This window comes from Allobosea sp. NPDC055353 (assembly GCF_053644975.1).
Genome location: NZ_JBSHMC010000002.1, coordinates 607,560 through 1,426,647, shown reverse-complemented (window position 1 = coordinate 1,426,647; position 819,088 = coordinate 607,560). Strand labels below are relative to the sequence as shown.

Genomic DNA, 819,088 nt, shown 5'->3' with positions numbered 1-819,088 from the left:
CCGGGGGGGTCGGGGGGGGGGGGGGGGGGTTCCCGTGGGGGGGGGGGCTGGGGCGGGGGTTCGCGGGGCCGCGCGCGGGGGTGAGGGGGGGGGGCGGGGGGGGGGCGGCCTGGGGCCCCCCACGCCTCACTTCTTCAGGAAGGCCATGAAGGCGGCCATGGCCTCCGGCGACTTCAGGCGCTCGCCGAAATGGCGGGCCTCGGTCGCGATGGTCTCGGCCACGGTCTCGGCCGAGCCGCGCTTCAGCAGCATCTTGGTCAGGGCGAGCGATTCAGGCGGCAGCGCGGCCAGTGCCTTCGCCTTGGCGAGGCCCGCTTCCAGCGCCGTGCCGTCCTCGGTGACGGCATTGACGAGGCCGGCTGCGGCAGCCGTCTCGGCATTGAAGGCCTCGCCCAGCATCAGCAGCTCGGCCGCTTTCTTCGAGCCGGCGACCAGCGGCAGCAGATAGCTCGATCCGCCCTCGGGGCAGAGGCCCAGCGTGACGAAGGGCAGGCGGAAGGTCGCCGAGCGGGCGGCGAAGGCGAGGTCGCAATGCAGCAGCATCGTCGTGCCGATGCCGACGGCGAAGCCCTCGACAGCCGCGACAATCGGCTTCCGGGCGGTCGAGATCGCCTCGAGGAAATCGATCGCGACACGCGGGCCTTCGCCGGCCGCGGCGGCCATGGCGAAATCCTTGATGTCGTTGCCGCTGGTGAAGGTGTCGCCGGCACCCGTCAGCAGGATGGCGCGAACGGAGGCATCGGCCTCGGCGGCGGCGATCGCCGCGATCAGCCCGGCATAGCTCGCACGGTCGAGTGCGTTCTTGCGGTCCGGCCGGTTCATCGTGACCTGCAGCACGCCGGCCGCGACGGTTTCGCTCAGCACTTCGCTCATCGGTCCGCTCCTGATTGTGCAGCCGGGATCGCATGGGCTTTCGCCGGGGGTCAAGCGAGGCCGGATGCGCCTTTCGTTGCCTCGCCACGCTTGACATCGCGCGGGGGCGATCCTCCCTTGCCCGGCGAGACGCCTTCGCTGCCCTAGCTTGCGAGTCGAGGCGCGGGATGGGAATTGGGGAGACGTCGATGACCAAGGTTCAGCTTGAGGTTCGCGGCCGGGTCGCGATCGCCACCATCGACAATCCGCCGGTCAATGCGCTGGGCGCAGCCGTGCGCGAAGAGTTGGCGAGTGCCGTCAAGGCGGCCAATGCCGATGCCGCCGTCGCCGCGATCGTGGTCGCCTCCGCCGGGAAGGCCTTCATTGCCGGCGCCGATATCAGCGAGTTCGGCAAGCCGCCGGTCCAGCCCAGCCTGCCGGATGTGCTCGACGCGATCGAGGGCTCGGCGAAGCCGGTCGTGGCGGCGATCCAGGGCGTGGCGCTCGGCGGCGGGCTTGAAGTCGCGCTTGCCTGCCATGGCCGCGTCGCGCTGCCGGCTGCGAAGCTCGGCCTGCCCGAGATCAAGCTCGGGATCATTCCCGGTGCCGGCGGCACGCAGCGCCTGCCGCGCCTGATCGGTGCGGCGAAGGCCTTCCCGATGATGCTCTCGGGCGAACCGATCTCGGCCGGGAAGGGGCTGGAATACGGTTTGCTCGACGAGGTCGTCTCCAGCGATGTCGTCGCCGCGGCGATCCGGCTGGCCGAGGCGCTGGCGGCGGAGGGACGCCGCCCGGTCACGAGCGCAGCAACCGGCGAATTGACGGAAGCGGATCGCGAGACCTTCGAGGCGCTGGCGAGGGAGGCGCTGAAGAAGGCCGAGGGGATGCCGAACGTCGCGGCGCTGGTCGAGGCCGTGCGCGCCAGCTTCACGCTGGCTTTCGCGGAGGGAGCAGCGGTTGAGCGCAAGCTCTTCCTGTCGCTGGTCGCCGACGAGCGATCGAAAGCGCTGCGCCATGTCTTCTTCGCCGAGCGTGAGGTGGCGAAGGTGCCGGGCATCGGGCCGGAGGTGAAGCCGCGCGAAATCACCACCGCCGCCGTGATCGGCGCCGGCACGATGGGCGGCGGCATCGCGATGTGCTTCGCCAATGCCGGCATCCCGGTGACCCTGATCGAGACGGCGAAGGCTGCGCTCGACAATGGCGTCAATCGCATCGGCGCGATCTACGACATCTCGGTTTCCAGGGGTTCCCTGACGCCGGAGGCCAAGGCCGGCCGCATGGCGCTGATCAAGCCGGCAGTCGGGCTCGCGGCTGCGGCCGGAGCCGATATCGTCGTGGAGGCGGCCTTCGAGGAGATGGGGGTCAAGCAGCAGATCTTCGGCGATCTCGACAAGGTGGCGAAGCCTGGCGCGATCCTCGCCAGCAACACCTCCTATCTCGACGTGCCCACGATCGCGGCCGCGACGAAGCGCCCGCAGGATGTGATCGGCATGCATTTCTTCAGCCCGGCCAATGTGATGAAGCTCTTGGAGATCGTCCGGCCAAAGGGTTCGGCGGATGATGCCATCGCGACCGCCGTCGCGCTCGGCCGCAAGCTCGGCAAGGTGCCGGTCGTGGTCGGCAACGGCTTCGGCTTCGTCGGCAACCGCATGCTGGAGCGGCGCACCCGCGCTGCCGAGCGGCTGCTGGTCGCGGGCGCGCTGCCGCATGAGGTCGATGCGGCCTTGGTCGGCTTCGGCTTCAAGATGGGGCCTTTCGCCATGGCCGACCTCGCCGGCAACGATATCGGCTGGCGCTCGCGCAAGGCGCGCGGCCTGAAGGCCGCCGTGGCCGATGCGATCTGCGAGGCCGGCTGGTTCGGCCAGAAGGCCGGGCGCGGCTACTATCTCTATCCGCAAGGCGCGCGTGCCGGGCAGCGTTGTCCCGAGGTCGAGGCGCTGATCGCCCGAATCTCGGCAGAGCAGGGCATGACGCGGCGCAGTTTCACGCAGGAGGAGATCCTGGCGCGCCTGCTCGATCCGATGGTGAACGAGGGCGCGCGCATCCTGGAAGAGGGCATCGCGGCGCGGCCGGGCGACATCGATATCGTCTGGATCAACGGCTATAACTGGCCGGCCTGGCGGGGCGGCCCGATGTTCTGGGCCGACAGCGTCGGGCTCGACGTGATCGTCAAGCGGCTGGAGGCGCAGGCGGCGGAGACCGGCGACAAGGCGCTGGAACCGGCGCCGCTGCTCAGGCGTCTCGCGTCTGAGGGCAAGGGGTTTGCCAGTTTGAAAGCGTGACGCGGCGCGCTGTCATTGCGGTGAACGAAAAGCACTCTATCCTCGCCTGATCCGATACGTTTTCGAGGAGAGCCGCTTGGCTTCGGGGCTGTTTGCGCTGCTGGACGACGTCGCCGGCATCGCCAAGATCGCGGCGTCTTCCGTCGACGATGTCGTGGCGCAGGCCGGCAAGGCCGGTGCAAAGGCGGCAGGCGTCGTCATCGACGATGCCGCGGTGACGCCGCGCTATGCCGTCGGCTTCGCTGCGGCGCGCGAACTGCCGATCATCTGGCGGATCGCGCTGGGCTCGCTGCGCAACAAGCTCCTCATCCTGCTGCCCGGCGCGCTCGTGCTGGCGCTGATCGCACCCTGGGCGATCACGCCTCTGCTGATGGCAGGTGGCGTCTTCCTCTGCTTCGAGGGCGCCGAGAAGCTGCTGGAACTGGTCATGCCGCATGGCGCCCATGGTGAGGGCAAGGCCGGTGAGGCGATCGGCGATCCCGCAGCGCTGGAGCAGCAGAAGATCGCCGGTGCGGTGAAGACCGATTTCATCCTCTCGGCCGAGATCATGGCGATCACCCTGGCCGGCGTCTCGGACCAATCCTTCTGGATGAAGGCGGCGGTGCTCGCCATCGTCGGCATCGGCATCACGGCCGTCGTCTACGGCGTGGTCGCGTTGATCGTGAAGGCGGACGATGCCGGCATGGCGCTCACCGCCAACCAGCGGCCGGCGACGAGCCTGCTCGGGATGCGCAGGCTGAAGCCGGGCGAAGCGGGAGGGATCGACCGCGCGCTGTCCTGGCTGACGCAGCCCTTCGGCCGCGGGCTCGTCGTCGCCATGCCGCATTTCCTGAGCCTGCTCGGCGCAGTCGGCACGGCCGCGATGCTCTGGGTCGGCGGCGGCATCATCATCCATGGATTGGAAGAATATGGCCTCGCCGGACTAGGGCATGGCGTCCACGATCTCGCGGTCGCGGCTGGGCGCGCCTTGCCGGCAGTACTCGCCGGTGCCGGCGAATGGCTGGCCGGAGCGGCTCTGGCGGCCGTGTTCGGGGTGATCGTCGGTGGCCTCACCATCGTCGCCATGCACTGGCTGGTTGGACCACTCGTCAGGCTGTTCCGGAAGGATGCGGCGGCGCAGCCCGGCGCGTGACGCCGCTCAATCCAGCCAGGTGGTGAAACCCTCGACCGGCTCGCGTTCGGGCACGAGGCGGTTGGCCGGCGCACCGGGATCGGCCTTGCCGATGGCGATGCCGCAGACCACGACCTCGTTCTCGGGGATGGCGAGTTCGCGCCGGACGATCGGGTGGAACTGCGCGAAGATCGCCTGCGGACAGGAATCGAGGCCATGGCCCTGCGCGGCGACCAGCAGGGTCTGGATGAACATGCCGAGATCGAGCCAGGAGCCGATCTCGAGATCGCGGTCGATCGTCAGCATCAGTGCGACTGGCGCATCGAAGAAGCGCAGGTTCGCCGCGGTCTGCCGCTTCATGCCCTCGGTATCGCCCTTCACGACGCCGAGCAGGCCGTAGAGGTCCCAGCCGACCTTGCGGCGGCGGGCGAGATAGGGTTCGCGGAACTGTGCGGGATAGTAGCGGTATTCCTCGACGCCGGGGCGCCCGCCGGCATCGAGCGCGGCGAGCAGTGCCGCTTCGAGACGCGCCCGGGATTGCGGGCCGATCACCCGGAGCTTCCAGGGCTGCATGTTGGTGCCGGAGGGTGCCTGCGCCGCCAGATCGATCAGGCGGCGCACGAGAGCGGGCTCGACCGGGTCAGGCAGGAAGGCGCGAACCGCGCGGCGGGCGCGGATCGCACGTTCGACGGCGTCTGTCCCGGTCATCCTTCGCTAGCCCTTTCGCGCTGCCAGGAAGGCGGCGTGCTCCCTCACCAGATCGCCGGCCAGCGCCTTGGCGATCAGGGCGCGGGTGTTGGGCAGGCCGTAGATCGCCGCGAAGGAGCCGAAGCGCGGGCCCTGATCCTCGCCGAACATCACCTGGTAGATCGCTTTCCACCAGTCGCCGGAGACGCCCGGCCGTTCCGGCGTCGCGTTCTTGGCAGTGAGATTCTGGTAGCGCGGGATGGCGCGGGCGACGTCCAGCGCGGTGTCCTGCACCATCTCGGGCGTCGGATCGGCCGGCAGCGCGGCCAAGGCGGCGTCGAGCTTGGCGAAGGCGTCGCGCTCGACCTCGTCGGCCGGGCGATAGCTTTTCGCCGGCTTCACGAAGTCGCGGAAATAGGCGATCGCGTAGCCGACCAGCGCATCGAGGCGCGGATGGGTCTCCGGCGAGATGCCCGGCGCATAGCGCTGGAGGAAGCCCCAGAGCACGGCCTTGTCCTCGGAATTCGCGACGGCGACGAGGTTCATCAGCAGGCCGAAGGTCACCTGCGTCCGGACCGTGTTGTCCCCTTCGCCGGAAGCGATGACCTCGGGCGCCGGGGGCTCGCCGGCATGGATGTGCCAGACCGGGTTGCCGAGCCGGTTCTTCCAGTCCTGCCGCTCATAGCCGCCGAGGAACTGGAGGTATTCGTCGACCGCGCGCGGGATCACGTCGAAGTGGAGCTTCTTGGCCTCGCGCGGGCGCTGGAACATGTAGAGCGCCAGGCTCTCCGGCGGGCCATAGGTCAGCCAGTCCTCGATGGTCAGGCCGTTGCCCTTCGACTTCGAGATCTTCTGGCCCTGCTCGTCGAGGAAGAGCTCGTAGTTGAAGCCTTCCGGTGGAGTGCCGTCGAGCGCGCGGGCGATCTGCGAGGAGACCTTGACCGAGTCGATCAGGTCCTTGCCGGCCATCTCGTAATCGACGCCGAGCGCGACCCAGCGCATCGCCCAGTCGGGCTTCCATTGCAGCTTCACATGACCGCCGGTGACCGGGGAGACGAAGTGCTCCTTCGTCTGCGGATCGGTCCAGGCGATGGTCCCGGCCTCGACATCGACCTCGTCGATCGGCACCTGCATGACGATGCGCGTCTTCGGGTGGATCGGCAGGAAGGGCGAATAGGTCGCGGCCCGCTCTTCTCGCAAGGTCGGCAGCATGATCTTCATCACCGCATCGTAACGGGCGAGCATCTTGAGCAGCGTCGCGTCGAACTCGCCGGCGCGATACGAGTCGGTCGAGGACTTGAACTCGTAATCGAAGCCGAAGCTGTCGAGGAAGGCGCAGAGCCGCGCATTGTTGTGGCGGCCGAAGCTATCGTGCGTGCCGAACGGGTCCGGCACCTCGGTCAAGGGCTTGCCGAGATTGGCGGCGAGCAGCTCCTTGTTAGGCACGTTGTCCGGCACCTTGCGCAGGCCGTCCATGTCGTCCGAGAAGGCGACGAGCCGGGTCGGGATCGTGTTGCCGGTCAGCACCTGGAAGGCGTGGCGGACCATCGAGGTGCGCGCGACCTCGCCGAAGGTGCCGATATGCGGCAGGCCCGAAGGGCCATAGCCGGTTTCGAAGATCACCGATTTCTTGCCGGATTTCTCGATGCGGGCCACGAGCTTGCGCGCCTCCTCGAACGGCCAGGCGGCCGAACGCTGGGCGGCGTCAACGAGGGCTGCGTCGAAGGCGGGCATTTGGGCGGGTATCCTCTCCGCGTCTGGTGGCCTGTGAGTTCGCAATCTGCAAACTATTGTTTGCGGGCTTTCGCAGATTGCGAAGGGCACAGTCAATGCGCGCGTTTGGGCGGGCTCGTCATGCTCGGGCTCGCCCCGAGCATCTCGACCCGGAAGGGGCTCATGCATGGAGGCCCATCCTGAGAGAGATTCTCGGGTCTGCGCTTCGCTTCGCCCGAGAATGACGCTGGCAAAGCCGCTTGCTGGGAATGAGGGGCTTCTCTTTTCCGTGGTTGCCGTGCCGGCCGTGGGGGATAGTCTGGGCTCCTTCGTATCTGACCACGCCTTTGAAAGGATGCCGCCTTGGACCGCGACCTGCTCGACAAGCTGACCGCATGGCGACGACATCTCCACGCCCATCCCGAACTCGGGCGCCACGAGAAGATGACCAGTGCCTTCGTGCAGGAGAAGCTGACCGAGCTCGGCGTGCCCTTCACCGCCAATGTCGGCGGCTATGGCGTGGTGGCGACGCTGACGAAGGGCTCGTCCGAACGCACCGTCGGCCTGCGCGCCGACATGGACGCATTGCCGATCCAGGAGGTCAACGACGTCCCCTACAAGTCGAAGACCCCCAACGTGATGCATGCCTGCGGGCATGACGGCCACACCACCTCTCTCCTGGGCGCCGCGGCGTTGCTCAAGGCGGACGACGGCTGGAGCGGCACGGTGCAGTTCGTCTTCCAGCCGGCCGAGGAGGGGACGGGCGGCGCGCTCGCGATGCTGGATGACGGCGTGCTGGAGCGCTTCCCGATGGAGCGCGTCTTCGCGCTGCATAACTGGCCGGGGCTGGAAGCCGGTACCGTCGCGGTGCATCGCGGGCCGGTGATGTCCGAGCCCGGGCGCTTCAAGATCACGCTGACCGGCAAGGCGGGACACGCCGCCCTGCCCGAGCAGAGCCATGACCCGATCGTGGCGATGGGCCATCTCATCGTCGCGCTGCAGACGATCGTCTCGCGCAATGTCGATCCGATGGAATCGGCGGTGGTCTCGATCGGCCAGGTGCATGGCGGGCTCGCCTCCAACCAGATCCCGACCAATGTCTTCATCGAGGGCACCTTCCGCACCTTTGTGCCGGCCGTGCGAGACCGCTTGCTGGCACGGCTCAACGGCATCGCGCAGAATATCGCCGCGACCTTCGAGATGACGGCCGAGGTCGAGTTCACCTACGGCGTCGCGACGATCAACACGCCGCCGGAAGAGGACATGGCCGCCGCTGCCGGAGAGGCCGCAGGGCTGATCGTCCGGCGCGACATGAAGGCCAGTACGACCGGCGAGGATTTCGCCTATTTCCTGGAGAAGCGCCCGGGTTGCTATATCTGGATGGGCAATGGCCCGGCGGTGAATGGCGGCGCGTTGCACAATGATCGCTATGATTTCAACGATGCGATCCTGCCGGCGACCTCGGGCTGGCTTGCGGCGGTTGCCAAGCAGGCATTGGCCAGCAACGCGCCCTGACGGTCAGTAAGGACTGACCGGGAAGAAGCGCAGATAGAGGCGGGCATAGGTCCCGTCGTCCCAGAGCCCCTGCAGCGCGTAGTCGATGGCGCGCTTCAGGGCGGGGTCGTCCTTGCGCAGCAGGAAGGCGACGCCCTCGCCGAAATAGCGGCTTTCCAGATAGGGCCCGCCGGAGAAGGCGAACTCGCCGCCGCTGCCGGCGAGCGCCAGCGACAAGGCCACGCCGTCGCCGAAGACATATTCCGCCTCGCCGCTGCGCAGCGCTGCCACCGCGGCGTTGAGGTCGGTGCTTTCGCGGCGCTGCACGAAGGGCATCAGCCGCTCGAGAAAGGCTTGATGGGCCGTGCCGGAGACGACCGCGACGCGCCGCCCCTGCAGGGCCGCGCCGTCGAGTGCTGCCCGGGCGTTGCCGCGCGTGGTGACGAAGCGGGCGGGCGCGCGGAAATAGAGATGGCTCGCCGCGAAGCGCCCGCGCAGGGCCGGCGTCAGGTTCATCGCGGCGGCGAGTACGTCGCCCCGCCCCTCGGCGAGCGAGTCCGTGAGGGTATCGAAGCGGCGCGGCTGGATCGTGCAGGTCCAGCCCAGTTTCTCGCAGACGGTACGGGCGAGCTCGACCGAGAAGCCGGTCAGAGCGCCATCCGGCCCGGCGAAATGGAAGGGTGGATAATCGTCGTCAGTGAGGAAGCGCACGACGCGCGGCGGGCCGGGCTCGGGCCGGTCGAGCCGGATGCGCGGGTCCCAGAGATTGGGAATGGCGATGCGCGGCGGCTCCTGCGCCAGGGCGGTGGCGGCGGTGAAGAGCGAGACGACGAGGGTGAGCGCGCGAGGCATCGGGCGCATCTGGCGCTGGATGCCGGCGCGGATCAAGGGGGCGGGAGGCCGTCATGCTCGGGCTTGACCCGAGCATCTCGTCCCGGATGAGGCTCCCGGAACCTTCTTGTCACGAGATTCTCGGGTCGAAGCTGGGCTTCGCCCGAGAATGACGCTGAGGGCTTAGCCCAAGCTCGCTGCCGTCGCCTTCGCGCCTTTGTCGAGGAGCGAGGCGAGGTGCGCGGTGACCGGCTTAGTGAAGCGCTCGTTGCCCGGCAGGTCGGTTCCGAAGATCGCCTCGATGCCGGTGAGCGCCTCGACCAGCGCTTTCGGATCGCGCCCGGCAGCTTCCGTGTGGCGCTTGAGCTCCGCAACAAGCGGATCGCGCACGTCGATGGCGCCGCCCTTTTCGTCGGTGCCGGTGACGTAGCGCATCCAGGCGGCGACGCCGAGCGCGAGATGGTCGATTCCGGCCTCGGCCTTCAGCCGCTCGCGGATGGTACAGAGCAGGCGCTGCGGCAGCTTCTGCGAACCGTCCATGGCGATCTGCCAGGTGCGGTGGCGGATCGCCGGGTTTTGGAAGCGGGCGAGGAGAGCATTGGCGTAATCGGCCAGGACAACGCCCTGCGGCGCCGGCACGGTCGGGATGATCTCGGCCCAGAGCCCCCCAAGGAAGCGGGCGAGGACGGGATCGCCGCTCGCCTCGGCCACCGTCTCGTGGCCGGCGAGATAACCGAGATAGGCGAGCGAAGAATGCGCCCCGTTGAGCATGCGCAGCTTCATGAACTCGAAGGGCGCGACCTCCGAGACCATCTGCGCGCCCACCTCATGCCAGTCCGGGCGGCCGGCGGCGAAGACGTCCTGGATCGCCCATTGCCGGAAGGGCTCGCCGATGACGGGGGCGGCGTCCTCGGCGCCGATCAGCCTGGCGACTTCGGCGAGGTCGGCCTCGGTCGTCGCCGGCACGATGCGGTCGACCATCGTCGCGGGGAAGGCGCCGTTGGCCTCGATCCAGGCGGCGAGCTTGTCGTCGGTCAGCGCTGCGAAGTCGCGGACGAGGCCGCGCAGGACATGGCCGTTGGAGGGAAGATTGTCGCAGCAGAGCGCGGTAAACGGGCCAAGCCCCGCATCGCGGCGCGCCTTCAGGCCGGCGACGAGGATGCCGACGGCCGAGCGCGGGGCCTGCGGGTTGGCGAGATCGTGGACGATATCGGGATGATCGGCCTTGAGCCTGCCGGTCGCGGGATCGTGGCAATAGCCCTTCTCGGTGACGGTGAGCGAGACGATGCGGGTCTCGGGCGCGGCCAGCCGGGCGATGAGAGCGGAGGGGCTTTCGGGCGCGACGAGCACGTCAAGCACCGAGCCGATGACGCGCAGTTCCGGCCCGGTCGGGGCGAGCTTGAGCAGCGTATAGAGCCCGTCCTGCGGTTTCAGCCGGTCGCGCTGGTCCGGACGCTGGAGGCTGGCGCCGGTGATGCCCCAGGCGCCGAAGCGCTTCTCCAACGCGTCCTCGGTATATTCGGCGAGATGGCCGCGGGCGAAGGCGCCGAGGCCGAGATGGACGATGCCGGGCTTGAGCGCGGTGCGGTCATAGGCCGGGCGGCGAACCGAGGCCGGCAGGCCGGCGAGCGTGGCGGCGGAGAGGCGGGTCACAGCTTGTAGGCCTCCTTGGCGAGGCGATAGGCGAGGTCATAGGCGACCTCGGCAGCCTCATCCTCTTCCAGCCGGTGCTCGGCGACGACCTTGGCGAGATAGGCGCAGTCGACGCGGCGCGCGACGTCGTGCCGGGCGGGGATCGAGAGATAGGCGCGGGTGTCGTCGTTGAAGCCGACGGTGTTGTAGAAGCCGGCCGTCTCGGTGGTCAGCTCGCGGAAGCGCAGCATGGCTTCCGGCGCATCGAGGAACCACCAGCCCGGCCCAAGCCGAAGCGCCGGATAATGCCCGGCGAGGGGAGCGAGCTCGCGCGAATAGGCTGTCTCATCCAGGGTGAAGGCGATGACGGTGAGGTTCGGTTCGTTGCCGACGGCGTCGAGCAACGGCTTCAGTGCTTCGACATAGTTGGTCTGCGTCGGGATATCGCAGCCCATGTCGCGGCCGAAATGCTCGAACAGCGCGGCGTTGTGGTTGCGATGGGAGCCGGGGTGGATCTGGAGCACGAGCCCGTCATCGAGGCTCATCTTCGCCATCTCGGTCAGCATCTGGCCGCGGAAGAGATCGGCGTCCTTGGCCGAAACCTTGCCCTTGAGGATCTTGGCGTAGAGCTTCTCGGCATCCGCATCCGAGAGATTGGCGGTGCGGGCGGTGGCATGGCCGTGATCCGAGGAAGTGGCGCCACGCTCCTTGAAATAGGCGCGCCGCTTCCGGTGAGCGGCGAGATAGCCGGTCCAGGAACCGATATCCTCACCGGTCAGTTCGCCCAGTTTTTCGAGATTGTCCGAAAAGCCCTCGAATTCGGGATCGACGACGCTGTCGGGCCGGTAGGCGGTGACGACCTTGCCGCCCCAGCCGGACTCGCGGACCATGTCGTGCCAGCGCAGATCGTCGAGCGCGCCCTCGGTCGTGCTGATCGCCTCGATGTTGAAGCGCTCGAACAGGGCGCGGGGGCGCAGCTCCGGCTCTTCCAGCTTCGCAGCGATCCTGTCGTAGATCTTGTCGGCGTTTTCAGGCGTCAGGCGCTCGTTGATGCCGAAGACGGTCGAAGTCGCGTGCTCGAACCAGAGCCGCGTCGGCGTGCCCCGGAACAGGTGCCAGTGCTCGGCGAAGAGCTTCCAGATCTTGCGCGGATCGGTCTCGACCTCGCCCCCATCCTTCCGGGCGATGCCGAGTTGCTCCAGCCGGACGCCCTGCGAGTAGAGCATGCGGAAGATATAATGGTCCGGCTTGACGAAGAGGGTCGCCGGATCGGGAAAGGCATTGTCCTCGGCATACCAGCGCGGGTCGGTATGGCCGTGCGGCGAGATGATCGGCAGGTCGCGGACCGTGGCGAAGAGCCGGCGCGCGATGCCGCGCGTCACCGGATCGGCGGGGAAGAGGCGATCGTCGTGCAGCAGCATGGGCATCTCCATCGGTCGCCCCGATCTCTAGAGCCGGCCGCGGCGGGGGTCAATCACCTGGTATACTAGTGCGCCAGACGACCGCCGCTCCCTGCCGGGGATTGCTTCGGAACCAGACTTGCGCTTGTCGCATCTCCCGCGCCATCCTCGCGCCGCAACGGCATCGGAGCGATGGATATGACGACGCGGCGTGAACTCCTGGCAGGGGCGGGACTGGCAGCGCTGGCGGCACAGCTTCCCGTCGTCGCACTGGCGCAGGCAAAAGACAGCGTGACCATCGCCCAGACGCTGGAGCCGCCCACGCTGGATCCGACTTCCGGCGCCGCGCAGGCGATCCGCGAGGTGACGCTGCAGAACATCTTCGAAGGCCTGGTCAAGATCGACCGGACCGGCAAGCTGCAGCCCTGCCTCGCCGAGAGCTGGCAGATCGCCGACGACAACGTCACCTATCGCTTCAAGCTGCGGCAGGGCGCGAAGTTCCACGACGACACGCCCTTCACCGCCGAGCAGGTGAAGTTCTCGTTCGAGCGCGCGGTTGCACCCGATTCGACCAATGCCCAGCGCCAGCTCTTCACGCCGATCGCCGAGATCACCACGCCGGACCCGGCGACCGTGGTGATCAAGCTGAAGCAGCCGACCGCGAATTTCCTCTTCGGCCTTGCCTGGGGCGATGCGGTGATCGTGGCGCCGGCTACGGCCGCCAACAACAAGACCAATCCGGTCGGCACCGGCCCGTTCAAGTTCGTGCGCTGGAACCGTGGCGACCGGCTCGAACTCGCGCGCAACGACGGCTACTGGGGCGAGAAGCCGGCGCTGGCCAAGGCGATTTTCCGCTTCATGTCCGATCCGCAGGCTCAGGTCGCGGCGCTCAGGGCCGGCGATGTGGATGCCCATACCAATCTTTCGGCGCCGGAGGCGGTGCCGCAGCTCAAGGCCGATGCCAAGCTCAAGGTCACGATCGGCGGCACCGAGGGCGAGACGGTGCTCGGCACCAACAATGCCAAGCCGCCCTTCGACAATCTCAAGGTCCGGCAGGCCATCGCGCATGCTCTCGACCGCAAGACCATCGCGCTCGGCGTCTACGGCTTCGACGTGAACCTGATCGGCAGCCATTTCTCGCCGCTGCATCCGGCCTATGTCGATCTCACCAACACCTACCCTTACGACCCCGCCAAGGCCAAGGCGCTGCTCAAGGAGGCGGGCTTCCCGAACGGCTTCAACTGCACGCTGAAGCTGCCGCCGCCCTCCTATGCCCGCCGCTCCGGCGAAATCGTCGCGGCGCTGCTCGCGCAGGTCGGTATCAACGCGGCGATCGAACCGCTCGAATTCCCGCAATGGCTCGAGCGCGTCTTCCGCAACAAGGATTACGATCTCAGCATCATCGCGCATACCGAGCCGCTCGACATCGATATCTATGCCCGCGACGGCTACTACTTCCAGTACAAGGATCCGGAGTTCAAGGCGTTGATCGCCAAGATTGCGGTGACCCTGCCGGAAGCGGAGCGCAATGCGCTCTACAAGCAGGCGCAGGAGAAGCTGGCGCGCGATGCGGTCAACGGTTTCCTGTTCATCCTGCCGAAGATCACGGTGGCGAACGCCGCGCTGGAGGGCCTATGGACCGACTGGCCGCTGCCGGTGACGCCGTTGGCGGAACTGCGCTGGCGGTGAGGCTATCGTCACGGTCCAAATCGGGTCATCCCGGGCGACCGCAGGGAGACCCGGGATCCATGCCTGAGCCTTTGTCGGAAGCGTTCCGGCATGGATCCCGGATCGGCGCGGCTTCGCCGCTTGTCCGGGATGACCCCGTGGGTGGGGGCAGGGCGTGATCGGCTATATCCTGCGCCGGCTCGTCGCGCTGGCGCTGACCCTGCTCGCGGCAGCGCTGGTGATCTTTGTCGTGCTCGAGATCCTGCCGGGCGATCCGGCAGCGGTGACGCTCGGCCTCAATGCCGCGCCCGAGGCGCTCGCCGCGCTCCGGGCCGAGATGGGGCTCGACAAGCCGGCGGCGCTGCGCTTCTTCATCTGGCTCGGCGGGTTGGTCACCGGCGATCTCGGGCAGAGCTATACCTACCGCGTGCCGGTGCTGCAGCTCATCACCGAGCGCATGGCGGTGACGCTGCCGCTCGCGCTGATGGCGATCGTGCTGGCCACCGCGATCGGCATCCCGCTCGGCATGCTCGCGGCCTCGCGTCATGGCAGGCTGGCCGATGCCGGGGTGATGGTTTTCGCGCAGGCCGGGTTGGCGATCCCGAATTTCTGGTTCGGCCTGTTGCTCGTGCTCGTCTTCGCGGTCGGGCTCGGCTGGCTGCCTGCCGGCGGTTTCCCGGGCTGGCAGGCGGGGCTCGGTGTTTCGCTGAAAGCTCTCCTGATGCCGGCATTGGCGCTCGCACTGCCGCAGGCGGCGATCATCGCGCGGGTGACGCGCTCCTCGATGCTCGACACGCTGCAGGAGGATTTCGTTCGCACCGCCCGCGCCAAGGGCCTGAGCGAAGGCACGACGATGCGCCGGCATGCGCTGCGCAACGCGCTGATCCCGGTCGTCACCATCCTCGGCCTTCAGTTCTCCGTGCTGATCGCCGGGGCGATCATCATCGAGAACGTCTTCGCCCTGCCGGGGTTGGGGCGGCTCGTTTTCCAGGCCATCGCCCAGCACGATCTGATCGTGGTCAAGGACCTCGTCATGCTCTTCGCCGGGCTGGCGATCCTGATCAATTTCGCGGTCGAACTGCTCTACGGGCTGATCGATCCGCGCCTGAGGCAGTCATGAGCGCGGTTCAGGACAAGGCGCCGGGGGGCAAGCGGCACTGGTGGCTCGCGCCGTCCTTCGTGATCGGGGCGGTGTTGGCGGCGCTCGTCATCGCGGCGGCGCTGGTCTCCTATGTCTGGACGCCCTACCAGCCGACGCAAATGATGATCCTCAACCGGTTGAAAGGGCCGTCGGCCGCGAACTGGTTCGGCACCGACCAGTTTGGCCGTGACGTGTTCTCGATGATCATGGTCGGCGCGCGCAATTCGCTGGCGGTGGGCCTCGGTGCGGTCGGGATCGGCATGGTCGTCGGGACGACGCTGGGGCTTGCGGCCGCCGTCCGGCGCGACGGCATCCTCGACCATGCGATCATGCGCACGGCCGATTTCACCCACGCCTTCCCGGCGGTGCTGACCGCGATCATGATGACCGCGATCGCGGGGCCGGGCATGCTCAATGCCGTCGTTGCCATCGCCGTGCTGAACCTGCCTTATTTCGCCCGGCTGGCGCGCGGCGCGGCCCTGCAGGTCTGGGCGCAGGATTTCATCCAGGCGGCGCGAGCGGCAGGCCTGAACAACCGGCAGATCACGCTCCGCCATGTCCTGTCCAACATCGCCGGCATCCTGGTGGTGCAGGCGACGATTCAGTTCGCGCTTGCGGTGCTGGCGGAGGCGGGGCTGTCCTATCTCGGGCTCGGCACGCAGCCGCCGAACCCCTCCTGGGGGCGGATGCTCAATGAGGCGCAGACCTTCATGGCGGCGCAGCCCTGGCTCGCGATCTTTCCGGGCGCCGCGATCGCCTTGACCGTGCTGGGCTTCAACCTGCTCGGCGACGGCCTGCGCGATGCCGTCGATCCGCGCCTGCGGCGGGCCCGGTAAGGCCGTCAGAACAGAGCGGTCGGCGCGAACTGGGCCAGCGCCATCAGCGCGATGCCGGCGAGGCCGAGCAGGCCGCCGGTCGCGGCGAGAAGTCCGACGCCGGTTATGATCGCGGCGGATGAAATCACGATGGCGATCTGGATCATGCCCGAAGCGATGTCGAACTTGTCGTCGCGGGCGGCGGCGATGTCGCGTTGCGCCTCAGCCGTCTTGGCACGGGCGGCGAGCTCCTTGCGGCCTTCATTGGTCTCTGGCTCGGAATCGTAGCGCGCGACGGTCTGTTTCCAACTCTCGATGCGCTTGGTCAGGCGCTGCCGGACGGCTTCGTCGGTGATGCCGGCAAGTTCGACCTCCATGGCCTCGGCGGCGGTGCGCACGGTCGTGCCGCGGATCGTCTTGGCCTGGAAGAAGGCCCAGAGATTGGAGGCCTCGATATTCTTGGCGACGGCCTCCTGCTCGGCATTCTTGCCGCCGATCTCCGAGAAAGCGAGCGTGAGCGCGAGCAGCGCGATCAGCAGCGCGACGCGCTTGTTGCCGCTCTGGGGCGTTTCGACGGAGTCGGACACGAATCACCTCGCAGGGCCATGGTGGCGGCGCTGTTTAAGGCTTTCCGTTTGGGCAGCAAGAGGGCGATGCGGGTCTAGCGCCCGGCGCGCGGATGAGCGGCGTCATAGGCCGCCATCAGGCGGGCGGAATCGATGCGGGTATAGATCTGCGTCGTCGACAGCGAGGCATGGCCGAGCAGTTCCTGGATCGCGCGCAAATCGCCGCCGCGGCCGAGCAGATGCGTCGCGAAGGAGTGGCGCAGGGAATGCGGCGTGGCCGAGGAAGGCAGGCCGAGCGCGCCGCGCAGGCCTTCGACCGCGAGCTGGATGATGCGGGGCGAGAGCGGGCCGCCCTTGGCGCCGACGAAGAGCGGCCCTTCCGGCGGCAATCGCCAGGGGCAAAGCTTGAGATATTCGGCGATGGCCGCGATCACGACGGGCAGCACCGGCACCATTCGGGTCTTGCTGCCTTTGCCGATCACGGTCAGCGTATCGCCGGCCTGAAGCGGCGCCTGGGTGCGGGCGAGCGAGAGCGCCTCCGATATGCGCAGGCCGCTGCCATAGAGCAGGCCGAGCACGGCGGCGTCGCGGGCGAGGATCCATGGCGCGCGTTCCTCGCCGGCGCGGGTATCGGCCTGGGTGACGGCGCGGGCGGCGGTGGGTTCGAGCGGGCGCGGCAGCGACTTGCCGAGGCGCGGGCCGCGCGTCGCGGCGAAGGCGGCAGCGGTGAGCCTGCCCTGGCGCTCGCCGAAGCGGGCGAAGGAGCGGAGCGCCGCGAGCTGGCGCATCAGCGTGCGGTTGCCGACGCCGTCGCGGCGGCGCTGGCCGAGGAAGGCGCGCAGGTCGACGGGCTTGAGCGCAGCGATATCGGAAAGTGAGGGCGCGCCGCCGAGATGCTCGGTCAGGAAAGCGTGGAACTGGCCGAGATCGCGCGCATAGGCCTCCAGCGTCTTCGGCGAGAGGCGCCGCTCGGCCGCGAGGTGCGAAAGCCAGTCGCGCCGGAAGCTATCGAAATCGGTCATCGTGGAAGCATGACGCTCCTGCCTTAACAGCAGCCGAATCGATGCTAGACACTGGCGCGATGGATGAGACGGCGGACATGATCGAAGGCGGCACGGTGGACGTGCTGATCCCGCTCGGGCTCGATCAGGCCTATAGCTATGCCGTGCCGGCCGGGCTCGTGCTGAAGCCCGGCGATGTCGTGCAGGTGCCGCTCGGTCCGCGCGAGATCGTCGGCGTGGTCTGGGATGTCGGCTCCGGGCGCGGCGGCAATCTCAAGAAGGTCACCGGCAAATACGACATGCCGCCGCTCGATCCGGCGCTGCGCAAGCTCGTCGACTGGGTCGCCTGGTACACGCTCGCACCGAAAGGTTCGGTGCTGGCGCTGGCACTGCGTCGGCAACCGGACGACACGCCCGAGCGGCCGAAGCTTGGGGTGAGGCTCGCAGGTCCTCCGCCGGGCCGGATGACGCCGGCGCGGGCGCGGGCCATTGCGGCGGCGGAAGGTGGTCTGCTGATCGGGAAATCGGCTTTGGCCGAGGCTGCGTCCGTCAGCGCGGCGGTAATCGATTCCCTCGTCGATGCCGGCACCTTCATCGTCGAGCCCTTGCCGCGCGAGGCGATCGCGGCCTTGCCCGATCCCGACCATGCCGTGCCGGACCTCTCCGAAGGGCAGGCGGAGGTTGCGCAGGCGCTGGTCGCGTCGGTGCAGGCGAAGGCGTTCGGCGTCTCGCTGCTCGAAGGCGTCACCGGTTCGGGCAAGACCGAGGTCTATTTCGAGGCGGTGGCGGAGGCGGTTCGGCTCGGCCGGCAGAGCCTGATCCTGATGCCCGAGATCGCCTTGACCGCGCAATTCATCGACCGGTTCGAAGCCCGCTTCGGCGTCAGGCCGGGCCTCTGGCACTCGGCCGTGACGGGCCGCAAGCGCGAGCGGCTGCAGGCGGCGATTGCATCGGGCGAGGCCAAGGTCGTGGCCGGCGCGCGCTCGGCTTTGTTCCTGCCCTATAGCGATCTCGGCCTGATCGTCGTCGATGAGGAGCATGAGAGCGCCTACAAGCAGGAGGACGGCGTCTCCTATCACGCCCGCGACATGGCGGTGGTGCGCGGCCGGATCGAGAATGCGCCGGTGGTGCTGGCTTCCGCGACGCCTTCGCTGGAGACTCGCGTCAATGCCGAGCGCGGGCGCTATGCCCATCTCAAGCTGCCGGAACGCTTCGGCGGCCGCGAATTGCCCGTGCTCGGGCTCGTCGATCTGCGCCGCGACAAGCCGGAGCGCGGGCGCTGGCTTTCGGGGGCGCTGGTCAAGGCGATCGAGACCAATATCGAGGCCAAGGAGCAATCGCTGCTCTTCCTCAACCGGCGCGGCTATGCGCCGCTGACGCTGTGCCGCGATTGCGGCCATCGCTTCCAGTGCCCGAACTGCTCGGCCTGGCTGGTCGACCATCGCTTCCGGCGGGCGCTGGTCTGCCACCATTGCGGCCATGTCGAGCGCCGGCCGCATGAATGCCCGGCCTGCCACAAGCCTGAGAGCCTCGTCGCCTGCGGGCCGGGGGTCGAGCGGCTGGCCGAGGAGGTCGCGACGCTTTTTCCACAGGCGCGTTCGATCGTGCTGTCCAGCGATTTTCCGGGCGGGACGGAGCGCCTGAAGACCGAGCTGATGGCGGTGGCCGAGGGCGAATTCGACATCGTCATCGGCACCCAGCTCGTCGCCAAGGGCCATAATTTTCCGGGAATGACGCTGGTCGGGGTCGTCGACGCCGATCTCGGCCTCACATCCGGCGATCCGCGCGCAGCCGAGCGGACGTTCCAGGCGCTCAGGCAGGTCACGGGCCGCGCAGGGCGGGGCGAAAAGCCCGGCCGCGCCCTGCTTCAGACGCATGACCCGGAGCATCCCGTGCTCAAGGCGCTGATCTCGGGCGACCCGGAGCGCTTTTATGCCGCAGAGGAGGTGTCGCGGGAGGCTGCGGGGCTGCCGCCCTTCGGGCGACTGGCGGCGCTGATCGTCTCCGCCAACAGCCAGGCCGAGGCCGAAAGCCATGCGCGGGCGCTGGCGCGCTGTGCGGATGCCGGCGACGGAATCATGGTGCTCGGGCCGGCGGAAGCGCCGCTTGCGGTGCTGCGCGGGCGCCATCGCATGCGCCTGATCGTCAAGACGGCGCGCGAGATCAACCTGCAGGACTATCTGCGCGGCTGGCTGAAACGGGCGCCCCGGTCCAAGGGCTCGATCCGCGTCGCGGTCGACGTCGATCCGCAAAGCTTCCTTTGAAGAGGTGAAAGGCGCGGCAAAATCGCCGCTTGCGGGGGCCAATCAGCGATTGCGCGGCCCGGAACCGCATGCTAGTGCACCGCCACATTTCGGTCGCGAAGTCGTCTTGCCGACTTTGCGCCTATGATACTCGCAGTGTCGGGAGCATACACTCCACCTTCGTCAGGAAGGTCGCCGGTGTGGTCCCTTGAAACGAGAGACGGGAAGCGTGGCTGAAGGCGGATCGCAGGGGACATTGGTGTCGGGCGTAGCTCAGCGCTATGCCACCGCTCTGTTCGAGTTGGCTCAGGAGGCAGGCGCGATCGACGCTGTCGCGGCCGCTCTGGATAGCTTCAACGGCCTGCTCGCCGAGAGCGCCGACTTGACCCGCCTGATCGAGAGCCCGGCCTTCACCGCCGAGGAGCAGGTCGCGGCGATCAAGGCCGTGCTCGAAAAGGCCGGCATCACCGGCATCGCCGCCAATTTCATCGGCCTCGTCGCCAGCAAGCGCCGTCTCTTCGCGCTGCCGGGCATGATCGCCGGCTACAAGCGTCTGGTCGCCGAGGCCAAGGGCATCGTCTCCGCCGAGGTGACGGTCGCCGAGCAGCCCACGGCCAAGCGCGTCGACGAGATCCGCGCGGCGCTGAAGGGCGTCGCCGGCAAGGATGTCGACGTCTCGATCAAGATCGACCCGGCCCTGATCGGCGGGCTCATCGTCAAGATGGGCTCCCGCATGGTCGACGCCTCGCTGAAAACCAAGCTCAATTCAATTCGTCTTGCCATGAAAGAGGTCGGCTGATGGACATCCGCCCCGCTGAAATCTCCGCCATCCTGAAGGCCCAGATTTCGAACTTCGGCTCCGAAGCGTCGGTCACCGAGGTCGGCCAGGTTCTCTCCGTCGGCGACGGCATCGCCCGCGTCTACGGCCTCGACAAGGTCCAGGCCGGTGAGATGGTCGAGTTCGAGTCCGGCGTGCGCGGCATGGCGCTCAACCTCGAGAGCGACAATGTCGGCGTCGTGATCTTCGGTTCCGACCGCGAGATCAAGGAAGGCCAGACCGTCAAGCGCACCGGCGCCATCGTCGACGTTCCCGTCGGCAAGGAGCTGCTCGGCCGCGTCGTCGACGCGCTCGGCAATCCGATCGACGGCAAGGGCCCGATCAAGGCCAAGACCCGCGCCCGCGTCGACGTCAAGGCGCCCGGCATCATCCCGCGCAAGTCGGTGCATGAGCCGATGGCGACCGGCCTCAAGGCGGTTGACGCCCTGATCCCGATCGGCCGCGGCCAGCGCGAGCTGATCATCGGCGACCGCCAGACCGGCAAGACCGCCCTGGCGCTCGACACGATCCTCAACCAGAAGCCCCTCAACGTCGAAGGCGCCCCGGAGAGCCAGAAGCTCTACTGCGTCTACGTCGCCGTCGGCCAGAAGCGCTCGACCGTCGCCCAGCTCGTGAAGGTGCTCGAGGAGCGTGGCGCGATGGAATATTCCATCGTCGTTGCGGCCACCGCCTCGGACGCCGCCCCGATGCAGTTCCTGGCCCCCTTCGCCGGCTGCGCCATGGGCGAGTTCTTCCGCGACAACGGCATGCACGCCGTCATCATCTATGACGACCTTTCCAAGCAGGCCGTCGCCTACCGCCAGATGTCGCTGCTGCTGCGCCGCCCGCCGGGCCGCGAGGCCTATCCGGGCGACGTGTTCTATCTTCACTCCCGCCTGCTCGAGCGCGCGGCGAAGATGGGCGAGGCCGCCGGCCTCGGCTCGCTGACGGCGCTGCCGGTCATCGAGACCCAGGCGAACGACGTCTCGGCCTATATCCCGACCAACGTGATCTCGATCACCGACGGCCAGATCTTCCTGGAGACGGACCTGTTCTACCAGGGCATCCGCCCGGCGGTGAACGTCGGCCTCTCGGTGTCGCGTGTCGGCTCCTCGGCGCAGACCAAGGCCACCAAGAAGGTCGCCGGCAAGATCAAGGGCGAGCTTGCCCAGTATCGCGAGATGGCCGCCTTCGCCCAGTTCGGCTCGGACCTCGACGCGGTCACGCAGCGCCTGCTCAACCGCGGCGCCCGCCTGACCGAGCTTCTGAAGCAGCCGCAGTTCTCGCCGCTGAAGATGGAAGAGCAGGTCGTCGTGATCTATGCCGGCGTGAACGGCTATCTCGATGCGCTCCCGGTCAGCAAGGTCCGCGCCTTCGAGGACGGCCTGCTCTCGCTGGTGCGCGGCAAGCATGCCGACATGCTGAACGAGATCGGCACGTCGAAGGACCTGTCGGACGCCAACGCCGCCAAGCTCAAGGACATCGTCGAGGGCTTCGCGAAGTCCTTCGCCTGAGGGCGGGCTTCCCGTCTTGGTCGGCCTTGCGCCGACCATTCACGCCTTGCGGCCGATCGAGCAAGGCGGGCGGGAGTGAGGACATGGGTGCCCGGGACAAGCCCGGGCATGACGGAATGAGACGTAGATGGTCAGTTTCGACCATGACGGGGTGAGAGCGCCACATGCCTTCTTTGAAGGACCTTAGAAACCGCATCGCTTCGGTGAAGTCGACGCAGAAGATCACCAAGGCCATGCAGATGGTCGCGGCCGCCAAGCTGCGCCGCGCGCAGTCGGCAGCCGAGGCCGCGCGCCCCTATGCCGAGCGCATGGAGACGGTGCTGTCGAATCTCGCGTCCGGCGTCTCGGGTTCGAGCGCCCCGCGCCTGATCGCGGGCACGGGCTCCGACAAGGTGCATCTGCTGCTGGTTCTGACCGCCGAGCGCGGTCTGTGCGGCGCCTTCAACTCGTCGATCGCGCGTCTCGCTCGCGACAAGGCGCTGGCGCTGAAGGCCGAGGGCAAGACGGTCAAGATCATCTGCGTCGGCAAGAAGGGCTACGATATCCTGCGCCGGCAGTTCGCGGCCGAGATCATCGAGTTCATCGATCTGCGCGAGTTCAAGCAGGTCGGCTTCGTCAATGCGGAGACGATCGCCCAGAATGTGCTGGCGCGTTTCGGCAATGGCGAGTTCGACGTCGCGACGCTGTTCTTCTCGCGCTTCCGCTCGGTGATCGCCCAGATCCCGACGGCGCAGCGCATCATCCCGGCCGAGATCCCGGAAGGGACGAAGCAGACCGACGCGGTGTATGATTACGAGCCGGACGAGGGCGAGATCCTGGAAGCGCTGCTGCCGCGCAACCTGACCGTCCAGATTCTGCGCGGGCTGCTCGAGAACGCCGCCTCCGAACAGGGCGCGCGCATGTCGGCGATGGATTCCGCCACGCGCAACGCCGGCGAGATGATCAAGAAGCAGACGCAGATCTACAACCGCTCGCGCCAGGCGATGATCACCAAGGAACTGATCGAGATCATCTCCGGCGCGGAAGCGCTATAACCGCCTAATCTTTCGCCGGTGGAGCGATCCGCCGGCTGCCGCTACATCCGAATGCGCTAGTCCCGAGGTTCCACCATGGCCAAAGCCGCTACCAAGACCACCAAGACGAAGACCGCCGAGAAGCCCGCCAACACCGGCACCGGCCGCGTTACCCAGGTCATCGGCGCGGTCGTCGACGTGCAGTTCGACGGCGTCCTGCCGGAGATTCTGAACGCGCTCGAGACCGACAACCTCGGCAACCGCCTCGTCCTCGAGGTCGCCCAGCATCTCGGCGAGAACACCGTCCGCACCATCGCGATGGATGCCACCGAAGGTCTGGTCCGCGGCCAGTCCGTCACCGACACCGGCGCGCCGATCGCGGTTCCGGTCGGCGACGAGACGCTCGGCCGCATCATGAACGTCATCGGCGAGCCGGTCGACGAGGCCGGCCCGATCCTGACCACCGCCCGGCGCGGCATTCACCAGCCGGCTCCGTCCTATGCCGATCAGGCGACGGAAGCCCAGATCCTGGTCACCGGCATCAAGGTCGTCGACCTGCTGGCGCCCTATGCCAAGGGCGGCAAGGTCGGCCTGTTCGGCGGCGCCGGCGTCGGCAAGACCGTGCTGATCATGGAGCTGATCAACAACGTCGCGAAGGCGCATGGCGGCTACTCGGTGTTCGCCGGCGTCGGCGAGCGTACCCGTGAGGGCAACGACCTCTATCACGAGATGATCGAGTCCAACGTCAACAAGAACCCGAAGGAGAACAACGGTTCGACCGCTGGCTCCAAGTGCGCGCTGGTCTACGGCCAGATGAACGAGCCCCCGGGCGCCCGCATGCGCGTCGCTCTCGCCGGCCTGACCATCGCCGAGGACTTCCGCGACAAGGGCCAGGACGTTCTGTTCTTCGTCGACAACATCTTCCGCTTCACGCAGGCCGGCTCGGAAGTGTCCGCGCTGCTCGGCCGCATTCCCTCGGCGGTGGGCTACCAGCCGACGCTGGCGACCGACATGGGCAACCTGCAGGAGCGCATCACCACCACCAACAAGGGCTCGATCACCTCGGTGCAGGCGATCTACGTCCCGGCCGACGACCTGACCGACCCGGCGCCCGCGACCTCCTTCGCCCACCTGGACGCCCGTACGGTGCTGTCGCGTTCGATCGCGGAAAAGGGCATCTACCCGGCGGTCGATCCGCTCGACTCGACCTCGCGCATGCTCTCGGCCGACATCGTCGGCGAGGAGCATTACGCCGTCGCGACGGCTGTCCAGCAGACGCTGCAGCGCTACAAGTCGCTGCAGGACATCATCGCGATCCTCGGCATGGACGAGCTCTCCGAAGACGATAAGATGACGGTGGCGCGCGCCCGCAAGATCGAGCGCTTCATGTCGCAGCCCTTCTTCGTCGCCGAGGTCTTCACCGGCTCGCCCGGCAAGCTCGTCCCGCTCGAGGACACGATCAAGGGCTTCAAGGGCCTGATCGAGGGCAAGTACGACCACCTGCCGGAAGCGGCCTTCTACATGGTCGGCTCGATCGAGGAAGCCGTCGAAAAGGCGCAGCGCCTGGCCGCCGAGGCCGCGTAAGCCTCTCGCGACCGGCTTCCGGGCGGCTGCTGCTGCCCGGAACCATGCCGGGCATAGGTTGTTGACAGATCTGGCAAGCCCCGCGCCCGGTATCCGCGGCCGGGGCGAGGTCGGAGGAAAAGACAGGCGATGGCCACCTTCAAGTTCGAACTCGTCTCGCCGGAGCGCATCCTGTTCTCGGGCGAGGTCGTCAGCGTCATCGTCCCGTCGACCGAGGGCGAGATGACCGTGCTTGCCGGGCACGCGCCGCTGGTGGCGACGCTCAAGGCCGGCATCGTCTTCGTCCAGACGACGGACCAGAACGGCAAGGAATTCTTCGTCAATGGCGGCCTCGCCGAGGTCAACCAGGAAACGATGACCATCCTGGCCGAGCAGGGCAAGTTCCTCGAGGATGTCGATACAGCCGTTCTCGACGCCGAGATCCTGACCGCGGAAACGCGGCTGGCCGGTTCGCACAACGACGATGAGAAGAAGCGCCTGCGGGAGGCGCTGGTGCAGTTGCGCGAATTCAAGCACGTCTTCGAGCAGCGCAAGGCGGCGTGATCCGCCCTTCAGCTTTGGAATTCGGAAGGGCCGCGCAAGCGGCCCTTTTTCGTTTCTAAATGTGCATTCTTGTCATTCCGGGGGGAGCGAAGCGGGGACCCGGAAGCCACGACTGGGTGTCTCGTCCTTTGGTGGTTTCCGGATCTGCGCCGCTTCGCGGCTTGTCCGGAATGACAAGACGGGTCAGGTCGCAGCGAAACCCGCAAACGCCTGCGCCACCTTCTCGTAGACCGGCCGCTTGAACGGGACGACCAGCCCCGGCATCTCGGCGAGCGGGTGCCAGCGCCATTCGCTGAATTCCGGCGGCTCGTCGCCATTGGGCTTGCCGATGTCGAACGTGCTTTCGCTGCCGGTGAAGCGGAAGGCGACCCAGCGCTGGCGCTGGCCGCGGAAGGCCGAAAGCTTGTGCCAGGGGCCGTCATAGGGCGGGAAGTCGTAGCTCCACCACACCTCGGTGACGGCGAGCAACTCGGCCTGCGTGACACCGGTCTCCTCTTCCAGCTCGCGACGGGCTGCGGCGACGATGTCCTCGTCGGGGTCGATGCCGCCTTGCGGCATCTGCCACTCGAAGCCGGGCAGGACGATCTCGGGGCCGGCGCTGTGCGAGCGGCCGGCGAAGACGAGGCCCTGCGCATTGAACAGGGCGATGCCGACATTGGGACGGTAGGGGAGGCTCATGGCGCGAGCATAGGGCGAGGCCAGGCGAAGCGAAACCGGTCGCGGATCAACCGCCCGGCTTGGGAACGACGCAAGCGAGCAGGCCCGGGAAGCGCTGCTCGATATCGTCGCGACGCAGCGCGTTCATCCGGGTCACGCCCTCGTTGCGGGTGCGGATCAGGCCGGCCTCACGCAGCACGCGGAAATGATGCGAGACACTGGATTTCGGCCGGTCGCCCTCCAGCGCCTGGCAACTCTGCTCGCCCTCGACGGCGAGCCGGCGCACGACCTCCAGCCGGAACGGGTCACTCAGCGCGTGGAAGACGTCTTCGAGCGCGATTTCTTCGGAGGCGGGCAGGCGGGCGTGTCGCATGGCTTAAGCCTATCACAGGGTTTTGAACTTGCCAAAGTTCGAAAAATATCGAACTATCGAAACATAGAAACCCATCTGCGTGGAGCCGCGTCATGCCTGGCCTGTTCGATCCCTTCAGTCTGAAGGACGTCACCCTCCGCAACCGCATCATCGCCTCGCCGATGTGCCAGTATATGGCGCAGGACGGTGTCGCCAACGAATGGCACCGGGCGCATCTCGCCGGGCTCGCACGTGGCGGCACCGGCCTCGTGGTGATCGAGGCGACCGGCGTCTCGCCGGAGGGCCGGATCACGCCCGGCTGCCTCGGGCTGTGGAATGACGGGCAGGCGGAGGCGTTGGCGCCGATCGTCGCGGAGATGCGCAAGGCCGGTGCGGTCACGGGCATCCAGATCGGTCATGCCGGGCGCAAGGCCAGCGCCAATCTGCCCTGGGAGGGCGACGACCATATCCCGGCCAATGACGTGCGCGGCTGGGAGACGATCGCGCCCTCGGCGGTCGCGCAGGGCGGCGGGCTGCCACGTGTGCCCCGCGCGATGACCACGGCCGATATCGAGCGCGTGCGCAACGATTTCGTCGCCGCGGCCGAGCGCGCCCGCGATATCGGCGTCCAGTGGCTGAAGCTGCATTTTGCCCATGGCTATCTCGCGCAGAGCTTCCTCTCGACCCATGCCAACAAGCGTGAGGACGCCTATGGCGGCAGCTTCGAGAACCGCAGCCGTTTCCTGGTCGAGACGCTGGCCGCCGTGCGCAAGGTCTGGCCGGAGAACCGGCCGCTCTCCGTCCGGCTCGGCGTGATCGAATATGACGGGCGCGACGAGGAGACACTCGCCGAGGCGATCGAGTTGGTGAAACGCCTGAAGCGCGAAGGGCTCGATTTCATCGATGTCAGCGTCGGCTTCTCGACCAATGAAGCGAAGATTCCGTGGGGACCGGCCTTCCTGGCGCCGGTCGCCGAGCGGGTGCGGCGCGAGACCGGCCTGCCGGCCTCGACGAGCTGGTACATCAGCAAGCCCGAGCAGGCCGACGCGCTGGTGCGCGAGGGCAAGGTCGATCTGGTGACGCTCGGCCGGCCGCTGCTGGCCGATCCGCACTGGCCTTATGCAGCGGCACAGGCGCTCGGCGTCGAGAACCCGGCCTGGGCGACCCTGCCGCCGCCCTACGCGCATTGGCTGGCGCGCTATCGCGCCGCCTGAGGCGTTTCATGCGAAGCGAGATGCGATGAGGGAGGGGCCTAGCGGCTCCTCTTTTCATTTGCGGTGTGGCGTTGCTCGCTCGACGCGCGGGAGATGCTGCCTTCTGCGATGATAAATGAGGCCCGTGGGCCGCCGATAATGCGTTTTTGCCAGGGAACTTCTTCGGTGTTGACGCCATTTCAACATCTTATGATGTCAACAAGACTGGACGCACGGATATGCCGTGCCCAACCAGCATGGCGCCCGGAGGCCAGACATGCCGATTGCTTCGCCCTCTCGCTCCCCTGTCCTGTGCCGGCGCGGTTTCGGGCAGCTGGCGGTCGGGGCCGTGGCGGCCTGCTTCGCCGGAGGCCGACTGGCCCATGCGCAGGGTAACACCGCTATCCGCTTCGCGCTGGACCGCAGGTTCGATGCGCTGACGGCGCCGTTCCTGGCGGCGCAGGACAAGGGCTATTTCGGCACCGAGGGGCTCGATGTCGTGATCGAGCCGGGCAATGGCGCGCGCGTCATGCTGCAGCGCCTGGCCGCCGGCGCGCAGGATGCAGGCTTTGGCGATATCAACGCGCTGATCCGCTTCCGCGACGAGAATCCAAGTGCCGATCTCAAGGCGGTGATGATCGTCCATGATCGGCCAGGCTACGCCGTGATCGGCCGCAAGAGCCGGGGAATCACGACGGCCCCGACGAGCCTCGAAACCCGCAAGCTCGGCACGGCCAGCATCGATGCCAGCTTCGCGCAATGGCCGATCTTCAAGAGCCTCAACAAGATCGATGACAGCAAGATCCGGGTCGAGACCATCGGCCTGCCGGTGCGCGAGCCGATGCTGGCCTCCGGCGAGATCGATGCCCTCTTCGCCTTTGGCCCGTCCACCGCTGTGTCGCTGAGGGCGCGGGGCGTGCCGGGCGACGATATCGTGCTGATGGAAATGGCCGAGCACGGCCTGCTGCTCTATGGCAGCGCGGTGATCGTCTCCGGCAAGTTCGCCGCGGCCAAGCCGGATGCGGTGCGCGGGCTCGTGCGCGCCGTCATGCGCGGCGTCCGCGATACCGTGGTCAATCCCGGCGCTGGCGCGCAATTCGTCCTGCGCCGTAACGAGAGCGCCCAGGCCGAGGTGGAGCGCGACAAGCTCGCCGCCGTGATCGAGCGCAATATCCTGACCCCGTATGTCCGCGCCCATGGTCTGGGTGGGGTCGACCGCGAGCGCTGGGCGCAAGCTCTGGACCAGCTCGTCCTGGCGGGGAACTTCCGCGACAAGGCGCGGGCAGGCGATGCGTTTACCGACGCCTATCTGCCTCCCGCCGGCGAACGCATGTTCTGAGCGCATCGTTACGCTGGGAGAGGGAGCCCCCGAGGCGGGTGACAGCGGCCGGGCGCTTGCCTATCGTGCCGCGCCTCCCACCGGACACCCATCTTGATCCTGCCAGACCTGACTGATTACGCCGCGCTGCGCGAGCGCTTCCGCTGGAATATCCCGGATCGCTACAACATCGCCGTCGATGTCTGCGACCGCTGGGCAGCGGTGGAGCCCGAGCGTCCCGCGATCATCGAGGTCTCCACGGACTGGCAGGTGACGCCGGTCAGCTTCGGCTGGCTGCGGGAGCATTCGAACCGGCTGGCGAACGCCTTGCGGGCGCGCGGCGTCGGCCGCGGTGACCGCATCGCGATCCTGCTGCCGCAGGGTCGAGCAGTGCTGACGGCGCATCTCGCGGCCTACAAGCTCGGTGCGATCGCCGTGCCGCTGGCGGCCTTGTTCGGCGTCGATGCGCTCGCCTATCGCCTGACCGACTCGGCTGCGAAGGCCGTGGTGACCAATGCCGGCGGGCTGGCGAAGCTCAGCCAGATCATGCAGCCGCTGCCGGAGCTCGGCTTACGCATCTCCACCGACGGCGCCGATGGCGCTGTGGAAGGATGGGACGCAATGCTGGCAGAAGGCAGCCCGGATTTCACAGCGGTCGAGACGACGCCGGACGATCCGGCGCTGATGATCTACACCTCGGGGACGACCGGCAATCCGAAGGGCGCGTTGCACGGGCACCGCGTGTTGCCCGGCCATCTGCCGGGCGTGCAGATGCCGCATGAGTTCATGCCGCAACCGGGCGATCTCGCCTGGACGCCGGCCGATTGGGCCTGGGCCGGTGGGTTGCTCAACATGCTGCTGCCGGCGCTGCATTTCGGCGTGGCGGTGGTGGCGCGGCCGGTGACGCGCTTCGAGCCGGATGAGGCCTATCGGCTGATCCAGGACCTCGGTATCCGCAACGCCTTCGTGCCGCCGACCGCGCTCCGGATGATGCGCGGCGCCGGCAGCCCGCAGGGGCGCTGGCGCCTGAACCTGCGCACGGTCGCGGCGGCCGGCGAGGCGCTTGGCGCCGAGACGCTGGAATGGGGGCGCGAGGCGCTCGGCCTCACCATCAACGAGGCCTATGGCCAGACCGAGTGCAATCTCGTGCTGGCGTCGAGCGCCGCGATCGGCGTCAGCCGCCCCGGTGCGATCGGCAAGGCGGTGCCTGGTCATGAGGTCGCGATCATCCGGCCCGACGGCACGGTCTGCGCGCCCGGCGAGGAGGGCCAGATCGCCGTGCGCCGGCCTGATCCGGTGATGTTCCTGGAATACTGGCGCAATCCGGAGGCGACGGCGGCGAAGTTCACCGGCGACTGGATGACGACCGGCGACGAGGGCGTCGCGGATGAGGAGGGTTACGTCCGCTTCATCGGCCGCGATGACGACGTCATTACCTCCTCAGGCTATCGCATCGGGCCGGGCGAGATCGAGGATTGCCTGCTGCGGCATCCGGCAGTGGCGCTGGCCGCAGCCGTCGGCAAGCCGGATCCGCTGCGCACTGAGATCGTCAAGGCCTTCGTCGTGCTGAAGCCCGACTATCACGGCTCAAAAGCCCTGGTCTCGGAGCTGCAGAGCTTCGTGCGCGCGCGCCTTTCGGCGCATGAATATCCACGCGAGATCGCCTTCCGCGACGAGCTGCCGCTGACGACGACAGGCAAGATCATCCGTCGATTGTTGCGGGCCGAGGCCTGAACAGCGCGCGTGCGAGGCGTTCGCGCATGCGTATCGCCAGGTCTGATGGCCGGCGCGCAGGCTGCTGCGGGCGCCGGGTCAGGGTGATCGTGCCGAACGCCTCGTCGCGGGCGCCGAAGAGCGGCAGGCCGCCAGGCAGGAGGATCTGCCGGGCAGGCTGCGCCTTGCGCATCATCGCAAGCAGCATCGGCAAGGGCTCCAGATCGGCGAAGGCCTCGTCGCCGACGCCGTGATAGAGCCAGCAGGAGGCGCCCTTTCCAAGGGTGAGCGCGGCGGCGATCGGCCGGTCGTCCAGCACCAGCACGGCGATGCGGCAGAGCTTCTGCCGGCCGAGATCGCGGCTCATCCTGCGCAGGAAGCCGACTTCGCGGGTGTCCTGCAGCGTCGCCTTCCCGGCCCGACCCCGTGAGCCGGAGGCCTCGATCGCCAGCAGGATCTCGACGGCGTCGCGCCGGTCCGCCTGGTTCGTGGCTTCGGCAAGGATCAGGCGACCTTTCTCGCGCAGCGCTTCGTCGGAGGTGGCGATGCGGGCGGTGGGTGGCAGCTCGAGCCTGCGGCCGATGAGCGGCTGCCAACCAACCGTCACGCCATGGCCGCCGGCGACGCGCGCGAGCGTGGTGGCGAAGGCGCCCGCAGGATCGATGCCCGAGAGGGAGAACGCTCCGGTGCCATGGCTGCGGCCGCGCCAGTCGCGCAGGAAAGCGGCCAGAGCAGGCGCGGCGAAGCTGCGGTCGAGCAGCGGCGTGCCATTCAACAGGCGCGGATCGGCGAAGCCTTCCAGCGTATCGGACGCGAAGACATGGCGCTGCGTCCGGCAGGGAACGAGCCCAACGAGGCGGCGCTGCGCCGAGCCCGGGCCGCCCTGCCAGAGCAGCATCAGCTCGGCCTCGCGGAAGGAGATGAGGTGCTGCGCGGCGGCAAGCGCGAAGCCCGGCTCGAGGCAGGGATTGGCTTCAAGGGCGCGGCTTGCGAGATCGGCCCATTCGTGGCGGATGCTCTCGCAGGCGGCGAGCGCGCGCAGCTCGCTGTAGACCGCCGCATCCGGGTGAGGAAGCGGCGGCTGTGGCCGGGCTGTGGTCGCGGTGCCGTCGGTCGCTGCCAGAGCCGTGATCGTGCTCATCTGCCCGTACCCTTGCTGGATCGTTCCGGCGCGTTGCTGTGCCGGAATGGCAAGGCGCGCGGGCGCGCCTCATCCATCAGGGGTTTGGGTTCAAGAAACGGGCCGGCCGATCAGGCGGGCTGCGGCTGGGCGGATGCCTGACCAAGGAAGGCGGACCAGAGCTTGCGCACCGTGTCCTCCTCGACGTCGTTGACGATCAGGACGAGACGGGAGCGGTGGTCCGCATCCGGCCAGGCATCGAGCTGGATCGGCGGATGCAGGATCTGCTGGACGGCATGGACGAGCAGGGGGCGGCCGGGCTCGCCGGCGATGTCGACCAGCCCCTTCAAGCGCAGCAGGCGCGGGCCGTGAATCGAGCGCAGCAGGGTCCAGAACAGCTCGAAGGTGGTGCGTGCGACCGGTTGCTCGGCGGTCAGGGCGAAGGCGCGGATCGAGGCGTCGTGGCGGTTGACGTCGTGCGGGTTCTGGCCATGGCCATGGTCGTGCCCGTGATGATGGTGATCGTGGTCATGATGATGGTGGTGGCCGGGCAGTGCGTCTTCGGCCAGCCAATGGCGCAGGGCATGGGGCTGCTTTGCGAGATCGTAGAGGCCGGCGCCGATCAGGTCGTTGGCGGGTGCGCTCGGTGACAGGATGGCGATGCCCGGATTGAGCCCGTCGAGACGTTTCCGCAAGGCGGCCAGGCCCTCCGATGCGGCGAGCTCGGTCTTGGTCAGGACGAGCCGGTCGGCGGCGACGACCTGGCGGCGCGCTTCCTCATGGGCGTCGAGCGTCGCCATGCCGTTGACCGCATCGACCAGCGTGACGACGCCGTCGAGCCGGAACCGCATGGCGAGATAGGGGTGGTTGATCAGGACGTTGAGGATCGGAGCGGGATCGGCGAGGCCGGTCGTCTCGATGACGAGGCGGGAGAAGGGGGCGATGCGACCATTGTCGCGCCGGCGCAGCAAATCTTCCAGCGTGACGATGAGATCGTCGCGGATGGTGCAGCAGAGGCAGCCGGATTCGAGGAGGATCATGTTCTCCTCGATGCCTTCGATCATCAGATGGTCGAGGCCGATCTCGCCGAATTCGTTGACCAGCACCAGCGTTCCGGCGAGTGCCGGGTCTTTCAGCAGGCGGTTCAGCAGCGTGGTCTTGCCGGCGCCGAGGAAGCCGGTCAGCAAGGTCAGCGGGATCGGGAGGGGCCGGGCCGGGTCGCCAGTCATGGAAAGTACGCCTTCAGGCAGGCACGACGCTCCGCCTCGTTTGTTCTAATATTACATTAGTGGCGATGGCGGCGATGACAAGGGCGCAGCCGGCATATTGCAGCGGGCCCAGTCGCTCGGCGAGGACGAACGCGGCGATGATGACGGCGAAGACCGGCTCGGCGCAGAAGGCAAGCCCGGCCGGGCCCGGCGCGATGCGGGCGAGGGCCAGGATCTGGAGCAGGAAGCCGACGACATAGCCGCCATAGGTGATGGCGACGGCGATGGGCGCGAGCAGGAAGGTCTGCGGCGGCAGGAAGCCGCCGGTCGTCAGCAGCACCAGCGCCGCGACCGGCAGGATGACGACATGCGACCAGAACAGTTTGGGCAGGGTTGGCGTTTCCGCGCAGCGGGCAGCGGCGAAGAACTGTGCGGCCGCACTGAGGCTCGCCAGCATCGCGAGCGCCAGGCCGCGCGGATCGAGCCCATGCAGGTCGGGCCCGACGACGAGGGCGATGCCGAGAAAGGCTGCGAGGGCGACCGCCAGCCTGTCGGTGTGGAAGGGAGCAGGGGTCAGCACCGGCTCGGCCAGGACGATCAGGACCGGGAAGGTGTAGAACACCACCGCCGCGACCGAGACGGGCACGAAGGCGACCGAGGAGAGATAGGCGATGCCGACCAGCGCCGTCGCCAGGCCAAAGAGCAGCACGGGCTGGCGCTCGCTCTGCCGCAGGGCAAGCGATCCACGCCAGAAGAAGGCGGCGCCGCCGACGAGGACGAGCATCAGGAAGACACGGTAGAAGACGAGGAGCGGGCCGCTCAGGCCCGCCTGGCCGGCGATCTGGGCACTGACGATATTCGTGCCGAAGGCAGCGGCCGAAGCCAGCGCCAGGACGAATCCCTGGCGTTCGCTGGTTTGGTCCCGGTCAGGGCTGCCTGGGTTCAATCAGGCCTCAGGCGTCGTTGCCGGGCTTGGCCTTGGCTCCGGCTGCGGGCTTGGCCGCCGGCGGCTTCGCGGCAGCCTGGGAAGGCTTGGGCTTTGCCGGCAAGGTGCGGGCCGGCGGGGTCTTGAGCGGCTGGGCCTTTGCCGGCTGGGTCTTGGCGGCCTGTGCCTTGCCCGGTCGGGCATTGCGCGAGGCGGGCTTGATGCCGGCGGCCGCGCCGGGGCGCAGGCTCGCGGCATTGGCGGCGCCGGGACGGATGGCGCCCTGGAGGCGCAGCGGGCCGCCTTCGAAGGCATCGGTCGAGGGCTGGACCGGTGCGCTTGCGGGCGCTAAGGCGGTGGTGCCCTGCGGAATCGCGCCATTGCTCGAGGCGGTGCGACGGGTCGGCGGAATGGCGAGGCCGGCGGCGACCGGGGCATCCGGTTCGATCGTCGGGGTACCGCGGGCGACGCGCGAACTCGGCTGCGCCGTGGCATTGGCGGCGAGCGGGGCGGCAGCGGAGCCCGGCGAGCGGCCGAAGGAGACCTGGATCGGGGAGACCTGGGCGCGCGGGCCCAGGGTGATGCGTCCGCGCGGGGAACGGCTCGCGACCGGTGCGGCCGATTGGGTGGTGAAGGCCGTCGCAAAGCGCCCGCCATCGGCGTCGTTGCCGCTACTGGTGGAGGCTGCGGCCGAGATCGGGCCGGAGAGATCGGCATCGTCGGCGAGTGCGGCCCCGCCGCCGCGATGGCGCACGTCGTCGCAGATATTGGGTGCGCGGGTGCCGCTCGGCGGTATCGAGGCAACGCTGTAGCCGGTGCCGCCCCAGGAAGCGAAGCCGGCGTCAAGGAGCTGGGCTGCCTGCACCGTCCGCTCGGCGCCCGAAAGCGAACCCAGGACGATGGCGATCAAGGTGCGCCCGCCGCGGCTCGCCGTGGCGACCACGTTGAAGCCGGAGGCGCAGGTGAAGCCGGTCTTCATGCCACTGATGCCGGAATAGCGCCCGACCAGCCCGTTGGTGTTGTGCATCACCTGCTTGCCGAGCTGCACGGCCGAGGTGCCCCAGTAATCGGAGTAATCAGAGAAATCATGCATCAGTGCCATGGCGAGCACGGCGAGGTCGCGGGCGCTGGTCTGCTGGTCCGGATGGTCCCAGCCATTGGGGTTGACGAAGCGCGTGTCGCGCATGCCGAGGCGCTGGGCTTCCGCATTCATCATGCCGACGAAGGTCGGAACGTCGCCGCCGACGCCCTCGGCCACGACATAGGCGATGTCGTTGGCCGATTTCACCATCATGATGCGCAGCGCGTTGTCGAGCGTGATCTCCGAGCCCGGCTTTGCATAGACCTTCACGCGCGGCTGGCTGGCGGCGAGCTTCGAGACCGGAATAGCGGTCTCCAGGCCGAGACGCCCCTCCCGCACCGCCTTCAGCGCGAGATAGATCGTCATCATCTTGGTCGTCGAGGCCGGACGCCAGGCCCGGTTCGCATTCTCGCTCGACAGCACGGCGCCGCTGGAGGCGTCGATGACGAGGCTGGTACCGGCATGGGCCGGCCCTGTCAGGACGGCGCCGAGGGCGAGGATGGCTGCGAGGCGGGAAGCGATCATCGGGCGGGTCTGAACCTGTCTTGCTCGAGCGGTCTTGCGGATAGCTTGGCCGGTGACGACGGCGCAGGGTTCAACGCGATGCTTGCGGCAATTTCGAGACGGCCGCCACAATCGCCCGCCCATGAATGCATACCTACCCCTTGCGGAGCGATTTGCCTAGCTGCGGCGGGCGGTCCACAAGCGATGCCTCCTTCGCTTTTCTAGGGCTTGTCGCGTGGCTTTCGGCCTTCTCTGGATACCGGCGACCATCATCGCCTCGCTCTTGCAGACCGCGCGCAACCTGGCGCAGCGCTCGCTCACCGAAACCATCGGCGTCGTTGGGGCGACGCAGGTCCGCTTCCTGTTCGGCTTGCCCTTCGCGATGCTGTTCCTGGCGCTCGCCTGCCTCGGCCTGCAGCGATTGCCTCCGGAGATCGGCATGGCCTCGTTCGGCTATACGCTCTGGGGTGCGCTGACGCAGATCGCCGCCACCGCGCTGATGCTGGCAGCGATGCGCGAGCGCTCCTTCGCGGTGACGACGGCCTATACCAAGACCGAGCCGGTGCAGGTCGCGCTGTTCGGCGCGGCGCTGCTCGGCGATGCGCTGACGCCGATGAAATTCCTGGCGATCGCGATCGCGACGGCCGGCGTGATCGTGGTATCTTGGAAGCCCGGCGAGAAACTGACGCGCGCAGGCCTGCGGCCTGCGGTGCTCGGCATCGTCTCCGGCGCCTTTTTCGCGCTCTCGGCGATCGGCTTCCGCGGCGGCATCCAGGCGCTGCCCGAGGGCGAGTTCCTGATTCGGGCCTCGACCATCCTCGTGCTCGGCCTCGGGCTCCAGACGTTCCTGCTTGTGGCCTACATGCTGGTCGCCGACCGGCAGGCGTTGATCCTCAGCCTGAAAAGCTGGCGCCGCTCGCTTTCGGCCGGCTTTCTGGGCGCGGCCGCCTCGCAGTTCTGGTTCATCGGCTTCTCGCTGACGACAGCGGCCAATGTCCGGACGCTGGCGCTGATCGAGGTGCCGCTGGCGCAGATCGCCTCGCGCAAACTGTTCGCGGAGGGGACGAGCCGGCGCGAAATCCTGGGCATGGCGATGATCGTCGGCGGGGTCGGGCTGCTGCTGTCTCTGGCGTTGCGATGAACGGACGGGGCGGCTAGTGCTGAAGGCAGAAGCCCTCGCCAGCCGATCCGTGCACGGCCACCATGCGCGGATACCGGCTTGCCCGGCGGCAGCGGGCTGCCAAAATAACGTGTAGCTGCACATAAGGAGAATTCGCCATGAGCGCTGCGATCGTCGGCTGGGCCCATACACCGTTCGGCAAGCAGGATGCCGAGACCGTCGAAAGCCTGATCGTCCGGGTGGCGACCGAGGCGCTCGTCGATGCCGGCATCACCGCCGACGAGGTCGACGAGATCGTGCTCGGCCATTACAACGCCGGCTTCTCGGCCCAGGATTTCACGGCATCGCTGGTGCTGCAGGCCGACCCGGCGCTGCGCTTCAAGCCGACGACGCGCGTCGAGAACGCCTGCGCCACCGGCTCGGCCGCCGTGCATCAGGGCGTGCGCGCGATCCGGGCGGGCGATGCCAAGGTCGTGCTCGTGGTCGGCGTCGAGCAGATGACCAAGACGCCCGGTCCGGAGATCGGCAAGAACCTGCTGAAAGCGTCCTATCTGCCTGAAGATAGCGAGGTGCAGGGCGGCTTCGCCGGTGTCTTCGGCAAGATCGCGGCGGCCTATTTCCAGCGCCATGGCGACCAGTCCGACGCGCTCGCGATGATCGCGGCGAAGAATCACAAGAACGGCGTGGCGAACCCCTATGCGCAGATGCGCAAGGATCTTGGCTACGCCTTCTGCCGCGAGGAGAGCGAGAAGAACCCCTATGTCGCCGGGCCGCTGAAGCGCACCGACTGCTCGCTGGTCTCGGACGGCGCCGCTGCGCTGGTGCTGGCCGACGAGGAAACGGCGCTCCGGATGCGCCGCGCCGTCGGATTCCGCGGCATGGCCCATGTCCAGGATTTCCTGCCGATGTCGAAGCGCGACATCCTGAAATTCGAGGGTGGCGCGCTCGCCTGGAAGCAGGCGCTGGCCAAGGCCGGCGTCACGCTCGACGATCTCTCCTTCGTCGAGACGCATGACTGCTTCACCATCGCCGAATTGATCGAATACGAGGCGATGGGCCTGACCAAGGAAGGCGACGGCGCCCGCGCCATCAAGGAAGGCTGGACCCAGAAGGACGGCAAGCTGCCGGTCAACGTCTCCGGCGGCCTCAAGGCCAAGGGCCACCCGATCGGCGCGACCGGCGTCTCGATGCATGTGCTCTCGGCCATGCAGCTCACCGGGGAGGCACCGGAAGGCATGCAGCTCAGCGAGCCGCGCCTCGGCGGCATCTTCAACATGGGCGGGGCTGCGGTCGCCAACTACGTCTCCGTGCTCGAACGGATCAAGTGAGGCCGGCTTCCAGGCCAGGACGAGCCCGGAAAGCAGGCTTGCGGCACAGTCCGCCGGATGAAGGCGGACTGTCGTGACGAGCTTCCTGGTCCTGCTGCTGGCCTATATCCTGAGCCAGTTCTTCCGCTCGTTCCTGGCGGTGATCTCCGGGGACCTGACGCGCGACCTCGGCCTCGACCAGGGGCAGCTCGGCAGCCTGCAGGCCGCCTGGCTGATCGCGTTCGCGCTCTCGCAATTCCCGGTCGGGTACGCGCTCGATCGGATCGGCCCGCGGCGGACGCTGGCCGGCTTCCTCCTGGTCGCCGTCGCCGGGACGGTGATCTTCGGCCTGTCGCAGGGCTATGTCTCCGCGCTGACGGCGCTGGCGCTGATCGGCATCGGTTGCGCGCCGATCCTGATGGCCGGTTTCTATCTGGCCGCGCGGCTCTATTCGCCCCGGCATTTCGCCACGATGTCGTCGCTCCTGATCGGTTTCGGCGCCGTCGGCGACCCGCTCAGCGGCGCGCCGCTCGCCTATTTCCTGGCGGCCTATGGCTGGCGCGCGACCGTGTTCGGCCTTGCCGGAATCGTGGCGCTGACGGCCCTGCTCGTGGTGCTGCTGCTGAAGGACCCGCCGCCGCTGCCTGGCGCCGCGCAAAAGCCTGCCTCGTTGCTGGGCGGGATCTGGCAGATGATAACGAAGCGGTCATTGTGGCTGATCTTCCCCTTCACCTTCGTGAGCTATGGCGTGACGATCTCGATCCGCGGCCTGTGGATCGCCCCCTACCTCCAGAGGGTGCACGGCTTCGATCTCGCTGCCACGAGCTATGCGGCCATGGCCATGGGAGGCTTCATCGCGCTGGGGGCGCTGCTGGTGCTGCCGCTCTATCGCCGGATCGGCGCCAAGGCCACGGTCGTGGCCTGTGCGGTGATCGCGGCTTCGGCCTGCTTCGCGCTGGCATTCCGGGGCGCGCAATCGCCTCGTCTCGCGGTCGGCCTGTTGCTCGTCATCGGACTGTTCGGCGTCACCTATGCCGTGGTGATGGCGCATGCGCGCGCCTTCATGTCGCCTCAGGAAATCGGCCGCGGCGTCACCTTCATGAATTTCGTCTTCATGGGCGGGGCCGGCGTCATGCAATGGCTGTCGGGGCGCCTAGTGAACACGCTTGACGGGCATGGCTACGATGCGCCGGCGACTTTCGCCTGGCTGTTCGTCTTCATGGGCGTCGTGCTCGCTGCGACGCTTGCCGTCTACGTCGCCTCGCCGGGGGAATCGAAAGCCGTCGCCCCCGCCGCAAGATAGCTTCCGGATGTTCGGGTCGATCGCCGCTCGAAGCGGTTCTCGACGATCAGCCCTCTCCCGGAGCCTTGGCCGCGATCGCCAGGGCGTGCACGCGGTCGGCCAGTTCCTGCGCCAGTGCCGCGTTGACGAGGCGGTGGCGCTCGAGCCGGCTCTTGCCGGCGAAGGCCTCCGACACGATATCGACCCTGAAATGAGTCTCGCCGCCCTCGCGCCAGCCGCCATGGCCTTGATGCTGGTGCGATTCGTCGATCACCCTGAGCGCCTGTGGCGTAAAGGCCGCGGTCAGCTTTTGCGTGATTCTTTCGCTGATTGAGGTCATGATCGCGCCACCGTTGCCATGATTGTTCTGTCGGTTCGGCGATGCGGTGCATCGCACTTGCCGGCCCTAGCCCTTGCGTCTCATAACCCGTCGACGATGAACATCAACTCTCGCCTTTTCGACAGCATCAGGATCGGAGCTTCCGAGGCGGAAGCGCCCGTGGAAAGCGATGCGCCGCGTTGCAGCCATCCGGGCTGCGCCCGCACCGGCGAGTTCCGGGCGCCGAAGGGCCGCGGCCGCGAAGGCCAGTTCTTCCTGTTCTGCATGGAGCATGTGAAGGCCTATAACGCGACCTACAACTATTTCGCCGGCATGGATGACGATGCGCTTGCCGCTTACGCCAAGCAGGAGGAGATCGGCCACCGGCCGACCTGGAAGCTCGGCGTCAATTCCAAGGCGGCGCGGATGTCGCAGCGCGGGCGCAAGGCCAATGGCGAAGCCAGCGCCGATATGCACGACGCCTTCAACCTGTTCGGCGCCCGCAACAAGCAGCAGGCGGCCCAGCCGGAATCGCGCGTCGGTATCGTGGCGCGCAAGGCGCTGGATACGCTCGGCCTCGACGACACGGCGGATTCCGCCGCGATCAAGGCGCGCTACAAGGAATTGGTGAAGCGCTTCCATCCGGACGCCAATGGTGGCGACCGCTCGCGCGAGGGCACGCTTCAGGAGATCCTGAAGGCCTATCAGCAGCTGAAGAGCGTGGGGATGGTGTAGGCGGAAGGGCGCTGTCATCCCGCACGCGCTGCGGCACGTCAGTGCTGCCGCGCAGATGCGGGACCGTATGACGAGAAGGTGCTTTTTCCTACACGCGGTCCCGTGTCTGCGCAGCGGCGTTGCACGCCGCAGCGCGCACGGGATGACAGCCTTCAGTTGGTTTTCGCCGCCAACCCCGCGACATCGGCGATGATGCCGTCCAGCGCAAAATCCTTCGGCGTATAGACCCGCGCCACGCCCATGTTGCGCAGCGCGTTCTCGTCGTCGGGCGGGATGATGCCGCCGACCACCACGGGCACGTCCATGCCGGCGACACGCAGGCGGGCGGTCACGTCGCGCACCAGCGGCAGATGCGAGCCGGACAGGATCGAGAGCCCGATGATGTCGGCCTGCTGCTCCCTGGCGTCGCTGACGATCTCCTCCGGCGTCTGGCGGATGCCGCCATAGCTGACGCTCATCCCGGCATCGCGGGCACGCACGGCGATCTGCTCGGCGCCGTTGGAATGGCCGTCGAGGCCGGGCTTGCCGACGAGGAAGCGCGGCGCACGGCCGAGCCGTTCGGTCGCCTTCTCCACGGCGGCCCTGGCAGTGGCGAGCCTGGTCGCGTCGCCCAGCTTCTTCGTATCGACCCCGGTCGGGGCACGGTACTCGCCGAAGATTTCGCGTAGCGTCTGCGCCCATTCGCCGGTGGTGACGCCGGCCTTGGCGCAGGCGATCGAGGCCGGCATGACATTGCGGTTCTCGCGGGCACTGGCCGCAAGCTCTGCGAGTGCTGCTTCGGCCGCCGTGGCATCGCGGGCGGAGCGCCAGGCCTTCAGCCGCGCGATCGCCTCGGTCTCGACCGAATCCGGCACGGTGACGACGTTGCCCTCGCCGGCCGAGAGCGGGGAGGGCTCGCTATTGGTGAACTTGTTGACGCCGACGACGACCTGCTCGCCGCGCTCGATCGCCTCGATGCGGCGCGCGCCGTTCTCGACCAGCGCCTGCTTCATGTAGCCGCTCTCGACGGCGGCGAGCGCGCCGCCCATGTCGTCGATCTTGGCGAGTTCCTCCAGCGCTGCGGCCTTGAGCTCCGCCACCTTGGCATCGACCACGGTCGAGCCGTCGAAGATGTCGCCGAATTCGAGCAGGTCGGTCTCATAGGCCAGCACTTGCTGCATGCGCAGCGACCATTGCTGGTCGAACGGGCGGGGCAGGCCGAGCGCCTCGTTCCAGGCCGGGAGCTGCACGGCGCGCGCGCGGGCCTTTTTGGACAGGGTCACCGCCAGCATCTCGATCAGGATGCGGTAGACGTTGTTCTCGGGCTGCGGCTCGGTCAGCCCCAGCGAATTGACCTGCACGCCGTAGCGGAAGCGCCGCATCGCCTCATCGGCGATGCCGTAGCGGCCGAGCGTGATCTCGTCCCAGAGCTCGACGAACGCCCGCATCTTGCAGAGCTCGGTGACGAAGCGCATCCCGGCATTCACGAAGAAGGAGATGCGCCCGACCGTGCCGGGGAATTCTTCGCCTGAGACTTCCGGCCGGGCGCGGATCGAATCGAGCAGGGCGATCGCGGTCGCCAGCGCGAAGGAGAGTTCCTGCACCGGTGAGGCGCCGGCCTCCTGCAGGTGGTAGGAGCAAACGTTTGTCGGGTTCCATTTCGGCAATTCGCTGGCCGTGAACACGACGATGTCGGTGGTGAGCTGCATCGAGGGGCGTGGCGGGAAGACATAGGTGCCGCGCGACAGGTACTCTTTCACGAGGTCGTTCTGGGTCGTGCCCTGCAGCAGCTTGCGGTCGGCGCCCTGCTCGTCGGCGACGGCGATATAGAGCGAGAGCAGCCAGGCCGCCGTCGCGTTGATCGTCATCGAGGTGTTCATCTGCGCCAGCGGGATCTGGTCGAACAGCGCCCGCATATCGCCGAGATGGGAGATCGGCACGCCGACCTTGCCGACCTCGCCGCGCGACAGGACATGGTCGGGATCGTAGCCGGTCTGCGTCGGCAGGTCGAAAGCGACGGAGAGGCCGGTCTGGCCCTTGGCGAGATTGCCGCGATAGAGCTTGTTGGACTCCGCCGCGTCGGAATGGCCCGCATAGGTGCGGAAGATCCACGGCTTGTCGCGCTGGGCCGTCTCCCGGCCGCCCTTGTCAGTCGCGGTCATGGCGTCTCCCCGTATTGCAGAGCAATCTGAATGTTGCACTGCGGCGAAGATAACGCCAGAGCTGCGGTTGTGTCCCCTGCGACGTTAGGCTGACGACGCCTCGGGTCGCTCGCGCGGTCCCTCAGGATGTGAGGGTTGTGAGAGCGGCCAGCAGGCTTGCGGGGTTACCGCGAGGACAGGCTGCCCCTGATATCGGAGGCCCGCAGCAGCGCGACGCGGCGGTCGTCCTTCGGCGGGGCGACAAAGGCACGCAAGGGCGCCTTGGGCAGGTCGAGATCGAGCGGGCGGCCGGGCGGCAGGGGCGCGTTCTTGACCAGCGTCACGATCGGGTTCTCGAGCGCGGGCAGCTTCGGCGCGGGCGTCTCGGGCGCGAAGGCGAGCGGGGCCGAGGCGAAAGAGGCCGCGGTGGTTGCGGACGAAGACGCCGTCGTGAGCGGCGCGGAGGTGGTGGAAGCCGAGGCGAGCTGGACCGCCGGCTCCTCGATGCGGCGGCGCTCGGGGCGCTCGCCCTTGACATAGAAGGCGTTGCCGCCGGCCACGGTCACGTAATGCATGTTCTTGTAGCCGAAGCGCAGGCCGGCCATGTGGAAGTGCTTGGCCGCGCCGACAGCCTCGTTGCGGCGGCCGTTGAGGATGTCCTCGGCGATGGCCTCGACCTTCGGCAGGACGCTGTCCGTCATCGGGCGGGTGAGGACGCCGGCGGCGAACTGGCGGGGCGCGCCGACCACGCCGCAGATCGTCTCGGGGTATTTGGCCGCTTCGACCCGGTTCATCACGACCGTTCCGACGCCGAGCAGGCCGGACTCGCTCGACCGGTTCGATTCGAAATACATCGCGCGGACGAGGCATTCCTTCTCGCGCGGATTGGCCTTGGCCAGCGCGACCGCATGCCTGCGGGCCTTGGCGGGCTCCTTCACCGCGGGAGCCGCCGCTGCGGAGGTCGCGGCCGTCTCGACCGGGGACATGCTGCAGGCGCCGAGAGCCGGAGCCGCCAGCGCAATCAGAAGCGGGATCGCCTTGCTGCCATGCCGGGATTTCTCACCGGAACGAAGACCATGCGCAGCGATCGCGGTCCGCTTCATGCGGCAACCTCCTGAATTCCGGACCCGTGATCGCCGAGGGCGGCAAACCGGTATTGCCGGCAAGGAACCGCGAATTCCTTAACAGAAAGTTAATCCGGGACGGAAGAGGGGAAGCGGGGCAGAGCGCCCCGAGACGCCTTCCGGCGGGAGGCGCCCGACCGATAGCGCCTTGTTACAGAACGAAAAAATTTACGCGGCAGCGCCGAAAAATTTCATTCGGGCAGCCTCGCCCTGCATGCCGAAACCGCAATATCGGCACTGATGAAAGTCGCCGCGAGCGCAGCTTTGTGATCGGAAAAGACCAAGGAACGTTTCAGTTCCCCGATCCGGGCAGGCGCGGCAACGGCAGGAACTCGACGCCTTCCTCATGCAGCATCCGGGCATCGTCCGGCGTCGCCTCGCCATAGATGGCGCGCTCTTCCGCTTCCCCGTGATGGATTTTCAGCGCCTCGTCGGCAAAGCGCTTGCCGACATGCTCGGCGTTCTCGCTGACCTGCCGGTGCAGTGCCGTCACCATCTCGCGGAAGGCCCGCTCCTTCTCGCTCATCAGCGCGACCGGTGTCGGGGCGGGTGCAGGAGCAGGAACTGCCGCTTCAGCCAAGGGCTCGGGCGGCTTCGGGCCGAGATCGGTGCGCGCGACGCGGGGCGCCATGATGGCGCGCCCGACCTTCCCGCTGTCGCAGACCGGGCAGGTCACGAAGCCGCGCTTCGCCTGATCCTCGTAGCCGGCCGAGGAGGCGAACCAGCTCTCGAATTCATGGGCATTGTCGCAGATGAGGGCGTAACGGATCATGTCGTCATAGATGGTGATGCGAAGCCGCCAAGGCAATCGGGGCAGCGGGCGAGGACCCTTCCGGCATCAGGCCGCAAGGAGCTTGTCGAGTTCGCCGCGGGCGTCGAGCGCGTGGATATCGTCGGAACCGCCGACATGCTGCTCGCCGATGAAGATCTGCGGCACCGAGGTGCGTCCGCCGGCGCGCGCCGTCATGGCCTGGCGCAATTCCGGCTTGCCGTCGACGTCGATCTCGGTGAAAGCCACGTCCTTGCGCGCCAGCAGGGCCTTGGCCGCCTTGCAATAGGGGCACCAGGGCGTGGTGTAGATCGTGACCGGCGACATGGGGGCATCTCTCTCGTTTCGATGGGGGTCATGTAGTGCCTTCCCGGCCATCCGTCACGACCCGTGCGAAGGTCAGCACGTCGACGGCGCTCGCGCCGGCCCGCAGCAGGGCGCGCGAGGCGGCATTCACCGTCGCGCCGGTGGTCAGCACGTCGTCGACCAGCAGGGCGCGCCGGCCTTCGACAAGTCCGCGCATCGCTGCCGGTATGTGGAAAGCACCTTGCAGATTATCGGCGCGCTGGGCGCGCGTCAGCCCGACCTGCTGCCGGGTGCGCCTGACCCGGATCAATGCCGTCGTGGCGAGCGGCAGCCTGGCCTCGCGGGCAACCACCTGTGCCAGGGCCGCGGACTGGTTGAACCGCCGGCGCCAGAGCCGGGTCCGGTGGAGCGGCACCGGCAGGATCAGATCGGCATCGCCGATGAGCTCGCGGCCGGCTTGCGCCATCATCCGGCCGAGCGTCAGCGAGAGCTCGACGCGGTCGCCGTATTTCAGGCGATGGACCAGTTCGCGCGCCGTGCCATCGAAGCGGCAGACGGCGCGCGCGCGGGCGAAGACGGGCGGATCGGCGATCGCAGCCGGCGAGAGCAGGCCGGGGCCGAGATCGACGGGAAACGGCGTGCCCAGCCGCTCGCAATAGGGCCGCTCGATGAAGCCGACGCCGCGCCAGCACGCCGGGCACAGCGCCTGTGCTTCTCCGGTGGCGGCCCGGCAGGCGATGCAGGTCGGCGGGTAGACGATGCCGAGCAGGCCGTGCAGGCCCGCCCGAAGGGCAAGCCGTGTGCGCTTCAAGGAATCGCGCAGGGTCCTGTCCACCGATCGCGTGTGCCCGGTCACACGAGCCTCGTCGGCGGCCACGTCGCGAACCGGGGTCTCGATCTGCCACTCCGCCATGGGCGCGCCGCCGTCCGACCGTCGAAGCCGGCCGGCTCATGCCGACCGGGATCGCCGCAGCATCAGGCTTCCTGCGCGGGAGGGCAACTGCGGACGACGACGGGGTTATCGGAAAACGCCGTTCTTCGGATGGTCGCGGCCGGCGGGCCTCGCCGGATTGGCCCCTGCTTGTCGACGACCTGCATGGCTTTCCGCAGGGCACCGAGCGGGCCTGGCATCTTTATGCGCGAACGATGCAAAAAGCTGTTGCGGTGGCGCGGCTGTCCGACTACACAGGCGCCCTCGGCCAGCGCTGCTCCCTTCGTCTAGCGGTCTAGGACGTCGCCCTCTCACGGCGAAAACAGGGGTTCGAGTCCCCTAGGGAGCGCCAACGATTTCAAGGGCTTAGTGCCGAAGCCCCCTAATCAATCCAGAATGAAGCCAGAGAGCCTAAGCGGCCGATCTAATTAGGCTACTGGCTTGGTGGCCGAGCATGCGAGCGAGATTGATCGCGTCGCACTAGGTGCTCCGCAACATCCCAATGGCTCCTGTGCGTCGAGCTGCTTGTCCGCGTCGGTTAGATCAGCCGTTCAATGACAGCCTCGAACTTGAACTCATTGAGCATCGGGAGAGCCTTTCGCGATATCGATAATCCCCATTCCGGTTTGCTTTTAAGTTCGCCACCGTATGGACGATCACAAAACATAACGTCGGGTGTTGCCCATCGCAGCGACGGGACAAGAAATAGCTCGGGCTCTCGCCCTTCGAAAAAGAGTGCCAAGCCAAGCAGATTGTCATCGCGAAGGTCGAATTTTGCCTTCTGCATAAAAACGTAGGCGCTGGGCTTCTGAGCATCAATGCGCGCCGATTTTATCTGGATTTCCCGGAAAGGCCCCTTGCCGTGACGAACGACGAAGTCGATCCCTCTATCGTCGACCTCCGTCGAATAAACTTGGAACCCCGCCATCGTGAATTCCATCTTGAAAAAGTACTCCGCGTAGGCACCGACCTGCTGCTTATTCAGCTTGCTCCACGCATGCCGACGGGAATTGGTGAGGTCTCGCAAATCATTCATCGTAGCCGCCTTGTTCGCCTCGTGCCCGGCTGGCGCTGTTGCGCCTCCGCCTGATTGGGGTCGAGTAGCCAGTGCGTCAACACGCCGGTGCGACGGTGGAGGCTCGCCGGGGCCTCGAAAAGATGGGCAGAGGCAGCACCGCGGGCAAACGCGCCGATTGACTCCTTCGTTCGGTTTGTTCTCTTAATGTTCTCATTGTCGAGGACGCAAACCATGTCAGCTCAGCCAGCCGATCAGCATGTTGCAGACACCACGCTAGAGGCCGAAGTCGCTGGGCTGGTCGCGGATTTGATGGAAGAACACGGCTCGGAAGCAGCAGCCCTGCGAGCCTTGGCGCACGATTTCATTGTCCTGTTGGCCGATGCTGATCGCTCTGTGTCGCGAGGCTTTCTGCGCGGTCTCTTCTCACAAGGGGCTCGGCCCGTCCGCGATCAGGAATCGTGAGCGAGCCACCGGGACCGCATACTACGTTGGAGTTCTTTCCTTGGATCGTCGTACGCTTCAGGTGCCAGAGGTGCCGGCGTTATGGCGACGCGCGCCTTGCCAAGCTGGCCGAGAAGTTCGGCGCGGCCGAGACGATTGGAACGCTGATCAGCCGCTTTCAGGCGACCTGCCCAAGCCGGCCGAGATCGAAGGGCGGTCGTCTGGTGGCTGACCGGCAGTTCGCGTGCGGGGGGTATTGCCTGGACTTGAAGACGAACCCGCCGCCCGACCTGCCGCCGTCAATGCGTGGGCTCACCTTGATTGCAGGAGGCAAGGCGGACATGTTTCCTGCCGATCCGGCACCGGCCGAGCGCGGGCGTCGTGTCGGCGGCGAGGAGTAGCGCTTATGTGCGGTCGGTTTTCGCAAGCCTATAGCTGGGACGAGATCGTGGCTTTCAGCCAGCCGCTGACGGTGCCTGCCAATCGGCCGAATCTCCGAGCGCGCTACAACATCAGCCCGACGACCGAGATCGACATGATCGTGTTGAACGAGGCTGGCGAGCGTGAGCTGCGCAAGGCGCGCTGGGGCCTAATCCCCGGCTGGTGGAAAAAGACGGCGCGCGAGACCGGCTCTACGTTCAATGCCCGGATCGAGGGCGCGGACACCAGCGCCTTCTTCCGCTCAGCGTGGGGCAAGCGCCGCTGCATCATCCCAGCCAGTGCGTTCTATGAGTGGACCGGCCCGAAGGGCGAGCGCATCCCGCATAGAATCAGCGCGGCAGATGGCGGCCTGATGGGCTTCGCCGGCCTATGGGATCGCTGGACGGACACGCAGGCGGGCGAGGAAATCATCTCCTGCACAATGATCACCCGTGCGGCGAACAAGTGGATGGAGGCGATCCACGGCCGTATGCCAGCGATGCTGCGGCCAAAGGATTTTCAAGCCTGGTTGGACGGCAGCGGCGGCAAGGAATTGCTGATGGAGCCGCCGCCAGAGCTGCGCGAGTGGATCGTGTCGACCCGCGTCAATAGCAGCCGCACGCCCGACGATGACCCGACGCTCGCCGATCCCGTTGAGCCGGCGGCGGCGCCTGAGCCTCCGCCGCCCGAACCGCCGAAGCAGGGCGACCTGTTTTGATGGGCCATTGGCAGCAGATCGGACACGACAATGCCGAGGAGCGGGCAAGGCGGGCGGCGTTGCCCTCGTGGCGAAAGGCGATGCGTCGGCATGCAGAGGCGGCGCTTGTGGCGGCGGCTTGGGTCGTGGCCGGCGCGCTTGTCTGGATGATGCCGCTCGGCCGCTGATGGGGAACGCGGGGCTTGCGGTAGAGAGTGTTGCTACCGCTTCCCAAGCTGACGCTGGGGCTATCTCGCGTCGCTTTACGAAACCTGCATTACGAGGCTCAAAACGTCTTACTCAGGTTCCGGCGGGGTTAAGATGAAAATGGCAGTCTTTCCCGGGGGAGGAACGGCCATGTCATTTCGTCGGGATCTGGCCAACATGAGCAAAGCTCAATGGGCGATCGTCTGCGTCAGTGCATTCGTTGTGTCGATGGGCGCAAGCATGGGCTTGCTAACGCCTTCGCCTCATCAGCTTGATCGGGTAAGGCTGGCGCTGACTGAGCCGTTTCAGTCGCGTGCCTCAGGTCCGGCCGTGAGCGAGATTGAGGTCATCAGACCTTCATCGTCGATATCTTCGATGGCGACGCATTTTCCACTATGTGGCGGTCGCCCCTCCGATTGCGTCGTCGACGGTGACACGTTCTGGTATCGGGGGTCGAAGATCAGGATTGCCGACATTGATGCGCCAGAGATCGGTGGCGCAAAGTGTGCCAGCGAGCGCGCATTGGGAGAGCGAGCAAAGCTGCGCTTGGCCGAGCTTCTTTCGAGCGCTTCTTTCGAACTCGCCAGCTATGAGAGCCGCGACCGAGATCAGTATGGGCGTTTACTCCGTGTGGCATATCGCGGCTCGGAATCGATCGGCGGCATCCTAGTTTCCGAGGGGCTTGCTCGACCATGGACGGGACGCCGGCGTCCATGGTGCTGACCAGATGCTTGCGACGGCGGGACAATCTCGACGGAACGCCTTTATTCATCGCAACCGGTGTCGGGACAGAAGGCCCGGCTAAATTTTTGGCACACCCGCAGAACAAGATTTCTGGCGAGGCATCCAGCCGTAGCCGAGCGTGTCAGCGGCCTGCGCATAACAGCTTCCTTCGATTTGCTTGGAGGCTGCCGGGAGCGGTGAAAGCGATCCCGCTCCCGGCGCCATCAACTGGCCGCATGCCCGCCAGAGGCTCGGCCAGCGAGCGTGTCAGGCGGCGCGGCGCCCCTTCAGGCTGGTGGCGATGGCTTCCAGCTCGGCGGTCGAGAGCTTGTTCAGCTCACGGAGAGCTGCGCCGCGCCGGGCGATGGTATCAGGCAAGCCGCCATTGGTCGGCTGAGCCGTCATCGCGGTGAGGGTCGGGCAATAGGGGCCATGGTGATTGCCAATGAAGTGGTCGCGGATGGCCTTGCGCTTCGCCTCGTCCAGATCGGTTTCGCTGGCCGCAAATGCATTGGCCTCGAAGAGCGTGATGCCGGTGGCATCCGACAGCGAAGCGACCAAGCCCTCCATTCGCGGGCGATTAAACATCGACCGCAGCTCGTGGATGGCATGCCATGCGGTGAGCGTGGCGATTTGCTCGTCGGTCAGGCTGAGGCCGAGTTCCGCGAAGTCGATCAGATCGTCGCGATTGACGCCTGCGGCAGTGGCAAGTTTGACCCGCTCGGCGCGGGTCAGGCTGATGATGTCGTCTTTCAGACGGGACATTTGGCGGGGTCCTTATGCGTACTTGATCGGATATTTTTTGAAGAAGTCTCCGAAGCGGCCGGCGTAGCGAGCTGTCGCTGCGGCCTGCTCCGCGAACATCTCGCGATAGTCCTCCGGCCACAGATGCTCGTTGCGGTCTGCGAAGGTGATCAGGCATTCGGCATTGGCCGGATGCTTCGTCAGGCTGACCTCGGTGAGCCGAGCCCGCGTGATGATTGTGGCGCGGCCGATTTCCATCCCGACAACGTCGACGGCGCCGACGCTGAAACCGGCCTGCTCGCCATCCTTCAGGCTGTCGAGCAGAGCCGAGACACCCGCCATCTTGCGGTCGACGCTGGCGATGATGCGGAGCGAGTTGTCTTGCTGATACAGGGCAAGGATGCGCCCGGCCGGCTGCTTGAATTCATGGCTGAGCAGGAGCGGGATGTTTTCAGCGCCACGCTCACGGATCGAGGCATCGAAGGCGCCGGCAACGATGATCGAGCCAACCAGGTCAAGCGAGGAAGTGGAAGCGATGCCGTGGACGATCACTTGCCCGACTCCTCTTTGAGCAGGGCATTGACGATGAACAGCACCGTCTCCCGGCTGGCGCCGAATTCGGTACGTATCGTCAGAAAGAAAGCCTCGCGGGCGACATCGTTGGCGAGAGCGGCAAAGCGCGCCGTGCGATCCTCGACCAGAGCGCTCAGCTCTTCCGGCAGCTCGACATTGCCGAGCCATGCCTGTGCGAGATTGAGCACTTCGCGGCCGATGCTGAAGCTCGGCACATCGGCGGTGTTCATGAGGCCGGGAAGCAAGCACATGAACGCTTCAGCGCTCTTGCCCTGAAGCTTCCGCTGAATGTATGAAGCTACGCGGGACGCTTTGTTGCGAGAGTTAAGATAATCGCCAGAGGAGATACGCTTTTCGAACTGAGAGCGTGAGAGTTTCATGGCCTGATCCAAGGTATCAGTGATCCCTTGGAGCCGTAATTGCCTCAGCAACGGACCCGATGGGACGCAGATGCTCGCCGCAAGGGCGGGCTTTCCTATTAAGGATCAGAGATGCTTTGCCTTGGCACGCAAGAATTTTAGGTATATTTGCGAATTATTGCGAAGGTAGAGGGGCCATGATTGGGTGCCGAGAGACTACGGTCTGGCCCGAAGCTGAACGAGCCGACCCGCGATGCGCTTAAATCGTTGATTTCGCTAGAGGTTGCCTAGTGCTGGTTTCGCCGTGGGACGGCGCGTTCTGCGATCGTGTGCTTTTGTTTGGAAGGGAAGAGCCCTAATCAGTTTCCATGCGGCGTAGATTCCGACCGCTAGGGCAGGTGGCGATGGGCGAAGAAGACGATGGCGGGCTGTTCCCTGAGCGTGGCTACGTCCTGACGCCGGAAGAGCGTGACAAGCTGAACAGGACCATTGCTCTTCATGGCCAGATCATCCCGCCAGCGGGCAAGCCGAGCTTTCAGTCGGTATATTCCTATTCCGGCTTTACCGACGAGCAACGGGTTTGGGCAGAGGCCAAAGAGCGCGAAATCTGGGACTTATACCAAGAGGCAAAGCCCCGGTTGCAGCGGATTGGCGAAATACTGAATGAGGCGAAAGTCTACCTTCAGCATGGCCAATTCTCCCACTGGCGTCAGGCTGCTTTCCCCTATCTGCCGGTGCGATCGTCCACGCGATACATGAAGCTGGCCAAAATGGCCAATGTGGCCGATTTCACCGAAGCTGATGTGGAGGCTCGGAAAAAGAAGGCCGACGAAGAATTTAAGAAGGTGGCGAAGGCCCGCAAAAAGAAGACCCGTAAGCGCGCCGAAGCCGCCGCCAAGTTCCTCGACTACCTCAACCGCTACATGCCGGCGAAGCAATATAGGAACGCGCTCGCTGCTCTCGAAAAAACTAACCTGCGCGAAATCCAGCTTGAACATCACGCGAGAGAGGACCGTAAGCTGGACTACGCCGCTAATCAGAAACTTCTCGGGGAGTGCTACCCTAACGGCCTGTTCGGCGAGAACGAGAGCGTGGGGGAGCGCCCGCTCGCGACGGACGAGTTTTGGGAAGGGCCGACCGATCCGGAAACAAAGCGGCCAATCCTCTGGAAGTAGCTTCTGACCTGAAACTGGAACGAACGAGCTAAGCCGTTGAAACCTGGGGAGTGGTTTCGCCCTGCAAAGGCGAGGATGTTGCAGGCTGATTTCGTAGGCTCTGCTTCCCGGATTGACCAAAACCATCGCTGAATTTACCTGAGATAATTCGGGCAGGCCGTGGGGGGCGACCATTGAATATCAACATGTCTTTGAAGTGCGATGAATGCACAAATCAGACGAACTGCCGCGTTGGTATGAGTAATCGTGATTTTCAGTCCTTAAAGTTTTCTTGTAGAAGATGTGGAAGCATCATTGGGATTAACATAAACGCTCGTGGCGCCGATAATTTAGACATTCGAGCTATTGAAGCAATTCTGTCCAGTAAGAAATCCAAGGATTATCGGAAGGATCAGGGCGTTAAGTGGACGATTACAAACGCATCTGAAGTTGTCCTAGATGGTATGTTCGATCCAAAGATCGACTTTGTGGATTTGCATTTGGATTTTCCAGTTGTTTTTGGGAAATACGTCCCCGGTAATACGCCATTCATGCAGGCGGTTGGGCGTTCGGGGGCTGATTCGGCCGTCTTTCATCGAAGAAGATTGGCCATCATCAATGAGCAATACAAGAAATACCCACATGTCGTTGAATTAATATCGAAATATACGAGGGGATTCTACGGGCCATTCTGTGAGTATGCGAAATCTAGATTCAAAATTCAGGTCAAATCTAAAAAAATTGAAGACATAAACGCTGCGCTCTATACGGTCGTCAGTAATTATACTCTGCCGTTCACATTGCCGGACGATAGCCGCGTGATCGTTCAGGAATATTTCGAAAACGTGTCTGGCCTCATGAAGGATAAGAACGCTGCGATGGCCGCTTTCTTGCAGGAGCTTTTCGATACGAATTTCCTAACGAACCTCCAACGTGATTGCTTGAAAGTCTACAAGCCAATCTTCGACGCTGAATTGCCGCTGCGGCCGGCTCTCTTTTTGGATGTCGACAAAACGTATGCGTCTGGAAAGACGGCGATGCGCGTCAGCTCTCATGATTTCATTGAATACCGTGAGGTCTATAAAGATATGGCCGAGGTATTGAGCCGCCAGTTGGTGCTGGTGGCAGGAATAGGCAATCTCATCGAACGCGGAGACCACAACGCGTTCGCGTTGCGAACCAGCAAGAGCGGAAAGCAGCTATCACCTGCGTCATTGAACGCATATGCCGACGTTGCGCTGGGCAATAAGATACAAGACCTAGACAGTGGATGGCATACAATCGACCCGCTCGCTCATGATAACGAGCTGAGGAATGCTATCGCGCACAACAAAATTGAATACGACGATGTGACGCAGATCATTACCTATTATCCGAAACTGGAAGGTATGGAGCGGGAGAAGAAACGAGAGATTCAGTTGCTCGATTATATGCACCGCTTGCTCGCGCTATTCCGCGAGGTGCATCGTCTTCATCACCTCGTGAAATGCCTCAACTACGCGCTTTTGATCGAACCAGGTGCGAGCATGGTGAAGCGCCCATAGGCATCGGGGCGAATGGCGCTGTGCCGCCGCCATACGGCGAAACCTTGCCCGCATTTATTGGCCTGATGGCGCGTCGTCCAGAATGGGGCCGGTGAACAGCTTACCAATGGCTCGGCAGGGGCGGGGCGACCGGCAGTCGCTGCGGCTTCGGCTCCGGCGCTTGGGCATCAGCGGCAGGGCTGTAGGGATCGTCCTGGCTGCCCCATAGCCAGCCCCTCACGAGGGAGCCGCGACGGCGGGCCTCGGCCTCTGCAAGCTCAGTTGAGGCGGTATGCTGAAGCTCGGCAAGCCGCAGCTCAGCCTTAGCCAGATGGTTCTTGATCCAGAAGCGTTGCATGGGCGCCAACTCCCGGTCGAGGGCTCGGCGATCATACGCGATCTGCTCTTTGATCAGCTTGATCGCAACGTCGGCCCTGATCCTCGGCTTGCGCCCGAAACCGAAGAACTCGAATGCTGCGGTGAGCGGGCTTACCATGATGTATTCCTCTTCCATTCCTCATAGCGACGGGTTCCGGGGGGCGGCCCAAGCTCGGTGCGTTTGACGACTCCGGCGACGATCGCGCCATCCTCATCGAATTCAGGCTCCGGCGCGGCATTAGGGTGCGGCCTGAACGGCGGATGCGGGCCTGTGGCTGCCATAGGGGCCATGGGTTTGCTCGGAGCGTCCATGAGCGGGCTGGCCTCGAATATCGGCTTGGTGGGCGCCTCCGGAGGACCGATCAGGAGCGGGATGCGCGGGGCCTGCGGGACGACTGCCTCATCAGGCGTGAGATGCAAGCCCTGCGGGATGATCACTAGATTGATATGGGCCAGCACATCATCAGCATTGCGATGCGGGTCGAGGCTGATCGGCGACCCAAGGTGCGAATAGCGGCTCATCGTGACGCGATGGCGATGCAGGCCGCGCGCAACTTTGATGCGTTGCTCTAGGTCGGCGAACTCACGCGGTCGCAGCTTTAGGCTGTGCATTGCCGCCTCCTTCGATCATGCGGCCCTCGCCATACTTGGCCTGAAGGTCGAGGTTTTCGGCATGCGTCCGGTCGATGAGAATGCGGCGGATGCGCTCGACCTGCTCAACCGGGATTTCGCCGCTCAGCATCAGTTCGCCGATACGGCCGAAGGCTTCCGCCAGCGGCAGCTTCAGCAGCTCTTCGACCTCGCCGGCCGAAAGACCCGGATTGGCGGCTCGCATATCCTCAAGCTGTTTCATCGCCCGCAGCCGATCCTCCTGTTTGTAGATCGGCGAGTGCGCCATGAGCGTGAGGAGCTGCACGCTGCTGGCCTGCGTCGTCCGGAGCGTCTTGCGGCGCAGCGCCCGGCCAAGCTGCTCAGACTGCCGGCCAGCCCGCTTGACGGCCTCGGCCTCTTCCGGGGTGAGCGGGGCGCCTTGCTGAAGCTTGGCGCGGGCTGGACCGAGCTGCATGCGATCCTCGGCACTGAGCTGCGTCATGCCGCTCAGGGAGAGTGCATCATCGCTGGCTTGCCGAAGAACCTGCTCAAAGATGTCTAGCTCGGCGAGCTTGGTCATGATCGCAGCTCGACGCATACGATTATCAAGGTCCAGCTCGTCGCTCAGGATATTGCTAGGTGCGCTCATCTCATCAACCTAACTGCGCCAATCTAGCGCCTTGCTGGCCAATAGCAGTAAAATGCGATCTAAGCTATTGACTTTATTAGTATTGGCTTTTCGTTGTTTCGCCGTATTAGGGCGAATGCTTGGAAGCCGGCGAGGAGCGCAGCCCCTCGGAAGTGGTTTCGGTCCTTGGCAAAGGGGCCATTGGGAGGCTCGCGGAGCGCCAAGAATGGCCGAATTTCATACCGATGAAAAAGCTCAATGATTTTAATATGGTAGCGGTCTGATCCCGGTTGATCCTAGTTGATCCCAGTAGCTCGAAATCGAAAAAGCTCAATGATTTCAATGCTTGATCCCAGTGATCCCAGTGATCCCAGTAAGCTATCAGCTAAAACGTTCTCCTATCATTTCCTGGGAACGAGATGGCTGATCCCAGTGATCAGGCGGCCTCACTGGGATCAGAGGCGATTTTCGGTATGAAGTTTCTCCATACTCCTGTCATGATTTCTCCGAATTTACTGGGATCAACTGGGATCAGCTGTTCAATCCGATATTCTGGTATTCTCTCACTTGCTTACCGCTCGCATCTCTTGGTTTCCATTTTTTGACGGTGGGAAATGCAGCTTTCAAGCTCCTTCCGAAACGCGCACTATCCTGCGTATTCATGCCGTGTTGCTTGGTCCAGGCAGTGTAGGTGACATAAAGCTGCAAGGTCGAAATGCTTAGCCCTCTCTCGACCTTGCAGCAGTCGCGCACGAAGCCGATCACATCGTCAGCGGCATCCTCGACGTCTTCAATCGCTTCCTTGCTGCTCTCTGGCATTAAGAACCGGCCGCGCTCCTTCAAGCGCAGGTAGCCTTCCATCGCCCACCAGAAGATGCCGGACAGCTCCCGCCCCAACCTGGCCCCTAGACCATGGTCCTCGCGCCCGGTGAAGCTGACGCCGAACTTCAGCAGGACCATGCGCTGAGCGATGACGCCAGAGGCGTCCTTCAGCCTCGGCACCTCGTTCGACGCTAGGATGATCCGGGCGGTGAGCTGCATGGCGATCGTGTCGCGGTTCTTGCGGTCGATGTCGACCGTATCCTCGCCGGAGATGTTCTTCATGCGCTCGGCGGCGGTGGCGCTCTCGTAATTGCTATGCATGTTCGCATCGGCGATGGCGCAGATTTTCTTGCCGACGAGCGGTGCAAGGCCGAAGCGACTGCCAAGCGCAACCAAGTCGCTGGCCCCGTAATTGGTTTCGCCGATGAGCTGCTTCAGGACACGAAGGATCGTGCTCTTGCCGGAGCGCGGGGCGCCGGTCAGGACCATGATTTTATGCAGCGACGTATCGCTTGAGGTGAGATAGCCAAGCGTCTCCTGAAGCGTGGTTTGCGCTTCGACGTCATCTGGAAAGATTTCTTGCACGAACTTCAGCCATGCCGGGCAACGGCTCTCATGCTTCGGCAGTAAATCGAAATTGCTTACGCCGAGTCCGAAGAATTCCGGGCTGTAGCTGTAGAGTGTCTGGTCGGAAATCCGGAAAATGCCGTTGCGCAGGGCGATCCAGTCATGAGCATCGTCGCGACCGATCCAGCCTCCAAGCTGTTGATCGTCTGCGAGGCTGCAAGCCGCCCTGAGCTGGGTGACCACATTCGATATATGCGTGTTGTTCGGCAAGTAAGGCTCGAATTCGTAGATGCCGGTAGTCTTGTTCAATACGCGAACCTCGGCAGCATTCAAAAAGCCGAGAACCTTCGTCTCGAAGAGGTCATTCGAAAGTGGCTCGTAATGGTTCAAGCGATAGACGTAGAATGTGCCGCGCCAATAACGGTAAATCGTGCCATGGTCAGCGCAGCGCGATAGGAATTCATCAGCTGTATGCTTGAAGTCCGAACGCTTCAGGACGATCCGTGCGGCTTCGGCGGCGGCATAATCAGCGGCGGCTTGCTGAGCAGCAATGTAGGCATCATTAAGCGCTGCTTCCTGCTGCAATCGATCTGAATCATGACCAAACATTACTCGCTCCAATTTCAAAATCTATTGCATTGAAGCGAAGGCCATGCTAAGCGAGAGATGCTTACTTTCTCTGCTTGGCCGTTTGTGGCCTTCGCTAATAAGGCCCCGCTCAGCTCACAACTGCGCGGGGTTTTCTTTGGCCCATTCCGGAATGACGGCATCCAAGACTTCGCGTGCGATGAACTCAGCGAACTCCTCGTCCCATTCCTTATCAAGCCACTCGACGGTCACTATGCCCGCCTCGACCGTGACGGTGGGCGCGCGGTAGTCGTCGATCAGTGGTCCGATAACTTCACGTCGCATGCGGTTGAATTTGATCGTGGCATTCCAAGCGCGCTGTTGAAGCAGACGTTCATTGACGCGATCCCAATCGATCCGGGCATTCAGCCAGTTGACCATCCAAGGCTCGCCGCCGCTAACGCTTCGGACGCCGGTATGATCGCTGCTGATGGCGAGCGCTTCCTTGAGCTGCATTGCAGCCTGGACGCTAACATTTCGCGCATACAACGCGATCAGCGTGCGCTTGAGGCCGGCAAGCTGGATCGAAACTTCATGCATGCGCAGAGTGTCATTGATCGACGGGCACGGCGGCATGGCAAGGTTGAGCCCCGGCCGATAGGAGCAGGTGCTAGGCATTAGCCTCTTCCTTGTCGTCTTCGCCGAGCAACTGAGCGACCGTGAGCTTCCGGTCCTCGTAGCGCTCGCTTAGCCACTCGCGCAGAATGGCCGCGATGAGTTGCGACCGGGTCGTCGCATATTGGCGGCGGGCCTTCTCAAGAAGACCAGCGGTCGATGTCGGGACATTTCCAGAAAGAACGACCTTAGTTTCTTTTGCGATAGTCTGCATTAGTTGTCTCCTTTGATTTAAGCTGAAATATTTTGCTTGCCGATCTTATTTTCAAATTTTATAAGCTTAATGGATGGCAGCGCAAGCATAAATTTCGTCGCGCTGCAAGATAAAATCGTCAAAAATCGATTGAGGAGCATCACACTAGTTATGAAAACTTATGATCACACTGATATGAAGAATTCCGATTCCGATGAAATCCATGCGGCGAACCTCGCATGCGCCTTGCGCTGGCATAACCTCGGCCTGCCAGTCTTTTGGTGCCGTGAGGATAAGCACCCCGTGAGCAAATGGGGGGCCGAGAACAGCCGAGCCCCATCAATGGCCCCTTCATGGCTCACCGATACACACGCGACTTGGCGCCAGTATCGCAATCCAAAGAGCGCCAGCGAGCGGTTGCCGGCGATCGTCGTCGCAGATCGGATCATCGTCGATTTGGATCGACACCCCGGCAAGGCTGACGGCGTGGCTAGTTTCCTTGCTCTGACGGCTGATGAGCCCGGCCGCGAGTCCTGGGTCGTGAGCAAGACGGCCGGGAGCGGTCTTCACCTGCATTTTGCGCCGCATCCTGAAATCGTCGGCAATTCCAAGAAGGGCTTGCCAGCAGGCATCGACATCCGGGCGGCCGGCAAAGGCTATGCCATCGCATGCGGCACGATGCGGGCTGACGGCCGTCGCTACCAGCCGCTGGCAGGCGATCCATTCGTGGCCGGGGCAACTCTGCCGCCATTGCCAGAAAGCCTGCTCGCGCTGATCCGGGCAGCTCGTGAGAGCATAGGGGCCAATGGGGCGATAGGCGATGGCTCGGATCAGAGCCGTCGCTACCTGCCTTATGTCGAGGGGCAGGAGCCGACCGGCCACGAAAGGAGTTATTGGGCGTCGACGCTGGCGCGTGCCTGCCATGAATTCCGCACCTACAAGCGCTGGACCAACCAAGCGTTCAATGACCGGGTCTTTGGGCTATTTCAGATCGCTTGGGGTTGGGGATGCGACATAAATGCTGTTCGGAGCCAAATCTTGGCTGCCGCGACCGCTTGGAACCCTAATGGGGCAGAAGAATACAAAATCAGAGCAACAGTAGATAGTGCGATAGAAGGCGCGCGAAATCATCCGCGTGGACTTCTGAAGATTGTTCTCGCCACGCCATCTCATCTCAAATGAAAGGCGCCGCCTTGAATCTTGCACAAATTGGAAAGCCGGTGTCTGCACCTATCGCTAGGCCCGGAGCTTCTGAGTCACGGCCTCGGCGATAGCATCGATGTCGGCGGCCCGCTGCCGGAACTCTAACGCCTTCCCTTCCTCGACTGCTGCCCGCCATGCCCGGCCAGCCTCATCGGCGTCAGCGGCGCTTGAGAGATGGCCTAGAGGCTCTTCAGTCTCGACTGGCTGCTCTCCCCGTTCCAGCGTCAGCAAGCCAGCCTCGTAGATGAAGACGCGCGAGCCGTCCTTGAAGGTCTTGAGCCTGCCAGCCTCGATATGATTGTAGACCGAGCGTCGGCTGATATTTAGCCGAGCTGCCGCGTCATTGATCGAAATCCGAGCCATCACCCCTCCGTAGGCACAAGCGGAATGATCGCACGAGCTGCGATGTCCTCGAGGCCATCCGCGATCCACTTGGCATAATGCCTTTCGATCATAGCCACAGAGGTATCGTGAAGCGAGGCCACGAGCCGGACGGGCAAGTTCATCCGCAGGCCCTTCACGATAGAGCTATGCCGAAGCGCGTACGGGATAGCGTCCGGCAGTTCAGCCTTGGCGACGGTGGCGGCCCATGGCCGTAGCATCTCGGAAGAGCTCAACCATGCGCCACGGCTATCGCGCTCCCACATCGCAACCTTGCCCGCGACTTGCTTGGACCGCCAACGCTCCAACAGCGGCTGATCGGCAGCGCGCTTGCCGACGATCGGCAGCAGCGTTGCAATGACATCGGGGCCAAGAGGGATCGGTGTCGAGCCGGCCTTGCCTCGGCCCTTGCGGGATTTGGGCATCAGCACTCGATTACGTTCGGGCTGAAAATCACTGATCCGGAGCCGGGCAAGCTGGCTGAAGCGGGCGCCAGTTGCGGCCATCAGCAACACGAGCCGGAAGTAGTCTCCTTCCCATCCCGCCGACGCATCGACCTTGCGCGCGGCGGTCAGCAGACCGGCAATCTGCTTGTCGTCGAGTATCTGGCCTTCGCGGGCCGTTTCCTCGGTATGATCATCTTCCAACGCGGGCGCCTTGAAGCCGGTCTTGATGAGAGCTGCAAGCGAGCCATTCGCATCAGCATCGTTCAGCGCTGCCCGGAGATCATTGACTGTTCGCTGCTGCGACGAAGCCTTGCCGGCCAGCCCGGAGCGCCAGCCGGTTAGATCGGCGACCGTCAGCTTGTGCAGCTCGATTTTGGCAAGCGTCGATCCGAGGACGTGAATCGTCAGGCGGCTTCGGGCGTCTGACTTGACCTCGCGCCCCTTGCGCCGGCTGTCGCGGGCATCGCGCTTGGTCATGTAAGCTTCAACGGCGCTTTCGACTGTCGGCACCGGCCCGGCCGCTGCGGCAGCGGCGTCCTTACGCACCTGCTCGACAATCTCGACGGCGCGGCGCACGGCCGCATCGTAGCCGAGCGTCCCAACCGCAATCTCATCGTCAGCAGTGCCAACCGTCGCCTGATGATAGTTGCCGCCGCCGATTGCCCATCGAACCACCCACACGCCAGCGCGCTTGCCCCTGCGGTAACCAAGATGAACTTCGGCGTCGATTGAGCGCCAATGCGGCTTGCTCTGCTGCGCCAGTTTCGAGCGGGCATTACGGGTGGTCAGCACTGCCTCTTTCAATGCTCCGGCCATCTCAACCTCTTCCAGTTTGATCCAGAATGCGTCCAGCGATACGCCGCTGCACGCCCATGCATAGCCATGCATGGGCTAGGTAGAAAAATAAACGATTTCCTGCACTTGCTTGCGCGTCGCTGCACGCCGGTCTTCACAGAGAGGGCCGAAATCTAGCCCTCTCACGGCGAAAACAGGGGTTCGAGTCCCCTAGGGAGCGCCATTCTATGCCCTTGAAAGCGCAGAGCTTTCTCTCTGGGCGTCGTGGGAAGACGGGATTTCCCACACTTTCTTCCCACACTGAGCGCATGTCGGGGCCTATCCGGCCACATGTCTCCCGCCCCCTGCGCACGGGCAATTGCCGTTTCGCGCATCGGCGCAGGCGCCTGGACTAAACGCGCCATTTTTCCCACTTTCGGACAGGGCAGCGCCGCGCCCCGCTTCCGCCCATATAGTCGCGGAGCGCGCTGCCTCGCGGGCATCCGCTGTGCCGGCCCCTGAGTGGTCTTTACGGCTGCGCGCCGTGTCCTGAGCGTGTCCTGATCGGCCCCTGCCGGGGGGAGGGTGCACCCCCGCTCCGTTGCCGTGGTACGGTGCCGCATGCGCGTCCCGTCACATGGCCACGGTCTGCTTCGCTCCGAAAGCCTGTTCGCGCACACGCCGCCTGAGCTGCGTTGCGTCAAGGTCATCTGCAGCACGGGCCAGCGCTGCAAGAACATCTGGGTACGCGGCGCCAATTGCTGCCGTATGCACGGCGGCGGGACCGTGGCCGTGCAGCGCTATCGCGAAGAGCTGGCGGCCATCTGCGCGAACAAGCGTGGGGGCAGGCCTCGCGCCGGGCGGTTGGAATGGTTGCTTCAGCGGATCGCGCGGGCAGACCGCAACCGGCCGAGGAAACATAACCCCGATTTTGAGCGGGCGAATGCGGCAGAGCCGAGCGGCTGATGCAAGAGGTTTCGGAGAATGGCGCCACAGCGCTGGCCCGTGCGGTGCATGCGGCGGCGGTGAGCTTACGTCCCTATCGTCCGGTCGATTGCCTCATGGCTTCGGCGCGGTTGGCGCTGGCGTGGGGCGAGACGCGCCATGATGCCGAGCGCGTGATGCTGGTGCAGGAAATGGCCAGTTCGCTTGGCGTCGACACAGAAGAGCGCATGCGCCTCTGGGAATTGCTCGTGCCGGTCTTAGGCTATCGTGCTGTTAAATTTCGTGAACCATAGATTGGGGTTAGGCAAGCATGCGCCATGGGCGGACATTGGAGCGCTGCCCAAAACCGGACCTTCCGCTCTGGCATGATGGATGGCGGCTCTCGATCGATTGTATTGAAGAAGTCGCGTTGCTACGAGACTGAAGTCCTGGTTCAGGCGGCTCGGTTGGAGGGCGGCGCGATGATGTGCGAAGGAGGATGGCGATCGCTCACCTTTCACTTCTCTCGGTATCATCGGACGGCGATGATCAATCTGCCTGCGCCAACATCGGACATCGGACATCGGGGCGCAGGAGCTATACGCAGCTTATCAGGTTTAGAGTATGATCAGCTTCTTGAGGAGGGAAACGACTTCTTTCACAGGCAATTGACTTACGCCGACGATCGCAAAAGGTGCAAGCGCCGCAAAGGTGACCGGAACAATCGCGGCTCGGCTGAGCAAAAACACAGAGAGCTTTCTTGAAGCAGCATAAGATTTGGTCGGATCCGCGATCTCCGGTATTTCGCCGCTCTCTTTGCTGTCGACCAGAACATTGCTGCCAAGATCCTGCTTCTCGCTATGCCGGAAATACCGCGTTGCCTGGGCGCCATAGGTTGCAAGCGAACGCCGCTTCAGATCGGCGAGGGGGGCCGAAAATGCTTGGAGGGAGAAGGCGAACAAGGCGAGCACAATGAGGAGCCAAACGATAAGCACACTCGTGAAGGCCTGCGCGGAAATTCCTTCTTCGAACACTGTGCGCGCGAGGGCAACGGCAACGGCGCTGCTGGCCCCAAAGACGAACATTGCGTAGGCGTTAGGATAGTCAGCGACAAAAGCCAGGCCCCCTTTGCCGTCGGGATGCGTGGCGACAATGCGAAGCTTGAGGGAAGCAATGCGGCGTAGCAACCAAGCCCAGACGAGGTGGCGCCAGAGCCCCCGGAAAAGCAGAAAGCTGAAGAGCGGCGTACTGACCAGCAGAGCCCACCAGCCCGCGGGCGTAAAAGACCTCCCGGTGCTTGAGACCGAGATCGCCCAACCCGACGTTTCAGCGCTATGGAAGCGGGCATAAGTCCCGATCGTGAGCAGGTAGGCCAAGCCGAAACAAATGAGCTCAGCGTATCCGGAGTCCCTGCGCCTCAACGCGGCACCAACCGCAGTGGCGGCCGATGCGTAACACGAAGGATCGAGGATCGGCGCGCGAGCGAATTGTGCGAGATTGGAGCGAAGACGCTCTTCGACTTGCCTTTCGCTCAGAACGAAGAGGCCGATGGCGACGAAGAACCGCGCCCAAGCGCCGAGATCGAGTAAAAAGGGTTCGCCATCTGGGGAGTTGAAGGCGCGATCCCCGAGCAGACTTAGTGCCAGGGGTATGCCCCAGGCAATGGCCATGAAAAGAAGCGCCCTTCGACCCACGTGAAGGGCGCGATTGTGCAAGAGTTTCATTCGATGCTGCAGGTCGAAGAACGGGCCGCCGTGGGAGGCGAGAAATTCTCCGATAGTCGCTGCGTCGTTTGAAAACGGCGTTGCGGCGGCTGTCTGCTTCGAGCGTTCTGATTCCATCAAGGGCTGTTCATCCGATCGGCACGTCTCGCTGTCGCGGCGCTCGATCACCTGTAGATCGGCAATCGCCAGCGTAGAGCGACCGTGTCGAGCATGGAGATCTCTCCGGAACTTCGTACATCCGGTGCACGCGACCACCTTGATCAAGGCAATCGACCGCGGCCGATCAGCGGGCGGGCGGTTGTGCGCCCGCCCGCCCGCGCTTCTACAACGAAATCAGTTCGCTGTGACGATGTTGAACCAGAGCTCGAAGTTGTCGAGATAGGAAACAAGCTGAGTGAGCTTGTCCTTGTTGCCCGCCACCTTGACGGCGCCCGAGCCCAACTCCTTGTCCAGTGTCGTCTCACCCAACATGATCTTGTCGAGAACGTCACGTGTCAGCGTGATCGTCGCATCGGCGTTGTTCGCCTGCTTGTCCTTGGTGTGGTTGAGGACGCCGTTCTCCAACTCGATGAGGTATTTTCCACCCGAGTTGCCGAAATCGAAGTTCAGGGCGACCTTGGCATCGCCCGCCTTCTCGCGGTTCAGCCGCACCGAGAGGAAGTCGAAGAACATCTCCAGCGTCATCGCCTTGACGGTATCCGGGCTGGCCGTATTGGGCGTCGGCAGCTTCTTCACACCATCGCGAAGCTCCTTCGCGCCCGAGAGGTAGAAGTTGCGCCAGGGACCCGACTCGGCCTGGTAGCCCATCTGCTCAAGCGTATCGGCCTGGAGATCGCGCGCCGCCTTGTTGTTCGGGTCGGCGAGGACAACATGGTTCACCACCTGGGCGACCCAGCGATACTCGCCCTTGTCGAACGACTTCTTGGCCTTGTCGAGAACGGCCGCGGCGCCGCCCATGAACTCGACATAGCTCTTGCTGGCCTCTGCCGGCGGCAGCTCATGAAGCGTTGCCGGGTTGCCGTTGAACCAGCCGAGATAGAGGACATAGGTCGCTTTGACGTTGTGATTGATCGAGCCGTAATAGCCCCGGTTGGCCCAGACGGCATCGAGGCTCTTCGGCAGCTTGAACTTCTCGGCAATCTCGACTTCCGTGAAGCCGTGATTGGCGAGGCGCAGGGTCTCGTCGTTGATGAAGCGATAGAGATCGCGCTGGCTCCGCAGCAACTTCGTCACGTCGGCATTGCCGAATGATGGCCAGTGGTGCTGGGCGAACATGACCTCCGCCTTGTCGCCCCACATCGTCAGCACCTGGTTCAGGTATTTCGACCAAGGCAGCGGCTCGCGGATCTTGGCGCCTCGGAGGGAATAGGTGTTGTGCAGCGTATGCGTGGCGTCCTCTGCAGCCGAGATGGCCTTCATCTCTTCGATGTACCACAGCATCTCCGACGGAGCCTCCGAGCCGGGCGCCATCAGGAACTCATAGTTCAGCCCATCGATGACCCGCTTCTCGCCGGTCTTGGTGATGATGTCGGTCGGCGGGATCAGCGTCACGGTTCCGGCGGATGTGGTCGTTCCCAAGCCGGCGCCGACCTGACCCTTCGGATCGGGCGGCAGGAGATTGCCGTACATGTAGCTGGCGCGGCGGCTCATCGCATTGCCGGCCATGACGTTCTCGGCCACGGCTGCTTCCAGAAAGCCCTCCGGCGCATAGATCTTGACTGTTCCAGCGGTCACGTCGGCCTCGTTGACGATACCGCGGACGCCGCCATAGTGATCGACGTGGCTGTGCGTATAGATCACCGCCTTGACCGGCTTGCGCGGGCGATGGGCGTAATAGAGGTCGAGCCCGATCTTGGCTGTCTCGGCAGAGACGAGCGGATCAACGATCGTCAGGCCTTCCTTGCCTTCGATGATCGTCATGTTGGACAGGTCAAGGTTGCGGACCTGATAGAGCCCGTCGGCGACCTTGAACAGGCCACTGATGTTGATGAGCTGCGACTGGCGCCAAAGGCTGGGGTTGACGGTATCGGGAGCCGCCGCATCCGGCTTGATGAAGCCGTACTTCTGAGGATCCCAGATCAAATTGCCTGCGGTGCCGTTGATCATTGCGGCAGGCAGCGGCGCGACAAGGCCGCGCCTGGCGTTATCGAAATCCGATTTGTCGGAGAAGGGAAGTTCGTTCAGGAGCCGCTGATTGTAGGCTTTGGTCGCTGCCGATGCATCCTTGCGGGCATCCTGCGACTGCGCTGCGGGGACGATACCCGCCAGAAGCATCATGCTGAGCGCGGTGGTGGTAATCAAGCGAGACTTCGACATCACCTTCTTCTCCCGGGGTGCGTTTGAATGGGATGTCTCGGATCTTCATCCGGCCTCGTAAGAATCGGCCATTTGGCCGACGAAGCATGGCCTCATCCGCATCTGACCTTAAGGCGCTCTCTAATTGAACGACATCAGGGATTGCCCGGAATCATGCGGCGGGTTTTCCTGAGTTCTTGCGATGATCGGATCGCGGACCTCCTTTCTCAACGAGCTGATGCTTTCGCCGCCAAACCCGCTATTGCGGCCCGTTTCTACCGGCGGAATGACGCTTGCGCGAAGTAGATTGGGACTGGCTGGTCGGCGATCGTCGCGCTAGGCGATCACCGGATCACGAGATCGGATACCGGGAGCTTCGCGAACAGCAGAGGCAGACACTGCATGGTGCTAGGGCACTTCGAAGGCCCCGAGACTGACAACGTCCCCGTTCGAGGGCACGTTGGGTGGCAGCCCGAGCGGGCTTCCAGCGCCAATCAGCCTGCTCCCCTTCGCCAGTCTCAGGAAGCCCGAGACTGGCAGCGAACCGTCCGCCTGACGGGGACCGCGCGCAATCGCATCGTCGATGGACTGAAAGTCGTTCAAGGACACGTTGAAATTCGGTGACGAGAGGGACCTCAGGGCCGCGCCGTTGCTTGCATTGTGCGACTGGGACAGAAGCGAGATGTCGAAATCGTGCCTGCCGCTTTCCGTGAAGGCTATATTGTTCCGAAGCACCGTGCTCGCATTATGCTGAATGATGAAAGCGTAACCAACGTCTCCGCGTTCATTGTTGAAGGAGACATTGTTGAAGACGGTCAGCGGCTGCAGCCCGCCATTATAACCGTTGTCATCAAAGCCGTTTGTCTTGTTGCTCCAGGCAAGGCACCGGGTCACAATGTGCCCGCCATAGATGCCGGTGGCACCCGGGCGCCGCCCTCCCAGCTTGAAGCCGCAGCCGTCGGCGGTCTCGTTGGTGTTGATCGAGCCGTCGGCGTTGTATCCGTTCTCGAAGGACCAGTTCTGATCGATAAGGCATGGCGAGGCGTTGAGGCTGTCCTTGGCCCTCGAAGGGTTGAAGAAGTCGAAGCCGTCGTCCGTGTTGCGCCAGGCGCGGTTGCCGGTGACGATGGTTCCGGTGCTGTCGTTGAGTGAAACCGAGATCCCATCGGCATTTCCGCCAGTCGCGCCCGGCCCTCCGCCGCGATTGCCAAAGGAGTCACAATTGCGCACAACGTTGTGATCGCCTTTGCCCAGGATTCCCAGGCCGGTGCCATATTCGTTGTTGAGCCAGCCATTGTCGCGGAAGACGCAGCGCTCGATCAACAAGTCGTGATGGGTGCCGTTGACAAAGCATCCGCCCATCGGGCCATGGCGAACGGTGAGCCCGCGCAGGGTGAGGTGGGAAGCATCCATGATAACAAGCGCAAACCCGCCGGCTGATGTGCGCGAAGGCCACGCCTGATACCGTCCTGTCGGGGGCCTCATTGCGGCTCCGTCGATCACGGGAGACTCGCCGGGATAGTTCTCGATGACGATCGGGCGTCCCGGCTCTCCGTCGTGACCAGCGAGAAGCCATCCTTCGGCGGCGCCGTCGAAGCCGTATTCCCCCCCTCGCAGCAGGATCGTATCGCCGCCGTCGGCGTGGGCGAAGGCGTGAGGAAGCGTGGCGAACGGACGCTGGACCGTGCCTCGCTCCGGATAGTCGCCGTCCTCGCCGGTGGGCGCGACGTAGAGCGTGCGGCCGGTTCCGTTCGCCTGGCCCGGGGCAGGCGCACTTGAAGCCCGACCGCTCACGGCCGATCCTTGGCCGAATGCCTCCAGTCGATGAAACCCTGAGGCCGCGAGGGCACCAGCGGCGAGGAGAAAAATGCGGCGAGACGCCATTGGGACATCCTCCAGGGTGGTCCAAAGCCGGGATTCACCGGCGTCGGCGCGTCAGGTCCCGCGTGAAACCAATCGCGCAGCTGAGAGTTAACCTAACTGCACATTAGAATTGTTTTATTGATGGAAATCAGATACTATTAACTGCGGCGACGTTCATCGGCCGAGGATTTCGCATGGGTCCAAGTTCGCCTAGAGATAAAAAAAATTCCGTAATAGGAAAAAGGCGATCAACTTTAAGGATTCGCTCGAAATTTTCGAGTTTGAATTCAAACTTATTGCAATCAAAAAAGCTATTTAATTCATTTTCCATGTTGTTTCAGATTGTCTCCAACTCCAATGGAGAGTTAACTAGCTCATGCCCGAATTCTGTTGAGGATATTATCGATCAATTCTATTTTCTTAATCTAGACAACAAAGAGCTTCGGCATCGTCTCGACAATTTCGTTCCGCTCGTTTTGTCTGTCATCAAGTTGACAGCGGAGAGTAGTACGACAGTGCCGGAACTATGCGATGCGTTGGAAGGGCGCCTTCGCGCTATCGCAAACGCCGATGTATCCACACGAAAAGGCGTGGATCATTGCTCGTTGGAGGAGCTCGTCCGCCTTGAGCTTTCTCCGTATTGCCGCTCCAATCAGTTCGACTTGACCGGACCGTCCGTCGGGCTCCGTAGTGGGCTTGCACAGTCGTTCTCGATCATTATTCACGAACTGACGACAAATGCCGTCAAGCACGGAGCATTGAGCTGCCCGACGGGCAAGGTGCTGGTCCATTGGAGCATTCAACCCATCGACAGCACCCGCGCGAGCCTCTGCCTGCAATGGGTTGAACGGGACGGGCCTCAAGCGACGGGAAGCTGCAAGCGCGGGTTCGGGACTTCAATTTTGTGTGATGACGGCAAAGCGATCACCGGCGGGACCTCGACGCTGGGGCTCTCGCCAGAAGGCTTGGAGTATGTCCTCACCACAGCTCTGGACTTGTAGGCTCAGCACTCCGACGCAATGAAGGGCTCCCGATCACGGCCCTCACTCCTTCCTTTCAAGCCACTGTTGAGCAAACAGCGCCGCGGAGGCCCTGTTCGTGGCTCCAAGCACACGGATGACCGCCGCCGCATGGATTTTCACGGTCGCCTCCGCGATGGCGAGTTCGCGTGCAATCTCCTTGTTGGACTTACCTTGCGCCAGCAGGGCGAGCACATCCCGTTGGCGGTTCGTCAGGCGGATGAGTTGCGAGCGGCTGGATTCGGTCACCTTTACCATCTCGCGCCATGAAGCCAGTCCCTTCGTGAGGGCCAGGCGCGGCGTGACATAGATTTTTCCGGCAAGGACGTCCTCTATGCCGGCAATGATTTCCTCGTCAGTCTGAAGTTTCGAAATATAGCCGTGAAATCCGCAAGCAAGGCATTCCAGAATGTCAGCCGCTGCTTCGGACGCGGACAGCGCGACCAGATGGATGTTCCGGCAGTTTGCGCTCAGGTCGCTGAGGCCCTCGATCGGAATACGGCTCGGCATATGCAGGTCGATGATAAGAAGATCGAGATCCGGATTTTCCTCGACTGTGGACAGGATCGTCGGAAGCGAGTCCGCTGTCAGGAGATCGGCATCGGGAAATGCGCGCTGAAGGGCCAAGTGAAGGCCTTTGCGATAAATCCCATGGTCATCGGCTAAGAGGATACGCCACATTGTCGTGCCTGGCTCCCTGGCGTCTGTCGCCCCGCCGGATCAGCACATATCCCTCGACCTGTTAAGACACTCATATACCACAAACTTTGGGAACTGTCGCAAGCGGACGGCCGTTGCCTTCAGGCTTCGGCATCTTCCCATTTGGGTGACTGAGCGACCCGAGCGAGCTGCGCCATGTCTCGGTAGCAGATGGTTTTCCGGGTCGGGAGATCGATCAAGCCGCGCGCCCGAAATGCCGCTAGTGTTCGGCACGCGGTTTCCATCGACATCCCGAGGTAATCAGCGACGTCATTGCGGGGGATTGTGAAACGGAGCGCGTGCGCGCGCCTGGGATCCTGCGGAAGGTGTTCGTAGATCTGCAGCAGGAACCACGCCATTCGGCTCGTGGCGCTCTTCTTGCCCGTGGCGGCAAGGAGGCAGATCGACGCCTGAAGCGCCTGGTCCGTGCCCGACGACTCGAAAGTGCCGGCCTCGTGATTGCGCGGCCTCAGCACACAGCGCGTGACGGCCTCCGCAGTATAGCGTTGCAGAGCCGCAGCCTGAATAATGTCGCCAGGCCAAAAGAATGCCAGGATTTGGCGCGAACCATCGCTCCAGAGACGCGAGGCCCGTACGGTGCCCTCGACAATCTCGATGGCTTGCGGTTGTCGTTCGTCCTGCCAGAAGAGGACGGCGTTGCGAGCAAGCACTCTGTGCCGGACATCCCTCGCACTTGGCGAGCGTTCCTCCAGCAGCGAATGAGAAGTTGTAGCGATCTGAAGCATGGTGCGATCCCTTGATCGCGACCACGGTATTCGTTCTCTCAACCCTGCCAATCGTGCAGAGGGACTAGACCCAACGGTGGAGGCGTAAGCCTTCGGTTTAAGGCAAACGTCGTAGCTCTCCACTGCCGCCATGGTGAAGGGATCGTTGCCGGACCGCTGCTCGGTCGCTACCGCGAATCATGCGAGCGAAACCTTAACGCAGTGTTAAACGAGGTGGACTCGCCTAAAAAGCGCGATCAAGGGGTCCCCCACAAGGGCCCGGAGGGACCCAAACCCATAACTGACGTGAAGCGTAGCCAACGCGACCGGGAGGAGGAGCAAATAGGCGCCGCGTTCTTGTCCCGCCGCCAGGAGGGTGGCGACAGCCAGAACGCCCAGGTAGCCCAGCAAGGAAACCAGACCGAGAAGCCCGTCCGGCCACGCAATTGTGATCAGAGCGGAGCAGCTCAATGTGAGGACCAAGGCCAGCGGAGCGAAGTGCCGCCAGCTAACGGCATCTGGTCTCTCCCGAGCGGCTCTGACCACCCCGATACCGTTGGCGTAATACTGCCTCCAGAGCGATCCCAGAGTCTGCCGCGGCAGGTACCAGGCCCGTATTGCCGGCGACAGGTAGAGGCCATACCCCAAACCCTGAATGCGCGCGTTGAAGTCGTTATCCTCCGCACGATGCAGGTCTTCTCGCAGCAGCCCCACCCGATCCACGATGTGCTTCCAATAGCAACCGTTCCAGATCGCATCGGCCCAGCCTTCCGCGCCATCCCGGCGGAATTTCGCGACACCTACTCCGAAAGGGCTCTTATGCGCGGCGACGATCGCACGGCCGATCAATGTCCTGCCGGCAGAGGGGCGTGCGATCGCGCCCACGCCTGCGGCGCCCGTTGCCAGCAGCGCTTTTACGCTGTTTGTCACGACATCGGGTTCATAGCTCGCATGCGCATCGAGCCGGTTCACGATGTCCCCCGTCGCCCGTTCCAGGGCCAGGTTTATGCCGGCAGCCGGTCCGCGTTTCAGATTCCTGATCACACGGATCCGGTGATCCACGTCGCTGAGCCGCAGCAGGGCCTCGTAGGTCCCGTCCTGCGAGCAACCATCCGCGAACCAGAATTCGACGATCCGTTCGTAATCCTGGGCGAGCAAATCTGCCACCAGCCGGTCAAGGCAATCGATCTCGTTGTAGACGGGCACGATAACGCTGACCGTCGGGCGACACGGCGGAGCCGTGGTTGGATGGTCCCCGATTGCGCAGCGATAGTTATGCTCGACGGCGAGCGATCTCGTCATGAACACCCCCGAGGACACGGGCTCGATTCACTTCAAGGATGTTGTCTTGCATCAGCGCGCGTCCGTTTCGTCGCAGGCGCTCGCGAAGCTCTGGCGCGCGCACCATCTTCTCGATCGCCCCGGCCAACGAAGGGACGTCCCGTGGAGGCACCAGCAGCGCGGTTTCTCCGTCCGTGAGAAACGAGGGAATTCCCCCGACCGTTGTCGCCACCGTTGGGAGGCCGATGGACAAGGCCTCGTTGATGACCTGGGGGAAGCCCTCGGTCGTGGAGGACAGGACCATGGCTCCCGCCTTCTCGTAGAGGTCGAAGAGCGGTCGGCCGTAGGGAACATAGCCGTGAAACGTCACCTGAGACGTAACGCCGAGTTTTGAAGCCAATGCGCGGAGCTCCTGGTCCATGGCACCGGTGCCGACGAGATCGACATGACAGTGCAGGCCGCGCTGGTTGAGCTGCGCCATGGCCTCGAACAGGAAGCGATGTCCCTTCTCCGGGGCCAGCCGGCAGACCTTGATCAGGCGCCTGGGATCGGATCCGGGAGACATCTGCGAGAACATCTCGAACTGCGCACGGTCGACGAGGCAGGGAAAGTGATTATGCGCGCGGTTGCAGAAGCGGCTGTAGACCTTCGTCATCTCCTCGCCGACGGCAAAGACCGTCCGGTCGCGGGCCAACCGCTTGAAATCCCATTCGAGAAGGTGGGCGGCGAGCATCGCGGCGTGACGCTCCAACCCGCGGTGGGCGCTCATTTGCTCGATCAGGTTCTGGCGCACCATCAGGACAACCGGGATGCCTTGAGCGATGCACGTCCGGGCGATGAACTGGCCAATCGGGTGAGGCCCGCAGATGACGAGCACATCCCAGCTCTTGGACTGCTCACGCACGGATTCGCGAATCCGACGGTACATGCGGGGGTCGGCCCGCCAGAGCTGGTACAGGCTGGGATAGAACGGCAGCGCGCAGAGGGAGAAGTTGGAGCCGTCCAGGACGTAAGGCGCACGCCCAGGGGTCGGCGCCTCGCGCCCGATGAAAGTGATCTGGTCGACGAAGCCAGCGAAGCTCGCCGGGAAGAGGATGAACGACTCCTCGGTCGAGAGGACGGGTCCCTCGCGCCAGAATACTTGGTCGACAAAGAAGGCGACGTGCATCGGTTTCAAGATCTCAGTTGGGTTGCTCACAGAACGACCAAAGCTCGCGCGCGATTTCGACGGGACTTCGCGCGCGCTCGACAGCTGCGCAGGCCGCTTGACCCACGCGTCGGCGCAGCTCCGGATCAGCGACGAGACGGGAAACGTGCCGCGCCAGTTCCGCCGCATCCTGTGTCGCCGTGAACCCGGTCGCGCCGTCTTCGATCAACTCGCCGACACCATTGACGCGGGTCGCCACGCAGGGTTTTCCGGCCGCCATCGCCTCCAGAACGACATTCGGCGTACCCTCGTAATCGGACGTGAGAAGAAAGATGTCGGCGGCGCAGATCAGTTCGCGGGCATCCGGCACCGCGCCGACGAGGCGTACGATGTTCTGAAGGCCCAGAGCTTCGATCTGGCGTTCGAGATCGCCACGGCAGCCGAGATTCTCGCCGGCGATGACAGCCTGCACCGGACCATCCGTTTTGACTTTGTCGATGATGTCGAGAAAGCGGTCGAAGCGCTTCTGGCTCACCAGCCGACCGACCCCCACGATGAGGACGGTGTCCGCTTGAAGATCAAGCTGGCCCCGCCATTGCGCGCGCAACGCAGCTACCTCGCTCGGGCTTGGGGTCTCGACCCCGTTCGGCACGTAAGCTGCTTTGGGACTCACGGCTCTGCGGCTCGAAAGCTGCTCGAACGTGTCGCGCGAATTGCAGACGGCCGTGGAGACGCCAGCGAGGCTGGCCCAGGCCCAGACCGATCGGAGCCGCGTGGGCAGGTCGGCGAACAACGCATTGCGGAAAGATCCGACGCGCTGAATGCCGGTCCCGACGAGGGCGAGACCGAAGGCGTTGGTGTACGAAGACCAGGAGAAAAAGCATGTCGTGCCCTGCGCCACGCAGGCAGCGCGCAATTGCGCCATTTTGGCTATTCGGTTCCCGACCAGCAGAACGACGGGAATGCCCAGCGCCCGGATGGGACCTTCCCATAAACCCAGTTCTCCGGAGACGTAGACGGTCGGCGTCCAGCGCGTGCGGTCGCAGTGGGCAAGGAACATGTAGAGCTGTCTTTCGCTGCCGCCTTGCGAAAGCTGCCCGATAAGGACTGCGACCGCCCTCGGGGCACCGGGGCGTACGGCGGCAGCGGCGCCGGGACGGCCTGCAGCGCTGATAAGGCTTGCCCGCATCATGAGAGGGCTTCTCTGGAATGTTCAGCGCGATTGGGGCTGGCTGTGACGGGAGATCCGAAGATCGCCGGCGAGAGCGCGGCGCAGACAGCTTCGAGGCTGTGCCGGCCCCTTACATAGGCCAACGCGCGGACGCCGATCCGATCATTCAGCGACCCACGCCGCGTCAGCAGCCGCACGTCGTTGCGCAGTTCGATATCGCCACCACTGAGAAGGCCGATATCTTGCTGCTCGATGACGCCGCCAGGATCCACCGAAAGCGAAACGACCGGCACTCCCAGACTCCACGCCTCCAGCATCGAATTCGGAAAGCCTTCTCCGCTCGAGGTGTTCACGAGGACCTTGCTGCGAGCGAGCAGCGACATCACGACATCAGCCGGCTGCGGTCCCCGATAGGTGACGTTGCTCAACGACAGCATCCGTTGTTCGAGTTCGGCGCGGGAGGCTGCGGGCAACGTCGGATCGAACCCGCCGACGACGCTGCAGGAGAGATCCGGCAGCGATGCCGCGAGGTCGAGGAAGCTCTCGAGACATTTCTCCGGACGGATCTGAGCGACCCAAATGGCGTCGATCGACGCGCTCTCGAAATCTCTCGGGGCAGAGGCGAAGGACCGCACCAAATTCGGTACGCAGATCGTCCGGCCCTGCAAGCGAGGGGCAAGTCGAGCTCGCTGCCCCTCGTGCTGCGCCAGGATCGCCGCAGTGCTATGAAGGCCCAAGGCGTAAAGCGGGGCGTGCAGCCAACGCTTGTAGGAATAGGCCTGCCAAGGCCGGCAGTGGTCGTCGTGGGCAAGCGCGTAAATGAAGCGCGCTCGCCCGTCGAAACGGCCAAGCAGCCCTTGCAAAGCCAGAAAATCGCTCGGTAGCCGCGCATAGACCACATCTGGCGAAGCGTCCCTCAGGGCGCGCCAGAACGCTGCGATGCTCGAAGGTTTCAGCCATCGCGGCGCGGCGTCGATACAGGTGATGGAGGCAACGTCGCTTGGTGGGCAACGTTGGCTTCCGTCACCGTAGATCAGGCTCACCTTATGGCCGAGCTCTGCCATCGCGGCCGCGAGATGGGCCACTTGAGCTTCGGCCCCGCCAGAGTTCCGTGAATCGCCACCGAGCACGTCGATCGAACGGCGGCCGGGCGAGAAGAAGCACCACCGCAGACTCTGCCCCTTGAGCGAAGGTTGCATCGAGCACGTCTCCCGACCGCATCCTGGGCCCGGGCCCGCTTCCCTTGGCGCCATGCAGGAAGTTGCCTTCAGGCCTCAGCATGCTTGTTCATGCGCTTCTGCTGTCCTCTGCTTCGGAGCGCTCGGCTCCGTGATTGCGAGGCGGCTATCTGCGCGGGTCAGTAGATAAGCGAATGACCTCCGAGCCGAGTTGACGCGCGTCATATTCAGTTTGCTGCCGATAGCGCTTACTCGGTTGACGCCAGATTGGCTTGACCCGTTCAGGTCCATGGCTGGCGTCGATGCGCTTCCATCCCGGCGGCGCGCAGGCGAGCAAGGCGAAGCAGAACCGATGTGCGGCATTTGCGGCTGGTTCGGACCGGCACAAGCGGCAGGCCCCGAGCTGACCGCCGCAATGACTGTGCCCCTGCAACATCGCGGTCCGGACGATCTTGGAATCGAGGGAGGAGACGGCTGGGGCCTCGGCTTCCGCCGCCTCAGCATCCTGGATCTCAGCCCGCTCGGGCATCAGCCGATGCGAAGCCCTGACGGGAGCTGCTGGCTGGCGTTCAACGGCGAGATCTACAACTATCTCGAGCTGCGCCGCGAGCTCGAGCGCGCCGGCGAGGCGTTCCAGAGCGGATCCGACACGGAAGTGCTGCTGCGACTGCTGATGCGCCGCGGGAAGGAAGCGTTGCCGCTTTTGAACGGCATGTTTGCGCTGGCCTTCGTCGACACGAAGCGGCGGAGCTTCATGCTTGCCCGTGACCGGCTGGGCGTAAAGCCCCTCTACTACAGGGATCAGGAAGGTCACCTGCGGTTCGCCTCGGAACTGAAGGGCTTGCTGGCTTGCCCTGACGCGCCCCGAGAGATCGACCGTTCCGCGGTGGCGCAGTACCTGGCGCTCGGCTACCTGCCGGGCGAAGCCTGCATTTTCGAGGGATACCGGAAGCTGCCGCCGGGCCATGTCCTCGCAGGCTCACTCGACCGGCCCCATGCGGCGGCGCTGGCACCCTATTGGGACCTGACCCTCAACGACGATCCCGCTCGGCGAAGCGCCAGCCCTGCCGAGCTGGACGAGCTCGAGAGTTTGCTCTTTGACGCGGTCCGCATTCGGCTCCGCAGCGACGTTCCCGTCGGTGTTTTCCTGTCGGGCGGAATCGATAGCGGTCTGGTCGCAGCCATGGCGGCGAAGACGGGACAAGCCCCGCTCGCACTGACGATCGGCTTCGCGGAAGAGAACTGGGACGAAAGCGCGCTCGCGCGCACGACCGCGGCCCATGCCGGGCTTGAGCATCGCGTGATCCCGCAACGCGCCGGAGGGCTCAGAGATATCGACCGGCTGGCCTGGCTCTTCGACGAACCTTTCGGTGACCCGTCCGCCTTGCCGAGCTTTACGCTCTGCGAGGCGGCAGCGAGCCATGCGACGGTATTTCTCTCCGGAGACGGCGGCGACGAGGCGTTCGGCGGCTATCGCCGCTATGTCGAGAGCGCCCGCCGGGAAGGTTTGATCCGGGCAGCCGGCCGTTTCGGCCCGGCGCTGGGTGCGGCGAGCCGCCTTTTGCCGCGGGCGTCGCTCGCCCGCTACCAGCTTTCGAAACTCAGATTGCCGGATTGGGGGGCGGCGGCGGTTTTCGACGAGCTGCCTGACGATCCGGTGATGGACCATTGCATTCACCCGGATCTGCAGCCGTTTCTGCGGAACGCCAGCAGCCCGGTATGGGAGAGATGGCGGATGAGCCGCGGCGCTCCTCTGACGGCGCGCCAGCAGAGGCTCGACTATAGCCTCTATCTCCCCGACGATGTGTTGGTGAAGGTCGATCGGGCGTCGATGGCTCATTCGATCGAGGTTCGGTCGCCGCTCCTCGATGTCCGCATCGTCGAGTGGGCTTCACGCCTGCCCCGTGCATGCCTGCTGGACCACGTCCACGGGAAGCTGCCTCTCAGGGATCTGGCCGCGCGGCTTCTCCCGGAGGTTACTGGGCGAAGCCCGAAGCGAGGCTTCGGGGTTCCCTTGGGCGATTGGTTTCGCGAGCCGGCCGGCCGCGCCATGGTCAGGGAAAGGCTTCTCGACCGCGACAGCAGAGAGCGGGGGTTCTGGAGCCTGAATGGGGTGGAGCGGATCCTTGATCTGCACAGTTCGGGGCGGGGCCGAGATTTTGGCCTGCTGCTGTGGCGCCTGCTGATGCTGGAAGCCTGGTGCCGCCACTATGCGGCAGGTCCAACTCAGCAGTGGCGAGCGCAGTCTCCTTTGCAGGCGCTATCGCATAGGCGCATCGGGGCGTTACCCGTGCTGTGACAAGCTCCCCGCCTTCATCGAACGTGTCGACATCATCGTGTTATCCAGCCTGGTTGCATGCAACCAGCGGCGATCGCAAAACCTGTGCGTGTGCTCCGATCCATGCACACTGAAAACGAGCTGACCGCCCCGATTGCGGTAAGGATCAAGAGAGCCGCACGAAGACAGGCTTTCCAACGGCCCGGATACAGATCTGCAAGATCTAGAGTGTTCAGGCAACCAGCTTCTATGGTCGCTTTACGAGTGAAACGACGTAGCTGTGCTTTCCGGATTTCAGAGGGGGAATTTCCTGCAGCGTCTCGAAACTGATGTTGCACGACTGGCCCAGCAAAATCCGGAGCGAGGCGGCGATCTCGTCCAAAGCGGATTGCGCCGGAGCCGTCTTCACGACCATCTTGACGACGACGTCGTCGTAGTCGCGCTGGACGATCTGCGTCTTGAGAAGCCAACCGGCCTCGTGAAAGACTGTGAGAAAATAAACGAAGAAGATTCCCGATACGGCCGTTCCATCCCTCAAGATAAACGCGTCCGTCTGGCGTCCCGACACCGTCTGCAATCGCTCGACGAACGGCAAGGGACCGTCGGAGGATTTGCCGACCACGGCGCGATCCCCGAGTCTGTACCTGATGAGCGGCATTGCGAAATTCGTGAGATTGGTGACGAGGACCTCGCCTTCCTCTCCTTCCTGGCAGGGCTGACCGTCAGGCTTCACGACCTCGACGAGGTTGCAGTAGTCAAACACCTCCAGGCCACCGTTCTCTGTCCGCTCACCGGCAATGTCGCCAACTTCGCGACACCCGTATCTGTTCAGCGTCGGACAGCCGAACGCGCGCGAAATCTCCTCCCTCATGAACGGGTGCAGCGTGCCCGCGCTGGTAATGACGTGTCTCACGCCGGAGACCCTGGTCTCGCGGGCATTCGCGAAGCGAGCAAGCTCGAAGGCGCTGTCCGCGTAGGCCTCGATGAGAACGGGACGGTATTGCCGAATCCAATCCAGATAGCGCGACATCGCCGTCTCGCTCATCTTGAACGAGTTCGCCCATTTCTGATTGCGAACGAAGCCGCTGAGCTTGTTGCGCCACCCCAGAGTACCGGACACCACGTCCCGATCGGACCCCCAAAGCTTGACCAGGGACTCGCCGGAATCCCTTCCGACCCAGCCGTGATACGTCTCGGTCATGGCGATACCCATCGCGTTGTAATCCTGGTCCTGGATCACGGCGACGGGCTCTCCCGAACTTCCCCCGGAACTGTTCTTGTACGAATGTCTCGAGTTCAGGTCGTCGCTCTTCAAACTCTCAGGGGAGTTCTGCAGGAATGTCCTGGTTAGAGGCGGCACCTTCCCGAAGCTGGAAAGATCAATGACGTCACCACGCACGATCTCTTGGTCGACCAGCAGCTTTCGGTAATGCGGCACATGTCGCGCAGCGTGCCTGAGCAGTTGCCTCAGACGCTGATCCCGCAGGTTTCGCCGCGCTTCATGGGGCAGGGCATAAAAGTCCGAGATCAGGGTGCGGCATCGCGGGATCGGGCGGTTCATGACGCGCTCGTCGTAGAACTTCAGCATGGGGCGGCGCCAATTAATCATGTGCCCTCCGAAGTATGAGCCGCGAGATCAACTTGCGATCATCGGGGCGGATGATGAGACCTATGAGTATGATCAAGTATAGTGCCGATATCGCACTAGCCATCGCCGCGAGACTGATCCAGTCGAGCGGTGGCCATTCGGCGGCAAGCGCCCTGCAAGCCAGCGCTATCCCGAGGACCGCCGCAGCTCCACCCGCGAGCCGGGGCAGGAACGCCCACCAGTCCAAGCCGAGCACGCGTGCGGCGTATACCGGAAGGATGAGCGTGTTCTTCAAGGTCCAGACGATCGCGGTCGCTGCCGCGACGCCGAGCACGCCCCATTTGGCCCAGAGGGCGAGCGCGACTGCCAGCACAATGTTCACGACGCCGAGCGCGAGCGTCACCAAACCCTGCTGCTTCACCTTGTTGTGCGCGGTGAGGAGGTAACCGATCGGCCGGCCCGCCAGATTCACCGCGAGGTGAGCCACAAGGACTGCCAGAAGCGTGTCGAGTTCGGCGAAGTCCGGCCCGAGCCACAAGGACAGGAGTGGGCGGCCGAGTCCGCAGAGAAGCCCGACCGGCAGAGCCAGCCCGAAGGCGAGAAACCCGACGGCGGATTCCAGCAGTCTGCGCACACCCGTGACATCGCCGATGGCGTAGCGGGCCATGATCATCGGGCTGAAAATCGGTGTGACCACCTCGGCCAGCGTGTGCATGAGCACCGCGAAAGCCAGCAATGCGCCGTACCGACCGGTCATGGTCGAGCCGAACAATGCGTTCACGATGATCAGGTCGACCTGCATGAGCAGCAGCATTCCGGCCGTGTTCACCGCCGACCAGGCGCCGATATTCAAGAGCGGCCGGAAGTGGTGGGAATCCACATCCGTGAGGCGCAGGCGCAACTGCGGCGTCAGCCGATGCCACGCGATCACGCAACCGCCCAGGCCGAGGAGGGCGGAGGCGAACATGCCGAGTCCGACGTGCATGAGGCTCGCGGGCCAGACATAGAAGCACAGGGCCACGATCCCGACCCTGCTCAGAGCGACCGCGGACCGAATGGCGTTGCGGATATCGAACCGGTGAGTGATCAGGCTCGAGGCGTCGAAAGGGCTGCCGATGAGGAATGTCAAGGCGGTGAAGAAGGAGCCCGCGAGCAGGAACCGCGCCGCGCTCTCGAGGTCCGGCGGCACCGCGAAGAGCTGAGGAAAGAGCCAAACAGCCGGGGCCATCGGAACCAGCAGGAAGCAACTGACCGCGATCGTCAGCATCACGGCACTGTTGAACGTTCTTTGCGCGGCGAACAGCTCTCCACGGTTCAGATCGATCGCCAGGTTGCGGTAGATCGCACCGTTCACGCCCTCGCAGACGATCATCGCGAACATGACCAAGGAGGACGACAGGGGGACCATCCCGTAGGCCGCCACCCCGAGATGCTTAAGCAGGAAGGGGATGTACCAGAACATGATGCCGGTGTTCAGCACGACGTAAATGAGGCTGCTGCCGACGTTGACGATGAACCGCCCACTGGCCTCGTTACGCGGCAGGGCGGCTGCATGCGAGTTCATCGTCCCCTCGCTAGCCGCGGTCATGACGATGCTTCGACGGCCAGGGGCTGCTCTCCCGTGCGCTTCGATCGTCGGCCTCCTGCACCAAAGACGGGATCAGGAGCAGGGCGAACATCACGATGAGGCTGGCGTTGTTTTCCAGCCCTCCCCCCTTGATCCATGTGGCCCCGTACGCGGCCGTCGCTCCAATCGCGGTCAAGTAGTATCCGTCCGGACAGGAAGGAGAGAGTAACCAGCAGGAGCGGGATTGCACGAAACTCCATATCGCTGATCCGATCACGCAGACGTAGATGAGCAACCCGACCACACCCGTGTCCACGCCGACTTCGAGAAACGGCTGGTGGCTGGGCAGATCCATTCGATGGTTGGTCGCGCTCGTCAGCGACGCGATATAGGGGTGCAGCCTGAAGGGACCGTTTCCGATGCCGGCGCCCAGCAGGTGGTCGCGCATGAACAGAAGACTCGCTTCCCACAGGACGGGACGTCCGCCGAGCTCGCCACCCTCTCCTTCGATAGCCCTTTGAATGAGTGTGTCGAAGAGGAACGGGGCGAAGAGGAACAGGCAAAGAATGACCGCGATGCCGCCGACGGCCCATTTTCGCGCGGGTCTGAAGAGCAGCAGCATCAGCAACAGGAGACCGACGGAAACGGCGCCTCCTCGCGACCCGCTGAGTGCGATCAACAACACCGCGCATAGGATGTAGGTTACCGCCAGGATGAGCATGGGCCTCCGGCGAGGCCCGACGCTCCGCATGACCGGCCAAATGACCCCGGGAAGCGCCGTAATCAGCATGACACCCAGGGTGTTTTCATTCATCCCGAAACTTTTCAGTCGGGTCCCAAACACGAAATCGGTGAACAGGAGCGTGTAGATCCCGCAAAGGATCATGAGCCAGCCCATCAGGCCCAACATCCGCATGAAGCGGTCGACGGCCGGCAGCGACCTCACCTGGTTGCAGATCAAGAGCAGCAGGATAAAGCTGAACGTCCAGGCGATCAGCTTACGGCGACCTTCGACGAGATCTGGCGCCCAGAGCAGCGTCACGAGCCCCCACGCGATGTAGAGCGCAAAGAGAAGGCAGGTGGGGTTCCATTTGACCGTCTCGTTCCCGCTCAGCACCCGGACGAGCCAGACCCCGAGAGCTGCCACGATCGCGCCGTTGCTGGCGGCCATATAGATCCCTTCCACCCGAAGGTCCCCAGGCGGCAGCAGGAGCACGAAGGCGGCGAGCAGGGTCGCGCCGAGCGGGTTTCGCAGCAGCAGCAGGCCGATCGTCGCCACGACGGCCAAGCCGATGAGCATGACGGGGATGGATGGGTTCCTCAAGATCAGGATCGCGAGAGCAACGAGCGATAGGAGACCGGCGCCGCCGACCCAAAACGCGACATGCACAAGCGATTGCCGCGCCGTTCGGGCCGTCACGGCACAATCTCCCGCGGCGATCCGCTGGTTGCGCGCAGTGAACGACGACGGGGCGTGTCCGCGACGAAGGGCAGGCTGTCGAGGGAAACCGCCAGGTCATGACGGCGAGCCACCAGGACGAGCGCGAGCTCGCCCGCTTCCCGGTCCATGGCTTCGACATTGTGTCGTCGTAACCAGTGCAGCAGGAGCTCCAGCACAGGCTTGGCGCTGATGGTGGGCATCAGCCACTTATGCCGGGCACCTGCTTGGATGACAGCTTTCATCGCCGGGCCCCTCTTGCTGCGACCGAAACCCTATGTCGGTCGGGCTTCGCAGTCTTGATGAGGATCAATTCGCAGAGAGGTTCTGCCCATAGTGTCCGGATGTCGGGACGCACAACTCGAAGCCGACCGCCTCGCCGAAGAGCACAAGACCGGAAAGCGCATCTCTGACGCAGTGGGGCCCCCACGACGGTAGGGGACGAATGGGGAAGAAGCAGATCTTGTTGCCGGAGATCGACCTTGATGTCGTCGATGTCCAGGCGGTCGCGATAGCGGACACCTATCAAGGCGAGACGTTGGTCAGCCTTGAGATGGCCAGTGGCCAGATCATGAACCTGATCTTCTCGCCAGCGACGCTCGCGCAGCTTGAGGCCATGCTTGCCACGGCGAACGAGGCTCATGCCAGGGACCGCCCGATCCAGTAAAGGCAGACGCCGATGTGCGTCCGGTCGGCCCAGCCAAGCATGCCTCCGAGAGGAGATCGCTGCAGCGACTGCGGCATGTCATCGCGAGAGTATTTTCGAGCGAACTGGGCAGCGGTTCGCGTGAAGAAAGCGCGTTAAAACAAAGGTCTGGAGCAGTTTCGCTATTCGGGGAATTGCGGAATTGCTCCAGACCTCCGGAGTGGGTTCACTGCACCGCTGCCGTCGAAGCATCCTCACGCCGGAATACGACTTCGACGGTGTCGCCCGGCATCAGCTCTGTGTCCTCGGACGCGGGAATGCGATCCCAGTTCGCTCGAGCTTTGCGGATGATCGTGACGCCCGGCCGCGCGACGTTGGCGCCCGTCTCGAGGACGACCATCTGCCCAAGCACACGAAGTTTCTCTGCCGCGCCGTCGAGCCGCGCTCTCAGTTCGGTCATGCGCAGCTGAGATTCTCTGCTTTCCCGCAGCACGTCGATGCGCCTCTGGGTGTCGACCTTGTCCAGGCGCCAAAGGAATTCATCCCGCTGTTGTTTGACCTGGGTTAGGTTGGCAATCGTCTGAAGGCGCCGAGTCGACGAAAGCAGGACGGCCCGGCGACTGTCCGTGACGCGCGGGCTCGGCAAGCTGCCAGTGCCGAAGAGTTTGTTCACGCGATCAAGCTCTTCCATGTCGGCCTGGAGGCCGCTCTGCTCCCCCTGCACTTGCGTGGTGAGCGTCGCGACCTGCTCGCCGGCCTGTCGCACCATGCTCTCGAGATAGGCCCGCTCGCTCTTGGCTTCCTTGAGGCGAACCTGCAGGTAACGGGTCTCGACGCGCAGAAAGTCGGCGAGGGAAGCGGCCGAGACGGACAGGTATCCGAGGGGCTGCTCCTTGATCGTTTCGGATCCATCAAGTTCCGCGGCGAGCCGCCAGGAGACAACATGTTCTTTGGCCAGCGCGCTTGTAGCCGTTCGGTATTCGCGCTCCGCCTCCGCGATGTCGACGCCTGACTGCCCGGGACGGCCCCGTACCGTGCTCGGGCCGCCTGAGAGAGCAATGGCATGGCGCGCCGTCATCTGTGGCCGGTAGGCGTATTGCCCCGGATTGAGCACGTCGCCGCTCACATAGATGGGCCGGTATTCGACGACGGCCGTGGTGACATCGCCAGGCTGAATCAACACGATCCGCTCGCGCCCGTCGGGCATTCGCTGGCGGAGTATTTTCGTTGCGAAGGCTGTCTCAACCCGCTCCTGCAGCACCAGCGGGGTCAATCCTGCCGCTGTCACTGCCCCAAGCATCGGGATGATGATGCTTCCGTCGGGCTGCACCGGTATACGCTGCCGCAGTTCCGGCATTGACGCCACGGCGATTTCGACCACGTCGCCGGGAGCGAGCTGGTATTCAGCTCGGCAAGCTCCATGCGTCCAGAGCAAGGTCATGCCGGCCATGAGCAGCGACGCTGCCCAGTTCCTGCGCGCAGATGGATGTCCCATCGAGAGCCTCGTATCGGTTCTGGAGCCGGTGCCGTGCGGCGGTCCAGGCCGCGCGGTGAGATCAAGTCATGAAATTGGTCTGCGAGCGTACCCTGCCCATCGCAAGCCGGGCCCGCCACCATTCGGTGGTGCGCCCGATACCCTCGCGGAGGCCGATCCGTGGCTTCCAGCCTGTAGCCGCCGCGAAACGGCTGCAGTCCGCCAGAAGCGCACGCACTTCCGAGTTGGCAGGTCGCATCCGGACTCTCTCCTGGATCACCGGTTTGGATGTGCCGGAGAGTTCGAGCACCAAGTCGATCAAGTTGGCCACTGTCACGGCCTGCTGGCTTCCAGCATTGTAAGCGCGACCGAACTCCAGATCCGGGGACAATCCCGCCATCATGAAGGCAGCTACGGTGTCTTCCACAAAGGTGAGGTCGCGCACCGGCGTCGTATCACCGACCCGTATGGCGTCGCAGTTCGGATCCAGTGTCTGTCGGATGAGCGTCGGAATGATCGCCCGCTCGCTCTGCCGCGGACCAAACGTATTGAAAGGACGAAGCGTCACGACAGGCAACCCGAATGACCGGGCAAAAGCTTCCGCCATCATGTCGGCGCCGATCTTGGAGGCCGAGTAGGGAGATTGGCCTTGCAACGGGTGCTCTTCCGAGATCGGCATCTTCAGCGCCGTTCCGTACACCTCGCTCGTCGAGGTGTGGACGATCCGATCCGTCCCGCTCTGACGGGCAGCTTCGAGGATGTTCAGGGTTCCGAGAACATTGGTTTCGACATAGGTCTGCGCGGCGGCATAGGAGTGCGGGATGGCGATCAGCGCTGCGAGGTGGAAGATGACGTCTTGACCCGGCACGGCGCGCGAGATGAAGGCAGCGTCGCGGACATCGCCACGGACGAGATCGAGCTGGCTTTTGGTCGCCTCCGGGATTTCGTCAAGCCAGCCATGGCTGTCAAAGGAGTTGTAGAGAGTTAACGCCGTGACCCTGGCGCCGCTCTTTACGAGCGCTTCGGTAAGATGCGATCCGATGAAGCCGTCGGCGCCGGTCACAAGCACCTTTGCACCATCATAGGACATGGCATGACCTCCGGAACTGGATATTGCTGGCTTGCACCCACTCAGGCGCGGCGTTCGACTTGCCTGAGATCTGCTCCCGCGGCTGAGGCCCAGCCGCAGATCGCCAGAAAGCTCCGGATCATGACCACGACATCCGACGCGAGGCTTCGACTGCGAAAGTAGTCAAGGTCGATGCGTGCCTTCAGCGGAAACACGACGGTGCGATAGAACTCGTCGACGTCGACACCTTTCGGGAAGGCCGCGGCCTCGTTCCGGAATATGATCTGGCACGGGCCGACCAGGCCGGGCTTGTATCTGAGCAACTCTTCCCAGCCGTTATGGAAGCAATCCGCAAAAGCGAGGCTCTCCGGCCGTGGTCCGACGATCGCCATGTCGCCTTTGATCACGTTCCAGAACTGCGGCAACTCGTCGAGCTTCGTCTTCATGAGCAGGCGCCCGACCTGGGTCATCCGGGGGTCCTGTTCGAGCGTCAACGGGCAGCCTGTCTGGCCCGCGTCGACATGGAATTTCCTGAACTTGTACATACGAAAACGCCTGCCACCCTGTCCAAGTCGAGTTTGACAGAAGAGCGTTGGCTGCCCGGATTCCAGCCATATGGCGATCGTTATGAGCAGCATGAGCGGCGCCAGCAAAAACATCGCCGTGCCGGCGAGCAGAATATCGGTGGCTCGTCTGAGCCACGTTTGCGCCGTTTCGGATACAGGCAGTCCCAAGAAGCCTTGTCCGTTCATGTGAAAGAACTCCTCAGCCACTTGCGAGGTTGGCGTGCTTGCTTTTGTCTCGCATTACGAACGCAGCGGGCGGAATGCGCTCGCCAAGCGCGTCCGCAAGTGCCGATACAACTCTTTCGACGTCGTCGAGCCCCATGCGCGGATGCAACGGCAACGTCAGCTCGTGATCGGTGAAGGCCTCGGTCCGGGGAAGATCTACGTCCGGATAGAGTCCGCGATAGAAGGAAAGACGATGGACCGCCGGATAGTGGATCGTGGTCTGGATGCCCTTCGCACGTAAGTGATCGATCACGTCCTGACGGTCGGAGGAAGCGGGCAGCACCACCGGCATGATGTGATGGACGGAAGGCTGCCGCGCCTCGAAGGGGAGGACGACGCCGGGACAATTCTCGCCAATGCGACGCCGATAAAACTCCGCCAGGATCTTCCGTTTCGCATTCCATTCTTTGAGATGGCCGAGCTGAACGAGACCGATGGCGGCCCTCAACTCGTCGAGCCGGTAGTTGAAGCCGAGCATCGTCACATCGTAGATCGGCGTCCGGCTGGAGCGCCGCTGGAAGGTGCCGGTCGTCAGACCATGGCCTCGCGCACGCCGGACGGTGTCGAGCAGGGATGCATCGCGGGCGAGGACAACCCCGCCCTCCGCCGTCGTCATGTTCTTGTTTCCGTAGAAGCTGAATGCCGCGGCGTCGCCGATTGTGCCAGCGCCCGGAAGCCCGGAGGCATGAGCGGCGTCCTCGATCAGCATCAGGCCGCGCTCACGCGCGAAAGCCTGCCATGGCGCGGGATCAACCATGTATCCCGCGAAGTGAACGAGGATGACGGCTTTCGTCCGGGAGGTGCATTTGGCGGCAGCGTCCTGGATGGACATCAGTGGCCGCGCCGCAGACTCGATGTCGACAAAAATCGGCGTGCCGCCGACGTAGAGCACGCAATTGGCCGTCGCCACGAAGGTGAGGGCCGGCACGAGCACCTCGTCGCCCGGGCCGATCCCGAGAGCATGCAGGATGAGATGCAGCCCGGCTGTGCAGGAACTCACTGACACAGCGTCGTCGGCTGCGTGCGCCTCGGCGAAAGCGCGCTCGAAGCTGCTCACCCGCTCGCCCATTGTGATCCAGCCGCTGTCGATGACCTCGGCGAGAGCGGCCTTTTCTTGCGATCCGAGGATGGGCTCCGAGACGAGAAGCATGGGCTCTGCTTTCATATCCTCTGCTTTCCTGACGAGTGTTTCGGGCGTCGTGCGGAGGCGGGGCGCTAGCTGGCCACTGCGAGCAGCGAAGGCGCCCGCTCTTCCCATTTGATGTCCTGCGCGTTGTGGAAGTCTTCGACGCGCCCGATGTCGAGCCAAAGCCCCTGATGCTTGAAGACGTGGATGGGAACGTCTTTCTCGAGCAAGCAAAGCGCCAGGTCATCGAGGCCGAAGGGGATGCCCGGGGGGATATACTTGATGACATCGGGATCCATGCAATAGACGCCCATGCTCACGCTGTTGGAGAGCGTGGGCTTCTCCGTGAAACTCGTGATGCGGTTGTCCTGATCTTCGATGATTCCAAAATCCATGCGGGTGGATCGGACTGTCGTGGCGATCGTCAGCGGGCCGCCATGCTTGCGGTGCGCCAATCCGAAGGCTGGAAGGTTGAGGTCGGTCAGCACGTCACCGTTCAACATCAGAAAGGTGCCGTCCAAATGCTCCCGCAGCAGCGTCAGCGACCCAACGGTGCCCAGCGGTTCGACCTCTTGCGAGTAGGTGATCTTCAGGCCCCACTGCTGACCGTCGCCACAGAAGCTGCGGATCAGGTGACCGAGGTAGCCCGTCGTGATGTAGACGTCCTCGATGTTGTTGCGGCGAAGCCAGCGAAGCAGGAGCTCGAGAACTGGCCGCGCCCCAATCGGCATCAGCGGCTTCGGAAGAACGGATGTGTAGGGCATCAAGCGCGTGCCCTTGCCGCCTGCTTGAATGACTGCCTTCATGCCAGCCTCCTTCAATGGAGCATGAAGGCTAGGCGCGCTGCCACAACTCGTCTTGATTTCGGTCAACTTGCAGCTGACTGCGCCGCAATAGCATTCGCTCGACAGCTAGCCCGCTTTGCGGCGCCAGCTCGATGAACGAAAGCAGAGTCGATCAGCATGAGCCAGAACCCAGGTGAGTTCATCCCGATCGCGAGGTTGTCCAGTCGCGCAGCCCTCCGGGCCGACACGGAGCCGTCTCCACAGCCGGAGCATATGGTCCACGAGATCATCAATCTCGTTCGTCGACGCAAGCTTTTCATCGCGAATGTTGTTTTGGCTGGCACGCTTCTGACCGGTGTCGCTGCCTTCGTTGTTCCCCCCGCTTATACGGCCACCGCGCAGTTCATGTTTGAGCCCACCCAGGCTCAGATGGCGGCCGGCCTGCTTGAGACCGTTGTGGACACGCACATCGCCACGCTCACGTCGGACGCCCGCCTGCGCGACGTGCTGAAGGCATTGCCTGACCTGCCGCAGTACAAGGCGGTGTCAGCGCGTGCCGTGTCCCAGATGGCGAACCCGACGCTGGGGGATCGGCTACGGGGCTCGCTTGTCGCAATCGGGAAAGGCCTCAAGAACGTCGTTCTTCCGAGTCCAAGTCCTCCGGAGGCCTTGCCGGCGGCCAACGGGCTGCCAAGCCTGGACGCCATGAAGAGCTCCCTTCTTGTGCGGCAGGAACGGCGCTCCAACGTGATCTCCATCAGCTACAGGGATGTCGACCCCGAAAGAGCAGCGATCATCGTCAATCAGGTCGTACAGACGCATGTCGATCGCTTGGCAGATAGGATGCAGGAGCAGGCGGACGCGCTTCGAACAGGGCTGGACAATCGCCTGATCCAATCGCAGGCCGAGCTCGAAGCCGCGGACGAGGCGCTCCGGGCGCATGTCTCGGCGCACGGAACGCCAAGCGCGGACGCAGCGGCGGGTGAGCTGACCGCTGAGACGTCCCGTCAGTTGGAGTTGGTGCGATCCGAGCTGCTGCGCCGGCAGGAGAGGCTGGAGCGGGTTCGAAAGCTGCAGCTTTCGGGAGCGCCGTCGGAAAAGATCGATGCGCTTCTGCGTGAGCCCCTGGTCGGCACTCAATTCGCGCGCCCCGTCGCGCCGATCACGGCGCCCGAAAGCCAAGCCGATGTGAACTCCGGAACGATAGCAGCCAAGCCCACAGTGTCTCACGCGGACTCCGGGCAGCGCCTGCAACGTCTGGAGCACGATGTCGACGTCTTCCGCTTGCAGGAGCACTCCCTCGCTGAGCGCATCGCTTCGCTGCAGGCCGCATCCGGAGCCGACCTCGCTCAGCGTCGCGAGCGGCAGACTCTCGAAAGGCGTGCTGCGACGGCCGCCGATGTCGTCCGGGATCTCCTGCGTCAGCAACAGCAGCTGAAGGATCCGACCTCGACGGGAGTCCAGATCCTGGCTCAGGCCTCGGTACCGCAGCGTCCGAGTTCGCTCAGCCCTTACCTCTACATCTCGGCCGCGATGATCGCGTTCGCGGTGCTCGGAGGAGGAGCAGCCTCCGCTTTGGAGCGCATGGATCGCAGCTTCCGAAGCGAGCGTGAGCTCGCAACCGCCTTGGGAATCGGGTGCATCGGCCTGGTCCCGGAGCCTGAAGAAGGACGGTACAGTGGCCGCTGGCGGCTGCCCGAATGTCCGCCTCCGCCCTATGATCAGGCGATCGAGGCTGTCGCCGCGGTGGCGCTCGAAGTCATTCAGCATCGAGGCGATGGAAAGATCCTGGCAGTCACGTCCAGCGGACCGGACGAGGGGAAAACGGCGTTGGCGGTCGGCATCGCGGCATACGCTGCCCGCTTTCAACGACGGGTACTGCTGATATGCGCCGACGCTCCGCACCAGGACGTGAAACTAGCCAGCCTCAGCAGCGAAATGAACCTGGATAGCGACGTCTCGGCCCAACGCGCTTCCTTGGAAATCCGTCGCGACTCCGCTCTCGGGTTCGACTGCCTCGCCCTCGATGAGATCGGAGATGCCAACACGGCTTCCCTTGTCGGCAGTCAGCTCGCAAACAGCCTCGACAAACTGCGTGACCGCTACGACTACATGATCATCGCCGCGCCGGGCGTTTTTGAATCCGCTGGTATCCGCATTCTCGCGGCAAGGGTGGACGGCGTTCTCTTTGCCGTCCGTTGGGGCAGCACCCGCCGCGATGTTGCTGCAAACGCACTCGAACTGCTGATGAAGCCCGCACTGCTGAGCGGGGGGCCACGACCCAAAATCTTCGCCGTACTCACGCGTGTGAACCTGAAGGCTCATGCCGGCTACCGTCGGGGCGACACAGGAGAGTTCCTCAGGAAGCGCCCGCAGCGCTCCGGCGGCTCAGACCTGCACGTCTCATAAATGAGGTCTTCGTGATGCGCTGGCCTCGGTGAACGCATGTTTCATGTCATGTCCCAGATCGGCGGGCTACTGGCACCCTCAAACGGAATCGCGATGATGGGGCTTCTGGGCCTGATCGTCATGGTGGCGACCCCTTGGCGGCGGGTGGGACTGGCGCTTGCGGGGGGCGGTATTTGCGGGATCCTGGCGGCTGGCCTTTTGCCCGTCGGCAACTGGGCGATCTTGCCACTGGAGCAACGTTTCCCTGCTTTCGTCGACGACGGTCGCCCCATTACCGGCATTATCGTGCTGTCGGGCGCGCTGGAAGTGACGAGGTCCGCGGCGCGACGCGGGTTCGCAGTCAACGGAGCTGCGGAGCGCATTTTCGCCTTTATGGATCTCGCGCGGCGTTATCCAGGGGCGCGGCTGGTCTACTCCGGTGGCAACTCCAGGATCGGATCGAGGTTGCCGCCGGAAGCATGGACGGCAACCGAGTACCTGAAGACAATCGGACTGCCCGGGGACCGTCTCACCATCGAGACCCGGTCCCATAACACCTGGGAGAATGCTCGCGAAACACGGAATCTCGTGCGGCCCAGTCCGGGCGAGCGTTGGCTGCTCGTGACGTCCGCCTGGCATATGCCGCGGGCGATGGGCAGCTTCGAGCAGGCAGGTTTCCGCGTGATCCCTTATCCCGTCGACTTTCAGACAAATGGAGCTCGGGATCTTATGCAGCCTTTCACCGTCGTTGGGCAGGGGCTTGAGCGTCTGGATCTCGCCGCGCGGGAATGGTTAGGTCTGATCGGATATCGCCTGAGTGGCCGGACCGGTGCCTTGTTCCCGGGCCCTGGTGCCGAACCGAAGTCCGGCGACGCGAAACTCCTGATAGCGAATTGATGAAACGGGTCTCGTCGACAGCCGGCAATCGCTCGGCACGAGACTATCCGGGCGAGAACCAGATCCCGCCTCCCACTTGGCGCAAAAATCGCGGCCGGGGGGAGAATTCCGCCGCGTGAACCGGACGTGGCAGGAAACCCAATTCGTCATTCTGTTTGACGAACGTTTCATCACCGAGCCTCACGCGACTTGATACCGGTCAAGTGCTCCACTGGTCGTTCTAGTTAACTCACCCTCGGGTCCGAGATCCGCAGAACCAGATGTCGGTCATTCGCCTGTACCGAGAAAGTGATGTTTCCGTCGCCCGGATCTTCGATAGAGCGCGGGCGTGAGCAGACGCCGACCGCCATCGCGGTACTCACCAGACTGGCAGCGGCTCAGCTTTCCGCTCAGGGCATCGATCCCGAGCCGCGGATGATCGAGGCAGGGCTATCTCCTTCGCTCTTGGACAATCCCGACGAGCGCGTCCCCGTGCGTCGGCAAGTCGCGTTCCTCAATATCGCGGCCGACGACCTGGGTGATGATCTCCTCGGCTTTCACCTTGCGCAGAGCTTTGATCTGCGGGCGCTCGGCTTCGTTCACTACATCATGGCGTCGGCCGAAACCCTCGCGGAGGCTCTGGCTTATCAGGAGCTGTATGGGGTGTTCGCGAACGAGGCCATGAAGATCCGCGAAGGCAGCGGGGAAGGGGCATCCCTTGAACTCAGCTATGTCGGAGTTGAGCGGCACCTCGATCGCCACCAAGCCGAATTCTGGCTGACAACCACGCTGCGACAATGCCGCTTGTTCACGGGCCGCGAACTCGTGCCGACCTCAGCGTCGATGATTCATTCACGCCCGGGCCGGGTCGCCGAGATGGAACGCTACTTCGGCATTCAGATCGATTTCGGCGCGGAGCTGGACGTTCTGGCCTTCGCTCGGGATGCCAAGGAACTGCCTCTGACCACCGGTGATCACTTTCTGAAGGAGCTCCTGGCCGGGCTGCATCAGAAGGCGTTTCCGTATTCTGCCGGGGAGGCGGGCTCCCTGCGCACCCGGGTCGAAAATGCGATCATGCCGCGACTACGACATGGGACGCCAAAGATCGAGGCTATCGCGCGAGACCTTGGTACCAGCGCTCGCACCTTGACGCGTCGACTGGCCGATTTGGGCATCAGCTTCAGCGAGGTCCTCGACGAGTTGCGCTACCAGCTCGCGGTGCAATATCTCCGGGACGGAACGTCGACGGTTTCGCAGGTGACCTGGCTGCTCGGATACCGCGAGCCGAGTGCTTCTGTGCGGGCCTTTAAGCGATGGACAGGCAAGACGCCGACGGCATTTCGTCGGGAGTTGAAGCGCGGCGCCGGCCGATGAATGGCGGTGCGGCGCATTGTCCCGAATCGCGCTTGGCTTGAAACTCAACGGATATGGCGGGGCAGGCCAAGACGGCTGCGCGTTCATATCCTATGTTTGATTCGGCTGCTGGAGATCGAGGCAGCCATAACCCCGCTCCCTGGAAAAGATCCAGGGCAATCCATGCCGATGGCTAAACAATAGATGAAATTGTAGTCGCGAACGTGCGGCTATTATTTTCGCCATGCGAGGGATGCTCGACGTAGCGGCTGATGCCCGAATCGTAAGCATTCAACAATCAGTGAACGTGATTTGTGAGTTTGCTGATGTTCGGTATCGGGCGCGTCAATCACCCGGTGCCTCCTCGTCCGCTTAAGCGGGAGTCAATCCCATAACGCGGCTCACTGGCCCTGCATCATCTGCAGGGGCGGCGAGCTTTTACTGATCAGGGGTCGGAGCCACGTCTAAACGACGTGGCGCCGGATGTTCCCCTGTTGAGAAAGGGCGCTATGACTATCTACTACGTTTCACCCACGGGCTCCGATAGCCAGGTCGGCACCCTCGACCGGCCTTTTGCTTCCCTGCAATATGCCCACGATCTGGCCCAGCCGGGCGACACCATCTATCTGCGGGGTGGCGTCTACAGCCTGAAAAATGGCGTCCAGCTGACGAATGACGGGGAAAGCGGCCGGCCGATCACAGTCACGAATTACCCGGGCGAGAAGCCGATCCTGGATGGGTCGCAGATGACGTCGAGCGCGTACTATGGGAGCTCTGGCGCCGGCGGCTGGGTGCTCGATGGGTCGAGCATTTCCTGGAACAACATTTCCGGACTGGAGGTTCGCGGCGGGCCGATGGGCGGCATCGTGATCCATGACGAGTCCCACAACAACATCATCGAGCGACTCGACGTGCACGACAACGGCCGGCTTTCCCAATGGGAAGGCAAGGGCGTCTCGCTCTTCGGGCCGGGCTCGAACAATCTCCTCCAGAATATCGATTCCCACGACAATCATGACCTGAGCGGCGACAACGCTGACGGTTTCCAGATCAGCACGACCGGCGCCGGCAATGTCTTGCGCGGCAACCGCGCCTGGAACAACTCCGACGACGGCTTCGATTTCTTCAATATCCAGGATGGCACGAAGGGCGCCGGTGTGCTCATCGAGGGCAACTGGGCCTTCAACAACGGCTACGACGCCTCAGGCAAGGCTGAGGGCGATGGCAACGGCTTCAAGCTCGGTGGCCAGCGGCCGGGGGGCGGCGCCGAATCCGGCGGCCACACCGTGATCAACAACGTCTCCTGGGGCAATCTGTCGAACGGCTTCGACCAGAACGATGCCAGCATCGACAGCGTTCTCCAAAATAATACGGCCTACAACAACGGGGCGTATAACTACGCCTACTGGTCTGGCCACAACAGCTTCGTCAACAATCTCTCGGCGGGCAGCGGCAAGCTCGCGGTCTCAGGTGCCGGAAGCGCGTCGAACAACTCCTGGAACTATACCGCCCCGACGAGCAACGACTTCGTCTCCCTCAACGATGCGGGTGCGCGTGGCGCGCGTGCTGCCGACGGCTCGCTTCCGACGACGGACTTCCTTCATCTCTCATCCGGCAGCACGCTGGTCGACAAGGGCAAGGATGTCGGGCTCTCCTATGCCGGGAAGGCTCCGGATCTCGGGAGCTTCGAGAGCGGTATGGCGACTGGTTCCAAGCCCCAGCCCGATAACCCGGGTATCGGAACCCAGCCGGACAATCCGGCGACCCAGCCCGACACCCCTGTAACCAAGCCTGACACCCCCGTAACCCAGCCGGACAATCCTGCAACCAAGCCGGACAATCCTGTCGAGACAGCCAAGGTTTTCGGAACCGACAAGGCCGACAAGATGGTCGGCACGAGTGGGAATGACTGGATCCACGGGAATGCCGGCTGCGACGTCATCGACGGCGGAGCAGGTAACGATACGCTTCTCGGCGGCAGCGGAAGAGACACGCTGATCGGCGGCCTGGGAGCCGATACGATGTCGGGAGGCGCCGGGCGCGACACGTTCATTTTCCGGTCGCCGTCGGAGAGCCTCCCGGGAGCCGGCAACCGGGACGTGATCGAGTGGTTCCAGCGCGGCACGGACAAGCTCGACCTCAGCCTGATCGACGCCAACACTGCTGTCAGGGGAGATCAAGTCTTCCACTTTGCCGGCAAGACGAGCGAGGTTGAGGCAAACTCGGTTTCCTACTTCCATAGCGACCACCACACCATCATCCAGGGCGATGTGGATGGGGACGGGCACGCCGATTTCCAGATCGAACTCAACCAGGCGATCAACCTCAGCCGTGATCACTTCATTCTCTAACGGGATTGATCATCACAATTATTCCGGCTCGCGCCCGCGCGAGCCGGTCAAAAACGGCCTCCCGTGGCTTCCAGGCTCGGGGTAGCGAAGACGACCAGGATGACGCGCCGCCTCGAGCCGGAGCGTCCAAACGCCTGAATGGCTGGTGCCGAGTGCCACCGCCAAGAATCTTTCTCGGTGGAGTCGCCGGTCTTGAGCGGCGCACCTTTTCCTTTGAACCGACGAGGTTCCATTGCTTCATCTTCTCCCGGCCCGCAATCTTCAGCATGCCGCTTCAACTCTTCTCGTTCAGGGCGGCGTCGCGCTGAAGGCTTACGGAGGTGCGCTTTTCGGGCGCCTTGCCAACCTTTCGCATTCCGCCCAGGGCGCGACGCGTGCGCCCGCAGGGCGAGAGATCATGGCTGCTTTCGGCATCGGTCAAGGCAAGACGCTCGTGCAGTCGCCGCTCACCGCAGCCATCTCCCAATGGCGCGGGGCACTTGTAGCGATCGCGGCCTTGAGTGGGGCCCTGAACCTGCTGACGCTCGGCAGTTCGCTTTACATGCTGGAGATTTACGACCGGGTCCTGCCGAGCCGCAGCATTCCGACGCTCGTCGGTCTCACCCTGCTGATCGTCATGCTGTACGTGTTCTACGCGCTTTTTGACATCCTGCGCGGCCGCCTGCTGTTGCGGATCGGCGGCGCTCTTGATGAAGGGCTGAATGGGAAGGTCTTCCAGGCGATCCTCTCGGGGCCGCTCCGGGCCAAGAGCGCCGGCGAGGGCCTGCAGCCGATGCGCGACCTCGACCAGGTTCGCGCCTTCCTGTCAGGCAGCGGTCCGGGGGCGCTGTTCGATCTCCCCTGGATTCCGCTTTACCTGGGCCTGTGTTTTCTATTCCACTTCTGGATTGGCGCTACGGCTCTGATCGGCACCATCGTTCTGGTCGCGCTGACCATACTGACCGAGCGGCTCACGAAAAAGCCGTCGGCGGCGGCGAGTGGGGCTGCCGCGCACCGAATTTCCATCGCAGAGGTCGGGCGGCGCAACGCCGAGGCCGTCCATGCGATGGGCATGGGCGGCGAGATGGGCGCGCTCTGGAAGGTGGTCAGCGACGAGCATCGGCGTCAACACCAGCGCGCCGCCGAAGTTGCAGGGGGCTTTTCCTCGACGTCCCGCGTGCTGCGCATGCTGCTGCAGTCGATCGTGCTCGGCGTCGGCGCCTACCTCGTCGTTCAGCAGGAAGCGACGGCTGGCGTCATCGTCGCGAGCTCGATCCTGACCTCGCGCGCGCTCGCTCCCGTCGATCTTGCCATCGGCAACTGGAAGGGATTTGTCAGGGCGCGCCAAGGGTGGGGCCGGCTGACGGAGATGTTCGAAGCCCAGCCGTCGGCGACAGTCGCGCTCTCGTTGCCTGCTCCGACGGAATTGATCACCGTCGAGGCTGCGTCCGTCTCTCCTCCGGGCGGGCAGCGCCTGACGGCGTCCAATGTCAGCTTCGTGCTTCGGGCGGGGCAGGGGCTCGGCGTCATCGGGCAGAGCGCGTCCGGGAAGTCCTCGCTTGCCCGCATGCTTGTTGGCGTTTGGCAGCCCCTGACCGGCACCGTCCGCATGGACGGCTCTTCTCTACGTCATTGGCGGCCTGAGGAGCTTGGGCACCATGTCGGCTATCTCCCTCAGGAGGTCGAGCTCTTTTCAGGGACCGTCGCCGCCAACATCGCCCGTTTCCGCAGCGACGCGACGGCCGAGCGCATCATCGAAGCCGCCAAGGCGTCGGGCGTCCATGAGCTTATCCAGCGCCTGCCGGAGGGCTATCAGACCCAGATCGGCGAGCGCGGAACGGCTCTTTCGGCAGGGCAGCGGCAACGCATCGCCCTTGCTCGAGCGCTCTACGGGAATCCCTTCCTGGTTGTGCTCGACGAGCCGAATTCGAACCTTGATGCCGAAGGCGAGCAGGCCTTGACCGACGCGATCTTCCAAGTTCGCCGAAGGGGCGGCGTCGTGGTGGTGATCGCCCACCGGCCGAGCGCCCTGACAGCTGTGGATCAGGTCCTCGTGATGGCGGACGGACGAGTCCAGGCCTTCGGTCCCAAGGACGAGGTGCTTTCCACCAGCTTGAAGGCGGTGCCGAAATCCGCCGGCATTTTCGATCGCGCAGCAAGCAGAATCTGATGGAGCTTAGAAACTTGGACGACGTCTCTCACCCCACCCGGCTTTCGATCCAACGCCATGTTCTTGCGGTCGGAATCAGCCTTGGAACCCTGCTGATCGGCGTGGGCGGTTGGGCTGCGACAACCGAGTTTTCGGGCGCGGTCGTTGCGCATGGTTCGCTCGTTGTCGAGTCGGAAGTGAAGAAGGTGCAGCACCCCACTGGCGGGGTCATCAGCGAGTTGCGCGTCCGGGACGGTGACCGCGTCAAAGCAGGCGACGTCATTGTCCGCCTCGACGAAACCGTGACGCAGGCCAACCTCGCCGTCGTGAGCAAGGCTCTCAACGAAGCCCTCGCGCAGCAAGCTCGACTCGAAGCCGAGCGCGACGGTGTTACGGAAGTTGTCTTTCCCCGCGAGCTATCGACAGCAGCAGAAAGCTCGCCGGATGTCGCAGCACTCCTAAGCGGAGAGCGCAGGCTCTTCGAGCTGCGAGGGACAGCGCGATCGGGCTTGAAGGCCCAGCACCTCGAACGCATCGGCCAGATGCGGGATCAGATCCGGGCCTTTTCGGAGCAAATCGTAGCGAAGGACCGCGAAGCCAACCTCATCGCGCAGGAGCTTGAGGGGGTGCGCGACCTTCACAGCAAGAAGCTCGTTTCGATCACCCGATTGAACGCCCTGGAGCGGGATGCTGCACGTATCACCGGCGAGAAAGGCACCCTGGTCTCATCAGTGGCTCAGGCCAAAGGCAAGATCACGGAGACCGAGCTACAGATCCTTCAGATCGATGAGGATCTTCGCACCGAAGTCGGCAAGACGCTCGCCGACCTTCGTGGCAAGATTTCCGAGCTGGTTGAACGGAAAGTCACAGCGGAGGACCAGCTCAAGCGCGTGGATATCCGGGCTCCCCAATCCGGCACTGTGCACCAGATGGCGGTTCACACAATTGGCGGCGTCGCCTCTCCGGGCGAAACCTTGATGCTGATCGTGCCAGCGTCCGATCGCCTGACGGTGCAGGCAAGGGTGCGACCTCAGGATATCGAGCAGGTATACTCCGGACAGCGCGCCGGGTTGCGCTTCTCAGCCCTCAACCAGCGGACCACGCCTGAGATCGAGGGCGAAGTGTCCCGCGTATCTCCCGATCTCACCGTCGATCAGCGGACCGGGCAAGACTTCTACACGCTTCGCGTCGCCATCTTGGACGGTGAACTCGAACGGCTCGGGGGCGCAAAGGTCGGGCCGGGCATGCCGGTCGAGGTTTTTGTGCGCACGCAGCAGAGAACGGTTCTCTCTTATTTCGCCAAGCCGCTTGCGGACCAGATCGCACGAGCATTCCGCGAGAGATAGGCGTCGTGCCCTCAGAGCCGAACGGTGTACGCCGCAACTTCCCTCCCGGGTGCCCGAACCCATGTCGGCCATCGAGCCGGCGTGGAAGGTAGGCGGGTTCGCGATCGAACCGGTCTTGCGTTCTTGCCAACCATCAAGAATTCTTTCTTGGGATCGGCTCGACTACGGAGGTGGTCGCAAGGGGCGCTGAAGTTGCCTCGGGACATGCTGGGAGACGCACATGCTAGGTGTGACAACCCTATCGAAGTTCGCGTGCGATAATTGTGGCAGCATCTCGGTCATTCTTCCTGCCGAGCTCATCGAATCGGCTGTTGTACGGTGCAGCGGCTGCGGTCGCGAGTACGGTCGCTGGGGAGAGTTCAAGCATGAGGTGGAGCAAATCATCTCCGCAGAACCACGTCGGATGAACTGGCCTGCTGCCGGTGCTGGGGACGCTCGGTTAGGCTAACCCGACCTTCTTTTCGAACTCGACCGGGCTGATGTCGCCGATGGTCGAGAAGCTCTCCATCGCGGCATTTGTCCCAGACATTGCCAGAGCGGCTCATCGAGCAGGTGATGATCATATGCGCATGGGACCGAGCTCAGCGTCATATCGCCCGCAGCAGTTGATCGATTTTTGTCGAGACCAGCTCTCGCGCAAAGCCGTTGGTGATAAAGACTCTGTCTTGGGAGATGCAGAGGTTCGTTGGGTCGGTATTTGGGCCGGTCGACACGAGGCCGTATGGCCGTCCATCCAGGCCGACGACGGCGATCATGTCGCCGACGCTTCCTGCCACCAGCAATCGATCCTCCGTCAAACACATGCCGTCGGGGGCGAAGCCTTCCGGAAAGCTGCAGAACAATTCCGGAGCAGCAACGCGGCCATTGTGCCAGCGAAAGCGGATCACTTCGCGTCGGCGCGTCAGATTGACGAGAAGATCGCCGTTGGGATGGAAAATCAGCCCATTGGGAAAACCCGGTAGCTGCGTCAGCAGTTCGACCGTGCCGTCCTCCCGGCGGACCAGCACGCGCCCGCCCCGATAGGCATCCGGATTCGTCTTCAGGACCTCCCAGTTCTGTGGATCGGTGAAGACGGCGTATCCCTCGGGCGACATCACGACGTCGTTGGGACGGTCGGGCTGGACGCCGCCTTGCGTGATGACCTGGACCGCGCCTGTCCGCAGGTCCAGCTCCTGCAATCCGCCCGGCATCGGCCGTTCGGCGTGGTGCAATGGCTGGCCTGGCCCCTGAGGGGCGATCCCCCCATTGTTGGCGATCCACAGCTTGCCGTTGCGGCCGAGGCACATGCCGTTCGGAGCCCCGTCCAGTTCGGCGAGCACGCTCACGCCGTCATCGGGATGCCAGCGGCGGATTCGGGCATGAAGCAGATCGACGAAGGCCACCCCTCCATCGGGCAAGACGACCGGTCCTTCGGGGAAACCCAGATCGCGGACGTGAACATCGTAGTCGATCTGGTTCATGGGATATCCATGGCAGGCATGACGAGCGAAGCGGAGCCGGACGGCAGCCGAGCAGCGGGGCGCGGCCGCTCGAGGTCACGGCCGGGAACGCCGATCGCATGATCGAATGCTGCCGGCATCAGTCCCGGCGCTCCCCCGTCAGGGCGTCAGCGAGAAGCGAAAAGGCTCCGGCGCACGACATGCTCGACAGCGCGACCATGGCGCTGTCAGTCTTCACGCGGGTTCGTGCGTGCCCGCTCAAGTCACCGAGCCCGGGTCAAGGCGCCGGCTGGTTCGAGATCGTGCAGCGCAAGGCGTCCTCGAGGCGCCGCAGGCCTTCCTCCGCCTCCGCGTCGGTCAGGACGAGGGGAGGGGCCAGCCGCACGACATTCGAATCCGAGCCTGACGGCGGCAGCACGATGAGGCCGTCTTCCGCGGCCTTCTTCACCACCCGCAGCGCGCGGGCGGGGTCCGGCGTCTTCGAGATGTTGTCGACCACCAGTTCGATTCCCATCGAAAGGCCCATGCCGCGCGCGTCGCCGACGCCGGGGATGTCTTTCACCCATGTCGCGAAGCGCGCATGGAAGGTTTGGGTCAGGTCCCGGGCGCGTGCGACGAGGTTGTCCTGCTCGATCACGTCGAGCGTCGCGAGACAGGCCGCGCAAGCCAGGGGATTGCCGCCATAGGTCGAGCTCAGGACGCCGGCAGGGAGCGCGTCGAAGAGCGCTTTCCGGCCGATGATGGCGCTCATCGGAATGCCGCTCGCGATGCCTTTCGCGACGCAGAGCAGATCGGGTTCGATCCCCAGACCCTGGAAGGCGAAGAACTGCCCGGTCCGTCCGAACGCGGCCTGGACTTCGTCCATGATCACCAGCGCCTGCAGCTTGTCCGCCAAAGCGCGCAAGCGCTTCCAGAAGACCGGCGGAGCCACATGGGCGCCACCGGCACCGAGGAAGGGTTCGACGACGATCGCCGCGATCTGACCGGTGGAGTTGATGCGGATCATCTCCTCCGCCATGTCCATGGTCTGGTTGGCCCAGTTCTCGGCGCTCGTGCCGGCCGGCCGGCGATAGCTGTTCGGGAACGGAACGACGATCGAACCTGGCACGAGCGGCCCGACGGAGCGCCGGTTGCCGGGCATGCCCGACAGGGAGGCGGTGCTGATCGACTTGCCGTGAAAGCCGTCGGCGAACGAAATGATCTCGTAGCGTTTTGTGGCCGCCTTGGCGATCTTCACGGCGCTGTCGATGGCTTCCGCCCCGGTCGTGGCCAGGGAGACCGCATCGAACCGGCCACCGGCAAAGCCGAGAAGCCGCTCGGCCACCTGGGCTCTCAAGGGATGCGGCGCGTCATAGCAATTGAGCAGCAGCCCGGCCTGCTCCTGAATCGCCTTGACGACATGCGGGTGGCAATGGCCGGTATTCGCGACAAGGACGCCCGATGAGAAGTCGATATAGTCGCGGCCGTCGACATCCGTCACGCGGGCGCCCGCGGCCTTGGCCCAGACGACGTTGTCGTGTCCGGGGGCAAGGTCCCAGATCGAGCGCCTTTCGGCGTTGATGATGTCCGCTGACCGTAACGTCTGCATCTTGTTCATGGCTTTAGGCTTTCAGGGGAAGGCGTGATGGCGGGAGGGATGCGGGCGATCGGGCTCAGCCTTCGATCTTGAGGCGGGGATCGAGCACGTCGCGGAGACCGTCGCCGAGCAGGTTCATGCCGAGGGCGGCGAGGCTGATCCCGAGCCCCGGGAAGAGCATGATCCACCAGGCTTCGACGGCGTAGTCGCGGCCCTCGGCGATGATGTTGCCCCAGGTCGGCGTCGGCGGCGGCGGCCCGATCCCGAGGAAGCTCAATGCCGCCTCCGCAAGGATCGCGTAGGCGAACACGAAGGTGAGCTGGACGAGCAAGGGCCCGATGCAGTTCGGCAGGATGTGGCGGGTCATGATCCGCCAGCCTCCCGCGCCCGCGATCACCGCGGCGGAGACATAATCGTGCTCGCGGATCACGAGCGCGGAGGCGCGCACGATCCGTGCCGTCCTGGGGATGTAGGACACCGCAAGCGCGATGATGACGCTATGCACCTGCGGGCCGAGAAAGACACTGACGCCGATCGCCAGCAGGATCGGCGGAAACGCGAGCAGCGCGTCCATGAAGCGCATGATCACGGAATCGAGCGAGCGATAGTAGCCGGCCAGGATGCCGAGCAATGTGCCGAAGGTGCCCGAGAGGATCGCGACCCACAGGCCGATCCACATCGAGAGCTGCGCCCCGTACAGGAAGCGCGCGAGGATGTCGCGACCGAACGCATCGGTTCCCATCAGAAAGCGGGCCGAGGGAGGCTGGAACCGGAACCGCATGCGCAGTTGCGTCGGGTCGGCCTCGACGAGGAGCGGGCCGAGGAGCACGGCGAGCAGCAGCGTGGCGACGATCGCGAGGCCAACGCGGAACGAGCGGTGGCGCAGGAGGCGCCGGGCCATCTTGCGGCTCCGCCCCAGGAAGGTCGGCGCCGCGGACATCGGGAGGGTCGCGTCAGTCATAGCGCACCCGCGGATCGACCAGCGTATAGAGAATATCGGTGACGATATTGATCAGGACGAAGATGAAGCCGAACAGCAGCAGCGACCCCTGAACGAGCGGGTAGTCGCGGGTCAGGACGGCCTGGACGACCAGCCGCCCGACGCCGGGCAGGGCGAAGACCTGCTCGACGATGACCGATCCGCCGATCAGCAGGCTGGCGATGTATCCGACGACGGTGAGGACGGCGATGAAGGTGTTGCGGAAGGCGTGGGTCCAGACCACGCCGGTTTCCGCCACGCCCTTGGCGCGCGCGGTGCGGATGAAGTCCTGATCCAGCACGTCGAGCATCGCCGAGCGCGTCATGCGCGCCAGAAAGCCGATCTGGAACAGCGCCAGCACGAGTGCCGGCTGGAGCAGGGCCAGGAACCAGGGGCCGACTCCGGCGGAAAGCGGGACGTAGCCGGCCGAAGGCAGCCAGCCCAGCGTGACGCTGAACAGGATGACTGAAAGGATCGCGATCCAGAAGGACGGTACGGAGACGCCGATGAGCGCGACCGCCATGGCGAGCGAGTCCAGCCAGGTGCCGCGGGCATAGGCCGCCGCGACGCCGAGGCAAATGCCGGCGGGTACCGTGATAGTCAGGGACACGACAGCGAGCGACGCGCTGACGGGGAGCCGCTCGGCGACGGCGGACACCACCGTCTGGTTGAGCTGCAGCGAGGAGCCCAGGTCTCCCCGGGCCAGTTGGAGCAGCCACGAGCCGAGCTGCTGGACGAGAGGGAGGTCGAGATGGAGCCGCGTCCTGATCTCCTGGATCGCGGCCTCGCTCGCCCCCTCGCCAGCCATCAGGACAGCCGGATCGCCCGGCAGGAGCTGCATCAGGAAGAAGGCGAGGACGGCAATGATGAGAAGGATCGGCACGGAATGTGCCATTCTGGTCAAGATGATACGTGCCACGCCATCGTCCTTGTTCTCTGGGGAGATCGTCGGGGAGGGAAGGCCTATTTGATTTTCACGTTCCAGAACCGATTGATGTAGTAATCGGAAAATCCGTCGACCTTGTTCTTGTTGTAGGCATTGATGTTGCCGGTATCGGCGATCTTGATCATGTAGGCTTGGCTCAGGACGATCTTCTCGATCTCGTTCCACGCCGCCTTCCGGTTGGCGAGTTCCGGCGACGAATAGAATTTGTCGAAGTTCTGATCGAGGGCGGTATCGCCCTTCACATGCGGGAAGTTGTAGATCATGAACTTCCACTGCTGCGGCCCGAGATTGGGGTTCGAGCAGAACGACGTCGCCGAGATATTCCAGTTGCCATTGCCGCTCTGCATGTTCGCGGCGTTGGTCCCCCAATCGACCAGCTGGATCTCAGAATCGATGCCGGCTTCCTTGAGCTGTTCGGAGAGGACGAGGCTGGAATCCCGGAAGGCGGGATAGGCTGCCGTCGTCATGAAGCGGATCTTCTCGCCGGGCTTGTAGCCGGCCTTCTTGGCGAGCTCAGCGGCCAGCTTCGGGTTCTTCTGGTCGTAATACTGGTTGTTGAGATCGCCGTTATAGTACTCGCCGCCGGGGATCGTCATCGCGTGGCTGCGCTTGGCCGGCCTGCCGAGCGCCGGGATCATCTCGTCCACAGCCATCGCGGCCCGGATGGCCTGGCGCATCTCCGGCTTGTCGGTGGGGGATTGCTGCGTGTTGATGATGAAGTATTGCTGGCACCCCAGGAGCTTGGTCGCCACGATCTCCGGGCGCCCGGCCAGCCGCTTTTCCATGTCCAGCGGCACATTGGCGATGATGTCGGATTCGCCCGTCTGCAGCGACGCGACCCGGGCGTTCGCCTCGGGCATGAAGCGGTAGCGGACGAATTTGGCGTCGGCGGTCTTCTTGCCGACCAGGCCATCCGCCGGCTTGCCGGTCTCGTCTGGTGCGTAGCCGTCGAAGCGCTCCAGCAGCAGATGGCTGTCCTTGCGCCATTCGGCCAGCTTGTAGGGGCCTGTTCCGATCGCCTCCACTTCGCGCGCCGGCTTGTCCTTCTGTTCCGCCGGCAGGATGACGAAGGGATAGACGGGGGATTTCAGGACATCGAGGAAGACGGCGTTCGCCTTGCTCAGGCGGATCACGAAGGTCCGCGGGTCTGGCGTCTCATAGGCCTCCACATCGGAAAGCGCGCTCGCATTGGGGCTGACCTTCGCATAGCGCTCGAACGACGCCTTCACATCGGCGGAGGTGAGCTCCTTGCCGTTATGGAACTTCACGCCCTGGCGAAGCGTGAAGATGAAGGTCTTCGAATCCGGCGACGTTTCGACCTTGGATGCGAGCATCGGCTTGGCGGCATAGCCCTCGTCCATGCCGACCAGCCCTTCGAAGATGTGGTGCACGACCTCGAGATCGGTCGTGCTGCTTCCGACATAGGGGTCGAGCGTGGCGGGGCCGGCGACGTTTCCGTAGACGATCGTGTCGTTCCGGGTTTGCGCCAGGCCTGCCGAGGAGGCCAGCAGCACTGCCGCCAATGCGGCGGTCGCGATGCCCAGTTTGTCGTTCCGGTGTGAAACATGTCGTGAAAGCAGAGACTTAACCACAGCGCGACCCCTCGGTTCGTTTTATGTCTATAGTCTATAGACAACGCTATGCCGCCTCTCATATGGTTGTCAACGAGGGTTGATGGCCGGAGCGTCCGGACGCCGGGAGGGGTGGCATGTTGTGTGACCGGGTATTGCGGCTTTATGCGTCGCAGGTCCGATCCAACGTGGCCGCTACCGGTTTGGGATGAGATTCATGGTGATGAACAAGGTGTCGCGGGACAATCTTGCCGCCCGCGTCTATGCGAATATCAAAGAAGCCTTGATGCAGGGGCGCTTTACGCCAGGGCAGCGGCTGAAGATCACGGAAATGGCCGCGCAACTCGGCGTCAGCGATACGCCGGTTCGCGAAGCGTTCATGCAGCTCATCCGCGAGCGGGCCCTGATCTCCAGCGGGCTCCAGAGCTTTTTCGTGCCGGAGGCTTCCTTCGACAGCTTCACGGAAGTCCGCGAGATCCGGCTGCTGCTGGAGCCGCTGGCCGCCACGAAGGCCGCGCTGCTCATCACCGCGCCGGGCATCGATATGCTCGAGACGGCCCATCGTGCGCTGATCGACGCCGAACAGCGCGAGGACTGGCGGGCCGCCGTCTATCACAACTACGAGTTTCACCTGGGTATCGCCAGGGCCGCGGGCGCGCCGAGCCTGTTGGGCATCCTGGAGAGCCTGTGGCTCCAGACGGGTCCGGCTCTCAATCTTCTCTACCCGCAGGCCCTGCCGAAATACGCGGAAACCCACCAGCACGACCGCCTCATCGAATGCCTCAGGCAGCGCGATGCGGCCGGCGCGGGGGAGGCGGCCAGGGCGGATATCGAAGAGGGCGGGGCGTCTCTCGTCCGGCTTTTGAAAGCGATCGACGACGGTTCGATCACGACCCCGATGCTCGTCGAGGCTGCAGCCTCACGCCGTGCCTAGATAAGTCCGAAGAGGTTGGAAATGGCCAAAGATTCGCCCGCGAGACCGGAATTCAAGCCGATCAACGTCCATAAGCGTCGCGTCACGGCGATGCACCCCGACAATGCCTGGCATCTGTCGCATTGGTATGAGACGCCGCGCGAGGACCCGGCCGTTCCGGAGGTCTACACTTATACGGACGCCCTTTCCTACGATCCGGGAGATGAGGTCGGTTTCCACACCAGCAGCACGGCGCAGACCTGGACGCTGCAGGTCTGGCGCGACGGCGCCAAGCCCGAGCTGGTCTACGAAGCCAAGGACCTGCCCGGACATTTCCATCCGACACCCGCGGCGGCCTATCGCGATGGCTGCGGATGGCCCGAGAGCCATCGCTGGAAATTGCCCGCGGACATGGCGTCCGGCTTCTATCGCATCGTCTCCATGTGCGAGCTCGAAAGCGGCGCGAATTTCCTCCAGCACCACTTCTTCGTCGTCCGCCCGGTGGACAAGAAGCCTCCTCGCGAGCGCTTCCTGCTGATCCTCTGCACATCGACCTGGCTGGCCTATAACGATTGGGGTGGCGCGAACTATTACGACGGTATCGACGGGCCTGAAGGCAAGCAGTGGTCGCCGACCCTGAGCTTCCTGCGGCCCTGGACCCGCGGCCTCGTCTGGCTCCCTCCGGGAGCACCCCGGCTCATCGACGCGACCAAGCGCCCGCCCATGGAGCCGCCGCGCTATCCGACGAAGGAATGGGCCTTCACCAACGGCTTCGCCCAGTATTTCGGGTCGTCCGGATGGGCCCAGTTCGAACGCCATTTCGTCGTCTGGGCTGAAAAGGAAGGCTACGAGTTCGATATCGTCACACAGAACGAGCTTCACTACCAGCCCGAGATCCTGAAGCGCTACAGCGCCGGGGTCATCGTCGGGCATGACGAATACTGGACGCGCGAGATGCGTGACGCGGTCGATGCTTATGTCGACGGCGGCGGCAACATGGCGCGGTTTGCCGGCAATTTCCTCTGGCAGGTTCGCATGGAGGACGATGGCCAAACCCAGGTCTGCTACAAGGAGCGGGCAGGCGCCGAGGACCCGGTCCGCGATACCGACCGCAAGCACCTGCTCACCTGTGCCTGGGAAGATGTCCGGCTGAACTATCCCGGGGCGACCACCTTCGGCGTCAATGGCAGCCGCGGCACCTATGTGTCATGGGGCGGCTTTGCTCCACGCGGCAGCAGGGGCCTGACCGTCTATCGCTCGAACCATTGGTGCTTCTCGGGCGTCGACATGCACTATGGCGACATTCTGGGCGAGGATGCCGGCATCGTGGCCTATGAGGTCGACGGGCTGGACTATGGCTTCAAGCACGGCCTGCCTTATCCGACCCGCGAGGACGGAGCGCCCGAGGGGATCGAAATCATCGCGATGTGCCCCGCCCTGATCGGCGAGGAGCAGTTCGATGGCGAGGGCTTCCGCTACTATCTCGGCGACCATGCGATCGATAGCCGTGCCAGGACCCTGTTCGGCACGGTTTCGGAGCAGACCAAGGAGCAGGCCAAGTACGGCTCCGGGATGATGGTCTCGATGAAGCGCGGCAAGGGCGAGGTCTTCACGGCCGGGCTATCGGAATGGGTGATGGGCCTCGCGAAGGGTGAGTTCTACACCCAGGCCGTGACCCGGAACGTTCTCGACCGCTTCACCAAGGGCTCTGCCTGATCGGTCCGCCGGCAAACCTGAACGCTGTTCCGCAAGCCTTCTTGTGAGGGAATTCCTGATGTCTACGCTCAATGTCAGGCCGCCGGAGCCCATCGCGGCAGGCGGCTTGCGCCAGCCGGCGATGCGGCTGCGAGACCCGCGCGCGCTCGCCGAGAAGGCGCGCCAGTTGCGTGAGGCTGTGATCCGTCTTGTCGCTCCCACCGGACAGGGCTATGTCCAGCAGGGCCTGGGGGCGGCGGATCTGTTCGCTACTCTCTATTTCGGCGAATTGCGGCTGGACCCGCGCGATTCCGACTGGGCGGATCGCGACAGGCTTTTGCTGTCGACCGCGCATAACACCGCGATCTTCTACGCCAGCCTGGAGGCCCGCGGCCTCGTGCCCGAGGTCGAGGGCTATTGCGCGGACGGCTCGCCGTTCGAGGTCAATGCATCGGAGCGTGTCGGCACCGCCGTCGAGGCGACGCTGGGCTCACTCGGCCAAGGTCTCTCGGTCGGCATCGGCATGGCCCTGAGCAACCGCAGGCGCGGCTCCGATGCGCGGGTCTATGTCGTCCTGGGCGATGGCGAATTGCAGGAAGGGCAGGTTTGGGAAGCGGCTCTGCTCGCCGGCAGCCTCGGCTTGTCCAATCTCTGCCTGCTCATCGACGACAATCAGATGCAGGTGGAAGGACATGCCGACGCGGTGATGAGGCTGGCCCCCATCGCCGACAAATGGAGAGCCTTCAACTGGGCGACCGAAGAGGTCGACGGCCATGACATCGAAGCGATGCTGACGGCGCTCGACCGGGCAAGGCAGACGAGCAACCGGCCGACATGTCTGGTCGTTCGGACGCTTCCCGGCAAGGGGGTTGCCGAGTTGGAGGGCATCTACGCCCACAACCTCAAGCTCCCTGCCGATGTTGCAGCCCGGGCACTGGACACTCTCGCCGGCCGGAGGGACGCCTGATGACGAATATCGATGCCGAAAGCCTTCTGGTGAAGGATTTCAATGCGCGCGGCGCGGCCGCCGCATCCGCTACCAAGCATTATGGCGAGGCGCTTCTCGAAGCCGCCAGGCAGGACCCGCGCATCGTCTGCCTGACGGCCGACCTGACCTTGCCGACCGAGACCGACCTGTTCCGCGATGCACTGCCCGACCGCTTCCTCCAGGTCGGCATCGCGGAAGCGAACATGATCGGCATCGCCGGCGGCATGGCGCGCAGCGGCGACATCCCCTTCGCGCACTCGTTCTGCGTCTTCGCGACCCGTCGCTGCTACGACCAGATCGCGATGCAGATCGCCTATCCGAACCTGAATGCGAAGATCGTCGGCGTCATTCCCGGCCTGTCGACGCTGCTCGGCGTTTCCCATCAGGCGATCGACGACATCGCCCTGATGCGGGCGCTGCCGAACATGACGGTCATCGAGCCATCCGGCCCCGGCCAGGTCCGGAAGGCGGTCGCGGCGATCGCGAACCATCCCGGGCCGGTCTATCTGCGCATGAAGCGTGCGGACGGCACTGAACAGGACCTGCCTTCGCTCGATGACCGCTTCGAGATCGGCAAGGCCCGTGTCCTCCGCGAGGGCAAGGATGGCCTTTTGCTGGGATGCGGCATGATGGTGCCGGTGATCCTGGAAGCCGCCGATATCTTGGCGGCATCAGGATTGGCGGTGACCGTCGTCGATGTCTCGACGATCAAGCCGCTCGATCCCGGCATTGTCGAGCTCGCTGCGCGCGCGCCCGTCGTCGTGACGGCTGAGAACCATTCCGTGATCGGCGGCCTCGGCAGCGCGGTGGCCGAACTGCTGATGGACGCGGGCGTCGCCAGGCCGTTTGCGCGGGTCGGCGTGCAGGATGTCTTTGCCGAAGGCGGCACGACGCCCTTCCTGTTCGATCGCTACGGTCTGTCCGCCAAGGCGGTCGTCGCCACATTTCGTCGGAAGCATGCAACGCGAGCCGGCTAGCTGCTCGCGCCGTGACGACGGCTCGATCGGTCGCTTCACGATTGCCGGCTTCGGAATGGCATCGCGAAAGCGATTGACACGATCAATATGATATATCCTATATTTATGCAGATGCCTCAGATCTGCTTGGGAGAGAGCTCATGTCGCGGCACGGATTCAGCAAACGCAGTTTTCTGATCGGAAGCGCGGCGTCGGTCGCGGCTGTTTCACTGCCTGAGTTCGCGCGCGCTGCCCCGCGCTCGCTGACCGCCGTCCTCGAGTCGGAGGTCGTGATCCTCGATCCGCATGCGACCACGGCCGCGATCACGCGAACCTTTGCCTACCATGTCTTCGATACGCTGTTCGCGATGGACACGGCCGGGACGATCCGGCCGCAGATGGTCGACAGGTTCGAAACCGCCCCGGACGGCTTGGCCTGGACCTTCACCTTGCGCGACGGCCTGAGCTGGCATGACGGGGCGCCGGTCAAGGCCTCGGACTGCGTCGCCTCGCTCAAGCGCTGGGCGAAGGGCGATGCGCTGGGCAAGATGCTGCTGGCGGCGGTGACCGCGATCGAGGCACGCGACGAACGCAGCTTCACGATCACCCTGCGCGAGCCGTTCCCGCTGATGCTCGATGTGCTCGGCAAGCCCAATGCGCCGATCCCGGCGATGATGCCTGAAAGGATCATTCCCGCCGGCGAGGAGCGCATCAAGGAGATCGTCGGTTCCGGGCCGTTCCGCTTCAAGGCGGATGCCTGGCGCGCGGGCGACCGGATGGTGCTTGAGCGTTTCGCCCAGTACAAGCCACGTGCCGAAAAGCCGGATTTCCTGGCCGGCGGCAAGGTCGTCAATGTCGACGAGGTGGCCCTCAAGACCATGCCGGACGATGCGACGGCGGCGTCCGCGCTGGTCGCCGGCGAAATCGATTACATGCAGTACCTGCCGTTCGACTGGCTCGAAAAGCTCGAAAAGACAGAAGGCCTGAAGGTCATGGGCCTGAAGGGCCTCGACATGTTCCAGGGCAATTTCAGGCTCAATCACGCGACGGGGCCTTTTGCCGACAAGGCTGTCCGCGAGATTCTCTGGAAGCTGGTCGATCAGACCGAGATGCTGGAAGCGATCGGGATTCCCGACCGCTACGTGATCAAGAACTGCCCCTCCTTCTTCATGTGCGATGCGCCTTTCAGCAGCGCGGACGGCGCTGCCGGTGCGAAGCTCTCAATCGCGGAAGCCAGTGCCGCCCTGAAGAAGACCTCCTACAAGGGAGAGCCCGTGGTCTTCCTGACAGTCGCCGGGTCGATCTCGCAGACGGCCGGTGCCGTTCTGGCCAGCAATATGCGCAAGGCCGGCTTCACCGTGGACGAACAGGTGATGGACTGGGGCACGGTGCTCGCCCGCCGGGCCAAGAAGGACGGCTGGAGCGTCTTCCCGGTCTATGCCAACGGCATCGACATGATGTCGCCGCTGACGCATTTCTACATCGGCAACAACTGCGTGAACTATGCGGGCTGGAGCTGCGACGCGGTCATCACCGAAAAGCTCGCCGCCTATGCCAAGGCGCCTGATCCGGCCACCCGCAAACGCATTGCGGCCGAAATCCAGGTCGAGGCCTACAAGGACACGCCCTCCGTGATGTGGGGCCAGTTCAGCCGGCCGGCTGGCTACCGCCTGCGCCTCAAAGACATCGTCCAGTCCAGCTTCCCGATCTTCTGGCAGCTCACGCTCGACGCGTGAGTTCGCCCAGATTCCGGCAAGAAACGAGGCCCAGACAGAGAATGACTATGGCGGCCAATACCAATCGCGAGGTCTTGCAGGCGGCACTGCCACCGCTTTCCGGCAGACTCTCCATCCCCGGATTGAGCGCGCCGGTCCGTATCCAGCGCGATGCCTGGGGCATCCCGCATATCAAGGCCTCTGGCGAGGCCGATGCCTATCGCGCGCTGGGCTTCGTCCATGCGCAGGACCGTCTTTTCCAGATGGAGCTGACGCGTCGCAAGGCGCTGGGACGCGCGGCCGAATGGCTGGGCGCCGAGGCCGCCGAAGCCGATATTCTCGTGCGCCGGCTCGGCATGGAAAAAGTCTGCCGGCGCGACTTCGAGGCCTTGGGCGCCGAGGCGAAGGACATGCTGCGGGCCTATGTCGCCGGCGTGAACGCGTTCCTGGCTTCCGGTGCTCCTTTGCCCATCGAATATGGCCTGCTCGGCGCGGAACCGGAGCCCTGGGAGCCCTGGCACAGCATCGCGGTGATGCGGCGGCTGGGGCTTCTGATGGGCTCGGTCTGGTTCAAGCTCTGGCGGATGCTGGCGCTGCCGGTGGTCGGAGCGGCGAATGCGCTGAAGCTCCGCTACGACGATGGCGGCCAGGACCTGCTCTGCATCCCGCCGGGCGTCGAGGCCGAGCGGCTCGAAGCGGATCTCGCGGCGTTGAGACCCGCGGTCGATGCTCTCCTGAAGGCGATGGGCGGCGATGCCTCCGATGCGGCTGGTGGCGGCAGTAACAACTGGGCGGTCGCTCCGGGCCGTACGGCGACCGGCAGACCGATCCTTGCGGGCGACCCGCATCGCGTCTTCGAAATTCCGGGCATGTATGCGCAGCATCATCTGGCCTGCGACCGCTTCGACATGATCGGTTTGACCGTGCCGGGCGTGCCGGGCTTCCCGCACTTCGCGCATAACGGCAAGGTCGCCTATTGCGTCACCCATGCCTTCATGGACATTCACGATCTCTATCTCGAGCAATTCGCGGGGGAGGGGCGCACGGCGCAGTTCGGCGACGATTTCGAGCCGGTCTCCTGGCGCCGGGACCGTATCGCGGTCCGGGGTGGCGCCGATCGCGAGTTCGATATCGTCGAGACGCGCCATGGCCCCGTCATCGCGGGCGATCCGCGTGATGGAGCAGCGCTCACGCTGCGCTCAGTCCAGTTCGCCGAGACCGATCTGTCCTTCGATTGCCTGACGCGGATGCCGGGCGCATCGACCGTGGCGCAGCTCTACGACGCGACGCGCGGCTGGGGCCTGATCGACCATAATCTCGTTGCCGGGGATGTCGCGGGCTCGATCGGCCATCTGGTTCGCGCCCGCGTTCCGTCGCGTTCGCGTGAGAACGGCTGGCTGCCGGTGCCGGGCTGGTCCGGGGAGCATGAATGGCGGGGCTGGATTCCGCACGAGGCGATGCCACGCGTCATCGATCCTCCGGGCGGAATCATCGTCACGGCGAATAACCGCGTCGTGGCCGACGATCATCCCGATTATCTCTGCACCGATTGCCATCCGCCCTATCGTGCCGAGCGGATCATGGAGCGTCTGGTCGCCAATCCCGCTTTCGCCGTCGACGATGCCGCCGCGATCCATGCCGATACGCTATCGCCCCATGTCGGGTTGCTGCGCGCGAGACTCGAAGCGCTTGGAGCCCGTGACAGCCTCCCCACCGAAGAGCTGAGGCAGACCCTCATCGCCTGGGATGGCCGCATGGATGCGGGCTCGCAGGCGGCTTCTGCCTATAATGCGTTCCGAAGGGCGCTGACGCGGCTGGTGACGGCCCGCAGCGGGCTGGAGCAGGCGATAGCGCATCCGTTCGCAGCGGTCGCGCCCGGTGTCTCGCCGCAGGGCCAGGTCTGGTGGGCCGTGCCGACCCTGCTGCGCGACGACGATGCCGGGATGCTGAAAGGCTGGAGCTGGAACGAGGCCTTGTCGGAGGCCCTATCCGTCGCTGCGCAGAACCTGACCGGACGCGGCTGGGGCGAGGAGCATCGGCCGCGTTTCACGCATCCTCTCTCCGCGCAGTTCCCGGCCTGGGCGACGCTGCTTGATCCGATGTCCCGCCCGATCGGTGGCGATGGCGACACCGTGCTGGCGAACGGGCTCGTCCCGTCAGCCGGGCCGCGGGCGACCTACGGCGCCCTGTCGCGTTACGTCTTCGATGTCGGCGATTGGGACAACAGCCGCTGGGTTGTCTTCCACGGCGCCTCCGGGCATCCGGCCAGCCCGCATTACGCCGACCAGAATGCGCCATGGAGCGACTGCGCGATGGTGCCGATGCTCTATAGCTGGGACAAGATCGCCGCGGAGGCCGTGACCTCGCAGGATCTCGTCCCCGCTTAAAAGCCGCAGCCTCCGTCAGCCTGCCGTTACGTTTTGTGGCAGGCGCGGGGTGCGTAAGCCCGCCGTTTCGCCGCCATCGACGGTCAGGACGGCGCCGTTCACATAGCTCGACGCGTCGGACAGGAGCCAGGCCGCGACATCGGCGACTTCTCCCGGGGTGCCGAGCCGGCCGGCCGGAATGCGCAGCTCAAGTTGCTCCAGCCGCAGCGGATCGGCCAGCACCTTGTCCATCATCCGCGTCGCGATCTGACCGGGGCAGATGGCGTTGAAGCGCACCTCCGCGCCATATTCCAGCGCCAGCGCCTGGGTCATGGCGATCACCGCCGCCTTCGAGGCGCAATAGAGCGCAAGGCCCTCCTCGCCGGCCCGGCCCGCCACGGACGCGACGTTGACGACGGCGCCCTTACCCGCCCGCAACCCCGCGAGCGCATGGCGCGTGAACAGGAAGGCGCTGCGCGCATTGGCGTTCATCACGGCATCCCAATCCGCGATTCCCGCTTGCGCGAAATCCATGCGCCGTCCGAGGCCTGCATTGTTGACGAGGCCGAGCAGGCGCCCGCCGCCGAGATCGAGCGCGGCTTCGACCGCATGGCGGCAATCCGCCTCGCGCGTCACGTCGCCCTCGACGAAATGCGCGCCGGGGGTGGCCGCCGCCAGCGCCTCGCCGGCCTCACGGTCGCGGCCGGTGAAGACGACGCCGCGCGGCGCCAGCCGTTCGACGCAGGCCCGGCCGATGCCGTGGGTGCCGCCGGTAACAATGATCATGCCGTATCCTCGATCATTCAGCTATTCGCCAGCCGGGCGCGGCCATAATCGGCATAGCGCGCGAGCACGATGTCCATCTCGGCCGGTGTCAGATGCATGATCTCGCCGGCCTGGCGCGCAAGGAGGTATTGCCGCGCCAGCATCTCCAGCTTGACCGTGCGCGCGAAGGCCTGCGCCAGGCTGGCGCCGATGCAGACCATGCCGTGATTGGCCATGAGGCAGGCGCTATATCCGGTCTTCAGGGTCGCGACGACGCCACCGGCCAGAGCGGTCGTGCCGAAGGGGGCATAGGGGGCACAGGGCACCTCATGCCCGCCGAAGGAGGCGACCATGTAATGGAAAGGGGGTATCGGCCGGCGCAGGCAGGACAGGGCCACGCAGGAATCGGGATGGGCATGGATCACCGCCTGCGCCAGTCCGTCCGCATAGAGGCCGCCATGGATCGCCCACTCGCTCGACGGGACGCCATGCGAGAGCGTGGTACCGTCGAACCGGGTCAGGACGAAATCCTCGGGGGCGACCGTCGCCCCATCGGCACCGGTCGGGCTGATCAGCATGTGCTCGCCCCAGCGGATGCTGATATTGCCGGCATTGCCGAGGCTGAGGCCCGCGCTCTCGATGCTGCGGTAGACCCGGCAGAGCTCCGCGCGGGCCTCGCTCTCCTGCATCGCGATGCCGCTCATCGCCGTTCACCTCGCTCCATGCTCGCCAGCATCGGCAGCAGCATGTCCTCCGGGCCGAGCTTGCCGGATTTCAGGCAGAAGGCGAGGGGCTTCGCCCCATCGGCCAGGGCCTGCGAGACACCCGGAGCGCGATAGGCGCCAACCTGCAAGGTCCGGATGCCGAGCCTGTCGAGCACGGCCCCCGAGGTTTCGCCGCCGCAGATCAGGAAGCGCGTCGTGCCGGCTTCCCGGAACGCTTCCGCCAGCCGGGACAGGATCTCCTCGGCCAGCGAAGCTGCGACCCGCTGGCCCAGGCGGGCCTGCGCTGCGGCAACCGCCTCGGGGCCGGCGGAGGTTGCGATCGCGATCGGGCCACCCTCCAGGCGTGGCAGCCCCCAGTCGAGCGCCTCGGCCACGATCCGGTCGGCATTCCCATCGGCGAGGTCGAGCATCAGGACGGGACGCTGCTCGCCGAAGATTTCGAGCTGACGTCTTGTCCTGTCGGCGCAACTGCCGGCCAGTACGACGGCCGGCCCTGGAACTGCGGGGAGGCCCGGTGCGCTCGGTTCGGGCGCGACGAGGCCGCGCTCGCGCCAGAGCGGCGGGTAATAGGCGGAGATCGAGGAATTGCCGGTCATCAGCGGCCAATCCACCGTCAGCGCCGCCAACGCGGCGAGGTCTTCCGGCACGGCCGCATCGGCGAGCGCAAAGCCCGTCCCACTGGCGACGAGCCCATCACAATGGTGCTTCATCGCCTCCAGCCCGGCGCGCACGATCTGTTGCGGGATGAGCCCGACCGGTGTCGCCGTCTGCTGCCTGAGCACGCGCACGAGGTCCGGATCGGTCATCGGCGTCAGGGGATCGTGACGTTTCGGCGATTCCGAGATCAGCCGGTCATCGGCGAAGAGATGCCCCTGGAAGACGCGCCGGCCGGCTTCGGGAAAGGAAGGGCAGAAGGCGGTCAGCTTGCTCCCGGTCAATTCGCGCAGGACGTCGGCGCAATTGCCGATATTGCCGGCCGGCGTGGAATCGAATGTGGCGCAGTACTTGAAGAAGATTTGCCGCGCGCCTTGCTCCTTGAGCCAGGTGCCGGCCCTGCGGATATCGGCGACCGCCACTGCCGGATCGGCGACGCGCGTGCGCCGGCCGATCACGATCGCGGGATGCTCCAGCTCGTCCGGCGGTTCCGTCGCAAAGGCGCAAGGGACGCCTGCTGCGACAATCATCGCGGCCAGTTCGAGGCCACCGGTCAGATCATCGGCGACCGCGCCGAAGACGAGATTCATGAGCGCCTTCTCCCCCGGCGCCCGCCCTGTTTTGCCCGCATCGCGAGCCGGACAGATCGGGCACTGTCGATCGTTCAAGTTGGATATGCCGGTCGTTTCGTTTCACCCGCCGGCTCTGGACGCGATTTGAATATATCATATAGTCAATCTCGTCCACGGGCCGAAGCGAGCCCGATCGGGAGAGTGTCATGAAGGAGCGGTGCCGATGAGCGCTGTCACCGATCGCCAGCCGGAACGGCGCATTCGCGATCCCCGCGAACTCTCCGAAATCGCCCTGCGGCTCAGGCGCAAGGTCATCGAGATGGTGGCGCCGACCGGGCAGGGCTATGTCCAGCAGGGGCTTGGCGCGGCCGATCTCTTCACCGTGCTCTATTTCGCTGAGCTTCGGCTCGACCCTGCCGATCCCGACTGGATCTCGCGCGACCGCCTGCTGCTTTCGACGGCGCATAACACGGCGATCTTCTACGCGACGCTGGCCGAGCGCGGGCTCGTCCCGGCCGAGGGCCTTCCCGATTACTGCAAGGATGGCTCGCCCTTCGAGGTCAATGCCTCCGAGCGCCTGGGCACCGTGATCGAGGCGACCTGCGGCTCGCTCGGTCAGGGGCTTTCGGTCGGGATCGGCATGGCGCTGGCGGCGCGTCGCCGAGGCGACGGCGCGCGCATCTATGTCGTTCTCGGCGATGGCGAGTTGCAGGAAGGGCAGGTCTGGGAGGCGGCGCTGCTCGCCGGCAGCCTCGGCCTCGACAACATCTGCCTGCTGATCGACGACAACCGCATGCAGGTCGAGGGGCATGTCGACCAGGTGGTCAAGCTTGAGCCGATTGCCGGCAAGTTCGCGAGCTTCGGCTGGGCGCAGCACACGATCGATGGCCACGACATTCCGGCGCTGCTGGCGGCGCTCGATGGCGCGCGGATGACAGCCGGCAAGCCGACCTGCCTCGTCGTCCGCACGCTTCCGGGCAAGGGCGTGCCGGCGCTGGAAGGCATCCTTGCGCATAACCTGAAATTGCCTGCCGATGTGGCCGCAGCCGCGCTGGCTGCGTTGTCCAGCGAGGATGCAGCATGACGAGCGCCATGACGGACGCACTGACGGTTCAGGACTTCAACCAGCGGGGCGCCGCAGCCGCTCCCAACCGCAAATTCTACGGCGAGACGCTGCTCGACCTTGCGCGGAGCGACCCGCGCATCGTCTGCCTGACCGCCGACCTGACATTGTCGACCGAGACTGACCTCTTCCGCGACGCGCTGCCGGAGCGCTTTCACCAGGTCGGAATCGCCGAGGCCAACATGGTCGGCCTCGCCGGCGGCATGGCGCGGAGCGGCGAGATTCCGTTCGTGCATTCCTTCTGCGTCTTCGCGACACGGCGTTGCTACGACCAGATCGCCATGCAGGTCGCCTATCCCAGGCTGAACGTGAAGATCGTCGGCGTGATCCCGGGGCTGACGACGATGCTCGGCGTCTCCCATCAGGCGACCGACGACATCGCGCTGATGCGGGCCTTGCCCAACATGACGGTGATCGAACCGAGCAGCGCGGCTGCCGTGCCCGCGGCCGTCCGCGCCGCCGCCGCCCATGACGGGCCGGTCTATCTGCGGCTGAAGCGGGCCGATGGGACCGAGGCCGGGCTGGTGGAGCGGGATGGCGGGATGCCGCTCGGCAAGCTGCGCCTGCTGCGCAAGCCGGGCGAGGGGCTGATCCTCGCCTGCGGCCTGATGGTCGAGCAGGCCTTGCTGGCCGCCGACCTGCTCGCGGCCGAGGGCATCGCGGTCGGCGTCGCGGATGTGCCGACGCTGAAGCCGCTCGATCCGGGGATCGCCGAACTCGCGGCCGGTCTCAAGGCGGTGGTCACGGCCGAGAACCACTCGATCATCGGCGGCCTCGGCAGTGCCGTGGCCGAGCTATTGATGGAGCAGGGCGTCAGGACCGGCTTCGCACGGGTCGGCGTGCGCGATGTCTTCGCCGAAGGCGGCACGACGCCCTATCTGTTCGAGCGCTACGGCTTGACCGCGGCGGCGATCGCTCGCTCCTACCGCGAGGCGCGGGAGCGGGCCGGGGGCTGAACCGCCCCTTCGCGGCTCATGTTCCGGGTGTCGCCGCCCGCCTTCAGAAGCTCGACCAGCTTGAGCCCGCCTTGGATCATGTCCGTCTGCACGGCCTCGCGCACGCCGGCGGCGTCGCGCTCATGCAGGCGGTCGAGGATGCGCAGATGCTCGTGCGGGCCGGGATAGGTCGGGCGCGCATGCGGGTAGTGGTAATTGAGCAGCGGCCCGTTGCGCATCCAGATGTCGTCGAGGATGGCGAGGAGCTCCGGCATCTCGGCCGCCTCGTAGAGGCGGTGGTGGAAGCGCCAATTGGCCCGCACCGCATCCGACCAGCGGCCTTCCTCTTCGGCCAGCGTCAGCTCGTCGTGCAGCGCCGTCATCTGCGCGATGCCCTTCTCGTCGATCTTCGGCGTCGCGCTCTCGGCCGCCAGTCCTTCGAGAAACAGCCGGATCTGCCGCAGTTCGAGATATTGCGGCAGCGACATATGCGCGACGATGATCGAGCGGCCGTCGATGAGTTCCAGCGCCCGCGCGCGGACAAGCTGCATCAGCGCCTCGCGGATCGGCGTCTCCGATACATGCATCGAGGCGGCGAGATCGCGGATCTTGAAGCGGTGGCCCGGCCAGAACCGGCCCTCCATCAGCGCGACGCGCAGATTGTTGTAGACGATGCGGGTCAGGCTATCGCGCGCCACCGGCTCGATCACGCCGCCCTGCAGAAAATTGTCTTCGGCGCCCGTCACGCTGTCCTGTCCTTTGCGAGGCTTAAAACTCGCCGCATCAGCCATAAAGCAAATCGCCGGGCCGTGAAACGCGCAACTCAGGCGTGTCCGGCACTGCGCGGCGTCGCCAGGAAAACCGGCTTGCCAAGTTCGATATATCAAATAACCTACATCAAATTGAAGGGGAACGATGTTGCGGGCAGTCGACGCGTTCAGCCACTCGGTCGGGATCGAGGTCCGTGACGCCGTCAAGCGGTTCGGGGCCGTCACCGCAGTCGACCACGTCTCGCTGGCCGTCGAGCCCGGCGAGTTCCTCGCGCTGCTCGGGCCATCCGGATCGGGCAAGACGACGATCCTCATGGCGATCGCGGGCTTCGAATATCCCGATGAAGGCCGCATCCTCGTCGGCGGCGAGGATGTGACCTGGACGCCGCCGAACCGGCGCAATCTCGGCATGGTCTTCCAGAAATACACGCTCTTTCCGCATATGAGCGTGCTCGAGAACATCGCCTTCCCGCTCAAGATGCGTGGCGTCGCCCGTGCCGAGCGCGAAGACAGGGCGCGCCAGGCCCTCGCAACCGTGAGGCTGGACGGCTTCGGTGAGCGCAAGCCTTCCCAGCTTTCCGGCGGCCAGCAGCAGCGCGTCGCGATCGCCCGGGCCATCGTCTACAAGCCGCGCGTGCTCCTGATGGACGAGCCGCTCTCCGCCCTCGACAAGAATTTGCGCGAGGAGATGCAGATCGAGACCAAGCATCTGCAGCGCGAGATCGGTGTCACCGTCGTCTTCGTAACGCATGACCAGACCGAGGCGCTGACGATGGCTGATCGCGTCGCCGTGCTGGACCACGGCCGGCTGCAGCAGATCGGCACGCCGCATGCGCTCTACGAGGCGCCGCAGAGCGCTTTCGTCGCAGGCTTCATCGGCGAGACCAATTTCATCGCCGGGACCGCGCGCACGGCGGCGGCCGCGGGAGCGGAGATGGTTGTTGAGCTGGGCGAGGGGCGCGCCGTCCCCGCCACAGCGGTCGGGGATGTCGTGCCCGGTGCCGCGATTCGCGTCGCGATCAGGCCGGAGCGGCTGGCCCTGACCGGGGCGGGCGAGGGGCTGCTGGGCGCGCGCGTGCAGGACGCGATCTATGTCGGCAACGCCACGACCTTGCTGCTGGCGACGCCGGAGCGACAGGTCCTGAAACTGCGCCTGCCGGCAGGTGCATCCGTACCGGCGCCGGGCGAGGCGGTGGGCTTGCGCTGGTCGGCCGCCGATGCCCGCGTCTTCGAGGGCACGCGATGACAGCGCGTCCGCACGGCTGGCTGCTCGGCGGGCGCCATTACAGCACGGCGGCGAGCCTGGCCCTGGCCGCCCCGTTCCTCCTGCTCGCGCTGGTGACCTTCATCCTGCCTTTGGCCTCGCTGCTGCACGAGAGCCTGTTCCTGCCGGCGCCGACCCTGACCCATTACCAGCGCGCGCTGACGGAGCCGGTCTATCTGCGCGTGATGCTGCGCACCTTGCGGATCGCCGCCGCCGTCACCGTCCTGACGCTGATCCTGGCCTGGCCGCTGGCCTGGGTCATGGCGCGCAGCAGCGGGCTCAAGCTCGCGATCCTCGTCGCCTCCGTGCTGCTGCCGCTGTGGACCTCGGTTCTGGTGCGTACCTATGCCTGGATGGTGCTGTTGCAGAAGAACGGCGTCGTCAACCAGCTCCTGATCGGTTCCGGCATCACCGACCAGCCCTTGACCCTGCTCTACACGGAAGGCGCGGTCGTGCTCGCGATGAGCCATGTCCTGCTGCCCTTCATGGTGCTGCCGATCTACTCGGCCCTGCGCGGTATCCCGGAGGATTACGGCCGCGCCGCGCAGATGCTGGGCGCTTCCGAATGGGCCACCTTCCGCGAGGTGGTCTTCCCGCTCTCGCTGCCGGGCGTAACCTCGGGCTGCCTGATGGTATTCCTGCTCGCGCTCGGCTTCTTCGTCACGCCGGCGCTGGTCGGCGGTCCCCGCCAGATGATGATCGCCACGCTCGTTTCCCAGCAGGTGCGGGAGATGCTGGACTGGTCCTTCGCCGGCGCACTGGTCGGCGTGCTGCTGGCCTTCGTCCTGCTCCTGGTGCTCGTCTTCAAGCGAGCGGTTCGGCTCGACCGCTTCGTGGGTTCGGCATGAGCGCGCCGGTCCGCAACGCGCCGTCCCGCAATGTCGGCCGCGCGACGCTCGGCGCCGCCGCCTATGCGGTCACGGTCTTCCTGCTGTTGCCGACGCTGGTGATCGCGCCGATGTCCGTCGGGCCCGAGCGCTACCTGCGGTTTCCCCCTGCGGGCTTCTCGCTGCGCTGGTATCGCGAATATTTCGGCGATGCCGACTGGATCAACGCGACGCTGTTCAGCCTGGAGGCGGGCGTCATCGCGACGTTTGCCGCGACCGTGATCGGGACCATGCTGGCGCTGGCGCTGGTGCGTGGCCGCCTGCCTGGCAAGGGCCTCGTCGAACTGCTCGTCATCGGCCCGGTGATCGTGCCGCATATCGCGCTCGCGGTGGCGATGTTCCTCGTCTTCGAGCAGTTGCGCCTGACCGGGACGCTGCTCGGCTTCGCGATGGCGCACACCATCCTCGCCTTGCCCTTCGTGGTCTTCACCGTCCTCGCGGCCCTCTATCGTTTCGACGTGGATCTCGAACGGGCCGCGCTGTCCTGCGGCGCGGGGCCGTTCCGCACCTTTCGGCATGTCACCTTGCCGCTGATCGCGCCAGGCGTGGTCTCGGCGGCGCTCTTCGCCTTCATCATCTCCTTCGACGAGGCGGTGGTGTCGTTCTTCATTTCCAATCTCGACCGCAAGACCCTGCCGCGGAAGATGTTCGAGGACATCGACTACAACGTCTCGCCGACGCTGGCCGCCGTGGCGACGATGCTGACGCTGCTCACCGTCGCGGCCCTGGTCGGCAGCCATCTCGTCAAGAGCCGGCTCGACCGCCGCACCCAGACCGACCCGTCCAGTTCCTGACCGCCGACCCGGATTCCGAAGGCCAAACAAGGGGAGCCTCGCGATGACCACCGACAGCAAGATCTCGACGACACGGCGCCAAGTGACTCGGCGTAAAGTCCTGGCGGGAGCACTTGGTGCGACGACCCTGGCGGTCGGCGGCCGTGCGCTCGCCCAGTCCCAGGAGGTGATCGTCGCCACCACCGGCGGGCTGATGGAACGCAGCCTGCAGGAGCATTTCTACAAGCGCTTCGAGGCGCAGACCGGCATCAAGGTTCGCTCCGTCCCGATCGAATTACCGGATCAATGGGCCCGCGCCCGCGCCGGCCAGCGCAGCGGCAACATCCCCTTCGATGTCGTGACCGCGACGCCTCCGGACCTGATCCAGCATGCCGACATCCTCGAGCCGATCGATTGCGCCGGCCTGCCCGGCATCGTCGCCCATGCGCTGCCGAATGCCTGTTTCCCGCGCGGCATCATCCGCACGGCCGGCGGCATGGCGCTGACCTGGAGCAAGAAGGCCTTTCCGAATGGTGGGCCGCAATCCTGGGCCGATTTCTTCGACGTCCAGAAGTTTCCGGGGCCGCGTTCCCTGCCGGATACCGGCGACCGCGAATGGTGGGTGCCGCTGGCGGCCCTGCTCGCCGACGGCGTCGCGCCCGACAAGGCGTTCCCGCTGGATGTCGACCGCGCCTACAAAAAGCTCGACGCCTTGAAGCCCCAGGTCGCGGCCTGGTGGAAGAGCGGCGACAACGCGATGCAGATCATGCGCGGCGGCGATGCCGTGATGATGATGGTCTATTCCAGCCGCTCGGTGCCGCTCGCCAAGAGCGGCGATTTCGACTTCACCTGGAACCAGGCGATCCGCGACGTCGGCAACTGGGCCGTGCTCAAGGGCAGTCCCAATGTCGCCAACGGCATCAAGTTCCTCGATTTCTTCGTGCAGGACGGCAAGGAGCATGTCGCCTTCAGCGAAAAGGTCTCCTTCGATTCCAACAACCGCGAGGCGCCCAATCTGGTGCCGCCCGAGGAGCGCCGCTTCCGTCCGTCCTGGCCGGAGAACTGGTCGCGGCTCGTCATTGCCGACTACGACTGGATCGCCGCCAACCGGAACGCCCTGCGCGAGCGCTGGGTGACCTGGCTGACCAAATAAAGCCGCACGCGCCATCGGCCGGCGGCGCCCTCGCGACGCCGGCCACCCTGCCGAGGTTTCAAAGCCGATGCTCGTAAATTATTCCGACGCCGCGCACTGGCCCATCGACCCGTCTCGCCTGGACCTGGTCGAGGAGATGCGGGCGCGACCTCGTGGGCCGCATAGCCACGATCTGCAGCGCCTGCTGCACCGGATGCGCTGGACGGGGGTCGGCAAACGCCATGTCCTGATCACCCTCGATCCGGGCCGCCGCTGGATGCTCGCGCGCTTGCCGGGGCGGCGTGGCGCCTCGATCGAGACCTTTCCCAATCGGGTGTTCACCAGCCTGGCGGAGGCCGAATGGGCCGTCTTCGCAATCCGCTGGGAAGCGCTGACCGGGCAGAAGCTGGACTGAAGGGCCGCTCCTCATGAGAGATACCACCGCCGTCCTCGGCTATGCCTGGCCGCTCGTCGTCTCGCCGGGCGAAAGCGTCTCCTTCCATCTGTCGAGCCCGAGCCTGAAGCAGGCACAGGCGCGGATCGTCCGGGTGCGCTGCGCCGATCCCGATCCGGATGGGCCCGGCCTCAAACTGAGCGAGCCCGGAACCGCGATCGACGGGCCGGTCGCCCTGCGTGACCAGCCGATTCATCCGGGCTCCGCGGCGATCATTGCCGACAGGCCCGCTCTCGCGCCGGCGAGCTTTTCTGTCGGTTGCTTCATCTGGCCGACGGCCCCGCTCGACGGCGCCCAGACCATCCTGTCGCGCTGGCGCGGCGATCTCGGCCAGGGCTGGCGGCTCGGCCTGGACGAGAGCGGCCATCTCGTCTTCGCGGTCGCCGGACCGTCCGGAGGCGCGGAACTGCGCTCCGCCAAGGCGGTGATCGAGCGGGAATGGCTCTTCGTGACCGCCAGCTACGATGCCGCGACGGGACGGATCGGTCTGACGCAGCGCAGTCTCGATCCGCAGGCAGGCCGCGACCGCAGCGGCACCCGCGAGGGCAGGGCGCCCGCCGCGCTGGCCTGGCCCGACGACACGGCGCTGGTCTTCGCGGCGCATGCGCTGGGGGGCGGGGCCGATCCGCTCACCGGCGCTCATTACGACGGCAAGATCGACCGGCCCCGCCTGTTCCGCGAGGCTCTGCCGGAAGACGCCATGCGCCGCGCCTGCGAGATGCTCGCGCCGTCGCCGGCCGATCCGGCACTGGTCGGCGCCTGGGATTTTTCGCGTGAGATGGCAGGCGACAGCGTGCGCGACGTCTCGACCAATCGCCTCGACGGCCGGCTGCGCCATATGCCGATGCGCGCCATGACCGGCGCAAACTGGGACGGCTCCGTGGTGCAATGGCGGGAGCGGCCGGAGCTCTACGGCGCGATCCATTTCCACCGCGACGACATGGCCGATTGCGGCTGGACCCCGGACCTGACGCTGAGCGTGCCGCAGGACTGGCGCAGCGGCTTCTATGCGCTGAAGCTGACGGCGCGCGAGGGCAGTGACGATCCGGTCGAGAGCTATGTCTCCTTCTTCGTCCGTACGCCGCCCGGACAGGCGAAGGCGCGGCTCGCTCTCGTCGCGTCGACGGCGACCTACCTAGCCTATGCCAACAGCGCGCTGCGGCTCGACCAGGTCCATGCGGAGGCGATGCTGGAAGGGGTGATCGCGCTGTCGCGCGACGATGCCTATATCCAGGAGCATCGCGAGCTGGGCTTATCGACCTACGACACGCATAGCGATGGCAGCGGCTGGTGCTATTCGACCGCGAAGCGGCCGATCCTGAACATGCGCCCGCTCGGCAACACCTTCAACTACGTCAACGACACGCATATCATCGACTGGCTCGAGGAACTCGGCTTCGACTACGACGTCATCACCGATTGCGATATCGACCGCCACGGCGCGCAACTGCTCGAGGCCTATGCCTGCGTGATCACGCCGTCGCATCCCGAATATTACAGCCTCAACATGATCGAGGCCTTCGATGCCTATCAGCGCGGCGGTGGGCGGCACATCTATCTCGGCGGCAACGGCTTCTACTGGCGCATCGCCTGGCATCCGAGTGAGCCGCACCAGATGGAGATCCGCCGCGGCATGAACGGCCTGCGCACCTGGGAGGGCGAGGCGGGCGAGAACGGCCTCTCCTTCACCGGCGAGCCCTCCGGGCTTTGGCGCACGCATGGGCGGCCGCCGCAGCGGCTGGTCGGCGTCGGCTTCGACGCGCAGGTCTTCACCCGCTCATACCCCTATGAATGGCTGGAGGATGCGCGCGATCCGCGCGTGAGCTGGCTGGTCGAGGGCATCGAGCTCTCCAGGCCACTCGGCGATTTCGGCCTGCGTGGAGGCGGGGCCGCCGGACTGGAGGTCGACCGTATCGAGCCCTCACTGGGCTCGTCGCTGCAGATCCTGCGGCTCGCGACGGCCGACCGGCTCGATTATGGCGGTGTCCCGACCCTGGAGGAGTTGCGGACGCTTCATCGCGGCGTGATGGGCGACCAGAACGCGCTGGTGCGCGCCGATCTCGCCTTCTTCCCGACGGCGGCTGGCGGGGCGGTGTTCGCGACAGGTTCGATTGCCTGGGCCTGCGCGCTGACCTGCAACGGCTATGACAACTCGGTCAGCCAGGTCACGGGCAATGTCCTGCGCCGCTTCCTCGATCCGGCGCCCTTCGCCGGCTTCGAGGATTGAGCAATCGAGTCGCCGAGAGGCTTGGAGCGGCGCTTCAGCCCAGCCCGACCAGGTCGGAGGCGGCCTGGAGCTGGGCGAGCAGCATCGCCCGGCCAGGGACGGTGCGGCAGCCGCGCGCCGCGGCGGCTGCGAGGAACGGCGTGACGGCCGGCGTCATCACGACCTCGGCCGCGACTGCGGCCGATCGCAGCCTGTCGACCGCGAGCGGCAGAGGATCGCTCTCGCGCATGCCGAGCGACGTTGTGTTGACAGCGATGTCGCAGGCGGCAGCGTCGCCGTCCCCCGCCATGACCCGGCAGCCGGGATAGGCTCTCGCGACGGCGGCGGCCAGCGCCTGTGCCTTGTCCGGGGAGCGGTTCGCGATGATGAGCGATGCGGCGCCGGCCTCGGCCAGCGCAAAGGCGATTGCACGCCCGGCGCCGCCAGCGCCGGCCTGCAGGATATGCGCCCCCTTCAGGGTGACACCCGCCTGGAGAAGGCCGCCGACGAAGCCGAGACCGTCGACATTGTCGCCATGCAACGTGCCGTTGGCGTTGCGCCGGACGAAATTGACGGCGCCGACCAGCCGACCGCGTTCGCCGACGGAGTCCAGCAGGTCGAACACGGCGATCTTGTGCGGGATCGTGACGCCGAACCCGGCGACGTTCCGCAGCGTCCTGAGCGTTCCGATCAGGGCCGGCAGATCCTGCGGCGCGACATGGAGCGGCGAGACCGCGGCGTCGATGCCGCGGCCGGCGAAATGCTCGTTGAGCAGGGAGGAGCCGATGATGTGAGCGACCGGGTCGCCCAGGATGAGGAGGATGCGGGTCTTGCCGGTGACGGGCTGCATGGCGCGACCGTCGCCCGCGCCCTACGCCGCTGCCCGGTTCCGCGCGGCCACGGCCGCGAGCCCGGCATCGGCGGCGGCCAGCGCCTCGTCGATCTCGGCCTCGCCGTGGGCGGCCGAAAGGAACATGTTGTGGCGAGGATGAAAATAGACGCCGCGCGTCAGCGCGGTCTGGCAAAACAGATTGCCCTTGGCGAAATCCGCGTCGTCCTCGAAGAGGAAGAGCGGCATCTGGACCGGACCGCTCTGGCGCAATCCGACACCATGGCGTGCCGCGAGCGCGTCGAGCCCGTCCCGCAGGCGCCGGCCCATGGCATCGAGCCGGTCGATCACCTCGCCGCGCCGCAGCACCGTCAAGGTCGCGATTCCCGCCGCCATCGGCACGGCTCCGCACCAGAACGATCCGGTGACGAAGACCTGGGAGGCGGCTTTGCGCAGCCATTCGCGGCCGGTGACGGCAGCCAGCGGGTAGCCATTGGCGATCGCCTTGCTCCAGGCGGCGAGATCGGGGCGCACCCCGAGCGGCTCCCAGCTTCCGGCGAGATGGAGCCGGAAGCCGGCCCTGACCTCGTCGAGGATCAGCGCGGCGCCCCTGGCGTCGCAGGCCGCGCGGGCCGCTTCGGCGAAGGCGCGTGTCGGCAGCTCCTGGTCGCGCGCCAGGTCATGGCGATAGGCCGAGACGATGATGCCGGCGAGATCATCCCCCGCTTCATCGGCCGCCATGGCCAGGCTCTGGGCATCATTGAACTCGTAGTAGAGGATATGGGCGCGGTCCTCTTCGGTGACGCCGATGACCGAGGGCGAGCACCAGGGCACCGCGCCATGATAGGCGCCGCGTGCGACGAGCAGCTTGCGCCGGCCGGTCGCGGCGCGCGCGATCGTCGCGCAGGTCGTCGTCGCGTCAGTGCCGTTCTTCTGGAACTGCGCCCAGTCGGCCTGTGCGACCGTGTCGACGAGCAGTTCCGCGAGCTCGACCATGGCCTCGGCCGGGCCGTTCATGCAGTCGCCGAGCCGCGCCTGACGCTCCGCGGCCGCCTCGACCTCGGGATGGTGATGACCGAGCAGGTTCGGCCCCCAGCTGCACATGAAATCGAGATAGGAGCGGCCATCGACGTCCCACAGGCGGCAGCCCTCCGCCCGCGCGAAGAATTGCGGGTAGCCCTCGGGCAGGCGATTGGCGTGAAGATGCCCCCACATGCCGCCCGGGACGACGCGCAGGGCTCGGTCGCGAAGGGCGGCATCAGCGGAGTTCTTGACATCGGTCATGGCTGTCCTCCATGATTTGATATATCATATAGTAAAATTGACTTGGCAAGAGCTTTCGTGTCGCTTGGGAGAGGCCGCGCGGAGCGGTCCGTGCGGGGCGGGCGGTGCCGGGTTCGAGGGTGCAAAAAAACAAGAGCGGGAGGGTTTTGAGATGCAGGTTAGCTGGCTGAGGACATCCCTGGCGCTGGGCGCCGCCGCCCTGTCGCTGGCGGCCCTGACGGAGCCGCTGCGGGCGGCCGATACGCGCCCGCTCGTGGTCGCGCGCAACATGGATATCGTGTCGCTCGATCCGGCCCGGTCCTTCTGCGACACCTGCCAGATCTATCTCTCGGCGGCCTACCAGACGCTGGTCACGCTCGGCCCCGACAACAAGACGCTGGTGCCCCATCTCGCAACAGCGTGGGAGGTCAGCCCCGACCAGACGCGCTTCTCCTTCAAGATCGCGCCCAATGCGGTGTTCGCCGACGGCACGCCAGTCACCTCGGCCGACGTCGCCTGGTCGCTGATGCGGTTGAAGCACATGAAGGCGGACGCCTCCTTCCTGATGGACGCGCTAAGCGCGGCGGAGACTCCCGACGACAAGACCGTCGTGCTGCGGACCGCCCAGGCCAATTCGGAATTCCTCCAGATGCTGGCCTCGCCCTATGCCGGCATCATCAACCGCAAGCTTGCCGAGGCGAATGGCGCCAGGAGCGGCGAAGCCGCCAGCAGCACTGATCAGGCCGATGCCTGGTTCTTCGCCAACTCCGCCGGCAGCGGCCCCTACAAGCTCGCGCTCTATCGCAACGGAGACCAGTTGCGCCTCGTCGCCAACGAGAGGTTCTGGGGCACGCCGGCGAAGATTCCGGAGGTCATCGTCAAGCAGGTGCCCGATGCGGTGGCGCAGCTCCAGGCCCTGCAGGCCGGGGCCGCCGATGTCGCGATGCAAATCGATTCCGATACGGCCGCTTCGAGCAAGGACCCCAATCTCGTGCTGGATTCGGTGCCGAGCTACAATTTCATCTATCTGGCGCTCGGCGTCGGCGCCAAGGCCAATACGGTGCCCCTGACCAAGCCGGTCCGGGAGGCGATCGCAGCCGCGATCGACTATCAAGGGCTGATCGAGTTCACCGTCGGCGGCAAGGGCAAGTTCCAGCCCGTCGCGATCCCGAACGGCTTCCCCGGCAACCATGATCTGCCGATGCCGAAGCAGGACCTCGCGCTGGCCAAGGCCAAGCTCGCCGAGGCCGGGCAGCCAAACGGCTTCTCGATGAAGGCAGTATTTCCGGGCGTGAATTCCTACGGCGTCGATCTCTCGCTGATGATGCAGAAGCTGCAGCAGGATCTCGGCCGCGTCGGCATCAAGCTGGAGCTGGAACCCGTGACCTTCGCCGTCTGGCGCGAGCGCGTCGCGAGCGAGGGCATCCCGATCACCGCCTCGTATTACGCGCCGGATTATTTCGGCACGGTGCAATACGTCCAGTTCTTCTCGATGATGGAGGGCAGCTCCTGGTCGAAGCGCGCGCATGCCACGAAGGTGGAAGGCGTCATCAATGCCAGGGAAGGGGAACTTCTGAAGAAGGCGCTCGCTGCCGGCCCGGCCGATAGCGACAAGATCTTCCGCGAGATCGCGCTCGAGATGATCGGCGACAAGGTCATCATTCCGGTGGTCAGCCCCGACCTGATCCTCGCCGCGCGAAAGGGCGTCACGGGGGTGCGCTACAGCGCCTGCTGCAATCTCGACCTCAGCCAGGTCGGGCGCCAGTAGCGTCCGCCCGCCGGGAGAACCCATGCTCAGGGTCGCATTGCAGCGATTGGCGATGATGCCGTTCCTCCTGCTCGGCATCATCACGGTCGCCTTTTTCCTGACGCAAGTAACCAAGGGCGACCCGCTCGCCGCGCTGATCGGCGAGCGGCAGATGAACAATCCCGTGGTGGTCGCCGCGGCCAAGGAGCGCTGGGGGCTCGATCGTCCCCTTGCCGAACGCTACCTCGTCTACGTCGGAAATCTCGCGCGCGGCGACATGGGCACATCCTTCCGCACGCGTCAGCCCGTCGCCACCGACCTGGCGCAGAGATTGCCCGCGACGCTGGAACTGGTCATCGCCGCGGTTCTGGTCGGTGGCGGCGTCGGCACGGCTCTCGGCTTGGTGGCCGCCAGGATGAAGGATCGGGCCGCCGACACGGCGATCCGGATCTTCGCACTCGTCGGCTCCTCGGTGCCGATGTTCTGGCTCGGACTGATCGCGCTTTTCATCTTCTTCGCCACGCTCGGCTGGGCTCCTGGGCCGGGGCGCCTCGACACCCGTTCGCTGCCACCGCCTTTCGTGACCGGCTTCTTCACGATCGATGCGGCGATTGCGGGGGACGGCGCCAAGCTGCGCGATGCGCTGGCCCATCTCGTGCTGCCCGCATTGATGCTGGGCTGGACGGTAGTCGGGATCGTCGCCCGCCTTGTGCGTGCGAGCCTCATCGAGGTGCTGACGCAGGACTATATCCTGGTGGCCCGGGCCAAGGGGGCAGGGGAAGTGCGGGTGATGGTGATCCATGCGCTGCGCAATGCCCTGATGCCGACATTGACGATCCTCGGCTTCACCTTCGCCTACCTGATCACGGGCGCGGTCCTGACGGAGACGATCTTCGCCTGGCCGGGGATCGGCTCCTACGCGGTCGAGGCGGCACGGACGCTCGACCATCCGGCGATCATCGGGGTCACCATCGTCGGCGGCGCGGCCTTTCTGATCACGAACCTCGTCACCGACATCGCCTATGCCTTCGCCGATCCGCGCTTGCGGGACCGCCGATGACGGCGGTGACTGATCCTTCGGCCAGCGGAAAGAGGACCGGTCGACGCCGGTTCCTTGGCCGGATCGTGCCCGGCGGCGCAGCGCGCTGGACACTGCTCTGGGCCCTGGCGGTCGTCGCCGCCTGGATCATCGTCGCGGCGACGATCGATCTCTGGGCGCCCTATGATCCGGTCGCATTGGCCGGGCGCCGGTTGCAGCCGCCGAGCATGGCCCATTGGCTCGGCACCGACGCTCTGGGGCGCGACGTTCTCATCCGTACCCTCTATGGTGTCCGCTTCTCGCTGCCGGTCGCGGCAGGCGTGCTCGTGGTGGCCGTCGCCATCGGCTGCGCGATCGGGGCTTTCGCCGGCTATGTCGGCGGGCTGGCGGACGCGATCCTGATGCGCCTTGCCGATATCACGCTGTCATTCCCGGCGATGCTGCTCGCCATGGCGGTAGCCGCGACGCTGGGGCCGGGCCTGCTCAATGCCGGCATCGCCATGGTCGTGGTCTGGTGGCCGATCTATGCGCGGCTGATGCGGGCCCAGGTCCTCGCCGTGCGTTCGCTGGAGCATGTCGAGGCGGCGGTGGCGATCGGCGCGTCGCGGCGGCGCATCCTGTTCGGCCATGTGTTGCCGCTGTGCTGGACGCCGATTCTGGTCAATGCCACGGCCGATCTCAGCCAGATCATCCTGCTGGTGGCGGGGCTCAGCTTCATCGGCCTCGGAGCGCGTCCGCCGACGCCGGAATGGGGCCAGATGGTCGCGGAGGGCGCGACCAGTTTCTACAATTGGTGGATTGCGGCCGGGCCGGGTCTCGCGATCCTGTCGCTGTCGCTCGCGTTCAGCTTCATCGGGGACACGGTACGCGATCTTCTCGACACCCGGTCAAGGACCTAGAGCGCTTCCGGTGAACGTCGATCTGTCGCCGTGCGACGAGTGCGTGCCAAGCTGGTTCGGCTGACTCCTGCTCCTTGAGCATCCCGATGGTCTGCTCTTCCGTGAACCGTGAGGGGCGCATCGTCCGTCTCCAGGATCGACGGACTCTGCTCAAATCTGACGGAAGATCAGGGGCTCAGGGCACGTCAAGATCGGCGGCCCATTCCACCCGGCACCACCGCCTGCGACGGAACGAGGGTTATCTCCTGCTCAAGAACGCCCTGATCACTGAGCGTTGCGCTTGGTGACATCACGGATCGCCGTCAGACCGGACAGGGCCTCGGGCGACTTGTTGACCTTGTACAGCGTCTCGAAGATGTGCGCGGCATCGTCGTAGCGGCCGAGATTGTAATAGGACCATCCGCGCATCAGCATCAGGTCGGTCGTCTCGGGCGCCAGGCGGCGGCGCTGCGACAGGGTGATGAGCGCGCCGTTGTAGTCCTTGGCGTCGTACTGGGCATAAAATTGTTCGGCGAGGAGCAGCGTGGATAGCTCCTTGCGGCGCGCCGGCGGCAGGTTGGCGGCGCCGGCCGCAATGGTGGCTTCGGCCGTCAGTCCCTGCTGCATCTTGGCATAAGCCAGACCTGCTGCGGCATCGGCGGCGACCTGCGCATTGCCGCCGCGCCGTGCCGCTTCGAAAGCCTGCGCTGCTGCGACCGGCCGCTTGAGATTGAGGAGGCACCAGCCGCGCTGCAAGGCGGCGGCGCCTGAGCCGCCGCCTCCGCAATTGCCACCGGTCGCGCGAGGAGCGTCCGAGCGTCTCGCGGGCTCCGCGACTGGAGCCGCGTCGCGCGCGATCGGCTCGTCGCGGCCGGCCCTGACGATCGGTGTTGGTCGGTGACCGGCCGATTCCGCCGCTGGCATCTGACGTGTTTCACGCTGCTGCTCGGCTCTCGGGGCCACGCCCGCGCGCCGGGGATTGAGGACGTCCGCGATCCTCTGCGAACGGCTGCCCCATTCGGCAACGAGGGTACGCAAGCCCGCCTGGTCGCGCAGGCGTTCGCGGACCAAGGCGAGCCCATAAGCCGCCGGCTCATTGCCGCGATCCCAGGAGAGCGCCGTCTCGAACCAGGTTCCCGCCGGGCTGATCTGTCCGGCATTGTAGGCATACCAGCCGAGCGCTCCGGCGCCGGCTGCGTATTTATCCTGTCCCACGGTTTTCACGATGCGCTCGATCACGGCGCGGTCCAGGCGCGGCGGCGGCTCCTGGGTGAGCAGTGCGGTGATGGCGTCGAGATAGGCCTTGCGATTGGCTGCGCCGGCTTCGAGCCACTGGGCGCCGAGCGTTTCGGCCTCCTGGTACTTCTTGGTCTCGCCCAATGCGAGCACCGCTCCCTCGGCCGCCTTGGCGCCGCCATTGCGCGCGAGCGCCGTCTGGAACCAGGTCGCGGCCTTGGCCGGCTCGTCATGGTGGAGCGTGTAGAAGCCGAGCAGGATGGCGTCGTCGGGCGTCGAGGCCGCATTGGCCAGGGCCTCGATGCGCTGGATTTCCGCAGGCGTCGCCTTCTGCGTCTGATCGTCGGCGGCCTTGCCGATATGGCGCCGTGCGATCTCGTCGCGGATGCTCGCGAACTCGTTCTGCTGTTCCTGTGACAGCAAGGCTTCGACGAGGTTCTCCGGCAGGGTGGCGAGCGCCTTCTGCATCGTGCCGACACGCTCTGCCGGATTGGTGCAATTGGTCAGGACATAGGCATAGGCGTCGCGCGCACGCTCGGACTTGCCGGTCTGGATGAAGGCCTCGGCGACCCGCCAGAGCGCATCGACGCTGGCGCAGGTCAGCATGGCCGGGGTCTCGGTACCCAGGCGGATGACCTGTTCCCATTGCCGCGCGTTCGAGGCATTGACGAGCCGCTGCCGCGCCTCGGCGGTGTCGAGCTGGGCTGCAAGGTCAGCCGGAGCGCGCCAGTTCGGATCGGCGCCGCCGCGCTGGGCGATCGCGGCACGGACTTCGCCGTATTTGCCTTCGGCGAAGAGCCGCCACATCCGCTCCAGCTCGGGGTCGCCGGCCTGGCCCTGCGAGGTGAGATCGGTCGGAGGCTTCCATTCCGGATAGAGTGCCCTGAGCCGGGCAAGCTCTGCCTCGTAGCGGCGGGTATCGCCCTGTGCCGCGAAATAGCGCAAGGCGGTTTCGTCGACCTTCGGCGGCGCTGCCTGGGTCGTTGCCGGGCGGTTCGGTGCACCGGTCTGCGCCAGCTCGACCGGCGCCGGAACGGCCTCAGTCGGAGCTTGCGGCGGCTGTTGCGGAGCCTGCGCCAGTGCAGGCTGGATCACCGTCTGCGCGGGTTCGCGCGAGGCCGTGTCATGGCCGTATCGTCCAAGGGCATAGAAGGCGATGCCCGAGACGGCGGCGGCGATGAGGATAGGCCTCACAGGCATTGCGGATACCTCTCGCTCAGCATCGAGAGGGTCAGGAGATGCAGTGTCGACGGGTAATAGGCCGTGGGCTGGAAGGCCTTGAGCTCGGCGGGGACCGGCGTTCCGTCGAGCGCGCAGGCCATGGCCGCGGAGAGGATGCGGTAGCCCGCGTCCGGCAAGGGCTCGACCGGCTTGCCGCTGGCGACGTCGACGACCGCCGTGCCACCGGCCCAGGCCTGGCGGAACGGCGCGAGCCGCGCCTTGTCGCCTACCCCGGCGCGCAGCAGGTAGAGCGGGATGCGGATGGCGTTGTAGCCGAACTGTGCCGGAAAACCTTCGGCAGGCTTCGGCTCGGCCTTGATCGAGAGCCATTCCGGCGCAGGCATCTTCCGCTTGGCGAGATCGTCGAGCAGCTTCAGGCCGCTGGCCTGGACCTGCATCCAGCGCTGGTCCCCGGTCAGCTTCGCCAAGGTCGGGAAGGCTTCGAAGACCCAGTAGGACGGATTGATCACCGGCCCGTCGGCGCGGTCCTTCTCCGAGAATCCGACAGCGCCCGGCATGAGCCAGGTCTGCCCGGCGTGCTGGCGCAGAGCGACCTTTGCGAGGGATGTCGCGATCTGGCGCGCGGCGGCACTGTGGGCCGGCATGTTCCAGCGCGTGCCTGCGCAAGCGAGGGCATCGGCGATCAATAGGTCGCCATCGCTGGCATTATTGATGTCGGTGACATGCGGGCTCGCCTTCGGGTCCCAGCGCCAGGCTGCGAGCCCGTCGTCACGGATGAGCAGTTCAGTCCGGGTGAAGGCGAAGATGCTGGCGAAGGTCGTGCGATCATCGGCCAGGCAGGCCAGCAGCAGGCCGTAGCCCTGGCTCTCGCTATGGCTGATGCCGCCGTTGAGATCGTCGACCACCCGCCCTTCCGCGGTGACGAATTTCTGCCGGTAGAGCGCCCAGGCATCAGCCGGCACGGCTGCGCGCACGCCTGGCGCCAGGCCGAGGAAGGTCGCGATCATCGCTGCCAACGCCCATCTCATGATCGCCGACCCAACCGCCCGAGCATCAGGGAGGTTCCAATGCCGAGCCCGATGCAGGCGATCAGCAGCGCCAGCGCGTAGATGCCGATATTGCTGGACATCCAGTTGGCGAAGACGAGCCGCATGTTCGCGAGGCTGAAGGGCCGCGTCATGACGAAGGAGGTGCTGTCGGCGGAGATGACATGCGCGTCCTGGGCGCCGCGGAAGGCGGTGATCCGGCCGGCCATGCCCGCCCAGTTGCCCGGCGTGACGATGCGGTTGACGGCGCTCTGCAAAGTTTCGTCGCGGCGGGCGATGAAAGCGGTCCAGACCTGCCGCGTCTCGGGATCGGCGGCCTGAGCCGCGATCAGCTCCGTCCCTTCCGCCGGCTCGTAGAGCGGGGCCGCGCGCGACGGCGCCCGCAATTGCGCGAAGGAGAGATCGAAAGTGTGCTGGAGCCATTGGTCGAAGCCGATGAAATAGCGCGCCAGCGGGCCGCCGAGCGAGCCGCGCCAGCGATCGCGGATCGCTTCGGTGGTCGGAGCGACGCCGCCGGAGGCCTCGGGCGTGGCCTCCCTGCCCTGCAGGCGGTTGATGACGGCGTCGAAGACGGCCGCGCCCTCGGCATCCGGCGTCACCACCACGGCATCGGCGCGTTGCGGCCAGGTGGCGCGGACATTGTCGGCGACGCCGACCCGGGGCAGCAGACCGGCCGGCATCTGGCCGGCGGCGCCGACGATCAGTGCCGGCCTGTCGCCCACGGCGGCTGTCCCGGCGAGGAGCTCGGTGGCAAGCGGGCGGCTGGCATTGCGGGCGATGCGCGCGAGCAGGGTTGCGGCCGCGCTGAGATTGGCGTTGTCCTGCCTGCCCATGACCAGCGCGACGCGGGAGGCGACCGAATAGGGGAAACCGGTGCCGGCGATGGCCCCGAGATTGGGGCTGACGCCGATCTTGGCGAAGTTCGGGATCGAAAGGACGGTGGTGTCGAACAGGGCGAAGCGGCTCTTGCCGGCCAGGGTCGCGCCGGGACCGCAGGCGAGATCGGATTTGGCCAGCGTCACCGCCTCGAACCAGATCTCGTTGATCCCCGGCCGGAAATGCCGCAGCGGGATCGTGATCGGGAACTGCTGGAACAACCCACCCGTCGCCGCATTGAGCGGCACGGTTGCCGCGACATTGCCATTGACGAACACCTCGATATGGCTATCGCCCGGCAGGACCTCCTGCGAATAGGCGCCGTCGAGATAGAGCGTCGCCTCGCCATAGGCATTGGCGTAGAAATCGCCGGGCATCGCGACGATGGCGCGCACGCGCATGCGCCGGCCGGTCGATTCCTGGGTGGGAATGCCGAGCTCGGAGAAGCGGATCGCTTGCTTGGCCGAGATGAAGGGCGCATCCGGCACGTGCCAGCTCGCGGTATCCATGGTCTTGCGGTTGATATTGGCCGGCCGGGCGACGGGTGCGGTCAGGAATTTGGCGATGAGGGCCTCAAGATCGGGCCAGCCTTCGCCGGTGACGAGCAGGAGATCGGCACTCTTCTGCGGATTCGGGACGAAGCCGACGAAGCTGCGGCCACCCGCATCGGCCGGTAATGTGCCGAGCAACGCGCGCATCTCCTGGCTCGTGCCGAGCGCGACGGTCAGCGCCCCCGGCCGTATGCGGGCGGGCAATTGCTCGGTCACTGTGACCGCGACCTGTCCGTAACGTCCGCGCAATGCCAGCGCCTGGGCGACGGCGAGGATGCTGTTCGCGGCGCTCGCGCGCGCGGCGCCGGGCGCGACGATGGCGATCGTCGTCAGCCCACCTTCATCGGCGCCGACGGCCGGCAGATCGTCGAGGCTACGCAGGGCGAGGGGCCGGGCGCTCGCATTCCTGAAAGCCAGGCGCGTGCCGGCGCCGTCGATGCGCGTCCAGAGCTCGTAGGTCGAGCCGACCGTGCAATCGATGCGATGGCGTTGCACGGCCTCGAAGCTGATCGTGTTCTGCCCGGTCCGGAGCAGGCCCTTGCGCAAGGCGATGGAGCTGCGCTTCAGGCGGTCGGAGGAGGCGATCGGCATCTCGCTGACGCGCTCGCCATTGATGCGCACCGTCAATCGCGAGGCTTCCGGCATCACTACGAGGGCGTTCTGGAAGGCCAAGTCGAGGCTCAGGTCGGCTGCCGCCTCGTCCTGCGTCAGGTAGAACGCCCAACTGCGGACATCGCTCTCGCCTTCCAACGTGACGCGCGCCGCCGGCAGCAGCGGCTTGAACAACAGGGGCGAGGCGGGCGTCGGGCTGGCCTCATGCACTGGACCTGGAGCCGGCGCCGCGGGAGGCGCAGGACTTGCTGGAGCCGGTGCGGGCGGCGCGATCATGAAGGGCGCCGGGCCGGGCTGGGCAGGCGGTGGCACCTGCGCCGGGAGCGGCGAGCCGGCAAGGAGCGCGCAGGATGCGATCGCGACGAGATGGGCCGGGAAGCGGAGGCGCTTCATTCTGCCGCTCCCGGCCGGGTGGTCGAGCGGGACAGGCGGTAGAGACCGAAGAGATAGGACAATCCTCGGCTCGTCTGGAAAATGGCGAGGCGCAGGAAGCGCAGCGTCCCGTAGATCACGCCGGGATTGTGGCGCCGCGCCTTCTGAAACCGGCTCCAGTTCTCGGCATCGGAAAAGGCGAGGTCGGCAATGATGCGGCTATGCACCGGCTCCGTCGGCTCGTAGCTGCAACCCAGCAGCAATCCCTTGTCGTCGGGCGCGAGCCGGCGGACGCGCACAGGCAGGGCGCCCCGGGGCATGTCGATCGTGGTCTCGACGGTAATCTCCCCGGTCGAACCGACCGGCACCCTGTCGAACTCCTTCGACATCACGCGGACGGCGATACCGTCGACGGAGACGTTTTCGGTGACGATCCGGGCCTTGCGTCCGTCGATGGTGATCTCACCCCGACGCTTCACGGCGAAGCGCCGCGCGCCGCGCCCCTCCGGCCGCTCCGAGACCACGCCGAGCGCGCAGCCGGCCATCAACAGGTTGAGGATGTTCCACAGCCCGACGACCAGCGTGATGTCGGCATTGTAGGGCTCGGTGAGCATGCGCCAGTAGGTGGCGACGACGCCGAGCGCGAGCACCGCGAAGATGATGAAGAACGGCCGGCCGAGCTCCGACACCCGCCGGGTCTCAAGAGACTCGTTCTTGGCGGTGACCTTGAAGGTCGGCTTGGTCGGATTGATGAGCACCGAGACCACGGCCGGCAGCAGGTAGACCGACTGGATGAACTCGTAGAGCTCCGAGATCCACGGCCAGCGATAGCGGCCATAGAGGTAGTTCTGCATCATCAGGTTCACCACCATGTAGCTCAGCACATAGGCGATGAACTCCGCGCCGGAGGCGGTGAAGATCTCGAGGCCGAAGAACAGGTAGAACAGGGGCGCGACCAGGAAGGTGAGGCGCGCGAAGGGGAAGAGCCAGAACAGCGCCGACGAGGAGTAGCAGAGCCGCTGCGGCAGCGAGAGGCCGCGCTTGAACATCGGGCGGTGGAACATGAGGATCTGCATCATGCCCTGCGCCCAGCGCGAGCGCTGGCCGATGAAGCTGGTGAAGGTCGCCGGCTGAAGCCCCGCGATCAGCGGCTTGTCGACATAGACGCTGTGCCAGCCGGTGGCGTGCAGCGTGATCGCCGTCTCCGCATCCTCGGTGATGCTGCGCCCGGAGAAACCGTTCGTGGTCTGAAGCGCCGTGCGCCTGAGCACGGCGGCCGAACCGCAGAAGAACGAGGCGTCCCATTTGTCGAGGCCGCGCTGGATGATGCCGTAGAACATCTCGTTCTCGGACGGCATCGAGCGGAAGGTCTGGAGATTGCGCTCCAGCGGGTCCGGATTGATGAAGAAATGCGGGGTCTGGACCAGGAAGAGCTTCGGGTCCTGCCCGAAATAGCCGATCGTCTCGGTCAGGAAGCTCCGTACGGGGGCATGGTCGGCGTCAAAGACGACGATCAGCTCGCCTTGCGAGTTGGCGATGCCGTTATTGAGATTGCCGGCCTTGGCGCTGAGATTGCGCTCGCGCGTCAGATAGGTGACGCCGAGCCCTTCGCAGAGCTTCGTCAGCGTCGCGCGGCGCTCGCGGGCGGCGCTGGCCGCGGCGAAGTCGTCGGCGTTGCATTTCTCGTCGGTGCCGCCGTCGTCGAGCAGGAAGATGTTCAGGCGTCCCGCCGGGTAGTCCATCGCCAGCGCCGCCGCGAGCGTCGTCGCGAGCATCTCGGGCTCTTCGTTGTAGGTCGGCACGAAGACGTCGACCGTCGGTGCGTTGGCGAGGTCGATCGGCGGCGTCTTGCGCTTCGGCAGCGGCATCGCCACGACGAAGAGGCTGAGGCCCAGCATGCCGATGTTGTAGAGCTCGGCGAGGTAGACGATCAGCCCCGGGATGAAATCCTCGAGCTGGTTGACCGGCGGCAAGGTGCTGGTCGTGCGCCAGTAGACATAGCGCAGCACGATCGCGGTGCCCAAGCCGAGCGCGATCAGGCGCCAGACGCCATAAGGCCGCAGGAATTTCAGGACCATCATCGCGCCGACCACGATCGTTCCGGCAATCAGATGCGCCTGCAGGCTGATCGGCAGGGTGATCAGCGCGATAACGACCATCGCGATGACGGCCCAGAAGATGACGTAGCTCGCTGTTCGCATCGGGCTTTCGGCAATCCGGGTGGGTTCAGGGCGCGGGCGGCGGCGGGACGGTGGGATATCCTTCGAGTGGTTTGGTCGAAATCGGTTCGGGAGCCTGAGGTTCCGCGCGAACCGCACTGCGCCGGCGCTCCGGCCGGGGGCGGACGGCTTGCGGGCGCGGCGGGGTCTCGCCGAAGGAGGGCTGTGGCGCCTGCGGATAGATCGGAGCGCCGGTCTGGCCGAGCCCAGACGCCGGCGCGGGCGCATCGCCGATCGGATTCCAGCCGGGCCGCTTCAGCTTGGCGTTGAACGCGTAGCCATAGGCCAGGCGCAGAAGCGAGGCCTCGGTCGCGGTGGGGTCGCAGACGCGCAGGCGCACCGAGATCATGCCCGATTTCGGGCGGAAGAGGCTGTCCTTGCCCGCCAGTCGCTGCCAGGCGTAGAGGCAGACCTCGCCGCCGGTGCCGCGGCCGACGGCATAGCCGAATGGACCGTAACTGTTCTGGACAAAAACGGCGGATGGGGCCATCGCGACACCGGGAAGACGCTCCTCCATCTCTTTGCCGATGGCGAAGTCGTCGATGCCGGGCTCCTTCAGCAGGTTGCCCTCGACTCCGGTGGCCTCGGGGACATCTGCTGCCGTGAAGAAGGCGACATGGATCGCATTTTCGCCTGGTGTCCGGCCACGGGTCGCCAGGGAGACGGTCTGCGAGACGGCGTTCTCATAGGTTCTCTGGGTGACGCCGGTCACAGGCAGGCTGCCGGGAGGAGGTAGCGCCAGGGCGCGGCTGACATCGACGGTGACCGCGCGCGAGGCCGAGACCAGTTCATCGCTCGACAACCGTTGCTCGCCGCAGCCCGCGAAGACGAGAGGCAGTCCGCATGCCGCTAGCATCCCTGCAAGGGGCCGGAACAAGCCAAGGAACCCGTCCGAAGACATCCGATCGATGAAGCTCAAGGCCCTCATAGGCACGCGTGCCGATGTCGGTACAGCATCGTCATGTCTTCACCATTGGTTAACGCCGGTTAACGAGCGGTTACTCTCGCCGGAGGGGCGCGCTGAGGCGCCCGCGCATGCTTGCGGCCCCCCAATACAAGTGATTCGCGAGGTTATTCCAACCTGCGGTTGGATAAATGTTCCCGTCATCGGGAAACGAGCGATCTTCACCACAATCAAAAGCGAGCAAGATCTTGCCATCACGGGCGGCTGGTGCGGCCCTGATCATGCCTGGCCTGTGGGAAGGAAGCCGCAACGGAGCGCCCGATGAAGGGGCCGTGCCGCGGTATGCGGATCGCTTCAGCGAGTGTGCTGACCCTGACGACATCTTAGGCGTGGCGCGGCCTGCAAACGGACTCGACCAGCGTCGGCCCCCGGGGGGCAGCGCCGGCGCAGCCTTCCCAGGGTCGGGAACGAGATCGCTTTCTTATGCGTCGCCCCGATCTGGCGGCGACAAAGGGAATGATGACTGACCGCCTGGGCTGCCCGAAACCAGATCCTTTTGAGGTCAGAGATGGGCCAGCTTCCATCCGGTGGCGCGTGATAAGGATGTGTCAGCTTCGAAAGTCGAGTGTTTCAAGCCCACGCTCCCGGCTTACAGCCGCTGCTGATTACATCGCCATTTCAAAAACATAGGCGTTCGCAATTCGGCCCTGAATGGTGTGCGCCCCAAGGGGGATGCTCGCGAAAGCCCGTGCGCTCATCGGCTCACCGCCCGGTGGCGGCGATTGCGCAGGCGTTGTCCACTTCTCCAGTGTCGCCGGAGATGCCGAGCGCCCCCAGAATTTGCTCGTCCTTATGAATCAGCACCCCGCCGGCAGCGGGAAGCAACTTGCCGGACAAGAGGGTAGCAGCCGCGGAAAAGAAGGCCGGATTAGCCTCGACCCTTTCGACGAGATCGCAAGTATCCAATCCGAGCGCAATGCAGCTCCAGGCCTTCGCCAGGGCGAATTCGTGCCTGGCAATCGTGGCCCCATCCTCGCGGGCCGAGGCGACGATATAGCCCCCGGCATCGACCACCACGGCGGCCAGCGGCCGTGCCCCCTGCACGCGGCCGGCGGCGAGAGCCGCAGCGATCAGGCCCTGCGCCCGTTCCAGAGTCATCGTTCTCTCCCGCTCAATAGGTACAGCGCCCGCCCGAGAGATCGAAGACCGAGGCGGTGGTGAAGCTGTTCTCGCGGCTGACCAGCCACGCGACCATGGCGGCTGCCTCGTCGACTTCGAGGAAGCGGGCGCGGGGAATGCGCGACAGCATGTACTGGATGAAGTCCGGCTTGAGCGTGTCGAGGATGCGCGTCTTCGCCGTGGCAGGCGAGATCGCGTTGACCGCGATGTCGTAGCCGGCGAGTTCCTTGCCCAGCGATTTCGTCAGGCCGATCACGCCCGCCTTCGCGGCGGAATAGGCGGCGAGATTCGGGTTGCCCTCCTTGCCCGCAACCGATGAGATATTGACGATCCGCCCGTAATTCCTCGCCTTCATGCCGGGCACCACGACCTTGTTCACGTAGAACGTGCCATTCAGGTTGATCTCGACGACGCGGCGCCACTCCTCCGGATCATAGGCGTCGAGAGGCGCATTGCCGCCGGCGATGCCGGCCGAGTTGACGAGAATCGAGACCGGGCCGATTGCGGCTTCGACTTCGCCATGGCTGCGCGCCAGGCCGTCGAGATCGGTGATGTCGACCGCCTTGGCCGACGAGGCGGGGCCGAGCAGCGTCAGCGCCTTCTTCAGTTCGTCCGCGTCGCGATCCCAGAGGCTGACGCGCGCGCCGGACGCGATGAGCTGCTTGGCAATGGCAAGACCCAGCCCCTGCGCGCCGCCGGTGACGACCGCGACCTGATCGTCGAGGGAAATCCTGTTCATGGGCTCAGCCTGCGAGGTTCTGATGGTAATGCAGCGAAGCGCCGCCATCGGTTTCGAAAAAGCGCGCCTTGTCCGGATCGGCCGGCGACAAGCCGATGGCCGCTCCGGCCGGAAGATCGACGGAGGGCGGCAGGAAGGCGGCGATCAAGCGCTCGCCCACCTCGACACGGACGAGGCTGCGCGAGCCCAGATATTCGACGGTGCGGACCGTGCCGCGGATGGCCGCCGTCTTGGACGGGTCGTGTTGCAGATCCTCCGGCCGAAGCCCCACTGAAATCTTCCGCCCGGCCTTCTCCGCGATCGCGGGAAGGGCGATGTCGAAGCCTGCCCCGCGCAGCCGCCCGGCCTCGGCTTCGCCGTCGAGAATGTTCATGCCGGGCTCGCCGAGGAAGCGGGCGACGAAGAGATTGGCCGGGTTGTTGTAGAGCTCGCGCGGGCTGCCGGCCTGTTCGATCCGGCCGTTCGACATGACCACGACCAGGTCCGACAGGGTCATCGCCTCGCTCTGGTCATGGGTGACGTAGAGCATCGTGGCGCCCAGCCGCTGATGGATGTCCTTCAGCTCCGAACGCATCTGGACCCGCAATTGCTGGTCGAGATTCGAGAGCGGCTCGTCCAGCAGATAGACGGTGGGCGTCCGCACCATGGCCCGGCCGAGTGCGACGCGCTGGCGCTGGCCACCCGAGATCTGGCGCGGAAAGCGGTCGAGCATCGCCTCGAGGCCAAGCATCTTCACGGCTGCACGGACCTTGCGGTCGACCTCCGCCTCCGGCGCGCGACGCCTGCGCGCCCGCAGCGGAAAGGCGATGTTCTCGTAGAGCGTCATATGCGGGTAGAGCGCGTAGGACTGGAACACCATGGCGATGTCGCGGTCGGCCGGCTTCATGGTGGTGACGTCGCGATCGCCGATCATGATCTGGCCTTCGGTCGGCGTCTCCAGCCCGGCGATCATGTTGAGCGTCGTGCTCTTGCCGCAGCCGGAGGGGCCGAGCAGCGTGACGAACTGTCCGGGCTCGATGGCGATGTTGATGCCCGACACCGCCCAGCCGGAGCCATAGCTCTTCCCGACATTGCGGAAGCGGACGGATTGGGCCGGGTTCGGCCGTGCCTCGGTCATATCATTCAGCCTTTGACGGACCCGTCGGCGAAGCCACCGATCAGGAATTTTCTGAACAGGAGGAAGACCACCACGGGCGGGATCGTCGCGATGATCACGCCCGCCATCAGCGAGCCCCAATCGCGACCGTGGAAGCCCTGGAAGAAGATCAGCGCGACCTGGAGCGTGCGCAGTTCGGGCGAGTCCACCATGGTCGAGCCGGTGACGTAGTCGTTCCAGCAATGCAGGAAGCCGAAGGTCGCCGCTGCCAGCAGCGCCGGCTTTGCGCCGGGCAGCACGACCTTCCAGACAGCCTCGGCCCGCGAATAGCCGTCCATCTCGGCAGCCTGCTCCAGCTCGCGCGGAACGGTGGCGAAATGCGAGCGCGTGACCCAGACCGCGAAGGGCAGGACGTGACCGGCATAGAGGATCGGCAGGATCGCCCAGGTGTTGTGCAGGCCGATGCTGGTCGCCAGCATCTGCGTCGGCAGCAGCACGGCGAAGCCGGGCACCGCCATCGTCCCGAGGAAGACGAGCAGCACCGCGGGCTTGGCCGCGACGGGATAGCGCATCAGCGCATAGCCCGCGGTCGCGCCGAGGATCAGCGCGAGGAGCACGGCGGCGACCGTATAGGCCGAGCTGTTCAGGAAGGCCCAGTGGACACCTTCGGCGACCAGCTTGACGTAATGCTCCAGGGTCGGGCTTTGCGGCAGGAGCTCGGGCGGAACCGCGAAGATGCGGTTGGTCGCCTTGAACGAGGTCGAGGCGGCCCAGAGGATCGGGCCGAGGGCGACGATGCCGGCCAGCAGGCAGGCGGTGAGAAGCAAGACGCGCGACAGGATTTTCATGCGGCAGCTCCCGGCTGCTTGCCCAGGATGCGGATATAGATCGCGATCAGTCCCATATTGATCAGGAACATCACGGCTGCGATGGCATTGCCGCGCCCCTGGTCGAGCTCGACGAAGCCGGAGTGGTAAAGCGCATAGGCCAATGTGCTGGTCTGGCGGATCGGGCCGCCCCCGGTCAGGCCGATGATGAGCTGCACCTCGTTGAAATAGCTGATCGTCAACATCGAGATCACGATCAGCAGCGAGGGCGCGAGCAGCGGCAGCGTGATCTTGCGGAAGCTCTCCCACGCGCCCAGCCCGTCGACCGCGGCCGCCTTGTAGAGATCGCGCGGGATCTGGCCGAGCCCGCCGATCAGGATGATCGTGGCGAAGGCGAAGTTGCGCCAGACCGCCACGATGACCAGCGTCGGCATGGCCAGCAGCGGGTCGGTCAGGAGGTCCTGCGGCGGCAGGCCGAAGGCATTGAAGGCCGCGCCGACCAGTCCGCCGGGCGATGGCACCAGGATCCATTTCCACAACAGCGCAACGACGATCGGGCTCATCGCCCAGGGCACCAGCAGGACCGTCAGCAGGACGCTGCCCCAGCGGCCGAGGCGCCGGATGCCCATGGCCGCCAGCAGCGCCAGCGGCACGGCGACGGCCAGTGCGGCGAAGGTGAAGAGCAGCGACCGGCCGATCGCCTGCCAGGCGAAGGGATCGCGGAACAGCTCGGCATAGTTGCCGAGGCCGACGAAGCCCTCGTTCCCGAAGAAGAAGACCTTGTGCAGGCTCAGGTAGAATCCGTAGAGCGCCGGCAGGATGTTGATGGCGATGACCAGCAGCAGGGCCGGCGCCACCAGCGACGAACCCACCAGCCGGGCCTGGCGCGCGACGGCGTCGAGGCTCCGCGGCTTCGCGAGAGGCATGGCATGCATGGTGCGCTACCAGCCCAGCGTGGATTTCGCCCGTTCGAGAATGGCGTCCACGCTTTCCTTGGTTCCGATCAGCTCCTGTAGGGCCGTGTTCATCACCGGGAAGACCTTGGTGATGTTGGGCATGCGCTGCGGGAAGGTCAGCACGCCCGGCGCCGAGAGCAGCGCGGTGAAGGCGTGGATGTCGGATGCTGCCGGCGTCGCGAAAAAGGGATTCTGCAGTACGGAGCGCCGATCGGGCACGAGGCCTGCGGTCTTCGCCCATTCCAGCGACGCCTCCGTGCTGAACAGGCTCTCGACGAAGGCGGTCGCCGCAGCCGGGTTGGCGGATTTGGCAGAGATGCCCACCGTCCAGTAGGGGCCGAGCAGCACCGCCGGTGGGCGCGTGCCGAAGGCCGGCCAGGCCGACACCGCCAGGTCCTTGCCATTATAGCCGGCGGCAATCTGCTTGTACTGCTGGAAGCGCGGCGCGAAGGCCTGCACCATCGCGAAGCGGCCGGAGGCGAACTGGTCCTGGATGTCGTCGCCCATCGCGTTCAGCAGCGTCGGCGAGAGTGCTCCATTCGCCACAAGCTGTCTGACAACATTGGCCGTCTCCTTGGCCTCGGGGCTGGTCACGTTGAACTGCCCCGTGGCCGCGTCGAAGATCGTCGGGCCGAAGCCGGTCAGGATGTTGATGAAGGCTGAGACGCTGTTGTCGTTCGTCGGCAGGCCGAAGCCCAACCGCTCGCCCTTGGTCAGCTTCCCGGCGGCGGCGATGAAGGCATCCCAGGTGAGGGGCGGGGCATCGAGGCCAAGCTCGGCCAGCGCATCCTTGCGGTAGAAGATCGCCTGGGCAGGGCTGGGCCAGAGCGGCAGGGAGATACGCTTCTTGTTGAAGACCGATTTCTCGACGAAGACCGGGTAGAGATCGGGAAGCGCCTTGGCCTTGAAATCGGCCGAGAGCAGGTCGTCGAGATTGGCCAGCGCACCGCGCTGCTGCACCAGATCGAGGAAGGTGTCGCGCATCCAGATCACGTCGGGTGCCCGGTTCTGGGCCGAGGCGGCGACGAATTTCACCTCGAGCTCCTGGAAGGGCTGCGCCTCGATCCGGACCTCGACGCCGGGATGCGCGGCCTTGAAGCGCTTGATGATCTCGCGCAGCACGACCTCGCGCGGCGATTGCCCGTCGGCGCCGAGAAAGGTCCAGACCCGGACCGTGCCAGAAAGGCCCTGCGCCTGGGCCAGCTTCGGCAAACCCGCGAGGGCCAGTCCGGTGGCTCCTGCGCGCAGTACGGATCGCCTGTCAAAGATCGTTGATTTCATGAGATTATTTCCTCCCCGATCGGTTTTTCGCTTACATCTGCAGGTCGCTGAGCACACGCGTCCGGCCGGCCAGCAGATGGCGGCGCATCTCGGCGCGGGCGCGATCGCCGTCACGCGCCGCGACTGCGGCGACGATGGCGCCATGTTCGACCGCGATCAGCTCGCGGCGCTCCGCCATGGTCAGCACGGAGCGCTGGGCCGAAAGATTGCCCCAGCTGAAGATGTGCGAGGTCAGCCGCCCCAGCGCGTCCGACAGCTTCGGGTTATGCGCGCAGACAGCCAGCGCGGCATGGAAGGCGACATCCTCCCGTTCGCCGCGCCCAGTCAGAAGGCTGGCGAGCAGCGCCTCCTGCGCCGCCTGCAGCCGCGCGAGGTCGTCCTCGGTTCGCCGATCTGCCGCCAGGGCCGCAACCTCGCTTTCCAGAGCAAGACGGACCTCGTGCCATTGAGCGAGTTCGCGCAGCGAGGAAATCGCCGAAAGCCTGACCATTTCGGGCGCGCCGCTGCGCATCGCAAAGGTGCCGGAGCCCTTGCGCGAGCGGACGATGCCCTCGGCGCGCAGCCGCGCCAGCGCCTCGCGGATGCTGGCGCGCGACAGCCCAAACATCTCGGCGAAATCCGCCTCGGGCGGCAGCCGCGCACCATCCGCGACATTGTCGATATAGCCGGCGATCTGCCGGTAGGCGATCGCGGAGCGGCTTTCGTCCGAGTCCATCCTGGCGATCCTGTCCCGTTGACGGCTCTAATTCAGTCTGCTTAAAAATATGTTGTCAGACAGCTTTGTCGGTTGCAAGCCGAAATTGTCAGGGATCGCCATGAACAGATTGATCGGCTCGCGGCCGGAAGCGCGGATCGCACGGATCGAGGTGCACGAGTTCGGCTACACGGTCGACGGTCTCGGGCTGGACGCCAGCGGCAACCGCAGCGTGATGAAGGGCGCGCAGTCCCGATTGAGCGCCTTTGCCCTGCGGATCGAGACCGAGGGCGGGCACCGCGGCGAGTATTGCAGCGTCCACAGCGGCAAGAACGGTGTCATGGTCGGGCAGGTGAAGGCTGCGGCCGGCCTGATCCTGGGCGAGGACGCCGAGGAGCGCGAGGCGATCTACAACAAGCTCAAGCGCGCCCACCGCCATTACATGGCGATCGGCCATTCGGCGCTGGACATCGCGCTGTGGGATCTGGCCGGCAAGGCGGTCGATCGTCCGGTCTGGCGGCTTCTCGGCGGCTACCGGCAGCGGCTTCCGACCTATGCCAGCACGCTGAATGGCGGTCGCGACGGGATTCTCGACAGCATCGAGGCCTATGCCGATTTCGCGGAAGAATGCCTCGCGCTCGGCTATCGCGGTTACAAGATCCATGGCTGGGGTGAGGGCGATCCCAAGGAGGAGGCCGCGAACCTGCTGCTCTGCGCCAAGCGCGTCGGTGACCGGATGGAGCTGATGTACGACGCCGCGAGCGAGCTGCGCACGCTGGCCGACGCGATCTATGTCGGCAGAGCCTGCGACGAAGGCGGCTATCTCTGGTACGAGGACCCCTTCATGGATGCCGGCTGGTCCCCGCACGCCGCCCGGCAGTTGAAGGAGAACGTCCGTACTCCGCTGATGCTGACCGAGCATGTCCGGGGCCTCGAGAGCAAGGCGGCCTGGCTGCGCGAGCGGGCGACGGATTACATGCGCGTCGATCCCGATTACGACATGGGCATCACCGGCACGATGAAGGTCGCACATCTCGCCGAAGCCTTCGGCCTCGATTGCGAGATCCACGCCGCCGGCCCGGCGCAGCGGCACTGCATGTCCGCGATGCGCAATTCGAGCTGGTATGAACTCTCGCTCGTCGCCCCCGGCGTCGCCAATCCCGTGCCGCCGGTCTTCGGTTCCGGCTACAGCGATGCGCTGGAGGATATCGGCGAGGACGGCTGCGTGCCGGTTCCCGACGGGGCCGGCCTCGGCGTCGATTACGATTGGGATTACATCCTTGCCAACCGCACCGCCTATCAGGAATTCACCCTGAAGAAGGATGGCGGAACCGCGAAATGACCGCTTCCTATGACGATATCATCGTCGGCGGCGGGCCGGCAGGCTGCGTGCTGGCCAACCGGCTCTCGGCCTCGGGACAGAACCGCGTCCTCCTGATCGAGGCCGGCCCCGATTTCGAGCCGGGGCAGGAGCCCGACGAAATTCGCGACGTCTATCCCTACCGCGCCGCCTTCAATCCCGCCTATCAGTGGCGCGATCTGCGCGCCCGCCTGATGCCGGTCCCGCATAACGACCCGGCGCGCTCGCCGGTGAAGCCCTATATCCAGCCGCGGGTGATTGGCGGTGGCTCCAGCATGAACGGTGAGATCGGTAATCGCGGGTTGCCGGCCGACTACGACGAATGGGCGGCGCTCGGTGCGGAGGGCTGGGACTGGGCGGGGGTGCTGCCCTATTTCCGCAAGCTCGAGACCGACATGGACTATGACGGGCCCTTGCACGGCTCGTCCGGTCCGATCGCGATCAGCCGCGTGATGCCGGAGGAATGGCCCGGCTTCACCCGGGCGACGATGCAGGCGCTGACGGCGGAGGGCTATCGCAATATCGGCGACCAGAACGCGGTCTTCGAGGATGGCTGGTTTCCGATGTCGCTGACGACCGACCGCCGTTCGCGCCGCTCGGCTGCGATGGGCTATCTCGACGCTACGACCCGGCGGCGGCCGAATCTCACGATCCGCTCGGGCGTCAAGGTCGATCGCGTCCTCATGGAAGGCCGGCGCGCCATTGGCGTCCAGATCGGCGAAGAACGTATCGCGGCGCGTCGGGTGATCCTGTCCGCCGGGGCATTGGAAAGTCCGGCGATGCTCTTGCGGGCGGGCGTCGGTGAAGCTGCTCGCCTGACCGAGGCAGGTGTCGCGGTCCTCCACCACCTGCCGGGGGTCGGCAAGAACCTCAACGAGCATCCCTCGATGGCGATGTCCTCCTGGATTCGGCGCGGGCACCGTCTGGGCAAGACGCCGCGGCGTCATGTCCAGGCGGCCTGGCGCTACTCCTCCGAGGTCGAAGGCTGCGGACATGGCGACATGTTCATGGTCGTCGTCTCGAAATCAGCCTGGCATCCGATCGGCCGGCGCATCGGCTCGCTCTTCAGCTGGATCAACAAACCCTATTCCACCGGCTGGGTTCGGCTGAATCCGGCAAAGCCGGCAGGGCGGCCGGAGATCGCCTTCCAGATGCTGTCCGATCCGCGCGATATGGCGCGAATGAAGCTCGCGGTGCGCCGGATGTGGTCTCTCTATGCCTCAAACGAATTGCGTCGAGCCTGCAGCGATCCCTTCGCCGCGACTCACGGCGCCATGGCGAAGCTGGTCGGCGGCGTGAGCCTGCGCAACTGGCTGGTGACGCTCGGCCCGGCTCTCTTGACCGAGGGGCCGGGTCCACTGCGCAAGTTGCTGATCGATCGCCTCTTCGCCAGCGGAGACGACATCCCGACGGCGCTCGATAACGACGACGCGATGGAGGAGATGATCCGGAAGCATACCATCGGAGGTTATCATCCCTCTGGCACCTGCCGGATGGGGCGCGCCGACGATGAGGCGGCCGTGGTTTCTCCACGGGATGGCGCTGTCCATGGCATCGGTGGCTTGCACGTGATCGACGCTTCCGTGATGCCCTGTGTACCGCGAGCCAACACCAATCTGCCGACGACGATGCTTGCGGAAAAGCTCGCGGACGGCCTGGTATGACGCAGCTCTGTGGGGCGGAATCATCGCGGCGGCGAATTCATTTTCTGCCTCGAATTTCGCCCGGCAGATGGCGCGTTGCGCCAGTTGCGGACATTCGGGCATCGCCTGGAAACGGGCGTTCTTGCCTATCCGTCAGACGTTGAGTCTATGGGTGGTCGCTACGATCTGCCTGGCGTGCCGTCATCACCGCCCGTGTGAAGCCAGGTTCGACGATAACCAGGCTACCGTCCGGCAGTCCGAGTATACGGTCCATTGCGATACCCTGGAATTGGAAGCGTCGATCCAGCATCGCGATCGCAGCGTCTTCCCCGGTTGTTTCCATCGCATCGATCGTTCGCGCGACGGCGTCGTGGGTGCTGGCGCCGAGATGCAGGATGATCTCTGCCGCAGCCTCGGGGTCGGGCACGTTGAAGGCGCCTTCGGCCTTGCCCTGGGCGATGATCTGGGTCAGGACCGGCCGCATCACCGCGATCGAAGCGGCATTGATCCGGTGATAGAGCAGCAAATTCTCCGGTCGGAAAACCACGTCGAAAGCGGCTCTGTACTTTGGCGCATCCGCCAGCTTCATGCTGCGTGAGCGCGCCATGAACCCGTTCAGCCGTTCCAGCGCGCTGAGCGCGGGATCGTCCAGGATGTCGCGGACGCGCGCGACGGCATCCTGCGCCAGCCGGGCGGTGATGGCTTCCAGCAGATCCTCCTTCGCCGAGAAGTGATGGTAGAAGCCCCCCTTCGAGATGCCGACCTTGGTGATCACGTCGTTGATCGTGGTCCGCTCGTAGCCGTGCTCGAAGAACAGCGTCTGCGCGCCGTCGAGAATCTCGTTCCTGCGATCATCCGGGGACTTCACGATACGGGGCATGCCACACGCCTTCTCTTGACGACCGACCGTCGGTCTGTAAAATGACCGGCGGTCGGTCTTTCGTGATTGTGCGCGAGAGCCGCCGCCGGCGCAACGCTTCCGCAGGCGATGATCGCAAGCGGGAACGCCGACGCGCCGCCTCCCGCGGGGGATGCCGTGAAACTTGCTCGTCTTCTTCTGGCTGTCGCGGCCGTCGTCGTCGCCGGCGGCACCTACTGGTCCCTGACCAAGCCGAATGCGGTCGTGACCGTCTCGCCCAAGCGCGGCGACGCAGCCGAGATCGTCTATGCCACCGGCACGGTGGAGCCGCGCATATGGGCCAAGGTGACGGCGCTGGTGCGCGAGCGCATCGTCGAGCGCTGCGATTGCGAGGGCCAACGGGTGGAGCAGGGGCAGGTTCTCGCCCGGCTCGACAGTGCCCAGGCCGAGGCGACCTTGGCCGAACTCAAGGCCCGACAAAAACTTGCCACCGCCGAGCATGACCGATTGGTGGTGCTGGTGGAGCGCAATGTGATGAGCCAGCAGGCGCTTGATCGTGCCCGCAGCGAGATGGGGCAAGCCTCGGCGCTGATCGCCGGGCAGGCTGCGCGCCTCGAGAATTACGTCCTGCGTGCGCCGATGCGCGGCACCGTCCTGCGCCGCGACGGAGAGGTCGGCGAGATCGCCGAACCCGGCAGCGTGCTGTTCTGGATCGGCGAGGCAAAGCCGCTGCGCGTCATCGCCGAGGTCAACGAGGAGGACATTCCGCAGGTCAAGCCAGGCCAGCGCGCCTTGATCCGCGCCGATGCCTTTCCGGGGCAGGCGCTGGAAGCCACCGTCGACAGCATCACGCCCAAGGGCGACCCCGTCGCCAAGACCTATCGGGTCTATCTGGCGTTGCCGGAGAATACGCCGCTGCTGATCGGCATGACGGTCGAGCTCAACATCATCGCGCGGGTTGCGAAGGAGGCGTTGCTGCTGCCGGTCGCCGCCGTGCAGGGCAACGCCGTCTTCATCGTCGAGGGCAATCGTGCCCACCGCCGCGAGCTTGCGATCGGCATCCGCGGCACTGGCGATGTCGAGATCCTCTCGGGATTGCCCGCGCAGGCCAGCATCATCACGCCCTTTCCGGACAAGCTTGCGGATGGCGCCCGTGTCGCGGCGCGAGGCGGCTGAGCCATGCGCCTGATCCTTGCCCTGGCATTGACGCATATCCGTGGCCGCGGCCGGCAGACCGTGGTCGCGATCATCGGCGTCGCGCTCGGCGTCGGCTTCTCGATCGCCATGGCTGCGCTGATGCAGGGTGGCGAGGATGATTTCGTCGCCCGCCTCGTCGACACCATGCCGCATGTCGACATCACGGACGACTACCGCAACGCCCGCCGCCAGCCGGCGCAGGACGCTTTCGCCGCCGTCCAGATCGCGGGCCTGCGGCCGAGGGACGACAGGCGCGGCATCCTCAACCCGACCGAGGCGATGGCGATGCTGCGCGCCTGGGTGCCGGGGCGGCTCGCGCTCAGCCTGAAGACGCAAGGGGTGGTGCGTTATTCCGGGCGTGATGTTGGCATCGCCATCATCGGCATCGAGCCGCAGGCGGAAATGAGAGTTTCCTCGCTGGTCAAGGATTTCCGCCAGGGCAGCTTCACCTCGCTGATCGCCGGCGGCAACAATATCGTCGTCGGCGACCGGCTGGCGCAACGCCTCGGCGCCGAGCTCGGCACCACGGTGACGGTCATCTCCTCGACCGGCCAGAGCCGCGCTTTCAAGATCGTCGGCCTGTTCCACACTGGCACCACCGCCCGCGACGAGGGCGAAGGCTACGTCCTGCTCAAAAACGCCCAGACCCTGAGCGAGCGCCCGAACGCGATCAACGAGATCAGATTGAAGCTCGACGATCCCAACGCCGCGCCGCAGGCGGCGCAGCGGGCGGAAGCGCAGCTAGGCTACAAGGCGGTCGCCTGGCAGGAGGCGAACGAGTCGCTGCTTGAAGCCTTCGTGATCCGCAATGTCATCATGTACACCGTGGTCGGCGCGATCCTGCTCGTTGCCGGCTTCGGCATCTTCAACATCATCTCGACCATCACCCATGAGAAGGCGCGCGACATCGCCATCCTGAAGTCGCTCGGCTTCACGGAGACCGATATGCGCCGCCTCTTTCTGCTGGAGGGGCTGGCGCTTGGCGCAGCCGGCTCTCTGGCGGGCTGGGCGGTCGGCTTCGGCCTCTGCGTTGCGCTCTCCCTGATCCGCTTCGAACTGTCGGGCGCCGCCGTGACGCAGGAAATCACCCGCCTGCCGCTGGCCTGGAGCATCTGGCACTATCTGGTTGCCGCCGGTTTCGCTTTGGTCTCGGCCGGCATCGCTGGATACCTGCCGGCGCGACAGGCGGCCCGGCTCAACCCGGTCGACATCATCCGGGGCGCGACATGAGCCCGCTGATCGAAACGAGGGGGCTCACCCGCGTGCTCCCGGCGGCCGTGCCGGTGACGCTGGTCGAGGATATCGGACTGGCGATCGGCGCGGGCGAGTTTGTCGCGATCACAGGCCCTTCCGGCTCAGGCAAGTCCTCGCTGCTTTATCTGCTTGGACTGCTCGACAGGCCGACCCGCGGCTCGCTCGTGATCGAGGGCCGCGATACCGAAGGGCTCAGCGAGCGGGCCCGCGCCGGCATCCGGTTGGCGACGCTCGGCTTCGTCTTCCAATTCCATTTCCTGCTGCCGGAGTTCACCGTGCGCGAGAATGTCGAGATCCCGATGCGCCGGCTCGGCAAGCTCGGCGCTGCCGCGATGCGCGAGCGCTCGACGGAACTCCTCGACGCGCTCGGCCTCGCCGACCATCTCGACAAGCGGCCTGACCAGCTCTCGGGCGGCCAGCGCCAACGTGTCGCCGTGGCCCGCGCACTCGCCAACGACCCACCGCTCATCCTGGCCGACGAGCCCACAGGCAGCCTCGACAGCAAGAATTCCGAGCAGGTCTTCGCGATTCTGAATGCTCTGGTGCGCGAGCGTGGCAAGACCGTCGTCGCCGTCACCCATGATGTCGAGATGGCGGCCAAGGCGAGCCGCCGCATTCATCTTGTCGACGGGCGGCTGTGCAAGAGCTGAGGTCTGACCTGGACGCTATCGCATGGTGGCTCTCTTCGCACGCACCTTCACGGCATGTGCCGAAAGCCATGATGCGCAGGTCTGGAAGCCCGAGGCGTCGAATTTCTCATGCAAAATTTGCATATAGTTCTTTCCTGATCCCTGCCTTTGCATTGGACGGCCGAACGCTGCTGGCGCTAGAAATACCCGAGAACAACAAGGTGGTCCTCTCGATGAATCTTGCCCGCTTTCCTCGCGTCTCGCTCGCCCATTTGCCCACTCCCCTGGAGCGTCTCGACAACCTGACGCGGGTGCTCAACGGCCCGGAGATCTGGATCAAGCGCGACGATTGCACGGGCCTTTCGACCGGCGGCAACAAAACCCGCAAACTCGAATACCTGATGGCTGCGGCCCAGGCCGAGGGTGCCGATACCGTCATTACCCAGGGTGCGACCCAGTCCAACCACGCGCGCCAGACGGCTGCTGCGGCGGCCAGGCTCGGCATGGCCTGTCATGTGTTGCTGGAGGACCGCACCGGCAAGACGGATTTCGACTATACGCAGAACGCCAATGTGCTGCTCGACGTTCTCCACGGCGCCGTCATCGAGCGCTGCGGGCCGAATCCGGACATGAACGGCGAGCTGGCGAAGCTCGGCGAAAAGCTCACCGCTTCCGGCCGCAAGGTCTATGCCATTCCCGGCGGGGGGTCCAATCCGACCGGTGCGCTCGGCTACGTCAATGCGGCGCTGGAACTGGTGATGCAGGCCAACACGGCCAGCCTCAAGATCGATCACCTCGTCCATGCGACAGGCAGTGCCGGCACGCAGGCCGGCCTGGTCACCGGGCTCGCCGGCGTCCACAGCGACATCAAGCTGCTCGGCATCGGCGTGCGGGCGCCGAAGGACAAGCAGGAGGACAATGTCTTCAAGCTGGCCCGCGCCACGGCCCAGCTTCTCGGGATGCCCGATGCCGTCAAGCGCGAGCATGTCGTGGCGAATTGCGACTATGTCGGCGAAGGCTACGGCCTCCCGGCGCCGAGCACGATCGAGGCGATCCGCATGCTGGCCGAACTCGACGCCATCCTGCTCGATCCGGTCTATTCCGGAAAGGGCATGGCCGGATTGATCGACCTTGTCCGGAACGGGCGGTTCCGCAAGGGCGAGACGGTCGTCTTCCTTCATACCGGGGGCCAGATCGGCCTCACCGCCTATCCGCGGGAATTCCTGACCAATGGCTGAGGCGCCCCGGCCGGGGCTACGGCCCGTCGTGGGCATTCTCGGCGGGATGGGGCCCGAAGCGACGGTGGACCTGATGCGGCGCGTCATCGCGGCGACCCCCGCCCAGGACGACGCCGACCATATCCGCATGCTCGTCGATAACAACCCGGCGGTGCCCTCGCGCATCGCCGCGCTGATCGTGGGAACGGGGCCGAGCCCGCTTCCGGAACTGGTTCGCATGGCCAAGGGCCTGGCAGCCGGCGGCGCGACGATGCTCGCGATGCCCTGCAACACCGCGCATTACTACGCTGGCGGCATTGTCGAAGCCGTGCCGCTGCCGTTCCTGAACATGATCGCACTGACGGTGGAGCGTATCGCTGGGATGGTCCCGGCTGGTACGCAGGTCGGCCTGCTAGCCTCGACCGCCGTCTTCAAGATCGGCCTCTACGAGCAGGCCTTCGCCGATCACGGCCTGCCGATCCTCGCGCCCGAGCGTCAGGACGAGGTCATGGCGTTGATACGCGCCGTCAAGACCGGCGACACCGGGGCTGCGCGGCGTGGAGCGCTCGCGGCTATCGCGGAGCAGCTCGTGCAAGGCGGCGCCGGGATCATCCTTGTCGCCTGCACGGAACTGTCGATCATGGCGGATGCCATCGCCGGAACAGTGCCCGTGCTCGATGCGATGGACGTGCTTGCCGAGGAAATCGTCGCCCGGGCGAAGGGGCGATAGCCGCGACGTTCGTCTATCGCTCCGCGCCCCGCCGGTCGATCAGCGCCTGCAGGTCGACGGAACGCAGGTGATCCAGGACGCGTGGCGTCAGCGCGTTTGAATCCTGAGGGCAGGCATAGATCGCCACGCCCATCGGGTGAAACAGCGTCGCTTCGTCGATCTGGACAATCTGCCGCCTTTCCAAGTCGTCGAGCACGAGGCTGCGCGGCAGCCAGGCGAAACCCAGCCCTGCCAGCAGCATCTCGCGCAGCGCGCTGCTGAGCGAATTCACGCAGATCGTCTCGCAGCGGTAGCGCTGGATCAGCCGCGGCATGACCTCCTGCCAGATGACCTCGCCGAAGAAGCTGCGCTGGGGATAGGTCAGGAGCGGCATGACCTGCCCTTCGCCTGGCACCAGCGCGGCCGGGCCGACCAGTATCATGTCGTCCTGTGCGCTCGCGACGCGCATCGCTGTCGTCGAGCCGATCGGCTCGATCGATGGGTTGAGCTCGTAGCAGATCATCAGGTCGACCTCGCCGCGGATCGCCATTTCAACGCATTCGGCCCGGTTGGCGCAATTCAGGTGATAGGCCGGCTGATAGCCCTGCTGCCGCAGGATCTCGACGAAACGCGGAAAGATCGAAAATGCCAGCGAATGCTGGATGGCGACCGTCAGGCGTGAACTCCGCGTCTGCTCGCCGCGCAACTGGCTGCGCAATTCGTAGAGCTGGTTGAGGGTGCGCTGGAAATCGCCGTAGTTTTCCGTCGCGACGGGCGTGAAGCGGTGCGGCCTGACGCTTCTGTCGATCAGGGTCACGCCAAGCCAATCCTCGAGCGACTGGATGCGTCGCGAGAATGCCGACTGGCTGATGTTACGGCGCTCGGCCGCGGCAGTGAAGCTGCCGAGCTCGCGCAGCGCCAGGAAATCCTCCAACCATCCCAGCTCCATCGCCAAGCTCCTGTATGCGTTTTGCGCATTGTATACGCCGTTCTTTGAATTTGCTCTGGCGCTGTTTTCCCGGACGGCATCAGCGTGATGAGGCCGCGAATGCAATGCGCAAGGCTTCGGCCCGCCGGTGTTTCCCGTGATCGGCGCCGCGGCAATGTCGATGATTTCACCCTCCGTCAGGTGCTCTTGTCCGCCGCCGCCAGCCGGCGATCTCCGCCACGCCGATCGGGTTGGCCGCATTTGCACTTGTGCTGCCCGGACATCCTATGCCCTCTTCATGGGCACGCCCGATCGTATCGTGAGCCCGGGATCAATCGTGCGGAGTCCGATCTCCACCGCTCCGCGACCCGTATCGACCACGTCAGCCTGGCAAGGAGAGACGATGACACCGAGAGCCGGCACCCCTCGCAACACGAAGCGCTTTCCCCTCTCCGCATTGGCTTGCGGTCTCCTGCCTCTGGCCCTCGCGGGTTGTGGCGGTGGCGCGAGCATGTCGTCGTCAGACGCGCCAGCGGCGCGGGCGCCTGCCCCGGCAGGGGTCTCGCGCGATGCCCTGGTCGGGCGCTGGGGCATCGCGTCCTTCCATACGGAGAAGGACCGCAAGCGGACCGAGGCGGAGGCGCGGGCGCAATGCAAGCAGCCCTACACGATCACGAAAGGCCCCGGCGACGGTGTGATGATGCATGTCGCCGACGATCCGAAGCCCTATGAGCTTCGCTTGAAGGCCGGCTCCGGCGGCAGGACCTATCTCGGCTTCGAGGCCCCGGCCGGCGACCCGCAGGATCGCGAACTGCTCTCGGTGAAGCCGAAGGAACTGGTGATGCGCTTCGTCGATCCCGATGCGCATGCGCGCTACGGCACCTTCATCTACAGCCGGTGCGGCTGAGCGGAGGCGATGAGATGAGCATCACCATCCACACCACCCTGCGCGGCCTGCTCGTGTCCGGCTTCGGACTGGCCTCGCTTCTCGCCCTGTCGGGCGCCACGTCGGCGCAGCCGCGTCCGCCGGCGGCGATCCAGGAGACGATGGAGATCGGCGACGAGCCGGGCCGTGTCTCGACCGAGGAAGCCACCATCACCGACGGGCCCTATGCCCGCCAGATGGTGCTGTTCCGCTCGAGCGAGGCGCCGGGCACTGTCGTGATCCATTCGGCGGAGCGTTTCCTCTATGTGGTGCAGGGCAATGGCCGCGCCCTGCGCTACGGCATCGGGGTCGGGCGCGAGGGCTTCACCTGGTCCGGCCAGGTCAAGGTCAGCCGCAAGGCCGAGTGGCCGGACTGGCGTCCGCCGCCGGAAATGCTGCAGCGCCAGCCCTATCTGCCGCGTTTCATGGCCGGCGGACCCGGCAATCCGATGGGTGCGCGCGCGCTCTATCTGGGCTCGACCGTCTTCCGCATCCACGGCACCAACCAGCCGGAGACGATCGGCCAGGCGATCTCGTCCGGCTGTTTCCGGCTGGCCAACGGCGACATCGCCGATCTCTACGACCGCGTCCCGGTCGGGACCAAGGTCGTCATCCGCCACAAGGCGACGCTGTGACCCACCCCGCCTCCTCCGAATTGAAGAAGGAACGGACAGACATGTCCAAGACGTCCTGGATTCGCCGCAGCGGCCTCAGCCTTGCTGCCTTTACTGCCTTCGCGGGCTTCGCCCTGCCGGCAGCCGCCGGCACGCTCGACACGGTGAAGCAGCGCGGTGCGCTGCAATGCGGCGTCAGCGAGGGGGTGACCGGCTTCTCGGAGAAGGACGCCCAGGGCAACTGGCGCGGCTTCGATGTCGATTTTTGCCGTGCCGTCGCGGCCGTCGTGCTCGGCGACGCGAACAAGGTCGGCTTCACGCCGCTGTCGGCGAGCCAACGCTTCGAGGCACTGAAGGGTGGCAAGGTCGATCTGCTGGCGCGCAACTCGAGCTGGACGCTCGGTCGCGAGGCCGAACTCGGCCTGGCCTTCGCCGGCATTACCTATCACGACGGCCAGGGCTTCCTGGCGAAGCGTGCGCTCAAGGTCGATACGGCGCTGTCGCTCGACAAGGCGAAGATCTGCGTCGAGGCCGGCACCACGACGCAGCTCAATCTCGCCGATTTCTTCAGGGCCAATTCCATGACCTACGAGGAAAAGGTCTATCCGAGCGCCGCGGAAGCCTTCGCCGCCTTCGAGGGCGGACAGTGCGACGTCCTGACCCGCGACCAGTCGGCGCTGCATGGCGAGCGGCTCAGGCTCGCCAAGCCGGCCGAGGCGATCGTGCTGCCGGACGTGATCTCGAAGGAACCGCTCGGACCGGTCGTGCGCAGCGACGACTTCCCCTGGTTCACGCTGGTGAAATGGGTGAATTTCGCGCTGGTCAATGCCGAGGAGCTCGGGATCTCCGGTGCAAATCTCGACGAGGCCCTGAAATCCACGAAGCCGGACGTTCGGCGCTTCACCGGAGCGGAGGGCGGTTTCGGCAAGGCGCTTGGCCTCGATGCGGACTGGGCGATCCGCGCCGTCAAGGCGGGCGGAAACTATGCCGAGATCTACGAACGCAACCTCGGGACCGGCTCGAAGCTCGGCATCCCGCGTGGCCTCAACCAGCTCTGGAGCATGGGCGGCGTCCTCTACGCGCCGCCGCTGCGATAGGGCGCAGGCCGCAGCCATCGGGAAATCTTCCTGTCTTGCAGGCTGCGGCGCCGTGCGCACGCAGGCTGCGGGCAGGCCTCCCCAAGTCCTGCGCGGCGCCGCACGATCGCCGCTGCGGGTTCGGCGCCGCTCTTCATCCCGGCATCCCTGACACCCTGCACAGCCGACGGGATGACGACGATGATGACGATAGTCCGCGCGGCTTCGTCTCGCCAAGCCTCTGCCTAAATTGACATCAATGCAATTCAATCAACCAGATTTGCTTAATAAATAAGCAAATCTTGGCCATTCAACGCGACTTGCGCTTCGCCTCCGGCTCTCGATGGCCCATCGCGCTCTGTCAAAAAGGGCTGCCGTGCCGCGGCGAACGGGCTCTGCAGCAGGTTGGCACATCGCTTGCGAAGCTTCGGCTCACGGGTCGTGCGGCCCGTCGGCGTCGAGGGGGCGCCGCCAGCAATCCTTCGGGGAGATGGCCGTGAACAGCAACCGTCGCGAATTCCTCGGCACCGCTCTGGCCGGTGCCGCTTTCCTCGGATCGTCCTGGCTGCCGGCGGCGGCGCAGCAGGACACCATCAAGGTCGGTATCCTTCACTCGCTGTCGGGCACGATGGCGATCTCCGAGACGACGCTGAAGGACGTCATGCTCATGCTCATCGAGGAGCAGAACAAGAAGGGCGGCCTGCTCGGCAAGAAGCTCGAAGCCGTCGTCGTCGATCCCGCCTCGAACTGGCCGCTCTTCGCCGAGAAGGCGCGCGAGCTGATCACCAAGGACAAGGTCGCGGCCACCTTCGGCTGCTGGACCTCGGTGTCGCGCAAATCGGTGCTGCCGGTCTTCAAGGAGCTCAACAACATCCTGTTCTACCCCGTCCAGTACGAGGGCGAGGAGAGCGAGCGCAACGTGTTCTATACGGGCGCCGCGCCGAACCAGCAGGCCATCCCAGCCGTCGACTATCTCGCCAAGGAGGAAAAGGTCGAGCGCTGGGTGCTGGCCGGCACGGACTATGTCTATCCGCGCACGACCAACAAGATCCTCGAGGCCTATCTCAAGTCCAAGGGCGTGAAGCCCGAGGACATCTTGATCAACTACACGCCCTTCGGCCATTCCGACTGGCAGACCATCGTCTCCGACATCAAGAAGTTCGGCTCGGCCGGCAAGAAGACCGCCGTGGTCTCGACCATCAACGGCGATGCCAACGTGCCGTTCTACAAGGAGCTCGGCAACCAGGGCATCAAGGCGACCGACATTCCGGTCGTGGCCTTCTCGGTGGGCGAGGAGGAACTCGCCGGCATCGACACCAAGCCGCTCGTCGGCCATCTCGCCGCCTGGAACTATTTCCAGTCGATCAAGACGCCGGAGAACGACGCCTTCATCAAGCAGTGGCAGGCCTTCACCAAGAACCCGAAGCGCGTCACCAACGACCCGATGGAAGCCCATGTGGTCGGCTTCGCCATGTGGGTGAAGGCGGTCGAGAAGGCCGGGACCACCGATCCGGACAAGGTCATCGACGCGCTGCCCGGCATCGAGGCGCCGAACCTGACCGGCGGCATCTCGAAGATGCTGCCGAACCACCACATCACCAAGCCGGTCTTCATCGGCGAGATCAAGGATGACGGCCAGTTCGACGTGGTTTGGAAGACCGCAGGGCTCGTCCCTGGCGATGCCTGGTCGAAGGAACTCGACGGTTCCAAGGACCTGATCGGCGACTGGGTCGAGAAGAAATGCGGCAACTTCAACGTCAAGACCGGCAAGTGCGGTGGCGGCGGCGCGTGAGATCATGAGGGGGGAGGGCGGCACGGGAAAGATCCCGGCCGCCCTCCATTCGCCACGCTGCGACATGGCTTTTCCGAGCAACTACCAGCCGCAATGCGAACCGGATCGATGCCGATTTTGCACCGCCTGAAGCATGGACTCGTCATCCTGGTCGCGCTGGTCGCGGCTTCGGTCGCGTCCTTCGCGCAGACCGCCGACGACGCCTTCACGCGGCTTGCCGCCGACAGCTATTCGGATACCGCCCGCGCGATCGAGATTCTCGTTTCCACGGCCCATCCGAATGCGGCGCTGATCGTCGAGGCGCTGAGTGATGGCCGCCTGCTCGCAGGTCCCGGTGGCGTTGCCGTCAAGACGGCTGCCGGCAGCTTCGTCGATGCGAAGACGGGCTCCGTGCTCGCAGCCGCCCCCGCCGATGTGAAGCCCGTCCGCCTCAATAATGCCGTGCGCCGTGCGATCCAGGCCGCGCTCGGCGGTCTCGGCCTGCTCAGTCCCGATCCCGCGAAGCGCGCGGCGGCGGCCGAAGCGGTCTTCAAGTCGCGCGATGCCGGCCTGCTGCCGATCGTCGAAGCCGCAATCGGCAAGGAAACCGATCCGCGCGCGCTTGCCGCCTTGCGTCAGGCCCAGGCCGCGATCCTCATCGCCAAGCCCGACACGCAATCTCTGGATCGGTTCGCGGCGATCGAGGTCTTGCGCGAGCGTGGCGATCGGGACGCCCTGGCGACGCTGCGCGCCCTGCCGGGCGATGCGACGCCGGCCCTCAAGGAAGCGCAGGTCAAGGCGATCACCGCCATCGAAGGCCGGCTGAAGCTCTGGGCTGCTGCGCAGAACCTCTGGTATGGGCTCTCGCTCGGCTCGGTCCTGCTGCTCGCCGCCATCGGCCTTGCCATCACCTTCGGTGTGATGGGCGTCATCAACATGGCCCATGGCGAGATGGTCATGCTCGGCGCCTACACGACCTTCGTGGTGCAAGAGCTGATCCGCACGAATGCGCCCTGGCTGTTCGACTGGTCGCTCGCCATTGCACTGCCGGCCGCCTTCGTCGTTGCGGGTGCGGTCGGGATCGCGATCGAGCGCGGCGTCATCCGCTTCCTCTACGGGCGCCCGCTGGAGACGCTGCTCGCGACCTGGGGCATCAGCCTGATCCTGCAGCAGGCGGTGCGCACCGCCTTCGGCCCGACCAATCGCGAGGTCGGTGCGCCCTCTTTCATGTCGGGTGCCTTCGAGCTTGGCGGCCTGGCGATCACCTATAACCGGCTCTGGATCATCGTCTTCGCGGCTTTGGTTTTCGCCGCGCTGCTCGCCATCCTCAAGCTCACGCCGATGGGTCTGCAGATGCGCGCGGTCACCCAGAACCGGCGCATGGCCTCGGCCATGGGCATCCGCACCGGCCGCATCGACGCGCTGACCTTCGGGTTGGGCTCGGGCGTCGCGGGGCTGGCCGGCGTCGCGCTCTCGCAGATCGACAATGTCAGCCCCAATCTCGGCCAGAGCTACATCATCGACTCGTTCATGGTCGTGGTCTTCGGCGGCGTCGGCAATCTGTGGGGCACGCTCGTCGGCGCCATGACGCTCGGCGTCGCCAACAAGCTGCTCGAACCCTATGCCGGCGCCGTGCTCGGCAAGATCGCGCTGCTCGTCTGCATCATCCTCTTCATCCAGAAGCGCCCGCGCGGCCTGTTCGCGCTCAAGGGCCGGGCGGTGGAAGCATGATCACCCGCTTCCTCCTCCAGAACATGGACAAGCGCGGCGGCATCTTCCTCGCGATTCTGCTGGGCCTGGCCGTGCTGGTCCCCCTGTCGAACCTGCTGCTGCCGGCGTCCTCGCCTTTCCATGTCTCGACCTCGACGATGTCGCTCTGGGGCAAATATCTCTGCTACGCGCTGCTCGCGGTCTCGCTCGACCTCGTCTGGGGCTATTGCGGCATCCTGAGCCTCGGCCACGGCGCCTTCTTCGCGCTCGGCGGCTATGCCATGGGGCTCTACCTGATGCGCCAGATCGGTTCGCGCGGCGTCTACGGCAATCCGATCCTGCCCGACTTCATGGTCTTCCTGAACTGGCAGGAATTGCCCTGGTACTGGTGGGGCTTCTCCTCCTTCCCCTTCGCCATGCTGATGGTGCTGGCGGTGCCCGGCCTGCTTGCCTTCGTCTTTGGCTGGTTCGCCTTCCGCTCGCGCGTCACCGGCGTCTATCTCTCGATCATTACCCAGGCGCTGACCTATGCGCTGCTGCTCGCCTTCTTCCGCAACGACATGGGCTTCGGCGGTAACAATGGCCTGACCGATTTCAAGGACATCCTCGGTTTCAACATCCAGGCGCAGACGACGCGCGCGGCGCTGTTCTCGATGACCTGCGTGATGCTGGCGGCCGGCTTCCTGATCGCGCGCGGCATCGTCGTCTCGAAGCTCGGCAAGGTCGTGATCGCGATCCGCGACGCCGAATCCCGCACGCGCTTCCTCGGCTACCGGGTCGACCGCTTCAAGCTCTTCGTCTTCACCGTCTCGGCCTGCATGGCCGGCGTCGCCGGAGCGCTTTACGTGCCGCAGGTCGGCATCATCAACCCCAGCGAATTCGCCCCGGCCAATTCGATCGAGACCGTGATCTGGGTCGCGGTCGGCGGGCGCGGCACGCTGGTCGGCGCGGCGCTCGGTGCCGTCGTGGTCAATTGGGCCAAGACGCTGTTCACCTCCGGCTTCATGGCGCCCTACTGGCTCTTCGCGCTCGGCGGGCTTTTCGTCGTCGTCACGCTCTTCCTGCCCAAGGGCATTCTGGGCACGGCCGAGGCGCTCTGGGCGCGCCGCCGCAAGCCCGATAGCACCCCGGCCGCCGAGCCGGCCCCGGCGGAGTGAAGCGATGAACGCTCCCGTGCCCGGCGCTCTCACCTCCTCGCTGCTTTATCTCGACGGCGTCAGCGTCTCTTTCGACGGCTTCAAGGCGATCCGCGGCCTGTCGCTGACCATCGAACCCGGCGAGATGCGCGCCATCATCGGCCCCAACGGGGCCGGCAAGACCACGATGATGGACATCATCACCGGCAAGACCAAGCCCGATACCGGCACGGTCATGTTCGGCGGCACGGTCGACCTGACCCGGCTCGACGAGGCTGCGATCGCCAATCTCGGGATCGGCCGCAAGTTCCAGAAGCCGACTGTCTTCGACAGCCACACGATCGAGGATAACATCCTGCTGGCGCTCAAATCGAAGCGCACGGTCGGCCGGACGCTGTTCTGGAAGACGGAGAGCCCGCAGCAGAAGCGCATCGACAGCATCCTCGGCACCATTCGCCTCGCCGACAGGCGCGACCGACTCGCAGGCTCGCTCTCGCATGGCCAGAAGCAGTGGCTGGAGATCGGCATGCTGCTGGCGCAGGACCCAAAACTCCTGCTCGTCGACGAGCCCGCCGCCGGCATGACCGACGGCGAGACGGCGCAGACGGCGGTGCTGCTCAAGGAGATCGCAAAAGACCATTCCGTCATCGTGGTCGAGCACGACATGGGCTTCATCCGCGAGCTCGGCGTAAAGGTCACGGTGCTGCATGAGGGCGCGGTGCTGGCGGAAGGCCCGCTCGATCATGTCAGCGCCAACGAGCGCGTCGTCGAAGTCTATCTGGGGCGGTGACCACATGCTGACCGTCGACGCCATCGATCTCCACTACGGCGCCGCCCAGGCGCTGCGCCGTGTCTCCGTTACGGCCGAGACCGGCAAGGTCACCTGTGTGATGGGGCGCAACGGCGTCGGCAAGACCTCGCTGATGCGCGCCATCGTCGGGCATCAGCCGGTCTCGGCGGGGCATATCCGCCTCGACGGCAAGGACATCTCGGTCCTGCGCAGCGAGGATCGGGCGCGGGTCGGCATCGCCTATGTGCCGCAGGGGCGGGAGATATTCCCGCTGCTGACGGTGAAGGAGAATCTGGAGACCGGCTTCGCGCCGCTGAAGCGCCGCGAGCGCTTCGTCCCGGATGAACTCTTCGACCTGTTCCCCGTGCTGAAGACCATGCTGGGCCGGCGCGGCGGAGACCTCTCGGGTGGCCAGCAGCAGCAACTCGCGATTGCGCGGGCGCTGGTCACCCGACCCAGGCTCCTGGTGCTGGACGAGCCGACCGAGGGCATCCAGCCCTCGATCATCAAGGATATCGGCCGCGCCATCGATTATCTGCGCAGCAAGGGCGGTATGGCGATCGTGCTCGTCGAGCAGTATTTCGACTTCGCCCGCGATCTCGCTGACACGATGTTCGTGATGGATCGCGGTGAGGTCGTGCTGTCGGGGCCGATGGGCGAACTCGACGGCGCGCAGGTCCAGCGCTTGATTCAGGTCTAGATGCAGCGTCTTCTGCAAGCCCTGCTCAATCGGAAGCGGTCCTGACGATGCTGGCGATTGACGATCTCCAGAGTCCTGTTCCGATCCGGATGCAGCGTGCACACGGGCAGGCCAACGTCAGCTTCCGCACGCGCGACGGCCGCACCTGCCTCGACCGGCTCTTCCAGGAGGGCTGTGCGAAACTGCGCTTCCCGCGCCCACTTGGAACCGACGATCCGCAGGCGATCATCATCAATACGGCGGGCGGGCTGACCGGGGGAGACCGCTTCGGCACCGAGGTTAGCCTTGCTGTCGGCGCCGCTGCGAGCGTCACTACCCAGGCCTGTGAGCGCGTCTATCGCTCGACGGGTGCGGATGCCGTCGTGACCAACCGCCTGAGGCTTGCGGCCGGCGCCCGGCTCGCCTGGCTGCCGCAGGAGACGATCCTGTTCGAAGGTGGGCGGCTGTCGCGGTCGCTCGACGTCGATCTCGCCGGCGATTCCGAACTTGTCGCGGTCGAGGCGATCCTGTTCGGCCGGCAGGCGATGGGCGAGACCTTGCATAGCGGCCATCTGCACGATCGCTGGCGCATTCGCCGCGACGGCCGGTTGCTCTTTGCGGACGACCTGCGCGTCGAGGGCGATATCAACGCCCGGCTCGCGCCGCAGCCCGCCATGGCCGGCTGCCGGGCCATGGCCACGGTGCTCTTCGCCGGCGCCACGCCCGAGCGCTTTCTGGAACAGGCCCGATCCATCATCGGACCGAACGGCGGCGCCAGCGCCTGGAACGGCAAGCTTCTCGCGCGGCTGGTCGAGGAGACCGGGCTCGCGCTCCGGCGGCGGCTGGAGCCGCTGCTCACCCTTCTCCTGGGCGGCCGTCCGCTGCCCAAGGTCTGGCAACTCTAGGGACTGACGCGATGAACCTCACACCGCGCGAGAAGGACAAGCTCCTGATCTCCATGGCGGCCATGGTCGCCCGGCGCCGGCTCGAACGCGGCGTCAGGCTCAACCATCCCGAGGCCATCGCCCTGATCTCGGATTTCGTGGTCGAAGGCGCGCGCGATGGCCGCAGCGTCGCCGAGCTGATGGAAGCCGGTGCGCATGTCGTCGGCCGCGAGCAGGTGATGGAAGGCGTCGCCGAAATGATCCACGATGTGCAGGTCGAGGCGACCTTCCCCGATGGGACCAAGCTCGTCACCGTCCACCAGCCGATCCGCTGAACTGTCCGACATAGAGGCTACCATGAAGAGATTGTCGATTGTCCTCATCCTGAGCCTGGGTGCCGCGAGCCCGGCCTTCGCCCATCTCAATCCGGCCGAGCACGGCTCGTTTGCCGCCGGCTTCTCGCATCCGCTTTTCGGGGCGGATCATATCCTGGCGATGGTCGGCGTCGGCCTCTGGGCCTTCCTCGTCGGCGGGCGCGCCATCTGGGCGATTCCCGCGGCCTTCATCGCCACGATGATGCTCGGCTTTGCGGCGGCGCTTGCCGGCATCGGCCTGCCTTTCGTCGAGCCGACGATAGCGGCGTCCGTCGTGGTGCTCGGCCTGCTCGCGCTGGTCGCCCTGCAGGTCCCGGTCGCGGTCGGGATGGTCGTGGTGGGCTTCTTTGCGCTGTTCCACGGCTATGCTCACGGTGGCGAGCTCGGCGAGGCGACGAGCCTGTCCTTCGTGACCGGTTTCGCGTTGGCGACCGCGCTGCTGCATGCCGTGGGCCTCGGCATTGGCCTCGCCGGCAACGCGCTCTCGCATCGCGGCCGGATCGCGGCGCGCATCGCCGGCGGCCTGACCGCGCTCGGCGGGCTCTGGCTGGTCGCGGGAGCCTGAGACATGATCCCCGGAGAGGTTTTCTCCGCTGCCGGGGACATCGTCCTCAACGCAGGCGCGGAGCAGATCACGCTGCTCGTCGCCAATACCGGCGACCGACCGATCCAGGTCGGCTCGCACTATCATTTCTTCGAGACCAACGAGGCGCTCGATTTCGATCGCGCGCGCGCCCGCGGCATGCGGCTCGACATCGCTGCAGGCACGGCCGTGCGCTTCGAGCCCGGTCAGCAGCGCGAAATCCGCCTCGTGCCGCTGGGCGGTGCACGCGCCGTCTACGGTTTCCAGCAGAAGGTGATGGGGACACTCTGATGCCGGCCAAGCTCTCCCACGCCGCCTACGCGCAGATGTATGGGCCCACGGTCGGGGACCGGGTCCGCCTTGCCGATACCGAGCTGATCATCGAGGTCGAGAAGGATTTCACCGTCTATGGCGAGGAGGTGAAGTTCGGCGGCGGCAAGGTCATCCGCGACGGCATGGGCCAGAGCCAGGCGAGCCGGGCCGAGGGCGCGGTCGACACCGTCATCACCAATGCGCTAATCGTCGACCACTGGGGCATCGTGAAGGCGGATGTCGGCCTGAAGGATGGGCGGATTGTCGCCATCGGCAAGGCCGGCAATCCGGATACGCAAGCCGGCGTCACCATCGTCATCGGCCCCGGCACCGAGGCGATCGCGGGGGAGGGGAAGATCCTCACCGCCGGCGGCGTCGACGCGCACATCCATTTCATCTGCCCGCAGCAGATCGACGAGGCGCTGATGTCCGGCGTCACCACCATGCTCGGCGGCGGCACCGGCCCGGCCCACGGCACGCTGGCGACGACCTGCACGCCCGGCCCCTGGCATCTCGGCCGGATGATCCAGTCCTTCGACGCGGTGCCGATCAATCTCGGCCTCTCCGGCAAGGGCAATGCCTCGAAGCCTGCGGCCCTGATCGAGATGATCGAGGGCGGCGCCTGCGCGCTCAAGCTCCATGAGGACTGGGGCACGACCCCGGCCGCGATCGACAACTGCCTCAGCGTCGCCGACGACCATGACGTTCAGGTCATGATCCATACGGATACGCTGAACGAGAGCGGCTTCGTCGAGGACACGGTCTCGGCTTTCAAGGGCCGCACCATCCACGCCTTCCATACGGAGGGCGCCGGCGGCGGCCATGCGCCTGATATCATCAAGGTCTGTGGCCTGCCGAACGTCATCCCGTCCTCGACAAACCCGACGCGGCCTTACACGAAGAATACCATCGCCGAACACCTCGACATGCTGATGGTGTGCCATCACCTGTCGCCCTCGATCCCCGAGGATATCGCCTTCGCCGAGAGCCGCATCCGCAAGGAGACCATCGCGGCCGAGGATATCCTGCACGATATCGGCGCCTTCTCGATCATCTCCTCGGACAGCCAGGCCATGGGCCGTGTCGGCGAGGTGCCGATCCGGACATGGCAGACCGCGCACAAGATGAAGATCCAGCGCGGGCGCCTGCCTGGAGAGACCGGCGACAACGACAATCTGCGGGTGCGCCGCTACATCGCGAAATACACGATCAATCCGGCGATCGCGCAGGGCCTCTCGAAACATGTGGGCTCGATCGAGGTCGGGAAACGGGCCGATCTCGTGCTCTGGAACCCGGCCTTCTTCGGCGTGAAGCCGGAGATGGTGCTGGTCGGCGGCATGATCGCGGCCGCGCCGATGGGCGATCCCAACGCCTCGATCCCGACGCCGCAGCCGATGCATTACCGGCCGATGTTCGGGACCATGGGTCGCGCGCCGGCCGTCTCCTCCGTGACCTTCGTCAGCCGGGCGGCGATCGCGAGCGGCCTCAAGGAGAGGCTCGGCGTCGCCAAAGGCATGGTCGCGGTCGAGAACACGCGCGGCGGCATCTCCAAGGCCTCGATGATCCTCAACGACGCGACGCCGCATATGGAGGTCCACCCCGAGACCTACGAAGTGCGTGCCGATGGCGAGCTCCTGACCTGCGAACCCGCGACCGTGCTGCCGATGGCGCAGCGCTATTTCCTGTTCTGAGGTTTAGCCATGCTCCGCGCCGTTTCCCATAGCCATGGCGGTGATGACCAACCCGCCGGCACCATCCGGCTCGACCATGCGGCGCGCCATCTCCGCCGCAAGCTCGTCACCACGGATCAGGGCGAGGAGGTCATGGTCGACCTGCCCGAGCCGGTGCTCTTCGCCGATGGCGATCGGCTGGTGCTGGAGGACGGCCGCACGGTGACGATCGTCGCGGCAGAGGAGGAACTCTACGAGGTGCTTCCCGGCCGCGCTTGCCCGTTGCGTCATCTCGCCTGGCATCTCGGCAACCGGCACCTGCCGGCGCAGATCGACGAAACCCGCATCCTGATCCAGCGCGACCATGTCATCCGCGCCATGCTGGAAGGGCTCGGCGCCTCCGTCCGCGCGGTCGTCGCGCGCTTCCAGCCGGTTCATGGCGCCTATCACGCCCATGGGCATGATCACGGGCACAGTCCCGCTCATCATCATGACCATGGCCATGGGCACGGCCATCACCACCATCATGACTGAGACTGCCGCACTCGCGCGCCTGATGACATGGCTCTCCCCGGCCTTTCCGGTTGGGTCCTTCGCTTATAGCCACGGGCTGGAGCGAACGATCCACGACGGATTGATCCGAGATCGGCAAAGCCTGCGCGAATGGCTGGAGGCGCTGCTGGAGCAAGGATCCGCCTGGAATGACGCCGTCCTGCTAGCCGAAGCCTGGCGCGAGACCAGCGCTGGTGAAGAGATCACCGACGTTGCGGACCTGGCCGAAGCGATGGCCGGCTCGCGCGAACGTCACATGGAAACGACGCTGCAAGGCACCGCCTTCGTCGATGCGATGAGCTCATGGAGCGGCGAGCCGCTGGCTGGTACGGACAGGCCGATCGCCTACCCCGTGGCTGTCGGCTCCGCCGCGGCCCGCCATGGCGTCGGGCTCGCCGATACGCTCACCGCCTATCTTCACGCCTTCGCCTCGAACCTCGTCCAGGCCTGTGTGCGGCTGGTGCCGCTCGGCCAGCGCGACGGGGTGGCGACGCTCGCCGCGTTGGAGCCGGTCATCCTGCGGACGGCGCAGCATGCCGCCACCTCCACGCTCGACGATCTCGGCTCCTGCACCATCCGCGCCGACATTCTCTCGATGAACCACGAAACGCAGTATTCAAGGGTCTTTCGCTCGTGAACTCCCCCAATGGCCCGCTCCGGGTCGGCATCGGCGGCCCGGTCGGCGTCGGCAAGACCACCCTCACCGAAAAGCTCTGCAAGGCGATGCGCGAGCGCTACTCCGTCGCCGTCGTCACCAACGACATCTTCACCAAGGAGGACGAATTGATCCTCAACCGGCTGCAGGCCCTGCCGGAAGAGCGCATCATCGGCGTCGAGACCGGCGGCTGCCCGCATACCGCGATCCGCGAGGACGCCTCGATCAATCTCGCCGCGATCGCCGAGATGCGCCGGCGCTTCCCCGACCTCGACGTCGTCTTCATCGAATCCGGCGGCGACAATCTCGCCGCGACCTTCTCGCCCGATCTCGCCGACCTCACGCTCTATGTCATCGACGTCGCCGGCGGCGAGAAGATCCCGCGCAAGGGCGGCCCGGGCATCACCCGCTCGGACCTGCTCATCATCAACAAGATCGACCTCGCGCCTTATGTCGGGGCCAATCTCGACGTGATGCGTTCCGACACCGAAAAGCAGCGCGCCGGCCGGCCCTTCGTCTTCAGCGACCTCAACCGGCTCACGGGGGTGGGGGAGATCGTTGCCTTCATCGAAAGGAATGGCGGCCTCGTCGCTGAACGAGGGGGCATTTGAGCGAGGGGCCGCCCATGGCGGCTGCAGCTCATGCGGTCGGTGCGATCGCATACGCCCGAAACACGGCCCCATAGAAGCAGCCGGACGCAACGAGAACGAAGCCGTGCCAGATCGCATTCTGGAACGGCAGGCTTTCCCAGACGTGGAAAATGACACCGATCGAGTAGAGCAGGCCGCCTGCCACGATCAACCATAAGGTGGTCGCGGGCAGGAGGCTGACGCTCTCCCAGATCAGGAGACCGCTCCACCCGATCAGGAGATAAAGCGCGATCGACAGGCGATCGAACCGACCCGGCAGGGCCACCTTGATGACGACGCCGGCCGCCGCCGCGAGCCACACGACGGCGAGGAGGGCCTGGGCGAAAATGCTCCCGCTCAGTTTCATCAGGAACGGGGTGTAGGTGCCGGCGATCAGAACGTAGATCGCCGAATGATCGAAGCGCCTGATGAACCACTTGCGCGGCGAAATCGGCCACATGTTGTAGGTCGCCGAGACGATCAGGACTGCGAGGAGGGCCGCGCCATAGATCGAAACGGGAATCAGATCGAACAGCGGAGCGCTGTTGGCGACCTGAACGATCAAGGCTGCGACGGCTCCCAGCCCGAGCGCAACGCCGAGGACATGGATCACGCCGTCGGCCCAAAGCTCGGCGCGCCTGAAGACGAAGCGTCCTACGACGGGAACGTTCACGGCAATTCCTCACGCGTTGGCAGTTTGGGTTGGTTTGGCATGTAGCGGGACCCTGTGTCATCTCAGTGTCGTCGCCTGTGCTGCATCGTCACAGGCCTGCCGGCTCATCAGATGATCCAGCCCCGCCATTTCGCTAGGGCCGGGCCGGCGCTTTTGCGCCTTGGAGAGCGCAGCTGCCTGTGATTACCTCGGCGGCAGTCGAGGGGAGAACGGATGCCGCGCCGTATTGCATTTGGTGGATTTCTCCACGAAACCAACACTTTCGCGCCCAGCATGGCCGGGATGGAGGCCTTCCTGCAAGGCGGGGGCTGGCCTCCGCTGGCGCGCGGCGAAGCGATCTTCGCAGCTGTGAAGGACGTCAATGTCAGCGCGGCCGGCTTCGTCGACAGCGCTCGCGGGCGGGATTGGGAACTCGTGCCGACGCTCTGGTGTGCAGCGAGCCCCTCCGCCCATGTCACGGCAGAGGCCTTCGAGGCCCTCGCCGGCGAACTGGTGGAGCGCATCACCGCGGCGCTGCCGCTGGACGGTGTCTATCTCGACCTGCACGGCGCCATGGTCGCGCAGAATCACGATGACGGCGAGGGCGAATTGCTGCGGCGGGTTCGTGCTGCGATCGGGCCCGACATTCCGCTTGTCGTCAGCCTCGACCTGCATGGCAATGTCACGCCGCTGATGATGGCGACGGCCGATGCGCTCGTCGCCTTCCGCACCTACCCGCATGTCGACATGGCGCTGACCGGCAGCCGCTCGGCCGCGGTGCTGGCGCCATTGATCGAGACGGCCGCCCGCCCGGCCAAGGCCTTCCGCCAGGTGCCCTATCTCATCCCCATCGCCTGGCAGGCGACGGCGATGGAACCCTGCCGCACCATCTATGCGGAGCTCGCCGCGCTCGAAGGCCCGGCCGTGCCGACGCTGTCCTTCCTGCCCGGCTTCCCGGCCGCCGATTTCCCCGATTGCGGGGCGACCGTGCTCGCCTATGGCGCGACACAGGCCGATGCCGACCGGGCGGCCGACGCCGTCCTGGCCCGCGTCATGGCCAGCGAAGCCGCATTCAAGGGCCGGGTGTTCTCGCCCGAAGACGGCGTGGCGGAGGCGATGCGTCTGGCCGAGGCCGCGACGAAGCCCGTCGTCATCTCCGACACACAGGACAATCCCGGCGCCGGCGGCGATTCCGACACGATGGGCATGGCCCATGCCCTGGTGCAGGGCCGCGCCAGGCGCGCCGCCATCGGGGTCATCGTCGACGCGACCGCGGCCGAAGCCGCCCATGCCGCAGGTGAAGGCAAGACCATCACGCTCTCGCTCGGCGCGAAATCCGGCATCCCCGGAGACAAGCCGCTCGATGGCCAATTCCTGGTCGAGAGGCTGTCGGACGGCCGCTTCGTCGCGCCCGGCCCGTTCTACGGGGGATCGCGCATGAATCTGGGCCTGAGCGCCTGCCTGCGTATCGGCGATGTCCGGATCGTCGTCGGTTCGCGCAAGGCGCAGATGGCCGATCAGGCGATGTACCGTCAGGTCGGGATCGAGCCGACCGAGCAGGCGATCCTCGTCAACAAGAGCTCGGTGCATTTCCGGGCCGATTTCGAGCCGATCGCGGAGACGATCCTCGTCTGCGCCGCGCCGGGGCCGATGCCGGTCGATCCGGCCGCCTTGCCGTGGCGCCGCTTGCGGCCCGGCCTGCGGACCTCACCCCTCGGCAAGCCCTTCGCCTGAATCAACCCGCTTTCTGGAGCCGTCATGCCCGCCCTGCCTGAGATCCTGTCCTTCACGGACGAGCTCGTCGCCATCCGCCGCGATCTCCATGCCCATCCCGAGATCGGCTTCGAGGAGGTCAGGACCTCAGACATCGTCGCGGAAAAGCTCACGAGCTGGGGGATCGAGGTCCATCGCGGCATCGGCAAGACCGGCCTGGTCGGCATCCTCCATGGCACCGGCGGGCCCGGCCGGCGCATCGGCCTGCGCGCCGACATGGACGCGCTGCCGATCCAGGAGATCACCAATCTGCCCTGGCGCTCGACCGTTGCCGGCAAGATGCATGCCTGCGGCCATGACGGCCACACCACCATGCTGCTGGGCGCGGCCCGCTATCTCTCCGAGAACCGCGGCTTCAAGGGTACGGCGGTCTTCGTCTTCCAGCCGGCCGAGGAAGGCCTCGGCGGCGCCCGCAGCATGATCGCCGAGAAGTTGTTCGAGCGCTTCCCCTGCGACGAGATCTACGGTTTGCATAATTCGCCCGATCTCGACCCCGGCCAGATCTCGATCTTCCCGGGACCTGCCATGGCCGGCGCCGATTTCTTCGACATCAGGATCACCGGCCGCGGCAGCCATGGCGCGATGCCACATATGGGGCGCGATCCGATCGTGGTGGCGATGAGCCTCGCCAACGCCCTCCAGACCATCGTCAGCCGCAATGCCGATCCGCGCGAGGCCGCCGTGCTCTCGATCACGCAGATCCATGCCGGCTCGGCCTATAACGTCATCCCCGAGGAGGCCGTCCTCGCCGGCACGATCCGCACCTTCTCGCCGGAGATCGGCGCGCTCGTGCGCGACCGCATGCGCGAGATCGCGGCCGGTACGGCGGCGAGCTTCGGCGTCACCATCGAGGTCGACATCCGCAACATCTTCAACGTGCTGGTCAATCACGAGGCCCAGACCGACGCCGTTCTCGCTGTCGCCGCCGAGATCGTCGGCAGCGAGGGCGTGCTGACAGACGGCAAGCCGCTGATGGGCAGCGAGGATTTCGCCGACATGCTGCGCGTCGTGCCCGGAGCCTATGCCTGGGTCGGCCATGCCGGCACCGTGCCGGTTCACAATCCGGCCTATGTCCTCGACGACGGCATCCTGCCGGTCGGCGCGAGCCTGCTGGCCCGGCTCGTCGAAACCCGCGCCGCCGCCTGAGGATCGACAGGATGGATATCGCTACGCTGCCGCTTGACACCGAGGCCCTGCTCGCGGGCCTGCGCCCCTGGATCGAGTGCGAGAGCCCGACCTTCGACACCGCCGCGGTCAACCGGATGATGGATCTCGCCGCGGCCGATACCGCGGCGGCCGGCGCCAGCATCACCCGCATTCCCGGCCCGAAGGGGCTCGGTGACTGCGTGCGCGCCGCGTTTCCGCATCCGCGCCAGGGCGATCCCGGCATTCTGGTGATGTCGCATCTCGATACGGTGCATCCGGTCGGGACGCTGGCGAAGCTGCCCTTCCGCCGCGACGGCGCGCGCTGCTACGGGCCGGGCATCCTCGACATGAAGGGCGGTGCCTATGCCGGGCTGCAGGCGATCGTCGCACTGGCGAAAGCCGGCGTCGCAACGCCGCTGCCGATCACGGTGCTCTACACCTCCGACGAGGAGATCGGCAGTCCGGGCACGCGCGAATTGATCATGGAGGAGGCACGCCGCCACCGCTACGTGCTGGTGCCAGAGCCCGGCCAGCCGGGCGACGGCGTCGTCACCGGGCGCTATGCCATCGCCCGCTTCAACCTTTCGACTGAGGGCCGGCCGAGCCATGCTGGCTCACGCCTGAAGGACGGCCGTTCCGCCATCAGCATGATGGCGAGGCAACTGCTCGCCATCGAGGCGATGACCGATGAGGATTGCACCTTCTCGGTCGGCGTGATCCAGGGCGGCCAGTGGGTGAACTGCGTGCCGACCTCCTGCCGGGCCGAAGCGCTCAGCATGGCCAAGCGCCAGCACGACCTCGACCGCGGCGTCGAGCGCATGCTCGCCTTGTCGCAGCGCGAGGCCGACGGCACCGGCTTCACGGTCGAGCGCGGCGTCACCCGCCCGGTCTGGGAGCCCGACGAAGGCACGATGGCGCTCTACCGCGAGGCGCGCGGTATCGCTGCGGAACTGGGCTGGGAGCTCGGCCATGCCTCGGCCGGCGGCGGCTCGGACGCCAATTTCACCGGTGCGGCCGGAATTCCCTCGCTCGACGGTCTCGGCGTGCTCGGTGCCGGCTATCACACGCTGGAAGAGCATATCGAGGTCGAGAGCCTGGCGCGGCGGACCCGGCTGATCGCCGGGCTGCTCGCGCGCCTGTCGGACTGAGGCAGCGGCCGCGGTTGCGGCCCCCGCCCGGACACAGCACCACGACGAACTTGGCTCCAAGGGGAACGATGCAAGCCGACCGCGTTATCCAGACCATCGAGGCCCATACCGGCGGCGAGCCGTTCCGGATCGTGACGAGCGGGCTGCCGCGGCTGCCCGGCAAGACGATCGTGCAGCGGCGCGACTGGGTTAAAAAAAACATCGACGGTGTCAGGCAGGCGTTGATCTTCGAACCGCGCGGCCATGCCGACATGTATGCAGGCTATCTGACCGAGCCGGTTTCGCCCGAAGCCGATTTCGGCGTCATCTTCGTACATAACGAAGGTTACAGCGACCATTGCGGCCATGGCGTCATCGCCTTGGCGACCGCGGCCGTCGAACTCGGCTGGGTCCAGCGCACCGAGCCGGAAACGCGGGTGGGGATCGACGCGCCCTGCGGCTTCATCGAGGCCTTCGTCGCCTGGGACGGCAGGCGCGCCGCCAGCGTGCGCTTCGTGAACGTGCCGTCCTATCTGGTCCATCGCGATGTCAGCGTGGAGACGCCGACCTATGGCCGGGTCATCGGAGACATCGCCTTCGGCGGCGCGTTCTATTTCTATACCGATGGCCGCCCCTTCGGCCTGACGATCCGCCGGGAGAAGGCCGAGGCCCTGATCCGCTTCGGCGCCGAGGTGAAGGCAGCCGCCAACGCCGCCTTCCCGGTGGTTCATCCGGAAATCCCCGAGCTGAACCATATTTACGGCACGATCATCGATGGCGATCCGCTCGATCCCAAGGCGACGCAGGCCAATTGCTGCATCTTCGCCGACCGGCAACTGGACCGCTCGCCGACCGGCTCCGGCACGGCCGGGCGGGCTGCGCTGCTCCATGCCAAGGGGCTTCTGAAGCGGGGCCAGATTCTGGTCAACGAATCCGTCGTCGGCTCGATCATGACGGGGCGGGTTCTGCGGGAGACCAGATTGGGAGAGATCGACGCCGTCATCCCGGAAGTCTCCGGCAGTGCGCATCTCTGCGGTCAGGCGAGCTGGATCATCGATCGCGACGATCCGCTGCGGCACGGCTTCCTGCTGCGGTAGGGTGTTTGCTAGAGCGTGCTTCATTTTCACGGAAGCAGGTCGTCATCCCGGACCAGCCGCGAAGCGGCGCCGATCCGGGATCCATCGTAAAGCGATGCGCCCTATGATGGATCCCGGGTCAAGCCCGGGATGACCGCGTGGTTCCGTATAAAATCAGCAGCCTCTAGAGCGGTCCGAGATCGCGGACGATCAGGTTGTAGAGTGCCTGCGCGGCGGGAGTCAGCGTTTCGCCGCGCCGCCGGATCAGCGAGACCGGCCGGTCGACAACCGGGTCCACCAGCGGAATCTGGGCGAGATCGGCGCGCAGGTTCTCGACGAGCGAGGCGACGAGGATGGCGATGCCCAGCCCTTCCGAAGCCAGCCCGATCGCGCTGGAGAAATACTCGACCACGAACCTGGTCTTCACCTCGATGCCGGAGCGTGACAACTGAGCCTCCATCAGCAGCCGGTTGCCGCTGCTGCCGCCGAGCGTGATCAGGTCGTGGCCGGCGAGGTCCGCCCAGGCGATGGTCTCGCGCCCGGCCAGCGGATGGTCGTTGCGGCAGTAGACGACGAAGGGATCGCGGACCAGAATCTCGTTGTGCAGGTCCTGCTGGTTCGGTGGCTGGACATGCAGGCCAAACTCGGCCTGGCGCCGGCGCACCGCCTCGATGACGAGCGTGCTGGTCCGGTCGAGGATTTCGACGCGGTTGTTCGGATGCCGCGTGGCATAGCTTCTGAGTATGCGCGGCAGGCGGCCATACATCAGCGAAGGGACCGAGGCGATCGTGATGTCGCCGGTCGAGAAGCGCGACATCGTCTTCAACCGCTCGAACGAGCGGTCGACGGCGTCGAGCATGCGCTGGGCCTCCGGCAGGAATTCGCGGCCGATGCTCGTCAGCGCGACGGTCCGTGTCGTCCGATCGATCAGCTTGAGGCCGACATGGGTTTCCAGCCGCTGGATGCGCCGCGTCAGGCCGGTCTGCGTGACATGCAGCTTCTCGGCCGCCTTGTTGAAGCTGCCGAGCTCCGCGATCTGGATGAAGGCCTCGATGCCGTCGATCGGATGTTTCATGACAAAAGATCATTGATATATGTCATTATTTCAGCATACGAGCTTGGCCGCTTTGGTCAATAGTGTTCCCCGAAAGGCGCCCAACCGCTGCGAAGCGGGATGCGAGGCAGCCGTGAGGAAACGCAGAGATGACCGATACCAGTGCCCGCACCCGCGGCAGGCGCGTGCTTGTCACGCATGATCGTCTGGCCGAGAACGCCATCCAGCTTCTCAACGCGCATGACGTCGACGTCTTCTTCTCGCCGGCCTATGCGCCGAGCGAGCAGGTCGCCGAGCGTGCAGCCGCATTGCAGGTCGATGCGCTGATCGTCCGCCAGGGTCGCGTCGACGAGGCGATCATCGCCGCATCGCCGCGCCTCAAGGTCATCGCGAAGCACGGCGTCGGCGTCGACAATATCGATCTCCAGGCGGCCGCTTCACGCGATATTCCGGTCATCCGCGCCATGGGCTCGAATTCGCGCGCCGTCGCCGAGCACACCATCGCACTGGCCCTGACCCTGCTGAAGGACATCCCGCGCCTCGACATCGCCGTGAAGGCCGGTACCTGGCCGAAGCCGAGCTTCATCGGGCGCGACATCACCGGCACCGTCATCGGCCTCGTCGGCTTCGGTTCGATCGGTCAGCATGTCGCCCGGATGGCGCAGGGCCTCGGCATGACCGTCCTGCTGCACGACCCCCATGCCCGCGCGGCGATCGCGCAGTTCGGCGCGGATTGCGAACGCGATCTCGACAGCCTGGTCGCGGAAGCCGACATCGTCAGCCTGCATTGCCCGCTGACCAACGCCACGCGCGATCTGCTGGACGCGCGCCGCTTCGGCCTGATGAAGCCGACCTCGCTGGTGATCAACACGGCCCGCGGCGCCCTGATCAACGAGGCGGCACTTGTCGCCGCGCTGCTGGAAGGCCGGATCGCCGGGGCGGCCCTCGACAGCTTCGCGGTCGAGCCGCCGGCGGCGGACAGCCCGCTTTGGGCTTTGCCCAACCTGATCGCCACTCCGCATATCGCCGGCGTGACCGCGGGATCGGCCAAGACCATGGCCGAGATCGCCGCCCGGCATGTCATCGCCGTGCTCGATGGAGAAGAGCCGGACGCGGCCAGCCTCGCGAGGTTGACCGAACTCGCTGCCTGAAGATCCGGACCACATACCGGACGACCATAACAAACGGGAGGAAGACCATGAAGATTATCTACAAGGCGCTCGCCGCGCTCGCTCTGTCGGCGCTCGCGACGACAGCATCGGCACAGCAATATCCGGAGAAGCCGATCCGCCTCGTCATTCCGTTCCCGCCGGGCGGCGGCACCGACGTCGTCGCGCGCGTCATCGCCCAGAAGCTCGGCGAGAGCACGGGCTGGACGCTGGTGGCCGAGAACAAGCCGGGCAGCGGTGGCAGCGTCGGCCTGAGCCTCGCCGGCAAGGCTGCGCCGGATGGCTACACCATCGTCCTCGCCCAGAACGCCAATCTCGTGATCAACCCGATCCTCGGCAAGGCCAATTACGACCCGATCAAGGATTTCGTGCCGATCGGCCTCGTCGCCTCCGCGCCGCAAGTCCTCGTCGTCGCCAAGGATTCGCCGATCAAGACGGTCGAGGACCTGCTCGCCGCCGCCAAGGCCAAGGATGGCAAGCTGACCTTTGCCTCGCCGGGCGTCGGGACCAGCTCGCACCTGGCCGGCGAACTCATCCAGCAGATCGCCGGGGTGAAGTTCCGCCACGTTCCCTACAAGGGCGCGGCCCAGGCTCTGCCGGACCTGCTCGGCGGGCGCGTCGAGATCTACATCTCGTCCGTGCCTTCGGCGATGGTGCAGATCAAGGAAGGCGTGCTGCGCCCGATCGCGGTCTTCGCGACCAAGCGCGATGCCGACCTGCCGGATGTCCCGACCTTCGAGGAGAAGGGCCTGAAGAACTCCGAGGCCGTGACATGGTGGGGCCTTGCGGCGCCGACGGGCGTCCCTGCGCCGATCGTCGCGCGCATCAATACCGAGCTCAACAAGGTGCTGCAGCAGTCCGACACCAAGGCCAAGCTGCGCTCGGCCGGTGCCGAGGCGCTCGGCGGCAGCAGCGACGAGTTCGGCGCGCTGATCAGGTCCGACGTGCCGAAATGGACGGCAGTGATCAAGGCGGCCGACGTGAAGGTCGCCAACTGAGCCGATGACGCGGATCGGGATACCGTAGTCTCTTGGCGGCGGTTTCCCGGCACGTCGCACCATCCATTCTGAAAGTCTGTGTCCCGGCGGCGCCATGCCGCGCCGCCCGGCATCACCGCGGACATCGGCCATGAAAACCAGCATCTTCAAGAACCAGGACGCTCTCGCCGGCCTGCTGTTCATGGGACTAGGGGCGCTCGGCTTCGCGATCGCGCTCGGCTACACGTTCGGCACCACGATCGATATGGGGCCGGGTTATTTCCCGCGCGTCCTCAGCCTCGTCCTGATCGGCTTCGGCATCGTCATCTTCCTCAAGGGATTGCGCAGCTGCATGCCCGTCGAGGGCGGATGGGGCTGGCTGCCGCTTGCCCTGTTGAGCATCTCGCTCCTGCTCTTCGGTTTCCTGCTCGAGCGGGCGGGACTGGTGCCGGCGCTCGCCGCGCTGTTCTTCGTCTCGGCCCGTGCCGGCCATGAGTTCAAGACGCGGGAAGTGCTCGTCCTGACGGTGGTGATGTCGGTCTTCGCCGCCGCCGTCTTCGTCTGGGGGCTGAAACTGCCCTACAGCCTGTTCGCCTGGAATTTCTGAGCCATGGAGATCATCGATCATTTCGTGCTCGGCTTCGGCGTCGCCCTGTCGCTGCAGAACCTGGCCTATTGCTTCCTCGGCGTGCTGCTCGGCACCCTGATCGGCGTGCTGCCGGGCGTCGGCCCGCTGGTGACGATCTCGATGCTGCTGCCGATCACCTTCGGGCTGCCGCCCGTCTCGGCCGTCATCATGCTCTCCGGCATCTATTACGGCGCGCAATATGGCGGCTCGACCACCGCTATCCTGGTCAATCTGCCCGGTGAGACCTCGTCGGCCGTCACCTGCCTCGACGGCTACCAGATGGCGCGCCGCGGCCGGGCCGGCGCCGCGCTCGCGATCGCCGCGCTCTCCTCCTTCGTCGCCGGCTGCATCGGCACGCTGCTGATCGTCGCGCTCGGCGTGCCGCTGGCGAGCTGGGCGCTGCGCTTCGGCGCGGAGGACTATTTCGCCCTGATGGTGCTCGGCCTCGTGGCGGCCTCGGTTCTCAGCCATGGCGACATGGTCAAGGCGCTCGCCATGGTCGTAGTGGGGCTGCTGATCGGCCTCGTCGGCACCGATGTGAACTCGGGCGTCGAGCGTTACACCTTCGGCCTGCCCGAGCTCGCCGACGGCATCGGCTTCACCGTGCTTGCCGTCGGCATCTTCGCGATCTCCGAGGTCGTCATCAACCTGGAGCAGAAGGAGGCGCGCGAGGTCTTCACCAGGAATGTCGGCGGCCTGATGCCGCGCTGGGAGGACCTGAAGGCCTCGTTCCTGCCGACCCTGCGCGGCACGGCCATCGGCTCCTTCTTCGGCATCCTGCCGGGCACCGGCCCGTCGATCTCGTCCTTCTCCGCCTATATGCTGGAGAAGAAATTGGCGAAGGACCCGTCCCGCTTCGGCCAGGGCGCGATCGAGGGCGTCGCCGCGCCGGAGGCCGCCAACAACGCGGCCGCGCAGACCGCCTTCATCCCGACGCTGACGCTGGGCATTCCCGGCAGCGCGACCATGGCGCTGATCCTCGGCGCGCTGATCATGAACGGTGTCCAGCCCGGTCCCACGGTGATGACGCGCAACCCCGAGCTGTTCTGGGGCGTCATCGCCAGCATGTTCATCGGCAATGCCCTGCTCGTCGCGCTGAACCTGCCGCTGGTCGGGCTCTGGGTGCGCCTGCTCAGCATCCCCTACCGCTGGCTGTTTCCGGCGATCGTGATGTTCTGCGCGCTCGGCAATTACAGCCTCAACAACAGTGCGATCGACGTCTATCTCTGCGCGGCGATCGGCGTGCTCGGCTACGTGCTGGCCAAGCTCAAATGCCCGCCTGCGCCGCTGGTGCTGGGCTATGTGCTCGGCCCGATGATGGAAGAGAATATCCGCCGGGCGCTGCTCCTGTCGGAGGGCGATCTCTCGATCTTCGTGAAGAGCCCGATCAGCCTGACCTTCCTCTCCCTCTCGCTGCTGCTGCTCGTCAGCATGGCCCTGCCCGCCATCCGCCGCGGCAAGGCCCGAGTCGATCAGGAGGAGGCCGGCGCGACCTGAGCGCGCCGGCAAATCCCGCCCCTTCGCAGAACCTCATTCTCCCAGCCGCTGCGCCGTCCGGTTCGCCGGACCGGCGAGCTGCAATCCCCAAGGACGTCCCATGATCGGATTTCGCATCCTCAAGCGCCGCCGCCAGGTCGAGGCCGAGCTCGTCCAGCGCTTCCGCACGGTCCCGGTCGCCAATGTCAGCGATTCGATGTCGCGGATGACCGCCGGCGGCGCCTCGCTGCGCCCGCTCCATCGCGGTGGCGTGATGGCGGGCCCCGCGCTCACCGTGAAGACGCGGCCGGGCGACAACCTGATGATCCACAAGGCGCTCGATCTCGCCGCTCCCGGCGATGTCGTCGTCGTCGATGGCGGCGGCGATCTCACCAATGCGCTGATCGGCGAATTGATGATCGCCCATGCCCGCAAGCGCGGCATCGCCGGCATCGTGCTCCATGGCGCGGTGCGCGACTCCGCCTGGATCCGCGAGAACGACCTGCCGATCTATGCCGCCGGCATCAGCCATCGCGGCCCCTACAAGGACGGCCCCGGCGAAATCAACGTTCCGATCGCGATCGAGGGCATGGTGATCGAGCCCGGCGACCTCGTCATCGGCGACGATGACGGCATCCTCTGCGTGCCCTTCGACCAGGCGGAGACGATCTATGCCGCCGCGCACAAGAAGCACGCGATGGAAGAAAAGAAGATGCAGGCGATCGAGCAGGGCAAGGACGATCGCAGCTGGATCGACGCCACGCTCGCGCGGCTGGGCTGCGCCATCGAGGCCTGATCGCTGCGAAGCCAGCGAACCCTATCGCTTCAGCGCCGTTCGCAGATCCTTGACCTGTCCCGGTGTCACCGGCGGTGCGGCGTTGCCCCAGCTGTTGCGGACATAGGTCAGCACGTTCGCGACATCGGCATCGCCGAGATTCCAGCCAAAGGACGGCATGGCAGGCGTCGTCGGGCGGGCCGCGGTGGCGACCGCCTGGCTGCCCTGCAGCACGACGCGGATCAGCGAGGTCGGATCGGTGCTGTTGATCACCGGGGCCTTCGCCAGCGTCGCGAAGAGCGAGGCCTGCCCCGCGCCGGTCGAATTGTGGCAGGCCGAGCAGCGGTCGAGATAGATCGCCTTGCCGGCGGTCATCGCTGGGTCGTTCGCCGCAATCGGCTGCGGGGCCGGCGCGCCATCGCCCTTGATGTCCTTGAGATAGGTCGCGACCGCCTGGAGATCGGCATCCGCCCATTTGCTGGTCGACTGGGCGATCGCTTCCGCCATCGGCCCCGAGGCGATGTCGAAGCGGTTCGCGCCGGTCTTGAGGTAGGCGACGATGTCGTCAGTCGACCAGCTGCCAAGTCCCTTGTGCGGATCGCCGGTCAGGTTCGGCGCATACCAGCTCTGGAGACTGCCGCCCCGCAGGAATTCGCCTGACTTGTCCGCGCCGGTCAGGCTCTTCGGCGTATGGCAGGTGCCGCAATGGCCGGCGCCGTTGACGAGATAGGCGCCGCGATTCCAGGCGGCGGACTTCGCGGCGTCCGGCTGGAATTCCTTCGGCGAGAAGTTGAGCCAGTTCCAGCCGATCATCGAGGCGCGGATGCTGAACGGGAAGGGGAGCTGGTTCGAGACAACGCGGTTGGTCACCGGCTCGACCTTCTGGAAATAGGCCCAGAGATCGGCGATGTCGGCGTCCTTCATCGTCGCATAGGCGGGATAGGGCATTGCCGGATAAAGCCGCTTGCCGCCCTTTCCGATGCCGGTCTTCAGCGCGCTGCGGAAATCGGCATAGCTCCAGCTGCCGATGCCGGTCTCCGGGTCGGGCGTGATGTTCGGGGGCACCAGCGCGCCGAAGGGCGTCTGCAGCGGCAGGCCGCCGGCGAAGGGCTTGCCGCCTGGTCTGGTGTGGCAGGCGGAGCAATCGGCCAGGACAGCCTGATAGCGGCCGGCCTCGATGCGGTCGAACAGATCGGAGGCGAAGCCCTTCGCGCCGAGGATGGTGGCGGCCGCGAGGCCGGCGAGGAGCGCTGCCTTCTTCATGCTTCCACCAGCTTGCCGGGGTTCCTGAGATAGTGATTGCGGATCGCGTCCGAGGCCCAGTAGGCGAGTGCGCCGACCGGGCCGGTCGGGTTCTTGCCGGCATTCTGCGGGAAGGCGGAGGCTCCGATGACGAAGACGTTCGGCACGTCCCAGGCCTGCAGGTGGCGGTTGACGGCGCTGGTCTTCGGGTCCGTGCCCATGATCGCGCCGCCGGTGTTGTGGGTGCTCTGATAGGGAACGGAGTTCCAGCCCTTGCGCTGCTTGCCGACCACCGCCTGCTTGCCGCCGAGCGCGTCGGCGATCTCCTTCATCCGGTCGCTGACCCAGTTCGACATGCGGATGTCGTTGTCCGGGAAATCGAAGGTGATGCGCAGCAGCGGCCGGCCGAAGCGGTCCTTATAGGTCGGGTCGAGGTCGATATAGTTGCCGCGTGTCGCGTAGGAGGAGCCCTGCGACGAGAAGGCCAGCGTGTTGTTGTAGTGTTGCTTCGTCGCCTGCTTCCAGGCTGCGCCCCAGCGCGGCGTGCCGGGCGGCACCGGCCGGTACTGGATCGGGCGGCCATTGGTCGGGATGCAGTTGATGCCGGCGCCGCCGACGAAGTCCAGCGGGCCATGGTCGAAGGCATCGCCATTATAATCGTCCAGCGACTGGCCGAGCGCGCCGGCCGCGATGAACGGATTCATATGCTTGCCTTCGAAGAAGACCTGCGTGCCGGCATTGGTCTGGTAGCAGTAGTTGCGCCCGACCACGCCTTCGCCGGTCGCGGGGTCATAAGGCTTGCCGATGCCGGAGAGCAGCATCAGGCGGACGTTGAACAGGCCGTAGGCGTTGAGCAGGACGAGATCGGCCGGCTGCTCGAAGGTTTCGCCGTTGACGTCGATATAGGTGACGCCGGTCGCGCTCCTGCCGTCGGCGGAAAGATTGATCTTCAGCACCTCGCATTCGGTGCGCGCCTCGAAATTCGACTTGCGCATCAGGACCGGCAGCACGGTCGTATGGGCGCTCGACTTCGAGTAGTTGGCGCAGCCGAAGCGTTCGCAGAAGCCGCAGGCCGTGCACTGGCCCATGGCGATGCCCAGCGGATTGACATAAGCGCCGGACAGATTGGCCGAAGGTGTCGGGAAAGGGTGCAGTCCCTTGGAGCGTGCCGCTTCCGCGAAGAGCGTCGGCGCATAGGTCATCTGCATCGGCGGCAGCGGGTAGTCGCGCTTGCGCGGCCCTTCGAAGGGGTTGCCGCCCTGCTGGATCGCGCCGTTGAGGTTCCCGGCCTTGCCGGAGATGCCGCAGAGATATTCGAAGCGGTCGAAGGCGCTCTCCATCTCGTCATACGTGACGCCCCAGTCCTGAATCTGGAGCTCGGAGAGCCGGTCCGCGCCGTAGCGCTCGGTCAGATGGGTCTTGAGAGCGAAATCGCTCGGGAAGAAGCGCCAGGTATGGCCGTTCCAGTGCGTGCCGGCGCCGCCGACGCCGGTGCCGGGCAGGAAGGAGCCGTAGTCACGCATCGGCAGCGCCGTCTGCGAGACGTTGTTGCGCATCGTCATCGCTTCCTGAGCCGGCTGCAGGAACAGATCCTTGCGCACGGCGTAGCGCAGTTCGTCGGGCGCATAGGCGACGTTGAAATCGGTCGCCGTGTCGCGCCAGGGGCCGCGCTCGATCGCGACGACGTCGAGGCCGGCATCGGTCAGTTCATGCGCCAGGATCGAGCCGGTCCAGCCGAGCCCGACGATGACGACATCCTTGCGGGGGAGTTTCCGGGCCATGTCTCAGTTCCCGCCTGCCTTGTCGCCGGTCTTCCATTCCGGCCGCCCTGCGATCGACAGGGGCGGCAGGGGGAAGGGCTGGTTATGCGCCGTGATGTAGTCGCGGTAATCGTAGCGGGCGCCGGGGAAGCCGATGAACTTCCAGCCGGCCATGTCCTTGTTGCCGCCATAGATCGGGTCGGCGAAGAAGCCTTCCATCGTGTTCTGCAGCACGAGGTTGAAGAAGCCGGCGGCCGGCTTGTAGTCGACCTTGCCGGCCTCGAAATCCTTCAAGGCCTGATCCTGCTCGGCGGCGGCGAGATCGAAGAAGTTCTTTCCGGAAAACTGCGCCTGTGCGTGCTTGTTCAGCGCCGCGAGGCCGTCCCGGTAGCGCGCGACCGGCGTCTCGGCGCCCTGATAGCCTTGTGTCGGCAAACCGGCGACGAAGGGACCTTGCATATAGAGCCGGTCCGATGAGCCGTAGCTGCCGGCGAGCTGGCGGTCGATGAAGCTGGCGCAACCGGCCTCCCGGCCGCCGATGCTGAGCTCGTCGGCCGGGATCAGGCGGTCGACGATCGCCTCGACAGTGCGGGCTTCATCCGGCGTCAGCACATACCAGCGCCCGCCGGGCAAAGGCTCCGGCGGCAGGGCTGCAAAGGGCTTCCACGGCAGGGTGCCGGAATGCTCGGCGGCGCGGGCGCCGGGAACCGATGCGATCAGGAAGAGCAGGCCGGTGGAGGAGAGGAAGCGGCGCCGGGTGAAAGAGGCGGTGGGCGGCATCGGGCAGCCTTTTCGATGGTCGCGTGCCGGGAGGTACAGGCTTCGCTACCCACAGGCTCTGCCTCGGATCGGGCGGGATCAATCGGAAAGCCCGCGCAGCCGCCATGCTCTACGAACATGGAACAATTCCAAAGTGAGGCTGCGATTGCCAGGTGCGGGGAGAGGAATGGCGCGCGATTGAATCAGCCGTCGGCCGAGAGGTCTCCGCATTGACTTCCCGGCCCGATCCGCGTCAAATTTCCGCGAGCCGACTACCCCCATTGGGCGGTTGGCACTCTCAGTTTCCGCGCCGCGCGCGGACGATCGGCTTCAACGTGAAACCGACAGTCGAGGCGTACACGGTTGCGATGCCGTGGTATGAGCGGGAGGATTTCTCCCAGCTCTGGGAACTCGCTCACGACCGCGATCAGATGCCCTCGGATTACGAGACCTGGCATCAAAATGCGGTGGCGGTGATGAATGCCTGGCTCGCGCGGGGACGGGCGCTGGAGATCGTGACGATCAAGCCGGCTGAGTTCCTCGCCTGGCTTCAAGAAACCGGATTGCCGAACACCGCGGAAACGCGCCGGAAGTATGTGGAACTTCGTGCCGGGGCTCATTGCCACGACGTCGCATAGGGGCCATCCCCGCCGCTCGTCATGGGTCTGACCAGCGCGGCTGCAATCCTCGGGCCGCGCCTGCCGCCGGCCTTCTCTATCAGGAGCTGCGCGCGGCGAGGTAGCGGTCGAGGCTCGCGCGGGTTCCGGACTGCCAGAGATATTGCAGCGCCAGCGTGAACGCCTCCCGGAAGCGCTGGTTCGTCCCGAGATCGCCGTAGACATCCTGCATCGCGAGCCAGGCTTCGGGCGTTTGCCGGGCCTGCCGCGCCTGCGCTGTCAGTCGCGGCCAGTTGGGATCGTTCGGCGCGATGGTCTCGCCGCTTTCGGTTTCGCCATTGCAGTAGCGGCACCATAGCGCGCTGACGAGCGCGAGGCCGTCGATCGGGCGGCCGCCCTGCAAGGCATCGCGCAATGTCGGCAGGATGAATTTCGGCTGGCGGTTGGAGCCGTCGAGGCAGAGCCGGCGGATGGTGTCGCCGATCTTCGGATTGGCGAAGCGCCGTTCGATCGTGCGCTTGTAATCCGCCAGGTCGGTGTCCGGGACCGGCGGCACAACCGGAATGATCTCGTCGTCGAGAAGCGTCGAGAGGAAGCGGGCGATCTGGGCATCCTGCATCGCCTCATGGACGAAATGGATGTCGAGCAGCCCGGCAGGATAGGCGATCGCCGCGTGTCCGCCATTGAGGATGCGGATCTTCATCAGTTCGAACGGCGCGACATCGGCGACGAACTGGACGCCGACCTCTTCCAGCCGCGGGCGGCCGGTCGGAAAATGGTCCTCCAGCACCCATTGCCGGAAATCCTCGCAGAAGACCGGGCGGTTGTCGTCGAGGCCGAAATCGTCGCGCAGTGCCTGGCGCTCGCGCTCCGAGGTCGCGGGCGTGATGCGGTCGACCATGCCGTTGGGAAAGGCGACGCTGTGGCGGATCCAGCTTGCGTCGTCGCGGTCGATGAGATCGACGAGCCCGGCGACGGCATCCGCCGTGACATGGCCGTTGCCTGGCAGGTTGTCGCAGGACATCACCGTGAAGGGCGGCAGGCCGGCGGCGCGCCGCTTCAGCAACCCGGCGGCGATCAGGCCGAAGGCGGTCTTCGGGGAGGCGAGGCCATCGGCGGCATCGGCGACGATATCGGGATGGCCGGGATCGAAGGCCTGCGTCGCCGGGTCGATATAGTAGCCGCCTTCGGTGACGGTCAACGAGACGATCCGGGTCCGGGGATCGACGAGCCGTTCGATGATCGCGGCGCTGTCGCCAGGCGCGATGAAATCGATCATTGCGCCGGTCACACGTGCCTGCGAGTGCGCTGCTTCCTGCGTCACCACCGTGGTCAGGAAGCTCTGCGCGGCGAGATCGCGGCCCATTTCCGCATCGCTTTCGCGCACGCCGGTGCCGATGATGGCCCAGTCATGGTCGTGTCCTCGCTCGAAGAGTTCGTCGAGATAGGCGGCCTGATGGGCGCGGTGGAAATTGCCGACGCCGATATGGACGATGCCGGGGCTCAGCTCGCTCCGCCCATAGCCCGGAATGCGGATCGAAGGCGGAAGCTGGTCAAGCGTTGCCAGCGATAGGCGCACTGCCATCGCTCAGCCCTTCCGTGCGGCGCGCAGCATCAAGGCGAGGTCGGGGCGGTCGCTGGTGATCTGCGAGATCGGCTGGCCCAACCAGAAATCGAGTTCGCGCACGGTATTGGGCACCCAGGCGCCGAGCTTGTCGCGCCCGACGATACCGACGGCGCGGTCGACGGTGAGCCGCAGCAGCGATTGCTCGACGGCGATGATGCAACCGAGGTCGACGAAGCGCTGCAGGGTGCGATCGACGCCGCCGAAGGCCTCGCAGGAGCGGCGGTCGACCGAGGCGAGCCGGCGCATATGCGGCGCCTTTGTCCGGATCTCCTCGATCACCTCCGGCACGAAGCAGGTCAGCACCACGCGCGAGGCCATCTTGCGGGCCTCGACCAGCGCGATGACCTTGTCGAGCAGCCCCGGATAGGGATTGCCGAAGGCGTCCATCTTCATCTCGATCTCGAGCTCGATCCCGGTCGGGCCGAAGACATCGAGCACCTCCGGCAGGGTCGGGATCGTCTCGCCCAGCGTGTCGTCGAGCGTCACCTTGGCGAGCGCTGCCCGTGAGAGATGCGCGACCGGCCCCTTGTGGTCGGTGGTGCGGTCGAGCAGCGGATCGTGGACCACCATGATCTCGCCGTCGCTGGAGAGATGCACGTCGAGCTCGACGGCATCGACGCCAAGGGCGCAGGTGTTGCGGAAGCCGCTCAGGCTGTTCTCCGCCCAGATGTTGCGCGCGCCGCGATGACCGATGATCCGCATGTCGATGAGCCCTGTTTGCCTGTTGGCGGGTTATTCGCCGGCTATTTGCCGCTATCCACCAGGCCCTTCACGAACCAGCGCTGGAGGACGAGGATGACGAGGGTCGGCGGCAGCATCGTCAGGAAGGCCGCGTTCATCAGGAGATGCCAGGTCGGCAGCGAGTCGCTCTGCGGCATCAGTTTCTTCAGGCCGATCACGGCATTGGCCATGGCCGGCTCGGTGGTGAGCAGGAGCGGCCAGAGATACTGGTTCCAGCCCATCAGGAAGAGGATGATCGCCAGCGCCACGATGTTCGAGCGCGAGAGCGGCAGCAGGATCAGGCGGAAGAACTGCCAGGGCGTGGCGCCGTCGATGCGCGCGGCCTCGCAGAGCTCGTCGGGGATGGTGAGGAAAAACTGGCGGAACAGGAAGGTCGCGGTCGCCGAGGCGATCAACGGCAGGATCAGGCCCGAATAGGTGTTGACCAGGTTCCAGTCGAGACCGACCAGCGCCTGGATGCCGAGCCAGGAGCCGAGGATGTTGAGCGGTAGAGCGACATTCGCCGCCGACTCATAGGTCGGCACGATGCGCACCTCGATCGGCAGCATCAGCGACATGAAGATCAGCCAGAAGGCCGTCATCCGGAAGGGGAAGCGGAAATAGGTGACGGCGAAGGCTGCGATCACCGAGACCGCGAGCTTCCCGATGGTGATGCCCGAGGCGATGATGAAGGAGTTGAGCAGGAGCCTGCCGAAATTGGCGCTGCTGAGAACGGTCTGCATATTCGCCAGGAACTGGTCGCCGGGCAGCCAGGACATCGGCACCTGCATGATCTCGGCCTGTGAGAGCGAGCCGGTGACGAAGACGAAATAGATCGGCAGGCAGACGAGTGCCGCGCCCACCAGCAGGATCAGGTGACAGACGGCGTCGATGACAGGGGTGCGTTCGTTCATCGCTTAGACGCTGTAGTTCACGCGGCGCTCCACGAAGCGGAACTGCGCGAAGGTCAGGAACAGCGCGAGCGCCATCAGCACCACGGATTGCGCGGCCGATGAGCCGAGGTCGAGCGTGACGAAGCCGTCCTGATAGACCTTGTAGACGAGGATCGAGGTGGCGCCGGCGGGGCCGCCTCGCGTGGTCGCATCGATGATGGCGAAGGTCTCGAACAGCCCGTAGACGAAGTTGATCACGATCAGGAAGAACAGCGTCGGCGTGATCATCGGCAGCGAGATGCGCAGGAAGCGCTGGACCGGCCCGGCGCCATCGAGATAGGCGGATTCGAGGATCGACTGCGGCACCGACATCAGTGCAGCGACGAGGAAGATGTAGTTGTAGCAGATGTGCTTCCACGAGGCCGCCATGACGACCAGTGCGAGCGCGTGCCAGGAGTTGCGGTTCGGGTCCCAGTCCAGCCCCAGCCCCTGCAGCATCTGCGCGACGGGGCCGACGCGGGGATTGAACAGGAAGGCGAGCATGATGCCGGCGATCGCCGGCGCGATGGCATAGGGCAGCAGCAGCACGGTGCGGTAGGCGCCGCGCCCGCGCAGGATGTGGTTCGAGGCGAAGGCGAGCAGCAGCGCGACCGACAGCGTCAGCACGTTCTGCGCGAGGGTGAAGATCAGCGTCACCTGCGCCGAGGACCAGTAGACGCCGCTGCGGAACAGCCGCTCGAAATTCTGGAAGCCGACCCATTGCGTGGTGGCGCCGAACGGATCGGTGAGCTGGAAAGCCTGGATCAGCGCCCTGATCGAGGGGATGAAGAAGAACAGCAGCAGGATGAAGAGCTGCGGCGCGAGCAGCCAGAAGGGCAGGCGCCATTCCTTGAAATGGGCGCGCTTCAGCCCGCTTTCGGCCTGACCATCGCCGGCCCCCTTCAGGAGCAGGCGCCGGAACGGCCAGCGGAGACGAGAGCCTCCGCCAGCCGTTCCGGGAAGGGTAGCCGTATTATTTCTTGCCGGCATTGAGCTGCTCGTAGCGGCGCAGCACCTCGTTGCCGCGGGAGACCGCATCGTCGAGCGCCTGCTGCACCGGCTTCTTGCCGAGGAAGGCGGCCGAGACCTCCTCCATGATCCCGACATTGATCTGGTTGCTGTTGCCGATGCGGAAGCCGAGCGAATTGTCGCTGGGCGTGCCGCGCATCAACTGCACCACGGCGATCTCGCGGGTCGGGTTCTTCTGGTAGTAGCCCTGCGCCTTGGCCGCTTCATAGGCGGCGGTGGTGACCGGGACATAGCCCGTCGCCTGATGCCACCAGACCTGCGTGTCGGTTTTGGCGAGGAAGTCGTAGAAGGCGGCGACCGCCTTGTACTTCTCCGGCGTATGGCCCTTCAGGGTCCAGAGCGCGGCGCCGCCGATGACGCTGTTCCGGGGGGTGACGCCCTGTTCATAAGGCAATTCGGCGGCGCTCCAGTCGAATTTCGCGGCGGCGACGACGGCGGCATGCGAGGCGGTCGAGGCGATGATCGTCGAGCATTCGCCGGAGGTGAAGAGCTGGATCGGGATGATGCCCTGGCCGGCGAGCTGCATCACGTTTGACGAGACCAGCCGCTTCATGCGCTCGACCTGGCCGACGAGCTTGCCCTTGTTGAAGACGAAGCTGGTGTCGAGACCGTCCATGCCGTTGCGCTTGGTCGCATACGGGATGTCGTTCACGGCGCTGTAGTTCTCGAGGAAGCTCCACTCGTAGTCGCCGGGCAGCACCATCGCGCATTTCGAGACGCCCTTGGCCTTGATCGCGTCGAGCTGCGGCTCGAGCTCCTGCCAGGTCGCGCCGGGCTTGTCGAAGCCGGCGGCTTTGAAGTGGTCTCGGTTGTAGAACAGGATCGGCGTCGAGGAGTTGAACGGCATCGCCTGCAGCTTGCCGCCGATCGTGTAGTAGCTGACCACCGGCGCGATGAATTTCGCGGCGTCGATCGGGTGGCCCTGCTGCGCCATCAGCTCAGCGGTCGGGACGATGGCGCCGGAATTGACCATCGTCAGGAAGGAACGCTCGTTCGACTGCACGATCTCGGGCTGGCGCTTGGCCCGATAGGCCGCGATCGTGCCGTTCAGGACTTCGTCGTAAGTGCCCTTGGCGATCGCCTTGACGACGTAATCCTTCTGCGAGTCGTTGAACTTCTTGACGAGATCGTCGACGCGCTCGCCGAGCGCGCCGCTCATCGCATGCCAGAATTCGATTTCGGTCGCCGCCTGCGCGGAATTGAGCCCCGCCAGCAGCAGAGCGCCCGCGCCCGCCAAGGCACCATAGAAAGGTCGCATGTCAAAGCCTCCCTCATTCGTTTTCTGCGAGCATATGCTCTTTGTTGAAGCATATGCTCGCACACTGGCTTGTTATGTCAACCGTTGGTGACGGACGGATGACAGCCTTGCGCAATCGCTCGCGCACGGGCGGATGAGTGAGGTGAGGGTTGGGTGTCAGTCCGCGAGCAGGGCGCGGGCGGTGTCCTCGTCGGTGACGAGGCCGTTGACGATCTTGCCGGCCAGCGCGGCACGCAATGGCGCGACCTTGGCCGGGCCCTGGCCGATGCAGATGCGCAGGCGGGCGCTGCCCGGCTCCGGCGGTACGCTGGTGACGCGCAGATTGGTGCCGCGCTCGAGGAAGCGGCCTTCGGCGTCGAAGACCCAGCCGGTGACCTCGCCGACGGCGCCGTGGCGGACCATGTCGAGCAATTCGCTGCGTGTCATGAAGCCGTCCCGGTACAGGACGGCGTCTTCGCCGATCTGGCTGATGCCCATCATCCAGAGGTCGGCCTCGCCGGCGATGGCGCGGATGCGCCGGATCGATTCGATCTCGATGAGCTGGGCGCGCTCCTCGGGACTCGACACATAAAGCGGCAGCGGCATCGGGAAATGCTGCGCCTTGGTGATTTCGGCGAGCTTGACCAGCGTGTCGAAGGGGCTGGCCGAACCATCCGGCGAGATGGTGCCGACCAACGAAACCAGCCGATGCAGCGGGCAGGACATCGGCGGGACGCGCTCGATGCTGGCCCGCATCGAGCGACCGGTGCCGAGCGCCATGACCAGCGATTTGCGCGAGCGCAGCCAGCGCTCGATCAGCACGCCGCCGAGCGCGGCGATGCCGGCGGCGCCGGTTTCCGCCGAGCCGTCGGAGGGGGCGACATCGCAATGCAGCAGCTCGAAACGGTCGCGCAGCCGGGCGGCGAGGTCCATGCAGGTGCTGATCGGGTGGTTCATCCGGAAGCTGATCAGCCCCTCGCTGCGGCAGAGCGAGACGAGGCGCTGCGCCGCCGGGCGCGAGATGTTCAGGATCTGCGCGATATCGTCCTGGGTGCGGCCGGCGATATAGTAGAGCCAGCCGGCCCGGGCGGCGTCTTCGAGGCGGGTGCTGTCGTTCTCGGCCATCGGACCCCGTCAGGTGGCGGCCGGCGCGAGCGCGAGCTCCCGCCAGGATTCGAAGAGGCGGTCGGCCCCGGCGGCGAGAAGCGCCTGCCGCTGGTCGAGTACGGCAAAATGGCTGCCGGCAGCGAGGCCATAGGCCGTCATGCCCGCGGCCTTCGCGGCCATGACGCCGCTGACGCTGTCCTCGACCACCAGGCAGCGCTCGGGCGCGACGCCGCGCTCGCTGGCCGCCAGCAGGAAGAGGTCCGGGGCGGGCTTGCCGCGCCGCACGCGCGTGGTGCTGAAGATCCGGCCTTCGAAGAGGTCCCAGAGTTCGGCCTTGCGCAGGCAGATCTCGATGCGCTCCTCGTCGCTCGATGACGCCACGCAGTAGTCGCCGCCGAAGGTCGCGACGGCGTCGCGAACGCCCTCGACCGGCCGGAGATCGCTCCTGAAGGCGGCGAAGAGCTGCGCCCGCCAATCCCGCGTGAAGTCAGCCGAGGCCGGGCGGCCGGTCATTCTCTCGTAATCCTCGACGACTGCGCTGGCCGGCCGGCCGAGATAGCGGCGCATGACCGTCTCCAGATCATAGCCGGGATCGAAAGGCGAGAGAATATCGACCAGCGTCCGGCAGCTGATGGTTTCGCTGTCGACGAGCACGCCATCGCAATCGAGGATGACGAGGTCGAAGGGGGAGGGCGGTTGGGGCATCGGGCAACAATCGATTTGAACGAATGCTCACATGAAGAGCATTCGCCCGATTGTCTGTCAAACCCGTTTCCGATCAGCGCAGCGTGCGACTGACCTCCGCAGCATGATGCCAGGCCGCGTAGCGCTCCGCATAGGCCGCTGCCCTGGCAGGGTGCGGCATGAAGATGTCGGCTTCGCCTGATGGTGGCGTGCAGACCGCCTCGGGCTCACCGCCGGTGCAGGCAAGACGAGCGAGGCGCGCGGCCCCGAAAGCGGCGCCGGCCTCGGCCTGGCGATAGCGTTCGAGTGGCAGGTTCAGCACGTCGGCGAGGACCGACAGCCACAGATCCGACCGTGCGCCGCCGCCGATCACCATGGCTTCCTTGATCGGCGAGGCCCCGGCCTCCGAGGCCTCCTTGCCATCCCTGAAGGCGAAGGCCACGCCCTCCAGCACCGCCTGGGTCATCATCCGGCGATCGGTTTCGTGGCCGAGGCCGGCGAAGACGCCACGCATCTGCGGGTCGTTATGGGGCGTGCGCTCGCCCGACAGATAGGGCGTGAAGAGCGCCGGCGAGGGCCGTTCTGCCTGAGGGTCGAGCTCGCTCAGCAATCCGGTCTCCGATTGTCCGGAGATCGAGGCCCACCAGCTCAGGCTGGCGGCGGCCGAGAGATGGACCGACATCTGGTGCCAGCGTTCCGGCAAGGCATGGCAGAAGGCATGGACGGCGCTGCCGGCACGCGGTTCGAACCCCGCCGTCGTGCGCCAGAGCACGCCGGATGTGCCAAGCGACAGGAAGCAGCTACCGGGTGCGACGGCGCCCAATCCGATCGCTCCGGCCGCATTGTCGCCTGCGCCGCCGGCGAAGAGAGGCGGGGCGTCGAAGCCGAGTTCGCGGCTGAGTTCGGGGCGCATGCGGCCGGCGGGCTGCGAGCCTTCGACGAGCGCGGGCATGTGGCTGCGATCGAGCCCGGTCGCGGCCAGCATCCGGTCGGACCAGTCGCGGCGGCCGGTATCGAGCCAGAGCGTGCCGGAGGCATCCGACATCTCCTCGATCGCCTCGCCGGTCAGCACGAGCCGCAGATAGGCCTTCGGCAGCAGGACCTTGCGGGTGTGCCGGAATATCTCGGGCTCGTGCTTGCGCACCCAGGCAAGCTTAGGCGCGGTGAAGCCGGGCATGGCGATATTGCCGGTGATCGCACGGGATTGCGGCTCGTTCGCTTCGATCTCGGCGCATTCAGCCGCGGCGCGGCCGTCGTTCCAGAGGATGCACGGGCGCAAGGGCTGATCGTGCTCGTCGAGCAGAACGGCGCCGTGCATCTGTCCGGAGAGCCCGATGCCGGAGCAGTGTCGGAAGGCCTCAGGGGCGGCCTCCCTCAGGCTGCGCAACACCTGCAGCGTGGCGGTGACCCAGTCGTCAGGGCTCTGCTCGGACCAGAGCGGGAAGGGGCGGCTGACAACAAGCTCTCGGTTCGCAGCGGCGAGCACGTGCTGCCGGTCATCGACCAGCACGGCCTTGACCGAGGATGTCCCGAGATCGATGCCGATGAAGGTCACATCAGGGGCCTTTGGCGCGGGTTCAGCGGTACCTGGGCTCAGCGATGGTCCTGGGGCAAGCCGCCCGGATAGATCATGCTCTTGACCATACCAGCTTCGTTGGCGGCATGACGGCGGAAGGCGGCTGGCCCCTCGGCGAGCGGGAAGCGGTGGCTGACCACGGCCTCGACATCGACCTTGCCCAGCGCCACCAGCTCGATCGCGCGCGGATAGACATGGCCCATCCGGCGCGAGAACTTGATGTTCAGCCCGCGCCTGCGAGCTTCGGCTGCCGGGATCACGTAGCTGTCGCCATCGGGAATGCCGACCAGCACGACGCGGCCGCCGATGCGGGCGGCGCGGATCGCGTCGCGGAAGCCTTCTGGGGCGTTGGTCGCCTCGATCACCAGCGGCAGGCCCTCGCCCTTCGTCCATTCCGCGATGTCGGCGACGCTGGCGCCGACCTTGCTCGCGCCAAGCTTCAGCGCCAGCTCGCGGCGGTGCGGCTGCGGATCGCAGGCGAGGATCTCGCCGACGCCGGCCGTCCGCAGCACCTGCAGGATCAGCAGCCCGATCGGGCCGCAGCCGATCAGCGCGACGCGTTCGAGCAGGCGCGGCCTGGCGAGGTCGACCGCATGGATCGCGACGCCGAGCGGCTCGAGCATGACGGCATCGCTCGGCGAGAAGGTCTCGGGCACTGCCACGATCTGCGATGTCGGCACCCAGATGCGCTCCGTCATCGCCCCGTCATGCGGGGGAGCGCCGATGAAGACGACATCCGGACAGAGATTGGGATACCCGCTTCGGCAATGCTCGCAATGGCCGCAGGCCTGGTTGGGATCGACGGCGACGAGGGCGCCGCGCGTCAGGCCGAGTTCCGGCAGATCCTCGGTCAGCCAGCCGCTGAACTCATGGCCGGGGACGAAGGGCGTCGCGATCACGGCCGAGCCGATGCCGCCATCCTTGTAGTAATGCAGGTCGCTGCCGCACAGGCCGACCGCGGCGACATCGAGCAGGGTCTCACCCGGAACCCCCTCGCGGAGATTGAACGGGGCGACGCGCGCATCGCCAGCGGCGTGGAGGAAGACGGCATGGGACATGGAGGTCGGCGCTCGTTTCGCTGAAGGCCTTCGACAAATGTATTTTCTGATTTACATTGGTTTGCGTCAAGCGCCAAACCGCATGGCCTCTGCGCGTTGTGGGAGAGCCCGAAAGCGATGTAAGCCAGCTTGAGCCTCGCCGAATGCCGCCGTGCCTGCCTCAGGCGCAAGCCCACCGCATCAGGATACCGCCCATGCCGGAGGAACCGCAGACGCAAGTTCGAGCCGCCTGGCTCTATTACATGGAAGGTTTGACCCAGGCGGAGATCGCGGAACGGCTGAAGATGACCCGCCTGCGCGTCAACCGGCTCCTGGTCGAGGCGCGCAGCAGCGGGCTCGTCAACATTACCATCAACTCCCGGCTGGAAAGCTGCGTCCGGCTCGAACGCGCGCTGATGGCGCAGTTCGGCCTGAAGGACGCGATCGTCGTGCCCAGCCCCGCCGATCCCGGCCAGATCTCCGCGCAGATCGGCAAGGCGGCCGGCGAGTTCGTCTCGCGCATCGTCGAGGAGAAACCGTCCGGCATCTTCGGCGTCGGCTGGGGCGGCACGCTCCGGGAGACCATCCGCCATATCCGCGCCGGGCAATATCGCGAGCTTGCGGTCACCTCGATGATGGGCGGGCTGACCTACGGGATCGAGATCAACACCTTCGAGATCGCGAGCCGTTTCGCCCGGCTCTGGCAGGCGCAGTGCCATTATCTGGCGGCGCCGATCTATGCCGGCACGCCGCAGTCGCGCGACACCATCCTGGCGCAGGACGTGTTCGAGGCCGCCTTCGCCCGGATCAGGGCGACCGATGTCGCGATCCTCAGCGCCGGCGACCTAAGCGAGCGTTCGCTACTGGTGCGCTACGGGTTGCCGGGCGATGTCCGCGTCGCCGAGCTGGCGGAGGCGGGCGCCGTCGGCGACATGCTCGGCCAGTTCATCGATCGCAGCGGTCAGGCTGTCGCGCATCCGATCAATCGCCGCGCCATCGCCCTGCCGCTCGACGCCTTGCGTCGGATACCGACCGTGATCCTGGCCTCGGGCGGGACCAACAAGGCCGAGGTCATCGCCGCCACGCTGCGGGGCAAGCTAGCATCCGTGCTGATCACGGACGAGGACGCGGCGGCGGCGGTGCTGGAGCACGCGGCGTCCGCCTGATGGCCGCGTCTCAGGCGCTGCGGATCGCTTGCAGCAACTCCTCGTGGATCAGGCCGTTGGTTACGACCTTCTCGAGGTCCTCGTCCAGCGAATCCCGGCCGTCGACCGTCGTCACCCGGCCGCCCGCCGCCCGCACCAGTGGCATCGCCGCGGCATGCGAGACGATATCGGCCTTGAGACCGATGAAGGCGTCGAGCCGCCCCGCTGCCACCAGCGACATCTCCAGCCCGCCGGAGACGATGACGCGCACGCCCCGGCACAGGCCGGCAAGGCGGCGGATGACATCGCTCGTCCGGTTCGCGTCCTCGGTGCTGTAATGCGAGGTCAGGCAGATCGAGACGACGGCGTCGCTCAGGCGCGCCGTGGCCGAAACGCGCGCCGGCCGGTCGTCGACTGTGGCGATGCCGCCCTCGACAAAGCGTGCGGAAAGCCCGGCGAGGGGCGCATGGGTCAGGCCGAGCACGGTGCGGCCCTGTTCCTGATAGGCCAGGGTCACGGAGAACCAGGGCAGGCCGGAGGCGTAGTTCACCGTGCCGTCGAGAGGATCGATGATCCAGCGCGGGGCCTGTTCCGAGCCGGAGAAGCCGGCCTCCTCCGAGAGGATCGCGGCCTCCGGCGTCAGGGCACGCAGGCCGTCGATGACGAGGCGCTCGGAGGCGAGATCGGCCGCCGTGACCACATCGTTCAGTTCCTTGCGGGTGACGCCGAGCTCGGCGCCCTGCATCTGCACGAGCACCTCGCCGGCCCGGCGCGCGAGGGCATTGGCCTGATCGAGCAGGGCGAGAAGGCGTGGTTCGGTCATCGGGCAGGCACCGTCTGCGGCTTTCCGGGATAAGCGGGATCGAGCACGAAATCCCGGCGCGGTCCATAGTCGCCGATCGGCTGGAGATGGCTGACGAGGCCGAGGCCGGGCTTCCAGACATGGAGCGCCAGCGCGGGGGGCTCCATCACGAACCTGTTCTCGGTGCCGGGCCTGAGATCGAGCGCGACCTGATGGGCGGTGCCCGGCACGACATAGCCGATGGTGCCGGCGAAGCGGAGCTGGATCGGCCGGTGATAGTGGCCGCAGAGCACGCGCTCGATCTCGGGATGGTCGGCGATCAGCTTCGCGAAGCCCGGCGAGACCTTGCAGGGCATGATGTCCATGCCGTCGACGCCGACGGGGAAGGGCGGATGGTGCATGAAGATCACCGTCGGCTTGCCTTGTCCCTGCGCGAGCTGCCCGGCGAGCCAGGCCTCGCGGGCGGCGCAGATCTCGCCGCCATCCTCGCCCGCGACGACGGTGTCGAGCCCGATCAGCCGGACGGGGAAATCGTCGATGACGTAATGCAGAAAGCCCGCCTGCGGCAGGTACGGGTGATCGGGACGCAGTTCCGCGGCGAAGGTGTCGCGGCGGTCGTGATTGCCGGGGATGACATAGACCGGCATCGGCAGGCGCTGCAGCGCCCTGCGGACGATGCCGTATTCCTCCGGCAAACCGCAGTCGGAGAGGTCTCCGGTGACCAGCACGCAATCCGGCTGCGGCTCCAGCTTCAGGATTTCGTCGACCGCTCGCTCGATCGCCGGGTTGGTCTCGACGATGCCATAGGCGGGGTTGCCATGGGGGCGGGCATGAAAGTCGCTGAGCTGGGCGATGATCATCGCGGGAAACGTCCGGTCGTGGGGAAAGGGAAGCCGCCCGGTCGGAACCGGGCGGCGAGGGGTCTGCGCCAAAGCGCGGTCGCTTACTTCATCAGGGCTTCGGTCTCGGAGACGATTCGCTCGATGCCGGCCTTGGGCTGGATCTCGCCGCGCATCACGCCGGCGACGACCTCACGCTGCTGGCGCCAGATGCGCACCGAATTGCCGCCCGGATAGCCTTCCCACGGCGCGGCGCGGGAAACCTGGCCGTTGATGGTGCGGAAGTTGGCGTTCGCCTTGTAGAACGGGCCGAGGAAGGCGTCCTCGCCGGCGCGCAGGTTGGTCGGCATGTAGCCGGCGGTCTCGACGACGATCTTCTGGGCTTCTGGGCCCGTGACGAATTTGATGAACTCCCAGGCCGCCTTCTGCTTGGCCGGGTCCTTCGCCGTGATCAGCGCCGCGTTGCCGCCGGTCGGCAGCTTGCCCTTGGCCTTGTCGTCAACCGGGAAGAGGGCGGTCTTCAACGTGAAACGGTCGCCGATCAGGTCGGTGACCTGGCGCAGGCGGGCGGGCGTATCGAAGAAGATGCCGATCTTGCCGGCGATGAATTGCTGACGCGACTGGTCCCAGTCGATCAGCGGCATGCCGCCGTCGGTGACGAAGCTGCGCAGCAGCGACAGCGTCTTCTCGCCGACCGCGCCGCCGAAGGCGACCTTCTTGCCGTCGGCCGACAGCATGGAATGGCCGGCCTGGAGGATCACGCCGCGCCAGAGCCAGTCATCCGGCCAGTCATGGATGTTGTAGGCCATGCCGGCGGTGTCGCCGCTGTGGATCTTCTTGGCGAGCGCGACGGTGTCGGCCCAGTTGTCCGGCATCTTGTCAGGGTCGCCGCCGGCCTTCTTCACCAGCTCGGCATTGAAATACATCAGCGGCGTCGAGGCGTTGAAGGCGAGGCCGACCTGCTTGCCGCCGACCTGGGCGAGCGAGAGCAGCGCATCGGAGTAATTGGCCTTGCGCCAGGCTTCCGGCTCGGCCTTGAGCAGCGGGCCGAGATCGACGACCTGCTTGCGCTTGTCGAGGCTCTCGACCAGCTCGGTCAGCAAGTGGAAGCCGGAATAGTAGACGTCCGGCAGCTGGTTGGTGACGGACGAACGCAGCATCGCCTGATGGCCTTCGTCATAGCTCGCGGCCGGCGCCCGGAAATTGATCTTGATGTCCGGGTGCTTCTTCATGAATTCCGCGGCGATCGGCTCGTGGAACTTGGCGAAGGCCGGGAAGGCATAGAGCACGTCGAGCGTGACCTGCGCCTTCGCGGCGGTCGAGGCAATGAGGGTCAATGCCGCCGCGGCCAGCGCATTTCCGCATTTCTTCGAAATGCGGAAATGCGCCTGGCTGTCGTTGGATCGCATTTTCTTCACGCGAACCGGTACCCACTTCGCTCGAAAATGCTCCAAGACTTTGCCGAGAGGTTTCATGCGTGATCTCCTTGGCATGGACAGCGGGGCTGTCGGGTTGCAGTTGCTTCAGGCCTGAACTCTTGGCGGGGCGGGCGGCCGCAGGGCCGCTACTTCACCCCGGTCATGGTGATGCCGTCGATGAACCGGCGACGGGCGACGAGGAAGGCGATGACGAGCGGCGCGGTCAGGATCGTCGCGGCGGCGGTCAGCGCGCCGTAATTCGATCCGGTCTCGGCATCGGCGAAGAACATCATCCCGAGCGGCGGCGGCGCGAGCTTGGCGTCGGAGATGACGATCAGCGGCCAGTAGAGGTCGTTCCAGTGCGCCACGGCCGAGAACACCGAGAAGGCGGCGATGGCCGGCCAGGCACTCGGCGTGACGATGCGCCAGACGATCTCGAATTCGCTCATGCCGTCGAGCCGGGCGGCGTTGATGATGTCGTCGGGAAAGCTGCGGAAGAACTGGCGGAACAGGAAGATGGCGAAGACCGAGAGGAAGAACGGCACCATCATCGAGAAATAGGTGTTGAGCAGCCCGAGCTGGGCGAGCGCGATGTAGAGCGGCATCGCCGGCACCTGCACGGGAATGCACAGGCCGAGCAGCACCAGCACGAAGAGCGCGTTGCGGCCGGGAAAATCGAGCTTCGCCAGCGCATAGGCGCAGGGGATCGCGACGAGAAGCTGCACGACCAGGATGCCGCCACAGAGGATGACGCCGTTCAGCGCGAAGCGCAGCAGCGGCGCCTTCTCCATGGCGAAGCCGTAATTCTGCAGGCCGTAGAACTGCTTCGGCCAGAGCGAAATCTCGGCGCTGAAGATCTCGGCCGGCGGCTTGATCGAGGTCACCAGCATCCAGACGAAGGGCGCCAGCATGAAGATCGCACCGGCGATCAGCACGCCATGGACCAGAGCCATGGTCACGAAGCGGCGCAGCACCGAATGGGCGGGTGTGACCGTGGTGGCCGGGAGCGCGAGATCGGTCATCAGTAGTGCACCTTCTTGTCGAGGGCGAAGGTCTGTACGGCCGAGAAGACGAGGATGAAGGCGAGGAAGATGAAGGTCAGCGCCGCGGCATAGCCGGTGTGGAAGTACTGAAAGCCCTCGAGATAGATGTTGTAGAGCAGCACCTCGGTGGAGCCGACCGGGCCGCCGCGCGTCATCACCGCCACGGTGTCGAAGATCTTGAAGGCGGTGATCATCGTCGTGACCAGGACGAACATCGTCGTCGGCCCGAGCAGCGGCCAGGTGATGGTCAGGAAGCGGTCGATCCCGCTGGCGCAGCCGTCAATGTCGGCGGCCTCGTAGAGATCGCGCGGGATCGCGGTCAGCCCGGCGAGGAACAGGATCATGTTGAAGCCGATGAGCTGCCAGATGCCGATCACCGCGAGCGTGGCCAAAGCGGTCGAGGGCTCGCTGAGGAAGGCGACCGGTGCGAATCCCAGCCATTTCAGCAGGCCGTTGACCGGGCCGAGCGAGGGATGGAGCAGGAACTGCCAGACCGTCGCCATGGCGATCAGGGTCGAGGTCACCGGCAGGAAATAGACCACCTCGTAGAAGGAGCGCGTGCGCTTGCGCCGATGCACCAGCACGGCGATCAGGAGCGCGCCGAAGACGCCGCCGGGCACGACGATGGCCACGTAGAGCAATGTGTTGACGAGGGAGCGCCGGATGATCGGGTCGGCCAGCGCCTTCTGGAAATTCGTCAGCCCGACCCAGTCCATGTCGACGCCGCCGAACTCGTAGTTGGTCAGGCTGAGCCAGAGCAGGACGGCAAGCGGCAGCAGGATCGTCAGCAGGAGCAGGACGAAGGCCGGCAGGGCGAAGCCGAGGCCGGTGATGCGCTCGATCCAGAGCCTGCGCCGCGCGGCGGGGGCAAAATCGGCTGGGGATGCGAGGGCGAGGGTCATGCGCCCGCCCTCAGCGGCACGACGGAGCTGGTCGCCGCGCCCGGGCCGCGCGGCTCGATGCGCTCGCCATCGGCGGCGAAGATATGGGCGGCGGCCTCGTCGAAGCCGAGCGTGACTTCGGCGGCCTCGTTCACGCCGGCGGCTGCGGCCGGCGTCGCGCGCATGGTCACGCCGGTGGCGTCGCGTCCGGCGAGGTCGAAATGCAGGATATATTCGGAGCCGAGATTCTCCTTGCGCCGCAGGCGGGCCGAGAACCAGGCGCGCCCACTGCCGCCGGGCTCGCCCTGGACGAGCGAGAGCGCCTCGGAGCGGATGCCGAGCGTCACTGCCTGTCCCGACGCGAGCGGGACGGCGAGCGCCAGCGGCCGACCGAAGAGTTCGAGGCGCCCACCCTGCGCGATCGTCGCTGGAAGCAGGTTGATCGCCGGGCTGCCGATGAACTGCGCGACCTTGAGCGAAGCGGGCTTCTCGTAGAGCTGCGAGGGCGTTCCGAGCTGCAGCACGGAGCCTGAATCCATCATCGCGACGCGGTCGGACATCGTCATCGCCTCGACCTGGTCGTGGGTGACATAGATGAAGGTCGCGCCGAGGCGCTTGTGCAATTCGGCCAGCTCCGTGCGCATATGGACGCGCAGCTTGGCGTCGAGATTCGAGAGCGGCTCGTCCATCAGGAAGACGTCGGGATTGCGCACCATGGCGCGCCCGAGCGCGACGCGCTGGCGCTGGCCGCCGGAGAGCTGGGCGGGCTTCCGCGCCAGCAGATGATCGAGCTGGAGCTGCGCCGCGACCGCCGCGACATCGGCCTCGATGCCGCGCATCACCGTGCGGCGCTGGGCGGAAAGCTGCCGCAGCAGCGGCAGGCGTTGCCAGAGCTTGAGCCGCGACATCGTCAGCGGCAGGGCGATGTTCGCGCCGACGCTCATATGCGGATAGAGCGCATAGGACTGGAACACCATGGCGACGCGCCGCTCATGCGGGCGCAGATGGTCGACGCGATTGCCGCCGATCGCGACGCTGCCGGCATCGTGATGCTCGAGCCCGGCGATGATCCGGATCAGCGTCGATTTCCCGCAGCCGGACGGGCCGACAAGGGTCAGGAACTCGCCGTCGGCGATGTCGAGATCGATGCCTCCGAGAACCTTCGTCGGTCCGAAGGACTTGGCGATCGAGGAGAGTGCGACCTTGGCCATGGCGTTCGCCTTTCTTTCGGCCCTCTGGGCTCGTCGTTGGGCGTGTCTTGGTTGGGCATGTCTGCCCGGCGCCCGCAGGCGGCCGGGGGAGGCGTCTCAGGCCGCGTGCGGCGGGTAGACCTCATGGATCACGTCGTCGATCCAGAGCGTCTTCAACGTAGGGATCTCGTGGATCTCGGCCGCGAAATCCCGTCCCTCGAAGGCATAGGAAACCGCGCCGAGCGTCGTCGTGCCGGCCATGCCGGGCTGCAATTCGGGGCCAACGACGAAGCCGGAGGACGGCCCCCAGATGTAGCGCGTGCCGGCAACCGTGAAGTCATGGGCGCGATGCAGATGTCCGCTGGCGACGAAGGCGACCGCGTGACGGCTGACGAGATCGAGCAGATGCGCGCGCGGCCGGGGCGGCACGCTCCAATAGCCCATGTCGCCCTCGTCGGGCGCCTCGACGAAAAGCGGTCGGTGCAGGAACCAGCCGAGGCGGCGGCCCTGCGCTTCGGCGATCTGCCGGTCGAGCCAGGCGAGCTGGCGGGCTTCCTCGGCCTCGTCGCTGCCGAAGAGCATCGAATTGAGGCCGATGAGCCGCCAGTCTTCAAGGTCGCGGACCCAGAAATCTTCGCCGATATGCTCCCGCCAGCGCGCGAGGCGGGTGTCGTTCACCGGCTGGTGCGGGTGATAGGCCTCGCCGACATCGTGATTGCCGGGGATGCTGAGCACCGGCACGCCGAGGGCATCGAGCAAAGTGCGGCAATGGCGCATGTCCTCGTCGACATCCGCGCCATCGACGGTGACGTCGCCAGTATGGATGACGAGGTCCGGGGCGCTGGCCGCAAGCCAAGCGGTCAACGGTTCCCAATTATCGGCGAAATGCCGCTTGCTCGGGCTCAGATGGGTGTCGGAAATCTGAACGACCCGCTGCATGTTCCCTCCAGAATTCGCCACTTCACCGGGCGACCGTCTGTCCCCGGCGCGAGCAGGGGGCAGCGGCTTTGCCTTGGATCATACAAATGAATGTTTGATGACACAATTGTATTTTTAGTGCTCGCCGCCTCCGTGGTGATGAAAAGCATTGCCGGCTAGAGATCGGTGCTTTGCGGCAGGATGACGAGATCGCGGATCGTGACGTTGCGCGGGCGGGTCAGCATGAAATGCACGGCCTCCGCCACCTCCTCCGCCTCGATCAGGCCGCCGCGGGCGCGCTCGGCGTCGAGTTTCTCCTGTGGCCAGTCGGCGATCAGGGCGGTCACCACCGGCCCGGGCAGGACGGCGCCAACCCGCAGGCCATGCGGGATGACCTGACGGCGCAACGTATGCACGAAGGCCTGCACGGCGTGTTTCGAGGCGGTGTAGACGGGCTCCCAGACCACGGGAACGACACCGGCCACGGAACTGGTGACGAGGATGTCCCCGGTCTTGCGCGCGATCATATGCGGCAGCACGGCATGGATGCTGCGGAAAACCGCGTTGACGTTGAGGTTCAGCATGCGGTCCCAGGCGTCAGGATCGCCCTCGCTGACCGGCCCGCCGACATAGGAGCCGGCATTGGCATGGAAGATGTCGAGCGGGCCCCCCTTGTCGAGGATCGCCGGCAGCATCCCGGCGACGGAAGCAGGATCGGTCAGGTCGATGACGAGCGGGATGGCATTGGAGCCGAGAGGCTTGCAGGCCTGCGCGAGCGCTTCGCCATCGCGATCGACCAGCGCGACGCGCGCCCCGGCCGCGAGCAGACGCTTCGCGCAGGCGAGGCCGATCCCCGAGGCGGCTCCGGTGATCGCAGCGGTCTTTCCGGTCAGGTCCTGAGTCACGTCGAGGTCTCCGATAGAGCTTGATGCTGCGCCGGCCGCATGAGTTCGCGGGCTGTGCGGGCGGCCGCCTGGAGTGTTTCGAAGGCGGCGAGGCGGCGGGTGTGCAGGTCGGCGATGTCGCCGCCGGCCGGGGTGAAGACGGCGGCGCCCGGCGCCATCCCGGTCATAGCCTCGCCGAGGTCGGGGAATGCTTTTGCGGCTGTGGCCGCCAGCATGGCGGAACCGAGCAGGACGGGGTCGACATCATCCGGCGCCAGCAGCGGCAGCCCGGAGCAATCCGCCAGTATTTGCCGGATCAGCGGATGGCGGCCGGCGCCGCCGCTGAGCACGATCGCTTCGACGGTCGCACCTTTGGCACGGCTGGCATTGATGATCTGGCGCAGGCCGTAGCCGATGCCGGTGAGGCCGGCGACATAGAGTGCGACGAGGTTGTCGAGGTCGCGCTCCATGCCGAGGCCGGCGATCACGGCGCGCGCCTGCGGGTCGGCATGGGGCGAGCGGTTACCGAGGAAATCGGGCACAACGATGAGATCGCCGGCGAGGCGTGTCGCTCCCGATGGCTCCGTAGCATGGCTTGCTGCCTGTGCCGCGAGCCAGTCCGGCAGCGAGAGACCCGCTGCTTCGGCAAAACGCTGCGCCTCGGACGTCGCCGGGTGAAATCCGGTCAATTGCTCGATGGCCGCGCCGGCACCGGATTGGCCGCCTTCGCTGAGCCAGAGGCCCGGCGCCATCGCCGAGAAATAGGGACCCCAGATGCCCGGAATGAAGATCGGCTCGGCGCTGCTCGCCATGGTGCAGGCGGAGGTGCCGAAGACATAGGCCATTCGGGTCAGCGCCGAGCCGTGTGGGGAGCGCACGCCGACCGAGCCGACGCCGCCGGCGTGGGCGTCGATCAGCGCCGCGGCGACGGCGGTGCCGGGGTTCAGGCCGAGTTCGGCGGCGGCCTGCTCGGTGAGACCGTTGCTGAGTGGAGTACCGCCCGGAACGATCTCGGTGCCGATGCGGGCGAAACCGTCATCGGCGAGGTCGTCGAGCCCGATTTGCCGGAAATAGCTCGCATCCCAGCGCCCTTCATGGGCGAGATAGGTCCATTTGCAGGTGACCGTGCAGGTCGAGCGCGCCAGCGAGCCGGCCGCGCGCCAGGTCAGGAAATCCGGCAGATCGAAGAACTGCCAGGCTGCGTCATAGGTCGCCGGCAGGTTTTCCCGAAGCCAGAGCAGCTTCGGCGTCTCCATCTCCGGCGAGATCGTGCCGCCGACATAGGCGAGGACCGGATGCCTGGTCGCGTTGATGCGCTCCGTCTGGTCGAGTGCGCGGTGGTCCATCCAGACGATGATGTCGCGGGTGGCGTCGCCATGGGGGCCGACGGGGAGGGGTTTACCACCCGGCCCGAGGACAACCAGCGAACAGGTCGCGTCGAAGCCGATGCCAGCGATGTCGTCCGGCCCGAGCCCAGTCTGGGCCATCGCCTCTCGCGCGCTGGCGCAGACCGCTTGCCAGATATTCGCGCTCGACTGCTCGGCGATATCCGGCCCGTCGCGATAGAGCGCGATGTCGCGCTTCGCCGTCGCGAGCATCCGCCCGGTCCGGTCGAAGATGCCGGCCCGGGCGCTGCCGGTGCCGACATCGATGCCGATGAAGTGGCCGGCCATGTCAGGCGGCGGCGCGGTTCGGCGGCCCGGCGCGGGTGCCGTCGGGATTGCGCAGGTAGACGCCGCGTTCGAGCTGCTGGCGGCGCAGTTCGCCCACATCGATATCGGCCGGGGGCCGGTTGCCGCGCACGGAGATCTTGGCGGCGCGGCCGGCGGCTTCGCCCATCGCCATGCAGGTCGCCATGACGCGGATCGCGCCCATCGCCTCATGGGTCGCGGAGATGCTGCGGCCGGCCACCAGCAGGTTGCCGATCTTCTGCGGCACCAGCGAGCGATAGGGGATGTCGTAGCAGTCGCCGCACCAGATCAGCGTGCAGCCATCGTCGGCCGGGCGGTGGATATCGATCGGGTAGCTCGCGACCGCGATGGCGTCGTCGAAATGCGTGCAGGCCAGCACGTCCTCCTGCGTCATCACATATTGGCCGCGGATTCGGCGGGTTTCGCGGATGCCGAGGAAGGGCGCGGTCTTGGTGAAATAGGCGTTCTCGAAGCCCGGCACATAGCCGATGAGATAGGCGACGATGTCGTCGATCTGGGCGCGGCCCTCGATCTCGCCCTTGGTCAGGCTGCGGGCGTCGGTCCCATCCGTGCCCTTGACGCGGGTCATGTTGATCCAGACCTCGCCCTTCTTCAGGCCGGTGATGATGATAGTGCGCTCGTTCGGGATCTGCAGGCCGCGCTCGGCCTTGGCCTTGGCCATGAGTTCGCGCATGCCGACGACGATGAACTGGTGGTTCTGGCCGAAATACTCGGCCGGGATGAAGTCGGTGAGATAGGTGCGCGCTGCCGGCGGGGCGTTGGCGATCGAGAGTCGGAGCGCGTCGGTGTCGACGCCGGCAAGGCAGAACATCAGCGTCGGCGGCTGCATGCCGCCATGCTCGTTGCCCTTCTCGGTCGGCACGCCTGCGCTGTAGGCGACGTCGGCATCGCCGCTGCAATCGATCACGACCTTGGCGAGGATGGCGGTACGGCCACTCTTGCTCTCGGTGATGACGCCGCGGATGGTGTCGTTCTCGACCAGTGCACCGGCGAAGAAGGTGTAGAACAGCACGTCGACGCCGGCTTCCGTCAGCATCTCCAGCGCGACCGTCTTCACCGCCTCGGGCTCGACCAGCGTGATGCCCATGTGGAGCGGGCAGGGCCGGTGCTCGCTGGCACCCTGGCGCTCGCGGCGCAGGCGCTCGATGAATTTCTGCGGCAGCCCGTCGATGATCTGGTTGCCCTTCTGGCCGAGGAAGCCGAGCACCGGCAGGCCGATGGTCATGTTGCCGCCGACGAAGCTGCGGCTCTCGATCAGCCCGACGCGCAGGCCGTCTTCGGCTGCCGCCAGCGCAGCGGTCAGGCCCGAGGGGCCGCCGCCGACGACGAGCACGTCATATTCGGCGGAGACGGGGATGGAGCGGGCCGGCTCCTCGATGAAGCGGGTCGCAACGGTCGACATGATGAAGATCCTTCAAGGTGCAGCGAATGGGGCAAAGGCCTGCGGGTCAGCGTGCCCCGCAGGCCGAGACGATGATCAGGCCGGCATCATCGGCTTGACGCGCTCGATGATGGCGGAGACGGCGTCCTTGACCGGCTTGCGGCCGAGCACGGCGAGCTGGACCTCCTCGAGGAAGGTCGCCTGCGCGCGGGCAGCTTCGGGGAAGGGCGGGAAGGCGCCGCGCGCCGTCGCCAGAACCTTGGCCTCGACGGCGGCGAGCGGGTTCTTCGCCTTGAGGCCGGCATCGGCATAGGAGGAGACGCGGACCGGGCCGTTGCCGTTGATCGCCATGCCGAGCGTCACGCGCTTGCTGGAGACTTCCTTGATGAAGCTCCAGGCCAGCGCCTTGTCCTTGGCGTTCTTCGGGATCGACATCGCCCAGGCCTCGACCACCGAGGCCATCGGCATCTTGCCCTCGATCGCCTTGGAACCGGGGAAGGGCACGGCCTTGATCTTGCCGGGGAACTTGCTCTGCTCGGCATTGTTGAGCTGCGCGCCCCGCGCGAAGGGCAGCACGGTGAAGGCGGCGCGGCCCTGCTGCAACCATGTCACCTGGTCGTCGTTCTTGGTCGTGGCGTAGCTGCGGGGCAGGCTGCCGGCCTCGAACATGCCGCGCAGGGCGCCAAGTCCCTGCTCCAGCGCCTCGCGGTTCGGCACCAGCTTGAGATCGGGGCTGATGAAGTCGCCGCCATAGGCGCGGGCGAACATCACCGGGAAGACCGCGAGGTCGCTTGCCAGCACCATGCCGGTGACCGGCGTGCCGGCCTTGGAGGTGAAGGTCGTTTTTTTCGCCTGCTCGATCAGCTCTTCCAGCGTCGTCGGCGGAGCGGGGATGCCGGCCTCTTCCAGCAGCGCCTCGTTATAGAACAACCCTTGCGTCGCGTGGCGGACGGGGATGCCGATGAGCTTGCCGTCGACCGTCATGCCCTGGACGAGGCCGGGCGCGATGTCGCCGAAATCCTCGATCGCGTCCTTGTCCTGATAGGGGCCGAGCGGCTCGAACAAGGCGGCGATCTGCGAAGTCGGCCGGTTGTCGATGAGATAGCCGACGCCGTATTCGGTCTCCTTCAGGCTGGCCTCGCGGAAGAGCCGGTCCTGCAACGGGTTGGAATCGAAGGTGGTGAAGGCGATCTCGGCATCGTTGGCCTTGCGCCAGCCGGCCATCAGGTCGCCGTCGCCGCTACCGAGAACGGTCTGGTGGACCTTGTGGCTGAGCACGTTCAGCGTCTTGCCGGCGGCGCGTGCTGGGCCAACGGTGAGTGCGGCGGCGACACCGGCGGAACCGGCGACGAAGGCACGGCGGGTGAGCTTGGTTTCAGGCTTGTTCGACATGTTCTTCCTCCCTCTTTTCCTTGTGGTTGGCTACCCCTTCGTCGAACCGGCGGTGAGGCCGGCCACGAGGTAGCGGTTCATGAAGACGACGAAGAGAAGGACGGGCACGAGCTGCACCGTCGCGGCGGCGAACAGGATCCCCCAATCGACGCCGTCGATGGAGCCGATCATCTCGGAGATCACGAGCGGGGCGGTCTTGGCCTTCGTCGCCGTGAAGATGAAGGCGAAGAGGAACTCGTTCCACGAGAAGACGATGACGAAGACCGCGACCGCGAGCACGCCCGGCATCGCCAATGGCGCGATGACCTTGCGCAGGATGGTCACGCGGCTGGCGCCATCCATCGCGGCTGCCTCGTCCAGCTCGCGCGGGATCTGGTCCATGAAGGTGCGCATCAGTACCGTGCCGAGCGAGACGAAGAAGGTGGCGTAGAGCAGGATCAGGACGAGATGGGTGTCGCTGAGCCCGAGCCAGTTCACGATCGGGAAGAGCGGCAGCGTCACCACGATTGGCGGGATCAGCCTGACGATGATCAGCCCGAGCAGGCTCGCACCGAGCCAGCGGCCGGAATTCCGCGAATAGACATAGCCGGCGCAGGCGCTGGCGACGATCGCGAGCAGCGTCGCGCCGACCGTGATCAGCAGGCTGTTGAGCAGCCCCTCGAAGAACACGCCCCAGGAACGCCAGAGCTCGGCGTAGTGCTTGAAGGTCGGGGTGAACAGCCATTTCGGCGGTACCGCGAAGATGTCCTGGCCGGGCTTCAGCGAGGACATTGCGATGAACAGGATCGGGAACAGCGACCAGAACAGGATCGCCGCGACGGCGAGCGCCTTGCCCAGCCCGATCAGAAGCCGCTCAGTGCGCATGGGCGACACCTCCACGCTTGAGCAGGACAACATAGGCGCCGGCGAGCAGCAGCGAGGCCAGAACCATGATCCAGGCTGTCGCCGCCGCCGGGCCGAAGGCGTTGAAGCTGAAGGCCTCCTGATAGAGGTAGATCGCTACCACTTCGGTCGAGCGGGCCGGCCCGCCCTTGGTCAGGAGCCAGGCCTCAGAGAACAGGCGGAAGGCGAAGATGTAGCGGAAGAGCAGGGCGATCAGCATGGCCGGAGCAAGCAGCGGCAGCGTCACCTGCCGGAAGGCCTGCCAGCGTGTTGCGCCATCGATCCGTGAAGCTTCGTAGAGCTCGGCGGGAATGGCGAGGCGCGCCGCATAGACGATCACGAAGGTGAAGGGCAGATGCAGCCAGATCGTCAGCAGGCCTATCAGGGTCATCGCGTGCGAGGGCTCGAAGGACCAGTCGAGCGTCGGCAGGTGGAGCGCCCGCAAGGCCAGCGTGATCGGCCCGGCATCGGGGTCGAACAGGAAGCGCCACATCACCACCGCCGTGACCTCGCTGACCGCATAGGGCGCGAGCACCGCGACGAGCAGGAAGCGGCGGAAGGGCAGGCCGCTGGCGAAGAGCAGGGCCATGCCGAGGCCGACGGCCAGTTCCAGATGCACGGCGACGACGACAAGGACGACGGTGTTCCAGAGCGCGCTGTGAAAGGCGGGATCGGTCAGGACGCGCCAGTAGTTCTGCAGGCCGACGAAGCTCGGCGCCTGGCCGAAGCTCGACGTGTTCAGGCTCAGCCAGACGACATAGAGCGACGGCAGCACGATCACGCTCAGGATGAGCAGATGCACCGGCGCAAGCAGCGGCAACAGTCGTGCCGTTCGTTGAAGCTGCACTTTTTCCTCCAGGACTTCTTTTGCCCGGGCTCTGTCGGCCCGGTGGCCCGGACGCTCGGCGTCCGTAGGTTGTTTTCGTCAGTGCACTGCCTTGGGCGAGGCGGCTGCTCCTTCCAGGTTCGGATGCAGATCGCGATCGTGGCTGTTGCCGCGCTCTGGCCCGGCGGCGAGGTCGCGCACGGAATCGCGGGCCTGCAGGCCGGCCTGCAGCACGGAATGCGTGGGCGGCGCCTGGTCTCCGGCCATGCGGGCGCGCAGGCGGTTCCAGGCGGCTTCGGCGATCCCGGCGATCGGCTGGCGGATTGCGGTCAAGCCTGTCTTGCGGGCGCTCATCCAGGGGTAGTCGTCGAAGCCGACGACCGAGACGGGATCGGGGATGTCGATCCGCATCCGGGCCAGCGCCGAGAGCGTGCTCAGCGTCGTGACGTTGGTCAGTGCGATGACGGCGCTCGGCTGCTTGTGTCGTTCGAGCCAGTGCAGGAAGGTTGCGGCGCCGCGATCGGCGTTCGAGCCGAGTTCGATCACCGTCGGCTCCCGGCCCAGCATGGTCCGGATGAGATCGCAGGCGCCGCGGACGCGCTCGCGGATCGGCGAGATGGCGAGGCTGGAGGCGGCGACCAGGATGTCGCGATGGCCCTTGGCAAGAAGATGACGCGCCGCGATCTCGCCGGCCTCGCGATTGTCGATCGCCACGGTGTCGACGACCGAGCCCTCGGGCGGCACGCGGTCGGCGAAGACGATCGGCAGACGGCCGATCTCGTTGCGCAGCGCCTCGGGAATCGCGTCCGAGCAAGGCACCGCGATCAACCCCGACGGACGCCAGGCCAGCAGGGTGCGCAATCGCGACTGCTCCAGCCCGAGATCGTCGCGGGAACTGGCGACGAGGATGTCGTAGCCGTCCTTCTGCGCGAGCACTTCGAGCTGCGAGACCAGCGAGGTGAAGAAGACGTCGTCGAGATCGGGGACGAGAACGCCGACCACGCGAGCCTGGCCCGAGCGCAGTTGCGAGGCTGCGCGGTCGACTTGATAGGCCAATTCATCGGCGGCCTTGAGCACGCGCGCCCGCAGATCGGCATTCACCGGCTTGTTGCCGCTGAAGACGTTCGAAACCGTGGCGATCGACACGCCCGCGCGGGCGGCGACATCCCGGATCGTGACGCGCGGATTGTCCATCGAGAAGCCTGTTAAACGTTTTACGGAAAAACGTTTAACAGGCCGGCTGCGCCGAGACAAGGCGATTCGCGAGCCCTGATGTTTGAAGTTCTTACGTGCGACCCGCTGCCCGGGAGCGATCGATGGAGCCGGCGTGGACGCCTTAGCCGGTTCGCGTCCAGCGCAGGAAGGCGGATAGCCGCAGCAGGCCGTTGACGATGAGAGCATAAACCACGCGCGTGTCTCCATCTCAGGAGCCCACGACACTGCGTGGTGCTTTTAGCGTTGTTGACGCGGCGCAAGCTGCTCCGACAAATCCCGCGACCGGATCGCTCCGATGGCTTCGAGCATCCCGGGGTTTTCGGGTCGGGTCAATCGCAGGGAATTCCAAGTTTTCACAGGCTCGGAGAAGGAATTCATTGCGTCATGCGGCCTCCGCGCAGCCTCCGTCTTCAGGGATAGCGAGGTCGATCGCCCCGATCTTGCCGAGCCGGCAGCGGGGTGTTTTCGGGGGGCGTTCGCAGCGTCGCGCGGTTTCGAGCGCGTTGCCGTTGCAGGCGCTACGGCCTCCCGGTGCCTCGACGAGACTGGTGCGGGCGCGCCTGCGGGGATAGGGAAGACCGATGAACGTCCCGTCCGCCACTCCGCCCCTGATCGCTGCCGCCGACACGGGCGACATGGCCGCCATCGAGCGCCTCCTCGCGGAAGGCGCCCAGGTGCACGCCAGGGACGCGACCGGCCGGACGGCGCTGATGGCGGCGACCCAGAAGAACGACCTGCCGCTGGCGCGGCGTCTGATCGCGGCCGGCAGCGACGTCAATGCCCGCGACATCACCATGCTCTCGCCCTATCTCTGCGCCGGGGCGAACGGCTTCAACGAGATCCTGAAGCTGACCATCGCCTCGGGCGCCGATCCGCATAGCGTCAACCGCTTCGGCGGCACGCCGCTGCTGCCGTCCAGCGAGAAGGGCTTTCTGCACACGGTCCGAGTCTGCCTGACCGCAGGCATCCCGGTGGACCGCGCCAATGATCTCGGCTGGTCGGCGCTGCTGGAAACCGTGATCCTCGGCGATGGCGGCCGGCTCTATGGCGACGTGGTCGAGGCGCTGGTCGGGGCGGGTGCCGACCCGCATCTCAGGGATCGCGACGGCAAGTCCGCGCTGGAGCATGCGCAGGCGCTCAGTCAGGAACGCGTGCTCGCGATCTTCCGGGGCGAGGGCGCCGCGGCCGGTCCGGGCGCGGCCATGATCCGGCAGGCGAAACAGGCCGAGAAGGCGGAGCAATACGAGGAGGCGCTGGCCACCATCGAAGCCGCGCTCTCGCAGCATCCTGCTGATGCCGACCTGACCTATTACAAAGGCTATTATCTCCATGAACTCGGGCGCCACGAAGAGGCGATCCGCACCTTCGAGACGGTGCTGGCCGCGTGCCCTGACGAGGTCGAATTCCATTTCTACATCGCCTATGCCTATCGGGCGATGAGGCAGCCGGAAGCCGCGCTGGCGGCCTTCGATGCGGGCGTGGCGAAAAAGCCCGAAGCCCCGTTCCTGCGCTATCACAAGTCGAATTATCTGCGGGAACTCGGTCGCCACGAGGCCGCCGTCGCCGTGATGGACGAACTGCTCGCGCGCGATCCCGGCCGCTACGATTTCGCCTTTCACAAGGGCAACAGCCTGCGCTCGCTCGGCCGGCACGAGGAGGCGATCACCGCGATCGAGATCGCGATCGCGTCCGACCCCAGCAATCCGCTCTATCGCCGGCACAAGGCGCAGTCGCTCAAGCTGCTCGGGCGCGAGGCCGAGGCCCAGGCCGAGCTCGCCCGAGCGCAGGACCTTCCGTGAAACGGCGCCGCAAGGCTTGAAGCCCCGCGCCGCCGCTCGTGACGCGGATCGGCTCGTCAGGCGATCGGTTGGGTCAGTTCGCCGTGGCGGGCGACGATCCTGCCGCGCTTGACGACGGTGCGGTCGGCGGGGCGCTCGACAATGGCTTCGCAGATCGTCTCGCCGGGCAGGATCACGAAATCGGCGGTGCAGCCGACGTCGAGGCCGTAGTTCTCGATGCCCATCACCTTGGCGCCCTGATAGGTGCAGACGTCGAGCGCCAGCTCCATCTCCTCGTCGCGGCGGAAATTGTTGCGCAGGCCGACCAGCGTCGCGCGCTCTAGCATGTCGCCCATGCCATAGGGGTTCCAGCTATCGCGCACGCCGTCGGAGCCACCGGCGATGACGATTCCGGCCTTGAGACAGGCCATGACCGAGGGAGCCGGTGAACTCGCGGGTGCGGTGGTGACCAGTGCGATGCGCTCCTTCGCGAGATCGTCGATCAGCCGGCGGACATGGTCGATATCGGGCATGCCCAGGCAGAAGGCGTGGCTGATCGCGATCTTGCCCTGCATGCCCAAGGCGCGCACCCGCTCGAGGATGAGGTCCATCGAGAAAGCGCCCATCTCGCCGCGCTCGTGCAGATGGATGTCGAGCGGGCGGCCGTATTTCTCGGCGAGGCCGAAGATCGCATCGAGATGACCCTTCGGATCGCGGTCGACCGCGCAGGGATCGAGGCCGCCGACGACTTCGGCACCCATCGCCATCGCCCGGTCGACCAGTTCGAGCGTACCGGGCCGGATCAGCAGGCCGGACTGCGCGAAGGCGACGATCTCGACGTCGATCACATCCTTGAGCCGCTCGCGCATGGCCATGACACCCTCGATGCCGGCGATGCCGGTCTCGGTGTCGATGTCGACATGGCTGCGGATATGGGTGGTGCCCAGCTTGACCATCTGGGCGACGAGCCGGCCGGACTGGCGGTCGGCGTCGATGCCGAATTCGCGGCGGTTGCGGCGCTCGGTCTCGATCTTGTCGATCAGGGCAGGGCCAGCGGTGTGCTTGTGCCAGCCCATGCCCCAGAAGCTCTTGTCGAGATGGGTATGCGCCTCGACCAGACCGGGAATCATCAGGCGGCCGCCGGCATCGAAACTCGCGTCGCCCCCGGTCGCGCCGGCGCCGATCGCGGCGATCCGCCCGTCACGGACCAGCACATCGGTCGCAGCACCGCCGGCGGGGCGCACATTCCGGATCAAGAGGGTATCAGGCACGAGGGGTCTCCTTCTTCCAGGCCGGCGCATGCCGGCTTCTCAACGTCAGTGGCGGCTCCAGCCTGCCGGATCATAGGGTCTGCATGCCGCAGCCGTCGGGATAAATTGCCGCGCCGGTGTCGCCCGGTTGGAGCGGTCCTGAAGCGAGGCGCGCAGGAATGCTCAGATGCGGCGACGCGGGATCGCCGTCGCATAGGTGTTCAGCGAGAGCAGGTGACGGTCGGCGCGCTGGAGCGCCGCGAGTGCCGCCGTGCGGTCCTTGTTGGCGAGCAGGCCGCAGAGCACCTCTGAGATCGCGAGCGCCGGCGCCAGCGTATGGAAGAAACTCTGGCTCTCGGTCGAGCAGAGAATCGCCAGATCAGCGATGCCGACCAGCGGCGAGACCTCGCTATCGGTGATCGCGATGACGCCGAGGCCCTTCTCGCGCGCGAGCTGCGCCAGCTCGAGGCTGTGCAGGGCGTAAGGGTTGATCGAGATGGCGAGCAGCACATCCTCCGCCCCGGCCCGGATCAGCCCGTCGCCGACCGTATCGGCCGGGCCGTCGAGATGGACCGTCTTCTCGCCGAGCAGCGTCATCACGTAATGGAAGTGCCAGGCGACCGAATGGCATGAGCGCAGGCCGAGCACGTAGATCCGGCGGGCCTGTGCGAGGCGATCGGCGGCCGTGGCGAGGCGCTCCAGCGAGGCAGGCTCCGTCAGGCGCGCGATCTGGGCGGCGAGGCCCTGCAGCATGCGGCGCGACAATTGCGCGGCCGCCATGTCCTGCTCGCTGTCGTCATTCTGCATCGCGCGCGCCGCGAAGCCGTCGACGCGGAAGCGGATCGCCTCGGCATGATGGGCGCGGATATCGTCATAACCGGCAAGCCCGAGGAACTTGGCGAGCCGCGTCATCGTCGAGGGCTGCACGCCGGCATTGCGGGCCAATTCGCGCATCGAGACCAGCGCCACCTCCTGCGGGTGCTCGATGATGTAGCGCGCCGCCTGCCGCAATTGCGGGGACATGCCGTCGAAGAGGCTGACGATGCGCTCGCGCAAGGGATCGGCCTGCAACATTTGAATCGCGCCCTTCTCTGTCCGATCGCGACCATTCCCGCGCGGCGGATGGATTTCAAACGGTTTCTCGGCTTTCCCTCAGGTTGAGGGCGTTGCAACAGAGCGTTTCGCTGAAACAGTTTAAGACTCAATCGTATCTTATTTGTATCATATAAAACAAATGTTGCATTCTTTCGTGGGGCATGTCATGAGGCTGCGCGCCGCGGCGCTCTGTCCGCGCCAGTCCGGGAATGCCGAGATGACCAGGATTCTCCATCGCTCGATCGGCGGCCGCCTGCCGCAAGCCGTTGCGGGGCAAGGCATCTTCATCACCGACGCGGACGGGCGCAGCTATATCGACGGTTCGGGCGGCGCTGCCGTTTCCTGCCTCGGGCACGGCCATCCCGAGGTCATGGCCGCGATGCGCGCGCAGATGGATCGCATCGCCTACGCCCACACTTCGTTCTTCACCACCGATGTCGCCGAGGAGCTGGCCGAGCGGCTGGTCGGCCTGGCGCCGGAGGGGCTCGACTACGTCTATCTCGTGTCCGGCGGTTCGGAGGCCGTCGAGGCCGCGATGAAGATGGCGCGGCAGTATTTCGTCGAGATCGGCCAGCCGCAGCGTCGCCATTTCATCGCGCGCCGGCAGAGCTATCATGGCAATACGCTCGGCGCGCTGGCAGCCGGCGGCAATGCCTGGCGGCGGGCGCAGTTCCAGCCGATCCTGCCCGAGACCCATCATGTCTCGCCCTGCTACGCCTATCGCGACCAAAGGGATGGCGAGACGCCGGAAGCCTATGCCGCCCGGCTCGCCGACGAGCTGGAAGCCAAGATTCTGGAGCTCGGCGCGGACGAGGTCATCGCCTTCATCGCCGAGCCGGTGGTCGGCGCGACGCTCGGCGCCGTTGGCCCGGTCGCGGATTACTTCACCCGCATTCGCAGCATCTGCGACAAATACGGCGTGCTGCTGATCCTCGACGAGGTGATGTGCGGCATGGGACGCACCGGCACGATGTTCGCCTGCGAGCAGGAGGGCATCTCGCCCGACCTCGTCACCATCGCCAAGGGGCTCGGTGGAGGCTACCAGCCGATCGGCGCTGTGCTGCTCTCCGACAGGATCTACCGCGCCTTCGCCGAAGGCTCCGGCCTGTTCCAGCACGGCCACACCTATATATGCCATCCGATGGCCGCGGCTGCGGCGCTCAAGGTCGTCGAATTGATCTCGCAGCCGGAGATGCTGGCGAATGTCCGCCTGATGGGCGAGCGCCTCCAGGCCGGGCTCGATGCGCGGCTCGGCCAGCACGCCCATGTCGGCGATATCCGCGGGCGCGGCCTGTTCCGCGGCATCGAGATCGCCGCCGACAAGGAGACCAAGGCGCCTTTCGACCCGGCGCTGAAGATGCACGCCCGGATCAAGAAGGAAGCGATGGCGCGCGGCCTGCTCTGCTACCCGATGGGCGGAACCATCGACGGCCGGATCGGCGACCATGTCCTGCTGGCGCCGCCCTACATCATCCGTCCGGAAGAGATCGACCAGATCGTCGAGCGGATCGGCGGCGCGATCGATGCGGCGGTCAGGAGCTGACGGTCGCCATGGCAGCACGCATCGCCTTCGCCGGCTTCAATCTCGAATCGGTCACGGCCGTTCCGCAGATCGTGGAGCTGGCGGAGTTCGAGCGCGTCTGCGTGCGGGGCGCGAAGCTGACGGAGCGGTTCCGCGGCACCAATACGGTGCCCGGCGGCTGCCTGAAGGTCTGCGAGGCGGAAGGCGCCGAATTCGTGCCGCTGTTCCACACGCTGCTTGGCGCGCTCGGGCCGACGGCGGACGCGGCGGTCGCGCATTACACCGGCGAGATCGTCGAAGGTCTCGGCAAGAGCGGCCGGCTCGACGGCGTCATCCTGTTCCTGCACGGCGCCTGCTGGGCGGCCGGTTACGCCGATGTCGAGCGGCACGTCATCGATGCGGTGCGCGCGGCCTTCCCGGCGCTGCCGATCGCGGTCGCGCTCGACTATCACGGCAATATCGACCGCGAGACGCTGCGCGGTGCCGATATCGCCGTCGCCTATCGCCACTCCCCGCATATCGACATGGGCGAGACCGGCGAGCGGGCGGCGCGTGCGTTGCTCAGGCTGTTGCGCGAGGGGCGCCGGCCCGGCCTCGCCGTGGCGCGGCCCGATGTCGTCATTCCCTCGATCATGTCCGCGACAGCGCTGGAGCCGCTGGCCTCGATCATCGCCGAGGCGCGCGCGGCCGAGCAGGCCGGCGATTGCGACGTCTCGGTCATGGCCGGTTTCTCCTATGCCGACAGCGCCAACACGGGCATGTCGGTGATCTGCCTGGACTGGGACGGGCAGGAAGCGGCCGAGGCCAGGGCACAGGCCTTTTCGGATCGTCTGCGCGCGGCGCGGAAAGCCATCGCCAACGCGATTCCGATCCTGAGCGTCGAGGAGGCGCTGGCCGATATCGCGCGCAAGCCCGCGCAGAGCCGGCCGATCGTGCTGCTCGAGCATGCCGACCGGATGAATGACTCGACCCATCTGCTGCGGGCGCTGCTTCGCCGCGATGTCGGGCGGGTCAACGTGCCGTTCTTGCTCGATCCCGAGACCGCCGCGCAGGCGCATGCAGCAGGCGAGGGCGCTGATATCACGGTCGCGCTTGCCGGCAAGACGGCGCCAGAGACCGGCGGGCCGGTCGAGGCCGCTGCTCGGGTGCTCTGGTCGGGACCGAAATCCTTCAACGTCTCCGGGCGCTATCAGCGCGGCAGCTTCGTCGATCTCGGCCTCACCGCACTGATCCAGATCGGCGCGATCCGTATCTCCGTGGTCTCGCATTTCGCCTTCGCCGTCGATGGCGATCCGTTCTTCATCTTCGGCGAGAAGCCGGAGGATTACGACGTCATCCTGCTGCGCTCGAAGACGCATTTTCGCGACTATTACGAGCCGATGGCGGACCGGATCCTCGTGGTCGACTCGCCCGATCTCGGTCCGGCCGATGTGCGGCTGATCCCGTACCGACAGCTCGACACGGCCAAGGCCTATCCGTGGAGCGAGGCTCGCGCCTGACGACGCCCACCAACCCAAGCAACCAAAAACAAGGGGATAACAATGAGTTTTCGGTTCAAGACTTTCGGCGCCGCGGCGCTGCTCGCGGGCTCCCTCTCTGCCATGCCGGCCCTGGCCGAGACGACGCTCAATGTCGTCATGCAGGCGCCGCTTCGCACGCTCGACCCGATCCTGAGCACCGCCCAGATCGTGCGCACCCATGGCTTCATGGTGTTCGACACGCTGCTCGGCATGGACGCCAAGTACAATCCGCAGCCGCAAATGGCCGATTACGCCGTCTCGACCGACAAGCTGACCTATACGCTGACGCTGCGCGACGGGCTGAAATGGCATGACGGCACGCCGGTCACGGCGGCCGATTGCGTCGCCTCGCTGAAGCGCTGGGGCGAGAATGACGGTGCCGCCCGCACGATGATGGCGCATGTCGCCTCGATCGAGGCGACCTCCGACAAGGTGCTGGTGATCAAGCTGGCGAAGCCCTTCGGGCAGGTGCTGGATCTGCTGGCCAAGCCTTCGCCGGTGCCGCCCTTCATGATGCCGAAGCGCCTCGCCGAGACGCCGGCAGGCAAGCAGGTCACCGAGATGGTCGGCTCCGGCCCGTTCCGCTTCGTCGCGGAGCAGTACCGGCCGGGCGACCAGGCCGTCTACGTCAAGAACAAGGACTACAAGCCGCGCTCCGAGCCGATGAGCTGGACCGCCGGCGGCAAGGTGATCAATGTCGACAAGGTCGTGTGGAAGGCGATGCCGGACATGCAGACCTCGATCAATGCGCTGCAATCCGGCGATGTCGACCTGATCGAGCAGGTGACGATCGACCTGCTGCCGCTGCTCAAGGCCAATGACGAGATCAAGACCGGCGCGATCAACGCGCTGGGCAGCCAGGTCACCGGCCGCTTCAACCATCGCCTGCCGCCCTTCGACAATCCGAAGGTCCGCCAGGCCGCGATGTACGCGCTGGATCAGGACCAATTGATGCAGACTGCGGTCGGCGACAGCCAGTATTACAAGCTCTGCGCCTCGGTCTATGGCTGCGACGTGCCGCTCGCCTCCGATGCTGGCTCCGAATACCTGAAGGGCAGCGCCAAGGAGCGCATGGCCAAGGCCAAGGAACTGCTCAAGGCCTCCGGCTATGACGGCACCCCGGTGCTGATGATGCAGCCGACCGACCTGACGATCCTCTCGACCCAGCCGATCGTCGCGGCCGAGCGCCTGCGCGAGGCCGGCTTCAAGGTCGATGTCGCCTCGATGGACTGGGCGACGCTGCAATCGCGCAAGAACGGCTGGCAGCCGGTGGCGCAGGGCGGCTGGAACTTCTTCTTCACCTATTGGGGTGTGTCCGGCATCTGGAACCCGACCGTGCATGCGCTGCTCGACGGCTCGGGCTCGGATACCGCCTGGGCGGGCTGGCCGAAAAGCGCCCGTGTCGAGGAATTGCGCACCGCCTATAACGCCGCAACGTCCCTCGACGAGCAGAAGAAGATCGCCCGGGAGATCCAGCAGATCGCCTTCGACGAGGGCTTCTACTTCAATGCCGGCGAATTCCAGTCCGTCGCGGCCTGGAATGCCAAGCTGAAGAACCTCCAGCCCGGCCCGATCACTCTGTTCTGGGGCGTAAGCAAGTAACGCTGGCGCGCCGGGCGGCGATCCGCCGCCCGGCCTGAACGGCCCGACTTCCGGCATTGCCCGCTTGGGCGGGTGCCCAGGCGTGGAGAACTCCATGGCTTCCTATTTCCTGCGCAGGCTCATGATGGCGATCCCCGTCATGTTCTTCGTGGCGCTGTTCGTCTTCCTGCTGCTGCGGTTGACGCCGGGCGATCCGGCGCAGGCCATCGCCGGTGACCAGGCGACGCCGGCGCAGCTTGCGGCCATCCGCGAGAATCTCGGACTGGACAAGCCGATCGCCGGCCAGTTCGTCGCCTGGATCGCCAATATGGCGCAGGGCGATTTCGGCTCCTCGCTGATCTCGCAGCGCCCGGTGCTGGAGATGATCGGCCAGCGCATCGGCCCGACATTGGCGCTCGCGGTCATGGCGATGATCTTCACCGTGGTGATCTCGCTGCCGCTCGGCGTGCTCGCCGCCTGGCGCCATGGCGGCATGGTCGACCGCTTCGTCATGGCGCTTTCGGTCGTCGGCTTTTCCGTGCCGATCTTCGTGATCGGCTACGTCCTGATCGCGGTCTTCGCGGTCAATCTGAAATGGTTCCCGGTGCAGGGCTACAAGGCGCTGGCCGATGGCTTCGGCCCGTTCTTCCACCGTATCCTGATGCCGGGTCTGGCGCTCTCCTTCTTCTATATCGCGCTGGTCTCGCGGATGACGCGCGCCTCGATGCTGGAGGTGCTGCGCGAGGACTATGTCCGCACCGCCCGCGCCAAGGGGCTGGGCGAGCGGATCGTGCTGTTCCGCCACGCGCTGCGCAATGCGGCGATCCCGATCCTCACCGTGGTCGGCACCGGCTTCGCCATGATGGTCTCCGGTGTCGTCGTCACCGAGACCGTGTTCAACATCCCCGGTCTCGGGCGGCTGGTGGTCGATGGCGTGCTCGCCCGCGACTACCCGCTGATCCAGGCGATCATCCTGCTGACGGCCGGCACCTATGTGCTGATCAACCTCTTGATCGATCTCTCCTATGCCCTGACCGACCCGAGGATTCGCTACCAATGAGCGCCCCGTCGAACCCCGCGCAGGGCGCGCTGCCGCGTCGCCGCCTGCTCGACAATCCGCCGCACTGGACCACGGCGCTCGCCGTCATCGTCCTCGTCGCCGTGATCGTGATGGCGGTGTTCGCGCCGCTGCTCGCGAATTTCGAGCCGACCAGGCTCAACGCCGCGATGCGGCTGAAGCCGGCCTCGGACATCTATTGGCTGGGCACGGACTCGTTCGGCCGCGACCTCTATTCGCGCGTGGTCTATGGCGCGCGGGTCTCGCTTCTGGTCGGTGCCGGCGTCGCCATCGGCGCGATCGTGATCGGCCTGCCGCTCGGCCTGATCGCCGGCTGGTATCGCGGCATCGACGGGGTGCTGATGCGGATGATGGACGGGCTGATGGCCATTCCCGGCATCCTGCTCGCCATCGCCATCGTCGCGCTGGTCCGGGGCGGGCTCGTCACCGTGATCATCGCGATCATGATCCCGGCGATCCCGCAGGTGGTGCGCCTCGTCCGGGCGCGGGTCATCGCGGCGCGCGAGGAGACCTATGTCGATGCCGCCGTGCTGCTCGGCACCCGTCCGGGCAAGCTGATCCGCAAGCATCTGCTGCCGACCACGATCGCGCCGCTGATCGTGCAGGGCACCTATATGTACGCCTCCGCCATCCTGACGGAGGCAGCGCTCTCCTTCCTCGGCGTCGGCATCGGCACGGAGGTTCCGAGCTGGGGCAACATCATGGCCGAGGGGCGGCTCTACTTCGCGATCAACCCCTGGCTGGTGTTCTGGCCGGCGATCGTGCTCTCGCTCTGCATCCTCTCGATCAACCTGCTCGGCGACGCGCTGCGCGACCGGCTCGATCCGAAGATGCAGGGGAGGGCTCCGTGATGGTGACCGCCGCGACCCAGCCCGTGCTCTCCGTCCGCGATCTCAAGGTCGCGACGCGCGGGCGCCAGCCCAGCGACATCCTGAAGGGCATCAGCTTCGACATCCATCCCGGCGAGACGCTCTGTCTCGTGGGCGAGTCCGGCTCCGGCAAGTCTGTGACCTCGCTGGTCGCGATGGACCTGCTGCCGCGCGACGAATTGCGGGCGACGGCCGGCACGGTTCGGCTCAACGGCGAGGATATCCTGACCGCGACGCCGGCCCGCACCAAGGCACTGCGCGGCGCCGAGATGGCGATGATCTTCCAGGAGCCGATGACCGCGCTGAACCCGGTGCTGACGATCGGCCTGCAGATGGACGAGGTCTACTGGGCGCACACGAAGATGCGTCCGAAGGAGCGCTGCGAGGCCGCAATCGCTGCCTTCGAGGCCGTGCATCTGCCCGATCCCCAGCGGATCTATGACAGCTATCCGCATCAGCTCTCGGGCGGACAGCGCCAGCGCGTGATGATCGCGATGGCTCTCGCCTTGAAGCCGAAACTGCTGATCGCCGACGAGCCGACGACGGCGCTCGACGTCACCACGCAGAAGCAGATTCTCAGCCTGATCCGCGAATTGCAGGAGGAGCAGAACACCGCCGTCCTATTCATCACCCATGACATGGGCGTGGTCGTCGACATCGCCGACCGGGTCTGCGTGATGCGCCGCGGCGAGATCGTCGAGACCGGCCCGGTCGAGCAGGTGCTGAGCCAGCCGCGCGAGGACTACACGCGCGATCTGCTGCAATCCGTGCCGTCGCTGACGCCGCGCGCGCCGCGCGCTTCGTCTGGCGGTGAAACGGTGCTGGAGATCAACAATCTCGAGAAGACCTTCAGCTTCGGCTCGCTGCTGGGGAAGCTGATGGCGCGCGAGAGCCGCAGCGTGCGGGCGGTGAAGGATGTCAGCTTCGAGTTGGCGCGGGGGCGCACGCTCGGCATCGTCGGCGAAAGTGGATCGGGCAAGTCGACGGTGGCGCGCTGCCTGATGCGGCTGGAACACCCGACGGGCGGCGAGATCCGCGTCAACGGGCAGGACATCGCCAACCTGCAAGGCCAGCAGGCGCTGGCCCCGGCGCGCCGGCGCGTGCAGATGGTGTTCCAGGACCCGAACCGCTCGCTCAATCCGCGCCTGCGCATCGGCGAGAGCCTGATCGAGGGACCGCTCAATCTCGGCGAGAACCGCAAGACCGCCCTGAAGCGTGCGGGCGAATTGATGGAGGTGGTCGGCCTGCCCAGCACCAGCCTCGAACGCTTCCCGCACCAGTTCTCCGGCGGCCAGCGCCAGCGCATTGCGATCGCGCGCGCCTTGATGATGGAGCCGGAGGTGATCGTCGCCGACGAGGCCGTCTCGGCGCTCGACGTCTCCGTGCAGGCGCAGGTGCTGGCGCTGCTGGCCGAGATCCAGGAGCGGCGCAATCTCGCGGTGCTGTTCATCACCCATGATCTGCGCGTCGCCGCCCAGATCTGCGACGAGGTGATGGTGATGCAGCGCGGCAGCGTCGTCGAGATGGGGCCGGCCGCCGAGGTTCTCGGTCAGCCGCGTCACGAGTATACCCGTGCGCTGATCAACGCGGCGCCGGGACGGGACTGGGATTTCGCGACCGGGCGCCGCATCGCCGGAGCCACAGCATGATTTCCGCCAGCCTCGTCCAGATGGACGTCCAGTCCCTGGCTCCGGCCGAGAATTTCCGGCGCATCCACGAGTTCGTCGCAGGCGAAGCGGCGAAGGGCGCGCAGCTCATCCTGTTCCCGGAGCTTGCGAACACCGGTTATGTCGAGCCCTTGGTGCCGGGCGGAGCGGTGGTCAGCGACGTGCCGCATTTCGGCGCGGCGCTCTACGAGGCCTGCGCCGCGCCGGATGGCGAGGAGATCAAGGCGCTGGTCGCGCTCGCTGCGAAGCATCGCGTGCATCTCGTGATCGGGCTCGGCCTGCGCGATGCCTTACGTGCCGGCGTGATGCGCAATGCCTCGCTGCTGATCGGGCCGGAAGGCGTGATCGGCGACTACACCAAGATCCACCAGTGGCAGAACGAGAAGCTGTTCTTCAGCGGGGGCGACAGCATCGACACCTATCCCGTCTTGGGGACACGGCTCGGCATGCAGGTCTGCTACGATATCCGCTTCCCCGAGATCACCCGCATCCTCGCGCTTCAGGGCGCGAGCATCGTGACCTCGGTCTGGGCATCCTTCGGGGCCGAGACCGCGTCCGTCACCGACGAGGCGCTCTTCATCCACCGCGCTTATACGCGTGCGACCGAGAACGGCGTGTTCTTCCTGAGCTGCAACCGCAGCGGCAGCCGCGGCGGGCAGCGCTTCTTCGGCCGCTCCTGCGCGGTCGCGCCGGATGGCCGTGTACTCGGCGCGCTCGATCATGATCGCGAGGACGTGCTGCGGATCGAGATCGACCTCGCCGAGGTCGCACGCTATCGCAGCTTCACCGGCATCTGGGCCGACCGCGCGCCCGGCCTCTACGCCAAATACCTGACGCCCTGAGCCCCGCGAGACATCCGATGACGACCTCCCCCTGCCCGCCGATCAGCGATGCCGACTGGCCCGAGGCCATCGCCGAGATGAAGGGTGGTTTCGCCACCGCGCTCAATGTCTACCGCACGATGGCGCATCACCCGGCGCTGCTGAAGGCGTGGGCGCCCTTGCGCCAGCATGTCGTCAAGGACAGCGCGCTCGGTCCGGTGCGCTCAGAGGTGGTGATCCTGCGCGCGGCGCACCGCATGGGCTCGCCCTATGAATGGGCGCATCATGTCAGCCGGGCGCGGGTGCTCGGCATGAGCGACGCCCGCATCGCTGCGCTGTGCGGAACTCCCGAGGGCGAGGACGGGCTGATCGTGCGGGCGGTCGATGCGCTCTTCGACGACAGGCGTCTGTCGCTCTCCCTCGAAGCCGAACTCGCCGCGGCGATCGGGCGCGAGGCGGTGTTCGACCTGATCGCGACCGTCGGCTTCTATTCGGTGCTCGGCTACATGCTGATGACCTACGAGACGCCGATCGATGGCGCGATTGCGACCGAGATGACCGAGAAGCCGCTGGGCACTGTCTAGCCGCACGCGGATGGCACGGAACCACGACGTCATTGCGAGCGCAGCGAAGCAATCCAGGGGGCTGGGCTGAACGGCTACGACCCAGTCCCCCTGGATTGCTTCGTCGCTTCGCTTCTCGCAATGACGGTGCAACCAAATCGTGATCCATAGTCATGGAGTTGGCGAAGCTTCCGGGCATCGTGTAACCCGGCCCGATCGGGCCGACGCCGAGCGCCCGGCCGCAAGACGGGAACAACATGTCCGACGACGATTACATCTATGACGAGGCGACCGGGGAATGGCGCCCGGCCTCGGAAGTGAAGCAGGCGGCCGCTGCTGCCGCCGCTCCGGTGGTGCGCGATGCCGCCGGCAATGTGCTGGCCGACGGCGATTCCGTCGTTTTGGTCAAGGACCTCAAGGTGAAGGGCGCCAACCAGACCCTGAAGCAGGGCACGGTGATCCGTACGATCCGTCTGACCGAAAATGTCGAGGAGATCGACTGCCGCCACGACACGATCAAGGGCCTCGTGCTGCGGACGGAGTTCGTCCGCAAGCGCTGAGTTTTCGGGCCGGCGCCTACCAGAGGCGCGGCCCCTCCATCGTCGAGACATGGGCGGCGATCACCTTCCAGCCCAGGTCGGGAAAGCGCACCCAGCTCTGGCTCTGCCGGCCGATCACATCGCGCCCGCGCACCTTGAATTCCAGGTTCACCGTGGCGATGTCGCGGCCCAGCGTCAGGATTTCCAGCCGGACCCGCTTCTCCTTGATCCCAGGCCCCGGCGGGCGGGCAACGCGATGGCCGTGGATCTCCTGGAAGCCATAGCCATTCTCGTGCAGGGCGTAGCGGATCGTGTAGGGGCTGTTCCAGAAGGTCGCGTCGAGGACATCAACGTTCTTGTCTATCAGGGCCTGCTCGTAACGTTCGAACAGGGCGCTGATCTCGGCCACGATCTCGGGAATATTCGGGGTCAGGTCGGTCATGATGATGCGGCCTCCATGGCCTGTGCGACGGCAATGAGGCTGGCATCCGTGCCGCGCCCGCCGATGATGGACAAGCCGACGGGCGCACCGTCGACCAAGGCGCCAGGCAGGTTGACCTGCGGGTGGCCGGTGAGACCGCCCTGTGCGCAGAGGCAGGTGATGCGGTCGCGCATCGGCCGGAGCGTGGGCATCGGCAGGCCGCGCAAGGGCGCCGGGAAGGGCGTCGTCGGCAGGCACAGGATCGTATCGGCTGGCAGGAGATAACGCAGCCGCGCGCGGGCTTCCTCGCGCATCAGGGCGGCCCAGTTCTGCTCGGCCACCGGAACCTGCGAGCCTGCGATCAGCCCTGCCGCGACGCTGAAGGCCATGCGCGGATTGTCCCGCTCGATCCAGGGGCGGAAGGTCTGCCAGGCCTCGACCGGCTGCAGGCTGCGCTGCGCGCGGGCCCAGACCGACAGGCCCTGCGGCGCCATGATCTCGTCGCGCGGCGTTGCGCCGAGCACGTGAGCGAGCCGCTCGACCATCGGCTTCAGTGCTTCCGCGACCTCCGAGTCAGCGAAGCCGAAGGCGTCGACGGCGACCAGCAATTTGGTCGGTAGCGGGCCGGGCGCCTCGCCGAGCAGCACCGTGCCGACGCGGGCGAAGGTTGCGGCGTCGCGGGTAAACCAGCCGGCGGTGTCCGAGCTCGGCGCCTGCGGCATCAGCCCGGTCAGGTCGAGCCGGCCATGGGTCGGCCGGATGCTGTAGAGCCCGCAAAAGCTGCCGGGCACCCGCATCGAACCGCCGGTATCTGTGCCCAATGCAGTGTCGCAGAGTCCGGCGGCGACGGCCGCGGCCGAGCCGGAGGAGGAGCCGCCCGGCACGCGATCCGGGGCTGCTGTGTTCAGCGGCGTGCCGTCGAAAGCGTTCTCGCCGAGGATGCCGAGCGAGACCTCGTCGGTGATGGTCTTGCCGACGAATTCGGCGCCGGCATCGAGCAGGGTCTGCACCGCCCAGGCATGGTGCTTCGGGGCGGGATTGACCTTGCCCCAGTCATGGTTGCCGCCGCCGGTTGGCGTGCCTGCGACGTCGAACAGGTCCTTGACGGCGAAGGTCAGCCCATCGAGCGAGCCGCCGGGCCGGCCGGGGATGCGAATGCGCGGGCCGGGCACGAAGGCGTTGACGCGATCCTGCATCACGGCCTCGGCGATCGTGTTTCGCCCAGGAAGATCGGTCGGATCGGCATCGGCACGGCTTTTTATCCTTCGTGGTGTTCGGCCTATCGTTCGGGTGGCAGCCTAAGCAGGTTTGCCGCTGCTGCAAACGGCGAGATGCCGGCTTGCCACGCTATCGATCATCGGGAACCTTTTGCGGTCTGCGCCATCCGATGCGGCGAGGGGGACAGATCATGCCATCCATTCCGACGGTCGCGCACGATGCCGGTGCCGCCTCGCCGGACGATCTCGACCTTGCCCGTCGCGCGGGCGCAGGCGATCCGCAGGCCTTCCGCACGATCATGACGACGCATAACCAGGCGCTCTACCGCATCGCGCGGGCGGTGATCCGCAACGACAGCGAGGCCGAGGACGTGGTGCAGGAGGCCTATGTCCGGGCCTTCAGCCATCTCGACAGCTTTCGCGGCGAGGCGACGCTTTCGACCTGGCTGTCGCGCATCACCCTCAACGAGGCGCTGGGCCGCCTGCGCCGGAAGAAGCGGGCGGACAAGGCATTGCGCGCCGCGGACCCGGGCGTTCCCGCGCAGATCATCCCCTTTCCCGGCAGCACCAGCGGCGACGATCCGGAGCGAATGATGGCGCAGCGGCAGATCCTGCAACTGGTCGAGCGCGCGACCGACCATCTCCCCGATGTCTATCGCGGCGTGTTCATGGCGCGGGTGGTCGAGGGGCGCAGCGTCGAGGAGACCGCGGCGCTCCTCGATATCCGGGCGGAGACGGTCAAGACCCGGCTGCACCGGGCGCGGCTGCTGGTGCGCAGGGAGCTGGAACAGCAGATCGGCCCGGTGCTGCTCGATGCCTTCCCCTTTGCCGGCCAGCGCTGCGAGCGTTTGACGGCCGCCGTGATGAAGCGGCTCGGCATTGCGGGCTGATTGGCCGGGAGCGCTTTTGGACTTCAGGGCGCCGGACGGGTGGTAGCGGGCCGGAGGGCGCCCGGTTCCTGCGCGATCAGAAAATCTGCCTGGGCCTCGGTCTCGACCGCGGCCGCGTCATGCTCGCGGCGGATCTGCGCGATCGCGTCGGCCGCGCCGGCCCCGTTCTCGACCAGCAGGAGCGCGGCGATAGTGCCGGTGCGGCCGAGGCCGGCGCGGCAATGGATTGCCCAGCTCTCACCTTCGCGCAGGCGGCGCGCCAGGTCGAGCTTGCGCCAGCCCGCCATGAAGATCGCATCCGGCACGCCGTAATCGGGGATCGGGAGATGAGCCCATTGCAGACCGGCTGCGCTTATGGCGTTGGCGAAGCCGTCCGGAAATTCCTTGGCTTCTACGAGGCTGAGCAGGCCGCGCGCGCCCAGGCCAGCGAGCCGCGACAGATCTTCTGTTAGCGCCATTCGCGATGCGGCATCGTCGAGCGTCTCCTTGCGCCGGCCGGGACAGGGGCCGAGCAGGAGCGCGCCGACGAAGCCGGGGAGGTTGAGACGGGAAATGGAAGGCGCCGGGCCGTGCAAGCAATCCTCCAGATGGCGGAAGGGCCGGGTACTTTACCTGTCGCATCGTCTTTGCACGAGCCGCTGGGCAACCTGCTGCTTGTCGGGTGCAAGGTGAAATGTCGGGACGAATCGGGGCGGCGTTCAGCGGAGCGGAAAAGAGACGGGTCTATTCCGCGACATCATAAACAATGCGCTTCGAATGCATTGGCCAGGGGCTGTTCGCGCGTGCCATCCTCGCCGGATCAGGGGAGCGTTCCGGCGCTCCGGTTCGGCGGAGACCGGCGTGCCAGACGATTACAGCACCCTCTACGAGGCGGTTGAGCCCTATCGGTCCTTGCGACTGCCGGTCGGCGACGGACATGAGCTTCATGTCGATGAGAGCGGCAATCCCGACGGCATCCCGGTCGTCTTCCTGCATGGCGGCCCTGGCGGCGGCACCAAGCCGGCCCAGCGCAAGACCTTCGACCCCTCCGCCTTCCGGATCGTGACCTTCGACCAGCGCGGGGCCGGGCGCTCCAGCCCTCTGGCCGAACTCACGGGCAATACCACGCAGGCGCTGATCGCCGATCTGGAGCGTATCCGCGAGCATCTCGGCATAGAGCGCTGGTTGGTGACCGGTGGTTCCTGGGGGAGCTGCCTCGGCCTCGCCTATGGACAGGCCCATCCCGAGCGCTGCCTCGGTTTCCGCCTGCACGGCATCTTCATGGCCGAGCGCGCCGAGATCGACTGGTGGTTCCACGGCTCGCGCACGATCTTCCCGGACCATTGGGAGACCTTCGCCAATTTCGTGCCGGAGGCGGAGCGCGGTGACCTGCTCGGCGCCTATTACCGCCGGCTCACCGGCCCCGATCGCGAGCAGCAGCTGGCGGCTGCCGTCGCCCTGCGCACCTTCTCGGGGAAGACCCAGACCTTCCTGCCCGATGCAGAGCATGTCGCGGCGCTGACCGCGCCGGATGCCGCGCTCGCGCTCGCCCGAATCTTCACGCATTACTGCGTCAACGGCGCCTTCCTTGAGCCCGGCCAGTTGCTGCGCGACGTCTCGCGCATCCGGCATCTGCCGGCCGAGATCGTGCAGGGGCGCTACGACATCGTGACGCCGATGTGCACGGCCTGGCGCCTGAAGACGGCCTGGCCAGAGGCCCGCTTCACCATCGTGACCGAGGCCAACCACGCGGCGACGCCGAACGCGCCGGCCCTGTCTCTGGCGCTGCGCGATGCGACCGACCGCCTGCGCGATTCGATGCTGGCCCTCGCGGCCTGAAGGAACTGCCATGTACGAAGCCGCCAGCCAGATCCGCCTGGGCATCGAGCCCTATCTCGAAATCCGCAGCGCCAAGAGCCCGGCGGTCGCGCCGGATGGCGAGCTTCTCGCCTATCTCAGCGACGAAAGCGGTACACACCAGATCTGGCTCCGGCCGCTTGCCGGGGGGGCGCCCTGGCGCCTGACCGATATGCCGGAGCCGGTCGGCGCGATCGCCTTCAACCCGAAGAGCCGCGACCTGCTGTTTACGATGGATTGCGGCGGCGACGAGCGGCATCAGCTCTGGCTCGTGCCGGGCGCCTCGGGCGTGCCGCAGCCGCTGACGGACGACTCGACCGTGGTGCATGTCTGGGGCTGCTGGGCGCCGGACGGGCAGCGCATCGCCTTCGCCTCGAACGCGCGCGACCGCGAGCATATGGACATCTATGTGATGGACATGGCGACGCGGGCGGCGCGGCGCGTCTTCGAGGGCAGCGGCTATCGCGAGGCTGTGGCCTTCTTCCCGGACGGGCGCTCGCTGCTGGTCGCGGACGCCACCCATGCGATGAACGACCAGGACCTCTACCGGCTCGATCTCGAAAGCGGGGCACGAGAGGCGCTGCTGCCGCATGAAGGCCGCGCCCGCTATGCCGCGAACCGCATGAAGAAGGATGGCAGTGGCTTCTTCACCATCACCGACCAGGGCCGCGAGTTTCTCAGCGTCGCCTTCTCAGCGACTGACGGCACGCTGAACTGGATCGTCGAGCGCGACGGACAGGATATCGAGGCGGTGGCGCTGGCGCCGGACCTGAACCGCCTTGCCTATGTCGCGAATGACCGCGGTTGGAACCGCATCTTCGTGCGCGAGATCGCCGGTGGAGCGGAGTTCGAGGTCGAGGGGTTTCCGGCCGGCTCGATCGGCTCCGTCGCCTGGCTGCCGGATGGTTCCGGGCTCGTCTTTCCGCTCGACGGCTCGACGGCGTCGCCGGATATCTGGCGCTTCGACATCGCCTCGAAGCAGGTCAAGCGTCTGACGGATGCCTCGAAGGCCGGGCTCGATCAGGCCACATTCGTCGAGCCGACGGTCGCGAGCACCAAGAGCTTCGACGGGCTCGAAGTGCCGTTCTTCGTCTACCGGCCGCGCGGCAAGGTGCCGGAAGGCGGCTACCCGGCGGTGGTCGTGGTGCATGGCGGGCCGGAGGCGCAGTGGACCCCGATCTTCCGGGCAGACCTGCAGTTCTTCCTGAGCCAGGGCATCATGGTGATCGCGCCGAACGTGCGCGGCTCGACCGGCTATGGCCGCAGCTATCACCATCTCGACGACAAGCACCTGCGCATGGACAGCGTCGCCGATCTTGGGGCGGTCAGGCTCTGGCTGCGCGAGCAATCCGATGTGAACGATGACCGCGTCGCCGTCTATGGCCGCTCCTATGGCGGCTTCATGGTGCTGGCGGCGCTGACCGAGCAGCCCGAACTCTGGAAGGTCGGGATCGAGTTCTACGGCATCGCCAATTTCCTGACGCTGCTGGAGACGACCGGGCCGTGGCGGCGCTATCTGCGCGCCGTCGAATATGGCGATCCGGTCGCGGACCGCGAGAACCTGATCCGCTTCTCGCCGATCCACAAACTCGACCAGATCCGCGTGCCGCTCTTCATCGCGCAGGGTTTCGACGACCCCCGCGTGCCGCCGGGCGAAAGCGAGATGGTCTATTCGGTGCTGCGCGGCCTGGGCCGTCCGGTCGAGTATGTGCGCATCCCGCATGAGGGCCACGGCTTCGCCCGGATCGAGAACCGCCGCACCGTCTTCGGCGGCGTGGCCCGTTTCCTGCGAGAGCATCTGTAGAAGGAATAACCAGCCATGCAGAATTCCGAGATCATCTGGGAGCTGGTCGATGCGAAGCGGCAGCCCTTCGAAGCGCTGAGCGACCGCGTCTGGGGCATGCCCGAGATCGCCTATACCGAGTACCGCTCGGTCGGCGAGCATATCGCCATGCTCAAGGAGCAGGGCTTCCGCATCACCGAAAACGTGGCGGGAATTCCGACCGCCGTGATGGGTGAGGCGGGCGAGGGCGGCCCGGTCATCGCCATCCTCGGCGAGTACGACGCGCTGCCGGGCCTGAGCCAGGAGGCCAATATCGCCGAGCCGAAGCCGGTCGAGGCCGGCGGCCACGGCCATGGCTGCGGCCACAACATGCTGGGCTCGGCCGCGCTGCTGGCGGCGACCGCGGTGAAGGACTGGCTCGCCAAGACCGGGCGGCCGGGGCGGGTGCGCTATTTCGGCTGCCCGGCGGAAGAGGGCGGCGCGGCCAAGGCCTTCATGGTGCGCGCTGGGGCCTTCGACGATGTCGATGTCGCGATCTCGTGGCACCCGGCTACGATGACCAAGGTCGATGACGCCATGTCGCTGGCCAATACCCGGATGGATTTCCAGTTCACCGGCCGCGCCTCGCATGCTGCCGCCGCGCCGCATCTCGGCCGCTCGGCGCTCGATGCGGTGGAGCTGATGAATGTCGGCGTCAACTACATGCGCGAGCACGCGCCGTCCGATGCACGCATCCACTATGCCTATCTCGATGCCGGCGGCATTGCGCCGAACGTCGTGCAGGCCTCGGCCAAGGTGCGCTACGCCATCCGGGCGCGCGACCTCGCCGGTATGCTGGAGCTCAACGAGCGCGTGAAGAAGATTGCCGAGGGCGCGGCGCTGATGACCGAGACCACGGTCTCGATCTCGATTATGAGCGCAGTCTCCAACATGCTCGGCAACACGCCGCTGGAAGATGCGATGTTCAAGAACATCGACCGCCTCGGCCCCGTGCCCTTCGATGCGGCCGACAAGGCCTATGCGGCCAGGATCCAGGCGACGCTCGGCCCGGCCGATATCCTCAACGATTACCGCAAGACCGGCATCGCGCCGCGCGAGAACACGCCGCTCTGCGATTTCGTGGTGCCGCAGGGCACGCGCGGCGTGCCGATGATCGGCTCGACCGATGTCGCCGATGTGAGCTGGAAGGTGCCGACCATCCAGGCTAGGGTCGCGACCCATGCCATCGGCACGCCCGGCCATTCCTGGCAGATCACGGCGCAGGGCAAGGCGCCGGCGGCGCATAAGGGCATGGTCCATGCCGCCAAGATCATGGCGGCGACCGCCGTCGACGTGATCAGTGACGAGACGTTGTTGGCGCGCGCCAGGAAGGATCATCAGGAGCGGGTGACGCGGACGCCCTATGTCTGCCCGATCCCGGCGGAGGTGAAGCCGCCGATCAAGCCGCGGCCTCAGGCCGCCTGAACCGGGAAACGCGTGGGCGGACCAACGCGTTTCCAATCGAACAACAACCAAGGAGCGGGATCGAGATCATGGCCGACCGAAACGACGAGACCGGAACGAGGCGCCGCCTTGCCGGGCGCGGGCTCCTCTCGGCTGCTGCGGCCGCTGCCCTCTGCGCCGGCGCGGGAGCGGCCGTCGCTGCGACCCCGAAGAACGCGCTGGTGATGGCCTGGAACGTCGATGCGATCAGCACCTTCGATCCCGCCCAGGTCGGCGAGGTCGTCACCAACGAGATCCTGCAGAACACCTGCGATACGCTGGCCGATTTCGATCCGGCCGACGAACGCAAGGTCGTGCCGGGCTTCGCCGAGCGCTGGGATGTCTCGCCGGACCGCAAGGAGATCACCTTCCACCTGCGCAAGGGTGCGAAGTTCCCCTCGGGCAATCCCGTCACGGCCGAGGACGTCGCCTGGTCGATGCACCGCGTCGTCAAGCTGAACTTCGGCAATGCGGCGACGCTGACCGAGTACGGCTTCACCAAGGACAATGTCGAGCAGACCATCGTCGCGGGCAACGACACGCTCACGCTCAAGCTGGACAAGCCCTATCCGACGACGCTCGTGCTGCAGGCGATCGCCGCCAACCGGGTCTCCATGATCATGGACAAGAAGACCCTGATGGCGAACCAGCAGGGCAGCGATCTCGGCAACAAGTACCTGGCCACGCGCACGGCCTGCGTCGGCCCCTACAAGCTGACGCGCTGGAATGCCGGCGAATCGATCGTGCTGGAGGCGAACGAGGGCTATTGGGGCAAGGCGCCGGCCCTCAAGCGCATCCTGATCCGCCATGTCGCGGAGCCCGGCACCCAGCGCCTGCTGCTCAGCCAGGGCGATGTCGACGTGGCGCGCGACCTGACGCCGGAAGATCTCAAGGACCTCGAAAGCTCCAAGGACGTCTCGATCATCAAGGTGCTCCGGCCGCAATTGTTCTACTGGGGCTTCAACGTCGCCGATGGCCCGTTCTCCAAGGAGAAGGTGCGCCTCGCGATGCGCTACCTGATCGACTACGAGGGCCTCGGCAAGACGGTGATGACCTATCTCGGCGTGCCGCGCGCCAGCTTCGCCCAGCTCGGCGCCGTCGGCGCCCTCGACGAGAAGGAGGGGCAGCCCTTCAAGCTCGATCTCGACAAGGCCAAGCAGCTCCTGACCGAGGCCGGCTATCCCGATGGCTTCGAGGCGAGCGTGCTGTTCGGCACGCTGCCCCATGCCAACCCGATCGCCCAGAGCGTCCAGCAGAACGCCGCCAAGGTCGGGGTCAAGCTCTCGCTCGAACGCATGGCCAATGCCCAGCTCTTCAGCAAGGTGCGCGGGCGCGAATACCAGTCGGCGATGCTGGCCTGGCAGACCGGCGTGCCGGATGCCCATGGCAACGCTTCGCGCCTCGTCTTCAACCCCGACAACCGGTTGGAAGCCAAGCAGACCCAGTACCCGAGCTGGCGCGCCGCCTACCAGGATCTCGAACTGAACAAGCAGATCGACGCCGCCCTGCTGGAGCCGGATACGGCCAAGCGCGACGCGCTCTATGCCTCGATCCAGAAGGATGTGATGGCCAAGGGGCCGATGGCCTTCATGTTCCAGATGAACAGTGTCGCCGGCGTGCGCAAGGACCTGAAGTCGTGGACCTGGAACGGCTTCCGGACCTATTACGAGCTGGCGACCAAGTAAGGCCGTCGCGATGTCCCGGACCGTCGCGTCCGGCCTGAGCACCGAGCCGGGGCGGAACATCCTTCCGTCCTGGCTCAGGGCATCCGGCCGAATCCTCGTCTCCTTCGCCGTGACCCTGCTCGGGCTGGCGGCGCTGACCTTCTTCATCGGCCGCCTGCTGCCGCTCGACCCCGTCGTCGCCGTGCTCGGCGACAACGTGACCCAGGAAGCCTATCAGGCGATGTACAGGCAGCTCGGTCTCGACCAGCCGCTTTATGTCCAGTTCGGCCGCTATCTCTGGGGCGTGCTGCATCTCGATTTCGGGATGGCGCTGACCACCGGCAAGCCGGTGATGGCTGATATCGCCCGCGTCTTCCCGGCGACGATCGAGCTCGCCAGCGTGGCGATCGTGATCGGGACGAGCCTTGGCATCCCGCTCGGCGTGCTCTCGGCGATGTATCGCGGCTCCTGGCTCGACCAGATCGTCCGGGTCGTCGGGCTGATCGGCTATTCGGCGCCGAATTTCTGGCTGGGCCTGATGGGGCTCGTGCTGTTTTACGCGACGCTGGGCTGGGTCGGTGGTCCCGGCCGCATCGATTTCACCTATGAGTTCGATCTCGAACCCGTCACCGGCTTCCTGCTGATCGACGGTCTGCTCGCCGGTAACTGGGAGATGTTCGGCAATGCCGTGTCGCATATCGTCCTGCCGGCCTCGATCCTGGCCTTCAGCTCGCTCGCCTATATCAGCCGGATGACCCGCAGCTTCATGATGGAGCAGCTCGGGCAGGAATATGTCGTGACGGCGCGGGTGAAAGGCCTGTCCTGGGCGCGCACGGTCTGGGGTCACGCCTTCCGCAACATCGCCGTGCAGGTGGTGACGGTGGTGGCACTGTCCTACGCCTTTCTGCTTGAAGGCGCGGTATTGACCGAGACGGTCTTCGCCTGGCCGGGCTTCGGCCGCTACCTGACCAACGCGCTTCTCGCCGGCGACATGAACGCGGTCGTCGGCTGCACGCTGCTCGTCGGCGTCATCTTCGTCACGCTCAACCTGTTGTGCGACCTGCTCTACCGGGTCTTCGACCCGCGGACCCGCTGAGAGATGGCGATGACACCACAACCCATCGACCAGGCCGGCGGGCGAGGCTTCAGGGCCTGGCTGGCGGCCCCCGTCCCGTCCTCGCCTTTCCAGGCGCGGATGCAGCAATTGTCGCTGAAGTGGTGGCGGCTCAGGGCCAACCCCGCTGCCATGTTCGGCCTCGCCATCATCGTCCTGATCGCGCTGGTGGCGCTGTTTGCCCCATTGGTCGCAACCCATGACATCTACGCGCAGGACCTGACGAACCGGCTGCAACGGCCCTCTGGCGCGCATTGGTTCGGCACCGACGAGCTCGGCCGCGACATCTTCAGCCGGCTGGTCTTCGGCGCGCGGATCACGCTCTACATCGCCATGCTGACGGCGGTGATCGCGGCGCCGCTCGGGCTGATCGTCGGCACCACCTCCGGCTATCTCGGCGGCTGGGTCGATACCGTGCTGATGCGCATCGTCGATATCTTCCTGGCCTTCCCGAGCCTGGTGCTGGCGCTCGCCTTCGTCGCTGCGCTGGGGCCCAGCATCGACCATGCGATCATCGCGATCGCGCTCGCCGCCTGGCCGCCGATCGCCCGTTTGGCGCGGGCCGAGACGCTCTCGATCCGCAAGTCCGACTATATCGCGGCTGTGCGCCTGCAGGGTGCATCGCCGCTCCGGATCATCCTCGGCCATGTCGTGCCGATGTGCATCCCCTCCGTCGTGGTGCGCATCACGCTGAGCATGGCGTCGATCATCCTGACGGCGGCCGGCCTCGGCTTCCTCGGTCTGGGCGCGCAGCCGCCGAGCCCGGAATGGGGCGCGATGCTGGCGTCGGGCCGCGAGTTCATCCTGACCAATGGCTGGATCGCCGGCATTCCCGGCCTTGCCATCCTCGTCACCAGCCTGGCCTTCAACCTGTTCGGCGATGGCCTGCGCGATATCCTGGACCCCCGCCATGGATAAGCCGCTGCTCGAGGTCGAGGACCTCTCCGTCACCTTCAAGGGCGCGCATCGCTCGGTGCAGGCGGTGCGTGGCATCTCCTTCAGTGTCGGCCGCGAGAAGGTCGGGATCGTCGGCGAATCCGGCTCGGGCAAGTCGCTGACCGGGCGCACGATCCTGAAGCTGACGCCGAAGGCGGCGACGATTGCCGCCAAGAAGCTGTCCTTCGACGGGATCGACCTCATCGCTGCCAGCGAGCGCCGGATGCGGACGATCCGCGGCAACCGCATCTCGATGATCCTGCAGGACCCGAAATTCTCGCTCAATCCGCTGATGCGGGTCGGCGAGCAGATCACCGAGGCCTACCGCCTGCACCACAGGGTCGGCGGCAGGGAGGCGGAAGCCAAGGCACTCGCCATGCTGGAAGCGGTGAAGATCCGCGATCCCGCGCGTGTCTTCAGGCTCTATCCGCACGAGGTCTCGGGCGGCATGGGCCAGCGCATCATGATCGCGATGATGCTGATCCCGGAGCCCGACCTGATCATCGCCGACGAGCCGACCTCGGCGCTCGACGTCACCATCCGGCGGCAGGTGCTGAGCATCCTCGACGAGCTGGTGACCCGGCGCGGCGCCGGGCTGATCTTCATCAGCCACGATCTCAACCTCGTGGCGGATTTCTGCGACCGTGTGCTGGTGATGTATGCCGGTCGCATCATGGAAGACATTCCGGCGCGTGAATTGCGCAATGCGCGCCATCCCTACACCCGCGCCTTGCTCGACAGCCTGCCGCGGCTCGACCGGCCAACGGACGTGCTGCAGGTGCCGAGCCGCGATCCGGCCTGGCTCGACGGGCCGACCCTGCAGAGCGGGAGCCGGCCATGAGCGCCGTTGATCTGGCGGCGAACCGCCCGGCTGCACTCACGGTCAGCCAGCTCTCCGTGGTTTTCGGCCGGGGCGCCTCGACGCTGAAGGCGGTGGACGACGTCTCCTTCACGCTCGGGCATGGCGAGGCTTTCGGCCTGATCGGCGAATCCGGTTGCGGCAAGTCGACGGTGCTGCGCGCGCTTGCCGGCCTCAACAGCGAGTATGCCGGCACGATCAGCTTCCGGGATCGCGAAGTGCCGCACAAGCGCGACAAGGCCTTCTTCCGGCGCGTGCAGATGGTCTTCCAGGACCCTTATTCCTCGCTGCACCCGCGCAAGATGGTGCAGAACGTGCTGGCCGAGCCGCTGAAGATCCACGGCTTCGACAGGGCCCAGGAACGCATCGACGCGATCCTCACCGCCGTCGGCCTCGGGCCGTCCTTCCGCTACCGCTTCCCGCACGAGCTCTCGGGCGGGCAGCGCCAGCGCGTCGCGATCGCGCGTGCGCTCATCATCGAGCCGGAACTGCTGCTGCTGGACGAGCCGACCTCGGCGCTCGACGTCTCCGTGCAGGCTGAGATCCTCAACCTGCTGAAGCAACTGCGCCGCGACCGCGACCTGACCTATCTGATGGTCAGCCACGATCTCGCGGTCGTGACGCATCTCTGCGAGCGCGTCGCGATGATGAGCGAGGGCCGCATCCTCGAAGAGATGAGCGCCGAGGATGTCCGGGCCGGCCGTGCGCATGAGCCCTATACGCGCGAATTCCTCGAAGCGAGCGTCGGTTATCGCCCGATCGCGTGAGCGGCCGGGCTACGGAGGATCAGATGATGGATGAGGCAGTGATGACGGGCGAAGCCTTGCGTGCGGAGCATTGGCCGGTGAATGGCTGGGAGAGCGTCGCGCCGGAGTCGGCGGGCTGGTCGCGCGAGGGGCTCGACCGGGCCTGGCGCTATGCTGACACCATCTCGACGGCGACGGTGATGATCGTGCAGGGCGGGCGCGTGGTTGCGAGCCGTGGCGATCTCGCCCATCGCTACCAGTGCCATTCCGTCCGCAAGAGCTTCCTCAGCGCGCTGATCGGCATCCATGAGGAGGAAGGCCGGATCGACCTGTCGCGAACGCTCGCCGATCTCGGCATCGACGACAAGGACGGGCTGAGCGATCGCGAGAAGGCCGCGACGATCTACGATCTGCTGACGGCACGTTCCGGCATCTTCCATCCCGCCGGCTACGAATCGCCCTGGATGAAGTCGATCAAGCCGCCGCGCCATTCGCAGCCGCCGGGCGCCTTCTGGTTGTACAACAACTGGGATTTCAACGCGCTGGGCACGATCTTCACGGCGCTGACCGGCGCCGGCATCCATGACGATTTCCTGGCGCGGATCGGCCGCCCGCTCGGCATGGAGGATTTCTGCCTCGACGGCGAGCGGCGCGACGGCTGGCTGGAGCCGGACGATTGCTCGGTTCACCCCGCCTATCCGTTCCGGATGTCGACGCGCGACCTCGCCCGCTTCGGCCTGATGTTCCTGCGGCAGGGCCGTTGGCACGACGAGCAGGTCGTGCCGGCCAATTGGGTTGCGACCAGCGTGTTGCCGCTCTCCGATGCCGGGCCGCGTGGCGGCTATGGCTATATGTGGTGGACCGAGCGCTCCGGCGCGGGCTTCCCCGGCGTCGTGCTGCCCGCGGGCAGCTACAGCGCGCAGGGCGTCGGCGGGCAGAACTGCCTCGTCATTCCCTCGCTCGACCTCGTGATCGTCCACCGCGTCAACACCGACCTCAAGGGCACTGAGGTGAATCGCTTCGCCTTCGGACGCCTGCTGCGCCTGATTCTCGAAGCGCGCCAGCCCGGCTGAGAGCGCGTCAGGCGATCGCCGAGACGGGATCGCGACGGGCGCGGGCAAGGCTTTCTGGCTGAGCCGGCCGGCTGCTCTCGCTGACGGCAGTCCAGAACTGCTCGACGGGGAGGCGGCTCTGCTGCCTCGCCCGATAGAGCCGGATCTCGGCCGAGACGTACCAGGAGGTATCGGCTGCCGGTACGAGCTGGCCGCTGCGCAACTCCTCCACGACCAGGCTTTCCGGCACCTAGGCGACGCCGCGCCCGGCTAGGACCATGGCCTTGAGGCCGACCGACATCGGGTTCTCGTAGACGGTGACGAGTGGCGTTGGCCGCTCGGCGAAGAGCAGGGCGAGCCGCCGGGCGAAGAAGGTCGAGCTGCCATAGCTCAGCAGACGCACCGGTGCGTCGCCACAGCGGAAGGCATGGAGCGGCTCGCCATTGCTGTCGGGGATCGAGACGGGGATCGCCCGCTCGGTGCCGAGGCGGTGATGGGTGAACTGTTCGGGGTCGAGTTCCGGCAGCACCGACTCGTGGGCATAGGTCAGCAGGAAATCGCATTCGCCCTGGTTGAGCAGCGCGACATTGCCGTCGAAGGATGAGCGCTGGTCGCAGAACCGCGTCTTCAAGGGGCCGAGCGTCTCTTCCAGACGGCGGATGAGGCCGGGGAAAAAGGTGAGCGACAGGGTGTTCAGCGTGGAGAAGATCAGCGTCTCGGCGGCGTCTTCATGCTGTTGGCGCAGCTCCTGCCGCGCGCTCTGCACCTGCCTCAGAATCTCCTGCGCGCGGGGCAGGAAGGTCCGGCCCGCCTCCGTCAGGCGGATCGGGTAGCTGCTGCGGTCGAACAGCGGCGAGCCAAGCCAGTCCTCGAGCTGCTTGACCCGGCGGCTCAGCGCCGATTGCGTGACGTTGCGCTCACGGGCGGCGCGCGAGAAGCTGAGCGTGGTCGATAGGCTCAGCACGTCTTCCAGCCATTTCAGCTCCATCGCCCGCCTCCGCGCATCCGCGCAGGATGCCATGGCAGCCCCGGCCACGCCAGAAGCGGGCCGGGATAGGGGCGCGCGGTCCCGGCCGTGCTAGCGCGCGGCCTCGACCTCGCGCAGGCAGATCTTCAGCCGGTCGAGGATCATCTCGACATCGTCGGCGCCGACCGTCAGCGGCGGGCGGATCTTCAGGATGTTGTCGGCCGGTCCCTCGCGCCCGACGAGGATGCGCATGTCGCGCAGGCGGTTCATGACATGAGCGGCCGCGTCGGTGGCGGGCTCCAGCGTCTCGCGATCCGTGACCAGCTCCAGCCCGAGGAAGAGGCCGATGCCGCGCACGTCGCCGACGCAAGGGTAGTCCGCCATCAGCGTGCGCATGCCGGCGAGTAGCTTGTCGCCCATGGTCTTGGCATTGGCCGAAAGCTCTTCCTCCTCGACGATGTCGAGCACTTCGTAGGCGATGCGGCAGGACAGGTTCGAGCCGCCGAAGGTCGAGAAATACTCGGGTCCCTCAGCGAAGCGCTCGGCGATGGCGCGGGTGGTGATGAGCGCGCCGATCGGGTGGCCGTTGCCGAGGGGCTTGCCCAGCACGACGATGTCGGGGCGTACGTCCTGCTGCTCGAAGCCGAAATAGTAGTCGCCGAGGCGGCCCAAGCCCGTTTGCACCTCGTCGGCGATGCAGATGCCGCCGGCGGCACGGATGCGCTCGTAGACCGCGGCGAGATAGCCGGGCGGCGGGATGATCTGGCCGCCGACGCTCGGGAAGGTCTCGGCGATGAAGCCCGCGACCTTGCCCCCGCGTTCTGCGATGGCCGCGAGCGCGCCGTCGACCTGCTCAGCGTAATGCAGCGCCCGGTCAGCATCGTCGCGGCGGAAGCGGCCGCGATAGTCGTCGGCGACGTCGATAAGCTGCACCCAGGGCTTGCGGCCGCCCATGTTCGGCTTGTTGAATTTATAGGCGGAGATGTCGATCGCGCCCGTGGTGTTGCCGTGATAGCCGTGATCGGGCGTGACGATGTCGTAGCCGCCGCTCGCCGCACGAGCCAGGCGCAGCGCCAGTTCGTTGGCTTCCGAGCCGGAATTGACGAAGAAGCAGACCTCCAGCTCCTTGGGGAGCTTCGCCGTCAGGCGCTCGGCCAGCGCCATCGGTGCCGGATGCAGATAGCGCGTATTCGAGTTCATCCGCGCAAGCTGGTCCATCGCGACCTTGCGGATGCGTGGATGGGCGTGGCCGACATGCGGCACGTTGTTATAGGCGTCGAGATAGGGCCGGCCCATCGCGTCGAAGAGATGATGGCGCCAGCCGCGCAGGAAGGTGATCGGCCGCTTGTAGCTGAGCTTGAGATTGGCGCCGAAGCGGGCCTTGCGCTCGGCCAGCAGCGCGACCTCGTCGATCGCCTGATAGGCGACGGCCTCGTCGGGCAGGTTGAGCAGGGCGGCGGGGTTCGGGCAGATCGCCTGCCAGAGCGCCCAGTCGTCGGGATCGGCGACGCCCGGCCAGTCATGGCCCATGCCGTCCAGCGTCAGCGCGAGCTGGAAATGCAGATGCGGCTCCCAGCCGCCATTCTCCTCGGCCGGCCCGAGCTTCGCGAAAGCCTCTCCGGCTGCGATCTCCTGACCGGGCTTCAGCTTGGCCGCGCCATCGGCGGCGAGATGGCCGTAGAGTGTGTGGAAGACGTCGCCTGCGGGCGTGCGGTGCTCAAGGATGACGACCCCGCCATAGTCGAGATGGCCCTTGCGGTTCTCCGCCAGCGCGACCTTGCCGGCGAGAGGCGCGCGGACCGGTTCGCCGGCCGGCGCGAAGACATCGATTGCCATATGAATGGTGCGGCGGTTCGAGGCGAGCCAGCGGCCCTTGCGGAAGGCCTTGTCGGTATAGACCAGACGCGGCTCGCCATATTGGCCGAGCCACCACTCGGAGGTGATGCCGAGCCCGGTGCCGAGGTTGCGGGCCTCGTCGGCGCGCAGTTCGAACGGGTTCTGCGGGATCGTCGCCTCGGCAATGCCGAGCGAGCCGACCGGCAGGCCATCGAGCGCGCGGCTGAGCACGGGCGCGAAGCTGCCGCGCTGCGCGGCGATCCAGCTCGCGATGCGGCCGGCGGCATCGGTGACGGGCAGGCCGCAGGCATTGCGCAGGCGGGCGCCCATCAACTCGCCGTCGATGGCGGGATTCTCGAGAAGGCGCCAGGCCGGGGCCTGCGAGATCGTGACGTAAGGGTCGTTCGGGCGGCCCTTGGCCTCGATCGTCGAGTTCACGACGCTGACGGCGAGCCGCATGCGGACGAGCGGCCAGATCAGGCCGATCTCCTCGGGGCTGAGCGCCGAGACGCCGTGATAACCAGCGACGAAAGCCGCGAGCGCGGCTTCCGGCGTCTCGTGGTCGAGGATGGCGTAAGCCGCGGCGATGGCGATCTCGCAGACGCGCGGGCCATGGGTCATGTCGCCGAAATCGATCAGGCCACTGATCCGGGCGGGTTCGCCGAGGCGCGGCTGGACGAGGATGTTGAAGTCGTTGAGGTCGTTATGGATGGTCTGGCGCGGCAGCCTGTCGAGCGCGGGCTTCAGCGCCTCGAAACCGGCGACGATCTCTGCCACGAGCTTGCGGCGCGAGCCTTCCAGCACGTCGAGATGCGGCTTGATCCAGCCGGCCTCGGTCAGGTCCCATTTCGCGGCGTCCGGCGCGGCCGTGACCTTAAAATCGTGGAGGGCGAGATCGAGACGCGCGGTCAGCGCGCCGAGTTCGGCGAGGACGGCAGGCGGTTGCGGTCCGGCTTCGCCCATCGGAATGCCCGTGAAGGCGCGCTGGACCCAGACCATGCGCCGGTCGCCCTGGGCGTCCGCCACCTCCTGCCAGAAGCGGTTGCCTTCGGCGGGGAGGAGGCGCGGCAGCGGCAGTGTCGGATCGGCGGCAAGCGCGTGACTGATCGCGGCGCATTGCTGGTCGACGAGGGCGGGCTCGCCCTGCGGGCGCATCGCCTTGACGATGACATCACCTTCGCCGGTCCGGCCGCGGAAGTTGAGGTCATATTCGCCGCCGAGCTGCCGCAGCCCGCCATCGATCCCGAACTGCTCGGCAACCCCACGCAACCAGACGTGTTCCATCATCTCTCCCCCTGGCCGGATCGAATCGACCGGCGCCGTCTTCCATAGCCAGAAAGACGGCGAGTTTGCTCCCGCAAAGTTTGCGGGACGACAGTCGCCGGGTTGCGTGGAGCGAGGACGCTTGTCATTCCGGGGCGCGCCGAAGGCGCGAATCCGGAACCCACGACCGGGTGAGACATCCCGTGTTCGGTTGCCGGCCGCTCACCCAGTCGTGGATTCCGGGTTCTCCGCTACGCGAAGCCCCGGAATGACAATCAGGCCTGGATCGGCTCGCCGGACAGCCAGCGCTGTTTCGCCCGCCCGATCGCCTCGCGCACTGTATCGGGCGCGGTGCCGCCATAGCTGCGGCGGCTGCGGACGGAATGCTCGGGCGCCAGCACTTCGAAGACCGCTTCACTGATGCGCGGATCGACCGAGCGCATGGCGTCGAGATCGAGCGCCTGCAAGGTGCAGCCCTTCGCTTCGGCCAAGGCGACGACGCGGGCGGTGATGTGATGGGCATCGCGGAAGGGGATGCCGGCCTCGCGCACCAGCCAGTCGGCAAGGTCGGTCGCAGTCGGGAAGCCGCGGTCGAGGAAGGCGCGCATGCCCTCGGGGCGCACGGTGAGGTCGCGGACCATGCCGGTCGTGGCGGCGACGCAGAGTTCGACCGTCTCCAGAGCGTCGAACATCGGCTCCTTGTCTTCCTGCATGTCCTTCATGAAGGTCATCGGCAGGCCCTTGACCATCACCAGCATGGCGGTGAGCGAGCCGACCACGCGGCCGGTCTTGCCGCGCACCAGCTCGGCCGCGTCCGGGTTGCGCTTCTGCGGCATGATCGAGGAGCCCGTGGTGAAGGCGTCCGACAGCGCGATGAAGCGGAAGCCGTCGCTGCACCAGAGCGTGATTTCCTCGTTGAGGCGCGAGAGATGCACGGCCAGCATCGAGCAGCAGAACAGCAATTCGCAGATATGGTCGCGCGCGCCGACCGAATCCATCGAGTTCTCGGTCGGCCGGGCGAAACCCAGTTCCGCCGCGGTGAACTGCCGGTCGATCGGGAAGGCGGTGCCGGCGAGCGCGGCGGCGCCGAGCGGCGAGACATTGGTGCGCCGGCGCGCGCCGGCCAGGCGCTCGCGGTCGCGGCCGAACATCTCGACATAGGCCATGAGATGGTGGCCGAAGGTCACAGGCTGAGCGACCTGCATATGGGTGAAGCCCGGCATGATCGTCCCGGCATGCTCGCTGGCGCGCTCGATCAGGGCTTGTTGCAAGTCGCGGATGGTGCCGTCGAGAGCGTCGATCGCGTCGCGCATCCAGAGGCGGACATCGGTGACGGCCTGGTCGTTGCGGCTGCGGGCGGTGTGCAGGCGCCCGGCCGGCTCGCCGATGATCTCCTTGAGCCGCGCTTCCACATTCATGTGGATGTCCTCGAGATCGATGCTGAACTGGAGTTCGCCGCGATCGATCTCGCCGCGGATCTGGTCGAGCCCGGCCTGGATGCGCTCATTGTCGGCGCTCGCGATGATGCCCTGGCGGGCCAGCATCGCGGCATGGGTCTTGGATGCCGCGATGTCCTGCCGGTAGAGCCGGTAGTCGAAGCCGATCGAGGGATTGATCCTGCGCATCACATCGGCCGGCGCGGTGGTGAAGCGGCCGCCCCACATCTTGTTGGCACCGGGGTTCTGGTCGGACATGATGGGCTCTCCGGGAGCGGCTGCGACATGGTCGCCAAGGGATAGCAATCGAGATTTGGACTGTAAATTCCAAAATCGACCTTGACGTCCAAATGATGCCCATCATACTCGCGATGAGATGCGGTGGATCGGCCGCCGCGGGATTGGGCAGCATGAAGATCGAAGAATTCACACTGGAGCGCATCCAGTCGCTCTACGAGAACACCGTCGAGTTCAATCTCTCCGACAGCGGCGTCCATCCCTATTCGCTGAACGAACTGCTCAGCGCCGATGAGCGCGCCAAGCTGATGGAGGTCGAGCTCGGCTATGGCTGGACCAATGGCGCGGTCGAACTGCGCGAGGACATCGCAAAACTCTATCGCAACCGGACTTCAGACGAGGTGATCGTCACCAACGGTTCGGCTGAAGCCAATTTCCTGATGGTGATGTCGCTGATCGAGCCGGGTGACGAGATCGTCGTCTTCGTGCCGAACTACCTGCAGATCTGGGGCTGGGCGCGGGCGATCGGCGCGACGGTCAAGGAAGTGAAGCTGCGCGAGGAGCTGGGCTGGACGCCCGATCTCGACGAGGTTCGCCAGGCGATCACGCCGCGCACCAAGCTGATGACGATCTGCAACCCGAACAACCCGACCGGCAGCCTGCTCTCGCGCGAGACGATGGACGCGCTGGTCGAGATCGCCCGGGCGCAGGGCTGCTATCTGCATGCCGACGAGGTCTACAAGGGCGCGGAGCTCGAAACCGACGAGCCGCCCAGCTTCGCCGATCTCTATGAAAAGGCGATCATCACCAGCGGGCTCTCCAAGGCGATGGCCTTGCCCGGTCTGCGCATCGGCTGGCTGGTCGGGCCGGCCAAGGACATCTACACCGCCTGGCAGAACAAGGATTACACCTCGATCACCACGAGCGCGCTGAGCGAGCACATCGCCCGCATCGTCATCCAACCGGCCAAGCGCGCCGAGATCCTGCAGCGGAGCAAGACCATCCTGCGGGAGAACCTCGCGCTGCTGGCGAACTGGGTGAAGGCGAATGACGAGTTCTTCTCCTTCGTGCCGCCCAAGGCCGGCGGCATGGCCTTCATCAAATACAGCCACTCGATGAACTCGACCGATCTGGTCCATCGTCTGCGCGAGGAGCGCGGCATCATGCTGCTGCCGGGCGATGTCTACGGGATGGACGGCTATATTCGCATCGGCATCGGCGCGCCCGGCGACCATCTTTCAGCCGGGCTTGAGCGCTTGAGCGACTATCTCAAGTCGCAGCCGCGCTAGAGGCTTGCGCATGACGCCGGAACTCGCCCCCTATCTGCCAGTCTGCGATGCGGTGGCGCTGCTGTTCCGGCCGCATGCCGAGGTCGTGCTGCACGATCTCGGCTCGCAGCGCGTCGTGCATATCGCCGGCAATTTCTCGCAGCGCGTGCTGGGCGAGCCCTCGCTGCTCGACGAGATCGGCTTCGACCCGAACGAGACGATCATCGGGCCCTATGAGAAGGTGAACTGGGACGGGCGGCGGCTGAAATCGATCAGCATCGTGCTCTCAGTCGGGGCCAAGGCGGTCGGCGTGCTCTGCATCAATGTCGATGTCTCGCAATTCCACGCGCTGATGCAGACGCTGTCCGCTCTGGCGACCGTGCCGGCCGGCGTCGAGAAGCCGCAGGCCTTGTTCAAGGAAGACTGGCACGAACGGATCAACGAGTTCGTGCAGCAATGGACACAGAGCCGCGGGCTCGCGGTGACCAGCCTCAGCCGGGCCGAGAAGCGCGAATTGGTGGCGGACCTTGCCGCGAACGGCGCCTTCGGCGGGCGCAATGCCGCCGCCTATATCTCGCGCATCCTCGGGCTCGCCCGCGCGACCGTCTACAACTACCTCAACCAGGCCAACGAGATCCCGGATGCTTGACCTGTCGCGTGCGGAGATCGAGGCCGCCGTCGATCTCGACCGGGCTTTCATCGCGCTGGAGGACGGTTTCAAGGCGGCTGCGGCCGGGCAGGTGCAGATGCCGCCGGTCGGGTATCTCGGTTTTCCCGCGCATAACGGCGATTGCCATATCAAGTTCGGCCATATCGCCGGGGATTCCATCTTCGTCGTGAAGATCGCGACGGGATTCTACGACAACCCGGCCAAGGGCCTGCCGACGACCAGCGGCATGATGATCGCGCTCTCGGCCGAAACCGGCGTCGTCGTCGCGATCCTGCGCGACGAGGGCTGGCTGACCGATCTCAGGACGGCGCTGGCCGGCGCCATCGCGACGCGGGCCGGGATGCGGGCCGACGCGTGCCGGATCGGGATCGTCGGTGCCGGCACGCAGGCACGTTTCCAGATCCGTGCGGCCGCGCATCTGCTGCGCGAGCGGGAGCCGGTGTTCGCATGCTGGGCACGATCGCCGGAGAAGCTGGCGGCGCTGCGAGGTGATCTCGAAGCGGAGGGCATTGCCATCGAACCCGTTTCAGAGCTGGAGGCTCTCTGCGCGCGGTCCGATGCGCTGATCACCGTGACGCCGGCGGCCCAGCCGATCATCCGCGACGACTGGATCAGGCCCGGCACGCATATCACCGCGCTCGGCGCCGATGCGCCTGGCAAGCAGGAGCTGGATACCGCTCTGGTCGCGCTCGCCGATACGCGGATCGCGGATTCGCTGGAACAGAGCCTCGACCATGGCGAATTCGCCGCTGCCGCGGCTGTGGGGCTGATCGATGCGGGCGATTGCGTCGAGCTCGGGGCCGTGCTGGCCGGTGACGTGCCGGCGCGGCGGTCGAACGACGACATCACCATCGCCGACCTCACGGGGATCGCGGTGCAGGACATCGCGATCGCGCGGGTGGTGCTGGACGGGATCGGGCGCGAGGGCGACGCGTAGCGCCGCCCTTTCGGGGCGCTTCAGCCCTTGTGCCGCGCCAGGAAGCGATCCATTCGCGTCAGTCCGTCGCGCAGCATCTCTGTCGGCACGCCGATGCCGATGCGGATGTGGTTCTCGATGCCGAACCAGCTTCCGGCGACGACGAAGACGCTCTCCTCCTCGCGCAGCTTCTGCGAGAAGACCTCGGACGGCATGTCGAGCGGATAGCGCAGGAAGGCCATGCCGCCGGCCTGCGGGCGCCGCCAGGACCAGTCGTTATGCTGTGCCATCCATTGCGCCACGAGATCGGCATTGCTGCGCAGCAGATCGCGGCCACGCGCGAGCAGGCGGCCACGCGTCTCCGGGCGCATCACCTCTTCGGCGAGGATCTGGCTGAGGATGCCGCTGCCGATCGTGGTGTAGTCCTGCCGCTCGGCCGCGCTGGCGACGATCTCTGCCGGCGCGACGATCCAGCCGAGGCGCAGGCCGGGGCAGGCGAAGGATTTCGACAGGCTCGAGGTTATGACGACCTTGGGATAGCTGCCCCAGAGCGTCTCGGTCTCGGCGCCATCGATCTCGCCGCCGCGATAGATCTCATCGACCATCAGCCAGGCGTCGTTGCGCCGGGCGGCCTCGACCAGGGCGGCGCGGCTGGCGGCCGAGAGGACGCTGCCGGTGGGATTGGCCGGGTTGGTCACGGCGATCGCTTTGGCGCCGGCGGCGACCTTGGAGAGATGGGCAGGGTCGATCTGCCAGTCGGTATCGCCGGAGAGTTCCAGCCGGCGGATGTCGAAGCCGAGCGCACGGCCCAGCCCATCGATCTGCATGAAGTTCGGCAGGGCGAAGACCAGGGAATCGCCGGGCTCGAACAGCGCCATCAGGGCGATCATCGTCGCTTCGGAGGAGCCGTTGGTGACGAGCACGTTCGCGGCGGTGGCGCCAGGATACCAGGAGGCGATGTTGCTGCGCAGGTCCGGCCGGCCATCGGTCCAGCCATAGCCGAGCGGCTGCTTCAGCAGGTCGCACGCGGCCTGTTCGCCCAGGATGTCCTCGATCGACCAGGGATGGACGCCGCTCTCGGTCAGGTTGATCTCGACGTCGTTCTCGAAGAGCGTCTGATTCCGCTCCATCTGGAAAATGTCGAACTTCAAGCGAGCCTCCCGCCTTGCGGCCTATCGACTGCCGCCAGAGCGGCTGGGCATTCACGGCATCTGTGAGGGCGGGCGAGAGGCAGGTCAAGGAAAATTTAGACAATTAGTCTAATTTGGACTTACTGTTTATCTGGCCGAAGGAGCCGGCTTCGTAGCGCACTCGTCACGAGGAAATCCTAAAGCGAAGACGGCAGCCGACCCGACTCCGGATTTTCTCTCCGCCTTGCCGGGAACCGCGGCCGCCCTATATCGTTGGCCAGCCATGTTTGAATCGCCGATGCCTAGCTCGAATTTCCGCTTTCCCGGTGTCCTGAATTCCCAGGAATTGCTCGTTGCAGAAGCCGTCCAGGCCAGGGCCTGGGCTGCGATCGGGCATGACGACAGGCTCGATACTGAGCTGGAGTCTGAGGCCCGCGACCGGCTCGGGCGCATCATCCTGCACCTGATGTCGAGCGCCTCCGACTCAGTTTCGGACCTCACTTCGGCGGCCGTCGCCGAGTTCAAGGCGACCCGGCCGACAATCCGTGTGGAGTTGTCCGGGCGGCGGGGCGGCTAAGCTTTCTCGTTTCCTAACGAAACACGCGGGTCATCCCGGGCGACCGAAGGGAGACCCGGGATCCATTCCGGAACGGTTCAGGCATGGATCCCGGATCTCCGCTTCGCTGCGTCCGGGATGACCCGCGCTTTGTGCTGAGATGGCTGCCAGAATGAGTGAGGTAGGCCTCACTCATTCTGTTATTTCTGATCCGGTGGCTCAATGCGCGGCCATGTCGAGCGGCGGCTCGACATCGTCCGTGATCGGGTTGGCGAAGGGGTTCTTGGCGCGGAACGCCGCGAACTCGTCCTTGGCCGCCTTGAGCAAGGCAGGGTCGTTCAGCACATCCGTGGCGACGCCGGCCATGGCCTTGGCCGCCAGCGCGAGGCCCTTGTGGGCGGCCGGGGCGAGGCCCTGCGCGACGAGCTGCCAGGAATGGCCGGGCGTACCGATCGCGTAGCAGGCGGTGCGGCACTGCACGGTCGGAACGACCCAGCTCACCGTGCCGACGTCGGTCGAGCCGACGGAGGTGTCGTTGCCGGCGCCGAGCGGGTAGATCTCGTCGCTCAGCGCCTCGCCCTCCTTCGGCTTCAGGTCGAAACGGCCATAGGCGGCGGCGATGTCCTGCGCGCTCAGCGTCTTCTGGAACTTGGCGGCGAAGGCATGGTCGGCGGCGTCGAAGCCGGGGCCGCCGAGCGCCAGCAGATTGGCCTGCATCGTCTCTTCCAGCGGGCGGTTGCCGACGAGGTTCGCGTCGCCCGAAAGCTGCTTGATCGCGACCGTGGTCTCGCTCATCAGGGCGGCGCCCTCGGCGATCTTCTTCACGCGGGCGACGAGCTCCCACATCTCGGAGAGCGTCGCGGCGCGGATCAGCTGGCGCGTCGTCGCCGTGGCCTGCACGACATTCGGCGCGATGCCGCCGGCATTGATGACGGCGTAGTGCACGCGCGCCGTCGAAGGCATGTGCTCGCGCATGTAGTTCACGCCGATATGCATCAATTCGACCGCATCGAGCGCCGAGCGGCCGAGATGGGGGGCGGCGGCGGCATGCGAGGCGCGGCCCGAGAAGGTGAACTCGATCTCGACGCAGGCCAGCGAGAAGGCGCGGTTGACGCCGTTGAACGAGGCCGGGTGCCAGCACAAGGCGATATCGACATCGTCGAAGGCGCCGGCGCGGACCATGAAGCCCTTGGCCGAGCCGCCTTCCTCGGCGGGGCAGCCATAGTAGCGCACGCGGCCCTTGAGCCCGTTGGCGGCGAGATAATCCTTCACCGCCGCGGCAGCGAGCAGCGAGGCCGAGCCCAGCATGTTATGGCCGCAGCCATGGCCGTTGCCGCCGGTCTCGACCGGGGTCTCGGTCGCATTGCCGGCTTCCTGGCTCAGGCCCGGCAGGGCATCGAACTCGCCCATGATCGCGATGACCGGGCCACCTTCGCCGGCTTCGCCGACGACCGCGGTCGGCAGGCCGGCGACGCCGGTCGTCACGCGAAAACCTTCGCTTTCCAGCATGGCGCCGTGCTCGGCGGCGGAGCGGACCTCCTGATAGTTCAGCTCCGGCATGTGCCAGATCCGGTCGGAGAGCCCGAAATAGGCCGGGGCCTTGTCGTCGATCCGACGCCAGACATCCTTGCTGTTGCTCATGGGAAGACTCCTCCTGCGCGGGTCGTATCGGCCCGATTCCGTGGCAGTTTCTGGCATGGTGCGCGGAGGGCTCACAAGCGAGCCGAGGGCAGGGTTCACCTGCGTTGGGGGTAGGGCGTGCGGATGCCGGGGGCCCGAGGAGCAGGCGCGGACGAACGAAGCCGGTTGTCCCGAAAAGATTGTGCGGGGTCGAATACTTTCAGATTGAAATCATTCAATTGTGAGCCTTCTTTCAAATTTGAAGCTCTGGTCCGCTTATTCGCCGGTTCGTTCGCTTTCGTGCTTTCTCTCGGGAGAGGTTTCTGCGATAGGGCGAGCGACATCTTCATATGACAGTGCTGACATGAAACATCATTCACTCGGGATTGCCTCGCTCGCTGCCGTTCTCGCGATCGGTTCCTTCGCCTCGCCTGCCCTGTGGGCGCAGGAAGAGCCGGCGGAGCGGCCAGCCGCAGCCGCACCGCAACGATCTGCGCCCCGTCCGGCCCCCAAGCCTGCTCCGAAACCGGTGGCCAAGCCGGCCCAGCCCGTCGCGCAAGCCCCGGCCGCTCCGGCCGTCAGCCAGCCGGCCGCCCCGGCCGCGACGCTGCCGAACGGCGCCACCGCGATCAACGAGACCTATGGCGACTGGACCGTCGACTGCCGGATCGCCAACGGGCAGCGGCTCTGCGTGCTCCTGCAATCGCAGGGCAACAGCCAGACCGGCCAGCGCGTCTTCGCCATCGAATTGCGCGCGCCGAAGGATGGGCGGGCCGAGGGCACGATCCTGTTCCCGTTCGGGATGAAACTGGAGAACGGCGCGGTGCTGCGGCTCGACGACAAGGACCTCGGCCAGGGCCTGCGCTTCTCGACCTGCTTGGCGCAGGGCTGCCTGCTGCCGATCTCGTTCCCGACGGTCGCGACCGATGCGATGAAGGCCGGCAAGGCGCTGACAGTCGCGGCGCTGAACCTGTCGAACAACGAGCCGGTCTCGTTCAATGTCTCGCTGGGCGGTTTCGGCGCTGCGCTGGACCGCATCGCGCAGATCGACAAATAGCCGGTAATCGGACCGGGCGCATGATTGGTGATTTCCGGCGCCTTGCTACGGCGCCGTAGCGGAAATCACCAAATGTGCCCGCGGCGACACAGAAATTTGGCTCGTTCTGCCAGTGCTTCCATGCATGATCGGTTGCACTGGGGAGTTCGAGCCGAAATCCATGACAACAGATCCGCGCCTGCCGTTTCTCGCCGAGCTGGAGAAGAAGATCCTCTGGCTGGCCTCGTGGACGATCCACAACGCCAACCATATCCGCCAGAACGAGGACGGGATGAAGGTGGGCGGGCACCAGGCCTCTTCGGCCTCGCTCGCCACGATCATGACGGCGCTCTACATGGCCGCGCTGAAGCCGCAGGACCGGGTCGCGGTGAAGCCGCACGCCTCGCCGATCTTCCACGCCATCAACTACCTGATGGGGTTGCAGACCCGCGAGAAGCTCGAGAACTTCCGCGGCTACAAGGGCGCGCAGAGCTATCCGTCCCGCACCAAGGATATCGACGACGTCGATTTCTCGACCGGCTCGGTCGGCCTTGGCGTGGCGCAGACGCTTTTCTCCTCGCTGACCCAGGATTACGTGAAGGCGCATGGCTGGGCGAAGGGCCGGCCGGAAGGCCGCATGGTCTCGCTGATCGGCGATGCCGAGCTCGACGAGGGCAATATCTTCGAGGCCCTGATGGAGGGCTGGAAGCACGGGCTGCGCAACACCTGGTGGGTGATCGATTACAACCGCCAGTCGCTCGACGCGGTGATCCGCGAGGGCCTCTATGACCGCTTCGAGACGATGTTCCGCAATTTCGGCTGGGACGTCGTGACGCTGAAATACGGCTCGCTGCAGCAGGCCGCCTTCAAGGAGAAGGGCGGCGAGCGGCTGAAGGCCTGGATCGATTCCTGCCCGAACCAGCTCTACTCCGCCCTGACCTTCCAGGGCGGCGCGGCCTGGCGCAAGCGCCTGATGGACGATCTCGGCGACCAGGGGCCGGTGACCACGCTGATCGAGAAGCGCTCCGATGCCGAGCTCTCGAAGCTGATGTGCAATCTCGGCGGCCATGACCTGCCGTCGATTCTCGAAGCCTTCGAGGCGATCGACCATGACCGGCCGGTCTGCTTCCTCGCCTACACCGTCAAGGGCTTCGGGCTACCGATCGCCGGGCACAAGGACAACCATGCCGGGTTGATGACCAAGGAGCAGCTCGACGGCTTCCGCAAGGCGAACGGGGTCCGCCCCGGCCATGAATGGGATCTGTTCGAGGGGCTCGATCTGCCCGAGAGCGAGATGCGGGCCTTCCTCGACAAGGTGCCGTTCTTCTCGCAGGGGCGGCGGCGCTTCTCGGCGGCCAAGCTGCCGGTGCCGGCGAAGCTGGATGCCGGTATCCAGCCGTCGATGTCCACCCAGATGGGCTTCGGCAAGGTTCTGGACGATCTCGCCAAGACGGGCGGGCCGCTGGCGGACCGGATCGTGACGACGGCGCCGGACGTCACGGTCTCGACCAATCTCGGACCCTGGGTGAACCGGCGCGGGCTCTTCGCCAAGGCGTCGATGGCCGACACCTTCAAGGACGAGCGCATTCCCTCGATGCAGAAATGGGAATTCTCGCCGAAGGGGCAGCATGTCGAGCTCGGCATCGCCGAGATGAACCTGTTCATCAATCTCTCGGCGCTGGGCCTGTCGCATTCGATCTTCGGCGAACGCCTGATCCCGATCGGCACGCTCTACGATCCCTTCATCTCGCGCGGGCTCGATGCGCTGAACTATGCCTGCTACCAGGATGCGCGCTTCATGGTGGTGGCGACGCCGTCCGGCGTGACGCTGGCGCCGGAGGGCGGGGCGCATCAGTCGATCGCGACACCATTGATCGGCATGAGCCAGGACGGGCTCTGCTCGTTCGAGCCGGCCTTCGTCGACGAGCTCGCGGTGATGATGCGCTGGTCCTTCGACTACATGCAGCGCGACGGCGAGGGCGACCCCGACGAGCGCACCTGGCTGCGCGACGAGACCGGCGGCTCGGTCTATCTCAGGCTCTCGACCCGGCAGGTCGAGCAGCCGAGCCGGGCGATGACGCCGGAACTGGAACGCGCCATCATCGACGGTGCCTATTGGCTGAGGAAGCCGGGGCCGAACGCCTCGGTCGTCATCGCCTATACCGGGGCGGTGGCGCCGGAGGCGATCGAGGCGGTGGGCTTGCTGGGCGAGGACCGGCGCGATGTCGGCCTGCTCGCGATCACCTCGGCGGACCGGCTCAATGCCGGCTGGCAGGCGGCGGAACGGGCGCGCCAGCGCGGCAACCATGCCGCGACCAGCCATGTCGAGCGTCTGCTCGGCGAACTCTCGCGCGATTGCGGCATCGTCTCGGTGCTGGACGGGCATCCGGCGACGCTGGCCTGGCTCGGCAGCGTCCATGGTCACCGGCAGAAGGCGCTCGGTGTCGAGCATTTCGGCCAGACCGGCACGGTCGCCGATCTCTACCGGCATTTCGGCATCGACGCGAACGCGATCGTCCATGCGGCGAACGCGGCCGCGCCGGGGCGGCCGGTGCGTTATCTCAGGGCGTTGCCGGAATAGGGTGCTTCAATGAAAGGTGTCATCCCGCACGCGCTGCGGCACGCAGTGCTGCTGCGCAGATACGGGATCGCCTGACGAAAAGGCGCCTTTTCCTGAGGACGGTCCCGTGTCTGCGCAGCAGCGTTTTACGCTGCGGCGCGCACGGGACGACAGGCGCCTTTCACGACGGCCGCCCTTAAAAGAAGGCGCCTCTCAGAAGCGCGGCGTCGCGAAGGTATTCGCGAAGGGGTTCGTGCCGGCGCCGATGCGGCCGGGCAAAGTGCCTTCGCCATAAAGCTCGCCCGTGCTGGCATAGACCGGCGAAGCCGACATGTGCTGGCTGGCATAGCGGTTCAGCGAGCCGACCGGCACGACATTGCCGGGATCGAGATAGCTGCGCTTCTGCACGGTGACGCGCAGCGGACCGCGGCGGTTCTGCGCTTCGGCGATGCTCGCCATCACGGTCGAGGCCGTAATCGTGACGGCGAGGAGGGCGGCAACGCGCTTAAACGACATCATGACGGCAATCTCCGGGAGTGGGCTGATCCACTCGATGTAAGCATCCCAAATCCGGCGCAAAGGCTAGCATCGCGTCGTTAACAACTTTGTTAGCGGGGGCGACGGGTCTTCTTGGAGCGGCGCGGCCGTGGCTCGGGTATCGGCTCGGCGGTTGCGGTCTTCATGCGCAAGGCCGGCAGCGTGCCATTCGCGTCGAGCCAGGAGACCTTGCGGCCGGTCGCCGACAGGTGCGGATTTGCGCAGCCTGGCTGGCGCTGGAGTTCGCTGCGGGCAAACGCGGCGCGCAATTCGGGTTCGGCGCCTGCATTGGCGAGGTCGAGCCTGTCGATCAGACAGGTCAATTGCTTGCGGTCGCTGGGTCTGGCGCCGGCGCACCACCAGCCGCTCATCGCGAAGGGAGCCTCGGATCCGACCGTGCGGAAGGCGAGGCAGGTGCGGCTCCCGGTGCCGCCGCTGAGAACGACATCCGCGGTTTCGAGCGCGCCGAAGCGGGTCTCGATCGCGGCCGGCGCGCTGCTGCGCTCGACGGCGAGGCTGCGGAGCGCTGCGGCGTGAACGAGCGCGATCGTGAAGGAGCCGGAGCTGGCGGCGATGCCATCTCCCGTCTTCAGGCGCAGCGAGAGATGCGATTCCGTTCCGGCGAAGCTGCCGAAGTTCAGCAGGTCCTCGCGCTGGCTGCCATCCCGGCTGCGGCGGGCTTCGATCGCGGGCGCCTCTCGTCCGAACTCAGGGGCTTCGAGATTGAAGATCGCGATCGGGCGGGAGATCGCGAGCCAGTCGGTTTCCGTCGCGGCGTGCAGCGGTTTGCGGCCGAGAGCTGCGTTCTGCGTCGTGGCGGCGGCTACCGGTGAGGTCAGGCTGGCGAGTTGGGGCGGGTCCTCGCCGTTTGCCGAGAGGCTGGTGACGAGCGCGGCCGTCAGGCTGATGCCGCCGAGCGCCGCTGCGATGCGCCAGGCGAGGGCGCCCGGCAGGCCGAAGCCACGGCGCGGCACAAGGCGACTGCCCAGGCGGCAGAGCGCACGAAAACCGGCTTCGATCCGATCGGCGGACGTAATCAGAAACGGGACGAGGTCGACCTTCGCAGCCCATGCCCAGGTCCTGCGGCACAGGGCGCCGGCACGGAACAATCCGGGCCGGAGCTGCCGCAGCACGGGCTGAAGCCGTGACATCCATTCGTCCGAACGCAAATGCAACCGGTTACTCCCGCAGGGCGCGATCACCACGCGATCCTCATTCCGGCGGGCAGGCTGGACGCTGAGAGTCGCCGCCGGGTTACCGGGAACGGGCGATCGGCCGGCAGCGTGAACAAGAGGTCAACGGGCAGGGTTAACGGGCAGAGCAGGGCTCCTCGCACGGGGGAGATTGACTTTTCGTCGCCGCGGGTGTTCTGACAGGGCGCGGTGCAAGGTTGCGCCGCCTTGCGAAGCTTTCAGCCCTTCGGGATTGGCTCTGTGACTGTCCGTCTGACGACGACGAAACTCACGACCAAAACGACGACCGGGAAAACCGGTCCGTCGCGCTGACGCTTCGCCTCGGTTCCGGGTCCATCTCCCCCCGGCGGGGAGAGATCGCCGAACCCGCCCGAGACCGGTGCGGGGCGGCCCCCAAAGGGAGACCCGAACCGTCTTATCCGCAAAGGATCACATCATGAGCTTCAAGGTCGCAGTGGTCGGCGCAACCGGCAATGTAGGCCGCGAGATGCTGGACATTCTCGCCGAGCGTGCCTTCCCCGTCGGCGAGGTCGTGGCGCTCGCCTCCTCCCGTTCGGTCGGCACCGAGGTCTCGTTCGGCGACAGGACGCTGAAGTGTCGGGCGCTCGAGCATTACGATTTCTCCGACACCGATATCTGCCTGATGTCGGCGGGCGGCGATGTATCGAAGGTCTGGTCGCCGAAGATCGGCGCGCAGGGCGCCGTCGTCATCGACAATTCCTCGGCCTTCCGCATGCATCCGGACGTGCCGCTGATCGTGCCGGAGGTGAATGCCGCCGCCGCTGCCGGCTTCACCAAGATGAACATCATCGCCAACCCGAACTGCTCGACCGCGCAGCTCGTCGTCGCGCTGAAGCCGCTGCACGACAAGTTCGGCGTCAAGCGCGTCGTGGTCTCGACCTATCAGTCGGTTTCCGGCGCCGGCAAGGAAGGCATGGACGAGTTGTTCAACCAGACCCGCGCCGTATTCTCGGCCGGCGAGGTCACCACCAAGAAGTTCCCGAAGCGCATCTCCTTCAACCTCATCCCGCATATCGACGTCTTCATGGAGGACGGCTTCACCAAGGAAGAGTGGAAGATGGTGGTCGAGACCAAGAAGATCCTCGACAAGAAGATCAAGCTAACCGCGACCTGCGTGCGCGTGCCGGTCTTCATCGGCCATTCCGAGAGCGTGAACATCGAATGCGAGAAGCCGATCACCGCCGACGAGGCGCGCGAGGTGCTGCGTACCGCTCCGGGCATCCTGGTGATCGACAAGCACGAGCCCGGTGGCTACATCACCCCGCATGAGGCGGCCGGTGAGGACGCGACCTATATCTCGCGCATCCGCGAGGACGCGACCGTCGAGAACGGCCTCGCCTTCTGGTGCGTCTCCGACAACCTGCGCAAGGGCGCTGCGCTGAACGCCGTGCAGATCGCCGAGGTGCTGGTCAACCGCAAGCTGATCCAGCCGCGCAAGCAGGCCGCCTGAAAACAGAAGCGCTGCCCGACCCTGTCCGAAACCCGGGCAGGGTCACTGGCACTGTCCACGCGCATGGGCGGGCGACCGTCTTTGCGTGTGGCTATGCCGCGCAAAACGGCTAAGGCTTGTGCATCCCCTGCGCGCGAACCGAGCCCTTGCCCAACGCTCCCCTTCCTGAACCGCCGGTCGTCCCTCCGCAGGAAGGCAGACCGCTGCGCATCGACAATTCCGCGCGTGGCATCGCGCTGCTGCTGCTCTCATCGATTTTCATGTGCAGCGGCGACATCGCCTCCAAATATCTCGCGACCACCTTGCCGGCGCTCCAGATCACCTGGATGCGCTATGGCACCTTTGCCGCGATCATGCTCGTCACCATCTGCTTCACCGGCGGCTTCCGCAGGATGCGCACGAGCCGGCCCGGGCTGCAGGTGCTGCGGGCCTTGGGCGTGACGATCTCCTCGATCCTGTTCGTGGCCGGGCTGCACGATCTGCCGATGGCGGACGCGACCGCGACCTCCTTCGTCTCGCCGCTCTTCGTGACGGCGCTTTCGATCCCAATCCTGGGGGAGGTCGTCGGCTGGCGGCGCTGGCTCGCCACGATCGTCGGACTCATTGGCGTTCTGGTCGTGGTGCGCCCTGGGGGTGACGGCTTTCATGGCGCGTCGTTCTTCGTTCTCGGGTCGTCGTTCTTCTGGGCGTTTTCGCTGATCGTCACCCGGATGATGAGCCGCACCGAGATCCCTGTGGTGACGCTGGCCTATTCCGCCACGATCGGCTTCATCCTGCTTTCGCTGGCGGTCCCGTTCAGCTGGCAGGTGCTCGATCTCAAGGCGGTCCTGATCGGCATCTTCGTGGGCGGCATCTCGACGATCGGGCATATCTTCCTGATCCAGGCCTTCCGCTATGCGGATGCCTCGCTGCTGGCGCCCTTCGCCTATTCGCAGCTGCTCTGGGCCTCGATCTTCGGCTTTCTGGTTTTCGCAGCGATCCCGGACCTCTGGACCTATGTCGGCGCCGGCATCATCGCGGCTTCGGGACTGTATACGGCCCATCGCGAACGCATCCGCGCCAGGCAGGTCGCCGGCTGACGGCGCCGGCGTTCAGCCCTGCGGCTTTGCGCCATAGCGCGCCATGAACATCGCGATCGCCTCGCCGACGACGCGGTGGATCTCGTCCTCGCTCGGGGGCGTGCGGACGGCATTGAACAGGCGCGGGCGCGTCAGTGTCGACTGGCAGAGATCGAGGAACTGCACGGCCGCGAGGTAGGTATCCTCAATGTCGAGCTTTCCCTCGGCTACCATGCGATCGAGATAGCCCGCGATCAGCCGCGAGCCCAGCATCGGTCCGTTCTCGTAGAAGCCGCGGCCGAGATCGGGCATGCGTTCGGCCACACCGATGACGACGCGATGGGCGCTGACAGCCAGATCGCCGTTGATCATCCGCACGATGCAGTGGCCGAAATTGGTGAGCGCGCGAACGGGATCGGAATTCTCGGCCAGGGCTTCGAAGGCGCCGCGCTTCTGCGCTTCGCGCTCGCGCTCGATCAGGGCGACGAAGAGATGCTCCTTGTCCTCGAAATAGACGTACAGCGTGCTCTTGGAGACGTTCGCGGCGGTGGCGATATCGCTCATGCTGGCGGCATCGAAGCCGCGGGCGATGAAGACCTGATGAGCTCCGTCGAGAATCTGCCGCCGCTTGTCGGGGTCGGCGCCGGCGACGCGGTGATTGCGCGCGACGGTCTTAACGATGGCTTCGGAGGTCTTGGTCATCATTCCCCGGCGGAGGGGGCGCTCCGCGCGTGCTGCGAAAATTAATCGAACCGATCGGTTCGATTTGACTTGATATGCATCATACGCCGCGCTATTTCAAGCGCAATCGAACCGCCTGGTTCGAATTGACATGCAGGACGCCCAATGTCTGCTGAGACCGCTGCCGAACACCGCCGCGACCGGCTGAAGCTGGTCGACGCCAAGGCCGAGACCGCCCAGCCGACCGAGCCCGCCACCGCCCGCGATGCGCAGGCGAAGAGCACGCCGGCCGAACCCGCCGACGGCAAGGCAAAATCCGGAAAGAACCCGTTGAAGCGCGGCGCATTGCTCGTCGTGGCCGCGGCCGTCGTGGGAGCCGGGCTCTGGTACGGCATCGACTGGTGGCGCAACGGTCGTTTCATCGTCTCGACCGATGACGCCTATGTCGGTGCGGAGATGGCGACCGTCTCGGCCAAGCTTTCCGCTAATATCGCCTCCGTCTCCGTGCAGCAGAACCAGGAGGTCAAGGCCGGGCAGCCACTCGTCGCGCTCGACGATGGCGACTGGCAGATCGCGCTCGACAGTGCCCGCGCCAAGACCGCGACGGCGCAGGCGACGCTGGCGCGCATCGACAGCCAGGTCGAAGCGGCGCGCGCCGCCCAGACGCAGGCGCAGGCGCAGCAGAACTCGGCCGAGGCCGCAGTGACGCGCACGGCCGCCGATTTCGAACGCGCCAGCAGCCTCGCTGCCAAGTCCTACGGCTCGCAGGCGACGCTCGATGCCGCGACGGCGGGTCGTGATCAAGCCGTCGCCGCGTTGGCGAGCGCCAAGGCCGGTGTCTTGCAGGCGCAGGCGAACATCAAGGTTCTGGAAGCGCAGCGCATCGAGGCCGCCCGCCAGATCGACGAGTTGAAGGTCGCCGAGCAGAAGGCCGAGCGCGATCTTTCCTTCATGAAGATCGCCGCGCCGATCGACGGCGTCGTGGCCAATACCAATGTCCAGATCGGCGATCTCGTCGGGGCCGGCAAGCGCCTGATGTCGATCGTCCCGCTCGACCAGGTCTATGTCGACGCCAATTTCAAGGAGACCCAGGTCGGGCCGCTGAAGACCGGCGACAAGGCGAGCATCACGGTCGATGCGCTGCCGGGACAGGTCTTCCACGGCACGGTCAGCGGCATCGCCGGTGGCACGGGCTCGGTCTTCACGCTGCTGCCGCCCGACAACGCGACCGGCAACTTCACCAAGATCGTGCAGCGCGTGCCGGTGCGCATCGCGCTCGACAAGGACTCGACCGCGAAGCATGCGCTGCGGCCAGGCATGTCGGTCGTGGTCTCGATCGATCCGCGGCCGGCCGCCCAGCGCTGATCAAGCGCCATCGATAAAGCGGGTCATCCCGCACGCGCTGCGGCACGACAGTGCCGCTGCGCAGATGCGGGACCGCAGGACGAGATGTGACAGGCTCCCGCCGCTGTGAGGGCGCCTCTTTCTGATGACGGTCCCGTGTCTGCGCAGCAGCGTTTCACGCTGCGGCGCGCACGGGAAGACAGCCCCGAGGAAAGGTAGGCCAACATGGCCACCGCGACCATGAATCCGGGCGCCGGCGCCAAGCCCGCCGAAGACGCCATTCCGCTCCGCCGGATCTTCGCCTTCATGGCGATGGTCTTCGGCATGTTCATGGCGATCCTCGACATCCAGATCGTCTCGGCCTCGCTGGCGGAAATCCAGGCCGGCCTGTCCGCCTCGTCCGATGAGGTCGCCTGGGTCCAGACCGCCTATCTGATCGCCGAGGTGATCATGATCCCGCTCTCCGGCTATCTCAGCCGGGCGCTGTCGACGCGGGTGTTCTTCTCGATCGCGGCGGCGGGCTTCACCATCGCCAGCGTGCTCTGCGCGCAGGCGACCTCGATCAACGAGATGATCCTGTGGCGGGCGGTGCAGGGCTTCATCGGCGGCGGCATGATTCCCGGCGTCTTCGCAGCCGCCTTCACCATCTTCCCGCCGTCGAAGCGGCCGATCATCTCGCCGCTGATCGGGCTCGTCGCGACGCTGGCGCCGACGATCGGCCCGACGGTCGGCGGCTATCTCAGCCATGCCTTTTCCTGGCATTGGCTCTTCCTGGTCAATGTCGTGCCCGGCATCGGCGTGACGATCGCAGCTTGGACGCTGATCGATTTCGACAAGCCCGATCACAGCCTGATCAAGCGATTCGACTGGCTCGGGCTCGCCGCGATGGCGGCTTTTCTCGGCAGCCTCGAATATGTGCTGGAGGAGGGGACGCGGCTCGACTGGTTCCAGAGCCACGAGATCGTGTTCTTCTCGGCCGTCATGGTCGCAGGCGCGGTGCTGTTCTTCTGGCGGGCGCTGACGCGGGACGACCCGCTGGTCGATCTCTACGCCTTCCGAAACCGCAACTTCGCCTTCGGCTCGCTGTTCTCCTTCACCATGGGCATCGGCCTCTACGGGCTGACCTATCTCTACCCGGTCTATCTCGGGCGCATCCGCGGCTATGATGCGCTGATGATCGGCGAGACGATGTTCGTCACCGGCCTCGCCATGTTCTTCACGGCGCCGATCGCCGGGCGGCTCTCCGCCAAACTGGACCCGCGCATCATGATGATGATCGGCTTCGGCGGCTTCGCGGTCGGCACCTGGTGGGCGTCCTTCATCACGTCGGACTGGGATTTCTACGAGCTCCTGGTGCCGCAGATTCTGCGCGGCTGCTCTTTGATGCTGTGCATGGTGCCGATCAACAACATCGCGCTGGGCTCGCTGCCTCCGCAGCAGCTCAAGAATGCATCCGGCCTCTACAATCTCACCCGAAACCTCGGCGGCGCGGTCGGGCTCGCGGTCATCAACACCATGCTGAATACCCGCACCGACCTGCACATCACCCGGCTGCACGAAATGGTCGTCGCCGGGCGTGGGGTGGCGGAGGAGGCGCTCGCCAACACCGCGCAGCGCTTCATCGACTACGGCGACGCCGCGCAGACCATGGCGCTGGCGCTGATCAACCAGCGCGTCCACAAGCAGGCGCTGGTCATGGCCTTCGGCGACGTCTTTCTCGGGCTGACCGCGATCTTCGGGAGCCTCGTCCTGATGTCGCTGTTCCTGAGCAAGCCGCCGAAGCCTGTTGCCGGTGCCGGAGGTGGCGGGCACTAGACCAGGCCTGCGTCTGCTGCGGCTTTCGCTGAGCCCGCCTTTGCCCTCATGCGCTCACTGCGCATCAGGCCCAGGGCGATCACGCCGATGTGCTGTGGGCGCTGCCCGATGTCGCAGGCGTGCAGATTGACATTCGGCCGGTACTTTGCCAAATATGATAGCAATATCAGTAGTTTAGACGATTTCTAAACTACGTGGCCGGCGACCGGCGTGGTGGAAGGCGTTACAATGAGCGTTCTGGCGAGCAAGGATCACGATCACAGGCCGGTGGCGGCCGATCATATCCCGTGGCCGCAGAAAAACCCGACGAGCTGCCCGATCAGCGCCGTGAAGGCGCGGCTGCGGACGGCGGGCCTGCGCCCGACGCGCCAGCGCATGGCGCTGGGCTGGCTGCTCTTCGCCAAGGGCGACCGCCATGTCAGCGCCGAGATGCTCTATGAGGAGGCGCTGCGGGCGCGTGAGCCGCTTTCGCTCGCGACCGTCTACAACACGCTGCGCCAGTTCTCGGAAGCCGGCCTGCTGCGCCAGGTCTCGGTCTCCGGCCCGAAGACCTTCTTCGACACCAACGTGTCCGAGCACCATCATTTCTACAACGAGGACGACGAGACCGTCACCGATATCCCGGGTTCGATGATCCAGGTCGCCGGCCTGCCGGACGCACCGGAAGGCATGGTGATTTCCTCGGTCGAGGTCATCGTCCGTCTGCGCAGTGCCGATGGCGAGGAAATCGAGACCAAGCGGGTGGTGGGCCACCACGCGTGATCGTCTGCTCCTGCAACGTTCTGTCCTGCGGCCAGATCAAGGGGACTGTCGCTGCTGACGGCAGCGGCCCCCGGACGGCCGGCGAGGTCTATGACTGCCTGGGCTGCAGCCCGGATTGCGGACGTTGCGCGCGCGAGGTTCGCGCTATCCTGGCCGAGGCCCGCGCGGTTTGCGCGACGCAATGCGGCAGCTGCGCCAGCCGCGAGGTCGAGTGCGCGGTGCATGTTTCGGTCGGCATCATGCTCGAAGGGATCGAGCTGAACGACGAGAGCATCGCGGCCTGAGCGCAGCCCCGATCTCCTGATCGATCAAAAGCGGCGAGACCACTTTTTACCTCTTCACTTCCGGACAGACCGCGACTACATTAGGATCATTCTAATGTGAATTGCGGAGTGCACCCCATGAAGGGCGACAAGAAGGTCATCGAGTATCTCAACAAGGGGCTGCGCTCGGAGCTCACCGCCATCAACCAGTACTGGCTGCATTACCGCATGCTGGACAACTGGGGCCTGAAGGAGATGGCCAAGACCTGGAAGAAGGAATCGATCGAGGAGATGGTCCATGCCGACCGCTTCGTCGACCGCATCCTCTTCCTCGAAGGCTTCCCGAATCTGCAGACGCTCGACCAGATGCGCATCGGCGAGACCGTCACGGAAGTGATCGAATGCGATCTCAAGGCGGAGCTCGAAGCGCGCACGCTCTACCAGGAAGCGGCGAAATACTGCCGCGAGGTCGGCGATTTCCCGTCCGAGGACCTGTTCAAGGCCCTGATGAAGGATGAGGAAGGCCATATCGACTTCCTCGAGACCCAGCTCGACCTGATCGCGCGCGTCGGCATCGAGCTCTATACCCAGAAGCATATCGGCGGCCTGGAAGGCGACGACCACGACCACTGAGTCGTCGGGGCGCTTCAACCTGAACCGTCATTGCGAGCGAAGCGAAGCAATCCAGGAGCGGCAGAGCTCTACGTCCCCTTGGATTGCTTCGTCGCTGCGCTCCTCGCAATGACGACCAGGCATATTTCCAAGAACAAAAAAGGCCCGCCATAGGCGGGCCTTTGATGTTTGAGCGAAGCTGCGCTTTCGTCAGATGAAGCTGACGTCGGCGGCTTCCGGACCCTTGCGGCCGGTGCGGATCGAGAAGCGCACGCGCTGCCCGTCCATCGGCGGCTGCAGGCCGCTGCGGCCGAGCGAGGACACGTGCAGGAACACGTCCGGGCCGCCCTTGTCCGGCGCGATGAAGCCGAAGCCGCGATCCGAGTTGAAGAACTTTACGGCGCCATCATAGGGGCCTTCGACCGGGCCGCTATCGCGGTCCTGGAAGCCGCCGCCACGCGGGCCGCGATCGCCGCCGCCGTAGCCGCCGCGATCGTTATAGCCGCCGCGGTCGCCGCCGTAGCCGCCACGATCACGGTCGCCATAGCCGCCACCGCCGAAATCATCGCGTGGAGGACGGGGCGAGAAGGCGCGCGGAGCCGGCGCGGTCTGCGTCGCCGTGGAGGCGTCGATCTCATGGATCGCGACGACCTGAAGGCCGCGGCGACCTTCGCCGAGATCGGCGACAATGGTGGCGCCGGGCAGCAGGTCTTGCTGGTCCAGCGGGCCGATGGCCGAGACATGCAGGAAGACATCGCCCGAACCATCGGAGGGCGATGCGAAACCGAACCCCTTCTCGGGGTCGAACCACTTGACCTTGGCTTCGATGTTTTCGTGCGTGACGAAGGGTTGGGCAGCGGGAGGCTTGCGACGATCGAACATGGATCTTCAAATATGAGTGACCGGGAGCACGCAACTTAGCTCATGCCGGGCGCGCCGTCATCGGGGTCACGGCGAAATTATTGCACGTCATGTTACGCGGTTACAGCGGTTTTCTACCCCCGTCCCCAGCGTCCCTATTCGGCTTTCGTTATGCTCCCCTTGCATGCATCGGCCCATTTCTGGCGAGTTTCTTCGGGCAAGCCGGCGAAAATGCCGCAGGTCGCGCTCTTGCCATCAGGGGCTGCCGGTACGATGTGACATGCGAGTTAGGGAAGACACGCCTCCTGGTCGGTAAGCGCGACACATGCGCTGCTCAGGAGATGACAATTGGTTCGTTCGCGACAATCCGGCAGGAAGGCCGGCGATGGCGTGATCCGGCGGCTATGGCCGACGGAGCGCGATCTTTTCAGAGAGCATCTGCTCAGGCTCGACCCCGTCACGCGCCAGCAACGCTTCGGCACGGCGGTGAATGACGCGTTCCTGGAGAATTATGCCAGGACGACCTTCGGCGTCGGCGGCCTGGTCTATGCCTATATCGTCGACGGCGTGGTGCGGGGCGCGGCAGAGTTGCGCGGTCTCGACGAGATCATCGCGCTGACCGGGGAGGCTGCCTTCAGCGTCGAGACGCCGTGGCGGCGTCGCGGCGTCGGCGGGCAGTTGTTCGGGCGGTTGATCACGGCGGCACGCAATCGCGGGGTCCGCACGCTCTACCTGACCTGCCTGCCGGAAAACCTGGCGATGCGCCGGCTCGCGGCGAAGTTCGAGGCCGACCTGGTCGGCGGCTATGCCGATGTCGAGGGCGTGATCGCGACCGGCGCACCAACGCCCTTCACGATCCTCGACGAGGCGCTCGACAATGCCAAGGGCTTCGCGGCGATGGCGCTGTCGATCCAGAAGAGCTTCTGGCCGAGTGCTTTCCTGGCGCGGGCCCTCGGGGCCTGAGGCGCGGGTTCAGCGGTTTCAAGGTCCATCTTTGTCATTCCGGGGCGCGCCGCAGGCGCGAACCCGGAAACCACGACCGGGTGAGACAGCCTATATGTGGCTGCGGGCGGCCAGCCCAGTCGTGGGTTCCGGGTTCTCCGCTGCGCGAAGCCCCGGAATGACAGCGGCGGTTTCAACCAGGAACGATCCGATCGGTGTCGATGCAGTCTACCGGTTCAGCGACAGCGAGGCGCCGGATTTGGTGACGGCGCCGTCGAGCGCGCCGGAGCCGGAGCTGCGCAGCCGGGCCGCGACCGTGCCGCCCTGCTGGTAGAGATAGACCTCGCCATCCCGGAAATCCCAGGCCGAGATCTTCTGAAGATCCTTGTTGGCGCAGCCGGACGAGGAGGCGCGGTAGAGATCGAGCGTCGGCGTGCTCGACAATTGCACACGGCAGGAGCCGCCCGTCGCCTCGCGCGCCGTCCAGCCGCCGACCATGCTGTTGCGGCTGGCGGATGGGCGCGGCGCCGCTGCCGGGCTCTGGCCGAGGCCGGCGACCTGGTTGTCGCTGCCGCGCAGGCCCGGATCCTGCGCCGGCTGGCCGGTCGGGGGCAGGGGCTGGCCTTGCGGCGCGCCGCCGGCATTGGGGTCGAAGAACGGGTCCTGGGGCGCAGGCAAGGCCCCGCCACCCTGAGGACCGCCTGCAACGGGGTAGCCGCCTGGCTGGGGCGTCGCGGGATAGCCGCCCGGCGGCGGCAGCGGCTCCGACGTGATCGGAGCAGAACTCACCGGCGGAGCCGAGGGCAGCACGGGCTGGCTGTAGGAGGGCGGGTTCATCACCGGCCCGGTGAAACGCTGCGAGCCAGCGCAGGCGGTCAGAGCCAGCAAGGGGAGCAGGGCGGCCGCACGGGTCAGGGTGGCGGTCGATGCGATCTTGATCGTCGTCATGCGGCGCGGGTTCCGATCTCGGTCAGCCGAACGTTGCGTCATTATCAGGAAACGCGATGAACGCGGCATGAGCATGGTCTAGCGCAGGCCTGTCGCATTGCGAACCCTTGATGTCGACCCGGGTTCCTGCGCGCCGGGCCGGACCTTCGTGAAAATGGCCCGCCCCGGGAGGGAGCAGGCCAGTTTCAGTGTGGTGCCGGAAGGGCTCGCGGTGAGCGCGAATCAGCCCGCCTTGCGCTTGTTCTGCCGGTTCTCGACGAGATCATCGACGACGGCGGGATCGGCCAGCGTCGAGGTGTCGCCGAGCGCGCCATACTCGTCCTCGGCGATCTTGCGCAGGATGCGGCGCATGATCTTGCCGGAGCGGGTCTTGGGCAGGCCGGGCGCGAACTGGATCAGGTCCGGCGAGGCGATCGGGCCGATCTCCTTGCGGACATAGGCGACGAGGTCCTTGCGCAGGGTGTCGGTCGGCGCCTCGCCGGCCATCAGCGTGACATAGGCGTAGATGCCCTGGCCCTTGATGTCGTGGGGATAGCCGACGACCGCGGCCTCCGAGACCGACGGATGCGCGACCAGCGCCGATTCGACCTCGGCCGTGCCCATGCGGTGGCCGGAGACGTTGATGACGTCGTCGACGCGGCCGGTGATCCAGTAATAGCCGTCGGCATCGCGCCGGCAGCCGTCGCCGGTGAAGTACTTGTTCGGGTAGGTGGCGAAATAGGTTTCCTCGAAGCGCTTGTGGTCGCCATAGACCGTGCGCATCTGGCCGGGCCAGCTCTCGGCGATGACGAGATTGCCCTCGCAGGCGCCTTCCAGGACCTTGCCCTCGGGGTCGACGATCTCCGGCTTGATGCCGAAGAACGGCCGCGTCGCCGAGCCCGGCTTGAGCTGGGTGGCGCCGGGCAGCGGCGAGATCAGGATGCCGCCGGTCTCGGTCTGCCACCAGGTATCGACGATCGGGCAGCGGCGCTCGCCGACGACGCGGTGATACCACTCCCAGGCTTCCGGATTGATCGGCTCGCCGACCGAGCCGAGCAGGCGCAGCGACTTGCGCTTGGTCTTCTTCACCGGCTCCTCGCCGGCGCCCATCAGCGAGCGGATCGCGGTCGGCGCCGTGTAGAAGGTGTTGACCTTGTGCTTGTCGATGACCTCCCAGAAGCGCGAGATCGTCGGATAGGTCGGGATGCCCTCGAACATCAGCGTGGTCGCGCCGTTGGCGAGCGGCCCGTAGAGGATGTAGCTGTGGCCGGTCACCCAGCCGACATCGGCCGTGCACCAGTAGATGTCGCCGTCATGGTAGTCGAAGACATACTGGTGGGTGATCGCGGTGTAGACGAGATAGCCGGCGGTGGTGTGGAGCACGCCCTTCGGCTTGCCGGTCGAGCCCGAGGTGTAGAGCAGGAAGAGCGGGTCCTCCGCCTTCATCTCGACCGCCGGGCAGTGACCGGAGACCTTGGCGGCCTCGTCATGGTACCAGACGTCGCGGCCGTCCTTCATGGTGATGTTGCCGCCGGTGCGCCTGACGACGATGACGGTGCCGATGCCGCCCTTCACCTTGTCGTCGGCGGTGTCGACATTCTTCTTGAGCGGCACGGCGCGGCCGCCGCGCAGGCCTTCATCGGCGGTGATGACGATCTTCGAGTCGGAATCCTCGATGCGGCTCGCCAGCGAATCCGGCGAGAAGCCGCCGAACACCACCGAATGCACCGCGCCGATGCGGGCGCAGGCGAGCATCGCATAGGCGGCCTCCGGGATCATCGGCAGGTAGATGGTGACGCGGTCGCCCTTCTTGACGCCATTGGCCTTGAGGACGTTCGCGAACTTGCAGACCTCGGTATAGAGCTGGCCGTAGCTGATCTTCTTCGACTCGCCGGGGTCGTCGCCCTCCCAGATGATCGCCGTCTGCTTGGCGCGGGTCGCGAGATGCCGGTCGATGCAGTTATGGGCGACGTTGGTGGTGCCGTCCTCATACCATTTGATCGAGACCTTGCCCGGCTTGTAGCTGGCGTTCCTGACCTTGGTATAGGGCTTGAACCAGTCGATGCGCTGGCCCTGCTCGCCCCAGAACTTGTCGGGGTCCTTGATCGAGGCCGCGTACATCTTCTTGTACTTGGCGTCGGTCGCCCAGGCCTTCTTCGACCAGGAGGTCGGGACGTCGTAGATGATCTCGGACATTCGGGCGTCTCCCCAGACTTGGGCGGTCTGTGTTGCGCTGGTCCGCCTCATGGTCAGGCGCGGCGGACGTCGCTTCTTCGATTTCGACGCATCATAGGATGCGAACGCGTCGCGGCAAGCCATTGTGCATCGCACTTTCGTGGCAGGGGCAGGCCGCGAGTGCATGAAAGCGGGTCGAAAAGCCTTCGAACCGTCTTATCCGATGGTCGAATCGACTTTTGGACCGGCTTTTTGCTGCCGATTATTATTCAGAGGCCGCCCATCTTGCAGACGATGTCCCATTCCCCGTCCGTCACCGGCTGGACCGAAAGGCGGAACGAGGTGACGAGCGCCATCTTGGCGAGCTTCGGCTCGGCCTTGACAGCGACGAGCGTCACCGGCTTCGGCAGCGGCTTCACCGCCTTGAAGTCGACCAGGACCCAGGGCTCTCCGGGAATCCAGTTATAGGCTTCCTTGATGACCTCGACGATGCCGACGACCTCGAGCCCCTCGTTGGAGTGGTAGAAGAAGACCTGGTCGCCCTTTTTCATCGCCATCAGGTTGAGCTTGGCGGTGTGGTTCTTCACCCCGTCCCAATGCGTGCCCTTGGCGCCGGCCTTGACCTGGTCGTCCCAGGACCAGACGGATGGTTCGGATTTGATCAGCCAGTGAGCCATCAGGCCTCGTCCTCCTTGATCGGCACCGGCGGCTGCGAGGCCACCTCGCCCTGTTCGTTCCAGAACCGCACCATCTCGCGGGTCAGCGCGGCGTAATCCTTGGGGTCGAGCTCGATCCTGACCTCGCCCTCGCCGAAGGGCAGGATCAGCACGAAGCGATGCGTGCCTTCGGTTTTGCGCCGGCGGTGCTGGATCACGGGGCCCGCGATCCGCCCGGCCAGCGGCACGGGCTCGCTCTCGGCGACGAGTTCGGAGCCCGTCGTCTTCTTGACCTCGGCGATGCCGCGCGCGACGCGCTTCGTCAGATCGGACCAGTCTCCCGCCATGCTTTCCTCCGTCACTCCGCCCGGATCGGCCGCGCCAGCAACGCAGCGACCGCGTCGCGGACGCCCACATCGCCGGCGATGATCGCGGCCACGGCCGCGGCGATCGGGGTATCGACCTGCTTCGCCCGCGCCATCTCGACCAGCACCGGGGCGGTGAAGGCGCCCTCGGCCAATTTACCGCCGGCCGCTTCCACCGGGCTCCTGCCCTGGCCCAGCGCCAATCCATAAGAAAAGTTGCGCGATTGCGGCGAGGCGCAGCTCAATACGACATCGCCGAGGCCGGACAGGCCCATCAGCGTTTCCGGGTCGCCGCCATAGGCCTCGCCGAAGCGGCGCAATTCGGCGAAACCGCGCGCGACCAGAGCGGCGCGGGCGCTCTCGCCATAGCCCAGGCCGATCGCGATGCCGGCTGCGATCGCGAGCACGTTCTTGGCCGCGCCGCCGATCTCGACGCCGCGCGTGTCGGTGGAATGATAGATGCGGAATGCGGGCGAGCTCAGCGCTTCGGCCAGCGCCTGCGCCAGATCGGAATCGCCGGCCGCGAGCGTCACGGCCGTCGGCAAACCACGGCCGATATCGGCGGCGAAGCTCGGCCCGGAGAGGATCGCGGCGGTGGCGCCCGGCCAGGCCTCACCGATGATCTCGGTCGCGAAACGGCCGCTCGCCTGCTCGATGCCCTTCGCGGCGGAGATCACCGGCACGCGCGGCGGCAGGGCTTCCGCCAGATGCTCGCAGGCCGACCGCAGGGCCTGGGTCGGCACCGCGACGATCAGGGCGTCGCAATCGGCGAGGGCTGCGAGCAGGTCGGTCGCGTGGATGCTCTCGGGCAGGTCGATGCCGGGGAGGCGTGGCGCCTGCCGTGTTCGCTCGATGGCCTCGATGGTCTCGCCATCGCGGGCCCAGAGCCGGACATCGTGGCCGGCACGGGCGGCGGCGAGCGCCAGTGCGGTGCCGTAGGCGCCGGCGCCGACCACGCCGATGCCGCGATAGCGAGCGCGAGAGCTCATGCGGCGGTCGACGGGGTGGCCGAGAGTTCGTCCAGCGGCCAGCGCGGACGGGCGACCGCGGCCATATCGTCGACAAGACCGAGCCTGAGACGTTCGAGCCCGGCCCAGGCGATCATCGCGCCGTTGTCGCCGCAGAGCGCCAGAGGCGGAGCGACCATCGGCAGGCCGGCTTCGGTGGCCAGGCGGTTGAGCCCGCTGCGGATCGCCTGGTTGGCGGCGACGCCGCCGGCGACGACGAGCGTCGAGGGGGTGAGGCCGGCCTCGCGGCAGGCGCGCAGGCCGGCGCGGGTGCGGTCCACCATCACGTCGACGACGGCCGCCTGGAAGGAGGCGCAGAGATCGGCGACATCGTTGTCGGAGAGCGGCGCGATCCGCTCGGCGACGAGGCGCACGGCGGTCTTGAGGCCGGAGAGCGAGAAATCCGGGCTCGGCCTGCCCTGCATCGGGCGCGGGAAATCGAAGCGCTCGGGATCGCCCTTGGCCGCCTCGCGCTCGACCGAGGGACCGCCGGGATAGGGCAGGGCGAGCATCTTGGCGATCTTGTCGAAGGCCTCGCCGACCGCGTCGTCGATCGTGCCGCCGAGCTTGAGATAGTCGCCGACGCCACGCACGGCGAGCAACTGGGTATGCCCGCCGGACACGAGAAGCAGTAGGTAGGGAAAGGCGAGATCGTCGGTCAGGCGGGCGGTCAGCGCATGCGCCTCGAGATGGTTGATCGCGATGAAGGGTTTTCCGGTGGCGAGCGCGATCGCCTTGCCGGCGGTGAGGCCGACCATGACGCCGCCGACGAGGCCGGGACCGGCCGCCGCCGCGACGGCGTCGATCTCGTCGGGTTTCAGATCCGCATTGGCGAAAGCGCGGGCGATGATGCGGTCGATCGCCTCGACATGGGCGCGCGCCGCGATTTCCGGCACGACGCCGCCATAGGCTGCATGTGCGGCGATCTGGCTCAGCACCTCGTTCGACAGGATCTTGGTTTCGCCGGAACGCTCGACGGAGACGATCGCGGCTGCCGTTTCGTCGCAGGTCGTCTCTATCCCCAGTACACGCATGATCGGTCGACTTGTCTCGCGGAATGAGGGATCAGGATCAAGCAACGGCGCCGGGCGGTTCCGTGCCGGCAATTCCTTCGTATAGTGCGCGAGGGGGCGCAAGGCCAAGAGGCCCGTCACAAGAGGCGGTTCCGCGGCCAGGGCGGCGAGACGAGGAAAAGGAGACGGCATGGGCAGGATCATTGTTCCGCCTCAATGCGGCATGATCGCAAATTGCTGCACGGTTCGCGGATCGTCCTGCGGGCGCCGCCGGTTTTGTCAGGAGCTGTGAATGCGCGTCTTCGTCTTTCGACCCCGCCCCGATGCCGAACGGACCGCGCGCGCCATCGCCGAGCACGGCTTCGAGCCGGTCGTCGCGCCGCTCTTCGAGGTCGTCCGCCTGCCGGATGCCGCGCCCGAGGGAGTGTTCGACGCGATCGTGCTGACCAGCGGCAATGGCGTGCCGGCGCTGGCGGATGGATCGATCGGCTGGCGGGACCTGCCGGTCTTCACCGTTGGAAGCCGCACGGCCGCGAAGGTGCGTGAGGCCGGGCTGGACGATACCCGTAGCGCCGATGGCGACCGCAACGACCTGATCGAGCTGATTCGGCGCACGCTGCCGGTGCCTGCGAAGCTCCTGATGATCGTCGGGCGCGACCGCAAGGAGGACGTGCCCGACCGTCTGCGCGAGGCCGGCTACGAGGTGACGCTCTGGACCGCCTATGCGGCCGAACCCGTCTCCGTCCTGCCCGAGGATATGCAAGCTGCGCTGCGGCATGGTGGCGGAGGCGCGGCGCTGCATTATTCGGCGCGCGGCGCGCGGACCTTCATCGCGCTGGCCCAGGCGGCCGGCGTCGCCGACGAGGCGCTCGAACTCACCCATGTCACGCTGTCGGCCGATGTCGCCTCGCCCCTGATCTCGGCCGGGGCCAGCACGGTTCTCGTCGCGGAGCATCCGGAGGAAGCCGGGATGCTCGCGGCGCTGGAGCAGGTCTCGGCGCGCGAGCACCTGATCGATGCTGCCCGGCCGGAGCCGCGCGGCAGCCTGCAGCGCACGCCGCCGACCGTCGATCTCAAGGTGGTCTCGTCGTCGGACGAAGCGACCGAGGCGGCGGAGTCCGCGAAACCGTCGCCGGAGGCGGTGGCGCCGACCGAAGCGCTGCCGCAGGAATTCGCGCCGCCGCCGGTCGAGCCGGCGCGTGCGCCTGCCGAACGCGAGGCGCCGGCCCGCACGCCCTGGCTCGCTGTGATCGCGGCCGGGCTCGTCGGTGGCGTGATCGGCGGAGCACTCGTCAGCTATGCGCTGACCAAGCCCGCTCCTTCCGTTAACGTCGAAGCGATCGCTGAATTGCGCAACCGGCTGGAGGCCACGCAAGCGAGCGCGGCGGCGGCCGACCGCAAGGCGGCCTCGGCGACGGAAGCGGCGGCGAAGGCCGGTTCTGAGCTTCAGTCCGTCACGGCGAAGCTCGCTTCGCTCGGCAATGCGCAGGCACCGGATACGAGCGCCTTCAGCGCTCAGGCTCAACGCGCTGAAGCCGCGGCGACGGCTGTTGGCCAGCGCCTTGACCAGATTGCCGGGCGGCTGGGCAATGTCGAGACGCAGGCGAAGGCGGCATCGGGCGCCAGTCCCGAAGCGATGGCGGCGGCGCGGATCGTGCTGGCCGAACGGGTACAGCGCGCGCTCGCCGGCGGGCGCCCCTTCGCCGGCGATATCGCGGCGTTGACGAAAAATGGCGTGGCGCAGGCGGATGTCGCTGCACTGGCGGCTGTTTCTTCAGGCGGTGCGCCGACACGCGAGGCCCTGCAGGCGGGCTTCCGCAAGCATGGCGCGATGTTCCAGCGCGAGGTGATGCCGGCGTCCGACAGCTGGACCGACAAGCTGCTCGCCCTGGCGAGCCGCGTCGTCACGGTCCGCCCGGTCGGCGACAGCGGCTCGACCGATCCCGCGACGCTGCCGCTCCGGATCGAGGGCGCCATCGCCGCCGGCGACATCGTCAAGGCTTCGGCGCTGTGGGGCCAGTTGCCGGAGCCGGCGCGCCGTGCCAGTGCGGAATTCGGTGCCGATCTGCAGAAGCGTGCCGCGGCGGATGCGGCGATCGCCAAAATCGCGCAGGATGCGGTTGCGGCGCTTGGCGCGGCCGGTTGACGGAGGGTTGAGGAGTCCATGGTTCGCGTTCTCGTCTACCTCGCCGTCTTCGCCTGTCTTGCCTTCGGCGCCGTCTGGCTCGCTGACCGGCCGGGCGAGGTTTCCGTGCTCTGGCAAGGCTACCGGATCGAGACCAGCGTCGCGCTGGCGGCGATCGGAGTCGTCGCGCTCGCCTTCCTCGTATTGCTGGCCTGGGCGGTGCTGCGCTTCGTCTTCGGGTTGCCCTCGGCTTTCAGCCTGTCCTCGCGATCGCGGCGCCGGGCGCGCGGTTTTGAGGCGGTATCGCGCGGCATGGTCGCGATCGGCGCGGGCGATCCGATCGCCGCCGGGCGCTATACCGGCGAGGCGCGCCGTTTCGTTCCGGGCGAACCGCTGACCCTGCTGCTGGAGGCGCAGACCGCCCAGTTGAGCGGCGACCGGGCGCAGGCCGAAGCTGCCTTCAAGGCGATGCTGGAGAAATCCGAGACGCGGGTGCTGGGCCTGCGCGGGCTCTTCGTCGAGGCCAAGCGGCGCGGCGACGTCACCGCCGCGCGCGCCTTCGCCGATGACGCGGTGCGCCGCTCGCCCTCGCTGGCCTGGGCCAACGACGCGCTGCTGGATTTTCACACGCAGGCCGGCGACTGGCAGGCGGCCCGCACCGCCGTCGAGCGCCGCGCGGCGCTGAGGCTCGCCGACAAGGCCGAGGCCCGGCGCCAGCGCGCGGTGCTGCTGGCGGCCGAGGCCTTGCAGGCGCGTGAGCACGAGCCCGAGAAGGCGCTCGCCGCTGCGCTCGAAGCGGTGAAGCTGTCACCGGCGCTGACGCCGGCCGCTGCCCTGGCCGGCCGGATGCTCGCCGAGCGCGGCGATGTCCGCAAGGCCTCGAAGCTGCTGGAGGCGGCCTGGAAGGATGCGCCGCATCCCGACATCGCTGCGGCCTATCTCGATGCGCGGCCAGGCGACAGCGCGCTCGACCGCCTCGCCCGGGCGACGACACTGACGAAGCTGCGTCCGTCCGATCCTGAAAGCGTGCTGGCACTGACCGGCGCCGCGATCCAGGCGCGCGAGTTTCAGAAGGCGCGCGAGACGCTGAAGCCCTTGCTGGCAGGAGGTGCCTCGGTGCGCGCCTGCCTGCTGATGGCCGAGCTTGAGGATGCCGAGCATGGCGCGGCCGGCCGGGTGCGCGAATGGCTGGCGCGGGCGACGCGGGCGCCGCGCGATGCCGCCTGGGTGGCGGACGGGCTGGTCTCCGACCACTGGATGCCGGTTTCGCCGATCACCGGCCGACTCGACGCCTTTGTCTGGACGGTCCCGCCGGCGACGCTCGGCAGCCAGGCGCAAGCCGTCGACGACGTGCTGGCCGATCTCGACGATTCGACCAAGCTGATCGAGGTGAAGGCCGAGAGCGTCACGACGATCGAACCTGCGGCCGTTGCACCGCCGCCTCCGCCTCCGCCCGTGCCGAAGGAAGAGCCCAAGCCGGAGCCGGTCGCCGCTGCTGTGCCACCGGTTCCGAAAGAGGAGCCGAAGCCGGTCGTGGAACCGAAGCCGGCCGAGCCTGTGGCAAGCGCTGCCAAGCCGGTTGAGGCCAAGCCCGTCGAGGCCAAACCGGCCGAGGTCAAGCCAGCGGCTGAGCGTGAGGCGGCATCGCCCAAGCCGGTCATCTTCCCGGTTTCGCATGCGCCGGACGATCCGGGGCCGGAGGAAGAACCGCCGCCGGAACCGAAGAAGAGCGGCTTCAGGCTGTTCGGTTGAACGCCATCGCCGCTTGACCCCTCCACGGGTCATCCCGGGCGACCGGAGGGAGACCCGGGATCCATTCCGGAACACTGATCTGAAAGGCTCCGGAATGGATCCCGGATCTTCGCTTCGCTCCGTCCGGGATGACGGCATTGGTTGGATCACAGGTTGCGGAAAAGGCGTGCGGCCGACGGCCATGCACCTTATAGCGGCGCGATGACATCCGTTTCCGATCCCAATGCCGCCGTCACGCTCACGGTCGGCCCCGAGCAGGCCGGCCAGCGGCTGGACAAGGCCCTCACCTTGCTCGCCGGCGAGATTTCGCGCGCCCGCCTGCAGCAGGTCATCAAGGAGGGCGGCGTCAGCCTCAACGGCGCCGTCTTCAGCGATGGCAGCCGCAAGGTGGTCGAGGGCGACACCATCGGCCTGGTCATGCCGGCGGCGAAGCCGGCCGATCCGATCGGGCAGGATATCCCGCTCGACGTCGTCTACGAGGACGAGCACCTGATCGTCATCGACAAGCCGGCCGGGCTCGTCGTCCATCCTGCCGGCGGGCATGAGGATGGCACGCTGGTCAATGCGCTGATCGCGCATTGCGGCGAGAGCCTCTCCGGCATCGGCGGGGTCAGGCGGCCGGGCATCGTGCACCGGCTCGACAAGGACACCAGCGGCCTGCTCGTCGTCGCCAAGAACGACAGGGCGCATCACAAGCTCGCCAAGCAGTTCGCCGACCATGGCCGCACCGGGCCGCTCCAGCGCGCCTATCTCGCCATTGCCTGGGGCGTGCCGCGCCTGCGCGAGGGCACGATCGACGCGCCGATCGAGCGCTCGACCCGCAACCGCGAGAAGATGACCGTGGTGAAGGAGGGGCGCGGGCGCGAGGCGATCACCCATATCGAACTGCTCGAACGCTATCCGCCCCTGCTGAAGGGGCTCAACGAGATGGAAGCCTTGGCGAGCCTGATCGAATGCCGGCTGGAGACGGGGCGCACCCACCAGATTCGCGTGCATATGAGCCATATCGGCCATCCCTTGCTGGGCGACCAGCTCTACGGTTCTGGTTTCGCCACCAAGGCGGTCCGCTTGCCGGCGGATGCGCAGGCGGCGCTGGCCACGCTCGGCCGGCAGGCTTTGCATGCGGCGATCCTCGGATTCGAGCATCCGGCGAGCGGCGAAGAGATGCTGTTCGAGTCCGAGCCTCCCGAGGATTTTGCGAATCTGCAAGCGGCACTCGCGAGGCTGTGAGCGAATCCGGCGGTTTTGCCACCTTTCCGCCAGAGTGAGTTCGCATATACTGGGGCTGTTCGGATGCGGATGGCCAAGGGGGCGCCGCAAGCGAGCGTTCCGACCGAACCGATGACAGGTTCCCGCGTTGGATTGCTTTGCCGAATCCGAAGCCTGCGCGAAGGTTGATCGCGCGGAGGGCCTGCCGCCAAGCGGGGGCCTCGATGAGGAGAACGAGCATGGCGAGTGCTTCGCTGCCCGTCCTGTCCGCCGAAGGCGGACTGTCACGTTATCTCGATGAAATCCGCAAGTTCCCGATGCTGGAACCGAGCCAGGAATACATGCTGGCCAAGCGCTGGCGCGAGCATGGCGACCGCGATGCGGCGCACCAGCTCGTCACGTCTCACCTGCGCCTCGTGGCCAAGATCGCCATGGGCTATCGCGGCTACGGCCTGCCGATCGGCGAAGTCGTCTCGGAAGGCAATGTCGGCCTGATGCAGGCGGTGAAGCGCTTCGAGCCCGAAAAGGGTTTTCGCCTCGCCACCTATGCGATGTGGTGGATCAAGGCCTCGATCCAGGAATATATCCTGCGCTCGTGGTCGCTGGTGAAGATGGGCACCACCGCCAATCAGAAGAAGCTGTTCTTCAATCTGCGCAAGGCCAAGAGCAAGATCTCGGCGCTGGGCGAGGGCGACCTGCGCCCCGACCAGGTCAAGCAGATCGCGACCAAGCTCGGCGTCAACGAGCAGGACGTGGTCGACATGAACCGCCGCCTCGGCGGTGACGCGTCGCTGAACACGCCGCTGCGCGAGGATGGCGAGGGCGAGTGGCAGGACTGGCTGGTCGACGATTCGGAAAGCCAGGAACGCCGCCTCGCCGATTCCGAGGAGGCGGATAACCGCCACTCGGCGCTGCGCGAGGCGCTTGAGGTGCTCAATCCGCGCGAGCGGCGCATCTTCGAGGCGCGCCGCCTGGCCGAGGACCCGATCACTCTGGAGCAGCTCTCCGAGGAGTTCGGCGTCTCGCGCGAGCGCGTCCGCCAGATCGAGGTTCGCGCCTTCGAGAAGGTGCAGGAGGCCGTCAAGAAGGCGATCACCCGCATCGAGGCGCCGCGCGCGGCGCTGCCGGCGGCCTGACCGGTTTCGCTAGCGAGAGTTTGAAGGGGCGCCGCGAGGCGCCCCTTTTTTTGTCAATACAGCGGCGGTAGCGGCTGGAGTGGCAGGCGGAAGGGGCCGATGAAGACCCGACCTTCGCGCAGCGAGACCGGAGGCAGGGTGGTGAGGCCCGGCGCCGTGGCAGTGTTGCCGCCGCGCCCGCCGAGGAAGCCGCCGAGGCCGCCCAGAAGGTTGCCGACGCGCAGGCCGCCGATCTGCTCGATACCGGCCGCTGCCAACTGGAGATCGCCGGCAACGCGGTGCAACGGATCGAGCATCAACTGCCCGCTGCCATCGACGCGGGCCTTGCCCTTGGTCGAGACCAGGCGGGTCAGTTCGAAGGTTCCGTTGGCGGCGCGCCAGCTTTCGAGCGCGTCGGGGTTGAAGCCCTTGCGGAAGCTCTCGGCCTGGGTGAGCGTCGCCTGCAGGTCGATCTCGCCGGTCTCGGTATTGCCGAGCAGCGCGTCGATCGGCGGCAGGATCGTGCCCTTGGCCGCGATGGCGATGTCCACCGCCTGCTCGGTGGCGGGCCGTGTCGGGTTGCGGCGCAGATGCGTTTCGAGCGTGGCAGCGCCCCAGCTCTCGGTCGCGAGGCCGGGTGTGGTCAGCACGCCGCGCGGTTCGCTTGCAACGAGCGCAAAGCGCTCCGGACTGCGCCAGGCGAAGCTGGCATCGAGATCCTTCCAGGTCAGGTCGAGCACGCGGCCTTCGGGCAAAGTGACTTTCGCTGGGCTCGATGCTTCGAGGATGGCGAGGCCGGGCGAATAGATCTGGCCGACTGCAACGGCTGGGCCAGTCTCGACGCGCACGGCGTCGCCCCAGCGCGTCGAGGTCAGAGTCAGTGCCTTGCAGCGCAACTCGATGCGGAAGGGAAAGCCGCCGATGCTGCGGTCGGTGCAGGTCCAGGTGCGGCCGCGCTCGGCCTCGCGCGCCAGCGCGACGTCGATCCCGGTCGCGATGCGATCGCGCGCATAAAACCAGAAGGCGGACCAGGCTGCGGCGAGGACGACGAGCAGCATGAAAGGGCCGTAGAGCCAGAAGCGGCTGCGGCGGCGCGTCGGAAGGGGATCGGTCATGCGGCAGGCATTCCTTGCGCGGAGGCGGGCGGATCGCTAGATCGCCCGAACTGCTTTCGCGGGCGGTCTATCTCGTTGTGGTGGCACCGGATTTGCTCGAAAGCGGGTACCGCTTTTCGGTCTGATGCTCAAGCAAGCAGGCCGGCGCGGCCAAATTATGGGGCGAGGATGACGACCGAATTCGGCGCGACGGATCTCTGGGTCTTCGGTTACGGCTCGCTGATCTGGCGGCCGGGCTTCACTTTCGAAGAAAGCGTGCAGGCGCGCCTGCACGGCTATCATCGCTCGCTCTGCGTGTTCTCGCATGTGCATCGCGGCACGCCGGAGCGGCCGGGGCTGGTGCTGGGGCTCGATCGCGGCGGGGTCTGCCGCGGCCTCGCCTTCCGCGTCGCGGCCGGGCAGGCGCAGGAGACCGTCGATTATCTGCGGGCGCGCGAGCAGGCGACGGCGGTCTATCTCGAGCGCCATGTCGCGCTGAAACTGGAGGATGGCCGTCAAGTGCGCGGGATCGTCTACGTCGCCGACCGCAAACATCTGCAATATGCCGGCAAGCTGCCGCCGGAGCAGTTGCTCAAGCTCGTTCGCGAGGGCAGGGGCCAGTCCGGCGAGAACCCCGACTACGTGCTGCAGACGCATGAGCATCTGCGCAAGATGGGCATCTTCGATCCCGTGCTGGCCGGATTGGCCCAGCAATTGGCGCCGGGCCTCGGCGCGCCGCATCCGCCGCTGGCGGGTTAAGGAACGCTTGTCAAAAAGTTCTTGCCGTCATTGCGAGGAGCAAAGCGACGAAGCAATCCAAGGAGACTGGGTTGAAGCGTTCGACCCAGTCTCCTTGGATTGCTTCGCTGCGCTCGCAATGACGGTTCAGGTGGCTTCACCCCTCCGGGCTCGCTTCCGGCATCAGGTCGAGCAGGGCGGCACGGCGGCTCATCCCGTCCTCGGCGAGCAGGTGGACATGGATCTCGCAGGCGCCGGCGGCCATGATCGAACGCTGCCAGCGGCCGAGCGCGGCTTCGATGCCGAAGGGGCCGGAGTCGCGGGCGGCGATGACACGCCGGTCGTTGGAAACGGCGAGCAGGACCGCATCGGTGAAGCCCAGCGCATGCGTATCGTCGACGGCGAAGACCGAGGCGACATAGCGGCGGCCGGAGCGGCCGCGCCAGGCGGTGAAGCGGCGCTCGCTCAGCGCAGCGGTGCTGCGCAGGGGCATTTCGCGGGCGGCCGGCGCCTCGTCGAAGAGATCGGGGGTATAGCGATAGGCGAGAGCGGCCATGTCCGTTCCTCCTGTGATAGGAACAAAATGGGAACGCGACGGGGATAAGTCAAGCGCTGCCGGAAGCGAAACCGCGCTTCGGCCTGCTCGATGCTGTCAGGGCATGTCAGGAGTTGGCGAGCGGGTCCATCCCGCGCGCCGCAAGCTCGGCGCGGCCTTGCGCCAGGAGACGGTCGCTCGCCGTCTCGACGCGCTCCTGCAGGGTGCGCTGGAAGGTCGCCTTGTCGAGCCCCGGCTCGATCGGCGGCAGGATCTCGATGCGGACGGTGCCGGGGCGGCGCAGGAACTTGCGGCGGGGCCAGTAGAGACCGGTGTTCAGGGCGACCGGCACGCAGGGCACGCCGAGCTCGGCATAGAGATGGGCGACGCCGAACTTGTAGTCCGGCGGGGCACCGGGCGCCCGGCGGGTGCCTTCCGGAAAGATCAGGAGCTGGCGACCGTTCTGGCCGAGTTCGAGCTTGGCGCGGCGCGTGACGTCGGACAGGGCGCGGGCCCGGGCGCCGCGGTTGACCGGGATCATCCGCATTTTCATCAGCGCCCAGCCGAAGACCGGAATCCAGGTCAATTCGCGCTTGAGGATGAAGACCGGATTGCGGAAGACCGTGACCAGCGCGAAGGTCTCCAGGAAGGACTGGTGCTTGGCGCCGACCATCAGGCCGCCCTGCGGGACGTTCTCGATGCCGGTGATCTCGCAGCGCGTGCCGGCGACGACGCGCATCAGCCACAGCGCCGAATGGGCCCAGCCGATCGCAACCGCCAGAATCGCGCGCTTCGGCAGGAGCAGGGCAGGCAGGACACCAAAGATCAGCCAGAGGATCAGATTGGCATAGAACAGGATGTTGAAGGCGATCGAGCGCAGGACGAGCATGCTGCGCAATGAGCCCGAGACGCGCTTCCGGTCAAGCTCCGGTTGTCGTTTCAGCCTCAACCTTCGTGGCGATGCTGCTCCAGGAGGCGCGAGCGCTTCTCGGCGGCGGGGCCGAGCGTGTCGGCGGGCTTCGGCGAAACCGGCTTGCGGCCGCCGATGATCACCGAGAGGCGCGAGGTCTCCGGATCGCTTTCGACGAGGCTGCGCAGGCGCGCGACGAGGTATTTCGCATATTCCGGCGCGAGCATCCTGATGACCGACCAGCGGTTCCACCAGCCGGAGGTATCGACATGCTCGGTCACGACCGGGTGGGCAACGAGCTGGACGCCCGGCATCGCATGGGCGAATTCGACGAGGGTGCGCGGCATGTGATAATTCGAGGTCACCACGAGCAGCGAGCGGAAGCCGTGGCGGCGCACCCAGCGCCGGGCCTCGATGGCGTTGCCGATGGTGTTGCGGGCGCGATAGTCGAGATCGACGCAGCAGGAGAGCAGGTCGCGCGAGGCCGGATTCAGCTTGGCGAGCTCCTCGCGGCCGGTCTTCTCGTTGACGCCGCTGATCAGCAGGCGCTCCCCGCGCTCGGCGCCGAGCAGGCCGATGGCATCGCCGATGCGCTGGGCGCCGCCGGTGACGACGACGATCGCATCGGTGCGCGGTGTGCTTGCCGGCTCGCGCGCATCGATCATCGCGGCGAAGCGGATATAGCCGATGCCCAAGAGCAGGGTGCCGACGCAGGCGATGGCAGCCGCCATCAACCCGAGAACGCGGCGGAGCGAGGTCGATCGCGCGGGCATGTCCCTCCGGGGCGCGGAATCGGAAGGTGCCATCGCGAGATGGTCGTTTGTGCTGCCGATCATGGCCATGACGTCGCCGTCCTAGCGCGCCAATCGGGCATAACAGCGGCAGGCCCGCGTCCGGTCTTGCCGCATGCGTTAAGACCTGGTTGCCGCCGTGAGGCGAGAGCGATGCTCATGCCAGCATCCTCAGGTGGCGGCGCACGGTGAAGCGCGAGACCAGCCCGGCGATCACCGCGACGACCAGGGCGACGAGAATGACCGCTCCGTAGCCGGTCCAGCCGATTTCGAAGGCGCCGAACAGGGCCTGCAGCTGCTCCGCTTCCGGCGTGGCGCTCCAGCGCGAGGCGATGAAGCCGAGCACGCCGATCGTGACGATGGCAGCGAGGCCACCGAAGAGCCCGCCCCGGAGGCCAAGCCGGATGAAGCGGCTCTGGAATTCCCGCGCGATGAAATCGTCATTGGCTCCGACGAAATGCAGGACCTCGACGCTGTCGCGGCTGCCGGCCATGGCGCCGCGCGTGGCGAAGGCGACGGCCAGCGCCGCCGCCGTCAGGACGAGGAGGACGATCGCGAAGCCCGTGGCGATGATGGTTCCGGCCATGGCGGAGAGGCGCCTGACCCAGAGCCGGTGGTCGTCCAGCGTCGCGGTCGGCACCTCGCGGCGCAGCTCCGCGCCGAAGCCAGCGAGGTCGGAGGCGGCGTCGGTCTTCAGTTTCAGCACGATGAGACGCGGGACCGGCAACTCGACCAGATCGAGCCCGGTGCCGAGCCAGGGTTCGAGCAGCTTGTCCGATTCGGCCTTCGGCACGGCGCGGACGCTTTCGACCTCCTTCAGCCCGCTCGCCAGCATGACGGCGCGCGCCACGTCGTCGTCGATCTTGCGGTGCGAGTCGGGGCGGACCTGGATGGTCATCTCGTTGGAGATGGCGCCGCGCCATTGGTCGGAGGCGCGCGCGGCGAGGACCGCGGCGCCCGCGCTCAGCGCGGCCAGGAAGGTGAGGATGGCGATCACGGCCATCAGCGCGCGGCCGGCGACATTGTCGATCGGGACGAGCGGCTGGTCCCGCCGGAGATTGGCAGGCAGGCCGCGCGGCCGCCGTCCGGGCTCCCGCTCGCTGGTTTCAGGCGTCGACATGGAGGTGTCCATCGGCCAGCACGAGGCGCGGCGCGTCGTAGATATCCATCAGATTGAGATCGTGGGTCGCGATGATGACGGCGGTGCCCAGCGACTGGAGTTCCATGAACAGCCGCAGCAGGCGCCGGCCGAGACCGGGATCGACATTGCCGGTCGGCTCGTCGGCGAGCAGGAGCTCGGGCCGGCTGATCAGGGCGCGCGCGATGGCGGCGCGCTGCTTCTCGCCGCCGGACAGGACCGGCGGCACGGCATGCATGCGCTCGCCGAGGCCGACCCAGCGCAGCAATTCGACGACCTCGGCGCGGTAGCTCGTCTCCTCCTTGCCGAGGACGCGCAGCGGCAGCGCGACGTTCTCGTAGACGGTCAGGTGATCGAGCAGGCGAAAATCCTGGAAGACCACGCCCATGCGGCGGCGGAAGGCGGTGAGCGTGTCCGGATCGAGCCGCGAGACATCCTGGCCGAACAGGTTGACCAGGCCGCGCGTCGGCTTCAACGCCATCAGGATGAGGCGCATCAGCGTCGTCTTGCCGGCGCCGGAGGGGCCGGTCAGATACTGGAACGAGCGCGGCTCGATGCTGAAGTTGATGTCCTTCAGCACCTCCGGGCCCATGCCGTAACGCAGGCCGACATTCTCGAACCGAACCAAACGGTCTTCCTCGCTGAACCTGTCTTTTGCGAATCCGCATTCGATCCTACACCGCAAGCCGTCGCGCGCGGAAAGATCGTGATGCGGCCAATGTGCCCGAGAGATTCTTCACGGGGCGTTAACCATGAATCCCGCCAACTGAATTGCGCGCAACGGCTGCCGTCATGCGGCGCCCTTGAAGGAGCAAGCTCGCACCCATGCTGATCGTCTGCCCATCCTGCGCGAGCCAGTATGAACTCGACGCGGCCAAACTGGGGCCGGAAGGGCGCAAGGTGCGATGCGCCGGCTGCAGGACCTCGTGGCATGTCGAGCCCAGTGCCTTCCCGGAGCCTCCCAGCGAGGCCGAGACCCAGGCTCTGCTCGCCGAGGAGCTGGAGCGTGCCGCCGCGATCGATGCCGAAATCACGGCTCTCGCCGCCGAGGCTGGCGGCGAGGACGGCTCGGAGCATGCCTCTTCCGTGGAGGAGCTGCCGGTCGTAGCGCCGATGCGTCGGGCCAGGCCCTCCGGCAAGCCGCGCAAGACATCGGGCTCTTTCCTGCGCCGCGGGGGAGCCGGGCTGCCGGCTGCCGCGGCGCTCGCGGGGCTCGCCCTGCTCGGCGTCGTGGTCTGGCAGCGCCAAGCTGCGGTCCGGGTCGCGCCGCAGCTCGCGGGCCTGTTCGAGACGATCGGGATGCCCGTCAATGTCCGGGGCCTCAGCCTCAGCGCCATCGAAAGCGGCCTCGTCGAGGACGGGCAGAACCGCTTTCTCGTGGTCGAGGGCGATGTCACCAATATCACCAGGAGCAAGACGGCGGTGCCGCTGATCGAGGTTGCGGTCAAGGATGCCGGCGGCGCGACGCTCTACACCTGGACGACCGAACCGCCGCGCGCGAATCTGGAGCCGGCCGAACTCATCCGCTTCCGGGCGCGGCTGGCCTCGCCGCCGGAGCAGGGGCAATCGGTCAGGGTGCGGTTCACCTCGGCCAATCTCGCCAGCAAGCCCTGAGGCTGCTAGGAGAGAGCCTGTCGACCGAGCCGGCCCAGGAGCCGGGAGGCGTCCACACATCATCGCCTCTTCAGGCCTTCGGCGCATCGGCGTCATGCGAGGCAGGTTGCGGCCGGATATCGAAACGGAGTCATCATGCCGGAACGGCGTATCAGGGTTCTCTACGACGAAGCGGCGATCGCGCGGCGCAACGAGGAAATGGCCCAGGCCATCGCAGCTAGCGCGCCGAAGGACCTGCTCGTCGTCGCCGTCCTGAAGGGCAGCTTCATGTTCGCTGCCGACCTGATCCGGGCGATGCATCGCGTCGGGCTCTCGCCCCAGGTCGAGTTCATCCATCTGTCGAGCTATCTTTCGGGAACCGTTTCCTCCGGCCAGGTCGAGATCCTGCGCGACGTCCAGAGCGAAGTGCGCGACCGTGACGTGCTGCTGGTCGACGACATCCTCGAATCCGGCCGGACGCTCGCCTTCGCCAAGGACCTGCTGGCGGCGCGCGGCGCGGCGAAAGTGTCGACCGCGGTGCTGCTGGAGAAGCCGCATAAGCGGGCGGTCAACATCCAGGCGGATTATGTCGGCTTCGAATGCCCGGACTATTTCGTGGTCGGCTACGGCATGGACGTCGCCCATTCCTATCGGCAGCTGCCCTTCGTCGGTGTGGTCGAGACCGAGGACCAGGCCGGGTTCCCGGGTATCTGAGGAGTCTTCATGTCGCGTATTCTGGTCGTCGATGACGAGGAGCCGCTGCGCATGCTTGTCGCGCGCGGCCTTGGCCTCGATGGACATAGTTGCCTGACGGCGTCGGATGGCGCCGAGGCGCTCGATATCCTTGTTGCCGAGCAGGGCCGTTTCGACCTGCTCCTGACCGATATCCGCATGCCCCTGATGGACGGCATCGCACTGGCGCTCGCGGCCAAACAGCAGTTTCCGGACCTGACGATCATGCTGATGACTGGCTATGCCGAGCAGCGCGAGCGGGCGAAAAGCCTGGAATCGATCGTCGCCGAGGTGATGGCCAAGCCGTTCACCATCGCCGAGTTGCGCGCGACCGTGCTGAAGGTGATCGAGCGCTCGATCGGGTGAGCGCAATCCCTAGCGGTTGAGCCACCAGATCGAGGCGTTGAGCAGCGTCGCGAAAGCGACCCAGGCCAGATAGGGCCAGAACAGGTTCGAAGCCAGCCTATCCAGCGGCCGGAAGGCTGCGATCGTCGCCAGGATCAGGACCAGCAGCGGCAGGATCACCGCGAGGCCCGCCACCGGACTGTTGGCTCCGAAGAAGGCGAAGGACCAGCCGATATTGAACAGAAGCTGCAGGTGATAGGCCAGCAGCGCGCGGCGGCGCCCGGGCGTGCCGACCGGCAGGCGCAGGATGCGGAAGACCGCCAGCGCCATCAGCGCGTAGAGCGCCGTCCAGACCGGCGCGAAGATCCAGTTCGGTGGATTGAAAGGCGGCTTGGCGAGCCCGGCATACCAGATCGGAATCTGCGGCACGGTCGCCGCGCTGCCAGCGATCGAGGCGGCCACGACCGGCAGGATTGCGATGGCGAGCGCCGCCCAGAGCGGCGGGCGATGATCGATCGAGGTCTGCGGCAAGGTCGTCATGTTTTGATGATGGGGAGCGTCCGGACGGCTCGCAAGGCGATATATGGCCTTTCGGCATGCGGCCCGCTCCGGATGATATTCCCGCTCCTCATGGAACTTTTCCCGGATCGCGCCGCGGTCGAAGAAGCCTACAGCCAGATCCCCTTCGCTTTCGCGAGGTAGCGCCCCCGCTCCGCCAGTCCGTTGCGGCCGCCATTGATCAGCTTGGTCACGCGCTCGCCATCGTCGGCATCGGCGGCTGCGTTGATGGCACGCTCGGTCCAGTAGGCGAAGGCGACGCGCAGCGAGGTTTCGGGCTCCTTCGCACGCTCCGGCTCGGCCTCCAGGTCGATGCCGAGGAGTTGACTGAGGCGGCGGTAATTCGCCCGGCCGGTGAGCTGGAAGATGCCACGGCCATGGTAGCGGATGCCGTCGCCGGCCTGTGTGTTGCCGAGGTCGCGCCGGCCTTCGTAGCGGATGAAATAGGCGGGGCCGCCATATTCCTCGAGTGTGCGGAAGCCGTCGGTCTCATGGGCCGCCTGCGCCAGAAAATGGCAGGTGCGCAATCGCGTCGTGACCGCGTGGTCAGCGGCCAGTTCATCGAAGCGCTCGGCGAGGCCGGCGATGATCGTTGCATTCGCGGAAGGCGCGAGGCGCAGCAGGCGCTCGCGGGTGACGGCCAGATCTGGCTCGGCGGTCTGGTCCAGACCGACCCAGGTTCCGATGGCACGCATCGACATGAAAATGCCCTCCCGATGAGGAGGGCATCATCGCCGCTGTCGCGAAGCCGGGGATAAGATTGTCCGGCGTGAGAAGGTCAGCCGTTGACGGCGGTGTATTCGGTCTCGATCGAGGAGGCGTGGATCTCGTGGTCGAAGCCATAGATATGGATCGAGATCGCCTCGCCAGGCCCGAAATTGCGCATGCGGTGGATATTCGGGCCCGAGGGCAGCATGCAGGCGACATAGCCCGGCTGGCGCTCCTGCTCCTCGGTCTGGACGGCGCGGTTGGTGTCGATGGCGCGATACCAGGTTTCGGTCACAGTTCCGGAGACGACGCCGAAGCAGCACGAACAATGGTGGTCGTGGATCGAGGTCATCGAGCCTTCGCCCCAGACGATCGCCCAGATGCTGACGGCGTCGTTGCCCGCGAGCAGGTTGCGGCTGTAGCAGCCGGCCTTGCGCTCCAGCGGCAGGCGCTGGATCAGGTCGGGCATGGCGACGAGCTCCTGCAACACCTCGCGGGCGGCGCTCAGGTAGTCGCGCGTCTGTGTGCCCGCATCGGTCCGCAGGTTGCGCAACACGGCCCCGCGCCGCTCTTCGCTGAGAAAACCCTGCATGCCATTCCCTTTCGCTCAGTTTGGGAATGATACGGGACAGGCGGGGGCAGCGGTTTGCGGAGATGGAGAATATTTATCCCCGATTGGAAAATGATGCCTTATATGGAATGATATGTGGAAACTTCTCTCGACTTCACTTCATCGAACGGAAGTTGATTCCGAATTCTCCGAGGTGTCATGGCCAAGCTCGATGCTTTCGACCTGCGTATCCTGGCGCGATTGCAGGAGGATGCGAGCCTGCCGCTGGCTGAACTCGCCGAAGCGGTGGGGCTGTCGTCCTCGCCTTGCTGGCGGCGGGTGCAGAAGTTGGAGGAGGGCGGCTACATCAAGCGCCGCGTCGCCCTGCTCGACCGCGACAAGCTCAAGGCCGGCGTCACCGTCTTCATCGCGGTCCGAACGGCCAGGCATTCGATGGAATGGCTGGAGCGCTTTCATGCGGCGGTGCAGGACTTGCCGGAGATCGTCGATTTCTACCGCATGAGTGGCGAGATCGATTACCTGCTCAAGGCCTGCGTCTCGGATATCGCGGCCTATGATGCGCTCTACAAGAAGCTGATCTCGCGCATCGACCTGAACGACGTGACCTCCATGTTCGCGATGGAGGAATTGAAGTCGACGACTGCGATCCCGCTGGGTTTCGCGGGAGAGGGGTGACGCGTCCCGTCATTGCGAGGAGCGAAGCGACGAAGCAATCCAGGGGACTGGGTTGGGCGGTCCGCCCGGTCTCCCTGGATTGCTTCGCTGCACTCGCAATGACGGCTGCGGCCTGGCCTCAGCCCTTCGTGACCTTCTGGTAGTCCTTCACGTCCGAGAAGGTGATGTCGGGCGCACGCTCGGCATCGTATTTCAGCGTGAACTGGGACGAGGCCATGAAGACCGGGTCGCCGTCGAGATCATCGGCCATGGCCGAGGGCTTGAGCCCGACGAATTTGGCGAGCGCCACCTTGTCCTCCGAGGAGACCCAGCGCGCGATCGAGAACTGGCAGGGCTCGAAATCGACGGGGAGCGAATATTCCGCGTCCATGCGCTCCTTGAGCACGTCGAGCTGGAGGGCGCCGACGACGCCGACGATGGCAGGCGCGCCATCATGCGGCAGGAAGAGCTGGACGACGCCTTCCTCGGCCATCTGCTGCAGGGCTTCGCGCAGCTTCTTGGCCTTCATCGCGTCCTTCAGCTTGACGCGGCGCAGGATTTCCGGGGCGAAGCTCGGCACGCCCTTGAAGACGATATCCTCGCCCTCGGTCAGCGTGTCGCCGATGCGCAGCGTGCCGTGGTTGGGCAGGCCGACGATGTCGCCGGCGAAAGCCTCCTCGGCGATCGAGCGGTCGCGGGCGAAGAAGAATTGCGGCGCGTTGAGCGGCATCGGCTTGCCGGTGCGGACGAGCTTCGCCTTCATGCCGCGCGTCAGCTTGCCCGAGCAGATGCGCATGAAGGCGATGCGGTCGCGATGGTTCGGGTCCATGTTCGCCTGGATCTTGAAGACGAAGCCGGTCATCTTAGGCTCGTCCGCCTCGATCGGGCGCTTGTCGGACGCTTGCGCCCGCGGGCTCGGGGCATAGCGGCCGAGCGCATCGATCAGGTCGCGCACGCCATAATCGCGCAAGGCCGCGCCGAAATAGAGCGGTGTGAGATGGCCCTCGCGGAAGGCCTGGAGGTCGAAGGGCTTCAAGCCTTCGGCGGCGAGGAAGACCTCCTCGCGCCAGGTCTCGGCGGCGCCATGCGGCAGCAACTCGTCGAAGAGCGGATCGTCCCAGCCGGAGACCTGCTGGTCCTCGGCGCGCTCGTCGCCCTTCTGGTTGCGGCGGAAGGTATTGGCCTTGAGGTCGTAGGTGCCGACGAACTCGCGGCCGCGGCCGACCGGCCAGGTCATCGGCGCGACGTCGAGCGCCAGCGTCGTCTCGATCTCGTTGATCAGGTCGAAGGGATCGCGCGTCTCGCGATCAACCTTGTTGATGAAGGTGACGATCGGGATGTCGCGGAGCCGGCAGACCTCGAACAGCTTCTTGGTGCGATCCTCGATGCCCTTGGCGGCGTCGATGACCATGACGGCGGCGTCGACGGCGGTCAGCGTCCGGTAGGTGTCTTCCGAGAAGTCCTCGTGGCCGGGCGTGTCGAGCAGGTTGAAGACATGGTCGCCGTATTCGAAGGTCATCACCGAGGTCACGACCGAGATGCCGCGCTGGCGCTCGATCTTCATCCAGTCGGATGAGGTCTGGCGGCGGCCCTGCTTGGCGCGCACTTCGCCGGCGAGCTGAATGGCGCCGCCGAAATAGAGCAGCTTCTCGGTCAGCGTCGTCTTGCCCGCGTCCGGGTGCGAGATGATGGCGAAGGTGCGCCGGCGCGCATGCGGCGCGGCGGAGGCCGCGGACGCTTCGAGGGTCGAAAGATCGGTCATGGCGCGCATGAAGACGGAAGGGGGGCGGAAGTCAATTGGTCGGCGCTGCTCCGCTTGTCATTCCGGGGCTTCGCGCGAGCGAAGAACCCGGAACCCACGACGGGGCAAGTGGCTGTGGTTTTCGCTTGATCGGCTCGACCGGGAACCATGAGGGCGCACCCGGTCGTGGGTTCCGGGTTCGACCCTGCGGGCCGCCCCGGAATGACAAGATGGTTCAGTTCTTCAGCCGGTAGCCCGTCTTGAAGATCCAGCCGACGGTCGCGATGCAAGCCACGAGGAAGAGCAGGGTCATGCCGAGGCTGACGCCCAGGCTGACATCGGCGAGCCCGTAGAAGCTCCAGCGGAAGCCGCTGATCAGGTAGACCACCGGGTTGAACAGCGTCACCGTCTGCCAGAAGGGCGGCAGCATCGAGATCGAGTAGAACGAGCCGCCGAGGAACGCGAGCGGCGTCACGATCAGGAGCGGAATGACCTGCAGCTTCTCGAAGCCATCGGCCCAGATGCCGATGATGAAGCCGAACAGGCTGAAGGTCGTTGCCGTCAGCACAAGGAAGAGCAGCATCATCGCCGGGTGCTCGATCCGCAGCGGCACGAAGAAGGCGGCCGTCAGCAGGATGATGAGCCCGAGCAGGATCGACTTGGTCGCGGCCGCGCCGACATAGGCGATCACCGCCTCCCACCAGGCGACGGGAGCGGAGAGCAGTTCGTAGATCGTGCCGGTGAATTTCGGGAAATAGATCGCGAAGGAGGCGTTGGCGATGCTCTGCGTCAGGAGCGAGAGCATGATCAGGCCGGGCACGATGAAGGCGCCATAGGGCACGCCCTCAACCGACTGCATGCGTGAGCCGATCGCGCCGCCGAAGACGATGAAATAGAGGGAAGTCGAGAGCACCGGCGAGACGATGCTCTGGAGCGGCGTGCGCCAGGTCCGGTTCATCTCGAAGCGGTAGATCGCGGCGATCGCGTGCAGGTTGAGACCGGTCATCAGCGGCGCTCCTTGACCAGGCTCACGAAGATGTCCTCGAGCGAGCTCTGGCTGGTGCTGAGGTCGCGGAAGCGGATGCCGGCCTCGGCCAGACCTTGCAGCAAGGTGGTGATGCCGGTGCGCTCTCCTTGCGTGTCGTAGATGTAGACGATCTCGTCGCCCGCGGCCGAGAGCTTGAGGTCGAAGCTCGCCAGCGCCTCCGGCACGGCCGCGATCGGCTGCTGGAGCTGGAGCGAAAGCTGCTTCTTGCCGAGCTTGCGCATCAGCTCGGCCTTCTCCTCGACCAGGATGATCTCGCCCTTGGAGATGACGCCGACGCGGTCGGCCATCTCCTCGGCTTCCTCGATGTAATGCGTGGTCAGGATGATGGTGACGCCCTCATCGCGCAGCCGCCGCACCATTCGCCACATGTCCTGCCGGAGCTCGACATCGACGCCGGCGGTCGGCTCGTCGAGGAACAGGATGCGCGGCTCGTGCGAGAGCGCCTTGGCGATCATGACGCGGCGCTTCATGCCGCCCGAGAGCATGCGGATCTGGCTGTCCTTCTTCTCCCAGAGCGAGAGGTCCTTGAGGATGCGCTCGATCAGGGCGGGATCGCGCGGCTTGCCGAAGAGGCCGCGGCTGAAATTCACCGTCGACCACACCGTCTCGAAAGCGTCCGTCGTTAGTTCCTGCGGCACCAGACCGATGGCCGAACGGGCGGCGCGGTAGTCGGTGAGGATGTCGTGGCCATCGGCCGTGACCGTGCCGGTGCTCGGGCGGACCAGGCCGCAGACGATGCTGATCAGCGTCGTCTTGCCGGCGCCGTTGGGGCCGAGCAAGGCGAAGATCTCGCCGCGCCTGATCGCGAGATCGACCGATTTCAGCGCGCTGAAGCCGGAATCGTAGGTTTTGGAGAGGCCGGAGACCGAGATGATCGGCGAGGACGTGTCTGACATGGGCGGCATATAGGGGAGCCGTTGCGTGGTTACGATGGCAGGGTCATGCGGGGAAAGCATGATCGCCTGTCAGTTCATGGCGGGAAGCGTACCCAAACGAAAAGGCCGGGCGCGCGGCCCGGCCTTCTCCACGCGACGCAACCGGACGCTACTTCATGAAGAACCACAACAGAATGATGATCGGGATCGGAACGCCCACAAGCCACAGGACGATGGAACGCATTGTCAGCCCCCAAATAGGATTGAAGATGCTGCGGCAACGCTCGCCGATGGGGAAAAGTTCCTGTGCCCGCGCATCAGGTTGCGCCAAAAGCCTCCGCGCTCGGATGCCATTGCGGGCGGTAGCCGTGCTCCAAGGCCGCGAGCGTCGCGGGCGGGGTGAGCACGGTCACGAGGCCGCGCGGGCGCTCGCGCGGGCCGACATAGCCACCGGGCGACCAGAGCAGGGCGGAGGTCCCGCGCAGCGCCAGGAACGACGCTCCGTCGTCGGAGCGCAGCATCGCGCCATCAGGCAGTTGTTCGGCCAATAACCGGTGCGTGCGTTTCGTTCGGCCGTCGCGGCGGTCGGCGTCGAGGATGCGGTCGATTGCGGGAAAGAGCGGCGTCTCGGGCAGACCCAGGCCCCGCACCAGCGCCTCGCGATAGGCGAGCGCGTCCTGGCGGCGGCATTCCATGCAGGGGCGGTGCCCGGCCGCGAGTGCCGTCACCTCGTCGCAGAAGAACAGTTCGGTGTAGCCACGACCCCAGACCTTGCGCTTGCGCCCCTTGAACGAGAGGACGCAGCAGAGCCACTGGCGTGTCGCCTGGATGCGGCTGGGCACCTCCTGCGCCGTCGGGTCGTGGAAGCGCCCGCCGCGGTTGCCGTAGAAGGTGCCGCGGGCCGGGTCGGCGAAGAGCGTGCCATCGGGCCTGACGCGATTGGGAAGGGGCATGATCGGCATCCGCTGAGAGGACCGCGTGCGAGCCTAGCCCACCGCCGGTCCATTGCTGGCAGGAAGGATCGCCTGCGATTTTCTTCGATCGCGTCAGGGTCTGCTTAACGCTACGATCAAGTCGATCCCTGCCCCTAAGGTATTTGAAGTGTTTTCGGCCGCATTCCGGTGGCGACAAAGCCATGCGGAGCCGGCAAGCGCCATCATGAACGCCTATCTTCCCCTGATCCTGTTCACGGTGCTGACCAATGCCGCCGCACAATTGATGCTGAAGCGCGGCATGACCGGGGTCGGCTCGCTGAACGTCGCCGGCGACGGGCTGATCGCGACGGTCTTCCGCATCGTCTTCAATCCGTTCGTCTTCGCGGGCCTGTGCACCTTCGTCATCAGCATGGCCTCGCATCTGGTCGTGCTGTCGAAGGTGCAGATCAGCTACGCCTACCCGTTCCTGAGCCTCGCCTATGTCGTGGTCGCGGCTTACGCCTATTTCGTTTTCCACGAGGATCTGAGCGCGATGCGTATCGCCGGCATCGGCTTCATCGTGCTGGGCACCATCTTCATTGCACAAAGCTGAGGGAAACATGGACCTGATCGTACGCCTGTTCCTGCGCCTCGGCGCGCTGTTCGAGCCGCCGGCCGTCCCGCAGCCGATCCCGGTACCGGTGCGCAATCGCCCGCGCCTGCCTGTCGACCGCCGAGGCTGAACCGATGAAGCACATCATCATCGGCGGCGACGGCTTCGTCGGCTCGCATCTGGCGGCGGACCTCTCCGCCATGGGCGAGGAGGTTCTGGTCGCGGACATCCACCAGAGCGGCCATGCGCATTACGCCACGGTGCCGTTTCTGAAGATCGACGTGACGCGGCCTGAGAGCGTGGACTCAATCCCGCTTTCGCCGGATGACCTCGTCTACAATCTCTCGGCCAAGATGCTCTCGCCGATCGTGACGCGGGCCGAACGGCACGACTTCTTCTGGCCGGTGAATTATCACGGCACGCAGAACATCCTGTCGTGGATGGAGAAGAACGGCGCCAACCGGCTCGTCCATTTCACCACCGACATGATCTACGGCCATTCGGTGAGCGTGCCGCAGGACGAGACGCATCCGGCCCATCCGCTCGGCGAATACGGTGAAAGCAAGCTCGCGACCGAACGCCTCGCCGACGAATACCGTGCCAAGGGCTTCCGCATCCCGATCTTCCGGCCGCGCCTGATCATCGGGCCGGGCCGGCTCGGCATTCTCGTCAAGCTGTTCAAGCTGATCGACATGAACCTGCCGGTGCCGATGATCGGTTCGGGCAAGAACCCCTACCAGTTCATCTCGGTCTTCGACTGCGCCAGCGCCTGCGTCGCGGCCTGGAAGGCGGGCTTCCCGAACGAGGCCTACAACCTCGGCTCCGACGATCCGCCGCCGGTGAAGAAGCTGCTCGGCGACCTGATCAAGCATGCCGGCTCGAAATCGATCCTGCTGCCGACGCCGGCCTCGCTGGTCAAGCTGACGCTCGACACGCTCGACGCGATCAACCTGCCGATCATGGACCCCGAGCAGTACAAGATCGCCGACGAGATCTGCATCCTCGACACCTCCAAGGCCAAGCGCGAGCTCGGCTGGGCGCCGCAACATCGCGACGAGGACATGCTGCTCGCCGCCTATACCGAATACCGCAAGGCCAAGGATGGCCCGAAACAGGCTGAGAGGAGCCTCGCCGCATGAGCATGCCCGCCTTCAAGCCTGAGGATGCCCCCATGACCGCCGCCCGGCCGCAGCTGATCAGCGTGGAAGCCGCCAAGCAGCTCGACGCCGCACAGGTGAAGGAGCTCTTCGCCAACCATATCAACCCCGGCCAGCTTCACTTCCTGAAGCTGCTCGGCTTCGACAAGATCCTCGTCGATCGCGCCGAGGGCATGCATTACATCACCAGGGACGGCCGCAAGATCCTCGATTTCTTCGGCGGCTTCTGCTCGGTCGCCTTCGGCCATAACCATCCGCGCATCGTCGCGGCCCGGCAGAAGTTCCAGGACGAGAACCGCCATGAGATCTGCATGGCCTTCATGTCGCAATATGCCTCCGCGCTGGCGAAGAACCTCGCCACCATCGCGCCGGGCGATCTCGACATGGTCTTCCTCGGCTCGACCGGCTCGGAGGCGATGGAGGCGGCGCTGAAGGTTGCCGAGCAGGCGCAGGGGCCGGAGAAGTCCAAGATCCTGCACGCCGCGAACTCGTTCCACGGCAAGACCAAGGGCGTGCTCTCGGTTACGGATTCGACGCTCTACCAGTCGCAGTTCAAGCTGGTCGAGAACCGGGTCAAGGTGCCGTTCGGCGACATCAATGCCGTCAGGCAGGCGCTGGAGAGCGACCCGTCGATCGGCATCGTCGTGATGGAGACGATCCAGGGCGGCGGCGGCATCGTCGAGGCGCCGGCGGGCTTCTGGCGCGAATTGCGGGCTACTTGCGACAAGCATGGCGTGCTCTGGGTCGCCGACGAGGTGCAGTGCGGTCTCGGCCGCACCGGCCAGTTCTTCGCCTTCGAGCGCGACGGCGTGGTGCCGGACGTGACGGCGCTCGCCAAGGCGCTCGGTGGCTCCAAGGCAGCGATGGGCGCGATGATCGCGCGGCGCGAGATCTACATGAAGGCCTATGGCAAGCCGAAGAGCGCGCTGATCCATGCGCAGGCGACCTTCGGGGGCATGGGCGAGGCCTGCGTCTCGTCGATCGAGGCCCTCAACGTCCTCTATGACGAGGACCTGATGGGCAATGCCCAGCGCCAGGGCGACTACCTGATCGAGAAGCTGAACGGCCTGCGCGCCAAGTATCCGAGCCTACTCAAGGAAATCCGCGGGCGCGGCCTGATGATCGGCATCGAGTTCCAGGACATCAGCGAGACCATGCCCTTCGGGCTGAAGCACATGGTCGCGCTGCTCGACGACAAGCTGAAGGGCTCGCTCTGCGGCTTCGTCGGCGCGCTCCTGCTGAAGGAGCACGACGTGCTCGTCGCCTTCACCGAGTACAACCGCAACGTCATCCGGCTGGAGCCGCCATTGATCGTCACGCGCGAGCAGTGCGACGAGTTTCTCGCGGCCTTCGAGGCTGTCCTGTCGGGCGGCGTCACCGGCATCGTCACCGGCTACCTGCGCAAGGTCGCGGTCGGCAAGGGCTGATCGGTTCGCTCACCAGCAACAAAAAAGAGGCCGGCGTAAGCCGGCCTTTTTGAGTCAGGGGTCTCGAAACAGGGGCCTTCCAGGACAGCTCAGTAGTAGCCGCAGACCCGGCGGTAGCCGACGACGTTGCCCCAGCGGTCGAAGCGCTCGACCAGGTCGCAGGAGCGGACGGGGGCGGCGTAGTAGCCGTAGCCATAGGACGGGCGGGTGGCGCCGGCGATGATGGCGCCCGCGGCGAGCGCGCCGACCACGCCGGCTCCAACACCCCAGCCCCGGTGGCCGTAGCCGTAACCCCAGCGCGGCCGCGCCTCGGCGCCGGAAGCCGCGAAGGTGGTGGCCAGGGTGAGGGCCGCGAGGGTCGCGGTCACGGTCTTGCGGAACGTCGTCATGCTCGTCTCCCAATCTCTGTGAGAGCGAAGGTTTCGCTCTTCATGCTCATTGGTCTCGGCGAGCAGCGGATCGGTTCAAAGGCGATGCAGGATTTTTTGGGGGGCGGTTCAGGCGCTCGGCGAGCTCGGCACAATCAGCCCGCCGCTTGCCCGTAAAAGCGCAGCAATTCCAGCCCCTCCGGACTGGTCCAGTCCGCTTCGCCGACGAGATAGCCGACGCTGCGCGCCTCGCGATCGAGCAGATAGGTCATCGGCATGCCATAGAGCGGGAAGGGCGTGGGCTTCGCCGATTTCGGGCCGGAGGCCACCACTCCTTCGGCATCGATGAAGCTCGCGAGATCGGCGAGGCCGAGCCGGTCGAGATAGCTCCTGACGGTTGCCACGGATTTGTCGAGCGAGATCGGCAAGACGACGAAGGGCTCGCGGGCGGCTTTGGCCTGGAGCCGTCGCAGGATCGGCAATTCGCGCCGGCAGGGCGGGCACCAGCTCGCCCAGAAATTGAGGAGGACCGCCTTGCCGCGATAGCTGGATAGGGGCCGGGTCTTGCCGGAGAGGTCGGTGAGAATGAGGGAGCCCGCCTCTTCCGGCGGATCGATCTGGACGAATTGCGAGCTCGGCCCGGCGAAGCGCGGCGGCTGCAGGGCTGCGGCCGATGTCGCGGCCAAGGGGGAGAGCAGGGTCATGGCGAGGGCCCGGCGCCGCGTCGGCGAGGGGGCGGTGTTCCGGCCCGGTGCCGGCTGATCTTTCACGGACGTAGTCATGCGCCGCAGCTAGCAGCCGGCCGCTTGTCGGGGAACCGTCGCAGTGCTGACCTCACCGGGCTGTGATGTCGCAGTCCGCTCTACTGCGCCGTGACCCGCCGCCAGAAATCGGAGGAGAAGCCGGGGTCGATATGCGCAGCGAAGTCGCGCCAGCGCGGGAAGGATGCCACGAAGGTCGCTGATGACATGCGGGCGTCCTTGTATGGGTTGACCCGCCCGCCGGCGGCGATCGCGAGGCCGTCGAGCCGAGACAGCAGCCGCTCGGTCCGCTCGCCGCGATTGGGGAAATCCAGCGTCAGCGTGGCACCCGGCATGGGGAAGGACATCAGGCCGGGCGAAGGCTTGTCGCCGAAGAGCTTCAGCACCGTCAGGAAGGAAGCTTCGCCGGCGGCGAGCGTCTGTCGCAGCATCTCGGCGACAGTGTCGGGGGCCTTGTCGAGCGGGACGGCGCATTGGAATTGCCGCAGGCCCTTCGGACCATAGGCGCGGTTCCAGTCGCGGACGCGGTCGAGCGGGTAGAAGAACGGGCGATAGGGCACCCGGCGGGTGAGGCCGTCGCTTGGCTGACTGTTGCGGTAGAGCCAGTTGAAGGCGCTGAGCGTCATGCGGTTGATCAGCGGGAAGGGTGGCTTCAGCGGAAACGACAGGGAGCGCGCCGGACGCGGCGCCGGAATGCCGGAAGCGGGGGCATGGTTGGCGCGGAAGAAGACGCCGCGACCGAGATCGCGTCCGCTGGCGAGCGAGTCGATCCAGGCGACGGTGTAGTCATGCGTGGCGTCGGACGCGTTGGCGATCTCGAAGAAGCCGGCGAGGTTGTCGAAGGGCAGCACTTCCTGCGCCATCTCGGCCGAGGCGATCGGCATGAGCTGCAGCGTCACCTGCGTCACCAGGCCGGTGAGGCCGAAGCCGGCGATGGTTGCGGTGAAGAGCTCGTGGTTGAGGTCGGGCGCGCAGATCAGGCGCTGCCCGTCCGAGCGGACCAGTTCGAAGGCGCGGACATGGCAGCCGAAGGTACCGGCGCTGTGGTGGTTCTTGCCGTGGACGTCGTTGGCGAGCGCCCCGCCGATGGTGACGAAGGCGGTGCCGGGCGTGACCGGCGGAAACCAGCCCGCCGGCACGGTGATCTCGAGCAGGCGGTCGAGCAAGAGGCCGGCGCCGCAGGTGATGAGGCCGGTCTCGCGGTCGAAGGCGAGAATCTCGTCGAGCCCGCGCGCGTCGATCAGCGTGCCGCCGTCGTTCAGGCAGGAATCGCCATAGGAGCGTCCATTGCCATAGGCGAGGAGCGGGCGGCGCGGGCGGTGAGGCGCATCGAGCCAGTCGCGGGCATCGACGACCGTGCTGCCGCGGGCCGCCAGCCCGCCCCAGGAGCGATAGTCCGAGAGCGGGGCGCTCACGGCAGGAAGGTCGCGGCGACCATGATCAGGGCCACGACGAGCCCCATGAGCTGGCTGCGCCAGTCGCGGATCATGAAGACCAGCGGATCGTCCGGCATTTGGCCGCGGCGGGCCAGGAACCAGATCCGCGCCATCTGGTAGAGGATGATCGGGCAGATCAGCCAGATCAGCTTGGGCTGGCTGTAAAGCTGCTTCACATTGGCGCTGTCGACATAGAGCGCCATGATCAGCGCACAGGTACAGCCCGAGGCCATGCCGAGCTGCGACAGCGCCTCGATGTCCTCGGCGTGATAGCCGCGCCCCGCCTTCTTCAGGCCGGACTGGTCCTGGGTCAGGCGCAGCTCGGCATAGCGCTTCACCAGCGCCAGGCTGAGAAACAGGAACATCGCGAAGGCCAGCAGCCAGGAGGATATCGGGATGGCGGCGGCGGCATTGCCGGCGAGGATGCGCAGCGTGTGCATGGCAGCAAGCCCGAGGACATCGACCAGGAGCTTGCGCTTGAGGAAGAGCAGATAGGCCAGTGCCAGGAAGAGATAGGCCAGCAGCGCGAGGAGGAAGTTCTTCGGCTGCGGGACGAGCATCACCATCGAGAAGGCGGCGATGAGCAGGACGGGTACGGCGGCATAGGCCTGCGCCGCCGTGATCTCGCCCGCCGCGAGGGGGCGCTTGCATTTGGTCGGGTGGCGCCGGTCGGCCTCGACATCCTTGATGTCGTTGAGGAGATAGACCGCGGAGGCAATCAGGCTGAAGGCGACGAAGGCGATCAGGCCGAGCCAGAGCGCGTGCGGATCGAAGGCGTCGTGGTTGAGCAGGATCGGGACGAAGACCAGGCCGTTCTTGAGCCAGTGATGCGGCCGCATCGCCCTGATCATCGCGGTCACAGACATGGTTCGGCCCGTCTCCCCCAAGACATGGGTCGGCCTCCGCATCGCGGAAGCCGACTGCCGGTTCAGCCGGCGCGGGCGTTATCGGCGGGAAACTCCTAAGCGCAGGTGCATGTGGCGTCGAAACGGGCTGCGATTTCAACACCATGCTTAACATCCGGCTTCCGCGGTCCGCGAAAGCCGGAGACGGCCGGCGCCGGGCTCGGGCGCCGGCCGAAGCCGTCAGACCTTGGCGGCGCTGGCGGCGGCGTCGATATTGGCGACGAGTTCGGCGTCGAGGCCAAGCGAGCCGGCGAGGCCTGCCAGAAAGTCCTTCTCGGCGGCATTGTCCGGATTGATGGCGATGCGCGCCGCCGTATAGATCTGGGCGGCGAGCTCGGGGCTCTCGGCGGCCTCGACCAGCGCGTCGATCGAAGCCGGCTTCGCCATCTCCTGCGCCAGCCATTCATGCGCTTCCTGATCGAGGCCGGCTTCCTTCAAGCCGCCGAGGATGGCGCCCTGCTCCTCGGCATCGATATGGCCGTCGGCGGCTGCGGCTGCGATCATCGCGCGGATGAAGACCAGAGCGGTGGCCTCGGTCGCGGCCTGCGGCTCGAAGCCGGTGCCGGCGGGGGCGGGCAGCACCTCCTGCTGGGCGGCGTTGAGCAGCGGCTTGCCGGCCTGGTAGTTCTGGTAGGCCTTGTAGGCAAGGCCGCCGATCAGGGCGAGGCCGCCGAGCTTGGCCGCCGAGCCCGCGACCGAGCGGCCTGTGCTGGTGCCGAAGACGAGGGCGCCGAGACCGCCGAGCACCGCGGTCGCCAGGGCCGGATTATTGCTGAACATGCCTTTGGCCTGCTCGATGAGCTGGTCCGGCGTCCGGCCGCCGGTGACCCGGCCGAGTGCATCGCCGGCACCCTGCTGCACGCCGGTCTGGCGCGCCGCGTCGCCGAGGCCCTGCGTCGCCTGGGTCAGGATCTGGCCTGCCAGTCCGCCGAGGCCGCCCGAGCGCTGGACCTGACCGGTCAGCCCGCCGAGCATGCCGCCGATTCCGCCCTGCTGCCCGGCCTGTGAGCCTGCCTGGCTGCCGGCGCTGATCAGGGCGTCGAGCAGGGATTTGGCATTGAACATCTAGGTTTCTCCTGTTGGCGGTCATGATGCCGCGCAGTCGAGATCGATCAGCCGCATGAAAGCGGCGTGACCAAGGCGCCAGTTTGCATAGCCGCGCGCCTATGTCATCGGCAGCGGCAGAACTCCCGGCTCCTTCAGCGTTTCCAGCGCGATCTCGGAGCGGACGCGGGCGACGCTCTCATGCGGCATCAGGATTTCGTTGACGAGCCGGGCGAGCGCCTTGAGGTCGCCGACCGCGACCTTGAGCAGGTAATCCGCCTCGCCCGTCAGGGCATGGGCTTCGAGGATCGCGGGCGTCAGGCGCACGAGATCGCGGAAGCGGCGGGCGTTGTCTCGCGAATGCGTGTCGAGCGCGACATGGATGAAGACGATGACGCCGAGGCCGACGGCAGAAGGCTCCAGCGCCGCCCGGTAGCCGCGGATGACGCCCTCCTGCTCCAGTCGCTGCCGTCGACGCGACACCTGGCTCGCCGATAGCCCGACCGTCTCCGCCAGGGCGGCGTTGGTCAGGGAGGCATCATTCTGGAGAGCGTCCAGCAGGCGCCAGTCGAGCGCGTCAAGCGTGGCCATGTGATGCGCCCCAGAGGCCTCTGATGCACGGATCATGCATCAACGCTGTCGAAGGAGGCAAGTTTGCACGAAACCTGCCTGCTATTTGCGCGATGATTGATCATCCCGACAAGAGCAAACAGGAGGAATGCCCATGGGTCCGTTTCCGCACGATGCCGCTCCACCCGCGATCTCGGCTGCTAACCCGATGGGAACCGACGGTTTCGAATTCGTCGAATACGCCCATCCCGAGCCGGCGAAGCTCGGCGCCCTGTTCGAGACGATGGGCTTCACCAAGGTTGCCCGCCACCGCTCGAAGCAGGTGACGCTTTATCGGCAGGGCGACGTGAATTTCGTCGTCAATGCCGAGCCCGATTCTTTCGCCCAGGCCTTCGCGGCCGAGCACGGCCCTTGCGCCTGCGCCATGGCCTTCCGCGTCGTCGATGCGAAGCATGCCTTCGAGCGGGCTGTGTCACTCGGCGCCGAGCCCTATGAGAGCGCGATCGGGCCGGGCGAACTCGCGATCCCGGCCGTGCGCGGCATCGGTGGGTCTCTGCTCTATTTCGTCGACCGCTATGGCGAGAAGGGCTCGATCTGGGATGTCGATTTCGAATGGATCGGCGAGCGCGATCCCCATCCGGAGCAGGCCGGGCTCTATTATCTCGACCATCTCACCCACAACGTCATCCGCGGGCGGATGGACCATTGGGCCGGCTGGTACGGAAACCTGTTCAATTTCCGCGAGATCCGCTTCTTCAATATCGAGGGCAAGCTGACCGGCCTGATCTCGCGCGCGCTGACCTCGCCCTGCGGCAAGATCCGCATCCCGATCAACGAGTCGCTCGACGACAAGAGCCAGATCGAGGAGTACCTGCGCCAGTACAAGGGCGAGGGCATCCAGCATGTCGCGATGGGCTCGCGCGACATCTATGCCAGCGTCGAGGCCCTGCGCGGCAACGGCCTGCCGTTCATGCCGGCGCCGCCCGCGACCTATTACGAGAAGGTCGATGCTCGCGTGCCGAACCATGGCGAGCCGGTCGAGCGGCTCAAGGCCAACGGCATCCTGATCGACGGCGAGGGCGCGGTCGCGCTCGGCGAGAAGGCCGGCCGGATGAGCAAGGTGCTGCTGCAGATCTTCTCGGCCACGGTGGTCGGACCGATCTTCTTCGAGTTCATCGAGCGCAAGGGCGATGACGGCTTCGGCGAGGGCAATTTCCGCGCCCTGTTCGAATCGATCGAGGAAGACCAGATCCGCAGGGGCGTGCTGAAGCCGGCGGACGCGGCGGAGTAAATCCGCGGCCCGAGGCGCAGGTGCCGCGACAAACCCCCTTTCCCCTTGCGGGAGAGGGTTGGGTGAGGGGTCGTGCGAGGTTTCCGGTTTTCACTCTTGCAGGGCGCTAACCGCTAACGGTGGCGTGACCCCTCATCCGCCCCTTCGGGGCACCTTCTCCCGCAAGGGGAGAAGGAAGGGACCTCAGCCGAATCGCGCGCCTCAAGGCGCGAGCTTGCGCATCAGAAGCGGTGCCCCGACCGTCGGGTCCTTGCGCCATTGACCGTTCTCGAAGACGAGGTCGGTGCCGTGGCCGCGACGCGCGACGAGCGTCAACCGGCCGCCGGCATAGCGCCAGCCGACGGGATCGAAAATCGTCAACCCGGTATCCGGGCAGGTCCCCTCGAAGGTTGCCGGCTGGTGGCCATCGGCGGCCGGGGGCGAGAGCAGGAGGCGGCAGGCCTCGCGATTCTGCTGGCGCATCAGGACATAGCGTCCCGGCAGGGTATCGGGCGCTGGCGCGGTTGCCGGATCGACGACGGTGATGCGCTGGGCGGCGGTTGCCCCCTGATTCTGCGGAGCCCGGGGCGCGATGCGGGGATGGTCCCGCGAGGACAGGCGATAGGCCTTGCCATCGCTGCCCTTGCCGTCGAGCCCGGTCTCGGGCGTGCCCTTCTGGAAGCCGATGACCTCCTTGCCGGCCGCATCCATGAACTGGGGCTGCCCGCCTGCGGCCAAGGTCCAGGAGGCGGCGGTGTCGAGCACCGGCAAGGCGCGCCGGCAGGTGGCGGGGAACCGCAGCTGCCGCCGGTTGCCGGTGGTCTCCGCGCCGAGCGTGACTGTGCAGCTTCGCGATGCGCCCGCGAGCTCGAGCTCCCAGGCGCCGAGCCAACGGCGGATCGCCTCTGGTGCCTTGTCGGCGCCGCGCGGCAGCGGCGCCGTCTGGGCGGCCGCCGGCAGGGCGCCGGCGGCGAGGACCAGCAGAGGCAGAAGCCGGCGGATCAGGCCTTTTTCCATGGGGTCTCCGACACGGGCGATAGCGGGCCCTTGCCATCGAACCATGAAACCAGGTTGTCGACCAGAAGCTGGCCCATCGCCTCGCGGGTATGGACTGAGGCCGAGCCGACATGGGGCAGCAGCACGGCATGCTCGATCGCGATCAGCTCTGCCGGCACGCGCGGCTCGTCCTCGAACACGTCGAGGCCGGCGGAGAGGATGGTCTTGTCCTTGAGCGCCTTGATCAGTGCCTGCTCGTCGACGACGGTGCCGCGGCCGACATTGACCAGGATGCCGTTCGGCCCGAGCGCCTTCAGCACCTCGGCATTGATGATGTGATGGGTCGAGGCGCCGCCGGGCGCGACCGAGATCAACGTGTCGACATCGGCGGCCATGTCCACCAGCGAGGGGTAGTAGCGATAGGCCACGTCCGCCTGGCGCGAGCGGCCGTGATAGACGACCGGCAGGCCGAAGGCCTCGACGCGCTGCGCCACCGCCTTGCCGATGCGGCCGAGGCCGACGATGCCGACCTTGCGGCCGCGCAGCGAGGTGGTGAGCGGATAATTGCCCTGCAGCCACTTGCCCTCGCGCAGGTAGCGGTCGACCTGCGGGAGCTGGCGGACGGTGGCGATCAGCAGGCCCAGCGCGAGATCGGCGACCTCGTCGGTCAGGACATCGGGCGTATTGGTGACGACGAGGCCGCGCTTGCCGGCCTCGGCGGCATCGACATGGTCATAGCCGACGCCGAAGCTCGAGATGACCTCGACCTTCGGCAGCGCGTCGAACAGGGCGCCGTCGACCCGGTTATGGCCGCCGCCAGCGGCAACGCCGCGCACGCGGTCCGCGACCTCGCGCAGCAGGGCGGCGCGGTCGGGCGCCTTCCACAGTTCATGAACGGTGAAGCGCGCCTTGAGCTGGTCGGCGGCATAGGCCATCAGCGGGCCGGTCTGGACGATTTCGGGCTTGGTGGAGGCTGTCATTGTCTGGCTGTCCGTGAGATGTGGCGAAGGGCGTTGATTCGGCGTGTCTGAATCGATTAAAATGAAACTACGCGGCCTGCCGGAACGGCATAGCCCCGCCGCCGCATGAGCGCTACCCGATCACGCCCCGCTGCGGAACGGTGCGCTCATTTAGTATGCTTTATTCTGGTGATTTTCCCAGTCTCCGTCGCGAAATGCGTGCCGAGCGAGGCCAGCGTGGTGTTGAGGCTGTCGATGACGAGGCCCGCCATGCGGGCCGAGGCGAGGTCGCCGTCGCGGTCGATGATGGCGAGCAGGACATGCTCATGGTCGGGCAATGATTCGATATAGGCCGCTTCGTCGCCGGTCTTGAGCAGCAACGACCATTGCAGGGTGGCGATGACCGCGCTCGACAGGCATTGCAACGCGGCGTTCTGGGCGGCGGAGAAGATCGCCTCGTGGAAGGCGAGATCGGCCCGGATCGTCGCCTCGGCATAGGGCGCGCCGTCGGCCATGCCGCGATAGGCGGCTTCGATCCGGGCGATGTCGGCGGAGGTCCGGCGCTGCGCGGCGAGACGGGCAGCGCTCGGCTCGACGAAGCGGCGCAACTCGAAGAGATCGCGGATGAATTTCTCGTTGGGGTCGGCCTCGAATTGCCAGGACAGGACGTCCGGATCGAGCAGGTTCCAGCGCTCGCGCGGTGCCGCGCGGGTGCCGCTCTTCGGGCGGGCCTCGACCAGCCCCTTGGCGGTGAGGATCTTGACGGCTTCGCGATAGGCGGTGCGCGAGACGGATATCTCGGAGCGCAGGTCGTCTTCGTTCGGCAGGACCTCGCCCGCCCGGACGCGACCGGTGATGATCGCGACGGCAAGCTTCTGGGCGACCTGGCCGAAAAGCCGGTCCGGATTGAGCGTCGTCGGCCGCGAGAAGTCGCGTACCCGCATCGCTGGTGCCCCTCCCTCGGGCGCCTTCGGCCAGCCAAAATTTGCGGCATCCCGAAGGTTGTGGCGGCGCTTGACAGGGCCGCTTCTATCGTATGACTTTATCGCAGATTGGAACGGACACAATCGCCGGGATCAGGCGGTATCCGGTTTCATCATTCGGTCACAAGAAACCGATTGTGGTCGCGGGCCGCTGCAAGGCGAGCGCGTGATCAGGGAACGGAAAACAGGGAAGGACGGCATGGCTTCAGTCCAGATTGCCGATGTGCGCAAGGCCTACGGGTCGACGCAGGTCATCCACGGCGTCGACATCGACATCGACGACGGCGAGTTCGTCATCCTGGTCGGTCCGTCCGGCTGCGGGAAGTCGACGCTGCTGCGGATGATCGCCGGGCTCGAGAACATCTCGGGCGGCGAGATCAAGATCGGCCCGCGCGTGGTGAACGACGTTCCGCCCAAGGAGCGCGACATCGCCATGGTGTTCCAGAACTATGCGCTCTATCCGCATATGACGGTCGCCGACAACATGGCCTTCTCGATGAAGCTCCGGAAGGCGCCGAAGGCCGAGATCGACGACCGCGTCGGCAAGGCTGCGGGCATCCTCGGCCTCGACAAGCTGCTCGACCGCTACCCGCGCCAGCTCTCGGGCGGCCAGCGTCAGCGCGTCGCGATGGGCCGGGCGATCGTGCGCGATCCGCAGGTCTTCCTGTTCGACGAGCCGCTCTCCAATCTCGACGCCAAGCTGCGCGTGCAGATGCGCACCGAGATCAAGGAGCTGCACCAGCGCCTGAAGACCACGACGGTCTATGTCACGCACGACCAGATCGAGGCCATGACCATGGCCGACAAGATCGTCGTGATGCATGACGGCATCGTCGAGCAGATGGGCGCACCGCTCGATCTCTACGACAACCCGGCCAATCTCTTCGTCGCCGCCTTCATCGGCTCGCCCTCGATGAACCTGCTCAAGGGCAAGATCGTCGGGAACGGCTTCGAGACCGAGGGCGGCACGATCTGGCCGATCGGCAAGCATCCGGTGGGCTCCGACGGCCTTGCCGCCGTGCTGGGCATCCGCCCCGAGCATTTCCGCCTCGATCCCAATGGCCTGAAGGCCGAGGTCGCGGTCGTCGAGCCGATGGGCTCGGAGACGCAGGTGGTCGTCCGCTGCGGCGGGCAGGATCTGACCTGCATCTTCCGCGAGCGCATCTCGGCGAAGCCCGGCGAGACGATCGGCATCACGCCCGATACCAGCGTGACGCACCTGTTCGACGCCGCGACCGGCAAGCGCATCTAAGGGCACGCGCTGATCGGATTGCGATGCGATCCGATCGAGCTATGCGTTCTTGATGCAGAGTATCCGAGGCGGCTTTCCGATCGAGTCGGTTCAACCTGATCGGACCCCGGCTCCAAGAAATTCGCCGCCCCGAATGCAGGGCGGCGGATAATCGCTGTCAATGCCCATAAATCATGCAGGACGGCGGTCCCATGCAGGCCGCTGCCGCCAACGGAGGAGACGGTTTCCATGAGCATTTCAAGAAGAGACGTTCTGATCGGCGGCGCCGGCCTCGCGGCGGGCGCGACCCTGCCGCTGTCTTCGGCCATCGCGCAGGCCGATGTCGAGAAGGGTGCGAGCTTGCGCGTGCTGCGCCCGACCAAGTTCGTCGATCTCGACCAGCAGATCTTCGACGAGAACACCGCCGCCTTCACCAAGGCGACCGGCGTGCAGGTCAAGGTCGACTATGCCGGTTGGGAAGACCTGCGGCCGCAGACGGCGGTGACCGCCAATACCGGCGCCGGCCCCGATATCGTCGTCGGCTGGGCCGATGATCCGCATATCTTCTCGGACAAGCTGATCGACCTCACCGCGCTGGCCGATGACCTCGGCAAGAAGAACGGTGGCTGGTACCCGATCGCCGAGAAATACGGCAAGAAGGACAAGACCAACCAGTGGGTCTCGATCCCGATGGGCGCTTCCGGCGCGCCGGCGGTCTATCGCGAATCCCATGTCAAGGAAGCGGGTTTCGACGCTTTCCCGAAGGATCTCGACGGCTTCCTCAAGCTCTGCCGCAAGCTCAAGGAGCAGAACCATCCCGCCGGCTTCGCGCTGGGCAACGCCGTCGGCGACGGCAACGCCTTCTGCAACTGGCTCGTCTGGACCCATGGCGGCCATATGGTCGACGAGAACAACAAGGTCACGATCAACTCCAAGGAGACGATCGAGGCGCTGAAATACGCCAAGGCGCTCTACGAGACCTTCATCCCCGGCACGCTGTCCTGGCTCGACATCAGCAATAACAAGGCGCTGTCGGCCGGTGAAGTCTCGGTCACGCAGAACGGCGTCTCGCTCTATTTCTCGATCAAGAATTCGAAGGACGAGAAGACCGCGGCGATCGGCAAGGACCTGAACCATGCGATGATGCCGGTCGGGCCGCTCGGGCGCCCCTCGGAGCCGGCGCTGATCATCAACGCCATGGCGTTCAAGCACACCAAGTTCCCGAAAGCCGCGCTGGCCTATCTGCGCTTCATGATGGAGCGCGAGAACTACGACAAGTGGCTGACCGGCAGCTCCGGCTACTGGGCGCAGCCGCTCAAGGGCTATGCCGACAGCAAGGTCTGGTCGAGCGATCCCAAGATCCTGATCTACCGCGACACCTGGGAACGCGCGCTCTGGAGCGGCTACAAGGGCTCGATCAACGAGGCCGCGGGCACCGTGAACGCCGAGTATGTGGTCGTGCAGATGGTCGCGTCCGTCTGCGCCGGCCAGGCGACGCCGGAAGAAGCGGCCAAGGAAGCCGAGCGCCGCGCCAAGCGCTACTACCGGACCTGATGCGCGTCCCGCGCTGATCCGGAGACACGCGGCCGCCGGCTTGCCCGGCGGCCGACGCGAGATCGCATCGGATATCCCTGAAAGGCGGCTTCAAGCCTTTCGTCCCGGTGCCCCAGCCGACCCGAACGCGAGGGCGCCATGGCCGTAGCTGCCGCCGAATCGCGAACCGTCCACAGCCTGCAGCACAGCTGGCTGGTGCGTCTGTTCGACAACAAGCCATTCCTGATCTTCCTCTGTCTGCTGCCGGCGGCCGCCTTCCTGCTGGTCTTCCTCAGCTATCCGCTGGGCTTAGGCATCTGGCTCGCCTTCACCGATACGCGTATCGGCAGGCCCGGCATCTTCATCGGCTTCGAGAATTTCGTGTCGCTCTGGCAGGACCGGGTGTTCATTACCTCGGTCTGGAACACGCTGCTCTATACCGGCGTGGCGACCTTCGGAAAGTTCGCGCTCGGCCTCTGGCTGGCGCTGCTGCTCAACAACCACCTGCCGTTCAAGTCGCTGCTCCGGGCGATCATCCTGATTCCCTGGATCGTGCCGACAGTGCTCTCGGCGATCGCCTTCTGGTGGATCTACGATCCGCAGTTCTCGATCATCTCCTATGTGCTCGTCGACGTGCTCGGCTGGCGCGACACCTATATCGACTTCCTCGGCCAGCCCTGGCCGGCGCGATTCTCACTGATCGCCGCCAATATCTGGCGCGGCATTCCCTTCGTCGCGATCAGCCTGCTGGCCGGCCTGCAGACGATCTCGCCGGCGCTCTACGAGGCGGCGATGCTGGACGGTGCCAATTCCTGGCAGCGCTTCCGCCATGTCACGCTGCCGATGCTGATGCCGATCCTGGCGATCGTGCTGACCTTCTCGGTGCTGTTCACCTTCACCGATTTCCAGCTCGTCTACGCGATCACCCGCGGCGGACCGGTCAATGCCACGCATCTGATGGCGACGCTTGCCTTCCAGCGCGGCATCCCGGGCGGGCAGCTCGGCGAGGGCGCGGCGATCGCGGTGGCGATGATCCCGTTCCTCGTGATGGCGACGCTTTTCAGCTATTACGGCCTGTCCCGCCGCAAGTGGCAGCAGGGGGAAGACAATGACTGACCAGACCCTCGCCACGCGCCCGCAGCTCACCGACAAGGAGCGCGAAGGCGTCATCGACTGGTCGTCCGGCCCGCGGCGCTTCATCACGCTCTACCTGCCGCTGTCGGTCTTCCTGCTCGTGCTGCTGTTCCCGTTCTACTGGATGGCGATCACGGCGATCAAACCGAACGGTGAATTGCTCGACTACAAGAACAACAACCCGTTCTGGGTGAAGTCGCCGACGCTGGAGAACATCAACAAGCTGCTCTTCCAGACCGATTATCCGCAATGGCTGTGGACCACGATGATGGTCGCGGCCGTGGCGACGGCGCTCTCGCTGTTCTCCAGCGTGCTCGCCGCCTATGCGATCCAACGCCTGCGGTTCAAGGGCTCGCAATATGTGGGTCTCGCGATCTATCTCGCCTATCTCGTGCCGCCCTCGATCCTGTTCATCCCGCTGGCGACGCTGATCTTCCAGTTCGGCCTGTTCGACTCGCCCTTAGCGCTGATCCTGACCTATCCGACCTTCCTGATCCCGTTCTGCACCTGGCTCCTGATCGGCTATTTCAAGTCGATCCCCTACGAGCTCGAGGAATGCGCGATGATCGACGGGGCGACGCGCCTGCAGACGCTGTGGCGGATCACCTTGCCGCTCGCCATGCCCGGATTGATCTCGGCCGGCATCTTCGCCTTCACCCTGTCCTGGAACGAGTTCATCTATGCGCTCGCCTTCATCCAGTCGGCGGAGAAGAAGACGGTTCCGGTCGCGGTGCTGACCCAGCTCGTCGAAGGCGACGTCTATCACTGGGGCTCGCTGATGGCCGGCGCGTTGCTAGGCTCGATCCCGGTCGCGATCCTCTATTCCTTCTTCGTCGACTACTACGTCGCGTCCATGACGGGTGCGGTGAAGGAGTAGCCGGCTTCGACGCCGGCTGTCTTGCGGGCATGGCGCAAGCTGTGCCCGCTTTCGTTCAAAGAGTGTCTGCCCCGATGTCCCATCAATCGATCTCCAGCATCGCCTTCGTCGGGCTCGGCGCCATGGGCGCGCCGATGGCCGAGAACCTCGTCAGGAAGCAGTTCCGTGTCACCGGCTTCGACATGCGGGAGGCGGCGCGTGACGCATTGGTCGCGGCCGGCGGGCATGCCGCGGCGAGCGCGAAGGAAGCGGCCGAGGGCGCCGGGGCGCTGCTGCTGATGGTGGTCAACGCGGCGCAGGCGCGCGCCGTGCTGTTCGAGGCCGGGGCGCTCGCCGCGCTGGCACCGGACGCGACCGTCATCCTGATGGCGACCTGCCCGCCGGGCGAGACCGAGGCGATCGCGGCCGAGGTCACGAAGACCGGGCGGCATTTCATCGATGCGCCGGTTTCGGGCGGGGTGAACGGTGCGCACAATGCGACGCTGACCATCATGGTCGGCGCCCCCCAAGACAGCTTCGCGCGGGCGAAGCCCGTGCTCGACGCGCTCGGCGACAAGGTCTTCCATGTCGGCGAGAAGGCCGGGCAGGGCGCGACGGTGAAGACCGTCAACCAGCTCCTCGCCGGGGTGCATATCGCGGTCGCGGCCGAGGCCCTGTCGCTGGCCGAGAAGGCCGGCATCGACGGGCGCCTGCTGTTCGAGATCATGGGCGGCTCTGCCGCCTCGTCCTGGATGCTCAGGGATCGCGGGCCGCGCATGCACGAGCCCGATCCGGTGGTGGCGAGCGCTGTCGATATCTTCGTCAAGGACCTGGGCATCGTACTCGATGCCGGGCGAGTGGCGAAGACGGCCCTGCCGCTGGCCGCTGCGGCACACCAGATGTTCCTGTCGGCGTCGGGCCTCGGGCACGGCGGGCGCGACGATTCGCAGGTGGTGCGGGCCTATCGCGCGCTCAACGCCAAGCCTGCGAACGATGCCTGACGCTGCCTCAGCGCGGCGGCGGGCAGGTCGTTCCGCGGATGTGGAGGGCCGGCGTCAGCAGCAGGCGCTGGGTCGGAGCGCTGGGATCGGCGATGCGGTTCAGCAGGAACTCGGCCGATTTGGCGCCCATCTCGTTCTGGAAATTGTAGACGGTGGTGAGCGCGGGAAACCATTGCGCGGCTTCCTTCACGTCGTCGCAGCCGACGATCGAGAAATCGGCACCGGCTTCCAGCCCGCGATGGCGCAGGCCGAGCATCGCGCCGAAGGCGGCGAGGTCGTTCATGCAGACGGCGGCGGTCGGCGGGTTCTCCGCATCGAGGACCTGCTGGATGCCCTTGAGGCCGTTCTCACGGGTGCCGTAGTCGAAATGGACCAGCGCCGGGTCGAAGGGCAGGCCGTGGCGTGCCAGCGCCTCGCGATAGCCGGCATAGCGGTTGCGTCCGGTCGAGATGTTCTCGTTCGCGCAGAGGAAGGCGATGCGACGGTGGCCGAGCTCGATCAGGTGCTCCACGGCCAGGTTCGTGCCATGGCGGTCGTCGGAGCCGACGAAATCGAGGTCGAGCTCCGGGATTTCGCGCGAGAGCTGCACGATCGGGACGCCGGCATCGATCAGGGGGCTGAGGCTTTCCGCCGTGCTGCCGCCGGCCGAGCACAGGACCATGCCGTCGGGCCGGTATTCGGCGAGCGTGCTCAGCACGCGCTGCTGCCGGTCCAGGTTCTCGGCATAGGTCCCGAGCAGGATCGAGCGGTCGTTGCGGGCCGCGGTTTCCTCGATCGCGGCAAGCAATTCGGCGAAATAGGGGTTGGTGATGTCGTGGAAGCCGACGCCGATGATGTTGGTGCGATCGGTGCGGAGCGAGGCGGCGCTGCGATTGTAGCTGTAGCCCATCTCGCGGGCGATCTCGCGCACGCGGTTGCGCGTCGCTTCCGCTACGAGCTGCGAGCCGCGCAAGGCCAGGGACACCGTCGCGGTCGAGACCGAGAGTCGCTCGGCGATGACCTGCAGGGTCACGCGGCCGCGGCCGGTGGGCGTCGGGCTCTTGGGCTGGCGAAGCCCGGGCGGGTCGCTGGCAGTCATGACTCGTCCACACTGAGCGCAGGCCTCGCGGCCAGCTTCCGGTCCGGCCATGTCGCCGACGTCCGGGTCCATCTCAACCATATCAGCGGGAGAATTTGAAGATGAGCGCAGGCAAAGAGTCCATCGGCTTCATCGGCGTCGGCTTCATGGGGCAGGGTATGGCCCGCAATCTTGTGGACAAGGGCTTCCCGCTGACCGTGATGGGGCATCGCAACCGCAAGCCGGTCGAGGAGCTGGTCGCGGCGGGTGCCGTCGAGGCGAAGACGGCGAAGGAGCTCGCGGCACGCTCCGAGATCATCTTCCTGTGCGTGACCGGCTCGGCCCAGGTCGAGGCGGTGGTGAAGGGCGAGACCGGCATCGTCGCCGGTGCGAAGCCGGGCACGGTGATCGTCGATTGCTCGACCTCGGACCCGACGGTGACGGTGAAGCTCGCGGCTGAGCTCGCGGCAAAGGGGCTGCATCTCGCCGATGCGCCGCTCGGCGGCACGCCGGCGCAGGCCGCGCTCGGCCAGCTCTCCGCGATGGTCGGCGCCTCGCCCGAGGTCTTCGCCCGGATCAAGCCGGCCTGCGAGGCCTGGGCGCAGAAGATCGTGCATCTCGGCCCGGTCGGCGACGGTCACAAGATGAAGCTGATCAACAACTTCCTGTCGCTGGGCTACGCCGCGATCTATGCCGAGGCCCTGACGCTCGGCCAGAAGATCGGGATCACGCCGCAGACCTTCGACAGCGTCATCCGCGGCAGCCGCATGGATTGCGGCTTCTACCAGACTTTCATGCAATACGTGCTGGAGCGCGACCGCGACGCTCATAAGTTCACGCTGAGCAACGCGCTGAAGGACGTGCGCTATCTGGAGAGCGTCGCCAACGAGGCCGGCGTCGCCAACCCGATCGGCAATGCCGTGAAGAACAGCTTTGCCACCGCCGTCGCCAGCGGCAAGGGCGAGGATTACGTGCCGATGCTGTCGGACTGGATCGCCGGACTGAACGGCAGCTCGCTCGCCGGCAAGGGCTGAAGCCGCCGGTTCAGGGCTGCGCCAGCAGCCGCGAGAGGCCGTCCGAGAGCCCGGTGCTGGCGACAGGAGCGGGCAGGGCGAGGTCGCCTTCCCGCGGCTTCGGCTGTGGCTGGTCGAGTTCGGCCAGCAGCATCCGGATACCGGCCTCGGCCGAGCAGATCACGGGGACGTCGACAAGCGGCTGGACGCGCGGCGCAAGGCCCGCAAGCCCTGCGCCGCCGAGGATGACGGCGCCGGCGCCATCACGCCGGGCGACCCGGCGGCAGGCTTCGGCGAGCATCGCGATCGAGCCCTCCGGGTCCCGCGCGATATCGGCGCCGGTGGGAGCCACAGTCTCGACGGCGGCGAGGCGGTTGCCCAGCCCGATCGAGCTGACGAATTCGTGCAGGATCGGCCCCCAGCGCTCGCCGCCGGTGACGATGGCGAAGCGCTCGGCCTGTTCCGCGGCATAGCGGCTGCTGGCCTCTGCCATGCCGATCACCGGGATGCGGGCCATTTCCTTGAGGGCGAGCAGGCCGGGATCGCCGAAGCAGGCGAGATAGACGCCGTCACAGTCCCCGCCATGCTCGGCGAAGGCTTCGAGCGCAGCATGGGCGGCGATGACGCCGGCGCTGCGGCTGGCGATGTAATGCGCGCCGAAGCGGCCGGTGACCGGCACGAGCTCGGCCTGCGCCGGCAGATAGGACTGGACCACGCGCGCGACCAGCGCCGTCATCTCCGGCATGGTGTTGGGATTGAGCAGGAGAATGCGCAAGCGAGGCCTCACGATCCGTGAACCAGCCGGGCCCCGCCGCCGATCTCGCGATCGGGTGATGGCGGTACAGCGGTTGCCAGGAGTGAACGATGTCTCATCGGTCTGAAATCAACAGCAGATTTGCCGTTCGGCTCGCAAGCGGATGAATGGAGAAACAGTGCTTCCATTCCGGCAGGGTCGGGCGTCGTTGGCACTGCCCGGCGTTCTCGCATTCCGCTGCGTCCACAGCAAGGGCACGATGATGTCGCGGGCCAGATCGCAGCGTCGCGTGTTGCCCGGTTATCCTGCGGTCAGCGGGGTCGGCTTGGCGCCTGCCGCGTGATCGCGCAGGGCGTCCTGCTGAAACGGATTGGCGGCTTCGTCGTGACCAGTCGCCCTTCCGTGGGATGCTCGACAGCCTCGAAGAAGCCCGTGGCCTTCAGATGCGGATCGTCCAGGAGGTCGTCGAGCGTGTTGATCGCCGAGCAGGGCACGTCGATCCGGTCGAGGATCGACAGCCATTCGACGCAGGAGCGGTCCAGCAGGCATTCCGCCAGGCGCTCGTAGAGCGTATCGATCATCGCCGCGCGTGCGGCGCCGTCATTGAGCGCCGGTTCCGCCGCCCAGTCCTCGCGCCCTGCCGCCTGGAACAGCGCACGCCAATGCGCTGCCGTATAAGGCATCACCGCGATAAAGCCGTCGGCGGTCCGGTAGGGCCGGCGATGCCGCGACAGAACCCTGGAATAGCCGCTCTCGCCAAGCGCGGGCTCGAAGCTGCGGCCGCCGAGATGCTCGACCGCGAGGAAGGAGACCATCGCCTCGAACATCGGGACCTCGATCGCCTGGCCTTCGCCTGAGACTGCGCGGTGATAGAGGGCGGCGTTGATCGCGCCGACGGCGAAGAGGGCGGTCGTCTTGTCGGCGACGATGGTAGGGGCGTAGGCCGGCGCATCGCCCGAGCGCTCAGCCAGCGCGGCCCACCCCGAGGCGGCCTGGATGACGTCGTCATAGGCCGGGCGATCGCGATAGGGCCCGTCCTGTCCGAAGCCGACGATGGCGCAGTAGATCAGGCGTGGATGGCGGGCGAGCAGCGTCTCCGGATCGAGACCGTTACGGCGGGCCGCGCTCATCCGCATGTTATGGATGAAAATGTCGGCATCCGCGATCAGCTCCCGCAGGCGGGCAAGATCGTCCGCCGACTTCATGTCCAGCGCGATGCTGCGCTTGTTGCGGTTGCAGTTGAGGAAGGCCGCACCCATCCCCGGCGAGCGGGCGGGGCCGGGCGCCCGCATGATGTCGCCACCCGGCGGCTCGACCTTCAGGACATCGGCTCCCATGTCGCCCAGCGTCTGCGTCGCATAGGGGCCGGCGATGACCGTGGTCAGGTCGACGATCTTGATCCCGTTCAGTGGGCCCGGCATGGCGGTTGCGAATCTCCGTTAGGGCCTGAGTGAACCCGCCATCGATCAGCGGCGCAACGCCGATCTGGCTGGATAACCCCACGATGCGCGACCGGCGACAGATGTCCGCCGGAGGCGCAATTAGCTGCCCTTGCGCTGTCGACAGTTTGGATGTTGCGTGCATATCATGTCGCGGTTTCGAGCCGGGTGCGCACCGGCAGGCCTATTCGGAGGCGGGAATGACGATGCTGCATTTCAAGAACTTCGCTTTGCTCGAACCCGGTTTCGGTGAATTGCGCCGGGGCTACGAACTCGTCGTCGAGGGCGACACGATCCGCGAACTCTCCGACAAGCCGCTGAAGCCCGCCAAGGCCGATGTGATCGATTGCGGTGGTCGCACGCTGATGCCCGGGCTGATCGACAGCCATGTCCATGTCTTCCTGTCGGAGGTCTATATCCGGACGATGGAGAGCATGCCGCTGACGCTGATGACGGCGCGTGCGGTGCGACTGATGAAGGGCATGCTCGATCGCGGTTTCACCAGCGTGCGCGATACCGGCGGCGCCGACTGGGGCATCAAGGAAGCGGTCGAGAAGGGCGATGTCGCAGGGCCGCGCCTGTTCATTGCCGGCGCCGCCATCGGCCCGACCGGTGGCCATAGCGACCCGCGCCGGCGCACCGATTTCGGCGCGCGCTGCCATTGCTGCAACGCGATGGCCTATACGATGAACGTCTCCGACGGCGTCTCCTCGGTGCGCAAATCGGTGCGCGAGCAGATGCGGCTCGGTGCCGACCATATCAAGATCATGATGTCCGGCGGCGTCGCTTCCCCCTACGACCCGCTGGATTCGATGCAGTTCAGCGTCGACGAGGTGAAGGCCGCCGTCGAGGAGGCGAAGGCCTTCGGCCGCTATGTCTGCGCCCATGCCTATACGCCGGAGGCGATCACCCGGGCCGCGCAATGCGGCGTGCGCGCGATCGAGCACGGCAACCTGATCGACGACGCCTCCGCCAAATTGATGGCCGAGAACAACATGTTCCTCACCGCCAATCTCGTCGCCTATTACGCGATGAAGGAGCGGGCGGCCGAGTTCGGCATGACCGGCGACATGCTGGCCAAGAACGATCTCGTCATCGATGGCGGCCTGCGCTCGCTGGAGATCTGCAAGCGCGCCGGCGTGCCGGTCGCCTTCGGTTCGGATCTGCTCGGGCAGTTGCAGGTCGAGCAGTCGCGCGAATTCCTGCTGCGCCGCGAGGTGCTCTCGCCGCTGGAGATCATCCGCTCGGCGACGACGGTCGGGGCCCAGATCCTGCGCATGGAAGGCAAGCTCGGCACGGTTCAGACCGGCGCCTTCGCCGACCTGATCCTGGTCGACGGCGATCCGCTGAAGGACCTGGCGCTCTTCCAGGAGCAGGGCAAGCACCTGGCGGCGATCATGAAGGGCGGCGCCTTCTACAAGAACACGCTGCACTGAAGCGCTGTCCACTCGCCGGTCAGCGCATGACGGAAATGCAGGCTTCACTGTTTGTAAGTGGCGTCGCAAACTGCCGCTCAAAAGAGGGAACGGTCTTGGCCTCCAGAGCGGACAACATGCGGCAGGGAACGGCCTGCCACAGGGGAGCCACCGGTTGAGCGCCGGTTCGCAGCGATTCGGGCGCTATGCGCTGAACGGTGCGGCGGCGCTGTCGCTCGGCTTCATCCTGCTCCCGTTGATCTTCGTGACCTGGCTTGCCTTCTTCCGGCAGGAGATTCCCTCCTTTCCGCCGGAGGGCTATTCGCTGAAATGGTTCGCGGGGGCGGCAAACAACAAGTCCTTCATCGACGGCTTCACGCTGAGCCTTCAGGTCGCCATCGCGGCGACGTTGATCGGCCTTCTCCTCGGCGTGCCGGCGAGCCTCGCCCTGGTGCGCCATCGCATCCCGCTGGGGCCGGGCATCAGCACGCTCCTGCTGCTGCCGCTGGTGATGCCGGGCATCGTGCTGGGCACCGCGACCTATGTCTTCCAGATCGAGATCGAGATCGCCACGGAATGGCCGGTATTGGGCTCGCTCGGCGGTCTTGTCGCGGCCCACACCCTCGTCGTCATCCCCTGGGTGGTGCGGCTGGTGACGGCGAGCCTCGCCGGCTTCGACCGCTCGATCGAGGAGGCTGCGCAGAACCTTGGCGCCGGCCCCGTCACGACCTTCTGGCGGGTGACGCTGCCCAGCATCCGGCCGGGTATCGTCGCGGCGTCGCTGTTCAGCTTCGTGACCTCGTTCGGCAATCTCGAGATGAGCCTCTTCCTGGTCGGGCCGGGGCGGACGACGCTGCCGATCGCGATCCTCCAGTATCTCGAATGGAAGATCGATCCGACGGTGGCGGCAGCCTCGCTCATCCAGATCGTCCTGATCGCCGTCGCGATGATCGTGACCGATCGCTATGTCAAACTGAGCCGGGTGGTGTGAACGGATGGCGAGATCCTAACGATGGCACAGCTCTCGCTCTCGCATCTGAAGAAGGCGTATGGCGGCCTCACGGTCGTCGACGATGTCGATCTCTCCGTCGCCGACGGCGAGTTCCTCGTGCTGCTCGGCCCCTCCGGCTGCGGCAAGACGACGACGCTGCGCATGATCGCCGGCTTCGTGCCGCCGAGCGCGGGCGCGATCACGATCGGCGACCAGGACGTCACCAACCTGCCGCCGTGGAAGCGCCATTGCGGCCTGGTCTTCCAGAGCTACGCGCTGTTTCCGCACATGACCGTCGCGCAGAACGTCGCTTTCGGCCTGGAGATGCACAAGGTGCCGCAGGCGGAGCGCGGCCCGCGCGTCGCCGAGGCACTCAGGCTCGTCCGGCTCGGCGGCTTCGACGAGCGCTATCCGCGCCAGCTCTCCGGCGGCCAGCAGCAGCGCGTCGCATTGGCACGCGCGCTGGCGATGGAGCCGCAGGTGCTGCTGCTCGACGAGCCCCTCTCCAATCTCGACGCCAAGCTGCGCCTCGAGGTCCGGATCGAGATCCGCGAACTGCAGCAGAAGCTCGGCCTCACCACGGTCATGGTGACCCATGACCAGGAGGAGGCGCTGACGATGGCGGACCGCCTCGTCGTCATGGAAAAGGGGCAGGTGCGCCAGATCGGCACCCAGCGCGAACTCTACGAGAGGCCGGCCGGCCGCTTCGTCGCGGGCTTCATCGGGCGCAGCGCCTTCATCGACGGCGAAGTCACGGCGCAAGGCCGCTTCCGCACGGGCGGCGGGCTCGATATCGCCTGCGCCGCCGCATCGGTGCCCGGTCCTGCGACGCTGGCGCTCAGGCCCGAGCGGATCGCGGTCGGTGGCGAAGCGGAGGGGCTGCCCAACCGCTTCTCGGCACGGATCGAGCATGCGTCCTATCTCGGCGCGCAGCTCGACGTCCAGGTCGCGCTCAACGAGCAGGACCGCATGCTGCTGCAGATCCCGAACAAGGTCGGGTTGGCCGAGCCGCATGTCGGCGAAAGCATCACGATAGGCTGGGCCGAAAACGCCGGGCTCGTCTATCCGCAAGGGGCCTGAAAGCCCATTCGGCGTCCAAAAACGAGGGGAATACCATGGCTTCATTCGACAGGCGGGACGTTCTGAAAGGTGCAGGCGCGGCGGCGCTGGCGACGGCCACCGGCATGCCGGCCTTCGCGCAATCCGGTGGCCGCGTCGTCGTCGGCACCTGGGGTGGTGACTATGCGAGGCTTCTGACCAAGAACGTCGAAGACCCGATCCTCAAGCCCAAGGGTATCGAGGTGGTGCAGGACCAGGCCGGCGATGCGCCGCGCCGGGCCAAGATGGTCGCCGAGAAACGCCTGCCGCGTGGCACGGTCGACATCCAGGGCCTTTCCGCCGCCAACATGTTCGAGATGAACGAGGCCGGCGTGCTCGAGCAGATCGACTATTCCAAGCTGCCCAATGCCAAGAACCTGCTGCCGACGATGAAATACCCCTACGGGATGGGGCACATCTATTCCGGCAATGTCGTGATCTACAATCCCAAGATCATCTCGCCGGCGCCGAAGGGGTTCAAGGACTGGCTCGATCCGAAATGGGGCTCGAAGATCGGCTTCATCGATATCCAGTACCAGTCGATCTTCATCGCGGCCTCGATGGCGGCGACCGGCGGCAAGGACATGAACGACATCGAGAAGGCCAAGGAGGTCCTGCTCGCGGTCAAGAAGGCCGGCGCGCGCGTCTACCCGACCAACGAGGCCTTCGCCCAGGCGATGAAGAACGAGGAAGTCGGCATCAGCGCGATCTGGAAGGCCCGTGTCGTACAGTGGCAGAACGCCGGCATCCCCTGCGAGGCGGTTTCGCCGATCGAGGGCATCCCGACCTATGTCTCCGGCTTCGTGATCCAGAAGAACGCGCCGAACAAGGAGAACGCCTACGCCTATATGGACGCGATGCTGGCCAAGGCGCCGCAGGAGGCCTTCGCGGTCGACATGGGCTATAACGGCACCGTCACCGGCCTCAATGTCGATCCGGCGCTGCACAAGCGTATCGGCTTCACGCCGGAGGAAGAGAAGACCCTGAAGGATCTCGACTACGCCTTCCTCGCCAAGAACGACGCGGCGATGAAGGAGTGGTGGGACAAGGTCTTCAAGAGCTGACATGGCTCGTCCGTCCGACCATCGCGGCCGTCTGACGCGGCTTTCTGCGCTTCCGGTGCTCCCGGACGGATGTCCGCTCCGCTCCGGTTCTCGAAAGCCGCGCCATTCGGCTCACGCTGGCGAACGGTCGAACCATGCCATTGGCGCCTTCACGGGGAGCGGTTCATGAGCACCGCCCCCGAAGCCGTCGCGGGCGCCCGCACCAGACTCGCCGGCCTGCTCGTCGTGCCGGCGACGCTCTTCGTCGCCTTCATGCTGATCGGGCCGCTGGCGATCCTGTTCCGCTACTCGCTCAACAAGTTCGTGCCCGGCCAGTTCATGGTCGACGCGCTGGTGATCGAGAACTACGTCAAGTTCTTCACCGACGCCTATTATCTCAACGTGCTCGTCCGCACCGTGCGCGTCGCGGTGATCTGCACGTTGATCTGCCTCGTCATGGGCTTCCCGCTCGCCTATGTGCTGGCGCGGACGCAGAGCCGCTTCAAGAATCTCATGGTCATCGCGGTGGTGCTGCCGCTCTTTGTCGGCAATGCCGTGCGCGCTGCTGGCTGGATGACCATCTTCGGCAGCAAGGGGGCGTTCAACGCCTCGCTGATGGGGCTGGGGCTGATCGATCAGCCGCTCGAGATCATGTATACCGAGAATGCCGTGCTGATCGGCATCATCGCGGTCAACCTGCCCTTCATGGTGCTGACGCTGCAAAGCGTGATCGAGGGCATTCCGCGCAATGTCGAGGAGGCTGCCTTCAGCCTCGGCGCCGGGCCTGCCGCGATGTTCCGTCGCGTGCTCTGGCCGCTCGCGCTGCCCGGCATTCTCGCCGGCACGATCCTCACCTTCATCCTGGCGATGAACGCCTATGCCACGCCGGTGCTGCTGGGCGGGCCGAAATTCCAGATGATGGGGCCGCTGGTCTATGGCCAGTTCGCGCAGCAGAACAACTGGCCCTTCGGCGGGGCGATCTCGTTCATCCTGATGACCGCGACGATCCTCCTCACCGCGATCGCCCATCTCGCCGTGCAGCGGCGCTACCGCTGAGATGTCGGAAACGAAACCGCCCCCGGCCGGGTGGCCGGAGGCGGGCTTCTCGCGTGCTTTACTCGGCAGCCTGCAAGACCGGCGGCTCGATATCGTGCCGGGCGAGCGGGCGGTTGCCCGCGAGCTTGCGCATCAGCACGTAGAAGACCGGCGTCAGGAAGATGCCGAAGGCGGTGACGCCGATCATGCCGGCGAAGACCGCGATGCCCATCGCCTGCCGCATCTCGGCGCCGGCCCCGGTCGAGATCACCAAGGGCACAACGCCCATGACGAAGGCGAGCGAGGTCATCAGGATCGGACGCAGGCGCAGGCGGCTGGCTTCGATCGCGGCCTCGACCGGCGTCCTGCCCTCGAATTCGAGTTCTCGCGCGAATTCGACGATCAGGATGGCGTTCTTGGCGGATAGTCCGACCAGCACCACGAGGCCGATCTGGGTGAAGACGTTGTTGTCTCCGCCCGAGAGCCAGACGCCGGTCAGCGCCGCGAGCAGGCCCATCGGGATGATCAACAGGATCGCGATCGGCAGGGTCATGCTCTCGTACTGGGCAGCCAGCACCAGCAGGACGAGCAGGATCGCGACCGGGAAGACGATCACCGCCGAGTTGCCCGCCAGGATCTCCTGATAGGTCAGCTCGGTCCATTCGAAGGCGAAGCCCTTGGGCAGGGTCTCCTTGGCGATCCGCTCCACCGCTTCCTGCGCCTGCCCCGAGGAGAAGCCCGGAGCAGCGCCGGCATTGATATCGGCCGAGAGGAAGCCGTTATAGCGCATGGCGCGTTCCGGCCCGGAATCGGTGCGCACGTTGAGCACCGCGCTGAGCGGGATCATCTCACCGGAGGTCGAGCGCACCTTGAGCTGGCCGATATCCTCGGGCTGGGCGCGGAACGGCGCATCGGCCTGGACGCGCACGGTATAGGTGCGGCCAAAGCGGTTGAAGTCGTTGACATAGGTCGAGCCGAGATAGGTCTGCAACGTGTCGAAGACTTCCGTCACGGGCACGCCGAGCTGGCGGGCCTTGGTGCGGTCGATATCGGCATAGAGCTGCGGAACGTTGACCTGGAAGCTCGAGAATAGGCCGGCGATCTCGGGCGCGGTCGCCGCCTTGGCCATGAAAGCCTTGGTCGCCTCGTCGAGCGCGGCATAGCCGAGGCCGGCGCGATCCTCGATCTGCAGCTTGAAGCCGCCGATCGTGCCGAGGCCCTGCACGGGCGGCGGCGGGAACATCGCGATGAAGGCCTCCTTGATGCCTGCGAATTCCTTGTTGAGCTGCATCGCGATGGCGTTGCCGCTCAAGGACGGGTCCTTGCGCTGGTCGAAGGGCTTCAGGGCGACGAAGACGATGCCGGAGTTGGAGGAGTTGGTGAAGCCGTTGATCGAGAGACCGGGGAAGGAGATCGCGTTCTCGACGCCCGGGTGCTTCAGCGCGATCTCGTCCATGCGGCGGATGACATCCTCCGTCCGGTCGAGCGTCGCGGCATCAGGCAACTGGGCGAAGCCGACGAGATACTGCTTGTCCTGTCCGGGCACGAAGCCCGAGGGCACCGCCTTGAACAGCACGCCGGTCGCGCCCAGCAGCACGACATAGACCGCGAGCATCACCGCACGATGCGAGATCACCCGGCGCACGCCGCCGCCATAGGCCTCGGACGAGCGGTGGAAGAAGCGGTTGAAGGCGCGGAAGAACCAGCCGAACAGCTTGTCCATGGCCCGCGTCAGCGCATCCTTGGGAGCGTGGTGGCCCTTGAGCAGCAGCGCGGCCAGCGCCGGCGACAGCGTCAGCGAGTTGATTGCCGAGATCACTGTCGAGATCGCGATGGTCAGCGCGAACTGGCGGTAGAACTGGCCGGTCAGGCCCGAGATGAAGGCGAGCGGCACGAAGACCGCGACCAGCACCAGCGCGATCGCGATGATCGGGCCGGAGACCTCGCGCATCGCCTTGTAGGTCGCTTCGCGCGGGGCGAGCCCGTTCTCGATATTGCGCTCGACATTCTCGACCACGACGATCGCGTCGTCGACGACGATGCCGATGGCGAGCACGAGGCCGAACAGGCTGAGCGCATTGATCGAGAAGCCGAGGAGATACATCACCGCGAAGGTGCCGACGACCGAGATCGGTACGGCGACGAGCGGGATGATCGAGGCGCGCCAGGTCTGCAGGAAGACGATGACGACGAGCACGACGAGCGCGACGGCCTCCAGCAGCGTCGAGATCACGGCCTTGATCGAGGCGCGAACGAACTGGGTGGTGTCGTAGACGATCGAGTAGTCGACGCCCTCGGGCATGTTCTGCTTGATCTCGCGCATCGTTTCCTGGACGCGGTCGGCGATCGCGATGGCGTTCGAGCCCGGCGCCTGGAAGACCGGCACGGCGACGGCCGACTTGCCGTTGAGCAGCGAGCGCAGCGCATAATCCGCCGCACCCAGTTCGATGCGAGAGATGTCCTTCAGCCGGACGACGGCGCCGTCGGCCGCGGTCTTGACGATGATCTCGCCGAACTGCTCCTCGTTCTGGAGGCGGCCTTGCGCGTTCACCGAGAGCTGCAGGTCGAGGCCCGGCGCATTCGGCGAGGCGCCGATGACGCCGGCTGCCGCCTGGACGTTCTGGGCGCGGATCTCGCGCACGACGTCACCGGGCGAGAGCCCGTGCTCGGCGACCTTCTGCGGGTCAAGCCAGATGCGCATCGAATAATCGCCGGAGCCGAAGAGCTGGACCTGTCCGACGCCGTCGATGCGAGCGAGCCGGTCCTTGACGTTGAGCACTGCGTAATTGCGCAGATAGGTCATGTCGTAGCGGCCGTTCGGCGAGGTGATGTGCACCACCATCGTCAGGTCGGGCGAGCTCTTGACCGTGGTGACACCGAGCCGGCGTACCTCCTCCGGCAGCCTCGGCTCGGCCTGGCTGACGCGGTTCTGCACGAGCTGCTGGGCCTTGTCGGGATCGGTGCCGAGCCGGAAGGTGACGTTCAGCGTCATGACGCCATCGGTCGTCGCCTGGCTCGACATGTAGAGCATGCCCTCGACGCCGTTGATCTGCTCCTCGATCGGCGTCGCGACGGTCTCGGCGATCACGCGCGGGCTGGCGCCCGGATATTGCGCCCGCACGACGACCGTCGGCGGGACGACTTCCGGGTACTCCGAGATCGGCAGGGCCCTGATCGAGAGCAGCCCTGCCAGGAAGATCAGGACAGAGAGGACCGCCGCGAAGATCGGCCGGTCGATGAAGAATTTCGAGAGGTTCATGGGACGCCCCCTTTCGAGCGGCTTATGTTTGCGGCTGCGGGCCCGCCTCGCGGCACCCGCAGCCGATCGTTGATGTCAGCGTTGCGCGAGTTCGGTCGCGGGCTTCTTCAGTTCGCTCTTCTGCGCCATCGGCACCGGCTCGGGCGCGACCGTCGCGCCGGGGCGCACGCGCTGGAGGCCGTTGACGACGATGCGCTCGCCCGGTTTCAGGCCGGCCGTGACGACGCGCAGGCCGTCATGGGCGGCGCCGAGCGAAACCTCGCGCCAGGACGCCTTGGCGTCGTCGCCGATGACGAAGACGAACTTCTTGTTCTGGTCGGTGCCGACCGCGCGCTCGTTGATGACGAGCTGCTGCTCGGCCTTGGCCTGCCCGAGCTGGACCCGGACGAACTGGCCGGGCATCAGCTTGCCGTCGGGATTGTCGAGCCGGGCGCGCACCCTGACCGTACCGCTGGCACCGTCGATGCCGTTATCGACGAAATGCAGCTTGCCGCTGAACTGCGCGGCCTGCGCCGTCGCGGTGGTGATCCTGACCGGGATCTGCTCCAGCGCGCGCGGGCCCTCCGGCAGCGAGGCCAATGCATCGAGCACGCTGCGCTCGTCGGCATTGAAGGCGGCGTAAATCGGATCAACCGAGAGCAGCGAAGTCAGGACCTGCCCGCCGGCCGCGATCAGGTTGCCGATGGTGACATCGAGCCGGCCGATGCGGCCGCTGATCGGGGCACGGATCTGGGTGTAGTCGAGGTTGAGCTGCGCCGTGCGGCGGGCGGCCTCGGCGGCCTGAAGGTTCGCCTGCGCCTCCCGCAGATTGTTGACGCGGGTATCGACATCGCGCTGGGAGAGGTTGCGGGTTGCCAGCAATTGCTGGCCGCGCTCGTTCTCGCTCTCGGCCAGTGCGACCCTTGCCTTCGCGCCCTGCACCTGCGCCTCGGCCCGCTGGAGATCGGCGAGATAGGGCGCCTGGTCGATGCTGACGAGCAGGTCGCCCTGCTTGACGAGATTGCCCTCGCGGAAATGCACGGCCTCGACGACACCAGCGACGCGCGAGCGCAGTTCGACGCGTTCGATCGCCTCCAGCCGGCCGGAGAATTCGGCCCAGGGCACGACCTCGCGGGCTTCGACGGTCGCGACGGAAACGGGGATGGCGGGTGCCGCTGCGGGCGCGGTATCGCCTTGGGCATGCGTGCCGGAGAGGGCAAAGACCGTGACAGCGGTCAGTGCGACGGAGGCGGTGAGGCCGGCCAAAAGGCCGCGACGGTTCGTTCCCGGAATCATGGGGTCGGTCCTTCCTTGGAAATGCTTGGGGTGTTCGAAAGATCGAGAGCGCTAGGAGGGCGCGGTCCGTTCATAGAAGGCGGCGATCTCGCCGCAGCTCTTGCAGAGACAGGAGCCTTCCTCCGCCGCATCCGCATAGGCCAGAGGCCAGCGCGTCGGCGCGGTGAATTCGACATGGCGGACGGCGATGCCGGCCTGGCCGAGACGATCAGCGTATTGAGCGGCTTCGTCGCGCATCGGGTCGTCCTGGCCGCTGATCAGCAGGGCCGGCGGCAGGCCGGCGAGGCGTGTCGCCTGGAGCGGGGCTGCGTAAGGGTGGGCAGCACGCTCGGGCGTGCCGAGATAGTCGGCCCAGCCATCGGCCCAGCGGCAGCCGACCGGGCCGGCCTGCACGCCGCGCAGCGAGGCGGTGCCGAGGCAGGCATCGAGCATCGGCGAGAACAGGATCTGGCCGGCCAGCGCCGGGCCGCCGCGATCGCGCGCCATCATGGCAAGCGCCGCGGCGAGGTTGCCGCCGGCTTCCTCGCCGGCAATGTAGAGTGGCGCCCCGCGCGCCGCCCAGCGATTGCGCCCCCTGGCAAGAGCCTCGAGCGCTGCATAGATGCGCTCCAGCGTCTCGGGGAAGCGCTGCACGGGTGCGAGCGGATAGGAGAGCGAGAACACGACCGCGCCGGCTTCCGTCAGGGCCGTGGCGACGGCCTGCCCCTCGGCCGGCGAGCCGCTGTTGAAATGGCCGCCATGCAGGTGCAGCACGAGCCCGGCATTATCCGGAACCTCGGCGGGAACGTAGAGGCGGCCTGTGAAGCTCTCTCCACGGGCGCTCAGGATTTCCTCCCGCCAGAAGACGGAGAGGACCGGTTGCAGTTTCTGCGCGGCGATCGCGGGCATAGCTTACCCTCGCTGTTGCGGTGCACCACGAGATAGTGAATCGGCATTTCAGAATAAATGCGCTATCTGCTCATTCATTGTTCACGTACAGAAATAATCTGAGGACGTATGGACCAGCTTGCCGCGATGCGGGCCTTCGTGCGGGTCGTCGAGACCGGCACCTTCACGCGGGCCGCCGATCTTCTGGACATGCCGAAGCCGACCGTGACGAAGCTGATCCAGCAGCTCGAAGCCCATCTGCGCGCCAAGCTCCTGAACCGGACGACGCGGCGGGTGACGGTGACCATGGACGGCGCCGCCTATTACGAGCGGGCGCTGCGCCTGCTCGACGAACTCTCCGAACTCGATGCCAGCCTCACGCTGGCGCAGGCGCGGCCGAGCGGACGCCTCAGGGTCGATTGCAGCTCCTCGCTGGCGGTCTCGGTGATCATCCCGGCGCTGCATGAGTTCCACGCGCGCTATCCCGATATCCAGCTCGACCTCGGCCTGAGCGACCGGCCGGCGGATCTGATCGGCGAGAACCTCGATTGCGCGGTGCGGGCGGGCGAGATCGCCGACCAGAGCCTGATCGCGCGGCGGATCGGCGAGATGCAGCTCATCACCTGCGCGACGCCGGATTATCTCGCGCGTTTCGGCACGCCGGTCCATCCGCGCGATATCGAGGACGGCCATCAGATCGTCGCCTATCGACCGGCGCTAGGCGGGCGGGTCATGTCCATGGTCTACCAGAATCGCACGGAGACGATCGAGGTCAGCGGCCGCTACACGATCGCGCTCAATGACGGCATGGGCTATCTCGCTGCGGGGCTCGCCAGCCACGGCATCATGCAGTTGCCGACCTTCATGGCCCGCGTGCCGATCGCCGACGGGCGGCTCGTGCCCTTGCTGATGGATTGGTGCACGGCGCCGAAGCCTCTGCACATCGTCTATCCGCCGAACCGGCACCTGAGCAACAAGGTGCGCGTCTTCGTCGACTGGCTGGCGGACCTGTTCGCCCGCGACGAATTCATCCTGTCGCGTGGCGCGGGATTCCCGGCCGGCTGCAAGCCGTCGCTTCTGCCAGCGATGCCGCCCGCCGCGAAAGCCGATCAGCTTTCTTCGAGCAGCAGCGCGTAGATGTCCTCGCCGCCCGCGGCGCTGCGGATGCGGTCACGGATGTCCTGCGGGCGCAGGCGCTTGGCGATGCAGGCCAGCGCGTCGATCCGGCCCTTGCCGCCGTTCACGGGCGTCAGAACCAGGCAGACGAGATCGACCGGTGCGCCGTCGATCGCCTCATAGGCGACGGGTTTCTCCAGCCGCGCCAGCAGGCCGAAGGGCTCGGTAAGGCCTTCGACCGGCGCATGCGGCATCGCCAGCCCGCCGCCGACACCGGTGGAGCCCAGCGCCTCGCGGTGGTTCAACGCGCCGAGAATAACCGCTTCGGGCAATGCGAGTTGCTCAGCCGCCTTCTTCGCAAGGGCGCGGAAGAGAGCGGGCTTATTCGCGGCGGCGAGCCTGACGATGGAACGCCGGCGGATGATGTCGGATGGGATCATGTGATTTCGTCGCATGCTGCCGCCCGGAAGGGCCGTGCAGGGCTCATTCGGCTTCGCGCAGGCGATAGCCGACGCCGGTCTCGGTGGTGATGTATTGCGGCTGGTCGGGGATGCGCTCGATCTTCTGGCGCAGTTGCCGGACATAGACGCGCAGATACTGCACATCGGCCGAGGCGCCCCAGACCTGCTTCATCAGGTGCTGGTGAGTGAGCACCTTGCCGGCATGCTGCACGAGGATGCGCAGGATGTCGTATTCCTTGGGCGAGAGCTTCACCTCCTGATCGCCCAGCCTGACGATGCGCTTGACCAGATCGACCGAGAGCTCGCCGGTCTGAAAAATCGGCTTCTCGCCCTGCTGCTGGAGTTTGTGGCGCAGCGCGACGCGCAGGCGGGCGGCCAGTTCCTTCATGCCGAAAGGCTTGGTGACATAGTCGTCGGCGCCGTTTTCGAGAGCCGCGACGATGCCGGCCTCATCAGTACGGCTCGACAGGATGACGATCGGCAGGGTTAGCGCCTCGGCGCGCCATTTCTGCAGAAGTTCCTGCCCGGAGAGGTCGGGCAGGCCGAGGTCCAGGATGACGAGATCGGGCAATTCCTCGGCGATGCGTTCGATCGCCTCGCGCGCCGTTGCAGCCTCGCGGATGGCATAGCCCTCGGTCGAGAGGCCGACGCGCAGCAGGCGGCGGATCGCCGGCTCGTCGTCCACGACCAGCACCTTGATGTCCGTTACCGTCATGTCTGCGGTTCCAATGGTTTGGGCTGTGTGTCGGCCGGCATGCGGATGGCGAAGACCGCGCCGCTGCGGTCCGTCCGGTTGGCCGCCGTGATCGTGCCGCCCATCGCCTCGACGAAGCCGCGGCAGATCGCAAGGCCGAGGCCGGTTCCGGCGCGGACCTGATCGCCTTTCCGGACGCGGTAGAAGCTGTCGAAGACGCGCTCGAGATCGGCGGGCGGCAGACCCGCCCCTTCGTCGGTCACCGTCACCAGAACCTCGCCACTGTCCGGCCGGGCACGGATGCCGATGGCGCTGCCGGCGGGCGCATATTTCGCGGCATTGTCGAGCAGGTTGAACAGCACCTGCTCGAACAGGACGGGATCGAGCCTGAGCATCGGCAGGTCGCCCGGCAGGGCGGTCTCGATAGGGTGCCCAGCCGTGATCTTCGCGGCGCGGCGCAGCGCGCTGCCGACGACGTCGGCGACATCGACAAGCGCTGCGTTCGGCTCCATCGCACCGGATTCGATCCGGGTCATGTCGAGCAGATTGGCGATGAAGCGGTTGAGGCGCTCGGATTCGTCGATCACGGTCGCGAGCAGGGCGGTGCGATCCTCTTCCGGCAAGGCGCTGCGGTAGTCGCGGAGCGTGCCGGCCGCGCCCATGATCGAGGCTAGTGGCGTCTTCAGGTCATGCGAGATCGAGGTCAGCAAGGCCGAGCGCAGGCGGTCGGCTTCGGCCGCGAGCTTCGCGCGGTCGACATCGGCGACGAGCTGGATGCGCTCGATCGCGACGGCGGCCTGATCGGCCAGTGCATCGAGCAGGCGCTGCTGCTCCGGCGTCAGCAATGGGCCGTCCTTGTCGTCGTCGAGGCCGATCACGCCGATGGCGGTGCGGCCGGTGCGCAGGGGCAGGTAGAGCCGCTTGGCGCCGGGCAAGGTGTCGGCGCCCCGCCCGGCCGGACGGTCATGTTCCCAGGCCCAGCGCGCGGCGGCGATATCGGCATCGACCAATGTGTCGTCGGGCGGATAGCCGGCGCGGACGGCGATCGTTCCGTCCTCGGGCATCAGGATGACGACGCGCAGGCGCAGCATCGAGGCGATCTGGAAGGCGCTGGCCCAAAGCACGTCGTCGAGCGTGCCGGTGCCGGCGAGCTTCTTCGAGAAGAGATAGAGGTCTTCGGTAGTGCGGGCGCGCTGGCGGGCGGCATTGGCCTGGCGCTGGACGCGGGCGGTGAGGTTCGAGGCGATCAGTGCGACGAGCAGGAAGAAGCCGAGCGCGACGACATTCTCGGGGTCGGCGATCGTGAGCGTGTAGAGCGGTGCGATGAAGAAGAAGTTCAGCGCGAGCGCGCTGAGCAGCGAGGCAAATAGCGCGGGCCAGAGACCCGCTGTCACGGCCGAAGCGAGGACGGCGGTGAGGAAGACCAGCGCGATATTGCGCAGGTCCATGATCAGGCTGAGCAGTTCGGCCGCTCCGAGCGCGACCGCGACATAGGCCGCCGCCGCGAGATAGGGCCTGGCCGAGAAGCCGGGCTTGCCGATGGCCGAGACGCCGGCATCCGTGTCCGGTGTCTGCTCGCGCAAGGCGACGACATGAATGCCGATATCGCCGGCGCGACCGATCAGTTCATGCGAGACGGAAGGCTTCAGCCATTCGCGCCAGCGCGGCTTGGCCGGCTTGCCGACGATGATCTGGGTGACGTTGCCAGCGGCGGCATGCCGGAGGATCTCGCCGGCCACATCCTGTCCCGGCAGGGTGACGGCCTCGGCGCCGAGCTGAGCCGCAAGCCGGAGCGCATTGGCGATCCGCGTCTTGGCTGCTTCGGGCAGGGCTGCGGCCTGCGGCGTCTCGACATGGAGCGCGCTCCAGGGCGCGCGCAAACGGTCGGCCTGCCGCTTGGCATGGCGGATCAGGGCCGGCGCCCCGGCGCTGTCGTCGATGCAGACCAGGATGCGCTCGCCGGCCGCCCAGGGGCCGGAGATCGCGTGCTCCTGCATATGGCTGAGGAGCTGGTCGTCGACCCGTTGCGCAGTGCGACGCAGCGCGAGTTCGCGCAGGGCTGTCAGGTTGCCCGGCGAGAAGTAGTTCGCAACGGCGCGCTTGGCCGTCTTGCCGAGATAGACCTTGCCCTCATCGAGGCGCTTGATCAGGTCGGCCGGGGTCAGATCGATGATCTCGATATCGTCGGCGCGGTCGACGATCGAATCCGGCACGGTCTCGCGCACACGGATGCGCGTGATCTGCGCGACGACATCGTTCAGGCTCTCGACATGCTGGATGTTCAGCGTGGTGTAGACGTCGATGCCGCGCGCGAGCAGCTCCTCGACATCGAGATGGCGCTTCGGATGGCGGCTGCCGGGGGCGTTGGTATGAGCGAGCTCGTCGACGAGGACGAGGGCGGGGCGGCGCGCCAGGATGGCGTCGAGGTCCATCTCGTCGAGGGCGCGGCCCTTGTAGTCGACGAGCCGGCGCGGGACGATCTCGAAGCCGTCGACCAAGCTTTTCGTCTCGCTGCGGCCATGGGTCTCGACGATGCCGATCACGACATCGACCCCCTCGGCCCGGCGGGCGCGGCCGGAGGTCAGCATCTCATAGGTCTTGCCGACGCCGGGTGCCGCGCCGAGGAAGATCTTCAGGCGTCCGCGGCCTTCGCGCTGGGCGCTGGCCAGCAGCGCCTCCGGTGAGGGCCTGCCTCTGGTCTCGCGATGGCTGTCGGCGATGGTCATGCGGGTCCGCACGGAAAGCGGCGGCGCCTGACGCGCCGCCGTGGCCTTTGTGTCAGCGCTGGGCGGCGCCGTCGAGAGCAAGGTTCAGCGCGAGCACGTTGACGACGGGCTCGCCGATGAAGCCGAGCTTGCGCCGCTCGATATGGGTATCGACCAGGGCCTTGAGCGTTGCCGGATCGGCACTGCGCGCTTTGGCGACGCGCGCGATCTGGAAATAGGCGGCCTCGGGCGAGATATGCGGGTCGAGCCCGCTGCCGGAGGTCGTCACCAGCTCCATCGGCACCGGCGCGTCGGGATTCTCCGCCTTGAGCTTCTCGGTCTCGGCCTTGATCCGATCGACCAGCTTCTGGTTGGTCGGCCCGAGATTGGAGCCACCGGAATTGGCGGCGTTATAGGGCGCATCTACGGTCTTCGTGCTGTCGTTCGGGTCGGTGCCGACCGTGGCCGAGGGACGGCCGTGGAAATAGCGCTCGCTGGTGAAGTTCTGGCCGATCAGGCTGGAGCCGATGATCTTGCCATCCTTCTCGATCAGGCTGCCATTGGCCTGGCGCGGAAAGACGGCCTGGGCGATGCCGGTCATCGCGAGCGGGTAGGCGAGGCCGGTGATGACGGTCAGCGCGACGATCATCACGAGGGCGGGGCGGATCTGCTTGAGCATGTCGAATTCCTCAGATGAGGCCGATGGCGGTGATGGCCATGTCGATGGCCTTGATGCCGATGAAGGGGACGACGAGGCCGCCGAGCCCGTAAACCAGCAGGTTGCGGCTGAGCAGGGCGCCGGCACCGACCGCGCGATACTTCACGCCCTTCAGCGCGAGCGGGATCAACGCGACGATGATCAGCGCGTTGAAGATGATCGCGGAGAGGATGGCGCTCTGTGGGGTCTGCAAACCCATGATGTTGAGCGCGCCGAGCTGCGGATAGAAGGCCAGGAACATCGCCGGGATGATCGCGAAATACTTGGCGACGTCGTTGGCGATCGAGAAGGTCGTCAGCGCGCCGCGCGTCATCAGGAGCTGCTTGCCGATCTCGACGATCTCGATGAGCTTGGTCGGGTCCGAGTCGAGATCGATCATGTTGCCGGCCTCGCGGGCTGCGACCGTGCCGGTGTTCATGGCGACGCCGACATCGGCCTGGGCCAGCGCGGGTGCGTCGTTGGTGCCGTCGCCGCACATGGCGACGAGCTTGCCCTTGGCCTGCTCCTCGCGGATCAGCGCGAGCTTGTTCTCCGGCGTGGCCTGGGCGAGGAAGTCGTCGACGCCGGCCTCGGCCGCGATGGCCGCCGCGGTCATCGGGTTGTCGCCGGTGATCATCACCGTGCGGATGCCCATGCGGCGCAGTTCCGTGAAGCGCTCGCGGATGCCGCCCTTCACGATGTCCTTGAGATGGATGACGCCGAGCAGGCGCCCGTCACGCGCGACCGCCAGCGGCGTGCCGCCGGCCTTGGAAATCTCGGCGGCGATGGCCTGGATCTCGCGCACCGTCTCGGGCGTGGATTTGGCGCTGGCACCCTCGACATATTTCAGCACGGCATCGACTGCGCCCTTGCGGATCTGCGAGCCCTCGAGATCGACGCCGCTCATCCGGCTCTGCGCGGTGAAGGGCACGAAGGTGGCGTGCAGCGAGCCCATGTCGCGGGCGCGGATGGCGTATTTCTCCTTGGCGAGCACGACGATCGAGCGGCCTTCCGGCGTCTCGTCGGCAAGCGAGGCGATCTGGGCGGCATCGGCCAGCTCCTGCTCCCCGACGCCGCGCACCGGGCGGAACTCGGTCGCCTGGCGGTTGCCGAGCGTGATCGTGCCGGTCTTGTCGAGCAGCAGCGTATCGACATCGCCGGCGGCCTCGACGGCGCGGCCGGACATGGCGAGCACGTTGAAGCGCACGAGACGGTCCATGCCGGCGATGCCGATGGCCGAGAGCAGCGCGCCGATCGTGGTCGGGATCAGCGTCACGAACAGCGCGACCAGCACGACGACCGGGATATAGCCGCCGGCATAGGTGGCGAAGCTCGGGATCGTCACGGTCGCGAGCACGAAGATCAGGGTCATGCCGGCGAGCAGGATGTTGAGCGCGATCTCGTTCGGGGTCTTCTGGCGCTCGGCGCCCTCGACCAGCGCGATCATGCGGTCGATGAAGGTCGAGCCGGCCGCGGCGGTGATGCGGACGCGGATCCAGTCGGAGAGCACCTGCGTGCCGCCGGTCACGGCCGAGCGGTCGCCGCCGGATTCGCGGATCACGGGGGCGGATTCGCCGGTGATCGCGGCCTCGTTGACCGAGGCGACGCCCTCGATGACTTCGCCATCCGAGGGAATGATGTCGCCGGCCTCGACCAGCACGACATCGCCGACCTTGAGCGAGGTGCCGGGCACGAGCCGGAACTGGCTGCGGTCATCGCCCGAGAGCAGCTTGGCTTCGGTCTCGGAGCGCGTCTTGCGCAGCGAGTCGGCCTGGGCCTTGCCGCGCCCTTCGGCCACCGCTTCCGCGAAATTGGCGAAGAGCACGGTGAACCAGAGCCAGAGCACGATCTGGAAGGAGAAGCCGAGATTGGCGCCTCCGGTGGCGAGGTCCTTGACGAAGAGGATGGTGGTCAGCGCCGAGACCACGGCGACGACGAACATCACCGGGTTGCGGGCGAGGCTGCGCGGGTCGAGCTTGCGGAAGGCGTCGGCGAAGGCCGGCAGCAGGATCCGGGCGTCGATCAGGCTCGCGGATTTGGACGGGCTCATAAGAGGCTCCAGCGGAGGGGTGTAAGGTCCGGCTCAGGCAGCGGCGACGAGGCCGGCGAGCGCCCGGACGAGCAGCAGGACGAGGAACAGCGCGACCGTCAGGCCGAGGATGATGGTGGCAGGGCGCGGGGGCGCCCTGTCCGTTTCACGCGAGGCGGTGTCACGATGGACGGCCTCGCGGCGCAATTGGCGCAGGCAGCTTGCCATGGTGGCCTCCTCAGAAGCTCTGGCCGGCGAGCATGGAGAGATGCTCGACGATCGGGCCGACGGCGAGGGCAGGGAAGAAGGTGAGGCCGCCGACGATCAGGATGACGCCGACGAGCAGGCCGACGAAGAGCGGGCCGTCCGTCGGGAAGGTACCGGCCGAGGCGGGCACGGATTTCTTCGCGGCGAGCGAACCGGCGATGGCGAGAGCCGGGATGATGACCAGGAAGCGGCCGACCAGCATCGTGATGCCGAGCGTGGTGTTGTACCAGAGCGTGTTCGCCGAGAGGCTGGCGAAGGCCGAGCCGTTATTCGCCGCCGCCGAGGTATAGGCGTAGAGAATCTCGGAGAAGCCGTGCGGGCCGCTGTTGCCGGCGGAGGCGACGGCGCCGGGCAGCACCACGGCTATCGCGGTGAAGACCAGCATGCCGGCCGGCAGGCAGAGGATGGCGAGCATCGCCATCTTGACCTCGCGCGCCTCGATCTTCTTGCCGAGATATTCCGGCGTGCGGCCGACCATCAGGCCGGCAACGAAGATCGCCAGCACGACGAAAAGCACGATGCCGTAGAAGCCGGCGCCGACGCCGCCGACGATGACCTCGCCAAGCTCCATGTTGATCAGCGGGATCATGCCGCCGAGCGCGGTGAAGCTGCCATGCATGGCGTTGACCGCACCGCAGGAGGCGGCGGTGGTGACGACCGCGAAGAGGGCCGAGAGCGGGATGCCGAAGCGCATCTCCTTGCCTTCCAGGTTGCCGCCCTGAAGGCCGAGCGCCTGGACCAGCGGAGTGCCTGAAGCTTCCGCCCAGTAGCAGACGGCGATGCCGGCGATGAACAGGACACCCATGGCCGAGAGGATCGCCCAGCCCTGGCGCTCGTTGCCGACCACCCGGCCGAAGACATTGGTCAGCGCGGCGCCGATCGCGAAGATCGAGACCATCTGGAGGAGGTTGGTGATGGCGTCGGGGTTTTCGAAGGGGTGGGCCGAGTTGGCGTTGAAGAAGCCGCCGCCATTGGTGCCGAGCATCTTGATCGCGAGCTGGGACGCGACCGGGCCGCGCGCGATGGTCTGCTGCGCGCCTTCGAGCGTCGTTGCCGTCACCGACGGGTCGAGCGTCTGCGGGACGCCCGAAGCGACATAGGCCAGCGTTAGCAGGATGCAGAGCGGCAGCAGGACGTAGAGCGTCGCGCGGGTCAGGTCGACCCAGAAGCTGCCGATCGATTGGGCCGAGGCGCGGGCGAAGCCGCGGATCAGCGCGACGGCGATGGCGATGCCGGTCGCGCCCGAAACGAAGTTCTGCACGGTGAGACCGAGCATCTGCGTCAGGTAGGACATGGTGCTTTCGCCGCCATAGCCCTGCCAGTTGGTGTTGGTGACGAAGCTGACCGCCGTGTTGAAGGCGAGGTCGGGCGCCACGGTGCCCATGCCGTCCGGGTTCAGCGGCAGCAGGCCCTGAAAGCGCTGCAGCCCGTAGAGCAGCAGCAGGCCGGCGAGGTTGAACAGCAGCAGCGCGACCGCATAGGCGCTCCAATGCTGCTCCTCGCGCTCATGCGTGCCGGCGAGCGCAAAGAGCCCGCGCTCGACCGGCGCGAGCACGGGGGAGAGGAAGGTACGCTCGCCGTTGAAGACGCGCGTCATGTAGCCGCCGAGCGGCTTCACCAAGGCGAGCACGATCGCGCAGAAGAGGAGGATCTGGATCCAGCCATAGAGTGTCATGGGAGGGCTTTCTCAGCTCGCGCCGGCGCTCAGAAGCGCTCGGGGCGCAGCAGCGCATAGGTGAGGTAGACGAGCAGGAGCGCGGTCACCGCGCCGCCGAGGAGATAATCGACGAACATGGGAGGCTCCTTCAGAGCGCGTTGCAGGCCGAGACATAGGCGAGCGCGGCTGCGAAGAAGCCGAGCGCGAGCGCAAGCATGGCGATATCCATTGCCGTGGTCCTTTCGACCGGGCGTTACCGATGGGTCGAGGCGCGCGGACCACCTTCGCGAGGAAGGCGAGGACGCAAGCGCATCGACCATGGCGGGGATTATCGTGCTGGCGGCATAGCCGTTCGAGACGGCTGGCGGCGTCGCAGAATAGGAATTTTATAGGAATTCGGTGCGCCCTGCGGACGCACAGGCTTCAGCCGTGAGGGGTGTCGGACCGGAAGATGCCGGGCTTTCGCGGCACGGCGGTGGGGCGCTCGATCGAGAGGGTCACCTCCGGCGCGCCATCCCCCTGATGCAGGTCGGCGAGGCTGTCATTCAGCACCCTGTCGGCAGCGGTCCGGCGGTAGTTGAAGCGCAGATAGTCGTGCCAGGTGGGCGTGCGGAAGGTCTCGGTCCAGACGGTGATGTCGTGGAGGTTGCGGGTCAGAATCCAGCGACGCGCGCCGTTGCGTCCCTGTGCCCGCCGACGCTGCAGCATCAGGGCGAGGAAGGCTTCGACCTGATCGGGCGCGATCCGATACTCGATCTTGACCGCGATCGGCCCGCTGCGCGGCTTCAGGTCAAGGCCTAGCGCCGGCGCTTCGAAGTTGTCGGGTGTCGAGACATCGGAGTCCTTGCGCTGATGGATCGGCAGGAGAAAGCCCAGAAGGGCGACGCCAAGGGAGGCCGCGGTCGACGCCTGCAGGGCGAAGCACAGGGAGTAGCTCTCGGTGACCATGCCCCAGAGCCAGCTGCCCACGGCTAGCCCGAGCGAGGTGAGGGCGTAGTAAAGCGAAATCGTCCGGCCGACGACCCAGCGGGGGCTTGCCCATTGCACGCTGATGCTCAGGCCTGACCAACCCAGGACCCATCCGGCGCCGCCGAGCATCAACGCGAGGGCCGCCAGAGCCGGGCTCTGCGTCAACGAAAGACAGAGCGTGCAGGTCGCGCAAGCCGTGCAGGCCAGCTTCAGCATCTGCTCGTCCGACAGCTTGCGCCGAAGCGTCGTCGAGGCGAGGCCGGCTAGTAGCGCGCCCGCGCCGAAGCCCGCCATCAGGGTGCCATAGGCGATCGCGCCCTGCTTGAGCTGGTCGCGCACCACCAATGGCAGCAGGGCGAGGATGGCGATGCCCGCGAAGCCGAACAAGAAGCCGCGCCCGAGCGCCGTCTTGATCTCCGAGGACAGGGAGGTGAAGCGGATGCCGTCGGAGATCGCCGTCAGCATCGCCTCGGGCGGCAGGCGCGGGACCGGCACCTTCCAGCGCGAGCGCCAGACGACGGCGAGCGGCGCGAGATGGCCGAGCGTATAGAGGCAGAAGGCCGTCAGCGGGCCGAAACTCGCCAGGATGATGCCGCCGAGCGCCGGGCCGACGCTGCGCACGGTGTTGAAGCCGACGGAGGTCAGCGTCACCGCCGCTGCGAGATCCTTGCGATCGACGATATCGCCGACCGAGGCCTGCCAGGCGGGGTCGTTGAAGGCGATGCCGCAGCCGGCGAGAAAGCAGAAGAACAGGATGACCCAGGGATTGATCATGCCGAGCGCGACGAGGATCGTCAGCGCGACGGCGGTCACGGTCATCAGGGTGCGGGCCGCCAGCATCACCTTGCGGCGATTGAAATTGTCGACGATGGCGCCGGCGAAGATCGACAGGATGAAGGCGGGCAGGTTCGTCGCTGCCTGAACCAGCGCGACCATGACGCTGGACGGCGTGATCGTCGCCATCAGCCAGCTCATGGCGATGGTCTGGATCAGCCATCCCAGGCCGGAGATCAGCCCGGCAAGCCAGATCGCCCGGAAGGTGACATTCCTCAGAGGCGCAAACGGCCCGGCACCCGCCGCGGATTTCCGCGCATCCATGACTCGGCTCATTCCGACGTCTGCTCCTGGCCGCCGGCCTTGGTTCCGAGCGTGATTCCGGAATCTTATGTCATGATTTTCGTCTGGAAGGCCTGATTTTCCGGCATGGACGACCTGCAAGGAGACGATTGTCCTCGTCGCGTGGGCCAACAATATCGGAGACGTCGCGAGAGTCGCGAATGGTGCGCTTATCCGGAGCGAGATCGAACCCGAAGGGCTCGCAAGGGCGACAGCCCGCCGGCCGGCCAGGCCGCCCTATCGGAGCGGTGAGCGAAGCGAACTCGCGTGAGACATGGATAATGGTGCCCCTGGCCGGGATCGAACCAGCACTCCTTGCGGAACTCGATTTTGAGTCGAGCGCGTCTACCAATTCCGCCACAGGGGCCCTTGCAGGCGGGCGGACTATAGCGATCGACCGATGCCGGTCAATCGGCGGAAGCGTCATTCCCGCAGGTTTTGCCGGATGATCTTCAGGGCGTTTCGTCGTCAGGGCGGCATTGCGGAGGCGATGGCGCGACAACTATCGCCGGGCTTATGGAAGCCGTTGCGTCACCGGCTGCCTCATGCTCTAGAGCGCGCCATGCTCAAGCGCCTCTACGAATGGACGATGTCGCTCGCCGCCCGGCCGCGGGCGGAGCTCTGGCTGGCGGCCGTCGCCTTCGTCGAAAGCTCGTTCTTCCTGATCCCGGCGGATGTCCTGTTCGTGCCGATGGCGCTCGCCCGGCCGCAGCGGGCCTATCGGCTGGCCTTCATCGCGACGCTGTTCTCGGTGCTCGGCGGCATCGCCGGCTATGCGATCGGCTATTATGCCTTCGAAGCGCTGGCGAAGCCGGTCCTGGCCTTCTACGGCAAGCTCGGAGCCTTCGAGACGCTCAAGGCCTGTGCCGGGCCGGATACGACGCTGATCCTGCTGACGACCTCGGGCCTTGCCCATCTGCCGCCGATCAAGGTGGTGACGATCCTGGCGGGTGCCGTCCATATCGGCCTGACCTTCTTCGTCCTCTCCTGCGTGTTGGCGCGCGGGGCGCGCTTCTTCGCGCTGGCCTTCCTGCTCAGGCGCTATGGCGACACGATCCGCCATTTCATCGAACGTCGCCTGAAAGTGATCGCCGTTGCTGGCGCTGCCGTGCTGATCCTGCTTTATTTCGGCCTCAAGCTCGTCGCAGGGTCCGGGCAGCTTCTCTCCTGCTGAGCCCGCCATGACCGCCTCCCTCACTGCTGCTTCCGCTTCGCGTCGCCTGCCCAGCGCGCGGCAGCTTATCGCACTCATCGGCAGCGTTAGCCTGGCGCTGATTGCGGGAGCCTGGTTTTTCGAGCTCGTTCTGCACCTGAGCCCCTGCAAGCTCTGCCTCGAACAGCGCATGCCGCATTATGCCGCGATCGGGCTCGCGCTCGCCGGACTGGTGCTGGCGCGTTCAGCCCGCCTGCAATGGCTCGTCCTGCTTGGCCTCGCCGGGCTGATGGCGTGGAGCACGGGGCTCAGCATCTATCATGCCGGCGTCGAGTGGGGCTGGTTCATGGGGCCGAACGATTGCGGCGGGGCTGCTCCGGCAGTGGCCGGCATGCAGGATTTCATGAAGCAGTTGCAGACGACGCGGATCGTCGCCTGCTCGGAAGCGGCGTGGCGTTTCCTCGGCCTGTCGCTCGCCGGCTGGAATGCGCTGGCCTCGGCCGGGCTCTTCCTGCTCGCCGTGCTCGGATTGCTGCGCGGAAAGACTGCGGCGTAAGCCTCACGGCTCCAGTTCGGAATCCCAGTAGAGATAGTCCAGCCAGCTCTCGTGCAGGTAATTCGGCGGGAAGAGCTTGCCGTTGCGGTGGAGGTCGTTGACCGTCGGCGCATAGGGCTTCTGGGCCGGGAACATCTCGACCGAGGCCGGCATCTTGTCGCCCTTGCGCAGGTTGCAGGGCGAGCAGGCGGCGACGACGTTCTCCCAGGTGGTGAGCCCGCCCTTCGAGCGCGGGACGACGTGGTCGAAGGTCAGTTCCTCGCGCGTATTGCAATACTGGCAGGCGAAGCGGTCGCGCAGGAAGACGTTGAAGCGGGTGAAGGCGGGTGTCCGCGAGGGCTTGATATAGCTCTTGAGCGAGACCACCGAAGGCAGCCGCATGTCGAAGCTCGGGCTGCGGACGATGGTGTCGTATTCTGAGACGATGTTGACGCGGTCCATGAAGACCGCCTTGATCGCGTCCTGCCAGCTCCACAGCGACAGGGGATAGTAGCTGAGCGGCCGGAAATCGGCGTTCAGCACCAAGGCCGGACAGCCATCCGGCGATGCCATCGGATGCATCACATGCGCCGTCAAACCCGTCGCACCTCCGCTTCATCGAACGGGACGAATCCCGCCTGAGGATCAATGTAAGCGCGAGACGACAGGAATGTGAAGGAACTTGTTGCGACGGCAACAGGCGTCTGCGCGCGAATGAGGATCTTCCCCATTCACGGCAGTCAAACGCTGGATTGTGATGGCTTCCGGTCGGATTTTGGCCGTTCTTGTGCCGCCGGCCTGATTCGTCAGCGGGTCGGGACGGGCTTCTCGCCGCGATAGTCGTAGAAGCCGCGCTTGGTCTTGCGGCCGAGCCAGCCGGCTTCGACGTATTTCACGAGGAGCGGGCAGGGGCGGTACTTCGAATCGGCCAGCCCGTCATGGAGCACCTGCATCACCGAGAGGCAGGTATCGAGGCCGATGAAATCGGCGAGCTGGAGCGGGCCCATCGGGTGGTTGGCGCCGAGCCGCATGGCAGTGTCGATGGCATCGACCGACCCGACGCCCTCATAGAGCGTATAGACGGCCTCGTTGATCATCGGCAGCAGGATGCGGTTGACGATGAAGGCTGGGAAGTCCTCGGAGACCGAGACGGTCTTGTGCAGGCTGCCGACGAGCTGCTTGGCGCGCTCGAAGGTGCCGTCATCGGTGGCGATGCCGCGGATCAGCTCGACGAGCTGCATCAGCGGTACCGGGTTCATGAAATGGATGCCGATGAAGTGCTCGGGGCGATCGGTCGCGGCAGCGAGGCGCGTGATCGAGATCGACGAGGTGTTCGAGGCGAGGATCGCGTCCGGGCGCAGATGCGGGCAGACCGCGGTGAAGATCTTCCGCTTGACCTCCTCGTTCTCGGTCGCAGCCTCGATCACGAGGTCGCAATCGCCGAGATCGGCCAGGCCGACTGCGGGCTGGATGCGGGCGATCGCGGCGCGGCGCTCCTCCTCCGCCAGCGCACCCTTCGAGACCTGTCGGGCCATGTTGCCGTCGATCGTGGCGAGCGCGGCATTGATCCGCTCCTCGGCGATGTCGTGCAGCTTGATGTCGAAGCCGGCGGCCGCCGCGACATGGGCGATGCCGTTGCCCATCTGGCCTGCCCCGATAATGCCGATCGTCTTGATCGCGTGGTCCGACATGGTTTGATCCCGGATGAACTTTTCAGGCTCCCGCAGGAGCGGAACGGGCCGCCCTGAGGCGGCCCGGAAGGGTGGTGCCGGCCTTACTTGCCGGCTTTGGCGAGCTCGGCGTCGAGCTCGGGCAGGATCGTGAAGAGGTCGCCGACGAGGCCGTAATCGGCGATCTGGAAGATCGGGGCTTCCTCGTCCTTGTTGATGGCGACGATGACCTTCGAGTCCTTCATGCCGGCGAGATGCTGGATCGCGCCGGAAATGCCGACGGCGATGTAGAGCTCCGGGGCGACGACCTTGCCGGTCTGGCCGACCTGCCAGTCGTTCGGGGCATAGCCGGCATCGACCGCAGCGCGTGAGGCGCCCATGGCCGCGCCGAGCTTGTCGGCAACGGGCTCGATCACCTTGCCGAAATTCTCGGCCGAGGCCAGCGCGCGGCCGCCCGAGATGATGATCTTGGCCGAGGCCAGTTCCGGACGATCGGACTTGGCGACTTCCTCGCCCTTGAACGAGGAATTGCCGGGGTTTTCGGCCGCCGAGACGGCCTCGACGGCGGCCGAGCCGCCTTCGCCCGCCGCCGCGAAGGAGGCGGTGCGGATGGTCAAGAGCTTCTTGGCGTCGGTCGACTGCACGGTCTGGATGGCGTTGCCGGCATAGACCGGGCGCTCGAACGTGTCGGGCGAGACGATGCCGCTGACATCGGAAACCTGCATCACGTCGAGCAGGGCTGCGACGCGCGGCAGCACGTTCTTGCCGGTGGTGGTCGAGGGCGCGACGATGGCGTCGTAATTGCCCGCGAGCTTGACGATCAGCGCGGCGAGCGGCTCGGCCAGCGCATGGCCATAGGCCGCGTCATCGGCGAGCAGGACCTTCTCGACGCCGGCGAGCTTCGCAGCCGCGTCGGCCGCAGCCTTCGAAGCTTGGCCCGCGACGAGGATGTGGACCGGCCCGCCGAGCTTGGCGGCGGCCGTCAGCGCCTTGGCGGTGGCGTCCTTGATCGAGGCGTTGTCGTGTTCGGCGATCAGCAGCGTGGTCATCAGATCACCCCGGCGGTCTTGAGCTTGGAAACGAGTTCGGCGGCGTTGGCCACCTTGATGCCGGCGGAGCGGCCGGCCGGCTCGACCGTCTTCAGAACTTTCAGGCGCGGCGCGACATCGACGCCGAGCGTCTCGGCGGAGGTCTCGTCGAGCGGCTTCTTCTTCGCCTTCATGATGTTCGGCAGCGAGGCATAGCGCGGCTCGTTGAGGCGGAGGTCCGTGGTGACGATTGCCGGGAGCTTGAGCGTCACGGTCTGCAGGCCGCCATCGACCTCGCGGGTGACGTCGACGCTATCCGCGCCAAGCTCGACCTTCGAAGCAAAGGTGCCCTGGCCCCAGCCGAGAAGGGCTGCGAGCATCTGGCCGGTCTGGTTGCAATCGTCGTCGATCGCCTGCTTGCCGAGGATGACGAGGCCGGGCCCCTCCTGCTCGACGACCTTCTGCAGCAGCTTGGCGACGGCGAGCGGCTCGACGATGCCGTCGACCTTCACGAGGATGCCGCGGTCGGCGCCCATGGCGAGGCCGGTGCGGATCGTCTCGGCAGCCTGTGCCGGGCCGATCGAGACCACGATCACCTCGGTCGCCTTGCCGGCTTCCTTGAGACGCAGGGCCTCCTCGACGGCGATCTCGTCGAACGGGTTCATCGACATCTTCACATTGGCGAGTTCGACGCCAGACCCGTCCGCCTTCACGCGGATCTTCACGTTGTAATCGACAACCCGCTTGACGGGCACCAAGATCTTCATCGCCAGATCACCGTTCAGAAAGGATGAGCCTTGCACCGCAGCGTACCTGACGGCAGGGCAGCGGCATCGCGGCCCTCGGCTGGAATGCGCTGGGACCGTAACGACGCCCGTTTGCGCTTGTCAACGCCCGTTCCGGCACGGCTCGGGGGCAAAACAGCGCGGCTTCAGCCATGGGCGGCCTTGCGCCCGAACAGGGCAATGCTGCGGTGCACGAAGAGCGGGGTCAGCGCGGCGCCCGTCGCCAGCCCGCCGAGATGCGCCCACCAGCCGACATTGCCGTCGGCACCGAAGATGGCGGCGGCGGCCTGCAGCAGGATCCAGCCGCCGAGCGCATAGAGCGCCGGGATGTGGATCGGAATCCAGTTGAAGGCGAGGCCCCAGATCCGGACCTGCGGATAGATCATCAGATAGGAGGCGATGACGCCGGAGATCGCACCCGACGCACCGATCAAGGGCTGCTCCGACCCTGGATACATGCCGGCATGGAAGAGCGAGCCGCCGAGCCCGCAGAGGAAGAAGAAGGCGAGGAAGCGGGCGTGGCCCATCGCATCCTCGACATTGTCGCCGAAGACCCAGAGGAACAGCATGTTGCCGACGAGATGGGCGACATTGGCGTGCAGCAGCACATTGGTGAAGAGGGTGGCCCAGGCCGGGACATGGGCGAGCCCTTCCGGCAATTGCGCCGTGCCGAACAGCACCGAGGGAATCATGCCGAAACCGGCCATGATCGCCAGCTCGGTTTCCTCACTCGGCCAGAGCTGCAAGGCGATCTGCAGAGCGAGGCAGGCGCCGATCAGCCCGTAGGTGACATAGGGCGTGCGCATGAAGCGCAGCGGTACACCGTCATGCAGGGGGACGAACATGGTGGCTCAGCGGTTCTGGCCGGGCACCCAGAGCACGTCGCCGGCTGCCTTGGCATTGAGGTAACGGGAGGCGACGAACAGGAAGTCCGAGAGGCGGTTGATGTATTTCAGCGCGGGCGCGGCGACGGTCTCGCCTTCGGTCGCGGCAAGCTCGGCCATCAGGCGCTCGGCGCGGCGGCTGACGGTGCGGGCGAGATGGAGATAGGTCGCGGCCGGCGTGCCGCCCGGCAGCACGAAGGAGCGCAGGGGCGCGAGATCGGCGTTCAGCTCGTCGATCTCGGCTTCGATCCGGTCGACCTGCGCCTGGACGATGCGCAAGGGCTCGAAGGCGAGGGGCTTGTCGGTCTCGGGCGTCGAGAGATCGGCGCCGAGATCGAAGAGGTCGTTGCTGATGCGGGCGAGCATGGCGTCGACCACAGCATCTTCCGGCGCCGCGTGCAGGCGGGCGAGGCCGACGCAGGCATTGGTCTCGTCGACGGTGCCGTAGGCGGCGACGCGCAGGTCGAATTTGGGTCGGCGCGGGCCGCTCGTCAGCCCGGTCGTGCCGTTGTCGCCGGTGCGCGTGTAGATGCGGTTGAGCTTGACCATGCCATGCTTATAGCGTGGCTGCGGCGGGACGGAAGCGCGTTTGCGGCGTAGCCGGGCTTCAGAAGGTGTAGCCCAGCCTTGCGCCGATATTGGCGGGGCCGCGGGTGGTCGTGCCCGGCTTGTCGGAGCAGCCGACGGTGCTGAAATGTTCGAGCGTGGTGACGAGGCTCCAGCGGTCCGAGAGCCGGAAGCCGAGGGCGGCAGCTTCGCGCGTGCCGGTATTGCAGCCGAGCGCGAGGCGATTTTCCGGGACGACCGGCCCGGTCTTGCCGTCGTTCAGCGCGGCGCCGAGGCTGGCCTCGACGAAGACGTCGCGTGTCACGTCGAAGGTCCAGGTCGCCCCGGCATAGGCATAGCGCGTGCCGTTGAGGTTGACGCTCGCGCCCATGTTGAAGCGGGGGATGAAGGCCGCTGCGAACCGGTCGCTCAGGGGAATGAGCCGCGGCGACAGGAGGTCCGCGCTCAGATTGGGCAAGCCGCTCTCCCGGCCGCCGGGATTGGCGAGGCCGGCACCGATGCGGGCTTCCCAGGCGGGGGCAGGCGGCTCGGTGGCGGGGGCGTAGCTGGAGACAGAGCCGGAGAGGGACCGGGTCTGCGCGGAAGCGGCAGAGGCGGCCAGGCAAACGGCAAGTGACAGCAACGCGACGCGGACCATGGGCCTTCGGCAATTGAACGTGTGAGCAGGCGTTAGTGAAGCACACATACTCGTGTTCGGAATGTGGCAAAGCCCGGAAATGCAGGCTCTCGTCCACAGCGGGTTAAGAAATTCAATTCAATTATTTCAAAGGCTTGCGCGCAGTGTCGCAGGCGTTCAGCCGTTGCGCCACCACAAGACGATGACGATCAGCACGATGGCGACGAACTGCAGGACGACCCGCAGCCGCATCAACCGCTGCGAGGTGTTGGCGCTGCCGCCGCGCAGCATGTTGATGAGCCCGAGCAGGAGCACGACGGCGACGGCGCCGACCGCGACGGATACGAGAGTGTTCGAAAACGTCATGGGGATTGGCTTAGGACCATGCGAGGAACTTGACCAGCGCCGAGATGCGGCTGACGTGGCCTGAGCCGTGGGTCAGCTCGTCGCAGCCGTCTGCGCGAGCGCGCGGCCACGGACGGGCAGGGAGAGATCGTCGGCAAGCGCGCGGCTGATCGCGGGCAGGCCGTCGAGCAGGTCGGGCACGAAGGCCTGCGACGGGGGCGGGCGGCGCGGCAGCGCATGGAGCGCGGCCGCCATCACGCGCGGATCGCGTTCGCCCTCGCCGGTCTGGGAGCGGTCGTAGAGGACGTCGACCAGTTTGAGCTCGTCGGCGCGGCCGGCGCGGATCGCCTGTTCCAGGCGCGGACGGACGCGCGGCACGATCAGCGCCGGCTTGTCGAAGGAGAGGATCTCGCAGAAGGTGTTGTAGCCGCCCATGGCGACGACGCAGTGGGCCCGGTTCATCAGCAGTTCGAGGCGCGGCTCGAAGCCGAGCCCTTCGAGCTTCGGATTGCGTGCGATGCGCTCGGCGAATTCCTTGCGCTTCTCGCGCGACATGAACGGGCCGAAGACGATGAGCGCGGGCAGAGCGATCGTCGGATCGGCCTCATAGGCCGAGATCACCCAGTCGATGACGCCGGCGCCGTCGCCGCCGCCGCCGGGCGTGACCAGGATGAAGGGCTGCTTGGTGATGCGCGGGTAGCGGTTCGGCGGCATCGGGCTCGGCACGGCGCGTTTGAGATAGCCCATGTAACGGAGCTTGTCGGCGAAACGGTGCTGGTCCGGCAGGCCGGTCAGGGGCTGGTAGACGTTCTCCAGGCCATAGACGAAAATGTCGTCATAGACCGTGTCGAGCGCCTCCAGCGCGCCGTTGCGGCTCCATTCCTCCAGCACGGCGGCGGGTTCGTCGAGCACGTCGCGCAGACCGAGCACGATGCGGGCGCCGCGCCGGCGCAGGATGTCGAGCGAGGGCTTCAGTTCGCCGCGCAGGCCGACCGGCTCCTTGTCGACGATGACGACATCGGGATCGAAGGACAGGACGGTCTGCTTGATGATGTCGGCCCGCAGACGGATCGTGTCGCCGAGGTCGAGATTGAGATGATGCGGCTCGTAGCTGCCGTCGCTCTGCTTCTCGACGCCGGGAATCCGGACATAGTCGACGCCGTCGCCGAACTGGAAGCTGGAGATGACGGACGAGCCGGAGACGATGATCACAGAGATATGCGGAAAGCTCGCGATCAGCGCATTGGCAATGGCCCGGCAGCGGCGGATATGGCCGAGCCCGAAAGTGTCGTGGCTGTAGATCAGCACGCGCGGCGCATGGGGGCTGCGCGGCGCGCGTTCGGCACCGGCGAGGTCGACGACGTTTGAAGGCATCGGTACGTCGCCCCCCGGAAAGGCCAGACGACCTCTTGGCGAGGACGAACGCAGTTGGAACTATGGAGCGATTATAACCGGTCGTTGGGGACGATCCAAGCCCATCGGAACTATACGTGGGTATGGGTTTGGCAGGCCAAGGCCCGTCCCGATACCACCCTGCTAGCCGATCCCGGGCCCCGCGATAAGCCGGGTGGGATCGATCATGCGGACTGCCGGATGGGCGGTGGCTGCGCTCAGGATATCGGTGAGGGCGGACCAGGCTGTTTCATCATGGTCGCGATGGTGCAGCAACACCCCCAGATCGATGTCGCCGACCTCGCCTTGCCGTCTCGCGGTGAGCATGGCGACGAACTCTTCGAGGATGCCGGTGGCCGGGCGTCCGACGCGGCCGCCATGCCAGTCCATGACGTCGACATGGGTGTTGAGCAGGTGGGGGCCACTATCCGGGCCGAGACGATAATCGCGGAAGCAGGAGAGGCCGGCGAAGCCGAGCGCGCCGAGGCGCGCGGCATGGCCCTGGGCGATGCGGTTCCAGGGTGGCACGAAGATCGGCAGGACGGCGTCCCCGAGCAGATCGTGCAGGCGCTGCCGGCCCAACGCGATGTCGGCATCGACATCGGCAGCCTCGCGCTCGGCGCCGAACTCCGATTTCTTGCTGCCGGAAGGTGAGTGGTTCCGATGAATGGTGCCATGCTGGCAGGGACGCAGCAGCGGCATGTCGCGCAGTGCCGGTGCCAATGCAGGCTCGGCCAGCAGGGGGATGACCGCGAGCAGGATCGGTGCCGCGAAGCGCTCGCCCAGATCCGAAAGGCGGTCGAGCGCCGGGCTTGGCGCCACAGTATCGTCGTCGCGCAGCCAGAGGCGGATCGTTCGGCCCGCGATGCTCCAGCGGTCGAGCTCCAGGGCGAGCGCCTGCCATGGCGAGGCATTCATGGCGTGGCTTTCCCAGGAGGCGATTTCAGCTTGGCGCGGCGGTTCCGGATGGCCAGCGCGAGCCCTTCCGCCAGCTTTTCCGCCGCGCGCACCGGCGTGCGTTCGGCGAGGATGAAGTGGCGGGCGGCCGCGCCCATTGTGTCGCGCAGCGCCGTGTCACGCAGCAGGCTGGTCAAGGCAGCGGCCAGGGCTTCCTCGTCAAATTCGGGAGCGAGCAGGGCGGTCTCGCCTGTGCGCACCGTCTCGCCGACGCCACCGCTGTCGAAGGCGACGACCGGCAATCCTGCCGCCTGGGCCTCGAGATAGACCAGCCCATAGGCCTCGTCGATGCCGGGCCAGACGAAGATATCGTGCCGGGCGAGTTCGGCCTGGGTGGCGTCGCGGCCGAGCTGGCCGTGCCAGGCGATGCGGCCAGCGGGGAGACCGGCAAAGGCGGCTTCGACCTCGGCACGGCGGGGACCGTCGCCGATGATGCTCAGCATCCAGTCTTCGCCCCGGCAGCGGTCGAGGATGCGGGCGAGGGTGAGGTAGCTCTGCAGCTTGGCGCCCTCTCGCATCATCGCAATGGTGACGAGGCGTGGCGGGCTCGACGAAGTGGCGGGTTGGAGCTGCTCGGGAAGGATCGCGACGAAGGGTGGCAGAGCGAGCAGAGCCGTGCCCTCGCTCCGCCAGGGTTCGAGCCCCTGCCGATCACGATCGGTGAAGAAGAAATGGACGTCGCCGGTGGCGAGCCCGTGGCGGACAGCCGCCGTATGCCCGGCCCATTCGCCGGTGGCGCGCCGGGCGGAATCGCTCGATTCGGCGGTGACATAGGGGATGCCGAGCGTTGTTGCGATCTCGGGACCGAGGAGGTCCGGCGAGCGGTAGTAGTTGTGGTAGGTGAACCAGAGATCGGGGCGCGGCCGGCCGGCCTGGTATCCGGCGAGCAGGGCATCGCGCAGGCGGGCCGCGTCGGTGACGACGCTGGTAAAGCGCGCCGGGTCCGGTTCGCGAAAATAGGTCTTCGGCGCTGCGACAGGTTCGACGACATGGCCGAGGCTTTCGAGCGCGGCGGCGAGTTGGCGGGCCATGCGGCGGTCGCCGGAGACGCCGCCGTCACCGACCGGATTGAGCGGGGTGTGAAAAGCGATGCGCAAGACGGTCTTCGGGGTCGATGATGCTGTCAGCGATAGGGGTCGGCTGCGTCGCGCAGGCCGTCGCCGAGGAAGTTGAAGGCGAGGATGATCACGATCACGGGCACGACCGGATAGAGCAGCCATGGATAAAGCGCCACAACGTTGATGTTCTGCGCTTCGTTGAGCATCACGCCCCAGCTGGTGATCGGCGGCCTGAGGCCGAGGCCCAGGAAGGAGAGGGCGGTCTCGCCCAGAATGGTCTTGGGGATGGTGATCGTGGCCGAGGCGATGAGATGGCTCATGAAGCCGGGCACGAGATGCAGCGCGATGATGCGGCGCGGCTTCGCGCCCATGAGCTGGGCTGCGACGATATAATCCTCTTCGCGCAGCGAAAGCAGCTTCGAGCGCACCGAGCGGGCAAGCCCGGTCCAGTCCATCAGGCCGAGGATCACCGTAATGCCGAAATAGACCAGCAGCGGGCTCCAGGTCGGCGGCAGGATCGAGGCCAGCGCCAGCCAGAGCGGGATATGCGGCAGCGACTGCACGATCTCGATGATGCGCTGGACGACGAGATCGATCCGGCCGCCATAATAGCCGGCGATGCCGCCGATGATGACGCCGAGCACGAAGGAGACGGAGACGCCGAGCAGGCCGATCGAGAGCGAGATGCGCCCGCCATAGAGGATGCGCGAGAGCATGTCGCGGCCGAGCCGGTCGGAGCCGAGCCAGAAGAAGGTGCCGTCCTTGGGCGGGCAGACGAGGCGGCGGTTGCCGGGGATCAGGCCCCAGAACATGTAGCTGTCGCCCTCGCAGAAGAAGCGCAGCTGCTGCGGGCGCGTGGTGTCGACCTCGTATTCGCGCTTCAGGTTCTCCATGTTGAGGCGCATCGCATAGGGATAGACGAAGGGGCCGATGAAGCTGCCTTCGTGGAAGAGGTGGATGCTCTGGCTGGGCGCCCGGATGAAGTCCGTGTTGCGCGTCGTGTAGTGATAAGGCGCGAGGAACTCGGCGAAGGCCGCCATGGCGTAGATCACGAAGATCACCACGGCGGAGATGACCGCGAGCTTGTGCTTGCGGAACTTCCACCACATCAACTGCCATTGCGAGGCGAGATAGACCCGCTCCTGCTCCGGCGTCATCGCCTCGGTGGCATAGGGCTCGAACGGGGCCGTCGAGACCTCGTGCGGCAGGGCCGCGCCGTCCGGCGGAAGATGGTTGAGCGTGGTCGCCTTCACTTGGTCGCGGCTCCCTGGAGGCGGATGCGCGGATCGAGGATGGCGAGCGCGATATCCGAGATCAGCACGCCGATCACGGTCAGGAAGGAGAGGAACATCAGGAAGGAGCCGGCGAGATACATGTCCTGGCTCTGCAGGGCGCGGATCAGCAGCGGCCCGGTGGTCTGCAGCGAGAGCACGATGGCGACGACCTCGGCGCCTGAGACGATCGAGGGCAGGATGTCGCCGATATCCGAGATGAAGAAGTTGAGCGACATGCGCAGGGGATATTTCCGCAGCGCCTTGCCGGGCGGCAGCCCCTTGGCGCGGGCCGTGACGTAATATTGCTTCTGCAACTCGTCGAGCAGGTTGGCGCGCAGCGCCCGGATCATGCCGGCGGTGCCGCCGGCGCCGATGATGATGACGGGAATCCAGAGGTGCTCGAGCACCGACTTGAGCTTGGCCCAGCTCATCGGCTGGTTGAGATAGGCGGGATCGACCAGGCCGCCGATCGAGGTGCCGAACCAGATATTGGCGAAATACATGAAGACCAGCGCCAGCAGGAAATGCGGCACGGCAAGCCCGACGAGGCCGAGGAAGGTGAGGCCGTAATCGCCCCAGCTATATTGGTGCGTCGCCGAGTAGATGCCGATCGGGAAAGCGACGATCCAGGTGAAGATGATGGTGGCGAAGGACACGATCATGGTCAGCAGCAGGCGGTCGCCGACGATCTCGCGCACCGGGCGCTGGTACTCGAAGGAATAGCCCATGTCGCCCTGGATGAGGCCGGCGACCCAGCGGACGTAACGTTCCAGCGGCGGCTTGTCGAAGCCATATTCCTTCTTGAGGAACTCGATGCGGCTCATGTCCGCCTTCTCGCCCTGAGCCTGCATCTCGGCGGCGAGCGTCTCGAAATAATCGCCTTCAGGCAGGTTGATGACGGTGAAGATCAGCGCGCTGGTGACGATCAGCGTCGGGATCATGAGCAGGATGCGCTTGAGGATGTAGCGGATCAGCACGCGTCAGGCCTTGGTCTCGGCTCGGTCGAACCAGAAGGTGTCGGGCATATAGCGGCCGATGAAGGCACCGGGCTCGAAGCTGTAGAGGCCTTTCTCGGGCACGTTGCGCAGGTCCCTGGAGACGACGATCGGCTGCAGCGTGCTGTTGATCACACCGATGGTGAAAAGCTGCTCGGCATTGATCGTCAGCATCTTGTGCCAGATAGCGCGGCGCTGGTCGCGGGTCGAGCTGACGCGCCATTCCTCGTAGAGCCGCACGAGCTCGTTGACCTCCGCCAGGGCCGGCCGTTCGCCTTCGCGGCCGCTGTTCTCGACGAACTGGCCCCAGCGCGGCCACTGGAACTGGGCGGAGGAGGTCGGTGCCAGCGCATCCGGCTCCATGTCCGAGGTGACCAGCGCATTGTCCATGCCGGCCCAGGCCGACATCACCGTCTGGCCGGCGAGGATGCGGCGGCGGAAGACGTCGCGCTGGGTCGAGCGGGGATAGATTTTCATGCCGACATCGAAGAAGTCCTGCTTGAGCAGGTCGAGGATGTCGGTTTCCTCGGTGTTCTCGCCGGCGGTCTCGATGGTGAATTCCAGCCGGCGCCCATCTGGCAGCAGGCGGATGCCGTCGTCGTCGCGTTTGGTCAGGCCGATCTCGTCGAGCAGGCGGTTGGCGAGCGCAGGGTCGTGCTGGGTCCAGAGCGCGGCGAGCTTGGCGTCGTAGAGCGGGCTTTCGGGCAGGGCGGTGTTGCCGCTCTCGCGCGCCAGTCCGAAGAAGATGACCTTGTTGACGTCCTTGCGGTTGATCGCGACCGAGATCGCCCGGCGATAGCGGACATCGCGGTTGAGGTCGCGCCAGACCGGGTCGATGGCGTTCAGGTTGGGGAGCAGGGCGAAATAGGCGCCCTCCGCCCGTTTCCACAGCCTGACGTCGAAATTCATCCGCTTCGAGGCTTCCTTCAGGAAGGTGTAGTTGTCGAAGCGGATATAGCGGGCCTGGAGGTCGGACTCGCCGGCCGCGGCCTTGGCCGGGATGAGCGAGCTCGTGCCGATCGTCAGCGTCACCTGGTCGGTATAGGGGAGCTGGCGGCCATTCCTGTCGATCCGGTGGAAATAGGGGTTGCGCTCGAAGACGAACTGCTCGGCCGGCAAGGGCGTGGTGTTGCGCCAGGGCTCCAGCGTCGGCAGCTTCGGGTTCTCAGGCCGGTACATGCGCGAAAGCCGCTCGTGCAGCGCGCCCCAGTCGCGGACATGGTGCTCCTTCACCCGCTGGGCCAATTCATGCTTCGGGGCGTGGCGCTCGTGGAACTGCTTGAGATAGCCGGAGGCCATGAAGATGTAGGTCGGCTGCGCGCCCGCCAGCGCCGGCAGGAAGATCGGGTTCGGGGTCTTCCAGCTGTAGCGGACTTCGGTCTCGCTCAGGATCTCGAAGCGCGGCGGTTCATTGGCCGAGAACAGGGCCTGGGGCGGGCCGCCCGGCGAAAGCCGCTTGTTGTTGGCGATATCCTCCCACCAGTAGCGGAAATCCTCGGTGGTGAAGGGCGAGCCGTCCGACCAGCGATGGCCCTGGCGCAGTTTGAGGGTGAAGATGCGGCCATCCTCCACCTCGCAGCTCTCGAGCAGGTCCGGCACGAGCTCGAGATTCTCGTCATAGACCATCAGGCGGGTGTAGCCGTAGAGCGTCATCATGCGGATGTCGCGCTGGTCGCCCATCAGCATGCGGATATTGCCGCCATGGCGGCCGGGCTCACGGCCGAGTGCCGCCAGATCGATGATGCGTGGATTGGCCGGCAGGCGCGCGGCGACCGGAGGCAGGGTGCCGGCGGTGACCTGGTCCGCGAAGAACGGGCTGCCGATCGCAGTGCCCGAGAACGGCGCGGCCTGCGCGAGGCGCGGCAAGGCGGCTCCCGCGAGAGCGGCGGAGCCGAGCAGCAATGCGGTGCGGCGGGTCGGGTGCGGGGCACGGCGCGTCATGGCACCAGCTCCCGCATATCGGAATTCGGCCGCGCGAGTACGAAATGGCCGTCGCCGAGCGGCAGATGCGTCAGGGCGCCCTCGTCGGGCCCTGCCTTGAAGGCCTTGTCCCAATGGCTGTCGTCGGAGGCGCCGCCGGGCGCGGCCAGCTTGAAGTCGAGCCTGCGGTCGAGATCGGCGAAGGGCACGGAGCGTAGCAGCGCCCTCGTGTAAGGATGGGCGGGGCGGTCGAAGAGCGCATGGCGCGGCGCCAGTTCGACGATCCGGCCATTGGCCATCACGGCAATGCGGTCCGCCATGTAGTTCACCACAGCGAGATTATGCGAGATGAACAGGAAGGTCAGCCCGCGCTCGGCCTGCAGGTCCTTGAGCAGGTTGAGGATCTGCGCCTGCACGGAGACGTCGAGCGCCGAGACCGGCTCGTCGCAGATGATCAGGTCGGGGTCGAGCGCGAGGGCGCGGGCAATGCCGATGCGCTGGCGCTGGCCGCCGGAGAAGGAATGCGGATAGCGGTTGAGGAACCGCATATCGAGCCCGACATCCTGCATCAGGGTCCGCACCCGTTCGTCCTGCCCGGCCGGATCGCCGCGGCCATGGATGACCAGCGGCTCGCGCAGGATGTTCATCACGGTCATGCGCGGCGACAGCGACGAGACCGGGTCCTGGAAGATCATCTGGACGCGCGGGCGGAACCTGCGGAGGTCCTCGCCTTCGAGGCCGAGTACGTCGATCCGCTCGCGCCCGTCGTCGAAGGCGATCTCTCCGGAATCGGGCGTGACCGCCCGCATCACGATCTTGCTGACCGTGGTCTTGCCGCAGCCGCTCTCACCGACGAGGCCGAGGCATTCGCCGCGCCGGATGTCGAAGCTGACATCGTTGACGGCCTTGACGCTGGTCTGGCTGCCCTTGCCGAAGAAACCGCGCGAACCCGTGACATAGGTCTTGTGGAGGCCGCGGACGCTGAGCACCGGGGCGGCGTCTGCCGCGGGCTTTGGTGGCGGCGCGGCCACGGCCGGGCGCGGGCGGGCTTCCCTGAGCGCGACCAGCCGCTCGCCGTCCTGCATGTCGAAATGCGGGGAGGCGTCGAGCAGTGCCTTGAGATAGGGGTGGCGCGGGCGGCGGAAGATGTCCTCGACCGTGCCGCGCTCCATGATCTCGCCGTGGAAGATCACGACGACCTCGTCGGCCATGTTGGCGACGACGCCGAGATCATGGGTGATGAGCAGGATCGCCATGCCCATCTCGGCCTGGAGATCGCGCATCAGGTCGAGGACCTGGGCCTGGATGGTGACGTCGAGAGCCGTGGTGGGCTCGTCGGCGATCAGCAGGGCCGGCTGGCAGATCAGCGCCATGGCGAGCATGGCGCGCTGGCGCAGCCCGCCCGAGAGCTCGAAGGAATAGAGGCCGAAGGCGCGCTTCGGGTTCTTGAAGCCGACGCGCTTCAGCATCGCTTCGATCAATTCGCGCGCCTCAGGCTTCGGCATCGGCCGGTGCAGGAGCAGCGCCTCCTCGATCTGGTTGCCGATCGTATGGACCGGCGAGAGCGAGGACATCGGCTCCTGGAAGATCATGCCGATCCGCCCGCCGCGCAGCGCCCGGATGCCCTTGCCTTCGGCGGGCAGCGTCGCGATGTCGACGACGGTCTCGGGGGCCTGCGGGTCGCGGAACAGGATCTCGCCGCCGGTGATGCCGCCGGCGCGGGGCAGGAGACCCATGATGGCCTGCGAGATCACCGATTTGCCGGAGCCGGATTCGCCGACCAGCGCGACGGTCTTGCCCGCAGGGACGCGCAGGCTGACGCCCTTCACGACGTCACGGGCGAGGCCGTGGATCGTGAAGCCGATACGCAGGTCGCTGATGCGCAGGATGTCCATGGTCTGAAGCGGCACGTCCCCGGGAGCTTAGAGGCTGTTATGGACTGTGGAAGCGATTTGGCGCTGGCGCTTTTTGGCGAATGCAAGGAGTTCGAGGACGCAAGCCTTCCGGCTTGCTACGAAGAACGACACGGCAGTCGCCAAAAAGCGCCGCGCCCTGCGGGTGAGGTCAAAACGACGGAGCTGCAGCGTCGCACCGCTTGCCGATACCGAAGTATCGGCGGCGCGATGCTCCTCCCATCTCCGTCGTTTTGACCTCATCAGATCGTTTCCACAGTCCATAACAGCCTCTAGCGCTCTCCGCCTTTCCTCACGTCACTAGACGTCGAAAGCGGTAACTTGCCAATCGCTTTCGACGCTTGCGGTTCCGGCGGGCATTGCCCGATGCGGATGACATCGCTGCAACGGGGGCCGCGCCGGAAGTCGTCGTAGCTGATGCTCCAGGGTAGCGGGGCCGGGGCGCGATAGGGGCCCATCTTGAAATACTGGTTGTCGTCGAGCCCCGGGCCGCTATGCCCGATATGGCCCTCGACGGTCACGATATGGACGCCGTCGGCAAGGATTTCGACATGGCCTTCGCCATCGGGGCCGGGTTGGGAACGGACGACGAAATCGATCCAGCCCTTCTGCGCGGAGGGCAGGTCAGCATGCGGCGTGACCCGGATTCCAGGCGCGCAGGCGTTGAAATAGCGCGGGTAATTCTCTGTGGTCGTGCCGCTCTCCATCGCGACGAGCGCGCGGGTCTGTTGTGCATCGGGGCGGCTCAGCACGAGCGCCTCGCCCGGGAGGCAGCCGTGAGGGCGCTCGCTGCCGCCGATCGGGTAGGAGGGAATCAGGTCGGTCTCGACGGTGATGCCGAGGCGGCCGCGATAGAGCCGCAGCGCCAGGAACGGCGAATAGTCGCCGACGGCCTCGGGCAGGATCTCGCGCTTCCACTGGGCGATCACATATCTGCGATCATCCTGGGCGAGCGGATCGTTGAGGCGCAGCGCAAAGCCGTACCAGACCGCGCTGTGGAAAGGGACGAGCACCTCCGGGCGCTCCCAGACCTCGGCCCGCTCGCTGCAGCCGATCGCGCGTGGAAGACAGGACGGTGTCGCGATCAGGGTCAGGGCGCCGGCGCCACTATAGGGCGCGGCATCGCCGAAAATCGCGCGGCCGGAGCGCTGCTCGGGATTGTCCTTGTAGAATAGCCCGCCTTCGGGGGCGAAACCGCCCTGTTCGAAGCCGTCGTGCAGGATGCGCTGGGCGGGGTCGGCTCGGGCCGGGACGACGAATAGGCCGACGAGAGCGACCGCGGCCGCGCAGCACAGCATTCCCGACGCAACTGTCCTTTTCACGCTACCCCCGACGATGGATGCCGCTTCCGCTCTGCAATGCCGGCATGGCCGCAGCGTGGCGCGCATTGCACTCGGCCGCAACCTCACCACATATGGTCGCTTCGGGCCCGCCGGACCCGTTCGAGCTTGCGCCGCGGGCGCTTCGGTACAGGGTTGCCCTTTGGAGTCCAATCTCTTCCGTTACATCTGGCAGAAGAGCCGGGCCGAGCAGATCGTCGTCCTGCTGATCATCCTTGTCTCGATTCCGTTCAACTGGGCCTCCTTCGACGTGCCCAAGCGCATCGTCAACGATGCGATCCAGGGCGGCGCCTTCAAGGACGGTAAGACCACCGCGACGCTGATGGACTTCACCCTGCACCTGCCGTCCTGGCTGGGCGGGGCGAGCTACAGGCTGTCGGAGGGCATCCAGGTCGGCCAGTATGGCCTGCTCGTTGGCCTCAGCACTTATTTCCTGCTGCTGGTCCTGATCAACGGCGCCTTCAAATACGTCATCAACGTGCGCAAGGGCATCCTCGGCGAGCGCATGCTCAGGCGCATGCGCTACGACCTGTTCAGCCAGCTGATGCGCTTCCGGCCGGAGGAGATCCGCGCGGTCAAGCCGGCCGAGATCGCCAGCATGATCAAGGACGAGGTCGAGCCCGTCGGCGGCTTCGTCGGCGATGCCTTCATCCAGCCGGTCTTCCTGCTCAGCCAGGCGCTGACGGCGCTGATCTTCATCATGGCGCAGAGTTTCTGGCTGGGCTCGATCGCGCTGCTGATCGTGCTGGTGCAGGCGATCATCATCCCGATCCTGCGGCGTGAGCAGCTCAGGCTCGGCCGCGAGCGCCAGATCGCCTCGCGCCAGCTCGCAGGCCGCATCGGCGAGATCGTCGATGCCGGGCCGATGATCCAGGGCCATGGCGCGACGGCCTATGTCCAGTCCGACATCGCCGGGCGTCTCGGGCGGCTCTTCGACATCCGCTATGCGCTCTACAAGCGGAAATTCGCGGTCAAGTTCCTCAACAACCTGCTGGCCCAGATCACGCCGTTCTTCTTCTACGCGATCGGTGGCTTCTTCGCGCTGCAGGGGCGGCTCGATATCGGCCAGCTCGTCGCGGTGATCGCCGCCTATCGCGACCTGCCGCCGCCGGTCAAGGAGCTGATCGACTGGGACCAGCAGCGCAACGACGTGACGATCAAGTACGATCAGGTGATCTCGCAGTTCAACAGCGACGAGACGCTCGTCCTCGACGAGGAGAACGGGGTCGTGGCTCTGCCGGAAAAGGGCGAGATCCGGCTCGAATCCGTGCAGATGCTCGACAATCGCGGCCAGCCGCTCCTGACCCCCCTCTCGTTCAGCCTGGCGCGGCCGGGCCTGGTGGCGGTTATCGGCCCGCATGGCGGTGGCAAGGACGTGCTCGGCCGGATCCTCGGCCGGCAGGCGACGAGCTATACCGGCCGTGTGCTGATCGACGGCGAGCCGCTCGCGGGCATGTCGGTCGAGCGGGCGAGCCACCTCATCGGCTATTCCGGCGACGAGCCCGAGATCATCGCCGGCTCGATGCGCGATAACATCCTGCTGCCGCTGCGGCGCCGGCGCCCGGACCTCAAGGCCGGCGGCGCGGTCTCCGCACCGGAGCATCGCCGCTTCGTCGAGGCGATCCGCTCGGGCAACTCGCCCTTCCCGTTCGAGGCTGACTGGACCGACTATGCCGGGGTCGGCGTCACCGACACCGCCGAACTCGCCGCGCGTATCCACGAACTGCTCGACGTCTTCGGCTGCACGCAGGAAGTCTACGAGCTCGGCCTCGGCGGCAAGGTGATGCGCCCGGTCAGCGAACAGGCGATCGAGCGCATCATCGCGGCCCGGCGCGTGGTCGCGGCCGAGCTGACACGGATCAGGCAGGGCGATCTGATCGAGCCTTTCGTCCTCGACCGCTACAACCGCAACGCCCCGATCGTCGAGAACCTGATCTTCGGCACGCGGACGAGCACGCGCTTCGACAGCACGACCCTGCTGTTCGAGCCCTATGCCCAGTCGATCCTGAAGGCGGAGGCGCTGGTCGAGCCGCTGGCCGAGATGGGCGCGCGCATCGTCGCGACCGTGGTCGAAATCTTCGCCGGCCTGCCGCAGGGCCATGCGCTGTTCGAGCGCTATTCCTTCGGCGCCAATTTCGAGTTCGAGCGCCTGAACGAGTTGGCTGCGCTGCTGGCCAAGCACGACATGCGCAACCCGCTCGACCAGGAGACCGAGCGCGATCTCGTCGCGCTGGCGCTCGGCTATATCGAGCCCAAGCACAGGCTGAACCTGATCGATGCGCGCCTCGAGCGACGCATCCTGCGGGCGCGGGAAAGCTTCCGCAAGCACCTGCCGGCCGATGCGGTCGAGGATGTCGATTTCTACGACCCCGACAAGGTGATGGTCGGCGCCAGCGTGCGCGACAACCTGATGTTCGGGCGGATCGGCTACGGCGTGCCCGATGCCGCCCGCAAGGTCGGCGAGATCGTGCTGCAGGCGCTTGCCCGCTCGGGGCTGGGCGAGGCGCTCTACCGGCTCGGCCTCGATACCGAGAGCGGCATCCGCGGGCGCTTCCTGCCGGCTCGGCTGCGGCAGGCCGTGCCGCTGGTCCAGGCGCTGGTCAAGGCGCCGCAGATCGCGGTGCTCGACATCTCGGCCCTGCTTGCGATTTCGGACGAGCCGCAGGAGATCGTCGCCCGGCTGCACAGCTATTGCGCGGGCATGACGCTGTTTCTTCTGGTCGGAGATGCTAACCTTGCGGGAGAGGTCACGCTGCGGGTGCTGTTCCACGGAGCGACGGCGACGGTCGAGGCGCCGGGGACGCCCGATGCGGCCAACGATCGGGCGTCGCGCTTCGAAAGCACCGGGCGCGAGAACACTGGGCACGAGAACACTGGGCGAATGGAGGCGCGGTCATGAGTCTGGAAACCGATATCGGCTGCCTGCGTTGCCTGCCGCTGTTCCAGGATATGCCGGCATCGCGGCTCAAGCTCGTTGCGTTGATGGGCGAGCGGCTGCAGTTCGAGCCCGGCGCCGTCCTGATCAGCCCGCAGGAGAAGCTCGAGGGCGTCTACGTCATCCTGGAGGGCGAGGTCGAAATCCTGCATCCAGGCGAGAGCGGCGAGGAGCGGAGCTTCGTCAAGGACACCGGCAGCATCACCGGTGACGTGTCCCTGTTGAGCGGCCAGCCCTTCATCGCCACCATCCGCGCGAAGTCGCGGGTGCTGGCGCTGCGGATTCCGAAGGATCTGTTCTTCGAACTGCTCCACACCGTGCCTGAGTTCAGCCTCGCTGTCTGCCGGGATCTGGCCGGCCGGGTCCACCGGCTCGCATCCGTGCTGCTGCGTGAGCACGAAACCGTCTGACGAGGTCCATCAGCGCATGAACCGGCCGCAAGCCGCAGGCACGAACCGCACGGGCCCGACCCGCGGCGGCATGGGTGCGAGCATGGACCAGGTCTCGTCCTGGAGCCGGGACATCCGGTTCGTCTCCGGGCTGATCCTGCTCACCTTCGCCACGACCCATTTCCTGAACCATGCCGTCGGCATCCTCGGCGTCGACGCCATGGAGAAGGTCCAGGACTGGCGCTATGGCTTCTGGCATTCCTGGGTCGGGACGGCCGCGCTCTATGGCGCGCTGATCGTCCATCCGGTCTTCGCGCTGCTCAGGGTGGTGCAGCGGCGCACCTTCAAGATGCCTCTGCGCGAAATGCTGCAGATAGCGCTCGGCCTCGCCATTCCGCTGCTGCTGGTCGACCACATCATCAGCACGCGGGTGATGGGCATCTATTTCGGCGTCGACGAGAGCTATCGCTCCGTCCTGCGCCGGCTCTGGCCGGGGCTCGCGCTGACGCAGTCGCTGCTGCTGCTGCTGGTCTGGACGCATGGCATCATCGGCATCCATTTCATGCTGCGCGCCCGCGACAGCTATCGCCATTGGCGCGACCCCTTCCTGCTGGCGGCGATCCTGATCCCGCTCCTGGCCATCATCGGCTTCTCCGTTGGGGCGCGGGAGGCCGAGCAGATGGCGATGCCGGCCGAGCTCGTCAGCGATGCGCAGGCGGCGATGTTCGCCCGCGACGTGATGTGGGGCAAAGGCGCCTTCTACGGCCTCGTCGCCTCATTCCTGCTGTTCGTCGGCATTCGCGAGATCAGGGTCCGGACGACGCGCCAGATCACGGTGCGCTTCGTCGGCCACGGCACGCGCAGGCTGGCACCGGGGCCGACCGTGCTGGAGATGTTCCGGCGCTTCGGCATTCCCCATGCCGCGCTCTGCGGCGGGCGGGCGCGCTGCGCCACCTGCCGCGTGCTGGTGATGGACGGCAACGACAAGCTGCCGAGGCCCGGCCCGAACGAGGCCAGGCTGCTGCGGCGGATATCGGCGCCGGACGGTGTCCGGCTGGCTTGCCAGATCAGGCCGCGCGACGACCTGCAGGTGCAGATCCTGCTGGCGTCGCGATTGAATGCCGGCGCGGCGCGCCCGTTCGAGATCGACGATGCCGCGGGCAAGCGCGGCCTGACCGTGGTGGTGGCCGATCTCAGGGCGTTCTCGGCGCTGTCGGCGCGGCAATTGCCGCGCGAGCTGATCGGCCTGCTCAACCGCTTCTTCGACGAGATGGGGCAGGCGATCACCGCGCATGAAGGGCGGATCGATGCCTTCTATGGCGACGGCTTCATGGCGGTGTTCGGCCTCGAAGGCCCGCCGGCCCGCGGGGCACAAGCCGCGATCGCGGCTGCCGGCGACATCGTGCGCGCGGTCGATGCGCTCAACCGCGAATATGGCGCGGCGCTGCCTTTGCCGCTCCGGATCGGCATCGGCATCCATACCGGCGACGCGATTACCGGTGCGGTCGAGAACGACAATCTTGGCCGGCGCGAGATCACGGTCGGCGAGACCGTGATGGTCGCCAGCCAGCTCGAATCGGCGACGCGGCGCGTGCTGGCCGATGTCGTCGTCTCCGAGGATACGATCCGGGCGAGCGGGCGCAGCTATGCCGGCACGACAACGCTGAAGATCGCGATCAAGGGGCGCGAGAAGCCGTTGACCGCCTATGGCTTCGCCAGCGCGCCGGAAATCGCCCGTCGCAAGCGCGAGGACGTGGCGGTGCCGGTGCCCGTGGTGGCCGGCGGCGAGGCGACCACGTCGGCAGAGGTGGTGCCGGAGCAAGGCGAGACAGGCGAAAAGGGCTGACCCTTGCGCGGGCGGCTGGTTTTTTGCGGGCGCGCATGTCTATGGTCCGCCGGTTTTTCCGGATGACGACCGACCCATGACGCCCGAACCGCCCCAAGAGGCTTTCCACGACCTGCTGCGCGGCATGGCGGCGCTTTCGGGCAACCGCGTCGTGGCCGATATCGCACGGCTCTACGGCAAGGGCGCGCCGCCGGACCTGTCGATCGCCTGCAACCACAAGCAGATCGCCTCGAAGAAATGGCTTGTCGAGGCCTTGGCCGAAACCCATCCGAAGCCCGAGGGGCCGGTCTGGGTGCTCGGCGCCTGGTATGGCGTGCTCGGAGCGTTGCTGCTCGACGATGAACGGCTCGCGATTCCCGGGATCGTCAGCCTCGACATCGATCCGACCTGCGCGCCGATCGCGGAGATCCTCAACCATCGCCATGTTCAGGCGGGGCGGTTCCGGGCGATGACGGCCGACATGATGGCAATGGATTTCGCGGCGCAGTCGCCGGTGCCGGGGCTCGTCATCAACACGAGCTGCGAACATCTCGACGACGTGCCGGGCTGGATCGCGACCCTGCCGCAAGGCCTGCCGCTGGTGCTGCAGTCCAACGATTATTTTCGCGAGCCGGACCATCGGAGCTGCGTGCCCTCGCTCGATGCCTTCCGCGAGCAGGCGGGGCTGTCTGAGGTCTGGTTTGCCGGAGCACGGCCGACCAAGAACTATACGCGCTTCATGCTGATCGGGCGGCGATGACAGCGGGCAAGGCGCCGCGCATCGCGGTGGCGATGAAGGGCTATCCGCGCCTGTCGGAAACCTTCATCGCGCAGGAACTGCTGGGCTTGCAGCAGCGCGGCTTGGCCTTCGAGATCTGGTCGCTGCGCCATCCGACCGATGCGGCGAAGCATCTGATGCACCATCAGATCACGGCGCCTGTGCGCTACCTGCCGGAATATCTGCACGACGAGCCGGGACGCGTGGCGCGCGGCCTGCTCGCTGCGTTGCTGAGGCCGGGCCTGCTGCGACTGCTGCCGGTCTTCCTGCGCGATCTCGTCCGGGACCGGACGCGCAATCGCTGGCGCCGCTTCGGGCAGGCCTGCGTGATGGCGCGCGAACTGCCTGATGATATCCGGCACCTGCATGTGCATTACCTGCACACGCCGGCTTCCGTGATCCGCTATGCCGCCTTGCTCGGTGGCCTGACATGGTCGTTCTCGGCCCATGCCAAGGACATCTGGACGACGGCAGACTGGGAAAAGCGCGAGAAGATCGCCTCCGCCTCCTGGGGCGTTACCTGCACCCGCGACGGGCATCGCGAGCTGGAACGTCTGTCCGACCGGCCCGACAAGGTCGCGTTGCTTTATCACGGGCTTGAACTCGCACGCTTTCCCGCGCCCGGCCCGCGAGCGACACGGGACGGTTCGGACCCGGCCGATCCCGTGCGCTTCGTCACCATCGGAAGGGCGGTGGCGAAGAAGGGTTTTGACGACCTGCTGGACGCGCTGGCCAAGCTGCCCAACACGCTGAACTGGCGCCTGACGCATATCGGCGGCGGGGAGAAGCTGAAGGCCTTGCAGGCGCAGGCGCAGGCGCTCGGGATCGATGACCGGATCGCCTGGGCCGGACCGAAGGCACAGGACGAGGTCATTGCTGCGCTGCGGGCCGCCGATCTCTTCGTGCTGCCCTCGAAGGAGGCGGGCGATGGCGACCGCGACGGTCTGCCCAATGTGGTGATGGAGGCCGCGAGCCAGGGCCTGCCGATCGTCGCGACCGATTTCGCGGGGATACCGGAATTCGTGCGCGACAGTGTTGAAGGCCTGTTGGTGCCGCCGGGCGATGTCGGCGCCTTGGCTGCTGCGCTCGATCAACTGGCCGGCGCGCCCGAAGAGCGCGCTGTGCTGGGCGAGGCAGCCTATGCGCGGCTGACGGGAGCCTTTTCTGCGCAGGCGGGGCTCGACCGGGTCGCAGCAATGCTGAAGCGCTCGGCGCGTGAGGGGGCATGAGCGCTTCCGTCCTGATCGCGGTGACGCATCTGCTCGGCAGCGGCCATCTGGTCCGGGCGGCGAATCTGGCACGGGCGCTGGCGCGGACCGGTTTCTCCGTGACGCTTGCCAGCGGGGGCATGCCGTTGCGCGCGATGGAGGGCGAGCCTTTCGCCTTCGTGCAATTGCCGCCGATCAGGACCGAAGGCACCGATTTCCGCACACTGCTGGGCGAGGCCGGCCAGCCGATCGAGCCGGAGCGCAAGGCCGCCCGCATCGCCATGCTCGAAGAGCTGGCTGCGCGGCTGCGACCCGATGTCGTGATCGTCGAGCATTTCCCCTTCGGCCGACGGCAATTGGCCGAGGAATTTCTTGCGCTGATCGCTACAGCGAAGGCGGCACGGCCCGAGACGCTCGTGCTGTCCTCGGTGCGCGACGTGCTGGTGACGCCGCGGCCTGACCGGATCGTCGAAGCCGAGGAACGGATCGCCGGGCTGTTCGACGCGGTTCTGGTCCATGGCGATGCCGGTTTCCTGCCGCTTGACCGGTCATGGCCGGTGGGGGAGAGGCTGGCGACGAAGCTGCGCTATACCGGCTATCTGGATACGGACAGGACATCGGAAACCCGCAGCCCTCATCCTGAGGCCCGTAGGGCCGTCTCGAAGGATGTTCCAGATATCTCCGGAGCCTCCGGGAGTATCCTTCGAGGCGCCATTCCAGACGGAAAGGCTCCTCAGGATGAGGGCTCGGGTGGGGTGGGCGAGGTCATCGTCTCGGGCGGCGGCTCGGCCGCTGCCCTGCCGCTTTTCGCCACTGCAGTCGCTGCGGCGCGTCTCGACCGTTCGGGACGCCGCTGGCGGCTTCTCGCCGGGCGCGGCATCGCGGATAGCGATTTTGCGCTGCTTGCTGCCGAAGCCCCTGAAAAAGTCGTGATTGAGCGGGCGCGGCCGGATTTCCCGGCTCTGCTCGCAGGCTGCGCCGTGTCGATCAGCCAGGCGGGCTACAATACCGTGCTCGATCTCGTCGCGGCCGGGCGGCCGGCGATCGTCGTGCCCTTCGATGCCGGCAACGAGACCGAGCAGACGATCAGGGCCGAGGCGATGGAGCGGGCGGGGCTGGCGCGCTGCTTCCCGCTCTCCGGTGATTTCGTCGCGGACGCGGTGGCTCTGGCGGATGCCGTCGATGAAGCCATGGGAGCCCAGCCTCCGGGCCTGCCGATCGACCGGGACGGCGCAGCCCGCTCGGCTGCGATCGTGAGAGAGCTTCTCACTGACGCCGCCGGCCGCGCCCGACACTGAGCCGGCATGCCCTTTGCGAGGGCCGGGGTGCAGCTTTGCGAATTGCCGCCTCCGGTCTTTCGCTCTAATGAGGGACGATCCGCCTCCCTTCTCGGTCGGCTCTGGGTTAACCGGCGAATTCCGGTCATGGCCCTTTGCCTGGAGACAAGATGATGACGACGACGACTGCGCCCGGCCTGCCCGACATCAAGCTGTCGGTGCGCGAGACCTTCGGGATCGATTCCGATCTCGAGGTGCCGGCCTTTTCCGCAGCCGATCCACACGTGCCGGACTTCGATCCGGATTACCGATTCGACCGCGACACCACGATCGCAATCCTCGCCGGCTTCGCGCATAACCGCCGCGTCATGATCTCGGGCTATCACGGCACCGGCAAGTCGACCCATATCGAGCAGGTCGCCGCCCGCCTCAACTGGCCCTGCGTCCGCGTCAACCTGGACAGCCATGTCTCGCGCCTCGACCTCGTCGGCAAGGACGCGATCGTGCTGAAGGAAGGCAAGCAGATCACCGAATTCCAGGACGGCATCCTGCCCTGGGCGCTGCAGAACAACATCGCGCTCGTCTTCGACGAATACGATGCCGGCCGCCCGGACGTGATGTTCGTGATCCAGCGCGTGCTGGAGCAGTCCGGCAAGCTGACGCTGCTCGACCAGAAGCGCGTCATCCGCCCGCACGGCGCCTTCCGCCTGTTCGCCACCGCCAACACGGTCGGCCTCGGCGACACGTCCGGCCTCTATCACGGCACCCAGCAGATCAACCAGGGCCAGATGGACCGCTGGTCGATCGTCACCACGCTGAACTACCTGCCGCATGACAACGAGGTCTCGATCGTGCTGGCGAAGTCGAAGCACTACCAGAGCACGCCGGACGGCAAGGACGTCATCAACAAGATGGTCCGCGTCGCCGATCTCACCCGCAACGCCTTCATGAACGGCGATCTCTCGACCGTGATGAGCCCGCGTACGGTCATCACCTGGGCCGAGAACGCGGCGATCTTCGGCGATATCGGCTTCGCCTTCCGCGTCACCTTCCTGAACAAGTGCGACGAGATGGAGCGCACGCTGGTGGCCGAGTTCTTCCAGCGCTCCTTCGGCAAGGAACTGCCGGAAAGCGCCGCGAACGTGGTGCTCAGCTAACGGAGGACACGAGCCATGGCGCAGTATCAGGGAAGCTGCCACTGCGGGCGAGTCGCCTACGAGGTCGAAGCCGATCTCGGGCAGACGATCACCTGCAACTGCTCCTACTGCCAACGCCGCGGCTCGATTCTCGCGTTCTCGCCCGCCAGCGCCTTCACCCTCACCAAGGGCGAGGATGCGCTGACCGAGTACCGCTTCCACACGCAGAAGATCCAGCATCTCTTCTGCGAGACCTGCGGCATCGAATCCTTCGCTAGGGCGAACGGACCCGATGGCACGCCGATGGTCGCGGTCAATGTGCGCTGCCTTGCCGGCGTCGAGCCGACCGAATTGTCGCCGACGCAGTACGACGGGCGGTCGCGCTAATCTTTGAAGCCAGAGGACGGCCCAGTCTTGTCCATCTCGAACCGCAAGCCAGGAACGCCGAAGGAGGCTCCGGCCGAGCCGCTGAAGCGGGCGATCTCCGGCGCGATGAAGGCGATCGCGCGCAAGCCGGAGATGGAAATCGTCTTCGCCGCCGACAAGCCGTCCCTCGTCGGCGAGCGGGCCCGCCTGCCCGAGCCGCCGCGCAAGCTCAGCCCCGGCGATGTCGCGATCCTGCGCGGCCATGCCGATTCGATGGCGCTTCGGCTTGCCTGCCATGATGCCGCGATCCACCGCCGCGCCGCGCCGGAAGGCGATGCGGCCCGTGCCGTGTTCGATGCCGTCGAGCAGGCGCGCGTCGAATCGATCGGCGCGCGGCGGATGTCAGGCATGGCCGGCAACATCTCCGCGATGCTGGAGGACCGCTACCACCGCGGCGGTCGCTACGAGGAGATCACCGACCGGGCCGACGCGCCGCTGGAGGATGCGCTCGCCCTGATGGTGCGCGAGCGCCTGACCGGCCTGAAGCCGCCGAAGGCGGCCGAGAAGGTCGTCGAGCTCTGGCGCGAGCAGATCGAGGCCAAGGCCGGCGGCGACCTCGACAGGCTGACGAAGACGATCGAGGACCAGCGCGGCTTCGCCCGCACGGTGCGCGACATGCTGGCGGCGCTCGACATGGCCGAGCAGACCGCGCAGGGCGACGAGCAGGACGAGGACGAGGACAACCAGGACCAGTCCTCCGAGGACCAGCAGCAGCAGGAAGGCGAATCCGAGCAGGAGAGCGGCGCCGACCGCTCCGAGGTCGAGGTCAGCGAGGACGCGACCGAGGAACTGCAGGAGGGGGCCTCCGAGGCGACCGACGCGCCGGCCGGCGACTGGGACGAGGAGGACGAGAGCTCCGAATCCGAGGAAGCCGGCGAGGCGCCGCGCCCGCGCGAAAGCCGGGGCAACGAACGCCCGCAGACCGACTACAAGGCCTATACCCAGAAGTTCGACGAGGTCGTCACGGCAGAGGAGCTTTGCGACGCCGAGGAATTGACGCGCCTGCGTGCCTATCTCGACAAGCAGCTCGCCCATCTCCAGGGCGTGGTCGCGCGCCTCGCCAACCGCCTGCAGCGGCGCCTGATGGCGCAGCAGAACCGCACCTGGCAGTTCGACCTGGAGGAGGGGGCGCTCGATCCGGCCCGCCTGCCGCGCATCATCCTCGATCCGTTCCAGCCGCTCTCGTTCCGGCAGGAATCGGACACGAATTTCCGTGACACGGTCGTCACCCTGCTGATCGACAATTCCGGCTCGATGCGCGGCCGGCCGATCACGGTCGCGGCGACCTGTGCCGACATCCTGGCCCGGACGCTGGAGCGCTGCGGCGTCAAGGTCGAACTGCTCGGCTTCACCACGCGCGCCTGGAAGGGCGGGCTGTCGCGTGAGGCCTGGCTGCAATCGGGCAAGCCGGCCAATCCCGGCCGCCTGAACGATCTCCGCCACATCATCTACAAGGCGGCGGATGCTCCGTGGCGGCGCGCGCGCAAGAATCTCGGGCTGATGATGCGCGAGGGGCTGCTCAAGGAGAATATCGACGGCGAGGCGCTGGACTGGGCGCATAAGCGCCTGCTCGGCCGCTCCGAGCAGCGCAAGATCCTGATGGTGATCTCGGACGGCGCGCCGGTCGACGATTCCACCCTCTCGGTCAATGCCGGCAATTATCTCGAGCGGCATCTGCGCCATGTCATCGCCGAGATCGAGACGCGCTCGCCGGTCGAGCTCATCGCCATCGGCATCGGCCACGATGTGACGCGCTATTACCGCCGCGCCGTCACCATCGTCGATGCCGAGGAGCTGGGCGGCGTCATGACCGAGAAGCTCGCCGAGCTGTTCGAAGAGGACGGCCCTGCCGGGTCCGGTTCCCAGCGCCGCGGGCACTGATGCGTCTCACGCGCCGCGCCGCGCTGGCAGGTCTCGGTGCGCTGGCGCTGCCTGGTGCCGCGCAGGCGATCGAGCAGACTCGCTTCCCTGTCGGGATTTCGGCACGGCCGATCATGGCCTTCGAACCGCGCCGGCCGGAGCAGCGCCGCTTCGGCGCGCTGCAATTCCGCAGCGGACTCGTACTGTCGTCCGGCCATCCGCGATTCGGTGGTTTTTCGGGGCTGGCGCGACTGAATGGTGGGCGCGATCTCGTCGCTGTGACGGATCGCGGCTATTGGCTGACGGCCAAGGTCACATCCAACGGCGGCAAGCTCACCGGGCTTGAGGATGTCGAGATGGCGGCGGTTCTTGGCAGCTCCGGCCGGCCGCTGACCCGCTCTGGACTCTACGATACCGAGAGCCTCTGCATCCATGACGGCGCGGCTTATGTCGGGATCGAGCGCAAGCACGAGATCGCCCGCTTCGACTGGGCGCGTGATGGCGTCGAGGCGCGGGCGCGACCGGTGCCGGTGCCGCGCGAGTTCAAGCGCCTGCCGCGCAATCGCGGGCTGGAGGCGCTCGGCGTCGTGCCCGCAGGGCCCTTGAAGGGCGCGCTCATCGCCATCGCCGAGCGTGCGGGCAAGGAGGACGAGCCGACGCTCGGCGCGATCCTCGGCAACCCGCAGCCCGGCCTGTTCAAGCTCGTCCGGCATGACGGCTACGACATCACCGATCTCGCCTTCCTGCCGTCAGGCGACATGCTGGTGCTGGAGCGCTGGTACCAGCCGCTGCGCGGCGTCGGCATGCGGATCAGGCGAATCGCTGGGCGCGATATCCGGCCGGGGGCGCTGATCGATGGTCAGCGCCTGATCGAGGCCGATCTCGGCTTCGAGATCGATAATATGGAAGGACTGTCGGTCCATCTGGAGGCGGGGCGGACGGTGCTGACCCTGATGTCGGACGACAATTTCTCGTTCCTCCAGCGCACGGTTCTGCTGGAGTTCGAGCTGGTCCAGTAGAGCGCGCTAGCCGTCATTGCGAGGAGCGAAGCGACGAAGCAATCCAGGGGACTGGTCGTTGAACCGTCTCAGCCGGTCCCCTGGATTGCTTCGCTGCGCTCGCAATGACGGTGGGGCGTGAGCTTAACTCAAACGAAAAAAGCGGCCTCGCGGCCGCTTCCTTCAAACCCGAGGGTTAAAACCCGCTCAGTTGGCGGCGAGCTTCTTCTCGAGGTCGCGCTTCAGCGTGGCAGCGCCCGTCGAGAGGTCGCCGGCCGAAGCCTTGATCAGGAAGGCATCGAGGCCGCCGCGATGCTCGACCGAACGCAGGGCGTTGGCCGAAATCCGCAGGCGCACCGAACGGCCGAGCGCGTCCGACTGCAGCGTGACGTTCACGAGGTTCGGACGGAAGACGGTCTTCGTCTTGCGGTTCGAGTGGCTCACGAGATGGCCGCTCTGGGTGGCTTTCCCGGTCAGTTCGCAACGGCGGGCCATGATATCGTTCCTTACGTTCCCGGGGGCGCTCAAACAAAAAAACCGACACGTGACGTGCCGGCGAGCACCGGAAGTCAAATTGAAGTCGCGGTTCCATAGCCAAGGGCGCGGCCTGCGTCAAGGAAAACTCGGTTTGCCGTTCACATGGCCTTCAGCGTTAACGGGGTGTAAAGATCGCGGCCCGATGCTTCAATCGGTCGTTGCTTCGCCACGAGGGTAAGCCGGCCACGATTCGGGCCGATTCAGAGTGCATTCCGCGCAGGATCGCGCCGTTCCGGAGACAGTGGATGAAGCCCGCCGCCGCATCGTCCCTTGCAGGCCTCGTCCTCGCCGCCTGTCTGGGCGCGAGCGCCGATGCAGCCTCGCTTGACGCGCGCTACGACGTCTCGCTCCTGGGAATCACTCTGGGCACGGCGAGCCTGAGCGGCGGCATCGACGGTTCCGGCTACAAGCTCGACATCACCGCCAAGCTCACGGGAATTGCCGGCGGTGTCACGGGCGGGCGCGGTTCTGGTGCGGCGACAGGTGCGCTCGTCGGCGGCAGGCTCGCGCCAAAAACCTTCGCTGTGAGCTCCGCCAATTCCAGCGAGAGCCGGACCGTCCGCATGGCGCTTGCCGAGGGCGCCGTCGCCGGCATCGATATCGAGCCGCCGATCGACGAGAAGCCTGATCGGGTGCCGCTCAACGAGAGCCACAAGCGCAATATCGTCGATCCGCTCAGCGCCTTCCTGATGCCGGTCACCGGCAAGGGCAAGGACGCTGCCTGCAATCGCACGCTGCCGATCTTCGACGGCGCGGCGCGCTACGACATCAAGCTCTCGAGCGCCGGCACCCGCAACGTCAAGCTCGAAGGCTATAGCGGCCCGGTCTCGATCTGCCAGGCGCGCTTCGTCCCGATCGCCGGCCACCGCGCGCTCAGGCCCAGCACCAAGTTCATGGCCGAGAACCGGGACATCTCGGCCTGGCTCGCGCCGATCGCCGGCACCGACGTGATGGTGCCGGTGCGCATCTCCGTGAAGACGATGATCGGCACGGCCGTGATCGAGGCCTCCAGATTCAAGGTCGATCCCGGCGTGACCGCCAGCGCCGGGCGGAATTGATGTCAGACCTCAGGGCGCGCGCTTGACGCCCTGATCATCGTCGAAGACCGGCCGGAAGAACGAGCGCTCATAGCTGATGATGAAGCGCTCCTTCTCGTTCATCGCGAAGGCGGCCTGGCATTCGGGGTCGTCGAAGGAGCGCTTGCGGTAGTCCTCATAGGCCGCCAGCGACGGGAAGCTGAACATCGCCAGCGCCACGTTCGAGACGCCTTCCGACGGCATGAAATAGCCGTGGTGCTTGCCGCCGAATTTCTCGACCAGCCGGATCCAGAGCTTGCCATAGGCCTCGAAGGCATCGAGCTTATGGGGATCGATGACATAGCGCAGGTAACAGGTCACCATGGTCAGGCGGCCTTTGCAGTGCTGAGGAAGCTCTTCATCCGCTCCAGCGCTTTCTCGATGTTCTCCAGCGAGTTGGCATAGGACAGGCGGATATAGCCCTCGCCATGGACACCGAAATCGGGGCCGCCGATGGTGGCGACGCCGGTTTCCTCCAGCAGGGCCGAGGCCAGCTTCTTCGCCTTCCAGCCGGTCTGCGAGACGTTCGGGAAGGCGTAGAACGCGCCCCTGGGCTCGATGCAGGAGACGCCGGGCAGGCCGTTCAGGCCCTTCACCACCGCTTTCCGGCGCCGGTCGAACTCGGCCAGCATCATGTGCACCGCGTCCTGCGGGCCGGTGAGCGCCGCCAGGCCAGCCCATTGCGCGGGGGCGTTGACGCAGGAATGCGAGTTCACCGCCAGCTTTCGGGCATTGTCGAGCAGCGGCTTCGGCCAGATCGAATAGCCGAGGCGCCAGCCGGTCATGGCATAGGTCTTCGACCAGCCGTTGAGCAGGATCAGCCGGTCGCGGATTTCCGGATAGCTGAGAAGGCAGACATGCTTCTCGCCGTCATAGACCATCTGGTCGTAGATCTCGTCGGACATCACGGCGACGTCCGGGAATTTGGCGAGACCGGCGACGAGCTTGTCGATCTCGGTTTTGGGCGTGACGCCGCCCGTCGGGTTCGCCGGCGAATTGATGATCAGCAGCCGGGTCTTCGGCGTGATCAGCGCCAGCGTCTCCTCGGCCGAGAAGGCGAAGCCGTTCTCCTCGCGGATCGGCACCGGGATCGGCGTCGCGCCCGTGTACTCGATCATCGAGCGATAGATCGGGAAGCCGGGGTCCGGATAGAGGATCTCGGCGCCGGGCTCGCCGAACATCAGGATCGCCATGAACATGGTGACCTTGCCGCCGGGCACGATCATCACGCTCTCGGGCGAGACATCGACGGCGAAGCGCTTGTGCAGGTCGGCGGCGACGGCCTCGCGCAGCGGCAGGATGCCGTTGGCGGGGGTATAGCCGTGATGGCCGTCGCGCAGCGCCTTCACGGCAGCTTCGACGATATGGTCGGGCGTCGAGAAATCCGGCTGGCCGATGCCGAGATTGATGATGTCCTTGCCCTGTCGCTGCAATTCGGTGGCGCGGGCCAGCACGGCGAAGGCGTTCTCCTCGCCGATGCGGGAGAAGGAGGGGACGACGTGAAGGGTCATGGCGCGTTTCCTCGGGCAGCGTTGGCGTGAAGGCCGGCTTCGGCATTTCTTGGCGCCAAACCGGCGCGGCTGGCAAGCGCCGCCCGCACATCGCGGAATTGTTGCATGCTGCATACAGCATGATTAAATAGTATGACTATCAGCCAGATTGGGCCTTGCCGAGCCGCAGGCTATCGGCATGATGGCTAGTCTCAAATCGTTTGAATGTGAGATCGGCAAGCGGCCGCCAGCGCCGCGCCGAACGAGAGGAAACGAGGATGGCCAAGGCACCCGGCAAGAAGTCCGTTCGGCGCATCAAGCCCGAGCAATTGCGCTCGAAGGCGTGGTTCGACAATCCCGACAATGCCGACATGACCGCGCTCTATATCGAGCGCACCATGAATTTCGGCCTGTCGCGCGAAGAGCTTCAGTCGGGCCGGCCGATCATCGGCATCGCCCAGACCGGCTCGGACATCGCGCCGTGCAACCGCCATCATATCGAGCTGGCCTCGCGCGTCCGCGACGGCATCCGCGAGATGGGCGGCGTGCCCTTCGAGTTCCCGATCCATCCGATCCAGGAAACCTGCAAGCGGCCGACCGCGGCGCTCGACCGCAACCTGCAATATCTCTCGCTGGTCGAGATCCTCTACGGCTATCCGCTCGACGGCGTCGTGCTGACGACGGGTTGCGACAAGACCACGCCGGCCCAGATCATGGCGGCTGCGACGGTCGATATTCCCGCGATCGCGTTGCCGGGCGGGCCGATGCTGAACGGCTCCTTCCGCGGCGAGCGCACCGGCTCCGGCACGATCGTCTGGAAGGCGCGCCAGATGATGGCGGCCGGCGAGATCGACTATAAGGGCTTCGTCGATCTGGTTGCTTCGTCGGCGCCATCCGCGGGTCACTGCAACACGATGGGCACGGCCTCGACGATGAACTCGCTGGCCGAGGCCATGGGCATGACGCTGCCCGGCGCCGCCGCGATCCCCGCGCCCTATCGCGACCGCTACGAGATGGCCTATCTCACCGGCAAGCGCATCGTCGAGATGGTCTGGGAGAACCTGATCCCCTCGAAGATCCTGACGCGCGAGGCGTTCGAGAACACCATCGTCATCAATTCGGCGATCGGCGGCTCGACCAATGCGCCGGTCCATGTCAACGCCATCGCCAAGCATATCGGCGTCAAGCTCGACAACGAGGACTGGACCAAGGTCGGCTACGACATCCCGCTGCTGGTCAACCTGCAGCCGGCCGGCGAATATCTCGGTGAGGACTACTATCGCGCCGGCGGCCTGCCCGCCGTGATCGCGGAGCTGATCGAGAAGGGCAAGCTCAAGCCCGCGATCACCGCCAACGGCAAGACGCTGGAAGAGAACTGCAAGGGCGCCTTCTCGATCGCCCGTGAGGTGATCAAGAGCTACGACCAGCCGATGAAGGCCCAGTCCGGCTTCCTCAACCTCTCCGGCAACCTGTTCGATTCCGCGATCATGAAGACCAGCGTGATCACGCCGGAATTCCGCAAGCGCTATCTGGAGAACCCGAAGGACCCGATGGCCTTCGAGGGCCGCGCCATCGTCTTCGACGGGCCGGAGGATTACCACCACCGTATCGACGATCCGGCGCTGGCCATCGACGAGCACTGCATCCTGTTCATCCGCGGCGTCGGGCCGATCGGGTATCCCGGCGCGGCCGAGGTCGTGAACATGCGGCCGCCGGATTACCTGATCAAGAAGGGCGTCTCGGCGCTCGCCTGCGTCGGCGACGGGCGCCAGTCCGGCACTTCGGGCTCGCCCTCGATCCTCAACGCCTCGCCGGAAGCGGCGACGGGCGGCGGGCTCGCGCTGCTCAAGATGGGCGACAAGGTCCGCATCGACCTGAAGAAGCGCACCGCCAACATCCTGATCTCGGATGAGGAGCTGGCCGCGCGCAAGGCGGCGTTCAAGGCGGCTGGTGGCTACAAGTATCCGAAGAGCCAGACGCCCTGGCAGGAAATCCAGCGCAAGATCGTCGACGAGCTCTCCGAGGGCATGGTCCTCAAGCCGGCGGTCAAGTACCAGAAGATCCACAAGAAGTTCGGCATTCCGCGCGACAACCACTGAGCGGGTTGCCGCGTGTGACTGGGCTTCGAAGGGTGTCATCCCGTGCGCGCTGCGGCATGTGAATGCCGCGGCGCAGACACGGGACCGTCACCCGGAAAAGGCGCCCTTGCTTCGTACGATCCCGCATCTGCGCAGCGGCACTTCGCGCCGCGGCGCGTGCGGGATGACACACGGCAGCGCCGCTTCTCGCCGACGCTCACCGCCTCCACCGCTCCCCCCACGCCATTCCGCCCGCGCATCGGCGTTCGCTGCGCGACGCGCGCCCAACGGGGCTGACAAACGATACGACCCTCGACACTATGGCAGGCGTTTCTCCCGCCTCCATTTGAAACGATTTAAACCATGGCACAGAGCCCTCAGGTCGAAGCCTTCCGCAAGCTCCACGAGGCCGGCTGCTTCGTGATGCCCAATCCCTGGGATCTTGGCTCGGCCCGCTGGCTGCGCGGACAGGGCTTCAAGGCGCTGGCGACGACGAGCGCGGGCTATGCCTTCACGCAAGGCCACGCCGACCAGGACGTGCCGCGTGACATGATGCTCGCGCACATCGCCGATATCGTGAAGGCGGTGCCTGATCTCCCGGTCAATGCCGATTTCGAGAACGGCTATGCCGATACGCCCGATGGCGTCGCGGCCAATGTGAAGCTTTGCGTCGCGACCGGCGTCGCAGGGCTCTCGATCGAGGATGCGACCGGGCGCCAGGACGAGCCGCTCTATCCGTTCGAGCTCGCGGTCGAGCGCATCAAGGCGGCGCGCAAGGCGATCGACGAGACCGGCTCGGGCGTCGTGCTGACGGCGCGCGCCGAGTGCTTCCTGACCGGCCATTCCGAGCCGCTGAAGGAATCGGCGCGGCGGATCGAGGCCTATGCGGCAGCCGGCGCCGATGTGCTCTATGCCCCCGGCCCGAAGACATCTGCCGATATCGCCACCATCGTCGCTGCCGCCGGCGGCAAGCCGGTGAACACGCTGGTCTATGGCGATTTCGGTTTGTCGGTTGCGGATGTCGCTGCGGCAGGCACGCGGCGCATCTCGATCGGCGGGGCGCTGGCGCGGGCGGCCTGGGCAGCCTTCATCGACGCCACGCGCCTGATCGCGGAAGAGGGCAGCTTCAAGGGCTTCGCCGGCAACGGCGCCTCGGCGCCGCTGAACCCGTTCTTCACCAAAGACCTCGCGGAGCGTTCATGAGCGGCACGCTGCTGATCGCGCCGGAATGGCTCGGGCTCAGCGGCCTCTGGCAGATCGATGCCAAGGGCAAGCGTCGAGCGGTCGACGCCGAGGATGTCGGGCTCTCCGAGGCGGTTGCGGACCGGCTCGAAGCCTGGATGGATGCCTTCGACGCGATCTATGACGAGGATGAACCGGCGGCTTCCGATTTCAGCGACGCGGTCGAGCGGCTGGCCTGGGAAGCGGAGGGCGCAGCGCTCGCCCATGCCATTGCGGGAGAACTCGGAGCGGGCTGGGAGATCCGGCTCGACCTTGCCGGCTGGAAGGGGAAGGAGGCATCATGACGGCTCTTGCCTGGAAGGCGCCCCCGTTCCTGCCGGCCAAGGTTCTGGAAGGCCAGTATTGCCGGCTCGAACCGCTCGATGTCGCCAGGCATATCGACGACATCTGGGCCGCCGATGTCGGGCGCGACAGCGTCTGGGACTGGCTCTCGGCCCCGCCGCCGAAGGACAAGGACGCCTACCGCGCGTTGCTCGACTCGATGGTGGCCAAGGCCGGCATCGTGCCGCTCGCCGTGATCGACAAGGCCGACGGCAAGGCCAAGGGCCATCTCTGGATCATGGAGATCCGGCCCGAGCATGGCGTGTTCGAGGTCGGCTCGGTCACCTATTCCCCTGCGCTGCAGCGGACGCGGGCGGCGACCGAGGCGATCTATCTCGTCGGCGATTACGGTTTCTCGCTCGGCTATCGCCGCTACGAGTGGAAGTGCAACGACCTGAACGAGCCGTCCAAGCGGGCCGCGCTGCGCTTCGGTTTCCAGTTCGAGGGGCTGTTCCGCCAGCACATGGTGGTGAAGGGCGCCAATCGCGACACCGCCTGGTTTTCGATCCTGGACGGCGAATGGCCGGTGCGGGCGCAGGCGTTCCGTCGCTGGCTGGCGCCGTCGAATTTCGACGCCCAAGGACAGCAGAAGCTCGCGCTCGGTGCCTTCAACCAGATCGGAGGCCATGCGGGAACTGTCGCGCTGCGCCGGGCCGGGCTCGCGGACATCCCGGCGATCCTTGCGCTCAAGAACGCTGCCTATACGCCGAACGAGAGCATCATCGGCGTGCCCTCGCTGCCGCGCATCGCCGACTATACGCAGGTCGTCGCGGAGCACGAGGTCTGGCTCGCGGAGGATGCCGGCAAGCTCGAAGCCGCGCTGGTGCTCGACATCGAGCCGGAGGATTTCACCATCTGGAGCGTGGCCGTCGCGCCTGAAGCCGCCGGCCGCAAGCTTGGCGCCGCGCTGATGGGCTTCGCCGACGAGCGGGCGCAGGCGCTCGGCTATGCTTCGGTCCATCTCTACACCCATGCCAAGCTGACCCAGCGCATCGGCTGGTACGAGCGGCTGGGCTTCGCCATCACGCATCATGAGGACATGGCCGACCGGCGGCTGACCCATATGCGCAAGACCTTTGCAAAAGCCGGTTGAAAGAGGACACGGGTATGGCAGGACGTTTGAAGGGCAAGGTCGCGGTCGTCACCGCCGCGGGGCAGGGGATCGGCCGGGCCATCGCCGAGGCTTTCGTCGCGGAAGGCGCCACCGTCTGGGCGACCGACAAGGATGTCGCCCTGCTGGAGGGGATCCCGAAGGCGAAGAAGCGCAAGCTCGACGTGCTTTCGTCCAAGGCGGTCAATGCCTTCGCCGAGAAGGTCGGGCCCCTCGACATCCTCGTCAACGCCGCCGGCTTCGTCCATCACGGCACGGTGCTCGACACCGACGACAAGGCCTGGGACTTCTCCTTCGACCTCAACGTCAAGTCGATGCACCGCACGATCCAGGCCTTCCTGCCCGCCATGCTGGCCAAGGGTTCGGGCTCGATCGTCAATATCGCATCCGGCGCCGGATCGGTGCGCGGCATCCCGAACCGCTATGCCTATGGCGCGACCAAGGCGGCGGTGATCGGCCTGACCAAGGCGGTCGCGGCCGACTACATCAAGAAGGGCGTGCGCGCCAACGCGATCTGCCCCGGCACGATCCAGTCGCCCTCGCTCGACCAGCGCATCAAGGATCTCGCCCAGGCCACCAAGACGACGGAGGCGGCCGCCCGGCAGGCCTTCATCGATCGCCAGCCGATGGGCCGGCTTGGCACGGCCGAGGAGATCGCTGCGCTCGCCGTCTACCTTGCGGCAGACGAGTCGAGCTACACCACCGGCCAGATTCATCTGGCGGATGGCGGCTTCGCCCTCTGAAGCCTGCTTCGGGATGGGGGCGGCCACCGCCTCCATCCTCCCGACAAGGTTGCCGCCAAGAGCGACCCGAGACGCGAACCAGATAGGGAGAGCCCATGCATGTCCTGATCACGGGTGCGGCCGGCATGGTCGGCCGCAGGCTGGCGGAGCGCCTCGCCCGCGAAGGCCAATGCGCCGGCAAGGCGATCGACAGGCTGACGCTGACCGATGTGGTGGCGCCCGCGCTGCCGGCGGAACTTGCGGATCGCGCGACGATCCGCGTCGAGGATGCCGGCGATGCCGCTGTCGCCAAGCAGCTGGCGGCGCTGCGGCCGGACCTGGTCTTTCATCTGGCCGCGATCATCTCGGGCGAGGCCGAGCGCGATTTCGACAAGGGCTACCGCGTCAATCTCGACGGCATGCACAACCTGCTGGAGGCGATCCGGCATGAGGGCGGGGCGGATTACGTGCCGAAGCTCGTCTTCACCAGTTCGAGCGGCATTTTCGGCGCTCCGTTCCCTGCGTCGATCTCCGACGAGTTCCATGTCACGCCGCTGACGAGCTACGGCACGCAGAAGGCGATCGGCGAATTGCTGCTGGCCGACTACTCCCGGCGGGGCTTCGTCGAGGGCGTCGGCATCCGCTTCCCCTCGATCGTGGTCAGGCCGGGCAAGCCCAATGCCTCGGCCGGCGGCTTCTTCTCCGGCATCATCCGCGAGCCGTTGCAGGGCGTTGAGGCGCTATTGCCGGTCAGTGACGAGGTGCTCTTCACCCATGCCAGCCCGCGCTCGGCCGTCGGTTTCCTGATCCATGCCGCCGGCCTCTCGCGCAATGAGCTCGGCCCGCGCGTCAACCTGAGCATGCCGGGCGTCTGCGTCACCGTCGGCGAGCAGATCGAGGCGCTGCGCCGCATCGCCGGCGACAAGGCGGTGAAATTGATCCGGCGGGCGCCCGATCCCGCCTCCGCGGCGATCGTCGCGGGCTGGCCGACCCGCTTCGACGCGAAGCGCGCGCTTGCTCTGGGCTTCACGGCCGAACGCGATTTCGACGAGATCATCCGCGTCCATATCGAAGACGATCTCGGCGGCCATCTTCCGAACTGACGAAACTCAAAGCGAACCTTCAGGACAGATCCGATGCATATTCTCGTTCTCGGCGGCGCCGGCATGGTCGGGCGCAAGTTCATCGAGCGGCTGGCGCGCGACGGCCAGCTCGGCGGCAAGCCGGTGACCCGCGTGACGGCGCAGGACGTCGTCGTCGCCTCGCCGCCGCCGGCCGCGCCCTTCGATTTCGAGGCGGTGGTCTCCGATCTCTCGATCCATGGCGAGGCCGAGAAGCTGATCGCGACGCGGCCGGAGGTGATCATCCATCTCGCGGCGGTGGTCTCGGGCGAGGCCGAGGCCGATTTCGACAAGGGCTACCGGATCAATCTCGACGGCACGCGCTATCTCTTCGAGGCGATCCGCCATGCGGAAGGCTACACGCCGCGTCTGGTCTTCACCTCCTCGGTTGCCGTGTTCGGCGCGCCCTTCCACGACAAGATCGAGGACGAGTTCTTCACCACGCCTCTGACCAGCTACGGCACACAGAAGGCGATCGGCGAGCTCCTGCTCTGCGACTACTCGCGGCGCGGCTTCTTCGACGGCGTCGGCATCCGCCTGCCGACGATCTGCGTGCGGCCGGGCAAGCCGAACAAGGCGGCCTCGGGCTTCTTCTCCAACATCATCCGCGAGCCGCTGAACGGCGAGGAGGCGGTGCTGCCGGTTTCGGACCAGGTCCGCCACTGGCATGCCTCGCCGCGCTCGGCGGTGGGCTTCCTGATCCATGCCGCGACGATGGATACGGCTGCGATCGGGCCGCGCCGCGCCCTGACGATGCCGGGCTATTCCTGCACGGTCGCTGAGCAGATCGAGACGCTGCGCAAGGTCGCCGGCGAGAACGTGGTCAAGCGCATCAAGCGCGTGACGGACCCGGTGATCGACGGGATCGTCGCCGGCTGGCCGCGCAATTTCGATCCGCAGCGCGCTCTGGCGCTCGGCTTCAGGTCGGAGGCGAATTTCGAGGAGATCATCCGCGTGCATATCGAGGACGAGCTGCACGGGACCTTCGTGAAGTAAGACGAAACTGCACTTCCGTCATGGTCGGGCTTGTCCCGACCATCCACGTCTTCCTCGGTCAAAGTCCGTATTCAAGACGTGGATGCTCGCCACAAGGGCGAGCATGACGGCTGCAGATCTTCAGACCGGGCAGGGCTCGGCCTGTTCCTGCTGGCGGCGCGGAGGCATGCCGAGCGCCGGCGCGCTGCGCGCGGGTTCCTGCTCCGGTTCCAGTTCAGGCGCATGAGCCCAGCCGCTGGCGCTCCAACTCTTGAGCGCCGTCCAGGTCGAGCGGTCGAGCCGGAACTGCTCGCAGGGGAACAGCCCGCCACGCGCCGGCAGCGACTTCAGAAACGAGCCCTCCGACCGGAAACCGGACTTTTCCAGCACCCGCCGCGAAGCCGGGTTGATGACGCGGGTATCGGCCTCGATCGCGGCCAGGTCGATCAGCGAGAACAGGCTGTCGATCAGGCCCTGCACGGCCTCCGTCGCATAGCCCTTGCCCCAGTGCGGGGTGCCGAGCCAGTAGCCGATGAAGGGCACGCCCGTCGCCTGCCTGTGCGCGCTGATCATGCCGATCAACTCGTTCGGCTTCGAACGCGGGGTGATGGCCAGCGCGAGATGCTCGCCCAGCGCGTTGCCCTTGCGGGCCCCGAAGATGAAGGGCTCGACCGCCTGGGGCGGGTAGGGATGGGGAATCGCTGCCGTCATCTCCGCCACCGCCTTCTCGCCGGCGAGGCGCAGGATGGCATTGCCATCGGCCATGCGGGGCCAACGCAGCCAGAGACGGCGGGTCTCGAGCCGGAAGACATCGTCGCGGGTCAGTTCGGGGAACATATCGTCTCTCCGTCGGCGCAAACGAAAAAGGGAGCTGGGACTTTGGTCCCATCTCCCCTTCGCTGACCTTCGGGAGACCCGTATTGGGTCTTTTAACCCTTGATCCGTTCGGTTCGATGGAACCGGCGGATCGAGAGAATTCCCTATCCGCCTTTTACTCTGCGGCCTCTTGGGCCGGAACTACGTTCACGAAAGCTCGGCCGAGTTTCGTCGTGAATCGGACTCGGCCATTCGCCGTCGCAAAGAGGGTATGGTCTTTGCCCATGCCGACATTGGCGCCGGCATGCCACTTGGTGCCGCGCTGACGGATAATGATGTTGCCCGGAATCACGGCCTGGTCGCCGAACTTCTTGACGCCGAGGCGCCTGCCTTCGGAGTCGCGACCGTTGCGGGATGAACCGCCTGCCTTTTTATGAGCCATAACGCCCTACCTCAAAACTTGTGCTGTCTCTGTAACCCGAATCGGCGGCGAAAGCCAGCCGGTTCGGGTCCGACGATCAATCTGCGCTGACGGATGCCGTCAGTAGTCCTCGCCCGAAGCCTGCTCGGCCTGGTCGGCCTTGGCGCGCGGCGGCTTGCCGGCGAGCAGCTCCTTGGCCTGCTCGACCCACTCCTCGCGGGTGGCGCGGCCACGCAGCTTGAGCTCCTCGTCCCACTTGGCGATATCGGCCTCGGTCCAGGCGGCGATGTCGTTCCACGAGGTGATGCCGGCGGCGCGCAGCTTCTTCTCGATGGTCGGGCCGACGCCCGAGATCAGCGAGAGGTTCGAGGCGTCGAGGGCCTCAGTGGCCGCAGCAGCCTTGGCGGCCTTCGGAGCGGCCTTGCCCTTGGTCGCGGTCGAGGCGGCCTTCAGCGCCACAGCGGAGGCATCGCCCTTCTTCATCTCCGGCTTCTTGCCGCCGGTGAGGATGTCGGTGATGCGGATGACGGTCAGCTCGGCGCGGAAGCCGCGCTTGCGCTTCGAATTCTGGCGGCGGCGCTTCTTGAAGGCGATGACCTTCTCGCCACGAGCCTGCTCGACGATTTCACCGACGACGGTGATGTCGGAGAGGGCCTTGGCGTCGAGCGTGGTCTTCTCACCCTCGGTGAGCATCAGCACGGAGCCGAAAGCGACGGTGTCGCCCGGGTTGCCTTCGATCTTGGCGGCGGTGATCTTGTCGTTGGCGGCGACGCGGAACTGCTTCCCGCCGGTCTTGATGACTGCGAACATTTTGTCCTCCATGTTCGGCCCCGTCCTGTCACGGCGCTTCCGGTGGGAGCGCCTGCGGGACGGCTTTTTGGCAGTCGATTGCGTGGTCTGGCTTGCTCTTGCGACATGCGACGCAGCGCACATGCCAAAAGAGATCGGGCGCGAGTTTCCCCGCGCCGGACGGTGCTCGATAGTCGCAAGGCCGGGAGAGGTCAAGCGAAAGCGGCGGGGAAGAGTGGATTTCTCCTGCGCAGGAGGCTTGCTCCCCGGACGCGGCTTGTGTAGTAACCGCCTCGCTTCGACCGAAGGCGACCGCGGACAGGTGGCAGAGTGGTTGAATGCACCGCACTCGAAATGCGGCATACCTGCAAGGGTATCGGGGGTTCAAATCCCTCCCTGTCCGCCACTCTCTCAATTGCTGCGCTAATCTGAAACGAGACGTGCCGCGCGGCGGCGTAAAGCGTCCGTTCGCCATTTCCTCGCAATCCGTGGCGTCAGGTGCGCAAGGCCGGCTTGCGGCTCGCTGGAAACGGCCACCGGTATGGAACGGGGTTGAACTGACCGGCCAGGTTGCGCCTTAATCGCGGCTCCCACAGCAAGGAGGCCCCCGATGCGATTGGCGCTTGCCATTATCACCCTGGCTCTCACCGGCTGCAACAGCACGCCTCAATCCCAACATCCGACGCGGGATTACACCGTGGGCACTGCAGAGTGCTCGAAATTCGGCTGGGGTACCGCCCAGATGGCGGAATGCCTCGATCGTACCGCCGAACGCCAGTCGGCGACGGTTTCGCAGGAGCGCACAGGCGAAACCGGCTAGATCGCCGGGCGGCCTTTCGGATGTGAAGTGTCGATCCGCTGCTGTAGCCGGCAACGAATCGGCAAACGTCTTCGGCCTCCCTTTGAACCGCTGTCGATCCCGCGTGCAGCCTGAACTGTTGGTTCGTCGTAAATTCGCAAGCAGGGTTGCGCGCTGCCCTCAGGCGCGGCAAAGATGGACTCATGATCAGGATATCGCTTGCCGTCAGCCTGGTTGCCGTTCTGGCCGCCGGCTGTGTTTCATCCCGGCCCCAGCCTGTCCAGCAGACTGCGGCTCCTTCCGCCAAGCGCATCGTTCGCGACGGCGCACAGCTCGCTCTGCCGGACGGCACGCGGGTCACGCCGGATCATACCGGCGGCTTCACTCTGCCGAACGGCGATTACGTGAAGCGCGAGCGAGGGGCGCTGGTGCTGCCGACGGGCGCGCGCTGCCAGCCCGACGCAAACGGGTATATCTGCCCCTGAGGTCGAGGCGCCGTATAACGGCGCCTGCCTCGCTGCTCATTCTCTTTCCAGCCGGTTCGTGACGGGCGGGCCGGCCGCTCAGGCCGCGTCTGATGTCTGCCGGCGCTTCTTCGCCGTGCCCGCGCCGGAATCGTCGGTGTCGTCGAGGACGTGGTTATGGCTGCGGAAGGCCCAGATCTCCTTGGCGGCTTCCCAGTGCTCGCGGTCGCGGCCCTCGGGCTGTCCGTCCTTGATCCAGAGCCCGTAGGCGATCTTCCGGATCTCGTGCTGGGTCTTGTCGTCCTGCTTCATGTCTCGCCTCCATGATCGCTCCCCGATGCGCATCGGGGAACCCTGGTTTCGGAGAGGATGACGGCCTTGCCGTGCAGGGGAACAACCGCGGATCGGCCGGGTTGTTCCCGCGCGCGATGAAAGACCAGCCCGGCGCGGGCGGGATGTTCAGATCTTTGCTGTCGCCAGCTCCGCTTCGCCGGGTATTTCGGCTTTTGCTTGAACGGGACGGCGCGCATAGCGCTGGGCCAGGACGGCGCAGGCGAAGAGCTGGGCCTGGTGGAACAGCATCAGCGGCAGCACGATCAGGCCGAGCGCCTGGCCGGGGAACAGGATGTTCGCCATCGGGATGCCGCTCGCCATGCTCTTCTTGGAGCCGCAGAAGACGATGGCGATCTCGTCCTCCTTGGAGAAGCCGAGGCGCCGGCTGGCGAAGGTCGTGATCGCCAGCACCGCGGCGAGCAGGACGACGTCGATGACGATGACGAGGCCGAGATCGGCGAGCGTGACCTGTGACCAGATGCCGGCGACCATGCCCTCGCTGAAGGCGGCGTAGACGACGAGCAGGATCGAGCCGCGATCAACCAGCGAGATCGGCGCCTTGTGACGCTGCAGAAAGGGGCCGATCCAGCGGCGGAGCAACTGCCCGACCAGGAAGGGCAGCAGCAATTGCAGGGCGATGCTCTCGACGGCACGCGTGCTGAAGCCGCCGCCCGTCGCATTGAGCAGCACGACGACGAGCAGCGGCGTCAGAACCATTCCGAAGAGGTTGGAGATCGAAGCGCTGCACAGCGCCGCCGCGACATTGCCGCGCGCGATCGAGGTAAAGGCGATCGAGGACTGCACGGTCGAGGGCAGGATGCAGACGAAGATCAGGCCGGCGATCAGTTCGGACGGCAGGAAGCCGCCGAAGATGCGGGTGAGCAGTAGGCCGAGCAGCGGGAACAGCACATAGGTGCTGGCGAAGACAAGCGATTGCAGGCGCCAGTGCAGCAGGCCTTCCCAGACGGCCTGCGGCGAGAGCCTCGCCCCATAAAGGAAGAACAGGAGCGCAACCGCCACCGAGACGGCGTCATTGGCGATCATCGCGCCTTCGCCATGGGCGGGGAATACGGCCGCGATCGCGACCGTCGCCATGAGCGCGATCAGATAGGGGTCGATCCCGAAGCGGGCGAGCGTGCGGCGGAGCATCTGCGGTCCTTCCGATAAGGTGCCGCCTTGTAATCCTTTCCCCGCTCATTTTGATCCCGACTGGCAATGATATCGGCTATCATGAATCGCAATGACAACGAACGCTGCCCAGAAGCCGCTCGACCCCGTCCTGCTGCAGAGCTTCCTCAAGGTCTGCGAGACCTTGAGCTTCACCGAAGCGGCTCGCCAGCTCGGCCTGCGCCAGTCCTCGGTCAGCCAGCATGTCGCGCGACTGGAAAAGCGCCTCGGGCGGCGGCTGCTCGCGCGCGACACGCATGAGGTTCGGCCGACGCCGGACGGAGATGCGATCCTGCCCTTCGCGCGGCAGGCGCTCGAGGCGGGACAGCGGATCGAGCGTCATCTCGCGGGCTCGACCTTGCGCGGGCGGCTCCGGCTCGGGGTCTCCGAGGATTTCGCCTATACGGCGCTGCCGGAGATCCTCGCCGCCTTCGCCATGCAGCATCACGCGGTCGATCTGGAGCTGACGGTCGGCCTGAGCGGCCTGCTCTACGAGCACTATGACGCGGGCGATCTCGACCTGATCTTCGCCAAGCGCCGCAAGGGCGATGCGCGCGGCGAGGTCGCCTGGCAGGAGCGGCTCGTCTGGGCCGGCCGGCCGGGCACGGGGTTGGCCGAGCAGCCGGTGGTGCCGCTCGTGCTCTATCCGCCGCCCAGCATCACGCGCGTCCATGCCATCGAGACGCTGGAGCGGGCGGGCCGCGCCTGGCGCGTCGCCTGTACCAGCGGCAGCCTGGCGGGCCTGCGCGCGGCGACGGTGGCGGGCCTCGGCATCACCGCGCATTCGGCCCGCCTGATCCCGCAGGGGCTTGCCGAGGTCGAGCCGCGTGACGCGCTGCCGCCGCTGGGCACGATCGAATTCGTCGTGATCGGCGGGCAGTCGCATCAGGCAGCGGCGCGAGCGCTTGCCGACAGCATCCTGGCGAGCGCGGGGCGCCTCCTGCCGGAAGCATCGCGGCGCGTCAGGCGCGGATAGGAGTCAGATGGCCATTTTGTGTGAGAGGGTCTTGACGGTCATGTAGTGGGCGAGGCCCTCAGCCCCGCCCTCGCGGCCGTAGCCGCTATCCTTGACACCACCGAAGGGCACCTCGGCGACGGAAGCCTCCAGCGTGTTGATCGAGACATTGCCGGCCTCGATGCCGTCAGTGAGCTGGTCGGCGCGGGCGGCCGAATGGGTGAAGCCGTAAGCGGCGAGGCCGAAGGGTAGGGAATTCGCCTTCTCGATCGCTTCCTCGACCGTGCGGACGGGGTTGATGATCGCCATCGGCCCGAAAGGCTCTTCACGTAGAGCACGGGCATCGTCCGGCAATTCGGTGAGGACGGTGGGCGGGAAGAAATAGCCGCGATTGCCAAGGCGCTCTCCGCCCGCCAGCACGCGCCCGCCGCGGGCGCGGGCATCGGCGGTGAGCGCTTCCAGCGCCTCGATGCGGCGGTGATTGGCGACCGGGCCCATTTCGGTCTTCGCATCGAGGCCGTTGCCGACGGTCACGGCCTGCGCCTGCGCGACGAAGGCCTTGGTGAAGCGCTCGTAGATCTCCTGCTGCACGAAGAAGCGCGTCGGCGAGGTGCAGACCTGGCCGGCATTGCGGATCTTGCGGGTGGCGGAGAGATGGGCTGCGGCAATCGGATCGACATCGTCGCAGACGATGACCGGAGCATGGCCGCCGAGCTCCATCAACACCGGCGTCATATGGCGTGCGGCGAGCTCCGAGAGATGCTTGCCGACCGCTGTCGAGCCGGTGAAGGCGACGAGGCGGGTCTGGGCCTGCGGGATGAGATAGCTCGAAATCTTGGCGGGCACGCCGAAGACGAGGTTGAACACGCCGGGCGGCACGCCGGCATCATGCAGGGCCCGCGCGATATGCAGGGCGCCGGCCGGGGTTTCCTCGGCCGCCTTGATGATGATCGAGCAGCCGGCGGCGAGCGCGCCCGCGATCTTGCGGCAGGGCTGGCTCATCGGGAAATTCCAGGGCGAGAAGGCCGCGACCGTGCCGACCGGCTGGTGGATCACGACATAGCGGATGCCGGGCTCGCTCGGGATGACGCGGCCATAGGCGCGCTGGCCTTCGGCTGCGTCCCATTCGAAGAACTCGCAGCCCCTGACGACCTCGAGCCGGGCCTGCGCCAGCGGCTTGCCGTGCTCCAGCGTGATCGCATGGGCGATTTCCTCGACGCGCTCGCGCATCAGCGCGGCGGCCTTGAGCATGATCTCGCCGCGGATGCGCGGGGCCATCCGGCTCCAGACCTTGAAGCCTTCGGCTGCGGCCGTCAGCGCGTCGTCGAGATCGGCATGGGAGGCGAGCGGCACTGCGCCGATGACGCTCTCGTCGGCCGGGTTGATGACCGGCTGCTCCTCCGCCGTCTTCCGCCAGGCGCCGCCGATATAGAGCTTGAGATCGGGATAGGTCGTCATGGAAGCCTCGGCTGGCGATGCGTTCAGCGGTCTCTTCGGGGCGTTTCCGCCTGTCTCACGAGGACCATAGGTGGCGGGTCATTCTGTGATCCAGTCGGCTAAATCAGATAAATTCAGATTGTTATCGTTATGAATGGGGCGATCGCCTCATTGTCATTCCGGACAAGCCGCAAAGCGGCGCAGATCCGGAAACCACCCAAGGGCGCGGCGCCCAGTCGTGGATTCCGGGTCTTCGCTTCGCTGCGCCCGGAATGACAAAGAAAGGTCAGCGCACCAGCGTGCGCACGCGGTTCTCGATCAGCCGGACCAGCCCCAGCGCCGTCATCTCCGAGGATTTCGGGTTGGTGGCGAGCGGGCGGTTCTCGATGGCGATGTCGAGCTTGCCGAAGGCGCCGCGCGCACTGAGCTGGTGGCCGTTGCCACCGGCGGCGGGGTCCGCGACGAGTTCGACGCGCGTGCGGTCGAGTCCAATGCCGGCAAGCGCCGAGATCACCGCGACATTGGCGTTCTGCGGGAAGCGGGAGGCGGCTTCGCGGGCGGTGCCCGAGAAGAAGGCCGTCGCCTCGGTGATCTGATCGAGCGCGATCAGGCTCTCGGCAGAGGTGCCGCGCCAGGCGGCCGGCGGCTTGACGATGCGGTGGACGACCTCGTCGAGCGGCAGCAGCGAGGCGGCCGCAATGCCGTCGATCCCGGCGAGCGCGCCGGGCGGGATCAGGAGCTGGCTGCCGCTGCTCTCGGCGGCAGCGATCAGGCGAGCGAGCAGGGCGTCGTCGCAGAAGGCGCTGGTCGAGGCGACGGCGAAAGCTGGCGCATGCGTAAGCGCGGCCTCGCCCCAGATGCCGACAGCTTCGCGGCCGGCAGCCTCGATGATGAGGTCGAGATCCAGCCCTGCCAGTTCGTCGGGTGCTGTGATGAGTTTCGCGCCCGCCGGGATATCGCCGGCTGCGGTGGGGTTGCGGACGGCTACGGTGACGATGGCGATTGCACCGTCGTCTCGCTCCGCCAGCAGTTCCGCGACACGACGATTGATGGCGCCCCAGCCGATCAGGGCGAGGCGCAGTGGCTTGCGAGAGTGCGTCATGAGCCTTCCGCCGTTTCCAGCGCGAGATCAAGCAGGGCGCCGCCGTTCAGGCCTTCCAGCATGCTGAAATGGTGGCCCGGACAGATCAGGGGGGCCGGCGCCTGCCATGTCGCGGCGAGCGCAGCCGATTGCGCCTTGAAGGCGTCGCTCTCGCCTTCGCCGACCGCGAAGGCGATCCGGGTTGCCTGAGGGCGCGGCTGGGCGATCGGGCTGAGCCTTGTGGCACGCGCGGCATCGTCGAGCCCGAGCAGGCGGCCGAGCGGCAGATGGCCGAGCGGATTGAGATGATACAGGCCGGAGAGCAGCAGGGCCGAGGCGATCGGGGGCGCATCCGGGGCGCAGAGCACCATGGCCGCGAGATGCCCGCCGGCGGAGTGGCCGGAGATATGCAGGCTGTCGGCATCGAGCCCGAGCGCGTCAGCTTCGCGGATGAGGAAGTTCAGCGCGGCGACGCTTTGGGCGAGGCTGTCTTCCAGCGGCGTATCCGGCGCCAGCCCGTAATTCGGCATGGCGACGGCATAACCCGCGTCGAGCAGCCCTTGCGCGAACTGGGCATGCTGGACCTTGTCCGAGGCCTGCCAGTAGCCGCCATGGATGAAGACGAAGATCGGCGCGCGTGTCACGCCTGCCGGGCGATAGAGGTCGAGCCTCTCGAAGCGGTCCGGGCCATAGGCGAGGTCGGCGGCGCCGTGACGGGCGCGAAAGGCCTCGCCGTCGCGGCTCCATTGCCGGAACAGCGCCTTCATGTCGGCCTGCAGGCGCGGGCTGTATTGCCGGCCGAGATCGCGCAGCGTGTAGCCGTCGACCAGCGTATCGGGCAGGGGCTGGGCCGCTGCATGGCGGGCGCGGATGGTCAGGCCGGCTTCGTTCCTTGGTGCGAGACGGATCGGCGGGCGGAAGCCGGCGAAGGTCTCGCGATAGGCCAACTCGACGGTGTGGCGAGAGAGGTGGAAGGCCTCGGGCCGGTTTGTCTCCCAGACCATCTCGCGCAGATGATGCGGGCCGCAGCCGGCGGCGACCAGCCCGGCGAGGATGTCGCCCAGCGCATCGCGCAGGGCCTCGACCGGGTCATTCTCGGCGCTCTGCGCGACGATTTCGGAAAGGTCTTCAGACGCCGACATAGCGATGCACCAGTTCCGCATTGTCGGCGAGGTCGGTGCTGGAGCCTGACCAGACCGTGCGGCCCTTCTCGATGATGTAGTGCCGGTCGGCGATGCGCTTCAGCACGTTGATGTTCTTGTCGATCAGCAGGATCGACTGCCCTTGAGCCTTCAGCGTCTCGATGCAGCCCCAGATCTCGGCCCGGATCACCGGCGCCAAGCCTTCGGTCGCTTCGTCGAGGATGAGGAGCTTGGGATTGGTCATCAGGGCGCGGCCGACAGCAAGCATCTGCTGCTCGCCGCCAGAGAGCGTGCGGGCGGATTGTCCGGCGCGCTCCTCCAAGCGGGGGAAGAGGACGTAGACCCGTTCCAGCGTCCAGGGTGAGGAGCGCTTCAGACGGTTCGAGGCGGTGGCGACGAGGTTCTCGCGCACGGAGAGCGTCGGGAAGACCTGCCTGCCTTCCGGCACGAGGCCGATGCCGCAGCGGGCGATCTTTTCGGGCGCGATGCCGCGGACGTCCTGGCTCTCGAAGCGGATATCGCCGCCCTTGGGGGCCAGCAGGCCCATGATCGAGCGCACGGTCGTGGTCTTGCCCATGCCGTTGCGGCCGAGCAGGGTCACGACCTCGCCCTCGGCGATGTCGAGCGCGACATCGAACAGGACTTGGCTCCGGCCATAGGCGGATTGCAGGTTGCGCACGCTCAGCATCAGGCGTCTCCCTCGCCGAGATAGGCGGTGCGGACCTCCAGGTTGTCGCGGATCTGCTCGGCCGTGCCGGTGGCGATGACGCGGCCATAGACCAGCACGGAGATGCGGTCGGCCAGGGCGAAGACGGCCTCCATGTCGTGCTCGACCAGCAGCATGGTGACGCGGCCCTTGAGCGCGGAGAGCATCGCGACCATCTGCTCGCTCTCGGCATGGCCGAGCCCCGCCATGGGCTCGTCGAGCAGCAGGAGACGCGGCTCGCAGGCGAGCGCGATCGCGAATTCGAGCTGCTTCTGCTCGCCATGGGAGAGGTCGGCGACCTTCACCTCGGCGCGGTGGCTCAGGCCCGCGGTGGCGAGATGCTGGCGGGCGCGGGTCCGCAGGCTCTCGTCGCGGCGCGCGTTGCCGAGGAAGCGGAAGCTGTGGCCGTCATGGGCCTGCACGGCGAGCGCGACATTGTCGAGCATCGTGAAGTCCGGCAGGAGCTGGGTGATCTGAAAGGTGCGGGCGAGGCCGCGTCGGACGCGCTGGGCGGTCGGCAGGGCGCCGATATCCTCGCCGGACAGGCTGATCGCGCCTTCGTCATGCGAGAGCTCGCCGAAAAGCTGGGTCAGAAGCGTGGTCTTGCCGGCGCCGTTGGGGCCGATCAGGGCATGGATTTCGCCGTCACGCACGTCGAGATCGACGCCGTCGGTGGCAATGAGCCCGCCGAAGCGCTTGCGCAGGCCGCGCACGGAGAGGAGCGTCGCGGTCATGGGGCGCTCCTGCCGAGGCCGAGGCGAGCGAGCAGGCCGTTGAGCCCCCCTTGCGTGAAGAGCACGACGAGGAGCAGGCTCGGGCCGAGCACGAGCTGCCAATGCTCGGTCCAGCTTGTCAGAACAGTCTCGAGGATGACGAGGGCGGCGGCGCCGAGCAGCGGGCCGAGCAAGGTGCCGACGCCGCCGAGGATGACCATGATCATCAGCTCGCCGGACTTGGTCCAGTGCAGCATGTCGGGGCTGACGAAGCGAAGGTAGTTGGCCATCAGCGCGCCCGCGAGGCCGGCGCCCATGCCGGAGATGACGAAGGCGGCAAGCTTGTAGCGATAAGGCGCGATGCCGATCGCGGCCATGCGCCGCTCGTTCTGGCGGATGCCGGCGAGCACCATGCCGAAGCGTGAGCCGACGATGCGCCAAAGCGCGAGGAAGACCAGCGCCGCGATGGCCAGACAGGTGAAATAGAAGGTCACGTCGTCGCGGGTGTTGAGGTCGAAGAGCGCGTTGCGGCGGCGGATCGTCATGCCGTCATCGCCGCCATAGGCCTTGAGCGAGACGAACAGGAAGAACAGCATCTGCGCGAAGGCGAGCGTGATCATGATGAACTGCACGCCGCTCGTACGCAGGGACAGCGCGCCGATGACGCAGGCGAACAGGCCGGCGACGAGGATCGCGGCCGGCAGCGTGATCAGGAGTTGGTCCGTGCCGGGGATGAAGCCGAGGAAGAGCGCGTCGTCGGCGAAGGTCCGGTAGAGGATGCCGACGGCATAGCCGCCGATGCCGAAGAAGGCGGCGTGGCCGAACGAGACCATCCCGCCGAATCCGAGCGCGAGGTTCAGGCTGGCGGCGGCGATGGCGTAGATCAGGACACGCGTCGCCAGCGGCACCAGCGCCGGCTGGCCGATCGCCTTGACGATGAAGGGCAGGGCGATCAGCGCGACGGCGAGCGCCAGCAGCGCGACGATGCGGCCCAGCGCGGGCGCGGCTGTGTCCGTGCGGGTGATGGCGTTATCAGACATGGGCGGGGAACAGTCCCTTGGGCCGCACCAGCAGCACGATCGCCATCAGCAGATAGATGCCCATCGAGGCGAGGCCGGCGCCGAGCGCATCGGCTTCCGAGCCGGTCATGACATGGCGCAGCAGGCCGGGTGCGAAGGCGCGCAGGGACGTATCGACGAGGCCTACGAGCAGCGCGCCGAAGAAAGCGCCGCGGATCGAGCCGACGCCGCCGATCACCACGACGACGAAGGTCATGATCAGGATCTGCTCGCCCATGCCGACCTGCACGGCGAGGATCGGCCCGGCCATCAGGCCGGCAAGGCCGGCGAGCAGGGCGCCGAGCCCGAAGACGGCGGTGTAGAGCAGGCGGATATCGACGCCGAGCGCGCGCACCATCTCGCGATGGGCGGCGCCGGCCCGCACCAGCATGCCGACGCGGGTGCGGTTGATCAGCAGATAGAGCCCGAGCGCGACGAGCAGGCCGACCGCGATGATCGCGAGGCGATAGACCGGGTAGGTCAGGCCGGGCAGGAGCTGCACCGAGCCGTTCAGTGCCGGCGGCACCGAGACGAAGAGCGGCTGGCGGCCGAAGAGCAGGGTCACGCTCTGGTTGAAGATCAGGATCAGCGCAAAGGTCGCCAGCACCTGGTCGAGATGATCCCGCGCATAGAGCCTTCGCAGCACGACGAGCTCCATCACCATGCCGATGAAGGCGGCTGCAGCGAGGCCGGCGAGTACGGCGATGACGAAGGAGCCGGTCTGCGCCGCGGCGAAGGCGGCGGCATAGGCGCCGACCATGTAGAGCGAGCCATGGGCGAGGTTGATCACGCCCATGATGCCGAAGATCAGCGTCAGCCCGGCCGCGAGCAGGAACAGCATCACGCCGAACTGCAGGCCGTTGAGCAATTGTTCGAGAACGAGCGTCATTGGTGAGGAAGCCGGAAAACCCCGACAAAGGCTCGGGGAACCCTCTCCTGTAAGGAGAGGGCAGGGTGAGGTGTAGGCCGTTGGACCAGTGACGCGACCGGGGCGGTTGGGTTCAGGCTCATGATTTCCCTCCCGAACACCTCACCCCTGCCCCTCTCCTTACAGGAGAGGGGGTTCCCTGCGCTCTGCTGGTCTTGGTTGGCGCGACGTGGAGCAGTTCCTTCAGAGCTTGCAGTCCTTGGCGTAGACGTCGCCGTGGTTGGTCAGCACTTTGGTGCCGGTGGTCTTGAGCACGGGCGTGCCGTCGGCGCCCTTCTCGACCTTGAGCGCGTACCAATCCTGCACCGGGTGCTGGTTCGGGCCGAACTTGAAGGCGCCGCGGACCGACTGGAAGTCGGCCTTGGCGAGCGCCGTACGCAGCGCGGGCACGTCCGTCTTGCCACCGGTCGCCTTCAGGGCAGACGCGATGGCGAGCGCGGCGTCGTAGCCCTGGCTGGCATAATAGGTCGGGGCGCGATTATAGGCCTTGGTCCAGGCCTCCATGAACTTCTTGTTGGAGGCGTTGTCGAAATCCGAGTTCCAGTGCGCGGTGACGCTGAGGCCCAGTGCGGATTCGCCGACCGCCTTCAGCGTGGTGGCGTCGAGCGAGGGCTCGGCCAGCACCATCGGGGTCTTACCGAGCAGGCCGGCCTGCTGGTACTGGCGCAGGAAGGCGATGCCGAGGCCGCCGGGATGGAACTGGAAGACGACGTCGGGATTCGCGGCGCGGATCTGCGCCATCTCGGGGGCGAAGTCGGTCTGGTCGAGGCGGGTATAGACCTCGCCGGCGATCTCGCCCTTGAACATCCGCTTGAAGCCGGTCAGCGCGTCCTTGCCGGCCTGGTAGTTCGGGGCGAGGATGAAGGCCTTCTTGTAGCCGAGATTGGTGGCGTACTGGCCGGCGCTCTCGTGCAGGCTGTCGTTCTGCCAGGAGACGACGAAGTAGTTTTCGTTGCACTCCTTGCCGGCGAAATTCGAGGGCGCGGCATTGGGGCTGACATAGAGCGCGCCGGAATCGACGATATCCGGCACGGTCGCGCCGGCGACGTTCGAGAAGACGATACCGGTCAGGATTTTGATGCCGTCGGTCTTCAGCATCTTCTCGGCGATCTGCTTGCCCTGGCCGGGCTTCAGCGCATCGTCCTCGACCACGAGCTCGACCGGCACGCCGCCGAGCTTGCCGCCTTCCAGGTCGATGGCGAGCTTAAACGCGTCGCGGATGTCCTGGCCGAGATAGCCTCCCGGCCCTGAGAGCGTGGTGATCATGCCGATCTTGACCGGCTGCTGGGCCAGCGCCGTGGAGGCCGCCAGCGTGGTCGCGATGCCGAAGAGCAATCCGCGCAGTTTCATCATGGACTCCAGTCGTTCCGTTGTGCCTCTGAGATGGTTCGACGCGGCGTTTCTGCGCCGCCGCGCTTAGGCCTGTTCCCGTGCAACATCACCGCACCCCGGCCGGGGCGCAAGGCGCTGCTGCCCGTTATCCAAGCACGGACTCCCCTTGTGCGGGGAGCCCGTCTTTCGGTGCGGCAGCCTTAGAGCGCGACCCAGCCGGCCGGCGGCTTGCGGCCGGGGTGGAGCGCGCCGCAATGCTTGCAGGTGCGCGCCTTCTCGTCCGCGAAGAAGGCTTCGTAGAGCGGCGGCAGGTCCTTCACGAGGTCCCCGACCGTGACCTCGATGCGGTGCACGAGGCCCTGGCATTCGAAGCAGTACCATTCGAAGCCGTCGACCTGGCCGGCATGGCGCGCCGGCTCGACCACGAGCCCGATCGAGCCCTCCTGCGGGCGCTGCGGGGAATGGCGCACATGCGGCGGCAGCAGGAAGACGTCGCCCTCGCGGATCGTCACGTCGTAGTGTTTTCCGTTATCGACCAGCTTCAGCATCATGTCGCCCTTGAGCTGGTAGAAGAACTCCTCCACCGGGTCGTCATGATAGTCGGCGCGCTGGTTCGGGCCGCCGACGACCATCACGGTCATCTGGCCGTCGTCGAACACCTTCTTGTTGCCGACCGGCGGCTTGAGCAGGTGCTCGTGCTCCGCGATCCATTTCTTGAAGTTGAAGGCCTTGAGCCGTCCTTCGGTCGCCATGGTTCCCACTCCCGTCCTTATTCGTGAAATCGATCAGCCGGCCTTTGCGAGCGGCGCCTTACCGAGGCCGCAAGCCTCGAAAGCGGCGCGCGTCGCGGCCTTTTCGGCCTCGGTCAGCTCCAGCATCGGCGCACGCACGCGTCCGCCGACCTGCCCGAGCAGGTCCTGCCAGTATTTCTGATGCGCATGCGGCTTCTCGGCCGGGCGCGTACCACGCAGCGCCTCGCGCACCGGGTTCAGGCTGTCGCGGATGGCGCGGGCCTTCTCAGCCTCGCCGCGGAAGGCGAGGTCGGTGTAGTCGCGCATGCGCAGATCGTTCGCCGTCTGGATCAGGTAGGGCGGCGAGGAGCAGAGATAGAGCTGCCAGCCGAGCTCGAGGATGTTGTCGAGCCATTCCTCCTCGGAGGCCGTGCTGACCAGGATGCGGTCGGAGGCCAAGCGCGTGAGTTCCGCGTACATCGGCCGGGGCACGCTGTACTTGATAGCGACGACGTTCTCGATATCGGCGAGCCGGTTGCAGAGCTGCGGGCTCATCAGATAGCCGGAATCCGGGTGGCTCCAGAGCGCGATGCCGATATCGACCTTCTCGGCGATGGTCCGGTAATACTCGTAGAGCGTTTCGTCCTGCGTCTTGAAGAAATGCAGGATCGGCGCGTGCACGACGATGTAGTCGGCGCCGACCCTCTCGGCGTGCTTCGCCAGATCGATGACGACGTCCATGTTCTGGTCCGAGCAGGACATGATGGTCTGGCCGCGGCCGGCTGAAGCCTCGACTGCGAGTTCGAAGCTGCGCTTGCGCTCCTCGATCGACATCGAGAAGAACTCGCCCTGCTTGCCGGCGATGAACAGGCCGTCGATCTTGAGGTCGTCGAGCCAGTGGCGGATGTTCTGGCGGAAGCCGTCCTCGTCGATCGCGAGGGTATCGGTGAAGGGCGTGAGCGCGGCCGCCCAGATGCCCTTCATATGGGCGCGGGCATAGGCCTTGGCGTCCTTCTTGGCGTATTTCATCAGGCCGGCTCCCGCATTCCGGAGCGGTACGGACAAGGCGGGCATCGTGAAGCGCGGCAGGTCCGCGCTCTCATCCGAAATGCCCTTGCCCGACAACCTCTCCCAGGCAGCCCGACATGCATGCCGGGCGATGAGGGATGATGGCATGAGAGCCGGGGTATACGGCAACTCGTAACATTCGTATGAATTCGGAACCTATCCTTATAAATCGGGGCTTCCATGGCGATCACGTTGCGCCAGATCCAGGCCTTCCTGGCCGTGACCGAGCAGGGCACCTTCACCAAGGCGGCCGAGCGCCTGAACATGGCGCAGCCGGCGCTCTCCCAGCTCGTGCGTGATCTGGAGCGGGAACTCGGCATCCGCGTGCTCGACCGCACGACGCGCCGGGTCGAGCTCACCGAGGGCGGACGCGAATTCCATGGGGCTGCGCTGAAGATCGTGCAGGACCTCGATACCGCCGTGCTGAATGCCAATGGCCTGGCCGAGCGTCGCCGTGGCCGCATCGTGGTGGCGGTGCCGCCCTTGCTCGCGGCGGTGATCATGCCGCCGACGATCGTGGCGCTGCAGCAGAAATATCCGGGCTTGCAGGTCGCGATCATCGATGCGCGCAACGATCTCGTCGTCGAAGCCGTGCGCTTCGGCAAGGCGGATTGCGGCGTGGGCACCTTTCCGGCGCTCGACGACACGATCGAGCGCACGACGCTGGCTCGCGACAGCCTGATGCTGTTCTGCGGGCGGGGCAGCCGCTTCGCCGCGCAGGATTCGGTGACGTGGCGCGATCTCGCCGACGATCCTCTGGTGACGCTGACTCGCGACAGCGGCATCCGCCTTTTGACCGAGGTCGGCTACGAGACCGCCGAGATCACGCTGAAGCCCGCTTATGAGGTGACGCAGATCACGACCGCGCTGGCATTGGTCGAGGCCGGGCTCGGCATCGCCGTGCTGCCGACTTATGCGCGGGCGGTGGCGCCGGAATCGGTGCTGGTGCGACCGTTGGCGGAGCCCTCGATCGCGCGGGACATCGTGATGATTCGGCTGGGCGGGCGCGCGGCCTCGCCGGCACTCTCGGCCTTCGAGGGGCTGCTGCGCCGCTTCGTGCGCCAGCTCGCGCCGAGCGAGGCCGGGTGAGGAGGCGCATGCCTGCTTCGTCTGTCGTCGTCAGCGCGAGAGAAAGCGCGCGACGGTATGACCGGCCGCCCGCCGTTGGCGGATCACCATCGATGGCCTAAGAACGGACGACGCCTCGCAGCCAAAGGAGAATGATGCCTTCCCCGCTACTGCTGATCCTCGTTCTGCCCTTCGTCGGCAGCCTGGCCGTGGTCCTATTCCCGGGGGTTTCCCGCGAGCCGGCGACCTGGATTACCGGGGTTACCATGCTGGCCTGCCTCGTCGTGACCGGGGCGCTTTATCCTGATGTCAGCGGCGGTGATGCCGTCCGGCTTCAGATCGATTGGATACCGTCCCTCGGACTCGATTTCACCCTGAGGATGGACGGTTTCGCCTGGATTTTCGCGATGCTCGTCAGCGGCATCGGGCTTCTGGTCGTCATCTATGCCAGGTACTACATGTCGGCCGAGGATCCGGTCCGCCGCTTCTATATGTTCTTCCTGGCCTTCACGGGATCGATGCTGGGGGTGATCCTCTCGGGAAACCTGATCCTTCTGGTCGTGTTCTGGGAACTGACCAGCATCTTCTCATTCCTGCTGATCGGGTACTGGCACCATACCCAGCCGGCGCGCGACGGCGCCCGCATGGCCATGACCATAACGGGCCTGGGAGGCCTCGCTCTGCTGGGCGGCATGCTGATCGTCGGCCATATCGTCGGCAGCTACGACCTCGACGACGTCCTCCGGTCAGGCGACCTGATCCGTTCGCATCAGCTCTACGTCCCGGCGCTTGTGCTGATCCTCCTCGGCGCGCTCACCAAAAGCGCGCAGTTTCCCTTTCATTTCTGGCTACCCAACGCCATGGCGGCGCCGACGCCCGTGTCGGCGTTCCTGCATTCGGCTACCATGGTGAAGGCTGGCGTGTTCCTGATGGCGCGGCTTTGGCCGGTGCTCTCCAACACGCCCGAATGGTTCATGATCCTGGGCATCGCTGGAATGGCGTCGTTCGTGCTCGGCGCCTATCTCGCCATGTTCCAGCATGACCTGAAGGGACTCCTGGCCTATTCGACGATCAGCCATCTGGGCCTGATCACGCTGCTGCTCAGCCTCGGGAGCCCGCTCGCGGCCGTGGCGGCGATCTTCCACATGCTCAACCATGCGACCTTCAAGGCATCGCTGTTCATGGCGGCCGGGATCATCGACCACGAGACGGGCACGCGCGACCTGCGGCGGCTCTCGGGTCTGTTCCGCTACATGCCGATCACGGGCACGCTCGCCATGGTGGCGAGCGCTGCGATGGCGGGCGTTCCGCTGCTGAACGGCTTCCTCTCGAAGGAGATGTTCTTCGCGGAAGCCGTGGAGACACACGCCGATTCATGGCTGGACACCGCCGCTCCCTACGCGGCCGTGCTCGGCAGCGCGCTCGCCGTCGCATATTCCCTGCGGCTGATCCATTCGATCTTCCTGGGAGTACCTCCCGAAAGCTTTCCCCGCGAGCCTCACGAGCCGCCGTTCTGGATGCGGTTCCCGGTGATGTTCCTGGTCATCGCCTGCCTCGTCGTCGGCATGATTCCGACCCTGACCATCGGCTCGTTCCTCCACGTCGCCGTCTCGTCCGTGCTTGGCGCCGCCACGCCTCAATACAGCCTGGCGGTCTGGCACGGCTTCAACCTTCCGATGGCGATGAGCGTGCTCGCGCTGGCGGCCGGCGCGCTTCTTTATCTGGGCGCCGGCAATTACCTCGAACGTTCCGAGCGTCCGCCGCTTCTCGGCCGGATCCAGGGGCAGCGCATCTTCGAGCGGGTGATGGTCGCGATTTCGTGGCGCGCAGCGCCGCTGGTCGAGGATATCTTCGGCACCAGGCGCCTTCAGCCGCAGATGCGCTTGCTGGTGGCGGCCGCAGTGGCCGCCGGCACCGTCCCGCTGCTCGCTTCGGGCCTCTCCTTCGGGGCTTTCGGCAACGGCACGACGGATCTCGCCTTCACGGGCCTCTGGTGCGTCGGCATGATCTGCGCCGTCGCCGCTGCCTATCAGGCCAAGTTCCACCGCCTCGCGGCACTCGCCCTGCTTGGCGGCACGGGGCTGGTGACCTGCGTGACCTTTGTCTGGCTCTCTGCGCCGGACCTTGCTGCGACCCAGCTCGTCGTCGAGATCGTGACGACCGTGCTCATCCTGCTCGGCCTGCGGTGGCTGCCCAAGCGCTTGCAGGACGTGCCGGAACCGAGCGGCTGGCTGCCGCGGCTGCGCCGCTTCCGGGATCTCACGATCGCCGTCGTCGCGGGCATGGGAATGACGGCGGTCTCCTATGCGGTGATGACGCGCATGCCGCCCGACACGATCTCGAAATTCTTCGTCGAGAAGGCCTATAGCGAAGGCGGCGGCCGCAACGTGGTCAACGTCATTCTCGTCGATTTCCGCGGTTTCGACACGCTGGGCGAGATCACCGTCCTTGGCATCGTCGCGCTGACGGTCTTCGCGCTGCTGCGGCGTTTCCGTCCCGCGCCGGACAATATCGAGCAGCCCGAGCAGCAGCGCATCCAGTGGTCCCATGACGAGGCCGAACCGGAGATCGAGGCAGGAGCGACCAAGACGGAGTATCTCTACCTGCCATCCGTGATCATGCAGTGGATGTTCCCGGTCGTCATCGTCCTGGCCGCCTATCTCTTCCTGCGCGGGCATGACGCTCCGGGAGGAGGCTTCGTCGCCGGCGTCGCCATGGCGGCAGGTTTCATCCTGCAATACATGGCGGCGGGCACGGTCTGGGTCGAGGACAGGCTGCGCATCCTTCCGGTCGTCTGGATCGGCGGCGGCCTGCTTCTGGCCGCGTTTACCGGGGCGGCCTCGATGCTGCTGGGAGACGCCTTCCTCACCTCGTATTTCCGGTATGTCGAGCTGCCGCTCGTCGGCAAGGCCCCGATGGCGAGCGCGACCCTGTTCGATCTCGGCGTCTTCAGCCTCGTGGTCGGGGCTACGGTGCTGATGCTGATCGCCATCGCCCACCAATCCGTCCGCCGCCTGCGCGCGGCCGCCCGTCTCGAAGAGGAGCGCCGGCGATGGAACTGACGCTTGCAATCGCCATCGGCGTTCTCACCGGATCGGGTGTCTGGCTGGTCCTGCGTCCGCGCACCTATCAGCTCGTCATCGGCCTGTCGCTGCTCTCCTATGCGGTGAACCTCTTCATCTTCAGCATGGGCCGGCTGCGCGTCGGCGCGGCGCCGGTGCTGGAAGCGGGCGGCGCGGGGAATCCGGCGGATTATGCCGACCCGATTCCGCAGGCGCTCGTGCTCACGGCGATCGTGATCGGCTTTGCCACGACGGCTCTCCTCCTGGTCGTGCTGCTCGTCGCCCGCGGGCTGACGCGCAACGATCATGTCGACGGGAGGGAGACGAGCTGATGGAGTGGACGAGGCATCTTCTCATCGTCCCGATCCTGCTTCCGCTGATCACGGGGGCCGCTCTGCTGTTGATCGACGAGCTGCGCCACACGCTGAAGGCGCTCATCAGCGTGGCATCGACCGTGCTGCTCCTTGTGACGGCGATCGCCCTGATGCGCCTGGCGGACGGGGTTCCCGGCGGCAGCGCTGCCCTGTCCTCGTCCTATGCTGTCGCCAACTGGCCGGCGCCCTTCGCCATCGTGCTGGTGCTCGACCGGCTGTCGGCCTTGATGCTCGTCCTCACGGCCGTGCTGGCGGTCGCCGCGCTGGTGTTCTCGACGGCGCGCTGGGACCGGGCGGGGCCGCATTTCCACACGCTCCTGCAGTTCCTGCTCATGGGGCTCGGCGGCGCCTTCCTGACCGGGGACCTGTTCAACCTCTTCGTCTTCTTCGAGGTCACGCTGGCAGCCTCCTATGGCCTGCTGCTGCACGGTTCCGGCGCCTTCCGGGTCCGTGCCGGGCTCCACTACATCGCGATCAACCTGGCCGCATCGCTGCTTTTCCTCATCGGCGTCAGCCTGATCTACGGGACCGCGGGAACGCTGAACATGGCCGATCTCGCCGTCCGCCTGCCGAACGTGCCGGCCGAGGACCAGGCGCTGCTGCGCGCCGGCGTCGCGATCCTCGGCACCGCCTTCCTGGTCAAGGCCGGGCTGTGGCCGCTCTGCTTCTGGCTTCCTTCCGCCTATATGGCGGCAGCCGCCCCCGTTGCCGCGCTCTTCGTCGTGCTGACCAAGGTCGGAGCCTATGTGCTGCTGCGCCTCACGCTCCTGCTCTTCGGCCCCGAGACCGGCGATATCGCGGGCTTCGGCGGCACGGTCCTGCTGTGGGGCGGCATGGGGACGATCGCCTTTGCGACATTCGGGCTGCTCGCGTCCCAGGCGATGGGCAGGCTCGCCGGCTACAGCGTGCTGATCTCCTCGGGGACCTTGCTCGCGGCCGTCGGCATCGGCGATGCCAGGGTCGTGTCCGGAGCCCTGTTCTACCTGGTCAGCTCGACCCTCAGCGTTGCTGCCCTCTTCATGCTGATCGAACTGGTGGAGCGGGCACGCGAGCCGGCGGCGGACCTGCTGGCCGTCACCATGGAGGCGTATGGCGACGAGAGCGACAAGGGCGAGGAACATGAGGACGAGGAGGTCGGCGTCGCCATGCCGGGCGCGCTCGCCATCCTGGGCATCTCGTTCGGATGCGCCGCGCTCCTGCTCGCGGGCCTGCCGCCACTGTCGGGGTTCATCGCCAAGTTCGCGATGCTGACGGGGATGCTGAACCCGGACGGGCTGGGCGCTCCGGCCGCGATTCCAGGGCGCATCTGGCTCTTGGTCGCGCTGGTCATCCTGTCCGGCCTGGCGGCGCTGGTTGCGATGATGCGCAGCGGCATCCGGATATTCTGGGCGCCGCTCGAGGTCATCATTCCGCGCGTGCTCGTGGTCGAGGTCGCGCCGATCGTCGCGCTGCTGGTGCTCTGCATGGTCCTTGCGGTCCAGGGCGGCGCGATGCTCAGCTATACCGACGCTGCGGCCCAGGCGCTGCATGCCCCGTCGAGCTATATTCAGAGCGTATTGGGGGCGGGCCATCCGCCGGGCGTGTCCCGATGAGCCGCGTGCTGCCCTATCCGCTGCTGACCGCGGCCTTGCTGCTGATGTGGCTCATGCTCACCTCCTTCTCGGTCGGGCAGCTCTTCGTCGGTGCCGCGGTCGCGATCGGAGCCTCCCACGCGATGGCGGCGCTGCAGCCGTCCAAGCCCCGGCTGAGGCGCTGGCAGCTCCTTCCCAAGCTTCTCGGCATCGTCATGCTGGACATCCTCCAGTCGAATATCGACGTCGCCAGGATCATCATCGGTGGGGACCGTCGCGACCGGGTCGCAGGTTTCGTCGCGATACCGCTCGACCTGCGCGACAAGACCGGCCTGGCCCTGCTGTCGTGCATCGTCACCAGCACGCCGGGGACGGCCTGGGTCGAGTACGCCCCGGATTCCGGCGTGCTTCTGATCCATGTGCTCGACCTCGTCGACGGGGCCGACTGGGCCTCCCTGATCAAGAATCGCTATGAGGCGCTGCTCATGGAGATATTCGAATGACCGCCGCAATCCTCCTATGGTCGGTCATGGCGGCGCAGGCCATGCTCGTCGCCGCCATGGCCTGCTACGCCTACAGGGTCATCCGGGGGCCGCGCGCGCAGGACCGGGTGCTTTGCCTCGACGCCATGTATGTCTGCGCCATGCTGCTGATCCTGACCATCGGCATCCGCACCGGCAGCGCAATCTATTTCGAGGCGGCCCTGATCATCAGCGTGCTCGGCTTCGTCTCGAGCATCGCGCTCGCCAAATTCCTGATGCGCGGCGAGGTGATCGAATGACCCCGGCCGAGAATCTGCCCGCCTGGGCGGCCCTGGCGACGGCCGTCCTGGTCCTCCTGGGCGCTGCGCTGACCCTCGTTGGAGCGATCGGAACCTTGCGCTTCGGGAGCTTCTTCGAGCGGGTTCATGCGCCGACGCTCGGCACGAGCTGGGGTACCGGGGCGATCCTGCTTGCGTCGGTCGTCTGCTTCTCGGCACTGGGGTCGCGGCCGATCGTGCACGAGATCATGATCGGCATCTTCGTCACCATCACGACGCCGGTCACGCTCATGCTGCTCGCCCGCGCGGCGCTTTACCGGGATCGGGTCGAGGATGATGCCAATGTGCCCCCGCGAACCATGCTGCGTCGCCGCAGCATGAACGTCGCTGCCCCGGAACCGGGAGAGGAGCAGCCGCGCCGATGAACGCGGGCAACAGGCGACAAGCTCTTATCCGACTGTTTGCCCGGGGAGCCCGCGAATCGAGCCCTGTGCGCTGTCATGGCCCTATTCGCGGCCCCAAACGAAACGGCCTCCCGGGAGGGAGGCCGTCAACCCCAGCAGACACTGAGGGAAAATGGTGGGCGCGACAGGGATCGAACCTGTGACCCCTACGATGTCAACGTAGTGCTCTCCCGCTGAGCTACGCGCCCGTTGCCGCCCTGAGGAGGCTTCCGGAAGCGTGTCCGGGCCGTGTCGGCCGCGATCACGCTGCGAGTGAGGGGGGCTATAGCGGCTCGCTTCGCGGGTGGCAAGGCGTTTGCCGCATAAATTCTACAGGGGCTGTCGGCATCCACATTCGTGCGATGCCGAACGGCCTTTCAGGCGGCCAGCAGCTTCTCGACCTCGTTGACGAGCTCGCGCAGGTGGAAGGGCTTGGAGAGCACCTTCGCATCCTTCGGCGTCTGCGAGTCGGGGTTGAGCGCCACGGCGGCGAAGCCGGTGATGAACATCACCTTGATGTCGGGATCGAGCTCGGTGGCGCGGCGCGCCAGCTCGATTCCATCCATCTCCGGCATGACGATATCCGTCAGCAGGAGCTCGAACGGCTCCTCGCGCAGGCGGTTATAAGCCGACAGGCCGTTATCGAAGGAGGCGACGTCGTAGCCTGCGTTCTGCAGGGCCTTGACCAGGAAGCGACGCATATCATTGTCGTCTTCCGCGAGCAGTATCTTCGTCATGGGCCTGATCTGTTCGTCCCTGAGGCCTGAGTTCGTCTAGCGTCTGGCGCCCGGCCAAGGCCGGGCCTGGAACGGTTGGGTACTCACCCGGCCGCACAGTTGGAACCATGTCCTCTCATAAGGCAGCATCATGGTAAACAACGCGTGAATCCGGCACCGATTTTCCAGGGTTTCGCGACATCGCTTCAACCGTTTAGATTTGTGTGCTTCAGTCATTCGCGATGAGCCTGTCCTCAGCCCCTTTCCCGCCCGCGCCGGACGATGTCGTCGCCGAGATCGAGCGGCCGTTCAGCCTGTACCAGCCGGCTCTCCAGGTCGTGCCGGTGGTGGTCGACGTGCCGCATGCCGGGCGCTGCTATCCGCGCGGCTTCGTCGAGGCGGCGCGTCTGCCCTTGCGCAGCCTCCGGCGTTCCGAGGACGCCTATGTCGACCGGCTCTTCGCCCAGAGTGTCGCGCTCGGCGCGCCGCTGCTGGTGGCCGAGTTCCCGCGCGCCTATCTCGACGTCAACCGCGAGCCTTACGAACTCGATCCGCGGATGTTCGAGGGGCGGGTGCCGCCCTTCGCCAATACCCGCTCGATGCGCGTGGCGGGAGGCCTCGGCACCGTCCCCCGCATCGTCGGCGACGGACAGGAGATCTATTTCGGGCGGATTCCGGTCCAGGAGGGGCTCGCCCGCATCGAAGAGCTCTACCGACCCTATCATGCGGGCCTGCGCAGCCTCGTCCAGCGCACCCTAGGGGTGTTCGGCACCTGCATCCTCGTCGATGCGCATTCGATGCCCTCGGCCGGGCTCGACCGCGACGGGCTGGCGAAATCCGACATCATCCTGGGTGACCGCTTCGGCACCAGCGCCTCCGGCTATATCATCGACATCGCCGAACAGGCCTTCAGGCGGCTGGGTTTCAGCGTCACGCGCAACCGGCCCTATGCCGGCGGCTTCATTACCGAGCATTACGGCGCGCCGGCTGCAGGCGTGCATGCACTGCAGATCGAGGTGAACCGCGCGCTCTACATGAACGAGGCGACGCTGGAGCCGCATGCCGGCTTCGGCGAAGTCGAGCAGGCGATGGCGGCGGTGATGGCCGATTGCTTCGCGCGCTGGAGCGGCTGGCTCGACGAATGGCGCGAGGCAGCCGAATAGCGGCTGCTGGCGAAGGGGGGCTCTTTCCAAGAAAAAAGGGCCGCACACTTGCGTGGCGGCCCAAGTCTAGGGAGGAAACGCCCAAGGAGGGCAATGAAGGTTTGAGGTCATCTCCCCTTCGCAGTGCACAATATGAGGGTGCGTTGCAAAACGCAAGTGAAATCAGCGAAATCAGAGGCGTCATGCGAGTGACGCATGATGCCGTGACGAAAAGCCGGGGATTTTCGGATATTTCCGCGTCCGAGGCTCGGTTCGCCGGGCTAATCTGCGGAGTTGATGCTGCAAAGCAGCAAATTGGAGTGCCTGTTCATGAGCGCAGTCGATTTCGGCGCCTTCGTCGCGGAGCTGGCGACGCAGTCCGGCCGGGCGATCCTGCCCTTCTTCCGCGCGCTGCATGCGACGGAGGACAAGTCGCGGGGCGGTGTGTTCGATCCCGTGACCGAGGGTGACCGCGCCGGCGAATCGGTGATGCGCCACATGATCAAGCGGCAGTTCCCGGCCCATGGCGTGCTCGGCGAGGAATTCGGCAGCGAGAACACCGATGCGGAATATGTCTGGGTGCTTGATCCGATCGACGGCACGCGTGCCTTCATCTCCGGCATCCCGGTCTGGGGCACGCTGATCGGGCTGACGCGCAACGGCGTGCCGGTCTACGGCATGATGCATCAGCCCTTTTCGGGCGAGCGCTATTCCGGCGACGGGCGCGAGGCGCGCTACGAGGGGCCGGGCGGGCCGAAGAAGCTCAGAACCCGCCAGATCACCGATCTCGCCACGGCGACGCTGATGACGACCTCGCCCGCCCTGTTCAAGGGCGCGGAGGCGAAGGCTTTCGCCCGCGTGGAGAAGGAGGTCCGGCTCTCGCGCTATGGCTGCGATTGCTACGCCTATTGCATGCTCGCCGCCGGCCATGTCGATCTCGTGATCGAGAGCGGCCTCAAGCCTTACGACATCGTCGCGCTGATCCCGATTATCGAGGGCGCCGGCGGCATCGTCACCTCATGGGACGGTGGCAGCGCTGCCGGGGGCGGGCGCATCCTCGCGGCCGGCAGCAAGGCGCTGCATGAGGCCGCCATGGCTCTGCTCGCCGGCTGAGCCCGGCAAGGCCTGGTCCTCGCCGGGGATGAAGGCGTCGAAGGCGGCCCAGAACTGGGCGCGGATCGCGTCGCTTTCCATCAGGATCTCGTGGCGCGACGTCGGCAGGACCAGCGCCGAGCCGGTCTTGAGCCGCGCCGCGAAGCGCTCGATCGCCGGGGTCGAGACGACCGGGTCGCGGCCGGCGGCGATGATCAGGGTCGGCACCTTGACCTCCAGCGGGGCGGAAGGCGCGGCGAGGCGGGCGATCAGGCGGAAGGCGGTCCTGATCCAGGCGACGGTGGGATCGCCGATGCTGAGCTCGCGCGCCGCGGCGGAGAGCGCGGCGTTGCGGGCATAGCGAACGGGATCGCCGGTCAGGCGATTGCCCTCGAAGGGCTTCGTCGCGATCGCGGTATCGCCGCCGCCCGGCACGAAGGCCCGGCCGAAGCCGAGCCAGTAGAGCAGGCTCGCGAGGATCTTCGCCCGGCCGGGATGCGCGATCATCGCGATGCCCAGCATTGGCGCGAGGGCGACCATGCGCGCGACCGGCAAGGTGTTCGAGCGCGCGGCATCGAGGCAGAGCGCAGCGCCCATCGAATGCGAGAGGACGAAATAGGGCGGGGGCAGCTTCGCCTGCATCTCGGCCATCGCCAGGGCGAGATCGGCCTCGTAATGCCTGAGACGCCCGACATGGCCCTTGCGCGTGCGCCGGACGAAACGCTGGGAGCCGCCCTGGCCGCGCCAGTCGAATGAGAGGACGTGGAAGCCGCGGCGACGCAGCTCCGCGACGGTCTCGCTGTAGCGCTCGATGAACTCGGCCCGGCCCTGCACGAGGACGATCGTGCCGCGCACCGGCTTCACCGTCGGGCGCCAGCTCGCAAAGCGCAGGGAGGCGCCGTCCCGCGTCGTCGCGAGCCAAGTCTTGCCATGCCCGGGAACGGGATAATCCGGATCGGCGAAAAAGGCGGCCTCGGCCATCAAGTGCTCCGCATCGCGGCTGCAGTATCGAACGCGGCCGCCGCATGCCCGACATCCTGCACGGGATATCCTGCGAAAACATGTCGGTGGGCTGAAAAAGAAACGCGAGAGCTGATCTCGCGACGGAAGAATGCCGCTCTTGAAATGCCGAAAGCCCTCCCCAGATCAGGTCTGCGCAGGCCAGAACCGGCTGCGCGAAAGCAACCAAGGTCCGCGCTCAGGTGAGGCGGACCGACCACATTGTCGCTTCTTCGGAGGACATATCATGCGTCATTTCGACCTTTCGCCGCTCTATCGCTCGACCGTCGGCTTCGACCGTCTGTTCAATCTTCTCGACCAGGCGACGAGCAACGAAGCCGCCCCGAGCTACCCGCCCTACAATATCGAGCGGACCGCCGAGAACGCCTACCGCATCACCATCGCGGTCGCGGGCTTCGGCGAGGGCGATCTCTCCATCGAATCCAAGGAAAACGCGCTGACCGTCAAGGGCGAGAAGCAGCCCGTCGAAGGTGCCGAGAAGCGCGAGGTCCTGCATCAGGGCATCGCCGCGCGTGCCTTCGAGCGTCGCTTCCAGCTTGCCGATTACGTGCAGGTGACCGGCGCCAGCCTTGAGAACGGGCTGCTCCATATCGACCTCGTGCGCGAGATCCCCGAGGCCAAGAAGCCGCGCCAGATCGCGATCGGCACCGGCGGTTCGGCCAAGGTGCTCGAGGCCAAGGTCGCCAAGGCCGCGTAATCCACGCCAAGCTTTCGAGGAAAGCGAAAGGCCCCCGGAAACGGGGGCCTTTTTTGTCGGCCGGTCAGTTCATCGGGGCGACCGGGGCGATCGGCGTCTCGGGCTTCGGTGTCGATGGACTCGGGTCGATATTCTGCACCGGCGGGATCGGCGAAGCCTCTGCTGCCGGCGCAGCGGTCGAGAGCGGCGGCTTGCGCTCGGTGCCCTCGGTGTTGCGCACATCGCTCGGGTTCACGAGCTTCGGCTTGTCGGCGCCGGTCTCCGGATCGGTCGCGCCAGCTGACGGCTCTGCCGGCTTGGCAGGCTGCGGAGGAGCAGCGGTTGCCGGAGCGCTGGCCTCGGCCGGGCCCGTTTCCGTTGGCTTGACCGGTTCGGGCGCAGGCGGCGCGGCAGGGGAGGGCGGCGATGTCGTCGCGGGCGCGCTCGCTTCGGCCGGGGGCGTTTCCACTGGCGCAGCCGGTTCGGGTGCGGGCGGTGCGGCCGGCGAGGGCAGCACGGTCGTTGCCGGGGCGCTGGCCTCGGCCGGGCCCTTCAGTTCGGCCGGTCGTTCCGGCGGCTGGGGCACGAGGCGCTGGCGCGGCGGAGCCTGCTCCTCGCGTGGGTCGGCGCGGGCGACGCTGGGAGAAGCCGGCTGGCCGCGCAGGGGAATGCGGCGGATCAAATCGCCGGCATAGGCGTCGAGGATCAGGCGCTGGCGCTGGCCACGGGCGGTGACGCCGTCGACGATATAGGTGTCGTCGCGCCGGATCGAGCGCTCGATCCGGACGAGCCCGTAACGGCGGGCGGCGATGCCGTTGACGGAATAGCGCGAGACGGCCGCCGGAGCACGAGGCACGACGACAGGCGGGCGTGGCGCATAGCCGTAATCATAACGATAGCCATAGGCCGGGTACGGGTCGTAGCCGTCGTCATAATAGTAGTACTGCGCGCTGGCGGCGCCCGCCATGCCGGCCATTGCGCCGGCCACGACCAGGCCCATCAGCGCGATGCGCCCCGGTGCGGTCGAACGATCTGCCATGCCGAATTCCCTTAACGAATGACTGCTCGGCGTCCAGTCTTGTTAGGGATTGCGGCGGGCGTGGGGCTGGAAACGGGGCGCAAATGGGCCCGTTCAACCCGCGATCGCGGCGATCAGGCGCTCGACATGCTCCGCTTCCGTCGCGAAGGACATGACGAAGCGCCCGACGACCTCGCCATCCCTGAGCGGCGCTTCCGGCGGCAGCGAGCGCGCCGACCAGTCGTAATAGCCGATTCCGGCCGCCTTCAGGCGCTCCTGCACGGCGGGTGGCAGCACGAGGAAGACCTCGTTCGCCTGACAGGGCCAGGCGAGGCGGGCCTCGCCCCCTTGCGCGACCGAATCCGCCAGGCGCTTTGCCCGGGCATTGGCGTGGCGGGCGAGGTCGAGCCAGTGGTCGTCGGCGAGCAGGCCTTCGAACTGGGCGCCGAGCACGCGGCCCTTGGAGAGCGTCTGGCCGGCGCGCTTGCGCCGCCATTTCATCTCCTCGGCCTGCGCCGGGTCGAAGAAGATCACGGCCTCGGCCGCGAGCGCGCCGTTCTTGGTGCCGCCGAAGGAGAGCACGTCGACGCCGGCCTTCCAGGTGATCTCGGCCGGGGTGCAGCCGAGCGTGACCAGCGCATTGGCGAAGCGGGCGCCGTCCATGTGCAGCTTGAGCTCGCGCGGCGTGATGGCATCCTTCAGCGCGCGCACCTCGGCCGGCGTGTAGATCGTGCCGCATTCGGTCGCTTGCGTGATCGTCAGCGCCTGCGCCTGGACCTGATGGAAATCGCCGGCGCGCAGATGCGAGAGCGCCTTCGTCACCGCTTCCGGCGTCAGCTTGGCGCCGGTGCCGGGCAGGTCGACCAGCTTGGCGCCGTTGGTGAAGAACTCGGGTGCGCCGCATTCGTCCTCGACGACATGCGCCTCCTCATGGGTGAGGATCGCGCCCCAGGGCTTGACGATGCTGGCGAGCGCCAGTGCGTTCGCTGCCGTTCCGGTAAGGACGAGGAAAACCGCGACCTCGCGCTCGAAGATCGCAGCGAAGCGCTCCTCGACGCGGCGCGTCCAGTCGTCCTTGCCATAGGGGGAGGCGGCGCCGGCATTGGCGGCGGCGAGCGCGGCCATGACGCGGGGGCTGGCGGCGGCGGTGTTGTCGCTGAAGAAATCCATGGCTTGAGGGTTAGGCGCAGCGCGTTTTCCTGCCAAGCGGCACCCGCGAGGAGGGGGTTTGCGCGCCGCGCCGGACGGATTCGTGCGGAAGCGCCAAAAACAAGAACCGGGCTGCCTGAGTCAGGCTTTCGTTCCGGAAATGTCTGGTACAGATTCGATTTTGCAATAAAATTTCGCTGCAGCGCGAAATCGGCGCTTGTGCGTAGATTGGAATTCTGGCAAGTTCATCGCAATAGGACAGTGTTACTGTCCCATTTTTCACCGCGCCGACCAAAGGCTGCTCTAGCTGGAGGTCGCGCCGTTGCAACGGAGGCGAGCATGACGAAGGGCCGGGCTACCAACGCCAAAGCCAATCGTACGCGCGCCGTCCGTAAAACGACGGCCTGAAGACAGGCGCGAACGGGCGAGGCACGCCCGAGGCGCCTGCGGAGGACGCGGGCGCGGTGGAAACAAAGCGCAAGCAAAGCCTCCAACGAGACGACGGCCGGACCGCCTTGGCCCCATCCTTGCTGCCGACTTCCAGTCGGCGCCGAGGGCCGCCGCGGTCGGGATCATGGACTGACGGGTCTCCCTGCCGGCGCAAGCTCGCGGGGTTCTGGGAAGCGGGGTTTGACGATGAGCGTGACCAGCAAGTCGAGCGGCGCAGGGGCTTTCGAGCGCTTTCCGGCCGTGCGCGATCCGGCGATGCCGGTGCGTCAGGGCCTGTACGATCCCAATAACGAGAAAGACTCCTGTGGCGTCGGCTTCATCGCCGACATGAAGAACCGCAAGAGCCACACGATCGTGCAGCAGGGCCTGCAGATCCTGCACAATATCGACCATCGCGGCGCCGTCGGTGCCGATCCGAAGCTCGGCGACGGCTGCGGCATCCTCGTTCAGATCCCCGACCAGTTCTTCCGCGAGGAGACCGCGCGGCTTGGCATCACCCTGCCGGAGCAGGGCTACTACGCCATCGGCCAGTTCTTCATGCCGCGCGACCCCGCCGCCCGGGCGATGTGCGAGGATCTCATCTCCCAGACCGTGGCGGAGGAGGGGCTCGTCTTCCTCGGCTGGCGCGACGTGCCGGTCGACAACAGCGATCTCGGCCAGGCCGTGCTGGCGACCGAGCCGGTGCATCGCCAGCTCTTCGTCGGGCGGCCCGATGACATCACCGACGAGGACGAGTTCGAGCGGCAGGTCTATGTCCTCCGCAAGTCGGTCTCGAACAAGGTCTACAAGCATCAGGAGCGCAAGACGGCGGAATATTACCCCGTCTCGATGTCCTGCCGCACCATCGTCTACAAGGGCATGGTGCTGGTGAACCAGCTCGGCTCCTACTTCAAGGACCTGCAGGACGAGCGCTTCATCAGCGCGCTGGCGCTGGTCCACCAACGCTTCGCCACCAACACCTTCCCGTCCTGGCGCCTCGCCCATCCCTACCGGATGGTCGCCCATAACGGCGAGATCAACACGCTGCGCGGCAACGTCAACTGGATGGCGGCGCGGCAGGCGAGCGTCGATTCCGACCTGTTCGGCTCGGATATCTCGAAGCTCTGGCCGATCTCCTATGAGGGCCAGTCCGACACGGCCTGCTTCGACAACGCGCTCGAATTCCTGGTGCAGGGCGGCTACTCGCTGGCCCATGCCATGATGATGCTGGTGCCCGAGGCGTGGAACGGCAACCCGCTGATGAACGAGGAGCGGCGCGCCTTCTACGAGTATCACGCCGCGCTGATGGAGCCCTGGGACGGGCCGGCCGCGATCGCCTTCACCGACGGGCGCCAGATCGGCGCGACGCTGGACCGCAACGGCCTGCGCCCCGCGCGCTATCTCGTCACCGATGACGGGCTCGTCGTGCTCGCCTCCGAGTTCGGCGTGCTGCCGATCCCGGAGGAGAAGATCGTCGAGAAGTGGCGCCTCCAGCCCGGCAAGATGCTGCTGATCGATCTCGAACAGGGCCGCATCATCGGCGATGACGAGATCAAGACCTCGCTCTGCATCGCCAACCCCTACAAGGACTGGCTGAAGCGCACGCAGATCGTGCTGGAGGACCTGCCGCCGGTCGAGGCGCGGGCCTCGCGCACCGACGTGCCGCTGCTCGATCGCCAGCAATCCTTCGGCTACACCACAGAGGATGTCCGCCTGCTGATGGCGCCGATGGCAGTGACCGGGCAGGAAGCCGTGGGCTCGATGGGCACGGACACGCCGATCTCGGCGCTCTCGCTCAAGTCGAAGCTGCTCTACACTTATTTCAAGCAGAACTTCGCCCAGGTCACCAACCCGCCGATCGACCCGATCCGCGAGGAGCTGGTGATGAGCCTGCTCTCCTTCATCGGGCCGCGTCCGAATATCCTCGATCTGGAGGGCACCTCGCGGCGCAAGCGCCTGGAGGTCCGCACCCCGATCCTGACCAATGACGATCTCGAAAAGATCCGCTGTATCGGCCATTACGAGGATCGCTTCGACACCAAGACGATCGACTTCACCTATCCGGCGCGCGAGGGCGCGGGCGGCATGGAAGGCGCGGTCGCGCGGCTCTGCGAGCGCGCCGAGGCCGCGGTCCATGGCGGCTACAACATCATCATCCTGTCGGACCGGCAGGTCGGGCCGGACCGCATCCCGATCCCGGCGCTGCTGGCGACGGCGGCGGTGCACCATCACCTGATTCGCAAGGGCTTGCGCACCTCGGTCGGCCTCGTCGTCGAATCCGGCGAGCCACGCGAGATCCATCACTTCTGCTGCCTCGCCGGCTACGGCGCGGAGGCGATCAACCCCTATCTCGCCTTCGACACCCTGCTCGACCAGCATGAGCAGGGCGCCTTCCCCGAGGAGGTCGACGCCGACGAGGTGGTGAAGCGCTACATCAAGTCGGTCGGCAAGGGCGTGCTCAAGGTGATGTCCAAGATGGGCATCTCGACCTACCAGTCCTATTGCGGCGCGCAGATCTTCGACGCCGTCGGCCTGAAGAGCGCCTTCGTCGACAAGTTCTTCTTCGGCACCGGCACCGCGATCGAGGGCGTCGGCCTCGACGAGATCGCCGAGGAGAGCCTGCGTCGGCATCGCGATGCCTTCGGCGACTCGCCGCTCTACCGCAACAGCCTCGATATCGGCGGCGAGTACATGTACCGCGTCCGCGGCGAGGACCATGTCTGGAAGCCGGACGTCGTCGCCTCGCTGCAGCATGCGGTGCGCCTCAACGCGCAGGATCGCTACGAGGAGTTCGCGCAGCAGGTCAACGACGACGCGCAGCGGCTCAGCACCATCCGCGGCCTGTTCAAGGTCAAGATGGCGACCGATAACGGCCGCGCGCCCGTGCCGCTGGAGAGCGTCGAGCCGGCGGCCGAGATCGTGAAGCGCTTCGCCACCGGCGCGATGTCCTTCGGCTCGATCTCGCGCGAGGCGCATGAGACGATCGCGCTCGCGATGAACCAGATCGGCGGCAAGTCGAATACCGGCGAGGGCGGCGAGGAAGCGATCCGCTTCAGGCCGATGGCGGACGGGCGCTCGAAGCGCTCTGCGATCAAGCAGATCGCATCGGGCCGCTTCGGCGTCACGGCGGAATATCTCGTCAATGCCGATGTGATGCAGATCAAGGTGGCGCAGGGTGCCAAGCCCGGGGAGGGCGGCCAGCTCCCCGGCCACAAGGTCGACGCCAAGATCGCCCGGACCCGGCATTCGACGCCGGGCGTCGGCCTGATCTCGCCGCCGCCGCACCATGACATCTATTCGATCGAGGATTTGGCGCAGCTCATCTTCGACCTGAAGAACGTCAATCCGGCAGCCGATGTCTCGGTGAAGCTCGTCTCCGAGATCGGCGTCGGCACGGTTGCGGCCGGCGTCGCCAAGTCGCGCGCCGACCACATCACCATCTCCGGCTTCGAGGGCGGCACCGGCGCGAGCCCCCTGACCTCGCTGAAGCATGCCGGCTCGCCCTGGGAGATCGGGTTGGCCGAGACGCAGCAGACGCTGGTGCTGAACCAGCTCCGCGGCCGCGTCGCGCTGCAAGTCGACGGTGGCCTGCGGACCGGCCGCGACGTCGTCATCGGCGCGCTGTTAGGGGCCGACGAGTTCGGCTTCTCGACCGCTCCCTTGATCGCGGCCGGTTGCATCATGATGCGCAAGTGCCATCTCAATACCTGCCCGGTCGGCGTCGCGACGCAGGACCCGGTGCTGCGCAAGCGCTTCAAGGGCCTGCCCGAGCATGTCGTGAACTACTTCTTCTTCGTCGCCGAGGATGTCCGCCGGATCATGGCGGAGATGGGCTTCACCAAGATCGAGGAGATCGTCGGGCGCTCGGACCTGCTCGACAAGCGCGATGCGATCGAACACTGGAAGGCGAATGGGCTCGACTTCACCAAGCTCTTCCACAAGGTCGACCTGCCGGGCGTCGCGATCCGCCATGTCGAGCTGCAGAAGCACCCGATCGACACCGTGCTCGACCGCCAGCTTCTGGCCGAGGCCACCGACGCGATCGAGACCGGCACCCCGGTCGTGATCGAGAAGCCGGTCGGCAATGTCGACCGCAGCACGGGCGCGATGCTCTCGGGCGCCGTCGCCAAGAAGTATGGCCATGCCGGCCTGCCGGAAGACACCATCACGGTGAAGCTCACCGGCACTTCCGGCCAGAGCTTCGCGGCCTTCCTCGCGGCCGGCGTCACGGTCGAGCTCACAGGCCAGGCCAATGACTATGTCGCCAAGGGCCTGTCCGGCGGCAAGGTCATCGTGAAGCCTGATCCGGCGACCAAGGCCGTGGCCGAGCGCTCGATCATCGTCGGCAACACCGTGCTCTACGGCGCGATCGCGGGCGAGGCCTATTTCAGGGGCGTCGCGGGCGAGCGCTTCGCTGTGCGCAATTCCGGCGCCATCGCGGTGGTGGAAGGCACGGGCGACCATGGCTGCGAATACATGACCGGCGGCGTCGTCGCGGTCATCGGCCAGACCGGGCGCAATTTCGCGGCCGGCATGTCGGGCGGCATCGCCTATGTCCTGGACGAGGACGGCACCTTCAAGTCGCGCTGCAACCTCTCGATGGTCGATCTCGAACCGGTCGAGGAGGAAGAGGACCTGATGGAGCGCCTGCACCATCACGGCGGCGATCTCGAGCACAAGGGCCGGATCGACATGACCAACATGTCGGGCCACGATGAAGAGCGCCTGATGCAGATGCTGACGAACCATGTCGACTACACCGGCTCGGAGCGCGCCCGCACCATCCTCGACAACTGGGCGGATTACCGCACCAAATTCGTCAAGGTGATGCCGGTCGAGTACCGCCGCGCGCTGCGCGAAATGGAACAGGCCCGCACCTTGCAGGCTGCGGAATAAGCGAACGCCACCCCGCCGGGGCCAGCTTGCGCCCCGGCATCTCGATCAGGTTAAGGCACGCGCACGGGGACGCCCCGCGCACACGGCGAGAGAAACGGCATGGGCAAGGTCACGGGCTTTCTCGAATTCGACCGGCAGGAGCAGAAGTATCAGCTCGCCGGCGATCGCATTCGCCACTTCCGCGAGTTCACGCTCCCCTTGGAGGAGCGCGATATCAAGAAGCAGGCGGCGCGCTGCATGGATTGCGGCATTCCGTTCTGCCACGGGCCGACCGGCTGCCCGGTCCATAACCAGATCCCGGACTGGAACGAGCTGGTCTATTCCGGCGGCTGGGAGGATGCTTTGCGCAACCTCCACTCCACCAACAACTTCCCGGAATTCACCGGCCGCATCTGCCCGGCGCCCTGCGAGGAAGCCTGCACGCTCAACCTCGAAAACATGCCGGTGACGATCAAGACGATCGAGCAGGCGATCGCCGACAAGGGCTGGGAAGAGGGCTGGATCGCGCCGGAAATCCCGGCGAAGCGCACCGGCAAGCGCATCGCCATCGTCGGTTCGGGTCCTGCCGGGATGGCTGCGGCGCAACAGCTCGCCCGCGTCGGGCACGATGTCCATCTCTATGAGCGCGAGACCAAGGCCGGCGGCCTGCTGCGCTACGGCATCCCCGACTTCAAGATGGAGAAGAAGCATATCGATCGCCGGGTGAAGCAGATGGAGGCGGAAGGGGTAACCTTCCACTACAACGCCAATATCGGCGTGAACCTGCCCTTCGCCACGCTGATGGCCGAGCATGACGCGGTGCTGATGACGGGCGGGGCGGAAGCGCCGCGCGATCCCGGCCTGCCGGACACCAATCTCGCCGGCGTCCACTACGCGATGCCGTATCTGACCCAGCAGAACAAGCGCGTCGGCGGCGAGGATGTCTCGAACGAGGCGCCAATCAGTGCGGCCGGCAAGCATGTCGTCGTGGTCGGCGGCGGCGATACCGCTTCGGACTGCGTCGGCACCGCCTTCCGGCAGGGCGCGCTCTCGGTGACGCAGCTCGACATCCGGCCGATGGCGCCGGAGCTTGAGGACAAGCTCACCGTCTGGCCGTACTGGCCGACGAAGTTCCGCACCTCGTCCTCGCAGGCGGAAGGCGCCGAGCGCGAGTTCCAGGCGGCGACGCTCGGGTTGGAGGGCCGCAACGGCCGGCTCACCGGCGTGAAATGCGCGCGCGTCGACGAGAAGCGCAAGCCGATCCCCGGCTCCGAATTCGTGCTGCAGGCCGATCTCTGCTTCCTCGCCATCGGCTTCGCCGGTTCGGTGATCGAAGGGATGATCGCGCAGTCGGGCGCCGCAGTCGACAAGCGCGCCAACGTCGTCGCCAATGACCGCGACTACAAGACCAGCGTCGGCAAGGTCTTCGTCGCCGGCGACATGCGCCGGGGCCAATCGCTCGTGGTCTGGGCGATCCGCGAGGGCCGCCAGGCGGCGCATGCGATCGACAAGGAATTGATGGGCGCGACGATCCTGCCGGTGTGACGGGAGGCGTCGGCCCCGGAAGACTGAGCGTTCAGTCCTTTGACGGTCCGGCCCTGTAGAGCCGGACCGGCGAGCCGGGCGCGCGCCTGATCGTGCCCTTGGCTTCGAGGTCGAGCTGCACGGCCTTCAGCCACCAGCCCGCCGTCTTGCCCTGCGGAAACAGTGCGTCGGGCAGGTGTGGCAGAAGAGCCTCCTTGGCATCGGGGACCTTCAGGCCCGGTGCCGCTTGCGGCAGGACCGCCAGCAGCGCCTCGCGCATCGCGAGATATTTGGCGCGGTCGACCCGCTCGGTCTTGCCGGGCGTGTTGACGTTCTCGATCTCGATCTTGTCGTCAGCCATGGGTTTCTCTCGCCGCTTCCATCCCGAGATTTAGCCGGTTCGGCCAGCTCGCCGATCTCCCTCTAACGCGGGCGGAGCCGCTTTTTGTCATGAGCACGTTCCGCGCCGCGCTCGCGCCCCTCATGTCGACGACGCTCTGTTCATTGCTCGCGTCGTCGCTATGATCACCACCATGGAATCGCACCAGAAGGGGAAGCAGGCGCCGCGCCGCCGCTTCCATTGCCGCACCCGCGGACCTGTCTGCGCCCCGCGCTTTACCTCGCGGGGCTGACCGGGAACGCATCGCCGTCTCATCGTCAGCCTTATCTGGCGCGCTCCTGCGTGCATGCCTGACCTCATGAGATTCCGATGTCCCTGATCACCCTGAAAGACCTGTCGCTCGCGCGCAGCGCGCCGCTCTTCGCCGGCCTCGACCTAGCCATCGCCAAGGGCGACCGCCTCGGCCTCGTCGCAGCCAATGGGCGCGGCAAATCCTCGCTCCTGCGCATCCTGGCCGGCGGCGAGGAGGCGAGCGGCGGGACGCTGACCCGCTCGCGCGGGCTCGTCACCGCCTTCGCACCGCAGGACCCGCCCGAGCGGCTGCTGCCGATGAGCCTCTACGATGCCGTGCTGGACGCGCTCGATGCCGAGGCGGCCGAGACCGAGAGCTGGCGCGTCGATGTGCTGCTCGACGATCTCATGGTGGAGGAGAGCCTGCGCAGCCGCGCCGTGGGCAGTCTTTCCGGCGGCTGGCAGCGCACGATGCTGCTGGCGCGGGCGGCGGTGATCGAGCCCGATCTGCTCCTGCTCGACGAGCCCACCAACCATCTCGATCTCGAACGGATCGGCGTTCTGGAGCGCTTTCTGGCCAACCTGCCGCGCGACTGCGCCGTGGTCGCGGCGAGCCATGACCGCGCCTTCCTCGACGATGTCAGCACGCGCACCCTGTTCCTGCGCCCGGCGGAGAGCGCCGATTTCGCCTTGCCCTATTCGCGCGCGCTGCAGGCGCTGGAGGAGCGCGACGCGGCGCGCGACCGGCAATTCGAGAACGAGATGCGCAAGGTGAAAGCACTCAGGCAGCAGGCCGCCAAGCTGAAGAATATCGGCATCAATTCCGGCTCGGACCTGCTGGTGGTCAAGACCAAGCAACTCTCCGAGCGCGCGGACAAGCTGGAGGACCAGGCGCGGCCGGGACACAAGGAGCGCTCGGCCGGCACGATCCGGCTCGCCAGCAGCGGCACCCATGCCAAGGCACTGGTCGCGATCAAGGAAACTGGGGTCGCCACGCCCGACGGGCGCCTGCTGTTTCGCACTGGGCCACTCTGGATCGAGAAGGGTGACCGGATCGCGCTGCTCGGCGCCAATGGCAGCGGCAAGACGCGCTTCGTCGCGCGGCTGCAGGCGGCGTTGGACGGCTCCGATCCGGAGATCCGTGGCGCAGCGACCCTGAAGGCCGGCTATTCCGACCAGGGCCTGTCGCAGCTCGACACCTGGCGCACGCCCTGGGATGCGGTGAAGCATTCCAGCGACCTCGGCGATCAGACGGCCCGCACCGTGCTCGCCGGCGCAGGGATCGCGAGCGAGGCGCAGACCGCGCCGACGGCTCGCCTGTCCGGCGGGCAGCGGGCGCGGCTGGCGATGCTGCTGCTGCGCCTCGCCGAGCCCAATTTCTACCTGCTCGACGAGCCGACCAACCATCTCGATATCGAGGGGCAGGACATGCTGGAGAGCGAGCTGATCAAGCAGGAAACGGCCTGCCTGCTGGTCAGCCATGACCGCGCCTTCGTGCGCGCCGTAGCGACGCGGATCTGGGTGATCACGGCTAAGAAACTGGTCGAGGTCGACGATCCCGATCCGGTCTTCGACCGGCTGATGGCGGGGTGAGGGCCGGTCAGCGCGGCCAGCGGTAATCATCGAGCCGGCCCGCGACCGGGTCCGGCGCGATGCCCTGGCCGAAGACACGTTCGAGCTGGAGGGCGGCGTCGCCGCGCCCGCGCGCCTCGGTGATCGAGGCGAGCAATGGCTGCTCGGATAGGGCCGCCTGACCGGTGAGGGGCTGGATCGGCCCGGCGAGCGGGCGGGCCTGCAAGGCGGCGGGCAGGCCGATCGTCGGCACGCCCGCGACCATCTGGTCGATCAGCCGCTCGACGCCGCCGGGCTGAAGCTCAAGGGCGCTGGGGGCGCCGGTCTCGGGCGAGACGGGCAGGGCGATGACGCTGCCCTGAGGGGTCGCCTCGATCATGCGGCGGATGACGAGGTCGACGAAATGCGCAGCCTTGCGCGCGCCGGCAGCGGTGAAGTGGATGCCATCGCCGAGGCGCAGGCGCACCATCTGTCCGGAGACGTCCGGGCCGGTCGCGGCATAGCGGTTCTCGGCATCGACGAAGCCGCCCCAGAGATCGACATATTGCCCGCCCGCCTTCTCGACGCGCTGGCGGTAGAGATCGTTGAGGGTGATCATGTCGGCCGAGAGCCGCCCGTTCTGCATCGGCGGCGCGCCGACCCAGATCAACGGCACGCGCCGGGTGGCGAAGGCGTTGGCGATGGCATCGATCCGGTCACGATAGAGTTCGAGCCAGCGCGGGCTCAGCGGTTCATGGACGGTTTCGCCCTCGCGGATCGGCTGGCGGTCGTTGAGGCCGAGCAGGACGACGCCGATGCTGATCTTCTGGTCGCTGGCGAGAAGCTCGGAGATCGTCTTCGGCCAGTCGTAGAAATCGCTGCGCACCAGGCCGGAATCGGGCTTGGCCCGGTGGATGACCTCGACATCCGGGCGGTTGTTGAGGGCATCGTCGAGCCCGTTCGCCAGGAGGTTGGCGAGGGAATCGCCCATCACGACGATATGGTGGGCAACGTCGACCTTGGGGATGACGGGATCGTCGCGGACGACGACGGGCGCTTCGCGGCGGCGTACGGCCGGCGCGACGCGCTGGCGCGGCTGAGGAGCCGTGCGTGGCTGCGCTGGTATTTGCCAGAACATCTGGAACAGGCTGCGCTGTTGCGGCTGCTGCTGGGCGAAGGAGACCGGCCCGCCCGTCAGCAGGAGCAGGCAGGTGGCAGCCAGAACCATGGCGAACGAGCGCAGGCGCATAGGCCGATCCGGTGGTTCCCCCGCGCGACTATAGGCCGGGAGCGGCCGAAAGTCAGCGCTTGCCGCGCAGCTTCGACAGCAGGGCCGGCGTCGGATAGCCGTCGGCGATCTCGCCGGCGCTGATCTGGTAGCGCCTGACAGCCTCGCGCGTGCCGGTGCCGATGCGGCCGTCGGCATCGTGATTGTAGAGGCCGAGCGCCTTCAGGCGGCGCTGGAGATCGCGGGTCGCGGCCATGTCGAGGCGCGGGGCCCTGGTCGGCCAGCTCGCCTGGATGGCGGAACGCCCGGCGATCCGGTCGCCGAGATGGCCGACGGCCATCGCATAGGCATCGGAGGAGTTGTATTTCTTGATGACGTCGAAATTGGCGGTGAGCAGCATCACCGGGCCGGTATGGCCGGCCGGATAGAATAGCCGGCCTTCGCCGGAGGAGGGCAGGCGATTGCCATCGGCGCGGCGGACGCCGGCGGAAGCGAAGGCAGAGAAGCTTGCCTTGTCGAGGCGGTGGTCGAAGCCTTGTGGCAGCGTCACCTCCATGCCCCAGGGCAGGCCGGGCACCCAGCCATAGCCCTTGAGGTAATTGGCGGTGGAGGCGATCGCGTCGCTCGACGAGGTCCAGATGTCGGCATGGCCGTCGCCGGTCCAGTCGACCGCGTATTTCATGTAGCTCGACGGCATGAACTGGGTGTGGCCCATGGCGCCGGCCCAGGAGCCCTTCAATTCGCTGCGCTCGACATGGCCCTTCTCGATCAGCTCCAGCGCGGTGAGCAATTCATCGCGGAAGAAGTCGCCGCGATAGCGGATCGAGGCAAGCGTCGCGAGCGAGCGGATAACGTCCTTGCCGCCCTTGAACGAGCCGTAATTGGTCTCCATGCCCCAGACGCCGAGCACGACCTCCTTTGGCACGCCGTAGCGCGCTTCGACCTGGGAGAGGACGCTCGCATTCTCGGCCGCGGCCTCGCGCCCGCGCCCGATACGCGAGCCGCCGACGGCGTTCTCCAGATAGTTCCAGATCGGAGCGCTGAATTCCGACTGCTTCCTGGTCAGCGCGACGATCGAGGCGTCGGGCGTCACGCCGCGGAAGGCGAGGTCGAAGGTCGCGCGCGAGATGCCGCGGCCTTGAGCCTGCGGCCAGAGCCGCTGCACGAAGACGTCGAAGGGGGCGCTGGCCGGGGTCGCCTGCGCATTGCTGCGGGCATGGGCGCCGGACGCGTTGATCGAGCCGGTGGTCTGGGCCAGCGCCGGTGCCAGGCTGATCAGGACTGAGGCTGCGATGACGGACAGGCGCATGGATACTCCCGGCGAATGCTGGATCGAAACATCTTCACAGCGCCCGAACAAGATTAACCAGGGGTTAATTCGTATCGCGATCGTTGCGGCATTCGTGATTTGACAAGCATCGGCGATTGTCAGATTCTCAACGGATGAATAGCGCGTCTCCCTTCCGCCGCGGTCTGCACCGCTCGGGCAACCTCATCGCGGGCTTCTAGCCCCGGGCCTGTCGCGCTTGGCGCCTCCGGTTCGGGGGTGCGCCTGCTCTGCCGCTTTTTCCTGCGAGTTCGACCTTCTGATGCCGTGCGGCTGTCGTCCGCCGGCGGGCGCTCGCCTTTTCGATGAAAGACCTGTCCTGATGTCCACCAAGCGTCCCGCCATCACCGTCACGGCCGCGGACCATGCCATGCTCAGCCGCATCGCGGCCGGCGCGGCCCATACCATGCCCGATCTTGCCGCCGAGCTGACTCACGAACTCGACCGGGCGCGTATCCTGCCGGAGGGGCGCGTCTCGCACGACCACGCCCGCATCGGCAGCCAGATCGTCTATCGCGACGAAACCACCAAGCGCGAGAGCACCATCACGCTGGTCTGGCCTGAGCATGCCGATATCGAGAAGAACCGCATCTCGGTGATGACGCCGATCGGTGTCGCGCTGATCGGCATGGCGGCCGAGCGCTCCATCGACTGGACGACGCGCTCCGGCGACGTGAAGCGCCTGACCGTGCTCGACGTGCGCGAGCCGGCGGAGGAGGGGGCCGCGCCCTGACTCATCCTGTCATTCCGGGGCGTGCGGCAGGCTCGGCCCCGGAATGGCCAGAGTTTGCCTGATCGAGGTTGCTTCGTAACCGCCCACAGGCGCTAGTCGATGTGAATGGACAGATCGAACAGGTCCGGATGGCTTACAAGCCCGTCCTCATCCGCCATCCTTTGCCGCCACAGGGCCGTGAACGAACCGGAAAGCGAGTCGATCCGGTTGTCCGCGGTTGCGGGATTGTGAATGTTCGACAAGAGCGCCATGTCGGTTTCGAACAGGCTGATCACCCAGCCATCGAAATCCTGAAGCGGCGAGGCGAGCCGGCCGGCTGCGGCCGAATAGGCGGCATCGTTCTCCATACGCTTGGCATCCAGGCCGCTGCGGCAGGCTGCCTCAAGCTGGTCGATGGCGATCTGAAGATGGTTGATCTCCCGCTTGCCCTCCATGACCTTGGAGAGGAGAAGCTTGAAGAGCCTGGCCCGAACCTGCCCGATCCTGGCGGGTGTCGGGTGGACGGCTTTTGAGCGCAGGAGCTTTTCGAAGCCGCCGAGATAGCCAAATCGGATCAGGTAGCGATTGATCTCTGCTGGTTTCATGGCGCGCCTCTGGGTTTGGGCGTCTACTCCGAAAAGCGGGGAGCGATCTCACGGGTTTGTCTGTCTGTTGTCGTCGGGAGCCTCGATGACGTTCACGCTGGCTGACATCATTCTTCGGGATGATGAGCGCGTCGCTTGCATGAGGCAAGCGACGCGCGGCTTCAGGCCGAGGCGTTCCTCGTCCTGAGCTTGTCCTCCCAGGCGAGTGCCTGCGAGACGATCTGTTCGAGATCGTCATGCTCGGGCTGCCAGCCGAGCTCGGCGCGGATGCGGTCGGCGCGGGCGATCAGCGAGGCCGGGTCGCCCGGACGGCGCTCGGCCAGCACCACCGGGAAATCGACGCCGGAAACCTTCTTCACGACCTCGACGACCTCCTTCACCGAATAGCCGCGGCCATAGCCGCAGTTCAGCGTGAGGCTTGTCCCGCCGCTACGCAGATGATCCAGCGCGGCGAGATGGGCGCGGGCGAGATCGGTGACGTGGATATAGTCGCGCACGCAGGTGCCGTCCGGCGTCGCATAATCGGTGCCGAAGACGGTGAGGCCGTCGCGCTGGCCGAGAGCGGCCTGGCTCGCGACCTTGATCAGATGGGTCGCATTCGGCGAGGACTGGCCGGAGCGGCCCTTCGGGTCGGCGCCTGCGACGTTGAAATAGCGCAGCGCCACGTAGGAGAAGCCATGCGCCTTGGCGGCGTCCTGCAGCATCCACTCGCTCATCAATTTCGAGCGGCCATAGGGATTGATCGGGTTGAGCGCGATCTCCTCCGGCACCGGCGAGACCGCCGGCTCGCCATAGACGGCGGCGGTGGAGGAGAAGATGACGTGCTTCACGCCCTTGCGCGCGGCGCTTTCGATCAACCCGCGGGTCTTCACCGTATTGTTGAAATAATAGCCCAGTGGGTCGGTGACGGATTCCGGAACCACGATCCTGGCGGCGAAATGCGCGATCTCGCTGATCTCATATTCGCCGATCAGCCCTTCGACCAGCTCCTGGTTGCCGATATCGCCCTGAACGAAGATCGCCTCGGGCGGCACCGCCCACCAGAATCCGGTCGAGAGATTGTCGAGGACCACGACCTTCTCGCCGCGATCGAGCAACTCCAGGACCATGTGGCTGCCGATGTAGCCGGCGCCGCCGGAAACCAATACCGCCATCTTGTCTCTCGCCTCATCTTCGTCAGGAACCGCCTTTATCGAAAAACCGTTGACGGCTTCTCAAGGCCTGTTGGCTAATACCGCCTGATGGCCGCCAACCATGACAGTTGTACGGCCGTTCCCATCATTGCCTGGCTTCGGCAAGGCTATCGCGCCCAATGGATTTTGCATGACGAAACGCATCCGCAAGGCCGTTCTTCCTGTCGCTGGTCTCGGCACCCGCTTCCTGCCCGCCACCAAGGCGATCCCGAAGGAGATGCTGACCATCGTCGACCGCCCGGTCGTGCAGCATGTCGTGGACGAGGCGCGCGCCGCCGGCATCGAGCATTTCATCTTCGTCACCGGCCGCAACAAGGCGGTGATCGAGGACCATTTCGACATGGCCTATGAGCTCGACGACACGCTGGCCAAGCGCAACAAGACGAAAGAGCTGGAAGCGCTGAGGCACGATCTGCCGGCCGCCGGCGCGACCAGCTTCACTCGCCAGCAGGCCCCGCTCGGTCTCGGCCATGCCGTCTGGTGCGCGCGCGAGATCGTCGGCGACGAGCCCTTCGCGCTGCTGCTGCCGGACATGCTGCATTACAGCCAGGGCAAGGGCTGCCTCGCCGAGATGATCGAGGCCTATGACCAGCATGGCGGCAACCATATCGCCGTCGCGCCCGTGCCGGACGACCAGACGCACCAGTACGGCATCGTCGCCGTCCAGGACGCCAAGGCCAAGGTCTCGAAGATCACCGGCATGGTCGAGAAGCCGCCGAAGGGCACGGCGCCGTCCAACCTGCATGTCTCCGGCCGCTACATCCTGCAGCCGACGATCTTCAACCTGCTCGCCAACCAGGAGAAGGGCGCCGGCGGCGAAATCCAGTTGACCGATTCGATGGTCGCGCTGTCGCGTCAGGAGCCGTTCTACGCGGTGCGCTTCGACGGCGAGATCTACGATGCCGGTTCGAAGATCGGCTTCCTCGCGGCGAATGTCGCCTATGCACTCGACCGCGGCGATCTCGGCCCGCAATTGCGCGAAGAGATCGCCAAGCTGCTCGACCGCTGAACCAGGCAAGACTCGTTCAACTCAGCCCTCGTCCTGAGGCGTCAATCCGACTAGGAATGGCATCTCCAAGGACGAGGGCTTGTGTCTTGCCGGCGGTGCAAAGTTGAGTGACCAGAGCCTTGTCTTCGACCGCGCGCTCGGCCGTTCGCGGCTGAGGCGCGCACTCGCCAGCGACTATCCGGATTTCCTGCTGCTGCGTGCTGCGGATGATCTGGGCGAGCGACTCGGAGCGGTGCTGCGCGAGTTCGCGGTCGCCGCCGATCTCGGTACGGCTTTGCCCGTCGTCGCGCCCGTGCTGGCCGGCCGGGCCGGGCGGCTTCTGCGCATGGCGGAGGCGGAAGGCACGCCGGCCGATGTGGTCGGCGATCTCGAACGCCTGCCTTTCGCCGCCAGCTCGCTCGACCTCGCCGTCTCGCTGCTCGCGCTGCATGGGGTCAACGACCTGCCCGGCGCGCTCATCCAGATCAAGCGAGCACTTAGGCCCGACGGGCTGTTTATGGGTTGCCTGCTTGGCGGGCGCACCCTGCAGGAACTCCGGCAGGCGCTGCTCGAAGCCGAGAGCGAGACGACGGGCGGGGTCAGCCCGCGCGTCGCACCCTTCGCCGATCTGCGCGACCTTGGCGGACTTTTGCAGCGTGCCGGCTTCGCACTGCCCGTCATCGACAGTGAGATCGTGACGGTGCGCTATCGCGACGCCTTCGGGCTGCTGCGCGACCTGCGCGCCATGGGCTGGGCCAATGCACTCGTTGCCCGGCGCAAGACACCGTCCCGACGCGAGACTTTGCTGCGCGCGGCTGCGCTCTACGCAGAAAAATTCGCCGATCCCGACGGGCGCCTGCCCGCGACCTTCGAATTCGTCTGGGTCTCCGGCTGGGCGCCGCATGAGAGCCAGCAGAAACCGCTTAAGCCGGGTTCGGCCAAGGCGCGGCTGGCGGATGCGCTCGGCGTGCCGGAAATCAAGACGGGCGAGAAGCCGGGAGGACGTTGAGAATGGCTGTTGCCGTGCCGTCATGGTCGGGCTTGTCCCGACCATCCACATCTTCGCTGGTCGAAGGTCGTGTTCAAGACGTGGATGCTCGCCACAAGGGCGAGCATGACGGTGGAGAGGCATTCAGGACATGAGCGAGCGACAGCCGCGCCTGAGCCGCGCCGATTTCCGTGTCTTCCGCGCCATTCCGACGCGCTGGCACGACAACGACGCCTACGGACACGTCAATAATGTCGTCTATTACGGCTGGTTCGATACGGCGGTGAATGCCTGGCTGATCGAGGGCGGCTTTCTGGACCTTGCCGGCAGCGAGATCGTCGGGCTCGTGGTCGAGACCGGCTGCACCTATTTCGAGAGCGTCGCCTTCCCCGAGACGGTGGAGGCCGGGATCGCGGTCGAGCGACTCGGCAACAGCTCGGTGACCTACCGCATCGGTATCTTCCGGCAGGGCGGCGAGCGGGTGGCGGCGCAAGGCCGCTTTACCCATGTCTATGTCGAGCGCGCGAGCCAGAAGCCCGTGCCGATTCCGGTCCCGCTCAGGGCCGCCCTGACGGCCATCCAGAGTTGAAAGCGCCGTCTGCGCCGGGGAATGTTGTCTCGCGGGCCGAGGCACGCTATGCCCCTGCCAACCCCTATCGCCGGACCCGCCAGGAACCCTGAGCCCGTGATTCCGAACGACATCAAGATCACCCCGCAGCTCGTCGCCGAGCACGGCCTGAAGCCGGACGAGTACCAGCGCTTCTTGCATCTGATCGGCCGCGAGCCGACGATCACGGAGCTCGGCATCGTCTCGGCGATGTGGAACGAGCACTGCTCCTACAAATCCTCGAAAATCCATCTGAAGACGCTGCCGACCAAGGCACCCTGGGTGATCCAGGGCCCGGGCGAGAATGCCGGCGTCATCGATATCGGCGAGGGCACCGCCATCGTCTTCAAGATGGAGAGCCACAACCACCCGTCCTTCATCGAGCCCTATCAGGGCGCGACGACCGGTGTCGGCGGCATCCTGCGCGACGTCTTCACGATGGGCGCCCGCCCGATCGCGGTGCTCGACGCTTTGCGCTTCGGTGATCCGGCGCATCCGAAGACCCGTCATCTGGTCTCCGGCGTCGTCGCCGGCATCGGTGGCTACGGCAATTCCTTCGGCGTGCCGAATGTCGGCGGCGCCACCGGCTTCCACACGCGCTATGACGGCAACATCCTCGTCAACGCCATGGCGGTCGGCATCGCCCAGGCCGACGAGATCTTCTACGCCAAGGCCTCAGGCGTCGGTAAGGCGATCGTCTATCTCGGCTCCAAGACCGGTCGCGACGGCATCCACGGCGCGACCATGGCCTCGGCCGAATTCGACGACAAGTCGGAGGAGAAGCGTCCGACCGTGCAGGTCGGCGACCCCTTCGCCGAGAAGCTGTTGCTCGAAGCCTGCCTCGAGATCATGGCCGCCGGCCATGTCGACGCGATCCAGGACATGGGCGCTGCCGGCCTGACCTGCTCGGCCGTCGAGATGGGCGCCAAGGGCGATCTCGGCGTCGAGCTCGACCTCGATAAGGTGCCCTGCCGCGAGGAGGGCATGAGCGCCTATGAGATGATGCTGTCAGAGAGCCAGGAGCGCATGCTCATGGTGATCAAGCCGGGCCATGAGGACGCCGCCGAGGCGATCTTCAGGAAGTGGGGCCTGGACTTCGCCGTCATCGGCCACACCACCGACACGCTGCGCTTCGTCGTGAAGCACCAGGGCGAGGTCATGGCCGACCTGCCGATCAAGGAGCTCGGCGACGAGGCTCCCGAATACGACCGGCCCTGGATCGAGACCGCCCTGCAGCAGCGCATCGCGGCCGAGACCGTGATGCCGCCTTGCGGCAATGCCGAGGCGCTGAAGAGGCTGATCGGCTCGCCGGACCTCTCCTCCAAGCGCTGGATCTGGGAGCAGTACGACACGCTGATTCTCGGCAACTCGGCGGTGACGCCGGGTGGCGATGCCGGCGTGATCCGCATCGAGGACGGGCCGCGGGGCCTTGCCATGACCGCCGATGTGACGCCGCGCTATTGCGAGGCCGACCCGTTCGAGGGTGGCAAGCAGGCGGTGGCGGAAGCCTGGCGCAACCTGACCGCGACCGGCGCGACCCCGCTCGCGATCACCGACAACCTGAATTTCGGCAATCCCGAGAAGCCCGAAGTGATGGGCCAGCTCGTCGGCTGTGTCCGCGGCATCGGCGAGGCCTGCAAGGGGCTCGACTTCCCGGTCGTCTCCGGCAACGTCTCGCTCTACAACGAGACCAACGGCATCTCGATCCTGCCGACCCCGACCATCGGCGCCGTCGGCGTCATGGCCGATGTCACGAAGCATGCGACCGTCGCCTTCAAGGCCGCGGGCGAGGCGATCATCCTGATCGGCGAGACCGCCGGCTGGCTCGGCCAGAGCGCCTATCTCGCGACGATCTGTGGCCGCGAGGAGGGCGCCCCGCCGCCGGTCGATCTCGCGATCGAGCGCCGCAACGGCGATTTCGTGCGCGGGCTGATCGCGTCGGGCAAGGTCTCGACCTGCCACGATCTCTCGGATGGCGGTCTTGCCGTGGCGCTCGCCGAGATGGCGATGGCCAAGGGCGTCGGCGCCACCATCGAGACGCTGCCGGCGGGCCCCGCCCACGCCGCGCTCTTCGGCGAGGATCAGGCGCGCTACGTCCTGACGGTGCCAGTGGCCGAGGCCGAGGCGATAATCGCTGCGGCGAAGGCGGCCGGCGTGCCGGCGCTCGCCATCGGTCGTACCGGCGGTGCTTCGCTCAGCCTGCCGGGCGAGCCGGCTGTGGCGATCGCCGATCTCCGCAAGATCCACGAAGACTGGCTGCCGTCCTACATGGCCGGCAAGGCGGCCTGAGGAGTTCAGCCATGGCGATGGATGCCCACGAGATCGAGCGCATGATCAAGGCGGCGCTGCCGGACGCGGCGATCGAGATCAAGGACCTGGCCGGCGACGGCGACCACTATGCCGCGACCGTCGTCTCGGCTGCGTTCAAGGGCAAGACCCGGGTGCAGCAGCACCAGATGGTCTATGCCGCGCTCCAGGGGAATATGGGCGGCGTGCTGCACGCCCTTGCGCTGACGACCAGCGTTCCCCAAGATTAGAACAGTAGCATCCGGCGGGCCTTGAACCCGCTTCAGGAGACGAGACGATGTCCGACGTCAATGCCCGCATCGAAGCGGAAGTGAAGAACAACGACGTGGTGCTCTTCATGAAGGGCACGCCGCAATTCCCGATGTGCGGCTTCTCCGGCCAGGTCGCGCAGATCCTCGGCTATATCGGCGTGCCCTATAAGGGCGTGAACGTGCTCGAGGACCAGGAAATCCGCGAGGGCATCAAGGCCTTCTCGAACTGGCCGACGATCCCGCAGCTCTACGTCAAGGGCGAGTTCGTCGGCGGCTGCGACATCACCCGCGAGATGTTCCAGGCCGGCGAATTGCAGCAGCTCTTCGAAGAGAAGGGCATCGCGGTGAAGCAGGCGAGCTAAAGGCTCGTCGCCACGACCCATCTGCCCGCGTCGCGAGCGGGCAACAGGTGGCTTTGGCGATCTCCGTGGCGAAACCGCCTAGGCGGGAAAGGCGGTGGCCTGCATAGCGGGCCGCCGCACCATGCTCGCCCACCAGGCCTTGACGGCGGGCTGCTCGGCAAGCAGCGCCTCGGCCTCAGACGCCAGCGTGAAATAGGCGAAGATCGGCGCGGCATGAAGATCGGCCAGCGTCAGCGCCTCGCCGGCCAGATAGGGCCCGCCATCCATCAGGTCGTTGATTGCGCGCAGGCATAGCTGCGCCTTGGGCAAGGCGGTCTGGATTCGCGCCTCGTCCGGCGTGCGTCCCTGCTTGGGGGCGGAGACGCGCTCCACATAGATGTCCCAGACCAGCGTGCGATAGGCGTAGGAATCGAGGATGCTCGTCAGCTGATTGACGCGGGCGCGCTCGCGCGGCGCGGAAGGCTGCAAGGCAGGCCCGGGGAACGCCTCATCGACATAGCGTTCGATGGCGCCGGCCTCGTAGAGCCGGAAGCCATCGTGCTCGAAGGCGGGGATGCGGCCGAATGGTTGCCTCTCCAGTAGGGAAGCCGGCGGCCCGCTCTCGGCGAAGACGTCGATCGGGTCGAGCCGGTAGGCTACGCCCTTCTCCTCCAGCGCCAGCCGGACAGCGCGGACATAGACGCTGTAGGGCGCACCATAGACGATAGGCATGAGCGTCATAGCATGCTCGCTAGCTGCTCGGTCGGCCTCTTCGGATGCATCCGTGTCAGATTCAAGCCGCCGCGCATTGCGGGTGAGGCTTGCGGATGCGCTCGGTCGAGGCGGGGTATTTCTCCAGCATCCGCTCCGGCCTGATCGGCCGGCGCACGAGGTCGCCGCCGCAGTTCGGGCAGGTGCCGGCGAAGCGCGTCTCGACGCAGTCGCTGCAGAAGGTGCATTCGAAGGTGCAGATCAGGGCGTCGCGCGATTGCGGCGGCAGGTCGCGGTCGCAGCATTCGCAGTTCGGGCGCAATTGCAGCATGGCGTCGTCTCCTTCCGATGGGCCGGAAGAATGACCGCAAACAATCCTGAAACCAGCGATTTCGCGTGATCCGACTGATCAACGCAGCGGATCGGTCGGCCGCCCGCTATTTCTCCAGCAGCCAGTCGTCGATCACCAGCGCGTCGAGCCCGCTCGTGTAGAACATCAGGATCGCGTCCTCCGCCGTGTGCAGGATCGGCTTGCCCATGATGTTGAACGAGGTGTTCAGGATGACCGGCACGCCCGTCAGCTCATGCAAGGCCGAGATCAGCGCGTGATAGCGCGGGTTGCGCTCCACTGTCACGCTCTGGAGGCGGCCGGTCGCATCCTCATGGACGACGGCCGGGACGCGGTCGCGCACCGCTTCCTTCCAGGTGAGCGTGCGCTCCATATAGGGCGCGTCCTGATAGTTCTCAAACCAGTCGGCGGCATGCTCGGCCAGGATCGAGGGCGCGAAGGGGCGGAAGGCCTCGCGGTATTTCACCTTGGCGTTGAGGATGTCCTTGGCGTCGGCGGGGCGCGGATCGGCGATGATCGAGCGGTTGCCGAGCGCACGCGGGCCGAACTCGGCGCGGCCCTGCACCCAGCCGATCAGCTTGCCCTCGGTGAGGAGCTTGGCTGTGACGGGGGCGATCTCGTCGGCGCTGAGCTTGCGCAGGCGCTTCTCCCAGAGCTGCATCCGCTCGAAGGGCTCGGTCGAGACGGTCGAGCCGAGATAGGGCGAAAGCGGCCCCTTCGGTGCGCGCCAGTCGGGGTTCGCTTCGGCGTGGGCAAGCCAGGCGGCGCCGATCGCGTTGCCGTCATCGGCGGGAGCCGAGGGCACGAACACGGTGTTGAAGCCGTGGCGGCCGGCGATCTTGCCGTTGAAGGATGAGTTCAGCGCGCAGCCGCCGGCCATGACGAGGTTTTCGCTCGGGACGAGCGCCGCGGCCTCAGCCAGCAGGGCTTCCATCATCTCGGCGAAGACGTCCTGTCCGCAGCGGGCGAGATCGGCCCAGCCCTGGTCGAGTGCGTCCGCCGGGCGCTTCGCCAGGATCTCGGCGGCGACCGCCTGCACCACATCGGCCTTGGCGAAGGAGAGCTTGTGGCCCTCGATCGAGTAGAGCCTGCGCAATAGCGCCATCAATTCCGGATCGGTCCTGCCATAGGGGGCGAGCCCCATGATCTTCCATTCCTCGCCCTTGGCCTGGTCGAAGCCGGCGAGATCGGTGACGAGCCCGAAATAGAAGCCAATCGATTCCCGGCCGCGATGGCGCTTCACTTCGCGGAGTTTGCCGTTCTCCAGCGCGAAGATGGCAGACGCCCCGGTCTCGCCCATGCCGTCGACGACGAGGCAGGCGGCGTTGTCGAAGGGCGAGGACCAGCAGGCATAGGCGGCATGGCTGAGATGGTGGCCGTAGCGCTTCAGGCCGGTGACGTTCGCCTTGCCATAGGCGCGGTCGAGCCCGAGCAGCACGCCCATGCCGGCGCGCTGCTGGCCGAGATGCAGCGAGGCGATCAGGGCGCGCTCGGTGCGCTCCGGCACCAGCGAGCGGTTGAGTTCCGGCGAGAGCTTGAGCAGTGCGTCGAGCGTGAAGGAACCGGCGCGGGCCATCTGGTCGAGGAAGCCGGTGAAGTCCTCGCCCCAGCTTGTGGCGATGCGGACCTCGGCGTCCTCAGGGATGTAGCGCTTCAGCAGGCCTTCCATGCGCGGCGCCGAATCGGGCTCGCAGTTCGGGGCGCGCTTGTATTGCAGGTAGCGCTCGGTCGCCTCGGCGAAGAGCACCTCGCCATCGGGGCCGATGATCGCGATGGCGGGATCGTGGAAGGTGGTGGCCAGGCCGATCGTATAGCTCATGGCCGAAAGCCAATAACCTCCCCGACCCCGGAAGCCAAATCGCTCAAGGCTTGCCGATGGCGGCCTTCATCAGCGCCTTCGCGTCAGTGCTCGCCCAGTCGGCCGGTCCCTGGATGATGCCGAGCTCGCAACCGGCCTTGTCGACGATGATGCTGACCGGCATGCCTTCGACCTTGTGGGCGGCGCGCAGGGCCTGGAAGGTCGCGGCCTGCGGATCGGCGTAGAAGGGCAGGGTGGTGATCTTGTTGTCGGCGAGCCAGGCCTTGGGCTTGTCGAGATTGCGGGTGTCGATATTGATCGCGACCACCGCGAAATCCGGCCCGCCCATCTCCTTCTGGAGCGCGTCGAGCGCCGGCATCTCCTTGAGGCAGGGTGCGCACCAGGTCGCCCAGAGATTGACCAGCAGCGTCTTGCCCTTGAGTGCGGCAAGCGTCATCGGCTGGCCGTCCGGGCCGGTGAAGGCAAGAGCGGGGGCCTGCTGCGGGCGCCCGCGCAGCTCGACAGCCGCGACCTCGCCCTTGACCAGCGGCTTCATGCGCTCCGCGGTCGCGCGCGCAGCGCTGCATGATCCGTTGCCGGCATCGCCCCGGACGGAGTAGAAGGCCGCTACGCCAGCGAGGCCGAGCGCCGCCACGACCCCGAGGGCCAGTCCGATCTTTTTTCCAGACGTCATTATGCGTCCTCAAAAGCAGGAAAGACCGTCGTGAGCAATCGCATGTGGGGTGGGCGTTTCGCCACAGGTCCCGACGCCATCATGGAGGAGATCAATGCCTCCATCGATTTCGACAAGAAGCTCTGGCGCCAGGACATCCGCGGCTCGCTGGCGCATGCGGCCATGCTGGCTGAGACCGGCATCCTGACCAAGGAGGATGTCGCGACGATCACCGCCGGCTTGAAAAAGGTCGAGGGCGAGATCGAGAGCGGCACCTTCACGTTCTCGCGGGCGCTCGAAGACGTCCATATGAACGTCGAGTCGAACCTCAAGGACAAGATCGGCCTCGCCGCCGGCCGCCTCCACACCGCCCGCTCGCGCAACGACCAGGTCGCGACCGACATGCGGCTCTGGGTGCGCGACACGCTCGACGAGATCGACGGCCAGATGGCCGACCTTCAGCTCGCGCTGGCCGAGAAGGCCGATACCTATGCCGGCGCGGTGATGCCGGGCTTCACCCATCTGCAATCGGCGCAGCCGGTCACCTTCGGCCACCACCTGCTCGCCTATGTCGAAATGCTCGGCCGCGACCGCAGCCGCATCCGCGATGCGCGCGCGCGCCTCAACGAATGCCCGCTCGGCGCGGCTGCGCTCGCCGGCACCTCCTTCCCGATCGATCGGCACATGACGGCGAAGGCGCTCGGCTTCGACCGGCCGACGGCGAACTCGCTCGATTCGGTCTCTGATCGCGATTTCGTGCTGGAGACGCTTTCGGCGGCCTCGATCTGCGCGATGCATCTCTCGCGCTTCGCCGAGGAGATCGTGCTCTGGTCGACGCCGCAATTCGGCTTCGTCCGGCTCTCGGACGCCTTCTCGACGGGCTCCTCGATCATGCCGCAGAAGCGCAATCCCGACGCGGCCGAGCTGGTGCGCGGCAAGGCGGGCCGTGTCTTCGGCGCGCTGCAGGGCCTGCTGACCATGATGAAGGGCCTGCCGCTGACCTATTCGAAGGACATGCAGGAGGACAAGGAAGGCACGTTCGACGCGTTGCAGACGCTGTCGCTCTGCCTCGCCGCCACCGCCGGCATGGTCCGCGACATGCAGCCCGACCTCAAGGTGATGAAGAAGGCCGCCGGCCTCGGCTATGCCACGGCGACCGATCTCGCCGACTGGCTGGTGCGCGTGCTGAAGATGCCGTTTCGCGACGCGCATCACGTCACCGGCCGGCTCGTCGGCATTGCCTCGGAGAAGAAGGTCGGGCTGGAGAAGCTCTCGCTCGCCGAGATGCAAGGCGTGGAGCCGCAGATCACCGAGGCAGTCTTCGCCGTGCTCGGCGTCGACCAGTCGGTGAAGAGCCGCGTCAGCTATGGCGGCACGGCCCCGGCCAATGTCCGCAAGCAGGCCAGGCGCTGGCTGAAGCAGCTCGCGAAAGGCTGAGATCTGGCGATATCTGCTTGCAGTAACTCACCGTTGTCATTCCGGGGCGCGCCGCAGGCGCGAACCCGGAACCCACGACTGGGCGGGGCGAGGCGCTTGCAACGGGCAATAGATGTCTCACCCCGTCGTGGGTTCCGGGTTCTTCGCTCCGCGAAGCCCCGGAATGACAGGGGACCGCCACAAGCGCTCGCGCTCCGCCGCATCCTCCGCTAAGGTCCCGCCACGTTTCGCCCCGAGGGTTCGTTTTCGTGCTTGATTCCCGCCTGAAACTCGGCCGCACCTTGCTGGTCGTCGGTCTGCTGGCCGTTGCGCTCGCCGCCTGCGGGCGCAAGGGGCCACTGGAGGCGCCGCCCAATGCGACCGGCGCCATCGACCTGCCGGACGACCAGATCGGCGCCAAGGAGAACGACCCCGCCTCGCTGGGCTCGGCCTCCGTGCTGGCCAAGCCGGCAAAGGCCAACCGGGCGATTACCGTGCCGAACCGGTCCTTCGTCCTTGACCCGCTGATGTGACGGCCAGCGCCGTCGCGACGTCCCTATTCTGCGTCAGGCTCGGGTCGCTGCTTCGCTCCGCCTGAGACTGACGCCTGCCTAGCCTGATTGCGAGCTCATTCCATGCATCATTTCGCCTATCGCGACGGCTCGCTCCATGCCGAGGGCGTCGATCTCCAGCGGATCGCTGCCGAGGTTGGCACGCCGGTCTATGTCTATTCGAGCGCGACGATCGAGCGGCATTACAAGCTGTTCGAGGCGGCGATGAAGACGACCGCGCCGGCCGGCAAGACCCATGTCTTCTATGCGATGAAGGCGAACGGCAATCTCGGCGTGCTGAAGACGCTGGGCGCGCTCGGCGCCGGCATCGACACGGTCTCGGAAGGCGAGGTGCGCAAGGCGCTGGCCGCCGGCATTCCCCCTGAGAAGATCGTCTTCTCCGGCGTCGGCAAGAGCGAGCAGGAATTGCGCTTCGCGGTCGAGGCCGGGCTCTACCAGGTCAATATCGAGAGCGAGAGCGAACTCGACCTGCTCTCCAAGGTGGCGGCCTCGCTTGGCAAGCGGCAGGAAGCGGTGTTCCGGGTCAATCCCGATATCGGCGCCGGCGGCCATGCCAAGATCACGACCGGCTCCTGCGAGAACAAGTTCGGCGTCTCCTTCGAGGAGGTCGGCCGGCTCTATTCCCGTGCGGCCAACATGCCGGGCGTGCGGATCATGGGCCTTGCCGTCCATATCGGCAGCCAGATTGGCGAGATCGATGCCTTCGAGGCGGCCTACACCAAGATGGTCGCGCTGCTCGGCGATCTCAGGGCTGAGGGCCACCGCGTCGACCGGCTCGACCTCGGCGGCGGACTCGGCATTCCCTATGATATCCCGAAGACCTTCGATTACGGGCCGGGCCTGATCGAAGCCTATGCCGAGATGGTCGCCAAGGTCACCAAGGGGCTTGATGTCGAGCTCGGCTTCGAACCCGGCCGCCTGATCGTCGGCAATGCCGGCGTGCTGCTGACGCGGGTGCTGCATCTCAATCCGCGCCCGACCAAGCAGTTCCTGGTCGTCGATGCGGCGATGAACGATCTCGTCCGGCCGGCGATGTACGAGGCCTATCACGAGATCTGGCCGGTGGCGGAGCCTGAGATCGGAGGGCCGGAACTCGCTTACGACGTGGTCGGACCGATCTGCGAATCGGGCGACACCTTCACCACCGGGCGCAAGCTGCCGAAGCTCCGGCAGAACGACCTCATCGCCTTCATGACGGCCGGCGCCTATGGCGCCTCGATGTCCTCGACCTATAACCAGCGCCTGCTGGTGGCCGAGGTCATGGTCAAGGGCGACCAATACGCCGTGACGCGACCGCGCCAGAGCTATGAGGAGCTCATCGGCACGGACAAGCTGCCGGGCTGGTTCGCCTGATCGGTCCAGCGTCGCGCCGCTTCGTTCACGAAAGGCGGAGCGCTGTGTGCCGGCGCCTCTTCGCACTGGCAATGCCACATTCCCGTGCTAGCCTGATTGGGTCAGGCGAGTTCAGACAGGAATGGGGGCTGCCCGGAGCGATGGCATGAACGAGGCAGAGCGCCGCAAGGCGCCCGACACGATCGACGGCATCCGGCAGCGGCTCTCCCGTCTCGCGCTGGCCTCGCGCGTCTCGCTCGGCTGGGAGCGGCTATGGCCGCGGCTGTGGCTGCCGCTCGGTATCGTCCTCGCCTTTCTCGCCGTGTCCTGGTTCGGACTGTGGACGCATCTGCCCTGGTATGGGCGGATCATCGGCGTGCTGGCCTTTGCCGGGGCGTTTGTCGCCAGCCTCTGGCATGTCGCCCGGCTCGTGCTGCCAACGCATCGCGATGCACTGGCGCGGCTCGATCGCTCGTTCGCCGATGGCCATCGCCCGGCTTCCTCGCTGGAGGACAGCCTGGCGATCGGCTCGGCCGATCCCGTCTCGCAGGCCCTGTGGAAGCTGCATGTCGAGCGCCAGAGCCGGCAGGTCGCGGCTTTGCGCGTCCAGCCGCCGCAGCCGCGCATGGCTGGTCACGACCGGCTGGCGCTGCGCGCCGTGCCGCTGCTCGCTGCCATCACCGGTCTCTTCGTGGCCGGGCCCGAACTCACGCAGCGCCTTTCCGCCGCTTTCGACTGGAAGGGGCCGTCGGCCATCGCTGCCTCGACCCGCGTAGACGCCTGGATCGATCCGCCCGCCTATACGCGGCTGCCGCCGATCCTGATCGATTTCGCCAAGCTCGCGAGCCCGCATCTGAGCGCCCCCGAGAAATCGGTCATCGTCGTGCGCATCGCCGGCAAGACCAACATGGACGTCGCCACGACCGGCCGGCTCGACCTGATCAAGCCGGAGGCCAAGGAGGGCGAAGGCAAGGATGCTCAGGCCAAGCCCGCTCAACCGGTCGGACCGCAGCAGGCGGTCCTTGAGAAGCGCTTCACACTCGCCGGCAACGGCACGCTGAAGCTCACCGGCAGCGGCGCGCCCGGCGCCACGCTCTCGATCACCTCGGTCCCCGACCAGCCGCCGACGATCGCCTTCACCGATCCGCCGAAGCCGGTGACCGGCGCGCAATCGGGTGGCTTGGGCATCACCTACAAGGCCAGGGATGATTACGGCATCGCCTCGATCGAGGTGAACGTCTCACGTCCCGACGTGGCCAAGGGCGGGCGCTCGCTGGTCGAGCCGCCGAAGCAGAACCTCGCCGTGCCGTCCTCCGCCTCGGGCGAGGAGGAGAACAAGAGCACGGTCGATTTCTCCGCCGATCCCTGGGCCGGCGCCAAGGTCAGGATGGTGCTGATCGCCAAGGACGAAGCCGGGCAGGAGGGCCGCAGCGAGCCGCTCGAGGTCGTGCTGCCGCAGCGCACCTTCACCAAGCCGCTGGCCAAGGCGCTGGTCGAGCAGCGCCGCAAGCTCGTCATGGATGTCGACGACCGCTCCAAGGTGCAGCTCGCGATGGATGCGCTGATGATCGAACCCGGCCTCTTCATGAAGGAGCCCGGAATCTATCTCGGCATGCGCATGCTGACCGAGCGCCTGCGCCGGTCCGGCAGCGACGATGAATTGCGCGAGGTTTCCGAGCTGATGTGGGCGATGGCGCTCCAGCTCGAGGACGGCGACATGTCCGATGCCGAACGGGCGCTCCGGCAGGCGCAGGAGAACCTGCAGCAGGCGCTGGAGCGCGGCGCCTCCGAAGAGGAGATCAAGAAGCTCACCGACGAGATGCGCCGGGCGATGGACAATTTCATGCGCCAGCTCGCCGAGCAGATGATGCGCCAGCAACAGCAGAACGGCGATCGCGACCAGGCCCGCCTGCCCGAGAATTTCCGCACGGTGACGCCGCGCGACCTGCAGAACATGCTCGACCGCATCGAGGAACTCTCGAAGCGCGGCGACATGGCCGAGGCGCAGCGCCTGATGGAAGAGCTCAACCGGATGCTCAACAATCTCCAGATGGCGCGCCCGGGCCAGCAGGACCCGCGCCAGCGCGAGATGAACCAGGCGCTGGGCGATCTCGACCGGATGACGCGTGACCAGCAGAACCTGCGCGACGAGACCTATCAGAACGAGCAGCGCCGCCAGCAGGGACAGGGCCAGACCCAGCGCGGCCAGCGCCCCGGCCAGCAGCAGGCGCGTCCGGGCCAGCGCCAGCAGGGCCAGCAGGGGCAGCGCGGTCAACAGGGGCAACGCGGCCAGCAGCCGGGGCAGCAGCCCGGCGAGCAGGGCGAGGACGGCGAAGGCGGCGAGGGCATGCAGGGCCAGAACGGTCAGGGGCAGGGCCTGTCGCAGCGCCAGCAGGCCTTGCGCGAGCGGTTGCAGGATCTGCAACGCCGGATGCGCGGGATGGGCGCGCCGCAGAATGGCGAGCTCGACGAGGCCGAGGACGCGATGCGCGAGGCGGAAGGCCAGCTCGGCCAGGGCCAGGGCGAAGGCGCTCTCGATGCGCAGGGCCGCGCGCTCGAGGCCCTGCGCAAGGGTGGCCAGAATCTCGCCCAGCAGATGCAGGGCCAGCCCGGCGAGGGCGAAGGCGAGGGGCAGGCCTATGGCGAGCCGGACGGACGGCAGCAGGGCCGGCCTTCGGCACAACAGCGCGGCAGCGAGGATCCGCTCGGCCGGCCGCAGCGCCAGCGCGACTGGGCCGATGGCCGGGTCAAGGTGCCCGGCGCCGACGAGAGCGCGACCCAGCGGGCGCGGCGCATCCTGGAGGAGCTGCGCAAGCGGCTCGGCGATCCCCTGCGGCCGACGGAAGAGCTGGATTACCTGGAGCGGCTGCTCAGGCGGAATTGAGCGAACCGCACGACCGTCATGCTCGCTCTTGTGGCGAGCATCCACGTCTTGAACACCGCATGTGACGAACGAAGACGTGGATGGTCGGGACAAGCCCGACCATGACGAGATGTGTCACCGCGTGAGGCGCTTAGCCCCTCCGCTCGCCACCAGCGCGCCCACGACGATGAGTGCGCAAGATGCCGCGAGCAGCCAGCTCGCGGGCGCATAGCCGAACAGCACGAGCACCAGCGTCGAGAGCACCGGCGCGGCATAGGAGGCGACACCGAGCAGGGCGACGTCGCCCTGCTTCATGCCGATGTCCCAGACCACGAAGGCGAGCCCGATCGAGCCGAGCCCAAGCCCGAGCACGCCGCCCCATTCCACCGCTGTCAGCGACCAGAGCGTGGTCTCGAAGGCAAAATGGCAGGCGAGCGCCGGGATCGCGCAACCCAGCATGGTCACGCAGAGGCTCTCGGACGGAACATTGGCGAAGCGGCGCGAGGCGACCGAATAGCTCGCCCAGACGAAGGCGCCGAGCGCCGCCAGCACATGGCCGAGCGCGAGCCCGCTGCCGCTGCCGAGGCCTCCCGAGACGAGGAGGCCGGTCGCCACCAGCCCGATCAGCGCGCCGACGAGATGGCGAGGCTTCAAGCCGCCGCCCGGCAGCAGGGCGGCGAAGAGCACGATCAGCAGCGGCCAGAGATAATGGATCAGGTTCGCCTCGGCCGGCGGCGCGGTCTTCACCGCGGCATAATAGAGCGCGGTGTCGCCGAACGGGCCGTAGAGCCCGAGCGCGAAGGAGGCCGGCGTCGGGCGGATGCGCGAGAGCTGCCCGCGTAGCGCCGTGATCGCGAGGATCAGCAGGCCGCCGATGACGAAGGTCATGGCGACGAGCTGGAACGGCGGGACGCGGCCCGACATCGCCGTGAACAGCGCGAGCGTCGACCAGAGCAGGATGGCGCAGAAGCCGATGAAGGTCGCGGTGCGGACGGTCATGAGTGGGCCGGGCGTGAAGACCGCGCGGCGATAGCAGGTTTCGTGGGGCTTGCCGATGGGCTCAAGCACGCCTGAGCGCGGTGTTGCGGCGCAACTCAGCCTTGCAGCCATAGGCGTCATGCTCCCGGCCCCGTTGACCGCAAGCAAAAGCGGGCTCATTGCCTGATTTATGACCACGATCCCGCTGCAATCCGTCACCCGCCGCCCACTGATGCCGGTTCTGGCGGCGCTCAGCGTCGCGCATCTGCTGAACGATCTCGTCCAGTCGATGATCCCGGCGCTCTATCCGCTGTTCAAGGAAAACTATCAGCTCGATTTCGTGCAGATCGGTCTGATCACGCTCGCCTTCCAGGTGACCTCGTCGCTGCTGCAGCCGATCCTCGGCTTCGTCACCGACCGCAAGCCCTGGCCCTATGCGATGGTCGCCGGCATGTGCTCGACGCTGGCGGGCCTCCTGATGCTCTCCTTCGCGCATAGCTACGCGATGGTGCTGCTCGCGGCGGGGCTGATCGGGCTGGGCTCGGCGGTGTTCCATCCGGAGGCGACGCGGATGGCGCGCCATGCGGCGGCCGGCCGCCAGGGGCTGGCGCAGGGCGTGTTCCAGGTCGGCGGCCATATCGGCTACTCGGTCGGCCCGCTGCTGGCGGCGGCGGTGGTGATGCCGCGCGGACAGGCGAGCCTGTCCTGGTTCTCCGGCGTGGTGCTGGTCGCGATGCTGGTGATGGGCTGGCTCGGCGCGCGCTATTCGGCGATGCGGCGCGAGCAGAAATCCTCCTCGGCCCATGTCGAGGAAAGCGCCAGCCACGGCCTGCCGCATGGGCGCGTGCTCCTGGCGATGGCCGTGCTGGTCATGCTGCTTATCTCGAAGAACGGCTACACGGCGGCTTTCACCTCCTATTACACCTTCTACCTGATCGAGCGCTTCGGCATCGAGATCCAGCTCTCGCAGATCATGCTGTTCCTCTACCTCGTCGTCGGCGCCATCGGCGTGATCGTCGGCGGCATGATCGGCGACCGGATCGGCCGCGACCGGGTGATCTGGCTGTCGATCCTGGGCTCGCTGCCCTTCGCGCTGATGCTGCCCCATGCCGATCTGTTCTGGACCGGCGTGCTCAGCATCATCGTCTCCTTCATCATGTCGAGCGCCTTCTCGGCGATCCTGATCTACGCGATCGACCTCGTGCCGCACCGGGTCGGCCTCGTCGGCGGGCTGTTCTACGGGCTGTCCTTCGGGCTCGGCGGCGTCGCTGCGGCCGGCATCGGCCTGCTCGCCGACAAGATCGGCATCATCGAGGTGTTCAAGATCTGCGCCTGGCTGCCGGCCTTCGGCCTGCTGACCTTCCTGCTGCCGAAGGGCGAGCGCCAGAGCTGAGCCGGTCGGTTTTTCGTCGCTTATGTCAGTGCCGCCGGCGAGAGCCGGCGGCACTGACGCATTGAGCCCACATTCAGGCGCTAGCGCTGGCCACTCCCCGGCCGGGTGCTGACCGGCCGCTGCAGAGGTTGGCCGATGCTGGTTCAGATCGGAACGCTGATCGCCGCGACGAGTCTGGTGCAGCTCGCGAACGGCTTCTTCAACACGTTCCTGTCCTTGCGGCTGACGCTCGAGGATTTCGGCCCGGCTGCGACCGGCATCGTGCTCAGCGCCTATTTCGTCGGCTTCACCATCGGCGCGGTATCGAGCGGCGGGGTGATCCAGCGCGTCGGCCATATTCGCGCCTATACGGCCTTCGCCGGGCTGGTCGTGGTTGCGACCGCGCTGATGCCGCTCTGGACCTCGGCGCTGGTCTGGGCCACCTGCCGGATGGTGATCGGCATCGGCTGCGTCGGGCTCTTCGTGACGACGGAGAGCTGGCTCAACGCCAAGGCGATGCCGGACCAACGCGGTCGCATCTTCTCGACCTATATGGTCGGGACCTTCGTGGCGCTGGCGATCGGCCAGCTTGCGGTGGCCGGGCTCACGATCCAGGCGGCGGGGGCGTTCCAGGTCGTCATCGCGCTCTTCGCGCTGGCTCTGGTCATGGTCAGCACGACGCGGGCGGAAGCGCCTGGCCTCAAGCCTGAGGCGAAGCTGCGCTACGGCGAGCTCTCCCGGCAGGCGCCGATCTCCGTCGTCGGCTGCGTGGTCAGCGGCATCGTGACCAGCGCCTTCTATGCGCTGGTGCCGGCCTGGATGCTCAGCAACGGCGCGCCGCAGCAGACGATCGCATTGTTCATGCTCGTCGCGGTGCTGGGCGGGCTCGCCTTCCAGGTGCCGGTCGGGCGCCTGTCTGATCGTAATGATCGCCGCCTCGTGCTGGCGGGGCTGGCGGTCGGCTATGCGGTGGCCGTGATCCTGCTGGTGGCGATGCCGCGCTCGCTCCTCGCGGTGCTGCCGGTGGCGGCGCTGCTTGGCGGCTTCATGTCGACGCTCTACCCGGTCTGCGTCGCCCATGCGCTCGACCGGATGCCGGCCGACCGCGTAGTCGCGGTCAGCGGGCGATTGATCCTGGTCAGCGGCTTCGGCTCGGCCCTCGGCCCGATGGTCGGTGCCGGCATCATGGCGCGCTTCGATATCGACGGGTTGCTCTATTTCATGGCGGCGATCGCACTGGCGCTTGCGGGCTTCGCCGGCCTGCGCATGCGGATGCGCGAGGCGCCGGACAAGGTCGAGCGGCCGTTCGAGGTCATCGATCCGCTCAATCCGGGGATCACGCAGACGCCCGAGGCGACGGAGCTCGATGGCACACCCCGTCCCGCCATGGCCTGACCAAAAAGCAGGACCGCCGCCCGTTGCCGGGCGGCGGTCCCAAAAGGCCCGCTCAGGCCATGTACTGGCCGCCATTGGCCGAGAGGGTCGAGCCGGTGATGAAGCCGGCATCGTCGCCGGCCAGGAACACCACCGCGCGCGCGATCTCCTCGGGCTCGCCGAGGCGGCCGACCGGGATATGCGGCAGGATCGACTTCTCGATCACGGCCGGGTCGATCGCCTTGACCATCTCGGTCGCGATATAGCCGGGGCAGATCGCGTTCACCGTGATGCCGGCCCGCGCGCCTTCCTGGGCCAGCGCCTTGACGAAGCCGATATCGCCGGCCTTGGCGGCGGAGTAGTTGACCTGGCCCATCTGGCCCTTCTGGCCGTTGATCGAGGAGATGCAGATGACGCGGCCGAACTTGCGGGCGCGCATCCCCTCCCAGACCGGGCGGGTCATGTTGAACAGCGAGTTCAGGTTGGTGTTGATCACCGCGTCCCACTGCTCCTTGGTCATCTTGTGGAACATGCCGTCGCGGGTGATGCCGGCATTGTTGACGAGCACGTCGACCGGCCCGAGATCGGCCTCGACCTTGGCGATGCCGGCGACGCAGGAATCATAGTCCGAGACGTCCCATTTATAGGTCTTGATGCCGGTCTCGGCGGTGAACTTGGCCGCAGCCTCGTCATTGCCGGCATAGCTCGCAGCAACGCTGTAGCCCGCCGCTTTCAGACCCTTCGAGATCGCCGCGCCGATGCCGCGCGAGCCGCCCGTAACCAATGCCACCTTCGCCATAGGCCAGTCTCCCTTTCAGATGATCCCTGCGGCGTTTCGCCGTTATTGTTCAGATAGTTTCAGGGTGGGCGCGTAGGCCGCGTCCACGTCCTTGATGATGGCCTGGCCACAGATGACCCGGCCCTGGACCGTGTCGAAGGTCAGGGTGGGCTGGCCGTAGAGCGACCAGCCGAGGCTCAGCGCTTCGGAAACCCGATGACAGAAGGAGGCGTCATCGGGGCCGGTGAGATAGCGGTAGAGCGTCGTACGCTTCGCCATGGGCTGTGAGGCGCTTGTCTCAGCGCTCCACGGCCATGGCGACGCCCATGCCGCCGCCGATGCAGAGCGTGGCGAGACCCTTCTTGGCGTCGCGCTTGGCCATCTCGTGCAGCAGCGTCACCAGCACGCGGGCGCCGGACGCGCCGATCGGATGGCCGATCGCGATCGCGCCGCCATTGACGTTGACGATGTCCGGGTTCCAGCCAAGGTCCTTGTTGACCGCCAGAGCCTGCGCCGCGAAGGCCTCGTTGGCCTCGACGAGATCGAGATCGCCGACCTTCCAGCCGGCCTTCTCGAGCGCCTTGCGGGTCGAGGGGATCGGGCCGGTGCCCATGATCTGCGGATCGACGCCGGCCGTCGCCCAGGAGGCGATGCGGGCGAGCGGGGTCAGGCCGCGCCGGGCCGCTTCCTTGGCGGTCATGATGACGAGCGCGGCGGCGCCGTCATTGAGGCCCGACGCGTTGCCGGCCGTCACCGTGCCGTCCTTCGAGAAGGCGGGGCGCAGCTTGGCCATGGCTTCGACCGTGGCGCCATGGCGCGGATACTCGTCGCTGTCGACGACGATATCGCCCTTGCGGGTCGAGATGGTCACCGGCGCGATCTCGTCCTTGAACTTGCCGGCCTTCTGGGCGGCCTCGGCCTTGTTCTGCGAGGCGACGGCGAAGCGATCCTGCTCCTCGCGGCTGATCTGGTACTTGGTCGCGACGTTCTCGGCGGTGGTGCCCATGTGATAGCCGTGGAAGGCGTCCCAGAGACCGTCCTTGATCATCGTGTCGGTGAACTTGACGTCGCCCATCTTGGTGCCGGCGCGCATATAGGCGGCGTGCGGCGCGAGCGACATCGATTCCATGCCGCCGGCGACGATGATGTCGGCATCGCCATTGGCGATCTGCTGCAGGCCGATGGCGACGGTGCGCAGGCCCGAGCCGCAGAGCTGGTTGAGGCCCCAGGCGGTCTTCTCCTGCGGGATGCCCGCAGCCATCGCGGCCTGGCGGGCGGGGTTCTGGCCCTGGCCGGCGGCGAGCACCTGGCCGAGCACGACCTCGTCGACCTCGGCCGCTTCGACCTTGGCGCGGCGCAGGGCTTCCTTGATCGCGACGGCGCCGAGATCATGGGCGGGAGTGTTGGCAAAAGCGCCGCTGAAGGCACCGACCGCGGTGCGGGCCGCACCGACGATCACGATATCCGAATCTGCCATGAGAGGTATCCTCGCTTTGTTGTTGCGGCTGCACCGCTCCCGCCGGCCCAACCGTTCCCCGCCACCTTCGAAGCCTGCCGCGACGCCGTCAAGACGGGCGAGAGGCGAAATCGACCGGGGCGTCGCCAATCGGGTGACGTAAGGGAGGGCGTATGCCTGCGGTTGCAGGGCCTTCGGTGGTTTTTTGCAGCGCCCGCTCAAAGAGCTTGCGGTGCAGCACCGACAGGCTATCGTCGCGTCATGGGAGACCGTTTCGCCGAGCACGCCGGAACCACTGGCGGCCGCGGATCAACGTCAAGCAGGACCGATGGCCAGCGACAAAGAACCGACCGTCATCAAGAAATACGCCAACCGGCGTCTCTATCATACGGGCACCAGCTCCTATGTGACCCTGGAGGATCTCGCCGGGCTCGTGCGCTCGGGCGAGGATTTCGTCGTCTATGACGCGAAGTCGGGAGAAGACATCACGCGCTCGGTGCTGGCGCAGATCATCTTCGACGAGGAAGCCAAGGACGGGCAGAACCTGCTGCCGATCGCGTTCCTGCGCCAGCTCATCCGCCTGTACGGCGACAGCATGCAGGCGCTGGTGCCGCGTTACCTGGAATTCTCGATGGAGAACTTCACGCAGGAGCAGAGCAAGTTCCGCGAGCAGATGACCAAGGCCTTCGGCGGCACGGCCTTCAGCGGCAACGCGCTCGACGCCCTCCAGGCACAGACGCGGGCGAACATGCAGATGTTCCAGGAAGCCTTCCGGCTGTTCAACCCGTTCACCGCCGCGGCGCAGGCCAAGCAGGAAGCGGCGGCCGGCGCGAAGCCGGCGGCGGAAGCCGGCAACGGCGACATCGGCGATCTCAAGCGCGAGCTCAACGAGATGCGCGAGCGCCTGGACAAGCTGTCCCGCTCGCGCTGAGGCGAGCCCGACGATTTTGAGCCGCGCTCTCGGGAACGGGGGCGCGGTTTTTTTGGGCGGATAGTCGATGTCTTGAATGTCTGAGCTGGGTCGGAAGCGGATCTCTGAGGGATCAGCCAGCCCGCTCCCGCCCGCTTCCTTTTCATGGGTAGTTCCGATCGCCAGTCTTAGGCGGAACGGAACTGCCGTTCAGTTTCCTAGCTTGACGGCAGGCGGCGACCATTTGCCCTCAAGGAACTCCTCACGTGGCGAATAGAGCCGCATGAGCAACGTGAACGGTGCCTTCGCGACCGGGAGCCAGTTGGCCTCCTTGTCCTTCCCGGGCGACTGCGCCTGGATGTAGATATCGAGCGAGCCGTCAGGGTTGGTCACGAGCTTGTCGCGATCGCCGATGGCAGAGCGCTTCCGCTCGTTGGGGATGAAATAACCGTCGATGTCATAAGCGGTCACCGACCAAAAAGCGTCGACCGGCGGCGCCTTGCCCTTATCGAAATGCAGCACGTAGTTGCTGTTGCCATTGAGCGGCTGGCCTTCGGCATCGCTCGACAACGACGGATAGACCGCATCCTGCGGTAGGTTCTCCCCGACGCAACACTGCGCGATCGCCGCGCGGTAGAGATAGTCCGTGCCGTAGGTGCCGCTGCGGGTGGTGTAGACCCAGCCCTTGCGCCCAATACCGGCCTCCTTCTTGCCCTCGGCGACCACCAGCGCCTTGCCATCGGCATAGCCGCGCTCCAGGGCCTGGCGTGTGGCCGCTGGCAGCTTCGCGAGATCGAAACTCTGGCCGACCTTGAAGCCGATCCGCTCCAGGCGGTGGATCATCGGATAGTCGACCGGGTTCGGCGGGTTGTCCTTGAGCAGTTCGGCGAAGCGGCTGTAGAACGTCGCAGCGTCCATCTTGTCGACTACGGACGGCGGATCGGCCCGCATGTCGATGCTCGGATCGACCTTGCCCTTCGGCGGCACGTACTTGCTCTTGCCCCAGGCCGAGAGCGGCCTCAGGCCCATCGCATCCTGAACCTTATGGACGTTCTCGTAGTCTGACGGACCATTGGTCTGCGTCCGGCCGATGATCCAGACATAGCGTGTCGGGCTCCGGATGATCTCCAGCCCCGCCGGGGCCTTGCCGCGCCAGCCGGGTCCGACGACGAGGAAGTTGCGGGCCGTGTTCTTGCCGGTGGTGCGGGTGCCGGGTACGGCGAACACGTCGGTCCACAGGCTCAGCATCGGCAGTTGGAAGTAGCGGTCGGTCGCCGGAACCGAGAGCACCATCGGCTCGGCCTTCAGGTCGAGCGTGGCGGCTGAATAGAGCGTGTCGACATTGGTGCGGATGACGATCTTGTCGTCGGCCTTCGGAAAGGCCCGGGCGTGATGGAATTGGTTCGGTGGACCGAAAGCGTCGCCAGGAGGCGCCACGGCGAAGTTGCCGAGCTTTTGCAAGGTAGCGTGCGTCAGCATCAGCGGGTAGGCGAAGACATAGGCGTCCTTCGCGATCCCGGAGGCTTCCTGTTCGGAGATGGTCGAGGGTTGCGCCGAGGCGCGCGTGTTGCCGGAGACGGGCTGCGTTTGGGCAAGCGCGAGGCCGGGGCTACCGGCGAGAATTGCGGCGATGCATGCCGTCTTGAGCCAAGTCATCTGCATGTCTGCCTCCAGATGATCGCCGCTTGGATTAGTCGGCGCGAACGCGAGCCTGTATCGCTCAAAACCGGCTTGACGCAGTTCATGATCGCGAGTTGTCGGAGCAGCACGTTGCGGACGACGTCGGCTGCCTTGAACCGAACAGTGAAGATTCCGACATCAAGGCCGGGAAGCTAGCGCAGCTTTCCAACAACCGTAAATCGGATTGACGCGTGCCGAGTGGTGCATGAATGGGCCCGCCCGGAAGCGGCCCTCTCGAAGGTCTGCTAAGGGTCGTTAGCTGTCCTCGGTCAAACGCTGGGAACGCACTCCAAAACCGCGCCTGCCTCAGCCGGCCGCGAGCCGCCGGGACGCAGCCTGCATCGGCTCGGCCACCTCCGCCCGCCCCACGAGATGGCCCTGCAGATAGGTGACGCCCCAGTCGCGCAGCATGCTCGCCTGCATCTCGTCATCGACCCATTCGGCCACCGTCTCGACGCCGAGATGGCCGGCGAGCTCGACCAGCGTGCGGACATAGAAGCGGTCGTCGGTCGAGCGGCGCAGGTTCTGGGTGAAGGCGCCGTCGATCTTGAGGATGTCGATCGGGAAGGCGCGCAGATGCCGCAGCGAGGTGTGGCCGGCGCCGAAATCGTCGATGGCGATGCGCGCGCCCTGCTCCTTGATCCGTCGCAGCAATTTGGCGATGCGGGCGGGGTTGTCGATCGTCGTGGTTTCCGTGACCTCGACGATCAGGCGCGAAGCCTTGTCCCGGGCGGCGCCGGTGCAGGCGATGAAGGCGTCGAACCATTCGGGGTCGTTGAGGGAACGCGGCGAGACGTTCACCGAGAGGGTGAGCTTCGGATCGGCGCCGAGCATCTCGATCGCGAGTTCCAGCACGCGCTGGTCGAACAGCCGCACGAGCCCGCGCCGCTCCAGCATCGGGATGAGCTCGGCCGAGGCGAAGTAGAGGCCGGTATCGCCCTGGCCGACGCGCAGCAGCGCTTCATGGAAGGCGATGTCGCGCGAGGCCGTCCTGACGATCGGCTGCAGCGCCAGGCGCACGCGGCGTTCGTTCAGGGCGGCGATGGCCTGCACGTCGAAGCCGGTCTGCTCGGTGCCGGGGCTGCGCCGCTGCTGCGGCCTGGCCATGACGGCGGTGTCGACGGCCCCGGCGCGGGCGCTGGCCAGCGCCCCTTCCGCTGCGGCCAGCAGCGCGCCGGCATGGGAGCCGAGCTCGGGCGCGCTGGCGGCGCCGACGCGCAGCCGCACCAGGGCGATGCCACGGCTGGTTTCGATCGCCGATTGCGCGACGACCTTGATGAAGCGGCGGGCGGCGAGCTCGATCTGCTCGGGCGGGCAGCCGACCAGCAGAATCGCGAAGCTGTTGCCGGCATAGCGGACGAGATGGTCGCGCCGGCGCGTCACCGAGCGCAGGCGCTCATGCACGGTGACGATGATCTCGTCGGTGGCCTCATGGCCGAAATCGTCGTTGAGGCGGGCGAGCTCGTCGATCGCGGCGACGAGGACGACGACCGGCCGCTCCGCCGGCAGATGTTCCTGCAGGGCCATGCCGACGCGCTCGACCAGGGCGGGCCGGTCGCAGAGCTCGCTGCCGAATTGCTCGAGCTCGTCGATCCGGGCGGCGCGCTCGAGCCGGAGCACGCCGCGCGCGCTCGCCGGATAGCCGTCGCTGCCGGCGAACCAGCGGCCGGTATCCTCGGCCCACATCTTGCGGCCGGCGAGATCGATCGCATAGCGGGTGCGATAGATGACGCCGTCGCCGCTGTCGTGCTCGCTGGAGCAGAAGATCGCGTCGTAGCGGCTGGGCCCGCTGCCGGGCTCGACGAGGCCGGCGAAGGCAAGGCCGCGCTGCATCGCCTGTTCGGAAAGCGCGCCGAGGACTTCGGCGGCATTCGGCCCCCAGCTCAGGGCGTCGCTCTGGATATCCCAGCCATAGACCACTTCGCCGATCGAGGAGAGGATGCTGCGGGGATCAACCGGGCCGCCGTTCTGGAAGCTGAAGATCGGCGGGGAGGGCATCGTTCGGCCTCGATTGGACGGCTGCGCGGCTCCGTTCCGGTGCTTCGGCGCGCTGTCCATGGGATGGGAAGTGCTTCGAAACGATGCGGTATTTTTGCTTAACGCAGCGTTAAGACTGGCCGCCTCCTTGCAACGACAGCTCCGTCACAACTCGTCTGTGCCGGAGTGATACATGATCGAGGCCGGAAGCCGGACCGAATGGAATGCCGCCGATGCCAACGCATCCGCGCTGGTGCTCCTGCAGGCGGCTGCGGCGCGGGCCGAGATCGGTGCCTTCGCCCGGCGCGGGCGGGCGAGCCCGCAATCGGCGGCGAGCTTCTACCGGGCCGCGGCACGGCTTGGCGCACCAATCGGAAGCGCCCGCCTGCAGGCTGCCCGAGGCTAAGGCAAAGAAAAACCGGCCTCGCGGCCGGCTTTCAATCTCTCATTGGCAAGCCGGCATCGCTGCCGGCGCCGGAAAACCGGACGCCTCAGGCGTCGGTCTTGACCTTCAGCACCTGACGGCCGCGATACATGCCGCTCTTCAGGTCGACATGGTGCGGACGGCGCAGCTCACCCGAGTTCTTGTCCTCGATATAGGTGGGCTGCTTCAGGGCGTCGGCCGAGCGGCGCATGCCACGCTTCGACGGCGACGTCTTTCTCTTCGGAACGGCCATTGTACTTCTCCATCATGCCACCGCCCGGACGCTGGCCCAAGGCCACGCATCCGCCACAGCGACGGATCAATCTCGTGAGGCGTTGGCCTTACACCGTCGGGGCCATGATGGCTAGTGCCGAATCCGGATTTATTCGCCGGCCCGGCCCGGATCAACCGGGGAGGGCGCAATCGCCCAGCGAACCGAGCTGGCGGAGCTGGCGCAGGCTGCGGCCGGCGGCCGATTGCAGCGCCCGATTCGGCTTGGCGGGATTGCGCAGGAGCGGATTGGGCAGCGCGCCGGCCAGCCGGGCGGCTTCGGCCGGCGTCAGGCGCGCGGCGGATTTACGGAAATAGCGCTGCGCCGCGGCCTCGGCCCCGAACAGGCCGTCGCCCCATTCGGCGATGTTGAGATAGACCTCGATGACACGCGGCTTCGACCAGGCGAGATCGATGGCGATCGCGAGCGGGATTTCCATGCCCTTGCGGATATAGGAGCGGCCCGGCCAGAGGAAGACGTTCTTGGCAGTCTGCATGGTCAGGGTCGAGGCGCCGCGGCTCGGTCCGTCCTCGTTCTCCAGCACCTTGTTGAGCTCGACCCAGTCGACGCCGCGATGGCTGCAGAAGCGCTGGTCCTCCGAGGCGATGACGGCGCGCACGAGATGCGGCGAGATCTGGTCGAGCGGCACCCAGTCGCGCTCGACCGGCTTCAGCACCAGCCAGCGGCCGAGCATCAGGGTCGAGGGCACCGGCACGAACCGGTAGAGCAGGATGATGGCCGCAAGACCAAGGAGCAGCCAGAGGGCGAGCCGGAAGCACAGGCCGAGAATCCTACCCAGCACCTTGCTTCACCCTCCCGCGCCCCGCGATCGCCCCGGTCATGACAGCCCGAGCCAAGGCGGCGCAGCTTGACGATGTGGCGAACGTCCGGCAAGGCCCCCCTTTCGGCAGCGAGCGCGAGATCCACGCATGAGTTCCGTCCCCCCTCTGGTGAGCCTTGGCGCTCTCGATACCCGGCTAGCGCAGAACGCGGCCGCGATCGAGACGCTGCTGGAGGCTCTCCTGTCCGATGCTCCGGCCGTGGGCGAGATCGCCCGTCCGCCCCGTCTCCTCGCCGCGATGCGGCACGGCGCGCTGGCCGGCGGCAAGCGGCTGCGGCCGTTTCTGACGGTCGAGACGGCACGGTTTCTGGGCGTTCCGGTGGAGCAGGCCAGGCGGGCGGGGGCCGCGGTCGAATTGCTGCATTGCTATTCGCTGGTGCATGACGACCTGCCGGCGATGGATGACGACGACCTCCGCCGGGGCCGGCCGACGGTGCACAAGGCCTTCGACGAGGCGACGGCGATCCTTGCCGGCGACGCGCTGCTGACGCTCGCCTTCGAGGTGCTGGCCGACGAGGCAACGCATGAATCCGGTGCGGTGAGGGCGGCGCTGGTGACAAGCCTCGCGCGGGCTTCCGGATGTGGGGGCATGGTCGGTGGCCAGATGTTCGACCTTGCTGCCGAAGGGCGATTCGATGAGGTGCGCGGCGCGCTTTCGGAGGCCGAGATTCGGCGCCTCCAGGCGATGAAGACCGGGGCGCTGCTGGCGGCGAGCGTCGAGATCGGAGCGCGGCTCGGCGGCGCGGACGCGGCGGTGCTGGCCGCGCTCGGGCGCTATGGCCGGGCGCTGGGCGCGACCTTCCAGATCGCCGATGACATCCTCGACGTCGAATCGGATGCCGAGCAGATGGGCAAGGCGACGGCCAAGGACGCGGACAAGGGCAAGGGAACGCTGGTCGGCGCGCTCGGCCTCACCGGGGCCAAGCGCGAGCGCGACCGGTTGAGCGGCGAGGCCGTGGAAGCGCTTGCGGGCTTCGGCCCGGATGCGGATGTGCTTCGGGCTGCGGCGCGGTTTGCGGCCGAGCGGAAGAGCTGAGCCTGAATCGGCAATTCCAAGGAAGCATGCCGTCATGCTCGCCCTTGTGGCGAGCATCCACGTCTTGAACACTGCATGGCATCGATGAAGACGTGGATGGTCGGGACAAGCCCGACCATCACGGCGGAGTGCTGCTTCTACCGCCAGCGGCCAAAGGCGTCGGCGAGCGTCTGGCTGCCGGAGACGCCCTTCTCGAAGGTGATGATGCCGCGCCGACCCGAGGCGAAGCGCACGGGCACATCGATCCAGCTGCGGCTCAGGATCAGGTCGGTATTGCGTTCGACCTCGACCGGCACATTCGACAAAGCCGCCACGAAGAGGTTGTCGCCCAGCGCCGAGTTGATCGCCGAGAGCGGCGCGCCGCGCTCGCCTTCCTCGCTCTTGAACTGGGGAACGCCGACTTCCTTGACGGTTTGCGTGGCCGGATCGCCGGTGCTGGTGAAGCGCAGGCCGATGATATGCGAGGCCGGGAAAGCCGAATCGGTGTTGCGGCGGATGGTGAAATCGAGGCTCAGCCCAATATCGGGAATCTCGACGGTCGCGCGCACGATGGTCTCGATCGGACGGCCCTGGCCGGCGCTCTCGCTGTCGAGGCGCCAGAACACGCGGCCGCTCGTGGTCTGCGGCTGCTGCGGGGTCTCGGGTACCTCGACGAAGAGGACGGCGCGCTGTGCGACCGCGACCTCGCCGCCGGGCTGCGGCACGGGGATGCCGGGCGCGTTGTTCGGCTGGCTGCCGGCCGGGCGGTTCTGCGGCGGGGCGCCGGGCTCGCCGACGCGCTCGGCGATCTTGCCGCCATTGTCGGGTTGGGGGGCTTGCGCCGGCTGCGATGCCGTTTCGCTGCTCGGACGCGGCGTATCCTGGGGTCGGAGCTTGTGGACATAGATGGCCGTGGCCGCGATGGCCGCGACCGCGACCGCCACGACGCCGCCGACGACGGCGGAGCGGATATGGCCGGGTTTCACCCGTCGCTCGCGCGGCGGCTGCACCCGCGGCCGGGCGGCCTGCGGCTCGGCCGGCTCGGGCAGGGGCTCGCCATCGTCCTCACCCGCTGCGGGCGGCAGCGGTGCGAATTCCGGCGCCTTCTTCGGCGTCGGCGGACGGATCGGCAGTGTCGGGTTCTCGACGGTGCGGATCACCGGGCCGTCCGATGCCGGCGGCGGCGCGGGAGCCTCGTCGTAATCCGCCTCGATCCGGGCGACGGCCTCGTCGAGCGACAGGCGCTCGCGCATGATCTCGGCTTCGCTCAAGGGCGGGTCGAGACCGCGCAACTGCGCGACGAGCGCCGTCCGCGCCCGGTCGTAGATGGCGCGCCGGGCCTCCGGGGAGGTTTCGGGCAGCCCGGCAACCGCACGTGCCAGGATCGGATAGAAGTCGGCCATTGGCCTCACTTGTCGCGGTTGATGCGCCGCGTCAACCCTCGAAGGGATTATGGACGAGGATCGTATCGTCGCGCTCGGGGCTGGTGGAGAGCACGGCGACCGTAGCGCCGATCAGCTCCTCGATGCGGCGAACGTACTTGATCGCCTGCGCCGGGAGGTCGGCCCAGGAGCGGGCATTGGCGGTGGAGCCTTCCCAGCCCTCGATGGTCTCGTAGATCGGTTCGACACGGGCCTGGTCGTTCTGGCCGGCCGGCAGATGCTCGAGAACCTGGCCGTCGAGCTTGTAGCCGACGCAGACCTTGATCTCCTTGAACCCGTCGAGGATGTCGAGCTTGGTCAGCGCGATGCCGTCGATGCCGGAGGTCTTGACCGTCTGGCGCACGAGGCAGGCGTCGAACCAGCCGCAGCGGCGCTTGCGCCCGGTGACGACGCCGAATTCCTTGCCCTTGGTGCCGATCAGCTCGCCGATCTCGTCGAAGAGCTCGGTCGGGAAGGGGCCTTCGCCGACGCGGGTGGTATAGGCCTTGGCGATGCCCAGCACATAGCCGACCGCGGAGGGGCCCATGCCCGAGCCGGTCGCGGCCTGGCCGGCGACGATGTTCGAGGAGGTGACGAAGGGATAGGTGCCGTGGTCGACATCGAGCAGCGCGCCCTGCGCACCTTCGAACAGGATGCGCTTGCCGGCGCGGCGCTCGGCATCGAGCAGCGCCCAGACCGAGGTGGCATAGGGCAGCACGTCCGGGGCGATCGCCTTGAGCTGGCCGAGCAGTTCCGTCGCATCGACCTCGCCGATGCCGAGACCCCGGCGCAGCGCGTTGTGATGGGCGAGCAGGCGCTCGATCTTGGCCTCGAGCAGGGCCTCGTCCTTGAGATCGATGACGCGGATGGCGCGGCGGCCGACCTTGTCCTCATAGGCCGGGCCGATGCCGCGCTTGGTCGTGCCGATCTTCATGCCGGCATTCGAGGTCTCGCGGAAATGGTCGAGCTCGCGGTGCAGCGGCAGGATCAGCGTCGCGTTGTCGGCGATGCGCAGGTTGTCGGGGGTGATCGCCACCCCTTGCGCGCGCAGCTTGCCGATCTCCTCGACGAGGTGCCAGGGATCGACGACGACGCCGTTGCCGATGACCGAGAGCTTGCCGGGACGGACGATGCCGGAGGGCAGCAGCGAGAGCTTGTAGACGACGCCATCGATGACCAGCGTATGGCCGGCATTATGGCCGCCCTGGAACCTGACGACGACATCGGCCTGGCTGGAAAGCCAGTCGACGATCTTGCCCTTGCCCTCGTCGCCCCACTGGGCGCCGACCACCACAACATTCGCCATGAGCGAGGTGTCCCTGCTGTTACCGCGTTGCCTTCTGCAAGCGGCCCGCGCAAATGCAAAACCCCGGCGCAAGGCCGGGGTTTCGGGGCAGGTCCTTGCAAGCCCTCATGGGCCAACACGGTCCGCAGGTCAAGTTTTTCGGCAGGCCGGGCCGTGATCCGAGGGGATAAACTGCCTGAGCATGGCGGGTCTGCAGCATCTGCGCAGTGATGCTGCCACAATCGGGCGTAAGGGCTATGGGCCAGCGGGCGGCGATGGAGGGGCCATGCCGCGCGCCAGCCACAGGAGAGGGGATTTCACCGACCATGACGAAGCTCGATGCCTGGCTCGGCCAGCACCATGCCGCCTTCACCGCGATCCGCCGCGACATCCACGCTCATCCCGAACTCGGCCTCGAAGAGGTCCGCACGGCCAAGCTCGTCGCCGACAAGCTGCGTGAATGGGGCGTCGAGGTTACCGAGAATGTCGGCAAGACCGGCGTCGTCGGCGTGATCCGCGGCAACAAGCCGGGCCGTGCGGTCGGCCTGCGCGCCGACATGGATTGCCTGGCGCTCGATGAGACGACGAACCTGCCCTATTCCTCGAAGAACCCGGGCCGGATGCATGCCTGCGGCCATGACGGGCACACCACGATGCTGCTCGCTGCCGGGCGCTACCTCGCCGAGAACCGGGATTTCGAGGGCACCGTCAACCTGATCTTCCAGCCGGCCGAGGAAGGCCGCGGCGGCGCCAACGCGATGCTCGCCGACAAGCTGTTCGAGCGCTTCCCTTGCGACGCGATCTACGGCCTGCACAACACGCCCGGTATGGCGCCCGGCACCTTCGGCACCACGGTCGGCCCGTTCCTTGCGGCGGCGGATAGCTGGAAGGTCACCTTCCACGGCGTCGGCGGCCATGGCGGCTCGCAGCCGCATCGCTCGACCGACATCACCTATGCTCAGGCGCATTTCGTGCTCGGCCTGCAGGGCATCATCGGCCGCAACGTCGCCCCGCTCGACACGGCGGTGATCAGCGTCGGCTATATCCATGGCGGCGACGTCAACGCCTCGAACGTCATCCCCTCCGAGCTCGTCATCGGCGGCACGGCACGGACCTATTCCATGGAAGTGCGTGACCTCGTCGAGCGTCGCATCGGCGAGCTTGCAGCGGCGACGGCGCAGGCCTGGGGTTGCAAGGCGGAGGCCTATTACCATCGCGGCACCAGCCCGCTGGTGAACGAGGCCGAGCAGGTGCGGGTCGGCGTCGCCGCGGCGTCGGCGGCCGTCGGTGCCGAGAAGGTCAACGGCCAGTTGCGCCCCGGCACGGGCGGCGAGGATTTCGCCGAGATGATGCTGGTGCGTCCGGGCGCCTTCATGCGCATCGGCAACGGCGTCAACCCGGACGGCTCCTTCGTCGGTCTGCATACGCCGCTCTACGATTTCAACGACGAGATCATCCCGGACGGTGTGCGCTACTGGGTCGGCGTCGTCGATCAGGAACTCGGGCAGGCCAAGGCCGCCTGATCACGATCATCGTGGCCGGCCCTCCGGGGCCGGCTGCAATCATGCAGGGCTGCCCGTCATTTCCGGCGATTGCATAGCCGGCGCAACAGCGCTAGGCGGCAGGCTCCGCAGCGGAGGCGCGCCATGAAGACCCTGTCCATCTCGACCCTGACGATCTGCGGCATCGAGGAACTGCCCGGCAACAGCGCCCGCGAGGTGACGCATGTGCTGTCCGTGATCGATCCCGACCGGGCCGAGATCGACGCTTTCGGGACCTATGGCGAGCACCATCGCGTCACCCTGCGCTTCCACGACATCATCGATCCGCTCCCCGGCCAGATCATGCCGACGCCGGAGCATGTCGGCGAGATCCTGAGCTTCGGCGAGGGCCTGCGCGGGACCGCGTCCGGCCGCGTCAAGGGCCATCTGCTGGTGCATTGCCATATGGGCATTTCGCGCTCGACCGCGGCGATGATGACGCTGATGGCGCAGGCCGATGCGGCCGAGGACGAGGATGCGCTGTTCGCCCGTCTGCGCGAGATCCGGCCGCAGGCCTGGCCGAACTCGGTGATGATCGGCTTCGCCGACGAGCAGCTCGGCCGCGGCGGCCGGCTGACCCAGGCGCTGCGGCGGCATTACGCCCACCAGCTCGAGATGCAGCCGAAATACCGGACCTGGATGAACGATCTCGGCCGCAAGCGCGAGATCGAGATGGGCTTGGGGCTCTGAGGCGTTGGATCTGTCAACGCTGATCCAGAACACGCGGGGAACCCTCTCCCGGAGGGAGAGGGCAGGGTGAGGGGTAGGCCGTTTGACACCGTAGCGGTGACCTGACCGCTGCTGCGGTAAGGACATACATAACTGTTCCAGGGGCCTACACCTCACCCCTACCCCTCTCCTTACAGGAGAGGGGTTCCCCCGCTTGAGATTGGGCGGGCTCGTATGCCTCGCCTCACTTCCCCGGCAGCGGCTGCTCCTCGTAGGACAGCTCGCGATCACCAGGCCATTTGATGCGGTAGGCCAGCTTGATCTCCTTCTCGGCGCCGGGGGCGAGATCGAAGGTCCAGGCGGCGACGCCGCGGCGGTCGCCGACCTGCTTCTCGGTCGGCGGCGTGGTCTGGGCGGCGATGGTCTCGACCGTGATCCCGCTGCTCTCGGAGAAGGGGATGCGCTCCAGCACGGTGACCTTGACCGGTTTCGCATGCAGGCTCTTCACCACCGTGCGGAATTCGCGCAGGTCGGTGCGGGTTTGGCCGAGCCAGCTCGGATCGTTCTCGCGCCGCTTCACCGGCGCGAAACTAACCTTGATGCGGTCATCGGCGCCGAAGCCGAGCTCGACCTTGTCGCCGGGCGCGACCAGATTGAACTGGCCCATGCCGACATAGGTGCCGTCGCGATGCAGCGCGACGCGGCCGGCCAGCAGCGGCGCCTCCTCGTCATGGACGAAGCCGGCTTCGAGATAGGCCTTCTGCTCGAGCTCCGGCACGGTGCGGGCGGCGAGCGTCGCCTCTGTCTTGCGCTGGGTCAGCGTCACCGTCCGGGAGCTGCCGTCCTGCGGGATCGTGGCGCGGCCGGGCACCTGGAAATTCGCCTGATAGGCGCCGGCCTCGATCGTCGCCACCTGGATCTCGGCGGGCTTCGGTGCGACAGCGCGCTGCGACTGCTTGGCCTGCGCATCCGCCAGGGCTTCGGCCTCGGCTTTCGCGCGGGCGGGGGCCATGGGTGCAGGGGCGATGGCGCCGGCTCGCGCGCGGCTTTCATAGACCACCGACGGCTCGAAGAAGGCGACTTGCATCGGCGTCAGCTCGGGTGCGCGGGTGCCCCCGGCCGAGCGCGTCGTCGAGAGGGTCAGCGCCACGTCATCCCACGCCTCGCCGCTGCGCTGGCGGATCTCGGCGCGGCGGGTCAGGGCGATTTCCGGCTTGTCGCCGGTCGTCGTCAGGCGGGCCTCATAGGTCGGCGTCCAGTTCGCGCCGGTGACGCGATAGGTCACCGTGAACTCGGCCGCGACCGGCTGCGGCGCCTCGACGGCGATGGCGATATCGCGCTTCGGCGCGCCGGGGCGGCCGGCTTGCGGACGGGCGCGTTCCAGTGCGGCGATCTCGGCCTCGACATCGGAGAGGCGGTTGCGGGTGCCGCGCAATTCGTCCTGGACCTTGACCAGCGCGGTGCCGATCGCCTCGAACACCGCCGGCCAGTCGCCGACCGGCAGGGCCTTGCCGTCGGGGCCGAGCTTGTCGGGGCCGACCTGCGCGAAGCGCTCGATCGTGGCGCGCTTCGCTTCGATCGCGCCGATCTGGCCGGAGAGTTTCTCCTTTTCGTCGCGCAGCGTCTTGAGCTTCTCCTCCATCACCGTGTCGAGCACGGGTCTGGCATCGCCCGGCGTGACGCGGACATCGACGGCGCCGACCGAGAAGGATCCATCGCCCTTGCCCTCCACGCGAATGGAGGCGGGGTCGATCGTCGCCGGCAGGCCGCGCAGCACGATCTGCGAGACGCCCTGCAGCAGGTCCGCCTTGCCGAGCCGCGTCACCACCGCCCCGTCCGGAAAGACCGTGACGCGGTCGATCCGGCTCGACAATTCGGTCTCGGCTGCGGTGGCGAGGCCGGGTGCGAGAAACAGGGCGGCGGCAATATGGCTTCGCATCGAAATCATCCCCTCCAGGTCGCAATCACGTCGCCGTGATTGGCGCTGCCGAATTCGGCGTGCCCAAGGCGGAATTGGGCCGGAATGCGGATAGGCGGGGGATGCGCCGGAAGCGTCCTGCATTTGCAGGAGCGATCCGGCAACTCAATGGCCCGGATGCAGCGCGTCGTTCAGGTAGATGCAGGCAAGCACGGTGAAGACATAAGCCTGCAGCACCGCGACCATGAACTCGAAGGCGGTGAGCGCGACCGTCATCAGCAGCGGCAGCGGCGCCAGCAGCGAAGTGCCGATGCCGGCGGCGAGCAAGGCCGCGACGAAGCTGCCGAAAACCTTGAGCGCGATATGGCCGCCGAGCAGGTTGGCGAAGAGGCGCAGGCTGAGCGAGATCGGCCGCGACAGGAAGGAGACGATCTCGATCAGCGTGACGAAGGGCAGGAGCCATTTCGGCACATCGGAGGGCACGAAGAGCCTGAGGAAGCCGAAGCCATGGCGCAGCACGCCGTAGCCGATGACCGTCGCCATCACCAGTATGGCGAGCGCGAAGGTCACGACGATATGGCTGGTGACGGTGAAGGCGCCGGGGATCATGCCGAACAGGTTGAGCACCAGCACGAACATGAAGAGCGAGAAGATCAGCGGCAGGAAACGCTGGCCCTCGCGGCCGGTCGCGTCGGTCAAGGTCTTCGCGACGAATTCGTAGAGCATCTCGGCGAGCGCCTGGGCGCGGCCAGGGATGACCGCGCGCGTACGCGTCGCGAAAAGCAATCCGCCGCCGATCGCGGCGGTGGCGAGCACCATCATCAGGGCCGCGTTGGTGAAGCCCAGATCGAGCCCGCCGAGACGCAGCGGAACGAGAGTCTTGACGATGAACTGGTCGCTGGGATTGGCCACGGCTAAGGGCCTCCGCTCACGGGGTTGCGCGACGCCGCGGAACCTTCCGCGTCGTGGGGCCGTCCCCTGTGAGTTCACGAAGGCCGCGGGTCGTCCCGAGGCGCGGCCTGCCTAGAAGGCGCCGGCCGCTTTGGCAAGAGCGGCCGTCAGCTCGCCGAGAGCTTCATCATGACGAGGCCGGAGACGATCAGCAGGGCGGCGGCGATGCGCATCGGCGTCAGCGCCTCGCCGAGCACGGTCACGCCGACGACGAAAGCGCCGACCGCGCCGATGCCGGTCCAGATCGTATAGGCCGTGCCGAGCGGCAGCGAGCGCATCGCCAGCGAGAGCAGGGCGAAGCTGCCGATCATCGTGACGATGGTGATCACGGTGGGCATCGGGCGCGTGAAGCCGTCCGACTGCTTCATGGTGAAAGCCCAGACGATCTCGAGTACGCCTGCAGAAAGAAGATAGAGCCACGCCATAGCGGGTCCCCCATGGTCGCCGGGTCGTCCCGGCACATATCCCAGGTTGGGGGAGGTCGTGGCCTCGCGATCGCTGATCTAGCGATCGCCCAGCGTTATGGCAAGGGCGTGAGGGTCAGGCGCGTCCGCGCGTGCTGGCATGCGGCTTGACCCGATGCTCCATGAAGTTGCGGAGCTCGGTGACGCGGCGCTCGGTGTCCAGCACCTCGCGGTCGAGGCCATGCGCCCAGGCGAGGTCCTGCCGGTCCGGCTCGGCATCGAGTGTGCGCAGATCGTCAAGCCAGGCCTTCGCCGAAGCGTCGTCCTTGCGGAAACCTTCCTCGATCAGCAGCGGCACCATGCGGCCGAGGATCGCGGCCATCTGCTTGAGCGAGAATTCGGGATGGTACTGCACGCCCCAGAAGGTGCCGCCATTGTGCTTGATCTCGGCGGCCTGGACCTGGCTGTAGGCGTTGGAGGCGAGGATGGTCGTGCCATGCGCGGGGAGCGCGATGGTGTCGAGATGGATCGCGGGAGCATCGAAGGCGGCCGGACGGCTGGCGAGCAGGGCGTGGTTGCGGCCGGCCTCGGTCGGCGTGATCCTGCGGGCGAAGCCGGTCTCGCGCCCCTTCGGATTGGCGGTGACGGTGCCGCCGGCCGCGACCGAGCCGATCTGGATGCCCCAGCAGGAGCCGAAGCAGGGCGTGCCGCTGGCATAGATCGCGCGCATCAGCTCGATCTGCCGGGTCACCGGCGGGGCGGTGTCGTAGATGTGCAGGGCCGAGCCGGTCAGGAAAATGCCGTCATAGGATTCGAGGCCTTCGCCGTCGGGCAGATTGGCGCCCTCGTCGGCCGGCAGGCAGATATCGGAGATGATGCCCGGCTCGAACGCCGCGATCTCGGCGGCATAGGCCTCGCCATAGGCCATGCCGTAAGCCTTGCGCAGCCCTTCGCGTGTCTCGTGCATGTTGCCGTCGACGAAGAGCAGGCGGAGCGGGCGGGCACTGGTTTCGATCATCGGGACGTTCCGCAGGAATGCGCAGGGCGACGGGCAGGTGTGCGCCCGATCTCATATGAGCGGGGTACACGCAAGGGTATTGCATGAGCCCTTTCTCGCAACAGGGCCGAAACGTGCACCCCACCCAGACCTGGCTGCAACGCGCCTGGGGCAATGCCTACCTGCTGATGGTGTTGACCACGTTGATGTGGGCCGGCAACGCCGTGGCGAGCCGGCTCGCCGTCGGCAACATCTCGCCGATGATGCTGACCTCGCTGCGCTGGGTGGCGGTCTGCGCGATCATGCCCTGGCTGCTGCGCGACCAGTTGCGGACGCATTGGCCGACCTTACGCGCGCATTGGCGGCTGATCGCGCTGCTCGGCGCGCTCGGCTTCACGGCCTTCAACACGCTGATGTATCTCGCGGCCTATTCGACCAGCGCGATCAATATCGGCATCCTGCAAGGCTCGATCCCGGTCTTCGTGCTGATGGGCGCCTTCCTGGTGTTCCGCACGCGGATCACCCTGATGCAGGGGATCGGCGTCGCAGTCACGCTGCTCGGCGTCGTGGTCACCGCGAGCCGCGGCGACATCCATATCCTCACGGCCTTCCGCTTCGTGCCCGGCGACCTGCTGATGATCATCGCCTGCGTGTTCTATGCCGGCTTCACCGTCGGCGTCCGCAAGCGGCCGGCTGTGCCCGGCCTCGTCTTCTTCACGGCGATGGCCTGTTTCGCCGGCCTGGCATCGCTGCCGCTGCTCGCGACCGAGATCGCGCTGGGGCGTTCCTATATCCCGACGCCGCAGGGCTGGCTGATCCTCGCCTTCACGGTGATCCTCCCGTCGATCGCTTCGCAGCTCTCCTTCATGCGGGCGATCGAACTGATCGGGCCCGGCCGGGCCGGCGTCTTCGTCAATCTCGTGCCGGTCTTCGCGCCGATCCTGGCCGTGCTGATCATCGGCGAGCCCTTCGGGCTTTACCACGCGCTGGCATTGGCGCTGGTGCTCGGCGGCATCTTCATCGCCGAGCGGCTGGGGCGGTAGGGCGGTCGCCAACACGGTCGTCATGGTCGGGCTTGTCCCGACCATCCGCCTCTTCGCTGGCCGAAGGATGTGTTCAAGACGTGGATGCTCGCCACGAGGGCGAGCATGACGTGGATCCTGCGGCGTCCGTCAGCGCAGCGCTGAAACCGCGAGCCGCGCGACATCCGCCAGAGCCGCCTCCCGCTCCTTCGCATCGGCGCGGGAACCCGCGAGATAGGTCACGATGACGAAGCGCCGGCCGTCCGGCAGCGTCGCGATGCCGATATCGTTGGTGGCGTGGTTGATTCCATCCGTCGTCAGCCCGGCGCCGGTGCGGTGGGCGAGCCGGGAGCCAGCTGGCAGTCCCGCCTTGATGCGATCGGCGCCGACCTTGGTCTCGGTGATGATCTGCATCAGCAATGCGTTATGCGCGGGATCGCGCAACCAGTTGCCCCTCGCGAAGGCTTCGAGGAATTGCGCGCTCGCTTCCGGCGTCGAGGCATCGCGCTTGTCCTTGAGCGCGTTCGAGAGGGCACCGATGCGCAGGCGCGGCCGCATCGCCTTGAGCTCGGCCCGGAAGGCCTTCTCGTCCACGACCTCATCCCAGCCGAAGCCCTTGAGTCCGTAGATCTCCGGCTGGAACTGGCGCTCGTAGCGATCGACCGACATGCCCTGGATGCCGCCGTCGCGCAGCATCTTCGTCACCACCTGCGGGCCGCCGATCTCGCGCATCAAGAGGTCGGCGGCGGTGTTGTCGCTCTCGCCGGCCGCGAGGCGGATCAGTTCGCGCAGCGGATAATCGTTGCGCTCGCCCTTGAAGGCCTTGGCCAGCGGGCTGTGGAACAGCGAGAAATCCTTGCGGGTCACGGTGATCGGCTGGTCGAGCTTGAACTTGCCGGCCTCGACCTGCTGCAGCACGGCGACCGCCAGCGGCAGCTTGAACACGCTTTGCATCGGGAAGGTCTCGGAGCCGCGATGCGACCAGAGCTTGCGGTCGCGCAGGTCCATCAAGGCGACGCCGAGGCGGCCCTCGGCCTGCTGTTCGAGGCCCTCGATCGCGGTGTCGAGCTTGGCGCGGTCCCAGTCGGCGAAGGCCGGGGCGGCCGTCAGGCAGGCGAGGGCAGCGGCGGCGAGGCGAAGGCGGGCAGACATGAAAATCCCCTGTGACGGGCACCACAGGGGACGAGAATTGCGGCGGCGCTGGGGCGCCGGACCGGCCGGGTCAGAACTTGAGGCGCCGGGCGCGCTTGACCATCGGGATCGCGTGGATCTTGTCGAGCAATTCGTCCGAGACCGGCTCGTCGACCGCGACATAGCAGATCGCGTCGCCGCCGGGCTTGTCGCGGCCGAGCGCGAAGGTCGCGACATTGACGCCGGCGCCGCCCAGAAGCGAGCCGAACTGGCCGATGAAGCCCGGCTTGTCGGCGTTGCGGACATAGAGCATGTGCGGCGCGAACTCGGCATCGATGGCGATGTCGCGGACCTCGACGATGCGCGGCTTGCCGTCATGGAAGACGGTGCCCGAGGCATGGCGCGGCATGTCCTCGGCGTCGACGACGATGCGGATGACGCTTTCGAGATTGCCGGCGACCTCGCGGGTCAGTTCCTCGACGACGATGCCCTTCTCCTTCGCCACCATGGCCGAATTGACCATGTTGATCTCGGGCAGGAAGGGGCGCAGCACGCCGGTGATCGCGGCAGCCGAGATCGCCTTGAGGTTCAGGCTCGCGACCGCGCCCTCGTACTCGATGCGGATGCCCTTGACCGGCGCCTCGGTGAGCTGGCCGAGGAAGGAGCCGAGCTTCTCGGCGAGATCGACGAAGGGTTTTACGCGCGGTGCTTCCTCCGCCGTGATCGAGGGGAAGTTAACCGCGTTGGTGATCGCGCCCTTGAGCAGGTAATCGCTCATCTGCTCGGCGACCTGCAGGGCAACATTCTCCTGCGCCTCGTTGGTGGAGGCGCCGAGATGCGGCGTGCAGACCACGTTCTCCAGCCCGAAGAGCGGGTTCGTCTCGGCAGGCTCAGCCGAGAACACGTCGAAGGCGGCGCCGGCGACATGGCCGGACTTGATCAGGTCCGCCAGCGCCTGCTCGTCGACGAGCCCGCCGCGGGCACAGTTGATGATGCGCACGCCCTTCCTGGTCTTGGCGAGGTTCTCGGCCGAGAGGATGTTCTTGGTCTTCTCGGTCATCGGGACGTGCAGCGTGATGAAATCGGCGCGCTTCAGCAGCTCGTCCAGCTCGACCTTCTCGACGCCTAGCGCCACCGCGCGTTCCGGCGAGAGATAGGGGTCATAGGCGATGACTCGCATCTTCAGGCCGATGGCGCGCTCGGCGACGATCGAGCCGATATTGCCGGCGCCGATCAGGCCCAGCGTCTTGGCCGTGATCTCGACGCCCATGAAGCGGTTCTTCTCCCACTTCCCGGCCTGGGTCGAGGTATCGGCGGAGGGGATCTGGCGGGCGAGCGCGAACATCATGGCGATGGCGTGCTCGGCGGTGGTGATCGAGTTGCCGAAGGGCGTGTTCATCACGATCACGCCGCGCGCGGTCGCGGCGGGGATCTCGACATTGTCGACGCCGATGCCGGCGCGGCCGATGACCTTGAGGTTCGTCGCCTGCTCCAGCAGCTTGGCGGTCGCCTTGGTGGCCGAGCGGATGGCGAGGCCGTCATACGCGCCGATGATCGCGGCCAGCTTGTCCTTGTCCTTGCCGAGGTTCGGATCGAAGGTCACGTCGATGCCGCGGTCCTTGAAAATCTGGACGGCGGCGGGGGAGAGGGCGTCGGAAATCAGGACTTTGGGTGCGGGCATGGGAGGCTCCGGCTGGCGCCGCGCTGCACGGGGAGCGGTCTGGCGCTGAGAGGGGGAGGGCGCCCCCGCCTGTCATTCCGGGGCGGCGAAGCCGAACCCGGAACCCACGACGGGGTGCAACGCTGTGGTTCTGGAAGAGGCGGTGGAAAGGGCTCGCCCGGTCGTGGGTTCCGGGTTCGCGGGCAAAGCCCGCGCCCCGGAATGACAGGGCTAAGCGCCTTACGCCGCCTTCTTGCCGAGCCCGGCCTTGGCCTCGGCGAAGGCATAGGCGATCCAGGGCAGCAGCGCCTTCACGTCGCGCGACTGGACGGTCGCGCCGCACCAGATGCGCAGGCCGGGAGGGGCGTCGCGGTAATGGCCGAGATCGTAGCCGGCGCCGGCCTTCTCGATGATCTGGACCACCTGCTTGGCGAAGGCCGCCTGCGCGTCCGCCGGCAGGGCCGTCACGGCCGGGTCGGTGAACTTCAGGCACACTGATGTGTTGGAGCGCGTCTTCGGCTTCACGGCGAGGAAGTCGATCCAGTCGTTCTCGCGCACGAACTTGGCGATGACGCGGGCATTGCCGTCGGCGCGCTTCACCAGGCCATCGAGACCGCCGACCTTCTGGGCCCATTCCAGCGCGTCGATATAGTCCTCGACCGCGAGCATGGAGGGGGTGTTGATGGTCTCGCCGGTGAAGATGCCCTCGATCAGCTTGCCGCCCGAGGTCATGCGGAAAATCTTCGGCAGCGGCCAGGCCGGCTTGTAGCTTTCGAGCCGGGCGACGGCGCGGGGCGAGAGCACGATCATGCCATGCGCGGCCTCGCCGCCGAGTACCTTCTGCCAGGAGAAGGTCACGACATCGAGCTTTTGCCAGTCGAGGCGCTGGGCGAAGGCGGCGGAGGTGGCGTCGCAGATGGTCAGCCCCTCGCGATCGTCAGCGATCCAGCTGGCGTCGACGACGCGCACGCCCGAGGTGGTGCCGTTCCAGGTGAAGACGACGTCGCGGTTCTTGGTGTCGACCTTCTTGAGGTTCGGCAATTCGCCATAGGGGGCGTCGAAGGTGCGGACGTCGGCAAGCTTGAGCTGCTTGACGACGTCGGTGACCCAGCCGGCGCCAAAGCTCTCCCAGCTGACCATGTCGACGCCGCGGGCGCCGAGCAGGGACCAGAGCGCCATCTCGACGGCGCCGGTATCGGAGGCCGGCACGATGCCGATGCGGTAATCGGCGGGAACCTGCAGCACCTCGCGCGTCAGGTCGATCGCGCGTTTGAGCTTGTCCTTGCCGATCTTGGCGCGATGCGATCGGCCGAGCGGGGCGTCGGAGAGGTTCTTGAGGGCCCAGCCGGGGCGCTTGGCGCAGGGGCCGGACGAGAAATTAGGCACGCGCGGACGCGTGTTCGGAACGGTATTCGCCATCGATGTCTCCATCCTTACAGATGGGCGCGCCCCGTTGGGGGGGCGTGTCCCGTCGATGGGGGTAGGATGGGAGGGCGGTGGGAGTCAAGGGATGGGGGTACGCGCTTCCCCGCCCCCCCGCCAGCCTGGGTTAGAATTTCCCCGAAGAGGACAGCTATCGATACGGCGAAGCAAAGCCACATATGAGCGATCGACGCAGCGGCAGGAATCGAACCTGCGACCTCCTTGCCCACGCCAGCAGCGTGTCGAAAGCAAGGGCTCTATCCGCTGAGCTACACTGCGACGATGAGGTAGGCGTAGCTCACGAAAGGCGGCAATAGTTGACATGAACTCGCTGCAAGCGCGGACTTATGGTCAATCAATTTCTAAGACTGCCCTGCGGAGTTCTCCTAGAAGGATGGCCTTTTGCTTCAACGTTTGATGAGCGGTCTCTATGCGCTCCCAATGCTCGTGAGATATTTGATGAGCCCAGATGAGGTTCGGGCCGTATTTTCTGCGAGCAGCATCGATCCGAGCCTCGGCATCGCGGACCATGCTGTTGGCCAGCATTCCAGCCGTTAACGAAAGGTTCGGAATCGCAGTAAGCTGGCCGTACAGTTCGATATCCTCACGAGCACGGGCAATGTCGGAGGTAACGGCGCGGAAATTGTCGGGCACCGATGTGTCTTCATTCTCAATGCGAGTTTGCTCCTGTTCGGCTAGGAGCCGCTGCTTATCTTCGCTTCTTGCAAAGCGGTTGATGGCTCCGGCAAGACTTTCATCCGCGCATCCGCTGGCGATCTCATAGATGATGCTGCAAACGGTAGAGAAATCTGATCCTGGTGTCGTAACTAGCGGAGGGCCGTTATACCATATACACAGCGAAAACGCCGCTTCTACTACATGAGTGCTGACACCGGAGCCTGAGAGGGGCATGTATTCATCTTCTTGTTCCGCCCGCAAGGTGCAAATTTCTATGGCGGCTGAGCAGAGTTCCATTTCATGGACCAAATCTGAGGTCCCATAGCTTCTGTAGGTCCCTGAATGTCGCTCGCCCAGATGAGCGGATCGCAGATGCTCGTACTCAATGCTCGCGATAGAATCGACCTTTGATAAAGCAGCTGCGGCGTTAGTAAGCGCTCGCTGAGCGGCCGAGAATTCTTGCATGGCGAGCCGACGAGCTTTGTCTCGACGCTGACTTTTCTTGATTATCGAGAAATCTTGATGGCAATCGTCGATCTGCGTAAGAGCTTTGAGGATTTCTGAAGGCTGATCAAACCTGAAGTGGCGGAGCAGGCTCGGGAGAAGATTCGCAAGACGTTTGAAGAATTTCTTCTGTAATGCAATCTCACGCTTTGCGTGTTCTTCAGTGATATCGGCGCGCGTTAACGCCGAAGCATGTTCTTGTGGGAGGTATTTTGATGACTCAGGAACCAGAGATTCTGCCACTCTTGCGTAGTCAGCGTCCACTGCTCTCGTAAGCTGCATGAGAGCTATCACGGCTGACTCTGGCAATGGATCGTGCTCAAGCAGAGAGCGAACCAGAAGATCGTCTTCGGTTAGGTTAGATGAAACGTGAGACATGTTCCTGCACGAACGCTGTGGTGAAGCCCAGCCTCAACTGATTGCGATATGTCACGCAAGATGTTTTCCGGTGACGCGCATCGCCCGGGTCGCTTCTAAGCAGCTCATGGTATCTTTGCTCGGCCTCTTGCTTCGCTTGGGATTGCGATCAGGGTGACGCGCTGATCGGCGCGCGACGCTACCTTGAGAGGCAGCCTTTCGGTGGAGCGGCGCGCATTTATGAGAAATGCGGGGGCACACAGCAATCTTATCCCCGCCCTCCCACACCGCACCTATCCTCAACCCACCTCGTCCCCGAGGGGCAGCCATCCGGAGGTATGCCGTTGGCGGGGCGGGGCGGCGCCTGCGGGTGGGGTTACGACCCACTCCCGGGAGGCTTCGGGGCACCGCCCTGGGGACATTACGATCCCTGTGCGAGGAGCTCGCTGGAAGGCATGGCGGCACCGCATTTGCGGGGCCAAAGACGCGACAAGGCCGGCAGCGGACCGAAAAGCGGCTTAGCCCGTTTCGGGATCATCCGCTGCACGAGACAAAGGAGATCGCGCAAGCGTCTCTGCCGAACTGGCGTCGAGGTCCGCAGGTCAGCGAAACGCCCTGCCGTATAAGCGCGGCCCGGAGACTTAAGAACGCCGGCAAGCGGAGCGCCACGGGGCGTGCGGATGGTGGCTCAATCCATCCGCGCCGCATCCTGGCTCAATGGAAGCGGCTTAGATCACCCGCGCCTCGCGGCGCTCCGCTGCCCCTCATCGATCAACGAACGCGGCGACGCGGACGGCGCAGACGCATGCGTTCCTTCTCCCCTCGGGGGAGAAGGTGTCTGCGAAGCAGACGGATGAGGGAAGGACGCGAGCCGGTGCAAGACGGCCCTCATCCGTCAGCGCTTCGCGCTGCCACCTTCTCCCCCGAGGGGAGAAGGTGAAGACCGCGCGACCCTCCCGCTCAATCCCCCGTCATCGTCATTTCGGCGTCGATCGCCTTCATCTTCGGATGGGCGGCGCAGAAGGCCCTGATCTTGTTCGCGACGGGGGCTGAGTATTCGCTCTTGCGGTGGGCGCCGGATTTCAGCCAGTCGGCGCAGCTCTGCTCCCGGTCGGTGATCCGGGCGGCGGCGGGCATGGCGAGGAAAAGGCCGGCGAGGGCGGCGAGCAAGGCGAGGCGGGGCATGGTCTGGTCCTGAACGGGCGGCCGCATCACGGGCTTCGCCTCGGGCGCCGCTCCTGCCTTGCGTCGCGCCTGCTTGCAAATGCGATTGTCGCAGGCCCGATGCGCGGGCAGGGCAGTGCGGTCGAAGAGGGCAGGCAGGGCTGCGCATTTCGTGATAGGCAGCGGCTCGATCCGAAACAGGTGAAGAGACCATGGCCAAGAAGACCCCCGAACAGCTCGCCCAGGAATTCGAGGGCCGCAAGGCCAAGGGGCTGGCCAAGGGCGGGGCGGCGTACTGGCCCAATATCATCGCCAATGCCGTGCTGAAGCTGACCCAGCAGCGGGCCGAGATCACGCCGGAGACGCTGATCGAGATGATCGAGCGCGAGGCGCCGACGCTGGAGATCAACGTCCGATCCGGCGCGGCGGAAGCCGTCGCGCGCCTGAAGCAGGCCATCGCCAAGGGCTCGTGAGGCGTTATCTCAGCCCGGCTCACCGGCGATGACGCCCTTGCGCAGCAGGAAGCAGCCATAGGGTCGAGGATCGCCGACCTGCACGACCGCGAAAGCCCGCCGCGCGGCATCGTAGAAGGCGAAGCGCTCGATGCCGGCCAGCGGTGCGGGGCGGCCGAGCGCCTTGTCGATTTCGGCCTGCACGGCGCGCTGGACATCGGGGATCGCGGCGGCATCGCCGACCACTTCCATGCGCCTGACAGGCCCGGGCTCGAAATCGTCGATCGGCAGCACCGAGAGGATGGCGCGGGCGGCGCGCTGCATCGTCAGGCCGGGCAGGCGGATCAGGCGGCCGCTGGTGGTCGAGCTGGCGATGGTCTCGGCAGGATGGTTGGCATCGACCAGCGCGAGGTCGTCGCCATGGCCCATCGCGGCGAGCACCCAGAGCAGGTCGGCGGAGAGGACGGGGTCGAGGTTTTTCAGCATGACGGGCGGCGGCCCCTCTTCGTCAGGTAGATGCGGGCGGCGTTGCCGCCGAAGATCGCGGCGCGCTCGGGTTCGGTGAGTGTCGCGGTGAGGCGCTCGGCGGCGTTGAGCCACTGGTCGTAAGCAGCGGCGAGCGTCGCGACCGGCCAGTCGCTGCCCCAGAGCAGGCGCTCCGGCCCGAAACAGGCGACGAGCTGGGCGACAGCCGGCGCCAGCGTTGCCTCGCGCCAGCCGGGCGCAGCCTCGGTGACGAGGCCGGAGAGCTTGCAGGTGGTGTTCGGCCGCGCGGCCAAAGCCGCGATGGCGCCGCGCCAGGCGGAGAGCTCGGCGCCGGTGAGATCCGGCTTGGCGCCGTGGTCGATGACGACGGGGAGTTCCGTCTCGCGCTCCAGCAGCGTGAGGAGGGCCGGGATCTGCGGCGGTTTCACCAGCGCGTCGAAGACGAGGCCATGCTCTTTCAATGCCGCGAAGGCGGGGGCGAGGGCGGGCTTCGCGAGCCAGCCGGGATCGGGGATGTCCTGCACCATCGGTCTCAAGCCGACGAGCAGTGGATCGGCGGCAAGGGCGGCGATGCGAGCGGGGGCGTCGGGCGCCTCGAAATCCGCCCAGCCGACGACCCCGGCGACGAAGGGGGTCGTAGCGGCGATGGCGAGCAGATGATGCGTCTCGGCCTCGGTCGGCGCGGCCTGGACGAGGATGGTCGAGGCGATCTCGTGCCGGGCCAGCAGTGGGGCGAGGTCGGCAGGTTCGAAATCGCGATGGATGGGGCCGAGCGCCGGTGTCAGCCAGCCGTAATCGCCGCGGGCGAGCCGCCAGAAATGCTGGTGGGAATCGATGCGGGGCGGGCTCGTCACGGGCGGCTCTCGCGGAGATTCAGTGGCGGCAGGGGAGGCGCGATATCACTATGTGCACGCCAACATGTTAGCTTGCAACCGGTTCGAAAGAAGATTAGCGTCCAGCCCGATCGCGGAAGCGGGAGGTGGCTTTCCGCCTTGCGATCCGCGCGCCATCAAAGGCCCGAAACGGGCCGTGTTCAAGTCCTGGGGAGGACGCCGATGACCGATCATCTTCTCAAGCCGACCCGCCGTGTTCTGCTGGCCGGCGGCGCCGCCGCGATCGCCTCGCCGCTGGTGCTCCGGAAAGCGCAGGCGCAGGGCGCCTTCGACTGGAAGAAGTTCTCCGGCCAGACGATCGACGTGCTGCTGGTGAAGAACCCGCGCTCCGACCTGATGCAGGCGGCGGAGAAGGAGTTCACCGAGCTCACCGGCATCAAGGTCTCGGCCGAGCAGGTGCCGGAGCAGCAGCAGCGCCAGAAGGCGGTGATCGAGTTCGCCTCGGGCAAGCCGAGCTTCGACGTCAGCGGCATCTCGCTGCATGTGCAGAAGCGCATGGCGGCCAAGGGCAAGTGGTTCGAGAACCTCGACCCCTACATCAAGAATGCGTCGCTGACCGCGCCGGATTTCGACTTCGCCGATTTCGGCGCAGGTCCCGTCGCCTATGCGCGGCAGGCCGACGGGGCGCTCGATACGATCCCGTTCTTCGTCGATTACTGGATGATCTACTACAACAAGGAGCTCTTCGACGCGAAGAAGGTCGCCTATCCGAAGACGATGGACGAGATGTTCACCGCCGCACAGAAGCTGCATGACCCCGCGAAGGGCGTCGCCGGCTTCGTTTCGCGCGGCCTCAAGAACGCCAATGTCCCGGTCTGGACCTCGCTGATGCTCGGCCAGGGCATGGAGACGGTTTCGCCCGAGGGCAAGCTGCTCACCGATACGCCGGAAGCGATCTGGGCGGCGGAACTCTATCGCAAGCTCAACAAGGAAACCGGCCCGGTCGGGCAGGTCGGCTTCAACTGGAACGAGTGCCAGACCAGCTTCATGCAGGGCCGCGCCGCGATGTGGCTCGACGGCATCGGCTTCGCCACGCCGCTGGAGGACCCGTCGAAGTCCCGCATCGTCGGCAAGGTCGGCTATGGCGTGACGCCGCCGGGGCCGAAGGCGCATCACGCCGGCATGTTCGCCGACGGCATGGGCATTTCGCGCGGCTCCTCGAAGAAGGAGGCGGCCTGGCTCTATCTTCAGTTCATGACCAACAAGAAGAACCAGATCGCCATGCTCAAGGCCGGCGCGGGCGCTCCGGGGCGCTCCTCGGCCTATTTGGACACCGAGACGATCGCGAGTTCGAAGTTCGGCAAGCAGTATTTCGAGTGCCTGCTGGCCTCGGCCAAGATCGCGCGGGCCGGCCTGCCGCAGATCGTGCCGGTGACCGAGTTCCGCGACGTGTTCGGCGTGGGGCTCACCAACATGATCGGCGGGGCGGATGTCGCGGCCGAGCTGAAGAAGGCAACCGAGACCTTCGCGCCGGTGCTCGCCAAGAGCGAGCAGGGCTGAGGGCGCGAAGCGGGAGCGTCATGGTCGGGCTTGTCCCGACCATCCACGCCCTCCCGCGCCGCAGGCTGTGTTCAAGACGTGGATGCTCGCCACAAGGGCGAGCATGACGATGGGTTTCCAGTGAAGCAGACCACATGACCAGCACGTCCCTGCCAGCCGGCATGCCGAGTACGACACAAGCGAGCGTGGCCGCGGCATCGGCGGATTTCACGCCGCGCTACTGGCTGTTCTCGCTGCCGGCGGTGCTGGTGATCGCGGCGGTGATCGTCTTCCCCTGGCTGTTCACGCTCTACATGTCCGGGCAGGACTGGAAGATCGGCGGCGGGGTCGAGTTCGTCGGCCTCGGCAACTTCGCCGAGCTGATGAAGGACCAGCGCTTCATCGAGTCGATGGGGCATACGCTCTACTTCACGGTGCTGGCGGTGGTCCTGCCGATCGTCTTCGGCACGGCGGCGGCGCTGGTCTTCCATCGTGAGTTTCCGATGCGGGGCGTGCTGCGCACGATCTTCGTCATGCCGATGATGGCGACGCCGGTCGCGGTCGCGCTGGTCTGGACGATGATGTTCCACCCGCAGCTCGGCGTGCTCAACTACCTGCTCTCGCTCGTCGGCATCGGGCCGTCCGGCTGGGTCTACGAGTCGTCGACGGTGATCCCGACGCTGGTCCTGGTCGAGGTCTGGCACTGGACGCCGCTGGTCATGTTGATCGTGCTCGGCGGCCTCGCCGGCCTGCCGCGCGAGCCCTATGAATCCGCGCTGATCGACGGGGCCAATGACTGGCACATGTTCCGGCACATCACGCTGCCGCTGGTCTGGCCCTTCATCATGGTGGCGATCGTGATCCGCACCATCGATGCGCTGAAGGCCTTCGACACGATCTTCGTGATCACGCAGGGCGGGCCGGGCACGGCGTCGGAGACGCTGAACATCTTCCTCTATCTGCAGGCCTTCCAGTTCTACAAGATCGGCTATGCCTCGGCCGTCGTGGTGATCTTCTTCGTCATCATCATCATGCTCTCGCTGCTGCTGCTCTATGCGCGGCAGAAGTCGAAGTGGAACGCGTGATGCACCGCACGCTCAAGAAAGCCGGCTTCTGGGCCTCGGTCTTCGTGCTGGTCTCGCCGGCGGTGCTGGTCTTCCTCTGGATGATCTCGCTGTCGCTGAAGAACGAGCTCGACAACACCGCCTTTCCGCCGGTCTTCATTCCCGATCCGCCGACGCTGAAGAACTATGTCGACGTCTTCGCGCAGAACAATTTCGGGCTCTATCTCTGGAATTCGATCCTGGTCACGGGCGGGGCGGTTCTGCTCGGCCTGCTGGTCGGTGTGCCCGCCGGCTACGGCATCGCGCGCGGGAAGGCGCATAAATTCGCGGTGCTGATCCTGGTGGCGCGGATGACGCCGGCGCTGTCCTACCTGATCCCGCTCTTCCTGCTCTTCCAGATCACGGGATTGGTGGGCTCCATTACGGCGCTGGTCATCACCCATCTCGTCATCACCATCCCGATCATCGTCTGGATCATGATCGGGTATTTCGAGAACGTGCCGATGGAGCTGGAGGATGCCTCGCGCATCGACGGCGCCACGACCTGGCAGGCCTTCCGCCATGTCGCGCTGCCGCTGGCGAAGCCCGGCATCGTCGTCGGCGGCATCCTCGCCTTCATCTTCTCCTGGAACAACTTCATCTTCTCGGTGGTGCTCGGCGGCAAGGCGAGCCGGACGCTGCCCTCTGCCGTCTACAATTCCCTGACCTTCGAGCAGATCTCCTGGGGGCCGCTCGCTGCGGCGGCGCTGCTGGTGACGCTGCCCGTGCTGCTCGTCACCGTCATCGCCCAGCGCCAGATCGTCGCCGGCCTCTCCGCCGGAGGCCTCAAGGACGGCTAGAGACAACTCCGCCGGGCCGCTTGCGGGCGGCCCTGTCTTCATTCTAACATGTCAGTCAACATTCAGCCCTGAAAGCCCTCCCAAATGGCCACCCAAAAGACCCGCTTCGGCCTCTCCTGCGCGATTACCACCCCGATGCGGGAAGGCGGCAGCGTCGACCTGCCGCGTCTCGTCCATCACGCCCGCCATGTGCTGGCCGAGGGCTGCGATTCCGTCACGCTGTTCGGTACGACGGGCGAGGGCGCGGCGCTCGGCCTGCCGGCGCGCACCGCGATGATGGGCGCGCTGATCGGGGCGGGGATCGACCCGGCCAGGCAGATCTATGCGGGCATCGCGGCGGCCTCGATGCATGAGGCGGTGGAGCAGGCCCGCATCGCGCTCGATGCCGGGGCGAAGGGGTTGCTGGTCGCGCCGCCCTTCTACTTCAAGGGCGTCAGCGACGAGGGGCTCTATGTCTGGTTCTCGCAGTTCTTCGAGAAGCTCGGCGCCTCCGCCCGCAATGTCCTGGTCTATCACATCCCCTCGGTGACGGCGGTCGATATCAGCGTGGGCCTCGTGCACCGGCTCAAGACCGCGTTCCCCGGCCTCGTCATCGGCGTCAAGGATTCCTCGGGCAGCTATGCCAATACCGAGGCGCTGCTGAAGGCGCATGGCGAACTCGCGATCCTCGTCGGCGACGAGCGCCAGCTCGCCAAGGCGGTGCGCAACGGGGCCGAGGGCACGATCTGCGGCCTTGCCAATCTGGTTCCCGGCCTGCTGCGCCCGATGGTCTACGAGGGCAAGGACAGCCCGGTTGTCAATGCGCTGGTCGACGAGATCTGCTCGCATCCGGTGCTGGCGGCGGTGAAGGCGCTGGTCGGCCATATCCATGGCGACGACGGCTACGGCGCGATGCGCCCGCCCCTGGAGGCGCTGGACGCAGGCACCCGCAAGCGGCTCTTCGCCGCCTTCGATTCGATCAGGCAGGCGAAGGCTGCCTGACAGGAATGCCGGAAGGAGGGATCGTGAGCGAACCGGAGCAGGAACCGCGCGAGGGCGAACCGCTGAAGCTGAGGGAGCGCGCCTATGCCTCCTTCACCGAGCGATTGCTGGCGCGCGAGATCAAGCCCGGCCAGTTCGTGACCCAGCGCGAGCTCGTGGCGATGACGGGGTTTCCGCTCGGCGCCATCCGCGAGCTGGTGCCGCGACTGGAGGCTGAAGGGCTGATCAAGACCGTGCCGCAGCGCGGCATGCAGGTCGCCCATGTCGATCTCAACCTGATCCGCAACGCCTTCCAGTTCCGGCTCTTCCTCGAGAAGGAGGCGACGGCGCTCTACACGCAGAACGCGACGGACGCGGAGATCGCCGAGCAGCGCGCCCGTCACGAGGCGATCATCGCGCGGGCGGAAGCCGGTGGCGACGAGCGGCTGATCGAGGATGCCGAGGATGTCGACCGGCTGATGCACGAGGCGATCATCGACCATCTCGACAACGACATCGTCAGCCAGGCCTTCCGCGTGACCTGGCTCAAGATCAGGCTGATCCGGCAATACGAGACCCGCATCCAGAACCACATCCTCGTGCCGGTGATGCAGGACCATCTCAAGATCATCGCCGCGATCGAGAGCCGCGATCCGGAACGGGCATCGGACGAAATGAGCATCCATATCGGCAACGCCCGCACCCGGGCGATGCAGTACTGACGATCGAGGACGACGACGCAAGACGCAACACCAGCATGGCGACGAGCCGGAAAACCGGCCGCACGGGAGGGAAACGACGATGATCAAACTGACGAAACGCAGCTTGCTCCAGGGTTCCGCCGCTGTCGGCGCAACGGTGTTCATGCCGGCGGTCGCAAGGGCGCAGGCGACGGTGCTGCGCTGGGGCGAGATGCTGCCGGCGACGCATCCGCAGGTGCAGATGGTCGAGCGCATCGCCAAGCAGGTGAAGGAGAAGACCTCGGGTCGCGTCGATATCCAGTCCTTCCCGGCCGGCCAGCTCGGCTCCGGCAAGGACATGATGGAAGCGGTCTCCTCGGGCGCGCTGACCATGACGACCGACGGCGCGGCGGCGCTCGGCTCCTTCCTGCCGCAGCTCTCGGTGGTGGAAGCGCCCTATCTCTGGCGCGACGCGGCCCATATGTCGAAGGTCGCCAAGGCGCCGGTGTTCACGCAGATGAATGCCGAGCTCGAGAAGAAGCGCGGCATGCGCATGATGGCGGTGACCTATTACGGCAAGCGCCACCTGACGACCGGATCGAAGGCGGTGAAGAGCGCGGCGGATGTCGCGGGGCTCAAGCTGCGCGTGCCGCCGGTCGACACCTTCCGCGCCATGGTCGAGGCCTGGGGCGCCAAGGCGACACCGGTCAATTTCAACGAGCTCTATCTCGCGCTGAGCCAGGGCGCGGTTGACGGGCAGGAGAACCCGCTGCCGACGATCCACAGCGCCAAGCTGCAGGAGGTGCAGAAGCACCTGATCCTGACCGGGCACATCATCACGCCGCGGCTCGTCATCGTGAACAGCGATTTCTGGAAGGGGCTGAAGGAGGCCGACCGGAGCGTGGTGGAGGCCGCGATCGCCGATGGCGTCGCCTGGCAGGACGCGGAGCTGACCAGCCAGGAAAACAGCCTCGTCGCGACGCTGAAGGCGGGCGGCATGACCGTGACCGAGCCCGATCTGGAAAGCTTCTCCAAGCCTGTGCTGGCGAGCCTGCCCAAGCAGTTCGAGAGCAAATGGGGCAAGGGCACCTGGGACGCGCTGGCGGCGTTGTAAGGCACTGCCAGTGGCGGAACCGCTTCGTCATGGTCGGGCTCGTCCCGACCATCCACGTCTTCATTCCCGACGGGTTGCGTTCAAGACGTGGATGCTCGCCACAAGGGCGAGCATGACGGCGCGAGCCGCACGTATGTGCCCTCCCGTTCATCCGAGCATCAGGACATGGCTGGTCATCCGATGAAATCCCTCGCCGCATTGGCGGACCGGCTGGTCTACTGGGCCGCGGTCGTGCTCCTGCTGACGCTGCTCGCCGTCGTGGTGCTCGGCGTGTTCTTCCGCCAGATCAACCAGCCGCTGGCCTGGTCGGACGAGCTGGCGCAATACCTCCTGGTCTGGACCGGCTTCGTCGGTTGGATCATCGCGGCCCGCCGGCGTTCGCATATCCGCATCATGGTCTTCGCCACGCGGTTGCCGCGCGCCGCACAGGCGGTGCTGGAGATCGCGACGCAAGCTTCGGTGATCGTCTTCGCGGCCGTGCTGCTGCGCTACTCCTGGGGCCTGATCGAGCGGACCTGGGACGTGGAATCGATCGCGCTGCCGGTCAGCTCGGCGGCACTCTACATCATCATGCCCTTCGCCGCGCTGGCGCTGATCCTGCAGGCGCTGGCCGAGATCGGCGATGTGCTGGCCGGGCGCAAGGTCGAGGTCGCGGAACCCGGAGCGCAGGCGCTATGACCACGCTGATGCTGCAGATCCTGCCGGTCTGGTTCCTGGCCCTGATGATCGGCGTGCCGCTCTTCGTCTCGATGGGGCTCGCAGCCGTCGCCTTCGTCGTCCTCGGCGGCTTCCCGCTCGGCATCGTGCCGCAGAAGATCGCGCAATCCGCCAATTCCTTCCCGCTGCTGGCGGCGCCGTTGTTCATCCTGATGGGCAACATCATGAACTCGGCGGGGATCACCGACCGGATCTTCGGCTTCGCCACGGCCTGCGTCGGCTTCATGCGCGGCGGGCTGTGCCATGCCAATATCCTCGCCAGTGTGATCTTCGCGGGCATGTCGGGCTCGGCCGTGGCGGATGCCGGCGGCGTCGGGACGCTCGAGATCAAGGCGATGCGGGACGAGGGCTATGATGCCGAGACGGCGGCCGCGATCACGGCCGCTTCCGCGACGATCGGGCCGATCATCCCGCCCTCGCTGCCGATGGTGATCTACGGCGTCACCGCAGATGTCTCGATCGGCGGGCTGTTCATCGCCGGCATCATTCCCGGCCTGCTGATGGCGGGCGCGCTGATGGCGATGGTCGTCTACATCGCCAGGAAGCGTGACCTGCCGCGGCACCCGTTCCCCGGGTTCCGCCAGCTCTGGGGCGCCTACAGGGAGGCGCACTGGGCGCTGATGACGCCGGTTATCCTGTTCGGCGGCATGATGGGCGGCATCTTCACGCCGACCGAGGCGGCGGCGGTGGCGACCGCCTATGCGCTGGTGCTCGGCCTGTTCGTCTATCGCAGCTTCTCGCTGAAGACCCTGCCGGAGCTCGTCGTCCAGACGGTGGAAACCACCGGTGTCGTGCTGGCGCTGGTGATGGCGGCGGCGGCGCTCGGCTGGTGCCTGTCGATCTCGCGCATCCCGCAGGTGGTCGGGCCGGCACTGGTCGAGCTTGCCGGCAGTCCGATCGTCTACCTCTTGATCGTCAACCTGCTGCTGCTCTTCGTCGGGTGCTTCATGGAAGCGCTGGCGGCGATGCTGATCCTGATCCCGATCCTGACGCCGGCCGCGGCACAGTTCGGCATCGATCCGATCCAGTTCGGTCTGATCTTCGTGCTCAACCTGATGATCGGTACGATCACGCCGCCGGTCGGGGTGGTGCTGTTCGTGACCTCGAAGGTGGCGAACATCTCCTTCGAGGCGATGTCGCGGGCGATCGTGCCCTGGCTGGCGCCGCTGATCGCGGTCCTGATCGCGATCACGCTCTGGCCGCCGCTGACGACCTGGCTGCCGCAACTGATCATGGGGCGCTGACGGGGAGGCTTGTTCCTGGCAGGGCGTGTCAGTAATGCGCCCGGGCCGGGTTCGCTGCACGGGAGTGATCGCCTAGACTGGCGCCGATGCGCGAGATCGGCGACCTCATCCGGCAATTCATCCATCTGTGGCGCTTCGGCTGGCCGATGCTCCTCTGCGTCGCTGCCGGCGGGGCGCTCGTCACGGACCTCCTGATGCCGCTGGCGGTGAAGGCGGGCTTCGCCAATGCGCTCGCCGGCTTCGTCGTGCTCTCGGCGATCGTGCTGGTGAGGCTCATCACGGTGGTCGCGATGTTCCTGTCGCTGCGCCCGGCGATGCCGGCGGTAGCCGCGCTGTTTCCGGTGAAGCCGCGCGCAGGAGCGAGCGACATCGCGCCGAAGGACCCGGACTGGCTCGGCGTGGTCGCGATCGCGATCATTCCCTTCTTCGCCTATTACGCGGCCTGGGGTTTTCTCGGCGACACGGTGCGGGACTATTCGCTGCTGGCGCTGGAGATGGCCGATCTCGGCCAGAAAGTGTCGCTGTTCGACGTCCCGGCGACGCTCTGGCTCGGCATCGCGGTCGCGCTCGCTTTCGGGGTGCGCAGGCTGGCGAAATTGATGCAGACGCGCAGCTCGCGCCCGGCCTGGCAATTCGTCATCGTGCTTTGCGACGCCAACTGGATCTTCGTCGGCCTCTATGCGCTCGCGGGGTGGAAGAATGCGGCTTGGGCCTGGATCGGCACAGGTGGGCCGCTGCCCTATCTGATCCGGGCGCGCGACCTTCTTCTCGGGCTGATCGGCAAGGCGCAGGCGGCGGTGCCCGTCGCGGTCGATCTCGCGCCGCCCTCCTTGCAGAGCAGCGCGCAGGGGCTTTTCCTCTATGCCCTGCTGCCGCTGGTCTGGCTACTGATGGCGGCGGTGATCTACGGCTTCGACATGAAGGATGCGGCAGCGCTGACCACGCACCGCCGCACTGCCGCTGCTCTGTCCCGCTATGGGCGGTTGCCGAAATTCCTGCGCGAGTTCGTCGACCATTTCGTCGCCGGCTATCGCTCGCGCTACCTGCCGATCGCCAACAGCGTGCGGCTTGCCTTCGGAGCGGGGCTCGCGGTGCTGATCGGCTTCGTCCTGCTCTATCGCTTGATCGGCTGGGCGGCGGCCTGGGGCTGGATCGGCCTTGCGCATCTGATCGGGCCGCAGGAGCTGCCGGCCTGGCAGGCGCTGGCCAGCATCATCGCCTTCTTCCTGGGTGGTCCCAGCGATATCCGCGGCGGCATCCTGGTCGAGGCGCTGCGCATCTGCCTCATTGCGGCGGTTGTGGAGCAGGCATCGGCAAAGCGGGTGGAGGCGCTCAGTTCGTCCGCGCAAAGCGAAGGTAGCGCGGCCGCGACGCCGGCAGGCTGATCGCGACATCGGCCGTCGCGAAGGCCGATGTCGGCAGGATGAAGCTCTCGGTGATCGCGACGGTCGAGCCGGCTACCGGCTTGCCGAGGAAGGCCGGGCCGCAGGTCTTGCCCTCGTCCTTGTCGCGGCTGAGAACGCGCCTCGCCTCGCTCGGCGCCAGGAAGGCGGGCTGCCAGCGCCGGCCGTCCGGGGCGAGCAAGGCGATGCGACAGGGCGGCTGTGCAACGCTCTCCGCATCCAGCACCTTCGCCTCGAGGCGCAGCAGCGCGACGGCAGAGCCATTCGGCCGTTCGGCGATGCGCTGGAGGCTGACGATGCGCCATTCGGCGCCGGCGAGGGGAGCTGGCCGGTCGAATGGCGAGGTTTGCGCGATGAGATCGCTCGCTCCGGCCCAGGCGGAGACGGTCTTGCGCGCCTGGACGAACAAGGCCAGTGGCAGGACGATCGGCAGTGCCCAGAGACAGCGCCTGCGCCAGTTCGGCGGTTTCGCCGCGGGTTCGGCTACGGTCGCGTCCGTCATGTCAGCGTTTCGAGATCGAGCGTTTCGGCCTGCTCGATGCGCTCATCGGGGATCGAGATGCGCAACTGCGTGTCGAGGCGCGGCCAGCGCGCTTGCGAAACGAGGAGGGCGCCGCCGCGCGCCGCGTCGCGGCCGATCTCGAAGATCAGCAGGCCCCGCTGCCGGAGGCCGGGTTCGAGGCGCCTGCCGCGCAGGAAGCCACGGAACGACTCGGCCCGCTCGCTTGCCTCGAAGCGCAGGCCGGACGCCGCCAGCCAGGTTGCGCCGCTGAGTGCCGTGGTGGCGGGGGTGCCCTCAACCTCCACGACGGCCACGGCCCAGAGCCCGCCGGTGTCACGGTCGTAGCTGCGGCCGAAGGATTGCCAGCGCAGGCGCTCCGCCAGGACGACCTTCTCGACGCGCAAGGTGAAGCCGCGGGCATTTGTGGCCGTGCCGGCGACACCGTGCTGGGTGATCGGGCCGGTGATCTCGCTATAGCCCGGCGTGGTCTGCTGCAGGGCGAAGAGGAGCAGCGCCGCGACGGCGAGCGCGGTGACGCGGGCGAGGGCGCGGATCATGAGCCACCACCGTCCGTTCGCAGCGGCAAGGTGATCGCGGCGACGGGCTTCCGATTGAACCAGCCTGGCGCGGCGAGGAGATTGTCGCGCGGCTTGAAGGTCTCGCCGGTGACGACGATGCGGATGGTTTCAGGCGTCGGCGCTGCTTCCGGCACGTCCCAGACCATGCGGATGCGCTCCGGCAAGCCCGGTTGCAGGGCGCCGAGGATGGCGCCGTCGCGCAGCAGATAAGCGGTCGGCAAAGGCGAAAGGCCAGCGATCGGCGGATCGAAGCTCAGGATGCGGGCAATTGCATTGCTGCTCTCCGAGCTGCGGTTCGTCAGGTCGAGATCGACGCTGAGCGCCTTCATGCCGGGCCGTCCGCGATAACCGTCGGGGCGCGGGGCGCTGCTCAATCCGGCCTCGCGGATGACGACCTGCCAGCGCCCGGCTGCAATGGGCTGCCCGGCCTCAATGGCGGGAAGGCTGGCAGGCGGCATGGCTTCGCGGAGCGTCTGGGCGGTCGTCAGCCCGAGCGCCAGCAAGCCGCCGATGCCGATCGTCAGCTTCGATGCAAGGGATCGCCTCAGGGCTGCGAAAGCCAGGGTCGCCATAGGCCGGAAGATCACCTGATTTTGTGACCGGAATCCGGCAGGAGCGGTTCACTGGCTGGGGTCAGCGGCCTTCGGGCTCGCCGCCATCGTCGAGATAGCGGCTCACGGGGATGACGATCTCCTCGTCCAGCGTGCCGATCGCGGCCTCGTCCCTGTCCTTGTAAGGGATCGCCTTCAGCACGTGCCGGATGGCGTTGAGCCGGGCACGGAGCTTGTCGTTGCTGCGCACGACTTGCCAGGGCGCGGCCTTGGTCGAGGTCCGGGAGAGCATCTCGTCGAAGGCGCGTGAATAGTCGTCGAAGCGCGGGACCGACTCGAAATCGATCGGCGAGAGCTTCCAGCGCTTGAGCGGATCGCGCCAGCGCGCGTGCAGGCGGGTCATCTGCATCTCCCTCCCGATGGTCAGGAAGAGCTTGATCAGGCGGATGCCGTCGCGGGCGAGCATGCCCTCGAAGGCGGGTGCCTCATCGAGGAAATGCGCGGTCTCCTCCGGCTTGCAGAAGCCCATGACGCGCTCGACGCCGGCGCGGTTGTACCAGGAGCGGTCGAAGAACACGATCTCGCCGGCTGTCGGCATCTGCGCGGCATAGCGCTGGAAATACCACTGGCCCTTCTCCGTATCGGAGGGCTTGGACAGGGCGACGATGCGGGCCTGGCGCGGATTGAGATGCTGGGTGAAGCGGGCGATGGTGCCGCCCTTGCCGGCGCCGTCGCGGCCCTCGAAGACGATGACGATGCGCTCGCCATGCTTGCTCGCCCAGCGCGTTAGCTTCTGCAATTCGATCTGCAGCGGCTCCATCTCGCGGTTGTAGCGCTTGCGCTTCATCCGCTTGCCATAGGGGTAGTTGCCGCTGTGATAGGCGGCGTCGATGATGGCTTCCGGCAGGCTGTCGGCCTCGATGTCGAAGCCCTTCGGCTTTTTCGATCTGGTGCGGGTTTTGGCTGGCCTGCCGTGCTCATCCGACGGAGCGACGACAGGTTCCTTCGCGCCCGAACCCGATAATTTCCTGGCCATCGTCCTGTTCTCCGCTTTGGATCAGCCTAGCCGGCTCGCTCGCGGAAGGGAATTGACGCCCGCCGCTGTTCCGCTCAGGAAGAGGCCCCGTCGGCATCCGCCGTCTGTCTCCGGGCTTTGCATGGTCAATCTTTCCGCTTCCAATGCCGCGCTGGTGCGGGACGTGGTCGAGGCGCTCGGCGCGCCAGCCGTGCTGCTCGACGGGCAAGGTGTGGCGCAGGCGCTGAGCCCGGCCATGCAGGCGCTGATCCCGGGGCTGGCGGCCGGAAAACTCCTGGCGCTGGTGCTGCGCGATCCCGACCTCAACGACGCGATCGAGCAGGTCGCGATCGAGGGTGGCGCCAAGACCATCGAGCTGATCGAGCGCGTGCCGGTGGAGCGGACGTTCCGCATCCATATCGCCGCGCTGCGCGACAGCGGTCTGCGCCATGCGACGCTGCTCACCTTCCAGGATTTGAGCGAGCAGCGCGTGATCGAACGCATGCGCGTCGATTTCGTCGCCAATGCCAGCCATGAACTGCGCACGCCGCTGGCCTCGCTGCTCGGCTTCGTCGAGACCCTGCAAGGCCCGGCGCGCAACGACGAGCGGGCGCGCGAGCGCTTTCTCGGCATCATGCGCGAGCAGGGCCTGCGCATGGCCAGGCTGGTCGACGACCTGCTCTCGCTGTCGCGGATCGAGCAGCGCGCCCATGTCGCGCCTGATACCCCGGTCGATCTGGCAGGAATTGCCCGCGAGATCGTGGATTCGTTGACGCTGATGGCCCGCGAGCGACAGGTCGCCTTGGTGCTGAAGACGCCGCGCGAGGCGTTGCAGGTGCCGGGCGATCGCGACGAATTGCTGCGCCTGATGGAAAACCTGGTCGAGAACGCGATCAAGTACGGCAAGCCGGGCGGAGAGGTCGCGGTCACCGTCGACGCCGGCGAGAGCGAGGCGAGCTTCAGCGTGCGCGACGACGGGCCGGGTATCGCGCCGGAGCACCTGCCGCGCCTGACCGAGCGCTTCTATCGGGTCGACACCGCGGCCAGCCGCGAAGCGGGCGGCACCGGGCTGGGGCTTGCGATCGTCAAGCACATCGTGCTGCGCCATCGCGGCCGGCTGACGATCGAGAGCAAGTCGGGTGAGGGGGCGACCTTCCGGGCGATCCTGCCGCGCTTCGAGGGCGCGCGCGCCGTCGGTTAGCTTCGAGCCGTTCCCTTGTCATTCCGGGCGCGCCGCAGGCGCGAACCCGGAACCCACGACTGGGTTCGCGTGCACGATCATGCGGCTGCAAAGGGCTCACCCAGTCGTGGGTTCCGGGTTCTTCGCTCCGCGAAGCCCCGGAATGACAAAGGTGGTTTCGACAGGAGCGTCTCCGCCGCCCAATCCGTGCATGCCGGGCCTTCATGACAGCTTTCATGACGAACTGTCATTTGGCTGTCATACAGAGGGTGTTCTGACAGGGTCGCTGCAAACAGCGATCAGATGAGGACTTCTCACATGCGCAAGATTCTTGTTCTCGCGGCCGTTGCCGTCGGGATCGCCGGTTCCGCCCAGGCCGCCGACATCACCGGTGCCGGCGCGACCTTCCCCTTCCCGATCTATGCGAAGTGGGCCGAGGCCTACAAGAAGGAGACGGGTATCGGCCTGAACTACCAGTCGATCGGCTCGGGTGGCGGCATCCGCCAGATCAAGGCCAAGACCGTCGCCTTCGGCGCGACCGACGCCCCGCTCAAGGGCGAGGACCTGACCAAGGATGGACTGATCCAGTTCCCGTCCGTGATGGGCGGTATCGTCCCGGTCGTGAACATCGCCGGCATCGAGCCGGGCAAGCTCAAGCTCTCGGGCGACGTCATCGCCCAGATCTACATGGGCGACATCAAGAAGTGGAACGACCCGAAGATCGCTTCGCTCAACGCCGGCGTCACCCTGCCGGACGCGAACATCAACCCGGTCTACCGCTCGGACGGATCGGGCACGACCTTCCAGTTCACCGACTACCTCTCGAAAGTGTCGGCCGAGTGGAAGTCGAAGCTCGGCAACAACACCGCCGTGCAGTGGCCGGTCGGCATCGGCGGCAAGGGCAACGAAGGCGTCTCGGCCTCGGTCAAGCAGGTCGCCAACTCGATCGGCTATGTCGAATATGCCTATGCCAAGCAGAACAAGCTCTCGCATGCCCTGGTGAAGAATGCCGATGGCAACTTCCCGGCGCCGGAAGAGAAGGCCTTCCAGGCCGCCGCCGCCAATGCCAACTGGAACGAGCAGCCGGGCTTCGGCATCTCGCTGAACAACCAGAAGGGCGCGGATGCCTGGCCGATCACCTCGGCGACCTTCATCCTGGTCTATGCCAAGCCGGAGAAGCCGGAAGAGACGCAGGCTGCCCTGAAGTTCTTCGACTGGGCCTACAAGTCCGGCGACAAGCTCGCCAGCGACCTCGACTACGTCGCCCTGCCGGCGAATGTGAAGGACCAGGTCCGCGCCGCCTGGAAGGGCGTGACCGACACTGCCGGCAAGCCGATCTTCTGATCGCTGCCCTCGACAAGGCGAGGCGGGCTCCGACCCGCCTTGCCGCATTCTTCAAGCCCTCATCCTGAGAAGCCCTTTTCGGGCGCTTCTCAGGATGAGGGCTGGGATCGAGCGGGCTTCCCGACGATCCCGGCAACGCCACCGGAGCCTTCGCGGATGACCGCAGCAACCGACATGACGAGCATTCCCGGCGCGACGCCGATCGTGCGGAAGACGCCGAAGGCGACCTTCGACCTGGTCTTCCGCAATGCCAGCTTCGCGGCGGCGTTGCTGGTGCTGGTGTTGCTCGCCGCGATCATGGCCTCGATGGTGATCGGCGGCTGGCCGGCCTTCCGCGAGTTCGGCCTCGGCTTCATCACCTCCAGCGTCTGGGACACCCAGAACGAGCAATACGGCGCCTGGCCGGCGATCGTCGGCACGCTTTCGACGGCGCTGATCGCGCTGGTGATCGGCGTGCCGCTCTCGCTCGGCATCGCGGTCTACCTGACCCAGCTCGCCCCGGCCTGGTTCAAGAAGCCGGTCGCGACCGCGATCGAGCTGCTCGCCGCCGTGCCCTCGATCATCTACGGCATGTGGGGCCTGTTCGTCTTCGTGCCGCTCTTCGCCGCCTATGTGCAGATCCCGCTCTCGAACATCGTCGAGGGCATCCCGATCGTCGGCACCGTGCTCTACTCGCGCTCGCCCTCCGGTCTCGGCATCTTCACCGCCGGCATCATCCTCGCCTTCATGATCGTGCCCTTCATCGCCTCGATCACCCGCGACATGCTGGAGCAGATCCCGTCCGTGCTGCGCGAGAGCGCCTATGGCATCGGCGCGACGACCTGGGAGGTGGTGCGTCATGTCCTGGTGCCGCAGGCCGGCGTCTCGATCATCGGCGCGGTGATGCTCGGCCTCGGCCGCGCGCTCGGCGAGACGATGGCGGTGACCTTCGTGGTCGGCAACGCCAACCGGCTCTCGGCCTCGATCCTCGATCCCGGCTCGACCATCGCCTCGCGCATCGCCAACGAGTTCAACGAGGCGCTGGGCCTGCAGCTCAACGCGCTGATCGCGTTGGGCTGCATCCTGTTCTTCGTCACCTTCGTCGTCCTCGTCATCGCGCGGCTGCTGGTCGCCCGCGTCAAGCGCTACTGAGGCCTCCCATGACCATGACGACCACGCCCCGCGAACTGCCTCACCAGCCCTGGGGACGCGTGCGCCAGTCGCGCCGCACCGCCGACCGGCTGATGAAGCTCATCGCCACCGGCTTCACCTTCATCGCCATCTTCGTGCTGTTCTGGATCCTCGGCATGCTCGTGGTGAAGGGCATCGGCGGGCTTTCGCTCGCGACCTTCACGGCGGTCACGCCCGGTCCCGGGAGCGAGGGCGGCGGCCTCGCCAACGCCATCGTCGGCTCCTTCGTGCTGACTTTCCTCGGCATCGCCATCGCCACGCCGATCGGCGTGCTGGCCGGGACCTGGCTCGCGGAGTACGGCCGCGGCTCGCAGCTCGCGAACCTGATCCGCTTCATCAACGACATCCTGCTCTCGGCGCCGTCGATCCTGATCGGCCTGTTCGTCTACGTCATCCTGGTCGAGCCGTTCCGCGGCTATTCCGGCTGGGCCGGCGGCGTCGCGCTCGGCATCATCGCGATCCCGGTCATCGTGCGCACCACCGAGGACATGCTGAACCTCGTGCCCGGCCCCTTGCGCGAGGCCGGCGCCGCGCTCGGCGCGCCGCCTTCCGTCGTGATCACCTCGGTGACCTGGCGCGCGGCCAAGGCCGGCATGGTCACCGGCATCCTCCTGGCGCTCGCCCGCATCGCCGGCGAGACCGCGCCGCTGCTCTTCACCGCGCTCAACAACAATTTCTGGTTCTCGCCCTCGCTCGTGGGCGGCGTCTCGAACCTGCCCGTGACGATCTACCAGTTTGCCTCCGCCCCTTACGAGAACTGGCAGCAGCTCGCCTGGGCCGGCTCGCTCATCATCACCGTCTCGATCCTCGTGCTCTCGCTCGTTGCCCGGCGTATCGTCGCCGGCAGCAAGTAGGGCTTGAAACCAACCCGGTCGCGACCGACCTTGAGGACTTAATGTCGATGCTTTCGACCCTTGAACTCTCCCCCCAGTCGCTCGATGCCGAGGCGCCCGTCCGGATCGCGGTGAAGAACCTCGATTTCTACTATGGCGAGCACAAGGCGCTGAAGAACATCAATCTCGACTTCCGCGACCGCCACGTCACGGCGCTGATCGGCCCGTCGGGCTGCGGCAAGTCGACCCTGCTGCGCATCTTCAACCGGATCTACTCGCTCTATCCGGAGCAGCGTGCCGAGGGGCAGATCATGCTCGACGGCCGCAACATCATCTCCAACGACGTCGATGTGAATGAATTGCGCTCGCGCGTCGGCATGGTCTTCCAGAAGCCGACGCCGTTCCCGATGTCGATCTACGATAACGTCGCTTTCGGCATCCGCCTCTACGAGAAGCCGCCGAAGTCGGAGCTCGACGACCGCGTCGAGGGCGCGCTGCGCCGCGCCGCGCTCTGGGACGAGGTCAAGGACAAGCTGAAGAGCTCCGGCATGGGCCTCTCCGGCGGCCAGCAGCAGCGCCTGTGCATCGCGCGCACCATCGCGCAGAAGCCGGAGGTGATCCTGTTCGACGAGCCGACCTCGGCGCTCGACCCGATCTCGACCGGCAAGATCGAGGACCTGCTGGAGCAGTTGAAGAGCGACTTCACCATCGCCATCGTCACGCACAACATGCAGCAGGCGGCCCGCATCTCGCAGTACACGGCGTTCATGTATCTCGGCGAGGTCATCGAGTTCGCGCCGACCAACACGATCTTCATGAATCCCGCCAAGAAGCAGACCCAGGACTACGTCACCGGCCGTTTCGGCTAAGCGGCATTTTTGTTTCGCATCGGCTTGCCCGAAAACCGGTTTCCACTTTTCGGGCCGATGCGCCTGAGGAACACGCCATGACCGACCATATCGTCCGCTCCTACGACGCCGATCTCGAAGGCATCCGCCGCAGCCTCGCCGAAATGGGCGGCATGGCCGAGCGCATGCTGGGCGATTCCACGGTTGCGCTGGTGCGCCGCGACACCGCGCTCGCCCAGAAGATCATCTCGGCCGACCAGCGCCTCGACAACCTCCAGCGCGAGGTGGAGGAGAAGGCGGTGCTCACCATCGCCCGCCGCCAGCCGCTGGCGCAGGACCTGCGCGAGCTGATCTCGGCGATCCGCCTCGCATCCGACATCGAGCGCGTCGGCGATCTCGCCAAGAACATCGCCAAGCGCGCCGTCGCCATCGCCGGCCAGTTCCAGCCGCCGCATCGCGCCGTCGTCGGCCTCGAGCATATCAGCCGCCTCGTGCAGGCCCAGCTCAAGGACGTGCTCGACGCCTATGCCGCGACCAACGAGCAGAAGGCGCTCGAGGTCTGGAAGCGCGACGACGAGATCGACGCGCTCTACACCTCGCTGTTCCGCGAACTCCTGACCTATATGATGGAAGATCCGCGCAACATCACCTTCTGCACGCATCTGCTGTTCTGCGCCAAGAACATCGAGCGCATCGGCGACCACACCACCAATATCGCCGAGACGATCCATTACCTCGTCACCGGCGATTCTCTCGATGCGAACCGCCCGAAGCTCGACACGACCAATATCGAGGTCGAAGCGGTGACGGGAAGCTGAGGTCAAAGCCAACATGGCCGCACGTATCCTGATCGTCGAGGACGAGGAGCCGCTCACCCTGCTGCTGCGCTACAACCTCGAAGCCGAGGGCTTCGAGGTCGACAGCGTCGCGCGCGGGGATGACGCCGAGCTGCATCTGCGCGATTCAACGCCCGATCTGGTCCTGCTCGACTGGATGCTGCCGGGATTGTCCGGCATCGAGCTCTGCCGCCGCCTCCGCTCGCGCCGCGACACCGAGCGCGTGCCGATCATCATGCTGACGGCGCGCGGCGAGGAGACCGAGCGCGTGCGCGGCCTTGCGACCGGCGCCGACGACTATGTCGTGAAGCCGTTCTCGCTGCCGGAGCTGATCGCCCGCATCCAGGCGCTTCTTCGCAGGGCGAAGCCAGGCCATGTCGCAGGGCTGCTCGCGGCCGGCGATCTCGAGCTCGACCGTACGACGCGGCGCGTCCGGCGCGCGGGGAGCGAACTGCATCTCGGCCCGACCGAGTTCCGCCTGCTCGAGTTCCTGATGCAGGCGCCGGGCCGGGTCTATTCGCGCGCCCAGCTTCTCGACGCCGTCTGGGGCCGCGACGTCTATATCGACGAGCGCACGGTGGACGTCCATGTCGGGCGGCTGCGCAAGGCGATCACGCCGGGCGACGCCAAGGACCCGCTGCGCACCGTACGCGGCGCCGGCTACGCCTTCGACGAGACCTTCGCGCGCAGCGGAACTGCGTAAGCCTCAGGCGTTCGGGCCGCCCTCGATATCGCCGGCCCAGGTCAATGCCTTGTCATAGTCCTCGGGCTTGAAGGCGCGGACCTTGACGAAGGGGATCGCCGGGTCGAGCAGATCGACGAAGCCGGCGAGCCAGCCCTTGTCGGTGATCACCGCCTCCTTCGGGAAGCGCCGGAGCTCCCAGAGCTTGCCGAGGCTGTAGCGCGCGTCCTTCCAGGCCGCGGCCAGCGTCATGTCGGTGAAATCGGTCATGTCGGCGAGGATGCCGAGCTTCTCGTGGCGTGTGAGCCGGGCGTCGATATCGGCCATGATGGCGTCGAGATCCTCAGCCGTGAGCGTCTGCGACAGCCGATAGGCGGCGACATGGTCCGGGGCGGGCAGAATGGTGAGCATGGCTCCTCCTCCTCGGGTGACAACGCGCCGGCGAGGGGGAGGTTTCGCCGGGCGGATCAGGTGGAAGCGGGCGGGGCGCGCGTCGCTGCGTCGAAGCTCTCGGCCTCGGCCCGCAGCCAGGCGATGAAGGCATCCAGCCCCGGCCGCGGCGGCTGTTCGAGCGGCCGCGTCAGCCAGCAGCCGGTGGCGCTGGTGAAGCCGAGCCCCAGCGGATTGACGAGCGCGCCGGAGGCCAACTCGTCGGCGACGTAGCAGCGTGGCGCCAGCGCGAGGCCGAGGCCGGCGACGGCGGCGCTGGTGATCACGGAATAATAGCCGTAGCGCACGGTATGCTCCGGCACCGCGCCGCGCAGGTCATGGGCTTCGGTGAACTCGGCCCAGAAGGCCGGCATCTGGTAGTGCTGCAGCAGGGTCATCTTCTGGATATCGGCGGCGCGGCGGAAACCGCCCATCCGCTCGATCAGGCTCGGCGCGGCGACGAGCGCGACATCGCGGCCGAACAGGAAATGCGCCTCCTTTCCAGGCCAGGGCGGGACGCCATGGGCGATCTCGATATCCGGCTCCTCGGTCTCGCTCTCGCTGACATAATTGGTGAACTGCACGTCGACGCCGGGATGTGCCTCGGCGAAGGCCGGAAAGCGCGCCATCAGCCAGCGTTCGCCGGCGATCGCGACCATATGCAGGCGGATCGGCCGGGCGATGGCGCTGCGCTCCGCAAGACGCCTGGCGCCGCGTTCCATCTGCTCCAGCGCGGCTTCCGCATAGGGCAGGTAGATCGCGCCGGCTTCGGTGAGCTTGAGGCCGAGCGGGCTGCGGTCGAACAGCACTGTGCCGAGATGGTGCTCCAGCGAGAGGATCTGCTTGGAGACGGCGCTCTGGGTCAGGTTGACCGCAAGGGCGGCACGGGCCGTCGAGCCCAGCCTTGCGACCGTCGCGAACGCCCTCAGCGCCGCGGCTGACGGGGGTGGCCGGCTGGCCGCCATGGGGTATTCCTTTTTGGACTATCTCGGCGGAGATCGTTTCGTTTGCCGGCCTCTCGGTCAAGAGGTCATTCTTCCCCGACGGGAGGAATGAGATCATGAACCAGACGACCCGACTCTGGGGCGGCCGCTTCCGCAAGCCGCCGGACCCGCGCCTGATGAAGCTGTCGAGCGCCGCCGGCGAGCACGCAAGGCTGGTGCCGCAGGATGTCGCGGGCGGCAAGGCGCATGCGGCCGAGCTCGGCCGCGCCGGCCTGCTGACTGCCGAGGAACTCCAGGTCATCCTGACCGCGCTCGACGGGATCGCCCGCGATACGGTCGAGGGGCGGATCGCGCCCGGGCCCGATGACGAGGACGTGCATACCTTCATCGAGCGCATCCTGACCGAGCGCGTCGGCTCGACTGGCGCCAAGCTCCGCGCCGGACGCTCGCGCAACGACCAGGCGGCGAACAACCTGAAGCTCTATCTGCGGAGCAAGTCGCGCACGCTCGCCGGCATGCTGGCAGAATTGCTGACCGCGATCGCCGACCAGGCGGACGAGCATGCGGCGTCGGTCTGCCCCGGCTTCACCCATCTCCAGAGCGCCCAGCCCGTCACTTTCGGGCACTGGCTGATGGCGCATGGGCAGGTGCTGATGCGCGACGCCTCGCGCCTGACCGACTGGGAGAAGCGCTCCGGCCAGTCCCCGCTCGGGGCGGCAGCGCTCGCCGGTTCGGCGATCACGCTCAATCCCGAACTCAGTGCCAAGGCGCTCGGCTATGACGAGCCGTTCGAGAATTCGGTCGATGCGGTCGGCGCGCGCGACCATGTCGCCGAGTTCCTGTTCGTCGCGGCGATGCTGGCGACGAACCTGTCGCGCCTTGCCGAAGAGGTGACGCTGTGGACCTCCCGGCAATTCGCCTGGGTGACGCTGGACGACGCCTTCGCCACGGGCTCCTCGATCATGCCGCAGAAGAAGAACCCGGATATCGCCGAGATCTCGCGCGGCCGGGCGGCGCGATTGACCGGCGATCTCGTCACCATGCTCGGCGCGCTGAAGGGGCTGCCGCTGTCCTATAACCGCGACCTCGCGGAGGACAAGCGCACGGGCTTCGACGCCGTCGACGTGCTCGAAGAGGTGCTGCCGGCCTTCGCCGGGCTGATCGCCAGCATGAGCGCGGATGTCGCGACGATGCGGGCGCAGGCCGGCTCCGGCTTCGCGCTGGCGACCGAGGTGGCGGATCATCTCGCTCGCAACGGCGTGCCCTTCGCCGAAGCGCATGAGATCACCGGAGCGCTGGTGCGCTATTGCGAGGAGATGGGCCGCGAGCTTGAATCGCTCGATGCCGTTGACCTCCGGGCGGTCGATCCACGCCTCGATGCCGGCGTGCTCGGCCAGCTGACGCTCGATGCCGCCGTCGCGGCGCGCAGCGGCCATGGCGGCACGGCGCCCGAGCGGGTGCGCGAGCAGATCGCGCGCTTCCGTGGCAAGCTCGCCAGCCTGGAAACCTGGAGCCGGGAGAGCGGGCGATGAGCGACGCAACCTCGCCGATCAGCAGCCGCGACCTCGCTGCGGTCTCGCATCTCAGGATCGTCCCGCGGCGCTTCTACGGGCGCTGGGTCGCGTCAGTGATCATCCTCGCAATCCTCGCCTGGATCGTGATGGCCTTCGTCGAAGGTGACATCGCCTGGCCGGTGGTCCGGCAGTTCTTCACCGCGCCGGCGATCATCGCCGGTCTCGGCAACACGCTGATCATGACGGTCTGCGCGATGACGCTGGGCATCGTGCTCGGCGTCGTCTTCGCCATCATGTACATGTCGCCGAACCCGGTGCTGCGCAGCGCGGCGCTGTTCTATATCTGGTTCTTCCGCGGCACGCCGCTGCTGCTGCAGCTCTTGATCTGGTTCAATCTGGCGCTGGTCTTCCCGACCATCGGCATCCCCGGCCTGTTCTCCTGGCGCACGATCGACATCATCGGGCCGTTCATGGCGACGCTGCTCGGGCTCGGCATGAACCAGGGCGCCTATACGGCCGAAGTCGTGCGTGGCGGCATCCTCTCCGTCGATACCGGGCAGACCGAGGCCGCCAAGGCGATCGGCATGACCCGGCTGACGACCTTGCGCCGGATCGTGCTGCCGCAGGCGATGCGCGTCATCATCCCGCCGGTCGGCAACGAGGTGATCAGCATGGTCAAGCTGACCTCGGTGGCGAGCGTGATCCAGTATGCCGAGATCCTGCGCAACGCGCAGACGATCTACTACGCCAATGCCCGGGTCATCGAATTGCTGATCGTCGCGGCCGGCTGGTATCTGCTCGTGGTGACGATCCTGCAGATCGGACAGTATTTCCTCGAACGCCATTTCTCGAAGGGGCGGGGAGGGCGGCGCACCAAGCGCGCCGCGGTGCAGGAGGAAACGGCATGAGCACGGCGGAGAACCCGGCGAAGGCCGATAGCGCGATCGTCACGATCGCGAATGTCAGCAAGATCTTCGGCGAGCTGAAGGCGCTGAACGACGTCTCGCTCTCGATCCAGCCCGGCACGGTGCAATGCATCATCGGTCCGTCCGGCTCGGGCAAGTCGACGCTGCTGCGCTGCATCAACCAGCTCGAGAAGATCGACAAGGGCGCTATCCGCGTCGATGGCGAATTGATCGGCTATCGCCGCGTCGGCGACGAACTGCACGAATTGACCGATGTCGAGATCGCGCGCCAGCGCCTCGTCACCGGCATGGTGTTCCAGCGCTTCAACCTGTTCAACCACATGACGGCGCTGCAGAACATCATCGAGGGGCCGCTCACCGTGCTGAAGCAGCCGCGCAAGCAGATCGTCGCCGAGGCGACGGCGCTGCTGGAGCGCGTCGGCCTCGCCGACAAGCGCGACGCCTATCCGAGCGAGCTTTCGGGCGGGCAGCAGCAGCGCGTCGCCATCGCGCGGGCGCTCGCCATGAAGCCCAAGCTGATGCTGTTCGACGAGCCGACCTCGGCGCTCGACCCCGAGCTCGTCGGCGAGGTGCTGAACGTGATGCGCGACCTCGCGGCGTCCGGCATGACGATGATCGTGGTCACGCATGAGCTCGGCTTCGCCCGCGAAGTGGCTGGCGACGTCGTCTTCATGGACAAGGGCGAGATCGTCGAACAGGGCCCGCCGCAGACCGTGCTCGTCGCGCCCAGCCAGGCGCGCACGCGCGACTTCATCGCCGCCGTCCTGAAGTGACGGCGGAACCTGTTCATTAGAGGGAGAGACCACATGCTTCGTTTGACCATCGTTGCCGCGCTGCTCGCCGGCACCGCGCTCGCCGCGCAGGCCCGGGCCCTGCCGGACCGCATCAAGACCGCCGGCAAGATCGTGATCGCGACCCAGCCGAACTATCCGCCGATCGCCTTCAAGGATGTCGCCACCAACCAGCTCTCGGGCTTCGATATCGAGCTGGGCGAGGCCATTGCCAAGGAGCTCGGCGTCAAGGTCGAGTGGCAGGAGACCGCCTTCGCCCAGATGCTGCCTTCGCTGCAGACCGGCCGCGTCGACGCGGTGATGGCCGGGATGAGCGACCTGCCGGCGCGGCGCGAGACCGCGGATTTCATCGACTACATGGATTCCGGCGCGCAGTTCTACACGGTCACCGCCTTCAAGGACACGATCAAGACCCCCGAGGACCTGTGCGGCAAGAGCGTCGGCGCCAGCCGCGCGACCAACTGGCCGCGCCAGATCGGCGAGTGGAGCGAGGCGAATTGCGTCGCCAAGGGCAAGCCGGCGATCAACGTGGTCGGCACCGAAGGCTCGGTCGACGCGCGCACCCAGCTCAAGACGCAGCGCCTCCAGGGCGGCGTTCAGGGCAGCGAGACGATGAGCCATTTCCAGAAGCTCGAGCCGAACACCTATATCGCGCTCGGCAAGCCCTTCACCCATTCGCTGGCCGGCATCCCCTTCGCCAAGACGGCGGAAGGCACGCAGCTGCGCGACGCGGTCAAGGGCGCGCTCGACCGGCTGCAGGCGAACGGCACCTATGACAAGCTGATCGAGAAATACGGCCTCGCCAACAACGCGGTGAAGCCGGTCTCGATCAACCAGGGCAAGTGAGCCCTGCTTCCCGCTCCTCGTCATTGCGAGGAGCGTAGCGACGAAGCAATCCAGGGGCCGCCGGCCTGAACGGGTCGAGCCGGTCCCTTGGATTGCTTTGCTTTGCTTCGCTCGCAAGGACGATGTGTTCCCGGCGCGCGAGGTTCGCTCGGTGGGCTTGCGATGACGGCAGGGCTGCCGTAACCCGGTCAGGTCTTTTCCGGATCGCCAGCGCCCGCCGTCATGTCAGCCTCGATCACCGACCGTTATGCCGCCCTGGTCGAGGCGGGCGCCATCGAGCGCGATCCCGCGCAGGTCGCGGTGGTCAGAAAGCTCGAGGCGCTCACCGAAACGCTCGCCGCCCGCCGCCTCGCCCGCAAGGGCAGCGCGCTCGGCTGGCTCTTCGGCAAGAAGCCGGACACGGCCGCGGCGCCGAAGGGGCTCTATGTCTGGGGTTCGGTCGGCCGCGGCAAGACCATGCTGATGGACATGTTCTTCGAGGCCGCGCCGGTGAAGCGCAAGCGTCGCGTGCATTTCCACGAATTCCTCGCCGACGTGCATGGCCGCATCAATGCCTATCGCCAGAAGATCAAGAGCGGCGAGGTCAAGGATTCCGATCCGATCGCGCCGGTCGCGGCGGATCTCGCCGATGAGGCCTATCTGCTCTGCTTCGACGAGTTCACCGTCACCGACATCGCCGATGCGATGATCCTCGGCCGGCTGTTCACGGCGCTGTTCGCGGCGGGCGTCGTGGTGGTCGCGACCTCGAATGTCGAGCCGTCGCGGCTTTACGAGGGCGGTCTCAACCGGGCGCTGTTCCTGCCCTTCATCGAGCTGCTCCAGACCAGGGTCGAGGTGCTGAAGCTCGATGCGCGCACCGATTTCCGGCTGGAGAAGCTGGGCGGGGCGCCGGTCTATCATGTGCCCGCCGACGAGAAGGCGAAGGCTGCGCTCGATGCCGCCTTCAAGGCGCTGTCCGGCACGGCGCAGGGACAGCGCACGGTGCTCAACGTTCAAGGGCACGATCTCGTCCTGCCGCAGGCGGCTGGCAGCGTGGCGCGGGCCGCCTTCGCCGATCTCTGCGCCCAGGCCTATGGCGCGTCGGATTACATCGCCCTGGCGCAGCGCTTCCATACGCTGGTGCTCGACGATATCCCGATCCTCGATTTCGACCGGCGCAACGAGGCCAAGCGCTTCATCATCCTGATCGACACGCTCTACGAGCATCATGTGAAGCTGGTCGCCTCGGCGGCAGCCGAGCCGCATGAGCTCTATCGGGCGAGCAAGGGTCGCGAGGCCTTCGAGTTCGACCGCACCGTCTCCCGCCTGATCGAGATGCGCTCCGAGGAATACCTTGCGATGCCGCATGGCCGGCCGGATTCGGCCGCGAGCGGGGATACCACCGGTCTGGTCGAGACTTGACGATGCCGCAGCGCGAGCCGAGCGAGACCCGCATCCTCACGGTCGCTGGCGAGCATCTGCGCAAGTTCGGGCTGAAGCGCTTCACCGTCGTCGCCGTGGCGGAAGAGGCGGGCATGACCCATGCCAATGTCTATCGCTACTTCCCGTCCAAGGGGGCGCTGATCGACGCGGTCGTCGATGTCTGGCTGAAGGCGACGGAGCGGCGGCTCGCCGACGTTGCCGACGGACCCGATCCGGCCGACGACAAGCTCGAGCGCCTGATCCTGGCGCTGGCCAAGGCCAATCGCGACCTGCTGAGCGAGGAGCCGCATCTTTTCGCGGCCCTGTCGCTGGCGGTGGCCAAGCGGCACGCGATCAGCCGGCGCAACCGCACCCGCGTGCGCGCTCTGTTCGAGCGGGTGGTCGACGAGGGCATGGCCACCGGCGTGTTCGAGCCGCGCGACCGCGACCGGGCGATCGCCTTCGTCATCGACGCCACCAACCGCTTCATCCATCCGGCCTCGCTCGCGCTTGAAGCCGATGTGCCGCAGGCCTCGGTCGACACCCGACTCTCGACCCTGATCCGTGTGATCCTGCGGGTGCTCGGCAGCGGGATCGTGTGAATAATCCGGTTACCAATTACAATATCTGTAAATTGTAATTATCGATTTTCGTTCCTGGTGGAACCGAGTGCTGTTCTTTGCTTCTTCTAAGTTATTGAAAAATATAGACGTGCCTCGCGCGCTATCGCGCGAGGCACTCCGGTGCCCGAGAAAAGCCGCTTTTGCGGCGAGGGTTGCGGCAAAAGGCCGGTTTGGGCCAAAGGAACGCACGGTTTGGCCGGCTCCCACCGGGAGCCGACCTGTCGCAGCGCCAAGGCATTTTGAATGTCGAAGCCGGCAGCAGCCGGATCGATGGTCGCGCCAGAAACAAAAGGACTAGGCAATGGCCCGTAAGAAGATCGCCCTCATCGGCTCCGGCCAGATCGGTGGCACGCTCGCTCACCTCGCCGGCCTCAAGGAACTGGGCGACGTCGTCCTGTTCGACATCGCCGAGGGCATTCCGCAGGGCAAGGGGCTGGACATCGCCGAGTCCGCTCCGGTCGACGGCTTCGACGCCGGCTACAAGGGCACGAACTCCTACGAGGACATCAAGGGCGCCGACGTCATCATCGTCACCGCCGGCGTGCCGCGCAAGCCTGGCATGAGCCGCGACGACCTGATCGGCATCAACCTCAAGGTGATGAAGTCGGTCGGCGAAGGCATCAAGCAGTACGCCCCGAAGGCCTTCGTGATCTGCATCACCAACCCGCTCGATGCGATGGTCTGGGCTCTCCAGAAGTTCTCGGGCCTGAAGCCCAACATGATCTGCGGCATGGCCGGCGTGCTGGATAGCGCCCGCTTCCGTCACTTCCTCGCCGAGGAGTTCCAGGTCTCGGTCAAGGACGTCTCGGCCTTCGTGCTCGGCGGCCATGGCGACGACATGGTGCCGCTGGTCCGCTACTCGGGCGTCGCCGGCATCCCGCTGCCGGACCTCGTCAAGATGAAGTGGACCACGCAGGAGAAGCTGGACGCCATCGTCGAGCGCACCCGCAAGGGCGGCGGCGAGATCGTCAACCTGCTCAAGACCGGCTCGGCTTTCTATGCTCCGGCGGCTTCCGCGATCGCGATGGCCGAGAGCTATCTCAAGGACCAGAAGCGCGTTCTGCCTGCGGCGGCTGCGCTGCGCGGCCAGTACGGCGTCAAGGACATGTTTGTCGGCGTTCCCGTCGTGATCGGTGCCAAGGGCGTCGAGCGCGTCGTCAAGATCCGCCTCAACGGCGCCGAGAAGGAGATGCTGGCGAAGTCGGTGGCTTCGGTCCAGAACCTGATCGACGCCTGCAAGACCGTCGATCCGTCACTCGCGTAAGTTAAGCAAGGGCGGCGGCGCGGTTTCGCGCGGCCGCCCTTTCGTCAATTGTCTGTCGCTGTCAGGGAAACCGAGCACATGAACATCCACGAATACCAGGGCAAAGCCATCCTCAAGGAATTCGGCGCGCCCGTTTCGGCCGGTTTCCCGGCTCTCACGGTGGCGGAGGCGGTCGAGGCCGCCAAGAAGCTGCCGGGGCCGCTTTACGTCGTGAAGTCGCAGATCCACGCCGGCGGGCGCGGCAAGGGCAAGTTCAAGGAACTCGGCCCCGACGCCAAGGGCGGCGTTCGCCTCGCCAAGTCGGTGGCCGAGGTCGAGGCCCACGCCAAGGAGATGCTCGGCAACACGCTGGTCACGATCCAGACCGGCGAGACCGGCAAGCAGGTCAACCGCCTCTATATCGAGGACGGCTCGGACATCGAGAAGGAGTTCTACCTCTCGGCGCTGGTCGACCGCGAAACCTCGCGCATCGCCTTCGTCATCTCGACCGAGGGCGGCATGGACATCGAGGCTGTCGCCCATGACACGCCCGAGAAGATCGAGACCTTCTCGGTCGACCCGGCGACCGGCATCATGCCGCATCACGGCCGTTCCATGGCGCGCATCCTCGGCTTGCAGGGCGACCTCGCCAAGCAGGCCGGCACCGTGCTCGGCCAGATCTACGCAGCGTTCGTGGCCAAGGACATGGACATGCTGGAGATCAACCCGCTGATCGTGACCACCCAGGGCCAGATCAAGTGCCTGGACGCCAAGGTCTCGTTCGACTCGAACGCGCTCTATCGTCACCCCGAGGTGGTTGCGCTGCGCGACACCACGGAAGAGGACGAGAAGGAGATCGAGGCCTCCAAGTACGACCTCGCCTATATCGCGCTCGATGGCACGATCGGCTGCATGGTCAACGGCGCCGGCCTCGCCATGGCGACGCTCGACATCATCCAACTCTACGGTGAAAGCCCTGCGAACTTCCTCGACGTCGGCGGCGGCGCCAGCGAAGAGAAGGTGACGGCGGCGTTCAAGATCATCACCGCCGACCCGAAGGTGAAGGGCATCCTCGTCAACATCTTCGGCGGCATCATGAAGTGCGACGTCATCGCGCGCGGCGTCATCGCGGCGGTGAAGGCGGTCGGCCTGCAGGTTCCGCTGGTGGTGCGCCTCGAAGGCACGAATGTCGAGGAGGGCAAGCAGATCATCCGCGACTCCGGCCTCAACGTCATCCCCGCCGATGACCTCGACGACGCCGCGCAGAAGATCGTCGCCGCGATCAAGAAGGCCTGAGGAGCAGACATGTCCATCCTGATCGACAAGAACACCAAGGTCATCTGCCAGGGCTTCACCGGCAAGAACGGGACCTTCCACTCCGAGCAGGCGATCGCCTATGGCACGCAGATGGTCGGCGGCACCTCGCCGGGCAAGGGCGGCTCGCTCCATCTCGGCCTGCCCGTCTTCGACAGCGTGCACGAGGCCAAGGCCAAGACCGGCGCCACGGCGTCCGTTGTCTACGTGCCGCCTCCGGGCGCCGCCGACGCGATCTGCGAGGCGATCGATGCCGAGATCCCGCTGGTGATCTGCATCACCGAGGGCATCCCGGTGCTCGACATGGTGCGCGTCAAGCGTTCGCTGGTCGGCTCCAAGACCCGCCTGATCGGCCCGAACTGCCCCGGCGTCGTCACCGCCGGCCAGTCGAAGATCGGCATCATGCCGGCGAACATCTTCAAGCCGGGCAATGTCGGCATCGTTTCGCGCTCGGGCACGCTGACCTATGAGGCGGTGTTCCAGACCACGAACGAGGGCCTCGGCCAGACCACGGCCGTTGGCATCGGCGGCGACCCGGTCAAGGGCACCGAGTTCATCGACATGCTCGAGATGTTCCTGGCCGACGACAAGACCACCTCGATCGTCATGATCGGCGAGATCGGCGGCTCGGCCGAAGAGGACGCGGCGCAGTTCATCAAGGACGAGGCGAAGCGCGGCCGCAAGAAGCCGATGGTCGGCTTCATCGCCGGCCGCACGGCTCCTCCCGGCCGCCGCATGGGCCATGCCGGCGCGATCATCTCGGGCGGCAAGGGCGGCGCCGAGGACAAGATCGCGGCGATGGAAGCGGCCGGCATCCGGGTCTCGCCCTCGCCGGCGCGCCTTGGAAAGACCTTGGTGGAAGTGTTGAAGGGCTGAGGCGTTTTAGCGCGTCATGGCCGGCCTTGAGCTGGCCATGACGCGCCGCCAAATCCCGAGAGGTTGCTCGGGTCAGGCCCGGGCATGACGACAGATTGAATGATGTCCGGGCAAGGGTTCGGACATGGCTTAAAGCGGCGAAGGAAGGCAGGAGCATCATGGCTCGCCAGGACATCAACGAGGCTCTCGCGCAGACCGGCTTCCTCTATGGTGGCAACGCCGCCTATATCGAGGATCTCTATGCCCGCTACGAGTCCGACCCGACATCGGTCGACGAGCAGTGGCAGAGCTTCTTCGGCGCGCTGAAGGACGACAAGGAAGCCGTCCTGCAGAATGCCAAGGGCGCCTCCTGGAAGAAGCCGAACTGGCCGGTCGTCGCCAATGGCGAGCTCGTCTCGGCGCTGGACGGCAACTGGGCCGTGGTCGAGAAGGTGATCTCCGATAAGCTCGGCGCCAAGGCGAAGGCCGCCGGCACCGTGCTCTCCGCCGCCGACGTGCAGCAGGCGACCCGCGACTCGGTACGCGCGATCATGCTGATCCGCGCCTACCGGATGCGCGGTCATTTCCATGCCAAGCTCGATCCGCTGGGCATCGAGAGCCGCACCGATCATGAGGAACTGTCGCCGGCCGCCTTCGGCTTCGGCGAGGCCGATCTCGACCGCAAGGTCTTCATCGACAACGTGCTCGGCATGGAGTTCGCCACCGTCCGCGAGATGGTCGCGGTGCTGCAGAGGACCTATTGCGGTACGGTCGGCATCGAGTTCATGCATATCTCCGACCCCGAGCAGAAGGCCTGGCTGCAGGAGCGCATCGAGGGGCCGGACAAGGAGATCGCCTTCACCCGCGAGGGTAAGCGCGCGATCGTCAACAAGCTCGTCGAGGCCGAGGGCTTCGAGAAGTTCCTCGACCTCAAGTTCACCGGCACCAAGCGCTTCGGCCTGGACGGCGGCGAGGCACTGGTTCCGGCGCTGGAGCAGATCATCAAGCGCGGCGGCGCGCTCGGCGTGCGCGACATCGTCTTCGGCATGGCCCATCGCGGCCGCCTGAACGTGCTGACCCAGGTTCTGGGCAAGCCGCATCGCGCGCTCTTCCACGAGTTCAAGGGCGGTTCCTTCGCGCCTGATGACGTCGAGGGCTCGGGCGACGTGAAGTACCATCTCGGTGCGTCCGCCGATCGCGAGTTCGACGGCAACAACGTCCACGTCTCGCTGACCGCCAACCCGTCGCATCTCGAGATCGTCGACCCGGTCGTGCTCGGCAAGGTGCGCGCCAAGCAGGACCAGTTCGGCGATATCGTCGAGCGCTCCAAGGTGCTGCCGCTGCTGATCCATGGCGACGCGGCCTTCGCCGGCCAGGGCGTCGTGGCGGAATGCCTCGGCCTGTCCGGGCTGAAGGGCCACCGCACCGGCGGCTCGCTGCATTTCATCATCAACAACCAGATCGGCTTCACCACCTATCCGCGCTATTCGCGCTCCTCGCCCTATCCGTCCGACGTGGCGAAGATGGTCGAGGCCCCGGTCTTCCATGTGAACGGCGACGATCCGGAAGCGGTGGTCTTCGCCGCCAAGGTCGCGATCGAGTTCCGGCAGAAATTCCACAAGCCGGTCGTCATCGACATGTTCTGCTATCGCCGCTTCGGCCATAACGAAGGCGATGAGCCGGGCTTCACCCAGCCGCTGATGTACCGCAAGATCCGCGGCCACAAGTCGACGCTGGAGCTCTACGGCGAGAAGCTCGCGGCCGAGGGCGTGATCGAAGCCGGCGAGCTCGACGCGATGCGCGCCGCCTGGAAGGCGAAGCTGGAGGTCGAGTTCGACGCCGGCCAGGCCTTCAAGCCGAACAAGGCAGACTGGCTCGACGGCCGCTGGGCCGGCATGAAGGCGATCCGCGCCGATGAGGACGATCCGCGCCGCGGCGCCACCGGCGTGCCGGCGGCGGTGCTCAAGGAGATCACCGAGAAGATCACGGCTGTTCCGGCCGGCTTCAACGTCCACAAGACGATCCAGCGCTTCCTCGACAACCGCAAGAAGGCGGTCGAGGCCGGCGAGGGCATCGACTGGGCGACGGCGGAATCGCTGGCTTTCGGCTCGCTCTTGCTCGACGGCAATCCGGTGCGCCTCTCCGGCCAGGATTGCGAGCGCGGCACCTTCTCGCAGCGCCATTCGGTGCTGATCGACCAGGAGACCGAGGCGCGCCACACCTCGCTGAACGACATCCGCGAAGGCCAGGCGCGCTACGAGGTCATCAATTCGATGCTCTCGGAAGAGGCTGTGCTCGGCTTCGAATACGGCTACACCCTGTCGGAGCCGAACGCCCTGACCTGCTGGGAAGCGCAGTTCGGCGATTTCGCCAACGGCGCGCAGGTCGTGTTCGACCAGTTCATCTCGTCGGGCGAGCGCAAGTGGCTGCGCATGTCCGGCCTCGTCTGCCTGCTGCCGCATGGCTATGAGGGCCAGGGTCCGGAGCACTCCTCCGCCCGCCTGGAGCGCTTCCTGCAGATGTGCGCCGAGGACAACATGCAGGTGGCGAACTGCTCGACGCCTGCGAGCTATTTCCACATCCTGCGCCGCCAGCTGAAGCGCGACTTCCGCAAGCCGCTGATCCTGATGACGCCGAAGTCGCTGCTGCGCCACAAGCGCTGCCTCTCCGACCTCAGCGAACTGGCCGAGGGCTCGACCTTCCACCGCGTGCTGGCCGACGATGCCGAGCGGGGCAAGTCGACCACCAAGCTGGTCAAGGACTCGAAGATCCGCCGTGTCGTGCTCTGCTCGGGCAAGGTCTATTTCGACCTGCTGGAGGAGCGCGAGAAGCGCGGCGTCGACGATGTCTACCTGATGCGCGTCGAGCAGCTCTACCCGTTCCCGCTGAAGACGCTGGCGCAGGAGCTGGCGCGCTTCAAGGGCGCCGACGTGGTCTGGTGCCAGGAGGAGCCGAAGAACATGGGCTCCTGGACCTTCGTCGAGCCCTACCTGGAATGGGTTCTGGGCCATGCCGGCTCGAAGTCGAAGCGTCCGCGCTATGTCGGCCGCCCGGCCTCGGCCGCGACCGCGACCGGCCTGATGTCCAAGCATCTCGCCCAGCTCAACGCCTTCCTCGACGAGGCATTTGCCGCTTAAACTTGGTGTCATCCCGGACAAGCCGCGTCAGCGGCGCCGATCCGGGATCCATGCCTGAACCGTTCCGGAATGGATCCCGGGTCTGCGCTTCGCTTAAGCCCGGGATGACCTCCACGAGATCCGAATAAGAAGAGGCCTGACATGGCGACCGAAATCCGCGTACCCACCCTCGGCGAATCCGTTTCCGAGGCCACCATCGGCAAGTGGTTCAAGAAGCCGGGCGAGGCGGTGAAGGCCGACGAGCCCCTGGTCGAGCTCGAAACCGACAAGGTGACGCTGGAAGTCAACGCGCCGGCCGCCGGCGTGCTCGGCGAGATCGTCGCCAAGGAAGGCGACACGGTCGGCGTCAGCGCGCTGCTCGGCACGATCACGGCGGGCGACGGCAAGGCTGCCGCACCCAAGGCGGAAGAGAAGAAAGCCGACACGGCTGTCGCGCAGGCCGCCGGCAAGGCCGGCGAGGAGACCGTCGCCGCTGCCGAGAAGAAGACCGGCGAGATCGCCGGCGACACCCAGATCAAGCCGGCGACCAAGGCGGCCGATTCCGGCCCGGCCGTCTCGCGCCTCGCTGCCGAGAGCGGCGTCGATCCTTCGAAGGTCGCTGCCTCGGGCAAGGACGGACGCGTGACCAAGGGCGACATGCTTGCCGCGATCGCGACCGGTGGTGCCGCCGCTCCGGCCGCAGCACCTGCTCCGGTCGCGGTCCGCGCCCCGTCGGCGCCGGATGACGGCGCCCGCGAAGAGCGCGTCAAGATGACCAAGCTGCGCCAGACCATCGCGCGCCGCCTCAAGGAAGCCCAGTCCAACGCGGCGATGCTGACGACCTTCAACGAGGTCGACATGTCCGGCGTGATGGCGCTGCGCAACCAGTACAAGGACGTGTTCGAGAAGAAGCACGGCGTGAAGCTCGGCTTCATGGGCTTCTTCGTGAAGGCCTGCGTCCAGGCGCTGAAGGAGATCCCGGCGGTCAATGCCGAGATCGACGGCACCGACATCATCTACAAGAACTACTACCATATCGGCGTCGCCGTCGGCACCGAGAAGGGCCTGGTGGTTCCGGTCGTGCGCGATGCGGACGAGCTTTCGATCGCCGGCGTCGAGAAGAAGATCGGCGAGTTCGGCAAGAAGGCCCGCGACGGCAAGCTCTCGATCGAGGAGATGCAGGGCGGCACCTTCACCATCTCGAATGGCGGCGTCTACGGCTCGCTGATGTCGACCCCGATCCTGAACGCGCCGCAGTCGGCGATCCTGGGCATGCACAAGATCCAGGAGCGCCCGGTCGTCGTCGGCGGCAAGATCGAGATCCGCCCGATGATGTATCTCGCGGTCAGCTACGACCACCGCATCATCGACGGCAAGGAAGCCGTGACCTTCCTCGTTCGCATCAAGGAAGGCCTGGAGGACCCGGCGCGCCTCGTCCTCGATCTCTGATCGCGCGGAGCGGGATATGTCGGGCGTTGCGATCGTCACCGGCGGCAGCCGGGGAATCGGCCGGGCGACCGCGATCCTGCTCGCGGAGCGCGGCTACGATCTCGTCGTCAACTACCAGTCCAATACTGAGGCCGCGACTGATACGGTCGCGGCCATCAACGGCCAGGGCCGGCAGGCGATCGCGGTCAAGGGCGATGTCGGCAATGAGGCCGATGTCGCTGCGATCTTCGCGGCCGCCGACCAGCTCGGGCGCCTGACGGCGCTGGTCAACAATGCCGGCGTCATCGATGCCCCGCAGCGCCTCGACGAGATGGACCTCGCCCGGCTTGACCGGATGTTCCGGATCAACCTGACCGGCAGCTTCCTCTGCGCCCGCGAGGCGGTGAAGCGGATGTCGACCCGCCATGGCGGGCAGGGCGGCGGCATCGTCAACCTGTCCTCCGCGGCGGCGGTGCTGGCGGGCGCCGGACAATATCTCGACTATGCCGCGGCGAAAGCCGGCATCGACATCTTCACGCTTGGCCTGGCTCGCGAGGTCGCCGCCGAGGGCATCCGGGTCAACGCCGTCCGGCCCGGCATCATCGATACGGAGATCCATGCCAGCGGCGGCATGCCCGATCGCGTCGCTGCCTTGCGCGACCAGCTTCCGATGAAGCGCGAGGGCACGGCGCGCGAGGTGGCGCAGGCGATCGCCTGGCTGCTTTCGGACGAGGCCTCCTACACCAACGGAACCGTCTTGAACGTGACCGGCGGGCGCTGAAGCGCCGCCGCATTCGAACACAGGAAAGGAAGTCACCATGGCTGCGGCCTACGATCTCGTCGTCATCGGAACCGGCCCCGGCGGCTATGTCTGCGCCATCCGCGCCGCCCAGCTCGGCCTCAAGGTCGCGGTGGTCGAGAAGCGCAAGACCCATGGCGGCACCTGCCTCAATGTCGGCTGCATCCCGTCCAAGGCGCTGCTGCACGCTTCCGAGATGTTCGAGGAAGCCGGCCACACCTTCGAGAAGCTCGGCATCGTCGTCGGCAAGCCGAAGCTCGATCTCAAGGCGATGATGGCCCACAAGCAGGAGACGATTGACGCGAACGTCACCGGCGTCGGCTTCCTGCTGAAGAAGAACAAGATTGACGCCTTCCACGGCACCGCCTCGATCCCCGCCGCCGGCAAGGTCGTCGTGACCGCCGAAGACGGCAAGGCGCAGGAGATCGAGACCAAGAACATCGTCATCGCGACGGGTTCGGAATCGGCGCCGCTGCCGGGCGTGACCGTCGACGAGAAGACCGTGGTGACCTCGACCGGCGCGCTCGAGATCGGCGCCGTGCCGAAGGAGCTCGTCGTGGTCGGCGCCGGCGTGATCGGCCTCGAGATCGGTTCGGTCTGGGCGCGCCTCGGCGCCAAGGTCACCGTCGTCGAATATCTCGACCGCATCCTGCCCGGCATGGATGGCGAGGTCGCCAAGCAGTTCCAGCGCATCCTGCAGAAGCAGGGCTTCACCTTCCAGCTCGGCTCCAAGGTCACCAAGGTCGAGACGGGCAAGAAGGGCGCGACCGTCACCGTCGAGCCCGCCGCCGGCGGCACGGCGACCACGCTCAACGCCGATATCGTGCTGGTCGCGATCGGCCGTCGCCCGAACACGGATGGCCTCGGCCTCGACAAGGCCGGTGTCGCCACCGAGAAGGGCCGCGTCGTCATCGACGATCATTTCAAGACCAATGTCGCCGGCATCTACGCGATCGGCGACGTGGTGCGCGGGCCGATGCTGGCGCATAAGGCCGAGGACGAGGGCGTTGCCGTCGCCGAGATCATCGCCGGCAAGCATGGCCATGTGAACTACGACGCGATTCCCGGCATCGTCTACACCGCGCCGGAAGTCGCCGCGATCGGCAAGACCGAGGAAGAGCTGCAGGCGGCCGGCGTCGCCTACAAGGTCGGCAAGTTCCCGTTCACGGCGAACGGCCGCGCCCGCGCCATGCGCCACACGGACGGTTTCGTGAAGGTGCTGGCCGATGCGGCGACCGACCGCGTGCTCGGCTGCCACATCATCGGCCCGCATGCCGGCGACCTGATCGCGGAAGTGACCGTGCTTATGGAGTTCGGCGGCTCCTCGGAAGACCTCGCTCGCACCTGCCACGCCCATCCGACGCTGGCCGAGGCGGTGAAGGAAGCCGCGATGGCGGTCGAGAAGCGCCAGATCCATATGTGATCGGGCTGGCGGGCCGTGCCTCTGGTGCGGCCCTGCGCCAAGAATGAAAAAAGGAGCTGCAGGACTGCAGCTCCTTTTTCGTTCGAGGACTACTGGGAAAAGCCTGACCGCTGAGCTTAGCCCCGCCGGGCGTGGAACGCCGTCAGCGTGTTCTTGAGCAGGCAGGCGATGGTCATCGGGCCGACGCCGCCGGGAACCGGGGTGATCGCGCCCGCGACCTTCACGGCCTCCGCGAAATCGACGTCGCCGGTCAGCTTGCCGTCGGGCAGGCGGTTGATGCCGACATCGATCACGGTCGCGCCCGGCTTGATCCAGTCGCCCTTGACCATGCGCGGCCGGCCGACCGCGGCGATGACGATATCGGCGCGCTTCACCACGGAGGCCAGGTCGCGCGTGCGCGAATGGGCGATGGTGACGGTGCAGTCGGCCTGAAGCAGAAGCTGTGCGACCGGACGACCGACAAGCTCGGAGCGGCCGATCACCACGGCGTCGAGCCCGGACAGCGATGGCAGCGCCTGCTTCAGCAAGAGCATGGAGCCGAGCGGCGTGCAGGGCACGAGGCCGTTCTTGCCGCCGGCCAGCAGGCCGGCATTGATCGGGTGCAGGCCGTCGACATCCTTGGCCGGATCGATGGCGTCGATAATGCGGCCGGTGTCGATATGCTTGGGCAGCGGAAGCTGCACGAGGATGCCGTCGACGCTGTCGTCGGCGTTGAGCGCGGCGAGCTTGGTGAGGAGTTCCGCCTCGGTCGTGTCTGCCGGCAGCCGATGCGCGACCGAGTTCATGCCGATCTCGACCGCGAGCTTCTCCTTCGAGGCGACATAGACCTTGCTCGCCGGATCCTCGCCGACGAGGACGACATGGAGGCCGGGCACGATGCCCCGCGCCGCCTTGATCGCCGCGACCTCGCGACCGATCTCGGCCCTGAGCGCGGCCGCGGTGGCCTTGCCGTCGATGATGCGGGCTTCGCCGGTCATGGGTTCGACCTCGTGTTGGCTGATGATGCCGCCCTCATGCGCGATCCGGCCGGGCTGGACAAGCCTGAATGCATGGCTTTCCCGGCTGCGACGTCATCGGCGGGGGAGGAAAGGGCGGTGCGGCTTGCGAGCGTCCGGTCGGCCCGGTATCTCCGATCCGGAGCTTGAGAGGCAGGAGAGGCGAGACAACGTGACGACCGGTTTCGCCCGCCTGCCCGATGCGCCGGCCTTCCGCCTGACCGATCTGCGTGTGCCTGCCTGCCTGATCGAGGGCGGCGATATCCCGGCTGACCGCAATGGGCTGGCGCGTGTCGACCTCGCCGTCGCGGACGGTCGCATCACAGCGATCGAGCCTGCCGGGATGGCACCCGTTGGGGCGGGGCCTGTCCTAAGCCTCGACGGTGGCATCGCGCTGCCGCGGCTCGTCGACGCTCACGTTCATCTCGACAAGGGCCATATCTGGCCGCGCAGCCCCAATCCGGACGGCACCTTTCCGGGCGCGCTGAATACGGTCGGCGCCGATCGCGAGGCCAACTGGTCGGCTGGGGATGTGCGGGCGCGCATGGAGTTCTCGCTGCGCGGCGCCTTCGCCCATGGCACGGCGGCGATGCGGACGCATCTCGATTCGCTGGGCAAGCAGATCGGAATTTCCTGGCCTGTTTATGCCGAGCTGCGGGCGGAGTGGGCCGGGCGCATCGCGTTGCAGGCATCACCCCTCTTTGGCGCCGATGCCGCGCTCGACCCCGCGCATATGCAGGCGGTGATCGCCGCGGTGAAGGCGCATGGCGACAGGTTGCTCGGCTGCGTCACCTATATGATCCCGGAACTCGACCGGGCGCTCGATATCCTGTTCCGGGCGGCGATCGAGAACGGCTTCGATCTCGACTTCCATGTCGACGAGACCAATGACCCGGCGGCCCGCTCCTTGGAGCACATCGCCGATGCGGCTTTGCGGCATCGCTTCGAGGGCAAAATCCTGTGCGGGCATTGCTGCTCGCTGGCGCTGCAGGCGCCGGAGGATGAGGCGCGCATCATCGCCAAGGTCCGCGAGGCCGGGATCGCTGTGGTCTCGCTGCCGCTGTGCAACATGTACTTGCAGGACCGCCAGCCCGGCCGCACGCCACGCTGGCGCGGCGTCACGGCGCTGCATGAATTGAAGGCCGCCGGCGTGCCGGTGATGATCGCCTCCGACAACACGCGTGACCCGTTCTACGCCTATGGCGACCTCGACCTCGTCGAGGTGCTGCGCGAGGGCACGCGCATCCTCCAGCTCGACCATTCCGGGCCGGATTGGGCCAATGCCGTGGCGCGTGCGCCAGCGCAGGTGATGGGCATCGAAGCCGGCGTCATTGCCGTCGGTGCGCCGGCCGATCTCATCCTGATGCGGGCGCGCGACTGGACCGAACTCTTCTCCCGGCCGCAGGCCGACCGCACCGTGCTGGTTTCCGGCCGTGCGATCGACCGGACCTTGCCGGACTACCGCGAACTCGACCATCTGATGGGCAGAGCATCATGACCGCACGCTACGACATCGCCACGCTAAAAAGGCGCCTTGGCAGCATCCGCACCGAGGAGAACCCGGCGCTGGTGAAGCAGAAGAGCCGCGACTTCTTCTGGTACTCGCCGATCCTGAAGCGCCAGCTCGACCATGTCGTTGCCGATATCGTGGTCTCGCCGACGAGCGAGGCGGAGGTGGTGCAGGTGCTCGCCGCCTGCCACGAGCTCGGCATCCCCGTGACGCCGCGCGGCACCGGCACGGGCAATTACGGCCAGGCGATGCCTTTGTCCGGCGGCGTGCTGCTCGATCTCTCCGGCTTCAACAAGGTCAAGGAGATCGCCGCCGGCCGCTATGTCGCCGAACCCGGCGCGATCATGGCTCGGATCGACGACGAGACCCGCGCCCATTCGCGGCAGGAACTGCGCCTGCACCCGTCCACCTACCAGACCGCCTCGATCGGCGGCTTCATCGCCGGCGGCTCGGGCGGCGTCGGCTCGATCAAATGGGGCGGCCTGCGCGACTGGGGCAACATCATCCGGCTCAAGGTCGCGACGATGGAGAAAAGCCCGCGCATCCTCGAATTCTCCGGCGAGGATCTGCACAAGGTCGCGCATGCCTATGGCACCAATGGCATCATCACCGAGGTCGAGATGCCACTCGGTCCCGCTTACAATTGGGTCGACGTCATCGTCGGCTTCGAGCACCTGCGGGCTGCGACCGAATTCGCCAATGCGGTCGGCGAACAGGACGGGCTTGCGCTGAAGAATCTCTGCGTCGTCGCGGCGCCCGCACCGCATGACTATTTCCTGCGCCATCGTAAGTTCCTGCCGCGCGACAGCCATCTCGTCATCGTCATGGCCGCCGATTTCGCGGTCGATGCGCTCTGCGCCTATGCGCGGCGCTTCAAGGGCGCGGAGCTCCTGCTGCGCACCGACAAGCTCTCGCCCGAGGATGCCAAGGGCCTGCCACCGGCCTATGAGCTCGGCTGGAACCACACGACGCTGAGGGCGCTGAGGGTGGATCCCAAGATCACCTATCTGCAGGTGCTCTATCCCTATCCGAACCAGGTCGATCTCGTGGACAAGATCCATGCCCGCTTCGGCGACGAGGTGACCTGCCATCTCGAATTCGTGCGCTTCGACGGCAAGATCACCTGCTTCGGGCTACCGCTGGTGCGCTTCACCAGCGAGGAGCGGCTGGAGGAGATCATGGCGATCCATGAGGAGATGGGCGCGCCGATCTTCAACCCGCATCGCTACACGCTGGAGGAGGGCGGCATGAAGCAGACCGACGAGACACAGCTCGCCTTCAAGCGCGAAGCCGATCCGCAGGGCCTGCTCAATCCCGGCAAGATGATCGCCTGGGAGGACCCGGCCTACGATTATCGCTCCGGCAAGACCTTCCTGTTCCGCAGCCTGACCGAGGCCGGAGTCGGCTAAGCACCATGCGCGTCCTCATCCTCTACGCCCATCCGGTGCCGGAAAGCTTCGGCGCCGCGATCCACGAGACGGTGGTCGCCAGTCTGAAGGCCGCGGGGCACGAGGTCGATGATTGCGACCTCTATGCCGAGGGCTTCGACCCGGTGCTGAGCCGGGAGGAGCGGCGCGGCTATCACGACACAGCCAGCAACACATTGCCGGTTGCTGCCTATGTCGAGCGGGTGAAGCGGGCCGACGCGCTGGTGCTGTGCTTCCCGGTCTGGAATTTCGGCTATCCCGCGATCCTGAAGGGCTTCCTCGATCGCGTCTTCCTGCCCGGCGTGTCCTTCGAGATGATCGAGGGCAAGGCACAGCCGGCTCTGCACAATATTCGCCGGCTCGTCGCCGTGACGAGCTATGGCGGCTCGCGCTGGCGCGCCTTCCTGATGGGCGATCCGCCGCGCAAGGCGGTGTGCCGGGCCCTGCGGGCCGTCTGTCATCCGCTGGCGCGCACGACCTATCTCGCCCATTATGAGATGAACCTCTCGACACCGGCCAGCCGGGCGGCCTTCCTGAAAAAAGTCGCGGCGAAACTCGCGTCCTCTTCGCTCTGACATCCGGTTGTCATCCGTCTGTCATGTTCGCGCGCGAATACGCAGCCGGCGAAGCGTCTCGCTTATCCGTCCAAGGATCGGCCCGAAGGATCGACCCCATGACCAAGGCAATCGAGAAGAGCGTCGGCCGTGCCCTGCTCGTCACCGCGCGGCTGCACCGCTCGCGGATGGGCGAAAGGCTGAATGGCCTGGGGTTGTTCCCGGGGCAGGAGCAGGCGCTGAAGGCGCTGCAGCCGGCCCCGATGACGATGGGCGAGCTCGCCGCGCTGCTGCGCGTCAAGCCGCCGACCGTGTCGAAGACGATCGGGCGGCTTTCGCTGCAGGGCCTGGTGACGCGCGAGGGCGGCAACCGTGACGGCCGCCTCGTGCAGGTCGCGCTGACCGAAGCGGGCCAGAAGACCGCGGCCGAGCTCGACGCGGTCTGGAACGACGTCGAGGAGGAGCTTCTCGACAAGCTCGATGGCAGGGAGCGCAAGCAGTTGCGCAAGCTCCTGCGCAAGGCGGCCAAGGGCCTCTCCAAGGCCGGCGCCGAGCAGGACGATGCCGAGGCCGATCTCGACGAAGCGGATAGCGACGCCTGATTTCTGCATGGATCGCATGCTCCGACGTACTGGCGAAGCCGCCTAAATCGGTTCAATCTATTTCGTCATTCCTCCAGAGCATGGCGAGACCCGTGTCCTCTCCTTCAGCGGCGCCTTCCGAGACGGGTCGCGCGCGCATGGCTGCGATCGGCCTGATGTGTGCGGCTGTCCTGCTGTTCTCGCTGCTGGATACCAGTGCGAAATGGCTGGGCCAGTCGATGAATCCGCTGCAGGTGGTGTTCGCGCGCTATGCCGGCAGCATGATCCTGGTCCTGGCGGTCATCAATCCATGGACGCGTCCGGGCGTGCTGCATACCAGGCGCCCCTGGCTGCAATGGGGGCGCTCGCTGCTGCTGCTCGGCTCGACTGCGCTCAACTTCATCGCGCTGCGCTATCTCCAGCTCGCCGAGACGGTCTCGATCATGTTCGCGACGCCCCTGCTGGTGGCGCTGGCCTCGGGGCCGCTGCTCGGGGAATGGCCGGGGCCGCGCCGGCTGGCCGCGATCGGCGTCGGCTTCATCGGCGTGCTGGTGGTGACGCGGCCCGGAATTGGCGGCATGCACCCGGCGGCCCTGCTCAGCGTCGTGGGCTGCCTGTGCTATGCCTTCTATTCGCTGTCGACCCGCATGCTCTCCGGCCATGATTCATCGGAAACGACGATGATCTATTCCGGCGCGGCGGGCACGCTGGCGACGATTCCGCTCCTGCCCTGGATATGGGAAACGCCGCAGACGCTGCTGCCCTGGCTTTTGATGATTGCTGTCGGCGCGCTCGGCGGCTTCGGCCACTGGCTGCTGATCCTGGCGCATCGGCTGGCGCCGGCCACAGTGCTGGCGCCCTTCATCTACTCGCAGATCATCTGGATGCTGCTGCTCGGCTGGCTGGTCTTCGACCAGTTGCCGGATCGCTGGACCTTCGTCGGCGCCGGCATCGTGATCTCGTCGGGGCTCTACCTGCTCTATCGCGAGCGGGTGCGGCATGTGCCGGAGGAAGCGGCTTCGGCACGCTTGGACTGAGTCCGAACAGGCGCGTTATGCTCGGGCTCGACCCGAGTGTCCCTAGAAGGAAAATCGCGGGGAACCCTCTCCCTATGGGAGAGGGCAGGGTGAGGGGTAGGCCGTTGGACACTGTAGCTGTGGCCTGACCACTGCTGCGGTGAGGTTTTACGAACTGGTCCAGGGGCCTACACCTCACCCCTGCCCCTCTCCTTACAGGAGAGGGGTTCCCCGCGCCTTTTGGTGAAAGGTGTTCGAAGTTATTCGAACCGGATCAGACCGTGACCTGCGTGCCGACCTCGACGACGCGGCCGGTCGGGATCTGGAAGAAGTCCGTGGCGTCGGTGGCGCTCTTGGTCAGGCCGATGAAGAGATTGTCCTGCCACATCGGCATGCCCGATTGCGGCGAGGCCTTGATCGAGCGGCGCGACAGGAAGAACGAGGTCGACATGATGTCGAACTTGAAGCCCTGCTTGCGCAGCATGGCCAGGCCCTTCGGCACGTTCGGGCTCTCCATGTAGCCGTAGACCATGTCGACGCGCCAGAAATCGTCGGTGATGCGGGCAAGGCGCACCCGCTCCTCCTCGACGACGCGGGGCGTGTCGGCGGAGCGCACGGTCAGGACGACGTTGCGCTCGTGCAGCACCTTGTTGTGCTTGAGGTTGTGCAGCAGCGAGGCCGGTGCGGTCTCCGGGTCGCTGGTCAGGAACACGGCCATGCCCTTCACCCGGGCCGGCGGGCTCTTCGAGAGCATGGTGACGAGCTCGAGCAGCGGCACATCGGTCTTGCGGGTCTTGTCGAACAGGATCTTGGTGCCGCGCATCCAGGTCCACATCACCAGAGTCAGGCCCATGGCGAGCAGCACCGGCACATAGCCGCCATGGAACAGCTTCAGCATGTTGGCCGAGAAGAACGACACGTCGACCAGGAAGAAGGGGAGGATGAGCGCGCCGGTCGCCAGCGGGCTCCAGCCCCAGTGGCGGCGGATGACGATCGACGCCAGCAGCGACGAGACCACCATCGTGCCGAAGACCGAGATGCCATAGGCATGCGACAGGCTCGACGACGTCCGGAACGACCAGACCAGGATCAGCACGACGACGAGCAGCAGCAGGTTGACGCGCGGCACGTAGATCTGGCCGGAGGTCTGTTCGGAGGTGTGGCGGATCTCCATGCGCGGGAGGAGGCCGAGCTGGATCGCCTGCCGGGTCAACGAGAAGGCGCCAGTGATGACCGACTGGCTGGCGATGATGGTCGCCACCGTCGCCATGATGACGAAGGGCAGCAGCAGCCCCTGCGGCGCGAGCCGGTAGAACGGATTGTCGATGGCGCTGGGGTCGGAGAGGATCAGGGCACCCTGGCCGAGATAGTTGAGCCAGAGAGCCGGGAAGACGACATAGAGCCAGGCGCTCCGGATCGGGCCGCGGCCGAAATGGCCCATATCGGCATAGAGCGCCTCGGCACCCGTCACCGCCAGACAGACCGAGCCGAGCACGGCCAGCGCCACGCCGGCATGGTCGTGGAAGAAGAGCAGCGCATAATACGGATTGATCGAGCGGAAGACGCTGAGATCGTCCGCGATGTGATAGATGCCGAGCCCGGCCAGCGTCAGGAACCAGACCAGCATGATCGGACCGAAGAAGGTCGCGACACGATGGGTGCCGTGGCTCTGCATGACGAACAGGCCGATCAGGATCGCCGAGGCGATCCAGAGGATATAATCGTTGAGCGCGGGCGTGATCAGCTTGACGCCCTCGATCGCGGAGAGAACCGAGATCGCCGGAGTGATGACGGTATCGCCGTAGAACAGGCCGGCGCCGATCATGCCGAGCAGCAGCGCGACATGGCTGCGCGCCCGCCCGAGGCTGCGCTGGGCCAGCGCGACGAGGGTGAGGATGCCGCCTTCGCCGTTATTGTCGGCGCGCATCAGCAGCACGACATATTTCAGCGTCACCACGATGACGAGCGACCAGAGAATCAGCGAGAGCACGCCGATGACGACGGTCGGCGGAATGACCGCGCCCTCTTCGCCGCCGGTCGCAGCCAGCAGCGTCTCGCGCAGCGCGTAGAGCGGGCTGGTGCCGATATCGCCGTAGACGACACCAAGCGCCCCCAGAGCCAGCGCCCCGAAGCCCATCTTGCCGTGACCGTGGCCACCATTCTGGCCGTGGGCGGCGTCGAGCCCGAAGCGTGAATCCTCCGGCCGAACGGTCGCAGGATTCGGGTTCTCATGCCCCATCAGGGATCTCCGCTCATGCTGCGGTGCAGCGAAAGGCCGGGGCCTCTAGCACGTTGCGGGCGGCGCGCAAAGGCGGGATCAGCCAGTGGCGCCGAGGCCGACGCCGAAGCGCCGCTCGATATAGCTGGCGACCATGGCCTTGAATTCGGCGGCGATGCCGGCGCCGCGGAGCGTCGCGACCTTCTTGCCGTCGACGAAGACGGGCGCCGTCGGGGCCTCGCCGGTGCCGGGCAGCGAGATGCCGATATCGGCATGCTTGGATTCACCGGGGCCGTTGACGATGCAACCCATCACCGCGACGTTGAGATTCTCGACGCCGGGATAGCGCGTCTTCCATTCCGGCATGGAATTCGAAATCCAGCCCTGGATATCCTGCGCCAGCTCCTGGAACACGGTCGAGGTCGTGCGGCCGCAGCCGGGGCAGGCGGCCACCAGCGGCACGAAGGCGCGGAAGCCCATGGTCTGGAGCAGCTCCTGCGCGGTCCGGACCTCCAGCGTGCGGTCGCCGCCGGGCTCCGGGGTCAGCGAATAGCGGATGGTGTCGCCGATGCCTTCCTGCAGGAGGATGCCGAGCGCGGCCGAGGAGGCGACGATGCCCTTCGAGCCCATGCCGGCCTCGGTCAGGCCGAGATGGATGGCGTAGTTCGCCCGGCTCGCCAGCATGCGGTAGACCGTGATCAGGTCCTGCACGCCGGAGACCTTGGCGGAAAGGATGATGTATTCGCGTGCGAGCCCGATCTCCTCGGCGCGCTCGGCCGAAAGCAGGGCCGATTGCACCATCGCCTCGCGCATGATGGCACGGGCATCGAGCGGGCGCACGGCGCGCGCGTTCTCGTCCATCAGCGCGGTCAGCAGTTCCTGATCGAGCGAGCCCCAGTTGGCGCCGATGCGCACCGGCTTGCGATGCTTGATCGCGAGCTCGATGATCTGGCTGAACTGCTTGTCCTTCTTGTCCTTGAAGCCGACATTGCCGGGGTTGATCCGGTATTTCGCCAGCGCCTCGGCGCAGGCCGGATGATCGGCGAGCAGCTTGTGGCCGATATAATGGAAGTCGCCGACCAGCGGCACGTCGACGCCGATACGGTCGAGCCGCTCGCGGATCTTCGGCACGGCGGCAGCCGCCTCGTCGCGGTCGACGGTGATGCGGACGAGTTCCGAGCCCTGACGGGCGAGCGCGGCGACCTGTGCGACCGTGCCGGCGATATCGGCGGTGTCGGTATTGGTCATCGACTGGACGACGATGGGCGCGCCGCCGCCGACGGTGACATGGCCGACCTTGACGGGGACGGTGAGCTGGCGGCCCAGCGGGCCGGCGCGTTCCGGCGTCAGATAGGAAAAGGCGCGCTCATTCATGCGGGCTCTCTATCATGATCCGGCATTCCGGCAATGCTCGCAGCGCCCGACGATCTCGACCATCTGGTGCGACGGAGAGAATTGCCGGTTTTCGGCGATCGCCGCCACCGCTTTCTTCATCGCCGGCGAGGAATCCTCGTCGACGCCGCCGCAGGATTCGCAGATCAGGAAGGCGACGACCTCGTTCGCGCCATGGCCGTGCAGGCAGGCGATATAGGCGTTCTTCGACGAGAGGCGGTGGACGAAGCCCTGCTCGACCAGGAAATCGAGCGCGCGGTAGATCGAGATCGGCGCGAGGCGACGACCACCGGCCGGCGAGATGCGGTCCGCGAGATCATAGGCGCCGACCGGGCGATGGTCGGCATGGAGCGCCTCCAGCGCCTGCCGCCGGATCGGCGTCAGGCGCAAGCCCCGTTCGCGGCAGATGCGTTCGGCCCGGGCGAGGGCCTCCGCGGCGTGGCGGCGATGGTCTTCGGCATGGCGGCAAGACCCCTCGGCATGGGCATGCGATGCATGGTCATGATCGCCGTGATGATGCGCTTCAGGCTGCATTTTCGTCATGTTGCGTTGCGAAGACTCATCGGGCACCCTGCGACGATATCCTCTCGGCGCATCGTCCGTTCGACCCCGAACCTAAGCATTTTCTCCCCGATTGTCAGGAGCCTTGACGCTCATGTTCCTCAAAGACCGTACCGCCGCCATTACCGGCTCGACCTCCGGCATCGGATTGGCCTATGCCCGCGCCCTTGCCGCCGAGGGCGCCAATCTCGTCATCAACGGCATCATGCCGCCGGCCGATGCCGAGACGCTGCGCACCGATCTGGAGAAGGAGTTCGGCATCAAGGCGGTGTTTTCGGGCGCGGACATGACCAAGCCGGCCGAGATCGCCGGCTTCATCGCCGAGGGCGAGAAGGTCTTCGGCGCGATCGACATCCTGATCAACAATGCCGGCATCCAGTATGTGTCGCCGATCGATGAGTTCCCGATCGAGAAATGGGACCAGATCATCGCGATCAACCTGTCCTCGGCCTTCCATACCATCCGCGCCGCCCTGCCGAAGATGAAGGCCAAGGGTTGGGGCCGCATCATCAACACGGCCTCGGCACATGCCTTCGTCGCCTCGCCCTTCAAATCGGCCTATGTCGCGGCCAAGCACGGCATCGCCGGCCTGACCAAGACGGTTGCGCTCGAAGTCGCGACGCAGGGCATCACCGTCAACGCCATCGCGCCCGGCTATGTCTGGACGCCGCTGGTCGAGAAGCAGATCCCGGACACGATGAAGGCGCGCAACATGACTAAGGAGCAGGTCATGAACGACGTGCTGCTCGCGGCGCAGCCGACCAAGGAATTCGTCACGGTCGAGCAGGTCGCGGCGCTCGCGCTGTTCCTGTGCACGGATTCGGCCAAGTCGATCACCGGTACGACGCTGCCGATGGATGGCGGCTGGACCGCCGCGTGAGCGGGCGCCCCTCGCGCAAGGCCGAACCGGTCAAGGGGCTCGCCGGCCCCAAGGCGGAGAAGACGGTTTCGCTGGCGCTGCAGGGCGGGGGCGCGCATGGCGCCTTCACCTGGGGCGTGCTCGACGCCGTCCTGGAAGATGGACGCCTCGGCATCGAGGCGCTGACCGGCACCAGCGCCGGCGCGATGAACGCCGTCGTGCTGGCCGAGGGCTGGATCGATGGCGGGGCCGATGGCGCGCGCGCCAAGCTCGAGGCCTTCTGGCGGGCGATCAGCGTCGACGGCAAATATGGCGGCTCGGAACGCTCGCTCATCGACACGATGCTCGGGGCCTGGGGCAACAATAACGGTACGCCGCCGGGCATGCTGTTCTTCGAGATGTTCTCGAAGGTGGCGAGCCCCTATGACGTCAACCCGCTGAACATCAACCCGCTGCGCGGTGTCGTCGCCGACCTGATCGATTTCGAGAAGGTCAGGGCCTGCGACGCGGTGAAGCTGTTCATCGCGGCGACCAATGTCCGCACCGGCAAGATCGCGGTGTTCGACGGCAAGGACCTGACGCCGGACCATGTGATGGCCTCGGCCTGTCTGCCGATGGTGTTCCAGGCGGTGGAGATCGACGGCGAGGCTTATTGGGACGGCGGCTATATGGGCAACCCGGCCCTGTTCCCGCTGTTCTACAAGGCACATTGCGACGACATCCTGCTGGTCCAGATCAACCCGCTTCAGCGCCGGGAGCTGCCGACCAAGGCGCGCGAGATCCAGGACCGGCTGAACGAGATCACCTTCAACGCCTCGCTGTTGCGCGAACTGCGCGCGATCGACTTCGTCAACCGGCTGATCGATGCCGGCAAGCTGCCGCGCGAGGAATACAAGCGCGTGCTGATGCATCGGATCGACGGCGGCCCACCACTGGCCGCGCTGACCTCGTCGTCGCGGATGAACGCGGATTGGTCTTTCCTGCTCAGGCTGCGCGATATGGGCCGCACGGTCGGCAGGCGCTGGCTGAAGCGCAATTACGAGGCGATCGGCAAGACCGGTACGCTCGACCTCAGGGAAGCGATTTTCTGAGCGGTGTGTTGACCTTGCGCTGAACCAAGCGGGTCATCCCGGACGGAGCGTAGCGGAGATCCGGGATCCATTCCGGAGCCTCACCGAGACATGTTACGGAATGGATCCCGGGTCTTCCTTTGGTCGCCCGGGATGACCCGCGTTCTTGATAACGCGCGGTGCGAACCAATCCCGCGCCACCCGCATCCTTCACGTTCCGGCGCCGCAGTTGTTCCGGCAGCGCTCTTGCGTGTGCCGCAGGGGCAATGTCATTCAGCGGGTCCGAAGCTTTTTCCAGGAAGACGGGGATTTCATGAGCAAGCTGATCGTCACTGCCGGGCCGTTCAAGTTCGACGCCAAATTCGAGCTGGAAGCCGCCCCGAAGACCTGCGCCGCCTTCAGGAAGCAGATGCCGTTCATCAGCAAGATGGTGCATGTGCGCTGGAGCGGCGAGGGCGTCTGGATGCCGCTCGGCGATCTCGATTTCGGCGTCGGCTACGAGAACAACACGGCCTATCCCGCTCCCGGCCACATCATCCTGTATCCGGGCGGCGTCAGCGAGACCGAGATCCTGCTCGCCTATGGCGGCGTGCAGTTCGCCAGCAAGGCCGGCGTGCTCTCCGGGAACCACTTCATCACCCTGACCTCGGGGCTGGAGAACCTCTACACGCTCGGTCGCAAGACGCTCTACGAAGGCGTGCAGGACGTTCGCTTCGACCTCGTCGACTGAGCGCTATCGGCGATTGGATAGGAAAAGGGCGGGGCGCTTGGCGTCCCGCCCTTTTTCATGCCGCGGCCGGGGGATCGGCTGTCGGGTCTTCCGCCGGCTTGGCCGCGGGCGGCTTTAGAGCGGGAAGTTCGGCTACCGTACCGGGCTTCGCGGCTTCGGCTTCGGGTGTGACATCCGGCTCCGCCGCTGCGGGCGCGGCGGTGTCCCGGAGGTTCTGGCAGAGCGAGAGCATGGCGCGGGCGATCTCGGCCTCGCCCATGATCGTCAGCGTCGCCCCGCATTTGGTGAGATGCGCGACCTCGGCATCGGAATGGGCGCGGGCGACGATCGGCAAGGCCGGGTTCTCGGCACGGGCCTGCTCGCAGACCTGGCCGGCCTCGAAGCTGCCGGGAATGGCGACGAAGAGGCGCACCGCCCGGCCGACGGCGGCGGCGGCGAGCACCTCCGGGTCGGCGGCATTGCCGACGAGCAGTTCGGCGCCGTCGCGCTTGGCCGTCGCGGCCGCGTCGGGATTGTCCTCGATGACCAGGAGCTTCGCGCCTTGCGAGAGCAGGCCGGCGCCGAGCAGGCTGCCGACGCGGCCATAGCCGACGACGACGATATGGCTGTCGAGGCCGGTCGGCGTGATGTCGCGTTCCGGCGGGGCCTCGGGCTGCGGCTCGGGGGCTGCAGCGGTCTCGGCCTCCGGGGAAGCTGCCGGCTTCGGCTTCGCGGCCGGGGTCTCCGGCGCCAGACGCTCCGCCAGGGCGAACATCACCGGGTTGAGCAGGATCGACAGGATCGCGCCGGCGAGGATCAGGTCGCGTCCCTGCGCCGGCAGGATGCCCAGCGCCGTGCCGAGGCCGGCGAGGATGAAGGAGAATTCGCCGATCTGCGCGAGCGAAGCCGAGATCGTCAGGGCGGCGGTCTGGGAGCGGCCGAAGGCGCGCATGATCATCCAGGCCGCAAAGGATTTGCCGATCAGGATGATGGCGAGCGTGCCGATCAGGGGGCCTGGTGCGCGCAGGAGGATGCCGGGGTCGAAGAGCATGCCGACCGAGACGAAGAACAGCACCGCGAAGGCATCGCGCAGCGGCAGCGTCTCCTCGGCCGCGCGCTGCGAGAGCGGCGATTCCGACAGGATCATGCCGGCGAAGAAGGCGCCAAGCGCGAAGGAGACCCCGAACAGGGTCGCAGCCGCATAGGCGACGCCGAGCGCGACCGAGAGAACCGCAAGCCGGAACAGCTCGCGCGAACCGGTATGCGCGACCCAGTGCAGTACCCAGGGAATGACGCGCCGGCCGATGACGAGCATGAAGGCGAGGAAGCCGACCAGCTTGGCGAAGGTCAGGCCAAGCACGCCCCAGACGCCGAGGTCGAAGCGGGTGGCGAGCGGGGCGCTGCCGCCGGATGGCGTGCCGTTGATGATCTCGGCCAGCACCGGCAGCAGCACCAGCGCCAGGACCATGGCAATGTCCTCGACGATGAGCCAGCCGACGGCGATGCGGCCGCGCTCGGTCTGGACCAGGCGCCGCTCCTGCAACGAGCGCAGCAGCACGACCGTCGAAGCGGTGGAGAGTGCCAGACCGAAGACCGCTCCCGAAAACCAGCTCCAGCCGAGCCATGTGCCGAGCCCGAGTCCGAGCAGCGTCGCGATGCCGATCTGGACGACGGCGCCGGGCACGGCGATTGCCTTCACCGAGAGCAGGTCTTTCAGGGAAAAATGCAGGCCGACGCCGAACATCAGCAGGATGACGCCGATCTCGGCCAGCTCGTTGGCGAGGCTCTGATCGCCGACGAAGCCCGGCGTGAACGGACCGGCGGCGACACCGGCGAGGAGATAGCCGACGAGCGGGGAGATCCGGAGTTTCTGGGCGATGGCACCGAAGACGAAGGCAAGCCCCAGGCCCGCGACGATGATGGCGATCAGCGGGCCGTGATGCATGGGTCTCCCGAATCCGAAAGGTCAAGAAATCAAGATTGTTTGAACTTTCCGAGCATGGGGATTCGAGGTGTTAATTTCAACCGAAAGGCGTACGACTTTTCAGGCTTCCGCTGCCGAAATTCTCGGCCATGACGATCGGGCCGAGGATAGCATCGGCGCGATCGGGATAAGCGGTTGAAGCCGGACGGCGCGGGCGCTTCAAGCCTTCGGCTTCTCCAGCAGGATTCGGCCCTGCTTCTCGACGCCGATCTTGAGCTTCTCGGCGAAGACCGCGAGCATCCAGGGCAGGCTCACCTCGACGCGGATCAGACTGTCCTCGACCTCGACGCGGCCATGGACGGTCTGGCCGAGCGCGCCGACACCGAAATGAAGGGCATCGCCCTCCCAGCGTTCCTCGACCAGCTGCATCCTGACCATGCCGAGCCGGTCGCGGATCTTGTCGACGCCGCCGCGCAGGCGTGCCAACGCGGCGTCCCGGCCGAGATCATGCGAGATGGTGATGGAAACGGGTTTGCCCATGACTGCTCATCGGAAAGGGGGGAGGGTTCTACATGGCAATGATAGGGGCGCATTTCCAGCGCAGCGAACAATGAGACCCGGGAGCGGACATCTGCTAACGGGATGGCGCGAGATCGAAACCGGCAAGGCCTGTCATGCTCGAACGAGCGAAGCAATGGGCGCGCCTGCTCAAGCGGGATGTGCTCGCCCTGTGGATCGCGGCCCGTGACAGCCGGACACCGTGGTATGCGAAGCTCGCGGCGGGGGCCGTCGCCGCCTATGCCCTCAGCCCCATCGACCTCATCCCGGATTTCATCCCGATCCTCGGCTATCTCGACGACCTGATCATCGTGCCGCTCGGCATCCTGCTGGTCGTGAAGCTCATTCCCCCCGGTTTGATGGCCGAATACCGGGCGATGGCGGCCGGGCAGGCGAAGCAGGCGAGCTATGGCGGTATGATCGCGGTCCTGGCGATCTGGATCGCGGCTGCAGCGGCGCTGCTCTGGTTTGCGTGGCCGGAAGGATCGCGCTGAGCCTTCAGGCCCAGACATGGAAAAGCCCGCCGAAAAGGCGGGCCTGGTTGTCCATTGCTTGTGCCGGATCATCCGGCCGTCATCCGCCTCAATCGCGTTCGCTGAGACGCTTCTGGCCGGTCTGAGTGACCCGCCAGATGGCGCCGTCGGCTTCGACGAGGCCACGATCCTGCAGGGAGTGCAGCATCGTCTCGTCGAAGATGAAGTGGCGGGTCTCCTCCTCGATGCTCTCCAGTGCGATCCATTCGGGATCGGAGAGAACGAACGGGTGAGCGATCTGGAGGTGCTGAACATGCATGCGCGTCTCCTTCTCGTTGAATGCCCCTGTTCCTCGGTAAATCGCACCCAATCATGACGTGGTCGTGTCCGAACAGACGAAGAATCGTGATCCAGTTGTTTTGTCGCAGCTTGGAACCCCGCCGCGCCGACCTCGTTCACTGGCCATGACCCCTTCCAAGAACGGAGAGACCGCCATGGCGATCAGCAACAGTTTCCCGCCCGATGTTCCGAAGGCCGCCGACGAGGCCGCCGAGACCGTGGGAGCCAGCGTGAGCAGCCTGCGCGGCAAGGCGGCCGATCTCGCGGGCAAGGCCGGGGAGACCGTCAAGGATCATTACGAGCGAGCCAAGGATGCATGGGACGAGGCCGAGCCGCTCGAGGCGGTCCGCGGCGGCGGGCAGGCCGTGGTGCAGAGCGTCGAGCGTCATCCGCTCGCGGCGCTGGGGCTCGGCGTGCTCGGCATCGGCCTGGTCGCCTGGGCAACGCTGCGCAGCCAGCCTTCGTCGGGCTGGGAGCGCTATCAGCCTGACTACGGGCGCTGGCGCGGCTGGCTCCAGGATTATGGCTCCGATGCGGCCGATGCCGGCAATCGGGCCTTGAAATCGGGGGGCAGCTGGCTGCGTTCGCATCGCGATGTCGCGGATGATTATGCCGGCCGCGCCGGCGACTATGCGGCGATGGCCCGCGACTATGCCGACAGGGGCGGGCGCATGCTGGCGAAGCGGGCCGAGCGCGAGCCGATGGCGGTCGTCGTCGGGCTGGGGCTCGCGGCCTATGTGATCGGCTCGCTCCTGAGCTCGGCTTCGACCAGTGAGCCGGCAGCGGCACCTGCCCGCAAGCGGGCCACGCGGCGCTGACGGTCAACAAAAAGCCCTGCGGCGCGAACGCCGCAGGGCTCGAAGATGTGACGGGGGTGCCTTCCGAAGAGGGCGCCCGCTATCTTACCACCAGTAGCCGCGGCGGCCGTAGTAGCCACGCCCATAATAGGAGCGGTTGTCGGCGGCGATCAGCGCGCCACCGATGACGCCGGCCGCGACGCCGGCCGCAACCGCGCTGCCGGTTTCGTTCGAGGCGCGGCGGTTCTCGACATAGTTCGCCGAGCGGCAATTCTGGTAGGCGCGGGTGCCGGGGCGGAAGCCCTGGGCCTCACAGGTCACTTCGGCGTCGGCCATGGACTCCTGCGCGGTCTGACAACCGGCGAGAAGAGCGGCCATGGCGCCAACGATCAGAATGCTACGCATATTTTATCCTTTTTCAGCCTCCCATTGGCCTGAGGTGGACTTAAGAGCAGCCCGGTCTGCAGGTCAAGAATGACGCGGGCTTTACGTTAAAGTTCGCAGCGTCAAATCGCGACAATTCCGCTGGAATTGTGACAGTTCGGCGCAGCCGCCGGGGATGCAGGGCGCGCCGGAGTGGTTTCACGCCGGGTCAGGCTTGCATTTGTGCCGAAGCGGGCGAACATGGGCGCCGACCCGATCAGCCCAGTCCGGACGTGACGATGCCCCGCTTTTTCATCCTTCTGCCGGCCCTGCTGCTTGGCGCCTGCGCCTATCACACCTCGCGCAGCAGCGTCGTGGTTGTGACCGACGCGAAGAGTGTTGTGGAGAATTGCGCGAGGCTTGGCGAAGTCGACGGGCAGGACAGCTCCCAGGTCATCATGCCGCTCGACAAGACGCGCGATTCGGTGATCACGCGCCTGAAGATCGCCGCGGCGGAACTGGGGGGGACACACGTCCTCGCCAACGCTGCCGATATCAAATGGAAGGGCCCGGACACCAAGGGCACCGTCTACAAGTGCAACGCCTGAGACGCGAGCGAACCACGCCGCTGTCAGCGTGTCGCGGCGCCGGTCAGCCCTTCAGCAGCCATTCGTGCTCGGCGGCGTTGTGGAATTTCCAGGTCCGCTTCGGGCCGGCCATGACGTTGAGATAATAGAGATCGTAGCCGTGGCAGGTGGCGCAGGGGTGATAGCCCTTCGGCACCAGCACGACGTCGCCATCCTCGATCGCCATCGCCTCGTCCAGGCTGCGGTCGTCCGTATAGACGCGCTGGAAGCCGAAGCCCTGCGGCGGGTTGAGGCGGTGGTAGTAGGTCTCCTCCAGATGGGATTCGCGCGGCAGGTCGTCCCGGTCGTGCTTGTGCGGCGGATAGCTGGAGGTGTTGCCGGCCGGCGTGATGACCTCGACCACGAGCAATGAATCCGCCGGCTCGTTCTCGGGCAGGATATTGGTGACGTGGCGGGTGTTGGAGCCCTTGCCGCGGATCTCCTGGCCGAGATCGTCGGGGCTGATGACGCGGACGGGAAGGCCGCCCTTGAGCCCAGGCGCGGTACAGACGGCGAGTTCCAGATCGGTGGTGGCGGTGACCGACCACTCGGAACCTTCAGGCAGATAGACCGACCAGGGCTTGCCCTCGAAGGGGCTCATCCGCTGGCCGAGCTCGCCCAGGGTTTCGCCATTGGCCGTGGTCGCACCCTTGCCCGTGACGAAGACGAGGCAGGCTTCGCGATCACCGATTCTGGCCGAGACGGTCTCGCCCGGCTTCAGGCGATGCAGGTCGAAGCCGACATAGGTCCAGCCGGCGCTTTCCGGCGTGACATGGGTGACGCGGCCGTTGCTGCCGGCGGGTTTGACCTTGAGATGGGACATCGGCGGTTTCCTATCCGTATGGCGATCAAGCCAGCCCGGCTTCCCTGATGAAGCGGCTGAGATTGGCGTGGCCGAGCTTGGCATAGGTCGCGGGCTCCGCCTTCTTGGGGTCCTGCTCGGCCTCGACCACGATCCAACCGGAATAGCCCTGCAGCTCCTGGAGCACGCGGACATAGTCGATCAACCCGTCACCCGGTACGGTGTAGACGCCGGCGAGCACGGATTCGAGGAAGGACCAGTCCTCGCGGTTGGAGCGCCACATCACGGCCTCGCGGATGTCCTTGCAGTGGACATGGTGGATGCGGGCCTTCCAGTGGCGGGCGATGCGCGCGGGATCGCCGCCGCCCCAGGTGGCGTGGCCGGTGTCGAGCAGAAGGCCGACGACCGGGCTCGTGACGCCCATGAAACGATCGATCTCGGCCTCGGTCTGCACCACTGTGCCCATATGATGGTGATAGACGAGCTGCAGCCCGTATTCGGCCTTCACCGCCTCGGCGAAATTGGTGTAGCGCGCGCCAAAATCGTCCCAGCGGTTCTTGGGCAGGACGGGCCGGGCCGAGAGCGGCGTGGTGATGTCGGAATGGATCGCGTTCGAGGTCTCGGCCGCGATCAGGACCGAGCAACCCATGTCGCGCAGCAGCGTCGCATGCGCCTTCACCGCGACCATCTCGGCGGCAACGTCGCGGACGAGCAGTTCGGTCGAATACCAGCCGGAGACCAGGGCGTGGCCATGGGCGTCGAGGATCGGCTTCAGCTTGCCGGCCTCGCGCGGGAACTTGTTGCCGAGCTCCATGCCGGTGAAGCCAGCCTCGCGAGCCTCCTTCAGGCAGGTCTCGAGCGGAATGTCGCCGCCGATCTCCAGCATGTCGTCATTCGACCAGCCGATGGGGTTCGCGCCGATGCGGATCATGTGTCAGTTCCTAGTCGCTTCAACTCTGGATGCCCGCCGCTGAAAAGGGCGCGGGGAACCCTCTCCCAGAGGGAGAGGGCAGCGTGAGGGGTAGGCCGTTGGACGTTGCAGCTGTGACCTGGACGCTGCTGCGGTAAGGTGATGCGAACTGGTCCAAGGGCCTACACCTCACCCCTGCCCCTCTCCTTACAGGAGAGGGGTTCCCCGCGCTTTTTGCGGTTAGGTGGAAGTTACTCACCGACGCGCTGCCCTTTGCGCTTCTCGTCGTAATTCGCCCGTGCCGTGCGGACCTCGGGGCGCTCGCTGACCTCGGGCACTGCGACGTCCCACCACGCGCCGCCAGCATCGGTCGAGATCAGCGGGTCCGTGTCGATCACGACGACGGTCGTGCGGGTGTTGGCCTTGGCCTGCGCCAGCGCGGTTTCCAGCTCGGCGATCGAGGCCGCCTTCGTCGCGATCGCGCCCATGCTGGCGGCGTGCTGGGCGAAGTCGATCTCCGGCAGCGCCTCATGCCGGGCGTCCTTGAGCAGGTTGTTGAAGCTCTGGCCGCCGGTGGCCATCTGCAGGCGATTGATGCAGCCGAAGCCGCGATTGTCGAGCAGGACGATGGTCAGCTTGAGGCCGAGCATCACCGAGGTCGCGATCTCGGAATTGAGCATCAGGTAGGAGCCGTCACCGACCATGACGACGACCTCCTTGTCGGGCCGCGCCATCTTGGCGCCGAGGCCGCCGGCGATCTCGTAGCCCATGCAGGAGAAGCCGTATTCGGCATGGTAGGAGCCCGGCGCGCCGGCCTGCCAGAGCTTGTGCAACTCACCGGGCAGGCCGCCCGCGGCATGGAGCAGGATGACGTCCGAACCCAGCGTGCGCTGGACCGCGCCGATGACCTGCGCATCCGAAGGCAGGGCGACGTTGCTGGCGGCGACGGCCTTGCCGGCTTCCTTCTGCCAAGCGGCCTTGCCGGCCTTGGCATTGTTGGTCCAGCTCTCCGGCGCCTTCCAGCCGCCGACGGCCTCCGCCAGTTCGGCGAGGCCTTCGCGGGCATCAGCGACGAGGGGCAGGGCGCGATGCTTGCCGGCGTCGAAGGGCTGGACGTTGAGGCCGATGATCGTCTTCCCGGCTGCGGCGAACAGCGCCCAGGAGCCTGTCGTGAAATCCTGCAGGCGGGTGCCGACGGCGAGCACGAGATCGGCCTCGGCGGCAAGCCGGTTGGCGGCTTCCGTGCCGGTGACGCCGACGGCGGCCATGTTGAGCGCGTCGTCATCTGGCAGGGCGGATTTGCCGCCCTGCGTCTCACAGACGGGGATGCCGGTCGCGGCCGAGAAGCGCCCGAGCTCGTCGCTGGCGCCGGAATAGAGCACGCCGCCGCCGGCGACGATCAGCGGCTTCTGCGCCGCCTTCAGCGCCTGGGCTGCGGCTTTCAGCTCGTCGCGGTCGGCGCGGGGACGGCGCGGTGCCCAGAGGCGCTCGGTGAAGAAGCTCTCGGGATAATCGTAGGCCTCGGCCTGCACGTCCTGGCAGAGCGCGAGCGTGACCGGGCCGCATTCGGCCGGGTCGGTCAGCACCTGCATGGCGCGGGTCAGCGCCGGGATGATCTGCTCGGGCCGGGTGATGCGGTCGAAATAGCGCGAGACCGGACGGAAGCAGTCATTGGCCGAGACGGTGCCGTCCCCGAAAGCTTCGACCTGCTGGAGCACGGGGTCGGGGATGCGGTTGGCGAAGATGTCGCCTGGCAGCAGCAGCACCGGCAGGCGGTTGACATGGGCAAGCGCGGCGGCGGTGACGAGATTGGTCGCGCCGGGGCCGATCGAGGTGGTCGCAGCCATGAAGCGGCGGCGCATATTGGCCTTGGCGTAGGCGATGGCGGCGTGGGCCATGGCCTGCTCGTTATGGGCGCGGAAGGTCGGCAGGCGGTCGCGCTCGTGCCAGAGCGCCTCGCCGAGGCCGGCGACATTGCCATGGCCGAAGATCGCCCAGACGCCGCCGAATATCGGCAGGCGCTGCCCGTCGATCTCGGTCATCTGGCGGCTAAGATAGCGCGTCAGCGCCTGCGCCATGGTGAGGCGGACGGTGCGGGTCATGTCGGCTTCCGACTCTCTACAACAAATAACGGTGTCATCCCGGGCGAGCGAAGCGAGACGCTTGTCATTCCGGGGCTTCGCGGAGCGAAGAACCCGGAATCCACGACGGGGTGAGCCGGGCGCAGCCAGGTTTGAGATGTGTCACCCGGTCGTGGGTTCCGGGTTCGCGCCTGCGGCGCGTCCCGGAATGACAGAGGTCGCTCTCGGCAGGACACGATCTATGCCGCCTTGCGGCCGCGCGTGGCAAGCCAGAGGCCGGTCAGCGCGTCGAAACGCCCCGCCATGTCGGCGATCGCCGCCTCGTCGTCGAGCTTGCCAGAAAGCCAGCCTTCGGCCGCGCTCATGAAGATGGTGCGGCCGACGGCGAAGCCCTTGACGATCGGGCTCGATGCCGTGGCGGCGAAGCCTGCTTCCAGCTCTTCGGCGGGCGCGTCGAGTCCGAGCAGCAGCACGCCGCGGCACCAGGGATCATGCTTCGCGATAGTCTGCTCGATCGCGGCCCAGGCGGCGGGCGACGATTGCGGCTCCAGTTTCCACCAGTCCGGCTTGATGCCGAGCGCGTAGATCTCCTCCAGCGCGCGGGCGATGGTGTCGGGGCCGAGCGGGCCGTTCTTGCTGGCAATGATCTCGATCAGCACTTCGCGGCCGACCTTGCGCGCCGCCTCGAACAGGCCGCGCAGCTTCTCCTGCTGCTCGCGCTTCAGGTCTTCGGGGTCGTCCGGGTGATAGAAGCAGAGCGCCTTGATGCAGTGATCGACCGGCCATTCCGGCAGCAGCGAGCCGATATCCTGACTGGTCTCGAAGCGCAGCGGGCGCGAGCCCGGCAACTCGACCGGGCGGCCGAGCCAGGCGAAGGGATGGCGGGCGAATTCGAACATCGCTTCGCGGCCATGTTTCTCGTCGAGCAGCATGCCGTAGCCGGGGCGGCCATTCGCGACGCGGGCGGCGGCCTTCACCGCCAGCACCTTGAAATCGCCGATGCGGGCGGGGTTTGTGCCGAGCTTCGCGGCGAGCTCTTCGAGCTGCGAGCGATGATCGCAGGCGAGCGCCATCAGCGAGGGGATGTCGCGTCGGCGCGTCGTCGCCCAGTGGATGTGGTTGATCTCCGCGTCCTTGCGCAGAGCGCGGTGCGGGCTGCCCTCTTTCAGGAAATATTGCAGCTCCTCGAAAGTCGGGCTTTCCGGCGAGCAGAGCAGGCGCGAGACGGCGAAGGCGCCGCAGGCATTGGCCCAGGTCGCGGCGGTCTGGAGGCTTTCGCCGCCAAGCCAGCCGCGCAGGAAGCCGGACATGAAGGCGTCGCCGGCGCCGAGCACATTATAAACCTCGATCGGGAAGCCCTTGCCGACGATGCCGTCTTCGAGATCGTCGGGGATCGCGCTGTCATAGACGATGCAGCCCATCGGGCCGCGCTTGAGGACGATGGTCGCGGGGGTGAGCGAGCGGATGGTCCTCAACGCTGGCAAAAGTTCGCTTTCGCCGGAGGCGATCAGCACTTCCTCTTCCGTGCCGATGATGAGGTCGCAGCCGGGGAGGACCGTCTTCATCCGCTCGGAGACGGCCTGCGAGGCGATGTAGCGGTTGTCGCCGGCATCATGACCGGCGAGGCCCCAGAGATTGGGGCGGTAATCGATGTCGAGCACGACCCTGCCGCCGTTCCCGCGCATCAGCTTCATCGCCTTGCGCTGGGCGGCTTCGGGGCCGGGGCGGGCGAAATGCGTGCCGGTGACGACGACGGCGCGGGCCTTCGCGATGAAGGCGGGGTCGATATCGCCTTCCTCCAGCGCCATGTCGGCGCAGTTCTCGCGGTAGAACAGCAGCGGGAAGGACTTGTCGCTCTCGACCGAGAGGATGGCGAGCGCGGTCAGGCGCTCGGGGTCGGTCTTGAGCCCGTCGAGATTGACGCCCTCGCGGGCGAATTGCTCGCGCAGGAAGCGGCCGAACTGCTCGTTGCCGACGCGGGTGAGCAGAGCCGAGCGCAGGCCGAGCCGGGCGGTGCCGATCGCGATATTGGCGGGGCAACCGCCGACCGATTTGGCGAAGGAGGTGACATCCTCCAGCCGCGAGCCGATCTGCTGACCGTAAAGATCGACCGAGGCGCGGCCGATGGTGATGACGTCGAGCGCCTGCGCCGATCCGCCGAGCGGTCCCGCCATGTCTTCCTCCCGGCAGCGATGATCATCGAAGCCGAACGGCTCCGGTTGCGGGAATGAAATAATAATTCCATCAATTCGTCAATGCGGAATGTATATTCCTAAAGCTTTAGGCATGCCCGCCACGGCGACCCCTGCCGCGTCCGGCCCGGCGGGCCTCGCCGACGCCGACGGCGAGCGCCATCGAGAGCGCCATGGTCGAGGCCAGGGTGCGGAACCCGCCGAAATCCGCCTCGGCGACTTCGAACCAGAGCTTGGCGATGCTGGCGAGCGGAGAGAAGGCGCTGTCGGTGATGGCGACGAGCGGCACGCCGCGTTCCGCGAGGCCGCGCGCATCCTCGACCGTCGCGGGCGCATAGGGTGAGAAGCTGATGACGAGGACGGCATCCTTCGGCGTGGCGAAGGCGATCATTTCCGGATCGAGGCCGGCGGCCGACTCGACGAGCTGGTTGCGGACTTCGAGCTTGCCGAGCGCATAGGCGAGATAGCTCGCCACCGGATAGGAGCGGCGCCGGGCGAGGATATAGATCGTCTCGGCGCGGGCGAGCACATCGATCGCGCGATCGAGCGTGGCTTCGTCGAGCGTGCGGCTCATCACGTCCAGCGACTTGCGCGAGGCGGTCAGGAAGCCGTCGAGGATGCGGTGGTTGCCGGCCGCGGTGCCATCGCCGACGCGCAGCGTGTTGAGGCGTTCCTCGTAGCTGGAATTGCGCTCGCGCAGGCGTGCACGGAAGACGCCCTGCAGGCTGGTGAAACCGTCGAAGCCGAGATGTTGGGCGAAGCGGATCAGCGTGGAGGGCTGGACGCCGGCCGAGACCGCGATGCTGGCGGCGGTGCCGAAGGCGATCTCGTCGGGATTGTCGAGGGCGTAGGCTGCGATCTGGGCGATGCGCTTGGGCAGGCTTTCGCGCTGAGCGAGGATCGATGCGCGCAGTTCGTCGAAGTCGCGCGGCAGCTCCGCAACGGCGGTTTCGCTCATCCTGGATTCCCGTTGCCGTCCCTGTTGTCGACAGTTCTGGCAGCGAAGCGGAAATGGAGCAAGCGTTCCAGGGGAGGAATGAACGCTCGACGGTTGGGCGTTAACACCAACCGTCATTGCGAGGAGCGTAGCGACGAAGCAATCCAGGGGGACCGGGCGGAAGCGTTCAACCCAGTCCCCCTGGATTGCTTCGCTACGCTCGCAATGACGGTTAGCCCAGCGGCGCGGTCGTGCAGCTCTGGCCGCCATCGACCGGCAGGCAGACGCCGGTAATGAACTTCGCCTCGTCGGAGGCGAGGAAGATTGCGGCGTTGGCGATGTCCCAGGCGGTGCCCATCTTGCCCAGCGGCACCTGCGCGTCGCGGGCCGCGACCATCTCCTCGACCGAGGCGTATTGCGAGGAGATCTGCTTGTAGATCAGCGGCGTGTCGATCAGGCCGGGCATGATGCAGTTCGCGCGGATGCCCTGCCTCGCATATTGCATCGCTAGCGCGACCGTCGCCTGGTTCACCGCCGCCTTGGTCGCGTAATAGGCGAAGTACGGATAGCCGGTCCAGCGGATCGCTGCGAGCGAGGAGATGTTGACGATGGCGCCGCCACCACTTTTCAGCATCTCCGGAATGGCGGCCTTGGCGCAGCGATAGACCGAGCCGAGATTGAGCTGGAGCGAGGCCTGGAACTGCTCCTCGGAGAGCTCGACCGGCCCGCCCATATGGGTGACGCCGACATTGTTGTGGAGGATGTCGAGCCGACCGAAATGCTTCACGGTCGCGGCGACGCAGGCCTCGACCGAGGCGAGATCGGTGACATTGGCGGCAAGCGCGAGTGCCCTGCCGCCTTCGCCGGCGATGATCGCGGCGGTCTCTTCGGCGGCCTCCAGGTTCAGGTCGATGCAGGCGACGCCGGCGCCCTCGCGTGCATAGGCCACGGCCGCGGCCTTGCCGTTGCCCCAGCCGGGGCCGGAGGAGCCGGCGCCGAAGACGATGGCGATCTTGCCCTTCAGCCGGTCGGCCATGGTGTTCAATCTCTTGCTATCAGAAACATGCGCGGGTCATCCCGGACAAGCAGCGAAGCCGCGTTGATCCGGGATCCATTCCTGAGCCGTTCCGGAATGGATCCCGGGTCTCCGCTTCGCTTAAGCCCGGGATGACCCGCGTGGGTGATTTAGGCCGATCAGCTCAGCGAGCTGCCGACGGCCTTCTCCAGGATCGCCCAGGCCTCGTCGCCGTACTTCTTCTTCCACTCGGCGTAGAAGCCGGCCTTGCGCAGGGCTTCGCGGAAGGCGTCGGCCTTGGTCTCGTTGGCGACCATGCCCTTGGCGACGAGTTCGCCCTGCACGTTGGCATTGAGCTTGGCGACGTCGTCACGCTCGAGCAGCGCGGCGGCGTTGATGTTCTTGGCGACGATGGCGCGCAGATCTTCCGGCAGCCTCTCCCAGGCGCGGCGGTTGGCCAGGAACCAGAAGCCGTCCCACATGTGGTTGGTCAGGGAGAGGTATTTCTGCACCTCGAAGAGCTTGGCGGTCGAGATGATCGCGAGCGGGTTCTCCTGGCCGTCGACGATCTTGGTCTGCAGCGCGGTGTAGACCTCGGCGAAGTTGATCGAGGCCGGTGCCGACTGGAAGGCGGTGAACATCGAGGTCCAGAGCGGCGAGACCGGCACGCGGATCTTGAAGCCCTTGAGGTCGTCGGGCGTGTTGATCGGGCCCTTGGACGAGGTGATCTGGCGGAAGCCGTTATCCCAGATCTTGTCCATGACGACGAGGTTGGCCTTGTTGATCTGGCCGCGGACGTAAGCGCCGAGCTCGCCGTCCATCGCCTTCCAGACCGCGTCATAGTTCGGGAAGGCGAAGCCGATGCCCGAGAGCGAGGCGTTGGCGACCAGCGTCGACAGGATCAGCGGCGAGAGCGTGAAGAATTCGACGCCGCCCGAGCGGACCTGGCTCAACATGTCGGTGTCGGAGCCGAGCTGGTTGTTCGGGAAGATCTGGATGTCGACGCGGCCCTTGGTCTCTTCCTTGATCTTGGCCACGGCCTCGTTGGCGCGCGTGTTCATCGGATGCGCGACGGGCAGGTTGTTGGCGTATTTATAGGTGAACTCGGCAGCCTGCGCGTTGGCGCGGCCGATATGGAAGGTGCCGATGGCGGAAGCGGCGGCTGTCGCCTGGAGCAGGGTGCGGCGCGAGATGGTCATGGGCGTTTTCTCCTTGAGAATATCTGGTTTCTTGCTGGTTTCTTGTTGTGAGCTTCACAGCACCCAGGTCGAGAGGCCGGGCACGAGGGCGATGACGACGAGGCCGATGATCAGGGCGAAGATATAGGGCCAGACGGCGCCCATCGCCTCGTCCGGCGAGACGTTGCCGATCTTGCAGGCGATGTAGAAGCCGATGCCGATCGGCGGCGCCATCAGGCCGATATTCATCGCGGTGACCACGACCATCGAATAATGCACGTCGTTGATGCCGAGGTTCTTGGCGATCGGGAACATCAGTGGCGCCATCAGCACGATCGCCGGCAGGCCTTCCAGCACGCAGCCGAGGATCATGAAGACGACGATGGTGACCGCCATGAAGGTGAGCCAGCCGCCGGGCAGGTTCGCCATGAAGACCGCGAGGTCGCGGGCGAACCCGGTCTGGGTCAGGGCCCAGGCCATGGCGAGCGCTGTGCCGAGAATGACCAGGATCGCGCCGGAAAGCGCCGCCGTCTCGACCAGCATCTGGTAGAACTTGCGCGGGCTGATGCCGCCATAGAGCACGATGCCGATGATGAGCGCATAGAGCACCGCGATGGTCGAGACCTCGGTCGCGGTGGCGACGCCGCCGCCGACCGCGGCGCGGATGATGAAGGGCAGGACCAGCGCCGGCGCGGCGACGAGCGCCACCTTGCCGATCACCGCGAGGGGCGCGCGGCGCACGCCCTTCATGTCCTCCGCCGCCGCCTTCCAGCGAGCGAGGCCGGCGAGCGCGACCAAGAGCACGCCGGCGATGACGAAGCCCGCGTTGAACAGCCCCGCAATCGAGACGCCGGCGACGGAGCCGAGCACGATCAGCACGATCGAGGGCGGCACCGTGTCGGCCATGGCGGCGCCGGTCGAAAGCAGCGCGATCAGGTCCTTGGGCTTGTAGCCGCGCCGCTTCATCTCCGGGAACAGCGCCGGCGCGACCGTCGCCATGTCCGAGACCTTCGAGCCCGAAATCCCCGAGACGAGATAGAGCGAGCCGAGCAGCACATAAGACATGCCGGCGCGGACATGGCCGAGCAGGGAGGCGAGGAAATCGACGATCGCCTTGCCCATGCCGGTGGCGTCGAGGACGCAGCCGAGCAGCACGAAGATCGGCACCGAGAGCAGGATGAGGCTCGACATGCCCTCGTCCATGCGCCCGATCATGACGATGGTCGGCACGCTGGTCGAGAAGGCGAGGAAGGCGAGCGTGCCCAGCCCGAAGCAGAAGGCGATCGGGACGCCGGCAACGAGGCAGGCGGCGACGACGCCGAGCAGGAAGATCAGGATGTTGTAGTAGCCGAGCCCCTTCAGCGTCGGCCCGAGCAGCCAGAAGGCGAGGCCGAACCCGCCGACGACCAGCACCGCCGCGGCGATGTCGACGAGGCGCGCGGTCTTGAAGATATAGCGCAGGGTGAGCAGCAGCATCAGCACGATGCCGACGGCCAGCGCCGAGACCCGCCAGCTGACGGGGATGTTGAGCGCGGCCGAGGTGACGTAGCTCTCTTCCACCGCGTAATCGATGGCCGGATGGACCATCGCGGCCAGGAAGGCGGCAACGGCGACGAGCGCCAGCGTCTCGACGAATTCGCGCAGCCGCGGCGGCATCATGCCGACGAACAGCGACAATCGCAGGTGCTCGTTGCGGTCGACGGCGATGGCGGCGCCGAGCATGGCGAGCCAGATGAAGGCGATCGAGGCGACCTCGTCGACCCAGACGAAGGGCAGCGAGAAGACGTAGCGCGAGACGACGCCAAGCAGCAGCACGCCGATGATGAAGGCGACCAGCACCGCGGCAATGGCCTCGACCGGGCGCATGATCGGCGAGCCGGGACGTGCGTCCTCGTTCTCGCTGAGGTTCTCAGGGATTTTCAGGGTATCGATGACATCGACCATGCGGCGGCCTCAGGTGCCGGTCGCCGGACGCAAAGCGCCCGCTATGCAGGATGCCCTGGGGGCCATCGTTCCGTTCCTCCCTCCGCGCCGATCTTGTTGGGTCGTCGGCGTCGCTTGTGGTCCACACTGTGAATAGCCGGGCAGCGGGACGGCAGGCAGATTACACAAGGGAAGCGGCATTGCAATCCGCAAAGCGCCCATCTACGGTTGGAGAACAAGAACAAGGTCCATATCATGGACTGTGTGGAGGAGCGCTTGCCGCCAAATTCCGCGCCCGAAGCCGGGCTGTCCGGCTCGCAGAGCGTCGACCGCGCGCTCGGGCTGCTCTCGCTGATCGGGCGGGAGCCGGCCGAGGGGTTGCCGCTTGGCGAGATCGTTTCCGGCAGCGGGCTCAACAAGCCGACGACGCGACGCCTCCTGCTGGCGCTGATGCGGGCCGGGCTGGTCGAGCAGGAGCCGCAGACGCGGCGTTATTGCCTGGGCGAGGAGGCCTTCGTGCTCGGCGTGCTGGCCGCGCGGCGCCATAGCCTGCTCGAGATCACAATGGAGGGCCTGCGCCGGCTTTCGGCCGAGACGCAGGATACGAGCTTCCTCACCGTCCGGCGCGAGAACTACGCGATCTGCCTGCATCGGGAGGAGGGGACCTATCCGGTCCGCACGCACGCGCTGCAGGCCGGCGACCAGCACCCGCTCGGTGTCGGTGCGGGCTCCCTCGCCATGCTGGCGGCCCTGCCGGACGACGATGTGGACCGGGTCATCGCCGCCAATGAGGCGGCGCTGCTGGCGCGCTATCCAGGCTTCGCGCCGGAGGCTTTGCGGGCCGATGTCGCCGGGACGCGTGCGCGCGGTTTTTCGCTCAATCCCGGCCGGCTCGTCGCCAGCTCATGGGGCATCGGCCGGTCCTTCCGCTACCCGGACGGGCGGGTCGCAGGGGCGCTGTCGATCGCCGCGATCGACAGCCGGATGGTGCCGGCCCGGCAGGCGGAGCTTTCGCTCCTGCTGGGGCGCGAGGCCGAGCGGCTGGAAGCGCTGCTCAAGCAGATGTTCGTATCCAAGCGGGCTGTGCGGCCAATCGTGGCCGCCGCACCGCGTTCCATCGAGACAGGGAGAGCCGCAAGATGAGCTCTGCAAAACCAGCCCCGACCGGGGGCGTCGTGCCGATGACGCGGCGTGTGATGAACCTCGCCCATATCGCGACGCAAAATGCCCGGCGCCTGCCCGCGCATCCCGCCTTCATCTGGGGCGAGAAGACGCTCGACTGGGCCGAGATCGATGCGCAGGTTTCGGCGTTGGCCGCAGGTTTGAAGGCGCGCGGCATCGGCAAGGGCGACCGCCTGCTCGTCCATTCCAAGAACTGCGACGCGATGTTCGTCTCGATGTTCGCGACCTTCCGGCTCGGCGCCGTCTGGGTGCCGACGAATTTCCGCCTGCTGCCGGACGAGGTCGCCTATCTCGCCACGGCTTCCGGCGCGAAGGGCTTCCTCTGCCATGGCGATTTCCCGGAGCATGCGGCGGCAGTGGCAGCCGCAAATCCGGCCCCGGGCTTCACCTGGCGGATCGGGGAGGGCGCTTTCGGCGAAGACGAGGTCGGCGCCGTGATCGCGCGCCATCGCGGCGAAAAGGTCGAGAACGCCGCGGTCGAGCACGACGATCCCTGCTGGTTCTTCTTCACCTCCGGCACGACCGGGCGCTCGAAGGCGGCGGTGCTGACCCATGGCCAGATGGGCTTCGTCATCACCAACCATCTCTGCGATCTCGTGCCCGGCTCGACCGAGAAGGATGCCTCGCTGGTGGTGGCGCCGCTCTCGCATGGCGCGGGCGTGCACCAATTGATGATCTCGGCGCGTGGCGCGACCTCGATCCTGCTGCCGACGGAGCGCTTCGATATCGACGAGGCCTATCGGCTGATCGCGAAGCACCGCATCAGCAACATCTTCACCGTGCCGACGATCCTGAAGATGCTGGTCGAGCATCCCGCCGCCGACAGCCATGATCATTCCAGTCTGCGCTACATCATCTATGCGGGCGCGCCGATGTACCGCGAGGACCAGAAGGCGGCGCTCAAGAAGCTCGGCAAGGTGATCGTGCAGTATTTCGGGCTGGGCGAGGTGACCGGCAACATCACCGTGCTGCCGCCGGCCCTGCACGAGGCCGAGGACGGCCCGAACGCCCGCATCGGTACCTGCGGCTTCGAGCGCACGGGCATGCAGGTGCAGATTCAGGACGACGAGGGGAGAGAGGTCGAGCCGGGCGTGCAGGGCGAGATCTGCGTGATCGGGCCGGCCGTTTTCGCCGGCTATTACGACAACCCGGAAGCCAACGCGAAATCCTTCCGCAACGGCTGGTTCCGCACCGGCGATCTCGGCCATATGGACGAACAGAGCTTCGTCTACATCACCGGCCGCGCCTCGGACATGTACATCTCCGGCGGCTCGAACATCTACCCGCGTGAGATCGAGGAGAAGATCCTGACCCATCCCGCGATCGCCGAGGTCGCGGTGCTCGGCGTGCCTGATCCTGTCTGGGGCGAGATCGGCATCGCGGTCTGCGTCAACCGGCCGGGCCAGCATGCGACCGAAGGCGAGATCGCGGATTTCCTCGGGCCGAAGATCGCCCGCTACAAGATGCCGAAGCGCTTCCTGTTCTGGGAGGCCCTGCCGAAATCGGGCTATGGCAAGGTGCCGAAACGCCTCGTCAAGGACGAGCTGGAGAAGCGCGGCGAACTCGATTTCCTCAAGGGGAAGGCATCGTGAGGCGGATCGAGCAGCCCGGCACCGGCACGCCCGAGCGCATCCAGTGGGTGGAATGCGGCGGGCGAGCCTTCTCGCTGACGCTGCCCGCTGGCGTGCCGTTGCTGGAGGCGGTGAGGAGTGGCTTCGCGGCCGAGGGGTTCGCCTCGGGCGTGGTGAAGCTCGACGGGCTGAAGCTCGCGCCCTTCGCCTATGTGATGCCGGCTCTCTCCAAGACGCCGGAGCATGCCGCCTTCTACAGCGATACGTATCGGCCTGAGGGCGGGGCGCGGATCGAGGTCGGCGCGATGACCTTCGGCCAGCGCGATGGTGCGCCGTTCTTTCACGCGCATGCGTTGTGGGTTGAGGGCGGTGGCAAGCGCAGCGGCGGCCATATTCTGCCGGATGAGACGGTGGTTGCCGAGACGATCACGCTGCAGGCCGTCGGGCTCGATGGTGCGGCTTTCACGGCCGAGCCGGATAGCGAGACGCATTTCAAGCTGTTCGGGCCGGTGGCGGCGGCGTCTGATGGCGCCAGGGAAGGCCGGTTCTTCGCGCTGCGCGTGAAGCCGAATGTGGATTTCTGCGGAGCGCTGGAAGCGTTCTGCGCCGAGCGCGGCATCCGCGAGGCGGTGATCCATGGTGGTGTAGGCTCGACCATCGGGGCGCGGTTCGTCGATGGCGGCGTGGTCGAGAATTTCGCGACGGAGGTTGCCATTACCGAAGGGCGTATCGCTTCTGGTGCCGCCGGATTCGCAGCGACGATCGATGTCGCGCTTGTCGACTATAGCAGCGCGCTGGCGAGCGGGCGCTTGGTTCGGGGCGATAACCCGGTGCTGATGACCTTCGAGCTGGTGCTGGAGGCGCGCTGACGCCTTTCAGGACCCGCGGGGAACCCTCTCCCAGAGGGAGAGGGCAGGGTGAGGGGTAGGCCGCTCACCGTGTTTGCCGTGAGGTGGTCGCTGCGCAGCGGCGAGGTCGCAGTTCACTGGTCCAGGGGCCTACACCTCACCCCTACCCCTCTCCTTACAGGAGAGGGGATCCCGCGCTTTGTCTGTTGGCTCATTGCCTTTTCAACTGCCCCGCTGCTTGGCGATCTCCCGGTTCCGCAAATCCTTGCGCATAATCTTGCCGGTCGCGGTCAGGGGTAGTTCCGTCACGAACTCGACCTCGCGCGGATACTGGTAGGCCGCGAGCCGGTCGCGCACGAAGGCCTGGATTTCTGCCGCCAGTTCCGCGGTCGGCGTGACGCCAGGCTTCGGCAGCACGAAGGCCTTCACGATCTCGGTGCGGACCGGATCGGGCACGCCGACGACCGCGACCATCAGCACGGACGGATGGCGGATGATGCAGTCCTCGATATCGCCCGGTCCGATGCGGTAGGAGCCCGACGAGATGATGTCGTCGTCGCGGCCCTGGAACCAGAAATAGCCCTCCTCGTCACGCGCGCCGCTATCGCCGGTGACGAGCCAGTCGCCGATGAATTTCGCCGCCGTGGCTTCGGGCTGGTTCCAGTATTCCAGCATCATCACCGGATCGGGTCGTGCGACCGCGATCAACCCCTGCTCGCCGGCTGGCAGTTCACGGCCTTCGGGTGAGATCACCGCGACGCGGTGGCCGGGCACGGAGCGACCCATCGAACCTGGCTTCACCGGATAGAGACTGGCGCAGTTCGAGACGAGCAGGTTCGCCTCGGTCTGGCCGTAGAATTCGTTGACCGGGAAGCCAAAGGTCTCGCGGCTCCAGTCGAGCATATCGGCGCCGAGCGTCTCGCCGCCCGTGCCGATCGAGCGCATCGCATAGCCGAAGCGCTGGGGATCGCGCACCTGCCGCATCAATTTGAGCGCGGTTGGCGGCAGGAAGGCATTGCGGACCTTGTGCCGTGCGATCAGATCGAATGCGGCCTCGGGGTCGAATTTGCGGGCGCGCGAGGCGAGCACCGGCACGCCGCAATAGAGACTGGGCAGGAGTACGTCGAGCAGACCGCCGATCCAGGCCCAGTCGGCCGGGGTCCAGAACAGATCATGCGCCTGCGGGAAGAATTCCTGCGGCATCTGAACGCCGGGCAGATGGCCGAGCAGGACGCGATGGGCATGCAGCGCGCCCTTCGGCTTACCCGTCGTGCCGGAGGTGTAGATGATCACGGCCGGGTCGTCGGCGCGCGTGTCGGCGGCGGTGAAGCGGTCGGAAGTCTTCGCCATCTCCGCCTCGAAATCGAGATGGCCGGCGCCGCCCACGACGAAGATCTTGCGCAAGTTCGGGAGGGCGTCGCGGATCGCCTCGACCTTGCCGATGTTCTCTGTGTCGGTGACCAGAACGCTGGCGCCGCTATGGCCGAGGCGATGCTCCAGCGCCTCGGGGCCGAACAGGATGAAGAGCGGCAGGGCGATGGCGCCGAGCTTGTAAGCGCCGAGATGGGCGATCGCGGTCTGCGGCGATTGCGGCAGCAGGATGCCGACGCGTTCGCCCGGGCCGATGCCGTGAGCGACGAGCAGATTGGCGAAGCGGTTCGAGGCGCGGGACAGTTCGTCGAAGGAGAGCGTCGCGAGTTTTCCGCCGTCTTCCTCGAAGATCAGCGCCGGTTTGCCGCTGCCGTCGGCATGGGCGTCCGAGCAAGCGGAGCCGATATTGAAGCGCTCCGGGATGCGCCAGGCGAAGGCGTCCAGCGTGTCGCGATAGGTCGCGCGGCGTTCGAGCATGGTGGGCTCCGGTCTTCGCATGCGTTTGTGCCGATCCTGCCCAGCCGACCTGTGGGCTGACAAGCCCGAGCGGAGCAGCTTACGGTTTGCGCAAAATTGCGGAGAAGCGAGGACATGCCCGTGAGCAAGCCGATCTGGGTCGAGGCCGCGATCAACGGCCCCTGGGGCAAGGAGCGCCAGCCCGGCATTCCGATCAGCATCCCCGATATCGTCGCTGATGGCATCGCCGCCGTCGAGGCGGGCGCGGCGATCGTGCATCTGCATGTCTACGACATGGCGACCGGCCGGCAGCGCGACGACTGGCAGCTCTATGCGCGGGCGATCGAGGGCATCCGCGCCAGGGTCGACGCCATCGTCTACCCGACCATCCCGATCCTCGGCTCCGGATACGCCGGCGACATGATCGGTTCCGGCCGCTACACCCATCTCGAGGAGCTGGCGAAGCGCGGGCTTGCCGAATGGGGTGTGCTCGATCCCGGTTCGTGCAACTGGACGACCTTCGCCGGTATCCCGCAGGGCGAGGCCGGCTTCATCTACCAGAATCCCGGCGAGCATATCCGCGAGGGGATGGAGGTGGCCGAACGCCACAAGGTCCATCCGAGCTACGCGATCTACGAGCCGGGCTTCACGCGGCTCGGCGCGGCGCTGGCCAAGGCCTATCCGGGCATGCCGATGCCGATCTACCGATTGATGTTCTCGGATGCCTTCGCCTGGGGCTTTCCGCCGCGCGAATGGGCGCTGGAGGCGCATCTCAAGCTGCTCGCCGAGGATGCGCCGGAGGCGCCGGTGATGATTGCCGGGCTCGGCGTCGATCTCGGCGACCTCATCGGCCCGGCTGTGGCGCGGGGCGTCCATGTCCGCGGCGGGCTGGAGGATGCGCCCTTCGGCTGCGAGAAGACGAATCGTGAATTGATCGCGGAGACCGTCCGCCGGGTCGAGGCTGCCGGCGGGAAGCCGGCGAGCGCGGCCGAGGTGCGGGACTGGCTGTCGCGACTGGCCAAGGGAGAGGCGCGGTGAGCTTGCGCGACAAACTGCTCGAACGGTTCCTGCGCTATGTCGCGATCGAGAGCCAGAGCGACATGAAGGCGACCAGCCTGCCGAGCACGCCGGGTCAGCAGGTTCTGGCGGAACTGCTGGCCGAGGAGCTACGCGCGCTCGGGCTGGAGAATGTCGTCATCGACGACCACGCCACAGTGACGGCGCTCAAGCGCGGCACCAAGCCCGGCGCGCCGCGCATCGGCTTCATCGCCCATGTCGATACGGTCGATGTCGGCCTGTCGCCGGTGATCAAGGCGCAGGTGCTGCGCTTCGAGGGTGAGGATCTCCGCCTCAATGCGGAGAAGGACATCTGGCTGCGCGTTGCCGAGCATCCGGAGATTGTCCCCTACAAGGGCAACGAGATCGTCTTCAGCGACGGCACCAGCGTGCTCGGCGCCGATAACAAGGCGGCGGTCGCGATCGTGATGACGCTGCTGGCGGAGCTGCGCCCCGAGGACGAGCATGGTGACATCCTGGTCGCCTTCGTGCCGGACGAGGAGATCGGCCTGCGCGGCGCCAAGGCGCTCGATCTCGCCCGGTTCGATTGCGATTTCGCCTATACGATCGATAGCTGCGAGGTCGGCGAGGTCGTCTGGGAGAACTTCAACGCCGCCATGGCCGAGATCGCCTTCACCGGCGTCACCGCCCATCCGATGTCGGCAAAGGGCGTGCTGGTGAACCCGATCCTGATGGCGCAGGACTTCATGGCTGCCTTCGACCGGGCGCAGACGCCGGAGAACACGGCCGGCCGCGAGGGCTATACTTGGTTCGTCGAACTCGTCGCCAACGCGGCCGAGGCGGTGCTGCGGGCCAATATCCGCGATTTCGACAAGGCGTCCTTCGAAGCCCGCAAGCGGCGGATCGGCGAGGTCGCGGCCGAGATCGCAAAGCGCTATCCGACCGGGCGCGTCTCCTCCGACGTGAGCGATGTCTACGGCAATATCGCCGACAGCCTGGGCGAGGACCGGCGCTCGGTCGATCTCTTGATGACGGCGCTGGCCGAATTGCAGATCGCGCCGAAGCGGATCCCGATGCGGGGCGGCACGGACGGGGCGGCGCTCTCGGCGCGCGGGTTGCCGACGCCGAACTTCTTCACCGGCGCGCATAATTTCCACTCGCGCTTCGAATTCCTGCCGCTGCCGGCCTTCGAGACCTCCTATGAGGTGGCGCGGCGGATCTGCCTGCTGGCGGGGCAGGGCGGGACCGCCGCCTAGCGCCGTAAGGTTGTCATTCCGGGGCGCCCGAAGGGCGAACCCGGAACCCACGACGGGGTGGGACGCTTTGTATGGCGCTATGCAGGCCGCTTCGCTCAGTCGTGGGTTCCGGGTTCTTCGCTGTGCGAAGCCCCGGAATGACAAGGAAGTGCCTGGCGCGGCTTGTCGCATTGGCGTGCGGCCTGACGCTGCCTACATGACGAGGACAGGAACAGCGAAAGCGCGATACGCATGTCCGAACGCGACGCCGAAGCCAACCGATTCTCCGCCCGCGCCGCGCGTTATGCCCGCGTCGGCGCCAATGTCGGCGGAGTGGCGGCCCGGATGGCCGGCGCCAGGCTGTTCGGGGTCGAGGGGCGCGACGCCTCCAATGCCGAGGCGCTGGCCAAGGCGCTGGGCGGGCTGAAGGGCCCGATCATGAAGGTGGCACAGCTCGTCGCCACCATTCCCGATGTGGTGCCACCGGAATACGCCGCCGAACTGCAGAAGCTGCAATCGCAGGCGCCGCCGATGGGCGCGGCCTTCGTCAAGCGCCGGATGATGGCTGAACTCGGCGCGAGCTGGCGCGAGCGCTTCGGGGAGTTCGACCTGAAGCCGGCGGCGGCGGCGTCGCTGGGGCAGGTCCATCGCGCGACGACGCTGGATGGCGCGGCGCTTGCCTGCAAGCTGCAATATCCCGACATGGAATCGGCTGTCGAAGCCGATATCGCGCAGCTCGAGGTGCTGTTCTCGCTGCATCGGCGCATGGGCGCGGTGATCGACACCACCGAGATCGCCAAGGAAATCGGCGCCCGCGTCCGCGAGGAGCTCGACTACCGGCGCGAGGCCAGGCATGCCGCGCTCTATCAGGCCATCCTCGCCGACACCCCGCAGGTCCGCGTGCCGGCTGTCGAGGCCGGGCTCTCGACCGGGCGGCTTCTCACCATGCACTGGCTCGAAGGCAGCCCGATCCTCTCGCACAAGCAGGACGGGCAGGCGGTGCGCGACCGGATTTCGACCGCGATGTTCACGGCCTGGTGGCGCCCGTTCAGCCATCACGGCGTCATCCATGGCGATCCGCATCTCGGGAACTACACCGTGTTCTCGGAGGGCGGCGAGCCGCAGGGAATCAACCTGCTCGACTATGGCTGCATCCGCATCTTCCCGCAGAGCTTCGTCGGCGGCGTCGTCGATCTCTACAAGGGCCTGCGCGACGGCGAGGAGGCCCGCGTCGTCCACGCCTATGAGACCTGGGGCTTCAAGGGACTGACGAAAGATCTCGTCGACACCCTGAACATCTGGGCGCGCTTCATCTATGGGCCGCTGCTGGAGGACCGGATCAGGCGCATCGCCGAGGATGTCAGCCCGGCCGAATACGGGCGCAAGCAGGCTTTCCAGATGCATCAGGCTCTGAAGGCGCGCGGGCCGGTGACGGTGCCGCGCGAATTCGTCTTCATGGACCGCGCCGCGATCGGGCTCGGCGGCGTCTTCCTGCATCTCGACGCCGAGCTGAATTTCCACCGGTTGTTCGAGGCGGAGATCGAGGGATTTTCGGTCGAGCGCGTCGCGGCGCAACAGGGGGCGGCGCTGACGGCTGCGGGGTTGAAGCCGGCGGCATAAGGCGCTCAGTCGCCCTCCGCCTCCGTGAAACAGGGGACGCCGATACCGTCGCTCCGATCCGACGGGCTGCGATGCCATGCTCCCGGCTGCTGCCGAGTGACGTAATCGTTCTCAAAACCGGCCGATAACGAGAATAATTCCCTATTTAAATCGATTGAATTGCTCCGCGCCGTCCGCTAGAGAATGGTCGTGCAAGGTTGTGACCGCATGCTCCACGGTTGCAGCAAGCTGCCGCGTTGCCCGTCCGCCGCGGGTGCGCTACAGGCTTAAAGAGACTGTGTCTTTTTCAGGATCGAGACCATGGCCGACCACGCCCATCACGCCGACGCCCCCGCGATGGACTATCCCGAGCATGAGCGGACTTATGCCGGCTTCGTGCATTTCGCCGAGGTGGCGACCGTCGCCTCGCTCGCCATCGTCGCGGCGCTCGCCGTCGGCGGCACCAAGCATGCCTGGGGCACGGCACTGATCGGCACGCTTCTTGCTGTCATCGGAACGGGCGTCGGCATCGCCGCCCCGTCGATCTCCTGGCGCGCGCCTCTCGTCTCGCTCGTGCTGATGCTGCTCGCGCTCGTCCTGCTCTGACCGTCTCCCCATAACGCCGGAAAGGCCTTTCCCCGCCATGCGCATTGCTGTCCCAGCCGAAACGCAAGGGGCGGAAACCCGCGTCGCAGCGACGCCGGAGACCGTCCGCAAGTTCAACGGCCTCGGTGCCGAGGTCGTGGTCGAGACCGGGGCGGGCAAAGCCTCCGGCATCCTCGATGCGGACTATGAGGCAGCAGGGGCGACGATCGCGAAAACGGCAGCGGAAGCGCTGGCCGGCGCAGCTATCGTGCTGAAGGTGCGGCGTCCGTCCGAGAGCGAGATCGCCGGCCTGCCGGCTGGTGCGCTCGTCGTCGCGACGATGGACCCCTATGGCAACGAGGCGCAGGTCGCCGCGCTGGCCAAGGCCAATGTCGCCGCCTTCGCCATGGAGTTCATGCCGCGCATCACCCGTGCGCAGGTGATGGACGTGCTGTCCTCGCAGGCTAATCTCGCGGGCTATCGCGCCGTGATCGACGGTGCCGCCGAATACGGCCGGGCGCTGCCGATGATGATGACGGCGGCGGGCACCGTGCCGGCTGCGAAGATCTTCGTGATGGGCGTCGGCGTCGCCGGCCTGCAGGCGATCGCGACCGCGCGGCGCCTCGGTGCGATCGTCACCGCGACCGACGTGCGCCCCGCCACCAAGGAACAGGTCGAATCGCTCGGCGCCAAATTCCTCGCCGTCGAGGACGAGGAGTTCAAGCAGGCGCAGACCGCCGGCGGCTACGCCAAGGAGATGTCCGCGGAATACCAGGCGAAGCAGGCCGAACTCACCGCCAGCCATATCGCCAAGCAGGACATCGTCATCACCACCGCGCTGATCCCGGGGCGGCCTGCGCCGAAGCTGATCTCGGCCGCGATGGTCGAGAGCATGAAGCCCGGCTCCGTGATCGTCGATCTCGCGGTCGAGCGCGGCGGCAATTGCGAGCTGGCCAACCCGGGCGAGGTTGTGACCACCGGGAACGGCGTCAAGATCGTCGGGCATCTCAACGTGCCCGGCCGCCTGCCCGCGACCTCCTCCTCGCTCTACGCCAAGAACCTCTTCGCCTTCGTCGAGACACTGATCGACAAGGCCGAGAAGAAGCTCGCGGTGAACTGGGACGACGAGCTGGTCAAGGCGACCGCCTTGACCAAGGACGGCGCCGTCATCCACCCGAATTTCGCAGCCAAGGCCTGAGCGAAGGAATTCCGACCATGGCAACTCCCTCCACCGAACAGGCTCTCGAACAGGCCCGCAACGCGGCGGCCCTTGCCAAACAGGCGGCCGAGCTCGCCGAGCGCTACGCCGACCAGGCCGCGGCCGCAGCCAGCATCGCGACCGGCGGCGTCGACCCGACGGTCTACCGCCTCGCGATCTTCGTCCTCGCAGTCTTCGTCGGCTACTACGTCGTCTGGTCGGTGACGCCGGCGCTGCACACGCCGCTGATGTCGGTCACCAACGCGATCTCGTCCGTCATCGTCGTCGGCGCCTTGCTGGCGGTCGGCGTCGAGACCCTGCCGACGCTCGGTGACGGGCCGATCTGGGCCAAGGTCTTCGGCTTCCTCGCGCTGGTCCTCGCCTCGGTGAATATCTTCGGCGGCTTCCTCGTCACCGAGCGGATGCTCGCGATGTACAAGAAGAAGGGCTGATCGCCATGGCCGCGAACCTCTCAGCCCTGCTCTACGTCGTCTCCGGCGTCCTCTTCATCATGGCCCTGCGCGGCCTGTCGCATCCGACGACCTCGCGACAGGGCAACCGCTACGGCATGATCGGCATGGCGATCGCCATCGTCACGACCGTGGTGTTCTTCCCGCCGTCGGGCTTCTCGGGCTGGCTGCTCGTCATCATCGGCATCGCCATCGGCGGCGGTATCGGCGCGGTCATGGCCAAGCGCGTGCAGATGACGCAGATGCCGCAGCTCGTCGCCTTCTTCCACTCGCTGGTCGGTCTTGCCGCGGTGCTGGTGGCGGCGGCGGCGCTCTATGCGCCGGAGGCCTTCGGCATCGGCCATGCCGGCTCGATCAAGGGCGCGAGCCTGTTCGAGATGGCGCTCGGCGTCGCGATCGGCGCGGTCACCTTCACCGGCTCGATCATCGCCTTCCTCAAGCTCGATGGGCGGATGAGCGGCAAGCCGATCATGCTGCCGCAGCGCCATGGCATCAATATCGGGCTCGGCATCGCGCTCGTGGTGCTGCTGGCGATCTTCATCAAGAGCGAGAGCCACACCGTCTTCTGGCTGATCGTCGCGGTCTCGCTGGTGCTCGGCGTGCTGCTGATCATCCCGATCGGCGGCGCCGACATGCCGGTCGTCGTCTCGATGCTGAACTCCTATTCCGGCTGGGCCGCCGCCGGCATCGGCTTCACGCTCGGCAACATGGCGCTGATCATCACCGGCGCGCTGGTCGGCTCGTCCGGCGCGATCCTGTCCTACATCATGTGCAAGGCGATGAACCGGAGCTTCGTCTCCGTCATCCTCGGCGGCTTCGGCGGCGATGACGCTGCGGCCGGCGCCGGCGGCGCGGTCGAGGCCCGGCCGGTCAAGCAGGGTTCGCCCGACGACGCCGCCTACATCATGAAGAATGCCGGCAAGGTCATCATCGTGCCCGGCTACGGCATGGCGGTGGCACAGGCGCAGCACACGCTGCGCGAGATGGCCGACCTGCTCAAGAAGGAAGGAGTCGAGGTCAAATACGCCATCCACCCGGTGGCGGGCCGCATGCCCGGCCATATGAACGTGCTGCTGGCCGAGGCCAACGTGCCCTATGACGAGGTTTTCGAGCTCGAGGACATCAACTCGGAATTCGGCCAGGCCGACGTCGCCTTCGTCATCGGCGCCAACGACGTCACCAACCCGGCCGCCAAGACCGACAAGTCCTCGCCGATCTACGGCATGCCGATCCTCGATGTCGAGAAGGCCAAGACCGTGCTCTTCATCAAGCGCGGCATGGCGGCGGGCTATGCCGGCGTCGAGAACGAGCTGTTCTTCCGCCCCAACACCATGATGCTGTTCGGCGACGCCAAGAAGGTCACCGACGCCATCGTCAAGGCGATGGCGCACTGACGCGCCGAGCCGTCATCGGATTGCTGCAAAGGGCCGGCTTGATCGCCGGCCCTTTCGTTTCCGGAACCTGCATCGCGCGATGATCCGGCGTCTGCTGAAACTGCTGCTGTTGCTGGGGCTGGCGGGCTACTTCGCCGGGCTGGGCATGCTCTATCTGCGCCAGCGCGAGATGATGTATCCGCGCGATCCGGCGAAGGCGGATATCGGTGCGGCCCGGCTGGCCGCCGCCGAGGAAGTCAGCGTGGCTACGGCCGATGGCGAGAAGCTCGTCGCCTGGGTGGTGCCGCCGCGCGCCGGCAAGCCGGTCCTGCTCTATTTCCACGGCAATGCCGGCAATCTCGGGCGTGCCGGGCGGGTCGAACGCTTCCGGGGGCTCACGGAGGACGGCACGGGCCTGTTCGCGATCAGCTATCGCGGCTATGGCGGCTCCTCCGGCACTCCGAGCGAAGAGGGGCTGCTGCAGGACGCGCGGGGGGCCTATGGCGCTGCCGCGGCGCGGTTCGGAGCCGGCAGGCTGGCCGGGTACGGCGAGTCGCTGGGCACCGGCGTGGTGCTGAAGCTTGCGGCAGAGGTGCCGCTCCAGGCCGTGGTGCTGGAGGCGCCCTATCGTTCGACGCTGGCTGTGGCGCAGGGTCTGTATCCCTATCTGCCGCTCAGCCTGGTGATGAAGGACCAGTTCCGCTCGGATGAGATCATCGCCCGGGTCCGGGCGCCGCTGCTCGTGCTGCATGGCGAGCGCGACCAGGTCATTCCCTTCGCGCAGGGCCGGCAGCTTTACGCGCTTGCGAACGAACCCAAGCGCTTCCTGGGCTTTACCGCGGGGCGGCACGCCGATCTGCCGCGCTACGGATCGATCGGCGAGATCAGGCGTTTCCTGGCCGATGCCGTCTCAGGCGGCGTCGGCGGGGCGGAAAGCCGCATGATCGGGGAGGGAGTCGGCGCGCGGCCCTGATGTGCGCCCGATGCTCCGTCAGCTCCGGAAGAAGCCGCCGCCACCGCCGCCGAGGCGCGAGGAGCCGGCGCGGGCCTGGGCATTGTTGCCGTCGATGGACAGCGCGCGCTGATAGGCTTCGGAGGCTTCGGCCTTCTTGCCGAGCTTCTCGAAGGCGAAACCGCGGCCGGCCCAGGCATTGGCATTGCGGTTGTCGACGTTGAGGGCGGCCGTGAAGTCCTCCAGCGCCGAATCGTACTTGCCGAGTGCGTTCAGGCTCTGTCCGCGCGCGATATAGGGCGGGGCGGTGTAGGGATTGCGGTCGATCACCGAGTCGAAATCAGTGACGGCATGCTGGTGTTGGCCTTCCTTCTGGTAGACGAGGCCGCGGGCATGGAAGGCTTCCGCCGATTCGGGATTGAGCCGGATCGCGGTGTTGAGATCGGCCAGCGCCTGCTGGCTGTTGCCCTGCGCGCGCAGCAGGTTGGCGCGGGCGATATAGGCCGGCGCATAATTCGCATTGGCGGTGGTGGCGCGGTTGAAATCGGCGAGCGCCGAATCGGCGCGGCCGCTCTGGCGCAGCGCGAGGCCGCGATTCGTATAGGCGGAAGCGAGGTTTGGATCGATCTGCACGGCCTTGGTGAAGTCCGAGATCGCATCCGAGAAGCGGCCGACGCGGGCATAGGCCGCGCCGCGGGTGTTGTAGGCGCCAGGGTCGTTCGGATTGCGCGAGATGACCTCGCTCAGCGAGCCGATATTGACGCTGGCGTCGGCGGCGTCGCGCGTGTCGAGCTCTGCGACGGCGGGCTGTGAACCGAGATTGGAGACGGTGTCGCAACCCGCCAGGACCAGCGCCATGCCGGCTGCGGCCAACCAGTAATTGCTTCGGATCATGCTCTGCCTCATCGGTTTTCGTGCTTCGCTTGCCGCGATGCCCTCGTTCCGGAGGATGCCCGGCTTCCGGATCGCCATGCGTCCTGCCGGGCGCAAAGTGACGAACCGGCTCATTGTTCCAGCACCGGATTTGCTCGAAAAGCGGATTTCACTTTTCGGTCCGGTGCAAGCCGTCGCGGCGTGGTCGCGCTCCCTGGCCGGCAGCGCCCTCTCGGAGAAGACGCCCGAAATCCGCCAAAACTTGGTTAACGTCGCTCAAATAACAACGCGCCCGGAGCAAGCTCCAGGCGCAATCGCTATCGGCCCTGTCATGGCGCCGCCCAAAAAGGGCGGCCAGAAGGTCTCAGGGGCGCTTGGGCTTCGCCGGCGCGGGCAGGAGGCCTTCGCGCTGGAGCTTCTTGCGCTGGAGCTTGCGGGCGCGGCGCACGGCCTCGGCCTCTTCGCGAGCGCGCTTCTCGGAAGGCTTCTCGTAGTGGCCACGAAGCTTCATCTCACGGAAGATGCCCTCGCGCTGCATCTTCTTCTTGAGGGCGCGGAGCGCCTGATCGACATTGTTGTCGCGAACGAGAACCTGCACGTGAAACGTCCGTCCTTAACGGGTTGATCCAAGAATGGAGGCCGGCGGTAAGGCAGAGCCCACCGCGCGAGGATGGGTGCCGATAGCAGAATTCAATTCGGCTGTCCACGCCACTATCCCCTGAAAATGCGGGGCCGGATGCCGTTCGGGAATCGGCTTCGGCCGGGCGCTCAGGCGCGCTCGTCCGTGACCCGTGTGACATGGCCCATCTTGCGGCCCGGACGGGCGTCGCGCTTGCCGTAGAGATGCAGATGCGCGCCGGGCTCGGCCAGCAGCTCGCGCCAGCGCAGCGCGCTCGCGCCGATCAGGTTTTCCATCTCGACGCGGCCGCGCCGGGTGGTGGCGCCGAGCGGGAACCCGCAGACGGCCCGGACATGCTGGTGGAACTGCGAGGTCTGGGCGCCCTCGCTGGTCCAATGCCCGGAATTATGGACGCGCGGGGCGATCTCGTTGACGACGACGCGCTCGCCGAGGTCGCCCTCGGCCTCGAGCACGAACAGTTCCACGGCGAAGACGCCGACATAGCCGAGCGCCTCGCCGATACGGCGGGCGGCATCGATCGCCTGCAGCGCGGCGCCTTCCGAGAGTGACGCCGGCACGCGGGTATAGGCGAGGATGTGGTCGCGATGCTCGTTCTCGCAGACGTCGAAGGCGGCGAAGGAGCCGTCGAGCCCGCGCGCGGCGACGACCGAGACCTCGCGCACGAAGGAGACGAAGCCTTCGAGGATCGCGGGAAAGCGCCCGATCGCCTCATGAGCCTGGGCGAGGTCGCTGCCCGGCGCGATCTTGACCTGGCCCTTGCCGTCATAGCCGAAGCGGCGGGTCTTCAGGACCGAGGGGCGGCCGAGTTCGGCGGCGGCGGTTTCGAGATCAGCGAGCGTATCGACGGCCCGGAACGGCGCGACGGAAAGGCCGAGCCCGGAGACGAAGCGCTTCTCGCTGAGCCGGTCCTGGGTCACCGCAAGCGCCCGCGCGCCGGGATGGAGCGGCACGCGCGCGCCAAGGAAGGCGGCGGTCGCTGCGGGTACGTTCTCGAACTCGTAGGTGACGACGTCGACGGCATCGGCGAAGCGGGCGAGCGCCTCCTGGTCCTCATAGTCCGCGACGGTGTGGCGCGCCGCCACGTCGAAGGCCGGGCTGTCGGTCTCGGGCGCGAAGATATGGCAGCGGATGCCGAGATCGGCGGCGGCGAGCGCCATCATCCGGGCGAGCTGGCCGCCGCCGAGGATGCCGAGCATGGCGCCAGGCGCAAGGCCGGTGGGAACGGGAGGATTCATGCGTCGTCCCGGCTGGGGCGCTCGGCGATGCCGGCGCTCTGGCGGGCGCGGTAGGCATCGAGGCGTTCGGCGAGCGCCTGATCGGAAAGGGCGAGCACGGCTGCAGCAAGGAGGGCGGCGTTGACGGCGCCGGCGCGGCCGATGGCAAGCGTGCCGACCGGGATGCCGGCCGGCATCTGGACGATCGAGAGCAGGCTGTCCTGGCCCGAGAGGGCCTTGGATTCGACGGGCACGCCGAAAACCGGCAGTGGCGTCAGCGAGGCCGTCATGCCCGGCAGATGCGCCGCGCCGCCGGCACCGGCGATGACCACCTTGAAGCCTTCGGCCTTCGCGCCCTTGGCGAAGTCGAAGAGCCGCTCGGGCGTGCGATGAGCCGAGACGATGCGGGCCTCATAGGGGATGGCGAGCGTGTCGAGCGCCTCTGCGGCATGACGCATCGTCGCCCAGTCGGACTGGCTGCCCATGATGATGGCGACGGGTGGGCTGCTGGCTGCCATGGAATGCGCTCGGGCTCGGCTCCGGAAGCGCGCGATCTAGACCGGTCGATGCCGGGGAAGCAAGGGCGAATCGGCGTGAGGCGGCCGGAAAGGGCGGCTTCAGGCAATGATGTCGGGCGTCAGTGCGTCCTCGATCTGGGAAATGCGGTCCTTGAGGTAGAGCTTGCGCTTCTTCAGGCGCTGGACCTGGACCTGATTGATCGAGCCGACGCGCTCCAGCGCATCGATGGCGCTGTCGAGATCGCGATGCTCCTCGCGCAGCCGCGCGAGTTCGGAGGTGAAGGTCTCGACCTCTTCCGGGCTGAGCTCGAATCCCATGGGCATCTCATCATCGCCTTGATCGGGAGCGACTATGCGCGTGCCGCCCGGCGTCCTGCAAGTGCGGGCGAGGCGGCATGGACATGGGGAAGCCATCTATTCACGGCTTTCCGGAAACGGACCGGTCACGATCACAGAATCTCATGAATGCCGTGTGACGGCGCGGGGAAGACGTGAAGCCGGCTCTATGCCAGATTGGTACGTCAACCGCTCATCAGGAGGATCCAGATGTCGTTGCAGACCCGTCTTGCGGAACTCGAGCGCAAGCACCGTCAACTCGAGGACGCCATCTCCCAGGCTGTGGCGAGCCCGTCTTCGAGTGACCTCAGCCTCGCAGAGCTGAAGCGGAAGAAATTGCAACTGAAGGATGAGATCGAACGCGTACGGATGACCATGCCGGAGCGAACCTTGCACTGAGCCTACGGGCCGCCAGGCCCTTTGAGTGCTACACAGATGCGGATGGACCGGCCCGAAAGGGCCGGTTTTTCGTAGGCGGCTCCAAGAGCTGTCAACGGAATGACACAATGGACTTCGAAGCTGCTTCGGCAGGTCCCGAAAACCGGATGGCCCGTTTCGGGGTGATGCAAGCTGGCGGGAACATCTGGCGCGATGGCCAGTTGAGGCCGGGCGCGCGTCGCGCGGGGGAGACTGTCATGGGCATCATCTGGACCATCATCATCGGTTTCATTGCCGGCGTCGTCGCCAAGTTCGTCATGCCGGGCTCGAACGAGCCGGCCGGCTTCATCCTGACGACGATCCTCGGCATTATCGGGGCCTTCGTCGCGACCTGGCTCGGCCAGTCGCTCGGCTGGTACGCGCCAGGCGAGGGAGCCGGGCTGATCGGCGCCGTCGTCGGTGCCATCATCGTCCTGGCCGTCTGGGGGATGATCAGCAGCCGCAATCGCGCTGTCTGAACCCACCCGTTCCCGTATCGGCTTCCGGCTGTCGCGATACGACCTCGAGCCGATATTTTCTCCCACATGGAGTGATTGCCGTGAGTGACGACAACAGCAGCAGCGGATTCCCGTCCCTGACCGCCCTTCTGGGCCTCCTCGCCGTCGCCGGCTACCAGAACCGCGACAAGATCTCGGAATGGCTGGGCGGGCGCGGCCAGCCTGAACCGGGCGAGGCGCCGGTGCCGCAGCCGGGCCAGGCCGGTGCCGCGCCGCAGGGCGATGGCGGCGGGCTTCTGGGTGGTCTCGGCGGATTGCTCGGGGCGGGCGGTGTCGGGGGCATGCTGAATGGCGGGCTCGGCGAACTGGCCGACCGCTTCAAGCAGGCGGGACAGAGCGAGAAGGTCGATTCCTGGGTGCAGCACGGACCCAACCAGCAGGTTGCGCCCAATGATCTCGAACAGGCGCTCGGCCCGCAGGTGATCGACGCGATCGCGACCCGGACAGGACTGTCGCGCGACGAATTGCTGGACCGGCTGTCGCAGGTCCTGCCGGAAGCCGTCGACCGCTTCACGCCGAACGGGCGGATCGATCGCGCCGGTGCGTGAGGGCTACCGTCTTTCCTCGTCATGGTCGGGCTTGTCCCGACCATCCACGTCTTCGCTGGTCGAAGCTCGCGTTCAAGACGTGGATGCTCGCCACAAGGGCGAGCATGGCGGCTGCGGAGCGCTGCGGCTGGGCAGGCTGAAACCTACAGCGCCCGTGCCATCTCGCGCAGGCGGAATTTCTGGATCTTGCCGGTCGAGGTCTTCGGCACCTCGGCAAAGACGATCGTCCGCGGGCATTTGAAAGCGGCGAGATGCTCGCGGCACCAGGCGATGATCTCGGTCGCGGTCACGGTCTTGCCCGGCTTCAGTTCGATGAAGGCGCAAGGGCTCTCGCCCCATTTCTCGTCGGGGCGGGCAACCACCGCTGCCGCCTGAACGGCCGGGTGCTTGTAGAGCGCGTCCTCGACCTCGATCGAGGAGATGTTCTCGCCGCCGGAGATGATGATGTCCTTCGAGCGGTCCTTGAGCTGGATGTAGCCGTCCGGGTAGCGCACGCCGAGATCGCCGGTATGGAACCAGCCCCCAGTGAAGGCGGCCTCGGTCGCTTTCCGATTGCCGAGATAGCCCTTCATCACGACATTGCCGCGCATCATCACCTCGCCGAGCGTCCGGCCGTCGCGCGGGACGGGCTGCATCGTCTCGGGATCGAGCACGTCAAGTCCTTCGAGCGCAGGGTAGCGCACGCCCTGGCGGGCCTTCTTGGCGGCCTGCTCGGCCGGCGAGAGCGTGTTCCAGTCATCGTTCCAGTCGTTGACGACGGAGGGGCCGTAGCACTCGGTCAACCCATAGAGATGCGTCACCTCGAAGCCGGCCTGCTTCATGCCGGCAAGCACGGCTTCCGGCGGCGGGGCGGCAGCGGTGAAGAAGGAGACCGTCTGCGGGAAGTCGCGGCGCTCCTCAGGCGTGGCGTTGAGCAAAGCCGACATCACGATCGGCGCGCCGCAGAGATGGGTGACGCCATGGTCGGCGAGGGCATCGTACATCGCTCTGGCGCGGACCTGACGCAGGCAGACATGGGTGCCGGCGACGATCGAGATCGTCCAGGGGAAGCACCAGCCGTTGCAGTGGAACATCGGCAGCGTCCAGAGATAGACCGGATGCCGGCCCATGTTGCCGGTGATGACGTTCGAGGTCGCCAGCAGGTTGGCGCCGCGATGGTGATAGACCACGCCCTTGGGATCGCCGGTGGTGCCGGAGGTGTAGTTCAGCGCGATCGCGTCCCATTCGTCCGACGGCATCGGCCAGTCGAAATCGGGATCGCCCGAGGCAATGAGCTCCTCGTATTCGATCTGGCCCAGGCGCTCGCCGGGGCCGTCATAGACGGGATCGTCATAGTCGATGACGATCGGCTTGGCCTTGCAGAGCGCAAGCGCTTCCTTGATCGTCTTGGAGAATTCGCGGTCGGTGATCAGCACCTTCGCGCCGCCATGGTCGAGCGAGAAGGCGATGATCGCGGCGTCGAGCCGGGTGTTCAGCGTGTTCAGGACGGCGCCGGCCATCGGCACCCCGTAATGGCATTCGAGCATGGCCGGGGTGTTCGGCAGCATGGCCGCCACCGTGTCGTTCTTGCCGATGCCGTGCTTTGCCAGTGCCGAGGCGAGGCGGCGCGAGCGGGCATAGAATTCGGCATAGGAGCGGCGCAAAGGTCCGTGAATGATCGCGGTGCGGTCCGGGAAGACCGAGGCTGCCCGCTCGAGGAAGGCGAGCGGCGTCAGCGGCTGGTAGTTCGCCGGATTGCGGTCGAGATCTGTATCATAGGCCGAACGGGTCATCGGGAGCCTTCCTCGCAAGCACTGGCAGCCTTAGCGGTTGGCGCCTGCCTGCGTAATCCATCCCTTTTTCCGATGCGGCGCAATCGCGCGGATGCGGCTCAGCCGAGAAGATGCAGGCCGCGCAGGCCGTCGAAGACGAGCTTGCAGCCGACGAGCAGCAGGAGCCAGTAGATGATCCCGTAGAAGCGTTCAGCCGGCACCCGTCGCACCAGCCAGACCCCGGCGAAGGTCGCGGCGACCGCGACCGGCAACAGCGCCGCCGAGGCGGTGAGGTTCTGCGAACTGAACTGGCCGAGCGCGATGTAGGGAATGAGCTTCACGAGGTTCATCGCAGCGAAGAAGATCGCGCCGGTGCCGACGAAGACGGCCGGTGGCAACTTCTGTGGCATGACGTAGATCTGGAAGGGCGGGCCGCCGGCATGGGCGATCATGCTGGTGAAGCCGCAGAGGAGGCCCCAGAAGCTACCCGGCCCCCAGCTTGCCCGTTTAACCACCGGCGCCCGCTTGCCGTCGCCGAGCATGCGACGTAGCGCGAAGCCGATCGAGATCACGCCGACGGCGAGGCCGACCGCCGCATCCGAAACCTTCGCGGCCAGCAGGTAGCCGGCGAGAATGCCCAGAAGCGCGCCCGGCGCCAGCGTCGCGAGATTGCGGCGGTCGAATTCGCGGCGATAGGACCAGACGGTGACGACATCCTGCGCGATCAGGAGCGGCAGCATGATTGCGGCTGCCGTCACCGGCGAGACGACCAGCGCCATCAGCGGCAACGAGAGCAGGCCGAGGCCCGAGAAGCCGCCCTTCGACAATCCCATCAGGATGACGGCCGGCACCATGGCGGCGAAGAAGGCGAAGTCGAGGGACATGGGGTGACGCTGCGCCGCAGGGCCGAATGCTGCAGAATGGGATGGGCGAAAGTCTAAAATCTGCAAGCTTGCGCTGGCGGAGGGGGAGAGCGCAGGATTCCGCGCAAAATTGGCCCCGCCATCGCCGGCTCGCCACGGGGCTTTAGGATGAAACCCGGCGCAGAGGAACGCTTCCGATGAATGGCTCCCATGCGGTGCCCGCCCGCTCCGAAGGCTATCACGAGACCTATGCTCGCTGGCGGACCGATCCTGACGCCTATTGGCTGGATATGGCCAGGGCGATCGACTGGATCAAGCCGCCAGAGAAGGCCTTCGATCCGGCCGCCGGCATCTATGGCCACTGGTTCCCCGACGCGACCTGCAACACCTGCTTCAACGCGCTCGACCGGCATGTCCGCGACGGGCGTGGCGAGCAGGTCGCCCTGATCCATGACAGCCCGGTCACCGGCACGAAGACGCGCTATACCTATGCCGAGATGCTGGAGGAGGTCGCGACGCTCGCCGCCGTCCTGGAGGATCTCGGCGTCGGCAAGGGCGATCGCGTCATCATCTACATGCCGATGGTGCCGGAAGCGGCCTTCGCGATGCTGGCCTGCGCCCGGATCGGCGCGGTGCACTCGGTGGTGTTCGGCGGCTTTGCCGCCAAGGAGCTGGCGACGCGCATCGACGATGCCGAGCCCACGGTCATCCTGACCGCGACCTGCGGCATCGAGCCGACGCGCGTGGTCGAGTACAAGCCCTTGCTCGATGGCGCTATCGAGATGGCCCGGCACAAGCCGCAGGCCTGCGTCGTGCTGCAGCGACCCCAGGCCGATGCCTCCATGCATGTGACCCGCGACAAGAACTGGCGCACGCTGGTTGCCGCGGCCAAGGCGGCCGGGCGCAAGGCGGACTGCGTCGAGGTCGCGGCGACGGACCCGCTCTACATCCTCTACACCTCCGGCACGACCGGCCGGCCCAAGGGCGTGGTCCGCGACAATGGCGGGCACATGGTCGTGCTCAAGGCGACGATGGACCAGCTCTTCGATGTCGGGCCGGGCGAGGTGATGTTCTGCGCCTCCGATGTCGGCTGGGTCGTCGGCCACGGCTATATCGTCTATGCGCCGCTGATCCAGGGCGCCACCAGCGTGCTCTATGAGGGCAAGCCGGTCGGCACGCCCGATCCCGGAGCCTTCTGGCGGGTCATCGCCGAGCACGGCGCCAAGGTGCTGTTCACGGCGCCGACCGCCTTCCGTGCCATCCGCAAGGAGGACCCGGAGGGCAAGCACCTCGCCGGCCACGACCTGTCGCGCTTCAGGGCGCTGTTCCTTGCCGGCGAGCGGGCGGATCCCGAGACGCTGAAATGGGCGGAAGCGCTGCTGCAGGTGCCGGTGATCGACCATTGGTGGCAGACCGAGAGCGGCTCGCCGATCGTCGGCGATCCCTTGGGCCTCGGCCTCCTGCCGGTGAAGCACGGCTCGTCGACCGTGCCGCTGCCGGGCTGGGACGTGCAATGCCTCGACGAGGGCGGGCGACAGGTCGAACCCGGCACGATGGGCGCGATCGTGCTGAAGCTGCCGCTGCCGCCCGGCGCGCTGACGACATTGTGGAACGACGATACGCGATTCCGGGAGGCCTATCTCACGACCTATCCTGGGTACTACAACACCTCGGATGCCGGCTTCATCGACGCGGACGGCTATGTCTTCATCATGGGCCGCACCGACGACATCATCAATGTCGCGGGCCATCGTCTCTCGACCGGCGGCATGGAGGAGGTGCTGGCGGCGCATCCGGCCGTGGCGGAATGCGCGGTGGTCGGCATCCGCGACGCGCTCAAGGGCGAGCAGCCCTGCGGCTTCGTCGTGCTGAAGGCCGGCGCGACGGTGACGCCCGAGCAGGTCGAGAAGGAACTCGTCGCGCTGGTGCGCGAGCGGATCGGGCCGGTGGCGGCGTTCAAGCTGGCGCTGACGGTCGCCCGCCTGCCGAAGACGCGCTCCGGCAAGATCCTCAGGGCGACGATGAAGAAGATCGCCGATGGCGAGGATTATGCCGTACCGGCGACGATCGAAGATCTTGCTGTGCTGGGCGAGATCGGCACGGCGCTGAAGGGCCGGGGTATCGGGTAACGGCGGGTCGTTTTGGGGCGGGCTAGTAGGCGACCGTCGCGCCGTTCCAGCTCAGCAGTCGTTCCGGCACGGCGAGGCGCATGAGATCTTCGCCGACCAGCAAGGCGCCGGCATAGCCGGCTGCCCGCACTTCGCGGGCGAGCGAGGTGGTGTCAGCGTTCGGCGGGACCAGATGGGTCAGCGCCAGCGCTTTCGCGCCGGCACGCGTCGCGAGCCCCGCCACGACAGCCGGCGTCATGTGGTAGCTTTCGACCGCCGCGACGGTCTCGGCCGAGCGGACGCCCGCGACGACCGGCATCTGGCTGGCGATGAAGACCTCGCAGACCAGCAGGTCGCAGCCAGCGGCTTGCGTTTCCAGCGAAGGGGTCAGGCAGGTGTCGCCGGAGAAGACGAGGCGCGCTGCGCCATGCGACACGGTCAGGCCGAAAGCCGGCTCGACCGGGCGGTGATCGACCAGGAAAGCCTCGATGGAGAGGCCGCCGAAGCCTGAAACCGAGCCTTCTCGCAATTCCTCGAAGGCGATCTCCAGCCCCGTCGCGTCCGGCCGCTTCTCGAAGGCGATGCGCAAAGACCGCTCGCGTTCGAAGGCGGCATATTGCGCGCGGAGATTGGCGAGGGCGGGCGCGGGAGCGAGCACGCGCCAGGGCCTGGCGCGGCCCTGATGCCAGGAGGAGATCACGAGCTGGTAGAAATCGACCAGGTGGTCGGAGTGCTCGTGAGTGACGATCAGGGCGTCGATATCGGCGCCGCGCGTGCCGGCGGCGACCAGGCGCTGGCTGACGCCGGAGCCACAATCGATCAGCAGCTTGCGGCCAGCGGCCTCGACGAGATGCGAGGGGCCGGCGCGGCGCAGGCTGACAGGCGGTGCGCCGGTGCCGAGGAAGGTGAAGGCGAGACCGTCCATGCCCGACATGCGCAGCGTCCGTGATCGAGAGCTCTTACTCGTCGTCCTCGTCCTCGTCCTCGGCCGGGCGCCTGACCTGCTTCAGCTTGGCGAAGACGGAATCGACGTCGATCGCCGCTTCTTCCTCGCGCTTCGGCCGGCTCATGTCGGCGAAGGGCTGGGTCTCGCTGGGCTTGGGCTCCGGTGCGGTGGTCTCCTCGGCCGAGAGCAGGGTCGAGCCGGCCTCGACCAGCGCGGCCGGACGGTCCTTGGCGGCGCGGCCGACTTCGAAATCGAGGTCGATCTGCGAGCACAGGCCGAGGCTGACCGGGTCGATCGGGGTCAGCGTCTGGGCATTCCAGTGGGTGCGGTCGCGGATCTGCGCGATGGTCGACTTGGTCGTGCCGATCAGGCGGATGACCTGCGCGTCCTTGAGCTCGGGGTGGTTGCGCAGCAGCCAGAGGATGGCGTTCGGGCGGTCCTGGCGCTTGGAAACCGGGGTGTAGCGCGGGCCCTTGGTGCGCTTGATCTCCGGCACCTTCACCTTGCGCTCGGCGAGCTTGAGGTGGTGGCTCGGGTTCTTGGCGGCGCGCTCCAGCTCCTCGCGGGTGAGCTGGCCTGAGGTGATCGGGTCGAGGCCCTTGATGCCGGCGGCGACTTCGCCATCCGCGATGCCGCGCACCTCGAGCGGGTGCAGCTTGCAGAACTCGGCGATCTGCTCGAACGTCAGCGAGGTGTTCTCGACCAGCCAGACCGCGGTGGCCTTGGGCATCAGCGGGGTTTGTGACACGGCAACGGTCTCCTCAGTCGCCTTCGCGCCGCCGCTCGGTGGGGCTCGTAAAGGCAGGGTCGCGGACAATAGCTCTCATGCGCCGACCGGCCTCCCCGGCCGGCCATCCAAATCATCGACGATGAGCAGGATGGCGCGCCTTATAGGCGAGGGCGGGGCAAGTGTCCATGAAAAGCAGCGCTCACACCGTCAGGACGATCTTGCCGATATGGGCGCTGGATTCCATCAGGCGATGGGCCTGCGCCGCCTGCGCCAGCGGGAAGGTGGCGTGGACCAGCGGCTTGCAGCGCCCGGCCTCGAGCAGGGGCCAGACCTTCGCCTGCAATTCGGCGGCGATGGCCGCTTTCTCAGGCACGGTGCGCGGCCGCAACGTCGAGCCGGTATGGCTCAGCCGCTTCAGCATCAGCCGGCTGAAATTGACCGTGGCCTTCGGCCCGTTGAGGAAGGCGATCTGGACGATGCGGCCCTGGTCGGCGGCCAGTTCGTAGTTGCGGTCGATATAGTCGCCGCCGACCATGTCGAGGATCAGGTCGGTGCCGCGCCCGCCCGTCGCCGCCTTCGCCGCTGCGACGAAATCCTCGGTCCGGTAGTTGATGGCATGGTCGGCGCCGAGCTCAAGACAGGCCGCGCATTTGTCGTCGGATCCGGCGGTCGCCAAGACCGTCGCGCCAAAAGCCTTGGCGAGCTGGATCGCCGTGGTGCCGATGCCGGACGAGCCGCCATGGACGAGGAAGCTCTCGCCGGCCTGCAGGCGGCCGCGCTGGAAGACATTGGTCCAGACGGTGAAGAAGGTCTCGGGGATCGCGCCGGCCTCGATGAGCGTCAGGCCCTTGGGGGCGGGCAGGGCGTTGCGCTCGTCGACCACGGCATATTCGGCATAACCGCCACCAGCGACGAGGGCGCAGACCGTCGAACCGATCGCGAAGCGGCTGGCGTCTTCACCTTGCGCGACCACCGTACCGGCGAATTCGAGGCCGGGGATGTCGGAGGCGCCGGGTGGCGGGTTGTAGCCCCCCTGGCGCTGCAGGACATCCGGGCGGTTGACGCCGGCGGCAGCGATGGCGACGAGGATCTGGCCTGGACCGGGCTTCGGGACCGGGCGCGTTTCCGGCCGCAGAACCTCGGGGCCGCCCGGAGCCGCCATGCCGATCGCCGTCATCGTTTCGGGAAGGGTGGTCATGCGTCTCGTCCTCGTTTGGTGCGTCGCAGCGTGACTGCGTTGGAAACTTAGCTAGCGTGCCCCGCGCAGTTTGAGCAGATGCGAGGCCGCCATGTCGATATTCCCGGAGGATGACCGCCCCAAGCCGAAGAGCGTGCACGAGATCGGGCAGGATCTGTCGACGCTGTCGCTTGGCGAGATCGACGAGCGGGTCGCCGCGCTCAGGGCCGAGATCGAGCGCCTGATCGAGGCCCGGTCCCGCAAGGACGCCTCGCGCTCCGCAGCGGATGCGTTCTTCCGCAAACCCGCCTGAAAAAGCGTCAAAAAGAAACGCCCGTTAACAGGGCGTTAATGATTCCAAAGTATGAATCGCATCATCCAGTTTGTCTGGATGTCGAGTGGCTCCTGCCCACTCTGTTTGACGCCTCCCTGTTGACCTTCGAGCCGCCTTTGGCGGCTCTTTTTTTGTTTGCGCGTTCCCTCGCACCGGCCGGTCGACCCGCTTTTCGGGGTCGCCTGCCTTGTTGTCGCCACAGGGGTTTAGCCTCGTTAAGGTTAACGACACCTTACCGGCGCCGGCAAACGTGATCGGCGCTATCCTTGCGACATCGGTGTCCTGATCCGTGACGCGTTCCAGAGGCGCACGGGCTTGTGCCGATGGGAGACACCGCATGAACGACGCCCAGTTGCTCGACCCGCAGACGGAAGAGGGCGCGATTTCCTTCGCACGGGGCTTCGTGCGCTCCGACGCCTTCATGCTGCTGTTTCGCGAGGGAATGGGACTGGTCGAGCAGACGGCGGGCTATCTCGACGGCGGCGGGCGCAAGGATGCCGCCGCCCTGCCGCGCGAGGCCTCGCTGACCTACGCCACCGAGAGCATGCGCCTGACCACGCGACTGATGCAGATCGCCTCCTGGCTCCTGGTGCAGCGGGCGGTGGCGGAAGGCGAACTCACCGCGGAGCAGGCCCGGACCGAGCACAACAAGGTCAAGATCGGCGACCCGATGGCGCCGCCGTCGGAGTCTATCGTGGCGCAATTGCCGGAGCGGCTGCGCGAGCTGATGGCGCATTCGTTCAGGCTGCAGGAGCGCATCCGCCATCTGGAGGGCCAGATGTCGGGCCAGGCGCCTGTCCGCGCGGCCGTCAACCCGGTCCTGGACCAGCTCGCCAGCCTGCAGGCCCGGCTCGGGCTCGCTCACTGATCATTCGGGAGCGCGGCGCCGTCGAGGCGCTGCGCTTCGGATCATGCCAAAACGAAAAACCCGGCCGCGAGGCCGGGTTTTCTTGTCTCAGATCAAGGACGGCGGCGCCGCAGCGCCGCAGCATCACTTCTTGCCGATCGCGCCCAGGCCAGCGAAGCGCGTGTTGAAGCGCGAGACGCGGCCGCCGCGGTCCAGCATATGCTGGGTGCCGCCGGTCCAGGCCGGGTGGGTCGTGGGGTCGATGTCAAGGTTGAGGGTGTCCCCTTCCTTGCCGTAGGTCGAGCGGGTGGCATATTCGGTGCCATCGGTCATGACGACCTTGATGGCGTGATAGTCGGGATGGATGCCAGCCTTGGCCATGACGAAATCCTCAGAAAGCTTACAAAAACGGGCGCATCGACAAGCAGGCGAGCCTGCCCGGCCCGTCGAAAGAATTCGGATGAGCCTGTCGTGAATTTGGGTGCACATATCGCAGCCGGCGCTCCAGCGCAAGCGCGGCGCTCTCCCGGAGGCCGGCCCTGCGGCGTTGCGTCGTTTGCCAAGGCCGTCATGATCGGCTTCACCGGGGCGCGTTTTATATTGTTCGAAAGTGCGCGCGCGACGCGTGCGCGAGATGCAGGAGTTCCGGCGCGTGGCCGAAGCTGAGAAGAACGACACGAAGGCCCGGCCGGATTTCCGCTCGCTCGCGACCTTCTGGCCCTATGCGCGGGCGCAGAAGCGCCGGATTCTGCTCGCGCTCGTCGCGCTGGTCGTCGCCTCGCTGGCGACCCTGGCGCTGCCGCTGGCGGTGCGCCGCGTCATCGATGTCGGCTTCACCGGGGGCGAGCAGCAGCTCGCCAACAGCTATTTCATCCTGTTGATCGGCGTGGTCGGCGTGCTGGCGCTGGCGAGCTCGGCACGCTTCTACCTGGTGATGACGGTGGGCGAGCGCATCGTCGCGTCGCTCCGCGCCGATGTCTTCCGCCATCTGACCCGGCTCGAACCGGCCTTCTTCGATTCGAGCCGGGCGGGCGATCTCGTCTCGCGGCTGACCGCCGATACCACCCAGATCAAGTCGACCTTCGCCTCGACAGCCTCGATCGCGCTGCGCAACGCCATCATGACGCTCGGCGCGCTGGCAATGATGGTGGCGACGAGCCCGCGGCTTTCCGCGATCGTCATCGGCGTCATCCCGCTGATCGTGATCCCGCTGGTCCTGTCCGGCCGCTCGGTCCGGCGCCGCTCGCGGGCGGCGCAGGACCGGCTCGCCGATGCCTCCGCCTTCGCGGCTGAAGCCGTTGGCGCCATCCGCACGATGCAGTCTTTCGGTGCCGCCGGGCAGAGTTCGGCGCGGTTCGAGGCGGCGTCGGACGGGGCCTATGCAGCCTCGCGGGAGGCGACGGCCTCGCGCGCGCTCCTCTCGGGCGTTGCGATCTTCCTGGTTAGCGCCAGCGTGGTCTGCGTGCTCTGGGTCGGGGCGACCGAGGTGTTCGACGGGCGGATGACCGGTGGACGGCTGTCGCAGTTCATCCTCTATGCGGTGCTGGCCGCAAGCTCGCTCGGCCAGCTCTCCGAGGTCTATGGCGATATCAGTGCGGCTGCCGGTGCCTCCAGCCGGCTCGGCGAGATCCTGGCGCTGAAGCCCGCCATCGCCGCGCCGCCGCATCCCAAGCCGATGCCGGCTCCCTCGCTCGGCGAGTTCGCCTTCGAGAACGTCTCCTTCAGCTATCCCGGCCGTGTCGGGCCGGCGCTGTCGGACCTGACCTTCTCGGTCCGGCCGGGCGAGCGGATCGCGTTGGTCGGGCCGTCCGGTGCCGGCAAGAGCACGGTGCTGCAACTGGCTTTGCGCTTCTACGATCCGCAGGACGGGCGCGTCGTCGTCGACGGCGTCGCCGGTCCCGAGGCCGATCCGGAGGTCTGGCGCGAGCGCTTCGCGCTGGTGCCGCAGGAGCCGACGGTGTTCGGCGTCTCGGTGCGCGACAACATCGCCTATGGCCGGCCCGGAGCCTCGCAGGAGGAGGTCGAGGCTGCGGCGAGGCTCGCGGCGGCGGACGAGTTCATCCGTGCCCTGCCTGACGGCTACGAGACGGTCGTCGGCGAGCGCGGCGTCACGCTCTCGGGCGGACAGCGCCAGCGCCTCGCGATCGCGCGGGCAATCCTGAAGGACGCGCCGATCCTGCTGCTCGACGAAGCGACCTCGGCCCTCGATTCCGAGAGCGAGCGGGCGGTGCAGGACGCGCTCGACCACCTGATGCAGGGCCGCACCACCCTGGTCGTGGCGCATCGGCTCGCGACCATCCTCTCGGCCGACCGCATCCTCGTCATGGAGGACGGGCGCATCGTCGAGGAGGGCAGCCATGCCGAGCTCAAGGCGCGCGGCGGGCTCTATGCGCGGCTCGCGGCGCTGCAGTTCGGGCTGGCGGCGGCTTAGGGGCGGCCTACCGCTCCGTGATCTTGAATTCGATGCGGCGGTTGCGGCGGTGGGCGTCGTCGGTATTGGCGACGTCGAGGGGCTGGTATTCGCCGAAGCCGGTGGCGGCGACGCGATCGGTCGGCAGGCCGCGCGAGATCAGGTATTCGACGACGGCGATCGCGCGGGCCGAAGAGAGATACCAGTTCGAGGGGAACTGCGCGGATTTGATCGGCCGGTTGTCGGTATGGCCATCGACGCGCAGGATCCAGGGCAGGTCCGGCGGCATCTCGTTGCCGAGATCGAGCAGGATGGTGGCGAGCTTGTCGAGCTCGACCTTGCCCTCGGGCTTCAGCACGGCCTGGCCGCCGTCGAAGAAGACTTCTGACTGGAAGACGAAACGGTCGCCGACGACGCGGATATCGGGCCGCGTGCCGAGCACCTGCCGCAGCCTTCCGAAGAAGTCCGAGCGATAGCGTGCCAGCTCCTGCACGCGCTGGGCCAGCGCGACGTTGAGGCGCGAGCCGAGCTCGGAGATGCGGGCCTGCGAATCCTTGTCCTTGGCCTCGGAGGCGGAGAGCGCTTCCTCCAGCGCTGCGAGCTGGCGGCGCATGGCCTGGATCTGCTGGTTGACGAGATCGACCGTCGCCTGGGCGCGGGCCGAGAGCTGCTTCTCCGCATCCAGCGCCTTCTGCGATTCGGCGAGCTGGGCGCCGGCGTTGCTGCCGGCTTGCGTGTCGATCAGGCCTTGCAGCCGGCTGCGCTCGCCTTGCGTCTGCGTCAGCGTCGACTGCATCAGTTGGAGACTCTCCTGCGCCTGCCGGTTGGAGGAGCGCTCAAGAGCGAGCAGGTCCGTCAGTTCGGATATCTGCTTGTTGAGCCGCTCCAGCGCGGTGTCCTTGCCGGTCAATTCCTGCGAGAGGAAGAACTGGCCGAGCACGAAGACCGTCAGCAGGAAGACGATGCCGATCAGCATCGTCGAGAGCGCGTCGACGAAGCCGGGCCAGAAATTGACGTCCTCGCGGCGATGGGCGCGGGAGAGGGCCATCCGTCAGATTCCTGCTCTGTCCGACGCCATCATGGCTCGGTGACCTGGTCGGCGGTGAGGCGGTCGATCAGGCGCTTCAGGTCCTTCTCGCGCGCGGCCTGCGCCTCGACCCAGTCGCGGATCATCTGCTGCTCGGAGCGCATGTGCTGGACCAGGCCCTGGATGCCTTCCGCCAGATTGGAGAGGGCCTGCGTCGCGGCGCGGTTGTTGGAGGCGCCATCGGCCATCGCCGCGCTGAGCTGCTCGAAACGGTCCGCCAGCGGATTCCCCGCGGCGAGCAGGGCGGCAGGGGCCTCCGGCGTGCCGGTGCGGCTGCCGAGCCAGCTCTCGACCTCGTTGCGGAAGCGGCGCTGCGCCTGGCCGACCTGAAGGTCGAGGAAACCGAGGATCAGCGAGCCGGCGATGCCGAAGAGCGAGGACGAGAAGGACAGGCCCATGCCCGCGAGCGGGGCGGAAAGCCCGGCCTTGAGCTCGTCGAAGAGCACACCGGCCTCGGCGCCGGTGCGCAGCGACTTGATGACGCCGCCGACCGAGCCGACCGTGTCGAGCAGGCCCCAGAAGGTGCCGAGCAGGCCGAGGAAGACGAGCAGGCCGCTGAGATAGCGCAGCACCTCGCGCCCGTCGTCGAGCCTGACCGCGATCGATTCGAGCGCCGTGACGGCCTGGGCCGGGGCAAGCGTGCCGTGTTCCAGCGCCGGCAGAACGGAGCCCAGCGGGGCGATGACCTGGCCGCGGCGGATATCGGCGGAGGCAGGCGCGACGGCGAGGGTGGTGGCGGCGCGCGCCTCGCTGTGGATGCGCCAGAGCTCGCGCAGCGCGATCAGGCAGCCGACCAGCAGGGCCCCGAGGATGAGGCCGTTCAGACCGGGATTGGTCATGAAGGCCTGGACCAGCCCGGCCTGCAGGATGAAGCCGAGGAAGCCGATCAGGGCGAGGAACAGCACCGCGCGGACGACATAGCGGATCGGCCTGGAGAAGCGGACCTGCGTCCGCACGATTGCGGCCGTTGCCGGCTCGGCCGCGAATTCCTCAATCGCCATGCGTCGTCTTCCGTTCGCCTCGGAGTGCGGGGAGGACTGTCGCCTCCCACGCCGCCGGGATCAAGCACGAAAGAGCAACAGTTTCGAGGCTGTTGGCCTCAGGCAGCCGCGGTCTTGAGCGCCTGGCTGAGCGCGCGCTCTCCGGCCTCGTTGCCGCAGATGATGTCCTTGGCGCTGGTCGCCGGCTTGCCGTCGAGCGTGCCGAAGGTGCCGCCGGCCTCGCGGATCAGCACGGCGCCGGCCGCGAAATCCCAGGTGTTGAGGCCGCGTTCCCAATAGGCGTCCATGCGGCCGGCCGCGACATAGGCGATGTCGAGCGCGGCCGAGCCCATGCGGCGGACATTGGCGAAGCGCGGCATCACGGCCGCGAGCTCGCGCAGGAACTGGCCGTGGCCGCCCTTGCCGATATGTGGGATGCCGGTGCCGATCAGCATGTCGGCGGGCTCGTTGCGGCCGGAGACGCGCAGGCGGCGGTTGTTGACATAGGCGCCCTTGCCCTTCTCGGCCATGAACATCTCGTCCTTGGCGGCGTCGTAGATCACGCCGGCGATGAACTGGTTGTCGCGCTCCAGCGCGACCGAGATGTTCCAGTGCGGGATGCCGCGCAGGAAGTTGTGGGTGCCGTCGAGCGGGTCGATATGCCAGCGGTTGCTCTCGTCGGTGCCATGGACGACGCCGCTCTCCTCCATGACGAAGCCATAGCCGGGGCGGGCCTTCTCCAGCGCGGCGCGGAGGATCTCCTCGGCCTTGGTGTCGGCCTTGGACACGAAATCGCCCGGGCCCTTGGCGAGGACCTGCAGGTTCTCGACCTCGCCGAAATCGCGCTTGAGCGAGCGGGACGCCTTCATCACGGCGTCGGTCATCACGGTCATCAGGGGGGAGCGGATCATCGGAAACCTCTTGCGCGCTCGTGGGCGCGGCTGGAAATGAAGGAACGGTCACGCTAGCCCTCATCCTGAGGAGCCGCGAAAGCGGCGTCTCGAAGGATGCTCCAGAGCGCGCTGGAACATCCTTCGAGACGCGGGCTTTGCCCGCTCCTCAGGATGAGGGCTGTGTTTCGACCGTAGTACCCCGTCACTTGCGCGGCTCTTAGGGCGCCGTCAAGACGGCGGTGCTGATCCGGCCGGCGGCCATGCGGGCGGCGCGGGCCTGCTGCTCGGGCTTGAGGCGCTCGAACATGTCGTCGAGCGCGGGGTCCTTGAGGCCCTGCGAGCGGGCCGCGAGATGCCAGGCGGCGGCCTCGATCGTGTCCGGCGCGATGCCGAGACCGAACTGGTAGAGCTTGGCGAGGCGGTTCTGGGCAATGGGGTTGCCCTCCCAGGCGGCGCGCCGGAACAGGCTGGCGGCGGCGGCCTCGTCCTTCTCGACCCCGGTGCCGTTGAACAGCATGATGGCGTACTCGACCTCGCCGGGGACGTTGCCGGCCGCCGCCGCCTGCTTCATCCAGCGAGCCGCGACCTCCTCGCTCGCCGGCATGCCGCGCCCCTGCTTCGCCAGCACGCCGAGCGCATGCATGGCATCGCCGATCTGGGATTTCGCCGCGATCTCGAGGCAGGCGATGGCGCGCTTGTCCTCGGCTTCGCGGTTCGCCGCGAGCAGGGCGAGCGCGAGATTGTAGTTGGCGGCGGGGTGGCCGGCTGCGGCAGCCTTCTCGAGCAGCTTGCCGGCGCGGACGGGATCGCGCTTGCCGCTCTTCTCGTCGAGAAGCTGCGTCGCCAGCGCGAAAGCCGCGTTGATGTCGCCGCGCGCTTCGGCCCGCTCATACCATTCGGTCGCGACCTTCTGGTCCGGCGCGACACCGAGGCCCTGGCGATAGAGCTCGCCGACCAACGTCATCGCGGCGGCGTCGCTGCTATCGGCCTCGATGCGCTTGAGCGCTTCCGCCTGGGCGCGACGATAATGCCCGGCCTGGTAGGCGCCATAGGCCAGGTCCGGCGTGGACGCAGCCTCGGCCGGGCCGGCAAGCAGGGCGCCGGCGAGCAGGGCGCTGGCCAGCAAGGCTTGCCCGGCCAGCCGCGTCATCGGGCCGTCTTCCGCGCGGTGCAGGCGGCGATCGCCTGGTTGGCCTGCTCGACCAGGGCGCGGATATCCTGCCCCTCGTCGAAGGCCCAGGCGCCGAGCGCGACGAATTCCGCCCCGGTCTCGACCAGCGCGTGGATGGAGTCGGCATCGGGCGCATAGGCGACGCAGGGCGTCTCGAAGATCTCGGCCCACCAGCCGGCGCGCTCGACCACGGCCGCGAGCGGCGGCAGCGAGCCGTCGGGGCGGGGCTCGCCGAACATCACATAGTCGACGCCGGCCTCGCCGGCATCCATGGCATCGTGGCGGGCACGCAGGGCGCCGATGCCGATGATGCGCTCGCTCTTCAGGCTGGAGCGGGCCTCAGAGACCGCGGCCGGGCCGCCGGTGAGATGGACGCCGTCGGCGCCACCGCGCGCGGCGACGAGCGCATTGTCCTCGACGACGAGGGCGACATTATTGGCCTGGACCGGGCCGGCGAGGCGCTTGACGCGCTCGATCCGGCTGCGGTCGTCGCCGGCGCTGAGGCGCAGCAGCACGGCGGCGACGTCGCCACCGGCCATGGCCTGCATCAGGCGAAAAGCCATGGCCTCCGCGTCTGCGACGGGAGGGGTGACGAGCATCAGGCGGGTGGAGGATGATTGTGTGGTCATGATCGGCTGCGCAAACGGCCCGCAGCGAAGTCCAATGTCAAGACCGCAAGACCAGCAACGAGACTCCAGAAGGCCGAGCCGATGCCGAAAAGCGAGAGGCTGGAGGCGGCGACGGCGAAGGTGACGACGGCGGCGAAGCGCTCCTTGTCGGAGGCCATGGCCTGCCCGAGCGCGCCGGTGAGCGAGCCGACGAGGCCGAGGCCCGCCACGGCGACGATCAGCGCCTTGGGCAAAGCCAGCAGCAGGGCGATCAGCAAGCCGGTCGAGGCGGCGACGACGAAATAGAACAGGCCGTAGAGCACGCCCGCCTTCCAGCGCTGGGCCGGATCGGGGTGGGTGTCGCCGCCGGTGCAGATCGAGGCTGAGATCGCGGCCATGTTGGTCATATGCGCGCCGAAGGGCGCGGTCAGGAGCGAGGTCAGGCCCGTCACGAACAGCGAGGGCGCGGTCGGCGGATTGTAGCCGGCGGCGCGCAGCACGGCGAAGCCCGGCAGGTTCTGGGCGGCCATGGTGACGAGATAGAGCGGGACGCCGATGCCGAGCATGGCGGCAATATCGAAGTGCGGCGTGACGAATTCGAGGCCGCTCAGTGTCATCGCGCCGGCAGGCCAATGGGCGAGGCCGCCCAGGAAGCTGATCGCGATGCCGGCGACGAGTGCGGCGATGACGCCGAGGAAGGGATTGAGCAGGCGCGCCACGAGGAAGACGGCGAGCAGCGGCAGGACGAGGCCGGGCGAAAGGCGCATCTCGTCGAAGACGGCGGCGACGAAGCGGAAGATCACGCCGGCGAGCATCGCCGCCGCGACCGGCATCGGGATGCGCTCGATCAGCCTGCCGAGCGGGCGGAAGGCCGCGGTCAGCATGATCAGCACGGCGGCGACCAGGAAGGCGCCCACGGCAGACGCCATGTCGAAGCCGGTCACGGCCGCGATCAGGGCGGCGCCGGGCGTCGACCAGGCGCAGATCATCGGCATGCGATAGCGCCAGGACAGGAACAGGCTGGAGGCGCCGGTGGCGAGGCAGAGCGCCGCAATCCAGGAAATGGTCTGGCCGTGCGTGGCGCCCAGCGCCTGCGCTGCCTGCAGGATGACGGCGACGGAAGCGGCGAAGCCGACGAAGACCGCGACCAGGGCAGAGAAGACGATCGACATGGTGCGGGAAGCCGGCTGGGACAGAAGCAAGCCAGCGTTGAACCAGAAATCGCCTGAGACGGAAAGGGCGGCGGGCGCAGGGCCGGGACTGGCTGGAAGATGGCCTGCCGCTGACGGACGATGTCATTCGGCTGTCAATGGCTGGGTCTAGCTGCGCATTATTCCAATCCGAAGCGACCGAGGCCGACCATGCGCGACGACGATCATGAATCCACCTTCGGCGCCAGCATGCTGGAGCATGAGGATGTCGAGCCGCGGAATCCGACCGACAACCCGACCATGGGCGAGCTGATCTCGCAGCGCTTTTCGCGGCGCGGGTTGCTCAAGGGTGCGCTCGCCGTTTCGGCGATCTCGGCGACGGTCGGCACGCTGGCGCTTGAAACCGCCGCCGAAGCGCAGGCGCAAGGCGCGAAATCAGCCTTCTCGTTCAAGGAGGTCGAGGTCGGCGTCGATGCCGATCATCATGTCGCCGAGGGTTACGAGGCGCAGGTACTGCTGCGCTGGGGCGATCCGCTGACGGCCGATGCGCCGGCCTTCGATCCGACGAAGCAGAGTGCCGAGGCCCAGAGCCAACAGTTCGGCTACAACAACGATTTCGTCGGCTATGTGCCGATGACGGGCGCCGTCGACCCGTCCGCGCATGGGCTGCTCTTCGTCAATCACGAATACACCAACCCGCATCTGATGTTCCCGGGCGTCGTCGAGATGAAGGACGGCAAGCCTGTCCTGAAGAACGCGACGCCGGAGCGTTTCGCGATCGAGGCGATGGCGCATGGCGCGACGGTCGCGGAAATCCGGAAGACCGGCAGCCAGTGGGCGCTGGTCAAGGATTCCAAGTACAATCGCCGCATCACCGTGGCGACCGAGATGCAGCTCTCGGGGCCGGTCGCCGGCAACGAGCGCGTGCAGACCAAGGCCGATGCCAGCGGCCGCAAGGTGCTGGGCACGCTCAACAACTGCTCGGGCGCGCTGACCCCCTGGGGCACCTTCGTCTCGGGCGAGGAGAACTTCCACGGCTATTTCTCCGGCAAGCTGCCGGAGGGCCATCGCGAGGAGGCGAACTACAAGCGCCTCGCCGTGCCGTCCTCGCCTTACGCCTGGGGTCGCTTCGAGGAGCGCTTCGACTTGGCGAAGGAACCGAACGAGGCCAATCGCTTCGGCTGGGTGATCGAGGTCGACCCGTTCGATCCGAACTCGGTGCCGAAGAAGCGCACGGCGCTCGGCCGTTTCAAGCACGAGGGCGCCGACATGATCGTCGCCAGGGACGGGCGCGTGGTCGCCTATCTCGGCGACGACGAGCGCTTCGACTATGTCTACAAATTCGTCACGGCGGGCCGGTTCGACCCGAACAACCGCACCAGCAATCTCGACCTGCTCGATTCCGGTACGCTCTATGTCGCCAAGTTTGCGGCTGATGGCACGCATGAATGGCTGCCGCTGGTGTTCGGTCAGGGGCCGCTGACGGCGGTCAACGGCTTCCAGAGCCAGGCCGATGTGCTGATCGAGGCGCGCCGCGCCGGCGACCTGCTCGGCGCGACCAAGATGGACCGGCCGGAGGACATCACGCCGAACCCGGTGACGGGACGCGTCTATGTGATGCTGACCAACAATACGAGCCGTAAGGACGAGCAAATCGACGCGGCCAATCCGCGTGCGAAGAACGCCTTCGGCCATATCATCGAGATCGCCGAGGCCGATGGTGACCATACGGCGACCAAGGGGCGCTGGGAGATCCTGCTGAAATGCGGAGATCCGTCCGTCGCCGCGGTCGGCGCCAGCTTCTCGACCGATACGACCAAGAACGGCTGGTTCGGCATGCCCGACAATGCCGTGGTCGATGCCGCCGGGCGGCTCTGGGTCTCGACCGATGGCAACGGCATAGACGTGACCGGGCGCACCGACGGGCTCTGGGCGGTCGATACCGAGGGCGGCGCGCGCCGGACCTCGAAGCTGTTCTACCGCGTGCCGCATGGCGCGGAGCTCTGCGGCCCCTACTTCACGCCGGACGACACCACCGCCTTCGTCGCCGTGCAGCATCCCGGCGATGACGGCCCGGACTGGCCGGAATTCGGCCGCCGCTCCTATTACGAGGACCTCTCGACCCGCTGGCCGGACTTCAAGCCGGACATGCCGGTACGGCCCTCCGTGGTGGCGATCACCAAGAAGGGCGGGGGGAAGATCGGCGTTTGAGGCACTTCCTTCTCCCCCTGCGGGAGAAGTTGGCTCCGCGCAGCGGAGACGGATGAGGGGTCGCGCGACGCTTCCGATACAGCCAGCTTTCCAGCCGGCCTCGGAAACGTCGTGCGACCCCTCACCCCAACCCTCTCCCGCAGGGGGAGAGGGAGCAGGTCACGGCCTCAGGCCGCCTTCTTGGCGCCGAAGGTTGGGTCGAGCTCGCCCTTGGCGTAGCGCTTGGCCATGTCGGCGAGCGTGATGACGCGCTTGATCTTCGAGGCCTGGCCGGCGGTGTTGAACTCCTCAAGGCGCTGCTTGCAGAGCTTGGTCATCGCCTCCATGGCGGGCTTCAGATACTTGCGCGGGTCGAACTCGCCGGGGTTCTCTGAGAGGATCTTGCGGATCTGGCCGGTCATCGCCATGCGGTTGTCGGTGTCGATGTTGATCTTGCGCACGCCGTGCTTGATGCCGCGCTGGATCTCCTCGACCGGCACGCCCCAGGTCTGGGGCATCTTGCCGCCATACTGGTTGATGACGTCCTGGAGGTCCTGCGGAACGCTGGACGAGCCGTGCATGACGAGATGGGTGTTCGGCAGCAGCTTGTGGATCTCCTCGATGACATGCATCGCCAGGATCGCGCCGTCGGGCTTGCGGGTGAATTTGTAGGCGCCGTGCGAGGTGCCCATGGCGATGGCGAGCGCATCGACCTTGGTCTCGGCGACGAACTTCACGGCCTCGTCGGGATTGGTCAGGAGCTGGTCATGGCTGAGCTTGCCCTCGAAGCCGTGGCCGTCCTCCTTCTCGCCCTCGCCGGATTCCAGCGAGCCGAGCACGCCGAGCTCGCCCTCGACCGAGATGCCGCCGAGATGGGCCATGTCGGTGACGGTCCTGGTCACGCCGACATTGTAGTCCCAGTCGCCGGGCGTCTTGCCGTCGGCCTTGAGCGAGCCGTCCATCATCACCGAGGTGAAGCCGGCCTGGATCGCGGTCATGCAGGTCGCCGGCTCGTTGCCGTGGTCGAGATGCACGCAGACCGGGATATGCGGGTAGATCTCGGTGACGGCGTCCATCATGTGCTTGAGCATGATGTCGTTGGCGTAGCTGCGGGCGCCGCGCGAGGCCTGGATGATGACGGGCGCGTCGGTCGCATCGGCCGCCGCCATGATCGCCAGCGCCTGCTCCATGTTGTTGATGTTGAAGGCGGGCACGCCGTAGTCGTTCTCGGCGGCATGATCGAGCAACTGGCGAAGCGTGATACGGGCCACGATGGCACTCCCCTTTTGAAAACGGATATGGCGAAAGATGTAGTGCGGACAGGCTCCCGGCGCAAAGCCGGGTGGGTGGAAAGCTTAAAACGCGAGCGGCCGCCCCGTTGTCGGAGCGGCCCGTACGGTCAATGCCCGGATCAGCGCTTCCGCAGGGCCTCGACGCCCGGCAGGGCCTTGCCTTCCATCCATTCGAGGAAGGCGCCGCCCGCCGTCGAGACATAGGACAGGTCGTCGATGACGCCGGCATGGTTCATCGCCGCGACGGTGTCGCCGCCACCGGCGACCGCGACGAGATCGCCGGCCTTGACGTGCCTGGCCGCGGCCTTGGCGACGGCGACGGTCGCCGTGTCGAAGGGCGGCAGCTCGAAGGCGCCGAAGGGGCCGTTCCAGACCAGCGTCTTGACCTTCCCCAGCCGCAGCACGACTTCGGCGATCGAGAGCGGGCCGGCATCGAGAATCATCTCGTCGGCTTCGACATTGCCGACCGGCACGACACGGTAGCTGGGATGGGCCTTGAACTCGCGCGCCACCAGCGCGTCGACCGGCAGCAGGATCTCGCAGCCGGCAGCCTTGGCCTTCTCCTCGATCTCGCGGGCGGTGCCGACGAGATCATGTTCGCAGAGGGATTTACCGACATCGGCGCCGCGCGCGGCGAGGAAGGTGTTGGCCATGCCGCCGCCGATGGCGAGGACATCGACCTTCTTCACCAGATTGCCGAGCAGGTCGAGCTTGGTCGAGACCTTCGCGCCGCCGACGATCGCCATCACCGGGCGGGTGGGGTTGTCGAGGCCGGCGGAGAGGGCTTCGAGCTCGGCTTGCATGGTGCGCCCGGCATAGGCCGGCAGGACATGGGCGAGGCCTTCGGTCGAGGCGTGCGCCCGGTGCGCGGCCGAGAAGGCATCGTTGACATAGAGGTCGCCATTGGCGGCGAGCGCCCTGACGAAGTCGGGATCGTTCTTCTCGTCGCCGGCGTGGAAGCGGGTGTTCTCCAGCAGCAGGACGTCGCCGTTCCTGGCGGCGGCAAGAGCCTTTGCAACCGGTTCGCCGATGCAATCGTCGACGAAGGTGACGGGGCGGCCGAGCGCCTCAGTCAGCGCCGACACGACCTGCCGCAGGCTGTTCTTGTCGTCGCGACCCTTCGGCCGGCCGAAATGCGCGAGCAGCACGACCTTGCCGCCCTTGTCGGCGATCTCGCGGATCGTCGGCAGGATGCGGTCTATGCGGGTGGTGTCGCTGACCTTGTCGCCGTCCATGGGAACGTTGAGGTCGACGCGGACAAGCACCCGCTTGCCTGCGAGATCGGCGTCGTCGAGGGTGCGGAAGGCGCTCATTGCGGCAGCAGGCCGCCAAACAGGCCGGGCACGCCGAATTTCAGGACGAGGATGGTGAGCAGCACGGTGAGCACCGCGGTCACGGCGGCGGTGACGAAGAGCGTGCCGGCCCGCGGCGTCGCATCGACGCGCTGGCGCAGGGCGGCGATCTCGTTGCGGATGCCGCCGATGTCGAGCGTGCCCACCGCATTGTCGACCTTGCCGGCCGAGCGCTCCAGCGAGGCTTCGGCGCGGGTCAGAACGGCCTCGTAGCGGGCGAATTTCTCCTCGATGCGCGCCGCCTTCTCCTCGATGCGGGAGAGCTGGTCGAGCTTGCGCGGCTCCGTCGCGGCCGGTGCCGGCTCGGTGCTTACGGGGGCCGGAGCCGGAGCCGGAGCGGAGGCAGGGGCCGGAGCGGAGGGGAAGGCCGGGATCGGCGCCAGGCTGACCGGCGCGGAGGCAGGCTCGGTCTGGGGGGCGGGCGGGGTCGCTACTGTCGGCTCGATCTTGGCCATGCTCGGTCCGTTTCTGCTGCTGTTCAGGGACAAGGCCACGCCCTGACGGAGGAACGTGGCCTTGGTAAGACGGTTCAGAGCAGGGCGCCCATGGCGACGGCGGTGTCGCTCATGCGGTTCGAGAAGCCCCATTCGTTATCGTACCAGGAGAGCACGCGGACGAACTTGTCGTCCATGACCTTGGTCTGGTCGAGCGCGAAGGTCGAGGACGCCGGATCGTGGTTGAAGTCGATCGAGACGTTCGGCTGGTCGGTGACGGCGAGGATGCCCTTGAGCGGGCCGCGCTTCGACGCCTTGATGATGGCCTCGTTGACCTTCTCGACCGTGGTCTTCCGCTTCGAGATGAACTTGAAGTCGACGACCGAGACGTTCGGGGTGGGAACGCGGATCGAGGTGCCGTCGAGACGGCCCTTCAGGTCGGGGATCACGAGGCCGATCGCCTTGGCGGCACCGGTCGAGGTCGGGATCATCGAGAGCGCGGCGGCGCGGCCGCGATAGAGATCCTTGTGCATCGTATCCAGCGTCGGCTGGTCGCCGGTATAGGCATGGATCGTGGTCATGAAGCCTTTGTCGATGCCCATGCTGTCATGCAGCACGCGCACGACCGGCGCGAGGCAGTTCGTCGTGCAGGAGGCGTTCGAGACGACGACGTGGTCCTTGGTCAGTTCGTGATGGTTGACGCCGAAGACGACGGTCAGATCGGCGCCGTCGCAGGGGGCCGAGACCAGCACGCGCTTGGCGCCGGCCGCGAGATGCGCGGCGGCCTTGTCGCGGGTGGTGAAGATGCCGGTGCACTCGAAGGCGATGTCGACGCCGAGCGCCTTGTGCGGCAGGTCCTTGGGGTCGCGGATCGCGGTGACCTTGATCGGGCCGCGGCCGACATCGATCGTGTCGCCGGAGACGGTCACGGTGCCGGGGAAGCGGCCATGGACGGAGTCGAAGCGGAAGAGATGGGCGTTGGTCTCGACCGGGCCGAGATCGTTGATCGCCACGACCTCGATATCCTTGCGCTTCGACTCGATGATCGCGCGCAGAACGTTGCGCCCGATGCGGCCGAAGCCGTTGATCGCTACCTTCACCGTCATATCTTCCTCTCCTTCGCCGAGCGAAACGGCGATGCCGTCGCTATCCACGCGGGCAATTCGGCCAAAGAATGGCCGAACGCAAGATGTCTTTCGGGAATATCAGCCCTGCCTGCGGCCGGCCCTCAGGCGTTGTGCTGCTTCATCGCGGCGTCGGCGATCGCCTCCGCCGTGATGCCGAAATGCTTGTAGACCTCCTTGTAGGGGCCGCTGGCGCCGAAGGAATGCATGCCGATGAAGGTACCGTCATGGCCGATCACGGCATCCCAGCCGAAGCGCACGCCGGCCTCGATCGCGATCTTGACTGGGGCCTGTCCGACGATGGCGGCCTGGGTTGCCTCGTCCTGCTCCAGGAAGAGCTCAAGTGAGGGCACGGAGACGACGCGGGCACGGACGCCCTTCTCGGCCAAGAGCTTGCGCGCGGCGACGGCCAGCTCGACCTCGGAGCCCGAGGCGAAGAGCGAGACCTGGGCCTTGCCGCCCTCGGCCGCCAGAAGCTCGTAGGCGCCGGTGGCCGAGCGGTTCTTGGCCGAAGCATCGGTGCGCAATTGCGGCAGGTTCTGGCGCGAGAGCGCGAGCACCGTCGGGCCGTCGGTGCGCTCCAGCGCGGCCTGCCAGGCCTCGGCCGTCTCGATCGTGTCGGCCGGGCGGAAGACGCGCATGTTCGGCATGGCGCGCAAGCTGGCGATCTGCTCGACCGGCTGGTGGGTCGGGCCGTCCTCGCCGAGGCCGATCGAGTCATGGGTCATGACGTAGACGACCGGGGCGCCCATCAGGGCGGCCAGCCGCATCGAGGGGCGGGCATAGTCGGCGAAGACCAGGAAGGTGCCGCCGGCGGTGCGGAAGCCGCCATGCAGGGTGATGCCGTTCATCGCGGCGGCCATGCCGTGCTCGCGGATGCCGTAGCGGACATAGCGGCCCTTCGGGGTCTTCGGGGTGAAGTCCTCGGCGGCCTTGGTGCGGGTGTTGTTCGAAGGCGTCAGGTCGGCCGAGCCCATCACCAGCTCCGGCATGACCGGGATGATGGCTTCCAGCGCCAGCTCCGAGGCCTTGCGGGTGGCCACAGTCTGCGGCGCGGCGATCAGGGCCTTCTTGTGGGCCAGGATCGCCTTGTCGAGCTTGGCCGGGACACCGTGCACGAGGCGGCGGTCGAACTCGCCACGCTTGCGCTCGGAGAGGGTGGCGAAACGCTCGCTCCAGTCCTTGTGCGCGGCGCTGCCGGCCGCGCCGAAGCCGCGCCAGGCCTTGAGCACGTCGGCCGCGACCTCGAAGGGCCCGCCGGTGATGCCGAGCGCCTGCTTGGCGGCGGCAAGCTCCTCGGCGCCGAGCGGCTCACCATGGGCCTTGGAGGTGCCGGCCTTCTTCGGTGCGCCGAAGCCGATCACGGTCTTGCAGGCGATCATGGTCGGCTTGTTCGACTTCTGGGCGCGGCGGATCGCGGCCTCGATCGCCTCGGGATCATGGCCGTCGACGCGCTCGGAGCGCCAGCCGCAGGCCTTGAAGCGCGCGACCTGATCGACATTGTCGGTGATGGTCAGCGGGCCGTCGATCGAGATGCCGTTATCGTCCCAGAGCACGATCAGCTTGTTGAGCTTCTGATGGCCGGCGAGCGCGATCGCTTCCTGGCTGATGCCCTCCATCAGGTCGCCGTCGGACGCCAGCACATAGGTGTGGTGATCGACGACCTTCCTGCCGAACTCGGCGGCGAGCATGCGCTCGGCCATCGCCATGCCGACGGATGTGGCGAGGCCCTGGCCGAGCGGGCCGGTCGTGGTCTCGACGCCGGCGGTCATGAAGTTCTCGGGGTGGCCGGGCGTCTTCGACTCGATCTGGCGGAAGGCCTTGAGGTCGTCCAGCGCCATGCCGGGCGCGCCGGTGAGATAGAGCAGGGCGTAAAGCAGCATCGAGCCGTGACCGGCGGAGAGCACGAAGCGGTCGCGGTCCGGCCAGCGCGGATCGGCGGCGTCGTATTTCATCACGCGGGTGAACAGCACGGCGGCAACGTCGGCGGCGCCCATCGGCAGGCCGGGATGACCGGACTTGGCCTTCTCGACGCCGTCCATCGCCAGGCCACGGATGGCATTGGCGAGCTTGTCGTGCTGGGCGCGGTCGATGGTGGTCATGATGATCTCACGGGCTTTGAGTCTGGCGGGCTTGAGGCCGATCCGAACCTGCGGGAAAGGCAGGAATGGGGCCGGCGGGCAGGCGATGTCGGCAGGCTTGGAAAAGGACCGGTGGATTAGGCCTTGCGCTCGCCACGAGTCAATTCGCGCAAGCCGGGTTTCAGGGTCGCAGGAGCCGGTTGCCGCAGGTTTTTCGCATGGTTCAGCCCGAACCGGCCCGTCCACGCTCTGGGATGGGGCCGATTCCTGTTTTCCCGCGTTCTCATGTAAATTCGCTGGACGAATCGTGTGAGCCGGCTTCGATCTGAAAGGAGAACGACGGTGGCGAGCCTGATGCTGGACAATGCGCTGGCGCGCCTGGATACGGCGCTGGGGCAGCTGGAAGCGGCGGCGCGGCGGCGGGTCGAGGCTGAGCGTGGACATGGCAACCTCGAAACCGAACTCGCCCTGATGCAGGACGATCGCGCGCGCCTTGCGGCCGATCTCGACGGCGCCATGGCGCGGCTCGGGCAGGTCGAGACCGCCGCCGCGGATGTCGACCAGCGGCTGGAGCGGGCGATGAACGTCGTCGGCGCCGTGATCGCGCGGGTGGAGGCGCAGCAGCCGCCGGAGCCCGAGGCAAGCTAGGGTCTGTACTCGTCCATAACGAGCACAGACCCTAAAGCAAGGATTGGAGAGGGAATGCCGCAAGTCAACGTCATGATCGCCGGGAAAGCCTACCGCATGGCCTGCGGGGAAGGCGAGGAGGGCCATCTCGAGGGGCTCGCCCGGTTCTTTGACGAGAAGATCGGCGAAATGCGCGAGGCCTTCGGCGAGATCGGCGACATGCGCCTGCACGTCATGGCCGCGCTGATGGTGGCCGACGAGGTCCACGAACTGAAGCGGCGGCTGGCGAAGCTGGAAGCCGACCTCGCGGCGACGCAGGGCAATGCCGGTGCTGCCGACCAGCGGCTCGGGGAGGTCGAGGACCGGGCCGCGGAAGCGCTCGTCGCGGCGGCCGAGCGGATCGAGGGCGTGGCGCGCAGCCTGATCCCGACCGCGGTGGGGTGACGGCCTCTACTGAAGAATGAAAAAGGCCCCGGACGATGCCGTCCGGGGCCTTTTCTTTTCTAGCTGCGTAGCGATCAGACGCCAGGCGCGCCGCCGGCGCCGTCCAGCACCGTGACGGAGCGGCGGTTCTGCGACCAGCAGGAGATGTCGTTGCAGACCGCGACCGGGCGCTCCTTGCCATAGGAAATGGTGCGCATGCGGTTGGCCGCGATGCCACGCGAGGCGAGGTAGTCACGCACGGTCTGGCCGCGGCGGGCGCCGAGCGAATAGTTGTACTCGCGGGTGCCGCGCTCGTCGGCATGGCCTTCGACGGTGAAGGTGTAGCGCGGATAGCGCTGCAGCCAGCCGGCCTGCTTGTCGAGGGTCGCGACGGCGGTCGGGGTCAGGTCGGTGGAGTCGGTCTCGAAGAAGACGCGGTCGCCGACATTGACGACGAAGTCCTGCGCGCTGCCAGGCGTCGCGGCGCCGCCGGCACCGAAGCCCGAGGCGTCGGCATTCTGGTCCTTGGCGCAGGCGCCGAGCGCGAGCGTGGCGGCGATGGCTGCGGCGAAACGGACGGCACGGCCGCCGGGAAGGAGAGTGGTCAACATGGCTGAACTCCGGGGCAATCGAATTTTGTGGCGCGCACTTCGAGGAGGGCTTCGCGAAGCCTCATCAATGAAGCGTCAACCTAAACGAGACCTTGCCAAATCAGGGCGAAGTGGCGGCATTGCGGCTTATGGTTAACCAAATGTGGCGAAAGGCGTTTGCGAGCCGGGCTGTTGCGTCGCGAGCACAGGGATGCCCCGCAGGACGGCTCGCCCGCTTCATCGGCGATGGGCTGGGCGCAGTGCGACACCTCCCGGCAAAAGATCGAGGATTTCGGATTGACGGATTCATAGCTGTGTGGTTATGAATAATTCATAGCCATGTGGTTATGGATTTCCGATGCCCGGCACGCATGATCTTCTCTTCAGGACGCTTTCCGACCCGACGCGGCGGGGCATTTTCGAGCGCCTGTGCAGCGAGGGCGAGCAGACGGTCGCCGCGCTGACCGCACAGGCCGGCGTATCGCAGCCGGCGGTCTCGAAGCACCTGGCCATGCTGAAGCAGGCCGGGCTGGTGCGGGACCGCCATCAGGGCCGGCAGACGCATTACAGCGCGCAGCTCGCGGCGCTCGCGCCTCTCGCCGACTGGACGAACCGCATGGCCGGCTACTGGGAAAGCCGGTTCGACGATCTCGAAGACCTGCTCAAGAGGATGGACCAATGACCGAAACCCGCTCCGTCATCGTCGAGCGCGAAATGCCCCATCCGCCGGAGAAGCTCTGGCGTGCGCTGACGCAGCCGCACCTGATCGCCGAATGGCTGATGAAGAACGACTTCGCGCCGACCGTCGGCCATCGCTTCAATCTGAGTGGCGACTGGGGCGGGGTGCTGGATTGCGAAGTGCTGACCGTCGAGCCCAACCGGTCGCTCTCCTATAGCTGGGACTTCGCGCATGACGACCCGGCCTATGCCCTCAAGAGCGTCGTGACCTTCACGCTGACGCCGTCGTCCAAGGGCACGCATCTGCGCATGGAACAGGTCGGCTTCCGGCCGGAGCAGAAGCAGGCCCTCGGTGGCGCCAAGGCCGGCTGGCAGCAGTTCTTCGCAAAACTGGAAGAGGTCGTGGCGCGCGCCGGCTGAGGCGGCGCCACTCCTCCTGTCCCCTCATAAAAGGAGCTTTCCTTGTCCTGGAGCACCACCATCCGGCAGGGCCATCGCTGGCTCTCGATCATCTTCACCGCCACCGTCCTCGCAAATTTCGCCGCGATGGCGCGCGGCGAGCCGCCGGCCTGGATCGTCTATTCGCCCCTGCTGCCGCTCTTCCTGCTGCTGTTCAGCGGGCTCTACATGTTCATCCTGCCTTACGTCGCGAGATGGCGCGGCCGGGGTCAGGCCTGAAGGCAGGTCAAGTCTCCGGCGGAACGCGAAAAAATTGCGCAAACAGGGCGCAGAATTGCAGCGCATCTTTCGTCCGCTGCGTTCTATCGTAGGAGCATGTGGCCCTGTCTCGGCCGCCTTCCAGTCCCGACCGGAGATCGCGATGGCTCATTCCCTCAAGTCCGGCGCTGCAAGCGTGACGCCTCTTCGTGGTCCGAACCAGCCCGACCTCGATTCCGATATCGTCTGGGAGGCGCGCCGCGATCTTGCCGCGACGTTCCGGATGGCGGCGCGCTACGGCTTCGAGGAGGGCATCTGTAACCATTTCTCGGCGCTGGTGCCGGGCTATGACGACCTCTTCATCGTCAATCCCTATGGCTGGGCCTTCCGGGAACTGACCGCCTCGAAGCTGCTGATCTGCGACTTCCACGGCCAAGTCGTCTCAGGTGAGGGGCAGCCGGAGGCGACCGCCTTCTACATCCACGCCCGGGTCCACAAGAACGTCCCGCGCGCCAAGGTCGCCTTCCACACGCATATGCCGTACGCGACGGCGCTTTCGATGACCGAGGGCGATCCGCTGATCTTCGCCGGCCAGACGGCGCTGAAATTCTACGGCCGCACCGTCGTCGACCGTGACTATAACGGGCTGGCTCTGGACGAGCGCGAGGGCGACCGCATCGCGGCTGCGGTCGGCGATGCCGATATCGTCTTCATGAAGCATCACGGCGTCATGGTGCTCGGGCCGACCATCGCCGAGGCCTGGGACGATCTCTATTACCTGGAGCGGGCCTGCGAGGCGCAGGCGCTGGCGCTGGCGACGGGGCGCGAGGTCAAGCCGGTGAAGCCCGAGATCGCGGAGGCCGCCTATCGCCAGATGCGCGAGGGCGATCCGGAATCCGCGCGCCTGCACCTCGCCTCGATCCGCCGGCAGCTCGACGCGGAGGAGCCGGTCTACCGCGACTGAGCCAGCCGCGTCGCCCAAAGCAAAAGCCGCCCGCGCTGCCGTGAAATGCGGCGGCATTGTGTTGACGGCCGGAAGAGGGCGGAGAAAACTCGGTCAGGGCGGATACCGAACCCGCCGCTGCGATTCTCTTCCCGAGGTCTGCCTTGCTGTTCCTGCCTAAGTCTACCGTCGCGGCCCTGATGCTGACGACGGCCCTGACCAGTTCGGCCGTCGCGCAGTCCGGCGGCTTGCTGACCGATCCCGCGACCTGGCGCACGCCCGAATACAAGGCGCAGTGGGGGCTCGACGACATCAAAGCCGCGCAGGCCTACGCCCGCGGCGTCGACGGCACCGGCGTCTCGGTCGGCGTGATCGATTCCGGCATCTTCGCTCAGCATCCGGAATTCATCGGTCGCTACGGCGGAGGCTACGACTATCTGACCGAAACAGCGCAGGCGATCGATCGCAGCAACCACGGCACCGGGGTTGCGTCCGTCATCGCTGCCAACCGTGACGGCAAGGGCATGCACGGCGTGGCGCCCGGCGCCACCCTCATCGTAGCGGGAGCAGACGACAGTCAAGGGTTATTCATCGATGGTGCGTTCGCGGCGAGAGCCTATGCCGATCTGCAGGCGCGCGGCGTGCGTATCATCAATAACAGCTACGGCGATGACCGCCCGATTACGGAATTCACTCGGAACAGCTACCTGTCTGAGGATGCGTCAAGCGTTTCTGTCTATCGGCGCGCTGTCGCTGCAGGAATTCTCAGCATCTGGGGCACGGCCAATCAGGCCCTGGACCAACCGAGCGCCCAAGCCGGCTTACCCCACCTCTTCCCGGAGCTCGAGCGCGGCTGGCTGGCGGTCATGGCGGTCGGTCCCGGCTATATCCCGGACTACACCAATCTCTGCGGCGTCGCGAAGACCTGGTGTCTTGGGGCGCCAGGCGGCGGTCCGGGCTGGGAATGGGACGCGAGCCTAGGCGATTTCGTCTGGATGGGCGTGGATGATGGCATCCTGGTCGCCAAGTCGGGCGGTGGCTATGAAAAGACACTGGGCACCTCCTTCGCAGCGCCCCATGTTACGGGCGCCGCGGCGCTGGTCTGGCAGATGTTCCCGTTCTTCAGCGCCGACCAGGTCCGCCAGACCCTGCTCGGCACGGCCCGCGATCTCGGCGCGCCGGGCGTCGATGATGTCTTCGGTTACGGGCTGCTCGATGTCGGCAGGGCCGTCGCGGGGCCGGGGCGTTTCGACTGGGGCGATTTCGTCGTCGAGCAGCCGGGCGGCATCGCCTTCTTCGAGAATGACATCGTCGGGGCGGGCGGGCTGGTCAAGCGGGGCGCCGGCGAGCTCGTGTTGACCGGGCACAGCGCCTATGCCGGCGCCACCCGGGTCGAAGGCGGCTTCCTCTCGATCATGGGCAGCATTGCTTCGCCGACCCGTGTCGCACCGGCCGGCGTGCTGGCCGGGACCGGCCTGATCATCGGCGATGTCGGCAATGCCGGCACGGTCTGGGCCGGCGATGCGCGCGGCGTCGGCACGCTGACGATCAACGGCAACTATGTCCAGCAGCCCGGCGGCGTGCTGATGCAGCAGGTCTCCGCTGCCGGCGGGCTGAACCGGCTCGACGTCAGCGGCACAGCGAGCCTTGCCGGGCAGGTCGCGATGGGCGGCGAGCCCGAGTTGCTGCCGCGCGAAATGACCATGCCGGTGCTTACCGCCGGCCAGGGGCTGATCGGCCGGTTCGACGGTGTCGCGGGGCCGTTCGGCGACGGCTCGGCACCCTTCATCCGGGCGACCCTGCGCTATCAGCCGAATGCGGCGCATCTCGACATCCGCACCGCGCCCTTCGACACGCCCGGGGTCTGCGCCTCGGCCAATCAATGCGCGGCTGCGGCCGGGCTCGAGCGCGGCCTGGCGGGAGCAAGCTCCGATCTGCGCGGCGTCGCCTTGCTGCTGCAGGCGGCGGGCACGCGTGAAGGAGCCCGGCAGGCGCTCGCCAGCCTCTCCGGCGAAAGCCTTGCCGGCCTGGGCACGCAGGCGCTCGGCGGCTTCGCGCCCTTCGGCGGCATGATCGGCCAGCGGTTAAGCGCCCTGCGCAACGGCCAGGCCGCGCCGACGAGCGCAGGCCCGGCGATGGCCTATGCCTCGAGCGGAAGCCCGGCGGTGGCGATGCGGCTTCCGGCGGCGTCCGCGCCGGCGAATGTGGCGTGGCTGCGCGGCTATGGCCTGTCCGGCAGGCTCGGCGGCGACCTCAACGCCGGCAGGGGTGACTATAGCGGCGGCGGCGTCATCGGCGGCGTCGACCGGCAGATCACCCCGTCCTTCCTGGCCGGTTTCAGCGTCGGCTTCGGCAGGACCGAGACGGATTTCCGGAATTTTTCCGGCAAGGGCGCGATCACGGCCCATGAAGCCGCACTCTATGGCAGCTATGGCCGGGGCAATCTCCGCCTCGACGGGATTCTCGGCTATGCGCGTCTGGGCTTCGAGAACCAGCGCAGCATCGATTTCGGCGGGCTCTCGCGGCAGGCCAGGGCCGATTATGACGGCGATCGCTTCACCGCCGCGCTGGAGGCCGGCTACGGCTTCGATCTCGGCTGGGGAACGGTCGAGCCGCTGGCCGGGCTGCGCTACACCTATCTGCGCCAGGACGGCTTCACCGAGAGCGGCGCGGACGGCATCGGTTTGACCCTTGGCGGCCAGACGGCGCAGAGCCTGCTGGGCAGCGTCGGTCTCAAGCTGGCGAAGACGTTCGATCTCGGCGGCAGCCAGGTCGCACTCGAAGCGCGCGCCCTGTGGCAGCACGAGTTCCTCGACACCGGCATGGTGCTCGATGCCGCCTTCGCAGGGGCGCCCGCCGCGACCTTCGCCGTGCGGGGCGCCGAAATGGGGCGCGACAGCGCCGTGCTCGGCCTCGGTGTCTCGGCTCGGGCAGCCGATAAGCTGACGCTGTTCGCAGGCTATGACGTGCGGCTCAACGCGGATGCGACGAGCCATGCCGTGACGGCCGGGCTGCGCGCCTCCTGGTGAGCCACGGGACGCCAGCAGGAAAAAGGCCGCCTGACGGACCGGCCTTTCCCCTCAGCGGGCGAGGTCGCTTTTCGCCTCAGCGCCCGCCGCTGAGCAGCGGTGACCAGGTCGGGTCGGAGGCGAAGGCGGGGGTCGGCACGGGCACTTCGACGCGGCCGGTGATGTCGACCATATAGAGTTTGCCGCCGGACTGCCCGCCGGGATCGCGGAAGAACATCAGGTACTGGCCGTTCGGCGCCCAGTTCGGGGCCTCGTTGTGGAAGCCCTCGGTCAGGATGCGCTCGCCCGAGCCGTCCGGCCGCATCACGCCGATGGCGAAGCCGCCGCCGCCCTGGCGGGTGAAGGCGATGAGATCGCCGCGCGGCGACCAGGAAGGCTGCGAGTAGCGGCCCTGGCCGAAGGAGATGCGCTGGCCCTCGCCGCCGCCGGCCGGCATCACATAAAGCTGCTGCTGGCCGCCGCGGTCGCTCTCGAAGACGATGCGGGAGCCGTCGGGCGCATAGGAGGGCGAGGTGTCGATCGCCGCCGTCGAGGTCAGGCGCTGCGTCGTGCGCGAGCCGATGTCGATGGCGTAGAGATTGGCGTTGCCGCCCTGCTGCAGCGAGAGCACCACGCGCTGGCCGTTCGGCGCGAAACGCGGGCTGGAGCTCATGTCCGGGAAGTTGCCGACGATCTGGCGCTGGCCGGTCTCGATATTGAGCACCTGTACGCGCGGCTGCTCGCCCTGGCGCTGCGACATGAAGGCGACGTCCTGCGAGACCGGCGAATAGCGCGGTGTCACCACCGAGACGTCGCCATTGGTCAGGTAGCGCACATTGGCGCCGTCCTGGTCCATGATCGCGAGGCGCTTGCGGCGGGTCTCCTTCGGCCCGGATTCGTCGACAAAGACGACGCGGGTATCGAAGAAGCCGCCGAGCCCGGTGATCTTCGAGTAGATCGCGTCCGAGATGATGTGACCGACGCGGCGGTTGTTGCTCGGGTCGGTGAAATATTGCTGGCCATCGGTCTGGGTGCCGGTGGCGACGTCCCAGAGCCGGAACTCGGCGCGGATGCGGCCGGCCTCGCGGGAGACGCGGCCGGTGACGAGGGCCTGCACGCCGGCTGCCTGCCAGGCCTGGAACTGCGGCGCCGCGTCGAAGGGCGGGTTCTTCTCGGGATGGCGGCTCTTGTCGATGGGGGTGAAGTAGCCGCAGCGCTTCAGGTTGTTGGCGATCACGCCCGAGACGAGCACGCCGCCTTCGCCGCCGAAATCGGCGATGGCGATCGGCATCGGCTGGAAGGCGCCGCCGGTCAGGTTGATGATGAGCTCGGCCTTGGCCGCGGTGGGCAGCAGCAGCGCTGCGCCGGCGGTGGCAAGGAGACGGCGGCGGGTGGGCGCAGCCGCGAGACGGGGAAGGGGGGTGCGGTCGATCATCGGGGTCACATGACGTCCCTGGCGTCGAAATTGACGACGACATCACGCCAGTCGTCGTAATAGGAGGCGAATTGAGCCGGGATGCGCAACGGCGCGCAGCGGCGGGTGGCGGTCAGCGCCGAATCGGCGGCGACCCGGAAGAGCGGATCGGCGGACGAATTGATCACGCCGGGCTGGCCGATGAGCGAGCCGTCGGTGTTGAGCTTCATCCGCACGGAAGGCACGACATTGCTGCCGCCACGGGCGTTGGCGAGCGCGATCGGCACGTTCCAGCATTTCAGGAGCTGATCCTGGATGATGCCGATGAGCTGGGCCCTGAGCGAGGGGCTGAGCTTCTGCGAAGACCCGCGCTCGGTGCCGAGCGAGGCCGTGCGGTTGATCTGCGGCGCCGAAGAGCCGGAGGATTGCGCCTTCTCCTTGGACTGGAGCAGCTTGGCGATGTCGCTGGCGTTGAAGTTCTTGGCGATCTCCGCCTCCTTCTTCGCCTTGGCCTCCGCTTCCTGTTTCGCCTTCGCCGCGGCGGCGATCTTCGCCTTCTGCTCGGCCTCCGCCTTTGCCTTGGCGGCCGCTTCCGCCTTTTCCTTCGCAGCCTTGTCGGCTTCCGCCTTGGCGAGTGCCTCGGCCTTGGCCTTGGCATCGGCGGCGCGCTTGGCAGCCTGGGCGTCGGCTTCCGCCTTGGCCTTGGCGGTGGCCTTCGCCTCCTCTTCGGCCTGTTTCGCCTTCGAGGCGAGTTCGGCCTCCTCGGCGAGCTTGGCCTGTTCCTCGCGCTTCTGCTCGGCCTCGCGGGCGGCGGCAGCCTCGCTCTTCTGCGGCGGCTGCTGGGCGGGCTCGGGCGGCTTGGTCTCGGGCTTGGGCTGCTCGGCCGGGCGGGCCGGCGGCGGCGGCGTCGAGGCGTTGTTCTCGGCGGTCTTCAGTTCGACCGGGCGCGAGGGCGGGGCAGGCGTATCGGTCTTGGCCTCGCCGGCTTCCTTGCGCTCGACCATCTCGGACTGGCGCTCGGCGCGCGGGGTGGGCTGGGCCTGGACCTTCTCGGCGCTGCGCTCGCCACGCGTCACCTGGTTGAGGGCACTGGGATCGATGACCTCGACGGCGATCGCCTCCTCGTTCTCCGGCAGCGGCGTCGGCGACGAGAACGCCAGCAGCCCCGCGACGAGGAACGTCACGTGGCCGAGCGCCGACACCAGCATGCCAGGTTCGGAGGTCGAAAGCTTCACGCCCTGAACATCCCTACTCTAGACTCTCAGCGGCTCGCCGGCTCGGTGACGAGCGCGACCCGCTTGAAGCCGGCGGCGGTGATGGTCGACATCACCGAGGCGACTCGGCCGTAATCGACCAGCTTGTCGCCACGAACATAGACGCGCTCGTCGAAGCCCTGCTTGGCCAGGCCCTGGAGCTTGGCGACGAGATCAGGCTCGAGCGTCGGCTCGTCCTGCAGGAAGATCTGGCCCTTGCTGTCGATGGCGATGGTCAAGGGCTTCTGGTCGACATTGATCGGCTTGGCGCCGGTCTGCGGCAGGTCGAGCGGGACGCCGGTCGCGATCAGCGGGGCTGCGACCATGAAGATGATGAGCAACACCAGCATGACGTCGATGAACGGCGTCATGTTGATCTCGGCGATGGCGCCGTGGCGGCGTCCGCGTCGGCCCCGGCGACCGGAGCCCTTTGCGCCTGAAGCGGCTGACATACCCATCGATCAGGCCCTCACGCGGCCATGCGTTCGTCGATCTGCCGCGACAGGATCGCGGAGAACTCGTCGGCGAAGGCTTCGAGACGGCCCTGGGCCTTGGCGACCTCGGCCTGGAGCTTGTTGTAGGCCATCAGCGCGGGAATGGCGGCGAAGAGGCCGATCGCCGTGGCGAAGAGCGCCTCGGCGATGCCGGGCGCGACGACGGCGAGCGAGGAATTCTTGGAGACCGCGATGGCGGTGAACGAGGTCATGATGCCCCAGACCGTGCCGAACAGGCCGATGAAGGGCGCTGCCGAGGCGATGGTCGAGAGCACGAGCAGCTTCGATTCGAGCCGCTCGGTCTCGCGCTGGATGGTGACGTCGAGCACCTTGTCGATGCGCTGGGAAAGGCTGGCGACCGAGCGCCCGCCATTCTCGAAGGAGCGCTTCCATTCGCGCATCGCCGCGACGAAGACGGCGGCCATGTCGTTGACCGGTTTGCCGGCGAGGTCGCGATAGAGCTCCTCGAGCGAGCGACCGGACCAGAACACCTCCTCGAAGGCGTCCATGTCCTTGCGGGTGCGCCGATAGAGCAGGGTCTTGTCGACGATGATCGACCAGCACCAGACCGAGGCGCCGATCAGGCCCATCATGACCAGCTTGACGACGATGTGTGCGTGCCAGAACAGCGTCCAGAACGACATGTCGATCTGCGGCGCGGCCTGCGCGACGTCGGCGGGGTTCATCCTGTCATCCTTCTCACCCAGGCGGTGCGCCGATGCTGGACGCCTTAAGACTCCAGCCCCGGTCCAAACCCCGCCGCTTGCGTCGCGGGAGCCCCACGCCGCCGCCCGATCCGCGATCCGGGGAAATGCCGTACCCCTCCAATCGCGCGTGAATCCGGCGAAAGATGGGCCGAAACGGGGTTTCCCACGGAACGCATGCTCCAGACCGAGTTAAGCATCCGGCAAGGTTAATGTCGGGTATACGCCGGACCGGGAGGGGTGCGGAGTTTCGGGAAGCCGGCTATTCGTCGCCTGGCTAGCCATGCTCGAAACGCAGTGAGTCCGGGGGCCGCGCACTGGAGGCAGGCCGCGAAAACAGAACGCTTGACAGAAATTTTCAATTTGCAGATCTGTGCGGGCCTTCAAGACAGGAAGGCCAATAAAGATCATGAATTATTTTCCGTATGTGGGCTCTGGGCCGTATTGTTACGCCAATTCATTTTCGATGATGTTCGGAGAGGCATCCCTGTCTCCTGCCGTCATTGAATTCGCGACGGGAAGTCCTTTCGGCATGCAATTGCATGGCGGGGCGATGCCATTCTTCGATCCCTATGGCTGGACGCCGGAAGCGGGTTTCGAGGACGCGCTGGCGGCCATGGGCTGGACCTCCGTCGTCACGAGGGGCGGTAGCGAGGAAGAGGCACTCGCCCGGCTGACGGAAGCTTTTGCTGTGGGACCGGTCTGGATCGGGCCGGTCGAAATGGGCCATCTGCATCATCAGCCCGGCATGCGCGGGGCGATCGGTGCCGATCATTATGTCGTCGCGCTCGCGCTGCGCGACGGGATGATCGAGATGCACGATCCGCAGGGCTATCCGCATGCGACGCTGCCGCTCGCCGATTTCATGGCGGCGTGGCGCGGCGAGACGGTGGATTACGGCGAGCCCTTCACGATGCGGACGGGATTCCGCCGCGTCGAGATCGTGCCGGAGGAGGAGGCGATCCGGCGGGCGCTTCCAGCGGGCATTCGCTGGCTCGCCATGGACCGCGACCTGCAGCCACCGGCGGGGACCCTCGGGAACGAAACTGCGGTGCTCGCGCTGGCGGAACGGATCGCTGCCGGCTGCGACGACGACCTCCGGGGCCATCTCATCCATTTCGCGGTGCGTGTCGGCGCGCGCCGGGCCGCCGATGCCGCGCGTTGCCTGACGCGGATCGGGCTCGATATCGCTGCAGGGGTCATGGGGCGCCAGGCGCAATTGATCGGCGCCCTGCAATATCCGCTGGTCGCCCGGGATGACGCAGCGGCGGCGGCTCATTTGAGGGCGCTGGCGCCGACCTATCGCGAATTGCTTGCGGTGCTGGAGCCCGCCGTCGTTTCATAGCGCGGCGATCGCCAGACAAGAAAAAGCCCGCCCCGGTGAGGGGCGGGCTTGTCCTGATCGAAACCGACGGGTCAGGCCGCGTCGGGCTGGGCCGGGGTGTTGGCCGGCGGGTTGTTGCGGCGCTCGGTCATGAACTGATCGAACTCGGCCTTGTCGCGGGCCATGCGCAGGCGGCCCAGGAAGTCGTGGAACTCGCGCTGCTCGTCCTCGAGGCGGCGGATCGTCTCCGCGCGATACTCGTCGAAGGCGCGGTTGCCGCTGGACGGGCCGCCGCGGCCCCAGCCGCCGAAGCCGCCGCCAAAGCCGCCTTCGCGGCCGGTCATGCGCTCGCGCAGGCGGTCCATCTTGCCCTGAAGGCGGCTCATCCGGTGCTCGTACCGGTCTCCGGCATATCCACAACCCATGCGTCCACTCCAGAAAAGAAAGGCCAGGGTCGCCAGACCCAGGGGCCAGAAGAGGATGAAGCCGAGAACCGCGAAGGCGATCCAGGCTCCCTTTCCATATTCGTCCAGTTTCTCGACGATCGGCATTGCTCCCTCACCATCCATGAACGTGAATGTAAATCACATTTACATAGATGCGCCCGACCCTGCCGCTTGTCAAGAACGCGGCTCGCAAAAATGAATCAGTCGGGCTTCGAAGGGCTGTTGCGGCCGATGCCGAGGCCCTGAAGATAGATCAGCGTGCCGGCCTCCAGCAGGTCGGCAGCCGTCATCGGGAGCGGGCGGCGGCCGCCATCGGCGCGGCCGAACAGGGCGGCGATGCCATGCGACATCGCCCAGATATGCAGGGCCATCATCAGGGCAGGCGGGCGCTTGCCCTGCGGGAGCTGCGCGATCAGGGCCTCGGACGCCTGGCGCAGGCAGGCGAAGGCGCTGTCGGCGGCGGCCCGCAGCTCGGCGCTGGCATCCAGCGGCACGCCGGCCTCGAACATTGCCGAGTAGTAGGCGGGCTCGTCATGGGCGAAGGCGAGATAGGCGCGGCCGAGCCGGTGGAACGCGGTTTCGGGATCGGGCCGGCCCTGGTCCCAGGCGCGCGACAAAGCCGCCTCGAAGGCCTGGAAGCCGCGGGCCGCGACATCGGCCAGGAGTTCATCCCGGTCGCGGAAATGGCGATAGGGCGCGGCCGGGCTGACGCCGGCCATGCGCGCGGCCTCGGCGAAGGTGAAGCCGTTCGGCCCCTTCTCCCGGATCAGCCCAAGCGCGGCCCGCACCAGCTCCTCCTTGAGGTTGCCGTGGTGATAGCCGCGGGGTGTCTCGGGGCGGTCGCGCTTCCAGCTCATGTAAGGAGCGCTAACATGAGCACAGGCGCCGCGTCGACTGTTGCGCGCGCTCAGTCGTCGAGCATCAACCGTTTGCGCAAGCCATCCGGGATGCGCCGGGCCCGGCCGCCGCCGACGCAGGCGACCATGACCTGTGCGGAAATCAGCACATCCTCGCCGCGCAGCACGCGCTGTTCGAGGTCCATGGTGGCGCCGCGCGCCGCGATCGAGCGGGTCTCGACGGTCAGCAGATCGTCCATCACGGCGGGGCGCAGGAAATCGATCGCCATCTTGCGCACGGCGAAGCCGAGCGCCGTTTCACCGTCGAAGAGCTCGCGCTGTTCGATGCCGAGCGCGCGGATCAGCTCGGTGCGACCGCGCTCCATGAAGCGCAGATAAGAAGCGTGATAGACGACGCCGGAAAAATCGGTGTCCTCGTAATAGACGCGGACATCAAGGCGATGGACCCTGCTCATGGCGCTCCGGAGCGGTTTCGAACGGCTGAGGCTGCCATAGACCAGGAGAGGCGGCTTCGGAAAGGCGGAACTGCTTTGCCGGAAGGGCGTTGCCCGTTGCGTGATCACAGCAAGGGAGACCTAACATGGCGCAATCCAGCAAAGCGACGGCACGGCTGCTCGACAAGGCCGAGGCCGATCTCGTCGCCCGCAGCCAGCGCGGCGCGATCGGGGCTCTCCCGGATGACGAATTGCGTGATCTCGCAACGAAGCTGCGGGAGCGTCGCGACAAGGCGCGCGACGGTGCGCGGCGACAGAAGCGCGAGATGCGGGGCAAGGCTGAGCCGAAAGGCGCCAAGCCGGCTGCCGATAATACCGGCACCAAGGCGAAGGCCGACGCACTGACCGCGGCGCTGAAGCGCATCGGTGCCGAGCGCACGCGGCGGGCGGAGAAGGCGAAGCTGCCGAGCCAGCGCAGCCTTGCGCGCAAGGCGCTCGCCCTCAAGCAACGCCAGCGGGTGGCGGAGCGGCCCGCCAACCGTACCGCCGGCAAGGGCATGCGCTCAGTAGAGAATCCCAAGGCGGCGAAGTCCGGCGCATTGAACGATGCCGGGGCGCGCCCCGCGATGATGCGCTCGAAGATCGCGCGACAGTCGTAGCCCGACAGCAGGCCCTGCAGGTGCTCAGCGCTTGCAGGGCCTGCCCATGAAGGAGCCGCAATCATAGGGCTTCGACAGCTCGTCGCGGACCGAATAGTCCTTGCCTTCGAAGCGGTTGACGATGTCGTCGATGCGCCAGCCGCCGCCTTCCTCGATCATGCGGAAGCGCACCGTGACCGGCTGCCTGAAGCTGCGGAAGGCGGCGCTCACCAGCGCCCGGCCGTTCGCGGGCCTTTCGATCACGGTGACCTTGAGGTTCTTTACCTCGCCATCCTGGCCGTTGATGAAGGGATCGGCGCCGATATGGCCGATCTCGCCGGCCTCGTCCTGATAGAGATCGTCGCGGGCGAAGAGAGCGGCGAGGCCCTTGCTCATCAGTCTGTCGCGATGCGGCGGGCGCCAGGGCGGCTCGCCCGAGGCGGCCAGCGTCTTGACGGTGGCGACATAGGCATCCTTCACCGGCCCATCCGGGGTGGTGTCGGCGGCGAAGGCACTGTCGGCGGCGGCCAGCAGGCCGAGAGCCAGAACGGCCGATGCGGCGAAGCGAGAGGCGGACATGCGCGGACTCCGAAAGCGATCGATCCGATGCGATCAAGCGCGAAGGACGCAAGGCCTGCGTCCTTCATATGCGGGAGGATAGCCCGGTCCTACTCGCTGTCCTCATCGCTCCCGAACAGCCCGAACTGCGCCGTCTCGCGCGAGGGTTCGGGCATGCCGAGATGGCGGAAGGCGTGCGGCGTCAGCAGGCGTCCGCGCGGGGTGCGTTGGATGAAGCCCTGCTGGAGCAGGAAGGGCTCGATGATCTCCTCGATCGCGTCGCGCGGCTCGGAGAGCGAGGCGGCGATGGTCTCGATCCCGACCGGGCCGCCGCCGAAATTGATCGCGACGGTGGTGAGGTAGCGCCGGTCCATCTGGTCGAGGCCGATCGCGTCGACATCGAGCAGGGAGAGCGCCTTGTCGGCGACCTTGCGGGTGACGATCGGATCGCCATCGACGATGGCGAAGTCTCGGACGCGGCGCAGCAGGCGCCCGGCGATGCGCGGCGTGCCGCGGGAGCGCTTGGCGATCTCGTTGGCGCCGTCGTCGGACATCGGCACGCCGAGCACGCGGGCGCCGCGGGCGACGATGCCCTGTAACTCCTCGACCGTGTAGAATTGCAGGCGGATCGGGATGCCGAAGCGGTCGCGCAGCGGCGTGGTCAGCAGGCCGGCGCGCGTGGTGGCGCCGACGAGGGTGAACTTCGGCAGGTCGATCTTGACCGAGCGGGCGGCCGGGCCTTCGCCGATGATCAGGTCGAGCTGGTAATCCTCCATCGCCGGATAGAGGATTTCCTCGACGGCCGGGTTGAGGCGGTGGATCTCGTCGATGAAGAGCACGTCGCGCTCTTCGAGATTGGTGAGTTGGGCGGCGAGGTCGCCGGCCTTGGCGATGACCGGGCCCGAGGTCGAGCGGAAATTGACGCCGAGCTCGCGCGACACGATCTGCGCCAGCGTCGTCTTGCCGAGGCCGGGCGGGCCGACGAAGAGGACATGGTCGAGCGCGTCGCCACGGCTCTTGGCGGCGTTGATGAAGACCTGGAGATTGGCGCGCGCCGCCGCCTGGCCGGTGAAATCGGCGAGCGAGAGCGGCCGCAGCGAGGTTTCGCTGTCGTCGTCGCGGCGTTCGGCCGTCATCAGGCCGGAGCGCTTGGGGTCGCTCATTGCAATGCTTCCGAACTTGCTGCGGTGGAGCGATCGCTCCATCTGCGGAGGCTGCGGGTGAGCCGTGTCAACAGACCTCCGGTGAGGCCGCTCACGCAGATTGCGAGAGGGCCTGTCCATGCCAGAGGAAGGCGAGAGCCTTCCTGGACACCCGTGATTCGGGAAAAAGCGAGGGTCATGGCGGTTGCTACGGCAAAGCCCAGTGCGGTCAGCGCATGCTCATTACGGACATATCTCGATATCATCGCGACAACGGCGCCAGTCGTGAACATCAGCGGGCCTATCACAGCAAAGGCGATGACAAGATAAGCGGTCCCTAGCAGCTGAACGGCTTTCGCGGCCTGACCCACGGCTGGGAAAAAACCGACGCGCGGAATCGACATGACTTCCGAAAGTAAGAGATAGCCGAGGAAAGCCACAACTGGTCCGCATAAGGCAAAAAACAGAGCGTGGAAGAGAGCCTTTTCCAATGTGTAGGTCCATCTTGGATACGTTCTGCGCGCTTCGCTCACAGCGCGATCTCCAGCTCGATGGCGTCGTGGATCGGAATGTCCTTGTACCCCGTCTTGATGATGCCAGGCACGACCGAGCGATAGGCGTCGATCGCCTCGAGATAAAGCCCCGAAAGGCGGAAGCCGCGGCGCTGGTAGAAGGTCATGCCCGGCATGTTGTCATTGGTCAGCATGGCCTTGAGCTTCTTGGCGCCGGCCTTGCGTGCCGCGAAGATGACGGCGTCGAGCATCCGGATGGCGACGCCTTCGCCCGGCTTCAGCGAGTGGAGCGCGCAGAGATAGGCGCTGTCGCCCCGCACCGTCCAGCTCGCCAGCGCGGCGGTCTTGCCCGCGCTGTCGAACAGGCCGAGCGCATCGATCTCGGCGACGTCGTAGACATGCAGGCCGATCATCATGCTGTGCGAGCCCCAGCTCGCCAGCATGATGCGGCAGAGCTCGGTCTTGTCGGTGACGACGCGCAATTGAAGCTCGTCGGTCGCTTGGCTCACTTCGCCAGTTCCTTCAGGCCCAGCTTGATGAGCTGGGCGGTGCCGGCACCATCGCCGGCGGCCTTGGCGGCAGCCGCCACGGCGGCTACAGCCTGCGCCTGAGGATAGCCGAGATTGGCGAGCGCGGACACGGCGTCGGCGATCGGCTGCGGCAGTTTCCTGTCCTCCAGTGCGCCGGCGAGCTGCACGACGCCCGGATCGATATGGCCGAAGGCCGGGGCCTTGTCCTTGAGCTCGGCGCAGAGGCGTTGCGCGAGCTTGGGACCGACCCCGGGGGCGCGCGCGATCGCCGCCTTGTCGTTGGTGGCGATGGCGGTGGCGAGCCCGCCCGGATCGAGAGTCGAGAGGATCGCGAGCGCAACCTTGGCGCCGACGCCCTGCACGACCTGCATCAGGCGGAACCAGTCGCGCTCGACATCGGACATGAAGCCGTAGAGGCGGATCGCATCCTCGCGGACATGGGTTTCGATCGAGAGCGCGGCGGCCTCGCCCGGCTGGGGCAGGCGCTGGAGCGTGCGCGCCGAACACTGCACGACATAGCCGACGCCCTGCACGTCGATGATGACATGGTCCTCGCCATAGGAATCGATCAGGCCCTTGAGCTTGCCGATCATTGATTTTCTCCGCCGCCTGTCATCCCGGGCGACCGCAGGGAGACCCGGGATCCATTCCGGAGCATGTCTCGGTGAGGTTCCGGAATGGATCCCGGATCTTCGCTGCGCTCCGTCCGGGATGACCCGCGCGAGGGAGTGTCGCGAAAAATGTCTCTCGGCAGCATGAGGCTCATGATGCCTTCATCTGCGCGACCAGTGCCCTCATGCCGCGATGCTGGGCATGGCAGATCGCGACGGCGAGTGCATCCGCCGCGTCGGCCGAGGAGGTCTCGGCCTTGGGCAGGAGCACGCGGATCATCGCCTGGACCTGTTTCTTGTCGGCATGGCCGACGCCGACCACCGTCTTCTTGACGAGGTTGGCGGCGTATTCCGCGACATCCAGCCCAGCGAGCGCCGGCACGACCAGCGCGATGCCGCGGGCCTGGCCGAGCTTCAGCGCCGATTGCGGGTCGCGGTTGATGAAGGTCTCTTCCACGGCGGCCTCGTGCGGGCGATGCGCGGCGAGGACCTTGTTCAGGCCTTCGTGCAATTGCCGCAGGCGCTGGCCGAGCGACAGGGCGCCGTCGCTCTCGATGCAGCCGCAGGCGACGAAGGAGAGCTTGCTGCCTTCGGAGACGACGATGCCCCAGCCGGTCTTCCGGAGGCCGGGATCGATGCCGAGGATGCGAATCGGGGGTGCCATGTCGGGTTCAACCTAGCGGATGTTTCGGATTTGTCCCGCGCCGAGACGGGAAGCGGGACGGAGCGGGATGAATTCCCCTGATCGATGGCATCAAAAAGGAAAGTTGTTCTTGCAGCCGACCGGCAGGCATGGTTCGCCGCATCTTTCTCCCTCAGCCGGTGCGATGTCCTTGACCCTGTCTTCCTTCATGCCGGGCCTCACGGCTGATGGCATCGCCGTCCTGCTGGCTGCAACGCTGCTCGGTGGGCTGGTGCGTGGCTTCACCGGCTTCGGCTTCGCGATGGTGTTCATGCCGCTGGCCTCGGTCATCCTCGGGCCGGTCGCGGCGCTCGGCCTGATCTGGTTCATCGACCTGCCCTTCGCGCTGCCGATCGCGGCACGCAGCGCCAAGACGGCGGAATGGCGCGAAATCCTGCCGCTGCTGCTGACCGCGACGCTCGCCCTGCCGGCCGGCATCTGGCTGCTGATCTGGCTCGATCGCGAGACGATGCGCTGGGTGCTCGCCCTGCTCGTGCTCAGTGCAGTGGGCCTGATGGCCTCGGGCTGGCGCTATCACGGGCGGCCGACGATCCCGCTTTCGCTCGGGGTCGGCGCGCTGTCGGGACTGTTCAACGGTATGGCCTCGATCGGGGGCATGCCGCTCGCGGTGTTCTGGCTGGGTGCGCAGCGCAACGACCGGCACAAGACGCGGGCCAACATGCAGGCCTTCTTCGGCGTCTCGACGCTGATCAGCGGCACGGTCCTGTGGTGGAAGGGCATCCTGACCGGTGGCGCCCTGATGATGGCGGTGCCGCTTTTCGCGATCTACGGCGTCGGGCTCTGGGCCGGCACGCATGGTTTCCGGCTGGCTTCGGAACAAACGTTCCGGCGCGGGGCCTATCTGGTGATCTTCCTGAGCGCGCTGGTCAGCCTGCCGCTCTGGGACGCGGTGATCGGGCGGTAGGCGGTGGTTCTTCCCTTCTCCCCTTGCGGGAGAAGGTGGCCCGAAGGGCCGGATGAGGGGTCGGGCGACGATTCCCGTCATTGCGAGGAGCGAAGCGACGAAGCAATCCAGGGGACGTAGAGCTTGACGGTCCCTGGATTGCTTCGCTGCACTCGCAATGACGGGAATCGTCGCCCGACCCCTCTCCCGCAAGGGGAGAGGGGGCAGGTCGTGCTCAGGCGCTGAGCTTGGCCATGATGTCGTCGGCGATCTCGAAATTGGCGAAGACGTTCTGGACGTCGTCGTCGTTGTCGAGCGCTTCCATCAATCGCATCATCGATGCCGCCTTCTCCTCGTCGAGCGGGGCCGTCGTCGTCGGGCGCCAGACGGGCTTCGCCGAGGCGGGAGCACCGAGTGCGGCTTCAAGCGCCTTGGAGACCTCGTTCAGGGCGTCGAAGGCGCAGAGGATGGTGTGGCCGTTCTCGTCCGAGATCACGTCGTCGGCGCCGGCCTCGATCGCCGCTTCCATCACCGTGTCGGCGTCGCCGGCGCCCAGTGGATAGCTGATCTCGCCGACGCGATTGAACATGAAGGACACGGAGTTGCTCTCGCCCAGCGCGCCGCCCGACTTGGTGAAGTAGGAGCGAACGGCGGAGGCCGTGCGGTTGCGGTTGTCGGTCAGCGCCTCGACGATGACGGCGGCGCCGCCCGGGCCATAGCCCTCGTAACGGACCTCGTCATAGTTGTCGCCTTCGCCGCCGGCGGCCTTGTTGATGGCGCGCTGGATGTTGTCCTTCGGCATGTTCTCGGCGCGCGCGGCAAGCACCGCCATGCGCAGGCGCGGGTTCATGTTGATGTCCGGCATGCCCAGCTTGGCGGCGACGGTGATTTCGCGGGCCAGTTTCGAGAACAGTTTTGAGCGCACGGCATCCTGCTTGCCCTTGCGATGCATGATGTTCTTGAACTGTGAATGGCCGGCCATGGGAGCTCGTTACCTTCAGAGGTTGCGGCGGAAATGCTGGAAGCCGGGCCTTATAGGCGCCGGCTCCGCCCGCGTGCAAGCGTTGCGCGCGCTGGAAAGCGTCAGGAAATCCAGGCTTCGGGCACGGCCTGGCTGAGATGCGGGCCGACGCGAACGGCCCAGACCGCCTTCGCCAGACCGGTGGCATCGTCGATATCGACGGCGACGCCGGAGAGCGTGCCTTCGCCGGTCGCCGGCTCGAGGCGGGCGCCCGGCACCTTCTGCAGGAAGCGGCGGATCGGCTCGTCCTTCTGCATGCCGAGCACGGAATCATAGTCGCCGCACATGCCGGCATCGGATTGATACGCGGTGCCGCCGGGCAGGATGCGCGTGTCCGAGGTCGGCGCATGGGTGTGCGTCCCGACGACGAGGCTGGCGCGGCCGTCGAGGAAATAGCCCATCGCCTGCTTCTCGCTGGTCGCCTCGGCATGGACGTCGACGATGACGGCGTCGGCGACTTCTCCCAGCGGGCAGGCGGAGAGCTCGCGCTCCATCGCGGCGAAGGGATCGTCGAGCGCGTCCATGAATAGCCGGCCCATGACGTTGACGACGAGGACGCGGGCGCCGTTGCGGGCTTCGATCACGGTGGCGCCGCGGCCGGGCGTGCCGGGCGGATAGTTCGCCGGGCGGATCAGGCGGTCCTGCCGGGTGATGAAGACGAGGGCCTCGCGCTGGTCCCAGGAATGGTTGCCGAGCGTGACGACATCGGCGCCGGCGGCGAGGATCTCGTCGCAGATCGCCTCGGTGATGCCGAAGCCGCCGGCGGAATTCTCGCCGTTGATGACGACGCAGTCGAGCTTCCACTCCTCTCGTAGGGCCGGCAGCCGCTCCTGAACCGCAATCCGGCCGGGGCGGCCGACGATGTCACCGAGGAAGAGAAGACGCATGAAACCGACCTGAAAACTGCGAAGACTTTCTCCCTCGCGCGAAGGCGCGCGGGAATCAACCGCAGCGAAGGGTTTCGCGCTCCGTCACGATCCAGTCGAGGCGGCGGTCATGCGGCTCGTCCGGCACCGCATCGATCTCCTGCGCGCCATAGCCGATGCCGATGCTGACGGTTGGGCCGAGTTCGGAGAGCGCCCGATCGTAATAGCCCTTGCCATAGCCGATGCGGTAGCCGCGCCGGTCGAAGGCGGCGAGCGGCACGAGCAGGATCGCGGGCCTCAGCTCCGGCTGGTCGGGGGCGGGGACGAGCGTGCCGAAGCCGCCGGGCACGATCGGCTCGTAGGGGGCCCAGCGCCGGAAGATCATGCGCCTGTCGACGATGGCTGGCAGGCAAAGCGGCAATCCGCGCTCATGCAGGGCTTCGAGGATCGGGCGGGGGTCGGCCTCCGAGCGCATCGGCCAATAGGCCGAAACCGGGCCGGCGCTTCCCTTCCAGACCGGAAGGTTCAGCACCCGCGCGGCGATCTCGGCATCCCATTCGAGCCGGTTGTCGAGATCGAGCGCGTCGCGGCGGGCGAGTGCATCCGTGCGGAGGGCGGCCTTGCGCGGGGAGGGCGGAGCGTGCGTGCCTGGCGTCATCGTCATGAAGATTGTGCGGAGCCACCTTGGCCGTGGAGTTTTGAATCCCGGGACACCTACAGAGTAGGTGGGCGCCGTGTGCCCGGTTCCAAGGGATCCGGGCAGGGACAGCTCCCTAGGGAGTCGTATGGGCCCGGGGAATGCTGTCTCGCACGCACCAGGCAGCCCCGCTCCGCTTATTTAGGGAAGCCGCCGGCAAAGCGCCAGTGGTTCTTTATGCGTTTGCGAATGGTGCGCCCTCCGGTCGCGCGGGCCGTGAAAGCGTTCATATTTTGGCCGCGGTGAGCTGATGGTATAGAGACAGCGTGCGACATGTACGGAAACCGGTTTCAGCGATGCTTCGTTCTCTCCTAGCCCGCCATCTCTCCAGCCCGGGGCTGGCCGCGTTGGCATTGTCCGCCGCGCTCGCCGGTGGCGCCGTGCCGGCCTCGGCACAGGATGCCGCCGATCTGCTGGTCCGCACCACGCGCCTCGAGAACCAGTTGCGCCAGATGTCCGGCCAGATCGAGCAGCTCCAGTTCGAGAACCGGCGCTTGTCCGAGCAGCTCCGCAAGTTCCAGGAAGACGTCGATTTCCGCCTGAACGAAAAGGGCGGCGGCGGGCGTCCGAACACGGCTGCGCCCGGCCCGACGGGGGCTCCTCCCGCAGGCCCCGCGCCGCAGCGGCATCGCCGCAGCGATGCCTTCGACCCGGCGACGCAGCAGGGCGCCGCCGGCGCGCCACAGCAGCTCGGCGGTGGCGGCGCGATCGCAGGCATCATCGAGGACGACTATGCCGGCGGCCCGGCTACGGGCCAGCCGCTCGACCTGCAGGGTGTCGGGCGCCCGGTGCCGCAAGGCGGGATGCCGCAGGACAGGCCGCGTGGTGCGAGCGTCGCTGCCGCGAGTGGCCCGCAGAGTGCCAAGGAGGCCTATGACCTCGCCTACGCCTCGCTCCGGCGCAAGGAATACGAGCAGGCCGAAATGGGTTTCCGCCAGTTCCTGCAGAGCTATCCGCGCGACCGGCAGGCGGTCGATGCAACCTATTGGCTCGGCGAGAGCTATCTGCAGCGCCAGCGCTATCGCGAGGCGGCCGAGCAGTTCCTGAAGATCTCCCGGGAATCGCCGAAGGCCGCCAAGGCGCCGGACAGCCTGCTCAAGCTCGGCATGTCGCTCAACGGGCTTGGCGCCAAGGAACAGGCCTGCGCTACCTATGCGAAGGTCGGCGTCGATTACCCCTCGGCCTCCAACGCCGTGCGCCAGGGCGTCGCACGCGAGCGCCGCCGCTCCGGCTGCGCTTGAGCGCGGCTGCTGACGCAAGCGGATTCGCGCCGGTCTCGCTCGCCGAGGCCGGCGCTGCTTTTGAAGGGCTGTTGCGTGAGACGGCCCTCCTCGTCGCCGTCTCCGGCGGTCCCGATTCGATCGCGTTGCTGGCGCTTCTCGCCGTCTGGGCGCAGGCCCCGGGCCGGCCGCCACTCCATGCCGCCACGGTCGATCACGGATTGCGCCCGGAATCGGCAGAAGAGGCCGCCGCGGTAGCGGCATTCTGCGCGACGCTCGGCATCGGCCATGCGACCCTGCGTTGGGAGGGGCTGAAGCCGGCCAGTGGCTTGCAGGCAGAGGCGCGGCGTGCCCGCTATGCCCTGCTGGCGAACGAGGCGAGGCGGCTCGGCGGCGCAACGCTGGTCACGGCCCATACGCTCGACGACCAGGCCGAGACGATGCTGATGCGTCTCGCCCATGGCTCCGGACCTTCGGGGCTCGCCGGGATGCGGGGGCGGAGCGAGGTCAATGGCGTTCCGCTCGTCCGGCCGCTGCTCGGTATCCCGAAGGCGCGGCTCGTTGCGACGGCTGATGGGCGGGGGCGGCCTTTCGTGCGCGATCCCAGCAATACCGACCGACGCTTCGAGCGCGTGCGCTGGCGGGAGACGATGCCGATCCTGGCGGAGCAGGGGCTGACGGCGGAGCGCCTGGGGCGACTGGCGGAACGGATCGCGCGGCTGGACGAAGCGGCTGCGCGGCGGGCTCGCGAGGTGCTGGCAGGGGCGACGCCTCCGAACGAAGGCGCGGACAATGGCCTGCGCCTGCGCTTTTCCACGCTGGCCGTCGAGCCGGAGGAAATCGTGCTGCGGGTCCTGGCGCTGGCGCTCGATGCGGTCGCGCCGGGTGGAGACGGCCATAGCCGCCTGGAACGGCTGGAGGCATGCGGGGCGGCCCTGACGGATGCGGCGCGCGCGGGCCTCCCACTACGGCGGACCTTGTCCGGCTGCGTTCTCTCGCTCGGCCGCGACGGCGTGCTGACGCTGCAACTGGAGCCGCCGCGCAGACGCGGCGTTCACCCTTCGGCGTCATAGTGCCGCCACGTCATTGCTTTCCCTTGGCAAGGGCGTGTGCGACACCTAAATTGGTAGTCGGGAAACTCTAGGCCTCATCCGGTTCTTCCGGGAGGCCCGATCGGACTGGGAATGAATCCGAATTTTCGTAATTTCGCCCTCTGGGTGGTGATCTTTCTGCTGGTCCTGGCGCTGGTCACCCTGTTCCAGAGTCCGAGCCAGCGCGCCAGCACCAATGAAATCCCTTACAGCCAGCTGATCAACGAGGCCGAGGCCGGGCGCGTGTCGAACGTCGTCGTCGCCGGCCAGGAGATTTCCGGCGCCTTCTCGGATGGTCGCAGCTTCGTGACCTATGCGCCCTATGGCGATCCGAACCTGCTGAAGACCATGGCCCAGAAGGGCGTGCAGGTCTCGGCCAAGGCGCCGTCGGAAGGCACGCCGTGGTTCATGGCGCTGCTGGTCAACTCGTTGCCCTTCGTCATCTTCATCGGCCTGTGGATCTTCATGTCCCGCCAGATGCAGAACGGCGCCGGCCGGGCGATGGGCTTCGGCAAGTCCAAGGCCAAGCTCCTGACCGAGGCCCATGGCCGCGTCACCTTCGAGGATGTCGCGGGCATCGACGAGGCCAAGGAAGACCTGCAGGAGATCGTCGAATTCCTGCGCGATCCGCAGAAATTCCAGCGGCTGGGCGGGCGCATCCCGCGCGGCGTGCTGCTCGTCGGCCCTCCCGGTACAGGCAAGACCCTGACGGCGCGTGCCGTCGCGGGTGAAGCGAATGTGCCCTTCTTCACCATTTCGGGCTCCGACTTCGTCGAGATGTTCGTCGGCGTCGGCGCGAGCCGCGTCCGCGACATGTTCGAGCAGGCCAAGAAGAACTCGCCCTGCATCATCTTCATCGACGAGATCGACGCGGTCGGCCGCCATCGCGGCGCCGGCCTCGGCGGCGGCAACGACGAGCGCGAGCAGACGCTGAACCAGCTCCTCGTCGAGATGGACGGCTTCGAGCCGAACGAGGGTGTCATCATCATCGCCGCGACCAACCGTCCCGACGTGCTCGATCCCGCGCTGCTGCGGCCGGGCCGTTTCGACCGGCAGATCGTCGTCCCGAACCCGGACGTCGCCGGCCGCGAGAAGATTCTGCGCGTGCATGTCCGCAAGGTTCCGATGGCGCCGGATGTCGACCTCAAGATCCTGGCCCGTGGCACACCCGGCTTCTCGGGCGCCGATCTGATGAACCTCGTCAACGAGGCGGCGCTGCTGGCGGCGCGGCGCGGCAAGCGCATGGTCACGCATGGCGAGTTCGAGGACGCCAAGGACAAGGTCATGATGGGCGCCGAGCGCAAATCCATGGCGATGTCCGAGGAAGAGAAGAAGCTGACCGCCTATCACGAGGCCGGCCACGCCATCGTCGGCCTCTATGTCCCGGCCGGTATCCCCGTCCACAAGGCGACGATCATCCCGCGCGGCCGTGCGCTCGGCATGGTCAAGTTCCTGCCGGAGGGCGACCGCTACTCGATGAAGTTCAAGGAGTTCACCTCGCAGCTCGCGGTCGCCATGGGCGGGCGCGTGGCGGAGGAAATGACCTTCGGCCGCGAGAACGTCACCTCGGGCGCCACCGGCGACATCCAGCAGGCGACCAAGATGGCCAAGGCCATGGTCACGCAGATGGGCTACTCGTCCGAACTCGGCATGGTCGCCTATGGCGACAATCAGGAAGAGGTCTTCCTGGGCATGTCGATGGGGCGCAGCCAGTCGGTCTCCGAGGCGACGGCGCAAAAGATCGACGCCGAGGTCAAGCGCCTCGTCGACGAGGGTTATGCCGACGCCAAGACCATCCTCACCGATCATCACGAGGAGTTCGTCGCGGTGGCCGAGGCGCTGCTCGAATTCGAGACGCTGACCGGCGAGGAGATCCGCGACCTGATCGCCGGCAAGCGCCCCGTGCGCGATGCCGACGACACGCCGCATGCGCCGCGCGGTTCAGCCGTCCCGAGCGCGGGCAAGGGCCGCAAGCGCGGCGAGCCGGATGCCGGCCTGGAGCCGCAGCCGCAGGCCTGAGGCGGAGTGGATGGACTACGAAGGGCGGCCGCGAGGCCGCCTTTTCGTTTGGGCTCGTGGTTCGTCCCCCGCGCCGTCATCCCGGACAAGCCGCGAAGCGGCGCCGATCCGGGATCCATTCCGGAGCGCTTTCGATCAAGGTTCCGGCATGGATCCCGGGTCTCCCTTCGGTCGCCCGGGATGACATTGTATTGGTGCGGCGTCGTGGAAGCTGCTGCCGATCCTGTCACGCTCCGTCACAATTTGTGAGAAGGCGGAAAGGTTTTTTGGCTATAGAACGCCGGAAACGGGCGCGATCCGCCCCATGGAACCGAATCACGATGACGCGCAAATATTTCGGAACGGACGGCATTCGCGGGCGGGCGAACGGCGTCATCACGCCGGACCTCGCCCTGAAGGTCGGCCAGGCGACGGGCCTCGCCTTCCGCCGCGGCGAACATCGCCACCGCGTCGTGATCGGCAAGGATACCCGCCTCTCCGGCTACATGATCGAATACGCCATGGTCGCAGGCTTCACCTCGGTCGGCATGGACGTGATGCTGCTCGGCCCGATACCGACGCCGGCGGTCGCGATGCTGGCCCGCTCGATGCGCGCCGATCTCGGCGTGATGATCTCCGCCTCGCACAACGCCTATGAGGATAACGGCATCAAGCTGTTCGGTCCCGACGGCTACAAGCTCAACGACGAGGTCGAGCGCGAGATCGAAGCGCTGATCGACGGCGACCTGACCTCCCGCCTCTCCGGTTCGCCGAAGCTTGGCCGCGCCAAGCGCATCGACAGCGCCGATGCGCGCTACGTCGAATTCGCCAAGCGCACCATGCCGCGCAATATGAGCCTCGAGGGGCTGCGCATCGTGCTCGATTGCGCCAATGGTGCCGGCTACAAGGTGGCGCCGGAAGCGCTCTGGGAGCTGGGTGCCGAGGTCATCGTCATCGGCAACGAGCCCGACGGCTTCAACATCAACCAGGATGTCGGCTCGACCCACCCCGCGACGCTGGTGGCGAAGGTCAAGGAATTGCGTGCCGATGTCGGCATTGCGCTCGACGGCGACGCCGACCGGGTGCTGGTGGTCGACGAGCAGGGGCACATCGTCGACGGCGACCAATTGATGGCCGTGATCGCCCGCTCCTGGCTGGAGGACGGCCGGCTCTCGGCGCCGGGCATCGTCGCGACGATCATGTCCAATCTCGGCCTGGAGCGCTATCTGGCGGGCCTGGGCCTGTCGCTGGCCCGGACCGCGGTTGGTGATCGCTATGTGCTGGAGCACATGCGCAATCACGGCTTCAATCTCGGCGGCGAGCAGTCCGGCCATATCATCCTTTCGGATTTCGGCACGACCGGCGACGGCCTCGTCGCTGCGTTGCAATTGCTCGCCGTGGTCAAGCGGATGGACAGGCCGGTCTCGGAGGTCTGCCACTGCTTCGAGCCTTTGCCGCAGATCCTCAAGAACGTGCGCTACAAGAAGGGGCGCCCGCTGGAGGAGAAGCAGGTGGTCAGTGCGATCGAGGCGGCGAAGCTGCTGCTCGGCGAGAGCGGCCGCCTGGTCATCCGTCCGTCCGGAACCGAACCGGTGATCCGTGTCATGGCCGAGGGCGACGACCGCGACCTGGTCGAGCGCGCGGTCGACGATGTCGTCGAGGCGGTGACGAAGGCTGCGGCCTGATTAGGCGCTGCCTTCTGGTTTAGCAAAAACGCGGGTCATCCCGGACAAGCGGCGAAGCCGCGCCGATCCGGGATCCATGCCTGAACCATTCCGGAATGGATCCCGGGTCTGCGCTTCGCTTCGCCCGGGATGACAAGCCCTGTCGAGCAGCCTCACACCACCGACGTCAGGCCGCCATCGACCATCAGCAGATGGCCGTTGACGTAGTCGCTCGCTTCCGAGGCAAGGAAGATCGCGGCGCCGGCCAATTCCTTCGTCTCGCCCCAGCGCCCGGCCGGCGTGCGGCTGCAGACCCAGTTCGAGAAGGCTTCATCCGCGATCAGCGCGGCGTTGATCTCGGTCGCGAAATAGCCGGGGCCGATGGCGTTAGCCTGGATGTTATGCTTGCCGAGCTCGGCGGCGAGGCCCCGCGTCATCATCTTCACCGCCCCCTTGGAGGCCGTGTAGGGGATGATGGTGGCGCGCCCGAGCTCGCTCATCACTGAGCCGATGCTGATGATCTTGCCGCGCTTGCGCGGCACCATGCGCTTCGTCACGGCCTGGGTGACGTAGAATACCGAATGCAGGTTGGTGTTGATCACCTCGTGCCAGCCCTCGACGGGGAATTCGGTGATCGGCGCGCGCTTCTGCATGCCGGCATTGTTGATCAGGATATCGATCGGGCCGATTTCGGCCTCGATCATGGCGACGCCGGCCTCGACCACTGCGTGGTCGGTGACGTCGAAGGGAGCGATGGAGGCCTTGCGACCGCCGGCCGTGAGCGCCTGCTGAGCCCGCTCCAGTTTCGTCTTGTCGCGGCCGTTCAGCACGACATGGGCGCCGGCATCCGACAGGCCTTCCGCCAGCGCGAGGCCGATGCCCTGGCCCGAGCCGGTGACGAGCGCGATCTTGCCGGCGAGACTGAACAGCGACAGCGACATGGCTTATCCTCGCAAAATGCCGGATGCGGCGATTTCGGTTTGCGCCCAGGGCGCGGCTTTGGGTAAGCAGGTTTCAATCGATTAGACAATGGTGCCGCGTGCTGCAGCGCGGCGAATTCGGGAGCGTCCCATGCGTGCCGTCGTCATCCATGCCGAGAAGGATCTGCGGGTCGAGCCGACGACCGCGCCCGAACTCGGGCCGCGCGACGTGCGCGTGCGGATCGAGGCCGGCGGCATCTGCGGCTCGGACCTGCATTACTACCTGCATGGCGGCTTCGGCACGATCCGCGTGCGCGAGCCGATGATCCTCGGCCATGAGATCGCCGGCCGGGTCGAGGCGATCGGCGGCGAGGTCTCGCGGGTGAAGCCGGGCGACCGGGTGGCCGTCAATCCGAGCCGCGCCTGCGGCCATTGCCGCTATTGCCAGATGGGTCTGCAGCAGCACTGCACCGACATGCTGTTCTACGGCTCGGCGATGCGCTTCCCGCATGTGCAGGGCGGCTTCCGCGACGTGCTCGTGGTCGAGGAGCGGCAGGCCGTGAAGGTGGCACCGCGCGTCACCGCTGCGGAAGCGGCTTTCGCCGAGCCGCTCTCGGTCTGCCTCCATGCCGCCAAGCGCGCCGGGCCGCTGCTCGGCAAGCGCGTGCTGGTGACGGGGGCGGGGCCGATTGGGGCGCTGACGATCCTCGCCGCCAAGGCGGCGGGCGCCTCCGAAATCGTCGCGACCGACGTCGTCGACGGGCCATTGCCGGTCGCCCGCAAGATGGGTGCGACCGCGACGGTCAATGTCGCCGCCGAGCCCGAGCGGCTCAAGGCGGAATACGGCGCGGAGAAGGGCGCCTTCGACGTGATGTTCGAGGCGTCCGGCAACCAGCATGCGCTGACGGGAGCCTTCGACGTGGTCAGGCCGGGCGGCGTCATCGTCCAGATCGGCGTCGGCGGCCAGTTCACGCTGCCGATGAACGTCGTCGTAGCCAAGGAATTCGACCTGCGCGGTTCCTTCCGCTTCCATGAGGAATTCGACTGGGCGGTAGCGATGATCGGCTCGGGCTCGATCGATCTCTCGCCGCTGCTGACCGCGTCGATTCCGGTCGACCGTGCGGTGGAGGCTTTCGATCTCGCTGCCGACAAGTCGAAAGCGATCAAGGTCCAGCTCGACTTCGCCTAAGCGTGTCATCCCGTGCGCATTGCGGCGCGAAGTGCCGCGGTGCAGACACGGGACCGTCTTCAGAAAAAGGCGCCTTCTCGTCACGCGGTCCCGTGTCTGCGCAGCGGCACTTCGCGCCGCAGCGCGCACGGGATGACCGGTTTCAGCCGTTGCCGCGCCGGCGCAACGGAAGCTCTTCCTGCGGGCTGACGGCGAAGCCGTTGCGGCCGTTGCGCTTGGCGACATAGAGCGCCTCGTCGGCGCGGCGCGTGGCCTCCGTCAACGCATCTTCCGGTTCCAGCAGTGTCGCGCCGATGCTGGTGCTGACGAGGATGGAGACACCGCTGTCGAGGATGACCGGCTGCTCCGCCGCAGCGGCGACGATTGCCGCCGCTATGGCCGACAATCCGTCGCGGTCGACATTATCCAGCAGCAGGATGAATTCGTCGCCGCCCCAGCGTGCGCAGATGTCGCGGTCGCGCAGGAGCTTCGTCATCCGCCGGGCAAGCTCGGCGATCACCTCGTCGCCGCTCTGGTGGCCATGGCGATCGTTGAGCGGCTTGAGATTGTCGAGATCGACCAGCAGCAGCCCCGCCTGATGCCCGGTTCGTCCGGCGCGGCTGCGGCTTTTCTCGAAGGCCTGCTCGAAGCCGCGTCGGTTGAACACGCCGGTCAGCGGGTCGGCATGGGCGAGGCGCTCGAGCTGCTCGGTCCGCTCGCGCACGGCCTCCTCGAGGCGGGCGGTGTTTTCCTCGACGCTGCGTGCCATCGTGCCGAAGGCCTGCGACAGCCGGCCGATCTCGTCGCGGCCGGCATCAATCGCGACGGAACGGAACTCGCGGGCGCGGACATGGCTGGCGGCGTGCTCCACACGTGTCAGCCGGTCGAGCACCGCGCGCTTGAACAGCATCGTCATCAGGGCGGCTGCCGCGAGCAGCACCGCGCCGAACAGCAGGCCGAGCGGCAGGAACAGGCTGCGGTCGATGATCCGGTCGATATCCATCACCGTGACGTTGAACCAGCCGAGCCGGTCGAGATAACCAACGCCGACGAGCACGCGCTTGCCGTCGACCGTCATGAAGCGCGACTGCACGAGGTCGTCGCCGGCCCCGACGCGCGCGATCATCTGGCCGAGCAGGCTGCGGTCCGGATCGTTGTCGACGAGCTGGTAGATCGTCTTCTTGGCGGAGATGTCCTTGGTCAGGCTGTGGAAGTCGACGAGGCTGGCATCGCGATGGGCCTGCACGGCGCCGCTACGGTCGACGAACATGCTCTGGACGCCGGTCTGCGGGATGTCGACGACCTCGCGGATGAACTGAGTCAGGTCGAGCCCGGTGCCGATGATGCCCAGCACGCGGCCGTCCTTGCGGATGATGCAGTTGATCCAGACCTTGGTGACGCGGAGATTGTCGTCGTTGTCGACGTTCAGGTGGCAGCCGGAGCCGAGCGCCGCCGTCTTGTAGTACCAGCCGTCGCGCGGATTGTTGGCCGAGAGCGTGTAGCGCTTGCGCTCATGCTCGTAGCTGTTGTCCTTGTCGTTAAAGTAGTAATTGCCCGAGCCGGCGAGGACGGTGAAATAGCTGCGGTCCCGGAAGGACTGGCGGTAATGCTCCAGTTCGGCCAGACCGCGCGCGGCCTTTTCGGGATCGTTCTCGTCCTCGGCCCAGTCGACGATCGCAGGCGCGCGGGCGACCGTCTCGGCCAGCGAGACCTCGCGCATCAGCGCTTCCAGCCCGCGATAGCGGTCGAACAGAATCTGCTTCTCGGCGACGAGCGTGCCGAGCTTCACCACGGTCGCGTCGACGATCCACAGGAAGGCTGCGCCGGCCGGAATGGCGATCGCCACCAGAATGGCGAGCGTCCAGCCCATGACCCGGGCCTTCAGGCTGTGCGTACGGGGCAGACCGGTTTCGGCCTGGCTCATCGGGTCGGCTTCCTTGCGGGATAGCGCAAGGTAGGGGGCGATCCGTTGCGTAAGCTTTAAGAAGTTCGCCGTCATCCCGTGCGCGTTGCAGCGCGAAGTGCCGCTACGCAGACACGGGATCGCATGACGAGAAGGCGCCTCTTTCTGAAGACGGCCCCGTGTCTGCGCAGCAGCGTTTCACGCTGCAGCGCGCACGGGATGACCCGCTTCAGAACAGCGACACCCTTCAGAACAGCCCTTCGATGCGCCCCTGCGCGTCGATATGGATGCGTTCGGCGGCGGGCTCGCGCGGCAGGCCGGGCATGGTCATGATGTCCCCGCAGATTGCGACGACGAAGCCGGCACCGGCCGAAAGCCGGAGTTCGCGCAAGGGCACGGTGTGGCCGGAGGGCGCGCCGCGCAAAGTCGGGTCGGCGGAGAAGGAATACTGGGTCTTGGCGACGCAGACCGGCAGATGGCCGAAGCCGGCCTCCTCCAGCTCGGCGAAGCGAGCCTTCAATTTGGCATCGACGCTGACGCCCTCGGCGCCGTAGATCTCGCGCGCGATCGTCTCCAGCTTCTGCCGCAGCGGCATCGCGTCGGAATAGAGCGGGGCGAAATCGGCCTCGCCCTCGTCGGCGAGGCCTGCGACCTTGCGGGCCAATTCCTCGGTGCCGGCGCCGCCTTCGGCCCAGTGCCGGCAGATCACCGCCTCGACGCCGAGATGGTTGCGGCAATAGTTGCGGGTCAGTTCGTGCTCGGCGGCAGTGTCGGTGGTGAAGTTGTTGATCGCCACGATCGGCGGCACACCGAACTTCCTGAGATTGTTGACATGGCGGGTCAGGTTGGAGAGCCCGGCTTCCAGCGCCTTCAGGTCCTCGCGTCCGAGCGCGTCCTTGGCGAGGCCGCCATGCATCTTGAGGGCGCGCACGGTGGCGACCACGACGGCGGCGGCGGGCTTCAGGCCGGCCTTGCGGCACTTGATGTCGAAGAACTTCTCGGCGCCGAGATCGGCTCCGAAGCCGGCCTCGGTGACGACGTAATCGGCGAGCTTCAGCGCAGCCTTCGTCGCGATCACCGAATTGCAGCCATGGGCGATGTTGGCGAAGGGGCCGCCATGGACGAAGGCGGGCGTGCCTTCCAGCGTCTGCACGAGGTTCGGCATCAGCGCGTCCTTGAGCAGCACGCTCATCGCGCCGGTCGCCTTGATGTCGGCGGCAGTGACGAGGCGCTTGTCGCGGGTGCGGCCGACGACGATGCGGCCGAGACGCGCCTCCAGATCGGCGGCGTCGCGCGCGAGGCAGAAGATCGCCATGACCTCGGAGGCGACGGTGATGTCGAAGCCGTCCTCGCGCGGGAAGCCGTTGCTGGCGCCGCCGAGCGAGGAGACGATGGAGCGCAGTGCCCGGTCGTTCATGTCCATGACGCGGCGCCAGGCGATGTGGCGGGTGTCGAGACCGAGGCCGTTGCCCCAGTAGACATGGTTGTCGATCATCGCCGCCAGCAGGTTATGGGCGCTGGTGATGGCGTGGAAATCGCCGGTGAAGTGCAGGTTGATCTGTTCCATCGGCACGACCTGGGCATAGCCGCCGCCGGCCGCGCCGCCCTTCATGCCGAAGCTCGGGCCGAGCGAGGGCTCGCGCAGCGCGATCATCGCGCGCTTGCCGATGCGGGAGAGGCCGTCGCCGAGGCCGACCGTCGTCGTGGTCTTGCCTTCGCCGGCCGGCGTCGGGCTGATCGCTGTGACGAGGATCAGCTTGCCGTCGGCTTTCGCCTGGAAGCCGGGGATCGCATGGGTATCGATCTTGGCAATGTACTTGCCGTAGGGATTCAGGGCCTCGGAGGGGATGCCCGCCTTTGCGGCGATCGTGGCGATGGGCTGCAGCGTGGCTACGCGCGCGATCTCGATATCGGTCGGCATTCGTCCTCTCGGAGGCTAGTCCTGCCCGCGTCTCCCGAGCGCGGGACCGCGCGGACACTGGCGCGAAAACCTCGCCGCCGCCAGCGCTATTGCCGGCGGGGCAGGCATGATGCACAGGCGCGCGGGGCTGCGATCAGCTCGCGAGATGCGCGTTTTGCGGGAAGAGGAACTTCCGCGCTTCCGCATCGAAATCCGCCTTGAAGGCGAATTGATCCTTGAGGGCGACGGCGCGCTGCGCGGCGGGGCGGGCCGAGATTTCGTCGAGATGGCGCTTCACATGCGGAAACATTTCGGGCCAGGTCTCGCCAACGGCGAAGGAGAGCCGCGTCGCCCAGCCCCAGATCGACATGTCGACCAGCGTATAGGTGTCGCCGAGCATGTAACGGCGGTTCGCGAGCAGGTCGTTGACGATGCCCCAGTGCCGCTCGGCCTCGCGGGCGTAGCGGTTGATGGCGTAGGGCAGCTTCTCGGGCGCGAAGCGGCTGAAATGCACCGCCTGGCCGCAATAGGGGCCGATGCCGGTCGCGACGAACATCAGCCAGGACAGCATCTCGCCGCGCGCCTTCGGCGTGTCCTGCGGCAGGAACTGGCCGGTCTTCTCGGCGAGATAGAGCAGGATCGCGTTGGAATCGAAGACAGTGACGTCGCCATCGGTCAGAGCCGGGGTCTTCGCGTTGGGGTTGATCGCGAGGAAGTCCGGCTTGAACTGCTCGCCCTTGCGGGTATCGACCGGCACCATCTCGTAGGGCAGGCCGGCTTCCTCCAGGAACAGCGCGATCTTCGCCGGGTTCGGCGAGGGGTGGTAGTAGAGCTTGATCATCGGGGTCTCCACGCGCGGCGCGTCAGGCCTGTCTCAGTCCGGCGACATAGGAGACGAGATCGGTCAGCGCGGCAATGGTCGCATCGGCCTGGAAGCCGAGCTGCTCCGGCTGCATCCGGAGCGCCTTGAACATCAGCGTGGGGTCGATCGTCGCAGCGGCAGCAAGCTCGCCGCGCAGCCGGCCGGCCGGCACGCGCTCGATGCGAGCAACGTGAAAGCCATGCGCCTTGGCGCCGGCGATATCGAAGCCGTTGGAGGAGACGAAGAGGATCTCGTCGCGCGCCAGCCCGAGCCGCTTCTCGACGAGGGTATAGCCGCGCGGATCGGGCTTGTAGACGCCGATCTCGTCGACACTGATCACGGTTTCCAGGAGATCGGTGATCCCGGCATGGGCGACGAGCCGCTTCAGCATGTCCGGGCTGCCATTCGAGTAGATGGCGAGGCGGTAGGAGGCGAGGCCTTCGAGTGCGGTGCGGGCCTCGGGATAGAGGGACAGCGCGTCATAGGCCGCCGCGATCCTGGCGACGAGCTCGGGCGACGCGGCGAGGCCGAGCGTTCTCAGCGTGAAATCGAGGGAGTCGCGGGTGACGGTCCAGAAATCCTCGTAGCGGTCCATCAAGGCGCGCAGCCAGGTGTATTCGAGCTGCTTCAGCCGCCAGACCTGCGTGATCGTCGCGCCATGGCCGGGAAAGGCGGCGTCGGTGACGGCCGCGACCGACTGGACGTCGAAGAGCGTGCCATAGGCATCGAAAACCAGCGCCTTGATCGACATATGTCTCCTCCGTTCCGGCTTCGTCGCGTTCCCCACCTTCATAACACTCGCATCGGCCGTGTGGCGCATGGTATCCGCACAAGCACCTTTCACCGTTCCAGACAGGTCAAGCCGATGCCGCCTCGCCCCGTGATGCTGATGATCCTCGATGGCTGGGGCTGGCGCGAGGAGAGCCAGAACAACGCCGTCAGGCTGGCGAACACGCCGAATTTCGACCGGCTCTGGGCGGCGGGCCCACATGCCTTCCTGCACACATCAGGGCTCGATGTCGGGCTGCCGCCCGGGCAGATGGGCAATTCCGAGGTCGGCCATCTCAATCTCGGTGCCGGCCGGGTGGTGATGCAGGACCTGCCGCGCATCAACCAGGCGATCGCCGATGGCTCGATCGGCGGGGCTCTCGAAGCGACCGGCCTCGTCGCCGGGTTGAAGGCGAGCGGCGGCGCCTGCCATCTGCTCGGCCTCGTCTCGCCGGGCGGTGTCCATGCCCATCAGGACCATGCGGTGGCGCTCGCTCGCATCCTGACCGCGCAGGGCGTCACCGTGCATGTCCATGTCTTCACCGACGGGCGCGATACGCCGCCGCAATCGGCCGCCGAGTATGTGAAGGCCTTCGCTGCCGCGCTGCCGGCGGGCGCGACCATCGCCAGCGTCTGCGGGCGCTATTACGCGATGGATCGCGACAATCGCTGGGAGCGGGTCGAGAAGGCCTGGCGCGCCATGGTGCTGGGAGAGGGCGAGCGCTTCCCCGACGCGCAGGCCGCGATCGCCGCTGCCTATGCGAAGGATGTCACCGACGAGTTCATCCTGCCGGCCGCGATCGGCGGCTATGCCGGGATGAAGGATGGCGACGGGCTGCTCAGCTTCAATTTCCGTTCGGACCGCATCCGCGAGATCCTCGCCGCCGTGCTGGAACCGGATTTCGCCGGCTTCGCCCGCCCGCGCCGGCCGGAGCTGGTCAAGGCGGTCAGCATGACCTCCTACAGCGCCGAACTGGACAAGATCATGCCGATGCTGTTCGCAGCCCAGACGCTGGCCAATGGGCTTGGTGAGACCGTCGCCAAGGCCGGCCGGACGCAGGTGCGGATGGCGGAGACCGAAAAGTATCCGCACGTCACCTATTTCTTCAACGGTGGTGAGGAGGCGCCCTATGCCGGCGAGGACCGGATCATGGTGCCCTCGCCAAAGGTCGCGACCTACGACCTGCAGCCCGAAATGTCGGCGCCGGAATTGACCCGGAAGGCGGTCGAGGCGATCGATTCCGGCCGTTACGATCTCGTCGTGCTCAACTTCGCCAATCCCGACATGGTCGGCCATACCGGCGTGCTGGCAGCCGCGATCAAGGCGGTCGAGACGGTCGATGCAGGGCTCGGCGCCATTGCCGATGCCATCATGCGGCAGGGCGGGGCGCTGCTGGTCACCGCCGACCACGGCAATGCTGAGCTGATGGTCGATCCGGTAACGGGCAAGCCGCATACGGCCCACACCACCAATCCGGTGCCATTGATGCTGGTCGGCGGGCAGGCCAAGGGGCTTGCCGACGGGCGCCTCGCCGATATCTCGCCGACGCTGCTGGCGCTGATGGGGCTGGCGCAGCCGGCCGAGATGACCGGACAGTCGCTGCTGCGCTGACAAAAGCAAAACGGCGCGGGGATTGCCCGCGCCGTTTTGTGTTTCGACAGGCGCGAAGCCTCAGTACTTGCGCACCACCGGCGGGGGCGCGTAGGCGACCGGCTCGGGCGTGCCGCAGCAGTTCGGATCGCCGAAGTTCCAGCGCATGCCGATGCGGAAATCGTGGCTCTCGATGTCCCTGGCCTTGAGCGGAGCCTGGACCTGCCCGGTGAAGGCGTTGATCAGACGGCCCGACTGGGCGTCGCCGAGGTTCAGGTAGCGATAGCCGACTTCCAGGGTCAGGTTCTTGTTCACCTCGTAACCGACGCCGGCCATCAGGGCCCAGGCGAGGTCGGTGTTGCTGCCGCTATTGGCGTAACCCAGCGTCGCGCCGTTGAAGTTACCGGTCAGGGCGCCCTGATCGGTCAATCCGCTGATGCGGTTCTGCGAGAAACCGATGCCGGCGCCGATATAGGGCGTCAGGCAGTTCCAGGTGCCGAGGTCGAAATAGCCGTTGAACAGCGTGACCAGCGAGGTCAGGTTGCCCTTGTAGGTATTCGTCTGGTTGCCGTTGTTGAACGGGTTGTAGACGATGTCGTTCACGCCGATCTGGCCGGCGCCGCGATACTCGCCGGTGACGTCGAAGCGCAGCCAGTTGTTGAAGCGATAGCCGATGCCGAGCCCGCCGAAGAAGGCGGCGTTGTCGCTCTTGCCGAAGAAGGCGCCGCCGAACTGGGCGACATCTTCCTGGTAGTATTTACCGACGCTCTGGACGCCGACACCGATATCGCCGCGCAGATAGATGCCGCTCGAGATCGTGCCCTTGAGGCCGAGCGGTGGCGGCGGGGGAGGAGGCGGAGCGTAGGCGAGATCCGCGGCTTGGGCCGCGGCGGAGACGCCGAGGGCCAGGCCGCCCGCCAGCGCGAGAGTTTTCAGGCTGCCCATGGCAGTGTCCTTCGCGTTTGCGCGGCGCAACGAACGCAGCCCGCGCGTGTTACCAACGGGAAGGATCATGGCAGTGATTTCTTAAATGACACTTAACCCTAAAAGCTAACCTTACCGGGGCGTGAATGTCGGGCGTAAGCCTAGCTGAAATCCGCAAAGGCATGACCGAGCGGGAGGTGAGGATGCCACCGGCGGATCATGCGGGTGAAGAGGGCTTGCCACCGGTGGAGGTGGCGAGCTTGCGGGCCTTGGCCGCCATCGCCTCGAACTCGTCGCGGATCGCCTCGAGCTTGTCCTCGTCGAGTTCCTCGAGATCGAGCAACTCCTCGCGGGCGCCCTCCAGCCGGCAGATCAGCTCGTCGAGCTTGATCTGCATCGCCGCGGTGTCACGGTTCTGGCTGTTCTGGATGATGAAGACCATCAGGAAGGTGACGATCGTCGTCGAGGTGTTGACGACGAGCTGCCAGGTATCGTTGTAGCCGAAGAACGGGCCGGAGAGCGCCCAGAGGACGATGAGCACGGCGGCGCCGATGAAGGTCTGTGGCCTTCCGGCCCAATGCGCGACGGCTTGCGACAGGCGCGTGAACAGCGAGCGGTCGCTCTGCGGCATGCGGCGCTTGGCCATGAAACGATCCCCCTTGGGCCGGTTGAGGCTGTGATGCTCTCAACGCGGCCGGCGTGGCGACCGTTCCCGCTGCGGCGCCTTATGCGGTCAAACGTTCCGCGTGCCAGGCGATGTGCTGGGCCATGAAGGTCGAGATGAAATTGTAGGAGTGGTCGTAGCCGTCGCGCATGGTCAGCTGGAGCGGGATCCCGGCGGTTGCGCAGGCGACATCGAGAAGCTGCGGGCGCAGGCCTTCCTCGAGGAAGCCGTCGGCGGTGCCCTGGTCGACCAGCAGGTCGCGGACACGATGGCCGTCGGCGATCAGCAGGGTCGAGTCGTAGGCGCGCCATTTGGTCTCGTCCGGCCCCAGATACTTCTCGAAGGCGGGGCGCGACCAGCCGGCCGTCGAGGGCTGGGTGATCGGCGCGAAGGCGGAGACCGAGCGGTAGCGGTCGGGGTTCTTGAGCGCGAGCGTGATCGCGCCATGGCCGCCCATGGAATGGCCGAAGATGCCCTGCCTGTTCATGTCGACCGGAAAATGCCTCGCGACCAGCTCGGGCAATTCGTCCCGGATATAGGTCTCCATGCGGTAGTTCTTCGCATAGGGCTCCTGCGTGGCGTCGAGATAGAAGCCGGCGCCGGAGCCGAACTGCCAGTTCTCCGACTCGTCCGGAACGCCTTCGCCGCGCGGGCTCGTATCCGGGCAGATGATGGCGATGCCGTTGGCGGCGGCGGCGGCGCGGTACTCGCCCTTGTCCATGACGTTCTGGTGGGAGCAGGTCAGGCCCGAGAGATACCAGAGCAGCGGAACCGGCCCGTCCTCGATCTGATGCGGCAGGTAGATCGCAAAGGTCATCGGGCAGGCGCAAGCGGCGCTGTCATGCCGGTAGACGCGCTGCGAGCCGCCGAAGGCCTTCGAGGACGAGAGCAGTTCCATTGGGCGGATCCTTTCTTGCGGCGCGCACTTGTCATTCCGGGGGCTTCGCGAAGCGAGGACCCCGGAATCCACGACCGGGCGAGCCCTTGCCCGGTCGGCTTGTTCAAGCGTTTCACCCGGTCGTGGGTTCCGGGTTCAGCGCGTTGCGCTGCCCCGGAATGACAAAGGTCGTGCTTCAGTGCCCGCCGAATGAGGCGGTGGAACGGCGCCTCAGTAGACCACCACGCTCCTGATCGACTTGCCCTCATGCATCAGGTCGAAGCCGTAGTTGATCTCGTCGAGCGAGAGCTTGTGGGTGATCAGGTCGTCGATGTTGATCTTGCCCTCCATGTACCAGTCGACGATCTTCGGCACGTCGGTGCGCCCGCGCGCGCCGCCGAAGGCCGTGCCCTTCCAGACGCGGCCGGTGACGAGCTGGAACGGACGGGTCGCGATCTCCTTGCCGGCCTCGGCGACACCGATGACGATCGATTCGCCCCAGCCGCGATGGCAGCATTCCAGCGCCTGGCGCATCACGTTCGTATTGCCGGTGGCGTCGAAGGAGAAATCGGCGCCGCCGCCGGTCAGGTCGACGATCGCCTGTACGACCTTGTCGTTGCCGATCTCGCTCGGGTTGATGAAATCGGTCATGCCGAATTTGCGCGCCATCTCCTGCTTGGCCGGGTTGATGTCGACGCCGATGATCTTGTCGGCGCCGACCATGCGGGCGCCCTGGATGACGTTCAGGCCGATGCCGCCGAGGCCGAAGACCACCACATTGGCGCCCGGCCAGACTTTCGCCGTGTAGATCACCGCGCCGATGCCGGTGGTCACGCCGCATCCGATATAGCAGATCTTGTCGAACGGCGCGTCCTCGCGGACCTTGGCGAGCGCGATCTCGGGCAGCACCGTGAAGTTCGCGAAGGTCGAGCAGCCCATGTAGTGGAACACCTCGCCGCCATCGCAGGAGAAGCGGCTCGTGCCGTCCGGCATCACGCCTTGCCCCTGGGTGGCGCGGATCGAGGTGCAGAGATTGGTCCGGCGCGACAGGCAGGACTTACAGCTGCGGCATTCCGGCGTGTAGAGCGGGATGACATGATCGCCGGGCTTCAGGCTGGTCACGCCGGCGCCGACCTCGCGCACGATACCTGCGCCCTCATGGCCGAGGATCGCCGGGAACTTGCCCTCCGAATCCAGCCCCGAGAGCGTGTAGGCGTCGGTGTGGCAGATGCCGGTCGCCATCACCTCGACCAGGACCTCGCCGGCCTTGGGGCCGCCGATCTCGATGGTCTCGATGGTGAGGGGCTTGCCGGCTTCCCAGGCGACGGCGGCACGGGTCTTCATCGGGGGCTTCCTTCCTTGCGGATGTTCATTTCAGATAGGGGCGGATCACCCGCATGATCGCGGCGATCTCATCGTCCTGTTCGGCTTCCGCCTTCGCTGCCTCGGCCCGGCCGGCCATGGTCTCGCGCAGGTGGCTTTCGAGCACTTCGGCCATCAATCCGGTCGCCGCACCACGCAGGGCCGCGAGCTGCTGCAGCAGCGCGCCACACTCCTCGCCGCGTTCGACGGCGACGATCAGGGCCTCAGTCTGCCCCCTGATCCGGCGCAAACGCGTGACGGCGCGCTTCTTCTCTTCGGGCGTGTGGGGCATGGAGCCAGAGCCGTGCTTCGATCCGGTCACGCTAGATACTCAGGGGGAGTATGTCAACGTAAGGAGAAGATTACCCAGGCTCGCTTGCAGAGAGGCTCAGAAGCTCCAGCCGATGTCGATCTGGACGAGATGCCGGCTGAAGTTCGTGAGATCGAGCGGGCGGTCGCGGCCACGCTCATGCCCGGCGATCTGGACGTTGTAGGCGAGGGAGATCGCGAGTTCCTCGGTGGCCTGCCAGTAGATGCCGGGCCCGATGAAGGTGGCGTGCCCGGCATGATTGCCGAGACCCAGCGAGTTCTGCTGACGCAGATGGCGGATTTCGCCGCTGAGATAGAAGCCGTCGCGGAACTGCCAGGCGAGCGAAGCGCCGATCGCGGTGGTCGCGCTGCGCTGATAGGGCTCCGGGCCATTCCAGGTCAGGTTGTGCGAGAGGTTGACCGCCCCATAGAGCGTGCCGGGCACGATGATGCGGTCGGCAAGGAGCTTGAACGCCGTGTTGTAGCTGGAAAAGCGGCCAGCCAGCCTGTCGTCGTTCCGCTCGAGGCCGGTCTCGACGCCGAGGCTGAGGCCGAGCCCGTGGTCGCGGTGGCTGAGCAGCCGGTACTTGGCTTCGAAGCTGCCGCCGTGGCTGCGGTCCTTCAGGCGCTCGCGCGCGATCGTCGAGCGTGTCGTGCCGCCGAAGAGCGAGGCGCTGATCTCGAGGCAAGGCAGGAGGCCATAGGAGCCCTGCAATGTGCCGTTGCGGCTGAGCGAGCGGCCCTCCCGTACGCCGGCATTGCCGCCGAGCGTGAGGCCGACGCTGCCACGGCCGAGATCGGCGATACCGGAGCCATCGGTGAAGCCGAAGGCGTCTGTCGGCGCGTCGTCCAGATCGTCGCAGACGCTGGCGCTGTCCGCTTCGGGCCGAGGTTCAAAGGACTTGGCGGCGGCAGCCGCCAAGGTTGAAAGCCCGCATGCGAGCGCGAAGGTCAGGACAAGATTGGCCAAGATCGCTTCCCTAGAGGCAGCCTCGGAAATACAATCCGTTGTGACCTTAAGCCGGGGTGAAAACCGATAGGAAAAGACACCTCAACCGCGCCTTCCGGCAAGCGCGGTTAACAATTGGCGGCGAGCCGTCAGAAGCTGTAGCCGAGCTTCACCTTGACGAGATGCTGGCTGAAATTCGTGAGGTCGAGATTGCCGGGCTCGCCCTTGGCCTTGCCGGAGACCTGGATGTTGTAGGCGGCAGACAGCGCGAGCTGCTTCGTCGCCTGCCAGAACACGCCGGGGCCGGCGAAGGTGGCGTAGCCCGCCTCCTTGCCGAAGCCGAGCTCGTTATGGGCGCGCATATGGCGCACCTCGCCGCTGAGATAGAGCCCGTCCGAGACCTGCCAGGCGAGCGAGCCCGCGATGGTGAAGGTGGAGGAGCGCTGATAGGGCGAGGGACCGGTCCAGGTCAGGTCATGCGAGATATTCAGCCCGGCATAGAGCGTGTTCGGGATCAGCGTCCTGTCGGCGAAGAAGCGGATGCCGGTATTGTAGGTGGTGAAGCGGCCGGCGCCGTCCGGATCGGCGCGGTTGAAGCTGGGATCGATGACCAGCGTCAGGCCGAGCCCGTGCATGTCCCGCCCGAGCAGCTTGTACTTCATCTCGACGCCGGCGCCGAAGGCGCGCTCGTCGGCGCTGATGCCGCCGATCGAGGCGTTGCTGAAGGAGCCCAGCACATAGGGGCCGATCTCGAAGCAGGGAAACAGACCGTAGGAGCCCTGCAAGGCCAGGCCATGGCCGTTGAAGCTGCCGCCGCGGGTGCCGAAGGCGCCGCCATAGGTCAGGCTGGTGCCGAAGGAGCCGGTATCCGCGACGTCCGAACCGGTGGTGAAGCCGAAGGCGTCGGTCGGGATGCCCTCGCTTTCCGTACAGGCGGAGAGGACGGGCGGCGGCGCAACGGGCGTGCCCTTGCGGGAGGAGAGGTCGGCGGCGATGGCGGGGGCCGAGAGGGCCGCAGCGGTCAGGGCGAGAGCGATGGCTTTCGAAAACATAGGTGTGCTCCGGGGAGGTCTCGGATTGATACGCTAATGCAAATCAATTGCAATAACTATTTCATCCTCGAACTGACCATGTCGCGAGCCCGATCCTGCCGCGATAAAAGAGCCATAGTGATTTCGGCAATCCGCCCCGCTGTTGTTGCGCTGCAACAGTCAGGGTTTGGGCAGGCCGGAGAGTCGCTCCAGCGCGCGTGGCGCGATCCCGGCGAGCGCTTCGATCGGCTTCCAGGCGGCGGCGTGCACCTCCTCGACCTGCGCGACCAGCGGCAGGGCCGGATCGGCGAGGAAGAGATATTGCAGGTCGTGATGGATGTGGGCCGGCTCGCCGCGCGATGGCTTGCCGGGCACGTCGTGGCTGTCGATGGTGAAGGGCAGGTCACCGCCTTGATGCCAGGGATGCAGGGCGAGGCCCTGCACGCCGGTTTCCTCGATCGTCTCGCGTGCGGCCGAGAGATGGAAATGCTCGGCGTCCTCCCAATGTCCGCCGGGCTGGAGCCAGCGGCCGATCACGACATGGTCGATCAGCAGGACCTGAGCATGATCCGGCGAGAGCACGAAGGCGCTGGTGGTGAGATGGCCGGGAAAGGTATCGCGCCGGTCGAGCGCATGGCCTTCAGCCATCTGCCAGCGCAGCAGCGCGAGATGCTCGCGTGGGTCTGCGACCTCGGCGCGGTAGAGCTCGACAGCGCGGGTGAGATCGTTGCGGAAGTCCATGGGCTCAGCGCGGTTCGAGCGGCAGGCGATAGGATTCGAAATGCCCGTTCTTCGGGCCGTCATAGCCGATCAGGACCGCGAGGCCCTTGCCGTCCTGCGTCAACACGGTCAGGGATTCCGCCTTGTCGCCGCCGCGAGCCGGCAGATCGCCGAGCGGTGTTGCCGCATCGGGCCTGGCCGGGTCGATCAGCAGCAGGGAATACGGCAGGGCCTGTTCCTGCGCCGGCCCCAGCAGCGCGAGCAGGCGGCCGTCGGGGAGGGGCGCGAGGTCGCGGATGCCGCGATCGGGGCCGGCCGGCAGTTGGAAGACCCGCGGCGCCTCCGTCGCGGGCGCATGGCCCGGCGCGAACAGGGCGTTCAGCGAGGCGCCGACGAGGAAGCCGCGATCGCCAAGGGAGGGCGCGCGCAGACCGGCCCAGAGCGTGTCGCCGGTGACCGCGATGCCTTCGACATTCAGGCCGTTATCGTCCATCAGGCCGCGTCCGAAGAAGGCGCCGGCTGGACCGGCGGTGCGCAGCATGTCGCTCAGGCGATAGGTCAGTTCGACCTTGCCGGCGGCGGTGCCTTCGGCATCGACCTTGATCCGGGCAAGGTGGAAGGCCGAGAGGCGGAATTCGCCGCGCTTGCGCGAGCAGCCATGCGAGCCTGCGACATAGAAGGCGCCGTCCGCATAGGCGACGGCCTCGCCGTCGAGTTCGGCGAAGCGGCCGGGCATCTTGCAGATGCCTTGCGGCGGCTGGCCGAGCGTATCGGGTGAGGCTTTGGCCCCGATGACGGCCAAGGTTGCGTCCGGGGTGATGCGGTTCTCGGCGATGCGGGCGAATTGCGCGAAGGAGCCCTCGTCATTGATCAGCAGGCAGCGCTGGGTGCCGTTCGCAGCAGGCATGCAGGCGAGGCCGCTGACATCCCGCGCCGGTTTGCCTGCCTTTTTGGCGGAGAAGTCGCCAAGCGTCCTGAAGCGCTGTTCCGGCGCGAGCGTCGCCGCCTGCGCGAGGGAGGCGCCGAGCAGGCCGGCGGCGACTAGCGTGGCGAAGAGGTGGTAGCGCATCGGGCGAATCCGAAGGAAGGGGCGCGGATTGAGCGCGAGCGGCAGGAGGATGTCAAAGCGCGGGGGCACGATCCCTATGGGATCTTGATGATCGCGGCTTCGGCTTCGTCTCGAACCCCTATGGCGCCCTCCCTAGCTTGTCGGGGCGGCCCTTGGAGGCCGCTCGGGAAACAGATGATGTTCAGTATCCCTCGTAAATCCTTCGGCGGCCCGCTCCAGTTCCTGGTCGGGCGCGACGCGGAGGGCCACTGGCTCGCCGTCGAGACGCATGGCCGCGGCGGCGGCATGTTCTGCGATCGCGGCGCCGCGCTGCGCTATGCCGTGTTCGAGACCGGGCACCGGGCGCGGGCGGTCCGCGTAACCGCCAAGACGCTCTCGCTGCTCTGAGGCCAGGCCATGAACCACTGGCTCCATGGCATGTTCACCGCGCTGGTTACGCCCTTCGACGAGGAGGGGATCGATCATGGCGCGCTGGAACGCCTGATTCTCTGGCAGATCGCGCAGGGCGCCGACGGCATCGTGATCGGCACCGCCACGGGCGAGAGCCCGACGCTGAGCGGGCAGGAGCGGGAGGCGCTCTGCGCCGCCGCCCGCCGCATCGCCGGCCGGCATTACCCGGTGATCGCCGCGGTCGGCAGCTATTCGACGGCCGGGACGGTCGCCGAGATCAATGCGGCGGAAAAGGCCGGCGCCTCGGCCCTGCTACTGCGCATGCCCTATTACAACCGGCCGACGCAGGCGGGCCTTGCCGCCCATGCCCTGGCGGCGGCGGAGGCGACAGGGCTGGAGATCATCCTCGACAACGATCCGGATCGTTGCGGCGTGGAGATTGCTGCGGAGACGCTGCAGCTGCTGGAAGGCGCTGCGAATATCGTCGGCATCCTGGAGCGGCGGGGCGATCTCGTCCGCTGCGACCGGATCGCCCGCATGCGCGACCGCCGCTTCATGCGCCTGACCGGCGCGGCCGAGACCATCCCGTCCTATCTCCTCGCGGGCGGCTGCGGCGCGATCACCAGCGTCGGCAATCTCGCGCCGCATTGGCTGGCGCGGCTGGAGAGCGCGGCGCGCTCCGAATTCTACGGGCAGGCACAGATCCTGCAGCGGCGGCTCGTTCCGCTGCTCGATTTGCTCGCGCGCGAGCCCGATCCGGTCCTGATCAAGCTCGCTTTGTCGATGCTGCATCCGGAGGTCGGGGCGGCCTGCCGCGCGCCGCTCGCACCGCCGCGGCCGGACATCGTGCCTCTGCTTTGCGATGCCATCGAGGACCTGCCGCACCCGCTTGCCGGCATGGCGATGAAGGCAGCGCGCAACGGGCCGGCGGTCGCTGCCCGTCGCGCCTGAATCCGTAGCAGCGCGGCTGTGTCCACCGTGAACCGGATGGAGGTTTCAATGACCACGATCGGGGCCTATCGCCGTCGCCGGGAGGCGATCTACCGGCATGTCCGCAGGCCATCGGCCGGCGGCTGGAAGGCTGACCTGCTGCACCTGTTCGGCTCGGTCGTCCTGCTCGCCATCCTGATCGGCGGACGGGTCTGGTGGCATCTGCATTGACTGCGCAAAAAGGAAGGGCGCCGCGATGGCGCGACGCCCTTCCGACGTCATCGGTCCGAACCGAACCGAACTCAGGCGAGCTTGGCGTAGGCCGGGACGGTGAGGAAGTCCTCGAAGTTCGGCGCCAGCGAAAGCGTCTCGAACAGCGCGATCGCCTCGGGGAAGCGACCCTTGGCATAGGTCTCGGCGCCGAGTTCGCCCTTCACCCGTTCCATCTCCTCCGGCAGGCAGCGCTTGAACAGCGCGGCATCGGCCGTGATGCCGCCTTCGAGCGCGACGCCGTACTGGACGAACTGCCAGATCTGGGCGCGGCTGATCTCGGCGGTCGCGGCGTCCTCCATCATGTTGTAGATCGGAACCGCGCCGCGGCCGCGCAGCCAGGCCTCGATATACTGGACGCCGACGCGGATGTTCTCGCGGAAGCCTTCCTCGGTGCGCGTGCCCTGATGGACCTCCAGCAGGTCCTTGGCGCCGATCGAGACGTCGTCGCGCTTCTTGCCGAGCTGGTTGGCCTGCGGCATCAGCCGGTCGAAGACTTCCATCGCGACCGGGACGAGATCCGGGTGGGCGACCCAGGTGCCGTCATGGCCGTCGCCGGCCTCGCGCTCCTTGTCGGCCTTGACCTTGGCGAAGGCCGCGGCATTGGCCTCGGGGTTGTTCTTGACGGGGATCTGCGCCGCCATACCGCCCATCGCGAAGGCGCCGCGCTTGTGGCAGGTCTTGATCAGCAGCAGCGAATAGGCGCGCAGAAAGGCTTTGGACATCACGACCTGCGAGCGATCCGGCAGGACATAGGCCTTGTTGCGGGCGAGCTTCTTGATGAAGGAGAAGATGTAGTCCCAGCGGCCGCAATTCAGGCCGGCCATGTGCTCGCGCAGTTCGTAGAGGATCTCGTCCATCTCGAAGGCGGCGGGCAGGGTCTCGATCAGGACGGTGGCCTTGATCGTGCCGTTCTTCAGCCCGAGCGCCGACTGGGCGGCGACGAAGACGTCGTTCCAGAGCCTTGCCTCAAGATGGCTCTCCAGCTTCGGCAGGTAGAAATAGGGGCCGGAGCCTGCGGCCAGCGCCGCCTTGGCGTTGTGGAAGACATAGAGGCCGAAATCGACCAGGGACCCGGAGGCTTCCTCACCGTCGATTTCGATGTGCCGCTCCGGCAGGTGCCAGCCGCGCGGGCGGATGATCAGGACGGCAGGCTTGGCCTTGAGCTTGTAGTCCTTGCCGTTGGTGGGATCGGTGAAGTCGATCCTGTTCGCCCAGCGGTCGCGGAGATTGACCTGGCCTTCGATCATGTTGGCCCAGACCGGGGAAGACGCGTCCTCGAAATCGGCCATGAAGACCTTCGCGCCGGAATTCAGCGCGTTGACGATCATCTTGCGGTCGACGGGTCCGGTGATCTCGACGCGGCGGTCGGTGAGGTCGGCCGGGATCGGTGCGACGGTCCAGTCGCCTTCGCGGATATGCCGGGTCTCGGCCAGGAAATCGGGCGTCTCGCCGGCGTCGAACCGCTTCTGACGCTCTGCACGCAGGGCCAGCAGGCGCTTGCGCGTCTCGTTGAAGCGGCGATGCAGGTCGGCGACGAAGCCGAGCGCCTCGGTGCTGAGAATCTGCTCGAAGTCAGGCTGCAGGGCGCCCTTGACGACGACGCCGGCCGGTAGGGCGAGTGTGGGGGTGTCCGACATGGATGGTCCTCCGATCAGGTTGGGACCATCATTCCGCGAAAGCACACTTTGCAAAATCCGGAAAAAATGATGATCACTTGTTCAAATTTTGAATGAATTGCCATTCGCGGGTAGCGGCCGTCAAAATGCTCCTTAAAGTTGTATCGCGGGTGCGGTGAACGCATAATGACGTAACGGCAGCCCGTTTCGATTCAAAATGTGCAGATAGGCCCGACTTCCGCAAATCGGTTTCAGCAATTCGTAAGTTCCGGCCGCCAACGCTTCCAGGGTCGAATGCGGCAATCCGGCCCTGGATGAAACCAATGATGAAGATCGGCTTCCTGCCTGAGATGCTCAGGCGCTTCCGCCGGGATCAACGCGGCAACGTGATGATGCTGTTCGGGTTGGCGCTCGTTCCGTTGATGGGCGTCGTCGGCGTGGCGATCGACTATTCCCGCGCCAGCAATACCCGGCAGGCGCTCAATGCGGCGATCGATTCCGCGGCGCTGATGGCGGCACGCGATGCCCAGAAGCTGACGGACGGGCAGCTCAGGACGCGCATCGACGCCTGGATCCGCGACAACCTGCCCCCCGATGTGAAAGGCGAGTTCGAAAGCGCGGCCGTGACGATCGATCGCACGGCGCGGACGATCAGGATCGAGGCCAAGGCCATTGTGCCGACGACGATCTCCAACCTGATCGGCGTGAACCGGCTTCCGGTGGGAACGAACAGCCAGTCGACCTGGGGCACCAACAAGATCGAGCTCGCGCTGGTGCTCGACAATACCGGCTCGATGTCTTCGTCCGGCAAGATGACGGCGCTGAAGCAGGCCTCCAAGGATCTCATCAAGATCATGCAGGATGCGGCGATCGATCCCGATCAGATCAAGATCTCGATCGTGCCGTTCAACACCCAGGTCCGGATCGACCGCGGCCTCAAAAACGAGAACTGGATCCGCTACGGCATGACCCGAAAGGTCAACTGCGATTGGTGGGGCAACTGCTCGACGGAGACGCTGACCAAGAACGCATGGGCGCAGAGCCATGGCTGCATCGCCGACCGCGATCAGAGTTACGATGTCAGCGATGCGGGTTCCTATTCGGCCAGTACCCAGCAATATCCGGCGACCTGGTGCAGCCAGACCTCGCTCGCGGAAGTCCTGCCGCTGACTGCGGATTGGGCGGCGCTGAATAGCCGCGTCGACACGATGACGCCGGTCGGCAACACCAACGTCACGATCGGTGCCGTTTGGGGTTGGGCCACGCTGTCGACGGCCGCCCCGTTCACGCAGGCGAAGCCTTCGACCGAGCCGCTGCTGAAGAAGTACATGATCCTGCTGACCGACGGCGACAACACCGAGAACCGCTTCACCACCAATGGCACGCAGATCGATGCCCGTACGACGCTCGCCTGCACCGGGGTCAAGGCGGCGGGAATCAGCCTCTACACGATCCGCGTCATCGACGGCGACGCGACGCTGCTGAGGAACTGCGCCACGCGGCCGGAGATGTATTACGACGTCAAGAATGCTTCGCAGCTCAGCCCGATCTTCAAGGCGATCGCCAGCGAGATCAGCGCGGTGCGCCTGACGCAGTAAGTCCGCCTCCGCCGAGCGCGGCGAAGCGCGCCAGGAAGCGCGCCTGCGCCGCCTCGGTGTCGAGCGGATCGAGCCAGGACAGAACTTCGGCCGGCAGCGCCTGCGGCCGGCCGAAGAACTTCAAGGCCTCCTCGCGGCCGAAGCCGGCCAGGCGCGTCGCTTCAAAGAAGGCGGCGATGGTGTCGGCCTCCTTGATCTTCCGCTTCAGGTCAGCCGGCGTCACCGCAGGCAGGCCGAAGCGCAGGTGGATCGCCGCGAGCAGGCGCAGCTCCACGCTCTTGTAGGCATCGCCCATCACCACCTTGAACGGCGAGATCATGTCGCCGATGACGTATTCCGGCGCGTCGTGCAGCAGCGCCATCAGGCGCCAGCCACGCTCCCAGTCCGGATTGAGATGGGCCGCGATCGCCTCGACCAGCAGGGAATGCTGGGCGACGGAGAAGGAATGAGCGCCGTGCGTCTGCCCGTTCCAGCGGGCGACGCGGGCGAGGCCGTGGGCGATGTCCTCGACCTCGATGTCGAGCGGCGAGGGGTCGAGCAGGTCGAGCCGGCGGCCCGAGAGCATGCGCTGCCAGGCGCGCGGCGGGGCGGGCTTGCGAGCCATCAGGCGGCGGGGCGCGAGTCGCGGGCGAGCGCGGCGCATTCGCTCCAGCGGAAGCAGCCGGTCAGGTGGTCGTTGACCAGCCCGCAGGCCTCCATGAAGGCATAGACGATGGTCGGGCCGCAGAAGGTGAAGCCGGCCTTCTTCAGCTCCTTCGAGACGGTCTCCGACAGCTTGGTCTGGGTCGGTACGTCGTTCTGGGCGCGGTAGCTGTTCTGCAGCACGCGGCCGTCGAGATGCTTCCAGAGGAAATCGGCGAAGGGCTCGCGCTCGCTGATCCTGAGATAGGCCTGCGCGCTCTTGATCGTGCCCTCGATCTTGCCGCGATGGCGGATGATGCCGGGGTCAGCAAGCAGGCGCTGCACATCGGCCTCGGTGAAGCGCGCGACTGCCTCCGGCTCGAAACCGGCGAAGCCGGCGCGGAAGGCGTCGCGCTTCCTCAGGATGGTGATCCAGGAGAGGCCGGCTTGGAAGCCGTCGAGGATCAGCTTCTCCCAGAGCGCGCGGGAATCATATTCCGGTACGCCCCATTCGGTGTCGTGATAGGCGATGTAGAGCGGATCGGTACCCGGCCAGCGGCAGCGGAACTTGCCGTCCGCGCCCTCGATCGCGACGCGCTCTTCGCTGACGATGACGGCGTCGCTCATAGGGCAGCTCCTGCGACAGCGCCGAAGTTTGGCTCGCCAGGGAAGGGGAAGCGGATGAAGTCCGGCTTTTCCGCGAGATGGAATGCGAGCCCGCCGCCGAGCGGTGTTTGTCCCGCGGTGAGCGCGTCAGCCAACCGGTCGAGCCGGAGCATGGCGAGGGCACGGCCGTTGGCGCCCGAGCCGATATGGCCGAGTTGCTTGCCGCCGGCTGTGGCCTCGGCACCGGTCTCGGTCGCGATGCCCTCATCGAAGACGACGGGTACGACGCGGGTCCGGGCGGTGCCGCGATGCTGCATGCGGGAGACGACCTCCTGCCCGATATAGCAGCCCTTCCGGAAGGAGACGCCGCCGAGCTGGTCGAGCAGCGCCTCATGCGGGAAGGTGTCGCCATAAGCGAAGTCGCGCCCGCCGGCGGGAATGCCGAGCGCGATGCGGCGGGCGTGATAGGCCTCCGGCTCGGCCGTTACGAGTGCCTCGATGCCCTCGAGATCGGCGATGGCACGCTGGCCGAGCGCCGGCAGGCGTGGGTCGTCATAGACGAATCCGGCATCCTCCGGCAGCGCAGCGCCATCCGCCGAGGCGATGACCGCGCTCGTCTCGGTGAGGTCCTCCAGCGCCACCTTGGCGCGCAGCTTGTAGAGCTTCAGGCGTTTCATCAGATCGGCGGTCTGGAGCAGGGGCGTGTCGAGCAGGAAGCCGCCGCCATCCTCCGGCGACAGGGCGAGGATGAAGAAATCGCAGATCATCTTGCCCTGTGGCGTCAGCAGCGCACCGTAGCCGGCCTGTCCCGGCATGACCGGGTCGAGGTCGTTGGTCACGAGGTTCTGCAGGAAGTCGCGCGCGTCGTCGCCGCTGACGCGGATGACGCCGCGATCGATCAATCTTGTGGCGGACATGGGCAGCCGTTCCAGTTCTGATGTCGGACCGAAGCTCGTCAGCCGAATCGAGATGATGGCGCCACCCGAAAACTGTTTGGGCTTTCGGGACGGCGCGTTGGCCGATAGGTAGGCTGCATCCCGTCTTTGCTCAACCTTTCGGAGACCTGTCATGCCCCAGACCTACGATGTGATCCTCAAGGGCGGCACGGTGGTGAACCAGGACGGTCGCGTCGCGCGCGATGTCGGCGTCATCGGCGGCAAGATCATGGCGCTGGGCGACCTCTCGCAGGCTTCGGCGGGCGAGGTCGTCGATTGCACCGGCTTGCACATCCTGCCGGGCGTGATCGACAGCCAGGTGCATTTCCGCGAGCCGGGGCTCGACCACAAGGAAGACCTGGAGAGCGGCTCGCGCTCGGCGGCGCTTGGCGGCGTGACCTGCGTCTTCGAGATGCCGAACACCATTCCGCAGACGACGACGCCGGAGGCGCTGGCCGACAAGATCAGGCGCGGGCGCCATCGGATGCATTGCGATTTCGCCTTCTGGGTCGGCGGCACCCATGAGAATGCCAACGACGTGCCGGAGCTGGAGCGGCTGCCGGGCGCGGCCGGGATCAAGGTGTTCATGGGCTCCTCCACGGGCGACCTGCTGGTCGAGGATGACAGGGGCGTTGCCGAGATCCTGAAGCGCACGCGCCGGCGCGCCGCCTTCCATTCCGAGGACGAGATGATGCTGCGCGAGCGCATGCCGCTACGCGTCGAGGGCGATCCGTCGAGCCACCCGGTCTGGCGTTCGCCCGAGGTGGCGCTGACCTGCACGAAGCGGCTGGTGCGGATCGCGCGCGAGACCGGCGCGCGCGTCCACATCCTGCATATTTCGACGGCTGAGGAGATGGTCTTCCTGAAAGACCACAAGAATGTCGCGACCGTCGAGGTGCTGCCGAACCACCTGACGCTGGTGGCGCCGGATTGCTACGAGCGGCTCGGCACCTATGCCCAGATGAACCCGCCGATCCGCGACGACAGCCATCGCCAGCGCATCTGGTGGGGTGTGGAACAGGGGATCGTCGATGTGCTCGGCTCGGACCATGCGCCCCATACCCATGAGGAGAAGCACCATCCCTATCCGGCGAGCCATTCCGGCATGCCGGGCGTGCAGACGCTGGTGCCGATCATGCTCGACCATGTGAATGCCGGCAGGCTGACGCTGGAGCGCTTCGTCGATCTCAGCAGCGCCGGGCCGCAGCGCATCTTCGGGCTGGAAGGCAAGGGCCGGATCGCGGTCGGCTACGATGCCGATTTCACCATCGTCGACCTCAAGCGCCGCGAGACGATCACCAAGGAGTGGAGCGCCTCGAAATGCGGCTGGACGCCCTATGACGGCGTCACCGTCACCGGCTGGCCAGTCGGCACCTTCGTGCGCGGCCTCAAGGTGATGTGGGAGGGCGAGCTGACGACCCCGTCGCAGGGCGAGCCGGCGCGCTTCCTGGAGGCCCTGCCGCGCGGCGCCTGAGGCTGCGCGAAAAAATATTTGAAAAAGATTCACGGCCCGTGTCGATTCGGGCCGTGTCCGTTCGACGTGCCAGCAGAGAACGGGTTCCGGCGGCGTGCCGGAACGCCCGGGTTCTCCCAACCAAGGAGACGATCGATGCGTGTGATGGTTCTGGTCAAGGCGGACAAGGACAGCGAAGCCGGCATCATGCCGAGCGGGGACATCCTCACCAAGATGGGGGCCTATAACGAAGAGCTGGTGAAGGCCGGGATCATGCTGGCCGGCGATGGCCTGCATCCGAGTTCGAAAGGGATCCGCATGCGCTTCTCGGGCAGCGAGCGGGTGATCACGGACGGGCCCTTCGCCGAGGCCAAGGAGCTGCTCTGCGGCTTCTGGATCTGGCAGGTGAAGTCCTTCGACGAGGCGGTCGAGTGGCTCAAGCGCGCGCCTTTCGACGGCGGCACCGAGATCGAGCTGCGCCGCATCTTCGAGATGGAGGATTTCGGCGAGGCCCTGACGCCTAAATTGCGCGCGCAGGAAGAGCGCATCCAGGCCGGCGCGGCGAAGCTCGCCGGCTGAGCGATCAACTCTCGAAACCAATCCCCCGGAAGGCGCCCGGCCAGGCTCCGGCGCTTCCGCTCAAGGAGAAAACCGATGCGCTTCATGGTGATGGTCAAGGCAACCAAGGACAGCGAAGCCGGCGCGCCGCCGACCCGCGAACTGCTCGAGGCGATGATGGCCTATAACGAGGAGCTGGTGAAAGCCGGCATCATGAAGGGCGGCGACGGCCTGCAGCCCAGCTCGAAGGGCGTGCGCGTGCAGTTCGACGGCGCCAAGCGCTCCGTCGTCGACGGCCCCTTCGCCGAGACCAAGGAACTCGTCGCCGGCTACTGGCTCTGGGAATGCGCCTCGCTCGACGAGGCGATCGCCTGGGTCAAGCGCTGCCCCAATCCGATGCCCGGTCCGTCCGAGATCGAGATCCGGCCGTTCTTCGAGCTGGCCGATTTCGGCGAGATCGTCACGCCGGAGGCCGCAGCAGCCTGGGATCGGCTCAAGGCCGAGGCCGGCGGCCAGGGCTGAACCATCGGCGTCTCGTCCGAGCCGCTTGCCAGCGTGTGTGCTGATGGTGTGTATCGCTTCCCATGTCGGGCAGCGATGCACACCGCACCATCGAGACGGTCTGGCGCATGGAGGCGCCCCGGCTGATCGCCGGGCTCGCGCGCCTGACGCGCGATGTCGGCCGGGCCGAGGAACTGGCGCAGGACGCGCTGGTGGCGGCGCTGAAGCAGTGGCCCGAAGAGGGCGTGCCGCGCAATCCGGCCGCCTGGCTGATGCAGGTCGCGAAGCATCGCGCGGCGGATGCCGCCCGCCATGAGATCATGGCCCGGCGCAAGCAGGACGAGATCGGCCGCGACATCGACAGCGAAGGGCCGGCGATGCCCGATCTCGACGAGGCGCTCGACGACGAGGTCGGTGACGACCTGCTCCGATTGATCTTCACGGCTTGCCATCCTGTCCTGCCCAAGGAGGCGCGGATCGCGCTGACCTTGCGCCTGCTCGGAGGCCTGACCACCGACGAGATCGCGCGCGCCTTCCTCGTGCCGGAGCCGACGATGGCGCAGCGCATCGTCAGGGCGAAGAAGACGCTGAGCGAGGCCGGGGTGCCCTATGAGGTTCCGGCCGGTGCCGAGCTCGGCGAGCGTCTCGCCTCGGTGCTGGAGGTGGTCTATCTCATCTTCAACGAGGGCTATGCCGCGACCGCTGGTGAGGACTGGGTCAGGCCGGGATTGTGCGAGGAAGCGCTGCGGCTCGGGCGCATCCTGGCGGCGCGAGCGTCTGACGAGCCCGAGGTCCACGGCCTCGTCGCCCTGATGGAATTGCAGGCCTCGCGGTTCCGGGCCCGCGTCGGCCCCGATGGCGAGCCGATCCTGCTGCTCGACCAGAACCGCTCTCGCTGGGATCGCCTGCTGATCGGGCGCGGGCTTGCGGCGCTGGAACGGGCGCAGCAGCTCGCTGGCGCGGCGCCGGGAGCCTATCTGCTGCAGGCAGCGCTGGCGGCCTGCCATGCGCGCGCCCGCACGGCCGAGGAGACCGACTGGAAGCGGATCGTCGCGCTCTACACGGTCCTGGGGCAGGTGACGCCGTCGCCGGTCGTGGAACTCAACCGCGCCGTGGCGGTCAGCATGGCGGACGGGCCGGCGGCCGGGCTCGCGCTGGTCGAGGCGCTGGCCGACGAGCCGGCGCTCAAGCGCTACCACCTGCTGCCGGGCGTGCGCGGCGATCTGCTCGCCAAGCTCGGGCGCCACCGGGAGGCGGCGGAAGCTTTCGAGCATGCGGTTGCGCTGACGCAGAACGCCAGGGAGCGGGTGCTGATGGAGGAACGGGCTGCGAAGGAGCGTGCTGCCGGTTGATGACGTCCGCCTTGCGGCCGGACTCGCCTCGCGGTCCTGGTGCCGCGAACCTGTCGCATTCCGTTGCAACTCTGTTCATGCCGGCGTCTATAAGGGGTGTCGGATCCTGCCTTGCCTAGAACGAGAGCCTACATGAGCGATACCGTGAGTCCCCTGGCCGGCAAGCGGCTCGAGCCCGGCCAACTCGTCGACGTGGCGGCCCTCACCAAAGCCTATTACGATGAGCCCGACCCCTCGCAGCGTTCGCAGCAGGTCGCGTTCGGCACATCCGGCCATCGCGGCTCGGCCCTTCTGCGCTCGTTCAACGAGGCGCATATCCTCGCGATCGCGCAAGCGCTCTGCCTCTATCGCCGCGAGCAGGGGATCGACGGGCCGCTCTTCCTCGGCATCGACACGCATGCGCTCTCGCGCAATGCCTTCGAGACGGTGCTGGAGGTCTTCGCGGCCAATGGCGTCGCCACGATCATCGACGAGAAGCTCGGCTTCACGCCGACCCCGGTGATCTCGCATGCCATCATCGCGCATAATCGCGGCCGGACCGCCGGGCTCGCCGATGGCGTCGTGATTTCGCCCTCGCATAACCCGCCGGCCGATGGCGGCCTGAAATACAACCCGCCCCATGGCGGGCCGGCCGATACCGACGCCACCGGCTGGATCGAGAAGCGGGCCAACGCCTTCCTCGCCGACAAGCTCGCAGGGGTCCTGCGCATGCCCTATGAGAAGGCGCTGAAGAGCGAGCATGTCCACCGGCACGACTACATCACCGGCTATGTGTCCGACCTCGCCAGCGTCGTCGACATGGAGGCGATCCGGCAAGCCGGCGTCGTGATCGGCATCGATCCGCTCGGCGGAGCCGGGCTCGATTACTACCAGCCGATCATCGATCGCTACGGCCTGAACGCGACGATCGTCAGCCAGGAGGTCGACCCGGCCTTCGGCTTCATGACCGCCGACTGGGACGGCAAGATCCGGATGGACTGCTCCTCGCCTTATGCGATGGCGAGCCTGATCGGCATGCGCGACCGCTTCGACGTCGCCTTCGCCAACGACACCGATGCCGACCGGCACGGCATCGTTACGCGCAGTAGCGGGCTGATGAACCCGAACCATTATCTCGCGGCGGCGAGCGCCTATCTCTTCGCCAACCGGCCGGGCTGGCGCGCGGACGCGGCGATCGGCAAGACGGCGGTGTCGAGCGCGATCATCGACCGCGTCGCGAAGAAACTCGGGCGGCGGCTCGTCGAGGTGCCCGTCGGCTTCAAGTGGTTCGTCGAGGGGCTGATCTCGGGCGCCTTCGGCTTTGCCGGCGAAGAGAGCGCCGGTGCCTCCTTCCTGCGCATGGACGGCACGGCCTGGACCACCGACAAGGACGGGATCATCCTGGGCCTGCTCGCAGCCGAGATCACCGCCAAGACCGGCAGCGACCCCGGCGTGCTCTATGGCAAGCTGACGGCCGAGCTCGGCGAACCGCGCTATGTACGAGTCGATGCGCCGGCGAGCGCGAGCCAGAAGGCGGTTCTCAAGAACCTGTCGGCCGAGCAGATCGCGACGAAGGAGCTCGCAGGCCAGCCGATCACGGCGATCCTGAGCAACGCTCCTGGCAACGGCGCAGCGATCGGCGGTGTCAAGGTCACGGCGGCGGATGGCTGGTTCGCGGCGCGCCCGTCGGGCACCGAGGAGGTCTACAAGATCTACGCCGAGAGCTTCCGGGATGAGGCACATCTCGCCGCGATCCAGGAGGATGCGCGGCGGATCGTCGGGCAGGCCTTCGCAGCGGCCGGGGCCGCCTGAGGCGGGCCTACCCGGTTCGTCGCGGCTGCGTAGCGGGCGATGCGTTACGGCAGCGTCGGCCAGGGCCTTGCCGGCGCGCGCATCTCCTCGAAGGCATGGGCAAGACGCATGACGCCGATATCGTCGAAGGACTGGCCGATGATCTGGAGGCCGATCGGCAGGCCGCCGCCGGAATAGCCGCAATTGATCGACACCGCCGGCTGGCCGCCCATATTGGCCGAGACCGTGAAGGCGATATGCTCGAAGGGCCGCTGCGGGTCGTTCAGCGGCGAAGCCCATTCCGCCGGATAGGACGGTTCCGGCGCTGTCGGCGAGATGATGAAATCAACGTCCTCGAGCGCGCCGTGGAGAGCGTAGCGCATCGCGTCGATCTGGGCGAAGCCGGTATAGACATCGCCGCCCGAGAAGTCCCTGGCGGTCACGATCCAGTTGAAGATATAGGGCAGGATTTTTGCCTGCTGCTCCGGCGGGAGGCGCGAGACGTCCTCATAGCCGCGCGCGCGCCAGAAGCGGTCGAGCCCGTCGATCATGGTGCGGGTCAGGAACGGGGCGATCGGCACGATGGTCGCGCCGGCATCGGCGAATAGCGCGGCAGCACCTTGCACGGCCGCGAGCGTCTCGTCGCCGACGCTCTGGCCGAAGCCCGCCTCCAGCCACAGGCCGATCTTCAGGCCCTTCACCGGGCCAGCGAGGTTGAGCCAGTCGATCTCCTGATAGGGCAGGGCCATCGTGTCGCGACGGTCCGGCCTGGTCAGCACCGACATGTAGAGCGCGGTATCGGCCACCGTGCGCGTCATCGGCCCGGCGGCGCGCCCGATGAAGGGCGGGTCGATCGGCAGGCGTCCGGCGGACGGCTTCAGGCCGACGAGGCCGCACCAGCCGGCGGGCAGGCGGATCGAGCCGCCGATATCCGTGCCGATATGCAAAGGGCCGTAGCCGGCGGCAGCGGCCACGCCGGCACCAGCACTGGACCCACCGGGATTGGTCGAGAGGTCCCAGGGATTGCGCGCCAGCTTGTGGAAGCTCGACAGGCCGGATGACAGCATGCCGTAATCGGGCATCGTCGTCTTGGCGAGGATGACGCCGCCCGCTTCCCGCGTGCGAGCCGCAGGGGGCGCATCGGCCGCCGCCGGCACGAGCGTCGTGGCCGCGGTGCCGAGCGGCACCGGCGTCCCCTTCGTCGCGATGTTCTCCTTGATCGTGACGGGCACGCCGTCGATCGCGCCGAGCGGTTCGCCCTTCATCCAGCGCGCCTCGGACTGCCGTGCGCTCGCGCGTGCCGCCTCCGGATCATAGGCCCAGAGCGCATTGAGCTGCGGCTCCCACGCATCGATGCGGGCGATGACGGCGTCGATCACCTCGACAGGCGAAAGCCTGCGGGCGCGATAGGCTTCGACGAGAGCGACGGCGGTCAGGTCGGCAAGTTCGGTCATACGGCGGCTCTCGTCATATCCAGTTCTCCGCGAGGTGGAGCCCCGCGGGACTACCCTAGCCGTGAAAGATCGAGATCGTCTTCATGCTGGCGAAACCGTAGAGGGCCTCGAAACCCTTCTCGCGACCATGGCCGGATTTCTTGACGCCGCCGAAGGGCAGTTCGACACCGCCGCCGGCGCCGTAATTGTTGATGAAGACCTGCCCGGCCTGCGCGGCGCGCGCCATGCGCAGCTGCCTGCCGCCATCGCCGGTCCAGATGCCGCAGACCAGCCCGTAGGGCGTGCCGTTGGCGAGCGCGAGCGCCTCTTCCTCGCTGTCGAAGGGCATGATGACCTGCACGGGGCCGAAGATCTCCTCCTGCGCCAGCCGGTGATCGGGCGGGACATCGCGCAGCAGGGTCGGCGCGACATAGGCGCCGTCCGCCGGTGCGTCCGGAACGATGGTCCCTTGTGCCGCGACCGTCAGGCCGTCCTTCCGGGCGACGCCGAGGAAATCCTCGATGATCGCCTTCTGGCGCTGCGATACGACCGGGCCGACCGAGAGATCGGCCTCGGCCGGACCGACCTTGAGAGCCCGGTACTTTTCGCTCATGCGGGCGATGACATCTTCGTAGATCGAGCGCTCGACCAGAATGCGCGACGAGGCCGAGCAGGTCTGGCCGGCATTCTGGATGCCGGCATTGACGAGGAAGGGCACGGCGCGATCGAGATCGGCATCGGCGAAGACGACCTGGGCCGATTTGCCGCCGAGTTCGAGCGTCACCGGCACGGCATTCTTCGCCGCGGCCGTCTGCACCATCTCGCCCGTGCGGGCCGAGCCGGTGAAGGAGATGTGGTTGATGTCCGTGTGCGCGGAGAGCGCCGCGCCGGCCTCCGTGCCGAAGCCGGTGACGATGTTCAGCGCGCCGGCCGGCAGGCCTTCCTCCTGCGCGATCCGCGCGAATTCGAGGATGGTCAGGCAGGCTTCCTCGGCCGGCTTGACGACGGCGGCATTGCCCATGGCCAGAGCGGCGCCGAGGCTGCGGCCGAGGATCTGCATGGGATAGTTCCACGGGATGATGTGCCCGGTGACGCCATGCGGCTCGTAGAGCGTCAGGACGGTGAAGCCGTTCTGATAGGGAATGGTGTCGCCATGCACCTTGTCGGCGGAGGCGCCGTAGAACTCGAGATAGCGTGCCAGCGCGACGACGTCGGCCCGCGCCTGCGTCAATGGCTTGCCGACATCGCGCGCCTCGATCTCGGTCAGGAGCTCGATATTGCGGAGCACGCCGGCCCCGATCCGGCTGAGGATGCGCCCGCGCTCGGTCGCGGTCAGGCGGCCCCATTCGCCGGACAGCGCCTGCCGGGCGGCAACGACCGCCAGATCGACATCCTCGCGCCTGCCGCGCGCCAGCTTCGCTAGGACCTCGCCGGTCGAGGGGTTGCGGACGTCGATATGCTCGCCGTCCACGGCGTCGCGCCATTCGTTCGCGATGAAATTGCGGTAGGTCTTCACGTCAGGCCTCGATATGGGGTTGTCGTCAGGCAAGCTGCGCCTTGAGGCGGACAGCCGTTGCGTGGATGTGGGCTCGCGCAACGCGCTCGGCCTCGTCAGGTTTGCGCGTCGTGATCGCGTCGAGAATTTCGCTGTGCTCGGCCACAGCAGCGCCCGCCCGCTCGCTCGACAGCGCGAAGGCCGGCGCGAACACCTGGGACGTCAGGTGCAGAAGCGGCACGAGGGTGAGCAGCGACGTGTTTCTGGCCGCGCTGATGATCGCCAGGTGAAAATCGACATTGGATTGGGAATAGGCGCTCGGATTCCAGTCCGCGATCTGCTGCTTCTGGAGATCGACCAGCCTGACGAGCTGCTCGATCTCGGCCGGTGTCGCGCGCTCGGCGGCATGGCGGGCCGCGACGCCGTCCATCGCCTCACGCACGGCATAGGCGTCCAGCAGCTTGGGCAGATCGGCGGTCGCGACCCTGACGCCGCTGCCCGGCTTGTTCACGACCAGCCCGTCACGCTCCAGAACGCGAAACGCCTCGCGCAGCGGCGTCCGGCTGATCCCGAATTCGGTGGCGATTCGCTCCTGCCGGAGCGTCGCACCGGGCGCGTAGACCCCGGCATAGATTCGCTCCCGCAGTGCCTGCGCCACTTCATCGAGAAGGCGCGACTGGCTGCGCCATTCGAGCACTTGGTCCATCGGTTTCTCCAAGATCGGGAGAATGGTATCCAGGATACAAGAGCTGTCAACACGCTCCGGCGCGGTGCGGCTTAGTGGAAGCCCGAAAAGGAAGCAGGCCCTAGCGGGCCGTCGCCATGCCGGCTTCGATGAGGCGATCGATCTCGGCTTCGTTCGCGGTGAGGTGATCGAGGAAGGTCCCGGCATGGGGCACGCGCTGTCCCGCGCCGGCATAGGGGACGCCCTCGCGAACGAAGGCGAACAATCGGCCGGTGACAGTGCCGAGCGGACGGGCCTTCCGCATCTCGACGGCCTGGGCCGCCACCATCAATTCCATCCCGAAGATCGAGCGGCAGAGCGTTGCCATCTCCGCCGTCCGGCGCGCCGCGAGACCCGCCATGCTCGCTCGATCGAGATTGCCGTTCGAATGGCTCGAACTCGCGAGCTCGCTGACGACAGGGGCGCCGAGAAGCCGCGCCTCCGAGGTGATGGATTTGTGAAACTGCGCGAGGCCGTTGAAACCCGGCAGGCCGACGCCATCCTCCTCGATCAGGCCGACGCTCAAGCCCGACCAGAATGAATCCGCCTGCTTGGCCAGCCGCTCCGTCGAGCTGGTCACGACCGGCACCATGGCGAGCCGGGCGATGTCGAGCGCCATCGCGAGCGCCACCATGTCGAAATTGGCGACGGAGACCAGCTGGCGCTGCTCGATTGCGACGATGGGGTTGTTCTGACTCGCGCCGAGCTCGATCGCGAGTTGCCTTCCGGCGAAGGCGAGGCTGTCGGCGGCCGTTCCATGGATCAGCGGCAGCGAACGGAAGCTCAGCGGATCCTGGAGATGGCGCGGCCCGCCGGCTCGCATCAGATAGCTGCCATCGAGATATGCCCGGATCGCGCGGCCGTGGCGCAGCACGCCGTCGAAGGGACGCGAGTTCAGCGCGGCTTCCGAGACGATCGACGGATTGGCCGCAAAACCCTCCATGCTGAACGCACCGGCCAGCGTGGCGAGATCGAGCATGCGCTCGAGATCGTGGAAGGCGAGGGCCGCGGTGCCAATCGACAGCGCGCTGGAATTCAGCAGGGCGAGCGCCTCGCCGGCTGCGAATTCATGATCCTTGTAGAGTTCCAGCGCGAGGTCGGCGATGGGCGACATGTCGCTTTGGCCCATCGAGCCCCAGAGATGGACATCGATCCGCCTATCCGTGTTCAGGGCCTCGACCAGCCTTTCGGCCATCATCGGCCTGACGCCGAGATAGCCGCTCGCCATGCTGTTGAGCAGCACGACCATCATGGCCCGCACGGTCTCGTGCGAGGCGAGGGGCCCGTGCCCCATATTATGGGTCAGGAGCAGGCGGCGATTGAATTCGGGAATCTTGTCTGGAGCCAGCATCGTGCCGGTCTTGGCCCCGACGCTGCTGGTGACGCCGTAGATCTTCTCGCCCTTGCGGACGACCTCGTCGATGACCTCGCGAGCGCGGCCGATGCGTTCGACCGCCTCGCGTGTGAGGGCCACCCGCGCCCCGGACCGGGCGACCTGAACGATTCCTGCCGGGATCAGGCCTTGGCCGGAGATGTCGACGACGTTCTGCATGGTGATCCGTCCCAGCGGCGTGGCGGCAATCTGCGATCGGCGTGCGCAGGCGGCGCAGGGGCGATCGACGAAAAGGACAATAATCTAGTTCATTGGATTAATGATGCGCCTTCCGCTCGTCAACCGCCGGTTGTTGCGATACCCTGCTGATCGTCGCAAGTCTGATCGGGAGCCGCATGATCGTCCGCAGCGTTTCTTCGAAGCCGTTGGATTTCAAACGGTCCGGCATTTCCCGCTATCACCAGCTCGCGACGCTGTTCCGGCGCCGGATCGAGGCCGGGCAATGGCAGGTCGGGGCGCAGATCCCGACCGTCGACGAGCTCGCCACCGAATGCGGTGTGGCGCGGGCGACGATCCGTCAGGCGCTGGACCTGCTCGAAGACGACCAGCTGATCGAACGCTACCGCGCGCGCGGCACATTCGTGCGCAAGCGACCGGCGGAGAATTTGTGGTGCGCGGTCGGGACGGACTGGTCGGGCCTGCTGCGCCCGAGCTATGACGCGACGATCGAGATCCTCCATGACGAGCCCGACAGGGTCCTCCATGCCTTCGAAGAGCAGATCGGGACGCTTGCCCCCACCTATCGCCACGTCCGGCGCCGTCATTGGCGGCACGGGCAACCCTTTCTTCTGGCCGATCTCCATATCGACGAAAGACTCCGCGATCGCATCGCCCCGCGCGATCTGGAATCGAAGACGGCCCTGCGCCTGATCTCCGAAGTCGAGGGCGTCGAGATCGCGGATGCACGCCAGACCCTGACCATCGGCACGGCGGATATCGAGACCAGCGAGACACTCGGGATTTCCCTGGATTCCCCGGTCGCCTTCGTGCACCGGCAGGCCCTGGACCAGGATGGCGTGCTCGTGCTCGATGCAAAGGGTATCTATCGCGGGGATGTCGTCAAATTCGACGTCAAGCTGCGATAGGCTTCAGCTTCCCTTGAACCGGGGCGGACGCTTTTCCAGAAAGGCACGCATTCCTTCCTTCTGGTCCTGCGTGTCGAACAACTGGACGAAGGCCTTGCGCTCCAGCGCCAGCGCCGTTTCCAGGGACACGTCCTGTCCGAGCTGAACGACCTCCTTGATCGCCTGGACGGCGAGCGGCGGCATCGCGGCCACGGTCCTGGCGATGGCCAGGGCTCGGTCGAGAGCATTGCCGTCAGGCACGATCTCCGAGAGCAGGCCCGCCTGGAAGGCCTCGGTCGCGGTCAGCGGCTCGCCTGTCAGGACGAGCTTCATGGTGCGGTACTTGCCGATGGCCCGCAGCAGGCGCTGCGTGCCGCCGGCGCCGGGCATGATGCCGACGCGGATTTCCGGCTGGCCGAAGCGGGCGCCTTCGCCGGCGACGATCATGTCGCAGCACAGTGCCGTCTCGCAGCCGCCGCCCAGCGCGTAGCCTTCGACGGCGGCGATCAGGATCTTCGGGCAGCGGCGCAGCACCGTGAACATCCGGTCGGTCGCGAGCGCCTGATGCCGGGCCGGGTTCATCGGCTCCATCTCGGCGATATCGGTGCCGGCGATGAAATAGCCGCCCGCACCGGTCAGGACGATGACGCGGACGCTGGCATCGGCTTCAAGTTGCAGCACCGCGTCGGCGATGCGCCCCTTGATATCGAGGTTCAGCGCATTGCGGCGCTCCGGCCGGTTCAGCGTGATGACCGCGACGCCATCGGACGGATGGTGCACGGCGACGGCTTCAGCGGAGTCCATCTAGCGGTCCCCGAAGACCGGCTTGCGCTTTTCGGCAAAGGCGCGCTGCGCCTCCTTGGTATCCTCCGACGAGGCCAGAGCCACGGTCTGCGACTGCTCGAAGCGGTAACCGTCGCGCAGTTCGAGGCCCTCGGTGACATTGAACGACCGCTTGGCCGCCTGGACGGCGGAAGGGCTTTTCGATGCGATCTCGCGCGCGATCTCCTGGGCCAGTCCGAGCAGGCGGTCGACGGGTACGCAGTTCGAGGCGACGCCCATGCGGTAGAGCTCCGAACCGCGCACCCGGCGCGCCGTATAGATCAGCATGCGGGCATCGGATTCCCGGAAGAACCGCCTGACATGGCTGACGCCGCCGGCCAGCCCGACATCGACTTCGGTCATCGCGAAGAAAGCCTCCTCCGCCACAAGAATGATGTCGCAACAAAGCGCGAGCACGCAGCCGGCGCCGATCGCCGCGCCATTGACTGCGGCTATGACGGGCTTGGAGCACTCCATCACGGTATCGAAGGACGCCCGCACGAGGCGATTGTGGCGGGGATAGGCGCCCGGCTCCTCCGCCAACCCGGGCCGCTCCTTCAGGTCTGCGCCGGCCGAGAAGGTTTTCCCGGCGCCGGTCAGCACGATCGCGCGGACATCGGCGCGGTCGCTGAGGCTGTCGAAGACGGCGACGATCTCCTCCCGGAACTGGCGGTTCTGTGCGTTCACCGGAGGGCGGTCGATCGTCACCGTCGCGACGAAATCGCTGACGCTGACGGTCAGGGTTTCGGGGGTGTTGGTCATCTCAAACTCCGTATCAAGCCAGCCTCAGGCCGGCATCAGAACCCGTAGAGCTTGCGGGGATTGTCGACGAGGATCTGCTGGCGAAGCCCGACATCCGGAACCCATTCGGCGAACAGGTCGAGCAGATGCCCGACATCGGGAGCGCGCTCGGCCAGGCGAAGATGCGGCCAGTCCGAGCCCCAGATCATCCGCTCGGGATTGGCCTGGATCAGCGCATCATGGAACGGTCGCGTATCGGCATAATCCGGAAAATCCTGAGAGCAGCGGCACAGGACGAGCTTGATCCAGAGCCAGCCTTCCCGAAGCGCGTCGAGGATCGTCCTGAACGACGGATCGCCCGGCCCGCGCGCGATCTGCAGGCCCGCCATATGGTCCAGCACGATCGGGAGGCCACTGGCCCGGTAGAGCGGCAGGTTCGCGACATGCCGATCGATCCCGGCCCAGATTTCCGCGTGCCAGCCCCTCGCGCGCATGCCGGGAGCCATGGCGGCTAGAGCCTCGGTGCCGACCGAGCCCGGGAAGGGTCCGGTTCCGCCGGGCACCGTCATGTCGTTGAAACGCAAGCCCCGGATGCCCGCAGCGTGCCAGGCATCGAGATCGGGCTGCGGCACCCGCTCGCTCGCGGCGGCGATGCCGCGCAGGCTCCTTTTGTCGCGTGCCAAGGCGTCGAGGATCGGCGCGGGGTCTTCGCCATAGGCGCCGGGCTGGACGAGCACGCCATGGGACAGGCCGACGCGCTCCAGCATGTCGCGATGCGCTGCCGCCGGAGCCAGCGGCGGCGCGTAATGCATCCGGTGCGAGACAGGGAAGCGCTCATAGGGCCCGAAGACATGCGCGTGGCAGTCGCAGGCTCCGGCCGGCAGCGTCCAGCCGGGGGCGCGATGCGATCTCGGTGCGACCGTTTCAGTCACGGCTGATGTCCTCGGCCACCCGCAGGGAGGCGGGCAGGCGCGTCGGCCCGTCCTGCAAGCTGGGCAGGGGCGGCGCTGCTCCATCCGGCAGCGGGATTCCATGCGCGTTCAGCGTCATCGACACCATCGTGTAGTACCCGATCACGCCGGTGAGCTCGACCGCGCCGCGCGCTCCCCAACGCGCGACGATCGCGGCATGCACGTCGTCGGTAACGGTGCCGGTCTGCACGAGCAGGCGGGCATATTCATAGACCTCCCGCTCCTCGTCCGCGACGAAGACCGGCGCCTGGCCCAGCCGGATGGCCTCGATGCTGGCGGCGTCCAAGCCGGCCACCTTCGCCGCTTCGGCATGGATGTAGAATTCGAGCTGGCTGTTCCAGTGCCGGCCGGCGACGATGATGGCGAGCTCGTTGAGCTTCGGCGGCAGCAGCGTGGAATAGCGCAGGAACTCGCCGAGACGGGACCAGCGCGTGGCGAGCTCCGGGCTGTGGATGACGGCTCGCAGCGGTCCGACCAGCCGCCCGCGCGGCCCGGAGACGACCTCGTCATAGACCTTGCGCTGCTCGGGCGTCAGCTCATCGACGGCCGGGAGGTGGAGGCGATCCATTCTGTCTTCCATCAAGCTTGCTCGGCCAGGCCGATGTCGCGGAGGATTTCGTCGGTATGCTCGCCGAGCAGGGGCGGGGGACGGTCGAACGCGAGCGGTTCGTTCTCGAAATTCAGCGGGCTGACGACCTGCGGAACCGTGCCGGCGAGGGGATGAGGCAGGTGGCGCAGCATGCCGCGATGCCTGACCTGCGGGTCGTCGAACACCTCAGGGACCGTGTTGATCGGCGCGCAAGGAACGCCGGCGGCATCGAGCGCGGCGATGAGCGCGTCGCGTTCGAAGCGGCCGAAAGCCACGCGCAGCAACGGATCGAGCAGGCCATGATTGGTCACGCGCGCCGGATTGGTCATGAAGCGCGGATCGCGCGCCCATTGCGGCTCGCCCAGAGCCTCGCAGAGTTTTGCGAACTGTCCGTCATTGCCGACGGCCAGCACGATGAAGCCATCGGCGCAGGGAAAGACGTCCTGGGGCTGGATGTTCGGATGGCGGTTGCCGCCGCGCACCGGGGCGCGCCCGGAGACCAGCCAGTTCATCGCCTGGTTGGCGAGGAAGCCGGTCTGAACATCCAGCATGGCGAGGTCGATATTATCGCCCTTGCCGGTCTCGTTGCGTCTGACAAGCGCCGCAAGCACGCCGACGGCCGTATACATGCCGGTCATGAGGTCGACGATGGGAACGCCGACCTTCTGCGGCCCGGCGCCCGGCATGCCCTCGCGCTCGCCGGTGACGCTCATCAGGCCGCCCATGGCCTGGATCGCGAAATCATAGGCCGCCGCCGACTTGCGAGGGCCGCTTTGCCCGAAGCCGGTCACCGAGGCGAAGATCAGGCGCGGATTGATCGCCTTGAGCGCCTCGTAGTCGAGGCCATAGCGCTTGAGCGTCCCGACCTTGTAGTTCTCGACGACGATATCGCTCGTGGCGGCCAGCCGGCGGACGACATCCTGCCCCTTCGCGCTGGTGATATCGACGGTGATCGAGCGCTTGCCGCGATTGACCGAGAGGTAGTAGCCGGCCTCGCTGGTCGGGTTGCCGGCCTCGTCCTTGAGATAGGGCGGCCCCCAGGCCCGGGTATCGTCGCCGGCGCCGGGGCGTTCGACCTTGATGACGTCGGCGCCGAGATCGGCGAGAATCTGGGTCGCCCAAGGACCGGCCATGATGCGGCTGAGATCGAGGACCCGGACATGGCTGAGGGGGCCTTGGCGCTGGATATCAGCCATCGTCCTTGACCTCGGTGGCGATCGCGGAGGGGCGCTGACGGAATTCGTCATGCCATTGCGCGAGCCTGGGATGGCCCGCCCGCCAGTCGAGATCGGCGAAGCGAAAATCGAGATAGGATAGGCAGCAGCCGAGCGCGATTCCCGATAACGCAAGCGGCCCCGGCGCGATCGGGCCGGCTTCGCTCTCGAAGCGCGCGAGGGAGGCCGACGCCTTGGTGGCGAAACTCGACAGCCACTCCGCCGTCTGCTTCTCGGTGGGCTTGTTGCGCTCGTTGCGCCATAGGATCAGCAGGTCGAGAAACCCGGTGGCGAGCGCGTGGCGGCTGAGCTCGCTCCAGCGCTCCGGCCCCGTGGCGGGGATGAGCGCGCCGCCGCCGGCCAGCGAATCGAGATATTCGCAGATCAGGCCGGAATCGATCAGCACCGTGCCGTCGGCCAGAACCAGCGTCGGGATCTTGCTCAGCGGATTGTCGGGCAGCAGGTCCGGGTTCGGCTTCGTCATCTGGACGACCGTGCGCCGCAGCGTCAAACGATCGACGAGGCCGAGCTCATGCGCGGCCACCATCACCTTCCGCACGAAAGGCGATCGCGGCGACCAGTGAAGTGTCATATCGCCCATGGCATGTTCCCCGTTTCGACAGGCGTCGGCTTATTAAGTCAGCTTTATGACCCATAGCGATCAGATGCCTGCCTGTCGAGCGTAGCCGCGGCGCGAACCCGATCAGTCGCTTGCGGCGCGGCTGATCGGGAAAATATCGCCCTGCTGGGCAAAGCTCCCTGCCTGCTGGGCGGAGCTTCCGCAAAAGCCGCCCCTGCGCCCAGTTGACGGCGGCATTTGTCGACAATAGGCTAGTCTTATGACCTTTAAAGAATAATCGGGAGGGAACGATGAAAACATTCCAGGTGGTTTTCGGGGCAGTGGCGGTTCTGGTATCGGCTGCGGCGGCACAGGCGGGCACGCTGGAAAAGGTCAAGGAGCGCGGCGAGCTGATCTGCGGGACGAGCCCGGGCGTTCCCGGCTTCTCGCTGCCGAATGCACAGGGGCAGTGGGGCGGGCTTGATGTCGATCTCTGCCGCGCCGTCGCCGCGACGGTCCTGGGCGATGCCGGGAAGGTCAAATACATCTCGCTCAACCCGAAGGATCGCTTCGCGGTCGTGCAATCGGGCGAGGTCGACGTGCTCTCGCGCCAGACCACCTGGTCGTTGTCGCGCGACACGACGCTCGGCCTGTCCTTCTCGGCGATCACCTATTTCGACGGGCAGGCGCTGATGGTCAAAAAGTCGCTCGGAATCAAATCCGCGAAGGATCTCGGCGGTGCGACCGTCTGCGTCCAGGGCGGCACGACGACCGAACTGAACATCGCCGACTTCTTCCAGAAGAACGGCCTGAAATACGAGCCGGTGAGCTTCGCCTCGGGCGATGAGGCGATCAAGGCGTTCGAGACCGGCCGCTGCGACGTCTTCACCACCGATGCGTCGGCGCTCTACGCCTATCGCCTGAAGGTCGCCAATGGTCAGGACTTCGTGATCCTGCCCGAACTGATCTCGAAGGAGCCGCTCGGGCCGGCGGTTCGTCGCGGCGACGAACCTTGGGCGAACATCGTCCGCTGGACGCATTACGCGATGGTCAATGCCGAGGAATTGGGCCTGACCTCGGCCAATGTCGACGAGCAATTGAAATCGGCCAATCCGGAGATCAAGCGCTTCCTCGGCGTCGACGGCAATCTCGGCGAGGGGCTCGGGCTGACCAAGGATTGGGCCTACCGGATCGTCAAGCAGGTCGGCAATTACGGCGAGAGCTATGAGAAATATCTCGGGCCGTCATCGCCGCTGGGCATTCCGCGGGGCGCCAACAATCTCTGGTCGAAGGGCGGCCTGCAATACGCTCCGCCCGTTCGCTGACGAAGATGATCCCCGGCGACTTCCGGCGGAATCGATAAAGGAACAGCGTCTCGCGGCGATGCCACGCGGTCGCCGCCGGGCTACGTCAGGATCAAGGGCGCTATGTCGCGGAGACAGGCGCCAATGCGCTTCAGGATGCCTATGATCGCGGGCAGTCGGGTCCTGCCGCTGAAACGCGGCGGTGCCCGCACGAGGCCGAGGCGCTCCCTGCTGATCCGCTCAGGGCGCCGCTTCGGCTTTCATTCGACTGCGGTGCCTTGCGATGAACATGCATGTTTCTCAGGCCGATCGTCCGGCGGTCAATGCGGGGATCGGCCAGTCGCTTCCGCGTAACGAGGATGCGACCCTCGTGCGCGGCGAAGGGCGCTATACCGACGATCTGTCGCTGGAGGGCCAGCTCCACGCGGCCTTCGTCCGCAGCCCTCATGCGCATGGCATCATTCGCGGCATCGACACGGCCGATGCGAAGGCCATGAAGGGCGTCGTCGCGATCTACACCGCCGCCGACCTCGACGGCCAGGGCTATGGCGCGCTGAAATGCCAGGTCGAGCTGTCGAACCGCGACGGCACAGCCATGAGGAAGCCGGTCCGGCACGCGCTGACGGGAGACAAGGTGCGCTTCGTCGGCGACCCCGTCGCCATGGTCGTCGCCCGCACGGCGTTGCAGGCCCGCGATGCGGCCGAGGCCGTGTCGCTCGATATCGACATCCTGCCGGCGGCGACATCGGCCGAGGCTGCGCTGGCGCCCGGTGCGCCTCAGCTCTTCGACGACGTCCCCGGCAATCTCGTCATCGACTATCATTTCGGCGATGCCGGCAAGGTCGCCGCGGCCTTTGCGGCGGCCGCGCATGTCACCAAGGTACGGATCGTCAACAACCGCATCGTCGTGAACCCGATCGAGCCGCGCGCGGCGATCGGCACCTATGACCGCAAGGCGAAGCGCTACACGCTCCATGCCCCGAGCCAGGGCGCCTTCGGCATGCGCAACAACCTCGCGGCGGCGATGGGCGTGCCACAGGAGCGGATGCGCCTGGTCACCGGTCATGTCGGCGGTTCCTTCGGCATGAAGTCGGCCGTCTTTCCGGAATATGTCGTGATGCTGCATGCGGCGCGGCTGTTGAAGAAGCCGGTGAAATGGGCCGACCAGCGCTCCGAGAGCTTCGTCTCCGACCATCACGGCCGCGACATGGCGTTCGAGGCGGAGCTCGCGCTGGATGCACGCGGGCGCTTCCTCGCCACGCGCTTCACCGGCTTCGGCAATATGGGTGGCTATCTCTCGCCGCCCGGCCCGATGATGGCGACGCTGAACATCGGCAAGAACAGCGTCGGCATGTACCGCACCCCGCTGGTCGAGGTGCAGACGCGCTGCGCGCTCACCAATACCGCACCGATCGGGGCCTATCGCGGGGCCGGGCGCCCCGAGGGCAATTACTTCATGGAGCGGCTGGTCGACAGCGCCGCCCGCGAGATGGGGATCGACCGGGCCGTCATCCGGCAGCGCAACCTGATCGCGCCCGCCCAGCTGCCGTGGAAGACCCCGATCGGGACGGTCTATGACAGCGGCGACTTCCCGGCACTCTTCGCCCGGACGCTGGAGGCGGCCGACTGGAAGGGCTACCGGGCGCGCGAACGCGCCAGCCGCAAGGCCGGCAAGCTGCGCGGCCGCGGCATCGGCTGCTATCTCGAGGTCACCGCACCGCCGACCAACGAGATGGGCGGCATCCATTTCGAGCCGGACGGGACGGTCACCATCGTCACCGGGACGCTCGATTACGGGCAGGGCCACTGGACGCCCTTCGCGCAGGTCCTGACCAGCCAGCTCGGCGTGCCCTTCGACAGGATCAAGCTGGTGCAGGGCGACAGCGACCGCCTGATCGCGGGCGGTGGCACCGGCGGCTCGAAATCGATCATGGCGAGCGGCTCGGCCATCATCGAGGCGAGCGAGCGCGTCATCGAGAAGGGCAAGCTCCTGAGCGCGCATTTTCTCGAAGCGGCTGTCGCCGATATCGAGTTCGCCGACGGCCGGTTCGGCATCGCCGGAACCGACCGCTCGATCGGCATCATGGAGCTCGCCCGGAAGCTTCAGGCGGGCGCGGCGCTACCAGACGACCTGCCGCGGACGCTCGATGTCGACCATATCTTCAAGGCAGCACCCTCGGCCTATCCCAATGGCTGCCATATCGCCGAGGTCGAGATCGACCCGGAAACCGGGCATGTCGAGATCGCCAGCTATGTCATGGTCAATGATTTCGGGGTGCTGGTGAACCCGATGATCGTCGAGGGACAGCTCCATGGCGGCGTCGTGCAGGGCATCGGCCAGGCGATCTGCGAGATGACCTCCTATGACGAGAACGGCCAGCTTCTGACCGGGTCCTACATGGATTACGCGATGCCGCGCGCTGCGGACGTGCCGTTCTTCTCCTTCATCAGCCAAGGCGTGCCGACGCGGACCAATCCGGTGGGTGCCAAGGGCTGCGGCGAGGCCGGCTGCGCCGGTTCGCTGCCTTCGGTGATGAACGCGATCGTCGATGCGCTTTCGCCCCATGGCGTGCGCCATATCGACATGCCGGCGACGCCGCAGGCGATCTGGCGGGCCATTCACGCGCGATAGCGGTCACGTCGCCCGCGCCGGGCTCGACCTCAAGCCGGGCCGGGATCGCCCTGAGCCGGGGAGGGGCCGCCGGCGGTTCCCCGCGAGGCCCGGCGGCGGGCGCCGAGCTTGCTCATCCAGAGATAGATGATCGGCGTGGTGTAGAGCGTCAGGATCTGGCTCAGGATCAGCCCGCCGACGATGGTGATGCCGAGCGGGCGACGCAGCTCCGCACCGGGGCCGGTCGCGATCATCAGCGGGACTGCGCCGAGCATGGCCGACAGGGTCGTCATCAGGATCGGCCGGAAGCGTTCCAGGCAGGCCTCGAAGATCGCCTCGCGCGAGGGCATCGCGCGCTGGCGCTCGGCGGCGATGGCGAAATCGACCATCATGATGCCGTTCTTCTTGACGATGCCGATCAGCAGGATGATGCCGATGAAGGCGATGATGGTGAGGTCGGTGCCGGATATCCGCAGGGCGATCAGCGCGCCCAGCCCCGCCGAGGGCAGGGTCGAGAGGATCGTCACCGGGTGGATCAGGCTCTCGTAGAGCACGCCGAGGATGATGTAGACGGCCAGGATCGCGACCAGGATCATCACGCCCTGGCTGCCGGCCCCTTGCGCGAACGCCTTGGCATCCCCCGCGAACTCGGCCCGGAGCGAGGCCGGCATGTGCAGGCCCTCGACGGCGGCAACGACGGCGTCGCTCGCCTCCTGGATGCCGACGCCGGGCGCGAGGTCATAGGTGATCGTCACGGCCGGGAACTGGCCCTGGTGGTTGATCACGAGCGGGGCGGTGCCGCGCTCGACCTTGACCAGGCTGCGCAGCGGCACCTGCCTGCCGTTGCGGCCGGGCACGTAGAGATCGAGGATGTCCTCGGGGTCGCGGCTGCGCGAGGGCGCGACTTCGAGCACGACGCGGTACTGGTTGCGCGCGCCGTAGATCGTCGAGATCTGGCGCTGGCTGAAGGCATCGGCCAGCACGTTGTCGATGGCCTGGATCGCGACGCCGAGCTGCGAGGCCTTGTTGCGGTCGATCACGACCTGCGCCTCGAGCCCGCCCTGCTCGCGATCGGTCGAGACATCGACGAGCTCGGGCAGCGTGCGCAGCTTCTCCAGCACCTTGGGCACCCATTCCTGCAATTCGGGCAGGTCGGGATCCCAGAGGGTGAACTGGTATTGCGAGCGGCCCTGCCGCCCGCCGGCGCGGACGTCCTGCACCGGGGTCAGGAAGATGCGCAGGCCGGGGATCGAGGAGAGGCGCCCGCGCAAACGGTTGACCACCTGGGCCGAGCTCACGCCGCGTTCCTCCAGCGGCTTGAGGCTGACGAAGAAGCGCCCGGTATTCACCGAGCCGCCACCGCCGATGAAGGAGGCGACGCCGAAGACGGCGGGGTCGGCCGCGACGATGGCGGCGCCACGCTGCTGGAGCTGCATCATCGCCGGGAAGGAGATATCGGTCGAGGCCTGGGTGAAGCCGATGACGAGGCCGGTATCGTCCTGCGGAAAATAGCCCTTCGGGGCGCTGCGGAACATCTGCACGGTCAACACCACCGTCGCGATCATCACGACGAGCATGAGCCAGCTATGCCGCAGCACGATCGTGAGCGTGCGGCCATAGAAGCGCGTCATGCCCGACAGCACGCGCTCGACGATGCGGTCGAAGCGGCTGGGGGCATGCGGCCCGGCTTTCAGGAAATGCGCGCAGACCATCGGCGTGACGCTGAGCGAGACCACCGTCGAGACGAGGATCGCGAAGGTCAGGGTCAGTGTGAACTCGCGGAAGAAGCGGCCCGCCACCCCGTCCATGAAGAAGAGCGGGATGAAGGCGGCGATCAGGGACAGGCTGATCGAGATCACGGTGAAGCCGATCTGGCCGGCGCCGAGCAGGGCGGCCCGCAGCGGCGACATGCCCTTCGCGACGTTGCGCTCGATGTTCTCGATCATGACGATGGCGTCGTCGACGACGAAGCCGACCGAGATCGTCACTGCCATCAGCGAGAGATTGTCGAGCGTGAAGCCGGCGACCCACATCGCCGCGAAGGTGCCGGCGATCGAGAGCGGCACGGTGACGCCCGCCGCGACCGTCAGGGTCGTGCGCCGCAGGAACAGGAAGACGACCAGCATCACCAGGGCAATCGAGATCAGCAGCGTATGCTGGATATCCGCGATCGAGGCGCGGATCGTCACTGTGCGGTCCGACATGATCGAGAACTGGATGCCGGCGGGCACCCATTTCTGGACCTCGGGCAGGAGCGCCTTCACCCGGTCGACGGTGTCGATGACGTTGGCGTCGGCCTGCTTGGTGATGGTGATCAGGATCGCCGGCTTGCCATTGTACCAGCCGGCGGCGCGGCTGTTGCGCACGCCGCGCTCGACGGTTGCGACATCGGCGAGCCGGACCACCGTGCCTTTGGCCGAGCGCACGACGATATTGCCGTAATCCTCGGGCTCGCGGATCTGGTTGTTGGCGGAGAGCGTCTCGCTCAATCGTCCCCCGTCGAAGGAACCGACCGCCGAGACGGTGTTGGCGTTGACGATGGCCGTGCGGATCGTATCGAGGCTCAGGCCCATGGCGGCAAGCTGGGCGGGATCGACGCGCACGCGGATCGCCGGCTGCTCGGCGCCGGCGACGGTGACCTCGCCGACGCCTTCGATCTGCGCGATGCGCTGGGCGATGACGGTGTCGGCGGCGTCATACATCGCGCTCGGCGTCAGCGTGTCCGAGGTCAGCGCCAGGATCAGGATCGGCGCGGCATTGGGGTTGGCCTTGCGGAATTGCGGCAGGGTCGGCAGGTCGCCGGGCAGGTCGGTCGCAGCGGCATTGAGCGCCGCCTGGACGTCTTGGGCGGCGCTGTCGGTGTTCCGCGTCAGGTCGAATTGCAGCACGATCGAGGTCGAGCCGAGCGAGCTGCGCGAGGTGATCTCGGTGACGCCGGGGATCGAGCCGAGCCTGCGTTCCAGCGGGGCGGCGACACTGCCGGCCATCGTCGCCGGATCGGCGCCGGGCCGGCTGGCGAAGACGCGGATCGTCGGGAAGTCGACGCTCGGCAGGCTCGCCACCGGCAGGAACATGTAGGCGACCATGCCGACGAGGAAGAGGCCGATCGCCATCAGCGTGGTGCCGACGGGGCGCAGGATGAAGGCGTCGGAGAGGCCCCGCACCGATTTCCAGCCCTTGTCCTCGTCGGGGGCGTCGCTCATTCGGCCGCCTCCGGATCGGGATAGGGCACGACGCCGTCGGGACCGCCGCCGAGGCGCCGGCGCAGCTTTTCGAGCGCGAGATAGATCACCGGGGTGGTGTAGAGCGTCAGCAGCTGGCTGAGCAGCAGGCCGCCGACGATGGTGATGCCGAGGGGCTGGCGCAACTCGCTGCCGGTGCCGGTCGCCAGTGCCAGCGGCAGGGCGCCGAGCAGAGCTGCCAGCGTCGTCATCATGATCGGCCGGAAGCGCAGCAGGCAGGCCTTGACGATGGCTTCCTCCGGCGAGAGGCCTTCATGCCGCTCGGCCTCGAGCGCGAAGTCGATCATCATGATCGCGTTCTTCTTGACGATGCCCATCAGCAGGATGATGCCGATCAGCGCCACGATCGAGAGTTCGCGGCCGGTCAGGATCAAGGCGAGGAGGGCGCCGACGCCGGCGGAAGGAAGCGTCGTCAGGATCGTGAAGGGGTGGACATAGCTCTCGTAGAGGATGCCGAGCACGAGATAGATCGTCACGATCGCCGCGAGGATCAGCCAGGGCTGGTTGGCGAGCGAGCGGTTGAACTCCGCCGCATCGGCGCTGAAGGAGCCCGAGATCGCGCTGGGCATGCCGATCTCGCGTTCGACGGCGGCGATCATCTTGACGGCATCGCCGAGCGCCTCGCCGGGCGCCAGATCGAACGAGACGGTCGCGGCCGGGAACTGCTCCTGATGGGCGATGGAGAGCGGTGCGGTCTCGCGGATCAGCCGGGTGAAGGAGGAGAGCGGCACCTGCACGCTGTTCTGCGTCACCGTCGCGCTGCCGGCGGAGTTGGTCTGGCCCTGGGTATTGGTGTTGCCGGTGACGTAGAGCTTGGTGAGCGCGGAGGGGTCGCGCAGATATTGCGGCGCCGCTTCCAGGATGACGCGATACTGGTTCGACTGTTCGTAGATCGTGGCGATCTGGCGCTGGCCGAAGGCGTCGTAGAGCGTGTCGTTGACGGCCTGGATCGAGATGCCGAGCCGCCCGGCCTTGGCCCGGTCGATCTCGACGCGGGCGCGAAGCCCGCCATCCTGCGCCTCGTTGGCGACGTTGCGCACGATCGCTTCGCGCCGCAGCGCCTCCGAGAGCTTGCGGGCCCATTCCATCACCTGCAACTGGTCGGCGCCGGTCAGGGTGTACTGGTATTGCGAGCGACTGGCGCGGGTGGTGATCTGGATGTCCTGAACCGGCTGGACATAGGCCACGACGCCGGGGATCGCGGCAGCCAGCGCACGCAGCCGCTCGGCGATCACGACCGCGTCGTCATGCCGCTCGTCCTTCGGGCGCAGCGTCACCGTCAGGCGGGCCGTATTGAGCGTGGTGTTGGCCTGGCCGATGCCGAGAACCGCGACGACGCCGGTGACATCGCCGTCCTGCTCGAAGGCCTGCGACACCTTCTCCTGCAAACGCTTCATCTCGTTGAAGGAGACGTCGGGCGAGGATTCCATGACGACATTGAGCAGGCCGGTATCCTGGCTCGGCAGGAAGCCCTTGGGGATGACGACATACATCCACACCGTCAGCACCAGCGTGACCAGGGTCGCGAGCAGCACGAGCCCGCGCAGCTTCAGGGCCCAGCCGAGCGTCACCTCATAGAGCCGGGCCATCGCCGAGACCGGCCATTCCGCCAGCCGCATCAGCGGGTTCTCGCGCTTGCCGACATCGTGGCGGAGCAGCCGCGCGCACATCATCGGCGTCAGCGTCAGCGACACCACGGCCGAGACAACGACCGCGATGGTGAGCGTCAGGGCGAATTCCCGGAACATGCGGCCGACGAGCCCGGTCATGAACAGCAGCGGGATGAAGACCGCGACCAGCGAGACCGTCAGCGAGATCACGGTGAAGCCGATCTCGCGGGCGCCGTCATAGGCCGCCTGGAGCGGCTTCTTGCCCTGCTCCATGTTGCGCACGATGTTCTCGATCATCACGATCGCATCGTCGACGACGAAGCCGGTGCCGATGGTCAGCGCCATCAGCGAGAGATTGTCGAGGCTGAAGCCGCAAAGCCACATCACCGCGAAGGTCGCGATCAGCGAGAGCGGCAGCGCCACGCCGGCGATGATCGTAGCGCGCACCGTGCGCAGGAAGAGCAGCACGACCAGCACCACCAGCGCACAGGCCAGCACCAGCGTGAACTGCACGTCGGCGATCGAGGCGCGGATCGTCTCGGTGCGGTCGCTGACCACCTGCAGTTCGACGCCGGCCGGCATGCCGTTCTTGAGGCGCGGAATCTCCTCCTTCACCCTGGCGACCGTGGTGACGATGTTGGCGCCCGGCTGGCGCATCACGTCGAGGATGACCGCCGTCTTGCCCTTGTACCAGGCGCCGACGCGGCTGTTCTCGAGATCCTCCAGCACCACCGCGACATCGCGCAGGAAGACCGGCGCGCCGCTGCGATAGGCGACGACGATGTCGCGATAGGCGCTCGCGCTGCCGATCTGGTCGTTGGCGCTGATCGTGTAGGCCTGATGATTGCCGTCGAGCGCGCCCTTGGCGCCGGAGACATTGGCGGCGACGGTCGCCGTGCGCAGGTCCTCCATGCCGAGCCCGTAGGCGGCGAGCCGCGCGAGGTCGGCCTGGATGCGAATCGCCGGCCTGACGCCACCTTCGAGCGAGACATGGCCGACGCCGGAGACCTCGGACAGGCGCGGCGAGAGCAGCGTGTCGGCGAGGTCGCTGAGCTGGCGCAGCGAGACGGTGTCCGAGGTCAGCGCCAGCACCATGATCGGCGCATCGGCCGGGTTGATCTTCGCGTAGGTCGGCGGATAGGGCAGGGTGCGCGGCAGCGTCGAGCCTGCGGCATTGATCGCCGATTGCACGTCCTGCGCGGCCGCATCGATGTCGCGGTCGAGCTCGAATTGCAGGGTGACCTGGCTGAGCCCGAAGGAGCTCTGCGAATACATCGTCGAGAGCGCGGGGATCTGGCCGAACTGCCGTTCCAGCGGGGCGGTCACCAGCGAGGCGATCGTCTCCGGGTTCGCGCCCGGCAATTGCGTGGTGATCTGGATGGTCGGGAAATCGACCTGCGGCAGCGCCGCGACCGGCAGGCGCAGATAGCCGAGGATGCCGCAGAGCAGCACCGCGATGCCGAGCAGCGAGGTCGCGATGGGCCGGCTGATGAAAGGCGCGGACACGCTCATCGCGGCTGCCCCGTCATGGCTGCGCTTGCGGTCTTTGTGCACCCGATCCGCCGGAAGGTGAACCCTGTCCGCTGGGCGGCGCGCCTTCCGAAGGGGCTGCACCGTTGCGGCGCGGCCGGTTCTGGCGGGGGCCGTCGGTTCCGGTGGGCGCTTCCTGCGTCGGGGCGGCCGGGCCGGCTCCGGAGGCATCGCCGCCGCCCTGCTGGTCGCGCCGCCGCCCCTGGCCCTGGCCGGGCTCGCGCGTGCCGCGGCGGCCGGGCGCGGCGGCCGGTGGCTGGGCTGCCTCCTCTGGCGTGGAGACGCGCACCTTCGCCTTGTCGGTCAGGCGGGCGAAGCCGGTGGTGACGAGCTTGACCGGCGGCTCGACGCCGGCAGTGATCACGGCGGTCGTCTCGGTCTGCTGGCCGACGGTGACCGCGACCTGCCGCACGGTCTCGTCCTCCTCGACGGTAAAGACGTAGGCACCGTTCGGCCCGCGCTGGATCGCGGCGGTCGGGGCGACCACGACATTCTTCAGCACGTCGACGAAGACGCGGACATTGACGAACTGGCCCGGCCAGAGCTGGAGCCGCTCGTTCGGGAAGCGGGCCTTGACCTTGATCGTGCCGGTGGTCTGGTCGACGACGTTGTCGATGACCTCGACGACGCCCTTGTCGATGATCGTCGTGCCGTCGGAATCGAGCGCATCGACCTCGACCGGCCCGCGCGCCACGGCGGCGCTCACCGCCCGCAATTGCTGCTGCGGCAGGTTGAAGATCATGGCGATCGGCCTGAGCTGGGTGATGACCACGAGGCCGTTCGTATCGGAGGCGCGCACGATATTGCCCTGATCGACCTGGCGGATGCCGAGGCGGCCGTCGATCGGGGCGCGGACCGTGGTGTAGTCGAGGATGGCCTTGGCGTTGTCGATCGCGCCCTGGTCGGCGCGGATCTGGGCCTCCAACTGCGCCACCGTGGCGCGCTGCGTATCGGCCTGCTGGCGCGAGCCGTAATCGGTCTGGGCGAGCTTGGCATAGCGCTCGAGATCGGCGCGGGCATTGGCGAGCTGCGCCTCGTCCTGCGCCTTCTTGGCCATCGCCTGATCGTATTGGGCCTGGTAGGTCGCGGGGTCGATCCTGGCGAGCACATCGCCCTTCGTGACGTCCTGGCCGTCCTTGAAGGCGATTTCGAGCAGCCTTCCGTCGACCTGCGAGCGCACGGTCACGGTGTTCAGCGCCTGGATCGTGCCGACGGCATCGGCGGTGACAGGCACGTCGCCGCGGCGCGCCGCGGTCGCGATCACCGGGATCGGTCCCTCCCCGCCGCCGAAGCGGGCGCGCCGGCCGCCGCGCCCGGCGCCTTGCTGGCCGGTCGAGACGCCGTCTCCGCTCTGGGGCACCCAGCCGCCATGATAGCTATGCCAGCCCCAGGCGGCTGCGGCGAGCAGGGCGAGGAGAACGAGAAAGCGCTTCATTCGGCTGCCTCGGTCGCGGTGATGGCGGCGCGGCGGTCGGCCTCGGACCAGCCGCCGCCCAGCGCCCTGAACAGGTCGACATAGGCAGTAAGTTTCCGGAGCTTGATCTGCGAGAGCTGATCCTGCGCCAGGAACAGGGTCTGCTGGGTGTTCAGCAGCGTGACGATGTCGATGGTGCCCTCGCGGAGCCGCTGCTCGGTGATGGAATAGGCCCGCCGTGCCGAGGCGACCACTGCCGCCTGAAGCCCTTCATGGCGGGTGTTTTCCTGGATTGCGATCAACGCATTCTCGACATCGGCAAAGGCGCTGACGATGGTCTTGCGATAGGTCGCGATCAGTTCGTCGGCCGTGCCGCGTTCGAGTTCGACCCTGGCGCGCAGGTTGCCGCCGTCGAGGATCGGCTGGACGAGGCCGGCCGCTGCCGAGGCGAAGGCGGCATCGGGCCGCAGCAGGTTCTTCAGCAATGCGCTTTCGAGCCCGCCCTGGCCGGTCAGGCTGATGCTCGGATAGAGCGCCGCGCGGGCAGCATAAAGCGTCGCTTCCTGCGAGGTCAGCCTGGCTTCGGCCTCGGCGATGTCGGGCCGGCGCTGCAGCAATTGCGAGGGCAGGCCGGCGCGCACGCTCGGCACGGCGATCGCATTCAGGCTGCCGCCCTTGATCGTGATGGCGGCCGGGGTCTCGCCGACAAGGACGGCAAGCGTGACCTTGGCCTGGCGCTGCGCGAGTTCGAGGGCCGGCACGGAGGCCTTCTGCTGCGCCACGACGCTTTCCTGCTGCGCGATGTCGAGTTGGGTCGCGGTTCCCACCGAGAGCCTCGCCTGGATGACCTTGAGCGTCCGCTCGGCCACGGCGATGTTGTCGCGGGCGATGCGCAGGCGGTCCTGCGCCTCCAGAACCTGGAAATAGGTCGTGGTCACGCTGGAGACGGCGGTGAGCGCCACCACGTCACGGTCGAAGCGCGTCGCCTCGGCCGCGAAACGTCCGGCATCGGCGCTCGCGCGATTCTTGCCCCAGAAGTCGAGCTCGTAGCTCGCCGAGAGGCCGAGGCTGAACTGGTTGCCGACGCTGTCGCTGAACGGTCCGCGCTTCGAGCCCAGCGTGCCGGGTCTCAGGCTGCGCGAGGCATCGCTCGAACCGCTCAGCGTCGGATAGAGCGCCGCCGCCGCGACACGCGACTGCGCATCGGCCTGCCGGATGCGCGTCATGGCGATGGCGATGTCGAAATTCGCGCCGGCCGCCCGCTCGACCAGCCGGTCGAGTTCGCGCGAACGGAACAGGCGCGGCCAGTCCGGCGAGATAGCGGGCGATGCGCGCCGCTCGCCAGCGGCATAGTTGCGCGTCACGGTGATGCCGAGATCGGGGCGCTGGTCGGCCGGCAGGCAGGCACCGAGGCAAAGAGCGATGGCTGCCGCGGAAGAAAGACGGAAAAGCGAATGTCCGACCGCGTGTCCCGCAAGATCACGCCTATAGTCCGGCACCATTCCGCTCTTCTCCAGCCTCGATTCGAAAGAACGCGGAACACGGCGCGACAGTGCCGCTTCTAGAGCCAACGACGCGCGAGAGAAAGTGAATTTCTCTTCATGTTTGCGGCCGGGTCGCTGTCGCTGGTTCGTCGGCAGGGCTTCTGCGCCACACCGCGTTTACAGCCATGACGGGCCGGTCGTGGTTCGCCCGGCCTGCGCCGTGCTACACGGGCGTATGGTTGCGCGCTTCACCCTCGTCGAACTCAGCTCTGCCCGACAGGACATCAGGAAAAGCCGCTTCATCGCGGTGGCCGGCCCGGTCGCGGACGAGGCGGCGGCCAGGGATTTCATCACCGCACAATCTGACCCGGCGGCCAGTCACAATTGCTGGGCGTGGCGGTTCGGGCAGAGCTACCGGTTCAACGATGACGGAGAGCCGAGCGGCACCGCAGGCAAGCCGATCCTCGCCGCCATAGACGGGCAGGGGCTCGACGGCGTCGCCGTCGTCGTCATGCGCTGGTTCGGCGGTGTCCTGCTGGGCAGTGGCGGGTTGATGCGCGCCTATGGCGGGACGGCTGCCCAATGCCTGCGCGAGGCGGCGAAGGCGGCGCTCATCGAGACTATCCCGGCGACGATCGCATGCGGCTTCGGCGATCTGACCCTGGTCCAGGCGCGGCTCGGCGCCGTGCGGGGCGTACAGTTGCGGGATCAGGCCTTCACGGATACCGGCGCGGTGCTGGCGGTATCGGCTCCAAAGGCCGAAATCGACGGCGTGACCCGGCTGGTGATGGATCTCACCAGCGGGCGCGCCGTAATCAGATGGGACGAGTAGCCGGGTGGCCGCAACGCCGGCTCAACCGAAGGAGAGCCTGGCGCGCTGCTGTCCGTCCGCGTCGAAGTTTTCGGGTGCGAGCCAGGCTTCGTAGCCCGCCCGGAGGCGCGGCCAGTCGGCATCGACCATCGCGAACCACGCGGTGTCGCGGTTCTTGCCCTTCTGCACCATATGCTGCCGGAAGACGCCCTCCGGCGTGAAGCCGAAGCGCTGCGCCGCGCGCTTCGATGGCGCGTTATGGTCGTTGCATTTCCATTCGAACCGCCGATAGCCCAGCGTATCGAAGGCGTAGCGCGCGAAGAGATAGAGCGCCTCCGTCGCGACGCGGCTGCGGGCGATCGCCGGCCCCCACAGGATATTGCCGATCTCGATGACACCGTGCACGGCATCGATCCGCATCAATGCCTGCCGGCCCTCCGCCCGACCGGAATTCCGGTCGACGACCGCGAAGAAGAGCGGATCGGCCGAGGCCGAGGCCTTTTCGAGCCAGGTGCTGAGCGCCGTCATGTCGGCGGGCGCATCCTCGAACAGGTAACGGAAGCGATCATCCGCGCCGGGCTCGCGGGCCGAGGCGAGCAGGTCGCTCCCGTGCCTGGCGGGATCGAGCGGCTCGAGCCGGGCATAGCGCCCTTCCAGCACAATCCTCTCGGGGCGGGGAACGCCCTTCCAATCCGACAGATCCATGGCGATGCCCTGATTTCACGCGTTGTTGCCGCTGCCGCCGAAACCGCAGCGGCGCAATCGTTGGCGGATTTTGTGGTGTGATGCATACTGCCACTTCTTTGAATTCGACCAAACCACTTTGCGATGTGACGATGCCGGCAAAGGCTTTCACCTGGCGGTCGCTGGACAGGGCGGCCGGCGATCTCGAAGGGCAGCTCTATCGCGGGTTTCGGGATCGCATCCTCGACGGGACGCTGCCGGCCGGGGACCGTCTGCCGTCCTCGCGCGATCTGGCCGCGGCGCTTGGCGTCGCCCGCTCGACCGTGGTCCAGGCCTATGAGCGCCTGAAGGCCGATGGCTATCTCCTGGCGCAGGCCGGCTCGGCCACGCGCGTCGCCGCGATCGGCGCGGGGCCGCCTCTGCGCGTGCTCAAACCCGCCACGGGTCTTTCCGAGCCGGTTCGCCAGCCTGCGTCTTCCAGGCTTTTCGAACCCGGCGTGCCCGACCTGGCGGATTTCCCGCATGCAGGCTGGGCGCGCTATCTCGGCGCGCGCGCCCGCTCCCTGCGCATTCACGATCTCGGATATGGCGAGGCGGACGGCCTTCCGGCGCTGCGGGAGGCGATCCTCGATCATGTCGCCAAGACGCGGGGCGTCCTGGCGCGGCCGGAGCAGGTCATGATCGTGCCCTCGACCCGGGCCGCCATCAATCTGCTGATCCGTGTGCTGATGCGGCCGGGCGATCCGACCGGCAGCGTAGCCTGGATGGAGGAGCCGGGTTATCCCACGGCACAGGCACTCCTGCGCGAGGGCGGAGCCAGGATCGTTCCGGTGCCTTGCGACGAGGCCGGGATCGACGTCGCAAAGGCTGCCGGGCCGCCGCCACGACTGATCTACGTGACGCCCTCGCATCAATACCCGACGGGCGTGACGATGAGCCTGCAACGGCGGCTCGCCTTGCTGGACGCCGCGCAGGCGCATGGCGCCGTCGTGATCGAGGACGATTACGACAGCGAGTTCCAGTACGGCTCGCGGCCGATCGCGGCGCTGCAAGGCATCGATCGCAACGGTCTCGTCGCCTATCTCGGCACCTTCTCCAAGATCTTCGCGCCCGGGGTGCGCGTCGCTTATGCGATCGTCCCGGTGCGGTTGCTGGAGGCGTTCTCGGCCGCCTTGCAACTGCAAGGCGCCGTCGTGCCGATCCATATCCAGGCGGCCCTGGCCGATTTCATGCGTGACGGTCGCCTGCGCGGCTATATCCGCAAGATGAAGGCCCTCTACACCGCCCGCATGGCGGCGAGCGTCGCGGCGCTCGAGCAGCATTGCGGCGAAGCCTTGAAGGTCGGCGGCGGAGCCGGCGGGCTTCAATTGGCAACATGGTTCCGCGACCCGCATGTTGACGACCGGGCTGTTGCCGAAAGTTTGAAGGCGAATGGCTTTGCGATGCAGCCGATGGCGCGCTTCCATCTGGGGCGAGCGAGGCCGGGTCTGGTTTTCGGCATAGCGCGCGTCGCCCCGGCAACCGTGCAGACCCATGTCGCCGCGCTGGCCGGCATCATGCGGCGGTCCCGGCGCTCGGTGTGAGAGTCGGATTGACAGTGTTGCCTGGATTGCTAATCAGGCTCCCGAGGTAACGTCCTCGATCCCGTGACGGGATTTGAATGTCCGGGAACGGCCCGGCCCTCTTCTCCGGGGCCGGCCCATGGCGCGTTCCACGACCACAACATCGAGCGCCGCGCCGCTGGTTCGGTGGTTCATCTCCTCGGCGACGCTGACCGTTCCCCAGGCGGCCGGCCCTGTAGCCTTCGCGCTGGTCGCCCTCGCTCTCACGGGCGACACCAGTGGCGGGGCAGGGATGATCCTGGCGATGACGCTGGCCCAGGTCGCCGGCGCCATCCCGATCACCCGGGCGGGGCGGGCCCTGCCGCCGACGACCTTCCTGCGCCTGTTGGTGATTTTCCGTACGGTGGCCCTCGCTGCCGTCGCCCTGCTGGCGCATTACGCAGCGCCCTTCATCTGGCTGGTGGCGTTCTCGGCGCTCGCCGGGGCCGTGAACGGCGCGGCCTTCGGATACCTGCGGACGGTTCTGAACCAGCTCGCGCCACCGGCGAAGCTGCCGAGAGCGCTCGGCATCGCGGCCACGCTCAACGAGGTGACGTTCGTCCTGGCTCCCGTGGCGGCTTCCGGGCTGGGCACCCTGTCGCCCGTGTTCGCCGTTCTGGTCATCGCCGCCCTCGGCGCGATTCCGGCCCTGCTCGTTCCGACCGTCGGGTCGATCGCGACGGAGGAGATGCATCAGGCCGATGCCTCGATTATCAGCCCGGCGATCCTGCTCTGGCTGATCTGCGCGGCGGCGGGCAGCTCGACCGTGGCGGCGCTGGAGATCGGCGCCGTCGCGCTGGCGCTGCATTTCGGCTACGCCCCCGCCCTGGCGATCCTTTTCACCGTCCCGCTCTGTATCGCCTCGGTGCTCGGCGGCGTCTGGGTCAGCGTCCGCAACCGCATGGGAAGCCGCCGCGCCGTCCTGATCCAGCTGATGATCATGACGGCCGGTGCCATCCTCGCCGCGCTACAGATATCGATGACGGTCACGGTCCTTGGCGCCGTGCTGATCGGAGGGGTCCTGGCCCCGCTCGGCACCTATTATTCGCTTGTCCTCGATTCCCTCGCGCCGCCAAAGAAGCGGCCCGAGGTCTTCGCTCTGCTGCGGACCGCGAATGCGATCGGGATCATCATCGCCAGCGCGGTCATGACGGCTGTCTCGCTGTCGACAGCCCTGATCGTGGTGAGCTGCCTGATGGTCACGGTCGTGCTCGTCGTTGCCGCCTCCTCGCGAGAGCATCGGGAAGCGCAGTAGACTGCAGCAGCCCAGCATCGCGAGGCATCGTTCACCGGCGATCGTGCTCAGCTCTGGTTCTGGCGGTAGAGAAACCGATCGGGCTGGACCGGCTCCTCGCGCAGGCCCATGCGCTGCACGCGATAGAGGTGTTTGGTGAAGGCCAAGGCATCTGCCCGCGAGAGTTCGCGGCCCCGGTAATAGGCCTCCATCTCGACACGCACGGCCTCCGGCGGATGGCGCGCGATCTTGGCGGCGACCTCGCGAGCCGTTGCCATCAAGGCATCCGGTGCCACGACCTTGTTGACGAGCCGGTGCGACAGCGCCTCCTCGGCCTCCATCGGCTCGCCGGTGAGCAGCATCCACATCGCGACCGTATGCGGCAGTTGCAGGCCGAGCCGGGAAGTGCCGCCAGCACCGCCCATGCCATAGGCGATCTCGGGAAAGCCGAATTTCGCGTTGGTCGAGGCGATCCGGATATCGGTCAGCGAGAGCAGGTAGATCATGCCCTGCCCAAGGCACCAGCCATTGACCGCGCCGATAATCGGCTTGAAGCGTTCGAGTGCGAGCACGTCGCGCGACCAGGAGAAGTCATGCGGCGTCTCGCCCTCGCCGTTATGCGGCCAGAGATGATCCGCGAGCTCGTCGCGCGAGGTGGTGCCGCGCTTGTAGCTGGTCTTGATGTCGTCGCCGGCACAGAAGCCGCGCTCGCCGGCCCCGGTCAGGATGCCGCAGCGGATCGAGGTATCCGCCAGGAAGTCCTTGAGCGCGAGGAAGAGCTCCTTGTGGATGGCGGGATTGGTCGGGTTCACCGACCCGTTCTCGATGGTGAAGACGGCGATATCGCCGTCCTTCTCGTAGCGAAGAGGCAAGGCGGTTCTCCTTCGGCGCGGATATCTCGAAACGAAAGCGGTTCAGCCGGCGAGCCAGCCGCGGGACAGGCGGTCATAGGCGCCGGCGCGCAAATCCTCGCGCTCGGCGACGATGACGTGCTTGGCGACCTTCTCGGACGGGGTTTTCGGCAGGCTCGCGCGGAATTCGAGGAAACGTGGCACCTTGAACGGCGCGAGATGTGCGCTGCAATGCGCGAAGAAGCCGTCGACATCAAAGGCATCGCTCGCGACGCCCGGCTTCAGCACGATGCAGGCCTTCACCTCCTGCCCGCGGTCGATATCGGGGACGGGAATGGCGGCGGCTTCGAGGATATCCTGCCAGCCGAGCATCACCGCCTCGACCTCGCGCGCCGCGATGTTCTCGCCCGAACGGCGGATCATGTCCTTGATCCGGCCGACGATGGTGTGGAAGCCACGCTCGTCGCGCCGGAACAGGTCGCCGGTGCGGAACCAGCCGCCCTCGCGAAAGCTGTCCGCATTGGCTTCCGGCTTGTTCCAGTAGCCCTGCAGGATGCCGGGGCCGCGGATCCACAATTCGCCGATCTGGCCGGGCGGGACTTCGTTGCCGTCCTCGTCGCGAACAGTCGCTTCGCGGAAGGGCGAGGCGATGCCGCAGGTGCCGGAGCCGACCATCGAGGTCGCGCCATAGGGCGTGAACAGCGCCGAGCCGACCTCGGTCATGCCGAAGCTCTCGCGCGCCACCACGTTGAAGCGCTGCTCAAGCTCGGCATGCATGTTCTTCCGCAAGCCGAAGACCGAGACCATCTTCAGCGGGATATCGCGGTCATCCGGCCGCGGCGCCTGCTTCAGGACGATCTGCGGGAAAATGCAGTATTCGATGCCGTAGCGGCGGACCCAGTCGAGGAAGTTGGTGCCCGAGGCCTTGGCCGCAACGAAGAGCGTGCCCTTGAGCCGCATCGCCATCAGCAGCAGCCATTGCGGGTCCATGTAGTAGAAGGGCTGGGCCGCGATGACATGCTTGACGATGCCGTTGGCGCGCATCGCCGCAACCCGGCCGAGCGTCAGCCAGTAGCGATGGCTGAGCATGCAGCCCTTGGGAAAGCCGGTCGTGCCCGAGGTGTACTGGATGTTGATGAGGTCATCGAGCTGCGGCTCGCGCGCAGGAACGAAACCGGCGGCCGGCGTCGCGGCCAGCGCTTCCCAATCACCCACGCCGCCAACGGTGATCGGCTTGGCGAAAGCCGCGAGATCCCTGACTTCCGGCGCCCCGCCGATCTCGGCCAGCACGCCGGCTTCGATCACAATCGTCTCGGCGCCGCTGTCGGTCATGACATAGGCGACTTCGCGCGGGGTGTAGCGAACATTGACCGGCACCATGATCGCGCCGATCCGCGCCAGCGCCAGCCAGGTCAGCGGAAAGGCCGGGATGTTCGGCAGCATCACGCCGACACGGTCGCCGAAGCCGATGCCGCGCGCCGAAAGCCCCGCCGCGAGCGCGCGCGTCTTCTCGGCAAGCTCGCGATAGCTGAGGACGATTCCGGCCTCGAAGAAATTCGCCGCGGGCGCATCCCCCATCTCCGCCGCGCTGGCATCGATGAAGGCCGCGAGATTACGCGGGAACGGCTCGGCTTCGATCAGCGCCCGCAGATCCGCGGCTTCCTGCAATTCCCTATCCATCGGCCTGTTCCGTCCTGAGCCGGCGCAAGCCGGCGCTGCGTGCGATTTCCGCGATGCCGAGCCCGATCATCGACATCGCCACCATCACGCAGGCAGCGGCGGCGACGGTCGGATCGAGCCTGAGATTGAGGTCGTTCCAGATCCGGAGCGGCAGGGTCTCGATCGCCCCGGAGACGAAGAGCGTGATGATCAGGTCGTCGAAGGAGGCGAAGAAGGCGAACATCGCCCCGGCCAGGATCGCGGGCCTCAGCGCCGGCAGCGTCACCAGCAGGAAGCTCCGCCACGGGCCGGCGCCGAGCACCCGTGCCGCCCGCTCGATCGTCTCGTCGAGATTGCGCAGCGCCGCGCTGACCACCACGATGACATAGGGCACGGCGACGACCGTGTGAGCGAGGACGAGCGTGGTCAGGCTCTCCAGCCATTTCAAGCGCGCGAACAGCATGAACATGCCGAGCGCGATGACGATGCCAGGCACGATCAACGGCGCGATCGCGAGCCCGTAAAGCAGCCCCGCGCCCGGCAACCGATGGCGCACGATCGCCAGCGCGCTCGCCGTGCCGATGGCGACCGAAAGAATGGTGACCAGCACCCCAATCTTGACGCTGAGCCAGAGCGCCCCGCTCCAGGACGCATCGGTGAACAGCACGCGGTACCAGCGCAGCGACCATGCACTCGGCGGGAAGCTCAGGATCTCCGACTCGTTGAAGGAGAGCGGGATCAGGAAGACCAGCGGGAACAGCAGGAAGAAGACGATCGCGCAGAACCAGACGCCGAGCGCGATGCGGACGATGCGGGGGCTCATCGCGCACCCCCGTAGAGATTGCGTTCCGGCACCAGCCAGCGCAGCAGCGCGACTGCGGCGATCGTCGTCGCCAGCAGCACCAGCGCCATGGCGGAAGCCGCCGTCCAGTCGTTCATCTGGTGGACCTGGAGGTCGATCAGGTTGGCGATGGTGCGATGGCGCGGCCCGCCGAGCAGCGCCGGCGTGATGTAGAAGCCGAGCGAGAGGATGAAGAGCAGCATCGCCGCGGCAACGATGCCGGGCTTCGTCATCGGCAGGTAGACATGCCAGAAGGCGCGCCAGGGCGAGGCGCCGAGCACGCGCGCGGCCCGGACCAGCCCGGCATCGAGCTCGGTCATGACGCCGACCAGGGTCAGGATCGCGACCGGCAGCAGGATCTGCACCATGCCGAGATGCACGGCGAGCGGCGTGAACATGAAGCGCTGCGGCTCGTCGGTGATCCCAAGCCAGATCAGCGAGGCATTGAGCAGCCCCTCGCGCCCGAGCACCAGCGACCATGTGTAGGTGCGCACGAGCACGCTGGTCCAGAACGGCAGGAGCACCAGCGCGAGATAGATGCCGCGCCGCGAGGCCGGCTGGCCGGCGATGAAGCAGGCGGCGGGATAGCCGAGGACGAGGCAGATCAGCGTCACGCTCAGCGCGAGCTTCAACGTGTTCAGGAAGACCAGCGCGAAGACCGGGGAGGACATCAGCCAGCTCGCGCCGGCCCATGCCCCGCCCTTGCCCGCAAACGAGATCCGCATGATCTCGACGAACGGGACCACGAAGAAGATCGCGAAGAGCAGCAGGAGCGGCGCGGCCAGCAGCGGCGCCACCATCGATTTCCTGAACACGTTATCCGTCCCCGGCCCTCAGCTCAGAAGCCAGGCGGCCCAGCGCTCGGTCAGCTTCGGCCGGTGCTCGCTCCAGTATTCCGGATTGAACGAATACTGGACCGCGACGTTGTCCGGATGGATCGGCAGGATCTTCGCAAGCTCCGGATCGACCTTCTCGATCAGGCCGGGCGCGAAGCCCGGATAGGGCGAATCCTGCAGGAGCTGGACGCCCTTGTCGGGATCGAGGCGCGACTTCATGTAGCGCATCGCTTCCTTCGGGTGCTTGGCGCCCTTCGGTACCGCCCAGTAGGAGAGTTGCAGCGCCCCGCCGTTCCAGATGATGTCGACCGGCTTGCCCTCCTTCTTGAGCGGCGGCACACGCCCGTTCCAGACCGTGCCCATCACCGCCTCGCCATCGACGAGGAGCTGGACCTGCTGGGCGCCGGTCGTCCACCAGGCCGCGACATGGCGCTTGATCTGGTCGAGCTTCTTGAAGGCGCGCTCGACATCGAGCGGATAGAGCTTGTCGGCCGGCACACCGTCGGCCAGCAGCGCGAATTCAAGGTTCTGCACTGGCGAATCCTGCAGCGCGCGCGGCCCCGGAAAGCTCTTCACATCCCAGAAATCGGTCCAGGATTTCGGCGCCTTGCCGCCGAACTTGTCGGTGCGATAGGCGATCACGGTCGAGAAGGTCGAGGTCACCATGCCGTATTTCTGGCGGGCGATCGGCGGCAGCTTGTTGTCGGGATCGACGATCGACCAGTCGATCTCGGTGAGCCAGTTGTTCTTCACGGCTTCGATCATGTCGGCCCCGCCCATCTCGGTCAGGTCCCATTCCATGTTGCCGGTCTCGACCATCGCCTTAAGCTTGGCGAGCGAGACTGGCGCCGTGGCGCGAACGCCAATTCCGGTCTCGGCGGTGAAGGGCTTCTCGTAGATCCGCTCCAGCGACTTGGCGAGGCTGCCGCCCGAGCCGTTGACGGTGATCGTCGCGGCCTGCGCGCGGGCGCTCGTGCCCAAGGCGGTGAGCGCCGCGCCGCCCAGCGCCAGGCGGCCCATGTCACGTCTCGTCACTGCGGTCATCGTTCGTTTCCTCCCCTTGTTGTCGTTGTGGAATCGATCGTCAGCCGTCGAGGAACGCGGCCCTTTCCAGGCTGAACCCGAGTGTCACGGGCGCGCCGACCACCGGGCCGTCGCCGCCATGCCGGCGCTGCTCCTGCACGATCACGCGCCCGGCCTGCTCGGTCTCGACGACATAGCGATAGCTGCCGCCATGGAAGGCGACGTCGCCGATCCGCCCGGCGAGCGCAGGCGTAACCCCGACCTCCGCAATCCGCGTGAAATGTTCCGGCCGCAGCGCCACCCGCCCGCGCCAGCCCTCTGGCAAGCGCGCCGGAGCCGGTGCATCGGCTCCGGCGAAAGCGAGCCGTCCTCCAGCCAACTCGGCCGGCAAAAAATTGGTTTCGCCGACGAATTGCGCGACGAAGGCGTTGCTAGGATTGTCGTAGACGGCGGCCGGCGCGCCGATCTGCTCGATCCGCCCCTCGCTCATCACCACGATCCGGTCCGACATGGCGAGCGCCTCGCCCTGATCATGCGTGACATAGATCACGGTGCAGCCGATGCGGCGCTGCACCTCCTTGATCTCGTCCTGCATCGCCTCGCGCAGCTTGAGGTCGAGCGCACCGAGCGGCTCGTCCATCAGCAGCACGCGCGGCTCGAACACGATGGCGCGGGCGCAGGCGACGCGTTGGCGCTGGCCGCCGGAGAGCTCGTGCGGCTTGCGCCCGCCATAGCCGGCAAGCCGGACCATCGCCAAAGCCTGCTCGGCTCGCGCGTGACGCTCGACCTTCGGTACGCCGCGCATCCGCAGCGGGAAGGCGACATTGTCGCGAACATCCATGTGCGGGAACAGCGAGTAGCTCTGGAAGACCATGCCGACATTGCGCTTCTCGGTCGGCAGACGGGTGATCGAGACGCCGTCGATCAGCACGTCGCCGGCACTGGGCTCGATGAAGCCGGCGAGGATGTTGAGCGCCGTCGTCTTGCCGGAGCCGGAGGGGCCGAGGAAGGTGACGAATTCCCCGCCGGCGATATCCAGCGAGAATTCCCGGAGCGCTTCGACCGGGCCGTAGCGCTTCGTGATCCCCGCAAAGGAGATCGGCGCCCCGCCTGAGGAGGCCTGCAACCCTTTCGCGCCGCGATGTGCTAGAGATGGGTGCATCACGATCCTGAAACTGATATCAATGTCAGTATGTGAATCGGAGACGAGACGTGTCAAGCGGTCATCCATCCGCAAAGCAGGCTGACGCAGCGATCGACCCGGCCGAAAAGGCTGCCGGCGCAGCCATTGGGTCAGGCGTGGCGGGTGTCGCAACCTCCGGCTTCAGCCTGCCGGAAGCCATGCGCACCGAGCTTGAAGCCGCGCCGAAACTGACGCGTTCGGAGATGACCCGCCGAAAGCTGATGATCGCGGCGGCGGAGCTGATCCAGGATTCAGGCTTCGGCGGCCTCAAGGTCGCCGATATCTGCAAGCGCGCCGATTTCGCCCACGGCACCTTCTACCTGCACTGGAAGGACAAGCGCGGTGTCGCCCATGACGTGCTCACCGCCTTCATGGAAGCGATCCGCGCGCACCGGCCTCAGCGCCAGCCCGGCCAGAGCTTCTACCAGCGCCTCGTCGTCGGCCATCTCTACTATATCGACCTCTATCGCCGGAATATCGGCCTGATGCGCTGTCAGGGACAGCTCGCCGACGAGCTCGACGAGTTCGCCGCCATTGGCCTCAAGGCGAATCTTGCTCTTGCCCATCGGATTGTCCGAGCGGCAGAACGCGAGCAGGCCTCGCTCGTGGCCGAACCGACCGCACAGCGGCTCGCGACGGCGCTGGGCTGCATTGCGATGGTCGACAAGCTCCTGCACGAGGTCTTCGCGCGCGGCCTCGATATCGGGCTCACCGATGAGGAATTCGCCAGGACGCTTTCGCTCAGCTGGCATCGGTCGCTCATTGGTCGAGACCCGACAGCCTGAGTTCGCCCGCGTTGAGATTGTCGCGCCGCGACATGCGCGCTCAGGTCGATCGCGGCCAGACCAGAGCATCGGCTCGCATCGGGAACGATCACCCGGGTCGTTCGTTGCTCTTTGACGTCCCACATGCGCGCAATCCTTGGGGAACATTCATGGCGCCGCGAGCAATCTGGAAGGGCATCCTCAAGGTCGCTGAAGTCACGTGCCCCGTGGCGCTCTACACCGCTGCGTCGACCAGCGAGCGCATCTCGTTCCACATGCTGAACCGCAAGACCGGCCATCGCGTCCATCGCCAGTTCATCGACGCTGTCACGGGCAAGCCGGTCGAGAAGGAAGACCAGGTCAAGGGCTATGATCGCGGCGATGGCGACTACATCATGCTGGAGCCGGAGGAGATCGCCGAGGCTGTTCCTGAAAGCGACAAGACACTCGACGTCGCGACCTTCCTGCCTTGCGACGAGATCGACGACCTGTTCTTCGACCGGCCCTATTACGTGACCCCGAGCACGCCGGTCGCGGCCGAGGCCTTCACGCTGATCCGCGACGTCATGGCGAGCCGCGAGACTGCTGCCCTGGCGCGCACCGTGATCTTCCGGCGGATGCGCTCGATCCTGATCCGGCCGCACGATACCGGGATGATCGCGACGACCCTCAATTTCGACTACGAGGTGCGTCCCGTGGAGAGCGCCTTCGACGACATCCCGAAGCTGAAGATCGAGGGCGAGATGCTGGAACTCGCCGAGCACATCATTCGGACCAAGGCCGGCCGCTTCGATCCCAAGGCCTTCGAGGATCGCTACGAGACTGCACTGGCCGAACTGGTCAAGGCGAAGATCGAAGGCCGCAAGATCAAGCCGGTGAAGCGGCGCGAGCCCGCCAAGGTCGTCAATCTGCTCGACGCTCTCAGGCAGAGCGCCAAGCCTGGCAAAAGCGGCAAATCGGCCGACAAGCCGGCGGCCAAGGCCGAACCGCGACGCAAGGCGGGCTGATCACTTCCGCGGTTCGAGGCTGCGCTTGAGCGCATCCATGATGCTGATGACATTGCCTTCGCTGGCGGCCGGCGCGGCTTTTCGGGCCGGTTTGCGGCCCTTCTGCTTGGCCTTGATGATATCCAGCAACTCGTCCTGGACAGGGTCCTGGACGAGTTCCGGTGACCAGTCCTTCGTGCGCGAGGTGATCAGCTTCTCCATGAGCGCGCGCAGATCGGCCTCCGGCTTGGCTTTCTTGATGCCGGTGAAATAATCCGTCTCGTCGCGGACCTCGTCGCCATAGCGCAGCGTCCACAGCACGATGCCCTTGTCGCGCGGCTCCAGCAGCACAGCCCGTTCGCGCCGGTAGAGCACGACGCGGGAGATGCCGACCGTCCTGGTCGCTTTCATCGCCTCGCGGATGACCGAAAAAGCCTCGTCGCCGATCTTGCCGTCCGGCACGAGGTAATGCGGCGTGTCGTACCAGATCCAGCCGACCGAGGAGCGCGGCGCGAAGAGCTCGATGTCGATCGTCCGCGTGCTGTCCAGCGCCACAGCGTCGAGCTCGTCATCATCCAGCATGACGTAGTCGTCGTCGCCCTTGGGATAGCCCCTGACCTCGTCGTCATCGCTGACCGGTTTGCCGGTGACGGCATCGACGAAGCGGCTCTGGATGCGATGCCCTGTCTTGCGGTTCAGCGTGTGGAAGCGGACTTTCTCGCTCTCGGAGCGTGCCGGCATCATCGCCACCGGGCAGGTCACGAGCGAGAGCTTGAGGTAGCCTTTCCAGAATGTCCGTTGCGCCATGGAAGCCTCTCCGATCGGACGCGAAACGCATCGGCTGCCTATCCGTTCCGATGCTGCCGCGCGCAGGTCAGGAACGGCCGAGCTTCTTGATCGCCTCCGCGAGAGGCCGCTCGGCATCGTCATAATCCGCCCAGGCCTTGCTCGTCGTCATCAGCTTCGGAACCGAGCGAATGGTGTAGCAGGCCGGGTCGAGCCCCACCTTCACCTGCGGCCAGGTCAGCGGCATCGAGACATGTGCTCCCGGTCTCGCGCGCGGCGATAAGGGCGCCACCGCCGTCGCCATCCGGTCGTTGCGGAGATAGTCGAGGAAGATGCGCCCCTTTCGGAGACGCTTGGCCATGTTGACGACATAGCGCTCGGGTTCGTCTGCGGCGATCTCCGTACAGACACGGCGTGCGAAATCCTTGGCTTCCGGCCAGCCCGGGCCGCCACGGCGGGGCTTCGCCAGCGGCGTCACGACATGAAGTCCCTTGCCGCCGGTGGTCTTGCAGAAGCTGACGAGGCCGAGCGCATCAAGCCGCTCCTTCATCGTTTTGGCCGCAGCGATCACGGCATCGAAGGAAACGCCCGGCCCCGGATCGAGATCGAAGACCAGACGCCCGGGAATCTCGGGCTCGCCGGGCCGGCAATTCCAGGGATGCAGTTCGATCCCGCCGATCTGGGCGGTCGCGATCAGGGCCTCGATCCGGTCAATCTGGAGATAGGGTTTCCTGTCGCCGGAAATCTTCACGAGCTCGAACAGGCTCGATGTGCCCAAACCGGCATGGCGCTGGAAGAAGATTTCGCCCTCGATCCCGTCGGGCGCCCTGAGTAGCGAGCAGGGCCGGCCCTGGATATGCGGCAGCAGCCAGGCCCCGACGGTCTCGAAGTAGCGTGCGAGATCGAGCTTCGTGGCGGGCTCGCCGTCCTCGGCATCGGGCCAAAGCGGCTTGTCGGGTTTGGACAGCGGCACGCCGAGCACATCGATCCGGCCTCCGCGCGCTGGCGCGGGCTTCGGCGGGGCTATTTTTGCTGCTGGCGCCGGTAACTCGGTCTCGACCTCCGCCGCGGGCTTGTCCTCCCGCAAGCCCTTGAAGGCGGCCTGGCGGACCATGCCGTCGCCGGTCCAGCCTGCGAATTCGATCTCGGCGACAAGGGCGGGCTCGACCCAATGGATATCGGCCGCTCGACGCGGGGCGCTTTTGCCGGTGAAGGGCGAGGTCTCGGCCTCGTGCTCCTTCAGGCGCGGCAGCAGCTTTCCGACTTTGGCCGCGCCATAGCCGGTGCCGACCCGGCCGATATAGATGAAATGCGGACCGCGATGGACGCCGACCAGCAGCGAGCGGAACTTGCCCGCCGTGGTCGCCCAGCCGCCGATGACGACCTCGTGGCCGGCGCGGCATTTCGCCTTCGTCCATGTGTCGCTGCGGCCGGAAATGTAGGGCGCATCGCCCTGCTTCGAGACGATGCCCTCAAGCGACAGGCGGCAGGCGGATTTCAGAACCGCATCGCCGCCGGTCTCGAAATGTTCGACATAGCGCAGCGTGACGCCGTCAGCCGCGTCCCGTATCAGCGCAGCCAGCCTTTCCTTGCGGGCAAGCAGCTGCTGCTCGCGCCAATCCTCGCCATCGAGGAAGAGCAGGTCGAAGGCGAAGAAGACGAGGTTCTCGGTCTTCTCCTCTGACAAGGCGGCCTGAAGGGCAGCGAAATCCGGCGCGCCCTGGTCATCGAGGGCGACGATCTCACCATCGAGGACGCCGTCCGGCAGACCCTTGAAGGCCTTGGCCACGGCCCCGAACCGCCTCGTCCAGTCCAAGCCCTTGCGTGTCTTCAGCGTGACTTTGCCTGCGACGACGCGCGCCTGGATGCGGTAGCCGTCGAACTTGATCTCGTGGACCCAGCCCCTGCCGGCCGGCGGCCGTTCCACGCTCCGGCAGAGCTGCGGCGGGACGAAACCGGGCATAGCGACCGCCGCGGCCCTGCGCACTTTCGGGCGGGCGGTCTCGGCTTTGCTTCGCACCGGCTTGCCGGCGCGCTCCTCGGCCGCCAAGCCCTGCCTGCTGTCCCAGACCGCATCTGCGTCGACCGCCTGCTCGGCCAGAAGGAAGGGCTGGGGCGAGCGCCCGCGTCCAGCGGCGATCGCCTTCATCGTCCGGCCCGAGGCCACCGAAGCATCGCCCTTCAGGATCGCATCGCCATCGGAATCGACAGCCTGGTCGTCACGATGCTTGATCAGCAGCCAATTGGTGCGCTTGCCGCCGTCACGGTCGTGCTTCATCCGCACCAGTACGAAGCTGCCTTGCAGCCGCTTGCCGTCGAGCGTGAACTTGAGGTCGCCCTTCTCGAGCTGACGCTGCGGGCTGAGCTTGCCCTCGGGCTCCCAATAGCCGCGATCCCAAAGCTGCACCGTGCCGCCGCCATACTGGCCTTTCGGGATCGTCCCCTCGAAATCGCCATAGGCGAGCGGATGGTCCTCGACCTCGACCGCGAGGCGCTTGTCGGCGGGATCGAGCGAGGGGCCGCGCGTCACCGCCCAGGACTTGAACACGCCGTCGAGCTCAAGACGCAGATCGTAATGGAGCCGCGTCGCATCGTGCTTCTGGATGACGAAGCGCAGGCGATTGGAACGGGCTACTGCGATCGCGTCGCTCGGTTCCTTCGTCTTCTTGAAATCGCGCTTGGCGCGATAGGTCTTCAGCTTTTCCATCGGACACTCTCCGATGCGACTTCGCAGACAGAAGGTGGATGAAGATCAGCCGGTGCCAGGCTCGACAAGACGAGCAGGCCTGGTCGACGGGAGCGCGCCGGAACCCGGCGTCGCCTCCTTGTTCGTCTGCGACTCCTTCGCATGGGGGCCGGCGGGGGGCGTGTGCCGGTCCTGCGCGCGCTGCTTCTGATTGCCCTCGGAGATGATCTTCGGGCCCTTCATCGCATCGTTGGCAGCATCTTCGCGCTTTTCGGTTGGCCGCTGGTTGGGCTCGGTCGGGCCGTTGGTGCTGCCATTTCGCTCGTGGTGGCGGTCGATCATCGCATGCCCTTTCTGAAATGCCGCTAGATCATCGCGCGTCCTACAGAACGCGATAACGATGATCTATCTCATTGGTGTTGCACCGGATTTATCCGAAAAGTGGATTCCACTTTTTGGTCCGATACACTAGAGCAACGCTCCCGCGATCCGATCGTTTCGAGGACCGGAAAAAATGCCCGGCTCCAGGGGGAGCCGGGCTACGCAACCGCGGTCGATCAGAGCGCCGGGTCGCTCCGCAGGTTCTCGTCGCGATGCTCGCCGCCGAGTGTGGCCGCCCAGGCGGCTGCCGCCGCACCGACCAGCAGTGCAGCCGCGGTCAGGAAGGCGGTCAGAACAGCGATCTTGCGGGCACGCTCCGCTGCCTGCTTGGCGGTTTCCTTGGCCTGCGAGATCCGGGCATAGGCATCGTCGATGCGCTTCTGCGCGTCCTGCTCGCTGATGCCGGAACGTGCGGCGAGCCGCGAAGCAAGATAGTCCCGGTCACCTTGCTCGATCTTGCCGTTCTTCAGCGCGTTGACGAAGATCCTGGAGGCTTCGTCGCGCTCCTCCGCGGATGGCGGCTGCTGACCGTTGGCGCGCATGACATTGTCGAGCGCCATCGCTAGCGGGTCGATATTCTGCGAGACCAGTGATGCCGCGCCGGAGCTGGCGCTGGCGACGCCGCTGGCCGCCGTCTTCGCAGCACCGAACAGCGACGAGGTCGCGACAACGGTGATCAGCAGCGCGCCGGTCGCCCAGACGAGCAGGCCATGGGTGGCATCCCGCACCTTGCGTTCCTCGCCATTGGCGTCGAAGCTCGGCTGGCGCATCCGTCCTGCGAGGTAGCCGCCGGCCATGGTCGCCGAGGCCATGACCCAGAGCGCCCACAGAGCGCCTGCAACCGCGAGCGCCGTGGCGCTGGAGCTTTTCTCGAAATCGGCTGAGACCATCGACAGACCGATCGCCGAGCCGAAGACCGTCATGATGGTCGAGATGGCGGTCGCGATCACCGCGCCGCCGATGATCGGCCCCCACTGCACATAGGAGCGGCTCTCCTTGTTGACGGTTACGGGAGCGACGACGACGTCCGTTCCAGACATGGACATGGCGAATTCCTATCGAAGACCGAGGAATGACAGGATGGCCATGATGACCACCACGAGACCGACGAGGTAGATGATGCTGTCCATGAGCCCCTCCTGCTGATGAGCGAAAGTGAGGGCGAAACGGCTGGCGCAGCGGATAGGTTCCTGAAGCTCTCGCGGCCAGGTCAGCGGGAGGCTCCGCGATCCATGTGAAGACCCGTCATGCCGAGCGCCTGCGGCTGGCGGCCGGCATCGTCCTTCAGCGTTCCCAAGCGGAAAAGCGGCTTGCTGCCGCCGAGCGAACCCGTGATCGCCTATCGCGGCCATATCGACGGGATCATTGACGAGAAGGAACCGGCCGGCGAGCTGCCGCGCCTGCGCGCCGAGAAGAAGCGTCCGCAATGAGCGCGCGGCGCTGGACGAGCCGCAATCGAGTTATGCACTTGATTGGACGAAGAGAGTAGGTCGCAGTTGGCTCTTTGCGCCAAGAGCTGACATTCAACCGTAGCCAAACAGCGGACGTTCCCTAGGACTGAGCCTCGCGCATTCATCCTTTGATCAAACTATTCGCAAGCGCGCTGACGATCTCGTGTGTGCGGCATTTTAGATGAGAATGAACTAGCCGCCGCTTCGGCCGTTCTCCTTTGCAAACGCAGCTGGCTCGGGAGCGAGTTACCAGCTGCGATTTGTCGAAATCGGAGGCGGATATGCCAACTCCCAGCGAACTGGAAATGAACCGGCGTGACCTGATGGTCGTCGCCGGCGCCTGCGCCGCTTTTTCTACGACGGCTGCGGGCGCGCGTGCCCAACCGGCGCCAGTCGGAGAGCCGGTACTGAGCGAAGTCTCGTTCATCGTGAACGGGCGCAGCCACAAGCTCAAACTCGATACGCGGACGACCTTGCTGGACGCGCTGCGCGAGCAGCTTCACCTCACCGGCACCAAAAAGGGCTGCGACCATGGTCAGTGCGGCGCCTGCACGGTGCTGTTGGACGGGCAGCGGATCAACTCCTGCCTGACCCTGGCGATCATGAATGCAGGTGCGGAGATCACTACGATCGAGGGGCTCGGCGGCGTCGACAACCTTCACCCGATGCAGGCGGCTTTCGTGAAGCACGACGGCTTCCAATGCGGTTACTGCACGCCCGGCCAGATTTGCTCCGGCGTCGCGGTCCTCGACGAGATCAAGGCCGGCATCCCGAGCCATGTCAGCGACGACCTGACCGGCGCCATGGCGCCGACCGCGGCCGAGATCCGCGAGCGCATGAGTGGCAACATCTGCCGCTGCGGCGCCTATTCCAACATCGTCGAGGCGATGACCGAGGTGGCGGGGAGGCAGGGATGAGAGCTTTCTCCTACGAAAAGGCGAGCTCGCCGGCCGATGCCGCAGCCGCCGCGGCAAGGAGCCCCGACGCGAAATTCATCGCCGGCGGCACCAACCTGCTCGACCTGATGAAGCTGCAGATCGAGACGCCGGCGCATCTGATCGACGTGAACGGGCTGGGACTCGACAAGATCGAGCCGTCCCCGGATGGCGGGCTGCGTATCGGCGCGCTGGTTCGCAACACCGCGCTGGCGGCGGACGAGCGGGTCCGGCGCGATTATGCGGTGCTGTCGCGGGCGCTGCTGGCGGGGGCGTCCGGCCAGTTGCGCAACCGCGCCACTACGGCCGGAAATCTGCTGCAGCGGACGCGCTGCCCTTATTTCTACGACACGGCACAGCCCTGCAACAAGCGCCAGCCCGGCAGCGGCTGCTCGGCGCTCGGCGGGTTCTCGCGCCAGCTGGGCGTGGTCGGCATCAGCGACGCCTGCATCGCGACGCATCCTTCCGACATGGCGGTGGCGATGCGGGCTCTCGACGCCACGGTGGAGACGGTGAAGCCCGATCGATCGACCCGCTCGATCCCTGTCGCGGACGTGCATCGGCTGCCGGGCAATACCCCGCATGTCGAGACCGTGCTGGACAAGGGCGAACTCATCACCGCGGTGACGCTGCCGAAGCCTGTCGGCGGCACGCAGATTTACCGCAAGGTGAGGGACCGCGCGTCTTACGCCTTCGCGCTGGTCTCGATTGCGGCCATCGTGCAGCGCGGCGGCAGCGGCCGGATCGCGCTCGGCGGCGTGGCGCCCAAGCCCTGGCGCGTCGAGACGGCGGAGGCGGAGCTGCCCCGCGGAGCAAAGGCCACTGCCGAAGCGATTCTCGCGGACGCCAAGCCGACCCGTGAGAACGCATTCAAGCTGCCGCTGGTCGAGCGCACGCTCGGCGCGGTGCTGGCGCAAGCGAGGGGCTGAGCCATGAAATTCGACAAGCCGGCAACCGACAATCCGATCGACCGCCTGCAGGTGGTCGGACAGCCGCATGATCGCATCGACGGCGCCCGCAAGGTCACCGGCACGGCCCGCTACGCCTATGAACAGCATGACGTCGTGGCGAACCAAGCCTATGGCTATGTGCTCGGTGCAGGCATCGCCAAGGGTCGCATCGCTTCGATCGAACTCGACGCCGCGCGAAAGGCGCCGGGCGTCCTCGCGGTGGTCACGGCCAGAGAGGCCGGCGATCTGAAGAAGGGTCCGCGCAACACCGCCCGCCTGCTCGCGGGGCCGGAGGTGGAGCATTATCATCAGGCGGTCGCGCTGGTGGTGGCCGAGAGTTTCGAGCAGGCGCGCGCGGCGGCCAGCCTGATCAAGGTGGAGTATGGGGCCGCCGAGGGCGCCTTCGACCTCAACGCGGCGAAGGACAAGGCCGCGAAGCCCGAGGGCGACGACCCCAGCCTCGACGACACCCATGTCGGAGATTTCGCGGGCGCCTTCGCAAGCGCGCCGGTAAGCCTCGACGAGACCTATACGACGCCCGACGAAAGCCATGCGATGATGGAACCGCATGCGACGCTGGCTGCCTGGGAAGGCGATAAGCTGACGCTCTGGACCGCCTCCCAGATGGTCGCCTGGGGCGTCACCGACATGGCGACGACGCTCGGCATCCCCAAGCAGAACATCCGGATCGTCTCACCCTTCATCGGCGGCGGCTTCGGCGGCAAGCTGTTCCTGCGTGCAGACGTGCTGCTGGCGGCGCTGGGCGCGCGCCTGGCCAAGCGGCCGGTCAAGGTCGCGCTGACGCGCCCGCTGATGATCAACAACACGACACACAGGCCGGCGACGATCCAGCGCATCCGGCTGGGTGCGACGAAGGAGGGCAAGATCACCGCGATCGGCCATGAGAGCTGGTCGGGCGATCTCAAGGGCGGCGGGCCGGAGGTCGCCGTGCAGCAGACGCGGCTGCTCTATGCCGGCGCCAACCGGATGACGGCGATGCGTCTCGCCGAGCTCGACCTGCCGGAAGGCAACGCCATGCGCGCGCCCGGCGAGGCACCCGGCCTGATGGCGCTGGAAATGGCGATGGACGAGATGGCCGAGAAGCTCGGGATGGACCCGATCGCCTTCCGGCTGCTGAACGACACGCAGGTCGACCCGGAGAAGCCGAATCGGCCCTTCTCGATGCGGCGCTTCGACGAGTGCTTCCGGGTCGGCGCGGAGCGTTTCGGTTGGTCGCGGCGCTTGGCGCAGCCGGGCCGGATGCGCGAGGGCAACTGGCTGATCGGCCTCGGCGTCGCCGCCGCCCTCCGCAACAATCTCGTGATGAAATCGGGGGCGCGCGTCAGCCTCGATGCCAAGGGGATCGTCACCGTCGAGACCGACATGACCGACATCGGCACCGGCAGCTACACCATCATCGGCCAGACAGCCGCCGAGATGCTGGGCGTCGATCTCGACAAGGTGGTGGTGAAGCTGGGCGATTCGGCCTTCCCCGTTTCGGCCGGTTCAGGCGGGCAATGGGGCGGCAACAGCTCGACGGCCGGCGTCTACGCCGCTTGCGTGAAGCTGCGCGAGGCCGTGGCGCAGAAGCTCGGCATCAACTCGACCGAGGCCATCTTCGCGGGCGGCGAGGTGAAGGCGGGCAATCGCAGCCTCTCGCTGGCGAGCGCGACCGAAGCCGGACCGCTGACGGCCGAGGACACCATCGAATACGGCGACCTCGACGAGACGCACCAGCAATCCACCTTCGGCGCGCATTTTGTGGAGGTGGGCGTCGATGCCGCCACGGCCGAGACGCGCGTCAGGCGCATGCTGGCGGTTTGCGCGGCCGGGCGCATCCTCAACCCGAAGACGGCGCGCAGCCAGGTCATCGGCGCGATGACCATGGGAGTGGGCGCGGCGCTGATGGAGGAGCTGGCGGTCGACAAGCGCCGCGGTTTCTTCGTCAACCACGACCTCGCCAGTTACGAGGTGCCGGTACATGCCGACATCCCGCATCAGGAGGTGGTCTTCCTCGACGAGACCGACCCGATGTCCTCGCCGATGAAGGCGAAGGGCGTGGGCGAACTCGGCATCTGCGGGGTCGGCGCTGCCGTGGCCAACGCCATCTACAACGCCACCGGCGTGCGCGTGCGCGACTATCCGATCACGCTCGACAAGGTGCTGGCGCGGATGCCGGATGCGGCTTGAGTGGCTTCAATCGTTCCTACGCGTCGCCGAGCCAACCGGTGCCTGTAACGGCGAAACCTTCCAGAACAGGTTGAAGGGCACGACCTTGAGCTTCACCAGGATGAAAAGCAGCGCCAGATAGGTGTTGAGGAGGACAACGATCATCGCGCCGTCTCCGCATCGCCAGTGCCACGGCCCGGTTTTGCCGGCACGTCGACATAGGCCCAGATCAGCACCACCGGCCAGAGCACGAAGCCGAGGAAGAGCGTCACCCAGCCGCCGATGGCGACAGCTTCGGCCCAGGGATGATTGCGGCGCCTGGCGACCATGCCCGGCCACATCGCCATGAAGACGGCGACGAAGACCGTACTGACGACGAGCACGACCAGGACGAGCCAGGCGAAGATATCGAGACCGGCCATGCCGGGGCCTCACTGCACGGGCTGCGGCTCGGGGAATTTCCAGCGGCCGTTCAGAACCTCCGCTCGCGGGCGATAGAGCCGGACCGTGTAGTTCCAGCCCTTCATCACCGGCAGGCAATTGGGGATCTTTCCGTCGCAACCGCCAAACTGGATGTCGACGGCGCCGTCCGCGCTCTTTTTTGCGGTGATGTTGTTCAGCGAATAGGCGTTGTAGGCGTTCTTCTCGTAGTAGCCCTCGGCATTGTAGACGCTGACCGACCAGAAGGCGTCGACCGGGACGGACCCGACCTTGAGCCTGTAGACGGTTGTGCCGTCATTCTTCGCGGGCGTGAAGCTCAGATAGGTCGCGTCCTTGTCGGGATTGCCGCCCCAGCCCGCGGCGGTCACGATCAGGTGGCGGATCGGATCGACCTGCCCTTTCTGGCCGAAGCCGTTCTTGAAGCCGTTTATGGTGGAGGCCAGCACCAGGAGGGCATCGCGAACCTTCTTCTGGCTGGCCTCGTCCCATTTCGGTATCTCGAACGTGCCGGAGCCCTTCTGCCCGAGCTTGAGCGCGTCCTGCAACGCATGGACCTGCTGGAGATCCTTCGGATCGTTGGGATCGACCAGCGTGCGCACGCCGACCATCGCGTAGCGGGTCCCGGCCTTGGCCCGCGTCAGCGTCACCGGGCCGGGCTTGTAGGAGACGAGCGGCACATAGTGGTCTTCGTTGATGACCTGCAGCGACATGAAGCGCTTGCCGGCATCGGGCAAGGTGATCGTCACCGGGCCGGCATCGAGGTCGACGACAGCCGATGAATAGAGCGTGTCGCGATTCAGGCGGATAACGGTCTGGTTCTCGATCTCCGCCGGCATTCTCCGATGAATGAATTTGCCGAGGCCGCCGTCCTGAACGGTCCTGCTCATGTAGAGGTCGGATTCCGCCCGCGGAAAGTTGTCGACCGTGACCGGAACGGCGCTGCCTGGCGCGGCGCTTTGCTGGGCGAAGGCAACGCTCGCCATAGCGAGCGACAGCGCGACCTGGGATACCAGGCTGACATTCATGGCCATCTCCTCTCGATTCAGGGGGTTGCGACCTTCTCGACGTCAGGCAGCTTCCAGCTCTTGTCGAACAGTGCCTTGGTCGGTTGGTAGAGGCGGAAAAGCAGCTCGAATTTGCGCGCCGGGTCCGTAGGAACCCAATTGGCTTGCCTTCCGGCGGGAGCTTTCGGCCCGAAATAGACATCGACGCTACCATCGGCATTCTTCTGGATACCGGGCGTGATGGAGGCCACGCTTGCCCGGTCCATGTTCTTGATCAGCGCATGTGTTTCGCGGTCATAAGCTGTTGCCGACCAATACTGCCTGACCGGCGCATCTGCCGGGACCTTCAGCCTATAGGTCGCCGAACCGTCGAAGACGTTGCCGTCCTTGTCCTTGTTCGCCATCAGGTAGAACTGCGCGGTGCCAAGCCGCTTGATGCCGGTGAAGCCGAGTGTGTAGGAGACGCCGCGCGCATCGACCGGATACTCGTCGACATTGGCGTAGCCGGTCGAAACAGCTCTTGCGACCTCGATCATCGCCGCCGGGAACCAGCGGATGCCTTCGTTGATCACCGCGAAGCCTGCGTCGTAGCGAGCGGACAGCAAGGCCCCGGCCTCCTTCGCCGCGTTGTCGAACGCGGCCAGCTTTGCCTGGTCGGGGTTGAACGGCTTGCCCTTCTCGATGCCGAGCGTCCTGAGTTGGTCGATCATCGCGCGGTCGCGCGGTATCCAGGGCTCGTTCTGGATGACGCGATCGAGGTTCCGGAAGAAGCTCGCATCGTATTTGATGGTCGAGTCGAACATGACGTCATAGGCATCGGTGAAGCGCGTCGGGGCTGGCTTGGCCGCCTGTGCCAGCGGATAGACCTTGATGCGCTTGCCGTAAGCCACCGACTTGGCGATATCGGCATCCGAATGGCTCGGCAGGTTCGAGCGCATCAGCGCAAAGCCGCTATAGGTGTCGGACTGGAGCGGATAGTAGCCCGCGGGAACCTTGCCCTTCCAGCGGGGCGGCAGGATCGCGTATTTGCCGCCCTTGCCCTCGTCCGCGCCTTGGGGCCCTGCGTCCTCAAGCGGCATCTGCCAGATCGTGACGATGTTTCCGGCGATCGAGCCGCCCTGCGCCGGCGGAATCTCGATCACCATCGGCCCGTCTTTCACGTTCCAAAACGACATGAAGTAAATCGAGTCGGGATTTGGCGTGAGCGTCTGGTTTTTCCAATTCGCCGGCCGCGACCAGTAGACGATCTCGTTCATCTTGGCGCTGGTCTTGCTCAGCATCTCCTGCAGCATCAGGTCTGTATTGACCGCCGGCATGCCCCAGATGACGGCCTCGACCGCGCGCCGTTCAACCAGCCGGCGTTCAAGATCACCGGGCGCCGGCTGCTGCGCCTGCGCGGTCGTGAAGAACAAGGCGAAAATAGCAGTGAAGACCGCTCTCATCATGGGCTCCCACGATCGGCGTCACGCGACCGCATCCGCCGAAGAGCGGTTTGCGTCTTCTCTGTCTGCGTGACGAGGAAAGCTCGCACGCGCCGTTGCCGCGTTTAAGACTGTAACGGTTACGAGAGTGAGCAGCAGGCATCGCTTGCCCTGGCACGCTGCGACAGGCGGATTCACGTCGCTGGGTTGAGCGGGGGCAATGGACCACCCGCGCTTCGATGAGACCGAGGGGCGTGCCGCCACGCCGAAACAGCACGCGCCAGTTCGCTCCCGCTTCGCTTGCTCCAATCACTGCCGCCAAACGTCGCGCGCTCGAGTTCCGCCAGACCTGGGACCAATCGTGGCTCGTTGCCCGTAGCCGTATACTGGAGCATCTGCAGGCCGCCATCGGAGTTGCCGAAGGTGAGGATCGGGCGGTGGCCGATGAAGCGGTTGATGCCGACCGGCTTGCCCGGTTCGTCCTCCCGGTCGTTGTTCCGAAGCGAAACGAGCCGCCCCATGGGGGCGGCTCGTTCAGTTGCAGGTGGTTACTTGCTCGCCCTGCTCGCGGCCTGATCGAGGTTCTTCATCAGGGCATCGACCATCTGGTCGACGCTGAAGCTCGCCGGCCGCTGGCTCGGCGGGAAGTCCTTGAAGGTTCCGAGGAAGGGCGCGACCTTGTAGACGCCGTACTGGATCAGATAGGCGTTCTTGGCGAGCCAGTCATAATACTGGTCAGACACGACATCGGCCCGCTCCATCGGATCCATACGCAGGTTGAACACCTTCGGCGCGCGCAGACAGGTGAAGGGGTTGGCCCACACAGTGAACCCACCCGGAGAGCGCTGTTCGCAGAACACGATTTTCCAGTCGCCGTAGCGATATGAGACCAGCTCGCCGTCATCGTTGAAGTAGAAGAACTCGTTGCGGGCCGATTTCGGCTGCTGGCCAGTGAGGTAGGCGAGCTGGTTGTAGCCGTCGAGATGGACCTTGGCCTGTTTGCTGCCGAGCGACGTCCCCTTTGCGAGCTTGTCCTTGACATCGCCGTCGCCCGCCGCCGCCACCAGTGTCGGGAACCAGTCGAGGCCGGAGATCATCTCGTTCGAGACCTCACCCGCCTTGATCTTGCCGGGCCAGCGGATCATCGCCGGCACACGGAAGGCGCCTTCCCAGTTCGTATCCTTCTCGGAGCGGAACTGCGTCGTTGCGGCATCGGGCCAGGACCACTGGTTCGGGCCGTTATCGGTGGTGTAGATGACGATGGTGTTGTTTGCGACGCCGAGATCGTCGATCGCCTTGAGCAACTTTCCGACGTCGCCGTCATGCTCGATCATGCCGTCAGCATAGTCGTTGCCGGGCATGCCGCTCTGCCCCTTCATCGCGTCGCGGACATGGGTGAAAGCGTGCATGCGCGTCGTGTTCATCCAGGTGAAGAACGGCTTGTTGGCCTTCACCTGGCGCTGCATGAAGTCGATCGCGCCGGCCGTGGTCTCGTCGTCGACCGTCTCCATCCGCTTGCGGGTGAGCGGGCCGGTATCCTCGATCTTGCCGTCGGCGGAGGATTTGAGCACGCCGCGCGGCGAACTCGACTTGACGAAAGCCGTGTCGTTCTTCGGGTAATAGGGCCGCTCCGGCTCCTCTTCGGCATTCAGGTGGTAGAGATTGCCGAAGAACTCGTCGAAGCCGTGCCGGGTCGGCAGGTATTCGTCGCGGTCGCCGAGATGGTTCTTGCCGAATTGCCCCGTCGCGTAGCCGAGCGGCTTCAAGGCCTCTGCGATGGTCACGTCGCGATCCTGCAGGCCGACCGTCGCGCCGGGAATGCCGACCTTGCAGAGACCGGTGCGCAGGCAGACCTGCCCGGTGATGAAGGTCGAGCGCCCAGCCGTGCAGCTGTTCTCCGCATAGTAATCGGTGAACATCATGCCTTCCTTGGCGATGCGGTCGATATTCGGCGTCTTGTAGCCGACGAGACCGTGCGAATAGGCGCTGATGTTCGATTGGCCGATATCGTCGCCGAAGATGACGAGGATGTTCGGCTTGGCAGAGTTCGGTGGGGTTGGAGCGGGTTGCGCTTGCGCCGGCAGCGCCGACAGGCCCAATCCGACCACAAGGCCTACCGCGGCGAGGAATTTATGGCGTCCCATGAAACACTCCCGGTTGCGGATCCGTCGCCGGGCACTGCGCATCATCGAGAGCACAGGCTTGGGTGCGCGACGCCGGGAAGGTCGCATGGAGGCAGGGGGTGCTTAAGGCTGTAACTGTATCGCGCAGCCTGCGCTGCAGCCTCAACGAGGGGCGATCACGGCTGAAATCGATTGCACCGCGGCATCGGCAAGATCGTCGATCAGTTCGAAACACGGGGTCGCCTTCGCGAGGAAATCCCGGAAGCCGGAAGCCAGCACCTCGCCATTGCGCAGATCGCTGAAACGCCAGGAATAGCGGCGGCGCTCGGCCAGTGGGCGCACAGCGATGTCGAGCGAATAGGTCTCGCCGGGTTGAGCGAAAAGCGCGTTGATCGAGCCGGATGCGGCGCTGCGCTCGACCGACGGCACGACGAGCGTCTTGAAGCGCGCCTTGCGCAAGAGGGGGAGCAGCGCGTCGGTGAAGAGCTCACCGCGCAACTCGACTTCGGAATCAGCGGGATCGGAGTGATCATGGATCACCACCGCCGCGACCGGCCTCTCTGCTCTCGCACCGATGATGCCTTCGAGGCGGCAATCCTCGCCGATCGACCCTGGCGACCGTGCGAATGTCGGCACATAGCTGCCTCGCGGGATCGTGATCCTGACGCGATCATTACCTCCCACGCCATCGTAGTAGGCGGTCAGGGCCGAACGCAGGCGCGTGGCTTCGATGCGTACGATGGGATCAACGGTTGGATCGAAGCTGTCGTCTCGCCCGAAGACGTCGACACCAATCGAATAGGCTTTGATCCGATCGGATCGCCCTTCGATCGTTTGCTCAACGACGAACCCCAGAAAACGTCGGTTGCGATCCGATATTCTGAGGGCGTCATTGGCAACTAGCGCCTGGAGAGTCGAAAGTATTTCTTCAGGAGAGGGCTCTTCACCCTCTGCCAATATCTTTCCGTCCATTGCTCCGCCTCCAAAGCCTGGATCGAAAAATCATCTTTCATCAATCGTTGTAACAGTGGCGCAACCATTGCCAACTTGGCAAGGTATGAACTCGCATCGCCGCACGGCCAAGAGCGGCTAGGTTAGGAAATCCTCTCTAGGATATCTTGTTCTGTCGCGGATGCGAGCGCGTTGTACTCCTCGGTGCGTTCCAGGCCAACAGCCGAAGGCGATTTGGACCAGTACGCCGCTGCCTCGCAGGCGGCCTCATAGGCCTCGCACAGTTCCGCCAGGCGGAGGTCGTCGCGATATTTTTCCCGCAGGGCAGCGCGCCGGTCCGGCCAGCGGAGCATCAGGCGGGCAAGCCCGCGTCTTTGCGCCTGTTCCATACGAGAGTACCCCCGGACCGTGAGGCGTATCGAAAGCATATACGCCCGAAATTTCTCTCCGGATGCGGTCGATACAGTTGCAATGCCGGCGGCCGCGCCCCGCGTGGTGTTTACGCTCGCAACTTGACGCTCCCCGCTGAATCATCAGACTCTTCGCTCTCGTGACGAAAGGGCGCAGACGATGAAGCGATTCAGGACCGCTCTTCTTGGCTCGGCAGCCGTCCTGTGCAGCACCCTGGCCCCTACGCAGCTCTTGGCGACCGAGGGAGGCGCAAGCCTCTATGTCCCGGGATTTCACGGCCCCGGGGCCGGAATGCTGCCGCCTCCGGGCTTCTATTTCGAGAATGATTTCTATTCCTATTCCGGGCGGCTTTCGGCACGGACCCGGACGCAGTTCGGCGGCGCCGTGCTCGGCAACGTCAAGGTCGAGGCTCGGGCGAATTTCATGACCCCGACCTGGGTCACGCCTGTCCAGATACTCGGAGGCAATCTTGCTTTTGCCGTTTCCATCCCATTCGGCACACCGCGGATCAGTGCTGGTGCCGTGATCGCGGCGCCGCGCCTCGGTCGCGCCTTTGGGGTCAGCACCCGCGATGCCACCTTCAATCTCGGCGATCCCATCGTCTCCAGCCTCATTGGCTGGCATTCCGGCAATTTCCACTGGCAGGTGGGTGGTTCGGTGAGCGTTCCGGCCGGCGCCTACCAGGAGGGCGAACTCTCCAACATGGCCTTCAATCGCTGGATCGGCGATATCTCAGCCGCAGGCACCTGGCTCGACCCCAAGATCGGCCTCGATATCTCCGCCGCCGTCGGTTTCGAGATCAATGGCAGGAACAAGGATACCGACTATCGCAGCGGCAACGCCTTTCACGCCGACCTCGCGATCACGCAGTATCTCAGCAAGGAGTTCTCGGTCGGCGTGATCGCCTCGCACTACCAGCAGGTCAGCGGCGACGGCGGCGGCGGTGCCTCGCTCGGTCCCTACAAGGGCCGCGTCACGGCCCTCGGCGGCTCGATCGGCTATAATTTCAGCGTCGCCGGTACGCCGATCGCGGCACGCCTCAAGGTGCTGCGCGAGGTCAGCGTCGAGAACCGGCCGCAGGGAACGATCGCCCTGATCAGTGTCGCCTTCCCGCTGGGGCATGTCCCGTCCCCCGCCGCCGCGCCGCCGGAAATGGTCGCCAAGCGTTGACGTGCATGCGCGATGCTTCGGCCGACTCCAATGCGGGGCGCAACCGCCGGAACGTCGAACATAGCTGGTTCAGGGCAATGTAGAACGCCTCGGCGAGGCTGAGGTCGACCATGTCGCCTCTCCGCAACCGCGGGAGGTAGGTCTTGATTGCGGGATCGGCGACCTTGAGCGAACGCGGGTCGAAATGGGCCGACATAGCTCACGACGCTCATAGCCGCGTCGAACCTTTCGAACCGCGCGGTCAACGTGATCGGCCGCATGACGAACCTGTCCGGCAGGTTCTGGCGATCGATGCTGGCCGAATGGAACGGGCCGCGTTCGCACTCAAGAACGACATCATCCATCTCCTTTCTGTCCTGATCCGTCTCATGACAGCTACAAGGCGAACGCGTTGGCCCGGGCGACCGGTCTGGTGCCGCAGGGGGCCACCAGTTCCCCGCTGAGCGCCTCCTTCCGCATCGAAACCGGGCAAACGCTTTCCGATGGACACCATCTGGCGAGCGCCTTCGAGTTCTCGATCGACACGTCCAGCGATGGTGGCAGCGAGCTCACGATGAGCAGGCCAGCGTTACGTTCGGCGCGTTCGCCTTCGGGCTGGCGGGCTCGCGCTTTGATTTCTGGACCGGCGACGACTTCGCCTTCATCGGTCGGATTGATGCTCGCCGAGCCGTTTCGCGAGTTCGGCCTGCGTCACTCTGCTTCGCGACTTTGACAATCGCATCGTGATCAGGGTGACGAGTTGGCTTCAACCGTTCCTGAAAGCAGAGGGAAGGTCAGAAAAAAGAAATCCAGCCACAGGGGGCTGGACCGATGGTAGCGGGAGAGGGACTTGAACCCCCGACACGCGGATTATGATTCCGCTGCTCTAACCAGCTGAGCTACCCCGCCACAGGGTCGGAACCGGCAGAGCCGGCTCGTCGTCGAGGCGCGATATAGGCGTCGTGAGCGGGGTGCGTCAAGCCTTGGATTGTGCGTTATCGGCAGAAGCCAGCTTGCGCAGCCGGACGACCTTGAAATAGCCGCGCCCGACATGGGCCGTCTCGTAGCGGCCCGTCGCCTGCGCCCAGCCGGTCAGCCGGCTGACCTTGAAGTCGGAACTCCAGCCGATCGCCTTCGACAAGGGCGCGACCGCGCTCCAGAACGGCGCAAGCAGGCCGCCATCGTCGACGAGGCGGCTCGATATGATGATCTCGCCGCCGGGCTTGAGGACGCGATCCATCTCGGCCAGCGCCTGCTCGGGATCGGGAACGAGCGTGATCACGAACTGCGCGGTGACCGCATCGAAGCATTCCTTCCCGAAACCGAGCCGGCAGGCATCCATCACCATCAGTCCGTGGACATGGTCGAGCTTCTGGCTCTCGACCTTGCGATGGGCGACCTTGAGCATGTCGAGTGACAGGTCGGCGCCGAATACGCGGGAGCCGGGCGTGAAATAGGGCAGGGTGAGCCCGGTGCCGACGCCGATCTCGAGGATGTTGGGTCCGCAGGCGCAGGCCGCTTCGACCGCCTCGCGCTGCGGGCGCGCCAGCATGTTCTGATAGATCCGGTCGTAGAACTTGGCCCAGGTCGCATAGACGCGCTTCTGGCCATCGAGATCGTAGGTCACCGGCATGGTCTGGAGTCCGAACGGAAGAGCGGGGCCTGAACGATCAGGACAGGGCGAGCGCGGCCGGTGAGGGCGAGGCCGGCAGGACGAGCGGACGGCGCAGGATGGTGCCGCCGCCCAGGACGCGGGAGCCGGGCCCGGCATCGGCGTAGATCACGCAGGCCTGGCCGGGCGAAACGCCCTCCTCGTCGCTGGCGAGTTCGATGCGCAGGCCGTCCTCGTCGCGGAACAGGCGGGCTTCGCGCGGGGCGCGGGTCGAGCGGACGCGCACGGCGACGTCGAGCCCTTCCCGCGGCAGGGCGTCGAGCGGCATCTCGCCGAGCCAGTTGAGATCGCGCAGGCGGATTTCGCCGACGCTCAGCGCCTCGCGCGGGCCGACGATGACGCGGGCATCGTCGGCGTCGAGGCGCAGGACATAGAGCGGCTCGCTCGCGCTGATGCCGAGGCCCTTGCGCTGGCCGACGGTGTAGTGGAGCACGCCGTCATGATGGCCGAGGATGCGGCCGTCGAGATGGACGATGTCGCCGGGGCGGGCGGCGCCGGGCTTCAGCCGCTCGATGACATCCGCATAGCGGCCGTTCGGCACGAAGCAGATGTCCTGGCTGTCGGGCTTGTCGGCGATGGCGAGGCCGAGCTCGGCGGCGAGCGCGCGGGTCTGCGCCTTGTCGATATGGCCGAGCGGGAAGCGCAGCAGGTCGAGCTGCTCCTGCGTCGTGGCATAGAGGAAATAGCTCTGGTCGCGGCTGGCATCGGCGGCGCGGAACAGGCCGCGATGGCCGTCGCCGAGGTCGCGGCTGAGCACGTAATGGCCGGTCGCCAGCGCGTCTGCTCCGAGCTCCTTGGCGAGATCGAGCAGGTCGCGGAACTTCACGGTGCGGTTGCACTCGACGCAGGGGATCGGCGTCTCGCCGGCAAGATAGCTCTCGGCGAAGCGCTCGATCACCGCGTCGCGGAAGCGGCTCTCGTAATCGAGCACGTAATGCGGGATGCCGATGGTCTCGGCGACGCGGCGGGCGTCATGGATGTCCTGGCCGGCGCAACAGGCGCCGGCGCGGTGGACGGCTGCGCCGTGGTCGTAGAGCTGGAGCGTGACGCCGACGACGTCGTAGCCCTCGCGCTTGAGCAGGGCTGCGACCACGGAGGAATCGACGCCGCCGGACATCGCCGCGACGACGCGTGTCGCCGCGGGCGGCTTGGCGATGTCGAGGGAATTGCGGAAAGCGGTCATTCTTGGCTGGGTCGTCGCTGGCTCGGGGGCTGGCGCGGGCATTCGGCGCATCTGCGGGCTCTATACCGGCTTTGGCCGGGCGCCGCCAGCAGGATCGGCAAATCCTGCCGGCCTGGGCCGGGGAACCGGGCTCAACTTGCCCGCCTGCAGCGGGGCATCGGCGCTAAGGCCTTGATTCAGAAAGGGCGGCTCCTGGCTTGCAACTTGCTGGGCAGGGTCGGGCGCGTTGTTGCCCGCGTCACGGGACCGTTCATGCCGATCCAGTCTGTGTTCACCCATCAGGCCTCTGCCGAAGCGCCGGCCGCCCGGTCGCGCGCCGGTCAGGCGGAGCCGCAGCAGGCTCGCGAGGCCTTCGTTCTGCCGGAGGCGGAGGCGACTGTCGCGGGGACGGTGAAGACCGGCGCAGCCGGGAAGGCCGCTGCCACGGTGGAACCGGCTGCGACCCACGAGATCAGTGGCGCCGACCAGATCGTCGACCCCGCAAAGGTGAGCGCGCAACTGGATGGGCTCCAGCCGGCTGCCGTGCCGGTGGTGCCGGCCGCGGCGCCTGCTCCGCTAGGCAAGCCCGTGCCGCAGGCGGCGAAGGCCGATGCGGGCGGGATCGCGTTCCTGATCGCGATGGCGACCGCCCAGGCGGGTGCCCGGATCGAAGCTGCCGGCGACGAACCGGCGGCGGAGACCGGGGAGGTTGCGGGCGAGGTCCGCGCGGGCGCGACCAAGAAAGACGGCAAGGCGGCCGTCGAGGACAAGGGCGAGATCGCGTCGGCGGCTGCCGCTCCGGCGGCCGAAAGCCCCGTTGCGGCGATGCCGGCGGTGGTCGTGATCGCACCGGCTCTGCTTCCGCAGGGGCCATTGATCGCCATCGATGCGGCTGCGGACGATGCTGCGGAAGCGGTGTCGAGCGAGGGCACGGCGAAGACCGGCGCAGCGAAGCCGGCGCTTGCCGCAGCGGCTGCGGGACTGCCGCTGATCGCGGCGGCGGCGCCGGAACAGCCGCAGGCGGGGATCGCCGCGGCGGCCGAGGGCAAGGCTACGGCAGGTGGCGTGCCGGCTGCCGGACCGGCCGGGCAGGCTGCGCAGGAATTTGCGGACGTCCTCGCCAAGGCCGACCAGCCGGCTGCCGCCAAGGGTGCGCAGGCTCCCGCCGAGGCGAAGGCACCGGATGCGCTCCAGCAGCAGCCGGCGGCCCCGTTCGACCTCTCGACCCTGCTGCAGCAGATGCCCGGCAAGCCCGGGCATGACCGCCTGGTCCAGCCGTTCGACCCCAATACTGCGCCGGGCGCGGCTCCCGGTGCTCCGGGGCCGAGCGCGGCGAACGGCCAGCCGACCCCGATCCATGTCGTGCCGATCGAGATCGGCCTGCGCGCGATGTCGGGCTCGCGGCAATTCGATATCCGGCTCGATCCCGACGAACTCGGCCGTGTCGACGTCAACCTGTCGATTTCCGACGCGGGCGAGGTCAGCGCCAGGCTGGTCGTCGACCGCGTCGAGACGCTTCACCTCCTGCAGCGCGATGCGCGCACGCTGGAGCGCGCCTTCGAGCAGGCCGGGTTGAAGCCATCCGACGGCGGCGTCGACATCACCCTGCGTGACCCGTCCGACCAATCGGCCTTCCGCCAGAACCGCCAGCAGGACGAGGCGCCGCAGCGCCCGCGCCAGCCTGGTGGCATCGAGCTGGCCGAGGACGCCCCCCTTTCGATCGATCCTGCCCCGCAGCGCCGTCTCATCCGGCTCGGCGGCGTCGATCTCAGCATCTGAACGAGGATCAGCGCCATGGCGGTTTCCGGCACATCAGGCACATCGGGTACCAGCAACAGCAGCGTGACCGGCTCCACGAGCGGGATCGCCAATAATTTCGACCAGTTCCTGACGCTGCTGACGACGCAGCTCAAGAACCAGTCGCCGCTGGACCCGCTCGACACCAACCAGTTCACGGCCCAGCTCGTGCAGTTCGCCGGCGTCGAGCAGCAGCTCCGGACCAACGAGACGCTCGGCTCCCTGCTCAGTCTCAGCGCCGCGGGCACGGCGACGAACGCGGTCGGCTTCATCGGCGCCAAGGTCACCGCCGATGGCACGACGACCCGGCTGATCGACGGCAAGGCCGACTGGAACGTGAACATGGCCTCGGCCGGCACCGCCACCATCACCATCAAGGATTCGAAGGGCAGCGTCGTCCAGACCCTGACCAGGACGCTGACCGCCGGCGACCAGACCTATAGCTGGGACGGCTCGACCTCGGTCGGCACCACGGCGCCGGACGGCGAGTACAGCATCACGATCGATGCCAAGAATGTCGCCGGCGAGAGCATCACGGCGAAGACGCAGATCAGCGGCGTGGTCGACGGCGTCGACTTCACCTCGTCGATCCCGATGCTCAAGATCGGCTCGATCAGCATCCCGATCGACAAGGTCAAGAGCGTGGTCCGCAGCGAGTGACCGGCTGCGAATCAGTCGTGGACATCCGGAGCGATCGTTTTAGCCAATTCTTAAAGCCGCCCGCCTATGATGCCCTCAGTAGCTCTGTTGAGTTGTGTGAGAGTACCATGACCGAGCCATTGCGACCGCGGGTGAAATACGTGATCGGACCGGACGGAAGTCCGCTGACGATCGCGGACTTGCCCCCGATGAATACCCGGCGCTGGGTCATCCGGCGAAAGGCCGAGGTGGTGGCAGCCGTGCGCGGCGGGCTGCTCAGCCTCGAAGAGGCGTGCCAGCGCTATACGCTGACCGTCGACGAGTTCCTGAGCTGGCAGATGTCGATCGACCAGCATGGCCTCGCCGGCCTGCGGACGACCCGGATTCAGCACTACCGTCAGTAAGAAACAGATATTCACGTTTCTTTTCAAAGGCGTCGGCCCGAACAGGGCCGGCGCCTTTGGCGTTTGCGCGAACCTCCGTCTGGAAAGTTTAACGACCCGCACCCAAAAATTAACCGGCCGCTAACCATGCACTGGGAAAAACTTGCCTAGTGGGTCGGAGCAGGTGCGCCGTCCCTGCGATTCTGTGGGACGGATGACGGCGTGAGCGGCCTGATCGAGCAGTTTGCCAAATTCGGCGCGGCGCGCCTGGCGGCCATGCTGGCCGTCACGCTGGTGCTCGTCGGCTTCTTCGGCTTCGTCATGCTCAAGATGTCCCAGCCGGCGATGAGCGTCCTGTTCTCGGATCTCGGCAGCCAGGACGTCAGCGCCATCCTCAAGGATCTCGACGCGCGCGGTATCAAGTACGAATTGCGCGGCGACGGCCAGACCGTGCTGGTGCCGAAGGCCGATGTGCCGCGCCTGCGCCTCGATCTCGCCAGCAAGGGCATCCCGGCCGGCGGCGGCGTCGGCTACGAGATCTTCGACAAGGGCGATGCCTTCTCCTCGACAAGCTTCGTCCAGAACATCAACCACCTCCGGGCGCTCGAAGGCGAATTGTCGCGGACGATCCGCTCGATCGGGCGGGTGCAGTCGGCGCGCGTCCATCTCGTCATTCCCGAGCGGCGGCTGTTCGAGCGCGATCGCGAGGCACCGCGCGCCTCGATCGCGCTCAAGCTCGCGGGCGATCTCGATGCGGCGCAGGTCAGGGCTGTGCGCCATCTCGTCGCCTCGGCCGTCGATGGGCTGAAGCCGGAGCGGGTTTCGATCGTCGACGAGCGCGGCAGGCTTCTGGCGGACGGCGCCCAGAGCGACCAGGGCCTGATCGGGCTCGGCATCGAGGAGCGGCAGACCGCGATCGAGAAGCGCCTCAAGGCGCAGGTCGAGGATATCGTCGCCAGCGTCGTTGGCTACGGGCGGGCCCGGGTGCAGGTCTCGGCCGCGCTCGACACCAACCGCGTCGAGAGCCGCTCCGAGAGCTTCGACCCGGAAAGCCGGGTCCTGCGTTCCAGCCAGAACCGGACCGAGGCCTCGACGACGAACGAGGGCGGCAACGGCACGGTCACCGTCGGCAACGAATTGCCGGGTGCGCAGCAGGCCCAAGGGGCGCAGCAGAACCAGCGCGAGAATTCCTCGAAGAACGAGGAGGTCGCCAATTACGAGATCTCGCGCACGACCCGCACCGAGGTGCTGGAAGGTGGGCGGGTCAAGAAGCTCTCGGTCGCCGTCCTCGTCGACGGCAACTACAGCCGAAGCCCGGCCGGCGAATTGTCGTACCAGCCCCGCAACAACGAGGAGCTGGAGCGGATCGGCGAGCTGGTGCGCACCGCGGTCGGCTTCGACCAGGCGCGCGGCGACAAGGTCGAGGTCGTCAACCTGCGCTTCGCCGAGGCGCCGCCGCCCCCGGCCGAACTCGCCGAGCAGACGCTGATGCAGCAGCTCACCTCCTTCACCAGGGAGGACCTCGTCCGTTTCGCCGAGCTCGGCGTGATCTCGCTGCTGACCCTGATCGTGCTGATGACCGTGGTGCGCCCGCTGCTGAAGCAGGTGCTGGCCTCCGACAACGGCAATGTCCGCGCGATTCCCTCCTTCATGCGCAATGGCACCGTCCTCGCAGGCCCGTCCGGCGCGACGGGAGACCCGGCCGGCAGCGGGCGGGCGGTGGCCATGGCCGGTTCCGATGCCGAGGCGCTGGCCGTGGAAATGGACCCGGCGCCCTCCGAGCGGATGCTGGCGATCGCCCAGGTCAAGGGGCAGCTCAAGGCGCAGTCCGTGGAAAAGATCGGGGCTCTGGTCTCGCAGAATCCGTCCGATTCGGTGGCGGTGCTGCGGAGCTGGATCCACGAGAAGTCCGCAGCGTGACGGGGCGCTGAAACATGGCTGACACCCGATCCATCGCAACGCGCAATACCGGTTTCCAGGACGCCATCGAGGGCGGCGGCTTCGGCGTGACCACCGTCGCCGAGATGAGCGGCCCGCAGCGCGCCGCCGTCATCCTGCTGGTGCTGGGCGAGGAGCACGGCCGCTCGATCTGGCAGGAGTTCGACGACGACGAGATCCGGATCATCACCCGCGCCATGGCCGAGCTCGGCACCGTCGATGCCGACGAGGTCGAACGGTTGATGCTCGACTTCGTCGGCAAGCTCTCCAGCGCCGGCGCCGTCACGGGCTCCTTCGACCGGACGATCTCGCTGCTCGAGAAAATCCTGCCGACCGATCAGGTGGCGCTGATCATGGAGGAAATCCGCGGGCCGGCCGGCCGCAACATGTGGCAGAAGCTCGGCAATATCGACGCGGTGGTGCTGGCGAACTTCCTCAAGAACGAATACCCGCAGACCATCGCGGTGATCCTCTCGAAAATCCGGCCCGAGCATGCCGCGAACGTGTTGCGCAACCTGCCGAACGATCTCTCGATCGAGGTCGTCGGGCGGATGCTGCGGCTGGAATCGATCCAGAAGGAAGCGCTCGACCATATCGAGAATACGCTGCGCACCGAATTCGTCTCGACGCTGACCCAGACGCGCCGTCGCGACCCGCACGAGATGATGGCGGAAATCTTCAACGGCTTCGACCGGCAGACCGAGATGCGCTTCCTCTCGGCGCTCGATGCCTCGAACCAGGAATCGGCCGAGCGCATCCGCGCCCTGATGTTCACCTTCGAGGACCTCGCCAAGCTCGACCCGGCCGGCCTGCAGACGCTGATGCGCCAGGTCGACAAGGACACGCTGGCGCGCGCGCTCAAGGGCGCCAGCCAGTCGATGCGGGACTTCTTCTTCGGTGCGATGTCGCAACGCGCGTCGAAGAACATGCAGGACGACATGGAAGGCCTGGGTCCGCTGCGCCTCAAGGAGGTAGACGAGGCCCAGACCAAGCTCGTCCAGATGACCAAGGACCTGGCCGACAAGGGCGAGATCGTGCTGTCCAAGGGCAACGCCGACGACGAACTGGTTTATTGAGATGGCTGCTGCGACCAAGTTCATGTTCGGGACGGATTTCCGCGAAGGAGGCCGCAAGGCCGCCGGGGAGGCCGATCTCGCCGCCGCCCGCGCGGAGGGCTTCCATGCCGGGCAGGAACACGCGCATCGCGAGGCGCAGTCGCAGCTCACCGGCCTGACGGGACAGCTCGCGCGTTCGGCCGAGCGGCTTTTCGCGCAGGAAGCGGCCCGTACGGCTGCGATCGAGGAACATGCGGCGCAGGTCGCGATCGTGACGGCGAAGGCGCTGGCCGGCGCCGCGCTTGCGGAGAAGCCGCTGGCGGCGCTGTCGGGGGCCATCCGGGAGTGCCTGAGCCATGCCCGTAGCGCGCCGCATCTGGTCCTGCGCGTCCATGAGAGCGTGGTCGAGCCTGCCGAGGAGCTGGTCCGCAAGCTCGCGCTGGAACACGGCTTCTCCGGCAAGCTGATGGTGCTCGGGCAATCCGACATCGCGCTGGGCGACGGGCGCATCGAATGGGCGGAGGGCGGCTTCGTCCTCGACAGCCAGAAACTCACGGCCCTGGTCGAACAGGCGGTCGCCCGCGTGTTCGGCCATGGTCATGCGGAATCATGAAGGTCTGAGCCATGAGCCAGCAGAACGATCTCAACCTGCCGCCGCTGAACCAGGCCGACCTGTCCTTCGACCAGGGCGACATGTCGGTCGCGCGTTCGGGGCCGGTGCCGGTGAAGACGGCCGAGGACCTGGAACAGGTCTTCGACGTGCCGGTCACAGTGTCCGCGGTGCTGGGCTCCTCGAAGGTCGCGGTCGGCGATCTCCTCCAGATCGTGCCGGGCGCCGTGCTCGAACTCGATCGGCGCGTCGGCGAAGCCATCGACATCTTCGTCAACGAGCGCCTGGTCGCGCGCGGGGAGGTCGTCGTCGTCGAGGACCGCCTGGGTGTGACCATGACGGAAATCATCAAGGCGGACCGGTGAGAGCCGGTCCTGCCACAGTGACAAAGAACAGAAGGACCTGAGCCATGCGCCTCATCATCGCCGGCGGTCTCAAGGGACAGATCATCGCAGCCGCCAAGATCGCCATGTCGCATGGCGCGGCCGTGACGCATACCGAGAGCCTCGACCAGACGCTCGCCGTGCTGCGCGCCAAGGGCGCCGATCTGCTGATGATCGACGTCGTGCAGCCGATCGCGGCCTATGTCGCGGCCCTGGAGGCCGAGCGCATCCGCACGCCGATCGTCGCCTGCGGCACCTCGACCGATACGCGCGCCGCTGTTGCGGCGATCCAGGCCGGCGCCCGGGAATATGTGCCGCTGCCGCCCGATCCGGAATTGATCGCGGCGGTGCTGGAGGCGGTCGCGGCCGACCAGTCCAGTCTGATCTGGCGCGATCCGGCGATGGAGCGCGTCGTGCAGCTCGCCTCGCAGATCGCCCGCTCGGAAGCGCCGGTGCTCGTCACCGGCGAGAGCGGGACCGGCAAGGAGGTGATCGCCCGCCACCTGCACCAGAAATCGGGGCGCAAGGACCGGCCCTTCGTCGCGGTGAACTGTGCGGCTATTCCCGACAACCTGCTCGAATCCGAACTGTTCGGCCATGAGAAGGGCGCCTTCACCGGCGCCATCGCGCGGCGCATCGGCAAGTTCGAAGAGGCCAATGGCGGCACGCTGCTGCTCGACGAAATCTCGGAGATGGACGTCCGTCTGCAGGCAAAGCTGCTGCGCGCGCTGCAGGAGCGCATGATCGACAGGGTCGGCGGTACGCAGCCGGTCAAGGTCGACATCCGGATCATTGCGACCTCGAACCGCAACCTCGCGGATGCGGTGCGCGACGGCGCCTTCCGCGAGGATCTGCTCTACCGGCTCAATGTCGTGCACCTGCGCCTGCCGGCGCTACGCGAGCGGCCCGGCGATATCCTGGTCCTGGCCGATCACTTCGCTAGGAAATACGCCGATCTGAACGGATTGCCGCCCCGGCCGATCGCGGCCGATGCGCGCAAGCTCCTGCTCGCCAGCGCCTGGCGCGGCAATGTGCGCGAGCTTGAGAACACGATGCACCGGGCGGTGCTGCTGGCGAGCGGGCCGGAAATCGCAGCCTCCGCCGTGCTCAGTCCGGAAGGGGAGGCGTTGGCGCCGGCTCCGTCGCGCGATCCCGCAGCGCGGGCGGCCCAGACAGCCGAGGCGATGACGCGCTCGCTGGTCGGGCACACCGTCGCCGATGTCGAGCGCGAGCTGATCCTCGACACGCTCGACCACTGCCTGGGCAACCGGACGCATGCGGCCAAGATCCTGGGGATCTCGATCCGCACGCTGCGCAACAAACTCAGCGAGTATACGTCGGCCGGAATTACCGTCGCCGAGCCCGGTCAGACGCGCATCAGCGCGGCCTGACCGGGAAACAGCTTACCAGTAGCGCCGGCGATAATAGCGCGGGCGCGCATAGTAGCGCGGACGGTAGTAGTACCGGGGACGGTAATAGGGCCGATAATACGGGCGCCGGTAATAGCCGTAACGCGGCCGGCGGTAATAATAATACTGGCTGAATTCGGCGTCGGTCTTGTCGAGCGCCTCCTTCATCTCGGCGGTCACGGCCTCGTCGCCCTGCTTGGGCTCGGCATCCGGCAGCGGTGCCAGCTTGGGCTGGGCTGCTTCGGCGGCGGCGATGCCGCCCATGCCGGCAGCGGCAAAGCCACCGACCAGTGTCATCAGGAATGAGCGTCTGTCCACGACGGCCTCCAGGCTGTTGTCACCACATCTCCCACGGCATTCTTAGACAGGGAATGCCAGTACGGAATAATGCATTTAAATGATGCTTTGTTCCATCGGGGCCGGCTTTCGCACGCTATGGTTACGGGCGGGCCATGGTCAATCGACTGCATTGAGCGGCCGCGCCACGCTCTCGAGCGGCTGGCGCTCCGCACGGATCGCGAAACGCGCGGCGATGGCCGCCGCCGCCAGCATCAGCGCCGCCCCCAGCAGATAGCCGCCGAAGACGCTGCCGCGCGAGCCGGTGTCGATCAGGATGCCGAAGAGCCAGGGGCCGGCGATGCCGCCCGCGCCGGTGCCGACCGCGTAGAACATCGCGATCGCGAGCGCCCGCATCTCGACCGGAAAGGTCTCGGAGACCGTGAGATAGGCCGAGCTTGCTGCCGCCGAGGCGAAGAAGAAGACCACGCTCCAGCACAGGGTGAGCTGCGAGGCCGTGAGCCAGTCCCTCCAGAAGAGGTAGCCGGTCCCGGTCAGGAGCAGGCCCGACAGCGCGTAGGTCGCGGCGATCATCACGCGGCGGCCGAGCGTGTCGAAGAGCCGGCCGATCAGGAGCGGACCGAGGAAGTTGCCGGCGGCGAAGGGCAGGATGAACCAGCCGATATCCTGCGAGGGCACGGCATAGAAATCGGTCAGGATCAGCGCGTAGGTGAAGAAGATCGCGTTGTAGAAGAAGGCCTGCGACAGCATCAGCGCCAGCCCGACCAAAGCGCGCTCGCGATGCGCCACGAAAAGCACGTGGAAGACCTCGCCGAGCGGTGTCGCGGCGCGCGGGCGCAACCGGGTCAGGGGCAGGACCTCGCCGGCGGGCGGAACGAAGCCGGCGCGGCGCTCGATATCGGCGACGATGGCGGCCGCGCGCTCGGGATGGCCATGGCTGATCAGCCAGCGCGGGCTTTCAGGAATCCATTGCCTGAGGAACAGGATGACGAGGCCGAGTGCGGCGCCGATGAAGAAGGCCAGACGCCAGCCATATTCCGGGTTGATCCAGGCGGGGTCGAGCAGGATGATCGAGCCGAATGCGCCCAGCGCCGCGCCGATCCAGAACGAGCCGTTGATGACGAGATCGGTCCAGCCGCGCACGCGGGCCGGGACGAGCTCCTGAATGGTGGAGTTGATCGCGGTGTACTCGCCGCCGATGCCCATGCCGGTCAGGAAGCGGAAGAGGATGAAACTCGTGACGTTCCAGGAGAAGGCGGTGGCGGCCGTCGCCGTGAGATAGACGAGCACAGTGATCGTGAAGAGCTTCTTGCGGCCGAGCCGGTCGGTGAGCCAGCCGAAGAAGACGGCGCCCAGCACCGCGCCAGCGATATAGGCGGCACCGGCGAGGCCGATCTCGGTATTGGTGAATTTGAGGACCGGGCTTTCCTTGAGGGCGCCCGAGACCGAGCCGGCAAGCGTGACCTCGAGCCCGTCGAGAATCCAGGTGATGCCGAGTGCGGCGACCACGAGCGTGTGGAAGCGTGACCAGGGCAGGCGGTCGAGCCGTGCGGGCACGTCGGTTTCGATCGTGCCGGTCTGCTGGTTGCCCGGCGCTGTCATGCCGGTGCCCTCCCGATATGCGATGAATGAAAAAGGCCGGCACCGCGAGGTACCGGCCCGGAACAGGTCAGCGGACGTAATAAACCCGGCCGTTGCGGACCACGCGCCGCGGGCGGCGATGGTAGACGCGCGGCGGCGGCGGCCGGCGGTGGCGCGGGTGGCCGCGGTAGTACTGGGTGAATTCGGCGTCGGTTTCGTCAAGGCCGGCCTTGAGGGCGGGGTCGATGTCGCCGGTCTTGGGTTCGATCGGGGCCGGATCTGGCTCGACCAGGCCCTTCGCCATCGCGGTGCCACCGATTGCAGCAACCGCAAGGCCGCCGACAAGGCTCGTCAGGAAAGAACGTCGATTCAAGGCAATCTCCAATATCGTCGGGATGCGGCGAGGTTCAGCCGCTCCTGAGCCGAGTGGGGCCGGCGAATGCGGCCATAACGCGGCCCTTTGACAACCATCCGTTCATCGGATGGTTCCGGGAGGGTATTAATCCGTTTCTTAACAATTCGTTCACCATGAGCCCGGCAAGAATTGCCGAGCTGCGCCCTGCTTCGGGGCGCGTGAGGCGTGGGGCGGAACGGTCGATGACCGATGTGACGGCAGGTCAGGGCAGGGGGTTTTCCGTTCCCGATCGCGGGGCGCTCGCAAAGCTGTTCAACCGTCCCGACCTGTTCCTCGCCATCGGCGTCATGGGCATCCTGGTGGTGCTCGTCTTCCCGATGCCGGCGGTCCTGCTCGACCTGATGCTGGCGCTGTCGATCATCGTCTCGGTGCTGGTGCTGATGACGGCGCTCTTCATCGAGGAGCCGCTGGAGTTCTCGGCCTTCCCGACCGTGCTGCTGATCGTCACCATGTTCCGGCTGGCGCTGAACCTCGCCTCGACGCGCCTCATCCTCGCCCACGGCCATGAGGGCACGGCGGCGGCGGGACATGTCATCGAGGCCTTTGCCGGCTTCGTGATGAGCGGCAATTTCGTGATCGGCGTGATCGTCTTCACGATCCTGATCATCGTGAACTTCGTCGTCATCACCAAGGGCTCGGGCCGCATCGCCGAGGTCGCGGCGCGCTTCACCCTCGACGCCATGCCCGGCAAGCAGATGGCTATCGACGCCGACCTCTCCGCCGGCCTGATCGACCAGGACACCGCCAAGATCCGCCGCAAGGCGCTGGAGGACGAATCCTCCTTCTTCGGCTCGATGGACGGCGCCTCGAAATTCGTCCGCGGCGATGCCATCGCGGCCCTGCTGATCACCTTCATCAACGTGCTCGGCGGCATCATCATCGGCGTCGCGCAGCAGGGCTTAAGCTTCGGCCAGGCGGCGCATAACTACACGCTGCTCACCGTCGGCGACGGCCTCGTCAGCCAGGTTCCGGCGCTGATCGTCTCGACCGCAGCCGGCCTGCTCGTCTCGAAGGCGGGCGTGCGCGGTGCCGCCGACAAGGCGCTCGGCAAGCAGCTCTCGGGCTATCCCAAGGCGCTCGGCATGTCGGCGGCGGTGATGCTGCTGATTGCGCTGCTGCCTGGCATTCCGATGATGCCCTTCCTGCTGCTGGCCGGCGGCGCGGGCTTCCTCGCCTACCGTTTCGGCAAGCTGGCCAAGGCGCGCGAAGCCGAGCAGGGTGCGCTCGATTCGGCGCAGGCCGGCGGCGCGGTCGCAGCGGACGGCGCGCCGCGCGAGGAAACGCTGAACGACCTCCTCAAGATGGACGAGCTCAAGATCGAGATCGGCTACGGGCTGCTGCCGCTGGTCAATGCGCCGAGCGGTCAGGACCGGCTCACCGACCAGGTCCGGGCACTGCGCCGGCAGCTTGCGGCCGAGCTCGGCTTCGTCATGCCGGCCGTGCGCATCGTCGACAACGTCCAGCTCGATGCGAACCACTACTTCATCAAGATCAAGGAGATCGATGCCGGACAGGGCATCGTCTATGCCGGCCAGTACATGGCTATGGACCCGATGGGCGGGGCCGTGAACCTGCCGGGCCACAATGTGCTGGAGCCGACTTTCGGCCTGCCGGCGACCTGGATCGATGCCGCCTTGCAGGACGAGGCGCAATTGCGCGGCTACACCGTGGTCGATGCCGCGACCGTGATCTCGACGCATCTCACCGAGGTGCTGAAGTCGAACATGCCGGAGCTGCTCTCGCATTCCGAGGTGCAGAAGCTGCTGCGCGAACTGCCGAAGGACCATGCCGATCTCGTCAAGGAGATCGTGCCGAGCCAGATCTCGACCACCGGCATCCAGCGCGTGCTGCAGCTCCTGCTCTCCGAGCGCATCTCGATCCGCGACCTGCCGACCATTATCGAAGGTGTCGCCGAGGTCTCGGCGAGCGTGCGCAATCCGCGCGAGATCGCCGAGCATGTCCGTGCGCGCCTCGCCCGCCAGATCTGCGCCCAGTTCTCGAATATGCAGGGCGTGCTGCCGATCATCACGCTGTCGCCGGCCTGGGAGGGCGTCTTCGCGGAGTCGATCATCGGCCAGGGCGAGGATCGCCATCTCGCCATGCAGCCCTCGCGGCTGCAGGAGTTCGTGCATCACGTCCGCGACAAGTTCGAGGATGCGGCGCGTATCGGTGAGATGCCGGCGCTGGTCACCTCGGCGATGGCGCGGCCCTTTGCCCGCCAGATCATCGAGCGCTTCCGCCGGGAGACGCCGGTGCTGTCGCAGGCCGAGATCCATCCGCGCGTGCGGCTCAAGACGGTCGGCAGCGTCTGAGCCGGCGGCGCCTCCGGTTTCCACGGGGGCGCGATGCCCGCGGCGCAATGGTCAGGGCTCCGGGCTGCGGCTAAGCGGGAGCGATGTCGCGCAACGCCGCCCTCTTCGCCGTCATGTGCCTCGTCTGGGGCCTGACCTGGCTGCCGGTCAAGGTCGGCTCCATGCATGTCCCGCCGGTGTTCCTGGCAGCGGCGCGGTTCTCGATCGCCGGCCTGCTGATGCTGCTCTGGGCCGGTCGTGATGCTCCCAAGGTGCCTGTTGAAGCCTGGCCTCGGCTGATCGGCACGGCGCTGCTGCTCAATACCGCCAATTACACGCTGCTGTTCTGGGGTACGAAGCATGCCCCGACCGGGCTCGCTGCCATCGTCAATTTCGCGACGATCCCGATCTACACGCTGCTGGCGAGCCGGGTGATCGAGGGCGTGCGAATCGACGGCCGCAAGATCGTCGCGATCGCGCTCGGAACCGTGGGCCTCGGCTTCCTGTTCGCGACGCGGGCACTGGGAGGCCTTTCGGCCACGCAGGGCGATCCGATGGAGATGATCGGGCTCGCGGCGGTGGCGGCCGGCACGCTGTTCTACTGCGTCGGCGCCGTTCTCTCCCGGCCGATCGCCGGGACGATGCCGACATTGACGCTCGCCGGCTGGCAGACGCTGATCGGCGGCATCGGCCTGACCGCGGTTTCGCTCGCGCTGGAGCCGGTCGGTCTCGCCGATATCCGGGCGCTGGCGAGCTGGCCGGTGCTGCCGGCGGTGCTGTTCCTGATCGTCGGCGGTTCGCTGATGGGCTTCACCATCTATATGCGGCTGCTGCGCGACTGGGGCGCCTTTCGCGCCGGGCTCTACGCTTTCGTCAGCCCCGCCATCGCGGTTGCGGTCGGTGTCGTTGCGCTGAGCGAGCCCTTCGGCTGGTCGGAAGCCGTCGGCGCGCTCCTGATGTTCGGCGCGGCGGCAATCGCTCTCAAGCGCTGAGGCGTCATTCTCGGGCTTGACCCGAGAATCTCGGTCAGGATGGAGCGCCGGAGCCTCTTTCGGCCTGAGATGCTCGGATCAAGCCCGAGCATGACGGCGCTGTTCTACGGGGGCGGGGCGATGCGGGTGCTGCGCTTGAGTTGCGCCCGCTCGAAGGCGAGCACGATCGGCAGCGAGATGACCAGCGGCAGGATGAGATAGAACAGCCGCCAGATCAGCAGGGCGGCGAAGACGGCAGGCGCCGGCACGCCGGGCATCACCGCGAGGAAGACCGCCTCCATCACGCCGACACCGCCCGGAACCTGGCTGAGCAGCCCGGCCGAGAAGGAGAGCAGGAAGGCGCCGAGCACGATCAGGAAGCCCGGATTGCCCTGTTCCGGCAGCGCGAAATAGATGATGCCGGCGGCACCCGCGAGTTCGATCGGCGCCGCGAGATACTGCCTGGCGACGATCGGCAGGCGCGGATAGATGATCTCGAGCTTGCCGATCTTCAGCGGCTTGAACTGCAGCCAGGAGCCGATCGTGTAGAGCGCGGCGAAGGCGAGCATGCCGACGCCGATCCAGCGGGCGGTGCTGTCGGTGATCGCGAACCATTTCGACATCCGCTCGAGCGGATGCAGGATCTGCGGCTCGTAGAGCAGCACGAGACCCATCAGGAAGATCGTGCCGAAGGCGAAGGTGAAGGAGCACAGCGCGACGAGGACCGCGACCTCGGCCGCCGTCAGGCCCTTCGCCGTGTAGGCCCGGTAGCGCACCATGCCGCCCGAGAAGACCGAGGCGCCGATATTATGCGAGAGCGCATAGGTCACGAAGGAGCAGAGCGAGATATAGGGCCAGGAGATGTTCTTCTCCTTGCCGAGATGGATCAGCGCGATGCGGTCGTACCAGGCGAGCGCGGCATAGGCGACGAGGGTCGCAAGCGCCGCATGGAAGAAGGCCTCCGGCGGGATGACCGCGATCTTGTGGCCGATGCGGTGGGCGATGATCTTGATGCTCTGCCAGAGGCCGGCATGCTCCAGCAGCGCCTCGATCCTGGCGTCGGAGCCGGCCTCGGCCTTGAGCTTGTGCCAGAGCAACTCGACCGACCACACGACCGCGACGAGCCCGATGATCGGCCAGAGATAGTCGAGATAACGCTTCATGGAGGCCGCGGGCTCAGGACAGGTTGGTGACGGGTAGCGGGTGGCCCACGTCGTCACCGCTGCGGCGCGAACCTTCCCCCTCTGTGCCAGCGGGGGAGGGCGAGGGCAAGCGCCCGAAGACGTTCGCCCTCGCCCAAGGTCAAGCGAGCGGAGAGACGGCTACTTGCCGTTCTTCTTCAGCCAGTCCTTCATCATCGCGACTTCCTTCTCCTGGTCGCGCACGACGTTCTCGGCGAGCTTGCGGATCTCGGGGTCCTTGCCATGGGCGAGGACGATCCGGGCCATGTCGATGGCGCCCTGGTGATGCGGGATCATGCCGCGGACGAAATCGGCATCGGCATCGCCGGAATAGGGGATGTCCATGTCCTTGTGCATCTTCATGTTGGCGTCCCGATAGGCCTTGGTCGACGCGTTGTCGCCGGCCTTCGTCGCTGCGGGGGCGCCGTGGCTGCCATGGGATTGCTGGGCCTGGGCTGTGCCGGCGAGCAGGCCGGCGGCGAGCAGGGCAGCAAGGGCAATGGTGTTACGCTTCATCTGTCTTGATCCTTGATCGATGGATAGGCGGATCGCGCCGCAAGGCGGCGTCGTGATCCGTCGGAGAATGGGTATCAGGCGGCGAGCGCCGCTCGCGGCGGTCGTTCGGCCGGTTCCGTCGACAGGCCTTGAGCCAGGATCGCAGGCAGCGGCGGCAACCGCGACCAGCCGACCACGACCGGCAGCAAGGGGGCTGCCGGTGCCTCCGCGATCAGGCCGCAACCGATGATGCAGCAGGACGGTGCGACCGAGGCCGGCTCCTTCGCCGCGCCGTCCTCATGGCAGGGGGCGGGCACCGTCACCTGTTCAGCGCCAGTCATGGCCATGCTTGCGGCGTGGTGAGCCGCGCCGGGGCCGGGCGGGCGCATCATCGTCGCCGCCAGCGTGAGATGCGGCAGCACGGCGAAGCACATCACCAGCAGGGCGAAGAGCCAGCCCGAAGGGCGGCCACGCCGTGGCGACCGCCTCCATCCATCGCTGTTCTCAGGCCGGGCATGCATCATTGCGTCGTGATCTTACGAACGCGATCATGTCATGATCGCGGCGACGATCCCGATTTTCGAGCGAACCGCGACCTGCCTTCCATGTCCCAGAGCCTGACCATCACCCTGACCGGAACGACCGACCTGCCGCCCGGCAAGATCGCGACGATCGTGACCTCGCTGGAAATGTTCGAGCGGCCGCAGGAGCGTCCCGATCCGGCCGGCACCGAAGGCTTCTCGCTCGAGCCGATCGCGCGCTCCGAGATCGAACGCTATCTGAGCGTCTACCGGCTGCTCGGCGAGCGCTGGATGTGGTTCAGCCGCCTGACCAAGCCGCGCGCCGAACTGGAAGCGGTGTTCGCCGATCCCGCCATCCAGGTCTACGCGGTTCGCTTCGAGGGGCGCGATGTCGGCCTGCTCGAACTGGATTTTCGCGTGGCGGGGGAGGGCGAGCTCGCCTTCTTCGGGCTGGACGAGCCGGTCGTGGGCAAAGGGGCCGGGCGCTGGCTGATGAACCGGGCGCTGGCGCTGGCCTGGGCCAGGCCGATCGCGCGCTTCTGGGTGCATACCTGCACGCTCGACCACCCCGCCGCGCTCGCCTTCTACCAGCGCTCGGGCTTCACGGTGTTCAAGCGCGGGGTCGAGGTCGATGACGATCCGCGCCTCACCGGCAAGCTGCGGCGCGACTCCGTCGAACATCACCCCGTCATCGCATGAAAAAAGGGCGGCGCCCTGAGGACGCCGCCCTTTTTTGAATTCTGAATCGGTCTCAGGCGCGCGAGCGCAGTCCGATCGCGTCCATGGTGGCCTGGTCGCGGGCGGCTTCCGCCGCACGCTCCGAGGCGCGCTCGCGGTCGTCGAGGATCTCGACCTTCTTCATGTCCTCGAAGGCCTCCTGCAATTCGGCCTTGGCCTCGTCGAGCTGGCCCTTCAGGTTGTCGGCCGACTGGCGCAGGTTGTCGCGGCGGCCGAGCGCGGCCTTGGCATAGGTCGGATAGGCGAAATGGGCGGGGTCCGCGATGCCGGCGCGGGATTCCTCGGCCTGGATCTCGCGATCGAGATCTCCAGCCATCCGGTGAAAATCGGCGATCATCATCTCGATCTGGCTTACCCGGCGACGCTTCTCGTCGACCTGGAAGCGCTTGAGGCGAAGAAGCGTCTCTCGCGACTTCATGTGGTTTTCAACTCCTGATTACGCCCTAGGCCACCGCGCGCCCGTCAGGACACGGCAACGGCAGTCAATCCAGTTGTCATCACATCAGCTTTCGAAAGGTGGATTCCACTTTTCGGTCCGATGCTACGGGCGCCGCCGACCCCTCGACATGCGCCCGAACTCCATCCGCGAGACGAGAAGCAACATGGCGCAAGGAGGTTGACCTTTCCTTACCGAAACGGGCTGCCTTTTACGCATGATCCGGGCGCGTCGGGGCTGCTGCCGCCGCTTGTCGGGATGGTCTAGTGAACGTGAGCTGCATTGGCCGTCCGGCCTCCTGCCCCGCGGATATCCTGTCTTGGCTGCCTCTTCTCGTTTCGGCGGGCACGGTCCCCTGCTTCTCGGCCTCGCGCTGACCCGCATCATCGGCTGGGGCTCGACCTTCTATTCGCCCTCGGTGCTGGTCGGCGCGCTCGATCGCGAGATCGGGCTCAATGCCGAGATCGTCTTCGGCGGCATCACCATCCTGCTGATCACCGGGGCGCTGGTCGCGCCGGCGATCGGGCGCGTGCTCGACCGCGAGGGCACGCGCCGCTCGATGTGCATCGGCGCGGTGATCTGCGCGCTCGGGCTCGCCATCCTGTCGCAGGCGCAGGGGCCGGTGAGCTATCTCGCGAGCTGGTTCGTGATCGGGCTCGGCCATGCGATGTCGCTGGCCAATACCGGCAATGTCACCATCGCCCAGCTCATGGGCGAGCGGACGCGGCGCGTCATTGGCCTGATGATGCTTGTCACCGGCCTTGCCTCCAGCGTGTTCTGGCCTTTGACCGCCGTGCTGATGAATGCCTTCGGCTGGCGGATGACGCTCATCGTCTTCGCCGCGATGCAAATCGTCATCGTCCTGCCGATCTATGCCGCGATCCCGCGCTACCGGCATGGGCCGGCACCTGCGGCTGCGCCGACGGCCGTTCCGGGAGCGAGCCTGGCGGGGGAGCACGGCAGCGTGGCAGCGCATTCCCGCCGGGCGGCGTTCTGGCTGGTGGCGCTCGCCTTCTCCGCGAGCGGGCTCGTCTCCTGGGGGCTGCCGCTGCACCTGATCACCCTGTTCCAGGAGGCGGGGCTGACGCAGGGCGAGGCCGTCTGGGTCGCGACGCTGAGCGGCCCTGCGACGCTCGCCGCGCGTGCCATCGACGCCACGTTCGGCGAGCGGCTGCCGGCCGAGAAGGTGGCGCTGTTCGGCCTGCTGCTGGGACCTGTCCTGTGCCTTGCGCTGCCCTTGGTGCCGATGACGATCACGACCGCAGCGGTCTTCGTCTCGCTGTTCAGTGCGGCGCTCGGCGTCATTTCGATCGCGCGTGCGACGTTGCCGCTCGCCCTGTTCGGCCGCAACGGCTTCGCCGCGATGCTCGGCAAGCTCACCGTGCCGCAGAACATGGCGTTCTCAGCTGCGCCGCTGCTTTTCGCGGTGATGGTCGAGCGGCTCGGCGCCAGCCCGACGCTGATGATCTCGGCGGCCATTCAGGCCGTCGGTTTCGCCGCGATGTTCGCGCTGGTGCGGATGGTGGCGCGGGGCTGAGGCCGCTCAGATTCCGGCCATCAGCGCTGCGATGGCGAGCGCGGCGGGCAGGGCCTGAATATAGAGGATCTTGCGGCTGGCGGTCGCCGCGCCGAACAGTCCGGCGACGAGGACGCAGGCCAGGAAGAACAGCTTGATCGCGAAGCCGTCCGCGCCGAGCCAGAGCCCCCAGGCAAGGCCGGCGACAAGGAAGCCGTTATAGAGCCCCTGATTGGCGGCGAGCACCTTCGAACGCGCAGCGAATTCCGGCGTGAGACCGAAAGCCTTGTGGCCGCGCGGGGTGTCCCACCAGAGCATCTCCAGAATGACGATATAGACATGGATGAAGGCGACGAGGCCGGTCAGAAGCGCTGCGATCATCGGGCGGGCATCCTGCGGCGGGAGGCGAGCATCAGACGCTGCCGCTCATGATGGCGGCGAGGCGGGTATAGCATTCGCCCAGCGGGGTGGCGTCGTCCTTGGCCTGCTTGAGGAAGGCTTCGAGCGCGGGATGAAGGCGGATCGCCTCGTCGACCTCCACTGATGCACCCTGGCGATAGGCGCCGAGCCGGATCAGCTCCTCCATGTCGGCATAGGTCGCAAGCGTCGCGCGCGCCTTCTGCACGACGGGGTAATAGGCGGGGTCGCAAGAGCGCGGCATCGTGCGCGAGACCGATTTCAGGATGTTGACCGCCGGGTAGCGCCCGCGCTCGGCGATCGAACGCTCCATCACGATATGGCCGTCGAGGATGCCGCGCACGGCGTCGGCGACGGGCTCGTCATGGTCGCCGCCATCGACCAGCACGGTGAAGAGGCCGGTGATCGCGCCGTCGCTGACGCCGGGGCCGGCGCGTTCGAGCAGGCGCGGCAGTTCGGCGAAGACGGTCGGTGTATAGCCCTTGGTCGTCGGCGGCTCGCCGGCCGCCAGGCCGATCTCGCGCATCGCCATGGCGAAGCGCGTCACCGAATCCATCAGGCACATCACCTGCAGGCCGCGGTCGCGGAAATATTCGGCGAGCGTCAGCGTCGTCAGGGCCGCCTGCTTGCGCATCAGTGCCGGCTCGTCGGATGTCGCGACGACGACGATCGAGCGTGCGAGGCCCTGCGGGCCGAGGTCCTCCTGCAGGAACTCCTGCACCTCGCGGCCGCGTTCACCGACGAGGCCGATAATATTGACGTCGGCCTGCGCATAGCGGGCGAGCATCGAGAGCAGCACGGACTTGCCGACGCCGGAGCCGGCGAAGATGCCCATGCGCTGGCCGACGCAGCAGGTCAGAAAGGTGTTGAGGGCGCGTACGCCGAGATCGAGCGGGTGGCCGACGCGGCGCCGCGCATGGGCCGGCGGGGGATCATTGCGGAAGGCGAACAGCGTGTCGCCCTGCGGCAGAGGCGGGCCACCATCGACCGGGCGGCCGAGTGCGTCGACGACCCGGCCGAGCCAGGCGGATGTCGGCCTCAGGCCGGGTTGAGCGCGATCGACATGCACGGGGCAGCCGCGACGGACGCCATCGAGCCCGCCGAAGGGCATGACCAGGGCCTTGTCGCCGGAGAAGCCGATGACCTCGCAGGGAACGCGCGTGCCCGGTGCGATCTCGATGCCGACGCGCCCGCCCAGGCTCATCGCGCCGATCGGCCCGGCAACCTCGACGAGCAGGCCGCGCACGCCGATGACGCGGCCATAGACGGTCACGCCTTCGAGATGCTCGATGGCGGACGCCAGGGCGGAGAGGCGGTCGTGGCCGTGGGACGGGGAATTCATCGGAATATTCTGGCCATGCGGTGGATCAGGTCCTGGCCAAATTCGGGGTCGGCCGGCCCTGTGGATGATTTGGTAAGGGTTCCTAACAAATTGCGCTCATTTACCGGCTGTTAAGCTCTGTGATTAACACTGTGGTTCGAGGCTGCCATGTGTCGCAGAGCCATTATGGCGCTGTTTCCCGCGGCAACCCTCCGCGAAAGGCGCTTTCGCGGCCGGGAAGTTCAGCGATCCGTGTCAAATTCGACTCACCTCGACAAGGATCGTTCACTTTCTCCGAGGAAGCGCTTGCGCTCGGGAATCACGGTTTGTTAACCAGTTTCCTCGTAGCGTGTCGCGTGGCGTTTCATTGGGCAAGTGCGTCGTCGTCCAGGGCCGAACGGGTCCGGGCGGAAACAACGGTCAAACCTGCCCTGCGGGCGAAATTGGGGACGTGGACATGCGGGTTCTGCTGATCGAGGACGATAGCGCGACCGCTCAAAGCATCGAGCTCATGCTCAAGTCGGAGAGCTTCAACGTCTATACGACGGATCTCGGCGAAGAGGGCGTCGATCTCGGCAAGCTCTACGACTACGACATCATCCTGCTCGACCTGAATCTCCCCGACATGTCGGGTTACGAGGTGCTGCGCTCGCTTCGCGTCGCCAAGGTCAAGACGCCGATCCTGATCCTCTCCGGCCTCGCCGGTATCGAGGACAAGGTGAAGGGCCTCGGCTTCGGCGCCGACGACTATCTCACCAAGCCGTTCCACAAGGACGAACTCGTCGCCCGCATCCATGCGATCGTGCGCCGCTCGAAGGGCCATGCCCAGTCGGTCATCACCACCGGCGACCTGGTCGTCAATCTCGACACCAAGACGGTCGAGGTCGATGCCGCCCGCGTGCACCTGACCGGCAAGGAATACCAGATGCTGGAGCTGCTCTCGCTCCGCAAGGGCACGACGCTGACCAAGGAGATGTTCCTCAACCATCTCTATGGCGGCATGGACGAGCCCGAGCTCAAGATCATCGACGTCTTCATCTGCAAGCTGCGCAAGAAGCTCGCCAACGCGTCGGACGGCAAGAACTACATCGAGACCGTCTGGGGCCGCGGCTATGTGCTGCGCGAGCCGTCCGAGGCCGAGGAACGAATCCCGGCCTGACGCATTCGGTTGGCCGGCCCGTCATCGGGCGGTCATGAAGCGATGCCATACCAGTTCTTGACCTGATCGTCGGATGTACACGACAGGTCGACGGGGACCCCGCCGAGAGGCGGGGTTTTTGTTTGTGGGGTGCTGAAGCGGGCAGCCTCTGCCGGGAGCGGCTTCTGGCCCGCCCGAGAACGCCTTCCCGTCATTGCGAGGAGCGAAGCGGCGAAGCAATCCAGGAGGATTGGGTGGAACCGTTGCGCCCAGTCCCCCTGGATTGCTTCGCTGCGCTCGCAATGACGGGCTCGGTCGTGCGAGGCGCGGACGGATCAGCCGCGCAGCGCAGTGGCGGCAATGGCGGGGTGCGGCCGGAGGCCCGTCGCGGAGGCGGCGGCGAGCGGGGCCGCCATTGCGGCGTGCCGGTAGAGGCCACGATGCTGCGGGTCGCAGACGAGCTTCGTCGCCAGCCCGAGCACGGTCTCGGCGGCGCCGAGCAGGAAGGCGCCATCCGGCACGAGGCGAGGCGCGAGCTGCTCCAGCACCTTCACCTTGGTGGGGACGTCGAAATAGATCAGGACGTTGCGGCAGAAGATCACGTCGAACCGGCCGAACGGGTCGTTGCGCTCCAGCAGGTTGTGCTGCCTGAACTCGACCATCGCGCGGATGCGCTGCGAAACCTGCCACTTGTCTCCGACCTGCTGGAAATGCTTCAGCAGCATCTGGATCGGCAGGCCGCGCTGGATCTCGAACTGGCTGTAGATGCCGGCCCGGGCCTTCTCCAGGATCTCGGCGGAGATGTCCGTTCCCAGGATCTCGATCTTCCAGCCGGCGAGCCGTTCGCCGAACTCGTCGATCAGCATCGCCAGCGAATAGGCTTCCTGGCCGCTGGAGACGGCCGCGCACCAGATCCGCAGCGAACGGCTGGCGGCGTTGGCGGCCAGCCGCTCGGGCAGGATGACGTCCCGGAACAGGTTGAACGGCGTCTGGTCGCGGAAGAACAGGGTCTCGTTGGTGGTCATGGCATCGACCACGGCGCTCTCCAGGCCCGGGTCGCGGGCCATCCGGAGCTGGCGCACGAGCGCCTCGATATCGGCGATGCCGCGCCGGCGGCAGAGGATGCCGAGCCGGCTTTCGGCGAGATAGCGCTTGTCCACGGTCAGCGACAGGCCGGAGCGCTGCTGGAGCAGCAGGCAGAGGAAGGAGAAATCGGCTTCGGTCATACCGGCTGCACCCCGCGCACGAGGCAGCGGATCGAGGCACCGATCTCGTCGAGCGCGATGATGCTGCTGGCATGGCGGGCGCGTACGACCGAGCCCGGCATGCCCCAGATCGTGCTGCTCGGCTCGTTCTGGGCGATGACGGCGGCGCCGGCCTTGCGCAGCGCGCCGGCACCGTCGGTGCCGTCGCTGCCCATGCCGGTGAGGACGAGGCCGAGCGCGGCCGGGCCGAGATGGCGGGCGGCGTCGCCGAACAGCACGTCGACGGCAGGCCGGCAGAAATTGACGGGGGGTTCGTCGCCGATGCGCGCGACGATATGGCCGAGCCGGCGGTCGATGCCGAGATGGCGGCCACCGGGCGCGATATACACGGCGCCGCGCATCAAACGCTCGCCGTCGAAAGGCTCGCGAGCGGGGACGCCGATATGGCTGGCGACCTGCTCGGCGAAGGAAGCGGTGAAAAGCGGCGGCATGTGCTGGACGACGATCGTCGTCAGGTCGTTGAGGCCCTCGCCGATGTCGAAGAGCACCTTGGCGACGGCGCGGGGGCCGCCGGTTGAGGCGCCGATCACGAGATAGCGCGGCATCACCGAGACGAGCGGGCGCAGATTGACCGGCCCGGTATGCGGCAGGTCGGTGTCGATCTCGGGTGGCAGCGAGCCGGGTTTGACCGGCGAGTGGACGATATTGCCGAGCTTGAGCAGGAATTCGCTGCGGAAATCGAGCGACAGGGTCATGCCGCTGCGGCTGTCCGGCTTCGAGACCACGTCCATTGCGCCCCGGGTCATGCATTCCAGGGCGAGGCGGGTATTGCGCTCGTTCAGCGTCGCGGCGAGCAGTATGCCCGTATTGGGGCTTTCCTTCAGGATCTGCGGCAGGGCGGCCACCCCGTCCACGCCCGGCATGTCGAGGTCGAGCACCATGACGTCGGGCTTGAAGCGGGTGGCGTGCGCGACCGCGGTCTCGCCGTCACCGGCGACGGCGACGACATGGAAATTGCCCGCCTCGCCCAGCCAGCGCGCGAAGAGCCCGCGCACGACGACGGAATCGTCGGCGATCACCACGGTCTTGTGCCGCGATGCGGGGCTTGCAGGGATCGCGAGAGGAGACAACATCGGTATGTTTCTCACGGGGCGGGCGGTAGCGGCGAGGCATCCTGGGCGAAGGTTTTCCGACGCGCCCGCATCGGAAGGCGCTCGCTCAGAGCAATCCGACCTGATGGAATTTCGAAGCCACGATCTCCTTGTCGAAGGGCTTCATGATGTATTCGTCGGCGCCGGCGTGCATGGCGCGCGCGATATGGGCGATGTCGTTCTCGGTCGTGCAGAAGACCACTTTGGGTCGCTTTCCGCCGGGCATCTGGCGCAGCGTGCGCAGGAATTCGTAGCCGTCCATGATCGGCATGTTCCAGTCGAGCAGGACGGCATCCGGCATCTCGCCCTTGCAGGCATCGATGGCGCGCGCGCCGTCCTCGGCTTCAGCGATGCGGAACTGCAGCCCCTCGAGGATGCGGCGAGCCACCTTGCGGATCACCGCTGAGTCGTCGACGACGAGGCAGTATTTCATGACTGGGTCTCCAGAACTGTGGCGCCGCCGTCAGGCCGCGCTGCGAAGGTCGAGATCGAGGACGGCGTCGAGGTCGAGGACGACGAGAAGCTCGTCGGCCAGGCGGTGGATGCCTGTCGCCAGCGCCGCCCAGACGCGATCGAGATGAACCGGGAGCGGCTCGAAGGTGGAACGGTCGAGCCGGATGACCTCGCCGACGGCGTCGACGATGAGCGCATAGGCCTCGCCGTCATGGTCGATGCCGATCGCCGTCAGCTCGGTGCGGCCCTGCCCGTCGAGCTTGAGGGTGACCGGACGCCCGAGCCGCTTGCGCAGGCAGATCGCGGTGACGATCCGGCCGCGCAGGTTGATCAGCCCGACGATCTCGTCGGGCGCGCGGGGCACGATGGTGATGCGGTTGGTGATGAAGACGTCCTGGACCCGGCCGATCGGCAGGCCGAGGAGCTGTTCGCCGACGCGGATCGTCACGTAGTCGAGCGAGTCGCCGAAGCCGGGCGCTGCCGGCACGGGGGGAGGGGATGCGCTCGAGCTCATGCCGCATGCCTCAGGTCGGCGCCCGCCGCATTGAGCTCGCTCAGCAGGGCCCGGCGGTCGAATTTCGCGAGGATGTCGTCGAAACCGGCCTGGGCCGCCCGCATGTGCAGGTCGGGCGTGGCGCAGGTGGTCAGGCCGAGGATGCGCAGGCGCTCGCCCTTGGCGCGTTCGCGCAGGGCGGTCGCAAAGGCAAAGGCGGCGTCGCTGTCGCGATCGAGGTCGAGCAGCGCGGACATGATCGGCTCGCCGGCGGCCGTGAGGCTCGCCTCGCTGAAATCCGCCAGCGTGGCGATGATCCGGCCCGAGGCCTTCAGCACGGGGGTCAGCATGTCCCGCAGGAAATCGGACGGCTCGACCAGCAGGATGCGGCCGGAAGGCTCCGCGCTCCGCCCGGCCGCGAACCAGCCGGGCTCGTTCAGTGGCAGGTAATGGGCGAGGTCGAGGATATCGGTGGCGCGGCCGCGGATCATGGCCGAGCCGATGATGCCGCGCTCTCCCGCTGCCGCCATCTCGAGCTCGAAGCTGTCCTCGACGATATCGACGATCGCCTCGACGGCGAGCGCGACGGTGAGGTCGCCATTCGAGACGATGACCAGCGGCTGGATGCCCTCGCTGCGCAATTGGGTGTCCGCGACAGGCGTCACCGGGACGAGACGATCGCGGTAATGCAGTAGCGTCCGGCTGCCGCTGCGCTGGAATTCGCCGGCCTCGATCTCCTCCAGCCGCGTCACGAGCGACAGGGGCAAGGCCTGGAGGCTGCCGGAACCGGCCTTGAAGACGAGCATCGTCGTGCGTTCGCCGCGATGAACCTGGGCGGCGGCCTCGCGCGGCTCCTCGTCCGTGCTCTCGGAGATCGTCGCCCCGACCAGGCGCGCGACGCCGTTGGGATCGACGATGAGGACGACGGTGCCGTCGCCGAGGATGGTGTTGCCGGAAAACAGGTGGATGTGGCGCAGCTTGCTCGACATCGGCTTCACCACGATTTCCTCGGTGTGGAAGACGCTGTCGACGAGGATGCCGAACTGCCGTTCGCCGATCTGGGTGACGACGATGAAGCCTTCGCCATCGGCCCGCCCGGCCTGTTCCCCACCGGGGCAGGCCATCAGCCCCGGCAAGGAGACGATCGGGAGCAGGCGCCCGCGCAGCCGCAGCACCGGGGCTCCGTTGATCTCCTCGATGCGGTTGTCGTCACCGGCCTTGGCCCGGACCAGTTCGCGCACCGCGATCTGGGGGATCGCATAGCGGTCCTCGCCGGCGACCACGATCAGCGCCGAGATGATCGCGAGCGTGAGCGGGATCTTGATGGTGATCGTCGTACCGAGACCGGGGCGGCTGGCGACATCGACCGTGCCGCCGATCGAATCGACATTCGCCTTGACGACGTCCATGCCGACGCCGCGGCCCGAGACCGCGGTGACATTATCGGCCGTGGAGAAGCCGGGATGGAAGATGAAGCGGCTGATCTGCGCGTCGCTGAGCTTTTCCAGCTCGGTCTCGGTCGCGAGACCTTTGGCGACGGCCTTGCTACGGATGCGGTCGATATCGAGGCCGCGGCCGTCATCGGCGATCGAGATGGTGACCGAGCCGCCCTCGTGATAGGCGGCGAGCCGGATGGTGCCGTGATCGGGCTTGCCGGCCTCGCGCCGGTCTGCCGGCAGTTCGATCGCATGATCGGCGCAGTTGCGGACCATGTGGATCAGCGGGTCCTTGATCAGGTCGAGGATCTGGCGGTCGAGCTCGGTCTCGGCGCCTTCGGTCAGAAGCTCGATGCGCTTGCCCAATTCGGTGCTGAGATCGCGCACGATGCGCGGCAGCTTCGACCAGGCATTGCCGATCGGCTGCATCCGCGTCTTCATCACGCCGTCCTGCAGTTCGGCGGTGATCAGCGACAGGCGCTGGAGCGGGGCCTTGAGGCCGGCATCCTCCTGCCGCCTTGCGACCTCCAGAAGCTGGTTGCGCGTCAGCACGAGCTCCGAGACCATCGTCATCAGATGCTCGATGGTGTCGACATTCACCCGCAACGTGGCCGGGCCGCCGCTGCGGGACGGGGTTTGGGTCTCCTCGGCGGCGGCGCTGGTCTCGCTGCCCTCGATCCGGCCATCGCGCCCGCGCTGCGGGCCGGGCGCACTGCGGAAGACGATGTCCTCGGCGCTCTGCGGGGCCGGGGCGGGCTGGCCGTGGCGGGCGAGATAGGCGGCGACGGGATCGAGCACGCCGTCAGGCGCGGGCGGCTGCCGCTTGAGCTCGCCCTTGGCGTATTCAGCGAGAGCGAACAATTCCCCGATCAGCGTCTCGTCGTTGCCCTCGGGCTCCTGCCCCTTCTCGGCGAGCTCCGCCAGGATGTCCTTGATCCGGTCGATGGTCTCCAGGATCGCGGTGACGGCGATCGGCTTGACGGTGGCGCCATCGCGGAACTGCCCGATCACCGACTCGGCGGCATGGGTCAGGGCTTCCAGCCGCGGCAGGCCGATGAAGCCGCAGGTGCCCTTGACCGTGTGGACCAGCCGGAAAATGTTCCGCAGGATATCGCGGTCGTTGGGGTCCTGCTCGAAGCGAACGAGTTCCCGATCGACCGTGTCGAGATTCTCGCCGGTCTCCGTCAGGAACTCTTGCAGCAACTCGTCCATGCAGGAACTTCACTCAACGCGGAACGCTGCAGGAACTAAAGCAGGAGAACGGTTTATGATCGGTTGAGATCGTGTCTCGACCGGTAACGAACCATTCAGTCTGCCTTGGCGGCCTTGATCGTCACCGTGTCGCCGTCGATGGCGAAGGTGATGCCCATCCCGGCAGCCCGGGCGACCATGCCGGCATAGAGCGGCTGGACGGCATGGGCGTCGATCGTGCCGGTCTCCGAGCGCCCGGCCAGGAGCTCCTCGACATGGGCGGGAATCCGGGCATGCGAGCCGGTCGCGGTGATCTCGAACGTGCCCTGTTCGCCCTCGACCGTGGCGCGCGAGACGAGCTTGCCGCCGCGCGGCACGGCCTGCGTCGCGATGACCAAGAGGTTGAGCAGGAGCTTGACCTGGTTCTTCGGCAGCAGGGCGCGCGGCGCGTCCCAGTCGAGCGAGAGCTTCTCGTCGTTGAGGAAGCCGTTGGCGACGTTGCCGGCATCGCCGAGGTCGATCATCGCGCCGGCGGAACCGGCCGCGCCGAAGGCGAGGCGGGCGAATTGCAGACGGGCCGAGGCGGCGCGCGCGCTCTTCTTGATCAGTTCCAGCGCGAAATCGCGCATCGACGGATCGTCTTCCTCCAGAACCTCGAGAGCGTTGACAATCGCACCGACCGGGCTGATCACGTCATGGCAGACGCGGCTGCAGAGAAGCGCGGCCAGATCGAGCGGCTCGAGCGAGATGGCGGTCATGGGGGCGAGGTCCTGGAAACGGGGTTGCGCCGGATTGAGGCGTCGTTGTCGTTCGATATGCTGCTATCTTGGTTTTCATGTGGTTAATCGCCATATCGGGACCGTTATGAGAAGGATGGGCCGCGATGATCGGCCGTGACGATCCCCGCCTGCGCGACCGCGACGGGCTGGGGCGCAAATTGGCGGAAGCCGCCGGGTTGAGCGCTGCCGTCCTGCTGGCGAAGCGGGCGGCGCGCGACGTCACGCTCAAGAGCGACGGCTCGCCGGTCTGCTCCGCCGATCTTGCGGCCGACTATGCCGCCAAGGAGGCGCTGGTGCGCCTGTTGCCCGGCTTTCCGATCGTCAGCGAGGAGACGGCACAGAACCCGGCGCCCGGCGACATCTTCATCCTGCTCGACCCGCTCGACGGCACGCGCGAGTTCCTCGCGGGCGGCGACAGCTACTGCGTTGCGATCGCGGTCGTCCGCGATGGCCGGCCGATCGCGGGTGCGATCGCGGCCCCGGCGACCGGGCGGCTCTGGTTCTCCGGCACATCGGCCTATGTCCAGGATTTCGGCCCCGACGGCACCCTTCTGGGCGCGGCCCGGCCGACGAGCGTGCGCGCCGTCCCGGGCGACGGACCGGTCGCGCTGGTCAGCCGCTTCCATGGCGACGGCCGCAGCGACGGCATCGCTGCATCCATGTGCTGCAGCAAGGGTATCCCGGTTTCGTCGGCGGTGAAGTTCGGGATGATCGCCTCGGGCGAGGCCGACCTGCATGTCCGCTGCGGCCAGACGATGGAATGGGACATCGCTGCCGGGGACGCGATCCTTTCGGCGGCGGGCGGGATCGTGCTGACGCTCGACGGGACATTGCCCGATTACGGCCGCAGCGAGCGGCAGTTCCGCAACCCGCCCTTCGTCGCGGCATCGAGCGAGGCCCTGGCGCGCCAGGCCATTGCTGGCGATTGCGGCGGCTGAGGCGGCCGGCTCTGTTCTAGCGCGCGACGAAGCGCAGGACCGCGTTCCAGCGGCTCTCGGCCTGTGCCAGCAAACCGGCATTCTGCAGGAAACGCTGGCGGTTGGCGGCGGAGCGGAACAGGAACAGGCGCGATCCGATGACCGCGAACTGGCTGGGGTCGCTGTCGACGGCAACGCCGTTGGCGACGCCGGTCGGGTCGAAGCCGCCGAAGGCGGGCATGTAGACCTCCGGTGCATCGCGGAAGGCTTCGAGATTGGCCTGCGAGGCGAAGCGCCAGACGAAGCGATCCTGGATGAGCTCGTATTCGGCGCGCCCCGCCGCGGGCCTGGCTCCGAGCCGATAGGAGACGGGATCGAAGCCGTTGATGGCGAGGCCGGTGCGCAGGTCCCGCTGCATCACCTCGCCGAGCGAGGGCAGGTCTGGCAAGCCGGAGGGCAGGGCCGGGAAGGGGTTGGACGCTGTGGTTTCCGGCGCGGCCGAGGGCGCGCTGGCAAGGGCCGTCTGTCCGATCAAGGCGAGCGAGACGACAGCGGCGGCGAGCGAGATCCAGCGCTGCCTTGTTGCGGCCTTCATCGCATCAAATCCTCGGGTAAGTCCCATCCCGGGCCGATCGGCTCTCCGGAATCTTCACGCCTTGGATAGATTTGCGGCGTATCAAATCCGTTACCGAATTGATTCGCATTCGCCGGACGTCACGCTTCGACGCCCGGCCGGGCGGCGGATGGCCCAGGATCGGCCCGCCCCCCGGCCCGTATCGCATCCATTCCGAGCCGGCTGCCGCGCAGTCGCCGCCGGTGCCGAGCGGACGGACGATCGAACCGCCCCGGCGCTCTGCCTCGTCTGGCGCCCTGCCTGGAGATGTCGCTGATGACCCAGACCCGCCGCAACCTGATCAAGGCCGGTCTCGCCATGGCCGGCGCGAGCGTGAGCGGATTGCCGCTGGGCGCGCGCGCCCAGAACTACCAGAACCAGCAGTCGTTCAGCCAGAACGAGCTCGTCGGCTCCGGGCACAAGTTCTTCGGAAACGTCTCGCGCGGCCTTGCGCTGGCGATCGAGGAGGCCGTGCGACGCTGGGGCGAGCCGAACGGCTATGTCCTCGGCCAGGAGGCCTCCGGCGCCTTCGTCGGCGGGCTGCGCTATGGCGAGGGTCAGCTCTACACGCGCAATGCCGGCGACCGCCGGGTGTTCTGGCAGGGTCCGTCGATCGGCTTCGATTTCGGCGGCGAGGGCGCGCGCACGATGATGCTGGTCTACAACCTGCCGGCGGTCGATGCGCTCTACCAGCGTTTCGCCGGGGTCGACGGATCGGCCTATTTCATCGGCGGTTTCGGCTTCACGGCGCTGACGGCGGAGGGCATCACGGTCGTGCCGATCCGCACCGGCGTCGGCTGGCGGCTCGGCGTCAATCTCGGCTATCTCAAGTTCACGCCGCAGGCGACCTGGAACCCGTTCTAACCGCGGGCGTACGGTGCCGAAAGGATGGTTGCCCTCACGTTCGGGCGACTGTCTCTGGCCATGACAGGGCTGCCATGGCAGATTCGGCCTGAGCCCACATGCTGCACCGCCGGGAGCCCTGAGACTTGATCGAAGCCGCCATGCTGTTCGCGCTCGGCTTCCTCTGCGCCGCTTTGCTGGCCCTTGCGGCCGTGCCGGCGCTGGCGCGGCGGGCCGACAGGCTGGCACGCAAGCGAGCCGAGGCGGCGTTCCCGCTGTCTCTCGCCGAGATTGCCGCCGATCGCGACCACTTGCGCGCCGAGCTTGCCCTGCGCATGCGCTCGGCCGAGCAGGATGCCGAGCGCGGCTTTGCCGCCAAGGCCGGTGCGATGCAGGAGCTCGGCCGGCGCGACATGACGATCGGGCGGCTGGACCGTGACCTTAGCGAGCGCGATGGCCGGATCGGCGGCCTCGAGGCCGATCTGACAACGACGCGCAACGCGCTTTCCGATATGCAGGCCGCGCTCGCAAGCGAGCGCTCCGGCCATGGCGAAACGGCCGCTACGCTGGAAAAGCGGGTCGCGGATCTCGCCAGCCTCGAACGCAATCTGGAAGAGGCGCGCGCGGCCCTGACCGGTACCGGCGCCGACCTGGTCGCGCGCAATGGCGAGCTCGCGCAGGAGCGTGAGACCGTCGGGCGGATCGAGACCTTGCTGGCAGAGCGCGAGCGGGAACTGACAGAGAGCCGCAGCCATGCCGAGAAGCTGCGCGTCGCGCAGGTCGAGGACGGAACCCGCATCATGGTGCTGCAAGGCAAGGGCGACGAGCTTGCCGACAAGCTCGCCCTGACCGAGGAGCGTCTTGCCCGCAGCGAGGCGGCTCTGTCTGCGATGACCGGCGAGCGCGATGGCGAGCGGGTGCGGGCCGACGCGTTCAGCGCGCGCGCCACGCAGGCCGAGGCCGGGCTCGCCGCCGCCGATGCCCGTGCCAGCGCGGCAGACGTGGCGGCGCAGCAGCTCGAAACGCAGCTTCGGCAGGAGCAGGCCGAACTTGCCGCAACCAAGGATATGCGTGGAGCACTGGATCTGGCGCTGGCCGCCGCGAAGAGTGACCATGAGGCGGCCGAACAGCGGAATCGGGAGGAGGTCGTGACCTTGCAGGGCGCTCAGAACGAACGTGAGAGCCAGATCGAGATGCTGCGGGCCGAGCTTCAGACGCTGCAGGGCGCTCTGACCCAGGCGAGGGCGGATCGGACCCAGCTCATGGACGAGATCTCTGCTCTTCGTAGGGCCGGCTCCGGAGGCACGGGCGCCAATGACGCAGCCCTACGCCAGGAGATCGTCAAGCTGGCGGACCGGCTGATGAGCGCGGCGCCGAAGCGGGAAGCGGCGGAGTAGGTCTGACTATCGGTTTGCCGCCACGGACGTTTGCTGATTTTCCGCTGAACCACGGCGTCATCCCGGGCTTGACCCGGGATCCATTCCGGAGCGTTTCCGATCAAGATTCAGGCATGGATCCCGGATCTCCGCTTTGCTTCGTCCGGGATGACTCGCGTTCCTCCGAAATGCGTGGTGCTGGCTCTGTCGCGGATTTCACTTTGCCATTCGATGCTCTAGGAAGGCAGGGCTTTCCCGGCATTCCGCGCCATCTGAATGGTTTGAAACGTGACTGACAGCCGCTTCGATCTCCTTTGCCTCGGCGAACCGCTCGGCGAGTTCAATGCGACCCGTGCCGAGAGCGGCGCCTTCCAGTTCGGCCATGGCGGCGATACCTCGAATTGCGCGGTCGCGGCAGCGCGGCAGGGCATGTCGGTCGGCTATCTCGGCGCGCTCGGCGACGACAGCGCCGGCCATTCGATCCGGGGCCTGTGGAAGCGCGAAGGCGTCGACGACACGCATGTCTCGACCCATCCTACTGCTCCGACAGGCCTGTATTTCGTCGATCACGGCCCGTCGGGCCATGTCTTCTCCTATCTGCGCGCCGGCTCGGCCGCGAGCCTCTACAGCCCGCGCGACCTGCCGCGCGACCGGATCCGCTCGGCGCGGATCATCCAGGCCTCCGGCATCAGCCAGGCGATCTCGGCTAGCGCCTGCGACGCGGTGTTCGAGGCGTTCGAGACCGCCCGCAAGGCGGGCGTGCTGACCGCCTACGACACCAACCTGCGCCTCAAGCTGTGGCCGCTGACCCGCGCGAAGGCGATCATCCATGCCGCCTGCGCCATGGCCGATATCATCCTGCCGGGCCTCGACGACGCGACGCAGCTCACCGGGCTCAACAATCCCGATGCCATCGTCGATTTCTATCTCGGTCTCGGCGCGCGGGTCGTGGCGCTGACGCTCGGCCATGAGGGCTCGCTGGTGGCGACGCCGGTCCGGCGCGAGCGCTTCCGGCCGATCAAGGTCGATGCGATCGACGCGACCGGCGCGGGCGATTGCTATGACGGTGCCTTCCTCGCCGAGTACCTGCGAACCGGCGATGCCTTCGCCGCCGGCGCCTATGCCAATGTCGCGGCGGCACTCTCGACGCTGGGCTATGGCGCGGTGGCGCCGCTGCCGCGCCGTGCCGATGTCGAGGCGCGTATCGCCGCGGAGGTTCGTTCCTGATGAGCGTTCCGGTTTTGAAGCAGGCTGGCGATCTTCTCGCCCGCTACGATGTGCTGATCAGCGATGTCTGGGGCGTCGTGCATGACGGGCTCTGGGCTCTGGAGCCGGCCTGCGATGCGCTGATGGCCTATCGCGAACGCGGCGGCACTGTCGTGCTGCTCTCGAACGCGCCGGGGCCGTCGCAGCAGGTCGCCGGGCTGCTCGACGCCAAGCGGGTGCCGCGCGAGGCCTGGGACCGTCTGGTCACCTCGGGCGACGTCACGCGCGCCCTGATCGCGCAGAGCCATCACAGCCAAGCCTACCATATCGGCTGGCAGAGCGACCGGGCGGTGTTCGACGGGCTGGATGTCGAACTCGTCGGCGAAGACAAGGCCGATATCGTCGTCGCGACCGAACTCAACGACTACCGCACCGAGACGCCCGAGCAGTACCGGCCGTTGCTGGAGCGCTTTGCGCGGCGTGGCCTGCCCTTCATCTGCGGCAACCCCGATCTCGTCGTGCATGTCGGCGAGGACCTGCTGCCCTGCGCCGGTGCGCTGGCGACGATCTACGAGGAACTCGGCGGTTCCGTCGCCTGGGCCGGCAAGCCCTATCGCCCGGCCTACGATCTCGCGCTGGCGGCTGCTGCCGATGCCCGCGGCGGCCGTTCGGTCGAGCCCGGCAAGGTGCTGGTGATCGGCGATGCGGTGCGCACCGACCTTGCCGGGGCAAGGCTGATGGGCTTCGACAGCCTGTTCATCGCCGGCGGCATCCATCGCGACGAGACGATGCGCGGCGGGGAGGTCGATGCGGCCGGCCTTGCCAAAGTGCTGGACGGATTGCCCGTCCAGCCGATCGCGGCGATGGGCGCGCTGGCTTGATAGCCAGCGTTAGTGCGCGTCGCCCGTGCGGGCGTCGCGCAGGGTCGTCAACGTGATAGCGATGCAGAGCAGCATCCCGATGATCGACAGGATCGCTGCCGCGCGGAAGCCGACCATGAAGGCTTCGCTGGCCCGCGCGAGCATAGGCCCGGCCTGATCGGGCGAAAGCCCCGCGGCCAGCGCCAGCGCGCCGCCCAAAGTCGAGCGAGCTGGGGCGAGCGCATCTGGACTGACGCCGGACACGGCGATATCGGCCATGCGGCTGCGATAGAGCGCCGCGCCCAGGCTGCCGAGCACGGCGATGCCGAGCGCGCCGCCGAGTTCAGCCGAGGTTTCCGACATGGCCGAGGCCGCGCCGGTGCGCTCGGGCGGGGCCGAGCCGACGACGATGCCGGTCGTCAGCGTGATCACCGGCGTGAAGCCGATCGAGAACACCACCGAAGCCGAGACGATCTGGACCAGGCTCGGCGCGAAGACCAACCAGACGAAGCCGAGCGCCGAGAGCGCCATGCCTCCGGCCATCAAGGTCGCCGGCTTGTAACGCCCGACCAGAGCGGGCGTGACGAAGGAGGCGAGCGTGAAGGCGATCGCCGAGGGCAGCGACCAGAGCCCGGCCTGGAGCGGCGTCAAGCCGGCGACGAGCTGGAAATACTGCGCCATGAAAATGAAGCTGCCGAACATGAAGAGGATGCCGGCGAGATTGATCGCCAGCGCCGCCCGGAAGGCGGGAATCCGGAACATGGCGAGATCGACCATCGGGTCGGCGAGCCGCTTCTGGCGCCGGATGAAGATCAGGACGACGGCCAATCCGACGAGGATCGCGCTGGCAGCCAGCCAGTCGAAGCCATCGGCCGCCCAGTGCTTGATGCCGTAGACGAGGCTCAGCACGGCGGCGAGCGAAAGCAGCGCGCTGAAGACATCGAGGCTGCCGGCGTTGGGAGCGCGGTACTCCGGCAGCAGAATCGGGCCGATCGCGAGCAGGAGCAGCATCGGCGGCACCGCGATCAGGAAGACAGAGCCCCACCAGAAATACTCGATCAGGAAGCCGCCGACGACGGGGCCGATGATGGCACCGGCCGAGAAGCTGGCGATCCACATCGAGATCGCGAAGGTGCGCTCCTTCTCGTTCGTGAACATCACGGTGATCAGCGAGAGCGTCGAGGGCGCCAGCGTCGCGCCGGCGATGCCGAGCACGGCGCGCATCGCGATCAGCATCTCCGCGCTGTTCGAGAAGGCGGCGACCGTCGAGGCCACGCCGAAGAAGGCAGCGCCGATCATCAGCAGGCGGCGGCGGCCGATGCGGTCTCCCAGCGTGCCCATGGTCATCAGGAAGCCGGCGACCATGAAGCCGTAGATGTCGATGATCCAGAGCAACTGGCTGGCGCTCGGCTTCAACTCGCGCGTCAGCGTCGGCACGGCGAGGTTCAGCACCGTCAGATCCATCGAGTAGATCATGCAGGGCAGGGCGATCGCGATCAGGCCGAGCCATTCGCGCCGTGTCGCCTTCTCAGCCCGGATCGAAGCGGGTGCCGCCGTCATCATCGTCTCGCAAGTCTGGTTGTCAGGCGGGCTCTCTGCCACGGCAGCGCGGCCAGAACTGGCAGGAGAGGCGATTTTCGTCTTCATGCCGCCGATTGGCCGCTAGCCTGGCTGCGCTGCCGGAGGCTTGCGCAGATGCGCGACGATATCCTGCCAGAGTCCTTGAAGCGGGCGGAAGACGAAGCGCACGGTCGACTTGCCAGGCGGCACGACGACGGCCCGGAACAGCACATTGGCACGGAGCAATTCGGCCGGCTTTCCGTCGATCTCGACCTGCCACCAATGGTGCCAGACATCGTTCAGCACGAGATAGCCGCCGCGTGCCGTCTCGGCCGCCAGCGTCACGGTCGTGGTGCCGTAGTCACGGATCGCGACGCTGTCGGGGCCGAGCGGGCCGGTGGGCAAGGGCGGGGGATCGCGGTCGAGCAGGACGGTGCGGCGTGGGTCGAAACCCTCAGGCCACGCGCCGGTCTTGAGGATCGCGTCGAAATCGGCCTTCCGGGCGTCCGTGACCAGCAGAACACGCGGCAGGGCGCGCGGGTTCTCGTAGACGAAGGCGTCCTTCGTCCGCGCAATCTGCCTGAGGTCGCCGGGCTTCAGGCGCTTGTCGATCTGCTCGACGGGTACGCCCGTCGCGATGAAGCGCAGACCGAGCATATCGGCGAGCAGGGAGCGGTAGCCCGGCATCAATGGAGAGAAGGTGCGCTGATCGGGCAGGGCGACGTGATCTCCGGCGCCGGTCGCCTTGGTGTAGAGGCCGAGGCGCAGCGGGTTGTAGCCCAGCGTGTTGTCGAGATCGTGGACGAGGCTGGCATTCGGCCAGTGAAAGTCGATGCCGGCGAGCTCGATCCGGTCGCGCCGATCGGGAGCGGCGGTGCGGGCCGTCTCGCGCTTCAGCAGGGCGATGGTGTCGTTGCTGCTGTCCTTGCGCAGTACGTCGTACATCTTTGCGGGAAGGGCGGTGGATTCGCTCGGTCCATTGTTGACTGCGAGGTCGATGGTCAGCGTCGCGGCCAGCACCAGGGTCGCCGCGAGTGCGGAGCCTCGTTTGGCAAATCCGTGCGCGGCAATGAGGCCGCCGAGCGAAAGCATGCCGCAGAGCGCCGCGATGACGAGCGGCATGGTCGCGACCGGAATGCGCCCGACCGTCCAGGCGAGCCAGAGCGCGAGCGCGAGCGCGCCCGCGAAGATCAGGGCCTCAACGGCGATCTGCCAGGGCCGCGCCTTCGGGGCGGTCCCGGTCATGACGAGATGGGTCAGGTAGCCGCCGAGCAGGGCGAGCAAGGCACCGAGGATGAAGAGCGCGTCGGCCGGGCGGCGGTAGAAGCTGATGCCGGGCAGTTCGAACAGGATGCGGAAGGCCGGCGTGTAGCGGCCGAGCGCGAAGAGCAGCACGATCAGCGCCGCGACGGTGAGCGGGACGATCTCGCGGCGCCAGAGCGCACCGCGGACGAGGCCCACCGTGAGGATCAGCCCCATCGGCAGCAGGCCGAGATAGAGCTGGCTCATGTTGCGGGCGAGGAAGAGGCTGAGCGGGCCGAAGCGCGCCTCCCAGGCCGGGCTCGGCGCGCCCCAGAAGTTGGCGAGCGGCCCGGCGGCGCCGTAGAGATTGGCGAAGAGTCCGGTCAGCAGGGCGGCCGGGTGCAGCGAGCCCTTGCCGGCCTCGACGAAATCGATGACGGGACGGTTCGATTCCTGCGCGATGAAGGCGGTCAGCAGGATCGGGATCGTCGCGACCAGGACGGCGCCGAGCGTGCCGGCGATGAGCGGTGGCAGGCTGGCGCGGAAGGCGCGCCACGGGCTCTGCGCCATCAGGATCGCGGCAATGACGAGGCCGGCGAGCACATAGACGCCGAGCAGCGCGACCTGGTCACGCCCTAGCACCATGAAGCCCGAGACGATGCCGGCAGCCAGGCCATAGGCGATCGAGCCGCGCTCCAGCGCCCGCGAGAGCAGGAAGAGCGTGACCGCGAAATAGCCGAGGCTGAGCACCTGCCCGACATGCTGGATGCGCCAGGCGGCCGCCGCTCCAAAGGCGAAGGCGAGCGCCGCGACGACGGCGCCGGCCGGATGCCAGCCGCGATCACGGAAGATCAGGACGATCGACAGCGCGCCGATGAGCAGCGTGCCGAGCACGGCTCCGTCGCTCCAGCGAAAGTCCGGAGCCGGGTTCAGCAAGGCTATCAGTGCGAAGGATGGCGAGAAGATCAGCGATTGCGGATCGGCGACCTGTGGCGAGCCGGAAAAGACATAGGGCGTCCAGAACGGCGAGAGGCCCTTGTGCCAGGCATCGGCGAGGAACTGGAGCTGCGGATGGAAATGCGCCTTGGCGTCCCAGGGGATGGTCAGCGTGCCCGAGAGCCACGGCCAGGACAGGGCGAGCCAGGCGATGAACACGATCGCGCAGACGCTGGCGAGCGGCCAGCGTGAGGGATTGTCATGCAGGGTGGTGTCGGGCTCGGGCATCAGCCAGGCCTGATCGCAAACGGGCGCGCGGTCAATCCGTCGGGGCGGCGCGCGCCATCAGCGCGTCCATGTCGATGAAATGGCCGGCGCGGTCGCGCTTGGAGGCGAGATAGCGGACGTTATGCGCGTTCGGGCGGCCGAGCACGCGCTGGGTCGCGGCAACCTCCAGCCCTGCTGCCTCGATCGCACCGATCTTCTGCGGGTTGTTGGTCAGGGCGACCACGCGCGAGACGCCGAGCTGCTTCAGCATGGTCGCGGCGAAGTCGAAATGGCGCTGGTCGAGATCGAAGCCGAGGACCTCGTCGGCGTCATAGGTATCCCAGCCCTGGCTCTGCAGCTTGTAGGCGCGCATCTTGTTGGAGATGCCGTTGCCGCGGCCTTCCTGGTCGAGATAGAGCAGGACGCCGCCCTCGTTCTCGGCCATCCACTGCACGGTCTCGCGCAGCTGGTCGCCGCAATCGCATTTCAGCGAGCCGAACAGATCGCCGGTCAGGCAGGCCGAGTGCAGGCGCACCGGCACGGCACCGGTAAGGTCGGGCTTGCCGACGATGATCGCGACCTGATCGCGCAGGCCCTCGCCGCCGCGGAAGACGACGAATTCGGTATCGGGAGCGCCTTCCAACGGCACCGGGGCGCGGCCGACGACCTTCAGCGTCGCCGCCTGCTCGGCGCGATAGCCGTTCACGGCCGCGATCTCGACCGCGACGAGCGGTTCACCGGCGACCGCATCGGCGCTGACCGGAACGAGGATCACCGCCGGCAGCACCAGAGAAAGACGCGAAAGCTCGAGCGCGGCCTCGTCGAGGGCGGAGGCGGGCGCGACAGGCGCATCCATGCGGCCGTCGATCTTGAGCGCAAGGGCCTCGATGCGGCCGGTGTCGATGCTCGGCAATGCGAAGATGCCGGTCTCGAGCCGCCCCCTGGCACCGAGACGGCGCAGGCGCGCCGCGCTCAGCACGAGATGGCCGCGACCCTGCGCCAGCCTGTCGAAGCGGCCGACAAGCCCGGCCTCGGCCAATTCGGCCGAGAGGGCCAGCGCAAGCCGATCGCCATCGCGGAGCAGGACCGGCCGGCCGGCACGAAACTCGGCAATCGCCCGTTCGACCTTCACGAGATCCGTCTGGAGGGATGGGCCGAAGAGCGTACGCGACTCAGGCATCGAAAAGTCCGTCAGATTGGGCCGGCGACCGGCCGAGGGGCATCCAGGGCACCATCGGTATCGATATAGGGCTTCGCAGTGCACTCTGCCAGCAACGTGGCCGGCATGGCGCGGGTTCCACGATCAAAACCACGTCAGGTCGCGTCTGTCGGCAAGCGAAAGCGGGAACCTCCAGAGCGCATCGCCGTCCTATGGGCGCGAACGCTTGAATGTGGGATGAATGCCGTTCCGGCAGCAGGTCAGGGGCTTTCCGATGCAAGACGAGATGCCGATAACCCGCACCTACAGCCCGGTGGCCCGGACGCTGCACTGGATCACGGTGGCGGCCGTCTTCCTGATGATCCCGGCCGGCCTGACCATGACGTATCGCGGCAATGTGCTGAACATCTGGGACGGGCTGACGAACGGGCTCTACAGCGCGCATAAGCTCACCGGCTTCCTGCTGCTATGGCTGATGGCCGGACGGCTCGCCTACCGCCTGCTGCACGGCGCGCCGCCGGACGAGCCGACGCTGGCCTGGTGGCAGAAGGCGGCCTCGCATCTGGTGCATTGGCTGCTCTACGGCCTGCTGCTCGTCGTGCCGCTGCTCGGCTGGATCGGGGTTTCGCTGTTTCCGGCGCTGACGATCTTCGACCTGTTCGATCTGCCGGCGCTGGCAAAACCGAACGAAGAGGCTGCCAAACGCGTGCTCGACATTCACGGCAAGCTCGCGCTGGCGACCGGGGCGCTCGCGCTCGCTCATATCGGCGCTGCGCTGCATCACTATCTGATCCTCAAGGACGGCGTGATGCGGCGGATGCTGCCCTGGGTGCGGTAGGGCGCAAAAGCGCGAAGCCCTCATCCTGAGGAGCAAGCGCAGCTTGCGTCTCGAAGGATGTTCCAGATGGTTCCGGAGTTCCCTGGAACATCCTTCGAGACGCGGACTTGCGTCCGCTCCTCAGGATGAGGGCTTGGTTCTCGAACGAATGCTCAGATCGGCCGGGCCCAGAGGTCCTGATGGCCGATCAGCGCCGACTTGGCCTCGCGGCGCGCCGCGAGCCAGTCCGCTATCGTCTTCGGGTCGAGGCGGCCGGTTTCGCCGGCCGCTGCGGCGATGCCTTCCGCCAGCGCTTCCCGCAACGGCCGATGTTTCGCATCGAGCAGCCAGTTGCTGTCTCCGCTCGAGATCGCGAAGCCCGATTTGCGGAATGCTTCCGCCATGATCTCGGTAGCTTTCGGACCGGCCGCAGGGCCAAAGCCCTTGTCGCCGTGCTGATGGTCGGTGAAAGCGGCATGGATGCCGGCATCGGCCGGATGCTCCGGCTGCCAGGTTTCGCGGCCGTCATGGGTGAGCACGGCATAGAGCGGCAGGTGCTGGCTGGCCAGCGCAGCGACGAAGCGCTCGATCCAGCGCTTCGAGGCGAGGTCGAAGAGGGCGGCGGCGGTGACCAGATCGGGCTGCCAGCCGAGCACCCATTCGAGATCCTTGTTCAGATCGACCTTGCGGGTGTCGACCGTGATCGCCTTGCCGTCCTTGGCGAGCACGAGTTCCTCGCCCTGCTCGCGCGCCTCGTCGGCCCAGTCGGTGAGGCGCTCGCGAGCGAAGGCGAGAAGCGTGGCGTCATAATCGACGAGCGTCCAGTGCTGGCGGTCGGGCAGGGCGGCATAGGTCGCGCGCAGGTTCGAGCCGGCGCCGCAGCCGAGATCGAGCACCGAGAGCGAGGCCTTCTCAGTGAAATAGCCACCGACCGCGGCGAGAACCTGCGGATTGCGCGCCGCATGATCGACCGGCTCGCGCAATGCGAGCCATTCCGGAGAGAAACCAGCCATTACCCCACCTTTCGGCCGCCCTCGCACAGGCAGGCCTGCGCGACGATGCGCGCGGTCTCGTTCCACCGCGGCAGATCGCCGGCAGCGGCCCACGCGGCATCGGCACGCTGCCGACGCTCTGCCGGCGCATCAATCAGCCTGGCGAGCGCCTTGGCAAGTGCCACAGCGTCGCCGGGCGGCACCTTGAGGGCGGCGGCATCGGGCAGGGCTTCGGCGCCGGCCCCGCTCAGCGTGCAGATGATCGGCAGGCCGCGGGCGAGCGCCTCGGTCAGCACCATGCCGTAGCCTTCATAGAGCGATGGCATCACGAAAAGGTCGGCCTCGTCATAGAGCCGGGCGAGCCTTTCGGCTCCGACGCTACCGGCCAGCAAGATGCGTTCCGCCAATCCGGCCCGGGCAATATCGTCGCGCAGTGCCGCTGCCGTTGCGGGGGCATGATCGGGCGAGCCGGCGATGGTCAGGGTCCAGGGACGATCCGCGATCGCCGCCAGCGCATCGACGAGGACGCCATAGCCCTTGCGGGGAATGAGGGAGCCGACGGCGAGCATGTGGAGCGCTTTGCTGCGTTCGGAGCCCTTTGCCCGGGGTGCCGGATCGGTACCGGGGATCGCGACCACGATCGTGTCGGCTGCGATGCCGAATTCGGCTGCCAATGTCAGTTTCGTCGCAGGGCTGGTGACCATGACGGCCCTTGTATGGCGCAGGGCCAGGGTTTCGCTCCGCCGCAGCCTCTCCGCCGTCTCGGGGTCGAGCCCCGTTTCCAGCGCCAGCGGGTGGTGCACCAGTGCGACAAGCCGATCCGCGAAGCGGGCCGCGAGTGCCTCCGGAAAGGCGCCATAGGCGAGGCCGTCGATCAGCAGGATGTCGCCGGGGGCGGCTGTGGTGAGAAGCTGTTCCGTCGCCGCAAGGTCTTCGGCCGTCGGGAGGGGAAAGGAACCGGGCAGGGCGAGATGGCGGGCCTCGACGCCGGCTTCGCGCCATTCGCGGAGCAGGCGCCGATCGTAGCCGTAGCCGCCCGTCGGTGCGTCGATATCGCCGGGGATGGCGAGGAGGATGGCGCTCACGCGAGCGCGCCCTCGTAGCTGGCGCGGGCGAGATCGGTCTCGTGGAGGGTGACGCGAATTTTATTCAGGCCCGAGCCATCCGCGCCGAGCGCGCCGGCCTTCGCCGCTGCGGCCATGGCGTCGAAGATGTGCTTGCAGAGGAATTCGGTCGTGGTCAGAACGCCCCCGAATTGCGGGAGGGCGTCGAGGTTCTGGTACTTCAGCGGCTTCAGCGTCTCGGCGAGGGTGTCGAGCGCCGCGCCGATATCGACGACGACGTTCTGGCGGTTCAGCGTCTCCCTGAAGAAGGCGACATCGACCACGAAGGTGGCGCCGTGCATGTTCTGCGCCGGACCGAAGAAGGGATCGGGCAGGGAATGGCCGATCATGATGCGGTCACGGACTTCGACGGAAAACATGCGATCTCCCGGGGATTGCGTTTCAGGCGGCGCGGTCAGGCGCGCGTTTCATAGCAAATCGCGGCTGTCAGGCCAGCCGCGCCGGGCGCGAGCAGGTCCGGCAGGCGCTCGGCCAGGTCGCGGAAGGCGATCTCGTCGGTGATCAATGCATCGAGCCGGTCGTCGGCGAGCAATGCCATCGCGACCTGTGCCCGGCGGGCATAATCCCAACGGGCGCGCCGCGAGGTCGAGACCAGGCCAACTTGCGAGGAGACGAGCTGGAGCCGGCGCGCATGGAAGGCCCCGCCGAGCGCGGCGGGGACGGCGCCTTCGCCATACCAGCTCAGTTCGACGACCCTTGCCTCGATGCCGGCAGACGCGATGGCGGTCGCGAGCCCTGCTGCCGTGGCGCTGGCATGGAAGACGATATCGGCGTCGCGTGGTGCTGCGTCGGGCAGGGCGAAGCGCAAGCCCAGCTTGGCGGCAAGCGTCGCGCGGCTGGGTTCGACATCGACGAGCGTGACCTCGGCTCCCGGCAGCCGGGCGGCCAGCCAGGCGACGAGCAGGCCCAGCACGCCGCCGCCGACGATCACGATCCTGTCAGCCGGGCCCGAGCCGGCATCCCAATGGGCATTCAGCGCCGTCTCCATGTTGGCGGCGAGGATGGCGCGCCGGGCCGGAACCGTGTCGGGCACCGGGACCAGGCTGCTGCGCGGGGCGACGAAGCGGTCCTGATGGGGATGAAGGCAGAAGACGATACGGCCCAGCATGTCGGGCGGGCCGGCATCGACGCGACCGACGGCGCAATAGCCGTATTTGACGGGGAACGGGAAGTCGCCCTGCTGGAACGGGGCCCGCATGCGTTCATGCTCGGAATGGGGCACGCGGCCTTCGCAAACCAGCCGCTCGGTGCCGCGGCTGACGCCGCTCCACAACGTCGTGACGAGGCAGTCGTCCGGCCCGGGGGCGGGCAGGGCGATCTCATTCAGGTTGCATTCACGGGGTGCGGTATACCAAAGCGCAAGAGCCTTTGCCCTTGCGTCAATCGAGGTTGCAGGCTTTAGCTCCCGCGCCATTCGCGTCCGATCCCATCCGTCCGAGCCTGTCTGCCTACCATGACAGAGACCGCCATGAACCAGCGTCCCGCTCCGACCACGTTCCGGCGGGCGATGCAAGAGGCCGGGCCGAGCGGCCTGACCCCGGCCGGGCTGCAGGCGGAAACCGCGCTGCGCCGCCGGCGGTTCCTCGTCCTCGCCTTGAATCTCGTGACGCTCGCCTTGCTGGCCTGCGGGCTTGCGGGGGTGCTCGGGGCCGGAGGTTGGACCGCGGCGGACGTGGCGATCTTCGTCGCCTTCCTGTTCGGCGCGCCCTGGACCGTGCTCGGCTTCTGGAATGCCGCGATCGGGCTCTGGCTCCTGCACGGCAAGGCGGATGGGCTTGCCGAGGTCGCGCCCTTCTTCGCAGCCGGAGAGCAGGCGACGCCGCTGACCTTGCGCACCGCCGTGCTGATGACGTTGCGCAACGAGGACCCGGCGCGCGCCTTCCGCCGGCTCAGGTCCGTGAAGGACAGCCTGGATGCGACGGGCGAGGGCGTCTGGTTCGACTATTTCGTGCTGTCGGATTCCACCGACCCGGCTGTCGCCGCGGCCGAGGAAAAGTTGGCGGACGCCTGGGCGCGCGAGATCGGCGAGCCGGCGCGCCTGACCTATCGCCGCCGCAGCGACAATGCCGGATTCAAGGCCGGCAATCTCCGCGATTTCTGCGAGCGCTGGGGCGAGCGATACGAATTGCTGCTGCCGCTCGACGCCGACAGCGTGATGGCGGGCGAGGCGATCCTACGCATGGCCCGGATGATGCAAGCCCATCCGAAGCTCGGAATCCTGCAAAGCCTCGTGGTCGGCATGCCCAGTCGCTCCGCCTTCGCCCGCATCTTCCAGTTCGGCATGCGCCACGGCATGCGGCCCTATACGATGGGCTCGGCCTGGTGGGCCGGCGATTGCGGGCCGTTCTGGGGGCACAATGCCCTGGTGCGGATCGCGCCGTTCCGTCACCATTGTCATCTCCCGGTGCTGCCGGGCGGACCGCCGCTGGGCGGGGCGGTGATGAGCCATGACCAGGTCGAGGCGGTGCTGATGCGGCGGGCCGGTTACGAGGTGCGCGTGCTCCCGGTCGAGGGCGGAAGCTGGGAGGAGAACCCGCCGACCATGCTCGACTTCGCCAAGCGCGACCTGCGCTGGTGCCTCGGCAACCTGCAATATCTCAAGTTGCTCGACCTGGCCGACCTCAAGCCGATGAGCCGCTTCCAGCTGATCTGGGCGATCCTGATGTTCCTCGGCCTGCCAGCCTGGACGCTGATGATCGCGCTCCTGCCGCTGAAGGCCTTCGAGGACCGGGCGATCGCCGATTATCCGGCCGTGCTTGCCGGCGGGCTCTATCTCCTGTTCCTGGCGATGTATCTCTCGCCGAAGCTGGCGGGTTTCGCCGACATCCTGTTCACGCCGGGCGGCGTCGCGCGTTATGGCGGCCGGGCGCGCTTCCTGGCCTCGGCTGCGATCGAACTCGTCTTCGCCTTCCTGCAGGGCGCGGTGTCGAGCTTCCGCACGACGCTGTTCATGGTCGGGCTTGCCTTCGGGCGGGCGAGGATCGGCTGGAACGGGCAGGCCCGCGACGTCCACGCCCTGTCCTTCGCGACGGCCCTCGCCGGCCTCTGGCCGCATCTGCTGTTCGGGGCCTATCTGTTCGCCACGCTCGGCGTGATGGCGCCGGCGGTTCTGGTCTGGTCGCTGCCGCTGACGGCTGGCTATGTGCTGGCGATTCCCTTCGCGATGCTGACCGCGTCGCCCGGTTGCGGCGCCTGGCTGGCGCGACGCGGGCTCTGCGGCATCCCGGAGGATTTCGACCTGCCGCCGGTTCTGGCCGCGATCCGCGACGGGGAGGCGGCATGAACGCCGTCACCTATCCGAAGGGGACGGTGAAGGCGCTCTCGCGCTCCTTGCGCATCTATCACGGCGACAAGCAGCGCCACGCGGCGATGGATCGGCTCTACGGGGCATTCCTGGGGCCGGGCGATCTCGCCTTCGACATCGGGGCTCATGTCGGCGACCGGGTCTCGTCCTTCCGTCGTCTGGGAGCGCGTGTCGTCGCGCTCGAGCCGCAACCGGGCGCCGCCCGCGTCATCCGCCTGATCCATCGGCGCGATCCGCTGGTGACGCTGGTCGAGGCGGCCTGCGGCGACCATGAGGGCTCGATCGCGCTCAGGATCAACAGCCGGAACCCGGCCGTCTCGACGGCCTCGGCCGCCTTCATCGGCGCGCCTGTCAGCGTGCGCGGCCCGGAAGAGCAGGCCTGGGATCACGAGATCGCGGTGCCCTGCACCACGCTCGACCGATTGATCCTGCGCTACGGCCTGCCGAAGCTGCTCAAGATCGATGTCGAGGGCTTCGAGGCGCATGTGCTGGCGGGCCTGACCAAGGCGGTGCCGGTGATCTCCTTCGAATTCACGACGATGCGGCGCGAGGTCGCCGAGGCCTGCCTCGTCCTGCTGGAAACACTCGGCCCCTATCGCTTCAATGTCGCGATCGGCGATAGCCAGGTGCTGGAACTCGGTGAGCCCGCGAGCGCCGAGGCGATGGGCGACTACCTGCGCGGCCTGTCGAGCGCGGCCAGCTCGGGCGATGTCTACGCCATCCTGACGGCCTGAAGGCGCTTCGAAGGGCGCCTGGACAGGCGTTCGAGCCGCTATCGCTTCATTGCCCTCGAGCGGAACGATGCTGCTTCTCGGCCGTTGCCGGAGGACCCGAAGCCCGCCGGGTCGCGGCTGCCATTGCCCGGTTCCTGCTCAGTCCGGTCAGCTCAGGTTCATCCGGTCGCGATCAGGCTGTTTCGGAAACCGTCACCAGGGATCGCCATGACTCGTTTTCTTCGCCCGCTCGCCGTTTCGGTCGCTCTTCTCGCCTCGCTGACGGTCGCGCGGGCAGCGGGTGACGTCGCCGTCGAGGTGAAGAACGAATCCGAGCCGGTGCTCTGCGCCGAGAAGGACAACGTCACGATCAAGGTGGTCTCGCCCGAGGTCCGGCGCTTCCAGATCGAGGCGGCGCATCCGGCCTATGTCGCGGGGCTCGTGCGCGATAACTGGGATGCCGACTGGACGAATTGCGACATGAAGGGCGATCCGTCCTTCAAGTCGCCGACGCCGCCACGCCGTGTCACTTTCTGGGAATCGATCGACTACTGGCTGGTCGGCTACACCTTCCCGAGCTTCTGGCGCCCGGCGGAGACGACCTTCCGCGTCGGCGACCGCGTCGAGAAGGGCCTGCATCTCGTGCAGCTCTGGAAGCTCGGCAAGGACAAGTCCCATGAGGTGCTCGTGGTCTATCCGCAGGACGGCAACTGGCGCGCGCGGCCTCTGCCGCCGGAGCATCTTGGCTTTTCCTCCTACGGCTCCTCCTTCCTGTTTGGGCCGATCGAGCAGGAGGGGCGCCCCGTCGTGAACATCAAGGAGATCGCGTTCGATCCGAAGACGCTGACCTTCAAGCTCAACTTCAAGGACGGCTCCTCCGGCAGCCTCAAGCTCGACAGCGTCGACGAGAACCGGATGGTGCTGGACGCGGTGCTCGACCAGCCGGTGACCGGCGGCAAGGGCTTCCTGGCGCTGCGCTCGATGTATGTCACCGAGTTCAACAACGACGTCGCCCGCATCGCGTTGCGCGAGCCTGGCACCAAGGGCTGGCGCGAGGAGGCGCTGATGTCCTATCCGGGCGGCAAGGCGACCGATATCTGGATGGGGCGCACGACGCATTCGCGCCACAACACCTCCTCGCCCGACATGGTGTTCCGGCGTTTCTCCAGTGATCCGAACCCGCCGCCGAAGCCCGAGAAGAAGTGAGGCCTAAAGATCCTCTGCTTCAACGCGGACGTCATCCCGGACAAGCGGCGAAGCCGTGCCGATCCGGATCCATTCCTGAACCTTTATCGGCCGCGTTCCGGAATGGATCCCCGGTCTGCACTTCGCTTCGCCCGGGATGACCGGTTCTGGAGATCACGCTGTAGCGGAACGCATTCCCTCTTTGTCGCGTTTGGCCATGACGCGGCGGGCGCATCGGTCTAACCTGCGCCCACCGATCCGTGCCCAGCCTGCAGAGAGCCTCATGCCGCGTTTTGCCGCCAACCTGTCGATGATGTTCACCGAATGGGAGTTTCTCGATCGCTTCAAGGCGGCTGCCGAGGCAGGGTTCGAGGCGGTGGAATTCCTGTTCCCCTACGAGCATACGCCCGAGCAGGTCGGCCTGGCATTGGCAGGTGGAGAGCTGACGCAAGCGCTCTACAACCTGCCGCCCGGCGATTTCGGCAAGGGCGAGCGTGGTATCGCGGCACTGGCCGGGCGCGAGGACGAGTTCCGAGCTTCGGTCGAGACCGCGCTGTCTTATGCGCATGAGACCGGGGTCAAGCGCCTGCACATGATGGCGGGGCTCGCCGATCCCAACGATCCCGTCGCACAGAAGACCTATCGGGCTTCGCTCGCCTATGCCGCCGACAAGCTTGGCGAGCAGGGCATCGACCTTCTGCTGGAGCCGATCAACGGCAAGGATATGCCGGGCTACTTCCTCAGTGATTTCGACCAGGCGGCGGCCTATGTCCGCGAATCCGGCCGGCCGAATGTCCGGCTGCAATTCGATATGTACCATTGCGAACTGATCCACGGCGACGTCTCGGCAAAGCTCAAGGCGCTCTACCCGCTTGTCGGCCATGTCCAGATCGCCCGCGCCAATGGCCGCCACGAGCCCGATGCCTCGGGCCCGGATTATCCGACGCTGTTCGCCGGGCTCGACGGTCTCGGCTATGACGGCTTCGTCGGCTGCGAGTACCGGCCGGAAGCGGGCACGCTCGAAGGGCTCGGCTGGTTCGCGCCGTGGCGGAAGCCGCTCTGATGCGCCCGCCGTCGATTTCCTATCCGGTGCTGGTCGCCGATATCGGCGGCACCAACTGCCGATTGTCGCTGGTGACCGACGCGGATTGCGCGCACCGGCCGCTGGCGCGGATCGGCACGGGTAGCTATCCGACGGCGGAAGCGGCCTTTGCTGCCGTGCTCGCGGATCTCCCGGAGAAGCCGCGTTCGGCGGTGCTCGCCGTCGCCGGGCCGCTCGATGGCCGGCAGGCGCAATTGACCAATGCCGTCTGGCATCTCGACGGGCCGCGGATCGCGGGCGCTCTCGGCCTGACCCAGGGGCTGATGGTCAATGATTTCGAGGCGCTCTCGGCCTCGCTCGCGGTGCTGCGGCCGGGCGATCTCTCGACCCTGGTCGAGGGCGATCCCGAGCCGGAGGGCGTGAGACTGGTGCTGGGGCCGGGAACCGGGTTCGGGGCGGCGGCGCTCCTGATGCGGGGGGAGCGCGGCGTGCTGATCCCGACCGAATCCGGCCATATCGGCATCGGCCCCGAAGACCAGACCGAGCAGCGCATCTGGCCGGCGCTGAGCGACGGCATTCCGCGCCTGACCGTCGAGCATCTCCTGAGCGGCGACGGCCTCGTGCGCTTGCACAAGGCGGTGGCCCGGACCTCCGGCATGTTGGAGGCCGAGGTCAGTGCGGCCGATGTTTCCCGCCTCGCGCATGACGGCGATCCGGCGGCGCTGATGGCCGTTGTCTGCTTCTGGCGCCTGCTGGGGCGGGTCGCCGGCGATCTCGCGCTGGTCTTCAAGGCGACCGGCGGCGTCTTCATCGCCGGTGGCATCGCGCCGCATCTTATGCCGCTCGCGGACAAGACGGCGATTCGCACAGCCTTCGCCGGCAAGCCGCCGATGGAGGATCTGGCGGAGCGTTTCGCCCTGCATGTCATCACCGCGACCGATGCGGCCGAGCAGGGACTGGCGGCGATCGCCGCCAATCTCCATCGCTTCGGGCTCGACGATCCCAAGCGGCTGTGGTTTGGCTGAGCGGCCTTCTCACCACGTCGCATAGGTCCGCGTGCAGCCCATCCATTCGATCCAGGTCCTGCGCGCGCTCGCGGCCTTCATGGTCGCGATCCACCATGTCCAGCCGGATGCCGCCGTGGTCGCGGCCCGCGGGGGCCTGAGCTTCACGCGCAGCGATGTCCTGCCCTGGATGGCGGGCGTCGACATCTTCTTCGTCGTCTCCGGCTTCATCATGGTCCATGCCTCGCAGGACCTGTTCGGCCGGGACGGCGCCTCGCGCCTGTTCCTGAAGCGCCGGCTGGCGCGCATCGTGCCGCTCTACTGGGTGGTGACGACGCTGTTCCTGCTGGTCGGGCTCGCCGTTCCCGCTGTGCTCAATTCCGGCGTGCCGAGCCTTGGGCAGGTTCTCGGCTCCTACCTGTTCTGGCCGGTGGTCTCGACCCAAGGCTTCGTCCAGCCGGTCTATTCGCTGGGCTGGACGCTGAACTACGAGATGCTGTTCTACGCCCTGTTCGCCACCGGCCTGATGCTGCCGCGGCGCTGGACCTTGCCGGCCATCACGCTCGTGCTGGCGCTATTGGTCGGCGCCGAGACCCTGAACGGACCGCTATCGCTGCCCTTCGGCTTCTGGGGGCAGCCGATCGTGCTCGAATTCGCGGCGGGGATGGGGATTGCCGTTCTCAAGCAGAAGGGCTTGCGACTGCATGGGGCGCTGCGCATCGCTGTCGCGATGGCCGGTGCCGCACTATTGATCGCGGCTGCTCATTTGCCGGGCACGGATGGGCCGTGGAGCAGCGTATTGTGGCGTGGCGGGGCTGCCGTTCTGCTGATGCTCGCCGCCGGCTGCGGTCGCGAGGGCATCGTGCCGCTTCCGCCTGTGAAGGCGCTCGCCGCGGTCGGTGACGCCTCCTACGCGCTCTATCTCGTCCACCCCTTCGTGATCCGGGGGATGCGCGAGGCTGTGCTGAGGCTCGGTTTGCATTCACCGACGCTCTATATCGCGCTGGCGCTGGCCGGCTCAGTGATCGCAGCGCTCCTGCTCTACCGCTTCTTCGAGAAGCCGGCGACGCGACTGGCCCGGCGCTGGCTTGGAAGTTGAGGCAGGGAATCTCAGCTCAGCTTCATGCCCTTCAAGGACTGGCCGACCACGCCGCCATCCTTGCGGCGCTGGGCTCGCTTCGACTTGATCGTCGCGACATGCTCGGGCTGCGGGAAATAGCCGCGCTCCATGACCTCCAGCGAATATTCCTCATAGGTGAGGCCCAACGCCGAGGCCTTCTCCTCGCGCCTGAGCGCGATCTCGCGCGGCTTCTTCCAGGCCTTGCGATGGGCGAAGCGCCAGTCGAAATAGCGGCCGATCTGGCCGGAGCCGGTGGCAGCGCGGCGCTTGCGCTCCTTCAGCGGCGGGCCGCCATTATGGCCGATCCCGATCGGGCGTTCGCTGGGCATCGCTTTTGGACTCATCAGGCCTCAATCCCGATCACGATAAGGGGCGGAATGGAGCTGGCAAGGGCCGTGCCATGGCAGTGGTCGCGTGGCTTTGGGGACCCGCTTGTCATTCCGGGGGGCGCCGCAGGCGCGAACCCGGAAACCATGATTGGGTGAGACATTTTATGCGGCGTTGTAAGCCGCTCGTCCAGTCGTGGGTTCCGGGTTCTTCGCTGCGCGAAGCCCCGGAATGACGGAGGTGGGTTCTGTCAGACGTGACAGGGCGGCGGCGGCGGTCTATCCCGCAGGCCGAACACAGGACGGATCATGGCCCCCTTGCTGCATCTGCGCGACGTCGCGCTCACCTTCGGCGGACAACCCTTGCTCGAAGCCGCAGAGATCGCGGTTTCGGCCGGCGAGCGCGTCTGCCTGGTCGGCCGCAACGGCTCGGGCAAGTCGACGCTGCTGAAGATCGCCGCCGGAATCGTCGACCCGGATCATGCCGAGCGTTTCGTCCAGCCGGGCTCGACCATCCGCTATCTGCCGCAGGAGCCGGACTTCACCGGCTACAGGACCTCGCTCGCCTATGTCGAGGCGGGGCTCGGGCCGGGCGACGATGCCTATCGCGCGCAATACCTCATCACGGAACTCGGCCTGACCGGCGAGGAAGACCCCGCCACCATGTCCGGCGGCGAATCGCGCCGGACGGCGCTGGCACGGGTGCTGGCGCCGGAGCCCGATATCCTGCTGCTGGACGAGCCGACCAACCATCTCGACCTGCCGGTGATCGAATGGCTGGAGCAGGAGCTGAAATCGCTGCGCTCGGCCATGGTGCTGATCAGCCACGACCGGCGCTTCCTGACCTCGCTCTCGCGCGCGACGATCTGGCTTGATCGCGGCGTGACCAAGCGGGCGGAGCGGGGCTTCGGCGAGTTCGAGGCCTGGCGTGACGAGGTCCTGGCCCAGGAGGAACTCGACCGCCACAAGCTCGACCGCAAGATCGCGCGCGAGGAGGACTGGCTGCGCTACGGCGTCAGTGCAAGGCGCACGCGCAACCAGCGCCGTCTCGGCGAGCTCCATGCGCTGCGCGACCAGCGCCGCACAGCGCGGGCCGCGCAGGGCAATGTCCGGCTGGAGGCGAGCGAGGCGCAGACCTCCGGCAAGCTCGTGATCGAGGCGATCGACGTCGCCAAGGCCTATGGCGACAATGTCGTGATCAAGAACCTGTCCCTGCGCGTTGCGCGCGGCGACCGGATCGGCATCGTCGGGCCGAACGGCGCCGGCAAGACCACATTGATCAACCTGCTGACCGGGGTGCTGGCGCCCGATAGCGGCACGGTCAAGCTGGGCACGGCGCTGGAGATGGTGACGCTCGACCAGCGCCGCGAGAGCCTCGACCCGGCGACGCCGCTCGGCGATGCGCTGACCGGGGGCGGTTCCGATCAGGTCATGGTTGGCGGCCAGCCGCGCCACGTCGTCTCCTACATGAAGGACTTCCTGTTCCAGCCGATTCAGCGCGGCACGCCGGTCGGCGCGCTCTCGGGCGGAGAGCGGGGGCGCCTGATGCTGGCGCGGGCGCTGGCCAAGCCTTCGAACCTGCTGGTGCTGGACGAGCCGACCAACGATCTCGACCTCGAGACGCTCGACCTGCTGCAGGAACTGCTCGCCGACTATCAGGGCACGGTGCTGCTGGTCAGCCATGACCGCGACTTCATCGACCGGGTCGTCTCTTCCGTGCTGATCTCGGACGGCGACGGGGTCTGGACCGAATTCGCCGGCGGCTATTCCGACATGCTGGCGCAGCGCGGCCGCGGCGTCGGGGCCAAGGCGCGGCCGGCCGAGAAGGCGGCGCCTGCTGCCGCCAGGGCTGCGTCACCACCGGCCGCATCCGCCGCCAAGCGCAAGCTCTCCTTCAACGAGAAGCATGCGCTGGAGACGCTGCCGAAGAAGGTCGAGGCGCTGCAGGCGGAGGCCGCGAAGCTCAATGCCGCCGTAGCGGGCGATCTCTACACGCGTGATCCGAAGCTCTTCGCCAAGGCGACGGCGCGGCTCGAAGAGGTCGCGCGCGAGATCGGCGACGCCGAGGAGCGCTGGCTGGAGCTGGAGATGCTGCGCGAGGAGATCGGGGCGTAAGGCCCCGTCATCCGATTTCCGCACCCGCCTGCGCACGAAAGCGCATTTACCGGCGCACTCAATCGTTTCAAACATCGTGGCATCACGACCACAGGGAATGACCATGAGACTCAAGGGCAAGACGGCGCTGGTGACCGGCGCGGCGCAGGGGTTCGGCTTCGGCATCGCCGAGACCTTCGTGCGCGAGGGCGCGCGCGTCGCAGTGCTGGACATCAATGGCGACAAGGCCAAGGAGGCCGCCAGGGCGATCGGCCGTAAGGCCTTCGCCGTGACCTGCGATGTCGGCAAGGCGAAGAGCGTCGACAAGGCGGTCGAGAAGATCCTCGCCAAGGTCGGGCGGCTCGACATCGTCGTGAACAATGCCGGCACCACCCATCGCAACAAGCCGATGACCGAGGTGACCGAGGAAGAGTTCGACCGGATCTTCGCGGTGAACGTGAAATCGATCTACCTGATGGCGCGTGCGACCGTGCCGCATTTCCGGCAGCATGGCGGTGGCGTGATCCTGAACATCGGCTCGACGGCGGGCCTGCGTCCGCGCCCGGGCCTGACCTGGTACAACGGCTCGAAGGGCGCCGCGAACCTGATCTCGCAGTCGATGGCGGTCGAGTTGGCGCCGGACAAGATTCGCGTCAACGCGATCGCGCCCGTCGCAGGCGAGACGCCGTTGCTCGCCACCTTCATGGGCGAGGATACGCCGGAGCGCCGCGCGCAGTTCACGGCCTCGATCCCGTGGGGCCGGTTTTCGACGCCGCAGGACATTGCCAACGCGGCGCTGTTCCTGTGCTCGGACGAGGCCGACATGGTGACGGGTTCGGTGCTGGCGGTCGACGGCGGCCGCTGCGTCTGAGGCCGTGTCTTCCCGTGCGCGCTGCAGCACGCAGTGCCGCTGCGCAGACACGGGACCGTCCTCAGAAAGAGGCGCCTTCTCGTCGCGCGGTCCCGTGTCTGCGCCGCAGCGTTTCACGCTGCAGCGCGCACGGGATGACACCCTTCAGATCGCTTTTGTCAGAGCGATCTCCTGGCGGCGGATGACGGTGCCGTCCGGTTCGAAGCCGCGCTGTTCCAGCATGATCCGCGGCTCCCTGGCGTCGCCCTCGATGCGGAAGAGATGCCAGGTGCCGAGTTCGCCATGGCCGCGCGGGCCGATCGAGGCCGAGGGCACGCCGATGATCGGCACGTCGCGATCGGCGCCTGGCCGCCAGGCGAGCGAGAAGCTGTGATTGTGGCCGTGGAGGACGAGATCGGCGCCCTTGCGCTTCAGCATCGCCTCGAAGGCGGCGGCATCGACCAGCTCGCGGCCACGCTTGGCGCCACCGACATAGGGCGGGTGATGGATCAGCACGACGCGGATGAGGTCTTCGTCGCGGGCACGGTCCAGCAGCGCCGCGGTACGGGCGATCTGCTCGCTGCCGACACGGCCCGTCGCCATCAGGGGCAGGGTCGGAACACCGCTGTTGACGCCGATCAGGGCGACCGGTCCGCGCCGGCGATACCAGGGATAGCCGGCCTTGCCCTCGTCATCGGCGATCCAGGGCGCGAGCAGGCCGGCCAGGGGCTTCAGCGATGAGCGGGCATAGGCATCATGATTGCCGGGCACGAAGCTGACGGTCTGGCGCGGGCCGAGCGTATCGAGGAAGGCAATCGCGGTCTTGAATTCATCGGGCAGGCCGATATGGGCGACATCGCCGGTGCAGGCGACATGGTCGGGCTCATGCGCGTGGATATCGGCGACGATCCGCGCCAGGATATCCATGTCATGGGCATGCCGGCGCTTGCGACGCCAGTTAACATAACCGGTCGCGCGCTTGCCGAAGAGCTGATGCAGCGAAAACCCGGCGAGCGGGCCGAGATGCGGGTCGGACAGATGCGCGAGCTTGAACACGCTCAAGCGCTTGCCCCCGCAGGAGGCCATCAGTCAAGCGCGCCGACGGCGCGCCTGGACTGCGGAAGGGCCCGAAAGCCTCAGTTGGCGGCGCCGGTCAGTTCCGACACGATGCGGGAATCGGTCAGCGTGACGGCGGGCTTCCAGACATAGGCCGGCTTAGCCTTGAGGCGGGCGATGATGAAAGAGAGAAGCATGATCTCGGGGTCCTGATGTTGCAGTGCGATATCCGCCTCATTTGGGGCGCGTTTGTGGCGGAACAACCGAGCTGGTTGACGGTCCGTCATGCAGTTTTTGCATAGACAATTAACTCAGCCTTGAGAATCGGTCGGATGCAATCAGAGATGCCCCAGCCCACCGCCGATCCGGACAGGCCGCGCACACTCGCGCAGCGCCTGCTAACCCGCCTGCTGCATGTCTATTTCCGTTTCGCGCGGGGCATGACCTTCGGCGTGCGCGGCGTCGTGCTGAATGATCGCGGCGAGGTCTTCCTGATCCGCCATACCTATGTGCCCGGCTGGCATTTCCCGGGCGGCGGCGTCGAGGTCGGCGAGACGGCGGAATTGTCGCTGGAGCGCGAATTGTCGGAAGAAGCAGGCATCGCCCCGACCGAGCGGCCCGTCCTGCACGGGTTGTTCTTCAACCGCAGGATCTCGCGGCGCGACCATGTCGCTGTCTATGTACTCTGCAGGTTCCGGATCGAGCGCGTCAAGCAGCCTGATCGCGAGATCGCGGAAGCCGGTTTCTTCCCGCTGGACCGGCTGCCGAACGGTACGACGCCGGCAACGCGGCGGCGGCTGGCGGAGATCATGTCAGGCCAGCCGCCAGCGATCGAATGGTGAGCCTGGCTGCCCGGCCGTTCAGTTCGCGCTTTTCGCCAGCGTGCCGAAATCGGCGTCGAGCTTAGCCAGGCCCGCTGCGATCTTCGCGCGCCGATCCTTGACCCAGGTATCCTGTCTGTCGATGCGTTGCTTCGCCTCGGCGAGCATCCGGTCCATCTCGGCCGGCTGCGGGCCGCCCGATGTGGCTCGGTTCCTGATGATCGCGACGGGATCGAGCGTCGCGCGGAACTCGGCCTCGCTCATCGGCAATTCGGCTGCGGCGAGCCCCATCTCGGTCGCCGCCTTGCGGTAGATCGCCTGCGCCTGGGCATAGGGGAACTCGGTCGGTTTGATGTTGTTGAGCTTGGCGTAGTCCACGACCTCCGATGCGAAATGATGTCCGGCGCGGAAGGGCAGCTTGTATTTCCGCATCAGCACATCGGCGAGTTCCTGGGAGGCGGTCCAGTCGCTGTTGAGCTCTTCGAGCGCGCGTTCCGGGTCGATGGCGAGCGCCTTCAGGATGCGGTCGAGCCCTTGCAGGGCCTTGGTCGCGCTGTCGGTCATGGCGCTGTTGACCTTGGCGCCCTTGGCGTCGGGCATGCCGGGCGGGATGTTATGAGCCCTGAAGACCGGCCCCATCGCCAATGACAGAGCGGTCGAAGCGTCCTCGCGCGTGCCGTTCAGCAGGCCCGGATTGCGCTTCTGCGGCATGGCGCTGGAGACATAGGTGTTGCCGCCGCCCGTCGTGCCGCCGCCCTCGCGCAGCAGGATCCAGGGCCGCGGTTGGGCGTATTGCGTCATCACGTCCTCGATGAAGCCGCCGACATGCAGCGCAATGCCGGTGACGATGCTGCCAACCTCCACGGGCAGGTCGGCAGCCGCGATCTGCGAGGCGTCATAGGCGTTCTCGACAAGGCCGGCGAAGCCGAGATAATCCGCCATACGCTGGCGATCGAGCGGCCAGCTCGTGCCGTTGAGCACGGTCGTACCCATCGGCGAAAGGTCGACGCGGGCATAGGTCTCGCGGATGCGCTGCGCGTCGCGGTCGAGGCCGGCGGCGAGGCCCAGAAGATAATGGCCATAGCTGTTGGGCTGGGCGGCGACGCCGTTGGTGTAGTTGGGCACGACGGTGTCGCGATGCGTCGCTGCGAGATCAACCATGGTCCGTGTCGCCCGGTTGAGCTGGTCGGCCAGTATCAAGAGCCGATCGCGCATGATCGCGGCTCGGTAGGTCGCATGCATGTCCTGACTGGAACGCCCGGCATGGATCAGCGTGACCTCGACCCCGGCTTCCTTGATCATCAAGGGCTCGAAGGTGATGACGGTCGACGGGCGTCTGGCGCCGGGCTGGCCGCCGGCTTCGATGACTTTGGCGATGCCTTTCGCCAGCTTCGGCGCCAGCGACCGATCGAGCAGGCCCTGCTCCGAATTGATGACCGTGCTCGCCTTGTTGATCTCGCCGAGCCAGAAGAACTCGTCCCGGACGGGTTCTTTCGGTGGCGCCGTCTGCTGGGCCTGAGCGGGCAGGCAGATCGTGGTCAGAAGGAGGGCGGCGGCGAGCGGTTTCAATCCGGGCATCGATTCCTCCGTTCCGAAAGGCGATACGCTCTCGGCTTCTGTGGCTTGTTCCCCCACGTGAAACGGGAGTTGAGACCAAAGCGGCGAAGCCGGCAAGCCATCGCAGGACAGGTGGAACGCGGGGCCGTCTGGCCGCGCATCGGATTCTGCGAAAAAAGTAGATTCCCCTTTTCGGCGCGATGCTGTAGAGGCGCTTTCATGATGATCCGGCTGAGCCTGCGAGACCTGCGACGACCGGCGCGCTGAATGCGCCCTTCCGGTCATGCGCCCGCACGCGCCTGCCCTTAGCTCAGCCGATCCGCCTCCCGCGCTACACGTCGATCATCATGACATCCCTGCCGCTGACCATCCGCCACGAACTTCCCGTGGACGCCGCCGCGATCGAGCGCCTGCATGAGCGCGCCTTCGGCCCCGGCCGTTTCGCCCGCACCGCCTTTCGCCTGCGCGAGGGCGTGCCGCCCGAGCCGGCCCTGTCCTTCGCCAGCCATGTCGGCACCTTCCTCGTCGGTTCGGTGAAGGTGACCGCGGTCCTGGCCGGCGGCCACAAGGCGCTGATGCTCGGGCCGCTGACCGTCGATCCCGCCTTCGAAGGCCGGGGAATCGGCGCAGCCTTGATGAGCCGTTCGATCGAGGCCGCGCGCGAGGCCGGTCACGACCTGATCCTGCTGATCGGGGACGCGCCCTATTACGCCCGTTTCGGCTTCAAGGTCCTGCCGCCCGGCCAGTTCGTACTGCCGGGACCGGCCGATCCGGCGCGCTTCCTGGCGCTGGAGCTGGTCGAGGGCGTGCTGAAGCAGCGCAGCGGGGCAGTGGCCTCGATGCGCTTCAGCTCTGACGCCTGAGGCGCCTGCCGCTCTCGCCGAGCCAGCCGGCGACAAGTGCGCCGAACAGCACGGCCAGGCCGAGCAATCCGATGAAGAGCGGCGAGATGCGCACGCCGCGGACGATGCCGGAATCGCTGATCCGGAGGCCGATCCAGTCGTTGCCGGCGAACTGGCTGCCGGAGCGCACCGGCACGATGCGCGGCACATTGACGGCCGCGCCGCTCTCGCGGCCGATGCGGCGCGAGGAGCCGCCGGTCGCCTGCGCCAGTTGCTGGAGTGCGGCGGGGTCGCTGACCACCTCCATCAATTCGCGCGGGTTCTCGGGGCCGACGCTGGCGAAGGCGGTGAGGTTGTCTGCCGTCAATCTGTAGAGCCCGAGCTCGCTGGTCGGGATGCGGGCGGTGAACAGGCCGGGGCGGCCGGGCTCCAGCGTGACCGTGCGCGACTGGCCGTCCGGGCCAGTGATCGTGACGGGCGAGGGGGTGTCGCGCAGCGTCTGGCGCTCGACCTCGACGGTGGCGCCGCGCACTGTCGCGCGCAAGGCCTCCTCCTCCAGCTCCGGCTCCTTCATCAGCCAGTGGCTGAGGCGGCGCAGCAGGTCGAGATAGGGGCCGCCGTCGCGGAAGCCCCGCGCCCAGAGCCAGGCATGGTCGGAGAGGAAGAGCGCGACGCGGCCCTTCTGCTCGCGTGCCAGCATCAAGAGCGGCCGCTCGCCCGGGCCGGTCATGACGGGGGCGGTGCCGGCCCGTGCCTGGGCGCCGACCATGCGCAGCCATTCGCCCCAGCGCGGCGGCGAGACCTCGGACCCCGGCAGGTCTCGCGTCACGGGGTGGCGCTTGCCGGGTTCGCTGACCTCTGCACGATAGGCCTCGTCGATGACGCTGCCGTCGGGCAGGGCTGGCAGGATCTGGCCGAGCGGCGTGCGCGCCAGCGTCTGCGAACCGGCATATTCGGGGCCTGCCGCGACGAGCAGCGCGCCACCGTCGCGGACATAGCGCACGATGTTCTCGAAATAGAGCAGCGGCAGGATCGACTGGTTGGCGTAGCGGTCGAAGATGATCAGGTCGAATTCCTTGATCTTGACCTGGAACAGCTCGCGCGTCGGGAAGGCGATCAGCGAGAGCTCGTTGATCGGCGTGCCGTCCTGCTTCTCCGGCGGGCGCAGGATGGTGAAATGGACGAGGTCGACATTGGCGTCGGCCTTGAGGAGGTTGCGCCAGGTGCGCTCACCCGGATGCGGCTCGCCCGAGACCAGCAGCACGCGCAGCTTGTCCCTGACGCCTTCGATGGTGATGACGGCGCGGTTGTTCGCCAGCGTCAGCTCGTTATCGATGGCTTGAGCCTCGATCTCGACGACGTTCGGCCCGCCGCGATCGATGCGGACGGGGACCTGCACGGTCTGACCGGTCGCGACCTCGCGGCGGGCGATGATCTCGCCGTCGCGGCGGATGGTGAGGCCGGCGCGGCCGGGGCCACCCTTGTCGACGACGCGCAGCCGGATGATCTGGTCCTTGCCGACGATGCCGAAGCGCGGCGAATCGACCAGCACGATGCGGCGGTCGATCTCGGCATTGCGGCCGGTGGTCAGGACATGCAGCGGCGCGCGCAGGCCGAGCACCTCGGCATTGGGCGGGGCATCGTGGGCGAGGCCGTCGGTGATCGCGATCGCACCGGCGACGCGCTCAGAGGGCACATCGGCGAGGCTCGACGACAGCGCCTCGAACAGGCGGGTGCCGTCATTCGTGCCTTGCGCGTCGCGCAGCTCGACGATCCGCGGCTCGACATTGGGAACGCCGCGCAACTGGCGCTCAATCTCGGCGACGGCGGCATCGGTCTGGGCCGTGCGGTCCGCGAGACGGTTGGAGGCGGAACGGTCGACCACGACGGCGACGACGTCCTTGACCGGCTCGCGATCCTCGAAGACCAGCGAGGGGTCGGCCAGCGCCGCCGTTAGCACGATGAGCGCGAGCGCGCGCAGGATCGCACTGCGGCCGGCCAGCACGATGGCTGCGCCGGCGGCCAAAGCCGCGAGTACGGCGAGGCCGATCAGGAGCGGCAGGGGCACCATCGGGGCGAGGGAGACGCTCCACATAGCTATTGCCCCAGCCTTTCCAGCAGGGCCGGGACATGGACCTGGTCGGCCTTGTAGTTGCCGGTGAGCGCGTACATCACGAGGTTGATGCCGCCGCGCAGTGCCATCTCGCGCTGGCGCGGGTCACCGCCGGAGAGCGGCACCAGCCCTTCGCCGCGTCGGTCGATCGCCCAGGCGGCGGCGAGGTCGTTGGCGGTGATGACGATCGGCGAGACGTTGTCGCCGGCGCGCGCCGGACGGCGCCCGTCGCTATCGGCGGGCGGCAGGGTCTCGACCCAGGTCGTGCCGGTGTCGTAGCGGCCGACGAGCTCGTCGAGGATGTAGAAGGTCTTGGTCAGGACGTGGTCGCGCGGCAGCGGCTCCAGCTCGGGGATGTCGAGCGTCTGCAGCATGCGCTTGAGCTGGTCGCCCTCCGGCGTGGTGCCGCCGCCGGGGCGGGCGCTCATGGCATCGCGGGTGTCGAAGATCACGAGGCCGCCGCCCTTCATATAGGCTTCGAGCTTGCGCAAGGTCTCGGCCGTGGGGAGCGGGCGGCCGGCAACGATCGGCCAGTACAGCACCGGGAAAAAGGCGAGTTCGTCGCGCTCGACGCTGACGCCGACGGGATCGCCCGGCTCCAGCGCCGTACGGGCGCCGAGCACGGTGTTGAGACCGGTGAGACCGGCCTTCGACATGTCGTCGACGGCCTGGTCGCCGGTGACGACATAGGCGAGCCGCGTCTGTGCGCCATTGGCAAGCAGGGCACGCGGGATCGGCGGGCGGGTATCGGCCTGCGCATTCGGTGCGGGTTGCTGGGCTCGTGCGGGATCGGGCGGAAGCGCGAAGGAGGCCGCGAGTGCGATCAGGATCGCGGCGGGCGCGGCGGCCCTGCGCAGGCGCGCGACGTTGAGACGGCCGCCGAGCCAGAGCGTCGCCAGCGTGTCGATGACGAGCAGCAGCAGCGCGAGAACCAGCATCGGCGGGCGGATGTCGCGCGCGACCGGCTCGTCGATCGGCAGCACGGCGACGCCGAGGCTGGCGAGGTCCAGCGCCGCGAGCGTGTCGGTCGGCGTCAGCGCATTGACCGCGAGCGAGCCGTCGGTCGGGCCGTAGAGGCCGGGCGGATGCGCGAGCGTGGCGCGGCCAGCATAGTTGCGCGCCACCGGCTGGGCGGTCGCCGGTGCCGCGCGGAACTGGCCGATGCCGTCGAGCACGCGGGTCGGGGACAGGGTCTCGACCTTGGTCTCGTCGCCTTGCGTTTCGACGGTGGGGCCGTTGCCGGCGAGGGTGACGATCTTGCGGAGCATGTCGACGAAGAGCCCCGAGAGCGGAAGGTTCGACCAGGTGGTGTCGGCGGTGACATGGACCATGGCGATGAGACCGTCGCCGCGCCGCTCGGCGGTGACGACCGGCGTGCCGTCCTCGAGCGCGGCCCAGGTCTTGCGCGACAGGTTCGGTTCCGGCTCGGCCAGGATCTGGCGGTTGACGCGGATGTCGTCACTGATCGTCAGGCCGAAGAAGGGGCTTTCGCGGGTGAAGGGCGCGAGCTTGCGTGGGCTTTCCCAGGACAGGCCGCCGCCGAGCGTGCGTCCGCCGCGGCGCAGCCGCACCGGCGTCAGCTCGTCGGACGCCGCCGCGAGGCGGGCACCGGCGAAGCGCAGCAGCACGCCGCCGCGCTCGACGAAGCTCGTCACCTTCTCCGCCGTTTCGCGATCGAGCGCGCCGATATCGGCGAGGACCAGCACCGAGAGATTCTGCGCCAGCATTTCGCCGATCGGATCGGTCGAGCCCTGCCGCGGCTCGCGGATCTCGGCGAAGGGCTGGAGCGCGCGGGAGAGATAATAGGTCGGCGACAGCAGCGGCTGGGCGGTGTCGGCGGTGGCGCCGGAGACGAGGCCGATGCGGCGGCGCTTGGCCCGGTCGTCGAGCAGCGCCACGGCGCCGGCGCTGCGCTCGCCGATGATCTCCAGCCGGGAGACGGCGTTGCGCACCTCGATCGGCAGGGTGAGCCGGGCGGTCGTCTCCAGATTGCTGCCCTCGAAGATGAAGGGGGCGTTGCCGAGCGGCAGGCCCTTGAGGTCGAGCGCGCGGACCTGGCCCGTCGCAGGCGCGCTGGCGACGGGGCGCAGCACCTTGACGGTCAGGGCACCCGCGAGGTTCTCGGGGGCGGCGAGGGCGAGCTGCGCGGGCGGAGCGGCGTGAATCGCGAGGCGGCGCGCTTCGGCATCCTGCTTCAGCCGTGCGAGGAAGTTGCCGTTGTCGGAGACGCCAAGTCCATCCGCGACCCAGACGATCTCGGCGGTAGGTGAGCTCTGCAGGAAGGCCTCGATGCGCGGGAGATATGCGGCGCGGTCCGGGGCATGCGGCTGGAGCGGGAGCGCACGCAGGCGATCGAGCGCGATACGCGGCTCGGCCAATGCGATGGCGGCAGGCGCTTCGGCGAGGCCAACGACGGCGACCGGGCGGCCTTCGCGCGTCGCGGCGGCGATGCGCGATTCGGCGACCGAGACACGCTCGGGCCAGTCGGTGGCGGCGCCGAAGCCATTGTCGATCAGGAGCAGGACGGGGCCGCGCGAGGGTGCGGCATCGCGTACGGGATTCCAGACAGGGCCGGCGACGGCGAGGATCGCGAGCGCGGCCACCGCCATGCGCAAGGCGAGCAGCCACCAGGGCGTATGGGCCGGCGTCTCACGCTTGGCGATCAGGTCCGCCATGATCTTCAGCGGCGGGAAATCGATGCGGCGCGGGCGCGGCGGCGTGACGCGCAGGATCAGCCAGAGCGCCGGCAGCAAAGCGAGCGCCGCGAGAGCGAGCGGGGCGGAGAAGCTGAAGGGCAGGGCGCTGAGCATCGGCGTTCCCCTCAGAAGCCCGAAGCGCTGCGCGAGGCGGCAATGAGGCTCGCGATGCGCAGCACCGCTTCGCTGGCCGGACGGTCGGTGCGATGCAGCGTCAGGGTCCAGCCGGCCTTGCGGCAGGCCTCGGTGATGGCCTCGCGATGGGCGGCGAGACGCTGGCGGTACTCATCGCCCCAGGCCCCGGCGTCGCCGACGCGCAGGGTCAGCCCGTCCTCCAGGTCGAAGAGTTCGGCCTGGCCGCTGAAGGGGAAAGTCTCCTCGATCGGATCGGCGATCAGCAGGACATGGCCGCGCGCGCCCGATGACGCCAGCGTGGCGATCCGCTGGGCCAGCGCCGAGGCGGGCGAGAGCCCGTCGGTGATGATGATCGCGTCGGCCAGCCGGGGCAGGGGGGCTTCCGGCGGCAGGTCGGACGGGGCGTTGCGCTCGTCTGCGACGATCGCCTGCGCCAGCAGCTCGACGATGCGACGGGAGGCCAGCGCCCGCGTCAATCCGATATGACCGACGCGCTCGCCGCCTTCGACCATGGTTTCGGCCAGCGCGAAGCCTGCGACCAGCGCGCGGTCGAGCTTCGAGGCCATGGCGAGCGAGGAGGCGAAGCCCATCGAGGGCGAGCGGTCGATCCAGAGCCAGATCGAGTGCGAGGCTTCCCATTCGCGCTCGCGGACGAAGAGATGGCCGTCACGGGCGGAGCGGCGCCAGTCGATGCGAGAGGCCGATTCGCCAGCGACCAGCGGGCGGTACTGCCAGAAGGTCTCGCCCGGACCGGCGCGGCGCCGGCCATGGATGCCGTGGATGCTGGCCGAGACGCGGCGCGCCTCCAGGATCAGGCGCGGCAGGCGCGCGGCGAGGTCGAGCGCATCCGTGAGGACCGGCCGCGACGGCCGCCTTTCGCTCGGACCCAGGACGCGCGTGCGCAGCATCGGCCTATCCCAGCCGTTCCACGAGCTTGCCGATCAGGCCCTCGACGGTCTCGCCATCGGCGCGGGCGGCGAAGGTGAGCGCAACGCGGTGCTTCAGCACGGGAATGGCGAGCGCCGCGACATCGTCGACCGAAGGCGCGAGCCGGCCCTCGACGAGGGCGCGGGCACGTACAGCCAGCGTCAGCGACTGGCTGGCGCGGGGGCCGGGGCCCCATGAGAGCTTGTCGGTGACCGAGGCCTCGCCCTCGCCGGGGCGGGCGGAGCGGACGAGGTCGAGGATGGCATCGACGACCGCATCGCCGACCGGCAGGCGGCGGACGAGGCGCTGGATCGAGATCAGCGTCTCCGAGGTCATCGCTTCGGAGGGCTTGTATTCGGCGGCGCCGGTGGTCTCCAGCAGGATGCGCCGCTCGGCCTCGCGGTCGGGGTAGCCGACATCGATCTCGAGCAGGAAGCGGTCGAGCTGGGCTTCGGGCAAGGGATAGGTGCCCTCCTGCTCGATCGGGTTCTGCGTCGCCAGCACATGGAAGGGCGCCGGCAGGTCATAGCGCTCGCCGGCGACCGTGACATGGTGCTCCTGCATCGCCTGGAGCAGGGCGGACTGGGTGCGCGGCGAGGCACGGTTGATCTCGTCCGCCATCAGGAGCTGGGCGAAGACCGGCCCCTTGATGAAGCGGAAATGGCGCTTGCCGTCGCTCGATTCGTCGAGAACCTCGGAGCCGAGGATGTCTGACGGCATCAGGTCCGGCGTGAACTGGACGCGGCGGGCGGCGAGGCCGAGCACGGTGCCCATCGCCTCGACGAGCTTGGTCTTGGCGAGGCCGGGAACGCCGACGAGCAGGCCGTGGCCGCCGGACAACAGCGTCACCAGCGAGAGATCGACGACCTTCTGCTGGCCGAAGATGACCTGGCCGATCTCCTTGCGCGCCGCGCCGATGGCGCCGAGTGCCGCTTCCGCCGCCTCGACGATGCCTGTGTCGAGGTCGATCGGCGAGGTGCTCTCGTTTGCCCGGGCTTGCGCCGCCATGTCGGTCTCCTTCACCTTCGTCGCCAGGGCGCAGGCGCCCGGCGTCATCATCCAGGGAGTGTGGACGGGCCATCCTGCCGGCTCAAGCGCCGAATGGAACGGTACACATCATCCGGCTTCACGATTATGTGGAGTTCAAGGCGGAAACGCGATGCAGCCACGATGCCGCAGCCGGGGAGCAGAGAGATCGAGATGACGGGACCGGGCCAGGCGATGGAGCGGTTGATGGCTTCGCTCGGTGGTGGCAAGGCGCGCGGCCTGCCGCCGGTGGAGCGCTGGGACCCGCCTTTCTGCGGCGATCTCGACATGCGCATCGCAGCCGACGGCACCTGGTTCTACATGGGCACGCCGATCGGCCGGCCGGCGCTGGTGAAGCTGTTCTCCTCGGTGTTGAAGCGCGAGGGCGACGATTACTTTCTCGTGACCCCGGTCGAGAAGGTCGGGATCGCCGTCGATGACGCGCCGTTCCAGGCTGTCGAGATGCAGGTCGATGGCGCGGGCGATGGCCGGACGATCGCGTTCCGCACGCAGGTCGACGATCTCGTCGGCGTCGGGCCGGACCACGCCTTGCGTTTCGCGCGGGCTGCGCAGGACGGGTTGACGCCCTATCTCCATATCCGGCGCGGCCTCTGGGCCCGGCTGACGCGGGCGCTGACCTATGACCTGCTGGCGCTCGGCGAGATCAGGGAGGCGGAGGGCACGGCGATGTTCGGGGTTGCGGCCGCAGGACAGTTCTATCCGGCTGTGCCGGCGAGCGAGATCGAGGGCATCTAGTGCTGAAGACAATCGAGTCTGCCCTCAACCTCAGCGCCGAGGGCTTCGCGGCCTTGGCGCGTGAACGGCTGCGGGCCGAGCCGCCGGCGCTGGGCGACGTGATCAGCCGCCCGCGCGGCGACCATGAGAATCAATCTTCGCCGGTGCCGGTCCCCGACGAGAAGCGGGCCGTGCCGGCAGCCGTGCTGATCGGCATCGTGCCGCGCCCCGAGGGGCCGACCGTGCTGCTGACGCAGCGCGCCGCGAGCTTGCGCAACCATTCGGCGCAGGTCGCCTTTCCCGGCGGGCGGGTCGATGCCGTCGATGGCTCGCCGGTCGTCACGGCCTTGCGCGAGACCGAGGAGGAGATCGGCCTGCCGCGCTCGCATATCCGCACGCTCGGCTTCCTCGATGCCTATCTGACCGGCACCGGTTACCGGATCGTGCCGGTGGTCGCGCTGGTCGAGCCGCCCTTCGCGCTGACGATCAACCATAACGAGGTCGACGAGGCTTTCGAGACGCCACTCTCCTTCCTGCTCGACCCTGCCAATCACAAGCGCGAAGGCCGGGAGTGGAAGGGGCATTTCCGCACCTACTATGCGATGCCGTTCGAGGGTCGCTATATCTGGGGGGCGACCGCCGGCATGATCCGCAACCTCTACGAGCGGCTGGCCGGATAAGACTGTACTGCGCGGACAACGCGCCGAGGAAACGACGAAGCCGATGCTGCGCGCGATCATCGAAGAGGTTCTGCTCTTCGTCCTGCCCTTCTGCATCTTCGCAGGCTATCTCGTCATCAACAGGCGCAATCCCTTCGATGTCGAGCACTGGAGCCCGCATGTCTTTCGCCTGGCGGTCGTGGGCTTCCTGCTGGCGATCGCCGTGCTGATCTATGGCGGCTTCATCGCACCGCGCAGCGAGGGCGCCTACGAGCCGCCGCATATGGAGAACGGGGTCCTGGTGCCCGGCCGCTTCAAATGATCGGGGACCGCGCCGGCGAGATCGCGCGCTTCCTGACGCAGCCGGCGCTGGCGCGGTTGCTGCTGGCGCTCGACGGAGACGGCGAGGAGACGCGCGTCGTCGGCGGCGCGGTGCGCAACCTCCTGATCGGCGAACCGGCAAGCGATATCGACCTCGCGACGACCGCCTTGCCGGAAGAGACGACACGACGTGGACGAGCGGCCGGCTTCAAGGCGGTGCCGACCGGCATCGAGCACGGCACGGTGACGCTCGTCGGGGATGGCGCGAGCTTCGAGGTCACGACGCTCAGGCGCGACGTCGAGACGGATGGGCGCCGCGCCAAGGTTTTGTTCGGCCGCGATTTCGCAGCCGATGCCTTGCGGCGCGATTTCACCATCAACGCGCTCGGGCTTGGCCGGGACGGCCGGTTGCATGACTATTGCGGCGGGCTCGACGATCTCGCCGGGCGGCGCGTGCGCTTCATCGGAGAGGCGGATGCGCGCATCCGCGAGGATTATCTGCGCATCCTGCGCTTCTTCCGCTTCCATGCCCGTTATGGCGCGGGAGAGCCTGATGGCGAGGGCCTGCGCGCCTGCATTGCCGGCCGTGAGGGGCTCTCCGGGTTGTCGCGTGAACGCGTGCGGGCGGAGTTGCTCAAGCTCCTCGTTGCGCCCGGCGTCGTCGCGACCCTCCGGGCAATGGCCGGCGCGGGGCTGCTGATGCCGGTGATCGGCGGCGTGCCGTATCTCTCGCGCTTTGCTGCAGTCGCGGAGGATGACGGTGAAGGCATTCACCCGGCTTTCCGGTTGGCAGCGCTGGCGGTTGCCGTCGGCGAGGATGCGCTGCGCCTGCGCGACCGCTTGCGGCTTTCGAACGAGGAGTTCGACCGGATCGAGCGCCTTGCACGAGCGTTGGAAGGCCTGGGAGGCCAATCAGGCCTGCCCGCCATTGCGACGCTGCGCCATGTCGCCCATGGCTCCGGGAGCGATGCTGCGGCTGCGGCGCTGGTCCTGCTAAACGCTTCGGCGAGAGGCGGCCAGGGCAGGGACGGGGTTCAACGCCTCATCGGCGAACTCGGCCGGACACCGCGCTTCGAACCGACTGGCAAGGATGTCGTCGGGCTCGGCGTCCCGCCCGGGCCGCGCGTGGGACAAACGCTCGAGGCCGCCCGGCAGGGTTGGATCGAGGCCGGCTGCCCGGCCGGGATAGCCAAGCAGATGGAGTTCGTCAGCGCCGTTCTGACTGCTGCCCGCTAGTGCGGGCTGCGCCGGGAAACTCTGGCCTCAGGGCCAGCGAACGGTCGGCGGCATCGAGGACAGGATGGAATCGACATTGCCGCCGGTCTTCAGGCCGAAGATCGTGCCGCGGTCATAGAGCAGGTTGAATTCGACATAGCGGCCGCGCCGCACCTGCTGCTCGTGCCGCTCGGCCTCGCTCCAGGGCTTGCCGATATTGCGGCGCAGGATGTTCGGATAGGTGTCGAGGAAAGCCTCGCCAACGGCCCGGGTGAAGGCGAAATCGGCTTCGACGTCGCCCGTCCAGATGTAGTCGTAGAAGATGCCGCCGATGCCGCGCGGCTCGTTGCGGTGCTTCAGGAAGAAATACTCGTCGCACCAGCTCTTGAAGCGCGGATAGTCCGCCACCGCCGGAAACTCCTCGCAGGGCGCGCGCATCGCCGCGTGGAAAGCCTGCGTATCCGGATCGCCCTGGTTGCGCCGCGCATCCAGCACCGGCGTCAGGTCGGCGCCGCCGCCGAACCAGGGTTTCGTGGTAACGACGAGCCGCGTGTTCATGTGCACGGTCGGCGCATGCGGGTTCCACGGATGGGCGATCAGCGAGATCCCCGTGGCATGGAAGCGTGGATCTTCCGCCGCGCCGGGAATCTGGGCGGCGAAATCGGGATGGAAGCTGCCATGCACCGTCGAGACGTGGACGCCGACCTTCTCGAAGATGCGGCCCTTCATGATCGACATGACGCCGCCGCCACCGGGCTCGCCATCATGGTTGGTGCGCTGCCACGGTGTGCGGACGAAGCGCCCGGGCGCATCCGCCTCGGGCGGGAAGGGGCCGGCGGCCTCGTCCTCGACCGCCTCGAAGGCGGCACAGATACGATCGCGCAGGGTTTCGAACCAGGCGGCGGCGCGGGGTTTCAATGCCGCAACGATAGCGGGATCGGCGGAAGGGAATTCAGCGGGCTTGGGCGTGACCATCATCTGTTCCATCGCGGCCCGGGAAGCCGCCAGTCTGTCGCAATGCCTCGCCCATTACCATTGCCGCGGCCAGTGCGACATTGAGCGAGCGCAATCCCGACCGCATCGGAATGTGCAGGCTGGCCTCGGCGGCGGCGTGTACTTCGGCCGTCACGCCGGCCGATTCGCGCCCGACCAGGACGATGTCATCGGCACGGAAGGCGAAATCGGGCAGGGCGGTCTCGCCGTCGGTCTCGGCCAGGACGAGGCGATGGCCTTGTGCCCGGCGCCAGCTCTCGAAGGCGCTGAAGGAATCATGGCGCCGGACGGCGGCGCGCTCGAGATAATCCATGCCGGAGCGGCGGAAATGCCGGTCCGAGACGTCGAAGGCTGTCGGCTCGACGATGTCGACGGCGATGCCGAGGCAGGCCGCCATGCGGATCATCGTGCCGGCGTTCTGCGGGATGTCCGGCTGGAAAAGGGCGAGGCGAAGCATCAGCCGGTGATGACGCGTGATGTCGTAAAGCGTCAAGCCTGGTCGACGAAAGCGCCCCGCCGTGCATGCCCGGCGGGGCTGAACCGGGAAAGGTTTTCAGCTTGAAGCCGACATGCTCCTCCCGGTTCCGTCGATGCCTGCGGGCTCAGTTCAGGCCGATACCGACACCCACGCCGCTCGAGCCGTTGCCGACGCCAGCGCCCACCCCGAGACCGTCGCCGCCGAGACCGACCCCGGCTGCTGCGCCTAGCCCGCCGGCCGCGTTTCCGAGGCCTGCTCCGACGCCGGCACCCAGGCCGCCGCTTCCGAGGCCCGCTCCCGCGCCGGCTCCGACGCCGCCGGAGGAATTGCCGAGCCCGGCGCCCAATCCGGCTCCGATGCCACCATTGCCGGCGCCGACACCTGCCGCAGCGCCCAAGCCGCTATTGCCCGAGCCCACATTCGCGCCGGCTCCGGCACCCAGGCCACCATTGCCGACCGCCGCGCCTGCTCCGACATTCGCGCCGAGGCTGCCGGCATTGGCGCCGACGCCAACTCCGGCACCGAGCCCTCCGCCAGCCCCCGCTCCGGGCGAGCCCGGGCTGCCTGGATTGTTCGGATTGCCCGGCGTTCCAGGGTTAGCCGGAGTGCCGGGGTTGCCTGGGTTGCCGGGATTCCCTGGATTGTTTCCAACGACTCCCGGTCGGGAGCCCATCGAAGATCCGCGCGAGCTTACGACAGGGCTTTGAAGCGCAGCCAGCCTGATGCATTTGCTTTTGGCGGCGCCGCGGAGGCCGTCGCATCCATCGAACGAGGTATATTCGGCAGTGCTGTTGCAAGCAGCGAGGAGTGTGCAGGCGCTGATGGCGCTGAGTATTCGCAATCGCATAGCTCTCTCCTTGGCGAGTTAATCTATGCGGTTGAGAACATCTCCCATTGATTATGAGTTCCTTCGTCGTGATCTGAAGGGTATTGAAATATATACGTTTATCCGCTGATTTTATGTTTATTAGAGATTTATTCTCTGCTTTTTCTGCCAAGGCCGCGCGTGCGTCCCGCCCTAATGCCGCCACCCGGTGGGTCTAGCGGGGTTCCGGCGTCGCCTCTCCGCACCGCTCCTGACAAGGGGTGGCGCAGGAAGAACCGGTATCCCGAATTGTCGTTTGTTCCACCCTCTCATTCCCGGTAGCGAAGCAGACATGTTCGCTCCGCTCTTCCGCTGGCTCGAAAGCCGAATCGACGTCTTTGCCCGCTTCGACGAGCAGGAGACGCCGCCGCGCGGTGTCTGGCCCTTCATGTGGCACCACATCAAGGGCGTGAAGGGCTGGATGGCCCTGATCATGCTGACGGGCCTGGGCTTCAGCGGCATCGAGGCGGCGATGTATCTGATGGTCGGCTGGTTCGTCGACCTGCTATCGACGCAGTCGCCGGAGACGATCTTCCGCGACCATGGCTGGCTCCTGGCCGGCGCGGCCTTCCTGCTCGTGGTCGTCAGGCCGCTGATCTATTTCGCCAACCACGCCATCGTCGACCAGGTCGTGGTACCGCAGATCACCAACCAGATCCGCTGGCGCAACCATGTCTACACGCTCGGCCACGCGCTGGGCTACTTCCAGAACGATTTCGCCGGGCGCCTCTCCGCCCGCGTCATCCAGGCAGGGCAGGCGATCCGGGGTGCGACGATCGAGGTCATCGACGATCTCTGGTACGCGCTGGTCTTCGCCACGGTCGCGATCGGCTTCTTCGGCAAGACCAGCCTCTGGCTGGCGCTGCCGGTGATCCTGTGGCTTGCGGCCTATGTCGTGCTGCTGATCTATTTCGTGCCGCGCGCCAAGCGGCGCTCGGAGGCGAACTCGCTGGGGCGCTCGACCACGACGGGGCGCATCGTCGATTCCTATACGAACATCCTGACGGTGAAGCTGTTCGCGCGAGGCGATGCCGAGCGCTCGGCGGTGCGCGACTCGTTGTCGCGCTGGAACGCTGCGTTCCTCAATCTGTCACGCCTGATCACCGGCGTCAGCGTCATCCTGCAGACGATGAACAGTCTGTTGGTGGTGGCGACCGCGTGGCTCGCGCTGCTGCTCTGGAGCCAGGGTGAGATGACCCCGGGCGCGGTCGCGGCGGCCATCGGGCTCGTGCTCCGGCTGGTGCAGATGTCGGGCTGGCTGATCCATCTCGTGCGCGGCATCTTCGAGAATATCGGCTCGGTGCAGGAGAGCATGGAGACGATCGCCAAGCCGCACGACCTGCCGGATGCGCCGGGCGCGGTGCCGCTGGTCGTCGACAAGGGCGCGATCAGCTTCGAGAAGATCCGCTTCAACTATGGCCGGGGGCAGGGGCTGTTCGAAGGGCTCGATCTGCAGATCAGGCCGGGCGAGCGCATCGGGCTGGTCGGCCCGTCGGGCGCCGGCAAGTCGACCTTGGTGAACCTGCTGCTCCGGCTCTACCCGCTTGAAGACGGGCGCATCCTGATCGACGGGCAGGACATCGCCCATGTCACGCAGGATAGCCTGCGCGCCCAGATCGGCATGGTGACACAGGATAATTCGCTGCTGCACCGCTCGATCGGCGACAATATCGCCTATGGCCGCATCGGTGCGAGCGAGGCCGAAATCGCGCTCGCGGCACAGCAGGCAGAGGCGCATGGCTTCATCCTGGGCCTTGGCGACCAGGACGGGCGCCAAGGCTTCGATTCGCGCGTCGGCGAACGCGGGGTGAAGCTTTCGGGTGGCCAGCGCCAGCGCATCGCGATCGCCCGCGTGCTGCTCAAGGACGCGCCGATCCTGATTCTCGACGAGGCGACCTCGGCGCTCGATTCCGAGGTCGAGGCGGCGATCCAGCAGCAGCTCGCTGCCCTGATGCAGGGCAAGACCGTGATCGCGATCGCGCACCGGCTGTCGACCATCGCAGCGCTCGACCGGCTGATCGTGCTCGATCAAGGGCGGATCGCCGATATCGGCAGCCATGACGAGTTGATCGCGCGCGGCGGGCTCTATGCCCGGCTCTGGGCACGCCAATCCGGTGGCTTCCTGGCTGCGGCCGATCCGGAAAAGCTCGCCGTCTGACGCCTTCGTCGACGGACTGTGCGCCATGCATGGCCGAGGCGTTCGCGACAGTAGACTTCGTCCAATCTGCATGTCAAAGAGCCGAAGGTGACGCACCGCCGCATTGCGGCGGCAGCGACGCGCCCCTATGAGGGCGAGAGGCGACAATTTCGAGCTGTTACAGCTCGCAAGACGTGTAAGAGGTTTGGATCGTGGCGCACGCGACCGATACATCGACCGGAACAACCCGCCGCGATTTCCTGATGCTCGCCACCGGCGCCGCCGGCGCGGTCGGCATCGGGGCGCTCGTCGTCCCCCTGGTCAGCCAGATGGCGCCCGATGCGCAGACCGTGGCTGCCGGCGCGCCGGTCGATGTCGACCTGGCCCCCATCGCCGAAGGCCAGGCGATCAAGCTGTTCTGGCGCGGCAAGCCGATCTTCGTGCGCCATCGCACCAAGAAGGAAATCGACGAGGCGCTGGCCGTCGACATCGCGACCCTGCGCGATCCGCAGACCGACCAGCAGCGCACCAAGGCCGGCCACGAGCAGTATCTGGTCGTCTTCGGCAACTGCACCCATCTCGGCTGCATTCCGCTGGGCACCGCGCCCGGCGAATCGAAGGGCGATTTCGACGGCTGGTTCTGCCCCTGCCACGGTTCGCACTACGATTCCTCCGGCCGCATCCGCAAGGGGCCGGCGCCGCTCAACCTGCCGGTGCCGCCTTACGCTTTCACGGCGGACACCAAGATCAAGATCGGCTGAGCGATGCGCTCGACGCTTTCCTGCCAAGATGAGACAGCCTTGAGGCATTCTTCATGAGTGGTCACAGTTCCTACGTCCCGAAGACCGGCATCGAACGCTGGCTCGATGTGCGCCTGCCGATCATCCGGCTCGCCCATGATTCGGCGGTTTCCTATCCGGTGCCGCGCAACCTGAACTATCTGTGGACCTTCGGTGGCATCCTCGTGTTCATGCTGGTGGCGCAGATCGTCACCGGCATCGTCCTGGCGATGCACTACACGGCCAATTCGATGCTCGCCTTCAATTCGGTCGAGCACATCATGCGCGACGTGAATTACGGCTGGCTCCTGCGCTACCTGCACTCCAACGGCGCCTCGATGTTCTTCATCGCCGTCTATGTGCACATCTTCCGCGGGCTTTATTATGGCTCGTACAAGGCGCCGCGCGAGGTTCTCTGGATTCTCGGCGTGGTCATCTTCCTGCTGATGATGGCGACGGCGTTCATGGGCTACGTGCTGCCCTGGGGCCAGATGTCCTTCTGGGGCGCGACCGTCATCACCAACCTGTTCTCGGCCCTGCCGGTGATCGGCGAGACGATCGTCACCTTCCTGTGGGGCGGCTACTCGGTCGACAACCCGACGCTGAACCGCTTCTTCTCGCTGCACTACCTGCTGCCGTTCATGATCTTCGGCGTCGTCGGGCTGCATATCTGGGCGCTGCACGTCGTCGGCCAGAACAATCCGACCGGCGTCGAGGTGAAGAACGTCCAGAAGGATACCGTGCCGTTCACGCCCTACGCGACCGTCAAGGACATCTTCGGCATGGTCGTGTTCATGATCCTGTTCGCCTGGTTCGTGTTCTACCAGCCGAACTTCATGGGCCATGCCGACAACTACATCCCGGCGAACCCGGCCTCGACCCCGGCGCATATCGTCCCGGAATGGTACTTCCTGCCGTTCTACGCGATCCTGCGCGCCATTCCCGACAAGCTCGGCGGCGTCATGGCGATGGGCGGAGCCATCGTGGTGCTCGCCTTCCTGCCCTGGATCGACACCTCCAAGGTCAAGTCGATGAGCTATCGGCCGATCGGGCGCCAGCTGTTCTGGGCCTTCGTCGTGGTCTGCATCGGTCTCGGCTATCTCGGCGCCATGCCGGCCGAGGGCGGCTACGTCATCGCCTCGCAGATCTTCACCGTGCTGTATTTCGGCTTCTTCGTGGCGCTCTTCGTCGTCGGCCTGTTCGAGCGGCCGAAGGCGCTGCCGACTTCGATCGCCGACTCGGTGCTCGCTTCCAAGGGTGGATCGGCGGCGCGCGTCGCGACTGCCGCCGCTGCCGAACCGAACGTCAAGGGCTGACGGAACCATGAGCAAAACATCGTTTCGTCTCGCCCTGACCGGGCTTGCTGCCGGCCTCTCGCTGGCGCTCATCCAGCCGGCCGCGCAGGCGGCCGAGGCCGGCCCGAAGCCGCCGGCGCTGACCTGGTCGTTCTCGGGACCGTTCGGCAAGTTCGATCGGGCCCAGCTCCAGCGCGGCTTCAAGGTCTTCAAGGAAGTCTGCGCGAGCTGCCACGGCGCCAGCCTCGTCGCCTTCCGCAACCTGTCGCAGCCGGGCGGCCCGGAATTCTCGACCGGACAGGTCGCCGCGCTCGCCGCGACCTACCAGGTCAAGGATGGCCCGAACGAACAGGGCGAGATGTTCGATCGCCCCGGCCGTGCGGCCGACCGCTTCCCGTCGCCGTTCCCCAACGAGCAGGCGGCCCGCGCGGCCCAGGGCGGCGCCTATCCGCCGGATTTCTCGGTGCTGGCCAAGGCGCGCACCTATACCCGCGGCTTCCCGACCTTCATCTTCGATATCTTCACGCAGTATCAGGAGCAGGGGCCGGACTATATCCACGCTCTGATGGTGGGTTATGAGGAGCCGCCCGCGGGCGTCACGCTCCTGCCGGGACAGAACTACAACAAGTACATGCCCGGCCACCTGATCGCGATGCCCAAGCCGTTGAGCGATGGGCAGGTCGAATATCCGAAGGGCGCGGACGGCAAGTCGCCGGTGCCGGAGACGGTCGACCAGTATGCCCGCGACGTCGCTGCCTTCATGGTGTGGATGGCGGAGCCGCATCTCGAAGCGCGCAAGCGCTTGGGCATGCAGGTGATGGCATTCCTCACCATCTTCGCCTTCCTGCTCTACTACACCAAGAAGAAGGTGTGGTCGCGTATGCCGGACGGCTCGCCGGCTCACTGATCCGGCTGGATATCGTTTCAGGAAAAGGCCCCGGCGACGGGGCCTTTTTCGTTGTCCGAGGATAGCCGCGAACGGTCGTGTCTCCGGCGTCATGCTCGCCCTTGTGGCGAGCATCCACGTCTTGAACACGGTTTTCGACAACGAAGACGTGGATGGTCGGGACAAGCCCGACCATGACGGAATGCGCGCCCCTGTGATCGACGAACCGTATTGCGACCGTCATCGAAAGGTGGTCCTTTCCGCGCCCGTATTTGTTGCCGCATCGAATCCTTCCGAAACGTGGCTCCACTTTTCGGTTCGATGCTCGAGGAAATCGACCATGAGCGAAGCCGTTCTCGGAATCATCGGCGGATCGGGCATCTACGATCTGCCGGGCCTGACCGACCTGCGCGAGGAGCGCATCGAAAGCCCCTGGGGCGAGCCCTCCGACGTCCTGCGGATCGGCCGCATGGGCGAAACGAAGATCGTCTTCCTGCCGCGCCACGGGCGCGGTCATTCGATCCCGCCATCCGAGATCAATTACCGCGCCAATATTGACGTGATGAAGCGGGCGGGCGTGACCGATCTCGTCTCGCTCTCTGCCTGCGGCTCCTACAAGGCCGAGCTCTATCCCGGCCTGTTCGTGCTGGTCGACCAGTTCGTCGACCGCACGAGCCGGCGCGAGAACTCCTTCTTCGGCCGCGGCTGCGTTGCCCATGTCTCGGTCGCCCACCCGGTCGGGCCCGGCCTGCAGGCACGGATCGTAGCGGCGGCGCAGGCCGAGGACCTGCCCTTCGTGCGCGGCGGCACGCTGGTCACGATGGAAGGCCCGCAATTCTCGACCTATGCGGAATCGATGACCTATCGCGGGCTCGGCTACGACCTGATCGGCATGACGGCGATGCCCGAGGCCAAGCTCGCCCGCGAAGCCGAGATCACCTATGCCACGGTCGCGATGGTGACCGATTACGACTGCTGGCACGAGTTGCACGGCGCCGTCGATGTCGCCTCGGTCATCGCTGTGCTGCACGACAATGCCGACAAGGCGCGGCGCCTCGTGGCGCGGCTCGCCGCCGATTTCCCGGCGCAGCGCGAGCCGTGCCCGGCCGGCTCCCATAACGCGCTCGACAACGCCATCGTGACGGCGCCGGCCTTCCGGGATCCGGCGCTGCTGGCGAAGCTCGACGCCGTCGCCGGGCGCGTGTTCGAGGCGGCGTGATGACGGCGCCCTTGACGAAGCCGGCCCGGCGTCGGACCAAGGCCTCCGTCAGTTCTTCCGAGACGGTGTCCATGAACCTTGCCGACAGCATCCGCGCGATCCCCGATTATCCTCGGCCCGGCATCGTCTTTCGCGACATCACCACGCTGCTCGGCGATGCGCGGGCCTTCCGCCGGGCGGTCGACGAGCTGGTGCAACCTTTCGCCGGATTGAAGATCGCCAAGATCGCGGGGATCGAAGCGCGCGGCTTCATCCTGGGCGGCGCGGTGGCGCACCAGCTCTCGGCCGGCTTCGTTCCCGTTCGCAAGAAGGGCAAGCTGCCGCTGGAGACGCTGCGCGCGACCTATGCGCTCGAATACGGCACGGACGAGATCGAAATCCATCGCGACGCGGTGCAGCCGGGCGAGCGCGTCCTGCTGGTCGACGACCTGATCGCCACCGGCGGCACGGCGGAGGCGGCGGTCAACCTGCTCGCGGGGTTAGGCGCGGAGGTCGTTGCGGCCTGCTTCATCGTCGACCTTCCGGAGCTGGGGGGCGCCGACAAGATCCGGCGGCTCGGCGTGCCCGTGCGCACGTTGGTCTCGTTCGGCGGGCATTGAGCGGCGGATGAAGATCAACGGCCAGCCTTACCGGACGATCTGGCTCGCGCAGGATGGCTGGCGCGTCGTCGTGATCGACCAGACGCGCTTGCCGTTCCGCTTCGAGACGGTGGCACTGGGCTCCGCCGAGCAGGCGGCCGATGCGATCCGCAGCATGGTCGTGCGCGGGGCGCCGTTGATCGGTGCGACCGCTGCCTATGGCGTGGCTCTGGCGATGCGGACGGACGCCTCGGATGCGGCTCTCGATGCGGCACTCGCCCTGCTCGGCGCGACGCGGCCGACCGCCGTCAATCTGCACTGGGCGCTGGCGCGGATGCGTGGTGCCCTCGCAAGCCTGTCCGCGACGGCGCGTGCCGAGGCGGCCTATGCAGAGGCCGCGGCGATCTGCGACGAGGATGTCGCCTTATGCCGTGCGATCGGCGAGCACGGCCTGCCTCTGATCGCGGAGATCGCGGCGCGAAAGCCCACCGGGCAGCCGGTCAACATCCTCACGCATTGCAATGCCGGCTGGCTTGCCACGGTGGACTGGGGCACGGCGCTGGCGCCGATCTATCTGGCCCATGATGCCGGCATTCCCATCCATGTCTGGGTCGACGAGACCAGGCCGCGCAACCAGGGCGCGGCGCTGACGGCCTATGAGCTCGGCTCCCATGGCGTGCCGCATACGGTGATCGCCGACAATGCCGGCGGCCATCTGATGCAGCACGGGCAGGTCGACATGGTTATCGTCGGCACTGACCGGACGGCGGCTTCCGGCGATGTCGCCAACAAGATCGGGACCTATCTCAAGGCGCTGGCGGCGCATGACAACGGCGTGCCCTTCTATGTGGCGCTGCCTTCGCCGACGATCGACTGGAGCATCCGCGACGGCCTCGCCGATATCCCGATCGAGGAGCGCGCGGCGCGCGAGGTGACGCATCTCTCCGGGCTCGCCGATGACGGTGAGGTCAGGTCCGTCCGCGTCGTCGCGCCGGGCAGCGGTGCGGCCAATCCGGCCTTCGACGTGACGCCGGCGCGGCTCGTCAGCGGGCTTATCACCGAGCGCGGCGTCTGCGCGGCCAGCACTGACGGCCTCGCACAACTCTTTCCCGACCTTGCGAGCAGGGGCACGGCATGACCGAAACAGAACTGCGGCAGGAGATCGTTTCGGTCGCGCAGGCGATCGACCGGGCCGGGTTCTGCCCGTCTAAATCGGGCAATGTCTCGGCTCGGCTCGGCGATGGCCTGCTGATCACGCCGTCGGGCCTGCCCTATGCCCGGACGCGCCCTGAGGACCTGATCCATCTCAGCCTCGACGGCACCATCCTGAATGGCAGCCGCAAGCCATCTTCCGAATGGCCTTTCCATGTCGCGATCTACCGGGCGCGGCCCGATGCGCAGGCGATCGTGCACACCCATTCGCCGCGCGCCACGGCCCTGTCTTCGACGCGGCGCGGCATCCCGGCCTTCCACTACATGATCGCGCTTTGCGGCGGTGCCGATGTGCGCTGTGCCGAGTACGCGACCTTCGGCACGCCCGAGCTTGCCGAGAATGCGGTGAAGGCGCTCGACGGGCGCAAGGCCGTGCTGCTCGCCAATCACGGCGTGATCGCGCTCGGCCAGACGCTCGCCGGCGCGCATACCATCGTCGCCGAAGTCGAGAACCTGGCCGGGCAGTATCTCGACATCCTCGCGGCGGGGATCGAGCCGGTCATCCTCGATGCCGCCGAAATGGAGCGCGTCGGCGCCAAATTCGCGGGCTACGGCAAGGTCGGGTGATATCCGCGCCAGAGCGACTGATCAGGCCGGCAGCCCGCCGGCCCGGCAAATGCGGCCGACCGGTTTAAGTTTTCGGCAATGGCACCGCCGGCATAACGGTTGCCGCCTTTCCCGCCTGCCCAGAGACCTTCGTGTCGCTCGACTATCAGTCCCTCCTGACGGCCTTCACCCTTTCGGGATGCGGATTGGCCGCAGCCTTCCTCGTCAGTTGGCTCGTTTCGAGGAAGGAAGGCTTCCTGATGGCCTGGACGATCGGCGTGGCGCTGATGGCCGCCGGCGTGCTGATCTATGGCGGCTATGTCAGGACGATGTCGCCGATCGTGGGGGCGGCCGGCTACACGGTTCTTCTGACGGGCCTCGCCTTCGTCTTCGGTGCCGGCCGCGAATTTCGCACGCGGGTTCTGCCCTGGCGCAGCATGGCCATCATGGCAATCGCGTCGTCGGCAGCCATGGCTGTGCCCATGCTGGCCGGCTATAACGGCATCGCGATCATCGGGCTCAATGTCGCGGCCGCGGCCATTCTGTTCGCAACAGCCTGGGACTATTGGCTCGGCCGGGCCGAAGCCAGGCTGGCGATCATGCTGTTGACCGGCCTGTATGTCCTGACCGGGCTATCCTTCGTTCCTTGCGCCGTTCTGCTGCTGCTGGATGGCCGCTGGGCTCTGCCGGACATCCCCTCGAACTGGGCGGAAGACCTCAATATCGTCGTCTGCCTGACCACGCTCGCCGGCATCGGCGCGCTGTCCCTGGCCCTGAACCAGGCGCGGCTAGCGCGCGGCCACAAGCGCGACGCGGAAACCGACCCGCTGACCGGCCTGCTCAACCGGCGCGCGCTGCTCGACCGCATCGCGACCGAGACCGAAGGACCCGCCGCCCTGATCATCTTCGACATCGATCACTTCAAGCGGATCAACGACATCCACGGCCACCTGGCGGGAGACGAGGTGTTGCGGGCGTTCGGGGAGATCCTGCTGTCCTGTCGGTCGCAAGGACTGGCCGCACGGCTCGGCGGCGAGGAATTCGCACTGCTGCTGCCGGGCGATTCTCTCGTCGCGGCGGCCATCGCGGCCGAAAACGTGCGGGGGCGCCTCGTCAAACGTCGTTTCGCAGCGAGCGGTGCGGCGTTCGGGTGCACGCTCAGCGCAGGCGTCGCCCATGCCAAGGACAGCGTCATCGATTTCGATGCCTTGCTTCACGAGGCGGACAAGGGGCTCTACGCAGCCAAGCGGAGCGGGCGCGACCGGGTGGTGGTCGCATCGGACGATGAGGCGTTCCTCGCCCAGATGCGGTCTTCCTCCGACATGCCGCGCGGGCCTGTCGATCTCGTCAGGCTCAAGACCGGCTGACGTCCGTCTTCGCGATCAATCCGGCTTGCGCTCGACGAAAACGCAGCCGTCGAAGCCGAAGACCTCTTCGCCGTGCTGGTTGATGCCGGTGTTGCGGTGGAAGAACAGGCCCCATTGCGGCCGCGAGGCGCTCTCGCGCTTGTCGATCACCTGCGAATGGTAGGTGATCCGGTCCCCGGCAAAGACCGGCTTCGTCCAGCGCAGGTTCCTGAAGCCTGGAGAGGAGCCGAGGCGCGCGGGGTTGCCCGACGCCACCGCGAGCTGGCGCCTGCGATGCTGGACCATGCAGGCCATCCAGACTGCGGCCGTGTGCCAGCCGGAAGCGGCGAGCCTGCCGAAGGAGCTGTTGCGCGCGGCTACATCGTCCATGTGGAAAGGCTGGGGATCGAAACTGCGGGCGAAGGCGACGATCTCCTCGGGCGTGAAGACGAAGCTGCCGAGTTCGTGGCTGTCGCCGACCGCAAGCTCCTCGAAGAAGCGCGGCGGCTCCGGCGGCTCGGAGGAGGCTTGCAGCGGGCTCTCGATGGCGGGGCGCTCGTAGACCGGCGCATGATCCAGCCAGGGGCCGGCCGGGTGCTTGCCGATGGCGGAGCCCCTGCGGCCGAACATGATCCAGTTGGTCTGCTCCAGGATCGGTTCGTCGCGCTGGTTCAGGAGTTCGAGCTTGAAGCGCACGAGACCCATCTCCGGGCGCGAGCGCGAGGCCTTGCTCTCCAGCACGGTGCGCCGGGCGCTGACGCTATCGCCGGGGAGCAGGGGACGCAGCCACTTCACCTCCTCGATGCCCGGCGCGCCCATGCTGGCGGCGTCGAGCAGGAAGTCCTCTGCCATCAGCCGCATCAAGAGCGCGCAGCTATGCCAGCCCGAGCCGATCAGGCGGCCGACGAAGCTCGCCCTGGCGGCCTCGGGATCGACATGGAAATCCTGCGCGTCGTAGCGCGAGGCGAAGGCGACGATGTCGTCCTGCGAGACGTCGAGGCTCCGCGAGCGTGCGCTCTGGCCCGGAACGAAATCCTCGAAATACGACATCGCCGGCTGGCTCTTCAGTTCGCGAAGCGGAAATGCAGCACGTCGCCATCGGCGACGATGTATTCCTTGCCTTCGAGGCGGAACTTGCCGGCTTCGCGCGCACCGGCCTCGCCCTTGTTGGCGATGTAGTCGGGATAGGCGATGGTTTCGGCGCGGATATAGCCCTTCTCGAAGTCGCTATGGATGACGCCGGCGGCGGCAGGCCCCTTGGTGCCCTTCTCGATGGTCCAGGCGCGCGCTTCCTTCGGGCCGACGGTGAAGTAGGTCACGAGGTCGAGCAGGGTGTAGCCGGCGCGGATCACGCGGTTCAGGCCGGGTTCGTCGAGGCCGACGGCCTCCAGGTAGTCCTTCTGGTCCGCGGCCGGGAGCACGGCGATCTCGCTCTCGATCTTGGCGGAGACGACGACGGCGACTGCGTTCTCCTCGGCGGCGCGAGCCTTCACCTGTTCGGAGAAGGCGTTGCCTTTGTCGGCGCTGGCTTCCTCGACATTGCAGACATAGAGCACGGGCTTGGACGAGAGCAGGCCGAGCGTCTCGAAGGTGCGGCGCTCATCGGCCGCGACCTGGACGAGGCGGGCCGGCTTGCCTTCGCGCAGCAGCACGAGGCAGCGATTCATCAGATCGGCCAGCTCCTTGGCCTCCTTGTCGCCGGTCTTGGCCTTCTTCTCCAGCGGCAGGACGCGCTTCTCGAGGCTTTCGAGATCGGCCAGCATCAATTCGGTCTCGATGATCTCGATGTCGTTGATCGGAGCGACCTTGCCCTCGACATGGGTGATGTCGCCATCCTCGAAGCAGCGCACGACATGGGCGATGGCGTCGCATTCGCGGATATTGGCGAGGAACTGGTTGCCGAGGCCTTCGCCGCGCGAGGCGCCGCGCACCAGGCCGGCGATGTCGACGAAGGTCAGCCGGGTCGGAATGATCTCCTTGGAGCCGGCGATGGCGGCGAGCTTTTCCAGACGCTCGTCGGGCACGGCGACGTCACCGACATTCGGCTCGATCGTGCAGAACGGATAGTTCGCGGCCTGGGCCGCCGCCGTCTGCGTCAGCGCGTTGAAGAGGGTCGACTTGCCGACATTCGGCAGGCCGACGATTCCGCATTTGAAACCCATGATCGCCTGTTCCGTTGCCCGTGGCGGATAGCCGTGGCCGGGCGTGAAGCTTTGAAAGTTGCGGCCTTATTGGGGGGCTTGCGCAATAAAGACAAGTGCCGCGCGCCTGATGGCCGCTGCGTTCCTCACGCGAACGTGCATGGCCGACGGGCTGATGCGGGTGCTGGATCGGGCGGGCCGCCTGCTGCGGCGCTCGGAGCCTCGTCATGAACCGTTTTCGTCTTGCGTTCGCCTTGTCGGTCTTCGCCCTTGCCGGCGCAGCCATTGCTCAGGCGCCGGGGACGCGGCTGCGCGGCACGGTCGAGCGTCTGGAAGGCATGATGCTGCAGCTCAAGGCGGCAGACGGGCGGGAGCTCAAGGTTGCGCTTGCGCCCGGCTTCTCGGTCGGCGGCATGGTGGCGGCGAAGGCGACGGATATCGCCAAGGGCAGCTTCATCGGCGTCGGCGCCAAACCGCAACCGGACGGCACACTGCTTGCCGTGCAGGTCGTGATTTTCCCGGAAGCGATGCGCGGTACGGGCGAGGGGCACCGGCCCTGGGGCGTGCTGCCGGATGCGACCATGACGAACGCGACCGTGGCCGAAACGGTCTCGCGGGTCGACGGTGCCAATCTGGTGTTGAGCTATCCCGGTGGGGAGCAGAAGGTCGCAATCACGCCGGAGGCGACGATCCTGATGGCGGCACCGGCCGAGGCCAGCGAGCTCAAGCCCGGCGCGCAGGTGGCGATGACGGCGAGCCGGCAGGCCGATGGCAGCTACAGCACGGGCCGCGTCACCGTGGCGAAGGCGGGTGCCAAGCTTCCTTTGTAGCTCCACAACCGCGGAGTCATCCCGGGCTTGACCCGGGACCCATTCCGGAGTGCGGCCGATGAGGGTTCAGGAATGTATCCCGGATCTCCGCTGCGCTCCGTCCGGAATGACCCGTGTTTTCACGTCAGGGAAAATCAGTCGTCGCTCTTCTCGCCGAGCCGCTTCACGCTGGCGTGGCCACGCGCATCCATGAAGAGATGCACCTTGTTCTGGAAGCCGGCATCGTCATGGGCGGCGAGGAGGGCCGCATGGTCGGCACAGGCCGCGCAGAGATCCTCGACCCAGGGCTGCTCGGCCTTGCCGAAATCGTTCAGCACGTAGCTGTGCACCAGTTCCTTCAGGCCGGGATGGCCGATGCCCATCCGCACGCGGCGATAGTCGTTGCCGATCGTAGCCGTCGTCGAGCGCAGGCCGTTATGCCCGGCATTGCCGCCGCCGAGCTTGACGCGCAGCTTGGCGGGGGCGAGGTCGAGCTCGTCATGGAAGACGACGATATCGGCCGGAGCGACCTTGAAGAAGCGCGCGGCCTCGCCGATCGCGCGGCCCGACTCGTTCATGTAGGTCTGCGGCTTGAGCAGGATGACCTTCTCGGTCCCGATCGTCGCTTCGCAGGCCTCCGCCTGGAAACGGGTGCGCCAGGGCGAGGCGCGGTGCAGACGCGCGATCTCGCCAAGGGCCATGAAGCCGATATTGTGGCGGTTGCGGGCATAGCGCGCGCCGGGATTGCCGAGGCCGGCGAAAATCAGCATGGCGGGGCTCCGCAGACTTGTTCGTTCGGCATCGGATCGGCCCGAAGGCCGGAAACCGCTTTTCGGTTCGATGCCATAGCAAAACGGCCGGGAAACCCGGCCGTCTCGTGAGCGCTCCAGGTGAAAGCGGCGCCGGCTGGCGCCGTTTCATCAGGCCTTGGCTTCGGGCGCGGCTTCCTCAGTCTCGGTGACCTCAGGCTCGGCCTCGACGGTCGGGGCAGAGACCGTGACGATCGTGGCGTCAGCACCGATGGAGAGCTTGGCGCCGGCCGGGAGCTTGATCGCGTCGGCATGGACGGAGTCGCCGACGTTCAGGCCGGCAACCGAAATGTCGATGGAGTCCGGGATGTTTTCCGGCTCGACGGTGACTTCGAGAGCGTGCTCGATGATCTGGACCAGGCCGCCGCTCTTGACGCCCGGGCTGGCTTCCTGACCGGTGACGTGGACCGGGACCTGGACCGTGACGGTCTGGCCCTTGGCGACGCGCAGGAAGTCGACATGGATCGGGAAATCCTTGACCGGGTCGAGCTGGTAATCGCGCGGAATGACGCGCTGCTTCTTACCGGCGACGGCGATCTCGAAGATCGTGGTCAGGAAGTGGCCGCCGAAAATCAGCTGGCGGGTCTTGTTGGCGTCGAGCGCGATGGCTTCGGGAGCAGCGCCCCCACCATAGATCACGGCAGGCGTCTGGCCCTGGCGGCGAACAGCACGGGCGGCCCCCTTGCCGACCTGTGCGCGCGCCGAAGCCTCGATTTGCTTCACGGCGGTCATGTTGGATGTCCTTGACTTGTAAATGACAAGGCCGCCTCGTGGCGGCCATCGGATTTATGCGTTCAGAGCCTCCAAGGGTGTCAGCCGAACGCAGGGGTGCTCATAGGCGAAAACCGCCGCGATCTCAAGCCCGGCTCAGGCGGCGTTCGCGACGGGGCCGCGCGTGGGGGCGGTCGCTTGGACCGGCTGGGCGAAGCGCTGCAGCCATTCACGGATGATCGAGGCTGGAACCGGCGGCGAATAGAGGTAGCCCTGGCCGAGGCTGCAGCCCATTTCGCTGAGGCGCTCGGCCTGCGCCTGCTTCTCGATGCCCTCCGCGACGATCTTCATGCCGAGGCGGCGGGTCATCGTCAGCAGGGCCTCGATGATGATCTCGCTGCGGGCGCCGCTGTCGATCGAGCCGACGAAGGAACGGTCGATCTTGATGATGTCGATCGGGAAATCGAGCAGATGGGTCAGGGAGGCGAAGCCGGTGCCGAAATCGTCTAGCGCGACCGGCGAGCCATTGGCGCGCAGCGCTTCCATGGTACGCGCGACGCCGTCCTTGCGCCCGCCCATGAAGACCTGTTCGGTGACCTCGATCACGAGCTGCCGCATCGGTACGCCGGCCTTCTCCAGCGTGCGGGTGGCGCGCTGGACGAGGTCGCCCTTCTGGAAGTCGGCCGAGGTGACGTTGACCGCGACATGCTGGAAATTCAGGCCGCTCGCGCGCCACTCGGCCATGTCGGCGGCCACCGCCGTCAGCATCTGGGTCGTGGTGCGATGGGCGATCTTCGGATCGCGCAAGGCGTCCTGGAACTCGCCGGCAGCGATGATGCGGCCGTCGTCGAGGCGCATCCGGGCCAGGGCCTCGAGGCCGACGACCTCGTTGGTGTCGAGGCGGATGACCGGCTGGTAATAGGGGATGATCCGGTCGTCGCCGAGGGCGCCCGCGACATCCCGGCGGGTGCGGATGCGATGCATCATCGCGCTGCGCAATTGCCTGCGAAAGCGGACATAGCGGCCGCGCCGGGTTTCCTTGGCATGGTAGAGCGCGAGGTCGGCGTTCTGCCGCAGCGTGACGGTGTCCTGGCCGTCCTCGCCGGCGATGACCCCGCCGATGGTGATGCCCGGCACGAGGCTGTGGCCGTCATGGTCGAGCGGCACCGCGACCGCCGCCATCGCAGCCGAGGCGAAGGCACGCATACGCGCCGGTTCCCTGCAATCGGGGACGAGAACGGCGAACTCGTCGCCGCCGATCCGGCAGGTGAGGCAGCCGGCCAGCGCGACGTCGAGCCGCCGGCCGACCACGGCGATCAGGGCATCTCCGGCGGCGTGGCCGAGCGTGTCATTGACCGTCTTGAGATGATCGATGTCGATCAGCATCAACCCGTAGCGGCGGCCGGCTGCGCTCATCTCCGCGATGGCGCCGTTGAACTGGCTGCGGTTCGGCAGCCCGGTCAGCGTATCGAAATAGGCGAGGCGGTGATTGCGGGTGCGGACTTCGTCATGCTCGATGGCGATGGCGCAGAGATGGACACAGGTCGCGACGATCTGGCGTTCGAGGGTTCGTGCACGGCGAGGTGTCCTGAAATAGAAGGCGAAGGCACCGACCACCCGCCCATCGCGCGCCTTGATCGGCGTCGACCAGCAGGCGCGCAGGCCGAGCGGCAGGGCGAGATCGGTATAGGCCCGCCAGAGTGGATCGGTGGCGATGTCGGTGACTTCGACGGGCTCGCCGCGGAAGATCGCGGTTCCGCAGGAGCCGACCTCCGGGCCTGCCGGCACGCCCTTGATGGCGCCGACATAGTGCGGGGGCAGGCTGGGCGAGGCGAGAGGCTGGAGGCAGCACTGGTTGTCGATGGCGACGACCGAGCAGATGACGCCGGGCGAGATCGCCTCGGCGCGACGGCACAGGCGCTCCATGCATGCGATCAGAGGCTCGCCGCGCGCGATATCTTCAAGAATATCGTTCTGCAGAGCCTGCAGGCGGCCCGAAGGTCTGGTCACGGAGTTCCCGACAGAGTGCTCGTCGAAGAACCCCGATCCTGGCGCAAATGCCTTAAACTCAGATTGAGGCGACGCCTCAAACTTTACGCGGCGGCGCGATGCCTGGAATCAGGCGGCGACCAGGCCCAGCCGCTCGTCGCGGCGGCGCAGGAGATGCATCAGCGGCAAGGCGAGCAGCACCATCCAGGCCTTGCCGATGATCTGGCCGGCCAGGAAATCGAGGCTGCCGAAGGCGAGATGCAGGAAGACGAAGCTGTCGACGACGAGGCCGATCACGCTCGACGCGAAGACCGCCGTGACGAAGCGCCGGCGCTGCAGCGGCGTGTAGACCGCGAAATCGGCGAGCTCCGACAGCAGGAAGGCCGCGACCGAGGCCAGCACAATGGCAGGCGGGGCGAGCATCGCGGAGATCAGGGTGCCGACCGCGATGGCGCCGAGACCGGCGAGCGGGCCAAGGCGGCGCTGGACGATGTCGCGCAGCACCAGGGCAAGGCCGACCATCAGGACACCGCTCGGCGCCATCACGCTCGGCCAGACCGGGACGAGGCAGGGCCCATTCGGCACGCAGACCGCGCCGGCATTGCCGATCATCCAGTTGGCGGCGGGAATGGTCAGGCCGAACAGGACGAGGGCGATAACGCCTTCCGTCAGGCGCTGGCGGTCACGGGTCATAGGTCAAGTCCGCTGTCGTCGGGGGCTGCGAGATAGGCAGCGAAGCCTTTTGATCGCAAATCGCAGGCCGGGCAATGGCCGCAGTCATAACCCCAGCCATGCCGGGTCGTCCTGTCGCCGAGATAGCAGCTATGGCTCTCCTCGATCACGAGATCGAGCAGGGCCTGGCCACCGATGGCGCGTGCCAGCGCGAAGGTCTGCGCCTTGTCGCGCCACATCAGCGGCGTATGCAGCACGAGCCTGCGGTCGAGGCCGAGGCTCAAGGCCACCTGCATCGCCTTGATCGTGTCGTCGCGGCAATCGGGATAGCCGGAATAGTCGGTCTCGCAGACACCGAGCACGACGTGCTTGAGGTCGCGGCGATAGGCCAGCGCGGCGGCGAAGGTCAGGAAGATCAGGTTGCGGCCGGGCACGAAGGTCGAGGGCAGGCCGGCATCCGTGAAAGCGATCTCGGTCTCGCGGGTGAGCGCCGTCTCGGAGATCGCGCCGAGGGCCTTGAGGTCGACGACATGGTCGGGGCCGAGCCGCTCGGCATAGCGGGCCGAGAGCGCAGGCAGCTTGGCGCGGATCGTCTCGCGGCATTCCATCTCGATGCGATGGCGCTGGCCATAGTCGAAGCCGATCGTCTCGACCGCGTCGAAGCGGTCGAGCGCCCAGGCGAGTGTCGTCGTGGAGTCCTGGCCGCCGGAGAACAGGACGAGGGCGCGGGAATGACCCAAGCCGGAACCTCTCAGTCGAACAGGCTCGACACGCTGGTCTCGCTCGCGGTGCGCTCGATCGCCTCGCCCATCAGGCCGGCAATCGAGATGACGCGGATATTACGCGCGACCTTCACGGCCTCGGTCGGCATGATCGAGTCGGTGATCACCAGTTCCTTGAGCTTGGACGAGGCGATGCGGGCGACTGCGCCGCCGGAGAGCACGCCATGGGTGATATAGGCGAAGACCTCCTTGGCGCCCTGTTCGAGCAGCGCATCGGCCGCGTTCACCAGCGTGCCGCCGGAATCGACGATATCGTCGATCAAGATGCAGGAGCGGCCCTCGACCGAGCCGATGATGTTCATGACCTCGGATTCGCCCGGCCGGTCACGGCGCTTGTCGACGATGGCGAGCGGGGCGTCGATGCGCTTGGCGAGCGCGCGGGCGCGCACCACGCCGCCGACGTCCGGCGAGACGACCATGGCGTTCTTCCATTCCAGCCGGTCCTTGATGTCGCGCGCCATCAGCGGGGCGCCGAACAGGTTGTCGGTCGGGATGTCGAAGAAGCCCTGGATCTGGCCGGCATGGAGATCGAGCGTCAGCACGCGGTCGACGCCGGCATGGGTGATCAGGTTGGAGACCAGCTTGGCCGAGATCGGCGTGCGGCCCGACGCGCGCCGATCCTGGCGGGCATAGCCGAAATAGGGGATCACCGCCGTGATGCGGCGCGCCGAGGAGCGGCGCAGCGCATCCGTGATGATCAGCAGTTCCATCAGGTGGTCGTTGGTCGGGAACGAGGTCGACTGGATGATGAAGACATCCTGTCCGCGCACGTTCTCCTGGATCTCGACGAAGACCTCCATGTCGGCGAAGCGCCGGACGGAGGCCTTGGCGAGGGGAATGCTGAGATGGTTGCAGATCGCCTCGGCCAGCGGACGATTGGAGTTGCCGGCGACGACTTTGAAGTGAGAGGCCATGCCGTAGCGCACCGTTGCATCAAGGCTGAGCAGGGGGCCGGCATTGCCGGCTCAATTCGAACGGCTCTTAACAGCGCGGTCGGATGGAGTCGACCGCTGCAGTGCAATATCGGCGATCAAAAAGCGCAGGGCGCTGCGCCGTGACCCGGAAACCACTGCCGCAGCGTCGCTGCACAGCGGGCCGTGCGTCGCCTCAGCTCTTCTTCGGATCCGTCGCAGCGACACGGGTGCCCGGCTTCGCGGGTTTGCCGGCCTTGTCCTCGGTCTTGAGCGTCTCGACGGCGGGCGTGGTCACGAGAAAGCCCGCGATCGCATCCATCGAGTCGGAGGCGGCCTTGGCGACGATCGTCTGGTCGATACCGGCCCAGGGATCGGAACCGCCGCTGCGCTTGCCGATGCTCTCGCCCTGCACGCGCTGGGCGCGCTGCTTGGTCGAATCATAGACATCCCAGACGAAGGCGAGCGAGGTCTGGCCGTCCTCGGTCGGCTGTGCCGTGAGGTAGCCCTTGACGCGGAACCGCGCCGGCTTGTTGCCGGGGACGATCTCCATCTTGCGCTCGGCCGCCGCCTCGCCGAGCAGGCCGGCGAAGCTGGCGGTGACGTTTTCCGGCGCGCCGGAGATGCTCTGGACCGAGACCGGGACGCCCGGCGCATCGACGCGCGGGCGGGCCGCGGTCTGGGTGGTTTCCTGGCAGCCGGCGAGCGCCAGCGCGAAAACCGGCCCCAGAACGAGGCCGCTAAAACGGTTGATCATGACGCCTCCCGCCCTTTGGGCTGTGGACTGCTTCGAGATTCCCTGCGCCGCTGTTCTAGGCTCAACGGATGACGAGGTCCAGATCGGGCAGGTTGAGCGTCTCGGCGCCCGCTTCGCCGACCAGATAGGTCCGGCCCAGGCACATCGCGGTTTCGCTGGCGGAATCCATCAGGATCATATGGGCGAACATCACCATGCCCGGCACGATCGGCCAGTCATTGGCCTCGTAGAACATCGGCCAGTCCATCCAGGACGGCGTGAACTTGGCGCCCAGCGAATAGCCGCAGGCATTGAGTCGGTGCTGTGAAAGGCCGTGCTCATCGAAGACGCGGGCATGGGCGGCGAAGACGTCGCCCGCAGCGCGGCCGGGCTTCAATTCGGCCTCGCAGGCGAGCAGCGCGTCGCGAGCCGCCGCATGATAGGAGCGGTGCAGCGGGCGCGGCTCGCCGACGATCACCGTGCGCATCGCAGCGACATGATAGTGCCGGTCGGTGCCGGCGAATTCGAGCGTGATCTGGTCGGTGGCATCGAGCCGGCGTCGGCCGGATTTGTAGCGGCAGAGCAGGGCGTCGCGGCCGGAGCCGATGATGAATTCGTTGGCGGGATAGTCGCCGCCGCCGGCAAAGATCGCATTGTGCTGGGCGGCGAGGATTTCGCCCTCGTCGGCGCCGGCCCGGATCGCCGCCAGCGCCGCGTGGTCGGCGGCATCGGCCAGCACGGCGGCGCGCCTGACATAGGTGATTTCCTCGGCCGATTTCACGGCGCGCAGGCGCGTGACGATCAGCGAGGCGTCGACGAGTTCGGCCTGCCCGGCGAAGCGGGCTTCGAGCTTGCGATAGTTGGATGCGACGAGGCCGTAGGATTCGAACTCCACGCCGATACGCTTACCGGCGAGCCCGAGATCGCGGCTCAGCGCGAGCAGGTCTGCCGCCGGATCGGCATCACGGCCATCCTTCCAGATGCGGATATCCGTGAGATTCGATGTCTGCTGTGCCTGCCGGAGATCGGCGGAGCGGGTCAGCAGCGCCATGGTGCCGTCGGCTTTGACCACGAGGCACTGGAAGAAACAGAAGCCGAAGGTGTCGTAGCCGGTCAGCCAGAACATCGATTCCTGCTGGAACAGGAAGAGCGCATCGAGACGATCTTTCTGCATCGCGGCCAGCAGGGCCTCGCGGCGGCGGGCGAATTCGGCGGGCGTGAAATGCAGGGCCATGGCGCTAGTCCTCCGGGCGGTTGCGCATGTGATCGCGCCGGCGCGCCGCGGGCAAGCCCGACAACCGGTCGCAATTGCGGGTCTTGCCCGCGCTGCCTATAGGCTGTCGTCAGAGCGTTTCGCGCCTTAAGGGAGAGAGCCATGGTCAACCCCGGCAACCGTATCCTCGACGACATCGCCCGCCTCGCCACCGATGCCGCCGGCGCGGCGCAGGGCGTGCGGCGCGAGGTCGAGACGGTGGTGAAGACGCAGATCGAGCGCCTGCTGCGCGATCTCGACGTCGTCACCCGCGAGGAATTCGAGGCGGTGCGCGAGATGGCGCTGATCGCCCGCGAGGAGAACGACAAGCTCGCCGCGCGGCTGAAGGCGCTGGAGGAGAAGCTCGGCAAGGCCTGAGAATAAGCCGGGGTTGCTTCAAGCGACCCCCGGTTGCTCCAAGAGCCTCCAACTCAATCCGGAGGGGTCTCGACGCCGGCAATTCGTCCGCTCCGCCAGGAGCGGGGTGAAGCCGATACCCGTCGGTATCGGCAAGCGCCGCGACGCCGCGGACGGTCGAATTCCCGGCGCCGGAGGTGGGCTTTGGAGGGCCGCCTGCGGCGTCGGACCGACTTGCCGATATCGATGGATATCGGCTGCGCGCTCCTCCTGGCATTCGACTCCTCCAAAACCCATCGAGACCCCTCCGGATTGAGTTGGAGGCTCTTAGGTTATGTCCACAGCCATGTGCTGTGGACAGCCCTCCAGAGGGATTGAGCCCGCCGGCCGAATCCGCGGAGCTTGGCGCCGTGTTGGGAGCGTCACAGCGCCTGCGCTATCGTCGGTGGAAAGAATTGATTCGTCGGGCGGATTCGTCCTGCCGCGCCGAATGGGAGCGCCTCCTGTCGAGGGGTTCCGGAGGTGTGTTGCGCTCCTTCGGCTTTCCAGTCGCCGTGTTCCTGTTCTCGAACGCGCCGGAGCCTTTCGCTCCGGAAGGTGGACCCTAGGGCATGATGGACCTCGATATGGATGCCGAGCTGGATCGGCCTTCCAACCCGCTTGACCTGTTTGAACGCCTCGCCGCCCTCAACGACTGGTCATTCGATCGCGACAGCGAGGATGAGCTCTCGGTCTCCGTGACCGGCGGCTGGTCGGAATACCATGTCGCGATCACCTGGCTCGCCGAGGTGGAAGCGCTGCATATCGCCTGCGCTTTCGACCTCAAGGTGCCGGAGCGGCGGCGTAGCGAGGTGCTGCAGCTCGTCAGTCTCGTCAACGAGCAGCTCTGGCTCGGGCATTTCGACCTCTGGAGCAGCGAAAGCGTGGTGATGTACCGCCATGCCCTGCTGCTTTCCGGCGGGGCCGAGCCGACCGAAGAACAGGCGATCGCACTGGTCAAGGCCGCGGTCGAGGCCTGCGAGCGCTACTATCAGGCCTTTCAGTTCGTCGTCTGGGCCGGCAAGACCGCGAAGGAAGGCATGGAGGGCGCGATCCTGGAGACGGTCGGCGAGGCCTGAGGCCGTGCCGACGCCATGGCCGGGCTTGACCGGGCCACCTCTTGCAGGCTCTGGTCCTGAACATGCTCAGGCGCCAGCCCGGCATGACGCCCTGTTCCCAAGCGACGAGAACCGCCATGACCGCTTCCCTGCCGCAATCGCTCGTCCTCATCGGCGCCGGCAAGATGGGCGGCGCGATGCTGGAGGGCTGGCTGCGCATCGGCATCGATCCGAAGGGGATCAGCCTGATCGACCCCAAGCCGTCGGACGAGATGGTCGCGCTCGCCAACGACAAGGGCATGCGGCTCAATCCCGCTGCCAGGGACATTCCCGCCGCCGATGTCGTCGTGCTGGCGACCAAGCCGCAGATGCTCGATACGGCCGCTCCGGCGGTGCAGGCCTTCATCCATCCCAGGACGCTGCTGATCTCGATCCTCGCCGGCAAAACGCTGGGCGACCTGGCGGCGCGCCTGCCCAATGCCAACGCGGTCATCCGCGCCATGCCGAACCTGCCGGCCGCGGTGCAGCGCGGCGCCACCGCTGCGGCTCCCGGCAAGGGCGTGAGTGCGGCGCAGCGCGCAACCGCTGACGCGCTGCTCGGCAGCATCGGCAAGGTCGAATGGCTCGACGATGAGGGGCTGATCGATGCGGTGACGGCAGTGTCGGGCTCCGGACCGGCCTATGTTTTCCATCTCGTCGAATGCCTGGCCGCTGCGGGCAAGGAAGCCGGCCTGCCCGCCGATGTCGCGGAGCGTCTGGCGCGGGCGACGGTCGAGGGAGCGGGTGAGCTGTTGTTCCAGTCGCCGCTGCCGCCCGGCACGCTGCGCCAGAACGTGACCTCGCCGGGCGGGACCACTGCGGCGGCGCTCGAGGTGCTGATGGCCGAGGACGGCATGAAGCCGCTGATGCGCAAGGCGGTGGCTGCTGCCAAACGTCGCGCCGGCGAGCTTTCCGGCTGAACCGCCTTCCACCCGCCACGATAGCGGCCTAACCTCTTCACATCGCGAAGCGAGAGGAGCTGCCCCATGGCCCGCAAACCCGTTTCCACCCCGCCCGAGGCGGCGCCGCCCGCGGCCGATCCGCGTCGTCGCGCCGTCGATGCGCTGATGAAGCTTGCCGTCGAGCGACGCTGGGACGAGATCGAACTGCCGGATATCGCGACCGAGGCCGGACTGACCCTGGCGCAGTTGCGCGGGCTGTTCCCGTCCAAGCTCGCCATGCTCGGCGGCGTGACCCGCATCGTCGACGATGCCGTCCTCGCCGGCTCCTCGGACGACCTCGCCGGCGAGCCGGTCAAGGAGCGGCTGTTCGACCTCGTGATGCGCCGGCTCGATGCGATGGCGCCTTACAAGGCGGGCCTGCGCAAGATCGCGCCGGCCATTCGCCGCGATCCCATGGCGCTGGCGGCGCTCAATCGCGGAGCCGTCAATTCCTGGCGCTACATGCTGGCCTCGGCCGGCATCCCGACCGAGGACGCGCTTGGGGCTCTGCGCGTGCAGGGCGCGGTTTTGCTGATGGCGCGCGTCTCCGAAGCGTGGCTCGACGATGACGAGCCGGAGCTGTCGAAGACGATGGCGCGGCTCGACCGCGAGCTGAAGACGGCGGGGCGGATCATGGCGCGCGTCGAGGATGTCCACCGGCTGACGGCGCCGTTCCGCGGGCTGGCGCGGGCGATCTGCTCCGGGCGGCCGCTGAAGGCGCGCCGGCGCGAACGGGCCTCCGAGCGCGGCGAGGACAACGAGGATTACGCACCGGCGATCTGAGCGCCCAACGGGTTCCTCACGCCGCCTGCGACAAAATGTGGCGAAACTGCGCCAACGTTAAGCGTGTCTTAGCCAATCCTGCGCGAATGAGGGGAATTCCCCCATCGCGCAGGATACGCGAATGTCGTTCACCAGGAAGCTAGCGACCCTTTCGATCAGCCGTTCCTTCGGCCTGATCGCGGCCTTGGCCGTGCTGATCGCCGTAGGCAGCGTCGGCTATACGCTGAATGCCGCCCGCAATGAGATGATCACGCTCAAGCGGGCCGAGATGAAGAATGCGGTCGAAGCCGCGGCGACGACGGTCAAGGGCTATCTGGCGCGTGTCCAGAGTGGCGAGCTGAAGGATGAGGATGCCAGGAAGCTGGCGATGGATGCGCTCGGCAGCGCGCGCTTCGACAGCGGGAACTATTACTTCCTCATCGATTATGACGGCATCAGCGTCCTGCACGCCAACAAGAAGATCCAGTCGACGGACATGAAGCCGCTCAAAGACGCGGACGGCAAGTTCTTCGTCCAGGAGATGGTCACACTGGCGAAGGCGAAGACCGAGGGCTTCGTCGACTATGGCTGGCTCAAGGCCGGCGACAAGGAGCCTTCGCTCAAGATTTCCTACATCATCGGCATCCCGCAATGGCAGTGGGTGGTCGGCTCCGGCCTGCATGTCCAGGATGTCGATGCGGCCTTCATGAGCATGGTCGGCGGCGTCGCCAAGGTGCTGGTGCCGCTCGGCCTCGTCATGCTCGGCCTCGTCATCATCCTCAGCCGCCGCGCCTCCGGCATGCTGCAATCGCTGCGTGGCTCGATGGAGGAGCTGGCCGCGGGCCAGCTCGACACCACGATCGCGCATCAGGAACGGCCCGACGAGATCGGCGCCATGGCGCGCACGCTGGTCGTCTTCCGCGATGCGGCCCTCACCAAGGAGGCGATGGAGACCGACAAGCTCAGGATGGAAGAGGAGGCTGCCGGGCATCGCAGCGCCGCCGATGGTGAACGACGGCGCAACGAGGCCGACCGCGCCGAGCATGCCCGCGTCCAGGCCGACGTGGTGCTGGCTCTCGGCCAGGGGCTGGAGCACCTCTCGGATGGCGACCTGACCTACCGGATCGAGGACGCCTTCTCGGCCGAATACGTCAAGCTCAAGGACAACTTCAACGGCGCCATCGCCAAGCTGCAGGACGCGATGCGCCAGATCGCGACCAATACCGAGAGCATGAAGGCGGGCTCGACCGAGATCAGCCAGGCGGCGGACGATCTCGCCAGCCGGACCGAGCAGCAGGCCTCCTCGGTCGAGGAGACCGCGACGGCGCTCGATGAGCTCACCGCGACGGTGCGCCAGACGGCGGAAAGCGCGCGCCTCGCCAACCAGGCGACGGAACAGGTCAAGACCGAGGCCGAGCAGTCGACCAGCATTGTCCGCGACGCGGTGACGGCGATGGGCGGCATCGAGAAATCGGCCCAGGAAATCTCGCAGATCGTCGGCGTCATCGACGAGATTGCCTTCCAGACCAACCTGCTCGCGCTCAACGCCTCGGTCGAGGCGGCGCGGGCCGGCGATGCCGGCAAGGGTTTTGCGGTCGTGGCTTCCGAGGTCCGTGCGCTGGCGCAGCGCTCCGCCTCTGCCGCCAAGGAGATCAAGACCCTGATCGACGCCTCGACCATCGAGGTCGAGAAGGGCGTCACGCTGGTCGGTCAGACCGGCGGCGCGCTGCAGCGCATGGCGTCCGAGATCACCCGCGTCACTTCGCTCGTCGCCGAGATCGCCAGTGCGGCGCAGGAGCAGGCCTCGGGTCTCCAGGAGGTCAATTCCGCTGTCGGCGAGATGGATCAGGCGACCCAGCAGAACGCCGCGATGGCCGAGCAGTCGACGGCTGCCGCGCATTCGCTGTCGCAGGAAGCCGACCGGCTCTCCTCGCTGGTCGCGCGCTTCCAGCTTGGCGGCGACGTCGCAAAGCTCAAGGCGATCTCGCAGACGATGCGGGCCGCCGTCGCTGCGGCGCCGCGCCCGGTGGCTCCGCGCGCCAAGGCTTCCAGCGGCAGCGCCGCTACGGCGCCGAGGCCTGATGCGCGCGACGACGGGTGGGCGGAATTTTGAGCACGCCTTCCGAACCTGCCGCCCAGATCGGCTTCGATGATTTCCTGAAGGTCGATATCCGCGTCGGCACCATCGTCGAGGCCGAGCCTTATCCGGAGGCGCGCAAGCCCTCGATCAAGCTCGTGATCGATTTCGGCGGCACGGTCGGCCGGAAGAAATCCTCGGCGCAGATCACGAAGCACTACCGGCCGGAGGATCTCCCCGGCCGGCAGGTCCTCGCGGTGGTGAATTTTCCGCCGCGCCAGATCGGCAAATTCATGTCGGAAGTGCTGACGCTTGGCATTCCCGACGCCGAGGGCGAGGTCGTCCTGATCGGGCCGGGGCACGAGGTGCCGATCGGCGGGCGGCTCTTCTAAGCAGCGGCCGACCACAGGCCGGTCTGCAAGGTGGTCGGCGCAAATTCCGGTGCCGACCAGCGCAACGGCAGTGCGTGGGCCCGGCGCCAGCCGTGCCTGATATGGAAACGCCAGAGACGCTCGGCGCCATCGAGCTGGGCCAGCTCCGGCCCCTGCCAGACGATCTCCGTCTCACCCTGCAACTGCAGCAGCATGCCCGTCGCGAAATCGACGAAGAGCAGCGCGGCCCGCGGCTGCTGCAGCAGGTTCCCGAACGTGTTGAAGTAGTTGTTGCCCGAGAAATCCGGGATGGTGAGCGTGTCGCCATCGATGCGCACGAAGCCGGGCCGGCCGCCGCGATGCGAGATGTCGACGCCGCTGGGTTCGCTCCCGGGCGCAGCGGCGCTGGCGATGAAGAGCGTATCGGCTCCGGCGATCAGTGTCCGCGCCTGCGCATCAAGCCCGGACAGCTCCATGGGCGACGCGGCAGGCTCATTGCCATCCTGAACCCGGTTGCGGACCTGGATATACTTTGCGCAGTTGCCGAAGCTCTGGGCCACCGCAACCGTGAAGCCATCCGTACCGACGGTCTCGATCCGGCCATTGGCGCGGTTGCGGCGACGGGTCTCCAGTTCGAGCCCGAGCAGGCCGATGGGGCCGCCCGGCCGGAGCGCTTCGAAGGCCGGATCACCGCTGGCGGGCAGGCTTGCGATCGACAGCGTGGTCGGGGTCGGGCTTCCGACAAAGCCGGGCTCGGCGGCCAGCACGGTCGCCAGCGGCCAGCCGCCCGAGTCAAGCACGCCGGCGAAGAGCCAGGGGAGCTGCCCGAAGAAGATGCGGTGCTGATCCGGCATGAAATCGCGAATGCCGGCACCGCGAGCGGCGACGCCGGCCAGTGCCTGCGCCGCCAGTTCACCGGCATGGAAAGGGCCGTCAGGCAGCATCGTCGTCGAGCTCTGCGGGGAGGGGCGAAGGCGGGATCGGCTTGAAGAAGGGCAGGGCCCCGATGCGCGCGAGCCAGTTCCGCACGGCCGGATAGGGCTTCAGCGAGATGCCGCCTTCGGGCGCATGCGCGACATAGGAATAGCAGGCGAGATCGGCGATCGTCGGATGGGTGGTGGCGAGATAGTCGCGCGCCGCCAGATGCTCTTCCATGAAGGCGAGCAGCCGGGCCGCGATCCGCTGCGCGCGGGCCTTGTCGTCCTTCAGGCCGAACTGGGTGATCAGGCGCGCGATCGAGGGGCCGTGCATGACCTCGCCGGCGGCGATCGAGAGCCAGCGCTGGACATTGGCTGCGCCGATGGGATCGAGCGGCAGCCAGGCGCTGTCCGGGGCATAGCGCCGGACCAGATAGACCATGATCGCATTGCTGTCGGCGAAGGTGAGGTCGCCGTCCTGGAGGACCGGAATCTGGCCGAGCGGGTTGAGCTTGCGGAAGGCATCGCTCCGCCGGACATCGGCCGGGGCCTCTTCGTTGCGATAGGGCAGGCCAAGCGCGAGCAGCAGCAACTCGACGCGGTGAGCATGACCCGAAAGGGGCGTTCCGTGGAGGATGATCTCTGGTGACGGCATAGCGGTTCTCCTGCTTCTGCCGGGCATCATGATCGTTTCGCTGAACCGCCGTAATCTGCTATCGGTTGAACTCAGAATTTCAATCGTCGGAACGATGTAATGGACCGGATCGAGGAGCTGGCGATCTTCGTCGCGATCGTCGATGCCGGCAGCCTTGCCGGTGCGGCGCGGCGGCTGCGCAAGTCCCGCCCGGCCGTGACGCGCGCGCTTGCCGGGCTGGAAGAGCGGGTCGGGACACAACTGATCGCGCGGACGACGCGGCGCCTGACCCCGAACGATGCCGGCCGGGAGCTTGCGGCGACGGCGCGGCGCCTGCTCGCCGATTACGAGGCCGCGCTCGGTGTCGCGGCTGCCGAGCCGGTCAGCGGTCTTCTGCGCATCACCGCGCCGCTCTCCTTCGGCCGGCGGCATGTCACGCCGCTGGTGAGCGAATTCCTCGACCGTTATCCGCAGGTGCAGGTCGAACTCGTGCTGGCCGACCGGAACCTCGACCTGATCGAGGAGGACCTGCAGCTTGCGGTCCGGATCGGCCCCTTGCCGAACTCCGGCCTGCTGACGCGCAAGGTCGGCGAGGTCCGACGCATCCTCGTTGCCGCGCCGTCCTATCTCGCCAACTGCCCGCCCTTGCGGCGACCGGCCGATATCGCCGCGCATGAGACGATCGCGAGCGTCGCCGCCAACCAGACGCTGACCTGGCGCTTCGGTGGGCCGCGTTCAGGCAGCGCCGTGGTGCTGACGCCGCGCCTGATCGTCAACGAGGTGGAATCGGTGCTGATCGCGGCGCGGGCAGGCCGGGGGCTGGCGCGGGTGCTGTCCTATCAGGCGGCGGATGATCTCGCGTCGGGAGCGTTGGTGCGGCTGCTGCCGGAATTCGAGCCGCCGCCGCTGCCGGTGCAGCTCGTGGTGCCGGGTGGCCGGCAGCCGTCGCCACGCGTGCGGGCCTTCGTCGACCATGCGGTGGCGCGCTTGCCGGCGCTCGCGCCGATCGGCGCCGGCTGAGAACGATCCTAGACCGGCAAGCGGACCGTTGCGCGCAGGCCTCCGAGCGGCGAATCGCCGAGTATGATGTCGCCGCCATGGGCGCGGGCGATATCGCGTGCGATGGCGAGGCCAAGGCCGGTGCCGCCGCCATCGACATTGCGGGCCTCGTCGAGCCGGAAGAAGGGGCGGAAGACATCCTCGCGCTGGTCCGGCGGGATGCCGGGGCCGTCATCGTCGACCATCACGATCAGGTAGCGCGCGTCATGGGTCGCCCGGATCGCGATGCGGTCGCCATAGCGGGCGGCGTTGGAGACGAGGTTGGTCAGCAGCCGGCGGAAGGCGTCCTGGCGGATCACGACCAGCGGATCGCCGATTACCGTCAGTTCGGTCTGGTGGCCCTGACGCTCGGCATCGGACTTCAACTCTTCGAGCAGGGAGCGGATGTCGGCCTCGACGGCGGTCTCGCCGGCGTCGCCGCGGGCGAAGGCGAGATAGTCCTCGAGCATGCGGCTCATCTCGTCGACGTCCTTCTCGAGCGCCTCGATTTCCGCGGAACGCTCCATCAGGGCGAGCGAGAGCTTGAAGCGGGTCAGGATGGTGCGCAGGTCGTGGCTGACGCCGTTCAGCATCGTCGTGCGCTCGCCGATCGAGCGCTCGACGCGCCGCTTCATCTCGATGAAGGCGTTGCCGGCGCGGCGGACCTCGCGGGCGCCGCGCGGCCGGAAATCGGCGTCGCGGCCCTTGCCGAAGGCTTCCGCCGCATCGGCGAGCTTCAGGATCGGGCGGATCTGGTTGCGCAGGAACAGCACCGCGATGGTGAGCAGGATCAGCGACGTCCCGATCATCCAGAGCAGGAAGATGTGGCTATTGGAGGCATAGGCCGAGTTGCGCCTTGTCAGGATGCGCATCACGTCCTTGCCGAGCTTGATGCGGATCTCGATCAGGCTGGAGCGGCCGACCGTGTCGAGCCAGAAGGGGCGAGCGACCTGCTGGGACAACTCGGTCGAGAGCGCGTTGTCGAGCAGGGAGAAGAACGGGCGCGGCCCCGGCGCCGGCAGGTCGGAATCGGGGATGATGTCGAGGTCCATGCCGAGCCGCTCGGCCGCGATGCGCGATAGCGTCGCGGTGTCGGCATCCTGCGGATAGCTTTCATAGACATCGATCAGCATGGCGATGTCGGCCGAGACGGCCGAGGACAGGCGCTGCGTCACGGTCTGCCAGTGCCGCTCCATGAAGACATAGGCGATGACCGATTGCAGCAGCACGACCGGCGCGATGACGATGACGAGCGCGCGCGGATAGAGCCCCTTGGGCATATAGCGCGCGATGACCTGCAAGGGCCGGCCGATGCGCTTGATCGTCGGTCGCACGGCCTTGCCGAGCGTATCTAGCGCGCGTTCCAGCCCGGCGTAGACGCGTGTCATCAGCCGCATGCCGGAGCGCAGCGCGGATGGGCCTTTCCTGCCAGGTTGCAGCGGCGTCACGAGCGGTCCGTCACCAGCCTGTAGCCGACGCCGCGCACGGTCTGGAGATAGAGCGGGTCGGTCTGGTCACGCTCGATCTTGCGGCGCAGACGGTTCATCTGGACATCGACGGTGCGGTCATTGGCGGCCGAGCCCTGCGCCGCCAGCTCCTCGCGCGGCACCACCTCGCCGGCGCGTTCGGCCAATGCCGTCAGGATCTCGCGCTCGCGCTCGGTCAGGCGGATGGTCTCCTCGCCCTTGCGCAATTCGCCGCGCGCCAGCCCGTAGATGAACGGGCCGAAGCGAACGAAATCCGGCCGTGTGCCGGATTGCGCGGCCTCGACGACCAGCGTGCGCTTCAGGATATTGCCAAGCCGCAGCAGCAATTCGCGCGGCTCGAAGGGTTTCGAGAGATAGTCGTCGACGCCGATTTCCAGGCCGTTGATGCGGTCCTTGCCGTCGGCGCGGGCGGTCAGCATCAGGATCGGCACGGCCGAGCCGCCGCGGAAGCGGCGCGCGAAATCGAAGCCGTTCTCGCCCGGCATCATCACGTCGAGCACGATCGCGTCGAAGACGAGGTTGCCCAGCCGCGTGTCGGCCTCGGCCGCATTGGCCGCCGTCGTCACCCGGAAGCCGTTATCGCCGAGGAAGCGCCCCAGCAATTCGCGCAGGCGCCGGTCGTCGTCGACGACGAGGATATGCGGGGCCTCGTCGGGCAGCGGCTTGCGGGCCGGCTTCGCCAGGGTCTCGGTTGCGATCATCCTCGCGCCTTCTCTCCTGCGCCGGTCTTGGGCCGGCGCGCTCGCGGTGCAGGGCTCCCATAGCATAACGCAGGGAACCGGTCGCCGCTAAGACGGCATGACGATCGTTCTTGGATAGCGCTACCCTTGTCATTCCGGGGCTTCGCGCAGCGAAGAACCCGGAACCCACGACTGGGTGAGCGGCTAGCGACTCGGGATCGAATGTCTCACCCAGTCGTGGGTTCCGGGTTCGCGCCTGCGGCGCGCCCCGGAATGACAAGGGGTGCAGCCGAGATTGCTAAGGCTTGTCGAGAAGCCGTTCCACCTTCGGCCGCTCGGCCGGGTCGATCAGGGCGGCGAGATAGCGCGCAGCGATGGCCGCCGTCTCGGGGTTGGCGCCTTCGAGGGCGCGGTTGATGCGCTTGGCCTGGAGGCGGACGAGGCGAAGCGCCAGGTCCTGGCCGGAGGCCGTGGTGTGGAGATGACGCTGGCGCTTGTCCTGCCGGCCGGTGCGCTGCTCGATATAGCCCTTTTCGACCAGTTCCTTGAGCACGCGGTTCAGGCTCTGCTTGGTGATCTGTAGGATGTCGAGCAGCTCGGCGATGGTCAGGCCCGGCCGGCGCTGGACGAAATGCAGGACCCGGTGATGGGCACGGCCGAAGCCGTAATCGGCGAGGATGCGGTCGGGATCGCCGACGAAGTCGCGATAGGCGAAGAAGAGCAATTCGATCAGATCGTGGGGCACCGCCTCGGAGGAAGGCCTGAGCGGCAGGTCGTCAGCATCGGAAGGGGATGGGGCCAAAACACGTGTCCAAAAATTTGGGTCAGCCTTATTGACATATCTCAGACGGAAGATTACCGGTCAAGGGCGCTGAGCGAACGATTATTTCAAAGCGTCTCGCTGCAACGCAGCTTTAGACCCGCGCTTGCGTTCCGAAAACGGCTGTGCCGGAGTTCCGGAAACGAGCACCCAGGAGAAGGTCCATGTCAGTCATTCCTTTCGACCAGCGCGATGGCGTCATCTGGTTCGACGGCAAGCTCGTGCCGTGGAAGGACGCCAAGATTCACGTACTGACCCATGGACTGCATTACGGCTCCTGCATCTTCGAGGGCGAGCGCTCCTATGACGGCGTGATCTACAAGTGCACCGAGCACTCGCAGCGCTTCCACAAGTCGGCCGAGATCATGGATTTCACGATCCCCTATTCGGTCGCCGAGCTCGACGAGGCCAAATATCTCTGCCTGAAGGAAAACGGCCTGAAGGACGCCTATATCCGCCCGGTCGCCTGGCGCGGCTCGGAGATGATGGCGGTTTCCGGCATGAACAACACGATCCACACCGCGATCGCCGTGTGGGAATGGCCGAGCATGTTCGACATGGCGGCGAAGCTGAAGGGCATCCGCCTCGACGTCGCCGACTACCGCCGGCCCGACCCGGCCTGCGCGCCGGTCCATGCCAAGGCGGCGGGCCTGTACATGATCTGCTCGCTCTCCAAGCACAAGGCGGAGCGCGGCGGCTATGCCGACGCGATGATGCTCGACTGGGAAGGCAATGTCGCCGAATGCACTGGCGCCAACATCTTCTTCATCAAGGACGGCGTGATCCACACCCCGCTGGCCGATCGCTTCCTGAACGGCATCACCCGTCAGTCGGTGATCGACCTCTGCCGCCAGCGCGGTTTCGAGGTGGTCGAGCGGCGCATCCGGCCGGAGGAGCTGGAGAGCTTCAACGAGTGCTTCATCACCGGCTCGGCCGCCGAGGTGACGCTGGTCGCCGAGATCGGCCCGTACAACTTCATCACCGGCAACATGGGCAAGGTGATCATGGAAGATTATTCGGCGGCGGTGCGCCCGCAGACGAAGGCGGCGTAGGGGGCCATCAGCCCCGGAAGCTTTCCACCATTCGCGAGCGGGCCCCGGCCGTGAGCCGGGAAGCGATCACCACACGATTGAAGAAGGGGCCGCAGCAATGTGGCCCCTTTCGTGTTTCTCGTGTCCTGAAGTTCGAAGCTCGTCGCTGCGGATGTCTCGAAATGACGGCGCCCTGCCGCTATTCCCAGCGCTTCGCCGCGTCATCGTCATCCGCCTTGGCTTCGACCCAGCCGCCGAGCGTGCCGTCGGCCCGGTGCTCGCGCTTCCAGAACGGGGCGCGGGTCTTGAGATAGTCCATCATGAAATCCGCGGCTTCGAAGGCGGCGCGGCGGTGGGCGGAAGCCGCCAGCACCAGCACGATCTGCTCGCCCGGCCGGACCAGTCCGTAGCGATGGATCGCGACGAGACCCATGAGTGGCCAGCGGCTGGCAGCCTCGGTCGCGACACGGGCGATCTCGGCCTCGGCCATGCCGGGATAATGCTCGAGTTCGAGCGCGGCGAGCGTCCCGGCCTCGTCGCGGCAGAGCCCGGTGAAGGAGACGACGGCGCCGATATCGGCGCGGCCGGCCGAGAGGGCGTCGATCTCGTCCTGAAGCGAGAAGTCTTCCCGCTGGATGCGGATCAGCGGGGTCATTGGTCGCCCCTGTCATTCCGGGGCGCGCCACAGGCGCGAACCCGGAACCCACGACCGGGTGAGCGGTCTGCAACAGGCTGCCATTCCCGGCACACCCAGTCTTGGGTTCCGGGTTCCGCGCTTTGCGCGGCCCCGGAATGACAAGGGCGTCGCAACATGACCGTCACCCGCCCGTCATCGGCGGGAAGAAAGCGATCTCGCGGGCAGCGCCGAGCCGGGCGTGGGGCTTGGCATGGACATGGTCGAGCGCGGCCCGCACGACGGCCTCGTCGGCGAAGGCTGCCTCATAGCCTTCGCCGCGCGCCTTCAGCCAGCGCACGAGATCGGCGATGGTGGCGAGGTCGGCGGGGATGTCGAGCGTCTCTTCGGGCAGGCCGACGCGCTCGCGCACCCAGGCGAAATAGACGATGCGGACGGGGCGTGTGCCCGTCGTTGCGGTCGCTGTCACAGTATTCATGGCGTGCGCTCGTCTTCCGCGACGAGATGGCGGATGCCGGCGTTGAAATAGTCCCAGCCGGTATAGATCGTCAGGCCGGCGGCGGCCCAGAGCAGGACGATGCCGATCGTGGTGTTGCCGGGCAGGACCTTGTCGCCGGCCGGGCCGACGACGAGGAAGCCGAGCGCGAAGAGCTGCGCCGTCGTCTTCCACTTGGCGACCTTGCTGACGGGGACGCTGACCTTCAGGTCGGCCAGGAACTCGCGAAGCCCGGAGACCAGGATTTCGCGGCAGAGGATCACGATCGCAGCCCAGAGCGTCCAGCCCTCGATCTGCCCGGTATAGACCAGCATCAGCAGCAGGGCGGCGACGAGCAGCTTGTCGGCGATCGGGTCGAGCATGCGGCCGATCGCCGATTGCTGGCTCCAGGCGCGGGCGATGTAGCCGTCGAGATAGTCGGTGATGGCGGCGAGCGTATAGATTCCCAGCGCGAGCCAGCGCATCCAGTCGTCGCGCGGCCAGAACAGGATCGCCACCAGGGCCGGGATCGCCAGGATCCGCCCGTAGGTGAGGAGGTTGGGCAGCGACCAGGGGCCGCGCCGCCTGATGGCGTCTGGAAGAATCGTCACGGGATGCACCAAAGCAAGGCGGCGGCAGCAGCGTCAACACGCAACAGCGTGAATGTGGCAGAACTTCGCGACCACGTCGCCTTCGGACGCAGGCGTCCGAAGGCGAAAAACGTGCTCGCTTTTGATATAATGGAGCATTGCTGCTGCGAAAAACCGGTTCCCACTTTTTCGCGCAATGCTCTACGCATCATGAAAGAAATCATGCACTGCCTTGGCCGTCGCGGCATTGACGCCGGGCGTGCGCATGAGATCGTCGAGCTTGGCGCGCTGGATCGCCTTCACCGTGCCGAAATGCAGCAGCAGGGCCCGCTTGCGTGACGGGCCGATGCCGGGAATCTCGTCGAGCGGGTTCTTCATCGTCTCGCGCTTGCGCTTGGCGCGGTGCGTGCCGATGGCGAAGCGGTGGGCTTCGTCGCGCAGGCGCTGGATGAAATAGAGCGCGGGGTCGCGCGGCTGCAGCTTGAAGGGCTCGCGGCCAGCCATGTGGAAGGTCTCGCGCATGGCGTTGCGGTCTTCCCCCTTGGCGATGGCGACGAGCGGGATGTCGGCCGCGCCGAGCTCCTGCATGATCTTGAGCGCGGCGGTGAACTGGCCCTTGCCGCCGTCGACGATGACGAGATCGGGGCGGGAGGGGAAGCCGTCCTCGTCTTTCCTTGGCTTTGCAATTTTGCGGCTTTTCCCGCGCGAGCCCTCATCCTGAGGAGCGCCTTCAGGCGCGTCTCGAAGGATGATCGGCGAGGCTCCGTCGCCCTCTGGAGCATCCTTCGAGACGGTCGCCGATGCGACCTCCTCAGGATGAGGGCTAAGGGTTATGCCTTCTTCCTTCGCCAGCTTGGCAAACCGGCGCGTCAGCACCTCGCGCATCATGCCGAAATCGTCGCCGGCGATGGTGTCGGCCGAGATGTTGAAGGTGCGGTACTGGTTCTTCACGAACCCGTCCGGCCCGGCGACGATCATGCCGCCCACCGCGTTGGTGCCCATGATGTGCGAGTTGTCGTAGACCTCGACGCGGCGCGGCGGCGTCTCCATGCCGAAGGCGGTGCCGAGCGTGGCGAGCAGGGCGGTCTGGCCGGCATTGTCGGCGAGCTTGCGCGCGAGTGCCTCGCGGGCGTTCTTGACGGCATGGGCCATCAGGTCGGCGCGCTCGCCGCGCCTGGGATGGGCGACCTCGACCTTGCGGCCGGCGCGGGTCGTGAGCGCCTGGCCGATCAATTCGATTTCCTCGACCGGGTGTGAAAGCAGCACGAGGCGCGGTGGCGGCTTGTCGTCGTAGAACTGGGCGATGACCGAGGCGAGCACCTCGGCCGGGGTCAGCGAGCGGTCGGCGCGCGGGAAGAGGGCGCGGTTGCCCCAGTTCTGATGGTTGCGGAAGAAGAAGATCTCGACGCAGAACTGCCCGGCCTGCTCGTCGATGGCGAAGACATCGGCCTCCTCGACGCCCTGCGTATTGATGTCCTGCCCGGCCTGAACGGCCGATAGCGCGGCGAGGCGGTCGCGATAGCGCGCCGCCTTCTCGAATTCGAGCTCTTCCGCGGCGACCTGCATCCGGGCGGAAAGGAGCTGTTTCACCGCGGAGGAGCGGCCGGAGAGGAAGTCGCGGGCCTGGCCGGCGAGCGCCTGATAATCGGGAATCGAGATTTCGCCGGTGCAGGGGCCGGCGCAGCGCTTGATCTGGAAGAGCAGGCAGGGGCGCGTGCGGTTCTCGTAGAAGGAATCCGAGCAGGTGCGGATCAGGAAGGCCTTCTGCAGCGCGTCGATGGTGCGCGTCACCGCCCAGACCGAGGCGAAGGGGCCGAAATAGTCGCCCTTGCGCTGGCGTGAGCCGCGATGCTTCAGGATCGCGGGAGCGTCGTGGTCGCCGGTCAGCAGGATGTAGGGGAACGATTTGTCGTCGCGCAGCAGCACGTTGTAGCGCGGCCGGAGCTGCTTGATCAGGTTCGATTCGAGCAGCAGGGCCTCGGTCTCGGTGCCGGTGGTGACGAACTCCATATTCGCCGTCTCGGCGATCATCCGGGCGACGGCATTGGTGTGCGCCATGCCGCGGGCGTAGGAGGTCACGCGGTTCTTCAGGCTCTTGGCCTTGCCGACATAGAGCACTTCGCCGGCGCGATCGAACATCCGGTAGACGCCCGGCTTGTTCGGTAGATGCCTGGCGAATTGCTGGATGATCTCGATGCCGGCCTTGAGCGCGCCGGGGGCGGCTTCCGCGAGGGCGAGCGCGGCTTCAGGCGCGGGGAGGGTGTCCTCCTCGTCCTCGAACTCGTCCTGGGGCAGATCGTCCTGGCGTTCGCGACTCATGCGCTTCTGTACTCTTGATCTCTATATTTCGGCCTCCATGTAGGATGCCGCAGCGGCTTCGTCATGTCAGGAGAGCGGATGCGGCGGCGCCGCCGAGGCACATCCTCGATGAAACCGGCAGTGCGGCACGATCGGTGATGGTTTTTCATCGTTGTTCGCGGCTTTTCATGCCGCGCCTTTTTCGTTTCCCGGAGCAGCCATCCCGCCGCTGATTGACATTAGGGGGGGCATGGCCTAATTGTTAATTTCGATTTAGGCCCGATGACTTGGCCATTCGCTGCTTTCGAGCGCGAGATGCTGATGATTTTCTTCCTTTGATCGAACTCACTGCCGCATGTTTTCCATGGGGCTTGGATAAACATGTTTGCGGGAGGCTCATATGGCTTCTGGTTCGGTTAAGTGGTTCAACGCCACCAAGGGTTTCGGTTTCATTCAGCCTGACGATGGCGGCCAGGATGTGTTCGTTCACATCAGCGCTGTCGAGCGTGCCGGCATGCGCGATCTGCGCGAAGGCCAGAAGATCTCGTACGAGATCGTCCAGGACAAGCGTTCGGGCAAGAGCTCGGCCGACAACCTGCGGGCCGAGTAACCGCCTGGGAGGCGGAACGACGACGCTTTGAGGCGACCACGGATGTACCGGCGCCGCGACACGAAGTTTCGCACCAGCGGTTAAGTCGAAGGGTCGGGACCAACAAGCCCGGCCCTTTTGTGTTTTTGGAAAGGACAACCATGCAAGTTCTCGTTCGGGACAATAATGTCGAGCAGGCGCTCCGCGTTCTGAAGAAGAAGCTGCAGCGCGAAGGCGTGTTTCGCGAGATGAAGCAGCGCCGCGCCTATGAGAAGCCGTCCGAACGACGCGTGCGTGAGCAGGGCGAGGCGGTTCGCCGCGCCAAGAAGGCTGCCCGCAAGCAGGCGCAGCGCGAAGGCCTGCTGCCGGCGCCGAAGCGCAAGCTTCCCCTCGGCAAGGGCCGTCCCGGAGCTGGCCCCGGAGCCGGAGCACCGCGTCCTCCCTCCATCTGATCGGGGGAGGCCGATCCGGGCTGTTGAGTAAGGAGTTTCGAATGTCGAGCCGCAACATGAAGCTGGACGAGATCAAGGCTCGGGCGCAGGCGGCTTTCGAGACCACCGAGCAGCGCAAGAAGGATGCCCTTGTTGCGTGGCAGGCGCTTGAGGATCAGGCCAGCCAGACCCGCCTCAAGACCGAAAAGCTGCGGGCCCTGCGCCTTGCCCGGGATGCCGAGGAGGCTGCGGCCAAGGCCGCTGCCTCACGCACCGAGGCGGCAACAAAGCGGCCCCGCAAGGCCGCTGCGAAATCTCTCTGAAGCTTCGCTGACGATGACCAGGGGCAGGCGCCACGATGCGCCGCCCTTGCATTTCGTCTGCCACCGCGATCGCCCATTGCGCCCTTAAGGCGGCGCGGCGTCGTCAAGGCCGGCGCATTCGTTTCGCACAACGGCAGTTCTGTGCGCGCTCAGGCGGCAGCTCCCTCCTCGACCCAATCCTGAACGATCGCGTCGTTGGCGTGGATGCAGATGAGCTCCAGCCGCCCAGGTCCGATATTGACGAATTTGTGAGGAATTCCGGCCGGGCCGATAATGATCGCCCCGGCGCCGGCCCGCAGCTTTTCCCGGCCGACCGTGAATTCCGCTTCGCCGGACCGGATCACCCAGGTTTCCGAATACGGATGGACATGCAGGCCGGGTCCCTGACCCGGCTCGTTGTCGACCAGGAAGAACGAGACCTGCGAGCCATAGCCGCCGCCCTCGAATTTCACCGTCCGGCTCGTGCCGCTGCGCAGGATGTCGCTGTCGATCGCCGTCGTCATCACCGTCTCCTCCAATCTATCTTTGTGCTAAGATAATTATCCGAAACTATCTTCGTGTCAAGATATCTCTTGGCGCGAAGCCCGCTGTGAGGCAGAGGAGGGATGAGAAAGGGCAGGCGATGACGAAGATGGATCATGTCGAGCGGGTCAGGGCGCAATGGGCCCGGGAATTGCCGGACCTCGATACGACGCCGACCGCGATCCTGGGTCGGGCTTACCGGCTGGCTAATCTCGTGCGGCCGAGCATCGAGGAGACGTTTGCGGGGTTCGGGCTCGATCGCGGTGAATTCGACGTCATCAGCACCTTGCGTCGCAGCGGGCCGCCTTATCGACTGACGCCGACAGCGCTCTATCGCTTCCTGATGATCTCCTCCGGCGGGCTGACGCACCGGCTGGGGCGGCTGGAGAAAGCCGGGCTGATCCGCCGCGAGAAATCGGCGGAGGATGGGCGCAGCCTGCTCGTTGTCCTGACCGAGCTGGGCTTCCGGCGGGCCGAGGAAGCGCTGCGCGCCGACATGGCAAGCGAGGCGAAGTTCCTCGCAAGTCTCGACCCGGCCAAGCGAGTGGCCTTGGCGGAACTTCTGAAGGAGCTTCTGGCGACGCTCGAAACCGAAGCGCTGCCGGAGCGGGAAGAATGATTCCGACCACGCCCGGCCGCATCATCTTGCTCAACGGCGCGTCGAGCAGCGGCAAGTCCTCGCTGGCGCGGGCCATCCAGGCGCGGATCGACCTGCCGTTCTGGCACATCTCGATTGATCATCTCCGCGATTCCGGCGTGCTGCCGAGCGCCCGGATCAAGAGCGGGGAATTCGACTGGCGGATGATGCGGGAAGCCTTCTTCCTCGGCTTCGAACGCTCGCTCGCCGCCTATGTCGAGGCCGGCAACGACCTCGTCGTCGAGCACATCATGGAAAGCGAGGCCTGGCTGCTGCGGCTCGCCGACACGCTCGCCGGGCATGACGTCTTCTTCGTCGGTGTGCATTGCCCGCTCGACGAACTCGAACGGCGCGAGCGGGAACGGGGCGACAGGCCGCTCGGCGATGCCCGGCGCGACTTCCACCGCATTCATTCCTACTGCCTCTACGATCTCGAGGTGGATGGGATGCAGCCCCGGGAGGCCAATGCGGATGCGATCATCGCCGCTTGGCAGGCGCGGAGGCGGCCCTCGGCCTTCGACCGGCTGCGCGAGCGCCACAGCCGCGGCTGAGCGAAGCCCGGCTCACGGATTGCCATGTCATCGACGCGCCCGCGCCGGCTGTGAATGCAGGGCGAGGGGACTGCCCTCGGTCTCAGGCTGCGCCAATATGATTGAGACAGACTCGCGCCGATATCACCGAGGATCGAAACCCATGTCCCAGTCCGACAGCGTTCGCATCGTTCTCGCTTCCCGCCCCGAGGGGCGTCCCAGCCCGCAGAACTTCCGGCTGGAGCACGCCGCCATCCCGGCGCCCGCCGAGGGGCAGGTGCTGCTCAAGATTCTCTACCTCTCGCTCGACCCCTATATGCGCGGGCGGATGAGCGCTGCGAAATCCTATGCCGCCGCCACCGAGATCGGGCAGCCGATGGAAGGCGGGACGGTCGGCGAGGTCGTCGAAAGCCGTGATCCCGCCTTCAAGCCGGGCGACATCGTGCTCTCCTATTCCGGCTGGCAGTCGCATGCGGTGGCGAACGCCGCGCAATTGCGCAAGCTCGATCCGAAAGCTGCGCCCTTGACCACGGCCCTCGGCGTGCTCGGCATGCCCGGCTTCACCGCCTATGCCGGTCTGCTGACCATCGGCCAGCCCAAGCCGGGCGAGACGGTCGTCGTCGCGGCGGCGAGCGGGCCGGTCGGCTCGGCGGTCGGGCAGATCGCCAGGATCAAGGGCGCGCGGGCGGTCGGCATTGCCGGCGGCCCCGAGAAATGCGCCTTCGTGCGCGACACCTTCGGCTTCGACGCAGTGATCGATCATCGCGATCCCGACATGGCGGCGAAGCTCGCGGCGGCCTGCCCCGATGGCATCGACGTCTATTTCGAGAATGTCGGCGGCCATGTCTGGGATGCCGTCTTCCCGCTGCTCAACACCTTCGCGCGCATCCCGGTCTGCGGCCTCGTCGCGCAATACAATGCCAGCGGCGCGTTTCCGGGGCCGGACCGGCTGCCGGGCATGATGCGCGACGTTCTCTCGAAGAGCCTGACGATCCGCGGCTTCATCCAGCGCGAATTCGCCGCCGCGCAGGCGCCGACCTTCCGGGAGGAGATGGCGCGCTGGATCGCCGAGGGCGCGGTCAAATACAAGGAAGACATCGTCACTGGGCTGGAAAATGCGCCGGAGGCCTTCATCGGCCTGCTGGAGGGCCGGAATTTCGGCAAGCTGGTCGTTAAGCTATGAGGCAGGCTGTCACGCGCCAGCCTTTTTCCTTGACCATTGAGCGGGCGCGCGGCCATCTCGCCGCGCCCGCCACCGGACCTTGCCATGCCCGTCTTCGCCATTCCCTTCCCGATGATCGATCCCATTGCTCTGCAGCTCGGGCCGCTCTCGATCAAATGGTACGGGCTTGCCTATGTCGTCGGGCTGCTCGGCGGCTGGTGGTATGCGCGCAAGCTCGTCGCGTCGGACTGGCTCTGGGGCGGGCGGGCGCGGCCGCAAGCCGTCGAACTCGACGACATGCTGCTCTTCGTCGCCTTCGGCGTGGTGCTCGGCGGACGCACCGGCTTCGTGCTGTTCTACGATCTGCCGCGCTATCTCGAGCGACCGCAGGACATCCTGGCGATCTGGCAGGGCGGCATGTCCTTCCATGGCGGCCTGATCGGCGCGACGCTCGGCTTGTGGCTCTTCGCCAAGCGGCGCGGCTATCCGGCCCTGTCGGTGTTCGATCTGGCGGCGACGGTGGTGCCGATCGGGCTTTTGCTCGGGCGCATCGCCAATTTCATCAATGGCGAACTCTGGGGCCGCCCGGCGCCCGATTTCCCCTATGCCATGGTCTTCCCCAATGGCGGGCCGCTGCCGCGCCATCCGAGCCAACTCTACGAGGCTTTCGCCGAGGGGCTTCTGCTCTTCGTGCTGGTCAATCTGCTGGTTCGCTTCGGCGGCTTCCGGCGGCCGGGCCTCGTCGCCGGCGTCTTCGGCATGGGCTATGCGGTCGCCCGCATCGTCTGCGAGTTCTTCCGCGAGCCCGATCCGCAGCTCGGCTTCCTGTTCGGGACCTCGGTCGATGCGCTCTCGGGCGGCATCACCATGGGCATGCTGCTGTCGCTGCCGGTATTCTTCGCCGGCCTGTGGCTGGTGCTGCGCAGCCGGCGCGAGGCGCCCGGCGAGGCGCCGGCGTGACCACGCTCAAGGCCGAGATCATCGACCTGATCCGGCAGGACGGGCCGATCGGCATCGGCCGCTACATGGCGCTGGCGCTCGGGCATCCCCGCCACGGCTATTACATGACGCGCGATCCCCTGGGGGCCGAGGGCGACTTCACCACGGCGCCGGAGATCAGCCAGATGTTCGGCGAGCTGATCGGGCTCTGGGCGGCCCATGCCTGGCAGGCGATGGGCGCACCGGGACGGTTCCGGCTCGTCGAGCTCGGGCCCGGGCGCGGGACGCTGATGGCCGACATGCTGCGGGCGACGCGGATCGTGCCGGGCTTCCACGCAGCTTTGTCGGTTCATCTCGTCGAGACCAGCCCGGTCCTGCGCGCCCGGCAGGCGGAAGCGCTCAAGGGGTTCGAGCCGGTCTGGCATGAGACGATCGCCACTGCGCTCGACGGTCCGGTGGTCGTGATCGCCAACGAGTTCCTTGACGCCCTGCCGCTCGACCAGTTCGTGATGACGCCGGAGGGCTGGCGGGAGCGGCTTGTCGGATTGGGCGATGACGGCGACCTCGCCTTCGGTCTGTCGGCTGCCGGCGAAGGTGCCCTGAAGATCACTGCGGCTGCCGGCTCCATCTTCGAACAGCCCGCCGTAGCCCTCGACATCGTCACGCGGCTAGCTGGTCATCTGGCATCGCAAGGCGGGGTGGCTCTGTTCATCGACTACGGCTCGGCGCGCTCTGGATTCGGCGATACGCTGCAGGCCATGAAGCGGCATGAATTCGTCGATCCGCTCGCAGAGCCCGGCGATGCGGACCTGACCGTCCATGTCGATTTCGAGCGCATGGGGCAGGCCGCGCTCAAGGCCGGTGCCGCCTCGCACGGGCCGGCGATGCAGCGCGATTTCCTGCTGGCTTTGGGCCTTCCCCAGCGGGCGCAGGCCCTGTCGCTCAAGGCGGACGCCGAGCAGCGGGCGGCCATTTCCGCCGCCTTCGACCGCCTGATCGCTCAAGGCGAGACCGGCATGGGCGATTTGTTCAAGGTTCTCGCGCTATCGCAGCGGAACCTGCCGCCCTTGCCCGGATTTGACCTTCATCGGCTGCCAGACCAGGGCTGACCTCAGTGGAGCCTCGCGGCCTCGCACCAACCGGACGAGATCATGTTCATCACCGCCCGCGAACTCGCCGGAGAAGCCGGTATCCGTCACGCCTTCTTCACCCGTGAAGGCGGCGCCTCGACCGGCATCTATGCGTCGCTCAATGGCGGGCTCGGCTCCGCCGACGACCCGGCGGCGATCGTCGAGAACCGGGCGCGGATGGCGCGTCATCTCGAAGTCGCGCCGGAGAACCTGATCAGCCTCTACCAGGTCCATTCCGCCGATGTGGAGGTGGTGACCGGCCCCTGGCCGGGCGAGCGCCCCAAGGCCGACGCGATGGTGACCACGGCCTCGCATGTCGCGCTCGGCGTCTCCACCGCCGATTGCGGGCCGATTCTCTTCGCCGATGGCGAGGCGCGGGTGATCGGCGCCGCCCATTCCGGCTGGAAGGGGGCCTTCACCGGCATCGTCGGCGCGACCGTGACGGCGATGGAAAAGCTCGGCGCAAGGCGCGAGCGCATCACCGCCGTCCTCGGTCCGACGATCAGCGCCAAGGCCTATGAGGTCGGGCCGGAATTCATCGAACGCTTCAAGGCCGGGAACCCGACCTATTCCCGCTTCTTCACGCCGTCCGAGCGCGCCGCGCATGCGATGTTCGACCTGCCGGCCTTCATCGGGCTCAAGGCGCAGGAGGCGGGGATCGGCCGATTCGTCGATATGGGTCTGTGCACCTATGGCGACGAGCAGCGCTTCTTCAGCTACCGGCGCACGACCCATCGCGGCGAGCCCGATTACGGGCGGCTGATCGCGGCCATCACCCTCGACTGAGCAGATTGCGGTTGATGGCGAGGCGCGGCGGCTTGTCGCATCCTGCCGGCCGGGGCATCGTGCCCCTGCCGCGGGGAACGCATCGCTTCCTCCCAGGCCTGTGTCTTTCGGGCGGTGCATCAAGATGCGGGGGCCGAGATGGAACAGATCCTGATGAACCTGATCGCTGGTGCGATCGGCGGTAATGCGGCAGGCAAGGCCAGCCCGAGCTTCGATCTCGGGACGATCGGCAACACGATTTCCGGCCTCGTCGGCGGCGGTGTGCTCGGGCAACTGATCCCGATCGTGCTGCCGGCGATCAGCGCTGCGGCGCAGGGCGGCAATCTCAGCATCGGCGGCATCCTGACCAACCTGATCGCCGGCGGCGCCGGCGGGGCGGTCCTGACCGCGATCATCGGCGCGCTGAAGAACAAGGCCGCCTGACCAGCTTCTATATAAAAGGCCCGGCTCCTTGCGGAGCCGGGCTGCGTAGGGCGCACGGCCGGGACCTTGCGCGATGGCTCGGATGGCGGCGATGCTTGCGCCGTCAGTCGCAGCCTGCGAGGCAGTCTTGTCCCGGTCCATCACCTATTACTTCTCGCTGCCTTCGCCGTGGACCTATCTCGGCAACGCGACCTTTCATGAGATCGCCCGCCGGCATGGCTGCGCGATCGACTACCGGCCGATGCCGTTGCGCTCGGTGTTCGACGAGACGGGCGGGTTGCCCTTGCCGAAGCGGCACCCCGTGCGGCAGCGCTACCGGCTGCTCGATCTCCAGCGCTGGCGCGCGGCGCGGGGTTTGCCGCTCGTGCTGCAACCGAAGCATTTTCCTTTCGATCCGTCGCAGGCCGACCGCATGGCGATCGCGATCGTCGCGTCCGGTGGCGATCCGCTGGCCTTCATCGGCGACGTGATGGCCGGCCTCTGGGCGCGCGACGAGGATATGAGCCAGCCCGAGGCGCTGCTCGCCTGTGCGTCGCGCGCCGGTCTCGATGGGCTGACGTTGCTCGCGGCCGCGGATTCGCCAGCGATCAGGCAACGCTATGAGGATGCGCTGGGCCAGGCTGTCGAGGCGGGTGTGTTCGGCGCGCCGAGCTATGTGCTCGATGGCGAGGTGTTCTGGGGGCAGGACCGGCTCGAGCTGCTCGATTCGGCGCTCGCGAGTGGCCGGGCACCGTATCGCCCTGAAGGAGCCGTCTGAGAATCAGCCGACGATGTCGGGCGTGCGCCAACCGAGGTGCTGGCCGGCATCGACGGCGATCATCTGGCCGGTCACGGAATCGGCGCGGGCGAGGTAGAGCACGGCTTCGGCGATCTCGTCGGGCATGACGCGGTGCCCCAGAAGGGTCCCTGCGGCCTCCTGTTCCAGCCGGTCCGCGCCGTCATAGTTATTGGGGAAGGTCGGGCCGGGGCCGACGGCGTTGACGCGAATGCGCGGAGCCAGCGCCTGCGCCAGGGTCCGGGTCGCGGTGAGCAGGGCGGCCTTGGTCAAGGTGTAGGAGTAATATTGCGGCGTCAGCTTCCAGACGCGCTGATCGACGATATTGACGACCGCGCCTTTGGTGTCGGCAGGCAACCGCTCCGCCATGATCCCGATCAGTTGCGAGGGCGCGCGCAGGTTGATCGAGAACTGGCGATTCCAGGTGGCGATGTCGAGCGAACGGACATCGTCGGCGACGAAGCTCGCGGCATTGTTGACCAGGAGCGTGACCGCGCCGAGCGCCTTTTCCGCCGCCGGAATCAGGGTCGCGACGGCGGCGGGATCGACGAGATCGGCCGTCAGAAGGCAGGCCCTGGCGCCGCGGGCTTCCAGTGTTCTCAGCAGCGTTTCGGCGTCACCTTGGCTGTCACCGTGATGGATCGCGACCGCATAGCCGGCTTCGGCCAGCTTCTCGACGATGGCGCGGCCGATTCGCCGGGCGCCGCCGGTGACCAGTGCGACCTCAGCCATCTCGGCCGTCGCGATTCGCGGCAGGCGTAGCCGCCTGGGCGGAGGCCCGTCGCTGCAGGCGGCGTTCCCAATGCTTGGCGACGCGCAGATAGCGGTAGAAGGCGTAGTTCATCGCCGTCATGAAACCGTAGATGCCGCGCAATGCATGACGGCGCCCGATATAGGCCTTGAGGAAATTGGCGGGGAATTCGGCGACCAGCCGGAAGACGGACAGGGTGCCGCCGCGCGCGTCGAGATCGTCGGCCTGCGCATCGCTATAGGCATTGAGCTTGTCCATCTGCTCGCCCAGCGAGCGAACGGAAAAATGATGCACGGTTCCGCGCAGGCGCCCGACCTGTGCATCCGGCGCAAGATCGACGCGATCATGCACGGGCGAGGCCGAATAGCGGCCCTTGCTCCTGCGGTAGAGGCGCACGGGCGCAAGCGCATAGGCGAATCGGTGCGGCGCACCTTCTCCTGGAAAGATCTCGGCGATTCTCAGCTTGTAGGCGTCCTTCGGCGGCGATCCGTTCGCGAAGAGCGCGGCGATCTCGGCTGCCAGATCGGGTGGCACGACCTCGTCGGCATCGAGGTTGAGCAGCCAGTCATGACGGCACTGTTCCTCGGCGAAGCGCTTCTGCTGGCCGTAGCCCGGCCAGGCATTGAAGATGACGCGCGCGCCGAGCGAATCGGCCAGGGCCTGGGTGCCGTCACTCGATCCGGAATCGACCACGACGATGTCGTCGCTCAGCGCTCGCGCCGCTTCGATGGTCCGGCCGATCCGGTCCGCTTCGTTCTGGGCGATGATGAAAATCGAGAGGGGCAGCACGGTTCTTCTTCGGTTCCTGTCGTCTCAAGGCTTAAGCACAGGCGGGACGGAGCGGCAAGACAGGCGAAAAAAGCCGCAATCGCTGCGGGAACCTTGGATAAGCAGCCGCGTTTGTAGGCCGGGCCATGTTCTTAGCGCGGCGTGGGGGTCGAAATACTGTTAGTATTCGATTTACCATGGTGGCTAGTCGCTGGTTGGTTAACTTGGTTTTACCTATTTGGGGTCAGTTATCGTATTCGTGCCGCATTTCTGCCGCGGTCTGCAAGGCAGATGTGCTTCCGATGCAACAGACAAAGCCGGCTCCCCGTCTTATAACGGGTTCATCGAAATCACCCGCCGGGTTTTCCGGCGACAGCGACGACTAAGGAGTTTGTCATGAAGAAGTATCTGCTTGCGAGCGTTGCCGCGCTCGGCCTCGTCGCCGCTGGCGCCGCTTCGGCCGCCGACCTGCCGTCCCGCAAGGGCCCGATCGCCGCTCCGGTCTACATGCCGCCGGCTTTCACCTGGACCGGTTTCTACGTCGGTGCCAACGCCGGCTACGGCTGGGGTAACGTGAACGCTGACGGCTTCGCCAACGTCGGCGACCTCGACGGCTTCGTCGGTGGTGGCCAGATCGGCTACAACTACCAGATGGGCCAGTTCGTCGTCGGTCTCGAAGCCGACCTCCAGGCTGCTGACCTCAGCAGCGGCAACAACCTCGGCCTCGTCGGCGTCAAGACCGATTACTTCGGCACCGTCCGTGCTCGCGTCGGCGTCGCCTTCGACCGGTTCATGCCCTACATCACCGGTGGTTGGGCCTACGGCAACGTGAAGACCTCGATTCCGGCGATCGGCTTCTCCTCTGATCGCAGCCACACCGGCGGCTTCGCCGTCGGCGGCGGTCTCGAGTACGCCGTCACCAACAACATCATCGCTGGCGTCGAGTACCTCTACGTCGACCTCGGCGAGAAGAGCATCCTCGGCGGCGGCACCAAGGTCGGCACCGACTTCTCGGTCGTCCGCGCCCGCCTCAGCTACAAGTTCTGATCCTCTCCTTCCGGAGACAGAACGGACCCGGTGGCCTCGGCCACCGGGTTTTTTGTTGCCTGGATGCCAGCGCCTCCAGATGGCAGCACATGAAAAAGCCGGCGACCAGGGTCGCCGGCTTCACGGTTTGAAGGCTCTCGCCGGGTCGGTTGCTGCGATCAGCCCTTGAAGCGGGTCGTCTCGAAAGCGGGGACGCGGGCGGCGAAATCGTCGAGCCAGGCGACGAGCTTCGGATGATCGGCCCGCCATTTGCCCTCGAAGCGCAGGTCGAGATAGCCCAGCGCGCAGGCGAGCGCGATCTCGCCGATGCGCGGGCGGTCGGCGAAGACGGGCGGAGTGGCTTCGAGCGCCTCAAGCCCGCGCGCGACCTTGCCGTCCTGATGCGCGACCCAGTTGGCGTTGCGGCCTTCCTCCGGCCGGAAACGCCCTTCATAGACCTTGAGCAGCGCGGCATCGCAGATGCCGTCGGCCAAAGCCTGCAGCCGCAACTGCGTGAAGCGCGCCTCGCCGCCCGGGATGAGCCTGCCGCCGCTGAGATGGTCGAGGTAATCGACGATGACGCGGGAATCGAACAGCGTCGTGCCATCCTCCAGCACCAGCGTCGGAATCTTGCCGAGCGGGTTCTGCCGGCGCAGCGCCTCGGCCGGGTCGTTGGTGTCGGCCGGGACGATCTCGATGCGGTCCATCAGCCCGAGTTCAAGGGCCGCCATCTTGACCTTGCGGCCGAACGGGGAGGCGGGGGAGGAGCGCAGGACGAGCATCGGCGAAATCCTTGATGCGGAGCGAGGAGAGCGATCAGCCGTCGGGGCGGATCGTCTCGCAGTGATAGCGCGGCCGCGCGCCCTGGGCGAGCCGTTCGGTCAATGCCGGCAGCAGCGTTTCCGACTCCTCGGCCAGCCGCCAGGGCGGGTTGACGACCAGCAGGCCGGTAGCACTGAGGCCGCCCGCCGCTTCCGGGCGGTCGACATCGATCTCCAGGCGCAGGAGCCGGCCGATGCCGGCCTCATGGATCGCATCCATGAGGGATTCCACGCCACTGCCACCCTTGATCGGATACCAGAGCGCATAGATTCCGGTCGGCCATTTGCGGTGCGCCGCGATGAACTGGGCGGCGAGCGTGGCGAATTCGTCCTTCTCCTCGAAAGGCGGATCGATCAGGACGAGGCCGCGTCGTTCCTTCGGCGGGACATTGGCCCGCAGTGCCGTCCAGCCGTCGATGGCGAGCGGCTTGCAGCGCTTGTCGTGCCCGATGGCCTCGGTGAGCTTGCGATAGGTCGAGGGATGAAGCTCGGCCGCGACCAGCCGGTCATCCGGCCGCATCGCATGGCGGCAGAGCCAGGGCGAGCCGGGATAGGCGCCGGAGCCATAGAGGGCGCGTGCGCCTTCCAGCGCGGCGCGATAGGGGACGAGCAGCGACTCGACGGCGGGAGACAGGGGCGAGCGATCGATCCGCGCGACACCGTCCTTCCATTCATGCGTCCTGAGCGCCTCTTCCGAATCGAGATCATAGCGGCCGCTGCCGGCATGGGTGTCGATGATGCGGTAGGGCGTCGGCTTGGCGTTGAGATGCAGCAGGATGCGGGTCAGCACGACATGCTTCAGCACATCGGCGAAGTTTCCGGCGTGGAAGCCATGGCGATAGTTCATGCCGCCGTTGGTAGAGGAAGCCGCGCCGGACCGGAAGCGGCAAAGTCCTGCCGTATCCCGCTTTCAGCGCGGGCCGACGACCGTGAATTCCCGGGTGCGGCAGCCGGAGCGGTCAACCTGCTGGCAGGTGCGGAAACCGCGCAGATCCCTGGTGAAGCAGATCTTGACCTCCTGGAGGACGCCGCGCTTGCAGGCGACCGACATCATGTCCGGGCGCAGGCCCGGATTGGCGGCGGCGAAGGCGCGTTCGAGATCGATCGCGGTCCAGCTCTGGTCGCGGTCCGCCTTGGCCAGGGCCGGCGGGATCACGACCTTTTCGCGGGCGCGGCGGACATCGCGAAAATGGTCGCTCGGGCTCGAACCCGTGCAGGTACCGTGCTTGCGCCACTGGTAGCGGGCGAGCCCCTCGGTCGGGAACAGGCCTTCCGCCTGTTCCATCGCGATCCGGGAAGGAGACCGTCCGGCCGGGCCACAATCGCTGGGATAGCCGCGCTCGTTCTGTGGCCAGAGGCCATGCACGACGAAGCGCAGGCCGGCGCCCTCGCCGCATTGCTCGCGATTGCGCGTGCGGTCGCCGTCAAGTTCGCAGAAGCCCGGCGACCAGGACAGCGCCAGGACGTAGAAATCGAAATCGCCGGGCGCGGCGCTGCGTTGGCCGAAGCCTTGCGCATGGCCCGCCGCGGTGAAGCCGAACAATGCCAGGCCCGCGACCAACAGCCGCTTCATCATCGGACCGCCTGGATTACGGGCGCGCCATCTTGCAGTTGGGTGCATAGGAACGCTGCCGGTCGAGGCCGTTGACGCACCAGTTGACGTTCCAGGTCATGCCGAAGAGGCCGAGAGACTCGCGCACGGAATAATCGACGCGGCGGAACTTGCCGTCGTTCAGCAGCACGCGGCCACTGCAGAAGCGGCGCGGGATGAAGTCGGCGCCCCAGCTGCGATAGCCGATCTGCGAAACGCGATCGTAGGACAGCGCCTGGAGCGGGCCCCAATAGGTATCCTCGCGCGAATTGAAGCGGCTGGTGACTTCACCGAGCACG

Annotated in this window: 767 protein-coding genes, 6 tRNA genes, 1 other RNA gene and 2 pseudogenes (1 of these 776 running past the window's edge); 368 read left to right on the top strand and 408 right to left on the bottom strand. The window is 66.6% G+C overall.

The window, feature by feature from the left end; genetic code table 11:
* Nucleotides 1-126: 126 nt before the first annotated feature.
* Nucleotides 127-873 (bottom strand): enoyl-CoA hydratase-related protein, encoded by a 747-nt coding sequence (locus ACWIEX_RS20115; protein WP_454034736.1) that lies wholly within the window; start codon nucleotides 871-873, stop codon nucleotides 127-129.
* A 188-nt stretch (nucleotides 874-1,061) separates the two neighbouring features.
* On the opposite strand from ACWIEX_RS20115, the gene ACWIEX_RS20110 reads away from it, so the two are divergent.
* Nucleotides 1,062-3,134: a 3-hydroxyacyl-CoA dehydrogenase NAD-binding domain-containing protein gene (locus ACWIEX_RS20110; RefSeq protein WP_454034735.1), complete on the top strand. Its 2,073-nt coding sequence runs from the start codon at nucleotides 1,062-1,064 to the stop codon at nucleotides 3,132-3,134.
* Between the two features lie 76 nt (nucleotides 3,135-3,210).
* Complete coding sequence (locus ACWIEX_RS20105; RefSeq protein WP_454034734.1) at nucleotides 3,211-4,266, top strand: DUF808 domain-containing protein; 1,056 nt, start codon at nucleotides 3,211-3,213, stop codon at nucleotides 4,264-4,266.
* A 6-nt stretch (nucleotides 4,267-4,272) separates the two neighbouring features.
* Here ACWIEX_RS20105 and ACWIEX_RS20100 read toward each other — a convergent pair whose 3' ends face one another.
* Together ACWIEX_RS20100 and ACWIEX_RS20095 are read right to left on the bottom strand one after the other, a co-directional pair.
* Nucleotides 4,273-4,953, bottom strand: coding sequence for a nitroreductase (locus ACWIEX_RS20100; RefSeq protein WP_454034733.1), 681 nt, complete (start codon nucleotides 4,951-4,953; stop codon nucleotides 4,273-4,275).
* A gap of 6 nt (nucleotides 4,954-4,959) precedes the next feature.
* Nucleotides 4,960-6,666, bottom strand: a complete 1,707-nt coding sequence (locus ACWIEX_RS20095) for a lysine--tRNA ligase (RefSeq protein ID WP_454034732.1) — start codon at nucleotides 6,664-6,666, stop codon at nucleotides 4,960-4,962.
* 342 nt (nucleotides 6,667-7,008) lie between these two features.
* On the opposite strand from ACWIEX_RS20095, the gene ACWIEX_RS20090 reads away from it, so the two are divergent.
* Entirely contained in the window at nucleotides 7,009-8,160 is a 1,152-nt protein-coding gene (locus ACWIEX_RS20090; RefSeq protein WP_454034731.1) for an amidohydrolase, read from the top strand.
* A gap of 3 nt (nucleotides 8,161-8,163) precedes the next feature.
* On the opposite strand, the gene ACWIEX_RS20085 is transcribed toward ACWIEX_RS20090, so the two are convergent.
* The 3 genes from ACWIEX_RS20085 to uxaC all read right to left on the bottom strand — a co-directional run bounded on the left by ACWIEX_RS20085 (nucleotide 8,164) and on the right by uxaC (nucleotide 12,023).
* Nucleotides 8,164-8,991 (bottom strand): transporter substrate-binding domain-containing protein, encoded by an 828-nt coding sequence (locus ACWIEX_RS20085; protein WP_454034730.1) that lies wholly within the window; start codon nucleotides 8,989-8,991, stop codon nucleotides 8,164-8,166.
* A gap of 162 nt (nucleotides 8,992-9,153) precedes the next feature.
* Nucleotides 9,154-10,623, bottom strand: coding sequence for a mannitol dehydrogenase family protein (locus ACWIEX_RS20080; RefSeq protein ID WP_454034729.1), 1,470 nt, complete (start codon nucleotides 10,621-10,623; stop codon nucleotides 9,154-9,156).
* Nucleotides 10,620-12,023 (bottom strand): glucuronate isomerase, encoded by a 1,404-nt coding sequence (gene uxaC / locus ACWIEX_RS20075; RefSeq protein ID WP_454034728.1) that lies wholly within the window; start codon nucleotides 12,021-12,023, stop codon nucleotides 10,620-10,622. The genes ACWIEX_RS20080 and uxaC overlap by 4 nt, the downstream gene beginning before the upstream one ends.
* A 177-nt stretch (nucleotides 12,024-12,200) precedes the next feature.
* Between uxaC and ACWIEX_RS20070 the strand changes: the two genes are divergently transcribed.
* The 3 genes from ACWIEX_RS20070 to ACWIEX_RS20060 all read left to right on the top strand — a co-directional run bounded on the left by ACWIEX_RS20070 (nucleotide 12,201) and on the right by ACWIEX_RS20060 (nucleotide 15,647).
* Nucleotides 12,201-13,691 (top strand): ABC transporter substrate-binding protein, encoded by a 1,491-nt coding sequence (locus ACWIEX_RS20070; protein WP_454034727.1) that lies wholly within the window; start codon nucleotides 12,201-12,203, stop codon nucleotides 13,689-13,691.
* A 154-nt stretch (nucleotides 13,692-13,845) separates the two neighbouring features.
* Nucleotides 13,846-14,790 carry an ABC transporter permease gene (locus ACWIEX_RS20065; RefSeq protein ID WP_454034726.1) on the top strand — a complete coding sequence of 315 codons (945 nt, stop codon included), beginning with the start codon at nucleotides 13,846-13,848 and terminating at the stop codon, nucleotides 14,788-14,790.
* Entirely contained in the window at nucleotides 14,787-15,647 is an 861-nt protein-coding gene (locus ACWIEX_RS20060; RefSeq protein ID WP_454034725.1) for an ABC transporter permease, read from the top strand. The genes ACWIEX_RS20065 and ACWIEX_RS20060 overlap by 4 nt, the downstream gene beginning before the upstream one ends.
* 5 nt (nucleotides 15,648-15,652) lie before the next feature.
* Here the strand turns inward: ACWIEX_RS20060 and ACWIEX_RS20055 are convergent, their stop codons facing one another.
* Both ACWIEX_RS20055 and ACWIEX_RS20050 read right to left on the bottom strand, forming a co-directional pair.
* A complete protein-coding gene (locus ACWIEX_RS20055; RefSeq protein ID WP_454034724.1) occupies nucleotides 15,653-16,213 on the bottom strand; it encodes a DUF4337 domain-containing protein in 561 nt (186 codons plus the stop codon).
* Nucleotides 16,214-16,287: 74 nt separating this feature from the next.
* On the bottom strand, nucleotides 16,288-17,214 hold the full coding sequence (locus ACWIEX_RS20050) for a tyrosine recombinase XerC (RefSeq protein ID WP_454034723.1): 927 nt from the start codon (nucleotides 17,212-17,214) through the stop codon (nucleotides 16,288-16,290).
* A 59-nt stretch (nucleotides 17,215-17,273) separates the two neighbouring features.
* On the opposite strand from ACWIEX_RS20050, the gene ACWIEX_RS20045 reads away from it, so the two are divergent.
* The 6 genes from ACWIEX_RS20045 to ACWIEX_RS20020 all read left to right on the top strand — a co-directional run bounded on the left by ACWIEX_RS20045 (nucleotide 17,274) and on the right by ACWIEX_RS20020 (nucleotide 24,907).
* Nucleotides 17,274-19,457 (top strand): primosomal protein N', encoded by a 2,184-nt coding sequence (locus tag ACWIEX_RS20045; protein WP_454034722.1) that lies wholly within the window; start codon nucleotides 17,274-17,276, stop codon nucleotides 19,455-19,457.
* A gap of 208 nt (nucleotides 19,458-19,665) precedes the next feature.
* Nucleotides 19,666-20,235: a F0F1 ATP synthase subunit delta gene (locus ACWIEX_RS20040; protein WP_454034721.1), complete on the top strand. Its 570-nt coding sequence runs from the start codon at nucleotides 19,666-19,668 to the stop codon at nucleotides 20,233-20,235.
* Nucleotides 20,235-21,767, top strand: a complete 1,533-nt coding sequence (gene atpA / locus ACWIEX_RS20035; protein WP_454034720.1) for a F0F1 ATP synthase subunit alpha — start codon at nucleotides 20,235-20,237, stop codon at nucleotides 21,765-21,767. The genes ACWIEX_RS20040 and atpA overlap by 1 nt, the downstream gene beginning before the upstream one ends.
* A gap of 164 nt (nucleotides 21,768-21,931) precedes the next feature.
* Nucleotides 21,932-22,801: a F0F1 ATP synthase subunit gamma gene (locus tag ACWIEX_RS20030; protein ID WP_454034719.1), complete on the top strand. Its 870-nt coding sequence runs from the start codon at nucleotides 21,932-21,934 to the stop codon at nucleotides 22,799-22,801.
* Between the two features lie 75 nt (nucleotides 22,802-22,876).
* A complete protein-coding gene (atpD, locus tag ACWIEX_RS20025; protein ID WP_454034718.1) occupies nucleotides 22,877-24,364 on the top strand; it encodes a F0F1 ATP synthase subunit beta in 1,488 nt (495 codons plus the stop codon).
* Between the two features lie 129 nt (nucleotides 24,365-24,493).
* Nucleotides 24,494-24,907, top strand: coding sequence for a F0F1 ATP synthase subunit epsilon (locus ACWIEX_RS20020; RefSeq protein ID WP_454034717.1), 414 nt, complete (start codon nucleotides 24,494-24,496; stop codon nucleotides 24,905-24,907).
* A 183-nt stretch (nucleotides 24,908-25,090) separates the two neighbouring features.
* On the opposite strand, the gene ACWIEX_RS20015 is transcribed toward ACWIEX_RS20020, so the two are convergent.
* The gene (locus ACWIEX_RS20015; protein ID WP_454034716.1) at nucleotides 25,091-25,585 is read right to left on the bottom strand and encodes an RNA pyrophosphohydrolase; all 495 of its coding nucleotides are present in this window, start codon (nucleotides 25,583-25,585) and stop codon (nucleotides 25,091-25,093) included.
* A gap of 46 nt (nucleotides 25,586-25,631) precedes the next feature.
* A complete protein-coding gene (locus ACWIEX_RS20010; protein WP_454034715.1) occupies nucleotides 25,632-25,937 on the bottom strand; it encodes an ArsR/SmtB family transcription factor in 306 nt (101 codons plus the stop codon).
* A gap of 92 nt (nucleotides 25,938-26,029) precedes the next feature.
* Here ACWIEX_RS20010 and ACWIEX_RS20005 point away from each other — a divergent pair, with 92 nt between their 5' ends.
* The 3 genes from ACWIEX_RS20005 (at nucleotide 26,030) to ACWIEX_RS19995 (ending at nucleotide 30,161) form a co-directional block, all read left to right on the top strand.
* Complete coding sequence (locus ACWIEX_RS20005; protein WP_454034714.1) at nucleotides 26,030-27,130, top strand: NADH:flavin oxidoreductase/NADH oxidase; 1,101 nt, start codon at nucleotides 26,030-26,032, stop codon at nucleotides 27,128-27,130.
* A 256-nt stretch (nucleotides 27,131-27,386) separates the two neighbouring features.
* Nucleotides 27,387-28,448, top strand: a complete 1,062-nt coding sequence (locus ACWIEX_RS20000; protein WP_454034713.1) for an ABC transporter substrate-binding protein — start codon at nucleotides 27,387-27,389, stop codon at nucleotides 28,446-28,448.
* A gap of 96 nt (nucleotides 28,449-28,544) precedes the next feature.
* Nucleotides 28,545-30,161: an AMP-binding protein gene (locus tag ACWIEX_RS19995; RefSeq protein WP_454034821.1), complete on the top strand. Its 1,617-nt coding sequence runs from the start codon at nucleotides 28,545-28,547 to the stop codon at nucleotides 30,159-30,161.
* Here the strand turns inward: ACWIEX_RS19995 and ACWIEX_RS19990 are convergent.
* The 4 genes from ACWIEX_RS19990 to ACWIEX_RS19975 form a co-directional block, all read right to left on the bottom strand.
* On the bottom strand, nucleotides 30,130-31,281 hold the full coding sequence (locus tag ACWIEX_RS19990; protein ID WP_454034712.1) for a GNAT family N-acetyltransferase: 1,152 nt from the start codon (nucleotides 31,279-31,281) through the stop codon (nucleotides 30,130-30,132). The two genes, ACWIEX_RS19995 and ACWIEX_RS19990, sit on opposite strands and share 32 nt — an antisense overlap.
* 110 nt (nucleotides 31,282-31,391) lie before the next feature.
* Nucleotides 31,392-32,489, bottom strand: coding sequence for a CobW family GTP-binding protein (locus ACWIEX_RS19985; protein WP_454034711.1), 1,098 nt, complete (start codon nucleotides 32,487-32,489; stop codon nucleotides 31,392-31,394).
* Between the two features lie 13 nt (nucleotides 32,490-32,502).
* Nucleotides 32,503-33,414: a DMT family transporter gene (locus ACWIEX_RS19980; RefSeq protein WP_454034710.1), complete on the bottom strand. Its 912-nt coding sequence runs from the start codon at nucleotides 33,412-33,414 to the stop codon at nucleotides 32,503-32,505.
* Nucleotides 33,415-33,421: 7 nt separating this feature from the next.
* Entirely contained in the window at nucleotides 33,422-34,999 is a 1,578-nt protein-coding gene (locus ACWIEX_RS19975) for a D-alanyl-D-alanine carboxypeptidase family protein (protein ID WP_454034709.1), read from the bottom strand.
* 214 nt (nucleotides 35,000-35,213) lie between these two features.
* Between ACWIEX_RS19975 and ACWIEX_RS19970 the strand changes: the two genes are divergently transcribed.
* The 3 genes from ACWIEX_RS19970 to ACWIEX_RS19960 all read left to right on the top strand — a co-directional run bounded on the left by ACWIEX_RS19970 (nucleotide 35,214) and on the right by ACWIEX_RS19960 (nucleotide 38,708).
* Nucleotides 35,214-36,119: an EamA family transporter gene (locus tag ACWIEX_RS19970; RefSeq protein ID WP_454034708.1), complete on the top strand. Its 906-nt coding sequence runs from the start codon at nucleotides 35,214-35,216 to the stop codon at nucleotides 36,117-36,119.
* Nucleotides 36,120-36,256: 137 nt separating this feature from the next.
* The gene (locus ACWIEX_RS19965; protein WP_454034707.1) at nucleotides 36,257-37,426 is read left to right on the top strand and encodes an acetyl-CoA acetyltransferase; all 1,170 of its coding nucleotides are present in this window, start codon (nucleotides 36,257-36,259) and stop codon (nucleotides 37,424-37,426) included.
* A 73-nt stretch (nucleotides 37,427-37,499) separates the two neighbouring features.
* Nucleotides 37,500-38,708 (top strand): MFS transporter, encoded by a 1,209-nt coding sequence (locus ACWIEX_RS19960; protein ID WP_454034706.1) that lies wholly within the window; start codon nucleotides 37,500-37,502, stop codon nucleotides 38,706-38,708.
* A 46-nt stretch (nucleotides 38,709-38,754) separates the two neighbouring features.
* Here ACWIEX_RS19960 and ACWIEX_RS19955 read toward each other — a convergent pair whose 3' ends face one another.
* Nucleotides 38,755-39,027, bottom strand: coding sequence for a BolA family protein (locus tag ACWIEX_RS19955; protein WP_454034705.1), 273 nt, complete (start codon nucleotides 39,025-39,027; stop codon nucleotides 38,755-38,757).
* A gap of 159 nt (nucleotides 39,028-39,186) precedes the next feature.
* Between ACWIEX_RS19955 and ACWIEX_RS19950 the strand changes: the two genes are divergently transcribed.
* Nucleotides 39,187-39,741 (top strand): J domain-containing protein, encoded by a 555-nt coding sequence (locus tag ACWIEX_RS19950; RefSeq protein WP_454034704.1) that lies wholly within the window; start codon nucleotides 39,187-39,189, stop codon nucleotides 39,739-39,741.
* Between the two features lie 152 nt (nucleotides 39,742-39,893).
* Here ACWIEX_RS19950 and ACWIEX_RS19945 read toward each other — a convergent pair whose 3' ends face one another.
* From ACWIEX_RS19945 to ACWIEX_RS19925, 5 genes are all read right to left on the bottom strand, one after another.
* Complete coding sequence (locus tag ACWIEX_RS19945; protein WP_454034703.1) at nucleotides 39,894-41,882, bottom strand: methylmalonyl-CoA mutase family protein; 1,989 nt, start codon at nucleotides 41,880-41,882, stop codon at nucleotides 39,894-39,896.
* 164 nt (nucleotides 41,883-42,046) lie between these two features.
* Complete coding sequence (locus ACWIEX_RS19940; protein WP_454034702.1) at nucleotides 42,047-42,964, bottom strand: cell wall hydrolase; 918 nt, start codon at nucleotides 42,962-42,964, stop codon at nucleotides 42,047-42,049.
* Between the two features lie 313 nt (nucleotides 42,965-43,277).
* Nucleotides 43,278-43,757 carry a DUF1178 family protein gene (locus ACWIEX_RS19935; protein WP_454034701.1) on the bottom strand — a complete coding sequence of 160 codons (480 nt, stop codon included), beginning with the start codon at nucleotides 43,755-43,757 and terminating at the stop codon, nucleotides 43,278-43,280.
* A 66-nt stretch (nucleotides 43,758-43,823) separates the two neighbouring features.
* Complete coding sequence (grxC, locus tag ACWIEX_RS19930; RefSeq protein ID WP_454034700.1) at nucleotides 43,824-44,081, bottom strand: glutaredoxin 3; 258 nt, start codon at nucleotides 44,079-44,081, stop codon at nucleotides 43,824-43,826.
* Between the two features lie 28 nt (nucleotides 44,082-44,109).
* Nucleotides 44,110-44,973: a ComF family protein gene (locus ACWIEX_RS19925; protein ID WP_454034699.1), complete on the bottom strand. Its 864-nt coding sequence runs from the start codon at nucleotides 44,971-44,973 to the stop codon at nucleotides 44,110-44,112.
* Nucleotides 44,974-45,011: 38 nt separating this feature from the next.
* Between ACWIEX_RS19925 and ACWIEX_RS19920 the strand changes: the two genes are divergently transcribed.
* Both ACWIEX_RS19920 and ACWIEX_RS19915 read left to right on the top strand, forming a co-directional pair.
* On the top strand, nucleotides 45,012-45,290 hold the full coding sequence (locus tag ACWIEX_RS19920) for a hypothetical protein (protein ID WP_454034698.1): 279 nt from the start codon (nucleotides 45,012-45,014) through the stop codon (nucleotides 45,288-45,290).
* Nucleotides 45,268-45,343 (top strand) — tRNA-Glu (locus tag ACWIEX_RS19915). The genes ACWIEX_RS19920 and ACWIEX_RS19915 overlap by 23 nt, the downstream gene beginning before the upstream one ends.
* A 186-nt stretch (nucleotides 45,344-45,529) precedes the next feature.
* Here the strand turns inward: ACWIEX_RS19915 and ACWIEX_RS19910 are convergent.
* Nucleotides 45,530-46,027 (bottom strand): hypothetical protein, encoded by a 498-nt coding sequence (locus ACWIEX_RS19910; protein WP_454034697.1) that lies wholly within the window; start codon nucleotides 46,025-46,027, stop codon nucleotides 45,530-45,532.
* Nucleotides 46,028-46,240: 213 nt separating this feature from the next.
* On the opposite strand from ACWIEX_RS19910, the gene ACWIEX_RS19905 reads away from it, so the two are divergent.
* From ACWIEX_RS19905 to ACWIEX_RS19890, 4 genes are all read left to right on the top strand, one after another.
* A complete protein-coding gene (locus ACWIEX_RS19905; protein ID WP_454034696.1) occupies nucleotides 46,241-46,471 on the top strand; it encodes a hypothetical protein in 231 nt (76 codons plus the stop codon).
* A 26-nt stretch (nucleotides 46,472-46,497) separates the two neighbouring features.
* Nucleotides 46,498-46,851, top strand: a complete 354-nt coding sequence (locus tag ACWIEX_RS19900) for a hypothetical protein (protein ID WP_454034695.1) — start codon at nucleotides 46,498-46,500, stop codon at nucleotides 46,849-46,851.
* A gap of 5 nt (nucleotides 46,852-46,856) precedes the next feature.
* Nucleotides 46,857-47,588, top strand: a complete 732-nt coding sequence (locus ACWIEX_RS19895; RefSeq protein ID WP_454034694.1) for an SOS response-associated peptidase — start codon at nucleotides 46,857-46,859, stop codon at nucleotides 47,586-47,588.
* A 336-nt stretch (nucleotides 47,589-47,924) separates the two neighbouring features.
* Nucleotides 47,925-48,497 carry a thermonuclease family protein gene (locus tag ACWIEX_RS19890; protein WP_454034693.1) on the top strand — a complete coding sequence of 191 codons (573 nt, stop codon included), beginning with the start codon at nucleotides 47,925-47,927 and terminating at the stop codon, nucleotides 48,495-48,497.
* Between the two features lie 267 nt (nucleotides 48,498-48,764).
* Here ACWIEX_RS19890 and ACWIEX_RS19885 read toward each other — a convergent pair whose 3' ends face one another.
* The 3 genes from ACWIEX_RS19885 to ACWIEX_RS19875 are packed head-to-tail and all read right to left on the bottom strand — an operon-like array spanning nucleotide 48,765 to nucleotide 50,194.
* Nucleotides 48,765-49,262 (bottom strand): hypothetical protein, encoded by a 498-nt coding sequence (locus tag ACWIEX_RS19885; RefSeq protein WP_454034692.1) that lies wholly within the window; start codon nucleotides 49,260-49,262, stop codon nucleotides 48,765-48,767.
* Nucleotides 49,263-49,274: 12 nt separating this feature from the next.
* A complete protein-coding gene (locus tag ACWIEX_RS19880) occupies nucleotides 49,275-49,793 on the bottom strand; it encodes an HK97 family phage prohead protease (RefSeq protein ID WP_454034691.1) in 519 nt (172 codons plus the stop codon).
* A complete protein-coding gene (locus ACWIEX_RS19875) occupies nucleotides 49,790-50,194 on the bottom strand; it encodes a hypothetical protein (protein ID WP_454034690.1) in 405 nt (134 codons plus the stop codon). Before ACWIEX_RS19875 ends, ACWIEX_RS19880 begins: the two co-directional genes overlap by 4 nt.
* A 383-nt stretch (nucleotides 50,195-50,577) precedes the next feature.
* Between ACWIEX_RS19875 and ACWIEX_RS19870 the strand changes: the two genes are divergently transcribed.
* Together ACWIEX_RS19870 and ACWIEX_RS19865 are read left to right on the top strand one after the other, a co-directional pair.
* Nucleotides 50,578-51,348 (top strand): hypothetical protein, encoded by a 771-nt coding sequence (locus ACWIEX_RS19870; RefSeq protein ID WP_454034689.1) that lies wholly within the window; start codon nucleotides 50,578-50,580, stop codon nucleotides 51,346-51,348.
* A gap of 173 nt (nucleotides 51,349-51,521) precedes the next feature.
* Entirely contained in the window at nucleotides 51,522-52,871 is a 1,350-nt protein-coding gene (locus ACWIEX_RS19865; RefSeq protein ID WP_454034688.1) for a hypothetical protein, read from the top strand.
* A 100-nt stretch (nucleotides 52,872-52,971) separates the two neighbouring features.
* Here the strand turns inward: ACWIEX_RS19865 and ACWIEX_RS19860 are convergent, their stop codons facing one another.
* The 6 genes from ACWIEX_RS19860 to ACWIEX_RS19835 form a co-directional block, all read right to left on the bottom strand.
* Entirely contained in the window at nucleotides 52,972-53,346 is a 375-nt protein-coding gene (locus tag ACWIEX_RS19860; RefSeq protein ID WP_454034687.1) for a hypothetical protein, read from the bottom strand.
* Nucleotides 53,340-53,840, bottom strand: coding sequence for a hypothetical protein (locus tag ACWIEX_RS19855; protein WP_454034686.1), 501 nt, complete (start codon nucleotides 53,838-53,840; stop codon nucleotides 53,340-53,342). The genes ACWIEX_RS19860 and ACWIEX_RS19855 overlap by 7 nt, the downstream gene beginning before the upstream one ends.
* Nucleotides 53,812-54,468 carry a hypothetical protein gene (locus tag ACWIEX_RS19850; RefSeq protein ID WP_454034685.1) on the bottom strand — a complete coding sequence of 219 codons (657 nt, stop codon included), beginning with the start codon at nucleotides 54,466-54,468 and terminating at the stop codon, nucleotides 53,812-53,814. Before ACWIEX_RS19850 ends, ACWIEX_RS19855 begins: the two co-directional genes overlap by 29 nt.
* 510 nt (nucleotides 54,469-54,978) lie before the next feature.
* On the bottom strand, nucleotides 54,979-56,445 hold the full coding sequence (locus ACWIEX_RS19845; RefSeq protein WP_454034684.1) for a DNA primase family protein: 1,467 nt from the start codon (nucleotides 56,443-56,445) through the stop codon (nucleotides 54,979-54,981).
* Nucleotides 56,446-56,559: 114 nt separating this feature from the next.
* Nucleotides 56,560-57,081, bottom strand: a complete 522-nt coding sequence (locus tag ACWIEX_RS19840; RefSeq protein WP_454034683.1) for a hypothetical protein — start codon at nucleotides 57,079-57,081, stop codon at nucleotides 56,560-56,562.
* Entirely contained in the window at nucleotides 57,074-57,292 is a 219-nt protein-coding gene (locus ACWIEX_RS19835) for a hypothetical protein (protein WP_454034682.1), read from the bottom strand. Before ACWIEX_RS19835 ends, ACWIEX_RS19840 begins: the two co-directional genes overlap by 8 nt.
* Before the next feature lie 36 nt (nucleotides 57,293-57,328).
* On the opposite strand from ACWIEX_RS19835, the gene ACWIEX_RS19830 reads away from it, so the two are divergent.
* The gene (locus ACWIEX_RS19830; protein ID WP_454034681.1) at nucleotides 57,329-58,453 is read left to right on the top strand and encodes a bifunctional DNA primase/polymerase; all 1,125 of its coding nucleotides are present in this window, start codon (nucleotides 57,329-57,331) and stop codon (nucleotides 58,451-58,453) included.
* A gap of 54 nt (nucleotides 58,454-58,507) precedes the next feature.
* Here the strand turns inward: ACWIEX_RS19830 and ACWIEX_RS19825 are convergent, their stop codons facing one another.
* Both ACWIEX_RS19825 and ACWIEX_RS19820 read right to left on the bottom strand, forming a co-directional pair.
* Entirely contained in the window at nucleotides 58,508-58,837 is a 330-nt protein-coding gene (locus ACWIEX_RS19825; RefSeq protein ID WP_454034680.1) for a helix-turn-helix domain-containing protein, read from the bottom strand.
* Nucleotides 58,837-60,189 (bottom strand): tyrosine-type recombinase/integrase, encoded by a 1,353-nt coding sequence (locus ACWIEX_RS19820; RefSeq protein WP_454034679.1) that lies wholly within the window; start codon nucleotides 60,187-60,189, stop codon nucleotides 58,837-58,839. Before ACWIEX_RS19820 ends, ACWIEX_RS19825 begins: the two co-directional genes overlap by 1 nt.
* Before the next feature lie 851 nt (nucleotides 60,190-61,040).
* Between ACWIEX_RS19820 and ACWIEX_RS19815 the strand changes: the two genes are divergently transcribed.
* Nucleotides 61,041-61,313 (top strand): hypothetical protein, encoded by a 273-nt coding sequence (locus ACWIEX_RS19815; protein ID WP_454034678.1) that lies wholly within the window; start codon nucleotides 61,041-61,043, stop codon nucleotides 61,311-61,313.
* A 303-nt stretch (nucleotides 61,314-61,616) separates the two neighbouring features.
* Here the strand turns inward: ACWIEX_RS19815 and ACWIEX_RS19810 are convergent, their stop codons facing one another.
* From ACWIEX_RS19810 to ACWIEX_RS19800, 3 genes are all read right to left on the bottom strand, one after another.
* A complete protein-coding gene (locus ACWIEX_RS19810; protein ID WP_454034677.1) occupies nucleotides 61,617-62,891 on the bottom strand; it encodes a hypothetical protein in 1,275 nt (424 codons plus the stop codon).
* Between the two features lie 165 nt (nucleotides 62,892-63,056).
* Entirely contained in the window at nucleotides 63,057-65,039 is a 1,983-nt protein-coding gene (locus tag ACWIEX_RS19805; RefSeq protein WP_454034676.1) for an alkyl/aryl-sulfatase, read from the bottom strand.
* Nucleotides 65,040-65,426: 387 nt separating this feature from the next.
* Nucleotides 65,427-66,902, bottom strand: coding sequence for a right-handed parallel beta-helix repeat-containing protein (locus ACWIEX_RS19800; protein WP_454034675.1), 1,476 nt, complete (start codon nucleotides 66,900-66,902; stop codon nucleotides 65,427-65,429).
* A gap of 308 nt (nucleotides 66,903-67,210) precedes the next feature.
* Between ACWIEX_RS19800 and ACWIEX_RS19795 the strand changes: the two genes are divergently transcribed.
* Nucleotides 67,211-67,882 (top strand): HWE histidine kinase domain-containing protein, encoded by a 672-nt coding sequence (locus ACWIEX_RS19795; RefSeq protein WP_454034674.1) that lies wholly within the window; start codon nucleotides 67,211-67,213, stop codon nucleotides 67,880-67,882.
* Nucleotides 67,883-67,924: 42 nt separating this feature from the next.
* Here ACWIEX_RS19795 and ACWIEX_RS19790 read toward each other — a convergent pair whose 3' ends face one another.
* From ACWIEX_RS19790 to ACWIEX_RS19765, 6 genes are all read right to left on the bottom strand, one after another.
* Nucleotides 67,925-68,581, bottom strand: a complete 657-nt coding sequence (locus tag ACWIEX_RS19790; protein ID WP_454034673.1) for a LuxR C-terminal-related transcriptional regulator — start codon at nucleotides 68,579-68,581, stop codon at nucleotides 67,925-67,927.
* 119 nt (nucleotides 68,582-68,700) lie between these two features.
* Entirely contained in the window at nucleotides 68,701-69,345 is a 645-nt protein-coding gene (locus tag ACWIEX_RS19785) for a helix-turn-helix domain-containing protein (protein WP_454034672.1), read from the bottom strand.
* A gap of 204 nt (nucleotides 69,346-69,549) precedes the next feature.
* Nucleotides 69,550-70,626 carry a glycosyltransferase family 2 protein gene (locus ACWIEX_RS19780; protein ID WP_454034671.1) on the bottom strand — a complete coding sequence of 359 codons (1,077 nt, stop codon included), beginning with the start codon at nucleotides 70,624-70,626 and terminating at the stop codon, nucleotides 69,550-69,552.
* The gene (locus ACWIEX_RS19775; protein WP_454034670.1) at nucleotides 70,598-71,773 is read right to left on the bottom strand and encodes a glycosyltransferase family 4 protein; all 1,176 of its coding nucleotides are present in this window, start codon (nucleotides 71,771-71,773) and stop codon (nucleotides 70,598-70,600) included. The genes ACWIEX_RS19780 and ACWIEX_RS19775 overlap by 29 nt, the downstream gene beginning before the upstream one ends.
* A gap of 13 nt (nucleotides 71,774-71,786) precedes the next feature.
* On the bottom strand, nucleotides 71,787-72,812 hold the full coding sequence (locus ACWIEX_RS19770; protein WP_454034669.1) for a glycosyltransferase: 1,026 nt from the start codon (nucleotides 72,810-72,812) through the stop codon (nucleotides 71,787-71,789).
* A gap of 128 nt (nucleotides 72,813-72,940) precedes the next feature.
* Nucleotides 72,941-74,122: a glycosyltransferase family 4 protein gene (locus ACWIEX_RS19765; protein WP_454034668.1), complete on the bottom strand. Its 1,182-nt coding sequence runs from the start codon at nucleotides 74,120-74,122 to the stop codon at nucleotides 72,941-72,943.
* 268 nt (nucleotides 74,123-74,390) lie between these two features.
* Between ACWIEX_RS19765 and asnB the strand changes: the two genes are divergently transcribed.
* On the top strand, nucleotides 74,391-76,400 hold the full coding sequence (asnB, locus tag ACWIEX_RS19760) for an asparagine synthase (glutamine-hydrolyzing) (RefSeq protein ID WP_454034667.1): 2,010 nt from the start codon (nucleotides 74,391-74,393) through the stop codon (nucleotides 76,398-76,400).
* Nucleotides 76,401-76,626: 226 nt separating this feature from the next.
* Here asnB and ACWIEX_RS19755 read toward each other — a convergent pair whose 3' ends face one another.
* Genes ACWIEX_RS19755 through ACWIEX_RS19740 form a run of 4 tightly spaced genes read right to left on the bottom strand, consistent with a single transcriptional unit; the run spans nucleotide 76,627 to nucleotide 81,217 of the window.
* Nucleotides 76,627-77,967 (bottom strand): phenylacetate--CoA ligase family protein, encoded by a 1,341-nt coding sequence (locus ACWIEX_RS19755; protein ID WP_454034666.1) that lies wholly within the window; start codon nucleotides 77,965-77,967, stop codon nucleotides 76,627-76,629.
* A 13-nt stretch (nucleotides 77,968-77,980) separates the two neighbouring features.
* A complete protein-coding gene (locus ACWIEX_RS19750) occupies nucleotides 77,981-79,531 on the bottom strand; it encodes a lipopolysaccharide biosynthesis protein (protein WP_454034665.1) in 1,551 nt (516 codons plus the stop codon).
* 10 nt (nucleotides 79,532-79,541) lie between these two features.
* The gene (locus ACWIEX_RS19745) at nucleotides 79,542-80,954 is read right to left on the bottom strand and encodes an O-antigen ligase family protein (protein ID WP_454034664.1); all 1,413 of its coding nucleotides are present in this window, start codon (nucleotides 80,952-80,954) and stop codon (nucleotides 79,542-79,544) included.
* On the bottom strand, nucleotides 80,951-81,217 hold the full coding sequence (locus tag ACWIEX_RS19740; protein WP_454034663.1) for a hypothetical protein: 267 nt from the start codon (nucleotides 81,215-81,217) through the stop codon (nucleotides 80,951-80,953). The genes ACWIEX_RS19745 and ACWIEX_RS19740 overlap by 4 nt, the downstream gene beginning before the upstream one ends.
* Nucleotides 81,218-81,438: 221 nt before the next feature.
* Here ACWIEX_RS19740 and ACWIEX_RS19735 point away from each other — a divergent pair, with 221 nt between their 5' ends.
* Nucleotides 81,439-81,639: a hypothetical protein gene (locus ACWIEX_RS19735; protein WP_454034662.1), complete on the top strand. Its 201-nt coding sequence runs from the start codon at nucleotides 81,439-81,441 to the stop codon at nucleotides 81,637-81,639.
* A 205-nt stretch (nucleotides 81,640-81,844) separates the two neighbouring features.
* Here the strand turns inward: ACWIEX_RS19735 and ACWIEX_RS19730 are convergent, their stop codons facing one another.
* The 5 genes from ACWIEX_RS19730 to ACWIEX_RS19710 all read right to left on the bottom strand — a co-directional run bounded on the left by ACWIEX_RS19730 (nucleotide 81,845) and on the right by ACWIEX_RS19710 (nucleotide 86,884).
* The gene (locus ACWIEX_RS19730; protein WP_454034661.1) at nucleotides 81,845-83,068 is read right to left on the bottom strand and encodes a polysaccharide biosynthesis/export family protein; all 1,224 of its coding nucleotides are present in this window, start codon (nucleotides 83,066-83,068) and stop codon (nucleotides 81,845-81,847) included.
* 106 nt (nucleotides 83,069-83,174) lie between these two features.
* The gene (locus ACWIEX_RS19725; RefSeq protein WP_454034660.1) at nucleotides 83,175-84,182 is read right to left on the bottom strand and encodes an SDR family NAD(P)-dependent oxidoreductase; all 1,008 of its coding nucleotides are present in this window, start codon (nucleotides 84,180-84,182) and stop codon (nucleotides 83,175-83,177) included.
* A 41-nt stretch (nucleotides 84,183-84,223) separates the two neighbouring features.
* Nucleotides 84,224-84,913: a sugar transferase gene (locus ACWIEX_RS19720; protein ID WP_454034659.1), complete on the bottom strand. Its 690-nt coding sequence runs from the start codon at nucleotides 84,911-84,913 to the stop codon at nucleotides 84,224-84,226.
* Between the two features lie 13 nt (nucleotides 84,914-84,926).
* Nucleotides 84,927-86,102 carry a DegT/DnrJ/EryC1/StrS family aminotransferase gene (locus tag ACWIEX_RS19715; RefSeq protein WP_454034658.1) on the bottom strand — a complete coding sequence of 392 codons (1,176 nt, stop codon included), beginning with the start codon at nucleotides 86,100-86,102 and terminating at the stop codon, nucleotides 84,927-84,929.
* A gap of 65 nt (nucleotides 86,103-86,167) precedes the next feature.
* Complete coding sequence (locus tag ACWIEX_RS19710; protein WP_454034657.1) at nucleotides 86,168-86,884, bottom strand: nucleotidyltransferase family protein; 717 nt, start codon at nucleotides 86,882-86,884, stop codon at nucleotides 86,168-86,170.
* A gap of 252 nt (nucleotides 86,885-87,136) precedes the next feature.
* On the opposite strand from ACWIEX_RS19710, the gene ACWIEX_RS19705 reads away from it, so the two are divergent.
* The 6 genes from ACWIEX_RS19705 to ACWIEX_RS19680 all read left to right on the top strand — a co-directional run bounded on the left by ACWIEX_RS19705 (nucleotide 87,137) and on the right by ACWIEX_RS19680 (nucleotide 97,305).
* Entirely contained in the window at nucleotides 87,137-89,272 is a 2,136-nt protein-coding gene (locus tag ACWIEX_RS19705) for a GumC family protein (protein ID WP_454034656.1), read from the top strand.
* Between the two features lie 36 nt (nucleotides 89,273-89,308).
* On the top strand, nucleotides 89,309-90,148 hold the full coding sequence (locus tag ACWIEX_RS19700) for a YdcF family protein (RefSeq protein ID WP_454034655.1): 840 nt from the start codon (nucleotides 89,309-89,311) through the stop codon (nucleotides 90,146-90,148).
* 291 nt (nucleotides 90,149-90,439) lie between these two features.
* Nucleotides 90,440-91,501: an AraC family transcriptional regulator gene (locus tag ACWIEX_RS19695; protein ID WP_454034654.1), complete on the top strand. Its 1,062-nt coding sequence runs from the start codon at nucleotides 90,440-90,442 to the stop codon at nucleotides 91,499-91,501.
* A gap of 488 nt (nucleotides 91,502-91,989) precedes the next feature.
* Nucleotides 91,990-93,831, top strand: a complete 1,842-nt coding sequence (locus ACWIEX_RS19690; RefSeq protein WP_454034653.1) for a right-handed parallel beta-helix repeat-containing protein — start codon at nucleotides 91,990-91,992, stop codon at nucleotides 93,829-93,831.
* Between the two features lie 232 nt (nucleotides 93,832-94,063).
* A complete protein-coding gene (locus ACWIEX_RS19685; protein ID WP_454034652.1) occupies nucleotides 94,064-95,980 on the top strand; it encodes a type I secretion system permease/ATPase in 1,917 nt (638 codons plus the stop codon).
* The gene (locus ACWIEX_RS19680) at nucleotides 95,980-97,305 is read left to right on the top strand and encodes an HlyD family type I secretion periplasmic adaptor subunit (protein WP_454034651.1); all 1,326 of its coding nucleotides are present in this window, start codon (nucleotides 95,980-95,982) and stop codon (nucleotides 97,303-97,305) included. Before ACWIEX_RS19685 ends, ACWIEX_RS19680 begins: the two co-directional genes overlap by 1 nt.
* Nucleotides 97,306-97,892: 587 nt before the next feature.
* Here the strand turns inward: ACWIEX_RS19680 and ACWIEX_RS19675 are convergent.
* The 5 genes from ACWIEX_RS19675 to ACWIEX_RS19655 all read right to left on the bottom strand — a co-directional run bounded on the left by ACWIEX_RS19675 (nucleotide 97,893) and on the right by ACWIEX_RS19655 (nucleotide 103,759).
* Nucleotides 97,893-98,765 carry an SMP-30/gluconolactonase/LRE family protein gene (locus ACWIEX_RS19675; RefSeq protein WP_454034650.1) on the bottom strand — a complete coding sequence of 291 codons (873 nt, stop codon included), beginning with the start codon at nucleotides 98,763-98,765 and terminating at the stop codon, nucleotides 97,893-97,895.
* Between the two features lie 256 nt (nucleotides 98,766-99,021).
* Complete coding sequence (locus ACWIEX_RS19670; protein WP_454034649.1) at nucleotides 99,022-100,341, bottom strand: aspartate aminotransferase family protein; 1,320 nt, start codon at nucleotides 100,339-100,341, stop codon at nucleotides 99,022-99,024.
* Between the two features lie 55 nt (nucleotides 100,342-100,396).
* The gene (locus tag ACWIEX_RS19665) at nucleotides 100,397-101,281 is read right to left on the bottom strand and encodes an ABC transporter permease (RefSeq protein ID WP_454034648.1); all 885 of its coding nucleotides are present in this window, start codon (nucleotides 101,279-101,281) and stop codon (nucleotides 100,397-100,399) included.
* Nucleotides 101,274-102,218 carry an ABC transporter permease gene (locus ACWIEX_RS19660; RefSeq protein WP_454034647.1) on the bottom strand — a complete coding sequence of 315 codons (945 nt, stop codon included), beginning with the start codon at nucleotides 102,216-102,218 and terminating at the stop codon, nucleotides 101,274-101,276. The genes ACWIEX_RS19665 and ACWIEX_RS19660 overlap by 8 nt, the downstream gene beginning before the upstream one ends.
* Before the next feature lie 44 nt (nucleotides 102,219-102,262).
* On the bottom strand, nucleotides 102,263-103,759 hold the full coding sequence (locus ACWIEX_RS19655; protein WP_454034820.1) for an ABC transporter substrate-binding protein: 1,497 nt from the start codon (nucleotides 103,757-103,759) through the stop codon (nucleotides 102,263-102,265).
* A 274-nt stretch (nucleotides 103,760-104,033) separates the two neighbouring features.
* Between ACWIEX_RS19655 and ACWIEX_RS19650 the strand changes: the two genes are divergently transcribed.
* The 6 genes from ACWIEX_RS19650 to ACWIEX_RS19625 all read left to right on the top strand — a co-directional run bounded on the left by ACWIEX_RS19650 (nucleotide 104,034) and on the right by ACWIEX_RS19625 (nucleotide 112,470).
* A complete protein-coding gene (locus tag ACWIEX_RS19650; RefSeq protein ID WP_454034646.1) occupies nucleotides 104,034-104,750 on the top strand; it encodes a GntR family transcriptional regulator in 717 nt (238 codons plus the stop codon).
* Between the two features lie 21 nt (nucleotides 104,751-104,771).
* Nucleotides 104,772-106,445 (top strand): N,N-dimethylformamidase beta subunit family domain-containing protein, encoded by a 1,674-nt coding sequence (locus ACWIEX_RS19645; RefSeq protein ID WP_454034645.1) that lies wholly within the window; start codon nucleotides 104,772-104,774, stop codon nucleotides 106,443-106,445.
* 58 nt (nucleotides 106,446-106,503) lie between these two features.
* Nucleotides 106,504-107,391, top strand: a complete 888-nt coding sequence (locus ACWIEX_RS19640) for a transketolase (RefSeq protein WP_454034644.1) — start codon at nucleotides 106,504-106,506, stop codon at nucleotides 107,389-107,391.
* On the top strand, nucleotides 107,391-108,389 hold the full coding sequence (locus ACWIEX_RS19635; protein WP_454034643.1) for a transketolase family protein: 999 nt from the start codon (nucleotides 107,391-107,393) through the stop codon (nucleotides 108,387-108,389). The genes ACWIEX_RS19640 and ACWIEX_RS19635 overlap by 1 nt, the downstream gene beginning before the upstream one ends.
* Nucleotides 108,390-108,529: 140 nt before the next feature.
* Nucleotides 108,530-110,104, top strand: coding sequence for an ABC transporter substrate-binding protein (locus ACWIEX_RS19630; RefSeq protein WP_454034642.1), 1,575 nt, complete (start codon nucleotides 108,530-108,532; stop codon nucleotides 110,102-110,104).
* A 47-nt stretch (nucleotides 110,105-110,151) separates the two neighbouring features.
* Nucleotides 110,152-112,470 (top strand): penicillin acylase family protein, encoded by a 2,319-nt coding sequence (locus ACWIEX_RS19625; protein WP_454034641.1) that lies wholly within the window; start codon nucleotides 110,152-110,154, stop codon nucleotides 112,468-112,470.
* Nucleotides 112,471-112,485: 15 nt separating this feature from the next.
* On the opposite strand, the gene ACWIEX_RS19620 is transcribed toward ACWIEX_RS19625, so the two are convergent.
* The 3 genes from ACWIEX_RS19620 to otnK are packed head-to-tail and all read right to left on the bottom strand — an operon-like array spanning nucleotide 112,486 to nucleotide 115,183.
* The gene (locus tag ACWIEX_RS19620) at nucleotides 112,486-113,235 is read right to left on the bottom strand and encodes an SDR family NAD(P)-dependent oxidoreductase (protein ID WP_454034640.1); all 750 of its coding nucleotides are present in this window, start codon (nucleotides 113,233-113,235) and stop codon (nucleotides 112,486-112,488) included.
* Between the two features lie 17 nt (nucleotides 113,236-113,252).
* Complete coding sequence (locus ACWIEX_RS19615; protein WP_454034639.1) at nucleotides 113,253-113,918, bottom strand: class II aldolase/adducin family protein; 666 nt, start codon at nucleotides 113,916-113,918, stop codon at nucleotides 113,253-113,255.
* Nucleotides 113,915-115,183: a 3-oxo-tetronate kinase gene (gene otnK, locus ACWIEX_RS19610; RefSeq protein ID WP_454034638.1), complete on the bottom strand. Its 1,269-nt coding sequence runs from the start codon at nucleotides 115,181-115,183 to the stop codon at nucleotides 113,915-113,917. The genes ACWIEX_RS19615 and otnK overlap by 4 nt, the downstream gene beginning before the upstream one ends.
* A gap of 205 nt (nucleotides 115,184-115,388) precedes the next feature.
* On the opposite strand from otnK, the gene ACWIEX_RS19605 reads away from it, so the two are divergent.
* A complete protein-coding gene (locus tag ACWIEX_RS19605) occupies nucleotides 115,389-116,249 on the top strand; it encodes a transketolase (protein WP_454034637.1) in 861 nt (286 codons plus the stop codon).
* A complete protein-coding gene (locus ACWIEX_RS19600) occupies nucleotides 116,246-117,244 on the top strand; it encodes a transketolase family protein (RefSeq protein WP_454034636.1) in 999 nt (332 codons plus the stop codon). Before ACWIEX_RS19605 ends, ACWIEX_RS19600 begins: the two co-directional genes overlap by 4 nt.
* On the opposite strand, the gene ACWIEX_RS19595 is transcribed toward ACWIEX_RS19600, so the two are convergent.
* Entirely contained in the window at nucleotides 117,211-117,969 is a 759-nt protein-coding gene (locus ACWIEX_RS19595) for a GntR family transcriptional regulator (protein ID WP_454034635.1), read from the bottom strand. The genes ACWIEX_RS19600 and ACWIEX_RS19595 overlap by 34 nt on opposite strands.
* Before the next feature lie 169 nt (nucleotides 117,970-118,138).
* Between ACWIEX_RS19595 and ACWIEX_RS19590 the strand changes: the two genes are divergently transcribed.
* The 6 genes from ACWIEX_RS19590 (at nucleotide 118,139) to ACWIEX_RS19565 (ending at nucleotide 124,730) form a co-directional block, all read left to right on the top strand.
* Nucleotides 118,139-119,239, top strand: a complete 1,101-nt coding sequence (locus ACWIEX_RS19590) for an ABC transporter ATP-binding protein (protein WP_454034634.1) — start codon at nucleotides 118,139-118,141, stop codon at nucleotides 119,237-119,239.
* Entirely contained in the window at nucleotides 119,236-120,105 is an 870-nt protein-coding gene (locus ACWIEX_RS19585) for an ABC transporter permease (RefSeq protein WP_454034633.1), read from the top strand. Before ACWIEX_RS19590 ends, ACWIEX_RS19585 begins: the two co-directional genes overlap by 4 nt.
* Nucleotides 120,102-120,938: an ABC transporter permease gene (locus ACWIEX_RS19580; protein ID WP_454034632.1), complete on the top strand. Its 837-nt coding sequence runs from the start codon at nucleotides 120,102-120,104 to the stop codon at nucleotides 120,936-120,938. The genes ACWIEX_RS19585 and ACWIEX_RS19580 overlap by 4 nt, the downstream gene beginning before the upstream one ends.
* A gap of 43 nt (nucleotides 120,939-120,981) precedes the next feature.
* Nucleotides 120,982-122,070 (top strand): extracellular solute-binding protein, encoded by a 1,089-nt coding sequence (locus tag ACWIEX_RS19575; RefSeq protein WP_454034631.1) that lies wholly within the window; start codon nucleotides 120,982-120,984, stop codon nucleotides 122,068-122,070.
* A gap of 67 nt (nucleotides 122,071-122,137) precedes the next feature.
* The gene (locus ACWIEX_RS19570; RefSeq protein WP_454034630.1) at nucleotides 122,138-122,464 is read left to right on the top strand and encodes a N,N-dimethylformamidase alpha subunit family protein; all 327 of its coding nucleotides are present in this window, start codon (nucleotides 122,138-122,140) and stop codon (nucleotides 122,462-122,464) included.
* A gap of 13 nt (nucleotides 122,465-122,477) precedes the next feature.
* A complete protein-coding gene (locus ACWIEX_RS19565) occupies nucleotides 122,478-124,730 on the top strand; it encodes a N,N-dimethylformamidase beta subunit family domain-containing protein (RefSeq protein ID WP_454034629.1) in 2,253 nt (750 codons plus the stop codon).
* A 34-nt stretch (nucleotides 124,731-124,764) separates the two neighbouring features.
* On the opposite strand, the gene ACWIEX_RS19560 is transcribed toward ACWIEX_RS19565, so the two are convergent.
* Both ACWIEX_RS19560 and ACWIEX_RS19555 read right to left on the bottom strand, forming a co-directional pair.
* Entirely contained in the window at nucleotides 124,765-125,559 is a 795-nt protein-coding gene (locus ACWIEX_RS19560) for a shikimate dehydrogenase family protein (RefSeq protein WP_454034628.1), read from the bottom strand.
* A gap of 21 nt (nucleotides 125,560-125,580) precedes the next feature.
* Nucleotides 125,581-126,822 (bottom strand): aminotransferase class III-fold pyridoxal phosphate-dependent enzyme, encoded by a 1,242-nt coding sequence (locus ACWIEX_RS19555; RefSeq protein ID WP_454034627.1) that lies wholly within the window; start codon nucleotides 126,820-126,822, stop codon nucleotides 125,581-125,583.
* A 151-nt stretch (nucleotides 126,823-126,973) separates the two neighbouring features.
* On the opposite strand from ACWIEX_RS19555, the gene ACWIEX_RS19550 reads away from it, so the two are divergent.
* The 3 genes from ACWIEX_RS19550 to ACWIEX_RS19540 are packed head-to-tail and all read left to right on the top strand — an operon-like array spanning nucleotide 126,974 to nucleotide 130,486.
* Nucleotides 126,974-128,569 carry an ABC transporter substrate-binding protein gene (locus ACWIEX_RS19550; protein WP_454034626.1) on the top strand — a complete coding sequence of 532 codons (1,596 nt, stop codon included), beginning with the start codon at nucleotides 126,974-126,976 and terminating at the stop codon, nucleotides 128,567-128,569.
* A 22-nt stretch (nucleotides 128,570-128,591) separates the two neighbouring features.
* A complete protein-coding gene (locus tag ACWIEX_RS19545; RefSeq protein WP_454034625.1) occupies nucleotides 128,592-129,608 on the top strand; it encodes an ABC transporter permease in 1,017 nt (338 codons plus the stop codon).
* Nucleotides 129,605-130,486 (top strand): ABC transporter permease, encoded by an 882-nt coding sequence (locus ACWIEX_RS19540; RefSeq protein WP_454034624.1) that lies wholly within the window; start codon nucleotides 129,605-129,607, stop codon nucleotides 130,484-130,486. Before ACWIEX_RS19545 ends, ACWIEX_RS19540 begins: the two co-directional genes overlap by 4 nt.
* 264 nt (nucleotides 130,487-130,750) lie before the next feature.
* On the opposite strand, the gene ACWIEX_RS19535 is transcribed toward ACWIEX_RS19540, so the two are convergent.
* From ACWIEX_RS19535 to ACWIEX_RS19480, 12 genes are all read right to left on the bottom strand, one after another.
* Entirely contained in the window at nucleotides 130,751-132,901 is a 2,151-nt protein-coding gene (locus tag ACWIEX_RS19535; protein ID WP_454034623.1) for an outer membrane protein assembly factor BamD, read from the bottom strand.
* Nucleotides 132,892-133,890: a family 8 glycosyl hydrolase gene (locus ACWIEX_RS19530; RefSeq protein WP_454034819.1), complete on the bottom strand. Its 999-nt coding sequence runs from the start codon at nucleotides 133,888-133,890 to the stop codon at nucleotides 132,892-132,894. Before ACWIEX_RS19530 ends, ACWIEX_RS19535 begins: the two co-directional genes overlap by 10 nt.
* Before the next feature lie 17 nt (nucleotides 133,891-133,907).
* Nucleotides 133,908-136,361, bottom strand: coding sequence for a cellulose biosynthesis cyclic di-GMP-binding regulatory protein BcsB (locus ACWIEX_RS19525; RefSeq protein ID WP_454034622.1), 2,454 nt, complete (start codon nucleotides 136,359-136,361; stop codon nucleotides 133,908-133,910).
* Nucleotides 136,358-138,541 (bottom strand): UDP-forming cellulose synthase catalytic subunit, encoded by a 2,184-nt coding sequence (gene bcsA, locus ACWIEX_RS19520; RefSeq protein WP_454034621.1) that lies wholly within the window; start codon nucleotides 138,539-138,541, stop codon nucleotides 136,358-136,360. Before bcsA ends, ACWIEX_RS19525 begins: the two co-directional genes overlap by 4 nt.
* Before the next feature lie 25 nt (nucleotides 138,542-138,566).
* The gene (gene bcsN, locus ACWIEX_RS19515; RefSeq protein ID WP_454034620.1) at nucleotides 138,567-139,361 is read right to left on the bottom strand and encodes a cellulose biosynthesis protein BcsN; all 795 of its coding nucleotides are present in this window, start codon (nucleotides 139,359-139,361) and stop codon (nucleotides 138,567-138,569) included.
* A gap of 864 nt (nucleotides 139,362-140,225) precedes the next feature.
* Entirely contained in the window at nucleotides 140,226-140,621 is a 396-nt protein-coding gene (locus ACWIEX_RS19510) for a GlcG/HbpS family heme-binding protein (RefSeq protein ID WP_454034619.1), read from the bottom strand.
* A 13-nt stretch (nucleotides 140,622-140,634) separates the two neighbouring features.
* A complete protein-coding gene (locus ACWIEX_RS19505; protein ID WP_454034618.1) occupies nucleotides 140,635-141,381 on the bottom strand; it encodes an SDR family NAD(P)-dependent oxidoreductase in 747 nt (248 codons plus the stop codon).
* 4 nt (nucleotides 141,382-141,385) lie between these two features.
* Nucleotides 141,386-142,498, bottom strand: coding sequence for an ABC transporter ATP-binding protein (locus tag ACWIEX_RS19500; RefSeq protein WP_454034617.1), 1,113 nt, complete (start codon nucleotides 142,496-142,498; stop codon nucleotides 141,386-141,388).
* 5 nt (nucleotides 142,499-142,503) lie between these two features.
* Entirely contained in the window at nucleotides 142,504-143,325 is an 822-nt protein-coding gene (locus ACWIEX_RS19495) for a carbohydrate ABC transporter permease (protein WP_454034616.1), read from the bottom strand.
* Nucleotides 143,322-144,230: a carbohydrate ABC transporter permease gene (locus ACWIEX_RS19490; protein ID WP_454034615.1), complete on the bottom strand. Its 909-nt coding sequence runs from the start codon at nucleotides 144,228-144,230 to the stop codon at nucleotides 143,322-143,324. The genes ACWIEX_RS19495 and ACWIEX_RS19490 overlap by 4 nt, the downstream gene beginning before the upstream one ends.
* A 15-nt stretch (nucleotides 144,231-144,245) precedes the next feature.
* Nucleotides 144,246-145,541: an ABC transporter substrate-binding protein gene (locus ACWIEX_RS19485; protein WP_454034614.1), complete on the bottom strand. Its 1,296-nt coding sequence runs from the start codon at nucleotides 145,539-145,541 to the stop codon at nucleotides 144,246-144,248.
* A gap of 31 nt (nucleotides 145,542-145,572) precedes the next feature.
* Nucleotides 145,573-146,256: a FadR/GntR family transcriptional regulator gene (locus ACWIEX_RS19480; protein ID WP_454034613.1), complete on the bottom strand. Its 684-nt coding sequence runs from the start codon at nucleotides 146,254-146,256 to the stop codon at nucleotides 145,573-145,575.
* A 100-nt stretch (nucleotides 146,257-146,356) separates the two neighbouring features.
* On the opposite strand from ACWIEX_RS19480, the gene ACWIEX_RS19475 reads away from it, so the two are divergent.
* Together ACWIEX_RS19475 and ACWIEX_RS19470 are read left to right on the top strand one after the other, a co-directional pair.
* Nucleotides 146,357-147,577: an enolase C-terminal domain-like protein gene (locus ACWIEX_RS19475; protein WP_454034612.1), complete on the top strand. Its 1,221-nt coding sequence runs from the start codon at nucleotides 146,357-146,359 to the stop codon at nucleotides 147,575-147,577.
* Nucleotides 147,574-149,259, top strand: coding sequence for a GMC family oxidoreductase (locus ACWIEX_RS19470; RefSeq protein ID WP_454034611.1), 1,686 nt, complete (start codon nucleotides 147,574-147,576; stop codon nucleotides 149,257-149,259). Before ACWIEX_RS19475 ends, ACWIEX_RS19470 begins: the two co-directional genes overlap by 4 nt.
* A gap of 145 nt (nucleotides 149,260-149,404) precedes the next feature.
* Here the strand turns inward: ACWIEX_RS19470 and ACWIEX_RS19465 are convergent, their stop codons facing one another.
* The gene (locus tag ACWIEX_RS19465; RefSeq protein ID WP_454034610.1) at nucleotides 149,405-150,118 is read right to left on the bottom strand and encodes a TetR/AcrR family transcriptional regulator; all 714 of its coding nucleotides are present in this window, start codon (nucleotides 150,116-150,118) and stop codon (nucleotides 149,405-149,407) included.
* Nucleotides 150,119-150,274: 156 nt separating this feature from the next.
* Between ACWIEX_RS19465 and ACWIEX_RS19460 the strand changes: the two genes are divergently transcribed.
* From ACWIEX_RS19460 to cuyB, 5 genes are all read left to right on the top strand, one after another.
* Nucleotides 150,275-151,273, top strand: coding sequence for an efflux RND transporter periplasmic adaptor subunit (locus ACWIEX_RS19460; RefSeq protein ID WP_454034609.1), 999 nt, complete (start codon nucleotides 150,275-150,277; stop codon nucleotides 151,271-151,273).
* A 3-nt stretch (nucleotides 151,274-151,276) separates the two neighbouring features.
* A complete protein-coding gene (locus ACWIEX_RS19455) occupies nucleotides 151,277-152,524 on the top strand; it encodes an ABC transporter permease (protein WP_454034608.1) in 1,248 nt (415 codons plus the stop codon).
* A complete protein-coding gene (locus tag ACWIEX_RS19450; protein ID WP_454034607.1) occupies nucleotides 152,521-153,198 on the top strand; it encodes an ABC transporter ATP-binding protein in 678 nt (225 codons plus the stop codon). Before ACWIEX_RS19455 ends, ACWIEX_RS19450 begins: the two co-directional genes overlap by 4 nt.
* A gap of 212 nt (nucleotides 153,199-153,410) precedes the next feature.
* On the top strand, nucleotides 153,411-154,415 hold the full coding sequence (cuyA, locus tag ACWIEX_RS19445) for a D-cysteate sulfo-lyase (RefSeq protein WP_454034606.1): 1,005 nt from the start codon (nucleotides 153,411-153,413) through the stop codon (nucleotides 154,413-154,415).
* The gene (gene cuyB / locus ACWIEX_RS19440; protein ID WP_454034605.1) at nucleotides 154,408-155,124 is read left to right on the top strand and encodes a cysteate racemase; all 717 of its coding nucleotides are present in this window, start codon (nucleotides 154,408-154,410) and stop codon (nucleotides 155,122-155,124) included. The genes cuyA and cuyB overlap by 8 nt, the downstream gene beginning before the upstream one ends.
* A gap of 13 nt (nucleotides 155,125-155,137) precedes the next feature.
* Here cuyB and ACWIEX_RS19435 read toward each other — a convergent pair whose 3' ends face one another.
* Nucleotides 155,138-156,292, bottom strand: coding sequence for a LysR family transcriptional regulator (locus ACWIEX_RS19435; protein ID WP_454034604.1), 1,155 nt, complete (start codon nucleotides 156,290-156,292; stop codon nucleotides 155,138-155,140).
* A 250-nt stretch (nucleotides 156,293-156,542) separates the two neighbouring features.
* Between ACWIEX_RS19435 and ACWIEX_RS19430 the strand changes: the two genes are divergently transcribed.
* The 16 genes from ACWIEX_RS19430 to ureG all read left to right on the top strand — a co-directional run bounded on the left by ACWIEX_RS19430 (nucleotide 156,543) and on the right by ureG (nucleotide 170,373).
* Nucleotides 156,543-156,938, top strand: a complete 396-nt coding sequence (locus ACWIEX_RS19430; protein ID WP_454034603.1) for a hypothetical protein — start codon at nucleotides 156,543-156,545, stop codon at nucleotides 156,936-156,938.
* Between the two features lie 14 nt (nucleotides 156,939-156,952).
* Entirely contained in the window at nucleotides 156,953-157,591 is a 639-nt protein-coding gene (locus tag ACWIEX_RS19425; protein ID WP_454034602.1) for a L,D-transpeptidase, read from the top strand.
* A gap of 41 nt (nucleotides 157,592-157,632) precedes the next feature.
* A complete protein-coding gene (locus ACWIEX_RS19420; RefSeq protein ID WP_454034601.1) occupies nucleotides 157,633-158,667 on the top strand; it encodes an amino acid ABC transporter substrate-binding protein in 1,035 nt (344 codons plus the stop codon).
* Between the two features lie 469 nt (nucleotides 158,668-159,136).
* A complete protein-coding gene (gene urtA, locus ACWIEX_RS19415; protein ID WP_454034600.1) occupies nucleotides 159,137-160,438 on the top strand; it encodes an urea ABC transporter substrate-binding protein in 1,302 nt (433 codons plus the stop codon).
* Between the two features lie 108 nt (nucleotides 160,439-160,546).
* Nucleotides 160,547-162,148: an urea ABC transporter permease subunit UrtB gene (urtB, locus tag ACWIEX_RS19410; protein ID WP_454034599.1), complete on the top strand. Its 1,602-nt coding sequence runs from the start codon at nucleotides 160,547-160,549 to the stop codon at nucleotides 162,146-162,148.
* Nucleotides 162,145-163,284: an urea ABC transporter permease subunit UrtC gene (urtC, locus tag ACWIEX_RS19405; RefSeq protein ID WP_454034598.1), complete on the top strand. Its 1,140-nt coding sequence runs from the start codon at nucleotides 162,145-162,147 to the stop codon at nucleotides 163,282-163,284. Before urtB ends, urtC begins: the two co-directional genes overlap by 4 nt.
* A 4-nt stretch (nucleotides 163,285-163,288) precedes the next feature.
* On the top strand, nucleotides 163,289-164,053 hold the full coding sequence (gene urtD, locus ACWIEX_RS19400; protein ID WP_454034597.1) for an urea ABC transporter ATP-binding protein UrtD: 765 nt from the start codon (nucleotides 163,289-163,291) through the stop codon (nucleotides 164,051-164,053).
* A 4-nt stretch (nucleotides 164,054-164,057) separates the two neighbouring features.
* Complete coding sequence (gene urtE, locus ACWIEX_RS19395) at nucleotides 164,058-164,753, top strand: urea ABC transporter ATP-binding subunit UrtE (protein WP_454034596.1); 696 nt, start codon at nucleotides 164,058-164,060, stop codon at nucleotides 164,751-164,753.
* Between the two features lie 47 nt (nucleotides 164,754-164,800).
* Entirely contained in the window at nucleotides 164,801-165,637 is an 837-nt protein-coding gene (locus ACWIEX_RS19390) for an urease accessory protein UreD (protein WP_454034595.1), read from the top strand.
* A gap of 11 nt (nucleotides 165,638-165,648) precedes the next feature.
* Entirely contained in the window at nucleotides 165,649-165,951 is a 303-nt protein-coding gene (locus ACWIEX_RS19385) for an urease subunit gamma (RefSeq protein ID WP_454034594.1), read from the top strand.
* A gap of 22 nt (nucleotides 165,952-165,973) precedes the next feature.
* Complete coding sequence (locus ACWIEX_RS19380) at nucleotides 165,974-166,555, top strand: HupE/UreJ family protein (protein WP_454034593.1); 582 nt, start codon at nucleotides 165,974-165,976, stop codon at nucleotides 166,553-166,555.
* A 3-nt stretch (nucleotides 166,556-166,558) separates the two neighbouring features.
* Entirely contained in the window at nucleotides 166,559-166,864 is a 306-nt protein-coding gene (locus ACWIEX_RS19375; RefSeq protein WP_454034592.1) for an urease subunit beta, read from the top strand.
* The gene (ureC, locus tag ACWIEX_RS19370) at nucleotides 166,864-168,576 is read left to right on the top strand and encodes an urease subunit alpha (RefSeq protein ID WP_454034591.1); all 1,713 of its coding nucleotides are present in this window, start codon (nucleotides 166,864-166,866) and stop codon (nucleotides 168,574-168,576) included. Before ACWIEX_RS19375 ends, ureC begins: the two co-directional genes overlap by 1 nt.
* A gap of 9 nt (nucleotides 168,577-168,585) precedes the next feature.
* Complete coding sequence (locus ACWIEX_RS19365) at nucleotides 168,586-169,089, top strand: urease accessory protein UreE (protein ID WP_454034590.1); 504 nt, start codon at nucleotides 168,586-168,588, stop codon at nucleotides 169,087-169,089.
* Complete coding sequence (locus ACWIEX_RS19360; protein WP_454034818.1) at nucleotides 169,016-169,744, top strand: urease accessory protein UreF; 729 nt, start codon at nucleotides 169,016-169,018, stop codon at nucleotides 169,742-169,744. The genes ACWIEX_RS19365 and ACWIEX_RS19360 overlap by 74 nt, the downstream gene beginning before the upstream one ends.
* The gene (ureG, locus tag ACWIEX_RS19355) at nucleotides 169,741-170,373 is read left to right on the top strand and encodes an urease accessory protein UreG (RefSeq protein ID WP_454034589.1); all 633 of its coding nucleotides are present in this window, start codon (nucleotides 169,741-169,743) and stop codon (nucleotides 170,371-170,373) included. Before ACWIEX_RS19360 ends, ureG begins: the two co-directional genes overlap by 4 nt.
* 28 nt (nucleotides 170,374-170,401) lie before the next feature.
* Here ureG and trhA read toward each other — a convergent pair whose 3' ends face one another.
* Nucleotides 170,402-171,070 (bottom strand): PAQR family membrane homeostasis protein TrhA, encoded by a 669-nt coding sequence (gene trhA / locus ACWIEX_RS19350; protein WP_454034817.1) that lies wholly within the window; start codon nucleotides 171,068-171,070, stop codon nucleotides 170,402-170,404.
* A 207-nt stretch (nucleotides 171,071-171,277) separates the two neighbouring features.
* Between trhA and ACWIEX_RS19345 the strand changes: the two genes are divergently transcribed.
* The 4 genes from ACWIEX_RS19345 (at nucleotide 171,278) to lhpH (ending at nucleotide 176,186) form a co-directional block, all read left to right on the top strand.
* Nucleotides 171,278-172,777, top strand: a complete 1,500-nt coding sequence (locus ACWIEX_RS19345) for a M81 family metallopeptidase (protein WP_454034588.1) — start codon at nucleotides 171,278-171,280, stop codon at nucleotides 172,775-172,777.
* Between the two features lie 24 nt (nucleotides 172,778-172,801).
* A complete protein-coding gene (locus ACWIEX_RS19340; RefSeq protein ID WP_454034587.1) occupies nucleotides 172,802-173,962 on the top strand; it encodes a M20 aminoacylase family protein in 1,161 nt (386 codons plus the stop codon).
* Between the two features lie 11 nt (nucleotides 173,963-173,973).
* Nucleotides 173,974-175,110 carry a M20/M25/M40 family metallo-hydrolase gene (locus ACWIEX_RS19335; RefSeq protein ID WP_454034586.1) on the top strand — a complete coding sequence of 379 codons (1,137 nt, stop codon included), beginning with the start codon at nucleotides 173,974-173,976 and terminating at the stop codon, nucleotides 175,108-175,110.
* Between the two features lie 68 nt (nucleotides 175,111-175,178).
* Complete coding sequence (lhpH, locus tag ACWIEX_RS19330; RefSeq protein WP_454034585.1) at nucleotides 175,179-176,186, top strand: trans-3-hydroxy-L-proline dehydratase; 1,008 nt, start codon at nucleotides 175,179-175,181, stop codon at nucleotides 176,184-176,186.
* 163 nt (nucleotides 176,187-176,349) lie between these two features.
* Here lhpH and ACWIEX_RS19325 read toward each other — a convergent pair whose 3' ends face one another.
* Complete coding sequence (locus ACWIEX_RS19325) at nucleotides 176,350-177,240, bottom strand: LysR family transcriptional regulator (protein WP_454034584.1); 891 nt, start codon at nucleotides 177,238-177,240, stop codon at nucleotides 176,350-176,352.
* 128 nt (nucleotides 177,241-177,368) lie between these two features.
* On the opposite strand from ACWIEX_RS19325, the gene ACWIEX_RS19320 reads away from it, so the two are divergent.
* The 5 genes from ACWIEX_RS19320 (at nucleotide 177,369) to ACWIEX_RS19300 (ending at nucleotide 182,265) form a co-directional block, all read left to right on the top strand.
* The gene (locus ACWIEX_RS19320) at nucleotides 177,369-178,370 is read left to right on the top strand and encodes a hydroxyacid dehydrogenase (protein WP_454034583.1); all 1,002 of its coding nucleotides are present in this window, start codon (nucleotides 177,369-177,371) and stop codon (nucleotides 178,368-178,370) included.
* Nucleotides 178,371-178,417: 47 nt separating this feature from the next.
* Entirely contained in the window at nucleotides 178,418-179,386 is a 969-nt protein-coding gene (locus tag ACWIEX_RS19315; protein WP_454034582.1) for a Bug family tripartite tricarboxylate transporter substrate binding protein, read from the top strand.
* A 130-nt stretch (nucleotides 179,387-179,516) separates the two neighbouring features.
* Nucleotides 179,517-179,972, top strand: coding sequence for a tripartite tricarboxylate transporter TctB family protein (locus tag ACWIEX_RS19310; RefSeq protein WP_454034581.1), 456 nt, complete (start codon nucleotides 179,517-179,519; stop codon nucleotides 179,970-179,972).
* 3 nt (nucleotides 179,973-179,975) lie between these two features.
* Nucleotides 179,976-181,490, top strand: a complete 1,515-nt coding sequence (locus ACWIEX_RS19305) for a tripartite tricarboxylate transporter permease (RefSeq protein ID WP_454034580.1) — start codon at nucleotides 179,976-179,978, stop codon at nucleotides 181,488-181,490.
* A 100-nt stretch (nucleotides 181,491-181,590) separates the two neighbouring features.
* Entirely contained in the window at nucleotides 181,591-182,265 is a 675-nt protein-coding gene (locus ACWIEX_RS19300; RefSeq protein WP_454034579.1) for an RraA family protein, read from the top strand.
* 21 nt (nucleotides 182,266-182,286) lie between these two features.
* Here ACWIEX_RS19300 and ACWIEX_RS19295 read toward each other — a convergent pair whose 3' ends face one another.
* Genes ACWIEX_RS19295 through ACWIEX_RS19285 form a run of 3 tightly spaced genes read right to left on the bottom strand, consistent with a single transcriptional unit; the run spans nucleotide 182,287 to nucleotide 186,026 of the window.
* Nucleotides 182,287-183,507, bottom strand: coding sequence for a c-type cytochrome (locus ACWIEX_RS19295; RefSeq protein ID WP_454034578.1), 1,221 nt, complete (start codon nucleotides 183,505-183,507; stop codon nucleotides 182,287-182,289).
* On the bottom strand, nucleotides 183,504-185,267 hold the full coding sequence (locus ACWIEX_RS19290; protein ID WP_454034577.1) for a GMC family oxidoreductase: 1,764 nt from the start codon (nucleotides 185,265-185,267) through the stop codon (nucleotides 183,504-183,506). The genes ACWIEX_RS19295 and ACWIEX_RS19290 overlap by 4 nt, the downstream gene beginning before the upstream one ends.
* A gap of 3 nt (nucleotides 185,268-185,270) precedes the next feature.
* Nucleotides 185,271-186,026: a gluconate 2-dehydrogenase subunit 3 family protein gene (locus tag ACWIEX_RS19285; RefSeq protein ID WP_454034576.1), complete on the bottom strand. Its 756-nt coding sequence runs from the start codon at nucleotides 186,024-186,026 to the stop codon at nucleotides 185,271-185,273.
* Nucleotides 186,027-186,340: 314 nt separating this feature from the next.
* Here ACWIEX_RS19285 and ACWIEX_RS19280 point away from each other — a divergent pair, with 314 nt between their 5' ends.
* Nucleotides 186,341-186,643 (top strand): hypothetical protein, encoded by a 303-nt coding sequence (locus ACWIEX_RS19280; protein WP_454034575.1) that lies wholly within the window; start codon nucleotides 186,341-186,343, stop codon nucleotides 186,641-186,643.
* A 79-nt stretch (nucleotides 186,644-186,722) separates the two neighbouring features.
* Here ACWIEX_RS19280 and ACWIEX_RS19275 read toward each other — a convergent pair whose 3' ends face one another.
* From ACWIEX_RS19275 to ACWIEX_RS19235, 9 genes are all read right to left on the bottom strand, one after another.
* The gene (locus ACWIEX_RS19275; RefSeq protein WP_454034574.1) at nucleotides 186,723-188,207 is read right to left on the bottom strand and encodes a mannitol dehydrogenase family protein; all 1,485 of its coding nucleotides are present in this window, start codon (nucleotides 188,205-188,207) and stop codon (nucleotides 186,723-186,725) included.
* A gap of 3 nt (nucleotides 188,208-188,210) precedes the next feature.
* Entirely contained in the window at nucleotides 188,211-188,951 is a 741-nt protein-coding gene (locus ACWIEX_RS19270) for a glycerophosphodiester phosphodiesterase family protein (protein WP_454034573.1), read from the bottom strand.
* Between the two features lie 41 nt (nucleotides 188,952-188,992).
* A complete protein-coding gene (locus tag ACWIEX_RS19265) occupies nucleotides 188,993-189,883 on the bottom strand; it encodes an ABC transporter permease subunit (protein ID WP_091856756.1) in 891 nt (296 codons plus the stop codon).
* A 3-nt stretch (nucleotides 189,884-189,886) separates the two neighbouring features.
* A complete protein-coding gene (locus ACWIEX_RS19260; protein WP_061970461.1) occupies nucleotides 189,887-190,891 on the bottom strand; it encodes an ABC transporter permease subunit in 1,005 nt (334 codons plus the stop codon).
* A complete protein-coding gene (locus ACWIEX_RS19255) occupies nucleotides 190,875-192,188 on the bottom strand; it encodes an extracellular solute-binding protein (RefSeq protein ID WP_454034572.1) in 1,314 nt (437 codons plus the stop codon). The genes ACWIEX_RS19260 and ACWIEX_RS19255 overlap by 17 nt, the downstream gene beginning before the upstream one ends.
* Before the next feature lie 156 nt (nucleotides 192,189-192,344).
* Nucleotides 192,345-193,292, bottom strand: a complete 948-nt coding sequence (locus ACWIEX_RS19250) for a sugar-binding transcriptional regulator (protein ID WP_454034571.1) — start codon at nucleotides 193,290-193,292, stop codon at nucleotides 192,345-192,347.
* 9 nt (nucleotides 193,293-193,301) lie between these two features.
* Nucleotides 193,302-193,979, bottom strand: a complete 678-nt coding sequence (locus ACWIEX_RS19245) for an HAD family hydrolase (RefSeq protein WP_454034570.1) — start codon at nucleotides 193,977-193,979, stop codon at nucleotides 193,302-193,304.
* Nucleotides 193,980-194,052: 73 nt separating this feature from the next.
* The gene (gene xylB, locus ACWIEX_RS19240; RefSeq protein ID WP_454034569.1) at nucleotides 194,053-195,513 is read right to left on the bottom strand and encodes a xylulokinase; all 1,461 of its coding nucleotides are present in this window, start codon (nucleotides 195,511-195,513) and stop codon (nucleotides 194,053-194,055) included.
* A gap of 38 nt (nucleotides 195,514-195,551) precedes the next feature.
* Nucleotides 195,552-196,592 (bottom strand): zinc-dependent alcohol dehydrogenase, encoded by a 1,041-nt coding sequence (locus ACWIEX_RS19235; RefSeq protein WP_454034568.1) that lies wholly within the window; start codon nucleotides 196,590-196,592, stop codon nucleotides 195,552-195,554.
* Nucleotides 196,593-196,786: 194 nt separating this feature from the next.
* On the opposite strand from ACWIEX_RS19235, the gene ACWIEX_RS19230 reads away from it, so the two are divergent.
* Entirely contained in the window at nucleotides 196,787-197,737 is a 951-nt protein-coding gene (locus ACWIEX_RS19230; protein WP_454034567.1) for a sugar-binding transcriptional regulator, read from the top strand.
* Between the two features lie 10 nt (nucleotides 197,738-197,747).
* On the opposite strand, the gene ACWIEX_RS19225 is transcribed toward ACWIEX_RS19230, so the two are convergent.
* The 14 genes from ACWIEX_RS19225 to ACWIEX_RS19160 form a co-directional block, all read right to left on the bottom strand.
* Nucleotides 197,748-198,539 carry an inositol monophosphatase family protein gene (locus ACWIEX_RS19225; RefSeq protein WP_454034566.1) on the bottom strand — a complete coding sequence of 264 codons (792 nt, stop codon included), beginning with the start codon at nucleotides 198,537-198,539 and terminating at the stop codon, nucleotides 197,748-197,750.
* On the bottom strand, nucleotides 198,536-199,378 hold the full coding sequence (locus tag ACWIEX_RS19220) for a phosphodiesterase (RefSeq protein WP_454034565.1): 843 nt from the start codon (nucleotides 199,376-199,378) through the stop codon (nucleotides 198,536-198,538). Before ACWIEX_RS19220 ends, ACWIEX_RS19225 begins: the two co-directional genes overlap by 4 nt.
* Nucleotides 199,379-199,461: 83 nt before the next feature.
* Complete coding sequence (locus ACWIEX_RS19215; RefSeq protein WP_454034564.1) at nucleotides 199,462-200,766, bottom strand: ABC transporter substrate-binding protein; 1,305 nt, start codon at nucleotides 200,764-200,766, stop codon at nucleotides 199,462-199,464.
* Between the two features lie 155 nt (nucleotides 200,767-200,921).
* Nucleotides 200,922-201,728: a carbohydrate ABC transporter permease gene (locus tag ACWIEX_RS19210; protein ID WP_454034816.1), complete on the bottom strand. Its 807-nt coding sequence runs from the start codon at nucleotides 201,726-201,728 to the stop codon at nucleotides 200,922-200,924.
* 68 nt (nucleotides 201,729-201,796) lie between these two features.
* Entirely contained in the window at nucleotides 201,797-202,720 is a 924-nt protein-coding gene (locus ACWIEX_RS19205; protein ID WP_454034563.1) for a carbohydrate ABC transporter permease, read from the bottom strand.
* Nucleotides 202,717-203,910, bottom strand: a complete 1,194-nt coding sequence (locus ACWIEX_RS19200; RefSeq protein ID WP_454034562.1) for an ABC transporter ATP-binding protein — start codon at nucleotides 203,908-203,910, stop codon at nucleotides 202,717-202,719. The genes ACWIEX_RS19205 and ACWIEX_RS19200 overlap by 4 nt, the downstream gene beginning before the upstream one ends.
* Before the next feature lie 96 nt (nucleotides 203,911-204,006).
* Nucleotides 204,007-204,828 (bottom strand): metallophosphoesterase family protein, encoded by an 822-nt coding sequence (locus ACWIEX_RS19195; RefSeq protein ID WP_454034561.1) that lies wholly within the window; start codon nucleotides 204,826-204,828, stop codon nucleotides 204,007-204,009.
* 155 nt (nucleotides 204,829-204,983) lie between these two features.
* Complete coding sequence (locus tag ACWIEX_RS19190) at nucleotides 204,984-205,712, bottom strand: SDR family oxidoreductase (RefSeq protein ID WP_454034560.1); 729 nt, start codon at nucleotides 205,710-205,712, stop codon at nucleotides 204,984-204,986.
* Complete coding sequence (locus ACWIEX_RS19185; protein ID WP_454034559.1) at nucleotides 205,709-207,364, bottom strand: FGGY-family carbohydrate kinase; 1,656 nt, start codon at nucleotides 207,362-207,364, stop codon at nucleotides 205,709-205,711. The genes ACWIEX_RS19190 and ACWIEX_RS19185 overlap by 4 nt, the downstream gene beginning before the upstream one ends.
* A gap of 1 nt (nucleotide 207,365) precedes the next feature.
* A complete protein-coding gene (locus tag ACWIEX_RS19180) occupies nucleotides 207,366-208,805 on the bottom strand; it encodes an FAD-dependent oxidoreductase (protein WP_454034558.1) in 1,440 nt (479 codons plus the stop codon).
* Nucleotides 208,806-208,880: 75 nt separating this feature from the next.
* Entirely contained in the window at nucleotides 208,881-210,176 is a 1,296-nt protein-coding gene (locus ACWIEX_RS19175) for an ABC transporter substrate-binding protein (RefSeq protein ID WP_454034557.1), read from the bottom strand.
* Between the two features lie 30 nt (nucleotides 210,177-210,206).
* Nucleotides 210,207-211,040 carry a carbohydrate ABC transporter permease gene (locus ACWIEX_RS19170; RefSeq protein WP_454034556.1) on the bottom strand — a complete coding sequence of 278 codons (834 nt, stop codon included), beginning with the start codon at nucleotides 211,038-211,040 and terminating at the stop codon, nucleotides 210,207-210,209.
* On the bottom strand, nucleotides 211,030-211,905 hold the full coding sequence (locus tag ACWIEX_RS19165; RefSeq protein ID WP_091856772.1) for a carbohydrate ABC transporter permease: 876 nt from the start codon (nucleotides 211,903-211,905) through the stop codon (nucleotides 211,030-211,032). The genes ACWIEX_RS19170 and ACWIEX_RS19165 overlap by 11 nt, the downstream gene beginning before the upstream one ends.
* 78 nt (nucleotides 211,906-211,983) lie before the next feature.
* Complete coding sequence (locus ACWIEX_RS19160; RefSeq protein WP_454034555.1) at nucleotides 211,984-213,078, bottom strand: LacI family DNA-binding transcriptional regulator; 1,095 nt, start codon at nucleotides 213,076-213,078, stop codon at nucleotides 211,984-211,986.
* 602 nt (nucleotides 213,079-213,680) lie between these two features.
* Here ACWIEX_RS19160 and ACWIEX_RS19155 point away from each other — a divergent pair.
* Nucleotides 213,681-214,898, top strand: a complete 1,218-nt coding sequence (locus ACWIEX_RS19155; RefSeq protein ID WP_454034554.1) for a tetratricopeptide repeat protein — start codon at nucleotides 213,681-213,683, stop codon at nucleotides 214,896-214,898.
* A 56-nt stretch (nucleotides 214,899-214,954) separates the two neighbouring features.
* Here the strand turns inward: ACWIEX_RS19155 and ACWIEX_RS19150 are convergent, their stop codons facing one another.
* Together ACWIEX_RS19150 and ACWIEX_RS19145 are read right to left on the bottom strand one after the other, a co-directional pair.
* Nucleotides 214,955-216,148, bottom strand: a complete 1,194-nt coding sequence (locus tag ACWIEX_RS19150; RefSeq protein WP_454034553.1) for an amidohydrolase family protein — start codon at nucleotides 216,146-216,148, stop codon at nucleotides 214,955-214,957.
* Between the two features lie 162 nt (nucleotides 216,149-216,310).
* Complete coding sequence (locus tag ACWIEX_RS19145; RefSeq protein ID WP_454034552.1) at nucleotides 216,311-217,201, bottom strand: MurR/RpiR family transcriptional regulator; 891 nt, start codon at nucleotides 217,199-217,201, stop codon at nucleotides 216,311-216,313.
* A 238-nt stretch (nucleotides 217,202-217,439) separates the two neighbouring features.
* Between ACWIEX_RS19145 and ACWIEX_RS19140 the strand changes: the two genes are divergently transcribed.
* From ACWIEX_RS19140 to ACWIEX_RS19100, 9 genes are all read left to right on the top strand, one after another.
* Nucleotides 217,440-218,765, top strand: coding sequence for an aspartate aminotransferase family protein (locus ACWIEX_RS19140; protein WP_454034551.1), 1,326 nt, complete (start codon nucleotides 217,440-217,442; stop codon nucleotides 218,763-218,765).
* 8 nt (nucleotides 218,766-218,773) lie between these two features.
* Nucleotides 218,774-220,243 (top strand): M81 family metallopeptidase, encoded by a 1,470-nt coding sequence (locus ACWIEX_RS19135; RefSeq protein ID WP_454034550.1) that lies wholly within the window; start codon nucleotides 218,774-218,776, stop codon nucleotides 220,241-220,243.
* Between the two features lie 42 nt (nucleotides 220,244-220,285).
* The gene (locus ACWIEX_RS19130) at nucleotides 220,286-221,866 is read left to right on the top strand and encodes an ABC transporter substrate-binding protein (protein WP_454034549.1); all 1,581 of its coding nucleotides are present in this window, start codon (nucleotides 220,286-220,288) and stop codon (nucleotides 221,864-221,866) included.
* A gap of 94 nt (nucleotides 221,867-221,960) precedes the next feature.
* The gene (locus tag ACWIEX_RS19125; RefSeq protein ID WP_454034548.1) at nucleotides 221,961-222,905 is read left to right on the top strand and encodes an ABC transporter permease; all 945 of its coding nucleotides are present in this window, start codon (nucleotides 221,961-221,963) and stop codon (nucleotides 222,903-222,905) included.
* Nucleotides 222,902-223,774 carry an ABC transporter permease gene (locus ACWIEX_RS19120; RefSeq protein ID WP_454034547.1) on the top strand — a complete coding sequence of 291 codons (873 nt, stop codon included), beginning with the start codon at nucleotides 222,902-222,904 and terminating at the stop codon, nucleotides 223,772-223,774. The genes ACWIEX_RS19125 and ACWIEX_RS19120 overlap by 4 nt, the downstream gene beginning before the upstream one ends.
* Nucleotides 223,774-225,441: an ABC transporter ATP-binding protein gene (locus ACWIEX_RS19115; RefSeq protein WP_454034815.1), complete on the top strand. Its 1,668-nt coding sequence runs from the start codon at nucleotides 223,774-223,776 to the stop codon at nucleotides 225,439-225,441. Before ACWIEX_RS19120 ends, ACWIEX_RS19115 begins: the two co-directional genes overlap by 1 nt.
* Nucleotides 225,438-226,301, top strand: coding sequence for a carbon-nitrogen hydrolase family protein (locus tag ACWIEX_RS19110; RefSeq protein ID WP_454034546.1), 864 nt, complete (start codon nucleotides 225,438-225,440; stop codon nucleotides 226,299-226,301). Before ACWIEX_RS19115 ends, ACWIEX_RS19110 begins: the two co-directional genes overlap by 4 nt.
* 17 nt (nucleotides 226,302-226,318) lie before the next feature.
* Nucleotides 226,319-226,864 (top strand): carboxymuconolactone decarboxylase family protein, encoded by a 546-nt coding sequence (locus ACWIEX_RS19105; protein ID WP_454034545.1) that lies wholly within the window; start codon nucleotides 226,319-226,321, stop codon nucleotides 226,862-226,864.
* A gap of 236 nt (nucleotides 226,865-227,100) precedes the next feature.
* Nucleotides 227,101-227,403, top strand: a complete 303-nt coding sequence (locus tag ACWIEX_RS19100) for an alkylphosphonate utilization protein (RefSeq protein WP_454034544.1) — start codon at nucleotides 227,101-227,103, stop codon at nucleotides 227,401-227,403.
* Between the two features lie 16 nt (nucleotides 227,404-227,419).
* Here ACWIEX_RS19100 and ACWIEX_RS19095 read toward each other — a convergent pair whose 3' ends face one another.
* Entirely contained in the window at nucleotides 227,420-227,824 is a 405-nt protein-coding gene (locus tag ACWIEX_RS19095; protein ID WP_454034543.1) for an AtzH-like domain-containing protein, read from the bottom strand.
* On the bottom strand, nucleotides 227,821-228,999 hold the full coding sequence (locus tag ACWIEX_RS19090; protein WP_454034542.1) for an amidase: 1,179 nt from the start codon (nucleotides 228,997-228,999) through the stop codon (nucleotides 227,821-227,823). The genes ACWIEX_RS19095 and ACWIEX_RS19090 overlap by 4 nt, the downstream gene beginning before the upstream one ends.
* Before the next feature lie 212 nt (nucleotides 229,000-229,211).
* On the opposite strand from ACWIEX_RS19090, the gene ACWIEX_RS19085 reads away from it, so the two are divergent.
* Complete coding sequence (locus ACWIEX_RS19085) at nucleotides 229,212-229,910, top strand: RNA polymerase sigma factor (protein WP_454034541.1); 699 nt, start codon at nucleotides 229,212-229,214, stop codon at nucleotides 229,908-229,910.
* Between the two features lie 23 nt (nucleotides 229,911-229,933).
* On the opposite strand, the gene ACWIEX_RS19080 is transcribed toward ACWIEX_RS19085, so the two are convergent.
* On the bottom strand, nucleotides 229,934-230,485 hold the full coding sequence (locus ACWIEX_RS19080; protein ID WP_454034540.1) for a phosphatase domain-containing protein: 552 nt from the start codon (nucleotides 230,483-230,485) through the stop codon (nucleotides 229,934-229,936).
* A gap of 265 nt (nucleotides 230,486-230,750) precedes the next feature.
* On the opposite strand from ACWIEX_RS19080, the gene pip reads away from it, so the two are divergent.
* The 10 genes and pseudogenes from pip (at nucleotide 230,751) to ACWIEX_RS19030 (ending at nucleotide 241,403) form a co-directional block, all read left to right on the top strand.
* On the top strand, nucleotides 230,751-231,728 hold the full coding sequence (gene pip, locus ACWIEX_RS19075; RefSeq protein WP_454034539.1) for a prolyl aminopeptidase: 978 nt from the start codon (nucleotides 230,751-230,753) through the stop codon (nucleotides 231,726-231,728).
* A gap of 10 nt (nucleotides 231,729-231,738) precedes the next feature.
* Nucleotides 231,739-233,550, top strand: coding sequence for a S9 family peptidase (locus ACWIEX_RS19070; protein WP_454034538.1), 1,812 nt, complete (start codon nucleotides 231,739-231,741; stop codon nucleotides 233,548-233,550).
* A gap of 15 nt (nucleotides 233,551-233,565) precedes the next feature.
* Entirely contained in the window at nucleotides 233,566-234,993 is a 1,428-nt protein-coding gene (locus tag ACWIEX_RS19065; RefSeq protein ID WP_454034537.1) for a M20 family metallopeptidase, read from the top strand.
* Between the two features lie 68 nt (nucleotides 234,994-235,061).
* Nucleotides 235,062-236,696, top strand: coding sequence for an ABC transporter substrate-binding protein (locus ACWIEX_RS19060; RefSeq protein ID WP_454034536.1), 1,635 nt, complete (start codon nucleotides 235,062-235,064; stop codon nucleotides 236,694-236,696).
* A 10-nt stretch (nucleotides 236,697-236,706) separates the two neighbouring features.
* A complete protein-coding gene (locus ACWIEX_RS19055; RefSeq protein WP_454034535.1) occupies nucleotides 236,707-237,771 on the top strand; it encodes an ABC transporter permease in 1,065 nt (354 codons plus the stop codon).
* Nucleotides 237,772-237,780: 9 nt separating this feature from the next.
* Nucleotides 237,781-238,707, top strand: a complete 927-nt coding sequence (locus ACWIEX_RS19050) for an ABC transporter permease (RefSeq protein ID WP_454034534.1) — start codon at nucleotides 237,781-237,783, stop codon at nucleotides 238,705-238,707.
* A gap of 70 nt (nucleotides 238,708-238,777) precedes the next feature.
* A pseudogene (locus ACWIEX_RS19045) lies at nucleotides 238,778-239,236 on the top strand (ATP-binding cassette domain-containing protein); the annotation flags it as partial.
* A 144-nt stretch (nucleotides 239,237-239,380) separates the two neighbouring features.
* Nucleotides 239,381-239,566: an ABC transporter ATP-binding protein gene (locus ACWIEX_RS19040; protein ID WP_454034814.1), complete on the top strand. Its 186-nt coding sequence runs from the start codon at nucleotides 239,381-239,383 to the stop codon at nucleotides 239,564-239,566.
* A complete protein-coding gene (locus tag ACWIEX_RS19035; RefSeq protein WP_454034533.1) occupies nucleotides 239,563-240,351 on the top strand; it encodes an ABC transporter ATP-binding protein in 789 nt (262 codons plus the stop codon). The genes ACWIEX_RS19040 and ACWIEX_RS19035 overlap by 4 nt, the downstream gene beginning before the upstream one ends.
* 23 nt (nucleotides 240,352-240,374) lie before the next feature.
* Complete coding sequence (locus tag ACWIEX_RS19030) at nucleotides 240,375-241,403, top strand: serine hydrolase domain-containing protein (protein WP_454034532.1); 1,029 nt, start codon at nucleotides 240,375-240,377, stop codon at nucleotides 241,401-241,403.
* 7 nt (nucleotides 241,404-241,410) lie between these two features.
* On the opposite strand, the gene ACWIEX_RS19025 is transcribed toward ACWIEX_RS19030, so the two are convergent.
* The 4 genes from ACWIEX_RS19025 to argH (ACWIEX_RS19010) form a co-directional block, all read right to left on the bottom strand.
* On the bottom strand, nucleotides 241,411-241,632 hold the full coding sequence (locus ACWIEX_RS19025) for a hypothetical protein (protein WP_454034531.1): 222 nt from the start codon (nucleotides 241,630-241,632) through the stop codon (nucleotides 241,411-241,413).
* Complete coding sequence (locus ACWIEX_RS19020; protein ID WP_454034530.1) at nucleotides 241,633-242,370, bottom strand: LysR family transcriptional regulator; 738 nt, start codon at nucleotides 242,368-242,370, stop codon at nucleotides 241,633-241,635.
* Nucleotides 242,371-242,460: 90 nt separating this feature from the next.
* Entirely contained in the window at nucleotides 242,461-245,469 is a 3,009-nt protein-coding gene (locus tag ACWIEX_RS19015) for an aminotransferase class III-fold pyridoxal phosphate-dependent enzyme (RefSeq protein ID WP_454034529.1), read from the bottom strand.
* Between the two features lie 254 nt (nucleotides 245,470-245,723).
* Nucleotides 245,724-247,142 carry an argininosuccinate lyase gene (argH, locus tag ACWIEX_RS19010; protein ID WP_454034528.1) on the bottom strand — a complete coding sequence of 473 codons (1,419 nt, stop codon included), beginning with the start codon at nucleotides 247,140-247,142 and terminating at the stop codon, nucleotides 245,724-245,726.
* Nucleotides 247,143-247,294: 152 nt separating this feature from the next.
* On the opposite strand from argH (ACWIEX_RS19010), the gene ACWIEX_RS19005 reads away from it, so the two are divergent.
* The 3 genes from ACWIEX_RS19005 to ACWIEX_RS18995 are packed head-to-tail and all read left to right on the top strand — an operon-like array spanning nucleotide 247,295 to nucleotide 249,996.
* Nucleotides 247,295-248,410 (top strand): aminotransferase class I/II-fold pyridoxal phosphate-dependent enzyme, encoded by a 1,116-nt coding sequence (locus ACWIEX_RS19005; protein WP_454034527.1) that lies wholly within the window; start codon nucleotides 247,295-247,297, stop codon nucleotides 248,408-248,410.
* A gap of 10 nt (nucleotides 248,411-248,420) precedes the next feature.
* Nucleotides 248,421-249,038, top strand: a complete 618-nt coding sequence (locus tag ACWIEX_RS19000) for a helix-turn-helix transcriptional regulator (RefSeq protein ID WP_454034526.1) — start codon at nucleotides 248,421-248,423, stop codon at nucleotides 249,036-249,038.
* On the top strand, nucleotides 249,031-249,996 hold the full coding sequence (locus tag ACWIEX_RS18995; protein ID WP_454034525.1) for a Rossmann-fold NAD(P)-binding domain-containing protein: 966 nt from the start codon (nucleotides 249,031-249,033) through the stop codon (nucleotides 249,994-249,996). Before ACWIEX_RS19000 ends, ACWIEX_RS18995 begins: the two co-directional genes overlap by 8 nt.
* A 20-nt stretch (nucleotides 249,997-250,016) precedes the next feature.
* On the opposite strand, the gene ACWIEX_RS18990 is transcribed toward ACWIEX_RS18995, so the two are convergent.
* Nucleotides 250,017-251,126 carry an aminotransferase class I/II-fold pyridoxal phosphate-dependent enzyme gene (locus ACWIEX_RS18990; protein WP_454034524.1) on the bottom strand — a complete coding sequence of 370 codons (1,110 nt, stop codon included), beginning with the start codon at nucleotides 251,124-251,126 and terminating at the stop codon, nucleotides 250,017-250,019.
* Nucleotides 251,127-251,403: 277 nt separating this feature from the next.
* Between ACWIEX_RS18990 and ACWIEX_RS18985 the strand changes: the two genes are divergently transcribed.
* Nucleotides 251,404-251,682 carry a hypothetical protein gene (locus tag ACWIEX_RS18985; protein WP_454034523.1) on the top strand — a complete coding sequence of 93 codons (279 nt, stop codon included), beginning with the start codon at nucleotides 251,404-251,406 and terminating at the stop codon, nucleotides 251,680-251,682.
* Nucleotides 251,683-251,880: 198 nt separating this feature from the next.
* On the opposite strand, the gene ACWIEX_RS18980 is transcribed toward ACWIEX_RS18985, so the two are convergent.
* The gene (locus ACWIEX_RS18980) at nucleotides 251,881-253,302 is read right to left on the bottom strand and encodes an amidohydrolase (protein ID WP_454034522.1); all 1,422 of its coding nucleotides are present in this window, start codon (nucleotides 253,300-253,302) and stop codon (nucleotides 251,881-251,883) included.
* A 343-nt stretch (nucleotides 253,303-253,645) separates the two neighbouring features.
* Between ACWIEX_RS18980 and ACWIEX_RS18975 the strand changes: the two genes are divergently transcribed.
* Both ACWIEX_RS18975 and ACWIEX_RS18970 read left to right on the top strand, forming a co-directional pair.
* A complete protein-coding gene (locus tag ACWIEX_RS18975; protein WP_454034521.1) occupies nucleotides 253,646-254,338 on the top strand; it encodes an invasion associated locus B family protein in 693 nt (230 codons plus the stop codon).
* A gap of 160 nt (nucleotides 254,339-254,498) precedes the next feature.
* Nucleotides 254,499-256,898: a transketolase-like TK C-terminal-containing protein gene (locus tag ACWIEX_RS18970; protein WP_454034520.1), complete on the top strand. Its 2,400-nt coding sequence runs from the start codon at nucleotides 254,499-254,501 to the stop codon at nucleotides 256,896-256,898.
* A gap of 192 nt (nucleotides 256,899-257,090) precedes the next feature.
* On the opposite strand, the gene ACWIEX_RS18965 is transcribed toward ACWIEX_RS18970, so the two are convergent.
* Both ACWIEX_RS18965 and ACWIEX_RS18960 read right to left on the bottom strand, forming a co-directional pair.
* A complete protein-coding gene (locus ACWIEX_RS18965; protein WP_454034519.1) occupies nucleotides 257,091-257,396 on the bottom strand; it encodes a hypothetical protein in 306 nt (101 codons plus the stop codon).
* An 89-nt stretch (nucleotides 257,397-257,485) separates the two neighbouring features.
* Nucleotides 257,486-258,565 (bottom strand): hypothetical protein, encoded by a 1,080-nt coding sequence (locus tag ACWIEX_RS18960; protein WP_454034518.1) that lies wholly within the window; start codon nucleotides 258,563-258,565, stop codon nucleotides 257,486-257,488.
* 478 nt (nucleotides 258,566-259,043) lie between these two features.
* Between ACWIEX_RS18960 and ACWIEX_RS18955 the strand changes: the two genes are divergently transcribed.
* On the top strand, nucleotides 259,044-260,078 hold the full coding sequence (locus ACWIEX_RS18955) for an aspartate-semialdehyde dehydrogenase (protein WP_454034517.1): 1,035 nt from the start codon (nucleotides 259,044-259,046) through the stop codon (nucleotides 260,076-260,078).
* Between the two features lie 146 nt (nucleotides 260,079-260,224).
* Nucleotides 260,225-261,157 carry a DMT family transporter gene (locus ACWIEX_RS18950; RefSeq protein ID WP_454034516.1) on the top strand — a complete coding sequence of 311 codons (933 nt, stop codon included), beginning with the start codon at nucleotides 260,225-260,227 and terminating at the stop codon, nucleotides 261,155-261,157.
* Between the two features lie 12 nt (nucleotides 261,158-261,169).
* Here ACWIEX_RS18950 and ACWIEX_RS18945 read toward each other — a convergent pair whose 3' ends face one another.
* Nucleotides 261,170-261,838: a TetR/AcrR family transcriptional regulator gene (locus ACWIEX_RS18945; protein ID WP_454034515.1), complete on the bottom strand. Its 669-nt coding sequence runs from the start codon at nucleotides 261,836-261,838 to the stop codon at nucleotides 261,170-261,172.
* A 144-nt stretch (nucleotides 261,839-261,982) separates the two neighbouring features.
* Here ACWIEX_RS18945 and ACWIEX_RS18940 point away from each other — a divergent pair, with 144 nt between their 5' ends.
* The 5 genes from ACWIEX_RS18940 to bfr all read left to right on the top strand — a co-directional run bounded on the left by ACWIEX_RS18940 (nucleotide 261,983) and on the right by bfr (nucleotide 266,634).
* Nucleotides 261,983-263,182: an HlyD family secretion protein gene (locus ACWIEX_RS18940; RefSeq protein ID WP_454034514.1), complete on the top strand. Its 1,200-nt coding sequence runs from the start codon at nucleotides 261,983-261,985 to the stop codon at nucleotides 263,180-263,182.
* A 204-nt stretch (nucleotides 263,183-263,386) separates the two neighbouring features.
* Nucleotides 263,387-264,976, top strand: coding sequence for a DHA2 family efflux MFS transporter permease subunit (locus ACWIEX_RS18935; RefSeq protein WP_454034513.1), 1,590 nt, complete (start codon nucleotides 263,387-263,389; stop codon nucleotides 264,974-264,976).
* A gap of 228 nt (nucleotides 264,977-265,204) precedes the next feature.
* Nucleotides 265,205-265,738 carry an iron response transcriptional regulator IrrA gene (gene irrA, locus ACWIEX_RS18930; protein WP_306223054.1) on the top strand — a complete coding sequence of 178 codons (534 nt, stop codon included), beginning with the start codon at nucleotides 265,205-265,207 and terminating at the stop codon, nucleotides 265,736-265,738.
* Nucleotides 265,735-266,022: a (2Fe-2S)-binding protein gene (locus ACWIEX_RS18925; protein WP_454034512.1), complete on the top strand. Its 288-nt coding sequence runs from the start codon at nucleotides 265,735-265,737 to the stop codon at nucleotides 266,020-266,022. The genes irrA and ACWIEX_RS18925 overlap by 4 nt, the downstream gene beginning before the upstream one ends.
* Nucleotides 266,023-266,139: 117 nt before the next feature.
* Entirely contained in the window at nucleotides 266,140-266,634 is a 495-nt protein-coding gene (bfr, locus tag ACWIEX_RS18920; RefSeq protein ID WP_454034511.1) for a bacterioferritin, read from the top strand.
* 189 nt (nucleotides 266,635-266,823) lie between these two features.
* Here the strand turns inward: bfr and ACWIEX_RS18915 are convergent, their stop codons facing one another.
* Entirely contained in the window at nucleotides 266,824-267,495 is a 672-nt protein-coding gene (locus tag ACWIEX_RS18915) for a cold-shock protein (protein ID WP_454034510.1), read from the bottom strand.
* Nucleotides 267,496-267,822: 327 nt separating this feature from the next.
* Here ACWIEX_RS18915 and ACWIEX_RS18910 point away from each other — a divergent pair, with 327 nt between their 5' ends.
* A complete protein-coding gene (locus ACWIEX_RS18910; protein WP_454034509.1) occupies nucleotides 267,823-268,437 on the top strand; it encodes a GNAT family N-acetyltransferase in 615 nt (204 codons plus the stop codon).
* Between the two features lie 207 nt (nucleotides 268,438-268,644).
* Here the strand turns inward: ACWIEX_RS18910 and ACWIEX_RS18905 are convergent, their stop codons facing one another.
* The 6 genes from ACWIEX_RS18905 to tsaD form a co-directional block, all read right to left on the bottom strand.
* Complete coding sequence (locus ACWIEX_RS18905; protein ID WP_454034508.1) at nucleotides 268,645-269,364, bottom strand: AprI/Inh family metalloprotease inhibitor; 720 nt, start codon at nucleotides 269,362-269,364, stop codon at nucleotides 268,645-268,647.
* A 222-nt stretch (nucleotides 269,365-269,586) separates the two neighbouring features.
* A complete protein-coding gene (gene acs, locus ACWIEX_RS18900) occupies nucleotides 269,587-271,539 on the bottom strand; it encodes an acetate--CoA ligase (RefSeq protein ID WP_454034507.1) in 1,953 nt (650 codons plus the stop codon).
* A 248-nt stretch (nucleotides 271,540-271,787) separates the two neighbouring features.
* Complete coding sequence (locus ACWIEX_RS18895; protein WP_454034506.1) at nucleotides 271,788-272,195, bottom strand: EVE domain-containing protein; 408 nt, start codon at nucleotides 272,193-272,195, stop codon at nucleotides 271,788-271,790.
* Nucleotides 272,195-272,521 carry a hypothetical protein gene (locus ACWIEX_RS18890; RefSeq protein WP_454034505.1) on the bottom strand — a complete coding sequence of 109 codons (327 nt, stop codon included), beginning with the start codon at nucleotides 272,519-272,521 and terminating at the stop codon, nucleotides 272,195-272,197. The genes ACWIEX_RS18895 and ACWIEX_RS18890 overlap by 1 nt, the downstream gene beginning before the upstream one ends.
* Nucleotides 272,522-272,532: 11 nt before the next feature.
* A complete protein-coding gene (locus ACWIEX_RS18885; RefSeq protein WP_454034504.1) occupies nucleotides 272,533-273,528 on the bottom strand; it encodes an NAD(P)H-dependent glycerol-3-phosphate dehydrogenase in 996 nt (331 codons plus the stop codon).
* Complete coding sequence (gene tsaD / locus ACWIEX_RS18880) at nucleotides 273,525-274,580, bottom strand: tRNA (adenosine(37)-N6)-threonylcarbamoyltransferase complex transferase subunit TsaD (protein ID WP_454034503.1); 1,056 nt, start codon at nucleotides 274,578-274,580, stop codon at nucleotides 273,525-273,527. Before tsaD ends, ACWIEX_RS18885 begins: the two co-directional genes overlap by 4 nt.
* Before the next feature lie 271 nt (nucleotides 274,581-274,851).
* Between tsaD and ACWIEX_RS18875 the strand changes: the two genes are divergently transcribed.
* The 4 genes from ACWIEX_RS18875 to rpoH all read left to right on the top strand — a co-directional run bounded on the left by ACWIEX_RS18875 (nucleotide 274,852) and on the right by rpoH (nucleotide 280,781).
* A complete protein-coding gene (locus ACWIEX_RS18875) occupies nucleotides 274,852-276,705 on the top strand; it encodes a uroporphyrinogen-III synthase (protein ID WP_454034502.1) in 1,854 nt (617 codons plus the stop codon).
* Between the two features lie 18 nt (nucleotides 276,706-276,723).
* Complete coding sequence (locus ACWIEX_RS18870; protein WP_454034501.1) at nucleotides 276,724-278,436, top strand: heme biosynthesis protein HemY; 1,713 nt, start codon at nucleotides 276,724-276,726, stop codon at nucleotides 278,434-278,436.
* 201 nt (nucleotides 278,437-278,637) lie between these two features.
* Nucleotides 278,638-279,666, top strand: coding sequence for an RluA family pseudouridine synthase (locus ACWIEX_RS18865; protein ID WP_454034500.1), 1,029 nt, complete (start codon nucleotides 278,638-278,640; stop codon nucleotides 279,664-279,666).
* Between the two features lie 218 nt (nucleotides 279,667-279,884).
* Entirely contained in the window at nucleotides 279,885-280,781 is an 897-nt protein-coding gene (gene rpoH / locus ACWIEX_RS18860; protein ID WP_061970578.1) for an RNA polymerase sigma factor RpoH, read from the top strand.
* A 53-nt stretch (nucleotides 280,782-280,834) separates the two neighbouring features.
* Here rpoH and ACWIEX_RS18855 read toward each other — a convergent pair whose 3' ends face one another.
* Nucleotides 280,835-281,875: a DUF2125 domain-containing protein gene (locus ACWIEX_RS18855; protein WP_454034499.1), complete on the bottom strand. Its 1,041-nt coding sequence runs from the start codon at nucleotides 281,873-281,875 to the stop codon at nucleotides 280,835-280,837.
* Nucleotides 281,876-282,043: 168 nt separating this feature from the next.
* Here ACWIEX_RS18855 and ACWIEX_RS18850 point away from each other — a divergent pair, with 168 nt between their 5' ends.
* The gene (locus ACWIEX_RS18850; RefSeq protein WP_454034498.1) at nucleotides 282,044-282,613 is read left to right on the top strand and encodes a gamma-glutamylcyclotransferase; all 570 of its coding nucleotides are present in this window, start codon (nucleotides 282,044-282,046) and stop codon (nucleotides 282,611-282,613) included.
* Nucleotides 282,614-282,749: 136 nt separating this feature from the next.
* Here the strand turns inward: ACWIEX_RS18850 and ACWIEX_RS18845 are convergent, their stop codons facing one another.
* The 5 genes from ACWIEX_RS18845 to ftsE all read right to left on the bottom strand — a co-directional run bounded on the left by ACWIEX_RS18845 (nucleotide 282,750) and on the right by ftsE (nucleotide 286,558).
* Nucleotides 282,750-283,148: a hypothetical protein gene (locus ACWIEX_RS18845; protein WP_454034497.1), complete on the bottom strand. Its 399-nt coding sequence runs from the start codon at nucleotides 283,146-283,148 to the stop codon at nucleotides 282,750-282,752.
* Nucleotides 283,149-283,254: 106 nt separating this feature from the next.
* On the bottom strand, nucleotides 283,255-284,016 hold the full coding sequence (locus tag ACWIEX_RS18840) for a lysophospholipid acyltransferase family protein (RefSeq protein WP_454034496.1): 762 nt from the start codon (nucleotides 284,014-284,016) through the stop codon (nucleotides 283,255-283,257).
* A 56-nt stretch (nucleotides 284,017-284,072) separates the two neighbouring features.
* Nucleotides 284,073-284,810 carry a YdcF family protein gene (locus ACWIEX_RS18835; protein WP_454034495.1) on the bottom strand — a complete coding sequence of 246 codons (738 nt, stop codon included), beginning with the start codon at nucleotides 284,808-284,810 and terminating at the stop codon, nucleotides 284,073-284,075.
* Nucleotides 284,811-284,985: 175 nt separating this feature from the next.
* A complete protein-coding gene (locus ACWIEX_RS18830; protein WP_454034494.1) occupies nucleotides 284,986-285,948 on the bottom strand; it encodes a cell division protein FtsX in 963 nt (320 codons plus the stop codon).
* A complete protein-coding gene (gene ftsE, locus ACWIEX_RS18825; protein WP_454034813.1) occupies nucleotides 285,935-286,558 on the bottom strand; it encodes a cell division ATP-binding protein FtsE in 624 nt (207 codons plus the stop codon). Before ftsE ends, ACWIEX_RS18830 begins: the two co-directional genes overlap by 14 nt.
* Before the next feature lie 233 nt (nucleotides 286,559-286,791).
* On the opposite strand from ftsE, the gene ACWIEX_RS18820 reads away from it, so the two are divergent.
* From ACWIEX_RS18820 to ACWIEX_RS18810, 3 genes are all read left to right on the top strand, one after another.
* Complete coding sequence (locus ACWIEX_RS18820; protein WP_454034493.1) at nucleotides 286,792-287,580, top strand: zinc-ribbon domain-containing protein; 789 nt, start codon at nucleotides 286,792-286,794, stop codon at nucleotides 287,578-287,580.
* Nucleotides 287,581-287,715: 135 nt separating this feature from the next.
* Entirely contained in the window at nucleotides 287,716-288,273 is a 558-nt protein-coding gene (hpt, locus tag ACWIEX_RS18815) for a hypoxanthine phosphoribosyltransferase (protein WP_454034492.1), read from the top strand.
* Between the two features lie 9 nt (nucleotides 288,274-288,282).
* Nucleotides 288,283-288,657, top strand: coding sequence for a response regulator (locus ACWIEX_RS18810; RefSeq protein WP_061970590.1), 375 nt, complete (start codon nucleotides 288,283-288,285; stop codon nucleotides 288,655-288,657).
* A gap of 9 nt (nucleotides 288,658-288,666) precedes the next feature.
* Here the strand turns inward: ACWIEX_RS18810 and ACWIEX_RS18805 are convergent, their stop codons facing one another.
* The 3 genes from ACWIEX_RS18805 to ACWIEX_RS18795 all read right to left on the bottom strand — a co-directional run bounded on the left by ACWIEX_RS18805 (nucleotide 288,667) and on the right by ACWIEX_RS18795 (nucleotide 290,494).
* Nucleotides 288,667-289,176, bottom strand: coding sequence for a TspO/MBR family protein (locus ACWIEX_RS18805; RefSeq protein WP_454034491.1), 510 nt, complete (start codon nucleotides 289,174-289,176; stop codon nucleotides 288,667-288,669).
* Between the two features lie 128 nt (nucleotides 289,177-289,304).
* Nucleotides 289,305-289,895, bottom strand: coding sequence for a glycoside hydrolase family 19 protein (locus ACWIEX_RS18800; RefSeq protein ID WP_454034490.1), 591 nt, complete (start codon nucleotides 289,893-289,895; stop codon nucleotides 289,305-289,307).
* A 77-nt stretch (nucleotides 289,896-289,972) separates the two neighbouring features.
* A complete protein-coding gene (locus tag ACWIEX_RS18795) occupies nucleotides 289,973-290,494 on the bottom strand; it encodes a cysteine dioxygenase (protein WP_454034489.1) in 522 nt (173 codons plus the stop codon).
* A gap of 177 nt (nucleotides 290,495-290,671) precedes the next feature.
* Here ACWIEX_RS18795 and ACWIEX_RS18790 point away from each other — a divergent pair, with 177 nt between their 5' ends.
* Entirely contained in the window at nucleotides 290,672-291,148 is a 477-nt protein-coding gene (locus ACWIEX_RS18790; RefSeq protein ID WP_454034488.1) for an Lrp/AsnC family transcriptional regulator, read from the top strand.
* Between the two features lie 118 nt (nucleotides 291,149-291,266).
* Here the strand turns inward: ACWIEX_RS18790 and ACWIEX_RS18785 are convergent, their stop codons facing one another.
* The 4 genes from ACWIEX_RS18785 to ACWIEX_RS18770 form a co-directional block, all read right to left on the bottom strand.
* Nucleotides 291,267-292,889, bottom strand: a complete 1,623-nt coding sequence (locus ACWIEX_RS18785; RefSeq protein ID WP_454034487.1) for a peptide chain release factor 3 — start codon at nucleotides 292,887-292,889, stop codon at nucleotides 291,267-291,269.
* 214 nt (nucleotides 292,890-293,103) lie between these two features.
* Complete coding sequence (locus ACWIEX_RS18780; RefSeq protein WP_454034486.1) at nucleotides 293,104-293,874, bottom strand: ABC transporter permease; 771 nt, start codon at nucleotides 293,872-293,874, stop codon at nucleotides 293,104-293,106.
* The gene (locus ACWIEX_RS18775; RefSeq protein ID WP_454034485.1) at nucleotides 293,874-294,812 is read right to left on the bottom strand and encodes an ABC transporter ATP-binding protein; all 939 of its coding nucleotides are present in this window, start codon (nucleotides 294,810-294,812) and stop codon (nucleotides 293,874-293,876) included. Before ACWIEX_RS18775 ends, ACWIEX_RS18780 begins: the two co-directional genes overlap by 1 nt.
* 296 nt (nucleotides 294,813-295,108) lie before the next feature.
* On the bottom strand, nucleotides 295,109-295,744 hold the full coding sequence (locus ACWIEX_RS18770) for a hypothetical protein (RefSeq protein ID WP_454034484.1): 636 nt from the start codon (nucleotides 295,742-295,744) through the stop codon (nucleotides 295,109-295,111).
* A gap of 205 nt (nucleotides 295,745-295,949) precedes the next feature.
* On the opposite strand from ACWIEX_RS18770, the gene ACWIEX_RS18765 reads away from it, so the two are divergent.
* The 4 genes from ACWIEX_RS18765 to ACWIEX_RS18750 are packed head-to-tail and all read left to right on the top strand — an operon-like array spanning nucleotide 295,950 to nucleotide 298,902.
* Entirely contained in the window at nucleotides 295,950-296,318 is a 369-nt protein-coding gene (locus ACWIEX_RS18765; RefSeq protein ID WP_454034483.1) for a DMT family transporter, read from the top strand.
* A gap of 7 nt (nucleotides 296,319-296,325) precedes the next feature.
* Entirely contained in the window at nucleotides 296,326-296,448 is a 123-nt protein-coding gene (locus ACWIEX_RS18760) for a hypothetical protein (RefSeq protein ID WP_282568645.1), read from the top strand.
* Nucleotides 296,449-296,452: 4 nt separating this feature from the next.
* Complete coding sequence (locus ACWIEX_RS18755) at nucleotides 296,453-297,457, top strand: NAD-dependent epimerase/dehydratase family protein (RefSeq protein WP_454034482.1); 1,005 nt, start codon at nucleotides 296,453-296,455, stop codon at nucleotides 297,455-297,457.
* On the top strand, nucleotides 297,454-298,902 hold the full coding sequence (locus ACWIEX_RS18750; protein WP_454034481.1) for an aspartate aminotransferase family protein: 1,449 nt from the start codon (nucleotides 297,454-297,456) through the stop codon (nucleotides 298,900-298,902). Before ACWIEX_RS18755 ends, ACWIEX_RS18750 begins: the two co-directional genes overlap by 4 nt.
* 89 nt (nucleotides 298,903-298,991) lie before the next feature.
* Here the strand turns inward: ACWIEX_RS18750 and ACWIEX_RS18745 are convergent, their stop codons facing one another.
* The 6 genes from ACWIEX_RS18745 to ACWIEX_RS18720 all read right to left on the bottom strand — a co-directional run bounded on the left by ACWIEX_RS18745 (nucleotide 298,992) and on the right by ACWIEX_RS18720 (nucleotide 304,007).
* Nucleotides 298,992-299,291 carry a hypothetical protein gene (locus ACWIEX_RS18745; RefSeq protein ID WP_454034480.1) on the bottom strand — a complete coding sequence of 100 codons (300 nt, stop codon included), beginning with the start codon at nucleotides 299,289-299,291 and terminating at the stop codon, nucleotides 298,992-298,994.
* A 134-nt stretch (nucleotides 299,292-299,425) separates the two neighbouring features.
* A complete protein-coding gene (locus ACWIEX_RS18740) occupies nucleotides 299,426-299,974 on the bottom strand; it encodes a TlpA disulfide reductase family protein (RefSeq protein ID WP_454034479.1) in 549 nt (182 codons plus the stop codon).
* Nucleotides 299,975-300,132: 158 nt separating this feature from the next.
* The gene (locus tag ACWIEX_RS18735; RefSeq protein ID WP_454034478.1) at nucleotides 300,133-301,446 is read right to left on the bottom strand and encodes an FAD-binding oxidoreductase; all 1,314 of its coding nucleotides are present in this window, start codon (nucleotides 301,444-301,446) and stop codon (nucleotides 300,133-300,135) included.
* Nucleotides 301,443-302,333: a UbiA family prenyltransferase gene (locus tag ACWIEX_RS18730; protein WP_454034477.1), complete on the bottom strand. Its 891-nt coding sequence runs from the start codon at nucleotides 302,331-302,333 to the stop codon at nucleotides 301,443-301,445. Before ACWIEX_RS18730 ends, ACWIEX_RS18735 begins: the two co-directional genes overlap by 4 nt.
* A gap of 219 nt (nucleotides 302,334-302,552) precedes the next feature.
* The gene (locus ACWIEX_RS18725; RefSeq protein WP_454034476.1) at nucleotides 302,553-303,437 is read right to left on the bottom strand and encodes a tellurite resistance TerB family protein; all 885 of its coding nucleotides are present in this window, start codon (nucleotides 303,435-303,437) and stop codon (nucleotides 302,553-302,555) included.
* Nucleotides 303,438-303,536: 99 nt separating this feature from the next.
* Nucleotides 303,537-304,007, bottom strand: coding sequence for an Lrp/AsnC family transcriptional regulator (locus ACWIEX_RS18720; RefSeq protein WP_454034475.1), 471 nt, complete (start codon nucleotides 304,005-304,007; stop codon nucleotides 303,537-303,539).
* A gap of 133 nt (nucleotides 304,008-304,140) precedes the next feature.
* On the opposite strand from ACWIEX_RS18720, the gene hppD reads away from it, so the two are divergent.
* Entirely contained in the window at nucleotides 304,141-305,277 is a 1,137-nt protein-coding gene (hppD, locus tag ACWIEX_RS18715) for a 4-hydroxyphenylpyruvate dioxygenase (RefSeq protein ID WP_454034474.1), read from the top strand.
* A gap of 201 nt (nucleotides 305,278-305,478) precedes the next feature.
* Here the strand turns inward: hppD and ACWIEX_RS18710 are convergent, their stop codons facing one another.
* The 3 genes from ACWIEX_RS18710 to ACWIEX_RS18700 form a co-directional block, all read right to left on the bottom strand.
* On the bottom strand, nucleotides 305,479-306,273 hold the full coding sequence (locus ACWIEX_RS18710) for an AprI/Inh family metalloprotease inhibitor (protein WP_454034473.1): 795 nt from the start codon (nucleotides 306,271-306,273) through the stop codon (nucleotides 305,479-305,481).
* Nucleotides 306,258-307,232 (bottom strand): 2-hydroxyacid dehydrogenase, encoded by a 975-nt coding sequence (locus ACWIEX_RS18705; RefSeq protein ID WP_454034472.1) that lies wholly within the window; start codon nucleotides 307,230-307,232, stop codon nucleotides 306,258-306,260. Before ACWIEX_RS18705 ends, ACWIEX_RS18710 begins: the two co-directional genes overlap by 16 nt.
* Before the next feature lie 146 nt (nucleotides 307,233-307,378).
* Complete coding sequence (locus ACWIEX_RS18700; protein WP_454034471.1) at nucleotides 307,379-308,155, bottom strand: FadR/GntR family transcriptional regulator; 777 nt, start codon at nucleotides 308,153-308,155, stop codon at nucleotides 307,379-307,381.
* A gap of 238 nt (nucleotides 308,156-308,393) precedes the next feature.
* Between ACWIEX_RS18700 and ACWIEX_RS18695 the strand changes: the two genes are divergently transcribed.
* From ACWIEX_RS18695 to ACWIEX_RS18675, 5 genes are all read left to right on the top strand, one after another.
* Nucleotides 308,394-309,446 (top strand): ABC transporter ATP-binding protein, encoded by a 1,053-nt coding sequence (locus ACWIEX_RS18695; RefSeq protein ID WP_454034470.1) that lies wholly within the window; start codon nucleotides 308,394-308,396, stop codon nucleotides 309,444-309,446.
* 228 nt (nucleotides 309,447-309,674) lie between these two features.
* Nucleotides 309,675-310,979, top strand: coding sequence for an ABC transporter substrate-binding protein (locus tag ACWIEX_RS18690; protein ID WP_091857127.1), 1,305 nt, complete (start codon nucleotides 309,675-309,677; stop codon nucleotides 310,977-310,979).
* 138 nt (nucleotides 310,980-311,117) lie between these two features.
* A complete protein-coding gene (locus ACWIEX_RS18685; RefSeq protein ID WP_454034469.1) occupies nucleotides 311,118-312,074 on the top strand; it encodes a carbohydrate ABC transporter permease in 957 nt (318 codons plus the stop codon).
* Complete coding sequence (locus ACWIEX_RS18680; RefSeq protein WP_061970623.1) at nucleotides 312,067-312,969, top strand: carbohydrate ABC transporter permease; 903 nt, start codon at nucleotides 312,067-312,069, stop codon at nucleotides 312,967-312,969. Before ACWIEX_RS18685 ends, ACWIEX_RS18680 begins: the two co-directional genes overlap by 8 nt.
* 74 nt (nucleotides 312,970-313,043) lie before the next feature.
* Nucleotides 313,044-313,949, top strand: a complete 906-nt coding sequence (locus ACWIEX_RS18675) for an NAD(P)-dependent oxidoreductase (protein ID WP_454034468.1) — start codon at nucleotides 313,044-313,046, stop codon at nucleotides 313,947-313,949.
* Between the two features lie 7 nt (nucleotides 313,950-313,956).
* On the opposite strand, the gene ACWIEX_RS18670 is transcribed toward ACWIEX_RS18675, so the two are convergent.
* Nucleotides 313,957-315,027 carry a LacI family DNA-binding transcriptional regulator gene (locus ACWIEX_RS18670; RefSeq protein WP_454034467.1) on the bottom strand — a complete coding sequence of 357 codons (1,071 nt, stop codon included), beginning with the start codon at nucleotides 315,025-315,027 and terminating at the stop codon, nucleotides 313,957-313,959.
* Nucleotides 315,028-315,128: 101 nt separating this feature from the next.
* Between ACWIEX_RS18670 and ACWIEX_RS18665 the strand changes: the two genes are divergently transcribed.
* Nucleotides 315,129-316,040, top strand: coding sequence for an NAD(P)-dependent oxidoreductase (locus ACWIEX_RS18665; RefSeq protein WP_454034466.1), 912 nt, complete (start codon nucleotides 315,129-315,131; stop codon nucleotides 316,038-316,040).
* A 10-nt stretch (nucleotides 316,041-316,050) separates the two neighbouring features.
* On the opposite strand, the gene ACWIEX_RS18660 is transcribed toward ACWIEX_RS18665, so the two are convergent.
* Both ACWIEX_RS18660 and ACWIEX_RS18655 read right to left on the bottom strand, forming a co-directional pair.
* Nucleotides 316,051-316,794, bottom strand: coding sequence for an aspartate/glutamate racemase family protein (locus ACWIEX_RS18660; RefSeq protein WP_454034465.1), 744 nt, complete (start codon nucleotides 316,792-316,794; stop codon nucleotides 316,051-316,053).
* A gap of 290 nt (nucleotides 316,795-317,084) precedes the next feature.
* On the bottom strand, nucleotides 317,085-318,194 hold the full coding sequence (locus ACWIEX_RS18655; RefSeq protein ID WP_454034464.1) for a CaiB/BaiF CoA transferase family protein: 1,110 nt from the start codon (nucleotides 318,192-318,194) through the stop codon (nucleotides 317,085-317,087).
* Nucleotides 318,195-318,412: 218 nt separating this feature from the next.
* On the opposite strand from ACWIEX_RS18655, the gene ACWIEX_RS18650 reads away from it, so the two are divergent.
* From ACWIEX_RS18650 to ACWIEX_RS18630, 5 genes are all read left to right on the top strand, one after another.
* Nucleotides 318,413-319,648: a metal-dependent hydrolase family protein gene (locus ACWIEX_RS18650; RefSeq protein ID WP_454034463.1), complete on the top strand. Its 1,236-nt coding sequence runs from the start codon at nucleotides 318,413-318,415 to the stop codon at nucleotides 319,646-319,648.
* A gap of 154 nt (nucleotides 319,649-319,802) precedes the next feature.
* Nucleotides 319,803-320,618: an ABC transporter permease gene (locus ACWIEX_RS18645; protein ID WP_454034462.1), complete on the top strand. Its 816-nt coding sequence runs from the start codon at nucleotides 319,803-319,805 to the stop codon at nucleotides 320,616-320,618.
* Nucleotides 320,619-320,639: 21 nt separating this feature from the next.
* A complete protein-coding gene (locus tag ACWIEX_RS18640) occupies nucleotides 320,640-321,698 on the top strand; it encodes an ABC transporter ATP-binding protein (protein ID WP_454034461.1) in 1,059 nt (352 codons plus the stop codon).
* Between the two features lie 35 nt (nucleotides 321,699-321,733).
* The gene (locus ACWIEX_RS18635) at nucleotides 321,734-322,780 is read left to right on the top strand and encodes an ABC transporter substrate-binding protein (protein ID WP_454034460.1); all 1,047 of its coding nucleotides are present in this window, start codon (nucleotides 321,734-321,736) and stop codon (nucleotides 322,778-322,780) included.
* A gap of 165 nt (nucleotides 322,781-322,945) precedes the next feature.
* Nucleotides 322,946-323,815: an ABC transporter permease gene (locus ACWIEX_RS18630; RefSeq protein ID WP_454034459.1), complete on the top strand. Its 870-nt coding sequence runs from the start codon at nucleotides 322,946-322,948 to the stop codon at nucleotides 323,813-323,815.
* A gap of 58 nt (nucleotides 323,816-323,873) precedes the next feature.
* On the opposite strand, the gene ACWIEX_RS18625 is transcribed toward ACWIEX_RS18630, so the two are convergent.
* The 3 genes from ACWIEX_RS18625 to ACWIEX_RS18615 all read right to left on the bottom strand — a co-directional run bounded on the left by ACWIEX_RS18625 (nucleotide 323,874) and on the right by ACWIEX_RS18615 (nucleotide 329,216).
* The gene (locus tag ACWIEX_RS18625; protein WP_454034458.1) at nucleotides 323,874-327,053 is read right to left on the bottom strand and encodes an efflux RND transporter permease subunit; all 3,180 of its coding nucleotides are present in this window, start codon (nucleotides 327,051-327,053) and stop codon (nucleotides 323,874-323,876) included.
* A gap of 75 nt (nucleotides 327,054-327,128) precedes the next feature.
* Nucleotides 327,129-328,328 carry an efflux RND transporter periplasmic adaptor subunit gene (locus tag ACWIEX_RS18620; RefSeq protein ID WP_454034457.1) on the bottom strand — a complete coding sequence of 400 codons (1,200 nt, stop codon included), beginning with the start codon at nucleotides 328,326-328,328 and terminating at the stop codon, nucleotides 327,129-327,131.
* Between the two features lie 51 nt (nucleotides 328,329-328,379).
* Complete coding sequence (locus tag ACWIEX_RS18615) at nucleotides 328,380-329,216, bottom strand: alpha/beta hydrolase fold domain-containing protein (RefSeq protein WP_454034456.1); 837 nt, start codon at nucleotides 329,214-329,216, stop codon at nucleotides 328,380-328,382.
* Between the two features lie 108 nt (nucleotides 329,217-329,324).
* Between ACWIEX_RS18615 and ACWIEX_RS18610 the strand changes: the two genes are divergently transcribed.
* Nucleotides 329,325-330,332: a LysR family transcriptional regulator gene (locus tag ACWIEX_RS18610; RefSeq protein WP_454034455.1), complete on the top strand. Its 1,008-nt coding sequence runs from the start codon at nucleotides 329,325-329,327 to the stop codon at nucleotides 330,330-330,332.
* Here the strand turns inward: ACWIEX_RS18610 and ACWIEX_RS18605 are convergent.
* The 10 genes from ACWIEX_RS18605 to ACWIEX_RS18560 form a co-directional block, all read right to left on the bottom strand.
* Nucleotides 330,305-330,751 (bottom strand): PTS sugar transporter subunit IIA, encoded by a 447-nt coding sequence (locus ACWIEX_RS18605; RefSeq protein WP_454034454.1) that lies wholly within the window; start codon nucleotides 330,749-330,751, stop codon nucleotides 330,305-330,307. The genes ACWIEX_RS18610 and ACWIEX_RS18605 overlap by 28 nt on opposite strands.
* A gap of 43 nt (nucleotides 330,752-330,794) precedes the next feature.
* A complete protein-coding gene (locus ACWIEX_RS18600; protein WP_454034453.1) occupies nucleotides 330,795-331,487 on the bottom strand; it encodes a response regulator transcription factor in 693 nt (230 codons plus the stop codon).
* On the bottom strand, nucleotides 331,484-334,192 hold the full coding sequence (locus tag ACWIEX_RS18595) for a DUF4118 domain-containing protein (RefSeq protein ID WP_454034452.1): 2,709 nt from the start codon (nucleotides 334,190-334,192) through the stop codon (nucleotides 331,484-331,486). Before ACWIEX_RS18595 ends, ACWIEX_RS18600 begins: the two co-directional genes overlap by 4 nt.
* Nucleotides 334,193-334,244: 52 nt before the next feature.
* A complete protein-coding gene (locus ACWIEX_RS18590) occupies nucleotides 334,245-334,850 on the bottom strand; it encodes a K(+)-transporting ATPase subunit C (protein WP_454034451.1) in 606 nt (201 codons plus the stop codon).
* A gap of 10 nt (nucleotides 334,851-334,860) precedes the next feature.
* A complete protein-coding gene (kdpB, locus tag ACWIEX_RS18585; protein ID WP_454034450.1) occupies nucleotides 334,861-336,918 on the bottom strand; it encodes a potassium-transporting ATPase subunit KdpB in 2,058 nt (685 codons plus the stop codon).
* A gap of 33 nt (nucleotides 336,919-336,951) precedes the next feature.
* The gene (locus ACWIEX_RS18580; RefSeq protein ID WP_185745096.1) at nucleotides 336,952-337,125 is read right to left on the bottom strand and encodes a hypothetical protein; all 174 of its coding nucleotides are present in this window, start codon (nucleotides 337,123-337,125) and stop codon (nucleotides 336,952-336,954) included.
* 10 nt (nucleotides 337,126-337,135) lie between these two features.
* The gene (gene kdpA, locus ACWIEX_RS18575) at nucleotides 337,136-338,839 is read right to left on the bottom strand and encodes a potassium-transporting ATPase subunit KdpA (protein WP_454034449.1); all 1,704 of its coding nucleotides are present in this window, start codon (nucleotides 338,837-338,839) and stop codon (nucleotides 337,136-337,138) included.
* A 29-nt stretch (nucleotides 338,840-338,868) separates the two neighbouring features.
* The gene (locus tag ACWIEX_RS18570; RefSeq protein WP_454034448.1) at nucleotides 338,869-338,958 is read right to left on the bottom strand and encodes a K(+)-transporting ATPase subunit F; all 90 of its coding nucleotides are present in this window, start codon (nucleotides 338,956-338,958) and stop codon (nucleotides 338,869-338,871) included.
* A 286-nt stretch (nucleotides 338,959-339,244) separates the two neighbouring features.
* Nucleotides 339,245-340,900, bottom strand: a complete 1,656-nt coding sequence (locus ACWIEX_RS18565; RefSeq protein WP_454034447.1) for an MFS transporter — start codon at nucleotides 340,898-340,900, stop codon at nucleotides 339,245-339,247.
* A 288-nt stretch (nucleotides 340,901-341,188) separates the two neighbouring features.
* A tRNA-Leu gene (locus tag ACWIEX_RS18560) sits at nucleotides 341,189-341,273 on the bottom strand.
* Nucleotides 341,274-341,468: 195 nt separating this feature from the next.
* Between ACWIEX_RS18560 and ACWIEX_RS18555 the strand changes: the two genes are divergently transcribed.
* Both ACWIEX_RS18555 and ACWIEX_RS18550 read left to right on the top strand, forming a co-directional pair.
* Complete coding sequence (locus tag ACWIEX_RS18555; protein ID WP_454034446.1) at nucleotides 341,469-342,080, top strand: YqaA family protein; 612 nt, start codon at nucleotides 341,469-341,471, stop codon at nucleotides 342,078-342,080.
* 7 nt (nucleotides 342,081-342,087) lie between these two features.
* Nucleotides 342,088-342,615 carry a disulfide bond formation protein B gene (locus tag ACWIEX_RS18550; RefSeq protein WP_454034445.1) on the top strand — a complete coding sequence of 176 codons (528 nt, stop codon included), beginning with the start codon at nucleotides 342,088-342,090 and terminating at the stop codon, nucleotides 342,613-342,615.
* A 3-nt stretch (nucleotides 342,616-342,618) separates the two neighbouring features.
* Here ACWIEX_RS18550 and ACWIEX_RS18545 read toward each other — a convergent pair whose 3' ends face one another.
* The 16 genes from ACWIEX_RS18545 to ACWIEX_RS18470 form a co-directional block, all read right to left on the bottom strand.
* Complete coding sequence (locus ACWIEX_RS18545; protein ID WP_454034444.1) at nucleotides 342,619-343,176, bottom strand: HNH endonuclease; 558 nt, start codon at nucleotides 343,174-343,176, stop codon at nucleotides 342,619-342,621.
* A gap of 224 nt (nucleotides 343,177-343,400) precedes the next feature.
* A complete protein-coding gene (locus ACWIEX_RS18540) occupies nucleotides 343,401-344,285 on the bottom strand; it encodes a 3-hydroxybutyryl-CoA dehydrogenase (RefSeq protein ID WP_454034443.1) in 885 nt (294 codons plus the stop codon).
* 83 nt (nucleotides 344,286-344,368) lie between these two features.
* Entirely contained in the window at nucleotides 344,369-345,313 is a 945-nt protein-coding gene (locus ACWIEX_RS18535) for an electron transfer flavoprotein subunit alpha/FixB family protein (RefSeq protein WP_454034442.1), read from the bottom strand.
* The gene (locus tag ACWIEX_RS18530) at nucleotides 345,313-346,059 is read right to left on the bottom strand and encodes an electron transfer flavoprotein subunit beta/FixA family protein (RefSeq protein ID WP_454034441.1); all 747 of its coding nucleotides are present in this window, start codon (nucleotides 346,057-346,059) and stop codon (nucleotides 345,313-345,315) included. The genes ACWIEX_RS18535 and ACWIEX_RS18530 overlap by 1 nt, the downstream gene beginning before the upstream one ends.
* A 164-nt stretch (nucleotides 346,060-346,223) precedes the next feature.
* A complete protein-coding gene (locus ACWIEX_RS18525) occupies nucleotides 346,224-346,922 on the bottom strand; it encodes a rhomboid family intramembrane serine protease (RefSeq protein ID WP_454034440.1) in 699 nt (232 codons plus the stop codon).
* Between the two features lie 6 nt (nucleotides 346,923-346,928).
* A complete protein-coding gene (locus ACWIEX_RS18520) occupies nucleotides 346,929-347,510 on the bottom strand; it encodes a cob(I)yrinic acid a,c-diamide adenosyltransferase (RefSeq protein ID WP_454034439.1) in 582 nt (193 codons plus the stop codon).
* A 58-nt stretch (nucleotides 347,511-347,568) separates the two neighbouring features.
* Complete coding sequence (locus ACWIEX_RS18515; protein WP_454034438.1) at nucleotides 347,569-348,165, bottom strand: acyloxyacyl hydrolase; 597 nt, start codon at nucleotides 348,163-348,165, stop codon at nucleotides 347,569-347,571.
* A gap of 156 nt (nucleotides 348,166-348,321) precedes the next feature.
* A complete protein-coding gene (locus tag ACWIEX_RS18510) occupies nucleotides 348,322-348,510 on the bottom strand; it encodes a twin transmembrane helix small protein (RefSeq protein WP_454034437.1) in 189 nt (62 codons plus the stop codon).
* Nucleotides 348,511-348,582: 72 nt separating this feature from the next.
* Entirely contained in the window at nucleotides 348,583-349,863 is a 1,281-nt protein-coding gene (locus ACWIEX_RS18505) for a glycosyltransferase family protein (RefSeq protein WP_454034436.1), read from the bottom strand.
* 162 nt (nucleotides 349,864-350,025) lie between these two features.
* Nucleotides 350,026-350,799, bottom strand: a complete 774-nt coding sequence (locus ACWIEX_RS18500) for a polysaccharide deacetylase family protein (protein ID WP_454034435.1) — start codon at nucleotides 350,797-350,799, stop codon at nucleotides 350,026-350,028.
* Entirely contained in the window at nucleotides 350,796-351,935 is a 1,140-nt protein-coding gene (locus tag ACWIEX_RS18495; protein ID WP_454034434.1) for a glycosyltransferase family 4 protein, read from the bottom strand. The genes ACWIEX_RS18500 and ACWIEX_RS18495 overlap by 4 nt, the downstream gene beginning before the upstream one ends.
* Nucleotides 351,936-351,961: 26 nt before the next feature.
* Entirely contained in the window at nucleotides 351,962-353,149 is a 1,188-nt protein-coding gene (locus ACWIEX_RS18490; RefSeq protein ID WP_454034433.1) for an ABC transporter permease, read from the bottom strand.
* Complete coding sequence (locus ACWIEX_RS18485) at nucleotides 353,146-354,144, bottom strand: ABC transporter permease (RefSeq protein ID WP_061970320.1); 999 nt, start codon at nucleotides 354,142-354,144, stop codon at nucleotides 353,146-353,148. Before ACWIEX_RS18485 ends, ACWIEX_RS18490 begins: the two co-directional genes overlap by 4 nt.
* 6 nt (nucleotides 354,145-354,150) lie before the next feature.
* Nucleotides 354,151-356,106 (bottom strand): ABC transporter substrate-binding protein, encoded by a 1,956-nt coding sequence (locus ACWIEX_RS18480; RefSeq protein WP_454034432.1) that lies wholly within the window; start codon nucleotides 356,104-356,106, stop codon nucleotides 354,151-354,153.
* A complete protein-coding gene (locus ACWIEX_RS18475) occupies nucleotides 356,103-357,980 on the bottom strand; it encodes an ABC transporter ATP-binding protein (RefSeq protein WP_454034812.1) in 1,878 nt (625 codons plus the stop codon). Before ACWIEX_RS18475 ends, ACWIEX_RS18480 begins: the two co-directional genes overlap by 4 nt.
* Before the next feature lie 290 nt (nucleotides 357,981-358,270).
* A complete protein-coding gene (locus ACWIEX_RS18470) occupies nucleotides 358,271-359,296 on the bottom strand; it encodes a polysaccharide lyase family 20 protein (protein ID WP_454034431.1) in 1,026 nt (341 codons plus the stop codon).
* 184 nt (nucleotides 359,297-359,480) lie between these two features.
* Between ACWIEX_RS18470 and ACWIEX_RS18465 the strand changes: the two genes are divergently transcribed.
* From ACWIEX_RS18465 to ACWIEX_RS18420, 10 genes are all read left to right on the top strand, one after another.
* Nucleotides 359,481-362,237 (top strand): ABC transporter transmembrane domain-containing protein, encoded by a 2,757-nt coding sequence (locus ACWIEX_RS18465; protein WP_454034430.1) that lies wholly within the window; start codon nucleotides 359,481-359,483, stop codon nucleotides 362,235-362,237.
* Nucleotides 362,234-362,683, top strand: a complete 450-nt coding sequence (locus ACWIEX_RS18460; protein WP_454034429.1) for a Crp/Fnr family transcriptional regulator — start codon at nucleotides 362,234-362,236, stop codon at nucleotides 362,681-362,683. The genes ACWIEX_RS18465 and ACWIEX_RS18460 overlap by 4 nt, the downstream gene beginning before the upstream one ends.
* Nucleotides 362,684-362,699: 16 nt before the next feature.
* Nucleotides 362,700-364,508 carry an adenylate/guanylate cyclase domain-containing protein gene (locus tag ACWIEX_RS18455; protein ID WP_454034428.1) on the top strand — a complete coding sequence of 603 codons (1,809 nt, stop codon included), beginning with the start codon at nucleotides 362,700-362,702 and terminating at the stop codon, nucleotides 364,506-364,508.
* Nucleotides 364,509-364,584: 76 nt separating this feature from the next.
* Nucleotides 364,585-365,247 (top strand): class I SAM-dependent methyltransferase, encoded by a 663-nt coding sequence (locus ACWIEX_RS18450; RefSeq protein WP_454034427.1) that lies wholly within the window; start codon nucleotides 364,585-364,587, stop codon nucleotides 365,245-365,247.
* Complete coding sequence (locus ACWIEX_RS18445; protein WP_454034426.1) at nucleotides 365,244-366,494, top strand: glycosyltransferase; 1,251 nt, start codon at nucleotides 365,244-365,246, stop codon at nucleotides 366,492-366,494. Before ACWIEX_RS18450 ends, ACWIEX_RS18445 begins: the two co-directional genes overlap by 4 nt.
* Nucleotides 366,491-367,771, top strand: a complete 1,281-nt coding sequence (locus ACWIEX_RS18440; protein ID WP_454034425.1) for a glycosyltransferase family protein — start codon at nucleotides 366,491-366,493, stop codon at nucleotides 367,769-367,771. The genes ACWIEX_RS18445 and ACWIEX_RS18440 overlap by 4 nt, the downstream gene beginning before the upstream one ends.
* A 152-nt stretch (nucleotides 367,772-367,923) precedes the next feature.
* Nucleotides 367,924-368,907, top strand: coding sequence for a cobaltochelatase subunit CobS (gene cobS, locus ACWIEX_RS18435; protein WP_454034424.1), 984 nt, complete (start codon nucleotides 367,924-367,926; stop codon nucleotides 368,905-368,907).
* Nucleotides 368,908-368,922: 15 nt separating this feature from the next.
* Nucleotides 368,923-369,273 carry a GFA family protein gene (locus tag ACWIEX_RS18430; RefSeq protein WP_454034423.1) on the top strand — a complete coding sequence of 117 codons (351 nt, stop codon included), beginning with the start codon at nucleotides 368,923-368,925 and terminating at the stop codon, nucleotides 369,271-369,273.
* A 27-nt stretch (nucleotides 369,274-369,300) separates the two neighbouring features.
* Nucleotides 369,301-371,193, top strand: coding sequence for a cobaltochelatase subunit CobT (gene cobT, locus ACWIEX_RS18425; protein WP_454034422.1), 1,893 nt, complete (start codon nucleotides 369,301-369,303; stop codon nucleotides 371,191-371,193).
* A complete protein-coding gene (locus ACWIEX_RS18420; protein ID WP_454034421.1) occupies nucleotides 371,193-372,191 on the top strand; it encodes an esterase-like activity of phytase family protein in 999 nt (332 codons plus the stop codon). The genes cobT and ACWIEX_RS18420 overlap by 1 nt, the downstream gene beginning before the upstream one ends.
* Nucleotides 372,192-372,377: 186 nt before the next feature.
* On the opposite strand, the gene rpmB is transcribed toward ACWIEX_RS18420, so the two are convergent.
* Nucleotides 372,378-372,665, bottom strand: coding sequence for a 50S ribosomal protein L28 (gene rpmB, locus ACWIEX_RS18415; protein ID WP_061970136.1), 288 nt, complete (start codon nucleotides 372,663-372,665; stop codon nucleotides 372,378-372,380).
* 287 nt (nucleotides 372,666-372,952) lie between these two features.
* Here rpmB and ACWIEX_RS18410 point away from each other — a divergent pair, with 287 nt between their 5' ends.
* The gene (locus tag ACWIEX_RS18410; protein WP_454034420.1) at nucleotides 372,953-373,765 is read left to right on the top strand and encodes a DUF3108 domain-containing protein; all 813 of its coding nucleotides are present in this window, start codon (nucleotides 372,953-372,955) and stop codon (nucleotides 373,763-373,765) included.
* A gap of 9 nt (nucleotides 373,766-373,774) precedes the next feature.
* Here the strand turns inward: ACWIEX_RS18410 and ACWIEX_RS18405 are convergent, their stop codons facing one another.
* Nucleotides 373,775-374,107: an NIPSNAP family protein gene (locus ACWIEX_RS18405; protein WP_454034419.1), complete on the bottom strand. Its 333-nt coding sequence runs from the start codon at nucleotides 374,105-374,107 to the stop codon at nucleotides 373,775-373,777.
* A 2-nt stretch (nucleotides 374,108-374,109) separates the two neighbouring features.
* The gene (locus ACWIEX_RS18400; protein ID WP_454034418.1) at nucleotides 374,110-375,294 is read right to left on the bottom strand and encodes a pyridoxal phosphate-dependent aminotransferase; all 1,185 of its coding nucleotides are present in this window, start codon (nucleotides 375,292-375,294) and stop codon (nucleotides 374,110-374,112) included.
* Between the two features lie 257 nt (nucleotides 375,295-375,551).
* Between ACWIEX_RS18400 and ACWIEX_RS18395 the strand changes: the two genes are divergently transcribed.
* The 7 genes from ACWIEX_RS18395 (at nucleotide 375,552) to denD (ACWIEX_RS18365) (ending at nucleotide 382,864) form a co-directional block, all read left to right on the top strand.
* On the top strand, nucleotides 375,552-377,372 hold the full coding sequence (locus ACWIEX_RS18395; protein ID WP_454034417.1) for an IlvD/Edd family dehydratase: 1,821 nt from the start codon (nucleotides 375,552-375,554) through the stop codon (nucleotides 377,370-377,372).
* Between the two features lie 342 nt (nucleotides 377,373-377,714).
* Nucleotides 377,715-378,554, top strand: coding sequence for an isocitrate lyase/PEP mutase family protein (locus ACWIEX_RS18390; RefSeq protein WP_454034416.1), 840 nt, complete (start codon nucleotides 377,715-377,717; stop codon nucleotides 378,552-378,554).
* Nucleotides 378,551-378,877 carry a hypothetical protein gene (locus tag ACWIEX_RS18385; protein WP_091856913.1) on the top strand — a complete coding sequence of 109 codons (327 nt, stop codon included), beginning with the start codon at nucleotides 378,551-378,553 and terminating at the stop codon, nucleotides 378,875-378,877. The genes ACWIEX_RS18390 and ACWIEX_RS18385 overlap by 4 nt, the downstream gene beginning before the upstream one ends.
* Nucleotides 378,874-380,007, top strand: coding sequence for a GNAT family N-acetyltransferase (locus ACWIEX_RS18380; protein ID WP_454034415.1), 1,134 nt, complete (start codon nucleotides 378,874-378,876; stop codon nucleotides 380,005-380,007). The genes ACWIEX_RS18385 and ACWIEX_RS18380 overlap by 4 nt, the downstream gene beginning before the upstream one ends.
* A gap of 14 nt (nucleotides 380,008-380,021) precedes the next feature.
* Entirely contained in the window at nucleotides 380,022-380,768 is a 747-nt protein-coding gene (locus ACWIEX_RS18375; RefSeq protein WP_454034414.1) for an SDR family oxidoreductase, read from the top strand.
* 95 nt (nucleotides 380,769-380,863) lie between these two features.
* Nucleotides 380,864-381,850: a D-erythronate dehydrogenase gene (gene denD, locus ACWIEX_RS18370; protein ID WP_454034413.1), complete on the top strand. Its 987-nt coding sequence runs from the start codon at nucleotides 380,864-380,866 to the stop codon at nucleotides 381,848-381,850.
* 33 nt (nucleotides 381,851-381,883) lie between these two features.
* On the top strand, nucleotides 381,884-382,864 hold the full coding sequence (gene denD / locus ACWIEX_RS18365; RefSeq protein WP_454034412.1) for a D-erythronate dehydrogenase: 981 nt from the start codon (nucleotides 381,884-381,886) through the stop codon (nucleotides 382,862-382,864).
* 120 nt (nucleotides 382,865-382,984) lie between these two features.
* On the opposite strand, the gene ACWIEX_RS18360 is transcribed toward denD (ACWIEX_RS18365), so the two are convergent.
* From ACWIEX_RS18360 to ACWIEX_RS18350, 3 genes are all read right to left on the bottom strand, one after another.
* Entirely contained in the window at nucleotides 382,985-383,680 is a 696-nt protein-coding gene (locus tag ACWIEX_RS18360; protein WP_454034411.1) for a GNAT family N-acetyltransferase, read from the bottom strand.
* A gap of 154 nt (nucleotides 383,681-383,834) precedes the next feature.
* Nucleotides 383,835-384,101 carry a 50S ribosomal protein L27 gene (gene rpmA, locus ACWIEX_RS18355; RefSeq protein WP_061970119.1) on the bottom strand — a complete coding sequence of 89 codons (267 nt, stop codon included), beginning with the start codon at nucleotides 384,099-384,101 and terminating at the stop codon, nucleotides 383,835-383,837.
* 99 nt (nucleotides 384,102-384,200) lie between these two features.
* Entirely contained in the window at nucleotides 384,201-384,890 is a 690-nt protein-coding gene (locus ACWIEX_RS18350) for a 50S ribosomal protein L21 (protein ID WP_454034410.1), read from the bottom strand.
* A gap of 295 nt (nucleotides 384,891-385,185) precedes the next feature.
* Here ACWIEX_RS18350 and ACWIEX_RS18345 point away from each other — a divergent pair.
* The 3 genes from ACWIEX_RS18345 (at nucleotide 385,186) to ACWIEX_RS18335 (ending at nucleotide 386,153) form a co-directional block, all read left to right on the top strand.
* A tRNA-Ser gene (locus ACWIEX_RS18345) sits at nucleotides 385,186-385,275 on the top strand.
* Between the two features lie 204 nt (nucleotides 385,276-385,479).
* A complete protein-coding gene (locus ACWIEX_RS18340; RefSeq protein WP_454034409.1) occupies nucleotides 385,480-385,689 on the top strand; it encodes a hypothetical protein in 210 nt (69 codons plus the stop codon).
* A 182-nt stretch (nucleotides 385,690-385,871) separates the two neighbouring features.
* On the top strand, nucleotides 385,872-386,153 hold the full coding sequence (locus ACWIEX_RS18335) for a hypothetical protein (protein ID WP_454034408.1): 282 nt from the start codon (nucleotides 385,872-385,874) through the stop codon (nucleotides 386,151-386,153).
* Between the two features lie 78 nt (nucleotides 386,154-386,231).
* On the opposite strand, the gene ACWIEX_RS18330 is transcribed toward ACWIEX_RS18335, so the two are convergent.
* Both ACWIEX_RS18330 and ACWIEX_RS18325 read right to left on the bottom strand, forming a co-directional pair.
* Nucleotides 386,232-386,444 carry a DUF2934 domain-containing protein gene (locus ACWIEX_RS18330; RefSeq protein ID WP_061970116.1) on the bottom strand — a complete coding sequence of 71 codons (213 nt, stop codon included), beginning with the start codon at nucleotides 386,442-386,444 and terminating at the stop codon, nucleotides 386,232-386,234.
* Between the two features lie 147 nt (nucleotides 386,445-386,591).
* On the bottom strand, nucleotides 386,592-387,614 hold the full coding sequence (locus ACWIEX_RS18325) for a bile acid:sodium symporter family protein (RefSeq protein WP_454034407.1): 1,023 nt from the start codon (nucleotides 387,612-387,614) through the stop codon (nucleotides 386,592-386,594).
* Between the two features lie 91 nt (nucleotides 387,615-387,705).
* Here ACWIEX_RS18325 and ACWIEX_RS18320 point away from each other — a divergent pair, with 91 nt between their 5' ends.
* A complete protein-coding gene (locus tag ACWIEX_RS18320; RefSeq protein WP_454034406.1) occupies nucleotides 387,706-388,608 on the top strand; it encodes a LysR family transcriptional regulator in 903 nt (300 codons plus the stop codon).
* Nucleotides 388,609-388,611: 3 nt separating this feature from the next.
* Here ACWIEX_RS18320 and ACWIEX_RS18315 read toward each other — a convergent pair whose 3' ends face one another.
* The 10 genes from ACWIEX_RS18315 to ACWIEX_RS18270 form a co-directional block, all read right to left on the bottom strand.
* A complete protein-coding gene (locus tag ACWIEX_RS18315; RefSeq protein ID WP_454034405.1) occupies nucleotides 388,612-390,045 on the bottom strand; it encodes an NAD-dependent succinate-semialdehyde dehydrogenase in 1,434 nt (477 codons plus the stop codon).
* Nucleotides 390,046-390,310: 265 nt separating this feature from the next.
* On the bottom strand, nucleotides 390,311-391,126 hold the full coding sequence (locus ACWIEX_RS18310) for an aspartate dehydrogenase (protein WP_454034404.1): 816 nt from the start codon (nucleotides 391,124-391,126) through the stop codon (nucleotides 390,311-390,313).
* Nucleotides 391,123-392,247, bottom strand: a complete 1,125-nt coding sequence (locus tag ACWIEX_RS18305; protein WP_454034403.1) for an alpha/beta hydrolase — start codon at nucleotides 392,245-392,247, stop codon at nucleotides 391,123-391,125. The genes ACWIEX_RS18310 and ACWIEX_RS18305 overlap by 4 nt, the downstream gene beginning before the upstream one ends.
* Nucleotides 392,234-392,935, bottom strand: coding sequence for an ABC transporter ATP-binding protein (locus tag ACWIEX_RS18300; protein WP_454034402.1), 702 nt, complete (start codon nucleotides 392,933-392,935; stop codon nucleotides 392,234-392,236). The genes ACWIEX_RS18305 and ACWIEX_RS18300 overlap by 14 nt, the downstream gene beginning before the upstream one ends.
* The gene (locus tag ACWIEX_RS18295; RefSeq protein ID WP_454034401.1) at nucleotides 392,935-393,687 is read right to left on the bottom strand and encodes an ABC transporter ATP-binding protein; all 753 of its coding nucleotides are present in this window, start codon (nucleotides 393,685-393,687) and stop codon (nucleotides 392,935-392,937) included. Before ACWIEX_RS18295 ends, ACWIEX_RS18300 begins: the two co-directional genes overlap by 1 nt.
* A complete protein-coding gene (locus ACWIEX_RS18290; RefSeq protein ID WP_454034400.1) occupies nucleotides 393,684-394,706 on the bottom strand; it encodes a branched-chain amino acid ABC transporter permease in 1,023 nt (340 codons plus the stop codon). Before ACWIEX_RS18290 ends, ACWIEX_RS18295 begins: the two co-directional genes overlap by 4 nt.
* Nucleotides 394,699-395,613: a branched-chain amino acid ABC transporter permease gene (locus tag ACWIEX_RS18285; protein WP_454034399.1), complete on the bottom strand. Its 915-nt coding sequence runs from the start codon at nucleotides 395,611-395,613 to the stop codon at nucleotides 394,699-394,701. Before ACWIEX_RS18285 ends, ACWIEX_RS18290 begins: the two co-directional genes overlap by 8 nt.
* 222 nt (nucleotides 395,614-395,835) lie before the next feature.
* Entirely contained in the window at nucleotides 395,836-397,002 is a 1,167-nt protein-coding gene (locus ACWIEX_RS18280) for an ABC transporter substrate-binding protein (RefSeq protein ID WP_454034811.1), read from the bottom strand.
* A 182-nt stretch (nucleotides 397,003-397,184) separates the two neighbouring features.
* Nucleotides 397,185-397,736, bottom strand: coding sequence for a 3-hydroxyanthranilate 3,4-dioxygenase (locus ACWIEX_RS18275; protein WP_454034398.1), 552 nt, complete (start codon nucleotides 397,734-397,736; stop codon nucleotides 397,185-397,187).
* Nucleotides 397,737-397,769: 33 nt separating this feature from the next.
* Nucleotides 397,770-398,744, bottom strand: coding sequence for a dihydrodipicolinate synthase family protein (locus tag ACWIEX_RS18270; RefSeq protein ID WP_454034397.1), 975 nt, complete (start codon nucleotides 398,742-398,744; stop codon nucleotides 397,770-397,772).
* A 219-nt stretch (nucleotides 398,745-398,963) separates the two neighbouring features.
* Here ACWIEX_RS18270 and ACWIEX_RS18265 point away from each other — a divergent pair, with 219 nt between their 5' ends.
* From ACWIEX_RS18265 to mnhG, 7 genes are all read left to right on the top strand, one after another.
* Nucleotides 398,964-399,872 (top strand): LysR family transcriptional regulator, encoded by a 909-nt coding sequence (locus ACWIEX_RS18265; protein ID WP_454034396.1) that lies wholly within the window; start codon nucleotides 398,964-398,966, stop codon nucleotides 399,870-399,872.
* A gap of 131 nt (nucleotides 399,873-400,003) precedes the next feature.
* On the top strand, nucleotides 400,004-402,913 hold the full coding sequence (locus ACWIEX_RS18260; RefSeq protein WP_454034395.1) for a monovalent cation/H+ antiporter subunit A: 2,910 nt from the start codon (nucleotides 400,004-400,006) through the stop codon (nucleotides 402,911-402,913).
* Nucleotides 402,904-403,245 (top strand): Na+/H+ antiporter subunit C, encoded by a 342-nt coding sequence (locus ACWIEX_RS18255; RefSeq protein WP_454034394.1) that lies wholly within the window; start codon nucleotides 402,904-402,906, stop codon nucleotides 403,243-403,245. The genes ACWIEX_RS18260 and ACWIEX_RS18255 overlap by 10 nt, the downstream gene beginning before the upstream one ends.
* Nucleotides 403,245-404,879 carry a monovalent cation/H+ antiporter subunit D gene (locus ACWIEX_RS18250; protein ID WP_454034393.1) on the top strand — a complete coding sequence of 545 codons (1,635 nt, stop codon included), beginning with the start codon at nucleotides 403,245-403,247 and terminating at the stop codon, nucleotides 404,877-404,879. Before ACWIEX_RS18255 ends, ACWIEX_RS18250 begins: the two co-directional genes overlap by 1 nt.
* Complete coding sequence (locus ACWIEX_RS18245) at nucleotides 404,876-405,361, top strand: Na+/H+ antiporter subunit E (protein ID WP_454034392.1); 486 nt, start codon at nucleotides 404,876-404,878, stop codon at nucleotides 405,359-405,361. Before ACWIEX_RS18250 ends, ACWIEX_RS18245 begins: the two co-directional genes overlap by 4 nt.
* The gene (locus ACWIEX_RS18240) at nucleotides 405,358-405,639 is read left to right on the top strand and encodes a K+/H+ antiporter subunit F (protein ID WP_061970106.1); all 282 of its coding nucleotides are present in this window, start codon (nucleotides 405,358-405,360) and stop codon (nucleotides 405,637-405,639) included. Before ACWIEX_RS18245 ends, ACWIEX_RS18240 begins: the two co-directional genes overlap by 4 nt.
* On the top strand, nucleotides 405,636-406,043 hold the full coding sequence (mnhG, locus tag ACWIEX_RS18235; protein ID WP_454034391.1) for a monovalent cation/H(+) antiporter subunit G: 408 nt from the start codon (nucleotides 405,636-405,638) through the stop codon (nucleotides 406,041-406,043). The genes ACWIEX_RS18240 and mnhG overlap by 4 nt, the downstream gene beginning before the upstream one ends.
* A 152-nt stretch (nucleotides 406,044-406,195) precedes the next feature.
* Here mnhG and ACWIEX_RS18230 read toward each other — a convergent pair.
* A tRNA-Val gene (locus tag ACWIEX_RS18230) sits at nucleotides 406,196-406,270 on the bottom strand.
* A gap of 168 nt (nucleotides 406,271-406,438) precedes the next feature.
* Complete coding sequence (cpdR, locus tag ACWIEX_RS18225; protein ID WP_038363805.1) at nucleotides 406,439-406,798, bottom strand: cell cycle two-component system response regulator CpdR; 360 nt, start codon at nucleotides 406,796-406,798, stop codon at nucleotides 406,439-406,441.
* 221 nt (nucleotides 406,799-407,019) lie between these two features.
* On the opposite strand from cpdR, the gene ACWIEX_RS18220 reads away from it, so the two are divergent.
* Entirely contained in the window at nucleotides 407,020-407,940 is a 921-nt protein-coding gene (locus tag ACWIEX_RS18220) for an N-formylglutamate amidohydrolase (protein WP_454034390.1), read from the top strand.
* Between the two features lie 309 nt (nucleotides 407,941-408,249).
* On the top strand, nucleotides 408,250-409,032 hold the full coding sequence (gene hisN, locus ACWIEX_RS18215; protein WP_454034389.1) for a histidinol-phosphatase: 783 nt from the start codon (nucleotides 408,250-408,252) through the stop codon (nucleotides 409,030-409,032).
* Here hisN and ACWIEX_RS18210 read toward each other — a convergent pair.
* Entirely contained in the window at nucleotides 408,937-409,992 is a 1,056-nt protein-coding gene (locus ACWIEX_RS18210; protein ID WP_454034388.1) for an alpha/beta hydrolase, read from the bottom strand. The genes hisN and ACWIEX_RS18210 overlap by 96 nt on opposite strands.
* A gap of 265 nt (nucleotides 409,993-410,257) precedes the next feature.
* Between ACWIEX_RS18210 and ACWIEX_RS18205 the strand changes: the two genes are divergently transcribed.
* Nucleotides 410,258-410,728, top strand: coding sequence for an Hsp20 family protein (locus ACWIEX_RS18205; protein ID WP_306225430.1), 471 nt, complete (start codon nucleotides 410,258-410,260; stop codon nucleotides 410,726-410,728).
* A 64-nt stretch (nucleotides 410,729-410,792) separates the two neighbouring features.
* On the opposite strand, the gene ACWIEX_RS18200 is transcribed toward ACWIEX_RS18205, so the two are convergent.
* Entirely contained in the window at nucleotides 410,793-411,746 is a 954-nt protein-coding gene (locus ACWIEX_RS18200; RefSeq protein ID WP_454034387.1) for a hypothetical protein, read from the bottom strand.
* A 93-nt stretch (nucleotides 411,747-411,839) separates the two neighbouring features.
* Entirely contained in the window at nucleotides 411,840-412,895 is a 1,056-nt protein-coding gene (locus tag ACWIEX_RS18195) for a threonine aldolase family protein (RefSeq protein ID WP_454034386.1), read from the bottom strand.
* Between the two features lie 615 nt (nucleotides 412,896-413,510).
* On the opposite strand from ACWIEX_RS18195, the gene gltB reads away from it, so the two are divergent.
* Complete coding sequence (gene gltB, locus ACWIEX_RS18190) at nucleotides 413,511-418,199, top strand: glutamate synthase large subunit (RefSeq protein WP_454034385.1); 4,689 nt, start codon at nucleotides 413,511-413,513, stop codon at nucleotides 418,197-418,199.
* Between the two features lie 99 nt (nucleotides 418,200-418,298).
* Nucleotides 418,299-419,723: a glutamate synthase subunit beta gene (locus ACWIEX_RS18185; protein ID WP_454034384.1), complete on the top strand. Its 1,425-nt coding sequence runs from the start codon at nucleotides 418,299-418,301 to the stop codon at nucleotides 419,721-419,723.
* Nucleotides 419,724-419,754: 31 nt separating this feature from the next.
* On the opposite strand, the gene ACWIEX_RS18180 is transcribed toward ACWIEX_RS18185, so the two are convergent.
* Nucleotides 419,755-420,063 (bottom strand): DUF6958 family protein, encoded by a 309-nt coding sequence (locus ACWIEX_RS18180; RefSeq protein ID WP_454034383.1) that lies wholly within the window; start codon nucleotides 420,061-420,063, stop codon nucleotides 419,755-419,757.
* A 348-nt stretch (nucleotides 420,064-420,411) separates the two neighbouring features.
* Here ACWIEX_RS18180 and ACWIEX_RS18175 point away from each other — a divergent pair, with 348 nt between their 5' ends.
* Nucleotides 420,412-421,926, top strand: a complete 1,515-nt coding sequence (locus ACWIEX_RS18175; RefSeq protein WP_454034382.1) for an ABC-F family ATP-binding cassette domain-containing protein — start codon at nucleotides 420,412-420,414, stop codon at nucleotides 421,924-421,926.
* Nucleotides 421,927-421,933: 7 nt separating this feature from the next.
* Here ACWIEX_RS18175 and ACWIEX_RS18170 read toward each other — a convergent pair whose 3' ends face one another.
* Both ACWIEX_RS18170 and ACWIEX_RS18165 read right to left on the bottom strand, forming a co-directional pair.
* Entirely contained in the window at nucleotides 421,934-423,133 is a 1,200-nt protein-coding gene (locus tag ACWIEX_RS18170; RefSeq protein ID WP_454034381.1) for an SGNH/GDSL hydrolase family protein, read from the bottom strand.
* A 52-nt stretch (nucleotides 423,134-423,185) separates the two neighbouring features.
* Nucleotides 423,186-424,421 (bottom strand): lytic murein transglycosylase, encoded by a 1,236-nt coding sequence (locus tag ACWIEX_RS18165; protein ID WP_454034380.1) that lies wholly within the window; start codon nucleotides 424,419-424,421, stop codon nucleotides 423,186-423,188.
* A 340-nt stretch (nucleotides 424,422-424,761) separates the two neighbouring features.
* Between ACWIEX_RS18165 and rnk the strand changes: the two genes are divergently transcribed.
* On the top strand, nucleotides 424,762-425,172 hold the full coding sequence (gene rnk, locus ACWIEX_RS18160; RefSeq protein WP_454034379.1) for a nucleoside diphosphate kinase regulator: 411 nt from the start codon (nucleotides 424,762-424,764) through the stop codon (nucleotides 425,170-425,172).
* A gap of 92 nt (nucleotides 425,173-425,264) precedes the next feature.
* On the opposite strand, the gene ACWIEX_RS18155 is transcribed toward rnk, so the two are convergent.
* Nucleotides 425,265-425,756, bottom strand: coding sequence for a hypothetical protein (locus ACWIEX_RS18155; protein ID WP_454034378.1), 492 nt, complete (start codon nucleotides 425,754-425,756; stop codon nucleotides 425,265-425,267).
* A gap of 161 nt (nucleotides 425,757-425,917) precedes the next feature.
* On the bottom strand, nucleotides 425,918-426,910 hold the full coding sequence (galE, locus tag ACWIEX_RS18150) for a UDP-glucose 4-epimerase GalE (RefSeq protein WP_454034377.1): 993 nt from the start codon (nucleotides 426,908-426,910) through the stop codon (nucleotides 425,918-425,920).
* Between the two features lie 169 nt (nucleotides 426,911-427,079).
* Here galE and galU point away from each other — a divergent pair, with 169 nt between their 5' ends.
* The 6 genes from galU (at nucleotide 427,080) to grxD (ending at nucleotide 432,452) form a co-directional block, all read left to right on the top strand.
* Nucleotides 427,080-427,958, top strand: a complete 879-nt coding sequence (galU, locus tag ACWIEX_RS18145) for a UTP--glucose-1-phosphate uridylyltransferase GalU (protein ID WP_454034376.1) — start codon at nucleotides 427,080-427,082, stop codon at nucleotides 427,956-427,958.
* 103 nt (nucleotides 427,959-428,061) lie between these two features.
* Complete coding sequence (locus ACWIEX_RS18140) at nucleotides 428,062-428,946, top strand: class I SAM-dependent methyltransferase (RefSeq protein WP_454034375.1); 885 nt, start codon at nucleotides 428,062-428,064, stop codon at nucleotides 428,944-428,946.
* Nucleotides 428,947-429,076: 130 nt separating this feature from the next.
* On the top strand, nucleotides 429,077-429,514 hold the full coding sequence (locus ACWIEX_RS18135) for an acyl-CoA thioesterase (RefSeq protein WP_454034374.1): 438 nt from the start codon (nucleotides 429,077-429,079) through the stop codon (nucleotides 429,512-429,514).
* Between the two features lie 96 nt (nucleotides 429,515-429,610).
* Entirely contained in the window at nucleotides 429,611-431,821 is a 2,211-nt protein-coding gene (purL, locus tag ACWIEX_RS18130) for a phosphoribosylformylglycinamidine synthase subunit PurL (protein ID WP_454034373.1), read from the top strand.
* Between the two features lie 11 nt (nucleotides 431,822-431,832).
* On the top strand, nucleotides 431,833-432,069 hold the full coding sequence (locus ACWIEX_RS18125) for a BolA family protein (protein WP_061970071.1): 237 nt from the start codon (nucleotides 431,833-431,835) through the stop codon (nucleotides 432,067-432,069).
* A gap of 47 nt (nucleotides 432,070-432,116) precedes the next feature.
* Complete coding sequence (gene grxD / locus ACWIEX_RS18120; RefSeq protein WP_061970069.1) at nucleotides 432,117-432,452, top strand: Grx4 family monothiol glutaredoxin; 336 nt, start codon at nucleotides 432,117-432,119, stop codon at nucleotides 432,450-432,452.
* Nucleotides 432,453-432,530: 78 nt separating this feature from the next.
* Here grxD and ACWIEX_RS18115 read toward each other — a convergent pair whose 3' ends face one another.
* The 4 genes from ACWIEX_RS18115 to tlpA all read right to left on the bottom strand — a co-directional run bounded on the left by ACWIEX_RS18115 (nucleotide 432,531) and on the right by tlpA (nucleotide 435,983).
* Nucleotides 432,531-433,172 carry a glutathione S-transferase family protein gene (locus ACWIEX_RS18115; RefSeq protein WP_454034372.1) on the bottom strand — a complete coding sequence of 214 codons (642 nt, stop codon included), beginning with the start codon at nucleotides 433,170-433,172 and terminating at the stop codon, nucleotides 432,531-432,533.
* A gap of 52 nt (nucleotides 433,173-433,224) precedes the next feature.
* Nucleotides 433,225-433,473 (bottom strand): DUF1272 domain-containing protein, encoded by a 249-nt coding sequence (locus ACWIEX_RS18110; protein WP_454034371.1) that lies wholly within the window; start codon nucleotides 433,471-433,473, stop codon nucleotides 433,225-433,227.
* Between the two features lie 106 nt (nucleotides 433,474-433,579).
* Nucleotides 433,580-435,310 (bottom strand): carbamoyltransferase family protein, encoded by a 1,731-nt coding sequence (locus ACWIEX_RS18105; protein ID WP_454034370.1) that lies wholly within the window; start codon nucleotides 435,308-435,310, stop codon nucleotides 433,580-433,582.
* Nucleotides 435,311-435,353: 43 nt separating this feature from the next.
* Entirely contained in the window at nucleotides 435,354-435,983 is a 630-nt protein-coding gene (gene tlpA / locus ACWIEX_RS18100) for a thiol:disulfide interchange protein TlpA (RefSeq protein ID WP_454034369.1), read from the bottom strand.
* Between the two features lie 30 nt (nucleotides 435,984-436,013).
* On the opposite strand from tlpA, the gene argH (ACWIEX_RS18095) reads away from it, so the two are divergent.
* The 4 genes from argH (ACWIEX_RS18095) to ACWIEX_RS18080 all read left to right on the top strand — a co-directional run bounded on the left by argH (ACWIEX_RS18095) (nucleotide 436,014) and on the right by ACWIEX_RS18080 (nucleotide 442,166).
* The gene (gene argH, locus ACWIEX_RS18095) at nucleotides 436,014-437,399 is read left to right on the top strand and encodes an argininosuccinate lyase (RefSeq protein WP_454034368.1); all 1,386 of its coding nucleotides are present in this window, start codon (nucleotides 436,014-436,016) and stop codon (nucleotides 437,397-437,399) included.
* A gap of 248 nt (nucleotides 437,400-437,647) precedes the next feature.
* Nucleotides 437,648-437,911 (top strand): LPS translocon maturation chaperone LptM, encoded by a 264-nt coding sequence (lptM, locus tag ACWIEX_RS18090; protein ID WP_454034367.1) that lies wholly within the window; start codon nucleotides 437,648-437,650, stop codon nucleotides 437,909-437,911.
* 102 nt (nucleotides 437,912-438,013) lie between these two features.
* Nucleotides 438,014-439,303 (top strand): diaminopimelate decarboxylase, encoded by a 1,290-nt coding sequence (lysA, locus tag ACWIEX_RS18085; protein WP_454034366.1) that lies wholly within the window; start codon nucleotides 438,014-438,016, stop codon nucleotides 439,301-439,303.
* Between the two features lie 145 nt (nucleotides 439,304-439,448).
* A complete protein-coding gene (locus ACWIEX_RS18080; RefSeq protein WP_454034365.1) occupies nucleotides 439,449-442,166 on the top strand; it encodes a TIGR02302 family protein in 2,718 nt (905 codons plus the stop codon).
* A 114-nt stretch (nucleotides 442,167-442,280) separates the two neighbouring features.
* On the opposite strand, the gene yddG is transcribed toward ACWIEX_RS18080, so the two are convergent.
* Nucleotides 442,281-443,213 carry an aromatic amino acid exporter YddG gene (gene yddG / locus ACWIEX_RS18075; RefSeq protein ID WP_454034364.1) on the bottom strand — a complete coding sequence of 311 codons (933 nt, stop codon included), beginning with the start codon at nucleotides 443,211-443,213 and terminating at the stop codon, nucleotides 442,281-442,283.
* Nucleotides 443,214-443,313: 100 nt separating this feature from the next.
* Between yddG and ACWIEX_RS18070 the strand changes: the two genes are divergently transcribed.
* Both ACWIEX_RS18070 and ACWIEX_RS18065 read left to right on the top strand, forming a co-directional pair.
* Entirely contained in the window at nucleotides 443,314-444,516 is a 1,203-nt protein-coding gene (locus ACWIEX_RS18070; RefSeq protein ID WP_454034363.1) for an MFS transporter, read from the top strand.
* Nucleotides 444,517-444,651: 135 nt separating this feature from the next.
* Nucleotides 444,652-445,890: an MFS transporter gene (locus ACWIEX_RS18065; RefSeq protein WP_454034362.1), complete on the top strand. Its 1,239-nt coding sequence runs from the start codon at nucleotides 444,652-444,654 to the stop codon at nucleotides 445,888-445,890.
* Between the two features lie 52 nt (nucleotides 445,891-445,942).
* Here the strand turns inward: ACWIEX_RS18065 and phbB are convergent, their stop codons facing one another.
* Genes phbB through ACWIEX_RS18050 form a run of 3 tightly spaced genes read right to left on the bottom strand, consistent with a single transcriptional unit; the run spans nucleotide 445,943 to nucleotide 448,124 of the window.
* Nucleotides 445,943-446,668 carry an acetoacetyl-CoA reductase gene (gene phbB, locus ACWIEX_RS18060; protein WP_454034361.1) on the bottom strand — a complete coding sequence of 242 codons (726 nt, stop codon included), beginning with the start codon at nucleotides 446,666-446,668 and terminating at the stop codon, nucleotides 445,943-445,945.
* A gap of 42 nt (nucleotides 446,669-446,710) precedes the next feature.
* Nucleotides 446,711-446,926, bottom strand: a complete 216-nt coding sequence (locus ACWIEX_RS18055; protein WP_142113245.1) for a DUF1737 domain-containing protein — start codon at nucleotides 446,924-446,926, stop codon at nucleotides 446,711-446,713.
* 19 nt (nucleotides 446,927-446,945) lie between these two features.
* A complete protein-coding gene (locus ACWIEX_RS18050) occupies nucleotides 446,946-448,124 on the bottom strand; it encodes an acetyl-CoA C-acetyltransferase (RefSeq protein WP_454034360.1) in 1,179 nt (392 codons plus the stop codon).
* 307 nt (nucleotides 448,125-448,431) lie between these two features.
* On the opposite strand from ACWIEX_RS18050, the gene phaR reads away from it, so the two are divergent.
* Nucleotides 448,432-449,034, top strand: coding sequence for a polyhydroxyalkanoate synthesis repressor PhaR (phaR, locus tag ACWIEX_RS18045; RefSeq protein WP_454034359.1), 603 nt, complete (start codon nucleotides 448,432-448,434; stop codon nucleotides 449,032-449,034).
* 189 nt (nucleotides 449,035-449,223) lie between these two features.
* On the opposite strand, the gene ACWIEX_RS18040 is transcribed toward phaR, so the two are convergent.
* On the bottom strand, nucleotides 449,224-450,675 hold the full coding sequence (locus ACWIEX_RS18040) for a DUF1254 domain-containing protein (RefSeq protein WP_454034358.1): 1,452 nt from the start codon (nucleotides 450,673-450,675) through the stop codon (nucleotides 449,224-449,226).
* 324 nt (nucleotides 450,676-450,999) lie between these two features.
* Nucleotides 451,000-452,691 (bottom strand): EAL domain-containing protein, encoded by a 1,692-nt coding sequence (locus ACWIEX_RS18035; protein ID WP_454034357.1) that lies wholly within the window; start codon nucleotides 452,689-452,691, stop codon nucleotides 451,000-451,002.
* Nucleotides 452,692-452,863: 172 nt separating this feature from the next.
* Between ACWIEX_RS18035 and ACWIEX_RS18030 the strand changes: the two genes are divergently transcribed.
* Nucleotides 452,864-453,076: a hypothetical protein gene (locus tag ACWIEX_RS18030; RefSeq protein ID WP_454034356.1), complete on the top strand. Its 213-nt coding sequence runs from the start codon at nucleotides 452,864-452,866 to the stop codon at nucleotides 453,074-453,076.
* An 85-nt stretch (nucleotides 453,077-453,161) separates the two neighbouring features.
* Here the strand turns inward: ACWIEX_RS18030 and rpmF are convergent, their stop codons facing one another.
* Nucleotides 453,162-453,347, bottom strand: a complete 186-nt coding sequence (gene rpmF, locus ACWIEX_RS18025) for a 50S ribosomal protein L32 (protein WP_047582212.1) — start codon at nucleotides 453,345-453,347, stop codon at nucleotides 453,162-453,164.
* A gap of 151 nt (nucleotides 453,348-453,498) precedes the next feature.
* Complete coding sequence (gene mtgA, locus ACWIEX_RS18020) at nucleotides 453,499-454,167, bottom strand: monofunctional biosynthetic peptidoglycan transglycosylase (protein ID WP_454034355.1); 669 nt, start codon at nucleotides 454,165-454,167, stop codon at nucleotides 453,499-453,501.
* 127 nt (nucleotides 454,168-454,294) lie between these two features.
* Here mtgA and ACWIEX_RS18015 point away from each other — a divergent pair, with 127 nt between their 5' ends.
* On the top strand, nucleotides 454,295-455,242 hold the full coding sequence (locus ACWIEX_RS18015; protein WP_454034354.1) for a polyprenyl synthetase family protein: 948 nt from the start codon (nucleotides 454,295-454,297) through the stop codon (nucleotides 455,240-455,242).
* A gap of 137 nt (nucleotides 455,243-455,379) precedes the next feature.
* Here the strand turns inward: ACWIEX_RS18015 and ACWIEX_RS18010 are convergent, their stop codons facing one another.
* On the bottom strand, nucleotides 455,380-456,624 hold the full coding sequence (locus tag ACWIEX_RS18010; protein ID WP_454034353.1) for a histidine kinase: 1,245 nt from the start codon (nucleotides 456,622-456,624) through the stop codon (nucleotides 455,380-455,382).
* A 31-nt stretch (nucleotides 456,625-456,655) separates the two neighbouring features.
* Complete coding sequence (locus ACWIEX_RS18005) at nucleotides 456,656-457,948, bottom strand: adenylosuccinate synthase (RefSeq protein ID WP_454034352.1); 1,293 nt, start codon at nucleotides 457,946-457,948, stop codon at nucleotides 456,656-456,658.
* Between the two features lie 305 nt (nucleotides 457,949-458,253).
* Here ACWIEX_RS18005 and ACWIEX_RS18000 point away from each other — a divergent pair, with 305 nt between their 5' ends.
* The gene (locus tag ACWIEX_RS18000; RefSeq protein ID WP_454034351.1) at nucleotides 458,254-459,450 is read left to right on the top strand and encodes a M20 aminoacylase family protein; all 1,197 of its coding nucleotides are present in this window, start codon (nucleotides 458,254-458,256) and stop codon (nucleotides 459,448-459,450) included.
* A 123-nt stretch (nucleotides 459,451-459,573) separates the two neighbouring features.
* Nucleotides 459,574-460,158, top strand: coding sequence for a tyrosine phosphatase family protein (locus ACWIEX_RS17995; RefSeq protein ID WP_454034350.1), 585 nt, complete (start codon nucleotides 459,574-459,576; stop codon nucleotides 460,156-460,158).
* A gap of 223 nt (nucleotides 460,159-460,381) precedes the next feature.
* On the opposite strand, the gene ACWIEX_RS17990 is transcribed toward ACWIEX_RS17995, so the two are convergent.
* From ACWIEX_RS17990 to ACWIEX_RS17975, 4 genes are all read right to left on the bottom strand, one after another.
* The gene (locus ACWIEX_RS17990; RefSeq protein ID WP_454034349.1) at nucleotides 460,382-462,076 is read right to left on the bottom strand and encodes a mucoidy inhibitor MuiA family protein; all 1,695 of its coding nucleotides are present in this window, start codon (nucleotides 462,074-462,076) and stop codon (nucleotides 460,382-460,384) included.
* A gap of 144 nt (nucleotides 462,077-462,220) precedes the next feature.
* Nucleotides 462,221-462,967, bottom strand: a complete 747-nt coding sequence (locus ACWIEX_RS17985) for a F0F1 ATP synthase subunit A (RefSeq protein WP_454034348.1) — start codon at nucleotides 462,965-462,967, stop codon at nucleotides 462,221-462,223.
* Nucleotides 462,968-463,113: 146 nt separating this feature from the next.
* The gene (locus ACWIEX_RS17980; protein ID WP_061970028.1) at nucleotides 463,114-463,431 is read right to left on the bottom strand and encodes a DMT family transporter; all 318 of its coding nucleotides are present in this window, start codon (nucleotides 463,429-463,431) and stop codon (nucleotides 463,114-463,116) included.
* Nucleotides 463,432-463,546: 115 nt separating this feature from the next.
* Entirely contained in the window at nucleotides 463,547-464,428 is an 882-nt protein-coding gene (locus tag ACWIEX_RS17975) for a type 1 glutamine amidotransferase (protein ID WP_454034347.1), read from the bottom strand.
* 113 nt (nucleotides 464,429-464,541) lie between these two features.
* On the opposite strand from ACWIEX_RS17975, the gene ACWIEX_RS17970 reads away from it, so the two are divergent.
* Nucleotides 464,542-465,450 carry a DMT family transporter gene (locus tag ACWIEX_RS17970; RefSeq protein WP_454034346.1) on the top strand — a complete coding sequence of 303 codons (909 nt, stop codon included), beginning with the start codon at nucleotides 464,542-464,544 and terminating at the stop codon, nucleotides 465,448-465,450.
* Nucleotides 465,451-465,579: 129 nt separating this feature from the next.
* Here ACWIEX_RS17970 and bla read toward each other — a convergent pair whose 3' ends face one another.
* From bla to ACWIEX_RS17940, 6 genes are all read right to left on the bottom strand, one after another.
* Entirely contained in the window at nucleotides 465,580-466,581 is a 1,002-nt protein-coding gene (gene bla / locus ACWIEX_RS17965) for a class A beta-lactamase (RefSeq protein ID WP_454034345.1), read from the bottom strand.
* Nucleotides 466,582-466,651: 70 nt separating this feature from the next.
* Nucleotides 466,652-468,241 carry a phosphoglycerate dehydrogenase gene (gene serA, locus ACWIEX_RS17960; protein WP_454034344.1) on the bottom strand — a complete coding sequence of 530 codons (1,590 nt, stop codon included), beginning with the start codon at nucleotides 468,239-468,241 and terminating at the stop codon, nucleotides 466,652-466,654.
* Nucleotides 468,242-468,460: 219 nt separating this feature from the next.
* A complete protein-coding gene (locus ACWIEX_RS17955; RefSeq protein ID WP_454034343.1) occupies nucleotides 468,461-469,639 on the bottom strand; it encodes a phosphoserine transaminase in 1,179 nt (392 codons plus the stop codon).
* Between the two features lie 193 nt (nucleotides 469,640-469,832).
* Nucleotides 469,833-469,921, bottom strand: a tRNA-Arg gene (locus ACWIEX_RS17950).
* Between the two features lie 72 nt (nucleotides 469,922-469,993).
* Complete coding sequence (locus tag ACWIEX_RS17945) at nucleotides 469,994-471,088, bottom strand: hypothetical protein (protein ID WP_454034342.1); 1,095 nt, start codon at nucleotides 471,086-471,088, stop codon at nucleotides 469,994-469,996.
* Between the two features lie 1,053 nt (nucleotides 471,089-472,141).
* Entirely contained in the window at nucleotides 472,142-472,393 is a 252-nt protein-coding gene (locus ACWIEX_RS17940) for a hypothetical protein (protein WP_454034341.1), read from the bottom strand.
* 164 nt (nucleotides 472,394-472,557) lie between these two features.
* On the opposite strand from ACWIEX_RS17940, the gene ACWIEX_RS17935 reads away from it, so the two are divergent.
* A complete protein-coding gene (locus ACWIEX_RS17935; RefSeq protein WP_454034340.1) occupies nucleotides 472,558-472,818 on the top strand; it encodes a hypothetical protein in 261 nt (86 codons plus the stop codon).
* A 9-nt stretch (nucleotides 472,819-472,827) separates the two neighbouring features.
* On the opposite strand, the gene ACWIEX_RS17930 is transcribed toward ACWIEX_RS17935, so the two are convergent.
* Nucleotides 472,828-473,283 (bottom strand): RbsD/FucU family protein, encoded by a 456-nt coding sequence (locus ACWIEX_RS17930; RefSeq protein WP_454034339.1) that lies wholly within the window; start codon nucleotides 473,281-473,283, stop codon nucleotides 472,828-472,830.
* On the bottom strand, nucleotides 473,277-474,137 hold the full coding sequence (locus ACWIEX_RS17925) for an amidohydrolase family protein (protein ID WP_454034338.1): 861 nt from the start codon (nucleotides 474,135-474,137) through the stop codon (nucleotides 473,277-473,279). The genes ACWIEX_RS17930 and ACWIEX_RS17925 overlap by 7 nt, the downstream gene beginning before the upstream one ends.
* 201 nt (nucleotides 474,138-474,338) lie before the next feature.
* Between ACWIEX_RS17925 and ACWIEX_RS17920 the strand changes: the two genes are divergently transcribed.
* The 9 genes from ACWIEX_RS17920 (at nucleotide 474,339) to ACWIEX_RS17880 (ending at nucleotide 483,658) form a co-directional block, all read left to right on the top strand.
* A complete protein-coding gene (locus ACWIEX_RS17920) occupies nucleotides 474,339-475,676 on the top strand; it encodes an ABC transporter substrate-binding protein (RefSeq protein ID WP_454034337.1) in 1,338 nt (445 codons plus the stop codon).
* A gap of 134 nt (nucleotides 475,677-475,810) precedes the next feature.
* A complete protein-coding gene (locus tag ACWIEX_RS17915; RefSeq protein WP_454034336.1) occupies nucleotides 475,811-476,740 on the top strand; it encodes a carbohydrate ABC transporter permease in 930 nt (309 codons plus the stop codon).
* Nucleotides 476,740-477,558, top strand: a complete 819-nt coding sequence (locus tag ACWIEX_RS17910) for a carbohydrate ABC transporter permease (RefSeq protein ID WP_454034335.1) — start codon at nucleotides 476,740-476,742, stop codon at nucleotides 477,556-477,558. Before ACWIEX_RS17915 ends, ACWIEX_RS17910 begins: the two co-directional genes overlap by 1 nt.
* 84 nt (nucleotides 477,559-477,642) lie before the next feature.
* A complete protein-coding gene (locus tag ACWIEX_RS17905; RefSeq protein ID WP_454034334.1) occupies nucleotides 477,643-478,539 on the top strand; it encodes a dihydrodipicolinate synthase family protein in 897 nt (298 codons plus the stop codon).
* 5 nt (nucleotides 478,540-478,544) lie between these two features.
* Nucleotides 478,545-479,240 (top strand): GntR family transcriptional regulator, encoded by a 696-nt coding sequence (locus ACWIEX_RS17900; RefSeq protein ID WP_454034333.1) that lies wholly within the window; start codon nucleotides 478,545-478,547, stop codon nucleotides 479,238-479,240.
* Nucleotides 479,241-479,319: 79 nt separating this feature from the next.
* Nucleotides 479,320-480,312, top strand: coding sequence for a sialic acid TRAP transporter substrate-binding protein SiaP (locus ACWIEX_RS17895; RefSeq protein ID WP_454034332.1), 993 nt, complete (start codon nucleotides 479,320-479,322; stop codon nucleotides 480,310-480,312).
* Between the two features lie 165 nt (nucleotides 480,313-480,477).
* Nucleotides 480,478-480,990 carry a TRAP transporter small permease gene (locus ACWIEX_RS17890; protein WP_454034331.1) on the top strand — a complete coding sequence of 171 codons (513 nt, stop codon included), beginning with the start codon at nucleotides 480,478-480,480 and terminating at the stop codon, nucleotides 480,988-480,990.
* Nucleotides 480,987-482,273, top strand: a complete 1,287-nt coding sequence (locus ACWIEX_RS17885) for a TRAP transporter large permease (protein ID WP_454034330.1) — start codon at nucleotides 480,987-480,989, stop codon at nucleotides 482,271-482,273. Before ACWIEX_RS17890 ends, ACWIEX_RS17885 begins: the two co-directional genes overlap by 4 nt.
* 86 nt (nucleotides 482,274-482,359) lie before the next feature.
* A complete protein-coding gene (locus ACWIEX_RS17880) occupies nucleotides 482,360-483,658 on the top strand; it encodes a hypothetical protein (RefSeq protein WP_454034329.1) in 1,299 nt (432 codons plus the stop codon).
* On the opposite strand, the gene ACWIEX_RS17875 is transcribed toward ACWIEX_RS17880, so the two are convergent.
* The 4 genes from ACWIEX_RS17875 to ppk2 form a co-directional block, all read right to left on the bottom strand.
* Nucleotides 483,606-484,178 (bottom strand): hypothetical protein, encoded by a 573-nt coding sequence (locus ACWIEX_RS17875; protein ID WP_454034328.1) that lies wholly within the window; start codon nucleotides 484,176-484,178, stop codon nucleotides 483,606-483,608. The two genes, ACWIEX_RS17880 and ACWIEX_RS17875, sit on opposite strands and share 53 nt — an antisense overlap.
* The gene (locus tag ACWIEX_RS17870) at nucleotides 484,175-484,735 is read right to left on the bottom strand and encodes a hypothetical protein (protein ID WP_454034327.1); all 561 of its coding nucleotides are present in this window, start codon (nucleotides 484,733-484,735) and stop codon (nucleotides 484,175-484,177) included. Before ACWIEX_RS17870 ends, ACWIEX_RS17875 begins: the two co-directional genes overlap by 4 nt.
* Nucleotides 484,732-485,328, bottom strand: a complete 597-nt coding sequence (locus ACWIEX_RS17865; protein WP_454034326.1) for a hypothetical protein — start codon at nucleotides 485,326-485,328, stop codon at nucleotides 484,732-484,734. The genes ACWIEX_RS17870 and ACWIEX_RS17865 overlap by 4 nt, the downstream gene beginning before the upstream one ends.
* 61 nt (nucleotides 485,329-485,389) lie before the next feature.
* Nucleotides 485,390-486,343: a polyphosphate kinase 2 gene (gene ppk2 / locus ACWIEX_RS17860; protein ID WP_454034325.1), complete on the bottom strand. Its 954-nt coding sequence runs from the start codon at nucleotides 486,341-486,343 to the stop codon at nucleotides 485,390-485,392.
* A 121-nt stretch (nucleotides 486,344-486,464) separates the two neighbouring features.
* Between ppk2 and ACWIEX_RS17855 the strand changes: the two genes are divergently transcribed.
* The 7 genes from ACWIEX_RS17855 (at nucleotide 486,465) to phoB (ending at nucleotide 493,236) form a co-directional block, all read left to right on the top strand.
* Complete coding sequence (locus ACWIEX_RS17855) at nucleotides 486,465-487,523, top strand: ATP-binding protein (protein WP_454034324.1); 1,059 nt, start codon at nucleotides 486,465-486,467, stop codon at nucleotides 487,521-487,523.
* A 297-nt stretch (nucleotides 487,524-487,820) separates the two neighbouring features.
* The gene (gene pstS / locus ACWIEX_RS17850; RefSeq protein WP_454034323.1) at nucleotides 487,821-488,846 is read left to right on the top strand and encodes a phosphate ABC transporter substrate-binding protein PstS; all 1,026 of its coding nucleotides are present in this window, start codon (nucleotides 487,821-487,823) and stop codon (nucleotides 488,844-488,846) included.
* Nucleotides 488,847-489,002: 156 nt separating this feature from the next.
* Complete coding sequence (pstC, locus tag ACWIEX_RS17845; protein WP_454034322.1) at nucleotides 489,003-489,977, top strand: phosphate ABC transporter permease subunit PstC; 975 nt, start codon at nucleotides 489,003-489,005, stop codon at nucleotides 489,975-489,977.
* An 8-nt stretch (nucleotides 489,978-489,985) separates the two neighbouring features.
* On the top strand, nucleotides 489,986-490,870 hold the full coding sequence (gene pstA, locus ACWIEX_RS17840) for a phosphate ABC transporter permease PstA (RefSeq protein ID WP_454034321.1): 885 nt from the start codon (nucleotides 489,986-489,988) through the stop codon (nucleotides 490,868-490,870).
* 41 nt (nucleotides 490,871-490,911) lie between these two features.
* Nucleotides 490,912-491,718 carry a phosphate ABC transporter ATP-binding protein PstB gene (gene pstB / locus ACWIEX_RS17835; RefSeq protein WP_113584893.1) on the top strand — a complete coding sequence of 269 codons (807 nt, stop codon included), beginning with the start codon at nucleotides 490,912-490,914 and terminating at the stop codon, nucleotides 491,716-491,718.
* Between the two features lie 77 nt (nucleotides 491,719-491,795).
* Nucleotides 491,796-492,515 carry a phosphate signaling complex protein PhoU gene (phoU, locus tag ACWIEX_RS17830; protein WP_454034320.1) on the top strand — a complete coding sequence of 240 codons (720 nt, stop codon included), beginning with the start codon at nucleotides 491,796-491,798 and terminating at the stop codon, nucleotides 492,513-492,515.
* A gap of 13 nt (nucleotides 492,516-492,528) precedes the next feature.
* Nucleotides 492,529-493,236: a phosphate regulon transcriptional regulator PhoB gene (phoB, locus tag ACWIEX_RS17825; protein ID WP_454034319.1), complete on the top strand. Its 708-nt coding sequence runs from the start codon at nucleotides 492,529-492,531 to the stop codon at nucleotides 493,234-493,236.
* Between the two features lie 3 nt (nucleotides 493,237-493,239).
* Here phoB and ACWIEX_RS17820 read toward each other — a convergent pair whose 3' ends face one another.
* On the bottom strand, nucleotides 493,240-493,626 hold the full coding sequence (locus ACWIEX_RS17820; RefSeq protein ID WP_454034318.1) for a SpoIIAA family protein: 387 nt from the start codon (nucleotides 493,624-493,626) through the stop codon (nucleotides 493,240-493,242).
* A 56-nt stretch (nucleotides 493,627-493,682) separates the two neighbouring features.
* Nucleotides 493,683-494,609, bottom strand: a complete 927-nt coding sequence (locus ACWIEX_RS17815) for a LysR family transcriptional regulator (protein WP_454034317.1) — start codon at nucleotides 494,607-494,609, stop codon at nucleotides 493,683-493,685.
* 95 nt (nucleotides 494,610-494,704) lie between these two features.
* On the opposite strand from ACWIEX_RS17815, the gene argH (ACWIEX_RS17810) reads away from it, so the two are divergent.
* From argH (ACWIEX_RS17810) to lpdA, 13 genes are all read left to right on the top strand, one after another.
* The gene (gene argH / locus ACWIEX_RS17810; protein ID WP_454034316.1) at nucleotides 494,705-496,120 is read left to right on the top strand and encodes an argininosuccinate lyase; all 1,416 of its coding nucleotides are present in this window, start codon (nucleotides 494,705-494,707) and stop codon (nucleotides 496,118-496,120) included.
* Nucleotides 496,117-497,010, top strand: coding sequence for an amino acid ABC transporter permease (locus ACWIEX_RS17805; protein ID WP_454034315.1), 894 nt, complete (start codon nucleotides 496,117-496,119; stop codon nucleotides 497,008-497,010). The genes argH (ACWIEX_RS17810) and ACWIEX_RS17805 overlap by 4 nt, the downstream gene beginning before the upstream one ends.
* Nucleotides 497,007-497,801 carry an amino acid ABC transporter ATP-binding protein gene (locus ACWIEX_RS17800; protein ID WP_454034314.1) on the top strand — a complete coding sequence of 265 codons (795 nt, stop codon included), beginning with the start codon at nucleotides 497,007-497,009 and terminating at the stop codon, nucleotides 497,799-497,801. Before ACWIEX_RS17805 ends, ACWIEX_RS17800 begins: the two co-directional genes overlap by 4 nt.
* Nucleotides 497,802-497,834: 33 nt before the next feature.
* Entirely contained in the window at nucleotides 497,835-498,665 is an 831-nt protein-coding gene (locus ACWIEX_RS17795) for an ABC transporter substrate-binding protein (RefSeq protein WP_454034313.1), read from the top strand.
* Nucleotides 498,666-498,887: 222 nt separating this feature from the next.
* Nucleotides 498,888-500,066 carry a cell division protein ZapE gene (zapE, locus tag ACWIEX_RS17790; RefSeq protein WP_454034312.1) on the top strand — a complete coding sequence of 393 codons (1,179 nt, stop codon included), beginning with the start codon at nucleotides 498,888-498,890 and terminating at the stop codon, nucleotides 500,064-500,066.
* A gap of 2 nt (nucleotides 500,067-500,068) precedes the next feature.
* Nucleotides 500,069-500,668, top strand: a complete 600-nt coding sequence (locus ACWIEX_RS17785; RefSeq protein ID WP_454034311.1) for a TetR/AcrR family transcriptional regulator — start codon at nucleotides 500,069-500,071, stop codon at nucleotides 500,666-500,668.
* A 322-nt stretch (nucleotides 500,669-500,990) separates the two neighbouring features.
* On the top strand, nucleotides 500,991-501,953 hold the full coding sequence (gene mdh, locus ACWIEX_RS17780) for a malate dehydrogenase (RefSeq protein ID WP_061969967.1): 963 nt from the start codon (nucleotides 500,991-500,993) through the stop codon (nucleotides 501,951-501,953).
* Between the two features lie 78 nt (nucleotides 501,954-502,031).
* Nucleotides 502,032-503,228: an ADP-forming succinate--CoA ligase subunit beta gene (gene sucC, locus ACWIEX_RS17775; RefSeq protein WP_454034310.1), complete on the top strand. Its 1,197-nt coding sequence runs from the start codon at nucleotides 502,032-502,034 to the stop codon at nucleotides 503,226-503,228.
* 9 nt (nucleotides 503,229-503,237) lie between these two features.
* Complete coding sequence (gene sucD / locus ACWIEX_RS17770) at nucleotides 503,238-504,122, top strand: succinate--CoA ligase subunit alpha (RefSeq protein WP_454034309.1); 885 nt, start codon at nucleotides 503,238-503,240, stop codon at nucleotides 504,120-504,122.
* Between the two features lie 158 nt (nucleotides 504,123-504,280).
* On the top strand, nucleotides 504,281-507,238 hold the full coding sequence (locus tag ACWIEX_RS17765) for a 2-oxoglutarate dehydrogenase E1 component (protein ID WP_454034308.1): 2,958 nt from the start codon (nucleotides 504,281-504,283) through the stop codon (nucleotides 507,236-507,238).
* Between the two features lie 141 nt (nucleotides 507,239-507,379).
* A complete protein-coding gene (gene odhB, locus ACWIEX_RS17760) occupies nucleotides 507,380-508,666 on the top strand; it encodes a 2-oxoglutarate dehydrogenase complex dihydrolipoyllysine-residue succinyltransferase (protein ID WP_454034307.1) in 1,287 nt (428 codons plus the stop codon).
* Nucleotides 508,667-508,682: 16 nt separating this feature from the next.
* Nucleotides 508,683-509,426: an SDR family oxidoreductase gene (locus ACWIEX_RS17755; RefSeq protein WP_454034306.1), complete on the top strand. Its 744-nt coding sequence runs from the start codon at nucleotides 508,683-508,685 to the stop codon at nucleotides 509,424-509,426.
* A 37-nt stretch (nucleotides 509,427-509,463) separates the two neighbouring features.
* Complete coding sequence (gene lpdA, locus ACWIEX_RS17750) at nucleotides 509,464-510,867, top strand: dihydrolipoyl dehydrogenase (RefSeq protein WP_454034305.1); 1,404 nt, start codon at nucleotides 509,464-509,466, stop codon at nucleotides 510,865-510,867.
* Between the two features lie 116 nt (nucleotides 510,868-510,983).
* On the opposite strand, the gene folD is transcribed toward lpdA, so the two are convergent.
* Nucleotides 510,984-511,844, bottom strand: coding sequence for a bifunctional methylenetetrahydrofolate dehydrogenase/methenyltetrahydrofolate cyclohydrolase FolD (gene folD, locus ACWIEX_RS17745; protein ID WP_454034304.1), 861 nt, complete (start codon nucleotides 511,842-511,844; stop codon nucleotides 510,984-510,986).
* Nucleotides 511,845-512,034: 190 nt separating this feature from the next.
* Between folD and ACWIEX_RS17740 the strand changes: the two genes are divergently transcribed.
* The 5 genes from ACWIEX_RS17740 (at nucleotide 512,035) to ACWIEX_RS17720 (ending at nucleotide 516,971) form a co-directional block, all read left to right on the top strand.
* The gene (locus ACWIEX_RS17740; RefSeq protein ID WP_454034303.1) at nucleotides 512,035-513,360 is read left to right on the top strand and encodes a cytosine deaminase; all 1,326 of its coding nucleotides are present in this window, start codon (nucleotides 512,035-512,037) and stop codon (nucleotides 513,358-513,360) included.
* Nucleotides 513,357-514,781, top strand: coding sequence for an FAD-binding oxidoreductase (locus ACWIEX_RS17735; RefSeq protein WP_454034302.1), 1,425 nt, complete (start codon nucleotides 513,357-513,359; stop codon nucleotides 514,779-514,781). Before ACWIEX_RS17740 ends, ACWIEX_RS17735 begins: the two co-directional genes overlap by 4 nt.
* Nucleotides 514,782-514,786: 5 nt before the next feature.
* Nucleotides 514,787-515,374, top strand: coding sequence for an NAD(P)H-dependent oxidoreductase (locus ACWIEX_RS17730; protein WP_454034301.1), 588 nt, complete (start codon nucleotides 514,787-514,789; stop codon nucleotides 515,372-515,374).
* 98 nt (nucleotides 515,375-515,472) lie between these two features.
* Nucleotides 515,473-515,955 carry a MarR family winged helix-turn-helix transcriptional regulator gene (locus ACWIEX_RS17725; protein WP_454034300.1) on the top strand — a complete coding sequence of 161 codons (483 nt, stop codon included), beginning with the start codon at nucleotides 515,473-515,475 and terminating at the stop codon, nucleotides 515,953-515,955.
* A 137-nt stretch (nucleotides 515,956-516,092) separates the two neighbouring features.
* A complete protein-coding gene (locus tag ACWIEX_RS17720) occupies nucleotides 516,093-516,971 on the top strand; it encodes a DMT family transporter (RefSeq protein ID WP_454034299.1) in 879 nt (292 codons plus the stop codon).
* A 253-nt stretch (nucleotides 516,972-517,224) separates the two neighbouring features.
* Here ACWIEX_RS17720 and ACWIEX_RS17715 read toward each other — a convergent pair whose 3' ends face one another.
* The 3 genes from ACWIEX_RS17715 to ACWIEX_RS17705 all read right to left on the bottom strand — a co-directional run bounded on the left by ACWIEX_RS17715 (nucleotide 517,225) and on the right by ACWIEX_RS17705 (nucleotide 521,103).
* Nucleotides 517,225-519,189: a potassium transporter Kup gene (locus ACWIEX_RS17715; protein ID WP_454034298.1), complete on the bottom strand. Its 1,965-nt coding sequence runs from the start codon at nucleotides 519,187-519,189 to the stop codon at nucleotides 517,225-517,227.
* Between the two features lie 78 nt (nucleotides 519,190-519,267).
* Nucleotides 519,268-520,542, bottom strand: a complete 1,275-nt coding sequence (ispG, locus tag ACWIEX_RS17710) for a flavodoxin-dependent (E)-4-hydroxy-3-methylbut-2-enyl-diphosphate synthase (protein WP_454034297.1) — start codon at nucleotides 520,540-520,542, stop codon at nucleotides 519,268-519,270.
* A gap of 12 nt (nucleotides 520,543-520,554) precedes the next feature.
* Nucleotides 520,555-521,103, bottom strand: a complete 549-nt coding sequence (locus ACWIEX_RS17705) for a Fur family transcriptional regulator (protein ID WP_454034296.1) — start codon at nucleotides 521,101-521,103, stop codon at nucleotides 520,555-520,557.
* A gap of 112 nt (nucleotides 521,104-521,215) precedes the next feature.
* Between ACWIEX_RS17705 and ACWIEX_RS17700 the strand changes: the two genes are divergently transcribed.
* The 3 genes from ACWIEX_RS17700 (at nucleotide 521,216) to ACWIEX_RS17690 (ending at nucleotide 523,780) form a co-directional block, all read left to right on the top strand.
* Nucleotides 521,216-522,001, top strand: a complete 786-nt coding sequence (locus tag ACWIEX_RS17700) for a 3-hydroxybutyrate dehydrogenase (protein WP_454034295.1) — start codon at nucleotides 521,216-521,218, stop codon at nucleotides 521,999-522,001.
* On the top strand, nucleotides 521,998-523,071 hold the full coding sequence (locus ACWIEX_RS17695) for a patatin-like phospholipase family protein (RefSeq protein WP_454034294.1): 1,074 nt from the start codon (nucleotides 521,998-522,000) through the stop codon (nucleotides 523,069-523,071). Before ACWIEX_RS17700 ends, ACWIEX_RS17695 begins: the two co-directional genes overlap by 4 nt.
* Nucleotides 523,072-523,363: 292 nt before the next feature.
* The gene (locus tag ACWIEX_RS17690; protein ID WP_454034293.1) at nucleotides 523,364-523,780 is read left to right on the top strand and encodes a DUF3830 family protein; all 417 of its coding nucleotides are present in this window, start codon (nucleotides 523,364-523,366) and stop codon (nucleotides 523,778-523,780) included.
* Nucleotides 523,781-523,835: 55 nt separating this feature from the next.
* On the opposite strand, the gene ybaL is transcribed toward ACWIEX_RS17690, so the two are convergent.
* Both ybaL and ACWIEX_RS17680 read right to left on the bottom strand, forming a co-directional pair.
* Entirely contained in the window at nucleotides 523,836-525,704 is a 1,869-nt protein-coding gene (gene ybaL / locus ACWIEX_RS17685; RefSeq protein WP_454034292.1) for a YbaL family putative K(+) efflux transporter, read from the bottom strand.
* A 198-nt stretch (nucleotides 525,705-525,902) separates the two neighbouring features.
* Nucleotides 525,903-526,223: a polyhydroxyalkanoic acid system family protein gene (locus ACWIEX_RS17680; RefSeq protein WP_454034291.1), complete on the bottom strand. Its 321-nt coding sequence runs from the start codon at nucleotides 526,221-526,223 to the stop codon at nucleotides 525,903-525,905.
* Between the two features lie 134 nt (nucleotides 526,224-526,357).
* On the opposite strand from ACWIEX_RS17680, the gene ACWIEX_RS17675 reads away from it, so the two are divergent.
* The gene (locus tag ACWIEX_RS17675; protein WP_454034290.1) at nucleotides 526,358-526,735 is read left to right on the top strand and encodes a YkvA family protein; all 378 of its coding nucleotides are present in this window, start codon (nucleotides 526,358-526,360) and stop codon (nucleotides 526,733-526,735) included.
* Between the two features lie 88 nt (nucleotides 526,736-526,823).
* Here the strand turns inward: ACWIEX_RS17675 and ACWIEX_RS17670 are convergent, their stop codons facing one another.
* A complete protein-coding gene (locus tag ACWIEX_RS17670; protein WP_061969936.1) occupies nucleotides 526,824-527,033 on the bottom strand; it encodes a hypothetical protein in 210 nt (69 codons plus the stop codon).
* 175 nt (nucleotides 527,034-527,208) lie between these two features.
* Between ACWIEX_RS17670 and ACWIEX_RS17665 the strand changes: the two genes are divergently transcribed.
* Nucleotides 527,209-527,871: a hypothetical protein gene (locus ACWIEX_RS17665; RefSeq protein ID WP_454034289.1), complete on the top strand. Its 663-nt coding sequence runs from the start codon at nucleotides 527,209-527,211 to the stop codon at nucleotides 527,869-527,871.
* 84 nt (nucleotides 527,872-527,955) lie between these two features.
* Here ACWIEX_RS17665 and ACWIEX_RS17660 read toward each other — a convergent pair whose 3' ends face one another.
* Nucleotides 527,956-528,255, bottom strand: a complete 300-nt coding sequence (locus ACWIEX_RS17660; RefSeq protein ID WP_454034288.1) for a hypothetical protein — start codon at nucleotides 528,253-528,255, stop codon at nucleotides 527,956-527,958.
* 257 nt (nucleotides 528,256-528,512) lie between these two features.
* On the opposite strand from ACWIEX_RS17660, the gene ACWIEX_RS17655 reads away from it, so the two are divergent.
* On the top strand, nucleotides 528,513-528,821 hold the full coding sequence (locus tag ACWIEX_RS17655) for a hypothetical protein (RefSeq protein WP_454034287.1): 309 nt from the start codon (nucleotides 528,513-528,515) through the stop codon (nucleotides 528,819-528,821).
* A gap of 43 nt (nucleotides 528,822-528,864) precedes the next feature.
* Here the strand turns inward: ACWIEX_RS17655 and iolB are convergent, their stop codons facing one another.
* From iolB to ACWIEX_RS17615, 8 genes are all read right to left on the bottom strand, one after another.
* On the bottom strand, nucleotides 528,865-529,662 hold the full coding sequence (gene iolB / locus ACWIEX_RS17650; RefSeq protein WP_454034286.1) for a 5-deoxy-glucuronate isomerase: 798 nt from the start codon (nucleotides 529,660-529,662) through the stop codon (nucleotides 528,865-528,867).
* Nucleotides 529,663-529,687: 25 nt separating this feature from the next.
* Nucleotides 529,688-530,572, bottom strand: a complete 885-nt coding sequence (gene iolE, locus ACWIEX_RS17645) for a myo-inosose-2 dehydratase (RefSeq protein WP_454034285.1) — start codon at nucleotides 530,570-530,572, stop codon at nucleotides 529,688-529,690.
* Between the two features lie 230 nt (nucleotides 530,573-530,802).
* On the bottom strand, nucleotides 530,803-532,653 hold the full coding sequence (gene iolD, locus ACWIEX_RS17640; protein ID WP_454034284.1) for a 3D-(3,5/4)-trihydroxycyclohexane-1,2-dione acylhydrolase (decyclizing): 1,851 nt from the start codon (nucleotides 532,651-532,653) through the stop codon (nucleotides 530,803-530,805).
* 218 nt (nucleotides 532,654-532,871) lie between these two features.
* Nucleotides 532,872-534,806: a bifunctional 5-dehydro-2-deoxygluconokinase/5-dehydro-2-deoxyphosphogluconate aldolase gene (locus ACWIEX_RS17635; protein WP_454034283.1), complete on the bottom strand. Its 1,935-nt coding sequence runs from the start codon at nucleotides 534,804-534,806 to the stop codon at nucleotides 532,872-532,874.
* A 106-nt stretch (nucleotides 534,807-534,912) separates the two neighbouring features.
* Nucleotides 534,913-535,782, bottom strand: coding sequence for a MurR/RpiR family transcriptional regulator (locus ACWIEX_RS17630; RefSeq protein WP_454034282.1), 870 nt, complete (start codon nucleotides 535,780-535,782; stop codon nucleotides 534,913-534,915).
* Nucleotides 535,783-535,993: 211 nt separating this feature from the next.
* Nucleotides 535,994-536,797 carry an SDR family NAD(P)-dependent oxidoreductase gene (locus ACWIEX_RS17625; RefSeq protein WP_454034281.1) on the bottom strand — a complete coding sequence of 268 codons (804 nt, stop codon included), beginning with the start codon at nucleotides 536,795-536,797 and terminating at the stop codon, nucleotides 535,994-535,996.
* Nucleotides 536,798-536,955: 158 nt separating this feature from the next.
* Complete coding sequence (locus ACWIEX_RS17620; RefSeq protein ID WP_454034280.1) at nucleotides 536,956-537,975, bottom strand: TRAP transporter substrate-binding protein; 1,020 nt, start codon at nucleotides 537,973-537,975, stop codon at nucleotides 536,956-536,958.
* A gap of 54 nt (nucleotides 537,976-538,029) precedes the next feature.
* Complete coding sequence (locus ACWIEX_RS17615; RefSeq protein ID WP_454034279.1) at nucleotides 538,030-539,898, bottom strand: TRAP transporter large permease; 1,869 nt, start codon at nucleotides 539,896-539,898, stop codon at nucleotides 538,030-538,032.
* A 234-nt stretch (nucleotides 539,899-540,132) separates the two neighbouring features.
* Here ACWIEX_RS17615 and ACWIEX_RS17610 point away from each other — a divergent pair, with 234 nt between their 5' ends.
* The 3 genes from ACWIEX_RS17610 to ACWIEX_RS17600 are packed head-to-tail and all read left to right on the top strand — an operon-like array spanning nucleotide 540,133 to nucleotide 543,499.
* The gene (locus ACWIEX_RS17610) at nucleotides 540,133-541,020 is read left to right on the top strand and encodes an IclR family transcriptional regulator (protein WP_454034278.1); all 888 of its coding nucleotides are present in this window, start codon (nucleotides 540,133-540,135) and stop codon (nucleotides 541,018-541,020) included.
* Complete coding sequence (locus ACWIEX_RS17605) at nucleotides 541,017-542,651, top strand: acyl-CoA synthetase (RefSeq protein ID WP_454034277.1); 1,635 nt, start codon at nucleotides 541,017-541,019, stop codon at nucleotides 542,649-542,651. Before ACWIEX_RS17610 ends, ACWIEX_RS17605 begins: the two co-directional genes overlap by 4 nt.
* The gene (locus tag ACWIEX_RS17600; RefSeq protein ID WP_454034276.1) at nucleotides 542,648-543,499 is read left to right on the top strand and encodes a PCC domain-containing protein; all 852 of its coding nucleotides are present in this window, start codon (nucleotides 542,648-542,650) and stop codon (nucleotides 543,497-543,499) included. The genes ACWIEX_RS17605 and ACWIEX_RS17600 overlap by 4 nt, the downstream gene beginning before the upstream one ends.
* A gap of 201 nt (nucleotides 543,500-543,700) precedes the next feature.
* Here ACWIEX_RS17600 and ACWIEX_RS17595 read toward each other — a convergent pair whose 3' ends face one another.
* The gene (locus ACWIEX_RS17595) at nucleotides 543,701-545,326 is read right to left on the bottom strand and encodes an acyl-CoA synthetase (RefSeq protein WP_454034275.1); all 1,626 of its coding nucleotides are present in this window, start codon (nucleotides 545,324-545,326) and stop codon (nucleotides 543,701-543,703) included.
* A gap of 120 nt (nucleotides 545,327-545,446) precedes the next feature.
* Here ACWIEX_RS17595 and ACWIEX_RS17590 point away from each other — a divergent pair, with 120 nt between their 5' ends.
* From ACWIEX_RS17590 to ACWIEX_RS17555, 8 genes are all read left to right on the top strand, one after another.
* Entirely contained in the window at nucleotides 545,447-546,343 is an 897-nt protein-coding gene (locus tag ACWIEX_RS17590) for a beta-keto acid cleavage family enzyme (protein WP_454034274.1), read from the top strand.
* A complete protein-coding gene (pepT, locus tag ACWIEX_RS17585; protein ID WP_454034273.1) occupies nucleotides 546,340-547,578 on the top strand; it encodes a peptidase T in 1,239 nt (412 codons plus the stop codon). The genes ACWIEX_RS17590 and pepT overlap by 4 nt, the downstream gene beginning before the upstream one ends.
* Nucleotides 547,579-547,809: 231 nt before the next feature.
* Entirely contained in the window at nucleotides 547,810-549,177 is a 1,368-nt protein-coding gene (locus ACWIEX_RS17580) for an ABC1 kinase family protein (RefSeq protein WP_454034272.1), read from the top strand.
* A 300-nt stretch (nucleotides 549,178-549,477) separates the two neighbouring features.
* Nucleotides 549,478-549,762 carry an aa3-type cytochrome c oxidase subunit IV gene (locus tag ACWIEX_RS17575; protein WP_454034271.1) on the top strand — a complete coding sequence of 95 codons (285 nt, stop codon included), beginning with the start codon at nucleotides 549,478-549,480 and terminating at the stop codon, nucleotides 549,760-549,762.
* Nucleotides 549,763-549,799: 37 nt separating this feature from the next.
* Nucleotides 549,800-550,939, top strand: a complete 1,140-nt coding sequence (locus ACWIEX_RS17570; RefSeq protein WP_454034270.1) for a Re/Si-specific NAD(P)(+) transhydrogenase subunit alpha — start codon at nucleotides 549,800-549,802, stop codon at nucleotides 550,937-550,939.
* A 17-nt stretch (nucleotides 550,940-550,956) separates the two neighbouring features.
* Nucleotides 550,957-551,391: an NAD(P) transhydrogenase subunit alpha part 2 gene (locus ACWIEX_RS17565; RefSeq protein ID WP_061969903.1), complete on the top strand. Its 435-nt coding sequence runs from the start codon at nucleotides 550,957-550,959 to the stop codon at nucleotides 551,389-551,391.
* Between the two features lie 5 nt (nucleotides 551,392-551,396).
* Nucleotides 551,397-552,803 (top strand): NAD(P)(+) transhydrogenase (Re/Si-specific) subunit beta, encoded by a 1,407-nt coding sequence (locus tag ACWIEX_RS17560; RefSeq protein WP_454034269.1) that lies wholly within the window; start codon nucleotides 551,397-551,399, stop codon nucleotides 552,801-552,803.
* Nucleotides 552,804-552,882: 79 nt separating this feature from the next.
* Entirely contained in the window at nucleotides 552,883-553,755 is an 873-nt protein-coding gene (locus ACWIEX_RS17555) for an alpha/beta hydrolase (RefSeq protein WP_454034268.1), read from the top strand.
* Between the two features lie 18 nt (nucleotides 553,756-553,773).
* Here ACWIEX_RS17555 and ACWIEX_RS17550 read toward each other — a convergent pair whose 3' ends face one another.
* The 5 genes from ACWIEX_RS17550 to ACWIEX_RS17530 form a co-directional block, all read right to left on the bottom strand.
* Nucleotides 553,774-554,628, bottom strand: a complete 855-nt coding sequence (locus ACWIEX_RS17550; protein ID WP_454034267.1) for a tetratricopeptide repeat protein — start codon at nucleotides 554,626-554,628, stop codon at nucleotides 553,774-553,776.
* Nucleotides 554,629-554,971: 343 nt separating this feature from the next.
* Nucleotides 554,972-555,205 (bottom strand): 30S ribosomal protein S21, encoded by a 234-nt coding sequence (rpsU, locus tag ACWIEX_RS17545; protein ID WP_454034266.1) that lies wholly within the window; start codon nucleotides 555,203-555,205, stop codon nucleotides 554,972-554,974.
* A 170-nt stretch (nucleotides 555,206-555,375) separates the two neighbouring features.
* On the bottom strand, nucleotides 555,376-556,482 hold the full coding sequence (locus ACWIEX_RS17540) for a 5-(carboxyamino)imidazole ribonucleotide synthase (RefSeq protein WP_454034265.1): 1,107 nt from the start codon (nucleotides 556,480-556,482) through the stop codon (nucleotides 555,376-555,378).
* Nucleotides 556,479-556,979, bottom strand: coding sequence for a 5-(carboxyamino)imidazole ribonucleotide mutase (purE, locus tag ACWIEX_RS17535; protein ID WP_454034264.1), 501 nt, complete (start codon nucleotides 556,977-556,979; stop codon nucleotides 556,479-556,481). The genes ACWIEX_RS17540 and purE overlap by 4 nt, the downstream gene beginning before the upstream one ends.
* Nucleotides 556,980-557,078: 99 nt before the next feature.
* A complete protein-coding gene (locus ACWIEX_RS17530) occupies nucleotides 557,079-557,297 on the bottom strand; it encodes a YdcH family protein (RefSeq protein ID WP_047580734.1) in 219 nt (72 codons plus the stop codon).
* 228 nt (nucleotides 557,298-557,525) lie between these two features.
* On the opposite strand from ACWIEX_RS17530, the gene ACWIEX_RS17525 reads away from it, so the two are divergent.
* From ACWIEX_RS17525 to ACWIEX_RS17515, 3 genes are all read left to right on the top strand, one after another.
* The gene (locus ACWIEX_RS17525) at nucleotides 557,526-557,714 is read left to right on the top strand and encodes a YdcH family protein (protein WP_061970298.1); all 189 of its coding nucleotides are present in this window, start codon (nucleotides 557,526-557,528) and stop codon (nucleotides 557,712-557,714) included.
* A 236-nt stretch (nucleotides 557,715-557,950) separates the two neighbouring features.
* The gene (locus ACWIEX_RS17520) at nucleotides 557,951-558,211 is read left to right on the top strand and encodes a GlsB/YeaQ/YmgE family stress response membrane protein (protein ID WP_454034263.1); all 261 of its coding nucleotides are present in this window, start codon (nucleotides 557,951-557,953) and stop codon (nucleotides 558,209-558,211) included.
* 80 nt (nucleotides 558,212-558,291) lie between these two features.
* Nucleotides 558,292-558,798, top strand: coding sequence for a YidB family protein (locus ACWIEX_RS17515; RefSeq protein ID WP_454034262.1), 507 nt, complete (start codon nucleotides 558,292-558,294; stop codon nucleotides 558,796-558,798).
* 143 nt (nucleotides 558,799-558,941) lie between these two features.
* Here ACWIEX_RS17515 and ACWIEX_RS17510 read toward each other — a convergent pair whose 3' ends face one another.
* The gene (locus ACWIEX_RS17510; protein ID WP_454034261.1) at nucleotides 558,942-560,570 is read right to left on the bottom strand and encodes an acyl-CoA synthetase; all 1,629 of its coding nucleotides are present in this window, start codon (nucleotides 560,568-560,570) and stop codon (nucleotides 558,942-558,944) included.
* A 98-nt stretch (nucleotides 560,571-560,668) separates the two neighbouring features.
* Nucleotides 560,669-561,433, bottom strand: a complete 765-nt coding sequence (locus tag ACWIEX_RS17505) for a sulfite exporter TauE/SafE family protein (protein WP_454034260.1) — start codon at nucleotides 561,431-561,433, stop codon at nucleotides 560,669-560,671.
* A gap of 176 nt (nucleotides 561,434-561,609) precedes the next feature.
* Here ACWIEX_RS17505 and ACWIEX_RS17500 point away from each other — a divergent pair, with 176 nt between their 5' ends.
* Nucleotides 561,610-563,541, top strand: a complete 1,932-nt coding sequence (locus tag ACWIEX_RS17500; protein WP_454034259.1) for a propionyl-CoA synthetase — start codon at nucleotides 561,610-561,612, stop codon at nucleotides 563,539-563,541.
* Nucleotides 563,542-563,563: 22 nt separating this feature from the next.
* On the opposite strand, the gene ACWIEX_RS17495 is transcribed toward ACWIEX_RS17500, so the two are convergent.
* From ACWIEX_RS17495 to ACWIEX_RS17485, 3 genes are all read right to left on the bottom strand, one after another.
* On the bottom strand, nucleotides 563,564-564,454 hold the full coding sequence (locus ACWIEX_RS17495) for an MBL fold metallo-hydrolase (RefSeq protein ID WP_454034258.1): 891 nt from the start codon (nucleotides 564,452-564,454) through the stop codon (nucleotides 563,564-563,566).
* Nucleotides 564,455-564,479: 25 nt separating this feature from the next.
* A complete protein-coding gene (locus tag ACWIEX_RS17490) occupies nucleotides 564,480-565,214 on the bottom strand; it encodes a DUF1013 domain-containing protein (protein WP_454034257.1) in 735 nt (244 codons plus the stop codon).
* Between the two features lie 181 nt (nucleotides 565,215-565,395).
* Nucleotides 565,396-566,394 (bottom strand): NAD(P)H-quinone oxidoreductase, encoded by a 999-nt coding sequence (locus tag ACWIEX_RS17485; protein WP_454034256.1) that lies wholly within the window; start codon nucleotides 566,392-566,394, stop codon nucleotides 565,396-565,398.
* A gap of 91 nt (nucleotides 566,395-566,485) precedes the next feature.
* Here ACWIEX_RS17485 and ACWIEX_RS17480 point away from each other — a divergent pair, with 91 nt between their 5' ends.
* Nucleotides 566,486-566,686: a DUF1192 domain-containing protein gene (locus ACWIEX_RS17480; RefSeq protein WP_454034255.1), complete on the top strand. Its 201-nt coding sequence runs from the start codon at nucleotides 566,486-566,488 to the stop codon at nucleotides 566,684-566,686.
* A 358-nt stretch (nucleotides 566,687-567,044) separates the two neighbouring features.
* A complete protein-coding gene (gene rcdA / locus ACWIEX_RS17475) occupies nucleotides 567,045-567,575 on the top strand; it encodes a protease adaptor protein RcdA (protein ID WP_454034254.1) in 531 nt (176 codons plus the stop codon).
* A gap of 123 nt (nucleotides 567,576-567,698) precedes the next feature.
* Here rcdA and rpmE read toward each other — a convergent pair whose 3' ends face one another.
* Entirely contained in the window at nucleotides 567,699-567,935 is a 237-nt protein-coding gene (rpmE, locus tag ACWIEX_RS17470; protein ID WP_061969875.1) for a 50S ribosomal protein L31, read from the bottom strand.
* A gap of 253 nt (nucleotides 567,936-568,188) precedes the next feature.
* Between rpmE and ACWIEX_RS17465 the strand changes: the two genes are divergently transcribed.
* Nucleotides 568,189-569,985, top strand: coding sequence for an ABC transporter transmembrane domain-containing protein (locus ACWIEX_RS17465; protein ID WP_454034810.1), 1,797 nt, complete (start codon nucleotides 568,189-568,191; stop codon nucleotides 569,983-569,985).
* 7 nt (nucleotides 569,986-569,992) lie between these two features.
* On the opposite strand, the gene ACWIEX_RS17460 is transcribed toward ACWIEX_RS17465, so the two are convergent.
* The 6 genes from ACWIEX_RS17460 to ACWIEX_RS17435 all read right to left on the bottom strand — a co-directional run bounded on the left by ACWIEX_RS17460 (nucleotide 569,993) and on the right by ACWIEX_RS17435 (nucleotide 575,875).
* Complete coding sequence (locus tag ACWIEX_RS17460) at nucleotides 569,993-571,012, bottom strand: peptidoglycan -binding protein (protein WP_454034253.1); 1,020 nt, start codon at nucleotides 571,010-571,012, stop codon at nucleotides 569,993-569,995.
* Between the two features lie 29 nt (nucleotides 571,013-571,041).
* On the bottom strand, nucleotides 571,042-572,052 hold the full coding sequence (locus tag ACWIEX_RS17455; protein WP_454034252.1) for a flagellar motor protein MotA: 1,011 nt from the start codon (nucleotides 572,050-572,052) through the stop codon (nucleotides 571,042-571,044).
* Between the two features lie 98 nt (nucleotides 572,053-572,150).
* Complete coding sequence (locus ACWIEX_RS17450; protein WP_454034251.1) at nucleotides 572,151-572,942, bottom strand: inositol monophosphatase family protein; 792 nt, start codon at nucleotides 572,940-572,942, stop codon at nucleotides 572,151-572,153.
* 199 nt (nucleotides 572,943-573,141) lie between these two features.
* A complete protein-coding gene (locus ACWIEX_RS17445) occupies nucleotides 573,142-574,074 on the bottom strand; it encodes a tetratricopeptide repeat protein (protein WP_454034250.1) in 933 nt (310 codons plus the stop codon).
* A complete protein-coding gene (locus tag ACWIEX_RS17440; RefSeq protein ID WP_454034249.1) occupies nucleotides 574,071-574,724 on the bottom strand; it encodes a thiamine phosphate synthase in 654 nt (217 codons plus the stop codon). Before ACWIEX_RS17440 ends, ACWIEX_RS17445 begins: the two co-directional genes overlap by 4 nt.
* On the bottom strand, nucleotides 574,721-575,875 hold the full coding sequence (locus tag ACWIEX_RS17435) for a benzoate/H(+) symporter BenE family transporter (RefSeq protein WP_454034248.1): 1,155 nt from the start codon (nucleotides 575,873-575,875) through the stop codon (nucleotides 574,721-574,723). Before ACWIEX_RS17435 ends, ACWIEX_RS17440 begins: the two co-directional genes overlap by 4 nt.
* A 189-nt stretch (nucleotides 575,876-576,064) precedes the next feature.
* Here ACWIEX_RS17435 and ACWIEX_RS17430 point away from each other — a divergent pair, with 189 nt between their 5' ends.
* Nucleotides 576,065-578,065, top strand: a complete 2,001-nt coding sequence (locus ACWIEX_RS17430; protein WP_454034247.1) for a PhoX family protein — start codon at nucleotides 576,065-576,067, stop codon at nucleotides 578,063-578,065.
* 167 nt (nucleotides 578,066-578,232) lie between these two features.
* Here the strand turns inward: ACWIEX_RS17430 and fba are convergent, their stop codons facing one another.
* The 5 genes from fba to tkt all read right to left on the bottom strand — a co-directional run bounded on the left by fba (nucleotide 578,233) and on the right by tkt (nucleotide 584,348).
* Nucleotides 578,233-579,315, bottom strand: coding sequence for a class II fructose-bisphosphate aldolase (gene fba, locus ACWIEX_RS17425; RefSeq protein WP_454034246.1), 1,083 nt, complete (start codon nucleotides 579,313-579,315; stop codon nucleotides 578,233-578,235).
* 140 nt (nucleotides 579,316-579,455) lie between these two features.
* Nucleotides 579,456-580,649 (bottom strand): phosphoglycerate kinase, encoded by a 1,194-nt coding sequence (locus tag ACWIEX_RS17420; protein ID WP_454034245.1) that lies wholly within the window; start codon nucleotides 580,647-580,649, stop codon nucleotides 579,456-579,458.
* Nucleotides 580,646-581,143 (bottom strand): hypothetical protein, encoded by a 498-nt coding sequence (locus ACWIEX_RS17415; RefSeq protein ID WP_454034244.1) that lies wholly within the window; start codon nucleotides 581,141-581,143, stop codon nucleotides 580,646-580,648. Before ACWIEX_RS17415 ends, ACWIEX_RS17420 begins: the two co-directional genes overlap by 4 nt.
* Before the next feature lie 74 nt (nucleotides 581,144-581,217).
* Nucleotides 581,218-582,228: a type I glyceraldehyde-3-phosphate dehydrogenase gene (gap, locus tag ACWIEX_RS17410; protein WP_061970293.1), complete on the bottom strand. Its 1,011-nt coding sequence runs from the start codon at nucleotides 582,226-582,228 to the stop codon at nucleotides 581,218-581,220.
* Between the two features lie 122 nt (nucleotides 582,229-582,350).
* Nucleotides 582,351-584,348: a transketolase gene (gene tkt / locus ACWIEX_RS17405; RefSeq protein WP_454034243.1), complete on the bottom strand. Its 1,998-nt coding sequence runs from the start codon at nucleotides 584,346-584,348 to the stop codon at nucleotides 582,351-582,353.
* Nucleotides 584,349-584,669: 321 nt separating this feature from the next.
* Between tkt and ACWIEX_RS17400 the strand changes: the two genes are divergently transcribed.
* Nucleotides 584,670-584,975 (top strand): DUF4164 family protein, encoded by a 306-nt coding sequence (locus tag ACWIEX_RS17400; protein WP_320409881.1) that lies wholly within the window; start codon nucleotides 584,670-584,672, stop codon nucleotides 584,973-584,975.
* A 54-nt stretch (nucleotides 584,976-585,029) separates the two neighbouring features.
* Nucleotides 585,030-585,398 carry a cell division protein ZapA gene (locus ACWIEX_RS17395; protein WP_061969853.1) on the top strand — a complete coding sequence of 123 codons (369 nt, stop codon included), beginning with the start codon at nucleotides 585,030-585,032 and terminating at the stop codon, nucleotides 585,396-585,398.
* Between the two features lie 74 nt (nucleotides 585,399-585,472).
* Here ACWIEX_RS17395 and pal read toward each other — a convergent pair whose 3' ends face one another.
* Complete coding sequence (gene pal, locus ACWIEX_RS17390) at nucleotides 585,473-585,988, bottom strand: peptidoglycan-associated lipoprotein Pal (RefSeq protein WP_454034242.1); 516 nt, start codon at nucleotides 585,986-585,988, stop codon at nucleotides 585,473-585,475.
* A gap of 337 nt (nucleotides 585,989-586,325) precedes the next feature.
* On the opposite strand from pal, the gene ACWIEX_RS17385 reads away from it, so the two are divergent.
* The 5 genes from ACWIEX_RS17385 (at nucleotide 586,326) to ACWIEX_RS17365 (ending at nucleotide 591,274) form a co-directional block, all read left to right on the top strand.
* Complete coding sequence (locus ACWIEX_RS17385; RefSeq protein ID WP_454034241.1) at nucleotides 586,326-586,649, top strand: ArsR/SmtB family transcription factor; 324 nt, start codon at nucleotides 586,326-586,328, stop codon at nucleotides 586,647-586,649.
* Nucleotides 586,646-587,065 carry an SRPBCC family protein gene (locus tag ACWIEX_RS17380; protein ID WP_454034240.1) on the top strand — a complete coding sequence of 140 codons (420 nt, stop codon included), beginning with the start codon at nucleotides 586,646-586,648 and terminating at the stop codon, nucleotides 587,063-587,065. Before ACWIEX_RS17385 ends, ACWIEX_RS17380 begins: the two co-directional genes overlap by 4 nt.
* A 42-nt stretch (nucleotides 587,066-587,107) precedes the next feature.
* Nucleotides 587,108-587,323: a hypothetical protein gene (locus ACWIEX_RS17375; RefSeq protein ID WP_454034239.1), complete on the top strand. Its 216-nt coding sequence runs from the start codon at nucleotides 587,108-587,110 to the stop codon at nucleotides 587,321-587,323.
* Between the two features lie 142 nt (nucleotides 587,324-587,465).
* Nucleotides 587,466-588,266, top strand: coding sequence for an aldolase (locus tag ACWIEX_RS17370; RefSeq protein WP_454034238.1), 801 nt, complete (start codon nucleotides 587,466-587,468; stop codon nucleotides 588,264-588,266).
* Between the two features lie 143 nt (nucleotides 588,267-588,409).
* On the top strand, nucleotides 588,410-591,274 hold the full coding sequence (locus tag ACWIEX_RS17365; protein WP_454034237.1) for an autotransporter domain-containing protein: 2,865 nt from the start codon (nucleotides 588,410-588,412) through the stop codon (nucleotides 591,272-591,274).
* Nucleotides 591,275-591,350: 76 nt separating this feature from the next.
* Here the strand turns inward: ACWIEX_RS17365 and tolB are convergent, their stop codons facing one another.
* Genes tolB through tolQ form a run of 4 tightly spaced genes read right to left on the bottom strand, consistent with a single transcriptional unit; the run spans nucleotide 591,351 to nucleotide 595,100 of the window.
* A complete protein-coding gene (gene tolB, locus ACWIEX_RS17360) occupies nucleotides 591,351-592,688 on the bottom strand; it encodes a Tol-Pal system beta propeller repeat protein TolB (protein WP_454034236.1) in 1,338 nt (445 codons plus the stop codon).
* A 5-nt stretch (nucleotides 592,689-592,693) separates the two neighbouring features.
* Nucleotides 592,694-593,902: a cell envelope integrity protein TolA gene (gene tolA, locus ACWIEX_RS17355; RefSeq protein WP_454034235.1), complete on the bottom strand. Its 1,209-nt coding sequence runs from the start codon at nucleotides 593,900-593,902 to the stop codon at nucleotides 592,694-592,696.
* A gap of 26 nt (nucleotides 593,903-593,928) precedes the next feature.
* Nucleotides 593,929-594,378: an ExbD/TolR family protein gene (locus ACWIEX_RS17350; protein ID WP_061969840.1), complete on the bottom strand. Its 450-nt coding sequence runs from the start codon at nucleotides 594,376-594,378 to the stop codon at nucleotides 593,929-593,931.
* An 11-nt stretch (nucleotides 594,379-594,389) separates the two neighbouring features.
* Nucleotides 594,390-595,100 (bottom strand): protein TolQ, encoded by a 711-nt coding sequence (tolQ, locus tag ACWIEX_RS17345; protein WP_061969839.1) that lies wholly within the window; start codon nucleotides 595,098-595,100, stop codon nucleotides 594,390-594,392.
* 427 nt (nucleotides 595,101-595,527) lie between these two features.
* On the opposite strand from tolQ, the gene ACWIEX_RS17340 reads away from it, so the two are divergent.
* Nucleotides 595,528-596,463, top strand: a complete 936-nt coding sequence (locus tag ACWIEX_RS17340) for a hypothetical protein (protein ID WP_454034234.1) — start codon at nucleotides 595,528-595,530, stop codon at nucleotides 596,461-596,463.
* Between the two features lie 71 nt (nucleotides 596,464-596,534).
* Here ACWIEX_RS17340 and ACWIEX_RS17335 read toward each other — a convergent pair whose 3' ends face one another.
* From ACWIEX_RS17335 to ybgC, 3 genes are all read right to left on the bottom strand, one after another.
* Nucleotides 596,535-596,993: a DUF2852 domain-containing protein gene (locus ACWIEX_RS17335; protein ID WP_454034233.1), complete on the bottom strand. Its 459-nt coding sequence runs from the start codon at nucleotides 596,991-596,993 to the stop codon at nucleotides 596,535-596,537.
* 95 nt (nucleotides 596,994-597,088) lie between these two features.
* Nucleotides 597,089-597,745, bottom strand: coding sequence for a TetR/AcrR family transcriptional regulator (locus ACWIEX_RS17330; protein WP_454034232.1), 657 nt, complete (start codon nucleotides 597,743-597,745; stop codon nucleotides 597,089-597,091).
* Nucleotides 597,746-597,795: 50 nt separating this feature from the next.
* The gene (gene ybgC / locus ACWIEX_RS17325; protein ID WP_454034231.1) at nucleotides 597,796-598,200 is read right to left on the bottom strand and encodes a tol-pal system-associated acyl-CoA thioesterase; all 405 of its coding nucleotides are present in this window, start codon (nucleotides 598,198-598,200) and stop codon (nucleotides 597,796-597,798) included.
* A gap of 125 nt (nucleotides 598,201-598,325) precedes the next feature.
* Between ybgC and ACWIEX_RS17320 the strand changes: the two genes are divergently transcribed.
* Nucleotides 598,326-598,838, top strand: a complete 513-nt coding sequence (locus ACWIEX_RS17320) for a hypothetical protein (protein ID WP_454034230.1) — start codon at nucleotides 598,326-598,328, stop codon at nucleotides 598,836-598,838.
* 24 nt (nucleotides 598,839-598,862) lie between these two features.
* On the opposite strand, the gene ACWIEX_RS17315 is transcribed toward ACWIEX_RS17320, so the two are convergent.
* The 6 genes from ACWIEX_RS17315 to ruvC all read right to left on the bottom strand — a co-directional run bounded on the left by ACWIEX_RS17315 (nucleotide 598,863) and on the right by ruvC (nucleotide 602,834).
* On the bottom strand, nucleotides 598,863-599,396 hold the full coding sequence (locus tag ACWIEX_RS17315) for a DUF3828 domain-containing protein (protein WP_454034229.1): 534 nt from the start codon (nucleotides 599,394-599,396) through the stop codon (nucleotides 598,863-598,865).
* A gap of 89 nt (nucleotides 599,397-599,485) precedes the next feature.
* Entirely contained in the window at nucleotides 599,486-600,538 is a 1,053-nt protein-coding gene (gene ruvB / locus ACWIEX_RS17310) for a Holliday junction branch migration DNA helicase RuvB (protein ID WP_454034228.1), read from the bottom strand.
* Nucleotides 600,535-601,050: a hypothetical protein gene (locus ACWIEX_RS17305; protein WP_454034227.1), complete on the bottom strand. Its 516-nt coding sequence runs from the start codon at nucleotides 601,048-601,050 to the stop codon at nucleotides 600,535-600,537. Before ACWIEX_RS17305 ends, ruvB begins: the two co-directional genes overlap by 4 nt.
* Entirely contained in the window at nucleotides 601,047-601,538 is a 492-nt protein-coding gene (locus ACWIEX_RS17300) for a GNAT family N-acetyltransferase (protein ID WP_454034226.1), read from the bottom strand. Before ACWIEX_RS17300 ends, ACWIEX_RS17305 begins: the two co-directional genes overlap by 4 nt.
* On the bottom strand, nucleotides 601,535-602,152 hold the full coding sequence (gene ruvA / locus ACWIEX_RS17295; protein ID WP_454034225.1) for a Holliday junction branch migration protein RuvA: 618 nt from the start codon (nucleotides 602,150-602,152) through the stop codon (nucleotides 601,535-601,537). Before ruvA ends, ACWIEX_RS17300 begins: the two co-directional genes overlap by 4 nt.
* A 169-nt stretch (nucleotides 602,153-602,321) precedes the next feature.
* The gene (gene ruvC / locus ACWIEX_RS17290) at nucleotides 602,322-602,834 is read right to left on the bottom strand and encodes a crossover junction endodeoxyribonuclease RuvC (RefSeq protein WP_454034224.1); all 513 of its coding nucleotides are present in this window, start codon (nucleotides 602,832-602,834) and stop codon (nucleotides 602,322-602,324) included.
* A 169-nt stretch (nucleotides 602,835-603,003) separates the two neighbouring features.
* Between ruvC and ACWIEX_RS17285 the strand changes: the two genes are divergently transcribed.
* Nucleotides 603,004-603,777, top strand: coding sequence for a TSUP family transporter (locus ACWIEX_RS17285; RefSeq protein WP_454034223.1), 774 nt, complete (start codon nucleotides 603,004-603,006; stop codon nucleotides 603,775-603,777).
* A 214-nt stretch (nucleotides 603,778-603,991) separates the two neighbouring features.
* On the opposite strand, the gene ACWIEX_RS17280 is transcribed toward ACWIEX_RS17285, so the two are convergent.
* The 4 genes from ACWIEX_RS17280 to ssrS form a co-directional block, all read right to left on the bottom strand.
* Nucleotides 603,992-604,738, bottom strand: a complete 747-nt coding sequence (locus ACWIEX_RS17280; RefSeq protein WP_454034222.1) for a YebC/PmpR family DNA-binding transcriptional regulator — start codon at nucleotides 604,736-604,738, stop codon at nucleotides 603,992-603,994.
* 101 nt (nucleotides 604,739-604,839) lie between these two features.
* A complete protein-coding gene (locus ACWIEX_RS17275; protein WP_454034221.1) occupies nucleotides 604,840-605,664 on the bottom strand; it encodes a TIGR00282 family metallophosphoesterase in 825 nt (274 codons plus the stop codon).
* A gap of 55 nt (nucleotides 605,665-605,719) precedes the next feature.
* A complete protein-coding gene (locus ACWIEX_RS17270; protein WP_454034220.1) occupies nucleotides 605,720-606,307 on the bottom strand; it encodes a 5-formyltetrahydrofolate cyclo-ligase in 588 nt (195 codons plus the stop codon).
* Nucleotides 606,308-606,315: 8 nt separating this feature from the next.
* A non-coding RNA gene (gene ssrS, locus ACWIEX_RS17265) (6S RNA) lies at nucleotides 606,316-606,472 on the bottom strand.
* Nucleotides 606,473-606,636: 164 nt separating this feature from the next.
* Between ssrS and ybgF the strand changes: the two genes are divergently transcribed.
* The 4 genes from ybgF (at nucleotide 606,637) to glmM (ending at nucleotide 612,334) form a co-directional block, all read left to right on the top strand.
* The gene (gene ybgF / locus ACWIEX_RS17260; RefSeq protein WP_454034219.1) at nucleotides 606,637-607,581 is read left to right on the top strand and encodes a tol-pal system protein YbgF; all 945 of its coding nucleotides are present in this window, start codon (nucleotides 606,637-606,639) and stop codon (nucleotides 607,579-607,581) included.
* Nucleotides 607,582-607,652: 71 nt separating this feature from the next.
* Nucleotides 607,653-608,633 (top strand): tRNA lysidine(34) synthetase TilS, encoded by a 981-nt coding sequence (tilS, locus tag ACWIEX_RS17255; protein ID WP_454034218.1) that lies wholly within the window; start codon nucleotides 607,653-607,655, stop codon nucleotides 608,631-608,633.
* A gap of 111 nt (nucleotides 608,634-608,744) precedes the next feature.
* Nucleotides 608,745-610,670 (top strand): ATP-dependent zinc metalloprotease FtsH, encoded by a 1,926-nt coding sequence (gene ftsH / locus ACWIEX_RS17250; RefSeq protein ID WP_454034217.1) that lies wholly within the window; start codon nucleotides 608,745-608,747, stop codon nucleotides 610,668-610,670.
* Nucleotides 610,671-610,990: 320 nt separating this feature from the next.
* The gene (gene glmM / locus ACWIEX_RS17245) at nucleotides 610,991-612,334 is read left to right on the top strand and encodes a phosphoglucosamine mutase (RefSeq protein WP_454034216.1); all 1,344 of its coding nucleotides are present in this window, start codon (nucleotides 610,991-610,993) and stop codon (nucleotides 612,332-612,334) included.
* A gap of 152 nt (nucleotides 612,335-612,486) precedes the next feature.
* Here the strand turns inward: glmM and ACWIEX_RS17240 are convergent, their stop codons facing one another.
* Nucleotides 612,487-613,254 (bottom strand): SDR family oxidoreductase, encoded by a 768-nt coding sequence (locus ACWIEX_RS17240; RefSeq protein ID WP_454034215.1) that lies wholly within the window; start codon nucleotides 613,252-613,254, stop codon nucleotides 612,487-612,489.
* 130 nt (nucleotides 613,255-613,384) lie between these two features.
* Here ACWIEX_RS17240 and ACWIEX_RS17235 point away from each other — a divergent pair, with 130 nt between their 5' ends.
* A complete protein-coding gene (locus ACWIEX_RS17235; RefSeq protein WP_265055946.1) occupies nucleotides 613,385-614,422 on the top strand; it encodes an L-idonate 5-dehydrogenase in 1,038 nt (345 codons plus the stop codon).
* Between the two features lie 142 nt (nucleotides 614,423-614,564).
* Here ACWIEX_RS17235 and ACWIEX_RS17230 read toward each other — a convergent pair whose 3' ends face one another.
* The 4 genes from ACWIEX_RS17230 to ACWIEX_RS17215 all read right to left on the bottom strand — a co-directional run bounded on the left by ACWIEX_RS17230 (nucleotide 614,565) and on the right by ACWIEX_RS17215 (nucleotide 619,817).
* Nucleotides 614,565-616,325 carry a sensor domain-containing diguanylate cyclase gene (locus ACWIEX_RS17230; protein ID WP_454034214.1) on the bottom strand — a complete coding sequence of 587 codons (1,761 nt, stop codon included), beginning with the start codon at nucleotides 616,323-616,325 and terminating at the stop codon, nucleotides 614,565-614,567.
* Between the two features lie 226 nt (nucleotides 616,326-616,551).
* Complete coding sequence (locus tag ACWIEX_RS17225; protein ID WP_454034213.1) at nucleotides 616,552-618,225, bottom strand: formate--tetrahydrofolate ligase; 1,674 nt, start codon at nucleotides 618,223-618,225, stop codon at nucleotides 616,552-616,554.
* A gap of 133 nt (nucleotides 618,226-618,358) precedes the next feature.
* Nucleotides 618,359-619,045, bottom strand: coding sequence for a glutathione S-transferase family protein (locus ACWIEX_RS17220; RefSeq protein WP_454034212.1), 687 nt, complete (start codon nucleotides 619,043-619,045; stop codon nucleotides 618,359-618,361).
* 22 nt (nucleotides 619,046-619,067) lie between these two features.
* Entirely contained in the window at nucleotides 619,068-619,817 is a 750-nt protein-coding gene (locus ACWIEX_RS17215) for a haloacid dehalogenase type II (RefSeq protein ID WP_454034211.1), read from the bottom strand.
* Between the two features lie 114 nt (nucleotides 619,818-619,931).
* Between ACWIEX_RS17215 and gpmI the strand changes: the two genes are divergently transcribed.
* Nucleotides 619,932-621,446 (top strand): 2,3-bisphosphoglycerate-independent phosphoglycerate mutase, encoded by a 1,515-nt coding sequence (gene gpmI, locus ACWIEX_RS17210; RefSeq protein ID WP_454034210.1) that lies wholly within the window; start codon nucleotides 619,932-619,934, stop codon nucleotides 621,444-621,446.
* A gap of 60 nt (nucleotides 621,447-621,506) precedes the next feature.
* Here the strand turns inward: gpmI and ACWIEX_RS17205 are convergent, their stop codons facing one another.
* From ACWIEX_RS17205 to ACWIEX_RS17165, 9 genes are all read right to left on the bottom strand, one after another.
* Nucleotides 621,507-622,370, bottom strand: coding sequence for an outer membrane protein (locus ACWIEX_RS17205; protein WP_454034209.1), 864 nt, complete (start codon nucleotides 622,368-622,370; stop codon nucleotides 621,507-621,509).
* Nucleotides 622,371-622,566: 196 nt separating this feature from the next.
* A complete protein-coding gene (locus tag ACWIEX_RS17200) occupies nucleotides 622,567-622,995 on the bottom strand; it encodes a low affinity iron permease family protein (protein WP_454034208.1) in 429 nt (142 codons plus the stop codon).
* Between the two features lie 79 nt (nucleotides 622,996-623,074).
* Nucleotides 623,075-623,911, bottom strand: coding sequence for an S-formylglutathione hydrolase (gene fghA / locus ACWIEX_RS17195; RefSeq protein WP_454034207.1), 837 nt, complete (start codon nucleotides 623,909-623,911; stop codon nucleotides 623,075-623,077).
* A 210-nt stretch (nucleotides 623,912-624,121) separates the two neighbouring features.
* Nucleotides 624,122-625,234 (bottom strand): S-(hydroxymethyl)glutathione dehydrogenase/class III alcohol dehydrogenase, encoded by a 1,113-nt coding sequence (locus ACWIEX_RS17190; protein WP_454034206.1) that lies wholly within the window; start codon nucleotides 625,232-625,234, stop codon nucleotides 624,122-624,124.
* A 25-nt stretch (nucleotides 625,235-625,259) separates the two neighbouring features.
* On the bottom strand, nucleotides 625,260-625,544 hold the full coding sequence (locus ACWIEX_RS17185) for a metal/formaldehyde-sensitive transcriptional repressor (RefSeq protein ID WP_454034205.1): 285 nt from the start codon (nucleotides 625,542-625,544) through the stop codon (nucleotides 625,260-625,262).
* A gap of 96 nt (nucleotides 625,545-625,640) precedes the next feature.
* The gene (locus ACWIEX_RS17180) at nucleotides 625,641-626,531 is read right to left on the bottom strand and encodes a transporter family protein (protein ID WP_454034204.1); all 891 of its coding nucleotides are present in this window, start codon (nucleotides 626,529-626,531) and stop codon (nucleotides 625,641-625,643) included.
* 128 nt (nucleotides 626,532-626,659) lie between these two features.
* A complete protein-coding gene (locus ACWIEX_RS17175) occupies nucleotides 626,660-627,562 on the bottom strand; it encodes a hypothetical protein (RefSeq protein WP_454034203.1) in 903 nt (300 codons plus the stop codon).
* Nucleotides 627,563-627,721: 159 nt separating this feature from the next.
* Nucleotides 627,722-628,282, bottom strand: a complete 561-nt coding sequence (locus ACWIEX_RS17170) for an NUDIX hydrolase (RefSeq protein ID WP_454034202.1) — start codon at nucleotides 628,280-628,282, stop codon at nucleotides 627,722-627,724.
* Between the two features lie 4 nt (nucleotides 628,283-628,286).
* A complete protein-coding gene (locus tag ACWIEX_RS17165; RefSeq protein WP_454034201.1) occupies nucleotides 628,287-629,330 on the bottom strand; it encodes a DUF3616 domain-containing protein in 1,044 nt (347 codons plus the stop codon).
* Between the two features lie 177 nt (nucleotides 629,331-629,507).
* Between ACWIEX_RS17165 and ACWIEX_RS17160 the strand changes: the two genes are divergently transcribed.
* The 3 genes from ACWIEX_RS17160 to ACWIEX_RS17150 are packed head-to-tail and all read left to right on the top strand — an operon-like array spanning nucleotide 629,508 to nucleotide 630,881.
* Nucleotides 629,508-629,717, top strand: coding sequence for a hypothetical protein (locus tag ACWIEX_RS17160; protein WP_293801186.1), 210 nt, complete (start codon nucleotides 629,508-629,510; stop codon nucleotides 629,715-629,717).
* A gap of 9 nt (nucleotides 629,718-629,726) precedes the next feature.
* The gene (locus ACWIEX_RS17155) at nucleotides 629,727-630,671 is read left to right on the top strand and encodes a dihydrodipicolinate synthase family protein (protein ID WP_454034200.1); all 945 of its coding nucleotides are present in this window, start codon (nucleotides 629,727-629,729) and stop codon (nucleotides 630,669-630,671) included.
* 48 nt (nucleotides 630,672-630,719) lie between these two features.
* Nucleotides 630,720-630,881 (top strand): hypothetical protein, encoded by a 162-nt coding sequence (locus tag ACWIEX_RS17150; protein ID WP_454034199.1) that lies wholly within the window; start codon nucleotides 630,720-630,722, stop codon nucleotides 630,879-630,881.
* Between the two features lie 71 nt (nucleotides 630,882-630,952).
* Here ACWIEX_RS17150 and aceB read toward each other — a convergent pair whose 3' ends face one another.
* Nucleotides 630,953-632,560 carry a malate synthase A gene (gene aceB / locus ACWIEX_RS17145; RefSeq protein ID WP_454034198.1) on the bottom strand — a complete coding sequence of 536 codons (1,608 nt, stop codon included), beginning with the start codon at nucleotides 632,558-632,560 and terminating at the stop codon, nucleotides 630,953-630,955.
* A 302-nt stretch (nucleotides 632,561-632,862) separates the two neighbouring features.
* Between aceB and ACWIEX_RS17140 the strand changes: the two genes are divergently transcribed.
* Nucleotides 632,863-634,137, top strand: a complete 1,275-nt coding sequence (locus ACWIEX_RS17140; RefSeq protein ID WP_454034197.1) for a TadE/TadG family type IV pilus assembly protein — start codon at nucleotides 632,863-632,865, stop codon at nucleotides 634,135-634,137.
* Here ACWIEX_RS17140 and ACWIEX_RS17135 read toward each other — a convergent pair.
* Genes ACWIEX_RS17135 through ygfZ form a run of 3 tightly spaced genes read right to left on the bottom strand, consistent with a single transcriptional unit; the run spans nucleotide 634,112 to nucleotide 636,281 of the window.
* Nucleotides 634,112-634,741 carry a YfbR-like 5'-deoxynucleotidase gene (locus tag ACWIEX_RS17135; protein ID WP_454034196.1) on the bottom strand — a complete coding sequence of 210 codons (630 nt, stop codon included), beginning with the start codon at nucleotides 634,739-634,741 and terminating at the stop codon, nucleotides 634,112-634,114. The two genes, ACWIEX_RS17140 and ACWIEX_RS17135, sit on opposite strands and share 26 nt — an antisense overlap.
* A complete protein-coding gene (locus ACWIEX_RS17130; protein ID WP_454034195.1) occupies nucleotides 634,741-635,385 on the bottom strand; it encodes a DNA-3-methyladenine glycosylase I in 645 nt (214 codons plus the stop codon). Before ACWIEX_RS17130 ends, ACWIEX_RS17135 begins: the two co-directional genes overlap by 1 nt.
* A complete protein-coding gene (gene ygfZ, locus ACWIEX_RS17125; RefSeq protein WP_454034194.1) occupies nucleotides 635,382-636,281 on the bottom strand; it encodes a CAF17-like 4Fe-4S cluster assembly/insertion protein YgfZ in 900 nt (299 codons plus the stop codon). Before ygfZ ends, ACWIEX_RS17130 begins: the two co-directional genes overlap by 4 nt.
* A 151-nt stretch (nucleotides 636,282-636,432) precedes the next feature.
* On the opposite strand from ygfZ, the gene ACWIEX_RS17120 reads away from it, so the two are divergent.
* The 5 genes from ACWIEX_RS17120 (at nucleotide 636,433) to pgm (ending at nucleotide 641,954) form a co-directional block, all read left to right on the top strand.
* Nucleotides 636,433-637,773: a dihydroorotase gene (locus ACWIEX_RS17120; RefSeq protein ID WP_454034193.1), complete on the top strand. Its 1,341-nt coding sequence runs from the start codon at nucleotides 636,433-636,435 to the stop codon at nucleotides 637,771-637,773.
* Between the two features lie 135 nt (nucleotides 637,774-637,908).
* A complete protein-coding gene (locus ACWIEX_RS17115) occupies nucleotides 637,909-638,331 on the top strand; it encodes a YciI family protein (RefSeq protein ID WP_454034192.1) in 423 nt (140 codons plus the stop codon).
* 75 nt (nucleotides 638,332-638,406) lie between these two features.
* Nucleotides 638,407-638,832, top strand: coding sequence for a YciI family protein (locus ACWIEX_RS17110; protein ID WP_061969768.1), 426 nt, complete (start codon nucleotides 638,407-638,409; stop codon nucleotides 638,830-638,832).
* A gap of 62 nt (nucleotides 638,833-638,894) precedes the next feature.
* Complete coding sequence (locus tag ACWIEX_RS17105; RefSeq protein WP_454034191.1) at nucleotides 638,895-640,163, top strand: RNA polymerase sigma factor; 1,269 nt, start codon at nucleotides 638,895-638,897, stop codon at nucleotides 640,161-640,163.
* Nucleotides 640,164-640,295: 132 nt separating this feature from the next.
* Nucleotides 640,296-641,954 (top strand): phosphoglucomutase (alpha-D-glucose-1,6-bisphosphate-dependent), encoded by a 1,659-nt coding sequence (pgm, locus tag ACWIEX_RS17100; RefSeq protein ID WP_454034190.1) that lies wholly within the window; start codon nucleotides 640,296-640,298, stop codon nucleotides 641,952-641,954.
* A 44-nt stretch (nucleotides 641,955-641,998) separates the two neighbouring features.
* Here the strand turns inward: pgm and ACWIEX_RS17095 are convergent, their stop codons facing one another.
* The 4 genes from ACWIEX_RS17095 to ACWIEX_RS17080 all read right to left on the bottom strand — a co-directional run bounded on the left by ACWIEX_RS17095 (nucleotide 641,999) and on the right by ACWIEX_RS17080 (nucleotide 647,137).
* A complete protein-coding gene (locus ACWIEX_RS17095) occupies nucleotides 641,999-643,387 on the bottom strand; it encodes an amidase (RefSeq protein WP_454034189.1) in 1,389 nt (462 codons plus the stop codon).
* A gap of 55 nt (nucleotides 643,388-643,442) precedes the next feature.
* Nucleotides 643,443-644,882 carry an aldehyde dehydrogenase family protein gene (locus ACWIEX_RS17090; RefSeq protein WP_454034188.1) on the bottom strand — a complete coding sequence of 480 codons (1,440 nt, stop codon included), beginning with the start codon at nucleotides 644,880-644,882 and terminating at the stop codon, nucleotides 643,443-643,445.
* A gap of 25 nt (nucleotides 644,883-644,907) precedes the next feature.
* The gene (locus tag ACWIEX_RS17085; protein WP_454034187.1) at nucleotides 644,908-645,567 is read right to left on the bottom strand and encodes a GntR family transcriptional regulator; all 660 of its coding nucleotides are present in this window, start codon (nucleotides 645,565-645,567) and stop codon (nucleotides 644,908-644,910) included.
* A gap of 100 nt (nucleotides 645,568-645,667) precedes the next feature.
* Complete coding sequence (locus ACWIEX_RS17080; protein WP_454034186.1) at nucleotides 645,668-647,137, bottom strand: aromatic amino acid lyase; 1,470 nt, start codon at nucleotides 647,135-647,137, stop codon at nucleotides 645,668-645,670.
* Nucleotides 647,138-647,343: 206 nt separating this feature from the next.
* On the opposite strand from ACWIEX_RS17080, the gene ACWIEX_RS17075 reads away from it, so the two are divergent.
* The gene (locus ACWIEX_RS17075; protein WP_454034185.1) at nucleotides 647,344-648,063 is read left to right on the top strand and encodes a GntR family transcriptional regulator; all 720 of its coding nucleotides are present in this window, start codon (nucleotides 647,344-647,346) and stop codon (nucleotides 648,061-648,063) included.
* 3 nt (nucleotides 648,064-648,066) lie between these two features.
* On the opposite strand, the gene ACWIEX_RS17070 is transcribed toward ACWIEX_RS17075, so the two are convergent.
* Genes ACWIEX_RS17070 through ACWIEX_RS17045 form a run of 6 tightly spaced genes read right to left on the bottom strand, consistent with a single transcriptional unit; the run spans nucleotide 648,067 to nucleotide 652,980 of the window.
* Nucleotides 648,067-648,846: an enoyl-CoA hydratase-related protein gene (locus ACWIEX_RS17070; protein WP_454034184.1), complete on the bottom strand. Its 780-nt coding sequence runs from the start codon at nucleotides 648,844-648,846 to the stop codon at nucleotides 648,067-648,069.
* Nucleotides 648,847-649,626 (bottom strand): enoyl-CoA hydratase/isomerase family protein, encoded by a 780-nt coding sequence (locus ACWIEX_RS17065; RefSeq protein WP_454034183.1) that lies wholly within the window; start codon nucleotides 649,624-649,626, stop codon nucleotides 648,847-648,849.
* Nucleotides 649,627-649,661: 35 nt separating this feature from the next.
* The gene (locus tag ACWIEX_RS17060) at nucleotides 649,662-650,537 is read right to left on the bottom strand and encodes an amidohydrolase family protein (RefSeq protein ID WP_454034182.1); all 876 of its coding nucleotides are present in this window, start codon (nucleotides 650,535-650,537) and stop codon (nucleotides 649,662-649,664) included.
* Nucleotides 650,530-651,144 carry a carboxymuconolactone decarboxylase family protein gene (locus ACWIEX_RS17055; RefSeq protein ID WP_454034181.1) on the bottom strand — a complete coding sequence of 205 codons (615 nt, stop codon included), beginning with the start codon at nucleotides 651,142-651,144 and terminating at the stop codon, nucleotides 650,530-650,532. Before ACWIEX_RS17055 ends, ACWIEX_RS17060 begins: the two co-directional genes overlap by 8 nt.
* Nucleotides 651,145-651,155: 11 nt before the next feature.
* Entirely contained in the window at nucleotides 651,156-652,361 is a 1,206-nt protein-coding gene (locus ACWIEX_RS17050) for a CaiB/BaiF CoA transferase family protein (protein ID WP_454034180.1), read from the bottom strand.
* Entirely contained in the window at nucleotides 652,354-652,980 is a 627-nt protein-coding gene (locus ACWIEX_RS17045) for a glutathione S-transferase family protein (RefSeq protein ID WP_454034179.1), read from the bottom strand. Before ACWIEX_RS17045 ends, ACWIEX_RS17050 begins: the two co-directional genes overlap by 8 nt.
* A gap of 269 nt (nucleotides 652,981-653,249) precedes the next feature.
* Here ACWIEX_RS17045 and ACWIEX_RS17040 point away from each other — a divergent pair, with 269 nt between their 5' ends.
* Both ACWIEX_RS17040 and ACWIEX_RS17035 read left to right on the top strand, forming a co-directional pair.
* On the top strand, nucleotides 653,250-654,263 hold the full coding sequence (locus tag ACWIEX_RS17040; RefSeq protein WP_454034178.1) for an amino acid ABC transporter substrate-binding protein: 1,014 nt from the start codon (nucleotides 653,250-653,252) through the stop codon (nucleotides 654,261-654,263).
* 262 nt (nucleotides 654,264-654,525) lie between these two features.
* Nucleotides 654,526-656,874: a xanthine dehydrogenase family protein molybdopterin-binding subunit gene (locus ACWIEX_RS17035; RefSeq protein ID WP_454034177.1), complete on the top strand. Its 2,349-nt coding sequence runs from the start codon at nucleotides 654,526-654,528 to the stop codon at nucleotides 656,872-656,874.
* Between the two features lie 29 nt (nucleotides 656,875-656,903).
* Here ACWIEX_RS17035 and ACWIEX_RS17030 read toward each other — a convergent pair whose 3' ends face one another.
* The 4 genes from ACWIEX_RS17030 to ACWIEX_RS17015 are packed head-to-tail and all read right to left on the bottom strand — an operon-like array spanning nucleotide 656,904 to nucleotide 666,151.
* Entirely contained in the window at nucleotides 656,904-660,056 is a 3,153-nt protein-coding gene (locus ACWIEX_RS17030; RefSeq protein ID WP_454034176.1) for an efflux RND transporter permease subunit, read from the bottom strand.
* Complete coding sequence (locus tag ACWIEX_RS17025) at nucleotides 660,053-663,217, bottom strand: efflux RND transporter permease subunit (protein WP_454034175.1); 3,165 nt, start codon at nucleotides 663,215-663,217, stop codon at nucleotides 660,053-660,055. Before ACWIEX_RS17025 ends, ACWIEX_RS17030 begins: the two co-directional genes overlap by 4 nt.
* A 13-nt stretch (nucleotides 663,218-663,230) precedes the next feature.
* Complete coding sequence (locus ACWIEX_RS17020; protein WP_454034174.1) at nucleotides 663,231-664,670, bottom strand: efflux RND transporter periplasmic adaptor subunit; 1,440 nt, start codon at nucleotides 664,668-664,670, stop codon at nucleotides 663,231-663,233.
* Nucleotides 664,667-666,151 (bottom strand): efflux transporter outer membrane subunit, encoded by a 1,485-nt coding sequence (locus ACWIEX_RS17015; RefSeq protein ID WP_454034173.1) that lies wholly within the window; start codon nucleotides 666,149-666,151, stop codon nucleotides 664,667-664,669. Before ACWIEX_RS17015 ends, ACWIEX_RS17020 begins: the two co-directional genes overlap by 4 nt.
* Before the next feature lie 217 nt (nucleotides 666,152-666,368).
* Between ACWIEX_RS17015 and ACWIEX_RS17010 the strand changes: the two genes are divergently transcribed.
* The gene (locus tag ACWIEX_RS17010; RefSeq protein ID WP_454034172.1) at nucleotides 666,369-666,965 is read left to right on the top strand and encodes an IMPACT family protein; all 597 of its coding nucleotides are present in this window, start codon (nucleotides 666,369-666,371) and stop codon (nucleotides 666,963-666,965) included.
* A 21-nt stretch (nucleotides 666,966-666,986) separates the two neighbouring features.
* Here ACWIEX_RS17010 and ACWIEX_RS17005 read toward each other — a convergent pair whose 3' ends face one another.
* A complete protein-coding gene (locus ACWIEX_RS17005; protein WP_454034171.1) occupies nucleotides 666,987-667,649 on the bottom strand; it encodes a GNAT family N-acetyltransferase in 663 nt (220 codons plus the stop codon).
* 131 nt (nucleotides 667,650-667,780) lie between these two features.
* Between ACWIEX_RS17005 and pdxR the strand changes: the two genes are divergently transcribed.
* Together pdxR and ACWIEX_RS16995 are read left to right on the top strand one after the other, a co-directional pair.
* Nucleotides 667,781-669,211: a MocR-like pyridoxine biosynthesis transcription factor PdxR gene (pdxR, locus tag ACWIEX_RS17000; RefSeq protein ID WP_454034170.1), complete on the top strand. Its 1,431-nt coding sequence runs from the start codon at nucleotides 667,781-667,783 to the stop codon at nucleotides 669,209-669,211.
* 118 nt (nucleotides 669,212-669,329) lie between these two features.
* Nucleotides 669,330-670,484, top strand: a complete 1,155-nt coding sequence (locus ACWIEX_RS16995) for an MFS transporter (RefSeq protein WP_454034169.1) — start codon at nucleotides 669,330-669,332, stop codon at nucleotides 670,482-670,484.
* A 47-nt stretch (nucleotides 670,485-670,531) separates the two neighbouring features.
* Here the strand turns inward: ACWIEX_RS16995 and ACWIEX_RS16990 are convergent, their stop codons facing one another.
* Genes ACWIEX_RS16990 through ACWIEX_RS16965 form a run of 6 tightly spaced genes read right to left on the bottom strand, consistent with a single transcriptional unit; the run spans nucleotide 670,532 to nucleotide 676,835 of the window.
* The gene (locus ACWIEX_RS16990; protein ID WP_454034168.1) at nucleotides 670,532-671,335 is read right to left on the bottom strand and encodes an enoyl-CoA hydratase/isomerase family protein; all 804 of its coding nucleotides are present in this window, start codon (nucleotides 671,333-671,335) and stop codon (nucleotides 670,532-670,534) included.
* A gap of 42 nt (nucleotides 671,336-671,377) precedes the next feature.
* Nucleotides 671,378-672,994 carry a class I adenylate-forming enzyme family protein gene (locus ACWIEX_RS16985; RefSeq protein WP_454034167.1) on the bottom strand — a complete coding sequence of 539 codons (1,617 nt, stop codon included), beginning with the start codon at nucleotides 672,992-672,994 and terminating at the stop codon, nucleotides 671,378-671,380.
* Nucleotides 672,987-673,796, bottom strand: coding sequence for an ABC transporter permease (locus tag ACWIEX_RS16980; protein WP_454034166.1), 810 nt, complete (start codon nucleotides 673,794-673,796; stop codon nucleotides 672,987-672,989). The genes ACWIEX_RS16985 and ACWIEX_RS16980 overlap by 8 nt, the downstream gene beginning before the upstream one ends.
* A complete protein-coding gene (locus tag ACWIEX_RS16975; protein WP_454034165.1) occupies nucleotides 673,793-674,629 on the bottom strand; it encodes an ABC transporter permease in 837 nt (278 codons plus the stop codon). The genes ACWIEX_RS16980 and ACWIEX_RS16975 overlap by 4 nt, the downstream gene beginning before the upstream one ends.
* Before the next feature lie 18 nt (nucleotides 674,630-674,647).
* Entirely contained in the window at nucleotides 674,648-675,694 is a 1,047-nt protein-coding gene (locus tag ACWIEX_RS16970) for an ABC transporter substrate-binding protein (RefSeq protein ID WP_454034164.1), read from the bottom strand.
* Nucleotides 675,695-675,734: 40 nt separating this feature from the next.
* A complete protein-coding gene (locus ACWIEX_RS16965) occupies nucleotides 675,735-676,835 on the bottom strand; it encodes an ABC transporter ATP-binding protein (protein ID WP_454034163.1) in 1,101 nt (366 codons plus the stop codon).
* Between the two features lie 50 nt (nucleotides 676,836-676,885).
* On the opposite strand from ACWIEX_RS16965, the gene ACWIEX_RS16960 reads away from it, so the two are divergent.
* Both ACWIEX_RS16960 and ku (ACWIEX_RS16955) read left to right on the top strand, forming a co-directional pair.
* Nucleotides 676,886-677,641, top strand: coding sequence for a TetR/AcrR family transcriptional regulator (locus ACWIEX_RS16960; RefSeq protein ID WP_454034162.1), 756 nt, complete (start codon nucleotides 676,886-676,888; stop codon nucleotides 677,639-677,641).
* A gap of 149 nt (nucleotides 677,642-677,790) precedes the next feature.
* Complete coding sequence (gene ku / locus ACWIEX_RS16955) at nucleotides 677,791-678,627, top strand: non-homologous end joining protein Ku (protein WP_454034161.1); 837 nt, start codon at nucleotides 677,791-677,793, stop codon at nucleotides 678,625-678,627.
* On the opposite strand, the gene ku (ACWIEX_RS16950) is transcribed toward ku (ACWIEX_RS16955), so the two are convergent.
* The 4 genes from ku (ACWIEX_RS16950) to ACWIEX_RS16935 form a co-directional block, all read right to left on the bottom strand.
* A complete protein-coding gene (ku, locus tag ACWIEX_RS16950) occupies nucleotides 678,628-679,413 on the bottom strand; it encodes a non-homologous end joining protein Ku (protein WP_454034160.1) in 786 nt (261 codons plus the stop codon). It lies immediately after the preceding gene.
* A 67-nt stretch (nucleotides 679,414-679,480) separates the two neighbouring features.
* A complete protein-coding gene (gene ligD / locus ACWIEX_RS16945; RefSeq protein ID WP_454034159.1) occupies nucleotides 679,481-682,099 on the bottom strand; it encodes a DNA ligase D in 2,619 nt (872 codons plus the stop codon).
* A gap of 45 nt (nucleotides 682,100-682,144) precedes the next feature.
* Entirely contained in the window at nucleotides 682,145-682,420 is a 276-nt protein-coding gene (locus tag ACWIEX_RS16940; protein ID WP_454034158.1) for a hypothetical protein, read from the bottom strand.
* 215 nt (nucleotides 682,421-682,635) lie between these two features.
* On the bottom strand, nucleotides 682,636-683,505 hold the full coding sequence (locus tag ACWIEX_RS16935; RefSeq protein WP_454034157.1) for a hypothetical protein: 870 nt from the start codon (nucleotides 683,503-683,505) through the stop codon (nucleotides 682,636-682,638).
* A 201-nt stretch (nucleotides 683,506-683,706) separates the two neighbouring features.
* Between ACWIEX_RS16935 and ACWIEX_RS16930 the strand changes: the two genes are divergently transcribed.
* From ACWIEX_RS16930 to paoC, 4 genes are all read left to right on the top strand, one after another.
* Nucleotides 683,707-683,889, top strand: coding sequence for a hypothetical protein (locus tag ACWIEX_RS16930; protein ID WP_454034156.1), 183 nt, complete (start codon nucleotides 683,707-683,709; stop codon nucleotides 683,887-683,889).
* A 302-nt stretch (nucleotides 683,890-684,191) separates the two neighbouring features.
* Entirely contained in the window at nucleotides 684,192-684,827 is a 636-nt protein-coding gene (gene paoA, locus ACWIEX_RS16925; RefSeq protein WP_454034809.1) for an aldehyde dehydrogenase iron-sulfur subunit PaoA, read from the top strand.
* A complete protein-coding gene (locus ACWIEX_RS16920) occupies nucleotides 684,824-685,774 on the top strand; it encodes an FAD binding domain-containing protein (RefSeq protein WP_454034155.1) in 951 nt (316 codons plus the stop codon). The genes paoA and ACWIEX_RS16920 overlap by 4 nt, the downstream gene beginning before the upstream one ends.
* 3 nt (nucleotides 685,775-685,777) lie before the next feature.
* A complete protein-coding gene (gene paoC / locus ACWIEX_RS16915) occupies nucleotides 685,778-687,985 on the top strand; it encodes an aldehyde oxidoreductase molybdenum-binding subunit PaoC (protein ID WP_454034154.1) in 2,208 nt (735 codons plus the stop codon).
* Nucleotides 687,986-687,991: 6 nt separating this feature from the next.
* Here paoC and ACWIEX_RS16910 read toward each other — a convergent pair whose 3' ends face one another.
* The 8 genes and pseudogenes from ACWIEX_RS16910 to ACWIEX_RS16875 all read right to left on the bottom strand — a co-directional run bounded on the left by ACWIEX_RS16910 (nucleotide 687,992) and on the right by ACWIEX_RS16875 (nucleotide 694,293).
* Entirely contained in the window at nucleotides 687,992-688,129 is a 138-nt protein-coding gene (locus tag ACWIEX_RS16910) for a hypothetical protein (protein WP_454034153.1), read from the bottom strand.
* Complete coding sequence (locus ACWIEX_RS16905; protein WP_454034152.1) at nucleotides 688,126-688,386, bottom strand: DUF3302 domain-containing protein; 261 nt, start codon at nucleotides 688,384-688,386, stop codon at nucleotides 688,126-688,128. Before ACWIEX_RS16905 ends, ACWIEX_RS16910 begins: the two co-directional genes overlap by 4 nt.
* Nucleotides 688,387-688,395: 9 nt before the next feature.
* On the bottom strand, nucleotides 688,396-689,430 hold the full coding sequence (locus ACWIEX_RS16900; RefSeq protein WP_454034151.1) for a DUF1254 domain-containing protein: 1,035 nt from the start codon (nucleotides 689,428-689,430) through the stop codon (nucleotides 688,396-688,398).
* A gap of 17 nt (nucleotides 689,431-689,447) precedes the next feature.
* Complete coding sequence (locus ACWIEX_RS16895) at nucleotides 689,448-690,851, bottom strand: DUF1254 domain-containing protein (RefSeq protein WP_454034808.1); 1,404 nt, start codon at nucleotides 690,849-690,851, stop codon at nucleotides 689,448-689,450.
* 350 nt (nucleotides 690,852-691,201) lie between these two features.
* A pseudogene (locus ACWIEX_RS16890) lies at nucleotides 691,202-691,315 on the bottom strand (haloacid dehalogenase-like hydrolase); the annotation flags it as partial.
* A gap of 63 nt (nucleotides 691,316-691,378) precedes the next feature.
* A complete protein-coding gene (locus ACWIEX_RS16885) occupies nucleotides 691,379-692,974 on the bottom strand; it encodes an arylsulfatase (RefSeq protein ID WP_454034150.1) in 1,596 nt (531 codons plus the stop codon).
* A gap of 141 nt (nucleotides 692,975-693,115) precedes the next feature.
* Complete coding sequence (locus ACWIEX_RS16880; protein ID WP_454034149.1) at nucleotides 693,116-693,925, bottom strand: hypothetical protein; 810 nt, start codon at nucleotides 693,923-693,925, stop codon at nucleotides 693,116-693,118.
* 122 nt (nucleotides 693,926-694,047) lie between these two features.
* Entirely contained in the window at nucleotides 694,048-694,293 is a 246-nt protein-coding gene (locus ACWIEX_RS16875; protein WP_454034148.1) for a hypothetical protein, read from the bottom strand.
* A gap of 313 nt (nucleotides 694,294-694,606) precedes the next feature.
* Here ACWIEX_RS16875 and ACWIEX_RS16870 point away from each other — a divergent pair, with 313 nt between their 5' ends.
* Nucleotides 694,607-695,485 carry a SphA family protein gene (locus ACWIEX_RS16870; RefSeq protein WP_454034147.1) on the top strand — a complete coding sequence of 293 codons (879 nt, stop codon included), beginning with the start codon at nucleotides 694,607-694,609 and terminating at the stop codon, nucleotides 695,483-695,485.
* A 391-nt stretch (nucleotides 695,486-695,876) separates the two neighbouring features.
* The gene (locus ACWIEX_RS16865) at nucleotides 695,877-696,197 is read left to right on the top strand and encodes a hypothetical protein (protein ID WP_454034146.1); all 321 of its coding nucleotides are present in this window, start codon (nucleotides 695,877-695,879) and stop codon (nucleotides 696,195-696,197) included.
* 99 nt (nucleotides 696,198-696,296) lie between these two features.
* On the opposite strand, the gene ACWIEX_RS16860 is transcribed toward ACWIEX_RS16865, so the two are convergent.
* The 3 genes from ACWIEX_RS16860 to mnmA all read right to left on the bottom strand — a co-directional run bounded on the left by ACWIEX_RS16860 (nucleotide 696,297) and on the right by mnmA (nucleotide 698,319).
* Nucleotides 696,297-696,373: transfer RNA gene (locus ACWIEX_RS16860), tRNA-Met, on the bottom strand.
* Between the two features lie 67 nt (nucleotides 696,374-696,440).
* Complete coding sequence (locus tag ACWIEX_RS16855) at nucleotides 696,441-697,097, bottom strand: class I SAM-dependent methyltransferase (RefSeq protein ID WP_454034145.1); 657 nt, start codon at nucleotides 697,095-697,097, stop codon at nucleotides 696,441-696,443.
* 37 nt (nucleotides 697,098-697,134) lie between these two features.
* The gene (mnmA, locus tag ACWIEX_RS16850; protein WP_454034144.1) at nucleotides 697,135-698,319 is read right to left on the bottom strand and encodes a tRNA 2-thiouridine(34) synthase MnmA; all 1,185 of its coding nucleotides are present in this window, start codon (nucleotides 698,317-698,319) and stop codon (nucleotides 697,135-697,137) included.
* A 252-nt stretch (nucleotides 698,320-698,571) separates the two neighbouring features.
* Here mnmA and fliK point away from each other — a divergent pair, with 252 nt between their 5' ends.
* From fliK to flbD, 8 genes are all read left to right on the top strand, one after another.
* Nucleotides 698,572-700,077, top strand: coding sequence for a flagellar hook-length control protein FliK (gene fliK, locus ACWIEX_RS16845; RefSeq protein ID WP_454034143.1), 1,506 nt, complete (start codon nucleotides 698,572-698,574; stop codon nucleotides 700,075-700,077).
* A gap of 15 nt (nucleotides 700,078-700,092) precedes the next feature.
* Nucleotides 700,093-700,755 carry a flagellar hook assembly protein FlgD gene (locus ACWIEX_RS16840; protein WP_454034142.1) on the top strand — a complete coding sequence of 221 codons (663 nt, stop codon included), beginning with the start codon at nucleotides 700,093-700,095 and terminating at the stop codon, nucleotides 700,753-700,755.
* A 107-nt stretch (nucleotides 700,756-700,862) separates the two neighbouring features.
* A complete protein-coding gene (gene sciP / locus ACWIEX_RS16835) occupies nucleotides 700,863-701,138 on the top strand; it encodes a CtrA inhibitor SciP (protein WP_038359348.1) in 276 nt (91 codons plus the stop codon).
* A gap of 201 nt (nucleotides 701,139-701,339) precedes the next feature.
* Nucleotides 701,340-703,037 (top strand): flagellar basal-body MS-ring/collar protein FliF, encoded by a 1,698-nt coding sequence (fliF, locus tag ACWIEX_RS16830; protein WP_454034141.1) that lies wholly within the window; start codon nucleotides 701,340-701,342, stop codon nucleotides 703,035-703,037.
* Between the two features lie 14 nt (nucleotides 703,038-703,051).
* A complete protein-coding gene (gene fliG / locus ACWIEX_RS16825) occupies nucleotides 703,052-704,131 on the top strand; it encodes a flagellar motor switch protein FliG (RefSeq protein ID WP_454034140.1) in 1,080 nt (359 codons plus the stop codon).
* 1 nt (nucleotide 704,132) lies between these two features.
* Nucleotides 704,133-704,723, top strand: a complete 591-nt coding sequence (locus ACWIEX_RS16820; protein WP_454034139.1) for a FliH/SctL family protein — start codon at nucleotides 704,133-704,135, stop codon at nucleotides 704,721-704,723.
* A gap of 11 nt (nucleotides 704,724-704,734) precedes the next feature.
* Nucleotides 704,735-705,085 carry a flagellar motor switch protein FliN gene (gene fliN, locus ACWIEX_RS16815; protein WP_061969600.1) on the top strand — a complete coding sequence of 117 codons (351 nt, stop codon included), beginning with the start codon at nucleotides 704,735-704,737 and terminating at the stop codon, nucleotides 705,083-705,085.
* Between the two features lie 44 nt (nucleotides 705,086-705,129).
* Nucleotides 705,130-706,494 (top strand): sigma-54-dependent transcriptional regulator FlbD, encoded by a 1,365-nt coding sequence (flbD, locus tag ACWIEX_RS16810; RefSeq protein WP_454034138.1) that lies wholly within the window; start codon nucleotides 705,130-705,132, stop codon nucleotides 706,492-706,494.
* A 12-nt stretch (nucleotides 706,495-706,506) separates the two neighbouring features.
* On the opposite strand, the gene ACWIEX_RS16805 is transcribed toward flbD, so the two are convergent.
* From ACWIEX_RS16805 to ACWIEX_RS16795, 3 genes are all read right to left on the bottom strand, one after another.
* On the bottom strand, nucleotides 706,507-706,830 hold the full coding sequence (locus ACWIEX_RS16805; protein ID WP_454034137.1) for a hypothetical protein: 324 nt from the start codon (nucleotides 706,828-706,830) through the stop codon (nucleotides 706,507-706,509).
* 138 nt (nucleotides 706,831-706,968) lie between these two features.
* Complete coding sequence (locus tag ACWIEX_RS16800) at nucleotides 706,969-708,411, bottom strand: MFS transporter (protein ID WP_454034136.1); 1,443 nt, start codon at nucleotides 708,409-708,411, stop codon at nucleotides 706,969-706,971.
* A gap of 67 nt (nucleotides 708,412-708,478) precedes the next feature.
* Nucleotides 708,479-708,763 (bottom strand): hypothetical protein, encoded by a 285-nt coding sequence (locus ACWIEX_RS16795; RefSeq protein ID WP_454034135.1) that lies wholly within the window; start codon nucleotides 708,761-708,763, stop codon nucleotides 708,479-708,481.
* Nucleotides 708,764-709,092: 329 nt separating this feature from the next.
* Here ACWIEX_RS16795 and flhA point away from each other — a divergent pair, with 329 nt between their 5' ends.
* Both flhA and ACWIEX_RS16785 read left to right on the top strand, forming a co-directional pair.
* Nucleotides 709,093-711,117, top strand: a complete 2,025-nt coding sequence (flhA, locus tag ACWIEX_RS16790; RefSeq protein ID WP_454034807.1) for a flagellar biosynthesis protein FlhA — start codon at nucleotides 709,093-709,095, stop codon at nucleotides 711,115-711,117.
* An 83-nt stretch (nucleotides 711,118-711,200) separates the two neighbouring features.
* Nucleotides 711,201-712,088 carry a DMT family transporter gene (locus ACWIEX_RS16785; RefSeq protein WP_454034134.1) on the top strand — a complete coding sequence of 296 codons (888 nt, stop codon included), beginning with the start codon at nucleotides 711,201-711,203 and terminating at the stop codon, nucleotides 712,086-712,088.
* Nucleotides 712,089-712,192: 104 nt separating this feature from the next.
* Here the strand turns inward: ACWIEX_RS16785 and ACWIEX_RS16780 are convergent, their stop codons facing one another.
* The 3 genes from ACWIEX_RS16780 to ACWIEX_RS16770 form a co-directional block, all read right to left on the bottom strand.
* Entirely contained in the window at nucleotides 712,193-713,230 is a 1,038-nt protein-coding gene (locus ACWIEX_RS16780) for a lysylphosphatidylglycerol synthase transmembrane domain-containing protein (protein ID WP_454034133.1), read from the bottom strand.
* 159 nt (nucleotides 713,231-713,389) lie between these two features.
* Nucleotides 713,390-713,764: a CopM family metallochaperone gene (copM, locus tag ACWIEX_RS16775; RefSeq protein ID WP_454034132.1), complete on the bottom strand. Its 375-nt coding sequence runs from the start codon at nucleotides 713,762-713,764 to the stop codon at nucleotides 713,390-713,392.
* A gap of 74 nt (nucleotides 713,765-713,838) precedes the next feature.
* On the bottom strand, nucleotides 713,839-714,084 hold the full coding sequence (locus tag ACWIEX_RS16770; protein ID WP_454034131.1) for a hypothetical protein: 246 nt from the start codon (nucleotides 714,082-714,084) through the stop codon (nucleotides 713,839-713,841).
* Nucleotides 714,085-714,348: 264 nt separating this feature from the next.
* On the opposite strand from ACWIEX_RS16770, the gene ACWIEX_RS16765 reads away from it, so the two are divergent.
* Nucleotides 714,349-714,963: a GNAT family N-acetyltransferase gene (locus ACWIEX_RS16765; protein ID WP_454034130.1), complete on the top strand. Its 615-nt coding sequence runs from the start codon at nucleotides 714,349-714,351 to the stop codon at nucleotides 714,961-714,963.
* A gap of 52 nt (nucleotides 714,964-715,015) precedes the next feature.
* Here ACWIEX_RS16765 and fliJ read toward each other — a convergent pair whose 3' ends face one another.
* Entirely contained in the window at nucleotides 715,016-715,420 is a 405-nt protein-coding gene (gene fliJ / locus ACWIEX_RS16760; protein WP_061969585.1) for a flagellar export protein FliJ, read from the bottom strand.
* Between the two features lie 337 nt (nucleotides 715,421-715,757).
* Here fliJ and ACWIEX_RS16755 point away from each other — a divergent pair, with 337 nt between their 5' ends.
* Nucleotides 715,758-716,975 carry an MFS transporter gene (locus ACWIEX_RS16755; RefSeq protein ID WP_454034129.1) on the top strand — a complete coding sequence of 406 codons (1,218 nt, stop codon included), beginning with the start codon at nucleotides 715,758-715,760 and terminating at the stop codon, nucleotides 716,973-716,975.
* Between the two features lie 6 nt (nucleotides 716,976-716,981).
* Here the strand turns inward: ACWIEX_RS16755 and ACWIEX_RS16750 are convergent, their stop codons facing one another.
* Together ACWIEX_RS16750 and fliI are read right to left on the bottom strand one after the other, a co-directional pair.
* Nucleotides 716,982-717,335, bottom strand: coding sequence for a DUF1304 domain-containing protein (locus tag ACWIEX_RS16750; protein WP_454034128.1), 354 nt, complete (start codon nucleotides 717,333-717,335; stop codon nucleotides 716,982-716,984).
* Nucleotides 717,336-717,366: 31 nt separating this feature from the next.
* Entirely contained in the window at nucleotides 717,367-718,713 is a 1,347-nt protein-coding gene (fliI, locus tag ACWIEX_RS16745) for a flagellar protein export ATPase FliI (protein ID WP_454034127.1), read from the bottom strand.
* 436 nt (nucleotides 718,714-719,149) lie between these two features.
* On the opposite strand from fliI, the gene ctrA reads away from it, so the two are divergent.
* Nucleotides 719,150-719,851 (top strand): response regulator transcription factor CtrA, encoded by a 702-nt coding sequence (gene ctrA / locus ACWIEX_RS16740; RefSeq protein WP_047580924.1) that lies wholly within the window; start codon nucleotides 719,150-719,152, stop codon nucleotides 719,849-719,851.
* Nucleotides 719,852-720,165: 314 nt separating this feature from the next.
* Here the strand turns inward: ctrA and ACWIEX_RS16735 are convergent, their stop codons facing one another.
* The 6 genes from ACWIEX_RS16735 to chpT all read right to left on the bottom strand — a co-directional run bounded on the left by ACWIEX_RS16735 (nucleotide 720,166) and on the right by chpT (nucleotide 726,517).
* A complete protein-coding gene (locus ACWIEX_RS16735; RefSeq protein WP_454034126.1) occupies nucleotides 720,166-721,056 on the bottom strand; it encodes a CheR family methyltransferase in 891 nt (296 codons plus the stop codon).
* A complete protein-coding gene (cheB, locus tag ACWIEX_RS16730; protein ID WP_454034125.1) occupies nucleotides 721,053-722,168 on the bottom strand; it encodes a chemotaxis-specific protein-glutamate methyltransferase CheB in 1,116 nt (371 codons plus the stop codon). The genes ACWIEX_RS16735 and cheB overlap by 4 nt, the downstream gene beginning before the upstream one ends.
* 85 nt (nucleotides 722,169-722,253) lie before the next feature.
* Complete coding sequence (locus ACWIEX_RS16725) at nucleotides 722,254-722,619, bottom strand: response regulator (RefSeq protein WP_038359309.1); 366 nt, start codon at nucleotides 722,617-722,619, stop codon at nucleotides 722,254-722,256.
* Nucleotides 722,620-722,649: 30 nt separating this feature from the next.
* A complete protein-coding gene (locus ACWIEX_RS16720) occupies nucleotides 722,650-723,153 on the bottom strand; it encodes a chemotaxis protein CheW (RefSeq protein ID WP_454034124.1) in 504 nt (167 codons plus the stop codon).
* Nucleotides 723,150-725,780 (bottom strand): chemotaxis protein CheW, encoded by a 2,631-nt coding sequence (locus ACWIEX_RS16715; RefSeq protein WP_454034123.1) that lies wholly within the window; start codon nucleotides 725,778-725,780, stop codon nucleotides 723,150-723,152. Before ACWIEX_RS16715 ends, ACWIEX_RS16720 begins: the two co-directional genes overlap by 4 nt.
* 95 nt (nucleotides 725,781-725,875) lie before the next feature.
* Nucleotides 725,876-726,517, bottom strand: a complete 642-nt coding sequence (gene chpT / locus ACWIEX_RS16710) for a histidine phosphotransferase ChpT (RefSeq protein WP_454034122.1) — start codon at nucleotides 726,515-726,517, stop codon at nucleotides 725,876-725,878.
* A 125-nt stretch (nucleotides 726,518-726,642) separates the two neighbouring features.
* Between chpT and ACWIEX_RS16705 the strand changes: the two genes are divergently transcribed.
* The gene (locus ACWIEX_RS16705; RefSeq protein WP_454034121.1) at nucleotides 726,643-727,476 is read left to right on the top strand and encodes a 3'(2'),5'-bisphosphate nucleotidase CysQ family protein; all 834 of its coding nucleotides are present in this window, start codon (nucleotides 726,643-726,645) and stop codon (nucleotides 727,474-727,476) included.
* Nucleotides 727,477-727,492: 16 nt separating this feature from the next.
* On the opposite strand, the gene ACWIEX_RS16700 is transcribed toward ACWIEX_RS16705, so the two are convergent.
* Nucleotides 727,493-728,050 (bottom strand): YHS domain-containing (seleno)protein, encoded by a 558-nt coding sequence (locus ACWIEX_RS16700; protein WP_454034120.1) that lies wholly within the window; start codon nucleotides 728,048-728,050, stop codon nucleotides 727,493-727,495.
* A 294-nt stretch (nucleotides 728,051-728,344) separates the two neighbouring features.
* Between ACWIEX_RS16700 and ACWIEX_RS16695 the strand changes: the two genes are divergently transcribed.
* From ACWIEX_RS16695 to ACWIEX_RS16680, 4 genes are all read left to right on the top strand, one after another.
* The gene (locus tag ACWIEX_RS16695) at nucleotides 728,345-728,932 is read left to right on the top strand and encodes a DUF1134 domain-containing protein (RefSeq protein ID WP_082617556.1); all 588 of its coding nucleotides are present in this window, start codon (nucleotides 728,345-728,347) and stop codon (nucleotides 728,930-728,932) included.
* 125 nt (nucleotides 728,933-729,057) lie between these two features.
* A complete protein-coding gene (locus ACWIEX_RS16690; RefSeq protein ID WP_454034119.1) occupies nucleotides 729,058-730,308 on the top strand; it encodes a coiled-coil domain-containing protein in 1,251 nt (416 codons plus the stop codon).
* Between the two features lie 267 nt (nucleotides 730,309-730,575).
* Entirely contained in the window at nucleotides 730,576-731,514 is a 939-nt protein-coding gene (locus ACWIEX_RS16685; RefSeq protein WP_454034118.1) for a sugar kinase, read from the top strand.
* Nucleotides 731,514-732,374 carry a TIGR01459 family HAD-type hydrolase gene (locus ACWIEX_RS16680; protein ID WP_454034117.1) on the top strand — a complete coding sequence of 287 codons (861 nt, stop codon included), beginning with the start codon at nucleotides 731,514-731,516 and terminating at the stop codon, nucleotides 732,372-732,374. The genes ACWIEX_RS16685 and ACWIEX_RS16680 overlap by 1 nt, the downstream gene beginning before the upstream one ends.
* 9 nt (nucleotides 732,375-732,383) lie before the next feature.
* Here the strand turns inward: ACWIEX_RS16680 and ACWIEX_RS16675 are convergent, their stop codons facing one another.
* The 3 genes from ACWIEX_RS16675 to ribA form a co-directional block, all read right to left on the bottom strand.
* The gene (locus tag ACWIEX_RS16675; protein ID WP_454034806.1) at nucleotides 732,384-733,916 is read right to left on the bottom strand and encodes an MFS transporter; all 1,533 of its coding nucleotides are present in this window, start codon (nucleotides 733,914-733,916) and stop codon (nucleotides 732,384-732,386) included.
* Nucleotides 733,917-734,015: 99 nt separating this feature from the next.
* Nucleotides 734,016-736,379: a glycosyltransferase family protein gene (locus ACWIEX_RS16670; RefSeq protein ID WP_454034116.1), complete on the bottom strand. Its 2,364-nt coding sequence runs from the start codon at nucleotides 736,377-736,379 to the stop codon at nucleotides 734,016-734,018.
* A 31-nt stretch (nucleotides 736,380-736,410) separates the two neighbouring features.
* Nucleotides 736,411-737,538: a GTP cyclohydrolase II RibA gene (gene ribA, locus ACWIEX_RS16665; RefSeq protein ID WP_454034115.1), complete on the bottom strand. Its 1,128-nt coding sequence runs from the start codon at nucleotides 737,536-737,538 to the stop codon at nucleotides 736,411-736,413.
* A gap of 253 nt (nucleotides 737,539-737,791) precedes the next feature.
* Between ribA and ACWIEX_RS16660 the strand changes: the two genes are divergently transcribed.
* The gene (locus ACWIEX_RS16660; RefSeq protein WP_454034114.1) at nucleotides 737,792-738,355 is read left to right on the top strand and encodes a cytochrome b; all 564 of its coding nucleotides are present in this window, start codon (nucleotides 737,792-737,794) and stop codon (nucleotides 738,353-738,355) included.
* A gap of 152 nt (nucleotides 738,356-738,507) precedes the next feature.
* Here ACWIEX_RS16660 and ACWIEX_RS16655 read toward each other — a convergent pair whose 3' ends face one another.
* From ACWIEX_RS16655 to ACWIEX_RS16640, 4 genes are read right to left on the bottom strand one after another with little or no spacing between them, the layout of a single operon-like run.
* The gene (locus ACWIEX_RS16655) at nucleotides 738,508-739,347 is read right to left on the bottom strand and encodes a class I SAM-dependent methyltransferase (protein WP_454034113.1); all 840 of its coding nucleotides are present in this window, start codon (nucleotides 739,345-739,347) and stop codon (nucleotides 738,508-738,510) included.
* On the bottom strand, nucleotides 739,347-740,411 hold the full coding sequence (locus ACWIEX_RS16650; protein WP_454034112.1) for a glycosyltransferase family 4 protein: 1,065 nt from the start codon (nucleotides 740,409-740,411) through the stop codon (nucleotides 739,347-739,349). Before ACWIEX_RS16650 ends, ACWIEX_RS16655 begins: the two co-directional genes overlap by 1 nt.
* The gene (locus ACWIEX_RS16645) at nucleotides 740,408-740,809 is read right to left on the bottom strand and encodes a 6-pyruvoyl trahydropterin synthase family protein (protein ID WP_454034111.1); all 402 of its coding nucleotides are present in this window, start codon (nucleotides 740,807-740,809) and stop codon (nucleotides 740,408-740,410) included. The genes ACWIEX_RS16650 and ACWIEX_RS16645 overlap by 4 nt, the downstream gene beginning before the upstream one ends.
* Before the next feature lie 35 nt (nucleotides 740,810-740,844).
* Nucleotides 740,845-741,648: a zinc-dependent alcohol dehydrogenase gene (locus tag ACWIEX_RS16640; protein ID WP_454034110.1), complete on the bottom strand. Its 804-nt coding sequence runs from the start codon at nucleotides 741,646-741,648 to the stop codon at nucleotides 740,845-740,847.
* Between the two features lie 270 nt (nucleotides 741,649-741,918).
* On the opposite strand from ACWIEX_RS16640, the gene mdoH reads away from it, so the two are divergent.
* From mdoH to ACWIEX_RS16610, 6 genes are all read left to right on the top strand, one after another.
* On the top strand, nucleotides 741,919-743,733 hold the full coding sequence (mdoH, locus tag ACWIEX_RS16635; protein ID WP_454034109.1) for a glucans biosynthesis glucosyltransferase MdoH: 1,815 nt from the start codon (nucleotides 741,919-741,921) through the stop codon (nucleotides 743,731-743,733).
* On the top strand, nucleotides 743,730-744,488 hold the full coding sequence (locus ACWIEX_RS16630) for an FkbM family methyltransferase (protein ID WP_454034108.1): 759 nt from the start codon (nucleotides 743,730-743,732) through the stop codon (nucleotides 744,486-744,488). Before mdoH ends, ACWIEX_RS16630 begins: the two co-directional genes overlap by 4 nt.
* Nucleotides 744,489-744,695: 207 nt before the next feature.
* Nucleotides 744,696-745,673 (top strand): hypothetical protein, encoded by a 978-nt coding sequence (locus tag ACWIEX_RS16625; RefSeq protein ID WP_454034107.1) that lies wholly within the window; start codon nucleotides 744,696-744,698, stop codon nucleotides 745,671-745,673.
* Between the two features lie 262 nt (nucleotides 745,674-745,935).
* Nucleotides 745,936-746,715, top strand: a complete 780-nt coding sequence (gene otnI, locus ACWIEX_RS16620) for a 2-oxo-tetronate isomerase (RefSeq protein ID WP_454034106.1) — start codon at nucleotides 745,936-745,938, stop codon at nucleotides 746,713-746,715.
* Nucleotides 746,715-747,719 (top strand): glucokinase, encoded by a 1,005-nt coding sequence (locus ACWIEX_RS16615; protein ID WP_454034105.1) that lies wholly within the window; start codon nucleotides 746,715-746,717, stop codon nucleotides 747,717-747,719. Before otnI ends, ACWIEX_RS16615 begins: the two co-directional genes overlap by 1 nt.
* A gap of 31 nt (nucleotides 747,720-747,750) precedes the next feature.
* On the top strand, nucleotides 747,751-748,797 hold the full coding sequence (locus ACWIEX_RS16610; protein ID WP_454034104.1) for an acyltransferase family protein: 1,047 nt from the start codon (nucleotides 747,751-747,753) through the stop codon (nucleotides 748,795-748,797).
* Nucleotides 748,798-748,808: 11 nt separating this feature from the next.
* Here the strand turns inward: ACWIEX_RS16610 and ACWIEX_RS16605 are convergent, their stop codons facing one another.
* Nucleotides 748,809-749,147, bottom strand: coding sequence for a hypothetical protein (locus ACWIEX_RS16605; protein WP_454034103.1), 339 nt, complete (start codon nucleotides 749,145-749,147; stop codon nucleotides 748,809-748,811).
* Nucleotides 749,148-749,450: 303 nt separating this feature from the next.
* On the opposite strand from ACWIEX_RS16605, the gene ACWIEX_RS16600 reads away from it, so the two are divergent.
* Together ACWIEX_RS16600 and ACWIEX_RS16595 are read left to right on the top strand one after the other, a co-directional pair.
* Nucleotides 749,451-751,259, top strand: a complete 1,809-nt coding sequence (locus tag ACWIEX_RS16600; RefSeq protein ID WP_454034805.1) for an ABC-F family ATP-binding cassette domain-containing protein — start codon at nucleotides 749,451-749,453, stop codon at nucleotides 751,257-751,259.
* A gap of 103 nt (nucleotides 751,260-751,362) precedes the next feature.
* Entirely contained in the window at nucleotides 751,363-752,109 is a 747-nt protein-coding gene (locus tag ACWIEX_RS16595) for an SDR family oxidoreductase (protein ID WP_454034804.1), read from the top strand.
* Nucleotides 752,110-752,253: 144 nt separating this feature from the next.
* Here ACWIEX_RS16595 and ACWIEX_RS16590 read toward each other — a convergent pair whose 3' ends face one another.
* Nucleotides 752,254-753,144, bottom strand: coding sequence for a metallophosphoesterase family protein (locus ACWIEX_RS16590; RefSeq protein ID WP_454034803.1), 891 nt, complete (start codon nucleotides 753,142-753,144; stop codon nucleotides 752,254-752,256).
* A gap of 344 nt (nucleotides 753,145-753,488) precedes the next feature.
* Between ACWIEX_RS16590 and ACWIEX_RS16585 the strand changes: the two genes are divergently transcribed.
* On the top strand, nucleotides 753,489-753,986 hold the full coding sequence (locus tag ACWIEX_RS16585) for an NUDIX domain-containing protein (protein ID WP_454034102.1): 498 nt from the start codon (nucleotides 753,489-753,491) through the stop codon (nucleotides 753,984-753,986).
* 18 nt (nucleotides 753,987-754,004) lie between these two features.
* On the opposite strand, the gene ACWIEX_RS16580 is transcribed toward ACWIEX_RS16585, so the two are convergent.
* Nucleotides 754,005-755,543 carry an argininosuccinate lyase gene (locus ACWIEX_RS16580; protein ID WP_454034101.1) on the bottom strand — a complete coding sequence of 513 codons (1,539 nt, stop codon included), beginning with the start codon at nucleotides 755,541-755,543 and terminating at the stop codon, nucleotides 754,005-754,007.
* 326 nt (nucleotides 755,544-755,869) lie between these two features.
* Between ACWIEX_RS16580 and ACWIEX_RS16575 the strand changes: the two genes are divergently transcribed.
* Nucleotides 755,870-756,385 carry a GNAT family N-acetyltransferase gene (locus ACWIEX_RS16575; RefSeq protein ID WP_454034100.1) on the top strand — a complete coding sequence of 172 codons (516 nt, stop codon included), beginning with the start codon at nucleotides 755,870-755,872 and terminating at the stop codon, nucleotides 756,383-756,385.
* Here the strand turns inward: ACWIEX_RS16575 and ACWIEX_RS16570 are convergent.
* The 4 genes from ACWIEX_RS16570 to ACWIEX_RS16555 are packed head-to-tail and all read right to left on the bottom strand — an operon-like array spanning nucleotide 756,369 to nucleotide 763,243.
* A complete protein-coding gene (locus tag ACWIEX_RS16570; protein WP_454034099.1) occupies nucleotides 756,369-758,459 on the bottom strand; it encodes a hypothetical protein in 2,091 nt (696 codons plus the stop codon). The two genes, ACWIEX_RS16575 and ACWIEX_RS16570, sit on opposite strands and share 17 nt — an antisense overlap.
* 2 nt (nucleotides 758,460-758,461) lie before the next feature.
* Nucleotides 758,462-761,287, bottom strand: a complete 2,826-nt coding sequence (locus ACWIEX_RS16565) for a DUF4159 domain-containing protein (RefSeq protein WP_454034098.1) — start codon at nucleotides 761,285-761,287, stop codon at nucleotides 758,462-758,464.
* Between the two features lie 11 nt (nucleotides 761,288-761,298).
* On the bottom strand, nucleotides 761,299-762,216 hold the full coding sequence (locus ACWIEX_RS16560; protein ID WP_454034097.1) for a DUF58 domain-containing protein: 918 nt from the start codon (nucleotides 762,214-762,216) through the stop codon (nucleotides 761,299-761,301).
* A gap of 4 nt (nucleotides 762,217-762,220) precedes the next feature.
* Nucleotides 762,221-763,243 (bottom strand): AAA family ATPase, encoded by a 1,023-nt coding sequence (locus ACWIEX_RS16555; RefSeq protein WP_454034096.1) that lies wholly within the window; start codon nucleotides 763,241-763,243, stop codon nucleotides 762,221-762,223.
* Nucleotides 763,244-763,435: 192 nt separating this feature from the next.
* Between ACWIEX_RS16555 and ACWIEX_RS16550 the strand changes: the two genes are divergently transcribed.
* From ACWIEX_RS16550 to ACWIEX_RS16535, 4 genes are read left to right on the top strand one after another with little or no spacing between them, the layout of a single operon-like run.
* Nucleotides 763,436-764,017, top strand: a complete 582-nt coding sequence (locus tag ACWIEX_RS16550; protein WP_454034095.1) for a DUF1285 domain-containing protein — start codon at nucleotides 763,436-763,438, stop codon at nucleotides 764,015-764,017.
* The gene (locus tag ACWIEX_RS16545) at nucleotides 764,017-764,676 is read left to right on the top strand and encodes a CoA pyrophosphatase (RefSeq protein WP_454034094.1); all 660 of its coding nucleotides are present in this window, start codon (nucleotides 764,017-764,019) and stop codon (nucleotides 764,674-764,676) included. The genes ACWIEX_RS16550 and ACWIEX_RS16545 overlap by 1 nt, the downstream gene beginning before the upstream one ends.
* Before the next feature lie 43 nt (nucleotides 764,677-764,719).
* A complete protein-coding gene (locus tag ACWIEX_RS16540; protein WP_061969527.1) occupies nucleotides 764,720-764,977 on the top strand; it encodes a DUF6111 family protein in 258 nt (85 codons plus the stop codon).
* Nucleotides 764,974-766,212: a CCA tRNA nucleotidyltransferase gene (locus tag ACWIEX_RS16535; RefSeq protein WP_454034093.1), complete on the top strand. Its 1,239-nt coding sequence runs from the start codon at nucleotides 764,974-764,976 to the stop codon at nucleotides 766,210-766,212. The genes ACWIEX_RS16540 and ACWIEX_RS16535 overlap by 4 nt, the downstream gene beginning before the upstream one ends.
* A 27-nt stretch (nucleotides 766,213-766,239) precedes the next feature.
* On the opposite strand, the gene hemF is transcribed toward ACWIEX_RS16535, so the two are convergent.
* The 3 genes from hemF to ACWIEX_RS16520 form a co-directional block, all read right to left on the bottom strand.
* The gene (hemF, locus tag ACWIEX_RS16530) at nucleotides 766,240-767,166 is read right to left on the bottom strand and encodes an oxygen-dependent coproporphyrinogen oxidase (RefSeq protein WP_454034802.1); all 927 of its coding nucleotides are present in this window, start codon (nucleotides 767,164-767,166) and stop codon (nucleotides 766,240-766,242) included.
* Nucleotides 767,144-767,641 carry a tRNA (cytidine(34)-2'-O)-methyltransferase gene (locus ACWIEX_RS16525; RefSeq protein WP_454034092.1) on the bottom strand — a complete coding sequence of 166 codons (498 nt, stop codon included), beginning with the start codon at nucleotides 767,639-767,641 and terminating at the stop codon, nucleotides 767,144-767,146. Before ACWIEX_RS16525 ends, hemF begins: the two co-directional genes overlap by 23 nt.
* 145 nt (nucleotides 767,642-767,786) lie before the next feature.
* Nucleotides 767,787-768,080 (bottom strand): hypothetical protein, encoded by a 294-nt coding sequence (locus ACWIEX_RS16520; RefSeq protein ID WP_454034091.1) that lies wholly within the window; start codon nucleotides 768,078-768,080, stop codon nucleotides 767,787-767,789.
* 739 nt (nucleotides 768,081-768,819) lie between these two features.
* Here ACWIEX_RS16520 and ACWIEX_RS16515 point away from each other — a divergent pair.
* From ACWIEX_RS16515 to ACWIEX_RS16475, 9 genes are all read left to right on the top strand, one after another.
* Entirely contained in the window at nucleotides 768,820-770,685 is a 1,866-nt protein-coding gene (locus tag ACWIEX_RS16515; RefSeq protein WP_454034090.1) for an ABC transporter ATP-binding protein, read from the top strand.
* Between the two features lie 191 nt (nucleotides 770,686-770,876).
* Nucleotides 770,877-771,425 (top strand): ubiquinol-cytochrome c reductase iron-sulfur subunit, encoded by a 549-nt coding sequence (gene petA / locus ACWIEX_RS16510; protein ID WP_282568642.1) that lies wholly within the window; start codon nucleotides 770,877-770,879, stop codon nucleotides 771,423-771,425.
* 53 nt (nucleotides 771,426-771,478) lie between these two features.
* Nucleotides 771,479-772,759, top strand: a complete 1,281-nt coding sequence (locus ACWIEX_RS16505; protein ID WP_454034089.1) for a cytochrome b — start codon at nucleotides 771,479-771,481, stop codon at nucleotides 772,757-772,759.
* 7 nt (nucleotides 772,760-772,766) lie between these two features.
* Complete coding sequence (locus ACWIEX_RS16500; protein ID WP_454034088.1) at nucleotides 772,767-773,645, top strand: cytochrome c1; 879 nt, start codon at nucleotides 772,767-772,769, stop codon at nucleotides 773,643-773,645.
* Between the two features lie 319 nt (nucleotides 773,646-773,964).
* Nucleotides 773,965-774,843 carry an S-methyl-5'-thioadenosine phosphorylase gene (locus ACWIEX_RS16495; RefSeq protein ID WP_454034087.1) on the top strand — a complete coding sequence of 293 codons (879 nt, stop codon included), beginning with the start codon at nucleotides 773,965-773,967 and terminating at the stop codon, nucleotides 774,841-774,843.
* A gap of 71 nt (nucleotides 774,844-774,914) precedes the next feature.
* Entirely contained in the window at nucleotides 774,915-775,442 is a 528-nt protein-coding gene (locus tag ACWIEX_RS16490) for an adenine phosphoribosyltransferase (protein ID WP_061970256.1), read from the top strand.
* A 7-nt stretch (nucleotides 775,443-775,449) separates the two neighbouring features.
* Entirely contained in the window at nucleotides 775,450-776,559 is a 1,110-nt protein-coding gene (gene mtnA, locus ACWIEX_RS16485) for an S-methyl-5-thioribose-1-phosphate isomerase (RefSeq protein WP_454034086.1), read from the top strand.
* Entirely contained in the window at nucleotides 776,556-777,200 is a 645-nt protein-coding gene (locus ACWIEX_RS16480) for a class II aldolase/adducin family protein (protein ID WP_454034085.1), read from the top strand. Before mtnA ends, ACWIEX_RS16480 begins: the two co-directional genes overlap by 4 nt.
* A gap of 131 nt (nucleotides 777,201-777,331) precedes the next feature.
* Nucleotides 777,332-778,546 (top strand): GGDEF domain-containing protein, encoded by a 1,215-nt coding sequence (locus tag ACWIEX_RS16475; RefSeq protein ID WP_454034084.1) that lies wholly within the window; start codon nucleotides 777,332-777,334, stop codon nucleotides 778,544-778,546.
* 15 nt (nucleotides 778,547-778,561) lie between these two features.
* On the opposite strand, the gene ACWIEX_RS16470 is transcribed toward ACWIEX_RS16475, so the two are convergent.
* Both ACWIEX_RS16470 and ychF read right to left on the bottom strand, forming a co-directional pair.
* On the bottom strand, nucleotides 778,562-779,575 hold the full coding sequence (locus ACWIEX_RS16470) for a MaoC family dehydratase (protein WP_454034083.1): 1,014 nt from the start codon (nucleotides 779,573-779,575) through the stop codon (nucleotides 778,562-778,564).
* Between the two features lie 14 nt (nucleotides 779,576-779,589).
* Nucleotides 779,590-780,687: a redox-regulated ATPase YchF gene (gene ychF, locus ACWIEX_RS16465; RefSeq protein WP_454034082.1), complete on the bottom strand. Its 1,098-nt coding sequence runs from the start codon at nucleotides 780,685-780,687 to the stop codon at nucleotides 779,590-779,592.
* A 206-nt stretch (nucleotides 780,688-780,893) separates the two neighbouring features.
* Between ychF and ACWIEX_RS16460 the strand changes: the two genes are divergently transcribed.
* Nucleotides 780,894-781,496, top strand: a complete 603-nt coding sequence (locus ACWIEX_RS16460) for a hypothetical protein (RefSeq protein ID WP_454034081.1) — start codon at nucleotides 780,894-780,896, stop codon at nucleotides 781,494-781,496.
* Nucleotides 781,497-781,630: 134 nt separating this feature from the next.
* Here ACWIEX_RS16460 and pth read toward each other — a convergent pair whose 3' ends face one another.
* The 8 genes from pth to ACWIEX_RS16420 form a co-directional block, all read right to left on the bottom strand.
* Nucleotides 781,631-782,245 carry an aminoacyl-tRNA hydrolase gene (pth, locus tag ACWIEX_RS16455; protein WP_454034080.1) on the bottom strand — a complete coding sequence of 205 codons (615 nt, stop codon included), beginning with the start codon at nucleotides 782,243-782,245 and terminating at the stop codon, nucleotides 781,631-781,633.
* Nucleotides 782,246-782,395: 150 nt separating this feature from the next.
* Entirely contained in the window at nucleotides 782,396-783,016 is a 621-nt protein-coding gene (locus ACWIEX_RS16450) for a 50S ribosomal protein L25/general stress protein Ctc (protein ID WP_454034079.1), read from the bottom strand.
* A gap of 135 nt (nucleotides 783,017-783,151) precedes the next feature.
* The gene (locus tag ACWIEX_RS16445) at nucleotides 783,152-785,005 is read right to left on the bottom strand and encodes a putative bifunctional diguanylate cyclase/phosphodiesterase (protein ID WP_454034078.1); all 1,854 of its coding nucleotides are present in this window, start codon (nucleotides 785,003-785,005) and stop codon (nucleotides 783,152-783,154) included.
* Between the two features lie 108 nt (nucleotides 785,006-785,113).
* Nucleotides 785,114-785,677, bottom strand: a complete 564-nt coding sequence (locus ACWIEX_RS16440; protein ID WP_454034077.1) for a VUT family protein — start codon at nucleotides 785,675-785,677, stop codon at nucleotides 785,114-785,116.
* Nucleotides 785,674-786,396, bottom strand: a complete 723-nt coding sequence (gene queC / locus ACWIEX_RS16435; RefSeq protein ID WP_454034076.1) for a 7-cyano-7-deazaguanine synthase QueC — start codon at nucleotides 786,394-786,396, stop codon at nucleotides 785,674-785,676. The genes ACWIEX_RS16440 and queC overlap by 4 nt, the downstream gene beginning before the upstream one ends.
* Before the next feature lie 11 nt (nucleotides 786,397-786,407).
* A complete protein-coding gene (locus ACWIEX_RS16430) occupies nucleotides 786,408-787,352 on the bottom strand; it encodes a ribose-phosphate pyrophosphokinase (RefSeq protein WP_061969495.1) in 945 nt (314 codons plus the stop codon).
* A 193-nt stretch (nucleotides 787,353-787,545) separates the two neighbouring features.
* On the bottom strand, nucleotides 787,546-788,106 hold the full coding sequence (locus tag ACWIEX_RS16425) for a hypothetical protein (protein ID WP_454034075.1): 561 nt from the start codon (nucleotides 788,104-788,106) through the stop codon (nucleotides 787,546-787,548).
* A 61-nt stretch (nucleotides 788,107-788,167) separates the two neighbouring features.
* Nucleotides 788,168-789,319: a M24 family metallopeptidase gene (locus ACWIEX_RS16420; protein WP_454034074.1), complete on the bottom strand. Its 1,152-nt coding sequence runs from the start codon at nucleotides 789,317-789,319 to the stop codon at nucleotides 788,168-788,170.
* Between the two features lie 141 nt (nucleotides 789,320-789,460).
* On the opposite strand from ACWIEX_RS16420, the gene ACWIEX_RS16415 reads away from it, so the two are divergent.
* From ACWIEX_RS16415 to ACWIEX_RS16390, 6 genes are all read left to right on the top strand, one after another.
* A complete protein-coding gene (locus tag ACWIEX_RS16415) occupies nucleotides 789,461-789,715 on the top strand; it encodes an accessory factor UbiK family protein (RefSeq protein WP_047577935.1) in 255 nt (84 codons plus the stop codon).
* Between the two features lie 590 nt (nucleotides 789,716-790,305).
* Entirely contained in the window at nucleotides 790,306-790,812 is a 507-nt protein-coding gene (locus ACWIEX_RS16410; RefSeq protein ID WP_454034073.1) for a type III secretion system chaperone family protein, read from the top strand.
* A gap of 116 nt (nucleotides 790,813-790,928) precedes the next feature.
* Nucleotides 790,929-791,750: a pyrroline-5-carboxylate reductase gene (gene proC / locus ACWIEX_RS16405; protein WP_454034072.1), complete on the top strand. Its 822-nt coding sequence runs from the start codon at nucleotides 790,929-790,931 to the stop codon at nucleotides 791,748-791,750.
* Nucleotides 791,751-791,816: 66 nt separating this feature from the next.
* Nucleotides 791,817-792,554 (top strand): TetR/AcrR family transcriptional regulator, encoded by a 738-nt coding sequence (locus ACWIEX_RS16400; protein WP_454034071.1) that lies wholly within the window; start codon nucleotides 791,817-791,819, stop codon nucleotides 792,552-792,554.
* Between the two features lie 121 nt (nucleotides 792,555-792,675).
* Nucleotides 792,676-794,646 (top strand): methyl-accepting chemotaxis protein, encoded by a 1,971-nt coding sequence (locus ACWIEX_RS16395; protein ID WP_454034070.1) that lies wholly within the window; start codon nucleotides 792,676-792,678, stop codon nucleotides 794,644-794,646.
* A complete protein-coding gene (locus tag ACWIEX_RS16390) occupies nucleotides 794,643-795,002 on the top strand; it encodes a tRNA-binding protein (protein WP_454034069.1) in 360 nt (119 codons plus the stop codon). Before ACWIEX_RS16395 ends, ACWIEX_RS16390 begins: the two co-directional genes overlap by 4 nt.
* Here ACWIEX_RS16390 and ACWIEX_RS16385 read toward each other — a convergent pair.
* Together ACWIEX_RS16385 and ACWIEX_RS16380 are read right to left on the bottom strand one after the other, a co-directional pair.
* Nucleotides 794,999-795,925, bottom strand: a complete 927-nt coding sequence (locus ACWIEX_RS16385) for a pyridoxamine 5'-phosphate oxidase family protein (RefSeq protein WP_454034068.1) — start codon at nucleotides 795,923-795,925, stop codon at nucleotides 794,999-795,001. The genes ACWIEX_RS16390 and ACWIEX_RS16385 overlap by 4 nt on opposite strands.
* Complete coding sequence (locus ACWIEX_RS16380) at nucleotides 795,915-796,553, bottom strand: glutathione S-transferase (protein ID WP_454034067.1); 639 nt, start codon at nucleotides 796,551-796,553, stop codon at nucleotides 795,915-795,917. Before ACWIEX_RS16380 ends, ACWIEX_RS16385 begins: the two co-directional genes overlap by 11 nt.
* 99 nt (nucleotides 796,554-796,652) lie before the next feature.
* Here ACWIEX_RS16380 and ACWIEX_RS16375 point away from each other — a divergent pair, with 99 nt between their 5' ends.
* Entirely contained in the window at nucleotides 796,653-797,552 is a 900-nt protein-coding gene (locus ACWIEX_RS16375; RefSeq protein ID WP_454034066.1) for a LysR family transcriptional regulator, read from the top strand.
* Nucleotides 797,553-797,560: 8 nt separating this feature from the next.
* Here ACWIEX_RS16375 and ACWIEX_RS16370 read toward each other — a convergent pair whose 3' ends face one another.
* The 3 genes from ACWIEX_RS16370 to ACWIEX_RS16360 all read right to left on the bottom strand — a co-directional run bounded on the left by ACWIEX_RS16370 (nucleotide 797,561) and on the right by ACWIEX_RS16360 (nucleotide 800,539).
* Nucleotides 797,561-798,958, bottom strand: a complete 1,398-nt coding sequence (locus tag ACWIEX_RS16370) for an ATP-binding protein (protein ID WP_454034065.1) — start codon at nucleotides 798,956-798,958, stop codon at nucleotides 797,561-797,563.
* A gap of 56 nt (nucleotides 798,959-799,014) precedes the next feature.
* Entirely contained in the window at nucleotides 799,015-799,758 is a 744-nt protein-coding gene (locus ACWIEX_RS16365) for a response regulator (protein WP_061969476.1), read from the bottom strand.
* A gap of 277 nt (nucleotides 799,759-800,035) precedes the next feature.
* Nucleotides 800,036-800,539 carry a MarR family winged helix-turn-helix transcriptional regulator gene (locus ACWIEX_RS16360; RefSeq protein ID WP_454034064.1) on the bottom strand — a complete coding sequence of 168 codons (504 nt, stop codon included), beginning with the start codon at nucleotides 800,537-800,539 and terminating at the stop codon, nucleotides 800,036-800,038.
* 182 nt (nucleotides 800,540-800,721) lie between these two features.
* Between ACWIEX_RS16360 and ACWIEX_RS16355 the strand changes: the two genes are divergently transcribed.
* Nucleotides 800,722-801,609 (top strand): branched-chain amino acid aminotransferase, encoded by an 888-nt coding sequence (locus ACWIEX_RS16355; RefSeq protein WP_454034063.1) that lies wholly within the window; start codon nucleotides 800,722-800,724, stop codon nucleotides 801,607-801,609.
* 178 nt (nucleotides 801,610-801,787) lie between these two features.
* On the opposite strand, the gene ACWIEX_RS16350 is transcribed toward ACWIEX_RS16355, so the two are convergent.
* The 4 genes from ACWIEX_RS16350 to uvrC all read right to left on the bottom strand — a co-directional run bounded on the left by ACWIEX_RS16350 (nucleotide 801,788) and on the right by uvrC (nucleotide 805,606).
* On the bottom strand, nucleotides 801,788-802,243 hold the full coding sequence (locus ACWIEX_RS16350) for a molybdenum cofactor biosynthesis protein MoaE (protein WP_454034062.1): 456 nt from the start codon (nucleotides 802,241-802,243) through the stop codon (nucleotides 801,788-801,790).
* Between the two features lie 163 nt (nucleotides 802,244-802,406).
* A complete protein-coding gene (gene moaD / locus ACWIEX_RS16345; protein ID WP_454034061.1) occupies nucleotides 802,407-802,700 on the bottom strand; it encodes a molybdopterin converting factor subunit 1 in 294 nt (97 codons plus the stop codon).
* Nucleotides 802,697-803,308: a CDP-diacylglycerol--glycerol-3-phosphate 3-phosphatidyltransferase gene (pgsA, locus tag ACWIEX_RS16340; RefSeq protein WP_061970249.1), complete on the bottom strand. Its 612-nt coding sequence runs from the start codon at nucleotides 803,306-803,308 to the stop codon at nucleotides 802,697-802,699. The genes moaD and pgsA overlap by 4 nt, the downstream gene beginning before the upstream one ends.
* Before the next feature lie 180 nt (nucleotides 803,309-803,488).
* Nucleotides 803,489-805,606 (bottom strand): excinuclease ABC subunit UvrC, encoded by a 2,118-nt coding sequence (uvrC, locus tag ACWIEX_RS16335; protein ID WP_454034060.1) that lies wholly within the window; start codon nucleotides 805,604-805,606, stop codon nucleotides 803,489-803,491.
* A 379-nt stretch (nucleotides 805,607-805,985) separates the two neighbouring features.
* On the opposite strand from uvrC, the gene ACWIEX_RS16330 reads away from it, so the two are divergent.
* The 3 genes from ACWIEX_RS16330 to ACWIEX_RS16320 all read left to right on the top strand — a co-directional run bounded on the left by ACWIEX_RS16330 (nucleotide 805,986) and on the right by ACWIEX_RS16320 (nucleotide 806,928).
* Nucleotides 805,986-806,195 carry a cold-shock protein gene (locus ACWIEX_RS16330; RefSeq protein WP_061969466.1) on the top strand — a complete coding sequence of 70 codons (210 nt, stop codon included), beginning with the start codon at nucleotides 805,986-805,988 and terminating at the stop codon, nucleotides 806,193-806,195.
* Between the two features lie 140 nt (nucleotides 806,196-806,335).
* Nucleotides 806,336-806,626 carry a 30S ribosomal protein S21 gene (gene rpsU, locus ACWIEX_RS16325; protein WP_091856290.1) on the top strand — a complete coding sequence of 97 codons (291 nt, stop codon included), beginning with the start codon at nucleotides 806,336-806,338 and terminating at the stop codon, nucleotides 806,624-806,626.
* Between the two features lie 41 nt (nucleotides 806,627-806,667).
* Nucleotides 806,668-806,928: a hypothetical protein gene (locus ACWIEX_RS16320; protein WP_454034059.1), complete on the top strand. Its 261-nt coding sequence runs from the start codon at nucleotides 806,668-806,670 to the stop codon at nucleotides 806,926-806,928.
* A 149-nt stretch (nucleotides 806,929-807,077) separates the two neighbouring features.
* Here the strand turns inward: ACWIEX_RS16320 and ACWIEX_RS16315 are convergent, their stop codons facing one another.
* Complete coding sequence (locus tag ACWIEX_RS16315; protein ID WP_454034058.1) at nucleotides 807,078-807,431, bottom strand: cupin domain-containing protein; 354 nt, start codon at nucleotides 807,429-807,431, stop codon at nucleotides 807,078-807,080.
* A gap of 119 nt (nucleotides 807,432-807,550) precedes the next feature.
* Between ACWIEX_RS16315 and ACWIEX_RS16310 the strand changes: the two genes are divergently transcribed.
* The 8 genes from ACWIEX_RS16310 to ACWIEX_RS16275 all read left to right on the top strand — a co-directional run bounded on the left by ACWIEX_RS16310 (nucleotide 807,551) and on the right by ACWIEX_RS16275 (nucleotide 813,814).
* Nucleotides 807,551-808,069 (top strand): MarR family winged helix-turn-helix transcriptional regulator, encoded by a 519-nt coding sequence (locus ACWIEX_RS16310; protein WP_454034057.1) that lies wholly within the window; start codon nucleotides 807,551-807,553, stop codon nucleotides 808,067-808,069.
* Complete coding sequence (locus tag ACWIEX_RS16305; RefSeq protein ID WP_454034056.1) at nucleotides 808,066-808,638, top strand: chloramphenicol phosphotransferase CPT family protein; 573 nt, start codon at nucleotides 808,066-808,068, stop codon at nucleotides 808,636-808,638. The genes ACWIEX_RS16310 and ACWIEX_RS16305 overlap by 4 nt, the downstream gene beginning before the upstream one ends.
* Before the next feature lie 142 nt (nucleotides 808,639-808,780).
* On the top strand, nucleotides 808,781-809,800 hold the full coding sequence (locus ACWIEX_RS16300; protein ID WP_454034055.1) for an NADP-dependent oxidoreductase: 1,020 nt from the start codon (nucleotides 808,781-808,783) through the stop codon (nucleotides 809,798-809,800).
* Between the two features lie 84 nt (nucleotides 809,801-809,884).
* Nucleotides 809,885-810,739 (top strand): prolipoprotein diacylglyceryl transferase, encoded by an 855-nt coding sequence (gene lgt, locus ACWIEX_RS16295; protein WP_454034054.1) that lies wholly within the window; start codon nucleotides 809,885-809,887, stop codon nucleotides 810,737-810,739.
* Entirely contained in the window at nucleotides 810,736-811,827 is a 1,092-nt protein-coding gene (locus ACWIEX_RS16290) for a class I SAM-dependent methyltransferase (RefSeq protein ID WP_454034053.1), read from the top strand. Before lgt ends, ACWIEX_RS16290 begins: the two co-directional genes overlap by 4 nt.
* A 42-nt stretch (nucleotides 811,828-811,869) precedes the next feature.
* The gene (gene pgeF, locus ACWIEX_RS16285; RefSeq protein ID WP_454034052.1) at nucleotides 811,870-812,634 is read left to right on the top strand and encodes a peptidoglycan editing factor PgeF; all 765 of its coding nucleotides are present in this window, start codon (nucleotides 811,870-811,872) and stop codon (nucleotides 812,632-812,634) included.
* Nucleotides 812,635-812,772: 138 nt separating this feature from the next.
* On the top strand, nucleotides 812,773-813,057 hold the full coding sequence (locus tag ACWIEX_RS16280) for a hypothetical protein (protein ID WP_454034051.1): 285 nt from the start codon (nucleotides 812,773-812,775) through the stop codon (nucleotides 813,055-813,057).
* 127 nt (nucleotides 813,058-813,184) lie between these two features.
* On the top strand, nucleotides 813,185-813,814 hold the full coding sequence (locus ACWIEX_RS16275) for a 2-hydroxychromene-2-carboxylate isomerase (RefSeq protein WP_454034050.1): 630 nt from the start codon (nucleotides 813,185-813,187) through the stop codon (nucleotides 813,812-813,814).
* A gap of 3 nt (nucleotides 813,815-813,817) precedes the next feature.
* On the opposite strand, the gene ACWIEX_RS16270 is transcribed toward ACWIEX_RS16275, so the two are convergent.
* Entirely contained in the window at nucleotides 813,818-814,564 is a 747-nt protein-coding gene (locus tag ACWIEX_RS16270; protein WP_454034049.1) for an SDR family oxidoreductase, read from the bottom strand.
* Nucleotides 814,557-815,372 carry a glycosyltransferase family 2 protein gene (locus ACWIEX_RS16265; protein WP_454034048.1) on the bottom strand — a complete coding sequence of 272 codons (816 nt, stop codon included), beginning with the start codon at nucleotides 815,370-815,372 and terminating at the stop codon, nucleotides 814,557-814,559. Before ACWIEX_RS16265 ends, ACWIEX_RS16270 begins: the two co-directional genes overlap by 8 nt.
* A gap of 375 nt (nucleotides 815,373-815,747) precedes the next feature.
* Here ACWIEX_RS16265 and ACWIEX_RS16260 point away from each other — a divergent pair, with 375 nt between their 5' ends.
* Nucleotides 815,748-816,398, top strand: a complete 651-nt coding sequence (locus ACWIEX_RS16260; protein ID WP_454034047.1) for an outer membrane protein — start codon at nucleotides 815,748-815,750, stop codon at nucleotides 816,396-816,398.
* A gap of 158 nt (nucleotides 816,399-816,556) precedes the next feature.
* Here ACWIEX_RS16260 and ACWIEX_RS16255 read toward each other — a convergent pair whose 3' ends face one another.
* The 4 genes from ACWIEX_RS16255 to ACWIEX_RS16240 all read right to left on the bottom strand — a co-directional run.
* Nucleotides 816,557-817,159, bottom strand: a complete 603-nt coding sequence (locus tag ACWIEX_RS16255) for a glutathione S-transferase (protein ID WP_454034046.1) — start codon at nucleotides 817,157-817,159, stop codon at nucleotides 816,557-816,559.
* 34 nt (nucleotides 817,160-817,193) lie between these two features.
* Nucleotides 817,194-818,045: a 23S rRNA (adenine(2030)-N(6))-methyltransferase RlmJ gene (locus ACWIEX_RS16250; RefSeq protein ID WP_454034045.1), complete on the bottom strand. Its 852-nt coding sequence runs from the start codon at nucleotides 818,043-818,045 to the stop codon at nucleotides 817,194-817,196.
* Nucleotides 818,046-818,108: 63 nt separating this feature from the next.
* Nucleotides 818,109-818,771 carry a ribonuclease T2 family protein gene (locus tag ACWIEX_RS16245; protein WP_454034801.1) on the bottom strand — a complete coding sequence of 221 codons (663 nt, stop codon included), beginning with the start codon at nucleotides 818,769-818,771 and terminating at the stop codon, nucleotides 818,109-818,111.
* 16 nt (nucleotides 818,772-818,787) lie between these two features.
* Nucleotides 818,788-819,088, bottom strand: partial view of a hypothetical protein gene (locus ACWIEX_RS16240; RefSeq protein WP_454034044.1) — the 3' portion only. It continues 158 nt past the right edge of the window; only the last 301 of its 459 coding nucleotides appear in the window; its start codon lies off the right edge, out of view — the gene reads right to left on this strand; it ends in the stop codon at nucleotides 818,788-818,790.

Bases quoted from the DNA above. Each gene is read 5' to 3' on its own strand.
- ACWIEX_RS19425 (WP_454034602.1), top strand. From the start codon at position 156,953: ATGAGCATCACCATCCACACCACCCTGCGCGGCCTGCTCGTGTCCGGC.
- ACWIEX_RS16585 (WP_454034102.1), top strand. From the start codon at position 753,489: ATGCCCCAGCCCACCGCCGATCCGGACAGGCCGCGCACACTCGCGCAG.
- ACWIEX_RS19510 (WP_454034619.1), bottom strand. From the start codon at position 140,621: ATGACTCTGGAACGGGCGCAGGGCCTGATCGCTGCGGCTCTCGCCGCC.
- ACWIEX_RS19200 (WP_454034562.1), bottom strand. From the start codon at position 203,910: ATGGCCAAGGTCGCACTCTCCTCGATCGCCAAGTCCTTCGGACCGACG.
- ACWIEX_RS17940 (WP_454034341.1), bottom strand. From the start codon at position 472,393: ATGCGGCCGCCCGTTCAGGACCAGACCATGCCCCGCCTCGCCTTGCTC.
- kdpA (WP_454034449.1), bottom strand. From the start codon at position 338,839: ATGACACTCTATGGCTGGATCCAGATCCTCCTCTTCTGCGCGATCGTG.
- fghA (WP_454034207.1), bottom strand. From the start codon at position 623,911: ATGGAACTGCTCTCGTCCTCGAAGGCCTTCGGCGGCTCGCAGCGCGTC.
- ACWIEX_RS17240 (WP_454034215.1), bottom strand. From the start codon at position 613,254: ATGTCGCTGTCGCTGTTCAGTCTCGCCGGCAAGATCGCGCTCGTCACC.
- ACWIEX_RS18375 (WP_454034414.1), top strand. From the start codon at position 380,022: ATGGCAGGACGTTTGAAGGGCAAGGTCGCGGTCGTCACCGCCGCGGGG.
- ACWIEX_RS18530 (WP_454034441.1), bottom strand. From the start codon at position 346,059: ATGAAGATCTTGGTGCCCGTCAAGCGGGTTGTCGATTACAACGTGAAG.
- ACWIEX_RS18570 (WP_454034448.1), bottom strand. From the start codon at position 338,958: ATGTTCGTCGATTATCTCCTCGGCGGCGCGGTGACCGCGCTCCTGCTC.
- fliK (WP_454034143.1), top strand. From the start codon at position 698,572: ATGCCGATCCAGTCTGTGTTCACCCATCAGGCCTCTGCCGAAGCGCCG.
- tsaD (WP_454034503.1), bottom strand. From the start codon at position 274,580: ATGCGTGTACTGGGGATAGAGACGACCTGCGACGAAACGGCAGCCGCG.
- ACWIEX_RS17870 (WP_454034327.1), bottom strand. From the start codon at position 484,735: ATGATCCGCGCCCTCGCCCGCGTCACCGCGCTCGCCGTCGCGGCGCTG.
- ACWIEX_RS19120 (WP_454034547.1), top strand. From the start codon at position 222,902: ATGAGCGCCCCGTCGAACCCCGCGCAGGGCGCGCTGCCGCGTCGCCGC.
- gpmI (WP_454034210.1), top strand. From the start codon at position 619,932: ATGCCGCCTCGCCCCGTGATGCTGATGATCCTCGATGGCTGGGGCTGG.
- ACWIEX_RS18105 (WP_454034370.1), bottom strand. From the start codon at position 435,310: ATGAGCTATACGATCGGCCTGGCCACCACCTTCCACGATCCCGCCATC.
- fliG (WP_454034140.1), top strand. From the start codon at position 703,052: ATGGCTGACACCCGATCCATCGCAACGCGCAATACCGGTTTCCAGGAC.
- ACWIEX_RS17660 (WP_454034288.1), bottom strand. From the start codon at position 528,255: ATGCGTAGCATTCTGATCGTTGGCGCCATGGCCGCTCTTCTCGCCGGT.
- denD (WP_454034412.1), top strand. From the start codon at position 381,884: ATGCATATTCTCGTTCTCGGCGGCGCCGGCATGGTCGGGCGCAAGTTC.
- ACWIEX_RS17225 (WP_454034213.1), bottom strand. From the start codon at position 618,225: ATGCCGACCGATATCGAGATCGCGCGCGTAGCCACGCTGCAGCCCATC.
- ybaL (WP_454034292.1), bottom strand. From the start codon at position 525,704: ATGCATCACGGCCCGCTGATCGCCATCATCGTCGCGGGCCTGGGGCTT.
- ACWIEX_RS17505 (WP_454034260.1), bottom strand. From the start codon at position 561,433: ATGTCCCTCGACTTCGCCTTCTTCGCCGCCATGGTGCCGGCCGTCATC.
- ACWIEX_RS19095 (WP_454034543.1), bottom strand. From the start codon at position 227,824: ATGACCGACCTGACCCCGAATATTCCCGAGATCGTGGCCGAGATCAGC.
- ACWIEX_RS19430 (WP_454034603.1), top strand. From the start codon at position 156,543: ATGTCGTCGTCAGACGCGCCAGCGGCGCGGGCGCCTGCCCCGGCAGGG.
- ACWIEX_RS18295 (WP_454034401.1), bottom strand. From the start codon at position 393,687: ATGACCGCGACGCTCCTCTCCGTGCGCGGCCTGCGCAAGCGCTTCGGC.
- ACWIEX_RS18165 (WP_454034380.1), bottom strand. From the start codon at position 424,421: ATGCGCCTGTCCGTCATCGCAGCCTCAGTCCTGATCAGCCTGGCACCG.
- ACWIEX_RS17440 (WP_454034249.1), bottom strand. From the start codon at position 574,724: ATGACCACACAATCATCCTCCACCCGCCTGATGCTCGTCACCCCTCCC.
- ACWIEX_RS16490 (WP_061970256.1), top strand. From the start codon at position 774,915: ATGAACCTTGCCGACAGCATCCGCGCGATCCCCGATTATCCTCGGCCC.
- ftsH (WP_454034217.1), top strand. From the start codon at position 608,745: ATGAATCCGAATTTTCGTAATTTCGCCCTCTGGGTGGTGATCTTTCTG.
- hppD (WP_454034474.1), top strand. From the start codon at position 304,141: ATGGGTCCGTTTCCGCACGATGCCGCTCCACCCGCGATCTCGGCTGCT.
- ACWIEX_RS19935 (WP_454034701.1), bottom strand. From the start codon at position 43,757: ATGATCCGTTACGCCCTCATCTGCGACAATGCCCATGAATTCGAGAGC.
- ACWIEX_RS19790 (WP_454034673.1), bottom strand. From the start codon at position 68,581: ATGTGGCGTATCCTCTTAGCCGATGACCATGGGATTTATCGCAAAGGC.
- ACWIEX_RS18680 (WP_061970623.1), top strand. From the start codon at position 312,067: ATGACTGACCAGACCCTCGCCACGCGCCCGCAGCTCACCGACAAGGAG.
- ACWIEX_RS18970 (WP_454034520.1), top strand. From the start codon at position 254,499: ATGACAACAGATCCGCGCCTGCCGTTTCTCGCCGAGCTGGAGAAGAAG.
- ACWIEX_RS16840 (WP_454034142.1), top strand. From the start codon at position 700,093: ATGGCGGTTTCCGGCACATCAGGCACATCGGGTACCAGCAACAGCAGC.
- ACWIEX_RS19525 (WP_454034622.1), bottom strand. From the start codon at position 136,361: ATGAAGCGCCTCCGCTTCCCGGCCCATCTCGTCGCGATCGCATCCTGC.
- ACWIEX_RS19180 (WP_454034558.1), bottom strand. From the start codon at position 208,805: ATGTCGACCGTTGCGACCCGCTTCATCGAGGAGCCGGCCCGCTCCATC.
- hemF (WP_454034802.1), bottom strand. From the start codon at position 767,166: ATGGTCACGCCCAAGCCCGCTGAATTCCCTTCCGCCGATCCCGCTATC.
- ACWIEX_RS19985 (WP_454034711.1), bottom strand. From the start codon at position 32,489: ATGACTGGCGACCCGGCCCGGCCCCTCCCGATCCCGCTGACCTTGCTG.
- ACWIEX_RS16765 (WP_454034130.1), top strand. From the start codon at position 714,349: ATGTCCCAGAGCCTGACCATCACCCTGACCGGAACGACCGACCTGCCG.
- ACWIEX_RS18980 (WP_454034522.1), bottom strand. From the start codon at position 253,302: ATGAGCAACAGCAAGGATGTCTGGCGTCGGATCGACGACAAGGCCCCG.
- ACWIEX_RS16895 (WP_454034808.1), bottom strand. From the start codon at position 690,851: ATGAGAGCGGTCTTCACTGCTATTTTCGCCTTGTTCTTCACGACCGCG.
- ACWIEX_RS19480 (WP_454034613.1), bottom strand. From the start codon at position 146,256: ATGGACTCGGACGAAAGCCGCTCCGCGATCGCCTACCGGCAGATCGCC.
- paoA (WP_454034809.1), top strand. From the start codon at position 684,192: ATGCCAACTCCCAGCGAACTGGAAATGAACCGGCGTGACCTGATGGTC.
- ACWIEX_RS19255 (WP_454034572.1), bottom strand. From the start codon at position 192,188: ATGCGACCTTTCTATGGTGCCTTGGCGGGCGCGGGCGCTCTGCTGCTG.
- ACWIEX_RS16430 (WP_061969495.1), bottom strand. From the start codon at position 787,352: ATGGCCTCTCACTTCAAAGTCGTCGCCGGCAACTCCAATCGTCCGCTG.
- ACWIEX_RS16565 (WP_454034098.1), bottom strand. From the start codon at position 761,287: ATGCTCAGCGCCCTGCCCTTCAGCTTCTCCGCCCCGCTCGCTCTCGCG.
- ACWIEX_RS17420 (WP_454034245.1), bottom strand. From the start codon at position 580,649: ATGAGCGCCTTCCGCACCCTCGACGACGCCGATCTCGCAGGCAAGCGG.
- ACWIEX_RS18750 (WP_454034481.1), top strand. From the start codon at position 297,454: ATGAGCATGCCCGCCTTCAAGCCTGAGGATGCCCCCATGACCGCCGCC.
- ACWIEX_RS17040 (WP_454034178.1), top strand. From the start codon at position 653,250: ATGAAAACATTCCAGGTGGTTTTCGGGGCAGTGGCGGTTCTGGTATCG.
- ACWIEX_RS17900 (WP_454034333.1), top strand. From the start codon at position 478,545: ATGCCGGAAGGAGGGATCGTGAGCGAACCGGAGCAGGAACCGCGCGAG.
- ACWIEX_RS17070 (WP_454034184.1), bottom strand. From the start codon at position 648,846: ATGGACTCCGCTGAAGCCGTCGCCGTGCACCATCCGTCCGATGGCGTC.
- mdoH (WP_454034109.1), top strand. From the start codon at position 741,919: ATGAACCAGCGTCCCGCTCCGACCACGTTCCGGCGGGCGATGCAAGAG.
- ACWIEX_RS17980 (WP_061970028.1), bottom strand. From the start codon at position 463,431: ATGGCGTGGCTCTATCTTCTTTCTGCAGGCGTACTCGAGATCGTCTGG.
- ACWIEX_RS17655 (WP_454034287.1), top strand. From the start codon at position 528,513: ATGCCCCGCTTTTTCATCCTTCTGCCGGCCCTGCTGCTTGGCGCCTGC.
- ACWIEX_RS18390 (WP_454034416.1), top strand. From the start codon at position 377,715: ATGGCACAGAGCCCTCAGGTCGAAGCCTTCCGCAAGCTCCACGAGGCC.
- ACWIEX_RS18670 (WP_454034467.1), bottom strand. From the start codon at position 315,027: ATGACTGCCAGCGACCCGCCCGGGCTTCGCCAGCCCAAGAGCCCGACG.
- ribA (WP_454034115.1), bottom strand. From the start codon at position 737,538: ATGCCTGAGTCGCGTACGCTCTTCGGCCCATCCCTCCAGACGGATCTC.
- ACWIEX_RS16320 (WP_454034059.1), top strand. From the start codon at position 806,668: ATGTCGAGCCGCAACATGAAGCTGGACGAGATCAAGGCTCGGGCGCAG.
- ACWIEX_RS16420 (WP_454034074.1), bottom strand. From the start codon at position 789,319: ATGGCCCTGCATTTCACGCCCGCCGAATTCGCCCGCCGCCGCGAGGCC.
- ACWIEX_RS17165 (WP_454034201.1), bottom strand. From the start codon at position 629,330: ATGCGCTACCACCTCTTCGCCACGCTAGTCGCCGCCGGCCTGCTCGGC.
- ACWIEX_RS16305 (WP_454034056.1), top strand. From the start codon at position 808,066: ATGATTCCGACCACGCCCGGCCGCATCATCTTGCTCAACGGCGCGTCG.
- ACWIEX_RS16375 (WP_454034066.1), top strand. From the start codon at position 796,653: ATGGACCGGATCGAGGAGCTGGCGATCTTCGTCGCGATCGTCGATGCC.
- hisN (WP_454034389.1), top strand. From the start codon at position 408,250: ATGAGCGCAGTCGATTTCGGCGCCTTCGTCGCGGAGCTGGCGACGCAG.
- ACWIEX_RS17495 (WP_454034258.1), bottom strand. From the start codon at position 564,454: ATGTCGGGCATGGACGGTCTCGCCTTCACCTTCCTCGGCACCGGCGCA.
- ACWIEX_RS18655 (WP_454034464.1), bottom strand. From the start codon at position 318,194: ATGCCGGGCCCACTGAACGGGATCAAGATCGTCGACCTGACCACGGTC.
- pstA (WP_454034321.1), top strand. From the start codon at position 489,986: ATGACCATGACGACCACGCCCCGCGAACTGCCTCACCAGCCCTGGGGA.
- ACWIEX_RS18800 (WP_454034490.1), bottom strand. From the start codon at position 289,895: ATGTCGATGCGTGCCATCGGAACCTGGGTCGGTCTGGACCAGACCGCC.
- ACWIEX_RS18695 (WP_454034470.1), top strand. From the start codon at position 308,394: ATGGCTTCAGTCCAGATTGCCGATGTGCGCAAGGCCTACGGGTCGACG.
- ACWIEX_RS17670 (WP_061969936.1), bottom strand. From the start codon at position 527,033: ATGCATGTTCAGCACCTCCAGATCGCTCACCCGTTCGTTCTCTCCGAT.
- tkt (WP_454034243.1), bottom strand. From the start codon at position 584,348: ATGACCACCATCGACCGCGCCCAGCACGACAAGCTCGCCAATGCCATC.
- ACWIEX_RS18535 (WP_454034442.1), bottom strand. From the start codon at position 345,313: ATGACCACGCTGCTGATCGCCGAACACGACAACGCCTCGATCAAGGAC.
- ACWIEX_RS16270 (WP_454034049.1), bottom strand. From the start codon at position 814,564: ATGGCTGAGGTCGCACTGGTCACCGGCGGCGCCCGGCGAATCGGCCGC.
- ACWIEX_RS18315 (WP_454034405.1), bottom strand. From the start codon at position 390,045: ATGACGACCTATCCCGATCTCAAGCTCTATATCGGCGGCGCCTGGCGG.
- ACWIEX_RS16965 (WP_454034163.1), bottom strand. From the start codon at position 676,835: ATGCACCCATCTCTAGCACATCGCGGCGCGAAAGGGTTGCAGGCCTCC.
- ACWIEX_RS18410 (WP_454034420.1), top strand. From the start codon at position 372,953: ATGAAGCCCGCCGCCGCATCGTCCCTTGCAGGCCTCGTCCTCGCCGCC.
- ACWIEX_RS19505 (WP_454034618.1), bottom strand. From the start codon at position 141,381: ATGAACAGGATTTCCCTCGACGATCAGGTCGCGGTCGTCACCGGCGGC.
- ACWIEX_RS19590 (WP_454034634.1), top strand. From the start codon at position 118,139: ATGTTGCGGGCAGTCGACGCGTTCAGCCACTCGGTCGGGATCGAGGTC.
- ACWIEX_RS19650 (WP_454034646.1), top strand. From the start codon at position 104,034: ATGGTGATGAACAAGGTGTCGCGGGACAATCTTGCCGCCCGCGTCTAT.
- ACWIEX_RS19495 (WP_454034616.1), bottom strand. From the start codon at position 143,325: ATGAAAATCCTGTCGCGCGTCTTGCTTCTCACCGCCTGCCTGCTGGCC.
- ACWIEX_RS18875 (WP_454034502.1), top strand. From the start codon at position 274,852: ATGCGCGTCTTCGTCTTTCGACCCCGCCCCGATGCCGAACGGACCGCG.
- ACWIEX_RS18280 (WP_454034811.1), bottom strand. From the start codon at position 397,002: ATGAAACTGCGCGGATTGCTCTTCGGCATCGCGACCACGCTGGCGGCC.
- ACWIEX_RS20115 (WP_454034736.1), bottom strand. From the start codon at position 873: ATGAGCGAAGTGCTGAGCGAAACCGTCGCGGCCGGCGTGCTGCAGGTC.
- ACWIEX_RS17680 (WP_454034291.1), bottom strand. From the start codon at position 526,223: ATGGGCAAACCCGTTTCCATCACCATCTCGCATGATCTCGGCCGGGAC.
- pgeF (WP_454034052.1), top strand. From the start codon at position 811,870: ATGTTCATCACCGCCCGCGAACTCGCCGGAGAAGCCGGTATCCGTCAC.
- ACWIEX_RS17385 (WP_454034241.1), top strand. From the start codon at position 586,326: ATGCCCGGCACGCATGATCTTCTCTTCAGGACGCTTTCCGACCCGACG.
- ACWIEX_RS19945 (WP_454034703.1), bottom strand. From the start codon at position 41,882: ATGACCGCGACTGACAAGGGCGGCCGGGAGACGGCCCAGCGCGACAAG.
- ACWIEX_RS17055 (WP_454034181.1), bottom strand. From the start codon at position 651,144: ATGGATCGCCTCCACCTCCCGGCCGTCGATGAGCTGACGCCCGAGCAG.
- ACWIEX_RS18865 (WP_454034500.1), top strand. From the start codon at position 278,638: ATGACATCCGTTTCCGATCCCAATGCCGCCGTCACGCTCACGGTCGGC.
- ACWIEX_RS17105 (WP_454034191.1), top strand. From the start codon at position 638,895: ATGTCGGGCAGCGATGCACACCGCACCATCGAGACGGTCTGGCGCATG.
- ACWIEX_RS19235 (WP_454034568.1), bottom strand. From the start codon at position 196,592: ATGTCCCATGCCGTCTTCCTCCACGCCGCTGGCGATGCGCGCGTCGCC.
- ACWIEX_RS16575 (WP_454034100.1), top strand. From the start codon at position 755,870: ATGACATCCCTGCCGCTGACCATCCGCCACGAACTTCCCGTGGACGCC.
- ACWIEX_RS19170 (WP_454034556.1), bottom strand. From the start codon at position 211,040: ATGCGCACTGAGCGGCTTCTGATCGGGCTGGGCAAGGCGCTCGCCGTC.
- ACWIEX_RS18310 (WP_454034404.1), bottom strand. From the start codon at position 391,126: ATGACGCACTCTCGCAAGCCACTGCGCCTCGCCCTGATCGGCTGGGGC.
- ACWIEX_RS16655 (WP_454034113.1), bottom strand. From the start codon at position 739,347: ATGGCTGGTTTCTCTCCGGAATGGCTCGCATTGCGCGAGCCGGTCGAT.
- ACWIEX_RS18180 (WP_454034383.1), bottom strand. From the start codon at position 420,063: ATGGCTGACGACAAGATCGAGATCGAGAACGTCAACACGCCCGGCAAG.
- bcsA (WP_454034621.1), bottom strand. From the start codon at position 138,541: ATGCGAACAGCGAGCTACGTCATCTTCTGGGCCGTCATCGCGATGGTC.
- ACWIEX_RS18255 (WP_454034394.1), top strand. From the start codon at position 402,904: ATGGAACTGACGCTTGCAATCGCCATCGGCGTTCTCACCGGATCGGGT.
- ACWIEX_RS18010 (WP_454034353.1), bottom strand. From the start codon at position 456,624: ATGGCCGACTTCTATCCGATCCTGGCACGTGCGGTTGCCGGGCTGCCC.
- ACWIEX_RS18685 (WP_454034469.1), top strand. From the start codon at position 311,118: ATGGCCGTAGCTGCCGCCGAATCGCGAACCGTCCACAGCCTGCAGCAC.
- ACWIEX_RS18755 (WP_454034482.1), top strand. From the start codon at position 296,453: ATGAAGCACATCATCATCGGCGGCGACGGCTTCGTCGGCTCGCATCTG.
- ACWIEX_RS19545 (WP_454034625.1), top strand. From the start codon at position 128,592: ATGCTCAGGGTCGCATTGCAGCGATTGGCGATGATGCCGTTCCTCCTG.
- ACWIEX_RS19285 (WP_454034576.1), bottom strand. From the start codon at position 186,026: ATGCCGCCCACCGCCTCTTTCACCCGGCGCCGCTTCCTCTCCTCCACC.
- ACWIEX_RS17620 (WP_454034280.1), bottom strand. From the start codon at position 537,975: ATGACCATCTCGCGCCGCACCCTGCTCCAGGCGACAGCCGCCGCTTCC.
- ACWIEX_RS19725 (WP_454034660.1), bottom strand. From the start codon at position 84,182: ATGTCCTATGATGGTGCAAAGGTGCTTGTGACCGGCGCCGACGGCTTC.
- ACWIEX_RS19670 (WP_454034649.1), bottom strand. From the start codon at position 100,341: ATGAACAAGATGCAGACGTTACGGTCAGCGGACATCATCAACGCCGAA.
- ACWIEX_RS16525 (WP_454034092.1), bottom strand. From the start codon at position 767,641: ATGCTTCGCCTCGCCCTTTTCCAGCCGGACATCCCGCAGAACGCCGGC.
- ACWIEX_RS17665 (WP_454034289.1), top strand. From the start codon at position 527,209: ATGGCGATCAGCAACAGTTTCCCGCCCGATGTTCCGAAGGCCGCCGAC.
- folD (WP_454034304.1), bottom strand. From the start codon at position 511,844: ATGACCGGCGAAGCCCGCATCATCGACGGCAAGGCCACCGCGGCCGCG.
- ACWIEX_RS18005 (WP_454034352.1), bottom strand. From the start codon at position 457,948: ATGGCGAATGTTGTGGTGGTCGGCGCCCAGTGGGGCGACGAGGGCAAG.
- ACWIEX_RS16260 (WP_454034047.1), top strand. From the start codon at position 815,748: ATGAAGAAGTATCTGCTTGCGAGCGTTGCCGCGCTCGGCCTCGTCGCC.
- ACWIEX_RS19665 (WP_454034648.1), bottom strand. From the start codon at position 101,281: ATGACTGACGCGACCCTCCCGATGTCCGCGGCGCCGACCTTCCTGGGG.
- ACWIEX_RS17875 (WP_454034328.1), bottom strand. From the start codon at position 484,178: ATGACGGACGCGACCGTAGCCGAACCCGCGGCGAAACCGCCGAACTGG.
- ACWIEX_RS18805 (WP_454034491.1), bottom strand. From the start codon at position 289,176: ATGACGACCTTGCCGCAGACCTCGATCGATCATCGCCCGCCGCTCTGG.
- ACWIEX_RS16735 (WP_454034126.1), bottom strand. From the start codon at position 721,056: ATGACCGAAGCCGATTTCTCCTTCCTCTGCCTGCTGCTCCAGCAGCGC.
- ACWIEX_RS19035 (WP_454034533.1), top strand. From the start codon at position 239,563: ATGAGCGCCGTTGATCTGGCGGCGAACCGCCCGGCTGCACTCACGGTC.
- ACWIEX_RS17795 (WP_454034313.1), top strand. From the start codon at position 497,835: ATGCTTCGTTTGACCATCGTTGCCGCGCTGCTCGCCGGCACCGCGCTC.
- ACWIEX_RS16630 (WP_454034108.1), top strand. From the start codon at position 743,730: ATGAACGCCGTCACCTATCCGAAGGGGACGGTGAAGGCGCTCTCGCGC.
- fliJ (WP_061969585.1), bottom strand. From the start codon at position 715,420: ATGAAGTCGCGAGAGACGCTTCTTCGCCTCAAGCGCTTCCAGGTCGAC.
- ACWIEX_RS20030 (WP_454034719.1), top strand. From the start codon at position 21,932: ATGCCTTCTTTGAAGGACCTTAGAAACCGCATCGCTTCGGTGAAGTCG.
- purE (WP_454034264.1), bottom strand. From the start codon at position 556,979: ATGGCAGCCAGCAGCCCACCCGTCGCCATCATCATGGGCAGCCAGTCC.
- ACWIEX_RS18110 (WP_454034371.1), bottom strand. From the start codon at position 433,473: ATGCTGCAATTGCGCCCGAACTGCGAATGCTGCGACCGCGACCTGCCG.
- ligD (WP_454034159.1), bottom strand. From the start codon at position 682,099: ATGGAAAAGCTGAAGACCTATCGCGCCAAGCGCGATTTCAAGAAGACG.
- ACWIEX_RS17550 (WP_454034267.1), bottom strand. From the start codon at position 554,628: ATGATCCGAAGCAATTACTGGTTGGCCGCAGCCGGCATGGCGCTGGTC.
- gltB (WP_454034385.1), top strand. From the start codon at position 413,511: ATGAGCGTGACCAGCAAGTCGAGCGGCGCAGGGGCTTTCGAGCGCTTT.
- ACWIEX_RS19815 (WP_454034678.1), top strand. From the start codon at position 61,041: ATGCAAGAGGTTTCGGAGAATGGCGCCACAGCGCTGGCCCGTGCGGTG.
- ACWIEX_RS19380 (WP_454034593.1), top strand. From the start codon at position 165,974: ATGAAGAGATTGTCGATTGTCCTCATCCTGAGCCTGGGTGCCGCGAGC.
- ACWIEX_RS19975 (WP_454034709.1), bottom strand. From the start codon at position 34,999: ATGATCGCTTCCCGCCTCGCAGCCATCCTCGCCCTCGGCGCCGTCCTG.
- sciP (WP_038359348.1), top strand. From the start codon at position 700,863: ATGACCGAGCCATTGCGACCGCGGGTGAAATACGTGATCGGACCGGAC.
- ACWIEX_RS18620 (WP_454034457.1), bottom strand. From the start codon at position 328,328: ATGATTCCGGGAACGAACCGTCGCGGCCTTTTGGCCGGCCTCACCGCC.
- ACWIEX_RS19920 (WP_454034698.1), top strand. From the start codon at position 45,012: ATGCCGACCGGGATCGCCGCAGCATCAGGCTTCCTGCGCGGGAGGGCA.
- ACWIEX_RS16820 (WP_454034139.1), top strand. From the start codon at position 704,133: ATGGCTGCTGCGACCAAGTTCATGTTCGGGACGGATTTCCGCGAAGGA.
- atpD (WP_454034718.1), top strand. From the start codon at position 22,877: ATGGCCAAAGCCGCTACCAAGACCACCAAGACGAAGACCGCCGAGAAG.
- ACWIEX_RS20020 (WP_454034717.1), top strand. From the start codon at position 24,494: ATGGCCACCTTCAAGTTCGAACTCGTCTCGCCGGAGCGCATCCTGTTC.
- bfr (WP_454034511.1), top strand. From the start codon at position 266,140: ATGAAGGGCGACAAGAAGGTCATCGAGTATCTCAACAAGGGGCTGCGC.
- ACWIEX_RS19055 (WP_454034535.1), top strand. From the start codon at position 236,707: ATGTCCCGGACCGTCGCGTCCGGCCTGAGCACCGAGCCGGGGCGGAAC.
- ACWIEX_RS18725 (WP_454034476.1), bottom strand. From the start codon at position 303,437: ATGTTCAATGCCAAATCCCTGCTCGACGCCCTGATCAGCGCCGGCAGC.
- ACWIEX_RS18915 (WP_454034510.1), bottom strand. From the start codon at position 267,495: ATGTTCGATCGTCGCAAGCCTCCCGCTGCCCAACCCTTCGTCACGCAC.
- ACWIEX_RS16995 (WP_454034169.1), top strand. From the start codon at position 669,330: ATGGCGCGTTCCACGACCACAACATCGAGCGCCGCGCCGCTGGTTCGG.
- ACWIEX_RS19245 (WP_454034570.1), bottom strand. From the start codon at position 193,979: ATGCCCCAACCGCCCTCCCCCTTCGACCTCGTCATCCTCGATTGCGAT.
- ACWIEX_RS20050 (WP_454034723.1), bottom strand. From the start codon at position 17,214: ATGACCGATTTCGATAGCTTCCGGCGCGACTGGCTTTCGCACCTCGCG.
- ACWIEX_RS17445 (WP_454034250.1), bottom strand. From the start codon at position 574,074: ATGACGCGGCTGGCCGGGCAAGCCTTGCTGGCCAGCGCCCTGCTCGCC.
- ACWIEX_RS20010 (WP_454034715.1), bottom strand. From the start codon at position 25,937: ATGCGACACGCCCGCCTGCCCGCCTCCGAAGAAATCGCGCTCGAAGAC.
- ACWIEX_RS19185 (WP_454034559.1), bottom strand. From the start codon at position 207,364: ATGGCCGGCCACTTCATCGGCATCGATGTCGGCACCGGCAGCGCCCGG.
- ACWIEX_RS17395 (WP_061969853.1), top strand. From the start codon at position 585,030: ATGCCGCAAGTCAACGTCATGATCGCCGGGAAAGCCTACCGCATGGCC.
- ACWIEX_RS18760 (WP_282568645.1), top strand. From the start codon at position 296,326: ATGGACCTGATCGTACGCCTGTTCCTGCGCCTCGGCGCGCTGTTCGAG.
- ACWIEX_RS19385 (WP_454034594.1), top strand. From the start codon at position 165,649: ATGAACCTCACACCGCGCGAGAAGGACAAGCTCCTGATCTCCATGGCG.
- paoC (WP_454034154.1), top strand. From the start codon at position 685,778: ATGAAATTCGACAAGCCGGCAACCGACAATCCGATCGACCGCCTGCAG.
- ACWIEX_RS19290 (WP_454034577.1), bottom strand. From the start codon at position 185,267: ATGGCCCGGAAACTCCCCCGCAAGGATGTCGTCATCGTCGGGCTCGGC.
- ACWIEX_RS19715 (WP_454034658.1), bottom strand. From the start codon at position 86,102: ATGCTTCTCGTCTCGGAGCCCATCCTCGGATCGCAAGAAAAGGCCGCT.
- denD (WP_454034413.1), top strand. From the start codon at position 380,864: ATGCATGTCCTGATCACGGGTGCGGCCGGCATGGTCGGCCGCAGGCTG.
- atpA (WP_454034720.1), top strand. From the start codon at position 20,235: ATGGACATCCGCCCCGCTGAAATCTCCGCCATCCTGAAGGCCCAGATT.
- ACWIEX_RS16785 (WP_454034134.1), top strand. From the start codon at position 711,201: ATGTCGCGCAACGCCGCCCTCTTCGCCGTCATGTGCCTCGTCTGGGGC.
- ACWIEX_RS17905 (WP_454034334.1), top strand. From the start codon at position 477,643: ATGGCCACCCAAAAGACCCGCTTCGGCCTCTCCTGCGCGATTACCACC.
- ACWIEX_RS16715 (WP_454034123.1), bottom strand. From the start codon at position 725,780: ATGGACGAGTTGCTGCAAGAGTTCCTGACGGAGACCGGCGAGAATCTC.
- moaD (WP_454034061.1), bottom strand. From the start codon at position 802,700: ATGAATACTGTGACAGCGACCGCAACGACGGGCACACGCCCCGTCCGC.
- ACWIEX_RS19050 (WP_454034534.1), top strand. From the start codon at position 237,781: ATGACACCACAACCCATCGACCAGGCCGGCGGGCGAGGCTTCAGGGCC.
- ACWIEX_RS19700 (WP_454034655.1), top strand. From the start codon at position 89,309: ATGTTTCATGTCATGTCCCAGATCGGCGGGCTACTGGCACCCTCAAAC.
- ACWIEX_RS17935 (WP_454034340.1), top strand. From the start codon at position 472,558: ATGGCCAAGAAGACCCCCGAACAGCTCGCCCAGGAATTCGAGGGCCGC.
- ACWIEX_RS16400 (WP_454034071.1), top strand. From the start codon at position 791,817: ATGGCCCGCAAACCCGTTTCCACCCCGCCCGAGGCGGCGCCGCCCGCG.
- ACWIEX_RS20095 (WP_454034732.1), bottom strand. From the start codon at position 6,666: ATGCCCGCCTTCGACGCAGCCCTCGTTGACGCCGCCCAGCGTTCGGCC.
- ACWIEX_RS20070 (WP_454034727.1), top strand. From the start codon at position 12,201: ATGACGACGCGGCGTGAACTCCTGGCAGGGGCGGGACTGGCAGCGCTG.
- ACWIEX_RS18285 (WP_454034399.1), bottom strand. From the start codon at position 395,613: ATGACGCTCGTTCTCGAACAATTGCTCAACGGCCTGCAGTTCGGCGTG.
- ACWIEX_RS18070 (WP_454034363.1), top strand. From the start codon at position 443,314: ATGACCACGATCCCGCTGCAATCCGTCACCCGCCGCCCACTGATGCCG.
- ACWIEX_RS16675 (WP_454034806.1), bottom strand. From the start codon at position 733,916: ATGATGACGGCGGCACCCGCTTCGATCCGGGCTGAGAAGGCGACACGG.
- ACWIEX_RS17575 (WP_454034271.1), top strand. From the start codon at position 549,478: ATGGCCGACCACGCCCATCACGCCGACGCCCCCGCGATGGACTATCCC.
- pstB (WP_113584893.1), top strand. From the start codon at position 490,912: ATGTCGATGCTTTCGACCCTTGAACTCTCCCCCCAGTCGCTCGATGCC.
- phaR (WP_454034359.1), top strand. From the start codon at position 448,432: ATGGCCAGCGACAAAGAACCGACCGTCATCAAGAAATACGCCAACCGG.
- ACWIEX_RS17045 (WP_454034179.1), bottom strand. From the start codon at position 652,980: ATGGGCGATATGACACTTCACTGGTCGCCGCGATCGCCTTTCGTGCGG.
- ACWIEX_RS17455 (WP_454034252.1), bottom strand. From the start codon at position 572,052: ATGGCGATTGAGGAATTCGCGGCCGAGCCGGCAACGGCCGCAATCGTG.
- ACWIEX_RS19375 (WP_454034592.1), top strand. From the start codon at position 166,559: ATGATCCCCGGAGAGGTTTTCTCCGCTGCCGGGGACATCGTCCTCAAC.
- ACWIEX_RS18500 (WP_454034435.1), bottom strand. From the start codon at position 350,799: ATGAATGCCTCGCCATGGCAGGCGCTCGCCCTGGAGCTCGACCGCTGG.
- ACWIEX_RS17280 (WP_454034222.1), bottom strand. From the start codon at position 604,738: ATGGCCGGCCATTCACAGTTCAAGAACATCATGCATCGCAAGGGCAAG.
- ku (WP_454034161.1), top strand. From the start codon at position 677,791: ATGGCGCCGCGAGCAATCTGGAAGGGCATCCTCAAGGTCGCTGAAGTC.
- ACWIEX_RS19690 (WP_454034653.1), top strand. From the start codon at position 91,990: ATGACTATCTACTACGTTTCACCCACGGGCTCCGATAGCCAGGTCGGC.
- ACWIEX_RS17930 (WP_454034339.1), bottom strand. From the start codon at position 473,283: ATGCTGAAAAACCTCGACCCCGTCCTCTCCGCCGACCTGCTCTGGGTG.
- ACWIEX_RS19345 (WP_454034588.1), top strand. From the start codon at position 171,278: ATGCCGCGCCGTATTGCATTTGGTGGATTTCTCCACGAAACCAACACT.
- ACWIEX_RS19990 (WP_454034712.1), bottom strand. From the start codon at position 31,281: ATGAGCACGATCACGGCTCTGGCAGCGACCGACGGCACCGCGACCACA.
- ACWIEX_RS19675 (WP_454034650.1), bottom strand. From the start codon at position 98,765: ATGAACCAGATCGACTACGATGTTCACGTCCGCGATCTGGGTTTCCCC.
- ACWIEX_RS19030 (WP_454034532.1), top strand. From the start codon at position 240,375: ATGATGGATGAGGCAGTGATGACGGGCGAAGCCTTGCGTGCGGAGCAT.
- ACWIEX_RS16310 (WP_454034057.1), top strand. From the start codon at position 807,551: ATGACGAAGATGGATCATGTCGAGCGGGTCAGGGCGCAATGGGCCCGG.
- cuyB (WP_454034605.1), top strand. From the start codon at position 154,408: ATGGCTGAGGCGCCCCGGCCGGGGCTACGGCCCGTCGTGGGCATTCTC.
- ACWIEX_RS20045 (WP_454034722.1), top strand. From the start codon at position 17,274: ATGGATGAGACGGCGGACATGATCGAAGGCGGCACGGTGGACGTGCTG.
- galU (WP_454034376.1), top strand. From the start codon at position 427,080: ATGACGAAACGCATCCGCAAGGCCGTTCTTCCTGTCGCTGGTCTCGGC.
- ACWIEX_RS17380 (WP_454034240.1), top strand. From the start codon at position 586,646: ATGACCGAAACCCGCTCCGTCATCGTCGAGCGCGAAATGCCCCATCCG.
- ACWIEX_RS18765 (WP_454034483.1), top strand. From the start codon at position 295,950: ATGAACGCCTATCTTCCCCTGATCCTGTTCACGGTGCTGACCAATGCC.
- ACWIEX_RS17730 (WP_454034301.1), top strand. From the start codon at position 514,787: ATGCGCGTCCTCATCCTCTACGCCCATCCGGTGCCGGAAAGCTTCGGC.
- aceB (WP_454034198.1), bottom strand. From the start codon at position 632,560: ATGTCGGACACCCCCACACTCGCCCTACCGGCCGGCGTCGTCGTCAAG.
- ACWIEX_RS18325 (WP_454034407.1), bottom strand. From the start codon at position 387,614: ATGCTCCGCCGCACGCTCGCCCGCTTCGGGATCGACCCCTATCTGATC.
- ACWIEX_RS18420 (WP_454034421.1), top strand. From the start codon at position 371,193: ATGCGTCTCACGCGCCGCGCCGCGCTGGCAGGTCTCGGTGCGCTGGCG.
- glmM (WP_454034216.1), top strand. From the start codon at position 610,991: ATGACGCGCAAATATTTCGGAACGGACGGCATTCGCGGGCGGGCGAAC.
- ACWIEX_RS18155 (WP_454034378.1), bottom strand. From the start codon at position 425,756: ATGAAACCAGCAGAGATCAATCGCTACCTGATCCGATTTGGCTATCTC.
- ACWIEX_RS19605 (WP_454034637.1), top strand. From the start codon at position 115,389: ATGAGCGCTGTCACCGATCGCCAGCCGGAACGGCGCATTCGCGATCCC.
- ACWIEX_RS19100 (WP_454034544.1), top strand. From the start codon at position 227,101: ATGTCCGACGACGATTACATCTATGACGAGGCGACCGGGGAATGGCGC.
- ACWIEX_RS19305 (WP_454034580.1), top strand. From the start codon at position 179,976: ATGGAGATCATCGATCATTTCGTGCTCGGCTTCGGCGTCGCCCTGTCG.
- ACWIEX_RS19635 (WP_454034643.1), top strand. From the start codon at position 107,391: ATGACGAATATCGATGCCGAAAGCCTTCTGGTGAAGGATTTCAATGCG.
- ACWIEX_RS18480 (WP_454034432.1), bottom strand. From the start codon at position 356,106: ATGACGCGCCGTGCCCCGCACCCGACCCGCCGCACCGCATTGCTGCTC.
- ACWIEX_RS19845 (WP_454034684.1), bottom strand. From the start codon at position 56,445: ATGTTTGGTCATGATTCAGATCGATTGCAGCAGGAAGCAGCGCTTAAT.
- ACWIEX_RS18965 (WP_454034519.1), bottom strand. From the start codon at position 257,396: ATGATGTCGTTTAAGCGCGTTGCCGCCCTCCTCGCCGTCACGATTACG.
- ACWIEX_RS17370 (WP_454034238.1), top strand. From the start codon at position 587,466: ATGGCTCATTCCCTCAAGTCCGGCGCTGCAAGCGTGACGCCTCTTCGT.
- ACWIEX_RS17190 (WP_454034206.1), bottom strand. From the start codon at position 625,234: ATGAAGACCCGTGCCGCCGTCGCCTGGGAAGCCGGCAAGCCCCTCACC.
- ACWIEX_RS19455 (WP_454034608.1), top strand. From the start codon at position 151,277: ATGCGCCTGATCCTTGCCCTGGCATTGACGCATATCCGTGGCCGCGGC.
- odhB (WP_454034307.1), top strand. From the start codon at position 507,380: ATGGCGACCGAAATCCGCGTACCCACCCTCGGCGAATCCGTTTCCGAG.
- ACWIEX_RS19765 (WP_454034668.1), bottom strand. From the start codon at position 74,122: ATGCAACCTTCGCTCAAGGGGCAGAGTCTGCGGTGGTGCTTCTTCTCG.
- ACWIEX_RS17765 (WP_454034308.1), top strand. From the start codon at position 504,281: ATGGCTCGCCAGGACATCAACGAGGCTCTCGCGCAGACCGGCTTCCTC.
- ACWIEX_RS18400 (WP_454034418.1), bottom strand. From the start codon at position 375,294: ATGACCCTTCACGTCGTCCCCTCCTTCTCCCGCATCGGCGAGGAGAAC.
- ACWIEX_RS16615 (WP_454034105.1), top strand. From the start codon at position 746,715: ATGCGCCCGCCGTCGATTTCCTATCCGGTGCTGGTCGCCGATATCGGC.
- ACWIEX_RS19145 (WP_454034552.1), bottom strand. From the start codon at position 217,201: ATGTTGCAGGCCGATCCCTTGCGCGAGCGCATCGTCAGCCTCTTCGAC.
- ACWIEX_RS18595 (WP_454034452.1), bottom strand. From the start codon at position 334,192: ATGACCATCGCCGACAGCCATCGCGAGACCAGAGGCAGGCCCTCACCG.
- ACWIEX_RS16935 (WP_454034157.1), bottom strand. From the start codon at position 683,505: ATGTCCATGTCTGGAACGGACGTCGTCGTCGCTCCCGTAACCGTCAAC.
- ACWIEX_RS18305 (WP_454034403.1), bottom strand. From the start codon at position 392,247: ATGTCGGCGTCTGAAGACCTTTCCGAAATCGTCGCGCAGAGCGCCGAG.
- ACWIEX_RS18545 (WP_454034444.1), bottom strand. From the start codon at position 343,176: ATGCATCCGATGGCATCGCCGGATGGCTGTCCGGCCTTGGTGCTGAAC.
- ACWIEX_RS18615 (WP_454034456.1), bottom strand. From the start codon at position 329,216: ATGCCCGCGATCGCCGCGCAGAAACTGCAACCGGTCCTCTCCGTCTTC.
- gap (WP_061970293.1), bottom strand. From the start codon at position 582,228: ATGACGGTGAAGGTAGCGATCAACGGCTTCGGCCGCATCGGGCGCAAC.
- galE (WP_454034377.1), bottom strand. From the start codon at position 426,910: ATGGCGGTATTGGTTTCCGGCGGCGCCGGCTACATCGGCAGCCACATG.
- ACWIEX_RS19195 (WP_454034561.1), bottom strand. From the start codon at position 204,828: ATGCAGCGGGTCGTTCAGATTTCCGACACCCATCTGAGCCCGAGCAAG.
- ACWIEX_RS18525 (WP_454034440.1), bottom strand. From the start codon at position 346,922: ATGTTCGTCCCCCTGCATGACGGTGTACCGCTGCGCTTCATGCGCACG.
- ACWIEX_RS18710 (WP_454034473.1), bottom strand. From the start codon at position 306,273: ATGGAAAAAGGCCTGATCCGCCGGCTTCTGCCTCTGCTGGTCCTCGCC.
- ACWIEX_RS18220 (WP_454034390.1), top strand. From the start codon at position 407,020: ATGAGCCTGTCCTCAGCCCCTTTCCCGCCCGCGCCGGACGATGTCGTC.
- ACWIEX_RS18555 (WP_454034446.1), top strand. From the start codon at position 341,469: ATGCTCAAGCGCCTCTACGAATGGACGATGTCGCTCGCCGCCCGGCCG.
- rpmF (WP_047582212.1), bottom strand. From the start codon at position 453,347: ATGGCCGTTCCGAAGAGAAAGACGTCGCCGTCGAAGCGTGGCATGCGC.
- ACWIEX_RS18810 (WP_061970590.1), top strand. From the start codon at position 288,283: ATGTCGCGTATTCTGGTCGTCGATGACGAGGAGCCGCTGCGCATGCTT.
- otnI (WP_454034106.1), top strand. From the start codon at position 745,936: ATGCCGCGTTTTGCCGCCAACCTGTCGATGATGTTCACCGAATGGGAG.
- ACWIEX_RS17020 (WP_454034174.1), bottom strand. From the start codon at position 664,670: ATGAAGCGCTTTCTCGTTCTCCTCGCCCTGCTCGCCGCAGCCGCCTGG.
- ACWIEX_RS19485 (WP_454034614.1), bottom strand. From the start codon at position 145,541: ATGAAATCAACGATCTTTGACAGGCGATCCGTACTGCGCGCAGGAGCC.
- ACWIEX_RS19475 (WP_454034612.1), top strand. From the start codon at position 146,357: ATGAACAGATTGATCGGCTCGCGGCCGGAAGCGCGGATCGCACGGATC.
- ACWIEX_RS18740 (WP_454034479.1), bottom strand. From the start codon at position 299,974: ATGACCCTGCTCTCCCCCTTGGCCGCGACATCGGCCGCAGCCCTGCAG.
- ACWIEX_RS17915 (WP_454034336.1), top strand. From the start codon at position 475,811: ATGACCAGCACGTCCCTGCCAGCCGGCATGCCGAGTACGACACAAGCG.
- ACWIEX_RS17560 (WP_454034269.1), top strand. From the start codon at position 551,397: ATGGCCGCGAACCTCTCAGCCCTGCTCTACGTCGTCTCCGGCGTCCTC.
- rpmE (WP_061969875.1), bottom strand. From the start codon at position 567,935: ATGGCCAAGGCTGGCATCCATCCCGACTATCACGCCATCAAGGTCGTC.
- ACWIEX_RS19850 (WP_454034685.1), bottom strand. From the start codon at position 54,468: ATGAGCGCACCTAGCAATATCCTGAGCGACGAGCTGGACCTTGATAAT.
- pgm (WP_454034190.1), top strand. From the start codon at position 640,296: ATGAGCGATACCGTGAGTCCCCTGGCCGGCAAGCGGCTCGAGCCCGGC.
- ACWIEX_RS17275 (WP_454034221.1), bottom strand. From the start codon at position 605,664: ATGCGTCTTCTCTTCCTCGGTGACATCGTCGGCCGCCCCGGCCGGATT.
- ACWIEX_RS18855 (WP_454034499.1), bottom strand. From the start codon at position 281,875: ATGACCGATCCCCTTCCGACGCGCCGCCGCAGCCGCTTCTGGCTCTAC.
- ACWIEX_RS18580 (WP_185745096.1), bottom strand. From the start codon at position 337,125: ATGGCAAGCTGCCTGCGCCAATTGCGCCGCGAGGCCGTCCATCGTGAC.
- ACWIEX_RS17230 (WP_454034214.1), bottom strand. From the start codon at position 616,325: ATGAGCCAGGCCGAAACCGGTCTGCCCCGTACGCACAGCCTGAAGGCC.
- rpoH (WP_061970578.1), top strand. From the start codon at position 279,885: ATGGCGAGTGCTTCGCTGCCCGTCCTGTCCGCCGAAGGCGGACTGTCA.
- ACWIEX_RS19450 (WP_454034607.1), top strand. From the start codon at position 152,521: ATGAGCCCGCTGATCGAAACGAGGGGGCTCACCCGCGTGCTCCCGGCG.
- ACWIEX_RS19775 (WP_454034670.1), bottom strand. From the start codon at position 71,773: ATGCACGTCGCCTTCTTTGTCGACCAAGTATTCTGGCGCGAGGGACCC.
- ACWIEX_RS17155 (WP_454034200.1), top strand. From the start codon at position 629,727: ATGAACCACTGGCTCCATGGCATGTTCACCGCGCTGGTTACGCCCTTC.
- ACWIEX_RS16855 (WP_454034145.1), bottom strand. From the start codon at position 697,097: ATGCCGGTGACCTACGATCTCGATGGCCAGAAGCGCGTCTATGCGACC.
- ACWIEX_RS16470 (WP_454034083.1), bottom strand. From the start codon at position 779,575: ATGTCGTATTTCGAGGATTTCGTTCCGGGCCAGAGCGCACGCTCGCGG.
- ACWIEX_RS18790 (WP_454034488.1), top strand. From the start codon at position 290,672: ATGGCCAAGCTCGATGCTTTCGACCTGCGTATCCTGGCGCGATTGCAG.
- ACWIEX_RS17080 (WP_454034186.1), bottom strand. From the start codon at position 647,137: ATGCAGAACGTCGTCGACATCTCCGGCCAAGGCCTGATCCCGGCAGGA.
- ACWIEX_RS18870 (WP_454034501.1), top strand. From the start codon at position 276,724: ATGGTTCGCGTTCTCGTCTACCTCGCCGTCTTCGCCTGTCTTGCCTTC.
- pdxR (WP_454034170.1), top strand. From the start codon at position 667,781: ATGCCGGCAAAGGCTTTCACCTGGCGGTCGCTGGACAGGGCGGCCGGC.
- ACWIEX_RS18115 (WP_454034372.1), bottom strand. From the start codon at position 433,172: ATGACGCTCATGCCTATCGTCTATGGTGCGCCCTACAGCGTCTATGTC.
- ACWIEX_RS19250 (WP_454034571.1), bottom strand. From the start codon at position 193,292: ATGGCCGAGAACGACAGCACCCGCCTCGAAGACGCCGCCCGGGCCGGC.
- ACWIEX_RS19575 (WP_454034631.1), top strand. From the start codon at position 120,982: ATGACCACCGACAGCAAGATCTCGACGACACGGCGCCAAGTGACTCGG.
- ACWIEX_RS18600 (WP_454034453.1), bottom strand. From the start codon at position 331,487: ATGACGGTAACGGACATCAAGGTGCTGGTCGTGGACGACGAGCCGGCG.
- ACWIEX_RS17005 (WP_454034171.1), bottom strand. From the start codon at position 667,649: ATGGATCTGTCGGATTGGAAGGGCGTTCCCCGCCCCGAGAGGATTGTG.
- ACWIEX_RS19535 (WP_454034623.1), bottom strand. From the start codon at position 132,901: ATGCCTGTGAGGCCTATCCTCATCGCCGCCGCCGTCTCGGGCATCGCC.
- ACWIEX_RS19220 (WP_454034565.1), bottom strand. From the start codon at position 199,378: ATGATCATCGCCCAGCTCAGCGACTTTCATGCCCGCCCCCATGGCAAC.
- ACWIEX_RS20005 (WP_454034714.1), top strand. From the start codon at position 26,030: ATGCCTGGCCTGTTCGATCCCTTCAGTCTGAAGGACGTCACCCTCCGC.
- otnK (WP_454034638.1), bottom strand. From the start codon at position 115,183: ATGAATCTCGTCTTCGGCGCGGTCGCCGATGATCTGACCGGTGGCCTC.
- ACWIEX_RS16725 (WP_038359309.1), bottom strand. From the start codon at position 722,619: ATGAAATACTGCCTCGTCGTCGACGACTCAGCGGTGATCCGCAAGGTG.
- urtA (WP_454034600.1), top strand. From the start codon at position 159,137: ATGGCCGTGAACAGCAACCGTCGCGAATTCCTCGGCACCGCTCTGGCC.
- ACWIEX_RS18960 (WP_454034518.1), bottom strand. From the start codon at position 258,565: ATGTCACGGCTTCAGCCCGTGCTGCGGCAGCTCCGGCCCGGATTGTTC.
- ACWIEX_RS17715 (WP_454034298.1), bottom strand. From the start codon at position 519,189: ATGGGGCATGAGAACCCGAATCCTGCGACCGTTCGGCCGGAGGATTCA.
- ACWIEX_RS16440 (WP_454034077.1), bottom strand. From the start codon at position 785,677: ATGACCCGTGACCGCCAGCGCCTGACGGAAGGCGTTATCGCCCTCGTC.
- ACWIEX_RS19140 (WP_454034551.1), top strand. From the start codon at position 217,440: ATGACCAGGATTCTCCATCGCTCGATCGGCGGCCGCCTGCCGCAAGCC.
- ACWIEX_RS17030 (WP_454034176.1), bottom strand. From the start codon at position 660,056: ATGAGCGACGCCCCCGACGAGGACAAGGGCTGGAAATCGGTGCGGGGC.
- ACWIEX_RS18015 (WP_454034354.1), top strand. From the start codon at position 454,295: ATGAGTTCCGTCCCCCCTCTGGTGAGCCTTGGCGCTCTCGATACCCGG.
- ACWIEX_RS17015 (WP_454034173.1), bottom strand. From the start codon at position 666,151: ATGGTGCCGGACTATAGGCGTGATCTTGCGGGACACGCGGTCGGACAT.
- ACWIEX_RS19755 (WP_454034666.1), bottom strand. From the start codon at position 77,967: ATGCTGAAGTTCTACGACGAGCGCGTCATGAACCGCCCGATCCCGCGA.
- ACWIEX_RS17705 (WP_454034296.1), bottom strand. From the start codon at position 521,103: ATGACGAAAATGCAGCCTGAAGCGCATCATCACGGCGATCATGACCAT.
- ACWIEX_RS19695 (WP_454034654.1), top strand. From the start codon at position 90,440: ATGTTTCCGTCGCCCGGATCTTCGATAGAGCGCGGGCGTGAGCAGACG.
- ACWIEX_RS19740 (WP_454034663.1), bottom strand. From the start codon at position 81,217: ATGAAAGCTGTCATCCAAGCAGGTGCCCGGCATAAGTGGCTGATGCCC.
- ACWIEX_RS19315 (WP_454034582.1), top strand. From the start codon at position 178,418: ATGAAGATTATCTACAAGGCGCTCGCCGCGCTCGCTCTGTCGGCGCTC.
- acs (WP_454034507.1), bottom strand. From the start codon at position 271,539: ATGTCCGAGATCATCTACGACGTCCCGACCTCCTGGTCGAAGAAGGCC.
- ACWIEX_RS18335 (WP_454034408.1), top strand. From the start codon at position 385,872: ATGATCAGGATATCGCTTGCCGTCAGCCTGGTTGCCGTTCTGGCCGCC.
- urtB (WP_454034599.1), top strand. From the start codon at position 160,547: ATGCCGATTTTGCACCGCCTGAAGCATGGACTCGTCATCCTGGTCGCG.
- ACWIEX_RS16595 (WP_454034804.1), top strand. From the start codon at position 751,363: ATGAGACTCAAGGGCAAGACGGCGCTGGTGACCGGCGCGGCGCAGGGG.
- ACWIEX_RS16480 (WP_454034085.1), top strand. From the start codon at position 776,556: ATGACCGAAACAGAACTGCGGCAGGAGATCGTTTCGGTCGCGCAGGCG.
- ACWIEX_RS19600 (WP_454034636.1), top strand. From the start codon at position 116,246: ATGACGAGCGCCATGACGGACGCACTGACGGTTCAGGACTTCAACCAG.
- ACWIEX_RS19115 (WP_454034815.1), top strand. From the start codon at position 223,774: ATGGTGACCGCCGCGACCCAGCCCGTGCTCTCCGTCCGCGATCTCAAG.
- lpdA (WP_454034305.1), top strand. From the start codon at position 509,464: ATGGCTGCGGCCTACGATCTCGTCGTCATCGGAACCGGCCCCGGCGGC.
- ctrA (WP_047580924.1), top strand. From the start codon at position 719,150: ATGCGGGTTCTGCTGATCGAGGACGATAGCGCGACCGCTCAAAGCATC.
- ACWIEX_RS19260 (WP_061970461.1), bottom strand. From the start codon at position 190,891: ATGCCGGCAAGAAATAATACGGCTACCCTTCCCGGAACGGCTGGCGGA.
- ACWIEX_RS19910 (WP_454034697.1), bottom strand. From the start codon at position 46,027: ATGAATGATTTGCGAGACCTCACCAATTCCCGTCGGCATGCGTGGAGC.
- ACWIEX_RS16970 (WP_454034164.1), bottom strand. From the start codon at position 675,694: ATGACCGCAGTGACGAGACGTGACATGGGCCGCCTGGCGCTGGGCGGC.
- ACWIEX_RS19855 (WP_454034686.1), bottom strand. From the start codon at position 53,840: ATGCACAGCCTAAAGCTGCGACCGCGTGAGTTCGCCGACCTAGAGCAA.
- ACWIEX_RS18250 (WP_454034393.1), top strand. From the start codon at position 403,245: ATGGAGTGGACGAGGCATCTTCTCATCGTCCCGATCCTGCTTCCGCTG.
- ACWIEX_RS19090 (WP_454034542.1), bottom strand. From the start codon at position 228,999: ATGCAGGATCGCGTCAACGCCTTCGTGCCCGGCCCGCGCATTCGCATC.
- ACWIEX_RS17605 (WP_454034277.1), top strand. From the start codon at position 541,017: ATGAGCTCTGCAAAACCAGCCCCGACCGGGGGCGTCGTGCCGATGACG.
- ACWIEX_RS20060 (WP_454034725.1), top strand. From the start codon at position 14,787: ATGAGCGCGGTTCAGGACAAGGCGCCGGGGGGCAAGCGGCACTGGTGG.
- mdh (WP_061969967.1), top strand. From the start codon at position 500,991: ATGGCCCGTAAGAAGATCGCCCTCATCGGCTCCGGCCAGATCGGTGGC.
- ACWIEX_RS16250 (WP_454034045.1), bottom strand. From the start codon at position 818,045: ATGAACTATCGCCATGGCTTCCACGCCGGAAACTTCGCCGATGTGCTG.
- ACWIEX_RS19955 (WP_454034705.1), bottom strand. From the start codon at position 39,027: ATGACCTCAATCAGCGAAAGAATCACGCAAAAGCTGACCGCGGCCTTT.
- ACWIEX_RS16695 (WP_082617556.1), top strand. From the start codon at position 728,345: ATGACCCAGACCCGCCGCAACCTGATCAAGGCCGGTCTCGCCATGGCC.
- ACWIEX_RS18940 (WP_454034514.1), top strand. From the start codon at position 261,983: ATGTCTGCTGAGACCGCTGCCGAACACCGCCGCGACCGGCTGAAGCTG.
- serA (WP_454034344.1), bottom strand. From the start codon at position 468,241: ATGCCCGCACCCAAAGTCCTGATTTCCGACGCCCTCTCCCCCGCCGCC.
- ku (WP_454034160.1), bottom strand. From the start codon at position 679,413: ATGGCGCAACGGACATTCTGGAAAGGCTACCTCAAGCTCTCGCTCGTG.
- ACWIEX_RS19205 (WP_454034563.1), bottom strand. From the start codon at position 202,720: ATGACCCTCGCCCTCGCATCCCCAGCCGATTTTGCCCCCGCCGCGCGG.
- ACWIEX_RS16645 (WP_454034111.1), bottom strand. From the start codon at position 740,809: ATGTTTTCCGTCGAAGTCCGTGACCGCATCATGATCGGCCATTCCCTG.
- ACWIEX_RS16920 (WP_454034155.1), top strand. From the start codon at position 684,824: ATGAGAGCTTTCTCCTACGAAAAGGCGAGCTCGCCGGCCGATGCCGCA.
- grxC (WP_454034700.1), bottom strand. From the start codon at position 44,081: ATGTCGCCGGTCACGATCTACACCACGCCCTGGTGCCCCTATTGCAAG.
- ACWIEX_RS19565 (WP_454034629.1), top strand. From the start codon at position 122,478: ATGAGAGATACCACCGCCGTCCTCGGCTATGCCTGGCCGCTCGTCGTC.
- ACWIEX_RS17820 (WP_454034318.1), bottom strand. From the start codon at position 493,626: ATGCTCACCATTCTGCCCGCCCCGGACCATGTCGCCGCCTATCGGCTG.
- ACWIEX_RS18395 (WP_454034417.1), top strand. From the start codon at position 375,552: ATGGCCAAGGCACCCGGCAAGAAGTCCGTTCGGCGCATCAAGCCCGAG.
- hpt (WP_454034492.1), top strand. From the start codon at position 287,716: ATGCCGGAACGGCGTATCAGGGTTCTCTACGACGAAGCGGCGATCGCG.
- ACWIEX_RS18550 (WP_454034445.1), top strand. From the start codon at position 342,088: ATGACCGCCTCCCTCACTGCTGCTTCCGCTTCGCGTCGCCTGCCCAGC.
- ACWIEX_RS17335 (WP_454034233.1), bottom strand. From the start codon at position 596,993: ATGCCGATCGTCGAGAAACTGGACGAATATGGAAAGGGAGCCTGGATC.
- ACWIEX_RS16500 (WP_454034088.1), top strand. From the start codon at position 772,767: ATGAGCAAAACATCGTTTCGTCTCGCCCTGACCGGGCTTGCTGCCGGC.
- ACWIEX_RS19155 (WP_454034554.1), top strand. From the start codon at position 213,681: ATGAACGTCCCGTCCGCCACTCCGCCCCTGATCGCTGCCGCCGACACG.
- ACWIEX_RS18830 (WP_454034494.1), bottom strand. From the start codon at position 285,948: ATGTCGACGCCTGAAACCAGCGAGCGGGAGCCCGGACGGCGGCCGCGC.
- ACWIEX_RS18185 (WP_454034384.1), top strand. From the start codon at position 418,299: ATGGGCAAGGTCACGGGCTTTCTCGAATTCGACCGGCAGGAGCAGAAG.
- phoU (WP_454034320.1), top strand. From the start codon at position 491,796: ATGACCGACCATATCGTCCGCTCCTACGACGCCGATCTCGAAGGCATC.
- ACWIEX_RS17555 (WP_454034268.1), top strand. From the start codon at position 552,883: ATGATCCGGCGTCTGCTGAAACTGCTGCTGTTGCTGGGGCTGGCGGGC.
- ACWIEX_RS17625 (WP_454034281.1), bottom strand. From the start codon at position 536,797: ATGGCCGACCGGCTGAAGGGCAAGATCGCCATCGTCTTCGGCGCCGGC.
- ACWIEX_RS18125 (WP_061970071.1), top strand. From the start codon at position 431,833: ATGGCGATGGATGCCCACGAGATCGAGCGCATGATCAAGGCGGCGCTG.
- ACWIEX_RS16460 (WP_454034081.1), top strand. From the start codon at position 780,894: ATGAACCGTTTTCGTCTTGCGTTCGCCTTGTCGGTCTTCGCCCTTGCC.
- ACWIEX_RS17215 (WP_454034211.1), bottom strand. From the start codon at position 619,817: ATGTCGATCAAGGCGCTGGTTTTCGATGCCTATGGCACGCTCTTCGAC.
- iolD (WP_454034284.1), bottom strand. From the start codon at position 532,653: ATGACCCGCACCGTCCGCCTCACCATGGCGCAGGCGCTGACGCGCTAT.
- ACWIEX_RS19925 (WP_454034699.1), bottom strand. From the start codon at position 44,973: ATGGCGGAGTGGCAGATCGAGACCCCGGTTCGCGACGTGGCCGCCGAC.
- ACWIEX_RS16280 (WP_454034051.1), top strand. From the start codon at position 812,773: ATGGAACAGATCCTGATGAACCTGATCGCTGGTGCGATCGGCGGTAAT.
- lgt (WP_454034054.1), top strand. From the start codon at position 809,885: ATGCCCGTCTTCGCCATTCCCTTCCCGATGATCGATCCCATTGCTCTG.
- ACWIEX_RS19940 (WP_454034702.1), bottom strand. From the start codon at position 42,964: ATGAAGCGGACCGCGATCGCTGCGCATGGTCTTCGTTCCGGTGAGAAA.
- ACWIEX_RS18200 (WP_454034387.1), bottom strand. From the start codon at position 411,746: ATGGCAGATCGTTCGACCGCACCGGGGCGCATCGCGCTGATGGGCCTG.
- ACWIEX_RS18195 (WP_454034386.1), bottom strand. From the start codon at position 412,895: ATGGATTTCTTCAGCGACAACACCGCCGCCGCCAGCCCCCGCGTCATG.
- iolB (WP_454034286.1), bottom strand. From the start codon at position 529,662: ATGTCCCATCTCAAGGTCAAACCCGCCGGCAGCAACGGCCGCGTCACC.
- ACWIEX_RS17815 (WP_454034317.1), bottom strand. From the start codon at position 494,609: ATGGCGGCCAGCCGGCCACCCCCGTCAGCCGCGGCGCTGAGGGCGTTC.
- ACWIEX_RS16680 (WP_454034117.1), top strand. From the start codon at position 731,514: ATGAGCGTTCCGGTTTTGAAGCAGGCTGGCGATCTTCTCGCCCGCTAC.
- ACWIEX_RS17340 (WP_454034234.1), top strand. From the start codon at position 595,528: ATGAATTATTTTCCGTATGTGGGCTCTGGGCCGTATTGTTACGCCAAT.
- ACWIEX_RS19300 (WP_454034579.1), top strand. From the start codon at position 181,591: ATGATCGGATTTCGCATCCTCAAGCGCCGCCGCCAGGTCGAGGCCGAG.
- ACWIEX_RS19905 (WP_454034696.1), top strand. From the start codon at position 46,241: ATGTCAGCTCAGCCAGCCGATCAGCATGTTGCAGACACCACGCTAGAG.
- ACWIEX_RS17175 (WP_454034203.1), bottom strand. From the start codon at position 627,562: ATGTTTTCGAAAGCCATCGCTCTCGCCCTGACCGCTGCGGCCCTCTCG.
- ACWIEX_RS19465 (WP_454034610.1), bottom strand. From the start codon at position 150,118: ATGCCCCGTATCGTGAAGTCCCCGGATGATCGCAGGAACGAGATTCTC.
- ACWIEX_RS19360 (WP_454034818.1), top strand. From the start codon at position 169,016: ATGATCACGGGCACAGTCCCGCTCATCATCATGACCATGGCCATGGGC.
- ACWIEX_RS18445 (WP_454034426.1), top strand. From the start codon at position 365,244: ATGACAGCGGGCAAGGCGCCGCGCATCGCGGTGGCGATGAAGGGCTAT.
- ACWIEX_RS19615 (WP_454034639.1), bottom strand. From the start codon at position 113,918: ATGAGCGGCATCGCGATGCAGGAGAGCGAGGCCCGCGCGGAGCTCTGC.
- ACWIEX_RS19730 (WP_454034661.1), bottom strand. From the start codon at position 83,068: ATGGCCGGCATGACCTTGCTCTGGACGCATGGAGCTTGCCGAGCTGAA.
- ACWIEX_RS16495 (WP_454034087.1), top strand. From the start codon at position 773,965: ATGAGCGAAGCCGTTCTCGGAATCATCGGCGGATCGGGCATCTACGAT.
- ACWIEX_RS17595 (WP_454034275.1), bottom strand. From the start codon at position 545,326: ATGCTCGAACGCCGCGCGACCTATCGCGACACGCTGGACGCCTTCGCC.
- ACWIEX_RS17035 (WP_454034177.1), top strand. From the start codon at position 654,526: ATGAACATGCATGTTTCTCAGGCCGATCGTCCGGCGGTCAATGCGGGG.
- zapE (WP_454034312.1), top strand. From the start codon at position 498,888: ATGTCAGCCTCGATCACCGACCGTTATGCCGCCCTGGTCGAGGCGGGC.
- ACWIEX_RS17755 (WP_454034306.1), top strand. From the start codon at position 508,683: ATGTCGGGCGTTGCGATCGTCACCGGCGGCAGCCGGGGAATCGGCCGG.
- ACWIEX_RS17350 (WP_061969840.1), bottom strand. From the start codon at position 594,378: ATGGGTATGTCAGCCGCTTCAGGCGCAAAGGGCTCCGGTCGCCGGGGC.
- ACWIEX_RS19175 (WP_454034557.1), bottom strand. From the start codon at position 210,176: ATGTCGAACAAGCCTGAAACCAAGCTCACCCGCCGTGCCTTCGTCGCC.
- ACWIEX_RS18985 (WP_454034523.1), top strand. From the start codon at position 251,404: ATGCCTAGCTCGAATTTCCGCTTTCCCGGTGTCCTGAATTCCCAGGAA.
- ACWIEX_RS17720 (WP_454034299.1), top strand. From the start codon at position 516,093: ATGGCTGCGATCGGCCTGATGTGTGCGGCTGTCCTGCTGTTCTCGCTG.
- ACWIEX_RS17735 (WP_454034302.1), top strand. From the start codon at position 513,357: ATGACCGCACGCTACGACATCGCCACGCTAAAAAGGCGCCTTGGCAGC.
- rcdA (WP_454034254.1), top strand. From the start codon at position 567,045: ATGAACGACGCCCAGTTGCTCGACCCGCAGACGGAAGAGGGCGCGATT.
- ACWIEX_RS17185 (WP_454034205.1), bottom strand. From the start codon at position 625,544: ATGCCCCACACGCCCGAAGAGAAGAAGCGCGCCGTCACGCGTTTGCGC.
- ACWIEX_RS17415 (WP_454034244.1), bottom strand. From the start codon at position 581,143: ATGGCCAAGATCGAGCCGACAGTAGCGACCCCGCCCGCCCCCCAGACC.
- kdpB (WP_454034450.1), bottom strand. From the start codon at position 336,918: ATGAGCCCGTCCAAATCCGCGAGCCTGATCGACGCCCGGATCCTGCTG.
- ACWIEX_RS16425 (WP_454034075.1), bottom strand. From the start codon at position 788,106: ATGATCAACCGTTTTAGCGGCCTCGTTCTGGGGCCGGTTTTCGCGCTG.
- ACWIEX_RS19265 (WP_091856756.1), bottom strand. From the start codon at position 189,883: ATGAACGAACGCACCCCTGTCATCGACGCCGTCTGTCACCTGATCCTG.
- ACWIEX_RS19390 (WP_454034595.1), top strand. From the start codon at position 164,801: ATGCTGGCGATTGACGATCTCCAGAGTCCTGTTCCGATCCGGATGCAG.
- ACWIEX_RS19470 (WP_454034611.1), top strand. From the start codon at position 147,574: ATGACCGCTTCCTATGACGATATCATCGTCGGCGGCGGGCCGGCAGGC.
- ACWIEX_RS17920 (WP_454034337.1), top strand. From the start codon at position 474,339: ATGACCGATCATCTTCTCAAGCCGACCCGCCGTGTTCTGCTGGCCGGC.
- ACWIEX_RS18260 (WP_454034395.1), top strand. From the start codon at position 400,004: ATGATGCCTTCCCCGCTACTGCTGATCCTCGTTCTGCCCTTCGTCGGC.
- ruvA (WP_454034225.1), bottom strand. From the start codon at position 602,152: ATGATCGGCAAGCTCAAGGGCCTGATCGATTCCTATGGCGAGGACCAT.
- ACWIEX_RS18055 (WP_142113245.1), bottom strand. From the start codon at position 446,926: ATGGCGAAGCGTACGACGCTCTACCGCTATCTCACCGGCCCCGATGAC.
- ACWIEX_RS17855 (WP_454034324.1), top strand. From the start codon at position 486,465: ATGGTCAATCTTTCCGCTTCCAATGCCGCGCTGGTGCGGGACGTGGTC.
- ACWIEX_RS17805 (WP_454034315.1), top strand. From the start codon at position 496,117: ATGAGCGACGCAACCTCGCCGATCAGCAGCCGCGACCTCGCTGCGGTC.
- ACWIEX_RS17580 (WP_454034272.1), top strand. From the start codon at position 547,810: ATGTCCGAACGCGACGCCGAAGCCAACCGATTCTCCGCCCGCGCCGCG.
- ACWIEX_RS16905 (WP_454034152.1), bottom strand. From the start codon at position 688,386: ATGGCCGGTCTCGATATCTTCGCCTGGCTCGTCCTGGTCGTGCTCGTC.
- ACWIEX_RS19065 (WP_454034537.1), top strand. From the start codon at position 233,566: ATGCAGAATTCCGAGATCATCTGGGAGCTGGTCGATGCGAAGCGGCAG.
- ACWIEX_RS19570 (WP_454034630.1), top strand. From the start codon at position 122,138: ATGCTCGTAAATTATTCCGACGCCGCGCACTGGCCCATCGACCCGTCT.
- ACWIEX_RS18050 (WP_454034360.1), bottom strand. From the start codon at position 448,124: ATGGCAGATTCGGATATCGTGATCGTCGGTGCGGCCCGCACCGCGGTC.
- ACWIEX_RS19270 (WP_454034573.1), bottom strand. From the start codon at position 188,951: ATGCGGATCATCGGTCATCGCGGCGCGCGCAACATCTGGGCGGAGAAC.
- ACWIEX_RS17800 (WP_454034314.1), top strand. From the start codon at position 497,007: ATGAGCACGGCGGAGAACCCGGCGAAGGCCGATAGCGCGATCGTCACG.
- ACWIEX_RS19680 (WP_454034651.1), top strand. From the start codon at position 95,980: ATGGAGCTTAGAAACTTGGACGACGTCTCTCACCCCACCCGGCTTTCG.
- ACWIEX_RS19530 (WP_454034819.1), bottom strand. From the start codon at position 133,890: ATGATCGCGACCTTCCTCGGCCTGGCGCCAGGCGTGCGCGCAGCCGTG.
- ACWIEX_RS17610 (WP_454034278.1), top strand. From the start codon at position 540,133: ATGGACTGTGTGGAGGAGCGCTTGCCGCCAAATTCCGCGCCCGAAGCC.
- rpsU (WP_091856290.1), top strand. From the start codon at position 806,336: ATGCAAGTTCTCGTTCGGGACAATAATGTCGAGCAGGCGCTCCGCGTT.
- ACWIEX_RS16605 (WP_454034103.1), bottom strand. From the start codon at position 749,147: ATGCCCAGCGAACGCCCGATCGGGATCGGCCATAATGGCGGCCCGCCG.
- ACWIEX_RS19005 (WP_454034527.1), top strand. From the start codon at position 247,295: ATGAAGATCGAAGAATTCACACTGGAGCGCATCCAGTCGCTCTACGAG.
- ACWIEX_RS17065 (WP_454034183.1), bottom strand. From the start codon at position 649,626: ATGACCAACACCCCCGAAACCCTGACCGTCAGCGTCAGCGATTTCGTC.
- ACWIEX_RS19365 (WP_454034590.1), top strand. From the start codon at position 168,586: ATGCTCCGCGCCGTTTCCCATAGCCATGGCGGTGATGACCAACCCGCC.
- ACWIEX_RS19785 (WP_454034672.1), bottom strand. From the start codon at position 69,345: ATGCTTCAGATCGCTACAACTTCTCATTCGCTGCTGGAGGAACGCTCG.
- ACWIEX_RS17615 (WP_454034279.1), bottom strand. From the start codon at position 539,898: ATGGTCGATGTCATCGATACCCTGAAAATCCCTGAGAACCTCAGCGAG.
- ACWIEX_RS18935 (WP_454034513.1), top strand. From the start codon at position 263,387: ATGGCCACCGCGACCATGAATCCGGGCGCCGGCGCCAAGCCCGCCGAA.
- ACWIEX_RS16330 (WP_061969466.1), top strand. From the start codon at position 805,986: ATGGCTTCTGGTTCGGTTAAGTGGTTCAACGCCACCAAGGGTTTCGGT.
- ACWIEX_RS18135 (WP_454034374.1), top strand. From the start codon at position 429,077: ATGAGCGAGCGACAGCCGCGCCTGAGCCGCGCCGATTTCCGTGTCTTC.
- ACWIEX_RS17480 (WP_454034255.1), top strand. From the start codon at position 566,486: ATGTCGATATTCCCGGAGGATGACCGCCCCAAGCCGAAGAGCGTGCAC.
- ACWIEX_RS16365 (WP_061969476.1), bottom strand. From the start codon at position 799,758: ATGATCGCAACCGAGACCCTGGCGAAGCCGGCCCGCAAGCCGCTGCCC.
- ACWIEX_RS17450 (WP_454034251.1), bottom strand. From the start codon at position 572,942: ATGATCCGCTCCCCCCTGATGACCGTGATGACCGACGCCGTGATGAAG.
- argH (WP_454034316.1), top strand. From the start codon at position 494,705: ATGAACCAGACGACCCGACTCTGGGGCGGCCGCTTCCGCAAGCCGCCG.
- ACWIEX_RS18030 (WP_454034356.1), top strand. From the start codon at position 452,864: ATGATCGAGGCCGGAAGCCGGACCGAATGGAATGCCGCCGATGCCAAC.
- ACWIEX_RS18770 (WP_454034484.1), bottom strand. From the start codon at position 295,744: ATGCCCCTTCCCAATCGCGTCAGGCCCGATGGCACGCTCTTCGCCGAC.
- ACWIEX_RS17465 (WP_454034810.1), top strand. From the start codon at position 568,189: ATGCAGGAGTTCCGGCGCGTGGCCGAAGCTGAGAAGAACGACACGAAG.
- ACWIEX_RS16505 (WP_454034089.1), top strand. From the start codon at position 771,479: ATGAGTGGTCACAGTTCCTACGTCCCGAAGACCGGCATCGAACGCTGG.
- tlpA (WP_454034369.1), bottom strand. From the start codon at position 435,983: ATGACGTCTGGAAAAAAGATCGGACTGGCCCTCGGGGTCGTGGCGGCG.
- ACWIEX_RS16900 (WP_454034151.1), bottom strand. From the start codon at position 689,430: ATGAATGTCAGCCTGGTATCCCAGGTCGCGCTGTCGCTCGCTATGGCG.
- ACWIEX_RS20015 (WP_454034716.1), bottom strand. From the start codon at position 25,585: ATGAGCCTCCCCTACCGTCCCAATGTCGGCATCGCCCTGTTCAATGCG.
- flhA (WP_454034807.1), top strand. From the start codon at position 709,093: ATGGGCATCCTGGTGGTGCTCGTCTTCCCGATGCCGGCGGTCCTGCTC.
- ACWIEX_RS18675 (WP_454034468.1), top strand. From the start codon at position 313,044: ATGTCCCATCAATCGATCTCCAGCATCGCCTTCGTCGGGCTCGGCGCC.
- ACWIEX_RS19085 (WP_454034541.1), top strand. From the start codon at position 229,212: ATGCCATCCATTCCGACGGTCGCGCACGATGCCGGTGCCGCCTCGCCG.
- ACWIEX_RS18625 (WP_454034458.1), bottom strand. From the start codon at position 327,053: ATGAACCTCTCGAAATTCTTCATCGACCGGCCGATCTTCGCGGCGGTC.
- ACWIEX_RS18460 (WP_454034429.1), top strand. From the start codon at position 362,234: ATGAGTCTGGAAACCGATATCGGCTGCCTGCGTTGCCTGCCGCTGTTC.
- ACWIEX_RS17525 (WP_061970298.1), top strand. From the start codon at position 557,526: ATGTCGTTGCAGACCCGTCTTGCGGAACTCGAGCGCAAGCACCGTCAA.
- ACWIEX_RS16395 (WP_454034070.1), top strand. From the start codon at position 792,676: ATGTCGTTCACCAGGAAGCTAGCGACCCTTTCGATCAGCCGTTCCTTC.
- ruvC (WP_454034224.1), bottom strand. From the start codon at position 602,834: ATGGCACCCCCGATTCGCATCCTCGGCATCGATCCCGGCCTCCGGAAG.
- ACWIEX_RS18330 (WP_061970116.1), bottom strand. From the start codon at position 386,444: ATGAAGCAGGACGACAAGACCCAGCACGAGATCCGGAAGATCGCCTAC.
- ACWIEX_RS17785 (WP_454034311.1), top strand. From the start codon at position 500,069: ATGCCGCAGCGCGAGCCGAGCGAGACCCGCATCCTCACGGTCGCTGGC.
- ACWIEX_RS19340 (WP_454034587.1), top strand. From the start codon at position 172,802: ATGCCCGCCCTGCCTGAGATCCTGTCCTTCACGGACGAGCTCGTCGCC.
- uvrC (WP_454034060.1), bottom strand. From the start codon at position 805,606: ATGAGTCGCGAACGCCAGGACGATCTGCCCCAGGACGAGTTCGAGGAC.
- ACWIEX_RS18210 (WP_454034388.1), bottom strand. From the start codon at position 409,992: ATGGCCGAGGCCGCCTTTTTCGCCGATCCGGATTATCCCGTTCCCGGG.
- ACWIEX_RS18040 (WP_454034358.1), bottom strand. From the start codon at position 450,675: ATGCAGATGACTTGGCTCAAGACGGCATGCATCGCCGCAATTCTCGCC.
- ACWIEX_RS18475 (WP_454034812.1), bottom strand. From the start codon at position 357,980: ATGGACATCCTGCGCATCAGCGACCTGCGTATCGGCTTCACGATCCAC.
- mnhG (WP_454034391.1), top strand. From the start codon at position 405,636: ATGACCCCGGCCGAGAATCTGCCCGCCTGGGCGGCCCTGGCGACGGCC.
- ACWIEX_RS16780 (WP_454034133.1), bottom strand. From the start codon at position 713,230: ATGAAGCGTTATCTCGACTATCTCTGGCCGATCATCGGGCTCGTCGCG.
- ruvB (WP_454034228.1), bottom strand. From the start codon at position 600,538: ATGAGCGACCCCAAGCGCTCCGGCCTGATGACGGCCGAACGCCGCGAC.
- ACWIEX_RS17140 (WP_454034197.1), top strand. From the start codon at position 632,863: ATGATGAAGATCGGCTTCCTGCCTGAGATGCTCAGGCGCTTCCGCCGG.
- ACWIEX_RS19015 (WP_454034529.1), bottom strand. From the start codon at position 245,469: ATGGAACACGTCTGGTTGCGTGGGGTTGCCGAGCAGTTCGGGATCGAT.
- ACWIEX_RS19965 (WP_454034707.1), top strand. From the start codon at position 36,257: ATGAGCGCTGCGATCGTCGGCTGGGCCCATACACCGTTCGGCAAGCAG.
- ACWIEX_RS19135 (WP_454034550.1), top strand. From the start codon at position 218,774: ATGGCAGCACGCATCGCCTTCGCCGGCTTCAATCTCGAATCGGTCACG.
- ACWIEX_RS19060 (WP_454034536.1), top strand. From the start codon at position 235,062: ATGGCCGACCGAAACGACGAGACCGGAACGAGGCGCCGCCTTGCCGGG.
- ACWIEX_RS18995 (WP_454034525.1), top strand. From the start codon at position 249,031: ATGCTTGACCTGTCGCGTGCGGAGATCGAGGCCGCCGTCGATCTCGAC.
- ACWIEX_RS18385 (WP_091856913.1), top strand. From the start codon at position 378,551: ATGAGCGGCACGCTGCTGATCGCGCCGGAATGGCTCGGGCTCAGCGGC.
- ACWIEX_RS17500 (WP_454034259.1), top strand. From the start codon at position 561,610: ATGAATGGCTCCCATGCGGTGCCCGCCCGCTCCGAAGGCTATCACGAG.
- ACWIEX_RS19320 (WP_454034583.1), top strand. From the start codon at position 177,369: ATGACCGATACCAGTGCCCGCACCCGCGGCAGGCGCGTGCTTGTCACG.
- ACWIEX_RS18340 (WP_454034409.1), top strand. From the start codon at position 385,480: ATGCGATTGGCGCTTGCCATTATCACCCTGGCTCTCACCGGCTGCAAC.
- ACWIEX_RS17435 (WP_454034248.1), bottom strand. From the start codon at position 575,875: ATGTCGATCGTCTTCTCTGCCCTGGTCGCGGTCTTCGTCGGCTTCGCC.
- ACWIEX_RS19215 (WP_454034564.1), bottom strand. From the start codon at position 200,766: ATGCGATCCAACGACAGCCAGGCGCATTTCCGCATTTCGAAGAAATGC.
- ACWIEX_RS17565 (WP_061969903.1), top strand. From the start codon at position 550,957: ATGGCAACTCCCTCCACCGAACAGGCTCTCGAACAGGCCCGCAACGCG.
- ACWIEX_RS19295 (WP_454034578.1), bottom strand. From the start codon at position 183,507: ATGAAGAAGGCAGCGCTCCTCGCCGGCCTCGCGGCCGCCACCATCCTC.
- ACWIEX_RS19895 (WP_454034694.1), top strand. From the start codon at position 46,857: ATGTGCGGTCGGTTTTCGCAAGCCTATAGCTGGGACGAGATCGTGGCT.
- ACWIEX_RS19795 (WP_454034674.1), top strand. From the start codon at position 67,211: ATGTTGTTTCAGATTGTCTCCAACTCCAATGGAGAGTTAACTAGCTCA.
- grxD (WP_061970069.1), top strand. From the start codon at position 432,117: ATGTCCGACGTCAATGCCCGCATCGAAGCGGAAGTGAAGAACAACGAC.
- ACWIEX_RS19825 (WP_454034680.1), bottom strand. From the start codon at position 58,837: ATGGCTCGGATTTCGATCAATGACGCGGCAGCTCGGCTAAATATCAGC.
- ACWIEX_RS16380 (WP_454034067.1), bottom strand. From the start codon at position 796,553: ATGCCGTCACCAGAGATCATCCTCCACGGAACGCCCCTTTCGGGTCAT.
- ACWIEX_RS16560 (WP_454034097.1), bottom strand. From the start codon at position 762,216: ATGCTGCGCACGCGCGTCCTGGGTCCGAGCGAAAGGCGGCCGTCGCGG.
- ACWIEX_RS18240 (WP_061970106.1), top strand. From the start codon at position 405,358: ATGACCGCCGCAATCCTCCTATGGTCGGTCATGGCGGCGCAGGCCATG.
- ACWIEX_RS16370 (WP_454034065.1), bottom strand. From the start codon at position 798,958: ATGACACGCGTCTACGCCGGGCTGGAACGCGCGCTAGATACGCTCGGC.
- ACWIEX_RS17485 (WP_454034256.1), bottom strand. From the start codon at position 566,394: ATGACCACCCTTCCCGAAACGATGACGGCGATCGGCATGGCGGCTCCG.
- ACWIEX_RS17160 (WP_293801186.1), top strand. From the start codon at position 629,508: ATGTTCAGTATCCCTCGTAAATCCTTCGGCGGCCCGCTCCAGTTCCTG.
- ACWIEX_RS18745 (WP_454034480.1), bottom strand. From the start codon at position 299,291: ATGACGACGTTCCGCAAGACCGTGACCGCGACCCTCGCGGCCCTCACC.
- ACWIEX_RS18515 (WP_454034438.1), bottom strand. From the start codon at position 348,165: ATGGTCCGCGTCGCGTTGCTGTCACTTGCCGTTTGCCTGGCCGCCTCT.
- chpT (WP_454034122.1), bottom strand. From the start codon at position 726,517: ATGACCGCCATCTCGCTCGAGCCGCTCGATCTGGCCGCGCTTCTCTGC.
- ACWIEX_RS19640 (WP_454034644.1), top strand. From the start codon at position 106,504: ATGTCTACGCTCAATGTCAGGCCGCCGGAGCCCATCGCGGCAGGCGGC.
- ACWIEX_RS17460 (WP_454034253.1), bottom strand. From the start codon at position 571,012: ATGGCCCTCTCCCGCGCCCATCGCCGCGAGGACGTCAATTTCTGGCCC.
- ACWIEX_RS16985 (WP_454034167.1), bottom strand. From the start codon at position 672,994: ATGGATAGGGAATTGCAGGAAGCCGCGGATCTGCGGGCGCTGATCGAA.
- ACWIEX_RS18845 (WP_454034497.1), bottom strand. From the start codon at position 283,148: ATGGCCGCTCTCGCCTATCGCTATACCCCCGATCTCTTCGACGAGGCG.
- ACWIEX_RS16415 (WP_047577935.1), top strand. From the start codon at position 789,461: ATGGTCAACCCCGGCAACCGTATCCTCGACGACATCGCCCGCCTCGCC.
- ACWIEX_RS19210 (WP_454034816.1), bottom strand. From the start codon at position 201,728: ATGGCTCTGGTCCATGGCGTGCTGATCGCCGGTGCGATCTTCATGCTG.
- ACWIEX_RS18975 (WP_454034521.1), top strand. From the start codon at position 253,646: ATGAAACATCATTCACTCGGGATTGCCTCGCTCGCTGCCGTTCTCGCG.
- ACWIEX_RS16555 (WP_454034096.1), bottom strand. From the start codon at position 763,243: ATGGCGGCGCAAGCCCGGGCAAACGAGAGCACCTCGCCGATCGACCTC.
- ACWIEX_RS18785 (WP_454034487.1), bottom strand. From the start codon at position 292,889: ATGACCGATCTTTCGACCCTCGAAGCGTCCGCGGCCTCCGCCGCGCCG.
- ACWIEX_RS18885 (WP_454034504.1), bottom strand. From the start codon at position 273,528: ATGAGCTCTCGCGCTCGCTATCGCGGCATCGGCGTGGTCGGCGCCGGC.
- ACWIEX_RS18895 (WP_454034506.1), bottom strand. From the start codon at position 272,195: ATGGCTCACTGGCTGATCAAATCCGAACCATCCGTCTGGTCCTGGGAC.
- ACWIEX_RS19860 (WP_454034687.1), bottom strand. From the start codon at position 53,346: ATGGTAAGCCCGCTCACCGCAGCATTCGAGTTCTTCGGTTTCGGGCGC.
- pstC (WP_454034322.1), top strand. From the start codon at position 489,003: ATGACCGCAGCAACCGACATGACGAGCATTCCCGGCGCGACGCCGATC.
- ACWIEX_RS17050 (WP_454034180.1), bottom strand. From the start codon at position 652,361: ATGGCTGATATCCAGCGCCAAGGCCCCCTCAGCCATGTCCGGGTCCTC.
- ACWIEX_RS17025 (WP_454034175.1), bottom strand. From the start codon at position 663,217: ATGAGCGTGTCCGCGCCTTTCATCAGCCGGCCCATCGCGACCTCGCTG.
- ftsE (WP_454034813.1), bottom strand. From the start codon at position 286,558: ATGGGCCCGGAGGTGCTGAAGGACATCAACTTCAGCATCGAGCCGCGC.
- ACWIEX_RS19230 (WP_454034567.1), top strand. From the start codon at position 196,787: ATGCCGGAGGAACCGCAGACGCAAGTTCGAGCCGCCTGGCTCTATTAC.
- ACWIEX_RS18840 (WP_454034496.1), bottom strand. From the start codon at position 284,016: ATGCTCGTCCTGCGCTCGATCGCCTTCAACATCCTGTTCTATGCCAAT.
- ACWIEX_RS17430 (WP_454034247.1), top strand. From the start codon at position 576,065: ATGCGCGACGACGATCATGAATCCACCTTCGGCGCCAGCATGCTGGAG.
- ACWIEX_RS19000 (WP_454034526.1), top strand. From the start codon at position 248,421: ATGACGCCGGAACTCGCCCCCTATCTGCCAGTCTGCGATGCGGTGGCG.
- ACWIEX_RS18955 (WP_454034517.1), top strand. From the start codon at position 259,044: ATGAGCTTCAAGGTCGCAGTGGTCGGCGCAACCGGCAATGTAGGCCGC.
- ACWIEX_RS16535 (WP_454034093.1), top strand. From the start codon at position 764,974: ATGATCGGGGACCGCGCCGGCGAGATCGCGCGCTTCCTGACGCAGCCG.
- ACWIEX_RS17085 (WP_454034187.1), bottom strand. From the start codon at position 645,567: ATGGACCAAGTGCTCGAATGGCGCAGCCAGTCGCGCCTTCTCGATGAA.
- ACWIEX_RS17690 (WP_454034293.1), top strand. From the start codon at position 523,364: ATGAGCAAGCTGATCGTCACTGCCGGGCCGTTCAAGTTCGACGCCAAA.
- asnB (WP_454034667.1), top strand. From the start codon at position 74,391: ATGGCTGGCGTCGATGCGCTTCCATCCCGGCGGCGCGCAGGCGAGCAA.
- phbB (WP_454034361.1), bottom strand. From the start codon at position 446,668: ATGGCGAAGGTGGCATTGGTTACGGGCGGCTCGCGCGGCATCGGCGCG.
- ACWIEX_RS17200 (WP_454034208.1), bottom strand. From the start codon at position 622,995: ATGGCCAAGCGCCGCATGCCGCAGAGCGACCGCTCGCTGTTCACGCGC.
- ACWIEX_RS18640 (WP_454034461.1), top strand. From the start codon at position 320,640: ATGGCACAGCTCTCGCTCTCGCATCTGAAGAAGGCGTATGGCGGCCTC.
- ACWIEX_RS18265 (WP_454034396.1), top strand. From the start codon at position 398,964: ATGGCGATCACGTTGCGCCAGATCCAGGCCTTCCTGGCCGTGACCGAG.
- ACWIEX_RS18080 (WP_454034365.1), top strand. From the start codon at position 439,449: ATGAACGAGGCAGAGCGCCGCAAGGCGCCCGACACGATCGACGGCATC.
- ACWIEX_RS18520 (WP_454034439.1), bottom strand. From the start codon at position 347,510: ATGGTCAAGCTCAACCGCATCTACACGCGCACCGGCGACAACGGCACG.
- ACWIEX_RS16750 (WP_454034128.1), bottom strand. From the start codon at position 717,335: ATGATCGCAGCGCTTCTGACCGGCCTCGTCGCCTTCATCCATGTCTAT.
- ACWIEX_RS17895 (WP_454034332.1), top strand. From the start codon at position 479,320: ATGATCAAACTGACGAAACGCAGCTTGCTCCAGGGTTCCGCCGCTGTC.
- ACWIEX_RS16930 (WP_454034156.1), top strand. From the start codon at position 683,707: ATGCCGAGCGCCTGCGGCTGGCGGCCGGCATCGTCCTTCAGCGTTCCC.
- urtC (WP_454034598.1), top strand. From the start codon at position 162,145: ATGATCACCCGCTTCCTCCTCCAGAACATGGACAAGCGCGGCGGCATC.
- ACWIEX_RS19870 (WP_454034689.1), top strand. From the start codon at position 50,578: ATGGGCGAAGAAGACGATGGCGGGCTGTTCCCTGAGCGTGGCTACGTC.
- ACWIEX_RS16880 (WP_454034149.1), bottom strand. From the start codon at position 693,925: ATGGACGGAAAGATATTGGCAGAGGGTGAAGAGCCCTCTCCTGAAGAA.
- ACWIEX_RS17885 (WP_454034330.1), top strand. From the start codon at position 480,987: ATGACCACGCTGATGCTGCAGATCCTGCCGGTCTGGTTCCTGGCCCTG.
- ACWIEX_RS16550 (WP_454034095.1), top strand. From the start codon at position 763,436: ATGACGGGACCGGGCCAGGCGATGGAGCGGTTGATGGCTTCGCTCGGT.
- ACWIEX_RS18440 (WP_454034425.1), top strand. From the start codon at position 366,491: ATGAGCGCTTCCGTCCTGATCGCGGTGACGCATCTGCTCGGCAGCGGC.
- ACWIEX_RS17990 (WP_454034349.1), bottom strand. From the start codon at position 462,076: ATGCGAAGCCATATTGCCGCCGCCCTGTTTCTCGCACCCGGCCTCGCC.
- ACWIEX_RS16385 (WP_454034068.1), bottom strand. From the start codon at position 795,925: ATGCTGCCTGACGGCCCTTTCCATGCCGGTGAACTGGCGGCGCAGGCA.
- ACWIEX_RS19625 (WP_454034641.1), top strand. From the start codon at position 110,152: ATGGCGGCCAATACCAATCGCGAGGTCTTGCAGGCGGCACTGCCACCG.
- ACWIEX_RS18380 (WP_454034415.1), top strand. From the start codon at position 378,874: ATGACGGCTCTTGCCTGGAAGGCGCCCCCGTTCCTGCCGGCCAAGGTT.
- ACWIEX_RS18505 (WP_454034436.1), bottom strand. From the start codon at position 349,863: ATGCCTTCAAACGTCGTCGACCTCGCCGGTGCCGAACGCGCGCCGCGC.
- ACWIEX_RS19560 (WP_454034628.1), bottom strand. From the start codon at position 125,559: ATGCAGCCCGTCACCGGCAAGACCCGCATCCTCCTCATCCTGGGCGAC.
- ACWIEX_RS18175 (WP_454034382.1), top strand. From the start codon at position 420,412: ATGTCCCTGATCACCCTGAAAGACCTGTCGCTCGCGCGCAGCGCGCCG.
- ACWIEX_RS18205 (WP_306225430.1), top strand. From the start codon at position 410,258: ATGCGTCATTTCGACCTTTCGCCGCTCTATCGCTCGACCGTCGGCTTC.
- ACWIEX_RS19585 (WP_454034633.1), top strand. From the start codon at position 119,236: ATGACAGCGCGTCCGCACGGCTGGCTGCTCGGCGGGCGCCATTACAGC.
- ACWIEX_RS16625 (WP_454034107.1), top strand. From the start codon at position 744,696: ATGACTCGTTTTCTTCGCCCGCTCGCCGTTTCGGTCGCTCTTCTCGCC.
- mnmA (WP_454034144.1), bottom strand. From the start codon at position 698,319: ATGACCGCTTTCCGCAATTCCCTCGACATCGCCAAGCCGCCCGCGGCG.
- ACWIEX_RS16410 (WP_454034073.1), top strand. From the start codon at position 790,306: ATGATGGACCTCGATATGGATGCCGAGCTGGATCGGCCTTCCAACCCG.
- rnk (WP_454034379.1), top strand. From the start codon at position 424,762: ATGTCCACCAAGCGTCCCGCCATCACCGTCACGGCCGCGGACCATGCC.
- ACWIEX_RS18610 (WP_454034455.1), top strand. From the start codon at position 329,325: ATGGACCAGCTTGCCGCGATGCGGGCCTTCGTGCGGGTCGTCGAGACC.
- ACWIEX_RS19020 (WP_454034530.1), bottom strand. From the start codon at position 242,370: ATGGAGCTGAAATGGCTGGAAGACGTGCTGAGCCTATCGACCACGCTC.
- ACWIEX_RS19840 (WP_454034683.1), bottom strand. From the start codon at position 57,081: ATGCCTAGCACCTGCTCCTATCGGCCGGGGCTCAACCTTGCCATGCCG.
- ACWIEX_RS17220 (WP_454034212.1), bottom strand. From the start codon at position 619,045: ATGATCAAGCTCTACTACCACCCCTCGCCGAACCCGGCGAAGATCGCG.
- ACWIEX_RS18780 (WP_454034486.1), bottom strand. From the start codon at position 293,874: ATGACCGGTCTCAACCTGCACGCGATCGCCGCGATCTACCGCTTCGAG.
- ACWIEX_RS19130 (WP_454034549.1), top strand. From the start codon at position 220,286: ATGAGTTTTCGGTTCAAGACTTTCGGCGCCGCGGCGCTGCTCGCGGGC.
- ACWIEX_RS19770 (WP_454034669.1), bottom strand. From the start codon at position 72,812: ATGTTCCTTGCCCACTGCGACCGCACGCGCTGGACGCCGACCGTCTAC.
- ACWIEX_RS16910 (WP_454034153.1), bottom strand. From the start codon at position 688,129: ATGATCGTTGTCCTCCTCAACACCTATCTGGCGCTGCTTTTCATCCTG.
- ACWIEX_RS17130 (WP_454034195.1), bottom strand. From the start codon at position 635,385: ATGAGCGACGCCGTCATCGTCAGCGAAGAGCGCGTCGCGATCGAGGGC.
- proC (WP_454034072.1), top strand. From the start codon at position 790,929: ATGACCGCTTCCCTGCCGCAATCGCTCGTCCTCATCGGCGCCGGCAAG.
- ispG (WP_454034297.1), bottom strand. From the start codon at position 520,542: ATGAATGAGCGCGCCTTTTCCTATCTGACGCCGGAACGCGCCGGCCCG.
- ACWIEX_RS18605 (WP_454034454.1), bottom strand. From the start codon at position 330,751: ATGATCCCATCCGACATCATCCGCCGGCGTTCCATCGTCAGGCTCGCC.
- ACWIEX_RS18300 (WP_454034402.1), bottom strand. From the start codon at position 392,935: ATGCTGAGCGTGCGCAACCTGCAATCCGCCTATGGCCGGAGCCAAGTC.
- ACWIEX_RS16515 (WP_454034090.1), top strand. From the start codon at position 768,820: ATGTTCGCTCCGCTCTTCCGCTGGCTCGAAAGCCGAATCGACGTCTTT.
- ACWIEX_RS19800 (WP_454034675.1), bottom strand. From the start codon at position 66,902: ATGGCGTCTCGCCGCATTTTTCTCCTCGCCGCTGGTGCCCTCGCGGCC.
- ACWIEX_RS16870 (WP_454034147.1), top strand. From the start codon at position 694,607: ATGCTGCCGCCTCCGGGCTTCTATTTCGAGAATGATTTCTATTCCTAT.
- flbD (WP_454034138.1), top strand. From the start codon at position 705,130: ATGCGCCTCATCATCGCCGGCGGTCTCAAGGGACAGATCATCGCAGCC.
- ACWIEX_RS19335 (WP_454034586.1), top strand. From the start codon at position 173,974: ATGGATATCGCTACGCTGCCGCTTGACACCGAGGCCCTGCTCGCGGGC.
- ACWIEX_RS16885 (WP_454034150.1), bottom strand. From the start codon at position 692,974: ATGGGACGCCATAAATTCCTCGCCGCGGTAGGCCTTGTGGTCGGATTG.
- ACWIEX_RS19710 (WP_454034657.1), bottom strand. From the start codon at position 86,884: ATGAAGGCAGTCATTCAAGCAGGCGGCAAGGGCACGCGCTTGATGCCC.
- ACWIEX_RS18065 (WP_454034362.1), top strand. From the start codon at position 444,652: ATGCTGGTTCAGATCGGAACGCTGATCGCCGCGACGAGTCTGGTGCAG.
- ACWIEX_RS19780 (WP_454034671.1), bottom strand. From the start codon at position 70,626: ATGACGAGATCGCTCGCCGTCGAGCATAACTATCGCTGCGCAATCGGG.
- ACWIEX_RS18430 (WP_454034423.1), top strand. From the start codon at position 368,923: ATGGCGCAGTATCAGGGAAGCTGCCACTGCGGGCGAGTCGCCTACGAG.
- lhpH (WP_454034585.1), top strand. From the start codon at position 175,179: ATGCAAGCCGACCGCGTTATCCAGACCATCGAGGCCCATACCGGCGGC.
- tolB (WP_454034236.1), bottom strand. From the start codon at position 592,688: ATGATCGACCGCACCCCCCTTCCCCGTCTCGCGGCTGCGCCCACCCGC.
- ACWIEX_RS16540 (WP_061969527.1), top strand. From the start codon at position 764,720: ATGCTGCGCGCGATCATCGAAGAGGTTCTGCTCTTCGTCCTGCCCTTC.
- ACWIEX_RS16315 (WP_454034058.1), bottom strand. From the start codon at position 807,431: ATGACGACGGCGATCGACAGCGACATCCTGCGCAGCGGCACGAGCCGG.
- ACWIEX_RS16570 (WP_454034099.1), bottom strand. From the start codon at position 758,459: ATGTGGAGCGTCTCCCTCGCCCCGATGGTGCCCCTGCCGCTCCTGATC.
- ACWIEX_RS18360 (WP_454034411.1), bottom strand. From the start codon at position 383,680: ATGTTCCCCGAACTGACCCGCGACGATGTCTTCCGGCTCGAGACCCGC.
- ACWIEX_RS19885 (WP_454034692.1), bottom strand. From the start codon at position 49,262: ATGTCCCGTCTGAAAGACGACATCATCAGCCTGACCCGCGCCGAGCGG.
- irrA (WP_306223054.1), top strand. From the start codon at position 265,205: ATGAGCGTTCTGGCGAGCAAGGATCACGATCACAGGCCGGTGGCGGCC.
- ACWIEX_RS18320 (WP_454034406.1), top strand. From the start codon at position 387,706: ATGACAACGAACGCTGCCCAGAAGCCGCTCGACCCCGTCCTGCTGCAG.
- ACWIEX_RS17150 (WP_454034199.1), top strand. From the start codon at position 630,720: ATGACCACGATCGGGGCCTATCGCCGTCGCCGGGAGGCGATCTACCGG.
- ACWIEX_RS19125 (WP_454034548.1), top strand. From the start codon at position 221,961: ATGGCTTCCTATTTCCTGCGCAGGCTCATGATGGCGATCCCCGTCATG.
- ACWIEX_RS16580 (WP_454034101.1), bottom strand. From the start codon at position 755,543: ATGCCCGGATTGAAACCGCTCGCCGCCGCCCTCCTTCTGACCACGATC.
- copM (WP_454034132.1), bottom strand. From the start codon at position 713,764: ATGAAGCGTAACACCATTGCCCTTGCTGCCCTGCTCGCCGCCGGCCTG.
- ACWIEX_RS17630 (WP_454034282.1), bottom strand. From the start codon at position 535,782: ATGAGCGAAACCGCCGTTGCGGAGCTGCCGCGCGACTTCGACGAACTG.
- urtD (WP_454034597.1), top strand. From the start codon at position 163,289: ATGAACGCTCCCGTGCCCGGCGCTCTCACCTCCTCGCTGCTTTATCTC.
- ACWIEX_RS16875 (WP_454034148.1), bottom strand. From the start codon at position 694,293: ATGGAACAGGCGCAAAGACGCGGGCTTGCCCGCCTGATGCTCCGCTGG.
- ACWIEX_RS19550 (WP_454034626.1), top strand. From the start codon at position 126,974: ATGCAGGTTAGCTGGCTGAGGACATCCCTGGCGCTGGGCGCCGCCGCC.
- fliI (WP_454034127.1), bottom strand. From the start codon at position 718,713: ATGAATTCCCCGTCCCACGGCCACGACCGCCTCTCCGCCCTGGCGTCC.
- ACWIEX_RS18665 (WP_454034466.1), top strand. From the start codon at position 315,129: ATGAGCGCAGGCAAAGAGTCCATCGGCTTCATCGGCGTCGGCTTCATG.
- ACWIEX_RS19325 (WP_454034584.1), bottom strand. From the start codon at position 177,240: ATGAAACATCCGATCGACGGCATCGAGGCCTTCATCCAGATCGCGGAG.
- ACWIEX_RS19705 (WP_454034656.1), top strand. From the start codon at position 87,137: ATGGTCCACGAGATCATCAATCTCGTTCGTCGACGCAAGCTTTTCATC.
- ACWIEX_RS18455 (WP_454034428.1), top strand. From the start codon at position 362,700: ATGAACCGGCCGCAAGCCGCAGGCACGAACCGCACGGGCCCGACCCGC.
- sucC (WP_454034310.1), top strand. From the start codon at position 502,032: ATGAACATCCACGAATACCAGGGCAAAGCCATCCTCAAGGAATTCGGC.
- ACWIEX_RS20100 (WP_454034733.1), bottom strand. From the start codon at position 4,953: ATGACCGGGACAGACGCCGTCGAACGTGCGATCCGCGCCCGCCGCGCG.
- cobS (WP_454034424.1), top strand. From the start codon at position 367,924: ATGACGACGACGACTGCGCCCGGCCTGCCCGACATCAAGCTGTCGGTG.
- ACWIEX_RS19310 (WP_454034581.1), top strand. From the start codon at position 179,517: ATGAAAACCAGCATCTTCAAGAACCAGGACGCTCTCGCCGGCCTGCTG.
- pth (WP_454034080.1), bottom strand. From the start codon at position 782,245: ATGCTGATTTTCGCCGGCCTCGGCAATCCCGGCGCGCGCTATGCCCGC.
- ychF (WP_454034082.1), bottom strand. From the start codon at position 780,687: ATGGGTTTCAAATGCGGAATCGTCGGCCTGCCGAATGTCGGCAAGTCG.
- lysA (WP_454034366.1), top strand. From the start codon at position 438,014: ATGCATCATTTCGCCTATCGCGACGGCTCGCTCCATGCCGAGGGCGTC.
- ACWIEX_RS17725 (WP_454034300.1), top strand. From the start codon at position 515,473: ATGACCAAGGCAATCGAGAAGAGCGTCGGCCGTGCCCTGCTCGTCACC.
- ACWIEX_RS19420 (WP_454034601.1), top strand. From the start codon at position 157,633: ATGTCCAAGACGTCCTGGATTCGCCGCAGCGGCCTCAGCCTTGCTGCC.
- ACWIEX_RS19540 (WP_454034624.1), top strand. From the start codon at position 129,605: ATGACGGCGGTGACTGATCCTTCGGCCAGCGGAAAGAGGACCGGTCGA.
- ACWIEX_RS18350 (WP_454034410.1), bottom strand. From the start codon at position 384,890: ATGTTCGCAGTCATCAAGACCGGCGGGAAGCAGTTCCGCGTCGCCGCC.
- cpdR (WP_038363805.1), bottom strand. From the start codon at position 406,798: ATGACGAAGATACTGCTCGCGGAAGACGACAATGATATGCGTCGCTTC.
- ACWIEX_RS17700 (WP_454034295.1), top strand. From the start codon at position 521,216: ATGTTCCTCAAAGACCGTACCGCCGCCATTACCGGCTCGACCTCCGGC.
- ureC (WP_454034591.1), top strand. From the start codon at position 166,864: ATGCCGGCCAAGCTCTCCCACGCCGCCTACGCGCAGATGTATGGGCCC.
- ACWIEX_RS16670 (WP_454034116.1), bottom strand. From the start codon at position 736,379: ATGCCCGAGCCCGACACCACCCTGCATGACAATCCCTCACGCTGGCCG.
- ACWIEX_RS17010 (WP_454034172.1), top strand. From the start codon at position 666,369: ATGGTTGCGCGCTTCACCCTCGTCGAACTCAGCTCTGCCCGACAGGAC.
- ACWIEX_RS17235 (WP_265055946.1), top strand. From the start codon at position 613,385: ATGCGTGCCGTCGTCATCCATGCCGAGAAGGATCTGCGGGTCGAGCCG.
- ACWIEX_RS17110 (WP_061969768.1), top strand. From the start codon at position 638,407: ATGCGCTTCATGGTGATGGTCAAGGCAACCAAGGACAGCGAAGCCGGC.
- ACWIEX_RS17880 (WP_454034329.1), top strand. From the start codon at position 482,360: ATGCGCGAGATCGGCGACCTCATCCGGCAATTCATCCATCTGTGGCGC.
- ACWIEX_RS17135 (WP_454034196.1), bottom strand. From the start codon at position 634,741: ATGGCTCGCAAGCCCGCCCCGCCGCGCGCCTGGCAGCGCATGCTCTCG.
- argH (WP_454034528.1), bottom strand. From the start codon at position 247,142: ATGTCCGACCAGAACCCCGGTGCCAACAAGATGTGGGGCGGCCGCTTC.
- ACWIEX_RS17120 (WP_454034193.1), top strand. From the start codon at position 636,433: ATGCCCCAGACCTACGATGTGATCCTCAAGGGCGGCACGGTGGTGAAC.
- ACWIEX_RS18945 (WP_454034515.1), bottom strand. From the start codon at position 261,838: ATGACCAAGACCTCCGAAGCCATCGTTAAGACCGTCGCGCGCAATCAC.
- ACWIEX_RS17205 (WP_454034209.1), bottom strand. From the start codon at position 622,370: ATGGGCAGCCTGAAAACTCTCGCGCTGGCGGGCGGCCTGGCCCTCGGC.
- ACWIEX_RS18450 (WP_454034427.1), top strand. From the start codon at position 364,585: ATGACGCCCGAACCGCCCCAAGAGGCTTTCCACGACCTGCTGCGCGGC.
- rpmA (WP_061970119.1), bottom strand. From the start codon at position 384,101: ATGGCTCATAAAAAGGCAGGCGGTTCATCCCGCAACGGTCGCGACTCC.
- ACWIEX_RS17635 (WP_454034283.1), bottom strand. From the start codon at position 534,806: ATGGCGGGACCGCTCGGCGGATCGGCGCAGGCGCTCGACGTCATCACC.
- ACWIEX_RS18630 (WP_454034459.1), top strand. From the start codon at position 322,946: ATGAGCACCGCCCCCGAAGCCGTCGCGGGCGCCCGCACCAGACTCGCC.
- ybgF (WP_454034219.1), top strand. From the start codon at position 606,637: ATGCTTCGTTCTCTCCTAGCCCGCCATCTCTCCAGCCCGGGGCTGGCC.
- ACWIEX_RS19500 (WP_454034617.1), bottom strand. From the start codon at position 142,498: ATGACCGAGGCACGGCCGAACCCGGCCCAATCCGTCCGCTTCCGCAAT.
- ACWIEX_RS16705 (WP_454034121.1), top strand. From the start codon at position 726,643: ATGATCGGCCGTGACGATCCCCGCCTGCGCGACCGCGACGGGCTGGGG.
- bla (WP_454034345.1), bottom strand. From the start codon at position 466,581: ATGTCTGCCCGCCTTCGCCTCGCCGCCGCTGCCCTCGCCTGCCTGACG.
- ACWIEX_RS18590 (WP_454034451.1), bottom strand. From the start codon at position 334,850: ATGCTCAAGCAGATCCGCCCCGCCCTCGTGATGATCGTCGCGCTGACC.
- ACWIEX_RS18170 (WP_454034381.1), bottom strand. From the start codon at position 423,133: ATGCGCCTGCGCTCGTTCGCCATGGTTCTGGCTGCCACCTGCCTGCTC.
- ACWIEX_RS18270 (WP_454034397.1), bottom strand. From the start codon at position 398,744: ATGAAATACGCCAAGAAGGACGCCAAGGCCTATGCCCGCGCCCATATG.
- ACWIEX_RS18650 (WP_454034463.1), top strand. From the start codon at position 318,413: ATGACGATGCTGCATTTCAAGAACTTCGCTTTGCTCGAACCCGGTTTC.
- ACWIEX_RS19630 (WP_454034642.1), top strand. From the start codon at position 108,530: ATGTCGCGGCACGGATTCAGCAAACGCAGTTTTCTGATCGGAAGCGCG.
- ACWIEX_RS18000 (WP_454034351.1), top strand. From the start codon at position 458,254: ATGACGAAGCTCGATGCCTGGCTCGGCCAGCACCATGCCGCCTTCACC.
- fliN (WP_061969600.1), top strand. From the start codon at position 704,735: ATGAGCCAGCAGAACGATCTCAACCTGCCGCCGCTGAACCAGGCCGAC.
- ACWIEX_RS17115 (WP_454034192.1), top strand. From the start codon at position 637,909: ATGCGTGTGATGGTTCTGGTCAAGGCGGACAAGGACAGCGAAGCCGGC.
- ACWIEX_RS18035 (WP_454034357.1), bottom strand. From the start codon at position 452,691: ATGCCCTCCCCGCCGATCTTCAGCTTCCAGAACGGCGGCCCGGTTGAT.
- sucD (WP_454034309.1), top strand. From the start codon at position 503,238: ATGTCCATCCTGATCGACAAGAACACCAAGGTCATCTGCCAGGGCTTC.
- ACWIEX_RS20085 (WP_454034730.1), bottom strand. From the start codon at position 8,991: ATGCCTCGCGCGCTCACCCTCGTCGTCTCGCTCTTCACCGCCGCCACC.
- ppk2 (WP_454034325.1), bottom strand. From the start codon at position 486,343: ATGGCCAGGAAATTATCGGGTTCGGGCGCGAAGGAACCTGTCGTCGCT.
- ACWIEX_RS16800 (WP_454034136.1), bottom strand. From the start codon at position 708,411: ATGACAGCGCCGGGCAACCAGCAGACCGGCACGATCGAAACCGACGTG.
- ACWIEX_RS18700 (WP_454034471.1), bottom strand. From the start codon at position 308,155: ATGCGGGTACGCGACTTCTCGCGGCCGACGACGCTCAATCCGGACCGG.
- pstS (WP_454034323.1), top strand. From the start codon at position 487,821: ATGCGCAAGATTCTTGTTCTCGCGGCCGTTGCCGTCGGGATCGCCGGT.
- ACWIEX_RS19040 (WP_454034814.1), top strand. From the start codon at position 239,381: ATGTATGCCGGTCGCATCATGGAAGACATTCCGGCGCGTGAATTGCGC.
- ACWIEX_RS19645 (WP_454034645.1), top strand. From the start codon at position 104,772: ATGGCCAAAGATTCGCCCGCGAGACCGGAATTCAAGCCGATCAACGTC.
- ACWIEX_RS18290 (WP_454034400.1), bottom strand. From the start codon at position 394,706: ATGTCTGATAACGCCATCACCCGCACGGACACAGCCGCGCCCGCGCTG.
- ACWIEX_RS16255 (WP_454034046.1), bottom strand. From the start codon at position 817,159: ATGCTCGTCCTGCGCTCCTCCCCCGCCTCCCCGTTCGGCCGCAAGGTC.
- cuyA (WP_454034606.1), top strand. From the start codon at position 153,411: ATGAATCTTGCCCGCTTTCCTCGCGTCTCGCTCGCCCATTTGCCCACT.
- ACWIEX_RS19435 (WP_454034604.1), bottom strand. From the start codon at position 156,292: ATGCGGCCAACCCGATCGGCGTGGCGGAGATCGCCGGCTGGCGGCGGC.
- mtnA (WP_454034086.1), top strand. From the start codon at position 775,450: ATGAAGATCAACGGCCAGCCTTACCGGACGATCTGGCTCGCGCAGGAT.
- ACWIEX_RS18850 (WP_454034498.1), top strand. From the start codon at position 282,044: ATGACGACCGAATTCGGCGCGACGGATCTCTGGGTCTTCGGTTACGGC.
- ACWIEX_RS18540 (WP_454034443.1), bottom strand. From the start codon at position 344,285: ATGTCGGACCACGCGATCAAGACGATCGGCATTATCGGGGCAGGCCAG.
- ACWIEX_RS18275 (WP_454034398.1), bottom strand. From the start codon at position 397,736: ATGGCGACCGAAGGACGGCTCAAGGCCTTCAACTTCAAGAAATGGATC.
- ACWIEX_RS17270 (WP_454034220.1), bottom strand. From the start codon at position 606,307: ATGACGATGACGCCAGGCACGCACGCTCCGCCCTCCCCGCGCAAGGCC.
- ACWIEX_RS16355 (WP_454034063.1), top strand. From the start codon at position 800,722: ATGTCAGTCATTCCTTTCGACCAGCGCGATGGCGTCATCTGGTTCGAC.
- rpmB (WP_061970136.1), bottom strand. From the start codon at position 372,665: ATGGCCCGCCGTTGCGAACTGACCGGGAAAGCCACCCAGAGCGGCCAT.
- ACWIEX_RS17520 (WP_454034263.1), top strand. From the start codon at position 557,951: ATGGGCATCATCTGGACCATCATCATCGGTTTCATTGCCGGCGTCGTC.
- ACWIEX_RS17910 (WP_454034335.1), top strand. From the start codon at position 476,740: ATGCACCGCACGCTCAAGAAAGCCGGCTTCTGGGCCTCGGTCTTCGTG.
- ACWIEX_RS17510 (WP_454034261.1), bottom strand. From the start codon at position 560,570: ATGACCCGTTCGGCCTATGATACAGATCTCGACCGCAATCCGGCGAAC.
- ACWIEX_RS16720 (WP_454034124.1), bottom strand. From the start codon at position 723,153: ATGAGCTCGAGCGCATCCCCTCCCCCCGTGCCGGCAGCGCCCGGCTTC.
- ACWIEX_RS16300 (WP_454034055.1), top strand. From the start codon at position 808,781: ATGTCCCAGTCCGACAGCGTTCGCATCGTTCTCGCTTCCCGCCCCGAG.
- ACWIEX_RS19875 (WP_454034690.1), bottom strand. From the start codon at position 50,194: ATGAAACTCTCACGCTCTCAGTTCGAAAAGCGTATCTCCTCTGGCGAT.
- ACWIEX_RS17865 (WP_454034326.1), bottom strand. From the start codon at position 485,328: ATGGCGACCCTGGCTTTCGCAGCCCTGAGGCGATCCCTTGCATCGAAG.
- ACWIEX_RS17955 (WP_454034343.1), bottom strand. From the start codon at position 469,639: ATGGCGAATACCGTTCCGAACACGCGTCCGCGCGTGCCTAATTTCTCG.
- ACWIEX_RS17095 (WP_454034189.1), bottom strand. From the start codon at position 643,387: ATGACCGAACTTGCCGACCTGACCGCCGTCGCTCTCGTCGAAGCCTAT.
- ACWIEX_RS18835 (WP_454034495.1), bottom strand. From the start codon at position 284,810: ATGCCCGCGCGATCGACCTCGCTCCGCCGCGTTCTCGGGTTGATGGCG.
- ACWIEX_RS16640 (WP_454034110.1), bottom strand. From the start codon at position 741,648: ATGCGGGCCCCGTTCCAGCAGGGCGACTTCCCGTTCCCCGTCAAATAC.
- ACWIEX_RS19750 (WP_454034665.1), bottom strand. From the start codon at position 79,531: ATGAACTCGCATGCAGCCGCCCTGCCGCGTAACGAGGCCAGTGGGCGG.
- ACWIEX_RS16245 (WP_454034801.1), bottom strand. From the start codon at position 818,771: ATGAAGCGGCTGTTGGTCGCGGGCCTGGCATTGTTCGGCTTCACCGCG.
- ACWIEX_RS20110 (WP_454034735.1), top strand. From the start codon at position 1,062: ATGACCAAGGTTCAGCTTGAGGTTCGCGGCCGGGTCGCGATCGCCACC.
- ACWIEX_RS18905 (WP_454034508.1), bottom strand. From the start codon at position 269,364: ATGACGACGATCAAGATCGCATCGACCGCCACCCTGACCCGTGCGGCC.
- ACWIEX_RS19160 (WP_454034555.1), bottom strand. From the start codon at position 213,078: ATGGACAATCCGCGCGTCACGATCCGGGATGTCGCCGCCCGCGCGGGC.
- ACWIEX_RS18405 (WP_454034419.1), bottom strand. From the start codon at position 374,107: ATGGTGACCTGTTACCTGCGCTATGTCATCGATCCCCATAAGCTCGAT.
- ACWIEX_RS17530 (WP_047580734.1), bottom strand. From the start codon at position 557,297: ATGGGATTCGAGCTCAGCCCGGAAGAGGTCGAGACCTTCACCTCCGAA.
- ACWIEX_RS18820 (WP_454034493.1), top strand. From the start codon at position 286,792: ATGCTGATCGTCTGCCCATCCTGCGCGAGCCAGTATGAACTCGACGCG.
- ACWIEX_RS16940 (WP_454034158.1), bottom strand. From the start codon at position 682,420: ATGATCGACCGCCACCACGAGCGAAATGGCAGCACCAACGGCCCGACC.
- ACWIEX_RS18775 (WP_454034485.1), bottom strand. From the start codon at position 294,812: ATGTCAGACACGTCCTCGCCGATCATCTCGGTCTCCGGCCTCTCCAAA.
- ACWIEX_RS16660 (WP_454034114.1), top strand. From the start codon at position 737,792: ATGCAAGACGAGATGCCGATAACCCGCACCTACAGCCCGGTGGCCCGG.
- ACWIEX_RS19620 (WP_454034640.1), bottom strand. From the start codon at position 113,235: ATGATCATTGTTACCGGCGGCACCCACGGCATCGGCCGGGCCTGCGTC.
- cheB (WP_454034125.1), bottom strand. From the start codon at position 722,168: ATGTTGTCTCCTCTCGCGATCCCTGCAAGCCCCGCATCGCGGCACAAG.
- ACWIEX_RS17890 (WP_454034331.1), top strand. From the start codon at position 480,478: ATGGCTGGTCATCCGATGAAATCCCTCGCCGCATTGGCGGACCGGCTG.
- ACWIEX_RS19555 (WP_454034627.1), bottom strand. From the start codon at position 126,822: ATGACCGATGTCAAGAACTCCGCTGATGCCGCCCTTCGCGACCGAGCC.
- ygfZ (WP_454034194.1), bottom strand. From the start codon at position 636,281: ATGTCCGCCACAAGATTGATCGATCGCGGCGTCATCCGCGTCAGCGGC.
- ACWIEX_RS16980 (WP_454034166.1), bottom strand. From the start codon at position 673,796: ATGAGCCCCCGCATCGTCCGCATCGCGCTCGGCGTCTGGTTCTGCGCG.
- ACWIEX_RS19490 (WP_454034615.1), bottom strand. From the start codon at position 144,230: ATGCCTCTCGCGAAGCCGCGGAGCCTCGACGCCGTCGCGCGCCAGGCC.
- ACWIEX_RS16770 (WP_454034131.1), bottom strand. From the start codon at position 714,084: ATGACTGGCGCTGAACAGGTGACGGTGCCCGCCCCCTGCCATGAGGAC.
- ACWIEX_RS19070 (WP_454034538.1), top strand. From the start codon at position 231,739: ATGTACGAAGCCGCCAGCCAGATCCGCCTGGGCATCGAGCCCTATCTC.
- ACWIEX_RS19105 (WP_454034545.1), top strand. From the start codon at position 226,319: ATGACGACCTCCCCCTGCCCGCCGATCAGCGATGCCGACTGGCCCGAG.
- ACWIEX_RS16350 (WP_454034062.1), bottom strand. From the start codon at position 802,243: ATGACCCCGCTGATCCGCATCCAGCGGGAAGACTTCTCGCTTCAGGAC.
- ACWIEX_RS17330 (WP_454034232.1), bottom strand. From the start codon at position 597,745: ATGAGCTGGAAGCGCGACCGCCCCGAGACACCCCGCGGCTATCACCAC.
- iolE (WP_454034285.1), bottom strand. From the start codon at position 530,572: ATGATCCGCATCGGCGCGAACCCCATCGGCTGGTCGAATGACGACATG.
- ACWIEX_RS18635 (WP_454034460.1), top strand. From the start codon at position 321,734: ATGGCTTCATTCGACAGGCGGGACGTTCTGAAAGGTGCAGGCGCGGCG.
- pal (WP_454034242.1), bottom strand. From the start codon at position 585,988: ATGTTGACCACTCTCCTTCCCGGCGGCCGTGCCGTCCGTTTCGCCGCA.
- ACWIEX_RS18720 (WP_454034475.1), bottom strand. From the start codon at position 304,007: ATGGCCACGCTTGACGCGCTCGACTGGCGCCTGCTGGACGCTCTCCAG.
- ACWIEX_RS19820 (WP_454034679.1), bottom strand. From the start codon at position 60,189: ATGCATGGCTATGCATGGGCGTGCAGCGGCGTATCGCTGGACGCATTC.
- ACWIEX_RS19835 (WP_454034682.1), bottom strand. From the start codon at position 57,292: ATGCAGACTATCGCAAAAGAAACTAAGGTCGTTCTTTCTGGAAATGTC.
- ACWIEX_RS17170 (WP_454034202.1), bottom strand. From the start codon at position 628,282: ATGGACTTCCGCAACGATCTCACCCGCGCTGTCGAGCTCTACCGCGCC.
- ACWIEX_RS17315 (WP_454034229.1), bottom strand. From the start codon at position 599,396: ATGTCCGCCTCTCGCTTCGCCGCATCGGCCGTTCTGGCTCTCGGCCTG.
- ACWIEX_RS17540 (WP_454034265.1), bottom strand. From the start codon at position 556,482: ATGAATCCTCCCGTTCCCACCGGCCTTGCGCCTGGCGCCATGCTCGGC.
- ACWIEX_RS19580 (WP_454034632.1), top strand. From the start codon at position 120,102: ATGAGCGCGCCGGTCCGCAACGCGCCGTCCCGCAATGTCGGCCGCGCG.
- ACWIEX_RS18890 (WP_454034505.1), bottom strand. From the start codon at position 272,521: ATGGCGGGAGACTGGTCCGATCTGACGAAGCGCGTCGCGCGCGGCATC.
- ACWIEX_RS19275 (WP_454034574.1), bottom strand. From the start codon at position 188,207: ATGGCAGTGCGCCTATCGCTGGCAACGCTTGACCAGCTTCCGCCTTCG.
- phoB (WP_454034319.1), top strand. From the start codon at position 492,529: ATGGCCGCACGTATCCTGATCGTCGAGGACGAGGAGCCGCTCACCCTG.
- ACWIEX_RS17320 (WP_454034230.1), top strand. From the start codon at position 598,326: ATGGCGCAATCCAGCAAAGCGACGGCACGGCTGCTCGACAAGGCCGAG.
- ACWIEX_RS20000 (WP_454034713.1), top strand. From the start codon at position 27,387: ATGCCGATTGCTTCGCCCTCTCGCTCCCCTGTCCTGTGCCGGCGCGGT.
- ACWIEX_RS18245 (WP_454034392.1), top strand. From the start codon at position 404,876: ATGAGCCGCGTGCTGCCCTATCCGCTGCTGACCGCGGCCTTGCTGCTG.
- ACWIEX_RS16450 (WP_454034079.1), bottom strand. From the start codon at position 783,016: ATGACCGCCGTGAAGCAAATCGAGGCTTCGGCGCGCGCACAGGTCGGC.
- ACWIEX_RS19890 (WP_454034693.1), top strand. From the start codon at position 47,925: ATGTCATTTCGTCGGGATCTGGCCAACATGAGCAAAGCTCAATGGGCG.
- ACWIEX_RS18690 (WP_091857127.1), top strand. From the start codon at position 309,675: ATGAGCATTTCAAGAAGAGACGTTCTGATCGGCGGCGCCGGCCTCGCG.
- ACWIEX_RS16700 (WP_454034120.1), bottom strand. From the start codon at position 728,050: ATGAAGGCCGCAACAAGGCAGCGCTGGATCTCGCTCGCCGCCGCTGTC.
- ACWIEX_RS19720 (WP_454034659.1), bottom strand. From the start codon at position 84,913: ATGAACGGACAAGGCTTCTTGGGACTGCCTGTATCCGAAACGGCGCAA.
- ACWIEX_RS17675 (WP_454034290.1), top strand. From the start codon at position 526,358: ATGCTCGAACGAGCGAAGCAATGGGCGCGCCTGCTCAAGCGGGATGTG.
- ACWIEX_RS18705 (WP_454034472.1), bottom strand. From the start codon at position 307,232: ATGACAGCCTCCACCAAGCCCGAAATCGTCCAGACCGGCCCGCTGATG.
- ACWIEX_RS19805 (WP_454034676.1), bottom strand. From the start codon at position 65,039: ATGTCGAAGTCTCGCTTGATTACCACCACCGCGCTCAGCATGATGCTT.
- ACWIEX_RS17995 (WP_454034350.1), top strand. From the start codon at position 459,574: ATGAAGACCCTGTCCATCTCGACCCTGACGATCTGCGGCATCGAGGAA.
- ACWIEX_RS18795 (WP_454034489.1), bottom strand. From the start codon at position 290,494: ATGCAGGGTTTTCTCAGCGAAGAGCGGCGCGGGGCCGTGTTGCGCAAC.
- tolQ (WP_061969839.1), bottom strand. From the start codon at position 595,100: ATGAACCCCGCCGACGTCGCGCAGGCCGCGCCGCAGATCGACATGTCG.
- ACWIEX_RS18470 (WP_454034431.1), bottom strand. From the start codon at position 359,296: ATGCTGTGCTGCGCGGCCGCGGTCGCTCTCGTCGGCCTATTCGTCGTC.
- ACWIEX_RS18565 (WP_454034447.1), bottom strand. From the start codon at position 340,900: ATGAGCCGAGTCATGGATGCGCGGAAATCCGCGGCGGGTGCCGGGCCG.
- ACWIEX_RS17570 (WP_454034270.1), top strand. From the start codon at position 549,800: ATGCGCATTGCTGTCCCAGCCGAAACGCAAGGGGCGGAAACCCGCGTC.
- uxaC (WP_454034728.1), bottom strand. From the start codon at position 12,023: ATGCTGCTGCACGACGATCGCCTCTTCCCCGCCGATCCGGTGACGCGC.
- ACWIEX_RS18730 (WP_454034477.1), bottom strand. From the start codon at position 302,333: ATGTCTGTGACCGCGATGATCAGGGCGATGCGGCCGCATCACTGGCTC.
- urtE (WP_454034596.1), top strand. From the start codon at position 164,058: ATGCTGACCGTCGACGCCATCGATCTCCACTACGGCGCCGCCCAGGCG.
- ACWIEX_RS18510 (WP_454034437.1), bottom strand. From the start codon at position 348,510: ATGACGTTTTCGAACACTCTCGTATCCGTCGCGGTCGGCGCCGTCGCC.
- ACWIEX_RS19225 (WP_454034566.1), bottom strand. From the start codon at position 198,539: ATGACCGAACCACGCCTTCTCGCCCTGCTCGATCAGGCCAATGCCCTC.
- ybgC (WP_454034231.1), bottom strand. From the start codon at position 598,200: ATGAGCAGGGTCCATCGCCTTGATGTCCGCGTCTATTACGAGGACACC.
- ACWIEX_RS19110 (WP_454034546.1), top strand. From the start codon at position 225,438: ATGATTTCCGCCAGCCTCGTCCAGATGGACGTCCAGTCCCTGGCTCCG.
- ACWIEX_RS17975 (WP_454034347.1), bottom strand. From the start codon at position 464,428: ATGATCGAAACCAGTGCCCGCCCGCTCCGCCTGCTCTTCGTCGACGGC.